At 71.4% G+C, this 922,746-nt stretch carries 788 protein-coding genes, 9 tRNA genes, 1 other RNA gene, 8 pseudogenes and 3 riboswitches (2 of these 809 running past the window's edge); of the genes and pseudogenes, 437 read left to right on the top strand and 369 right to left on the bottom strand.

The genetic code is table 11. The features are described 5' to 3' along the window. The 3 genes in view from ettA to ASD48_RS05280 are tightly spaced (at most 6 nt apart) and all read left to right on the top strand, a layout consistent with a single transcriptional unit that may run on beyond the window. Window positions 1-7, top strand: the 3' end of a protein-coding gene (gene ettA / locus ASD48_RS05290) for an energy-dependent translational throttle protein EttA (RefSeq protein ID WP_079073615.1). Its footprint begins 1,658 nt before the window's first position; the window shows 7 of its 1,665 coding nt (coding positions 1,659-1,665); its start codon lies beyond the left edge, outside the window; its stop codon occupies window positions 5-7. Window positions 8-13: 6 nt separating this feature from the next. After that, complete coding sequence (locus tag ASD48_RS05285; protein WP_057600166.1) at window positions 14-424, top strand: thioesterase family protein; 411 nt, start codon at window positions 14-16, stop codon at window positions 422-424. After that, window positions 421-1,101 carry a hypothetical protein gene (locus tag ASD48_RS05280; protein ID WP_057600164.1) on the top strand — a complete coding sequence of 227 codons (681 nt, stop codon included), beginning with the start codon at window positions 421-423 and terminating at the stop codon, window positions 1,099-1,101. Before ASD48_RS05285 ends, ASD48_RS05280 begins: the two co-directional genes overlap by 4 nt. A gap of 210 nt (window positions 1,102-1,311) precedes the next feature. Here the strand turns inward: ASD48_RS05280 and ASD48_RS05275 are convergent, their stop codons facing one another. Beyond that, a complete protein-coding gene (locus ASD48_RS05275) occupies window positions 1,312-1,725 on the bottom strand; it encodes a globin (protein WP_057600162.1) in 414 nt (137 codons plus the stop codon). Window positions 1,726-1,825: 100 nt separating this feature from the next. Between ASD48_RS05275 and ASD48_RS05270 the strand changes: the two genes are divergently transcribed. Next, window positions 1,826-2,836 (top strand): methyltransferase domain-containing protein, encoded by a 1,011-nt coding sequence (locus ASD48_RS05270; protein WP_057600160.1) that lies wholly within the window; start codon window positions 1,826-1,828, stop codon window positions 2,834-2,836. On the opposite strand, the gene ASD48_RS05265 is transcribed toward ASD48_RS05270, so the two are convergent. The 14 genes from ASD48_RS05265 to ASD48_RS05200 all read right to left on the bottom strand — a co-directional run bounded on the left by ASD48_RS05265 (window position 2,833) and on the right by ASD48_RS05200 (window position 22,569). Next, a complete protein-coding gene (locus ASD48_RS05265; RefSeq protein WP_057600158.1) occupies window positions 2,833-4,491 on the bottom strand; it encodes an FHA domain-containing protein in 1,659 nt (552 codons plus the stop codon). The genes ASD48_RS05270 and ASD48_RS05265 overlap by 4 nt on opposite strands. A 48-nt stretch (window positions 4,492-4,539) precedes the next feature. Beyond that, window positions 4,540-5,886 (bottom strand): VWA domain-containing protein, encoded by a 1,347-nt coding sequence (locus ASD48_RS05260; RefSeq protein WP_057600157.1) that lies wholly within the window; start codon window positions 5,884-5,886, stop codon window positions 4,540-4,542. Between the two features lie 137 nt (window positions 5,887-6,023). Next, window positions 6,024-7,580, bottom strand: coding sequence for a protein phosphatase 2C domain-containing protein (locus ASD48_RS05255; protein ID WP_057601014.1), 1,557 nt, complete (start codon window positions 7,578-7,580; stop codon window positions 6,024-6,026). A 3-nt stretch (window positions 7,581-7,583) separates the two neighbouring features. Then, a complete protein-coding gene (locus ASD48_RS05250) occupies window positions 7,584-10,304 on the bottom strand; it encodes a serine/threonine-protein kinase (RefSeq protein ID WP_057600155.1) in 2,721 nt (906 codons plus the stop codon). A gap of 2 nt (window positions 10,305-10,306) precedes the next feature. After that, on the bottom strand, window positions 10,307-11,641 hold the full coding sequence (locus ASD48_RS05245) for a hypothetical protein (protein WP_057600153.1): 1,335 nt from the start codon (window positions 11,639-11,641) through the stop codon (window positions 10,307-10,309). 72 nt (window positions 11,642-11,713) lie between these two features. Further along, window positions 11,714-12,745, bottom strand: coding sequence for a glutamate ABC transporter substrate-binding protein (locus ASD48_RS05240; RefSeq protein WP_057600151.1), 1,032 nt, complete (start codon window positions 12,743-12,745; stop codon window positions 11,714-11,716). Window positions 12,746-12,867: 122 nt separating this feature from the next. Further along, window positions 12,868-14,259: a hypothetical protein gene (locus ASD48_RS05235; protein WP_057600149.1), complete on the bottom strand. Its 1,392-nt coding sequence runs from the start codon at window positions 14,257-14,259 to the stop codon at window positions 12,868-12,870. A 178-nt stretch (window positions 14,260-14,437) separates the two neighbouring features. Beyond that, window positions 14,438-15,412 carry a BadF/BadG/BcrA/BcrD ATPase family protein gene (locus ASD48_RS05230; protein ID WP_057600147.1) on the bottom strand — a complete coding sequence of 325 codons (975 nt, stop codon included), beginning with the start codon at window positions 15,410-15,412 and terminating at the stop codon, window positions 14,438-14,440. Continuing rightward, window positions 15,403-16,668, bottom strand: coding sequence for a 6-phospho-beta-glucosidase (locus tag ASD48_RS05225; RefSeq protein WP_057600145.1), 1,266 nt, complete (start codon window positions 16,666-16,668; stop codon window positions 15,403-15,405). The genes ASD48_RS05230 and ASD48_RS05225 overlap by 10 nt, the downstream gene beginning before the upstream one ends. 6 nt (window positions 16,669-16,674) lie before the next feature. Further along, window positions 16,675-17,568, bottom strand: coding sequence for a carbohydrate ABC transporter permease (locus tag ASD48_RS05220; protein WP_057600143.1), 894 nt, complete (start codon window positions 17,566-17,568; stop codon window positions 16,675-16,677). A gap of 4 nt (window positions 17,569-17,572) precedes the next feature. Then, on the bottom strand, window positions 17,573-18,514 hold the full coding sequence (locus ASD48_RS05215; RefSeq protein WP_057600141.1) for a sugar ABC transporter permease: 942 nt from the start codon (window positions 18,512-18,514) through the stop codon (window positions 17,573-17,575). Between the two features lie 2 nt (window positions 18,515-18,516). Further along, a complete protein-coding gene (locus tag ASD48_RS05210; RefSeq protein WP_242432507.1) occupies window positions 18,517-19,866 on the bottom strand; it encodes an ABC transporter substrate-binding protein in 1,350 nt (449 codons plus the stop codon). A gap of 129 nt (window positions 19,867-19,995) precedes the next feature. Continuing rightward, window positions 19,996-21,207 (bottom strand): ROK family transcriptional regulator, encoded by a 1,212-nt coding sequence (locus ASD48_RS05205; protein ID WP_057600140.1) that lies wholly within the window; start codon window positions 21,205-21,207, stop codon window positions 19,996-19,998. Window positions 21,208-21,465: 258 nt separating this feature from the next. After that, complete coding sequence (locus tag ASD48_RS05200; protein ID WP_057601012.1) at window positions 21,466-22,569, bottom strand: mechanosensitive ion channel family protein; 1,104 nt, start codon at window positions 22,567-22,569, stop codon at window positions 21,466-21,468. 324 nt (window positions 22,570-22,893) lie between these two features. Here ASD48_RS05200 and ASD48_RS05195 point away from each other — a divergent pair, with 324 nt between their 5' ends. From ASD48_RS05195 to ASD48_RS05175, 5 genes are all read left to right on the top strand, one after another. Beyond that, window positions 22,894-23,430 (top strand): HNH endonuclease, encoded by a 537-nt coding sequence (locus ASD48_RS05195; RefSeq protein ID WP_057600138.1) that lies wholly within the window; start codon window positions 22,894-22,896, stop codon window positions 23,428-23,430. Window positions 23,431-23,586: 156 nt separating this feature from the next. Then, window positions 23,587-24,246 (top strand): putative immunity protein, encoded by a 660-nt coding sequence (locus ASD48_RS05190; protein WP_057600136.1) that lies wholly within the window; start codon window positions 23,587-23,589, stop codon window positions 24,244-24,246. Between the two features lie 369 nt (window positions 24,247-24,615). Further along, a complete protein-coding gene (locus ASD48_RS05185; RefSeq protein ID WP_107104220.1) occupies window positions 24,616-24,822 on the top strand; it encodes a hypothetical protein in 207 nt (68 codons plus the stop codon). Beyond that, a complete protein-coding gene (malQ, locus tag ASD48_RS05180) occupies window positions 24,823-26,937 on the top strand; it encodes a 4-alpha-glucanotransferase (RefSeq protein ID WP_057600132.1) in 2,115 nt (704 codons plus the stop codon). Window positions 26,938-27,106: 169 nt separating this feature from the next. Then, window positions 27,107-27,388 (top strand): hypothetical protein, encoded by a 282-nt coding sequence (locus tag ASD48_RS05175; protein ID WP_057601011.1) that lies wholly within the window; start codon window positions 27,107-27,109, stop codon window positions 27,386-27,388. Between the two features lie 251 nt (window positions 27,389-27,639). On the opposite strand, the gene ASD48_RS05170 is transcribed toward ASD48_RS05175, so the two are convergent. Continuing rightward, entirely contained in the window at window positions 27,640-28,161 is a 522-nt protein-coding gene (locus ASD48_RS05170; protein ID WP_057600130.1) for a MarR family transcriptional regulator, read from the bottom strand. Window positions 28,162-28,314: 153 nt separating this feature from the next. Here ASD48_RS05170 and ASD48_RS05165 point away from each other — a divergent pair, with 153 nt between their 5' ends. Next, the gene (locus ASD48_RS05165; RefSeq protein WP_057600128.1) at window positions 28,315-29,307 is read left to right on the top strand and encodes an EamA family transporter; all 993 of its coding nucleotides are present in this window, start codon (window positions 28,315-28,317) and stop codon (window positions 29,305-29,307) included. 86 nt (window positions 29,308-29,393) lie between these two features. On the opposite strand, the gene pepN (ASD48_RS05160) is transcribed toward ASD48_RS05165, so the two are convergent. Next, window positions 29,394-31,961, bottom strand: coding sequence for an aminopeptidase N (gene pepN / locus ASD48_RS05160; RefSeq protein ID WP_057600126.1), 2,568 nt, complete (start codon window positions 31,959-31,961; stop codon window positions 29,394-29,396). Window positions 31,962-32,157: 196 nt separating this feature from the next. Here pepN (ASD48_RS05160) and ASD48_RS05155 point away from each other — a divergent pair, with 196 nt between their 5' ends. Further along, window positions 32,158-32,655 (top strand): DUF1203 domain-containing protein, encoded by a 498-nt coding sequence (locus ASD48_RS05155; RefSeq protein WP_079073613.1) that lies wholly within the window; start codon window positions 32,158-32,160, stop codon window positions 32,653-32,655. Here ASD48_RS05155 and ASD48_RS05150 read toward each other — a convergent pair. Then, the gene (locus ASD48_RS05150; protein ID WP_057600124.1) at window positions 32,642-33,661 is read right to left on the bottom strand and encodes an aspartate-semialdehyde dehydrogenase; all 1,020 of its coding nucleotides are present in this window, start codon (window positions 33,659-33,661) and stop codon (window positions 32,642-32,644) included. The two genes, ASD48_RS05155 and ASD48_RS05150, sit on opposite strands and share 14 nt — an antisense overlap. A gap of 202 nt (window positions 33,662-33,863) precedes the next feature. Here ASD48_RS05150 and ASD48_RS05145 point away from each other — a divergent pair, with 202 nt between their 5' ends. Beyond that, complete coding sequence (locus ASD48_RS05145; RefSeq protein WP_199875647.1) at window positions 33,864-34,406, top strand: sigma-70 family RNA polymerase sigma factor; 543 nt, start codon at window positions 33,864-33,866, stop codon at window positions 34,404-34,406. A 1-nt stretch (window position 34,407) separates the two neighbouring features. After that, window positions 34,408-35,409 carry a hypothetical protein gene (locus ASD48_RS05140; RefSeq protein WP_057600122.1) on the top strand — a complete coding sequence of 334 codons (1,002 nt, stop codon included), beginning with the start codon at window positions 34,408-34,410 and terminating at the stop codon, window positions 35,407-35,409. Between the two features lie 101 nt (window positions 35,410-35,510). On the opposite strand, the gene ASD48_RS05135 is transcribed toward ASD48_RS05140, so the two are convergent. Together ASD48_RS05135 and ASD48_RS05130 are read right to left on the bottom strand one after the other, a co-directional pair. Next, entirely contained in the window at window positions 35,511-38,825 is a 3,315-nt protein-coding gene (locus ASD48_RS05135) for a S8 family serine peptidase (protein ID WP_057600120.1), read from the bottom strand. A gap of 305 nt (window positions 38,826-39,130) precedes the next feature. Further along, window positions 39,131-39,688, bottom strand: a complete 558-nt coding sequence (locus tag ASD48_RS05130) for a CGNR zinc finger domain-containing protein (protein ID WP_057600118.1) — start codon at window positions 39,686-39,688, stop codon at window positions 39,131-39,133. Between the two features lie 152 nt (window positions 39,689-39,840). Here ASD48_RS05130 and ASD48_RS05125 point away from each other — a divergent pair, with 152 nt between their 5' ends. Together ASD48_RS05125 and ASD48_RS05120 are read left to right on the top strand one after the other, a co-directional pair. Next, window positions 39,841-40,761 (top strand): pyridoxamine 5'-phosphate oxidase family protein, encoded by a 921-nt coding sequence (locus tag ASD48_RS05125; RefSeq protein WP_057600116.1) that lies wholly within the window; start codon window positions 39,841-39,843, stop codon window positions 40,759-40,761. 9 nt (window positions 40,762-40,770) lie between these two features. Further along, complete coding sequence (locus ASD48_RS05120; protein WP_199875645.1) at window positions 40,771-41,250, top strand: NUDIX hydrolase; 480 nt, start codon at window positions 40,771-40,773, stop codon at window positions 41,248-41,250. A gap of 116 nt (window positions 41,251-41,366) precedes the next feature. Here the strand turns inward: ASD48_RS05120 and ASD48_RS05115 are convergent, their stop codons facing one another. Then, window positions 41,367-41,852, bottom strand: a complete 486-nt coding sequence (locus tag ASD48_RS05115) for a hypothetical protein (RefSeq protein ID WP_057600114.1) — start codon at window positions 41,850-41,852, stop codon at window positions 41,367-41,369. A gap of 76 nt (window positions 41,853-41,928) precedes the next feature. On the opposite strand from ASD48_RS05115, the gene ASD48_RS05110 reads away from it, so the two are divergent. Next, window positions 41,929-42,306, top strand: coding sequence for a MerR family transcriptional regulator (locus tag ASD48_RS05110; protein ID WP_057600112.1), 378 nt, complete (start codon window positions 41,929-41,931; stop codon window positions 42,304-42,306). 157 nt (window positions 42,307-42,463) lie between these two features. Here the strand turns inward: ASD48_RS05110 and ASD48_RS05105 are convergent, their stop codons facing one another. Beyond that, entirely contained in the window at window positions 42,464-43,531 is a 1,068-nt protein-coding gene (locus tag ASD48_RS05105) for a hypothetical protein (protein WP_057600110.1), read from the bottom strand. Between the two features lie 221 nt (window positions 43,532-43,752). Next, entirely contained in the window at window positions 43,753-46,344 is a 2,592-nt protein-coding gene (pepN, locus tag ASD48_RS05100; RefSeq protein WP_057600108.1) for an aminopeptidase N, read from the bottom strand. Between the two features lie 149 nt (window positions 46,345-46,493). Between pepN (ASD48_RS05100) and ASD48_RS05095 the strand changes: the two genes are divergently transcribed. Both ASD48_RS05095 and ASD48_RS05090 read left to right on the top strand, forming a co-directional pair. Further along, complete coding sequence (locus ASD48_RS05095) at window positions 46,494-47,138, top strand: DsbA family protein (protein ID WP_057600106.1); 645 nt, start codon at window positions 46,494-46,496, stop codon at window positions 47,136-47,138. A 46-nt stretch (window positions 47,139-47,184) separates the two neighbouring features. Next, window positions 47,185-47,958, top strand: a complete 774-nt coding sequence (locus tag ASD48_RS05090; RefSeq protein WP_057600104.1) for an SAM-dependent methyltransferase — start codon at window positions 47,185-47,187, stop codon at window positions 47,956-47,958. A gap of 62 nt (window positions 47,959-48,020) precedes the next feature. On the opposite strand, the gene ASD48_RS05085 is transcribed toward ASD48_RS05090, so the two are convergent. From ASD48_RS05085 to ASD48_RS05045, 9 genes are all read right to left on the bottom strand, one after another. Further along, on the bottom strand, window positions 48,021-48,263 hold the full coding sequence (locus tag ASD48_RS05085; RefSeq protein WP_057600103.1) for a hypothetical protein: 243 nt from the start codon (window positions 48,261-48,263) through the stop codon (window positions 48,021-48,023). Window positions 48,264-48,423: 160 nt separating this feature from the next. Continuing rightward, the gene (locus ASD48_RS05080) at window positions 48,424-49,065 is read right to left on the bottom strand and encodes a superoxide dismutase (protein ID WP_057600102.1); all 642 of its coding nucleotides are present in this window, start codon (window positions 49,063-49,065) and stop codon (window positions 48,424-48,426) included. A gap of 188 nt (window positions 49,066-49,253) precedes the next feature. After that, window positions 49,254-50,645 (bottom strand): amino acid permease, encoded by a 1,392-nt coding sequence (locus tag ASD48_RS05075; RefSeq protein ID WP_057600101.1) that lies wholly within the window; start codon window positions 50,643-50,645, stop codon window positions 49,254-49,256. A 113-nt stretch (window positions 50,646-50,758) separates the two neighbouring features. Then, on the bottom strand, window positions 50,759-51,652 hold the full coding sequence (locus ASD48_RS05070; protein WP_057600100.1) for a TauD/TfdA family dioxygenase: 894 nt from the start codon (window positions 51,650-51,652) through the stop codon (window positions 50,759-50,761). Window positions 51,653-51,675: 23 nt separating this feature from the next. Further along, complete coding sequence (locus ASD48_RS05065; RefSeq protein WP_282438175.1) at window positions 51,676-53,034, bottom strand: LLM class flavin-dependent oxidoreductase; 1,359 nt, start codon at window positions 53,032-53,034, stop codon at window positions 51,676-51,678. Further along, on the bottom strand, window positions 53,031-53,768 hold the full coding sequence (locus ASD48_RS05060; RefSeq protein ID WP_057600099.1) for an ABC transporter ATP-binding protein: 738 nt from the start codon (window positions 53,766-53,768) through the stop codon (window positions 53,031-53,033). Before ASD48_RS05060 ends, ASD48_RS05065 begins: the two co-directional genes overlap by 4 nt. Beyond that, on the bottom strand, window positions 53,744-54,676 hold the full coding sequence (locus ASD48_RS05055) for an ABC transporter permease (RefSeq protein WP_057600098.1): 933 nt from the start codon (window positions 54,674-54,676) through the stop codon (window positions 53,744-53,746). Before ASD48_RS05055 ends, ASD48_RS05060 begins: the two co-directional genes overlap by 25 nt. A 5-nt stretch (window positions 54,677-54,681) precedes the next feature. Further along, on the bottom strand, window positions 54,682-55,749 hold the full coding sequence (locus ASD48_RS05050) for an ABC transporter substrate-binding protein (protein ID WP_057600097.1): 1,068 nt from the start codon (window positions 55,747-55,749) through the stop codon (window positions 54,682-54,684). Between the two features lie 321 nt (window positions 55,750-56,070). Further along, entirely contained in the window at window positions 56,071-57,300 is a 1,230-nt protein-coding gene (locus ASD48_RS05045) for an ROK family protein (protein WP_057600096.1), read from the bottom strand. Between the two features lie 465 nt (window positions 57,301-57,765). Here ASD48_RS05045 and ASD48_RS05040 point away from each other — a divergent pair, with 465 nt between their 5' ends. Then, window positions 57,766-58,344: a biotin transporter BioY gene (locus ASD48_RS05040; protein ID WP_057600095.1), complete on the top strand. Its 579-nt coding sequence runs from the start codon at window positions 57,766-57,768 to the stop codon at window positions 58,342-58,344. A gap of 86 nt (window positions 58,345-58,430) precedes the next feature. Here the strand turns inward: ASD48_RS05040 and ASD48_RS05035 are convergent, their stop codons facing one another. Continuing rightward, window positions 58,431-59,153, bottom strand: coding sequence for an LPXTG cell wall anchor domain-containing protein (locus ASD48_RS05035; RefSeq protein WP_057600094.1), 723 nt, complete (start codon window positions 59,151-59,153; stop codon window positions 58,431-58,433). Between the two features lie 256 nt (window positions 59,154-59,409). Between ASD48_RS05035 and ASD48_RS05030 the strand changes: the two genes are divergently transcribed. Further along, entirely contained in the window at window positions 59,410-61,479 is a 2,070-nt protein-coding gene (locus tag ASD48_RS05030; protein ID WP_079073689.1) for a serine/threonine-protein kinase, read from the top strand. Window positions 61,480-61,565: 86 nt separating this feature from the next. On the opposite strand, the gene ASD48_RS05025 is transcribed toward ASD48_RS05030, so the two are convergent. Continuing rightward, on the bottom strand, window positions 61,566-63,152 hold the full coding sequence (locus ASD48_RS05025) for an amino acid permease (RefSeq protein WP_242432506.1): 1,587 nt from the start codon (window positions 63,150-63,152) through the stop codon (window positions 61,566-61,568). A gap of 216 nt (window positions 63,153-63,368) precedes the next feature. Between ASD48_RS05025 and ASD48_RS05020 the strand changes: the two genes are divergently transcribed. Next, window positions 63,369-63,854, top strand: coding sequence for a ribose-5-phosphate isomerase (locus ASD48_RS05020; RefSeq protein WP_057600093.1), 486 nt, complete (start codon window positions 63,369-63,371; stop codon window positions 63,852-63,854). Between the two features lie 379 nt (window positions 63,855-64,233). Then, entirely contained in the window at window positions 64,234-65,040 is an 807-nt protein-coding gene (locus ASD48_RS05015; RefSeq protein WP_057600092.1) for a DNA-formamidopyrimidine glycosylase family protein, read from the top strand. Window positions 65,041-65,083: 43 nt separating this feature from the next. Here ASD48_RS05015 and ASD48_RS05010 read toward each other — a convergent pair whose 3' ends face one another. Then, window positions 65,084-66,319, bottom strand: coding sequence for a GNAT family N-acetyltransferase (locus tag ASD48_RS05010; protein ID WP_079073612.1), 1,236 nt, complete (start codon window positions 66,317-66,319; stop codon window positions 65,084-65,086). A 234-nt stretch (window positions 66,320-66,553) separates the two neighbouring features. Here ASD48_RS05010 and ASD48_RS05005 point away from each other — a divergent pair, with 234 nt between their 5' ends. After that, window positions 66,554-67,738 carry a PP2C family protein-serine/threonine phosphatase gene (locus ASD48_RS05005; protein WP_057600090.1) on the top strand — a complete coding sequence of 395 codons (1,185 nt, stop codon included), beginning with the start codon at window positions 66,554-66,556 and terminating at the stop codon, window positions 67,736-67,738. A gap of 210 nt (window positions 67,739-67,948) precedes the next feature. Beyond that, the gene (locus tag ASD48_RS05000) at window positions 67,949-68,398 is read left to right on the top strand and encodes an HD domain-containing protein (RefSeq protein ID WP_057600089.1); all 450 of its coding nucleotides are present in this window, start codon (window positions 67,949-67,951) and stop codon (window positions 68,396-68,398) included. Here the strand turns inward: ASD48_RS05000 and ASD48_RS04995 are convergent. Next, window positions 68,386-69,609, bottom strand: coding sequence for an acyltransferase family protein (locus ASD48_RS04995; protein WP_079073611.1), 1,224 nt, complete (start codon window positions 69,607-69,609; stop codon window positions 68,386-68,388). The genes ASD48_RS05000 and ASD48_RS04995 overlap by 13 nt on opposite strands. 400 nt (window positions 69,610-70,009) lie before the next feature. On the opposite strand from ASD48_RS04995, the gene ASD48_RS04990 reads away from it, so the two are divergent. Beyond that, window positions 70,010-70,204 carry a hypothetical protein gene (locus ASD48_RS04990; protein WP_030779494.1) on the top strand — a complete coding sequence of 65 codons (195 nt, stop codon included), beginning with the start codon at window positions 70,010-70,012 and terminating at the stop codon, window positions 70,202-70,204. 213 nt (window positions 70,205-70,417) lie between these two features. Here the strand turns inward: ASD48_RS04990 and ASD48_RS04985 are convergent, their stop codons facing one another. Further along, window positions 70,418-71,701: an MFS transporter gene (locus tag ASD48_RS04985; RefSeq protein ID WP_057600088.1), complete on the bottom strand. Its 1,284-nt coding sequence runs from the start codon at window positions 71,699-71,701 to the stop codon at window positions 70,418-70,420. Then, complete coding sequence (locus tag ASD48_RS04980) at window positions 71,698-73,104, bottom strand: NAD(P)-binding domain-containing protein (protein ID WP_057600087.1); 1,407 nt, start codon at window positions 73,102-73,104, stop codon at window positions 71,698-71,700. Before ASD48_RS04980 ends, ASD48_RS04985 begins: the two co-directional genes overlap by 4 nt. A gap of 410 nt (window positions 73,105-73,514) precedes the next feature. On the opposite strand from ASD48_RS04980, the gene ASD48_RS04975 reads away from it, so the two are divergent. Beyond that, a complete protein-coding gene (locus ASD48_RS04975) occupies window positions 73,515-73,883 on the top strand; it encodes a metalloregulator ArsR/SmtB family transcription factor (protein WP_057601006.1) in 369 nt (122 codons plus the stop codon). Window positions 73,884-73,975: 92 nt separating this feature from the next. Here the strand turns inward: ASD48_RS04975 and ASD48_RS04970 are convergent, their stop codons facing one another. Together ASD48_RS04970 and ASD48_RS04965 are read right to left on the bottom strand one after the other, a co-directional pair. Then, window positions 73,976-74,767: an MIP/aquaporin family protein gene (locus ASD48_RS04970; protein ID WP_057600086.1), complete on the bottom strand. Its 792-nt coding sequence runs from the start codon at window positions 74,765-74,767 to the stop codon at window positions 73,976-73,978. 40 nt (window positions 74,768-74,807) lie between these two features. Further along, window positions 74,808-75,122 carry a metalloregulator ArsR/SmtB family transcription factor gene (locus ASD48_RS04965; protein ID WP_057600085.1) on the bottom strand — a complete coding sequence of 105 codons (315 nt, stop codon included), beginning with the start codon at window positions 75,120-75,122 and terminating at the stop codon, window positions 74,808-74,810. A 122-nt stretch (window positions 75,123-75,244) separates the two neighbouring features. Here ASD48_RS04965 and ASD48_RS04960 point away from each other — a divergent pair, with 122 nt between their 5' ends. Further along, window positions 75,245-75,664: an arsenate reductase ArsC gene (locus ASD48_RS04960; RefSeq protein ID WP_057600084.1), complete on the top strand. Its 420-nt coding sequence runs from the start codon at window positions 75,245-75,247 to the stop codon at window positions 75,662-75,664. A gap of 373 nt (window positions 75,665-76,037) precedes the next feature. Here ASD48_RS04960 and ASD48_RS04955 read toward each other — a convergent pair. Further along, window positions 76,038-76,108, bottom strand: a tRNA-Gly gene (locus ASD48_RS04955). Between the two features lie 165 nt (window positions 76,109-76,273). On the opposite strand from ASD48_RS04955, the gene ASD48_RS04950 reads away from it, so the two are divergent. The 5 genes from ASD48_RS04950 (at window position 76,274) to clpX (ending at window position 81,490) form a co-directional block, all read left to right on the top strand. After that, window positions 76,274-76,350, top strand: a tRNA-Pro gene (locus ASD48_RS04950). A gap of 276 nt (window positions 76,351-76,626) precedes the next feature. Continuing rightward, window positions 76,627-78,000 carry a trigger factor gene (gene tig / locus ASD48_RS04945; RefSeq protein WP_057600083.1) on the top strand — a complete coding sequence of 458 codons (1,374 nt, stop codon included), beginning with the start codon at window positions 76,627-76,629 and terminating at the stop codon, window positions 77,998-78,000. Between the two features lie 321 nt (window positions 78,001-78,321). Next, window positions 78,322-78,927 (top strand): ATP-dependent Clp protease proteolytic subunit, encoded by a 606-nt coding sequence (locus ASD48_RS04940; protein ID WP_028806515.1) that lies wholly within the window; start codon window positions 78,322-78,324, stop codon window positions 78,925-78,927. A 411-nt stretch (window positions 78,928-79,338) separates the two neighbouring features. Then, window positions 79,339-80,019, top strand: a complete 681-nt coding sequence (locus ASD48_RS04935; protein WP_020127827.1) for an ATP-dependent Clp protease proteolytic subunit — start codon at window positions 79,339-79,341, stop codon at window positions 80,017-80,019. Between the two features lie 181 nt (window positions 80,020-80,200). Next, the gene (gene clpX, locus ASD48_RS04930) at window positions 80,201-81,490 is read left to right on the top strand and encodes an ATP-dependent Clp protease ATP-binding subunit ClpX (RefSeq protein ID WP_020127826.1); all 1,290 of its coding nucleotides are present in this window, start codon (window positions 80,201-80,203) and stop codon (window positions 81,488-81,490) included. 84 nt (window positions 81,491-81,574) lie between these two features. Here clpX and ASD48_RS04925 read toward each other — a convergent pair whose 3' ends face one another. Then, window positions 81,575-82,561 carry a hypothetical protein gene (locus ASD48_RS04925; RefSeq protein ID WP_057600082.1) on the bottom strand — a complete coding sequence of 329 codons (987 nt, stop codon included), beginning with the start codon at window positions 82,559-82,561 and terminating at the stop codon, window positions 81,575-81,577. A gap of 136 nt (window positions 82,562-82,697) precedes the next feature. Between ASD48_RS04925 and ASD48_RS04920 the strand changes: the two genes are divergently transcribed. The 11 genes from ASD48_RS04920 to ASD48_RS04870 all read left to right on the top strand — a co-directional run bounded on the left by ASD48_RS04920 (window position 82,698) and on the right by ASD48_RS04870 (window position 98,131). Beyond that, window positions 82,698-85,322: a valine--tRNA ligase gene (locus ASD48_RS04920; protein ID WP_057600081.1), complete on the top strand. Its 2,625-nt coding sequence runs from the start codon at window positions 82,698-82,700 to the stop codon at window positions 85,320-85,322. 105 nt (window positions 85,323-85,427) lie between these two features. Then, window positions 85,428-86,951 (top strand): folylpolyglutamate synthase/dihydrofolate synthase family protein, encoded by a 1,524-nt coding sequence (locus ASD48_RS04915; protein WP_057600080.1) that lies wholly within the window; start codon window positions 85,428-85,430, stop codon window positions 86,949-86,951. An 8-nt stretch (window positions 86,952-86,959) separates the two neighbouring features. Further along, entirely contained in the window at window positions 86,960-87,325 is a 366-nt protein-coding gene (locus tag ASD48_RS04910) for a DUF4233 domain-containing protein (protein ID WP_057600079.1), read from the top strand. Between the two features lie 83 nt (window positions 87,326-87,408). Continuing rightward, entirely contained in the window at window positions 87,409-87,822 is a 414-nt protein-coding gene (gene ndk / locus ASD48_RS04905; protein ID WP_057600078.1) for a nucleoside-diphosphate kinase, read from the top strand. Window positions 87,823-88,054: 232 nt separating this feature from the next. After that, on the top strand, window positions 88,055-89,074 hold the full coding sequence (locus tag ASD48_RS04900; protein ID WP_020127820.1) for a rod shape-determining protein: 1,020 nt from the start codon (window positions 88,055-88,057) through the stop codon (window positions 89,072-89,074). Between the two features lie 181 nt (window positions 89,075-89,255). Beyond that, window positions 89,256-90,194: a rod shape-determining protein MreC gene (gene mreC / locus ASD48_RS04895; RefSeq protein ID WP_057600077.1), complete on the top strand. Its 939-nt coding sequence runs from the start codon at window positions 89,256-89,258 to the stop codon at window positions 90,192-90,194. Between the two features lie 15 nt (window positions 90,195-90,209). Further along, complete coding sequence (mreD, locus tag ASD48_RS04890) at window positions 90,210-90,881, top strand: rod shape-determining protein MreD (protein ID WP_057600076.1); 672 nt, start codon at window positions 90,210-90,212, stop codon at window positions 90,879-90,881. 154 nt (window positions 90,882-91,035) lie between these two features. Then, entirely contained in the window at window positions 91,036-93,285 is a 2,250-nt protein-coding gene (gene mrdA / locus ASD48_RS04885) for a penicillin-binding protein 2 (RefSeq protein ID WP_057600075.1), read from the top strand. Next, window positions 93,282-94,481 (top strand): rod shape-determining protein RodA, encoded by a 1,200-nt coding sequence (rodA, locus tag ASD48_RS04880; RefSeq protein WP_057600074.1) that lies wholly within the window; start codon window positions 93,282-93,284, stop codon window positions 94,479-94,481. The genes mrdA and rodA overlap by 4 nt, the downstream gene beginning before the upstream one ends. A gap of 103 nt (window positions 94,482-94,584) precedes the next feature. Beyond that, window positions 94,585-96,090 (top strand): CYTH and CHAD domain-containing protein, encoded by a 1,506-nt coding sequence (locus ASD48_RS04875; RefSeq protein WP_057600073.1) that lies wholly within the window; start codon window positions 94,585-94,587, stop codon window positions 96,088-96,090. A 91-nt stretch (window positions 96,091-96,181) separates the two neighbouring features. Continuing rightward, window positions 96,182-98,131 (top strand): TIGR03960 family B12-binding radical SAM protein, encoded by a 1,950-nt coding sequence (locus ASD48_RS04870; protein WP_057600072.1) that lies wholly within the window; start codon window positions 96,182-96,184, stop codon window positions 98,129-98,131. Between the two features lie 74 nt (window positions 98,132-98,205). On the opposite strand, the gene ASD48_RS44120 is transcribed toward ASD48_RS04870, so the two are convergent. Beyond that, the gene (locus ASD48_RS44120) at window positions 98,206-98,985 is read right to left on the bottom strand and encodes a hypothetical protein (RefSeq protein WP_057600071.1); all 780 of its coding nucleotides are present in this window, start codon (window positions 98,983-98,985) and stop codon (window positions 98,206-98,208) included. Window positions 98,986-99,184: 199 nt separating this feature from the next. Between ASD48_RS44120 and ASD48_RS04860 the strand changes: the two genes are divergently transcribed. From ASD48_RS04860 to ASD48_RS04825, 8 genes are all read left to right on the top strand, one after another. Then, the gene (locus ASD48_RS04860; protein WP_057600070.1) at window positions 99,185-100,336 is read left to right on the top strand and encodes a glycosyltransferase; all 1,152 of its coding nucleotides are present in this window, start codon (window positions 99,185-99,187) and stop codon (window positions 100,334-100,336) included. A gap of 61 nt (window positions 100,337-100,397) precedes the next feature. Then, the gene (locus ASD48_RS04855; RefSeq protein ID WP_057600069.1) at window positions 100,398-101,540 is read left to right on the top strand and encodes a hypothetical protein; all 1,143 of its coding nucleotides are present in this window, start codon (window positions 100,398-100,400) and stop codon (window positions 101,538-101,540) included. A gap of 48 nt (window positions 101,541-101,588) precedes the next feature. After that, entirely contained in the window at window positions 101,589-102,353 is a 765-nt protein-coding gene (locus ASD48_RS04850; RefSeq protein WP_057600068.1) for a TIGR03936 family radical SAM-associated protein, read from the top strand. A gap of 275 nt (window positions 102,354-102,628) precedes the next feature. Next, window positions 102,629-106,780 (top strand): Rne/Rng family ribonuclease, encoded by a 4,152-nt coding sequence (locus tag ASD48_RS04845; protein ID WP_057600067.1) that lies wholly within the window; start codon window positions 102,629-102,631, stop codon window positions 106,778-106,780. A gap of 434 nt (window positions 106,781-107,214) precedes the next feature. Beyond that, window positions 107,215-108,330: a DegT/DnrJ/EryC1/StrS family aminotransferase gene (locus ASD48_RS04840; protein ID WP_107104219.1), complete on the top strand. Its 1,116-nt coding sequence runs from the start codon at window positions 107,215-107,217 to the stop codon at window positions 108,328-108,330. Then, the gene (locus ASD48_RS04835) at window positions 108,327-109,352 is read left to right on the top strand and encodes a Gfo/Idh/MocA family oxidoreductase (protein ID WP_079073609.1); all 1,026 of its coding nucleotides are present in this window, start codon (window positions 108,327-108,329) and stop codon (window positions 109,350-109,352) included. The genes ASD48_RS04840 and ASD48_RS04835 overlap by 4 nt, the downstream gene beginning before the upstream one ends. A 108-nt stretch (window positions 109,353-109,460) precedes the next feature. Continuing rightward, window positions 109,461-111,167 (top strand): glycosyltransferase, encoded by a 1,707-nt coding sequence (locus tag ASD48_RS04830; RefSeq protein WP_057600065.1) that lies wholly within the window; start codon window positions 109,461-109,463, stop codon window positions 111,165-111,167. A 9-nt stretch (window positions 111,168-111,176) separates the two neighbouring features. Continuing rightward, window positions 111,177-112,460 carry a nucleotide sugar dehydrogenase gene (locus ASD48_RS04825; protein WP_057600064.1) on the top strand — a complete coding sequence of 428 codons (1,284 nt, stop codon included), beginning with the start codon at window positions 111,177-111,179 and terminating at the stop codon, window positions 112,458-112,460. 47 nt (window positions 112,461-112,507) lie between these two features. Here ASD48_RS04825 and ASD48_RS43100 read toward each other — a convergent pair whose 3' ends face one another. The 4 genes from ASD48_RS43100 to wecB form a co-directional block, all read right to left on the bottom strand. Beyond that, window positions 112,508-113,638 carry an acyltransferase gene (locus tag ASD48_RS43100; RefSeq protein ID WP_107104218.1) on the bottom strand — a complete coding sequence of 377 codons (1,131 nt, stop codon included), beginning with the start codon at window positions 113,636-113,638 and terminating at the stop codon, window positions 112,508-112,510. A 12-nt stretch (window positions 113,639-113,650) separates the two neighbouring features. Then, complete coding sequence (locus tag ASD48_RS04815) at window positions 113,651-115,315, bottom strand: glycosyltransferase family 1 protein (RefSeq protein WP_157880604.1); 1,665 nt, start codon at window positions 115,313-115,315, stop codon at window positions 113,651-113,653. Beyond that, window positions 115,312-116,634, bottom strand: a complete 1,323-nt coding sequence (locus tag ASD48_RS04810; protein ID WP_057600063.1) for a glycosyltransferase — start codon at window positions 116,632-116,634, stop codon at window positions 115,312-115,314. The genes ASD48_RS04815 and ASD48_RS04810 overlap by 4 nt, the downstream gene beginning before the upstream one ends. 110 nt (window positions 116,635-116,744) lie before the next feature. Further along, on the bottom strand, window positions 116,745-117,821 hold the full coding sequence (wecB, locus tag ASD48_RS04805) for a UDP-N-acetylglucosamine 2-epimerase (non-hydrolyzing) (RefSeq protein ID WP_057600062.1): 1,077 nt from the start codon (window positions 117,819-117,821) through the stop codon (window positions 116,745-116,747). A gap of 386 nt (window positions 117,822-118,207) precedes the next feature. Between wecB and ASD48_RS04800 the strand changes: the two genes are divergently transcribed. Continuing rightward, window positions 118,208-119,728, top strand: coding sequence for a glycosyltransferase family 4 protein (locus ASD48_RS04800; RefSeq protein ID WP_242432505.1), 1,521 nt, complete (start codon window positions 118,208-118,210; stop codon window positions 119,726-119,728). Between the two features lie 120 nt (window positions 119,729-119,848). Then, entirely contained in the window at window positions 119,849-121,990 is a 2,142-nt protein-coding gene (locus ASD48_RS04795) for a glycosyltransferase (protein ID WP_057600060.1), read from the top strand. A 131-nt stretch (window positions 121,991-122,121) separates the two neighbouring features. On the opposite strand, the gene ASD48_RS04790 is transcribed toward ASD48_RS04795, so the two are convergent. After that, window positions 122,122-122,727 carry an acyltransferase gene (locus ASD48_RS04790; protein WP_057600059.1) on the bottom strand — a complete coding sequence of 202 codons (606 nt, stop codon included), beginning with the start codon at window positions 122,725-122,727 and terminating at the stop codon, window positions 122,122-122,124. A 154-nt stretch (window positions 122,728-122,881) separates the two neighbouring features. Then, window positions 122,882-124,636, bottom strand: a complete 1,755-nt coding sequence (locus ASD48_RS04785) for a D-glucuronyl C5-epimerase family protein (RefSeq protein ID WP_057600058.1) — start codon at window positions 124,634-124,636, stop codon at window positions 122,882-122,884. Between the two features lie 871 nt (window positions 124,637-125,507). On the opposite strand from ASD48_RS04785, the gene ASD48_RS04780 reads away from it, so the two are divergent. The 14 genes and pseudogenes from ASD48_RS04780 (at window position 125,508) to ASD48_RS04715 (ending at window position 158,089) form a co-directional block, all read left to right on the top strand. Further along, window positions 125,508-132,407 (top strand): polymorphic toxin-type HINT domain-containing protein, encoded by a 6,900-nt coding sequence (locus ASD48_RS04780; protein ID WP_242432504.1) that lies wholly within the window; start codon window positions 125,508-125,510, stop codon window positions 132,405-132,407. A 47-nt stretch (window positions 132,408-132,454) separates the two neighbouring features. Further along, on the top strand, window positions 132,455-132,985 hold the full coding sequence (locus ASD48_RS04775) for a hypothetical protein (protein ID WP_157880603.1): 531 nt from the start codon (window positions 132,455-132,457) through the stop codon (window positions 132,983-132,985). A 773-nt stretch (window positions 132,986-133,758) separates the two neighbouring features. Continuing rightward, complete coding sequence (locus ASD48_RS04770) at window positions 133,759-135,258, top strand: VCBS repeat-containing protein (protein ID WP_242432503.1); 1,500 nt, start codon at window positions 133,759-133,761, stop codon at window positions 135,256-135,258. A 134-nt stretch (window positions 135,259-135,392) separates the two neighbouring features. Further along, window positions 135,393-137,021 (top strand): FG-GAP repeat protein, encoded by a 1,629-nt coding sequence (locus ASD48_RS04765; RefSeq protein WP_057600055.1) that lies wholly within the window; start codon window positions 135,393-135,395, stop codon window positions 137,019-137,021. Window positions 137,022-137,095: 74 nt separating this feature from the next. Further along, window positions 137,096-140,773 carry a LamG domain-containing protein gene (locus tag ASD48_RS04760; RefSeq protein WP_157880602.1) on the top strand — a complete coding sequence of 1,226 codons (3,678 nt, stop codon included), beginning with the start codon at window positions 137,096-137,098 and terminating at the stop codon, window positions 140,771-140,773. 157 nt (window positions 140,774-140,930) lie between these two features. Then, complete coding sequence (locus ASD48_RS04755) at window positions 140,931-147,755, top strand: polymorphic toxin-type HINT domain-containing protein (RefSeq protein ID WP_242432502.1); 6,825 nt, start codon at window positions 140,931-140,933, stop codon at window positions 147,753-147,755. 7 nt (window positions 147,756-147,762) lie between these two features. Next, window positions 147,763-148,239, top strand: coding sequence for a hypothetical protein (locus tag ASD48_RS04750; protein ID WP_057600053.1), 477 nt, complete (start codon window positions 147,763-147,765; stop codon window positions 148,237-148,239). Between the two features lie 221 nt (window positions 148,240-148,460). Further along, a complete protein-coding gene (gene rplU / locus ASD48_RS04745) occupies window positions 148,461-148,781 on the top strand; it encodes a 50S ribosomal protein L21 (RefSeq protein ID WP_007381993.1) in 321 nt (106 codons plus the stop codon). A 14-nt stretch (window positions 148,782-148,795) separates the two neighbouring features. Next, a complete protein-coding gene (gene rpmA, locus ASD48_RS04740) occupies window positions 148,796-149,050 on the top strand; it encodes a 50S ribosomal protein L27 (RefSeq protein ID WP_007381992.1) in 255 nt (84 codons plus the stop codon). 135 nt (window positions 149,051-149,185) lie between these two features. Next, a pseudogene (obgE, locus tag ASD48_RS04735) lies at window positions 149,186-150,541 on the top strand (GTPase ObgE); the annotation flags it as partial. Between the two features lie 925 nt (window positions 150,542-151,466). Beyond that, on the top strand, window positions 151,467-152,681 hold the full coding sequence (locus tag ASD48_RS04730; RefSeq protein WP_057600052.1) for a hypothetical protein: 1,215 nt from the start codon (window positions 151,467-151,469) through the stop codon (window positions 152,679-152,681). A gap of 249 nt (window positions 152,682-152,930) precedes the next feature. Next, window positions 152,931-154,430, top strand: a complete 1,500-nt coding sequence (locus tag ASD48_RS04725) for a bifunctional cytidylyltransferase/SDR family oxidoreductase (protein ID WP_057600051.1) — start codon at window positions 152,931-152,933, stop codon at window positions 154,428-154,430. A 186-nt stretch (window positions 154,431-154,616) separates the two neighbouring features. Beyond that, complete coding sequence (locus tag ASD48_RS04720) at window positions 154,617-156,686, top strand: hypothetical protein (RefSeq protein WP_057600050.1); 2,070 nt, start codon at window positions 154,617-154,619, stop codon at window positions 156,684-156,686. Between the two features lie 176 nt (window positions 156,687-156,862). Next, window positions 156,863-158,089, top strand: a complete 1,227-nt coding sequence (locus ASD48_RS04715) for a glycosyltransferase family 2 protein (protein WP_057600049.1) — start codon at window positions 156,863-156,865, stop codon at window positions 158,087-158,089. 44 nt (window positions 158,090-158,133) lie between these two features. Here ASD48_RS04715 and ASD48_RS04710 read toward each other — a convergent pair whose 3' ends face one another. Next, window positions 158,134-159,534, bottom strand: a complete 1,401-nt coding sequence (locus ASD48_RS04710; RefSeq protein WP_057600048.1) for a polysaccharide pyruvyl transferase family protein — start codon at window positions 159,532-159,534, stop codon at window positions 158,134-158,136. A gap of 237 nt (window positions 159,535-159,771) precedes the next feature. Here ASD48_RS04710 and proB point away from each other — a divergent pair, with 237 nt between their 5' ends. From proB to ASD48_RS04685, 5 genes are all read left to right on the top strand, one after another. Then, window positions 159,772-160,878: a glutamate 5-kinase gene (proB, locus tag ASD48_RS04705; RefSeq protein ID WP_057600047.1), complete on the top strand. Its 1,107-nt coding sequence runs from the start codon at window positions 159,772-159,774 to the stop codon at window positions 160,876-160,878. 144 nt (window positions 160,879-161,022) lie between these two features. Next, a complete protein-coding gene (locus tag ASD48_RS04700; RefSeq protein ID WP_242432501.1) occupies window positions 161,023-161,562 on the top strand; it encodes a hypothetical protein in 540 nt (179 codons plus the stop codon). A gap of 94 nt (window positions 161,563-161,656) precedes the next feature. Further along, complete coding sequence (locus ASD48_RS04695; RefSeq protein WP_057600045.1) at window positions 161,657-162,943, top strand: glutamate-5-semialdehyde dehydrogenase; 1,287 nt, start codon at window positions 161,657-161,659, stop codon at window positions 162,941-162,943. A gap of 67 nt (window positions 162,944-163,010) precedes the next feature. After that, on the top strand, window positions 163,011-163,622 hold the full coding sequence (locus ASD48_RS04690) for a hypothetical protein (RefSeq protein ID WP_079073605.1): 612 nt from the start codon (window positions 163,011-163,013) through the stop codon (window positions 163,620-163,622). Between the two features lie 66 nt (window positions 163,623-163,688). After that, on the top strand, window positions 163,689-164,759 hold the full coding sequence (locus ASD48_RS04685; protein ID WP_057600043.1) for a hypothetical protein: 1,071 nt from the start codon (window positions 163,689-163,691) through the stop codon (window positions 164,757-164,759). Window positions 164,760-164,784: 25 nt separating this feature from the next. Here the strand turns inward: ASD48_RS04685 and ASD48_RS04680 are convergent, their stop codons facing one another. Beyond that, complete coding sequence (locus ASD48_RS04680; RefSeq protein WP_057600042.1) at window positions 164,785-165,927, bottom strand: M48 family metallopeptidase; 1,143 nt, start codon at window positions 165,925-165,927, stop codon at window positions 164,785-164,787. 154 nt (window positions 165,928-166,081) lie between these two features. Between ASD48_RS04680 and ASD48_RS44690 the strand changes: the two genes are divergently transcribed. The 7 genes from ASD48_RS44690 (at window position 166,082) to ASD48_RS04655 (ending at window position 170,532) form a co-directional block, all read left to right on the top strand. After that, window positions 166,082-166,237 (top strand): hypothetical protein, encoded by a 156-nt coding sequence (locus tag ASD48_RS44690; RefSeq protein ID WP_199825130.1) that lies wholly within the window; start codon window positions 166,082-166,084, stop codon window positions 166,235-166,237. A 145-nt stretch (window positions 166,238-166,382) separates the two neighbouring features. Further along, entirely contained in the window at window positions 166,383-166,547 is a 165-nt protein-coding gene (locus tag ASD48_RS43095) for a hypothetical protein (protein WP_107104216.1), read from the top strand. Window positions 166,548-166,644: 97 nt separating this feature from the next. Next, a complete protein-coding gene (gene nadD / locus ASD48_RS04675; protein WP_057600041.1) occupies window positions 166,645-167,271 on the top strand; it encodes a nicotinate-nucleotide adenylyltransferase in 627 nt (208 codons plus the stop codon). A gap of 16 nt (window positions 167,272-167,287) precedes the next feature. Further along, window positions 167,288-169,123 (top strand): LCP family protein, encoded by a 1,836-nt coding sequence (locus ASD48_RS04670; protein ID WP_057600040.1) that lies wholly within the window; start codon window positions 167,288-167,290, stop codon window positions 169,121-169,123. 121 nt (window positions 169,124-169,244) lie between these two features. Further along, entirely contained in the window at window positions 169,245-169,697 is a 453-nt protein-coding gene (gene rsfS, locus ASD48_RS04665) for a ribosome silencing factor (protein WP_057600039.1), read from the top strand. Continuing rightward, window positions 169,694-170,368 carry a histidine phosphatase family protein gene (locus ASD48_RS04660; RefSeq protein ID WP_057600038.1) on the top strand — a complete coding sequence of 225 codons (675 nt, stop codon included), beginning with the start codon at window positions 169,694-169,696 and terminating at the stop codon, window positions 170,366-170,368. Before rsfS ends, ASD48_RS04660 begins: the two co-directional genes overlap by 4 nt. Before the next feature lie 91 nt (window positions 170,369-170,459). Further along, a tRNA-Ala gene (locus tag ASD48_RS04655) sits at window positions 170,460-170,532 on the top strand. Window positions 170,533-170,622: 90 nt separating this feature from the next. Here the strand turns inward: ASD48_RS04655 and ASD48_RS04650 are convergent. Beyond that, on the bottom strand, window positions 170,623-171,561 hold the full coding sequence (locus ASD48_RS04650; protein ID WP_282438174.1) for a helix-turn-helix transcriptional regulator: 939 nt from the start codon (window positions 171,559-171,561) through the stop codon (window positions 170,623-170,625). A gap of 208 nt (window positions 171,562-171,769) precedes the next feature. On the opposite strand from ASD48_RS04650, the gene ASD48_RS04645 reads away from it, so the two are divergent. The 4 genes from ASD48_RS04645 to ASD48_RS04635 all read left to right on the top strand — a co-directional run bounded on the left by ASD48_RS04645 (window position 171,770) and on the right by ASD48_RS04635 (window position 173,842). Beyond that, a complete protein-coding gene (locus ASD48_RS04645; protein ID WP_199875643.1) occupies window positions 171,770-173,158 on the top strand; it encodes an MFS transporter in 1,389 nt (462 codons plus the stop codon). A 69-nt stretch (window positions 173,159-173,227) separates the two neighbouring features. Beyond that, window positions 173,228-173,401, top strand: coding sequence for a hypothetical protein (locus ASD48_RS44685; protein ID WP_199875641.1), 174 nt, complete (start codon window positions 173,228-173,230; stop codon window positions 173,399-173,401). A 3-nt stretch (window positions 173,402-173,404) separates the two neighbouring features. Next, entirely contained in the window at window positions 173,405-173,638 is a 234-nt protein-coding gene (locus ASD48_RS04640; RefSeq protein ID WP_003976229.1) for a hypothetical protein, read from the top strand. Between the two features lie 131 nt (window positions 173,639-173,769). Next, window positions 173,770-173,842 (top strand) — tRNA-Ala (locus ASD48_RS04635). A 188-nt stretch (window positions 173,843-174,030) separates the two neighbouring features. Here ASD48_RS04635 and ASD48_RS04630 read toward each other — a convergent pair. Both ASD48_RS04630 and ASD48_RS04625 read right to left on the bottom strand, forming a co-directional pair. After that, window positions 174,031-175,641 carry an NADH-quinone oxidoreductase subunit NuoF family protein gene (locus tag ASD48_RS04630; RefSeq protein WP_057600036.1) on the bottom strand — a complete coding sequence of 537 codons (1,611 nt, stop codon included), beginning with the start codon at window positions 175,639-175,641 and terminating at the stop codon, window positions 174,031-174,033. Continuing rightward, the gene (locus ASD48_RS04625) at window positions 175,638-176,960 is read right to left on the bottom strand and encodes a cytochrome b/b6 domain-containing protein (RefSeq protein ID WP_199875639.1); all 1,323 of its coding nucleotides are present in this window, start codon (window positions 176,958-176,960) and stop codon (window positions 175,638-175,640) included. Before ASD48_RS04625 ends, ASD48_RS04630 begins: the two co-directional genes overlap by 4 nt. A gap of 428 nt (window positions 176,961-177,388) precedes the next feature. Between ASD48_RS04625 and leuS the strand changes: the two genes are divergently transcribed. The 8 genes from leuS to ASD48_RS04585 all read left to right on the top strand — a co-directional run bounded on the left by leuS (window position 177,389) and on the right by ASD48_RS04585 (window position 188,675). Beyond that, a complete protein-coding gene (leuS, locus tag ASD48_RS04620; protein WP_057600034.1) occupies window positions 177,389-180,283 on the top strand; it encodes a leucine--tRNA ligase in 2,895 nt (964 codons plus the stop codon). A 274-nt stretch (window positions 180,284-180,557) separates the two neighbouring features. After that, a complete protein-coding gene (locus ASD48_RS04615) occupies window positions 180,558-181,298 on the top strand; it encodes a hypothetical protein (RefSeq protein WP_057600033.1) in 741 nt (246 codons plus the stop codon). Between the two features lie 156 nt (window positions 181,299-181,454). Then, the gene (locus ASD48_RS04610) at window positions 181,455-182,300 is read left to right on the top strand and encodes a DegV family protein (RefSeq protein WP_057600032.1); all 846 of its coding nucleotides are present in this window, start codon (window positions 181,455-181,457) and stop codon (window positions 182,298-182,300) included. Between the two features lie 107 nt (window positions 182,301-182,407). Continuing rightward, window positions 182,408-183,652 carry a ComEA family DNA-binding protein gene (locus ASD48_RS44680; protein ID WP_057600031.1) on the top strand — a complete coding sequence of 415 codons (1,245 nt, stop codon included), beginning with the start codon at window positions 182,408-182,410 and terminating at the stop codon, window positions 183,650-183,652. Window positions 183,653-184,023: 371 nt separating this feature from the next. After that, the gene (locus ASD48_RS04600; RefSeq protein ID WP_057600030.1) at window positions 184,024-186,546 is read left to right on the top strand and encodes a ComEC/Rec2 family competence protein; all 2,523 of its coding nucleotides are present in this window, start codon (window positions 184,024-184,026) and stop codon (window positions 186,544-186,546) included. A gap of 319 nt (window positions 186,547-186,865) precedes the next feature. After that, entirely contained in the window at window positions 186,866-187,111 is a 246-nt protein-coding gene (locus tag ASD48_RS04595) for a hypothetical protein (protein ID WP_057600029.1), read from the top strand. A gap of 66 nt (window positions 187,112-187,177) precedes the next feature. Then, window positions 187,178-188,167 carry a DNA polymerase III subunit delta gene (gene holA / locus ASD48_RS04590; RefSeq protein WP_199875637.1) on the top strand — a complete coding sequence of 330 codons (990 nt, stop codon included), beginning with the start codon at window positions 187,178-187,180 and terminating at the stop codon, window positions 188,165-188,167. A 112-nt stretch (window positions 188,168-188,279) separates the two neighbouring features. After that, the gene (locus ASD48_RS04585; protein ID WP_057601002.1) at window positions 188,280-188,675 is read left to right on the top strand and encodes a nuclear transport factor 2 family protein; all 396 of its coding nucleotides are present in this window, start codon (window positions 188,280-188,282) and stop codon (window positions 188,673-188,675) included. 354 nt (window positions 188,676-189,029) lie between these two features. Here the strand turns inward: ASD48_RS04585 and rpsT are convergent, their stop codons facing one another. Beyond that, window positions 189,030-189,296 carry a 30S ribosomal protein S20 gene (gene rpsT, locus ASD48_RS04580; protein ID WP_020127768.1) on the bottom strand — a complete coding sequence of 89 codons (267 nt, stop codon included), beginning with the start codon at window positions 189,294-189,296 and terminating at the stop codon, window positions 189,030-189,032. Between the two features lie 269 nt (window positions 189,297-189,565). Between rpsT and lepA the strand changes: the two genes are divergently transcribed. From lepA to hemW, 5 genes and pseudogenes are all read left to right on the top strand, one after another. Next, window positions 189,566-191,434 (top strand): translation elongation factor 4, encoded by a 1,869-nt coding sequence (gene lepA / locus ASD48_RS04575; protein ID WP_057600027.1) that lies wholly within the window; start codon window positions 189,566-189,568, stop codon window positions 191,432-191,434. Between the two features lie 247 nt (window positions 191,435-191,681). Then, window positions 191,682-193,556, top strand: a complete 1,875-nt coding sequence (locus ASD48_RS04570; RefSeq protein WP_057600026.1) for an AMP-dependent synthetase/ligase — start codon at window positions 191,682-191,684, stop codon at window positions 193,554-193,556. 216 nt (window positions 193,557-193,772) lie between these two features. Next, the gene (locus ASD48_RS04565; protein WP_057600025.1) at window positions 193,773-195,935 is read left to right on the top strand and encodes a SpoIIE family protein phosphatase; all 2,163 of its coding nucleotides are present in this window, start codon (window positions 193,773-193,775) and stop codon (window positions 195,933-195,935) included. A gap of 223 nt (window positions 195,936-196,158) precedes the next feature. Then, on the top strand, window positions 196,159-197,250 hold the full coding sequence (locus ASD48_RS04560) for a Dyp-type peroxidase (protein WP_242432499.1): 1,092 nt from the start codon (window positions 196,159-196,161) through the stop codon (window positions 197,248-197,250). 303 nt (window positions 197,251-197,553) lie between these two features. Continuing rightward, window positions 197,554-198,777, top strand: a pseudogene (gene hemW, locus ASD48_RS04555) (radical SAM family heme chaperone HemW); the annotation flags it as partial. Between the two features lie 154 nt (window positions 198,778-198,931). Here hemW and ASD48_RS04550 read toward each other — a convergent pair. Next, a complete protein-coding gene (locus ASD48_RS04550) occupies window positions 198,932-199,735 on the bottom strand; it encodes a DUF3097 domain-containing protein (RefSeq protein ID WP_057600024.1) in 804 nt (267 codons plus the stop codon). A gap of 42 nt (window positions 199,736-199,777) precedes the next feature. Beyond that, window positions 199,778-200,494 carry an MBL fold metallo-hydrolase gene (locus ASD48_RS04545; RefSeq protein ID WP_057600023.1) on the bottom strand — a complete coding sequence of 239 codons (717 nt, stop codon included), beginning with the start codon at window positions 200,492-200,494 and terminating at the stop codon, window positions 199,778-199,780. A gap of 159 nt (window positions 200,495-200,653) precedes the next feature. On the opposite strand from ASD48_RS04545, the gene hrcA reads away from it, so the two are divergent. The 5 genes from hrcA to ASD48_RS04520 all read left to right on the top strand — a co-directional run bounded on the left by hrcA (window position 200,654) and on the right by ASD48_RS04520 (window position 205,259). Continuing rightward, window positions 200,654-201,670, top strand: a complete 1,017-nt coding sequence (gene hrcA, locus ASD48_RS04540; protein WP_020127761.1) for a heat-inducible transcriptional repressor HrcA — start codon at window positions 200,654-200,656, stop codon at window positions 201,668-201,670. Then, window positions 201,671-202,807 carry a molecular chaperone DnaJ gene (dnaJ, locus tag ASD48_RS04535; RefSeq protein WP_020127760.1) on the top strand — a complete coding sequence of 379 codons (1,137 nt, stop codon included), beginning with the start codon at window positions 201,671-201,673 and terminating at the stop codon, window positions 202,805-202,807. 201 nt (window positions 202,808-203,008) lie between these two features. Then, the gene (locus ASD48_RS04530; protein WP_057600022.1) at window positions 203,009-204,097 is read left to right on the top strand and encodes a nitronate monooxygenase; all 1,089 of its coding nucleotides are present in this window, start codon (window positions 203,009-203,011) and stop codon (window positions 204,095-204,097) included. After that, complete coding sequence (locus ASD48_RS04525) at window positions 204,094-204,840, top strand: 16S rRNA (uracil(1498)-N(3))-methyltransferase (RefSeq protein WP_057600021.1); 747 nt, start codon at window positions 204,094-204,096, stop codon at window positions 204,838-204,840. The genes ASD48_RS04530 and ASD48_RS04525 overlap by 4 nt, the downstream gene beginning before the upstream one ends. A 26-nt stretch (window positions 204,841-204,866) precedes the next feature. Further along, complete coding sequence (locus tag ASD48_RS04520; protein WP_057600020.1) at window positions 204,867-205,259, top strand: VOC family protein; 393 nt, start codon at window positions 204,867-204,869, stop codon at window positions 205,257-205,259. On the opposite strand, the gene ASD48_RS04515 is transcribed toward ASD48_RS04520, so the two are convergent. After that, window positions 205,201-205,596, bottom strand: coding sequence for a hypothetical protein (locus ASD48_RS04515; RefSeq protein WP_079073602.1), 396 nt, complete (start codon window positions 205,594-205,596; stop codon window positions 205,201-205,203). The two genes, ASD48_RS04520 and ASD48_RS04515, sit on opposite strands and share 59 nt — an antisense overlap. A 79-nt stretch (window positions 205,597-205,675) precedes the next feature. On the opposite strand from ASD48_RS04515, the gene ASD48_RS04510 reads away from it, so the two are divergent. From ASD48_RS04510 to ASD48_RS04490, 5 genes are all read left to right on the top strand, one after another. Next, window positions 205,676-206,185, top strand: coding sequence for a hypothetical protein (locus tag ASD48_RS04510; protein ID WP_057600018.1), 510 nt, complete (start codon window positions 205,676-205,678; stop codon window positions 206,183-206,185). A gap of 45 nt (window positions 206,186-206,230) precedes the next feature. Beyond that, window positions 206,231-209,437: a S41 family peptidase gene (locus tag ASD48_RS04505; RefSeq protein ID WP_079073600.1), complete on the top strand. Its 3,207-nt coding sequence runs from the start codon at window positions 206,231-206,233 to the stop codon at window positions 209,435-209,437. 156 nt (window positions 209,438-209,593) lie between these two features. Beyond that, the gene (locus tag ASD48_RS04500) at window positions 209,594-209,947 is read left to right on the top strand and encodes a histidine triad nucleotide-binding protein (protein ID WP_054244874.1); all 354 of its coding nucleotides are present in this window, start codon (window positions 209,594-209,596) and stop codon (window positions 209,945-209,947) included. Between the two features lie 6 nt (window positions 209,948-209,953). Beyond that, window positions 209,954-210,859 (top strand): ribonuclease Z, encoded by a 906-nt coding sequence (locus ASD48_RS04495; protein ID WP_057600016.1) that lies wholly within the window; start codon window positions 209,954-209,956, stop codon window positions 210,857-210,859. Between the two features lie 20 nt (window positions 210,860-210,879). Beyond that, the gene (locus ASD48_RS04490; RefSeq protein ID WP_057600015.1) at window positions 210,880-211,869 is read left to right on the top strand and encodes an adenosine deaminase; all 990 of its coding nucleotides are present in this window, start codon (window positions 210,880-210,882) and stop codon (window positions 211,867-211,869) included. 145 nt (window positions 211,870-212,014) lie between these two features. On the opposite strand, the gene ASD48_RS04485 is transcribed toward ASD48_RS04490, so the two are convergent. Next, entirely contained in the window at window positions 212,015-213,292 is a 1,278-nt protein-coding gene (locus ASD48_RS04485) for an MFS transporter (RefSeq protein WP_057600014.1), read from the bottom strand. A gap of 184 nt (window positions 213,293-213,476) precedes the next feature. Then, complete coding sequence (locus ASD48_RS04480; RefSeq protein WP_057600013.1) at window positions 213,477-214,259, bottom strand: IclR family transcriptional regulator; 783 nt, start codon at window positions 214,257-214,259, stop codon at window positions 213,477-213,479. 106 nt (window positions 214,260-214,365) lie between these two features. Here ASD48_RS04480 and ASD48_RS04475 point away from each other — a divergent pair, with 106 nt between their 5' ends. From ASD48_RS04475 to ASD48_RS04415, 13 genes are all read left to right on the top strand, one after another. After that, the gene (locus ASD48_RS04475; protein WP_199875635.1) at window positions 214,366-215,313 is read left to right on the top strand and encodes a 5-dehydro-4-deoxyglucarate dehydratase; all 948 of its coding nucleotides are present in this window, start codon (window positions 214,366-214,368) and stop codon (window positions 215,311-215,313) included. Further along, window positions 215,310-216,599, top strand: a complete 1,290-nt coding sequence (locus ASD48_RS04470; protein ID WP_057600011.1) for a glucarate dehydratase family protein — start codon at window positions 215,310-215,312, stop codon at window positions 216,597-216,599. Before ASD48_RS04475 ends, ASD48_RS04470 begins: the two co-directional genes overlap by 4 nt. A gap of 84 nt (window positions 216,600-216,683) precedes the next feature. Continuing rightward, a complete protein-coding gene (locus tag ASD48_RS04465) occupies window positions 216,684-218,093 on the top strand; it encodes an MFS transporter (RefSeq protein WP_057600010.1) in 1,410 nt (469 codons plus the stop codon). Between the two features lie 160 nt (window positions 218,094-218,253). Further along, window positions 218,254-218,745: a hypothetical protein gene (locus ASD48_RS04460; RefSeq protein WP_057601000.1), complete on the top strand. Its 492-nt coding sequence runs from the start codon at window positions 218,254-218,256 to the stop codon at window positions 218,743-218,745. Window positions 218,746-218,974: 229 nt separating this feature from the next. After that, window positions 218,975-220,093: a PfkB family carbohydrate kinase gene (locus ASD48_RS04455; RefSeq protein WP_242432545.1), complete on the top strand. Its 1,119-nt coding sequence runs from the start codon at window positions 218,975-218,977 to the stop codon at window positions 220,091-220,093. A 202-nt stretch (window positions 220,094-220,295) separates the two neighbouring features. After that, the gene (locus ASD48_RS04450; RefSeq protein ID WP_079073599.1) at window positions 220,296-221,354 is read left to right on the top strand and encodes a PhoH family protein; all 1,059 of its coding nucleotides are present in this window, start codon (window positions 220,296-220,298) and stop codon (window positions 221,352-221,354) included. A 13-nt stretch (window positions 221,355-221,367) separates the two neighbouring features. Further along, window positions 221,368-221,865: an rRNA maturation RNase YbeY gene (gene ybeY, locus ASD48_RS04445; protein ID WP_057600007.1), complete on the top strand. Its 498-nt coding sequence runs from the start codon at window positions 221,368-221,370 to the stop codon at window positions 221,863-221,865. Beyond that, window positions 221,862-223,169, top strand: a complete 1,308-nt coding sequence (locus ASD48_RS04440) for a hemolysin family protein (protein WP_057600006.1) — start codon at window positions 221,862-221,864, stop codon at window positions 223,167-223,169. Before ybeY ends, ASD48_RS04440 begins: the two co-directional genes overlap by 4 nt. Before the next feature lie 28 nt (window positions 223,170-223,197). Next, window positions 223,198-223,557, top strand: coding sequence for an MmcQ/YjbR family DNA-binding protein (locus ASD48_RS04435; RefSeq protein WP_057600005.1), 360 nt, complete (start codon window positions 223,198-223,200; stop codon window positions 223,555-223,557). A gap of 163 nt (window positions 223,558-223,720) precedes the next feature. Then, entirely contained in the window at window positions 223,721-224,074 is a 354-nt protein-coding gene (locus ASD48_RS04430; protein WP_057600004.1) for a hypothetical protein, read from the top strand. A 263-nt stretch (window positions 224,075-224,337) separates the two neighbouring features. Continuing rightward, a complete protein-coding gene (locus ASD48_RS04425) occupies window positions 224,338-224,814 on the top strand; it encodes a hypothetical protein (protein ID WP_057600003.1) in 477 nt (158 codons plus the stop codon). Between the two features lie 171 nt (window positions 224,815-224,985). Beyond that, on the top strand, window positions 224,986-226,326 hold the full coding sequence (locus ASD48_RS04420) for a beta-xylosidase (protein ID WP_199875633.1): 1,341 nt from the start codon (window positions 224,986-224,988) through the stop codon (window positions 226,324-226,326). A gap of 241 nt (window positions 226,327-226,567) precedes the next feature. Then, on the top strand, window positions 226,568-227,590 hold the full coding sequence (locus ASD48_RS04415) for a DUF916 domain-containing protein (protein WP_057600002.1): 1,023 nt from the start codon (window positions 226,568-226,570) through the stop codon (window positions 227,588-227,590). A 57-nt stretch (window positions 227,591-227,647) separates the two neighbouring features. On the opposite strand, the gene ASD48_RS04410 is transcribed toward ASD48_RS04415, so the two are convergent. Then, window positions 227,648-227,986, bottom strand: a complete 339-nt coding sequence (locus ASD48_RS04410) for a P-II family nitrogen regulator (protein ID WP_057600001.1) — start codon at window positions 227,984-227,986, stop codon at window positions 227,648-227,650. Beyond that, window positions 227,983-229,293: an ammonium transporter gene (locus ASD48_RS04405; protein WP_057600000.1), complete on the bottom strand. Its 1,311-nt coding sequence runs from the start codon at window positions 229,291-229,293 to the stop codon at window positions 227,983-227,985. The genes ASD48_RS04410 and ASD48_RS04405 overlap by 4 nt, the downstream gene beginning before the upstream one ends. Before the next feature lie 174 nt (window positions 229,294-229,467). Here ASD48_RS04405 and era point away from each other — a divergent pair, with 174 nt between their 5' ends. After that, the gene (era, locus tag ASD48_RS04400; RefSeq protein WP_057599999.1) at window positions 229,468-230,421 is read left to right on the top strand and encodes a GTPase Era; all 954 of its coding nucleotides are present in this window, start codon (window positions 229,468-229,470) and stop codon (window positions 230,419-230,421) included. 15 nt (window positions 230,422-230,436) lie between these two features. Here the strand turns inward: era and ASD48_RS04395 are convergent, their stop codons facing one another. Continuing rightward, window positions 230,437-231,285 carry a helix-turn-helix transcriptional regulator gene (locus tag ASD48_RS04395; protein WP_057599998.1) on the bottom strand — a complete coding sequence of 283 codons (849 nt, stop codon included), beginning with the start codon at window positions 231,283-231,285 and terminating at the stop codon, window positions 230,437-230,439. Between the two features lie 125 nt (window positions 231,286-231,410). Between ASD48_RS04395 and ASD48_RS04390 the strand changes: the two genes are divergently transcribed. Further along, entirely contained in the window at window positions 231,411-232,268 is an 858-nt protein-coding gene (locus ASD48_RS04390) for an NAD(P)-dependent oxidoreductase (RefSeq protein WP_057600998.1), read from the top strand. 4 nt (window positions 232,269-232,272) lie between these two features. Here the strand turns inward: ASD48_RS04390 and ASD48_RS04385 are convergent, their stop codons facing one another. From ASD48_RS04385 to ASD48_RS04370, 4 genes are all read right to left on the bottom strand, one after another. Then, a complete protein-coding gene (locus ASD48_RS04385; protein ID WP_057599997.1) occupies window positions 232,273-233,532 on the bottom strand; it encodes an MFS transporter in 1,260 nt (419 codons plus the stop codon). Continuing rightward, window positions 233,529-234,854, bottom strand: coding sequence for a GH1 family beta-glucosidase (locus ASD48_RS04380; RefSeq protein WP_057599996.1), 1,326 nt, complete (start codon window positions 234,852-234,854; stop codon window positions 233,529-233,531). Before ASD48_RS04380 ends, ASD48_RS04385 begins: the two co-directional genes overlap by 4 nt. Window positions 234,855-234,946: 92 nt before the next feature. Then, window positions 234,947-235,213 carry a protealysin inhibitor emfourin gene (locus tag ASD48_RS04375; protein ID WP_057599995.1) on the bottom strand — a complete coding sequence of 89 codons (267 nt, stop codon included), beginning with the start codon at window positions 235,211-235,213 and terminating at the stop codon, window positions 234,947-234,949. A gap of 21 nt (window positions 235,214-235,234) precedes the next feature. Beyond that, the gene (locus ASD48_RS04370) at window positions 235,235-236,305 is read right to left on the bottom strand and encodes a M4 family metallopeptidase (protein WP_057599994.1); all 1,071 of its coding nucleotides are present in this window, start codon (window positions 236,303-236,305) and stop codon (window positions 235,235-235,237) included. 366 nt (window positions 236,306-236,671) lie between these two features. Here ASD48_RS04370 and leuA point away from each other — a divergent pair, with 366 nt between their 5' ends. The 5 genes from leuA to ASD48_RS04345 all read left to right on the top strand — a co-directional run bounded on the left by leuA (window position 236,672) and on the right by ASD48_RS04345 (window position 243,579). Then, window positions 236,672-238,393: a 2-isopropylmalate synthase gene (gene leuA / locus ASD48_RS04365; RefSeq protein ID WP_057599993.1), complete on the top strand. Its 1,722-nt coding sequence runs from the start codon at window positions 236,672-236,674 to the stop codon at window positions 238,391-238,393. 186 nt (window positions 238,394-238,579) lie between these two features. Further along, on the top strand, window positions 238,580-239,275 hold the full coding sequence (locus tag ASD48_RS04360) for a TerB family tellurite resistance protein (RefSeq protein WP_057599992.1): 696 nt from the start codon (window positions 238,580-238,582) through the stop codon (window positions 239,273-239,275). Window positions 239,276-239,435: 160 nt separating this feature from the next. Continuing rightward, entirely contained in the window at window positions 239,436-241,532 is a 2,097-nt protein-coding gene (locus tag ASD48_RS04355; protein WP_057599991.1) for an MMPL family transporter, read from the top strand. 68 nt (window positions 241,533-241,600) lie between these two features. Beyond that, entirely contained in the window at window positions 241,601-242,908 is a 1,308-nt protein-coding gene (locus ASD48_RS04350) for a histidine kinase (protein WP_199875631.1), read from the top strand. Continuing rightward, entirely contained in the window at window positions 242,905-243,579 is a 675-nt protein-coding gene (locus ASD48_RS04345; RefSeq protein ID WP_057599990.1) for a response regulator transcription factor, read from the top strand. The genes ASD48_RS04350 and ASD48_RS04345 overlap by 4 nt, the downstream gene beginning before the upstream one ends. 66 nt (window positions 243,580-243,645) lie before the next feature. On the opposite strand, the gene ASD48_RS04340 is transcribed toward ASD48_RS04345, so the two are convergent. Both ASD48_RS04340 and ASD48_RS04335 read right to left on the bottom strand, forming a co-directional pair. Then, window positions 243,646-244,590 (bottom strand): hypothetical protein, encoded by a 945-nt coding sequence (locus ASD48_RS04340; protein ID WP_242432498.1) that lies wholly within the window; start codon window positions 244,588-244,590, stop codon window positions 243,646-243,648. Then, window positions 244,587-245,228, bottom strand: coding sequence for a SigE family RNA polymerase sigma factor (locus ASD48_RS04335; protein ID WP_242432497.1), 642 nt, complete (start codon window positions 245,226-245,228; stop codon window positions 244,587-244,589). The genes ASD48_RS04340 and ASD48_RS04335 overlap by 4 nt, the downstream gene beginning before the upstream one ends. An 80-nt stretch (window positions 245,229-245,308) precedes the next feature. Here ASD48_RS04335 and ASD48_RS04330 point away from each other — a divergent pair, with 80 nt between their 5' ends. Next, entirely contained in the window at window positions 245,309-245,761 is a 453-nt protein-coding gene (locus tag ASD48_RS04330; RefSeq protein WP_057599989.1) for a hypothetical protein, read from the top strand. A gap of 45 nt (window positions 245,762-245,806) precedes the next feature. Here the strand turns inward: ASD48_RS04330 and ASD48_RS04325 are convergent, their stop codons facing one another. After that, window positions 245,807-246,268 carry an N-acetyltransferase gene (locus ASD48_RS04325; protein ID WP_057599988.1) on the bottom strand — a complete coding sequence of 154 codons (462 nt, stop codon included), beginning with the start codon at window positions 246,266-246,268 and terminating at the stop codon, window positions 245,807-245,809. 177 nt (window positions 246,269-246,445) lie between these two features. On the opposite strand from ASD48_RS04325, the gene ASD48_RS04320 reads away from it, so the two are divergent. Genes ASD48_RS04320 through ASD48_RS04295 form a run of 6 tightly spaced genes read left to right on the top strand, consistent with a single transcriptional unit; the run spans window position 246,446 to window position 253,041 of the window. Beyond that, complete coding sequence (locus ASD48_RS04320; RefSeq protein WP_057599987.1) at window positions 246,446-247,231, top strand: SCO2525 family SAM-dependent methyltransferase; 786 nt, start codon at window positions 246,446-246,448, stop codon at window positions 247,229-247,231. Window positions 247,232-247,281: 50 nt separating this feature from the next. Then, the gene (locus tag ASD48_RS04315) at window positions 247,282-249,141 is read left to right on the top strand and encodes an SCO2524 family protein (protein ID WP_057599986.1); all 1,860 of its coding nucleotides are present in this window, start codon (window positions 247,282-247,284) and stop codon (window positions 249,139-249,141) included. A 2-nt stretch (window positions 249,142-249,143) separates the two neighbouring features. Then, a complete protein-coding gene (locus ASD48_RS04310; protein WP_028806490.1) occupies window positions 249,144-250,064 on the top strand; it encodes an SCO2523 family variant P-loop protein in 921 nt (306 codons plus the stop codon). Beyond that, window positions 250,061-251,053, top strand: a complete 993-nt coding sequence (locus ASD48_RS04305; RefSeq protein WP_057599985.1) for an SCO2522 family protein — start codon at window positions 250,061-250,063, stop codon at window positions 251,051-251,053. Before ASD48_RS04310 ends, ASD48_RS04305 begins: the two co-directional genes overlap by 4 nt. 1 nt (window position 251,054) lies before the next feature. Then, window positions 251,055-252,020, top strand: coding sequence for an SCO2521 family protein (locus ASD48_RS04300; RefSeq protein ID WP_057599984.1), 966 nt, complete (start codon window positions 251,055-251,057; stop codon window positions 252,018-252,020). 52 nt (window positions 252,021-252,072) lie between these two features. Then, a complete protein-coding gene (locus ASD48_RS04295) occupies window positions 252,073-253,041 on the top strand; it encodes a hypothetical protein (protein ID WP_057599983.1) in 969 nt (322 codons plus the stop codon). Window positions 253,042-253,084: 43 nt separating this feature from the next. Here the strand turns inward: ASD48_RS04295 and bla are convergent, their stop codons facing one another. Beyond that, window positions 253,085-253,975 (bottom strand): class A beta-lactamase, encoded by an 891-nt coding sequence (gene bla, locus ASD48_RS04290; RefSeq protein WP_057600995.1) that lies wholly within the window; start codon window positions 253,973-253,975, stop codon window positions 253,085-253,087. A gap of 255 nt (window positions 253,976-254,230) precedes the next feature. On the opposite strand from bla, the gene recO reads away from it, so the two are divergent. Both recO and ASD48_RS04280 read left to right on the top strand, forming a co-directional pair. Next, on the top strand, window positions 254,231-254,980 hold the full coding sequence (gene recO, locus ASD48_RS04285) for a DNA repair protein RecO (RefSeq protein WP_057599982.1): 750 nt from the start codon (window positions 254,231-254,233) through the stop codon (window positions 254,978-254,980). A gap of 31 nt (window positions 254,981-255,011) precedes the next feature. Next, window positions 255,012-255,863: an isoprenyl transferase gene (locus tag ASD48_RS04280; protein ID WP_057599981.1), complete on the top strand. Its 852-nt coding sequence runs from the start codon at window positions 255,012-255,014 to the stop codon at window positions 255,861-255,863. A gap of 191 nt (window positions 255,864-256,054) precedes the next feature. Here ASD48_RS04280 and ASD48_RS04275 read toward each other — a convergent pair whose 3' ends face one another. The 4 genes from ASD48_RS04275 to ASD48_RS04260 are packed head-to-tail and all read right to left on the bottom strand — an operon-like array spanning window position 256,055 to window position 259,234. Continuing rightward, window positions 256,055-256,474 carry a transcriptional repressor gene (locus ASD48_RS04275; protein WP_028806487.1) on the bottom strand — a complete coding sequence of 140 codons (420 nt, stop codon included), beginning with the start codon at window positions 256,472-256,474 and terminating at the stop codon, window positions 256,055-256,057. 59 nt (window positions 256,475-256,533) lie between these two features. Continuing rightward, the gene (locus ASD48_RS04270) at window positions 256,534-257,436 is read right to left on the bottom strand and encodes a metal ABC transporter permease (RefSeq protein WP_057599980.1); all 903 of its coding nucleotides are present in this window, start codon (window positions 257,434-257,436) and stop codon (window positions 256,534-256,536) included. Next, on the bottom strand, window positions 257,436-258,257 hold the full coding sequence (locus ASD48_RS04265) for a metal ABC transporter ATP-binding protein (RefSeq protein WP_057599979.1): 822 nt from the start codon (window positions 258,255-258,257) through the stop codon (window positions 257,436-257,438). Before ASD48_RS04265 ends, ASD48_RS04270 begins: the two co-directional genes overlap by 1 nt. A 17-nt stretch (window positions 258,258-258,274) precedes the next feature. Beyond that, entirely contained in the window at window positions 258,275-259,234 is a 960-nt protein-coding gene (locus ASD48_RS04260) for a metal ABC transporter substrate-binding protein (protein WP_057599978.1), read from the bottom strand. A gap of 173 nt (window positions 259,235-259,407) precedes the next feature. On the opposite strand from ASD48_RS04260, the gene ASD48_RS04255 reads away from it, so the two are divergent. After that, window positions 259,408-260,790, top strand: a complete 1,383-nt coding sequence (locus tag ASD48_RS04255) for a glycine--tRNA ligase (RefSeq protein WP_057599977.1) — start codon at window positions 259,408-259,410, stop codon at window positions 260,788-260,790. 177 nt (window positions 260,791-260,967) lie between these two features. On the opposite strand, the gene ASD48_RS04250 is transcribed toward ASD48_RS04255, so the two are convergent. After that, window positions 260,968-262,080, bottom strand: coding sequence for an endonuclease/exonuclease/phosphatase family protein (locus ASD48_RS04250; RefSeq protein ID WP_057599976.1), 1,113 nt, complete (start codon window positions 262,078-262,080; stop codon window positions 260,968-260,970). A 239-nt stretch (window positions 262,081-262,319) separates the two neighbouring features. Here ASD48_RS04250 and ASD48_RS04245 point away from each other — a divergent pair, with 239 nt between their 5' ends. From ASD48_RS04245 to ASD48_RS04235, 3 genes are read left to right on the top strand one after another with little or no spacing between them, the layout of a single operon-like run. Next, window positions 262,320-263,330, top strand: a complete 1,011-nt coding sequence (locus ASD48_RS04245; protein ID WP_057599975.1) for an aldo/keto reductase — start codon at window positions 262,320-262,322, stop codon at window positions 263,328-263,330. A 25-nt stretch (window positions 263,331-263,355) separates the two neighbouring features. Continuing rightward, entirely contained in the window at window positions 263,356-263,952 is a 597-nt protein-coding gene (locus ASD48_RS04240) for a TetR family transcriptional regulator (protein WP_057599974.1), read from the top strand. Then, the gene (locus ASD48_RS04235; RefSeq protein WP_057599973.1) at window positions 263,952-264,908 is read left to right on the top strand and encodes a UTP--glucose-1-phosphate uridylyltransferase; all 957 of its coding nucleotides are present in this window, start codon (window positions 263,952-263,954) and stop codon (window positions 264,906-264,908) included. The genes ASD48_RS04240 and ASD48_RS04235 overlap by 1 nt, the downstream gene beginning before the upstream one ends. 11 nt (window positions 264,909-264,919) lie before the next feature. On the opposite strand, the gene ASD48_RS04230 is transcribed toward ASD48_RS04235, so the two are convergent. Continuing rightward, window positions 264,920-265,855, bottom strand: coding sequence for a LysR family transcriptional regulator (locus tag ASD48_RS04230; RefSeq protein WP_057599972.1), 936 nt, complete (start codon window positions 265,853-265,855; stop codon window positions 264,920-264,922). Between the two features lie 134 nt (window positions 265,856-265,989). Here ASD48_RS04230 and ASD48_RS04225 point away from each other — a divergent pair, with 134 nt between their 5' ends. Next, entirely contained in the window at window positions 265,990-267,276 is a 1,287-nt protein-coding gene (locus ASD48_RS04225; RefSeq protein WP_057599971.1) for an MFS transporter, read from the top strand. Window positions 267,277-267,342: 66 nt separating this feature from the next. Here ASD48_RS04225 and ASD48_RS04220 read toward each other — a convergent pair whose 3' ends face one another. After that, on the bottom strand, window positions 267,343-267,561 hold the full coding sequence (locus ASD48_RS04220; protein ID WP_020132980.1) for a hypothetical protein: 219 nt from the start codon (window positions 267,559-267,561) through the stop codon (window positions 267,343-267,345). Between the two features lie 114 nt (window positions 267,562-267,675). Continuing rightward, complete coding sequence (locus tag ASD48_RS04215) at window positions 267,676-269,106, bottom strand: MFS transporter (protein ID WP_057599970.1); 1,431 nt, start codon at window positions 269,104-269,106, stop codon at window positions 267,676-267,678. A gap of 101 nt (window positions 269,107-269,207) precedes the next feature. On the opposite strand from ASD48_RS04215, the gene ASD48_RS04210 reads away from it, so the two are divergent. Continuing rightward, window positions 269,208-270,260 carry a helix-turn-helix transcriptional regulator gene (locus tag ASD48_RS04210; protein ID WP_057599969.1) on the top strand — a complete coding sequence of 351 codons (1,053 nt, stop codon included), beginning with the start codon at window positions 269,208-269,210 and terminating at the stop codon, window positions 270,258-270,260. Here the strand turns inward: ASD48_RS04210 and ASD48_RS04205 are convergent. Further along, window positions 270,250-271,695: an MFS transporter gene (locus tag ASD48_RS04205; protein WP_057600994.1), complete on the bottom strand. Its 1,446-nt coding sequence runs from the start codon at window positions 271,693-271,695 to the stop codon at window positions 270,250-270,252. The genes ASD48_RS04210 and ASD48_RS04205 overlap by 11 nt on opposite strands. Window positions 271,696-271,812: 117 nt before the next feature. On the opposite strand from ASD48_RS04205, the gene dusB reads away from it, so the two are divergent. Further along, window positions 271,813-272,967 (top strand): tRNA dihydrouridine synthase DusB, encoded by a 1,155-nt coding sequence (gene dusB, locus ASD48_RS04200; RefSeq protein WP_057599968.1) that lies wholly within the window; start codon window positions 271,813-271,815, stop codon window positions 272,965-272,967. 76 nt (window positions 272,968-273,043) lie between these two features. Here dusB and ASD48_RS04195 read toward each other — a convergent pair whose 3' ends face one another. The 3 genes from ASD48_RS04195 to ASD48_RS04185 all read right to left on the bottom strand — a co-directional run bounded on the left by ASD48_RS04195 (window position 273,044) and on the right by ASD48_RS04185 (window position 278,676). After that, entirely contained in the window at window positions 273,044-274,714 is a 1,671-nt protein-coding gene (locus ASD48_RS04195; protein WP_242432544.1) for a CDP-alcohol phosphatidyltransferase, read from the bottom strand. 441 nt (window positions 274,715-275,155) lie between these two features. Next, the gene (locus ASD48_RS04190; RefSeq protein ID WP_057599966.1) at window positions 275,156-277,105 is read right to left on the bottom strand and encodes a glycogen debranching N-terminal domain-containing protein; all 1,950 of its coding nucleotides are present in this window, start codon (window positions 277,103-277,105) and stop codon (window positions 275,156-275,158) included. After that, window positions 277,102-278,676, bottom strand: coding sequence for a hypothetical protein (locus tag ASD48_RS04185; RefSeq protein WP_057599965.1), 1,575 nt, complete (start codon window positions 278,674-278,676; stop codon window positions 277,102-277,104). The genes ASD48_RS04190 and ASD48_RS04185 overlap by 4 nt, the downstream gene beginning before the upstream one ends. Before the next feature lie 120 nt (window positions 278,677-278,796). Here ASD48_RS04185 and ASD48_RS04180 point away from each other — a divergent pair, with 120 nt between their 5' ends. The 6 genes from ASD48_RS04180 to ASD48_RS04160 all read left to right on the top strand — a co-directional run bounded on the left by ASD48_RS04180 (window position 278,797) and on the right by ASD48_RS04160 (window position 287,292). After that, window positions 278,797-280,020: an ROK family protein gene (locus ASD48_RS04180; RefSeq protein WP_107104213.1), complete on the top strand. Its 1,224-nt coding sequence runs from the start codon at window positions 278,797-278,799 to the stop codon at window positions 280,018-280,020. A gap of 490 nt (window positions 280,021-280,510) precedes the next feature. Beyond that, window positions 280,511-283,258 (top strand): pyruvate, phosphate dikinase, encoded by a 2,748-nt coding sequence (ppdK, locus tag ASD48_RS04175; protein ID WP_057599963.1) that lies wholly within the window; start codon window positions 280,511-280,513, stop codon window positions 283,256-283,258. 201 nt (window positions 283,259-283,459) lie between these two features. Then, window positions 283,460-283,726 (top strand): hypothetical protein, encoded by a 267-nt coding sequence (locus ASD48_RS44115; protein WP_242432496.1) that lies wholly within the window; start codon window positions 283,460-283,462, stop codon window positions 283,724-283,726. A gap of 69 nt (window positions 283,727-283,795) precedes the next feature. After that, on the top strand, window positions 283,796-284,257 hold the full coding sequence (locus tag ASD48_RS04170) for a hypothetical protein (protein ID WP_057599962.1): 462 nt from the start codon (window positions 283,796-283,798) through the stop codon (window positions 284,255-284,257). 96 nt (window positions 284,258-284,353) lie between these two features. After that, complete coding sequence (locus tag ASD48_RS04165) at window positions 284,354-285,007, top strand: ABC transporter ATP-binding protein (RefSeq protein ID WP_242432543.1); 654 nt, start codon at window positions 284,354-284,356, stop codon at window positions 285,005-285,007. Then, the gene (locus ASD48_RS04160; RefSeq protein WP_057599960.1) at window positions 285,004-287,292 is read left to right on the top strand and encodes an FtsX-like permease family protein; all 2,289 of its coding nucleotides are present in this window, start codon (window positions 285,004-285,006) and stop codon (window positions 287,290-287,292) included. The genes ASD48_RS04165 and ASD48_RS04160 overlap by 4 nt, the downstream gene beginning before the upstream one ends. Window positions 287,293-287,360: 68 nt before the next feature. Here the strand turns inward: ASD48_RS04160 and ASD48_RS04155 are convergent, their stop codons facing one another. The 4 genes from ASD48_RS04155 to ASD48_RS04140 form a co-directional block, all read right to left on the bottom strand. Further along, window positions 287,361-288,437: an alpha/beta hydrolase gene (locus ASD48_RS04155; protein ID WP_057599959.1), complete on the bottom strand. Its 1,077-nt coding sequence runs from the start codon at window positions 288,435-288,437 to the stop codon at window positions 287,361-287,363. Window positions 288,438-288,593: 156 nt separating this feature from the next. Continuing rightward, complete coding sequence (locus ASD48_RS04150) at window positions 288,594-289,100, bottom strand: excalibur calcium-binding domain-containing protein (protein ID WP_057599958.1); 507 nt, start codon at window positions 289,098-289,100, stop codon at window positions 288,594-288,596. Window positions 289,101-289,313: 213 nt separating this feature from the next. After that, a complete protein-coding gene (locus ASD48_RS04145; RefSeq protein WP_057599957.1) occupies window positions 289,314-290,312 on the bottom strand; it encodes a hypothetical protein in 999 nt (332 codons plus the stop codon). Window positions 290,313-290,686: 374 nt separating this feature from the next. Then, window positions 290,687-291,844: an alkaline phosphatase PhoX gene (locus ASD48_RS04140; protein WP_057599956.1), complete on the bottom strand. Its 1,158-nt coding sequence runs from the start codon at window positions 291,842-291,844 to the stop codon at window positions 290,687-290,689. Between the two features lie 255 nt (window positions 291,845-292,099). Between ASD48_RS04140 and ASD48_RS04135 the strand changes: the two genes are divergently transcribed. Beyond that, window positions 292,100-293,041 carry an oxidoreductase gene (locus ASD48_RS04135; RefSeq protein ID WP_057599955.1) on the top strand — a complete coding sequence of 314 codons (942 nt, stop codon included), beginning with the start codon at window positions 292,100-292,102 and terminating at the stop codon, window positions 293,039-293,041. A gap of 24 nt (window positions 293,042-293,065) precedes the next feature. Here the strand turns inward: ASD48_RS04135 and ASD48_RS44110 are convergent, their stop codons facing one another. The 3 genes from ASD48_RS44110 to ASD48_RS04115 all read right to left on the bottom strand — a co-directional run bounded on the left by ASD48_RS44110 (window position 293,066) and on the right by ASD48_RS04115 (window position 296,796). After that, window positions 293,066-293,614, bottom strand: coding sequence for a hypothetical protein (locus ASD48_RS44110; protein ID WP_157880601.1), 549 nt, complete (start codon window positions 293,612-293,614; stop codon window positions 293,066-293,068). 396 nt (window positions 293,615-294,010) lie between these two features. Further along, window positions 294,011-295,798: a SulP family inorganic anion transporter gene (locus ASD48_RS04120; RefSeq protein WP_242432542.1), complete on the bottom strand. Its 1,788-nt coding sequence runs from the start codon at window positions 295,796-295,798 to the stop codon at window positions 294,011-294,013. A 392-nt stretch (window positions 295,799-296,190) separates the two neighbouring features. Beyond that, window positions 296,191-296,796 carry a carbonic anhydrase gene (locus tag ASD48_RS04115; RefSeq protein WP_057600992.1) on the bottom strand — a complete coding sequence of 202 codons (606 nt, stop codon included), beginning with the start codon at window positions 296,794-296,796 and terminating at the stop codon, window positions 296,191-296,193. A 244-nt stretch (window positions 296,797-297,040) separates the two neighbouring features. Between ASD48_RS04115 and ASD48_RS41515 the strand changes: the two genes are divergently transcribed. Then, window positions 297,041-298,171, top strand: a complete 1,131-nt coding sequence (locus ASD48_RS41515) for a response regulator transcription factor (RefSeq protein ID WP_079073595.1) — start codon at window positions 297,041-297,043, stop codon at window positions 298,169-298,171. Then, window positions 298,168-299,763: an ATP-binding protein gene (locus ASD48_RS04105; RefSeq protein ID WP_057599952.1), complete on the top strand. Its 1,596-nt coding sequence runs from the start codon at window positions 298,168-298,170 to the stop codon at window positions 299,761-299,763. Before ASD48_RS41515 ends, ASD48_RS04105 begins: the two co-directional genes overlap by 4 nt. Before the next feature lie 19 nt (window positions 299,764-299,782). Here ASD48_RS04105 and nirD read toward each other — a convergent pair whose 3' ends face one another. The 7 genes from nirD to ASD48_RS04070 form a co-directional block, all read right to left on the bottom strand. Then, window positions 299,783-300,133, bottom strand: coding sequence for a nitrite reductase small subunit NirD (gene nirD, locus ASD48_RS04100; protein WP_057599951.1), 351 nt, complete (start codon window positions 300,131-300,133; stop codon window positions 299,783-299,785). After that, window positions 300,130-302,733: a nitrite reductase large subunit NirB gene (gene nirB / locus ASD48_RS04095; RefSeq protein ID WP_057599950.1), complete on the bottom strand. Its 2,604-nt coding sequence runs from the start codon at window positions 302,731-302,733 to the stop codon at window positions 300,130-300,132. The genes nirD and nirB overlap by 4 nt, the downstream gene beginning before the upstream one ends. Next, the gene (locus tag ASD48_RS04090) at window positions 302,733-303,947 is read right to left on the bottom strand and encodes an FAD-dependent oxidoreductase (protein WP_057599949.1); all 1,215 of its coding nucleotides are present in this window, start codon (window positions 303,945-303,947) and stop codon (window positions 302,733-302,735) included. The genes nirB and ASD48_RS04090 overlap by 1 nt, the downstream gene beginning before the upstream one ends. A 204-nt stretch (window positions 303,948-304,151) precedes the next feature. Beyond that, the gene (locus tag ASD48_RS04085) at window positions 304,152-307,301 is read right to left on the bottom strand and encodes a DUF4157 domain-containing protein (protein ID WP_242432495.1); all 3,150 of its coding nucleotides are present in this window, start codon (window positions 307,299-307,301) and stop codon (window positions 304,152-304,154) included. Window positions 307,302-307,408: 107 nt separating this feature from the next. Beyond that, window positions 307,409-308,044, bottom strand: a complete 636-nt coding sequence (locus ASD48_RS04080) for a class F sortase (protein ID WP_057599948.1) — start codon at window positions 308,042-308,044, stop codon at window positions 307,409-307,411. A gap of 151 nt (window positions 308,045-308,195) precedes the next feature. Further along, window positions 308,196-308,765: a hypothetical protein gene (locus tag ASD48_RS04075; protein WP_057599947.1), complete on the bottom strand. Its 570-nt coding sequence runs from the start codon at window positions 308,763-308,765 to the stop codon at window positions 308,196-308,198. 327 nt (window positions 308,766-309,092) lie between these two features. After that, window positions 309,093-309,647, bottom strand: coding sequence for a gamma-glutamylcyclotransferase family protein (locus tag ASD48_RS04070; protein WP_057599946.1), 555 nt, complete (start codon window positions 309,645-309,647; stop codon window positions 309,093-309,095). Between the two features lie 178 nt (window positions 309,648-309,825). Here ASD48_RS04070 and ASD48_RS04065 point away from each other — a divergent pair, with 178 nt between their 5' ends. The 3 genes from ASD48_RS04065 (at window position 309,826) to ASD48_RS04050 (ending at window position 313,018) form a co-directional block, all read left to right on the top strand. Continuing rightward, a complete protein-coding gene (locus ASD48_RS04065; RefSeq protein ID WP_057599945.1) occupies window positions 309,826-311,472 on the top strand; it encodes a M4 family metallopeptidase in 1,647 nt (548 codons plus the stop codon). Between the two features lie 98 nt (window positions 311,473-311,570). Continuing rightward, window positions 311,571-312,215: a hypothetical protein gene (locus ASD48_RS04055; protein WP_157880599.1), complete on the top strand. Its 645-nt coding sequence runs from the start codon at window positions 311,571-311,573 to the stop codon at window positions 312,213-312,215. A gap of 98 nt (window positions 312,216-312,313) precedes the next feature. Beyond that, window positions 312,314-313,018, top strand: coding sequence for a DUF6215 domain-containing protein (locus ASD48_RS04050; RefSeq protein ID WP_348983206.1), 705 nt, complete (start codon window positions 312,314-312,316; stop codon window positions 313,016-313,018). Between the two features lie 100 nt (window positions 313,019-313,118). Here the strand turns inward: ASD48_RS04050 and ASD48_RS04045 are convergent, their stop codons facing one another. Both ASD48_RS04045 and ASD48_RS04040 read right to left on the bottom strand, forming a co-directional pair. Beyond that, window positions 313,119-315,266, bottom strand: coding sequence for a molybdopterin oxidoreductase family protein (locus ASD48_RS04045; RefSeq protein ID WP_057599941.1), 2,148 nt, complete (start codon window positions 315,264-315,266; stop codon window positions 313,119-313,121). A 160-nt stretch (window positions 315,267-315,426) separates the two neighbouring features. Then, window positions 315,427-316,104 (bottom strand): ElyC/SanA/YdcF family protein, encoded by a 678-nt coding sequence (locus ASD48_RS04040; protein WP_057599940.1) that lies wholly within the window; start codon window positions 316,102-316,104, stop codon window positions 315,427-315,429. A 207-nt stretch (window positions 316,105-316,311) separates the two neighbouring features. Between ASD48_RS04040 and ASD48_RS04035 the strand changes: the two genes are divergently transcribed. The 5 genes from ASD48_RS04035 to ASD48_RS04015 all read left to right on the top strand — a co-directional run bounded on the left by ASD48_RS04035 (window position 316,312) and on the right by ASD48_RS04015 (window position 323,523). Beyond that, window positions 316,312-317,190: a sirohydrochlorin chelatase gene (locus ASD48_RS04035; RefSeq protein WP_057599939.1), complete on the top strand. Its 879-nt coding sequence runs from the start codon at window positions 316,312-316,314 to the stop codon at window positions 317,188-317,190. Window positions 317,191-317,331: 141 nt separating this feature from the next. Further along, window positions 317,332-318,615, top strand: coding sequence for a deoxyguanosinetriphosphate triphosphohydrolase (locus ASD48_RS04030; RefSeq protein WP_057599938.1), 1,284 nt, complete (start codon window positions 317,332-317,334; stop codon window positions 318,613-318,615). A 167-nt stretch (window positions 318,616-318,782) separates the two neighbouring features. Next, window positions 318,783-320,048, top strand: coding sequence for an FAD-dependent oxidoreductase (locus ASD48_RS04025; RefSeq protein WP_057599937.1), 1,266 nt, complete (start codon window positions 318,783-318,785; stop codon window positions 320,046-320,048). 158 nt (window positions 320,049-320,206) lie between these two features. Further along, on the top strand, window positions 320,207-322,102 hold the full coding sequence (gene dnaG, locus ASD48_RS04020; RefSeq protein WP_057599936.1) for a DNA primase: 1,896 nt from the start codon (window positions 320,207-320,209) through the stop codon (window positions 322,100-322,102). A 146-nt stretch (window positions 322,103-322,248) separates the two neighbouring features. Continuing rightward, window positions 322,249-323,523 (top strand): RNA polymerase sigma factor, encoded by a 1,275-nt coding sequence (locus tag ASD48_RS04015; protein WP_057599935.1) that lies wholly within the window; start codon window positions 322,249-322,251, stop codon window positions 323,521-323,523. A 93-nt stretch (window positions 323,524-323,616) separates the two neighbouring features. Here ASD48_RS04015 and ASD48_RS04010 read toward each other — a convergent pair whose 3' ends face one another. From ASD48_RS04010 to ASD48_RS03995, 4 genes are all read right to left on the bottom strand, one after another. Beyond that, on the bottom strand, window positions 323,617-325,545 hold the full coding sequence (locus ASD48_RS04010; RefSeq protein WP_057599934.1) for an ABC transporter ATP-binding protein: 1,929 nt from the start codon (window positions 325,543-325,545) through the stop codon (window positions 323,617-323,619). Continuing rightward, entirely contained in the window at window positions 325,545-327,278 is a 1,734-nt protein-coding gene (locus ASD48_RS04005; protein WP_057599933.1) for an ABC transporter ATP-binding protein, read from the bottom strand. Before ASD48_RS04005 ends, ASD48_RS04010 begins: the two co-directional genes overlap by 1 nt. 249 nt (window positions 327,279-327,527) lie before the next feature. Then, window positions 327,528-328,985, bottom strand: coding sequence for an FGGY family carbohydrate kinase (locus ASD48_RS04000; RefSeq protein ID WP_028806369.1), 1,458 nt, complete (start codon window positions 328,983-328,985; stop codon window positions 327,528-327,530). Between the two features lie 169 nt (window positions 328,986-329,154). After that, on the bottom strand, window positions 329,155-329,460 hold the full coding sequence (locus tag ASD48_RS03995; protein WP_057600990.1) for a hypothetical protein: 306 nt from the start codon (window positions 329,458-329,460) through the stop codon (window positions 329,155-329,157). 156 nt (window positions 329,461-329,616) lie between these two features. Here ASD48_RS03995 and ASD48_RS03990 point away from each other — a divergent pair. The 3 genes from ASD48_RS03990 (at window position 329,617) to ASD48_RS03980 (ending at window position 330,010) form a co-directional block, all read left to right on the top strand. Further along, window positions 329,617-329,689 (top strand) — tRNA-Asn (locus tag ASD48_RS03990). A gap of 5 nt (window positions 329,690-329,694) precedes the next feature. Then, a tRNA-Asn gene (locus ASD48_RS03985) sits at window positions 329,695-329,767 on the top strand. Between the two features lie 169 nt (window positions 329,768-329,936). Next, window positions 329,937-330,010, top strand: a tRNA-Ile gene (locus ASD48_RS03980). A gap of 217 nt (window positions 330,011-330,227) precedes the next feature. Here ASD48_RS03980 and ASD48_RS03975 read toward each other — a convergent pair. The 4 genes from ASD48_RS03975 to ASD48_RS03960 form a co-directional block, all read right to left on the bottom strand. Then, complete coding sequence (locus ASD48_RS03975) at window positions 330,228-331,259, bottom strand: LacI family DNA-binding transcriptional regulator (protein WP_057599932.1); 1,032 nt, start codon at window positions 331,257-331,259, stop codon at window positions 330,228-330,230. A gap of 76 nt (window positions 331,260-331,335) precedes the next feature. Beyond that, the gene (locus ASD48_RS03970; protein ID WP_057599931.1) at window positions 331,336-332,172 is read right to left on the bottom strand and encodes an ATP-binding cassette domain-containing protein; all 837 of its coding nucleotides are present in this window, start codon (window positions 332,170-332,172) and stop codon (window positions 331,336-331,338) included. Continuing rightward, window positions 332,169-333,164, bottom strand: a complete 996-nt coding sequence (locus ASD48_RS03965) for an ABC transporter permease (RefSeq protein ID WP_057599930.1) — start codon at window positions 333,162-333,164, stop codon at window positions 332,169-332,171. The genes ASD48_RS03970 and ASD48_RS03965 overlap by 4 nt, the downstream gene beginning before the upstream one ends. Window positions 333,165-333,298: 134 nt before the next feature. Then, window positions 333,299-334,312, bottom strand: a complete 1,014-nt coding sequence (locus tag ASD48_RS03960; protein ID WP_057599929.1) for a sugar ABC transporter substrate-binding protein — start codon at window positions 334,310-334,312, stop codon at window positions 333,299-333,301. A gap of 259 nt (window positions 334,313-334,571) precedes the next feature. Here ASD48_RS03960 and ASD48_RS03955 point away from each other — a divergent pair, with 259 nt between their 5' ends. Both ASD48_RS03955 and ASD48_RS44670 read left to right on the top strand, forming a co-directional pair. Continuing rightward, window positions 334,572-335,534 (top strand): carbohydrate kinase, encoded by a 963-nt coding sequence (locus tag ASD48_RS03955; RefSeq protein WP_057599928.1) that lies wholly within the window; start codon window positions 334,572-334,574, stop codon window positions 335,532-335,534. A 504-nt stretch (window positions 335,535-336,038) separates the two neighbouring features. Further along, the gene (locus ASD48_RS44670) at window positions 336,039-336,341 is read left to right on the top strand and encodes an antibiotic biosynthesis monooxygenase family protein (protein WP_057599927.1); all 303 of its coding nucleotides are present in this window, start codon (window positions 336,039-336,041) and stop codon (window positions 336,339-336,341) included. 249 nt (window positions 336,342-336,590) lie between these two features. Here ASD48_RS44670 and ASD48_RS03945 read toward each other — a convergent pair whose 3' ends face one another. The 3 genes from ASD48_RS03945 to ASD48_RS03935 all read right to left on the bottom strand — a co-directional run bounded on the left by ASD48_RS03945 (window position 336,591) and on the right by ASD48_RS03935 (window position 339,150). After that, a complete protein-coding gene (locus tag ASD48_RS03945) occupies window positions 336,591-337,316 on the bottom strand; it encodes a hypothetical protein (protein ID WP_057600989.1) in 726 nt (241 codons plus the stop codon). 188 nt (window positions 337,317-337,504) lie between these two features. After that, window positions 337,505-338,014 (bottom strand): hypothetical protein, encoded by a 510-nt coding sequence (locus ASD48_RS03940; protein ID WP_057599926.1) that lies wholly within the window; start codon window positions 338,012-338,014, stop codon window positions 337,505-337,507. 41 nt (window positions 338,015-338,055) lie between these two features. Continuing rightward, window positions 338,056-339,150 carry a LacI family DNA-binding transcriptional regulator gene (locus ASD48_RS03935; protein WP_057600988.1) on the bottom strand — a complete coding sequence of 365 codons (1,095 nt, stop codon included), beginning with the start codon at window positions 339,148-339,150 and terminating at the stop codon, window positions 338,056-338,058. Between the two features lie 442 nt (window positions 339,151-339,592). Between ASD48_RS03935 and ASD48_RS03930 the strand changes: the two genes are divergently transcribed. Both ASD48_RS03930 and ASD48_RS03925 read left to right on the top strand, forming a co-directional pair. Continuing rightward, window positions 339,593-341,779, top strand: a complete 2,187-nt coding sequence (locus ASD48_RS03930) for an alpha-galactosidase (protein WP_242432494.1) — start codon at window positions 339,593-339,595, stop codon at window positions 341,777-341,779. Between the two features lie 310 nt (window positions 341,780-342,089). Then, window positions 342,090-343,640, top strand: a complete 1,551-nt coding sequence (locus ASD48_RS03925; protein WP_199875629.1) for an alpha-1,2-mannosidase — start codon at window positions 342,090-342,092, stop codon at window positions 343,638-343,640. A 45-nt stretch (window positions 343,641-343,685) separates the two neighbouring features. Here ASD48_RS03925 and ASD48_RS03920 read toward each other — a convergent pair whose 3' ends face one another. The 6 genes from ASD48_RS03920 to ASD48_RS03895 all read right to left on the bottom strand — a co-directional run bounded on the left by ASD48_RS03920 (window position 343,686) and on the right by ASD48_RS03895 (window position 350,208). Beyond that, window positions 343,686-344,342 carry a class F sortase gene (locus tag ASD48_RS03920; RefSeq protein ID WP_079073593.1) on the bottom strand — a complete coding sequence of 219 codons (657 nt, stop codon included), beginning with the start codon at window positions 344,340-344,342 and terminating at the stop codon, window positions 343,686-343,688. A 231-nt stretch (window positions 344,343-344,573) separates the two neighbouring features. Further along, the gene (locus tag ASD48_RS03915; RefSeq protein ID WP_057599925.1) at window positions 344,574-344,957 is read right to left on the bottom strand and encodes a hypothetical protein; all 384 of its coding nucleotides are present in this window, start codon (window positions 344,955-344,957) and stop codon (window positions 344,574-344,576) included. A 171-nt stretch (window positions 344,958-345,128) separates the two neighbouring features. Further along, window positions 345,129-347,165 carry a HAMP domain-containing sensor histidine kinase gene (locus ASD48_RS03910; protein WP_057599924.1) on the bottom strand — a complete coding sequence of 679 codons (2,037 nt, stop codon included), beginning with the start codon at window positions 347,163-347,165 and terminating at the stop codon, window positions 345,129-345,131. 112 nt (window positions 347,166-347,277) lie between these two features. Then, the gene (locus tag ASD48_RS03905) at window positions 347,278-348,021 is read right to left on the bottom strand and encodes a response regulator transcription factor (protein ID WP_057599923.1); all 744 of its coding nucleotides are present in this window, start codon (window positions 348,019-348,021) and stop codon (window positions 347,278-347,280) included. Between the two features lie 84 nt (window positions 348,022-348,105). After that, a complete protein-coding gene (locus ASD48_RS03900; RefSeq protein ID WP_242432493.1) occupies window positions 348,106-349,203 on the bottom strand; it encodes an FAD-dependent oxidoreductase in 1,098 nt (365 codons plus the stop codon). 132 nt (window positions 349,204-349,335) lie between these two features. Next, window positions 349,336-350,208 carry an LLM class flavin-dependent oxidoreductase gene (locus ASD48_RS03895; RefSeq protein WP_057600984.1) on the bottom strand — a complete coding sequence of 291 codons (873 nt, stop codon included), beginning with the start codon at window positions 350,206-350,208 and terminating at the stop codon, window positions 349,336-349,338. 139 nt (window positions 350,209-350,347) lie between these two features. Between ASD48_RS03895 and ligA the strand changes: the two genes are divergently transcribed. Then, window positions 350,348-352,471 carry an NAD-dependent DNA ligase LigA gene (gene ligA, locus ASD48_RS03890; protein ID WP_079073592.1) on the top strand — a complete coding sequence of 708 codons (2,124 nt, stop codon included), beginning with the start codon at window positions 350,348-350,350 and terminating at the stop codon, window positions 352,469-352,471. A 164-nt stretch (window positions 352,472-352,635) separates the two neighbouring features. On the opposite strand, the gene ASD48_RS03885 is transcribed toward ligA, so the two are convergent. Further along, the gene (locus ASD48_RS03885) at window positions 352,636-353,703 is read right to left on the bottom strand and encodes a cellulase family glycosylhydrolase (RefSeq protein WP_057599921.1); all 1,068 of its coding nucleotides are present in this window, start codon (window positions 353,701-353,703) and stop codon (window positions 352,636-352,638) included. 605 nt (window positions 353,704-354,308) lie between these two features. Between ASD48_RS03885 and ASD48_RS03880 the strand changes: the two genes are divergently transcribed. After that, entirely contained in the window at window positions 354,309-355,259 is a 951-nt protein-coding gene (locus ASD48_RS03880) for a M28 family metallopeptidase (protein ID WP_057599920.1), read from the top strand. A gap of 288 nt (window positions 355,260-355,547) precedes the next feature. On the opposite strand, the gene ASD48_RS03875 is transcribed toward ASD48_RS03880, so the two are convergent. From ASD48_RS03875 to ASD48_RS03845, 7 genes are all read right to left on the bottom strand, one after another. After that, window positions 355,548-358,064 carry an AMP-binding protein gene (locus ASD48_RS03875; RefSeq protein WP_079073591.1) on the bottom strand — a complete coding sequence of 839 codons (2,517 nt, stop codon included), beginning with the start codon at window positions 358,062-358,064 and terminating at the stop codon, window positions 355,548-355,550. Window positions 358,065-358,108: 44 nt separating this feature from the next. Continuing rightward, on the bottom strand, window positions 358,109-358,537 hold the full coding sequence (locus tag ASD48_RS03870; RefSeq protein WP_057599918.1) for a nuclear transport factor 2 family protein: 429 nt from the start codon (window positions 358,535-358,537) through the stop codon (window positions 358,109-358,111). 116 nt (window positions 358,538-358,653) lie between these two features. Further along, a complete protein-coding gene (locus tag ASD48_RS03865) occupies window positions 358,654-359,895 on the bottom strand; it encodes a polyketide synthase (protein ID WP_057599917.1) in 1,242 nt (413 codons plus the stop codon). Between the two features lie 13 nt (window positions 359,896-359,908). Next, window positions 359,909-360,922, bottom strand: coding sequence for a zinc-binding dehydrogenase (locus tag ASD48_RS03860; RefSeq protein ID WP_057599916.1), 1,014 nt, complete (start codon window positions 360,920-360,922; stop codon window positions 359,909-359,911). 12 nt (window positions 360,923-360,934) lie between these two features. Then, a complete protein-coding gene (locus ASD48_RS03855; RefSeq protein ID WP_157880597.1) occupies window positions 360,935-365,140 on the bottom strand; it encodes a non-ribosomal peptide synthetase in 4,206 nt (1,401 codons plus the stop codon). Beyond that, window positions 365,137-365,445, bottom strand: coding sequence for an acyl carrier protein (locus ASD48_RS03850; RefSeq protein ID WP_079073590.1), 309 nt, complete (start codon window positions 365,443-365,445; stop codon window positions 365,137-365,139). Before ASD48_RS03850 ends, ASD48_RS03855 begins: the two co-directional genes overlap by 4 nt. Further along, window positions 365,442-366,512, bottom strand: coding sequence for a 2-dehydropantoate 2-reductase (locus ASD48_RS03845; RefSeq protein WP_057599914.1), 1,071 nt, complete (start codon window positions 366,510-366,512; stop codon window positions 365,442-365,444). Before ASD48_RS03845 ends, ASD48_RS03850 begins: the two co-directional genes overlap by 4 nt. 714 nt (window positions 366,513-367,226) lie before the next feature. Between ASD48_RS03845 and ASD48_RS44100 the strand changes: the two genes are divergently transcribed. From ASD48_RS44100 to ASD48_RS03815, 6 genes are all read left to right on the top strand, one after another. Continuing rightward, on the top strand, window positions 367,227-367,592 hold the full coding sequence (locus tag ASD48_RS44100; RefSeq protein WP_157880596.1) for an acyl carrier protein: 366 nt from the start codon (window positions 367,227-367,229) through the stop codon (window positions 367,590-367,592). A gap of 122 nt (window positions 367,593-367,714) precedes the next feature. Next, window positions 367,715-368,788 carry a hypothetical protein gene (locus ASD48_RS03835; RefSeq protein WP_057599912.1) on the top strand — a complete coding sequence of 358 codons (1,074 nt, stop codon included), beginning with the start codon at window positions 367,715-367,717 and terminating at the stop codon, window positions 368,786-368,788. Then, window positions 368,788-369,183, top strand: a complete 396-nt coding sequence (locus tag ASD48_RS03830; protein WP_057599911.1) for a hypothetical protein — start codon at window positions 368,788-368,790, stop codon at window positions 369,181-369,183. Before ASD48_RS03835 ends, ASD48_RS03830 begins: the two co-directional genes overlap by 1 nt. Continuing rightward, a complete protein-coding gene (locus ASD48_RS03825; RefSeq protein WP_057599910.1) occupies window positions 369,180-370,256 on the top strand; it encodes a histidinol-phosphate transaminase in 1,077 nt (358 codons plus the stop codon). The genes ASD48_RS03830 and ASD48_RS03825 overlap by 4 nt, the downstream gene beginning before the upstream one ends. A gap of 59 nt (window positions 370,257-370,315) precedes the next feature. Next, entirely contained in the window at window positions 370,316-371,359 is a 1,044-nt protein-coding gene (locus tag ASD48_RS03820; protein ID WP_157880595.1) for a methyltransferase, read from the top strand. Further along, window positions 371,356-372,210, top strand: a complete 855-nt coding sequence (locus ASD48_RS03815) for a hypothetical protein (protein WP_057599908.1) — start codon at window positions 371,356-371,358, stop codon at window positions 372,208-372,210. The genes ASD48_RS03820 and ASD48_RS03815 overlap by 4 nt, the downstream gene beginning before the upstream one ends. A 75-nt stretch (window positions 372,211-372,285) precedes the next feature. Here the strand turns inward: ASD48_RS03815 and ASD48_RS03810 are convergent, their stop codons facing one another. The 13 genes from ASD48_RS03810 to ASD48_RS03755 form a co-directional block, all read right to left on the bottom strand. Beyond that, window positions 372,286-373,008, bottom strand: coding sequence for an alpha/beta fold hydrolase (locus tag ASD48_RS03810; RefSeq protein ID WP_057599907.1), 723 nt, complete (start codon window positions 373,006-373,008; stop codon window positions 372,286-372,288). Beyond that, window positions 373,005-374,474, bottom strand: a complete 1,470-nt coding sequence (locus ASD48_RS03805) for a class I adenylate-forming enzyme family protein (RefSeq protein ID WP_057599906.1) — start codon at window positions 374,472-374,474, stop codon at window positions 373,005-373,007. The genes ASD48_RS03810 and ASD48_RS03805 overlap by 4 nt, the downstream gene beginning before the upstream one ends. Then, window positions 374,471-374,986, bottom strand: coding sequence for a hypothetical protein (locus tag ASD48_RS03800; protein ID WP_057599905.1), 516 nt, complete (start codon window positions 374,984-374,986; stop codon window positions 374,471-374,473). Before ASD48_RS03800 ends, ASD48_RS03805 begins: the two co-directional genes overlap by 4 nt. A 29-nt stretch (window positions 374,987-375,015) precedes the next feature. Then, entirely contained in the window at window positions 375,016-376,224 is a 1,209-nt protein-coding gene (locus ASD48_RS03795) for a beta-ketoacyl synthase N-terminal-like domain-containing protein (protein WP_282438171.1), read from the bottom strand. A gap of 458 nt (window positions 376,225-376,682) precedes the next feature. Continuing rightward, window positions 376,683-376,823, bottom strand: coding sequence for a hypothetical protein (locus ASD48_RS44095; protein WP_157880594.1), 141 nt, complete (start codon window positions 376,821-376,823; stop codon window positions 376,683-376,685). Between the two features lie 257 nt (window positions 376,824-377,080). Further along, on the bottom strand, window positions 377,081-378,118 hold the full coding sequence (locus ASD48_RS03790) for a rod shape-determining protein (RefSeq protein WP_054238174.1): 1,038 nt from the start codon (window positions 378,116-378,118) through the stop codon (window positions 377,081-377,083). A 219-nt stretch (window positions 378,119-378,337) separates the two neighbouring features. Further along, window positions 378,338-379,828: an FAD-binding protein gene (locus ASD48_RS03785; RefSeq protein ID WP_057599903.1), complete on the bottom strand. Its 1,491-nt coding sequence runs from the start codon at window positions 379,826-379,828 to the stop codon at window positions 378,338-378,340. A 242-nt stretch (window positions 379,829-380,070) separates the two neighbouring features. Beyond that, window positions 380,071-383,454 carry an SAV_2336 N-terminal domain-related protein gene (locus ASD48_RS03780; RefSeq protein ID WP_242432492.1) on the bottom strand — a complete coding sequence of 1,128 codons (3,384 nt, stop codon included), beginning with the start codon at window positions 383,452-383,454 and terminating at the stop codon, window positions 380,071-380,073. Between the two features lie 19 nt (window positions 383,455-383,473). Then, window positions 383,474-384,502, bottom strand: a complete 1,029-nt coding sequence (locus tag ASD48_RS03775) for a MoxR family ATPase (protein ID WP_057599901.1) — start codon at window positions 384,500-384,502, stop codon at window positions 383,474-383,476. Window positions 384,503-384,582: 80 nt separating this feature from the next. Continuing rightward, on the bottom strand, window positions 384,583-386,310 hold the full coding sequence (locus tag ASD48_RS03770) for a trypsin-like peptidase domain-containing protein (protein ID WP_057599900.1): 1,728 nt from the start codon (window positions 386,308-386,310) through the stop codon (window positions 384,583-384,585). Beyond that, complete coding sequence (locus tag ASD48_RS03765; protein WP_057599899.1) at window positions 386,307-386,633, bottom strand: CU044_2847 family protein; 327 nt, start codon at window positions 386,631-386,633, stop codon at window positions 386,307-386,309. Before ASD48_RS03765 ends, ASD48_RS03770 begins: the two co-directional genes overlap by 4 nt. Before the next feature lie 85 nt (window positions 386,634-386,718). Continuing rightward, window positions 386,719-388,293 (bottom strand): carboxyl transferase domain-containing protein, encoded by a 1,575-nt coding sequence (locus ASD48_RS03760; RefSeq protein WP_057599898.1) that lies wholly within the window; start codon window positions 388,291-388,293, stop codon window positions 386,719-386,721. Further along, on the bottom strand, window positions 388,290-389,759 hold the full coding sequence (locus tag ASD48_RS03755; protein ID WP_057599897.1) for an acyl-CoA synthetase: 1,470 nt from the start codon (window positions 389,757-389,759) through the stop codon (window positions 388,290-388,292). Before ASD48_RS03755 ends, ASD48_RS03760 begins: the two co-directional genes overlap by 4 nt. Window positions 389,760-390,022: 263 nt before the next feature. Here ASD48_RS03755 and ASD48_RS03750 point away from each other — a divergent pair, with 263 nt between their 5' ends. Beyond that, window positions 390,023-390,904 (top strand): hypothetical protein, encoded by an 882-nt coding sequence (locus tag ASD48_RS03750; protein WP_057599896.1) that lies wholly within the window; start codon window positions 390,023-390,025, stop codon window positions 390,902-390,904. 32 nt (window positions 390,905-390,936) lie between these two features. Here the strand turns inward: ASD48_RS03750 and ASD48_RS03745 are convergent, their stop codons facing one another. Beyond that, on the bottom strand, window positions 390,937-391,536 hold the full coding sequence (locus ASD48_RS03745) for a hypothetical protein (RefSeq protein WP_057599895.1): 600 nt from the start codon (window positions 391,534-391,536) through the stop codon (window positions 390,937-390,939). Window positions 391,537-391,690: 154 nt separating this feature from the next. Here ASD48_RS03745 and ASD48_RS03740 point away from each other — a divergent pair, with 154 nt between their 5' ends. Both ASD48_RS03740 and ASD48_RS03735 read left to right on the top strand, forming a co-directional pair. Next, window positions 391,691-392,464: an IclR family transcriptional regulator gene (locus ASD48_RS03740; protein ID WP_057599894.1), complete on the top strand. Its 774-nt coding sequence runs from the start codon at window positions 391,691-391,693 to the stop codon at window positions 392,462-392,464. Then, window positions 392,461-393,312 (top strand): SMP-30/gluconolactonase/LRE family protein, encoded by an 852-nt coding sequence (locus tag ASD48_RS03735; RefSeq protein ID WP_057599893.1) that lies wholly within the window; start codon window positions 392,461-392,463, stop codon window positions 393,310-393,312. Before ASD48_RS03740 ends, ASD48_RS03735 begins: the two co-directional genes overlap by 4 nt. A 463-nt stretch (window positions 393,313-393,775) precedes the next feature. On the opposite strand, the gene ASD48_RS03730 is transcribed toward ASD48_RS03735, so the two are convergent. The 3 genes from ASD48_RS03730 to ASD48_RS03720 are packed head-to-tail and all read right to left on the bottom strand — an operon-like array spanning window position 393,776 to window position 397,246. Continuing rightward, entirely contained in the window at window positions 393,776-395,371 is a 1,596-nt protein-coding gene (locus ASD48_RS03730) for a pyridine nucleotide-disulfide oxidoreductase (RefSeq protein WP_242432491.1), read from the bottom strand. After that, window positions 395,364-396,626: an MAB_1171c family putative transporter gene (locus tag ASD48_RS03725; protein ID WP_057599891.1), complete on the bottom strand. Its 1,263-nt coding sequence runs from the start codon at window positions 396,624-396,626 to the stop codon at window positions 395,364-395,366. Before ASD48_RS03725 ends, ASD48_RS03730 begins: the two co-directional genes overlap by 8 nt. Further along, on the bottom strand, window positions 396,623-397,246 hold the full coding sequence (locus ASD48_RS03720) for a toxin-antitoxin system, toxin component family protein (protein WP_199875627.1): 624 nt from the start codon (window positions 397,244-397,246) through the stop codon (window positions 396,623-396,625). The genes ASD48_RS03725 and ASD48_RS03720 overlap by 4 nt, the downstream gene beginning before the upstream one ends. Window positions 397,247-397,483: 237 nt before the next feature. On the opposite strand from ASD48_RS03720, the gene ASD48_RS03715 reads away from it, so the two are divergent. From ASD48_RS03715 to ASD48_RS03690, 6 genes are all read left to right on the top strand, one after another. After that, window positions 397,484-398,842, top strand: coding sequence for an extracellular solute-binding protein (locus ASD48_RS03715; protein ID WP_057599890.1), 1,359 nt, complete (start codon window positions 397,484-397,486; stop codon window positions 398,840-398,842). Beyond that, a complete protein-coding gene (locus tag ASD48_RS03710) occupies window positions 398,839-399,780 on the top strand; it encodes a sugar ABC transporter permease (protein ID WP_057599889.1) in 942 nt (313 codons plus the stop codon). Before ASD48_RS03715 ends, ASD48_RS03710 begins: the two co-directional genes overlap by 4 nt. Beyond that, window positions 399,777-400,691, top strand: coding sequence for a carbohydrate ABC transporter permease (locus ASD48_RS03705; RefSeq protein WP_242432490.1), 915 nt, complete (start codon window positions 399,777-399,779; stop codon window positions 400,689-400,691). The genes ASD48_RS03710 and ASD48_RS03705 overlap by 4 nt, the downstream gene beginning before the upstream one ends. 40 nt (window positions 400,692-400,731) lie before the next feature. Further along, window positions 400,732-402,243: an alpha-N-arabinofuranosidase gene (locus ASD48_RS03700; protein ID WP_057599888.1), complete on the top strand. Its 1,512-nt coding sequence runs from the start codon at window positions 400,732-400,734 to the stop codon at window positions 402,241-402,243. A gap of 244 nt (window positions 402,244-402,487) precedes the next feature. Beyond that, window positions 402,488-402,946: an Rrf2 family transcriptional regulator gene (locus ASD48_RS03695; RefSeq protein WP_054238157.1), complete on the top strand. Its 459-nt coding sequence runs from the start codon at window positions 402,488-402,490 to the stop codon at window positions 402,944-402,946. A 195-nt stretch (window positions 402,947-403,141) separates the two neighbouring features. Beyond that, on the top strand, window positions 403,142-403,519 hold the full coding sequence (locus ASD48_RS03690; protein WP_157880593.1) for a hypothetical protein: 378 nt from the start codon (window positions 403,142-403,144) through the stop codon (window positions 403,517-403,519). A 90-nt stretch (window positions 403,520-403,609) separates the two neighbouring features. On the opposite strand, the gene ASD48_RS03685 is transcribed toward ASD48_RS03690, so the two are convergent. Then, a complete protein-coding gene (locus ASD48_RS03685; RefSeq protein WP_057599886.1) occupies window positions 403,610-404,467 on the bottom strand; it encodes an intradiol ring-cleavage dioxygenase in 858 nt (285 codons plus the stop codon). Window positions 404,468-404,816: 349 nt separating this feature from the next. On the opposite strand from ASD48_RS03685, the gene ASD48_RS03680 reads away from it, so the two are divergent. Then, the gene (locus ASD48_RS03680; RefSeq protein WP_057599885.1) at window positions 404,817-405,467 is read left to right on the top strand and encodes a DUF4360 domain-containing protein; all 651 of its coding nucleotides are present in this window, start codon (window positions 404,817-404,819) and stop codon (window positions 405,465-405,467) included. Window positions 405,468-405,582: 115 nt separating this feature from the next. Then, window positions 405,583-406,710, top strand: coding sequence for an FAD-dependent monooxygenase (locus ASD48_RS03675; RefSeq protein ID WP_057599884.1), 1,128 nt, complete (start codon window positions 405,583-405,585; stop codon window positions 406,708-406,710). A gap of 22 nt (window positions 406,711-406,732) precedes the next feature. Here ASD48_RS03675 and ASD48_RS03670 read toward each other — a convergent pair whose 3' ends face one another. Beyond that, on the bottom strand, window positions 406,733-407,500 hold the full coding sequence (locus ASD48_RS03670; protein ID WP_057599883.1) for an intradiol ring-cleavage dioxygenase: 768 nt from the start codon (window positions 407,498-407,500) through the stop codon (window positions 406,733-406,735). 263 nt (window positions 407,501-407,763) lie between these two features. Here ASD48_RS03670 and ASD48_RS03665 point away from each other — a divergent pair, with 263 nt between their 5' ends. Then, window positions 407,764-408,843: an arabinan endo-1,5-alpha-L-arabinosidase gene (locus ASD48_RS03665; RefSeq protein WP_242432489.1), complete on the top strand. Its 1,080-nt coding sequence runs from the start codon at window positions 407,764-407,766 to the stop codon at window positions 408,841-408,843. Then, window positions 408,825-410,258 carry a family 43 glycosylhydrolase gene (locus ASD48_RS03660; protein ID WP_057599882.1) on the top strand — a complete coding sequence of 478 codons (1,434 nt, stop codon included), beginning with the start codon at window positions 408,825-408,827 and terminating at the stop codon, window positions 410,256-410,258. The genes ASD48_RS03665 and ASD48_RS03660 overlap by 19 nt, the downstream gene beginning before the upstream one ends. Window positions 410,259-410,335: 77 nt before the next feature. Here the strand turns inward: ASD48_RS03660 and ASD48_RS03655 are convergent, their stop codons facing one another. The 7 genes from ASD48_RS03655 to ASD48_RS03625 form a co-directional block, all read right to left on the bottom strand. Beyond that, the gene (locus ASD48_RS03655) at window positions 410,336-412,039 is read right to left on the bottom strand and encodes a histidinol-phosphate transaminase (protein ID WP_057599881.1); all 1,704 of its coding nucleotides are present in this window, start codon (window positions 412,037-412,039) and stop codon (window positions 410,336-410,338) included. A 280-nt stretch (window positions 412,040-412,319) separates the two neighbouring features. Further along, a complete protein-coding gene (gene mmsB / locus ASD48_RS03650; RefSeq protein ID WP_057599880.1) occupies window positions 412,320-413,564 on the bottom strand; it encodes a multiple monosaccharide ABC transporter permease in 1,245 nt (414 codons plus the stop codon). Then, window positions 413,561-415,111, bottom strand: coding sequence for a multiple monosaccharide ABC transporter ATP-binding protein (mmsA, locus tag ASD48_RS03645; RefSeq protein ID WP_057599879.1), 1,551 nt, complete (start codon window positions 415,109-415,111; stop codon window positions 413,561-413,563). The genes mmsB and mmsA overlap by 4 nt, the downstream gene beginning before the upstream one ends. Before the next feature lie 32 nt (window positions 415,112-415,143). Next, window positions 415,144-416,253: a multiple monosaccharide ABC transporter substrate-binding protein gene (gene chvE / locus ASD48_RS03640; RefSeq protein ID WP_057600979.1), complete on the bottom strand. Its 1,110-nt coding sequence runs from the start codon at window positions 416,251-416,253 to the stop codon at window positions 415,144-415,146. A gap of 151 nt (window positions 416,254-416,404) precedes the next feature. After that, complete coding sequence (locus ASD48_RS03635) at window positions 416,405-417,376, bottom strand: hypothetical protein (RefSeq protein WP_057599878.1); 972 nt, start codon at window positions 417,374-417,376, stop codon at window positions 416,405-416,407. Window positions 417,377-417,496: 120 nt separating this feature from the next. After that, on the bottom strand, window positions 417,497-418,501 hold the full coding sequence (locus tag ASD48_RS03630; protein WP_054238146.1) for an alcohol dehydrogenase catalytic domain-containing protein: 1,005 nt from the start codon (window positions 418,499-418,501) through the stop codon (window positions 417,497-417,499). After that, window positions 418,498-419,658, bottom strand: a complete 1,161-nt coding sequence (locus ASD48_RS03625; protein WP_057599877.1) for a mandelate racemase/muconate lactonizing enzyme family protein — start codon at window positions 419,656-419,658, stop codon at window positions 418,498-418,500. Before ASD48_RS03625 ends, ASD48_RS03630 begins: the two co-directional genes overlap by 4 nt. Window positions 419,659-419,914: 256 nt before the next feature. Here ASD48_RS03625 and ASD48_RS44995 point away from each other — a divergent pair, with 256 nt between their 5' ends. The 6 genes from ASD48_RS44995 to yjfF all read left to right on the top strand — a co-directional run bounded on the left by ASD48_RS44995 (window position 419,915) and on the right by yjfF (window position 427,315). Then, the gene (locus ASD48_RS44995) at window positions 419,915-420,847 is read left to right on the top strand and encodes a hypothetical protein (protein WP_063887399.1); all 933 of its coding nucleotides are present in this window, start codon (window positions 419,915-419,917) and stop codon (window positions 420,845-420,847) included. Window positions 420,848-421,351: 504 nt separating this feature from the next. Beyond that, window positions 421,352-422,398: a LacI family DNA-binding transcriptional regulator gene (locus ASD48_RS03615; protein ID WP_057599875.1), complete on the top strand. Its 1,047-nt coding sequence runs from the start codon at window positions 421,352-421,354 to the stop codon at window positions 422,396-422,398. 133 nt (window positions 422,399-422,531) lie between these two features. Then, window positions 422,532-423,539 carry an ABC transporter substrate-binding protein gene (locus ASD48_RS03610; protein ID WP_057599874.1) on the top strand — a complete coding sequence of 336 codons (1,008 nt, stop codon included), beginning with the start codon at window positions 422,532-422,534 and terminating at the stop codon, window positions 423,537-423,539. A 94-nt stretch (window positions 423,540-423,633) separates the two neighbouring features. Next, window positions 423,634-425,175 carry a sugar ABC transporter ATP-binding protein gene (locus ASD48_RS03605; protein ID WP_057599873.1) on the top strand — a complete coding sequence of 514 codons (1,542 nt, stop codon included), beginning with the start codon at window positions 423,634-423,636 and terminating at the stop codon, window positions 425,173-425,175. Continuing rightward, on the top strand, window positions 425,172-426,293 hold the full coding sequence (locus ASD48_RS03600; RefSeq protein ID WP_057599872.1) for an ABC transporter permease: 1,122 nt from the start codon (window positions 425,172-425,174) through the stop codon (window positions 426,291-426,293). Before ASD48_RS03605 ends, ASD48_RS03600 begins: the two co-directional genes overlap by 4 nt. Further along, a complete protein-coding gene (yjfF, locus tag ASD48_RS03595) occupies window positions 426,293-427,315 on the top strand; it encodes a galactofuranose ABC transporter, permease protein YjfF (protein ID WP_057599871.1) in 1,023 nt (340 codons plus the stop codon). The genes ASD48_RS03600 and yjfF overlap by 1 nt, the downstream gene beginning before the upstream one ends. A 39-nt stretch (window positions 427,316-427,354) precedes the next feature. On the opposite strand, the gene ASD48_RS03590 is transcribed toward yjfF, so the two are convergent. Further along, a complete protein-coding gene (locus ASD48_RS03590; protein WP_057599870.1) occupies window positions 427,355-427,756 on the bottom strand; it encodes an ATP-binding protein in 402 nt (133 codons plus the stop codon). 180 nt (window positions 427,757-427,936) lie between these two features. Between ASD48_RS03590 and ASD48_RS03585 the strand changes: the two genes are divergently transcribed. From ASD48_RS03585 to ASD48_RS03575, 3 genes are read left to right on the top strand one after another with little or no spacing between them, the layout of a single operon-like run. Further along, window positions 427,937-428,479: a UTRA domain-containing protein gene (locus ASD48_RS03585; RefSeq protein WP_057599869.1), complete on the top strand. Its 543-nt coding sequence runs from the start codon at window positions 427,937-427,939 to the stop codon at window positions 428,477-428,479. Further along, on the top strand, window positions 428,476-429,270 hold the full coding sequence (locus ASD48_RS03580; RefSeq protein WP_057599868.1) for a GntR family transcriptional regulator: 795 nt from the start codon (window positions 428,476-428,478) through the stop codon (window positions 429,268-429,270). The genes ASD48_RS03585 and ASD48_RS03580 overlap by 4 nt, the downstream gene beginning before the upstream one ends. Further along, on the top strand, window positions 429,267-429,455 hold the full coding sequence (locus ASD48_RS03575; protein ID WP_057599867.1) for a hypothetical protein: 189 nt from the start codon (window positions 429,267-429,269) through the stop codon (window positions 429,453-429,455). Before ASD48_RS03580 ends, ASD48_RS03575 begins: the two co-directional genes overlap by 4 nt. 477 nt (window positions 429,456-429,932) lie before the next feature. On the opposite strand, the gene ASD48_RS03570 is transcribed toward ASD48_RS03575, so the two are convergent. Beyond that, window positions 429,933-430,385 carry a MarR family transcriptional regulator gene (locus ASD48_RS03570; protein WP_057599866.1) on the bottom strand — a complete coding sequence of 151 codons (453 nt, stop codon included), beginning with the start codon at window positions 430,383-430,385 and terminating at the stop codon, window positions 429,933-429,935. A gap of 98 nt (window positions 430,386-430,483) precedes the next feature. On the opposite strand from ASD48_RS03570, the gene ASD48_RS03565 reads away from it, so the two are divergent. Continuing rightward, window positions 430,484-431,503, top strand: a complete 1,020-nt coding sequence (locus ASD48_RS03565; RefSeq protein WP_057599865.1) for an NADP-dependent oxidoreductase — start codon at window positions 430,484-430,486, stop codon at window positions 431,501-431,503. A gap of 191 nt (window positions 431,504-431,694) precedes the next feature. On the opposite strand, the gene ASD48_RS03560 is transcribed toward ASD48_RS03565, so the two are convergent. After that, window positions 431,695-432,870, bottom strand: a complete 1,176-nt coding sequence (locus ASD48_RS03560; protein ID WP_057599864.1) for a serine hydrolase domain-containing protein — start codon at window positions 432,868-432,870, stop codon at window positions 431,695-431,697. 243 nt (window positions 432,871-433,113) lie between these two features. On the opposite strand from ASD48_RS03560, the gene ASD48_RS03555 reads away from it, so the two are divergent. Further along, on the top strand, window positions 433,114-433,920 hold the full coding sequence (locus ASD48_RS03555; protein ID WP_057599863.1) for an EI24 domain-containing protein: 807 nt from the start codon (window positions 433,114-433,116) through the stop codon (window positions 433,918-433,920). Then, window positions 433,917-434,531, top strand: a complete 615-nt coding sequence (locus ASD48_RS03550) for a LysE family transporter (RefSeq protein ID WP_057599862.1) — start codon at window positions 433,917-433,919, stop codon at window positions 434,529-434,531. Before ASD48_RS03555 ends, ASD48_RS03550 begins: the two co-directional genes overlap by 4 nt. Before the next feature lie 22 nt (window positions 434,532-434,553). Here the strand turns inward: ASD48_RS03550 and ASD48_RS03545 are convergent, their stop codons facing one another. Together ASD48_RS03545 and ASD48_RS03540 are read right to left on the bottom strand one after the other, a co-directional pair. Then, complete coding sequence (locus ASD48_RS03545; RefSeq protein WP_057599861.1) at window positions 434,554-435,831, bottom strand: hypothetical protein; 1,278 nt, start codon at window positions 435,829-435,831, stop codon at window positions 434,554-434,556. A 75-nt stretch (window positions 435,832-435,906) separates the two neighbouring features. After that, window positions 435,907-436,857: a LysR family transcriptional regulator gene (locus ASD48_RS03540; protein ID WP_079073683.1), complete on the bottom strand. Its 951-nt coding sequence runs from the start codon at window positions 436,855-436,857 to the stop codon at window positions 435,907-435,909. Between the two features lie 48 nt (window positions 436,858-436,905). Between ASD48_RS03540 and ASD48_RS03535 the strand changes: the two genes are divergently transcribed. Both ASD48_RS03535 and ASD48_RS03530 read left to right on the top strand, forming a co-directional pair. Continuing rightward, window positions 436,906-437,292 (top strand): RidA family protein, encoded by a 387-nt coding sequence (locus ASD48_RS03535; RefSeq protein ID WP_057599860.1) that lies wholly within the window; start codon window positions 436,906-436,908, stop codon window positions 437,290-437,292. A 114-nt stretch (window positions 437,293-437,406) separates the two neighbouring features. After that, window positions 437,407-439,827 carry a glycoside hydrolase family 3 C-terminal domain-containing protein gene (locus ASD48_RS03530; protein WP_057599859.1) on the top strand — a complete coding sequence of 807 codons (2,421 nt, stop codon included), beginning with the start codon at window positions 437,407-437,409 and terminating at the stop codon, window positions 439,825-439,827. A 104-nt stretch (window positions 439,828-439,931) separates the two neighbouring features. Here ASD48_RS03530 and ASD48_RS03525 read toward each other — a convergent pair whose 3' ends face one another. Both ASD48_RS03525 and ASD48_RS03520 read right to left on the bottom strand, forming a co-directional pair. Then, on the bottom strand, window positions 439,932-440,909 hold the full coding sequence (locus ASD48_RS03525; protein ID WP_057599858.1) for an aldose epimerase family protein: 978 nt from the start codon (window positions 440,907-440,909) through the stop codon (window positions 439,932-439,934). A 15-nt stretch (window positions 440,910-440,924) separates the two neighbouring features. Beyond that, the gene (locus ASD48_RS03520; RefSeq protein WP_057599857.1) at window positions 440,925-441,827 is read right to left on the bottom strand and encodes an SGNH/GDSL hydrolase family protein; all 903 of its coding nucleotides are present in this window, start codon (window positions 441,825-441,827) and stop codon (window positions 440,925-440,927) included. A 262-nt stretch (window positions 441,828-442,089) separates the two neighbouring features. Here ASD48_RS03520 and ASD48_RS03515 point away from each other — a divergent pair, with 262 nt between their 5' ends. Further along, on the top strand, window positions 442,090-442,584 hold the full coding sequence (locus ASD48_RS03515; protein ID WP_057599856.1) for a DUF3145 domain-containing protein: 495 nt from the start codon (window positions 442,090-442,092) through the stop codon (window positions 442,582-442,584). Window positions 442,585-442,662: 78 nt separating this feature from the next. Here ASD48_RS03515 and fabF read toward each other — a convergent pair whose 3' ends face one another. From fabF to ASD48_RS03490, 5 genes are all read right to left on the bottom strand, one after another. Further along, window positions 442,663-443,943: a beta-ketoacyl-ACP synthase II gene (fabF, locus tag ASD48_RS03510; protein WP_057599855.1), complete on the bottom strand. Its 1,281-nt coding sequence runs from the start codon at window positions 443,941-443,943 to the stop codon at window positions 442,663-442,665. 80 nt (window positions 443,944-444,023) lie between these two features. Beyond that, window positions 444,024-444,272, bottom strand: coding sequence for an acyl carrier protein (locus ASD48_RS03505; protein ID WP_020126931.1), 249 nt, complete (start codon window positions 444,270-444,272; stop codon window positions 444,024-444,026). Between the two features lie 81 nt (window positions 444,273-444,353). Next, window positions 444,354-445,355 carry a ketoacyl-ACP synthase III gene (locus ASD48_RS03500; RefSeq protein WP_057599854.1) on the bottom strand — a complete coding sequence of 334 codons (1,002 nt, stop codon included), beginning with the start codon at window positions 445,353-445,355 and terminating at the stop codon, window positions 444,354-444,356. Between the two features lie 9 nt (window positions 445,356-445,364). Beyond that, window positions 445,365-446,291: an ACP S-malonyltransferase gene (locus ASD48_RS03495; RefSeq protein WP_057599853.1), complete on the bottom strand. Its 927-nt coding sequence runs from the start codon at window positions 446,289-446,291 to the stop codon at window positions 445,365-445,367. An 89-nt stretch (window positions 446,292-446,380) separates the two neighbouring features. After that, window positions 446,381-447,586 (bottom strand): helix-turn-helix domain-containing protein, encoded by a 1,206-nt coding sequence (locus ASD48_RS03490; protein ID WP_020126928.1) that lies wholly within the window; start codon window positions 447,584-447,586, stop codon window positions 446,381-446,383. Window positions 447,587-447,701: 115 nt separating this feature from the next. Between ASD48_RS03490 and ASD48_RS03485 the strand changes: the two genes are divergently transcribed. Next, window positions 447,702-448,400 (top strand): pirin family protein, encoded by a 699-nt coding sequence (locus ASD48_RS03485; RefSeq protein WP_107104211.1) that lies wholly within the window; start codon window positions 447,702-447,704, stop codon window positions 448,398-448,400. Here the strand turns inward: ASD48_RS03485 and ASD48_RS03480 are convergent. Both ASD48_RS03480 and ASD48_RS45045 read right to left on the bottom strand, forming a co-directional pair. Then, on the bottom strand, window positions 448,366-449,187 hold the full coding sequence (locus ASD48_RS03480) for a serine hydrolase domain-containing protein (RefSeq protein WP_057599851.1): 822 nt from the start codon (window positions 449,185-449,187) through the stop codon (window positions 448,366-448,368). The genes ASD48_RS03485 and ASD48_RS03480 overlap by 35 nt on opposite strands. A gap of 19 nt (window positions 449,188-449,206) precedes the next feature. Beyond that, window positions 449,207-449,714 (bottom strand): annotated as a pseudogene (locus ASD48_RS45045) (GNAT family N-acetyltransferase). A 97-nt stretch (window positions 449,715-449,811) separates the two neighbouring features. Here ASD48_RS45045 and ASD48_RS03470 point away from each other — a divergent pair. After that, window positions 449,812-450,306 carry a MerR family transcriptional regulator gene (locus ASD48_RS03470; protein WP_057599850.1) on the top strand — a complete coding sequence of 165 codons (495 nt, stop codon included), beginning with the start codon at window positions 449,812-449,814 and terminating at the stop codon, window positions 450,304-450,306. Next, the gene (locus ASD48_RS03465; RefSeq protein ID WP_057599849.1) at window positions 450,303-451,319 is read left to right on the top strand and encodes an aldo/keto reductase; all 1,017 of its coding nucleotides are present in this window, start codon (window positions 450,303-450,305) and stop codon (window positions 451,317-451,319) included. Before ASD48_RS03470 ends, ASD48_RS03465 begins: the two co-directional genes overlap by 4 nt. A gap of 86 nt (window positions 451,320-451,405) precedes the next feature. Here the strand turns inward: ASD48_RS03465 and ASD48_RS03460 are convergent, their stop codons facing one another. From ASD48_RS03460 to ASD48_RS03450, 3 genes are all read right to left on the bottom strand, one after another. Next, a complete protein-coding gene (locus ASD48_RS03460; RefSeq protein ID WP_057600977.1) occupies window positions 451,406-452,263 on the bottom strand; it encodes a DUF4429 domain-containing protein in 858 nt (285 codons plus the stop codon). A 58-nt stretch (window positions 452,264-452,321) separates the two neighbouring features. After that, window positions 452,322-453,539, bottom strand: coding sequence for an alpha/beta hydrolase (locus ASD48_RS03455; protein ID WP_057599848.1), 1,218 nt, complete (start codon window positions 453,537-453,539; stop codon window positions 452,322-452,324). A gap of 212 nt (window positions 453,540-453,751) precedes the next feature. After that, entirely contained in the window at window positions 453,752-454,378 is a 627-nt protein-coding gene (locus ASD48_RS03450; RefSeq protein ID WP_057599847.1) for a TetR family transcriptional regulator, read from the bottom strand. 67 nt (window positions 454,379-454,445) lie between these two features. Between ASD48_RS03450 and ASD48_RS03445 the strand changes: the two genes are divergently transcribed. Beyond that, window positions 454,446-456,065 (top strand): MFS transporter, encoded by a 1,620-nt coding sequence (locus tag ASD48_RS03445; RefSeq protein WP_057599846.1) that lies wholly within the window; start codon window positions 454,446-454,448, stop codon window positions 456,063-456,065. Window positions 456,066-456,377: 312 nt separating this feature from the next. Further along, window positions 456,378-456,683: a hypothetical protein gene (locus tag ASD48_RS03440; RefSeq protein WP_057599845.1), complete on the top strand. Its 306-nt coding sequence runs from the start codon at window positions 456,378-456,380 to the stop codon at window positions 456,681-456,683. Window positions 456,684-456,704: 21 nt separating this feature from the next. On the opposite strand, the gene ASD48_RS03435 is transcribed toward ASD48_RS03440, so the two are convergent. Together ASD48_RS03435 and aceE (ASD48_RS03430) are read right to left on the bottom strand one after the other, a co-directional pair. Then, on the bottom strand, window positions 456,705-457,562 hold the full coding sequence (locus ASD48_RS03435; protein ID WP_079073587.1) for a potassium channel family protein: 858 nt from the start codon (window positions 457,560-457,562) through the stop codon (window positions 456,705-456,707). 73 nt (window positions 457,563-457,635) lie between these two features. Then, window positions 457,636-460,383 carry a pyruvate dehydrogenase (acetyl-transferring), homodimeric type gene (aceE, locus tag ASD48_RS03430; RefSeq protein ID WP_057599843.1) on the bottom strand — a complete coding sequence of 916 codons (2,748 nt, stop codon included), beginning with the start codon at window positions 460,381-460,383 and terminating at the stop codon, window positions 457,636-457,638. 405 nt (window positions 460,384-460,788) lie between these two features. On the opposite strand from aceE (ASD48_RS03430), the gene ASD48_RS03425 reads away from it, so the two are divergent. From ASD48_RS03425 to ASD48_RS03400, 7 genes are all read left to right on the top strand, one after another. Further along, window positions 460,789-461,226 (top strand): DUF3052 domain-containing protein, encoded by a 438-nt coding sequence (locus ASD48_RS03425; RefSeq protein ID WP_020126915.1) that lies wholly within the window; start codon window positions 460,789-460,791, stop codon window positions 461,224-461,226. Window positions 461,227-461,371: 145 nt separating this feature from the next. Further along, entirely contained in the window at window positions 461,372-461,839 is a 468-nt protein-coding gene (locus ASD48_RS03420) for a peroxiredoxin (protein ID WP_057599842.1), read from the top strand. Between the two features lie 112 nt (window positions 461,840-461,951). Next, window positions 461,952-462,527, top strand: a complete 576-nt coding sequence (locus ASD48_RS03415; RefSeq protein ID WP_020126913.1) for a calcium homeostasis/redox stress adaptation protein — start codon at window positions 461,952-461,954, stop codon at window positions 462,525-462,527. Between the two features lie 120 nt (window positions 462,528-462,647). Further along, window positions 462,648-463,223, top strand: coding sequence for a TerD family protein (locus ASD48_RS03410; protein WP_020126912.1), 576 nt, complete (start codon window positions 462,648-462,650; stop codon window positions 463,221-463,223). 49 nt (window positions 463,224-463,272) lie between these two features. Then, window positions 463,273-463,449 carry a hypothetical protein gene (locus ASD48_RS44655; protein ID WP_199875621.1) on the top strand — a complete coding sequence of 59 codons (177 nt, stop codon included), beginning with the start codon at window positions 463,273-463,275 and terminating at the stop codon, window positions 463,447-463,449. A 146-nt stretch (window positions 463,450-463,595) separates the two neighbouring features. After that, the gene (locus tag ASD48_RS03405) at window positions 463,596-464,744 is read left to right on the top strand and encodes a DUF475 domain-containing protein (RefSeq protein ID WP_057599841.1); all 1,149 of its coding nucleotides are present in this window, start codon (window positions 463,596-463,598) and stop codon (window positions 464,742-464,744) included. A gap of 100 nt (window positions 464,745-464,844) precedes the next feature. Beyond that, on the top strand, window positions 464,845-465,582 hold the full coding sequence (locus ASD48_RS03400; RefSeq protein ID WP_057599840.1) for a Tellurium resistance: 738 nt from the start codon (window positions 464,845-464,847) through the stop codon (window positions 465,580-465,582). A 19-nt stretch (window positions 465,583-465,601) separates the two neighbouring features. Here the strand turns inward: ASD48_RS03400 and ASD48_RS03395 are convergent, their stop codons facing one another. Beyond that, the gene (locus ASD48_RS03395) at window positions 465,602-466,345 is read right to left on the bottom strand and encodes a TerD family protein (RefSeq protein ID WP_057599839.1); all 744 of its coding nucleotides are present in this window, start codon (window positions 466,343-466,345) and stop codon (window positions 465,602-465,604) included. Between the two features lie 176 nt (window positions 466,346-466,521). Between ASD48_RS03395 and ASD48_RS03390 the strand changes: the two genes are divergently transcribed. Genes ASD48_RS03390 through ASD48_RS03380 form a run of 3 tightly spaced genes read left to right on the top strand, consistent with a single transcriptional unit; the run spans window position 466,522 to window position 471,205 of the window. Continuing rightward, window positions 466,522-467,697, top strand: coding sequence for an HpcH/HpaI aldolase/citrate lyase family protein (locus ASD48_RS03390; protein WP_057599838.1), 1,176 nt, complete (start codon window positions 466,522-466,524; stop codon window positions 467,695-467,697). Window positions 467,698-467,723: 26 nt separating this feature from the next. Beyond that, entirely contained in the window at window positions 467,724-470,405 is a 2,682-nt protein-coding gene (locus ASD48_RS03385; RefSeq protein ID WP_057599837.1) for a phosphoribosyltransferase, read from the top strand. After that, the gene (locus ASD48_RS03380) at window positions 470,405-471,205 is read left to right on the top strand and encodes a hypothetical protein (RefSeq protein ID WP_057599836.1); all 801 of its coding nucleotides are present in this window, start codon (window positions 470,405-470,407) and stop codon (window positions 471,203-471,205) included. Before ASD48_RS03385 ends, ASD48_RS03380 begins: the two co-directional genes overlap by 1 nt. A gap of 18 nt (window positions 471,206-471,223) precedes the next feature. Here the strand turns inward: ASD48_RS03380 and ASD48_RS03375 are convergent, their stop codons facing one another. After that, entirely contained in the window at window positions 471,224-471,442 is a 219-nt protein-coding gene (locus tag ASD48_RS03375; protein ID WP_057599835.1) for a zinc ribbon domain-containing protein, read from the bottom strand. A gap of 285 nt (window positions 471,443-471,727) precedes the next feature. Here ASD48_RS03375 and ASD48_RS03370 point away from each other — a divergent pair, with 285 nt between their 5' ends. From ASD48_RS03370 to ASD48_RS03360, 3 genes are all read left to right on the top strand, one after another. Continuing rightward, the gene (locus ASD48_RS03370) at window positions 471,728-473,938 is read left to right on the top strand and encodes a transglycosylase domain-containing protein (protein WP_199875713.1); all 2,211 of its coding nucleotides are present in this window, start codon (window positions 471,728-471,730) and stop codon (window positions 473,936-473,938) included. Window positions 473,939-473,987: 49 nt separating this feature from the next. After that, the gene (locus ASD48_RS03365; protein WP_057599834.1) at window positions 473,988-475,271 is read left to right on the top strand and encodes a hypothetical protein; all 1,284 of its coding nucleotides are present in this window, start codon (window positions 473,988-473,990) and stop codon (window positions 475,269-475,271) included. A 98-nt stretch (window positions 475,272-475,369) separates the two neighbouring features. After that, window positions 475,370-476,542, top strand: coding sequence for an amidase domain-containing protein (locus ASD48_RS03360; protein WP_057599833.1), 1,173 nt, complete (start codon window positions 475,370-475,372; stop codon window positions 476,540-476,542). A 13-nt stretch (window positions 476,543-476,555) separates the two neighbouring features. Here the strand turns inward: ASD48_RS03360 and ASD48_RS03355 are convergent, their stop codons facing one another. The 3 genes from ASD48_RS03355 to ASD48_RS03345 all read right to left on the bottom strand — a co-directional run bounded on the left by ASD48_RS03355 (window position 476,556) and on the right by ASD48_RS03345 (window position 479,382). Then, the gene (locus ASD48_RS03355; protein WP_057599832.1) at window positions 476,556-477,059 is read right to left on the bottom strand and encodes a DUF4383 domain-containing protein; all 504 of its coding nucleotides are present in this window, start codon (window positions 477,057-477,059) and stop codon (window positions 476,556-476,558) included. Between the two features lie 80 nt (window positions 477,060-477,139). Then, complete coding sequence (locus ASD48_RS03350; RefSeq protein WP_057599831.1) at window positions 477,140-478,534, bottom strand: hypothetical protein; 1,395 nt, start codon at window positions 478,532-478,534, stop codon at window positions 477,140-477,142. Between the two features lie 74 nt (window positions 478,535-478,608). Continuing rightward, window positions 478,609-479,382 (bottom strand): DUF4097 family beta strand repeat-containing protein, encoded by a 774-nt coding sequence (locus ASD48_RS03345; protein WP_057599830.1) that lies wholly within the window; start codon window positions 479,380-479,382, stop codon window positions 478,609-478,611. A 159-nt stretch (window positions 479,383-479,541) separates the two neighbouring features. On the opposite strand from ASD48_RS03345, the gene ASD48_RS03340 reads away from it, so the two are divergent. Together ASD48_RS03340 and ASD48_RS44090 are read left to right on the top strand one after the other, a co-directional pair. Next, a tRNA-Val gene (locus ASD48_RS03340) sits at window positions 479,542-479,613 on the top strand. A gap of 236 nt (window positions 479,614-479,849) precedes the next feature. Then, window positions 479,850-480,425: a hypothetical protein gene (locus ASD48_RS44090; protein ID WP_157880592.1), complete on the top strand. Its 576-nt coding sequence runs from the start codon at window positions 479,850-479,852 to the stop codon at window positions 480,423-480,425. Here the strand turns inward: ASD48_RS44090 and ASD48_RS03335 are convergent. Together ASD48_RS03335 and ASD48_RS03320 are read right to left on the bottom strand one after the other, a co-directional pair. Then, the gene (locus ASD48_RS03335; RefSeq protein ID WP_057599829.1) at window positions 480,389-480,778 is read right to left on the bottom strand and encodes a hypothetical protein; all 390 of its coding nucleotides are present in this window, start codon (window positions 480,776-480,778) and stop codon (window positions 480,389-480,391) included. The two genes, ASD48_RS44090 and ASD48_RS03335, sit on opposite strands and share 37 nt — an antisense overlap. Before the next feature lie 776 nt (window positions 480,779-481,554). Next, the gene (locus ASD48_RS03320; RefSeq protein ID WP_057599826.1) at window positions 481,555-481,755 is read right to left on the bottom strand and encodes a helix-turn-helix domain-containing protein; all 201 of its coding nucleotides are present in this window, start codon (window positions 481,753-481,755) and stop codon (window positions 481,555-481,557) included. An 11-nt stretch (window positions 481,756-481,766) separates the two neighbouring features. Between ASD48_RS03320 and ASD48_RS03315 the strand changes: the two genes are divergently transcribed. From ASD48_RS03315 to ASD48_RS44080, 5 genes are all read left to right on the top strand, one after another. Then, on the top strand, window positions 481,767-481,967 hold the full coding sequence (locus ASD48_RS03315) for a hypothetical protein (protein ID WP_057599825.1): 201 nt from the start codon (window positions 481,767-481,769) through the stop codon (window positions 481,965-481,967). A gap of 13 nt (window positions 481,968-481,980) precedes the next feature. Beyond that, window positions 481,981-482,124, top strand: coding sequence for a hypothetical protein (locus tag ASD48_RS44085; protein WP_157880591.1), 144 nt, complete (start codon window positions 481,981-481,983; stop codon window positions 482,122-482,124). A gap of 137 nt (window positions 482,125-482,261) precedes the next feature. Beyond that, complete coding sequence (locus ASD48_RS03310; RefSeq protein ID WP_057599824.1) at window positions 482,262-482,480, top strand: hypothetical protein; 219 nt, start codon at window positions 482,262-482,264, stop codon at window positions 482,478-482,480. A gap of 493 nt (window positions 482,481-482,973) precedes the next feature. Further along, window positions 482,974-483,171, top strand: coding sequence for a hypothetical protein (locus ASD48_RS03305; protein ID WP_057599823.1), 198 nt, complete (start codon window positions 482,974-482,976; stop codon window positions 483,169-483,171). Window positions 483,172-483,431: 260 nt separating this feature from the next. After that, complete coding sequence (locus tag ASD48_RS44080) at window positions 483,432-483,917, top strand: hypothetical protein (RefSeq protein WP_057599822.1); 486 nt, start codon at window positions 483,432-483,434, stop codon at window positions 483,915-483,917. 44 nt (window positions 483,918-483,961) lie between these two features. On the opposite strand, the gene ASD48_RS03295 is transcribed toward ASD48_RS44080, so the two are convergent. Further along, entirely contained in the window at window positions 483,962-484,573 is a 612-nt protein-coding gene (locus ASD48_RS03295; protein WP_057599821.1) for a hypothetical protein, read from the bottom strand. A 615-nt stretch (window positions 484,574-485,188) separates the two neighbouring features. After that, complete coding sequence (locus ASD48_RS44075; protein ID WP_157880590.1) at window positions 485,189-485,338, bottom strand: hypothetical protein; 150 nt, start codon at window positions 485,336-485,338, stop codon at window positions 485,189-485,191. 718 nt (window positions 485,339-486,056) lie between these two features. Here ASD48_RS44075 and ASD48_RS03290 point away from each other — a divergent pair. Together ASD48_RS03290 and ASD48_RS43080 are read left to right on the top strand one after the other, a co-directional pair. Beyond that, complete coding sequence (locus ASD48_RS03290) at window positions 486,057-486,311, top strand: hypothetical protein (protein ID WP_057600975.1); 255 nt, start codon at window positions 486,057-486,059, stop codon at window positions 486,309-486,311. A 480-nt stretch (window positions 486,312-486,791) separates the two neighbouring features. Continuing rightward, window positions 486,792-487,423: pseudogene (locus tag ASD48_RS43080) on the top strand (HAD-IA family hydrolase); the annotation flags it as partial. Between the two features lie 362 nt (window positions 487,424-487,785). Here ASD48_RS43080 and ASD48_RS03280 read toward each other — a convergent pair. Together ASD48_RS03280 and ASD48_RS03275 are read right to left on the bottom strand one after the other, a co-directional pair. Continuing rightward, the gene (locus ASD48_RS03280; protein ID WP_057599820.1) at window positions 487,786-488,130 is read right to left on the bottom strand and encodes a hypothetical protein; all 345 of its coding nucleotides are present in this window, start codon (window positions 488,128-488,130) and stop codon (window positions 487,786-487,788) included. 426 nt (window positions 488,131-488,556) lie between these two features. Then, window positions 488,557-488,967, bottom strand: coding sequence for a DUF393 domain-containing protein (locus ASD48_RS03275; protein ID WP_057599819.1), 411 nt, complete (start codon window positions 488,965-488,967; stop codon window positions 488,557-488,559). 112 nt (window positions 488,968-489,079) lie between these two features. Here ASD48_RS03275 and ASD48_RS03270 point away from each other — a divergent pair, with 112 nt between their 5' ends. Further along, window positions 489,080-489,619, top strand: coding sequence for a GNAT family N-acetyltransferase (locus ASD48_RS03270; protein WP_057599818.1), 540 nt, complete (start codon window positions 489,080-489,082; stop codon window positions 489,617-489,619). Here the strand turns inward: ASD48_RS03270 and ASD48_RS03265 are convergent. Beyond that, window positions 489,609-490,514 (bottom strand): 2-dehydropantoate 2-reductase, encoded by a 906-nt coding sequence (locus ASD48_RS03265; RefSeq protein WP_057599817.1) that lies wholly within the window; start codon window positions 490,512-490,514, stop codon window positions 489,609-489,611. The two genes, ASD48_RS03270 and ASD48_RS03265, sit on opposite strands and share 11 nt — an antisense overlap. A 98-nt stretch (window positions 490,515-490,612) precedes the next feature. Between ASD48_RS03265 and ASD48_RS03260 the strand changes: the two genes are divergently transcribed. Continuing rightward, window positions 490,613-490,858 (top strand): DUF2277 domain-containing protein, encoded by a 246-nt coding sequence (locus ASD48_RS03260; protein ID WP_057599816.1) that lies wholly within the window; start codon window positions 490,613-490,615, stop codon window positions 490,856-490,858. A gap of 195 nt (window positions 490,859-491,053) precedes the next feature. Here the strand turns inward: ASD48_RS03260 and ASD48_RS03255 are convergent, their stop codons facing one another. The 5 genes from ASD48_RS03255 to ASD48_RS03235 all read right to left on the bottom strand — a co-directional run bounded on the left by ASD48_RS03255 (window position 491,054) and on the right by ASD48_RS03235 (window position 497,028). Further along, window positions 491,054-491,668, bottom strand: coding sequence for a VTT domain-containing protein (locus ASD48_RS03255; protein ID WP_057599815.1), 615 nt, complete (start codon window positions 491,666-491,668; stop codon window positions 491,054-491,056). A gap of 239 nt (window positions 491,669-491,907) precedes the next feature. Beyond that, window positions 491,908-492,366: a DoxX family protein gene (locus tag ASD48_RS03250; RefSeq protein WP_057599814.1), complete on the bottom strand. Its 459-nt coding sequence runs from the start codon at window positions 492,364-492,366 to the stop codon at window positions 491,908-491,910. 100 nt (window positions 492,367-492,466) lie between these two features. Next, on the bottom strand, window positions 492,467-494,512 hold the full coding sequence (locus tag ASD48_RS03245) for an FAD/NAD(P)-binding protein (protein ID WP_057599813.1): 2,046 nt from the start codon (window positions 494,510-494,512) through the stop codon (window positions 492,467-492,469). Between the two features lie 147 nt (window positions 494,513-494,659). Continuing rightward, window positions 494,660-496,306: an alkaline phosphatase D family protein gene (locus tag ASD48_RS03240; protein ID WP_057599812.1), complete on the bottom strand. Its 1,647-nt coding sequence runs from the start codon at window positions 496,304-496,306 to the stop codon at window positions 494,660-494,662. Window positions 496,307-496,383: 77 nt separating this feature from the next. Then, the gene (locus ASD48_RS03235; protein ID WP_054238089.1) at window positions 496,384-497,028 is read right to left on the bottom strand and encodes an HNH endonuclease family protein; all 645 of its coding nucleotides are present in this window, start codon (window positions 497,026-497,028) and stop codon (window positions 496,384-496,386) included. A 376-nt stretch (window positions 497,029-497,404) separates the two neighbouring features. Between ASD48_RS03235 and ASD48_RS03230 the strand changes: the two genes are divergently transcribed. Continuing rightward, the gene (locus ASD48_RS03230) at window positions 497,405-497,986 is read left to right on the top strand and encodes a TMEM165/GDT1 family protein (protein ID WP_020126884.1); all 582 of its coding nucleotides are present in this window, start codon (window positions 497,405-497,407) and stop codon (window positions 497,984-497,986) included. A 165-nt stretch (window positions 497,987-498,151) separates the two neighbouring features. Further along, complete coding sequence (locus tag ASD48_RS03225) at window positions 498,152-498,799, top strand: HAD-IA family hydrolase (protein WP_057600974.1); 648 nt, start codon at window positions 498,152-498,154, stop codon at window positions 498,797-498,799. A gap of 137 nt (window positions 498,800-498,936) precedes the next feature. Here the strand turns inward: ASD48_RS03225 and ASD48_RS03220 are convergent, their stop codons facing one another. After that, the gene (locus ASD48_RS03220; protein ID WP_242432488.1) at window positions 498,937-500,109 is read right to left on the bottom strand and encodes a peptidoglycan-binding domain-containing protein; all 1,173 of its coding nucleotides are present in this window, start codon (window positions 500,107-500,109) and stop codon (window positions 498,937-498,939) included. 172 nt (window positions 500,110-500,281) lie between these two features. On the opposite strand from ASD48_RS03220, the gene ASD48_RS03215 reads away from it, so the two are divergent. Then, window positions 500,282-502,327, top strand: a complete 2,046-nt coding sequence (locus ASD48_RS03215) for an MFS transporter (protein WP_057599810.1) — start codon at window positions 500,282-500,284, stop codon at window positions 502,325-502,327. Here the strand turns inward: ASD48_RS03215 and ASD48_RS03210 are convergent. Beyond that, window positions 502,320-502,835, bottom strand: coding sequence for a GNAT family N-acetyltransferase (locus tag ASD48_RS03210; RefSeq protein ID WP_057599809.1), 516 nt, complete (start codon window positions 502,833-502,835; stop codon window positions 502,320-502,322). The two genes, ASD48_RS03215 and ASD48_RS03210, sit on opposite strands and share 8 nt — an antisense overlap. Window positions 502,836-503,004: 169 nt before the next feature. Here ASD48_RS03210 and ASD48_RS03205 point away from each other — a divergent pair, with 169 nt between their 5' ends. Continuing rightward, window positions 503,005-503,700, top strand: a complete 696-nt coding sequence (locus ASD48_RS03205) for a hypothetical protein (protein ID WP_057599808.1) — start codon at window positions 503,005-503,007, stop codon at window positions 503,698-503,700. Window positions 503,701-503,704: 4 nt separating this feature from the next. Next, window positions 503,705-504,598, top strand: a complete 894-nt coding sequence (locus tag ASD48_RS46125) for a hypothetical protein (protein WP_348983205.1) — start codon at window positions 503,705-503,707, stop codon at window positions 504,596-504,598. On the opposite strand, the gene ASD48_RS03195 is transcribed toward ASD48_RS46125, so the two are convergent. Further along, window positions 504,587-505,039, bottom strand: coding sequence for a DUF1992 domain-containing protein (locus tag ASD48_RS03195; RefSeq protein WP_057599807.1), 453 nt, complete (start codon window positions 505,037-505,039; stop codon window positions 504,587-504,589). The two genes, ASD48_RS46125 and ASD48_RS03195, sit on opposite strands and share 12 nt — an antisense overlap. A 117-nt stretch (window positions 505,040-505,156) precedes the next feature. Between ASD48_RS03195 and ASD48_RS03190 the strand changes: the two genes are divergently transcribed. Then, window positions 505,157-505,549: a hypothetical protein gene (locus ASD48_RS03190; protein WP_057599806.1), complete on the top strand. Its 393-nt coding sequence runs from the start codon at window positions 505,157-505,159 to the stop codon at window positions 505,547-505,549. A 59-nt stretch (window positions 505,550-505,608) separates the two neighbouring features. Here ASD48_RS03190 and ASD48_RS03185 read toward each other — a convergent pair whose 3' ends face one another. Both ASD48_RS03185 and ASD48_RS03180 read right to left on the bottom strand, forming a co-directional pair. Then, window positions 505,609-506,280, bottom strand: coding sequence for an O-methyltransferase (locus tag ASD48_RS03185; RefSeq protein WP_057599805.1), 672 nt, complete (start codon window positions 506,278-506,280; stop codon window positions 505,609-505,611). An 89-nt stretch (window positions 506,281-506,369) separates the two neighbouring features. Beyond that, a complete protein-coding gene (locus ASD48_RS03180; protein WP_057599804.1) occupies window positions 506,370-507,893 on the bottom strand; it encodes a DUF2330 domain-containing protein in 1,524 nt (507 codons plus the stop codon). 367 nt (window positions 507,894-508,260) lie between these two features. Between ASD48_RS03180 and ASD48_RS03175 the strand changes: the two genes are divergently transcribed. Further along, window positions 508,261-510,312: a bifunctional glycosyltransferase 87/phosphatase PAP2 family protein gene (locus tag ASD48_RS03175; RefSeq protein ID WP_057599803.1), complete on the top strand. Its 2,052-nt coding sequence runs from the start codon at window positions 508,261-508,263 to the stop codon at window positions 510,310-510,312. 30 nt (window positions 510,313-510,342) lie between these two features. Here ASD48_RS03175 and ASD48_RS03170 read toward each other — a convergent pair whose 3' ends face one another. Then, entirely contained in the window at window positions 510,343-512,496 is a 2,154-nt protein-coding gene (locus ASD48_RS03170; RefSeq protein ID WP_057599802.1) for a hypothetical protein, read from the bottom strand. Beyond that, window positions 512,493-512,933: a hypothetical protein gene (locus ASD48_RS03165; protein ID WP_057599801.1), complete on the bottom strand. Its 441-nt coding sequence runs from the start codon at window positions 512,931-512,933 to the stop codon at window positions 512,493-512,495. The genes ASD48_RS03170 and ASD48_RS03165 overlap by 4 nt, the downstream gene beginning before the upstream one ends. Before the next feature lie 123 nt (window positions 512,934-513,056). Here ASD48_RS03165 and ASD48_RS03160 point away from each other — a divergent pair, with 123 nt between their 5' ends. Both ASD48_RS03160 and ASD48_RS03155 read left to right on the top strand, forming a co-directional pair. Continuing rightward, window positions 513,057-513,440: a hypothetical protein gene (locus tag ASD48_RS03160; RefSeq protein WP_057599800.1), complete on the top strand. Its 384-nt coding sequence runs from the start codon at window positions 513,057-513,059 to the stop codon at window positions 513,438-513,440. 615 nt (window positions 513,441-514,055) lie between these two features. Continuing rightward, window positions 514,056-514,910, top strand: a complete 855-nt coding sequence (locus ASD48_RS03155; RefSeq protein ID WP_157880589.1) for a hypothetical protein — start codon at window positions 514,056-514,058, stop codon at window positions 514,908-514,910. On the opposite strand, the gene ASD48_RS03150 is transcribed toward ASD48_RS03155, so the two are convergent. Further along, window positions 514,876-515,325 (bottom strand): ATP-binding protein, encoded by a 450-nt coding sequence (locus tag ASD48_RS03150; protein ID WP_057599798.1) that lies wholly within the window; start codon window positions 515,323-515,325, stop codon window positions 514,876-514,878. The genes ASD48_RS03155 and ASD48_RS03150 overlap by 35 nt on opposite strands. Before the next feature lie 83 nt (window positions 515,326-515,408). On the opposite strand from ASD48_RS03150, the gene ASD48_RS03145 reads away from it, so the two are divergent. After that, a complete protein-coding gene (locus ASD48_RS03145) occupies window positions 515,409-516,236 on the top strand; it encodes a helix-turn-helix transcriptional regulator (RefSeq protein ID WP_057599797.1) in 828 nt (275 codons plus the stop codon). Then, entirely contained in the window at window positions 516,217-516,411 is a 195-nt protein-coding gene (locus ASD48_RS03140) for a DUF397 domain-containing protein (protein WP_057599796.1), read from the top strand. The genes ASD48_RS03145 and ASD48_RS03140 overlap by 20 nt, the downstream gene beginning before the upstream one ends. Here ASD48_RS03140 and ASD48_RS03135 read toward each other — a convergent pair. Then, window positions 516,395-517,564: a steroid 3-ketoacyl-CoA thiolase gene (locus ASD48_RS03135; RefSeq protein WP_057599795.1), complete on the bottom strand. Its 1,170-nt coding sequence runs from the start codon at window positions 517,562-517,564 to the stop codon at window positions 516,395-516,397. The genes ASD48_RS03140 and ASD48_RS03135 overlap by 17 nt on opposite strands. Window positions 517,565-517,738: 174 nt before the next feature. On the opposite strand from ASD48_RS03135, the gene ASD48_RS03130 reads away from it, so the two are divergent. Next, the gene (locus ASD48_RS03130; protein WP_057599794.1) at window positions 517,739-518,974 is read left to right on the top strand and encodes a cytochrome P450; all 1,236 of its coding nucleotides are present in this window, start codon (window positions 517,739-517,741) and stop codon (window positions 518,972-518,974) included. Window positions 518,975-519,125: 151 nt separating this feature from the next. Here the strand turns inward: ASD48_RS03130 and ASD48_RS03125 are convergent, their stop codons facing one another. From ASD48_RS03125 to ASD48_RS03095, 7 genes are all read right to left on the bottom strand, one after another. Continuing rightward, window positions 519,126-519,809, bottom strand: coding sequence for a YoaK family protein (locus ASD48_RS03125; protein ID WP_057599793.1), 684 nt, complete (start codon window positions 519,807-519,809; stop codon window positions 519,126-519,128). 190 nt (window positions 519,810-519,999) lie between these two features. Further along, on the bottom strand, window positions 520,000-520,416 hold the full coding sequence (locus ASD48_RS03120) for a transglycosylase SLT domain-containing protein (protein WP_057599792.1): 417 nt from the start codon (window positions 520,414-520,416) through the stop codon (window positions 520,000-520,002). Window positions 520,417-520,750: 334 nt separating this feature from the next. After that, entirely contained in the window at window positions 520,751-521,587 is an 837-nt protein-coding gene (locus ASD48_RS03115) for an ECF transporter S component (protein ID WP_057599791.1), read from the bottom strand. Beyond that, window positions 521,584-523,368 (bottom strand): ABC transporter ATP-binding protein, encoded by a 1,785-nt coding sequence (locus ASD48_RS03110; protein WP_057599790.1) that lies wholly within the window; start codon window positions 523,366-523,368, stop codon window positions 521,584-521,586. The genes ASD48_RS03115 and ASD48_RS03110 overlap by 4 nt, the downstream gene beginning before the upstream one ends. Further along, window positions 523,365-524,474 carry an energy-coupling factor transporter transmembrane component T gene (locus ASD48_RS03105; RefSeq protein WP_242432487.1) on the bottom strand — a complete coding sequence of 370 codons (1,110 nt, stop codon included), beginning with the start codon at window positions 524,472-524,474 and terminating at the stop codon, window positions 523,365-523,367. Before ASD48_RS03105 ends, ASD48_RS03110 begins: the two co-directional genes overlap by 4 nt. Window positions 524,475-524,511: 37 nt before the next feature. After that, a complete protein-coding gene (locus ASD48_RS03100; RefSeq protein ID WP_057599788.1) occupies window positions 524,512-525,210 on the bottom strand; it encodes an SCO2322 family protein in 699 nt (232 codons plus the stop codon). Then, window positions 525,207-526,460 (bottom strand): prenyltransferase/squalene oxidase repeat-containing protein, encoded by a 1,254-nt coding sequence (locus tag ASD48_RS03095; protein WP_057600972.1) that lies wholly within the window; start codon window positions 526,458-526,460, stop codon window positions 525,207-525,209. The genes ASD48_RS03100 and ASD48_RS03095 overlap by 4 nt, the downstream gene beginning before the upstream one ends. A 100-nt stretch (window positions 526,461-526,560) precedes the next feature. After that, window positions 526,561-526,678, bottom strand: a riboswitch (cobalamin riboswitch). 90 nt (window positions 526,679-526,768) lie between these two features. On the opposite strand from ASD48_RS03095, the gene ASD48_RS03090 reads away from it, so the two are divergent. Continuing rightward, window positions 526,769-527,491 (top strand): phosphotransferase, encoded by a 723-nt coding sequence (locus tag ASD48_RS03090; protein WP_242432486.1) that lies wholly within the window; start codon window positions 526,769-526,771, stop codon window positions 527,489-527,491. 30 nt (window positions 527,492-527,521) lie between these two features. Here the strand turns inward: ASD48_RS03090 and ASD48_RS03085 are convergent, their stop codons facing one another. Both ASD48_RS03085 and ASD48_RS03080 read right to left on the bottom strand, forming a co-directional pair. Then, the gene (locus ASD48_RS03085) at window positions 527,522-527,968 is read right to left on the bottom strand and encodes a nuclear transport factor 2 family protein (protein ID WP_057599787.1); all 447 of its coding nucleotides are present in this window, start codon (window positions 527,966-527,968) and stop codon (window positions 527,522-527,524) included. Between the two features lie 42 nt (window positions 527,969-528,010). Next, the gene (locus tag ASD48_RS03080; RefSeq protein WP_057599786.1) at window positions 528,011-529,060 is read right to left on the bottom strand and encodes an MBL fold metallo-hydrolase; all 1,050 of its coding nucleotides are present in this window, start codon (window positions 529,058-529,060) and stop codon (window positions 528,011-528,013) included. A 649-nt stretch (window positions 529,061-529,709) separates the two neighbouring features. On the opposite strand from ASD48_RS03080, the gene ASD48_RS44070 reads away from it, so the two are divergent. Then, entirely contained in the window at window positions 529,710-531,071 is a 1,362-nt protein-coding gene (locus tag ASD48_RS44070; RefSeq protein WP_157880588.1) for a hypothetical protein, read from the top strand. A gap of 422 nt (window positions 531,072-531,493) precedes the next feature. Here ASD48_RS44070 and ASD48_RS03070 read toward each other — a convergent pair whose 3' ends face one another. Then, the gene (locus tag ASD48_RS03070) at window positions 531,494-531,946 is read right to left on the bottom strand and encodes a hypothetical protein (RefSeq protein ID WP_057599784.1); all 453 of its coding nucleotides are present in this window, start codon (window positions 531,944-531,946) and stop codon (window positions 531,494-531,496) included. Between the two features lie 182 nt (window positions 531,947-532,128). On the opposite strand from ASD48_RS03070, the gene ASD48_RS03065 reads away from it, so the two are divergent. Then, on the top strand, window positions 532,129-532,923 hold the full coding sequence (locus ASD48_RS03065; RefSeq protein WP_079073585.1) for an NUDIX domain-containing protein: 795 nt from the start codon (window positions 532,129-532,131) through the stop codon (window positions 532,921-532,923). Here ASD48_RS03065 and ASD48_RS03060 read toward each other — a convergent pair. Beyond that, window positions 532,907-534,040: a helix-turn-helix transcriptional regulator gene (locus tag ASD48_RS03060; RefSeq protein WP_057599783.1), complete on the bottom strand. Its 1,134-nt coding sequence runs from the start codon at window positions 534,038-534,040 to the stop codon at window positions 532,907-532,909. The two genes, ASD48_RS03065 and ASD48_RS03060, sit on opposite strands and share 17 nt — an antisense overlap. Before the next feature lie 334 nt (window positions 534,041-534,374). On the opposite strand from ASD48_RS03060, the gene ASD48_RS03055 reads away from it, so the two are divergent. The 14 genes from ASD48_RS03055 (at window position 534,375) to ASD48_RS02995 (ending at window position 543,399) form a co-directional block, all read left to right on the top strand. Then, a complete protein-coding gene (locus ASD48_RS03055) occupies window positions 534,375-534,731 on the top strand; it encodes a hypothetical protein (protein WP_057599782.1) in 357 nt (118 codons plus the stop codon). Window positions 534,732-534,733: 2 nt separating this feature from the next. Continuing rightward, window positions 534,734-536,086: an FtsK/SpoIIIE domain-containing protein gene (locus ASD48_RS03050; protein WP_057599781.1), complete on the top strand. Its 1,353-nt coding sequence runs from the start codon at window positions 534,734-534,736 to the stop codon at window positions 536,084-536,086. 79 nt (window positions 536,087-536,165) lie between these two features. Continuing rightward, window positions 536,166-536,438 (top strand): hypothetical protein, encoded by a 273-nt coding sequence (locus tag ASD48_RS03045; RefSeq protein WP_057599780.1) that lies wholly within the window; start codon window positions 536,166-536,168, stop codon window positions 536,436-536,438. Beyond that, window positions 536,435-537,112 carry a DUF2637 domain-containing protein gene (locus tag ASD48_RS03040; protein WP_057599779.1) on the top strand — a complete coding sequence of 226 codons (678 nt, stop codon included), beginning with the start codon at window positions 536,435-536,437 and terminating at the stop codon, window positions 537,110-537,112. Before ASD48_RS03045 ends, ASD48_RS03040 begins: the two co-directional genes overlap by 4 nt. Before the next feature lie 21 nt (window positions 537,113-537,133). Further along, window positions 537,134-537,325, top strand: a complete 192-nt coding sequence (locus tag ASD48_RS03035) for a mobile element transfer protein (protein ID WP_057599778.1) — start codon at window positions 537,134-537,136, stop codon at window positions 537,323-537,325. A gap of 11 nt (window positions 537,326-537,336) precedes the next feature. Then, window positions 537,337-537,492 (top strand): hypothetical protein, encoded by a 156-nt coding sequence (locus ASD48_RS43075; RefSeq protein ID WP_107104209.1) that lies wholly within the window; start codon window positions 537,337-537,339, stop codon window positions 537,490-537,492. 23 nt (window positions 537,493-537,515) lie between these two features. Beyond that, the gene (locus ASD48_RS03030) at window positions 537,516-537,830 is read left to right on the top strand and encodes a hypothetical protein (RefSeq protein WP_057599777.1); all 315 of its coding nucleotides are present in this window, start codon (window positions 537,516-537,518) and stop codon (window positions 537,828-537,830) included. 92 nt (window positions 537,831-537,922) lie between these two features. Beyond that, on the top strand, window positions 537,923-538,474 hold the full coding sequence (locus ASD48_RS03025) for a GGDEF domain-containing protein (protein WP_057599776.1): 552 nt from the start codon (window positions 537,923-537,925) through the stop codon (window positions 538,472-538,474). A gap of 85 nt (window positions 538,475-538,559) precedes the next feature. Beyond that, the gene (locus tag ASD48_RS03020; protein ID WP_057599775.1) at window positions 538,560-538,745 is read left to right on the top strand and encodes a hypothetical protein; all 186 of its coding nucleotides are present in this window, start codon (window positions 538,560-538,562) and stop codon (window positions 538,743-538,745) included. Continuing rightward, the gene (gene repSA / locus ASD48_RS03015) at window positions 538,738-540,114 is read left to right on the top strand and encodes a replication initiator protein RepSA (protein ID WP_057599774.1); all 1,377 of its coding nucleotides are present in this window, start codon (window positions 538,738-538,740) and stop codon (window positions 540,112-540,114) included. Before ASD48_RS03020 ends, repSA begins: the two co-directional genes overlap by 8 nt. 52 nt (window positions 540,115-540,166) lie before the next feature. Then, entirely contained in the window at window positions 540,167-540,313 is a 147-nt protein-coding gene (locus ASD48_RS03010) for a helix-turn-helix domain-containing protein (RefSeq protein WP_242432540.1), read from the top strand. Continuing rightward, window positions 540,313-541,560 carry a site-specific integrase gene (locus ASD48_RS03005; protein WP_057599772.1) on the top strand — a complete coding sequence of 416 codons (1,248 nt, stop codon included), beginning with the start codon at window positions 540,313-540,315 and terminating at the stop codon, window positions 541,558-541,560. Before ASD48_RS03010 ends, ASD48_RS03005 begins: the two co-directional genes overlap by 1 nt. Before the next feature lie 141 nt (window positions 541,561-541,701). Then, the gene (locus ASD48_RS03000; protein ID WP_057599771.1) at window positions 541,702-543,159 is read left to right on the top strand and encodes an aldehyde dehydrogenase; all 1,458 of its coding nucleotides are present in this window, start codon (window positions 541,702-541,704) and stop codon (window positions 543,157-543,159) included. A 6-nt stretch (window positions 543,160-543,165) separates the two neighbouring features. After that, the gene (locus ASD48_RS02995; RefSeq protein ID WP_057599770.1) at window positions 543,166-543,399 is read left to right on the top strand and encodes a ferredoxin; all 234 of its coding nucleotides are present in this window, start codon (window positions 543,166-543,168) and stop codon (window positions 543,397-543,399) included. A 278-nt stretch (window positions 543,400-543,677) separates the two neighbouring features. On the opposite strand, the gene ASD48_RS02990 is transcribed toward ASD48_RS02995, so the two are convergent. Then, a complete protein-coding gene (locus ASD48_RS02990) occupies window positions 543,678-544,298 on the bottom strand; it encodes a TetR family transcriptional regulator (protein WP_057599769.1) in 621 nt (206 codons plus the stop codon). Between the two features lie 209 nt (window positions 544,299-544,507). Between ASD48_RS02990 and ASD48_RS02985 the strand changes: the two genes are divergently transcribed. From ASD48_RS02985 to ASD48_RS02975, 3 genes are read left to right on the top strand one after another with little or no spacing between them, the layout of a single operon-like run. Continuing rightward, a complete protein-coding gene (locus ASD48_RS02985) occupies window positions 544,508-545,950 on the top strand; it encodes a glycosyltransferase family 4 protein (protein ID WP_057599768.1) in 1,443 nt (480 codons plus the stop codon). Then, on the top strand, window positions 545,944-546,705 hold the full coding sequence (locus ASD48_RS02980) for a class I SAM-dependent methyltransferase (RefSeq protein ID WP_057599767.1): 762 nt from the start codon (window positions 545,944-545,946) through the stop codon (window positions 546,703-546,705). The genes ASD48_RS02985 and ASD48_RS02980 overlap by 7 nt, the downstream gene beginning before the upstream one ends. Beyond that, window positions 546,702-547,772, top strand: a complete 1,071-nt coding sequence (locus tag ASD48_RS02975; RefSeq protein WP_057599766.1) for a prenyltransferase — start codon at window positions 546,702-546,704, stop codon at window positions 547,770-547,772. Before ASD48_RS02980 ends, ASD48_RS02975 begins: the two co-directional genes overlap by 4 nt. Window positions 547,773-547,916: 144 nt before the next feature. Here the strand turns inward: ASD48_RS02975 and ASD48_RS02970 are convergent, their stop codons facing one another. The 5 genes from ASD48_RS02970 to ASD48_RS02950 all read right to left on the bottom strand — a co-directional run bounded on the left by ASD48_RS02970 (window position 547,917) and on the right by ASD48_RS02950 (window position 552,509). Then, window positions 547,917-548,207 (bottom strand): hypothetical protein, encoded by a 291-nt coding sequence (locus ASD48_RS02970; protein ID WP_054238057.1) that lies wholly within the window; start codon window positions 548,205-548,207, stop codon window positions 547,917-547,919. Between the two features lie 64 nt (window positions 548,208-548,271). Then, a complete protein-coding gene (locus ASD48_RS02965; protein ID WP_057599765.1) occupies window positions 548,272-549,282 on the bottom strand; it encodes an LLM class F420-dependent oxidoreductase in 1,011 nt (336 codons plus the stop codon). A gap of 109 nt (window positions 549,283-549,391) precedes the next feature. Continuing rightward, window positions 549,392-550,198, bottom strand: coding sequence for a DUF5336 domain-containing protein (locus ASD48_RS02960; RefSeq protein WP_079073584.1), 807 nt, complete (start codon window positions 550,196-550,198; stop codon window positions 549,392-549,394). A 178-nt stretch (window positions 550,199-550,376) separates the two neighbouring features. After that, window positions 550,377-551,399: an N-acetylmuramoyl-L-alanine amidase gene (locus tag ASD48_RS02955; RefSeq protein ID WP_057599763.1), complete on the bottom strand. Its 1,023-nt coding sequence runs from the start codon at window positions 551,397-551,399 to the stop codon at window positions 550,377-550,379. 261 nt (window positions 551,400-551,660) lie between these two features. Further along, on the bottom strand, window positions 551,661-552,509 hold the full coding sequence (locus ASD48_RS02950; RefSeq protein WP_057599762.1) for an NAD(P)H-binding protein: 849 nt from the start codon (window positions 552,507-552,509) through the stop codon (window positions 551,661-551,663). Between the two features lie 240 nt (window positions 552,510-552,749). Between ASD48_RS02950 and ASD48_RS02945 the strand changes: the two genes are divergently transcribed. From ASD48_RS02945 to ASD48_RS02935, 3 genes are all read left to right on the top strand, one after another. Continuing rightward, a complete protein-coding gene (locus ASD48_RS02945; RefSeq protein ID WP_057600969.1) occupies window positions 552,750-553,415 on the top strand; it encodes a TetR/AcrR family transcriptional regulator C-terminal domain-containing protein in 666 nt (221 codons plus the stop codon). 195 nt (window positions 553,416-553,610) lie between these two features. After that, the gene (locus ASD48_RS02940; RefSeq protein ID WP_057599761.1) at window positions 553,611-555,353 is read left to right on the top strand and encodes an MFS transporter; all 1,743 of its coding nucleotides are present in this window, start codon (window positions 553,611-553,613) and stop codon (window positions 555,351-555,353) included. A gap of 195 nt (window positions 555,354-555,548) precedes the next feature. After that, window positions 555,549-556,199: a class I SAM-dependent methyltransferase gene (locus ASD48_RS02935; protein WP_057599760.1), complete on the top strand. Its 651-nt coding sequence runs from the start codon at window positions 555,549-555,551 to the stop codon at window positions 556,197-556,199. Between the two features lie 9 nt (window positions 556,200-556,208). Here ASD48_RS02935 and ASD48_RS02930 read toward each other — a convergent pair whose 3' ends face one another. From ASD48_RS02930 to ASD48_RS02920, 3 genes and pseudogenes are all read right to left on the bottom strand, one after another. Continuing rightward, window positions 556,209-557,681, bottom strand: coding sequence for a hypothetical protein (locus ASD48_RS02930; protein WP_057599759.1), 1,473 nt, complete (start codon window positions 557,679-557,681; stop codon window positions 556,209-556,211). Between the two features lie 31 nt (window positions 557,682-557,712). Next, window positions 557,713-558,345 (bottom strand): response regulator transcription factor, encoded by a 633-nt coding sequence (locus ASD48_RS02925; protein ID WP_057600968.1) that lies wholly within the window; start codon window positions 558,343-558,345, stop codon window positions 557,713-557,715. Window positions 558,346-558,782: 437 nt separating this feature from the next. Further along, a pseudogene (locus ASD48_RS02920) lies at window positions 558,783-560,114 on the bottom strand (histidine kinase); the annotation flags it as partial. A 333-nt stretch (window positions 560,115-560,447) separates the two neighbouring features. Here ASD48_RS02920 and ASD48_RS02915 point away from each other — a divergent pair. From ASD48_RS02915 to ASD48_RS02905, 3 genes are all read left to right on the top strand, one after another. Next, a complete protein-coding gene (locus ASD48_RS02915; RefSeq protein WP_057599758.1) occupies window positions 560,448-561,305 on the top strand; it encodes a MaoC/PaaZ C-terminal domain-containing protein in 858 nt (285 codons plus the stop codon). 227 nt (window positions 561,306-561,532) lie between these two features. After that, a complete protein-coding gene (locus ASD48_RS02910) occupies window positions 561,533-562,609 on the top strand; it encodes a Zn-dependent alcohol dehydrogenase (RefSeq protein WP_057599757.1) in 1,077 nt (358 codons plus the stop codon). A gap of 15 nt (window positions 562,610-562,624) precedes the next feature. Then, window positions 562,625-563,572: a 3-oxoacyl-ACP reductase gene (locus ASD48_RS02905; RefSeq protein ID WP_057600967.1), complete on the top strand. Its 948-nt coding sequence runs from the start codon at window positions 562,625-562,627 to the stop codon at window positions 563,570-563,572. Between the two features lie 80 nt (window positions 563,573-563,652). Here ASD48_RS02905 and ASD48_RS02900 read toward each other — a convergent pair whose 3' ends face one another. Next, window positions 563,653-563,847 (bottom strand): hypothetical protein, encoded by a 195-nt coding sequence (locus ASD48_RS02900; protein ID WP_057599756.1) that lies wholly within the window; start codon window positions 563,845-563,847, stop codon window positions 563,653-563,655. A 97-nt stretch (window positions 563,848-563,944) separates the two neighbouring features. Then, window positions 563,945-565,222: a hypothetical protein gene (locus ASD48_RS02895; RefSeq protein ID WP_107104261.1), complete on the bottom strand. Its 1,278-nt coding sequence runs from the start codon at window positions 565,220-565,222 to the stop codon at window positions 563,945-563,947. Window positions 565,223-566,210: 988 nt separating this feature from the next. Here ASD48_RS02895 and ASD48_RS02890 point away from each other — a divergent pair. The 3 genes from ASD48_RS02890 (at window position 566,211) to ASD48_RS02880 (ending at window position 569,462) form a co-directional block, all read left to right on the top strand. Then, the gene (locus ASD48_RS02890; RefSeq protein ID WP_057599755.1) at window positions 566,211-567,086 is read left to right on the top strand and encodes a Nif3-like dinuclear metal center hexameric protein; all 876 of its coding nucleotides are present in this window, start codon (window positions 566,211-566,213) and stop codon (window positions 567,084-567,086) included. Beyond that, on the top strand, window positions 567,083-567,826 hold the full coding sequence (locus ASD48_RS46120; RefSeq protein WP_079073583.1) for a C4-type zinc ribbon domain-containing protein: 744 nt from the start codon (window positions 567,083-567,085) through the stop codon (window positions 567,824-567,826). Before ASD48_RS02890 ends, ASD48_RS46120 begins: the two co-directional genes overlap by 4 nt. Window positions 567,827-567,971: 145 nt before the next feature. Further along, window positions 567,972-569,462 (top strand): bifunctional RNase H/acid phosphatase, encoded by a 1,491-nt coding sequence (locus ASD48_RS02880; protein ID WP_057599753.1) that lies wholly within the window; start codon window positions 567,972-567,974, stop codon window positions 569,460-569,462. Here the strand turns inward: ASD48_RS02880 and eda are convergent. Both eda and yaaA read right to left on the bottom strand, forming a co-directional pair. Beyond that, window positions 569,434-570,096 carry a bifunctional 4-hydroxy-2-oxoglutarate aldolase/2-dehydro-3-deoxy-phosphogluconate aldolase gene (gene eda / locus ASD48_RS02875; protein WP_057599752.1) on the bottom strand — a complete coding sequence of 221 codons (663 nt, stop codon included), beginning with the start codon at window positions 570,094-570,096 and terminating at the stop codon, window positions 569,434-569,436. The genes ASD48_RS02880 and eda overlap by 29 nt on opposite strands. Before the next feature lie 110 nt (window positions 570,097-570,206). Then, the gene (gene yaaA, locus ASD48_RS02870) at window positions 570,207-570,998 is read right to left on the bottom strand and encodes a peroxide stress protein YaaA (protein ID WP_057599751.1); all 792 of its coding nucleotides are present in this window, start codon (window positions 570,996-570,998) and stop codon (window positions 570,207-570,209) included. Between the two features lie 188 nt (window positions 570,999-571,186). Here yaaA and ASD48_RS02865 point away from each other — a divergent pair, with 188 nt between their 5' ends. After that, on the top strand, window positions 571,187-572,008 hold the full coding sequence (locus tag ASD48_RS02865) for an AraC family transcriptional regulator (protein ID WP_057599750.1): 822 nt from the start codon (window positions 571,187-571,189) through the stop codon (window positions 572,006-572,008). 920 nt (window positions 572,009-572,928) lie between these two features. Next, window positions 572,929-573,332, top strand: an RNA gene (gene rnpB, locus ASD48_RS09685) — RNase P RNA component class A. Between the two features lie 256 nt (window positions 573,333-573,588). Here the strand turns inward: rnpB and ASD48_RS02855 are convergent. Further along, window positions 573,589-575,055 carry an amino acid permease gene (locus tag ASD48_RS02855; RefSeq protein ID WP_057599748.1) on the bottom strand — a complete coding sequence of 489 codons (1,467 nt, stop codon included), beginning with the start codon at window positions 575,053-575,055 and terminating at the stop codon, window positions 573,589-573,591. Between the two features lie 252 nt (window positions 575,056-575,307). Between ASD48_RS02855 and ASD48_RS02850 the strand changes: the two genes are divergently transcribed. Both ASD48_RS02850 and ASD48_RS02845 read left to right on the top strand, forming a co-directional pair. Further along, window positions 575,308-575,952, top strand: coding sequence for an FCD domain-containing protein (locus tag ASD48_RS02850; protein WP_348983208.1), 645 nt, complete (start codon window positions 575,308-575,310; stop codon window positions 575,950-575,952). A 105-nt stretch (window positions 575,953-576,057) separates the two neighbouring features. Beyond that, window positions 576,058-577,527 (top strand): APC family permease, encoded by a 1,470-nt coding sequence (locus ASD48_RS02845; protein WP_057599746.1) that lies wholly within the window; start codon window positions 576,058-576,060, stop codon window positions 577,525-577,527. Between the two features lie 58 nt (window positions 577,528-577,585). Here ASD48_RS02845 and ASD48_RS02840 read toward each other — a convergent pair whose 3' ends face one another. From ASD48_RS02840 to ASD48_RS02820, 5 genes are all read right to left on the bottom strand, one after another. Further along, the gene (locus ASD48_RS02840) at window positions 577,586-579,859 is read right to left on the bottom strand and encodes a bifunctional serine/threonine-protein kinase/ABC transporter substrate-binding protein (RefSeq protein ID WP_057599745.1); all 2,274 of its coding nucleotides are present in this window, start codon (window positions 579,857-579,859) and stop codon (window positions 577,586-577,588) included. After that, window positions 579,859-582,252 carry a bifunctional serine/threonine-protein kinase/ABC transporter substrate-binding protein gene (locus ASD48_RS02835; protein WP_057599744.1) on the bottom strand — a complete coding sequence of 798 codons (2,394 nt, stop codon included), beginning with the start codon at window positions 582,250-582,252 and terminating at the stop codon, window positions 579,859-579,861. The genes ASD48_RS02840 and ASD48_RS02835 overlap by 1 nt, the downstream gene beginning before the upstream one ends. Beyond that, window positions 582,252-583,064 (bottom strand): hypothetical protein, encoded by an 813-nt coding sequence (locus tag ASD48_RS02830; protein WP_079073680.1) that lies wholly within the window; start codon window positions 583,062-583,064, stop codon window positions 582,252-582,254. Before ASD48_RS02830 ends, ASD48_RS02835 begins: the two co-directional genes overlap by 1 nt. Before the next feature lie 338 nt (window positions 583,065-583,402). After that, window positions 583,403-583,825, bottom strand: a complete 423-nt coding sequence (locus ASD48_RS02825) for a MazG-like family protein (protein WP_057599743.1) — start codon at window positions 583,823-583,825, stop codon at window positions 583,403-583,405. Between the two features lie 74 nt (window positions 583,826-583,899). Then, window positions 583,900-584,445, bottom strand: coding sequence for a DoxX family membrane protein (locus tag ASD48_RS02820; protein ID WP_057599742.1), 546 nt, complete (start codon window positions 584,443-584,445; stop codon window positions 583,900-583,902). A gap of 184 nt (window positions 584,446-584,629) precedes the next feature. Between ASD48_RS02820 and ASD48_RS02815 the strand changes: the two genes are divergently transcribed. Beyond that, window positions 584,630-584,956, top strand: a complete 327-nt coding sequence (locus ASD48_RS02815; protein ID WP_057599741.1) for a nuclear transport factor 2 family protein — start codon at window positions 584,630-584,632, stop codon at window positions 584,954-584,956. 69 nt (window positions 584,957-585,025) lie between these two features. Here the strand turns inward: ASD48_RS02815 and ASD48_RS02810 are convergent, their stop codons facing one another. Beyond that, a complete protein-coding gene (locus tag ASD48_RS02810; protein ID WP_020126803.1) occupies window positions 585,026-585,718 on the bottom strand; it encodes an ABC transporter ATP-binding protein in 693 nt (230 codons plus the stop codon). 59 nt (window positions 585,719-585,777) lie between these two features. Then, window positions 585,778-587,256, bottom strand: a complete 1,479-nt coding sequence (locus ASD48_RS02805) for an FtsX-like permease family protein (protein ID WP_057599740.1) — start codon at window positions 587,254-587,256, stop codon at window positions 585,778-585,780. Between the two features lie 223 nt (window positions 587,257-587,479). On the opposite strand from ASD48_RS02805, the gene ASD48_RS02800 reads away from it, so the two are divergent. Then, window positions 587,480-588,676, top strand: coding sequence for a serine hydrolase (locus ASD48_RS02800; RefSeq protein ID WP_107104206.1), 1,197 nt, complete (start codon window positions 587,480-587,482; stop codon window positions 588,674-588,676). Between the two features lie 285 nt (window positions 588,677-588,961). Here the strand turns inward: ASD48_RS02800 and ASD48_RS02795 are convergent, their stop codons facing one another. Continuing rightward, window positions 588,962-589,732 carry an SDR family oxidoreductase gene (locus ASD48_RS02795; RefSeq protein ID WP_057599739.1) on the bottom strand — a complete coding sequence of 257 codons (771 nt, stop codon included), beginning with the start codon at window positions 589,730-589,732 and terminating at the stop codon, window positions 588,962-588,964. A gap of 158 nt (window positions 589,733-589,890) precedes the next feature. Between ASD48_RS02795 and ASD48_RS02790 the strand changes: the two genes are divergently transcribed. Continuing rightward, window positions 589,891-591,531, top strand: coding sequence for an alkaline phosphatase D family protein (locus ASD48_RS02790; protein ID WP_057599738.1), 1,641 nt, complete (start codon window positions 589,891-589,893; stop codon window positions 591,529-591,531). A 22-nt stretch (window positions 591,532-591,553) separates the two neighbouring features. On the opposite strand, the gene ASD48_RS02785 is transcribed toward ASD48_RS02790, so the two are convergent. From ASD48_RS02785 to ASD48_RS02775, 3 genes are all read right to left on the bottom strand, one after another. Further along, complete coding sequence (locus tag ASD48_RS02785) at window positions 591,554-592,540, bottom strand: small ribosomal subunit Rsm22 family protein (protein ID WP_057599737.1); 987 nt, start codon at window positions 592,538-592,540, stop codon at window positions 591,554-591,556. Window positions 592,541-592,622: 82 nt separating this feature from the next. Continuing rightward, window positions 592,623-593,789 (bottom strand): serine hydrolase domain-containing protein, encoded by a 1,167-nt coding sequence (locus ASD48_RS02780; RefSeq protein ID WP_057599736.1) that lies wholly within the window; start codon window positions 593,787-593,789, stop codon window positions 592,623-592,625. Beyond that, window positions 593,744-595,057, bottom strand: coding sequence for a multidrug effflux MFS transporter (locus ASD48_RS02775; RefSeq protein WP_057599735.1), 1,314 nt, complete (start codon window positions 595,055-595,057; stop codon window positions 593,744-593,746). The genes ASD48_RS02780 and ASD48_RS02775 overlap by 46 nt, the downstream gene beginning before the upstream one ends. 87 nt (window positions 595,058-595,144) lie before the next feature. Here ASD48_RS02775 and ASD48_RS02770 point away from each other — a divergent pair, with 87 nt between their 5' ends. The 3 genes from ASD48_RS02770 (at window position 595,145) to ASD48_RS02760 (ending at window position 597,691) form a co-directional block, all read left to right on the top strand. After that, the gene (locus ASD48_RS02770) at window positions 595,145-596,146 is read left to right on the top strand and encodes a Gfo/Idh/MocA family oxidoreductase (RefSeq protein WP_057599734.1); all 1,002 of its coding nucleotides are present in this window, start codon (window positions 595,145-595,147) and stop codon (window positions 596,144-596,146) included. 45 nt (window positions 596,147-596,191) lie between these two features. Further along, entirely contained in the window at window positions 596,192-596,824 is a 633-nt protein-coding gene (locus ASD48_RS02765) for a TetR/AcrR family transcriptional regulator (protein WP_057599733.1), read from the top strand. A 129-nt stretch (window positions 596,825-596,953) separates the two neighbouring features. Further along, complete coding sequence (locus ASD48_RS02760) at window positions 596,954-597,691, top strand: bifunctional DNA primase/polymerase (RefSeq protein ID WP_057599732.1); 738 nt, start codon at window positions 596,954-596,956, stop codon at window positions 597,689-597,691. A gap of 153 nt (window positions 597,692-597,844) precedes the next feature. Here ASD48_RS02760 and ASD48_RS02755 read toward each other — a convergent pair whose 3' ends face one another. From ASD48_RS02755 to ASD48_RS02735, 5 genes and pseudogenes are all read right to left on the bottom strand, one after another. Further along, window positions 597,845-598,870 carry a hypothetical protein gene (locus ASD48_RS02755; protein ID WP_079073582.1) on the bottom strand — a complete coding sequence of 342 codons (1,026 nt, stop codon included), beginning with the start codon at window positions 598,868-598,870 and terminating at the stop codon, window positions 597,845-597,847. Then, the gene (gene efeU / locus ASD48_RS02750) at window positions 598,809-599,702 is read right to left on the bottom strand and encodes an iron uptake transporter permease EfeU (RefSeq protein WP_057599730.1); all 894 of its coding nucleotides are present in this window, start codon (window positions 599,700-599,702) and stop codon (window positions 598,809-598,811) included. The genes ASD48_RS02755 and efeU overlap by 62 nt, the downstream gene beginning before the upstream one ends. Window positions 599,703-599,705: 3 nt before the next feature. Then, window positions 599,706-600,962 (bottom strand): iron uptake transporter deferrochelatase/peroxidase subunit, encoded by a 1,257-nt coding sequence (gene efeB, locus ASD48_RS02745; RefSeq protein WP_057599729.1) that lies wholly within the window; start codon window positions 600,960-600,962, stop codon window positions 599,706-599,708. Between the two features lie 15 nt (window positions 600,963-600,977). After that, window positions 600,978-602,117 (bottom strand): iron uptake system protein EfeO, encoded by a 1,140-nt coding sequence (efeO, locus tag ASD48_RS02740; protein WP_020126789.1) that lies wholly within the window; start codon window positions 602,115-602,117, stop codon window positions 600,978-600,980. 189 nt (window positions 602,118-602,306) lie between these two features. Continuing rightward, window positions 602,307-602,608 (bottom strand): annotated as a pseudogene (locus tag ASD48_RS02735) (hemin ABC transporter ATP-binding protein); the annotation flags it as partial. A 479-nt stretch (window positions 602,609-603,087) separates the two neighbouring features. Between ASD48_RS02735 and ASD48_RS02730 the strand changes: the two are divergent. Together ASD48_RS02730 and ASD48_RS02725 are read left to right on the top strand one after the other, a co-directional pair. Beyond that, on the top strand, window positions 603,088-603,732 hold the full coding sequence (locus tag ASD48_RS02730; protein WP_057599727.1) for a PhzF family phenazine biosynthesis protein: 645 nt from the start codon (window positions 603,088-603,090) through the stop codon (window positions 603,730-603,732). A gap of 123 nt (window positions 603,733-603,855) precedes the next feature. After that, window positions 603,856-604,059, top strand: a complete 204-nt coding sequence (locus ASD48_RS02725) for a hypothetical protein (RefSeq protein WP_057599726.1) — start codon at window positions 603,856-603,858, stop codon at window positions 604,057-604,059. A 73-nt stretch (window positions 604,060-604,132) separates the two neighbouring features. Here the strand turns inward: ASD48_RS02725 and ASD48_RS02720 are convergent, their stop codons facing one another. Further along, window positions 604,133-604,780: a biliverdin-producing heme oxygenase gene (locus ASD48_RS02720; protein ID WP_057599725.1), complete on the bottom strand. Its 648-nt coding sequence runs from the start codon at window positions 604,778-604,780 to the stop codon at window positions 604,133-604,135. A 113-nt stretch (window positions 604,781-604,893) separates the two neighbouring features. Beyond that, complete coding sequence (map, locus tag ASD48_RS02715; RefSeq protein WP_057599724.1) at window positions 604,894-605,751, bottom strand: type I methionyl aminopeptidase; 858 nt, start codon at window positions 605,749-605,751, stop codon at window positions 604,894-604,896. 57 nt (window positions 605,752-605,808) lie between these two features. Between map (ASD48_RS02715) and ASD48_RS02710 the strand changes: the two genes are divergently transcribed. Next, window positions 605,809-606,039 (top strand): hypothetical protein, encoded by a 231-nt coding sequence (locus ASD48_RS02710; protein ID WP_057599723.1) that lies wholly within the window; start codon window positions 605,809-605,811, stop codon window positions 606,037-606,039. A gap of 203 nt (window positions 606,040-606,242) precedes the next feature. On the opposite strand, the gene ASD48_RS02705 is transcribed toward ASD48_RS02710, so the two are convergent. Next, on the bottom strand, window positions 606,243-606,839 hold the full coding sequence (locus tag ASD48_RS02705) for a hypothetical protein (protein ID WP_057599722.1): 597 nt from the start codon (window positions 606,837-606,839) through the stop codon (window positions 606,243-606,245). A 103-nt stretch (window positions 606,840-606,942) separates the two neighbouring features. On the opposite strand from ASD48_RS02705, the gene npdG reads away from it, so the two are divergent. After that, window positions 606,943-607,671 carry an NADPH-dependent F420 reductase gene (gene npdG / locus ASD48_RS02700; RefSeq protein ID WP_057599721.1) on the top strand — a complete coding sequence of 243 codons (729 nt, stop codon included), beginning with the start codon at window positions 606,943-606,945 and terminating at the stop codon, window positions 607,669-607,671. A 62-nt stretch (window positions 607,672-607,733) separates the two neighbouring features. Further along, window positions 607,734-607,952 carry a hypothetical protein gene (locus ASD48_RS02695; protein WP_057599720.1) on the top strand — a complete coding sequence of 73 codons (219 nt, stop codon included), beginning with the start codon at window positions 607,734-607,736 and terminating at the stop codon, window positions 607,950-607,952. Here ASD48_RS02695 and ASD48_RS02690 read toward each other — a convergent pair. Next, window positions 607,942-608,742, bottom strand: coding sequence for a site-2 protease family protein (locus ASD48_RS02690; protein WP_057599719.1), 801 nt, complete (start codon window positions 608,740-608,742; stop codon window positions 607,942-607,944). The two genes, ASD48_RS02695 and ASD48_RS02690, sit on opposite strands and share 11 nt — an antisense overlap. Window positions 608,743-608,917: 175 nt before the next feature. Between ASD48_RS02690 and ASD48_RS44065 the strand changes: the two genes are divergently transcribed. Continuing rightward, window positions 608,918-612,793: a BTAD domain-containing putative transcriptional regulator gene (locus ASD48_RS44065; protein WP_057599718.1), complete on the top strand. Its 3,876-nt coding sequence runs from the start codon at window positions 608,918-608,920 to the stop codon at window positions 612,791-612,793. Between the two features lie 123 nt (window positions 612,794-612,916). Here the strand turns inward: ASD48_RS44065 and ASD48_RS02680 are convergent, their stop codons facing one another. The 3 genes from ASD48_RS02680 to panB all read right to left on the bottom strand — a co-directional run bounded on the left by ASD48_RS02680 (window position 612,917) and on the right by panB (window position 615,765). Then, on the bottom strand, window positions 612,917-613,735 hold the full coding sequence (locus tag ASD48_RS02680) for an ABC transporter permease (RefSeq protein ID WP_057599717.1): 819 nt from the start codon (window positions 613,733-613,735) through the stop codon (window positions 612,917-612,919). Then, entirely contained in the window at window positions 613,732-614,757 is a 1,026-nt protein-coding gene (locus ASD48_RS02675; RefSeq protein ID WP_057599716.1) for an ATP-binding cassette domain-containing protein, read from the bottom strand. The genes ASD48_RS02680 and ASD48_RS02675 overlap by 4 nt, the downstream gene beginning before the upstream one ends. A gap of 141 nt (window positions 614,758-614,898) precedes the next feature. Further along, on the bottom strand, window positions 614,899-615,765 hold the full coding sequence (gene panB, locus ASD48_RS02670; protein ID WP_057599715.1) for a 3-methyl-2-oxobutanoate hydroxymethyltransferase: 867 nt from the start codon (window positions 615,763-615,765) through the stop codon (window positions 614,899-614,901). A 180-nt stretch (window positions 615,766-615,945) separates the two neighbouring features. On the opposite strand from panB, the gene ASD48_RS02665 reads away from it, so the two are divergent. The 4 genes from ASD48_RS02665 to ASD48_RS02650 all read left to right on the top strand — a co-directional run bounded on the left by ASD48_RS02665 (window position 615,946) and on the right by ASD48_RS02650 (window position 620,855). Continuing rightward, a complete protein-coding gene (locus ASD48_RS02665; protein ID WP_057599714.1) occupies window positions 615,946-617,541 on the top strand; it encodes an MFS transporter in 1,596 nt (531 codons plus the stop codon). 107 nt (window positions 617,542-617,648) lie between these two features. Next, complete coding sequence (locus ASD48_RS02660) at window positions 617,649-618,278, top strand: TetR/AcrR family transcriptional regulator (protein ID WP_057600963.1); 630 nt, start codon at window positions 617,649-617,651, stop codon at window positions 618,276-618,278. 183 nt (window positions 618,279-618,461) lie between these two features. After that, complete coding sequence (locus ASD48_RS02655; protein ID WP_057599713.1) at window positions 618,462-619,523, top strand: endonuclease/exonuclease/phosphatase family protein; 1,062 nt, start codon at window positions 618,462-618,464, stop codon at window positions 619,521-619,523. Between the two features lie 108 nt (window positions 619,524-619,631). Continuing rightward, entirely contained in the window at window positions 619,632-620,855 is a 1,224-nt protein-coding gene (locus tag ASD48_RS02650) for an MFS transporter (RefSeq protein ID WP_057599712.1), read from the top strand. Window positions 620,856-620,907: 52 nt separating this feature from the next. On the opposite strand, the gene ASD48_RS02645 is transcribed toward ASD48_RS02650, so the two are convergent. The 6 genes from ASD48_RS02645 to ASD48_RS02620 form a co-directional block, all read right to left on the bottom strand. After that, a complete protein-coding gene (locus ASD48_RS02645) occupies window positions 620,908-621,336 on the bottom strand; it encodes a MarR family transcriptional regulator (protein ID WP_057599711.1) in 429 nt (142 codons plus the stop codon). Then, the gene (locus tag ASD48_RS02640; protein WP_057599710.1) at window positions 621,336-621,752 is read right to left on the bottom strand and encodes a polyketide cyclase; all 417 of its coding nucleotides are present in this window, start codon (window positions 621,750-621,752) and stop codon (window positions 621,336-621,338) included. The genes ASD48_RS02645 and ASD48_RS02640 overlap by 1 nt, the downstream gene beginning before the upstream one ends. 842 nt (window positions 621,753-622,594) lie before the next feature. After that, complete coding sequence (locus tag ASD48_RS02635) at window positions 622,595-624,349, bottom strand: NAD+ synthase (RefSeq protein ID WP_057600962.1); 1,755 nt, start codon at window positions 624,347-624,349, stop codon at window positions 622,595-622,597. A gap of 104 nt (window positions 624,350-624,453) precedes the next feature. Further along, window positions 624,454-626,394, bottom strand: a complete 1,941-nt coding sequence (locus ASD48_RS02630) for a S53 family peptidase (RefSeq protein ID WP_057599709.1) — start codon at window positions 626,392-626,394, stop codon at window positions 624,454-624,456. A 197-nt stretch (window positions 626,395-626,591) separates the two neighbouring features. Further along, the gene (locus ASD48_RS02625; protein WP_057599708.1) at window positions 626,592-627,191 is read right to left on the bottom strand and encodes a DUF305 domain-containing protein; all 600 of its coding nucleotides are present in this window, start codon (window positions 627,189-627,191) and stop codon (window positions 626,592-626,594) included. Between the two features lie 11 nt (window positions 627,192-627,202). Then, entirely contained in the window at window positions 627,203-627,871 is a 669-nt protein-coding gene (locus ASD48_RS02620; RefSeq protein WP_057599707.1) for a DUF3105 domain-containing protein, read from the bottom strand. A 277-nt stretch (window positions 627,872-628,148) separates the two neighbouring features. Between ASD48_RS02620 and ASD48_RS02615 the strand changes: the two genes are divergently transcribed. Further along, window positions 628,149-628,592, top strand: a complete 444-nt coding sequence (locus ASD48_RS02615; protein ID WP_057599706.1) for an Rrf2 family transcriptional regulator — start codon at window positions 628,149-628,151, stop codon at window positions 628,590-628,592. A gap of 395 nt (window positions 628,593-628,987) precedes the next feature. Further along, on the top strand, window positions 628,988-629,254 hold the full coding sequence (locus tag ASD48_RS02610; RefSeq protein WP_057599705.1) for a hypothetical protein: 267 nt from the start codon (window positions 628,988-628,990) through the stop codon (window positions 629,252-629,254). A gap of 163 nt (window positions 629,255-629,417) precedes the next feature. Here ASD48_RS02610 and ASD48_RS02605 read toward each other — a convergent pair whose 3' ends face one another. After that, complete coding sequence (locus tag ASD48_RS02605; protein ID WP_057600961.1) at window positions 629,418-630,248, bottom strand: DUF4394 domain-containing protein; 831 nt, start codon at window positions 630,246-630,248, stop codon at window positions 629,418-629,420. 480 nt (window positions 630,249-630,728) lie between these two features. Here ASD48_RS02605 and ASD48_RS43050 point away from each other — a divergent pair, with 480 nt between their 5' ends. Further along, window positions 630,729-632,129, top strand: a complete 1,401-nt coding sequence (locus ASD48_RS43050; RefSeq protein WP_107104259.1) for a helix-turn-helix domain-containing protein — start codon at window positions 630,729-630,731, stop codon at window positions 632,127-632,129. 48 nt (window positions 632,130-632,177) lie between these two features. On the opposite strand, the gene ASD48_RS02595 is transcribed toward ASD48_RS43050, so the two are convergent. Beyond that, complete coding sequence (locus ASD48_RS02595; RefSeq protein WP_057599703.1) at window positions 632,178-633,377, bottom strand: globin domain-containing protein; 1,200 nt, start codon at window positions 633,375-633,377, stop codon at window positions 632,178-632,180. A gap of 332 nt (window positions 633,378-633,709) precedes the next feature. Here ASD48_RS02595 and ASD48_RS02590 point away from each other — a divergent pair, with 332 nt between their 5' ends. After that, window positions 633,710-635,071, top strand: a complete 1,362-nt coding sequence (locus ASD48_RS02590; RefSeq protein ID WP_057600960.1) for a glutamine synthetase family protein — start codon at window positions 633,710-633,712, stop codon at window positions 635,069-635,071. A gap of 256 nt (window positions 635,072-635,327) precedes the next feature. Here the strand turns inward: ASD48_RS02590 and ASD48_RS41460 are convergent. Further along, window positions 635,328-635,523 (bottom strand): annotated as a pseudogene (locus ASD48_RS41460) (transposase family protein); the annotation flags it as partial. A 410-nt stretch (window positions 635,524-635,933) separates the two neighbouring features. On the opposite strand from ASD48_RS41460, the gene ASD48_RS02585 reads away from it, so the two are divergent. Continuing rightward, the gene (locus tag ASD48_RS02585) at window positions 635,934-636,443 is read left to right on the top strand and encodes a hypothetical protein (RefSeq protein ID WP_057599702.1); all 510 of its coding nucleotides are present in this window, start codon (window positions 635,934-635,936) and stop codon (window positions 636,441-636,443) included. A gap of 236 nt (window positions 636,444-636,679) precedes the next feature. On the opposite strand, the gene ASD48_RS02580 is transcribed toward ASD48_RS02585, so the two are convergent. The 3 genes from ASD48_RS02580 to ASD48_RS02570 are packed head-to-tail and all read right to left on the bottom strand — an operon-like array spanning window position 636,680 to window position 640,974. Next, complete coding sequence (locus ASD48_RS02580) at window positions 636,680-639,415, bottom strand: tetratricopeptide repeat protein (protein ID WP_199875617.1); 2,736 nt, start codon at window positions 639,413-639,415, stop codon at window positions 636,680-636,682. A gap of 51 nt (window positions 639,416-639,466) precedes the next feature. Further along, window positions 639,467-639,763: a trypco2 family protein gene (locus tag ASD48_RS02575; protein WP_057599700.1), complete on the bottom strand. Its 297-nt coding sequence runs from the start codon at window positions 639,761-639,763 to the stop codon at window positions 639,467-639,469. A 44-nt stretch (window positions 639,764-639,807) separates the two neighbouring features. After that, complete coding sequence (locus ASD48_RS02570) at window positions 639,808-640,974, bottom strand: glycosyltransferase family 2 protein (RefSeq protein ID WP_057599699.1); 1,167 nt, start codon at window positions 640,972-640,974, stop codon at window positions 639,808-639,810. Between the two features lie 37 nt (window positions 640,975-641,011). On the opposite strand from ASD48_RS02570, the pseudogene ASD48_RS41455 reads away from it, so the two are divergent. The 5 genes and pseudogenes from ASD48_RS41455 to ASD48_RS02550 all read left to right on the top strand — a co-directional run. Next, window positions 641,012-641,212 (top strand): annotated as a pseudogene (locus ASD48_RS41455) (transposase family protein); the annotation flags it as partial. A 373-nt stretch (window positions 641,213-641,585) separates the two neighbouring features. Beyond that, window positions 641,586-641,999, top strand: a complete 414-nt coding sequence (locus tag ASD48_RS44060; protein WP_157880587.1) for a hypothetical protein — start codon at window positions 641,586-641,588, stop codon at window positions 641,997-641,999. Window positions 642,000-642,237: 238 nt separating this feature from the next. Beyond that, on the top strand, window positions 642,238-643,044 hold the full coding sequence (locus ASD48_RS02560) for a DUF5819 family protein (protein WP_157880586.1): 807 nt from the start codon (window positions 642,238-642,240) through the stop codon (window positions 643,042-643,044). A gap of 139 nt (window positions 643,045-643,183) precedes the next feature. Further along, the gene (locus ASD48_RS02555) at window positions 643,184-644,335 is read left to right on the top strand and encodes an HTTM domain-containing protein (protein WP_057599697.1); all 1,152 of its coding nucleotides are present in this window, start codon (window positions 643,184-643,186) and stop codon (window positions 644,333-644,335) included. A gap of 7 nt (window positions 644,336-644,342) precedes the next feature. Next, window positions 644,343-644,798 carry a DUF393 domain-containing protein gene (locus tag ASD48_RS02550; RefSeq protein WP_057599696.1) on the top strand — a complete coding sequence of 152 codons (456 nt, stop codon included), beginning with the start codon at window positions 644,343-644,345 and terminating at the stop codon, window positions 644,796-644,798. 206 nt (window positions 644,799-645,004) lie between these two features. Here ASD48_RS02550 and ASD48_RS02545 read toward each other — a convergent pair whose 3' ends face one another. Beyond that, entirely contained in the window at window positions 645,005-645,424 is a 420-nt protein-coding gene (locus ASD48_RS02545; protein ID WP_057599695.1) for a hypothetical protein, read from the bottom strand. A gap of 21 nt (window positions 645,425-645,445) precedes the next feature. Then, window positions 645,446-645,880: a VOC family protein gene (locus ASD48_RS02540; RefSeq protein ID WP_057599694.1), complete on the bottom strand. Its 435-nt coding sequence runs from the start codon at window positions 645,878-645,880 to the stop codon at window positions 645,446-645,448. 173 nt (window positions 645,881-646,053) lie between these two features. Here ASD48_RS02540 and ASD48_RS02535 point away from each other — a divergent pair, with 173 nt between their 5' ends. After that, window positions 646,054-649,050 (top strand): bifunctional [glutamine synthetase] adenylyltransferase/[glutamine synthetase]-adenylyl-L-tyrosine phosphorylase, encoded by a 2,997-nt coding sequence (locus ASD48_RS02535; protein ID WP_057599693.1) that lies wholly within the window; start codon window positions 646,054-646,056, stop codon window positions 649,048-649,050. Here ASD48_RS02535 and ASD48_RS02530 read toward each other — a convergent pair. Beyond that, window positions 649,047-649,976, bottom strand: coding sequence for a DMT family transporter (locus ASD48_RS02530; protein ID WP_057599692.1), 930 nt, complete (start codon window positions 649,974-649,976; stop codon window positions 649,047-649,049). The two genes, ASD48_RS02535 and ASD48_RS02530, sit on opposite strands and share 4 nt — an antisense overlap. A gap of 71 nt (window positions 649,977-650,047) precedes the next feature. Here ASD48_RS02530 and ASD48_RS02525 point away from each other — a divergent pair, with 71 nt between their 5' ends. After that, the gene (locus tag ASD48_RS02525; RefSeq protein ID WP_057599691.1) at window positions 650,048-650,944 is read left to right on the top strand and encodes a LysR family transcriptional regulator; all 897 of its coding nucleotides are present in this window, start codon (window positions 650,048-650,050) and stop codon (window positions 650,942-650,944) included. Window positions 650,945-651,130: 186 nt separating this feature from the next. On the opposite strand, the gene ASD48_RS02520 is transcribed toward ASD48_RS02525, so the two are convergent. After that, window positions 651,131-651,541 carry a RidA family protein gene (locus tag ASD48_RS02520; protein ID WP_057599690.1) on the bottom strand — a complete coding sequence of 137 codons (411 nt, stop codon included), beginning with the start codon at window positions 651,539-651,541 and terminating at the stop codon, window positions 651,131-651,133. Window positions 651,542-651,644: 103 nt separating this feature from the next. After that, a complete protein-coding gene (gene map / locus ASD48_RS02515; RefSeq protein WP_057599689.1) occupies window positions 651,645-652,427 on the bottom strand; it encodes a type I methionyl aminopeptidase in 783 nt (260 codons plus the stop codon). Between the two features lie 65 nt (window positions 652,428-652,492). Between map (ASD48_RS02515) and ASD48_RS02510 the strand changes: the two genes are divergently transcribed. Next, window positions 652,493-652,804: a helix-turn-helix transcriptional regulator gene (locus ASD48_RS02510; protein ID WP_057599688.1), complete on the top strand. Its 312-nt coding sequence runs from the start codon at window positions 652,493-652,495 to the stop codon at window positions 652,802-652,804. Between the two features lie 114 nt (window positions 652,805-652,918). On the opposite strand, the gene ASD48_RS02505 is transcribed toward ASD48_RS02510, so the two are convergent. Both ASD48_RS02505 and ASD48_RS02500 read right to left on the bottom strand, forming a co-directional pair. Further along, window positions 652,919-653,779, bottom strand: a complete 861-nt coding sequence (locus ASD48_RS02505) for a phosphatase PAP2 family protein (protein WP_057599687.1) — start codon at window positions 653,777-653,779, stop codon at window positions 652,919-652,921. Between the two features lie 131 nt (window positions 653,780-653,910). Next, the gene (locus ASD48_RS02500) at window positions 653,911-654,945 is read right to left on the bottom strand and encodes a LacI family DNA-binding transcriptional regulator (protein WP_057599686.1); all 1,035 of its coding nucleotides are present in this window, start codon (window positions 654,943-654,945) and stop codon (window positions 653,911-653,913) included. A gap of 398 nt (window positions 654,946-655,343) precedes the next feature. Here ASD48_RS02500 and ASD48_RS02495 point away from each other — a divergent pair, with 398 nt between their 5' ends. From ASD48_RS02495 to ASD48_RS02475, 5 genes are all read left to right on the top strand, one after another. Further along, entirely contained in the window at window positions 655,344-656,618 is a 1,275-nt protein-coding gene (locus ASD48_RS02495; protein ID WP_057599685.1) for an extracellular solute-binding protein, read from the top strand. Between the two features lie 115 nt (window positions 656,619-656,733). After that, window positions 656,734-657,738 carry a sugar ABC transporter permease gene (locus ASD48_RS02490; protein WP_057599684.1) on the top strand — a complete coding sequence of 335 codons (1,005 nt, stop codon included), beginning with the start codon at window positions 656,734-656,736 and terminating at the stop codon, window positions 657,736-657,738. A 13-nt stretch (window positions 657,739-657,751) separates the two neighbouring features. Continuing rightward, window positions 657,752-658,654, top strand: coding sequence for an ABC transporter permease subunit (locus ASD48_RS02485; RefSeq protein ID WP_057599683.1), 903 nt, complete (start codon window positions 657,752-657,754; stop codon window positions 658,652-658,654). A 198-nt stretch (window positions 658,655-658,852) separates the two neighbouring features. Next, a complete protein-coding gene (locus ASD48_RS02480) occupies window positions 658,853-660,541 on the top strand; it encodes a glycoside hydrolase family 13 protein (RefSeq protein ID WP_057599682.1) in 1,689 nt (562 codons plus the stop codon). A gap of 136 nt (window positions 660,542-660,677) precedes the next feature. Continuing rightward, window positions 660,678-662,054 (top strand): alpha-amylase family protein, encoded by a 1,377-nt coding sequence (locus ASD48_RS02475; RefSeq protein WP_057599681.1) that lies wholly within the window; start codon window positions 660,678-660,680, stop codon window positions 662,052-662,054. A 115-nt stretch (window positions 662,055-662,169) separates the two neighbouring features. Here the strand turns inward: ASD48_RS02475 and ASD48_RS02470 are convergent, their stop codons facing one another. Beyond that, window positions 662,170-664,239, bottom strand: a complete 2,070-nt coding sequence (locus tag ASD48_RS02470; protein WP_057599680.1) for a carbohydrate-binding module family 20 domain-containing protein — start codon at window positions 664,237-664,239, stop codon at window positions 662,170-662,172. 232 nt (window positions 664,240-664,471) lie between these two features. Here ASD48_RS02470 and pulA point away from each other — a divergent pair, with 232 nt between their 5' ends. From pulA to ASD48_RS02455, 3 genes are all read left to right on the top strand, one after another. Next, window positions 664,472-669,889 (top strand): pullulanase-type alpha-1,6-glucosidase, encoded by a 5,418-nt coding sequence (gene pulA / locus ASD48_RS02465; protein WP_057599679.1) that lies wholly within the window; start codon window positions 664,472-664,474, stop codon window positions 669,887-669,889. A 74-nt stretch (window positions 669,890-669,963) separates the two neighbouring features. Then, the gene (locus tag ASD48_RS02460; RefSeq protein WP_057600959.1) at window positions 669,964-671,592 is read left to right on the top strand and encodes a fused response regulator/phosphatase; all 1,629 of its coding nucleotides are present in this window, start codon (window positions 669,964-669,966) and stop codon (window positions 671,590-671,592) included. Window positions 671,593-671,626: 34 nt separating this feature from the next. After that, window positions 671,627-671,998: an isomerase gene (locus tag ASD48_RS02455; protein ID WP_057599678.1), complete on the top strand. Its 372-nt coding sequence runs from the start codon at window positions 671,627-671,629 to the stop codon at window positions 671,996-671,998. An 18-nt stretch (window positions 671,999-672,016) separates the two neighbouring features. On the opposite strand, the gene ASD48_RS02450 is transcribed toward ASD48_RS02455, so the two are convergent. The 5 genes from ASD48_RS02450 to ASD48_RS02430 form a co-directional block, all read right to left on the bottom strand. Next, the gene (locus ASD48_RS02450) at window positions 672,017-672,706 is read right to left on the bottom strand and encodes a TetR/AcrR family transcriptional regulator (RefSeq protein ID WP_079073578.1); all 690 of its coding nucleotides are present in this window, start codon (window positions 672,704-672,706) and stop codon (window positions 672,017-672,019) included. 177 nt (window positions 672,707-672,883) lie between these two features. Next, entirely contained in the window at window positions 672,884-673,921 is a 1,038-nt protein-coding gene (locus ASD48_RS02445) for a PDR/VanB family oxidoreductase (RefSeq protein ID WP_057599676.1), read from the bottom strand. Further along, entirely contained in the window at window positions 673,918-674,820 is a 903-nt protein-coding gene (locus ASD48_RS02440) for a metal-dependent hydrolase (RefSeq protein ID WP_057599675.1), read from the bottom strand. Before ASD48_RS02440 ends, ASD48_RS02445 begins: the two co-directional genes overlap by 4 nt. A 278-nt stretch (window positions 674,821-675,098) precedes the next feature. Further along, window positions 675,099-677,042 (bottom strand): hypothetical protein, encoded by a 1,944-nt coding sequence (locus tag ASD48_RS02435; RefSeq protein WP_057599674.1) that lies wholly within the window; start codon window positions 677,040-677,042, stop codon window positions 675,099-675,101. Between the two features lie 43 nt (window positions 677,043-677,085). Beyond that, window positions 677,086-677,589 carry a tetratricopeptide repeat protein gene (locus ASD48_RS02430; protein WP_079073577.1) on the bottom strand — a complete coding sequence of 168 codons (504 nt, stop codon included), beginning with the start codon at window positions 677,587-677,589 and terminating at the stop codon, window positions 677,086-677,088. 100 nt (window positions 677,590-677,689) lie between these two features. Here ASD48_RS02430 and ASD48_RS02425 point away from each other — a divergent pair, with 100 nt between their 5' ends. Continuing rightward, window positions 677,690-678,130, top strand: coding sequence for a hypothetical protein (locus tag ASD48_RS02425; RefSeq protein ID WP_079073576.1), 441 nt, complete (start codon window positions 677,690-677,692; stop codon window positions 678,128-678,130). A gap of 141 nt (window positions 678,131-678,271) precedes the next feature. On the opposite strand, the gene ASD48_RS02420 is transcribed toward ASD48_RS02425, so the two are convergent. The 10 genes from ASD48_RS02420 to ASD48_RS02375 form a co-directional block, all read right to left on the bottom strand. Then, entirely contained in the window at window positions 678,272-679,882 is a 1,611-nt protein-coding gene (locus ASD48_RS02420) for a DUF1996 domain-containing protein (RefSeq protein WP_057599671.1), read from the bottom strand. Window positions 679,883-680,059: 177 nt separating this feature from the next. Beyond that, entirely contained in the window at window positions 680,060-680,716 is a 657-nt protein-coding gene (locus ASD48_RS02415; protein WP_057599670.1) for a response regulator transcription factor, read from the bottom strand. Next, the gene (locus ASD48_RS02410; RefSeq protein WP_057599669.1) at window positions 680,701-681,981 is read right to left on the bottom strand and encodes a sensor domain-containing protein; all 1,281 of its coding nucleotides are present in this window, start codon (window positions 681,979-681,981) and stop codon (window positions 680,701-680,703) included. The genes ASD48_RS02415 and ASD48_RS02410 overlap by 16 nt, the downstream gene beginning before the upstream one ends. A 53-nt stretch (window positions 681,982-682,034) precedes the next feature. After that, window positions 682,035-683,072, bottom strand: coding sequence for an NAD-dependent epimerase/dehydratase family protein (locus tag ASD48_RS02405; RefSeq protein ID WP_057599668.1), 1,038 nt, complete (start codon window positions 683,070-683,072; stop codon window positions 682,035-682,037). A 66-nt stretch (window positions 683,073-683,138) separates the two neighbouring features. Beyond that, a complete protein-coding gene (locus tag ASD48_RS02400) occupies window positions 683,139-683,732 on the bottom strand; it encodes a winged helix-turn-helix domain-containing protein (RefSeq protein ID WP_057599667.1) in 594 nt (197 codons plus the stop codon). A gap of 318 nt (window positions 683,733-684,050) precedes the next feature. Continuing rightward, window positions 684,051-685,901: a HEAT repeat domain-containing protein gene (locus ASD48_RS02395; RefSeq protein WP_157880585.1), complete on the bottom strand. Its 1,851-nt coding sequence runs from the start codon at window positions 685,899-685,901 to the stop codon at window positions 684,051-684,053. 70 nt (window positions 685,902-685,971) lie between these two features. Next, on the bottom strand, window positions 685,972-687,003 hold the full coding sequence (gene glnII, locus ASD48_RS02390) for a glutamine synthetase (RefSeq protein ID WP_057599665.1): 1,032 nt from the start codon (window positions 687,001-687,003) through the stop codon (window positions 685,972-685,974). A 306-nt stretch (window positions 687,004-687,309) separates the two neighbouring features. Further along, window positions 687,310-688,020 carry a hypothetical protein gene (locus ASD48_RS02385; RefSeq protein ID WP_057599664.1) on the bottom strand — a complete coding sequence of 237 codons (711 nt, stop codon included), beginning with the start codon at window positions 688,018-688,020 and terminating at the stop codon, window positions 687,310-687,312. 130 nt (window positions 688,021-688,150) lie between these two features. After that, window positions 688,151-688,939 (bottom strand): hypothetical protein, encoded by a 789-nt coding sequence (locus ASD48_RS02380; RefSeq protein WP_242432484.1) that lies wholly within the window; start codon window positions 688,937-688,939, stop codon window positions 688,151-688,153. A 74-nt stretch (window positions 688,940-689,013) separates the two neighbouring features. After that, window positions 689,014-689,373: an arsenate reductase family protein gene (locus ASD48_RS02375; protein ID WP_057599663.1), complete on the bottom strand. Its 360-nt coding sequence runs from the start codon at window positions 689,371-689,373 to the stop codon at window positions 689,014-689,016. 141 nt (window positions 689,374-689,514) lie between these two features. Here ASD48_RS02375 and ASD48_RS02370 point away from each other — a divergent pair, with 141 nt between their 5' ends. Further along, window positions 689,515-689,829: a hypothetical protein gene (locus ASD48_RS02370; RefSeq protein ID WP_057599662.1), complete on the top strand. Its 315-nt coding sequence runs from the start codon at window positions 689,515-689,517 to the stop codon at window positions 689,827-689,829. A 137-nt stretch (window positions 689,830-689,966) separates the two neighbouring features. Here the strand turns inward: ASD48_RS02370 and ASD48_RS02365 are convergent, their stop codons facing one another. After that, window positions 689,967-691,175, bottom strand: a complete 1,209-nt coding sequence (locus ASD48_RS02365; protein WP_057599661.1) for a winged helix DNA-binding domain-containing protein — start codon at window positions 691,173-691,175, stop codon at window positions 689,967-689,969. A 295-nt stretch (window positions 691,176-691,470) separates the two neighbouring features. Here ASD48_RS02365 and ASD48_RS02360 point away from each other — a divergent pair, with 295 nt between their 5' ends. Continuing rightward, window positions 691,471-692,811, top strand: coding sequence for a DUF2252 domain-containing protein (locus ASD48_RS02360; protein WP_057599660.1), 1,341 nt, complete (start codon window positions 691,471-691,473; stop codon window positions 692,809-692,811). A 22-nt stretch (window positions 692,812-692,833) separates the two neighbouring features. Here the strand turns inward: ASD48_RS02360 and ASD48_RS02355 are convergent, their stop codons facing one another. Together ASD48_RS02355 and ASD48_RS02350 are read right to left on the bottom strand one after the other, a co-directional pair. Then, on the bottom strand, window positions 692,834-693,577 hold the full coding sequence (locus tag ASD48_RS02355; RefSeq protein WP_063887411.1) for an alpha/beta hydrolase: 744 nt from the start codon (window positions 693,575-693,577) through the stop codon (window positions 692,834-692,836). A 9-nt stretch (window positions 693,578-693,586) separates the two neighbouring features. After that, the gene (locus tag ASD48_RS02350; RefSeq protein ID WP_057599658.1) at window positions 693,587-694,093 is read right to left on the bottom strand and encodes a DUF1269 domain-containing protein; all 507 of its coding nucleotides are present in this window, start codon (window positions 694,091-694,093) and stop codon (window positions 693,587-693,589) included. A gap of 167 nt (window positions 694,094-694,260) precedes the next feature. On the opposite strand from ASD48_RS02350, the gene ASD48_RS02345 reads away from it, so the two are divergent. Then, window positions 694,261-694,542: a hypothetical protein gene (locus tag ASD48_RS02345; RefSeq protein ID WP_057599657.1), complete on the top strand. Its 282-nt coding sequence runs from the start codon at window positions 694,261-694,263 to the stop codon at window positions 694,540-694,542. Window positions 694,543-694,618: 76 nt separating this feature from the next. On the opposite strand, the gene ASD48_RS02340 is transcribed toward ASD48_RS02345, so the two are convergent. The 5 genes from ASD48_RS02340 to glnA form a co-directional block, all read right to left on the bottom strand. Further along, window positions 694,619-695,224, bottom strand: a complete 606-nt coding sequence (locus tag ASD48_RS02340) for a hypothetical protein (protein WP_057599656.1) — start codon at window positions 695,222-695,224, stop codon at window positions 694,619-694,621. 2 nt (window positions 695,225-695,226) lie between these two features. Beyond that, on the bottom strand, window positions 695,227-696,147 hold the full coding sequence (htpX, locus tag ASD48_RS02335) for a zinc metalloprotease HtpX (RefSeq protein ID WP_057600957.1): 921 nt from the start codon (window positions 696,145-696,147) through the stop codon (window positions 695,227-695,229). A gap of 146 nt (window positions 696,148-696,293) precedes the next feature. Continuing rightward, entirely contained in the window at window positions 696,294-697,613 is a 1,320-nt protein-coding gene (locus ASD48_RS02330) for a hypothetical protein (RefSeq protein ID WP_242432483.1), read from the bottom strand. Window position 697,614: 1 nt separating this feature from the next. Continuing rightward, the gene (locus ASD48_RS02325) at window positions 697,615-697,872 is read right to left on the bottom strand and encodes a hypothetical protein (RefSeq protein ID WP_057599655.1); all 258 of its coding nucleotides are present in this window, start codon (window positions 697,870-697,872) and stop codon (window positions 697,615-697,617) included. A 140-nt stretch (window positions 697,873-698,012) separates the two neighbouring features. Next, a complete protein-coding gene (glnA, locus tag ASD48_RS02320; protein WP_057599654.1) occupies window positions 698,013-699,422 on the bottom strand; it encodes a type I glutamate--ammonia ligase in 1,410 nt (469 codons plus the stop codon). A 197-nt stretch (window positions 699,423-699,619) separates the two neighbouring features. Here glnA and ASD48_RS02315 point away from each other — a divergent pair, with 197 nt between their 5' ends. Further along, window positions 699,620-700,087 (top strand): RDD family protein, encoded by a 468-nt coding sequence (locus tag ASD48_RS02315; protein WP_057599653.1) that lies wholly within the window; start codon window positions 699,620-699,622, stop codon window positions 700,085-700,087. Between the two features lie 136 nt (window positions 700,088-700,223). Here ASD48_RS02315 and ASD48_RS02310 read toward each other — a convergent pair whose 3' ends face one another. The 4 genes from ASD48_RS02310 to lipB all read right to left on the bottom strand — a co-directional run bounded on the left by ASD48_RS02310 (window position 700,224) and on the right by lipB (window position 703,365). Next, a complete protein-coding gene (locus ASD48_RS02310) occupies window positions 700,224-700,925 on the bottom strand; it encodes a DUF4191 domain-containing protein (protein WP_057599652.1) in 702 nt (233 codons plus the stop codon). A 78-nt stretch (window positions 700,926-701,003) separates the two neighbouring features. Further along, window positions 701,004-701,204: a hypothetical protein gene (locus ASD48_RS02305; RefSeq protein ID WP_020126708.1), complete on the bottom strand. Its 201-nt coding sequence runs from the start codon at window positions 701,202-701,204 to the stop codon at window positions 701,004-701,006. Window positions 701,205-701,485: 281 nt separating this feature from the next. After that, window positions 701,486-702,451, bottom strand: a complete 966-nt coding sequence (gene lipA, locus ASD48_RS02300) for a lipoyl synthase (RefSeq protein WP_057599651.1) — start codon at window positions 702,449-702,451, stop codon at window positions 701,486-701,488. A 116-nt stretch (window positions 702,452-702,567) separates the two neighbouring features. After that, entirely contained in the window at window positions 702,568-703,365 is a 798-nt protein-coding gene (gene lipB, locus ASD48_RS02295; protein WP_057599650.1) for a lipoyl(octanoyl) transferase LipB, read from the bottom strand. 245 nt (window positions 703,366-703,610) lie between these two features. Here lipB and ASD48_RS02290 point away from each other — a divergent pair, with 245 nt between their 5' ends. Beyond that, a complete protein-coding gene (locus tag ASD48_RS02290) occupies window positions 703,611-705,131 on the top strand; it encodes a hypothetical protein (protein WP_057599649.1) in 1,521 nt (506 codons plus the stop codon). 188 nt (window positions 705,132-705,319) lie between these two features. Here ASD48_RS02290 and ASD48_RS02285 read toward each other — a convergent pair whose 3' ends face one another. Both ASD48_RS02285 and ASD48_RS02280 read right to left on the bottom strand, forming a co-directional pair. Further along, window positions 705,320-706,738, bottom strand: a complete 1,419-nt coding sequence (locus ASD48_RS02285; RefSeq protein ID WP_057599648.1) for an NAD(P)/FAD-dependent oxidoreductase — start codon at window positions 706,736-706,738, stop codon at window positions 705,320-705,322. Between the two features lie 160 nt (window positions 706,739-706,898). Continuing rightward, window positions 706,899-707,792 (bottom strand): TIGR01777 family oxidoreductase, encoded by an 894-nt coding sequence (locus ASD48_RS02280; protein ID WP_057599647.1) that lies wholly within the window; start codon window positions 707,790-707,792, stop codon window positions 706,899-706,901. A 71-nt stretch (window positions 707,793-707,863) separates the two neighbouring features. Here ASD48_RS02280 and ASD48_RS02275 point away from each other — a divergent pair, with 71 nt between their 5' ends. Continuing rightward, on the top strand, window positions 707,864-708,361 hold the full coding sequence (locus ASD48_RS02275; RefSeq protein ID WP_057599646.1) for a GNAT family N-acetyltransferase: 498 nt from the start codon (window positions 707,864-707,866) through the stop codon (window positions 708,359-708,361). Window positions 708,362-708,389: 28 nt separating this feature from the next. On the opposite strand, the gene ASD48_RS02270 is transcribed toward ASD48_RS02275, so the two are convergent. Then, the gene (locus ASD48_RS02270; RefSeq protein ID WP_057599645.1) at window positions 708,390-709,574 is read right to left on the bottom strand and encodes a MarP family serine protease; all 1,185 of its coding nucleotides are present in this window, start codon (window positions 709,572-709,574) and stop codon (window positions 708,390-708,392) included. A gap of 288 nt (window positions 709,575-709,862) precedes the next feature. Here ASD48_RS02270 and ASD48_RS02265 point away from each other — a divergent pair, with 288 nt between their 5' ends. Together ASD48_RS02265 and ASD48_RS45025 are read left to right on the top strand one after the other, a co-directional pair. Continuing rightward, a complete protein-coding gene (locus tag ASD48_RS02265) occupies window positions 709,863-710,642 on the top strand; it encodes a peptidoglycan recognition protein (protein WP_199875709.1) in 780 nt (259 codons plus the stop codon). 72 nt (window positions 710,643-710,714) lie between these two features. Further along, complete coding sequence (locus ASD48_RS45025) at window positions 710,715-711,062, top strand: hypothetical protein (RefSeq protein WP_057599644.1); 348 nt, start codon at window positions 710,715-710,717, stop codon at window positions 711,060-711,062. A 13-nt stretch (window positions 711,063-711,075) separates the two neighbouring features. Here ASD48_RS45025 and ASD48_RS02255 read toward each other — a convergent pair whose 3' ends face one another. From ASD48_RS02255 to ASD48_RS02225, 7 genes are all read right to left on the bottom strand, one after another. Next, on the bottom strand, window positions 711,076-711,597 hold the full coding sequence (locus ASD48_RS02255) for a DUF4240 domain-containing protein (RefSeq protein WP_057599643.1): 522 nt from the start codon (window positions 711,595-711,597) through the stop codon (window positions 711,076-711,078). Between the two features lie 67 nt (window positions 711,598-711,664). After that, entirely contained in the window at window positions 711,665-712,729 is a 1,065-nt protein-coding gene (locus ASD48_RS02250) for a WYL domain-containing protein (protein WP_057599642.1), read from the bottom strand. 583 nt (window positions 712,730-713,312) lie between these two features. Then, entirely contained in the window at window positions 713,313-716,018 is a 2,706-nt protein-coding gene (gene aceE, locus ASD48_RS02245; protein ID WP_057599641.1) for a pyruvate dehydrogenase (acetyl-transferring), homodimeric type, read from the bottom strand. A gap of 308 nt (window positions 716,019-716,326) precedes the next feature. Continuing rightward, window positions 716,327-716,950, bottom strand: a complete 624-nt coding sequence (locus tag ASD48_RS02240; protein ID WP_057599640.1) for a GntR family transcriptional regulator — start codon at window positions 716,948-716,950, stop codon at window positions 716,327-716,329. Window positions 716,951-717,348: 398 nt separating this feature from the next. After that, window positions 717,349-719,127 carry a 2-oxoglutarate dehydrogenase, E2 component, dihydrolipoamide succinyltransferase gene (sucB, locus tag ASD48_RS02235; protein WP_057599639.1) on the bottom strand — a complete coding sequence of 593 codons (1,779 nt, stop codon included), beginning with the start codon at window positions 719,125-719,127 and terminating at the stop codon, window positions 717,349-717,351. Window positions 719,128-719,194: 67 nt separating this feature from the next. Beyond that, window positions 719,195-720,583 carry a dihydrolipoyl dehydrogenase gene (lpdA, locus tag ASD48_RS02230; RefSeq protein WP_057599638.1) on the bottom strand — a complete coding sequence of 463 codons (1,389 nt, stop codon included), beginning with the start codon at window positions 720,581-720,583 and terminating at the stop codon, window positions 719,195-719,197. A 312-nt stretch (window positions 720,584-720,895) separates the two neighbouring features. Beyond that, window positions 720,896-722,422, bottom strand: a complete 1,527-nt coding sequence (locus tag ASD48_RS02225) for a leucyl aminopeptidase (protein WP_057599637.1) — start codon at window positions 722,420-722,422, stop codon at window positions 720,896-720,898. 343 nt (window positions 722,423-722,765) lie between these two features. Here ASD48_RS02225 and ASD48_RS02220 point away from each other — a divergent pair, with 343 nt between their 5' ends. Continuing rightward, a complete protein-coding gene (locus ASD48_RS02220) occupies window positions 722,766-723,587 on the top strand; it encodes an endo alpha-1,4 polygalactosaminidase (protein ID WP_057599636.1) in 822 nt (273 codons plus the stop codon). 36 nt (window positions 723,588-723,623) lie between these two features. Here the strand turns inward: ASD48_RS02220 and ASD48_RS02215 are convergent, their stop codons facing one another. Beyond that, window positions 723,624-724,469, bottom strand: a complete 846-nt coding sequence (locus ASD48_RS02215) for an adenosylcobinamide-GDP ribazoletransferase (RefSeq protein WP_057599635.1) — start codon at window positions 724,467-724,469, stop codon at window positions 723,624-723,626. 67 nt (window positions 724,470-724,536) lie between these two features. Here ASD48_RS02215 and ASD48_RS02210 point away from each other — a divergent pair, with 67 nt between their 5' ends. Next, the gene (locus ASD48_RS02210) at window positions 724,537-725,301 is read left to right on the top strand and encodes a hypothetical protein (RefSeq protein WP_057599634.1); all 765 of its coding nucleotides are present in this window, start codon (window positions 724,537-724,539) and stop codon (window positions 725,299-725,301) included. On the opposite strand, the gene ASD48_RS44055 is transcribed toward ASD48_RS02210, so the two are convergent. The 3 genes from ASD48_RS44055 to cobT all read right to left on the bottom strand — a co-directional run bounded on the left by ASD48_RS44055 (window position 725,280) and on the right by cobT (window position 729,097). Continuing rightward, on the bottom strand, window positions 725,280-726,113 hold the full coding sequence (locus ASD48_RS44055) for a hypothetical protein (RefSeq protein ID WP_057599633.1): 834 nt from the start codon (window positions 726,111-726,113) through the stop codon (window positions 725,280-725,282). The two genes, ASD48_RS02210 and ASD48_RS44055, sit on opposite strands and share 22 nt — an antisense overlap. Next, window positions 726,110-727,846 (bottom strand): phosphatidylglycerol lysyltransferase domain-containing protein, encoded by a 1,737-nt coding sequence (locus ASD48_RS02200; RefSeq protein ID WP_057599632.1) that lies wholly within the window; start codon window positions 727,844-727,846, stop codon window positions 726,110-726,112. The genes ASD48_RS44055 and ASD48_RS02200 overlap by 4 nt, the downstream gene beginning before the upstream one ends. 72 nt (window positions 727,847-727,918) lie before the next feature. Further along, the gene (cobT, locus tag ASD48_RS02195) at window positions 727,919-729,097 is read right to left on the bottom strand and encodes a nicotinate-nucleotide--dimethylbenzimidazole phosphoribosyltransferase (protein ID WP_057599631.1); all 1,179 of its coding nucleotides are present in this window, start codon (window positions 729,095-729,097) and stop codon (window positions 727,919-727,921) included. 149 nt (window positions 729,098-729,246) lie between these two features. On the opposite strand from cobT, the gene ASD48_RS02190 reads away from it, so the two are divergent. Then, a complete protein-coding gene (locus ASD48_RS02190) occupies window positions 729,247-730,146 on the top strand; it encodes a class I SAM-dependent methyltransferase (protein ID WP_057599630.1) in 900 nt (299 codons plus the stop codon). A 56-nt stretch (window positions 730,147-730,202) separates the two neighbouring features. Here the strand turns inward: ASD48_RS02190 and ASD48_RS02185 are convergent, their stop codons facing one another. Then, window positions 730,203-731,426 carry a bifunctional adenosylcobinamide kinase/adenosylcobinamide-phosphate guanylyltransferase gene (locus ASD48_RS02185; RefSeq protein ID WP_057599628.1) on the bottom strand — a complete coding sequence of 408 codons (1,224 nt, stop codon included), beginning with the start codon at window positions 731,424-731,426 and terminating at the stop codon, window positions 730,203-730,205. Window positions 731,427-731,540: 114 nt separating this feature from the next. On the opposite strand from ASD48_RS02185, the gene ASD48_RS02180 reads away from it, so the two are divergent. Continuing rightward, the gene (locus ASD48_RS02180; protein ID WP_020130018.1) at window positions 731,541-731,753 is read left to right on the top strand and encodes a hypothetical protein; all 213 of its coding nucleotides are present in this window, start codon (window positions 731,541-731,543) and stop codon (window positions 731,751-731,753) included. Between the two features lie 75 nt (window positions 731,754-731,828). Here the strand turns inward: ASD48_RS02180 and ASD48_RS02175 are convergent, their stop codons facing one another. Together ASD48_RS02175 and ASD48_RS02170 are read right to left on the bottom strand one after the other, a co-directional pair. Further along, entirely contained in the window at window positions 731,829-732,539 is a 711-nt protein-coding gene (locus tag ASD48_RS02175) for a methyltransferase domain-containing protein (RefSeq protein ID WP_057599627.1), read from the bottom strand. Between the two features lie 83 nt (window positions 732,540-732,622). Next, window positions 732,623-733,219: a DUF3043 domain-containing protein gene (locus tag ASD48_RS02170; RefSeq protein ID WP_028806871.1), complete on the bottom strand. Its 597-nt coding sequence runs from the start codon at window positions 733,217-733,219 to the stop codon at window positions 732,623-732,625. Between the two features lie 325 nt (window positions 733,220-733,544). Between ASD48_RS02170 and ASD48_RS02165 the strand changes: the two genes are divergently transcribed. The 5 genes from ASD48_RS02165 to ASD48_RS02145 all read left to right on the top strand — a co-directional run bounded on the left by ASD48_RS02165 (window position 733,545) and on the right by ASD48_RS02145 (window position 739,429). Further along, the gene (locus tag ASD48_RS02165; protein ID WP_057599626.1) at window positions 733,545-734,315 is read left to right on the top strand and encodes a PspA/IM30 family protein; all 771 of its coding nucleotides are present in this window, start codon (window positions 733,545-733,547) and stop codon (window positions 734,313-734,315) included. A 34-nt stretch (window positions 734,316-734,349) separates the two neighbouring features. Beyond that, window positions 734,350-734,628, top strand: coding sequence for a hypothetical protein (locus ASD48_RS02160; protein WP_057599625.1), 279 nt, complete (start codon window positions 734,350-734,352; stop codon window positions 734,626-734,628). A 134-nt stretch (window positions 734,629-734,762) separates the two neighbouring features. Further along, on the top strand, window positions 734,763-735,986 hold the full coding sequence (locus ASD48_RS02155; protein WP_057599624.1) for a histidine kinase: 1,224 nt from the start codon (window positions 734,763-734,765) through the stop codon (window positions 735,984-735,986). Beyond that, on the top strand, window positions 735,983-736,666 hold the full coding sequence (locus ASD48_RS02150; protein ID WP_057599623.1) for a response regulator transcription factor: 684 nt from the start codon (window positions 735,983-735,985) through the stop codon (window positions 736,664-736,666). Before ASD48_RS02155 ends, ASD48_RS02150 begins: the two co-directional genes overlap by 4 nt. A 525-nt stretch (window positions 736,667-737,191) precedes the next feature. After that, window positions 737,192-739,429, top strand: coding sequence for a serine/threonine-protein kinase (locus ASD48_RS02145; protein ID WP_057599622.1), 2,238 nt, complete (start codon window positions 737,192-737,194; stop codon window positions 739,427-739,429). Window positions 739,430-739,477: 48 nt separating this feature from the next. On the opposite strand, the gene nadA is transcribed toward ASD48_RS02145, so the two are convergent. Next, entirely contained in the window at window positions 739,478-740,671 is a 1,194-nt protein-coding gene (gene nadA / locus ASD48_RS02140) for a quinolinate synthase NadA (RefSeq protein ID WP_199875612.1), read from the bottom strand. Between the two features lie 268 nt (window positions 740,672-740,939). Between nadA and erpA the strand changes: the two genes are divergently transcribed. Continuing rightward, entirely contained in the window at window positions 740,940-741,296 is a 357-nt protein-coding gene (gene erpA / locus ASD48_RS02135; RefSeq protein WP_057599620.1) for an iron-sulfur cluster insertion protein ErpA, read from the top strand. A 96-nt stretch (window positions 741,297-741,392) separates the two neighbouring features. Here erpA and ASD48_RS02130 read toward each other — a convergent pair whose 3' ends face one another. Both ASD48_RS02130 and ASD48_RS02125 read right to left on the bottom strand, forming a co-directional pair. Continuing rightward, a complete protein-coding gene (locus ASD48_RS02130; RefSeq protein ID WP_057599618.1) occupies window positions 741,393-743,315 on the bottom strand; it encodes a hypothetical protein in 1,923 nt (640 codons plus the stop codon). 129 nt (window positions 743,316-743,444) lie between these two features. After that, window positions 743,445-743,654 (bottom strand): hypothetical protein, encoded by a 210-nt coding sequence (locus tag ASD48_RS02125; RefSeq protein WP_057599616.1) that lies wholly within the window; start codon window positions 743,652-743,654, stop codon window positions 743,445-743,447. A 130-nt stretch (window positions 743,655-743,784) separates the two neighbouring features. Between ASD48_RS02125 and ASD48_RS02120 the strand changes: the two genes are divergently transcribed. After that, window positions 743,785-744,759 carry a carbohydrate kinase family protein gene (locus ASD48_RS02120; RefSeq protein WP_057599614.1) on the top strand — a complete coding sequence of 325 codons (975 nt, stop codon included), beginning with the start codon at window positions 743,785-743,787 and terminating at the stop codon, window positions 744,757-744,759. Window position 744,760: 1 nt separating this feature from the next. Here ASD48_RS02120 and ASD48_RS02115 read toward each other — a convergent pair whose 3' ends face one another. Next, window positions 744,761-746,143: a cysteine desulfurase/sulfurtransferase TusA family protein gene (locus ASD48_RS02115; protein WP_057599612.1), complete on the bottom strand. Its 1,383-nt coding sequence runs from the start codon at window positions 746,141-746,143 to the stop codon at window positions 744,761-744,763. Between the two features lie 319 nt (window positions 746,144-746,462). Here ASD48_RS02115 and coxB point away from each other — a divergent pair, with 319 nt between their 5' ends. The 4 genes from coxB (at window position 746,463) to ASD48_RS02095 (ending at window position 750,935) form a co-directional block, all read left to right on the top strand. Continuing rightward, window positions 746,463-747,422: a cytochrome c oxidase subunit II gene (gene coxB, locus ASD48_RS02110; RefSeq protein WP_020130003.1), complete on the top strand. Its 960-nt coding sequence runs from the start codon at window positions 746,463-746,465 to the stop codon at window positions 747,420-747,422. Then, on the top strand, window positions 747,419-749,155 hold the full coding sequence (gene ctaD, locus ASD48_RS02105) for a cytochrome c oxidase subunit I (protein ID WP_057599610.1): 1,737 nt from the start codon (window positions 747,419-747,421) through the stop codon (window positions 749,153-749,155). Before coxB ends, ctaD begins: the two co-directional genes overlap by 4 nt. Next, complete coding sequence (locus ASD48_RS02100) at window positions 749,152-749,550, top strand: cytochrome c oxidase subunit 4 (RefSeq protein WP_020130001.1); 399 nt, start codon at window positions 749,152-749,154, stop codon at window positions 749,548-749,550. Before ctaD ends, ASD48_RS02100 begins: the two co-directional genes overlap by 4 nt. 131 nt (window positions 749,551-749,681) lie before the next feature. Beyond that, on the top strand, window positions 749,682-750,935 hold the full coding sequence (locus ASD48_RS02095; protein WP_057599609.1) for an Ig-like domain-containing protein: 1,254 nt from the start codon (window positions 749,682-749,684) through the stop codon (window positions 750,933-750,935). A 72-nt stretch (window positions 750,936-751,007) separates the two neighbouring features. Here the strand turns inward: ASD48_RS02095 and ASD48_RS02090 are convergent, their stop codons facing one another. Continuing rightward, a complete protein-coding gene (locus tag ASD48_RS02090) occupies window positions 751,008-751,412 on the bottom strand; it encodes a response regulator transcription factor (protein ID WP_057599607.1) in 405 nt (134 codons plus the stop codon). Between the two features lie 178 nt (window positions 751,413-751,590). Here ASD48_RS02090 and ASD48_RS02085 point away from each other — a divergent pair, with 178 nt between their 5' ends. The 6 genes from ASD48_RS02085 (at window position 751,591) to ASD48_RS02060 (ending at window position 758,764) form a co-directional block, all read left to right on the top strand. Further along, window positions 751,591-752,211 (top strand): heme-copper oxidase subunit III, encoded by a 621-nt coding sequence (locus tag ASD48_RS02085; protein ID WP_020129998.1) that lies wholly within the window; start codon window positions 751,591-751,593, stop codon window positions 752,209-752,211. A 65-nt stretch (window positions 752,212-752,276) separates the two neighbouring features. Then, window positions 752,277-753,089, top strand: a complete 813-nt coding sequence (locus tag ASD48_RS02080) for a c-type cytochrome (RefSeq protein WP_057599605.1) — start codon at window positions 752,277-752,279, stop codon at window positions 753,087-753,089. After that, the gene (locus ASD48_RS02075; protein ID WP_057599604.1) at window positions 753,086-754,147 is read left to right on the top strand and encodes a Rieske 2Fe-2S domain-containing protein; all 1,062 of its coding nucleotides are present in this window, start codon (window positions 753,086-753,088) and stop codon (window positions 754,145-754,147) included. The genes ASD48_RS02080 and ASD48_RS02075 overlap by 4 nt, the downstream gene beginning before the upstream one ends. Further along, a complete protein-coding gene (locus ASD48_RS02070) occupies window positions 754,144-755,790 on the top strand; it encodes a cytochrome bc complex cytochrome b subunit (RefSeq protein ID WP_057599602.1) in 1,647 nt (548 codons plus the stop codon). Before ASD48_RS02075 ends, ASD48_RS02070 begins: the two co-directional genes overlap by 4 nt. Before the next feature lie 171 nt (window positions 755,791-755,961). Continuing rightward, entirely contained in the window at window positions 755,962-757,026 is a 1,065-nt protein-coding gene (gene trpD / locus ASD48_RS02065) for an anthranilate phosphoribosyltransferase (protein ID WP_057599600.1), read from the top strand. Window positions 757,027-757,105: 79 nt separating this feature from the next. Beyond that, window positions 757,106-757,222: riboswitch (SAM riboswitch) on the top strand. A gap of 180 nt (window positions 757,223-757,402) precedes the next feature. Continuing rightward, entirely contained in the window at window positions 757,403-758,764 is a 1,362-nt protein-coding gene (locus ASD48_RS02060) for an aminotransferase class V-fold PLP-dependent enzyme (protein WP_057599598.1), read from the top strand. 80 nt (window positions 758,765-758,844) lie between these two features. Here the strand turns inward: ASD48_RS02060 and ASD48_RS02055 are convergent, their stop codons facing one another. Together ASD48_RS02055 and ASD48_RS02050 are read right to left on the bottom strand one after the other, a co-directional pair. Then, window positions 758,845-759,126, bottom strand: a complete 282-nt coding sequence (locus tag ASD48_RS02055) for an Lrp/AsnC ligand binding domain-containing protein (protein ID WP_020129992.1) — start codon at window positions 759,124-759,126, stop codon at window positions 758,845-758,847. After that, the gene (locus tag ASD48_RS02050) at window positions 759,123-759,908 is read right to left on the bottom strand and encodes a rhomboid family intramembrane serine protease (protein WP_057599596.1); all 786 of its coding nucleotides are present in this window, start codon (window positions 759,906-759,908) and stop codon (window positions 759,123-759,125) included. The genes ASD48_RS02055 and ASD48_RS02050 overlap by 4 nt, the downstream gene beginning before the upstream one ends. A gap of 173 nt (window positions 759,909-760,081) precedes the next feature. Here ASD48_RS02050 and ASD48_RS02045 point away from each other — a divergent pair, with 173 nt between their 5' ends. The 5 genes from ASD48_RS02045 (at window position 760,082) to ASD48_RS02025 (ending at window position 765,443) form a co-directional block, all read left to right on the top strand. Beyond that, the gene (locus tag ASD48_RS02045) at window positions 760,082-760,321 is read left to right on the top strand and encodes a hypothetical protein (protein WP_020129990.1); all 240 of its coding nucleotides are present in this window, start codon (window positions 760,082-760,084) and stop codon (window positions 760,319-760,321) included. Between the two features lie 68 nt (window positions 760,322-760,389). Continuing rightward, window positions 760,390-761,733, top strand: a complete 1,344-nt coding sequence (locus ASD48_RS02040; protein WP_057599595.1) for an NYN domain-containing protein — start codon at window positions 760,390-760,392, stop codon at window positions 761,731-761,733. Between the two features lie 211 nt (window positions 761,734-761,944). Next, window positions 761,945-762,979 (top strand): C40 family peptidase, encoded by a 1,035-nt coding sequence (locus ASD48_RS02035; protein WP_057599594.1) that lies wholly within the window; start codon window positions 761,945-761,947, stop codon window positions 762,977-762,979. Window positions 762,980-763,178: 199 nt separating this feature from the next. Further along, entirely contained in the window at window positions 763,179-764,201 is a 1,023-nt protein-coding gene (locus ASD48_RS02030) for a C40 family peptidase (RefSeq protein WP_057599593.1), read from the top strand. Window positions 764,202-764,240: 39 nt separating this feature from the next. Beyond that, window positions 764,241-765,443: a hypothetical protein gene (locus ASD48_RS02025; RefSeq protein ID WP_057599592.1), complete on the top strand. Its 1,203-nt coding sequence runs from the start codon at window positions 764,241-764,243 to the stop codon at window positions 765,441-765,443. 168 nt (window positions 765,444-765,611) lie between these two features. Here ASD48_RS02025 and ASD48_RS02020 read toward each other — a convergent pair whose 3' ends face one another. Further along, a complete protein-coding gene (locus ASD48_RS02020) occupies window positions 765,612-766,847 on the bottom strand; it encodes a glycosyltransferase family 87 protein (protein WP_057599591.1) in 1,236 nt (411 codons plus the stop codon). Between the two features lie 78 nt (window positions 766,848-766,925). On the opposite strand from ASD48_RS02020, the gene ASD48_RS02015 reads away from it, so the two are divergent. Then, a complete protein-coding gene (locus ASD48_RS02015) occupies window positions 766,926-768,068 on the top strand; it encodes a glycosyltransferase family 4 protein (RefSeq protein ID WP_057599589.1) in 1,143 nt (380 codons plus the stop codon). A gap of 346 nt (window positions 768,069-768,414) precedes the next feature. On the opposite strand, the gene ASD48_RS02010 is transcribed toward ASD48_RS02015, so the two are convergent. Beyond that, window positions 768,415-770,211 carry an AMP-dependent synthetase/ligase gene (locus tag ASD48_RS02010; protein ID WP_057599587.1) on the bottom strand — a complete coding sequence of 599 codons (1,797 nt, stop codon included), beginning with the start codon at window positions 770,209-770,211 and terminating at the stop codon, window positions 768,415-768,417. Between the two features lie 348 nt (window positions 770,212-770,559). Between ASD48_RS02010 and ASD48_RS02005 the strand changes: the two genes are divergently transcribed. From ASD48_RS02005 to ASD48_RS01980, 6 genes are all read left to right on the top strand, one after another. Then, complete coding sequence (locus tag ASD48_RS02005) at window positions 770,560-771,315, top strand: metallophosphoesterase (protein ID WP_057599586.1); 756 nt, start codon at window positions 770,560-770,562, stop codon at window positions 771,313-771,315. Window positions 771,316-771,476: 161 nt separating this feature from the next. Next, complete coding sequence (locus ASD48_RS02000) at window positions 771,477-771,941, top strand: SRPBCC family protein (protein ID WP_057599585.1); 465 nt, start codon at window positions 771,477-771,479, stop codon at window positions 771,939-771,941. An 88-nt stretch (window positions 771,942-772,029) separates the two neighbouring features. After that, a complete protein-coding gene (locus ASD48_RS01995) occupies window positions 772,030-773,205 on the top strand; it encodes an ArsA-related P-loop ATPase (protein WP_057599584.1) in 1,176 nt (391 codons plus the stop codon). A gap of 81 nt (window positions 773,206-773,286) precedes the next feature. Next, window positions 773,287-773,796: a DUF5304 domain-containing protein gene (locus ASD48_RS01990; protein ID WP_057599583.1), complete on the top strand. Its 510-nt coding sequence runs from the start codon at window positions 773,287-773,289 to the stop codon at window positions 773,794-773,796. 67 nt (window positions 773,797-773,863) lie between these two features. Continuing rightward, window positions 773,864-774,817 carry an ROK family glucokinase gene (locus ASD48_RS01985; protein WP_020129975.1) on the top strand — a complete coding sequence of 318 codons (954 nt, stop codon included), beginning with the start codon at window positions 773,864-773,866 and terminating at the stop codon, window positions 774,815-774,817. 101 nt (window positions 774,818-774,918) lie between these two features. Next, the gene (locus ASD48_RS01980; RefSeq protein WP_057599582.1) at window positions 774,919-775,680 is read left to right on the top strand and encodes an endonuclease/exonuclease/phosphatase family protein; all 762 of its coding nucleotides are present in this window, start codon (window positions 774,919-774,921) and stop codon (window positions 775,678-775,680) included. Here the strand turns inward: ASD48_RS01980 and ASD48_RS01975 are convergent. After that, a complete protein-coding gene (locus ASD48_RS01975) occupies window positions 775,677-776,363 on the bottom strand; it encodes a hypothetical protein (RefSeq protein ID WP_057599581.1) in 687 nt (228 codons plus the stop codon). The two genes, ASD48_RS01980 and ASD48_RS01975, sit on opposite strands and share 4 nt — an antisense overlap. Beyond that, entirely contained in the window at window positions 776,356-777,135 is a 780-nt protein-coding gene (locus ASD48_RS01970; protein ID WP_057600953.1) for an alpha/beta fold hydrolase, read from the bottom strand. Before ASD48_RS01970 ends, ASD48_RS01975 begins: the two co-directional genes overlap by 8 nt. Before the next feature lie 158 nt (window positions 777,136-777,293). Between ASD48_RS01970 and ASD48_RS01965 the strand changes: the two genes are divergently transcribed. The 4 genes from ASD48_RS01965 (at window position 777,294) to ASD48_RS01950 (ending at window position 781,187) form a co-directional block, all read left to right on the top strand. Next, window positions 777,294-778,067 carry a lysophospholipid acyltransferase family protein gene (locus ASD48_RS01965; RefSeq protein ID WP_057600952.1) on the top strand — a complete coding sequence of 258 codons (774 nt, stop codon included), beginning with the start codon at window positions 777,294-777,296 and terminating at the stop codon, window positions 778,065-778,067. Between the two features lie 53 nt (window positions 778,068-778,120). After that, a complete protein-coding gene (locus ASD48_RS01960; RefSeq protein ID WP_057599580.1) occupies window positions 778,121-779,350 on the top strand; it encodes a DUF5931 domain-containing protein in 1,230 nt (409 codons plus the stop codon). After that, the gene (locus ASD48_RS01955; RefSeq protein WP_057599579.1) at window positions 779,347-780,027 is read left to right on the top strand and encodes a response regulator transcription factor; all 681 of its coding nucleotides are present in this window, start codon (window positions 779,347-779,349) and stop codon (window positions 780,025-780,027) included. The genes ASD48_RS01960 and ASD48_RS01955 overlap by 4 nt, the downstream gene beginning before the upstream one ends. 131 nt (window positions 780,028-780,158) lie before the next feature. After that, a complete protein-coding gene (locus tag ASD48_RS01950; protein ID WP_057599578.1) occupies window positions 780,159-781,187 on the top strand; it encodes a 6-phosphofructokinase in 1,029 nt (342 codons plus the stop codon). 112 nt (window positions 781,188-781,299) lie between these two features. Here ASD48_RS01950 and ASD48_RS01945 read toward each other — a convergent pair whose 3' ends face one another. After that, a complete protein-coding gene (locus ASD48_RS01945) occupies window positions 781,300-783,207 on the bottom strand; it encodes an anthranilate synthase family protein (RefSeq protein WP_057599577.1) in 1,908 nt (635 codons plus the stop codon). 271 nt (window positions 783,208-783,478) lie between these two features. Between ASD48_RS01945 and ASD48_RS01940 the strand changes: the two genes are divergently transcribed. Together ASD48_RS01940 and ASD48_RS01935 are read left to right on the top strand one after the other, a co-directional pair. After that, on the top strand, window positions 783,479-784,831 hold the full coding sequence (locus tag ASD48_RS01940; protein WP_057599576.1) for a 3-deoxy-7-phosphoheptulonate synthase class II: 1,353 nt from the start codon (window positions 783,479-783,481) through the stop codon (window positions 784,829-784,831). Between the two features lie 122 nt (window positions 784,832-784,953). After that, window positions 784,954-785,196, top strand: a complete 243-nt coding sequence (locus ASD48_RS01935; RefSeq protein WP_057599575.1) for a (2Fe-2S)-binding protein — start codon at window positions 784,954-784,956, stop codon at window positions 785,194-785,196. A 58-nt stretch (window positions 785,197-785,254) separates the two neighbouring features. Here ASD48_RS01935 and bfr read toward each other — a convergent pair whose 3' ends face one another. Then, window positions 785,255-785,734: a bacterioferritin gene (gene bfr / locus ASD48_RS01930; protein ID WP_020129964.1), complete on the bottom strand. Its 480-nt coding sequence runs from the start codon at window positions 785,732-785,734 to the stop codon at window positions 785,255-785,257. A gap of 201 nt (window positions 785,735-785,935) precedes the next feature. Here bfr and ASD48_RS01925 point away from each other — a divergent pair, with 201 nt between their 5' ends. Further along, on the top strand, window positions 785,936-786,568 hold the full coding sequence (locus tag ASD48_RS01925; protein ID WP_057599574.1) for a sulfite oxidase-like oxidoreductase: 633 nt from the start codon (window positions 785,936-785,938) through the stop codon (window positions 786,566-786,568). 30 nt (window positions 786,569-786,598) lie between these two features. Here the strand turns inward: ASD48_RS01925 and ASD48_RS01920 are convergent, their stop codons facing one another. The 5 genes from ASD48_RS01920 to thiO all read right to left on the bottom strand — a co-directional run bounded on the left by ASD48_RS01920 (window position 786,599) and on the right by thiO (window position 791,798). Then, window positions 786,599-787,477, bottom strand: a complete 879-nt coding sequence (locus tag ASD48_RS01920; RefSeq protein WP_079073569.1) for a deoxyribonuclease IV — start codon at window positions 787,475-787,477, stop codon at window positions 786,599-786,601. A gap of 45 nt (window positions 787,478-787,522) precedes the next feature. Continuing rightward, window positions 787,523-789,463, bottom strand: coding sequence for a Stk1 family PASTA domain-containing Ser/Thr kinase (gene pknB, locus ASD48_RS01915; RefSeq protein ID WP_057599572.1), 1,941 nt, complete (start codon window positions 789,461-789,463; stop codon window positions 787,523-787,525). A 137-nt stretch (window positions 789,464-789,600) separates the two neighbouring features. After that, complete coding sequence (locus ASD48_RS01910; RefSeq protein WP_057599571.1) at window positions 789,601-790,395, bottom strand: thiazole synthase; 795 nt, start codon at window positions 790,393-790,395, stop codon at window positions 789,601-789,603. A gap of 3 nt (window positions 790,396-790,398) precedes the next feature. After that, window positions 790,399-790,599: a sulfur carrier protein ThiS gene (gene thiS / locus ASD48_RS01905; protein ID WP_057600951.1), complete on the bottom strand. Its 201-nt coding sequence runs from the start codon at window positions 790,597-790,599 to the stop codon at window positions 790,399-790,401. A 32-nt stretch (window positions 790,600-790,631) separates the two neighbouring features. After that, complete coding sequence (gene thiO, locus ASD48_RS01900; RefSeq protein ID WP_057599570.1) at window positions 790,632-791,798, bottom strand: glycine oxidase ThiO; 1,167 nt, start codon at window positions 791,796-791,798, stop codon at window positions 790,632-790,634. Further along, window positions 791,796-791,906: riboswitch (TPP riboswitch) on the bottom strand. Its footprint overlaps the gene before it by 3 nt. 52 nt (window positions 791,907-791,958) lie before the next feature. Between thiO and ASD48_RS01895 the strand changes: the two genes are divergently transcribed. From ASD48_RS01895 to ASD48_RS01870, 6 genes are all read left to right on the top strand, one after another. Beyond that, the gene (locus ASD48_RS01895; protein WP_057599569.1) at window positions 791,959-792,309 is read left to right on the top strand and encodes a hypothetical protein; all 351 of its coding nucleotides are present in this window, start codon (window positions 791,959-791,961) and stop codon (window positions 792,307-792,309) included. A gap of 32 nt (window positions 792,310-792,341) precedes the next feature. After that, window positions 792,342-793,589: an FAD-dependent oxidoreductase gene (locus ASD48_RS01890; RefSeq protein ID WP_079073568.1), complete on the top strand. Its 1,248-nt coding sequence runs from the start codon at window positions 792,342-792,344 to the stop codon at window positions 793,587-793,589. Between the two features lie 59 nt (window positions 793,590-793,648). Then, window positions 793,649-794,014 carry an Rv2175c family DNA-binding protein gene (locus ASD48_RS01885; RefSeq protein ID WP_057599567.1) on the top strand — a complete coding sequence of 122 codons (366 nt, stop codon included), beginning with the start codon at window positions 793,649-793,651 and terminating at the stop codon, window positions 794,012-794,014. A gap of 84 nt (window positions 794,015-794,098) precedes the next feature. Next, window positions 794,099-794,746 (top strand): thiamine phosphate synthase, encoded by a 648-nt coding sequence (gene thiE / locus ASD48_RS01880; RefSeq protein ID WP_057599566.1) that lies wholly within the window; start codon window positions 794,099-794,101, stop codon window positions 794,744-794,746. A 174-nt stretch (window positions 794,747-794,920) separates the two neighbouring features. Then, entirely contained in the window at window positions 794,921-795,844 is a 924-nt protein-coding gene (metF, locus tag ASD48_RS01875; protein ID WP_057599565.1) for a methylenetetrahydrofolate reductase [NAD(P)H], read from the top strand. Between the two features lie 56 nt (window positions 795,845-795,900). Continuing rightward, on the top strand, window positions 795,901-796,938 hold the full coding sequence (locus ASD48_RS01870; protein WP_057599564.1) for a hypothetical protein: 1,038 nt from the start codon (window positions 795,901-795,903) through the stop codon (window positions 796,936-796,938). A 63-nt stretch (window positions 796,939-797,001) separates the two neighbouring features. On the opposite strand, the gene ASD48_RS01865 is transcribed toward ASD48_RS01870, so the two are convergent. From ASD48_RS01865 to ASD48_RS01845, 5 genes are all read right to left on the bottom strand, one after another. Next, window positions 797,002-798,474 carry an NAD(P)/FAD-dependent oxidoreductase gene (locus tag ASD48_RS01865; RefSeq protein WP_057599563.1) on the bottom strand — a complete coding sequence of 491 codons (1,473 nt, stop codon included), beginning with the start codon at window positions 798,472-798,474 and terminating at the stop codon, window positions 797,002-797,004. 38 nt (window positions 798,475-798,512) lie between these two features. Then, complete coding sequence (locus ASD48_RS01860; protein WP_057599562.1) at window positions 798,513-799,130, bottom strand: DUF4126 domain-containing protein; 618 nt, start codon at window positions 799,128-799,130, stop codon at window positions 798,513-798,515. 435 nt (window positions 799,131-799,565) lie between these two features. Further along, complete coding sequence (locus tag ASD48_RS01855; protein WP_057599561.1) at window positions 799,566-800,192, bottom strand: TetR/AcrR family transcriptional regulator; 627 nt, start codon at window positions 800,190-800,192, stop codon at window positions 799,566-799,568. A 44-nt stretch (window positions 800,193-800,236) separates the two neighbouring features. After that, complete coding sequence (locus ASD48_RS01850) at window positions 800,237-802,321, bottom strand: YhgE/Pip domain-containing protein (protein WP_057599560.1); 2,085 nt, start codon at window positions 802,319-802,321, stop codon at window positions 800,237-800,239. Continuing rightward, a complete protein-coding gene (locus tag ASD48_RS01845) occupies window positions 802,293-803,279 on the bottom strand; it encodes an ATP-binding cassette domain-containing protein (protein ID WP_057599559.1) in 987 nt (328 codons plus the stop codon). The genes ASD48_RS01850 and ASD48_RS01845 overlap by 29 nt, the downstream gene beginning before the upstream one ends. A gap of 174 nt (window positions 803,280-803,453) precedes the next feature. Here ASD48_RS01845 and ASD48_RS01840 point away from each other — a divergent pair, with 174 nt between their 5' ends. The 3 genes from ASD48_RS01840 to ASD48_RS01830 all read left to right on the top strand — a co-directional run bounded on the left by ASD48_RS01840 (window position 803,454) and on the right by ASD48_RS01830 (window position 805,727). Further along, window positions 803,454-804,017 carry an SAV_6107 family HEPN domain-containing protein gene (locus ASD48_RS01840; RefSeq protein ID WP_057599558.1) on the top strand — a complete coding sequence of 188 codons (564 nt, stop codon included), beginning with the start codon at window positions 803,454-803,456 and terminating at the stop codon, window positions 804,015-804,017. A gap of 192 nt (window positions 804,018-804,209) precedes the next feature. After that, window positions 804,210-805,037: a methyltransferase gene (locus tag ASD48_RS01835; RefSeq protein WP_054242857.1), complete on the top strand. Its 828-nt coding sequence runs from the start codon at window positions 804,210-804,212 to the stop codon at window positions 805,035-805,037. Between the two features lie 276 nt (window positions 805,038-805,313). Then, window positions 805,314-805,727 (top strand): DUF3040 domain-containing protein, encoded by a 414-nt coding sequence (locus tag ASD48_RS01830; RefSeq protein ID WP_057599557.1) that lies wholly within the window; start codon window positions 805,314-805,316, stop codon window positions 805,725-805,727. Window positions 805,728-806,000: 273 nt separating this feature from the next. Here the strand turns inward: ASD48_RS01830 and ASD48_RS01825 are convergent, their stop codons facing one another. The 4 genes from ASD48_RS01825 to ASD48_RS01810 all read right to left on the bottom strand — a co-directional run bounded on the left by ASD48_RS01825 (window position 806,001) and on the right by ASD48_RS01810 (window position 811,753). Continuing rightward, on the bottom strand, window positions 806,001-808,523 hold the full coding sequence (locus ASD48_RS01825) for a DUF3488 and transglutaminase-like domain-containing protein (RefSeq protein WP_057600950.1): 2,523 nt from the start codon (window positions 808,521-808,523) through the stop codon (window positions 806,001-806,003). After that, window positions 808,520-809,902, bottom strand: a complete 1,383-nt coding sequence (locus tag ASD48_RS01820; protein WP_057599556.1) for a DUF58 domain-containing protein — start codon at window positions 809,900-809,902, stop codon at window positions 808,520-808,522. Before ASD48_RS01820 ends, ASD48_RS01825 begins: the two co-directional genes overlap by 4 nt. Then, a complete protein-coding gene (locus ASD48_RS01815) occupies window positions 809,902-810,936 on the bottom strand; it encodes a MoxR family ATPase (RefSeq protein ID WP_057599555.1) in 1,035 nt (344 codons plus the stop codon). Before ASD48_RS01815 ends, ASD48_RS01820 begins: the two co-directional genes overlap by 1 nt. Window positions 810,937-811,207: 271 nt before the next feature. After that, the gene (locus ASD48_RS01810) at window positions 811,208-811,753 is read right to left on the bottom strand and encodes a carbonic anhydrase (RefSeq protein ID WP_057600949.1); all 546 of its coding nucleotides are present in this window, start codon (window positions 811,751-811,753) and stop codon (window positions 811,208-811,210) included. 324 nt (window positions 811,754-812,077) lie between these two features. On the opposite strand from ASD48_RS01810, the gene rsmH reads away from it, so the two are divergent. From rsmH to ASD48_RS01730, 16 genes are all read left to right on the top strand, one after another. Beyond that, entirely contained in the window at window positions 812,078-813,034 is a 957-nt protein-coding gene (rsmH, locus tag ASD48_RS01805; protein ID WP_079073567.1) for a 16S rRNA (cytosine(1402)-N(4))-methyltransferase RsmH, read from the top strand. A 45-nt stretch (window positions 813,035-813,079) separates the two neighbouring features. Then, entirely contained in the window at window positions 813,080-813,643 is a 564-nt protein-coding gene (locus ASD48_RS01800; protein ID WP_057599553.1) for a septum formation initiator family protein, read from the top strand. 5 nt (window positions 813,644-813,648) lie between these two features. Continuing rightward, window positions 813,649-815,616: a penicillin-binding protein 2 gene (locus ASD48_RS01795; RefSeq protein ID WP_282438168.1), complete on the top strand. Its 1,968-nt coding sequence runs from the start codon at window positions 813,649-813,651 to the stop codon at window positions 815,614-815,616. Between the two features lie 225 nt (window positions 815,617-815,841). Then, window positions 815,842-817,365 (top strand): UDP-N-acetylmuramoyl-L-alanyl-D-glutamate--2,6-diaminopimelate ligase, encoded by a 1,524-nt coding sequence (locus tag ASD48_RS01790; RefSeq protein WP_057599551.1) that lies wholly within the window; start codon window positions 815,842-815,844, stop codon window positions 817,363-817,365. A 4-nt stretch (window positions 817,366-817,369) separates the two neighbouring features. Continuing rightward, the gene (gene murF / locus ASD48_RS01785; protein ID WP_057599550.1) at window positions 817,370-818,785 is read left to right on the top strand and encodes a UDP-N-acetylmuramoyl-tripeptide--D-alanyl-D-alanine ligase; all 1,416 of its coding nucleotides are present in this window, start codon (window positions 817,370-817,372) and stop codon (window positions 818,783-818,785) included. Next, window positions 818,782-819,855, top strand: coding sequence for a phospho-N-acetylmuramoyl-pentapeptide-transferase (gene mraY, locus ASD48_RS01780; RefSeq protein ID WP_020129934.1), 1,074 nt, complete (start codon window positions 818,782-818,784; stop codon window positions 819,853-819,855). The genes murF and mraY overlap by 4 nt, the downstream gene beginning before the upstream one ends. After that, window positions 819,837-821,264 carry a UDP-N-acetylmuramoyl-L-alanine--D-glutamate ligase gene (gene murD, locus ASD48_RS01775; RefSeq protein WP_057599549.1) on the top strand — a complete coding sequence of 476 codons (1,428 nt, stop codon included), beginning with the start codon at window positions 819,837-819,839 and terminating at the stop codon, window positions 821,262-821,264. The genes mraY and murD overlap by 19 nt, the downstream gene beginning before the upstream one ends. Before the next feature lie 108 nt (window positions 821,265-821,372). Next, a complete protein-coding gene (gene ftsW, locus ASD48_RS01770) occupies window positions 821,373-822,737 on the top strand; it encodes a putative lipid II flippase FtsW (protein ID WP_057599548.1) in 1,365 nt (454 codons plus the stop codon). A gap of 6 nt (window positions 822,738-822,743) precedes the next feature. Beyond that, window positions 822,744-823,841, top strand: coding sequence for an undecaprenyldiphospho-muramoylpentapeptide beta-N-acetylglucosaminyltransferase (gene murG / locus ASD48_RS01765; protein ID WP_057599547.1), 1,098 nt, complete (start codon window positions 822,744-822,746; stop codon window positions 823,839-823,841). Window positions 823,842-823,984: 143 nt separating this feature from the next. After that, window positions 823,985-824,779 (top strand): FtsQ-type POTRA domain-containing protein, encoded by a 795-nt coding sequence (locus tag ASD48_RS01760; protein WP_057599546.1) that lies wholly within the window; start codon window positions 823,985-823,987, stop codon window positions 824,777-824,779. A 277-nt stretch (window positions 824,780-825,056) separates the two neighbouring features. Next, window positions 825,057-826,259, top strand: coding sequence for a cell division protein FtsZ (ftsZ, locus tag ASD48_RS01755; protein ID WP_057599545.1), 1,203 nt, complete (start codon window positions 825,057-825,059; stop codon window positions 826,257-826,259). Further along, on the top strand, window positions 826,256-826,984 hold the full coding sequence (gene pgeF / locus ASD48_RS01750) for a peptidoglycan editing factor PgeF (RefSeq protein WP_057599544.1): 729 nt from the start codon (window positions 826,256-826,258) through the stop codon (window positions 826,982-826,984). The genes ftsZ and pgeF overlap by 4 nt, the downstream gene beginning before the upstream one ends. A gap of 6 nt (window positions 826,985-826,990) precedes the next feature. Further along, the gene (locus ASD48_RS01745; RefSeq protein WP_057599543.1) at window positions 826,991-827,710 is read left to right on the top strand and encodes a YggS family pyridoxal phosphate-dependent enzyme; all 720 of its coding nucleotides are present in this window, start codon (window positions 826,991-826,993) and stop codon (window positions 827,708-827,710) included. Between the two features lie 128 nt (window positions 827,711-827,838). Then, complete coding sequence (sepF, locus tag ASD48_RS01740) at window positions 827,839-828,480, top strand: cell division protein SepF (RefSeq protein ID WP_020129926.1); 642 nt, start codon at window positions 827,839-827,841, stop codon at window positions 828,478-828,480. Window positions 828,481-828,542: 62 nt separating this feature from the next. Then, complete coding sequence (locus tag ASD48_RS01735) at window positions 828,543-828,827, top strand: YggT family protein (protein WP_020129925.1); 285 nt, start codon at window positions 828,543-828,545, stop codon at window positions 828,825-828,827. Between the two features lie 52 nt (window positions 828,828-828,879). Next, on the top strand, window positions 828,880-830,154 hold the full coding sequence (locus tag ASD48_RS01730; RefSeq protein WP_057599542.1) for a DivIVA domain-containing protein: 1,275 nt from the start codon (window positions 828,880-828,882) through the stop codon (window positions 830,152-830,154). A 273-nt stretch (window positions 830,155-830,427) separates the two neighbouring features. Here the strand turns inward: ASD48_RS01730 and ileS are convergent, their stop codons facing one another. Beyond that, complete coding sequence (gene ileS / locus ASD48_RS01725) at window positions 830,428-833,595, bottom strand: isoleucine--tRNA ligase (protein ID WP_079073566.1); 3,168 nt, start codon at window positions 833,593-833,595, stop codon at window positions 830,428-830,430. Between the two features lie 579 nt (window positions 833,596-834,174). Here ileS and ASD48_RS01720 point away from each other — a divergent pair. The 6 genes from ASD48_RS01720 to ASD48_RS01695 all read left to right on the top strand — a co-directional run bounded on the left by ASD48_RS01720 (window position 834,175) and on the right by ASD48_RS01695 (window position 839,896). Further along, window positions 834,175-835,269, top strand: a complete 1,095-nt coding sequence (locus ASD48_RS01720) for a TraR/DksA C4-type zinc finger protein (protein WP_057599540.1) — start codon at window positions 834,175-834,177, stop codon at window positions 835,267-835,269. Between the two features lie 67 nt (window positions 835,270-835,336). Next, window positions 835,337-835,933: a signal peptidase II gene (gene lspA, locus ASD48_RS01715; RefSeq protein ID WP_057599539.1), complete on the top strand. Its 597-nt coding sequence runs from the start codon at window positions 835,337-835,339 to the stop codon at window positions 835,931-835,933. Window positions 835,934-835,995: 62 nt separating this feature from the next. Continuing rightward, on the top strand, window positions 835,996-836,940 hold the full coding sequence (locus ASD48_RS01710; protein WP_057599538.1) for an RluA family pseudouridine synthase: 945 nt from the start codon (window positions 835,996-835,998) through the stop codon (window positions 836,938-836,940). Beyond that, on the top strand, window positions 836,937-837,410 hold the full coding sequence (locus ASD48_RS01705) for a GNAT family N-acetyltransferase (protein ID WP_057599537.1): 474 nt from the start codon (window positions 836,937-836,939) through the stop codon (window positions 837,408-837,410). The genes ASD48_RS01710 and ASD48_RS01705 overlap by 4 nt, the downstream gene beginning before the upstream one ends. A gap of 66 nt (window positions 837,411-837,476) precedes the next feature. Continuing rightward, window positions 837,477-839,063 carry a Na+/H+ antiporter gene (locus tag ASD48_RS01700; protein WP_057599536.1) on the top strand — a complete coding sequence of 529 codons (1,587 nt, stop codon included), beginning with the start codon at window positions 837,477-837,479 and terminating at the stop codon, window positions 839,061-839,063. Between the two features lie 92 nt (window positions 839,064-839,155). Then, window positions 839,156-839,896 (top strand): SDR family oxidoreductase, encoded by a 741-nt coding sequence (locus ASD48_RS01695; protein WP_057599535.1) that lies wholly within the window; start codon window positions 839,156-839,158, stop codon window positions 839,894-839,896. 3 nt (window positions 839,897-839,899) lie between these two features. Here ASD48_RS01695 and ASD48_RS01690 read toward each other — a convergent pair whose 3' ends face one another. Beyond that, entirely contained in the window at window positions 839,900-841,012 is a 1,113-nt protein-coding gene (locus tag ASD48_RS01690; RefSeq protein ID WP_057599534.1) for a mechanosensitive ion channel domain-containing protein, read from the bottom strand. A gap of 98 nt (window positions 841,013-841,110) precedes the next feature. On the opposite strand from ASD48_RS01690, the gene ASD48_RS01685 reads away from it, so the two are divergent. Continuing rightward, the gene (locus ASD48_RS01685) at window positions 841,111-841,680 is read left to right on the top strand and encodes a dienelactone hydrolase family protein (RefSeq protein WP_057599533.1); all 570 of its coding nucleotides are present in this window, start codon (window positions 841,111-841,113) and stop codon (window positions 841,678-841,680) included. 24 nt (window positions 841,681-841,704) lie between these two features. On the opposite strand, the gene ASD48_RS01680 is transcribed toward ASD48_RS01685, so the two are convergent. The 4 genes from ASD48_RS01680 to ASD48_RS01665 all read right to left on the bottom strand — a co-directional run bounded on the left by ASD48_RS01680 (window position 841,705) and on the right by ASD48_RS01665 (window position 846,488). Continuing rightward, entirely contained in the window at window positions 841,705-843,384 is a 1,680-nt protein-coding gene (locus ASD48_RS01680) for an alkaline phosphatase D family protein (protein ID WP_057599532.1), read from the bottom strand. 92 nt (window positions 843,385-843,476) lie between these two features. Next, window positions 843,477-844,292, bottom strand: coding sequence for a DsbA family protein (locus ASD48_RS01675; RefSeq protein ID WP_057599531.1), 816 nt, complete (start codon window positions 844,290-844,292; stop codon window positions 843,477-843,479). Between the two features lie 109 nt (window positions 844,293-844,401). After that, the gene (locus ASD48_RS01670; protein ID WP_020129911.1) at window positions 844,402-845,094 is read right to left on the bottom strand and encodes a hypothetical protein; all 693 of its coding nucleotides are present in this window, start codon (window positions 845,092-845,094) and stop codon (window positions 844,402-844,404) included. A gap of 68 nt (window positions 845,095-845,162) precedes the next feature. Further along, on the bottom strand, window positions 845,163-846,488 hold the full coding sequence (locus tag ASD48_RS01665) for a DUF2252 domain-containing protein (protein WP_054242885.1): 1,326 nt from the start codon (window positions 846,486-846,488) through the stop codon (window positions 845,163-845,165). A gap of 214 nt (window positions 846,489-846,702) precedes the next feature. Here ASD48_RS01665 and dnaE point away from each other — a divergent pair, with 214 nt between their 5' ends. After that, on the top strand, window positions 846,703-850,242 hold the full coding sequence (dnaE, locus tag ASD48_RS01660; RefSeq protein WP_057599530.1) for a DNA polymerase III subunit alpha: 3,540 nt from the start codon (window positions 846,703-846,705) through the stop codon (window positions 850,240-850,242). Between the two features lie 157 nt (window positions 850,243-850,399). Here the strand turns inward: dnaE and ASD48_RS44650 are convergent, their stop codons facing one another. Further along, window positions 850,400-850,564, bottom strand: coding sequence for a hypothetical protein (locus tag ASD48_RS44650; RefSeq protein WP_020129908.1), 165 nt, complete (start codon window positions 850,562-850,564; stop codon window positions 850,400-850,402). 223 nt (window positions 850,565-850,787) lie between these two features. On the opposite strand from ASD48_RS44650, the gene ASD48_RS01655 reads away from it, so the two are divergent. The 4 genes from ASD48_RS01655 to ASD48_RS01640 all read left to right on the top strand — a co-directional run bounded on the left by ASD48_RS01655 (window position 850,788) and on the right by ASD48_RS01640 (window position 854,736). After that, window positions 850,788-852,011 carry an NYN domain-containing protein gene (locus ASD48_RS01655; RefSeq protein ID WP_057599529.1) on the top strand — a complete coding sequence of 408 codons (1,224 nt, stop codon included), beginning with the start codon at window positions 850,788-850,790 and terminating at the stop codon, window positions 852,009-852,011. 107 nt (window positions 852,012-852,118) lie between these two features. Then, window positions 852,119-853,093, top strand: coding sequence for an ABC transporter ATP-binding protein (locus ASD48_RS01650; RefSeq protein WP_057599528.1), 975 nt, complete (start codon window positions 852,119-852,121; stop codon window positions 853,091-853,093). Between the two features lie 94 nt (window positions 853,094-853,187). Then, entirely contained in the window at window positions 853,188-854,012 is an 825-nt protein-coding gene (locus ASD48_RS01645; RefSeq protein ID WP_057599527.1) for an ABC transporter permease, read from the top strand. Between the two features lie 34 nt (window positions 854,013-854,046). Next, on the top strand, window positions 854,047-854,736 hold the full coding sequence (locus ASD48_RS01640) for a DUF2567 domain-containing protein (protein ID WP_057599526.1): 690 nt from the start codon (window positions 854,047-854,049) through the stop codon (window positions 854,734-854,736). Window positions 854,737-854,977: 241 nt separating this feature from the next. Here the strand turns inward: ASD48_RS01640 and ybaK are convergent, their stop codons facing one another. The 4 genes from ybaK to ASD48_RS01620 form a co-directional block, all read right to left on the bottom strand. Beyond that, complete coding sequence (gene ybaK, locus ASD48_RS01635) at window positions 854,978-855,481, bottom strand: Cys-tRNA(Pro) deacylase (protein ID WP_057599525.1); 504 nt, start codon at window positions 855,479-855,481, stop codon at window positions 854,978-854,980. Window positions 855,482-855,489: 8 nt separating this feature from the next. Next, window positions 855,490-856,230: an LON peptidase substrate-binding domain-containing protein gene (locus ASD48_RS01630; RefSeq protein ID WP_057599524.1), complete on the bottom strand. Its 741-nt coding sequence runs from the start codon at window positions 856,228-856,230 to the stop codon at window positions 855,490-855,492. 11 nt (window positions 856,231-856,241) lie between these two features. Further along, window positions 856,242-857,288, bottom strand: coding sequence for a hypothetical protein (locus tag ASD48_RS01625; RefSeq protein ID WP_057599523.1), 1,047 nt, complete (start codon window positions 857,286-857,288; stop codon window positions 856,242-856,244). Window positions 857,289-857,414: 126 nt separating this feature from the next. Beyond that, window positions 857,415-859,004 carry a hypothetical protein gene (locus ASD48_RS01620; RefSeq protein ID WP_057600948.1) on the bottom strand — a complete coding sequence of 530 codons (1,590 nt, stop codon included), beginning with the start codon at window positions 859,002-859,004 and terminating at the stop codon, window positions 857,415-857,417. A 167-nt stretch (window positions 859,005-859,171) separates the two neighbouring features. Between ASD48_RS01620 and hisD the strand changes: the two genes are divergently transcribed. From hisD to hisF, 8 genes are read left to right on the top strand one after another with little or no spacing between them, the layout of a single operon-like run. Next, window positions 859,172-860,497, top strand: coding sequence for a histidinol dehydrogenase (gene hisD / locus ASD48_RS01615; RefSeq protein WP_057599522.1), 1,326 nt, complete (start codon window positions 859,172-859,174; stop codon window positions 860,495-860,497). Continuing rightward, a complete protein-coding gene (locus ASD48_RS01610; protein ID WP_057599521.1) occupies window positions 860,494-861,603 on the top strand; it encodes a histidinol-phosphate transaminase in 1,110 nt (369 codons plus the stop codon). Before hisD ends, ASD48_RS01610 begins: the two co-directional genes overlap by 4 nt. After that, the gene (hisB, locus tag ASD48_RS01605) at window positions 861,600-862,193 is read left to right on the top strand and encodes an imidazoleglycerol-phosphate dehydratase HisB (RefSeq protein WP_057599520.1); all 594 of its coding nucleotides are present in this window, start codon (window positions 861,600-861,602) and stop codon (window positions 862,191-862,193) included. The genes ASD48_RS01610 and hisB overlap by 4 nt, the downstream gene beginning before the upstream one ends. A gap of 4 nt (window positions 862,194-862,197) precedes the next feature. After that, window positions 862,198-862,362, top strand: a complete 165-nt coding sequence (locus ASD48_RS44645) for a hypothetical protein (RefSeq protein ID WP_020129896.1) — start codon at window positions 862,198-862,200, stop codon at window positions 862,360-862,362. Further along, on the top strand, window positions 862,359-863,021 hold the full coding sequence (gene hisH / locus ASD48_RS01595; protein WP_057599519.1) for an imidazole glycerol phosphate synthase subunit HisH: 663 nt from the start codon (window positions 862,359-862,361) through the stop codon (window positions 863,019-863,021). The genes ASD48_RS44645 and hisH overlap by 4 nt, the downstream gene beginning before the upstream one ends. Next, window positions 863,018-863,743 carry a bifunctional 1-(5-phosphoribosyl)-5-((5-phosphoribosylamino)methylideneamino)imidazole-4-carboxamide isomerase/phosphoribosylanthranilate isomerase PriA gene (gene priA, locus ASD48_RS01590; protein ID WP_057599518.1) on the top strand — a complete coding sequence of 242 codons (726 nt, stop codon included), beginning with the start codon at window positions 863,018-863,020 and terminating at the stop codon, window positions 863,741-863,743. The genes hisH and priA overlap by 4 nt, the downstream gene beginning before the upstream one ends. Then, window positions 863,740-864,138: a RidA family protein gene (locus ASD48_RS01585; protein WP_057599517.1), complete on the top strand. Its 399-nt coding sequence runs from the start codon at window positions 863,740-863,742 to the stop codon at window positions 864,136-864,138. The genes priA and ASD48_RS01585 overlap by 4 nt, the downstream gene beginning before the upstream one ends. Then, the gene (hisF, locus tag ASD48_RS01580) at window positions 864,135-864,890 is read left to right on the top strand and encodes an imidazole glycerol phosphate synthase subunit HisF (RefSeq protein ID WP_057599516.1); all 756 of its coding nucleotides are present in this window, start codon (window positions 864,135-864,137) and stop codon (window positions 864,888-864,890) included. The genes ASD48_RS01585 and hisF overlap by 4 nt, the downstream gene beginning before the upstream one ends. A 2-nt stretch (window positions 864,891-864,892) precedes the next feature. Here hisF and ASD48_RS01575 read toward each other — a convergent pair whose 3' ends face one another. Further along, on the bottom strand, window positions 864,893-865,291 hold the full coding sequence (locus ASD48_RS01575) for a glyoxalase/bleomycin resistance/extradiol dioxygenase family protein (RefSeq protein WP_057599515.1): 399 nt from the start codon (window positions 865,289-865,291) through the stop codon (window positions 864,893-864,895). Window positions 865,292-865,301: 10 nt separating this feature from the next. Continuing rightward, on the bottom strand, window positions 865,302-865,937 hold the full coding sequence (locus tag ASD48_RS01570) for a TIGR03085 family metal-binding protein (RefSeq protein ID WP_057599514.1): 636 nt from the start codon (window positions 865,935-865,937) through the stop codon (window positions 865,302-865,304). A 143-nt stretch (window positions 865,938-866,080) separates the two neighbouring features. Here ASD48_RS01570 and hisI point away from each other — a divergent pair, with 143 nt between their 5' ends. From hisI to lgt, 11 genes are all read left to right on the top strand, one after another. Continuing rightward, window positions 866,081-866,473, top strand: a complete 393-nt coding sequence (gene hisI, locus ASD48_RS01565; RefSeq protein ID WP_107104257.1) for a phosphoribosyl-AMP cyclohydrolase — start codon at window positions 866,081-866,083, stop codon at window positions 866,471-866,473. An 11-nt stretch (window positions 866,474-866,484) separates the two neighbouring features. Then, on the top strand, window positions 866,485-867,972 hold the full coding sequence (locus ASD48_RS01560; RefSeq protein ID WP_057599512.1) for an anthranilate synthase component I: 1,488 nt from the start codon (window positions 866,485-866,487) through the stop codon (window positions 867,970-867,972). 93 nt (window positions 867,973-868,065) lie between these two features. Beyond that, window positions 868,066-868,716 (top strand): TIGR02234 family membrane protein, encoded by a 651-nt coding sequence (locus ASD48_RS01555; RefSeq protein ID WP_057599511.1) that lies wholly within the window; start codon window positions 868,066-868,068, stop codon window positions 868,714-868,716. A 168-nt stretch (window positions 868,717-868,884) separates the two neighbouring features. Next, the gene (locus tag ASD48_RS01550) at window positions 868,885-869,136 is read left to right on the top strand and encodes an HGxxPAAW family protein (RefSeq protein ID WP_057599510.1); all 252 of its coding nucleotides are present in this window, start codon (window positions 868,885-868,887) and stop codon (window positions 869,134-869,136) included. 100 nt (window positions 869,137-869,236) lie between these two features. Beyond that, on the top strand, window positions 869,237-869,695 hold the full coding sequence (locus ASD48_RS01545) for a DUF2752 domain-containing protein (protein ID WP_057599509.1): 459 nt from the start codon (window positions 869,237-869,239) through the stop codon (window positions 869,693-869,695). Between the two features lie 149 nt (window positions 869,696-869,844). Continuing rightward, a complete protein-coding gene (trpC, locus tag ASD48_RS01540; RefSeq protein ID WP_028806852.1) occupies window positions 869,845-870,654 on the top strand; it encodes an indole-3-glycerol phosphate synthase TrpC in 810 nt (269 codons plus the stop codon). A 22-nt stretch (window positions 870,655-870,676) separates the two neighbouring features. After that, window positions 870,677-870,919, top strand: coding sequence for a tryptophan synthase subunit(beta) (locus ASD48_RS41420; RefSeq protein ID WP_079073565.1), 243 nt, complete (start codon window positions 870,677-870,679; stop codon window positions 870,917-870,919). Between the two features lie 56 nt (window positions 870,920-870,975). After that, window positions 870,976-872,259 carry a tryptophan synthase subunit beta gene (gene trpB / locus ASD48_RS01535; RefSeq protein WP_057599508.1) on the top strand — a complete coding sequence of 428 codons (1,284 nt, stop codon included), beginning with the start codon at window positions 870,976-870,978 and terminating at the stop codon, window positions 872,257-872,259. Next, window positions 872,256-873,092 carry a tryptophan synthase subunit alpha gene (gene trpA, locus ASD48_RS01530; protein WP_199875610.1) on the top strand — a complete coding sequence of 279 codons (837 nt, stop codon included), beginning with the start codon at window positions 872,256-872,258 and terminating at the stop codon, window positions 873,090-873,092. The genes trpB and trpA overlap by 4 nt, the downstream gene beginning before the upstream one ends. Window positions 873,093-873,195: 103 nt before the next feature. Next, window positions 873,196-873,972: a thioredoxin domain-containing protein gene (locus ASD48_RS01525; RefSeq protein ID WP_057599507.1), complete on the top strand. Its 777-nt coding sequence runs from the start codon at window positions 873,196-873,198 to the stop codon at window positions 873,970-873,972. Window positions 873,973-874,065: 93 nt separating this feature from the next. Continuing rightward, on the top strand, window positions 874,066-875,295 hold the full coding sequence (gene lgt, locus ASD48_RS01520) for a prolipoprotein diacylglyceryl transferase (protein WP_079073564.1): 1,230 nt from the start codon (window positions 874,066-874,068) through the stop codon (window positions 875,293-875,295). A gap of 78 nt (window positions 875,296-875,373) precedes the next feature. Here the strand turns inward: lgt and ASD48_RS01515 are convergent, their stop codons facing one another. From ASD48_RS01515 to ASD48_RS01485, 7 genes are all read right to left on the bottom strand, one after another. Next, window positions 875,374-876,207, bottom strand: a complete 834-nt coding sequence (locus ASD48_RS01515) for a CoA ester lyase (RefSeq protein WP_057599505.1) — start codon at window positions 876,205-876,207, stop codon at window positions 875,374-875,376. Further along, on the bottom strand, window positions 876,204-877,448 hold the full coding sequence (locus ASD48_RS01510) for a CoA transferase (protein WP_057599504.1): 1,245 nt from the start codon (window positions 877,446-877,448) through the stop codon (window positions 876,204-876,206). The genes ASD48_RS01515 and ASD48_RS01510 overlap by 4 nt, the downstream gene beginning before the upstream one ends. Continuing rightward, window positions 877,445-878,338: a ribokinase gene (rbsK, locus tag ASD48_RS01505; RefSeq protein WP_057599503.1), complete on the bottom strand. Its 894-nt coding sequence runs from the start codon at window positions 878,336-878,338 to the stop codon at window positions 877,445-877,447. The genes ASD48_RS01510 and rbsK overlap by 4 nt, the downstream gene beginning before the upstream one ends. Continuing rightward, window positions 878,335-879,714 carry an ADP-ribosylglycohydrolase family protein gene (locus tag ASD48_RS01500; protein WP_057599502.1) on the bottom strand — a complete coding sequence of 460 codons (1,380 nt, stop codon included), beginning with the start codon at window positions 879,712-879,714 and terminating at the stop codon, window positions 878,335-878,337. Before ASD48_RS01500 ends, rbsK begins: the two co-directional genes overlap by 4 nt. After that, a complete protein-coding gene (locus ASD48_RS01495; protein ID WP_057599501.1) occupies window positions 879,702-880,877 on the bottom strand; it encodes an ADP-ribosylglycohydrolase family protein in 1,176 nt (391 codons plus the stop codon). Before ASD48_RS01495 ends, ASD48_RS01500 begins: the two co-directional genes overlap by 13 nt. An 8-nt stretch (window positions 880,878-880,885) precedes the next feature. Further along, the gene (locus ASD48_RS01490; protein WP_057599500.1) at window positions 880,886-882,166 is read right to left on the bottom strand and encodes an ADP-ribosylglycohydrolase family protein; all 1,281 of its coding nucleotides are present in this window, start codon (window positions 882,164-882,166) and stop codon (window positions 880,886-880,888) included. 263 nt (window positions 882,167-882,429) lie between these two features. Beyond that, complete coding sequence (locus ASD48_RS01485; RefSeq protein ID WP_057599499.1) at window positions 882,430-883,557, bottom strand: ADP-ribosylglycohydrolase family protein; 1,128 nt, start codon at window positions 883,555-883,557, stop codon at window positions 882,430-882,432. 291 nt (window positions 883,558-883,848) lie between these two features. Here ASD48_RS01485 and ASD48_RS01480 point away from each other — a divergent pair, with 291 nt between their 5' ends. From ASD48_RS01480 to ASD48_RS01470, 3 genes are all read left to right on the top strand, one after another. Next, the gene (locus ASD48_RS01480) at window positions 883,849-884,580 is read left to right on the top strand and encodes a VIT1/CCC1 transporter family protein (protein WP_057599498.1); all 732 of its coding nucleotides are present in this window, start codon (window positions 883,849-883,851) and stop codon (window positions 884,578-884,580) included. 382 nt (window positions 884,581-884,962) lie between these two features. Then, the gene (gltB, locus tag ASD48_RS01475) at window positions 884,963-889,561 is read left to right on the top strand and encodes a glutamate synthase large subunit (protein WP_079073562.1); all 4,599 of its coding nucleotides are present in this window, start codon (window positions 884,963-884,965) and stop codon (window positions 889,559-889,561) included. After that, the gene (locus tag ASD48_RS01470) at window positions 889,554-891,017 is read left to right on the top strand and encodes a glutamate synthase subunit beta (RefSeq protein WP_057599496.1); all 1,464 of its coding nucleotides are present in this window, start codon (window positions 889,554-889,556) and stop codon (window positions 891,015-891,017) included. Before gltB ends, ASD48_RS01470 begins: the two co-directional genes overlap by 8 nt. Window positions 891,018-891,193: 176 nt before the next feature. Here the strand turns inward: ASD48_RS01470 and ASD48_RS01465 are convergent, their stop codons facing one another. Then, the gene (locus tag ASD48_RS01465) at window positions 891,194-892,006 is read right to left on the bottom strand and encodes a chitosanase (RefSeq protein WP_057599495.1); all 813 of its coding nucleotides are present in this window, start codon (window positions 892,004-892,006) and stop codon (window positions 891,194-891,196) included. Window positions 892,007-892,112: 106 nt separating this feature from the next. Here ASD48_RS01465 and ASD48_RS01460 point away from each other — a divergent pair, with 106 nt between their 5' ends. The 3 genes from ASD48_RS01460 to ASD48_RS01450 all read left to right on the top strand — a co-directional run bounded on the left by ASD48_RS01460 (window position 892,113) and on the right by ASD48_RS01450 (window position 895,188). After that, the gene (locus tag ASD48_RS01460; RefSeq protein WP_057599494.1) at window positions 892,113-892,832 is read left to right on the top strand and encodes a VWA domain-containing protein; all 720 of its coding nucleotides are present in this window, start codon (window positions 892,113-892,115) and stop codon (window positions 892,830-892,832) included. Continuing rightward, a complete protein-coding gene (locus tag ASD48_RS01455; protein ID WP_057599493.1) occupies window positions 892,793-893,374 on the top strand; it encodes a HutD family protein in 582 nt (193 codons plus the stop codon). Before ASD48_RS01460 ends, ASD48_RS01455 begins: the two co-directional genes overlap by 40 nt. Before the next feature lie 158 nt (window positions 893,375-893,532). Continuing rightward, on the top strand, window positions 893,533-895,188 hold the full coding sequence (locus tag ASD48_RS01450; RefSeq protein WP_057599492.1) for a cytochrome bc complex cytochrome b subunit: 1,656 nt from the start codon (window positions 893,533-893,535) through the stop codon (window positions 895,186-895,188). A gap of 104 nt (window positions 895,189-895,292) precedes the next feature. On the opposite strand, the gene ASD48_RS01445 is transcribed toward ASD48_RS01450, so the two are convergent. Then, on the bottom strand, window positions 895,293-895,865 hold the full coding sequence (locus ASD48_RS01445) for a TetR/AcrR family transcriptional regulator (protein ID WP_057599491.1): 573 nt from the start codon (window positions 895,863-895,865) through the stop codon (window positions 895,293-895,295). An 89-nt stretch (window positions 895,866-895,954) separates the two neighbouring features. On the opposite strand from ASD48_RS01445, the gene ASD48_RS01440 reads away from it, so the two are divergent. Next, entirely contained in the window at window positions 895,955-896,446 is a 492-nt protein-coding gene (locus tag ASD48_RS01440; RefSeq protein WP_057599490.1) for an FBP domain-containing protein, read from the top strand. A gap of 2 nt (window positions 896,447-896,448) precedes the next feature. Here ASD48_RS01440 and ASD48_RS01435 read toward each other — a convergent pair whose 3' ends face one another. Then, on the bottom strand, window positions 896,449-897,399 hold the full coding sequence (locus ASD48_RS01435; RefSeq protein WP_057599489.1) for an acyl-CoA dehydrogenase family protein: 951 nt from the start codon (window positions 897,397-897,399) through the stop codon (window positions 896,449-896,451). 26 nt (window positions 897,400-897,425) lie between these two features. Further along, entirely contained in the window at window positions 897,426-898,577 is a 1,152-nt protein-coding gene (locus ASD48_RS01430; RefSeq protein WP_057599488.1) for an acyl-CoA dehydrogenase family protein, read from the bottom strand. A gap of 61 nt (window positions 898,578-898,638) precedes the next feature. On the opposite strand from ASD48_RS01430, the gene ASD48_RS01425 reads away from it, so the two are divergent. From ASD48_RS01425 to ASD48_RS01415, 3 genes are read left to right on the top strand one after another with little or no spacing between them, the layout of a single operon-like run. After that, window positions 898,639-899,427: an SDR family oxidoreductase gene (locus ASD48_RS01425; RefSeq protein WP_057599487.1), complete on the top strand. Its 789-nt coding sequence runs from the start codon at window positions 898,639-898,641 to the stop codon at window positions 899,425-899,427. A gap of 26 nt (window positions 899,428-899,453) precedes the next feature. Then, a complete protein-coding gene (locus ASD48_RS01420) occupies window positions 899,454-900,065 on the top strand; it encodes a TetR/AcrR family transcriptional regulator (RefSeq protein WP_057600946.1) in 612 nt (203 codons plus the stop codon). A 23-nt stretch (window positions 900,066-900,088) separates the two neighbouring features. Continuing rightward, window positions 900,089-901,246: an acetyl-CoA C-acetyltransferase gene (locus ASD48_RS01415; protein ID WP_057599486.1), complete on the top strand. Its 1,158-nt coding sequence runs from the start codon at window positions 900,089-900,091 to the stop codon at window positions 901,244-901,246. 128 nt (window positions 901,247-901,374) lie between these two features. Here the strand turns inward: ASD48_RS01415 and ASD48_RS01410 are convergent, their stop codons facing one another. The 4 genes from ASD48_RS01410 to ASD48_RS01395 all read right to left on the bottom strand — a co-directional run bounded on the left by ASD48_RS01410 (window position 901,375) and on the right by ASD48_RS01395 (window position 904,921). Further along, entirely contained in the window at window positions 901,375-902,433 is a 1,059-nt protein-coding gene (locus ASD48_RS01410; protein ID WP_057599485.1) for a nitronate monooxygenase, read from the bottom strand. Then, window positions 902,433-903,206, bottom strand: a complete 774-nt coding sequence (locus ASD48_RS01405; RefSeq protein WP_242432482.1) for a CoA-transferase — start codon at window positions 903,204-903,206, stop codon at window positions 902,433-902,435. The genes ASD48_RS01410 and ASD48_RS01405 overlap by 1 nt, the downstream gene beginning before the upstream one ends. Next, complete coding sequence (locus ASD48_RS01400; protein WP_282438181.1) at window positions 903,203-904,027, bottom strand: CoA-transferase; 825 nt, start codon at window positions 904,025-904,027, stop codon at window positions 903,203-903,205. Before ASD48_RS01400 ends, ASD48_RS01405 begins: the two co-directional genes overlap by 4 nt. A 138-nt stretch (window positions 904,028-904,165) precedes the next feature. Then, complete coding sequence (locus ASD48_RS01395) at window positions 904,166-904,921, bottom strand: enoyl-CoA hydratase family protein (protein WP_057599484.1); 756 nt, start codon at window positions 904,919-904,921, stop codon at window positions 904,166-904,168. A 54-nt stretch (window positions 904,922-904,975) separates the two neighbouring features. On the opposite strand from ASD48_RS01395, the gene ASD48_RS01390 reads away from it, so the two are divergent. Continuing rightward, the gene (locus tag ASD48_RS01390; RefSeq protein ID WP_057599483.1) at window positions 904,976-905,716 is read left to right on the top strand and encodes an SDR family oxidoreductase; all 741 of its coding nucleotides are present in this window, start codon (window positions 904,976-904,978) and stop codon (window positions 905,714-905,716) included. A gap of 1 nt (window position 905,717) precedes the next feature. Then, on the top strand, window positions 905,718-906,632 hold the full coding sequence (locus ASD48_RS01385) for an SDR family oxidoreductase (protein ID WP_057599482.1): 915 nt from the start codon (window positions 905,718-905,720) through the stop codon (window positions 906,630-906,632). A 77-nt stretch (window positions 906,633-906,709) separates the two neighbouring features. On the opposite strand, the gene ASD48_RS01380 is transcribed toward ASD48_RS01385, so the two are convergent. Beyond that, complete coding sequence (locus ASD48_RS01380) at window positions 906,710-907,606, bottom strand: hypothetical protein (protein ID WP_057599481.1); 897 nt, start codon at window positions 907,604-907,606, stop codon at window positions 906,710-906,712. A 92-nt stretch (window positions 907,607-907,698) separates the two neighbouring features. Here ASD48_RS01380 and ASD48_RS01375 point away from each other — a divergent pair, with 92 nt between their 5' ends. From ASD48_RS01375 to ASD48_RS01360, 4 genes are all read left to right on the top strand, one after another. Next, entirely contained in the window at window positions 907,699-908,052 is a 354-nt protein-coding gene (locus tag ASD48_RS01375; RefSeq protein ID WP_057599480.1) for a chorismate mutase, read from the top strand. 171 nt (window positions 908,053-908,223) lie between these two features. Next, window positions 908,224-910,704, top strand: coding sequence for an aminopeptidase N (pepN, locus tag ASD48_RS01370; protein ID WP_057600943.1), 2,481 nt, complete (start codon window positions 908,224-908,226; stop codon window positions 910,702-910,704). Between the two features lie 258 nt (window positions 910,705-910,962). After that, a complete protein-coding gene (locus ASD48_RS01365) occupies window positions 910,963-912,315 on the top strand; it encodes an aminotransferase class V-fold PLP-dependent enzyme (RefSeq protein WP_057599479.1) in 1,353 nt (450 codons plus the stop codon). Next, window positions 912,312-913,733 carry a SidA/IucD/PvdA family monooxygenase gene (locus ASD48_RS01360; protein ID WP_057599478.1) on the top strand — a complete coding sequence of 474 codons (1,422 nt, stop codon included), beginning with the start codon at window positions 912,312-912,314 and terminating at the stop codon, window positions 913,731-913,733. Before ASD48_RS01365 ends, ASD48_RS01360 begins: the two co-directional genes overlap by 4 nt. A 188-nt stretch (window positions 913,734-913,921) precedes the next feature. Here the strand turns inward: ASD48_RS01360 and ASD48_RS01355 are convergent, their stop codons facing one another. Then, window positions 913,922-915,733 carry a 5'-nucleotidase C-terminal domain-containing protein gene (locus tag ASD48_RS01355; protein WP_057599477.1) on the bottom strand — a complete coding sequence of 604 codons (1,812 nt, stop codon included), beginning with the start codon at window positions 915,731-915,733 and terminating at the stop codon, window positions 913,922-913,924. 148 nt (window positions 915,734-915,881) lie between these two features. On the opposite strand from ASD48_RS01355, the gene ASD48_RS01350 reads away from it, so the two are divergent. Continuing rightward, window positions 915,882-916,583, top strand: coding sequence for an SIMPL domain-containing protein (locus ASD48_RS01350; RefSeq protein WP_057599476.1), 702 nt, complete (start codon window positions 915,882-915,884; stop codon window positions 916,581-916,583). 180 nt (window positions 916,584-916,763) lie between these two features. Then, window positions 916,764-918,200, top strand: coding sequence for a pyruvate kinase (pyk, locus tag ASD48_RS01345; protein ID WP_057599475.1), 1,437 nt, complete (start codon window positions 916,764-916,766; stop codon window positions 918,198-918,200). A 10-nt stretch (window positions 918,201-918,210) separates the two neighbouring features. Here the strand turns inward: pyk and ASD48_RS01340 are convergent, their stop codons facing one another. Next, complete coding sequence (locus tag ASD48_RS01340; RefSeq protein WP_057599474.1) at window positions 918,211-918,957, bottom strand: helix-turn-helix domain-containing protein; 747 nt, start codon at window positions 918,955-918,957, stop codon at window positions 918,211-918,213. Between the two features lie 106 nt (window positions 918,958-919,063). Further along, window positions 919,064-919,138 (bottom strand) — tRNA-Leu (locus tag ASD48_RS01335). Between the two features lie 100 nt (window positions 919,139-919,238). On the opposite strand from ASD48_RS01335, the gene ASD48_RS01330 reads away from it, so the two are divergent. After that, window positions 919,239-919,895 carry a response regulator gene (locus ASD48_RS01330; RefSeq protein ID WP_020131824.1) on the top strand — a complete coding sequence of 219 codons (657 nt, stop codon included), beginning with the start codon at window positions 919,239-919,241 and terminating at the stop codon, window positions 919,893-919,895. A gap of 77 nt (window positions 919,896-919,972) precedes the next feature. Here the strand turns inward: ASD48_RS01330 and ASD48_RS01325 are convergent, their stop codons facing one another. The 3 genes in view from ASD48_RS01325 to ASD48_RS01315 are tightly spaced (at most 5 nt apart) and all read right to left on the bottom strand, a layout consistent with a single transcriptional unit that may run on beyond the window. Continuing rightward, the gene (locus ASD48_RS01325; RefSeq protein ID WP_057599473.1) at window positions 919,973-920,689 is read right to left on the bottom strand and encodes an ABC transporter ATP-binding protein; all 717 of its coding nucleotides are present in this window, start codon (window positions 920,687-920,689) and stop codon (window positions 919,973-919,975) included. Continuing rightward, window positions 920,686-921,600, bottom strand: coding sequence for an ABC transporter ATP-binding protein (locus tag ASD48_RS01320; protein ID WP_020131826.1), 915 nt, complete (start codon window positions 921,598-921,600; stop codon window positions 920,686-920,688). The genes ASD48_RS01325 and ASD48_RS01320 overlap by 4 nt, the downstream gene beginning before the upstream one ends. A 5-nt stretch (window positions 921,601-921,605) precedes the next feature. Beyond that, on the bottom strand, window positions 921,606-922,746 hold the 3' portion of the coding sequence (locus tag ASD48_RS01315) for a branched-chain amino acid ABC transporter permease (RefSeq protein WP_057599472.1). It continues 686 nt past the right edge of the window; 1,141 of the gene's 1,827 nt are visible here — the last part of the coding sequence; its start codon lies off the right edge, out of view — the gene reads right to left on this strand; it ends in the stop codon at window positions 921,606-921,608.

Below are 922,746 nucleotides of genomic sequence, written 5' to 3'. Positions count from 1 at the left end.
GGGCTGATCGATCTTGCGGCACATCTACCGCTGCCCGCTGCGCTGGGCGGACATGGACGCGTACGGCCACGTCAACAACGTGACCTTCCTCCGCTATCTGGAGGAGGCCCGTATCGACTTCCTGTTCCGCCCCGAGAAGAACTTCAAGCAGGGGTCCGTGGTGGCCCGCCACGAGATCGACTACAAGCGGCAGCTCGTGCACCGGCACTCCCCGGTCGACATCGAACTGTGGATCACCCAGATCAGGGCCGCGTCCTTCACCATCGCCTACGAGGTGAAGGACGGCGACCAGATCTATGTCACCGCGTCCACGGTGATCGTGCCGTTCGACTTCGAGGCGCAGCGGCCGCGCCGGCTCACCGCCGAGGAGCGTGACTTCCTCGCCGAGTACCGGGACGACGACGAGGAGGCCGTCGCCGCATGACGGTGCTCCACCTCGCCGACGAGGGGGAGGCGGCGGATGTCGCGGCCTTCCTCTCCCGGCTGCTCCACTACGACCGTGGAGCAGCCGTGCGGCTCCAGGCGGCCGGCACCGCGCTGGCCGTCTTCGGCCGGCCGCCCTCCTTCGAGGTGCTCGCGATCCGCGCGGTCCGGCTGGCCAAGCCGTACGAGAACGGCCTCGACAGCACGCTTGACGTGACCGTGTCGGCGGGGGAGCTGCTGGAATCCGTCGACGAGAGCGCCGCGACGGCCGCCGTTCCCGCGGCCGTCACCGGGCCTCCGTGGGCCGGTGTGCTGCCGCCGCGCGGTGGCTGGCGGCCCGAGGCGGGGCTGCCCGGCGCGGACGCGCTGCGTGCCATGGTCGGTGCGGCCGTCGCCGAATTCCGTTCCCGTACCGAGGAGTTGACGGCCGAGCTGCGGACGCGGGCCGAACTCGACCGGATCGGGCGGGAGATCTGGTCCCGTACGGTCGGGGACACCGGACTTCCCGTGCGCGCCGTGCACGCGGCCCAGTCGCTCGGATTCCTGCGGCCCTCCACGGGTTCGGAGGAGCTGAAACTGGTCTCCTTCGGCGCGTGGCTGCGGCTGCGCACCCCGTACGGGTCGATCGCCGTACGGCGGGCTGGGCGGCTTGGGATGCTCGACGTCAGCGTCCGCTGACCCGCGCCGTCCGCGGCGCCAGGTCCCGCGTCATGCCCCCGGCTCGTCCCCTGTCAGGCCGCCGGTTCGTCCCGCGTCATGCCCCCGGTTCGTCCCCCGTCAGGCCGCAGGTTCGTCCCCTGTCATGCCGTCCGCTCGTCCCCCGTCGTGCCGTCGCGGTATGCCCCCGGTGAGTCCCCCGTCAGGCCGTCTGCGCGGCGCCGTCGCGGTCTACTCCGGGGTGTTCACCATCGACGCCGCCGCGTACGTCAGGTAGTTCCACAGGGTGTGCTCGTGCTCCTCGGACAGACCGAGCTCGTCGACCGCGACCCGCATGTGCTTCAGCCAGGCGTCGTGCGCGGCCCGGTCCACGACGAAGGGGGCGTGCCGCATACGCAGACGCGGGTGGCCGCGGTGCTCGCTGTAGGTCGTCGGACCGCCCCAGTACTGCATGAGGAACAGCGCGAACCGCTCCTCGGCCGGACCCAGGTCCTCCTCCGGGTACATGGGCCGCAGGATCGGGTCCTCGGCGACTCCCTCGTAGAAACGGTGGACCAGCCGGCGGAAGGTCTCCTCCCCACCGACCTGCTCGTAGAAGGTCTGCTCCTGAAGCGTGCCGCGCCGAATCTCTTTCACGCCTCCCATGGTCTCAGACCGGGAGACGGAGGACTTGAGGCTTAGGACCGCCCCCTCCGGTCCCTCCCAGCAGCTCGCTTCCCGGGGCCGCACGCCGCACAGTGGAGTCATGAGCGCGGACGCACTCGACAAGGAGCTGGCAGACCTCGCCGTATCGGCGCGGTCGAGGTTGCTGCGCGAGATCGAGGCGAGCGGGGCCTTCGGTGCCGATCCGCGCTGGGCGGAGGCCTTCGCGGCGGTCCCGCGCCACCTCTTCGTGCCGTACTACTACGTCGGCGGTGTGGGCGGCTACGAACGGCGCTGGGGCGGGAGCCCCGACCGGCGTACCCGGGAGCGCTGGGTGCGGGGCGTGTACGAGGACGTCCCACTGGCCACCAGGCTGCGCGACGGCGTGCTGCTCTCCTCCAGCAGCCAGCCCTCGCTGATGGCGCTGATGCTGGCCGAGCTGCGGGTCGAGGACGGCGACCGGGTCCTGGAGATCGGCGCGGGTACCGGCTACAACGCGGCGCTGCTGTCATACCGGCTCGGCGACGGGAACGTCACCACCGTCGACCTGGATCCGGAGATCACCGAGTCCGCCCGACGGCACCTCGACGATGCCGGGTACCGGCCGGCCGTCGTCACCGGGGACGGGGCGCGCGGAGTGCCCGAACGCGCCCCCTTCGACCGGATCATCGCGACCTGCACGCTGGCGTCGGTCCCGCGCGCCTGGCTCGGCCAGTGCACCCCCGGAGCCCTGATCCTGGCGCCGCTGGCCACCGGCCTGATCGCGCTGACGGTGCGGGACGCCGGGCACGCCGAGGGCCACTTCCTGCAGACCCCGGCCTACTTCGTGCCGTTGCGCGGGTCGGAGCGGCCCGAGCCGGAGCAGGTGGCCCTCGCCGGAGTGCCGCACCGGGCCAGGGAGAGCGACACGTTCCGCTTCCTGCTGGCCCTGACCCGGGGCACCCTCGACCCTCAGGAGGCGTCCGCCCTGTGGGAGCGCGAGGGCATGCCTGGGCGGGAGCGGTACGGCATCACGGTCGGCGCCGAGCACGCGTGGGCGTGGCTCGACGAACCGGAGGGGCCGTACGCGTGGCCCCTGCCGGGTTCGTCGGGTCCGGGCCTCGTCGAGGCCTAGCCGCGGCGGATCGTGAGCGTCGTCCAGGCGCCGACGTGCACCTGGTCGCCGTCCTGGAGCGGCACCGGGACGAACGGCTGGATCGGTTCCTCCGAGCCGTTGACCGTGGTGCCGTTCGTCGAGTTCTGGTCGACGACGGCCCAGCTGCCGTCCGGCTGCTGGACCAGCACCGCGTGCTGATGCGAGACCCCCGGGTCCTCCGGCGGTACCGACAGGTCCAGGTCGGGGGTCTCCCCGGTGGAGTGGCGGCGGCGGCCGATGGTGAACTGGTTGCCGGTGAGCGTGCGCTGCTGCTCGGGCGAGTATGCGGGCAGGTTGAGCCCCGCGGCCTCGGGCCCCGAGCGGTGCATCATCGCCATGAAGTACGCGCGGTCCGGGCCGATGGTGACCGACCAGGTCGCCGGCTGCTGCTGGTAGGCGGGGCCGGGCTGGGGCGGTGCCTGGTTGGCGCCGGGCTGCGGGTAGCCGTAGCCGCCGCCCTGAGCCTGACCGGGGCCGCCGGGCGCGCCCTGACCGGGGCCGGTGTGCGACGGCGGGGAGATCACCCAGTCGTCGTCGGCGCCGCCGAAGGGCCGGCCGCCGGGCTGCTGCGGACGACCGGTCTCCTGCGGGAAGCCGGACGGGGCCGTCGGGCCGGACGGCTGGAAGGCCTGCGGAGCCCCGGGACCGCCCTGGTTCCTGGGGTCGTTCTGGTTCCTGGGGTCGTGGCCGCCACCGAAGCCACCCTGGCCCGGTATGCCGGGACCGGCCGTGGGCGTGGGGCCGGGCGGCGGCGGAACCGGCCGCGAGGGGTCGGCGCCGAAGGCGGACGGGCCACCGGGGCCGGGCGGACCCGGAGGACGGCCGCCGGGCTCGCGCCCGAAGGGGTCGCCGCCGGGACCGCCGGGCTCGCGCCCGAACGGGTCGGAGGCCTGTCCGCTCTGCTCACGCCGGTAGGGGTCCGAGGGCGGACCCGACGGCTCGCGCCCGAAGGGACCGCCGGGCGGGCCGGGAGGACGGCCGCCGGGGCCGGAGGGCTCGCGCCCGAAGGGGTCGCCGCCCTGGCCGGAGGGGTCCCGTCCGAAGGCGCCCGGAGGCGGGCCACCGGCAGGATTGCCCGGGCCACCCTGGCCGCCGGGCCTGCCCTGACCGCCCGGGCCCGAGGGCTCGCCGCCGAACGGCGGGATCGGCTCGGCGGGACGGTTCATCTGGGACGGGCGGGAGCTCTGGTAGTCGAACGAGTCACCGCCCCCGTAGGAGGGAGGCGGCGGCTGGAAACGCCCGCCGCCGGGACCACCCTGACCCGGACCACCCGGACCGCCAGGACCACCCGGGCCCGCGCCGGGGCCCGGAGCCGGTGGGCGTGGGGCGGCCGGGGTGTACGAGGTGGCCGTGTTGGTCAGGAAGTTCCACCGGCACTCCTCGCAGAACGGCGCACCGCCCTCACGGGGCGTACGGCACTGCGGGCAGAGCTCCGGCTCGTGGTCCGGTACGGAGGACAGGTGCCGTCCGCCGGGCTGACCGCCCTGGCCCTGGCCGGGCGGCGGGAAGCCGTAGCCGCCGGCGGTCGGAGGTGGCGGGGGAGGGGGCGGAGGTACGGCACCGGCCATGCGGTGACCGCAGACCTCGCACCAGTCGTCGGAACCCGACTGGTGTCCGTTCGGGCAGGTCGGCATGTCGGCGCGTCCCCCTCTCTCCTTCGGTGTCCCAAAAGCGCGTTCAGGTCACTTCTTTACACGAACAGTCTTTGTGGACCGGGTCTCGAGCGTCATCTCGTCGGCGTCCGTGACCTTCGCCTTCAGTCGCACAGTACCTGTCGTGGCATCGACCACGTCCACCACCTTCGCAAGCAGTTTCGCAGTATCACCGTTCCCCGAGGCGCTCGCGAGCTGAACGGCCCGGCCCAGTTTGGCCGTTGCTCCGTCCATATCGCCCGCTTTGCGAAGGTCCAGCCCCTGCTGGATGACCTGTGCCAGTTCGGCCTGCCCCGTGTAGTGCGCGACCTGGGGGTTGATCGAGGTGGAGGCGGACATGTCGTCGGTCCACACGGCCCGCACCAGCCCCTGGGCGCCGAGGTTCTGAACCGTCCCGTCCGGCTGCGGAATGACCAGGGAGACCCGGGCGGCGAGCATCTCCTGGCCGACGTTCGCGGCCGGGACCTCCACACACACGTGGTAGTCGCGGGACTCGTCGCCCCAGGAACCGGTGGGGTAGTCGCCCGCGCGCGGGCCCGCCTCGGTGCGGCGTTCGGTCAGCTCCTCGACCGTCGGCGCGACCTGCTTGACGAACTTGATGGCGGTGCCGACCGGGGTCCACAGGCGCAGCGCGACGTCCGCGACCTCCTTGCCCATCGCCGTCTCCATCATCTGCGTGAAGTCGGCGGCGAGGCCGGCCGGGTCCGCGACGATGTCGGCGGTGCCGAGCAGGGCGGAGGCGATCCCTGTGACTTCTTTCACTTCCCAGTCGGTGCCCACGCCGCGGGCGTCACAGGTGAAACGGCCGGCGCAGTCGTCGAGGGCGGCCTTGAGGTCCTGCGGCGTCTCGTGTTCGTTGCGGCCGTCGGTGAGCAGGATGCCGTGCCGGATGGCGACGTCCGCCGTCGACAGCAGCCGGTCGGCCAGCCGCAGCCAGGTGCCGATCGCGGTGCCGCCGCCCGCGCTCAGCCGGCGCAGCGCCTGCTTGGCCTGCTCGCGGGTGGTCGCGTCGGCTACCGCGAGCCGGCCCCCGCCCGGATAGACCTCCTTGGCGACGTGGGTGCCGCCGATCACCGAGAAGTGCACGCCGTCGCGCAGGGTGTCGACGGCAGCGGCGGTGGCGTCGCGGGCGTTGCGCATCTTGGTCGGCGGGTAGTCCATCGAGCCGGAACAGTCCACCATGATCGCCACGGCGGCGGACGGGCCCTGGCTCGGCGAGTACAGGTGTGGCGCGGCTGCGGCGCTGCCCACCGTGCCGCCGCCGGTGGCGGTCACCGTGACGATCGCGTTGACCTCGCGGCCGCCCTCGGGCAGGTATTCGTTCTGGTAGACGTCCACCGAGAACTGCGGCACGTTCGACTTCGAGAAATTGGCCATGCCTACTCAAATCCCCCTCAAACCCCACGCTCGCGGGGCGATGTCTGAATACGGACCGGTCCCCACCGGTCCGTACGCGTGCTTCCCCGTGCTTCCCGTGTTTCCCCGTGTTTTCCGGTGTTCCCCTGTTTGCGGCCTCAGGCCGATCCTGCCCCCTGCGCGGGGGCGGGGAACGGCACGACGGCCACTGTTACGTTGTCGTGGCCCCCGCCGTCCAAGGCGTGGCCGACCAGGACGCGTGCGCTGTGCAGCGGCCGGGTCGAGGCGTCCGGCGGGAGGACCTCGGCCATCTCCTCGGCCGCCTCCGCGTAGTTCCACAGGCCGTCCGTGCACACCACCACCACACCGGGCCGGTCCGGCTTGAAGGAAGCGGTGTGCGGCTCCAGTTCGTAGGCGTCGGCGCCGAGCCAGCCGGTGATCGCGTGGGCGCGCTCGTCGGCGTAGGCCTCGGCCTCGCTCATCAGGCCCGCGGCGACCATCTGCGCGGCCCACGAGTCGTCCTCGGTGAGCCGGGCCGGGGGTGAACTGCGGTCCGCCGGGACCCAGTAGGCGCGGCTGTCGCCGACCCAGCCGACGACGAGCAGCCCGGGTGTGACGATCGACCCCACGAGGGTGCAGGCCGGGGCGTTCTGGTGCGGGGCGTGCTCACGGGCCGTGGCCGGCTCGTCGGCCAGCGCGTTGACCGCGTACGAGGCGGCGACGATCGCCTCGTGCATGGCCTGCTGCGGGTGGGTGCCCTGGGGCAGGGCGGCGAGCAGCGACTCCCTCGCCGTCTTCGACGCGGCGAGGGAGGCGTCGTCGGGGCGGGTCGCGGAGGACACGCCGTCGCAGACGATCGCCACGAGTGCGGGCGATCCGTCGGGCAGGGCGGTGCGGCCGAGGCCGAAGGCGTCCTCGTTGCGGTGGTGGCGCAGACCGCGGTCACTGACGGCGGCCAGGGGCCCCGACTCCAGTTCCATGTGGTCGCGTTCGCGCGGCTGGGCGTGCCCGCAGTTCTCGCAGTACCCGTCGTCGTCGACCCGGCCCGCCCGGCAGGCCACGCACACCTGGGCGGTCTCGGCCACCACGGCGGCCTCGGCGGCGACCCGGGGGTCCGGCGCCTGCAGGGCGTACTCGTCGGGCTCCGAGGGCCGGTCGAACCGGACACCGGAGACACCGGCACCTCCGGTGACACCGGAGTCCCCGGAGGCGGGGGAGGCGGCGGGACCCGACGGGAGCGGGGCGCCCGGGGCCGACGGCACCGGCGCTCCGGGAGCGTGTGGCTGCGAGGCTCCGGGCCCGTGCGGCACCGGCGCACCGGACGCGTGTGGTCCCGGCGTACCGGAACCCGGCGGCACCGATGCCCCGGCATGCGGCGGCGCCGGTGCTCCCGGGGCCGACTGCGGCGGCGGTGCCGCGGCGGCGGCACCGTGGAAACCGGCGTCGCCGAAACCGGCACCGCTCACCCTCGCGCCGATCGGGCCGGTACCGGGAACGGCCGTACCGCTCACCGTCGGGCCCGTCGGCCCTGCCGCAGCTTGCGCGGGAGCCGGCTGGGCCGAGCCGTTCATCGTGAGGGTCGGGTGGTCGTCCGGGCACTGCGGTACGGCGGACAGGTCGTATCCGCACGCGCCGCAGAAACGGTCACCCGCGTCGAGCGGCTCCGCGCAGCTCGGACACGTCGGCAGGGCGGCCTGCCGGGGCATCTGGGACATCAACTACACCCACGTCCGGGGGCGGTAACGATTGGCACGTTCCACCAGGTCGATCCTTTCCTCGCCGCCGGTCGCCAGCCGGGCCAGCGTGCGGTACGAGCGCTCCAGGCCGAAGCGCAGCCCCCGCTCGTCCAGTTCGCTCCCCAGCAGTACCGGGGTGGTCGAGCCCGCGCCCTGGCCACCGGAGAGTATCCAGTCGAGGGCACAGCCGAGGACTTCCGCGGACAACTGCTCGCGCCGCGTCGGATCCAGACCGTACGCGTCCAGCGCCTCGACCTGGGCCGCGGCGGCGGTGAGGTCCTCCAGGAAGGGTACGTCGGAGGCGAGGGCGGTCCGCTCCCGGAGCCGGGCCCGCACGGCCGCCACCCGGGCCGCGGTGTAGTGGATGGAGGATTCCGGCACCGATTCCAGCGTCCGTACGGCACTCCGGCGGTCACCGGCCGCGAGCTGCACGCGGGCCAGACCGAACGCGGAGCTCACATAGCTCGGGTCGGTCGACCACACCAGGCGGTAGTACTCGGCGGCGTTGTCCAGCTGCCCCAGCACCTCCGCGCACAGGCCGAGTGCCAGCTTGGGCGTGGGCTCGCCCGGGAAGGCGTCGTAGATCGCGTCGAAGGCGAGCGCGGCGCCCTCGTGGTCGCCGGTGACCAGCGAGGTCACGCCCCGGTACCAGACCACCCGCCAGTCGTCGGGCCGTTCGCCCTCCAGTTTCTGGAGGGACATGAGGGCCGCCTGGTGGTCGCCGTTCTCCAGCCAGGCGCGGATCTGCCGCAGCCGGGTCTCCACCGAAGGCGCCGGCGCGGCCGCGAGAGCAGTGATCAGCTCGGCCGGCGCGGACGCCAGCAGGCCGGCCAGGAAACCCGCGTTGGGGTCGGTGGCGTCGACGTGCGGCACGGGCAGCGCGAGCGCGGCGGCGGGCGCGGGGACGGTCTTCACGAGGCCGGGGGCGACAGCGCCCGGGGCGACCGTGCTGCCGGCGCCTCCGGCACCGGGCGACAGGACACCGCCGGCACCCGGCGGCCCGGATCCGCCGGCGAAGGCGGAAGCGGCGCCGGAGAGTGCGGAAGCCGCGCCGGCGAAGGCGGGAGCCGCGCCCGGCAGGACGGGTGCGGCGCCGCCGGGGGCCGCGGCCGGGTTGGCCGGGCCGCGGGTGAGGGCCGGGGAGGCGCCCGAACCGCCGAACCGGCGCGACGACTTGACGGCGACCCGCGCCCCCAGCCGTGACACCTCGCCGGCCGGCTTCGGGAACAGCTCCGTGTCCGTGACCTTGACCTCCGGCCCGAACAGGGTGGACAGCGCGGGCCGCGCCCGGCCGCTCTGGAGCGAGACGACCTCGCGGAGCACGCCCGTCAGCTGCTCCGCCATCTCCTGCGCGGAGGCGAACCTGCGGGCCGGGTCGGGGTCGGTGGCGCGGACCAGCAGCCGGTAGAACGACTCGTACTGGCGGAAGACCTCGATGTTGTCGGGGTCGGGCAGCGAGTCGACGAAGACGGTCGTGTAGCCCTGGAAGTCGAAGGTCAGGACGGCGAGCGTCCGGCCCACCGTGTACAGGTCGGACGCGACCGACGGCCCGACCTCCGCGACCTCCGGACCCTGGTAGCCGACCGTGCCGTAGATGGCCGACTCGTCGTCGTCCATTCTCCGGACCGCGCCCATGTCGATCAGCTTGAGCTGGTCCTCGGTCTGGATCGCGTTGTCGACCTTGAAGTCGCAGTACAGCAGGTTGCGGCTGTGCAGATGGCCGAGCGCCTCGAGCGCCTCGATGCCGTACGCGCACGCCTGCTCCACGGGGAGCGGATCCCGCTTGCCCTGCGGGGTGCGGCGGTCGTTGGCGATCTCCTTGAGGGACTTGCCGCCGACGTACTCCATGACGATGTAGCCGTCGAGCGAGCCGGTGCGCTGGTCGAGGTGTTCGACGAAGTTGTAGATCCGCACGATGTTGGCGTGCTCGATCTCGGCGAGGAAGCGCCGCTCCGAGATGGCGGCGGCCATCGCGTCCTGGTCACCGGTGTCCAGGAGGCCCTTGAGCACCACCCACCGGTCGGAGACCGCGCGGTCGACCGCCAGGTAGACCCAGCCGAGCCCGCCGTGCGCCAGACAGCCCACGACCTCGTACTGGCCGTGCACGACGTCGCCGGCCTTCAGCTTCGGCACGAACGAGTACGGGTGGCCGCACTTGGTGCAGAAACCCTCCGTGCGTCCCTCCCGCTCGCCGCGCGAACGGCCCACCGGGGCACCGCAGTCGGAGCGCGAGCAGAACCGCTTGCGCTCCGGCACCTCGGGGTTCTCCTGCACCATCCCGCGCGGGTCGGGCCTCGGCACCTGCGGCACCGCGACCAGGCCGGCGCCGAGCCGGGCGCGCCCGGAGGAACCGGCGGTCGAGCCGGAGCTGCGCACGGACACCGAGCGGCCCGTCGACCTGCCCGACAGCGACCGGGACAGCCGCCCGGACACCGAGCGGCGCGACTTCGACGACTGCGACGACGTACGGGTGCTGCGGGCGCTGCGCCCGCTGGAACGTGAACTGGCGCTGCCCGCCGAGCCCTTGCCGCCGCCGGTCACCCCGGTCGGCGATGAGCCGACCAGGCCGTTCCCGGAGGAAGGCCCCCCGGACGAGACGACCGGGGCCAGACCGCAGGTGTCGCAGTACAGCTCGCCGCCGCCCACATCCTCGTACGCCCCCTCGCAGCCCGGCCGCTGACACGCCTGCCCTGCCTGACTCATGGCTACTGCTCCCCCCTACGGTCCTGAGGTCCGCCCTGCTCCGGCACACGCGGTGCCGTGAGCAGTTCGGCGGCCGCCTGCTGGTAGCGCAGGACGGCCTGTCCGGCCACGCGCAGATCACAGGGCGCGCTCCACAGCATGCGGCGCGCCGCGTCGTAGCGTTCGATGAGGAACGGGTCCTCGGCGAGCCCGTGCCGGGCCACCTTCGCCTTGTACGCGTCGAGGCGGCCGCGCAGTTCCGCGCGGACCGCCAGTGGCTGCGTGACAGCGGTCAACGACTCGCGGGCGCGCAGCAGTTCGTCCTCCGCCTTCTGCTCCAGGGACTCCAGGAGTGGGGACAGGCGGTGCCACTGGGCCTGCCTGCGGTACTCGGCGGCCGTCGCGAGCTGCTCCTGGAGCACGGTCGGCGGCCCGCTGACCACCGGCACCTCCGTCGCGGCGATCTTCGCGAGCACCTCGCCGCGCGCGGTGCGCGCCTCGGCGAGCGTCCGGTCGGCCCGGCTGAGGATGTCCCGCAGCTTCACCAGCCGCTGCTCGGCGTCCTGGCGGACCGTCAGCACGGCGTCGATCTCCCGGCGCACGTCCTCCAGGGCGCGTGCCTCACGGTCGTACACCGTGGTGTCCGGGCGGCCGCCGCCCGGCGCCGAACTGCCCTGCGCGCGTACCCAGAAGGCGAGCGGGTCCGACACCACCTGCTCGCGCAGGGAGGTCAGGGTCCGGGTGATGCGTTCGAGGTCGTCGCCCGCCGGATGCTCGCCCGGGCGGACGCCGACGGAGTGGGCGAGCCGACGGGTGCGCTGGAGCTCCGCGGCCAGTAAATCTATCCGGGCGGGCAGCGCCGACCACACCGCGTCGGCGGTCACGACCATGTCGAGCGAGGACGCGTAGAGCTCGTTCATCCGGTCGACGAGGGTGGCGAGGGAGAAGCTGTGGCTGAGCCGGCCGGCGCCGTGCAGCGTGGGCGCTTCGGCGGCCGCGGCCGTGCCGGCGGCCGAGCCCGCCACCGTGACCGACTCGCCGCGCAGCAGTTCCGTCAGCTCCGCCAGGTCCTCACGGCTGGACCAGCGGCGGCGCGAGCGGATGTCGCGGGCGCCGCGCAGCGCGTCCGTGTACGCGTCGAAGTACGTCCACAGCAGTGTGATCGACGCCTCCGCGGACGCCCAGCGCTCCTTGGTGACACCGGTGAGTTCGGCGCCTTCGAGGAGCCTGCGGCCCGCGTGGTCCTGGAGGGCGAGGAGCGAGGTCTCGATCGCCTCGTGCTCCGCGCCGAGCCGCGCCAGCGCACGGTCGACCTCGTCCCGGTCCATCACCGGCCCGGGGGGTCCCGTGACGCCCATCGATCACCTCTCGCTGCTGTCGGTCTTCTCGGCTCTGTCCGCCGCCTGCCCTGCCGTCGCGCCCGCCGGTCGTCAGCTCGTGCTCAGGTACTGGGGGGCGGGCGGCTTCGACTTCGTCGCGTCACTGCCCAGTGTCGCCGACAGCCACTTGTCGTACGAGGCCTGCCAGCCGCTCGCGCGGTACTCCACCAGGATCTGGTTGACCCGGCGTACCAGATCCGTCGCGTTCTTCTTCATGGCCACGCCGTAGTACTCGGTCGTGAAGGGGGCGCCCTTCAGTTCGACCGTGGGGTCCTGGGCGGCCTGACTGGCCGCGAGCGCCCCGTCGGTCACCACCGCGTCGACCTCGCCGAGCTGCAACCGGACCAGGCAGTCGAGCTGGTTGGGCACGGGGGTGGCGATCACGACGCCGGAGGCGATCCGGCCGGCCTTCTTGTCGTCGACCAGCTTGGTGTTGGCCGTCGAACCGGTCGCCGTGCAGACCTTGTTCTTCGCCAGCGTGTCGTCATAGCCCTTGATCGTCGAGGACTTCGGGGCGAGCACCTGCTGTCCCGTCTTGAAGTAGGGCGCGGAGAACGCGACATCGTTCAGGCGGGTGCAGGAGATCGTCATGGTGCGGACGACCATGTCGACCCGGCCCTCCTGGATGGCCGGGATGCGCTGGTTGGTCGGGATGGCCTTGAACTGGACCGCGTTCGGGTCGCCGAGGATGTCCTGGGCGATCCGGTGGACCAGGTCGATGTCGAAGCCCTCCAGCTCCGCGCCCGTGTTGTTGGGGTCGCGGTAGCCCCAGCGGTAGCTGTTCTGGTCGACGCCGACGATCAGCTTGCGCTTCTCGCCCGTCCGGGCCTTGATGGCGGCGATCGTCGGGCCGTCCGCGCTCGACGGTGTCGGCGTCCGCTTCTCCGGGTCGGTGCAGTCGGCGTCGGCCGCCTGGGTGCCCGCGGCGACCCCCTGGCCGGCCCGGTCGGTGCTTCCGTCGCCGGGCGACCGGGTCGTCCACGGCAGCAGCAGGACGAAGGACAGCGCGAGGGCGCACAGGGCCGCCATCGCGCCCACTCCGCCCCAGCCCTTCAGGCCGGCCCGCACTCGTCGCACACGCATTGTCACGCCCCCTTCCACCGGTACGCCTCCTTCCGCCGGTTCGCCCCCGCCCACCGACACGCTCCTGCCCACCGGCAGGCGCCTGTTCACCGATCCGCGCCCGTTCACCGGCACACGCCTGTTCACCGGTACTCCGACAGTCTGCGGCCGATGCCGACGACCGCGCCCGCGGCGCCCAGCACGGCGAGCACGGCGGCGCCGATCGGCAGGCCCGTCATCGCGCCCAGACCGTCCCCGGCCGCCTGCCGGAACTCGGTCTGCTCGTGCGCCAGCGCGTCCGCGAGGTTCTGGTCGACGTTGTCGAAGCACGCGCCGGTCGCGTCCTTGCCGCCGATCACCAGGGCCAGCGCCTGCTCGTAGTTGCCGTTGTCGTCCTGCGCGCGGGCCGCGGTGTGGCGCTTCTTCCACTCCGCCATGTTGCTCTCGGCCGACGCGACCGGCTTCTCGCCCGCCTGGTCGTCGGCGAGCTTCGCCGCGAGGGTGAGGCCCTTGCCGAGGGTGGTGATCTCGGTGCTGAACTCGTGGTCGTACTTGTCGAGCGTCACCTCCTCGCCGTCGGCGGCCACCTTCACCGTCTCGGCGCCGCGCGCCACCAGCGTCAGGTTCTCGTTGCCGCGCGCCTTCAGGGAGGCGATGCGGGCGTCGTGCAGGACGTTCAGCGAGCGGACGCCGTGGTCGTAGGAGTCGTCGAGCCCCGCGCGGGCCACGCTGTGGCCGACGACCAGCCAGAGCAGGACGACCGTGGTGGTCGCCGTCGCCGCGACCAGGCCGTGGTTCAGGACCCGGTTCGTACGGCGGTAGTTGCGGTGCTGCGCCCAGGCGAGACCGGCCAGCGCGAGGACGCCCAGCGCGATCGCCGCCCACGGGTAGGGGGTGGCGTCGCCGTAGTCGTCCCGCAGGCGCTGGTTCTCCTTCGTGTAGAGATCCTGGGCCGCCGGGAGCATCTCGCCCTGCATCTTCTGGTTCGCGTACCGCAGATAGGCGCCGCCGACCGGGAAACCCTGCCGGTTGTAGGTCCGCGCGCGCTCCACCAGGCCCTTGTACTCGGGCAGCAGTTTGTTCAGCTTGGTGATGAACGCCGTCGAGGGCGAATCGGGGTCGGCGTTGTTGGCCGCCGTGACGAGCTTGGAGGCGGCCTCGTCGATGTCCTCCTCGTAGCGCGACCGGGACTCCGCCGTCTCCTGGCCCCCCGCCAGGAATCCGCTGGAGGCCGCCGTGTTGGCGTCGGCCAGCGCACGGTAGATGTCGGCCGCGGCCGTGCTGAGCGGCTGGCTCTTGTGCAGCACGTCGTCGGCGGCGGCCGCGCGGTCGGTGGTCTGCCACGCCGTCACGGCGCCGAAGGCGAGGACGAGCAGGGCGAGGAGGGCGCCGATGATGCGGAGCCGGCCCGGCTCCGTGGTCGCCGCCGCGCGCGCCTTGTCGACGCCCTCGGCGAACGCCGTACGGCGCGTCGGCGGCGGCGCCGAGGCCGGCGCAAGTGGCTCTACGGTGCTGCCTGGTGCCGGGTTTGCCACGTTTGACCTCCCCCATGGTCATCTACCGCCGCCAGTATCGCTGGCGGGACCGGTCATGCGCACCGGCCTTCACTGGATCTTGATCAGATCGCAGTCACCCCTGTCCATGAATACGCGTCGGGTGGGTGTTCGGTTCCTTCGTGAGGGCCCGTGTTGTGTTCGGGGGCGCGTGGGTCACTCACCCCGCGTGGAAGTGTCCCCGCACCCTTCGCTGCACGTCGGCGTCCGCCCCCAGCCGGTCCAGGCCCAGCAGCGCGGCCCCCAGCACCGGGCGCTCCCGCACGACGCTCGCCACCGCCTTGGGCGCCCGCGCGGCCAGGAGTTCCCGTACCCCGTCGTCCAGTTGCCCGTGGCCCGCGGTGAGGACGCCTCCCCCCAGAAGCACCGGTGTCTCCTCCTCCAGAAGGTCCAGCCGGGTCAGGGCCACCGTCGCCATGGCCACCACCTCCCGTGCCAGCCGTTCGACGATCGTGCGCGCCACCGGGTCCCCGTCCCGCGCCGTCGCGAAGAGGACCGGGGTCAGTTCGTGGCGGCGGGACGGGGGGATGCGCTCCAGGTGGAGGGCCTCGATCAGGGCGTACATGGACGGCTGACCGAAGTGGGACGGGAGCGCGTCGGCGAGGACGGTCGGTCCTCCCCGGCCGTCCTCAGCCCTCGCCGCGTGCCATATCGCCTCCTCGGCCAGGCCCCAGCCGCCTCCCCAGTCGCCGGAGAGGCGGCCGAGGGCCGGGAAGCGGGCGGTGCGGCCGTCGGGGCGCATGCCGACGCAGTTGATGCCGGCGCCGCAGACGACGGCCACTCCCCGGGGTTCGGCGACGCCCGCCCGCAGGATGGCGAACGTGTCGTTGCGGACGTCCACCGAGGTGCCCCACGCGCGCGCGTGCAGGGCCGCCGCCAGCTGCTCCTCCTCCACCGGCAGGTCGGCGTTGGCCAGACAGGCCGAGACATGGACCGCCGAGTCGACGCCGGCCGCCGCGTACGCGCGCGTGACGGTGTCGGCCAGGGCGTCCACCGCCGCCGTCACGCCCACGGCCGGCGGGCGGAAGCCGTCGCCGCGGGCCGTGGCGAGGACCCTTCCGTCGGCCGCCACGACCGCGACGTCCGTCTTGCTGTTGCCCGCGTCGATGGCGAGCACGCTTGCCGTCAGGCCCACGCGAGATGCTCCCGGTTGTGTGCGATCAGCTGGTCGGTCAGCCGCTCGGCGTACTCGTACTGGGCGACCAGGGGGTGGGACAGCAGGGCCTTGAAGACCCGGTCACGGCCGCCGTGCAGGGCCGCCCGCAGGGCCAGGTCCTCGTACGCCGTCACGTTCGCCATCAGGCCGCTGTAGAGCGGGTCGAGGGGCGGTACGGGGAGCGGGGACGGACCCTTGGGGCCCACCGCCGCCTGGACCTCGATCACCGCGTCGTCGGGGAGGAAGGGCAGCGTGCCGTTGTTGAGCGTGTTCACCACCTGGTACGGGCTGCCGGAGCCGGTCAGCAGTGCCGCCGCCAGATCCACCGCGGCCTCGGAGTAGTAGGCGCCGCCGCGCTTGGCCAGCAGCTCCGGCTTCTCGTCCAGGGCCGGGTCCGCGTACAGCGACAGCAACCGGCGTTCCATCTCGGCCACTTCCGCCGCCCTGGACGGCTTCGTGCGCAGTTCCCGGACGACCTCGTCGTGCGCGTAGTAGTAGCGCAGGTAGTAGGAGGGGACCGTGCCCAGCCGGTCCAGGACGACGCGGGGCAGGCGCAGATCGGCGGCGATGGTGTCGGCGTGGGCGGCCAGCAGGCCCGGCAGCATGTCCTCGCCCTCGGGACCGCCCAGCCGTACCCCGGTCTCCCAGGTGAGGTGGTTGAGGCCGACGTGGTCCAGGTGGATGTCGGCCGGGGTGACGTCGAGCAGGGCGGCGAACTTCCGCTGCAGGCCGATCGCCACGTTGCACAGGCCGACCGCCTTGTGGCCGGCCCGGAGCAGGGCGCGGGTGACGATGCCGACCGGGTTGGTGAAGTCGATGATCCAGGCGTGCGGGTTGGTCCGGCGGACCCGTTCGGCGATGTCCAGGACCACCGGGACGGTCCGCAGCGCCTTCGCGAGGCCGCCCGCCCCCGTCGTCTCCTGTCCGACGCAGCCGCACTCCAGCGGCCATGTCTCGTCCTGCTCGCGCGCCGCCTGGCCGCCGACGCGGAGCTGGAGCAGCACGGCGTCGGCGCCCTCGACGGCCGCGTCCAGGTCGGACGTCGTCACGATGCGCCCCGGGTGGTCCTGCCGGGCGAAGATCCGGCGGGCCAGGCCGCCGACGAGTTCCAGCCGGTCGGCCGCCGGGTCGACGAGGACCAGTTCCTCCACGGGAAGGGTGTCCCGCAGGCGGGCGAAGCCGTCGACGAGTTCGGGTGTGTAGGTCGAGCCGCCGCCGACCACGGTGAGTTTCATGGCTTGTTAACCCTTTACTCCGGTGAGGGTGACACCTTCGACGAACGCCTTCTGGGCGAAGAAGAACACGAGGATCACGGGGGCCATGACCAGCACGGTGGCCGCCATGGTGAGGTTCCAGTCGGTGTGGTGCGCGCCTTTGAAGGACTCCAGGGCATAGGAGAGGGTCCACGCGTTCGGGTTTTCGGAGGCGTAGATCTGCGGGCCGAAGTAGTCGTTCCAGGCGGCGAAGAACTGGAAGAGGGCGACGGCGGCGATGCCGGGCTTCGCCATCGGCAGCACGACCTTCAGCAGGGTGCGCAGGTCGCCGCAGCCGTCCACCTTCGCCGCGTCCAGGTACTCGTTCGGGATGGTCAGCAGGAACTGGCGCAGCAGGAAGATCGAGAACGCGTCGCCGAACGCCAGCGGGATGATCATCGGCCACAGGGTGCCCGACAGGTCCAGCTGCTTCGCCCAGAACAGGTACATCGGGATGACGACCACCTGCGGGGGCAGCATCATCATCGAGATCACCAGCATGAGCGTCAGATTCCGGCCCCGGAAGCGGAACTTGGCCAGCGCGTACGCCACGGGCACGGACGAGACGACGGTGAGGACCGTGCCCAGTCCGGCGTAGATCAGCGTGTTCCGCCACCAGGTGAGGAAGCCAGGGGTGTCGAAGACCTTCTTGTAGTTGGCCCACTCCCAGGTGTGCGGGATCAGGTCCCGGCTGAGTGCCTGGGAGTCGCTCATCAGGGACGTCAGGAACACGAACACGAAGGGGAGGGTGAAGAAGAGGGCCGCGGCCAGGCCGAGGGAGTGGACCGCGATCCACTCCAGCAGGGCCTTGCGGCGGGCGGTGCGCTCGGCGGGGGAGGAGGATGTCCGCAACTCCGCCGGGCGGTCCAGTACTTGGGTCATACGGTCAGTCACCTGCCTGGATGAGACCGCCCCGGCGCCGCATCAACAGCGCGGTGAACGCCATCGACAGGGCGAACAGGACCAGGGCCACGACACAGGCCGAACCGTAGTCGAAGCGCTGGAAGCCGAGGTTGTAGACGAGTTGGGGAAGGGTGAGCGTGGAGTGCTCCGGATAGCCGGGCTCGAACATGGTGCCCGCGCCCTGGATCACACCGGAGGCGACCTTTCCGGCGACCAGCGGCTGTGTGTAGCACTGCATCGCCGCGATCACGCCGGTGACGACCGCGAACATGATGATCGGCGAGATGTTGGGGAGGGTGACGAACCGGAACCGCTGCCACGCCGAGGCGCCGTCCAGTTCCGCGGCCTCGTACTGCTCCTTCGGTACGTCGAGCAGCGCGGCCATGAAGATGACCATCAGGTCGCCGACCCCCCACAGGAACATCAGGGTGAGGGCCGGCTTGGACCAGCTCGGGTCGTTGAACCAGCCGGGGGCCGGGATGCCGATCCTCTCCAGGATCGAGTTGACCGGGCCGGTGCCGGGGTTGAGGAGGAAGGCGAAGGCCATGGTGGCCGCCACCGGCGGGGCCAGGTAGGGCAGGTAGAACAGGGTGCGGAAGACACCCGTACCGGTCTTGATCTTCGTGATGAGCATGCCGATCCCGAGCCCGAACAGGACACGCAGGGTCACCATGATCACGACGAGCCAGAGGGTGTTGCGCAGGGCCGGCCAGAAGAACGGATAGTGCTCGAAGACGTACGTCCAGTTCTTCGTGCCGCTCCACGTCGGCGGCTTGAAGCCGTCGTAGTGCATGAACGAGAAGTAGACCGTCGAGATCATCGGGTAGGCGAAGAAGACCGCGAATCCGATCAGCCAGGGAGAGAGGAAGGCGAGGGTGCGCAGCGCCGAGCGCCGGTGCTTCGCCCTCAACGTGTGGGTGGTCATCGCTACTTCGCCTGCGCGATGTCCGTGTCGATCTGCGCCGCCGCCTTCTTCAGGCCGGCCTTCAGGTCGGTGACCTTGCCGCTCTCGTAGTCGTAGCCGAGCTGCTGCACGGTGGTGAGGTACACGCCGCCGTTGATCGACGCGGGGGAGGTGGTCGAGTTCGGGTTCGCGGCGATGTCCAGGAACGTCTTGAAACGTGCGTCGTACTTCAGGTCCGGGGACTTCAGGGCCGCCAGGGTGGACGGCACGTTGTGGATGGCGTTGGAGAAGGCGACGACCGCGTCCGTGTCCGTGGTCATGTACTTCACCAGCTCCCAGGCCGCGTTCTGCTTCTTGCTGGTGGCGGCGACACCGGCGATGGTGCCGGTGATGTAGCCCTTGCCGTACTGGGCCGCCTGGTCGTCCGGGACGGGCAGCGGGGCGACGCCGATCTCGAAGTCCGGCTTGGCCTCCAGGGCCATGCCGAGGCGCCACTCACCGTCGAGCTGCATGGCGACCTGGCCGGTCTGGAAGGGGTGCTTGGGGCCCCATTCGTCGCCGAGGGTGGAGCGGAAGGTCTCCAGCTTCTTGAAGCCGCCGAGGCCGTCGACGAGCTTCTTCTGAAGGGTGAAGGCGGAGGCGACGGCCGGGTCCGTGGCGATGGTGGACTTCCCGGCGGTGTCGAAGTACGTCGGGGAGAACTGGCCGAGGTAGTGCTCGGTGGTCGTCTCCCAGCCGTGGTAGTTCGGCATGAAGCCGAGCTGCTTGAACGTGTTCCCCTGGGGGATCGTCAGCTTCTTGGCGTCGGCCTCGAACTCGGACCAGGTCTTGGGCGGAGCGGTGATGCCCGCCTTCTCGAACGCCGTCTTGTTGTAGTAGAGGCCGTAGGCGTCGCCCAGCAGCGGGACGGCGCAGCGGTTGCCGTCGAACTGGGTGTACTCGTTCATGGCCTTCGGGAAGGTCGTGGTCGGGTCGATGTCCGCCTTCTCGAAGAAGGGGTTGAGGTCGACGAGGGCGCCCGACGAGCAGAACTTGCCGACGTTGTTGGTGGTGAACGACGAGATCACGTCCGGCGCCTTGGTGCCGCCCGCGCGCAGCGCCTGGTTGATCTTGTCGTCGGTCATGTTGCCGACGACGTTCACATGGATGTTGGGGTGCGCCTTCTCGAAGCCCGCGATCAGTGACTTCACGGCCTTCACCTCGGTCGGCGCGCTCCAGGCGTGCCAGAAGGTGAGGGTCGTCTCCTTCGACGCGTCGTCGTCGGAACCGGCCGCGGACTGGCCGGTACAGGCGGTGGTGCTCAGCAGGAGGGCCGTGGAGGCGGTGAGGGCAAAAGCCGCCTTTCGGACGACTACGGGTATGCGTGTGGGCATGGCGGAGCCTTCCAGGGACAGGGCAGGGTGAGTGGAATGCGGTGGGGCGAGGTGAGGTGGAGCGGGGTGGAGCGGGGTGAGGTGTGGTTCCGGGGGCGGGGCGGGGGCGGGGCGGGGGCGGGGGTGTGGCTAGCGCGAGGTGTCGAAGACCTCGTCGCGGGTGGCCGCCAGCGCGCTCTCCAGCGCGCCGCGCAGCACGGGCCGTTCGGTGACGTCGCCCATGACCAGCTTCGGCCGGGACGCGGCCAGTTCCTCCAGCTCGTCCTGGACGAGGGCGCGCAGCACCTCGCCGCCGGCGGTCAGGGAGGCGCCGCTGAGGACGACGAGTTCGGGGTCGAGTACGGAGACCAGCGAGGCGAGACCGGTCGCGAGCCGGGTCGCGTACGTCTGGAGCAGCTCCCGGTGCGGTGCGGTGTCCTCGGCGGCGGCCCGCCCGACGAGCGCGGCGGCGACGTCGGCGTAGGGTCCGGACGGGAGGTCGGTGATGCCGAGCTCCCGGGCCAGCCGGGGGACGGCCTGTGAGCCCGCCAGTTCCTGGAAGCCACCGCTGTTGGCCTTGGTGACCTGCCGGACCAGGGGTGCGCCGGGAACCGGCAGGAAACCGACCTCGCCGGCGCCGCCGGTCCAGCCGCGGTGCAGCCGTCCGCCGAGCACGAGGGCGGCGCCGAGACCGCCCTCGTTCCACAGCAGGACGAAGTCCTCGTGGCCGCGTGCCGCGCCCAGGCGCTGCTCGGCGACGGCGGCGAGATTGACGTCGTTCTCGTACTCGACCGGCATCGGCAGGGCCGCCGCGAGATCGTCGAGCAGCGCGGGGGAGTGCCAGCCGGGCAGGTGCGAGGCGTAGCGCAGACGACCGGTGGTGGGGTCGAAGGCGCCGGGGGTGGCGACGACCAGCCGTCGCACCTCGTCCCGGGTGAGACCGGCGGCCTTCACCGCGCCGTCGAGCGCGTCGGTGACCTGCCGTACGACGGCGTCGGCGGTCTTCCGGCCTGGCGTGGGCACCTCGAACGTGCCCACGGTGCGGCCGGTGGCGTCGGCGACGGCGGCCAGGACGCGTTCGGGGGTGACGTCGAGACCCGCGGCGTACGCGGCGGCCGGATTGACCTCGTACAGCTGCGCGTTGGGGCCGGGTCGCCCCTCGGTTGTGCCGGTCGCGAGCACCAGCCCCGCCGCCTCCAGCCGGGCCAGCAGCTGTGAGGCGGTGGGCTTCGACAGGCCGGTGAGCTTGCCGATGCGGGTGCGGGACAGGGGGCCGTGCGCCAGCAGGAGGTCGAGGGCGGCGCGGTCGTTCATGGCGCGCAGGACGCGCGGGGTGCCCGGCGTACCGGCGATTCCTGCCATGGGGTCGACACCTGCCTTTCTGAACTGCCCAGCTTCTCAAGTACGCCGGACGCAAGTCCACATCCGGTCACTGTTAGGAAAGTTTCCTATCGGCTGGCAGGAAGGTAGACCCGTCACGAAGGGGACGTCAAGGAGTGAAAGGGGAAACGCCCCCGAGGCAACGGAGTCGTTACCTCGGGGGCGGAACGGTCGGCAGGCCCCGCAGACGCCGGAAGGCCGCACCCGGATCTCCCCGGGTGCGGCCTTCCGGCGTACGGGCTACTTCGCCGGGGTCACCGGACGGGGCTGTGCGATGGGCGTCGCCGCCGCCGACTGGGGCGAGTCCGCGTTGGAGAACACCGACGGGGCCGCGACCGCCGCCGTGGGGTCGGCCGGGTCCTCCGCGACGGGCGCGGTCGCACCGCCCACGATGCGGATGTCGGCCGCGTCGAAGGCACGCTTGACGCGCCAGCGCAGCTCCCGCTCGACGGCCAGGGCCTTGCCGGGCATCGTCTTCGCGGAGACGCGCACCACCATCGAGTCGAGCAGGACGCTGTCCAGGCCGAGCACCTCGATCGGGCTCCACAGGAGCTCGTTCCAGGGCTCTTCCTTGCTCATCTTCTCGGCGACCTCGTCCAGGGTGGCCTTGACCAGGTCGAGGTCCTCGGACGTCTTGACGGTCACGTCCACGCCGGCCGTCGCCCAGCCCTGCGAGAGGTTGCCGATCCGCTTCACCTCGCCGTTGCGGACGTACCAGATCTCCCCGTTGGCGCCGCGCAGCTTCGTCACGCGCAGCCCCACCTCGATGACCTCGCCGGTGGCCACGCCCGCGTCGATCTGGTCACCGACGCCGTACTGGTCCTCGAGGATCATGAACACACCGGAGAGGAAGTCCGTGACCAGGTTGCGCGCGCCGAAACCGATCGCCACGCCCGCGACACCGGCGGAGGCCAGCAGCGGGGCCAGATTGATCTCGAAGGTGCCCAGCACCATCAGGGCGGCGGTGCCGAGGATCAGGAAACTCGCCACCGAACGCAGCACCGAGCCGATCGCCTGCGAGCGCTGACGCCGCCGCTCGTTGTTGACCAGCAGCCCGCCCAGCGCCGTTCCGTCCACCGAGGAGACGGTGCGGTTCATCCGGTCGATCAGCTTGGTGATCGCCCGCTGCACGACCACTCTCAGCACCACCGCGATCACCAGGATCAGCAGGACGCGCAGACCGATCGCCAGCCAGGTCGACCAGTTCTGCTCGACCCAGCTGGCCGCGTTCGTCGCGCTCTCCTGGGCGTCCTGGAGGGACGGGACGGTCACGGCGGTCGGCGACTCCGAGGGAATCGGCGACGGTGACACGTCGGCGGCCGGCAGGGCGGCGGGCAAGGACACGGCAGGTACCTCCAGGTGCTGCACTGCTCCATTCGGTGCGGCGGTCAAGGGCGACACGCGCTGCGAGGTCACGGAAAGGTCACCGGACGGGCAGAACCACCACACTAACGGGGCATTGTGTGTGGTCCGGCGTGTTCCGTGAAGGAGAGACCGTCCTCACCTGCGCATGAACCGGCCATGATCCCGGGGAGACAACAGGGTGTGGTCGAAAACACTCCCAGCCCGTTACCGGCACATGGTGGCGCGTCCACCAGGCAAGAGGGGAGACTGACCACAGATCGTCCCGGCGCGAGCCACGCGCCGCCGACGCCCAAGGAGGCATCCGTGCCGCATGTCCTGGTCCTCAACGCGTCGTACGAGCCGCTCGGCGTCGTACCGCTCCGCCGCGCGCTCGTCCTCGTCCTGGAGAACAAGGCGATCTCCCTCGAGGAATCCGGCGCCTTCCTGCACAGCGCGACTGTCACAGTCCCCGCACCCAGCGTGGTCCGGCTCAAGCGATTCGTCCGGGTTCCCTATCGGGGGCCCGTTCCTCTGACCCGCCGGGCGCTCTTCGCCCGGGACGGGGGCCGGTGCATGTACTGCGGTGGCGTCGCAACCAGCGTCGACCACGTCATCCCGCGCAGTCGCGGAGGCAAACACGTGTGGGACAACGTCGTGGCGTCCTGCCGTCGCTGCAACCACGTCAAGGCCGACCGGCACCTCGTCGAGATCGGCTGGCGGCTGCGCCACAAACCCGCTCCACCTTCCGGACTCGCCTGGCGCATCATCGGCACCGGGCATAGGGATCCGCGCTGGCTGCCGTACTTGCAGCCGTACGGCGCGGACGACGCTCTGGCCCGGATCGACGGCATCTCCGCCTGACGATCCGGGTCTTCGTATTGCGTCGCCCGCGTCCTCGCCCCGCGTCACCACGGCCTCCGAGCCGGACGTGACCGGCTCCGGGGGTCCCCTGTGCCCCGGAGCCGATTGATCCCGTCGCGAGTGGCGCGGCGTGGGCGGGGTTCGCGCGGCGGCAGGATGGAAGCCGTGCCCACCGAGTCGGACAAGATCGAGCTGAGCGAACACGAACTGCGGGAGATCGCGGGCTACGCGGCCCGCTGCGCGCGCAGAGCGCTGCCGCTGTTCGAACAGAGCCTGCCCGCGGACCCGCGCCCTCGCGACGCCGTCGACGCGGCGGACGTCTTCGCCGCGGGCGGCCGGCGCACGGGCGCCCTGCGGCAGAGCGCGTGGGCGGCGTACCGGGCGGCGCAGGAAGCCGCCTCACCCGCTTCGGCCGCCTCACCCGCCGCGGCCGACGCGGCCCGAGCGGCGAGTCATGCGGCCGCCGCCGCGTATCTGCATCCCCTGGCGGACGCGCACCAGGTGAAGCACGTCCTCGGCGCGGCCGCACACGCGGCGCGAGCGGAGGAGCTGGCTGCGGAGGACTTGGCTGTGGGGGACCTGGCTGTGGGAGACGTGGCTGTGGGGGACCTGGCTGTGGGGGAGAGCCGGCCCGGCACCGTGGCGGAGCGTGCCGCGGGGAGGAGCCCTGCTGCCGGGGTGGGGACCCTGGAATGGGCGTGTCGTCACGCGCCGCCGGCGGTCGCCGCGGTGCTCGGCCGACTGCCGGCCGCACCTCCCGGAGGCGGACGCGTGGGAGAGCTCATGCGCGATCTCGACGCCGCTCTGCGCGCTTGAGGGCCACCTGAGACCGGCCGGACGGCGGCGGGAGGGCGGCCGCACGGCGGCCGGAGGCGCACTCGGGGCGGTCGGCGGGCTGGAGGGCGTGAGGTCGGTTGCCGCATGGCGGGCTTGTTCTGCGTGCGGAGGCGTGCGGAGGCGTGTGGGGCTGTGCGGGAGCGTGCGGAGGCCTGCGGATGCATGCGGGGGCGTGCGGGGGTGTGCGGGGGTGTGCGGAGTCGTACGTCGTCGTTTCGACGCGCCGGTCCTTCGTGTCGGCGGGGGCCGCGAGAGGGGGCGGCGGCGTGTAATGACGTGAGGACGTCTGTCCCCGCGTCCGCTGGGTAGGGCTGGGGTATCCGATGCCGTACTGATGAGGAGGCCACCGTGATCGCACCGGCCCGCTCCAAACGCCCGGCGGAGCCGTCCGCCGCCACCCCCGTCCAGCTCGAGGACCCCTGCCTCGGTGCCTTCAGCGCCGAGGGGAGCTGTGCCGAACCTCCGCTGACCAGCGAACCTCCGTTGCCCGACGCCGAGCCCCTGACCAGCGAGCCGCCGCTCGCCGTCACGGACTCCGACTCCACGAGGCCCTAGATGACCGCGCCCCCCGGAGAGGAGCTCGCCCGGCTCGCCGCGCTGCACGGCGTCGCCACCTCCTACCAGCCCTCCCCGGACCGCACGGTCACGGCCTCGGCCGGTGCCGTCACACGCGCCCTCGCCGCGCTCGGCGTCGACGCGGGCACCCCGAAGGCCGTACGCGCCGCGCTCGCCGCCCGGGAACGGGAGCTGCGCGAGCGGCTGCTGCCGCCGACGGTGGTGTGCTGGCGCGGAAGCCCCTGCGAAGCGCTCGCCGCCCTCCCCGAGGGCACCGCCCTGCGGGTGGAGACCGAACAGGGCGAGTTCCGTGACTCCGTCGGGCAACTCCCGCTCGGAGTGCATCGGCTGACGGCCACCGCACCCGACGGGCGGACCGGCCACGCCCATCTCGTCGTCGCCCCGCCCCGTCTGCCCACGCCCACGGGACGCTCGTACGGACTCCTCGTCCAGCTGTACTCCCTCCTCTCCCGGCGTTCCTGGGGCATGGGCGACCTCGGTGACCTGAGCGAGCTGACCTCTTGGGCGGGGCGGGCGCTCGGAGCCGGGTTCGTGCAGGTCAACCCCTTGCACGCGGCCGTGCCCGGCACCCCGACCGACCCCTCCCCGTACCGGCCCTCCTCGCGCCGTTTTCCGGACCCGGTGCATCTGCGGGTCGAGGACGTCCCCGAGTTCGCGTACGTCCGGGACGACGACGATCCGCGGTCCGCGTTGCTCGACCGCGCCGGACGACTGCGCGAAGCCGTCCTGGAGAAGGGCGAGTTGATCGACCGGGACGCCGTGTGGGAACTGAAGCGGGAGGCGCTGGAGCTGATCGCCCGGGTGCCCCTGGGGCCCGGCCGGCGCGCCGCCTACTGCGACTTCCTCGCCGAACAGGGCCAGGCCCTGGAGGACCACGCCACCTGGTGCGCGCTCGCCGAGGTGCACGGGTCGCAGTGGCGGCGGTGGCCGGCCGGACTCCGGGACCCGCGCTCCGCCGAGACCACCCGCGCCCGCGGTGAGTTGATGGACCGCGTCGACTTCCACTCCCGCCTCGCCTGGCTCACCGACGCCCAGCTGACCGCCGCCCAGCGCGCCGCACGCGAGGCGGGCATGCCGGTCGGGATCGTGCACGACCTGGCGGTCGGCGTGCACCCCGAGGGCGCCGACGCGTGGGCGCAGCAGGAGTACTTCGCCGCCGGGATGTCGGTGGGCGCACCGCCGGACGCCTTCAACGCGCGCGGCCAGGACTGGGGTCTGCCGCCCTGGCGCCCGGACCGGCTGGCCGCCTCCGGCTACGCGCCCTACCGGCGGCTCCTCAAGGCCCTCTTCCGGTACGCCGGCGCCCTGCGCATCGACCACGTCATGGGCCTGTTCCGCCTCTGGTGGGTCCCGCAGGGCGAGCCGCCCACCGAGGGCGCCTACGTCCGCTACGACGCCGAGGCCATGCTCGCCGTCCTGGTCCTGGAGGCCTCGCTGGCCGGTTCGGTGGTGATCGGCGAGGATCTCGGCACCGTCGAGCCGGGCGTGCGCGAGACGCTGCGCGAACGAGGGGTGCTGGGTACCTCCGTGCTGTGGTTCGAACGGGACTGGGAGGGCGACGGGCGCCCCTTGCCCCCCGACCGCTGGCGCGACGACTGTCTGGCCACCGCCACCACGCACGACCTGCCGTCCACCGCCGCCCGTCTCACCGGCGAGCATGTCGAACTCCGGGACAGCCTCGGCCTGTTGACCCGGCCGGTGGAGGAGGAACGCGCGGAGGCCGCCAACGACACGGCGGAGTGGCTGGGCCTGCTCACCCGCCTGGGACTGCTGGCGGGCACCGGCGGCGGCAGCGACCGCTCCTCCGAGGAGGCCGAGGTCCAGGCCGTCCACCGGTTCCTGCTGCGCACCCCCGCCCGGATGATCGGCGTCTGGCTGCCGGACGGCGTCGGCGACCGCCGCCCGCAGAACCTGCCCGGCACCTGGGACCAGTATCCGAACTGGCGGCTGCCGATCGCGGACGCGACGGGCCACCCGGTGACCCTGGAGGAGCTGGCGGCCTCACCGAGGCTGCGGGCCCTGGTCGAGGTACTGCGGGAGGAGCACGACCCGGCCGGGAACAGTCCCTCCGGCCAGGCTTCCCCGGAAGCCTGAGCGGGATCGGGAGCCACGGCGGGGGTGCGGCAAGGGTGCGGCGGGGGTGCGACGGGGGTGCGGCAAGGGTGCGACGGCGGCAGTTCCGCGGGCGGCCGTACGAGCGCCCCGCGCCTCATACGGCACCCCGGGCGCGCGCTCCCCGAGACCGTTCGCTAACTTGGGCACCGTGGACAAGAAGAACGCCCTGCGCGCCGGCGCCCTGGCTGCCGGTACGACGCTGATGATGCTGCTCATGTCGTCCCCCGCGCTCGCGCTGACCCGCGACGACGGTGACGACCCCGGCCCGGGTCTGAGCGTCGGCGAGACGCTGGGCCTCTACGTGGTGGCCCCGATCGCGATCTTCGCGCTGATCGCCGGCCTGGTGTGGGTCCTGGACAAGTCGAAGGACAGGGGCGACACCACCAGCTCCAACATCACCGTCAGGGGCCAGGCGAAGGCCAAGGCCTAGCTCGCCGGCCCCCTGGCTCCCGGCCTCGGCCCGGAGCCGGGCCCGAGGGCGTCGACTCCCTCCGTGTACGCGCATGCCGTACGCGGAGGAAGCCGACGCCCTCGACGCGTTTAACGGGCCCCGCCCGGCCCACCGGGCTGCGCCCCGACCGCCGGGCTGCGGCGCCCGGCCCTTCGGCGACCGACCCGCTCGCGGTCGGACCTCGGCGCGGCCCCGGGTCGACTCGTCGAGTGGCCGGCCGCAGTGCCGACTCAGCTCCTCGACGTCTCCGTCGTCAACAGCAACTCGCGCAGGAGGTCGCCCAGTTGGCCGGCCCGCTCGGTGTCCAGGGCGGCGGTCAGGGCCTCGGTCTGGGCGGCGAGGCCCGCGCCGACCGCCTGGTCGACCAGCTCGAGCCCCTTCTCGGTCAGCGTCACCTGGAGGCCCCGGCGGTCGTGCGGGTCGGGGGAGCGGCGCAGCAGTGCGGCCCGTTCCAGTTTGTCGAGGCGGCCGGTCATGCCGCCGGTGGTGAGCATGAGCGTCGCCGACAGCTGACGGGGTGAGAGCGTGTAGGGCTCGCCGGAGCGGCGGAGGGTGGCGAGTACGTCGAACTCGCCCCGACCGATGCCGAGCGCCGCGTACGCCTTCTCCAGCCGGTCGCCCATCGCGCGTGCAAGCCGGGAGATCCGGCCGAAGACCTCCATGGCGCCGGTGTCGAGGTCGGGCCGCACCGTCGCCCACTGCTCGATGATCGCGTCGACGGGGTCCTTGCGCGGGGGCTGCGGGCTGCTCATGGGACGAGTATCCCCCCGATGCCGGTCACCCACGAGAAAGTAGCTCCACGGTAAGCCGATCTCTTCTAAGTCGATCTTTTCTAAGCTGATGTCTGCTAAGCAGATCTCCACTAAGCCACTTGACGCTAAGTCGCTTAGCGCTAAGCTAATTTCATGAAGAGGTCCTCGACCGTCCTGCTCACCGCTCTCGCCCCGGTCTCCTGGGGCACCACCTACGCCGTCACCACCGAGCTGCTTCCCGCCGACCGCCCGCTGTTCACCGGCCTGATGCGGGCCCTGCCCGCCGGGCTGCTGCTGCTCGCCCTCGGCCGGGTCCTGCCGCGCGGCGCCTGGTGGGGGAAGGCCGCGATACTCGGCGCGCTGAACATCGGCGCCTTCTTCCCGCTCCTCTTCCTCTCCGCCTACCGGCTGCCCGGCGGCATGGCGGCGGTCGTCGGCTCGGTCGGACCCCTGTTCGTCGTGGGTCTCTCGGCGCTGCTGCTGGGCCGGCGGCCGACCGCCCGGACCGTGCTGGCCGGGGTGGTGGCCGCGTTCGGCGTCAGCCTGGTGGTGTTGAAGGCGGCCGGGGCGCTGGACCCGCTCGGTGTCCTCGCGGCGCTCGCCTCCACGGCCTCGATGTCGGCAGGCACGGTCCTCACCAAGCGGTGGGGCCGCCCGGACGGCGTCGGCCCGCTCGCCCTCGCCGGCTGGCAGCTCACCGCGGGCGGCCTGCTGATCGCCCCGCTCGCCCTTCTGGTCGAGGGCGCCCCGCCCGCCCTGGACGGCCGCGCGGTCGGTGGCTACCTCTATCTGGCCCTGGCGAACACGGCGGTCTCGTACTGGCTCTGGTTCCGCGGCATCGGCCGGCTCACCGCCACCCAGGTCACCTTCCTGGGCCCGCTGTCCCCGCTGACCGCGGCCGTCGTCGGCTGGGCCGCCCTCGGCCAGGCGCTGACGCCGCTCCAGCTGACGGGCATGGCGCTGGCGTTCGGCGCCACGGTGGCGGGCCAGCTGAGGGCCGGCGGGACGGCCGTACGCACGTTCGGGCCCGCTGGCGGGGGGAAGCCTCGCGAGGACCGGAACCGGGACCGGGACCGGGACCGGGACGGGGACGGGGACCGGGATACGGACCGGCCGGACGCGAGGGGGCCGGCGCTCCGGGGGTGAGCGCCGCGCGGCCCGGGCATGGCGGAGGGCGCCCGATGAGACATCGGACGCCCTCCGCCGCGTAGGGGCTGCCAGGCAGGCAGGGACTACTGCGCGTCCGCCGCCTGGGCCTTCAGCGCGCGCTCCACGCCCGCGCGGGCCTCGGAGACGAGGCGGCGCAGGGCCGCGTTCGGCTCGGCCGAGGCCAGCCAGGCGTCCGTCTTGTCCAGGGTCTCCCGGGAGACCTGGACCGCCGGGTAGAGGCCGACCGCGATCTGCTGGGCGATCTCGTGCGAACGGGAGTCCCAGATGCCCTTGACGACCTCGAAGTACCGGTCGGTGTACGGCGCGAGCAGCTCACGCTGGTCGGTCTGGACGAAGCCGCCGATGACCGCCTCCTGCACGGCGTTCGGCAGCTCGTCGGAGTCCACGACCGACGCCCACGCCTCCGCCTTGGCCTCCGCCGTCGGCCGGGCGGCCCGCGCGGTCGCCGCGTGCCGCTCACCGGCGGCCGTCTTGTCCCGCTCGTACTCGGCGGCGATGTCCGCCTCGTCGAAGGTCCCCACGGCCACCAGCCGCTGCACGAACGCCCAGCGCAGCTCGGTGTCGACGGCCAGGCCCTCGATGGTCTGGCCTCCGTCCAGCAGCGACTCCAGGAGGTCGATCTGCTCCGGCGTACGGGCGGTGGCCGCGAACGCGCGCGCCCACGCCAGCTGGTGGTCGCTGCCCGCCGCGGAGGACCGCAGATGCGCCAGCGTGGCGTCCGTCCAGCGGGTGAGCAGGGCCTCGCGGGTGGCCGGTGCGGCGTACAGGTCGATGGCGAGCTTGACCTGGCGGTGCAGCGACTGGACCACACCGATGTCGGACTCCTTGCCGATGCCGGAGAGCACCAGGGACAGGTAGTCGCGGGTGGGCAGCTCGCCGTCGCGGGTCATGTCCCAGGCGGACGCCCAGCACAGGGCGCGCGGCAGGGACGACTCGAAGTCGCCGAGGTGCTCGGTGACGAAGGCGAGCGACTGCTCGTCGAGGCGGACCTTGGCGTACGACAGGTCGTCGTCGTTGAGCAGGACGACGTCCGGACGGCGCTTGCCGACCAGCTGCGGCACGGCCGTCAGCTCGCCGTCGATGTCCAGCTCCACGCGCTCGTCACGTACCAGCTTGCCGCTGTCGGCGTCGAGTTCGTACAGACCGACGGCGATGCGGTGCGGTCGCAGGGTCGGCTCGCCCTTGGCGCCGGCCGGGAGCGCCGGGGCCTCCTGGCGGATCGCGAAGGACGTGACGACACCCTCGGCGTCCGTCTCGATCTCGGGACGGAGGATGTTGATGCCGGCGGTCTGGAGCCACTTCTGCGACCAGGTGCCGAGATCACGGCCGGAGGTCTCCTCCAGCGCGCCGAGCAGGTCGGACAGGCGCGTGTTGCCGTACGCGTGCCGCTTGAAGTAGGCCTGCACACCCGCGAAGAACTCGTCCATGCCGACGTACGCCACGAGCTGCTTCAGGACGGACGCGCCCTTGGCGTAGGTGATGCCGTCGAAGTTGACGAGGACGTCGTCCAGGTCGCGGATCTCGGCCATGATCGGGTGGGTGGACGGCAGCTGGTCCTGCCGGTACGCCCAGGTCTTCATGGAGTTGGCGAACGTGGTCCACGAGTGCGGCCAGCGCGACTGCGGGTAGTACGCCTGGCAGGCGATGGAGGTGTACGTGGCGAACGACTCGTTCAGCCACAGGTCGTTCCACCACTCCATGGTGACCAGGTCGCCGAACCACATGTGGGCCAGCTCGTGCAGAATCGTCTCCGCGCGCAGCTCGTACGCCGCGTCGGTCACCTTCGACCGGAACACGTACTGGTCCCGGATGGTGACGGCGCCCGCGTTCTCCATCGCGCCCGCGTTGAACTCCGGCACGAAGAGCTGGTCGTACTTCTTGAACGGGTACGCGTAGTCGAACTTCTCCTGGAACCACTCGAAGCCCTGCCGCGTGACCTCGAAGATCGCGTCCGAGTCGAGGTGCTCGGCGAGGGAGGGCCGGCAGTAGATGCCGAGGGGCACCGACTGTCCGTCCTTCTCGTACACGCTGTGGACGCTGTGGTACGGCCCGACGATGAGCGCGGTGATGTAGCTGGAGATCCGCGGGGTCGGCTCGAAGGCCCAGACGTCGTCCTTGGGCTCGGGCGTCGGGGAGTTGGAGATGACGGTCCAGCCGGTCGGCGCCTTCACGGTGAACCGGAAGGTGGCCTTGAGGTCCGGCTGCTCGAAGGACGCGAAGACGCGGCGGGCGTCCGGCACCTCGAACTGCGTGTACAGATAGGCCTGCTCGTCGACCGGGTCGACGAACCGGTGCAGACCCTCACCGGTGTTGGTGTACGCGCAGTCCGCGACGACCCGCAGGACGTTACGGCCCTTCAGCAGGCCCGGCAGCGCGATCCTCGAGTCCTTGAAGAGCCCCGCCGCGTCGAGGGTGTCCCCGTTCAGCGTGACCTCGTGGACGGTGGGCGCCACCAGGTCGATGAAGGACTCCGCGTCCCCCTCCGCGACGTCGAAGCGCACCGTCGTGACGGACCGGTAGGTCCCTCCCTCCTGCGCACCGGAGAGGTCGAGATCGATCTCGTACGAGTCAACGGTGAGCAGCTTCGCCCGCTGCTGCGCCTCTTCGCGAGTCAGGTTTGTGCCAGGCACGCGGTCATCTCCTCGGATATGTGTCGGTTGCGCCATCCTTCCACGGGACGGCTGCCTGGGGCGACGACCTTATGGGCGGCCGGTCGTCCGTCCGCCGAGGTGCCGGTCCGGTCGACGGACACCGTCGGGACCGCTGTCGAGCGCGACGTCCGGAAGCCGCCGGTCCCGTCGGCCGTCCGGCGGCAGGGTGGGGGATATGACCTTCACAGTGAACGTGAACGACGTGGCCTGTGCGCCACGGGCCATCCCGGGCGAGGCGCTCGACGAACTCCGGGTCGTCGACGACGCCGGACGGCGGACGGAAGCCTTCACCGACGAGGAGGGCGGCGCCCCGCTGCGGTGCTGTCTGCGCCGCAGTGCCGCGGGGGAGCGGATCGCGCTCGTCTCGTACGCGCCGCTGCGGCGCTGGGCGGCCGGGGCGGGGGTCGACCCCGGGGCCTATGACGAGCGGGGGCCCGTGTTCGTCCACGCCGACGGCTGCGCGGGGTTCGCCGGGGACGGGTACCCCTTCGACCAGGCGCACCGCACCGTGCGGCGGTACTCCGCCGAGGGCCGCATCCTGGGTGGCGCGCTCGTCGGCGTCGGCGGGCTCGACGAGGCGTTCCGGAACGCGTTCGACGACCCGGACGTGGCGTTCGTGCACGTCAGGGCCGTCGAGTACGGCTGCTTCCTCTACGAGGTCAGGCGGACCTGAGCTCGGCCGCCACCAGCTCCGCGATCTGCACGGCGTTCAGCGCCGCGCCCTTGCGGAGGTTGTCGTTGGAGATGAACAGGGCGAGACCGTGCTCCACGGTCTCGTCCTGCCGGATGCGGCCCACGAACGACGGGTCCTTGCCGGCCGCCTGGAGCGGGGTCGGGATGTCGCTGAGGGCCACGCCCGGGGCGCCGCCCAGCAGCTCCGTCGCGCGCTCGGCGCTGATCGGGCGCGCGAAACGGGCGTTGACCTGGAGCGAGTGGCCGGAGAAGACCGGGACGCGCACACAGGTGCCGGAGACCTTCAGCCCGGGGATCTCCAGGATCTTGCGGGACTCGTTGCGGAGCTTCTGCTCCTCGTCGGTCTCGTTCAGGCCGTCCTCGACGACCGAGCCCGCGAGCGGGATCACGTTGAAGGCGATGGGGCGCTGGTAGACCTGCGGCTCCGGGAACTCGACCGCCTCGCCGTCGTGGGTCAGCCGGTCCGCCTCGGGCACGACCTTCTGCGCCTGCCCGTGCAGCTCCGCCACGCCCGCGAGGCCCGAGCCGGACACCGCCTGGTACGTCGCGACGACCAGCGCCTCCAGACCGGCCTCCGCGTGCAGCGGCTTCAGGACCGGCATCGCGGCCATCGTCGTGCAGTTCGGGTTGGCGATGATGCCCTTGGGACGGTCCACGATCGCGTGCGGGTTCACCTCGGAGACGACCAGGGGCACCTGGGGGTCCTTGCGCCACGCCGACGAGTTGTCGATCACGACCGGGCCCTGCGCGGCGACCTTCTCGGCCAGCGCCCGCGAGGTCGCGCCACCGGCGGAGAACAGGACGATGTCGAGGTTCGCGTAGTCGGCCGTCGCCGCGTCCTCCACCGTCACGCCGTCCAGGACCGTCCCCGCCGAACGGGCCGAGGCGAACAGACGCAGCTCCGTGACGGGGAAGTCACGCTCCTTGAGGATCCTGCGCATGACCGTGCCGACCTGACCGGTGGCTCCGACGATTCCGACCCTCACGGCGACTCCTTGCTCTGTTCACGGCTCTGTACGGACTTTTCCATCATGCGGCCGACCCCGGCCCACCTGTCCAATTCTTTGCCCACCATGCCCGAGGACTGGGACGCCCGCCGGTGTGACGTATGCCTCCCGAGGATTTCCCACGGTGGCATCGAACGTTTTCGCGCGCCACGGCGTCGTAGAGGAAACGCGGTAGAGAGGGGTGGCTGTGCTGCGCAGAAAGGCCCGGCGCGCCCAGGGGGACGGGGCCGGACAGGGCGACGATCCGCTGGACGCGGCGCAGGAACGCCGGGTGCGGGCGGTGCTCGCGCTGGGCGGGGTGCCGCAGGCGGACCTGCCGGACGGGGTGCAGCAGGTCCGCCTGCGGCTCCTGGAGCGCGCGGCGAAGGGGTACGAGACGCCGCGCGACGTCTCCGCGTGGGCGGCCGTCGTCGCCTCCAACCTCGCCATGGACTGGCACCGCGCCAAGCGCCGCCAGGAGCGACTGGGGGAGCGGCTGGCCTCGCTGCGCCAGCACGAACACCCGTCCGGCGAGGACACCAGCGTGCTCTCCCTCGCCGTCGCGCAGGGGCTGGACGACCTGCCCGACGCCCAGCGCCAGGTCGTCGTCCTGCGTTTCTACGCCGACCTGCCGGTGCGTTCCATAGCCGTGGAACTGGGCGTCCCGGAGGGCACGGTCAAGAGCCGCCTGCACACGGCGGTCCGGGCCCTGCGCGCCCGCCTGCACGAAGACGAGGTGGTGTGACGTGACCGCCCTGCCCGGACAGCCGGACAAACCCGAACATCCCGAACAATTCAAACGACCCGAGCAACCCGAACAGCGACCCGGACGACCCGAAGGGCCCGGACGCGGCCGCGAACCGCACGACGACACCCGCGACGACAGCCGCGACGACACCCGCGACGAGAACCGGTACGAGGACCACGACCGGCGCGAGGGCGAGTACGACGACCGGCGCGAGGGCCGGAACGAGAACCACGACCAGTACGACGGACAGGAGGGCGACGACGGTATGGACGCGTTGATGGCCGCCGTCCTCGACGTGCCCCTCGCCGGCCTCTCCGAGGAAGCCCGCGCCGACCCCGCCTACCTGGCCGCCCACCGCTCGGCGACCGCCGACGTGGCGCTCCTGCGCGAGCAGCTCGGCGTCCTCGCCGACGTCCTGTCGGAGCCGGTGCGCGAGCCGGAGCGGGTTCCGGCGCCCGTCCCGGTACGGCGGCTGCACCCACCGCGCCGGGCGCGCCCCCTCGCCCTGCGGCTCGCCGGCGTGGCCGCCGCAGGAGCGCTGGTGCTCGGGGGCGGATGGGTGGTCGTCCAGATCGGCCAGGGGGTGGCCAACGTCGAGTCGGACAAGAGCGCCGACAGCGCGGCCGGGTCGGACGAGAAGGCCGACGCGTCGGCGGGCGACGGCGGGAGCCTCCTCGGCGACCCCGGCTATCTGGCCTGCGCCCGGCTCGTCGTCGAGGGGGACGTGACAGCCGTCGCCCGGGTGGCGGGCGCCGCCCGGGAACGGGTCACGCTGCACGTCACCCACGCCTACCGGCCGGCCGGGACGGCGCCCGAGGTCGACTTCGTGATGGAGGCGGACATGGACCCGCTGCTGCGCGAGGGAGACCACGTCCTCGTCGCTCTGTCGAAGGGGTCCGCCACCCCCGACGTCTGGGCGGTCGGCGAGCCCGACATCGCCCCCGAACGGGAGGCGCTCGCCCGGGCCCTGCCCGAGACGGAGGGCGTCACCTGCGAATAGGCGGGGCGCGCCGGGACACGGCGAAGGGCGGGCGCCCCGGTGGACGCCCGCCCCTGTTCGACCCCTGTCGGTCGACCGTTCGACCGATACCGGTGTACCGGTTACGGAGTGACCTTCTCGATGGCCACGTTGCCGATGCCCGCGACGGTGCCCCGCGCGTTCACCAGCTGGACCTGGCCGAAGAAGGCCCGGCCCTCGGGCGCGGCGGCCGCGGCCGTGACGGTCGCGGAGACCGACGCCGAGGCACCCGTGCCGAGCTTCACCGGCGTCGACTCGTCGACGGTGACGGTGCCGAGCGAGGACGAGAAGAACACGTCCAGGTAGTCGTACGCCGTCGTGCCGGCCGGGACCGAGTAGCCCGCGACCTCGATGGTGTACGTGCCGGCGGCGGGCGACGGGATGGAGACCGCCTCCTCCGAGTCACCGTCGGCCTGCTGGGCGACCTGGTTGCCGGCCGCGTCGAAGACCGTGAGGTCCAGGTCGGCGGAGGCGTCGGAGACGTTGCCGATGGAGACGTCCAGCGACTTGGCGCCGGCCGGGACCTCGACCGTGGTGGTCTCGGTCGCGCCGTTCGCGATGGTCGGACGGGTCGCCTTGGACGAGCCGAGCGGACCGCCGGCCAGCTTGCCGTCGATGGCGGCGAAGTTGTTCGTGACCTTCCAGGAGACGGGGGCCGGGGTGCCGACCTTCGCCTCGGGCACGGTCACGGTCGCCGGGTCGAAGGACGCGCCGTAGACGGTGGCGTCCAGCTTGTACGGGTTGTCGAGCAGCGGCGAGGTACGGCGCGACTCGACCTCGATCTCCCAGACCCCGGGCTGCGGGTTCTGGTACGAACGGGCGTCGGGCTTGCAGCCGTTGCCGTCGAGGTAGTTGTTGTAGCAGTAGATCGTGGAGCTGTCCTCGACCGCGACACCGTACGGGTGGATCGAGATGAACCGGGTCTGGCTCTTGTCCTTCAGCCCGCCGATCGCGACCTCGAACGCCTTGGCGCCCTCGGGCACGGTCAGGAAGTACGACTGCGAGCTGTTGCGCTGCACGGAGTTCGACGCGTGGAACGCGTACTTCACCGGCGTCGAGACGACGACCGTGTTGAGGATCTGCTTGTCGAGGCCCTCGGTCTTCGGGTCGTCGACCTCGAGGATCGCGCTGGCGATGCCCGCGGCCTTCGGCTGGGCCTGGATCTTGACGGTGACCGGCTTGTTCAGCGGCAGCTTCACCTCGTCGGAGCCGAGGATCCGGAAGGTGCCGCCCGCGTTGTTCGCGATGTGCAGCTCGTGCCGGATCGCCTTGTCGGCGCCGGACGTACGGGTGATGGTGACGTCGTACGTCTTCTTCTGGCCGGCCTTGAGGCCGCCCTCGCGGTCGTAGATGCCGGTGCCGAAGCCCGGCGTCTTCAGCGCGAAGTCGAGCGCGGTGTCGACCGGCGCCTTGACGGCGTAGTCGTGGGCGGTGGCGCCCTTCCTGATGGACTTCCAGGCGTCCACGATGTTGATGGCGCCCGCGCCCTCCTCGTACGCCTGAAGACCCTTGATGTGGTCGGCGGTGGAGGTCAGTGCCGTGCGCAGGATCGCCGGGGTGAGCGCGACCTTCTGCTGCTTGGCGGCCGAGATCAGCAGCGCCGAGGCGCCCGCGGCCTGCGGGGAGGCCATCGAGGTGCCCTGGAGCATGGAGTAGCCGGCCGGCAGCGGGTAGCCCGCCTCGGCGACCGGGGAACCCTCGAGCCAGGTCTGCGTGGTGTTGATCGCGGCGCCCGGGGCGACGAGCGTCGGCGTGAAGCCGCCGTCCTCACGCGGGCCGCGCGAGGAGAAGGGCAGCAGCGCGTACTTCTTCGTCACCTGCGAGCCGTAGTTGGCGGCCCAGGTCTGCTTGGAGATGGCCGCGCCGACCGAGATCACCTTGTCGGCCAGACCGGGGTCGCCGATGGTGTTGGCGCCGGGGCCCTCGTTGCCGGCCGAGATGACCAGCTGGACGCCGTAGGTGTCGATGAGGCGCGTGTACAGCTCGGCGCGCGCGTTGTTGCCGTCGTTCAGGCCCGGCAGACCGCCGATCGACATGTTGACGATGTCGACGCCGCGGTTGGCGACCAGGTCGATCATGCCCTCGGTGAGGGCGACGTTGGTGCAGCCCGGGCCGAAGACGCAGGCGCGGGAGGAGACGATCTTCGCGCCGGGCGCGGCGCCGTTCATCTTGCCGCCGAACAGTCCGTTCGCGGCGGTGATGCCGGCGACGTGCGTGCCGTGCTCGCTGGCGATGAGACCGATGTTGGCGAAGTCGGCCTTCTTGCCGACCCAGTCGCCGCCGTACGGGTCCATCGGCACGTCCTTGCGGATCTGCACGACGAACGGCTGCCGCTCGGCGACGTCGGTCGCCGGGTTGTCGGTGCCGAAGTACCCGATCTGGTAGCCGTCCTTGTACGGCTTCATCGCGGTGTCGTCGGTGAAGTCGCCGTTGTTGTTCACGTCGACGGTGACCGTGCCGGCGGCCGCGTCGTACAGGACGCCCCACACGTCGGTGGTGTCGCCGTCGCGGTTGACGTCACCCTTGGCGTCACCGCCCGCGGTGGCGGACTCCCGGAACAGGTTGACCTGGTAGGAGCCGGCCTTCGCCGTCCAGGTCCGGCCGCCGAAGGTGAAGCTGGGCCCGGACACGGAGGTCGTCATGGCGCGCCAGGAGGCGTCGCTGTCGATGATCGGGTCGGTCGCCGTCACCCAGTCGACGATCTTGCGCTCGCCGGTGGTGGTCTTCTGGAGCGCGGGGTGCGCCAGGTCCACGCCGGAGTCGAGGATGCCGATGGTGACTCCGCGGCCGTCCGCCTTCGGGTTCTTCTTCACGAAGTCGACGGCGCCCGTCTCGAAGGACGGGTTGTACGGGTTCTCGGCGGGGGTGTTCTTGTTCGGTGCGGCGTACGTCTTGGTCTTCGCGGCGGCGCCGGCGCCCTTCGCGGTGTCCGCGCTCGGCGTCGGGTCGTCGAGGACGATGTCCTGCCGCAGGTCGATGGCGTGCACCGAGGACAGCTTGGCCGCGGCGGCGATGGCCGAGTCGGCCTTGCCCGTCGGGACGGTGGCGCGGACGTAGCCGACCTTGTCGTAGGACTGGCCCACGGAGCCGCCCTTGACCGCGTCCAGCTCCTCGGCGACCTGCTCGGTCTGGCCGGGGGCGGTCGCGACCATCAGCGTGACGTTCTTGTCGCCGGCGGCCTTGGCCTCGGCGAGGAGGTCGGCGTCGTCGGAGCCGAGCTTGTCGTGGGCGGACTTCGCGCCCGGGTCGGCCGTGGCCGGGGCCTGGCCGGAGTCGGCCGAGAAGGCCATGGGTATCGGACCGGCCGCGGACAGCGCGGCCACCAGGCCTGCGGCCACGGCTATCCGGGCCACACGTCTTGCGCCCGATATCGGTTCACGCTGGGGGGTGAGGGTCATCGGCATCCCTTGTAGGTAAAGGAACGAGCACCACGTGACCAGGCCGTTCCTGCCTGATCACGGTCGTCCGGAATGCGGTCCCGGATGACCGCAAAGCTTTACCTAAGGGGCAGCTGTTTGGGGAGAGTTGACCGAATCGATATGGATGTATGGGGAAAACCCTCTACGAGCCCCCTGTGTGAGGGCTGTCCGCCGGTTGTGCGGGTTTCGGCCGGGCGGGTCGGCGACCGGGCGGGCAGGAGGTCCCGCGGGTCGGCGGCCGGACGGGTCGGAGGACGCGCGGGTCGGCGGCCGGGCCTGCGGGGTCAGGCGTCCTTGGCGCGGGCGTAGTGCCGGGAGGCCTTCGCGCGGTTGCCGCAGGCCGCCATGGAACACCAGCGGCGGGTGCCGTTGCGCGAGGTGTCGAAGAAGTGCAGCACGCAGGCCTCGTGCGCACAGCGGCGGATGCGGTCGGGGGCGGCGGAGAGCAACTCCAGGTAGTTGCGGGCGGCCAGCCAGCCGGGCCCCCAGGCGTCGTCCCTGAACTCGGCCCGCTCGCCCGGCCCTTCGGCGGTCAGGGTGGGCCGGATCCGTCCGTGTCCGAGCACGGTGTCGACGCCGGCGGTGTCCGCCGGGCCGTCCACCGCGGCCTCGATCGCGTCCCGCGCCCGGAGGGTGTGCCGCAGGGTCGCCGCGTCGGCCGCGAACCGCCCGTCCAGCCCGTTCGCGGCGAGCCAGACGGCGAGCCCTTCCGGGTCCCGCAGCAGATCCTGTACGGCGCCCTCCCGCATCCACCGTGTGTTGAGCAGGTCGAGCGCGAGGGGCTCGCCGGTGAGGGGGCGGGGGTCGGGGGSGGGGGCGGTGGCAGGGGTGGTGGCGGACATCGGGACTCCTTCCGGGCTAACCGCTCAAGGATATGTGACCGGTTGACATGACCGAGTCTAACCTTTAAATTGAATATGAGAGGTTATTCCTCTCGTGGGCTGCCCGAGGACTGTCCGAGGGGTCCGCCGGGGCCGAGGAGGTCGAGCAACTCATGGGCGTCTACCACTCCGGCTCACGCGCGGTTCAGGACCGCGTCGGGGTCCGTGACCTCGCCGACCACCTGGGCCGGGCGATCGGCGACGGCGTCAGACCGGTCGTCGCCGCCTTCCTGGAGCTTCAGCCGCTGCTGGTGCTGGGCGCCGCCGACCCGGTCGACGGCCGGGTCTGGGCGTCGGCGCTGACGGGCGCCCCCGGCTTCGTCCGGGCCACCGGACCCCGCCGGATCTCGGTCGCCACCGGCACCTCCCGCGCGTCGGGCGGTGCGGGCGGGTCCTCGCCGGCCGACCCCCTCGCGACGGCACTGGCCACCCCCGGGACCCCGGTGGGCACCATCGTCCTCGATCCGCGCACCCGTCGCCGGGTGCGGCTGAACGGCCGGCTGCTGCCGACCCCGCGCGGGTTCGCCGTCGAGACCGACCGGGTGTTCGCCAACTGCCCCAAGTACATCCAGCGCAGGGAGGCCTACGAGACGGTCGGGCGCACGCCCGGCAGCCCGCGCCGCGGCGCCGAACTGACCGCGGAGCAGCGGGACTTCCTCGCCGTCGCCGACACCTTCTTCCTCGCCACCCTCCACCCCGACGGCACCGGGGCCGAACTCAGCCACCGCGGCGGCAACCCCGGCTTCGTGCACGTCACCTCACCGAGCACCCTCGCCTGGCGCGACCACCCCGGCAACTCCATGTTCCTCACCCTGGGCAACCTCGCCACGGACCCCCGCGCCGGCCTGCTGTTCCTCGACTGGACGACGGGCCGCACCCTCCAGCTCACGGGCGAGGCCCGCACCCGGTTCGCCCCCGACGGCGAGCGGACGGTCCTCTTCACCGTCGCGGAGGCGGTCGACACCCCCGCCGCGCTCCCACTGCGCTGGTCCGCGCCGGAATACTCCCCTGCGAACCCGGACCCGACCGGCTAACGTCCCTCCATGCGCAAGAAGTTGAGGGTGGCGGCCTATGCCGTCTGTGTCCGTGACGGACAGCTCCTGCTCGCCCGCTCGCCGGCCGCCGACGGAACCCCCGAGTGGGTGCTGCCCGGCGGTGGCATGGAGCACGGCGAAGACCCCCTCGACACCGTCGTGCGCGAACTGGACGAGGAGACCGGCTACCGCGTCGAGGTGACCGGCCTGCTCGGCATCGACTCCTCCCGCCGCACCTTCCGCCGCGGTGGACTGCGCGGCTCCGTCGACCACCACGGCGTGCGGGTCGTCTACGAGGGCCGGGTCGTCGGAGGCGAACTGCGCAACGAGGTGAACGGCTCCACCGACCTGGCCGCCTGGCACGACCTGGAGGCGGTCCCCGCCCTCACCCGGGTCCGACTGGTCGACATCGCCCTGAAACTGTGGCGCGAACGTCCGGTGGACGGACGGGTGCTGTCCGCGCCCCCGCCGCCCGGCCCCGGAGCGTGAGCCGGACCCCGTGCGGGCTGTCCGCGCCCGCCCGCTGCGACGGGGCACGGCCGCCGGGCGACGCGAGGGAACGCGGCACCGAGCTGCTTCCGAGGAGGGGCGGCCGCCGCTGATCGTCACCTCTGCGGAGGGCGGCCGAGGGTCGCGCCGGGAGCGGGGCGCCCTCCCTGCCGTGGCCGCGGCATCGACCGCAGCCACGGCACCAACTGCGCCACACCCCAGGCCGCCTCCACGCCGAGGAACGGCCACAGCACCCCGGGGGCGCCCCGGCCCACCGCGTACGCCATCCACGCCGTGAACAGGACGCGGGCGACGCCGTCGAGCAGTCCGTGCACCGCCAGCGGTCCGGCCAGGCGCAGAACGGCCCAGACGATCACGACCGACCCCATCAGGTTCGCGAACAGCGTCTGGACCGGGTCGGCCTGCGGGAACGCGCCCAGATCCCACGCCCGGCTCCACGACGACAGCACGTCATGGACCAGGGTGTACGTCCACGGCGTCGCGAAGCCGGCCGTGACGACGAGGTCGTACCAGGCGCTCGCGCGGACGACACGGAGGTAGGAAGGGCCGTCGAGGCCGAGGACAGGTGCGGAAGTGGTCATGCGGCCGACGCTAGACACTGGACTACGCTCCAAGGTCAAGCGTCGGACCGGACCGCTACCTGACGGAGAATCCCGCATGAGAATCGGAGAGCTGGCTGCCCGCACCGGCACCACCCGGGACACCATCCGCTTCTACGAGCGGGTCGGTCTCGTCGAGGGCCGCCGACTGTCCAACGGATACCGCGACTTCGCGCCGGAGACGGTGGAGTGGCTGGCCTACGTCCGTACCGCGCAGACCCTGGGGTTCACCCTCGCGGAGATCGCCCGGCACGGCGAGGAACTGCGCGAGGCCCCCGACTCCGCGGACGCCCTCTCCGCCCTCTTCGAGCAGAAGATCCAGATCGTCGACGCCCGCATGGCCGAACTCGCCGCCCTCCGTGCCGAACTCGCCGACCGCGTCGGCACCGGCTGTCCGCTGCGCGTGGCGGAACGGCACGACGCTCCCTCCTCATGAGGCCCTCCGCGCGACGGCATCACGGCATGACGGCATGACGGCATGACGGCATGACGGCATGACGGCATCACGGCATGACGGCATCACGCATGAGGAGGGGCGTCGGGTCACGCCCGACGGCCCCTCCTCTCCCCTCCTGGCCCACCCCGGTCCGTCCCTACCGGGGCAGCACCACCACATACGCGGCCGGGTCCCTGTCGCCCGACGCCATCAACGCCGTGCGGACCACCGCCGCCTGCTGTTCCATCGCGTCCCTCAGCTTCTTGGGCGTGATGTACACGACCGTGATGCCGAGCCGCTCCAGATGCTCTCGCTTGCGGGCGTACTCCGACCACAGGGCGTCCTCGTCCTGTCGGGGCGCCCGGGTGTCCAGTTCGACCGCCACCGCCTGCTCCGGCCAGTACGCGTCCAGACCGCCCAGGTGGGGACCGCCCGGCAGGCGCAGGTCCACGTTCCACACCGGGTCGGGAAGGCCGTGGTCGCACACCATCGTGTACAGCCGGTCCTCCGCGAACGCGCGTCCCTCCGCGAGCAGTGAGTCCACCGCGTCGACCACGTGCGGGCGGCCCAGCAGCTTGGCGTTGTTCAACTCCCGTACCACCGCGGCAGGTTCACAGTGACCCCCGCGTACCGCCTCCGACAGCAGCCGCTGCACCACTCCCGCGTCCGTCAGCCGGGCGACCGCGTCGGCGAGCGCGCGGGGCACCGGCGCCACCGGAACTCCCGTGGCCTGCTCCGGAGTGGGCAGGGAGCCCGTGCGGACGACGTGGGCGCAGCCCGTCGAGCGCAGCCGGCGCATACGCGGGACCAGGACGTCGATGTGCTCCAGGGACGGCAGCGGGGGAGCGGACGAGATCCCGTGCAGGTTCAGGGCCGCCAGCCCGGTGATCATCGCCTCCTTGTACACCGGCCGGTGCGGATCGCCGGCGCCCGGCTGGGCCGGTACCGCGGGCGGTGGCGTCGCCGTGTCGCGGCCCGCGTACATCAGCACCGCGTGCAGCCGCTCCTCGCTGGTCGGCGGGCCCGGGTGGAGCAGGTACACGCCGGGGAGGAGCTGCTGCCAGGGGCCGCCGGGGCGGCACTGCTCGTTCGCCTCGGCCACGGCGACGCCCTGCGAGCGGAGCCGGCCCGCCGTCGTGACGCGGCGCTGTACGTCCGAGAGGTGGCGGACGGGGCGGGGGGACGCCGAGGGAACCTGGGGGAGCGGGGTGTTGTGGTGGTTCATGCAACGGGGATTCCGCGTCCGGCCGGTCTCTTAACCGCTGTTACACGCCCGTCGACAAATCCGGACAAGCTCGTCCTAAAGGACGGGTGTTCGGATGCCGATGGGGCGCCGAAAACCCCTGGTCCCGAATGAGGGAGCCAGGGGTTACGGGTCGGATTGCCTGAATTCCGTAACGGTGACCGTCAGCGGAATTCATGGCCAAAGATCAGGGCCCGGAGCGCTCAGTCGGTTCCGGCCTCCGTGCCGGCCTCCGCACCGGCCGCCTGCGCCCGCAGCGACCGCGCCAGGTCGTCGCGCGCCTCCAGCACCAGCCGGCGCAGCGCCGGGGCCGCCGACTCGTGCGCCGCGAGCCACGCGTCCGTCGCCTCCAGCGTCCGGGGGGAGTCCTGGAGCGAGGGGAACAGACCCTTGACGACGGTCATCGCGATCTGGATCGACCGCTCGGCCCAGATCCGCTCGATCGACGCGAAGTACTTCTCCGCGTACGGCACGAGCAGCTCCCGCTGCGAGGGCTGCGCGAATCCCGCGATCGTCGCCTCCACCAGCGCGTTGGACAGCGAGTCCGACTCCACCAGCTGTGCCCACGCCTGTGCCTTCACCGCCGCCGACGGGCGGGCCGCGAGACAGCGGACCTGATGCCGCTTGCCGGACGCCGTGTCGTCTCGGGCCAGTTCCTCCGCCAGCGCCTTCTCGTCGGCGTACCCGTGCGCGACCAGCGGCTCCACGAACACCCAGCGCAGCTCCTGGTCCACCTCCAGGCCGTCGATCTTCGCCGTACCGTCCAGCAGGCCCCGGAGCAGCTCGAAGTCGGCGTCCGAGGAGGCCACCGTCGCGAAGAAGCGCGCCCAGGCCAGCTGGTGCTCGCTGCCCGGCCCGGCCGCCCGCAGATTCCGCAACGCGGTGCCGGCCAGCAGCTCCTCGCCCGTCCGCCGCCAGGACCGCGGCGCGTAGTGGACCAGCGCCGACTCCGCCCACGCGTGAAGCATCTGCAGGACGCCGATGTCGGACTCGTGGTGCCCGAACCGCGTCACCAGGTCCACGAAGTCGGACGCGGGCAGCAGCGCGTCCCGGGTCAGGTTCCACAGGGCCGACCAGCACAGGGCGCGGGCCAGCGGGTCGGTCATCGAACCCAGGTGCTCGCGCAGCGTGGCCAGCGAGGTCTCGTCGAAACGGATCTTGCAGTACGTCAGGTCGTCGTCGTTGACCAGCACCAGGTCCGGGGCCGCGGCGCCCGCCAGCTCCGTCACGACCGTCCGCGGACCGTCGACGTCCGTCTCGGCGCGCGCGTACCGCACGAGATGTCCGTCCTCGCGGCGGTAGAGGCCGATCGCCACCCGGTGCGGCCGCAGTTCGGGGTACGCCTCGGCGGCCTCCTGGACCACCGCCAGCTCGTCGATCCGGCCCTGCGGGTCCAGCAGCACCTGCGGGGTCAGCGAGTTCACGCCCGCCGTCTGGAGCCAGGACCGCGCCCAGCCGCCCATGTCCCGGCCGCTGGTCTCGGCGAGCACCGACAGCAGATCCCCGAGACGCGTGTTGCCGTACGCGTGCCGCTTGAAGTAGCGCCGCGCGCCCTCGAGGAACGCGTCCTGGCCGACGTACGCCACCAGTTGCTTCAGGACGGAGGCGCCCTTGGCGTACGTGATGCCGTCGAAGTTCAGCTTCGCGTCCTGGAGGTCGCGGATGTCGGCGGTGATCGGGTGGGTGGAGGGGAGCTGGTCCGCGCGGTAGGCCCACGCCTTGCGGCGGTTGGCGAAGGTGATCCAGGCGTCGGTGAAGCGGGTCGCGCCGACGTTCGCGAACGTGCCCATGAAGTCGGCGAAGGACTCCTTCAGCCACAGGTCGTCCCACCACACCATGGTGACCAGGTCGCCGAACCACATGTGCGCCATCTCGTGCAGGATGACGTTCGCCCGCGCCTCGTACGACGCCTGCGTCACCTTGCCCCGGAAGATGTACTCCTCGCGGAAGGTCACCAGTCCCGGGTTCTCCATCGCGCCGAGGTTGTACTCGGGCACGAACGCCTGGTCGTACTTGCCGAACGGGTACGGGTAGTCGAAGTGGTCGTGGAAGAAGTCCAGGCCCTGCTTGGTGACGAGGAAGACGTCCGCGGGGTCGAAGTGGGGCGCCAGACCCTTGCGGCACATCGCGCCGAGGGGGATCTCCAGCGTCGTACCGTCACCCAGGTCGCGCGTGTACGTGTCCGTCACGTAGTGGTACGGGCCGGCCACGACACAGGTGATGTACGTCGAGATCGGCTTCGTCTCCGCGAAGCGCCACACCCCGTCGACGCGCTCGCCGGCGCCGTTGCTCCACACCACCCACTCCTCGGGCGCCCGTACCTCGAACCGGAACGGGGCCTTGAGGTCGGGCTGTTCGAAGCCCGCGAAGACCCGGCGGGCGTCGGCCGGCTCGTACTGGGTGTACAGGTAGACCTCGCCGTCCTCCGGGTCGACGAAGCGGTGCAGGCCCTCCCCGGTGCGGGAGTAGGCGCACTGGGCGTCGACGATCAGCTCGTTCTCCGCGGCCAGGTCCTCCAGCAGGATCCGGGCGCCGTCGAAGACCTCGCCGGGGTCGAGGTCGCGGCCGTTGAGGGAGACGGACGTCACACTCGGCGCGATCAGGTCGACGAAACTCGACGCGCCGGGCTCGCTGCTGCGGAAGCGGATCGTGGTGACCGACCGGAAGGTGCGGGGCTCGTCCCCGGTCCGGTCGCCGACCGCCGACCGGATGTCGAGGGACACGTCGTACCCGTCGACGGACAGCAGGGCGGCCCGCTCCCGGGCCTCGTCGCGGGACAGGTTCTCACCGGGCACGGCGGTACTCCCTCAGTGCTTGGACATGGGCTTTCGGACAGGAGTGATCCTGCCACGCGCCCCTGACGCGGGGCAGCAGGGAATGTGCGGCACGGACGCCGGTGTTCAGGGGAAAAGGCTTATCTCATGAGGATTGCTCAAGGAGAGACATGTCGGAGAAGACCCCCGTCGACTTCTGGTTCGACCCGCTGTGCCCGTGGGCCTGGATGACCTCCCGGTGGGTGCTGGAAGTGGAGAAGGTCCGTGACATCGAGGTCCGCTGGCACATCATGAGCCTCGCCGTCCTCAACGAGAACAAGCTCGACGAGCTCCCCGAGGAGTACCGCGAGATGCTCGCGGTCAAGGCCTGGCAGCCGGTCCGCGTCGTCACCGCCGCCTGGCAGCTGCACGGCGCCGACGTCCTCGGCCCCCTCTACACCGCGCTCGGCACCCGCATCCACAACAACGGCGAGGGCCCGACCGTGGAGGCCATCGCCGGCGCGCTCGAGGACGTCGGTCTGCCCGCGTCCCTGATCGAGTACGCCGAGCAGTCCGCCTTCGAGTTCGACGCCCAGCTGCGCGCCTCCCACAAGGAGGGCATCGAGAAGGTCGGCCAGGACGTCGGCACCCCCGTCATCGCCGTCCCCGGCCCCGACGGTGAGCAGATCGCCTTCTTCGGTCCCGTGGTGACCCCCGCGCCGAAGGGCGAGGAAGCCGCCCGCCTCTGGGACGGCACCCTCGCCGTCGCCTCGGTCCCCGGCTTCTACGAGATCAAGCGCACCCGCACCAAGGGCCCGGACTTCAGCAACCTGTGACGGCGGTGGTGCCCCGCGAGCATCACTCGCGGGGCACCATGGACCCATGACGGAGATCGACACCTCGGTGCCGCACTCGGCCCGGATCTGGAACTACTGGCTGGGCGGCAAGGACAACTACCCGGTGGACGAGGAGGCGGGCGACGCCTACACCGCCGTCTTCCCCGGCATCGTCACCATCGCCCGCAGCAGCCGGGCCTTCCTCGGCCGCAGCATCCGTTACCTGGTCGAGGAGGCGGGCATCCGCCAGTTCCTCGACGTCGGCACCGGGCTGCCCACCGTCGACAACACCCACGAGGTCGCCCAGCGCCTCGCCCCCGAGTCGCGGATCGTCTACGTCGACAACGACCCCCTGGTCCTCGCGCACGCCCGCGCGCTGCTCACCTCCACACCCGAGGGCGTCACCGCCTACGAGGACCTCGACCTCTACGAGCCCGCGCGCATCCTGGAAGCGGCGGGCCGGACACTCGACCCGACCCGCCCCACCGCCCTGATCCTCAGCGGCATCCTCGGTCACGTCGAGGACTACGACCGTGCCCGTGACCTCGTCCGCGCCCTGCTCTGCGGCCTGCCCGCCGGCAGCCACCTCTGCGTCAACGACGGCTCCCGCGGCACCGACCCCGTCTACGAGCAGGCCCAGGACGCCTACAACGAGACCGGGGCCGTCCCGTACTTCCTGCGCCCGGTCGGGCAGATCGAGGGCTACTTCGAGGGGCTCGACATGGTGCCGCCGGGCGTGGTGTCCGTCCCGATGTGGCGCCCGGACGGAACGCCCCCGCTGCCGATCGGCCAGCACGGCGGCGTGGGCCGCAAGCCCTGAGCCACGGTGCGTCCGGCGCAGACTCCCGGCCTCGCCGACCCGGTAGTCGGCCGGGATCTCCCCTAGGTGGCCGGCTGCGGCAACGTCCGGAACTCCTCCGGAAGATCGAAGCCGGAACGCCAGTTGAAGTAGGACTGCACCCGCACACAGCCTTCGCGGGTGCAGCGCCGGTACTTGTCGAGATCCGCACGGTGCGCCAGCACCTGCGTCTGCGTCAGGGCGAAGGCCCGCTCGGCGCCGCGCAGGTGCCGGAAGTGCTGTTCGGTGTCCCCGCAGTTGGGGCAACGCCTCTTCGGAAGACCCATGCGGGCCACTGTCGCCCCATGACGCGGTCCTTGGGAAGCCCCCGGCCAGGGCATACGGGAGCGGCCCCGCGAGTCATGTCCTCGCGGGGCCGCTCCTTCACTCCGCCTGCCGCCGTGAAGGGTGAGAAGACGATCACGAGGCAGGACGCTTCGCGCTGCCTCAGGGGGCGAGCAGCAGTACGTCCGCCCGGGACTTCGCGGCCTCCAGGCGCCGGGCCACGTCCTGCCAGTTCACGACGGCCCACATGGCCTCGATGAAGTCGACCTTCTGGTTCTTGTACTGCAGGTAGAAGGCGTGCTCCCAGGCGTCGAAGACGAGGATCGGCACGGAGCCCTGGCCGACGTTGCCCTGGTGGTCGTAGACCTGCTCGACGATCAGCCGGCCGCTGAGCGGCTCGTGGGCGAGGACGCCCCAGCCGGAACCCTGCGTCGTCGCGGACGCCTTGGTCAGCTGGGCCTTGAAGCCGGCGAACGAGCCGAAGGACTCGGTGATCGCGTCCGCGAGGTCGCCGAGGCCGTCCGCCGCGAGGGGCTCGCCGCCGCCGTCGCCGGTCATGTTGGCCCAGTAGATGCTGTGCAGGATGTGCCCGGAGAGGTGAAAGGCCAGGTTCTTCTCCAGGCCGTTCAGGGCCGCCCACTGCTCTTTGTCCCGCGCCTCCGCCAACTGCTCCAGCGTGTCGTTGGCGCCCTTCACATAGGCCGCGTGGTGCTTGTCGTGGTGCAGCTCGATGATCTCCGGGCTGATCACGGGGGCGAGTGCGGAGTAGTCGTAGGGCAGTTCGGGCAGCGTGTAGACGGGCATGCGGGTCCCCTCGAACCTCTTATTGCAAGTCACTTGCAAGTGCAGGCTAGCAACAAGAAGGGGGTTCCGGGCAAGTGCGCAGGGCGTGGCGGCAACGCAAAGGCCCCCACGTGTCGTGCACGTGGGGGCCGATGGGCCACCGGCCCGATGGGGGCTGACCCGATGGGGGCTGAGGGGGGGCGGCCGGGTCAGGCCTTCGCCCGCACGAGCTGCCGCCTCCGCTGCCAGGCGTACCCGACGGCCGCCAGGAACGCCGTCATCCCGCCCGACCCGTACAGCTGCACCCGGGTGCCCGGCTCCCGCGCCATCAGGACGAAGATCGCCGCCATCCCCGCCAGCGCGACCCAGGTGAGCACCGGGAACGCCCACATCCGGACGGTCAGCCGCTCGGGCGCCTCCCGCTCCAACCGGCCGCGCAGCCGCAGCTGGGAGCACGCGATGAAGATCCAGACGACCAGGATCACCGCGCCGATCATGTTCAGCAGCCAGGGGAACACATCGTCCGGCCGCCAGTGGCTGAGCAGCACGCAGCCGAAGCCGAAGACACAGGACGCGAGCACCGCGACCCGGGGCGCGCCGCCCGACACCCGGCCCAGCGCCTTCGGGCCGTGGCCCCGCTCCACCAGCGAGTACGCGATGCGCGAGGAGCCGTAGACATTGGCGTTCATGGCGCTCAGCAGCGCGGCCAGCACCACCACGTTCATGACCTGGCCGGCCCCGGGGATGCCGAGCCGGTCGAGAGCGGCGACATAGGGGCCCTGCTCGACGACCCCCTTCGCGTCCCAGGGGACGAGCGTGACGATGACCGCCATGGAACCGACGTAGAACAGCGCGATGCGCCACATCGCCGTACGGACCGCGCTCGCCACGCCCCGGACCGGGTCCTCCGACTCGGCGGCGGCGATGGTGACCGTCTCCAGTCCGCCGTACGCGAAGACGGACGCGAGCAGACCGACGACCAGGCCCTCGCTGCCGTGCGGGAAGAGCTCGCCCAGATGGGAGGTCCCCGGCGAGTTCGTGCCCGGCAGGACACCGGCGACGGCCAGCACGCCCAGCACCAGGAACAGGGTGATCGCGCCGACCTTCAGGGCCGCGAACCAGAACTCGAACTCGCCGAAGTTCTTCACGGCGGCCAGGTTCGCCCCGCAGAACAGGAGCATGAACAGCGCCACCCAGGCCCACTCGGGCGTGCCCGGCAGCCAGCCCGTGACGATCTTCGCGGCGCCGATGCCCTCCAGGCCGACGGCCGTGCACAGCAGGACCCAGAAGGCCCACCCCACCGTGAAGCCCGCCCAGGGGCCGAAGGCCCGCTCGGCGTGCGCGGAGAACGAGCCCGACGAGGGATACGCGGCCGACATCTCGCCCAGCATCCGCATCACCAGCATCACGAGCAGGCCGGAGAGGGCATAGGCGAGGACGATCGACGGACCGGCGGCGGCGATCCCCGCGCCCGAGCCGACGAAGAGACCGGCGCCGATGACGCCACCGAGGGCGATCATCGACAGATGGCGCTGCTTGAGGCCGTGGGACAGGGTGGCGTCCGGCTCCGGTGGAGTCGTGACGGTGGTGCTGCTGGGCATGGGCGCGGCTCGTCCAATGCGTGAGATGGGCAAAAACGCCCACAGTCTGGGCAGCCCCTCCGCGTCGGCGGAGGGGCTGCCCAGCATCCGGACGGACCGGACACGCGGTGTGGCTAGGCCGCTACGGAGCTGTAGTGCGCCGCGTCGCCCTCGATCGAGTAGCTCTCCTTGCCGTCGATGCCGACCGGGATGTCACCCGCGACCGTCACCCGGTGCAGCCGGCGGGGCCGGCCGTCGTAGTTGTCGACCGCGTAGTGCTGGGTGATGCGGTTGTCGAACAGGACCAGCTGGTTCTCCGACCAGCGGTGGCGCAGGATGTTCTCCGGCCGGGTGACGTACGACTGGAGCAGGTCGAGGATCTTGCGGGACTCGGCCGGCGACAGGCCCACGATGCGCTGCGCGAACCCGCCGATGAACAGTCCGCGCTCCCCGGTCAGCGGGTGCACGCGGACCACCGGGTGGACCGTGCGGTACTTGATCGAGGTGAACTGGGCGCGCGCGGCGGCCTGCGCCTCGTCGACCGTCTCCTCCGGCACCGCGTAGTCGTAGTCGTTGGTGTGCTCGGCCCACAGGGTGTCGGCGAGCTGCCTGAGCGGCTCCGGAAGCTGCCGGTAGGCCGCCGCCGAGCTGGTGATCAGGGTCTCGCCGCCGTACGGCGGGAGGACCAGGCTGCGCAGGGTGCTGGCCTGCGGCGGGTTCAGGACGAAGGTGACGTCCGTGTGCCAGTGGTTGGCGGCGCGGCCGCGTTCGCTGTCGACCGGCAGCACGTTCGGGGAGCCGTCGACGGCCGGCACGGTCGGGTGGGCGGTGGTGAGCTCGCCGAAGTGGCGGACGAAGGCCTGCTGGCCCGCGTCGTCCAGGTGCACGTCGTCGAAGACCAGGGCCTTGTGGACGTTGAGCGCCTCGCGCAGGGCGGTGGACGTCTCCTCGTCGAGGGGCTTCGCGATGTCGACGCCGGACACCCGGGCGCCGATGTGCGCGGTGACCTTGTGGATCTCGATGCTCATGGGAGGTTCCTTTCGGACGGGGGTCAGACGAGGACGGGTGCGGGGGCGGTCACGTACTGGTTGGCGGGGCGCGGGAGGCCGTACCTCTCGCGCAGGGTCGTGCGCGGCCCGTACTCGCTGCGCAACAGGCCGCGGGCGCGCAGGATCGGCACGACGTGGTCGACGAAGGCGTCCAGGCCGGAGGGCAGCACCGCGGGCATGATGTTGAAACCGTCGGCGGCGCCCTGGGTGAACCAGCTCTCGATCGCGTCGGCGACCTGCTCGGGCGTGCCCGCGAAGGTGAGGTGCCCGCGCCCGCCGCCGAGCCGCCCGATCAGCTGCCGCACGGTGAGGCGCTCACGCCGGGCCAGCTCCACCACGAGGGTGTAGCGGCTCTTGGCGCCCTCGATCGCGCTCTCCGGCGGCAGATCGGCGGGCAGCTCCGCGTCCAGCTCCAGGGCGCCCGGCTCCAGCTGGAGCAGCTGCTCCAGCCGCTGGACCCCGTGCGTGTGCACGATGTGGTCCTCCAGGACCTGCTCGTTGGCGCGCGCCTCGGCCTCCGTGGAGCCGATCACCGGGACGATGCCGGGCAGCACCTTGATGTGCTCGGGATCCCGGCCGGCCCGCCGGGTACGGGACTTGAGATCGGCGTAGAAGGCCTGCGCGTCGGCGAGCGTCTGCTGCGCGGTGAACACCGCCTCCGCGTACCGGGCCGCGAACGCCTTGCCGTCCTCGCTCGACCCGGCCTGCACCAGCAGCGGGTAACCCTGCGGCGAACGGGGGACGTTGAGGGCGCCCTCGACACTGAAGTACGTGCCCCGGTGCCGGGGCGGGTGGACCTTCGTGTCGTCGCCCCAGACGCCGGCCCCCTTGTCGGCGACGATCGCGTCGTCCTCCCAGCTGTCCCAGAGCTTCAGGGCCACGTCCAGGAACTCGCCGGCCCGGGCGTAGCGCTCGGCGTGCGCCGGCTCGGCGTCCAGTCCGAAGTTGCGGGCGGCCTCGGCGCCGGCGGTCGTGACGATGTTCCAGCCCGCCCGGCCGCCGCTGATGATGTCGAGCGAGGCGAACTTGCGGGCCAGGTTGTAGGGGGAGTTGTAGGAGGTCGACGCGGTGGCGATGAGGCCGATGTGCCGGGTGGCCGTCGCCAGCGCGGTCAGCAGGGTGAGCGGTTCCAGGGCACCGGCCGGGCGCTGGGCGATGGTGCCCCACAGCTGCGGCCCGTCGGCGAGGAACAGGGAGTCGAAGGTCCCGCGCTCGGCGATCCGGGCCAGGTGGACGTAGTGGTCCAGCTCCACGTGGGCGTACGGGTCGCTCTCCGGGAGCCGCCAGGACGCCTCGTGGTGGCCGGTGTTCATCAGGAACGCGTTCAGGTGGAGCTGTCGTCCGGGGTGCGGCGTGGTCACTTGTGGTCCTCCGTGACGCCCAGGGCGGCGAGCAGCCGTTCGCGGTACTCGCCGAGCAGCGGGTCCCGGTACGAGCGCGGGTGCGGGCGGTCGATGGTCAGGTCGAGGCCGATACGGCCGTGGTCGAGGACGAGGACCCGGTCGGCGAGCACGATCGCCTCGTCCACGTCGTGGGTGACGAGCAGCACGGAGGGCCGGTGGCGCTCCCACAGCTCGCGCAGCAGGGTGTGCATCCTGATCCGGGTGAGGGCGTCCAGCGCCCCGAACGGCTCGTCCGCGAGGAGGAGTTCGGGTTCACGGACCAGCGAGCGGGCCAGTGCGGCTCGCTGCGCCTCACCGCCGGACAGCTCGTTCGGCCAGGCCCGTTCGCGGCCCTTCAGCCCCACCTCGGCGAGGGCCTCGCGGCCCTTCTGCTCCGCCTCCTTGCCGTCGAGGCCCAGCAGGACGTTGTCCAGCACCCGCCGCCAGGGCAGCAGCCGGGAGTCCTGGAAGACCACCGACACCCGCTCCGGGGCGGTGAGCTGCCCGCTGCCGACGACCTCGTGGTCGAGGTGGGCGACCGCCCGCAGCAGGGTGCTCTTGCCGGACCCGCTGTGCCCGAGAAGGGCCACGAACTGGCCGGCGGGGATGTCCAGGTCGATGCCGTCGAGGACCGTGCGGGTCTCGAACGACCGTGTCAGGCCGCGCAGTTGAACTGCGGCGGAGCGGGTCAGCTGCTCAGTGTGCGGCGCCACGACAGCACCCTCCGTTCGATGAGACGGACCGCGGCGTCGGAGAGGAGACCGAAGACGCCGTAGATGAGGAGGCCGACGAGGATGACGTCCGACTGGCCGTAGTTCTGGGCCTGGAACATCATGTAACCGAGGCCGCTGGTGGCGTTGATCTGCTCCAGGACCACCAGTCCCAGCCAGGAGCCGGTCACCCCGAGCCGGAGTCCCACGAAGAATCCGGGCAGGGCGCCGGGGATCACGATCTGCCGGATGAACCGGACCTTCGACAGGCCCTGCACCTCGGCGAGTTCGACGAACCGGTGGTCGATGCCGGACAGCGCGGAGTGCGTGTTGAGGTAGATCGGGATGTAGACGACGATGGCGATGATCGCGATCTTGAAGGTCTCGCCGATGCCCAGCCAGAGGATGAACAGCGGGATCAGGCCGAGAGTCGGGATCGCCCGGTTGAGCTGCACGGTCCCGTCGATCAGGGCCTCCCCGGACCGGGTGAGGCCCGAGGCCAGCGCGAGGGTCACCCCGGCGGTCAGGCCGATCGCGAAGCCGTAGGCGGCGCGCTCCAGCGAGGTGAGGATGTCGGTGGTCAGCGTCCCGTCGGTCCACAGGTCGACGCCGGTCCGCAGCACCGTCCAGGGCGCGGGGATCGCCCCGGTGTCCAGCTGTCCGGCGGCCGAGGCGGCGGCCCACAGGACGATGAGCAGCAGGGGGCCGACGAGCCGGGAGGCGGGCCACGGTTTGCCGGGTGCGAGGCCACGGCGCCGTTGCCTGCGACGGACCCGGGACCCGTCGTCGGCGGCGACGGCGGCGGCCGGGACCGTGGTCGAGGTCGCGCCGGTCGAGGTCGTGCCGGTGGTGGTTGTGCCGGTGGGGGTACTGCCGGTGGTGGTCGTGTTCGTGCTTGCGCTGGTGGTCATGGCGGTCAACTCCGGTACTCGGCTGCCACGGACTTGGCGGCGATGCCCTCGAAGCGGTGGTCGAACAGCGAGGAGACGTCGAACTTCTTCACGAAGCCGCCCTCCGCGAGGAGGTCCGCGGTCTCCTGCTCCCACTTGATGGCCTCGTCCCAACTCGGCGGGAACAGCGGCTTGTTGGCGAGTGCGGTGATCGACTTGGCCTGGTCGAGGGTCAGGTTCTGCGTCTTGACGTAGAACTCCTCGTTCCAGACGTCCGGGTTCTCGTAGCTCCACACCAGGCCCTGCGCCCACTGCGGGATGTACGCGGCGACGGCGGCGGCCTTCGCCTTGTCGTTCAGCACGGACACCGGCGCCCACAGCAGGCTGAGCAGGTCGACGACGTCGGTGGTGATGATGCGGGCGCCCTTGGACTCGTACTGCTTGAGGTAGGCGGGCGACTGGGTGTTGCCGAGCGGGGCGATGTCCACCTGGCCCGACTGAAGCGCGGTGAGGAACTGGTTGCTGGTCAGCGGGACCAGCTTCACCTCGTCGTACTTCAGGCCGGCCTTCTTCAGCGCCCGCAGCAGGACGACGCCCTGCGCCTGCCCCTGCGAGAACGCCAGCTTCTTTCCGCGGAAGTCGTCGACGGTCTCGATGTCGCTGCCCGGCTTGGTGGCGAAGACGTAGTTCGGCTTGCGGGTGATGTTGATCGCGACGATTTTCGCGTCGAAGCCCTGGTAATGCGCCTGGATCGGCGGAATGCCCGCGTTGTTGGCGACGTCCAGGGACTTCGCGCGGAAGGCGTTGATGACGTCGGGACCGGCCCCGATGTTCAGCCAGTTCGACACCGTGAAGGGCAGTTCGGGCAGCTTCGCCAGCTTCAGCTGCAACTGCTGCGCGCCCTGGAAGGAGGCGATCTTCAGACTCGTGCCGGCGGGCACCTTGTCGGCGAGCGGGGCCGTGGAGGCGCCCTCACCACCGGTGGCGGCACTGCTCTCGGCGCAGCCGCTGAGCCCGGCGACACCGGCGGCGGCGCCCAGCAGCGAGGCGAGGAAGAGACGCCGGTCGACACCGGGCGTACGGGAAACAGGCACGGGAGAACCCCCAGGGGAAAACGGAGACAAGGCAGGCGGAAGCCGGCGGAGGAAAGCGGGTGTGGCAGAGGCTGCAAGGGCCTGCGGGAATCCAGAGGAATCCACGAGAAAACCGCGGGAGATCCTCGGGGGACGACCGGCAGGGGACCAGCAGGAGATCCGCAAGGAATCTGCAACAAGACCGAAACGAATCCTGCGGCTAAAGGCAGGAGAAGGACGCGCTCCCGGCGCGCCGGGGCGTCAGCAACAGAAGGTGCGACAGCTCATGAGAAAGATGTTCCTGTCCACGTGTGGGGCCTGTCAACATTCGGAGTTTCTGAATTAACTCGGCTCAGGTGGGGCGCCCGCAGGACGCGGCCAGGACGAGGCCAGCGGATCCCGGTAGAGCACGTCCAGTGCCACCGCCCCGCCCGCCACGGCCAGCACGGAGTCGGGGAAGCTGCTCGGCGAGACGGCTGCCGAGCGCCCCGCCCCGACCTCGTCGCGCAGCGCGGCGAGGCAGTCCTCCCGGAACAGCACGCCCACCTCGGTGACGACGACCCGCTCCGGATTGAGCACGTCCAGGAGCAGCCCGGCCGCCCGGCCCACCATCCGCGCCCGTTCCCGCAACAGCCGTACGGCCACCGGGTTCCCGGCGTCCGCCGCGGCGACCACGTGCATCGGGTTCACCCCGTCGATCACCCCGGCCTGCCGGGCCCGCCGGCACAACGTCCGCTCGCTCAGCTCCACCTGGAGGCAGCCGACCCGGCCGCACGCGCAGGGCTCGGTGCCGCCGGCCAACGGCAGATGGGCGATGGCCCCGGCCTGTGAACGCGGCCCGTGGTGCACCTCGTCGTTGGTGGCGAACGCCGCGTCGACCACGTTCCCGACGAACAGATGCAGCACGCTCAGGTTGCCGCGGGCCTGCCCGAACAGCCGCTCCGCGTTGACCAGCGCGCGGGCGTGCCCGTCCACCTGGACCGGCAGCCCGGTGTGCGCGCCGACCGCCTCCCGCACCGGCACGTCCCGCCACCCCAGCAGCGGATGCTCGACGACGGTCCCCGAATCGCGGTCCACCCAGCCGCCCACGGCGACCCCCACCCCGAGGGCCCGGCAGCCGGGAGCCTCCCCCAGCAGTGCGCCGAGTCCGTCGGCGGCCCGCGCCAGTACCCCGGACGGTTCGAGGCGGCCCCGATGCTTCAACTCCCGGCGTGCCACCACCCGGCCGCGCAGATCCAGCAGCGACACGGTCGTGTAGGGCACCGCCACATGGACCCCGCCCACCACGAACCGCGAGTCGTCCAGATCCACGGGAACGTGCGGCCTGCCCACCCCGTTGCTGCGCCGGGGCGCCGCCGCCTCCCGGAGCAGCCCGAGCCCGGTGAGCCGGGCACAGTGATCGGTGACGGAAGCGGGGGACAGCCCGGTGAGCCGGGCGATGGTGGAGCGTGCGACCGGCCCGTGCTCCAGCACGGAACGCAGGATCACACTGGCGCTGGTACGCCGCCGGTCGCTGTCGGCGACCCGGGTGACGGGAGAGGGCGGGGCGGGAGGAGCCGCGGTACGGGGCATGGGGAACTTCCTCGGAAGTCGGGAGCCGGTCCGACACTGCGCCGTCTGTGGAGCGCGGCGCGCCGGATGATCGGCTCCGCCCGCCTCACACCGGAGGGCGACAGGCGGCCGCGCCCACGCGTCGCAGGTCGACATGGCGACGCGACGAGAAGTTCAGGGCCTGGGCCTGGGCAACCATGGCTCGAAGCTAGCAAAGGGGGTCGGCCCTGCCCAGATGGCGACCGACGGGCGAGACAGCCGCCGTTCGATTGGCGAAACCCTACAGAGACCGCCCGGGGCACCCGCGTATCCCGGACCACTCCACCTCAGTGACCAGGGTCACCTCGTACCGCGTGTAACCCTCCCCCTTTGTCAGGAGCCCACCAACCTGCCGTTCGACCGTTTGTCGACCGCGGACGGTGATCGCCTCGATCCCCCTGGGATAGCGTCGCCGTGTCCCGTCCGTCCCGATCTCGCGGAGTCCCCATGAGCACCGCCGCCGTCACCCCCGCTCGTCCCGGAAAGGTCCTCGCCGACCTCCTCCCCGCTTCCCGTGTCCGGGACATCGCGCTCGTGCTCGGCGGTGCCGCGCTCACCGGCCTCGCGGCCCAGATCGCGGTCCCGGTGCCCGGCTCCCCGGTCCCGGTGACCGGCCAGACCTTCGCCGCGCTGCTCGTCGGCACCACCCTCGGCGTCCGCCGCGGGGTCTCCTCCCTCGCGCTCTACGCGGTGGCCGGTCTCGCCGGTGTGCCGTGGTTCGCGGGCGGCAGCTCGGGTGTCTCCGTCTCCTTCGGCTACATCCTCGGCATGATCCTCGCGACCGCCGCCGTGGGCGCCCTGGCCCGTCGGGGCGCCGACCGCTCCGTGCTGCGCATGGCGGGCACGATGCTGCTGGGCGAGGCGATCATCTACCTCGTCGGCGTCCCGTACCTGGCCTACGCCGCCGACATGAGCGCCTCCGCCGCGATCGCGGCCGGCCTCACGCCGTTCCTGATCGGCGACGCCGTCAAGGCGGCCCTGGCGATGGGCCTGCTCCCGACCGCCTGGAAGCTCGTCAAGGAGTAACCGCCCTCAGGCGATGACGAAGGGGTTCGCCGGGCGGGATCGCAGTACGCGACCCGGCCCGGCGAACCCCTTTCGCGTGGGCCCGGTCAGCTCTCGCGCCGCACCGGCCGGCGCTGGGACCACCACAGTCCGGCCGCGCCCGCCGCGAGCAGTGCGGCTCCGGCCGCGCCGAGCGACAACACGTCCCGCCCGACACCCGTCTTGGGCAGTTCGTCGCCGCCGGGCCCCACGGGTGTGTTGTCGGTGCCGAGGAGCAGCGGGGTGGCGGGCGCGTTCGGCGACGGGTTAGTCGTACCGAACGGCACCGGGCCCTGCTGCCAGAACGTCTTCTTCCCGTCGGCGGTCTGGACGGGCAGACAGATCTTCCCGGTCTTGCCCAGGTCGAAGGTCGCGTCGACGGCGTACGACTTCGACGCCCCGGCCGCGAGATTGTCGATGGGGCAGGAGAAGCCGCTGTTGGATCCTTCCGGGAGATCTTTCTCCGCGATGGCGTCACACCCCTGAACGCTTTTGACTGAAAGGCCGTCGAAACCGACGACCAGAAGCCGTATCTGTCCGCTGTCCTTGGTCCCCTCGTTCTTCACCGTGGCGGTGATCGCCGTTTTCCCGGAACTGTTGTCGACCGAGATCCGCTCCGGCAGTGTCGTCGTCGTCTTCACGCCCGCGGGCGCCTCGTCGACGGGCTTTCCCCCCTTGCTGCTGCCCGGCCCCTGATCGTCCGCCCCGGCGGGGAAGGAAAGGATCAACACCGCCGAGAAAGATGCCACGACCAGCGATCCGGCGACGGTCGTCGCACGACGAGAACTCATGTTCGCCCCCCTTGGCTGCGCCTGAATTCGCAGTACTGGAAGAGGTACCACAAGATTTCTCCACACTATGCTGATAGGGCAGTAAGTGTGACTATTGTGTTCCGGGGCCGGGCAATGAAGGGGGTGCAGCGGATTGCCGGGAAATGCGGGAAACACAGAGAATCCGGGGAATGCGGGGAACTCCGGGAACTCCGGGAACGCGGGGAACGCGGGGAACACGGTTGATTCCGGGAGTGGCGGTTTCTCCGGGTTGCTGGTGACGGGGCGCTACCGGCTGGTCGAGAGTATCGGCCAGGGGGGAATGGGGCGCGTGTGGCGAGCGACCGACGAGGTTCTCGACCGGCAGGTCGCGGTGAAGGAAATGCGCATCGACGGCCTCGACTCCGAGGACACCCGCACCCGCCGCGAACGCACCCTGCGCGAGGCCAGGGCCACCGCCCGCATAGACCATCCCAACGTGGTGCGCGTCTACGACGTCGTCGACGAGGGTGAACGCCTCTGGATCGTCATGGAGTTGGTGGCCGGCCGCTCCCTCGAACGGATCATGGCCGAGGAAGGCCCACTGGGCCCGCACGAAACCGCCCGGATCGGCCTGGGCCTGGTCACGGCACTGCGTCAGGTGCACGCGAGGGGAGTACTGCACCGCGACATCAAACCGGGCAACGTGCTGGTGGAAGGCGGGGGGAGCGGAGGGGACCGCGGAGGCGGGGGCAACGGGGGCAACGGGGAGAGCGGCGTCCGGCGAATCGTCCTCACCGACTTCGGCATCGCCGCGATCCAGGACACGAAGGCGTTGACCATGGTCGGCATGCTGGTCGGCTCCCCCGACTACATGGCCCCCGAGCGCATCTCGGGCCACCCGCAGGGCCCGCCCTCCGACGTGTGGTCCCTGGGCGCCACGCTCTGCGCCGCCCTGGCCGGCCACTCCCCCTTCTCCCGGGACACCACCCTGGCGACCCTGCACGCGGTCCTCTACGAGGAGCCCCGACTCCCTTCCAACGCGGGCCCGTTGTACGACATCCTCACCGCTCTCCTGGCCAAGGAACCCACGGCCCGCCCCACCCTCACGGACCTGGAGTCCACCCTTGAGCGCATAGCCTTCGCGCCGCCCCCACCGCAGCCGAACGAGGTGGTGGCAGAGGCGGCGGAAGAGGAGGCAGGAGAGGGGCCGGGGGAGGAGGCGGGAGAGGGGGCGGGAGAGGAGAAGGCGGAGACCGGCTCGTCGACTCGCGTACTCCTGAACCCCGTCAAGGCGCCCCACTCGCCCGAACCCCCTGCCACCGCCGATGCTTCCGCCGGTCCCTCTCCCGGTGCTTCCGCCGGCGTCTCCCTCGGTGCTTTTGCCGACTCCTCCAGTGAAGCGGCCTCCGAGATGCGCTCGGAGTCGGGCTCCGAACCCCCGTCCCCCAGCCCGCCGGGAACCCCGACCCCGCGCTCCGGCATCTCGCTCGCCCGCTCCCGCGCGGTGACGGAACGCAACCCGGCCCCGCATCCGGCCCCGCACTCGGCGCAGCACCCGGCCCCGCACTCGGCGACGACCCGTCGAGCCGGCCTGCCACCCGGTGGTGAGCTGCCGGGTCCGGCTGTCCCGGCCGCTTCCGGTGCCGGCAGGCGCCGTTCACGCGGGGGTACCGGAAGCCGTACGGGGGGTGTGGGGGGATGGACGGGGCGCCGGACCGGCACGGTCGCCGCCGTCGGTGTCGTCGTCGTGGCCACGGTCCTCGCGATCGTGCTGGCGTCGGCCCCCGGCTCGCACGACGGCGACAACCAGGCAGGCGGTTCCTCGCCCAAGCCGTCCCCCGTCACGGGCTCCGGGTCCGGCTCCGGACTCGGTTCCGGCTCCGGCTCGGGTTCCAGTCCCTCGGCGTCGCCCACCGTCGAGGGCACGTTCAGGCCCCCGAGCCTGCCCCCGGGCACGCACCAGGAGGCCGGCGGCTTCGCATGGGCGACGCCCAGGGGCTGGCGGCGGGACGTGAAGACGGGAGCGGAGGTGCACTACACGTCACCCGACGGCACCCAGGAGCTCGTCGCCAAGTCCTCCCTGGCCCGTGGCGACCTGATGGACACCTGGCGGACCTCCGAACGGAACGCCCACCAGGGCCGGGACTACAGCAAGATCCGCCTTGAGGAGACGACGTTCCGAGGCCGGCCGGCGGTCGTCTGGGAGTACACCTTCACACTCCAGGGCACCCCGTGGCACGCGCGGCTCCTGGGCTTCGACGAGAGCGGGAAGTCGTACCAGATCAACATCTGGTACCAGCCCGCGGCCGAGGCGGCGGCCCTGAAGACGTACGAGAAGGTCAAGGACAGCTTCACCGTGACGTGATGTGACGTGACGTGTCGTTGAGGTGCGAGAAAACGGAGGAAAGGGGCCCGCCGAAGCGGACCCCTTTCATCGGCCTAGGAGCGGAGCTACTCGACTTCCCGCCCGGCGGTGCCAGTGTCGGCACCAGCACCAGCACCAGCACCAGCACCAGCACCAGCACCAGCACCTGCGTCAGTCAAGGAGGTGGAGGCGGAGGCGGAGGCAGAAGCGGAGGTGGTGGCTCCAGCCTTGGCCCTGGCCTTGACCCGGCCCTCCTTCAGGAAGGCGACGGCGACCACGAGGGCGGCGACGAGCAGCGACAGCAGCACGGTCGTGCGCCCGCTGCTCTCTCCCTCGGTGTCGGTCAGCATGTAACCGAGCACGAAGACGATCAGCGCGGCCGTCGCCCAGGTCAGATACGGGTACAGCCACATCCGCACGACCAGCTTCTCCGGCGACTCGGCCTGGATGATCTTCCGCATCCGCAGCTGCGAGAAGCAGATCACGAGCCAGACGAACAGGGCCACGGCACCGCTGGAGTTCACGAGGAAGAGGAAGACGGAGTCCGGGAACTTGTAGTTGAAGAAGACCGCGACGAACCCGAACGTCACCGAGGCGACGATCGCGGCGAGAGGAACACCACGGCTCGTCGTCCGGGCGAACATCTTCGGCGCGTCACCCCGCTCGCCGAGCGAGAAGGCCATGCGGGAGGCCGTGTAGAGGCCGGAGTTGAGGCAGGACAGCACCGACGTCAGCACGATGAAGTTCATGATCTGACCGGCGTGCGCGATCCCGAGGGAGTCGAGGGCGGCCACGTAGGAGCCCTGCTCCTTGATGGACGCGTCGTCCCAGGGCAGCAGCGTGACGACGACGAAGATCGAACCGAGGTAGAAGACGCCGATACGCCAGATGATGCTGTTCGTGGACTTCGTCACGGCCCGCTGCGGGTTCTCGGACTCGCCGGCCGCGAGGGTGGCGATCTCGCTGCCCATGAAGGAGAAGACGACGAGCAGCACACCGGTGAGGATGGCGCCGGGCCCGTTGGGCAGGAAGCCGCCGTGTTCGGTGAGGTTGCCGAGCCCCGCCTTGTCGCTGTCGACACCGGGCAGCACGCCGAAGACGGCGAGCCCGCCGACGACGATGAAGGCGCCGATCGCGACGACCTTGATCCCGGCGAACCAGAACTCGAACTCGCCGTAGGACCCGACGGAGACGAGGTTGGTGGCGGTCAGCACCACCATCACGATGAGCGCCCACCCCCACTGCGGTACGCCGGGCATCCACCCTTCGAGGATCTTGGCCCCGGCGGTGGCCTCCACCGCGAGGACGACGACCCAGAAGAACCAGTACAGCCAGCCGATGGAGAAACCGGCCCAGCGGCCGAGCGCCCGGTCGGCGTGTGCGGAGAACGAACCGGAGGTCGGGTTGGCCGCGGACATCTCGCCGAGCATCCGCATCACCAGCACCACGAGCGTGCCGACGAGAGCGTAGGACAGCAGAATGCCCGGCCCGGCGGTGGCGATACCGGAACTGGAACCGACGAACAATCCGGCTCCGATGACCCCGCCGATGGCGATCATCGACAGATGCCGGTTCTTGAGCCCTGCCTGAAGTCCGGACCCGGATCCGTTTCCGGGTTCTCCGGAACCTCCGGGGCCGTGCTCGGCCTTGGTGAGGGTCGGCTGCGAAGTCATGAGGATGGTTTTCCTTTGCGCCGCGTGAGGGGAATCAGGTGCTTCGTGCGTGGGGGGCGTACGAGCCGGTCCAGTGAATCCGAGGTGAATGAATTCGGGAACCTTTGATTCCAGATTGTTACTTGAGGTTCTCCTGAGCTTCTATGGGATTGCTCAGGGATTTCGGACGCGGCACCCGGCGCTGCTACCCCGCAACACTCGTGTCACACTCATCCCATGCGCGTGTATCTCGGCTCGGACCATGCCGGCTTCGAACTCAAGAACCACCTCGTCGAATGGCTCAAGGCGGCGGGTCACGACCCGGTCGACTGCGGGCCCCACATCTACGACGCCCAGGACGACTACCCGCCGTTCTGCCTCCGCGCCGCGGAGCGGACGGCCGCGGACCCGGACTCCCTCGGCATCGTGATCGGTGGCTCCGGCAACGGTGAGCAGATCGCGGCGAACAAGGTGAAGGGCGTCCGTGCCGCCCTGGCCTGGAGCGAGGAGACCGCGTCCCTCGGCCGCCAGCACAACAACGCCAACGTCGTCGCGGTCGGCTCCCGCATGCACTCCCAGGACGAGGCGACGAAGTTCGTCGAGACCTTCCTCGCCACCCCGTTCTCCGAGGACGAGCGCCACATCCGCCGCATCGACATGCTGTCGTCGTACGAGACCACGGGCGACCTCCCGGCCATCCCGCCCCACCACCCGCAGCAGTAGACCGGCGGTGGACCGGACCGGCGGTGAAGCGCCGCCGGCGTGCACGGGTAGGTAGGCACCACCGGGGTACGGGGTCGGAGCCCTGCCGGGCGCAGGGGTAGGGCCTGCCCGGGGTGCAGGAGCGAAGCCCCGTCGGGGGTGCGGGGGCGGAGCCCCCGCGTGGGTCCGGGCGGAGTCCCGGGGCCTTCACCTCTCACCTGACCGAGTCGGGTGGGTGGACGGGCGTGGAGTGCGGGGCGGAGTCCCGGGTCTTCGCTTCTCACCTGACCGTGCCGGGTGGGTGGATGGACGGGACGAGGGGTCGGGGCGGAGCTCCGGCGTGGGTGGCCTCTCATCCGGCCGTGTCGGGTGGGCGGGTGGTACAGAGAAGGAGATCCCGGTGCCGGAAGGGCACACGATTCACCGGCTGGCGCAGGACTACGCCCGTTTCACCGACCACCCCCTCCAGGTGACCAGCCCGCAGGGCAAGTTCACCGACGCAGCCGCCCTCCTCACCGGCACCCCCCTCACCCACACCGAGGCCCACGGCAAACACCTCTTCCTCGGCTTCACCGGCGACCGGTGGATCCACATCCACCTGGGCCTCTTCGGCAAGGTCACCTTCGGCCCGGCCCCCGCGCCGCCGCCCACGGACACCGTCCGTCTCCGCCTCGCCGACCCCACCTCCTACGTGGACCTCCGGGGCCCCACCACCTGCGCCCTGATCACGGGCGACGAGAAGCGGGCGATACACGCCCGTCTCGGCGCCGACCCCCTCCGCGCCGACGCCGACCCCCGGTCCGCGTACACCCGCGTCTCCCGCAGCCGTACGACGATCGCCGCGCTCCTCATGGACCAGAAGATCATCGCCGGCGTCGGCAACGTCTACCGGGCCGAGGTCCTCTTCCGGCACCGCATCGACCCGTACCGCGCGGGCAGGGACGTCACCCCCGCCGAGTGGGACGCGATCTGGGCCGACCTGGTCGTCCTGATGCGCGAGGGCGTCCGCAACAACCGCATCGACACGGTCCGCCCGCAGCACACCCCGGAAGCGATGGGCCGCCCGCCGCGCGTCGACGACCACGGCGGCGAGGTGTACGTCTACCGCCGTACCCACCAGCCCTGCCACCTCTGCGGCGACGCCGTCCGCACCGCCGACCTCGCCGCCCGCAACCTCTTCTGGTGCCCGACCTGCCAGAAGAGCTGACCGCGGCGTCCGGCCTTCCGGCGGAACCGGCCGCGCGGACCCGTCAGAACCCGTGCGGCAGCCAAGGGGCGGTGATCGCCCCGAAGCCGACCGAGGCCTCGGCCAGCGCGCCCTGCCGCAGCTCCCGCACCCGCCCGGCCCCCGCCAGCGAGGCCAGGCTGACACCCCCGAGATACGCCGCCCCCAACTCCCTTACGGACAGCGCGAGATCGGCGGCGTCGGAGGTGCGCCCGCACACCGCGCCCTTGGCGTCTCCCGACAGCCGCCAACGCCCCGAGTTCCAGGGGCAGAAGGCGTCCTCGACCTCCAGCACCACGTCCACCGGGGCCAGATAGGTCCGCGCCTCCAGCGCCGCGCCCACGTCGACCGGTCGCACGTACAACGAGTCCCGCACCCGCAGCTCGCACCGCCGGATGTCGGACACGAGATGCTGCCACGCCTCGTCCATCGGCCGCCCCCGCACCTTCAGCGAGGTCGTGAGGTCGATCCCGAACAGGAACCGCCACAGCGCCGCCTCCGACACCGGATCGACCCCCGCCAGGTCCTGGAGCCGCACCTGCCCGTTGTGCCCGCTGTCCCGCCACTCGGACCGCACCCGGAAGCGGACGTACCCGGTGACCTCCCCGTCCCGCTCGGCGAGCACGCACTGGAGCGGCGACGCCCCACCCCGCTCGCTCTCCGGATCGAGCAGCCCCAGCCGCTCCCAGCCGGGGCGGCGCGCGAGCATCCCGGCCCGGGCGGTCACGGTCCGCGCGTACACCGCCTCGCACACCCCGAGCTCCGCGCCGGGGTCGACGTAGCGCAGCCGTACGTCGTCCGTGCCGGCCGGGACGGACAGCCGTACCCGACTGGTGTCGATCTCGGCGTGCAGTCCGAAGGTCGCGGCGGCGTACCCGAACCGTCCGTAGATGTCCGGTTCGGAGGCGGTGAGGATCGCGAGCGGTTCGCCCCACGCCCGCACGTCGTCCAGTTGTCGCCGCATCATCGACGTCAGCACTCCGCGCCGCCGGTGGGTCGCGCTCACGCCGACCATCGTCACGCCCGCCGCCGGCACCGAGGCCCCGCCCGGGACGGTCAGCCGGAAGTCGTACGCCCCCGCCGTGGCCACGCACCGGCCGTCGTCCCACACGCCCAGGGAGCGCTCGTACGAGGTGAGCGCCCGGAAGAGCTCCCGTTCCTCGGTCGACTCCCCGATCCCGCCGAAGGCGCGGAGAAGGGTGTCGTACCACTCGTCCCATTCGTCCCGGCGCAGCACTCGTGGTTCCTGCGACTCCCGCATCTCGCGCACCTTCCGCAATTCCCGGCGCCGGCCGCGGAAGAGGTCGCACGGCCCGTCGCCTCACTCTTCATGGACTCATGCCTAGCAGTCCAATGCGGGACGAGCCAGCCAATTTCTCCCTCCTCGGGGCGCGAGCGCTTTCCGTGAAGTTCACTGTGAAGTTGAGCCTCGGAGGGGGGACAAGTGGGACCTCCCGTGCCAAGCGGCGGGTTCGATGGATAGGGTCCCGAACTAATGGCAGTAGGACGGCAGCGGCGCGCGGAAGCCGAGACGTTGACGGCCCGGTTGAAGCACTTGATGCACCGGGTCCGCACCGGCCTGCGCAGAAGCGCCGTGGACTACTTCCGCGGCGACGGCTCGGACTGGATCGCGCTGGCGTTCCTGCTGCTCACCGTCCCGCTGATCGCCGTCACCACACTCGCCAACTCGGTGTGGTGCTCACCGGCCGCCCTGGTCCTGCCGATCGTCGCCGGCGGACTGCTGCTGCGCCCGTCGAGCCTGCTCGGCCTGTACGCGGCGGCCGCCACGGCTCTCATCGTGGAGTCCGTGCAACTGGGCCCGTACACGGAGGGCCCGTCCAGAGTCACCCCGGGCGTGGTCCTGGTCGTCGCAGCATGCGGTTTCTTCGGACTTCTCATCGCCCAGTTCCGCAGCCGGGTCGGCGTGCCCTGGCGGCGCGGCGGCACCATGCTCTTCGACCTGCGCGAACGCATCCGGGTGCAGAGCAAGCTGCCCAGCCTGCCGCACGGCTGGCACCGCGAGATGGCGCTGAGGCCGGCGGGGGGACAGTCGTTCTCGGGTGACTTCGTCGTCGCCGCCCGGACGAACGGCGGCCGCACCATGGAGGTCGTCCTCACGGACGTCTCCGGCAAGGGCATGGACGCCGGTTCCCGGGCGCTGCTGCTGTCGGGCGCCTTCGGCGGCCTGCTGGGCTCGCTGCCCCCGCACGCCTTCCTCCCGGCCGCCAACGGCTATCTGCTCCGCCAGGACTGGGACGAGGGCTTCGCGACCTCCATCCACCTGGTCCTCGACCTCGACTCCGGCGACTACGAGCTCTACTCGGCCGGCCATCCGCCGGGGCTCCAACTCAGCGCGGGCAGCGGCCGCTGGGAGGAGAAGGCCGCCGAGGGGCCCCTGCTCGGGGTGTACGACGGCGCCCAGTTCGACCCGGTGAAGGGTTCACTGCGCCCCGGCGACGTGCTGATGCTCTTCACCGACGGCCTGGTGGAGACCTCCGACCGGGACATCGTCGAGGGCATCGACCGCCTCACCGGCGAGGCCGACCGATACGTGGCCGGCGGCTTCCAGGGCGCCGCCTGGCACCTGATCGAGGCGGTGGCGAAGGACGTCAACGACGACCGCGCCCTGCTCCTGGTCTGCCGCGAGGGCCCGACGTCCCAGTCGGCCCCCTTGATCTGAGCTACCCCGAACCGTTCCGAAACACCCCGAGTCCTCCCAAGCCCTCCTGAACCATCCTGGGATCTCACGGAACGCCCCGAACTCTCATCAATCGCCCCGAGTTCCCCTGAGGCGCCCCGAGTTACCCTGAACCGCCCCGAGCTCCCCCCGAACCGTCCTGGGCTCCGCCGGGACTTCCGACTTCCGACACCCCGAAGGGGGCCACCCACGATGCTCACCCTGACCGAGGTCGAGAGCCTCGCCCGCGCGGCCCACCAGGGACAGACCGACAAGGCGGGCCGGCCCTACGCCGAGCACCTCCAGGCGGTCGCCGAGGGTGTACGCGCGCGGGGCGGCGACGCCGACCAGATCGCGGCCGCCTGGCTGCACGACGCGGTGGAGGACGACGCCCTGTCCGAGACCTGGCTGGACGAGGCGGCGCTGAGCGACCGTACGAAGGCCGTCGTCCTGGCGGTGACCAAACGGGCCGGGGAGACGCCGGAGGCTTACGCGGGCCGCATCCTGGCCACGCCGGGCGCCCTGCTGGTGAAGGAGGCGGACCTGGCGCACAACGCGGACCCGGCGCGGCTCGCGGTCCTGGACGCACCTACCCGGGCGCGACTGACCGAGAAGTACGCACGGATGCGCGCACTCCTCGGTCTCGCGGGTCAGACCTCCTGAGCCCCGAGCTTCTCCCGCCCGTCCTGTCCGTGACCCTGCGTCTGCGTGTGGGTCTGCGTCTGTGCGTGCTCGTGCTTCTCGCGCTCACGGGCGAGTTCGGCGGCGTCCCGCTTGAAGGCCCAATCCATCCTCGGCTCCATCACGAACCGGAAGACGCGCCGCACCGGTGGGGTGCACAGCAGCGTGACGGCCGCGGCGATCGTGACGGTGACGGCGATCTCGCCGAGCGGCCGGTGCAGCGCTCGGTGGTCGAACCAGCCTCGGTAGTCGGCGGTCTTGATCAGGAAGCCGTGCAGCAGATAACCGCACAGCGTGCCCGCGCCGAGTGTCGTGAACCACATCGTGCGCCCCGGCACCCAGGAGAAGAAGCAGGCCGTCAGCAGTAGCGAGCAGCCGAACAGCGCGAGCTGCATGGCGGGGCCGACCCACCACGGCAGGCCCAACTCCTGTGCGGAGGAGCGGTGGTAGAGCCAGCCGGTGTCCATCCTCGGCACCGCCCACCAGCAGAATGCCAGGGAGAAGGCGAACACCGGGACGGCCGCGATCCGTACCGAGCGGCGCCGGACCAGCCGGAAGTGCTCAGGCCTCAGACACAGGCCGAGCACGAAGTACGGAAGGAACTGCAGGACGCGCTGGAGGGCCAGATCGGCGCCGAGGTACGGGGTGAGGGACGCCAGCATCGCCATGCCGAGTGCGATCGGCAGCGGGTACCGGACCATCTTCCAGATGGGGGTCGTCAGCCGCCAGATGAACAGCGCGCACAGGAACCAGGTCAGGTAGTACGGGTCGAGGAGGGTGATGGCGGCCTGGGGGTCGTGGTCGACGAAGCGCTTGAAGAGCGGGTACGCGCTCTCGAAGACGACGTAGGGCACGGCGACGCCCGTGACCAGCCGCTTGAGCCGACTGGGGCTGGCGTCGAAGCTGCGCGAGAAGAAGCCCGAGACGACGATGAAGGCCGGCATGTGGAACGTGTACACGAGCATGTACGCGGCCTGCAGAACCCGGCTGCCGCCCTTGAGCGGCTCCCAGGAGTGACCCACGGCCACCAGCACGATCGCCAGGTACTTCGCGTTGTCGAAGAACGCGTCACGCCTCGCGGCGGGGCGCGGGGACGGTCCCTGGGCGGATCTGTCCCCGGACTGGTCGTGCGGATCGTTCTGGTTCTGGAGCGAGCGGGGGCTCGGAACGAGAGACGGGGCGGCGTGGAACATTTGAGGCACCCTAGCGTCGCGCCCGCGTACTCGTAAAACGCCCCAGGTCATTCCTTGTTATTGCTCACCGATTTGATCGCTGGGTCGGCCGGCGTGGGGGAGTCACGTTTCACGATGAGCCTTGATGTCATGATTCATCCCGACTAAAAGGTGCATAACGCCGGTTGTGTGCCTGTGGTTGATCGGGCTGCGGCCATAATTCGAATTACCTGCGCAGGCGTTGTGTGGACACGGCAACGAACTGCCCCAATTCCCTGTGCGGGCACGCCCTCGAATTGCTGTGCGGCGCACCCCGGCCGGACGCGCCCGCGCGATGATGTGTCACGGGCCGCATAGGGAGGCCCCGTTGGTGGCACGATGGTCTCGGGAGTGCGGACCGACCGAGGGTGTGTGATCAGTTGTGGCCATTTCACTGTCAGTGGTGCTGCTGTTGGCGATCATCCTGGTGGTGCTCATCAGAGGAGGGTCGATCAAGGCGGGGCCGGCGATAGTCGCGATCCTGTTCGGCTTCTTCCTCGCCTCGACCGGCATGGCCCCGTCGATCAACCGCTTCCTCGACTCCCTCGCGGACACCATCAACTCGATCAGCTTCTGAGGCCCGCCCCCCCCGCGTGTCCGGGCGGGTGCCCGAACACGACGAGGGCCGGGCCGCAGAAGTCACCCCGGGCGTCCCGGGTCGGTCGCCGTGGTTCCCCGCCGCTCCCCGCCTCGTGTCCCTGGATCGGGCACGCGGGGGCATGTGTGCTGCTCTCCCCGCCCTCGGAGGGCCCGGATGCCCTCCTCGGGCGGGGTGCGCGGGTGAGCAGGGTCACAGGCCGGCCGCAAGGGTCGTACCCGGGCCGTCACCGTCTGCTCCCGACCGGTCGCGGTGGCCCGGTCGCGGTGGTGTGGTCGCGGTGGCGACCAGGGCGGCGAGGACCGAGACCAGAGCGAGCGACGCGAACGGGTGCGGGTATCCGCCGAAGGCTGCCGCGAGGGCGGCACCCGCGAACGGCGCGAGTGCCGCGGCCGCGGTCGCCGGAGCCGTGAGGAGCCCGGACAGGCGGCCGTAATGGCTGGTGCCCCAACGGTCGGTGACGGCCGTGGCCTGGAGCAGGGTGAGGTTGCCGCGGACCGTGCCGGCCGCGATCGAGAGGGCGACCAGGAGGGCGTACGGGCCCGGCACGATGGCGAACGCGGCGGTGGTCACGCCACCGAGCGTGGGGAGAGTGACCGTTCGGGCGGTGGTTCCGACACGGCGGGCGAGGGTGGCGTACAGCGTGCGGCCGAGCGTCTGGCCGGCGCCGCCGAGACCGAGCGCCCAGGCGGCCTGGGTCGTGCTGCAACCGCGATCGAGGAGCAGCGGGACCAGGGCGACGACCACGGCGTACATCGCGAACGACGAGAGCGTGAGGGCGGCGGCCAGCAGCCGGAACGTGCGGCTGCGCGCGACCGCCGCCGCACTGCCGCCCGGACTCGTGGAGGGGCGCGGAGCCCTGGGCCAGGGGCCGCGCAGGGCCAGGGCGTGGGCAGGGATCGTCACGGCCGCCAGTACGGCGGCCAGCAGCAGGTAGGTGGTCCGCCAGCTGAAGTGGTCGGTGAGCAGGGCCGTCAGGGGCGCGAAAACCGTCGAGGCGAGGCCTCCGGCCAGAGTGACGATCGTCAGTGCGCGGATGTGGTCCGGGGCCCACCAGCGGGTGAGTGCGGCAAAGGCGGGCTGGTAGAACGTCGAGGCCATGGCGAGTCCGGCCAGCATCCAACCCGCGAAGAAGACCCCCGGACGGGGGGCGGCGGCCACGATCACCAGGCTCAGTGCGCCGAGGACCGAGCCCGCGGTCATGACGAGACGCGGACCGCGCCGGTCGAGGACGCGGCCCACGCGAATGCCCGCGAGGGCGGAGACGACCAGGGCCAGCGAGAACGCGGCGGTGGTGGTGCCTGCCGACCATCCGGTCTGGGAGGTGATCTCCGGGTTCAGTACCGGGAAGGCGTAGTAGACGATGCCCCAGCTCGTGATCTGTGTGGCGCAGAGCGCGGGCAGGGCGGCACGGGGCCGCGACCGGTCCCCTGTTCCGGTCGCGGCCCCGTCGGTGAGGGCGTGGAGGCCGGTCACGAGCCGCAGCAGCCGCCGGCCTGGCTCTGCCCGTCGGGCTCGCCGGCCGGGACGGTACCGATCCGGACGAGGGCGGGCGCGGGCGCGCAGCAGCCCCCTGCGTCCTGTGCGTCCTGGTCGGCCTCGGGGGCGTCGAACAGTCCGGCGCCGCCGCACACTCCGGTCTCCGGGAGGGTGAGTTCGACGCGGTCGGCGGATTCCAGGTCGCCCGCGATCGCGGCGGCCACGGATCGGACCTGCTCGTAGCCGGTCATCGCCAGGAACGTCGGGGCGCGTCCGTAGGACTTCATCCCGACCAGGTAGACCCCTTGCTCGGGGTGGGACAGTTCGCGGTGGCCGTGCGGGTAGACGGTGCCGCAGGAGTGCTGGTTGGGGTCGATCAGAGGCGCCAGCTCGACCGGGGCCTGGAGGCGCTCGTCCAGGTCGAGGCGGACCTCGGACAGGAACGACAGATCGGGGCGGAACCCGGTCAGCACGATGACCTCGTCCACCGGGTCCAGTCGTCGGCCGTCCTCGGCGACCAGGACCAGGCGGCCGCTGTCGTCGCGCTCGATGGTGTCGGTGCGGAAGCCGGTGACCGCGTCGGCGTGGCCGTCGTCCACCGCGGCCTTCGCCGCCAGGCCCAGAGCGCCGCGTGCGGGCAGTTCGTCGGCCGAGCCGCCGCCGAACGTGGAGCCGGAGATGCCGCGCCGCAGGACCCAGACCGCCTTCGTGCCCGTGCCGTCCTCGGCCTTGGCGAGGTCGGCCAGACAGGCGAGCGCGGTGAAGGCGGACGCCCCGGAGCCGATGACCGCTGTGCGCCTGCCTGCGTGGCGGGCCCGGGCGGCGGGGTCCTTCAGGTCGGGGACCCGGTAGGTGACGCGGTCGGCCGCCGCCTTCTCGCCGAGGGCGGGAAGCCCGCTGGCACCCGCCGGGGAGGGCGTGGTCCAGGTGCCGGACGCGTCGATCACCGCGCGGGCGAAGACGCGCTCCTCTCGGCCGTCGGCGTACTCGACGTGCACGACGAAGGGCTGGCTCTCGCGGTCGGCGTCGACGATGCGATCGCGGCCGGCCCGTGAAACACCGGTCACGGTCGCGCCGAAGCGGACCCGCGCGCCGAGGACGCCGGCGAGGGGCTCCAGGTACTGCGCCGCCCAGTCGCCGCCGGACGGGTAGGTCGCCGGGTCGGGCCGGGTCCAGCCGGTCGGGGCGAGGAGCTTCTCGGCGGTCGGGTCGACCACCTCGCCCCAGGTGGAGAACAGCTTCACGTGCGACCACTCCCGCACCGCTGCTCCCGCGGCCGCTCCGGTCTCCAGGACGAGCGGCTCCAGGCCCTGGTCGACCAGGTGGGCGGCGGCGGCAAGACCGGCGGGACCGGCTCCGACCACAACGACGGGCAGCGCGGTAAGGGCAGGCGCGTTCACGGCGACTCCTTGCTTGTTTCGACATCTGTCGATGGCTTGCGCGGCCAGCATGGCATCTGTATTGATGAGCGTCAACATAGACATTCATCGAAACTGTGGGTGCTTCGGTGATCGTGATCGCGACGGGCTGTCGGCCGGACCGCCTCCGGCTCGCCGGTCTCGACGGCGCTCTCGACGGCGCCCTCGCCGGCGCCCTCGGAGGCACCGGGCACCCGCGGCATCGCGAAGGGGTTGGCGTCTCCCTCCCCGGGCCGGCCTCCGTCGGTCCGGCGCGGCAGCGCGGCCTCTCGCCCCGTTCGCTGCGAGGCGTGGGCCGGGCCGCGGCCCGGTGGCCCGCCGCCCGGCCCCTGATCAAGCGCACCGTCGAGGGGTCCTCACCCGCTTGGTTCGACATGTGTCAACATAGACGTATGTCGAACATCAAGGCGTTGCCGCTGTTGGCCCCAGAGGTCGCCGAGGGTGTCGTGCCGTGCTGCCCGCCGCTCACCGAGCGCCCCCTGACGGCAGAGGAGGCCGAACGGACCGCCGCGATGTTCAAGGCGCTCGGCGATCCGGTACGCCTCCGGCTGTTCTCGCTGGTCGCGTCGCACGAGGGCGGTGAGGCGTGCGTGTGCGACATCTCCGACGTCGGTGTCTCGCAGCCCACGGTGTCGCACCACCTGAAGAAGCTCAAGGCGGCCGGCCTGCTCACTTCCGAGCGGCGCGGCACCTGGGTCTACTACCGGGTGGAGCCGTCGGTGGTGGCGGCGATGGGGCAGATGCTCGGCTCTCTCGGCTGAGCGGTGCGGACGGACCGGCAGGACGGTGCGTGCGCGACCGGCGGCGAGTCAGGACGGACCGCCGCCGGTCACCACCGCCTGCCTGCCGCGGGTCATCCGGCGGACCGGCCCGGGCGGAAGATGAGCGCGACCAGCGCCAAGCCGACCGCGCCGCCCACGAGTTGCGCACCGACGAAGCCTGCGACGGAGCCGGGCGCGATGCCCGCGAAGGTGTCGGAGAAGGCGCGGCCGACGGTCACCGCGGGGTTGGCGAAGGACGTGGACGAGGTGAACCAGTACGCGGCGCCGATGTACGAGGCGACCGCGACGGGGGCGAAGCGGAGCCGGCCGGTGCGGGCCAGGCCGAAGATCAGCAGGACCAGGACGGCGGTGGCCACCACCTCGCCCAGCAGGAGATTCCCGGCCGAGCGGTCGTGGGTGGACCACTGCGCCAACGGCTTGCCGAACATCGCGTCGGCCAGGACCGCGCCGGCGATCGCGCCGACGACCTGCGCGGGGACGTAGACGGCCACCTCGCGGGCCGTGACGCCGTCGCCGCCGTGCCGCGCCGTCCACCACTCGGCCAGCGTGACAACGGGGTTGAAGTGGGCGCCCGAGACCGGGCCCAGCAACAGGATCAGGATGCCGAGGCCGAAGACCGTGGCGATCGAGTTGGCCAGCAGCTGCACACCGACGTCGCGCGTGAGCTCGGTGGCCTGGATGCCGGAGCCGATCACGACGGCGACCAGGAGGGCGGTGCCGACGAACTCGGCCGTCGCCCTGGCGGTCAGCGGCGTGCGGGGCGGGGTGGCACCCGGGGCGGGCTGCGGACCGGGTCCCGTCGCGGCGGAGGCGACTGCGGCCCCTCCGGCTCCGTCGTTCTCGGTGGCCTCGGTGGCGGTCAACAGGACTCCTCGGTGCGTGCGACGGCGTCTGCCGTCCGATTCAGGGGCAGGACCGCTTGACGTTGTTCTCGGCGGTGGCGCGCGCCGTCTCGGCGAGAGCGGCGAACTGTCCCGCGAGCGAGGCGATGACGTCGGGCCTGAGCCGGTAGTAGGTGAACCGGCCGCACGGCTCCGTCTCCACGACCCCGGCCTCGCGCAGCACCTTCAGATGGTTGGAGAGGTTGGTCTGCCTGACCCCCGTCTCCTCGATCAGGTGCGTGCTGCACAGCGTCTCCCCGGCGAGCAGGGTGACGATCCGGAGCCGGACCGGGTCCGCCAGAACCCGCATCAGATCAGTGTCGACTGACATCATCATGGGCTGATACTGTCACATCACTCCTGACTGATACCAGCCTGGGATGATTCGGGTACGGGGACGTGCAAGCCCGCGGGGCGTACCAGAACCATGATCATGATCCGCTGACGAAGGAAGAAACGATGTCCTCCAGCCCGCTCGCCTCCGTTCTCTTCGTCTGCGTCCACAATGCCGGCCGCTCCCAGATGGCCGCCGGATTCCTGACCCACCTCGCGGGCGACCGGATCGAGGTCCGCTCGGCCGGTTCCCTCCCGGGCGACCAGGTCAACCCGGCCGCCGTCGAGGCCATGAAGGAAGTCGGCGTCGACATCGCCGGCGCCGAGCCGAAGGTCCTGACCACCGAGGCCGTTCGGGCGTCGGACTACGTCATCACCATGGGCTGCGGCGACGCCTGCCCGGTCTTCCCCGGCAAGAAGTACCTCGACTGGGCCCTGGAGGACCCCGCCGGCAAGGGTGTCGAGTCCGTGCGTCCGATCCGCGACGAGATCAAGACCCGCATCGAGGCCCTGATCGCCGAGATCGACGCCGAGCGGGAGTCGTGACGGATCAGGCTGTGGCGCAAGACGTGCGCCGAGGCGGGAGTCGGAGGCCTGCGCTCCCATGATCTTCGGCACACCGGCGACACGGCCGGCAACACCACCGGCAACACCTTGGCGTCCTGCACCGACGCCCGGACGCGGGAGCTGATCGTCCGGCTCGGACAGAGTGCGAACGAGAGATCGCGGACGGCGCCGACGTCGTGAGCGTGCACGCCCTGAAGCGCGCGCCGCGCTCGAAGGGGCACGGGAGGAGCGCGGGAGGGCACGGGAGGAGCGCGGGAGGGCGCTGGAGGGGCGCGAAGGACTGCAACGCCCCCAGGAACGCCGAAGGCCCGGGGAGAGGAAACGACCTCTCACCCGGGCCTTCGCCGTACAGAGCGGGCGACGGGAATCGAACCCGCGTAGCTAGTTTGGAAGACTAGTGCTCTACCATTGAGCTACGCCCGCACACGACGCGCCGCAGGTCAGCGACCGCGGCACTGCAGGCATCGTAGCGGGTCGGCACCCTGCCGCGCACACCCCGTTTCCCGGGCCCGCCGCGGCGCGCCCCGAGGCCCGGCAAAAGCGGCGGTCGGGCGGCCTGCGGCCATGTACCCTACGTGACGCACCAGACGGGGTGTGGCGCAGCTTGGTAGCGCGTCCGCTTTGGGAGCGGAAGGCCGTGGGTTCAAATCCCGCCACCCCGACCAACGACCGGCCGTAGCAACCACCGGACCGGCCGGTACGGCCATCACCGGCCACCGAACCGGCCATCGGTGACCATCGAACGGCCATCACCGGCCGTCAGCGGCCATCTGCGCGGTCACCTCGCTTGATCGCCTTTGGGGCGTGTCGCCGCTGCCGTTACTATGCAAGCTGCACGCCCGTATGCCTCATCCTCTGGTAGGTCCTCCGGGCGGCGAATCCGCGGGAGCCGGTCTGGCTCCTGCAGAAACCAAGAAGTCAGCCCCCAAGGAGACCGAACCGTGAAGAGCGCCGTGGAGACCCTGAACCCGACTCGGGTTCGGCTCAGCATCGAGGTGCCCTTCGAGGAGCTCAAGGACAGCCTCGACGCGGCGTACAAGAAGATCAACCAGCAGGTCACGGTGAAGGGCTTCCGCAAGGGCAAGATCCCCGCCCGGGTGATCGACCAGCGCTTCGGCCGTGGCGCCGTGCTGGAGGAGGCCGTCAACGACGCGCTGCCGAAGTTCTACACGGAGGCGGTCAACGAGGCCGAGATCGACGTCCTCGGCCAGCCCGAGGTCGACATCACGGAGCTGAAGGACGGCGAGACGCTGAACTTCACCGCCGAGGTCGACATCCGTCCCTCCCTCGAGCTCCCCGAGGACTTCTCCTCCATCGAGGTCGAGGTCGACGCCGTCGAGGTGTCCGAGGAGGACATCGACAAGGCGGTCGAGCAGCTCCGTGAGCGCTTCGCCTCGACCTCCCCGGTCGAGCGTGCCGCCGAGGACGGCGACGTCGTGACCGTCGACCTGGAGGCCAAGGTCGACGGCGAGATCCTCGAGGACGGCGTCGCCAGCGGCGTCTCCTACACCATCGGCTCGGGCGAGCTGCTGGAAGGCATCGACGACGCCGTGAAGGGCCTGGAGGCCGGTGGCGAGGCCACCTTCACCTCCGAGCTCAAGGGCGGCTCGGCGGCCGGCAAGGAGGCCGAGGTCACCGTCAAGGTCACCCAGGTCGCCGCCCGCGAGCTTCCCGAGCTGGACGACGAGTTCGCGCAGCTCGCCTCCGAGTTCGACACCCTCGAGGAGCTCAAGGCGGACAGCCGCAAGCGCCTCGAGAACACGAAGCAGTACGACCAGGCCACGCAGGCCCAGGAGCGCGTCCTGGAGAAGCTGCTGGAGCTCGTCGAGGTGCCCGTCCCCGAGAAGCTGCTCGAGGACGAGGTCAACACCCGCAAGCACAACCTGGAGCACCACCAGCTCGGCCAGATGGGCCTGGACCTCGACAAGTACCTGGAGATCCAGGGCAAGACCGCCGAGGAGTTCGACACCGAGACCCGTGAGGCCGCGGTCAAGGGCATCAAGACCCAGTTCGTGCTCGACGAGCTCGTCAAGCGCGAGAAGCTGAACGTCAACCAGGAGGAGCTCACCGAGCACCTCATGCGCCGTGCCGCCTCCTCCGGCATGTCCCCCGACCAGTTCGCCCAGGCGGTCGTCGAGGGCGGCCAGGTTCCGCTCCTGGTCGGCGAGGTCGCCCGCGGCAAGGCTCTGGCCACGGTCGTCGAGTCCGCCACGGTGAAGGACACCAACGGCGAGGTCATCGACCTGGACGACGAGGAAGAGGCCGAGGAGGCCGCCGCCGAGGCGACGACCTCCGAGGAGACCACCGAGGCCTGAGCGGCCTCGCGTCACCTCTGACGCAGACACGAGGGGCCCCGGGGCGGTATCCGCCCCGGGGCCCCTCTGTCATGCGACAGCGCGACCGGCGCGGTCCCGTCCGCGGGGTGTGACCGTCCGTGGACGGCCCGTGGCCGCCCATGGACGGGGCACCCACGTCTACGCCCCCGGCGAACACTCTCCTCTCCGGGATTCCCCGAAGGGACCCGCGCGTTAGGGTCCATGAGTACGAGGGCAGGGGACTCTCCGTTGCCCCCGGCAGTACACGTGAGACGGCCCGGCGCCGTCGTAAGACGAGCAGGTGGATACGTGACGAATCTGATGCCCACAGCCGCCGGCGACCCCATCGGTGGTGGCCTCGGCGACCAGGTCTACAACCGGCTGCTCGGCGAGCGGATCATCTTCCTCGGCCAGGCGGTCGACGACGACATCGCCAACAAGATCACCGCACAGCTGCTGCTCCTTGCCGCCGATCCGGACAAGGACATCTACCTGTACATCAACAGCCCCGGCGGATCGATCACGGCCGGCATGGCGATCTACGACACGATGCAGTTCATCAAGAACGACGTGGTGACCATCGCCATGGGTCTCGCGGCCTCCATGGGCCAGTTCCTGCTCAGCGCGGGCACGCCCGGCAAGCGCTTCGCGCTGCCGAACGCCGAGATCCTGATCCACCAGCCCTCCGCGGGCCTGGCGGGCTCGGCCTCCGATATCAAGATCCACGCCGAGCGGCTGCTGCACACCAAGAAGCGCATGGCCGAGCTGACCTCGCAGCACACGGGCCAGACGGTCGAGCAGGTCACCCGCGACTCGGACCGCGACCGCTGGTTCGACGCGTTCGAGGCCAAGGAGTACGGCCTCATCGACGACGTCATCCCGACGGCGGCCGGCATGCCGGGCGGCGGCGGCACCGGGGCGGCCTGAGAACCACTGACGGCAGCAGGGCCACGCAGGGCGCTCCGCGGAGCACCCTGACTCCCTGAGCCCCTTCCGGAGCCTCCGGGAGCCCCTGGATCCCTGCGGAGTCCCGAAAGCCCACGGAGGCCTGCGGAGTTCCGAAAGCTCCCAGAGGCACCCAGAGGCGCCAGAGGCTTCAGGAGTTCCGGAACTCCGGAGCTCCGGAACCGCTGGAGGCGGTCCTCCGAGACTCCCGGACTTCCAGGAGCCCGCTCGGAGGCCCCCGCAGCCCCAGGAGTTCCGCGGAAGCCCCTGGGTGGCCCTCGGAGCCCCTCGGGGTCCCGCGAGGCCCCCCGGGTCGCCGAGGACCTCGGAAGCCGTCAGTGCCCCGTCCAGCCCCTCCAGCCCACCGCCCCAGTCCTCTTTCCAGGAGACACCGTGAACGACTTCCCCGGCAGCGGCATCTACGCCCGCACCGAGGCCGAATACACCGGCCCTCGCGCCGAATCCCGCTACGTCATCCCGCGCTTCGTCGAGCGCACCTCGCAGGGCGTCCGCGAGTACGACCCGTACGCGAAGCTCTTCGAGGAGCGCGTGATCTTCCTCGGCGTGCAGATCGACGACGCCTCCGCCAACGACGTCATGGCGCAGCTGCTGTGCCTGGAGTCGATGGACCCTGACCGCGACATCTCGGTCTACATCAACAGCCCGGGCGGCTCCTTCACGGCGCTGACCGCGATCTACGACACGATGCAGTTCGTGAAGCCCGACATCCAGACGGTCTGCATGGGCCAGGCGGCCTCCGCCGCCGCGATCCTGCTGGCCGCCGGTACGCCGGGCAAGCGCATGGCGCTGCCGAACGCGCGCGTGCTGATCCACCAGCCGTACAGCGAGACGGGCCGCGGGCAGGTCTCCGACCTGGAGATCGCCGCCAACGAGATCCTCCGGATGCGCGCGCAGCTGGAGGACATGCTGGCCAAGCACTCGACCACGCCGATCGAGAAGATCCGCGAGGACATCGAGCGCGACAAGATCCTGACGGCCGAGGACGCGCTGGCGTACGGACTGATCGACCAGATCATCTCCACCCGCAAGCTGAACAACAACTCGCTCGTTTGAGGCACCCGGTCGTCCCGTCGGGGCCCCCTCGGGGCGGTGTGACACGGTCCACGTCACAGTGAACCGTGCCAAGGGGGGCCCGAACGGGGGGCCAGGCAAGGTACCGTCGGAATAAGGCAGCACCAGGAGCCGCTGGATTCGTAAGCGTCCAGTCGTCTCCCAGGCGAAGGGGAAGCACACCGTGGCACGCATCGGTGACGGCGGCGATCTGCTCAAGTGCTCGTTCTGCGGCAAGAGCCAGAAGCAGGTCAAGAAGCTCATCGCAGGGCCCGGTGTGTACATCTGCGACGAGTGCATCGACCTCTGCAACGAGATCATCGAGGAAGAGCTCGCGGAGACGAGCGAGGTCCGCTGGGAGGAACTCCCGAAGCCGCGCGAGATCTACGAGTTCCTCGAGGGCTACGTGGTGGGCCAGGAGCCCGCCAAGAAGGCCCTGTCGGTAGCGGTGTACAACCACTACAAGCGCGTTCAGGCCGGTGAGAACGGCGGTGGCCAAAGCCGCGAGGACGCCATCGAGTTGGCGAAGTCCAACATCCTCCTGCTCGGCCCCACCGGCTCGGGCAAGACGCTCCTGGCACAGACCCTCGCGCGCATGCTGAACGTCCCGTTCGCGATCGCCGACGCCACGGCGTTGACGGAGGCGGGCTACGTCGGCGAGGACGTCGAGAACATCCTGCTGAAGCTGATCCAGGCCGCGGACTACGACGTCAAGAAGGCCGAGACCGGGATCATCTACATCGATGAGATCGACAAGGTCGCGCGGAAGAGCGAGAACCCGTCCATCACCCGTGACGTGTCGGGCGAGGGCGTGCAGCAGGCCCTGCTGAAGATCCTGGAGGGCACCACCGCCTCGGTGCCGCCGCAGGGCGGCCGCAAGCACCCGCACCAGGAGTTCATCCAGATCGACACGACGAACGTGCTGTTCATCGTGGGCGGTGCCTTCTCGGGCCTGGAGAAGATCATCGAGACCCGGGCCGGCGCCAAGGGCATCGGGTTCGGCGCGACGATCCGCTCCAAGCGCGAGCTGGAGTCCAAGGACCAGTTCGAGGCCGTCATGCCGGAGGACCTGGTCAAGTTCGGCATGATCCCGGAGTTCATCGGCCGTCTCCCGGTGATCACCTCGGTCCACAACCTGGACCGCGAGGCGCTCCTCCAGATCCTGATCGAGCCGCGCAACGCGCTGGTGAAGCAGTACCAGCGGCTCTTCGAACTCGACGGTGTGGAGCTGGACTTCGAGCGGGAGGCGCTGGAGGCCATCGCCGACCAGGCCATCCTCCGCCAGACCGGCGCCCGCGGCCTGCGCGCCATCATGGAGGAAGTCCTCCAGGCGGTCATGTACGAGGTCCCGTCCCGCAAGGACGTGGCCCGCGTGGTCATCACGGCGGACGTGGTCCTCTCCAACGTCAACCCGACCCTGATCCCGCGCGACGCGCGCGGCGGTCGCGGCCCGGGCGAGCAGAAGACCGCCTGATCCGCCTCATCCGTACCCGAACGACGAAGGGGCCCCGGTCGGTCGACCGGGGCCCCTTCGTCGTCGCGTCAGCCGTCCAGGGCGTCAGGCCTTGACGCGGACCTCGTCACGCAGCTTCGTGGTGATGTCGATCGCCGCGTCCTTGGTGATGCTCTTCGTGTTGTCGCCCGGGGACACCATGGCGATCGTGCTGTAGTCGGACCAGACGCAGAACCAGTCGGTCGACTCCTTCTTGGTCAGCGAGTTGGTGCTCTTCGCCGACTGGCACTTCATGAGCGCGCCGTCGATGTCGGCCTCCTCGGGCTGGCCGATCAGCTCGGTCTTGCCCTCGCTACTGCTCGACGAGCTGGAGGAGTTGCTGTCCTGGAGTTCCTTCTGGATGGCGATGAAGTACTTGTCCAGGGCCGCCTCGGGGTCCGCGATCTCGCCGTATCCGCCCACCATCGTGATGCCCTTGGCGGTGAGCAGCTCCGCCTCGCTGGGCAGGTCGGCGGAGTCGGGGTTCTCCGGGTCGTAGTCGCCGAAGTCCGCCGTCGACCACTGCCCGAGGACGGCCTTGCCGCCCTTGACGCCGCTGGCCGTCAGATACTTGGTGGTGTCCGAGTCGCTGCTCTCGCCGCCCTTGCCGACCTGCTTGTACTCGGTGACCACGGTCGCCGGGGTGTCCAGCGTGTGTGCGCCGTCGTCCTCGAGGCCGCCGCTGCTTCCGCCGAGCACGAAGTACGCGCCGACGCCGATCGCGGCGACGACCGCGATCGCGCCGATGATGATGCCCGCCTTCTTGCCGCCGCCGCCCGGGGCCGGGGGCTGCGGGACGCCGTAGGGAGGCTGGCCGTAGGGCGGCGGCTGCTGGCCGTAGGGCGGCTGCTGGCCGTAGGGCGGGGTCTGCGGGGGGACGCCCTGCGGGGGCTGCTGCGGGTAGGCGTAGCCGGGCTGCGGGGCGGGGGGCTGCTGGGGGTAGCCGTAGCCGGGCTGGGGCGCCTGCGGCGGCTGGCCGTACGGGCCTTGCTGGCCGTAGGGTCCGGGCTGCTGGGGCGGCCCGCCGTACGGGCCCGGCTGGTTGTGACTCATTTCTGGGTTCCCCTCCAGATGCTTATGTGATTTTCACATCCTGGCTCAAAGCCAACACCTGCACGGCAGCGGGGCCCCTACCGTTACAGAGCAAACACGTTTCGGGACGGCGCGGTGACACCCCTAAACTGACCCTGTGACCGAGAACGCTCAGCAGCAGCCATCAGCGCCCCACACCGAACTGCCGACCCAGTACGCGCCGGCCGACGTAGAGGGGCCGCTGTACGAGCGCTGGGTAGAGCGGGGCTACTTCGAGGCCGACGCGAAGAGCGAGAAGCCTCCGTACACGATCGTCATCCCGCCGCCGAACGTCACGGGCAGCCTGCACCTGGGGCACGCCTTCCAGCACACGCTCATGGACGCCCTGACCCGCCGCAAGCGCATGCAGGGCTACGAGGCGTTGTGGCTGCCGGGCATGGACCACGCCGGCATCGCCACCCAGAACAAGGTCGAGCAGCAGCTCGCCGAGGAGGGCAAGTCCCGCCACGACCTGGGCCGCGAGGAGTTCGTCGAGCGCGTGTGGCAGTGGAAGGAGGAGTACGGCGGCAAGATCCTCGGCCAGATGCGCCGGCTCGGCGACGGAGTCGCCTGGGACCGCGAGCGCTTCACCATGGACGAGGGCCTGTCCAAGGCCGTCCAGACCATCTTCAAGAAGCTCTACGACGACGAGCTGATCTACCGCGCCGAGCGCATCATCAACTGGTGTCCGCGCTGTCTGACGGCCATCTCGGACATCGAGGTCGAGTACCAGGAGGACGACGGCGAGCTCGTCTCCATCAAGTACGGCGAGGGCGAGGAGACGCTGGTCGTCGCCACCACCCGCGCCGAGACGATGCTCGGTGACACCGCCGTCGCCGTCCACCCCGACGACGAGCGCTACCGGCACCTCGTCGGCCGGCACATCAAGCTGCCGCTGACCGACCGCACCATCCCCGTCGTCGCCGACACCCACGTCGACCCCGAGTTCGGCACGGGCGCCGTCAAGGTCACCCCGGCCCACGACCCCAACGACTTCGCGATCGGCCGGCGCCACGGCCTGGAGTCGATCACGGTCATGGACGAGCGCGCGGTCATCACCGTCCACGGCCCGTTCGAGGGCCTCGACCGCTTCGAGGCGCGCTCCGCCATCGTCGCGGCGCTGCGCTCCCAGGGCCGGATCGTCGCCGAGAAGCGGCCGTACGCCCACAGCGTCGGCCACTGCTCGCGCTGCAAGACCACCGTCGAGCCACGCCTGTCCCTCCAGTGGTGGGTCAAGGTCGGCCCGCTGGCCCAGGCGGCCGGCGACGCGGTCCGTGACGGCCGGGTCAAGATCCACCCCGAGGACATGTCGAAGCGGTACTTCGACTGGGTCGACAACATGCACGACTGGTGCATCTCGCGCCAGTTGTGGTGGGGTCACCGCATCCCGGTCTGGTACGGCCCCGAGGGCGAGGTCGTCTGCGTCGGCCCCGACGAGGAGCCGCCGACGGGCGAGGGCTGGCGCCAGGACACCGACGTCCTCGACACCTGGTTCTCCTCCGGCCTGTGGCCCTTCTCCACGCTCGGCTGGCCCGAACAGACGGCCGACCTGCGGAAGTTCTATCCGACCGACGTCCTCCTCACCGGCCACGACATCATCTTCTTCTGGGTCGCCCGGATGATGATGTTCGGCCTGTACGCCATGGACGGCGAGGTCCCCTTCAAGACCATCGCCCTCACCGGCCTGGTCCGCGACGAGCGCGGCAAGAAGATGTCGAAGTCCTTCGGCAACGTCGTCGACCCGCTCGACTGGATGGACAAGTACGGCTCCGACGCCGTCCGCTTCACCCTGGCCCGCGGCGCCAACCCCGGCACGGACGTCCCGATCGGCGAGGACTGGGTCCAGGCGTCCCGGAACTTCGCCAACAAGATCTGGAACGCCACGCGCTTCGCGCTGATGAACGGCGCGACGGTCGAGGGCCCCCTCCCCAGCCCGTCCGAGATGGGGGCGACGGACCGCTGGATCCTCTCCCGTCTGAACCAGACGGTCGCCGAAGTGGACGCGCTCTACGAGGACTTCCAGTTCGCGAAGCTCTCCGACGCGCTGTTCCACTTCGCCTGGGACGAGGTCTTCGACTGGTACGTCGAGCTGTCCAAGACGACGTTCATGGCCGGCGGCGAGCCCGCGAAGGTCTCCGGCCGCGTCCTCGGCGAGGTCCTCGACGTCACCCTCAGGCTGCTGCACCCGGTGGTCCCGTTCGTCACCGAGACGCTGTGGACCACGCTCACCGGCGGCGAGTCCGTCGTCATCGCCGAGTGGCCCGAGGACAGCGGCTTCCGGGACGCGGGTGCCGAGCAGGAGATCCGGAGCCTGCAGTCCGTGATCACCGAGGTCCGCCGCTTCCGCGCCGACCAGGGCCTCCAGCCCGGCCAGCGGGTCCCGGCCCGGCTGACGCTCGACGGCACGGCGCTGGCGCCCCACGAGACCGCCATCCGCCAGCTCCTCCGCCTCCAGCCGGAGGGCGACGCCTTCTCGGCGACGGCGACGCTGCCGGTCGCGGGCGCCACGGTCGCGCTGGACCTGTCCGGCACCATCGACGTGGTCGCGGAGCGCAAGCGCCTGGCCAAGGACCTGGCGGCCGCCGAGAAGGAGAAGGCCCAGGCCGACGCCAAGCTCGGCAACGAGGCGTTCCTGGCGAAGGCCCCGGACAACGTGGTCGAGAAGATCCGCGCCCGCCTCGCCAAGGCGGACGAGGACATCGCCCGCATCCAGACCCAGCTGGAGCGTCTGCCGCAGGCGTAGCACCGACGGGCGCCCTGCGAGGCCCGACGACGAAGGCCCCCGGGACCGATACGGTTCCGGGGGCCTTCGCCCACGTCTGTCACCGGCCGTCCGTAGACTGGCCCCGTGAGCGAGCTCCCCCCGAACGGCAACCAAGACGACCTGCCCGACCCCCTCGATCCCTTCGACGAGATCATCGCGGAGGAGACCGACCGCGACCCCGATCTCGCGGTCATCGAAGCCGGCAGCCGCACCCTCCGCACCCAGGGCGGCGCGCCGCAGGCCGATGTGCCCACGCGTCCCGAGGACCCCGAGGTCGACAAGGCCCTGCGCGAGGTCGAGGCGGAGCTGGCCACCCGCTGGGGCGAGACCAAGCTGGAGCCCTCCGTCGACCGCATCGCCGCGCTGATGGACGTGCTGGGGGACCCGCAGCGGTCGTACCCGTCGATCCACATCACCGGGACCAACGGCAAGACCTCCACCGCCCGCATGGTCGAGGCCCTGCTGGGCGCCTTCGACCTGCGCACGGGCCGGTACACCTCCCCGCACGTCCAGTCGATCACCGAGCGGATCAGCCTGGACGGCGCGCCGATCTCCGCCGAGCGGTTCATCGAGACGTACGAGGACATCAAGGCGTACGTCGAGATGGTCGACGGCATGCAGGAGTACCGGCTGTCCTTCTTCGAGGTGCTCACCGGCATGGCGTACGCCGCCTTCTCGGACGCGCCGGTCGACGTCGCCGTCGTGGAGGTGGGGATGGGCGGCTCGTGGGACGCGACCAACGTGATCGACGGTGACGTCGCCGTCGTGACGCCCATCGACCTGGACCACACCGACCGGCTCGGGGAGACGACCGCCGAGATCGCCGCCGAGAAGAGCGGGATCATCAAGCCGGACGCCACCGTCATCCTGGCCCAGCAGCCCGTCGACGCGGCCCAGGTGCTGCTGAAGAAGGCCGTCGAGGTCGACGCGACCGTGGCCCGGGAGGGGCTGGAGTTCGGGGTCGTCGCCCGCCAGGTCGCCGTCGGCGGACAGATGGTCACCCTGCGCGGCCTGGGCGGCGAGTACCCCGAGGTGTACCTGCCCCTGCACGGCCCCTACCAGGCGCACAACGCGGCCGTGGCGCTCGCCGCCGTGGAGGCGTTCTTCGGCGTCGGCTCCCAGCGACCCGAGCCGCTCGACATCGACACGGTCCGCAAGGCCTTCGCGGCCGTCTCCTCGCCGGGCCGCCTCGAAGTCGTACGGCGTTCCCCGACCGTGGTCCTCGACGCCGCCCACAATCCGGCCGGCGCGCGGGCCACCGCCGAGGCCGTCGGCGAGGCCTTCGACTTCAGCCGGCTGATCGGTGTGGTCGGGGCCAGCGGCGACAAGAACGTGCGGGGGCTGCTGGAGGCCTTCGAGCCGATCTTCGCGGAGGTCGTCGTCACCCAGAACTCCAGCCATCGCGCGATGGACGCCGACGAACTGGCCGCGATCGCCGTCGAGGTGTTCGGCGACGACCGCGTCCAGGTCGAGCCGAGGCTGCCCGACGCTCTGGAGGCGGCGGTCACGCTCGCCGAGGAGGAGGGCGAGTTCGCGGGCGGCGCGGTGCTGGTCACCGGTTCCGTCATCACGGTCGGCGAGGCCCGGCTGCTTCTCGGAAAGGGCTGAGGTCCCCCATGCGTACGCTCTGCTCCTCGACTCTGATCGGCGAGTTCTTCGTCATCGGCTTTGCCGGTCTGGTCGCCATGAAGGACGGCGACCTGTCCACCGCCACGGTGTGGACGGTGTGCGGCATCGCCATGTTCCTCAGCGTGCTGCTGTGCGGCATGGTCACCCGGCCCGGGGGCGTCGCCCTCGGCTGGGCGCTCCAGATCGCCCTCGTCGCGTCCGGCTTCTTCGTCCCGATCATGTTCTTCCTGGGGGTGCTCTTCGCGGCCCTGTGGTGGGCGTCCGTGCACTTCGGGCGGAAGGTCGACGAGGCGAAGGCGCGCTTCGCGGCACAGGCCGACGCAGCCTCTCCGGATACCGCTGACGCTGCGTAACAGGTGCCGGGACACGCCCTGTAACCTCATCCCACCGCACACACCGGCATGAGAAACACACCGGCCGTAGAAGGAGTCACCTCGTGAGCCAGCGCACCCTCGTCCTGCTCAAGCCCGACGCCGTCCGTCGTGGCCTGACCGGCGAGATCATCAGCCGTATCGAACGTAAGGCCGGCTGGCAGATCACCGCGCTGGAGCTGCGCACCCTGGACCAGGACACGCTGGAGCAGCACTACGGCGAGCACAAGGGCAAGCCCTTCTACGAGCCGCTGGTGGAGTTCATGGCCTCCGGTCCGGTCGTCGCGCTGATCGTCGAGGGCGACCGGGTCATCGAGGGCGTGCGCGCGCTCGCGGGTCCGACCGACCCGATCGCCGCGGCCCCCGGTTCCATCCGCGGCGACTACGGTGTGATCGTTCGCGAGAACCTGATCCACGCCTCCGACTCCGAGGAGTCCGCCGCGCGTGAGGTGAAGATCTTCTTCCCCGGTCGAGCCTGATCCGACGGCGTCCGGAGCGGTCTGAAGCGGGCGATCGAGGGAACGTGAGCCCCCGAACGCCCGTCTCCAGAAGCGAACCCTCACAGCATCTGCAAACAATGGCGGAGACCGCTCCGCAGTGTTCGTGCAGGCGCGTTTACGATGGAAGCCTTCACGTCACAGCACCCACCTCGCCGACCTGATAAGCCCTCAAAGCTCATGGAAGGCCAGTCGAATCCTGATGGGGAACTCAATGTCGTTCATCGGCCGTGACATGGCTGTCGACCTCGGGACCGCCAACACGCTGGTGTACGTCAGGGGTCGCGGGATCGTACTCAACGAGCCGTCCGTCGTCGCGATCAACACCAACACCGGTGGCATCCTCGCGGTCGGCGCCGAAGCGAAGAAGATGATCGGGCGCACCCCCGGCAACATCGTTGCCGTGCGTCCGCTGAAGGACGGCGTGATCGCCGACTTCGAGATCACCGAGCGGATGCTCCGCTACTTCATCCTGAAGATCCACAAGCGGCGGTATCTGGCTCGTCCGCGGGTCGTCGTCTGTGTGCCCTCGGGCATCACGGGTGTCGAGCGCCGCGCCGTCATCGAGGCGTCGACCCAGGCCGGCGCCCGTCAGGTGCACATCATCGAGGAGCCCATGGCCGCGGCCATCGGTTCCGGCCTGCCGGTCCACGAGGCCACGGGCAACATGGTGGTGGACATCGGCGGCGGCACCACGGAGGTCGCGGTCATCTCGCTCGGCGGCATCGTCACCGCCCAGTCCATCCGCGTCGCGGGCGATGAACTGGACAACGCGATCATCCAGCACATCAAGAAGGAGTACAGCCTCCTCCTCGGTGAGCGGACGGCCGAACAGATCAAGATCACGATCGGTTCGGCCTACGACCTCGACGACGACCAGCACACCGAAATCCGCGGCCGGGATCTCGTGTCCGGGCTGCCCAAGACCGTGGTCATCTCCGCCGCCGAGGTGCGCAAGGCGATCGAGGAACCCGTCAACGCGATCGTCGACGCCGTGAAGACCACGCTCGACAAGTGCCCGCCGGAGCTGTCCGGCGACATCATGGACCGAGGAATCGTTCTGACCGGCGGCGGAGCCCTGCTGCGCGGTCTGGACGAGCGGCTGCGCCGGGAGACCGGCATGCCCATCCACATCGCCGAGGACCCGCTGGACAGCGTGGCGCTCGGCTCCGGAAAGTGCGTCGAGGAGTTCGAGGCGCTCCAGCAGGTCCTGGACGCCGCGCCCCGCAGATGACGTAACGCTTCGATTCCGCCGTACGGGATGATCTCCTCTCGTGCGGCGGATCGTTGATATCGAGGCATAAGCTCCCACAAAGCGCCCTTGGTCATCTTGGCCCGGGGCTACCCCAATTCCAGATCCTGCTTCCTGATTCCTGTTCTTGGTTTTTTCTCGAGGAAGGGCACGGCCGCCGCACGTGAGGGACACACGAGAGAGCCGGCTGCTCCTGGTGCTGCTGATCGCCGTAGCGTTCGCGCTGATCACGGTGGACATCCGGGGTGGGGAGGACTCCCCGGTCGACGGTGCCCGGCAGGCCGCGGCCGCGGCCTTCGGTCCGATCGAGAACGGCGTGTCGTCGGCGGTGGACCCCGTCGGCAACGCCGTGTCCGCCGTCCGGGACTCCGGTGAACGCCATGACCGGCTCACCGACCTGGAGAAGGAGAACGCGGCTCTCAAGGCGAAGCTCGGCAGCGACGACCGCAACCGCAGCCGGCTGGCGCAGCTCGACAAGATGCTGAAGATCGCCGGCACGGGCCAGTACGGCATCAAGGGCGCCGAGGTCATCGCGATAGGAGCGGCCCAGGGCTTCTCCTGGACCATCACCATCGACGTCGGCGCGAACGACGGCGTCAAGCGCGACATGACGGTCCTCAACGGGGACGGTCTGGTCGGGCGGGTCACCACCGTCGGGCCCGACACCGCGACCGTCCTCCTGGCCAGCGACCCCGACTTCACCGTCGGCACCCGGATGGAGGCGTCCGACGAGCTGGGCTTCGCCTCCGGACAGGGCGACCGGCCGCTGCGCGTCGAACTCCTCAACGGCAAGGCCGAGGTGAAGAAGGGCGACCGGCTGGTCACCTTCGGCTCGCAGGCCGACAAGCCCTTCGTACCCGGCGTCCCCGTCGGCGTCGTCTCCCGCGTCGACCCCTCCGGCGGCGACCTCACCCGCACCCTCTACGTCACGCCGTACGTCAGCTTCACCCAGCTCGACATCGTGGGCGTGGTCGTCGAGGCTCCGAAGAAGGATCCGCGCGACACCGTGCTCCCCTCGAAGCCCAAACCGGTCCCCACGCCGACGGTGACCGTGACGGTCACTCCGAACGCGAACGCACCCGTAGACGGCCAGCAGCAGTAGGAGCTGACAATCCCCATGCGCGTCAACCGGATCCTGCTCTCCGTCCCGCTGGTCGTCGTCGCCCTGGTGATCCAGGTGAGCGTCCTCGCCCGCCTCCACCTCCCCGGCGCCGTCCCCGACCTCCTCCTGCTCACCGTGCTGGGCCTCGCCATGGTCTACGGCCATGTCGGCGGTGCCCTCATCGGCTTCGGCGCCGGTCTGCTCGCCGACCTCGCGCCGCCCGCCGACCACGCCGCCGGGCGGTACGCCCTCGTGCTGTGTGTGATCGGCTACCTCGCCGGGCTCGTCAAGCCCGAGAGCGGGCAGATCAAGTCGGCCACCGGCCCGATGGTCGTGGTCGTCGGGGCCGCGATCGGCTCCACCCTGCTGTACGCCGGGGTGGGCGCCCTCGTCGGTGACACCGCCGCCCGCCATGTCGGCCTCACCGGGCTGCTGTTCACGGCCGGCCTGTACGACCTGCTGCTGGCCCCGTTCATCGTCCCCGCGGTCATGTTCCTGGCGCGCCGCGCCGACAACGACCCGCTCGCGGAGACCAACTCCGCCGCGAAGAGCCCGGACATCTCCTCGGGCTGGCTCTCCTCCGGGACGGGTCTCAGGATCGGCGGGCAGCGCAACGGGCTGAAGCTGAAGGCGGCCCGCTCGCGCGGGGCGCGCGCCGGCCGGATCAAGGGGGTCAAGCGGCTGTGAGCGCGGGCGCCCGGGCGCGGAGCGCGCCAGTCGAAGGATCACCCGAACGGGGAGCTTCCGGCGGAACGAGCCCTCACAGGCTGATCGTTCATCATTCGTCAGCGCGCACCTGTTCGCGCGCCGACTCCGCGTGCGGAGAGGGGGAGGCACCGCAGTGACCAACATTCCCGAGACCGGTCGGACCCCACGGGTCCAGATCAGGCTCGTCGTGATCCAGATCCTCGTCCTCTCCCTGCTCGGCACCCTCGGCGGCCGCCTGTGGTACCTCCAGATCCGGGAGGGCGCGGAGTACGCCAAGGAGGCCTCCGGCAACCACGTCCAGCAGGTCGTCGAGCCCGCCGTGCGCGGCTCGATCCTGGACGCGCGCGGGGTGGCCCTCGCCGACAACGAGACGCGGCTGGTGGTCTCCGCCTCCCGCACGGACCTGCTGAAGCAGAAGGACGACGGCAAGGCGGTCCTGGCCAAGCTCGCGGGCGTCCTCGGCATGAGCGCGGAGGAGGTCGAGCAGAAGGTCCGGCTCTGCGACGCGAAGACCCCCCAGCCCTGCTGGAACGGCTCGCCCTACCAGCCGATCCCGATCACCGACGAGGCCACCGCCAAGCAGGCCCTCCAGATCCGCGAGCGCGCCGAGGACTTCCCCGGCATCACCGCCGAGCCCGAGGCCGTTCGCCGTTACGCGGCCCCCGGGAACGCCAACACCGCCCAGGTGCTCGGTTACCTCTCGCCGGTGACGGACGACGAGATCACCAAGGCCCAGGACACCGACTCGCCCTATCTGCGTTCCGACCAGGTCGGCCGCAGCGGCCTTGAGCGCCAGTACGACAAGCAGCTGCGCGGCAAGGCCGGCGTCACCCGCTACGAGGTGGACAACCTCGGCCGGGTCATCGGCCAGGCCGAGGCGGACGCGGCCCAGCCCGGCTCCAACCTCGTCACCAGCATCGACGCCCGCGTCCAGCGGGTCGCCGAGTACGAGCTGAACAACGCGATGAAGATCGCCCGCACCCAGTTCGACAAGATCACCGGCGAGAACTACAAGGCCGACTCCGGAGCGGTCGTGGTGATGGAGGCCAAGACCGGCCGTGTCGTCGCCATGGCGTCCGCCCCGGCCTACGACCCCAACGTCTGGGTCGGCGGCATCTCCGCCAAGGACTACAAGAAGCTCACCGGGAAGAACTCCGACTACCCGCTGCTGAACCGGGCCATACAGGGTCAGTCCGCGCCTGGTTCGACCTTCAAGGTGGTCTCCACGGCCGCCGCGGTCGAGGCGGGCTACGAGTGGGACGGCGGCTACCCGTGCACCAGCTCGTACTCGGTGGGCGGCCAGGTCTTCAAGAACTTCGAGGGCGAGAGCTTCGGCCCCATCTCGCTCGGCCGGGCTCTGGAGGTCTCCTGCGACACCGTCTTCTACGGTCTGGCGGACCGGGAGTGGAAGAAGGACGGCGGCATCAACCCGGCGAAGGGTGAGCCCAAGGACTACTTCTACAAGGCCGCCCACCAGTTCGGTCTGGGCAAGGTGACCGGCATCGACCTGCCCAACGAGGTCACCGGCCGGGTCCCGGACCGCCAGTGGAAGGAGTCCTACTGGAAGGCCAACAAGGACTCCTGGTGCAAGTACGGCAAGAAGGACGGCAGTTACGTCGAGAAGATCGCCTACGAGAACTGCCTCGAGGGCAACAAGATGCGCGAGGGCGACTCGATCAACTACTCCATCGGCCAGGGCGACACCCTCGTCACGCCGATCCAGGAGGCCGTGATCTACGGGGCGCTCGCCAACGGCGGCACGATGTACACCCCGACCATCGGCAAGGCGATCGTCAGCGCCGACGGCAAGACCGTCCAGGAGATCAAGCCCAAGGTCCAGGGCAAGCTGCCGGTCGACAAGGCGACGATCAAGGGCATGGACGCCGCGCTGGAGGGCGTGGTCACCCGCGGTACCGCCGCCTGGAAGTTCGGCGGCTGGCCGCAGGAGGAGATCCCGCTGCACGCCAAGACCGGTACCGCGGAGGTCTACGGCAAGCAGACGACGTCCTGGCTCGCCACGTACAGCAAGGACTACACGGTCGTCATGACGATCGCTCAGGCCGGTACCGGTTCGGGCGCCTCCGGTGAGGCCGTGCGGCACATCTACAACGCGATGTACGGCGTCGCCGACGACGGCAAGATCGACAAGAAGAACGCCCTGCTGCCCACCCCGCAGACCAGCCTGCCGAAGGTCCAGGCGGACGGCACGATCAAGGCCCCGAAGGTCTCCAAGGACCCGGCGAAGGAGCAGCGCGTCAGCCAGCAGGGCGCGCCGGAGCAGGACGAGACGCAGCCGGCGGGCACCGTGCAGCAGAACACGAGCACCAACCGCGACACCCGCAGGCGACGGCGGAAGAGGGGAAGCCGGAGGATGTGCACATGAGCGGCGCGAACGGTTTCTCCGTCTCCGGATACGGGCCCGAGCGGGCCGGCTGGACCCGGGTCTTCGCCCGTGACTCGCTGGCCCGGCGGCTGGACTGGCCGATACTGATGTCGGCGATCGCCCTGTCGCTGATCGGCTCGCTCCTGGTCTACTCGGCGACCCGCAACCGCACCGAGATCAACCAGGGCGACCCGTACTACTTCCTCGTCCGGCACCTGATGAACACCGGCATCGGCATGTGCCTGATGATCGGCACGATCTGGCTCGGCCACCGCACCCTGCGCAACGCGGTGCCGGTCCTCTACGGCCTCTCGCTCATGGGGATCCTGGCGGTGCTGACACCGCTGGGCTCGACGGTCAACGGCGCGCACTCCTGGATCGTGGTCGGCGGCGGTTTCTCGCTCCAGCCCTCGGAGTTCGTGAAGATCACGATCATCCTGGGCATGGCGATGCTGCTCGCGGCGCGGGTCGACGCCGGCGACAAGCTCTACCCCGACCACCGCACGGTGCTCCAGGCCCTCGGGCTCGCGGCCGTCCCCATGCTGATCGTGATGCTGATGCCCGACCTCGGGTCCGTCATGGTCATGGTGATGATCGTGCTGGGCGTGCTGCTGGCCTCCGGCGCCTCCAACCGCTGGGTCTTCGGACTGCTCGGCGCGGGCGCGGCCGGCGCGATCGCCGTCTGGCAGCTGCACATCCTGGACGACTACCAGATCGCCCGGTTCGCCGCCTTCGCCAACCCCAGCCTCGATCCCGCGGGCGTCGGCTACAACACCAACCAGGCGCGGATCGCGATCGGCTCCGGCGGCCTCACCGGCGCCGGGCTGTTCCACGGCTCACAGACGACCGGCCAGTTCGTCCCGGAGCAGCAGACGGACTTCGTCTTCACCGTCGCGGGCGAGGAACTGGGCTTCATGGGCGCGGGCCTGATCATCGTCCTGCTCGGGGTGATCCTCTGGCGTGCCAGCCGTATAGCGCGTGAGACCACGGAGCTGTACGGCACGATCGTCGCCGCGGGCATCGTGGCCTGGTTCGCCTTCCAGTCCTTCGAGAACATCGGGATGACCCTGGGGATCATGCCGGTGACGGGTCTGCCGCTGCCGTTCGTGTCCTACGGCGGCACGTCGATGTTCGCGGTGTGGGTGGCGTTGGGGCTGCTCCAGTCCATCCGGGTGCAGCGGCCCATGTCGGCGTAGGAGGCGCGGGACAGCGTCAGACCTCCGGTTTTCCCCTGGTCGGGTCGCGATTCGGCTTCGGTGCACACTGCCGTTCGGGCCCGACTCCGACTAGGTTCGATTCATGACGGAGACGAAACGCGAGATCGAGCGCAAGTACGAATCCGATGAGAGCGGGCTGCCCGACCTGACCGGTGTCGCCGGGGTCGCGTCCGTTCTCGACAAGGGCGTCACCGAGCTGGACGCGACCTATTACGACACCTCCGACCTGCGCCTGGCCTCGGCCTCGATCACCCTGCGTCGCCGCACCGGGGGCGCCGACGCCGGCTGGCACCTGAAGCTGCCGGTGGGGCCCGGCGTCCGGGACGAGATCAGGGCGCCGCTCTCCGACGCCGTACCCGACGAGCTCGCCGGGCTGGTCCGCTCCCGCATCCGGGAGGGACAGCTCGTGCCCGTGGTGCGGCTGCGTTCCAGCCGGGACATCCGTGAACTCGTCGACGCGCAGGGCCGGCTGCTCGCCGAGGCGAGCGTGGACGCCGTCACCGCGGACCGGAAGTTCGGCGGCGAGGGCAGCGCCCAGTGGACCGAGATCGAGGTGGAGCTCGCCGACGGCGGCGATCCGGTCCTGCTCGACAAGGTGGAGAAGCGGCTGCGCAAGGCGGGCGTACGGCCGTCGAAGTCGGCGTCGAAGCTGGCGCGGGCGCTGGCGGAGACGAAGGGCGGGCACCCGCGGCCGAAGGACAAGGGTCCCGCCGAGCCCGTCACCGCCGGCGATCACGTCCTGGCGTACATCCGTGCCCAGCGGGACGCGATCGTGGAGCTGGACCCGGCCGTGCGCCGGGACGCCGAGGAGTCGATCCACGACATGCGGGTCGCCACCCGCAGGCTGCGCAGCACGTTCCGCTCCTTCCGCAAGGTCCTCGACCGGGAGGTCACCGACCCGATCGCCGCCGAACTGAAATGGCTGGCCGGGGAGCTGGGCGTGGGCCGCGACCACGAGGTGCTGGCCGCGCGGCTGGACGCGGCCCTCGACGAACTGCCGTCCACCCTGGTCTCCGGCCCGATCCACGACCGGCTGCGCACCTGGGCCAAGGCCGGGGAGCACGGGTCCCGCCGCCGGCTGCTCGGTGTACTCGACTCCCAGCGCTATCTGACGCTCCTCGACAGCCTGGACGCCGTGGTCACCGACCCGCCGACGCTGAAGGCGGCCGGCAAGAAGCCGGACAAGGTGCTCGCCAAGGCCGTACGCAAGGACTTCGGGAAGGTGTCCGCGCTGGTCGAGGAGGCCATGGAGCAGGAACCGGGTACCGACCGCGATCTCGCGCTGCACGAGGCCCGCAAGAAGGCCAAGCGGACGCGGTACGCGGCCGAGACGGCCGGCCCGGCCCTCGGCGGCGCGGCCAAGACGCTGGTCAAGTCCATGAAGTCGCTCCAGAGCCTGCTCGGCGACCACCAGGACAGCGTCATGGCCCGCACCACCCTGCGGGAGCTGTCCGCGGTGGCGCACGCGGCGGGGGAGAGCGCCTTCACGTACGGCGTGCTGTACGCCCGTGAGGAGCGGCGCGCGGAGCGGGTCGAGGAGGCCATGCCGGCGGAGTGGAAGAGGACCAAGGGGGCGATGGAGGTCTAGCGCCGGGACCTTCGCGGGCGGGGGAGTCCGCCGAGCGGGTTACGCTTGATGGTCACCCCTGTCCCCGCCAGCTCACGAAGGTAATGCCGCGATGTCTGTCGAGTCGGTCTTCCCGCAGCTAGAAGCCTTGCTCCCGCATGTGCAGAAGCCGATCCAGTACGTGGGCGGCGAGCTCAACTCCACCGTCAAGCCCTGGGAGTCCTGCGACGTCCGCTGGGCGCTCATGTACCCGGACGCCTACGAGGTCGGGCTGCCCAACCAGGGCGTCATGATCCTCTACGAGGTGCTGAACGAGCAGGAGGGGGTCCTGGCCGAGCGCACGTACAGCGTGTGGCCGGACCTGGAGGCGCTGATGCGGGAGCACTCGGTCCCGCAGTTCACCGTGGACGGCCACCGCCCGGTGAAGGCCTTCGACGTGTTCGGACTGTCCTTCTCCACGGAGCTGGGCTACACGAACATGCTCACGGCGCTGGACCTCGCGGGTATCCCGCTGGAGTCCAAGGACCGCGGCCTCGACGACCCGATCGTGCTGGCGGGCGGTCACGCGGCCTTCAACCCCGAGCCGATCGCCGACTTCATCGACGCGGCGGTCATCGGCGACGGCGAGCAGGCCGTGCTGGACATGACGAAGATCATCCGCGAGTGGAAGGCGGAGGGCCGGCCGGGCGGCCGCGAGGAGGTCCTCTTCCGTCTCGCGAAGACGGGCGCGGTGTACATCCCGCGGTTCTACGACGTGGAGTACCTGCCCGACGGCCGGATCGCCCGTGTGGTGCCGAACAAGTCGGGCGTTCCGTGGCGCGTGTCGAAGCACACGGTCATGGACCTCGACGAGTGGCCCTACCCCAAGCAGCCGCTGGTCCCGCTCGCCGAGACGGTGCACGAGCGGATGTCGGTGGAGATCTTCCGCGGCTGCACCCGCGGCTGCCGTTTCTGCCAGGCCGGCATGATCACGCGTCCGGTGCGCGAGCGGTCGATCACCGGTATCGGCGACATGGTCGAGAAGGGCCTGAAGGCGACCGGGTTCGAGGAGGTCGGCCTGCTCTCGCTGTCGAGCGCCGACCACAGCGAGATCGGCGAGGTCGCGAAGGGCCTCGCGGACCGCTACGAGGAGGACAAGATCGGCCTGTCCCTCCCCTCCACCCGCGTGGACGCCTTCAACGTGGACCTGGCGAACGAGCTGACCCGCAACGGCCGCCGGTCCGGTCTGACCTTCGCCCCCGAGGGCGGCTCGGAGCGCATGCGCAAGGTCATCAACAAGATGGTCTCCGAGGAGGACCTGATCCGGACGGTCTCCACCGCGTACGGCAACGGCTGGCGCCAGGTGAAGCTGTACTTCATGTGCGGTCTGCCGACGGAGACGGACGAGGACGTCCTGCAGATCGCCGACATGGCGATGAAGGTGATCGCCGAGGGCCGCAAGGTCTCCGGCCAGAACGACATCCGCTGCACGGTGTCGATCGGCGGGTTCGTGCCGAAGCCGCACACCCCGTTCCAGTGGGCGCCGCAGCTCTCCGCCGAGGAGACCGACGCGCGCCTGACGAAGCTGCGGGACAAGATCCGGGGCGACAAGAAGTACGGCCGCTCGATCGGCTTCCGCTACCACGACGGCAAGCCGGGCATCGTCGAGGGCCTCCTCTCGCGCGGCGACCGCCGTATCGGTGCCGTCATCCGGGCCGTCTACGAGGACGGCGGCCGCTTCGACGGCTGGCGCGAGCACTTCTCCTACGACCGCTGGATGGCCTGCGCCGACAAGACGCTGCCCGCCTTCGGCGTGGACGTCGACTGGTACACGACCCGCGAGAAGTCCTACGAGGAGGTCCTGCCCTGGGACCACCTGGACTCGGGCCTCGACAAGGACTGGCTCTGGGAGGACTGGCAGGACGCCCTCGACGAGACGGAGGTCGAGGACTGCCGCTGGACGCCCTGCTTCGACTGCGGGGTGTGCCCGGCGATGGACACCCACATCCAGATCGGCCCGACCGGCAAGAAGCTGCTGCCGTTGACGGTGAAGCAGCCGACGGGGAGCGCGCACGCGCACTGAGCCCGTCGTCGAGTGGGTCCCCCTTCCGATGGGAAGGGGGATCAGGGCCGTCTGTCGCGCTGCCGCCGTCGGCGTCAGAGGCGACGGTTGTTGTTGTTCCCCGGCTCCGGGGAGTTCAACGGCTGCCAGGCCAGGGTCGGGAGTGCGGGGTTGGGGCAGCTCAAGGTGGCCGCGGTGCCCGCGGTGTGGCTCTCCGTGCAGATGATCTCGAAGACCTGACCCGTGGTGGTCAGGATGTCGATCTTGATGCCCGCCAGGTCCTGGTTGCCCTGGCTGTGTTCGTTGATCGAGACGCCGCAGGCGAAGCCGGCCGCGCCGCCGTTCGGATACCCGGTCCTGTTGCTGAGGTCGGTCCACCTCAGGGTGTGGTCGAAGTTGGGACGGACATCACGGATGCCCGCGTACGTGACGGTGCCGCTCACCGCGCCACGGACCTCGTAGACCTGCTGGTCCTGGAAGGCGTCGATGTCGGCGCACGGCCCGGTGGCCCCCGTGGGACCCGGCCCGCCGTCGGTGCCGGTGGCTCCCGTCGCGCCGGTGGCTCCCGTGGGGCCGGTCGGTCCCGTCGGGCCGGTCGCGCCCTTGGGGCCCCGCGGGCCGGTGGGCCCCTGGCACTTGTCCTTGCCGCCGGCGGCCTCGGTCGCCCGGGGCTTGTGGTGCGCGGGCTTGCACTTGCCGCCCGCATCGGGGGCCTCGGCCCGTACCAGGCCGGTGACGCCACGCGCCGCCGCGGCGGCCGGGCTGATCACGCCGGCCGTCATGATCACGGCGAGCGAGGCCACCATGCCGGCCTGCTTGCATCTGTGTCGGGCCACCGGCCCGAGGAGGGAGTACGGTCCCCATTCGCGTCGCATGCACGTGCTCCTTGCGTCAACCGGTCCGGGCGCTCCCCGGGCCTGAGGGCGAGCTTGACCCGGGCGACGTGATTCGAGCGGTATATAAGGTCATAAACCTCATGTTTATTGACGTATCGGGCTAATCCATGCGTTCTGATGGGGTATTCCTCGCGTGGGACGGCCGGCCGGAGATCGGGCCTGTGTCACGTTGACGCCCGTGACGAACCAGACCCTGTGCCTGTGCATGATCGTCAAGGACGAGTCGCGCGTGATCGAACGCTGCCTGGAGTCCGTACGGCCCCTCATCGACCACTGGGTGATCTCCGACACCGGCTCGACCGACGGCACGCAGGATCTGATCCGCAAGGTGCTCGACGGCATCCCGGGCGAACTCCACGAGGAGCCCTGGGTCGACTTCGGGCACAACCGGACGCTGAACATCCGGCACGCCCGCGGCAAGGCCGGCTACCTGCTCACCCTCGACGCCGACCACGTGATGCGCCAGGACGCCCCGCTGCCCCGGCTGACCGCGGACTCGTACATGCTGCGGTACGACACCCCGGGCACCCAGCACCGCTTCAAACACCTCATGCGGGGCGACCTGGCCTGGCGCTACGAGGGCGTCACCCACGAGTACCCGTGCACCGACGGCCCCGACCGGCAGGAGAACCTGGACGCGCTCGTCATCGAGGACCACGCGGACGGCGGCTGCCGCAGCGACAAGTTCGAGCGCGACGCGCGCCTGCTGCGGGGCGAGTTGGAGCGCGACCCCACCAACGCGCGCACGGTCTTCTATCTCGCCAACACTGAACGCGACCTGGGCCACGCGGACGAGGCGATCGCCCTGTACGAGCGGCGTGCCGAGCTCGGCGGCTGGGGCGAGGAGGTCTACTGCTCGCTCCTGGAGGCCGGGATCCTGCGGGCGGAGAAGACCGACGACTGGCCCGGAGCCATGGACGCGTTCTCCCGCGCCTGGAATTCCCGCCCGACGCGCCTGGAGGCCGTCTACGAACTGGCCTCACGACTGCGCCTGAAGAGCCGCTACCACACCGCGTACGCCCTGCTCAGTGCGGTCGTCGGCAGGAGTGAACCCGACGACCTGCTCTTCACCCGGTCGTGGGTCTACCGGTGGGGCCTGCTCTTCGAGTTCTCCATCTGCGCCTACTGGGTCGGCGACCACCGGACCGCCGTCCGGGCGTGCGACACCCTGCTGGCGATGCCGGACCTGCCCGACGCCGTGCGCCGCCAGACGATGGCCAACCGCGAGTTCTCCGCGCCCCACGTCCAGGCCGTCCCCCGGCCGGCCGGCCCGGAACGCCGTCCGAAGGTGTCCCGGGCGGGGAAGGCGGCGCGGCCCCGGAAGAGGTAGCCCGCCCCTGACGCACCCTCAACAGCGCATCCACCGAGGTGGTTGTAGCGTCTACGTCGTTATGGACCTGGAGAAGCCGCCCGCCGGACAGCGCACCGGACAGCCCGCGCAGCCGCCTGTGCGGGCGCCCGAGGGGTGCCTCGTGGTGGCCGTCCGGCTGCCCGTGCGGATCGTCGTGCTCGTGCTGGTCGTCCCGGTGCGGATGGTGTGGGACGCGCTCGTCGTCGTGGGGCGGCTCCTTCGGGACGCGGTGCTCCGGCCGCTGGGGCGAGCCCTGCTGTGGCTCGGGAAAGCGCTGCTCGTCTGGCCGCTGATCGGGCTGTGGCGATATGTCCTCGTCCCGGTGGGCAGGGCGCTCGGATGGCTCGTCCACGTGCTGCTCGTGGTGCCGGTGGTATGGGTCTACCGGCACGTCCTGACGCCGGCCGGGCACGGCATCGCGTGGCTCGCGCGCGGCATCGGGGCCGGTCTGGCGTGGGTGTACGCGCGCCTGCTGACGCCGGTCGGGCACGCGGGCCGTTGGCTGCTGAAGGGGATCGGGGTTCTTCTCGCCGCCGTCGGCGTCGGCGCGTACACCGTCGTGGCGTGGCTGCTGCGGTACCTCGTCGTCGTGCCTGCGGGCTGGGTCCACCGATGGGTCCTCGCGCCGGCCGGTCGGGCGATCGCCTGGTGCGCCCGCGGGGTGTGGCAGCTCCTGACACTGCTCGTCACCGGGATCGGCGCGGTCCTGTACTGGACCGCCCGGATCCTGGTCGTGCTGCCGGTGCTCGCGCTGTGGCGCTGGGTGCTCGCCCCCGTCGGCCGCTTCCTGGCGGTCGTCGCGCGGGAGGTGGGGGAGGCCCTCGGGCACGCCTGGCGGATCGCCGGACGGATCTCGCGGGCCGTCGGCCGGTTCCTCGGGACGCTCTTCCGGTGGATCTTCGTCGAGCCCGTGCGCTGGATGTACCGGAGCGTCCTCACCCCGGTCGGGCATGTCGTCCGGGACGCCGTGCTGCGTCCCGCCGCCCGCGCCGCGCGCAGTGTGGGACGGGCCACCCGGCAGACCCTGGCCGCCGCGCGGGAGACCGCCCGCCAGGCCCGCGCGGACGTGCGCCGGATGCTCTTCGGGGAGTCGCCGGAGCGGGAGGCGGTCGGCCGGCGGGAACCATCGGGGGCGGAGACACGTACTCTTGGTAGGAGTACGACCGCTCTCACGAAGGACTGAACGACACTGGGCAAGCGACAGCCCGAAGGCCCGCCGCCCGCACCCGCGGTGCAGCGCATCCGACTGCGCTACACCAAGCGCGGCCGCCTCCGGTTCACCAGCCACCGTGACTTCCAGCGCGCCTTCGAGCGTGCGCTGCGCCGTGCCGAGGTGCCGATGGCGTACTCGGCGGGGTTCACGCCGCATCCGAAGGTGTCGTACGCCAATGCCGCACCCACCGGCACGGGCAGTGAGGCGGAGTACCTGGAGATCGCGCTCACCGCGGCGCGTGATCCGGAGAAGCTGAGAATCCTCCTCGACGAGTCGCTGCCCACCGGGCTCGACATCGTCGACGCGGTCGAGGCCCGGACCTCGGGGCTCGCCGACCGGCTGACGGCCTCCGTATGGGAGCTGCGGCTGGACGGGGTGGACCCGGCCGACGCCGATCGCGCGGTGGAGGCCTTCAACAAGGCCGACGCCGTCGAGGTCCAGCGGATGGCCAAGAACGGCGTCCGAACCTTCGACGCCCGCGCCGCCGTCGTACAACTTGAGACGCACAGTGAACCCGCTGATAGGCCGACGGACCAGCCCTGTGCGATACTGCGCCTGGTTGTTCGGCACGTGACGCCTGCCGTACGACCCGACGACGTCCTGTCCGGTCTTCGCGCCGTGGCCGACCTGGCGCCGCCGGTCCCCGCTGCGGTGACCAGGCTGGCGCAGGGGCTGTTCGATGAAGAGACCGGCACGGTGACCGACCCGCTCGCACCCGACCGCGAGGCAGCTCAGGCCCCCACAACGGCCGAACCCGCTGCCGCCGCGAAGGCGCCCGCGTAGGGAAGTCCCGCGAAGGGACGGACGTCGTAGCGCCGCCCTCGTACTCGGGAGCCACCTGGGTCGGGCGGCAACCGACCAGAAGACTTTCGCCAGGCCGTACGCATTCGGCGTACGGAACCGGCGAGACAGGACACAGAGAGCTCCCGTGCGGCGCCCGCGCCCCGGACGGCGGCACCGCGCATCGCGCGAGCCGCGGACGTCAACGGCGATCGATCCCCCGTGATCGACGCCGGACCAGGCGCGGCGCCCGGGAGCCTGACGGGAGAAACGCCCGCATGCTCGAGCCAACCGAATCCGCAGAGTCCGCCAAGGACTCCGAAGCGAACAGCCCCAGCGACACCCTGCCGCCGCGTCGGCGGCGCCGTGCCGCTTCCCGGCCGGCGGGTCCGCCGGTCGCCGGCGCCGACACCTCGGCCGAGATCACCACGCCGGCCATACCGGCCGTGGAGTCCGCCGAGCAGTTGGCGGAGGACCTCGAAGACGAGGTCACCGAGGCCGCCCAGGCCGACGGCACGGCCGACACCCAGGCCGAGGAAGCCGCCGAGGCCGCGCCGCGTACCCGGCGCCGGGCCACCCGCCGTGCCTCCGCGCCCGCCGGGGCTCCGGCCGCCGCCGAGGCCGCCGAGACCGTACTGCCCGTGGCCGCCGAGGTGAGCGCGCCCGCCGCCGTGGAGGAAGCCCCCGCCGAGGAGGCAGCCGCCGAGGACGCCGCTCCTCGCCGTGGCCGTCGCCGGGCCACGCGTCGCGTGGCGACGCCCACCGAGGCCCCGGCCGAGGTCGTCGAGCCCGCCGTCGAGCCCGAGCCTGTCGCGCAGGCGGCGGACGAGGCGCCCGCCGAGGCCGCGCCCCGTACGCGGCGCCGGGCCACCCGCAGGGTGACCGCGCCCGCCGGTGCGCCGGAGGCCGAGACGCCCGCCGTCGCCGCCGAGACGGCGGCTCCGGCCGTCGCCGCCGAGCCCGAGGCGCCCGCCGTGAGCGACGAGGCGCCCGCCGAGCCCGCTCCCCGCACCCGCCGTCGCGCCACGCGTCGGGTGACCGCGCCCGCCGAGGCCGAGGTTTCCGAGCCGGCCGTCACCGAGGCTGTCGCCCCCGTCGAAGAGGCGAAGGCCCCCGAGGCGCCCGCCGCCCCGGCCGAGGCCGCGCCCGCCGCCGAGACCGCTCAGACCGCGCCGTCCGCCCAGGAGGACGAGGACGCCGGTTCCCGTCGTGGGCGCCGTCGGGTGGTCCGCCGGGCCGCCGGAGGCTTCTCCGCGCCCTCGCAGGAGAGCGCGGAGGCCGACGCGCCGCGTCGTCCGGCGCGGCCCGCGGTCGCCGTGTTCCAGGCGCCCGTGTTCGCCGAGCCGCAGTTCCAGACACCGCAGCGGGCCGCGGCCGAGGCCGCCGCCGCCGGGACCGAGGTGCCGGAGGCCGAGGAGCCCGAGGAGACCGAGGTCACTCAGGAGGCTCCGGAGGAGCCGACCGGGTCGCGTCGCCGCCGCCGTCGCCGCGCCGCCGGTTCCGGCGACGAGGCCGAGACCGGCCGGACCGCCGCGGCCGCCGCGCCCGTCGCGACCCCCGTCGCCGACGAGTCGGAGACCGAGCAGGACGAGGCCGACGAGGCCGAGGACGTCGTCGACGGTGACGACGACACCGAGGAGACCGGTTCGCGCCGCCGTCGCCGTCGTGGCGGCCGCCGCCGTCGTCGTGGCGATGCGGCCGACGGCGAGGGGGACTCCGGCGAGGCCGATTCCGACGACTTCGCCGCCGAGCAGGCCGCGCAGGACGCCGAGGACACCGCCGAGCAGGAGGACGAGGACGCGGAGGACGCCGAGGAGGAGGCCGGTGGCTCCACCGCCGGCAGCCGTCGTCGCCGTCGCCGTCGCCGTCGTGCCGGCGACTCCTCTCCCGAAGCCGAGCAGAGTGACGGGGACCCGGAGCGCACGGTCGTCAAGGTCCGTGAGCCGCGCAAGCCCTCCGAGCCGTCCGACGAGGTGCAGTCCATCAAGGGCTCGACCCGTCTGGAGGCGAAGAAGCAGCGCCGCCGGGAAGGCCGTGAGCAGGGCCGCCGTCGTGTGCCGATCATCACCGAGGCCGAGTTCCTGGCCCGTCGCGAGGCCGTCGAGCGGGTGATGGTCGTCCGCCAGAGCGGCGAGCGCACCCAGATCGGCGTCCTGGAAGACAACGTGCTCGTCGAGCACTACGTCAACAAGGAGCAGGCCACCTCCTACGTCGGCAACGTGTACCTGGGCAAGGTCCAGAACGTGCTGCCGTCCATGGAGGCCGCCTTCATCGACATCGGCAAGGGGCGCAACGCCGTCCTGTACGCCGGTGAGGTCAACTTCGAGGCGCTCGGCATGGCCAACGGGCCGCGTCGCATCGAGGCCGCCCTCAAGTCGGGTCAGTCGGTCCTCGTCCAGGTGACCAAGGACCCGATCGGCCACAAGGGCGCCCGGCTGACCAGCCAGGTGTCGCTCCCGGGCCGCTACCTCGTGTACGTGCCCGAGGGCTCGATGACCGGCATCAGCCGCAAGCTGCCCGACACCGAGCGGGCCCGGCTGAAGACGATCCTCAAGAAGATCGTCCCCGAGGACGCGGGCGTCATCGTGCGCACCGCCGCCGAGGGCGCGAGCGAGGACGAGCTGCGCCGCGATGTCGAGCGGCTGCAGGGGCAGTGGGAGGACATCCAGAAGAAGGCGAAGAACGGCGGCAACGCGCCGACGCTGCTGTACGGCGAGCCGGACATGACCGTCCGGGTCGTGCGCGACATCTTCAACGAGGACTTCTCCAAGGTCATCGTCAGCGGTGACGAGGCCTGGTCGACCATCCACGGGTACGTCTCGCACGTCGCGCCCGACCTGGCCGACCGCCTGAACAGGTGGACCTCCGAGGTCGACGTCTTCGCCACGTACCGGATCGACGAGCAGCTCGCCAAGGCGCTGGACCGCAAGGTCTGGCTGCCCAGCGGCGGTTCGCTGGTGATCGACCGGACCGAGGCGATGGTCGTCGTCGACGTCAACACCGGCAAGTTCACCGGCCAGGGCGGCAACCTCGAGGAGACGGTCACCAGGAACAACCTGGAGGCGGCCGAGGAGATCGTGCGTCAGCTGCGGCTGCGCGACCTCGGCGGCATCATCGTGATCGACTTCATCGACATGGTGCTGGAGTCCAACCGGGACCTGGTGCTGCGGCGCCTGCTGGAGTGCCTGGGCCGCGACCGTACGAAGCACCAGGTCGCGGAAGTGACCTCGCTGGGCCTCGTGCAGATGACCCGCAAGCGGGTCGGCCAGGGACTGCTGGAGTCGTTCTCCGAGACCTGCGTGCACTGCAACGGGCGCGGCGTCATCGTCCACATGGAGCAGCCGACCGCGGTCGGTGGCGGCGGCAAGCGCAAGAAGCGCGGCCGCGGTGGCGAGGGACAGGGCCATGACCACGAGCACGACACGGTGACGGCCGACCTCGCCGAGTCGCCGGCAGGCGCCGGGCAGGAGACGGAGAGCGAGGCCGAGGTCGCCGCCGAGGTGGCCGAGCCGGTCGCGCTCGCGGCCCCCGAGTTCGCGCCGGACGAGGAGCTGTACAGCAGCATCGCCGAGGCGGAGGCCTCTGCCACGCGTGGCCGGGGCCGCCGTAGGGCGAGCCGCCGGGCGTCCGCTCCGGCGGGTACGCCGAGGGGCGGCGCGTCGCGCAGGGCGGGCGGCTTCGAGGCGAGCGCCACGGAGGAGCCCGTCGAGGAGATCGTCGAGGCGCCCACCGCGCAGGAGGTCACCGCCGAGGCGGAGGCCGAGCGTCCGGTGCAGCCGGCCGAGGCGGTCACCGCGCAGGCCGAACCGGTCGCCGTCGAGGACCCGGTCGTCGAGGCCGCGGCCGCCGAGGCCCCCGTCGACGAGGCCGCGCCCAAGGGCCGTACCCGTCGTCGCGCCACCCGCAAGGTGTCCGCGCCGGCCGGTTCGCCCGCCGGGGCGGAGGCCGCCGTGCTGACGGTCGCCGAGCCGTCGGTCGCGCCGGCCCCGGTCGCCGAGGCCGCAGCGGTGGAGCAGCCCGAGGCGGAGCAGGTCGCCGAGCCCGTCGTCGAGAGCGCGGCTCCGGCCCGCCCGCGGCGCCGTGCCGTACGCAAGGCCACCGCGCCGACCGCGTCCGAGGAGGCGGCCGTCGTGGTCGTGCCGTCGGTCGTGGAAGCGCCCGCCGAGGAGACCGACGCGCCCGAGGCGCCCGAGGCACTCGCCGAGGAGGCGGAGGCCGCTCCGGCGAAGAAGGCGGCCGCGCGCAAGACGGCGAAGAAGGCCACGGCGAAGAAGGCCGCCACCAAGAAGACGGCGGCGGTGAAGAAGACGGCCGCGAAGAAGACCGTCGCGAAGAAGACGACGGCGAAGAAGGCCGCCAAGGCGGTGTCGAAGACCACGGCGGCGGCCCAGCAGGGCCAGCCGACGGTCTCGGCCTCGACGGAGGAGTGACGTCCGCTGCTCCCCGGCGCTGATGCGACGCGGCCATCCGGTGTCCTCCGGGTGGCCGCGTCGCATGGCGTTCGGCAGCGGGCTACTCTGTGCTTCCCTTGTGATGGAGCGCACGCTTTCCGTGAGTTTCACTGTGGTAACCCTTGGGAAAATCGCTGTCCGCGTGCTGGTAACGTGCACCGTGGTCCCGGTGGCCAAAGCTATGCACACCGTGACCCCGGCCGATGAGCACATCCGGTCCTCCAACCGGACACGGCTGACTACCCGCAAGAAACCCTCAGGGGGCGGGGTCCTGTGTACAACCCGTCCGTCCCGCTCACCGGCATCGGCGGACAAACACCAGGGATGCGGCCGTGCTGAGCATCGACACGGTCTCTTCCCGACCGAGCAAGACGTGGTGCGGCTTAGAGGTCGCCGTAGAGGAGGGGATGTCGATGACCGACGCCCATGAGTTCGTACCGGCCGCCAAGCCCGTGATCGGCGAGGAGGAGATCGAGGCCGCGGTGCGCGTACTGCGCAGCGGCATGGTCGTCCAGGGGCCCGAAGTGGCCGCCTTCGAGGAGGAGTTCTCGGAGCTCGTCGACGGGCGTCACTGCGTCGCCGTCAACTCCGGTACCTCCGCGCTGCATCTGTCGCTCCTCGCCCTCGGTCTCGGCCCGGGCGACGAGGTCATCGTGCCGTCGTTCTCGTTCGCCGCCTCCGCCAACGCGGTACGGCTGGTCGGCGCCGACGTGGTCTTCGCGGACATCGACCCGGAGACGTACTGCCTGGACCCGGCCGCCGTCGAGGCCGCCCTGTCGCCGCGCACCGCCGCGATCATGCCGGTGCACCTGTACGGTCACCCGGCCGCCATGGACAAGATCATGGCGATCGCCGAGCAGCACGGGCTCGCCGTGGTCGAGGACGCCTGCCAGGCCCACGCGGCCGCGCTGCACGGCACCCCGGTCGGCGCCTTCGGTGCCGCGGGCACCTTCAGCTTCTACCCGACGAAGAACATGCACAGCCTCGAGGGCGGCATGATCTCCACCGGCGACGCGGAGACCGCCCGCACCCTGCGCCTGCTGCGCAACCAGGGCATGGAGAAGCGCTACGCCAACGAGATCGTCGGCGCCAACGTGCGCATGACGGACGTCTCGGCCGCGATCGGCCGCGTGCAGCGCCGCAAGCTGGACGGCTGGACCGAGCAGCGCATCGCCAACGCCGCGTACCTCACCGAGCACATCACCGCGCCGAACGTGATCACGCCGAAGGTCGCCGAGGGCGCGCGGCACATCTACCACCAGTACACGGTGCGCGTCCTGGGCGACCGCGACGCCGCCATGGCCAAGCTGACCGAGGCCGGCATCGGCAACGCCGTGTACTACCCGACTCCCATCCACCGGCTGAAGCCGTACTGGGAGCCGGACCAGAAGGCGGGCCGTGACTGGGACCTGCCCGAAACGGACCGCGCGGCCGCCCAGGTCGTGTCCTTGCCCGTGCACCCGGCCCTGTCCGCCCAGGACCTGGAGCGCATCGTCACCGCCGTCAATGCTCTGGGGGAGCAGCTGTGAGTACCGGGAAGTCGCTGCGAGCGGGACTCGTCGGCCTCGGTTCCATGGGGCGTCACCACGCCCGCGTGCTGTCGGGTCTGGAGGGCGTCGACCTCGTCGGCGTCGTCGACCCGATGGGCGACAAGTTCGGCGCCGCCCAGGGCGCGCCGATCCTGAACACCGTCGAGGAGCTCATCGCACTCGGTGTGGACTACGCCGTCGTGGCCTGCCCCACCGCCCTGCACGAGCCGGTCGGTCTGGCGCTCGCCGAGGCCGGCGTCTGCGCGCTGGTCGAGAAGCCGGTCGCCGACACCGTCGAGGGTGCCCGCCGTCTCGTCGAGGCCTTCGAGTCGCGCGGTCTGGTGGCCGGCGTGGGTCACATCGAGCGCTGCAACCCGGCGCTGATGTCGCTGCGCGCCCGCCTGGAGGCAGGTGAGCTCGGTGACGTCTACCAGGTCGTCACCCGCCGCCAGGGCCCCTTCCCGCACCGCATCGCGGACGTCGGTGTCGTCAAGGACCTCGCCACCCACGACATCGACCTCACGGGCTGGGTGACGGGCCGCCAGTACGTGTCCATCGCCGCGCACACCGTCTCCAAGAGCGGCCGTGAGCACGAGGACATGGTCTCCGCGGTGGGGCGTCTCGACGACGGCACCATGGTCAACCACCTGGTGAACTGGCTGAGCCCGCTCAAGGAGCGGTTCACCTCGGTCACCGGTGAGCGCGGCTGCTTCATCGCCGACACCCTCACCGCCGACCTGACGTTCCACTCCAACGCCGCCGTGACCACCGAGTGGGAGGCCCTCCAGGCGTTCCGCGGTGTGTCCGAGGGCGACATGATCCGCTACGCCATCCCGAAGCGCGAGCCGCTCCAGGTCGAGCACGAGCTGTTCCGGGACGCGGTGCTCGGCAAGCCCGCCGACATCTGCACCCTGCGCCAGGGCATGCGCACCGTCGAGGTGGCGGCGGCACTCCTGGAATCGGCCACGAACAACACCAGCGTTACCCTTCCGGTGGAGGACCTGGCCGTCCATGGCAGCTGAGCATCACACATCGGGGGAACGGTGCGTGCTCGGTAGGACTCCTATGTTCTGTGAGACTTTCCCCGCAGGACCCAGCCACGCCGGCTGGCGGAGACCAGGAGCCCGAGAATGAGTGCTGCGCCCGACGTCAGCGTCGTCGTCGCGGTCTACAACACGATGCCGTACCTGACGGAGTGCCTGAACTCCTTGGTGCAGCAGAGCATCGGACGGGAACGGCTGGAGATCGTCGCTGTCGACGACGGTTCCACCGATGACAGCGGCCGCGAACTCGACCGGTTCGCGGCGCTGTACCCGGACACCGTCAAGGTGATCCACCAGCCGAACTCCGGTGGCCCGGCGGCGCCCAGCAACCGGGCGCTGGACGTCGCCACCGGCCGGTACGTGTACTTCATAGGCTCCGACGACTACCTCGGTGAGGAAGCGCTGGAGCGCATGGTGCGGTGTGCCGACCAGTACGAGTCGGACGTCGTCGTCGGCAAGATGGTCGGCACCAACGGCCGGTACGTGCACCAGGCTCTTTACAAGAAGAACGACCCGGACGTCAGTCTGTACGACTCGGCGCTGCCGTTCACCCTCGCCAACACCAAGCTGTTCCGGCGGGAACTGGTCGAGAAGTACAAGCTGCGCTTCCCCGAGCACCTGCCGGTGGGCAGCGACCAGCCCTTCACCATCGAGGCCTGCGTGCGTGCGCGCAAGATCTCGGTGGTGGCCGACTACACCTGCTACTACGCGGTCAAGCGCGGCGACGCCAGCAACATCACCTACCGTGCCGACCACCTGGCACGGCTGCGTGCCACGGCGGAGATCATGGACTTCACGGCCGGTCTCGTCGAGGCGGGCCCCGGGCGGGACGCGCTACTGCGACGGCACTTCACGTGGGAGCTCGCCAAGCTCGTCCAGGACGACTTTCCGGGCCTGGACCGCGAACTGCAGCGGCAGATCTGCGCGGGCGTCGCGCGGCTCGCCGACGTCTACTTCACCGACGGCATCCGCGACGCGATGGACGTCAAGCGCCGGGTGCGCATCGTGCTGGCGCGGGCCGGCGCGATCGACGAACTGGCCGAGGCGATCAGCTCGGAGAAGGAGCACGGGGCGCCCCCGTTCCTCATCGAGGGCGACCGCGCCTACGCCCGCTACCCCGGCTTCCGCGACCCGCGCATCGGCCTGCCCGACCGGGTCTACGAGCTGGTCGGGGAGTCGGTTCCGGGCCGCCTCGCCGACGGGACCCGGCTGCTGGCCTCCGGCTGGGAGCAGCAGGGCGACGCCCTCACCTATACGGTGTCCGTGCGGGTGCCGGTCCTCGGTGACGTCTCCGGCACGGTGCTGCGGCTGGTCAAGGGGGCCATGCCCAAGTCGGCGGACAAGCCCGGCGCACGCCGGCTGAAGCCGGACCACGTCCTGCCCGCGCCGGTGGGCGAGATGACGGTGGAGCCCGCCGACGACGGCGCGGCGACCGTGCTGCACGCCCGGGTCCCGCTGGAGTACGTCACCGCCAAGCGCGGTGTGCGGGTATACCTGTATGTCGCCGGTTCGACGTACGAGATCCCCGTGCGGGGCAAGGATCTTCCCATGCCGCTGGCCCGCCAGTGGGGCCGCGAGGAAGACCCCTACCGCGCGTCGGCCCTGGTGAACGACAAGGGGCGGGTCGTGATCGACACGGCCCGGATGCACCCGCCGAAGAGGGAACGGATCCTCCGGGCGCTGGCGGCTCCCGCCCGGAAGCTGAAGTCCCTGGCCGTCCGCCTGCGGTCGGTCGGTGTCAGGAAGTTGAAGTCCGCCGGTTTCAAGAAGTCGACCGGTTCCAAAAGGAAGTAGCGACCCTCCATGAACATCTGTGTAGTAGCACTCGGCAAGATTGGCCTCCCGCTGGCCGTGCAGTTCGCCTCCAAGGGCCACCGGGTCATCGGCGCGGACGTCAACGAGAAGGTCGTCGAGCTGGTCAACGCCGGCGTCGAGCCCTTCCCCGGCGAGCACGACCTCGACGTCAAGCTGAAGCAGGCCGTCGACGCCGGGCTGCTGAGCGCGACCACGGACACCGCGTCCGCCGTCGCCGAGTCCGAGGCCGTGGTCGTGGTCGTCCCGCTGTTCGTGGACGCCGAGGGCACGCCGGACTTCGGCTGGATGGACTCCGCGACGAAGGCGATCGCCCAGGGCCTCAAGCCCGGCACGCTCGTCAGCTACGAGACCACCCTGCCGGTCGGCACCACCCGCACCCGCTGGGCGCCGATGCTGGCCGAGGGCTCGGGTCTGACCGCGGGCGAGGACTTCCACCTGGTGTTCTCCCCGGAGCGCGTCCTCACCGGCCGCGTCTTCTCCGACCTGCGCCGCTACCCCAAGCTGGTCGGCGGCATCGACGAGGCTTCCGCCGCCCGTGGTGTCGAGTTCTACGAGGCCGTCCTCGACTTCGACGCCCGTGACGACCTGCCCCAGCCGAACGGCGTGTGGGACCTGGGCACCGCCGAGGCCTCCGAGCTGGCCAAGCTCGCCGAGACGACCTACCGGGACGTCAACATCGGCCTGGCGAACCAGTTCGCGCGCTTCGCCGACAGCAACGGCATCGACGTCAAGAAGGTCATCGAGGCCTGCAACTCGCAGCCCTACAGCCACATCCACCAGCCGGGCATCGCCGTCGGCGGTCACTGCATCCCGATCTACCCGCGGATGTACCTGTGGAACGACCCGGCCGCGACCGTCGTGCGCTCCGCCCGTGAGGCGAACGCCGCGATGCCCGAGTACGCCGTCGACCTGCTGGCCGCCGCCTACGGCGACTTGACCGGTGTGAACGTGCTGGTGCTGGGCGCCGCCTACCGTGGTGGCGTGAAGGAGACCGCCTTCTCGGGCGTCTTCCCGACCGTCGAGGCCCTCAAGGCGCGCGGCGCGGTGCCGTTCGTCTCGGACCCGATGTACACGGACGAGGAGCTCGCCGCCCACGGTCTCACCCCGCACGCGGGCGAGAAGGTCACCGCGGCGATCCTCCAGGCCGACCACGCCGAGTACCGCACGCTGACCCCGGCCGACCTGCCGGACGTCACCGTCCTGGTCGACGGTCGCCGTACGACGGACCCGGAGGCCTGGAAGGGCGTCCGCCGCGTCGTCATCGGCGGCTGAGCCCTTCCTCGTACGGACGAGGAAGGGCCCGAGCCGTTTCGCGTCGACTACTGCGCGCCCACGGTCGGCCGGGGGCCGGGCCGGCCGGAGGGCTGCACGGACGGTCCGGCGCGGCGCAGCCACCGTTCGGCCGGGTGCTCCACCCAGTGGTAGGCCGTGCCCGCGGCGGCCAGGCTGACCACCAGCACACCCGCCCAGAACAGAAGCGTTTCCGCGCCCGGGGCGGGCTTGCCCCAGTGGAAGACGGCCGCGCGGATCACGATCTCGTGGATGAGGTACCAGGCGAACGACCAGTGCCCCAGCCGGATCATCCGGGCCCCGCCGAGTCCGGTGCGCCGGCCGTCCAGGTCGGCGCGGGCGGCGGCGCAGATCAGGGCCGCGAAGATCGGCGCCGACAGCCACTGCGAGGCGGTGTAGGGGCTGTACCAGAGGGCGTCCGGGACGGCGTGCGACCACGGGATCAGGGCCAGGTGCCAGCCGACGACGAGCCCCACGGCCGCCCACAGGGGCACGGGAGGCCGCCAGCCGCGCTTGAGCGCGAGACCGGCCACCACGCCCAGTACGAACTGCAGGGCGCGGGTCAGCGGCAGGTAGTCCAGCGCCCAGCTGCGGGTGGTGGGCGAGAGGCTTGACAGGGCGGGCCACAGCACGAGGGCGGCGCAGGTGACCCCGAGAGCCGTCCAGACCCAGACCCGGGCGCGGCGGCCCGAGAGTGCCGCCAGCAGCGCGGGGAAGAGCAGATAGAAGAAGGCCTCGTCACTGAGCGACCAGGCCGCAGGATTGCCCCCGGTGAACATCACCGGCTGCGGGAACCAGGCGTGCACCACCAGCAGCGTCGCGGCCACCGCGTCGAGCCGTACGGCACGGCCCATGACGGCCCATACGGTGACGGACAGTCCGACGCTGACGGCGAGCAGCGGCCAGATGCGGGCGAAGCGCCGCCACAGGAAGACCTTGGCGGGGATCCGGGCGCCGTCGTACGTCCAGGCGAGGACGACGCCCGACAGGACGAAGAAGAACGTCACACCACTACGGCCGTACCAGACCGTCTCGCTGAGGTACGGGACGGTGCCGACCTGGCGGGACAGGTGGTACAGAACGACGAGCAGAGCCGCCCAGAAACGGAGCCCGGTCAGCGACGGAAGCCGGTCGCGACCGGGCCCGGGTATGGAGGTCAATGGAGGTCCTTGTCAGGGAAGCAGAAGGCGGTCGAACTCCTCACGGACGACCGTCCAGTCCCATGCTGCCATCGCATGCGCGGACGCCGCCTCTCCGGCCTTGCGCCAGCTCTCGGGGGTCGCGGTGACCTTGAGGATCCGCTCGGCGGCCTCCTCCGGCGAGGCGACGACCCAGTCGGCGGGGAACAGCGTGCGGGCGCCGTTGGCCTTGCCCGCGAAGAACGGCCAGTCGCGGCCCACCGGCACGGCACCGCTCGCGGCGCCCTCGACGAACCCGCAGTGGAAGCTCTCCCGCACCGAGGAGCTGAGGATGACACCGACCTCGGTCAGCGCGGCGGGCACGTCGTCCAGCTGGCCCAGCCTGCGGACGGCACCCGAGGGTTCCAGCTCCGCCAGGTCGCCGCGGTAGCGCCGGGCGTAGGCGCGCGCCGCGGCACTGAGCTTCGCGTCGACGTCCTCACCGATCAGCAGAAGCCGGTACCGGGGGTCCTGGGCGCGCAGGATCCGCAGGACCTCGATCGCCCAGCGGGGGTCCTTGGCCACCGACGAGATTCCCGTCACGCCGAGGGTGAAGCGGGCCTCGTCGGCCTTGTGGCGCAGCTGGCCCGCCAGGTCCATGGCGTTGGCGATGACGTGCAGCCGGGGTACGCGCCGCTGCCCCGTGGACGCCAGCTGGGGCACCACCGCGACCGTCAGGTCACGCAGATGGGCCCCGACGAACACCAGATCGTCGACGCGGGAGAAGTCGACCAGGAACGGCCAGAGGCTGAACGTCTCGGCGCTGTGCAGGCGTACGACGATCCGGGTGCTTCCGGGGTCGACGGAGGTCACCAGCGCGGCCGGCCCGACGCACCAGTCGACGAACACGGTGTCCGCCCAGTCCAGGTGCGGGCGCAGGAGCTCCTCGGCCTGCCGGCCGAACTCCGCGTCGTCACCGAGGCGGTGGGCGGCCATACGGGTGAGGGAGTTGGCCAGCTCGTCGAGCGCCGGCTCGTCCGCGAGGTCCAGGCACCGCACTTCCACCTTGGGGTGGGCCCGGTAGTGGTCACGGATCTGGCGGAGGAAGTTCGCGTTGCCCCGGGTGACGAACAGCAGGCGCAGCGGCCTGTCCGTGGGCGGGTCGGCCGGCTCGGCGGACCGGCCCGCTCCCTCGGTGAGTGCCCGGACGGCCGCGCTGGCGTGCACCGGTGCCAGGTAGGCGCCGGGGTCCTGGGCGAGCGGGGAGGTGGTCCGGTCGAAGTGCAGCACCCGGTGGAAGGCGAGCCGCAGTGCCCGGACCACGGAAGCGGCGGACGCCGTGGCCTCACCTGCGGCCAACTGGGCGTCCGCACAGACGAGTTCGGCGGAGACGGCGGCCGTCAGGGCGCGCGGGGGCCGACCGCGCAGCAGCTCGAGACGAGCGGCGTCGCCGAGAAGGTCGGCCCGGTGGCGCGCGCTGCTCGTGCGGCGGGCCGCCGAGCTCAGGGTGAGCACGGCGCCCTCGGGCCGGTTGGCCTTGTCCAGGCCGTCCCGTACGCGCTGGGCGATACGGAAGCGCAGCGAGTCGGACAGACCCGGAGCCGACACCACGAACCGCCAGGCCCGGGCACCGGCTCCGGTCCGCAGCACCCTCGGATGCAGGGCGCTGCGGGCCACCGCTCCGGGTAGTCGCAGAACCCCCCGTTTGCCGTTCGTCATGCCTGCGGGCTCCCCGCGAGCGCCGGGCGGACGGCGGCGCTCAGCTGCTCGGCCGCGGGGGCCATCAGCAGGCCACGCGTGAACCGGGCGGCGTGGGCGCGCGCGTCGGCACGCTGTTCGGGAGTCGTCTCCACGGCCATCCGGGCCGCCTTGACGAACGAGTCCGCGATGCCCTCCGCGTCGAGGCCGCACGCCCCGGTCCACAGCGGATGGCCGGCCAGGACCGCGGAGGCGTCGTGGTCCACCTCGTGGGCGGAGACCACCGGCAGCCCCGAGGCCATGAACTCGTACACCTTCCCCGAGGTGACGAAGCGGCCGCCGACGAGCATCAGGACCAGCGCGTCCCAGCGGCCGTAGGTCGGACCGACCTCCGCCTTGGGCACGGGGCCGCCGAACAGCACACCGTCGGACTCCGCCTGCCGGATGAGGGTCATGTGGGCGTTGGCCTCGCGGCTGGCGCCCGCGCCGATGTGCCCGCGGATCTCGAAGCGGGACCGGGCGACCAGCGGGTCGCGCTCCCGGGCCGCCCGCCAGCCGTCCAGGACGGTGGCCAGGAACGCGGGCTTGAAGTTCACCGAACCCAGGTAACCGAAGGTCAGGCCCTTCTCCGGGTCCGGCCGGCCGTGCACCTCCGGGACGCTGTCCGGGTCGAACCCGTTGCGTACGACGTGCACCCGCTCGGCGAGCCGGGGGTAGCGCTCGCGGTAGAAGTCCGCGATCGGATCGTTGACGCACCAGATCGCGACGGCGTCCGACAGGACGCGCTCCTCCCACTCGCCCGCCTCGGAGTCACGGGTGAACGCCTCGCCACCGCCGATGACGTCGACCGACCAGCCGTCACGGAAGTCGATCGCGTACGGGACCTTGTGGGTCTCCCACAGCTTCCAGGCGGCGGCCAGGTTGACGTAGGGTGCGCAGCTCGCCAGCAGCAGGTCGGCCGGGAACTCGCGGTGGATGTCCACGACGCCCTGCTCCAGGGCCGACCGCCAGCCACCGAACACCGGCTCGGGGAAGTGCTCCAGGTGGCGGTCCCGCTCCCGCTGCATCCAACGGATCGGGTTCAGTGCCCGGTCCTCGGTGAACAGCCGGATGTCCGTCTCCAGGTCCTCACGGGCCAGCGGGAGTTCGACGATCCGCACGCGCGGGTCCACCGGGTCGGAGAGCGTGTGGTCGAGACCGTACTCACGCTCCCAGGACTCCTCCGCGATGGTGAGCACGGTCACGTCCCAGCCGAGTTCGACGAACTTGTTCGCCGTCTCACGCATCCGGTACGCACAGCTCTTGGCCGCCGGCGGGAAGCCGATGGCCAGGTAGATCATGTGCGGACGGACTCCGTCGGGTCGTGGGCCCGTCGTCCTGGGGCGCTTGATCACGTTTCGCAAGGGGTGCTCCGAAAGACTGATGGAACGGTGACGAGAACGGCGTCGGATCAGGCCTCGACGATGGCCTGGACCGCGCGCACGGCGGCGTTCCCATCACCGTACGGCGTACCGCGCGGGGTTTCGGGCGCCGGGCGGATGGCGAGTTCGGTGAAGCCGGGGGTCTCGTGCGGGTCGGGCACGAGGTGGTTCCAGCCGTCCTCAAGGGTCTCGACCCACTCGGTCTCCGGGCGCACCGTGGTGCAGGCGCGGCCCAGGAGGAAGGCCTCCTTCTGAAGACCACCCGAATCGGTGACGACACCCGCGGAGCCGAGGACGGCGCCCACGAGACCGGCGTAAGGAAGGGGACGGCCGACACGCACCGCGCCCTGGTTCAGGTCGATGCCGTACTGCTCGGCACGGGCCACGAGGCGCGGGTGGGCCAGCAGCGCCACCGGGACGGGCAGGGCGGCCAGCGAACCGATGATGGCGGCGAGCCGCTCGGGGTCGTCGGTGTTGTCCGGGCGGTGCAGCGTCGACACCAGGTAGGGGGCGTCGGCGTCGATGCCCTCGGGCAGCGACGGGCGCGGGTGCTCACCGGCGAGTACGGCGTCGCGGATGCGCAGGCACACGTCGACCATGACATCGCCGACGAGCGTCGAACGGTGTGCCAGGCCCTCGTTCGAGAGGTGGCGCATGGCCTCCTCGGTCGGCGCGAGCAGCAGGTCGGCGGCGTGGTCGGTGAGGACGCGGTTGTGCTCCTCGGGCATCCGCCGGTTGAACGAGCGCAGACCGGCCTCGAGGTGGGCGACGCGGTAGTGCAGCTTCACCGCGGACAGCGCGCCGGCGACGGTCGAGTTCGTGTCGCCGTACACCAGCACCCAGTCGGGCTTCTCCGACTCCAGCACCTTGTCCATGGCGGCGAGGACCGCGCCGGTCTGCTCGCCGTGACCGCCGGAGCCGACGCCGAGATGCACGTCGGGGTCCGGGATGCCCAGACCGGAGAAGAAGACATCGGAGAGATCCGCGTCATAGTGCTGGCCGGTGTGCACGATGACGTGCTCGTGGGGGGTGTCGGAGAAAGCCGCCGCGATGGGTGCGAGCTTGACCAACTGGGGGCGTGCGCCCACGACACTGATGACCTTCACGTGCGCTGCTCCTACCGAATAAAACGTATGGACGGCCGAACCCAGATCATACGGGCGCGTCGGGTACGGACGTCGCGGCCCGGCGACAGCCCGGCGACAGCCGTGCAACGGCCCGGCAACGGCCCGGCCCGTGCCGCTGGGAGGCTCTTCGCTGACGGTATGCTTTGTCGCGCCGGGATATCGGGTTATGTAGACGTGCCGTTAGCGCCCCAGTGCACTGCACGAGACGCCCGCTTTGGACGGAACTGGTGTGCGGGCCCGAATCTTCCTCGCGGGCGCCTGCAACGTGCCAGAAGCTTCGGATTCAGGAAAGGCACACATACATGGAGCTCGACAGCACCGACGGGCGGAGAAGGCCCCGCGCGGCCTCCCGAGGCCGAATTGTGATGCTGGTCGACAACGGTGTCCGAAATGACTCGCGTGTCCAGAAGTCGGCTCGATCTGCCGCCGAAGCCGGGTGGGAGGTCGTTCTTTTCGGAATTTCACCCGCTCCCGAGGTCCAGACCTGGAACATCGGTGACGCCGAGGTCCGTCTGGTCCCCAAGCCGAGCCCGCTGGGCCCCAGCCGACAGGACAGGCACGGACTGCGCTGGCGCAGTCCGCTCGCGTACCGCTCGCCCCAGATCGCCAAGTACCGCAAGCAGCAGGTGAAGGCCTGGCGCGCGGACCTCCGGTTCCGTGCCGCGGCGGCCAAGGCCGACGGCCCCGGCCGTCCGAGCGCCAGTGGTGCGGCCGTCCGACTGGTCGTCCCCAAGGCCGCCGCGAAGGCGACGAGCAAGTGGGTCTCGCTGCGCTCCCGCCTGACGCACCGCGCCAAGCGGAAGCGGTCCAGGTTCGACACGCCGCTGGACAAGCTCCAGATCAAGTTCTGGCAGCTCACCATGGGCCCGCGTGCCTGGCGTCGGCTGCTGCCGTACCTGTGGGACTTCGAGCTGGCCTTCGGCCCGCACATCGACGAGCTCAAGCCCGACCTGATCCACGCGCACGACTTCCGCATGCTGGGCGTCGCCGCCCGGTCCGCCGTCCGGCTGCGGGCCGCGGGACACCCCGTCAAGCTGGTCTGGGACGCGCACGAGTTCGTGCCCGGTCTGCACTCCCACCACGACCGCTGGATCCCGGGCCACGTGGCCTGGGAGAAGGAGCACGCGGTCTTCGCCGACGCGGCGATCACCGTCTCGCCCTCGCTCGCCGAGCTGCTGGTCAAGGGCCACAAGCTCCAGGAGACGCCCTACGTCGTCCTGAACGCCCCGGTGATGAAGCCGGCCCCCGACGAGGTGGCCGACGTCGAACCGGTCCCCGACCTGCGGGAGCTGTGCGGCGTCGACGAGGACACCCCGCTGCTGGCGTACTGCGGTGGCATCAACCCGGTGCGTGGCGTCGAGACCATCATCGAGGGTCTGACCCGGATGCCGGACGTGCATGTCGCGCTGGTCTCCCTGCCGCCGTCGGGCAAGCACTTCCCCGCCACGAAGAAGATCATCGAACTGATCGAGGAGCTGGGCGTGGGCGACCGTGCCCACATCCTGCCCTTCGTGCCGCACTGGCAGGTGCCCGAGTTCCTGTCCACGGCGGACGCGGCGGTCAGCCCGCTGCACCACCTGCCCAACCACGAACTGGCCCTGAGCAACAAGTTCTTCGAGTACTCCCAGGCCCGGCTCCCGCTGGTGGTCAGCGACATCCGCACCATGGCCGAGATGGTCGAGAAGACCGGCCAGGGCGAGATCTTCAAGGCGCAGGACGTCGAGGACTACGTACGCGCCGTCAAGGCCGTCCTCGCCAACCCGGAGCGCTACCGGGCCGCCTACGACGACCCGGGGCTGCTCGAGAAGTGGACCTGGGAGGCCCAGGCCGTGGTCCTGGACCAGATCTACAGCCGGCTGCTGCCCGGCGACGGGAAGGCCGTGTGACGGGACGGCTGTGACCCACGGCGCCGGTCCGGTGAAGGGACAGGGAGTCGTCCCTTCACCGGACCGGCGTTCACAGCACGACCCCCGCACGGACGCAGAACAGGTGGAGGACCTCCTCGCATGACCCACGTACTACTGGTCGCCGGTACGGCGCCGACGCTCTCGATGCTGAAAGCCGCCGTCGAACAGTTCCGGGCCGCGGGAGCGACGGTGCGGCTGGCCGGCTACTTCGATCGCGAAGCGGTGGACGGCGTGCTCGACGCCGCCGACGTGTGCTCGCTGACCGAAGCGGCCGCCGAGCGGGGCGACGCCTTCGCCAAGCGCGTCGCGAAACTGCCGCCCGCCCGCAGGACCTGGGCGAGCGCGGAACGCAACCGTCGGGTCCTGCGTGACGCACGCCGGGCGCAGGTCCTGGTCGCCCTGGACGCGAACGCCGTGTACACCGTCTGGCGGCTCGCCGAGCGCAACCGGCGTGCCGACGCGGTCTTCGGTGTCGCCCCGGGTCTTCGAGCCCTCCAGGCGCGCGCCGAGAGCCCGGTGCAGTACGTGCTGCGCGACGCCGTCCGTACCGTCCCCTCGCCCACCGTCACCCTGCGCTCCACCAAGCGCGGCGTGCGGCACAGCGCCGGTGCCGTGCTGCGCCGGGCGTCGTCGCCCGCCGTGATGCGCACCGCGATCGGCGCCAAGGCCTGGCGGACCGCGGTGGTCGCGCCGCGCGTCCCGGACGCGATGCGCGCCAAGCTGGCCCGCCGGGTGAGCCTCAGCATGGCGAAGGGCGGCCGCAAGACCGGCGCCACGCTGGTGCTCGACCAGGCCGCCGAGCGGATCGGCAACCGCAAGCTCAGCGCCGCCCTGCTCGCGGACGCCGCCCGGGCCGACCTGGCCCGCGGCCACGACAACCCGAAGCTGCGCAACAAGGCCATCGGGGCCGCGCTGAACCTCGCGGACCAGCGGTTCAAGAAGAAGGACCTCGCGGCCGCCGCCGACCAGCTCTCCACGGCGTTCGCCCTCGCCTTCAACCGGGGCCTGCACTTCGACGGGGTCTCCTCGCCGATGGCCGACGATCCCGACGCCTACCTCGCGGCCTTCCGTAAGAACGCCGCGTTCAAGGCGCTGTCCGCGCCGCGTGGCCGTGCCCTCCCGGCCGCGCCGGCCCCGACCGGACGCCCGCTGCGGCTGCTGGTCACGACGTACGCCAACGCCGCCTTCCTCAAGGCGATCCGGGACCGCTACGAGAACCACCCCGACGTCGAGATCCGCTATCTCGACGTCAACGAGGACGAGACGCTGCGGCCGCTGGTCCGTGGCATCAAGCGGATCATGGAGCACGCGCTGGGCGGCCAGCCGGCCTTCCACGACAAGGTCGAGGAGGCGCTGCGCCCCCACCTCGACTGGGCGGACACCGTCTTCGTCGACTGGTGCACCAACGCGGCCGCGATCTTCACCGCCGTGGACCCCGGCACCACACGCATGGTCATACGGCTGCACAGCTACGAGGCGTTCGCGTTCTGGCCGCATCTCGTGGACTTCACACGGGTCGACGACCTGATCCTGGTCAGCGACCATCTGCGCGAGGTGGTGGAGAAGGTCCTGCCGCAGCTGGCCGGACCGGACACCGCCACGACGCACGTCGTCGCCAACGCCATGGATCTGCTGCCCTTCAACCGGGAGAAGACCGACCCGGACGCCCGCTTCAACCTCGGTCTGGTCGGCGTCAGCGCCGTGGCCAAGGACCCGCGCTGGGCGGTGCAGGTGCTGCGGCTGGTGCGTGAGAAGGACGAGCGCTACCGCCTGGTCGTCATCGGCGAGGGCCTGCCCCGCAAGGCGAGCGCCGCCGTCCGCGCCTACGACGACCTGCTCCAGGCGGACCTGGCGGAGCTGGAGGCGGCCGGCGCCGTACATCTGGTGGGCCAGACGGACGACGTGCCGGCGGCACTCACCGAGGTCGGCGTCATCCTGAGCAGTTCGGTCCGCGAGAGCTTCCACTGCGGCCTGGTGGAGGGCACCGTCAGCGGCGCGCTCCCGGTGGTCCGCGACTGGCCGTTCTTCGCCTCGCTGGAGAACGGGCCGCGCACGCTCTTCCCGACCGACTGGGTCGTCTCCACGCCGGAGGAGGCCGCGGAGCGGATCCTGAAGCTCACGGCCACCGAGGACAGCTGGCGTGCGGCGGCGGAGCCCGCGGCGAAGCACGCGCTGACGATGTGGGACTGGTCGGTGGTGAGCCGGGAGTTCGACCGGCTGCTGCTGGGCGAGAAGGAGTAGTCGCCCGGGATCGTCGGCCGCCCGGTCACCCGAGGGCCGGGTGACCGGGCGGCCGGAACGTCGTAAAGGGTTCGGCCGCGTCCCACTGGACGCGGCCGAACCCTTTACGACGTTCCGGGGAGGGCGAGGGACTAGCCCGCGATCCGCTCCGCCAGCACACCGTCCTTCTCGTCGTACAGCTCACCGGTCTGCGGGCACTCCCACACGTCGGCCTCGCCCGTGCGCGCGACCAGCTTGACGCCGGCCTTGCCGACCCAGCCGACCTGCCGCGCGGGCACCCCGACGACCAGGCCGAAGTCCGGCACGTCCTTGGTGACGACGGCGCCGGCGGCGATCATGGCCCAGCGGCCGATGGTGATCGGCGCGACACACACGGCGCGGGCGCCGATGGACGCCCCGTCGGCGATCTTCACACCGACGGCCTCCCAGTCGCCGCCCCGCTTCTGCTTGCCGTCGGGGTCCACGGAACGCGGGTTGTGGTCGTTCGTGAGGACCACGGCGGGGCCGATGAAGACACCGTCGCCGAGTTCGGCCGGCTCGTAGACGAGCGCGTAGTTCTGCAGCTTGCAGTTGTCGCCCATGTGGACGCCCGAACCGACGTACGCGCCACGGCCGATCACACAGCCCTCGCCGAGGCGCGCGCCCTCACGGATCTGCGCGAGGTCCCAGACGCTGCTCCCGGCGCCGATCTCGGCACTGTCGTCGACCTGCGCGCTGGGCTGGACCCTGTAGTTCACTTCTGCTGCCTTCCGGTGTGGGGCTTCGGTTGGCGAGCATACGGGGGCCGGGCGGACGACGTTCACGCGCGGGCCGCAAGCCGGTGCGACCGGCCCGCGGGGCCGCGCGCGGACGTGCCGGACGGCACCGCCGCCGTCCGGCGCCACTCGCCGCCTAACCGTCGGTGAGAACCGGCCCGTTCGGTACCCAGTAGCCGGTCAGCCCGCCCGCGGTGATCCGCAGCATGGGCCGGCCGTTGACGATGGCCCGCTGGTCGAAGGGGGCCTTGGAGCTCTTGGCGAACTTCACCGTCTTCGTGGTGCCGGTCCTGCCGTCGCTGCCGAACTTGATGCAGGTGATCGAGACGTTCGGCGGGAAGGTGGCGGTGCGCTGCGGACGGAAGGTGGTGGGCAGATGCACCCCGCGCAGGAAGACCTTGGGGTAGTACTCCCCGACCCAGTAGCCCGCGTACGCGCCCGCGCTGATGCGGTAGTAGATCCCGCGTCCCTCGATACGACGGCGGACGTCCACGGGAGCCTGGGTGGCCTTGGAGAAGGTCACCTTCTTGGTCGCCAGCTGGGCGTCCTTCATCGTCGGCGACCAGCCGTAGAGGGGTGCGCCCTGCGTCTTCAGCTTGTACAGCGTGTGCGTACCGGCGGCGAACGCGGCGACCGAGCCCGCGGGCAGGTTCTGGGCGTACGGGTAGTCGTTGATCAGCGCGTCCTGCTGAGCGGCGAAGGTGGGGCTGCCGGTCTGCCAGTGGAGCTGGCGGAACAGGTTGATGTGGTGCTGGTGGTAGCCCTTGGTCGGGACCCGGTGCGTGTTGCAGTAGTAGGAGAGCCACTTGGCCTGGCGCAGCCGCGTGAAGTGGTCGCGGATGGTGGTGACCGCTCCGTCGTACATCTTGAGGGCCAGTTCGTTGCCGGTGGCGACGTAGTAGTCCCAGAGGCCGAAGGTGGCGAAGATCATGCCGTTGAAGGTGTAGTCACCGGTGCCGGCCGTGGCGCCCGGGTACTCCTGGATCCACAGGTAGCCCTTCGAGTCCTTGTTGACGACCCACGGCTTGGCGTTGTCCCCGCGCAGCAGCGAGGCGAACGCGCCGTCGGCCGCCGCCCTGTAGAGCGCCTTCTCCTCCTCGGTGACCCCGTCCAGCTGCGTCAGCTGGATGAAGAGGCTGATCGACTCGCCCTGTGCCATGCCCGAGTACCAGGGCGCCTTGTAGGTGACCCCGCTGTGCTCGGGGTGGTACCAGTCGAAGGGGTAGGGGAAGTACCAGGCGCCGCGCGTCTCCACCCGCTTGTCGATGAGCCGCTTCGCCTGCGCCTTGGCGCGCTCCAGGAAGAGCGCCTTGCGGGTGGGGTCGGTCGCGGTGCGGTAGCTCGAGATGCAGCCGAGCCCGAACTGGATCTGGGTGACGGGCTGGTCGTAGCCGGGGGTGTTCCGGTCGGGCCGGTACTGGACGGCTCCCTCGGCGTCGAGGTACACGTTCTCGGTGTTGGGCGTGACGTTCGACCAGGTGGTGGGCCGGTCGCGCCAGGGCCGCATGTACTCGGGGAGTTCGGTGTCGAGCGTGTAGCCCGAGGTCTTGAACTCGAACGGCAGCGTCGTCGGTACGGAGCCCTCGTCGGGGTCCGGGGTCCCACCGGTGTAGGGGATCCGGGTGTTCGGACTCGGCGGGCTGAGGACACCGTCACCGAGCTGGTCCGGCAGCTCCGGAGCCGGCGGCTGGGTGCTGCCCGGCGCATCGGGAAGGCTCAGCACGAGGGAGCGCGGCACCCCGTCGAGCAGATCCGGTGAGGGGGAGTCGAGAACTCCCGTGGCCAGCGCGGTGAAGGTTCCCCCACCCACCACCGCGACTCCGGCGACGGAACCGCCGGCGACCCTTATGAAGCGTCTGCGCCCCAGCTCGACACGTCTTTTTCCAGGCATGACTTGTCTACCCCCACGGTGTGATGGACCGTACGGGGCCGCGATGTTGGTGAATGTTCCCTGCGGCCCCTGAATCCCCGAACCAGTAAAGAAGTTCAACTGAACGGGAGGGAGAAGGTAATTGGGGCATGTGCGTGCGAGATGGGGCAATCGTCCACACCCGACAGATTTCTGTGATGAAACTGTGACTATGTGAATGTGATCATGTCGGACATGCATCTCTGGTGAGACGTAAGAGGTCGGTAAAGGATCTGTGGCGATCAGCCGACTGTGCGGGGACGGTGACTGCTGGTGTCCGGGGTGGGGATGGGGCGATGGCGCGGGGGCGCCGCTGTCACGGCGGCGGCACTTCCGCCGTCAGGCGTGAGCGGGGTCTTTCCTGAGTCGCCGACGTGCGGGGCCGGACGCGTCGGTGGAACCGATGTGGACCGCGCCGGCGGCGGAGTGCGTGACACGGCCGTCGTCCCGGATCCCCTGGCAACGGTGTCAGGGCAGGACGGCGGGCCCCACCGCCGTTTCGCCTCGTCGGGCGAGTACGTGACTGCCGCCTTCGCGGGTGCCGTCGAGGCGGCGGGCGGGGCGGCGGGCGGGGCATGAACTCGCGCAGCCTGACGGCCTGTTCGCCAAGGCCTCTTCGTTCGGCGAGGGCGGCCGGCTGATGTCCGGCCCGACAGTGGCGACCGCCATGTGACGCGACCGTCATGTGACGCGACCGTCATGTGACGCACCGGCCATGTCCCTTGCGCGCCAGGCCTGTTGGGGCTCGACATGCCCTCCATTTCCAGCACGTTCTCCTTCGACCAGGAAGTTGCCGAATGTTTTTCCGTGGCCGCTCACTGAGCCGCCGCATGCCCAGATCGACGGTTGTCGCTTGGCGCTCGACGACGGCGACCGGGGCCGCACCAGCCGCCCCGGCGTCCAGGACGACGGTGATCCCGCCAAGGGGTCCGACGCGAAAGCGAAGTCCCGTCCCTCCGATCCGGCGCGCAAGGCGGCGGTCAAGGGGCTGGACAAGGCGGTGTGGCCCAAGCAGGGCGGCGCCGAGGTGAAGCTCGGGGCCACCGTGGAAGCGGGCGGTCTGCCGATCACGATCGGCAAGGCGAAGGCGAAGGCGAAGGCCACCGGGAAGGCCGCCGCGGGCGAGGCGAAGGGCGAGGCGAAGGGTGTCGCGTCGTCGGAGGTCGCGGAGAAGGTCCATGTCGACGTCCTCGACCCGAAGCGCGCGGGGCAGCTCGGCGCCGGCGTCCTCCTCGGCGTGGAACGCGCCGACGGTGAGGACGCGGCCGCCAAGGTCCGCCTGACGGTGGACTATTCGGAGTTCGCCGAGGGTTTCGGCGGCTCGTATGCCTCGCGTCTTCGGCTCGTGCAGTTGCCGGCGTGTGCCGCTGTGGCGGTTCCGGGCAGCAAGGCGTGTCCGGAGCAGCCGAAGGTGCTGCCGACGGTGAACGACGTGAAGTCGGGCACGGTCTCGGCAGACGTGACGGCGGCCCCGGCTCCCGCCGAGGGTGTCTCGACGATGGCCGGTACCGCGACCTCCCTGGTGGCGGTGGCGGCGGGTCCGTCGAGCGCACAGGGCACCTACAAGGCGACGGCCCTTTCCCCGTCGTCCAGTTGGAGCGTCGCACCGTCCTCCGGTGGGTTCAGCTGGAACTATCCGCTGAATTCCGTTCCGACGCCGGGCGGGCTGACTCCCACGGTGGGTCTCGGCTACTCCTCGCAGTCGGCGGACGGCCGCACGTCGGCCACCAACAACCAGGGTTCCTGGATCGGTGAGGGTTTCTCCTACGACGCCGGTTACATCGAGCGGCGCTACAAGCCCTGTTCCGAGGACGGTCACGACGGCTCCGGTGAACAGTGCTGGGCGTTCGAGAACGCCACGGTCATGCTCTCCGGTTCGTCCGGTGAGCTGGTCAAGGACGACACGACCGGTACGTGGCATCTGTCGTCCGACGACGGTGCGAAGGTCGAGCGGCTGACGGGCGCCACCAATGGCGACGACGGCAGCACCGGTGACAAGGGCGAACACTGGAAGATCACGACCTCCGATGGCACGGAGTACTACTTCGGGCTGAACCGTCTCCCCGGCTGGGCGACGGGCAACGAGGAGACCAACTCGGTCTGGACGGCTCCGGTTTTCGGTGACGACTCGGGTGAGCCGTGCTACAACGCCACTTTCACGAGCGCGTACTGCCAGCAGGCGTGGCGGTGGAGCCTGGACTACGTCAAGGACACGCACGGCAACGTGATGTCCTACTTCTACGACCGTGAGACGAACTACTACGCGCTCAACGGCAAGACGGATGTCAACGGCACGGCCTACCACCGCGGCGGCTGGCTGAAGCGGATCGACTACGGTCAGCGTGACGGCAGTGTCTACGCGGCGAAGGCTCCGGCCCGGATCGTGTTCAACACTGCCGAACGCTGCCTGGTGACCTCCGACTTCGACTGTGCGGAGAGCAAGCGCACCAAGGCGAACGCCTCCTACTGGCCGGATGTCCCGGTCGACCAGGAGTGCAAGTCCGCGACCAAGTGCACCTCGCCGGTCCAGACGTTCTTCACGACGAAGCGTCTGACGTCGGTCGTGACGCAGATGCGCAAGGACGCCACGACCTACCAGGACGTGGACGCCTGGAGTTTCACGCACCTGTTCACGGACAACGGTGACGACTCCAAGACGCTGTGGCTGTCGAAGATCGAGCACGAGGGCCGCGTCGGCACCGCCGTGAAGCTGCCGTCGGTCGACCTCTTCGGTGAGCAACTAGCCAACCGTGTGGACGCCATCGGCGACAACATCGCCCCGTTCTACCGCTACCGCCTCTCGATGGTCCTCAGTGACACCGGATCGCAGCTCGACGTGACGTACGCGCCGGCCGACTGTGCGAAGGCCTCGCTGCCGAAGCCGGGCGAGTCGACGAAGCGCTGCTATCCGGTGAAGTGGGCCCCGCCGGGCTATGTGGACCCGATCACGGACTGGTTCCACAAGTACGTGGTCTCGGCGGTCATCGAGACCGACCGCACCGGCGGCAGCGACTCGATGGTCACCCGCTACGACTACCAGGGCGACGCGGCCTGGCGTAAGGCGAAGCCGGACGGCATCACCGACGCCAAGTACCTCACCTGGGGCGGTTGGCAGGGATACGGCAAGGTCAAGGTCACCAGCGGCAGCTCCGACAAGCAGACCACCCGTGTCGACTACACGTTCATGCAGGGCATGGACGGTGACAAGGACGCCGACGGCAACGCCCGCTCGGTGACGGTGAAGGACTCCACGGGAGCCTCCTACACGGACTCCGAGGAGTTCACGGGGCACCAGTTGGAGGCGGCCACCTACGACGGTGCGAAGCTCGTCTCCAAGACGATCGACACCCCGTGGAAGTACTACACGGCAACCCAGACCCAGAGCTGGGGTACCACTCACGCGGCGATCGTGAATACCCAGGTCGGCCGGGGCTTCAGTCTGAAGTCCGACGGCAGCTGGAGCGAGACGAAGTCCACGACGACCTACGACACGTCCAACGGCACAGGGCGCGTGTTGACCGTCGACGACCAGGGCGACGTCTCGACCACGAAGGACGACACCTGTACGCGTACGACCTACGCGGACAACGTGGCGAAGAACATCCTGTCGCTGCCTGCCCGCAGCGACGTCGTGTCGGTCAAGTGCGCCACGACACCGGACCGCAAGACGCAGGTCCTGGGCGACGAGCGCACCTCGTACGACAACCTCGCGTTCGGTGCGGCACCGACCAAGGGTGACGCGACCAAGACCGAGCGGCTGACCTCGCACGACGGCACCACGGCCACGTATCAGGTCACCGGTGCCACGACCTACGACGACTTCGGCCGTCCGAAGTCCCAACAGGACGCCAAGCAGTACGGGACCTCCGACGCGACGAAGACCGTCTACACCGAGACCAACGGCCTGTTGACGAAGACGGTCGTCACCAACGCCCTCGGGCACAACACGACCACCGACTACGCCCCCGCCTGGGGCATGTCGACCGGGCAGACCGACCCCAACGGCGAGCGCACCAGCCTCGCTTATGACGGCCTGGGCCGTTTGACGTCGGTGTGGCTGGCGGACCGGGCGTCGACGCAGACGCCGAGCATCAAGTACTCGTACAACGTCCGCAAGGACAAGGTCACCTCGATCAAGACCGAGAAGATCGAGAACGACGGGTCGTACGGCGCCGAGTACCAGCTGTACGACAGCATGCTGCGGGCCCGCCAGATCCAGACCGAGGGCGTGGACGGCACCCGCATGGTCGCCGACACCTGGTACGACGCCACCGGCAACGTCAGGAAGACCAACGCGACGTACAACGCCTCCGGCGCCCCCTCGGACGAACTGCTGCTGGTGAGCAACGGCCAGGTCGGCGCGCAGAGCCTGCTGGAGTACGACGGCCTGGGCCGCAGCACGGCCCAGATCTCCGCCGTCTCGGGTGCCGAGCAGTGGCGCACCACGACCACGTACGACGGCGAACTGACGCACGTCGACCCGCCGGTCGGCGGCGTGCCGACCACGACGATCACCGACGGACAGGGCAACCTCTCGGAGATCCGCCATTACAAGGGCGCTTCGCCGGGTGCGGGCGTGGCGTACGACTCGACGAAGTACACGTACAACGTGGCCGGTCTGCTGGAGACGGTCACCGACGCCAAGAGCAACGTGTGGCGTTACGAGTACGACCAGCTGGGCCGCAAGACCAAGTCGATCGACCCCGACGCGGGTACCTCGCGCACGGAGTACGACGAGCTGGACCGCCCGGTCGTCACGTACGACGGACGCAACAAGAAGACCTCCACGGTCTACGACAAGCTCGGCCGCGTGCTCACGACCTGGCAGGGCGACGCCGGTACCGGCACGAAGCTGAGCGAGAACAAGTACGACAAGGCGGGCTGGCTGGGACAGGCCTACGGCCACCTCAGCTACATCTCGCCGACGGAGTACTTCGCCACGGCCATCCAGTCGATGGACGAGTTCTACCGCCCGCTGCAGACCGCCTACCAGGTGCCTGCCTCCCAGGGATCCCTGGCCGGCACGTATGTCTACACCTCCACGTACAACCGGGACGGAACGCTCCAGAGCTCCGGTCTGCCCGCCATCGGCGACCTGCCGACTGAGGCGCTGACCTACACGTACGACTCGCTGCAGCGTCCGATGACGATGACGGGCAGCACCTCGTACGTCACCAACACCGTCTACTCCAAGAAGAGCCAGCTGCAGCAGCTCGAACTGTCTTCGGGCAGTGGCAAGAAGGTCTGGCAGAGCTTCTTCTACGAGAAGGGCACCGACCGGCTGACCCGCTCGGTGGTCGACGTCTACGGCGCGACCGCCCCGGCCAAGGACTCGAACTACTCCTACGACCAGGTGGGCAACGTCCTGTCCATCGCGGACACGGCGAACTCGACGTCACCGGACGTGCAGTGCTTCGCCTACGACAGCCGTCAGCGGCTGTCGGACGCCTGGACCCCGGCGGCCACCGCGACGACCGCGGCCGGTTCCGGAACCCGTGGCTCGACCACGCCGGTGGACGGCACCGGGCCCACGGCCTGCGACTCGGCCGCCGGGTCGAGCGCGCTGGGCGGTCCGGCCCCGTACTGGAAGTCGTACGAGACCGACGCCATCGGCAACCGTGTCTCCGAGATCAACCACGACACCGCGCTCAACGCGGCGAACAACATCACCCGCAGTTACGAGTACGGCGGCGCGGGCGCCCTCGGCGACGGACCGCACCAGGTCACCAAGGTCACCGAGAAGACCCCGACCGGGGACAAGCAGTCGACGTACGAGTACGACGACGCGGGCAACACCAGCAAGCGCACCATCGGCGGCAACGCCCAGTCGCTGGCCTGGACCGACCAGGGCAAGGTCAACGAGGTCACCGAGGCGAACGGCTCGAAGACGAGCTACCTGTACGACGCCTCCGGCAACCGTCTCGTGCGCAAGGACCCGAGCGGTACGACGGTCTACCTGCCGGGCACCGAGCTGAAGCTGTCGGCGGACGGCACCAAGAAGGAGGCCACCCGGTACTACGAGTACGCCGGCCAGACCGTCGCGGTCCGCACAGCGGCGAAGCTCTCCTTCTCGGCTGCCGACCACCACGGCACGGGCGAGCTGGCGATCGACTCCGCGACCGGGGCGATCTCCCAACGGCGCTTCGACCCCTACGGTGTGGAGCGCGGCGAGAAGCTCGGTCCCTGGCCGGGGGAGAGGGGTTTTGTCGGCGGCACGATCGACGCCTCGACCGGGCTCACTCATCTTGGAGCACGCGAATACGACTCGGCGATCGGCAAGTTCATCTCCGTCGACCCGATCATCGACTACACCAGGCCGAGCCAGATCAACGGCTACGCCTACGCCGACAACACCCCGGTGACCCTGTCCGACCCGTCGGGACTGGAGAGCTGCTTCCCGGTCTACTGCTCGGCCTACGCGGGCACCTACAAGAAGGAGACCGGCAACAAGGACGTCGACGACGCGCAGTCGGATGCCGACGCGGCCTCCGCGAACGTGGCGTCGGCGCAGGCGCAGCAATCCTCCGCCAAGCAGCGCATGAAGTCCGCGGGCAAGGCGCTGATCAAGATCGCCCGGGACATCCTGGGCGTGGACGCGGCGCTGGACTGCATCTCCAGTGGCGATGTCGGAGCCTGTGGCGAGACCCTGCTCAACATCGCAGGCAGCTTCGCGGGTGGTCTGGCGGGCAAGATCCTCGCCAAGTACGGCGCCCCGTGGAAGTGGGCCAAGGGCCTCAAACTCGTCAAGCGTGTCGCTGGGCTGGTCAAGGACCTGATCGGCGGTGCGAAGGGTTACTTCAAGGCGAACAAGGCTCTGGGCAAGGCCAAGATGGGGTTGGCCAAGGCCACGGAGAAACTGGCGCAGGCCAGGGCGAAGGCAGCGGCGGCCCTCAAGAGAGGCAAGGGCTCCTGTAAGTCACCCCACAGTTTCCTGCCCGGCACCAAAGTCCTGCTTGCAAATGGCAAGGTCAAGCCGATCGAAGAGGTCAGGCTCGGCGACAAGGTCAAGGTGACCGACCCCGAGCAGGGCGGAACGGCGGTTCGCGAGGTCGTCGGCACGATCGTCACCGAGGACGACAAGCACTTCGTCGATCTCACGGTGAAGGGGACCTCCGGCAAGGAGGAGGCGCTCGTCTCCACCACCACACACCCGTTCTGGGTCGAGACGCAGCACCGCTGGATCAAGGCCGGAGACCTGACGCCCGGCATGAGACTGCTCACCCCCTCGGGTGGCACGGTGGAGCTGACGGCGACGCGCGAGTACCACAAGGTGCAGCGCACGCACGACCTGACGATCAGTGACATCCACACGTACTATGTCCTGGCCGAGTCGACCCCCCTGCTGGTGCACAACTGCGACGTCAATACCCCCGACGACCCGTCCGGTACGGCGACGGTCCACCTGGACTACGGCGGCAATCCCCAGCACGCCTCGATCGAGGTCGAGCATGGCGGGACGGTCATTCACAGCGAGCAGGTCGGTGTCCCGGGCTCGGACGCTGTTGGCGCGTTCTTCGAGGGGGAGGTGTCGAGTAAATCGTTCACGATCAGGATCCCCCTGCCCAACGCCAAGAGGGCCCAGGCCTATCAGAAGGCAACCGAGGGACATACTTTCGGTTCCTACGACTATGACACGCAAAGCTGTGTCACCTACTGCGCGGACGTGTTGCGCGCAGGCGGGATCGGCCCGGAGGACCTGCCGAAGGGGATGGTCAACAATGACGTCACCAGCTGGCTGTTCAGCAAGCATTGAGCACCGAGCACACCTGGAAGACCGACGAAAGGAGAAAGGAGGAGACCGTGGAGAAGACATTCGACACGACGGGTGAGGCCCTCTGCTGCGCTGCGAGCGTACGGTTGGGCGGAGCTTTGCGAGTGCTCGCCGCCCGGGCGGGACTGTCCGACCGCTACGACACAGTCATGGCGGGGATGGAGCACCTTGCGGCCTCCCTCGACGGGGGTGAGCTCGACGACGCGGTCCTCGGCCCGGCCTTCGGCGCGAACTGGAACCTGGGCACCAGGTACCCGGACGACCTGTCGGGCGTGGAGTTCTTCAGGACTGGGCTGAAGATCGTGTTCGTCGCGCTCGTGCATACGCGGCCGGGCCAGCAGGCTGAGCCGGCGCAAGGGCTGGAGTTCGCTCTGGAGGCGGCCGAGGCCTGGCCGACGGACGTCCGCATCGGCTCGTTCACGCGGCTCGCCGATTTCGAACTGGCCTGCCAGCAGGAGGCGGAGGCACGGCTCCGGACGGATGGGCTGGCTGCCCTCTGGAAGCTGACCGAGGGGCGCTGCGAGCAGTATCGGCGCGTGGCGGAACTGCTCGTCGGGTAGGAGCCCGGAAGGGTGCCGGAGTAAGGGCTGGGGACCCCGTTCGACCCGTCGATACGGGCTTTATTGGGTCCCTGGGTACAAGCGCTCGGCCGGGTTCTCCCGGCCGAGCGCTTCCATGATTGTCTGTGGGCGACTCGCTGCTTCATGGTTTTGCCATCCGCTCGGCGGCGGTCTCTCCGAGAGCGCCGCCCTCTCCTACGCCGTGGGGAGCTGACCTCGGACTCGACCAAGGACGTCGACTGGATCGACAAGATGGAGACGTACGGGCGGGTTGTCCCCGTGTATTTGCTTTTGGACATGGAAATCGGGGAGATCAACGTCCTCTGGGATCCGCCCCCCAGGGCTACCGGTCCCGGACCAACGTTCCCTTCGGGCGGCTCGTGCGCATCCCGGCGCCCTTCGACTTTGAGCTCGACACCTCGGGGTTACTCCTGCCCGAAGCCGAGGCCGGTACCCCCTGGCCTCGACGCCCCACGCCCCATCCACCCACCAGGGTCCGCCAGTTCGCCGGCGGGCCCTTCTTGTGTCCGGCCGGGCCGGCCGGACCGGCCGGACCGCGCGGTCCGGATTGTCCGACCGGCTGGCATATGCCAGGAGCCGTGAAGCTAACGTGCCTCTTCTGTGATTCATGTCATGTTCAGGGGAACATGACAGGTGTTGCATGTGCACTTCATGTAAAGGGATGATCCGTTGACCTTATTTAGTTCCTCTTTAACTACGGGGCATTTGTGTCAAGGGTGGGGAAAGTGTGGCGGCGCGGTTCCGTCACCGTTTTGGCAGGGGCATTGCTGACCTGGGGGCTCGGGATCGGCGGGACGCCGGCCGAGGCCGCCGTCGCGTGTCCGTCGGGCGTCGAGTCGGACTTCAACGGGGACGGGATCAGGGACACGGCGATCGCCGACCCCGAGGCCACCGTCAGCGGCGCGGCCAGGGCGGGTGAGGTGCAGATCGTCTACGGCGGGGGCAAGGGGGTCCTCACCCTCTCGCAGGCCCTCGACAGCATCCCGGGGGCGCCCGAGGCCGGCGACCAGTACGGCTCTTCGCTGGCGGTGTACGACGCCGACCTCGACGGGTGCAGCGACCTGGTGGTCGGCGACCCCTACGAGGACATGGGCACCGTTCCCGACGCCGGCAACGTGCACTTGATCTACGGCTCCACGAGCGGGCTCAACGCAGGCACCAAGGCCGTCAAGGAGTTCTACCAGGGCGCCGACAAGCCCCTGGGCGGCGGTCAGGAGGACGAGGACTGGGTGGGCTACGCGCTGGCCGCCGGCAAGACCTCGGCCGGCACGCCGTACCTGATCATCGGCGTCCCCGGTGAGTCGATCGGTGACATCGAGGACGCGGGCGGGTTCCACTACATCAGCGGCACCGCGCAGACGATGGCCTTCGTCCACCAGGACACCGACGTCGCCGGCGCCGTTCCCGGCAACGCCGAACAGGACGACCGCTTCGGCTCCACGCTCGCCGCGACCCCGACCCACTTCGCGGTCGGCACGCCCGGCGAGGCGCTCGGCACCGTGGCCTTCGCGGGCGGCGTGGCCTTCTTCAACCACACACTCACCTCCAACTCCCCGAAGCCGCTCGGCGGACTCGGCCAGGACCAGGACGTGATCTCCGGGGCCGAGGAGGTCGGCGACCAGTTCGGCGCCGCGCTCGCCATGGTCCCGTACCGGGCCTCCGGCGCCACCTCCACCACCGAGTCGCTGCTCGCGGTGGGCGTCCCTGGCGAGGATCTGTCGACGACCGTCGACGCCGGCGCCGTCCAGGTCTTCAAGCTGGCCGCCAACGGCACCTTCACGCAGACCGCCTGGATCGACCAGAACACGCTGGACGTGGACCAGGAGGCCGAGGCGGGCGACTTCTTCGGCAAGCGGCTCGCCGCCGTCAACTCCTCCCCGAACGCGGTCTCCACCGCCACCACCACCCGGCTCGCGATCGGCGTGCCCGGCGAGGAGTCTGCCGAGGAGCACGCGGAGAAGGGCGGCGTCCAGATCGTTCCGCTGGTCGGTGCGCCCGGCGCCTCCGACCAGTGGCTCGACCCCGGATACGGCGTCGGGCCCACCCCCGCGCCGCGCATGCTCACTGGCATCTCCCTGGCCGCCAGCCCCTCGCTGCTGTACGTCGGCGTGCCCTACGGCCCGGCGGAGACCCGCGCGGTCTACGGCTTCCCGTGGAACGTGGCGTCCGGCGGGGCCGCGACCCAGACGATCAAGCCCGGTGAGGGCGGCGTGCCGGCGACCGGCGTGGCCTTCGGCGCGGTCATCGGCTGATCGCCGCGGTCCTTCCGCCCTGGCGGCTCTCCACTTCCTTCGGTTCGTCACCGCCGCGTCCGGTCGTCCGGACACGGCGGTGACGCACCGCGCAGACACCAGAAGCACACCCAGCCTCACGGGGAGGAACACCCATGTCCGCACGCGGACACCGGACGGGAGACCAGACGGTCCGCCGTCGCCCGTCCGGCCGAAGACACCCGACACCGGCACCGGCCGGCTCAGGCGTCCGACGTGTCGCCGCGGGATCGCTGGCGGCGGCGCTGCTGCTCCTGGGCCTGGGCACCGGCGCGCCTCCGGCCGCGGCCGCCGCCGCCTGCACGGCCGGCACCTCGTCCGACTTCAACGGCGACGGCGTCCGGGACACGGCCATCGCCGATCCCGACGCCACCGTGTCGGGCCACGCCCGGGCGGGCCTGGTCCACATCGTGCTCGGCGGCGGCAAGGGGGTCGTCGAGATCTCGCAGGACACCGCCAATGTGGCGGACGCCCCCGAGGACGGGGACCAGTTCGGCTTCTCGCTCGCGGTGTACGACGCCAACAAGGACGGCTGCAGCGACCTCGCCGTCGGTATCCCGTACGAGGACGTCGGCACCGTCAAGGACGCGGGCTACGTCCAGGTGATCTACGGCTCGACGACCGCCGTCGGGTCGGAGTTCAACAGCAAGGGCTTCGTCCAGGGCGAGACCCAGCCGCTGGGCGGCGGCCCCGAGACCGACGACTGGCTCGGCTACGCGGTGGCGGCCGGCACCTCGACCACCGGCTTCCCGTTCCTGGTCATCGGAATTCCGGGCGAGGACGGCGCGGCCGGCGCGGACATCGGCGTGATCGGCTACGTCTACGGCACCGACTACCAGGCCGCGTCCGTGGGCCAGGCCACCACCGGAGTGTGGGAGGACGCCGAGCCCTACGACCGTTTCGGCGCCTCGATCTCCGCCACCGACCGCCACTTCGTGGTCGGCGCTCCCGGCGAGAGCCTCGGCACGGCCGCGTTCGCGGGCGGTGTCGTCGCCTTCCGGCCGTCGATCAACACCAACGGCATCCCCGACCCCCTCTTCGGCATGGGGCAGGCCCGCACCGTCGGGACGAACCCGGATCTGGCCGCCCAGACCGACGACCGGTACGGCGCCGCCCTCGCGATGGCCCCGTACCGCCCGACGGGCGCGGCCACCATCACCGACTCGCTGCTCGCCGTGGGCGTGCCGGGGGAGGACCTCGGCACCACCGTCGACGCCGGAGCGGTGCACGTCTACCACATCAAGGCCGACGGCACGGTCGTCCTCCTCAACTGGATCGACCAGAACCAGGAAAACGCCGCGGGGGACGTCGAGGGGACCGCCGAGGCCGGCGACTTCTTCGGCCAGCGGCTCGCCGCGGTCAACACCACCACCAACGTGGTGAGTACGGCGGCCACCATGCGCCTCGCGGTGGGCGTTCCCGGCGAGGAGTCCACCGAGGACGCCCCGGAGGCCGGCGGTGTCCAGATCTTCCCGATGATCGGGACGCCGGGCGCCTCGGACGCGTGGATCGAGCCCGGCAACGGGATCCCCTCCGGTCCGTCGGCCCGGACGTACGCGGGCACCGGCCTCGGAGCCGGCCCGTCGCTGCTGTACGTGGGTGTGCCCTACGGGCCGGCCGAGGGCCGCGCGGTCCATGGCTTCCCGTGGAACGTGACCACGGGCGGCGCGCCGACCCAGACCTGGAAGCCCGGTGAGGGCGGTATCCCCGCCGGCGGCACCGCGTTCGGGACGGTGATCCGATGACGGCTCACGACAGACGACCGACTTCCCGCAAAAAACTCGACACAACTGACCTGACCCAACGGGAGAGTGGACGCGTGTCCGCAGACACACAGAGACCGATACGGCGTGGCGTGCTGGTGCGCGCCGCCGTCGCGGCCGCCGTCGCCGGCGCGGTGACGGCCGGGACCCTGGCGGTCCTGCCGGGCGGCGGCCCGGCCGGACCGGCACCGGTCGCCGCCGACCAGCCGATGGTGACCGAGCAGCAGGCCATGGCCGTCGCCAAGGACAGCGGTAGGAAGACCGAGGTCGTGGGTCTGCGGACGGAGCGCCGGGAGATCTTCGCGGAGCCCGACGGCACGTTCACCGCCCGTGAGTACACCGAGCCGGTGCGCACGGTGCAGGGCGGCAAGTGGGTCAAGGTCGACGCCACGCTGGTGAAGCACGCCGACGGCAGCTGGGGCCCGAAGGCCGCCACCGTCGACCTCAGCTTCTCCGCCGGCCAGGCGGGCAAGCCGTTCGTGACGATGCTGCGGGCGGGCCGTGAGTTCGCCCTGACCTGGCCGTACGGCAAGCTGCCCGCGCCGACGGTCGAAGGGGACACGGCCACGTACGCCGACGCCCTGCCCGGCGTGGACCTGACGGTGCGGGCCGAGGCCGACGGCTTCGGTCACCTGCTCGTCGTCAAGACGCCGGAGGCCGCGGCCGATCCGAGGCTCACCCAGCTCGACCTGGGCATGGCGACCGACGGCCTGAAGGTCACCGAGGACGCCACCGGAGCGATCGTCGCGGAGGACTCCGTCGTCGGCGGCACCGTCTTCCAGGCGGGCAAGCCCTCGATGTGGGACTCGGCCGCCGTCCAGGAGGCCACCGCCAGGAAGCAGGGCCCGAAGGCGGTCGCGAAGGCGCTGAAGGCGGCGTCGGCCGCCGTGGCCGGCGCCGACGACACCGCCGCCGCGGCCGGCACGACCGTCGCCCCGACGGCCGCCACGGCCACCCCCGGCCCGCAGGCCGCCCCGGAGGCAGCGCTCGAGGGCCCGGGCGGCGGCGGTCGCGTCGCTCCGCTGGGCGTCGAGGTCGGCAAGGGCAAGCTGCGTCTCGTCCCCGACCAGAAGCTCCTGAAGGGCGCGAACACCGTCTTCCCGGTCGTCATCGACCCGATCCAGCGCACCACCTCGCGGACCTCCTGGACCGGCGTCATGTCCGGGATGCCCAGCGAGCAGGACTGGAAGTACTCCGGCAGCGCGGGCGTGGGCAAGTGCCCGACCGACTACAACCCGGTCTCCTGCAACGGCGTCGGCACGCGCCGCGTGATGTTCACGATGCCGCTCTCCTTCTACAAGGGGAAGCAGATCCTGGGCGCGACGTTCTCCGCCCGCGTCGAGCACATCTACAGCGCCTCCCCGACCGCCGAGCCCATCCAGCTGTACCGGATCGGCGGCCAGAACTACTCGCTCTCCTCGTCCAGCAACTGGTCCAACACCTCGGACGACTGGGACGACTATCTGCAGACCGTCGACAAGGCGATCTCCCCGACCTCCTGCTCCAGCCAGGCCAACCTGCACTTCGAGAGCGGCGCGAGCGGTGAGCTGACGAGCGAGATCAAGACGGCGGCGGCCGGCGGCTGGAACTCGATGACGCTGGGCCTGCGCGCCGCCGACGAGTCCCGTTTCGCCGAGTGGAAGCGGATCTGCGGCAACGCCTACCTGTCCGTCTCGTACAACAACCTGCCGCGGCAGATCAAGACGTCGGACATGTCGACCGACCCCGGTGGCGTGTGCAAGTGGGGTGCGAACCGTCCCTACGTCGACACTCCGCCGAAGCTGCGCGCCATCGCCAGCGACCCCGACCACGGCAACGGCCAGACCGACAAGGTGAAGGTCGAGTTCAAGATCGAGTGGGGCGGGACCACCCCGGGCTCGTACACCTACATCACGAAGGACGCGCTCTCCCCGACCGCGAACACCAAGTTCGAGCACACCGTCAAGTCGACGATCCCGCAGAACACCGTCATCTACTGGAGCGCACGCGCCAACGACGGTGACGGCAACGGCCCGTGGAGCTCGGAGGGGGACCCCGCCCAGCGCTGCGAGTTCATCTACGACAAGACCTGGCCGGGCAAGCCGAACGTGCTGTCCAAGCAGTACCCGTCCGACACCGTCTACCACGACGGCGTGGGCACCTACGGCACCTTCACCTTCTCGCCCAACCCGAACGACTCCATCCCGGACACCGACGTCGTCAAGTACCAGTACTCCTTCGACGGCGCCGCGCTGACCACCCTCACCCCGACCACCGGCGGTGGCTCCGTCACCGCGAGCTGGGTGCCGACCCGGGCCGGGCGGCACGTGCTCGAGGTGATCGCCATCGACAAGGCGACGCACGCCGCGAGCAACTCGTACGACTTCCTGGTGGCCGAGGGCCGGCCGGTCGTCGGTCAGTGGAACCTCGCCGACGAGGCCGGCGGCGAAGCCCACGACGAGAGCGGTGAGTACTCGGCGACCGCGGGCAGCGCCGTCACCTTCGGCGTGGACGGTCCCGGCGGGAAGGCCGACAAGGCCGCCCGCTTCGACGGCACCGCCGAGTCCTACCTCGACGCAAGCGAGACCGTGCTCGACTCCGCCAAGAGCTTCAGCGTCAGCGCCTGGGTCCGGCCCACCGCGCTGGACAAGAACATGACGGTGATCAGCCAGGACGGCACCGGCGAACCCGGCTTCACCCTCGGCTACGACGCGTCCGCGCAGACCTGGAAGTTCTCCGTCCCGGTCAACGACGTGGACTCGCTCGGCGAGTGGAAGGCCGTCTCCACCGGAATCTCCGTGGTCAAGGACCAGTGGGTGCTGCTGACCGGCGTGTACGACGCGCAGAAGACCGGCGGCCCGCAGCTCCAGCTCTACATCAACAAGGACCTGAAGGCCTCCACCATCCGGCGCTCCACCTGGAAGTCGTACGGCCCGCTGCAGATCGGCCGGTCCACGGCCAAGAGCGGCTACCGCGACAACTTCTCCGGTGACCTCGCCGAGGTCCGCGTCTTCGACCGCGTCGTCTCGGCGACGGAGGTCTCCGAGCTGCTGACCGTCAAGCCGGCCCGCAAGGGCTACTGGCAGCTCGACGACGCCGCCAGCGGCGCCTCCGTCGAGACCGGCGGCGGCCAGGCCCTCACCCTGGCGGGCAACGCCTCCATCTACCGCCCCGCCGACCCGCTGTTCGACACGGCCGCCCTGGTGGGCGACGGCAACCTGGTGCTGGACGGTGACGGGGACTACGCGTCCACCGCGACCGCCCCGGTCACCGGCAACAGCAGCTTCACCGTGAGCGCCCGCGCCCAGCTCACCTCGCTGGACCCGGAGAAGTCGCAGACGGTGCTGTCCCTGCCGGGCGCCAACGCCAACCGTGTGCAGGTCCGTTACCAGGCGACCACCGGCCAGTGGGAGCTGGCCGTCGCCAAGTCGGACGTGGCCGCCCCCGCGGTCGTCACCTTCACCGACGACCAGGAACTGCCCGACACCGGCGGCTCCGGCCAGCACCTGGCGGTGGTCTACGACGCCTTCGCCAACTCGATCCGCCTGTACGTCGAGGGCCAGCTGGTCGCCGGCGCCTACGGCACGGACGACACCCTGTGGCCCGCCACCGGTGGTCTCCAGGTGGGCCGTTCGCTGCGCGGGGCGAGCGAGTACTTCGCCGGCGCGATCGACGAGGTCCGCGTCTACAGCGGAGCCGCCGACCAGATCGCGGTGCAGCAGATGTCCGCGCTGACCGCCGTTTCCGACCTCTGACCGATCGGACAGATCGTCAGTTCTGAGGTGTGCCGGGTCCTTTGAGGGGGCCCGGCACACCTGTCCTGTCACCTTTCTTTCTCCTTCCCTTCAACACGTTCTCCCTCGATCAGAAAGTCTCCGAATGTTTTTCCGTGGCCGCTCACTGAGCCGCCGCATGCCCAGATTGGCGCTCGACGACGGCGACCGGGGCCGCACCAGCCGCCCCGGCGTCCAGGACGACGGTGATCCCGCCAAGGGGTCCGACGCGAAAGCGAAGTCCCGCCCTTCCGATCCGGCGCGCAAGGCGGCGGTCAAGGGTCTCGACAAGGCGGTGTGGCCCAAGCAGGGCGGCGCCGAGGTGAGTGTCGGCGCGGCCGGAGCGACCGAGGCCGGTGGTCTGCCGGTCAAGGTCGGCAAGGCGCTGAAGGCGTCCAAGACGTCCAAGGCCGCGAAGGGCGTCTCGGCGTCCGAGGCGGCCGAGAAGGTCCGCGTGGACGTTCTCGACCCGAAGCGTGCCCAGCAGCTCGGTGCGGGTGTCCTCCTGGGTGTGGAGCGTGCCGACGGTGAGGACGCGGCCGCCAAGGTCCGCCTCACGGTCGACTACTCGGAGTTCGCCGAGGGCTTCGGCGGCTCCTACGCCTCCCGTTTGCAACTGGTGCAGCTCCCGGCGTGTGCCGCGGTCGCCACTCCGGGCAGCAAGGCGTGTCCGGAGCAGCCGAAGGCGCTGCCGACGGTGAACGACGTGAAGTCGGGCACGGTCTCGGCCGATGTGACGGCCGCCCCGGCTCCCGCCGAGGGCGTCTCGACGATGGCCGGTACCGCGACCTCCCTGGTGGCGGTGGCGGCGGGTCCGTCCAGCGCCCAGGGCACCTACAAGGCCACGGCTCTCGCCCCCTCGGCCAGTTGGAGTGTCGCCACCTCCTCCGGCGCCTTCAACTGGAACTACCCCTTCCGGTCCGTCCCGACCCCGGGCGGCCTCACCCCGACCGTTGGTCTCGGCTATTCCTCCCAGTCGGCGGACGGCCGTACCTCGGCCACGAACAACCAGGGTTCCTGGATCGGTGAGGGTTTCTCCTACGACCCCGGCTACATCGAGCGGCGCTACAAGCCGTGCTCCGAGGACGGCCATGACAGCTCGGCCGAGCAGTGCTGGGCGTTCGAGAACGCCACCGTCATGCTCAACGGCTCTTCCGGTGAGCTGGTCAAGGACGACACCACCGGCAAGTGGCACATGTCGTCCGACGACGGCAGCAAGGTCGAGAAGCTGACGGGCGCCACCAACGGCGACAACGACGGCGAGTACTGGCGCATCACCACCTCGGACGGCACCGAGTACTACTTCGGCCAGAACCGTCTGCCGGGCTGGGCCACCGGGAACGAGGAGACCAACTCCACCTGGACGACCCCCGTCTTCGGTGACGACTCGGGTGAGCCGTGCTACAACGCCACCTTCACGAGCGCGTACTGCCAGCAGGCGTGGCGTTGGAGCCTGGACTACGTCAAGGACACGCACGGCAACGTGATGTCCTACTTCTACGACCGGGAGACCAACTACTACGCGCTCAATGGCAAGACGGACGTCAACGGCACCGCGTACCACCGCGGCGGCTACCTGAAGCGCATCGACTACGGCCAGCAGGACACCAAGGTCTACGCGGCGAAGGCCCCGGCCCGGATCGTCTTCAACACCGCCGAACGCTGCCTGGTGACCTCCGACTTCGACTGTGCGGAGAGCAAGCGCACCAAGGCGAACGCCTCCCACTGGCCGGACGTTCCGGTCGACCAGGAGTGCAAGTCCGCCACCAAGTGCACCTCGCCCGTCGCGACCTTCTTCACGACGAAGCGGCTGACGTCGGTCGTGACGCAGATGCGCAAGGACGCCACGACGTACCAGGACGTGGACGCCTGGAGTTTCACGCACCTGTTCACGGACAACGGTGACGACTCCAAGACGCTGTGGCTGTCGAAGATCGAGAATGAGGGCCGGGTCGGCACGGCGGTGAAGCTGCCGTCCGTGGACCTCTTCGGCGAGCAGCTCGCCAACCGCGTCGACGCCATCGGCGACAACATCGCCCCCTTCTACCGCTTCCGCCTCTCGATGGTCCTCAGCGAGACGGGCGCGCAGCTCGACGTCACCTATGCGCCGACCGACTGTGCGAAGGCCTCGCTGCCGAAGCCGGGCGAGTCGACGAAGCGCTGCTACCCCGTGAAGTGGGCCCCGCCCGGGTACACCGACCCGATCACGGACTGGTTCCACAAGTACGTGGTCTCGGCGGTCATCGAGACGGACCGCACCGGCGGCAGCGACTCGATGGTCACTCGTTACGACTACCAGGGTGACGCGGCCTGGCGTAAGGGGAAGCCGGACGGCATCACCGACGCCAAGTACCTGACCTGGGGTGGCTGGCAGGGCTACGGCAAGGTCAAGGTCACCAGCGGTACGGCCGATGTGCAGAAGTCCCGCGTCGACTACACGTTCCTCCAGGGCATGGACGGCGACAAGGACGCCGACGGCAACACCCGCTCGGTCACGGTGAAGGACTCCACAGGAGCCTCGTACACCGACGAGGAGGAGTTCACCGGCCAGCAGCTGGAGGTCGCCACCTACGACGGCGCCAAGCTGGTCGGCAAGACGATCAACACGCCCTTCAAGTACAACACCGCCACGCAGAAGAACAGCTGGGGCACCAGCAACGCGGTGATCGTGCGTACCCAGACCGGCCGGGGCTTCAGCCTGAAGTCCGACGGCAGCTGGAGCGAGACGAAGTCCACGACGACGTACGACACGTCCAACGGCACCGGCCGCACCCTGACCGTCGACGACCAGGGCGACGTCTCCACCACGAAGGACGACACCTGCACGCGTACGACCTACGCGGACAACGCGGCGAAGAACATCCTGTCGCTGCCGGCCCGCAGCGAGGTCGTGTCGGTCAAGTGCGCCACGACACCGGACCGCAAGACCCAGGTCCTGGGGGACGAGCGCACCTCGTACGACGGAGGCGCGTTCGGCGCGGCACCGACCAAGGGTGACGCGACCAAGACCGAGCGGCTCACCTCGCACGACGGCACCACGGCCACCTACCAGATCACCGGCGCCACGACCTACGACGCCTACGGCCGCCCGCTGAGCCAGAAAGACGCCAAGCAGTACGGGACGTCGGACCAGACGAAGACCGTCTACACCGAGACCAACGGCCTGCTGACGAAGACGGTCGTCACCAACGCGCTCGGGCACAACACCACCACCGACTACGCCCCCGCCTGGGGCATGTCGTCAGGCCAGACCGACCCGAACGGCAAGCGGACGGACCTGGCCTACGACGCGCTGGGCCGTCTGACCTCGGTGTGGCTGGCCGACCGCGCGTCCACGCAGACGCCGAGCATCAAGTACTCGTACAACGTCCGCAAGGACAAGGTCACCTCGATCAAGACGGAGAAGATCGAGAACGACGGCTCCTACGGCGCCGAGTACCAGCTCTACGACAGCATGCTGCGGGCCCGCCAGATCCAGACCGAAGGTCCGGACGGCACCCGCATGGTCGCCGACACCTGGTACGACGCCACGGGCAACGTCAGGAAGACCAACTCCACCTACAATGCGGCCGACGCGGCCTCGGACGAGCTGCTGCTCGTGAGCAACGGCCAGGTCGGCGCGCAGAGCCTGCTCGAGTACGACGGCCTGGGCCGGGCGACGGCTGAGATCCTCGCGGTATCCGGCGCTGAGCAGTGGCGGACCACGACGACGTACGACGGCGAGCTGACCCACGTCGACCCGCCGGTCGGCGGCGTGCCCACGACGACCGTCAACGACGGACAGGGGAACGTCTCCGAGATCCGGCATTACAGGGGCTCCTCTCCCGGAGCCGGTGTGCCGTACGACTCGACCAGGTACACGTACAACACGAACGGTCTGCTGGAGACGGTCACCGACGCCAAGAACAACGTGTGGCGCTACGAGTACGACCAGCTGGGCCGCCAGACCAAGTCGATCGACCCGGACGCGGGTACCTCGCGCACGGAGTACGACGAGCTGGACCGGCCGGTCGTCACGTACGACGGCCGCGACAAGAAGGTATCCACGGTCTACGACAAGCTCGGTCGCGCCATCTCGACCTGGCAGGGCGACGCGGACACGGGAACCAAGCTCTCGGAGACCAAGTACGACAAGGCGGGTTGGCTGGGTCAGCCCTACGGTCATCTGAGCTACGTCTCCGCCACGGAGTACTTCGCGGTGGCCGTCCAGAGCATGGACGAGTTCTACCGTCCGCTGAAGACCGCGTACCAGGTTCCCGCTTCGCAGGGAGCGCTGACCGGTACCTACGTCTTCACCTCGACGTACAACCGTGACGGCACGCTCCAGTCCTCGGGACTGCCGGCCATCGGCGACCTGCCGGCTGAGGCGCTGACGTACACGTACGACTCCCTTCAGCGCCCCATGACGATGACGGGTACCTCCTCGTACGTCACCAACACGGTCTATTCCCGGGACAGCCAGCTCCAGCAGCTGGAGCTGTACGCGGGCAGTGGCAAGAAGGTGTGGCAGACCTTCGACTACGAGAAGGGCACCGATCGCCTGACCCGTTCGACGGTCGACGTCTACGGCGCGACCGCCCCGGCCAAGGACGCGAACTACGCCTACGACCAGGCGGGCAACGTCCTGTCCATCGCGGACTCGGCGAACTCCGCTTCGCCGGACGTGCAGTGCTTCGCCTACGACGGCCGGCAGCGCCTGTCGGACGCCTGGACCCCGGCGGCCACCGCGACGACCGCGGCCGGCTCCGGGACCCGCGGCTCCACCACGCCGGTGGACGGCACCGGGCCCACGGCCTGCGACTCCGCCGCCGGTTCGAGCGCGCTGGGCGGTCCGGCCCCGTACTGGAAGTCGTACGAGACCGACGCCCTCGGCAACCGGACCTCGGAGACCCTCCACGACACAGGTCTGAACGCGGCCAAGAACATCACCCGCGGCTACGAGTACGGCGGCGCGGGCGCCCTCGGTGACGGACCGCACCAGGTCACCAAGGCCACGGAGACGACCCCCACCGGGAACAAGCAGTCGACGTACGAGTACGACGACTCCGGCAACACCACCAAGCGCACCATCGGTGGCGACGCCCAGTCGCTGGTCTGGAGCGATTCCGGGACCCTGACCGACGTCACCGAGGCGAACGGCTCGAAGGCCAGCTACCTGTACGACTCGACCGGTGCCCGTATCCAGCGCAAGGACACCTCCGGCACGACTGTCTACCTGCCGGGCACCGAGCTGAAGCTGTCCGCCGACGGCACCAAGAAGGAGGCCACGCGCTACTACGACTACGCCGAACAGACCGTCGCCGTCCGAGGCGGCGGCAAGCTGTCCTTCGTCGCCTCCGACCACCACGAGACGGGCGAACTGGCCATCGACAGCGCGACGGGTGCGGTAGCCCAGCGGCGCTTCGATCCCTTCGGCGTCGAACGGGGTGCGACGACCGGCGTCTGGCCCGGGCAGAAGGGCTTCGTCGGAGGCACGATCGACGCCTCGACCGGGCTCACCCGCCTGGGAGCACGGGAGTACGACGCGGTCATCGGCAAGTTCATATCCGTCGACCCTGTCATCGACTACACCCAGCCGCAGCAGATCAACGGCTACGCCTACGCCAACAACTCCCCGGTCACCCACGCCGACCCCACCGGCATGATCGTCCCGGAGTGCCGGGAGGGCCTGATCGAATGCCGTGGCGGCATCCCGGTCACCGACACCGATCCGGAAGTCTCCAATGCGCAGTCGGAAGTCAGCAAGGCATCCGGTGACGTGGCGGCGGCGCAACAGCAGCAGTCCTCCGCCAAGCAGCGCATCAAGTCCGCGGGCAAGGCCCTGATCAAGATCGCCCGGGACATCCTCGGCGTGGACGCGGCCCTGGACTGCATCTCCAGCGGCGACGTCGGAGCCTGCGGCGAAACCCTGCTCAACATCGCAGGCAGCTTCGCCGGCGGCCTGGCGGGCAAGATCCTCGCCAAGTACGGCGCCCCGTGGAAGTGGGCCAAGGGCCTCAAACTCGCCAAGCGGGTCACCGGCCTGGTCGGAGACCTGATCGGCGGAGCCAAGAGCCTGTTCAAGGCCAACAAGGCACTCGGCAAGGCGAGGGGTGGTCTCACCAAGGCCGCGGAGAAACTGGCCGCCGCGAAGAAGAAGGCGGCGCAGGCCCTCAAGAGGAACAAGACCTCGTGCGAGATCGAGAACCACAGCTTCCTGCCCGGTACGAAGGTTCTCTTCGCTGACGGCACCAGCCGCCCCATCGAGAACGTCAAACTCGGTGACGAGGTCGTGGTGACCGACCCGGAGACGGGCGAGACGACGGTCCGGGAGGTCGTCGGCACCATCGTCACGAAGGACGACAAGCACTTCGTCGACCTCACCATCACCACGGACGCCGGCGCCTCGGCGAAACTGGTGTCCACCACCACACATCCCTTCTGGGCGGAGTCCGAGGGAGAGTGGGTCGACGCCGGTGACCTGAAGCCGGGCATGACCCTGCGCACACCCGACGGAGCCACGGTCGACCTCGTGGGTGTGCGCCAATTCGAGGAGCGGCAGCGGACGTACGACCTCACCGTCGCAGGCATCCACACCTACTATGTGGTCGCGGGCCAATCGCCGCTCCTGGTGCACAACCGTGGCGGTGACCTGGGGCCGGACGAGATCTACCTCTGGCGGGCGGTCAAGGGCATGGAGCGGGACGACATCCACAAGAACCGCGCCTTCAGGAGCACCCAGGGCGTCAAGTACTTCTCCTTCACGGAAAGGGGTGCGGCGGAGTATGCGCGCCGGGCGTTCAAGGCGTTCAAGAAGGAGGGGTCCTACACGATGACCCGCACCAAGGTCAGCCTCTCCGACCTCCCCGAGTCGGCTCGCATGGCCTACACGGCCGATGTCGTGGACGGCGGGGTCGCCCTACAGGACGACGTGCTGCCCAAGCTGAGCAGGCCCAGTCTCATGCCGAGCATGAGTTGCGGGTGATGCGGGCATGAAGGTGGACTACGTGATCGCCTCGGGGACAGAGCGAGTCGTCGAGGCGTGCCGGGCGGCACTGGGCGGGATCGCCGAGGTCGACATCCGGGTGGGCTCGGTGCCCGAGACCGGATGGGACTGCGATGCCGCGATCCTGAACGGTCCCCTCGCGCATGAGCGCTACGGGGGAGCGCCCCGCCGGGGTGAGGTGCAGGTTCTGGCAAATCGTCTCAAGGACGGAGCGCCGCCGGTCATCGTGGCAACGGCTCCCAGAGCGATGGACAGGGCGGTCACCGAGCCTACGGACGTCGAGATCGAGGATTACGTCCAAGACGTCCTCACGTCGTGTGTCTCGGCGGTCGTGGCGGCGTTTGCGGACCGCGGCGAAGTGCGGGTTCTCGTGCATCTGGAGGGTGCGGCGCTGGATCGCCCCGCCATCGAGGTGCCCTTGAGAGGCATCCGGCGATTCCTGACGGAGTCAGGCCGCAGGTAGGCCCACGCCCTCTGCCCACCACCTGCCACGGGGCCCGGTTTGACCCCTCAAGCCGGGCCCCGTAGCCTTGTCCCTCGGCGTGTCGGTTGACGTGCCACATCTCCGTAAACCCTCTTCCTCCCGGGTACCGGTACCTAGGTGGCCGGGAGAGGTCGTCCGTGTTCGTTCCCGGGCGACTGGACTGCGGGGATGCCGTCCCAGAGCGAGAGAGTGAGATCCGCGTGTACGCCATCGTGCGCAGCGGTGGCCGCCAGCACAAGGTTGCTGTCGGTGACATCGTTGAGGTTGACAAGATTTCCACTGCCAAGGTTGGCGACACGGTCGAGCTCTCGACCCTGCTCGTTGTCGACGGCGACGCTGTGACCAGCGACCCGTGGGTGCTGGCCGGCATCAAGGTCCAGGCCGAGGTCGTGGACCACCACAAGGGCGTCAAGATCGACATCCTTCGCTACAAGAACAAGACCGGTTACCGCCGTCGTCAGGGCCACCGCCAGCAGTACACGGCGATCAAGGTCACTGAGATCCCCGCGGCTGCGAAGTAAGGGACTGAGGAGACATGGCACACAAGAAGGGCGCATCGTCCACCCGGAACGGTCGCGACTCCAATGCCCAGCGGCTCGGCGTGAAGCGCTTCGGCGGTCAGGTCGTCAACGCGGGTGAGATCCTGGTCCGCCAGCGCGGCACCCACTTCCACCCCGGTGCGGGCGTCGGCCGTGGCGGCGACGACACGCTGTTCGCGCTGAACGCCGGTGCGGTGGAGTTCGGTACCCACCGTGGCCGCAAGGTCGTGAACATCGTTCCGGTCGCCTGAATCCTCTGATTCACGGCTTCGACCGAACATTTCGCGAGGCGGACCTCACTTCCCTTCCGGGAAGGCGGGTCCGCCTTTCGCGTGTTAGAGCAGTAGATAGTTCCTTACGTTTTCGTAGTGCTGGAGGCACCCACCATGACCACCTTCGTGGACCGCGTCGAACTGCATGTCGCCGCGGGTAACGGAGGCCACGGCTGTGCCTCCGTCCACCGTGAGAAGTTCAAGCCGCTCGGCGGCCCGGACGGCGGCAACGGCGGCCGTGGCGGCGATGTGATCCTGGTCGTCGACCAGTCGGTCACCACGCTCCTCGACTACCACCACAAGCCCCACCGCAGCGCCACCAACGGCAAGCCGGGTGAGGGCGGCAACCGCTCCGGCAAGGACGGCCAGGACCTGATCCTGCCGGTCCCGGACGGCACCGTGATCCAGGACAAGGCCGGCAACGTGCTGGCGGACCTGGTCGGCCACGGCACCTCGTTCGTCGCCGCCCAGGGCGGCCGCGGCGGCCTCGGCAACGCGGCGCTCGCCTCGGCCCGCCGCAAGGCGCCCGGCTTCGCGCTGCTCGGCGAGCCCGGCGACCTCCAGGACATCGTCCTGGAGCTGAAGACGGTCGCGGACGTGGCCCTCGTCGGTTACCCGAGCGCGGGCAAGTCGTCGCTGATCTCCGTCCTGTCCGCCGCCAAGCCGAAGATCGCGGACTACCCGTTCACGACCCTGGTCCCGAACCTGGGCGTGGTGACGGCCGGCTCCACGGTCTACACGATCGCCGACGTGCCGGGCCTGATCCCGGGCGCCAGCCAGGGCAAGGGCCTGGGGCTGGAGTTCCTGCGCCATGTCGAGCGGTGCAGCGTCCTCGTGCACGTGCTGGACACGGCGACCCTGGAGTCCGAGCGTGACCCGCTCTCCGACCTCGACATGATCGAGGAGGAGCTCAAGCAGTACGGCGGCCTCGGCAACCGGCCGCGGCTCGTGGTGCTGAACAAGATCGACGTACCGGACGGCAAGGACCTCGCCGAGATGGTCCGCCCGGATCTGGAGGCGCGCGGATACCGCGTCTTCGAGGTGTCCGCGGTCGCGCACATGGGCCTCAAGGAGCTGTCCTTCGCCGTCGCCGAGATGGTGGGCGCCGCGCGCGCGGCCAGGCCGAAGGAGGAGGCGACCCGGATCGTCATCCGTCCGAAGGCGGTCGACGACACCGGCTTCACCGTCACGCTGGAGGAGGACGGCCTGTTCCGCGTCCGGGGCGAGAAGCCCGAACGCTGGGTGCGGCAGACCGACTTCAACAACGACGAGGCCGTCGGCTACCTCGCCGACCGGCTCAACCGCCTCGGCGTGGAGGCCGCGTTGATGAAGGCGGGCGCCCGGGGCGGCGACGGCGTCGCCATCGGCCCCGAGGACAACGCGGTCGTCTTCGACTGGGAGCCGTCCGTGACGGCCGGCGCCGAGATGCTCGGCCGACGGGGCGAGGACCACCGCTTCGAGGAGCCGCGTTGTTTCGGCTCCGGCCGCTTTCAGTGTTCCGATGCCGACGATCGCCTCGCCCAGATATCCCTGGGACTTTTGGGGCGGGCCCTGTTCCAGGGAGCCCGCCCCGCCGTTTCCTGTTCCCCGTGCCGTTCCCGATGTTGGCAGATTTGATGTGGGCATGATCCTCCGGGCGGGGAGAGCATGACCAGGGATCCGACCTCGGCGCACGTCGTGCCGAGGTCGGATCCCGGACAACGGCGGAGCGGGTGAGCAGTGACGCCCGCTGCCCGACTCCGCCGCCTCCGGTTCGACCGCCGGCCCGGCTCCACTGCCGGACACCCTGCAGACCGCACCGACCAGGCCACCGACCAGGCCACCGACCAGGCCATCGGCCGGTCCGCCTGCCAGGACACCGACCAGGCCATAGGCCAGGCGGGCGCCGAGGACCCGGCGCGCACCATGCATGCTCGGCGCCGAGTGGAAGCAGTGGATGCGCGACTCGCTGCACGGCTCGCCGCACGGCTCGGGCGCGCCCGCCGGAGCCTCGTCTCCTTGCAGATCAGGCGCCGGCGGAAACCGGTCTTCCGGCCGCCCCGGGCAGGCAGTCGGACCGCGACGCCCGGGAGGGCTGTCAGGTTCAACGCGGCGCCCTCCTGCGGGAGTTCGCCTCGGTCCGCGACCCGGTCGTCCTCAGCGGCGGCCGGCGCCCCTGACCGTGATCAGGGACCTGCACCGTCCTCGCGCCGAAGGCGGCCCCCCGTACCCTCGCGAGGCCGCGGGTGACGGACGGTAGGAGCGGAGTGCGGAGCGTGTGAAGACCCCGAGGGGGGAAACGCGGGCCCGCGCGGGGGACTCGCGCCGGGGACTCGCGGGCCGGCGCCCGGGACTCATCTGTGCCCCAGGCTCCTCTCACCGTCCCCTAAGGAACCTCTCTTACCGTCTCTTGACCATGGAGACGGACTGTACGAACCCCTCGGACCGTACGAGCGGCGGCGCCCCGGCCCCCGGGCAGCCCGGGCAGCCCACCCCGCTGCCCGCCGGCACCCGCCTGCTGCACATAGGGCCGCACAAGACCGGGACCACCTCGATCCAGGGCGCCCTCTTCGCGGCGAAGGAGAAGCTGCCGGCCCACGGCGTCGCGTACCCGGCGCAGAGCAGACACCCCATGCAGGCCGTGCTGGCGGCCTGCTCGCGGACCGGCATGATCGGTGACACCACGCCCACCGAACGGCACTGGACGCGGCTCGTGGACCAGGTGCGTGCCACCGGCCGCCACACCGCCGTGATCAGCAGCGAGTTCTTCGCCGACGCCCCGGACGACGCGACCGCCGCGCGGATCGTCGAGCAGCTCGGCGGGGAGTCGGTGCGGGTGCTCGTCACCTTGCGACCGCTGGTGAGGATCATGCCCTCGCAGTGGCAGCAGTACGTGCAGAACGGCCTGCGCATGGGCTACGAGGAGTGGTTGGAGCACATGCTCCGCAAGGCCCCCTACGAGAAGCCCAACCCCAGTTTCTGGCGCCGGCACCGGCACGACCGGCTGGTCGAGCGGTGGGTGCGGGTGGTCGGGGCCGACCGGGTCACCGTCGTCGTGGTGGACGACCGGGACCGGGGCGGGCTCATGCGCGTCTTCGAGGGACTGCTCGGACTGCCCGTCAATCTCCTTCAGCCCGTTCCCGACACGGCGAATCGCTCACTCACCCTCGCCGAGACCGAAATGCTGCGCAAGCTCAACAAGGAATTCCGTGGAAATGGCCTCCCTGATGAGCTCTATTCCCTGCTGGTTCGTAACGGCGCGGTCATGCATATGAAGAACACGTGCAGTCCCACCTCACAGGACGTGAGGATCTCCACACCCGACTGGGCGGTCCGGGCAGCCGCCCGGATCGGCGCCGAGATGGCCGACCGGATCGGGGCGACGGGGGTGCGGGTGATCGGTGACCCGGGCCTGCTGTCCGCTCCGTCCCCTGGGCCCGAGCCCACCGGGCAGGGACCGGGGGAGGCCCGGATCGCTCCCGAGGTGGCCGCTCAGGCCCTGTACGGGGCGCTCGCCGCGGTGGCCGCGGCGCCCGGCGGGGGCTCGGCGCGCGCGGTGCACCAGACCTCGTCGAGGGAGCTGGTGCGGGTTCTCGGGCACCGCTGCCTCAAGCGGCTGCGACGGCACTGACGCCGTCCGGCGCCGCTCGTGTCCGTGGCGCTCCGTCACTCTCGGCAATGACATACTCGTTGTGGAGTAACTCACAGGATTTCCAGGGACCATCCACGGGAAGCCGCGTCGGTGTCCAATCAATCACCGGCGACCCAAGGTGAATGCCGGGTTGCGTGCACATTTGCAGCGAACGGCGCTCACCTTGCATCGCGGTTACCGCAAGTGGGACCATTTCCCCGTTCCCTGTCGCCCCAAGGTAGGTCTTCTGTGTCCCAGCACATAGCCAAGCCCCGTACCACCGCAGTGATCCTGGCCGGTGGCACCGGCCAGCGGGTGGGTCTGTCGATCCCCAAGCAGCTGCTGAAGATCGCCGGCAAGGCAGTCATCGAGCACACCCTGACCACCTTCGAGAAGGCCGACTCGGTCGACGAGATCATCGTGCTGATGGCGCCGGGCTATGTGCCGGACGTCGAGAAGATCGTGTCCAAGGCCGGTTTCAAGAAGGTCCGGAAGATCATCGAGGGCGGCTCCACGCGGAACGAGACCACCGAGCGCGCCATCGCGGCCCTGGGCGAGGGGCTGGCCGACGGCGAGGACCTCAACGTCCTCTTCCACGACGCCGTGCGCCCCCTGCTCTCGCAGCGGGTCATCGACGACTGCGTCACGGCGCTGGAGCGCTTCCAGGCGGTCGACGTCGCCATCCCGTCCGCGGACACCATCATCGTCACGCGCACGCACGGCGAGGACGGTGAGTTCATCACCGAGATCCCGGACCGTTCCAGGCTGCGCCGAGGTCAGACCCCGCAGGCGTTCAAGCTGTCCACGATCCGCCGGGCCTACGAGGTGGCGGCGGGCGACCCCAATTTCCAGGCCACCGACGACTGCACCGTCGTGCTGCGCTACCTGCCCGACGTGCCGATCCACGTCGTGGCGGGTGACGAGTACAACATGAAGGTGACCCAGCCCGTCGACGTCTTCATCGCCGACAAGCTCTTCCAGCTGGCCTCCTCCGCCACCCCCGAGCAGAACGGTGAGGAGGTCTACCGCGAGCTCCTCACCGGCAAGACCATGGTGGTCTTCGGCGGTTCCTACGGCATCGGCAAGGACATCGCCGAGCTGGCGGAGGGCTACGGCGCCACGGTCTACGCCCTGGGCCGCTCCACCACCGGCACGCACGTGGAGAACCCGGAGGAGGTCGACGACGCCCTGTCCAAGGCGTACAGCGAGACCGGGCGCATCGACTACGTCGTCAACACGGCGGGTGTGCTGCGCATCGGCAAGCTGGCCGAGACCGACAACGCGACCATCGAGGAAGCGCTGAAAGTCAACTACCTGGCACCGGTGCAGATCGCACGTTCGGCGTACAAGTACCTGGCGGAAACGAAGGGCCAGCTGCTGCTGTACACCTCCAGCAGTTACACCCGGGGACGTGCTGAGTACAGCCTGTACTCCTCGACCAAGGCGGCCATGGTGAACCTCACCCAGGCCCTCTCCGACGAGTGGGCCGGTGACGGCATCCGGGTGAATTGCGTCAACCCGGAACGCACGGCCACACCCATGCGTACCAAGGCCTTCGGGCAGGAGCCGTCGGGCAGCCTGCTCTCCTCCGAGGCCGTCGCCCGTACCTCGCTCGACGTGCTGCTCTCCGAGCTCACCGGGCATGTGATCGACGTCCGCCAGCAGGACCCCACGGCGGCCGCCGGCCGGGCCTCGGGCTTCGAGCAGGCACTGGCCGGAGTGCTCGACCGACAGGATGGCATGGCATAATCCCGCGTAAATAGCCATCGATTTTTCAGGCCTCTGTGACTCCCTGTTTACGGAGAATTCACAGAGGCCTGATCCGTAAAACTCCCGAAACCTTCACAAAGGATTTTCCGGACTTTTAGTACCTCTGACCGGCCCCCTCCCAGAGCAGGTTTCTCCGTGATATCCACCGCTATTCGCGTAGCCCGGGTGGGCAGCGCGGCCGAACTGGCCGCGGCGGCCCTCATGATGCTGGGCTACCCCGGCCTCATGGCGGCCGCGCTCGTTCCGAGCGCCCCCGCCTTCGCCGTCGCGGCCGCCGTGACGTACCTGGCGGACCTTTACCTCCACCGCAAAGGCAGTCGCCTCATCGCCCTCCTGGGCAAGGTGCGGGCCGGTCTGTCCACCCGGTTCCTGGTCCGCGAGCTGCTGCTGATCCTGCTGCTGGCGAGACTCGACCTCTCCCGGGAGCCGGTCTTCTACGCGGCGATCGCGTGCTTCACGGTGTTCTTCGGTCTCCAGGCCCCGCACGGCGCGCTGGTCACCCTGATCGGCAAGCGCCGTCAGATGCCGGTCGTCACCAGGAACGTCGACCTGGCCTCCAGGCTGCGCATCCCGGACGCGCCGCCGCGCCCGCTGCTGAGCCGCGCCACCGTGAAGATGCTCCACCTCGACCTCGCGGCCGTCGTGGGTCTCCTCGTCAGCGCGGTCACCGACTCCGAGGCCGCGGGCTTCGCCGGCATCGGCGTCACCCTGGGCCTGGGCGCGCTGTACGTGCTGGCGCTGGTGCCGTACCTGCGGGCGAAGCGGCTGCCGCCGAAGGCCGACAAGGTGCTCGGCACGGTCAGCGCGTGGCTGCGCGAGTACCGGCCGCAGACGGTGCTGTACTTCTCCGGCTCCGACGACTCCGCCTACCAGGTCAACATGTGGCTGGAGACCATGGAGCAGATGGAGTCGCGGCCCCTGGTCATCCTGCGTGAGCGCACCGTCCTGGAGAAGATGGCGCCCACCTCGGTCCCTGTCGTCTGCGTGCCCGGGGGGGTGCACCTGATGAACATGGACCTGTCCATGGTGCGGGTCGCGTTGTACTGCGCGAACGTCGGCAAGAACATCCACCTGCTGCGGGTGCCGACCATGAAGCACGTCTTCATCGGCCACGGCGACAGCGACAAGCTCGCCAGCGTCAACCCGTTCAGCAAGGTCTACGACGAGGTGTGGACCGCCGGCCGCGCGGGCCGCGACCGCTACGCCATCGCCGACGTCGGCATCCGCGACGAGGACATCGTGGAGGTCGGCCGTCCGCAGCTGGCGCCGATCAGGACCTCGCAGGGCACGCCCGCGGGTCGGATCGCGACGGTCCTGTACGCGCCCACCTGGGAGGGCTGGGACGACAACCCGGGCAACACCTCGCTCCTGCTGGCCGGCGAGAACATCGTGAAGAAGCTGGTCGCGGCCGATCCCCCGGTCCGCGTCCTGTACAAGCCGCACCCCTTCACCGGCACCCGCAGCGCCAAGGCGGGCGCCGCGCACCGGCGGATCACCGCCCTGATCAAGAAGGCCGCCGCCCAGCGCGCCGGTGACCCCCGCTTCACCGCGGACCCGGCGTCCGAGGCCAAGGCCAAGGCGGAACTGACCCGCCTCAAGACCCGGCTGGACGGTCTCGCCCTCGCGTTCGACGAGCGCGCCGACGAGGCCGTGACGAGCCGTGACGGCATCGTCGACGTCCGCAAGCACCAGGAGGCCGCCCGGCTGCGCGCCGAGTGGAACGAGACCTACTGGCGCTCCTTCCCCTCCTACGAGCACCGGGTGATCACCGGCGCCGGACCCCGCCTGTACGACTGCTTCAACGCCTCCGAGGCGATGGTCTCGGACATCTCCAGCGTGGTCTCCGACTTCATCGCGAGCGGCAAGCCGTATGCGATCGCGGACTCCGCGGAGCTGGGCGCCGAGGAGTTCAGGCGGCAGAACACCGCCGTGCGCGCCGCGGTGATCCTCAGCAACAGCGCCGTCGAGCTGGACCAGCTGCTGGACGCGGTCGCCGACCCGGCCGCCGATCCGCTGGCGAAGGACCGCAAGGAGCTCAAGGAGTACCTGCTCGGACCCGACGAGCCGACCTCGCTCGAGCAGTTCGACACCGCGGTCACCAACCTCGCGCTGAAGGCCGAGGCACGCAATGTCGGTCAGGAGTCGCACGCCGTCTCGGCGGACAACGCGGTCGGCGCCGCGCCGGACGACGCGACGGAACTGCCCAAGGATGCCAAGGGTGTTACGGCCGGCTGACACCCGTATTTCCTGAGGCCGGGCCCCCGGAGAGTTCTCTCCGGGGGCCCGGCCTTTCCCGTGTTCTGTGATGTGGGACACGTACCGAAACCCAGGCAACCCACCCCGTTCATCCATCGTCTACCGGGTATCCAAAGTGTTCATATGAGGGAACCGGTGCGTGATGAGAGGGAAAAGTGACCGCTGTGCAGCCTGACGTCACGGTGGTCATCGGGGCGTACGAAGCGATGCCGTACCTGGTCGAGTGCCTGGCATCGGTCGAAGCGCAGACCCTGGACGCGGCGCGCCTGGAGGTCGTCGCCGTGGACGACGGTTCCCAGGACGGCACCGGGGAGTACCTGGAGGAGTTCGCCGCCCGCGTGCCCATGGCCGTCACCGTGATCCGCCAGGAGAACTCCGGCGGCCCCAGCGGCCCGCGCAACGTCGGCCTCGCCAAGGCCACCGGGCGTTACGTCTTCTTCCTGGACGCCGACGACCGGCTCGGCCCCGAGGCGCTGGAGCGCATGGTGGCCATGGCCGACCGCAACGGCACGGACGTGGTCCTCGGCCGGGTCGAGGGCATCAACCGCAAGCCGCCGAAGTCGATGTGGGGCGAGACCCTCGACCGAACGGACGTCTACTCCTCCAACATCAAATTCACGCTCAGCGCGCAGAAGCTGTTCCGCCGGGAGTTCCTGGAGCGCCACGGCATGCGCTTCGACGAGTCGCTGTGGACGGGCGAGGACGCCCTGTTCACGATGGAGGCCTACCTGCGGGCCGACGGCGTCTCCGTGGTCGCCGACTACACCTGCTACTACCTGGTGGGCCGCACCGACGGCAAGCACGTGACGAAGAGCGGGAGTTACACCCTGCGCTTCGACTCCGCGCGCGCCCTGATGGGCCTGCTGGAGCGGCTCGTCCCGCCCGGCGCCAAGCGGGACGTGCTCATGGTCCGCCCCTTCCTCGTCACCGTGCTGCCGCAGTTCGGGCCCGTCTTCCTCAGGAACGACGAGGAGGTCCGGCGCACCAAGATGGAGCTGGCCAAGCCGCTGATGGACGCCTACTGGAACGAGGGCGTCGCCCAGCGGCTCCGGGTCCACGAGCGGCTGCGCCTGGAGCTGGTGGCCCGGCAGCGCCCCGAACTCCTCGTGGACGTCCTGGAGTTCATCAAGGCCAAGAGCCAGCCGGTCCCGGTACTGAAGAAGCGCAACACCCGGCTCTACCTGGCGTACCCGCACTACGGCTCCCGCACGGCCGGCCTGCCCGACCGGATCTACCTGGCCGAGCCCCGCGAGGCGAAGGACTTCCCCGGCTGGCGCAAGGACCCGACCGAGACCTTCCTCCGCGGCTTCCTCCGCAAGGTCCGCCGCAGGCTTCGCCGACCCCGCCGCCCGATGCGGCCGGGCGGCACGGCGGCGGCGTGAGCCCCCGTGCGGTGCCGCCCTGCCGTCCCCGGCGGGGGAGGGGACTACTTGCCCGGCTTCAGGGCGCGGCGCAGCGGGCCGCCGACCACGCGCTTCGCGCGGCGGTAGATCGACGGGGCGGGGATGACCGCGGCGGCCTTGGCCGCGGCCTTCGCGCCGGGCCGGTGCTTCGCCAGGTCCCGCTGCAACTGGGCGTTGTGGGAGTCCAGCTCGGTGATCCGCTGCTGGAGCCAGCCGAACCTGCTGGTCAGCGCGGCGGGGTCGGTGTCGTTCCAGGGGCGCACGCCCGCCGGGAAGGACAGCGAGCGCAGCTTCTTGTCGAAGGCCGCGCCACCGTCGCCGTGGGTGAAGGTGTTCGACAGCCCGTTCTTGTCCAGGAACGCGGTGAACCGGTCGAAGCGCTCCTTGTGGTTGCCCGTGAGCGCGCTGAAGTCGGCCTCCTCGTAGAGGTCGGCCGGGTCGAGGTCCGCGGGCACCTCACTGAGCAGGCGGTGCGGTATCTCGAAGTAGCGGCACAGCTCCAGCGTGCGCGAGTCGAAGGCCAGCACGGTCGCGGGCGTGCCGGCCAGCAGTGCCGCTATGTTGCCGTGGATACGCCCGCCGAAGGAGAAGTCGTACTCCTTGAGGTCGTCGATCCAGGTGACCGGGTCGACGTACACCCGGACCTTGTCCTCCCGGTACATCGGGTGGTCGGGGTGGGTCGGCATCTGCGTCATCCGGCCGGCCGGCGAGTTCACGTCCCGCCAGTGCAGCTGCCGCGCGTCGGTGAGGTTCTGGCCTATGTAGCGCAGATTCGGGTAGTGCGCGTGGGTGCGGGTGATGATCCGGTGCAGGCCCCCGGTGCGCACGGCGGTGTGGGAACCGTTGACCGCGATCCGCGAGTCCGCGGTCAGTGCCGCCGCCCGCTTCTCCACCGGAAGCCGGTCGCCGTGCAGGAACATCGAGGGGCAGCCGATGACCTCGACGTCCCGGAAGCCCATGTCGTTCAGGTACTTCTCGGTGAACTCGCCGCGCACGCCTATGGAGGCGCTGTGCTCCAGCACCGCCGAGCAGAACGCGCGAACGGTCGGCTCCATGGCCTTCAGCCGTGTCGGGTCCTGGTCCAGGGCGGCCTGCGCGCCGACACCCATCACCACGACCGGGATCTTCAGCTTCCCGATGAGCCTGGTCAGCCGCTGGAGCGGCTGCTCGAAGGTCGGCCGGAAGGCGTTGGCGAGGGGCACGACGAAGGCGTCGTACTCCTCGTTGATCCGGGCCGCCGCGCTCACGTCGGTGCGCATACCGTTCGAGAAGACCTCGGTGTCCGGCGTGGTGAGGATCTTGTGGGCGGCATCGCTGAAGATCAGGTTGCCGGAGTTGGTGGCGATCACGTCGCGGTGGAGGGCTTCCTCGACGGGGACGACGTCGAAGGGGCTCTTCCCCGATCTCAGGAGTATGCGCTTCACAGGGCGAACTGTAGGTGACACAAACTTCAAAATAAATTTGTGTTCTCTTCAAATTGCATGGGGAACCGGTACAACCTTTTTGCCGTACGCAAAGCGTGAGCGAACGGTTACGGCGGCGTGCTGTCCGCGAGCTGGAACTCCCGCGCGGCCTCCGCCCCTGTTCGCGTAGATTGCCTGGCGGGCAGCCGTCGACCTACGCGAGGGGCGAAGAACAAGGTGGCAGGGGCAAGGCAGGCCGTGAGCGAGGCCCGCAGGATCGTCGTCAAGGTCGGCTCCTCGTCGCTGACCACCGCCTCCGGCGGCCTCGACGCCGACCGGGTCGACGCGCTCGTCGACGTCCTCGCCAAGAGCCGCAGCGGGGGAGAGAAGGAGATCGTGCTCGTCTCCTCGGGCGCCATCGCCGCCGGTCTCGCCCCGCTGGGCCTGCGCCGCCGCCCCCGGGACCTCGCCCGCCAGCAGGCCGCCGCGAGCGTCGGCCAGGGGCTGCTCGTCGCCCGCTACACCGCCTCCTTCGCCCGCTACGGTGTCCGTGTCGGCCAGGTGCTGCTGACCAGCGACGACATGAGCCGACGGGCCCACCACCGCAACGCCTCCCGCACCCTCGACGAGCTGCTCGCGATGGGCGCGTTCCCGATCGTCAACGAGAACGACACCGTCGCCACCGACGAGATCCGCTTCGGCGACAACGACCGGCTCGCCGCCCTCGTCGCCCACCTCGTCCACGCCGACCTGCTGATCCTCCTGTCCGACGTCGACGGCGTGTACGACGGCGACCCCGGCAGGGCCGGCACCTCGCGGATCGCCGAGGTGCGGCGCCCCGAGGACCTCGCGCACGTCGAGATCGGCAGCGCCGGCAAGGCGGGCGTCGGTACCGGCGGCATGGTCACCAAGGTCGAGGCCGCCCGGATCGCGGCCGCCGCCGGCATCCCGGTGGTCCTCACCAGCGCCGTCCACGCGGCCGACGCCTTCACCGGCGGGGACACCGGCACCTACTTCCACTCCACCGGCAAGCGCTCCGCGGACCGGCTGCTGTGGCTCCAGCACGCCTCCACCCCGCAGGGCTCGCTGACGCTGGACGACGGGGCGGTGCGCGCCGTGGTCGAGCGGCGCACCTCGCTGCTGCCGGCCGGGATCGCCGCCGTCGAGGGCGAGTTCAGCGCGGGTGACCCCGTCGAACTGCGCGACACCCGGGGCCGCGCGGTGGCCCGCGGTCTCGTCAACTTCGACGCCAAGGAGATCCCCCAGCTGATCGGCCGGTCGACCAGGGAACTGGCGCGGGAGCTGGGCGCGGAGTACGAGCGCGAGGTCGTCCACCGGGACGACCTGGTGATCCTGCACCCGTAAACCCGCTCGAACGGTCCGTGCCGGTGGGGGACGTTCCGTGAAACCGCCCCGCGGAGCCGTGCGGCCTGCTCAACTTTGTTCCAGGGACAGATTTCGCACGAGCGCTGCGTAAAGGAGGCCGTCGTGAGACGAGTGCGCCCTGGGGTGGCAGCGACCCGTGGGAGTACCGGGGAAACCGGTTCGGCGGCGGCGCCGCGTGCGGCCGGTCCGGCGTCGTCACGCGCCGCGAGCCCGGCGCCCTCACGCGCGCAGGGCGAGGAGCGCGCCCTGACCAGCGTGGCGGCCGGCGACCGGTACCTGGCCCAGGAGGGCGCCGAGTCGAAGGGCGGCCAGCCCGTGGACCTCCCGCGGCTGTGGCACGTCACCCTCAGCGTCTCCGGCGAGGAGGCCCCGCTGAAGGAGGTCCGGCGGGCCCTCGAGCAGCTCGCCCACGACCATCCCTTCCTCCTGACCAGCAGGTACGCGGGCGACCACGCCGAGATCCGGTACTGGGAGGAGGCCCGCGACCTGCACGACGCGGCCGCCGTCGCGCTGCGGCTGTGGGGGGAGCACCGCCAGACCGCCGGGCTGCCGCCCTGGGAGATCGTCGGCCTGGAGGTCATCGACCGCCAGACCTACCACCAGCGCATCGCGGAGGGCTACGGACCGGCCCCGGCGACCCCGGTCGGCGTCCACCCGTACTGAGCCTCTCGCCGACGGGCCCCGGGTGTTCCGGCGGCACATCTCGGGGTGTGGAACGAACGGTGGACCGGCCCGCGCGGCGCACTACCCTTCCCTTATGACCACGCTCTCGCCGTACGACTCCATGTCCCCGGTCACCCGCGCCGCCTACCGCGCCAAGGCGGCCGCCGCCGACCTCGCGCCGCTGCCCAGGGCCGCCAAGGACGACGCGCTGCTCGCCATCGCGGACGCGCTGGAGGTCCGTACGAGCGAAATCGTCGAGGCCAACGCGAAGGACATCGCCAAGGCCCGGGAGGCGGGCACCAGCGAGGCGATCGTGGACCGGCTGACCCTCACCCCGGAGCGGGTGCGGGCCATCGCCGCGGACGTCCGGGACGTCGTCGCGCTGCCCGACCCGGTCGGCGAGGTGGTCCGCGGATCCACCCTCCCCAACGGCATCGACCTGCGCCAGGTCCGCGTCCCGCTCGGCGTCGTCGGCATCATCTACGAGGCCCGCCCGAACGTCACCGTGGACGCCGCCGCCCTCTGCCTGAAGTCCGGCAACGCGGTCCTGCTGCGCGGCTCGTCCTCCGCCTACGAGTCGAACACCGCCCTCGTCCGGGTGATCCGCGACGCCGTCGGCGGGGCCGGGCTGCCCGCCGACGCCGTGCAGCTGGTGCCCGGCGAGAGCCGCGACAGCGTGCGCGAGCTGATGCGGGCCCGCGGCCTGGTCGACGTGCTCATCCCGCGCGGCGGCGCCTCGCTCATCCGGACCGTGGTCACGGAGTCCACCGTCCCGGTCATCGAGACCGGCACCGGCAACTGCCACGTCTACGTCGACGCCAACGCCGACCTCGACATGGCGATCGACATCCTGATCAATTCCAAGGCGCACCGGGTCAGCGTCTGCAACGCCGCCGAGACCCTCCTGGTCCACCAGGACATCGCCCCCGCGTTCTTGCCGCGCGCCCTGGACGCCCTCGCGGAGGCGGGCGTGACGGTGCACGCCGACGAGCGCGTGCTGGCCTATGCCGAGGACTCCAAGGCGACCGTGGTCGAGGCGACGCCCGAGGACTGGGAGACGGAGTACCTCTCCTACGACATCGCCGCCGCCGTCGTCGACTCGCTGGACCGGGCCGTCGAGCACATCCGGCTGTGGACCTCCGGCCACACCGAGGCCATCGTCACCACCTCGCAGCAGGCCGCCCGCCGCTTCACCCAGTTGGTCGACTCCACCACGGTGGCCGTGAACGCCTCCACCCGCTTCACCGACGGCGGCCAGTTCGGCTTCGGCGCGGAGATCGGCATCTCCACCCAGAAGCTGCACGCCCGGGGCCCGATGGGCCTCCCGGAGCTGACCAGCACCAAGTACATCGTCACGGGCGACGGGCACGTACGGCGCTGAAACGCCTCCCCGGGCGTCGTGAGAGGGGTCTCATCCGGCGGATGAATTTCCCTACCGACTGCCCAAATTGACCCCCCAGGTCTACTCTGGGTCTGTGCCGGAGGACGTGGGGGGTACGCCGTTCCCTGACGGCTGGGAGCCCGACGACGACCACGACCGCGGGGTGTCGGACGAAGAGTTCGCCTCCGTGGTCTTCGACGAGGCGTTCGTCAAGGCGGCCGTGGTACACGAGCCGACCGCCGTGGAGCGCCTCCTGGCCGCCGCGGAGGCGAGAGCCGAGGCCTCCGAGGCCGAGGCCCGCCGGGCCCGCGCCAGAGGCGACCACTACGACGATGCCTACGGTTCCGACGGACCCGGCGATTTCGGCCATGATCCCGATCTCGACGAGCTGGACGACGCCGATCTCCCCGAAGCCTGGGAACGCCGCTACGGCGCCCCCGGGGCGTACGGCAGGCAGGTCCGCTGGCATCGCCCCGTCGCCTGGATGCTCGCCCTCGTCATGGGCGTCGGCATGGTCGCGCTGGCCTTCGCCGCGGTCTACCGGGGCGCCTCGTCGAGCAGCCGGGACCAGCTGCCCTCGCCCGCCACGACCGGACTCGAACAGGGGAGCGTGCCGCCTCCCTCGGCGTCCGCCGATCACTCCCGGCCACCTGTCTCGGCGGTTCCGCGCACGCCCTGAGCGTCTGTCAGAAGTTGTCGTGCGGCGGGGCGTTTACCTGAGGTCCGTGCGACCTACTCTGAAAGTATGGCCGGGCCTGGAGACCCACCGGAGGGGACACCCGAGGGCACTCCCGGAGGTGGAGAGGACGAGTACCGATCCGTCGTCTTCGACGAATCGTTCGTCCGCGCTGCCCGCATCCAGGAGTACTCCGCGCAGGAACGCATGGCCGACCACGCACCCGCAGTCCGTCGTCGGCCCACCCGGCGGCGGGGCCTGTCGCGGCAGGTGCTGATCCTGGTCATGCTGATCGCCGTCGCCTTCGGGACCGCCATCTACATGGGCGTCCGCCACCCCTACCAGAGCTCCGTGGCCCGCCGGTCCGTCGAGCCCCTGCGGATGACCGTCATCCCGCTCTCCCCGCAGGGCGTCGTGCCCGGCGCGGCCGACCCCGACGCGCTGTTCGCGCACAGCCCCGCCGCGCAGTTCCGGATCGGCGCCGAGGGCATCCCGCTGCCCGCCTCCCGGCGCACCGCGCACTTCTCCGACAGCCAGGTCGTCACCGCTCTGACCGCGGCCAAGGAGTACATCGTGCACTCCTCCCTCTACCCGGAGGTGCTCACCCGGCAGCAGGTGCGGCCCGTGCGGGCCCTGATCGCCGCCGAGCAGCTCGACCAGTTCGACCAGAGCTTCAGCCACCCGGCCGCGGACGGCCGCCACGCGCCGACCGGCTGGCTGGTCCGCTTCGACCCCGCCCAGGCCCGGCTGGCCGACAGCAACATCAGGGTCCAGGGCACGCTCCAGGCCGCCGAGACCGACTCGGCGACCCTCGAGGTCACCGCGGACCACACCTTCGTGTACGCGCTGCGGCCGGCCGGCGAGGGCGCCGACACCTCGGCCTCCCTCTTCACCGTCCGCCGCGAGCTGCACTTCCGCTTCGACCGCACCGACCTGCGCACCCACCAGGTCCAGCTGATCGTGTCCTACGTCCAGGCCGGCCCGCTGTCCTGCGCGGAGGACTCCACGAACCACCTGCGTCCCCTGCTGGCCGGCCAGACCGCCAAGACGGGTGGCCCGGCCGGCACGGACCCCTATGCGACGGGCGGCGCGACGGCCCTGTGCGGATCGCTCGCGACGAGCGCACAGCCCAAGGTGTGAATCCGCTCGGGTGCCCGGCTGCGGATCAGTCGTCGGTGCGCGGAGGCGTGTCCGCAGGTCCGTCCGAGCCGTCCGCTCCGGCCGAGCCGTTCCTCGGGGGCCCGTCCTCCGTCGGCGCCGAGGCCGCGAACCCGCCGAAGCCGCGCCGCACCCGGCCGCCCAGGTCGCCCGCCCCGCCCGCGATGTCGCTGACCAGCTTCATCAGCGGGTCCTTGGAGCTCTTGACGCTCGTCGCGTAGTGGCTCGCGGACTCGCGGAAGGAGTCCGTGACCGAGGTCTCCTTGTCCTCGGTGCGCCGCGGGTAGTGGCCGTCCATGATCCGCTGATGGTCGCGGGACTCGGCCCACTTCTTCAGCTCGGCCGCGCGCACGGTGGTGAAGGGGTGCGTGCGGGGCAGCACGTTCAGGATCTTCAGCACGGAGTCGCGCAGGTCGCCGCCCGCCTCGTACTCCTCGGCCTGCTTCAGGAAAGCGTCCACGTTCATCTCGTGCAGGTGGTTGCCGCCGGCGATCTTCATCAGGCCGCGCATCGAGGCCTTCAGGTCCTGGCCGACGAGAAGACCCGCCCGGTCGGCGGACAGCTCCGACTTGCGGAACCACTCGCGCAGCGCCGTGACGATCGCCATGATCGCGAGGTTGCCCAGCGGGATCCACGCGATCCGGATGGCCAGGCTCGTCAGGAACAGCAGGATCGTGCGGTACACGGCGTGCCCGGACAGGGCGTGGCCCACCTCGTGGCCGACGACCGCGCGCATCTCCTCCTCGTCGAGCAGCTCGACGAGCCCGGTGGTGACCACGATGATCGGCTCGTCCAGACCGATGCACATCGCGTTGGGCTGCGGGTCCTGGGTGACGTACATCGGCGGGACCTTCTCCAGGTCCAGGATGTAACAGGCGTCCCGCAGCATGTCGTTGAGGTGCGCGAACTGCTGGTCGGAGACCCGCACCGAGTCGGACAGGAACAGCAGCCGCAGGCTCCGCTCGGGCAACAGCCCGCTGAGTGCCTTGAACACGGTGTCGAAGCCGCTCAGCTTGCGCAGCGCCACCAGGGCGGAGCGGTCGGCCGGGTGCTCGTAGGCACGGGAGGAGATTCCCGGGAAGCGCCTGCGCTGCCTGCTGGGCACGCTCTCGTGGCCGGTGCCGTTGTGCTGGTGGCCGTCGTCGGACATGTCTTCCCCCATGTGCGTCTGTGTGGCCGCTACCGCTGTGTGGCCTCTGCCTGACCCTTTACGGACCCTTGTGCGGCCCTTTGCGCCCCCGAAGCGGATCCCAGCCTAGGCGGCGTTACCGTGGACGGGCACTACACCGAAGGAGTCCCGCCCCATGGAGCACCACCCCGCAGCCGCCTGGCTCACCGAAGCCGCCGCTCAGCAGCAGGGGGCGGGGAATCTGCTCCGCGTCGTACTGGTCGTGATGATCCTGGGCTGTGTGCTCACCGCGTGGTTCCTGCTGCGGGGCTACAAGCGGAAGGACGACTGAGCCGCCGGGAAGGTTCCCAATGGCGGAGTCGGCGTGATCGCCGCGCGGGCGCCCGCTTACCATGGGCCGACGTCTTTATCCCGCCCTCCCCCACTCTCGACTTCGCTCGAGCGGGGGGACCTCCATCGGATAGGTCCTGCCGAAGATGAGCCTTCACAGCACCGCTGCCCAGCTGGTCACCCTCGCCGCCGAGGGCGAGGAGCACGGCGGCAACCACGAGAGCCTCAGCCCGTACATCACCGGCGGCAGTGCTTTCCTCATCCTGCTGCTCCTGCTGTGGATCACCACCCGCTTCAACCGCGACCGCTGAGACACGACGTGTTCACCGACGGGCAGTCCGGCATAGCGGGGCGCTCCGGGCATCCGCCGGCCGGTGCCCCGGGACCGGGCCGGTAGGGTCTGCACGCATGGGAGAGCAGGACATGCCTAGCGGCCCGTCGAACCCTGGCAGGCGCCGCCTCGGCGTCATGGGCGGGACGTTCGATCCGATCCACCACGGACACCTCGTGGCGGCCAGTGAGGTCGCCGCGCAGTTCCACCTGGACGAGGTCGTGTTCGTCCCGACCGGCCAGCCGTGGCAGAAGACGCACCGCAGTGTCTCCCCGGCCGAGGACCGCTACCTGATGACGGTCATCGCGACCGCCGAGAACCCGCAGTTCTCGGTGAGCCGCATCGACATCGACCGCGGTGGCCCCACGTACACCGTGGACACCCTGCGCGACCTGCGGGCCCTCAACCTCGGGACCGACCTTTTCTTCATCACCGGCGCCGATGCCCTGGGTCAGATCCTGACCTGGCGGGACAGCGAGGAACTGTTCTCCCTCTCGCACTTCATCGGCGTCACCCGGCCGGGACACAACCTCATGGACCCCGGTCTGCCCGAAGGCGGTGTCTCGCTCGTCGAGGTGCCCGCGCTCGCCATCTCCTCCACAGACTGCCGTGCGAGAGTCGCCAAGGGCGACCCCGTCTGGTATCTGGTGCCGGACGGAGTCGTGCGCTACATCGACAAGCGCGAGCTGTACCGCGGCGAGTGAGCCGAGAGGGGTACCGGTGAACGACCGATACGACGCGGGGTACGGGGGCGACCAGTACGAGCTCGTCGGCTACGACGAGTTCGGACAGCCCGTCTACCGACAGGTCCCGGCGCAGCAGGTGCCGCAGCAGTCCTACGACCCGTACGGGCAGCAGGGGCAGCAGACGCAGCAGCCCCAGGGGCAGCAGGGGTACGGCTACGACCCCTACGCCACCGGCGGGCAGCAGACGCCTGCCTACGACCCGTACGACACCGGTCAGCAGCCGCCCACGCCCGCGTACGACCCGTACGACACCGGCAGGCAGGCTCCCGTCGGATACGACCCCTACGGCACCGCCCCGCAGGCCCCGTACGACCCCTACGGGCAGACGGCCACCGGCGGACAGCAGCCCCGGGCCGAACAGCCCCGCGCCGCCGAGCAGACCGCCTACATCCCGCAGCAGGGCGGCCCGGTCGGGACCGGGGCGAAGGCCGAGGCCGCAACCGGCACCGACGCCGGCGCACGGCCCGGTGCGGCGGCGGCCGGGCCGGGCGCCTCCGCAGCTCCCGGGCAGCCCCAACGGGATTACGAGACCGAGCAGTTCGCGTTCGTGGAGGAGCCCGACGGTGACTCCGAGGACGTCATCGACTGGCTGAACTTCACCGAGAACCGCACCGAGCGCCGCGAGGAGGCCAAGCGCCTCGCCCGCAGCCGGCTCGTCGCCCTCGCCGTGGTCCTGGCGCTGGTCGCGGTCGGCGGAGTGGGCTACCTCTGGTACGCGGGGAAGCTGCCAGGCCTGTCGTCGTCCCCGGACGCCGGCACCGGGACCACGACCGCGACCGCGGCGCAGAAGCGTGACGTGGTCGTCGTCCACCTGCACAACACCACCGGCGGCGGCACCTCCACGGTGCTGCTCGTCGACAACACCACCACCAAGCAGGCCGCCACGGTCCTGCTGCCCAACTCCCTCGTCGTCACGGACGATGACGGCACCACGACGACCCTCGCCAAGTCCGTCGACGACGACGGCTCGGCCGGTACGCGCGACGCGCTGGACACCGTCCTCGGCACCGACATCGAGGGCACCTGGCGGCTCGACACGCCCTACCTGCAGAACCTCGTCGACCTCGTCGGCAACATCGACGTCGACACCGACGCCACCGTGCCCGACCCGGCCGCCAAGAAGGGTGAGGCGCCCCTCGTCAGCAAGGGCGAGAAGCAGACCCTCAGCGGCAAGATGGCGGTCGCCTACGCCACCTACCGCGCGCCGGGCGAGGCCCAGAACGCCCAGCTGGAGCGGTTCGGCCAGGTCATGCAGGGAGTGCTGCGCAAGGTGTCGTCCGACGCGCAGGGCGCCACCGTCACCGTCCAGACCCTGGCGCAGATCCTCGACCCCTCGCTGACCGACAAGGACCTCGGCACCTTCCTCGCCAAGCTCGCGGACCTCGCCAAGGGCGGCGACTACAAGACCGCGCTGCTGCCCGTGCAGACCGACGGCACCCTCAACGCGGAGGCCAGCGCGAGCGTCGTCAAGGACGTCCTCGGCGGCGCCGCGAAGAGCCCGGACAAGGACGCGGCCGTCAGCGTCTCCGTCCAGAACGCCAGCGGCACCAAGGCCAACACCGAGGACGCGCGCGTGGTGCTCCTGAACGGCGGTTTCACCTTCTCGGAGGCCGGCACCCCGTCGGACACGAAGGCCACCTCCCGGGTGCTCTACGCGGACGCCGCAGGCAAGGAGAACGCCACCGAGGTCGCCAAGACCCTGGGGCTCGACGCCGACGCGGTGGAGAAGGGCACGGTCCCCGCGAACGCCGACGTCGCGGTCGTCCTGGGCGAGGACTACCGGCCCTCCTCGGCGGGGTCGGCCGACTGAGAGCAGGCGTGGGGGCCGTGCCGGAGCGGCCCCCGCGCGGGTGATCCCTCCATCACGTGGGGTGCCGTCGGCGGACCGTGAGACCCTTGGGGACAAGTGTCCGCCGACGGAAAGCCACGTAGTGACCGCCACCGACCGCTCCATCGAGCTCATCCAGACCGCCGCCCAGGCGGCTGCCGACAAGCTCGCGCACGACATCATCGCGTACGACGTCAGCGACGTGCTGTCGATCACGGACGCCTTCCTGCTGGCCTCCGCGCCCAACGACCGCCAGGTCAAGTCGATCGTCGACGAGATCGAGGAGCGCCTCAACAAGGAGCTCGGCGCCAAGCCGGTACGCCGTGAGGGCGACCGCGACGCCCGCTGGATCCTGCTCGACTACGTCGACATCGTCGTCCACGTCCAGCACAGCGAGGAGCGTGTCTTCTACGCTCTGGAGCGGCTCTGGAAGGACTGCCCCGAGCTGGACCTGCCCGCCGACGCCAAGGCGACGCGCGGCAAGGCCCAGGAGCACGCCAAGCTGCAGGCCGAGGCCGAGGAGGACGACACGGCAGGCTTCGGGGAGCTGCGGTGAGTGCCCCCGCGGAGAACGCCGCCGACCGTAAGCCGGGCCGTGGCCGCCGGGTCATCCTGTGGCGGCACGGCCAGACCGCCTGGAACGTGGAGCGCCGCTTCCAGGGCACGACGGACGTGGAGCTGACGGAGACCGGCGTGGCCCAGGCCCGCCGCGCCGCCCGGCTGCTCGCCTCCCTGCGGCCCGACGCGATCGTCTCCTCGGACCTGTCGCGGGCCGCGAACACGGCCGCCGAGCTCGTCGCCCTCACCGGCCTCGAGGTCACCCACGACGAGGCCCTGCGTGAGACGTACGCGGGCCTCTGGCAGGGTCTGACGCACGACGAGATCATCGCCGCCCACGGCGACGAGTACGCCGCGTGGAAGCGCGGTGAGCCGGTTCGTCGAGGCGGCGGCGAACTGGAGTCGGAGGTCGCCGACCGTGCCGCTCCCGTGGTGCTGCGGCACGCCGAGAAGCTGCCCGAGGACGGCACGCTCGTCGTGGTCAGCCACGGCGGCACCATCCGCACCACCATCGGCCGTCTCCTCGGCCTGGACGCCCACCACTGGGAGGCCCTCGGCGGTCTCTCGAACTGCTGCTGGTCCGTCCTCGGGGAGGGCGCTCGGGGCTGGCGCCTGCTCGAGCACAACGCCGGCACCCTGCCCGAGCCGGTGCTCGGCGACGACGACTGAGGGCCGTGCGGCCGCCGGGACCCGGATTTCACTTTCCGGCAGGTCGCAGGCTAAAGTTCTTCTTGTTCGCCCCCGAGCGGGAAGAACGCAAGGGGCTATAGCTCAGTTGGTAGAGCGCCTGCATGGCATGCAGGAGGTCAGGAGTTCAATTCTCCTTAGCTCCACGGATCACCTGGTCTGTCGGTCGACACTCTGTTGAGTTGTCAAAGATCGGCAGTGACCGGTTGAGGTCTGTTCACAAGGATCCCGTCCCCTCAGGGGGCGGGATTTTTTGTCGCTCCGCTCCGCAGCATGGCCGCGCGGCGCTCCGTCTCCTCGTCGTTGGGCGTGTACACGACGATCCGGCACTCCGGCATCCCGTTGATCGACAGGGACATCGACGTCATCCGCAGCTCGCCCACCGCCTGGTGCCGGAAGACCTTCACCCGGCGGCCGGGCTCCGCCACGTCACCGGACGCCCACAGCCGCGTGAACAGCGGGCTCGCCTGCGACAGCCGGCGTATGAAGTCCTCCCAGCCGGGCTCACCGGCATGCAGTCCGTACGACGCCCGCAGGGTCGCCACCATCACCGGCAGCTCCTTGTCCCGGAACAGCAGCGGGCAGTCCTGCTCCCGGACCGTGAACAGCCGCCACAGCGCGTTGTTCGGCCCGGGCGCACAGTCGTCCACCGGCGTGATGAACAGGTCGTGGTAGACGGAGTTGGTGGCCAGGATGTCGTAGCGCGAGTTGTAGACCACCGCCGGTCGGGGCGCCAGGGCGTCGATGATGCCCTGGATCTCCGGGCCCACGCTCTGCGCCAGGGCTTCCGGCACGTACGCGTAGGGCACTTCCGCCAGGTGGTACAGATGCTCCCGCTCCGGCGGATCGAGCCGCAGGGTGCGCGCCACGGCGTCCAGGACCTGCGCGGAGGCGTTGATCGGCCGGCCCTGCTCCAGCCAGGTGTACCAGGTCACACCCACGCCCGAGAGCTGCGCGACCTCCTCGCGCCGCAGTCCCGGAGTGCGGCGCCGCAGCCCGGGTGGCATCCCGACGTCCCCCGGTGTGACCCGGGCCCGCCTGCTGCGCAGGAACGCGGCCAGCTCGGGTCGGCGTCGATGCGACGACCCCGGTGCGGGCCTCGGCGCCGGTACCGGCTGTGTCTGCGTATCTGTCCGCGTCACCGTCGTCACGTCCCCCATCGTCACGTCCCCCATGGTCGCTCCCCCGTCCGTCCCCTGCCAGGTGCCGTCAGTACCAGCATCAGCGGGCTCTCGGCACCCGTACCGGATCCTCGTCACGCTCGACGGCATGACGACGACACCCCGGACGGGCCCGGTCCCCGCGCCCGTCCCTCCCGCTTCAAGTCCTGCCGCCAGTAAAGACCCTGGCACTGACAACCGGCCTCGGCAGCTGCTGGCGCTCGTGCTCGCGGCCCAGTTCATGGCATTGCTCGACGTCTTCATCGTGAACGTCGCGGCCCCCACGATCGGTTCCGACCTGAACGCCTCCGGGGCGGAACTCCAACTGGTCGTCGCCGGATACGCCATCACGTACTCGGTCCTGCTGATCACCGGCGCCCGCCTCGGCGACCGGTTCGGGCACGGCCGCGTCCACCTCGTCGGGCTCGCCCTCTTCACGACCGCCTCGCTGGCCTGCGGGCTCGCTCAGGGCAGTACCGAACTGATCGTGTTCCGGCTGGTGCAGGGGGCCGGGTCGGCGGTGATGATCCCGCAGGTGCTCAGCCTGATCCAGCGCACGTTCACCGGCGAGGCCCGGGTGCGGGCGCTGGGCGTCTACGCGGCGGTCCTCGCCGTCGGTGCGGCGGCCGGGCAGGTGGTGGGCGGCGTCCTGGTCGCCGCCGATCTGCTGGGCACCGGATGGCGTCCGGTGTTCCTCGTGAACGTGCCGGTGGGTCTGGTCCTGCTGGTCGCCGGCAGGCGCGTCCTGCCCCGTGGTGGGGGAGCGGTCGGCGCGGCGGCGGGCGCGGGGGCGCGGGAACAGGCGCGCGGAATGGACTGGCCCGGCCTCGTGCTTCTGGGCGCCGCCGTGTCGCTGATCACGGTGCCGCTCGTGCTCGGCCAGGAAGAGGACTGGCCGCTGTGGTCCTGGGTGTCGCTGGCCGTCGGCGCGCTCGCGCTCGTGCTGTTCCGTGGCTACGAGGCCCGGCTCGCCCGGCGGGGCGGCGCCCCGCTGATCGCGCCCCGTGTTCTGCGTCACCCCGGGATGGGTCTCGCCGTCGTGCGCGTGCTGGCCGTCATGGCGGTCAACGGGGGTTTCCTGTTCGTGCTGACCCTGCACGTCCAGGGCGGCCTCGGCTACAGCGCGCTGCGCGCCGGCCTCACCTTCGCGCCGACCGCCGTGGTCTTCGGACTGGTCGGACTGACCTGGCGCAGGTGGCCCGCGTCCTGGCAACGGTCCCTGGCCCCGGCCGGGTTCACGCTCACCGCGCTCTCCGTGCTGGGAGTGGGGCTGGCCTTCCGGGGCGGCGACCACGGCGGTGCCGGGCTGTACGCGGCGTACGCCGGTGTGGGTGTCGGGCTCGCCCTGGCCTTCAGCCCGACGCTCACCGGGGCGCTGGCGGCGGTGCGCCCCGAGGACGCGGCGGATGCCAGCGGGCTGCTCGCCACGGTCACCCAGCTCGGGCAGCTGATCGGTGTCGCGGCCTTCGGCACACTGTTCTTCGAGCGGCTTGAGTCACTTGGGGCCCCAGAGGCGTATACCTCTTCGGAAGCGCTTCTCACATGCATGTTCGCGCTCGCTACGACAGCTGCCCTGGGTGCCGTGTCCGGACTGGTACTGAGGCGTCGCTGACCGTATTGGCCCGGCCGTGGCAGAATCAAACGGCCGGAAGGGAGCGCGGCCCGACGGGAGGGAGTAGCGATGCCTGCGAGCATCCTCGGAGAGGTCGGTGACCTCTCCGATGCGGCGGTGACACCGGACAAGGCCACCCGGCTCAGCTGCCCCTCCTGTGGTTCCGGTCATGTGGCCCAGGTTCTTGGTGACAACGGCGGGATTTCCTACGTGTGCACGGCCTGCGGCCACAGCTGGAGCTGATCGATGGGTGCACACAGGCGGAAGTGCGACTGGTGCGGCAGCGGCACCCCGATCGTCCGTGACATGGAGCCGGTCAACCCCGACTACCAGTACTGGTGCGAGGAATGCGCGCGGGCGCTGATCATAAAAGGCGACCCGATCGAGACGTACCGTGAGCTGGAGGGCGAGCCGATCTACGGGCGGCTCCTCGAGGAGCACTGCACCCTCAAGCGGTTCTACTCGTTCGTCACCGCTTGACCCGCATACCGGTTGAAACCGGACAGGGCGGAAACGATTTGGTGCTCCACGCCCCGGCCCGGTAATGTTGGCGTCGCCGCCGGGGAAACCGGGCGACACGGTCAGTACGCGGCTCGGCCGCTTGGCCACGAGGGGCTATAGCTCAGTTGGTAGAGCGCCTGCATGGCATGCAGGAGGTCAGGAGTTCAATTCTCCTTAGCTCCACAGCAGATCCCGCCGGATCGGATGCGATCCGGCGGGATCTTTTTGCGTTCGGCCGGTGTTCCGGCATTCCCTCTTCGGACATTCCGTCAGGGCCGAGACCGACAGCGAGGGGCCGCCTCTTCCGAGGCGGCCCCTTGGTCGTCTGCCGTCTGCCGTCTGCCGTCTGCCGTCTGCCGTCTGCTCGGCGCTCAGCGGCCGAGGGCGCGGCGGCCGCGGCCCTGGGAGAGGACCGGGAGGTTACGGGCGGGCGCCTGCGGGCGTGTGTCCTCCTCGATGCGCAGGGCGAGCGCCGGGCAGCGGCGTACCGCGCGCAGCGCCTTCGCCTCCGCGTTCTGCGGCACCTTCGCCTGCGCCACCGTCGGGAAGCCGTCGGCGCCGAGTTGGAAGACCTCCGGGAGGATGTCGGCGCACAGGCCGTGGCCGCGGCACAGCGTCCAGTCGACGAAGATCTTCTGGCGGCTCGAGCCGCTCTCCTCCGGCGCGATGCCGCTCGTGATGGCCGCGGGTGCCATGCCGGCCTCGAAGAGCGGCAGAACACCCTCCACGGGGCGTCCGCACCCGTTGCCGAGGACATGCGCGGCCAGGTCGTCGGTGAACGCCTTGATGGTCGACTCCAGGAACATCGCGGAGCCGTCCGGGTGCGAGCACGCACCGCGCCGCTTGACGTTCTTGGCGACCTGCTTGAGCGCCTCCAGGGCGGCCGGACCGCCGCCGTTGATGATGTCCTCCATGCCGCGCGCGGCGGCCGGCAGGCCGAGGTAGCAGGGACCGCACTGGCCCGCGCTCTCGTCGGCCAGCCACTGGGCGACGCGCAGCGACTCGCCCAGCGGGCAGGTGTCCTGGCTGATCGGCAGGATCGCGCCGGCGCCGAGTGCCCCGCCCACCGCGTCGAGGGAGTTGCGGGAGACGATCGCCTCGTTGACCGTCGCGGCGTCGATCCACTTGCCGTGGTAGCCGCCGGTCAGCACGCCCTGGGGCACCGGCGGGGCACCGGCGAGCTGAAGGACGTAGCGCAGCGGCACACCCGTGGGCACCTCGATGACCATCGGGCGGGCGACCGCGCCGGAGACCGTCAGCATGACGGTGCCCGGCTCGTCGTACAGGCCGGTGTTGCCGTAGCGCTCCGGGCCGATGCGGGCGGCGATGGCCAGCTGGGCGAACGTCTCGGCGTTGGAGAGCAGGGTCGGCGCGCCGCCGACACCGTTCTGCGAGGCGCTGACCTTGCGGCCGGGCGGGATCGGCGGGCCGCCGTCGATGGAGCGGATCAGCGACGCGGCGGCGCCGGTGACCATGCGGATCGGGTTGCGTTGGACGAATGCCTTCAGCGCCGATCTGCGGCCGTTGCTGAGGCCGCGCTCGGCGAGCGCGGCCTCCATGGAGCGCTGAGTGGATTCGCGGGTGACCCCCACCACGAGCGTGCGGGCACCCAGCGCCTCCGCGACCAGCAGCGCGCCGTCCAGGATGAGATGCGGGGCACGGTTGATGAGCACCGTGTCCTTGCGGCAGGCCGGTTCGTCCTCACTGCCGTTGACGACGACGACCGGCCGTACGCCGCGCTTGATCGCCGCCTCGGCGACCGAGCGCAGCTTCTTGTGGAAGGGGAAGCCCGCGCCGCCGCGGCCCTTCAGGTTGATGTTCTCGGAGAGCTTCGCGAGTGCCTCTCCGCCCAGGGGTTCGAGCGGCCCGTGCACCTTCAGGTGCATGGGCAGGTCAAGTCTTTCGACAAGGTCGAAGCCCGACGTGAGCTGCGGAAGCCCGACCACGCGGACTTCCGGGACGTCGGGCAGGGCCTCGTTCACCTATAGCCTCCGGAAGGCGTGTTCCAAGGTTCGCCCGAACCCGGTGCGTCGAACGACGAGCCAGGTGATGGTTCATTGGCGGGACCGCTGTTGTACGTGTCGTTCTGGTTGTACGTCCCGAAAGGGGGATTCGTCTCACCGGTGTCGTACACGTCACGTCCGCCATACCCGGCGGTGCCCGGATTGCCATAGACCGGGATGTTGAATCCCGTGTCCTGGAGCGGGTCGTAGGCCGACGGGGGTGCCTCGCCGACCGGCGGCGGGGACGGGACCGGCCAGCTGCCCGAGGTGCTGCCGCCGGTGTCGACCCGGGGGATGGCCTCGGTGGCCTGGATGTCGAACGGCACGTTCATCCGCGCCGTCTGGTCGGCCGCGTAGGGCTGCTGCTGGCCGCGTTGCGGTGTGTTGACGGCGCGGTAGGCGGCCGCGAAGCCGTTCGCGGGCTCCGGGGCGGCGGGCGCGGGCGTGTCGTACAGCGGCGACCGCGGGGACATCCTGGTCGAGCCCGTCGTGTCGGTCAGCGGCGAGCGGCCGGAGCGCCCGGAGCGGCCCTCGTAGCCGGGCAGCGCGGACGATCCGGTTTCTCCCACGCGCGCGCGTGACGCGTCGAGGCCGTCCATGGCGGAGCGGTCCTGTGTGCCCAGGATCGAGGCGATTTGGTCGGCGACCTTGCGCTTGAAGGGGCGCGGGGCGGAACGCAGGGCGAGGGCCGCCATGACGCCGGCCAGGCACAGCTCGTACGAGACCATGAAGAACGGTTTGGCCGCGCGCCCTGCGAACAGGCCGTGGATCAGTGCCGCGCACAGGGCCGGGTAGGCCAGCATGTGCATCGCGCGCCAGCGGGCGGCCACCTCGGCGGGTGCGGCGAACCGGTTGCGCAGTGCGCCGGTGATGCCGACGAAGATCATGAGCAGGGCGGCCAGGGAGCCGAGGCCGATGAGTCCGGCGGTGCCCTTGATGCCGAGGCTGAACGGGATCAGCGCGGCGATCAGGACGGTGTGCTGCAGCACCAGCTTGATCGAGATGTGGACGACGAGGAAGGCGATGGACCCCACGGCGGTCACACGGTGGATGGCCTGCGCGATGATCCGCTGACGGGTGTTCAGGATGAGCCGGTCCTGGGCGACGAGGCCCCAGATGACCGAGCAGGTGAGGCATACCAGTGACAGCACGCCCGCACCGAAGTTGAGGAACGCCTGGAACTGGTCGCCACCGACCAGCACGACCACGGGTATGAGGACCAGGACGACAGCCGTCGCCACCCCATAGGCCGACCGGCCGGGCTTGGGAAGCGAGCTGTTACTAGGACGAGGGTTCATGGGGGCAACTCCGAGCAGTTTCGGGAAAGCGGTCCCGCTGCCGAACTCTAAGTGGCTCCATACCGATGGGTACGAGGTTTGAGTTATTGCGCTGTTATCAAACGACAATGTGACTGTTGTGATGTCCCTTAGCTACTGTTACGCGAAGTAACCCTTGACCTTGATTCAGTTCCGGCCTCGCCATTCTGGTCGCAGCAACGGTGTCGCGACCATGCATACGTACGAGCGTCGCGGCTTGCTCAAGGCCTGCGGTACCCTAACGCCATGCGTGCTGTACGCCTTCTGCTTAGCGAGCCGCGCTGATCAGTCCCGACCGCCGGTGAACGGACGGTTCGGAATCGGCGCGGCGTCCCCTCCTGTGCGAGGGGATTTTTCGTTTCCTGGACGACAACCCGCTGGCAGAGACGATCGATGGAGCTTTGAGGACCATGAGCGAGACGAACCCCGCTGCCGCCGCTGCACCGGCGGAGGCCGCGCCGCACCGCTACACGGCTGCCATGGCCGCCGAGATCGAGGCACGCTGGCAGGACTTCTGGGACGCCGAGGGTACGTACGCCGCGCCGAACCCGAAGGGCGACCTGGCCGGTGACCCCGAGCTGGTGGCCCGGCCCAAGAAGTTCATCATGGACATGTTCCCGTACCCCTCCGGTGCGGGCCTGCACGTCGGCCACCCCCTGGGCTACATCGCGACCGACGTCTTCGCACGCTTCCAGCGCATGACCGGCCACAACGTCCTGCACACCCTGGGCTTCGACGCCTTCGGCCTGCCCGCCGAGCAGCATGCCGTGCAGACGGGCGAGCACCCTCGGATCACCACCGAAGCGGCGATCAACAACATGAAGTCCCAGCTGCGCCGGCTGGGTCTGGGCCACGACAAGCGCCGGTCGTTCGCCACGATCGACCCGGACTACTACAAGTGGACCCAGTGGATCTTCCTGCAGATCTTCAACTCCTGGTACGACAGCGAGGCGGACAAGGCCCGCCCGATCGCCGAACTGGTCGCCCAGTTCGAGTCCGGTGAGCGCGGCGTACCGGGCCACACGCGCGCGTGGAACGAGCTGACCGCCGCCGAGCGCGCCGACGTCCTGAGCGAGTACCGCCTGGCCTACGCCTCCGACGCCCCGGTCAACTGGTGCCCCGGCCTGGGCACCGTGCTGGCCAACGAGGAGGTCACCGCCGACGGCCGTTCCGAGCGCGGCAACTTCCCCGTCTTCAAGGCCAAGCTGCGCCAGTGGAACATGCGCATCACCGCCTACGCGGACCGCCTGCTGGACGACCTGGACGCCCTGGACTGGCCCGAGGCGATCAAGCTGCAGCAGCGCAACTGGATCGGCCGCTCCGAGGGCGCCCGCGTCGACTTCCCCGTGGACGGCGAGCGCATCACGGTCTTCACCACGCGCCCGGACACCCTGTTCGGCGCGACCTACATGGTCCTGGCGCCCGAGCACCCGCTGGTCGACAAGTTCACCCCGGACGCCTGGCCCGAGGGCACGCACGACGTCTGGACCGGCGGCCACGCGACCCCGGCCGAGGCCGTCGCCGCGTACCGGGCGCAGGCCGAGTCCAAGTCCGACGTCGAGCGCCAGGCCGAGGCCAAGGACAAGACCGGCGTCTTCACCGGCGTGTACGCGACCAACCCGGTCAACGGCGAGCAGGTCCCCGTCTTCATCGCCGACTACGTGCTGATGGGCTACGGCACCGGCGCGATCATGGCCGTCCCGGCGGGCGACCAGCGCGACTTCGAGTTCGCGCGCGCCTTCGAGCTGCCGATCCGCTGCATCGTCGAGCCGACCGACGGCCGCGGCACCGACACGTCGACGTGGGAGAACGCCTTCGGCTCGTACGACGCGAAGATCATCGCCTCGTCCAACGAGGACATCTCGCTGGACGGCCTGGGTGTCGTCGACGCCAAGGCCCGCATCACCGAGTGGCTGGCCCGCAAGGGCATCGGCGAGGGCACCGTCAACTTCCGCCTGCGTGACTGGCTGTTCAGCCGCCAGCGCTACTGGGGCGAGCCCTTCCCGATCGTCTACGACGAGGACGGCGTCGCCCACTCGCTGCCCGAGTCGATGCTGCCCCTGGAGCTGCCGGAGGTCGAGGACTACTCGCCCCGCACCTTCGACCCGGACGACGCGAACACCTCCCCGGAGACGCCGCTGTCGCGCAACGAGGACTGGGTGAACGTCACCCTGGACCTGGGCGACGGCAACGGTCCGCGCAGGTACCGCCGCGAGACCAACACCATGCCCAACTGGGCCGGTTCCTGCTGGTACGAACTGCGCTACCTGGACCCGCACAACAGCGAGAAGCTGGTCGACCCGGAGATCGAGCAGTACTGGATGGGCCCCCGCGAGGGTCAGCCGCACGGCGGTGTCGACCTGTACGTCGGTGGCGCCGAGCACGCCGTGCTGCACCTGCTGTACGCGCGCTTCTGGTCCAAGGTCCTGTTCGACCTGGGACACGTCTCCTCCGCGGAGCCGTTCCACAAGCTGTTCAACCAGGGCATGATCCAGGCCTACGTCTACCGCGACAGCCGCGGCTTCCCGGTGCCGGCCGCCGAGGTGGAGGAGCGCGACGGCGCGTACTTCCACCAGGGCGAGAAGGTCAGCCGGCTGCTGGGCAAGATGGGCAAGTCCCTGAAGAACGCGGTCACTCCGGACGAGATCTGCGTCGAGTACGGCGCGGACACCCTGCGTCTGTACGAGATGGCGATGGGCCCGCTGGACGTGTCGCGGCCGTGGGACACGCGCGCGGTGGTGGGCCAGTACCGCCTGCTGCAGCGGCTGTGGCGCAACGTCGTCGACGAGACCACCGGCGAGCTGAGCGTCGTCGAGGTCGAGGACGCCGACATCGACGTGGACACCCTGCGGGCCCTGCACAAGGCGATCGACGGAGTGCGGCAGGACCTGGAGGGTCTGCGCTTCAACACCGCCATCGCGAAGATCACCGAGCTGAACAACCACCTGACCAAGGTGGGCGGCGCGGTGCCGCGTTCCGTCGCCGAGGCCCTGGTGCTGCTGGTCGCCCCGCTGGCCCCGCACATCGCCGAGGAGCTGTGGCGCAGGCTGGGCCACACCGACTCGGTCGTGCACCGGGACCTGCCCGTCGCCGACCCCGCGTACGTCGTGGACGAGAGCGTGACCTGCGTCGTACAGATCAAGGGCAAGGTCAAGGCGCGCCTGGAGGTGTCCCCGGCGATCTCCGACGAGGAGCTGGAGAAGGTGGCGCTGGCCGACGAGGGTGTCGTGAAGGCGCTGGGCGGGGCCGGTATCCGCAAGGTCATCGTGCGGGCGCCGAAGCTGGTGAACATCGTTCCTGCGTGAGCGGGAGCGGGAGCTAAAGCCTGAGCGTGAGCGGGAGCGCGGGCTCGGGCCAGGGCTGGGGCTCGGGCTCGGGCTCGGGCTTGAAGGTGACGGCCGCGCTGGACGCGTGGCCGGGCCGGGTGCCGCGGGCCGGTGGGTGCGGCTCCGGGTAGTCCCCTACGGGCAGGTTCGGGGTTCTTCTGGAACTCCGAGCCTGCCCGTCTCGTTTACCGTTTGAAGTGCGGCGTGCCCTGTGCGGCGCCGGATGTGTCGTGGCAGGCCGGAGGAGGAGCTCGTGGAAGCAGTGATCGCAGTAGTCGCCCTGCTCTTCCTGCTCTTTGTGGTGCTCGGCGCCTACGCCACGGTGAAGGTGGTCGGAGCCGCGAAGCGGGGCGTCGACCGCACCATCGACCAGGCCCGGCGCACGGTCGAGGACCACACGCTGCGGGCCAAGTCCTTCACCCAGTTCGGACCGGCCGGCGAGATCGCCCAGCTGAGGCTCAAGCTGCGCACATCGATGCGGGCGACCCAGGACGCGCTGCACGCCGGCGTCACCGAAGACGAGTCCCTCAAGGAGTCCCTCGCCCTGTTCCAGAGGCTCAGCGCGCACGGGCACGAACTGGACAACGAGCTCAAGCGCCTGGAGTCGGAACCGGACCGGGCGACGCTGGCCGCGCGGCTGCCCTCGCTGCGGGAGCGCATCGAGCGCGTCACGGGATCGGCGGACTCGCTGCGCTGGGCGGCCCGCGACCGGGCCCGCCGCTTCGCGGACGACGACCTCGACTCCCTCAGCGCCCAGATCGACGTCGAGGCCGGCGCTCTTCGCCACTGGACCACGGCGGACCCCTCCACGCAGACGCCCCCGCCCCCGTGGCCCGAGGCGCCGGCCGCCGACAGCGCGGCGGAAGGACAGACCTGGCCGGAGACACCCGGCGCGCGCACCGTGCAGGAGCCGACCCGGCCCGCGATCACCCCGCCGGGACCGCGCCCCACCTACCCGTGGCAGAAGAAGCCGCGCCCCGAGAGCACCACCTGAGGCCGGGGCCGGACTCCTGCCCTCCGGGGTCCCGGTTCATCAGGTGACGGGCATGGATCAGGTGCCGTCAGGAGTGGTACCGGATTCGGTCAAGGGCGGTCCAGCTGCGAGGGGCCGGGCTGCCGCACGGGGGCTACGCCAGGTAACCTCCAGGTCATGTCCCGCCATGTCGCGATCGTCACGGATTCAACGGCCTACTTGCCGCAGCGGACGATGGAGCGTCATGGCATCACCTCGGTGCCCCTGACCGTCGTCCTCGGCGACCAGGCTCTCGAAGAGGGCAACGAGATCTCCACCCGCTCCCTCGCCCAGGCCTTGCAGAAGCGACGTTCCGTCACCACCTCGCGTCCCAGCCCCCAGCTCTTCGCCGAGACGTACCGCAGGATCGCCGAGTCCGGTGCCACCGGCATCGTCTCATTGCACCTCTCCGCCGAACTGTCCGGCACCTACGACGCCGCGGTGGTCGCGGCGCGTGAGGCGCCGGTACCGGTGCGGGTGGTGGACACCGGCATGGTCGCGATGGCGCTCGGCTTCTGCGCGCTCGCGGCGGCCGAGGTCGCCGAGGCGGGCGGCACGGTCGACGAGGCGGTCACCGCGGCGGAGAAACGGGCCGCCGGCACCTCCGCCTATTTCTACGTCGACACCCTGGAGTACCTGCGCCGCGGCGGCCGGATCGGCGCCGCCCAGGCCCTGTTGGGCTCCGCGCTCGCGGTGAAGCCACTGCTCCAGCTGAGCGGGGGGCGTATCGACCTCCTGGAGAAGGTGAGGACGGCGTCGAAGGCGATCGCCCGCCTGGAGGAACTCGGGGCGGAGCGGGCGGGCAGCGGGTCGGTCGACATCGCCGTGCACCATCTAGCCGCTCCCGACCGGGCGTCCGCGCTCGCCGACCGTCTGCGGTCCCGCGTGCCCGGACTCGCCGACCTGCATGTGAGCGAGGTCGGCGCGGTGATCGGTGCGCACACCGGGCCGGGACTGCTGGGCGTCGTGGTCTCGCCGCGCTGAAGGCTCGGCTCACTCGTGTGAGTGGCGGAGTTGTCCACAAGCGGGCGTTCGTCCCCGGAAGTTGAGCAAGATCATCGCGGCGTGGCGAAGTGTCCGATCCTCGTCGCATGGCACTTCGATCACGTCCACGCAGCCCGAACGCGACCAGCGGCCCCGGCCGGGGCCCCGGCTCCGACGGCCGTTCGCACCGTCCCCGCCCCCGTCCCTCTGTCGTCGGCCGGACCGGGCCCCGGCACGCCTCGGCGGAGGAGATCCGTCGCCGGGCGAAGGCGCTCTTCGCCGAACGGCCCGGGGAGCAAGGAGAGATGGGGGTGGGGCCGCCGGGTGGAGGCGGTCGGGATGATGGCACTGGTGGGGATGGCGGGGGTGGCAGGGGTGCTGTCCTGGTCCGTGCGTCGGGTGCGTCGGGTGCGCTGGAGTCTGCGGGTGGGGCGGTGGCGGTGGCGGGTGGGGTGCCGGTTGCCCCGGGTGTTCTGAAGAGGACGGGTGCGCCGCAGGTAGTGGTGCCCGACGACGCGGGCGGGCGGCACGCCGACGTCGACAGCGACAGCGACAGCGACAGCGACGGCGGCAGCGACGGCGATGAGATGCGCAAGGGGCGTGCTCCTCGTGTCGCCGGGCCCTGGCCGGAGCGGGTGGGGCTTGCTCTGCGGGAGCGGATGCCGGTGTGGCTGCTGGCGCGCTGCGGACTGGAACGCAGGAGTGTGCTGGCGCTCTCGGTGCTGCTCGTCGTCGCCGCCGCCTTCGCCGCGCAGCACTTCTGGGTCGGCCGGGCTCAGCCGGTGCGGGCACCGGAGGTGGTGCGGGCCGCCGCGCCCTATGCGGCGGGAGAGCTCAACTCGGCTGCCGGGAGCGCTCCTTCCGCAGGTCCGCCGGGCGCCGGCGGTACGGCCGGGGCCGAGATCGTGGTGGACGTCAGCGGCAAGGTGAGGAAGCCCGGCATCCACCGTCTCCCGGCAGGTTCACGGGTGGTCGACGCACTGGACGCGGCCGGTGGTGTGCGACCGGGTACCGACACCGACGGTCTCAACCGCGCGCGTTTTCTCGTGGACGGGGAACAGGTCGTCGTCGGCTTCCCCGCGCCGCAGACCGGTGACGCCGGGACGGGAGCAGGGGCGGCGGCGGGTGCCACCGGTGCCGGCACGGGAGGCGGACCCCCGGCGCCGGTGTCCCTCAACACGGCCACCGTGGACCAGTTCGACACGCTGCCGGGCGTCGGCCCCGTGCTGGCGCAGCACATCATCGACTACCGGGCGCAGCACGGGGGTTTCCGATCGGTGGACGAACTGCGCGAGGTCAACGGCATCGGCGAGCGACGCTTCGCCGACCTGCGGAATCTTGTGCGGCCATGAGGCGCGAAGACACCGGTTTCGCCGGTGTTCGGGCGGGACCCGGCTCGGCTGCCCGCCGAGCCGTGCACGCGGCCTCCGGGAAGAGGCTGGGCGACGCCCATCCACGTCAGGAAGGGCCGGTGGATCTACGGCTCGTACCACCCGCGCTGGCGGCCTGGGCGACGGCGGCGCTGACGTTGGACGCGTCTTCGGGGGTGGTGGGTGGCGTCGTTGCCGGCTGCCTCCTGGCCGCCGGTGCCCTTCTGATCGTGAGCCGGCGCGCGGCGGGGCGTGGCGTGGGTCCCGAAGCGGGTCCCGCTGCCGGTCCTGTTGACGATCTTGAAGCGGGTCCCGTTGCAGGTCCCGTTGCAGGTCCTGTTGCCGGTGGGCGCATGTGGCCCCGGGTGACCGTCGCCGCCTCGTTGCTCTGCGTGGGTGCGGCCGCCGCGTCGGCCGGGCTGCACGGGGCCGATCTGCGCCGGGGACCGGTGCCGGAGTTGGCGCGGGAGTACGCGACCGTCACCGCCGAGGTCGAGATCACCTCCGACCCACGGCTCACCCGGCCCCGGGTCAGAGGGGACCACGTGACCCCGGACAGCGTCCTGATCAACGCCGAGGTGCGCAGAGTCGAGGGGGCGACCCGGACGGCGGTGGCGACGCGGGCCCCGGTGCTGCTGGTGGTGGATGTCGGCTCGCGGTGGGGCGAGGGTGGGGCCCGGGTGAACCCCGGAAGCCGGGAGACGCCGGGCCGCCTGGCCCCCGGCGGTCTGGAGCCGGGCCACCCGGCACCCGGTGGTCTGGTGCGCGGCGGTCTGGGGCCTGGCCGCCCGGCACCCGACGGTCTGGTGCGCGGCGATCTGGTGTCCGGTCATCATGAGCCTGGTCGTCAGGCGTACGGCGGGATTGCCGAGGAGGCTGCCGGTCGGGCTGGAGCCGGCGGTGTGCCGGGATCCGGGATGTGGGCCGGGGCGCGGTCCGGGGCTTCGTGGCTGGGGCTGTTGCCGTCCACACGGGTGCGGGTGACCGGGCGGCTGGTGCCCGCGCTGGCCGGTGGTGACCGGTTCGCGGCCGTGCTGCGGGTGCGGGGCCGGGCGGTGCCGTCGGTCGTGCGGGAGCCCTCGGGCGCGCAGCAGTTGGCCGGGCGGCTGCGGGCGGGGCTGCGGGCGGCCACCGACGGGCTTCCGGCGGACGCGAGGGCACTGCTGCCGGGGCTGGTCGTCGGGGACATCTCGCGGATCACGCCCGAACTGGACGAGGCGTTCAAGGCGACGGATCTGGCCCACACCCTCGCTGTTTCCGGGAGCAACCTCACGATCATCCTCGCCCTGCTCCTCGGCCCGCCCGGGCTGGCCCAGCACGTCGAGCGACGCGGTCTCGCACCTCGCCTCGGCGTCCCGCTCCGGGCGACCGCGCTGCTCGGCGGAGCGCTCACCCTCGGTTTCGTGGTGGTGTGCCGGCCCGACCCGAGCGTGCTGCGCGCCGCGGCCTGCGGAGCGATCGTGCTGCTAGCGCTGGCGACCGGCCTCCGCCGGTCCCTGATCCCCGCGCTGGCGACGGCGGTGCTGCTGCTGGTGCTCTACGACCCGTGGCTGGCCCGGAGCTACGGGTTCCTGCTGTCCGTCCTGGCCACCGGGGCCCTGCTGACGCTGGCGCCACGCTGGAGTGCCGCGCTGCGACGGCGGAGGGTGCCCCCGCGGCTCGCTGAGGCGTTGGCGGCCGCGGGAGCCGCGCAGGCGCTGTGCGCACCGGTCGTGGCGGTGCTGTCGGCGCGGGTGAGTCTGGTGGCGGTGCCCTGCAATCTCCTGGTGGAGTTCGCGGTCGCGCCGGCCACGGTGCTGGGCTTCGCGGTGCTGGCGACGGCTCCCGTGGCGATGCCGGTGGCCGAGGCGCTGGCGTGGTGCGCGAGTTGGCCGGCCGGGTGGATCGCCGGTGTGGCACGGACCGGGGCGGCGCTGCCCGGCGGGGGAGTGGACTGGCCCGGGAGCTGGGGTGGGGCGTTCCTGCTCGCTTTGGTCACGGGCGTGGTGGTGTTGCTGGGGCGACGACTGGCGGGACACCCGTGGCTGTGCGCGGTCTGCGGGGTGCTGCTCCTGCTCGCGGTGGTGCAACCGCCGCCACTGACCCGGGTGCTCACGGGCTGGCCGCCACCGGGCTGGCGGCTCGCGATGTGCGACGTGGGACAGGGGGACGCGACCGTCCTGGCGGCGGGCGGGGGCACCGGCGTGGTGGTGGACGCCGGGCCGGACCCGACCCTGGTCGACCGGTGTCTGCGCAAGCTGGGGATCACCCGGGTGCCGCTCGTCGTGCTGACCCACTTCCACGCGGATCACGTGGCCGGGCTGCCGGGGGTGCTGCGGGGCCGGGCGGTGGGGGCGATCGAGACGACGGGGTTCGAGGAGCCCCTGGACCAGGTGGAGTTCGTACGGAGGGAGGCGGCGGCGAGGCAGGTGCCGGTGGTGCGGGCCGCGGCCGGGGAGCGGCGGCGGGTCGGCGCTCTCGACTGGGAGGTGCTCTGGCCGCCGCCGCATCCGGTACCGCGCCCGGACGGGCCGAACGACGCGAGCGTGACGTTGCTCGTGCGGGTGGCCGGGCTGCGGATGCTGCTGCTCGGCGATCTCGAACCCCCGGCCCAGCGGGCGTTGTCGCGATCGTCGGCGGCACCGCTGGTCCGCGGGGTGGACGTGCTCAAGGTGGCCCATCACGGCTCGGCCTACCAGGACCCCGACCTCATACGCGCCGTGGCGCCACGGCTGGCGTTGATCTCGTGCGGCGCGGACAACCCGTACGGGCACCCCGCGCCCAGCACGGTCGCGGCGTTGCGCGCGGGAGGGGCGGCGGTGCTGCGGACGGACCGGGACGGGGCGCTGGCGGTCGCCACCGGTACGGACGGGGAACTGCGGGTGGCGCGGGACTGAGGGCCGTGCGGGCCGAGAATCTCTCGGCCGAGCGGGTGGGATGACCGTCCGGGGGCCATGGGGCTCGGGGCACTGTCCGGGGGCCCCGGGGGACCGGTTGGGCACTGTCCGGGGAGGCCGGTTGGGCGCTCTCCGGGGTGACCGGTCGAAGCACTCGGAAGGACTGATCGAGGCACATCGGAAGGACTGGTCGAGGCACATCGGAAGGACTGGCCGGAAGGACCGGTCGAGGCGCTTCGGAAGGGCCGGTCGAGGCGTTGTCGGGCACCGGGTGGGTACCGCCTGGGGACTGCCCCGGGGCGTGTCGGAAAATGGCGCGGTGAGTGATGTGAGACATGTGCTGGTGCTGCCCGATCGCGATGCCGCGGAGGAGGTGGCCCAGGCGCTCGGGGACCGGTTCGGGGTGCGCGAGGAGCCGAGGGTCGTCCGGGACGCGTTGGCGGGGGAGGACGACGCGGAGGACGCGCAGTGGCTCGTCCTGCTGCGGGACGAGGAGGAACGCCTCGACGCAGCGGCGCTCGACGAGTTCGCGGGGGAGTGGGAGGGCTGGCGGGAGGAGCCGTGACCGTGACCCCTCGGCGGCCCGTCGGTGCGGGCCGGGTTGTCAGTGGCTCGTGGGATGCTTTCGGTGATGGCCAGGAAGACTGCGAATGACGACCCTCTCGCCCCGGTGACGCTTGCCGTGGGCCAGGAGGACCTCCTGCTCGACCGTGCCGTGCAGGAGGTGGTGGCCGCCGCCAGGGCCGCCGACGCCGACACGGACGTGCGCGACCTGACCCCGGACCAGGTGCAGCCCGGCACCCTCGCCGAGCTGACCAGCCCCTCGCTCTTCGCGGAACGCAAGGTCGTGGTCGTACGCAACGCGCACGACCTGTCCGCCGACACGGTCAAGGACGTCAAGGCGTATCTGGGGTCGCCAGCCGAGGAGATCACGCTGGTGCTGCTGCACGCCGGCGGAGTCAAGGGCAAGGGGCTGCTGGACGCCGCGCGCAAGGCGGGGGCGCGGGAGGTGGCCTGTCCGAAGATGACCAAGCCGGCGGACCGGCTGGCCTTCGTGCGGCAGGAGTTCCGGGCCACCGGGCGGTCGGCCACGCCCGAGGCGTGCCAGTCGCTCGTCGACGCCATCGGCAGCGATCTGCGGGAGCTGGCCTCGGCCGTGTCCCAGCTGGTCGCCGATGTCGAGGGGACCATCGACGAGGCCGTCGTCGGGCGGTACTACACGGGGCGGGCCGAGGCCTCGAGCTTCACCGTCGCCGACCGCGCGGTGGAGGGGCGGGCCGCCGAGGCACTGGAGGCGCTGCGCTGGTCGCTGGCGACCGGGGTCGCGCCGGTGCTGATCACGAGTGCGCTGGCCCAGGGAGTGCGGGCCATCGGCAAGCTGTCCTCGGCGCGGGGTGGCCGGCCGGCCGATCTCGCCCGGGAGCTGGGCATGCCGCCGTGGAAGATCGACCGGGTGCGCCAGCAGATGCGGGGCTGGACGCCGGACGGAGTGGCCGCCGCGCTGCGGGCCGTCGCCGATGCGGACGCGGGAGTCAAGGGCGGCGGCGACGACCCGGAATACGCCCTGGAGAAGGCCGTCGTGGCGGTCGCGCGGGCGGCCCGGTCCGGGGGACGCGGTTAGCCGTCCGTCCCGGGTGTCGGCGGGGGTGATCCAGTAGCCGTTCCCCTGCCGGGGAGGAGAATCGGGGGTACCAGCCGCACATCGCCGACGCATGGGAAAGGTGGCGATCGACATGGCTGAACACCCGCACGCGGCGCTCGTCCGCAAGGGATACGAGGCCTTCACCCGCGGAGACATGGACACCCTGCGAGGGATGATGACGGGGGACTGTACGCACCACGTGCCCGGCTCCCACATGCTCTCCGGGGACTTCAAGGGCCTCGACGCGGTCATGGACATGTACGGCAGGCTGTTCTCGGAGACGGGCGGGTCCTTGCGCGTCGACCTGCGCACCGTACTCGTCGACGACCGGGGGCACGCCGTCTCCCTGCACCGGATCACCGCCGACCGCAACGGCAAGCACATGGACGACGACGGGGGCATCGTCTTCCGGATCGTCGGTGACAAGATCAGCGATCTCGACGAGTGCGTCGGGGACATCGACGCGAGCAACGACTTCTGGTCCTGACGGCGCTCTCAGCCCCGACAGCCCCGCCAGCCCTGGCGGGGGCTCTCACCCCTGACAGCCCCGACAGCCCTGATGGGCCCTCTCAGCCCTGACGGCCCTGTCGGCGCCCTCACCTCAGCCGCTCCTGAGATCCCTGAGGCCTCCGAGGTCGCCTCCCGGGGGCGTTCCGGCATGCCGAAGGCCCCCGTGCTCGTCCTGGGGAAGGGCGAGACGCGGGGGCCTTCGGATCAAGGTTCAAGCTGATGGATCGCGCCCGCGTGGCGAACGCAGGCCGTGCGCGATCCGTTGGGTGCCGGTCGGGGGCGGATGAGAGAGGGCCCGCCCTGGTCCTTCCGGCGATCAGATCTGAGGGATTCAGCCCTTGAGGGTCTCGACCTTGGAAGCAAGCGCCGACTTCTTGTTGGCGGCCTGGTTCTTGTGGATGACGCCCTTCGAGACGGCCTTGTCGAGCTGGCGCGCGGCAGCGCGCTGGTACTCGGTGGCCTTCTCGACGTCACCCGCGGCAGCAGCCTCACGGGCCTTGCGGATCGCGGTCTTCAGGGAGGACTTGACGGCCTTGTTGCGCAGCCGAGCCTTCTCGTTGGTCTTGATCCGCTTGATCTGGGACTTGATGTTCGCCACGAATGAGCCTTTTCAGGTTCAGGCACGGGCCCGTACGGGTCCCGTACCGATGAGTTTCCGAGATGCCTCGAAGTTCCCCGAGAATTGTTGTCCGCGAAGTTCTCCGAGGAGACGTGCCTCGTGCTGAGAGGGCAGGAGACACAGCTGCCCAGACTACCAGTGGCTCCCCGAGTGGCCCAAACCGGTCCCCGGTCGCCACCCGTGGGACCATGGAGCCTACGTATCGATCCGACCCGAGGCACAAGGCGCCTCAAGAGACAGGACCCTGCGTGCCCGCGACCCCTAACAATGTGCCCGAGCCGAGCCGTACCGACCCGGCTCTGATCCGCAATTTCTGCATCATCGCGCACATCGACCACGGCAAGTCCACGCTCGCCGACCGCATGCTCCAGCTGACCGGAGTGGTCGATCAGCGCCAGATGCGTGCTCAGTACCTCGACCGCATGGACATCGAGCGTGAGCGCGGCATCACGATCAAGTCCCAGGCGGTCCGACTGCCCTGGGCCCCGACCGAGGACCCGGGCAAGACCCACATCCTCAACATGATCGACACCCCGGGGCACGTGGACTTCACGTACGAGGTGTCCCGGTCGCTGGCCGCCTGTGAGGGGACCGTCCTCCTGGTCGACGCCGCCCAGGGCATCGAGGCCCAGACTCTCGCCAACCTCTACCTGGCGATGGAGAACGACCTCAAGATCATCCCCGTACTGAACAAGATCGACCTGCCGGCCGCGCAGCCCGAGAAGTTCTCCGAAGAGCTCGCCAACCTCATCGGCTGCGACCCGTCGGACGTGCTCAAGGTCTCCGCCAAGACCGGTCTGGGCGTCGAGGCGCTGCTGGACCGCGTCGTGGCCGACGTCCCCGCGCCGGTCGGCGTCCAGGACGCCCCCGCGCGCGCCATGATCTTCGACTCTGTGTACGACTCCTACCGCGGCGTCGTGACGTATGTGCGTGTCATCGACGGTCAGCTCAACAAGCGTGAGCGGATCCGCATGATGTCCACCGGCGCGACGCACGAGCTGCTGGAGATCGGCGTCTCGGCCCCCGAGATGAAGTCGGCCGACGGCCTCGGTGTCGGTGAGGTCGGCTATCTGATCACCGGTGTGAAGGACGTCCGCCAGTCCAAGGTCGGTGACACGATCACCACCCTGCACAAGGGGGCCACCGAGGCGCTCGGCGGTTACAAGGACCCGAAGCCGATGGTCTTCTCGGGTCTGTATCCGCTGGACGGCTCCGACTACCCCGAGCTGCGCGACGCCCTCGACAAGCTCCAGCTCAACGACGCCGCGCTGGTGTACGAGCCGGAGACGTCCGCCGCCCTCGGCTTCGGTTTCCGCGTCGGCTTCCTGGGCCTGCTGCACCTGGACGTGATCCGCGAGCGGCTGGAGCGCGAGTTCGGGCTCGACCTCATCGCCACCGCGCCCAACGTGGTCTACCGCGTGGTCATGGAGGACGGCTCCGAGCACACCGTCACCAACCCGAGCGAGTTCCCCGAGGGGAAGATCGACGACGTGTACGAGCCCGTCGTACGCGCCACGATCCTCGCGCCCTCCGAGTTCATCGGCTCGATCATGGAGCTGTGCCAGACCCGGCGCGGCACGCTGCTCGGCATGGACTACCTCTCCGAGGACCGGGTCGAGATCCGCTACACGCTCCCGCTCGCGGAGATCGTCTTCGACTTCTTCGACCAGCTGAAGTCCAAGACGCGCGGCTACGCCTCGCTGGACTACGAGCCCACCGGCGAGCAGGCCTCCAGCCTGGTCAAGGTCGACATCCTGCTGCACGGCGACAAGGTGGACGCCTTCTCGGCGGTCACCCACAAGGACGCGGCGTACGCGTACGGCGTACGGCTCGTCGCCAAGCTGCGCGAGCTGATCCCGCGGCAGGCCTTCGAGGTGCCCATCCAGGCGGCCATCGGCTCCCGGGTCATCGCCCGCGAGACCATCCGCGCCATCCGCAAGGACGTCCTCGCCAAGTGCTACGGCGGTGACATCTCCCGTAAGCGGAAGCTTCTGGAGAAGCAGAAGGAGGGCAAGAAGCGGATGAAGATGGTGGGTTCCGTGGAGGTTCCGCAGGAGGCCTTCATCGCCGTCCTGAGCAGTGACGACAACCCGGGATCGGGCAAGGGCAAGAAGTAGCCACGATCCACGCAGGTTTCCAGGGCCCGTCGCGCGACAGCGCGGCGGGCCCTGTGGCTGTATTCAGGAGAAAGTGACTGCCCGGAGCCCCTTACGTGCTGGCCAGTCGCCCTCTACTCTGATCCCTGCTCGGTAGTTACTCGTGAGTTAAACAACAGCCGCCGTCAACAACCGCCGCTGTCAGCAACCGCCGCGTCGAACGACGCCGCAATGAGCCAGCCGCATCGTCGCGGGCCCGGAGGATGTCGTGAGCGACACACAGACACTGATCGAGAACCGTCCGCCGTCCGTCGCGGGCCTCTTCCTGGAGCGCGTGGCGTCCACGCCCGACGCCGAGGCCTACCGGTACCCCGTACCGGCCGCGGCCGGTGAGGGCCCGGACGACTGGAAGTCGCTGACCTGGGCGCAGGCCGCCGAACGCGTCTACGCGATCGCGGCCGGCCTGATCGAGCTGGGCGTACGGGCCGAGGAGCGCGTCGCGCTCGCCGCCTCGACCCGGCTCGAATGGATCCTCGCCGACCTCGGCATCATGTGCGCCGGGGCCGCCACGACCACCGTCTACCCGCAGACCAACGCCGACGAGTCCGCGTTCATCCTCGCGGACTCCGAGTCCAAGGTGCTGATCGCCGAGGACGCGGCCCAGCTCGCCAAGGCCGTCGAGAAGCGCGCCGAGCTGCCCGCCCTCACCCATGTGGTCGTGATCGACCCAGCCGGTGTGGAGACCGCCGACTGGATCCTCACCCTCGACGAGCTGGAGAAGCGCGGCGCCGCCCGGCTGGAGAAGGAAGCCGAGCTGATCAAGGAGCGGGTCGGCGCGATCACGAAGGACCAGCTCGCCACCCTGATCTACACCTCCGGCACCACCGGCCGGCCCAAGGGCGTCCGCCTGCCGCACGACAACTGGTCGTACATGGCGAAGGCGATCGCCGCGACCGGCCTGGTCGGCCCGGACGACGTGCAGTACCTGTGGCTGCCGCTCGCGCACGTCTTCGGCAAGGTCCTCACCTCGGGCCAGATCGAGGTCGGGCACGTCACCGCCGTCGACGGCCGCGTCGACAAGATCATCGAAAACCTGCCGGTCGTCCAGCCGACGTACATGGCCGCCGTGCCGCGCATCTTCGAGAAGGTCTACAACGGGGTCGCCGCCAAGGCCCGGGCGGGCGGCGGAGCCAAGTTCAAGATCTTCCAGTGGGCCGCCGAGGTCTCCCGGGAGTACGCCAAGGCCGCCCAGGACAACTTCCGGCGCACCGGCACCGCCGCCGTCCCGTTCGGGCTCGGCGCCAAGCACAAGGTCGCCGACGCGCTCGTCTACGCCAAGATCCGCGAGGCCTTCGGCGGCAACCTGCGCGCGTGTGTCTCCGGGTCGGCGGCGCTCGCGCCGGAGATCGGCTACTTCTTCGCCGGAGCCGGCATCCACATCCTCGAGGGCTACGGCCTGACGGAGTCCTCCGCGGCCTCCTTCGTCAACCCCGGTGAGGCCTACCGCACCGGCACGGTCGGCAAGCCGCTGCCCGGCACGGAGGTGCGGATCGCCGACGACGGCGAGATCCTGCTGCGCGGCCCCGGCATCATGGAGGGCTACCACGGCCTCCCCGAGAAGACCGCCGAGGTCCTGGAGGCCGACGGCTGGTTCCACACCGGCGACATCGGCGAGCTGTCGCCCGACGGGTACCTGCGCATCACCGACCGCAAGAAGGACCTCATCAAGACCTCCGGCGGCAAGTACATCGCGCCCGCCGAGGTCGAGGGACAGTTCAAGGCGGTCTGCCCGTACGTCTCCAACATCCTCGTGCACGGCGCCGACCGGAACTTCTGCACGGCGCTCATCGCCCTCGACGAACCGTCGCTCCTGGACTGGGCGAAGGACAACGGGCTGGCCGGAAAGTCGTACGCGGACGTCGTCGCCTCGCCCGTCACCGTGGAGCTCATCGACGGCTACGTCAAGCAGCTCAACGAGGGGCTCCAGCGCTGGCAGACCATCAAGAAGTTCCGGCTGCTGCCCCGGGACCTGGACGTCGAGCACGGCGAGATCACGCCCAGCCTGAAGCTGAAGCGGCCCGTCGTGGAGCGGGAGTACAAGCACCTCATCGACGAGATGTACGCCGGATCGCGCGAGGCGTAGGACGGGGGCGCGACGGCGCGGCGCACGGCGCGTCGGCGCGCGACCGGGGCGGAGTCCGAATGCTCGGATTCCGCCCCTCAAGCGCGCCTCATCGAGCACATCCGGACAGTCGCGTAGCACGGTTCTCACTCAGGACGGCCCACTTCGGTAACCCAGCGCTCATGGCCGGGACCGGTCTGTCACCCTGTGGGCATCCGACCGCCCGGGGAGCTGCGCATGGGGGCCATTCCGACGCAACGGGAGACCGCGTCCCGTGCCCTGGGCGCGCCCGCGCACCCGGGTACGCACTCGGTCGCACTCCCGCACATCCGCGCGACCCTGAACGGCAGCCCCCTCGCGCCCGGCGCCGCCCGCGAGCTGGTGCGCGCCGCACTCGCGGAGTGGGCCGGTCTCGGCCTGCTCGGCGCGAAAGGGGCCGGGGAGGCCGCTCGGACCGCGCAGACCGGCCAGACCGCGCGGACCGGCCAGACCGCGCGGACCGGCCAGACCTCGCGGACCGGCAAGACCGGCAAGATCGCGCAGGCCGGAGAAGGCGGAGAGGGCGGAGAGGCCGGAGAGGGCGGGGACCCCGGAGAGCGCCTCGCGCAGGACACCACACTCGTCGTCAGCGAGCTGGTCACGAACGCCGTCGTGCACGCCGGCACCGACGTCGAGCTGGCGTGCCGGCTGGAGGAGGATCCCGAACACCCCGGGCATCCCGGTGGATGCCGCGCGGTCGTCGTCGAGGTCTCCGACCACCACCCCTCCCGCGCCCCGCGCGACGGCACCGCCGAACCGTCGTACGGGACGCCGGAGTACGGCCGCGGCCTGCGCCTGGTCGCCGCGCTCGCCGACGCCTGGGGGGTGACGTACCGCAGGGGGACGAAAACGGTCTGGGCCCGGCTGCTGCCGACGACGGCCGCCGAGTCCCATGACGCCGACCGTGCCGACCAGCCGCATCCCGGCCGTGAGTACGACCTCCCCGGCCACGCGGGCCACCTGGGTTGCTTCAGCCACGCCGGCCTCACCGCCCACCCGGACCGCCCGCTCGACGCCGGCCCGGGCCTTCTCGAAGCCCTGGCCCCGGTCCGGCAGCCGGTCGGAACGCGGGACCGGGACTGGCTCAACCGCGGTGCCCTGTCCTTTCTCGCCGAGGCGTCCGATCTGCTCGCCGGGCAGCTCGACGAGGATCTGGTGGCCGCGCTGACCGGCCAGCTGCTCGTGCCGCGGCTCGCCGACTGGTGCGCGGTGTGGCTCGAGGACGAGGTCAGCGGGCGCGGTGAGTGGGCAGGCGGGGCCGGGCCTCGGCTGGCCCGGGTCTGGCACGGCTGCGAGAGCCGCGTCGAGGAGCTGCGCCGGGCCCTGGAGAAGGATCCGCCGTGTCCTCCCGACGGCGGCCCCCGCTCCGGGCCCGAGCCCTTTCCGTGGCCCGGCGCGGCGCTCGGCCCGCCCGGCACGGCCCTCGCCTACCGGCTGATCGCCGGCGGACGGCCGCTCGGCACCCTGGTCATCGGACAGGCCGGGCTGCCGGCCTTCGCCGACGAGGTCACCGGGCTCGTCGAGGATCTCGGCCGCCGGGTGGCGCTCGCCATCGGAGCTGCCCGTCAGTACGCCCGCCAGGCCACCATCAGCGCCGTCCTGCAACGCGGGCTGCTGCCCGGCGCGGTCGCCGAGATCCCCGGCGTGCGCAGCGCCCTCGTCTACGAGCCGCGCGAGCAGGGCGGTCCGAGCGGCGACTTCTACGACCTGTTCCCGGCGGGTGACGGCCGCTGGTGCTTCGCGGTGGGCGACGTGCAGGGCAAGGGGCCCGAGGCGGCCGTCGTCATCGGCCTGGCCCGGCCCTGGCTGCGGCTGCTGGCCCGCGAGGGCTATGGCGTGGCCGACGTACTGGACCGGCTCAACCAGCTCCTCCTCGACGACGCGACCGAGGCCGCCGACGCCGCAGCCCGCGCCTTCGTCGGCCCCGCCGGCCCGGGCGACGGCCCGCAGACCCGCTTCCTGTCGCTCCTCTACGGCGAGCTGGCCCCCTTCGAGGGAGGGGTCCGCTGCACCCTCGCCTCCGCCGGGCACCCGCTGCCGCTGCTGCTCGGCCCCGACGGCTCGGTCGCCACGGGCGGGCGGCCGCAGACGCTGCTGGGAGTCATCGAGGACGTCACGTACACCAGCGACAGCCTGGAGCTGCGACCCGGCGACAGCCTGCTGTGCGTCACCGACGGCGTCACGGAACGGCGCTCGGGCCTGCGGCAGTTCGACGACGAGGACGGTCTCGCCGTCGCGCTGGCGGGCTGCGTCGGTCTCGACGCGGAGCTGATCGCGGAGCGGATCCGGCGGCTGGTGCACGAGTTCGGCGACCAGCCGCCGGAGGACGACCTGGCGCTGCTGGTGCTCCAGGCGGAGTAGCCGCCGCCGGTGCTGTCGGCGGGGGCCGGGCGCGGTGGTGGTGGCGGGCCTGGGTCGGGCCGGGGTGGTGGCGGAGCCGGGGGCGGCGGGGGTGGTCGTGGGCCGGGCGGGGTGGTGGTGGGGGCCCGGGTGATCGTGGGTGGGCGGCCGGGAGAGGGCTGGGGGTGTCGTGTGGGGCGGGGTTAGGCCGGGGTGTCGGGTCTGCGGCTGTATCGTCCGGTTCGTGCCGAAGGCGACGAATGCCGTATCCGAGACTCCCACCCGTCGACGGGTCCTGATCGCCGGAGCGGGGATCGGGCTGACCGTGACCGCCTGTACCCGTGACGCCGATCCGCCCGAGGACGCCCGCGGGCCGGGCTTCCACGGGCTGCGTCAGGCCGGGGTGACGACCCCGCGGCAGGCCACCGCGCTGCTCCTGGCGTACGACCTCGATCCCGCCCTGCGCGGCGCGGCGGGCGTGCGTGCGCTGAAGGCCGTGCTCGGCGCGTGGACCCGCGCCCTCGCCGAGACGCTGGAGTCGGACAGCTCGCGCGCCGCCCGCCTCACCGCGACCCTCGGCATCGGCCCCGCCCTCCCCGCGCGCCTCGGCCTGCGGGCCCCGGCCGCCCTGCGTGAGCTGCCCGCCTTCACCGGTGACCGGCTCGACCCCGACCGCTGCGGCGGCGACCTGCTGGTGCAGCTCTGCGCCGACACCGCGGACGCCACCGAGGCGATCGCCGCGACCCTGACCCGGCTGGCCGGGGAGACCCTGTACCCGCGCTGGCGGCAGGACGGCTTCCTGCCCCCGTCATCCGACGGCGGCACCACCCCGCGCAACCTGCTCGGCTTCAAGGACGGGCCCGCCAATCCGACCCCCGAGGAGTGCGAACGCTGGGTGTGGTCGGGCAACGCCACCTACCTCGTCGTACGGCGAGTTCACCTGCGCCTGGAGGACTTCGCGCGGCTCGCCGTGCCTCGCCAGGAGGAGATCATCGGCCGCAGCCGTTCGACCGGCGGCCCGCTGGACGGCGCCCCGTCGGCCGGTGGCCCGCAGGGCGCCGCCCCGCCGCGCTCCCACGTCCGGGCCGTCAGCCCCCGCCTCGACGCGGGGGCCCGGATGCTGCGCCGCGGCTACTCCTACGCCGACGGCCCCACCGACCAGGGCCTGCTGTTCCTCGCGTTCATGCGGGACCCTGCGCTGTTCGCTCGGGTGCAGCGCCGGCTGGCGGCCCAGGACGAGCTGAGCGGGTTCACCGAGGCCCGGGGCTCGGCGGTGGCGTACATCCTGCCGGGCGCACGAGCGGGACGGCCGCTGGGCGCGGAGCTGCTGGGCTGACGGCCCGCCGTCGTCCACATCCCGCCGTGGCCCGGCGCCCACCGTCGTCCGGCGCCCACCGTCGTCCGGCGCCCACCGTCGTCCGGCGCCCGCCCCGGTGTCCGGCGCCCGCCCCGGTGTCCGGCACCGGCCCCGTAGGCGCCCGGCACTGGCCCGGTATCCGGCATCCCACACCGGCCCGGCATCCCACACCGGCCCGGTATCCGGCGCCCGCCCGGTATCCGGCCGCGGCTCAGCGGCCGGGATGCGGCCCGGTGGACTGGGCATCCGGAGGCGGGGTGGACGTACGGGACAATGGGTTGCATGCCTTCCGCACTTCCCGACGGTGAGCCGGTTCCCGACGACGGCGCGCTCCCCGCGCACGCGCTCGCCGGCGCCGCCGACCGCCCCCTCGGGTTCTATCTGCACGTTCCGTACTGCGCGACCCGCTGCGGCTACTGCGACTTCAACACCTACACCGCCACCGAGCTGCGCGGCACCGGCGGAGTGCTCGCCTCCCGCGACAACTACGCCGACACCCTGATCGACGAGGTCCGGCTGGCCCGCAAGGTGCTCGGCGACGACCCGCGCGAGGTCCGCACGGTCTTCGTCGGCGGCGGTACGCCGACCCTGCTGGCCGCCTCCGAACTGGTACGGATGCTGGGCGCGATCCGTGACGAGTTCGGGCTGGCGGCGGACGCGGAGGTGACGACCGAGGCGAACCCGGAGTCCGTCGACCCCGCCTATCTGGCCACCCTCCGCGAGGGCGGCTTCAACCGGATCTCCTTCGGCATGCAGAGCGCCAGGCAGCATGTGCTGAAGGTGCTCGACCGCACGCACACCCCCGGCCGGCCCGAGCGGTGTGTGGCGGAGGCCCGGGCGGCCGGCTTCGACCACGTCAACCTGGACCTGATCTACGGCACCCCGGGCGAGTCGGACGACGACTGGCGGGCCTCGCTGGACGCCGCCCTGGGGGCCGGCCCGGACCACGTCTCGGCGTACGCCCTGATCGTCGAGGAGGGCACCCAGCTCGCCCGCCGGATCCGCCGGGGCGAGGTCCCGATGACCGACGACGACGTCCACGCCGACCGGTACCTGATCGCCGAGGAGACGCTCGCCGCGGCGGGCTACGAGTGGTACGAGGTGTCCAACTGGGCCACCTCCGAGGCGGCCCGCTGCCTGCACAACGAGCTGTACTGGCGCGGCGCCGACTGGTGGGGCGCGGGCCCGGGAGCCCACTCGCACGTGGGCGGCGTCCGCTGGTGGAACGTGAAGCACCCCGGGGCGTACGCGGCGGCGCTGTCGGCCGGACGGTCACCGGGAGCCGGACGGGAGCTGCTGCCGGCCGAGGACCGCCGGGTGGAGCGGATCCTGCTGGAGCTGCGGCTGCGGGAGGGCGTGCCGCTGGACCTGCTGCGGCCGGAGGGGCTCGCGGCGTCACGACGGGCCCTGGCCGACGGACTGCTCGACAACGGCCCCTACGACGAGGGACGCGCCGTGCTCACCCTGCGCGGGCGACTGCTGGCCGACGCGGTGGTGCGAGACCTGGWGSMCKGASCCCGGAGCCCGGAGCCCGGAGCCCGGAGCCCGGAGCCCGGAGCCCGGAGCCCGGAGCCCGGAGCCCGGAGCCCGGAGCCCGCCTCCGTCCCCGCCCCGGTGCCGGTGCCGGTCCCAGCACCCGCCTTCGTCCCCGCCCCGTGACTCAGGACACCGTCACGAAGTCGATCAGTTCCTCGACCCGGCCCAGCAGTTCCGGTTCGAGGTCCTTGTAGGAGCCCACCCGCTTCAGGATCGCCTGCCAGACCGCGCCGGTGTTCTCCGGCCAGCCCAGGGCCCGGCACACGCCCGTCTTCCAGTCCTGGCCGCGCGGTACCCGGGGCCAGGCCTCGATGCCGACGGCGGACGGCTTCACGGCCTCCCAGATGTCGATGTACGGGTGGCCGACGACGAGGGCGTGCTCGCTCGTGACCGCCTGCGCGATGCGCCACTCCTTGGTGCCGGGGACGAGGTGGTCCACGAGGACGCCCAGCTTCGCGTCGGGGCCCGGCGCGAACTCGGCGACGATCGCCGGCAGGTCGTCCACGCCCTCCAGGTACTCCACGACCACGCCCTCGACGCGCAGATCGTCGCCCCACACCTTCTCGACCAGCTCGGCGTCGTGCCGGCCCTCGACGTAGATGCGGCCGGCGCGGGCGACCCGCGCGCGTGCCCCGGGGACGGCGACCGAACCGGAGGCGGTACGGGTGGGACGTACCGGACCGCCGGACGGGGGCCGTACGAGGGTCACGACCCTGCCCTCCAGCAGGAAGCCGCGCGGCTCCAGCGGGAACACCCGGTGCTTGCCGAAGCGGTCCTCCAGGGTCACCGTGCCCGCCTCGCAGCGGATCACCGCCCCGCAGAACCCGGTGCCGGGCTCCTCCACCACCAGCCCGGCCTCCGCCGGGACCTCGGGGACGGGCTTCGGCCGCTTCCAGGGAGGGGTCAGGTCGGCGGAGTACTGGCGCATTCGGATGACGATAGGAGAAGCCCCGGGCCGAGGGGCACACGATCAGCGCGACACGCCGAAACGGGCCGCCAGCGCGTCGCGTTGCGCCCGTACGAACGCCGCGTCCACCACCGCCCCGTGACCGGGCACGTACAGCGCGTCCTCGCCGCCGAGTTCCAGGAGGCGGTCGAGGGCGGCGGGCCAGTGTGAGGGTACGGCGTCGGGGCCGGCCTGGGGCGCGCCGGACTCCTCGACCAGGTCGCCGCAGAACACCGTCTCGGGGCTGCCGGGGACCAGGACCGCCAGGTCGTGGGCGGTGTGCCCGGGGCCGACGTTCGCCAGCAGCACCTGCCGGCCGCCGCCCAGGTCGAGGGTCCACTCACCGGAGACGAGGTGCCGGGGCCGGACGAGCGTGTCCGCGGCCTCCGTCGCCGCCGTCTCGTCGAGGCCGTTGCGCACCGCGTCCGCCCGCAGCTCCTCGGCGGGCACGGTGTCCACCCCCACCGCCCCGAAGACCTCCGCGCCCGCGAACGCCGCAGCCCCGAACGCATGGTCGAAATGGGGGTGGGTGAGCGCGAGATGGGTCACACGGGAGCCGGTGAGTTCCTCGGCCCACGCCCGCAGCCGCGCCCCCTCGGCCAGGCTCGAACCCGCGTCGATCATCAGTACCGCGCCCGCCCCGACGACCAGCCCCGCCGTGCAGTCCCAGCCCGGCAGCCGTACCCGTCCGACCCCGGCCGCGACCCGCTCCCACCCCAGCTCTTCCCAAGTCACCGTCATACCGCGACGCTAGCCCTACGACGCTGCGCCGGGGGCCGACCTTGCCCCGGGTGTACCCCACAGCCGTACACTGGGCCGGGGAACGCTGGCACTCGGATGTGAAGAGTGCCAGACGGGGCCCCCAGGGGACTGGGGACGACTGCTGGAGGTGTGTGCGCGATGCTGAGTGAACGCAGGCTCCAGGTGCTGCGCGCCATCGTCCAGGACTACGTCGGCACCGAGGAACCCGTGGGGTCGAAGGCGCTCACCGAGCGGCACAGCCTCGGCGTGTCCCCGGCGACGGTCCGTAACGACATGGCCGCCCTGGAGGACGAGGGGTACATCGCCCAGCCGCACACCAGTGCGGGGCGGATCCCCACGGACAAGGGCTACCGGCTGTTCGTCGACAAGCTGGCCGGCGTCAAGCCGATGACCGGTCCCGAGCGGCGGGCCATCCAGAACTTCCTCGACGGCGCGGTCGACCTCGACGACGTGGTGGCCCGGACCGTACGGCTGCTCGCGCAGCTCACCCGGCAGGTCGCCGTGGTGCAGTACCCGTCGCTGACCCGCTCGACCGTGCGGCACGTGGAGCTTCTCTCGCTCGCCCCCGCACGTCTGATGCTCGTGCTGATCACGGACACCGGTCGGGTCGAGCAGCGGATGGTGGACTGCCCGGCGCCCTTCGGGGAGGCCTCTCTGGCGGATCTACGCGCGCGGCTCAACAGCCGGGTCGCGGGCCGGCGGTTCGCGGATGTGCCGCATCTGGTGGAGGATCTGCCGGACGCGTTCGAGACCGAGGACCGCGGCACGGTCACGACGGTGCTCTCCACCCTGCTGGAGACGCTCGTCGAGGAGAACGAGGAGCGGCTGATGATCGGCGGAACCGCCAATCTCACCCGTTTCGGACATGACTTTCCCCTCACCATCCGCCCCGTCCTGGAGGCACTGGAGGAGCAGGTCGTGCTCCTCAAGCTCCTTGGCGAGGCGGGGGATTCGGGCATGACCGTACGCATCGGTCACGAGAACGCCTATGAGGGACTCAACTCCACTTCGGTGGTGTCGGTCGGCTACGGTTCGGGCGGCGAGGCAGTCGCCAAGCTGGGCGTGGTCGGACCGACCCGCATGGATTACCCGGGAACGATGGGAGCGGTACGAGCGGTGGCACGGTACGTCGGACAGATCCTGGCGGAGTCGTAGGTGGCCACGGACTACTACGCCGTTCTCGGCGTGCGCCGCGATGCGTCGCAGGAAGAGATCAAGAAGGCCTTCCGGCGGCTCGCTCGCGAGCTGCACCCGGACGTCAACCCGGACCCGAAGACCCAGGAGCGGTTCAAGGAGATCAACGCCGCCTACGAGGTGTTGTCGGATCCGCAGAAGAAGCAGGTCTACGACCTCGGCGGCGACCCGCTGTCGCAGTCGGGCGGCGGAGGCGCGGGCGGCTTCGGCGCCGGCGGCTTCGGGAACTTCTCGGACATCATGGACGCGTTCTTCGGTACCGCGTCGCAGCGCGGTCCGCGCTCGCGCACCCGGCGTGGCCAGGACGCGATGATCCGGCTGGAGATCGACCTCGAGGAGGCGGCCTTCGGCACCACCAAGGACCTCCAGGTCGACACGGCGATCGTCTGCACGACGTGCAGTGGCGAGGGCGCGGCCCCCGGCACCAGCGCCCAGACGTGTGACATGTGCCGCGGCCGCGGCGAGGTGTCCCAGGTGACGCGGTCCTTCCTCGGACAGGTCATGACCTCGCGGCCGTGCCCGCAGTGCCAGGGCTTCGGCACCGTGGTGCCGACGCCGTGCCCGGAGTGCGCGGGCGACGGGCGCGTGCGCTCGCGCCGGACCCTGACGGTGAAGATCCCGGCCGGTGTCGACAACGGCACCCGGATCCAGCTCGCGGGCGAGGGCGAGGTCGGCCCCGGCGGCGGCCCCGCCGGCGACCTGTACGTGGAGATCCACGAGCTGCCGCACGCGCAGTTCCAGCGCCGCGGCGACGATCTGCACTGCACGGTGACCCTGCCGATGACGGCGGCGGCCCTCGGCACCAAGGTGCCGCTGGAGACGCTCGACGGGCTGGAGGAGGTCGACATCCGGCCCGGTACCCAGTCCGGCCAGTCGATCCCGCTGCACGGCCGGGGTGTCACGCATCTGCGGGGCGGCGGCCGTGGCGACCTCATCGTGCACGTCGAGGTGCAGACGCCGAGCAAGCTCGACCCGGAGCAGGAGCGGGTGCTGCGGGAGCTGGCCAAGCTGCGCGGCGAGGAGCGGCCCACCGGCCAGTTCCAGCCCGGGCAGCAGGGGCTGTTCTCCCGGCTGAAGGACGCCTTCAACGGGCGGTGACGGTGGGTGCGCGGGGGCTTTTCCGCCCCCGCCGCCCTTCCCTTTCCCGTCCCCGGGGGCTGCGACCCCGGACCCCCGCCTTCGGCCCTGAACGGGCCCGGTCCGCGATCGCCGGACGGCTGGATCTGCCGGCACGTGACGGCATGTGCCGAGGGGAAGGGTCGATTCGGACTTGTTCGGAGGACGTGACAACATGCCGTCATGTCCTCCGCACTGACCGATCTCTTCCCGTATCCGATCGTGCAGGCCCCCATGGCGGGCGGTGTCTCCCTCCCGCGGCTCGCGGCCGCCGTGTGCGAGGCCGGCGGCCTCGGATTCCTGGCCGCCGGGTACAAGACGGCCGACGGCGTGTACCAGGAGATCAAGCAGCTGCGGAGCCTCACCACCCGTCCCTTCGGCGTGAACCTCTTCATGCCGCAGCCCGAGTACGCGGAGACGGGTGCCGTCGAGGTCTACGCCCACCAGCTGGCCGGTGAGGCCGCCTGGTACGAGACCGAGCTGGGCGACCCGGAGAGCGGCCGCGACGACGGCTACGACGCCAAGCTCGCGGTGCTGCTGGACAACCCGGTGGCGGTGGTCTCGTTCCACTTCGGCGTCCCGAGCGCCGAGGTGCTGGACTCCCTGCGGCGCGCGGGAACCTTCACCCTGGTCACGGCGACCACCGCCGCGGAGGCCCGCGCGGTGGAGCGGGCCGGTGCGGACGCGGTGATCGTGCAGGGTGTGGAGGCCGGCGGCCACCAGGGCACCCACAAGGACAACCCGGAGAACGACCGCTCCGGCATCGGGCTGCTCGCGCTGATCGCGCAGGTCCGCGAGTCGGTGAACCTGCCGATCGTCGCCGCGGGCGGGCTCATGCGCGGCAGCCAGATCGCCGCGGCCCTCGCGGCCGGTGCGAACGCGGCCCAGCTGGGGACCGCGTTCCTCGTCACGCCCGAGTCCGGCGCGCACGCCGTGCACAAGCAGGCGCTGACCAACCCCCTCTTCGTACGCACCGAGCTGACCCGCGCCTTCTCCGGCCGCCCGGCCCGCGGCCTGGTCAACCGCTTCCTGCGCGAGCACGGCCCGTACGCACCCGCCGCCTACCCGGAGGTCCACCACCTCACCTCGCCGCTGCGCAAGGCGGCCGCCAAGGCGGGCGACGCGCAGGGCATGGCGCTGTGGGCGGGACAGGGCCACCGGCTGGCCCGCGAGCTGCCCGCCGGGCAGCTGGTGGAGGTCCTGGTGTCCGAGATCGCCGAGGCGCGGACAGCGTTGTCGGACTTCCAGGCCCGTGAGGGCGGTGCCTCGTGACGGCGCCCGTCTTCGTCGTCGGCGAACTCCCGGCCTCCCGGTCCGAGTTCGTACTGGAGGGTCCCGAGGGGCGGCACGCCGTCTCCGTGAAGCGGCTGCGGACCGGTGAGGAGGTCGTCCTCACCGACGGCGCCGGGCGCTGGGCGCCGGGCGAGGTCGTCGCCGCCGAGGGCAAGGACCGGCTCGTGGTGAGCCTGGGGGAGGTCGTCGAGGAGCCCGCCGAGGCGCCCCGGATCACCGTCGTCCAGGCGCTGCCGAAGGGCGACCGGGGCGAGCTGGCCGTCGAGACGATGACCGAGACCGGCGTCGACGCGATCGTGCCGTGGGCGGCCGCGCGCTGCATCACCCAGTGGAAGGGCGAGCGCGGCGCGAAGGCCCTCGCCAAGTGGCGGGCCACCGCCCGCGAGGCCGGCAAGCAGTCCCGTCGGGTCCGCTTCCCCGAGGTCGCCGACGTGTCGACGTCCCGGCAGGTGGCGGAGGTGCTCGCCCGCGCCGACTTCGCCGCCGTCCTGCACGAGGACCGTGACTACGGCAGCGAGCCCCTGGCGACCGCCGCACTGCCCGCCACGGGCGAGATCGTGCTCGTCGTGGGCCCCGAAGGGGGCGTCTCGCCGGACGAGTTGGCGCTCTTCGCGGAGGCGGGCGCGAAGGCTTACCGGCTCGGGCGGAGCGTCCTGCGCACCTCGACCGCCGGCACGGCGGCCGCGTCCCTGATCCTCGGCAGGACCGGTCGCTGGTCCTGACCCCGCCCGTCCTCCGGGAGGACATTGTGGAATTCGTCCAGGTAAGGCTGCTGGTCACCGACTTCGCCGCCTGCTACCGCTTCTACGCCGACGTCCTCGGCCTGAAGCCGCAGTCGGGGGCGGAGCGGGGGCCGTACGAGAAGTTCTCGCCCGCCACCGGCTCGGCGGGGATAGCCATCCAGGACCGGAAGATGATGGCGGAGGTGCTGGGCGAGCTGGGCGGCACGGCGAACGGTCACCGCTCCCTGGTGGCCCTGCGCGTCGACGACCTGGACGCCCTGTGCGAGCGGATCACCGCCCGCGGCGCCGTCCTGATCCACGGCCCCGCCCCGATGTCCGACCGGATGCGCGTGGCCCACCTCAAGGACCCGGAGGGCAATCTGGTGGAGCTTCAGGAGTGGCTGCTGCTGCGCGGCTGAGTGCCACCGCGGTGAACAGCTCCCACCCGTCCAACTCGCCGTCCAGGGGCAGCAGTTCCCGCTTGACCGCCTCGTCGACGAAGGCGCGCACCACACCGGGTTCGTTGAGGTTGAGGTGATGGTGCCGGTCGCCCACCCCGCCGCTGTGCCCGTAGGCGACGCTGCCCACGTAACGCCCTTCACCGTCCCGGAAGACGAGGTGGGTGCGCACGCCGTCCCGGTGGAGGGTGAGGACCTCCTGACACGGCTCTCCGTCCCCGTGCCGGTGGCGGACCGTCCATACGTAGGCGGTCGTGTCGTCCACGACGAGGGTTCTCCGGCGGCGCTGATCGCTCATGCGTCCACGGTAGGAGCCGCGCGGAACGTGACCGCATACGGGCTACCGCACCGACCGCCCGAGTGGCACGCTGCCGTCCATGGGGGCGTTGAGGCGCATTTGGCTTCTCCCGGCGGTGGCCGTGGTGGCGGTGGGCGCCGTGGCGTGCGAGCCGGGCGGGCTGAGCAGCATGTCCGTGGCGTACACCACCGACGAGGCCGCGACGGCCGAGATCCAGCGGCGGGACGTGGACGTGCGCTGGCTGACCTGCACGGCTCGGTACGAGGACCAGGAGAAGGCGGGGACCGTCGCCTCCGTGGACTGTCGGGGGAAGACCGCCGACGGGCGGGACATCACGGTCGAGGGGCAGGTCGCGCGGGCGGTCGACGGGGCCTGTGTGCGCGGGGATCTCACCGCCGTCGTCGGGAAGAAGCAGCTGTTCCGGGTGAGCGGGCTCGGCGACTGCGAGTCCGCGACACCGTCACCCGTCGCGCCGTCCGGTTCCGACCGGCCCGGCGGGCGGCCGACGGTCACCGTGACCGTCACGGTCACCGAGACCGTGAGCGGAGGCGGAGGCGGAGGCGGGGGCGGGGGCGGCGGAAGGAAGTGATCGAAACCCCTGACCTGCGATCCCACCGGTGCATACAGTGATTCGGTGACACAGCCCTCGACGCCTGCCGCATACCTCCGACACCCCCATCTGCACGGCGAGTCGGTGGCCTTCGCCGCCGAGGACGACGTGTGGCTGGCCCCCCTCGACGGCGGCCGCGCCTGGCGGGTCAGCGCCGACAACGTGCCGGTCACCCTGCCGCGGATCTCGCCCGACGGCACCACCGTGGCCTGGACCTCGACCCGCGACGGCGCCCCCGAGGTGCACATCGCCCCCGTCGACGGCGGCCCGTCGACCCGGCTGACGTACTGGGGGAGCTGGCAGACCCGGGTGCGGGGCTGGACCCCGGACGGCCGGGTCCTCGCCGTCAGCAGCCACGACCAGGCGACCCTGCGCCGCAGCTGGGCCCGCGCCGTCCCGGTCGACGGCGGACCGGCGACGACCCTGCCGTACGGGCCGGTCGGCACGGTCGCGTACGGCCCGCACACCGTCGTGGTGTCCGCGTCGATGGGGCGCGAGGCCGCCCACTGGAAGCGCTACCGGGGCGGCACGGCGGGCAGGTTGTGGATCGACCGGGAGGGCGACGGGGAGTTCGTCCGGCTGCACGAGGAGCTGGACGGCAACATCGAGTACCCGGTCTGGGCCGGGGAGCGCCTCGCGTTCCTGTCGGACCATGAAGGCACGGGGGCCCTGTACTCCTCCCTCGCCGACGGATCGGACCTGCGGCGGCACACCCCGCTCGGGGGCTTCTACGCCCGGCACGCCGCCGGTGACGGCACCCGGGTCGTGTACATGTCCGCGGGCGAGCTGTGGCTGCTCGACGACCTCGACGGGGCCGAACCGCGCCGGCTCGAGATCCGTCTCGGCGGGCAGCGCACCGACCGCCGCCCGTATCCCGTGGCCGCCTCCCGCTGGCTGGGCGGGGCCGCGCCCGACCACACCGCGCGGGGCAGCGCCGTGGAGGTGCGCGGCGCCGTCCACTGGGTGACCCACCGCTCAGGACCCGCCCGTGCGCTCGCCGCCGAACCCGGCGTCCGGGCCCGGCTGCCCCGCACCTTCCGCACGGAGGGCGAGGAGTGGGTCGTGTGGGTGACGGACGCCGAGGGCGAGGACGCGCTGGAGTTCGCCCCGGCCACCGGGGCGGCGCCCGGTGCCACTCCGCGCCGGCTCGCCGCCGGACGGCTCGGGCGGGTCCTGGAGCTCGCCATGGCGCCCGACGGCAGCCGGGCCGCCGTCGCCGCGCACGACGGACGGCTGCTGCTCGTCGAGCGGGAGACCGGGGAGGTCCGCGAGGTCGACAGCAGCCCCGACGGCGAGGTGTCCGACCTGGTCTTCTCGCCCGACTCGGCCTGGCTCGCCTGGTCGCACCCCGGGCCGCGCCCGCTCAGCCAGCTCAGGCTCGCCAACGTCACCGACCTGTCGGTCACCGAGGCGACCCCCCTGCGCTTCCGGGACTACGCGCCCGCCTTCACCCTCGACGGCAAGCACCTCGCGTTCCTCTCCGCGCGCGCCTTCGACCCGGTCTACGACGAGCACGTCTTCGACCTCTCCTTCGTGGCCGGGGCCCGCCCGCACCTCATCACGCTCGCGGCGACGACCCCGTCCCCCTTCGGCCCGCAGCGGCACGGCAGGCCCTTCGAGGCCCCCGACGAGGACGAGACACCCGACAGCGAGGGCACCCCGACCACCCGTATCGACCTCGAAGGCCTCGCCGACCGGATAGTCCCCTTCCCCGTCGAGGCCGGCCGGTACTCCGGGCTCGCCGCGGCGAAGGACGGCGTGCTGTGGCTGCGGCACCCCGTGCGCGGCGTCCTCGGCGCCTCCCGCGCCACCCCGGACGACCCCGACCCGCACACCGAGCTGGAGCGCTACGACCTCGCCCAGCAGCGCATCGAGCACCTCGCCGCCGACGCCGACGGCTTCGAGGTCAGCGGCGACGGCAAGCGGCTGCTGCTGTGGACCGACGGCAAGCTCAAGGTCGTCCCGAGCGACCGGCGCGCCTCCGGGGACGAGGACAGCGACAGCAACATCACCGTCGACCTCGGCCGGATCCGCCGCACCGTCGACCCGGCCGCCGAGTGGCGGCAGATGTACGACGAGACCGGCCGGATCATGCGGGACAACTTCTGGCGCCCCGACCTGGGCGGCGTCGACTGGGACGGTGTCCTGGACCGCTACCGGCCCGTGCTGGAACGGGTCGCCACCCACGACGACCTCGTCGACCTGCTGTGGGAGGTGCACGGCGAACTCGGCACCTCGCACGCCTACGTCACGCCGCGCGGCGGCCACGGCGGCGGTGCCCGGCAGGGCCTGCTGGGCGCCGACATCTCCCGTCACGAGGACGGCAGCTGGCGCATCGACCGGGTCCTGCCCTCGGAGACCTCCGACCCCGACGCGCGCTCCCCGCTCGCCGCGCCCGGTGTCGCGGTGCGGGCCGGTGACGCCGTCGTCGCCGTCGGCGGACAGCCGGTGGACCCGGTCGCCGGGCCCGGACCGCTGCTCGTCGGCACCGCGGGCAAGGTCGTCGAGCTGACGATCTCGCCGTCCGGCGGGGGCGAGCCGAGGCATGCCGTCGTCGTCCCCGTCGCGGACGAGGAGGCGCTGCGCTACCACGCGTGGGTCTCGGACCGGCGGGCGTACGTGCACGAGGCCTCCGGCGGGCGGCTGGGGTATCTGCACGTGCCCGACATGCAGGCGCCCGGGTGGGCCCAGATCCACCGCGACCTGCGGGTGGAGGTGGCGCGGGAGGGGCTGATCGTGGACGTCCGGGAGAACCGGGGCGGGCACACCTCGCAGCTGGTCGTCGAGAAGCTCGCCCGGCGCATCGTCGGCTGGGACCTGCCGCGAGGGATGCGGGCGTCCAGCTATCCGGAGGACGCGCCCCGGGGGCCCGTCGTCGCCGTCGCCAACGAGTTCTCCGGGTCCGACGGGGACATCGTCAACGCGGCGATCAAGGCGCTCGGGATCGGTCCGGTGGTGGGCACGCGCACCTGGGGCGGGACGATCGGGATCGACAGCCGGTACCGGTTGGTCGACGGGACGCTCGTCACCCAGCCCAAGTACGCGTTCTGGCTGGAGGGGTACGAGTGGGGCGTGGAGAACCACGGCGTCGACCCGGACGTCGAGGTGGTCTGTGCTCCTCAGGACTACGCGGCCGGGCGGGACGTCCAGCTGGACGAGGCGGTCTCGCTGGCGCTGGCCGCTCTGCGGGAAACCCCCGCGAAGACGCCGCCGCTGCTGCCCGGGTCATAGCCCACCCGGCGTCCTGCTGACCGACTCCGGGGGGTGCCGCCGCCGGGCCCCCGCCCCGGCCCGAACGGCCTCGCCCTCAAGTGCCGGACGGGCTGGAACGACGCGCCCCCCGCTACCATGCCCCCGTACTGATCAACCGTCTGAGGAGGAACCCGCATGGCAGGGGAACCGCAGGACGACTGTCTGTTCTGCAAGATCGTCGCGGGGAACATCCCGGCGACGATCGTGCGGGAGACCGAGACGACCATCGCCTTCCGGGACATCAACCCGCAGGCGCCCACCCACGTCCTGGTGATCCCGAAGGCGCACTACCGGGACGCCGCCGCGCTGGCCGCCGGCGCGCCGGAGCTCGCCGCCGACGTGCTGCGCGAGACGCAGGCGGTCGCGGACGAGGACAAGCTGGAGAGCTACCGCGTCGTCTTCAACACCGGTGCCGGCGCCGGTCAGACGGTCTGGCACGCCCACGCGCACGTCGTCGGCGGCCGGGGCCTGCACTGGCCTCCCGGATAGGCCGCCGTGTCCGTACGTGAACTGGTGGTGCTCGGCACCGCCAGCCAGGTCCCCACCCGGCATCGCAACCACAACGGCTACCTGCTGCGCTGGGACGGCGAGGGTGTCCTCTTCGATCCGGGCGAGGGCACCCAGCGGCAGATGCTGCGGGCCGGGGTCGCCGCGCACGACCTCAACCGGATCTGCGTCACGCACTTCCACGGCGACCACTCCCTCGGTCTCGCCGGCGTCATCCAGCGCATCAACCTGGACCAGGTCCCGCACCCGGTCACCGCGCACTATCCGCGCTCCGGGCAGCGCTTCTTCGACCGGCTGCGCTACTCCACCGCCTACCGCGAGACCGTCGGCATCACCGAGGCCCCGGTGGACGCGGACGGCGTGCTGGACACCACCGCGTCCTACCGTCTGGAAGCCGCCCGGCTCTCCCACCCCGTCGAGTCCTACGGCTACCGGGTGGTCGAGCCCGACGGCCGCCGTATGCTGCCCGAGCGGCTGGCCGCGCACGGCATCAAGGGACCGGACGTGGGCCGGATCCAGCGGGAGGGCGCGATCGGCGGGGTGTCGCTGGACGAGGTCAGCGAGGTGCGGACCGGACAGCGGTTCGCGTTCATCATGGACACCCGGCTGTGCGAGGGCGTGCATACGCTCGCCGACGGCGCCGACCTGCTCGTCATCGAGTCGACCTTCCTCGACGAGGACGAGCGACTCGCCGTCGACCACGGTCATCTGACCGCCGGTCAGGCCGCCCGGGTGGCCCGTGACGCCGGGGTGCGGCATCTCGTCCTCACCCACTTCAGCCAGCGCTACGCGGAGCCCGAGGAATTCGAGCGGCAGGCGCGGGCGGCCGGGTTCGAGGGCGAGCTGACCGTGGCGCACGACCTGCTGCGAGTGCCGGTTCCGAAACGGCGGTAAAACGGTCGTACGATTCTTTGATGCCCCTCCCCAAAGCTGAACTGCACCTGCACATCGAAGGAACCCTGGAGCCCGAGCTCGCTTTCGAGCTGGCCGCCCGCAACGGGGTCGCACTGCCGTACGCCGACACGGACGAGCTCCGCAAGGCGTATCAGTTCGAGGACCTCCAGTCCTTCCTGAACCTGTACTACGAGCTCATGGCGGTCCTGCGCACCGAGCGCGACTTCGAGGACCTCGCGAACGCCTACCTCGCGCGGGCCGCCGCGCAGGGCGTGCGGCACGCGGAGATCTTCTTCGACCCGCAGGCCCACCTCGCCCGCGGGGTGGGCATGGCCACGGTCGTGGACGGGCTGTGGCGCGCGCTGGGCGGCAGTGAGGCCGAGCACGGCATCTCGACCCGGCTGATCCTGTGCTTCCTGCGCGACGAGTCCGCCGAGTCGGCGCTGGAGACCCTGGAGGCGGCGCGGCCGCACCTCGACCGGATCACCGGGGTGGGCCTGGACTCCGCCGAGGTCGGGCATCCGCCGGTGAAGTTCCGCGAGGTGTACGAGGCGGCGGCCGCTCTCGGACTGCGGCGCGTCGCGCACGCCGGTGAGGAGGGGCCGCCGGAGTACATCACCGAGGCCCTGGACGTGCTCGGCGTGGAGCGGGTCGACCACGGGCTCCGGTGCATGGAGGACCCGGCCCTCGTCGAGCGGCTGGTGCGGGGGCGGATCCCGCTGACGCTGTGCCCGCTGTCGAACGTGCGGCTGCGCACCGTCGACGTCCTCGCCGACCACCCGCTGCCCGCCATGCTCGACGCCGGGCTGCTGTGCACGGTCAACTCCGACGACCCGGCCTACTTCGGCGGGTACGCCGGCGACAACTTCGACGCCGTGGGCGCCGCCCTGGGCCTGGGCGAGGAGCGGCTGCGCGAACTGGCCCGCAACTCCTTCGTCGCCTCCTTCCTGGAGGACGACGAGGAGCGGCGGGCGCGGTATCTCGCGGAGGTAGACGCCTACACGTTCTAGCGTCCGTCTAGAACGGATCCCGCCGGGGCGGGAACGACGCGAGACCGACCGCCGCCTGCCGCTCACCGCGGCCGGCTGGTACGTCCACCCGGCGGGCCAGGACGGCGTGCGCCGGGCAGCGGGCGACGTCAGGCTCTGGGCGGCCTCAGCCACCGGACCCCGGCGCGGCGCCCGCCGGCCGGGGTCCGGCCGTGCCGTACGCGTCGCGGACCGGTACCGCCGAGCCCTCCACCGGGAACTCCACCACCTGAGGCTCCGGAGCGCCGCCCCGCCGCCGCACCGCGCCCGCGACCCGCGGGCCGCCCGTGCGCAGGGCGACGGCGGTCATCGGCACCGCGACGACGAGCAGCCCGGCCCCCAGCAGCAGGCCCATCACCGGGAACCCGGCCCACGCCGACAGCACGCTCCCGGTCAGCGGTCCGGCCGCCGTCCCCAGCGAGCCCGCCGAGCCGACGAGCACCGCCCAGCGGCCGCGCGGGTCGAGCGAGGCGGCCAGTCCGATCAGGTACGACAGCACGATCGGGTAGAGCGTGTTCCAGGCGATCTCGCCGGCCGCGAAGCTCACCGGCCCGGTCGCGGAGGCGCTGGCGACGACACAGCCGGCGATCAGGACGGTCCCGGCGCCGATGGGCACCGCCCGCCCGAGCCGCGTCCCGAGCGCGCCCGCGCCCAGCACACCCGTGAGCCCGGCCCCCAGCGCCACCGCGAAGACGACACCGACGCCGGCCTCGGTGAGGTGCGCCTGGGTCAGGCCGATGCGTCCGCTGACGCCCCAGAGCGAGTTCTGGACCAGCGACCAGCAGGGCATGGCGGCGGCCAGGACGAGTCCGGCCCGCAGCCGGGGCAGCCCCGGCCGGTCCTCGCGGCGGGTCCGGACGGGGGCCGTCCGGCCGGGCAGACGCCCTGTCAGCGGCCAGACGGCGAGCGCGGTGAGGGCGATCGCGGCCAGTGGCTGACCGTGCCCCGCGCCCAGGTGCGGCACCGTCAGATAGACGGCGCCCGCGAGCGCGGAGACCCCGAGCAGGCCCGCCGTGGAGACGCGGTGCGGGTCGGGATGGGCGGCGATCCGGGTGGCGGCGACCGTGGTGACCGTGCCGGAGCCGAAGCCGCCGAGGACCGCGCCCGCGATGACGGCGCTCACCTCACCGGCGAGGGCGGCACCGCCGTAGCCGAGCACGGCGAGGGTCAGTCCGAGCCGGGCGAGGGTCCGGGCCCCGATCCGCTCCACGCGGGAGGCGAGCAGGAACCCGGCGGCGGCCGAGCCGAGCAGCAGCGCACTGCCGACGGCTCCGGCCTCGGTGGCGGACAGCGGCAGCCCGGTGTCCAGTCGGCCGACCACGGTCGGCAGCAGATAGGGGGCGAGGTACCCGGCCGTGAACAGGGCGACGACAGGCCAGGGCAGGGTGGTGCGAGGGGCGAACACGGGCGTTCCAGGGCATGCGAAAGGGACGGCTCGGAAGGGGCCGGAGGAGGGGTGGGGCGCCGACCGTCGACGGACAGGAACGCGCGGGCAATTTGTATCAAGCACGCGGTGGGAGATGAAGGGCAGGGTGGGTGATGTGGATCACCATGCGTTTGGGGCGGCGAGGACCGGGTAACAGCGGTCGCTAACGCCAGTCGGGGGCGCCGCCGGAACCCGGTGCCGTGGCCTCGATCTTCGCCCTGATCTCCCGCATCACCGCGACGATCCGCTCCTCGTGCTCCGGCGTCAGCCGGGCCACCGGCACCGAGCAGCTGACCGCGTCCTGCGCGGGGGTGTCGTAGCGCAGCGCGAACCCGAACCCGACGATGCCGAGGACGCCCTCCTCGCGGTCCACGGAGTACCCGCGCGCCCGCACCCCGGCGAGGTCGTCGAGCAGTGCCCGGCGGCTCGTGCGGGTGTGCGGGGTGAACGCCTCGTACGGCCCCTCGGGCAGCTCGCCGTCAGGCCGCTGGGCGAGCAGCGCCTTGCCGAGCGCGCCGACGTGCGCCGGGAGCCGCCGCCCGACCCGGCTGATCGTGCGCAGGTACTCGTGCGACTCGCGCGTCGCCAGATACGCCACGCCCCGGCCGTCCAGCCGGCCCAGGTGGATGGTCTCGCCCAGCGCCTCGGACGCCTCGTCGAGATAGGGCCGCACCAGTCGCACGCGCGGGTCGGAGTCGAGATAGCTGGTACCGGTCAGCAGGGCGTGGATGCCGATGCCGTAGAGGGAGCCGGTCACGTCCGTGCGGACCCAGCCCCGGCTGATCAGGGTCTGGAGCAGCGCGTACATCGAGCTGCGCGGTACCCCCAGTTCGTCCGCCAGCTCCTGGAGCCGCGCCGGCCGGTCGCCGCGCGCCGCGAGCAGTTCCAGCAGCTCGACCGTGCGCGCCGCGGACTTCACCTCGCGGACGCCGCCTGTCTCCGACATGTGCCGATCGTAAGGGTGTGCGGGTCGGGGAGCGCACACCCATTGACGGTCGGTGTTCGCGTATCTAATCTCCATCTTCATACGTAGATGACGTCCACATAGGGAGATGACGAGGGTGAGCCCCGACAGGGAAACGGTCCGACGCCTGCGGGACGGCATGGCACAGGGGGTGCTGTCGTTCCCGCTCACGAGCTTCCACGACGACGGCTCCCTCGACCCCAACGGCTTCCGCGCGCATGTCGCGGACCGGATCGCGACCGCGCCCGGCGCCGTCTTTCCCGCCTGCGGCACCGGAGAGTTCTTCTCCCTCGACGAGGACGAGTACCGCCGGGTGGTCACGATCGCCGTCGAGGAGGCGGGCGGCCGCCTGCCCGTCGTCGCCGGGGTCGGCTACGGCTGGGCCCAGGCCGCCCGGTTCGCGCGCATCGCGGAGGAGGCCGGCGCCGACGCCCTCCTCGTCCTGCCGCACTACCTCGTCGCCGCCCCGCAGGACGGCCTCGTCGCCCAGCTGGAGCAGCTCGCCGCCCGCACCCGGCTGCCCCTCATCGCCTACCAGCGCGGCCAGGTCGCCTTCACCGCCGCCTCGCTGCGGCGCGTCGCCGCCATCCCGGGCGTCATCGGCCTCAAGGACGGCCACAGCGACCTCGACCGCCTCCAGCGGCTCACCCTCGCCGCCCCCGACGGCTTCCTCTTCTTCAACGGCGCCGCCACCGCCGAGATCCAGGCCCGCGCCTACGCCACCGTGGGCGTCCCCGCCTACTCCTCCGCCGTCCACGCCTTCGCCCCGGAGATCGCCGACGCCTTCTTCACCGCGCTGCGCGACGGCGACGACAAGGCGGTGGACCGGCTGCTGCGCGACTTCTACGTCCCGCTCGTCGAACTCCGCGACCGGGTCCCCGGGTACGCCGTGTCCCTGGTGAAGGCGGCGGCCCGGCTGCGCGGCCGCCCCGTCGGACCCGTCCGCGCCCCGCTCACCGACCCCTCGCCCACCGACCTCGCCGACCTCCGGGCCCTCCTGAGCAACGGCCTCGACCTCGTAGGAGCCGCGCTGTGAACCTCACGATCACCGACGTCCGCCTGACCCCGATCCTGGTCGCCGACCCGCCGCTGCTCAACACCCAGGGCGTGCACCAGCCGTACACGCCCCGGCTGATCGTGGAGGTCGAGACGGCGGACGGGGTCACCGGCGTCGGCGAGACGTACGGCGACACCAAGTACCTGGAACTGGCCCGCCCGTTCGCCGAGAAGCTGCACGGCCGCCCGGTGAGCGACCTGAACGGCCTGTTCACCGTGGCCGACGAGGTGGCCGTCGACAGCTCCCGGATCTCCGGGCAGGTGGACGTCGGCGGGCTGCGCGGCGTCCAGACCGCCGACAAGCTGCGGCTGTCCGTCGTCTCCGCCTTCGAGGTCGCCTGCCTCGACGCCCTCGGCAAGGCGCTCGGCCTGCCCGTGCACGCACTGCTCGGCGGCAAGGTGCGCGACGCCGTCGAATACAGCGCCTACCTCTTCTACAAGTGGGCCGACCACCCCGAGGGCGTTCCCGCGGAGAAGGACGACTGGGGCGCCGCCGTCGACCCGGCCGGGGTGGTCGAGCAGGCCCGGCGCTTCAAGGAGCGCTACGGCTTCACCTCCTTCAAGCTCAAGGGCGGCGTCTTCCCGCCGGACGAGGAGATCGCCGCCGTACGGGCGCTGGCCGAGGCGTTCCCCGGCCATCCCCTGCGCCTGGACCCCAACGGCGCCTGGTCCGTCGCTACCTCCCTCAGGGTGGCCGACGAGATCGGCGGCATCCTCGAATACCTGGAGGACCCGGCCCTCGGCACCCCGGCCATGGCCGAGGTGGCCGCGAAGACCGACGTGCCGCTCGCCACGAACATGTGCGTGACGACGTTCGCCGAGATCAAGGAGGCGTTCACCCGCGACGCCGTCCAGGTCGTCCTCTCCGACCACCACTACTGGGGCGGACTGCGCAACACGCGGCAACTCGCGGAGATCTGCCGGACGTTCGGCGTCGGCATCTCCATGCACTCCAACACCCACCTGGGCATCTCGCTGGCCGCCATGACCCACGTGGCGTCCACCGTGCCGAACCTCCGCCACGCCTGCGACTCCCACTACCCCTGGCAGTCGGAGGACGTCCTCACCGAACGCCTCACCTTCGACGACGGCAAGGTCACCGTGTCGGACGCGCCCGGCCTCGGCGTCGAGCTCGACCGGGACAAGCTCCGGTTCCTGCACCGGCGCTGGCTCGACGACGACGGCGCCCTGCGCGAGCGCGACGACGCGGCGGCCATGCGCCTGGCCGACCCCGACTGGGTCACCCCGGCCGTCCCCCGCTGGTGACTCTGGCCGTCCCCTGCCGGTGACTCCCCGCCGGTGTCCCCGCACCGGCAACTCCCCTTCCCCTGCCCACGATCGGAGCCGCTCGTGTCAGCAGCAGTCCCCGAAACCCACTCCCCGGCCGTCCGGTCCGCCATCCACAAGATCTTCCGCAGAGTGGTCCCGCTGTTCTTCGTGATGTTCGTCGCGAACTACATGGACCGCGTCAACCTGGGCTTCGCACAGGACGAACTCCGCGCCGACGTGGGCCTGTCCGCCGCGGCCTTCGGACTCGGCGCCGGCGTCTTCTTCATCGCCTACGCCCTCTTCGAAGTGCCCTCCAACATGCTGATGGAGCGCTTCGGCGCCAAGGTCTGGCTCACCCGGATCATGATCAGCTGGGGTGTCGTCGCCACCGCGATGGCGTTCGTCGACAGCGCGGGCATGTTCTACGCCCTGCGCTTCCTCCTCGGCGTCGCGGAGGCCGGGTTCTTCCCGGCCGTCATCTACTACTTCTCCCGCTGGCTGCCCGACTCCCACCGCGGCCGCGCCACCTCGATCTTCCTCATGGGCTCGGGGACGGCGACCGTCATCGTGGGACCGATCTCGGGCGCGCTGCTGGAGATGCACGGCGTCTGGGGCCACTCCGGCTGGCAGTGGATGTTCTTCATCGAAGGCGTCTTCTCCGTCGTCCTCGGCTTCGTCGTCTACCGCTTCCTCGACTCCGGTGTGGAGGAGGCGACCTGGCTGACCCGGGAGGAGAAGGCGGGGCTCGTCGAGGTGATCGCAGCGGAGCAGGAGGCGCGCGGCACCGCGCACGCCCGCGTCTCCCGCTGGAAGCTCCTCGCCGACCCCCAGATCCTGCTCTTCCTGTGGATCTACTTCGCGATCAACGTCGCCCTGTACGCGGTCACCTTCTGGCTGCCGTCGATCGTGGACGACATCGGCGGACTGAGCGCCTTCCAGGTCGGCTTGCTGACCTCGGTGCCGTGGCTGTGCGCGATCGTGGCGGTCTACGTCAGCGGCCGGATCTCGGACCGGATCGGCAAACGGCGCCCCATCCTGGTCGGGCTGCTGCTGCTCGGCGGCTGCGGCACGCTCCTCGCCGTCTTCGTGTCGCCGTGGGCGGGCCTCGGCGCGCTGTGCCTGGCGGCGATGGGCTTCAAGCCGGCCTCGCCGATCTTCTGGACCATCCCGCAGAGCTATCTCGACGCCCGCGCCGCCGCCCCCGGCATCGCGCTGGTCAACTCCATCGGCAACCTGGGCGGCTTCGTCGCCCCGACCGCCTTCGGCGTCATCGAGGACACGACGGGATCGACGAAGGGCGGACTGGTGGGCCTGACGGTCGTCGGCTTCCTGGCCGCGCTCAGCGTGCTGCTGGTGCGGGGCGGCGGCCGCAACGACCGCGTCCGCACCCGCCCGGCCAAGTCCCCGGCCGCCCAGGCGCCCCCGGCCTCCGAGGCGAGCCCGGGCGCCGCCCGCGCGATGCCCCCGGCCCAGGGCCCGGCCACGGCCTGACGGAACGGCGCCGGGGGGCGGCCACGGATCCGTGGGCGACGGGGCCCGGCGCGCGCGGTACGATCCGCGCCCGAATGCCGGGCCCGAATGCCGGGCCCGAATGCCGCGCCCGGCCGCCGCCCGGCGCCGACCGGCCGACGAGGCGAAGGGGGCACGTGACGTGACGGTCATCGCCGTGACCGGGCACATGGACCTGACCGAGGACAGCCTCCCCCTGGTCCGCTCCGCCCTGGACGACCTCCTCGGGCGCTACGCACGCGACGGCCGGCTCGTCGGCGTCTCCTGCCTCGCCAGGGGCGCCGACCTGCTGTTCGCCGAGGCCGTCCTCGCGGCCGGCGGACGCCTCACGGTCGTCGTCCCGTCGCGGGACTACCGGCTGAGCCAGGTCGGCCCCGCCGACGCACCCCTCTTCGACCGCCTGCTCGAAGCCGCCGCGGAGGTCCTCGTCCTCCCGCGGGAGAAGGCCGGCCCGCGGGCGTACGAGGCCGCCAACACCGTGCTGATCGAACGCGCCGACCGGCTCGTCGCCGTGTGGAACGGCGGACCGCCCAGCGGCCGGGGCGGCGGCACCGCCGACACCGTCCTCGCGGCTCGGGCGGCGAGCCTGCCGGTCGACGTCGTGTGGCCCGAAGGCGCTGTCCGCGGCGGCTGACGCGATCCGCGCACCCCGGCACCCCCCGCCTCCGCAGGTACCCGTACCTGCCGCGCACCCGCTGCGTACCGGGGGGTGGTTGTTCCCGGCGCGTGCGCGACGGACCGCGTGCTGTCGGTGGTGTGGTGCACACTGGCCAGATCGGCACCACGTCAGGGAGCGCACCGTGACCGCGTCCAACGCGTCCACCGGAGAGGGACACCACCGCCAGACCGGCAAGGCCGGCCAGATCTGCCAGGCTGCCCGGGTCGACCCCCTGGCGGCCCGGCGCGCCCCCGGTGATCCACCGTGGGACGTCTACCTCACCGGCACCGTCTTCCTCGACATCATCTTCACCGGGCTCGACTCCGCCCCGGTGCGCGGGACCGAGTCCTGGGCGCGCGGGATGGGTTCGAGCCCGGGCGGCGTCGCCAACATGGCCACCGCACTCGCCCGGCTCGGCCTGCGCACCTCCCTGGCGGCGGCCTTCGGGGACGACCACTACGGCGAGTACTGCTGGGACGCTCTCGAACAGGGCGAGGGCATCGACCTCAGCGTCTCGCGCTCCGTCCCCGGCTGGCACTCGCCGGTCACCGTCTCCATGGCCTACGAGGGCGAGCGGACCATGGTCTCCCACGGCCACGAACCGCCCGTCGAGGCCGTGCTGACGCAGGAAGGGGCGCCCGAGCACCCGCCGCACGCCCGCGCCGCCGTCGCCTCCCTCACCCCCGGCAAGCCCGCCCCCTGGATCGAGCGGGCCGCCGGTCAGGGCACCCGCATCTTCGCCGACGTCGGCTGGGACGACACCGGCGCCTGGGACCTGGCCGGTCTCACCGACCTGGCGCACTGCGAGGCCTTCCTGCCGAACGCGGAGGAGGCCATGCGCTACACCGGCGCCACCTGTCCCCGCGCCGCCGCCCACGCCCTCACCGCGTACGTACCGCTCGCGGTCGTGACCCTCGGCGCGGAGGGCGCCTACGCCGTGGACCGGCGCACCGGCGAGTCCGCCGAGGTCCCGGCCATCGCCGTCGAGGCCCTCGACCCCACCGGCGCGGGGGACGTCTTCGTGGCCGGCTTCGTCACCGGCACGCTGGCCGACTGGCCGCTCGCCGACCGCCTCGCCTTCGCGGGCCTCACCGCGGCCCTCTCCGTGCAGGAGTTCGGCGGCTCGCTCTCCGCCCCCGGCTGGTCCGAGATCGCGGCCTGGTGGAGCAGGGTCCAGTCGGTCGAGAGCCAGGACCCCGAGGCGCTCCTGCGGTACGCGTTCCTGGACGCCCTGCTCCCGACGCTGCTCCCGGCGGCGGAGGAGGCCACGCCGTGGCCGCTGCGCAGAGCGGTGCCGACGATCGGTTTCGGCCGCTCGGCGTAGTCGCGGACACGGTCCCCGGACCCGCCCCGCCCTGTCGCAGGACCCGCCGTCCGCCCCTCGCAGGACCCGCCGCCCGACCCTCGTCGGCCCCGGAAAAGCCCTACGGCGTTGTCAGTCCCCTGGCGTACCCTTGAACTCGCCAGGCCGCCCTTGTGGCAGGCGAGACGCATCCGGGAGGACGTAGAGGCCTTCGGGCCGGCCTATGACTCAGACACCCACAGCTCACACGCCCGCGCAGGGCCAGGCGAGAGCACAGTTCACCGTTCCCGCCCAGCACCCCATGGTGACGGTGCTGGGATCCGGAGACTCCCTCCTGCGCGTGATAGAGACGGCCTTCCCGGCGGCCGACATCCATGTCCGGGGCAATGAGATCAGCGCGGTCGGCGACCCACGGGAAGTCGCTCTCGTCCAGCGCCTGTTCGACGAGATGATGCTGGTGCTCCGCACCGGACAGCCGATGACGGAGGACGCAGTGGAACGCTCGATCGCCATGCTGCGGGCGAGTGAGAACGGGACGAACGACGGCCAGGAGACCCCGGCCGAGGTTCTGACGCAGAACATCCTGTCCTCGCGCGGCCGCACCATCAGACCCAAGACCCTCAACCAGAAGCGCTACGTCGACGCGATCGACAAGCACACGATCGTCTTCGGCATCGGCCCGGCCGGTACCGGCAAGACCTACCTGGCCATGGCCAAGGCGGTCCAGGCCCTCCAGTCCAAGCAGGTCAACCGCATCATCCTGACCCGCCCGGCGGTCGAGGCGGGGGAGCGGCTCGGCTTCCTCCCGGGCACGCTGTACGAGAAGATCGACCCCTACCTGCGCCCGCTGTACGACGCGCTGCACGACATGCTGGACCCGGACTCGATCCCGAAGCTGATGGCCTCGGGAACGATCGAGGTCGCGCCGCTGGCGTACATGCGCGGCCGGACGCTCAACGACGCCTTCATCATCCTGGACGAGGCCCAGAACACGAGCCCCGAGCAGATGAAGATGTTCCTCACCCGGCTCGGCTTCGACTCGAAGATCGTGATCACGGGTGACGTGACCCAGGTCGACCTGCCGAACGGCACGAAGTCGGGTCTGCGGCAGGTCCAGGACATCCTGGAGGGGCTCGACGACGTGCACTTCTCCCGCCTGTCGTCCCAGGACGTCGTCCGGCACAAGCTCGTCGGCCGTATCGTCGACGCGTACGAGCAGTACGACAGCGAGAACGGTACGGAGAACGGCACCCACAAGGGCGGCCGTAACAAGCGGAAGTAGACAAGCCAGCACCATGTCGATCGACGTCAACAACGAGTCCGGAACCGAGGTCGACGAGCAGGCGATCCTCGACATCGCCCGCTACGCGCTCGCGCGGATGCGCATCCACCCGCTCTCCGAGCTCTCGGTGATCGTCGTGGACACCGATGCCATGGAGCAGCTGCACATCCAGTGGATGGACCTGCCGGGGCCGACGGACGTCATGTCCTTCCCCATGGACGAGCTGCGTCCGCCGTCGAAGGACGACGACGAGCCCCCGCAGGGCCTCCTCGGCGACATCGTGCTGTGCCCCGAGGTCGCCGCCCGGCAGGGCACCGAGGCGCCGACGCAGCACTCCATGGACGAGGAGCTCCAACTGCTCACCGTCCACGGGGTGCTGCACCTGCTGGGGTACGACCACGAGGAGCCCGAGGAGAAGGCCGAGATGTTCGGTCTGCAGGCCGCCATCGTCGACGGCTGGCGTGCGGAGAAGGGCCTGACCGGCCCGTCCCCGGCCCCGACCGTGTCATGAGCCCCACCCTCGTCGCCGGCGCGATCGCCCTGGTCGTCGTCGCCTGGCTCGCCGCCTGCGCGGAGGCGGGTCTCGCGCGCGTCTCCAGCTTCCGCGCCGAGGAGGCCGTACGGTCCGGCCGGCGGGGCAGCGCCAAGCTCGCGCAGATCGCCGCCGACCCCACCCGCTATCTGAACGTGGCGCTGCTGGTCCGCGTCGCCTGCGAGATGGCGGCCGCCGCGCTGGTCACCTACGCCTGCCTCCAGGAGATCGACGGCACGACCGGGGCCCTGCTCGCGGCGATCGGCGTGATGGTCCTCGTCTCGTACGTCGCCGTGGGCGTCTCCCCGCGCACGATCGGCCGCCAGCACCCGCTGAACACCGCGACGGCGGCCGCGTACGTGCTGCTCCCGCTGGCGCGGATCATGGGCCCGATCCCGTCGCTGCTGATCCTCATCGGCAACGCGCTGACCCCCGGCAAGGGCTTCCGCCGGGGCCCCTTCGCCTCCGAGGCGGAGCTGCGCGCGCTGGTCGACCTCGCCGAGAAGGAGTCCCTGATCGAGGACGACGAGCGCCGCATGGTGCACTCCGTCTTCGAACTCGGCGACACCCTCGTACGCGAGGTCATGGTCCCGAGGACCGACCTCGTCGTCATCGAGCGGTACAAGACCATCCGCCAGGCGCTGACCCTCGCCCTGCGCTCCGGCTTCTCCCGCATACCGGTGACCGGGGAGAACGAGGACGACATCGTCGGCATCGTGTATCTGAAGGACCTGGTCCGCAAGACGCACATCAACCGGGACGCCGAGGGCGAGCTGGTGTCGACGGCGATGCGGCCCGCCGCCTTCGTCCCCGACACCAAGAACGCCGGTGACCTGCTGCGGGAGATGCAGCAGGACCGCAACCACGTCGCCGTCGTCATCGACGAGTACGGGGGCACGGCCGGCATCGTCACCATCGAGGACATCCTCGAGGAGATCGTCGGCGAGATCACCGACGAGTACGACCGTGAACTCCCGCCGGTGGAGGAACTCGGCGACGACCGTCACCGGGTCACCGCCCGCCTCGACATCACCGACCTCGGCGAGCTGTACGGCCTCGAGGAGTACGACGACGAGGACGTGGAGACGGTCGGCGGGCTGCTCGCCAAGGCGTTGGGCCGGGTGCCCATCGCCGGGGCGTCGAGCGTGGTCGACCTGCCGGACGGGCGCGCGCTGCGGCTGACGGCGGAGGCCGCGGCCGGCCGTCGGAACAAGATCGTCACGGTGCTGGTGGAGCCGCTGGAATCGGCGGACCGGCCGCAGGACGAGACGAAACCGGAATGACGGAATGACGGAGTGACGGAGTGACGGAGTGACCCCTCAGGAACTGCGCGCCTTGTGCCTCTCCTTCAACGCGGCGGTGGAGGACTTCCCCTTCCGGCCGGAGATCTCGGTCTTCAAGGTCGGCGGCAAGCTGTTCGCCCTGACGACCCTGGACGCGCGGCCCCTGACGGTGAACCTCAAGTGCGACCCGGACGACGCGGTGCGGCTGCGCGGGGAGTACGAGGGGCTGATCGTCCCCGGATGGCACATGAACAAGCGGCACTGGAACACGGTGACGGTCGACGGAGAGCTCCCGGACCGGCTGGTCCGGGAGCTCGTCGAGGACTCCTACGACCTGGTGGTCGCCGGTCTGCCGCGCGCCGAGCGGCTGCGGCTCGACCGTCCCTGAGTCCGTCCGGCGGCCACCCGGTCGCGCGGCCCGAGTCCTTCAGGCCACCGGAACGGACGGGGGAGCCGCCGGAGCCGCCCCTGCCGGTGCCGACGGCACCACCCGTCACGCGGTCGAGCAGGGCAGACGCGGTGAGCGGATCGGTTCTTCGTATGCTCGGGGCATGACCGACAGCAACGCGCTCGACCCCGAGGACCGCAAGATCGTCACCCTGGCCCGTTCCGCGCGGGCCCGCAACGGTGTGCCCGAGGGGGCCGCCGTACGGGACGAGACCGGACGTACGTATGTCGCGGGGACGGTGGATCTGCCGTCGCTGCGGCTGAGCGCGCTCCGGACGGCGGTGGCGATGGCGGTGGCCTCGGGGGCGGAGTCGCTGGAGGCGGCGGCGGTGGTGACGGCGTCGGACACGGCCGCCGAGGACGATCTGGCCGCCGTACGGGATCTCGGAGGGGCGGGGACGCCGGTGCTGCTGGCCTCGCCGGACGGCACCGTCCGGCGCACCGTGTCCGCCGGCTGACGGCTGACAGCAGGTCACGGGTGGGCCTGTCGGAGGTAGGCCGGAATTCAACCTTGCCGTTCTCGCATCGCTCGCGCATCAATGGAACCGCAAGTTCCGACGGACCGTCAGATCGGTCGCCGGATCCGGATGCCGGATCCGGACGTCGGATCTCCACCTGGGCAGGGTGTCCGCACCCATCCCTCCCGGGCGGTGGTCCGTCGGCATCTCCCGTCCATCCACCCCCCACATGGATTCCCGTAGTCGGGAAGGGAGCGGATCCCATGAGAGGCAAGCGAATCGGATCAGGTGCGGCAATGCTGGTCGGGGCCCTCGCGGTCACCGGACTGGCGCTCGCGCCCTCGGCTGTCGCCGTCACCCCGCTGACGGCGACCGTCACCGCCAACTGCGGTCTCTTCGGAGGCGGCGCAGCCACCCTCACGGCCACCCAGACGGGTACGGCCGCCACCCTCAAACTGTCGTCCACCGCCATCACCGCGCCGATCCCGATCGGCGCGAACAGCATCAGTTCCACGCTCACGATGGCGAACTCGACCGGCGCCGCCAGGGTCTTCTCCGGCGCCGTGAACCCCGCCATGGCCACCGGCGACCCGATCACGGTCGGTCCGCTCAACGGGACCGTGGCCTCCGGCGACAGCCTGAACTTCTACGGCGGCTCCCTGAAGATGGTCGTCTTCGGGATCACCGTCACCTGTACGGCGAACGCGGCACAGGCGCCGGGTCCGTTCGTGTTCAGCTGATAGCGGTTGGAAACTGATCCGACAGGCCGTCAGTTTTCCGGCTCCGCCAGGAAGCTGACGGCCCATCAGTTCACCGCGTGATGTCCATTGACTTCTCGCGCGATCCGCATCTCAATGCCCCCTGTCGGCGCAGAAGAGCCGCTGCGCCCGCACCCTGGAGGAGGGGGCAACATGGGTTCACCCCGAAGTTCCGGAAGCACCCGAGGTTCCCGAAGACGGCGCTGGGCGTCGCTGCTCGGGGCGACCGCGCTCGCGGTCGCCGCCGGCGGTGCGCTGGCGGCCCCGGCCGGCGCCGCGGCCAACGTGGACTTTCCCACGCACTGCATCCCGCCGGCCATCGCGGGCCTCCCGCCGATCGACGGCACCACGACCGCGAAGATCACGGCGGACAAGACCAGCCCCGAGGTCGGGGACACCGTCACCGTCACGTACACGGTGGTCACGCCCGCCGCGAGCAACCCCACCGACCTGGCCCTGCCGGCCGACATCATGACGCCGACGGGCAAGGTCACCCTCGGTGGCGCGCAGACCGGCAGCGTCACGGTCACGGGGCCGAAGAAGAACGACCCGGTGCCGGGCAAGGGAGCCTTCCCGTCGTTCTCCATGACCGGCACGTTCACCGTCACCACGCCCGGCGCGATCACCCTCTCGCCCGGTGACTACAACATCCACACCAGCTACATCCTGGAGCTGGACACCCCCTGCACGGTGACCAACCCGCCCGCCCCGGTGTCGGAGACCGTCACCGCCGCCGACAACCCGCCGGCCAACACCCGCGCGATCTCGCTGGGTTCGGCCTCCGGCAGTCCGGGCGCGGCCGTCGCCGTCACCGGCAGCGGCTTCACCGCGGGCGCGACCGTCACGCTGGCCGGACGCTCCGCGTCCGCCCAGACCGCGGACACGGCCACCGTGACCGCGGACGCGCAGGGCGGCATCTCCGGCTCGCTCGTCGTCAGCGACCTCACCACGACCGGTGTCGTGGCGTACGAGGGCGGCGCGTGGAGCTCGGACCTCGGTGCCGGGCCGGTCGCGTACGTCGTCATCGACGACCAGCCCGTACCGGAGGGCAGCCAGAAGGTGACCACCACGGTCCGGGCGGGCACGCTGTCGATGTCCCAGGCCGGGGACGCCGTCCAGCTGTCCGCCGTCGACTTCGGTCAGGGCGGGGCCTCGACCGGCGCGCTCCAGACCGTGACCGTCAAGGACTTCCGCGGCGGACCCGCGGGCTGGTCCCTGACCGGCAAGGTCACCGACTTCAGCGGCCCCGGCGCCAAGATCGACGCCGGCAAGCTGAGCTGGACGCCCGCGTGCACCACCAAGGCGGGCAGCCCGAGCACCTGTCAGGCCGGTTCCGCGGGCACGGTCGGCGCCTCGGGGGCGACCCTGGCGTCCACACCCGACGGCACGGCCACCGGCGGCGAGTTCACCACCGGCGCCCAACTGTCCCTCGACGTACCGTCGTTCACGCCTCCGGGCAGCTACGCCGGCGTCCTGACCCTGACGCTCACCTGACCCGTACCCACCACGTCCACCGGTGGCCGGGCGCCCGCCCCACAGGTCCGCACCCGCCCGACCACCCAGCCGCCGAAGCCCGTCCGCCGGCGCCCGTCCGACGAAGTCCTTCGTCGGCGCCCGTCCGCCGAGCGCGTCAGTCGGCGCCCGTCCGCCGAAGCCCGTTCTGCGAAGTCCGTTCGCCGAAGTCCGTTCGCCGGGACCCGCCAGACGGGGCCCGTCCGCCGGGGGGTCCGCACCCATGCGCAAGCCGTACGTCCTCCTCCTGCTCCTGCCGCTGCTGGTGTTCCTGTCGCCCGCGCCCCCCGCCCGCGCCGCCGACAACGGCAGCTGGTCGGTCTACCCCGTCTCCTCGGCCGTCGCCGCACGGCCCTACTTCTATGTCTCCGCCGATCCCGGCCAGACGATCGAGGACAAGGTCGTCGTCGCCAACAAGACGGCCGGACCCCTCACCTTCCGGCTGTACGCGGCCGACGCCTACAACACCGCGCGCGACGGCGGGTTCGCCGTGAAGTCGCTCGGCGAGAAGATGCGCGGTGTCGGCGCCTGGGCCGAGCTGCCGAAGAACCGGGTCACGGTGCCCGGCCGCGCCACGGTCACCGTGCCGTTCACCGTCCGGGTGCCCGAGGGCGCCGAGCCCGGCGACCACCCGGGGGCGATCGTCGCCCTCGACGAACGGGTCGAGCAGGGCGACGGCGGGGTCGCGCTGGGCGTCCAGCGGGCCGTCGGCGCCCGCGTCTACCTGCAGGTCGGCGGGCCCACGCTGCCCGCGCTCGCCGTCGAGAACGTCCAGGTCAGCCATCACCAGCCGCTGGTCCCCGGCCTCGGCGACAGCACGGCGACCATCTCGTACACCCTGCACAACACCGGCAACGTCACCCTCGCACCGAAGGTGGAGCTGAAGGCGAGCGGCCTGTTCGGCCGCACCCTCCTGACCCGGGACCTGACGAAGCTCCCCTCCCAGCTCCTCCCGGGCCAACGCGTCCGCCTCACCGAACGCTGGACCGACGCCCCCCAGCTCGACCGGACGGACGTCACGCTGACGGCGACCGCCAAGGGCACCGAGGAGTCGGCGAAAGCGTCCTTCGTGGCGGTGCCGTGGCTGGTGGTCGGGGTCGTGGTGGCGGCGATCGCGGCAGGGGTGTGGCTCGTGATCAGACGACGGCGAAGGCCCGCAGGGTCCAGCCGCCCAGGGGCGCGGGGAACTGCGCGACAAGCCCCCACGGACCCGCGGCCGAAACTCAGCCGGACCGCCGGAGGCTGACGCCAGTGCCGTGGCCGGAAAGGTTCACCGAGCCGGTGCACCTTTCCGGTCGCAGCACTAGAGCGCGTCGGGCCCCCGCTCGCCCGTCCGCACCCGCACGACCGTCTCGACGGGCAGCGCCCACACCTTGCCGTCACCGATCTTCCCGGTGTGCGCGGCGCGCACGATCGCGTCGATCACGGCCTCGGACTCCGCGTCGCCGACGACGACCTCGATGCGCACCTTGGGCACGAGGTCGACCTGGTACTCGGCGCCCCGGTACACCTCGGTGTGACCGCGCTGCCGGCCGTAGCCGCTGGCCTCGGTCACGGTCAGGCCGTGCACGCCGAGCTCCTGGAGGGCCGTCTTGACCTCGTCGAGGCGGTAGGGCTTGACGATCGCGGTGATGAGCTTCATTCCTGTGGCTTGACCTTCTGGGCGGAGAGGAGGGGGTGCGAGCCGACCGGGGCGCCGTGGCCCAGGACGCCGTGATCGTATGCCGTCTCGGCGTGCACCGTAAGGTCCAGGCCGGTGTGCTCGTGGTCCTCGTGCGCGCGCAGGCCGATCGCCTTGTCGAGCACCTTGGCGATGCCGTACGTGACGGTGAAGGCGTACGCCCCCACGACGGCCACGGCGACCAGCTGCCTGCCGAGCTGGGCGAGCCCGCCGCCGTAGAGGAGGCCCTCGGCGCCGCCGGTCATGGTGTCCACGGCGAAGACGCCGATGAGGAGCGTGCCGATGATCCCGCCGACCAGGTGGACCCCGACCACGTCGAGGGAGTCGTCGTAGTTCAGCTTGAACTTCCAGCTCACGGCATAGGAGCAGACGACTCCGGCGGCGAGGCCGACGACCAGGGCGCCGAGCAGGGAGACGGAGCCGCAGGAGGGCGTGATGGCCACCAGGCCCGCGACCGCGCCGGACGCCGCGCCCAGCGTCGTCGGGTGGCCGTCGCGCCGCTGCTCGACGAAGAGCCAGCCGAGCAGACCGGTGCAGCCGGCGGCGAGGGTGTTGAGGAACGCGGCCGCAGCCAGACCGTTCGCGCCCAGTGCCGAGCCCGCGTTGAAACCGAACCAGCCGAACCAGAGCAGACCCGCGCCCAGCATCACCATGGGGAGGTTGTGCGGACGCATCGCGTCCTTCCTGAAGCCCAGCCGCGGGCCCAGGACCAGGCACAACGCGAGGCCCGAGGCGCCCGAGGTGATCTCGACGGGGAGACCGCCGGCGAAGTCGAGGGCGCCGAGCCGGTCGAGGATCAAGCCACCGGGGCCCCACACCCAGTGCGCCACGGGAACGTATACGAGGAGCGCCCAGACCGGCACGAAGACCAGCCACGCGCCGAATTTCGCCCGGTCCGCGATCGCGCCGCTGATCAGGGCGGCCGTGATGATCGCGAAGGTGAGCTGGAAGGTGGCGAACAGCAGGGTCGGGACCGTGCCCTGCACGCTGTCCGGGCCGAGGCCGGCCATCCCGGCGTGCTCGAGTCCGCCGATCAGTCCGCCCCCGGCGTCGTCGCCGAACGCGAGCGAGTAGCCGGCCGTCAGCCACACCACCGTGACCAGCGCGATCGACACAAAGCTCATCATGAGCATGTTGAGGACGCTCTTCGTGCGGACCATGCCTCCGTAGAAGAGGGCGAGACCCGGGGTCATCAGCAGGACGAGGGCGGTGGCGGCGAGCAGCCAGGCGGTGTCGCCGGTGTCCGCGTGGGCGGCGGCCAGAGTCACGGGAATCTCCAACGATGCGGGGGCTCGTCAGAGGTTCACCGCTTCCGGTTTCCGGTCGCGTACAGGTGTGTTTCCGTGACGTTTCGTTGCGTGGAGGTTTCCGGGAGCTCACGGTGGAGGGCGTTGCCGCTCGTGTGTGCGGCGGGGCTTCGTGGATCAGGGAGAATGGGGGCCATGAGCGTTCGTAACCAGTCATCCGAGCAGTCGGCCGAGGCCATCCACCGCGCCGGCTTCGCCTGCTTCGTGGGCCGTCCCAACGCGGGCAAGTCCACCCTCACGAACGCTCTGGTCGGGAAGAAGGTGGCGATCACCTCGAACCGTCCCCAGACCACCCGGCACACGGTGCGGGGCATCGTGCACCGCCCGGACGCCCAGCTGATCCTGGTCGACACACCGGGCCTGCACAAGCCGCGCACCCTGCTCGGCGAGCGGCTCAACGACGTCGTGCGCGCCACCTGGGCCGAGGTCGACGTCATCGGCTTCTGCCTGCCGGCCAACGAGAAGCTGGGCCCCGGCGACCGCTTCATCGCCAAGGAGCTGGCCGGGATCAAGCGGACCCCGAAGGTCGCGGTCGTCACGAAGACCGACCTCGTGGACTCCAAGACGCTCGCCGAGCAGCTCATCGCGATCGACCAGCTCGGCAAGGAGCTGGGGTTCGAGTGGGCGGAGATCGTGCCGGTCTCGGCGGTCGGCGACCAGCAGGTCGGACTGCTGGCGGACCTCCTCGCCCCGATGCTCCCGGAGAGCCCGCCCCTCTACCCCGAGGGCGACCTGACGGACGAGCCCGAGCAGGTGATGGTCGCCGAGCTGATCCGCGAGGCGGCGCTGGAGGGCGTCCGGGACGAACTCCCGCACTCCATCGCGGTGGTCGTCGAGGAGATGCTCCCGCGCGAGGACCGCCCGGCGGAGAAGCCGCTGCTCGACATCCACGCGAACATCTACATCGAGCGCCCCAGCCAGAAGGGCATCATCATCGGCCCCAAGGGCAAGCGCCTGAAGGACGTCGGCATCAAGTCCCGCAAGCAGATCGAAGCCCTGCTGGGCACTCCGGTCTTCCTCGACCTGCACGTGAAGGTCGCGAAGGACTGGCAGCGCGACCCCAAGCAGCTGCGCAAGCTGGGGTTCTGAGGCCGTCAGGGGCTTTCAGACGGCCTGCGGGGACATGTCCTGCAACCCCACCACCCGGAGCAACCGGAGCCGCTCGTAGGCCTCCGTGCCCGGGCGGGCCGTGTGGATGACCAGGAGCTGGTGGTGTTCGTGGCTGAGCAGGACCTCGCAGTCCAGCTCCAGCAGGCCGACCAGCGGGTGCAGGAAGCGTTTCGTCGCCTTGTGGCGCAGGGACACCTCGTGTTCGTCCCAGAGGCGGGCGAACTCCTCGCTCGACGAACGGAGTTCGGCGACCAGCGCGGCCGGTTCGGGGTCGTCGGGGCGGGCGGCGGTCACCGCGCGCAGGTTGGCCACCTGGGCGCGGGCGTGGTCCGGCCGGTCCTCCTCCGGGAACAGGCAACGGGCCTGCGGATCGGTGAAGTAGAGACGGAGCAGGTTGCGCTCGCGCCGGGGGCGCGACATCACATCGCGGGTCAGCGCCCTGCCCATGGCGTTCTGGGCCAGGACCTCGCCGCAGTCCGTCACGACCTGCGCCGGTGTGTCGTGCAGACGGTCCAGGATCAGCATCAGACCGGGCGGGACGTGCGCCGACGCCGTCTCGCGGCGCGGGGGCTCCTCGCCGGTCAGGTGGAACAGATGGTCGCGTTCGTCGTCGGTGAGACGCAGGGCGCGGGCCAGCGCCGTCAGCATCTGGCGGGACGGGCGCGGGCCGCGGCACTGTTCCAGGCGTGTGTAGTAGTCGACCGACATGCCTGCCAGCTGGGCCACCTCCTCGCGGCGCAGTCCGGGCGTACGGCGGCGGGCCCCCGGCGTCAGACCCACGTCCGACGGGTTCAGACGGGCCCGGCCGCGGCGCAGGAAGTCGGCGAGTTCGGTTCGGTTCACCCCTCCAGGCTGCGCCAGGCCGGCCGTCTTATCCAGGGACTGCCGGTCCCCTGATCGACGGGTCTCTCCCGGTCGTCCCCGCTCCGTCCGAGGCTGGTGGCACCGACCAAGAGGAGTGGATGACGATGCTGACACTGGTGACGGGTACGACGGGACAGGTCGGCCGGCGCTTTGTGCCGAGGCTGCTGGCACAGGCCGCGCCGGGGGAGAACGTGCGGGTCCTGGTGCGCGACGCGGCACGGGGGGAGCGGTTCGCGGAGCTGGGCGCCGAGGTCGTGCTCGGGGATCTGCGGGACGCGGAGGCGCTCGGCAAGGCGGTGGCCGGGGTGGACGCGGTCGTGAACGTCGCGGCGTCCTTCCGCGGGGTGCCGGACGAGGAGGCGTGGGCCGTCAACCGGGACGCGGCGGTGGAACTGGGCCGCGCCGCGCTGGCCTCGGGCGTGCGGCGCTTCGTGCAGGTCAGCACGGGACTGGTGTACGGCCTCGGGCGGGGCCGCCCGCTGGTCGAGGACGACGAGGTCCGGCCCGGCGGCGGGGCGATGTGGGGCGCCTACCCCGAGGCGAAGGGGGTGGCCGAGCGGGAACTGTTCGCGCTGGACGGCCTGGACGTGCGCGTCGGCCGTCTCGCCTTCGTCTACGGCGAGGGCGATCCGCACCTCGCCCAGTCGCTGATGTGGGCGGGGAACTGGGCGGCGGCCCAGCGGCTGCACATGGTCCATCACGTGGACGTCGCCCAGGGGCTGCTGCGCCTCCTGCACGCGCCGGGAGCCGCCGGCCGGGCCTACAACATCGCCGACGACGCGCCCGTCACGGCGGTCGAGCTGCACCAGCTCAACGGGGTCGAGGTGCCCGCCGAGCTCTACGAGCGCACCGACCCCGACCCGTTCTTCCAGCTGACCTCCACCGAACGCATCCGCCGCGAACTCGGCTTCCGCCCGCTGTACCCCAGCGTCTACGCGGCCCGGGACGCCGGAGCCCTCTGACGGGTCAGTCCACGCCCCTGATCCGGCCCACCAGTACCGCCCCCGCCAGCCCGACCGCCGCCGCCACCAGGTAGAGCACCCGGTAGCCGCCGAGGTAGGTGACGATCGGCGCGGCGAGGGCGGGGGCCGCGACCTGGGGCAGGGCGTTGGCCACGTTGATGACGCCCAGGTCCTTGCCCCGGTCCCCGGCCTTCGGCAGCACGTCCGTCATGAGCGCGAAGTCGACCGACGTGAACACGCCGAAGCCGATGCCCAGCACCGCGGCCGCGGCGATCGCGCCCGGCCAGGTCTGCCAGACCGCCAGTCCCGCCGTCGCCACCGCCATCAGCACGCCCGACCAGATCACGAACGGCTTGCGCCTGCCGACCCGGTCCGACCAGGCGCCTCCGACGACCACGGTGGCGAGCAGCGTCAGCCCGTTCACCGCGGTCAGGATCAGCACGCCCTGCTCGGGGTCGGAGTGGTGCAGGCGGTCGCGCAGGTAGTAGAGGAGGTACAGCAGCACCAGCGCGTTGCTCAGGTTCATCAGGAAGCGGGTCAGCCATGCCCAGCCCAGGTCGGGGTACTTCCGCGGGCTCAGCCAGAACCCGGCCGCGAAGCCCCGCCAGGACCAGGCCGGCCGGTCCTCCACGGCCAGCCGCAGATCCTCGTACCGGAGCACGTACGGCAGGACGCCCAGCGTCGTGAAGACCGCGCACGCGAGGTACCCCGCTCCGACGCCCCCTGCGGCCGTCGCGAGCCCGGTGCCGCCGACCACGCCGAGGATCTGCGCGGCCCCCAGCCAGCCGCCCACCGAGCCCCGCTGGAGCCGGGGGACCCGGTCGGGAACGGCGGCCGTCACCGCCGCGAAGGCCGCGTTCAGCGTCAGCTGGACCAGGCACCAGCCCGCCGCCATGGTCCAGACGCCGTCCGCTCCCGCGAGCAGCAGCAGCGAGAGGGCGCCGCCCGCCGTTCCCGCCACGATCCACGGCGTACGGCGGCCCCGGCGGGAGGCCGTACGGTCCGACAGCGCGCCGAAGAGGGGGTTCGCGGCCAGGGACACCATCGCGCCCACGCCCGTGACCCAGGCGAGCATGGTCTCCTTCGACATGCCCGAGCCGGGCGCGAAGTCCTCGGCCTGGGAGGCCAGCAGGATCTGGAGGGGCCCGTACCAGCCCACCCAGATCGCTCCGTTGGCGAGGGACAGGGCCGAGGTCCAGCCCCGGCCCACCCGCTCGACGGGCTCGGCCAGCGCGGCCGCCGGGGCCCTGTCCGCCGTCGTCATCTCTGTGCCCGCAGGACGTCCCGCAGCCAGGCGTACGACGCCTTCGGGGTCCTGACCTGGGTCTCGAAGTCCACGTGGACCAGGCCGAAGCGGCGCTCGTAACCCTCGGCCCACTCGAAGTTGTCCAGCAGCGACCACACGAAGTAGCCGCGCACGTCGACGCCCGCCTCCACGGCCCGGTGCAGGGCGCGGAGATGACCGTCCAGGTAGGCGATGCGCTCCCGGTCGTCGACGCCGTCGTAGCTGCATCCGTTCTCCGTGATGACGATCGGGGGGAGCCGGTCGCCGTAGCGGTCGCGGAAGGTGGTCAGGAGTTCCGTGAGACCCTCCGGGACGACCGGCCAGCCGAAGTCCGTCACCGGGACGCCCTCTATCTGCTGTACGGAGAACGGCAGTTCGGCCGGCATGCGGATGCCGCCGAACTCGATCTCCGTGCCCTGCGGGGCGCCCACCTTCGTCGGCGCGTAGTAGTTGATCCCGTACCAGTCGAGCGGCTCCGAGATCACCTTGAGGTCGCCCTGGACGTCACCGCCCGGCATCAACTCGCCCAGTCCTTCCGGGTATTCGCCCAGCAGCACGGGCTCCGCGAACAGCCGGTTCAGCAGCAGGTCGTAGAAGGCGGCCGCCTCCACGTCGGCGGTTTCCCGGGAGGCCGGCCAGGTCGGGCCGTGCGAGTTGGCGATGCCGATGTCCGTGGCGCCGGCGGCGCGTAGCGCCTGGACGGCGAGGCCGTGCCCCAGCAGCTGGTGGTGGGCGGCCGGGAGCGCGTCGAACAGCAGCTGCCTGCCGGGCGCGTGGGTGCCGAGGGCGTGTCCCAGCAGGGTGTGCTCGGCCGGCTCGTTGAGGGTGATCCACTTCGTCACGCGGTCGCCGAGGCGCCCGGCCACCACCGACACGTACTCGGCGAAACGGGCCGCCGTGTCCCGCTCCAGCCAGTCGAACCGGACCGGCAGGTCCCAGTGGAAGAGGGTGGGGACCGGGCGGACACCGGCCGCGCACAGCTCGTCGACGAGCCGGTCGTAGAAGTCGAGACCGCCGGGCGAGTTCACCCTCGGCCACGAGATCGAGAAGCGGTAGGCGCCCACGCCCAGGCCCGACAGGAGCGCCACGTCCTCGGGGTAGCGGTGGTAGTGGTCGCAGGCCACCGCCGCCGTGGAGCCGTCCTTCACCCGTCCCGGCTCGGCGGTGAAGGTGTCCCAGACCGAAGGTTCGCGCTGGTCCGCCGCGCCTTCTATCTGATGCGCGGAGGTGGACACGCCCCACAGGAAGTCTGCCGGAAACCGGGGCATCGGGTTCGCCGCGTCGCGCGGATCGTTCGCCATGGGCGGGATCATCCTTACCGCTGGGTAAGGAAGTCAACGTCCCGGCCCGAACCGGCAGTTGTCCCCGCCCCGCACGCCCCCCGCGAGCCCCCTCAGGCCCCTTCCTTCAGCACCCGTGAGATCAGCTCGCGCTGCTCCTCCGTGAGCCGGGGGTCGGCCGCGTACACCGTCCTGCCGTCCACGGTGATCTCGTAGCTGAAGCCGTCGGGTACGCCGACCGAAGGCACGCCCCGGCCGGCGGCGAGCGCCCGCTCGGCCAGGGTGTGCCACTCGTGGGCGTCGGGCCGTCCCGAGGTGTCCACCTCGGCACGGCGCTCGATGCCCGCGAACCCGCCCGTGCGACTCACCTGAATACGCATGGGTCCCTGTCTATTACGGACTCAGAGAATCCGCACCCCCACCTGCTCCCACGCCTTCTCCACGGCCTGGAGCTCCTCCCCGCCGCTGCCGAAGCGCTCGCGCGCGGCCCGCACCGTCAGCTTGGCGAAGTCGGTGAAGAAGGCCCGCTCGGAGAGCTCGCCGCCGGTCAGGACGTCGTACCAGATCTGGCCGGCCTTCTCCCAGGCGTAGCCGCCGAGGGCCGTGGCGGCCAGGTAGAACGCGTGGTTGGGGATACCGGAGTTGATGTGGACGCCGCCGTTGTCGCGGCCGGTGCGGACGTACTCGTCCATCGTCGCGGGCTGCGGGTCCTTGCCGAGGACGTCGTCGTCGTACGCGGTGCCCGGCGCCTTCATGGAGCGCAGGGCGGTGCCGGTGACGGCCGGGGCGAGCAGGCCTGCGCCGATCAGCCAGTCGGCCTCGGCGGCGGTCTGGCCGAGGGAGTATTGCTTGATGAGCGAGCCGAAGACGTCGGACATCGACTCGTTGAGGGCGCCCGGCTGGCCGTTGTAGGTCAGGTTCGCCGTGTACTGCGTGACGCCGTGGGCGAGCTCGTGCCCGATGACGTCGATGGAGTTGGTGAAGTCGACGAAGATCTCGCCGTCGCCGTCACCGAACACCATCTGCTCGCCGTTCCAGAAGGCGTTGTTGTAGCCCTCGTCGTAGTGCACGGTGGCGTCGAGGGCGAGGCCGTCGCCGTCGATCGAGTGGCGCCGGTAGGCCTTCAGGTACAGGTCGAAGGTGGCGCCGAGTCCGGAGTAGGCGCGGTTGACGGTGGCGTCCCGGCCGGGATCCTGGCCCTCGGCGCGGACCTCGGTGCCGGGCAGCGAGGTGCCGTGCTCGGCGTCGTAGATGGTGCGCAGCGGCTGGTCCGACGGTGCCTTCGCCGCCGGGGCGGCCAGCAGGCCGTACTCGGTGTTCACCTGACGCAGGGCGCGCAGCTCGCTGTCGCGCAGGATGGTGCGCCGGGCGGGACCGGAGAGAGCGGGGTCGTCGTTGCGCGCCAGCCGGTCGAGGACGTGTGGCGGTACGACGGTGCAGAAGACGGGCTCGAAGCCCCCGTGAGTCGTCATGCCCGGCACCCTTGCACTGCGTTACCCGGCTGTCACCACCTGCAACCATGATTGGTGAAATACGGTGACAAAGGGGCCTGGTCCGCGGGGCCGGGTGGTATTGCGCAGGGACGGGGAGTGGCATGGCGCACGTTCTGTACCTTTTTCTATGGTTCATCCCTCCGGTCCCGCATACTGGAACGAACCCGCGCGACGGAAGCGGCTCCGCTAGGCTGCGGAGCACTATGCGTTTCGGGCTGCTTCTCCTTAGCCGCCGCGGCGAGGGCCTGTAGTCGAGGCCGACCCCCTCCCCGCGGTGCTTGGTGTTGCGCGTCGGCCGTCCTTCCGCCCGGACATTCTCCGGTCACCCCGAGGAGCCCACGCCCCATGGCGAACCGCCAGCAGCCCAGTCACATGCCGATCCACAAGTACGGACAGTACGACCAGGTCGACATCCCCGACCGCACCTGGCCGGACAACCGGATCACCGTCGCCCCCCGCTGGCTCTCCACCGACCTGCGGGACGGCAACCAGGCGCTGATCGACCCCATGTCGCCCGAGCGCAAGCGCCGGATGTTCGACCAGCTGGTCAAGATGGGTTACAAGGAGATCGAGGTCGGCTTCCCCGCGTCCGGCCAGACCGACTTCGACTTCGTGCGCTCGATCATCGAGGAAGAGGGCGCGATCCCGGACGACGTCACCATCTCCGTACTGACCCAGGCCCGTGAGGACCTGATCGAGCGGACCGTGGAGTCCCTGAAGGGCGCCAGGCGGGCGACCGTCCACCTGTACAACGCCACGGCCCCCGTGTTCCGCCGGGTCGTCTTCCGCGGCTCCAAGGACGACATCAAGCAGATCGCCGTCGACGGCACCCGGCTGGTCGTCGAGTACGCGGAGAAGCTGCTGGGCCCCGAGACCGAGTTCGGCTACCAGTACAGCCCGGAGATCTTCACCGACACCGAGCTGGACTTCGCGCTGGAGGTCTGCGAGGCGGTCATGGACGTCTGGCAGCCCGGCCCGGGCCGCGAGATCATCCTGAACCTGCCGGCCACCGTCGAGCGCTCCACGCCGTCCACCCACGCCGACCGCTTCGAGTGGATGAGCCGCAACCTCTCCCGCCGCGAGCACGTCTGCGTCTCCGTCCACCCGCACAACGACCGCGGGACGGCCGTCGCCGCCGCCGAGCTGGCGCTGATGGCGGGCGCCGACCGCGTCGAGGGCTGCCTGTTCGGACAGGGCGAGCGCACCGGCAACGTCGACCTGGTCACCCTGGGCATGAACCTGTTCTCCCAGGGCGTCGACCCGCAGATCGACTTCTCCGACATCGACGAGATCCGTCGTACGTGGGAGTACTGCAACCAGATGGAGGTCCACCCGCGCCACCCGTACGTGGGCGACCTGGTCTACACGTCCTTCTCCGGCTCCCACCAGGACGCCATCAAGAAGGGCTTCGACGCGATGGAGGCCGACGCGGCCGCCAAGGGCGTCACCGTCGACGACATCGAGTGGGCGGTCCCGTACCTGCCGATCGACCCGAAGGACGTCGGCCGCTCCTACGAGGCCGTCATCCGCGTCAACTCGCAGTCCGGCAAGGGCGGTATCGCGTACGTCCTGAAGAACGACCACAAGCTGGACCTGCCGCGCCGGATGCAGATCGAGTTCTCCAAGCTCATCCAGGCGAAGACGGACGCCGAGGGCGGCGAGGTCACCGGCGGCGCCATCTGGTCGGTCTTCCAGGACGAGTACCTGCCCAACCCGGACAACCCCTGGGGCCGCATCCAGGTCCGCGCGGGCCAGTCCACGACCGACACCGACGGCGTCGACACCCTGACCGTCGAGGCCACGGTCGACGGCGAGGACACCGTCCTGACCGGCACCGGGAACGGTCCGATCTCGGCCTTCTTCAACGCCCTGGAGTCCATCGGCATCGACGTACGCCTGCTGGACTACCAGGAGCACACGATGAGCGAGGGCGCGTCCGCGCAGGCCGCCTCCTACATCGAATGCGCGATCGACGACAAGATCCTGTGGGGGATCGGCATCGACGCGAACACGACGCGTGCGTCGCTGAAGGCGGTCGTCTCCGCCGTCAACCGCGCGACCCGCTGACCGGCCTGACCGGGACTTTCGGGGCCCTGACCGCTGTATACGGCGGTCAGGGCCCCGTCGTTTATCGGCCATCACCGTAGGGAGGTCACGGGAAGGTCTCGTCATGGGTGCTGACTACACCTCATGGATGTGGCTAACATCACGGAGGCGTGCGGCGATGTTGCCGCGGGGTTACGGAGGTGCGACGTGCTGCCAGAACGGGGACGAGACAGCCGTGTCACCGGGCTTGCCCGCATCCTGGGCACCCGCACCGCGTGGACGCCCGCGGGCGACGGTGAGTTCTTCTGCCCCGGCTGCGGAGGCGACCGCAACTACCAGCGGCTGACCGGACGGCGCCGCTTCACCGTGCTCGGCATGCCGGTCGTGTCACGCGGCGAGACCGGCCCGGTCGTCGAGTGCGCGGCCTGCCGCCGCCGCTTCGGCACCGACGTCCTCGACCACCCCACCACCATCCGCTTCTCGGCGATGCTCCGCGACGCCGTCCACACCGTCGCCCTCGCGGTCCTGTCCGCGGGCGGCATCTGTTCCCGTACGTCCCTGGAGACGGCGGCGGGCGCCGTGCGCGCGGCCGGCTTCACCGACTGCACGGAGGAACAGCTCGCCGCGCTCGTCGCCGCCGTCGCCTCCGACACGGGCCCGGACTACGGCGAACCGTACGGCGCCGGCCTCGCCATAGAGCTCCACGAGGCCCTCGACCCGCTCGCCCCGCACCTCGCCGCGGTCGGCCGCGAATCGATCCTGCTCCAGGGCGCCCGCATCGCCCTCGCGGACGGCCCGTACACCCCGGCCGAGCGGGAGGTCCTCACGACGGTCGGCGCCGCCCTGACGATCCGCGCGGAAGACGTGACCCGTCTGCTGGTCGCGGCCCGGACGCCGTCCTGATACTCCCCGGGGAGTAGTCCCCCCGCCCGGCCACCCCCGGCAGTACACCCGAACTCGCCCTCACGCGCGACGTTCCGCCCCTCGCGTGCCGGAAGTCTGGAGAGCGCAACCGGACAGCCGTGCAGAAGGGAGGGCCCGATTCATGGGGGCCGGAGATTTCATGGGGGCCGGGAAGAAGGCGAAGGGCCGGCGCAGCGCCATCCCCTGGGTGGTGCTCGCGCTGTGGGTGGGCGTTCTCGCGCTCGCCTCGCCGTTCGCCGCCAAGCTCGCCGACGTACAGCACGACCGGGTCACCGACTACCTGCCCGCGAGCGCCGACTCGACCAGGGTCGCGAGGCTCCAGGAGCAGTTGCCCGGCGGTGAGAGCACCGAGCTGGTGCTCGTCTACCACCGCGACGGCGGGCTGACCGCCGCCGACCGGGCGACGGCGGGGGAGCAGGTCGCCCGGGTCGCCGGGGACCACGTCCTGACCGGGGCCCCGCGGGGAGTCCCGTCCGCCGACGGCGCCACGCTCATGTACCCGGTCGCCACCAACGAGCCCGGCACCGACGAGAAGAAGCGGGACGCCTTCGTCGAGGACGTCCGCGAAGTCGCCCACAGCGAGGGCGGTTTGACCGTCGAGGTGGGCGGCACGGGGGCGCTGGCCACCGACGCGGGCAAGGTCTACGAGTCGCTCGGCGGGCCGCTGCTCTACACCACAGTAGGTGTTGTCGCCCTTCTGCTGATCCTCATCTACCGCAGCCCGGTGCTGTGGCTGGTGCCGCTCGCCGTGGCCGGGATCGCCGACTACCTGTCCATGGGTGTCGCCTACGGCCTCAACCAGGGCTTCGGCACCACGGTCTCGGGACAGAGCTCGGGCATCATGACCATCCTCGTCTTCGGCGCGGGGACGGACTACGCGCTGTTGCTCGTCTCCCGCTACCGGGAGGAACTGCGGCGCGTGGAGCGGCCGTACGACGCCATGCGGGCCGCGCTGCGCGGCTGCGGCCCTGCCGTGCTGGCCTCCTCCGGGACCGTCGCCGCCGGACTGCTGTGCCTGCTCGCCGCCGACCTCAACTCCAACCGGGGCATGGGACCGCTGGGCACGGTCGGCGTGCTCTGCGCGCTCGTCACGATGCTGACGCTGCTGCCCGCGCTCCTCGTCCTGCTGGGCCGCCGGGTGTTCTGGCCGCTGGTGCCCGCCTTCGGCAGCACGCCCAAGGTCCGCCGGTCGCTGTTCGCCGCGATGGGCACCTCGGCCGGGCGGCGCCCGCGGACCGTCCTTGCGGCCGGCGCCGTCCTGCTCGGCGCCCTCGCGCTGGGCGCGCTGAACCTGCCCGGCGCGGTCAAGCAGCAGGACTCCTTCGTCGACCGGCCCGAGTCGGTCGTCGCCATGGAGACCCTGGCCGAGGCCTTCCCGGAACAGTCCGCCCAGCCCATCGACGTGCTGACCCCGACGGGCCGGACCGAGGCCACCCTCGCCGCGATCCGGGACACCGGCGGCGTCGCCGACGTACGGCAGGGCCGTACCGGAGAAGGCTGGACGGAGATCACGGTGACCGCCGCCGCACCGCCGCAGTCCGCGGCCGAGACGGCGACCATCGAGGCGCTGCGGGACCGGCTGGCCGGCTCGTACGTCGGCGGGCCCAGCGCCCAGCAGATCGACCTGGTGGACACCAACGCCCGTGACCGGCTCATCGTCGTACCGCTCGTCCTCGTCTCCGTCCTGCTGATCCTGATCGCGCTGCTGCGGTCGCTCGTCGCGCCGCTGATGCTCGTCGCCGCCGTGGTCGCGGTGTGGGGTGCGGCGCTCGGCCTGGGCGGCCTGGTCTTCGGCCCGGTGTTCGGCTTCGAGGGCACGGATCCGGGGCTGGGACTGCTGTCCTTCGTGTTCCTGGTCGCCCTCGGCGTCGACTACGGCATCTTCCTCATGCACCGGATGCGGGAGGAGTCGACGCGCGGCGCCGATCCCGTCGCCGCGGCGCTCACCGCGCTGCGCACGACCGGCGGGGTCATCGCCTCCGCCGGCCTCGTCCTCGCCGCGACCTTCGCCGTGCTGACGAACATGGGGCTCGTCCAACTCGTCGAGCTGGGCTTCGTGATCGCGGTCGGGGTGCTGCTGGACACGTTCCTCGTCCGCACCTACCTCGTGACCAGCGCCAGCGTGGCGCTGGGGCGCAAGGTGTGGTGGCCGGGACGGCTGTCGCGGGCGCCGCAGACGGAGCCGCGGCGGCCCGGGCAGCCGGGCAGGCCGGAGCGGCAGACGGAGCCGGTGTGAGCCGCTCGCGGACCGGCGGGGCGCCCCTCCTCTCCCGGAGGGGCGCCCCCGTGCCGCAGGATGAACCCGTGCAGGAGACCACGACAGCGGTGCGGCCCAGCCGGGGCGAGCGGATCATGGCGGCGATCAACCGCGACCCCCGCACCGCCCCGCACGGCACCCGCAACGACGTACTGCTGGCCGTGGCGGCGGCCGTCCTGGCCACCGTCATCTCCCTGATCGGCGGCGACGGGTCCCGGCCCGACGCGCTCGGCTGGACGCTGCTGCTCACCGCGAACGTGCCCCTCGCGTGGCGCCGCCGCCGTCCGGTGGCGACCCTGATCGCGGTGGCGGCCTGCGTCGCCCCGTACCACGCCCTCGACTACAACCACGTCGGGCCGGTCCCGGCGACCATGGTGGCGCTCTACACGGTCGCGGCGACCGGCACGGTGCGCCGGACACTGATCACCGGGGGCGCCGTCCTCGGCCCGACGCTGATCATCAACGCCCTCACCGACCCGGGCCGGGCGCTGGAGTTCCTGCGGATCTCGGGCTGGATCATCGCCGTCCTCTTCTGCGGCATCGACGTCCGCTACTACCGCCGCTACGTCGCCGCCATCGTCGAGCGCGCCGAGCGCGCCGAACGCACCCGGGAGGAGGAGGCCCGCCGCCGGGTCGCCGAGGAACGCCTGCGCATCGCCCGTGACCTGCACGACCTGCTCGCGCACACCATCACCCTGATCGGTGTGCAGACCTCCGTCGCCGCGCACGTGCTGGCCGCCGACCCCGACCGCCTGGACCGCGCGGCCGTCGCCAAGGCCCTCGACGACATCGCCGGGACCTGCCGCAGCGCGCGCGGTGAACTCCGCACGACACTGGAGGTGTTGCGCGACCTCGGCACACCGGACGCCCGGGGTTCGCTCCCGGGCCTGCACGGCCTGTCCGACCTCGCGGAGACGGCCCGCGCGGCCGGTGCGCGGGTCGACCTGACGGTACGGTCGGGGGAGGTGCCGCCCGCGGTCGGCGCGGCCGCCTACCGGATCGTCCAGGAGGCACTGACGAACGCCGTGCGGCACGGCGGCCGGGACGGCGGGCCCGACGACCCGGCGGCGGGGGTCGGGGTCCGGGTCCGGGTGTACGAGGAGCAGGACGCCCTGCGGCTCAGGGTCACCGACGACGGAGTGGGCGTGGACACGGGGGGAGACGGCGGCGTGGGGAGAGGTGGCGGCGCGGGTGACGGCGGCCGTGCGACGGCCGGCGGTGGAGCGCCCGGTTTCGGGATCGTCGGGATGCGGGAGCGGGCGCGCAGCGTCGGCGGCTCGCTGCAGGCCGGACCGCGCGACGACGGCAGGGGCTTCGAAGTGAGCGCCGTACTGCCGCACGGGAAGGACCGATGAAGCCGCTCAGAGTGCTGCTCGCCGACGACCAGACGCTGGTGCGGGAGGCGTTCGCGATGCTCGTCGAGTCGGCGCCGGACATGCGGGTGGTCGGGCAGGCCGGCACCGGCCGGGAGGCGGTGGCGCTGGCCCGCGGCGAACGCCCCGACCTGGTGGTGATGGACATCCGCATGCCCGACCTCGACGGCATCGAGGCGACCCGGCTGATCGCGGCCGACGAGGAACTGGCCGGGGTGCGCGTCCTCGTCCTGACCACGTACGACACCGACGAGAACATCGTCGAGGCGCTGCGCGCGGGGGCGGCGGGCTTCCTGGTGAAGGACACCCGGCCCGCCGACCTCCTCGACGCCATCCGCACGGTCGCCGCGGGCGAGGCCCTGCTGTCGCCGGGGCCCACCGCCCGGCTGATCGCCCGCTTCCTGCGCGGCACCTGCGGACCGCCCACGGCGGGCGGCCCGGAGTGCCTCTCCGAACGGGAGCGCGAGGTGCTGGCCCTGGTCGCCCGCGGCCTGACCAACGCGGGGATCGCCGAGGAGCTGGGTCTCAGCCCGCTCACGGCGAAGACCCACGTCAGCCGGATCATGGGCAAGCTGGGCGCCCGGGACCGGGCCCAACTGGTCATCGTGGCCTACGAGTCGGGTCTGGTGACGCCGGGGCCCGGCGCGCCCTGACCGACGTCGGCCAGGGCGTGTCCGACAATTCGCGTGGCGCGCCCGGCGGGAATTGCCAGACGTGCCCTAGGGCAGCGTGCGCTGGTACGTCCCGTCCTGGTCGGAGTCGTAGACCAGCTTGCCGGAGCCGTCGTAGCCCTTGATGTGCGGGGCCAGCGTGACCTGCTGGTTCAGCAGACCGGCGGCGGCGAACCAGCCGTGGTCCAGGGTCGCGGTCACGGGGCCGCCGTCACCGTAGGAGACGGTCACCTCGGCCACCGACGCCTCGACGGTGCCGATCATCCCCCATCGGAACGGCAGCTTCCACCTGCCCTTGTCCATGAACGACTGCTGGTACAGCTGCTCGCCGTTGCCGTCGACCACGACCGGGCCCGTGCCCGGGACGCCGGTGTCGATCGTGCCGGCGCTGATGCCCGAGGCCAGCCCGTCCTTGAGGGAGCAGACCACCCAGCGTCCCGCGGACCGCTCGTTCACCGCGGTGACGTAGATGCCGTCGCCGGGAGCGTTGGAGTCTCCGGTGCTCTTGATCGCCAGGATGATCCGGTAGTCCTCGGCCTCGCCCAGATCCGCGGCGCTGCCGGGCGGCCCGCCCTCGGCGGCCAGGCACTTCCGCAGGCCGTCCGCCGCCTGCGCGAAGGTGATCCCGTCGAGCAACTGCCCGTCCGTGGCGGGCTGCGCGGGCCCGGCCGCCGTGCCGCCCGGGGTCGCGGACGGGCTGCCGGCCGGGCTGTGCGGGGCGCTGACCGACGGCTTGGGTGCCGCCGTGTCCGCGCCCCGCCCCCCGTTGCCCCCGGCCACGGCGTAGGCCCCCACGGGCACCGCGGCCAGCGTCATCAGCGCCGCCCCGGTCAGCGCGACGCGCCGCCGCCGCTCGGCCAGTCCACGCCGCCGGATGGCCGGATACGGCGCCGACGTGGGCTGGATGGCGTAGGCGTCCTCGGCGAGCAGCTCACGCATCCGCTCCTCGAATCCGGAGCCCCCCTGGTCCACCCGCTCTCCCGTCACCTTCACCTGCTGCCTCCCTGAACCCGACCATGGACCGGAACGTGACCGCGGCTCCGCCCCTGAGCCTCCTGGCCCTGACCCTGGCCTTGGCCCTGGCCCTGACTGTGCCCTTGCCCCTGACCCTGACCCCGATCACCGGACACCGTGCGGTCGGCGGCCAGTCCGGGATACCCACGCAACTTCGCGAGCCCCTTGGACGCCTGGCTCTTGACCGTGCCGGGCGAGCAGCCGAGCGCCTCGGCCACCTCCGCCTCGGACAGGTCCTCCCAGTACCTCAGGACCACCACCGCCCGCTGCTTCGGCGGCAGTTGGGCCAGCCCGGCCAGCAGGGAGCCACGCTCCTCCACCCGCCCCGCGCCCTCGTCGCGCCCCGCCCGTTCCGGCGGCGCCGCGGTCAGCGCCTCGGCGACCCGCCGCTTGCGGAACCGGTCGCTGTTGCAAGTGACCAGCATCCGCCGCACATACGCCTCCGGGTTGTCGCTGCGCGAGATCCGCCGCCACGACCGGTACGCCTTGGCCAGCGCGGTCTGCGTCAGGTCCTCCGCGTGATGGACGTCCCCCGTGAGCAGATACGCGGTCCGTACGAGCCGGGACCACCGGGCTCTGACGAACTCCTGGAACCGGTCTTCTTGTTCGGCCTGCATCAAGCACCCTCCTCGCCCTCCAGACCACCGGTTGCGCCGAATCGGTTGCCCGTCCCGCGTGACCGCGTTCGAATAGGGGGATGGGAAACGACGCGTGGGTCTGGCGTGAGGGCGAGCCCGGGGTGCTCCTGCTGCCGTCCGGCCGCCTGATCCGCGGCCGCGGCCTGCGCCGCCCGCTGGACCGTACGGCCCCCACCCCCGCGTACGGCGTCTACCTCCTCGGCGCGCGGCCCCCACGGCCGCCCTGGGAGTCCCGCTGGCTCCGCTGGCCCGACTTCCGGCTCCCGAGCGACCGCGCGGAGGCCCGCGCCACGCTCACCGAGGCGTGGCGCCGCGCGGCCGACGAACGCGTGGAGATCGCCTGCGCGGGCGGCCGCGGCCGCACCGGAACGGCCCTGGCCTGTCTGGCGGTCCTGGACGGCGTACCGGCGGCCGAGGCGGTGGACTACGTCCGCCGCCACTACGACCGACGCGCGGTGGAGACGCCTTGGCAGCGCAGGTATGTGCTGGGGTTCGAGGGAGTCACCGGGTGAGCGTCACCGGGTGAGTGCCACGGGCCGGGCGTCACGGGCTCGGCGTCACAGGGTGAGCGTCATGAGGAGACGGTCCTCCCCGGGGCCGAAGTAGTCTTCGCGCGGTCCGCCGGGATCCGGGACGAAGCCCAGGGAGCGGTACAACGCGATGGCCGAGTCGTTGCGCGGCTCCACGGAGAGCCGGACGGCATGGGCGCCCTTCGTCCGTAGCCGGCCGAGCAGTTTCGTCATCAGTTGCCGGCCGAGGCCCTTTCCGCGCAGCCCCGGGGTGATGGCGAGGCTGAGGACCCAGCTCTGCGCGTCGTTCGGCGAGGTCGCGAGCACGTATCCGTAGAGGTCCGTGCCGTCGTCCACGACGTACACGAGGTCGGCGCAGGCGGCGATCAGCTGGCGCAGGACGAAGTAGGGGTAGGGGCCGTGCGGGAACGCGTCGGCATCGAGGCGCACGATATGGGGTAGATCCGCCTCGGTGACCGCTCTGATCCGTAAGGGTCTTTCTCCGGACATCTGGCTCATTATCGAACCAGTGCCCGACGGAAAACGATCTCCGGGAAGAGGAGTCATACCGTCCCCTTGTGAATGTCGACAAATCGAATTGCAGCCAGTGCGATTTGCGTACCTGATCTCCATCATTGCTCCAGGCACCCACTCCTTCAAGACCCATGCCTCCTGCTACCCTGAATCATGACCTCGGTACCGTCCGCCGCTGACCAAAAGCTGAATGATGACGTGCTCTGGGACGAGTTCGATCCCGGCGTGTACATCAGCCACAATTACCTCGAGATGCAGGCCGTGGACGAGGAGATCCTCTCCCATGTGCGCGATCACTTCAGTGATCACTTCCGAGGTCGTGGGCGGGTCGCTTCCGGTATCGACGTCGGCGCCGGACCCAATCTCTATCCGGCCCTCGCCATGCTTCCCTGGTGTGACCGGATCACGCTGCTGGAACGGTCCGCCCGGAATCTCGAGTATCTCCGGAGCCAGTGCCCCGACTACGCCCCGCACTGGGATCAGTTCTGGAACGTCCTGTGCAAGGACGAGGCATATGCCACGCTCGACGTGACGCCCCGGGTCCGCTTCAAGGAGGCCGTCCAGCAGCCCGAGCCGGGCAGCCTCTTCGATCTCTGCGCGGGTGCGCGCCGCTGGGACCTCGGCACCATGTTCTTCGTCGCCGAGTCCATCACCACCTCGCTCGCCGAATTCCGGCGAGGGGTGGGATGCTTCATGAACGCCCTGAATTCCGGGGCGCCTTTCGCCGCCGCCTTCATGGAGCATTCCGAAGGGTATCGAGTCGGACCTCATGAATTTCCCGCCCGTGATATCGACGAATCCGAAGTCCGGGCGGTTCTAGGTCGTTACGCGGACCATGTGGAGATTCATCGCACGGCCAATCCGAAGCAACTTGTACGGGACGGCTACACGGGTATGATCCTGGCCTGCGGGCAACGTAAAGAGCGACGCGACGAATAAGCTGTCGGAGTTCTTCTACATGGTGACGGGCCTGTGCGAGGGGAATGGGCATGCAGATCAAGCCGAGACAGAACCTGCTTGAGGTGTGGCAGGCCATCGCTCGTCATTCTTTCGACAACGGAGAATGGCAGTGGGGTGAATGGGGCGGCCGCAGCAGTGTCGCCGACGCGGAGCGCCTGCTCTGCCTTCTGTACCCCGCCACCGAAATCGAACCGTTCCGTCTGGACGACCCCGACACCACCCAGCTGGACGTGGAGAGGGCCCTCAGGAACGCGGGTGACTCCAGCGAGATTCCCATGAACCTCCTGGAGATCCTCGGCGACTTCATGGAGAACCACCGCGGCGAGGAGAGTCCGACCTTCGCCGGGGGCTACTACTTCGCCCCGGAGAACCCGGAGCACGAACTCTCCAAGGAGCAGGAGGAAGTGGGAGTCGTCGACTCCTACTCCATGTCGATCACGCTCTGCCTGGCCACCCTCGGCTTCCTCAAGGTCTACCGGGGCAAGACCCAGCGGGCCAGCACCCTCGCCCGCATCGACAAGCTGAGGGACGCGACCAGCGCCCGCCTGACCGCGGCGATGGTGAGCCTGCTGCGCTCCTTCACCGTCAACGTCGTCGACATCGCCTCCGACCAGGGCCAGGCGCTCGCCCGGCTGCTCGGCCGGGGCCGGCTGTCCGACCGTCAGGTCCTGCAGCGCTTCCAGGAGCGGTTCAAGTCGCTGCGCGCCCTCATCAGCGAGAGCGTCACCCTCGGCCTGGACACCGATGTCGCCGACCAACTCCGCAACGAGAACCGGCTGTTCGAGTGCGGCTGGGCCTGGAGCCTGGTGAAGGACGCACCCGAGGTCGAGGTCGAGGCGCAGACCGCCCAGGACATCGGCAAGCAGCCCCAGGGTGTCGCCCACGCCGTGCCGTACCTGTACTTCACCGTCGTCGCCCTCGACGGCATCCCCGACCTGTCCTCCGAGCGCACCCTCGTCCTCGGCCTGCTCACCGCCGAACAGCAGAAGCTGGCCGACGCGCTGCGGCTGCGCTGGGAGATCACCCAGCAGTACTGGTCGGGCATCGCCCGCTTCGACGCCGCCACCTGGCCGCTGGAGGAGATCCCCTGGCGCACCACGCTCCAGCAGCTGGAGTCCGAGTACTTCTCGCTGTCCGTGGCCTCGATCCTCGTCCACGACCTGGTGCGCCGCCGTGCCACCGACGACGACCTCACCCGCACCGTCGCCGTCATGGAACGCCTCGCCGAACGCGGCCGCATCACGAGCCGCACGGCCCGTGAGGACCCGGCGATCGGCCTGCACAACCCCGGAGTCACCCTCCCGCTGCTGGGCAGTGAGGAGATCGGCCCGGCCATGAAGTGGACGATGGGCGACTTCTCCGCGCAGCTGCTCAAGCGGACCGTCCAACTGTGCGCGCTGTCCCGGAACATCGGCTCGCAGGACCGTCTGCTCACGCTCGCCGAGAACATCCTCGACCACCTCTGGGCGCGTCGCGTCAGCGACGGCGAGGGCGTCGGCCTGTGGGACAACGTGCACGCCGTGTACCCCGAATCACCGGTCCGCACAGGACCGTTGTCCTGGAGCATCACCGAGCGGGTCACCGAGTGCATGGTCGCCGCGCACGCCCTCTACACGCAGGATCCGATCCGCAGCTCCGAGATGACCGCCCTCGCCCAGGCGGCGCTCAGCGAGGCCGCCCACCTGTTCGGCAAGGAGCAGCTGGAGCAGCCCGCTCCCGCCCCCAAGAGTCCCCAGGGAGAAGAGATCAAGGGCATCGAGGCCGACCTGCGTCGCGCCCGTCAGCTCGTCGACAAACAGCCCGGCACCGCCCACGCGCTCGCCCTCGGCGTCCTCGCCCGGCTCTACGCCCTGGCCCGCGCCCGGGGCGCAGACGCCCGGGGGGTGTGAAGGTGCTCGTCTTCGCCGCCTCCGACAAGGGAGGCACCGGCCGCTCCGTCACCAGTGCCAACCTCGCGTATCACCGCGCGCTGGACGGGGACGACGTCTGCTACCTGGACTTCGACTTCGGCTCGCCCACCGCCGCCGCCGTCTTCGACCTGCCCGACGTCCTCTCCGAGGCCGAGGGGCGCGGCCTGCACTCGTATCTGAAGGGCAAGACGGGCGAGCCGCTGCGGGTCGACGTCTGGGCGCGGACCGAACACCCCGTGCTGCGCGGCAGGCCTGGTGGCTCCGGGCGGCTGGTGCTGCTGCCCGGCGACCGCACGGCCGGTGAATTCGTCACCGACGAGGAGAACCTGCACCGCTGTGTGGACCTCGTCCTGCGGCTGAAACGCGAATTCGACGTCATCATCATCGACCTGAGCGCCGGACGCAGTTACGCGATGGACCTGGCACTCGCCGCCACCTCGCCCCGGGGCGGGCTCGGCCGCCTCAAGAACCGCTGGCTCGTCTATCACCGGTGGACCCGCCAGCACGTCATGGCGGCCGCCGAACTCGTATTCGGGAAACAGGGGATAGTGCAAGCCGGTACGGCCATCGGACACGACCCCGACGTACTGGGCGGCGCCATCAGGTTCGTCCGCGCCGCGGTGCCCGATCTCGAGTCGCCGTTGTGGTCCCAGGTGTCGCCCGCCCAGTACGCGTGGATGCGGCAGTGCGACAAGGAACTCGAGGAACTCGCGGCCGGCCGGGGCATCGGCAGAACCCGGGTGCTGGCGTCCATTCCTTTGGAACCCGTTCTCCAGTGGCAGGAACGCCTCATCACCGACGAGGACGTGCACGACCGCCGGATCGCCAACAACGAGACCTGGCAGGCGATCGGGGATCTCGCCCAGCGGCTGACCGACGACAAGTTCTGGGGGCAGTTGTGAACGGGCCGGGCACCGTTTTCCGGGAGAGCAGCGCCGACCCGCGCACCGAATCCGTGCCCTTCTCCCATCTCTCCCTGGAATTAGGCCACTTGTACATGGAGGACTTCGCCGAGGGGGCCGCGCGGCTGCGGCGGCACTTCGCCGGCGTACGGCCCTGGGTGGAGGCCGCGCGGGCCGGTCTCGGCCCGCTGCCGCCGGGCCGCCGGCCCCGGATCAGCACCTGCTTCCTGATCGACGACTACTTCTCCCGGCTGGCCACCCCCGCCGAGCTGATCCCGCCCCTGCTGGACGCGGCGGCCGAGGCCGGGCTGACCATCGACTACCTGGCCCGCGAGTCGGGCTGCGCCGGCCCCGCCCCCGGCGGCTCCGACCACCGCGACCGGGCCCGCCCGGCCGAGTCCGTCCTGCACCGGCTGGTGGAGTCACCGCCGCCCGGCAGCAACGGCTTCCGTCCGCCCGTCGGCCGCACCGGCTGGCTCACCAACGGCCGCCGCACCCCCTCCCAGCGGACCTCGGCCGCCCTGGACTCCACGGGCGTCTGGCAGCCGCCGAGCGAGACCGAGGCCCGCGGCCACTCCGTGTTCCTGGACGTCGAACTGTGGAACGGGCCCGAGGACGCGCGCACCTGGTCCTGCGCCTTCCTGGCCTCCGTCTGGCAGCTGGTCCGGCTCGGGCTGCTGCGGGACAACGGCGCGGCCGTGCTGACCCCCACCCGCTGGCAGGGTGCGGAGTTCCCGGCCGAGTGGGACGCGCTGCCGCCCGTCCTCCAGCTCAACCCCGCCGCTACCCCCTTCACCGCCTACGTCACGTGCAGCGTCCTGCCGACCCGGTTCCTGCCCGTCGAGCACGCGGTACGCGTCATCCTCGACCAGGTGCACGTCGAGGCCGAGGCGCTCGCGCAGGTCGCCGCGCGGTCCACCGGTGAGGGCTTCCCGGTGCCCACGGGGGTCGTGGACCGCACGTCCTACGTGTTCCCGCCGGGGTTGTGACATGAGCGGCCTGGGCACGCCCTCCGGTCCCGTCCTCATCTGCGGTGAGGTACGGACCTGTCTGCTGCCCACCCGCAGGGCCGTGGACGAGCGGACCGCCGTGCGGCTGCTGCGGCTGCGCGCCGACGAACCCGTCCGGACCTCGCGGCGCCCCAACCGGCACGCCCTCTCCCCGGACGTCCTCACCGGAGTCGACTGCCGGCTGCCCACCGCCACCGGGGCCAAGGTCCGCGCGGTCGGCACCGTCGCCGCGCACGCGGGGCTCGTCGAGGGTCGCGTCCTGCAGTCGACGGCGTACTTCTCCGCCCCGGCCACCGGGCCCGACCGGCGCCGGCCCTGGGGGTACTACCTGGTCCGGCCCGGTTCTCTGGTCCCGGTCGGCCGGCTGCCCGAGAAGTCCGTCCTCGAGGGATTCCTGACCGGACACCAGCAGGACCGGCTGGACATCGGTTCGATCGCCGAGTCCCTGCTGGCGAGGATCTCCCGCCGGCATGACCTCCTGGACCACGACGCTCCGCTCACCACCACCGACACCAGCCTGCGCTGGACCGCCTCGCCGGCCGACGACGGCGAACCCGCGTCCGCGCTCTTCACCGAACTCGGCTCGGGCCTGCGGATCGTCGCACTGCGGCTGCCGCGAGGGACCACACCCGTCGCGGCGGCCACGCTGTGCGAGGACCTCGCCCTGCACGACTGGCTGCTGACGACCGTCGGCGACAAGCTCGACGGCCTGCCGCCCGGCTCCGAGAACCAGGCGGCCGCGATGAAGGTGCTGCGTCCGCTCGTCGATCATCTGCTGCACCTGTGGATGCCCCAGGCGCGCCTGGACCGGGCCCTGAGCCCGCCCTGGGAGGAGCTGGAGCGGCACCCGGGGTTCAGCAGACAGTGGAACACCATGGCACAGCGCATCCGGGACCAGCTGGCACTGCAGAACCTCGTCCGGGGTGAGGTGCCGGCCCTGTCCTGACGGCAACACGACATCTGTTCGCGCAGCATCCCGACGGGGGGAGAAAACAGAGATGCATGCACCGACGAACCCGAGCTTCCGGGGCGACCGGATCCGGGACGGCGAGGGCGCCCGGCATGTGACGCAGAAGATCCTGATCACCGTGGTGACGGGCGGCGGCGTCTATCTGCTCACCAATGTCGTCGGACCGTCCGAGGAGGACGGCCCGTGGCAGCTCGTGCTGTCCGTGCTGTGCGGCGGCATCGTGCTGATCGTGCAGTTCCTGGCGTCCTTCGTCAGTCAGCTGGCCGATCTCAGGGAGTCGGTCGACAAGCGGTTCGCCGACATAGGCGAGGCGACGAAGCTCTTCACCGAGGTGGAGAAGCTGCGCGGCGACGGGGTGCCCCGGCTCGCCGAGCACGCCACCAAGGTCGTGTCCATGGGGCCCGACATCCTGCACGAGTTCGCGCACACGGAGATCGACCGTCTCGCCGCGCAGATGGAGGACTTCACCAACCTCAGCGCCGAGTGCGCGGGCGAGAACCACGACTGGCTCCTGACGCTCACCAAGTGCGCGAGGACGAGCATCGACGCCATCAGCACCACCGTCGTCGACGACGGGTTCTGGAACACCGAGCCGGCCGGACGCTATCTGACCGCCCAGCGTGAGGCGATCCTCGAACGGCGCATCTCGGTGCGGCGCCTGTTCATCGTGAAGCGGCCCGAGGAACTGGCCGCCCTGGAACCGATCTGCGCGGAGCAGCGGGAGATGGGCATCCAGGTCCAGGTGGTGGCCCTGGAGGAACTCCCGCTGTTCCTGCGCCGCGGCAAGATGATCGACTGCATCGTCTTCGACGGGGTGCTGTCGTACGAGATCCACGCGGACCAGCTCAGCGTGAACACCTCGACGACGGTGAACGCCCGGGCCGACGAGGTCCAGCCCCTGATCCGCCGGTTCGACCAGCTGTGGGAGGCCGCCGCCGCGGGCACGTCGCCGAACGGCCTTCCCGACAGCGTCAGGCTCAGGCCCGAGGGGTCCTAGGGCGCGTCTGACGATTCCCGCCGGGCGAAGTGTCGGACACGCCCTAGCCCAGCGTCTCGGCCAGCAGCCCGGCCGTTTCCACGATCAGTTCGTGGTCGTAGGCCGCGTCCCGGGCCGGCTTGGTGAGCTGGACCACCAGGACGACGGGGGTGCCGTCCGGGGTCCAGGCGATGCCCGCGTCGTTGTTGGCGCCGTACCAGCCGCCGCCGGTCTTGTCGGCGAGCGTCCAGGTCGGGGGGAGCCCGGCGCGGAAGCGGTTGGCGCTGGTGACGGTGCCGAGCATCCAGTCGGTCAGGCGCCGGCGGTCGGCCGGGGCCAGCGCGTCGCCGAGGACGAGCCGGGCGTACGTGCGGCCGATCGCGTACGGGCTGGTGGTGTCCGTGATCCGGTCCGGTTCGGCCGAGTTGAGCTCCGGCTCCCAGCGGTCGAGCCGGGTCACGCGGTCGCCGACGGAGCGGGCGAAGCGGGTGAGCGCGGCCGGGCCGCCCAGCTCGCGCAGAAGCAGGTTGCCGGCCGTGTTGTCGCTGCGCTGGATGGCCGCGGCGGACAGCTCGGCGATCGTCATGCCGTCGGCCACATGCTCCTGGGTGACGGGGGAGTTCTCCACCACGTCCGCCGCCGTCCAGAAGACGCGGCGGTCCGGAGTTCCCTCGGGCAGGTCCCGCAGGACGGCCGCCACCGCCAGGGTCTTGAACAGGGAGCAGACCGGGAAGCGCTCGTCGGCGCGGTAGCGGACCGAGCGTCCGGTGCGGACGTTGTGCGCGAACACACCGAGGCGGGCGCCGTGCCCGGCTTCGAGGTCGCGCAGGCGGTCGGTGACGGGGTCCGTGGCGGCCCCGGCGGGACCCGCGGTGAGCAGGGCGGCCGTGGTGGCCGCGCCGGCCGTCAGCAGGGTGCGGCGGGTGGGCCTGGGGGAAAGGTGCGAGCTTAAGATCGTTCTCTCCGTCCGTCGAGGATCATGGTCTCTTCTGTCACGGACGTCTCTCCGCTCCCGCCGGTTGCGCCGCCGCCGGTCACGCGCGCCCCGTCCGGGGGATCGTGGCGGGCGGGCGCACCGCTCCTCCGGCGTAGGCGAGAATGGGCGCATGAGCCTGTTCCGCGACGACGGCATCGTGCCCCCCACCCGACAGCCGGGTGCGGCGGACCGCGGCATGCCGCACCCCCGGCAGGCCGCCCCCGGCGGTGCCCGATGAGTCTCTTCCGGGACGACGGCATCGTTCTGCGGACCCAGAAACTCGGCGAGGCCGACCGCATCATCACGCTGCTCACCCGCGGGCACGGCCGGGTGCGGGCCGTGGCGCGGGGGGTACGGCGGACGAAGTCCAAGTTCGGCGCCCGCCTCGAACCCTTCTCCCACGTCGACGTGCAGTTCTTCGCGCGGGGCAGCAGCGAACTGGTCGGACGCGGGCTGCCGCTGTGCACGCAGAGCGAGATCATCGCTCCCTACGGTGGCGGGATCGTGACCGACTACGCCCGCTACACCGCCGGGACGGCAATGCTGGAGACCGCCGAGCGGTTCACCGACCACGAGGGCGAACCGGCCGTCCAGCAGTACCTGCTGCTCGTCGGGGCGCTGCGGACCCTGGCCCGCGGTGAGCACGCCCCGCACCTCGTCCTCGACGCGTTCCTGCTGCGCTCGCTGGCCGTCAACGGATACGCGCCGAGCTTCGGCGACTGCGCCAAGTGCGGAATGCCGGGACCCAACCGGTTCTTCTCCGTCGCGGCCGGCGGCTCCGTCTGCGTCGACTGCCGGGTGGCCGGCAGCGTCGTACCCTCGCCACAGACCCTGGTCCTGCTGGGTGCGCTGCTCACGGGAGACTGGGAGACGGCGGACACGTGCGAGGCGCGGTACGTCCGGGAGGGCAGCGGGCTGGTGTCCGCCTATCTCCACTGGCACCTGGAGCGCGGGCTGCGCTCACTCAGGTACGTAGAGAAATAAGCAAGCGAGAGTCAGAGGAGACGAGAGGCACATGGTGGTACGCGGGTTCCTGGGGCGGCAGCGTCGTGAGTACCGGACGCCGGAGCCGCACCCGTCCGGCGCGCGCCCGCCGAAGCTCCCGGGCGAGCTGATCCCCGAGCATGTGGCGATCGTCATGGACGGCAACGGCCGCTGGGCCAAGGAGCGCGGGCTGCCGCGCACCGAGGGGCACAAGGTCGGCGCCGAGCAGGTCCTCGACGTCCTGCAGGGCGCGGTCGAGATGGGCGTGCGCAACATCTCGCTGTACGCCTTCTCCACCGAGAACTGGAAGCGCTCGCCCGACGAGGTCCGCTTCCTGATGAACTTCAACCGCGACTTCATCCGCAAGACCCGCGACCAGCTCGACGAGCTCGGCATCCGGGTGCGCTGGGTGGGCCGGATGCCCAAGCTGTGGAAGTCGGTCGCCAAGGAGCTCCAGGTCGCCCAGGAGCAGACCAAGGACAACGACCGTCTCACCCTGTACTTCTGCATGAACTACGGCGGCCGGGCGGAGATCGCGGACGCGGCGCAGGCGCTCGCCGAGGATGTGAAGGCGGGCCGGCTCGACCCGTCGAAGGTCAACGAGAAGACCCTTGCGAAGTACCTGTACTACCCGGACATGCCGGACGTCGACCTGTTCCTGCGGCCGAGCGGTGAGCAGCGCACCTCCAACTACCTGCTCTGGCAGAGCGCGTACGCGGAGCTGGTCTTCCAGGACGTCCTGTGGCCCGACTTCGACCGCCGTGACCTGTGGCGCGCGTGCGTCGAGTTCGCGTCCCGGGACCGCCGTTTCGGCGGCGCGGTCACGAACGAGGAACTCCTGGCCATGGAGCGAAGGAGCGGGGACCAGGAGGTCACCTCCTAGCCTTCGCGCGTTCACCCGGCCCGTCGACGCTGCGGGGGATCAGTCCACCCCCGGTCTCCCGCTCGCTCGGCGTGCGTGTCCTCAGCCCGTCCGGCGCTTGAGGACGAGGCCCGTTCAGGGCCGACGGCGGGGGTCCCGGGGGCGCAGCCCCGGGGTCCGGTCACCCCACCCGGCCCGTGCCGCACGACAGCTCAGCCGCCGGAGGCACCCGCGCAGTCGGAACACGTGCCGAAGATCTCCACCGTGTGGGCCACGTTGACGTAGCCGTGCTCCGCGGCGATCGCCTCGGCCCACTTCTCCACCGCCGGGCCCTCCACCTCCACGGCCTTGCCGCAGACGCGGCAGACGAGGTGGTGGTGGTGCTCGCCGGTGGAGCACCGGCGGTACACCGACTCGCCGTCCGAGGTGCGCAGCACGTCGACCTCGCCCGCGTCGGCGAGGGACTGGAGGGTGCGGTAGACCGTGGTCAGGCCCACCGAGTCGCCCTTGTGCTTGAGCATGTCGTGCAGATCCTGGGCGCTGCGGAACTCGTCGACCTCGTCGAGCGCCGCCGCCACGGCGGCACGCTGCCGGGTGGAACGGCCCTTCACGGGCGGTCCAGCGGTTGTCACCGTTGCCTCCTCACGTCTGCGGCTTGCCGGGCCATTGTGCCAGCACCGGCTGTGCGCGGTCAGACGCCGACCCCGTCCCCCGCCGCCCGGGTGGCCGGAATCGCGCACTCCGCCGGATCGCCGGCGGGCTGGGCCGCCGCCAGCGCGCGGGCGCGGCGGCGGGCCAGCGGCGCGGCCAGCACGCTCAGCGCGATGAACGCGGCGATGGTCAGCAGCACGATCGTCGCACCGGGCGGGACGTCCTGGTAGTACGAGGTGACCGTGCCGCCGATGGCCACCGTCACGCCGATCGACACCGCGATCGCGAAGGTCGCTGCGAAGCTGCGGCTGAGCTGCTGGGCCGCGGCCACCGGGACCACCATCAGGGCCGACACCAGCAGCAGGCCCACGACCCGCATCGCCACCGTCACGGTGACCGCCGCCGTGATCGCCGTCAGCAGGTTCAGCGCGCGGACCGGCAGGCCGGTCACCCGGGCGAACTCCTCGTCCTGGCTGACCGCGAAGAGCTGGCGGCGCAGGCCGAGGGTGACGGCGACCACGAAGGCCGCGAGCAGGCAGATCGCCGTGACGTCCGACTCGGAGACGGTCGACAGCGAGCCGAACAGGTACGACGTCAGGTTGGCGTTCGAGCCGCCCGGCGCGAGGTTGATGAACATCACGCCGCCGGCCATACCGCCGTAGAAGAGCATGGCGAGGGCGATGTCGCCGCGGGTCCTGCCGTACCAGCGGATCAGTTCCATGGTCACCGCGCCCAGGACCGAGATGGCGGTGGCCATCCACACCGGGGACCAGGACAGCAGGAAGCCCAGGCCGACGCCGGTCATCGCGACATGGCCGATACCGTCGCCCATGAGGGCCTGGCGGCGCTGGACGAGGTAGATGCCGACGGCGGGGGCCGTGATGCCGACCAGGAGGGCGGCCAGCAGCGCCCGCTGCATGAAGGCGTAGTTCAGGAGGTCCATCAGCTCAGCAGTCCCGTGCGGATCGGTTCGGCGCCCGCGGGTGCGTGCGGGTGTACGTGGTCGTGGCCGGGCAGCGCGTGCTGGCCGAGGGCGCGCGGGGGCGGGCCGTCGTGCTGGACGCAGCCGTCGCGCAGGACGACCGCCCGGTCGATCAGGGGCTCCAGGGGGCCCAGCTCGTGCAGGACGAGGAGGACCGTCGTATCGGCCGCGACCTGGTCCTTCAGCGTCCGCGCCAGGACCTCCTGGCTGGCCAGGTCGACGCCCGCCATCGGCTCGTCCATGATCAGCAGTTCGGGTTCGGCGGCCAGGGCGCGGGCGATGAGCACGCGTTGGTGCTGGCCGCCGGAGAGGGCGTCGACGTTGTCCCTGGCCCGGTCGGCCATGCCGACGAGGTCCAGGGCGTGCCGTACGGCCTCCCGGTCGGCCTTGCGGAAGACGCCGAAGCGGGTGCGGGAGAGCCGGCCGGAGGAGACGACCTCCGTCACCGTGGCCGGGACCCCGCCGGCGGCCGTCGTGCGCTGCGGGACGTATCCGATCCGCGCCCAGTCCCGGAACCGGCGCTGCGGGGTGCCGAACAGCTCGACCTCCCCGGCAGTGACCGGGACCTGCCCGATCACGCTGCGTACGGCGGTCGACTTGCCCGAGCCGTTCGCGCCGAGCAGGGCGACGACCTCACCGCGCCGCACGGTGAGGTCGATGCCCCGCAGCACCGGACGCGAGCCCAGCTCGGCGCGGACACCGCGCAGGGAGATGACGGACTCCGACGAGACGGACTCCGATGAGCCGGACTCGGCCTTCGCGCCGGTGACGCTCGCGTCCATGACGCCCTCCGTAGAGATCACTTCGTTCCCAGCGCTGTCTTCAGCGCCTCGAGGTTCGCCTCCTGGACCGAGAAGTAGTCCGTGCCCCGGGACTTCTTCGTGATGCCCTCGATCGGGTCGAGGACATCGGTCTTGAGGTTCGCGTCGGAGGCGATGGTCTTCGCCGTCTTGTCGCTGACGAGCGTCTCGTAGAACACGGTCGTGACGCCGTCGGCCTTCGCCATCTTCTCAAGCTCCTTCACGCGGGCGGCGCTGGGCTCCGACTCGGGGTCGAGGCCGTTGATGGCCTCCTCGGTCAGGCCGTAGCGCTCGGCGAGGTAGCCGAAGGCGGCGTGCGTGGTGACGAAGACCTTGGTCTTCGTGTTCGCGAGCCCGACCTCGAACCGGGTGTTCAGGGCGTCGAGCTTCTTCACGAGGGCCGCGGTGTTCGCCTTGTAGTCGGCCGCGTGCTCCGGGTCGGCCTTCTCGAAGGCCTTGCCGACGCCCTCGGCGACCTGGGAGTAGCGCACCGGGTCGAGCCAGATGTGCGGGTCGAGGCCGGACAGCTCCTCGTTCTCGTGGTCGTCGTGCTCGGCCGCGTGGCCGCCGACCTCGTTGCCGTGCTTCTCCAGCGTGGTGAGGGAGGCGGCGTCGATCTTCGTCTTGATCTCGGACTGGGCCACCGCGTCGTCGACGGAGGGCTGCAGGTCCTTGAGGTAGAGCACCGCGTCGGACTCCTGGAGCGCGGCGGTCTGCCGGGCGCTGATCTCCAGGTCGTGCGGCTCCTGGCCGGGCTCGGTCAGGCTGGTGACGTTCACACGGTCCCCGCCTATCTGCTCGGCGAGGAAGGCCATCGGGTAGAACGACGCGACGACGTCGAACTTGTCCGTGTTGGCCGCGGCCGCGCTGTCGGAGGAGCAGGCGGAGAGGGTGGCGAGGCCGAGGGCGGTGGCCGCCGCGACCGCGGTGCCGGATATGAGTCGTCGTCGTACGTTCATGACAGTCATTTTCAACAAATATGGAAACCGTTGTCAACAAGGCCTGGTAACGGCTGGGTAAGGGTCTGGGTAGGGATCCGATTTGGTCGAGGGGGAGTCCGCGCCGGTACCCTGAAGTCTTCTCTGGAAGCGCATCTCGCTTCGCCGCCCGTCGTCGTTATGAAGAGAGCACCGTGGCCGCCGACAAGATCGACACCATCGTCAGCCTGAGCAAGCGCCGTGGCTTCGTATTCCCGTGCAGTGAGATCTACGGCGGCCAGAAGGCCGCCTGGGATTACGGACCGCTGGGTGTCGAGCTCAAGGAGAACCTGAAGCGCCAGTGGTGGCGCTACATGGTGACGTCGCGCGAGGACGTGGTCGGCATCGACTCGTCCGTCATCCTGGCCCCCGAGGTCTGGGTGGCCTCCGGCCACGTCGCCACTTTCTCCGACCCGCTGACCGAGTGCACCTCCTGCCACAAGCGGTTCCGCGCGGACCACCTGGAAGAGGCGTACGAGGCCAAGCACCACCGCCTGCCGGAGAACGGCCTGGCGGACGTGAACTGCCCCAACTGCGGCAACAAGGGTCAGTTCACCGAGCCCAAGCAGTTCTCGGGTCTGCTCTCCACCCACCTCGGCCCCACGCAGGACACCGGCTCCATCGCCTACCTGCGCCCCGAGACCGCCCAGGGCATCTTCACCAACTTCGCCCAGGTGCAGACCACTTCGCGCCGCAAGCCGCCGTTCGGCATCGCGCAGATGGGCAAGTCCTTCCGCAACGAGATCACGCCCGGCAACTTCATCTTCCGCACCCGCGAGTTCGAGCAGATGGAGATGGAGTTCTTCGTCAAGCCGGGCGAGGACGAGAAGTGGCAGGAGTACTGGATGGAGCAGCGCTGGAACTGGTACACCGGCCTGGGCCTGCGCGAGGAGAACATGCGGTGGTACGACCACCCGAAGGAGAAGCTCTCCCACTACTCCAAGCGCACCGCTGACATCGAGTACCGCTTCCAGTTCGGCGGCAACGAGTGGGGCGAGCTGGAGGGTGTCGCCAACCGCACCGACTTCGACCTCTCCGCCCACGCCAAGGCCTCCGGCCAGGACCTCTCCTACTTCGACCAGGAGGCCCAGGAGCGCTGGACCCCCTACGTCATCGAGCCCGCGGCCGGTGTCGGCCGCGCGATGCTGGCCTTCCTCCTCGACGCCTACATCGAGGACGAGGCGCCCAACGCCAAGGGCAAGCTGGAGAAGCGGACCGTCCTGCGTCTCGACCACCGTCTGGCCCCGGTGAAGGTCGCGGTCCTGCCGCTGTCCCGCAACCCCGAGCTGTCGCCCAAGGCCAAGGGCCTCGCCGCCGCGCTGCGCCAGAACTGGAACATCGAGTTCGACGACGCCGGCGCCATCGGCCGCCGCTACCGCCGCCAGGACGAGATCGGCACGCCGTACTGCGTGACCGTCGACTTCGACACCCTGGACGACAACGCGGTGACCGTCCGCGAGCGTGACTCGATGAAGCAGGAGCGTGTGTCCCTCGACCAGATCGAGAGCTACCTCGCCGGCCGCCTGATCGGCTGCTGACCTCGCGTTCTCGCTTCCTCGCCCGACGAGTGCCGGGTCCCTTACGAGGGGCCCGGCACTCGTCATTCGCCGCCGGCCACCACCCCTCCCTCGTCCCGGTCCGGGGCGGGGCGGCGAAGACCCCGCCCGAGGGGTGCCGGCGTTAGGCGCTGAGGCCCGGGGGCACTTCGTCCGTGGCTACAGGTCCACGTCCGTGTAGAGCGCCGCGTGGTCCGAGGCCGCGTTCACCGGCGAGGTCACGGAGTCGAAGGACTTGATGCCCTCCGCCGAGATGCCACGGGTCTCCAGGCCCACGTGCTGCACCTCCGGCCACAGCTCCGGCGACAGCAGGAGGTAGTCGATCTTGTTCTGCTCGCTCTTGCACTCGCCGTAAGTGCCGGGCAGGCCGTGGTAGGAGCGGTGGCTCATCACGTCTCGCAGACCGGCGTCCCGCAGGAGCGCGGCCGGGTCGCTGTCCGGGTGATCGTTGAGGTCCCCGGCGACGATGACGTGCGGGGTGCGTTCCAGTGCGGCCCGGTAGATCTCCGCGACCCGCTCCGCCTGGGCCAGCCGTAGCTCCGGGTCGTCCTGGGACTTGCTCTTCAGGTGGTTGCCGAGCATCACCAGGGGCGTGCCGTTGAGCTGGATCTCGAACTCGGGGCAGTCGCGGCTGAAGAGGCGCTGGCTGGGGCGTTCCGGGTTGGTGTCGAAGACGTGGGTCCGGATGGACGTGATCGGGTGCCGGCTGAGGATGCCGATGTCGATCCCCCGGGGGTCGTTGCCGTCGATCAGCAGGGCGTAGGGGTACGGCCGCCTCCCGAGTGCCCCGGCGAGCACCTGCGTGTTGAAGCGCTCCAGGGTGAGTCGGTCCTCGACCTCCACGGTGAGCAGGATGTCGGCGTCGACCTCCGAGACCACCCGGCCCGTGTTGTGCACCGCGTCCAGGTCGAGATCGTCCCGCCCCAGTTCGGCCCAGCCCGCCCAGGAGGCGCGGCCGGCGGCGATGACCTGGATGGTGACGTTCTTTCCTGACCCGGACTTGTTGAACAGTCTGGATTCCTCGCTGAAGCGGGGCTGGTTGACGAAGATCGGCGGCGGGTCCTTCGGGTCGGTGTCGTATGCCCGGTGCTTCTTGATGATCCGCTCGATCTCCGTCCTGTCCTTGTCCCCGTACGTCTTCAGATCGAGGAGGGCGGCCAGCGTGGCGAAGTCGTCGAGGATCACCTTGCGCTTCGCCGGATCCTTGATGCGGAAGGCCGTGGGTCGGCGGAAGAGGTTCTCCATGTTGAAGGTGGCGATGCGAATGCTCATGGCAGACCTCCATGGCGGCGCGGAAGGGCCGCTCGGCCGGCGGCAGGCGCCGCCGAGGTGACTGCGCACCGACATCTCTCATTGTCCTCGGACCTCCCGTCCCGTCGACCGGACAGATATCGGATGGCGGACGACGGATGACGGATGACGGATGGCAGGCGACGGATGACGGACGGCGGATGACGACTGTCAGATGACAGATGTTGAAATCTGTCATCTGTCATGTCAGGCTGGTGGGCATGACGATGCGAACCCGTTCCCTCGGCACCACCGGTCCTCAGGTCTCCGCCCTCGGCCTCGGCTGCATGGGCATGTCCGCGCTGTACGGCGACGCGGACCGGACCGAGGGCATCGCGACGATCCACGCCGCCCTCGAGGCCGGCGTGACGCTGCTCGACACCGGCGACTTCTACGGCATGGGCCACAACGAACTGCTGATCGGCGAAGCGCTGCGCTCCGCACCCGCCGCCCGGCGCGAACAGGCGCAGGTGAGCGTGAAGTTCGGCGCCCTGCGCGACCCGGACGGCGGCTGGAGCGGCTACGACGGCCGTCCGGCGGCCGTCAAGAACTTCGCCGCCTACTCCCTCCAGCGCCTGGGCGTCGACCACATCGACGTCTACCGCATCGCCCGGCTCGACCCCGACGTGCCGATCGAGGAGACGGTCGGCGCGATCGCCGAACTGGTCGAGAAGGGGTACGTCCGGCACATCGGCCTCAGCGAGGTCGGCGCCGAGACCATCCGCAAGGCCGCCGCCACCGCGCCGATCGCCGACCTCCAGATCGAGTACGCGCTGATCTCACGCGGCATCGAGCGGTCGATCCTGCCGGTCACCCGGGAGCTGGGGATCTCGATCACCGCGTACGGCGTGCTGTCGCGCGGGCTGATCTCCGGGCACTTCACCCCCGACCGCAAGCTCGCCGCGAACGACTTCCGGCTCTACTCGCCGCGCTTCCAGGGCGACAACCTCCAGCACAACCTGAACCTGGTGGAGGCCCTGCGGAAGATCGCCGAGCAGAAGGGCGTCTCCGTCGCGCAGATCGCGATCGCCTGGGTGCTGGCCCAGGGCGAGGACATCGTGCCGCTGGTCGGCGCCCGGACCAGGGAGCGGCTGGCGGAGTCGCTGGGCGCGCTGGACGTCGTCCTGGAGACGGCCGACCTCGCCGCGATCGAGGACGCCGTCCCGGCCGACGCGGCCGCCGGTGACCGCTACTCCGCCGCCGCGATGGCGCACCTCGACAGCGAGCGCTGACCCGCTCTCCGGGTACGGTCTGAGCATGTCACCGACCACCGAGACCCTGACCGCCGAGCGCATCCTCGAGGCGACCGAGGAGGTGCTGCGCCGCCACGGACCGGCCAAGGCCACCGTGGTCGACGTGGCGCGCGCGCTCGGTGTCAGTCACGGCAGCGTCTACCGGCACTTCCGGACGAAGGCGGCGCTGCGCGAGGCGGTCACGAAGCGGTGGCTGGACCGTACGTCCGAGACCCTCTCCGCCATCACCGCCGACGCGACCCGCGCCCCGGAGACCCGGCTGCGCGACTGGCTCGCGGCCCTCTTCGAGGCCAAGCGGCGCAAGGCGGGCGACGACCCCGAACTGTTCGCCACCTACATGGTGCTGACCGGGGAGACCGGCGAGGTGGTCGGCGAGCACCTCGCCGACCTGACCGGCCAGCTCACCCGGATCATCGAGGCGGGAGTGGCGTCGGGCGACTTCGCCGTCCCCGACCCGAGGACCACCGCCGGCGCCGTCTTCCAGGCCACCGGACGCTTCCACGACCCCGGCTACCACCGGGTGTGGGAGCGACCGGGTGCCCAGGAGGACTTCACGGCGCTGGTGGACCTGCTGCTGCGCGGACTGCGGAGGCAGGCCTGATGTCCCCGACGATCCGCCGGGCCGTGATCCCCGCCGCCGGTCTGGGCTCGCGGCTGCTGCCCCTCACCAAGGCGATCCCGAAGGAGATGCTCCCCGTCGGCGACAAGCCGGTGATCGAGCACACCGTGCGCGAGCTGGTGGACTCCGGCATCACCGACATCACCATCGTCGTATCCGGCGGCAAGAGCCTGATCCAGGACCACTTCCGCCCCAACCCGGCCCTCGTCGAGCAGCTCCGCGCCGACGGCAGGACGGCCTACGCGGACGCGGTCGAGGAGGTGGCCGAGCTGGCTCGCCAGGGCCATATCACCTACCTGGACCAGCGCGGTCCGTACGGCAACGGCACGCCGGTGCTGAACGCCGCCCGCTCCTTCGGGGACGAGCCGGTCCTGGTGCTCTGGCCCGACGACGTCTTCGTCGCCGAGACCCCCCGCGCCCAGCAACTGATCCGCGCCTACGAGCAGACCGGCTGCCCGGTGCTCGCCCTGCTGCCGATGGACCCCGCCGACTCCCAGCGCTACGGCGTCCCCGTCGTCAAGGAGGACCTCGGCGACGGGACCCTGCGCATCACCGGCCTGGTCGAGAAACCCGACCCCGCGCGGGCACCGTCGGCCTATGCGGCCATCGGCGGTTACGTCGTCACCCCCGGCATCATCGACGAACTGCGCGAGCAGACCCGCCGCTGGTACGAACACCGGACCGGTGAGATCTACCTGACCGACGCCATCAACGCCTACGCCCGCGGCCGCGCGGTGTACGGCCAGGTCATCCAGGGCCGCTGGTACGACACCGGCAACCCGGCCGACTACCTCGTCGCCCAGCTGGCCCACGCGCTGGCCCACCCCGAGTACGGGCCGGTGCTGCGGGCCCTGGTCAGCGACCTCGACTCCCGCGGCGACCGCGCCGCCTCCCTCGCGCCGACCGGGGAGCGGTCGAGCCGGTTCCCGCCCGCGTAGGCGCGGCGGGTTCAACGCGGGAGCACCCAGCCCGGCGCCCAGGTCCCGGCGGCGTCGTGGCCGGCCGCCGTGGCGTCGAGGTGGGCGCGGAGGGTGGCCAGCGCCGGGTGGGGGTTGTCCCGGTGCCACAGGAGCGAGTGCGGATAGACGGGTGTCGGGTCGGTCACCGGGATGAGGCGCAGGCCGTGACCGGAGGGCCAGACGAGACGGGTCTGTCCCCCCATGAAGGTGGCCAGGGCCGGGGTGTCGGCGATGGTGTCGAGAAGGGCGTCGGAGCCGAAGTTGGGGCCGGTCGCCTCGATGGTGAGGCCGAACTCGGCGACGAGGTCGTCGTAGTAGGCGGTCCACTCGGTTCCGGGGGCGAGACCGGGCATCCAGATCCGGTGCCCGGCGAGCTGGGCCAGCGGCACCGACCGGGCGCCCGCCAGCGCGTGGGCGGAGCCGGTGAGGAGCTGGAGCGGCTCGTCGAGCACCCGGACGGACGCGATGTCCTCGGGCAGCGCCCGCCCGGGCGCGGCGACGGCGCGGAAGGACGCGTCGATCGCACCGGACCGGATGGCGGCGACGGCCGTCTCGATGTCGAACAGCATCACCACGTCGAGGTCGATCTCGGGGTGGGCGCGGTGGAAGCCGCGCATCAGGCCCGTCGCCGCGCCGCGCGAGGCGATCACGTCGACGCGCAGCGGACGGTGGCCGGTGCGCACGGACGCGACCGCGCGCTCGGTGACGCGCAGCAGCTCGCGTGCGTGGGGCAGGAAGGCCTGCCCGTCGATGGTGAGCTCGGCGCCGCGCGGGGTGCGGGTGAACAGCCGCACCCCGAGGCTGCGCTCCAGCGCGGCGATGCGCTTGGAGACGGCCTGCTGGGTGATCGCCAGCTCGGCGGCGGCCTCCTGGAACTGCCCCGCGTCGGCGGCGACGACGAAGGTCCGGACGGTGTCGAGATCCATGGCGACACCCTAGGGATACAACCGATGGTTGTGGTCGAGCGGTCCCGCGGTTGTTTGATCCCCGGTCGGGGTGCTCGCTTTGATGCCTTTGGACGCGGATCGGTTGTGCGGATGAGGGGCGGGGAGCGGCGGGCATGAGAAGCGGGCATCGGCTGGGGCGGCGGTTCGCGTGGCTCTGGGGAGCGTACGCAACCAGCGCGCTCGGCACCTGGCTGGCCTTCGGCGCCTTCCCGCTGATCGCGGTCCAGGTGCTCGACGCCGGACCCGCCGAGGTCGCCGCGCTCGCCTCCGCGGGGGCCGCGGTGGGCGCGGTCGTGGCGGTGCCGCTCGGCCCGTGGGTGGAGTTCCGCCGCAAGCGGCCGGTGCTGATCGCGACGGACCTGGTGCGGTGCGCGGCGCTGCTGACGATCCCCGCCGCGTACGCGTTCGGCGTCCTCGGCTTCCTCCAGCTCCTGCTGGTCTCGGTGGTCGTCGCGGCGGCCGACATCACCTTCCGCGCCGCCTCCGGCGCCTATCTGAAGACACTGCTGCCGGCCGAGGACCTGCTCGTGGCCAACGCCCGGTTCGAGTCCACCACCTGGACGACCACGATCATCGGCCCGCCGCTGGGCGGCGTGGCGATCGGGCTCCTCGGTCCGGTGGCGACAGTGGTGGCCGATGCGGTCAGCTACCTGCTCTCGGCCCTCGGCCTGCGCGCGATGGGCGGGCACGAGACGCCGGCCGAGGGCCGGGAGGTCACGCGGATGCGGGCCGGGGACCTGCTCGACGGCTGGCGGTACATCCTCGCCGACGCGGCGCTGCGTCCCCTGTTCCTCAACACCGCCCTCTTCAACGGCCTGGTGATGGCCACCCAGCCGCTGCTGGCCGTACTGATGCTCGGCAGGCTCGGCTTCACACCGTGGCAGTACGGCCTCGCGTTCGCCGCACCCGCGATCGGCGGGCTGCTCGGTTCACGGCTGGCCCGACCCCTCGTCACCCGGTTCGGGCAGCACCGGATTCTGGTCGGGTCGGGGGTGCTGCGCGCGATCTGGCCCGTCGGCCTGGCGTTCCTCGGACCGGGCACCGGCGGGCTGCTGCTGGTGGTGGGCGTCGAACTCGGGCTCATCTTCTGCTGCGGGGTCTTCAACCCCGTGTACGCCACCTACCGCCTCGAGCGCACCCCCACCGGCCGGGTCACCCGCACACTGTCCGCCTGGGCGGTGACCACCAAGGCGACGACCGCGCTCCTGACCGCCGTCTGGGGCCTGCTCGGCGGCCTGCTCGGCCCGCGTACGGCCGTCGGCCTGGCCGGAGTGCTCCTGCTGGCCACCCCGCTGCTGCTGCCGCGGGGCGGGATGGCGCGCCTTATCGAGCCGGAGCCCGGACCGCGGCAGGGGCAGGAGACAAGGCCGGAGCCGGAGCGACCACCGAACCGTGTTTGACGGCCCCGGTGAGTTCGCGGGCGTTTTCCCTTCGTCGTCCCCATGCCCCCCCGGGGCGGCCGAAAGTCATCGCGGCTCGCGGCCCTCCGAGGGGTCCACCGTCGCCTGATGTGCCTCGGCGAGGTGTTCCTCGGCCTTCAGCCAGGGCAGGAACTGCGCCCCCTTGCGCCAGCCGCAGGTGTCACATCTGATCGTGCGCTGCACTCCCGCGCGACGCACTCTGACGACATGCTCCCGCCCGTGCTGGTCCCAGCGGCTGACCTTGCTCGTGTTGATCTCCAGCACCACGCCTCCCGAAATCCCGGCCAGCAAGGAGTGTGCAGCAATACCAACATCAACAGGGGTTTCGTCCGGTCGAGTTGACCAAGCCGTTCCCGAGGCCGGTCCGGGGCACCGCCGTCACCCCACCCCGCGCGGCAGCCGCAGGCTCAGCAGTCCCGTCACGACGACCCCGCCCAACTGCACGGCCAACGTGGTGACCAGGGCGTCCCGCATGCCCATCCCCGGTACCAGGGACAGGAACAGGGTGCCGAGAGTGGCCACACCCAGCGCCAGCGAGGCCTGTTGGGTGGTCACCATCACCCCGCTGCCGACGCCCGCGCGGGCCGGCGGCACCTCGGACATCACGATCCGCATGACGACGGGCAGCTGGAGAGCCTGCCCCGCACCGGCGACCGCCGCGCCCGGCAGCAGCTCGACGAAGCCGATGTCCGGCCAGTCGGCGCGCACCGCCAGCAGGATGAGGACGACACCCACGCCCTGCACCACCGAGCCCGCGGTGACCACCCGGGCCCCGAACCGCGTCACCAGCCGTGGTCCGGCCAGCGAGACGAGGAAGAAGGCCAGGGCCATCGGCGCGAGCGCCAGACCGGCCGGCACCGGGCCCAGCCCCGCCCCGCTCTGGAGCGCCACGGCGACGACGAACATGAACCCGCTGAAGCCGATCGCGAACGGCACCATGATCGTCAGTCCGCGCCGCAGCGTGGTGAGCGCGAACAGGCTCGGCGGCACCAGCGGGGTACGGCCCTGCCGGTCGGCCCGCCGCTCCACCGCGAGGAACGCGCCCGTCACGAGCGGGAACGCGGCCAGCGACAGCCACGTCCACAGCGGCCAGCCCGCCGCCCGACCCTCGGTGAGCGGGGCGAGCAGCGTCAGCAGGGCGGCGGCGAGGAGCACGGTGCCGGGTCCGTCCGCGGGCTCGGGGCGCTGCGAGCGCGTCTCCGGGACGGTACGGACGGCCAGCACGAGCCCGACGACCACGACCGGGACGTTCACCAGGAACACGGACCGCCAGCCGCTGCCGGCGAGGTCCGCGGCGACGAGCACACCGCCCAGGATCTGGCCCGCGACCATGGACAGCCCGGCGGTCGCGCCGTACAGGCTCATCGCCTTGGCCCGGCGCGGCCCCTCGGTGGACGACTGGATGGTCGCCAGCACCTGCGGAACCATCGCGGCGGCCGACGCGCCCTGCGCGACCCGCGCCGCGACCAGCGACCACGCGTCCGGCGCGAGTCCGCAGGCCAGCGAGGTCAGGCCGAACGCGGCCATGCCGCCGAGGAAGAGCCGGCGCCGGCCGAACAGGTCACCGAGCCGGCCGCCCAGCACGAGCAGCACGGCGTACGCGAGCCCGTACCCGGCGACGACGAGTTCGAGGACGGACTCGCTCGCGGCGAGATCCCGGCCCATGGTGGGCAGCGCGACGTTGACGATGAAGAAGTCGATCAGGGGCAGTGCCGCGCCGAGCAGCACGGTGAACAGCCCGAGCGGGCCGAGCGCGCGGGGCGCCGCGGCCGTCCGTGCGGCGGCTGGGGTGGCGATGGTTTCAGTCACGCTCCCGAGCCTGCGCCGCCGCCCAGACGGGTACCAGATGCTTCTTATCCTGGTAGAAGGAGTACCTGGCAACAGGGTCCGGGCGGCCGCACGCTGGAGGCATGACGACGATGGCCCAGGAAACACGCGCGCGCGAGGCTCAGGGGCTCCGCGAGGCCCAGCGGAACCGCGAGGCGGGGGAGGTCCGCGAGGCGGGGGAGGTCCGCGAGGCGCGCGGGACCGGTGGCTCGGAGATCCGGCGCCACGAGCTGGCCGCCTTCCTGCGCAGCCGCCGCGAGCGGATCACGCCCGAGCAGGTGGGTCTCCCGCGCGGAGCGCGCCGCCGCACCCCGGGGCTGCGCCGCGAGGAGGTCGCCCATCTCTCGGCGGTGGGCGTCACCTGGTACACCTGGCTCGAACAGTCCAGGGACATCCAGGTCTCGGTCCAGGTCCTCGACGCCCTCGCCCGCACCCTGCTGCTCGACCCGAGCGAACGGGCGCATCTCTTCCAGCTGGCCGCCGCGACCGACCCGACCCCCGCCTCGTCGTGCACCGGAATCACCGACGCCGTCCGCGAGGTGCTCGACCAGCTCGACCCGCTGCCGGCCTGCGTCCAGAACAGCCGCTACGACATCCTGGCCTACAACCGCACCTACGCCCGTCTGCTCTGCGACCTCGACGCGATCCCGCCCGAGGACCGCAACTGCATGATCCTCGTCCACACCCATCCGCAGTGGCGCGAGTCGGTCGTCCACCTCGACGAGACCATGCGCCTGATGGCGGCGAAGCTCCGCGCCTCCATGGCCGGCCATCTCACCGAGCCCGCCTGGAAGATGCTGGTCAAGCGGCTCCAGTCGGAGTCCCCGGAGTTCCGCGAGAACTGGGAGCGCTACGAGGTGGTCGCGACCCGCAGCAAGACCAAGCAGTTCCGCAACCCGCACGTCGGCCTTCTCGACCTCACCCACACCGACCTCTGGCTGAGCCCGGAACTCGGGGCGCGGCTGGTGACGTACGCGCCGGCGGACGAGGTGACGCGGGAGCGGCTGGAGAAGCTGTACGCGTTCGCGCGGACCGCCTCCGCGGAGAGCGGGGGAAGCGCCGGGGCCGCGGAGCGCGCGGGAACCGCGGAGATTGCCGGGGGCGCCGGGGCCGTGCGGCGCGGGGTCAGGCGCTGAGGCCCGCCGCCTCCCGGACCTCCGGCGACTCCAGGCGTCGCGCGGTCCGCTCCGCCGTCCGCCGGGCCCAGGGCCCGGTGGTCACGGCGCCCAGGACGAGTACGACGGCACCGCAGCCGGTGAGGATCCACCAGCCGGGGACGGCGGCGGAGACGAAGGTGTCGCGGTACGCCGAGGTGCTCACGCCCGTCGCGAGGACCGCGCCGATCACCGCGACGCCCAGCGTCTGGCCCAGCTGGCGGCTGGTGGAGGCGACCGCCGCCGCGACGCCCGCCTGACCGCGCGGCATACCGGACACCGCCGTGTTCGTGATCGGCGCGTTCACGAACCCGAAGCCCACGCCGAAGAGCACATACCCGAGGAACAGCGTCACGTCGGACGTCTCCGCCTCGAAGACGGCGAACAGCAGCCCGCTCGTCGTGATCGCGGCGCCCGAGACGAGCAGCGGCAGCCGCGGTCCCCGGCTGCCGACCAGCCGTCCGGACAGCGGGGCGCACAGGAACATCGGCACGGCCATGGGCAGCATCCACAGCCCCGCGTGCAGGGCGTCGAGGCCCCGGACGTTCTGGAGGTACAGCGTGGACAGGAAGAGGAAGCCGCCCAGCGCGGCGAACGCGGCGACCGCGACCACGGTGGCCCCGCTGAACGGGACGGACCGGAAGAAGCGCAGGTCGACGAGGGGTTCGGCGCGCCGGGGCTCGTACAGGAGCAGGCCGATGAGCGCGGCCAGCGCCACCGCGGCGAAGGGGAGGCTGGTCGAGGCGCCCGCCTCCGGTGCCTCGATGATCGCGTAGGTGAGGGGGCCGAACAGGGCGATGACCAGCAACTGGCCGACCGGGTCGGGGCGGCGGGCCTTCGGCGCGCGGGACTCGGGGACGTACCTCAGTGTCGCCAGCAGGGCGACCAGGCCGATCGGCAGGTTGAGCCAGAAGATCGACCGCCAGCCGACGGACTCCACCAGGAGCCCGCCCAGCAGTGGGCCAGCGGCCATCGAGATGCCCACCACCGCGCCCCACACCCCGATGGCGCGGGCCCGCTCGCGGGGGTCGGTGAACGTGTTGGTGATGATCGACATGGCGACCGGGTTCAGCATGGATCCGCCGACCGCCTGCACCATCCGGGCCGCGATCAGCAGCTCCAGGTTCGGGGCGAGCGAGCACAGCAGCGAGCCGATCGTGAACACGACCAGCCCGGCCATGAAGACCTTCTTGCGGCCGATCCGGTCGGCGGTCGATCCCGCGAGCATCAGCAGCACGGCCAGCACGAGCGTGTAGGCGTCGATCGTCCACTGGAGGCCGGCGGTGGAGGCGTGCAGATCGCTCTGCATCGCGGGCAGGGCGACATTGAGAACGGTGACGTCGAGACTCACGATCAGCAGGCTCATGCAGCAGATCGCGAGAACCAGCAGACGTCGGCGGGGGCTGAGCTCGGGCATGCGGATCATCGTACGCCGATATCAATAGTGCGCCTAACTAATGGTAGCTACATGATCCGTCGGCGGCCGGGCGGAACGTGCGGCCGGGCACACCGTCCGATGCGTGACAATGGGTGGATGCCCACGACCGCGCCCGCGCAGAACACGACCCTCCGGATCGGCCCGCACACCGTCACCCCGCCGGTCGTCCTGGCCCCCATGGCCGGGATCACCAACGCTCCCTTCCGGACCCTGTGCCGGGAGTTCAGCGGGGGCAAGGGCCTGTTCGTGAGCGAGATGATCACGACCCGGGCGCTGGTCGAGCGCAACGAGAAGACCATGCAGCTGATCCACTTCGACGCGACCGAGAAGCCGCGCTCGATCCAGCTGTACGGCGTCGACCCGGCCACCGTCGGCAAGGCCGTCCGCATGATCGCGGAGGAGGACCTCGCCGACCACATCGACCTGAACTTCGGCTGCCCGGTCCCCAAGGTGACCCGCAAGGGCGGCGGCTCCGCGCTCCCCTTCAAGCGCCCTCTGCTGCGGGCGATCCTGCGCGAGGCCGTGAGCGGGGCCGGGGACCTGCCGGTGACGATGAAGATGCGCAAGGGCATCGACGACGACCACATCACCTACCTCGACGCGGGCCGTATCGCCGTCGAGGAGGGCGTCACCGCGATCGCGCTGCACGGACGCACCGCCGCCCAGCACTACGGCGGCACCGCCGACTGGGAGGCGATCGCCCGCCTGAAGGAACACGTCCCGGAGATCCCCGTCCTCGGCAACGGCGACATCTGGTCGGCCGAGGACGCGCTGCGCATGGTGCGCGAGACCGGCTGCGACGGCGTGGTCGTCGGACGCGGCTGCCTCGGCCGGCCCTGGCTGTTCGCCGACCTCGTGGCCGCCTTCGAGGGGCGGACCGAGGACATCGCCCGGCCCGCGCTCCGCGAGGTCGCCGACATCATGGTCCGGCACGCCACCCTGCTCGGCGAGTGGATCGGCGACGAGCCGCGCGGCGTCATCGACTTCCGCAAGCACGTCGCCTGGTACCTCAAGGGCTTCGCGGTCGGCTCCGAGATGCGCAAGCGGCTGGCCATCACCTCCTCGCTCGCCGAACTCCGGGCCGGTCTCGACGAGCTGGACCTCGACCAGCCCTGGCCCACCGGCGCCGACGGCCCCCGGGGCCGCACCTCCGGCAACAACAGGGTCGTGCTGCCGGACGGCTGGCTGAAGGACCCGTACGACTGCGCGGGCATCAGCGAGGACGCGGAACTGGACACCTCCGGCGGCTGAAGTCCCGCCGGGAACCCGGCTGCCGGGTCTCGGCGGGTGGGCGCTCCGCGGGTGGGCGCTCGGCCGGCGGGTGGGTTCAGCCCTCCGACGGATGCGGGGTGGAGCCGTATGCCGTCAGGAACTTGTCGCGGAACGAGCTCATCTTCCACACCGGGGCGTCGTGGGCCGGCTTCAGACCGTCCGTCCAGTTCCAGGCGGCGATCTTGTCGAGGACCTTCGGGTCCTTGGCGACGATCGAGACCGGCACGTCCCGGCTGGCGTTGCTGCCGCTGACCCGGGAGATGGGCTGGTGGTCGCCGAGGAACACCAGGACGGTGTCGTCGGTGCCGTAGCGCTCCAGCCACTGGGTCAGCGCGGTCACCGAGTACTGGATGGACTTGGCGTACTCCGTCTTGGACCGTGCGGAGTCGGCGATGACGTCGGAGGCCTTCTCGCCGTCCTTCTGGATGTCCTCGAAGACCGAGCCGTCGCCGAGCTCGTCCCAGCCCACCATCTTCGGGATCGGCGCCCAGGGCTGGTGGCTGGAGGTCAGGATGATCTCCGACATCAGCGGCTTGTCGCGGTCGGTGCGGCCGTGCTCCAGCCGCTGGAAGGCCTCCAGGGCGTACTGGTCGGGCATGGTCGACCAGCTGAACTTCGGCCCCTGGTAGCCCATCTGGAAGGCGTTGTAGACCTTGTCCAGGCCGTAGAACTTCTGCTCCGGCCAGCCCTTCTGCACGCCCGGCATGATGCCGACCGTGTCCCAGGCGCCGGTCTTCTGGAACGCCTTGGTCAGGGACAGGTGGTCGCTGGCCATGACCGTGCTGTACCGCTGCTGGTTGTCGACCCACAGGCCGGACAGGGTGGTGGAGTGGCCGAGCCAGCTGCTGCCGCCGTACGTCGCCGAGGTGAGCCAGCCGCTCCGAGCGCTGAAGCCGGCCTTCGCCAGGGCCCGGGTGCTGGTGTCGAGGGTCTGGTCGACGCCCGGCGCCATGCCCGGATCCTCGATGGCGCTGCGGCCGTAGCTCTCGATGAAGGTGAAGACGACGTCCTTGCCGCGCAGGTCCGGCACGAGCTGGTCGGCCGGGGTGGCGCCGAACGTGTCGTAGCGGGCCTCCTTCCCGAACGCGGCCTCGTCCCGGAGGGTGTCCCGGACCTGCCTGGCCTCGTTGGCCAGCGCGTTCGCGGTGCGGTAGGAGGCGACAGGCACCCCGGCGTTCTGCAGGCCCACGACGGAGCAGGTGACCCAGACCGTGGCGGCGATCAGCGTGCCCCGGGTCGCCGCCCGGGTGTTGCGCGCCATCAGGTTGCTGATCCGGACCGTCGCCAGGGCCATGACCGTGAACAGCAGACCGATGAGCAGGACCAGGCCGACCGCGGCGCCGACGGCCGTCGCCCGCCCCATCGAGTCCGCGATGTAGGACTGGGCGTCGTCCAGCAGGCCCCAGTCCAGGACGAGGTTGAAGTCGCGGCCCAGGTACTCCACGAACCCCATGTCGAGCAGATTCAGCACGGTCAGCGCCCCGAGGAGCACACCGCCCACCGCCGCGACCACCGCCCGCGGACGACGGGGCAGCGCCAGCAGCAGGGCCGCGCCGATGATCGCCTCCCCGGGCAGTCGCGTGAACCGGTTGGCCTGGAGCGCGACAAGCCGGTTCGGCAGTACCAGGGCGCCGAGGACGAGGACCAGGGACAGCACCGTCACCGTCCACCACAGCACCTGCGCGGCGCGCGGACGACGCGTCCGCCAGGCCCGCCAGTGCGCCACGCGGGCCCGGAGACCGCGCGGAGCCGACGCCGACGGAACCTCGGAAAGAGCCTCGTCGGAGGGATCAGCGGAGGGATCACCGGAAGGGGCTTCGGACACGGCTTCGGAGACTGCTTCCGAGGCGGCTTCGGACGGTTCCCCGGGCGGGCCCTCGGACGCGGCGGCGGGCGCCTCGGCCTCGACCGGTTCCCCGGAGGTCGGCGGTTCCACGGCTTGCAAGGCTTCGGCAGCGTCGTCCTCGGGGCCTTTCGGCGCAGGCGGCTGGGATGAGCGAGTGGTGACAGGCACCCGAGGGTCCTTCCGTACGAAGCCCGGCGGTTCGGGGGATCCGGCAGGGAGCCGGATCCGCCACAGTTTCGTACGGGCTGTCTTCGGCCCGCGTTCAGCCGCCCCCGGCCAGCGCTCGGCAAACACCGCGCAAACGGCGCGCCAAGCGGCCGGTCACGCGCCCCCGACCGCGGTGAGCAGCGCCAACGGTGCCGCCGCCGAACGGGACTCCCGTACACACGCGTGCGGGTACGGTACCGGCTCCGCGTGGGTGTCACGGCCGTAGCCCGCGAGGACCTCGGGAAGGCGGTGCCCGGTCGCGGTCGCCGCGTCGACCAGCGCGTGCGCGACCGTACGGGCCTCGTCGTGCAGACCGTAACGGGCGAGGCCCAGCGTGATCAGGGCGTTGTCGTGCGGCCAGACCGAACCGCGGTGGTAGGAGAGCGGGTGGTACGCCGGCTGCCCGGACGCCAGGGTGCGTACGCCCCAGCCGGAGAAGAAGTCCGGTTCGAGCAGCCGCCGGCCGACGACCTTCCCGTACTCCTTGTCCAGCAGACCCGACCAGAGCAGATGCCCCGCGTCCGAGGCGAGCGCGTCGACCTGGCGGCCCTCGCCGTCCAGGGCGAGCGCCGGGAAGGCACGCTCCGGCATCCAGAAGTCCCGCTGGAACCGGTCCCGCAGGTCGGCGGCCGCCTGTTCCAGCAGGGCCGCGTACTTCTCGTCCTCCCACACCGTGCGCGCCACCCACGCCGTGCGGCGCAGCGCGTCGTACGCGTAGCCCTGGGCCCCCGCCGCCATCACCGCTCCGGTCGCGCGGGTGCCGTCCGCGGAGCAGATGGCGCCGGGGGAGTCCTTCCAGTTCTGGTTGGCCAGACCGCCCTGGTCGGCCCGGTACACCAGGTAGCCGCGCGAGGTGAGCCCGCCGTGGTCCAGCATCCAGCCGATCGCCGCGCGGGCGTGCGGCTCAAGCCGACGGGCCAGCGTCACATCACGGGTCTGCTCGACATACGCGCCGAGGAGGACGAGGAACAGCGGGGTCGCGTCCACCGAGCCGTAGTAGCGGCCGTACGGCACCTGCTCGAAGTGGGCCAGTTCACCGTGCCGCACCTCGTGCACGATCTTGCCGGGCTGGGACACCGTCCGCGGGCCGGTCTCGGTGGCCTGGGCCGCGGCGAGCGCGAGCAGCGTGGCGGCGGCCGGGCGGGGCCGGTAGGGGAGGGCGAACAGCGAGGTGAGCAGGGCGTCACGGCCCAGCAGGGTCAGGAACCAGGGGGCGCCCGCCGCCGGGACGCGCAGCTCCTCGCCGTCCGGCCCGGTCGCCTGGACCTGCAGCGAGGCCAGGTCCGCGAGACCACGTGCACAGGCCGCGGCCAGCTCGGGCCAGCCGGTCGGGAAGGCCACGCCCTCCACGAACTCGCCCTCCTGCGCGAGGAGTTGTCCGGTGACCGAGGCCGGTGAGCGGGGTACCCGCAGGGCCCGCTTCTCGCCGTGCGGCCGGGCCATCACCCGCAGGGTCAGCTCGGCGGAGCCGTGCGGTTCGAGCTCCAGCTTCCACACCAGCCGTCGGGCGCCGGTGCCGGTCTCCTCGATGCCGTCCGGCACGGGCTCGGCCGTCACGGTCGTACAGGACTTCCACTCGCCGCGGCGGTAGGTGAACTCCACGCCGTCGTCGAGGACCTGGCGGCGGCGGACGACACCGGTCTTCGCGTACGTACGGTGGTCGGAGCGCAGTTCGAACTGGTCGGTGAAGTCGGCGTCGGCGGTGACCGCGAGGCGCACCGTCGTCGGCACCGGGCGGTTGCTGACCACCCGCAGCGACTCCACGAACGAACTGTCACCGACGGCCTGTTCACGAAAGAGCGTGCAGGACGGCGGCTCGTTGCGGCCGCCTCGCGGGACGAGCACGCACCGCGTGGTGTCCCCGTCCGCGACCGGCGAGAGCACCTCCGGCACGGCGCCGTCGACCGTCAGCTGCCAGCGGCTGAGGTGCCGGGCGTCCCGGACGAACAACCCCTCGGGGGATCCCGCGGCCACCCCGGAGCCCCGTACGCCGCTGATGTCCCCGCGGTCGCCCACGGCGGCGAACGTCCCGCCGTACACGAGCAGATGATGTCGGTCCGTCATCCCCGGTCCCCTCCCTTGAGAGCCGTGATACCCGTGCCGGCCGGGATTCCCGGTCCGGCCATGACACCCGTGCCTGACGTGGTGTCGTCGTGCAGCAGGTCGAGCGTGAGCGCCGCGGTCCAGCTGAAGCCGGTCGCGCCGCAGGCCTCGCCGGTGTACGGGTCGACGTACTCCGCGAAGTCGGAGGTGTCCGCGATGTCCAGCACGGCCCGGCGCAGCGCGTCCGCGCCGTCCTGGTCGCCGTGCAGCCTGAGGCCCCGCTCGAGCAGCCAGCTCGTGTTGAACCAGGCCGGGCCGCGCCAGTAGCGGTGCGGGTCGAAGGCCTCGCCGAGCAGGTCGTGGCTGGGCGCGAGGCGGGTGCTGGTCCCCAGGCCGAAGTGCGGGCCGCGCAGGGTGCGTACGAGAGCGGCGGCCACCTCGCGCGGCAGGCCGGGCAGGAGCAGGGGGACGAGGCCGGAGACGCCCCGCTCCGGGACGAGGGCGCCGGTGAGCGGGCGCCGGCCCGGGTCCGGATCCCCGCCGCGCAGATCACGGCAGAAGAACATGCCCTCCGCCGGGTCCCACAGCCGCTCGACCAGCGCCGCGGTGAGCCGCTCCGCGCGCGCGTGCCGGGCCGTGCCGGTCGCGCCCAGCTCGTACGCGATGCGCGCGAGGGCGTGTTCGGAGGCGATGAGCAGCGCGTTGAAGGCCGGATCCTCGACGGCGAACTCCGCTCCCCCGCTCCCGCTCCCGCCGCGCCCGCGCCCGTTCCCGCCCTCCCGCACTCCGCCGTCGCGGTATCCGCCGTCCCGGTAGTCGGTGGCCAGCCGCACGTACCGCCCGTAGTCCAGATCCGTCGGACGGTCCTCGGGCGCCCCGTGGTCGAGGTCGGCGCGCCGGAACGAGCGCGCCGGGGCCGGGGCGACCCGGGAGAGCGGCGCGTCCCAGCTCGGCGCGTTGTCCATGCCCTGCTCCCACGGATGGACGACGGACACCAGCCCGCCTCCGCCCAGGTCGCGCCGGTGCAGCAGATAGCGGTGCCAGGCGGCCAGCCGGGGGTACACCCGGGCGAGGAAACCGCGGGCGCGGGAGAGCCCCGGGTCGGCGCAGTGCACCAGCCAGGCCGCGAGCGCGTGCACCGGTGGCTGCACGATGCCGGAGGTCTGTACGGTGCGCGGGGCGCCCGCAGCGCGCCCCGCGGTCGAGGAGCGCCAGAAGTCGGGGCTCGGGAAGTACGCGTCGAGCGGCACGGAGGGGTTGAACACGATGTGCGGGATGCGCCCGTCGCCCCACTGGGCGTCCAGCAGCGTCTCCAGCTCGGTCTGTGCCCGGCGCGGCGAGACGTGCCGCAGGCCGATGGCGATGAAGGCCGAGTCCCAGGACCACTGGTGCGGGTACAGACCGGGTGAGGGAACCGTCGACGTACCCGTCCAGTTGCCCGCCAGCACGCTGGCCGCCCTGCGGCGCAGAGCCGCGAGCTGCGGCGTCCCGGGTGCCGGGGCCCCGAGGTGCGGCGGACCCGGCGGACCCGCCGGATCGTATGCAACGGCGTACTCCGCCGGGCGGGCGATGAGCTGGGCGGTGCGATCCACTCGGGGCTCCCCGAAGACGACAAGGCCGACCGGTTCGGCAGTGGCTACCATAGGGTTACGTCTATTTAACACGCAAAACTCAATATGTAATGCAGGCTTGAGAAACACAAGGGGGTGCGCATGACGGGACGAGGCCAGGCCAGCTCCGGAGATCTGCTCGAACTGGTGCGCAGGGGACGGGCGACGACACGTGGTGCCCTCCAGCAGGCCACCGGCCTCTCCCGTGCCACCGTCGGCCAGCGTCTGGACCGTCTTTTCCGTGCCGGCTGGCTGCGCGAGGGGGCCGGCGGCCCGGTCGACTCCCCGCTGGGCGGCCGTCCCTCGATCACCCTGGAGTTCGACGACGCCCACGCCGTCGTCCTGGCGGCGGACCTGGACACGCGGCACGCGCGGGCGGCCGTCCTGACGCTGACCGGGGAGATCCTGGCCGAGCACGGCGGCACGCTGGTCGTCGAGGACGGGCCGGACGCGGTGCTCGGCGAGCTGGGCGGCTGGTTCGCCGAGCTGCTGGAGAAGGCGGGCCACCGGCCGGACGAGGTGTGCGGCATCGGACTCGCCGTGCCCGGCCCGGTCGACAGCGAGACCGGCCGGGTCGTCCAGCCGCCGATCATGCCCGGCTGGGACGGCTACGACATACGGGGCCGCCTGTCCCGCGCCTTCGCCGAACGGACGGCGGGCGGGACCAAGGGCGGAAACGGCGGCGCGGCGGCGGTCCCCGTCCTCGTCGACAACGACGCGAACCTCATGGCGTACGGCGAACAGCGCACCGGATACGCCGACTGCTCGGCGTTCGTGCTGGTCAAGGTGTCGACAGGCATAGGCGCGGGGGTCGTGGTCGGCGGCTCGATCTTCCGTGGCATCGACGGCGGGGCCGGCGACATCGGGCACATCCGGGTGGGCGCGGAGGCGCTGTGCCGCTGTGGTTCCTACGGCTGCCTCGCGGCCGTCGCCAGCGGTGGCGCGGTGGCGCGCAGACTGGCGGAGTCGGGTGTCCCGGCGTCATCGGGATCGGATGTGCGCGACCTGCTCGCGGCCGGCCACCCGGAGGCGGCCGCCCTGGCCCGTGAGGCCGGGCGCCGGGTCGGGGACGTGCTGGCGACCGTCGTGACCCTGCTCAACCCCGGGGTTCTGATGATCGCCGGAGATCTGGCCGGAACCGCCTTCCTCACGGGCGTGCGCGAGTTGCTCTACCAGCGTGCGCTGCCCCGCTCCACGGCCCGTCTGGACGTGGTGACCTCGCGGCTGGGGGAGCGGGCGGGCCTGGTGGGAGCGGGTGCGCTGGTCGTGGAGCACCTGTACGCGCCGGAGCGGGTCGAGGAGCGGTTGCTGGCGCTCGGGGTGTGAGGGACGCTCGTGTGACGGGACTCCCGGGAATCCCCGGGATGCTCGTGTGACGAGCAGGTTTCCATCCCTGGACGGGTCTTGGGGCGCGTCCGCATCGTGAAATCGGGGCGTCCGCACAAGGCTGATTCCAGCGTGATTCTCGCCACCCCTGAGGGGGGCAGTGCTCAGATGAGCGAATCAAGAGCGACTGCACTTCTCCAAGGGGTGGCACTCAGTGCCACCCCTTGATCGTTCATCGATCGAAATCAATCGTGCCGCTCAGTGCTCATCTGAGCGTAATATGGGGCATGTGAGAGCCGGTCGGGAGGTGCTTGCGTTCAAGAAGTAAAAACATCGGCGGCCGTGCGCTTGCCAAGCCTTGACTTTCGATCCGCTGGCGGACGGTTGGTTACGGGCACATGACGCGCGAGTGGACGTACCCAGGAGCCTTCGATCTGGGTATGTTCCTGGCCGTCAGGGCAGCCACCGCGTCCTCGAGGAGTCGAGACCCGTGTCGGAAAACAAAGATCTCCAGGTAGCCGAGCAGGCCGCGACCGTTGAGGGCGTGAAGTTCGTCTACGACTTCACCGAGGGCAACAAGGACCTCAAGGACCTCCTCGGCGGCAAGGGCGCGAACCTCGCCGAGATGACCAACCTGGGCCTTCCGGTCCCTCCGGGCTTCACCATCACCACCGAGGCCTGCAAGGTCTACCTCGACAGCGGCGAGGAGCCGGCGGCACTGCGTGACGAGGTGAGTGCGCACCTCGACGCGCTGGAGCAGCGCATGGGCAAGAAGCTCGGCCAGGCCGACGACCCGCTGCTGGTCTCGGTCCGCTCCGGCGCCAAGTTCTCGATGCCCGGCATGATGGACACGGTCCTCAACATCGGCCTCTCCGACAAGTCGGTCCAGGGCCTCGCCAAGCAGGCCGGCGACGACCGCTTCGCCTGGGACTCCTACCGCCGCCTGATCCAGATGTTCGGCAAGACGGTCCTCGGCGTCGACGGCGAGCTCTTCGAGGACGCGCTGGACGCCGCGAAGGCCGCCAAGAAGGTCACCGTCGACACCGAGCTCGAGGCCGCCGACCTCAAGAAGCTGGTCACCAAGTTCAAGCGGATCGTCAAGAACGAGGCCGGCCGCGACTTCCCGCAGGACCCGCGCGAGCAGATGGACCTCGCCATCCACGCGGTCTTCGACTCCTGGAACACCGACCGCGCCAAGCTCTACCGCCGCCAGGAGCGCATCCCGGGCGACCTGGGCACGGCCGTCAACGTCTGTTCCATGGTCTTCGGCAACCTGGGCCCCGACTCGGGCACCGGCGTGGCGTTCACCCGCGACCCCGCCTCCGGTCACCAGGGCGTCTACGGCGACTACCTCCAGAACGCCCAGGGCGAGGACGTGGTGGCGGGCATCCGCAACACCGTCCCGCTGGCCGAGCTGGAGTCGATCGACAAGAAGTCGTACGACCAGCTGATGCAGATCATGGAGACGCTGGAGAACCACTACAAGGACCTCTGCGACATCGAGTTCACCATCGAGCGCGGTCAGCTGTGGATGCTCCAGACCCGCGTCGGCAAGCGCACGGCGGGCGCGGCCTTCCGCATCGCCACCCAGCTCGTCGACCAGGGCCTGATCGACGAGGCCGAGGCGCTCCAGCGGGTCACCGGCGCCCAGCTCGCCCAGCTGATGTTCCCGCGCTTCGACGACGAGGCGAAGGTCCAGCAGGTCGGCCGGGGCATCGCGGCGTCACCGGGCGCGGCGGTCGGCAAGGCGGTCTTCGACTCGTACACGGCCGTCAAGTGGTCCCGCTCGGGCGAGAAGGTCATCCTGGTCCGCCGTGAGACCAACCCCGACGACCTGGACGGCATGATCGCGGCCGAGGGCATCCTGACCTCGCGCGGCGGCAAGACCTCGCACGCGGCCGTGGTGGCCCGAGGCATGGGCAAGACCTGTGTCTGCGGCGCCGAGGAGCTCGAGGTCGACACCAAGCGCCGGCGGATGACGGTGCCGGGCGGCCATGTCGTCGAGGAAGGCGACCTGATCTCCATCGACGGCTCGAGCGGCAAGGTCTACCTGGGCGAGGTCCCGGTGGTCCCGTCCCCCGTCGTGGAGTACTTCGAGGGCCGGATGCACGCGGGCGCCAACGACGCCGACGAACTGGTCGAGGCGGTCCACCGGATCATGGCCTTCGCGGACCGGAAGCGCCGTCTGCGGGTCCGGGCCAACGCGGACAACGCCGAGGACGCGCTGCGCGCCCGCCGCTTCGGCGCCCAGGGCATCGGCCTGTGCCGTACGGAGCACATGTTCCTCGGCGACCGTCGTGAGCTGGTCGAGCGCCTGATCCTCGCGGACACGGAGGACGAGCGCGAGGAGTCGCTGAAGGCACTCCTGCCGCTCCAGAAGCAGGACTTCGTGGAGCTGTTCTCGGCGATGGACGGCCTTCCGGTCACGGTCCGGCTCCTGGACCCGCCGCTGCACGAGTTCCTGCCCGACATCACCGAGCTGTCGGTCCGCGTGGCCCTGGCGGAGTCCCGTCAGGAGCCCCACGAGAACGAACTCCGGCTCCTCCAGGCCGTCCACCGTCTGCACGAGCAGAACCCGATGCTGGGCCTGCGCGGCGTACGCCTCGGCCTGGTCATCCCCGGCCTGTTCACCATGCAGGTACGGGCGATCGCGGAGGCCGCGGCCGAGCGCAAGACGGCGAAGGGCGACCCGCGCGCGGAGATCATGATCCCGCTCGTCGGCACGGTCCAGGAGCTGGAGATCGTCCGCGAGGAGGCCGACCAGGTCATCGCGGAGGTGGAGGCGGCGACCGGCGTCCAGCTGAAGCTCTCGATCGGCACGATGATCGAGCTGCCGCGCGCCGCGCTGACCGCCGGTCAGATCGCCGAGGCGGCGCAGTTCTTCTCCTTCGGCACGAACGACCTGACCCAGACGGTGTGGGGCTTCAGCCGCGACGACGTCGAGGCCTCGTTCTTCACGGCCTACCTGGAGAAGGGCATCTTCGGCGTCAGCCCGTTCGAGACGATCGACCGGGACGGCGTCGGCTCCCTGGTGAAGCTGGCGGTGGAGGCCGGCCGCGCCACCCGCCCCGACCTCAAGCTCGGCGTCTGCGGCGAGCACGGCGGCGACCCGGAGTCCGTCCACTTCTTCCACGAGGTGGGACTCGACTACGTCTCCTGCTCGCCGTTCCGGATCCCGGTGGCGCGGCTGGAAGCGGGCCGGGCGGCATCACAGTCGACGGGCAGCGACCACCGCTGACCCCCGATAACCCCGGAGCCGCCGCCGGTCCCCGACCCTCACCGATCGGCGGCGGCCCCGGCGCACCACGGAGGACGGCACCCTGTGCGGGGGTGTCGTCCTCTTGCGTTGTCCGCGGGTCGCGTCTGGCGGCCCGGGCGGCCGCCGCGCACGAGTTCATCACCGCGCGGCCCGAGGGGTACGACACCTCGCACCACCATCATGATCACGCACGACCTCAACCTGGCTCCCGACGCCGACCGCATCCTCGTCGTCGACCGCGGCCACCTCGTCGAACCGGCCGCCACGAAGACCTCCTCACCCACGGCGGCACCTACGCCCACCTACACAACTCCCAAACCCCACCCTTCACACGACCGCCCACCTACGCCTACGGGTGAGCAGCGTTCGCGCTGCGATCCGGGGTACGGGTGGCCCGCGATGGTGGCCTCTTTTCTGTGGCGAAGTGGCTGGAAGTCGATCGCCTGATGTGATGGTTGTGGGGAGATAGATCGTTTCTGTCAACTTACGTGCCGCTACAGTCCGTTACTCCTGGCGATGGTCGCGTCGCTGATGGTCACGGAGGCATGGATGAAGAGGGCATTGCTCGGCCTGGCTGCGGTTGGTCTGATGTTCGGTGGTGCGGTGGCGGTGCCTACTTCGCCGGTGCAGGGGAAGATCCCGAAACTTGCACCGCTGGGCGCGGAGTTTAGTGAAGGAAAGTACAAGTTCAACCGGCCCGGCATCAATCACGGCGCCTTCGAATGGCGGGGTCGGCTCAAGGACACGATCACCACTGACCGGCACAACGTCTACGTCGAGGTGAAGGTTCACGGGCACGGCTGGGTGCGCTACTACGGAAAGCAGCGGAGTTCAGTTCGGTTGCATGAGTCCAACTGGGACGGTGCGCAGCGCTATACGGGAAAGGTTAAGTTCCGGGTATGCCGCGACCGGGGTGCCCTTCGCCCGGACAATTGCGCTCCGGAGCAGAACTTTTTGTACGACTGGGACCATGCCTGATCGGTCTGACTTCCCGAGCTCAGGTGGATTTGCCTGGGCTCGGGCTCTTGATAGGGGGACGAGATCAATACGTCAGAAGTTCTTTCCGCCAAAGGGATTGATCTTCTCTATGGGGAAACGTCGGCTGTCAGGAACGCGCACATTTCCCTGCGTCGGGGAGAAGTCGCGGCGATCACCGGTCAAAGCGGTTCGGGCAAGTCGTCGCTGCTGTATTGTTTGGCAGGTGTCTTGCCAGTCACCTGCGGTGAGATCCGTTTCGAAGGGAATTCCCTCGGGGCTCTCAACGATGAAGAGCTAAGTGTGCTGCGTCGTGAACGTTTCGGTTTCGTCTTCCAGTACGGTGAACTCTTGCCGGAGTTGACCGTGGAAGAAAACACCGCGCTGCCGCTCCGGCTAGCCGGTCGGCGTAAGGCCGACGCCCTTGCCGCGGCCGGTGAAGTTCTGGGGCGTCTCGGCCTTGGTGATCTACGAGGGCGACGTCCGTCGCAGGTGTCCGGAGGGCAGAGTCAACGCGTGGCGGTGGCTCGTTCATTGGTGCACAAGCCGGCTGTTGTATTCGCGGATGAGCCCACCGGTTCGCTTGACAGCAACAATGCCACGGCTGTGCTGGAGGAGTTCCTCACCCTTGCGCGATCACAAGGAACGGCAGTGGTGCTCGTGACGCACGACACGCAGGTAGCAGCACGAGCCGATACCCGCTACACGATGCGCGACGGAATGCTCACGGCTCAAGCACAGGAGACGTCGTGAAGGAACTTCTCTTGGGGCTAAGGCTGTTGCTCGGGAGCGGACGAGGTAACCGTGTGCGTTTCATGCTCATGGTCGTGGGCAGCGGGGTAGGTGTGTGCTGTCTGGCGGTCGTTCTCGCGATTCCGGGAATTCTGGCTGCGCAAGATTCCAGAAAGGCAGCTCGAGAGCCAGATTGCTCGAACGGACGAGGTAGCTGTCTATCAACTGCAGGGGCCGGCCTGGCCCTCACCCGCCTGGGCCCCTACGGTTCCGAACCCCTCACCCGGATCTTCGTGGCTCAGACAGGCCCACCTATCGCTCCGCCACCGGGCCTTCCGGAGCTTCCGGGACCCGGTGAGGTGTTCGTTTCTCCTCGGCTGCACGAGCTGCTGAACAAAGATCCCGGCCTCTCTCGACTTCTGCCCGGCAACGAGGTCGGCCTCATCTCCGCCGAAGGGCTGGCCCAGCCCGACGAGCTTTACGCGTACGTCGGCAGCAGACCCGAAGAGCTCAAGGGAGGTGGCCACTTGTCGGAATTCGGTTGGAAATACGCGCGCTTCCCGACTGTGGAGCCCTCTACGCTCGACATTCTGCGCTTCACCTTGGCAGGTGTCGTACTGCTTCCGCTGGCAGTGTTCCTATCCGTGTGTGCCCGGCTGTCCGCCGCTTCCCGCATGAGGCGGCTGGCCGCATTGCGCCTGCTCGGGCTGAGTGCAAAGGGCACACAGCGTGTCAACGCGGCCGAGACCGTCGCTGCCGCACTGCTGGGAGCCGTGCTAGGCCTGGGTGCCTACTGGGTCGTCAACCAGTTGGTGGCGCGGATGGGACTGCCCGGGTTCAAGTGGTACCCGGCCGATGGCGCACTGCCCGGGACGGCGCTTCTCGTCTGTCTGGTGGGTTGTCCGGCGTTGGCCTGGTTCGTGGGTCGGGTCGGAGCGAAGAAGGCCGCGGCCAACCCGCTGGCCGTGCGGCGCAGTGCTGTGGAGAAGCCGCCGCGTCTGTGGGGCCTGCTTCCGCTTGTTCCCGGACTGGGCATCGTCATCGGATACTGTGTGGCCGGCGCGACGGGAAACGTACCCACGGACACGTCGTTCTCGGCGATTTTGATGCCGCTCGCCGTCGTGCTGGTCGGTACCGGCCTCGTGCTGTCGTTGCCGATCCTCTCGCGCGCGCTGGCCCGGACGGTTGCCCGAGCCACGAGTTCGCTGTCTCTGGGTCTCGCCATGCGCCGCAACGAAGTGGAACCGGGCGGTGCTCTACGCGTGGCGACCGGCCTGGTGTTGCTGGTCTACGCGGCGTCGCTCACGCAGGGCGTGCTCATCGAACTGAACCAGGTCTCCAAGAACACCTCGCCGGTTCAGCTCTACACCATGGCGCTCGACGAGGTTCCCGAGAGCAAGGAGCGGGCTCTCACCGAGGTTCCAGGCGTCCGTAGCCACGCCATTCAGGCGCAGTCGTGGACGGAACCCGGCAGCGAGGTGTGGACCAGCATCAGTGCCGTGATCGCCACTTGCGGGCAACTGCGCAGAATGGCGTCCTTGGTCGAGAACTGCGTCGACGGACGTCCCGCCCGGCTGATGGTTCAGGGTCACACCTACGACGAGGCCAGCAAGCCGGGAAACAGTTTCCCCTTCCACCTGCGAAACTCCGAAGGCGAGCGCCGGGTCGTCAATGTGGAGGTGCCGCGCCAGACGATCAAGTATCACGACGACACGGCAGCACAGATGGTCAGCAGCGGCGCTGTTCTGATCCCACCGTCCCTGTTCCCCGCCGGATTCCGTCCCGAGGACCGAGCCACTCTCAAGCTGCTGAGCAGCGCCGCAGCCGTGCGCTCCGTACTCGAAGGCATCGCGGGGGTAGACCCCACGATCGAGGTGGAGACGGACGGCGTGGACGCCGCCGCTCTTCAGCAGATCACCGTCATCAAGACCCTCCTCGCCGTGGGCATGATCCTGGGTCTGATCATCGGGGTGGCGGCGTATCTCGTCGCCGCCACCGATCGAGCCGTGGAACGCCGGCCGCAGGTCACTGCCCTGGCGTTGCTCGGGGCCAGGCCCCGGACGCTCCGGGCCGTTCAGGTCGCGCAGGTTGTCTTGCCCCTGGCCGTCGGGCTCGTGCTCGCCGTGGTGACCGGGAAGATGGCGGAGTCCAGTTACCTGGTGACCGGTGGCGGGGCAGTGTTCTGGGACGGGGACGGGCTGCCGCTGCTCCTCGCTTCCGCGCTCGGCGTTGTGGTTGTCGCCGCGCTCGGTGCCCTGCCGCTGATCGGGCGGCGGATCGACCCGGAGTTGATTCGGCGGGACTGATCGGCGGTAGCGGGCGTGAGTATGGGCGGCACCCTGGGGGTGCCGCCCTTTGTTGTGGGTATGGGGGTTCAGGGTGTCGGCAGGGTGGACAGCCAGGTGGTCAGGAGTTGGTTGGTTCGTTCGGGGTGTTCCTGCTGGAGCCAGTGGCCGCAGTTTTCGATGATGTGGGATGAGGAGAGGCCGGGGAGGGTCTCGGGGAATGCCTCGATCGCGGCGGCCAGCCAGGTCGTGGAGGCGTCGAGGGCGCCGCCGATGAACAGGGACGGCTGGGTGATCGGGGCGCCGTTGAAGGGCGTGAGATCCGCCCAGTCGCGGTCCATGTTGCGGTAGCGGTTCAGGGCGCCGGTCAGGCCGGTTCGCTCGAACTCCTCCGCGTAGACGTCGAGATCCGCCTCCGTGAGCCAGGCGGGGAGCACCCCGGCGGGAAAACGGTCGCGCAGTTTTCCGCCCCGGGTGACGAAGTGGGGGTCGGGGGAGCCCGCCGCCGGCATGGTGTCCGCGGACAGGGCGGCGTAGAAGCCCGCGAGCCAGCCCCGTACGTCGGGCTCGATCTCCGCCTCGGCACGGCCGGGTTCCTGGAAGTAGGAGACGTAGAACTCCTCCTCCCCGGCCGCCGCACTCGCCCCATCCGTCCCACCCTCCCCGCCGGCCTCATCCGCCGCACTCACCCCATCCGTCGCATCCGTCGAACTCATCGCGCCCATCTGCGCGAAGACCTCGCTCGGTTTCGGTCCGCCCGGTGGGGTGTAGGGGACGCTCAGCAGGCCCACCGCGTGGAAGACGTCCGGGCGCAGCAGGGCGGAGTCCGCCGCGATCGTCGCACCCCAGTCGTGACCGACGATCACCGCGGACCGCTCGCCCAGGGCGTGGACGGCCGCGGCGTTGTCCTCCACCAGTTCCGTCATGCGGTAGGCGTCCGTGGCGCGGGGCTTGGAGGAACGGCCGTAGCCGCGGACGTCGATGGCGGCCGCGCGGTACCCGGCCGCGGCCAGCGCCGGCAACTGGTGACGCCAGGAGTACCAGGACTCGGGGAAGCCGTGCACGAGCAGGACCAGAGGGCCTTCGCCCTGCTCCACCACGTGCAGACGGCCCGCGGGTGAGGGGACCATGCGGTGTTTCACGTCGTTCGCGGTCTGCTGCGACATCGGTGGGCCCTCCGGGACTTGAGATCGGCTGTCGGTTCCGAGGGTGTGGTCCCGGTGCGCAAGGCGCGAGTTCTGTTGCCGGTTCGGCAAACAGCCGGCGGTCGCCCAGGCGTGCCGGGTCCACGACTCCGGCGGCGGCTCGCGCCTTGCGTCTCCCTATTCGCAGGCCACGCCGTCGCCGTCGCGGTCCAGGTGGCGCCCGTAACCCGGGTCGCCCACGCGGACCGGAGCGGCGCCGGCCGCGCGGGCGGCCGCGCAGTTGGCGTAGTACGCACTTCCGGAGTCGCCGGAATCGCCGGAATCGGCGGAGCCGGCCGAGCCGTTGGAATCGTCGGCTCCGGCGGCGGTGCCGGATCCGGAGCCGTCCTCGTTCGCCGCCGCCTTCGCCGTGACCGTCTTCGTCACCTTCACCGTCTCCGTCGCCGTGGCGGTCACCGTGCCCGCCGGTTCGGGGACGGCGGTCTCGGTCGCAGTGGTCGTCACGGTCACCGTGGGCCGCGGTTCGGCGGACGTCGGCTTCGCCTCCGTCGTGGTGTCGCCGTCGGCCGCGCCGATGCCCGCGCCGAGGAACAGGGCGAGGGCGAGGGCGGGCAGGACGTATCTCTTTCTGGCCCACCGGGGGGTGGTGTTGTGGGCGGGTGCGGTGGTGTACGGGTTGCTCATGTTCGTCCCCCGGAGCCGTGGTGTGAGGGGACGACGGTATGGCCGTTTTGCATGTGGTGTGGGAGGAGTGGCTGTTCTGTGACCTTCTGTGTGCATCGCCCCAGCCGACGGGGGATGGGGGAGAGGGGGAGGGAGGGAGAGAGTGGAGGGTGCCGGCCGCGCTGGTCGAGTGCCGTCCTCCCTCCCTCCTCCCGGGCGGTGGGCCGGGGGGCGTCAGATGGACACCGCTACCGCCGTGAACGTCGTCTCCGGGAGCTGCGGGCTGGTGAAGCGCGCGTTGACCAGGTAGAGGCGGTCGCCGTAGCGGGCGGCCGTGGTGGGGACGTCGAAGCGGGGGTCGGTGATCGTGCGGGTGAGCGTGGCCGTGGTCGCCGTGCGGTCCAGCGACCAGACGCTGATCAGGTTGAGGCGGTTCTGGACCACGTACAGCGTGCGGCCGATGCGGTAGAGGCCGTCGCCGTTCACCACGTCCGACGCGCCGACCAGCGCGATCCTCGTGGCGTGACCGGTCCTGACGTCCACGTTGTACAGCTCGCCCGGTGTGCTCTTGACGACGATCAGGCCTCGGCCGTCCGGTGTGCCGACGATTCCGTTGGCGTTGTTCACGTCGGGGAGCTGGACCCAGTCGCCGGTGAGCGGAAGGGCGCGGATCTCGCCGTCGGTCCGGCCGCGCGGGGCGCCGTACAGCACGGCGTCCCGCGAGTCGGTGAACCAGGCCCGGTCGCCGAGCAGGGTCACGTCGTTGATGAAGTGGCCTACCGCTGCACTGAGTTGGTGGGACGTCAGCAGCAGCCCGGTGCGGGAGTCGATCACGCGCGCCACTCCCGTGCTGCCCGCCACGTACAGCAGGCCGTCGTGGTCGAGCTTCAGGCCGACCGACACCTGGCCGGTGCCGCCCGCGTACAGGACCGTGCCCTCGCCGGTGCGCAGGTCGGTGCGGAGGATGCCGCCGTTGGCGCGCGAGCCCTGGTAGGCGTACGGCTTGCCGCCGATGGCGATGCCCTCGGGGAGCCAGCCGTCGGGGAGGGGGTACTCGGTCGGCCAAACGTCCTTGTCGGTAGGGGACTTGGGGGTTCGCGAGGCGGACGGGGCCGCGGTCGCGGCGGGGGACGCCGTGGCCGTCAGGGTGAGGGCGGCAGCCAGGGCCGCGCTGCCGAGGACGGCGCGGCGGGACGGGCCGGCAGCGGGCGTGGGGGCGGGTGTGGGGGTCATGGTTACGTGCCTCCGTGAGTGGGGTGCGGGCGGCGAACGGCGTAACTCTGCGTACGGATGGAACTCTGCGTACGGACGGAACTCTGCGTACGGATGGAACTTTGCGTACGGTGTGACTCCGTGTACGGCGTCCCTCTGTATCTGGCGTGCCTCTGCTTGCGGCGTGCCTCTGCTCACGCGTGACGCGGCGAACCGCGGCCACACCGGGTGCGGCTGTGGCCACCCGGTGTGTGGTGTCGCTCCGCTTCGGCTTCGTGGCGAGTAACGAGCCGCCGCCCCACCCCGTTCCTCCGTTCGGCTGTCGAGTTCCTGTCAATCCCGCTCGCCGTCCACGGCCCCCACGCCGAAGTGCAAGTGCCTGCCCCCGGGCGTCCCTACGTCCGGAACGGCCCCTTCACCTCGTAGGTGATGCCGCCCGACGAACTGCCGCTCGTACCGCGCTGGCTGGAGAAGTACAGGCGGGTGCCGTCCGGGGAGAAGGCCGGGCCCGTGATCTCGGAGCCCGACTGGCCGTCGATGTGCAGGAAGGGCGCGACCACGTCGTCGGGGGTGATGAGGCAGATGTCCATGGTGCCGCCGTCCTCCGCCACGAACAGGTCACCGGAGGAGGAGCCCGTGACGTTGTCCACTCCGGTGAGGGGAGGGGTGCCGGACGTCACCAGCGAGTCGTCGTAGGCGAGTTCGATCGTCTGGGCGGCCGCGTTGTACTGCCAGACCCGGTTGTCGCCCTTCGTCGTGAACCAGCAGGTGTCGTCGGCGTAGTAGCAGCCCTCGCCGCCGTTGAAGCGCTTGGCGCCGGACACCTGGTTGCGGGTGGCGGTGGCGCCGGTCGGGTCGGGCACCGGGGACCAGGTCACGGGGCCGCTCGTGGCCGTGCCGGCCACCAGGACCTCCAGTGTTCCCGAGGACAGGTCGCCCCAGCTCGTCGGCCGGAAACGGTAGAAGCACCCGTCGGTCACGTCCTCGGTCAGGTAGAGCACCTTGCGGACCGGGTCGGCGGCGGCCGCCTCGTGCTTGAACCGGCCCATCGCGTCCCGGCGGACCGCCGCCTTCGTGCCCCAGGGGTCGGTCTCGTAGACGTACCCGCGGTCGACCTCCTCGCAGGACAGCCAGGTGTTCCACGGGGTCTTGCCGCCCGCGCAGTTCTGGCGGGTGGCGGAGAGGACGCGGTACGCGGCGGTGATCGTCCCCGTCGCCGAGAACTTCACCGCGCTCGCGCCGCCCGACGGGTTGATCTCCGAGTTGGAGACGTAGATCCAGCCCGTGCCGTCCGCGTAACAGGCGCCGCCGTCGGGGGCGTTGTGCCAGGTGTACGAGGTTCCGGACACCGTCTGGCCGGAGCGGGCGATCACCCGGCTGGTGAAGCCGCTCGGGAGCCGGATGCCGTTGGCGTCGGCCGCGCCGAGCGCCCCGTAGGGGCCTGTGCCGGGTTGGGCCGGGGCGGCGTAGGCGGCGCCGCGCCAGAGGGTTCCGCCGAGCACGGCGGAGGAGCCGCCGATCGCGGCCGCACGCAGGAAGGTACGACGTTCCACGCTCACTCCCAGGGGTGGTGTGGTGAACCGCCCGTACGCCGGTCCCGGCGACGGGGTCGTTCAGGGTCGTGCGCTGCCGAACGCTAGAAGTGCAGGGTAGCTATGTCGTGGACATGTCGTAACGGGGAGATGCGGGCTGGGTGACCGGGAGCGCCGTAGGCTGCCCGTGCACGCTGCGGCCGTGAGCTTTGCGGTCCGTGAACTTTGTGGTCCGTGAGCTTTGTGGTTCGTGCACACTGCGGAGGGAGTACGGCCATGACCGGCTGGAGCACGCACGACATCCCTGACCAGAGCGGTCGCACCGCCGTCGTCACCGGGGCGAACAGCGGGCTCGGGTACGTCACCGCGCGCGAGCTCGCCCGCAAGGGGGCGCGGGTGGTGCTGGCCTGCCGGAGCGAGACACGGGGGCGGGAGGCCGTCCGGCGACTGTGCGAGGAAGTGCCTTACGCGCAGGCGGAGTTGCGGCGGCTCGAGCTCGGGGACCTTGCCTCCGTACGAGAGTTCGCGGACGCCCTGCCGTACGACCGGCTCGACCTGCTCGTCAACAACGCGGGCGTGATGGCGGTGCCGTACGGCACCACCGCCGACGGGTTCGAGACGCAGTTCGGGGTGAATCATCTCGGGCACTTCGCCCTCACGGGGCTGCTCCTGCCCGCGCTGCTCGCCGCGCCGGACCGACCGGCCGGGGCGACGCGGATCGTGACCGTCTCCAGCATGGTGCACCTGCTCGGCAACATCGACCCGGACGATCTCAACTCAGATCGCAAGTACCGGCGTTGGATCGCCTACGGCCGTACGAAGACCGCCAACCTGCTCTTCACGCACGAGCTGGCGCGCAGACTCACGGCGGCCGGGTCCGAGGTCGTCGCGGCGGCCGCGCATCCGGGATACGCGGCGACCAACCTCCAGACGGCGGGGCCGCGGGCGGAGGGGCGCCGGGTCGCCGAGCGGCTGATGGCGCTCGGCAACCGGGTCCTCGCCCAGCCCGCCGAGGCCGGGGCGCTGCCCGCCCTGTACGCGGCGACCGCGCCCGGGGTCCGCCCGGACTCGTTCACCGGGCCGTCACTGGCGATGTGGCGTGGGGCCCCCGCGCCGTCACGGCGAGCACCCTGGACCCTCGACGACCGGGCGGGGGAGCGGCTGTGGGCCGCCTCCGAGCAGCTGACCGGGGTGTCCTGCGAGGCCCTCAAGGGCTGAGCCCCGGCTCGGCCGCCTCGCCGCTCACCTCAGGGATCGGTTGCAGCCCGTGGAGACACGGACCTTGTTGGACCACGCGTTGGTGGCGATGTCCCACACCATCACGGTGGAGTCCTTCGGGTAGCCGTACGCCGTGCAGTCCAGCAGCCCCGTGGTCACGTCGAAGGCACCACCGGGGCGGCCGTTGATCCGGCGGGCCGTCACGTCCCTCGTCCAGACCGGAATGCCACGCGGGCCCGAGTCCCTGAACAGGGCCATCCGTGCCGTGGCGCCCACGGTGAAGCCGCGACCGTGCAGGTCGATGCCGTAGATGCCGATGGTGCTGCCCCTGCGGGTGGCCCAGGCGTACGGGGCGCCTGCGTGCGCCTGGGCGCCGGTGGCTGCCCGATTCCCCGACGCCGACGCAGACGCCGAGGCCGACGCCGACGCCGACGCCGACGCAGACGCCGAGGCCGACGCCGACGCCGATGTGACGGTGAGTGTGGCCATCGTCGCGGTGGCCAATACGGCCGCCGTGACGCCGAGCGTGGTGGCCCGGCCGGGTGTGGTGCGTGAGGTGCGCGAAAGGTTCATGGTCGTCCCTCGATCTCCGTCGGCCGCGTCTGCCCGTCGGCCGATGCCGTGAGGGACACCGGTCCACGCGCTCGGGTTGCGGTCGCGTCGACGGGTCCGGGGGTGTGGGAAGCACGGGGGTGGTACGGGCGGCCCGCCATGCGTGACCGGTGCGGCCGTGAGGGGCCGATGGGCCGGGGAACGGACGAGTCGACGAACGGTGAGACGTGTGGACGGCGCGTGCCGTCCGGGCCGTGGGTCTGCCCGTACCCGTTCCTCTGCCGGTACCCGTTCCTCTGCCGGTACCCGTTCCTCTGCGCGCGCCCTGGTCGCGCCCGTGCCCCGTGCCCCGTGCGCGCCGGTGCTGGTGCCGGTGCGTGCGCCCGTGCCCGTGCCCTGGTCGCGCCCGTCCCGTGGTCACGCCTGCCCCCGCGCGAACCCGGAGGTGTACTCGTCCGCGTACCCCTCCGCGTAGCCCTGCGGGTAAGCCTCCCGGTGGTCCCGCGGGTAGCCCTGCGCGTACCCCGGGGCGTACTCCTCCGCGTACCGCTGCGCGAAGTCCTCCGGCATCGGCGTGGTGTCCAGGTAGAACCACTCGGCGGTGGGGCCGGGAGCGGCGGCGGAGACGGTGGCGGGCGCGGGGGCCGTCCGGCGGCGGGGCAGCGGGGCGGCGGGCCGGGGGTCGTCGGCTGCCGAGGCCGCTTCCTCCTCCGCGGTCGGTCGTCCCGCCGGGCCCGGCATCAGCAGTTCCACCCGCAGGCCCTTGGCGCGCTGCTGGGCGGTGAACTCCTCCACCTGGCTGCGGCAGGCGTGGTCGAGGTGGGTCACGCCGGTGAGATCGAGCCGGATGCGGGGTTTGCCGGCCTCGGCGGCGGTCTCCAGGGCCTCGATGACCTGGGGCAGCCGCAGGAAGGTCGCGTTGCCCGCCATCACCACCTTCGCGGTGTCGTCCTCGGTGTGCTGCCGGATGACCGTCCGGGACATCCGCACCGCGGCCAGCACGATGCCCGCCGCGAGGCCGATCAGGACGCCCTCCAGGAGCGCCGTCGCCACGATGACCAGGGTGGTGAGCGTCATGACGGCGAACTCGCCCCGGTCCTGCCGCCACATCTTCGGGAACTCGTCGGGAGCGAAGAGCTTCCAGCCGCTGTGCACGAGTACGCCCGCCAGGACCGAGATCGGGATCAGGGCCAGCACCTGGGGGAGCAGCAGCGCGAACGCCAGCAGCCACAGGCCGTGCAGGGTGCGGGAGAGCCGGGTCCTGGCGCCCGCCTGGACGTTCGCCGAACTGCGGGCCACCACCGCCGTGACGGGCAGGGCGCCGAGGAGTCCCGCGAGCGTGTTGCCGGCGCCCTGGGCGATCAGCTCGGGGTTGTAGCGGGTGCGCGGACCGTCGTGCATACGGTCCACCGCGGCCGCCGTGAACAGCGATTCCGCCGAGGCGATCACGGTGAAGGTCAGGATCGCGGTGATGATCCCGGCGTCCGCCAGACCCGCGAACTGCTCCGCCCCCGGCACGTCGACGGAGGCCAGCAGATTGCCCACCTGGAGGGTCTTGACGTCGACGCCCGGCAGCGCGGCGACCGCGATGCCGATGCCCACCGCGACCAGGGCCGCGGGTACCTTCCTGACCGGACCCGGCGCCTTCTTCCACAGGAAGCTCAGGACGACCGTGACGACGCCCAGCCCGGCGGCGATCATCGCCTGCGGGTCGGCGACCGTGTCCGCGAGCAGGCCGGGGATGCCGGCCATGTTCTCCAGCGGGGTACCGGGGGCCTTCGCGTCCGCCACCGGGTACGCCTGGCTGAACATCAGTGGCAGGCCGATGCCCGCGAGCATGCCCTGGACGACGGCCAGGGAGATCGCCTGGAAGAACCGGCCCAGTTTCACCAGGCCGAGGACGATCTGGAGGAGGCCCGAGAAGAGCACGATCACGCCGAGCATGGCGACGCCGTACTCCAGCACGGTCTCGGCGACCAGTGCGGCGAGACCGGCGGCCGGGCCGCTCACCTGAAGCGTGCTGCCGCGTGCCGCGCCCACCACCAGGCCGCCGATGACTCCCGAGATGATGCCCAGTTCGGGGGAGACGCCCGAGGCGACGGCCACGCCGATGCACAGCGGGAGCGCGACCAGGAAGACGACGAGGGACGCGGTGATCTCGGTGGCCAGATCGCCCTTCTGCGCAGCCGCTTTCAGGGTGGCCATCGCCGTGCCCATCGCGGTGCCTGCCGCCGTACCTGCCGCCGTGCCCTTCGCTGTGCCCGGCACCGTGTCCTGCGAGGCGACCTTCGCCGTGTGCTTGGAGGCGGCCTCCGCGGCGGAGTCCCACCCGGGCGTCGGTGTCGGTGTCTGCGCGGGCGGGCGTGTGGGCGGCGGAGGGGACATGGGCCGCGGTGGCGCCGGCCGGGGCGGCGGCCCGGTCAGCCCGGCCGCCTCCCCGAACGTGCGGCCCCTGCCGTCACTGTCCCCGGCGCTCCAGTCCGCGCCCGCTCCCCACTCCGCGCCCGTGTCCCGGTCGGCGCCCGGGTCCCACTCCGCGCCCGAAGCGGTGCCGGTGCCCGTACCCCGGCCCCGGGCGTGCCTGGCGTGTGCGCCGCTCATGCCGCGTGCACCCGGAACAGGCCGTCCTCGTCCAGCTCGTGCACCTGACCGGTGTGCACCTCGTAGTACCAGCCGTGCAGGCGCAGTCGCCCGGAGTCGAGACGCCGCTGCGTCGCCGGGTAACCGCGCAGCGCCGCAAGCTGGTTGACGACGTTCAGCTGGGCGACGTCCGGCATCGACGGGTCCTCGACGTCGCCGTCCAGGACGGGCGCCAGCCGGGGGCGGGCCAGCTGCAGCCAGGCGTCCACGCCGGGGAGGGCGGACAGGTCGTCGCCGGACTTGAGGGCGCCCATCGCACCGCAGTGGGAGTGGCCGCACACCACGATGTCCTGAACGCCGAGCACCTCCAGCGCGTACTCGATGGTGGCCGCCTCGCCGGAGGCGCCCTGCCGGCCGTGCGGCGGAACGATATTCCCCGCGTTCCGCAGCTCGAATATCTCACCGGGCCGCGCGCCCGTGATCAGTGCGGGTATCACCCGTGAGTCCGAGCAGGTGATGAACAATGCCTCGGGATATTGGCCTTCGGCCAGTCGCCGGTATTCGCCGCTCTCGAAGTCGACCCGCCGTTTGAACGAGCGGGCGCGGTCCAGCAGTGCCTTCACGGATCCTCCCAGGTCAGAGCTGGTCGGCATGGGGGTCCGACCAGTTCCTCATCACCGTAGAGGGGTCAATGCCAGGCGAAGGTTAGAGGAACACTAAACCGCCGACAAGAATGGGACAGATTTCGACCGGAGTTGAGCCGCTGCTCACATTGGCCGGGAGATTCGAGGTGTTTTCCCGACCGTTCTTGTAGCGTGACGGATCCACGGACCACGTGAATTCGGCGCACAGGAGAGACGGGAACGCATGGGTGTACGAGTCCTGCTCATCGAGGACGACCGGACGATCGCCGAACCGCTCGTCGAGGGCCTCGGCAACTTCGGGCTGGCGGTGCGTCACGTCGGCACCGGCGGCGAGGGGCTGAGGGGGCCGTACGGCGATGTCGTCCTGCTCGACCTGGGGTTGCCCGACATCGACGGCATCGACGTCTGCCGGGGCATCCGGCAGAACTCCGACGTCCCCATCATCATCCTCAGCGCCCGGGGGGAGGAGGCGGACCGTGTGCTGGGTCTGGAGCTGGGCGCCGACGACTACCTGGCGAAGCCGTTCAGCATGCGTGAGCTGGTGGCGCGGGTGCGCGCGGTGACCCGGCGAACCCACCGAGGGCTGGCCGAAGGCGAGTTCACGGGACACGAGCCGGTCGGCGGGGAGCCCTTCGCGTCGGCGGTCACCGCCCCCCTCGCCTCCCAGGCGCCCCTGGCGCCCCTGACGCCCGAGGCGGCCCCGACGTCCGATACGACGGCAGCGTTCGGGGCGACCGGAGCCTACGAGGCGTTCGAGGCGTTCGAAGGCGCCGCTACGGTCACTGCCACGACAGCCGCCACGGCTGCCGCCCCGGCCTCCGCCGCAGCCGCCGCCGGTCCCCTGGTCGTCGACCGGCGGACCCGGCAGGTGTGGGTGGGGGAGGAGGTGGTGGCCCTGACGCCCAAGGAATTCGAACTGCTCGCGCTGCTCACCGAGGATCCGGGGGCCGTGTACTCACGCCAGCAGATCCTGGACCGGGTGTGGGACCCGCACTACCAGGGGCCGACCAAGACGCTGGACGTCCATGTGGCCACCCTGCGCAGGAAGTTGGGCAACCCGGCCTGGATCCAGACGCTTCGCGGAGTGGGTTTCCGGCTGGCGGTGCACACCTCCTCCCCGAGCGCGCGACAGCCGTACGAACCACCGGCCGCCACCTCACCGGCCTCCGCCCCACCGGCCTCCGCCCCACCGGCCCCTGCCGGACCTGCCTTCGCCCCGCCCGCGCACCCCCAGCCCGACCGGCCCCGGAGCGCCTACGAGCCGTCGGCCCCCGCACCCCACGCCCACGCCCCCCACGCCCCCCACGCCCCCGCACCCCACGGCTACGACCGGCGCTCGGCGGCCTACCGATGACCCGTCGGCTGCTGCTCGGCTATCTCACCCTCGCCGCCCTGGTCCTGCTCTGCCTGGAGATCCCGCTGGGCTTCGTCTACTCGCGCGGGGAGCGGGAGCGGGTGATCAACGCGGCGACGGACGAGGCGGAGTCGGTCTCGGCGTTCGCCTCGCTGTCCATCTCGGCGGGCCGGGCGGCGCAGGACCTGCCCGCGCGGGCCGCGCACTGCGCCGAGCGCATCGGCGGCAAGGTGCTGATCGTCGACGGGAGCGGCAACCTGCTGGCCTCGTCGCATCCGCTCACCGGGCGGGAGGAGGGCAAGCTCGCCTCCTGGCCGGGCATCGCCGCCGCCCTGCGCGGTACCGCCACGGCCGACGTGCGTACCTCCACCATCGGTGGTGTGCAGTACCTCGCGGTGGCCACCCCGGTACGCCACGGCGTCGAGGAACAGGGTGCCGTCCGGATCACCGTGCCGACCCGGATGGTGTCCGAACGGGTGCACCACGTCTGGCTGTTGCTGGCCCTGGGCGGACTGGCGGTGCTCGCCGCGGTGGCCGCGCTGGGGTTCGTCGTCGCCCGCTGGACCGGTCGCCCGATCCGTGAACTGGAGCACGCCACGCATGAGTTGGCGATGGGCGGCACCGCCGTCCCGGTGGCGATCACCAAGGGGCCGCCGGAGGTCCGCAGTCTCGCCGCGACCTTCAACCGGACCGCCGCCCGCCTGGAACACCTGCTGGCCTCCCAGCGGGCCTTCGCCGGTGAGGCCTCGCACCAGCTGAAGACGCCCCTCGCGGCACTGCGGCTGCGGCTGGAGAACCTGGAGAACGACATCGCCCTGAACGCGCGGGGCTCGCTCACCGCCGCGCTGACCGAGACCGACCGGCTGGCCCGGATGGTCGAGGGGCTGCTCGCCATGGCCCGGCTCGACGAGAGCGCCGTGGAGCGGGAGCCGGTCGACCTGGGCCGGGTCTGCGCGGAGCGGCACCGCGCCTGGACGCCGCTGTTCGAGCAGCACGGCGTGTGGCTGGCGCTGGCGGGGGACTACTCGGGCGAGGTGCTGGCGCTGCCGGGGGCCGTGGAGCAGATCCTCGACAACCTGCTCTCCAACGCCCTGCGGGTGGCGCCCCCGGGCTCCACGGTCTCCGTCGACCCACGCCTCCACATGCCCCACGAGCGCCGCTTCCCGCACCGCCACCCGCAGCGGCATCCGCACCGCCCGGCCGGTCCCGGCTGGATCGAGCTGCACGTCATGGACGAGGGCCCCGGTATGACCGAGGAGCAGCGCCGGCGTGCCTTCGACCGCTTCTGGCGCGCCCCGGACGCCCCCAAGGGCGGTACCGGTCTGGGCCTCGCCCTGGTGCAGCGCCTCGCCCACGCGAGCGGTGGCGAGGTGGTCCTGCGGCCCGCGCCGCGCGGCGGCCTCGACGCGGTGGTCCGGCTCCCGGCGGTACCGGCCCGGCCCGCCGGCACCGGGAACACGGGCGGCACCGGGAAAACCGGCGGCAGCGCGGGCACAGGCGGCAGCGCGGGCACCGGTGGCGGCACGGTCAACGGCGCCCCCGCCCGGCGTCCGGCCAGACGTCTGCAAGCGACGACACCGGGCCGGCGGTAGGCGGGGGCGGGGGCGGGCGTCAGGCGGTGCGCACCTGGTAGGTGGCGATGCGCACCGTGTCGTCGTCCAGGCACCTCCCGCTCAGCAGGTCGAAACGCTGCTTGAGCAGGGGGGAGGCGACGAACGTGCGGCCGTCGAGGCTACCGGTCAGGCCGCGGGACAGGACGGCCGCGCCGCCGAACGGGTCGCGGTTGTCGACGGCGTACAGCTCACCCGCCCGGTCCCGGAACAGGGCGACCTGGCGGCCGTCGGGCAGCAGGGCGGCCACGCCGCGGCCGGGGATCAGTTGGCTGAGGTCGCAGACCGTGAACCACTGGTCCTCCAGCCGGAGCTGGACCTTGAGGTCGGTCGTCTCGAGTGCCAGGGTCATCGCTGGGCGCTCCCTTCCAGGGGACGGTGGCCGATGGACAGCAACGGCAGGTCGGGCTTGATCTGGTCGCGCTCGGGCACGAAGCCGACGACGGGGTCGGGGGTGTCGGGCGCGTTGACGAAGGACACGAACCGGGCGAGCTTCTCCGGGTCGTTGATGGTGGTGGCCCACTCGTCGGCGTAGTGCGCGACGTGGTCGGTCATCAGGGACTCCAGCTCCTCGCAGATGCCGAGCGAGTCCTCCACCACCACGTCCCGTACGTGGTCCAGGCCGCCGGGGATCCGGTCCAACCAGGTCGAGGTGCGTTCCAGGCGGTCGGCGGTGCGGATGTAGAACATCAGGAACCGGTCGATGAGGCGCACCAGTTCGGTGTCGTCGAGGTCCTGGGCGAGCAGGTCGGCGTGGCGCGGGGTGGCGCCGCCGTTGCCGCCGACGTAGAGGTTCCAGCCGTTGGAGGTGGCGATGATGCCGAAGTCCTTCGACTGGGCCTCGGCGCACTCGCGGGCGCAGCCCGACACCGCCGACTTGAGCTTGTGCGGGGAGCGCAGCCCCCGGTAGCGCAGCTCCAGGTCGATCGCCATGCGGACGGAGTCCTGGACGCCGTAGCGGCACCAGGTCTGGCCGACGCAGGACTTCACCGTGCGCAGCGACTTGCCGTAGGCGTGACCGGACTCGAAGCCGGCGTCCACCAGCCGGGTCCAGATCAGCGGGAGCTGCTCCACCCGGGCGCCGAACATGTCGATCCGCTGGCCGCCGGTGATCTTCGTGTAGAGGCCGAAGTCGCGGGCGATCTCACCGATCACGATCAGGCCCTCGGGGGTGATCTCACCGCCGGGGATGCGCGGGACGACCGAGTAGGAGCCGTTCTTCTGGAGGTTGGCGAGGAAGTGGTCGTTGCTGTCCTGGAGGGCCGCCTGCTCGCCGTCCAGGACATAGCCGCTCGCGCCGATCGTCGGGGCCAGCGAGGCGATGATCGAGCCGACGGCCGGCTTGCAGATCTCGCAGCCGTCGCCGCCCCGGGCGCCGTCCCGGCCGTAGCGGTCGAGGAGGTCCTGGTAGGTGTTGATGCGCAGGGCGAGGACGATCTCGTACAGCTCCTCGCGGGTCTGCGCGAAGCAGCCGCACAGGCCCTTGTCGACCTCGACGCCGCTCGCCTCCAGCTCGGCGGTGACCAGCTGGCCGAGCACCTTGACGCAGCTGCCGCAGCCGGTACCGGCCTTGGTGCACTTCTTCACCTCGGGCACGGTGGTGCAGGAGTGCTCCGTCACCGCGCCGCGGATCGTGCCCTTCGACACGTTGTGGCAGGAGCAGATGATCGCCTCGTCCGGCAGCGCGGACGGGCCGAGCTGGACGGACTCCCCGGTACCGGCCGGCAGGACCAGGGACTCGGGGGCGACGGGCGGTACGGAGCCGGTGAAGGCGCGCAGGGTGCCGTACGCCTCCGCGTCGCCGACCAGGATGCCGCCGAGCAGCGTGCCGTCGCGGCCGATGACCAGCTTCTTGTACAGGCCCGAGCGGGAGTCGGAGTAGACGACGTCGAGGCAGTCCTCGGCGGTGCCGTGCGCGTCGCCGAAGGACGCCACGTCCACACCGAGCAGCTTCAGCTTGGTGGAGAGGTCGGCGCCGGTGAAGGTCAGCTGCTCGGACTCGTCGGCGGCGATGGTCGCGGCGACCGTGATGGCCTGCTCGTAGCCGGGGGCGACCAGGCCGTACACCCGGCCGTCGGCGGCCAGCGCGCACTCGCCGATCGCGAACACGTGCGGGTCGTTCACCGTGCGGCACTGCTCGTCGACGGCGATGCCGCCCCGCTCGCCGACCGTCAGGCCGCACTCGCGGGCCAGCTGGTCGCGGGGGCGGACTCCGGCGCTGAACACCACCAGGTCGGTGGCGAGTTCGGAGCCGTCGGAGAGCTTCATGCCGGTGACGGCGCCGGACTCGTCGACGACGATCTCCTGGGTGCCCACGCCCGTGTGGACGGACAGTCCCATGTCCTCGATGGTGCGCAGCAGCGCGGCGCCACCGCCCTCGTCGACCTGGACCGGCATCAGCCGGGGCGCGAACTCCACGATGTGGGAGGTGAGCCCGAGGCCCTTGAGCGCACCGGCCGCCTCGAGTCCGAGCAGACCGCCGCCGACGACCGCACCCGTCGTCCTCGTGCGGGCGTACTCCTCGATCGCGAGGAGGTCCTCGATCGTGCGGTAGACGAAGCAGCCCTCGGCGTCCTTGTTCGGGACGGGCGGCACGAACGGGTAGGAGCCGGTGGCCAGGACGAGGATGTCGTAGTCGACCGTCAGTCCCGAGCGGGCCGTCACCTTGCGGGCCTCGCGGTCGATCGTCTCCGCGGGGTCGCCGACGTACAGCTCGATGCCGTGGTCGGCGATGAACCCCATGTCGGTCATCGACAGGTCCTCGGGCGTCTTGCCCGAGAAGTACGAGGTGAGCTGCACGCGGTCGTAGGCGGGACGCGGCTCCTCACAGAGCACGACCACGCGGTGCGTGGCGGTCAGGCCGCGCTCGGCGAGCGCCTCGAGGAAGCGCTGGCCGACCATGCCGTGGCCGACGAGCACGATCGTGGGGGTGCCCCCGGGGGTGGCGGTCATCAGGAGCCTCCGTCGTTGGTGAGCAGGTGGAGCAGGGGGCCGCCGTCGGAGGGGAGCGGCTCTGCTCCCTCCCAGGCGCGCGCCAGCGCGCCGACGGTGCCGAGTTCGCCGACGAGGACCCCGCCGACCAGGCGGTCGTCGCGGACGACGACCTTGCGGTAGGTGCCCCGGGTGGCGTCGGCGAGCTGTACGACGTCGTCGCCCGGGCGGGGTTCCGTCTCGCCGAACGCGGCGAGGTCGAAGGCGCTGTGCCCGGCGAGGGTGAGCCGGGTGAGGGCGCGGGTGCCGGCGTACCGGGCGCCCGGGTCTCCGGCGAGCGACTCCGCGAGTACGTCCGCCTGTTCCAGCGCGGGCGCGGCCAGCCCGTACACGTTCCCGTCGTGCTGCGCGCAGTCGCCGATCGCCCGGATGTACGGGTCGGAGGTGCGGAGTTCGTCGTCGACCAGGATGCCCTTGTGGACGGCGAGCCCCGCCGCCTTGGCGAGTCCGGCGCGGGGGGATACCCCGCAGGCCAGCACCACCAGGTCGGCGTCGAGGGCGTACCCGTCGGCCATCTCCACCGAGCGGACGGCGCCGCCGACGCAGCGCACGTCGCGGACCCGGCACTCGGTGTGGACCTCGACGCCGAGGTCCCTCAGGTGCCGCAGCACCAGCTTGGACGCGTTCGGGTCGAGCTGGCGCTCCATGAGCCGCTCGGCCTGCTGGGCGAGGACGACCTGCGCGCCGCGTACCGCGAGCGCACGGGCCGCGGAGACCCCGAGGAGCCCGCCGCCGATGACGACCGCCCGCACACCCGGCCGTACCGCCTTCGACAGGCCGAGGCAGTCGTCCATGGTGCGGAAGGCGTGGACGCCCTCCGGCAGGACGTGGTCGGGGGTGAACAGACCGCGCAGGGGCGGCAGCACCGGGTTGGAGCCGGTGGCCAGGACCAGGGTGTCGTATGCGATCTCCGAGCCGTCCGCGCAGGCCACGGTCCGCCGGTCGCGGTCGATGCCGGTGACCCGGCCCCGGACCAGGCCGGCGGGCGCGGGCAGCGCGATCACCTCGGGGGAGTACCGGCCGGCCAGCACCTCGGCGAGCAGGACCCGGTTGTAGGGCCGGTGCTCCTCCTCGCCGATCAGCAGCGCGGGCGTGCCCAGCTCGCCGAGCCGGCGGGCGAGTCGTACGCCCGCGAGGCCGGCGCCGATCACCACCACACGCGAATTCGAGGTCATGTCCAGGAGCGTGCGTTGTCGACGTTACCCGACCGCATCACCGTTGTTTCCCGCGAGGAACGCTGCCCTCAGCGGGGCCGGGCCGGGGGTGTGAGGGTTGTGCCCACCCGCCCCCGCCCGGTCACGGGCCGACGGTCCCGCCCAGGTGTGACGCCGCCCCCGGCCGCCCGCCCCGTAGGGAGTGAGGGGCGAGGCGGCCGGTGGTCAGGCCTCTGTTGCGTAGACGTGCTCGTACCAGTCGCTGCCGCCGTTCGCCGGGTCGTGGCCCGGGTCCTGCACCCACTCGCTCCTGTCGACCCTGAAACTCGCGCCCGGCATGAGCAGGACCTCCGCCTCGGTGCCCTGGTACTGGTGGAAGGGGTCGATGTCACGGCCGTACTTCCCGGTGAGCGTCAGCTCCAGGAGGATCCGGTGCGTCTTCGTGCCGGAGACCCGCTGGCCGCGCATGAAGCCCAGTCCCACGGACTTCTCCCTGCTGGTGCTGTCGAAGGAGGTCGTGAAGACGGATCCGGGCCGGTAGTTCAGCGCCGCCTGCTTGCCGAGCCGGTAGATCGACTCGTCCCCGCCGAGATTCCAGTCGCCGCGGTAGACCGTGCCGGTGACGGGAGGCAGCCGGTTGAGCGCCTCCATCGTCATGTCGGCGTGCGCCTTGAGCTCCTCGAAGAGGACGGGGGCGAGTACGTCGATCCGCGCGTCGATGACGGCCATCGCCGCCTTCTTCGCCACCGGGTCCGTGCCCCGGGCGTTCGCGAGCTGCGGCTGGATCACCGGGTCCTCGTCGAGCGTGGGCACCCACTCCTGGTCGGGACCGTCGTTCTGGGCGGCCCAGCGGAGCTGACTCTTGATCTGCTGGAGCGAGACGGCCGCGGCGCCGGCCGAGGCCACGCCGCCGGTTCCGTAGGGCGCGTAGCCCTCGGGCAGCAGCCTGCTGCGCACCACCGAGTTGATCATCTGGTGGGCCCCGCCGGTGTACGCCATCAGCGCGGTCGCGTGGGCGGGCTTGAACCTCTCGGCGACGGCCTCGGTGGAGGCGCCCCCGTTGTCCGCCTTCCACTTGGCGATGCGCGGTGTGGGCGCGGTGTCGCCGCGCACGAAGGCGTTGTACTTGGCCGGCACCGTTCCGGCCGCGTTCTGGCCGGGCTCCATGAAGCCGCTGGCCGCGGGATCGGTGTCCCGCGGCTTGTTGGCCTCGGCGAAGTACATCGCCTCGTGCGGGAAATGACCGCCGACGCAGACGTTCTGCCGCAGCTCCTCCTCCGTGAAGGGCGCGATGTTCTGGTACATCAGCGCCGCGCCCTTGCCCGCACGGGCCGCGGACTCGCCCGGCCCCTTCACCCCGGCCGCCCAGGAGCCGCGCAGGATCTCGTAGAGCGAGTGGTCCCAGGACGGCAGCATCCAGCCCATCACGGCCATCCGGTAGTCGAAGACGTCCACCCCGGACACCTTGATCCACTGGAAGGTCTTGAGCATCCGGGTCGTGGTGCCCGACATGCCCGCGACGACCGGGACGCCGCGCGCGGCGTTCTCCTTCGGCCAGGACTCGTTCTGCTGGATCTCCCAGTAGGCCGTGCCCTCGTTCCAGGGCAGCTTGTCGTCCGGGCCGGGCTTGCCGACGAAGGCCAGCTCGCGCGCGCTGAGCGGGGCACCCCGGTCCGCGTAGTCGCGGGGGGTCTTGCGGTTGGCCTCCTTGTCGGCCTCGCTCCGTTCCTTCCGGGGCCCCTGACTGTTGATCATTTCGCGGGTGTCGCCGGCGAAGGTCTCCGGGTCCGACTGCCACAGGAGGTTGCCCAGCGCGTACGGGTCCTTCTCGTAGTTGTAGCCCTTGCCCGCGAGGTTCGCCGCGGCCCACAGAGGCGGGCGGGACCAGCCGTTGAGGAACGCCGAGTGCTTCTTCAGCTCCTCCTGGTTCATACCGAGGGTGGACGCGAGCTGCGGCTTGGGTCCGATGATCCCGTTGAGGATCTCCTTGAGGGAGAGCTCCGCCCCCTTGTTGTAGTAGGCGGCGTTGTAGACGGCCGTGATCAGCTCGCGGACGTTTCCGTCGCGGGCGAAGAACTCGTTGATCTGGGCGGTGGTCAGGCCCTCGCCCACCTGCCCGGCGCTCGTCTTGTCGTCCTTGAAGAACGACTTGTTGGCGAGAGCCACGTCCTTGTGCTCCGTGCGGGCGTAGGCGATGAGCAGCTGCTTGAGCCGGGCCACGGTCTTACGGGCCGCGGCGAGCGCCCTCGGATGCCCGAAGGAGTACGCGCCCAGCCGCTTCTCGAACTCCTCGGCCGCCGCCTGCCAGCCCGTCTTCGCGTAGTACTGGGCGTGGTCGAAGGGCGCCTCGCCGTCGCCGAAGCGCTGGACGGCGATCTCCCCGCCGGTGCGGGCGGGTGCGGCCGCCGTCCGCTGGACGGGCGCCTCCTCGGTGGGGGAGTCCGCCGTCCGCTGCACCGAAGCCGCCTCGGCCGGCGCGGGACCGGCCAGGACACGGCGGGCGTTCTCCTCCGCCGCGCGCTCGAAACGGTCGGAGGGGTCCGAGATGCTGAGCCCCGAGCCGTTGTCGGTACCGGCGACCGGCCCCTGACGCTGCTGGATGACGTGCGTCAGCTCGTGGGCCAGGGTGTGCCGGTCCGCGCCGCCGGCGCCGATGACGACATGGCTGCCGGAGGTGTAGGCGCGCGCCCCCACCTCGGCCGCCGAGCGCTGGGCGGTCGGCCCGGTGTGCAGCCGCACGTCCGAGAAGTCGGCGCCCAGCCGCGCCTCCATCTCCGTGCGGACCGCCCCGTCCAGCGGCTGCCCGGCGGCACGCAGCACGTCCGGCACGGACGATCGCTGCACCGGCGCGGAACCGTGGTGACCGCAGGAGGGTCCGTGTGCGTGGCGCTGTACGGGGGCGGAGTCGTGGTGGCCGCAGGTGGGTCCGTGCGTGTGGCGCTGTACGGCAGTGGAGTCCTCGTGACCGCAGGAGGGCCCGTGCGCGTGGCGCTGGGCCTGCCGCTGCTGTTCCAGCGCCTGGACGACGGCGGCGTTGCCTGCCGTGCGCTGCAACGCCAGCAGGTGCCCGGCGGACGGCGCGCCACCGGAGCCGACCGGCCCGACCGGTCCGCCGAGTCCGACCGGTCCGCCGAGTCCGACCGGTCCGACCGGCCCTCCGAGTCCGACCGGCCCTCCGAGTCCGACCGGTCCGCCTGGCGCGACCGGGCTCACGGGTCCGACGGGTCCGACGGGTCCGGAGGAGACGGTCGGCCGTCCGGAGGCCACGGCCGGTCCGGAGGGCAGGGCCGGACCGACGGCCGCCGCCGGCCGCGCGGCGGCGGTCGCAGTCCGGACGGGACGAGCGGTGATGTCCTGCTGGTCCTGTGCACGCATGTTCCGATCATCGGTCATCTCCCGTCAGGAAGTGGGGAGTTAACCCGTTCGCGACAAGGCGGAAGCAATCGGTGGGGCGGGCGGGGGGAGGGGCGGGAGCCGGGCGTTCAGGCGCGCGAGGACGTGAGATGCGCGAAGACGACGACGTTCCCCTGGTAGCCGGTCGACTTCGTGTAGCCCCCGCCGCAGGTGATCACCCGCAGCTCCGGCCTGCTCGCCGCCCCGTACACCTTCTCGTCGGGGAAGTCGCGTGCCTGGTAGACCTCTACGGCGTCCACGGTGAACACCGCCACGCTTCCGTCGCGCCGGTCCACCTCGATGGCACTGCCCTTGCGCAGGGCGCCCAGGTCGTAGAAGACGGCCGGGCCGTCGGCGTTGTCCACATGGCCGGCGACGATGGCGGTGCCCGTCTCGCCGGGAGTGGTGCCGGCCTCGTACCAGCCGGCCAGGTTCTTCTTCTCGGCGGGCGGGACGTCGAGGCTGCCCGACGCGGTGAGCGCGAGGCCCGTCAGCGGGGCGTCGACATGGATCGCGGGGATGCGGACACGGTCGGGCGGGGAGGGCGCCAGCGCCGGGGCGGAAGGGACTCGTACGTCCGGGTCGGCCGGGTCGGTCGAGTGGGCCTGGGCCGCGGACGGCTGCGGCGGGGCGTGTGTCTCCGCGCCGCTGTGCAGCAGCCAGGCGCCGCCGCCGAGAGCGATCACGGTGACGGCCGCTATGGCGGTGTTGCCGACCCTGGGCATCCCGGGACCCTTCTGCGTGACTCTTCGCGTGGACGCTTTCCGTGAATTTCCTGGTCGGGGGACCCCGTTCCCCCTCCGGGCCGCGAGGGGCGTCGGACCCGGAGGGGGAGGGGACATGCGGTACCGGCGGACGGACAGCGGAGGGTGTCCGTCAGATCCCGTCGCCTCTCGCCCGGCGATGCAGGAGCCAGGTACCGCCCGCGGCGGCGACGGCGAGAGCCGCCACGCCGGCCGCGGTCTGTACGGGGTCGGGGCCCAGTGCGCCGCCGACCCCCGTCTTCACACTTCCTCGCGGATGCACCGGCTGCCGGTCGGAGGCCAGCACGACCACCAGGTCCCCGGTGACGCGCCGCCCGCCCGCGGCGCACTCCGCGACGATCTCGTACGTGCCCGGCTGCGCGCTCGGCGGCACCCGGAACTGTCCGATCGCCTCACCCTTGTGCGCGCTGGGCGCGAGCGGGAAGCGACCGGCGCCCACGGCCCCGGCGTCGCCCGTCGCCGCTCCGCCGTCCCCGCACGCCGCCGTGTTCACCGAGACCTGCCCGCCCGGCACCGCGGTGGAGGGATACACCTCCAGGCTTCCGGCACGGGTACCGGCACCGGCACTTGCACCGGCACCGGTGCCGGGTGCGGCGAACCCGGCCGTGGCGATGACGGTGAGCGCGGTACCGGCCAGCACATGCGCGGCACGACGTGCGCTACGACGGGCGGTGCGTCGCATCGGTGCTCCTTCGAGCTCTTCGAGTCTCCCTGCCCTTCCGAGGTAAGTCGCAGCACGGCGAGCCCGCTTCCTGAGGGGGCGTCAGGAATGGGATGAATGGGTGTCAGATGTGCGCGCGGTCGGGTGGCCCGACGAGGGTTTCACCAGGTCACCGGCGTGTGGAGGGCCCGGCACGGAAAAGCGCGCACGGGGCGGGTGAACGGGTGACCGCCGCCGCGGGTGGCCGCGCCGGTACGGCCCGACGGCTGCCGCGAGGCCGTGAGGCCGCCGACCGGGAGAGGTCGCCGCCGCGGGGCCGGAGAGGTCGCCGCCGCGGGGCCGGAGAGGTCACCGCCGGTCGAGCCAGTCCCCGCTCTCGATCAGCTTGCCCCGGGCCCGCAGACGGTCGGCGACGGCGGGTGCGGCGACGTACACCCAGGCGCGCACGACGTGCCCCCCGCCCCGAAGCACCGCCCCCTCCCGGTCCCGGTCCCCGCCCCCGTCCGCATCCCCATCCCCATCCCCGTCTCCACCCATTGCCGCTGCCGCTGCCGCCCCTGTCACTGTCCTTGTCGCCGCCTCCGGCACCGCCCCCGACACCGTCACCTCGCGCTCGACCCGGGCGTACAGGTTGCGCGGGTCGCCCGGTACGTACTCCTCCAGCCGGTCGAGTTCGGCGAGCAGTCGCGCGTAGGCCCCCGGGAGGGGCGTGACGAGTTCGCCGGTCACCGTCCCGCCCGGCTGCTCCACCGCGTAGGGATAGCCGGGTCCCTGGTAGAGCACCGCTCCGGCCAGCCGGGCCGGCTCCTCGCGGAGGGTGCGACCGCGCAGGAGGAGGTCGTGGTTGACCTCGCCGGGGCGGAGGGTGCCGTAGACGAAGAAGGGGAGTTCCGGGGCGCTCACGGAAACGATTCTCTCCCCTCACCGCCCTCTCACCGGTCCATCGCGCATGCGCTATGGACATGACATGTCAGGGCCTCTTAAATGCCAGGACGACATCAGCGCGACCTCCACAGGCCACCCACAGGCCACCCCCACACGCGCCCCCCACGGCGCCTTCTCGAGGAGACCGAAGACACTGATGAGTCGGATACGGCAGCACGTCCGAGGTTCCCGTCTCGCCACCGCCGGTATCGCCGCCACCACGGCCACGCTCCTGGCCGCCGTGCTCTCCCCGGTCGCCGACGCGGCGGACAGGCCGACCCGCGCGACGGCGCTCGACAACGCGGCGGCGGTACTCGCCGACCACGCGGCGACCCTCGGCCTCACCTCCGTACAGGGCACCTCCGTCCGTGACGTGATCGTCGACAAGGACGGCACGCAGCACGTCCGTTACGACCGCACGTATCGACAACTCCCGGTTTTGGGTGGTGACTTCGTCGTCCATCTGGCACCCGACGGCGCCTACCGCAGCGCGAACCGGGCGACGAGGGCGGCGATCTCGCTGTCGAGCATCACCCCGAAGGTGTCCGCTCCCAAGGCCGCCGACGTCGCCGTGAACGCCCTGCGCGCGGCCAACCTCGGCGAGACGCTGAAGCAGGTGAAGGCCAAGCCACAGCTGGTCGTCGACGCGCTGCACGGTGCCCCGAAGCTGGCCTGGCGGACGGACGTCGTCGCCCTGGACACGCTCGGCAACCCGGTCGCCCGCGCGGTCCTGACCGACGCGCGCACCGGCGCCCAGATCGACGCCTGGGACACCATCGAGACCGCCTCGGGCGACGGCAAGTCCCTGTACGGGGGCACGGTCCCGCTGGAGACGACCCTCTCGGGATCGACGTACCAGCTCAAGGACCCGACCCGCGGCAACACGTACACCGGCGACGCGGCCAACAAGACCGACCTGTGCATCTTCGGCATCTGCATCAGCCGCGCCCCCGCGACCCTCTTCACGGACACCGACAACCACTGGGGCACCGGCGCCACGGCGGACCGCTCCACCGCCGCCGTCGACGCCCAGTACGGCACCGACGTGACCTGGGACTACTACAAGAACGTGCACGGCCGCAACGGCATCGGCAACGACGGCAAGGGCTCCTACAACCGCGTCCACTACGGCAACAGCTACAACAACGCCTTCTGGGACGACAGTTGCTTCTGCATGACCTACGGCGACGGTGACGGCACCCAGCTGGGCCCGCTGGTCGCCCTGGACGTGGCCGGCCACGAGATGTCCCACGGCGTGACCTCCAAGACGGCCAAGCTGACCTACTCGGGCGAGTCGGGCGGCCTCAACGAGGCGACGTCCGACATCTTCGGCAGCCTGGTCGAGTTCTACGCCGGGAACTCCTCCGACGCCGGTGACTACCTCATCGGCGAGAAGATCGTCCGCTCCGGCTTCGGCCGGGACGCCCTGCGCTACATGGACAAGCCGAGCAAGGACGGCAACTCCGCCGACTACTGGAGCAGTTCGGTCGGCAACCTCGACGTCCACTACTCGTCCGGCGTCGCCAACCACTTCGCGTACCTCCTCGCGGAGGGCAGCGGCACGAAGACCGTCAACGGCGTCACCTACAACTCGCCGACGTACAACGGCTCGACGCTCACCGGCATCGGTCGCGAAAAGCTCGGCGCGATCTGGTACCGCGCCCTGACCGTCTACATGACGTCCTCGACGAACTACGCGGCGGCAAGAACAGCCACCCTGAACGCGGCCCGCGACCTCTACGGCACCGGCACCACGGAGTACAACGCGGTGGCAGCGGCCTGGGCCGCGGTCAACGTGAACTGACCCAGCCCCCGACAGCACGACGCGGCCGCCCCGAACCCGAACCCCGGGACCGGGGCGGCCGGCAGCGCTTCACCGCCCCCGGCGTCGACAATGCCCCCGTGGACGAAGAGACCGTGCGTGATCAGGCGGACCTGATCCCCCTCGTGCTTCAGCATCTTCATGCCCCGCTCGTCGGGGCGTCGTACGTGCGCGGGGTGCTGCCCGCCCCCGGTGGCGCGGATGCCGTGCGGGTCGCCGTCGGGCCCGTAGGTGCCGTGGACACCGGGGAGTTGACGCTCTACGAGATTCCGCTCCTCGTCGGCGACGACTGTGTGACCGCGTATGACGTCATCGGGATGCTGCGCACCCTGTGCGGGGCGGGCGGCCGGCCGGCCGGGGGCGGCACGGTGATGGGGATGCCGCTCGTCGCCGTGGACCCGGCGGTCGTGCCGCGGGCCGACGAGACGGCCGCCGATCGGGGACTGCGGTTGGTGCGGACCCTGGTCCGGGCCACGTGCTTCGACGAGGACCACGCGACGGACCCCCTTCTGCACGGCTTTCTCTTCCTGGACCAGGACCGGGTACGGCTGTACTTCCGGGCCGAAGGCCTGCCGGGGGTGACCGCCGCCGACGTCCGGACGACCGGGGCGCTCACGGCGCTGATCGCGGCACTCCCCTCGCTGGTTCGGGGGGAGGTGGAGCAGATGGCGGCGGACGACCGGGATCCGCACTGCGCGCGGGTGCTCGACCTCACCTACTGGTGAGGAACTCGCTTCCCCGTGGCTGGATCACCCGCTACGCTCCCCCCGCGCGTATCCCGCGCGAGCAGGGGGTACCGGGGGTAATGGGGGTAATGGGGGACATGGCCGAGATGGTTGCCGCGCCCGAGAAGGGCCCGAACGCATGGGCTCAGGCCATCGCGGCGCTGGTGGTGGTCGGGGCGCTCGGGGGCGGGCTGTACGTGATCCAGAAGAACGACGCCGTGGCCGCCGACAAACCGGCGGTCTGCCGCGTCGACGACGAGGACAGGAAGGCCGCCGAGAAGGCGCACGCGGCGCACCGCGTCTCCGGGACGGAGCTGTGCACGGCGCTGAACCGCGCGGACCTGCCGACGCTGCTGGGCACTCCGCAGGAGCACGCGCTGACGGCCTACGGCAGTGACGGCTCCGTCGAGATGGCGGGCGGCACCGAGATCCCCAGCCCCGAGGGGACCGTCCAGCTGGACACCTACACCGTGAAGCTCTCGCGGTCCTACGACGACTTCCCGGTCGCGGGGATGGAGGACCTGCTGAACGAAGCGGAGTCGAAGACGATCGCGGGCCACCCCGCGGTGCTCTACTCGAGCCAGACGATCGCCTTCAGCTTCGACCTCGGCGGCGGCAAGTCCGACACCGCCCCCGGCGGCATCGCCCGTGCGCTGGCCGTCGCCCCGGACACCAAGGACGGCGGCGGAAGCTACGAGCTCGCCATCTGGCGCCAGGACAACGTGCGGCCGGACGACGCCGCCCTGCTGAGCATCGCGCAGAAGGTCCTGCCCGCGATCCCGGGCTGGGCGGCGGCAGGCTGACGGTGCCGGACGCATCCGGTCGGCGATCGGCGAGCGCCGACCGGCGGTGGGCGGCAGGCTGACGGCGGTCGGCTGACGGCGGTCGGCTGACGGGGGCCGGTTACTCGGCGATCTCCACCCGCACCGCGCAGACCTTGAACTCCGGCATGCGCGAGGTCGGGTCCAGCGCCGGGTTGGTCAGCGTGTTGGCGCGGCCCTCGCCCGGCCAGTGGAACGGCATGAACACGGTGTCGGGGCGGATCCCGGTGGTGATCCGGGCCGGGGCCACCGCCCTTCCGCGTCGTGACACCACGGCCAGCGGGTCGCCCTCGGACGCTCCGAGCCGCGCCGCCAGCCGGGGGTGCAGTTCCACGAACGGGCCCGGCGCGGCGGCGTTCAGCTCGTCCACGCGGCGGGTCTGGGCGCCGGACTGGTACTGCGACACGACCCGCCCGGTGGTGAGCAGGACGGGGTAGTCGTCGTCGGGTTCCTCGGCGTTGGGCCGGTGCGAGACCGGCACGAAGCGTGCCCGTCCGTCCTCCGTGGCGAACCGGTCGAGAAAGAGCCGAGGCGTACCGGCCGCCGTCCCCCGCCGCCCCTGGCGGCCGTCTTCGGCGCCCGCCTCGCCCTCCGCCTCCGCCTCGGCCTCCGCCTCCGCCTCGGCCGGGCAGGGCCAGAACACCCCGGCCCCGCTCTCCTCCATCAGTCGCGCGTAGCTGATGCCGGAGTAGTCCGCGATGCCGCCCGCGCTGGCTCGGCGGAGTTCCTCGAAGACCTCTTCGGGGTCGGTCGGGAAGCCCTTCTCGACGCCCAGCCGTGCCGCCAGCTCGTGCAGGACCTCCAGATCGCTCCGTACCCCTTCCGGGGCGGTGATCGCCCGGCGGCGCAGCAGGACCCTTCCCTCCAGGCTGGTCGTCGTCCCCGTCTCCTCGGCCCACTGGGTGACCGGCAGGACGACGTCCGCGAGGGCCGCCGTCTCGGACAGGACGACATCGCAGACGGCGAGGAACTCCAGGGACTTGATGCGCTCCTCGATGTGCGCGGCGTGCGGCGCCGAGACCACCGGGTTCGACCCCATCAGCAGCAGCGACCGCACGTCGGACCCCAGCGCGTCCAGCAGCTCGTAGGCGCTGCGACCGGGGCCGGGCAGCGAGTCCGGGTCGACGCCCCACACCTCCGCGACGTGCCGCCGTGCCGCCGGGTCGTCCAGCTTGCGGTAGCCGGGCAGCTGGTCGGCCTTCTGGCCGTGCTCGCGCCCGCCCTGCCCGTTGCCCTGCCCGGTCAGACAGCCGTAACCGCTGAGCGGCCGTCCGGCCCGTCCCGTCGCGAGGCAGAGGTTGATCCACGCGCCGACCGTGTCGGTGCCCTTGGACTGCTGCTCGGGCCCGCGCGCGGTGAGCACCATCGCGGCCTCGGGTTCGCAGAACAGCCTGACGGTCTCCCGGAGTTGAGGAACGGATACCCCCGTGATCCGCTCCACGTACTCCGGCCAGTGCGCCATGGCGGCCGCCCGCGCGTCCTCCCAGCCGGTGGTGCGCTCCCGTACGTACTCCTCGTCGACCCGCCCCTCGGCGACGATCAGGTGCAGCAGACCCAGCGCCAGCGCGAGATCCGTTCCCGGCCGGGGCGCGAGGTGCAGGTCGGCCTGCTCGGCGGTCTTCGTGCGGCGCGGGTCGATCACGATCAGCGTGCCACCGTTCTCCCGCAGCTCGTTGAAGAACCGCAGAGCGGGCGGCATGGTCTCCGCGAGGTTGGATCCGACCAGGATCACGCACCCCGTACGCGGGATGTCCTCCAGTGGGAAGGGCAGTCCCCGGTCGAGACCGAACGCCTTGATGCCGGCCGCCGCCGCGGACGACATGCAGAAGCGGCCGTTGTAGTCGATCTGCGAGGTACCGAGCACGACCCGCGCGAACTTGCCGAGCGTGTACGCCTTCTCGTTCGTCAGCCCGCCTCCGCCGAACACGCCGAGCGCGTCGGCCCCGTGCTCGGACCGCACCCTGCCGAACTCCCCGGCGATCCGGTCCAGCGCCTCCTCCCAGGTGGCCGGCACGAGCGAGTCGCCGGACCGCACCAACGGGGAGGTCAGCCGCACCCGGGAGGAGAGCACCGCGGGCGCCGTACGGCCCTTGCCGCACAGCGCGCCCCGGTTCACCGGGAAGTCCGGGCGCTCGACCACCTCGACGCCCCCCGTGGGCAGGGGCGACAGGGCCATCCCGCACTGCAGGGCGCAGTACGGGCAGTGGGTGGGCGTCGAAGTGGTCGGCATACGCTCCAGCGTGCTTCGGCCGTGTTACGCGCCGTGCGGTCTCCTGTTACGGCGGTGTGGTGGTGCCCTCCCCGCCGGACCGGGCCCACCGTGAGGCGCCCGCCGGGACCGCCCGCAGCACCCACCTGCCCCACCTGCCCCACCTGCCCCACCCGCCGCCTCACCGGGCGTCGGCGAGGGCTCTCGTCACTCCCGGTTCCTTCGGGCCGAGGAACCTGGGGTCCGGCTCGAAGACCGCGTCCAGGGCCGCCTTGCCGGCCGCGAGAACCTCCCGGGCGCCCCCGTAGTACCAGGTCGCGTCGTGTTTGGCGGCGACTCCGACGCCGTACGAGTCCACCCCTGCCGCCTCGCACAGGGCGACGGCCCGCCGGATGTGGAAGTCCTGGCTGATCAGCACGGCCCGGTCGACGCCGAAGATCTTCTTGGCGCGGACGCAGGAGTCCCAGGTGTCGAAACCGGCGTAGTCGCTGACGATCCGCGCGTCGGGCACCCCGTGCCGGGTCAGATAGGTGCGCATGGCGTCGGGCTCGTCGTAGTCCTCACGGCTGTTGTCCCCCGTCACGAGCACGACCTCGATACGGCCCTCCCGGTACAGCTTCGCCGCCGCGTCCAGCCGGTGCGCGAGATACGGCGAGGGCTCGCCGTCCCACAGACCGGCGCCGAACACGACGGCGACCTCGGTGCGCGGCGCGTCGGCGGTCGTGCCGAGCCGGTCGGCCGTGGAGACGTACAGCCAGGTGGACGGCAGCAGCGCGAGCACGCACCCGGCCATCACGGCCTGCACCAGCCGTCGCCGGCCGGCACGGGTGCGCGGCAGCCGCGGTCGACGGATGTCCATACGGTGATCCCCCAGGTCGGAACAGGTCGAACAGGCGAGCGGGTCGCCGGCCCCTTCGGCCCGGGAAGACGCAGCCGACGGTGATCCGGTTCGTTCCCGCGGCACGAGCCACATCTCACACCGCCCCCGGGCCCGGCGTGAACGACCGGAAAACACTCGTGACGGTCAGGCAACGGGGGTGCAACCTCCGTCCGTCAGGATCTGTTCATGAAGGCGTCGCCCGCTCAGTACGACGAGTCCGAAGTCCACCTCGACAGTACGGCGCACATCATGAACCGGATCAGCTCCCAGCTCGCCAGCCAGCTCAGCCTCGTCCGGCTCGACGGCCGCCGGCGTCCCGGCCCGCCGGCGCTGGTCGTCGTCGCCCACGGCAGCCGCGACCCGCGCGCGCTGAGCACCGTCCGCACGCTCCTGGACCGCGTCCGCGAGCAGCGCCCCGGTCTGCCGGTGCACCTCGGTCACATCGAGCTCAACGAGCCGCTGCTGACGGACACCCTCGCCGACCTCGACGCCCACGGCACCACGGACGCCGTTGTGGTCCCGCTGCTCCTGGCCCGCGGCTACCACGTCAAGCGGGACATCCCCGAGATGGCCGCGCAGGCACGGGTGCACACGCGCGTGGCCGCGCCGCTCGGCCCGCACCCGTTCCTCGTGGAGACCCTGTACACGCGTCTGGTCGAGGCGGGCTGGCCCACGGACCTGACGCGGGAGGAACTCCGCACGCATGCGGTCGTGCTCGCGGCGGCGGGCTCCCGCGACCCCGACTCGGCCGTCGACACCCGCCGCACGGCCCGTCTCCTGGCGCGCCGACTGGGCGTCCCGGTGGTCCCCGCGTACGCCTCCACGGCGACCCCGGCCGTCCCGACGGCGTTGCGGGCCCTGGCCGCGCGAGGCCGCGACCGGGTGGCGGTCGCCTCCTATTTCACGGCACCCGGCCGCTTCGCGACCGAGTGCGCGCAAGCGGCCCCCTGGATCGCGTCCGCCCCGCTGGGCACCCACCCGGCGATGGCGAGCCTGCTCCTGCACCGCTACGACCAGGCCTGGGCGACCCCGGCGAGCACGGCCCCCGAACTGGCGTCGGCCTGAGCCCCCGGGCCGCCCGGACCCGCCGACGCGCCGCCCGGGCGCGCGGAACGGCCGCCCGGACGCGCGGAACGTGCCGGACCCGACAGCCGGGCGGGCGCCCGGTACCACCCGATTGTCACCCCCGCCGCTTACTGTCGAGACATGGAAGGCACCGCACACCTCGACACCGCCTATGACCCGACGTCAGTCGCCCGCTGGGCCCCCGAGCCGGACAAACGCCCCGGCCGGACCGCCTTCCAACGAGACCGCGCCCGCGTTCTGCACTCCTCCGCCCTGAGAAGGCTCTCCGGCAAGACCCAGGTGGTCACCCCGGGCACCCGCACCGACGCCTGGGACGCCACCCCCCGCACCCGCCTCACCCATTCCCTGGAATGCGCCCAGGTGGGCCGCGAACTGGGCGCCGCCCTCGGCTGCGACCCCGACCTGGTCGAGGCGGCCTGTCTCTCCCACGACCTCGGGCACCCGCCGTTCGGGCACAACGGCGAGCAGGCACTGAACGAGTTCGCGCGCGACTGCGGCGGCTTCGAGGGCAACGCCCAGTCGCTGCGGCTCCTCACCCGCATCGAACCCAAACGCTTCACCGCCGAGGGCTCCGTGGGCCTCAACCTCACCCGGGCCGCCCTCGACGCCGCCACCAAGTACCCCTGGCCCCGGGACGCCCATCCCGTCGACCCGGCGTCCGGCAAGTTCGGTGTCTACGAGGACGACCGGCCCGTCTTCGACTGGGTCCGTGAGACGGCTCCCGGTACGCGTACCTGCTTCGAGGCGCAGGTCATGGACTGGGCCGACGACGTGGCGTACTCGGTGCACGACGTGGAGGACGGCCTGCACGCGGGGCACATCGACCCCAACTGCCTGCACGCCGAACCGGAGCGCCGGGAGATCTTCCGCGTCGCCGTCGGCCGCTACGTCCCCGCAGGCACCGATCCGGCCGAACTCGCCGCCGCCCTCGACCGCCTCCAGGACCAGGACTGGTGGCCGCACGGCTACGACGGCACGGCGGCCGCCCAGGCCCGGCTGAAGGACGCCACCAGCCAGCTCATCGGCCGTTTCTGCCTGGCCGCCGAGGGCGCCACCCGCGCGCGGTACGGCACCGGGCGTCTCACCCGGTACGACGCCGAGCTCGTCGTACCCGAGGAGGCGCGCCTGGAGTGCGCGGTCCTCAAGGCGGTCGCCGACCGGTACGTCATGCAGCGCGCCGAACAGGAAGTCCTGCGCGCCGACCAGCGCATCGTCATCAGCGAGCTCGCCGAGGCGCTCACCGTCCGCGCCCCCGACGGTCTCGACCCCCAGTTCCGCGCCCTGTTCGACCAGGCGTCCGACGACCGCGCCCGCAAGCGGGTCGTCGTCGACCAGATCGCGTCCCTCACCGACGCCTCGGCCCGCTCGCTGCACAGCCGACTGACGGAGCGGACGAGATCCTGACAAGTGCGGACCGGGTGCGCCCGAACGGGCCCGGAACGTGACCCGACGTGCCCTGATCGGGCACGTCCCCCTTCCCCCATCACGCTGCGTGCGGGACGCTCGCATGTGGCGGCAGGCACAGTGTTCTCTGGGGGACCACCCCCCAGAACCCCGGTAGGAGGCATCACGTGGTCGACGCGGATCAGACATTTGTCATCGTCGGAGGAGGCCTGGCCGGCGCCAAGGCGGCCGAGACGCTGAGGGCGGAGGGCTTCACCGGCCGCGTGATACTGATCTGCGACGAACGCGACCACCCCTACGAGCGGCCGCCGCTCTCCAAGGGCTTCCTGCTCGGCAAGGAGACGCGGGAGAGCGTCTTCGTGCACGAGCCCGCCTGGTACGCGCAGAACGACATCGAGCTGCACCTCGGCCAGACCGTCGACGCGATCGACCGCACCGCGAAGACGGTCCGCTTCGGTGACGACGGCACGCTCGTCCACTACGACAAGCTGCTCCTCGTCACCGGGGCGGAACCCCGCCGGCTGGACATCCCCGGCACCGACCTCGCGGGCGTGCACCATCTGCGCCGGCTCGCGCACGCCGAGCGCCTCAAGGGCGTCCTGGCCGCCCTCGGCCGTGACAACGGCCACATCGTGATCGCCGGCGGCGGCTGGATCGGCCTGGAGATCGCGGCGGCGGCCCGCGAGTACGGCGCCGAGGTCACCGTCGTCGAACCGGAGCCCACCCCGCTGCACGGCGTCCTCGGCCCGGAGCTCGGCTCCGTCTTCGCCGACCTGCACCGCGAGCACGGCGTCCGCTTCCACTTCGGCGCCCGGCTCACCGAGATCGTCGGCCAGGACGGCATGGTCCTCGCCGTCCGCACCGACGACGGCGAGGAACACCCGGCGCACGACGTCCTCGCGGCGATCGGCGCGGCCCCCCGCACGGGCCTCGCGGAGGCGGCGGGCCTCACCCTCGCGGACCGCGCGCACGGCGGCGGGATCGCGGTCGACGCCCGGCTGCGCACCTCCGACCCCGACATCCACGCGGCCGGCGACGTCGCCTCCTTCCCGCACGGTCTCTTCGACACCCGGCTGCGCGTCGAGCACTGGGCCAACGCCCTGAACGGCGGCCCGGCGGCCGCCCGCGCGATGCTCGGCCAGGAGGTCACCTACGACCGCGTCCCCTACTTCTTCTCCGACCAGTACGACCTGGGCATGGAGTACAGCGGCTGGGCCCCGCCGGGGACGTACGACGAGGTGGTGATCCGCGGTGACGCGGGCAAGCGGGAGTTCGTCGCGTTCTGGCTGAAGGAGGGCCGCCTCCTGGCCGGGATGAACGTGAACGTGTGGGACGTCACAGAGCCGATCCAGAAACTGATCCGCTCGCGCGAGCGGATCGACACGGAAGCACTGGCGGACCCCCGGGTGCCGCTGGACGCACTCGGCGCCTAGGCCGGGTTCCGGTCGCCCGCGGGGCCGTCGTCCGGTGACCGCGGGGCGTGTGCGGCCGCTCGCGCCCCCGCGGGCGGGCCGCCCATGTCACAGCCCCGAGCACCCCAAGGGCACCACGGCCCGCCGGAGATGTCGGCGCGCCCCCGTAGAATCACCTCGTGGCAGGACGGATCAACGACGAGGACGTGAAGGCGGTACGGGACGCGGTCCCGATCGACGCCGTGGTGTCCGAGTACCTCCAGCTGCGCAACGCGGGCGGCGGCAACCTCAAGGGCCTCTGCCCCTTCCACGACGAGAAGTCACCGTCCTTCCAGGTCAGCCCGAGCAAGGGACTGTTCCACTGCTTCGGCTGCCAGGAGGGCGGCGACACCATCACGTTCGTGATGAAGGTCGACCACCTCACCTTCTCCGAGGTGGTCGAGCGGCTCGCCGCCCAGGCCGGCATCACCCTGCGCTACGAGGAGGGCGGCTACAACCCCGCCCACCAGCGCGGCGAACGCATCCGGCTGGTCGAGGCGCACAAGATCGCCGCCGAGTGGTACGCGGAGCAGCTCGCCACCGGAGCCGAGGCCGACACCGGCCGGATCTTCCTCGCCGAGCGTGGCTTCGACCAGGCCGCGGCCCTCCACTTCGGCGTCGGCTACAGCCCCCAGGGCTGGGACCACCTCACCCGCTTCCTGCGCGGCAAGGGCTTCACCGACAAGGAGCTGATCCTCTCCGGGCTCTCCCAGGAGGGGCGCCGCGGCCCCATCGACCGCTTCCGGGGCCGGCTGATGTGGCCCATCCGCGACATCGGCGGAGAGGTCGTCGGCTTCGGCGCGCGCAAGCTCTACGAGGCGGACAACGGACCCAAGTACCTCAACACGCCCGACACGGCGATCTACCGGAAGTCCCAGGTCCTCTACGGCATCGACCTCGCGAAGAAGGACATCGCCAAGTCCAGCCGCGCGGTCGTCGTCGAGGGCTACACCGACGTCATGGCCTGCCACCTGGCCGGCGTCACCACCGCCATCGCGACCTGCGGCACGGCCTTCGGCGGTGACCACATCAAGATCCTCCGCCGGCTCCTCATGGACAACGGCAGCGCCCGCGTCATCTTCACCTTCGACGGTGACGCGGCCGGCCAGAAGGCGGCCCTGCGCGCCTTCGAGGACGACCAGAAGTTCGCCGCCGAGACGTACATCGCCATCGCGCCGGACAACATGGACCCCTGCGACCTGCGCCTGGCGAAGGGCGACGAGGCCGTCGCCGACCTGGTCGAACCCCGCACGCCGCTCTTCGAGTTCGCGCTGCGCCAGATCGTCGTCCGCTACGACCTCGACACCCCCGCGGGCCGCGCCGCCGCCCTGGACGAGGCCGCGCCCATCGTCGCCCGCATCAAGAACAGCGGCGCCCAGCACGAGGTCGCCGTCCAGCTGGCCGGCATGCTCGGCATCCTGGACACCCAGTTCGTCGTCAAGAGGGTCGCCCAGCTGGCCCGTTGGGCCCGCGACCGGGGCGGCAAGGGTCCGGCGCCGGCCCGTGGCCCCCAGTCGTACGAGTCCGCATCCCGGCCCGCGGCGGGCGGCCCGGCCCTCAATCTCCGCAACGCGGTCTACGCCACCGAACGCGAGCTGCTGAAGCTCGCCCTCCAGCGCCCCGAGCTGGTCTCCCCGGCCTTCGACGCGTACGGGATCGACGAGTTCACCGCCGCCCCCTACGCCGCCGTGCGCCAGGCGATCCAGGACGCGGGCGGCGCCGAGTTCGGCGTCAAGGACGGGCAGGAGTACCTCGTCCGGGTCCGGGAGGCCGCGCCCGACGACGCGGTCCGCGCGATGGTCACGGAGCTCGCGGTCGAGGCCATCATGCGCCGCACGGTCGACGAGAACTACGCGGGGGAGCAACTGGTGACGGTCCGCCGCAGGGCCGTGACCCGCAGGCTCACCGATCTCCAGGGCACGCTGACCCGTCTCGGCCACACGGACCCGGCCCAGTCGGCCGCCGTCCAGAACGAGATGATGATCCTGACCAGGTACGACAGGGCGTTGCAGCACGAGGGCCCGTCCGCTCTCTGAGCCGCCGACCGCGGCAGGGTAACCACGCGGTCACTGACCGGACTCAAAAAGTCGTCGCACGCCCCTCGTGGCGGCTGTGTGTCGTACTCCACACTGGGGGCGGTGCCTGAGTCCTCGGAGCGCGGCCGATCCCGGACGGACGCGGCGTGGCCGCCGACTCCGCCCCCGAAGTACCGCTGCTGCTCACCTCAGCAGCGATCATCCTGGAGGTCGCCCCCGTGCAGACCCAGACCCTGACCCAGACCGTCAGCACTGCCGAGAGTACGGCCGGTACCACCGGTGCCGGCACGGCCGACGGCACGGAACCGGACGCCGAGACCGACGTCCTGGCCGCCGTCCCGCCGCAGAACCGTGCCGCGCACCACCCCGAGACCCACCCCGAAGCGCACCCGGAGACGCAGGCCGAGCCCGGGCCCGAGACCGAGCCGCCCGCCGAGGCCCTGGAGGACGTTCCCGAGGACGCCCCCGAACCCGTCCCGCCACCGCGCACCCGCACCACCGACAGCGGCAGTCCCTCCTCGGACCTGTTCCGCCAGTACCTGCGGGAGATCGGCCGCATCCCGCTGCTCACCGCGGCCGAGGAGGTCGAGCTGGCCCGGTGCGTGGAGGCCGGCCTGTTCGCCGAGGAGAAGCTGAGCGGCGCGAGCGACCTGGACAGTCAACTGGCCCTCGATCTCGACCGGCTGGTCGTCCTGGGCCGGATGGCCAAGCGGCGGCTGATCGAGGCCAACCTGCGGCTCGTGGTCTCCGTCGCCAAGCGGTACGTCGGGCGCGGGCTCACCATGCTCGACCTCGTCCAGGAGGGCAACCTCGGCCTGATCCGGGCGGTCGAGAAGTTCGACTACGCCCGTGGCTACAAGTTCTCCACGTACGCCACCTGGTGGATCCGCCAGGCCATGTCCCGCGCGCTGGCCGACCAGGCCCGCACCATCCGCGTGCCGGTCCACGTCGTCGAGCTCATCAACCGGGTCGTCCGCGTCCAGCGCCGGATGCTCCAGGAGCGCGGCTACGAGCCGACCGCGGAAGAGGTCGCCGCCCAGCTCGACCTGCTGCCGGAACGCGTCGGTGAGGTCCTGCGGCTGGCCCAGGAGCCGGTGTCGCTGCACGCCCCGGTGGGCGAGGAGGACGACGTGGCCCTCGGCGACCTCATCGAGGACGGCGACGCGGCCAGCCCCGTCGAGTCGGCGGCCTTCCTGCTGCTGCGCGAGCACCTGGAGGCCGTGCTCTCCACCCTCGGAGAACGCGAGCGGAAGGTCGTCCAGCTGCGCTACGGACTGGCGGACGGCCGGCCGCGCACGCTGGAGGAGATCGGCCGCATCTTCGGCGTGACGCGCGAGCGGATCCGGCAGATCGAGTCCAAGACCCTCAACAAGCTCCGCGACCACGCCTTCGCGGATCAGCTCAGGGGCTACCTGGACTGAGCGGAGCCGCTCGCCGTCACCCGGTGCGAGCGGCCCCTCCCGGCCCGGGAGACGCCCCGGAGACGCCCGTGGGACGCCTCCGGGAAGGGACCGTCAGTCCACCTCGGCCAGTGCCTGCGCGAACTGTGCCTTGTACAGCCGCGCGTAGGCCCCGTCCGCCGCCAGCAGCTCGGTGTGCGCGCCCTGCTCGACGATCGAGCCGTTCTCCATCACCAGGATGGTGTCGGCGTCCCGGATGGTCGACAGCCGGTGCGCGATGACGAACGACGTACGCCCGTGCGCCAGCTTCGCCATCGCCTTCTGGATCAGCACCTCGGTGCGGGTGTCGACGGAGCTGGTCGCCTCGTCGAGCACCAGGATCGTCGGGTCGGACAGGAACGCCCGCGCGATGGTGATCAGCTGCTTCTCACCGGCGGAGACCCCGCTGCCCTCGTCGTCGATCACCGTGTCGTAGCCGTCGGGAAGGGTACGGACGAACCGGTCGGCGTGCGCTGCCCGCGCCGCCTCCTCGATCTCGCCGCGGGTGACCTCGCCCGACGCCCCGTACGCGATGTTCTCCGCGATGGTGCCGCCGAACAGCCAGGTGTCCTGGAGCACCATGCCGATGCCGGCGCGCAGTTCGTCGCGGGACATCCTCGCCAGGTCGACACCGTCGAGGGTGATGCGCCCGCCGGAGACGTCGTAGAACCGCATGAGCAGGTTCACCAGCGTCGTCTTGCCGGCGCCCGTCGGGCCGACGATGGCGACCGTGTGGCCGGGTTCCACCGTCAGGGACAGGTCCTCGATCAGCGGCTTCTCCGGGTCGTACCGGAAGGACACGCCCTCCAGCGCCACCCGCCCGCGCAGCTCCGCGGGCCGCTCGGCCGCCACCGGGTCCGCCTCCTGCTCCTCCGCGTCCAGGAGTTCGAAGACCCGCTCGGCCGAGGCGACGCCGGACTGCACCAGGTTCGCCATCGACGCGAGCTGCGTCAGCGGCATCGAGAACTGGCGCGAGTACTGGATGAACGCCTGCACGTCACCGATGGACAGGGAACCCGACGCGACCCGCAGCCCGCCGACCACCGCGACCAGCACGTAGTTGATGTTCGACACGAACATCATCAGCGGCTGCATGACCCCGCTGTTGAACTGCGCCTTGAACCCGGCCTCGTACAGCGCCTCGTTCTGCTCGGCGAACTGCTGTGCCGACTCCTCCTGGCGGCCGAACACCTTCACCAGCGTGTGGCCGGTGTACATCTCCTCGATGTGGGCGTTGAGCTTGCCGGTGGTGCGCCACTGCTGCACGAAGTGCGGCTGCGACCGCTTGCCCACCCGGGTGGCGACGAAGAACGACAGCGGCACGGTCACCAGCGCGACCAGCGCGAGGATCCACGACACCCAGAACATCATCGCCAGCACGCCGATGACCGTCAGCAGCGAGTTGATCAGCTGGCCCATCGACTGCTGGAGCGTCTGCCCGATGTTGTCGATGTCGTTGGTGGCGCGGGACAGCACCTCGCCGCGCTGACGCTTGTCGAAGTAGGACAGCGGCAGCCGGGACAGCTTCGTCTGCACGTCCTCGCGCATCCGGAACATGGTGCGGTTGACGGACCTGTTGACCAGCCGCGTGGCCACCGCCATCAGCAGACCGGCGACCAGGAACACGCCGAGCGCGAACAGCAGGACCTCGCCGACCGCGCCGAAGTCGATGCCCTTGCCGGGGGTGAAGTCGGTGCTCCTGAGCATGTCGGCGACGCTGCCCTCGCCGCGTTCCCGCATCGAGTCGAGGACCTGCTCCTTGCTCGCCCCGGCCGGCATCTGCCGTCCGACGATGCCCGCGAAGACCAGGTCGGTGGCCTTGCCGAGGATCTTCGGCCCGACCACGCTGAGGCCGACGCTCAGCGTCACGCAGGCCAGCATCGCGTAGAGGGTGAACCGCTCCGGCTTGAACTGGGCGAGCAGGCGCCTGCCGGACACCTTGAAGTCCAGCGAGTGGCTGTCGGGACCGGTGCCGGCCATCATGCGTCCCATGGGCCCGGCCATCAGGCGGCCTCCGCTTCCGTGAGCTGGGAGAGCACGATCTCCCGGTAGGTCTCGTTCGTCGCCATCAGCTCGCGGTGGGTACCCGTGCCGACGACCAGACCCTCGTCGAGGACGATGATCCGGTCGGCGTCGCGGATGGTGGCCACCCGCTGGGCGACGATCACCACGGTCGCCTCGGCGGTCTCCCGCCCGAGCGCCGCCCGCAGGGCCGCGTCGGTGGCGTAGTCGAGCGCGGAGAAGGAGTCGTCGAAGAGGTAGATCTCCGGTCGCTGCACGAGCGTCCGGGCGATCGCGAGCCGCTGCCGCTGACCGCCGGAGACGTTCGTCCCGCCCTGCGCGATGGGGGAGTCGAGCCCGTTCTCCAGACCCTCCACGAAGCCCTTGGCCTGCGCCACCTGCAGCGCGTGCCACAGCTCCTCGTCGGTCGCGTCCGGATTGCCGTAGCGCAGATTGGTCGCCACGGTGCCCGCGAACAGGTACGGCCTCTGCGGTACGAGTCCGACGGTCTTCGCCAGCAGCACCGGGTCGACCTCGGCGACGGCCACGCCGTCGACGAGGACCTCGCCCTCGGTGGCGTCGAACAGCCGGGGCACCAGCCCGAGGAGCGTGGACTTGCCGCTGCCGGTCGAGCCGATCACGGCCGTCGTCTCGCCCGGCCGCGCCACGAGTTCGATGGACTTCAGGACGGGCTCCTCGGCGCCGGGATAGCGGAATCCGGCCCCCCGCATCTCCAGGTGCCCGTGCCGGCGCAGCTCGGTGACGGGAGCCACCGGCGGCACCACGGACGACGAGGTGTCCAGCACCTCCTGGATGCGCTCGGCGCACACCTCCGCGCGCGGCACCATCATGAACATGAAGGTGGCCATCATCACGGACATGACGATCTGCATGAGGTAGGCGAGGAAGGCGGTCAGATCACCGATCTGCATCCCACCGCTGTCGATCCGGTGGGCACCGAACCACACCACGGCGATCGACGACAGGTTCACCGTGGTCATGACCACCGGGAACATCAGCGCGAGCAGGTTGCCGGTCTTCAGCGAGATGTCGGTGAGGTCGCCGTTGGCCTTCCGGAACCGCTGCTGCTCGTACTCGTCGCGGACGAAGGCGCGGATCACCCGGTTGCCGGTGATCTGCTCACGCAGCACCCGGTTCACGGTGTCCAGCTTCACCTGCATCGACCGGAACAGCGGCCGCAGCCGTCGCACGATCAGCGTCACGCAGATGCCCAGTACCGGCACCACCGCGACGAGCACGGCGGACAGCGGAACGTCCAGGCCGAGCGCCAGCACCACCCCGCCCACGCACATGATGGGCGCCGACACCATCAGCGTGAACGTCATCAGGGCCAGCATCTGGATCTGCTGGACGTCGTTGGTCGTCCGGGTGATCAGCGAGGGGGCGCCGAACTGGCCGACCTCGCGGGCGGAGAAGGACTGCACCCGGTCGAAGACGGCCCCCCGCACGTCCCTGCCGAGCGCGGAGGCGGTTCTGGCGCCGTAGTACACGGCGCCGATGTTGCACACCACCTGCGCCAGCGAGATGCCGATCATCACGCCGCCGAAGGACAGGATGTACCCGGTGTCTCCCTCGACGACGCCGTTGTCGATGATGTGCGCGTTCAGTGTGGGCAGGTAGAGGGTGGCGCAGGTCTGGAGGAACTGGAGCGCCACGAGCAGGGCGATGGGTTTCTTGTAGGGCCTGAGATAGGTCCGTAGTAGTCGTATGAGCACGCTACGTCTCTCGGAGTCGGCGGGAGGGGCATTGGTTGCCCCTGGCCCCTATCGTTGAACACTCCACCGGCGTTACCTCAACTGATTAAGCTGAGAGCAGTGCTTTTACGGCCGTCCGTGTCATCCGGACGCACACCCGTACACCGGACGCGCCCCGCACGCCCTGTACGCCCCGCGCGCTCCTGTCCGCGGCCCCCTCACTCCCCTCCGCGGACCCCTTCGTCCGAGCGTTCCTTCGTCCCTGCGTTCCTATCCGCGGAACGCTCCCGGATGTGTCTGCTCCCGCACCGACACGTACTGCTGACGTACCGCCTGCCCGACGGCCAGCTCCTCGCCCGGGTCGAGGACCTGCGCGGCCGCCCCCTGCCAGGCCGGCGGGGTCCGCGGGTCGAGGGTGCCCTGCGACGCTCCGAGCGCCCAGGCGGCCTGCCGGGCGGCTCCGATCGCCGCGTAGTCCGCCGGCTGCGGCACGACGACCTGCGCGCCGAACAGCGCGGGCGCCGCCGCCTGCACGGCCGGTAGCTCGGCCGCCGCCCCGAGCAGGAAGATGCGCCGCACCTCCACGCCCCGGCCGCGCAGCACGTCGAGCGCGTCCGCGAGCCCGCACAGCATGCCCTCGAAGGCGGCCCGCGCGAAGTGCTCGGGCTTCATCGACTCGCGGCGCAGGCCCGCCAGCGTCCCGGCCGTGTGCGGCAGGTTCGGCGTCCGCTCACCCTCCAGGTAGGGCAGCATGACCAGCCCGTGCGACCCCGGCGTCGACTTCATCGCCAGGTCCGACAGCGCCTCCAGATCGGCCGCCCCGATCAGCTCGGCGGCCCCGCGCAGGGTCCGTACGGCGTTCAGGGTGGTGACGACCGGCAGGTGCATGCCCGTCGCGTCGGCCAGCGAGGTGATCATCCCGCTCTGGTCGACGAGCGCCTCGTGGTGCACGGCCATCACGGACCCGGAGGCACCGAGGGAGACGACCGCGTCCCCGTGTCCGATTCCCAGCCCCAGGGCCGCGGCCATGGTCTCGCCGGTCCCGGCGGAGATCAGCAGGCCCTCCGGCGTCGTACCGGCCGCTTCGGACGGCCCGATCACCTCGGGAAGCATGGCCTGGTGACCGAGTGCCAGCTCGACGAGATCTGGCCGATAACCGCCGGTGGCGGCGGACCAGTACCCGGTCCCGGAGGCTCCGCCGCGATCGGTGGTCCTGCGTACGGGCCGTCCGAGGAGCTGCCACACCAGCCAGTCGTGGGCCTGGAGCAGTACGGCGGTCCGCGCGGCGGCGTCCGGCTCGTTCTTCGCCAGCCAGCGCAGCTTGGTCACCGGCTGGGCGGCCTGCGGGACGCATCCCACCGCCTGCGCCCATGCCTCGCGCCCGCCGACCGCGTCGATCAGGTCGGCCGCCGCGACCTGCGCCCGCTTGTCCCCGCCGACCATCGCCGGCCGCACGGTGTTGCCCTGCGCGTCCAGCGGCACGACGGCGTTCTGCTGCGAGGACACGCCGATGGCCTGCACCCCCTCGAGCAGCCCACCACCCGCGGCCTCGCCCAGGGACAGCAGCCAGGCCTGCGGATCGACATCGGAGGGCCGCCCTCCCGCACTCTCGGCGCCTTCCATCGGATGCGGCGCATACCCCTGCCGGAGCACGGCTCCGGTGTCCGCGTCGCAGACGACGATACGAGTGAAATCGGGTGAACTGTCCAACCCGGCGACTATCCCCATGGCGAAAATTCTGCCGCACGCGCCGCTCGGGTTGGGCCGCGGAGACCGCAGGGGTGCCCCGCTCCTGCCCGGCGCGGGGCGTTGTGGCTGGTCGGGCCCCCGCGACGGAGCCGTATATGTCACATCCCCGCGGCCCCGGGGCGGCCCTCCCGGCGCCTCGAAGGCGCCGCTAGGTGTTGCTGGTGCCCCAGTCGTCCCCGCCCGCGCCGTTGCTGTTGCGGTCGCGCAGGGACCGCACCCGGCCCGCCACCGATTCCGGCATCCGGTCCCCGACCTTGTCGCTGACCGCGTGGTACGCCTTGCCCGCGTACTGGCGGCCCTGGTGGGCGGCGGTCTCGGCGGTGTTGCGCACGGCGGGGTTCTGGGCGACCTGCCGCGCGGACTTCTTCAACTGCTCGTAACGCTCGCGCCCGGCACGCGTGCCCAGTACGTAACCCGCAGCCAGCCCGACGACGAACGTGAGCTTGTAGCGCATGACGGCCATCCTCTCCTTGCGTAGTCCCTGGCACGACACGGCGCCGGGGGAACCGATTGGCGGAGCACCCCCCTGCTTGCGCTAATGTATGTGTCGCAGCGAGCGAGCGCTTCCTGGCGAATACCCAGGCGAGTACGTTCGATGCAAACGAGGCATTCCCCTGTAGCTCAATTGGCAGAGCAGCCGGCTGTTAACCGGCAGGTTACTGGTTCGAGTCCAGTCGGGGGAGCTCGGTCCCCTGTAGCTCAATTGGCAGAGCAGCCGGCTGTTAACCGGCAGGTTACTGGTTCGAGTCCAGTCGGGGGAGCATCGTGAACGAGGACCCCGTGGGGGTCCTTTTTCATGTCGGCGGGAACCGTGCAGGCCAGGGGTGCTGCCCCCATGGTCGTGCAAGGTCCACCAGCCGAAGCGTGAGATCGTATGAGCGGCTATGCTGCGGCAGACGGCGCGCACACATGTACGCGACACGCCGCTATGGGGCGGTAGCTCAGCCGGTTAGAGCAGCGGACTCATAATCCGTCGGCCGTGGGTTCGAGTCCCACCCGCCCCACCTTTTACGTTGTCCGACCTGCGGAAACGTTCTTCTTTTGGGTGTCGGATCGTCAACTCCGCCTGGTCGCACCGAATCCGCCGCTCGCGTGCGGAGCACCGGTGACGGCCGTGGCGCGGCCGGTGGTTGCGGCGGTGCTCCGCCGGGGCGCTCGGGAGCCGACCGCCCGGGGGTTCGCCGCCGTACGGGGGCGCCGTGTCAGGCGGTCGGCTCCAGGTCACCCTTCCCGCGTTCCGGGGACGGGGAGCTCACCCGACCCTCGGACGATCAGGCGGGTGGGGACGGTGACGGTCCGGGCTCGGGAGCGGTCCCCGTCCAGTCGGGTCAGGGCGGTTGTCGCGGCTGCCCGGCCGAGTTCTTCCGCGTCCTGGGCGACGACCGTCAGGGCCGGCTCGAGTGCCTCGGCGAGCGCCACGTCGTCGAAGGCGACCACGGCGACGTCCTTGCGCTTGCTGCGGGCCAGTTCGGCGACGATGCCGAGAGCCATGATGTTGTTGCCGGCGAACAGGGCGGTCGGGGGATCGGCCAGGCCGAGGAGTTGGGCGGTCGCGGCCTCGGCGCCCGGCTGATCGTGGGCGCTGGTGACGAGCGAGCGGTCCTGGGGAAGGTCCGCCTCCTGCAGGGCCGAGCGGTATCCGGCCAGACGTTCGCGGCGGGTGTACAGCTTTGCGGGCAGGTCGCCGACGAAGCCGATGCGCCGGTGTCCGTGGGCGACGAGGTGGGCGACGCCGTCGTGGGCTCCGGCCCGGTTGGAGCTGACGATGCTGTCCGTGGCGAGGCCGACTCCGGGTCGGTCGAGGAAGACCACGGGCAGTCCCGCCGTACGGTGGGACTTGAGGTGGGAGTGGTCGGCGCCGACCGACGGAACCAGGATCAGGATGCTGACGCGGCGGGCGAGGAATTTGTCCGTCAGGGCGCGTTCGCGCTCGGGGTCGTCCGCGGAGGAGCCCATGAGGAGGGTCAGCCCGCGTTCGCGGACGGTGTCCTCTATCCCGCGGGCCACGGCTCCGAAGAAGGGGTTGGCGAGGTCGGGGATGACCAGGCCGATGGTGGTGTCCGGGCCGCCGACGCGGATGTTGCGGGCCATGAGGTTGGGCTGGAAGCCCAGCTTGGCCACTGCGGCCAGTACCTGTTCCCTGGTCTGTGCCGAGGCGGGTCCGTCCTCGTTGAGGACTCGGGAGACCGTCTTGGCGCTGACTCCGACTTCGCGGGCGACGTCGGCCAGGGTAGGGCGGCGGTTCGCTGCCATCGAGGAAACCGTCTCCTGAGGGCTCTCGGTTCCGGCCGCGGCCTCGGCCGGAAGCTGTGAGAGCGGGGTTGTGCTGTCAGGTGGCCTGGACTCCGGCGGCCTTCGCGGCCTCCGAATCCGCTACGACAGTATCTCCGGCCGCGTCGACGGTGAGAGCGCCGGTCATGATGGCGACGACCTCGGCCATGGAGTAGTCGGAGGGCTTGATCACGGCAGCGCGCCGACCGAGGCGGTGGACGTGGATCCGGTCGGCGATCTCGAAGACGTGCGGCATGTTGTGGCTGATCAGGACGACCGGCATGCCCCTGTCGCGGACGCGGCGGATGAGGTCCAGGACCTGCCCGGACTCCTTGACGCCGAGGGCGGCGGTGGGTTCGTCCATGACGACGACGCTGCGGGCCCAGGCGACGGACCGGGCGACCGCGACCGCCTGCCGCTGTCCGCCGGAGAGCGTCTCCACCGACTGGGTCAGCGAGCGCAGGCCGATCTTCAGGTCGGCCATGTGCTCGGCGGCCTCCTGACGCATGCGCTTCTTGTCCAGCATGCGCAAGACGCTGCCGAGGACACCGGGGCGGCGCAGCTCGCGCCCGAGGAACACGTTCGAGGCGATGTCCATGGACGCGGCCACGGCGAGGTCCTGATAGACGGTCTCGATGCCGTGGGCGCGGGCGCTCTGCGGGCCCGAGAAGGTGATGGGTTCGCCGTTCAGGCGGATTTCGCCCGCGTCGGGGGTCACCGCGCCGGTGAGGGCTTTGATCAGGCTGGTCTTGCCCGCGCCGTTGTCGCCGATGACGGCGAGGACCTCCCCGGGCAGCAGGTCGAAGTCGGCGCCGTCGATGGCGGTGACCTGGCCGTACCGCTTGACCAGACCGCGGGCCTGCAGCACGGGCGTGGGGGACGAGGTGGCGGTCATCGTGCCTTCTTCCGGGAGAGCTGGTCGACGGTCACCGCGAGGATGACCAGGACTCCGGTGATCAGGGTCTGGTAGATGGACGCGACGCCCATCAGCTGGAGGCCGTTGCGGAACACGCCGACGATGAGAACGCCGATGAAGGTGCCCAGGACCGAGCCGCGGCCACCGAAGAGGCTGGTGCCGCCGAGGACCACGGCGGTGATGCTGTCGAGGTTGTCGGTCTGGCCGGCCTGCGGGTCGCCGACTCCGGTGCGCGAGATGAGCAGCAGGGCGGCGACGCCGTACAGCAGACCGGCCACGGTGTAGATGCCGATGGTGAGGCGGGAGGTGCGGATGCCGTTCAGCCGGGCGGCCTCGGCGCTGTTGCCCAGGGCGTAGACGTGCCGGCCCCAGCCGGTGCTGCTGAGCGCGTAGGCGAGGAGGAGGAACAGGGCGATGGTGACGAGGGAGCCGTAGGTGATGTCCGTGTGGCCCAGCGGGAAGGTCTCGCCGAGGGCGGTCAGCGGGCCGGGCAGGTTGGTGACCGTCTGTTCCTCGGAGTAGATGTGGGTCAGCGCGAACGCCACGTTGAGCATGCCGAGGGTCACGATGAACGGCGGCAGCGGGATCTTCTGCACCAACAGCCCGTTGAGCAGTCCGAACCCGCCGCAGACGGCTATGCCCAGCGCGATGGCGACGAGCGGCGGCAGGGAGCCCTCGGCGGCCATCTTGGCGATCACGATGCTGCCGAACGCCATCACGGCACCGCACGACAGGTCGATGCCCGCGGTGAGGATGATCAGGGTCTGCCCGATGGCCAGGGTGCCCACGACCATGACCTGCTGCACGATCAGCGAGAAGTTCCCGCCGGTCAGGAACTGGTCGGTCGAGAGGGAGAAGAAGGCGCAGGCCAGGAGGAGGGCGACCAGGGGTCCGGTGGTCGGTGCCGTGAGCAGTCTGCGGGCCGTGGTCGGTGCTTTGAGGTCCGAGTACGGGGTGGTCGTGGCTGTCATGCGAAGTCCTTGTCGGAAGACAGTGGTCGTTGTCCTTCCTGGTCGGAGGACAAGAGGACAAGGGGGCGGCCGCACCCGGTCGGGGAGGAAGGGACGGCCGCCCCGCCGAGGGGTGTGCGGACCAGGCGGGTGGCTCAGCCCCAGCAGTTGTCCAGGCCGTAGGCGGTGTCCTTCGACGTGACGCCGTCCTGTGCCTTGTCGCTGATCAGCGTGACCCCGGTGTCGGTGTAACCGGAGGCCTTCTTGCCGTCCTTGGCGTACGTCACGACAGCCTTGACGCCCTCGGCGGCCATCTTCAGCGGGTACTGCTGAGAAGTGGCGGCGATCTTGCCGTCCTTGACGGCCTGGGTGCCCGTGCAGCCGCCGTCCACGGAGACGATCAGTACGTCCTTCTCCCGGCCCTTGGCCTTCAGGGCGGTGTACGCGCCCAGGGCCGCCGGCTCGTTGATGGTGTAGACGACGTTGATGCCGGGCTCCTTCTGGAGACAGTTCTCCATCGCCGTCTGGCCCTTGGCCTGGTCACCGCCCGTGTCCTGGGCGCACACGACGTCCTTCTCTGCGGCGCCGAAGCCCTTCAGGAAACCGTCGTGGCGCTGCACGCCGACGGAGACGCCCGGCGCGAGGTCGAGCGCGGCTATCTTCGCCGTCTTGCCCTTCATCGCGGCCTTGGCGTACTCGCCGATCAGCTCGCCGGCCTTGAGGTTGTCGGTGGCGAAGAGGGCGTCGACCGCGCTCTCCGGCTCGGTCGGGGTGTCCAGGGCGATGACCAGAACGCCCTTGGCGCGGGCCTTCTCGATCGCGGGCACGATCGCCTTGGAGTCGCTCGGGGTGATCAGGATGCCCTTGACCCCGGCGGCGACCATGTTCTCGATGGCGGTGACCTGACCGGCGTTGTCCCCGTCGAACTTGCCCGCCGCGGTGGACAGTTGGGCACCGTTCTCCTTGGCGGCCTTCTCCGCGCCCTCCTTCATCTTCACGAAGAACGGGTTGGTGTCGGTCTTGGTGATCAGGCCGACCTTGACCTCGCCGGAGCCGGAACCCGACGAGTCCGATCCGGAGCCGGACCCGCAGGCCGTCAGGGTGAGGGCCGCGACGCCCGAAACCGCGGCGACTCTGAGGAGGGAGGAGGGACGAGTGGTGCGAGACATGATCGACTCCTGTGGGATAGCGAGCGGCACGGAGCGAGGATCAGAGCACGCCGCCCGGGGTGTCATCGTTGACTTATGTCATCGTTGACACTGCCTGGCGAGGATGATGGACTCCGTCTCCCGGAAACGTCAATGCCCCACGCTCGTCACAAATCGGCAAACGTCCGCGGCTGCCGCCCGCCCTGGCTGTCCGGCAGCCGTGCTCCCGTGTGACCGGCGTGCCGGTGTGCCCCGTTCGTCCGTCAGAGAAGAGCAGCCCATGAGCCCGCGTCAGATCACCGTCCTGGGGGAGTGCGTCGCGGACGCGTTCGCCGAACCCGCGAGCACCTCGAACGAACTCGCCCTACGGGTACTGCCGGGCGGCGGACCCGCGAACACGGCAGTGTCCCTGGCCCGTCTCGGCACCCCGGCCCGCTTCCTCGCGCGCCTGTCGGACGACGTGTTCGGCCGTCTGTTCCGCGCACATCTGGAGGCGTCGGAGGTGGACCTGTCGGACGCCGTCCGGGCCGCGGAGCCCAGCACGCTCGCCGTGGCGGAACTGGACGCCCGGGGCCAGGCCGCGTTCTCCTTCCACGCCCAGAACACGGCCGACTGGCAGTGGACGCCCGAGGAACTGGCCCGCGTCGACCTGTCCGGAACCGCCTGCCTGCACACCGGATCCCTGGCCCTGGTCCGGCAGCCCGGCGCGACGGTGGTCGAGGACTTCCTCGCGGCGGCCGCCCCTCACACGACCATCAGCATCGACCCCAACGTCCGGCCACTGCTGGTCCGTCCCGACGTCTACCGGGCCCGGCTGGCGCACTGGTGCACCCTCGCCGACGTGCTGCGGCTGAGCGAGGACGACCTGGAACTCCTGCTGCCGGGCACGCCACCCGAGCAGGCGTGCGACATCTGGCACGCGGCCGGGGCGCGGCTCGTCGTGATCACGCGCGGTGTCGACGGTGCCCTGGCCTCGCTCGACGGCGAACGGGTCCAGGTGCCCGCCGTCCGGACGAGCGTCGTCGACACCGTCGGAGCCGGCGACTCCTTCACCGCCGGACTGCTGCACCACCTCGGCAGCCGGGGGCTTCTGGGCGGCAGGCTGACGGAACTCCGCCTGGACGACGTCGCGGAAGCCTGCCGCTTCGGCACCCACGTAGCGGCCCTGACCTGCTCTGTCGCCGGCCCCAACCCGCCGTGGGCGAGCCGGCTGGCGCAGTTCGCCGCAGCCGACCGCGCCTGACGGGCGAGCGAGCCGCTCAGCCGGACGTCACGGCCGGACCGTTGACGCGTCGGCCGGATCGCCCCCATGATCGGGCCACCCGATGTCATCGTTGACACCAGTCGACGACGTTTCACTCCTCGCCGGTGTCGTGGACGACGGTGCCGGCAGGGCGTCACTCCTCGGGCCGGATCCGCGCCGGGCGGCGGGCTTCGCCGTCCGGACGGCCGCGGCGCACGGGAGGAGACGCCATGCGCTCCGGACGCGGACGCGGACGCGCCGGGCGGCAAGGCGACGCTGCGGATCCGCGTCGACCGGTCGTCCGGCGAGGTCTTCGGCGGGAGCGGCAGGGCCGCGATCGGCGACCGGACCTCTCCCGGCCCCGCGGCCTGGGAGTGCGGGTCTTCACCGAGAACGGCTCGGCGAAACCGGACAAGGCCCTCGTCGGGCACCCGCATCCGCCCCGAGTCACCCCCGAGTGACCCCCGAGACCGACCTCCACCACCGACAAGGAGACACGAGACCGTGAAGAAGACCCTGCTCGCCGAGTTCACCGCCCGCGAGGGAGCCGAGGACGAAGTCGCCCGTCTGATCGGCGACTACGCCCTGAAGGTGCGCGAGGAGGAGGGCAACATCGCCTTCGACGTCTACACCAAGGCGTCCGACGCGCGCGCCTTCTGGATCTTCGAGGTGTACCGGGACGAGGACGCCTTCCAGGCACACCTGAACGCCCCGTACGGCGCCCCGTTCAACGCCGTTCTCGTCCCGCTGATCGAAGAGGACGCCTCCGTGCTGACCTTCCTCGACCCGCTGGCCACGAAGTCGTAGCGAGCCCGGTCGAACCGGGACGGGTCGGCTGCCCGGCGTCGTCCGGGCGGCTTCGGTCCTGGCCCGGATCAGCTACGACACCTGGGCCGACTCGCCCTCGACGAGTGCGGGACACCGGTGGAGTCGACGACTGGCACCCGCACGGTTCTGCACGACGCCGACGGCCCGGTCGGACAGGTGCAGCGGATCCTCACCGTCCGCCCCGTGCCCGGCCACTGACCAGGCGTCGGGAGTCCCGAGGCGCCGATCTCAGACGGCCGGACGCGGGTCGCGCACCCGCAGCCTGTGGGCGAGGCGGCCGAGCAGCACGGCGTTGAACAGCCCGGCCAGGGCCGTACCGGCGGCGAAGATCAGAGGGCTCAGCCAGGTGAGCGAGGAGTACTCCGCGGGTGTCGACAACAGGAAGGCGAACAAGCCGACCGGTGCCGTGGCCATGAGCGGCCAGATCCCGGCGAAGCCCGGGTCCGGCAGCACGTACGCGGCGCAGAGGAAGAAGCCCAGTGCCGCCGCGACCACGACGAGGTACCCACGCGCGAGCCAGTTGTCCACCGCCGGCGCCAGCAGGGCCCGGGTTCTCCCCGGCCGGGGGCGCCCGGCGGGGGCCTCGACACGGGGAAGGGGCGCACGGCCTCCGGACGGTGCCTCGGTCGCGGACCTCGCGACGAGGGCGCCGAGCACGGCGGCGTTCACGAGCGTGCACAGCAGCAGCCACCCCGCCCAGAAGACCATGGCCGCCACTCCTGCCGCCCCGCCGCTCTCGATGCCGGGACCGAAGGGAAGGACCACCATCAGGAAGGAGAGGGGCGCGGTGAGGATCAGGGGGCCTGCGGCGAAGCCGCTCTCCGGGAACAGGAACATGACCGCTGCGGAGGCGGCGACCACCGCCAGATAACCCTGGGCGGGCCGGTTGTCCGTGGCGAGCGCGAGGAGGCGGCGCAGGCGCGGGAGAGCGCGGGAGCTGGAGGCATCGGTCATCGGGGGATCCTTCGGGTCGGTCCGGGTCGCTCCGGTCGGGTCCGGGTCGGTGATCTCCACGATGGATCAGGGCGCGCGTTCGGGGTTGAGTACGGGTACTCAACCCCGCATGGGTGTTTGCGTCACCGCAGCCGCAGCCGCAGCCGCAGCCGCAGCCGCGGGCGCGGGCGGCTGGGTGGACGCCGTGTTCACAGTTCGGCGAGCCGGGCGAGCACGCGCCGCGGGAGTTCGGCCGCCGTCAGCCGGAACGGGGTCCAGCGGTCCCTGGAGTCCGGCTTCATGGAAGCGGAGAACCGGAAGCGCCCCCTGCTGTCGGGCGCGCTCACCATCGCCTCGAAGGCGGCGCTCGGTATCAGCCAGGCCGTCATGATCGCCCCGCGTTCCACGTCGACGGCGACGAACAGCATGTCCAGGTCGGACCGCGGCTGGAACGTCTGGGACCGCACGAACGCCATCAGCTTGCCCTGCCGGACCTGTGTTCCCGTGGACATCCGGGCCTTCACCTGCACGGCCAGGGTCGTGGAACTGCCGCGCCGGTGGAAGACGAGGTCGACCCCCTCGTCGTCCACGAGCGAGGTGGAGACGTTCAGTTCGCCGCCTGTGGCGAGGATGCAGGAGGCCGCGACCAGGTACTCCGCGGCCTTCCCCATCCGCGCGGCGGCCGGGCTCTTCTCCAGGTACTCCTCGTCGTCACTCATGGCGGAAATCTACTGACCGTGGGCGCGGTGTCGGCCCGGGGTCAGGCGTCGGTGGGCGCCGTGCTCTCGCGGATGATCAGGGCCGTGCCGTCGAACGTCGGAGCGGGGGGCCGGTAGCCGTTCTCCAGCCGGCCGCGCAGCAGGGCGAAGGCGTCGCGGCCGAGACCCTGGAAGTCCATCCGGACGGTGGTGAGCGACGGGGTGACGAACTCCGCGTGCGGGGCGTCGTCGAAGCCGATGACGCTGACGTCTCCCGGGACCGACCGCCCGGCGTGGTGCAGGGCGCGCAGCACACCCAGCGCCAGATCGTCGTTGCCGCACAGGATCGCGGTGACCTCCGGGTCGCGGGCGAGTTCCCGCCCCTCGTCGTAGCCGACCCGTGCGTCCCAGCCCTTGCCGCCGTGGGGTTCGGGCGGGGTGATGCCGGCCGCTTCCAGGGCGGCCCGCCAGCCCTGCGCGCGCGGCCCTTCCGAGTGCCGGGTGCCCACCGACGTCGGGATCGCGACGTAGTGGACGGTCCGGTGCCCGAGCTCCAAAAGGTGCGCGGTGGCGGCGCGGGCCGCTTCCCGGTCGTCCGCCCAGACGGCCGGACGGGGAGGGGTCCGGCCTGGTGAGGGCGCTTCGACGACGGCGGCGCACGGCACGTTCTCCGGGACCCGGTCCAGAGCGGAAGCGGCGAGCCGGTCGAAGCCGATGACCATCAGTCCCCCGCCGTCGGCCGCGGCCGAGGAGATGGTGCGGTCCAGGTCGTCCTCCGGCGTCAGCAGCTTCACGCCCAGCGAGTAGCCCGCGGCGCGGGCCGCTTCCTCCAGGCCCTGGAGGGTGGCCGCATAGCCGTAGAGGGTGGTGTTCGACGTCAGTACGGTGACTGACCGGGTGACTCCGCTGGCCAGCGCGAACGCGGTGGCGTTGCGCCGGAATCCCAGTGCCTCGACGGCCGCCTCGACCCGCTTGCGGGTCTCCTCGCGGACGTTCGGGTGGCTGTTGATGACCCTCGAGACGGTCTGGTAGGAGACGCCGGCTGCCTGGGCCACGTCCCGGATGCTGGCCGCCTTACGCGGCCCCGCTCCGTGATCCGAGGGGCCGCCGAGGCTTGTGTGACCGGTCACATCCATGTCACGATTGTGATCGGCCATCATGTCGACCGTCAACAAGAACCCCGGATCCGCCCGGCGAGCGTATCAGCGCACATCGCGCGCCGACGGGCGCGGAGCGGGCGGGAATCGGGTGCGGAGGCGGGTGCGGAGGCGCCCGGCGGGGCCGCCGCGGGCGAGCCCGGCGGGCGCCACGCGGCATGCCCCGCCGGGCGCTCGCCACCGCGCGGTGCGTCGGGCCTCGGACACCGCGACGCATCGGGTTTCGGGTACCGCGTACCGCGACGCAGCGGACGTCGGGCACCGCCACGCATCGGGACACCGCAACATCGGACGTCGGACAGTGCGACGCATCGGACGTCGAGCAGCGCGACGCAGCGGATGTCGGGCACCGCGACGCAGCGGATGTCAGGCATCGCGCGCAGCGGTCGTCGCGCACCGTGGCGTACGCGCGGGACCACGCACGGCAGAAGGGGAAACCGCGTTGACCATCTCCTACGAAGCGGCCGGGACGTCTCTGCTCTGGTCCCACGAGGCCCTGGGGCTGCATGCCGTCGCGGATTCCGCCGGGTCGGTCAGACTGGGCGCGCCGGGCCAGGAATGGCACGCGCTGCTGCCGCTCGTCGAGGTCACCGCCACCGGTCACGGCCGCACCTGGTCGGGTGAACGATTCATCGACACCGCCATCGGCGCCCGGCTGGCCTACCGGGACCACGAGACGGTCGACGAGGAGGTCTGGCAGCGCACGACGATCCGGCTGGCGGATCCGGTGACCGGCCTCGCCGCCGACATCACCCTGCGGACCCGCCCCGGCGCCGGGTTCCTCCGCTCGCAGGTGCGCCTGGTCAACGAGGGCCGCGCCCCGCTCCGGCTGGAGAGCGTGTCCACCCTGGCCGTCGGCGGCATCGTGGACGACTCGGGCGCGCCGGACGGCCTGACCCTCCACTGGGCGGACAACGACTGGCTCGCCGAGTGCCGTTGGCGGCACAGCGCCTTCCGCGACCACGTCGTCCCCCTGAGCCGGGCCGCCCACGGCCACGAAGGGCGCGGCTGCTTCGAGCGGTACTCGCAGGGCGGCTGGTCCTCGGGACGGCACCTGCCGATGGCCGCGCTCACCGACGACCGGACGGGCCGGGCCTGGCTCTGGCAGATCGAGTCCAGCGCGGGCTGGCGCTACGAGACCGGCGAACGGGAGGGCGCCGCCTACCTCGCTCTCTTCGGGCCCGACGACGCCCACCATCAGTGGCACCGGACCCTGGTGCCCGGCCAGGAGTTCAGCACCGTCCCCGCCGTCCTGGTGCGGGCCGAGACCGGCGGTCTGGACGCCGTGTTCGGTGAACTCACCGCCTACCGGCGCCGGATCCGTCGCCGCCACCCGGACCACACGGCGCTCCCGGTGATCTACAACGACTACATGAACACCCTGATGGGCGACCCCACCACCGAGCGGCTCCTGCCGCTCGTCGAAGCGGCGGGAGTCGTCGGCGCCGAGGTCTTCGTCATCGACGCGGGCTGGTACGACGACGACGCCCGGGGCTGGTGGGACGCCGTCGGCGCGTGGGACGCCTCGGACCGGCGATTTCCGGGCGGTATCCAGCAGGTTCTGGACGCCGTCAGAGCGCACGGGATGACGCCCGGACTGTGGCTGGAGCCCGAAGTGGTCGGTGTGCGCAGCCCGTTGGCCGACACCCTGCCGCCCGAGGCGTTCTTCCGCCGGGGCGGGGTCCGCGTCACCGAACACGGCCGTCACCACCTGGATCTGCGTCACCCCGCGGCCCGCGGCCACCTCGACCGGGTCGTCGACCGGCTCGTGGGGGAGTGGGGGGTGGGCTATCTGAAGCTCGACTACAACATCAACATCGGCCCCGGCACGGAGAACGGCGGCGAGAGCGCCGGCGCCGGGCTGCTCGGGCACCACCGGGCGCATCTCGACTGGCTCGGCTCCCTCCTCGACCGGCACCCCGGTCTCGTCCTGGAGAACTGCGCGTCGGGCGGACTGCGCATGGACTACGCCCAGCTCGCCGTCGTCCAGATCCAGTCCACCAGCGACCAGCAGGACCCCCTGCGCTACCCGCCCATCGCCGCCGCGGCCGCCACCGCGGCGACCCCCGAGCAAGCCGCCGTGTGGGCCTACCCCCAGCCGCACTTCGGCCTCGACGAGATCGCCTTCACCCTCACCGGCGCGCTGCCGGGCCGCGTCCACCTGTCCGGGTTCCTCGACCGCATGAGCCCGGAGCAGTTCGACCTCGTCCGCTCGGGTCTCTCCGTCTACAAGGCCCTGCGCGCGGAGATCCCCCGCAGCCTGCCCTTCTGGCCGCTCGGCCTGCCTTCCTGGGAGGACACCTGGCTCGCCTACGGCTGGCGCGGTCCCGCCGCCACCTGGCTCGCACTGTGGCGACGAGGGCCCGCCGCCGAGGGGCAGGGGATCGTCCCGAGCCGCCGCGACCGGCCCTCCGCCGACGACAACAGCACCTGCGTGGTCCCGGTCTCCCACCTGCGTGGCAGTCACCTCCGCCCCACGCCGCTCTACCCCGTCACCGCCGACGCGAAAGCGACCTGGGACGCCGCCGAGGGGCGGCTCACCGTCTCCCTGCCACGCCCCGGCACCGCCGTACTGCTCCGCCTCGACCTGGCGTCACCCCTGCCGGACGGCAGGCCGCCGCACCCCTGAGCGGCGGGTCACGTATGTCATCGTCCGGGCGCCGCGGGCCGACGCTTCCGGCCGGTCCGGGCGCCGCGGGCCGACGCTTCCGGGTGGTCCCGGTCCCTTCGCGGCTGCCCGGCGGTCGAGCCCGCCGCCGCGGGAGACGGCCCCCGTCTGCGCGCCTCCGTCGGTGCGCGGCCGTCGGTGCGCCACCGGCCGACCCGCGCCCGTCGGCTCGGGCGTCAGGCACTGTCAGAGCCAGGCACTAGGGTCCTCCTGGTCGCGTCACCTCCCGTTGGTGACAACGTTGTTGACTGTCTATCAGGAGCTGAGCGCAATGAGCTTGAAGGCCACCTTCGCCGACTTCTCCGTCGAGCCCGCCCGGCTGTCCAACGCCGTGGTCAGGCACGACCGGGCCGAGTTCGGCGGATCCCACCTGACGCTGGACGCGGGCGCAACGGTGACGCTGGACTTCGAGGTGGCGGACCCGGCGGACATCCCCGAGGCGACGCTCACGGTCACGGCCCTCGTCTCCAGGCTCGGCTCCGCCCCGGGCCACGCCCCGATCGACGTACTCGTCCAGGGGGAGGCGCTGGCCGAGGGCCTCACCGTGCCCGGCGGCGGAGACCTGCCGCAGGACAACGTCTTCGCGGTGCCGGCCGGCCTGCTGAAACCGGGGACCAACACCCTGGAGATACGCGCTTCGGCCGAGGCGCGCAGCACGCTCCGGCTCTACCGGATCACCCTGGACTCCGTGGCCGAACGAGGTGCCTCGCAGCGCGCGCTGGCGGCGCAGGCCGCCCGGAACTCGGTGTTCGCCTACCGGACGGAACTCCGCGCCGCCCACGACTCCTCGTCGACGTCCTGGCAGGAGGCCCCGCGGCTGGTGTTGCACCTCGACCGGGACGAGCACTCGCTGCCCGCGCAGCTCGGCTGGCGAGGGGAGGACGGCACCGAGTCGGCCATCAGCTTCCAGTCGAACATGTCCGACTTCCACGGCTGCCACCGCACCGCCGACGGTACGGCCTACGAGTACCGCGGCCGCCTCACCGGCGGCTGGGTCTTCCCGGAGGGTCTTGAGGAGACGTCGGCGTCCGGGCTGCACCGCTTCCGCACGGAGGAGGGTTACGGCGGTGGCTGGCACAGCTCCCGTGAACTGCGGTTGCTCGTGGACGACGGCGTGGCGCCCGTGGAGCGGGTGACCTGGCGTGACCAGCGAGGCAACTCGGGCGTGGCCATGCTCCAGACCGTGCCGGGCGAAGCCGCCACCGACGCCCGGGTGGCCGACGTCGAGGCGAGCGACGAGTTCGACGAAGCGGGGGAGACGGCGGACAACCTGCTGAACGGCTCCCGGTCCAAGTGGCTGGCGCACGACGACGCCCCCCAGCTCCGTTTCACCCTGGCCCACTCCGCGGTCGTCACCTCCTACACCCTGATGTCGGCGAACGACAGCCCCGATCGCGATCCGCGCGACTGGACCCTCGAGGGCTCGTACGACGGCCGTACCTGGACGCGCCTGGACTCCCGCGCCGGGGAGACCTTCGACAGCCGCTTCGAGACGAGGGAGTTCCGTCTCCGCGTCCCCGCCTCGGGCTACCGCCACTACCGCCTCGACATCACCCGTAACTCCGGTGCCATCGAGACCCAGCTCGCCAGGGTCCGCTTCGTCGAAGGTCCCGTCGGCCGGGCGTTCACCGGTTACTACCAGCGTTACGACGAGGGCCCGATCGGTTACCGCGGCACGCCGGTTCCCGTACCCGCACCGGCATCCGCGTCCCTCGCCATCCCGGCGCCCCTGCTGGCCGCGGACCTGGAGGCGGCCGTCCGGTCCCTGACCGAGACCGCCCAGACCCTGGCCGCCCTGGCGACCCGCCTCCGCGACAGCTGAGCGAGGCGGCCGCCGGCCGCCGGCCGCGGTCCTGCGGTCCTGCGGTCAGTCCCGCGTCGCGTAGACGATGAGGTTGTTCACCGGGTGTCCCTGGGCGTCGAAGTCGCCGTCGCAGGTGATCAGCCGCAGGGCGCGGTCCTTCGTCGGGCCGTAGACCTTCCCGGTGGGGAAGGAGCCCTTGCTGACGCTCTCGGTGGCCGTGACGGAGAAGTGCGCCGTCCCCCCTCGTGTGTCGGTGACGGTGATGTCCGCGCCCTCGGTGATCTTGTGGAGGTCGTGGAAGACGGCTCTGCCGAACCGGGTGTCGTTGTGGCCGATGATGACGGCGGCACCGGGCTCACCGGGCACGGCGCCGCCGGTGTACCAGCCCGCGGTCATGCCCTTGTCGGCCGGCGGGACCTCGACGGTGCCGTCCGTGTCGAGGCCGAGCTCCATCAGGGGACCGGTGATCCCGAGCGAGGGGATGCTCACCTCGGCGGGAGCCGGCGGCTGCCCGGCCCGCGGTGCGCCGCCGGACGCGGAGGCACCCGCGGTGGCGGAGGAACCCGGGGCGGCCGCGGTGGCGGTCTTCCCGGTGGCGGAGGAGCAGCCGGTGAGCACGGCCAGCGCCACGGGTACGACGAGGGCGGCGCGGACGAGCCGGGCGGCGGCCGGGGCAGGCAGGGTGGCACGGCTGCGTACCGGACGGTGCACGGGGGACATGACGGGCTCCAAGCGGGATGGGTGCTTGCGCGGCGACACGCGGACGCCCGCGAGGGTGCGAGCGCGTCCGCCGAGGTGAGCGGTGGTACGCGGCGACACGCGGACGCCGACGGACGCCGGCCGGGGCGGTGGCGGCGGGCCGAGGTGCGCGCGGGCCTACGCCGATGCGCGATGGCGCCGCCCTGGCAGGGCGGCGCCATGGCATGTAGGCCGGGTCGGGTCGGTGCCGGATCAGGCGTGGGTACGGCCGGCGGCGCGGCGGCGTACGACGAAGGTGCCCGCGCCCGCGAGCAGCAGGACGCCGGCGGCCGAACCGACGAGAGCCGCGCTGCCCGAGCCGCTGCCACCGGCCGTGGCCTCGCCCGCGTCGACGCCGCCCCGCGGCAGCTGCTTGGCGTCCTCGGCCTTCCTGGCCGCCGCAGCCGCTTCCTCCTTCGCCTTGGTCGCCTTGTCGGCTTCGGCCTTCCTCTCGGCAACGGCCGAGTCCGTGCCCGTGGTCGGCGCGGAGGCCGCCGGGGTGGGGTCGTCCGCGACGGCCGCGGTGGCGGGGGCCAGCAGCGCGCCGCCCGCGAGGGCGGTCAGTACGGCGAGACGCAGGATGGGACGGCGGGACATGTGTGACTCCAATTCCAGCCAGGCCCGGGTGGCCTTGGGCGTGACCGAAGACTTGCCGTCACTTGTGAAGAAGCTGTCAGAGCGCCGTGGTCATCGCATCAGGGTCATCGCATCAGGGTCATCGCATCAGGGTCGTGGCGTCGGGGTCACCGGACCGGGCCGTACGTCCGGTCAGGGCCGGACGGCGGTTTCCTCACCGTCCCCCGGCCGTTCGGTGTCCCTCGGTGGTTCGGCGTCCCCCGGCCGTTTGCCGTCCTCGTCGGTCATGGCCGGCAACCGCAGGGTGAAGACCGAGCCCTCTCCCTCGGTGCTCGTCACGCTCACCGTGCCCCCGTGCGCCTCGGCGAGTTTGAGCACGATCGCCAGCCCGAGGCCGCTGCCGCCGGTGGTGCGGTTGCGGGACTTCTCCGCCCGCCAGAAGCGGTCGAACACATGCGGGACGTCGCCCGCCGGGATGCCGCTGCCGGTGTCGGACACCTCCACGGCCACCTCGTCCCCGCTCTTCGTGACGTACGGACGCAGCGTCACCCGGCCACCGGGCGGGGTGTGGCGTACCGCGTTGGACAGCAGGTTGCCGACGGCCTGGCGCAGCCGGACCGGGTCGGCCTCGACCGGCGGCGGGAGAGGGGATCCGGGCGCCGTGACGACCTCCAGGGTCACGCCCGCGGTCTCGGCCGGCCCCTGGTGGGCGGCGGCGACCTGGCCGAGCAGGTCGTCGACGAACACCGGCTCCGGGTGCAGCCGCAGCGCGCCCGCTTCGGCCGCCCCCAGGTCCTGAAGATCGTTGATGAGGTGCTGGAGCTGCACCGCCTCGTCGAGGAGCGAGGAGACGAACGCCGGGTCCGGCTCGGCCAGCCCGTCGTGCGCGGCCTCCAGCCAGCCCCGGATGTTGCTCAGCGGGGTACGCAGCTCGTGGGCGACATCGCTGACCATCACCTTGCGCTGTTCCTCTAGCCGGGTCCGGTGCGCGGCCATGTCGTTGAAGGCCAGCGCCAGCCGTCCGATCTCGTTGTCCGGACCGACCGGCACGGGCGCCGAGTCCAGGCCGTCCCGCATCCGCTGGGCGGCGCCGGTGAGCGCGTGCAGCGGGCGTACCAGCCGGGTACCGGCGATCACCGAGGCGCCGACGGTCAGGGCGAGGACGAGGGCCGTGGCCCCGGCGATGCGCGCGGTGTTGGCCGGCGAGAGGTCGAAACCGGGCACGCTGACGGCGCCGGGGCCGTCGATGAACAGCAGGGCGGGCGCGGCGACATACGCCGTGAGCTGCTCACGGCGGGCGCTGCCGACACAGGCGGCCACGGCCCGGTCGTACCCGCTGCCGCGAGCCCGTGCAGCGCCGTCGGTGGCGGGAACGCCCGCCGCGGCCGCCTTGTCCTCGGCCATGCGCCGCTCGATCGCCTCTTCCTTCGTCATGCCTGTCTCGGGTACGGGGACGGGCGCCGACGAGCCGACATCGGTGCCCTCCTGTCCGTATCCCCGGTCCCAGGACAGATCCAGGTTCAGTTTCACGCCCGTGCGGCCCTGCCGCGTCAGACAGGCGTCGGCGAGCTGCTCCAGCGCGCGCAGCGCCGTCTCCTCGGTCGCGGTGGTCTGGGCGCCGTCGACGGACAGGCACTTCAGTTCCGTGTCGCGGTCGGTGCCGTCGCTCACGAACCGGACCCAGGGCCGCCCGCTGGGGCTGTCGACGACATCCGCGGCGATTCCCATCCCCGCGAAGCACTCCGCGCTGCGGGCGGTGGCCCTGCGCAGGACCGTCCGCTCCTTCGCGGGCAGCAGGAAAGGCCCGACGGCCCGTGGGTCGACGCGGTCCGTGCCGACCGGGACGGCGTCGGGCACCAGCACCGTGTCGACCGACAGCGGGTCGACGACCGCGGAAGCCTGCGTCGGCAGCTCGGCGGTGGGCGAGGTGCCGGCGGCGGAGTCGAGGAGCGGCTGCCGGTCCTCGGTGGTCAGCACGATCCGGCGCCCGGACTCCCGCGCCAGTTTCCGTACGGTGTCGTCGACGCCCGCCCAGTCGGGATGGCCGGCCGCGTAACCCAGCAGGGTGTCGTAGATCCTGGCGTCGGTGCTGAGGTTGCGCCCCTGCTCCTGACGGATCGCGACGGAGGTCGTCTGCACGGCGAGCCAGGCGGTGGCGGCGACCGAACAGGAGGCCACCAGCGCCGACACGGTGAGCAGTCGGCCGAGCAGGCTCTTGCGGAGCGGCAACCGGGTCCGCCCCGCCCGCCCCGGCTGACCCGCCGGCCCCGGCTGACCCGCCGGCCCCGGCTGACCCGTCCACCCCGTCGGGCCCGTCGGCCGCGTCGGGTCCGGCCGCTCGTCACGACGACGCACTGCGTGCTCCCTTGGCGGGGTCGGTCAGCTTGTAGCCGACGCCGAAGACGGTGAGCAGCCGGACCGGCCGCCGCGGGGCCCGCTCGATCTTCTTGCGCAGATGCATGACATGCACGTCGACGGTGCGGCCGCCGATGTACTTGTCGAAGCCGTGCAGCTCCGCCAGGAGCCGCTGCCTGGTGAACACCCGGTCGGGCTCCGCCGCCATCGCGGCGAGGATGCGGAACTCGCCGGGCGTGCACACGACCGGCGTCCCGCCGACCGACACCTCGTGCCGGACCGGATCGACCCTGAGCGTACCGACCGTCAGAACGTCGTCGGCCGCTGCCGCGGCCGGGGCAAGGGCGGGATCGGCGGCGGGGGAGGGGGCCGCGGGGCGCCGGTTGCGGCGCAGCAGCGTGCGGACCCGGGCCACCAGCTCACGGGGGCTGAACGGCTTGGTCATGTAGTCGTCGGCGCCGAGATCCAGCCCGAGCAGGAGATCGTCCTCCGTGCTGCGGGCCGTCAGCATCAGCACCGGTATCCCCCGGTCCTCCGCGCGCAGGATCCGCACCACGTCGAGGCCGTCGACCCGGGGCATCATCACATCGAGGACGAGCAGGTCGGGTTCCCGGTGCCGGAGCTCCTCGAGAGCCGCACGGCCGTCCTCGACGACCGTGACCGCGTGGCCCTCGTGCTCGAGGTAGCGACGCACCAGTTCTGCCTGCTTCGCGTCGTCTTCGGCGACCATGATGTTTGCGCACACGCCGAGGATCGTAGCGAGCGCCCGAACCGGCACCTCGGCAAGTCGAGGTGCGGCAGCGGGAGTTCGGCGTCAGCGTGGGTCAGCGCAGGGCGGCGGGGTGTGGACACCGCGGGAGATGTTGCCGCTGACGGTCGTGTTGTGTTCCACGCGGGGGCGGCGGAGCGCCTCGTAGTGGGTGAGCGCGGACGCGGTGTCCGGGGCGTCACGCAGGCACTTGGCGAGGATCACCGCGTCCTCCAGGGCCATGGAGGCGCCCTGCCCGGTGGCGGGGGAGGCCGCGTGGGCCGCGTCGCCGATGAGCAGGGTCCGGCCGGATCGCCAGGGCGTGCCGACCGGCATCTCGGTCGCGTTGGTGACCAGGACGGGGGCCGTGGTGGCCGCGACGATGTCCGCGGCGGGCGTGGCGTCCTCGCGCAGCAACGGAACGAGCAGGTCACGCCATTGGGTGGGGGTGGCGTGCGCGATCTCGTCGGCGGTCAGCGGGGCGTCGGCGGTGACCCGGGCGAACCAGTACGTCTCCCCGTCCGGTGACGTCGTGTGGCCGAAGGCGGCCGCGCTGCCGCGGATCATCGTGATGCACGCGGCCTCGTCCGCCCCGGCCACCGGCGCGCGCGTGGTGTAGCCGTAGAAGACGCGCTGTCCCGCGTAGTGGGGTTGCACGGCGGGGGCGGTGGTCCGGCGGACCGTGGAGTTCAGGCCGTCGGCGCCGAGCAGCAGGTCCCCCGTCGCCGAGCTGCCGTCGGTGAAGTGCGCGGTGACGCCTTCGGAGCCGCTCTCCACGGAGGCGAGCCGGGCGCCGTGGACGACACCGATGCCACGGCGGGCGGCCTCCTTCTGCAGGGCCGCGTTGAGTTCGCCGCGGCGCAGGCACCGGTAGCGCAGCCGGGGGTCGTCGGCCTCGCCGAGCGGAGCGCGGGCCACCTCGCCGCCCTCGGCGTCCAGCAGCCGCATGGTGGTGAGCGGGAAGCCGATCGCGGTGACCGCGGGGGTCGCGTCGAGCTGCGTGAGGGCCCGCAGGCCGTTGCTCGCGAGGGTGAGGAACGCGCCGATGTCCTCGGCGGAGTCGGGATGCGCCTCGTACACGGCGACCTCCTGCCCCGCCTTGTCCAGCGCCAGAGCCGCCGCCGTGCCGGCGATCCCGCCGCCGATGACCAGTAGGCGCGCCATGCCTCACCCCGCTGTTCCGCTCATGGACGCACGGCCCCGTCGTCGTACGCCGCCCACGGGAGAACGCCCGGACGGCGGCCCGGAGTTCCGGCCGGGCACCACCCGACCGGTCCGGGCCGCCCGTTCACCCGTTCAGCGGCGCAGAGCCGTCAGCACGGCCTCGAGCTGGCCCAGGGGCTCGGGGCCGACGATACGCAGGACGACGGTGTCGGCGCCGGAGTCCCGCAGGGCGTGGATGTCGCCGACGGCCTGCGCGGGGGTGCCCGAGACGGTGAACACCTCGTCCTGCGGGCGGCCCAGCCAGGCGCCGTGGCCCTCGGTGTGCGGGTGCAGGATCCGGGCGACCTGCTCGGGATCCTCGCCCACGCAGGCGAAGGACAGCACGGTCAGCGTGTGGTCGGGACCGGCCCCGCCCTTGGCGGTCAGGGCCCGGGTGTTCTCCAGGTCCCGCGGTCCGTGCCCCTCGGCGATCAGGGTGCCGTCCGCGACCCGGCCGGACAGTTCGAGGGAGCGGGGACGGACCACGCCCGCCACCACCGGCGGCACCCGGACCGGAGGATGCACCAACCGCACGCCGTCCAGACGTACTTCACGCCCCTCCAGGTCTACGCGCTCGCCGCGCAGCAACGCGCGCACGGAGGTGATCGTCTCCTCCAGGAGAGCCAGCGGCGACCGGGGAGCCACGCCGACCGACTCCATCCACTCCCGCACCCCGTGCCCGATCCCGGCGACCAGCCGCCCGGGGAACACCCGGGCCAGCGTGGCCAGTTCCATCGCCAGCAACGCCGGACTGCGCAGCGGCGCCGGGGCGATCCCGATGCCCACCCGCAGCCGCTCGGTCGCCCCCAGCGCCACGGCGGCCGCCGACACCCCGCCGTTCCAGCCGAGGTCCTCGACCACCCACAGGTCGTCCACCCCGAGCGCCTCGGCCCGCCGCGCGAACGCGGGCAACTCCTCGGGAGCCCAGTCGCGGTCGTACATGACACCGACCCGTACGTTCGTCACGTTCGTCATGCCCCGGAACCTATGGGGTGGACGGCGGATGGATCAACGGCGTGTCCCGGCCGGGGGCCGACCCCGGGAGTGAGGTGCGCTCGCTCGCCCGTTCGGGGCGTTGTCAGTGGTGGCAGGCAGGATGTGAGGCATGACAACACCCGGTGCAGTGATTGTGGACGCCGTCGCCTACGCGCAGGCGATCGAGGACGCGGTGCGGGCGTCGGCCGCCTACTACGCGGGTGGCACTTCGGTGCTGGACGACGACGCCTACGACAGGCTGGTGCGCGCCATCGCGGCGTGGGAGGACGAGAACCCGGAGCAGGTGCTGCCCGACTCGCCGACCGGCAAGGTCGCCGGCGGCGCGGTGGAGGGCGACGTCCCGCACACGAGAGCCATGCTGAGCCTGGACAACGTGTTCTCCGCGGAGGAGTTCACCGCGTGGACCGCCTCGCTCACCCGGCGCGTCGGCCACGATGTCACCGCGTTCAGCGTCGAGCCGAAGCTGGACGGTCTGGCGATCGCGGCCCGCTACACCCGCGGCCGCCTGACCCGGCTGATCACCCGGGGCGACGGGACGGCCGGGGAGGACGTCTCGCACGCGATCGGCACCGTCGAGGGGCTGCCGGCCGAGCTGACGGAACCTGTCACGGTCGAGGTGCGCGGCGAGGTCCTGATGACGACCGCCCAGTTCGAGCACGCCAACGAGGTGCGCACCGCGCACGGCGGCGCGCCGTTCGCCAACCCGCGCAACGCCGCGGCGGGCACCCTGCGCGCCAGGGAACGCGCGTACACCGTCCCGATGACCTTCTTCGGCTACGGACTGCTGCCCCTGGAGGACACCGAACCGGCGCTGGCCGCGCTGCTGGAGGAGAGCGCGCACAGCGACCTCATGACCCGGGCCGGCGACTACGGCGTGAACACCACCGCGACCACTGCCGTGCCCGGCGTCACCGCGAGCACCGTCGAAGAGGTCCTGGCCCGGGTGGCCGGGATCGCCGCACTGCGCGCCTCGCTGCCGTTCGGGATCGACGGGATCGTCGTCAAGGCCGACCTCGCCGCCGACCAGCGGGCGGCCGGCTCGGGTTCACGCGCCCCGCGCTGGGCGATCGCCTACAAGCTGCCCGCCGTGGAGAAGATCACCCGGCTGCTGGCCGTGGAGTGGAACGTGGGCCGCACCGGCATCATCGCCCCGCGCGCCGTCCTGGAGCCGGTCGAGATCGACGGCTCCACCATCACCTATGCCACCCTCCACAACCCGGCCGACATCACCCGCCGCGACCTGCGCCTCGGCGACCACGTCATGGTCCACCGGGCCGGTGACGTCATCCCCCGCATCGAGGCGCCCGTCGCCCATCTGCGCACCGGCGACGAACAGCCCATCGTCTTCCCCGAGGCGTGTCCGCGCTGCGGATCGGCCATCGACACCAGCGAGCAGCGCTGGCGTTGCGTCAACGGCCGCGACTGCCACCTCGTCGCCTCCCTCTCGTACGCGGCCGGACGCGACCAGCTCGACATCGAGGGTCTCGGCCACACCCGGGTCGTCCAGCTCGTCGAGGCCGGCCTGGTCACCGACCTCGCCGGCCTGTTCGCCCTCACCCGCGACCAGCTCCTCGGCCTGGAACGGATGGGGGAGACCAGCACCGACAACCTCCTCGCCGCGCTCGCCGCGGCCAGGAACCAGCCGCTGTCCCGCGTGCTGTGCGCCCTCGGGGTCCGCGGCACCGGCCGCTCCATGTCCCGCCGGATCGCGCGCCACTTCGCCACCATGGACCTGCTGCGCGCCGCCGACGCCGAGGCGATCCAACAGGTCGAGGGCATCGGCACCGAGAAGGCCCCGTCCATCGTCGCCGAGCTCGCCGAACTCGCCCCGCTCATCGACCGACTCGTCGCCGCCGGGGTGAACATGACCGAGCCCGGCGCCACCCCGCCCGCACCGGCGACGCCCGACGCGGCCGACGGCGACGCCGAGAACGCGCAGGCCGCCGCCGCTGCCGGGCCGCTGGCCGGGATGACCGTGGTCGTCACCGGCGCGATGACCGGGGCGCTGGAGAAGCTCAGCCGCAACCAGATGAACGAACTCATCGAGCGCGCCGGGGGCCGCTCCTCGTCCAGCGTCTCCAAGAAGACCAGCCTGGTCGTCGCCGGCGAGGGCGCCGGATCCAAGCGGACCAAGGCCGAGACCCTCGGCGTCCGGCTCGCCGCGCCCGACGAGTTCGCCGCTCTCGTCGCCGACTACGTCGACGCGGGATTGGGCGGGGAGCCGTCGGCGTAGTCGCAAAAGCCGCCACCGGGCCGGCCTTCAGGTCGGCCGGCCCGGTGACGGCGCTCGGTCGGGCCCGGCCGTGCTCCCCTCGTGCGTGCCGGGCCGGGCGCGGTGGGGGCCGCTGCCCGGCGACCGGTCAGGCGAGGGGGCTCACGTCCGGACGCCCGGGCGGCTCAGCCCTTGACGGGCTTGCCGCGGCCCCACGCCCAGGCGAGGCGGTCGGCGCCCGACTGGTTGGTGGTCGCCAGCCAGGGACGGGCGGTGGTGCCGGTGAGGGTCTGCAGCGAGTACGTGTCGTCGGTGCGCAGACCCGGCCAGTACACGGAGCCCATCTTCAGCTCGCGGAAGGTGTCGGTGACGGCCTGGACGTAGTTGACGAAGTTGTTGTCCGGCGTCTTCACGTTGTAGTCCAGGCCGGTGGTCATCGGGGCCCCGAACTCGTCCGCGACGGTCCGGTTCGCGCAGTCGCCGATGCGCACCTTCAGGTCGGCCACCCACTGGTCGTAGGTCGCGTAGTCCTTCCAGAACCCGTAGTGGTGCAGGGAGAGGTACGTGCCCTTCAGACGTGGGTCGGCGCAGACCGTGGTGACGTGGTCGTTGTAGCCGGCGCCGCTGACGAACACCCGGTTGCGCGGGACCTTCGCGTACGTCGACAGCCACTTGGCCGCGATGTCGGCCCACTCGGTGTCGGTGTAGCCGTGCGGCTCGTTCATCGGCTCGAAGTAGACGTGCCGGTCGTTCTTGTACGCCTTGACGACGGTGTCCCACATCGGCCAGTACGTGGCCGTGTCGTCGATGAAGCCGTCCTTCTGGGCGCCGGTGCCCTCCCAGTAGGAGAGGATGACCTTGAAGCCCTGGTCCGAGGCCGCGTCGATGACCCCGCGGTAGGACTTCCAGTAGGCGCCGTCGACCGTGTACGGGTTGATGGGCAGCCGCACGGTGTTGGCGCCGAGGTTCGCGCGGAAGGCCGCGATGATCCGGGTCGCCTTCGCGTAGGTCTGCCGGTAGGTGTCCGTGGTCGACAGGCCGGACAGCTGGAGAAGGTCGTCGGCGAAGTTGTCGCGCGGGTCTGCCCAGTTCACGCCCTTGAACTGGGTCGTGTCGGTGGTCGGTGCGGCGCCGGAGGAGGCGGCGGCCGGGCTGCCGGCCAGGGTCGTGCCGGTGACGGCGGCGACGGCGACCGCGACGAGGGCGGCGCGCAGGCGGGGGGTGCGGGAGGCTCTGGTGGGGGTCTTGCGCATGGGGTGCCCTTTCAGGAGAGGCGGCTCGGCGCTGGGGGACGCGCGGGCTGGGCGGCGGCCGCCACGCGATGTTTGCGTAAACATCAACGTCCCGGGTGGCTGATGTTTGCGTAAACATGGCGGCGCCGGAATCGTGGCACCCGGCGATGTGATCGTCAAGGTTTCGGGCCGGTAACGTCCGGGGCGCCGGTGGCGGGTGGTGCGGGGCGCGGCGAGTGGCCCGACTGTCCCGCGGGCCGGTCCCGCCGCGTCGACGCGGCGGGACGCCCGGCGACCGGGTCCGGCCGACCTGTTCCGGTGCCGAGGGGTTCAGGGGCTCAGGGTTCGGCGGTTCGGTGGTCCGTGTTTCCGCGTGGTTCGGCCGGGCCGGTTCTCGGCAGTGCGAAACGCGTCATGAATTCATGCGCTCTTCCGGCGTGGCGGCGACCGTCGACCGTTGATTTCCGGTGGGATTCCGGGCGGGAAAGCCATTGCGGCGGACCTGGCGGAAAAGGAGCGTCCGGACGGTTCCGTTTGTGAAGCATGTTGAAATCTGTTGGCTTCGGTGCCGGCCCCGTGGAAGCATTCGGAAAGATCAATTGCTCGTACCGAGAAGGGAATCGTCTGTGCCTTTCAAGCCGTCCCGTCCCGCCGTCGTCGCGGCGTCCACGCTGTCCGTCCTGCTGCTGACAACGGTCGGTGTGCACGCGGAAGAGCCAGCTCAGGCAGGTGCGGCGCCCGACCTCTCGGTCTCCAGAGTGATGCGGCACCTGGACGCGCTCCAGCGGATCTCCGACGCGAACAGCGGAAACCGCGCCCATGGCACGGCCGGCTATCAGGCCTCCGTGGATTATGTGAAGAAAAAGCTGGACGCCGCCGGATTCACCACTTCGCTCCAGGAATTCGAGTTCGGTGGAAAGAAGAGCTGGAATCTGATCGCCGACTGGCCCAGGGGCGGTCAGTCCGGAAAAGTCCTCATGGTCGGGGCGCACCTCGACTCGGTGGACACAAGCCCCGGAATCAACGACAACGGCTCCAGCGTGGCCGCGATCCTGGAGACCGCGCTGACGGTTTCCGCGAAGAACATCACCCCTTCCCAGCACCTCCGGTTCGGCTTCTGGGGCACGGAGGAGGAGACCTACATCGGGTCCACCCACTACGTGAACACCCTGCCGGCGGCCGAACTGTCGAAGATCACCGCCTATCTGAACTTCGACATGATCGGCTCACCGAACCCCGGCTACTTCGTCTATGACCAGAGCCCGGAGGTGGCCCGGCACTTCGACCGGTACTTCGCCGCCAAGGGGATCCCCACCGAGCCCGCGACCGCCCTCAACGGCCGCAGCGACCACGAGCCGTTTCTGGCCAAGGGTGTCGCGGTGGGCGGAATCTTCACCGGATCCGCCGAGATCAAGACCCCGGAGCAGGCCGCGAAGTGGGGCGGCACCGCAGGTGAGGCCATGGACAAGTGCTACCACCAGGCCTGCGACACCCCCGCCAACATCGACAGGCGGGCCCTGGACGTCAACAGTGACGCCGTCGCCGCGATGGTGTGGAAGCTGGGCGTGCGCGGCTAGGGCTGTGGACGGAAAGGTTCACCGGAAAGCTCGCGGCGTCCGGTGCGGTGCATCGCAAGGCGGAGCATCACCCGCGTACCGGATGTACTCGGGTGGTGCGACAACGTTGCGAGGTGCCGTGCCGTGCCGGGCGTCGCGAGCCGGTGAACCTTTCCGGTCGCAGCACTGGGGCGTGTCCGACGATTCGCGTCGCGCGCCCGGCGGGAATCGTCAGACGCGCCCCGGGACCGTGCGGCCGCGAGGGGGCGGGACATCCGGCGCCCGCCGGGTGTCCCGCCCCCTCGGCTCTCAGGTCCGTCGGCGGTTCCGGGGGCGGGCGGCCAGCCGGGCCAGCCGCTCCCGGTCGACCTTGCCGGTGGGGCCGACCGGCAGGGCCGGCAGGACGAGCACATGCTCCGGAAGCATGTAGCTGGGCAGGTTCTGCGCGAGGTGGCGGCGGACGAACCCGCCGCCCGACGAGGGCTCCGAGCCCCCCACGGCCACGGCCGCCACGATCTGCGGGCCCTCGTCGCCCCGCAGTGTGGTGACCGCGCAGTCCACCACGCCCGGCACCTGGCGCAGGGCGGCCAGCACCTCGCCCAGCTCGATCCGGTAGCCGCGGACCTTGACCTGGTCGTCCCGGCGGCCCCGGAACTCCAGGTTGCCGTCGGCCATCCAGCGCGCCCGGTCGCCCGAGGCGTACATGGACTCGTCCGTCAGACCGCTCACCGTGTCGGCCGTGAACTTCGCGGCCGTCAGCTCCGGATCGCCGACATAGCCGTCGGCCACCACCACGCCCGCGATGTGGAGATCGCCCTCGACCCCGATCGGACACGGCTTGCGGTCGCCGTCCAGGACGTAGTAGCGGGCGTTCTGGATCGGCTTGCCGTACGGGACGCTCGTCCAGGCCGGGTCGATCTCGCCGACGTCGAAGTGGTTGGACCAGATCGTCGCCTCGGTCGCGCCGCCCAGCGCCACGACGTGGGCCCGCGGGAAGCGGGCCCGGACCCGGCCGGGCAGGGCCAGCGGTACCCAGTCGCCGCTGAGGAAGACCAGCCGCAGGCTCGGCACCGGACCGCCGTCCGCCGTCGCGGCCGCCGCACCCGTCCCGTCCGTCGTGCCCGTCCCGTCCACCGCACCCGGCCCGTCCGGCCCGTCGGCGAAGGACATCACCATGCCGAGCGCGGCGGGCGCCGAGTCCCAGAAGGTGATCGGCTCGCGCAGCATGATGTCCAGCAGCCGTTCGCCGTCGGACAGTTCGGCGGCGGGGACCACGCGCAGACTGGCGCCCGCCGCGAGGACACCGAGCAGGTCGTAGACCGACAGGTCGAAGGTGAGCGCGGTGACCCACAGCAGACAGTCGTCCGGACCCACCGCGTAGGTCTCGTTCACCCACTGGATGACGTTGACGGCACTGCGGTGGCGCACCGACACGCCCTTCGGCACGCCGGTGGAGCCCGAGGTGAAGATGACGTACGCGGTGTCGTCGGCGCCGGGACCGGTCGGCAGCGGCAGGGCGCGGGCCTCCTCGACATCGCTCCAGGCGCTGATCACCGGCGTGAACGGGGTGGCCGTGTCCTGCGGCGCCAGGCGCAGGACGACGTCGTACCGGTCCCGCAGGACCGCCGGCCATTCGTCCCCACCGCGCCGGTGGATCTCCGCCCGTACGGGCAGGCCGAGTTGGGCCGCGAGCTGCCCGAACCACTCGGCGGGCACCCGCAGATGACCGGAGTCGGGTCCCTCGCCCGGCTCCGCGAGATCGGCGAGGTCCGCGAGGACCACCGCCCCGCCCGGCGTCAGGGCGCCCACGGCGTCCCGCAGCACGGACCGCAGGTACTCGAACCCGGGGAAGAACTGGGCGACGCTCGCCAGCAGCACGACGTCCGCGCTCGCCGGGGCCACCACCCGGCCGAGGTCGGCGGCCGCGGCCCGCACGAAGCGTGCCCCCTCGCCGGCCTCCCGCGCCGCCCGCTCCAGGGCGACGGCCGACACGTCGACGCCCGTGTAACCGGCCACCCGGTCCCGCAGCGCACCCGCGATCAGACCGGCACCGCAGCCCACCTCGACGACCCGGGGCCGCTCCACCGCCGCAGCCGCCGACAGCACCAGGTCCCGCACGTGCGAGACATAGGTGTCGATCTGCGCGGCGGAGATCCCGTCGCCGGGATGGCGGTTGAAGCCCGACGCCCGGGCCAGGTCCTCGTCCTCGGCGACGGTGTCCCACAGCAGGCCGACCGTCTCCGTGTCCAGCGGGTCCGGGGCGGCGGCCGCGAGATCCGTGCAGACCAGCCGCACACCGGAGCCCGCGAGCCGGCCGGCCTCCTCCGCGCGGCGTGCCAGCGCGTGGCCGGTGACGAGCCACCCGATGCCCGACTGGCGCAGCGGCGCCGCGATCCGGGCGGCGGGCCAGCGGGCGTCCAGCGGCACATAGGCGGCGCCGGTGCGCAGCACCCCGACGACCGCCAGCACGCTGTCCCACGAGTTCTCGTGCAGGATGCCGACGAACGCGCCCCGGCCCACCCCGTGACCGGCGAGGAACCGGGCGAGCAGGCCCGAGTCGGCCCACAGCTCGGCGTACGTCCTGACCTCCCCCTCGCCGAGTCGGACGGCGGGAGCGTCGGGGGACTCCCGGACGCGCCGCTCGATCAGGTCGATCATGCTCACCTGGTCCTCGAACGGCCGCGCCGTGTCGTTCCACTCGGCCGGCGGCGGCTCCCAGGACTCCGTGGGCCGCACCGCCGACTGTTCGGCCGATCGCACCGCCGACCGTCCCGTCGGCTGTTCCGCCGGTGGCTCCGCCGGCCGGTCTGCCCTCTGCTCTGTCATCTGCTCTGCCCTCCTTCGGCGGTTCACGGACGCGCGGGCGGGGGTCAGATCACTCGGCCGTACTTGGGGTTGTCGCGGTGGATGACCCGCTCCCGGATGCGCAGTTCACCCTCCTCGCGCACCATCTGGTCCTCGACGCTGGAGGAGGAGAAGAAGTGCACCTCGTCCTGCGTGTTCGTCTGGGTCACCAGCGAGTAGTAGGTGACGCGCAGGCCGTCGCCCTCGGTCTGCTCGATCAGGAAGTGGTCGAACCAGTGCCGGGTGACGAGCCCCTCGTACATCGGGAGCATGCTCTTCATCTTGGCGCGCATCGCCTCGCGCCCCTCCACCTTCTCGCCGCGGTGCGGGTGGGCGACCGAGCCGTCCTCGGTGAAGGTCGCGGTGAAGCGCTCGATGTCCAGGTCGTCCAGGACGCGCATCTGGCGGGCGTAGAAGTTCTTGACCTCGATGTAGAGGTCGGCGGTGACGGACATGCGTGCTCCTCGGTAAGGAAAAGGAAACTGATGAGTGGTCAGTGGTCAGTGGTCAGTGGTCAGTGGTCAGTGGTTCATTGGCTCGGTGTCACTGGTCCGGTGTCAGTGGCCCGGTGTCAGTGGGCCGGGGCTTCCTCGAGGACGAGGAAGGCGTTGGTGCCACCCACGCCGGCCGACATCAGGCCGGCCGTGCGTGGGCGGCCGTTCGTGGGCCAGGGGCGGCCTTCGGGGAGGATGCCGAAGCGTTCGCCGCGCCCGGTGAACTCCTCGATGGGGACCTCGGTGTTCGGGGTCGCGGGCAGGAAGCCGCGGTCGATCGCGAGGCACGTCTTGATCAGGGCCGCCATACCGGCGGCGGTGTCGCAGTGGCCGACGGAGGCCTTCACCGAGCCGACCGCCACCGGCGGCCCGTCGGTGCCGAGGGCCTCGATCAGGGCGGTGGCCTCGATCTGGTCGTTCAGGGGGATGCCGACGCCGTGCGTCTCGACGTAGTCGACGTCCGCCCCGGTCAGCCCCGCCGCCTCCAGCGCCCGGCGCACCGCGCGGACCTTGCCGTCGACACCGGGGATGACGAAACCGGGCTTGGCCCGTCCGTCGTTGGTGACGGCACCGCCCCGGATGACGGCGTAGACCAGATCGCCGTCGCGCAGGGCGTCGTCCAGCCGGCGCAGCAGGACGGCCCCGGAGCCGTCGCCGGGCACCACGCCGTTGTGACGGCGGTCGAAGGGACGCACGATGCCCTCCGTGGAATAGATGCTGCGCGGGGTCCGCAGATAGGAGCCGTCGGCGTCCTCCTGGATCGCCACCGCCCCGGCCAGCGCGTAGTCGCAGGCGTGCGACCGCAGGCTCTGGCAGGCGAGCTGGACGGCCACCGTGGAGGTGGCGCACGCCGAGTCCAGCATCAACGACTCGCCCCACAGGTCCTGCAGATAGGAGAAGTAGGGCCCGGCGAACGTCGGGTCGACCTGCACCACGTCGTCGAAGGCGGCCCGCGGCACGTGTTTGGTGCGGGCGCAGCCTGCGTAGACGGCGGTCCGGTCGGCGATCGCCGAGAGCCTCACCCCGGCGTCCTCCGCCGCCTGCCACAGCGACTCCTGGAGGATGCCGTGCTGCGGGTCCAGTCCCTCGACGCCGACGAGTGTGTGGTCGTAGGTGTCCCGGTGCGGGGCGATCCCCCACGAGTGGACCCGCAGCCGGTCCTCGCCCAGGTCCTCCACGACCGGGACCTGCTCCCGCCGGAAGCAGTCCCGGCCCGCCACGAGGTTGTCCCAGAACGCCCCCACGTCGGGCGCCCGGGCGAAGCGGCCGCCGACGCCGATGACGGCCACCGGGGCCGAGTGCTTGGCGAGTTCCGACATGCCTGTCCTCCCGTCAGCCGAAAGTGAGCGCGATCTTGACGACGTCGTCCTGCCGGTTGTGCGCGAGGTCGAAGGCGTCGGCGATGTTCTTGATGTCGAAGGTGTGGGTGATGTGGTCGTCGACCCGGATCGAGCCGTCCCCGATCAACTCCAGCGCGGTCCGGAAGGAGGGGAGCCCGGGTTCCAGCTGGGCGCCGCCCACCGCGGTGATCAACTGCGCCTGGCGGACGAAGAGATGGGCGTACGGGATGCGCATGTCGTAGTCCTCGGGCATGCCGAAGAAGCCCAGCCGGCCGTGCTGCCCGACCATCCGCATCGCGTGCTCGCGCGCTCCGTCGGTGCCGGCCGCCTCCACGACCAGGTCGGCGCCCTTGCCGCCGGTGGCCTCCATGACGACCTCCTCGGCGCTCTGCCCGGGCACGTGCACGGTCGCGTCCGCGCCGAGGGAACGGGCCACCGCCAGCCGCCCCGGCTCCAGGTCGACGGCGACGACCTTCTCGAACCCGCGGTGCTTGAGCAGCTGCTGGAACAGCAGCCCCGCCGAGCCGACACCGACGACGGCCGCCGTCGATCCCTGCGGCACCGGCTCCGGCCAGAACCGGTTCAGCGCGAAGACGACGGTCCCGAGCTGCTGCGCCATCAGCTGGACGGTCGGCGCCCCGGTGCCCTTCACCGGCAGCAGGAACCGGTCGGCGATCGTCTGGTAGCGGGCGAACGACGCCATGTAGGCGTGGTTGGGCACGGTGAGCACCAGGTCGCCCGGCGAGAAGCGGGCCGACCGGCTCTCGACGACCTCCCCGACACCCTCGTGCCCGGGGTAGCCCGCCGGACAGGGGTAGGGGTGGTCGCGCATGTCCCGGAAGAAGGGGGACTCGGCGCGCACCCGGTGCACATCGCTGCCGCAGATGGCGGCCACGGTGTTGCGGACGAGCACCTCGCCGTCGGCCGGCTCCCGGAAGGCGACCTCCGCCACCTCCAGGCGCCCGGGTTCGACGAGAACGGCGGCTTCGCCACGTACGTACGGCATGCGGGCCTTCCTTCAGGAATGTGCGGAGAGCGGGGGCGCGGAAGACGCCCATGACAGGGGGTGGCCGGGCAGACGCAGCCGACGGGCCGGGCCGGCCGGCGTCAGCCGCACCTCGGCGCCCTGGCACCACAGGGCCGCGAGGGCCGTCAGCAGGGACGACTCGTCGGGGTCCTCGGCCGCGAGGTCGAGGACGGCCACCTCGCCGAGCCGGTCGCAGGCCGCGCGGAGCAGCTTGGCCGGCTCGGCCTCGGCCGACAGGTGCTGTTCCTGCGGGGCGGGCCCGTCGGGGAACAGCGGCCCCAGCGCGGTGGACCACAACAGGGCGGGACGGCGGGGTACGGGAACGCGCGCGCCCGTCCCGTCGGCGACGAGCCGTACGCCTTCCTCGGCCGTGAGCGCGCCGCTCACCACCGCGGCCGAGAACCGACCCGTGCCCACGCCGTACACGGCCGCCGGGGTCACGCCCCGTTCGGCGAACCGGCCGGCCAGGCGCAGCTGGCGGGTGAGCGGTCCGGCGTCCCGGCCGGTGTCCTCCGGCGGGCCGTCCGCGAAGGCGAACACCACGGCCGGGGGTGAACCGGGGGCGGCGGGCGTCGCGGTGTGCGGGGCGCGCAGCGCGCGCACCGCCTCGGCCAGGTCGGACGCCACGACGGCACACCGGTGACCGAAGTGCCGACGGCCGACCTCCAGCGTGTGGGCCACGTCCGCCAGTGCCAGGTCGGGGTGCGCCTCCAGATGGGCGGCCAGCCGCTCGCGGGCGACGAGCAGGGCGTCCGCGGTGGCGGCGGAGAGGGCGACGATCCGCGGACCCGGAGCCGACGCCGGCGCGGTGCCGGCCGGCCTCGACGGCGCGCCCTCGAGGGGGCGTCGGGGCACGGCGGCGGCCGGGGCCGCCGCCGTCCCGCCCAGGGGACGGTGGGCCGTGGCGATCAGACGGGCCTGCTCGCGGACCGTGACATGGCGCAGCAGGTCGATGACCGGGATGTCGGCGCCGGTCGCCAGCCGAAGCTGCTCCCGCAGTTTCACCAGCAGCAGCGAGTGGCCGCCGGCGTCGAAGAAGTTGCGGTCCGGCCCGAAGCCGTCGTGCTCCAGCACCGCCCGCCAGGCGGCCCGCACACCTTCTGTCACGGAGGCCGCGGGGGTCGTGGAGTCCGCGGAGTTCGCGGAGGCGAGGGAAGGAAGAGAGGGAGCGGAAGCAGCCGAAGCAGCGGAAGCCACCGAGGCTGCTTGGGGGGCGAGGGCCGGAGCGGGGTCGGGCCGAGCGGTCCCGGTCGCCTGCTCCGGGTCCGGCAGCCGGCGCCGGTCGATCTTGCCGGTCGGGGTGAGCGGCAGCTCCCCGACCAGCAGCAGATGGCTGGGTACGGCGAAGGCGGGCAGCCGCAGCCTGGCGTGCCGGCCGAGCTCGTCGGCGTCCGTGCCGGGCGCGGCCACCGCGTAGGCGACGATCTCCTTCTCGCCGCGCCGGTTGACGCGCGTCGTGACGAAGACCGACTCGACGGCCGGGTGCGCGTCCAGCACCGCCTCCACCTCGCCGAGTTCGACGCGCTGGCTGCGGATCTTGACCTGGTTGTCGTTGCGGCCGATGAACTCCAGCAGGCCGTCGGGACGCCAGCGAACCCGGTCGCCGGTCCGGTACAGGCGGGTCGGGCCGTCGGTGACGAAACGGTCCGCCGTCATCCCGGGCGCGTTCAGATAGCCGTCGGCCAACCCCGCGCCGCCGAGCAGGAGTTCGCCCGGAACCCCGCGCGGCACCGGACGGGTGCCGCCTTCCTGCACGACCCGAACCTCGGTGCCGGGGACCGGCCGGCCGATGGGGACCGTCCTGGCGTTCGGCGCGAGGTCGGTGATCGGGAACCAGGTCGAGGTGAAGGAGTTCTCGGTGGGGCCGTAGCTGTGCAGCAGGACGCCCGGCCGGGACCAGCGCAGCGCACGCCGCATGTGCCGTACGGAGATCAGCTCGCCACCGAAGTACACCCGCCGCAGCGACTGGAGCAGGTCCGGGGCGTCCTCGATGATCCGGTTGAGCAGCGGTGTCGTCACGAGCAGCGTGGTCACCCCGCGCTCGCGGACCACCGTCCGCATCTCACGGGGGCTGAGCACCAGGTGCTTGTCGAGGACGACCAGTTGCGCGCCGTGCGTGAGGGCGCCCCAGATCTCGTAGCTGGCGCCGTCGAAGTTGAGCGGGCACAGCTGCGCGACGACGTCCGTCTCGTCCAGTGGGAGGAAGTCGGGCCGCAGGAAGAGCCGGGCCAGCCCGCGGTGCGGCAGGACGACCCCCTTGGGCCGGCCGGTGGTGCCGGAGGTGTAGAGCACGCAGAGGGTCGCGGTGTCGTCGTACGCGATCTCGGGGGCGGACCGGCCGCGGGCCCGCGCGAGCGCCTCGGCGACCGGAACGGCGGTGCCCTCCGGCACGTCGAGGGTCTGTCCGCAGTCCGGGTCGACGACGAGGACCGCGGGACGGGCGTCGTCCACGATCAGCTGGAGCTGGGCCTGCGGATAGGCGGGGTCGAGGGGGAGGTAGGCGGCGCCGGCCAGGGCGGACGCCAGCCAGAACACCGGGGTCTCGACGCCGGGGGCGAGCAGCAGTGCCACGGTGTCGCCGGGCCCGACACCCCGGTCGCGCAGCCAGCCGGCCACCTCGCCCGCGCGGCCGGCCAGTTCGCCGTACCCGAGGGTGCGCTCGCCGTGGCGTACGGCGACGGCGTCCGGGCGGGTGGCCGCGTGCCGCAGGACCAGCTCGGGGATGCTCGGTGCCGGTGACGCGACGGGCGCGCCGTGCGCGGCGACCTCGGACAGGCCCGGGTCGCAGGCGGCGAGCAGTTCGCCGCAGGTGCTCTCCGGGGCGGCCACGGCGCGGGCCAGCAGCTCGCGGAGTTCCTCGGCGAAGAGCGCGGCGGTGGCCGGGAGGTAGCGGGCGGTGTCGTAGTAGACGCACAGCCGGGTGCCGGCCGAGCCTTCCAGCACGTTGACCGAGAACTCGTACTTGGTCGTCTCGTCCGGGTGGTCGAAGCGGCGGACGGTCACCTCTCCGGCCTGCCACTCGTCCTCGTAGGCGGGGGTGTACATGAACACCGTCCGCTCGACGCCCGGCCCGTTCGCCTGCGCGCTGCGGATCGCCCGCAGCCGCCGCACCGGGAGGTGGGCGTGTTCCATCGCGTCGAGCATCTGCTCGCGCAGCCGGGCCGCCACCTCCAGGAAGCGGTCGTCGAGGGACGTCCGGTCACGCATCGGCAGCGCCCGGCTGAACAGGTCGACCCGCTCGGCGTCGGCGTACCGGCGGCCGGCGAAGACCATGCCGAAGGTGCCCTCGGACTCCCCGGCCCACGCGTGCAGCAGTACCGACCAGGCGGCGAGCAGCACGACGGCGGGGGAGCCGCGTTCGGCGGCGGCCAGCGCCTGGACGCCCGCGTGCACCTCGGCGGGCAGGAGCACCTCCACCCGGCCGGAGGGACCGGGGAAACCGTCCTCCGGCACCAGGTCGTGCGGGGGTGCGAGGGAGGCGGGGGCGTCGCGCAGGACGGAGGCCCAGTACTTTTCGGCGTCGGCGTCGGCGTCGGCGTCGGCGTCGAGATCGGCGTCGGTGTCGGGATCGCCCATGGCGTCGGCCTCCGCACCGGCGGCGTCACCGGCACCCGTCACGGCGGCGGCACCGGCCTCCGCACCTGCGGCGGCACCGGCGCCCGTGCCGGTCCCGGCATCGATGTCGGCATCGATGTCGGACGACGTATGCGGAGCCGGGGCCGGGCCGCCCGTCGTCCGGGCCCGGTACGCCGTCACCAGGTCCTCGGCGAGGATCCGGCTGGACCAGCCGTCGGAGACGATGTGGTGCATCGTGACGGCGAGCAGCGCGCCGCCCTCCCCGGCCAGCAGCGTCGCCCGCAGCAGCGGCGCGGTGGCCAGGTCGAACGGCGCGCGGCCGGCGACGACCGCGCGGGCGAGTGCCTGCGCACGGTCGTAGCGGCCGGGGAGCCGGTCGGTGACGAACGCCATCGGCGGGCCGGTCTCGGCGGTGCGCCACAACTCGCCGCCCTCGGTGGCGAAGGCGCAGCGCAGGGCCGGGTGGGCGGTCAGCACGTCGCCGAGCGCGGCACGCAGCGCCGGTATGTCGACGGTCGGGGTGAACTCCAGGTCGATGGTGACGTTGTAGCGGTCGGACTCCGGTTCGCGCTGGCAGGCGAGCCAGACGTCCATCTGCTCGGAGGAGGCGGGTTCCCTCACTGCGGGACCGCCAGGTGCTCGCCGGCGGCGCCCGTACGCAGGGTGCGCACCAGGTTGGCCACCGTGCGCACCGAGTGGAAGTGGAGCGGGGTGAACTCGGCGTCCGTGATGGCCACGCCGAAGCGCTGCTCGCACTGGGCGCGCAGCTCCACGAAGCCGAGGGAGTCCAGGCCGAGCACGTCCTGGAGGCCGTCGTCGTCCCCGATGCGTTCGGTGGGCACGTCCAGGAAGAGGTCCTCGACGAGGATCTCCTTGAGGGTCGCTTCCAGCGTTTCGTCCAGTGTCTCGCCCGAACCGACTGTCATGACGTTTCTCCCTTGCGGTAGGTGGATCGGTGCGACGCGGGAACTTCCGCCTGCCGCTCCCGCTCCGCGGCCCTGCGCGCCAGTTCGGTCAGCGCGGGGACGGCCACGTGGTGGTCCTGGGCGCGGCGCAGCACCGGCTCGGTGAGCGCGGCGAGTTCGGTCGGCCGGACCCCGGCGGCGACGTCCCGGTGCAGGGAGGTGTCGGTCCGGCCGGGCAGGGTGTCCAGGGTGTGCAGCAGGTTCCGGTCGTCGACGGCGACGGTGTCCGCGGCGGCTACGGCGCAGGCTTCCCGGGCGGCGTCGCGCAGCAGGGCGGACAGCTCGGGCCGTCGGCGGACGATGCCGAGGGGGCCGTCGGCCGCGGTGGTGGCCAGCGCCAACGGCAGCAGGAGAACCAGCTTGCGCCACAGGACGCTCGCCGGATCCCGCTCCGGGGTACAGCCGAGGCCCGCGTCGGTGAGGACCTCGGCAAGCCCGCCGAGCCGCCGGCCACCGGTGCCGGCGCCCCTCTCGCGACCGCCCCCGGCTCGGTCGCGGTCTTCGGGACCACCCCCGGCTCGGTCGCGGTCTTCGGGACCGCCCCCGGCGCGGTCGCGGTCTTCGGGACCGCCCCCGGCGCGGTCGCCGTCGGTGGTCGCGAGGCTGACCTCCGCGTACAGGGAGTTCCAGGTGACCCGGCCGGGCGCGGTGCGTTCCGCCTCGATGAGGATCGCGCCGACGAGCTGGCGGGGCCCGAACCTGGTCCGCAGCGATCGCGGGTGGTCGAGTCCGTTGAGCAGGGGGACGACCGAGTCCGGGGTCAGCCGTGGGGCGACCCGGGCCAGGGCCGCGTCCAGCGCCGGCGCCTTCACCGTCACCCACAGGACGTCGACCGGCTCCTCGAGCCGCTCCACCGCGCGTGCCTCGACCGCGAGGTCGCCGTGCAGTTTGCTGTGGACGTCGATCACGCCGCGGTAGCGGGCCCGTGAGGACTCCCGCATCACCAGCACGACCTCGTGGCCGGCCCGGGCCAGTGCCGCTCCGAGGGCGAGCCCGACTCCCCCGGCGCCCAGAATCGCATGCCTCAACACGCTTCCTTGATGCATCTCGTGACGAATGCCGCTGCCCGTACAGCGGTGCGCGCACAGGTGTACGCACAGGTGTGCGCCGTGCGGCGGGCAGCGGTAGACAACACCGTGTGAATGATGGAGAAAGGCCGGCTACGGCCTTTGAGAGATCAGGCGGCCACGGGTCAGGTGGTCACCGATCCAGGATCATCGGAGTTCGAAAAGGACTCTGACGGAATATGGAACCGGTTGGTCGACCGGTTCTGTCTCCCCCGTTGCGGCGTACATCATTCCCCCTGTCACGCCGATTGATGTCGGCCTCGAACGCAACCCTTGAAATACTGCGTTCACAATCGCCTCGTCGACCGTAGAGGTGCCGAGTTTCGGCCGTCAACCCGCTTTTCGGCCAACCGGATGGCCGATGCAAGCGAATGAGAGGGCGGGTTTACACCCAGCGTTGAAGTGTTGGCCAGAGGTGATCCCGGCGCAGGCTGGCCGACTTTCGCCCCTTGACTGGCTCGATGGCCGCTGCCTACTCTCCGATATCGGCGATCTGTCGCCAGGGTGAGTAATCACCACAGGGACGAACCGGTTTGACCGACCGGTGGAGCGTCCGTTTCTACGGGGGAAAACAATTGAAGTTCGACCTTGCCCCGCCCATGTGCGGGGCCGTTCCACGGCTGCTCCGCATCCGGGGCGATCGACCGTGATCCGTCATGACACGGGGGAATCCTTTTGAGCGACGACGGCGTGAAAACACGTCCGGATCCGCATGCCGGGCAATCTTCCGGACCGCCTTCCGGGCGGCATTCCGGACTGCCTTCCGGGCCGGTCTCCGAACCGCCCGTGACACCGCCTGCGCGGGCCATGGAAGACCAGGTCAGGGCCGCGTGGGCCGAGGTGCTCGGGCATGACGACTTCGATGACGACACCCCCTTCGTCGAAGCGGGCGGCCATTCCCTGAAAGCCACTCAGGTGCTCATGCGGCTGCGTCGGCAGCTCGGTGTCCGGCTGCCCAACAGGCTGTTCTTCGACCACCCCACCGTGCGGGAACTGGCGGTCGCGGTAGAACGTGTCGCCGCGACTTCGCCCCGCCTGTAACCGGTTGCCGCCGATTCGGGCGTCGGCATCGGCTCGCGGCCGGCTCAAGGCCGCCTCAAGGCCGACTCGACGTCGGATCGACCGGAGCTCGGCATTCGACCGAAACAAGGAAGGCACTTCTCGTGACTGCTCCCCTTTCCCGTGACGGCCTCCAAGAGTTAGGTGAAAGCGTTTTCCGTCCCGCCGAATGGCAGGGCGCCGCGAGCACCCCGCTCGATGCCGACACCGCGTTCAACGGATTCATTTCCACCCATGTCGTTTTCGCCCTGGAGCAACTGGGGCTGTTCGCCTGGTTCGACACGGCCGACCGGCTCGACGTGCCCGAGTACTGCTGGCGCCGACAGCTTGATGAAAGGGTTTTCCGCCAGTTGTTGTCGGCGGCGGAGGCCTTCGGGTATCTCGACGTCCTCGACGACCGGGTGACACCCACGCCGGCCTGGGGCGACCTCCGCCGGAAAATAGGGTTCTTCACCTGGGGCGTGGGCGGGTACCACGACGTTTTCGCCAACGCCGCGTCCATCGCGCGGGGGGAACGCGCTTTCGGCAAGGACGTGCTGCGCGACGAGGGCATGGTGGCGCTCGGCTCGGCGCAGGCCGACATGGCGCTGATGCGGAACCTGCTCGACGAGCAGATCGCCGCACTCGACTTCTCCGTCATCGCCGACCTCGGCAGCGGGATCAGCGAGCGCGTGTGCCGCCTCGTCAAGTCCCGTCCCGGCGCCCGCGGTCTGGGCCTGGACATCAGCGCCTCGGCCACCGCGCTGGCGGCCGGCACCGTCGAACGGCACGAGCTGGCCGACCGCGTCCAGCCGATCTGCGCCGACGTCCTCGACGTCCTCTTCCGGGGCCGCCGCATCGAGGGCGCCGACCAGGTGGACGTCGCGATGAGCTTCATGTTCCTGCACGACCTGCTCGTCGACCCCACCACCAGGACGGACGTCATCCCGGCGCTGCGCAAGGCGTTCCCGCGCGCGCACACCTTCCTGCTCGCCGACACCACCGTCCGGCCTCGCGGCGAGAAGGACACGCTGCCCGTCTTCTCCAGCGGCTTCGAGCTCGCCCACGCGCTCATGGGCGTCCCGGTCTACACGCGCGAGGAGTACGAGAACCTCTTCCACGAGGGCGGGCTGCACCTGCGCCGCACGGTTCCCTTCGGCGCCCCCCACACCTATCTGTTCGTCCTGGAGGCCCAGTGATGAGCGAGCGATGTCCCAACGGCCCCACCGGCCCCGAGATCGTGGAGGATCTGCCCATCCCCCTCGCCGTGGCCGGACATCACCAGCCCGCGCCCTTCTACCTCACCGCGGACATGTTCGGCGGCCTGCCCGTGCAGCTCGCCGGCGGTGAACTCAGCACCCTGGTGGGCAAGCCGGTCGCCGCGCCGCACACCCACCCGGTCGACGAGCTCTACCTGCTGGTCTCCCCGAACAAGGGCGGCGCCCGCATCGAGGTCCAACTCGACGGCAGCCGCCATGAACTGCTCTCCCCGGCCGTCATGCGGATCCCGGCCGGCAGCGAACACTGCTTCCTGACCCTGGAGGCGGAGGTCGGCAGCTACTGCTTCGGCGTCCTCCTGGGGGACAGCCTGTGACCCCGGCCGCGGGCCAGGCCGCCCCGGCGGCCGGCAAGGCGTTCAACACGAGTGTCCCCGGCGCCGACGACCTGATCCGGCTGCACCTCAGCGAGAGTCCCCACGGCGCCAGCAAGGCGGCCGTGCGGGCGGCCGAGCGTGAACTGGGGCGGGTCAACGTCTACCCGGACCCCGAGCGGCAGGAACTGGTGCGGGCGCTCGCCGCGCACTGGGGTGTCGGCCCGAACCACATCGCGGTCGCCAACGGCAGTGACGAACTCGTCCTGGCCACCGCCCTCACCCTCGGCGACCGGAGCCTTCCCGGGCTCGTCACCGACGGTACGTTCCCCGGCTACCGGGCCTGTCTGGAGCTCACCGGGCGCGGCTGCAGCGCCGTACCGCTGAGCGGCACCGCCGTCGACGCCTCCGCCTTCGCCGCGCGGCTGCCCGGACACGGGATCGGCTACTTGTGCAACCCGCACAACCCCAGCGGCGCGGCCCTCACCCGGCGGGAGCTGGCCGCGCTGGTCGACGCCTCCGGCCGCAACGGGGTTCCGCTGGTGTTCGACGAGGCGTACATGGAGTTCGCCGACCCCGACACCCCGCAGACCCGCGATCTGCTGGACGCGGGCGCGCCCGTCGTCGCGCTGCGCACCTTCTCCAAGGCCTACGGCCTGGCCGCGCTGCGCGTCGGCTACGCCGTCGGCCGGCCCGAGCTGATCGCCGGGCTGCGGGGGACCCTGCGCGCCCTGCCCTTCAGCGTGAACCGGCTCGCCCAGGCGGCCGCGACCGCCGCCCTCGGCGACCGGGACTTCGTCGACGGAGTACGCCGGTCCACGGCCGAGCGGCGCCGTTGGTTCGTCGGCGAACTGGACCGGCGCGGGCGCGCCCATCTGCCCTCCGTGACCAACTTCGTCGCCGTCGCGGCCCGGGACTGTGCCCGCGCGCAGGATCGTCTCGCCGCCGATTTCGGCATTCTCGTTCGCAATGCGGGGCTGTTCGGATTTCCCGGATACCTGCGCACGTCGCTCGGCGAACAAAAGGACCTCGTGCGGTTCCTCGACGCCCTGGACGAGATCGAACGCACGCCCTGAATTTCCACCGGAACGCCCGGCGAAACGACCGACCGAACGAGAACGACTGGAGGCTTTTGGTGTTCCGCCAAGACCCGTTGAACACGATCCTCGCCCTGGGCTCCGGGTTCACCCCCACCGCCGTGCGGGTGACCGCGACACTCCGCCTGCCCGACCTGGTCGAGCAGGGGCACCGGACCGCGGCCGCCCTGGCCGCCGAGACCGGCACCGACGAGCAGTCCCTGGGCCGCGTCCTGCACTACGTCAGCCTCCTCGGCCTGTTCGAGGAGACGACCGACAGCGCGTCGCGGCAGCGGACGTACGAGCTCACCGACGTGGGCCGGGTGCTGCTCGGCGACCACCCGAGCAATCTGCGCCGCTGGCTGGACTACGAGGACCCCAGCCGGCCCATGGAGGCCCGCTTCGAACCGGCCGTCGGCCGGCTCATGGACGCCGTACGCACCGGACTGCCGGTGTACGAGCAGGCGCACGGGCGGCCCTTCTGGAAGGACCTGGAGGCGCACCCCGACATCGAGAAGTCCTTCAACGCGGGTATCGCCCGGATCGCGGACCGGCTCGTGCCGGAACTGGCCCGGATCTACGACTGGGCGTCCGTGGGGCACGTCGTGGACGTCGGCGGCGGCAACGGCTCCCTGCTGCTGAAGCTGCTCACCGAGCACCAGGAGCTGCGCGGCACGCTGCTGGAGCTGCCGAGCGTCATCGACGAGGCCGGCGGGGTCACCGCCCCGGTGTCCGACCGCTGCGAGCTGGTCGCGGGCAGCTTCTTCGAGCCGGTCCCGGCCGGCGGGGACGTCTATCTGATCGCCAACACGCTCCACAACTGGAGCGACCGGGACGCCGTCCGCATCCTCGGCCGCTGCTCGGCGGCGCTCGCGCCCGGCGGGCGGGTCGTGGTCGTCGAGCGGCTGCTGGACAGCGGCAAGGACCCCGTGATGGCGAGCTATGCCGACCTGCTGATGCTGGTCCTGCTCGGCGGCCGGGAACGCAGCATGGACGATCTGCGCGACCTCGGCGCCGAAGTCGGGCTCACCCTCACCGGCTCCACGAAGTTCGAGCTGCCCGGCCACTGGCTGGTCGAGTACACCAAAGAGGAGACCCGGTGAAGCGCTCGCTGAACCCGGACGAGCCCAACGCGCTGCTCTCCTACGACTTCGACCGGGGCAGCAACTACGAGAACGTCCTGCATCTCACCGACGCCCTCGGCGCACTGGTTCCGGAGAGCGAGACGGAACACCCCGACCAGCGGTTCTTCCAGGTCACCCACCTCATCACCGAGTACGCCTGGGTACAGGTGCACTACGAGCTGCGCCGGGCCATCGGGCACCTGGACCAGGACCGGTACCACCAGGCGGTCCGTATGTTCGACCGGGCCACCGGGCTCAGCGAGGTCACCGTCCAGGCGGTGCGGCTGCTCACCGACCACCTGCCGCAGCACAGCCTGCTGATGATGCGCAACGCGCTCCCCGAGGACGCCACCGGCCTGGACTCGCCCGGCTACCGCAATCTGCGGCGGGTGGCCCGTCCGGTCTGGAAGGCCTACGAGCAGGCGGTGGAGCGCGCCGGGCTGTCCCTCCAGGACGTGATCGCCCAGCAGGACGACGGCTACGACGGCCCCCGCTCGTCCGGGTCGCAGTCGCTGGCCCTGGTACGGGAGGCGATGCTGCGGCTGGACGGCAGTGTCCTCGGCTGGAAGCAGCACCACCTGATCATGGTCTGGTCGCAGCTGGGCGGCCAGCCCGGGCTGCGCAAGGGGAACGAGGAGGGCGACGAGCAGCTGGAGCTGCCGCAGAGCCTGGGCGGCCGGTCCCTGGCGACGCTGGAGTCCCGCTCGCAGCTGGCGCTCTTTCCGGAACTGTGGCGGGCGGCGGAGGACGCGTACTGGCTGCTCGGCACCCGGCACGACACCGACGCCCCGGTGCGCGGCGGTGGGAACGGCTGCCCGGTGCAGCACTGACACCGCTGCCCGGCCCGGAATCCCCCCTCCGGGCACCGCGCAGCGAGCGAGCGAGCGGGCCGCCGACCTTCCGGGTCAGCGGTCCGCTCGCTGCTGTGCGGCCAGGCCCAGGAGCCGGGCCGCGACCTCCTCGAAGCGTTCATGGAGGAAGAAGTGGCCGCCGTCGAAGGCCTCGCCGACGTGTGCGCGCCGGGTGTAGTGCCGCCAGCCGTCCATCACCTCGGGCGGGGTGTCCGCGTCGCCGCCGCCGTACCAGGCGACGAGGTCGCTCGGGAGGGGCCGCGGCTCGGGGTCGGGCCGGTGGCCGGCAAGCAGCGCGAGGTCGCCGCGGATGACCGGCACGAACTGGTGCCGCATCGGTGACCGGCGCACCTCCGCCGGGATCCGGCCGTTCTCCGCTAGCGCGTCGAGCAGCGCGTCGTCGCCCAGGGCGAGCAGCGGGCCGTACGAGGAGGTGCCGAGGAGGTGCGGCGGACGGGCGGCGGCCACCACGACGAACTCGGGCGCGGGCCGGCCCAGGGCGTGCAGGGCGAGGGCCGTCTCGTAGGCGAGCAGGCCGCCCATGCTGTGCCCGAGGAGCGCGTACCGGCCGGACGGGTCCAGCCGGCGGGCGAGGTCCGCGGCGGCCGCCCGCAGGGTCGCCGCCCGCGGTTCACGGGAGCGCAGGCCCTTGCCCGCGATCTCCAGCGGCCGGGCGCGCAGCCCGGCCGGCAGCTCGCGCCGCCAGCGCACGAAGCTGCGCGCGGAGCCGCCGGCGTGCGGCACGCAGTACAGGGTGAGCGGTTCCGGGCCCGTCACTTGTGGTGCTCGCCCGCGCGCAGCGACTGGATCCGGACCGTCAGCGGCAGTTCGTTGCGGGTCAGCAGGGACCGCAGGTGCCGCCGCATCTCCGCCTCGGAGGGCGGTACGGCGTCGTCGACGAAGACGTCGAGCTCGAGGACGGCGGAGTCGTCGTCCACGACGGCGATCCTGGTCGCGGCGCGGACCACCCCGGGCAGCGACTCCGCGGCCCGGCGCACCGTCGCCGTCGACACCTTCTCGCCGCGCACCATCGCGAAGTCCGACGAGCGGCCGTGCACGTAGACGTACCCGTCGTCGTCGACGTGTCCGATGTCGCCGGTGGCCAGCAGGCCGGGCTCGATCAGATCACCGCGCTTGGACGGCGCGGGTTCGCCGACCCGCCTGCGGTAGACGGTGTCGGAGCGCACGAGCAGTTCCCGTTCCCCGGTGTCGGTGGGCCGGGTGAGCACCTCGACGCCGTCCAGCGGGACCCCCACCGAGCCGTGCCGGTGCGGGGGCTCCCGGTGGGCGGCGAGGGTGGACACCCGCGGTCCGGCCTCGGTCAGCCCGTAGGTGATGTACAGACCCAGCTCGGGGTTGAGTTTCAGCAGACGGGAGACGTACGACGGGTCGAGCGCCTGTCCGCCCACGGTCAGCGTGCGCAGCGGCGCGGGCAGTTCGCCGCCCGCGGTGACCACGGACTTGACCAGGCTCGGGGTGAGCGAGGAGAGGGTGACGCCCCGGCCGGCGACCGTGGCCAGGTAGTCGGCCACCGAGAACGGCGGTCCCGCCATGACCAGCCGCGAGCCGTGCGCGAGGCCGCCGAGGACCTGGGCGACCAGCGCGTAGGAGTAGTAGACGGGCAGGCTGACCAGGGTGGTGTCGGCGGCGCGCTGGCCGAGGGAGCGGCCGTGGCGGCGGGCGTTGCGCAGCAGGGCGTCGATGCCGTGCAGGCATCCGGTGGCCATGCCGGAGGTGCCGGAGCTCATCAGGATGACGTGGCCCGGTCCGTGGTGCAGATACGGCCGGCCGGTGAAGAGTCCGACGTCGGCGCCGCCGGTGCGGGTGACGTCGGTGACGCCGTACGCCTCGGCCCGCACGGCCGCCCTGACCAGTGCGCAGGCGCCCAGTTCGCGGGCCACCTCGCGGACCCGGGAGACCGGGGTGGAGGGGGAGAGCAGCACGGGGGTGTGTCCGGCCAGCGCGACGGCGAAGAAGAACCGCAGCGCCCGGATGCCGTTCGGCAGCGCGATGACGACGACGGCGCCGGGCGGGGCCGGCAGGGCCGCGAACCGGTCGATCAGGGCGGGCAGCCCCGCCGGGCCGCCCGGATCCTCGGTACGGGACAGATCCTCGACACGGCTCAGGAAGTCGCCGACGACGGCGGGGTCGAGGAGCGGATCGGCCAGGTCAGGCGAGGTCGTGCCGGGCGGTGTCGTGCCCGGTGTGGTCGTGTTCCGTGGGGTGGTGTTCTGCGAGGTCATGTTCTCCGGGGCCTCCGCGTGGGCGTCGGCCCACTGACGACCAGGCAGTGCGCCCGGTGCTTGCCTTCGTCGTCGACTTCGTGGGTGACGACCAGGACGTGTGCGGCGCTCGGCGGGTCGCCCAGCAGCCAGTCGCCGCACAGTGCTCTGGTGAGCGGCACGGCCGGGGTGAGGGGCATGGGCAGCATCGACACCGGCCCGTGGAACCCGAACGCCGAGCAGACGACACCGACGAGCGAGCCGGCTCCGGCGCCCGCGAACCGCATCGGGGAGATCCGGCCGCCGGGGACGGACCCGGCGAGCGCGCGCAGGGTGTGGCGCGTGGCCCGCTCGCTCACCCCGATGACCCCGACCTCCTCGGGCCGGTCCGGCGCGGCGTCGCCGCAGTTCTCCAGCGCGGCCGCCACGGTCTCGGCCATCAGCCAGGCCACCGGGTCGGCGTACACCCCGGGGACGCGGCGCCCGACCGTGCCCGGGTCGTCGGTCTCGACCAGGGCGGAACCGGTGATCACGGCTCCCGCGGGGCACCACTGCGCCGGGTTCACGCGGCGCCCCCGACCGCGGTCCGCGGCTCGTCGGCCGCCAGCAGCAGGCAGGTGTTGAAGCCGCCGAAGCCGAGGGTGAGGCTGATGCCGAGGGAACCGGTGAACTCCCGGGGACCGTCCGCGGCCAGCGGCAGGGCCAGTTCCGGCATGACGGTGCGGGTGTGCGGGAGCGGGGGCACGCTGCCGTGCCGCAGCGCGAGGAGCAGGGCGATGGCCTCCAGGGCGCCGGTGGCGCCGAGGGTGTGGCCGAAGGCGGGCTTGGTCGCGAACACGACCGCCTCCGACTTCGGACCGAAGACCGTGCGGTAACACGCCGCCTCCGCCGTGTCGTTGGCGCGGGTGCCGGTGCCGTGGGCGTTGATCACCGCGATGTCCCGGGCGTCGGCCCCGGCCCTGGCGAGGGCGCGCCGGACGGCGAGGACCGCGCCGGCCCCGGTCTCGTCCGGGGCGGTCGGCCCCGTGCCGTCGTTGGACGCGCCCCAGCCGCGCAGCTCGCCCAGGATCCGGGCGCCGCGCGCCGTGGCCGAGGCCCGGGTCTCCAGCAGCAGGAAGCCGGCGCCCTCGCCGAAGAGGGTGCCGTCCCGGTCGGTGTCGAAGGGGCGGACGGTGCCGGACGCGGAGAGGGTGCCGAGCGCCCGGTGTCCGAGGAGCTTGCCCTCGGTGAGCAGGTCGATGCCGCCGCACAGGCAGCGTTCCGCCTCACCGCCGGTGAGCAGGGCGGCGCCGGCCAGCACGGCGTCGGCGCCGGAGGAGCAGGCGGTGCTCACCGAAGCGGACCGGGCCACCCCCAGCTGTTCGGCGACGGCGGACGTCAGGGTGTGCGGCGAGGTCTCGGCGGCGTCGTCCAGGTGCGGGCCGAGGCTGCTGCCGAGCACCAGCGTGTCGACGTCCCCGGCCGGGCAGCCCGCGTCGCGCAGGGCGGCGGCCGCGGTGGTCACGGCGAGCGAGATCTGCCGCTCGGACGGAGGCCTGTCCGCCCCGCGCTCCTCCCGGCGGTCCGCCCCGCGGTCCGGACCTCCGCCCGGACCTCCGTCCGTCAGGAGGGCGGCGGGTGGACGGCCGTCGCCCGCCGACTCCCGGATGCCGACGCGCCCGCTCGTCAGCTGCTGCCACACCTCGTCGAGACCGTCACCCAGTGCTGTGGTCCAGCCCATTCCGGTGATGCATACGGCCCGATCGCGGTCGGCTCTGCGGAAACCCCCCAATTAAATCCCCCCGGTGTTCCGATAAACGCTCTGAGCGAAGCTCTGCGGGAGCCGCGTAACCCCGATTTGCCGATCGAAATTCTATTTGCATACCGCAATCGTATTTTAACGAAGGAGTTCTGGGGTGGCAAGGGACGCAGGTCGAGCTCACACCGGCGCCTGCCACGTCACGGTCGTCCCGTCGTCCCCGGTACCCCCGTCGCCCCCGGCACCCCCGCCGTCGTGAGCCGTGAGCCGTGAGCCGTGAGCCGTGAGCCGTACGCCGTACGCCGGCCCGGCGGTCGGCCAGGGCGGCCGTCGCGTCGATCACCACCTCGACGCGGGAGGCGTCCTGGCGGCCGCACGCGGCGGCAGGCGCACGGCGCAGGGCGGTGAGGAGATGCCCGGCGGTCCTCCGGGATCCGGCCCTCGACCGGGCCGGTGAACCGGGTGGCCGCCGGGAAGCCGGGGAGGGCGGCCTACCGGCGGGCGTTGCCGATCGCCGGACGGGCCCGGGCGGCGAGGACCTCCGGCAGCCGGACGTCCCCGGCGGTGAACTTCCCTCCGTGGCCGTCCTTTTCGGCCGGATGGAGGCGCCGCCCGAACGGCTCGCCGTCCACGTCGACCGGCGGCTCCCACGGGCCCGGCCCCCGCGGGACGTGCGGGACCCGGGACGGACCGGCGGTGTGGACGCCAGCGCGGTCCTCCCGGCCCGGACCGGTCGTGGTGAGTGAGGATCGCGTGCCGGGCGCCGGCCGGCTCGGCGGCGGCGTCCGCGACGCGCTGGAGGGTGGCGTGCCGGACGGCGCCCGGAGCCGACGCCGAGGACGGCGCGCGGAAGGTGCGGCGGGCCGGTCCCGGTGGCCGGTCCCCGGGCTCAGGCGCCCAGCGGGTCCAGGGTCAGCGGTTCGATCTTGCCCTCCAGCATGGCGCCCAGGCCTTGGGCGGCGCAGATGTCGGGCCGTTCCGCGATGTGCACCGGCATCCCGGTGGCCTGCCGCAGCATCTGGTCGAAGCCCGGCAGCAGCGCGGAACCGCCGACCATCATGATCCCGCGGTCGGCCAGGTCGGCGACCAGGTCGGGCGGGCACTCGCGCAGCACCCTGCCGATGCCGTCGAGCACGGCGGTCAGCGGGGTCTCGATGGCGTCCCGTACGGCCGCGGTGTCGACCTGCACGGAACGGGCGAGGCCGGTGGCCACGTCCCGCCCGTGGATCTCGGTGGACGCGGGGCCCTGCGGGGTGAGGCCGTTGCCGGAGAGGGCGACCTGCAGGGGCCGGACGGACTGGCTGGGCAGCATCAACTCGTGCTCGTGGCGCAGGTGCTGGACGATCGCGTGGTCCACGGCCTCACCGCCCACCGGGATCCGCTCGGCGGTCACGATCGAGCCGAGGGAGAGCACGGCGACCTGGGTGGCGGCCGCCCCGCACACCATGATCATGGTGGCCTCGGGGCGCTCGACGGGCAGTCCGCAGCCGACGGCGGCGGCGATCAGCGTGTCGACGAGTTCCACACGGCGGGCGCCGAGGCCCACCAGGGTCTCGATCGCGGCGCGCTGGGCGAGCGGATCGGCGTCGTGCGGGGTGCAGGCGGCGGCGCGCAGGAACGGCTTGCGGCGCAGCTGGCGGCGGATCTTGTCGCCGAGCAGATGGCGCAGCATGCGCTGCGCCATCTCGATGTCGACGACCGTGCCGCCGGAGACCGGGCGCACCACCCGGATGTAGTGCGGCGTGCGCCCGGTCATCTTCTCGGCGAACTCGCCGACCGCGATCAGCGCACCGGTGCGGGTGTTCACCGCGGCGGCGGACGGCTGGTCGACGACGAGCCCGGCCCCCTTCACATAGACCCGCGTCCGCGCCGCTCCCAGGTCGACGGCGAAGTGGCAGCGGCGCAGCTGCTCCAGACTGGCGGTCATGGCAGGTCCTCCCGAGAGCACAGACCGTGGGGGCTCGCCGGGCCGGCGGGCCTCTCGTGTGTGGGCCGCCGGGCGGTCGGCCTCCTTCGCATAGTGCGGGGGCCGGGAGGGGGCCGCCTTTTCTGGTGGGCCGGGCGAGGCGCGCCCGAATGGGGGTTTTGTCTCACCTGCCCAAAGTAAGTATGAAATACAGTCAGGTCGGGGAGGCGCGCGGCCGGATCAGCCGAAGATGCCCTGCCCCGGGACGAGGATCCCCCGCGGGTCGTACGTCTGCTTCGCCGACCTCAGGGCCGGCCAGGCCGGCCCGAAGTGGGTGCGCCAGTCGGCGGGCGTGAAGGGGATGCTGCCGACGGGGTAGTGGGTGCCGCCGGCCGCGGCGGTGGCCTCGTAGGCGGCGCGGTTGGTCGCCAGAAGACGGTCGACGGCGGCGGTGTCGTCCGGCGGAGCGGCGCTCAGCACGTCGAACAGGTACGACACGGCGTCGTCGGAGCTGCGCAGCAGCGGGGTGGTGAGGCGGTCGCCGCGCAGGGGGTAGAAGAGGATGACGGCCCCGGGGCCCACGTCGGCCGGGGTGAGCCCGCCCAGGATCCGCGCGCCGAGAGCCGCGGCGGAGGTGCCGGGCAGCATGAGGTTGAGCCAGGGGTGGGCATACGTCCAGATCCCGGCCGCCTTCATGGCGGCGACGACGGGGGCCAGCCGGTCGAGGAAGTCGTAGTAGGGCTGGTCGGTGGCCTGGACACTCGCGGGGTCGTGGCGCAGGCCGCGCAGCAGTGCCGTGTCGTCCGGTGCGGGGCCCACCGGCGGGCCGTAGGCCACCGCCTCCAGGACGTGGACCCCGAACGCCCCGGCGTCGTCCGCGTGGACCTGTCCCTCGACGTAGTCGAAACGGCCGTCCTGGACCAGGTGGCGCTGGTCGTCGAGGAAGACCGTCAGGTCGTCGTAGGTCAGCTGGTAGCGCCGTACGGTCGCGGGCGCGGGGACCAGACGCAGCGTCGCCTCGACGATGACGGCGCACTGGCCGAGGCCGGCCAGCACGGCGTGGAAGAGGTCGGCGCGCCGGGACGGGGAGCAGCGCACCAGCTCGCCCGCCCCGGTGACGACCCGCAGTTCGGTCACGTTGTCGACCTGGGCGCCGTACCGGTGTGCCTGGCCGCCCAGACCGCCCACCGACAGGGTGCCGCCGACGGAGAGCTCGAGGTAGTCGGTGAAGACGGGCGGGGTGAGGCCGTGCGCGAGCGTGGCCCGGGCCACCGCGCTCCATCTGGCGCCCGCGCCGACGGTGACGGTGGTGCTGTCGGGCCCCAGCGGGCCGATGCCCGCGAGTGTCGCGGTCTCGATGACCAGACCGCCCTCCACCTGCGCCTGGCCGAACGGGGCGTGGCCCTGGCCGCGCGGGGCGACCGGCAGGCAGTGGTCGTGGCAGAAGCGGACCATGGTGACGACGTCACGGACCGAGCCCGGGCGCAGCACCGCGGAGGGACGCCGGTGCACGATGTGTCCGTAGTCGTCGGCCGCCGCCGTGAGGGCGGGGTCGTCCGTGACCAGCGTGCCGTCCAGCCGGGGAACCCTGGCCAGTTCCGTGACGGCCCCGGAGTCGGCGTCGGCCGTGGTCGCGGCCCAGCTGCGGGCGCCGGGATCGAAGCCGATCACCGCGGCTCCGGTGACCGTGAGGCCGCGCAGGACGGTACGTCTTGACGGTGTGCCGGGCATGCTGATTTCCCCCTCGAAACCTTCATGAGATCTTCAAATACCCGTCAGGGTAGGTCAGTTGGACCCGCACCGTGCCGCTTTTCGCCGGTACGGCCGCCCCTGGCGGTGCATCGCCCGGTACGGCAGCGCCTGGCGGTGCATCGCCCGGTGCGGGAGCGCCTGGACGTGCGTCGCCCGGTACGGCCGGCGCGCAGGGGCGTGTGGCGGCCCGCAGCGCGTGATGGCGTACAGCGCGCGGGGGGCTACAGCGCTCGGGCCGCTTCCAGCACCGGGGTGAGGGAGGGGACCACCGCGTCGCAGCCCGCCCCGAGCAGCGCCTGCTCGACGGTGGGATTGCGCGCGAGGCCGAGAAAGCGCAGACCCGCCGCCCGGGCGGCGGCGAGCTCGGCGAGCGTGGAGCCGATCAGGACACCGGTGGCGGCGGGCGCGTCGAACGGCCGCAGGGCGTGCAGCAGCCGGTCCGGATTCGGGGTCAGCAGGCCGAGGTCGTCGTCGCGGCCGTGGACGCCGGCCCGCAGCGGCAGCCGGTAGGACTCCAGACAGCGGTGGACGGCCGCTTCGCAGACGTCCGTGGCCACCCCGACCCGGCGCCCGGTGTCGTGCAGGGTACGGACGAGGACCACGGAGTGGTGCGTCCTGGGCGCGTCCGGTACGGCGCTCAGCTCCAGCCGGTCGAGACGGTCCCGCAGCAACGGGCCCAGCCGGTCCTGGGCGAAGGCCCGCAGCACGTCCAGCGGGTGCACGAACAGCTCCCGGCCCGCTGCTGCGCCCGGGCTGCCCAGCGGTCGGCCCGCCAGGGCGTCCGCGGGGTCGCGGTGCTCGGCGACGATCCCGAGCAGGTCGAGGGCGGCCGCCCGCGCGGTCGTCGCCGTGAAGAGCCGGGCCAGCGGGCCGTCGAAGCCGAACAGTACGGTCTCGGCGCCGGCGAGCAGGTCCTGGAGCGGGCGCCCGGAACCGCCGGCAGGCCGGTGCACCTCGGGGGGCGGAGCGTAGTCGGGGGCGAGCGTGACCGCGCAGGTCACCGCCACACCCGGCACCGGCCACCTGCCGAGCTGGGAGTTGACCGCCCGCTGCGCGCCGGCCGCCCGGCGGACGGAGTGGTGGCGCGTGATGCGCGAGCCCGCCGCCAGCAGATGCGCCAGCAGCCGCTCGCCCACGCCCGCCGTCTCCGCCCGCACGAACGCCACCGGGTCGTCGACCCGCCAGGTCAGCTCGACGGCCGCGATGAAGGCGCCCTTCCCGGAGCTCGGCAGGGAGATCCGCTCGACGGCGTGCCGCGGCGTCAGGTCGACCTCGTAGTACGTCGCCGGACGCGGTGGGCGGCCCGCGTAGGGCAGGACGGGGTCGAGGAGGGTGAGCGGGCTGTCGGCACGGGTGTGCACGATCGCCGTGCGGCCCGGCGCGGGGATGCCCAGCTGGCGCAGGTCACGGGTGAGGAAGGGCCCGCGCACCGGCTCCGGCACGTCGTCGCGGTCGTCCGCCGCGCCGCCCGCGCCCTCCTCCGGCGGCAGCGGGCAGTACCAGGCGAGCGGCGGGGCGTCCGGGGCGTCGCCGAACAGGGGCCGGAAGCGGTGCGGCCCGGAGGCGGCGGAGCTGTCGGCGAAGGCCGCGTAGAGAGCCGGGGGGACGGTGAGGAGAACGGGGGCCGCGCCCTGCGGGGGCGCGGGTGTCTCGGGCCCGTCCTGGAACGTCACCCGAAGACGCGGCCCCCCGGCCGGTTCGGCGAGCGGACCGGGGAGCCCGCGCAGGGCGGCGGCGAGCACCGGGAGCAGATACGCCCCGGGCCGGATCCGGACGGCATACCCGTTCGGCCGGACACGGACCTCGTACTGCTGAGGCGTGAGATCACCACGGGCGAGGACCTCATGCACGGCGTATTCGAGGCTGATACGAGCCTCGGGGCGGGCGGTGAGATCGGCGTCAGCCTCGAAGAGCACAGCGTGCCGCGCACCTACACCGACTTCCGGCGACCCGGCCCCCGGCGGCTCGGTCCCCGGTGGGGTTTCCGGCTGCGGCGTGGGGGGCTCGATGCTTCCGCCCAGTCTGCGTACCGTTTCCGCGCTCACCGTCGCGAAGGCGCCGGCCGAGCCGTCGGTCCCGCCTGTCTCCGCGCGGAACTCGCCCGTCGTGAGGCCCGCGCGCTCGTCGATCAACCCGCCGATCCGGTCCAGGAGTTCGCGGGTGCGGCCGCGTGTCGTGCGCGGCAGGGTGCGCAGCAGCAGGTCGCGTACGCCGGGGCGGAAGTCGTACGAGCCGGGCGGACCCGGGACGGTGGTCAGCATGCCGCTGAGGATCACCTCGGCCAGGTGCTGGGGGCGCGGGTCGCGGTTCACCGCACGTTGGACGAGGCGCATCACCGGAACCGAGGGGACGGCCAGGGCCAGATGGCCGGCCAGCCGGAACGCCTCCCGGGAGGCGGTGGCGCGGAAACGCAGGACCAGCTCCTGGGCGGGCAGCTCGGCCGGGTCGGCGGCGTCCGGTCCCGCGGAGCCGGGCGGGACGGGCACCGGTGGCAGCCAGGCCACCGCACCCGGGGTGCGCGCGCCGCCCGGACTCGCGACCAGCGCAGCCCAGTTGGCCAGCCAGGGCGCGCCGGGCTCCAGCACGGGGACCGGGAGGGCCGCGCCGGGCCGGGGCGCGCTCTCCGGGTCGTACGGGGTGAACGTGAGCGCGGAGAGGGGGGCCGCCCGGGTCGCCGAGAAGAGCAGACCCGGCTCGGCCGGGAGGGCCGTCATGGGCCACAGATGCTCCGGGAGCGGCTGGACGACGGCCAGCGGCATCCGCGTCGCCCAGTGCCGCAGGGTCCGGTACCAGCGCTCGCCCACCGGCCCCGGGCGCCACTGCGGGCCCATGCAGTCGCTCACGATCAGGGTGACCGTCCGGCCGTCCGCCGGGCGGGGAACCTGCCGGGCCTCGCCGTCGGGCGTGGCCGGGTACGAGGTGACCGTGCGGAAGACGCCCGACTGGGCCAGGACGGTGTGCAGTTCACGGATCAGGGGCCGCCAGACCGGCATCGTCGGGCCGGTGTCGTGGACGAGGCTGAGGCGCAGCCAGCGGTCGCGGGCAGGACGCAGCACGGGCAGCCAGACGTCCGGGTGGGCGCCCAGCCGGGCGATGCGGTCGGCCGTGGCCCGCTCGTCGAGGAGACGGGCCCGGGCCGAGGGCACCGTGCGCTTCAGCGGCCGCAGGGCCCGCTGGAGGGCGAGGGGGTGCGGGAGCATCGGAGGCGCGGGCGCGAGGACGGGACGGCTCCCGGGGCCGCCGCCGTCGCCGGAATCGGCGGCGGGCGCGGGCGCGGGCGAGGGGAGGTGGAGCGCGACACGGGCGTCGGGGTCGGCGGGCGCGGACTTCGGCGACGTACCCCCAGCCGTACGGTCGGCGTACGCGTGGCCGGGCCCGCTGCCGGTCGGGCCGTCGGGCGTACCGCCGGGATCCCGCTCGGCCTGTGCGGACGCCGGGTCCGCCGCGTCCGCCGCGTCCGGCCCGGCCTGCGCTGTCCGCCCCGATGCCTCCTCCGGACCGCTCGACAGTCCGGCGAGCCACAGCAGTTCGGCCAGCTCTCGGGGGGTGGGCGCGGTGTCCGCCGCGGCCGTCAGCAGCGTCGTCAACCGGTCCAGGGCGGACATGGCACCCCCCGGTTGCTCCTCAGAAGCCATCGCCGTCCGCCGTGGCGCTGAGGTACGGCATCAGCCGTTCGGCCAGTGCGTCGCGGGAGTCGGCGTCCAGACCGGCGACTCCGGTGAGGTAGAGCGCGTTCAGCAGCTGGTCGGTGGCGAGTTCGCCGTCGGCGGCGCGGGTCAGGAAGCGGTCGATGAGGTGTTCCGCCTCACCGGGCGGGGTGTCGAGGTGGGCCCGGACGATCTCGGTGAGCTGTTCGCGGCCGGGGCGGCGCAGCTTCAGCCGGACACAGCGGCGCAGGAAGGCGGGCGGGAACTCGCGCTCGCCGTTGCTGGTCAGGACGACGAACGGGAAGGCACGGCAGCGGACCCGGCCCCGGGTGACGGCCACCGGGTCGTCAGAGTCGTCGGCCAGGACCCCGGCGGTGACGTCCTCGGCGGAGTGCCGGGCCGCGCGCATCAGCTCGGGGATCTCGTACTGGCCTTCCTCCAGGACGTTCAGCAGGTCGTTGGGCAGGTCGAGGTCGCTCTTGTCGATCTCGTCGACGAGGAGGGCGCGGGGGCGTTCGTAGGGCAGCAGGGCCGTGCCGAGGGGACCGAGGCGCAGATGGTCCTCGACCCCGCCCCCGGCGTCCCCGTCCCGTTCGCGCCACGCCGCCTGCCGGGCTGCGTACAGCCGGGACAGCGGGTCGTACTGGTAGAGGCCGTCGGCCAGCGTGGAGCGGCTGGTGATGTTCCAGCGCAGCACCGGGCCGAGTCCCAGCTCGCGCGCCACCGCGTACGCCAGGGAGGACTTGCCGGTGCCGGGCGGACCGGTGACCAGCAGCGGGCGGCGCAGCACCAGGGCCGCGTTGACGAGTTCGACGCTCTCCGGGGTGGCGACGTACGAGCGGGCGCGGTGGACGCGGTCGGGGGAGACGGCCGCCTCGTCGTCGGCGTCCCGCGGCGGCGGCACGACGGGTTCGCCGTCGAACGCCCGCCAGGGCGGCGGCTCGGGCAGCCGGTCGATGCCGTCGTGCGGCTCGCTGTTCCCGGTGTAGACGGACCAGTGCGGCATGGTTCTCCGAAACTCTGCTGTGACTCGTGCGGCTCGTGACTCGGTTGTGGGTAAGGGGGCGGGGCGGGCGCGGGCGCGGCTCAGGTCACGGGGGAGCGGGGGAGGCCGGGCGCGTCGCCGTGCGGGTCGGCGAAGAGGCGCGGGTCGTCCCACAGCAGCTGGATGTCCTGGGCCCAGTGGCCGTCCTCCGCGTCGGCCTCCTCACGCAGCGCCAGTACCCGGCGCGGGAGTTCGGCGGGCGACACACCGGACACACAGGAGTCGAGCTCGTCCAGGAACGTCTTGCCCGCGCAGCCGTCTCCGCCGGCGCAGGACGCGTCGGGCCCGCCGGCGCAGCCGTCGCGGGACCAGACGACCATCGGCGCGGGCGCGTTGAGCGAGGTGTCGAAGTGCGGGCGGGTGTGGGACGCGGCCGGGGCGGTCGCGAAGCCGGCGAGACAGGCGTCGTCCTGGCGCAGCCGCACCCGGAGCCGGCGGGGCTCCTCGGGGCTGCCGCACTCGACCCGGTGCACCCGGGCGCCCGGTGCCGCGTCGAGCCGGTTCCACACCCGGGTCAGCTGGTGCCGGACACCCGCCCTGCGGCGCGCCTGGTCGGTGACGACGAGCGGGTACACACAGCCGAGCGGGGTGTCGTCGTCGGGCGTGCTCGCCCAGCGGTCGACGGGCAGGTCGATCCAGTCGCGGGGCAGCGCGAACGCGAGCAACTCGTCGCAGCCGGGGGTCAGATACCGGAAGGCGGCCTCGATCCGGTCCTGCACGAAGGCGCGCAGCCCGGCCTGCGGGACGGTGCCGGAGCCGACCGGATGCCGACGGCCCCCGCTGTACGCGGACACCTCGACCCGGACGTGTCCGTCGCCCGCCCCGCTGTGCTGGAGGTCGACCAGGATGGGCGACCAGTCGGGGGCGGCGGCCGTCTCGGCGGCGGTGTCGCCGGGTGCCTGGAACAGGGCCTCCACATGGGCGGTGAAGCGGGCGACGGTGGCCGCCGCGTCGCCGCCGTCGACCTCGCACAGCACGAACAGGGCCGCCGACCACAGCGAGTCGAACCCCTCCTCCGGCGCGTCCGGGTCCAGCGGACCCCGGGCGGACTCGTAGAGCCGCACGCGCCGCCCCGGATCGCCGTCCAGGCCCGCGCGCACGGCGCGCTCGACCAGTGCGCGCAGCCGGGCGCGGTCGGCGGTGCGGTGGTCGGAGGTGGGGACCAGTCCCTCCAGGTCGGGCCAGTAGCGGGCCATGACCTCGGTGGGCATCATCCGCCCGTTGTGCACGCCCCGGTCACCGGCGGCCGCGGTGACCATGCCGACGACCTCACCGGTGTCCGCGAGGGTGACCGCGGCGCCGCTGAACCCGGGGGCGAGCGGCTGGCCGCCGGGCTGCCAGGCCTCCAGCTGGATCCACTCGCGGTTGAGCAACTGCGTGGCGGTGATGCGGTATTCGGCGAGGGTGCCCTCGTCGAAGCCCACCGGGAAGCCGTAGACGACGAGCTTGCGGGGCCGGTCGGGCCGTCGGTCGTGGGCGGCGTCCACGGGGGCCAGCGCGGCCGGGGCGACCGGGACCTCGTGCGCCAGCTCCAGGACGGCCAGGTCGCCGAGGTCGGTGGTGCCGCCGCCCCAGCCGCCGTCGGCGACGACCCGGGCCGGTACGGCGGGGGAGCCGGGGCGTTCGGTGAAGGTCACCGTCAGGGCGTCCGGGTCGGCCTGCGCCACGACATGGGCGCAGGTCAGCACTCGGCGCGGGGTGACGAGGAAGCCCGCGCCCGCCACCTGGCCCGCGCTCTCGACCCGGGCGTGCCATTCGGCGCTGTTCATGCGGCGGGGGAGGTGGGCGACCAGGTCAGCCGCACGACGAGGTGGCCCTCCGCCGTGCCCTTGGCGATGATCGCGCCGGTCTCCGCCGACAGCTTCACCCCGAACTCGATCTCCACCCCGTCGGGTTGTAACGTCCCGTCGCGGAACACCCGCAGCGCGGACTCGGCGGCCGCGCGCACGCCGTCCAGCGCGCCCTCGAAGGTGCGGGCCGCCTGGACCGTCCCGTCGCGGGCCACGAGCCGGGAACCGGGCCGCCCTTCCGTGACCGCCTCGACGGCGACCACGGCACCGTCGTCGGTCCTGAACTCCACCAGTCCGTCCACGGTGCCCCCGTAACTCCTCACCCATGTGGTCCTGCGGCTCTGCGCGCATCCATTGTCACGGACGGTACTGGAGATTGTCCTGCGTTCAGCGCGCCTCCGTGATCCGGATCACCCCCAGCTCCGCCAAGTCCTGCGGCCTGATCCGGAGTTGATCGGCCGTCGCCTCCACCTCCTCCGGGGGCCGCTTGAGGATCGCCGCCGCCGACTCCGGTGCGATCACCGAGAAATAGCTGTCCGGGGTGGCCCAGGTGCGGCCGGGCGCGGCCAGGGCCAGCGCGCCGCCGGAACCGCCCTCGCCGATGACCAGCGTGGTGATCGGCGTCCGGGCGGTGGCGACCACGCCGAACAGCTCCGCGATCGCCGCGCCGGCCCCCTGCCGTTCGGCCTCGGCGTCGTTGGCCGCGCCCGGGGTGTCCACCAGCGTCAGCACCGGGATGCCGAGCCGGTCCGCGAGGCGGATCAGCCGGGCGGCCGTGCGGTACCCGGCGGGCCGGGTGGCCGCCCCGGTCTGGGCGGCGTAGCCGACCGTACGGCCCCGGTGGACCCCGAAGCCGCACAGCATCCCGTCCGGGTCGGCCCCGCCGCACCGGTCCCCGGAGATCGCGAGCCGGTGGCTGAAGTAGGCGTTCAGATAGGCCCGGGCACGCGGCCGCTCCGGCGCACGGGCCCGCCGAACGGCCTCCCACCCGGTACGCGGCAGATCCGCGACACCGAGCGCGACGGGAACGGGTGCGGGCTCGCGACCCGATGTCGGCGGGGGTTCGGCCGGCGGGCTGCCCGTGCCGGGTACGGCGCCTGCCCCGGCGGCGGCCGGGCCGTCGGGGGAGCCGTGGGTCTCGGGCGGCGCTGCCGCGGCTTCGTGGTGCGGCGCCGGTCGGGGGCCGGACCCGGGGGGTGTCGCCTCCCGTGCCGCGCCGGGGTCGCCGGGGGTCGCCACCGGACGGGGGGTCGCCGCCGGACGAGGTGCTGCGGGCGTACCGTCGGTCAGCAGGCGCAGCCATCCGCCCAGCACCTCCCGTAGCTCCGCCGGGGGCACCACCGCGTCCGCCGCTCCGGCCGCGAACTGTGCCTCGGCCGTGTAGGCGGCCGGGTCGGCGTCCGGCGGCCGGACGCGTGAGCCCGCGAAGCCGACCTGGGCGTCCGGCAGCGCGAGCACCACGTCGGCGCCCGCGCCCAGAGTGGCCCAGCCGCCGCCCGTCGTCGGGTCCCGCAGGACCGCGATCTGCGGCAGCCCGGCCTCCCGGGTGAGCGCCGACTGCCGTGCCACCCGCTGGAGTTGGGTCAGGGCGAGCATGCCCTCCTGCATCCGGCTGCCGCCCGTGGCGACCAACGGCACGACCGGCAGGCGGTGTTCACGGGCGTACGTGTACGCCGCCTCCAGCCGGTCGCCGGTGCGCTCGCCCAGCGAACCGCCCAGGAAGCCGAACTCGAAGGCGATCAGCACGGCCCGGGTGCCCCCGACACTCCCCGTGCCGCAGACGACGGACTCCGGCTCGCCGGTGCGCCGGGCGGCGCGCTCGCGCGAGGCGTCGTAGCCGGGCCAGCCGAGGGGCCCGTCGGGAGCGGAGGACCGGTCCCCGCCGGGCGGGTCGGGGAACCGGGCGAAGTCGTCGGCGACGAGGGCGACGACCTCGCGCGCGCTCGCCCGCGGCACCGTCATGACGGCAGCGCCCGCTTCATGATCTTCCCCATGTCGTTGCGGGGCAGCGCGTCGAGATAGCGCACGACGCGAGGCCGCTTGTGCGGCGCCAGCCGACGGGCCACATGGTCGGCCAACTCGCCCTCCGCCGGAAGCGCTTCGGGATCCGTCGGCACGACCCAGGCGACGATCCGCTCCCCGAGGTCCGCGTCCGGCTCCCCGGTGACGGCGGCCTCGCGCACCCCCGGATGCTCCAGCAGCGCGTTCTCGATCTCACCGGCCCCGATCTTGTACCCGCCGCTCTTGATGAGGTCGGTCGCCTTGCGCCCGACGATCCGGACATAGCCGTCGGGGTCGCGCACGGCCACGTCACCCGTGCGGAACCAGCCGTCGGAGGTGAAGGCCGCGGCGGTGGCGTCGGGCCGGTTGAGGTACTCGGTGAACAGGTTCGGCCCGCGAACCTGGATCTCCCCGACGCTCTCCCCGTCGTACGCCTCGACGGCCGACCCGTCCTCGTCCACCAGCCGCAGCTCCACGCCGGGCAGCGGCACCCCGACGGTTCCCGCCCGCGCCTCCCCGTCCGCCCGCACGCTGGTGTTCATCAGCGTCTCCGTCATCCCGTACCGCTCGATCACCCGCCGCCCGGTCGCGGCCGCGATCCGCTCGTGGTCGTGCACGGGCAGCGCGGCCGAACCGGACACCAGCAGCCGCGCCCCGGCGAGCGCCTCGGCCAGCTCGGGATCGTCGGGCAGCGCCTCGGCGATGCGGTGGTACATCGTCGGCACCCCGAAGAGCATGCTCGCCCCGGTGGTCAGCTCCCGCGTCACGCCCTGCGTGCCGAACCTCCCGAGATGCCGCACCGACCCGCCGCGCCGCAGCGGGCCGAGGATCCCCAGCACCAGCCCGTGCACATGGAACAGCGGCAGCCCGTGCACGAGGACGTCCTCCCCGGTCCACTGCCAGGCGTCGGCGAGCGCGTCCAGGGTCGTGGCGATCGCCCGACGCGGGATCACCGCGCCCTTGGGCGGCCCGGTGGTGCCGGAGGTGTACACGACGAGGGCGGGGTCCTCGTCCCCCACGGGCGCCACGCCCGCACCGGCACCCCGTACGTCGGCTTCGGCTTCGGCGTCGGCCTCCGCCTCGACATCGATCCGTTCGAGTTCCCGCAGTGCGGCGGGCAGCTCGTCGCCGGGGGCCGCCAGGACCACCCGCGGCGCGCTGTCGCCCAGGATGTGCCCGAGTTCCTTGTCGCCCGACTTCGGGTTCAGCGGCACGGCGGCCACCCCGGCGAGCAGCGCGCCCACCACCGCGACGGCGGTCTCCAGCGAAGGCGTCGCCCACACGGCGACCCGCCCCTCCTCCCGCACCCGCGCACCGACGGCACCGGCCGCCGAGGCGAGCTGGGCGTACGTCAGGGAACGCTCGCCGAACCGCAGGGCGGGGCGCCCGGACGGCTCGTCCGTCAGGGCCGGGAAGAGTGAGGACACGGAACGCGCTCCTTGGGTGGCTGCGGGACATGACAGACCCGTTCCTACCCCACCCACCAGGCCGTCACCTGTCAGGCCGCCGTCTCCACCACGTCCGCGACGACGCAGCTGACGTTGTCCGGCCCGCCGGCGCCACCGATGCCGGGGCCTGCCCGAGGGGGAAGTTCAAGCGGGTTGTCCCGGTCGCGGGGACGGCCGTTAACCTGCGGGGGGACATGACACAGACGTACGGATGTACAGACGTACGAGAACGGAGTTCCGCCGTGCCCCGAGTCGCCCTCGTCACCTACGACCCCCGGCCGGAGCCGAGCAAGGACCGCGACCTGCCGGGGCTGCGGGCGGCGCTGGCGGCGGCCGGTGCCGAGGCGGACATCGTGTGCTGGGACGACGCCGACGCCGACTGGGCCTCCTACGACCTCGCCGTCATCCGCTCGACCTGGGACTACAGCTGGCGCGCCGCCGAGTTCACCGCCTGGGCGGAGCGGTGCGGCAAGCTGACGCGGCTGGCCAATCCGGCCTCCGTCGTGCGCTGGAACACCGACAAGCGGTACATCGGGGAGCTCGCCGCGGCCGGCGTGCCCACGGTCCCCACCCGCTATCTCGCCCCGGGCGACGCCGACGCCCCCGCGGGGCTGCCGGACGGCCACGAGTACGTCGTCAAGCCCACCTCCGGCGCCGGCGCGCGGTACGCCGCCCGCTACACGCCGGACCGGCACGAGGCGGCCGTGCGGCACCTCGCGCGGATGCACGCCGAAGGGCTGACGGCGATGGTGCAGCCGTACATGCGCAGCATCGACACCGGCGGTGAGCGGGCCCTGCAGTTCTTCGGCGGGCGCCTGCTGCACGCCAGCCGCAAGCGGGCCGTACTGGCCCCCGGCACCGCCTTCGACGCGGACAAGGTCGCCCACCCCGGGCTGGAGCCCTGGACGCCGACCTCGGCCGAGCTCGCCGTCGCCGAACGCGCCCTGGCGGCCGTACCGGACGCGCCGGAGCTGCTCTACGCCCGGGTCGACCTCGTGGACGGCGACGACGGGGAACCGCGCGTGATGGAGCTGGAACTGGTCGAGCCGAACCTGTTCCTGTTCCTGCATCCGCAGTCGGTGCCGACCGTCGTGGCGGCGATCCTGGCGGCGGCCACCCCCTGACCGCCCCACTCCCGCGCACCACCGGCCCGCCGCTACTCCCGGACCCCCGTGCGCTGCAGCAGCCCCCAGGTGAACTCGGCGACGACCTCGCGGCGTACGCCCCAGCCGTCCGGGGCCGTGAACGCCAGCCCCCAGCGGGTGGGGGCGGTGCCCTCCAGCGGCCGGGCCGGGGCGAAGGCGTGCGCGGCCTCGTCGACCGTGCAGGACCAGGGGGTGAGGTCGTCGAGGCCGGTCAGGCGCGGCGGAGTGGCTCCCGGGGCGCGGACCAGCCACTCGTTCCAGACGCTGCCGTTCGGCGCGAGGAGCACCTCGAAGCGCAGGTCGGGCCACAGGGGCAGCGGCCAGAGCCAGGCCTCGCAGTCGAGGTCCCCGACGCGGCGGGGTGTCCGGGACTCCGGTTCGCCGAGGACCGAGCGGTAGCGGGCCAGCGCGCCCCGTGCGTGCGGGGAGTGGAGCATCGCCTGCCAGCGCTTGTTGGCCTCCCGCATCTGTGCGAGGGAGACACCCAGCGCATGGCGGGCGTCCTCCACCAGGTCAGGGTTGTGATCGGCCATGCGGCGCAGCAGGACCTGTTGGAAATCGAACGCCGTGAACGAGCCGGCGAGGCGTTTCTGGGTCGGCATGCTCCCCATCCTGGCCCACCCGGCGCCCCCTCCTGGGCCACTGTGCGTTTCCCGACCATTGCCCGGCGCAACGCCGTATGACAGCCTGTGTTCGTCATGCCGATCGCCTGTTGAAATCTCGAACACAGGCACTGAGACGACTATCTAAGGGAGGGGGCCGGTTGTGGGACGCCTCGTACCTGCCGTGACCCGAGCTCTCGACATTCTCGAGCTCTTCCTCGACGGGGACGGTTCGCTCTCCGCCCCCGACATAGTGCGCAAGCTCCAGCTTCCGCGCACCACCGTGCACGAATTGGTGACCACACTCTCGGCTCGGTCGTACATCGTGGCCGTACCGGGACAGCCCGGACGTTACCGCCTGGGCGTACGTCCGTACCAGCTCGGCAGCCGCTACGCCGAGCAGCTCGACCTCGCGGCCGAGGGTCAGCAGGTCGCGCGCTCCGTCGCTGAGACGTGTGACGAGACGGTCCACGTGGCGATCCTGGAGGGCGCGGACGTCATCTACATCGCCAAGGTCGACTCCACGCACGCCGTCCGGATGGTGTCGGCCGCCGGCCGTCGTCTTCCGGCCCACTGCACGTCCGTCGGCAAGATGCTGCTGGCCTCGCTCTCCGAGCCGGAGCTCAGCGCGCGCATCCCCGACGACGCCGACCTCATCCGGATGACCCCGAACAGCATCACCGAGCCGGGCGCCCTGCGTGAGGCCCTGGCGGAGATCCGGGAGCGGGGCGTCGCGGTGGAGAGCCGCGAGTCCAACCCGGACGTCAGCTGTGTGGCGGCGCCGGTGCGCGACCGCACGGGCCAGGTCGTCGCCGCCCTGTCCATCTCCGTGCCGATGATCCGCTGGAGCGACGAGCGCCGCGTCGAACTGGAGCAGCTCGCCGCGAAGGGCGCCGCCGAGCTGTCCGAGCTGCTCGGCTACCGGAGCGTTTCATGACGTCGTCGTACGAGGTGGCCGTGCGGGCCGGGGCGGCCCTCGGCGAGGGACCCACCTGGGACCCGGTCACCGGCCGGCTGCTCTGGCTGGACATACTCGGCTCGCGCCTGCACGGCTACGACCCCTCGACCGGCCGCCGCACGGTCCGGGTGACCGACCAGCACGTGGGCGCGGCCAAGCCGCGCACCGGGGGCGGCCTGGTCCTCAACCTCCGGGACGGCGTGGGTCTGCTCGACCCGGACGACAGCTTTCGCTGGCTGCACCACGAGCCGGTCCCCGGCCGCCGCGCCAACGACGCCGCCGTCGCGCCCGACGGCTCCCTCTGGGCCGGCACCATGCGCTACGACGAGGCCCCGGGCGGGGGCACGCTGTTCCGGGTCACCGGTGACGGCTCGCCCGAGCCGGTCCTCGACGACGTGACGGTCAGCAACGGCACCGGCTGGAGCCCGGACGGGACGCTGATGTACTACATCGACTCGCCGACGCGCCGGGTCGACGTCTTCGCGTACTCGGCGGACGGGCGGGTGGGCGACCGCCGCACCCTCGTCGAGATCGAGGACGGCGCCGGCTTCCCCGACGGTCTCACCGTGGACGCCGACGGCTGCGTGTGGGTGGCGCTGTGGGACGGCGGAGCGGTACGCCGCTACACCCCGGCGGGTGAACTGGACCGGGTGCTCACCCTCCCGACCCCCAGGATCACGGCCTGCGCGTTCGGCGGCGCCGACCTGACCGACCTGTACATCACCACCGCCCGGGTGGGCCTGGAGTCACCGCACCCGGTCGCCGGATCGCTGCTGGTGGTACCGGGGGCCGGAAAGGGCCTGCCCCAACCGGCGTTCGCGGGCTGAGCGCGGGCCCGCCCCCCCCCACCCGGGCGAACACGGGCAACCCGCCCGGCACGGCACGGCCCGGCACAGCACGGCCCGCCCGGCCGGCCCGGCGCAGGGGCGGGTGGCCGGCCCCGCGCCACCCTCTCTGCCCGGCTGCCCGGCTGCCCGGCGGTGCCCGGCTGCCCGGCACTGCGTGGCGGCCCGGCGCCGCTCGTGATGCTCGGGACTGCCCGGCCGCCCGGCATTGCGCCGCTGCCCGGCATTGCGCTGCTGCCCGGCACTGGCCGGCCCCCCGCTGCTGCCCGGTTGCCCGCCACTGCCCGGCACTGCGTCGCTGCCCGACACGGCCCGGCGCTGCGCCACTGCCCGGCACTGCGGCGCTGCCCGGCACGGCCCGGCGGCCCGGCGCTGCCCGGCGCCACCCCGGATGCTCGGGACTGCCCGGCAGCCCGGGACTGCCCCGCGCGCCCGGCGTCCCGGACTACTCCAGGCCCGCCCGTTTCAGCTCGTCCGCGGTCAGTGGTGGGCCGGTCAGCGCCGGTTTCCACGGGCCCATCGCGGCCGCCAGCAGCACCGACGGAGCCAGCAGCACCTCGGGTCCCCGCTCCAGTGACGTCACATCCGTCACCCGGCGGGCGATCCGGCCGTTGCCGGTGGCCGTGAGCATCAGGCGGCCGACATACGCGGCCACGAGCCGGTCCCGGAGGGTCGGCCCCTCCTCCGTCGCTCCCGGGCAGAACACGTCCTGGCCGACCGCGAGGTCCCACGCGGTGCTCACGGGCCGGGCCACCGCCTTCTGCACCCGCCGGGACAGCCCCGCGGAGCCCCATCCCCGCCGGCGCACCACGTCCCGCAGGATCACCGCGCTCTGGGCGGCGACGGCCAGACCGTGGCCGTAGAGCGGGTTGTACGCGGCGAGTGCGTCGCCGACGACGGCCAGGTTCTCCGGCCAGGCCGGCATCCGCTCGTAGAAGTGGCGACGGTTCACGGTGGCCCGGGTGTACGCCACGTCGGACACCGGCTCGGCCTGTTCGAGAAGCTCGCCGATGACCGGGTGGCGCAGATCCTCGCGGGCGAAGCGGACGAAGTCGTCGTTCCCGGTGGAGGGTTCGCCGCCCCGGGTGCCGTTGAGGGTGGCGATCCAGTGTCCGTCCTCGATGGGCAGCAGGAACCCCGCCCGCCCCGGCCCCCCGGCACGCGGATCGGGCTGCACGTTGACGATCGGATACCCGGACCGGGCCTGCTCCGGCGCGCGGTAGAGACGACTGGCGTACGCCAGCCCGGAGTCCACCTCGCGCCGCTCGACCTCGGGCAGCCCGAGCTCGGTCAGCCACCGCCCGACCCGTGACCCGCGCCCGGTCGCGTCGACCACCAGTCCACCGGAGACCACCCACTCCGCACCCGCGCCGATGCCCGCGCCCGCGCCGATGCCCACGCCCGCGCCGATGGCCGCGTCCGGGACCGGCCCCGCGCCCGCGGCCGAGGCGGAGTCCGGTGCCGGGACGGAGTCCGGTGCCGGGCCCGCACCCGTCGCCGGGCGGGAGCCCCCGCCCGCCCTCGCGCCCAGCGCCGCGGCGGCGGTCGGTGCCGGGGAGCCCAGGGCTCTCACCCGTACCCCGGTGACCGCCCCCGCGTCGCCCGCCAGGCCCAGCACCTCGACGCCGGAGAGCAGTTCGATCCGGTCGTCCGCGAGGACCTGGGCCCGGATCGTCGCGTCCAGGAGGTCGCGGCCGGCCAGGATCACGTGGTGCGACTCGGGCCACCGACGGAACCAGCCCCGTGCGCCCATGACGACCATGTCCGTGGTGACCGGCGCCCGGCGCGCCCCGGCGGCCAGCAGGGCCTCGGTGGCACCCGGCAGCAGTTCCTCCACCGCCCGGACCCCGCCCGACCACAGCATGTGGGCGTGACGGGCCTGGGGCAGGCCCTTGCGCGGGGCGGGGCCGTCGGGCAGTACGTCCCGCTCGACGACCACGACCCGGTCGGCGAGGCCGGCCAGGGCGCGGGCCGCGAGCATGCCCGCATGTGATCCCCCCAGGACTACGGCGGTTCTGGCGGGGTTGGAGGGTTCACTCATGCGTGGACATGCTCTCTGCCGGGGCGGCCGCGTGAGCGCGGACCGCCTGGATGTCGACGGGGTGGCGAAGGGCGCGGGACACGGCCTGGATCTCCCGCAGGAGGTAGGTGGTGTCCGGCCGGGAGGATCCGGACGGGTCGGACGAGGTGGTGGGGGAGGCGCCCGGGACGGGGGAGGCGGCGGCTTCCGGGGGCTCCGGGTGCCGCAGCGCCCGGGCCCGGGCCTCGACCGCGTCCAGGAGCGTCACGGCGGCGGCGAGGGCCTGCGCCCGGCCGCGCTCGAAGCCGAGGGCGACGCCGGCGTCGTAGGACCGCGCGCGCAGGTCGTCGTCGAGATACCGGGCGAGCTGCAGCAGCGCGTCGCGGATGAACGTCTCGCGCCGGATCAGCCGCAGTTCCGGGGTGGCGCGCAGGTCGAAGGGCTCGCGGGCGCCGGTGACGCTCCGCATCAGCCGGGACAGCGGCCGCAGGCTCCGGTGCCGGCGGCGGATCCGCCACCGCTCCTGGAGGTACTGGCCGGCGTGCGGGACGATGAAGCCGATCGCGACCAGGGTGGCGGCGATGCAGGCGGCCGACGGGGCGATGTTGGTGTTCAGCCAGTCCAGGTCGTGCCCGGTCCAGCGGGCCCCGACGGCCGTCAGCTTGGCCGCGCTGAACAGCAGGTTGGTCACATAGCCGGCGCCCAGGAACCGGAGCCCCCAGCGCAGCCAGGCGTCGAGGCCCTCGGTGCGGCTCCAGTTCCAGACCAGCCGGGCGGTGACCGAGCAGGCCACCGTGTGCGCGAGCAGGTAGAGCAGGATCTCCTCACGCATGAAGGGCGTGTTGGCGTAGTACGTGTCCAGGTCCCGGATCTGTTCCACGGGAACGTCGGCGAGCGCGAAGAGCACCCACAGCGCGACGACCACCCCCGCGTAGACGGAGACCACCCAGCGGGTCGCCCGCCGGGTCTGGGCCGAGCGCTCGGTACGGCCGTTGCGCCAGGCGATGATCAGCAGCAGCCAGGACGCGGAGAGCGCGGTGAGCAGCGAGTACACCCAGGGCGCCGCGATGTTCGGCACGCCGGTGACCCGGTTGGTCCAGGCGATGGTCTTGGGGGCCGCGAACACGAACACGGCGCAGGCGAAGACCAGCAGGCCGCCGACGGCGCGCAGCAGCGGGTCCCGCCAGAGCTTGAGGATGCTGGGCAGCTTGATGGCGAGGGCCGCGCCGAGGACCACGGTGGGCAGCCAGAAGGAGACGTACAGCCCGTGGCTCACCGCGCGGTGCCCCTGCGCCCGCGGTAGCCGAGGGTCCGCTGGACCGCGGCCGTCTCCCCGCCCGGCCCGGCGGCGGCCGGTCCCGGGTCGGACAGATAGCGCCGGAAACGGGCCGCGAGACGATGGCCGAAGTCGTCGGCCTCGGCCTCGTCGTCCTCCCGTGAGCCGTTGCGGGCGGCGACGGTCAGGGCGAGGGACTCCCAGCCGGACCGGGCGGCCAGCACACCCGCGGCGACCGTGCCGACGCCGTGGTGGTGGTGCCGGTGACCGGCGTGCAGGTGCCACAACTCATGTCCGAGGATGACCAGTTGCTGCACGTCCTCGGCCCGCTCCTCGACGATGACCAGGTCGAAGTCCTGGAACTCCACCCACAGCCCGGTCACCCCGATCTCGTCGGGGAACCGCTCGAACCGCACCTCGACGGGACGTCCGCCGCGCCGCGCGGACATCTCCTCGCACAGCGCCCGGCACACCTCCCGCACACCGGCCGGCCGGCCGGCGCGCGCCCGCAGCGCGGCGGAGAGATCGCCGGTCAGCTCGCGCATGGCCGGTCCGGTTCTCACGCGCCGCAGCGCCGAGCCGATCCGGGCCGCCCTCCCGCGCGCGCCCGCGATGTCCATCCGCTCCCCCTTCTCAACCGCCCTACGGCAGCCCGTTCGAGCCTACGCGGCCGGTTGTGCCCACGTCACGGGAAGTTTTCACCGGGGCCGTCGGGGGCCGTCGGCGACCGCCGATAGAAAGCGCTGTCATAGATCCCGTCAAAACCATTGACGTACAGGCGCATCGATTTTACGGTCCCGTTCGAAGTTACGAGCGCAATTCGAAATGTCGAACCAACGGAACGGCAGGGGCAAGGTATGGGACAACCTGGCCTGAATCGCAGGCAACTGCTCGCCGCCGCCGGCGGGTTGGCGGTGGCGGGCAGTTTCGGCTTCGCCGCCCTCGGTACGGGGGCCGACGCGCTCGCCGCCGGAGCACGCACCCGGGTCCGCTACTGGAACCTCTTCCAGGGCGGCGACGGCGCCAACCAGGTGGCGATGGTGGACGCCTTCCGCGACGGGCACCCGGACATCGCCGTGAAGGACTCCACGCTCGCCTGGGGCGGCCCCTACTACACCAAGCTCGCCATGGCCGCCGCGGGCAACCGCGCACCCGACCTCGGGGTCATGCACCAGGGCCGCATCCCCGGCTTCGCGCCCGGCCGCCTCCTGGACCCCTGGGACGTGGACCTCCTCGCCGAGTACGGCGTACGCGAGGCCGACTTCAACCCGGTGCTGTGGCAGCGGGGCATCGTCGACGGCGAGCTGTACGCGCTGCCGCTGGACATCCACGTCCAGCTGAACTTCTACCGCAAGGACGTCTGCGAGAAGGCGGGACTCCTCGACACCGCGGGCCGCCTCCCCGCCGCCGGTTCCACCGACGAGTGGTTCGCCATCCTGAAGGAGGCCAAGGGGCAGCTGAGGAAGGGGCAGCAGACGCTCGGCCTGCACGCCAACGACCAGAACTTCTGCTGGTGGTTCTTCGTCGCCTTCTACCAGCAGCTCGGCGGCACCTACTTCGACGACGACCACACGACCGTCACCTTCGACACCGACAAGGCCACCCAGGTCCTGGAGTTCTTCCGCAAGCACGTCACCGACGGCTATGTCACCGTCGGCGAGGCGGACGGCGAGGCGTTCCTCGCCGGTTCGCCGTTCACCTGGGAGGGCAACTGGTCGGTGCCGTACTTCAACGGCGAGAAGGTCGAGTACGGCGCCCAGCCGCTGCCCCCGGTCTTCGGCACCCCGGCCACCCACGCCGAGTCGCACTCCTTCGTCCTGCCCCACCAGACCGGCCGCGGCGGGGACGCCGACAAGGGCGCCTACCGGCTCGCCGCCTACATGGTCACCCACGCCACCACCTGGGCCAACGGCGGCCATGTCCCGGCCTATCTGCCCACCTTCAAGGACCCGGCCTATCTGGCGCTCGCCCCGCAGAGCGAGTACTCACGCCCCGCCATGGACCACCAGGCCAACGAACCCCACATCTGGTTCGCCGGATCCACCGGCGTCCTCGCCCAGCGCGTCGGCCCGATCGTGGCCTCCTCCAACCTGGGCTCCGCCACGCCGGACGCGGCGGCCCGCCGCATGAAGTCCGCGCTGGCGCAGCTGCTGGCGATGAAGAACCCGATGGACGGCCGCACGGCAGCCCAGGAGCTGAAGGGAGCCGGCGCATGAGCACCCTCGCGCACGCCGGGACACTGCCGCCGCGCACCGCGGTCGCCGCCGACTCCGCCCGCGCCCGCTGGGGCCGCCGCTTCCAGCACGGCGGCTGGTTCGTGGCCCCCTTCTTCGTCCTGTACGGACTGTTCGTCGTGCTGCCGGTGGTCCGCGGGCTCTACCTGAGCTTCACCGACGCCAACATCTCCGGCGACCACACCGGCTTCGTCGGCCTCGACAACTACCGCGAGGCCCTGAAGGACGACCTGGTCTGGGACTCCCTCTGGCACAGCGTGCAGTTCACGCTCTACGTGGTCCCGGTGATCGTCGTCGTGGCCCTGCTGATGGCGCTGATCGCCCACCACACCGTGCACTTCAAGTGGCTGTGGCGGCTGTGTTTCTTCGCGCCCTTCCTGCTGCCCTCCGCGGTCATCGGCAACCTGTGGTGGTGGCTGTTCCAGCCCACCAACGGCATGGTCAACCACGTCCTGGGCCTGGACACCCCGTGGCTCACCCAGAAGTCCACGGCGATGCTCGCGGTCGTCGTCGCGACCGTGTGGTGGACGGTCGGCTTCTCCTTCCTCCTGTACCTGGCCGCTCTCCAGAACATCCCCCACCACCTCTACGAGGCAGCCGAGCTGGACGGGGCGAACGCGTTCCAGCGGATGCTGCACATCACCGTGCCCAACCTGCGCAACATCACCGGCCTGGTCTTCGCCCTGCAGATCCTCGCCTCGCTCCAAGTCTTCGACCAGGCCGTGGTGATGTACCAGTTCGGACCCGGACCGGAGGAATCGACCCGCACCTTCGTGCAGTACACCCTCGAACAGGGCTTCACCAGCTACCGCGTGGGCTACGCCTCCGCGATCTCCTTCATCCTCTTCATCATCGTCGCGGCCGTCGCCCTCGGGCGGATGTGGCTGCTGCGCAACCGCGAGGAGGTCGCGACCCGATGACGACGCCGACCACGCCGACGACGCCGGCCACACCGACCGCACCCCCTCCGCCGCCGACACCCCTCACCCCCGCGCTGCGCAGGCCGCGCGGCACCTGGACCCCGGCCCAGATCGCCCTCACGCTGGTGGCGGCGGCCCTCTCCCTGGTCTGGCTGGCCCCGCTCGCCTGGGCCCTGTCGACGTCCCTCAAGACCCCCACCGAGTCGGTGACCTCCCCGCACTGGATCCCGCAGGACTTCACCGGGGAGTCCTGGAAGGCGGTGATCGAGGCGGGCAACATCCCCAACTGGTTCGTGAACTCGGTCGTGGTGTCCGTCTGCGTCACCTTCATCGTCCTCGCGGTCGCCTCCCTCGCGGGATACGGCTTCGCGCGCACGGAGTTCCGCGGCAAGTCGGCGCTGATGGCGCTGACGATGGCGGGCCTGATGTTCTCCCCGGCGATCCTCGGCGTCCCGCTCTTCACCACGGTCCAGTCGCTCGGCATGGTGGACACCTACTGGGGCATGATCCTTCCGCAGTGCGCGCCGGCGGCGATGGTCTACATCCTCTACAAGTTCTTCCAGTCCCTGCCGAAGGAGCTGGAGGAGGCGGCCTTCATCGACGGCGCGGGCCGCTGGCGGATCTTCTTCACGATCGTCCTGCCGCTGTCGAAGCCCTCCCTCTCGGCGGTCGGCATCTTCACCTTCATCGCCTCCTGGAACAACTTCCTGTGGCCCTACATGGTGACCAACAACCCCGACCTGATGACCATGCCGAACGGCATCGCCACCGTGCAGAACGCCTTCGGCATCGTCTGGCCCCAGCTCATGGCCGGCGGACTGCTGGCCGGCCTGCCGCTGATCGTCGTGTTCGTCTTCTTCCAGAGCCAGATCGTGCGGGGCGTGGCCCACACGGGTCTGGCGGGCCAGTAGCCGAGCCGACGGACAAGCACCCCCTCCCCGAAAGGCGTTCATGCGCACCGCACGTCTCACCCTCGACCCCGCCTTCACCATCGGCGAAGTCAACCCCCGTCTCTTCGGCAGCTTCGTGGAGCATCTGGGCCGGTGTGTCTACACCGGTATCTACGAGCCCGGCCACCCGTCCGCCGACGAGGCGGGGCTGCGGACCGACGTCCTGGACCTGGTCCGCGAACTCGGCGTCACCGCCGTCCGCTACCCGGGCGGCAACTTCGTCTCGGGCTACAAGTGGGAGGACTCGGTCGGCCCCGCCGAGGACCGCCCGCGCCGTCTCGACCTGGCCTGGCGCTCGACGGAGACCAACCGCTTCGGGCTCTCCGAGTACATCGCCTTCCTGCGCAAGATCGGCCCGCAGGCCGAGCCGATGATGGCGATCAACCTCGGCACCCGGGGCGTGGCGGAGGCCCTGGAACTCCAGGAGTACGCCAACCACCCGTCCGGCACGGCGCTTTCGGACCTGCGGGCCGACCACGGTGACAAGGACCCCTTCGGCATCAAGGTCTGGTGTCTGGGCAACGAGATGGACGGCCCCTGGCAGACCGGCCACAAGACCGCCGGGGAGTACGGCCGTCTCGCCGCCGAGACCGCTCGTGCCATGCGCCAGATGGACCCGTCCGTGGAACTGGTCGCCTGCGGCTCCTCCAGCCAGTCCATGCCGACCTTCGCCGAGTGGGAGGCGACGGTCCTCGCGGAGACGTACGACCTGGTCGACTACATCTCCCTGCACGCCTACTACGAGCCGCAGGACGGCGACGTCGACTCCTTCCTGGCCTCGGCCGTGGACATGGAGTCGTTCATCGAGAACGTCGTCGCCACCTGCGACCACGTGGGCGCGAAGCTCAAGTCGAAGAAGAAGATCAACCTCTCCTTCGACGAGTGGAACGTCTGGTACATCTCGGGGTGGCACGCGATCGAGGACTCCGCCACGCGGGACTGGGCCGAGGCCCCCCGGCTGCTGGAGGACAACTACAGCGTCATGGACGCGGTCGTCTTCGGCTCGCTCCTCATCGCGCTGCTGCGGCACGCCGACCGGGTGACGGTCGCCTGTCTCGCCCAGCTCGTCAACGTCATCGCGCCGATCCTCACCGAGCCGGGCGGTCCGGCCTGGCGGCAGACGACGTTCTTCCCGTTCGCGCAGGCGTCGAAGCACGGCCGGGGCACGGTCCTCGACGTGCGGGTCGACTCACCGACGTACGTGACGGCCAAGTACGGCGAGGCGGACCTTCTGCACGCCACCGCCGTCCGCGCCGACGACGGCACGGTCACCGTGTTCGCCGTCAACCGCAGCCGCACCGAGGCGCTGCCCCTCCACATCGGGCTGACCGGCCTCGACCTGGCCTCGGTCGTCGAACACAGTGTGCTGGCGGACGCCGACCCGGACGCCCGTAACACCCTCGCCGACCCCGAGCGGGTCGTCCCGCACCCGGCCGGGGGCACGGCGCTGACGGACGGCGCGCTGACGGCGACGCTGGAGCCGCTGTCGTGGAACGTGATCAGGCTCGCGTGATCGGGCCGGCCTGACCGGGAGCCGCCGCGTGCGGCCGGGCGTACGAAGGTGACCGGCGCCCGGCCGGCCGGCGGTCTCTTCCGATCACCCCCTCGTCTGCCGTGGGTCGGCCGCACATCGGCCGCACACCTGCGGCATGAACCTGTCCGGGCGCGGGAGAGACGGTCCTGCGCCCGGGGCCCCGTCACGCCCGCCCCGCCACGCCCGCCCCGTCACGGTCGGCGGCTGACGGCACAATGGGCCCATGAGGATCTCGGCACGGGCGGACTACGCGGTGCGGGCGGTACTGGAGCTCGCCGTACGGCAGGGCGGCGACCCGGTGAAGGCCGAGTCGATCGCCGCCGTGCAGGACATTCCGCACAAGTTCCTCGAGGGGATCCTCGGCGACCTGCGGCGCGGCGGGATCGTCGACAGCCGGCGCGGCGGGGGCGGCGGCTACCGGCTGGCCCGCGACCCGGCGGCGATCACGGTCGCGGACGTGATCAGGGCGGTGGACGGCCCGATCGTGTCCGTACGCGGCGAACGTCCGACCGGCCTGACGTACACGGGCTCGGCGCAGCCCCTGCTCCCGCTCTGGATCGCGCTGCGGGCGAACGTGCGGCGGATCCTGGAGGGCGTCACGATCGCCGACATCGCGGCGGACGCCCTGCCGGGCCCGGTCCAGGCGCTCGCCGAGGAGCCGGCGGCCTGGGAGAACCCGTGAGTCACGGCCACCGACGGTATCGCCCGATCCCGGGCCACCGACAGCGGCCCCGCCCGGCGCAATACGTACAGATCTCCTATTTCCGGGCTTCGGAGAACCCGGAGCGGGCGCGCTGGACGCCGTGACACGATCCTGCCCTGCCGGAGCGACATGGCGAAAAAGGCGCGACTCCGGCTGCACGAAGGGGAGGGTCACATGGGCAGGTCGATCGTGCGCAGAGCAAGGCTGTGGGCCGTGGGGACGATGATGGCGGCCGGCGTCGTCGGTCTCGCCGCGGCACCCGCGAGCGCGTGGACCGGGGGCAACGTCTGGGTCAACCTGGGCAGTTGGAACTGTCCGGCGGGCGGTTCGGTCGTGGGCGTGTACTGGGCGGTGGACGCGTACTCGAGCGGCCCGGCAGGCGGCGACTGGGGCGACAACGTCATCTATCCACGGGTCCGGGTGGGGGCCGGTGCCTACAACACACTCAGCTACCAGACCATGTGCAAGAAGTGGGGCTGGTACACCTACCGCGGGGTCGTCGGCCAGCGGTCCCTCACGCCCTACAAGTCGGGTCTGAGCTACACCTACTAGGACACGGCCCGGGGACCGGCGTGGCCACCGCGGCCCGCACGTGTACGACGTGCGGACCGCGGCGGCCGGCGCCGTCCGGGCCGGGGGTGATCAGGCGGAGTCGACGCCGACGGTGATCGTCGCCTTGTAGCCGTCGGAGACGCCGGAGCCGAGGGCGGTCAGGGTGAGCAGACCGGAGGAGGCGCCCCCGTCGTCGTAGATGCTGTCGTCGGCGAGGGCCGTCTCCTTGGTGGTGTTCGCGGAGTACGGCGAGGTGGCCTGGATCTCCTCGTTGATGTCGGGGTCGAAGAAGAGCTGACCGGTGTGGATGACCTCGCCGCCGGTGTACGAGTCGTCGGTGAGCGTCACCTCGGTGTGCACCCGCATGTGGACGTGCACGGCCCGGGAGACGTAGTGGCCGGGCCAGATCGAGGTGATGCTGCACTGGCCGTTCGCGTCGGTCAGCTGCCCGCCGCGCAGGAAGGTGCCGTTGTCCTCCTCCTGGTGGCCGTTGCCGCCGACGAAGCCGGAGTACTCGCCCAGGGCGTCGCAGTGCCAGATCTCGACCAGGGCGTCGGCGAGCGGCGCACAGTCGGCGGCCTGGTCGACGACGGTGAAGGTGTACCGGACCTCGAAGCCCTCCTTGTCCTCCCTGATGTCCTCGCGGACGAGGGCGCCGTCGAGGGAGTAGGGGCCTTCGGTGACCTCGGCGTTGAGGGTGCAGACGCCGCTGGTGGCGGAGGTGCCGGCCGAGGTCTCGGCCGCGGTGGAGGACGCCGTCGACCCGTCGGTGGTGTCGGCGGAGGCGAACCCGGCGACGGCGAGTCCGCCGGCGGCGGCGACCGCGGTGCCGCCGATCAGGACGCGGCGCCGCTTCATGGACGTGTCCAGCCGGTGCCTGCCGGGCTGCGGGCCGTCGTCGGAGGTGATGGTCTCGTTCTCGTGGTGGTGCTCGGTGTTTCCCGTCATGTCGAGTGAAGGTAGGGGCGTATCTGAGGAAATCCTTGATGCCGGGCTGTGCGGGACCTGGGGATGCAACGGTCAACTGCCTTTGTTTCCACGCGAGTTCGGGCATCGCGCCGGTGGGGTGGCGGACGGCGGCGGGTGGTGCGAGGGTCGGGCGTCTCCTGACTCGGAGCGACCGGGTGTGAACGGGCCGTGGTGAATGGCCGGAGTTCGGCCTGGGCGGGCCCCAGTGCTCTCCCTACGATGCGATCGCCCCGTTTCTTCACAGCAACTCCATTGGTTCTGCACAGAGTTGATGTGTCGAGCCGGGTGCGCATCCACCCCCCACCGATCCGAACGAAGGACAGAGACCATGGCAAGTGGGCTGCTCCTGGGCGGTGCGGTCGCCGCTCTCATCACCGCGGCGATACCCGCGCACAACTCGTCCCCCGTGTTCGACAACCCGCCTCCGGACAAGATCGTCATCGACGTCGCGACGGTGAACGGCTCCGGCTGTCCCGCCGGTACGGCGGCCGTCGCCGTCTCCGAGGACAACACCGCCTTCACCGTGACCTACAGCGACTACCTCGCCCAGGTCGGCGGAGGCTCCAACCCCACGGCGTTCCGCAAGAACTGCCAGCTCAATCTGGTCGTCCACGTACCGTCGGGCTTCACGTACGCCATCGCCAAGGCGGACTACCGCGGTTACGCCTCGCTGCAGTCCGGCGCGACCGCCGTACAGCGGGCCTCGTACTACTTCCAGGGCTCGTCGCAGACCGTGTTCAAGAACCACAACTTCAGCGGCTCCTACAACGACAGCTGGCAGGCGACCGACAGCACCGACTGGGCCCAACTGGTCTGGGCACCCTGCGGAGTTCAGCGCAACTTCAACATCAACACCGAGCTCCGGGTGAACGCGGGCACGTCCTCGCCGAGCAAGGTCAGCTTCATGACCATGGACTCGACCGACGGCGACCTCAGTACGATCTACCACATGGCCTGGCAGGTGTGCCCGGCCAAGTGAGCCGGTCCCGACCCCCGGGACACCCCGCCGCGTGGGCCGCGCACCCGGCCCGCGCGGTGCCGTCCCCGGTGGGCTCGCGGGCTCGCCCGGCCGGCGGACGGAGGGGGCGTGGGGGATGGGCGGCAGTCGCGGCGCGGTGGTCGTCGGCGGAGGCATCGGCGGGCTGGCCGCCGCGATCGGGCTGCGCCGGATCGGCTGGGAAGTGACGGTCCTCGAACGCGCCCCCGCCTTCGCCGACGTGGGCGCGGGGATCTCCCTGCACGCCAACGGGATGCGGGCGCTGGAGGCGCTCGGCGTAGGTGACGCGATACGGGCCGCCGTCCGGCCGGTCTACACGGGCGGCACCCTCACCCCCGGTGGCCGCATGCTGTCCCGGATGGACGGCGCCGCCCTGGAACGCAGACTGGGGACGCCCGTCGTCGGCGTCCTGCGCGCCGACCTGCACCGCGTCCTGCGTGAGGCGCTGCCCGCCGGGTGGGTGCGGACCGGGGTGGAGGTGACCGGTGCCGCCGCTGCGGGTGGCGACGCCGATCTCGTCGTCGCCGCCGACGGTGTCGACAGTCGGCTGCGCGCCGAGCTGTTCCCCCGGCACCCCGGAGCCGTCTACAGCGGCTCGACGGTTCTGCGGGCCGTCACCGCGCGCCCGCCCCACGACCTGGCCGATCTCGAGCTGACCTGGGGCAGGGGCGCCGAGTTCGGGCACATCCGCTTCGTCGACGGACGGGCCGAATGGCACGCGGTGCTCACTGCACCGCCGGGCGTGCGGTACGCCGACCCGCTCGCCGCGATGCGCCGGCGCTTCCACGGCTGGCACGACCCCGTCCCCGCTCTCCTGGACGCGACCCGGCCGCAGGACGTCCTGCACCACGACATCCACGAACTGGTCACCCCGCTGCCCGCGTTCACCGTCGGCCGGGTCGCGCTGCTCGGCGACGCCGCCCACGCCATGACCCCGAACCTCGGGCAGGGCGCCAGTCAGGCGCTGGAGGACGCGGCCGTCCTCGCCTCCTGTCTGGCGACCGGACCCACCACCGCGGCCGCGCTGCGCCGCTACGACGCGGTCCGCCGGCGGCGCAGCCGATCCGTGGCCCGCGCCGCCCGCGGGGCCGGCCGGATGGGGCACCGGCTGACCCACCCCCTCGCCGTGGCCCTGCGCGACGGCGCCCTGTGGCTCGCGCCCTCCGGACCGACCCTGCGGGCCGCCCTGCGGCATGCCGACTGGACGCCACCGCGGCTGCGGTGACGCCCGGCCGAACAGGGGTGGGTCAGTTCTCGACCCCGAGCGTCAGCGTTCCCGCGTACCCGGCGGAGGTCGAGCTGCCCAGGGCCGTCAGGGTCAGCAGGCCCGAGGCGGCGCCTCCCTCGTCGTAGATGGAGTCCTGGGCGAGGGTGGTGCGGGTGACCGTGTTGGTCGAGTACGGGGAGATCCTGGCGACGGCCGTCGTGATCGTCTCGTTGAAGAAGAGCTGGCCGGTGTGGAGCTCCTGGCCGCCGGTGAAGTGGCCGTCGGAGGTGACCGTGACGCCGGTGTGCACCTTGACGTGGATGTGGATGCAGCGGCCGCGGTACCAGCCGGGGTAGATCGTGGTGATGGCCGCGACGCCGCTGGAGTTGGTGAGGACTCCGCCACGCAGGAAGGTGCCGTCGTCCGGTTCGGTGTGGCCGTTGTTCCCGACGAAGCCGGAGTACTCGCCGAGGGCGTCGCAGTGCCAGATCTCCACGAGGGCGTTGGGGAGGGGCACGCAGGTGTCGTCGTCGACGACCGTGAGGTTCAGTTTCAGCGGGATGCCCGCCTTGCCCTCGGTGATGTCGGCACGGACGTACTGTCCGTCGAGGTAGTAGGGGCCTTCGGTCATCTCCTTCGTGAGGGTGCAGACGGCCGCGGCGGCGACGGGGGCGGTGTCGGCCGCGTCGGCGGTGGGGGCCTCGGTCGTGGCAGCGGCGCCTACGGCCAGGGCCGCTGCGGTCGCGCCCGAGGCGACGAGTACGGTACGGCGCGCGACGGAGGGGCGCGCATCTGAGGTGTCTGTCATGAGCACGACACCGTAGAAACGGTTCCTGTCGGCAGGCTGTCAGTTCGGCAAAATGGGCCGCCGTCAAGCTACTTGCAGGGCAAGTGTCGACACGAGGGTGGCGGTCCCCGTCCGGGACGGCGACCGGAAGCGGCGATTCTCGAAGACTTTCGGGTGTGCGTGCGGGCCATTGACGCGCAAGGGGTTCGATCCTACGGTCCCGTCCGACGACGCGACTGTTGTTCGGTATCACGAACGAAAACCCCCACTGAAGGAGCGTCCGCATGAGCCGCACCTCCCGCACACCCCGCACCTCCCGCACGACGCGCACCGCCCGCACGACGCGCACCTCCCGCACGGCCGGCACGCCGGATACACCCCGCAGGTCCCGCACCTCGCGCGCGTCCCGAAGGGCCGCGCTGCTCGGTGTCCCGGCGGCGGTCCTGCTCGCCCTCGTCCCGTCCACCGCCTCGGCGTACCCCAACCCCGGTACGGTCACCGGCTCCACCGTCGTGCACGACCCGACGATGATCCGCACCTCGGCCGGCCGCTACCTCCTCTACGCGACCGGCGGCGGCCTGTCCTACCGCACCTCCACCGACCGCATCACGTTCAGCGCGGGCGGCGACGCCTTCTCCACCCGGCCGGGCTGGTGGTCCTCCTACGGCACCACCGAGGCCTGGGCGCCCGACATCTCCTACCAGGGCGGCAAGTACCTGATGTACTACGCCGTCTCCACCTTCGGATCCAACAAGTCCGCCATCGGACTGGCCGGTTCGAGCACCGGACTCCCCGGCTCCTGGACCGACTACGGCACCGTCTACACCTCCACCACGTCCAGCGACTACAACGCCATCGACCCGAACCTCTTCGTGGACGACGACGGCAAGTGGTGGCTGTCGTTCGGGAGTTGGTGGACGGGGATCAAGATGATCCGGATCGATCCGGCGACCGGCAAGCAGCTCGCGTCCGACACCGCCCGGCGCTCGATCGCCTCCCGCCCCACCGGGACCAAGGCCGTCGAGGCGCCCTACATCGTGAAGCGCAGCGGGTACTACTACCTCTTCGCCTCCTACGACACCTGCTGCGCCGGAACCAGCTCCACCTACAAGGTGAAGGTCGGCCGCGCCACCACCGTCACCGGGCCGTACTACGACAAGAACGGCGTCGCGATGACGAACAACGGCGGCACGGCGGTCCTGGAGTCGCACGGCAGCGTCATCGGCCCCGGCGGCCAGTCGATCCTGCACGACACCGACGGCGACCTGATCGTCTACCACTACTACGACGGCAACGACAACGGCACCCCCAAGCTCGGCATCAACCTCCTGAACTGGAGCAGCGGATGGCCCGTCGCCTACTGACCCTGCTGACCGCGCTGCTGCTCGCCCTGGCGGTCGGGCAGCCAACCGCGAGCGCGGCCACCGTCACCAACCCGGTCAAGGCGCAGAAGGGCGCCGACCCCTGGATCTCGTACCACGACGGCAACTACTACCTCGTGACGACGAGTTGGACCAACGTCATCACCATGCGCAAGTCCGCCACCCTCGCGGGACTGGCCACCGCGCCGAACATCCAGGTGTGGACCGGGGACGCCGCCTCGCGGTGCTGCAACATCTGGGCGCCCGAGATCCACTTCCTCGACGGCCGCTGGTACCTGTATTACGTGGCCGGGCAGAACGTCTCCGACTACAACCCGACCCAGCGCACGCACGTCCTGGAGTCCGCGGGCTCCGATCCGACGGGCCCGTACACCTACAAGAGCCAGCTCAACTCCGCCTGGATGCTGGACCCGACGGTCGCGACCATCGACGGCCGGCTCTACCTGTTCGGCAGTGCGAGCGGCGGGACGCAGAACCTCGTGGCGGCCCGGATGTCCAACCCGTACACCCTGGCCACCGGCTTTACGACCATCTCCACGCCGACCAACTCCTGCGAGAAGTCGGGAGGTTCGGTCAACGAGGGACCGGAGATCCTCCAGCGCGGCGGCAAGACCTTCCTGGTCTATTCGGCGAGCGGCTGCTGGACGCCCGACTACAAGCTCGGCCTGCTCACCCTCACCGGCTCCGACCCGCTCGCGGCATCGTCCTGGACGAAGAAGTCCACGCCGGTGTTCCAGCGGAACGACTCCGCGGGCGTCTACGGCCCCGGCCACAACGGCTTCTTCAGCTCACCGGACGGCACCGAGAACTGGATCGTCTACCACGCCAACGACGCTGCCTCGGACGGCTGCGACAACGGCCGTACGACCCGGGCCCAGAAGTTCACCTGGAACTCCGACGGCACACCGAACCTGGGCACGCCCGTGGCGCTGGGCTCGACCGGCAGCGGCCCCTCCGGTGAACCCTCGGCCACCGCCACCACCTACCGGATCACCAACCGCAACAGCGGCAAGTGCCTGGACGTGGCGGGCAGTTCGACTGCGGACGGCGCCAACGTCCAGCAGTACACCTGCAACGGCGGCACAAACCAGCGCTGGCGGATCGAGGACCAGGGCGACGACACCAGCCGACTGGTCAACGTGGCCACCGGCAAGGTCCTCGACACCGCCGACTGCTCCGCCGCGGACGGCGCCGACCTGCGTCAGTGGTCCTGGCTGAACAACACCTGCCAGCGCTTCCGCTTCCTCACCACCGACGGCGGATACGTCCGGATCGTCAACCAGTCCACGGGCAAGGTTGCCGACGTCGCCGACTGCTCCACCGCGGACTCCGCCGACGTGCGTCAGTGGTCCTGGCTGAACAACACCTGCCAGCAGTGGAGGCTCGAGCCGGTGTAGCGGTGACGGTTTCCGCCGTCGGCGGTTGCTCCCGGGCGAACCGGTGGCCACTCGGGAGCAACCGCCGACGCGAAGTCCTACCCCGCCTGGCCCATCCCCGCCGCGTTCGGCCAGCTCTGGGCGTTCGGCCAGCCTGTCGCGGCGGCGGGGGAGAGGCCGTTGGTGCCCCGGACCTGGGCGGCCGTGAGGCCGCCGCGGGCCGGGACGCCGGGCGGGGTCGGGCCCATCGGCGGGGCGGGGGCCGGAGCCATGGCGGGGGCCATCGCCGCGGGGGACATGGCGGGGGCCATCGCGGCCGGTGCCATCGCGGCGGCCGGGGCCATCGGCGGAGCCGCGGCCGGGACCGGGGTGGGAGCGGGAGCCGGCGCGGGGGCCGGGGCCGGCGCGGGGACCGACTGGGGGAAGATCTGGGCCGCGGCCGGCATCGGCATCCCGGCGCCGTCGGACGGAGTGGGCTGCGCCATCGCCGGGGCCATCGGGGGCGCGGGCATCGACATCGGGGCACCGACGGCCGGGGCGGCCGCGACCAGCCCCGGCATCGAGGCGCCCATGGCCTGCGCGGCGAGGTTGTGCATGCCGGACCCGTTGGTGACCAGCCGGTCCACCGCCGGCGTGCCCGAGCTGTAGCTGGTCCCGGTGCTCAGCTCGGGCACGGCGGCTCCCCTCCTGGTCCCGTAGAGCACCTGTTCCAGGCCGGACACCAGGCGACGAACGTCCACCTGGGGGCGCACCACGAGCCGCAGGAAGCGGCTGGACGAACCGATCTTGTTGCCGCACTCGCGGACCAGGATGCGGTGCTCGGCGAGCAGCCGGTCACGGACCACGGTGCCCTCGGCGCCGACGGGAAGGCGCACGAAGAGGAAGTTCCCCTGGGAGGGGTAGACGGTCAGCCCGGGCAGCGCGCTGAGCTGACTCGCCATGTCGAGCCGGTCCCGGCGCACCTGCATCAGGCTCTGCGCGTACTCGGGGCCGTGCTCCTTCAGCATGAACACCACGTACTCGGCGAAGGCGTTGAGGTTCCACTTCGGCAGCATCGAGCGGACCCGGCCGGCGAGCGAGGGGTTGGAGACCATGTAGCCGAACCGGATGCCGTGCAGACCGAAGTTCTTGCCGAGGCTGCGCAGCACGATGACGTTGGGCCGGATCATCGCCTCCTGCACGACGCTCGGTTCCTGCTCCGCGTCCGCGAACTCCAGGAACGACTCGTCGATGACGATCAGGTCCAGGTCGGCCATCGCGTCCATGAACTGCACGAGCGCGTGCTTGTGCAGGAAGCCGCCGTCGGGGTTGTTCGGGTTGCAGATGACGGCGGCCCTGGTGCCGCGGGTCCGGATGAACTCGGCGTACTGCGCGAGGTCCAGGGCGAAGCCGCTGGACTCCTGGAGCGGGAACATGTCGACCCGCTTGCCGGTCTCCATGGGCTGGTCGGTCCAGCGGCCGAAGGTGGGGACGGGGACGGCGAGGGACTCACGTACCAGCAGGTGGTCGATCCAGGTGATCAGCTCGGTCGATCCGTTGCCCATCGCCACGGCCTGGGGCGGGAGCTGGAGCAGGTTGCACAGCTCGGCCGTGATCGTGTCGGCGCCGCTCGGGTAGTACGTGATGATGTCCCGCAGCCGCGCGGCCATGGTGTCCATCATGGCCGGGGTGGGGAAGTAGGGGTTGCAGGGGATACAGAAGTCCACCGGGCCGACTCCCTCGCCGCCCTCCCGCGTCAGCGCCGCCATCGACGGGCTGTGTGCCGCGGTGTTGCGGAACAACGAGGAGACGTTGTCGGCCATGGAACCTCCGTATGGGGCGGGCCCGGCGGGGACGACCGGGCCCGTCGTCATTGGGTGGCCCGCGCGGGGGAGCGCGGGCCGCTCTTACATACGAAGGTTGGGGTGGCGCTGTTCAATCGCTGAGGAATCGGTAAGAACTTGTGGGTCACCTGTGAAGGTGTCGTGACCCGAGGCGCCCGCCGCGCATCGGAAAGGGCCCCGCCGGTGTCGGCGGGGCCCTGCCTGTCGTGGGCTCGGAACCGGTCCTGAGCTGCGGACCTGTCCTACGGCCGCGGACGGGTCACGAACCGGACTTGCGCTTGTTCCAGACGTCGAAGCCGACCGCGGCGAGCAGCGCCAGGCCCTTGATGACCTGCTGCCAGTCGCTGCCGACACCGAGCAGGTTCATGCCGTTGTTCAGCACGCCGAGGACGAGACCACCGATGATCGCGCCGAGGACGGTGCCGACACCACCGCTCATGGACGCGCCGCCGATGAACGCCGACGCGATCGCCTCGAGTTCGAAGTTCAGACCCGCCTTGGGACCGGCCGCGTTCAGCCGGGCCGCGACCACCAGACCCGCCAGGGCGGCGAGCGCTCCCATGTTCAGGAAGACGAGGAAGGTGACCTTCTTGTCCTTGACGCCGGACAGCTTGGCGGCCGGCAGGTTGCCGCCGATCGCGTAGATGTGACGGCCGAAGACGGCGTTGCGCATGACGTAGCCGTAGCCGACCACCAGCGCGCCCAGGACCAGCAGGATGATCGGCGCGCCCTTGTAGCTGGCGAGCAGCATCGTGACGGTGAGTACCGCGGCGACGATGGCGACGATCTTGAGCGCGAACAGGTTGCGCGGCACGACCTCCAGGGAGAACTCCTGCTGGCGCTTGCGGTCGCGCACCTCCTGGAGCACCACCATGACGATCACGGCGAGGCCCAGCAGCAGCGTGATGTTGTGGTAGTTCGTGGTCGGGCCGACCTCCGGGAGGAAGCCGTTGCCCATCTTCTGCAGACCGTCCGGGAACGGGCCGAGGGTCTGGCCCTCCAGGAAGATCTCCGTCATGCCGCGGAAGATCAGCATGCCGGCGAGGGTGACGATGAACGACGGTATGCCGAGGTAGGCGATGAAGAAGCCCTGCACCGAGCCCGCGACCGCGCCCACGATCAGGCACAGCACCACCGCGACGGGCCAGGAGACGTCGTGCTGCACCGTCAGTACGGCCGCGAACGCCCCGATGAACGCCGTCAGCGAACCGACCGACAGGTCGATGTGGCCCGCGATGATCACCAGCATCATGCCGATCGCGAGGATCAGCACATAGCTGTTCTGGAGGACCAGGTTGGAGACGTTGCGCGGCAGCAGCAGGTCACCGTCGGTCCAGACCGCGAAGAGCGCGACGATCAGGCCGAGGGCGATCAGCATGCCGTACTGGCGCATGTTGCGGCGCAGGCCGTCCAGCACCAGCTGGAGCAGGCCGCCGCCGGCCGCCGGTCCGCCGCTCTTGCCGGGCGGCGCGGCAGCCGGGCTCTTGGTCACGTCGGTGCTCATCGCGTTACCTCTTTGTCCTTCGTCATCTGACGCATCAGCACTTCCTGCGTGGCCTCGGCCCGCGGGAACTCGCCCGTGAGCCGCCCGGCGGCCATGGTGTAGATGCGGTCGCACATACCGAGCAGTTCGGGCAGCTCGGAGGAGATGAAGACGACCGCCTTGCCCTGGGCGGCCAGTTGGTCGATGACCGTGTAGATCTCGTACTTGGCGCCGACGTCGATACCGCGCGTGGGCTCGTCCAGGATCAGCACGTCCGGACCCGCGAAGATCCACTTGCTGAGGACGACCTTCTGCTGGTTGCCGCCGGACAGCTTGCCCACCGGCTCGAAGACGGTCGGCGCCTTGATGTTCATGGACTTGCGGTAGCCCTCGGAGACCTTCCGCTCCTCGTGCTCGTCGACGATCCCCCGCTTGGCCACCTTGTCCAGCGCGGTCAGCGAGATGTTGCGGTTGATCGTGTCGATGAGGTTGAGGCCGTAGTGCTTGCGGTCCTCCGTGACATAGGCGATCCCGTGCCCGACCGCCTCCGCGACGGTCTTCGTACGGATCTCCTCGCCGTCCTTGAGGACGGTGCCGCCCGCGTGCCGGCCGTAGGAGCGTCCGAAGACGCTCATCGCGAGCTCGGTGCGGCCGGCACCCATCAGGCCCGCGATGCCGACGATCTCCCCGCGCCGCACCTGGACCGACACGTCGTCGACGACCTTGCGCTGCTGGTCGATCGGGTGGTGGACGGTCCAGTTGCGGATCTCCAGGGCCGGGGCCGCGCCCGACTCCGCCTCGTGCGGGGTGCGCTCGGGGAAGCGGTTGTCCAGGTCGCGGCCGACCATGCCGCTGATGATCCGGTCCTCGGTCGTCTCCGCCGACTTCACGTCGAGCGTCTCGATGGACTGCCCGTCGCGAATGATCGTCACCGAGTCCGCGACCTTGCGGATCTCGTTGAGCTTGTGGGAGATGATGATCGCGGTGATGCCCTGCTTCTTCAACTCCAGGATGAGATCCAGGAGTTTGTCGCTGTCCTCGTCGTTGAGGGCCGCGGTCGGCTCATCCAGGATGAGCAGCTTCACCTTCTTCGAGAGCGCCTTCGCGATCTCCACGAGCTGCTGCTTGCCCACGCCGATGTCGGCGACGCGGGTCTCGGGGTGATCGCTCAGACCGACCCGGCGCAGCAGCTCGGAGGCGTGCCGCAGGGTGTCGTTCCAGTTGATCAGCCCACGTGTGGCGTGCTCGTTGCCGAGGAAGATGTTCTCCGCGAGGGAGAGGTACGGCACCAGCGCCAGCTCCTGGTGGATGATGACGATGCCGCGCTGCTCGCTGGCCCGGATGTCCTTGAAGGAGACGGCCTCTCCCTCGAACAGGATCTCGCCCTCGTACGTGCCGTGCGGATGGACGCCGGAGAGCACCTTCATCAAGGTGGACTTTCCGGCGCCGTTCTCACCGCAGATGGCATGGACCTCGCCCTGGCGGACGGTCAGAGTGACGTCCGACAGCGCTTTCACACCGGGAAAGGTCTTGACGATCGAGCGCATTTCCAGGACGGGTCCCGCCATGGTCGTGCCTTCCAATCCTTGAGGGTCGACGCTTACTTGAGCTGGTCGGCCGTGTAGTAGCCGCCCTCGACGAGGACCTTCTCGTAGTTGGTCTTGTCCACGCTCACCGGCTGGAGCAGGTAGGCCGGGACGACCTTGGTGCCGTTGTCGTAGGTCTTGGTGTCGTTCGTCTCGGGCTTCTTGCCGTTGAGGACGTCGTCGACCATGGTCGTGGCGACCTTGGCCAGCTCGCGGAGGTCCTTGTAGACGGTCTGGGTCTGGCCGCCCGCGATGATCGACTTCACGGAGGCCAGCTCGGCGTCCTGGCCGGTGAGGACCGGCAGCGGCTTGCTCGCGGAGCCGTAGTCGTCCGACTTGAGCGCCGACAGGATGCCGATGGAGATGCCGTCGTACGGCGAGAGGACCGCGTCGACCTTCTTGCTGCCGTACGACTTGGTGAGGATGTCGTCCATGCGCTTCTGCGCGGTCGCGCCGTCCCAGCGCAGGGTGGTGACCTGGGTGAGGCCGGTCTGGCCGGACTGGACGACGAGCTTCTTGCTGTCGATGTACGGCTGGAGCACGCTCATCGCGCCGTTGAAGAAGTACTTGGTGTTGTTGTCGTCGTTGGAGCCGGCGAACAACTCGATGTTGAACGGGCCCTTGCCGGACTTCAGGCCGAGCTTGTCGACGATGTAGTTGGCCTGGAGCTCGCCGACCTTGCTGTTGTCGAAGGACGCGTAGTAGTCGACGTTCTTCGTGCCGAGGATCAGCCGGTCGTAGGAGATGACCGGGATGTCCGCGTCGGCGGCCTGCTGGAGGACGTTGTTCAGCGACTTGTTGTCGATGGCCGCGACGATCAGCGCCTTGACGCCCTGCGTGATCAGGTTCTCGATCTGCGAGACCTGCTGGTCGGGGTCGTCCTCGCCGTAGACCAGCTTGGTCTTGTAGCCCTTGGCCTCGAGGTCCTTGACGACGTTGGCGCCGTCGGAGATCCAGCGCTCCGAGGACTTGGTCGGCATCGCGATACCGATGGTCCCGCCCTTGGCGCTGTCCGAGCCCTCGTCCTTGCTGCCACCGTCACCGCTCTGGCCGCAGGCGGACAGGGTCAGGGCGAGGGAGGCGGCGCCGGCTATGGCGGCGAGGGAGACTCTACGGTTGCGCATGATCATCATCCTTGATGTGGGTGCAGAGGTCGGTATCGCGGAGCGACGGAAGCTCCCGGAGCGAGGCCGGGACGAAGTGAAGAAGTAGAGAAACGGTGTGTGGGATTCTGCGCGCCTGTGTCGGCTTCTGTGAAGCGGGGTTTCCGGAACGTTATGACTGGATGTCAAACCGCTTGAGCTCACCCGGCAGGCGCGAGCCCAGCGGCGCCATGTCGCCGTCCGCGCCGTGACGGGCGAGGAGGTCGAGGGCGAGCCGTCCCCGCCGCACCCGCTCGCGGGCCGTGGAGAGCGCCAGATCCCGCAGGTGGTGGCCGTACGGGTAGATCCCCGGGGCCTTGGACAGGCCGAACTTCAGGTAGAGCGGTGCGCCGCGCCGGATCAGCTCGGCGACCTCGTACATCCGGATATATCCGCCGAGATCGTCGGGGGCCTCGATGTACATGTCCATGGGGGCGCCGGAGACCCGGCGGATCTCGGTCAGGTGGTCCAGGGTGAGGTCGCTGGGCACGTTGACCGAGTCGGCGCCGAGCTGCTCGTACACCGCGTACGCCGCCGGGTTGACGGGGCCGATCAGCGCGGACACCTTCAGCGTGGTGTCGGCCGGGATGATGCCGGCCGCACGGGCGCGGTGCAGCGTCCACAGCACGCCCTCGTCGGCGACGAGCAGGCATTTGACGCCCAGTTCCGTCGCCCGGACGGCGTCCTCGACGCACCCGGCGACGGCGTCGTGACCGCGGGCCCGCAGCCCGCCGCCCCGCGAGTCGGTGCGGGTCGAGCCGCCGATGTCCCAGGTGCCGCGCGGCCCGGTGAAGAGGCAGAGCTCGATGTCACGCTCGCCGGTGGCGTCGACCATCTCGGTGATCTCGGCGTCGGTCAGCATCCACACGCCGCTGCCCTGGCTGATCCGGTGGATCGGCACGTCGAGGCGCGAGGCCTCCTTGAGGATGACGGCCAGCGCTTCGGGACCCTCGCACGAAGGGACCTCGGTGCGCCAGCGGCCGCCACCCGGGAAGGTGTGGGCAGAGGTGTCGGCGGGGTCGAGGGCGGGCGCGCCCAGGCCGAGCGCGGTGAGCGCCTGCTCACCAGGTCGACGGGCTGCCGTGGCGGAAGCGTCGGTGGTCACATGCCGTCCTTCGTGTTCGATATTTCGGTCAAGGTTCGCGGCTCAGGTCGTGCGTGGTGTGGGTGTACGCCGGTGCGGGGGTGGTCAGGTCGCCCCCGCACCGGCGTACGGCTCAGGGGCTTACGGCTTGAGCAGCACCTTGCCCACCTTCGGATCGCCTGATCCCACCAGGTCGATGGCCGCGGAGAACTCGGCGAGCGGCAGTTCGTGCGTGACCAGCGGCAGCGGATCGAGCAGCCCGGCCCCGAACACCCGCACGGTGTGCGACCAGGCGTCCGGCGGCGCTCCGAAGACGGTGTGCACCTCCAGCTGTCGTACGACCAGGTCCGTCGGGTCGAGCCCGTCCGCGCCCGGCGCCGGGATCCCGGTGAGGACCAGCCGGCCACCGCGCCGGAGCAGCGAGGCGGCGGTCCGGGCGGCGGAAGCGGACCCCGCCGTCTCGATGACGACGTCGAAGTCGTCCGGGAGCTCCTGGTCCCTGGTACGGAAGTCGGTGGCCCCGAACTGCCGGGAGAGCGCCTCCCGGTCGTTCCGGGTGCCGACGACCAGCAGCTCGGCGGGCGACCCCGCCTTCAGGAACTGCACGGCGAACATGCCCAGCGTCCCGGTGCCGACGACGGCCACCTTCTCGCCCGGCAGCGCGTGCGCCTTGATCGCGGCGGCCGCGATACAGGCGGCGGGCTCGAGCAGGGCCGCCGCCGTGAGGTCGGCGTCGTCCGCCAGGACGTGCAGCAGCCGGGCCGGGAGGGTGAGGGTGGCCGCCATGGCCCCCGGCTGGGTGAAGCCGGTCTCCTCGTACCCGTCCGTGCACAGCGTCGTCTCGCCCGCGTGGCAGCGGTCGCAGACCTGGCAGTTGCGGAAGCCCTCACCGACGACCTTGCGGCCGACGAGCGACGCGGGGACCCCGGCGCCGACCGCCTCGACGGTCCCGGACCACTCGTGGCCGGGGGTCAGCGGGTAGCGGACGTACCCTTCGGGCCGGTTGCCCTGGTACACCTCGCGGTCGCTGCCGCAGATGCCGGTGGCGTGGACGCGGACGAGCGCCTCGCCGGGTTCCGGCCGCCGAGGCTCGTGCGGGACGAGCCGGTGCTCGCCCGGCGCCTCGACGACGACGGCCGTACTCACTTGCCGCTGCCCTTCGGCTTGCGCTGCTCCCAGCCCTCGGCCCACAGGTCGAAACGGGCCTGCTGCTGCGGGAACTCGGCGGCGGCGTCCACGTCGAGCTCGACGCCGAGGCCGGGCTTGTCGGAGAGGTGGAAGTAGCCGTCGATCACCTCGGGCGCGCCCTTGACGACCTTCTTGATCTCCGCGTCCGCGAAGTCGTTGAAGTGCTCGAGGATCTTGAAGTTCGGGGAGGTGAACCCGACCTGGAGCGAAGCGGCGGTGAGGACCGGGCCGCCGACGTTGTGCGGGGCGACGAGCACGTAGTGCGCCTCGGCCGTGGCGGCCAGCTTCCTGGTCTCCCAGATACCGCCGATGTGGCCGACGTCCGGCTGGATGATGTCCACGGCCTGGCTCTCGAAGAGCTCGCGGAACTCGACGCGGTCGTGGATGCGCTCACCGGTGGCGACGGGGATGTCGACCTTCGCGGCGACCTTCTCCAAGGCCTTCAGGTTCTCGGGCGGGCACGGCTCCTCCAGCCACGCGGGCTTGAAGGGCGCGAGCTCGTTCGCGAGCCGGACCGCGGTGGCGGGGGAGAAGCGGCCGTGCATCTCCAGCATCAGCTCGGCGTCCGGCCCGATGGCGTCCCGCACGGCCTCGATGAGGGAGACCGCGTAGAGGGTCTGCTGGTGGTCCAGCTCGAAGTGCCCGGTGCCGAAGGGGTCGATCTTGAGCGCCTTGTAGCCGCGCTCCATGACTCCCTTGGCGGCCTTGTGGTAGGCCTCCGGGGTCCGCTCGGTGGTGTACCAGCCGTTGGCGTAGGCCTTGACCTTGTCGGTGACCTTGCCGCCGAGGAGCTGCCAGACGGGCACGCCGAGAGCCTTGCCCTTGATGTCCCAGCAGGCCATCTCGACGACGGCGATGCCCGACATCACGATCTCGCCGGCCCGCCCGTAGTCGCCGTACTTCATCCGGCGCACGAGGTCCTCGACAGCGAATGGGTCGGAGCCGAGAATGTGGTTGGCCTCGGCCTCCTTCAGGTAGCCGACCAGCGCGTCGGTGTGACCCAGCATGCGAGTCTCTCCGACGCCCGTGATGCCCTCGTCGGTGTGCACCAGTACGTAGGTCAGGTTGCGCCACGGCGTCCCGACCACGTGCGTGCTGATTCCGGTGATGCGCACGGAAGTTACCCTTCGGCTGTTCGAGATTTCGTCACATGTTCGAAATGCTGGGCAGACAGTAAGGATTGCGCGAGGCGAGTGTCAATGGGTCGAACAGGTAACGGTTTCGACAGTTTCGGTACTCCTTTCGAAACTTGGCCTGTCGAGCCGTGATCCAGGTCACTCGAAGTGTCGCGCCGGTATGGCCGGTTTCCCACACAACTTTCACAGGTGAACCCCGGAACGCGCCTGTCCGGGAACTTAGTCTTCCCGCGTCATGGACTACTGCCACCCGTGCCGACGGCACCTCAACGGCGCCCTCACCTGCCCGGGGTGCGGCGCACCCGCTCAACAGCTACGCGCGTATCCGCCCGCCACCTCCGGGCCCGAGCCGTATGCGCGGGACGGGTCGGCGCACCCGATGCCCGGCGCCCCGGACGGCCGCGACGGCCTGGCCGACCACGGCGCGCAAGGCGGCCGGGACGACGGCGACGGCCGGGACGACAGCGCTCACGACGGCCACGCTCACGACGACCACGCTCACGACGACCATGCTCACGACGACGGCGCTCACGACGATCGTGACGGGCATGCCGATCACGCAGCGGGGAGCGGCGAGCCGCGGGGCCGGGCCGCGCGTCGCCGCGAGCAGGGCCGGGGCGGCCGGCGCGGCCCCCAGGGCGCGGACACCGCGCCGGAGGCGAGCCGCCGCGACCGCAAGGCCTCGGCCCACCGCAGGCGCCGCAAACGCATCGTGCTGATCACCGTCGGCTTCGCGCTCGCCGCCGGCGGCCTGAGCCTGGCCGAACTCGGCGTGGACGCACCGGGGTTCACCTCCCCGGGCAACCCGGCGGCGGCCGGGGGCGAGGCGTCCGAGGTCGACGGGTCGTCGTCGGGGCCGAGCGCGACCGCGCAGCCCCTGGACGACAGGACCGACCCGCGCGGGGACGAGACCTCGTCCTCCCCGAGCCCTTCCGCCTCCCCGTCGGCGTCGGAGTCCGCGAAGGACGCGTCGGCCACGCCGAGCCCGGACAAGGAGGCCCAGTCGGGCGCCCTCCCCGGCTCCTCCGGGTCGGCCTCCGGATCGGCCCCGTCCGACGCGGACCCGGGTTCGGACCCCACCCCGACCGCCGGTCCCTCGGCGCCGGACGCGTCCCCGGATCCGTCCCCGTCGCAGACGTGCACACGCTTCCTGTGGTGGTGCTCGTAGGGCTGCGCCGGCCCCGGCCGTCCGTCCCCCGGTCCCGCTGAGCGGTCCGGGCGGTCGTCATGTGGGCCGTCCAGGACGCCGTGCCGGGCGCCCCGGTACGGCCGAAATCGGCGTGCCCCGAAGCGGGTTGGGTGTGCTCCGGCCGCGGGACCTGTCGGCGGGCCGCTGCCCGGTGTCCGGCCTCGACCGGCCTTTCGGCCTGTGACCAGGGGTGATGTGCCGCCCGCGGTCGGCGCGTTATGGAACCGTGACGAGCTTCCCGTGCAACCCCCTTGACCGCCATGAATTGTTAGCGCTCACAATGACCTCCGCATTCACCAGTCGGCGACGACGTCAGCACGGGGAGGTACGAGCGGTCGTGCCCGCAGCGTCCCCACTCGCTTTTCCCACCGGTGTCGTCGGGCCCACCGGGATCCCGGAGTGAAGCCCGTGGCGCGGAACCGTCCGCCCACACCGCAGGACTTACCGGACTTATCGACAGACGAACGCCAAGGAGGTGCGGCCGTGACACCCACCCGGCTCCGGCCGCCCACCATGGCCGACGTGGCGCGCCTGGCCGGCGTGTCCCACCAGACCGTGTCCCGCGTGCTGGGGGAGCACCCCAACGTGCGGGACGAGACACGGGCCAGGGTGCTGCGGGCGATCGAGGAGATGGGCTACCGCCGCAACTTCTCCGCACGGGCCCTGGCGACCCGGCGCACCCGGACGCTGGGCGTGGTCGCCTCCGACACCACCCTCTACGGGCCGGCCAGCACGCTGTTCGCGCTCGAGGAGGCGGCGCGGGCCGAGGGATACCTCGTCTCGACGGTCAGTCTGCGCGAACTGACCATGGAGAAGCTCTCCGAGGCACTGGAACACCTCAGCGAGGGCGGGGTGGAAGGCGTGGTGGCCATCGCCCCGCAGCGGTCGGCGGTGGAGGCCCTGGCCGAACTGCGCCATCCCTTCCCGGTGGTGGTCGTGGGCGGCGGGCCGGGCATGGACATCCCCCGCGTCGGTGTCGACCAGCATCTGGGGGCGCGGCTGGCGACCGCTCACCTGCTGGCCGCCGGCCACCGCACGGTCTGGCACCTCGCCGGACCCGAGGACTGGCAGGAGGCGGCCGACCGGGCCGCCGGCTGGCGGGCCACCCTCGAAGAGGCGGGTGTCGAGCCGCCCATGATGCTGCGGGGGGACTGGAGTCCGCTGTCGGGCTACCGCGCGGGCCAGGAACTGGCCGGCTGGGTGGGCCGGGGGCTGACCGCGGTCTTCGTCGCCAACGACCAGATGGCGCTGGGGGTGTTGCGGGCCCTGCGAGAGGCGGGCGTCCGGACTCCCCAGGACGTCGCGGTGGTCGGGTTCGACGACATCCCGGAGTCGGAGTTCTTCGCTCCGCCGCTCACCACCGTCCGGCAGGACTTCTCGACGGTGGGCCGGCGAGGCATCGCGCTGCTCCTGGAGCAGATCGAGGGCCGGCCCGCCGCCGACCCGCCCCGGATCGCGATCGAGCCCCAACTCGTCGTACGCGCAAGCACGTTCCCGAGCGCCGCTCAACCGGAGGGCGTACCTCTCTGACGGACCCCGTCGGACCCCTGACCAGCAGTGTGACCGAAATGCCGAACAGTGATCGACAGGCTGGACGCAGTGCGGCCGGTCCATCGAGTACCAGCAGGTCCATCCCCGGGCCGGCTCTTCAAAGGAGAAGAACATGCTCAGCAGAAGAAACTTCCTCACCGCGGCGGTCGGCGTGGCGGCGGCGGGCGGCCTGGCGGCCTGCGCCAAGGAGGACGACGGCGCGTCCGGCAGCTCGTCCGGGGACGGCGGCAAGGCGATCACGCTCGGCTTCTCCCAGGTCGGCTCGGAGAGCGGCTGGCGCAGCGCCAACACCGACTCGGTGAAGGCGGCGGCCAAGGAGGCGGGTTACACCCTCAAGTTCTCCGACGCCCAGCAGAAGCAGGAGAACCAGATCTCCGCGATCCGCAGCTACATCACCCAGGGCGTCGACGTCATCGCCTTCTCGCCGGTGGTCGTCACCGGCTGGGACGCGGTGCTGAAGGAGGCCAAGGCCAAGAAGATCCCGGTGGTCCTCACCGACCGCTCCGTCGAGACCTCCGACGAGTCCCTGTACGTGACCCTGGTCGGCTCCGACTTCACCGACGAGGGCCGCCGCGCCGCCAAGATCCTCGAGAAGGTCATCGCGAAGGCCGGCCTCAAGGGCGCGGTGAAGATCGCCCAGCTGGAGGGCACCACCGGTGCCGCCCCGGCGATCGAGCGCGCCAAGGGCTTCAAGGAGGTCATGGACGCGAGCCACAAGGACGACTGGAAGGTCGTCGTCAGCCAGACCGGTGACTTCACCCGCGCCGGCGGCAAGCAGGTCATGGCGGCCTTCCTCCAGTCCAACCCGGACATCAACGTCCTCTTCGCGCACAACGACGACATGGCCATCGGCGCCATCCAGTCCATCGAGGCGGCCGGCAAGAAGCCCGGCAAGGACATTTTGATCGTCTCGATCGACGGCGTGAAGGACGGCTTCGTGGCCATGTCCGAAGGCAAGATCAACGCCATCGTCGAGTGCAACCCGCTGCTCGGCCCGCAGCTGATGGACGTCGTGAAGAAGGTCAAGGACGGCGAGACGGTCGAGCGCTGGATCAAGACCGAGGAGGGCGACTTCATGCAGGACCAGGCCGCGGCCGCGCTCCCGAGCCGCAAGTACTGACCGACGCACCCACCGGCAGGGAGCCTCCGGCCGGCCGAGCCGTCGGTCCCGGGGCTCCCTGCGGGCCTGAACGAATCTCAAGAGGAGCGCTGCCATGGCAGAGCCACGGCCCGTCCTGGAAATGACGGGCATAGTCAAGGAGTTTCCGGGGGTACGGGCTCTGTCGGACGTCGACTTCCGGCTCTTCCCCGGCGAGATCCACGCCCTGATGGGCGAGAACGGCGCGGGCAAGTCCACCCTCATCAAGGTGCTGACCGGGGTCTACTCCCTGGACGGCGGCACGATCACGCTGGACGGTGAGGCCGTGCGGATCACCAGCCCGCTGGAGGCCCAGCAGGCCGGCATCAGCACCGTCTACCAGGAGGTCAACCTCTGCCCCAACCTGTCGGTGGCGGAGAACATCTTCATCGGGCGCGAACCGACCCGTCTGGGCCGCATCCAGTGGAAGCAGCTGCGCCGGCAGGCGGCGGAGCTGGTGGACCGGCTCGGACTCGACATCGACGTCACCGCCCCGCTGTCCTCGTACCCGCTGGCCGTGCAGCAACTGGTCGCGATCGTACGGTCGTTGGGCACCGGCGACGGCACCCGAGGCGAGGGGCCGGGCACCAAGGTGCTGATCCTCGACGAGCCGACCTCCAGCCTCGACCGGGACGAGGTCCTCCAACTGTTCGCGCTGATGCGCCGGTTGAAGGACGAGGGCGTGGCGATCCTGTTCGTCTCGCACTTCCTCGACCAGATCTACGAGGTCTGCGACCGGATGACCGTACTGCGCAACGGCACCCTCGTCGGTGAGCACATGGTGCGCGACCTCGACCAGGTCGGCCTCGTCCAGCTCATGCTCGGCAAGGCCATGGGCCAGCTGGACGAACTCCACGAACACCAGCTCCACTCCGACGCGGGCGAGACCCTGCTCGTCGCGGACGGCCTCGGCCGGACCGGCGGCATCGCCCCGTTCGACATGGAGATCAGGAAGGGGCAGGTGATCGGGCTGGCCGGCCTGCTCGGATCGGGCCGCACCGAACTCGCCCGGCTGCTCTTCGGCGCCGACCAGCCGGACACCGGCAAGGTGTCCATCGGCGGCAGGCAGGTCTCGATGAGCGCCCCGAACGACGCGATCGACGCCGGTGTCGCCTTCTGCTCGGAGAACCGCAAGAGCGAGGGCCTGGTGCCCGATCTGACGGTGCGGGAGAACATCATCCTGGCCCTGCAGGCCGCGCGCGGCTGGACCCGGCCCGTCCCGGTCGCGCAGCGCGACGAACTCGTCGCCAAGTACATCAAGGCGCTGGACATCCGCCCCGCCGACCCCGAGGCCAGGGTGGGCCGGCTCAGCGGCGGCAACCAGCAGAAGGTGCTGCTGGCCCGGTGGCTGATCACCCAGCCGAAGCTGCTGATCCTGGACGAGCCGACGCGCGGCATCGACATCGGAGCCAAGGCGGAGATCCAGAAGCTCGTCGTCTCGCTCTCCGAGGACGGCATGTCGGTGCTCTACATCGCGGCCGAGCTGGAGGAGGTACTCCGGCTCAGTCACACCATCGGAGTGCTGCGCGACCGCCGGCTGGTGGCGCAGATCGCCAACGGGCCCGAGATCACCACGAGCCGGATCCTGGAGACCATCGCGAGCGGAGAGCACCAGTGACCACCTCTTCGACCACCACTTCCCGGTGGCGAGCGCTGACCCACCACCACCTGTTCTGGCCGGTGGCGGTCCTGGTCCTGCTGCTGCTCGTCAACGTTCCCTTCACCCCCGACTTCTTCTCGATCAAGATGGCGGACGGCCACCTCTACGGCAGCCTCGTCTCGATCGTGCTGTTCGGATCGCCCCTCATCCTGGTCGCGGTCGGCATGACGCTGGTCATCGCCACCGGCGGCATCGACCTCTCCGTCGGCGCCGTGGTCGCCATCACCGGGGCGCTGGCCTGCTCGTACATCAGCGACCAGTCCGACCAGGGCGCCCTGTCCGGGGTGCTGCTCGCCATGGGCCTGGGCCTGCTGGCCGCGGTCGTCTGCGGTCTGTGGAACGGCTTCCTGGTCGCCAGGATGGGGATCCAGCCGATCATCGCGACCCTGATCATCATGGTCGCCGGGCGCGGTGTCGCCCAGCTGATCACCGACGGCCAGATCATCACCATCAACAGCGAGCCGTACAAGCTGATCGGCGGCGGCTACTGGCTGACCCTGCCGTTCTCCATCTTCGTGGTGGCCGTCGTCGTGGCCGTCACCGTGGTGCTGACCCGGCGCACGGCACTCGGCCTGCTGGTCGAGGCGGTCGGCGGCAACGCCGAGGCCAGCCGTCTGGTGGGCATCAGGTCCCGGCGCATCAAGATCATGGTGTACGCGTTCTGCGCGCTCTGCGCGGGCATCGCCGGTCTGATGATCAGCTCCAACACCTCGGCCGCGGACGGCAACAACGCCGGCCTGTGGATCGAACTCGACGCGATCCTCGCCGTGGTGATCGGCGGCACCTCGCTCCTGGGCGGCCGGTTCTCCGTCGGCGGCACGGTGGTCGGCGCCCTCGTCATCCAGACCCTGACCACCACGATCTACACCATCGGCGTGCCGACCCAGACCAACCTGGTCTTCAAGGCCGCCGTCGTCATCGTCGTCTGCCTGCTCCAGTCCCCGAAGTTCCGCGCCAAGGTGTTCGGCGCCAGGTTCGGCGCCGGATCCGGCGCGAAGGGAAGCGGCAAGCCGGCCGCGGCCCCGGCGGACCCCGCCGCGGCGTCCGAGGCCGCCCCCAAGATGGAGGTGTCGTGATGAGCGCGACCACCCAGAGCCCCACGGCCTCCGGCAGCCGTACCCCGTCCACGGCCGCGCGCCTGCTCGGCGACCGGCGGCTGCCCGTCGCGGTGACGGCCCTGCTCTTCCTGCTGATGTACGGCGTCGGCCTGAGCCGGTACCAGAACTACGGGTTCGGCGAGCCGCAGGTCTTCCTGAACCTGTTCATCGACAACGGCTATCTGCTGGTCGCCGCGGTCGGTGTCTCCTTCGTCATCCTGTCCGGCGGCATCGACCTGTCCGTCGGTTCGATGATCGGCTTCACCACGATGTTCACCGCCTGGCTGGTGGAGCGCCAGGGGCTGCCGCTGCTGCTGGTGATCCCCATGGCGCTGGGCGTGGGCGCGCTCGGCGGTTTCCTGATGGGCTATGTGATCCACAACTTCGAGATCCAGCCCTTCATCGTGACCCTCGCCGGCCTCTTCCTCTTCCGCGGCCTGTGCCTGGTCATCAGCAAGGAGTCGATCTCCATCGGCGACGCCTCGGTGAGCAGCATGGCCCAGGCGCAGGTGTCGCTGGGGATGGGCTTCCTGTCGATCGGCGCGATCGTCTCGCTGGTCGTCCTCGCCGTGGCGTTCTACGTCCTGCACTACACCCGCTTCGGGCGCCGGGTGTACGCCATCGGCGGCAACGAGCACTCGGCCATGCTGATGGGTCTCCCGCAGGGCGGCACGAAGATCGCCGTGTACACCGTGAGCGGGTTCTGCTCGGCGCTGGCCGGGCTGCTCTTCACCCTGTACATCCAGTCCGGCGACCCGCTGCACGCGACCGGCATGGAACTCGACGCGATCGCCGCGGTGGTCATCGGCGGCACGCTGCTGACGGGTGGCTCCGGATATGTGCTGGGCACCCTGTTCGGCGTGCTGGTGCTGGGCCTGATCAAGAGCATCATCCAGTTCGAGGGCACCCTCAGCTCCTGGTGGACGAAGATCGCCACCGGTGTGCTGCTGTGCGCGTTCATCCTGGTCCAGCGCTTCATGACGACCCGCAGGAAGACCTGAGGCGACGCGACGGTCCCGGCCCGGTGCCGGGAGCCGTCGTCAGGGTGTCCCGCGCCGGCTCTCCGTCTTGAAGGTCACCCACACCGTCTTGCCGACGGGGTGTTCGGTGATGCCCAGGTCGTCCGCCAGCTCCCGGGCCAGGAAGAGGCCCCGGCCCGAACAGGCGTCGGGGGCCGGCGGGCACGTGGGCACGGGATGGTCACCGGTGTCGCGCACGGCGAGGCGGACCAGGGGGCCGTCGAGGGTGAGGGTCACGCAGTACTGCCTGCCGGGGGGCACCCCGTGCAGCAGGGCGTTCGTGGCGAGTTCCGAGACGCAGAGCTCTACGTCGTCCAGCCGGTCGACGCGGTCCCAGTCGCTCAGCACCTGGTGGACGAAGACCCGGGCGGCCCGTACGGACGCGCGCGAGCGGGGGAAACGACGTTGCCGTGACAGGGGCACGGGGGCACCTCCGGTGGTTCTGGGGCGTCCTGCGGCGAAACCTTACTGTTATTCGCGAAAGGTAACAAGGTAGTGAAGGGTGGCTGAGGGTGGCTGAGGGTGGCGGTTGGCGGATGAGCCAAGTCGCCTACCGTGTAGGGCGGCAGGGTCGAAAGAACGGTCGGCCGTACAGGAGGAGTCGTGGGTGCGAGCGGATGGGTCAGCGCATCGTTGCCGTATCTGACGCCACGGGGCACCGGGCAGGGCGACGCCTGGGCGGCCGAGGCCGCCGCGCAGGGGCGGCGTGGCACCCAGCGCATCCTGCACGCCGGTGAGGTGCCCGCCCCCGCCGACGTGGCGGCGCTGCTCGGCGTCCCCGAGGGTGAGCCGGTCGTCGTACGCCGGCGGCTGATCCTCCTCGACGAGGAGCCCAGCGAGCTGACCGACACGTACTACCCGACGGCCATAGCGGCGGGCACCCGGCTCGCCGGGACCGCCAAGATCCCCGGCGGGGCCCTCACCCTGCTCGCCGAGCTCGGTCACGTCGGCGTCCTCGTGCGGGAGGACGTGACGGCCGGGATGCCGGACGAGGACGAGCGCCAGGCCCTGCGGACCGCCGCAGAGGAACCGGTCCTGCGGCTCGTCCGGCTCACGCTGGACCACGCCGACCGGCCGATCCAGGTCGACCGTATGGTGATGCCTGCCCTACGGCAGAGGCTGCGCTACCAGATCAGGATCGGATGACCGTGCCCAAGGCAGACCCGGAAGCCGTCGACCGCCGCTCCCTGCACGAGCGGATCGCGGCCGATCTGCGCGACGACATCATGAGCGGAGAGCTCGCCCCCGGCGCCAACCTGCCCACCACCGCCCGGCTCAAGGAGCGCTTCGAGGCGTCGAGCGCCACGGTCCAGAAGGCCCTTCAGCTCCTCAAGGACGAACGTCTGGTGGTCGGCCGGGCAGGCGCCGCCGTCACGGTCCGCGAGCACCGCCAGCGCACCGTCCGGCCCGCCGCGCTCATGCGGCCGGGCAGCCCCGGAGCGCCCTACCGCTGGCTCTCCGAGGCGGCCAAGCACGGCACGCACGCCCGGATACAGCTGCTCGACGTGGCCGAGAGCCGCCCGCCCGCCGACGTCCGCGCCGCCCTCGGCCTCCCGGACGACGGCATCGCGCTGCTCCGCGGCCAGATACTCCTCGTCGACGACGAGCCCGCCGAACTCGTGGAGTCCTACTATCCGTTGGACATCGCCCGGGGGACGCCCCTGGCCGAGCGCCGCAGGATCAGGGGCGGCACCCCCGCCCTGCTGACGGAACTCGGCCGGCCGCCCCGCCGCAGCACGGACCGGGTCTCCGCCAGGGTTCCCACCCAGGCCCAGTACCAGGCCCTCCGCCTCACCAGCGGCATGCCGGTCCTGCGGACCCTGCGCGTGGTCCACAGCGACGGCGGCGGCCCGGTCGAGGTCACCGTGATGGTGAAGGCGGGCCATCTCTACGAACTTCAGTACGAGTTCACGGGTGAGGGAGCGGGAGAAGCGTGATCGTGATCGCCCTGGCAGGGTTCCTGGTGCTCGTCCTCGGCGGCTGTGCCTGCGTCTGGTGGGCGGCCCGGGGCGGCCCGCGCTGGGCACGTGCCGTTGCCTTCGTGACGCTTGCGGCGGGTGAACTGCTCCGCGGAGCCGGCCGCGCGGACCGTACGAGCGGGAATTCCGGCTCGGACGACTGAGTCACGGACCCCCGCGAGCACTCCCGCGCGGACCGGGCGCGTCGGCCTCGGGCCGGCGGACGAGGCACGCGGACAGGCGCGGTAAGGCCTGCGCGGCCCGGCGTCTCCAGGTCGGCACGGCCGCGTCGGCCAGGGGTCCGGCGTCTGCCAGGTCCGGCACGGCCGGGTCGGCCAGGCCCTGCGCGGTCAGCGCCCCAGGGTTCGGTGCGGCCGGGTCCTGCGTGATCCTGTGCGGCGGTCYGGTCCKGCGTGGTCTGGTCGTGCGGGGTCCGGCACGGTCAGGTCGGCCGGGGTCCGGCGAGTATCGGGTCCGGGGTCAGGGCCGCAGGGTCCTGTGCGGCGGTCTGGTCCGGCGCGGTCTGGCCCGCCGGGGTCCGGCGTCTGCCAGGTCCTGCGGGGTCGGGCCGCCGGAGCCCTGCGGGGCCGGGCCACCGCGGTCCTGTATGGGTCTGGGGCGGTGCGGGCGGGGTCGCGGGGTCAGGCCCCGTCGTCCTGTGTGCCCAGCATGCGGCGCAGCAGCCCCCGCAGCACCACCCGCTCCTCCTCCGCCAGCCCCGCCAGCGGCTCCCGTGCGAACCGCAGCGACTCGCGCAGTCCCTTTGCGATCTTCCGGCCCTCGGCCGTGGCCGCCGCCAGCTTCACCCGGCGGTCGGCCGGATCGGGGCGTCGCTCGACCAGGCCGCGGGACTCCAGCCGGTCGACGATGCCGGTCACGTTGGACGGCTCGCACTTCAGTTTCTGCGCCAGCTTCCGCATCGGCAGCGGCTCCAGCGAGAGCAGGCTCAGCAGCCGGGCCTGCGCGCCGGTGAGGGCGTGACCTGCCGCGGCCTCCTCGTAGTCCTCGTAGTAACGGGCCACGACCTCGCCGATGAGGCCGACGACCTCCATGGTCAGGGCGTCGGGGAGAGGAGCCGGATGTGGGGTGGGCATGGATCCAGGGTACCCCTTTACTTGACATCCTGAAATATTCAGGAGCATGGTTGTTTCAGGTAGTGAAGCATTTGCGAGCACAGGAAAGGCAGCCCCCCATGACCGAGTCGGCCCTCCCCACCACCAGCCGCGAATGGCGTCTGCTCAGCCGCCCCGTCGGCTGGCCGAAGCCCGAGGACTTCGAGCTGGCCGAGGCGGAGATCCGGCAGCCCGGCCCGGGTGAGGTGCTGGTGCGCAACGCCTACGTGTCCGTCGACCCCTACATGCGCGGCCGGATGAGCGCCGCCAAGTCGTACGTTGCCCCCTTCGAGCTGGGCAAGGCCATGCAGGGCGGGGCGGTCGGCGAGGTCGTCGCCTCCGCGGCCGAGGGCGTCGCGGTCGGCGATCAGGTCCTGCACTTCGGCGGCTGGCGCGAGTACGCCACGTTCGACGCCAAGCAGGCCGTCAAGGTCGACCCCGAGGCCGCTCCCCTCTCCACCTACCTCGGCGTCCTCGGGATGACCGGTCTCACCGCCTACGCGGGCCTGCTGCGCACCGGCTCCTTCAAGGAGGGCGACTCCGTCTTCGTGTCGGGCGCCGCCGGCGCCGTCGGCAGCCAGGTCGGCCAGATCGCCAGGCTGAAGGGCGCCTCCCGGGTCATCGGCTCGGCCGGCTCCGACGAGAAGGTCAAGCTGCTCGTCGAGGAGTACGGCTTCGACGCCGCCTTCAACTACAAGAACGGGCCCGTGGCCGCGCAGCTCCGCGAGGCCGCTCCCGACGGTGTCGACGTCTACTTCGACAACGTCGGCGGCGACCACCTCGAGGCGGCCATCGGTTCGCTCAACGAGAAGGGCCGCATCGTGATCTGCGGCATGATCTCCGTCTACAACAACACCGAGGCCGCCCCCGGCCCGAAGAACCTCGCCCGCCTCATCGCGACCCGCGGCCGTATCGAGGGCCTCCTGGTCGGCGACCACTACGACCTCCAGCCGGAGTTCGTCCGGGAGGTCGGCGGCTGGGTCCGCTCCGGCGAGCTGAAGTACCGCGAGACGGTCGTCGAGGGCATCGAGAACAACCTGGAGGCGTTCCTCGGGGTGCTGCGCGGCGACAACACCGGAAAGATGATCGTCAAGCTCTGATCCCCGGTCCGTGACACCGCCCTGACACCGGTCGTCGCGTACGGCGAAGGCCGCACCCCTGGACGTGGGGTGCGGCCTTCGCTCGCGTCGGCTCTCCCGACGGCGCTCTTCCGGTCGTCTCGTTCGGTCGTCTCGGCCGCCGGGCCGCGTACCGGTGACCCGGTATACCGGTACGCGCGACGGCCGGGCCGTCAGCCGGCGGTGAGGGCCGCCCCGTGCACCGCCGCCGCCAGCCGGTCGTTCTCCGGCGCGGAGCCGCCCGGGAAGGCGAACCGGCGGCGGGTGTAGCCGTAGGCGAGCCCGCTGCGCGGATCCGCGAAGGCCTGGCAGCCGCCCGCCCCGCTGTGCCCGAACGCCCCGGCGCCGAGGAACGGGTGCCAGGTGTCGGCGGTCGCCTGGAAACCCAGCCCGTACGACCTGTGCGAACGCGCCACCACGTCATAGCCCACCGAGTGCAGCTGCCCGAACTCGGCCGCCGTGTCCTCCTTCAGCAGCGGCGCCTTCCCGCCGACCTCGCTGATCGCCGCCGCGTACAGCCCGGCCAGTCCGCGCGCCGAGGCCACCCCGCCCACCGAGGCCGGCCCCCTGGCCCGGATCAGGGGATCGTTGGGCAGGAGTTCCAGATCGGTCGGCTCGGCGGCGTGCCGGTTGAAGGCGACGGCGGCCAGGGTGTGCGGCCCGCCGGGCAGGGAGTCCAGCAGCGCCCGCTGTTCGGCGGTCGGTGCCATCGGCTGCGCGGTGCGGAAGCGCGGCTCGTGCGCCGGGGGCAGCCCCAGGAAGAAGTCCAGCCCGTACGGGACGCGCACCCGCTCCTCGTACACCTCCTGCAGTGTGCGGCCCGTGGCCCGCCGGACGACCTCGCCGGTGAGCGCCCCGATGACCAGCGCGTGGTAGCCGAAGGCGGTGCCCGGTCGCCAGAACGGCCGCTGGTCGGCGAGGCGTTCGGCGATCTGGCGGTCGTCGGCCAGCTCCTGCGGCGAGAACCCGCTGTCCGTGCCGACCACCCCGGCCCGGTGCGCGAGCAGCTCGCGCAGGGTCAGCGCGCCCTTGCCCTCGGCCGCGAACTCCGGCCAGTAGTAGGTGACTTTCCGGTCCAGCTCCAGGGTGCCCTCCTGGACGAGGAGCGCGACCACCAGATGGGCGGCGCCCTTGGTGGAGGAGTAGACGCCGTAGAGCGAGTCGGGTCCGGCGCCGTCGCCCGGCACCCACAGGTCGACGACCCGCCGTCCGTGCACATGGGCGCACAACTGGCCTTCGTAGTCGGGCCGCTCCTCCGCCACGAACGCGGCGAACGCCTCCCGCACCGCTTCGAATCCGTCGGCGACGCTGCCGTGGATCTCCTTCGTCGCCCGAGTCAATCGAGTCATTCGCTCTCCTCAACCAGCCCACTGCTTGCGTGTGCCATGGTGATCAACACCTGGCCGAGATCGTTGCTTCCGGAGATCGGTACGGCGAGGTGTACCTGTTCGACTCAACTGCATCAAGCAGCTGTTGGTGTCAGCGATGCCCCGGATGGCCTACGAGGACCGCCGCCGGCCCGCGCCGCGCACGGCACGCGGGTCCCGGTCGGCCCCGGGCAGTGAAATGTGCACGACCGATAGAGTTCGGCCATGCGCGATCTAGGGGTGGGGTTCACGTACCTCCTGAAGGGCCAGCGGTGGGTGGCCCGGCACGGCAAGCAGTACGGGTTCGGTCTCGTTCCCGGCCTGATCACACTGGTCCTCTACGCGGCGGCCCTGGTGGCGCTCGCGGTGTGGGGCGAGGACTTCGTCGGGTGGTCGACACCGTTCGCCGACGACTGGACGAGCCCCTGGCGCGGACTGTTCCGCGGCTTCCTCGTCGTCGTGCTGTTCGCCCTCGGCCTGCTGCTCGCCGTCCTCACCTTCACCGCGGTCACCCTGCTCATCGGGCAGCCGTTCTACGAGAGCCTCTCCGAGAAGGTCGACCGGGACGTCTCGCCCGACGGCACGGCCCCCGAGTCCGGACTGCCGCTCTGGCGCGAGCTGTGGATCTCCGCCCGCGACAGCCTCCGCATCCTCTGCCGCGCGCTGCTGTGGGCGGTACTGCTGTTCGCCCTCGGATTCGTCCCGGTCGTCGGGCAGACGGTGGTCCCGGTGATCGGCTTCTTCGTCACCGGCTTCTTCCTCACCGAGGAGCTCGTCGCCGTCGCGCTCCAGCGCCGGGGCGTGGACCTGCGGGCCCGGCTCGCCCTGCTCCGCTCCCGCAAGACCCTGATCTGGGGGTTCGGCACCCCTCTGGGGCTGGCCTTCCTGGTGCCGGTCGTCGCGGTGTTCCTGATGCCGGGCGCGGTCGCGGGCGCCACCCTGCTGGCGCGTGAACTGCTCGGCGAGGAGATCGCCGAGGGTGACCTGCCCGACGGGGCCGACACTCCGAAAGAGGAGAACGCCACCTCATGACCGAGCTGCTCGCCGTCGCGCTCATCACCGTGCTGGCCGTCATCGCCCCCGGCGCCGACTTCGCGATGATCGTCCGCAACAGCTACCTCTACGGCCGCCGTACGGGACTGCTCGCGGCGACCGGAGTCGCCGCGGGCGTCCTCGTCCACGTCACGTACACGATGCTCGGCGTGGGCCTGCTGATCGCGTCGTCCACGTTTCTCTTCACCGTGATCAAGCTGGTCGGCGCGGCGTACCTGATCTACATCGGCGTCCGTACCTTCCGCACCAAGGGCGAGGTCGAGGTCGACCTGACCGGCAAGACGGAACTGACCTCGCTCGCGGCCCTGCGCGCGGGGTTCCTGACCAACGTCCTCAACCCGAAGACGACCCTCTTCGTCGTCTCCACGTTCTCCCAGGTCGTCAGCCCCGGAACGCCGGTTCCCGAGCAGGTCGGCTATGGCCTGTTCATGTCGCTGGCGCATCTGCTCTGGTTCGGCGTGGTCGCCGTCTTCTTCTCCCACGACCGCATGCGCAACCTGATGCTGCGTGGCCAGAAGGTCCTCAACAAGGTCATCGGCTCGGTCCTGGCGGGCCTGGGCGTCAGCCTCGCGCTGGCGCCCTCGCACTGACCGGGCCACCAGGGCCGCGCGTCTACCGCCCGGCCGCCACGGCCACGGCCAGGATCGCCCGTACCTGGGCGACGATGTCCAGCCGGTTCCGCACGAACTCCGGATCGGTCACGTCCTGGGTGTTGCCCGCCGCGAACTGGAGGACCGGCGTGTGCACGTGCCCGCCCGGCAGGCCGTCGTGCAGCCCCAGCCGGTCGCGGAGCAGGGTGGCCCGGTAGGCGATCTCGTTGGAGAGGTAGTTCCCGCCGCCCCCGGCCCGTGCGGTCGACCCCGCCGTCGGCCCGTCCGGCCGGACGACCGGCTCGGTGCCGCCCGCAGGTATCTCGGTGACGCTCGTGTTGTCGTAGACCGGGAACCGGCCCGTGTCCGCCGCGACGATCGCCGCGTACGGCAGCGTCGTGGTCGTCCACTGCGGCTGCGCGGCGGGGTCGGTGACCGGGACCGTTTCCGTGCGGCCGATGTTCTCGTTGTCGGGGAAGCCGCCGCGCCAGGCCCCGTTGGTGCGCTCCACGTCGAAGCGGCCGACGCGGCCCTGGCTGACGGTGGCGAAGAGATCGACGTGCGGCAGATACGGCCGCAGGGCGCGTTCCACCGTCTGCTCCGCGAAGTCCCGCCAGCGCACCGGGAACACGGCGGTCTCGATCCGCGCCGGGCCGTCCGCGGTCGGGATCACCGTGCCGTCGAGAGCGAGCGCGGTCGCCCCCGAGGGGTTCGAGATCCGGATGTCCCGGTCCAGGGTGAACGGGTCGAATCCGGTGACCAGAACGCGCTTGAGGCCCTTGGCGCGGTGCGGAAGGCGCAGGTCGCCCTGTCCGCGCGAGCTGCGCTCCAAGGCGTCGAGCAGGGCGGCCCGTTGGCCGTCGGTGACCCCGAAGCCGGGCTGCCAGGTGCGCACTTCGCTCGTCATGCCGAGCCGCGCCCAGTACAGCGGCCGGTCGTCGTCCCGGCTGAGGTCCCCGCCGGCGGGGCCGCGACCCTGGACCCGGTCCACCGCCCGCCGCCACAGGGCGGCACCCTCGCGGGTGACGACCTGACGGGCCCGGGCGTAGGAGTGCGAGGCCTCCAACAGCCGGGCGAGACGCGGAGCCACCGCGTCGAACCCGGACCGGGCGAGGATCTCCTGGGGAACGGCCTGCGTCAGACGCTGTTCCTCGACCGTGGGGATGAGCGCCGCCTCGGAGGCCGCCCCGGGGGCGGCTGCGGTGGCGGCGGCGGTGGGAAAGGAGAGCCCGGCCGACAGGGCCAGAGCCAGAACGCCGACGCGAACGCGTAGGGAATGCGCGGAGTATGCGGGATGCACGGGGTGTCGGTCCTTCCGTCGCTGTGGGGGAGAGCGTGGGGTGGGACGGCGGAAGTATCCCGTGACGGAAGTGGTCTACGCCATGGCGCCGGGGATCGCCGTCGCCGCCTCCCGCAGTGCGCCGACGAACGCCTCCGCCGCCGGAGTGAGCGAGCGCCCCCGTTCCGTCGCCGCGTACACCGCCCGCGCCGGGGCGTCCTCGTCGAGCACCGGCAGCAGCACGACGTCCGGCCGTACGGACGAGGCGGCGAGCGCCGGGACCAGCGCGACGCCGAGACCCGCGGCCACATAGCCCTGCTTGGCGGTCCACTCGGCGACGACGTGCGCCACCCGCGGCCGGAAGCCCGCCCGCAGTGCCGCGTCGAGGAGGGTGCCCTCGGGCCGGGCGGAGCCGGACACCCAGTCGGCGTCGGCGAGTTCGCCCAGCCGCACCGGCCCACCGCGGCCCGCGAGGGGATGCGCGGCCGGGACGGCGACGTGGAGGGACTCGTCCAGGAGGTGACGCAGCGCGTACGACTCCAGCGCGGCGCGGCCCGTCGTGGACACCACCGCCACGTCGAGGTGTCCGGCGCCCAGCCGCTCCAGCAGCGCCGGGGTGAGCCCCTCCTCCCTCGTGACGCGCACACCGGGACAACGGGCCCGGAACGCGGCCAGGGCGCGCGGTACCAGCGCCGCGTCGGCCGTCGCGAACGCCCCGAACCGCAGCCGCCCGTCCGTGCCCTCCCGCAGCGCGGCCAGCTCGCGCCGCGCACCGTGCAGGGCCTCGGCCACGGACTCCGCGTACGGCACCAGCGCCCGCCCGGCCTCCGTCAGCCGCACCCCCCGGGGCAGCCGGTCGAAGAGCGGATCGCCGCCCAGGGCCGCCTCCAGCGAGGAGATCTGCCGGGACACCGCGGACTGGGTCCACCCCAGGGTCCGCGCGGCGACGGTGAACGAGCCGTGGCGGACCACCTCCAGAAACGCCCGCAGCCAGACGGTGGAGACCTCGGGCAGGGCCGTGTGATGCGGATCAGGCATGACCGCCATGCTGGACATTCGCTTGTCGCATCGCAAGTCCCGTCCTAGCTTCGGGACATGGAGATCACCCTCGACAACCCGGCCGGCGCCCCTCAGCCCCTGAGCCCCTACTACTCCCAGGTCGCCCGCGTCCGGCAGGCGGACGGCAGCGCCCTGTTGTTCCTCTCCGGACAGATCGCCGAGGGCGCCACGCTCGCCGAGCAGAGCCGGGGCGTCTTCGAGACGATCGACGCCCTGCTGAGGGCGCACGGAGCGGGTCTCGCGGACATCGTCAACATCCGGACCTACCTCACGGACATCGACGCGCTCCCCGAATACGGTGCCGTGCGACGGGAGTTCCTCACCGGCACCCCGCCGACCAGCACGACCTTCGAGGTGTCCCGGCTGTTCCGCCCCGAGGCGCGGATCGAGATCGAGGTGGTCGCGGCGGTCCCGGCGCCCTGAGCCGGGACCGCCGGGGCCTCCTCGCCCGGCGGTCGCGGGCGCGCTTCCGATTGGCTCGCGGGTCGCCGCGGGCAGGATGGAAGGGTTCGCGAACTTCAACGAGGAGGCGCCGCGATGGCGGAAGCGGAGACGGCCGTCGAGGAAGCCCTCGGCAGACTCGGGCTGGACGCCAAGACCCGGCTGCTGGCCGGCCAGGACAGATGGTCGCTGCCCGAGCTGCCGGAGATCGGCCTGAGGTCCCTCGTCATGTCCGACGGCCCCGTGGGCGTCCGCGGGGTGCGCTGGACCGCCGACGACCCGTCCGTCGCGCTGCCCTCACCGACCGCCCTCGCGGCCACCTGGGACCCGGAACTCGCCCACCGCGCCGGCGTCCTCCTGGCCCAGGAGGCCCGCCGCAAAGGCGTCCACGTCCTGCTCGCCCCCACGGTCAACCTGCACCGCTCCCCGCTCGGCGGCCGTCACTTCGAGGCCTACAGCGAGGATCCCCACCTGACGGGGGTGATCGGGGCGGGCTACGTGAACGGCGTCCAGTCGGGCGGTGTCGGCACCACCGTCAAGCACTTCGTCGCCAACGACGCCGAGACCGAACGCTTCACCGTGAACAACCTGGTCGGCGAACGCGCCCTGCGCGAGCTGTACCTGGCACCCTTCGAGGCCATCGTCGAGAACGCCCGCCCCTGGGGCGTCATGACCGCCTACAACACGGTCAACGGCACGACCATGACCGAACACCACCACCTCGTGAACGAGGTCCTGCGCGGCACCTGGGGCTTCGACGGCGTCAACGTCTCCGACTGGACGGCCGCCCGCGACACCGTGGGCGCGCTGAGGGGCGGCCTCGACGTCGCCATGCCCGGACCGCGGACCGTCTACGGCGAGGCCCTCGCGCAGGCGGTGCGCGACGGCCGGCTCGAGGAGTCCGAGGTCGACGAGGCCGTACGCCGCGTCCTGCGCCTGGCCGCCCGCGTCGGCGCCCTCGCGGACGCCGAACCGGCCGTCACCCGGCTGCCCGCCCCCGTCGACGGCGAGGCCCTGGCCCGCGAACTGGCCCGCCGCTCCTTCGTCCTGGTCCGCAACGAGGACGGCGCGCTGCCGCTCCGGCCCGGCACCGTCGCCCTCGCCGGCGCGGCCGCCCGCGACGCCCGGGTGCTCGGCGGCGGCTCCGCGACCGTCTTCCCGGCCCGCACGGTCTCCCCGCTCGACGGCCTCACCGCAGCGCTCCCCGAGGGCACCCTCGGCTACGCCGTCGGTGCCGACCCCGCCACCGAACTCGCCGTCGCCGACCAGGGCTTCGCGCTGCGGGCGGTCTGCCGCGACACCGCCGGAACCGTCATCGGCACCCGCTCCGCGCCGAGCGGCCAGATCCAGTGGACGGGTACGGACCTCCCCGAGGGCGTCACCCTCGACCGCGTCCACACGGTCGAACTGACCGGCACCTTCACCCCGCGCGAGAGCGGCCCGCACACCTTCGGCATCAAGGGCACGGGCGCCTTCTCGCTCACCGTCGCCGGGACGACGTACTACGACGACGTCCAGCCGCCCGCAGACGACAGCGACCCCTTCGCGGCGTTCTTCAACGCCCCGGTGCCCCGCGCCGAGGCCCGGCTGACCGCCGGTGAACCGGTCGAGGTCTCCCTCACCCACGTCTTCGCGCTGCCCGAGGGCGTCCCCTTCAAGGCCATCGCCTTCGCCCTGGCCCACCAGGAGCCGCGGCGCGACCCCGACGAGCTGATCGCCGAGGCGGCCGAGGCGGCGCGGGCCGCCGACACGGCCGTCGTCGTGGTCGCCACCACCGAACGCGTCGAGTCCGAGGGCTTCGACCGCAAGGATCTCCGCCTCCCCGGCCGGCAGGACGACCTGGTCCGTGCCGTCGCCGCCGCCAACCCGAACACCGTCGTCGTCGTCAACGCGGGCTCCCCGGTGGAGCTGCCGTGGCGCGAGGACGTCGCGGCCGTCCTGCTCACCTGGTTCCCCGGCCAGGAGGGCGGAGCGGCCCTGGCGGACGTCCTGACGGGAGCCCACGAACCCGGCGGCCGGCTCCCCACCACCTGGGGCTCCCTCGACGACGCCCCCGTCACCGAGGTCACCCCCGCCGACGGCGTGCTCGCCTACACCGAGGGCGTCTTCATCGGCTACCGCGCCTGGGAGAAGGCGCACCGCACCCCGGTGTACCCCTTCGGCCACGGCCTCGGCTACACCGACTGGACGTACGAGTCGGTCCACATCACGGGCTCCACGGTCACCGTGCGGATCCGCAACAGCGGCGCGCGGCCGGGGCGCGAGGTCGTGCAGGTCTACCTCGCCCCCACCGTGACGGCCCCGGCGCCCGAACGCCCGGCCCGCCGGCTGGCCGGTTTCGCCGGCGTCGAGGCGGGCCCGGGGGAGAGCGCCGAGGTCACCGTGGAGATCCCGGACCGGGCCTTCGAGGTGTGGGACGAGGCGGACCACCGGTGGTCCTTTGTGAAAGGTTCGTACGAAATCCAGGTGGGCCGCTCGATCGCCGACCGCAGGATCACCGCGACGATTAACGTGTGAACCGGCGCCCGTCGCCCCACCGACAGCCCCGGTCCGGGACCTGACCCCTGGACCGGGGCAACATCTTTTCCGGCGGGCCCTGCGCCGGGCGCGCCCCGCGGCCCCTACCGCACCGAGAAGCCGTACACCGTCTCCGACCGGTAGGCGGCGCCCGGCCGCAGCTCGGTGCTCGGGAACTCCGGCCGGTTCGGCGAGTCGGGGAAGTGCTGGGTCTCCAGCGCGACGCCCTCGCCGGGCTCGAAGGGCTCGCCCAGGTGGTCGGCGGTGTACAGCTGGAGCCCCGGCTCGGTGGTCGCCACCGTCAGCACCCGCCCGGACGCCGGATCGTGCAGCTCCGCCACCTCGACCGGGGTGTCCGTGACGCCCTTGTCGAGCACGAAGTTGTGGTCGTAGCCGGCGCCGACCTTGCGGGCCGTACGGAAGTCGAAGCGGCCGTCCGCCACCTGCGCGAGCTCGCCCGTCGGGATCAGGTCCGCGTCCACCGGGGTGTACCGGGAGGCGGCCAGCCGCAGTTCGTGTCCGCCCGCGCCGCCGCTGCCAGGACCGCCCAGGTTGAAGTAGCTGTGGTTGGTCAGGTTCACCACCGTCGGCGCGTCGGTGACCGCCTCGTACACGAACCGCAGCGCCCCCGCCGCGTCGAGCGTGTACGTCGCCGTGACCTCGAGGCGGCCCGGGAACCCCTCCTCGCCGTGCGGTGCGACCCGGCTGAGCCGCAGTCCGTGCTCGACCGGCCGGACGTCCCACACCCGCTTGTCGAAGCCGTGCGGGCCGCCGTGCAGGGAGTTCGGCGCGTTGTTCGGCTCCAGCGCGTACGTCACGCCGTCCAGCGGGAAGCGGGCGTGCGCGATCCGGTTGGCGTACCGCCCGATCAGCGCGCCGAGGAAGGGCTCCGGGTGCGCGAGATAGCCCTTCAGGTCCGCGAACCCCAACACCACGTTCGCCGCGCGCCCGTCCCGGTCGGGGACCTCGACGGACTGCACGATCCCGCCGTACGAAAGGACCCGCACCCGGGTGCCCGCCCGCTCCAGGGTCCAGCGGTGCACCTCAGTGCCGTCGGAAAGTGTTCCGAAGTGTTCGCTCATGAGCGAAACCCTAAATCACGAGGCCTTCGCGGTGACCCCCTGATAGGCCAGCTCAGCGAGCCGCGCCTGTCCGTCCTTGCTCGGGTGGAACCAGTCCCAGTGACTCAACTGGTCGGTTCCGAACCTGAAGTCGTATACCGCCCCGCCGTCGAACCGGCACCGCACGTCCTTCGCGCAGACCTCCGCCAGCACCGAGTTGTAGTCCTCCACCCGCTTCTGCACGGTCTCCCGCCGCGCGGTCGCCGCCGCGTCCAGCGCGTCCGCGTCACCCAGCATCGAGGGACACAGGCCCAGCTTCCACACCTGCTTGCCCAGCACGTTCGTCCGCCCCTGCGACCACAGCCGCTTCAGGTTCGGCACGCTCGTCACATACACCTGCGTCTTCGGCAGCGCGCGGCGCAGCGTGCTCAGCGCGTCCTGGAACTCCGCGCGGAAGTCGGCCACCGACGTCATCGCCGCCGTCGACTCCCGGCACGCGTCGTTCGCCCCCGCCATCACCGTCACCAACTGCGGTTTCTCGGCCGCCGCCTGTGCCATCTGAGCCGGCACGTCCGCCATCCGCGCCCCGGTCGACGCGTAGTTCCAGCTGTGCGTGGCCGCCTTCGCCGCGCCCAGCAGCCGGACCGCGAGACTGTTCACCTCGGTGCTGGCGCCGGTCGCCCAGGACACCTCGGGGCAGTCCGCGAGCACCGTACACGCGTCGAAGCCACGCGTGATGGAGTCGCCCACCGCCGCCACCGAGGACGGGCTGGAGTCCCACAACGGGGTCGGCGACGGCGACGGCCTCGCCTCCCCGGCCCGGGTGCCCGAGGATCCCTCGGCGTCGCCGCCCCCCAGTGCGTCACAGCCGGCCAGGCCCAGGACGGCCGCCGTCGTGCCCGCGAGCACGGCCCGCGCGTGCCGGTTCCGTTTCCGCATCCGCTGGTGTTCCCCTCGCTCCTCGAACAACGCCCCCCTATGACAACGCGCGGGAGTTCCCGGCGAATCACACCCACAAGATGGAACGCCTCACGCCCGCACAGGCGTCCTGCCGAGTGAATGGCGGGGGTTTCACGGCACTGGGACCGACGGTACGTCACACTCCTTGCGCCGCCGCACGGTAGCCTCGCCATCAACGCGGCTGCCTGCCACCGCAGCCATGCCGGCCTGCAAGACTGTCCCGCTCTGCCCGGAGGTCCCGGTGACGACACGTGGAGTTCTGTACGTGCACTCCGCGCCGCGCGCGCTGTGCCCGCACGTCGAGTGGGCCGTCGCCGGGGTGCTCGGCACGCGCGTCAACCTCGACTGGATCCGGCAGCCCGCCGCGCCCGGCACCTGGCGCTCGGAGTTCTCCTGGAAGGGCGAGGCCGGCACGGCGTCCAAGCTGGCCTCCGCGCTGCGCGGCTGGCACCTGCTGCGCTTCGAGGTCACCGCCGAGCCCTGCGCCACCGCCGAGGGCGAGCGCTACAGCTGCACGCCGGACCTGGGCATCTTCCACGCCGTCACCGGCATCCACGGCGACATCCTCATCCCGGAGGACCGGCTGCGCGCCGCACTGGTGCGCAGTCAGCGCGGCGAGACGGACCTGGAGGCCGAACTCTCCAAGCTCCTCGGCAAGCCGTGGGACGACGAACTGGAGCCGTTCAGATACGCGGGCGAGGGCGCCCCGGTGCGCTGGCTGCACCAGGTGGTCTGATCCCCGTACGACACGAAGGGCCCCCGCCTCTGGAGGCGGGGGCCCTTCGCTCTGTTCGAGCGCTGCTCGGAACCGTTCTCAGACCGTACGGAACGCCAGCACCACGTTGTGCCCACCGAACCCGAACGAGTCGTTCAGGGCGGCGATACGGCCCTCCACGGGCAGCTTGCGCGCCTCGCCCCGCACGATGTCCGCGTTGGCCTCGGCCTCGGGGTCGAGGTTCTCGACGTTGATGGTCGGCGGAGCGACCCGGTGGTACAGCGCGAGGACCGTCGCGACGGACTCCACGCCACCCGCGCCACCCAGCAGATGACCGGTCATCGACTTGGTCGCCGAGACCGCCATGTGGTCGGTGTCGTCACCGAACACCTTGCGCAGCGCCTTCAGTTCGGCCACGTCACCGGCCGGCGTCGAGGTGGCGTGCGCGTTGACGTGCACGATCTCCGCCGGGTTCAGGTCGGTGCTGTCCAGCAGGTTCTGCAGTGCGTGCGCGATACCGCGGCCCTCGGGCTCCGGCTGCACGATGTCGTGGGCGTCGGAGGAGATGCCCTGACCGACCGCCTCCGCGTACACCCGGGCCCCGCGCTGCGCGGCGTGCTCGGCGGACTCCAGGACGATCACGCCGGCCCCCTCGCCCATGACGAAACCGTCGCGGGCGACGTCGTAGGGACGCGAGGCGCCCTGCGGGTCGTCGTTGTTCTTGGACATCGCCATCATGTTGCCGAACGCGGCGATGGGCAGCGGGTGGATCGCCGCCTCCGTACCGCCGGCGACCACGATGTCGGCGCGGCCCGTACGGATCATCTCGATGGCGTAGCCGATGGCCTCCGCGCCCGACGCGCACGCCGAGACCGGCGTGTGCACGCCCGCGCGGGCGCCCACGAGCAGACCCACGTTGGCGGAGGGGCTGTTCGGCATCAGCATGGGCACGGTGTGCGGGGAGACGCGGCGGACGCCCTTCTCCTTCAGCACGTCGTACTGGTCGAGCAGGGTGGTGACGCCGCCGATGCCGGAGGCGATGACCGCGCCGAGCCGGTCGGGGTCGACGTCGCCCTCGCTGCCGTCCTCACCGGCCTTGCCGGAGAAACCGGCGTCCTTCCAGGCTTCCTGGGCCGCGATCAGCGCGAACTGCGCCGAGCGGTCCAGCTTGCGGGCCTGCGGCCGCGGGAGGACCTCGAGAGGCTCCACCGCGACGCGGGCCGCGATACGGACGGCCTGCTCGGCCGCCCACTCATGCTCCAGGACCTTGACACCGGACTTGCCGGCGACCAGACCCTCCCAGGTAGAGGCTGCGTCGCCACCCAGCGGTGTGGTTGCGCCGATACCGGTGACGACCACGGTGCGATTGGTCGGGCTCACGGATTCTTTCTCCAACGTTACGAGGATTCAGCGGCGCCACCGCCGGGTGGCGGGGCAGTTCAGCCCAGGGGGCCGATGGATCAGGCCTGGTTCTTGAGGATGTAGTTCGTCGCGTCGCCGACGGTCTTGAGGTTCTTGACGTCCTCGTCCGGGATCTTGACCTCGAAGCGCTCCTCGGCGGCGACGACGACCTCGACCATGGACAGCGAGTCGACGTCCAGGTCGTCGGTGAAGGACTTGTCCAGCTGGACGTCCTCAACCGGGATGCCGGCGATCTCGTTCACGATGTCGGCGAGACCGGCGACGATCTCTTCCTGAGTGGCGGCCATTTGGCGCTCCTTCTTTGATATTCCAGAGGGTGTGGCATGGGGTGTCTCCCGCGCCGGACCGGTTGATCCGGCACGGAGTGCCTAGGGGAGGGTAACGACAGTGGCGGCGTAGACGAGACCCGCCCCGAATCCGATGACGAGCGCGGTGTCGCCGCTCTTCGCCTCGCCGGTCGCCAGAAGCCGCTCCATCGCGAGCGGAATCGAGGCGGCCGAGGTGTTGCCGGTGGTGCGTACGTCACGGGCGACCATGACGGACTGCGGCAGCTTGAGAGTCTTCACCATCGAGTCGATGATCCGCTCGTTGGCCTGGTGCGGGATGAAGACGTCGAGTTCTTCGGCGGTGATGCCGGCGGCGTCCAGCGCCTCCTTGGCGACCTTCGCCATCTCGAAGACGGCCCAGCGGAAGACCGCCTGGCCCTCCTGCGTGATCGCGGGGAACCTGGCGACCTCGCCGTCGCGGTAGTCGGTCCACGGCACGGTCTGCTTGATGGTCTCCGACTTGTCGCCCTCGGAGCCCCAGACCGTCGGGCCGATCGCCGGCTCCTTCGACGGGCCGACCACGACCGCGCCCGCGCCGTCGCCGAACAGGAAGGCCGTCGCGCGGTCCTCCAGGTCGGTCAGGTCGGACAGCCGCTCGACACCGATCACGAGCACGTACTCGGCGGAACCTTCCACCACCATGCCCTTGGCGAGGGTCAGGCCGTAGCCGAAGCCCGCGCAGCCGGCCGAGATGTCGAAGGCGGCGGCCTTGTTCGTGCCGAGCTTGTCGGCGATCTCGGTGGCGACGGCCGGCGTCTGCTTGAAGTGCGAGACGGTCGACACGACCACCGCGCCGATCTGCTCGGCGGTGATCCCGGCGTCGGCGATGGCCTTGCCGGACGCCTCGACGGACATGGCGGCGACGGTCTCCTCGTCGTTCGCCCAGTGCCGGGTCTCGATGCCGGAACGCGAGCGGATCCACTCGTCGGACGAGTCGATCGTCTCGAGGATCACCTCGTTGGGCACGACCCGGACGGGCCGGTAACCGCCGACCCCGAGGATCCGGGCGTACGGGGAGCCCTTGCTGGGCTTGATCTTCGCCATCAGGGCTCCTCAGGCGACGCCGTGCTCGGCGATGAGCTCGCGAGCGGCGTCGAGGTCGTCGGGGGTCTTCAGCGCCAGCGTCTTCACGCCGGGCAGGGCGCGCTTGGCGAGGCCGACCAGGGTGCCACCCGGTGAGACCTCGATCAGCGCGGTCGCGCCGAGCTCCTTGAAGGTCTCCATGCACAGGTCCCAGCGGACCGGGTTGGCGACCTGGCCGACCAGCCGCTCCAGGATCTCGGCGCCGGTGGCGACCGACTGCCCGTCGCGGTTGGAGACGTAAGCGATCTTCGGATCGGCCGGCGTGAGCTCCACGGCGGCCTTGGCGAGGGTTTCCACGGCGGGCGCCATGTGGCGCGTGTGGAAGGCGCCGGCGACCTTCAGCGGGACGACCTTGCGGACGCCCTCGGGCTTGTCCTCGTTCAGCGCGGCGAGCTGCTCCAGCGTGCCCGCCGCGACGATCTGGCCCGCGCCGTTGATGTTCGCCGGGGTCAGCCCCAGCTTCTCCAGGTGCGCGACGGAGACCTCCGGGTCGCCGCCGAGCAGCGCGGACATACCGGTCTCGGTGATCGCGGCGGCGGCGGCCATGGCCAGGCCGCGCTTGCGGACGAGGGTCAGCGCGGCGGTGTCGTCGAGGACTCCGGCGAAGGTCGCGGCGGTGATCTCGCCGACGCTGTGGCCGGCGACGGCGCCGGGCGCGATGTCCGCCAGGTCGCCGAGCGCCGCGGCGGACAGGATTCCGGCGGCCACCAGCAGCGGCTGGGCCACCGAGGTGTCACGGATCTCGTCCGCGTCGGCCTGGGTGCCGTAGTGGGCGAGGTCCAGGCCGATGACGTCCGACCACGCGGCGACGCGGGCGGCGGCACCGGGCAGTTCGAGCCAAGGGGTCAGGAAGCCGGGCGTCTGGGCGCCCTGGCCGGGAGCGACGAGTACGAGCACTCTCACACTCTCTCTTGTGGACGGCCGAAGCCGCCCGTGGGGACAGGGACGAAGAACGGCAGGGGGTTTTGTGGAGCCCCGACAAAAGCCTAGGTCTGGGGATCGCCGTCGACCAGGCGCCCCAGGATCAGCGCGATCCGGAGCGTGAACGCGGAGCGTACATCCGAAGGCGACCAACCGGTGACGTCAGTCACACGTCGAAGCCGGTAGCGCACGGTGTTCGGATGAACGAAGAGCATCCGCGCGGCCCCTTCGAGGCTGGACGCCTGTTCGAGGTAGACGGCGAGCGTCTCCAGGAGCGCGGACCCGGCCTCTTCGAGCGGTCTGTAGATCTCCTCCACCAACTGCTCACGCGCACCGGGATCACCGGCGATCGCGCGTTCCGGCAGCAGATCGTCCGCCAGCACCGGCCGGGGTGCGTCCTGCCAGGCGGAACCGGCCTTGAGCCCGGCCGCGGCGGCCTGTGCGGACCGGGTCGCGGCGAGCAGGTCGGGTACGACGGGTCCGGCCACCACGGGTCCCGCGGCGAACGGCCCGATCAGCGACCTGGCGACGGCGAGCGGGTTGTCGCTGCCACCGGCGATCACTACCAGCCGGGAGCCGAGCACCCCGGTGAGGACCTGGAGCTTGGCGTGTCGCGCGGCCCGCCGGATCGCCTCGACGGTCAGTTCGGAGTCCCCGTCGGGCGCGGTCCCGAGGACCACGCACACGTGCTCGGGCGCGTTCCACCCGAGGGCCGCGGCCCGGCTCACCGCCCCCTCGTCGGCCTCACCGCTCAGCACGGCGTTCACGACGAGCGACTCCAGCCGGGCGTCCCAGGCGCCGCGTGCCTCGGCGGCCTGGGCGTAGACCTGGGCGGTGGCGAAGGCGATCTCCCGGGCGTACACGAGAAGCGCCTCGCGCAGCACGTTCTCGTCGCCGGGGGCCGCGACCTCGTCGATCGCGGACTCCATGACCTCGATGGTCGTGCGCACCATCTCGACGGTCTGGCGCAGCGTGATGGCCCGGGTCAGCTCACGGGGCGCGGTCCCGAACACATCCGTGGAGATGGCCTGCGGGGCGTCCGGGTGCCGGAACCACTCGGTGAAGGCGGCGATGCCCGCCTGGGCGACCAGCCCGATCCAGGAACGGTTCTCCGGGGGCATCGCCCGGTACCACGACAGTGTCTCGTCCATCCGCGCGATGGCCTGGGCGGCGAGACTTCCGGAGGACTTCTCCAGCCGCTTCAGCGTCGCGGGGTGGGGGTGGACGGCGTGCGCCGCGGGATCGGGGTGACTGGTTTCGGGTTCGGGCACGGGACAAGACTGCCTTATCGGGACGGGGGAGTGCGCCGCCGGGTCACGGGAGGGGGCGGCACGCGGTCGTGGCACGGTCATCGTCCGGGGGCGGCGGGTCTACCGTGGACGCGTGATGGACGTACGGCGCGCCGACGCGCGCTACCGAGGCGGGGACCCGGCCGCCGGGATCGACACCCGGCACGCTTTCTCCTTCGGCCCCCACTACGACCCCGGCAATCTCCGCTTCGGTCCGCTGATCGCCTGCAACGAGGAGCGCCTGGCGCCCGGCGCCGGCTTCGACGAGCATCCCCACAGCCACACCGAGATCGTGACCTGGGTGGTCGAGGGCGAGCTCACCCACCGTGACTCGGCCGGCCACGAGAGCGTGGTCCGCCCCGGGGACGTGCAGCGGCTCAGCTCTGCGGGCGGGGTACGGCACGTGGAGCGCAACGACGCCGACGTGCCCCTGGCCTTCGTCCAGATGTGGCTGGCCCCCTTCGACCCGGGCGGCGACCCGTCCTACGAGACGGTCCGCGGCATCGCCGACTCCACCCCGTACGCCGTCCCGGAGGCGGGCGCGATGCTGCACGTACGGCGCCTGGGCGCGGGGGAGCGGACGGCGGTGCCGGACGCGCCGCACGTCTACGTCCACGTCGTACGCGGCGAAGCCCGCCTGGACGGCGAGGAGCTGGCGCCGGGGGACGCGGCACGCATCACGGACGCGAAGGACGTGGAGGCGGTGGGCGTGACCGACACGGAGCTGCTGATGTGGGTGTTCGGCCCGGGTGACCAGGAGTTCAGCCCCGGACCTCCGCCAGCACCGCGTCCGTGAACGCGGGCCACGCCTCGACCGCCCACGGTCCGAACGCCCGGTCCGTCAGGGCGACCCCGGCGACGCCCGCCCCGGGGTCGACCCACAGGAACGTTCCGGACTGGCCGAAGTGCCCGAAGGTGCGCGGCGAGGAGGAACTCCCGGTCCAGTGCGGCGACTTGGAGTCGCGGATCTCGAAGCCGAGCCCCCAGTCGTTGGGGTTCTGGTGCCCGTACCCCGGCAGCACGCCCTTCGTTCCCGGGTACTGCACGGTCATCGCCGCCGCCACCGTCCGCGGATCCAGCAGCCGGGGCGCCTGGACCTCCGCCGCGAACCGCAGCAGGTCCTCGACCGTCGAGACGCCGTCCTTCGCCGGGGAGCCCTCCAGGGAGGTGCCGGTCATCCCCAGCGGCTCCAGCACGGCCTGACGCAGATACTCCGCGAACGGGATCTCCGTCGCCTTCGCCAGGTGGTCGCCGAGCTGCTCGAACCCGGCGTTGGAGTACAGCCGCCGCTCCCCGGCAGGCGCCGTCACCCGGTGCTCGTCGAAGGCCAGCCCGGAGGTGTGCGCAAGGAGATGACGGACCGTGGCCCCGGGCGGCCCGGCCGGTTCGTCCAGCTCGATGGCACCCTCCTCGTACGCGACGAGGGCGGCGTACGCGGCGAGCGGCTTGGTGACCGAGGCCAGCGGGAAGCGCCGGCCGACCGGGCCATGGGTCCCCAGGACCGTACCGTCGGCCCGTACGACACCCGCCGAGGCGGAGGGAACCGGCCAGTTCTCGATCAGCGCGAGGCTCTTGAGCGACATGCCGTCGAGCCTATGCGGCTCAGAGCAGCAGCTCCATCAAGGGGTCCGGCTTGGGCCTGAAGCCCAGGGAGGAGTAGAGGGGGCCGCGTCGGCGGACGCGGTCAGGTGGACCTGCACGACGCCCCGGGCCCGGAACCAGGCCGGCAGCGCGTCCACGCCGGCGCGCGCGTACCCTCCCCCCGACTCTCGGCTTCGCTCGACCCGGGGGGACCCCCATCGGCGCGCGTCGGGGTCGGTGGCGACGCTGGAGACGAAGCCGATGATCCCCCGCGGGTTGCCGGCCCGGCCCATCCGGTACTCGACCGTCCCGACGACCAGCGCGGCCGGCATCCCCGGCCGCTCCGGGTGATCCACGACGAAGGCCGCGAAGTCCCCGTCCGGCTCGGACAGCCGCTCCCGCAGCGGTGCAGCGACTCGGCATGCCAGCCGGTGGAGGTGCCCACCGCCACCATCGAGTCGATCATCACCTGGCGCAGCCGCAGTCCTTCGGCGGCGTCCTCGGGCAGGGCACGGCGTACGAGACTCATGCCCCGCACGCCAACCAGCGTGATCAAGCCGCGTCCCCCGGTTTTCTTACCGATTTCGCTTGCTTGGAGCGCACTCCAAGGCCATAGCGTGGAGGGCATGACGGTGTTGCAGACCACGCCCGTGACCATCGAGCAAACCCCGAACCCGCCGGACGTCTGCTCCGCGCCACCCCCGCGGCACCCCCGTCCGGACGGGCAGGACAGTTACACGATCAGCGAGGTCGTCGCCTTCACCGGCCTCACCGCCCACACCCTGCGCTGGTACGAGCGGATCGGGCTGATGTCCCACATCGACCGCTCGCACACCGGCCAGCGCCGCTACAGCAACCGTGACCTGGACTGGCTCGACCTCGTCGGGAAGCTGCGGCTGACCGGAATGCCGGTCGCCGACATGGTGCGGTACGCCGAGCTGGTGCGGGAGGGCGAGAGCACGTTCCGTGAGCGGTACGAGCTGCTAGAGGCGACCCGGCGGGACGTCCGGGCCCGGATCGCCGAACTCCGGGACACCCTCGCCGTGCTCGACCGCAAGATCGATTTCTACGCGGACGCCACCGGCGTCCACTACCACGAAGCGGAAGGGACCGCCCGATGACCGACCCCAGGATCCCGACGGCCCGACTCGGCGGACCGGGACCCGAGATCGGCGCCCAGGGCCTCGGCTGCATGGGCATGAGCTTCGCCTACGGCCCCACGGACGCGAAGGAGTCGCGGGCCACCCTGGAACGCGCCCTGGAGCTCGGCGTCACGATGTACGACACGGCGGACGCGTACGGCGCGGGCGAGAACGAGCGGTTCCTCTCCCCGTTCTTCAAGGCCCACCGCGACGAGGTCGTGATCGCGACCAAGTTCGCCCTGGCGGTCCCGCCGGACGATCCGACCCGGCGGATCATCCGCAACGACGCGCCGTACATCCGGCAGTCCGTCGAGGCGAGCCTGAGCCGGCTGGACGTCGACGTCATCGACCTCTACTACATGCACCGGCGCGACGTGAACGTGCCGATCGAGGACACCGTCGGCGTGATGGCCGAACTGGTGCGCGAGGGCAAGGTCAAGCAGCTGGGCCTGAGCGAGGTGACGGCCGCCGAGCTGCGCGCGGCCCAGGAGGTCCACCCCATCGCCGCGGTGCAGTCGGAGTGGTCGCTGTTCAGCCGCGACATCGAGGCCCAGGTGGTCCCGGCGGCCCGTGAACTGGGCGTGACCCTGGTCGCGTACTCCCCGCTCGGCCGGGGTTTCCTCACCGGCTCCTTCGCCGACGCCGACCAGGACCTCACCGCCGACGACTTCCGCCGTCAGCAGCCCCGCTTCACCGGTGACAACGCCGCCGCCAACGGGGCGCTCCTGGACCCGATACGCGCGGTCGCGGAGGCCCACGGGGCGACGCCCGGTCAGATCGCCCTGGCCTGGGTCCAGCAGCAGTCCCGGGTCCACGGCCTGTCGGTGGTCCCGATCCCGGGCACCCGCAAGCCCACCCGGGTCGAGGAGAACACGGCGGCGACGGCCATCGAACTGACGCCGCAGGAACTGGCGTTGCTGGAGCCCATCGCCGGCAAGGTGGCGGGCGACCGCTACCCGGACATGAGGTTCACCTCCGCCGGACGCGAATGAGAGCCGGGGCCCGCCCGTTCGGGGCGGGCCCCGGGGCGCGTCCGACAATTCCCGCCGGGCGCGCGACGCGCATGGTCAGACCCGCCCTAGAGCTCGGCCAGCAACTCGGCCTTCTTGGCGGAGAACTCCTCGTCGGTGACCAGCCCGGCCAGGTGCAGCTCCCCGAGGTGGCGGATCCGCTCGGCGATGTCGGCGGGGTCCCGGCGCGGCGCGACCGCTGCCGGGACGGCCGGCGCCGCGGATCCGCGGCCGCGGACCGCCGCCAGGACCGCCGCCGCGAACGGCAGCGACTCGTGCACCGGCCCGTACCCCAGCCCGAAGACGACGGTCGCCGGATCCTGGTCGGCCGGGGCCGGAACGGCCTCGCCGCGCAGCAGCCGCAGATGCCCCTCGAACACCTCGGGCGACCGCCACTCGACCCCGGTCAGCGCGGACACGGCGAAACTCTGGTCACCGGCCTTCCACTTCGCCGACGACGCGCCCGTCCAGAACCACCGGAACCGCACGGTGCGCCCGTCGAACGACGCCTTCCCGTCGTACGCCTTGAACGACAGCGGCACCTCGGGCGCGTCCACCAGGAAGCGTTCCGCGGGCCCGGAGTCGGTCAACTGCGCCCGCAGCTCGTCCGCGTAGTACTCGGCGAGGGTCTCCCGCTCGGCGGGCAGCACCAGCCGGTACGGGTCGCACCCTTCCTTGAGCTGTCCCGCGGCCGCCTCCATCAACGGATCGGCTCCCGGCCTCGGTTCCGCCTGGAGCACGACCGTTCCGCGCTTGCCGGGGGTCAGGGTCACCCGACCTATGGCCGCCAGCGGAATCCGGCGCTCGCCCAGTGCCGACAGCAGCTTGGGCGTGCGCAGCCCCCGTTCGTAGCGGATGAGGACGGAGTCGGAATCGAACTCCCAGGCGGCATGAATTCCGGCCAGTACGTCACCCATGCGGCTCATCGTATGCGGGACACCCATTCTTCGTCCCCTCCCCGCGCGTGCCGCAATTCCTGCGTCTCTACGCGCGTCCGGCCTCTGTCGTATCGGACAAACCCGCCGTGCAGGCGGCAGCTTCGTGGGCGCACTCCACCGAGCGGTACGCGCCAGTGCCGATCTCGGCGAAGTTGCGCAGGCTGTCCGTACCGGGTTCGAAGTAGCCGCCGTGGCCCTTCGCCTCCCGTGCCGACAGCACCCGCGCGCCGAACTCCCGCGCCATCGGGTCCTCGCCGTGACCGAGACCGCCGACCTCCAGGTGCGGCACGTCCTGCACCCAGTCGTCGGCGTCCCGCATCGCCCACACGCGGGCGTCGGTGTCCAGCTGTGCCGCGTTCTCCACCCGCATCCCGGGGCTGCCGGCCACCGCGATGTCGGCCACCCGGTCCGGCATGGCGTGCGCGGCGACCCCGCACACCACCGAGCCGTAGCTGTGACAGAACATCGAGACGGGCGCGCTGCCCGGCAGGGCGGTCAGCAGGGCGTTCAGCCGGACGGCGCCGCTCTCGGCGCGCATCGCGGTGGCCGAGTCGATGCCGAGACCGTCGGGGGAGGTGTAGTCGGCCCAGGCGATCACGGCCGTACGCGTCGAGGGGCTCGCCTCGCGCTCGGCCGAGTAGAGGGCCTGGGCCATGCCGACCGGCGCCGAGTACTTGCGGTTCGTGCGCTGGAAGGTGAGCAGGTCGGTGTCGACGCCGGGGACGACGACGGAGATCCGCTCGGCCTGGTCCAGGCTGCCGAACACCTCGGCCACCCGGCCGGAGCCCTCCGGGTCGAAGGCGAGGATCTGCCGGTCGGCGGTGCTCATCGATTCGTAGCGGTGCATGCGCCGGCCGGCCAGCTGCTGCCCCGAGGGAGTGAGCCGGCTGTCGTGCATGCGGGTGCGTTCGAGCCGCACCTGCTGCCGCAGCGCCACCCGGTTGGCGCGGTAGCGCAGCTCGGCGGGGGCGCCGTTCATGTTGCCCACCGCGAGCGGGTACTCGTGCACGAGCACGGTCCGCTGCGGAGCGGTGAGCGAGGCGAAGAAGCGCGCCAGCCGGGCGGGGGCGGAGCCGGGGTCCGGCAGCCGGTGCCCGGCCAGCCGGCCGTGTTCCCACTCCGAGCGCGAGGTCTGGAGAGCGGTGGTCTCCCGCTGGTGGCGCAGGGCCGTCCAGCCGGTGGTCGCCAGCATCACGAACACCACGGCCAGGGCGGCCAGTGCGCGCCAGACGTTGAGTTGCGGGGAGGTGTCGAAGGAAGTCACTGAAAGGACACACTAGGAGAACGAGAGGGTCTCGGGTGACCCAAGTGACGGGGATCACGTTTCAGCGGGCGTGGCGAGGGTCATAAAGGCCTTTAGCTCTCTATGTCCGTCAGGATGTCCGTGAGGATGTCCGTGAGGGCACGCGCCGCGCACGTCCCTCAGGCCTCCGTCAGGCCTCGCGCAGGTCCGTCGGACCCTTGCGCGTACGCCCCTCAGGCCTCGCGCCAGTCTCCCAGCAGAGCGGGACCCACCCCGTCGAGATACAGCGATGTCAGCGCGCGGATCCGGTCCAGGCTGAAGTCCGCGCCGGTGGACCACTGCCGTTCCGTCACCCGCATCACCCCGCTGAACACGGCCACCGCCAGCCGCGGCCGCGGATCGGCGTCCATGTCGAGCCCCTCGCGCTCGGCGATCACCCGCGCGAGGTCCTCCTCCACCTCCACCGAGCGTCGCAGATGCGCGGCGAGCAGTACCGGTGTCGACTCGATCACCCGGTACATGCGCAGATACAGCTCCACGGGTACGACGGACTCGACGACCTCGTTGATCGAGTCCCAGCCGTCCAGCACGGCCTGACGCAGCGCCTCCAGCGGCGGCTCGTGCGGCGGGCGCGCGCGCACCGCCTCGGCGAACCGCTCCACCGTCATCTCCACCAGGGCGAGCGCGGCCTCGTCCTTTCCGGCGAAGTAGCGGAAGAAGGTGCGCTGCGAGACGTCGACGGCGGCGGCGATCTCGTCGACGGTGGTCCCCTCGTATCCCTGCGAGGTGAACAGCTCCACCGCGGCGCGCAGCAGCGCGTCCCGGGTGCGCTGTTTCTTGCGCTCACGCAGAGTTTCCATGATGTGTCAGTTACCGACTTCTGAACTCGTTTGTCAATTGTCAGCGGCTGTCACTAACCTCGAACGCATGACCAGTCAGACCACCATCGACGCGACGGGACCGGGCGGCAGCACACCGGCGGACCCCTCGGACGGACCGCCGGCCAAGGGCCTGCGCGGCCACCCGTGGTTCACCCTCATCACCGTCGCCGTCGGCGTCATGATGGTGGCCCTCGACGGCACCATCGTGGCCATCGCCAACCCGGCCATCGCCAGCGACCTGGGCGCCACCTTCGCCGAGGTCCAGTGGATCACCAACGCCTACTTCCTCGCCCTCGCGGTCTCCCTGATCACTGCGGGCAAGCTCGGTGACCGCTTCGGCCACCGCCAGACGTTCCTGATAGGCGTCGTCGGCTTCGCGGCCGCCTCCGGCGCGATCGGCCTGTCCGGCAGCATCGGCGCCGTCGTCGCCTTCCGGGCGCTCCAGGGCCTGTTCGGCGCCCTGCTGATGCCGGCCGCGCTGGGGCTGCTGCGCGCGACCTTCCCGGCCGAGAAGCTCAACATGGCCATCGGCCTGTGGGGCATGGTCATCGGCGCGTCGACCGCCGGCGGCCCGATCCTCGGCGGTGTCCTCGTCGAGCACGTCAACTGGCAGTCGGTGTTCTTCATCAACGTGCCGGTCGGCGCCCTCGCCCTGGTCCTGGGCGCGGTGATCCTGCTCGACCACCGTGCCGAGAACGCTCCGCGCTCCTTCGACCTCCTCGGCATCGCCCTGCTCTCGGCCGCGATGTTCTGCCTGGTCTGGGCCCTGATCAAGGCGCCGACCTGGGGCTGGGCCGACAGCCTGACCTGGGCGTTCCTCGTCGGCTCCGCGGTGCTCTTCGCGGCCTTCGCCTTCTGGGAGACGAAGGTGAAGGAGCCGCTCATCCCGCTGGCGCTGTTCCGCTCGGTCCCGCTGTCGGCCGGGGTGGTCCTCATGGTCCTGATGGCGATCGCCTTCATGGGCGGCCTGTTCTTCGTGACGTTCTATCTGCAGAACGTGCACGGCATGAGCCCGATCGACGCGGGTCTGCACCTGCTCCCGCTGACCGGCATGATGATCGTCGGCTCCCCGCTCGCGGGCGCGGCGATCACCAAGCTCGGCCCGCGCATCCCGCTGGCGGGCGGTATGGCCGCCACCGCGATCGCCATGTACGGCATGTCCACGCTGGAGACGGACACCGGCAGCGGTCTCATGTCGATCTGGTTCGCCCTGCTCGGCTTCGGTCTCGCCCCGGTCATGGTCGGCGCGACGGAGGTCATCGTGGGCAACGCCCCCATGGAGCTGTCCGGCGTCGCGGGCGGCCTCCAGCAGGCGGCCATGCAGATCGGCGGCAGCCTCGGTACGGCGGTCCTGGGCGCCGTGATGGCCTCCAAGGTGGACGGTGACCTGCCCGCCAACTGGAAGGGCGCGGGCCTGCCCGAGCTCACCCCCGCCCAGCTGGACCAGGCCTCCGAGGCGGTCCAGGTCGGCGTGGCGCCGGTGGCCAAGGGCACCCCCGAAGCGATCGCCGCGAAGATCACGGAGGTCGCCCACGACACGTTCATCTCCGGGATGAGCCTCGCCTCGCTGGTCGCCGCCGGGGTCGCGGTCGTCGCCGTGTTCGTCGCGCTGCTCACGAAACGGGGCGTGAACGCGGAGGCGGGCGCGGGCGTGGGTCACATCTGACGGAACTGCGACTCCGGCGGAGCTTCAACCTGGGGGAGCTTCAACCTGGGGGAGCTTCAACCTGGGGGAGCTTCCACCCTGACGGAACTTCAGCAAGTTTCCCCTATCAGGGTGACAACGCTAAAGGTTCCTCGCATCCGGCACGCGTCGCAGGTCACAGTTAGTCAAGTCCTCCGGATGGGAGGACGGCCAGGGCCGCGGCGCGCTGCCGGAGGGGGACAGCGCGCCGACTGCCCGGCAACTGCGGGGAATGTTCCGCGTGTCGCGGGTACCCGAAGAACAACACATCCCCGGAATCCAGGGAGTTGTTCGATGGCCGGCTTCGGAAACGGCACGCGCAGGTACCCCCGCTCACGTGGCCGCATGGGGTCACGGACCGGGCCGGATCGCGCGACGCTCGGCATCGTCGGCCTCGTCTGCGCGGTCGCCGGATTCTTCGCGCTGGGGATCGTCCTCGGCCCGGCGGCGATCGTCTGCGGCTGGCTGGCCATGGGCCGCAGCTGGGCGGGTTCCCGTCCGGTACCGGCCCTGGTCGCCGTCGCCCTCGGCGCGATCGACACCCTGCTGGCGCTCATCTGGCTGGCGGGAGCGACCGGCACGGGCAACGGGCTGCTGTAGCGCCGACCCCAGCCCTTCCGCCTACCGCGACGGCTGGCGGGTCGGCACGGCGGGCGGGGGCCCGGGGCGCAGCGCCCCTTCCGGCCCGTCATGCAGCGCCCCTTCGGGTCCGTTCCGCAGTGCCTCTTCGGGTCCGTTCCGCAGAGCCCCCTCGGGTCCGTTCCGCAGAGCCGCCACTTCCGCCCGCAGCGCCCGTACCTCCTGCGTCAGGACCAGGATCGCCTCCGTCTGGGCGCGTTCCTCGACGTCGTCCTTGTCGAACCGGGCGATGAACCACGCGGCGATGTTCGCGGTGACGACACCGAGCAGCGCGATCCCGGAGAGCATCAGCCCGACGGCGATGATCCGCCCCAGTCCGGTGGTCGGCGCGTGGTCCCCGTACCCCACGGTCGTCATCGTCGTGAAGGACCACCACAGCGCGTCACCCAGCGTGCGGATGTTCCCGTCCGGCGAATCCCGCTCCACCGAGAGCACGGCCAGCGAGCCGAACATCAGCAGCCCCACGACCGCTCCCACGACATACGTCGTCATCCGGATCTGCGAGGCCATCCGCGCCCGCCGCCCCACCAGCAGCAGCGTCGAGACCAGCCGCAGCAGCTTGAGCTGCTGCGCCAGCGGCAGCAACACCGCGCACAGGTCCAGCCAGTGCGTGCGCACGAACCGCCGGCGATCGGACGTCAGGGCCAGCCGGACCACGTAGTCCAGGGCGAACGCCCCCCACACCACCCACTCGACCGCGGTGCAGGCGGTGGTCAGCGTGTGGTCGGCCGAGGTGTCCACGATCGGCACGGCGTAGGCGACGGCGAACACCACGGCGAGGCCCAGCAACGGTCGCTGGGTCCAGAGCTCCCACCGGCTCTGCGCGGATTGTTCTTGCATGCCCGCATCGTAAAGAACGAGTAAGGGGTGGTGGAGCCCACTGCTGCTCCACCACCCCTGCGCACGCCCGGTGCTACGCGTCGCCTCCGGCCGCCCCCGGGTCCGCCGCCGACACGTCCAGCAGCTGGTACCGGTCGACGGCCTGCTTCAGCAGGGACCGGTCGACCTTGCCCTCCTTCGCCAGCTCGGTCAGCACCCCCACCACGATCGACTGCGCGTCGATGTGGAAGAAGCGGCGAGCCGCTCCCCGGGTGTCCGCGAAGCCGAAGCCGTCCGCGCCCAGCGACTGGTACGTGCCCGGCACCCAGCGCGCGATCTGGTCGGGGACCGACCGCATCCAGTCCGAGACGGCCACGAACGGCCCCTCGGCCCCGGCCAGCTTGCGCGTCACGTACGGCACCCGCTGCTCCTCCTCCGGGTGCAGCAGGTTGTGCCGCTCGACCTCGACGGCCTCGCGCCGCAGCTCGTTCCAGGAGGTCGCGGACCAGACGTCCGCCTTGACGTTCCAGTCCTCGGCGAGGATCTTCTGCGCCTCGACCGCCCAGGGGACGGCCACGCCGGACGCGAGGATCTGCGCCGGGATCGACCCCGAGGTGCCCCGGCTGAAGCGGTGGACGCCCTTGAGGATCCCCTCGACGTCCACGTCGTCCGGCTCGGCCGGGTGCTGGATGGGCTCGTTGTAGACGGTCAGGTAGTAGAAGACGTCCTCGCCGTGCGGGTGCTCGGCGGAACTGCCGTACATCCTGCGCAGACCGTCCTGCACGATGTGCGCGATCTCGAAACCGAACGCCGGGTCGTAGGCGACACAGCCCGGGTTCGTCGAGGCGAGCAGCTGCGAGTGGCCGTCCGCGTGCTGGAGGCCCTCACCGGTCAGGGTCGTCCGGCCGGCGGTCGCACCCAGTACGAAACCGCGCGCCAGCTGGTCCGACATCTGCCAGAACTGGTCGCCGGTGCGCTGGAAACCGAACATCGAGTAGAAGACGTAGACCGGGATCAGCGGCTCGCCGTGGGTGGCGTACGCCGAGCCCGCCGCGATCAGGGACGCCGTGCAGCCGGCCTCCGAGATGCCGTCGTGCAGCATCTGCCCGGTCGGCGACTCCTTGTAGGCGAGCAGCAGATCCCGGTCGACCGCCTCGTACTGCTGACCGAGCGGATTGTAGATCTTCGCACTCGGGAAGAAGGAGTCCATGCCGAACGTGCGGTACTCGTCCGGCGCGATCAGCACGAAGCGCTTGCCGAGTTCCTTGTCCCGCATGAGGTCCTTCAGGAGCCGCACAAAGGCCATGGTCGTCGCGATGGACTGCTGACCCGAGCCCTTCTTCACACTCGCGTAGGTCTTCTCGTCCGGCAGCGTAAGCGGCTTCGAGCGCACGACACGGGTCGGGACGTAACCGCCGAGGCCCTTGCGGCGGTCGTGCATGTACTGGATCTCCTCCGAGTTCCGCCCGGGGTGGAAGTACGGCGGGAGGCCGCCCTCCAGCTCCTTGTCGGAGATCGGCAGGTGCAGCCGGTCGCGGAAGCCCTTGAGGTCGGAGACCGTCAGCTTCTTCATCTGGTGCGTGGCGTTGCGGCCCTCGAAGTTCGGCCCCAGCGTCCAGCCCTTGACCGTCTTGGCGAGGATGACCGTCGGCTGGCCGGTGTGCTCCACGGCCGCCTTGAACGCGGCGAAGATCTTGCGGTGGTCGTGACCGCCGCGGCCCAGGTGCAGGATCTGGTCGTCGGTCATGCCCTCGACCATCGCGCGCAGCCGCTGGTCGTCGCCGAAGAAGTGGTCGCGGATGTAGGCGCCGGACTCGGTGGCGTAGGTCTGGAACTGGCCGTCCGGCGTCGTGTTCATCCGGTTGACGAGGGTGCCGTCGCGGTCCTGGGCGAGCAGCGGGTCCCAGGAGCGGTCCCAGATCAGCTTGATCACGTTCCAGCCGGCGCCCCGGAAGACCGACTCCAGCTCCTGGATGACCTTGCCGTTGCCGCGCACCGGACCGTCCAGGCGCTGGAGGTTGCAGTTGACGACGAAGGTCAGGTTGTCCAGGCCCTCACGTGCGGCGATGGTCAGCTGGCCGAGCGACTCCGGCTCGTCCATCTCGCCGTCGCCGAGGAACGCCCACACATGCGACTTCGACGTGTCGGCGATCCCGCGCGCGTGCATGTAGCGGTTCATCCGCGCCTGGTAGATCGCGCCGATCGGGCCGAGGCCCATCGACACGGTCGGGAACTCCCAGAAGTCCGGCATCAGGCGCGGGTGCGGGTACGAGGACAGCCCGTTCGGCGCCTTCGACTTCTCTTGGCGGAACGCGTCCAGGTTCTGCTCGCTCAGCCGGTCGAGGAGGAACGCGCGCGCGTAGATGCCCGGGGACGCGTGCCCCTGGAAGAAGACCTGGTCGCCGCCGTCGCCCTCGTCCTTGCCGCGGAAGAAGTGGTTGAAGCCGACGTCGTACAGGGACGCGGAGGAGGCGAAGGTGGCGATGTGACCGCCCACCCCGATGCCGGGCCGCTGGGCCCTGGACACCATCACGGCCGCGTTCCACCGGGTCGCGTTGAGGATCCGGCGCTCGATCTCCTCGTTGCCCGGGAAGAAGGGCTCGGCCCGGGTCGGGATGGTGTTGACGTAGTCCGTGCTGCGCATCTCGGGCACGGCCACCCGCTTCTCGCGGGCCCGTTCGATCAGCCGGAGCATCAGATAGCGGGCCCGCTCCCGGCCGCGCTCGTCGATCGCGGCGTCGAGGGAGTCGAGCCACTCCTGGGTTTCCTCGGGGTCGAAGTCAGGAACCTGACTCGGAAGGCCGCCAATGATGATCGGGTTGCGATCGGATCCGGAAGCCACGCTGTTCCTTACCTGTCAGAGGGCTGGGTGGGACGGTGTTTCTCGTTCGCGCCTCGCGGGTGCCTCGCGGGGTGTCTCGCTGACTCTCCAGTGCCTGCACCGCCCCCATCGTGTACCTAGGGGCCGCAAACGTCATCTCTACCCCGAGGTAACCGGCACTCGTTCGAATCTCGTACCCTTGGATGGTTCTCAAATACGCAAACAGGGCAGATAGGTGTGGTGTACGTCACCGTCCGTCCGAATCGCGTGCCTGGAGTTGCGTCGACACGGCCAGGATCGTCACCGTTTCGGCGGTCCGAACCGCCGGGTACTTGCGCGATCCGTCCCGTCCGTGTGGACTACGGCCAATGCTTCGCGCACGCGCGTGGCTGAGTAATTCCCCAAAACATGATCAGGAGGCAACCCGTGAGCGCGACCGCGGACCACGCGGAGGAGCGGACCAGCCCTGCCGTCAGGCTGGGTTTCCAGCCCGAGCAGGTGGTCCAGGAGATCGGCTACGACGACGACGTCGACCAGGAGCTCCGCGAGTCCATTGAGGAAGTCATCGGCAGCGATCTGGTGGACGAGGACTACGACGACGTCGCCGACGCCGTGGTGCTCTGGTTCCGCGACGATGACGGAGACCTGACGGATGCGCTGGTGGACGCCACCACGTACATCGAAGAAGGCGGGTCGATCCTCCTCCTGACGCCGAAGACCGGCCGTACGGGATACGTGGAGCCGAGCGACATCTCCGAAGCTTCGACGACTGCGGGTCTGTCGGCCAGCAAGAGCGTCAGCGTGGGCAAGGACTGGAGTGGCAGCCGGCTGGTGACGCCCAAGGCCGCGAAGTCCAAGAAGTGACGTCCAGGGAGTGACGTCCGAAGAAGTGCTGTGAAGTGACGCCGGGCGGGCTGGGTCTTCGGACTCGGCCCGTCCGGCGGCCTTCGGTGGCCGCTGCGTAGGGTGGACTCACCCAGACAGCCCCCACCGAAGGGACAATCAGGCGATGGCGATCCAGGTCGGCGACAAGGCCCCCGACTTCGAGCTCAAGGACAACCACGGCCGGGCCGTGCGGCTCTCCGACTTCCGCGAGGGCGAGAACCCCAGGAACGTCGTCCTGCTCTTCTACCCCTTCGCCTTCACCGGTGTGTGCACCGGCGAGCTGTGCGAGGTGCGCGACAACCTGCCGAAGTTCGCCGCCCGGGACACCCAGGTGCTCGCCGTCTCCAACGACTCCATCCACACCCTGCGCGTCTTCGCCGAGCAGGAGGGCCTGGAATACCCGCTGCTCAGCGACTTCTGGCCGCACGGCGAGGTCAGCCGTGCCTACGGCGTCTTCGCCGAGGACAAGGGCTGCGCGGTGCGCGGCACCTTCGTCATCGACAAGGAGGGCCTGGTGCGCTGGACCGTCGTCAACGCGCTGCCGGACGCCCGGGACCTCGGCGAGTACGTCGCCGCGCTCGACACCCTGTGATTCTTCGGCTCCAGGGCCTGCGTGGGGCGGGAACCCGTCACTAGGATCGACTCGTTGATCCGATATCCGAAGCACCAGGGGCTCCCCGCCCCAGGACACCAATGGAGGACTTGTGGGAGTCAGCCTCAGCAAGGGCGGCAACGTATCGCTGACCAAGGAGGCCCCGGGCCTGACCGCGGTCATCGTCGGTCTGGGGTGGGACGTCCGCACCACGACCGGTACCGACTTCGACCTGGACGCCAGCGCGCTGCTGCTGGACAGCTCCGGCAAGGTCGGCAGCGACGCCAACTTCGTCTTCTTCAACAACCTCAAGAGCCCCGACGGCTCGGTCGAGCACACCGGTGACAACACCACCGGTGAGGGCGAGGGCGACGACGAGGCGATCAAGGTCAACCTCGCCGGAGTCCCGGCCGACATCGAGAAGATCGTCTTCCCGGTGTCGATCTACGACGCCGAGAACCGTCAGCAGTCCTTCGGTCAGGTCCGCAATGCGTTCATCCGCGTCGTGAACCAGGCCGGCGGCGCCGAGATCGCCCGCTACGACCTCAGCGAGGACGCCTCGACCGAGACCGCGATGGTCTTCGGCGAGCTGTACCGGCACGGTGCGGAATGGAAGTTCCGGGCCATCGGACAGGGCTACGCGTCGGGCCTGCGCGGCATCGCGCAGGACTTCGGCGTCAACGTCTGAGCCACCCGCGGGGACTGAAGGTCCGACCGTCCGGCGCCGCACCGTTTACGGGCGGCGCCGGACGTGCAGGACAACCGAAGAGGAAGCACGTGAGCACCACCTAGGGGAGGACCAGCAATCATGGGCGTCACGCTCGCCAAGGGAGGCAATGTCTCCCTGTCCAAGGCCGCGCCGAACCTCACTCAGGTGATGATCGGACTCGGCTGGGACGCGCGCTCCACCACCGGAGCCCCCTTCGACCTCGACGCCAGCGCGCTGCTGTGCAACAGCGGTCGGGTGATGGGGGACGAGTGGTTCGTCTTCTACAACCAGCTCAAGAGCCCGGACGGCTCGGTGGAGCACACCGGCGACAACCTCACCGGTGAGGGCGAAGGCGACGACGAGTCGCTCCTGGTGGACCTCTCCAAGGTGCCACCCCAGTGCGACAAGATCGTCTTCCCGGTCTCCATCCACATGGCCGACGAGCGGGGGCAGACCTTCGGCCAGGTCTCCAACGCGTTCATCCGCGTCGTCAATCAGGCCGACGGGCAGGAACTCGCCCGCTACGACCTCAGCGAGGACGCCAGCACGGAGACCGCGATGATCTTCGGTGAGCTCTATCGATACCAGGGCGAATGGAAGTTCAGGGCGGTGGGTCAGGGGTACGCGTCGGGATTGCGGGGCATCGCTCTAGACTTCGGGGTCAACGTTTCGTAAAGAGCCGCTTACGCAGAGTGGCTCCGGCGGAAGGGCGGGAGCCGGTTTCATGCCCAGCGAATCGCAACGCCCCAACCAAGTGATCAACGCCCTGATGTACTGCGCCGCCTTGATCGCCGGCGTCGTGCTGGTGGTGGCCGGTCATGCCACGCCCGTCGAGGCATCCGGCTACGTCTCCCCGTTCCTCGTGATTTTCGAGGGGGCGAAGCCTCGCTCCCATGGCTGACCTGGCGAGACCTGCGGCTTTCCGGCCGGATCCAGGCCAAGCTCCCGGCCGGAAGAGCCGCACCGTAGACTCTGCAGTCAACGTCAACTTTTGGTAAAGCCGAGTACGGCGCGGGGGAGACCCGTACATACACGATTGGGTAGCCAGTGCTTCTGAAAACCTTCGGCTGGTCGTTCGCGGTCACCGCGCTCGGCCTGGTCGCAGCGGTCTTCTACGGGGGGTGGGAGGCCTTCGGCATCGTGGCGATCCTCTCCATCCTCGAGATCTCGCTGTCCTTCGACAACGCGGTGGTCAACGCCGGAATCCTGAAGAAGATGAGTGCCTTCTGGCAGAAGATCTTCCTCACGGTGGGCGTCCTCATCGCCGTCTTCGGCATGCGGCTGGTCTTCCCGGTCGTGATCGTCGCCATCAGCGCCAAGATCGGCCCGATCGACGCCGTCGATCTCGCGCTCAACGACAAGGACCAGTACCAGCAGCTGGTCACCGACGCCCACCCGTCGATCGCCGCCTTCGGTGGCATGTTCCTGCTGATGATCTTCCTGGACTTCATCTTCGAGGACCGTGACGTCCAGTGGCTGCGCTGGATCGAGCGCCCGCTGGCCAAGCTCGGCAAGGTCGACATGCTGTCGGTCTGCATCGCGCTGATCGTCCTGCTGATCACCTCCTTCACCTTCGCGGCCCACGCCCACCAGCACGGCGGCGCGCACGCCGACAAGGCGGAGACGGTACTGATCTCCGGCATCGCCGGTCTGATCACGTACATGGTCGTCGGCGGGCTCTCCGGCTACTTCGAGGACAAGCTCGAGGAAGAGGAGGAACGCGAGCACGAGCAGGAGGAAGAGGCCGCGCGCACCGGCAAGAAGCGTTCGCCGGTCGTCCTGGCCGGTCAGGCCGCGTTCTTCATGTTCCTCTACCTCGAGGTCCTCGACGCGTCCTTCTCCTTCGACGGTGTGATCGGCGCCTTCGCCATCACCAACGACATCGTGCTGATGGCGCTGGGCCTGGGCATCGGCGCGATGTACGTCCGTTCGCTGACCGTGTACCTGGTCCGCCAGGGCACCCTCGACGACTACGTCTACCTCGAGCACGGCGCCCACTACGCGATCGGCGCCCTGGCCGTGATCCTCATGGTCACCATCCAGTACCAGATCAACGAGGTCATCACCGGCCTCGTCGGCGTCGTCCTGATCGGGTGGTCCTTCTGGTCCTCCGTGCGCCGCAACCGCGCATTGGCGGCGGCCGAGGGAAAAGCCCAGGGCTCGGACGAGAAGACTGAGATCTCGTCCGGGGTGTGATCACCTTTCGAGCGAGGAACGCTCTGAGCGGGGCGGTCGGTGAGGACGAGTCCTCCACCGGCCGCCCCGCCGGTTTTCATCAGTGGACGTGGGGGCGGGAATGGGCATCTTCGACGGGCTCCTGGGCAGCCGGGCCGCCGACTTCGACTCGGGCAGCGCGGCCACCAACGCGATCGAACTGACCAAGCGGCACCATCAGGTCTCCCTGACCAAGCAGGGTGCCGCGACCGGCAACCTGCGCGTCAACCTGACCTGGCGGATGCGGACGTCCGACATCGGCGGACCGCAGCGGGAGAGCCTGCTGCGGCACCCCTTCAAGGCGCTGCGGCCACCGGAGGTCGTCGGACACAGCCAGAGCATGGTGAACGTCGACCTCGACCTCGGCTGCCTGTACGAGCTGGCCGACGGGACGAAGGGCGTCGTGCAGCCGCTGGGCGGCCTGCTCGGGGACGTGAACGCGGCACCGTACGTGAAGCTCAGCGGGGACGACCGGTTCGGGTCGGCGTCCGGCGAGACGATGTACGTCAACCTCGACCACCGCGAACAGATCAAGCGGCTGCTCGTCTTCGTCTACATCTACGACCAGACGCCGGCGTTCGACCGTACGCACGCGATCGTCACGCTGTACCCGAGCAACGGGCCGCGGATCGAGATAGGCCTCGACGAACGGCACCCGCAGGCCCGGTCCTGCGCGGTGGTGATGATCGAGAACGTGAAGGACGAGCTCATGGTGCGGCGTGAGGTGCGCTTCGTCTACGGGTTCCAGGCGGAACTGGACCGGCTGTACGGCTGGGGACTGACCTGGGGCCGGGGCTACAAGACGAAGGCCGAGAAGTAGCGCCCGAACCCCCGGCGGCTCACCGCCCGACGAACTGGGGGCCCTGCGGGGGAAGCCGGAAGGAGCCGTCCGGATAGCCGTAGCCGTAGGTCGGGAGACTGGCCGGGTAGCCGTACGCCGGCTGCTGCTGGGGGACGGCCGAGGTCGGCTGCTCGGGCGGCAGGGGCTGGGAGAGGCTGGGAGTCTGCGGGGCCGGTTCGGGAGCCGCGCCCGCCGCCTCCTCCGACTCGTCCACCGAGATGCCGAAGTCGGTGGCCAGGCCCTTGAGGCCGTTGGAATAGCCCTCGCCCAGGGCGCGGAACTTCCAGCCCTCGCCGCGCCGGTACAGCTCGCCGCAGATCAGCGCCGTCTCCTCGCCCGTCTCGGGGCGGATGTCGAACGTGGCCAGCGGCTCGCCGTCGGCTGCCGCGTCGTACAGCACGATGGTGAGGGAACGTACGCGGTCGAACGTCACGCCGTCCGCCGAAGCGACCAGCAGAATCTGGCCGACGCCGGACTCGACACCGGACAGATCTGTCTGGATGGTGTCCGTGAGGCCCTCCGCGACACGCTTTTTCCCGAGCCGCCACACCTTCCCGGAAGGATGCCGGGGCTGGTTGTAGAAGACGAAGTCCTCGTCGGAGCGCACACGGCCGTCGAGGCCGAGGAGCAGCGCCGAGGCGTCGACGTCCGGGACCCCCTGCCCGGGGGTCCAGCGCAGCACGGCGCGTACCGTGGTGGCTTTCAGCGGGACGTTCGACCCCTTCAGCATCGCGTGCGTCATGCGGTCATCCTGCCTTCTCGGGCCTGCTCACGACAACGCGGGGTACACGGCAAGTCTCATCCGCGAGTTACCTGAAATTCATGCCGGGTGGGAACCTCTGACATGGATCCCTACGTACTATTACCGGCCACCTCATACCGAATCCACAGACTTACCTTGCACCACGGGGGAGATTTATGCGTCATTTCGGGCACCTCGCCCCTGAGGTGCGACAGCGGCTCTTCTACCGGGAGCCGTGCGTCTTCGACACCGACTCCCCGGCCAGGCTGCTCTCGGCGGCCCTGGGCGCCACGCTGTACAGCCCGGCCACCCGGCCCCGGCTGGCGGACGACATCGTCAAGCAGACCGGGCGCGGTGTGGTGTCGATGGTGCTGTGCCTCGAGGACTCCATCGGAGACGAGGACGTCGAGGCCGGCGAGGAGAACCTGGTCCGGCAGTTCGCCGACCTGGCGGGCCGCAGGGACACGCAGGGCGCGGAGCTGCCGCTGCTCTTCATCCGGGTGCGGACGCCCGAGCAGATCCCCGACCTGGTGCGGCGGCTCGGGGCCACCGTGAGCCTGCTCAGCGGGTTCGTCTTCCCGAAGTTCACCGAGGAGCGGGGCATCCCCTTCCTGGAGGCGCTGGCGGGCGCCGAGACGGCGAGCGGACGGCGGCTGTTCGGCATGCCCGTCCTGGAGACGCCCGAGCTGATGTACCGCGAGTCGCGGGTGGACGCCCTGGAGGGCATCGCCCGCGCCGTCGACAAGTACCGCAGCCGGGTTCTCGCGCTGCGCCTCGGCGTGACGGACTTCTGCTCCTCGTACGGGCTGCGCAGGGCGCCCGACATGACCGCCTACGACGTCCAGATCGTCGCCTCGGTGATCGCCGACGTGGTGAACATGCTGGGCCGGGCCGACGGCACCGGGTTCACGGTGACCGGTCCCGTGTGGGAGTACTTCAGGGTTCCCGAGCGCATGTTCAAGCCGATGTTGCGGCACAGTCCGTTCCTGGAGGGGCAGGCCGTCGAGCTGCGCGAGAAGCTGATAGAGCACGCGATGGACGGGCTGCTGCGCGAGATCTCCCTGGATCACGCCAACGGTCTGCTGGGCAAGACCTGCATCCACCCCTCGCACGTGCCGGCCGTGCACGCGCTGTCCGTCGTCAGTCACGAGGAGTACAGCGACGCGGCGGACATCCTGCGGCCGGAACGCGGCGGCGGGGGTGTGCTGCGGTCGCAGTACACGAACAAGATGAACGAGGTGAAGCCGCACCGCGCCTGGGCCGAGCGCACCATGCTCCGCGCCGAGGTCTTCGGTGTCGCGCACGAGGACGTCAGCTTCGTCGACCTGCTCGCCGCCGGAATACCCGGCTGAAGAACCACCTCACTCACAAGGGACGCATGAACAACGCAGTGAACAACGGGGACGACGGGATCTGGTCCGGGACGTGGGTCGCCGAGCGGCTCGGTGTCGAGCTCGTGGGCGACGCCGCGCTGACGGGCCTGCTGGGGCTGGCCCTGCGCCGCAACCCCAAGCGGGCGCATCTGCTGGTCTCCAACGTCCTGGGCAAGCACGTCCCGCAGTCGCCGTCCGTGGTGCACGGCCACGGCTTCGCCCTCGGCCGCCGGGTGCGTGACCTGCTCGGCGCCGAGGAGACGGCCGAGGCGGTCGTCCTGGGCTACGCGGAGACCGCCACCGGCCTCGGCCACTCGGTCGCCGACGGCCTCGGCGCGGCCCCCTACCTGCACTCCACCCGCCGCCCGGTCGCCGGGGTGGCGCAGGCGGGCGGCTTCGAGGAGTCCCACTCGCACGCGACCTCGCACCTGCTGCTGCCGGAGGACCCGGCGCTGCTGGTCGGGGACGGGCCGCTGGTCCTGGTCGACGACGAGTTCTCGACCGGCAACACGGTCCTGAACACCATCCGGGCCCTGCACGAGCGCTATCCGCGGCGGCGGTACGTCGTCGTCGCCCTCGTCGACATGCGGTCGGCGGCGGACGCGGGCCGCCTGGACGACTTCGCCCGCGAGATCGGCGCCCGCGTCGACCTCGTCACCGCCGCGTCGGGGACGGTACGCCTCCCGGAGGGCGTGCTGGAGAAGGGCCAGGAGCTGGTCGCCCGCTACGAGGCCGCGGGTGCGGTTGCCGCGGGCGGTGATCGGTCGTCCGCGGGTGCGCGGGGGCTGGTCGCGCAGTTCCCCGCGCACCTTCAGGGCGCTGCCCGCACCGAGCCCCAGGGGGCGGCGGCCGCTCCCCCGCAGAGCACTGAGGCCGACATGCGGGTCAACCCCTCAGGGGCGCGGGGAACTGCGCGACACGCCACGGCGGACCCGCGCCCGGAAGACGACCGCACCCCTCGGACGCGCCCCCAGGGCCACCTCACCCGCGTCGACCTGCACTGGCCCCGCGGCCTCCCCGACGGCGGCCGGCACGGGTTCACGCCCAGGCACCGGGCCCGGCTGGAGGCGGCCCTCCCCGCCATGACCGCCCGCCTCGCCGAGGCGATACCCGAGGACGCCTCGCGCGTCCTCGTCCTCGGTTTCGAGGAGCTGATGTACGCCCCGCTCAGGCTGGCCCGTGAGCTGGAGCAGGTGGTGGCCGCCGAGGTGCGCTACTCGACCACCACCCGCTCGCCCGTCCTCGCGGTGGACGACCCCGGCTACGCGATACGCAGCCGAATCGTTTTCCCCGCGCACGACGACCCGGCCGACGGCCCCGGTGAGCGTTATGCCTATAACGTCGCGGGCAGTGGCTTCGACGCCGTCGTCGCCGTCGTGGACTCCGTGGCCGACACCCGGGAGCTGCACGCTCCCGACGGTCTCCTGTCCCAGCTCGCCGCGCACACCCCGCACGTCGTCCTCGCGGTCGTGCCGTCGTACGTCCCCGAGCCGCTGTACGCAGCCGCCTTGTCGGAAGAGAGACCCGCCATGCTGCCCGAGCCCCTCCGCGGCCCCGCCTTCTCCTCGTACCCGCCCGAGGAGGTCGGCTGGCTGCTCCAGGACCTCTCGGACGTGACGCTGGAGGCGCCGACCGAGGAGCGGGAGGAGGCCATCCAGAGCGGCGGCGCGCACTACGCCGAGTCGCTGCCCGTCGAGTACCAGCCCAGCGAGCAGTACCAGGAGCTGTTCCACGCGGCGCTGGAGACGTCGGCTGCGCGGATCGCGCAGGCCGTGGGCGTGGTCACGGACACGGTGATCGCCGAGCGTTCCCCCCGGCCCGTGCTCGTCTCGCTCGCCCGGGCCGGCACCCCGGTCGGTGTGCTGATGCGCCGCTGGGCGCAGTTCCGGCACGGCCTCGACCTGCCGCACTACGCCGTGTCGATCGTGCGCGGCCGGGGCATCGACGCCAACGCGCTGAGGTGGCTGGCCGCCCATCACGACCCGCGTGACGTGGTCTTCGTCGACGGCTGGACCGGCAAGGGCGCGATCACCCGGGAACTGGCCGCGGCGATCGAGGAGTTCGAGGCGGGCGGCGGCGCGGCCGGCTTCGACGCGGAGATCGCGGTGCTGGCGGACCCGGGCTCGTGCGTGCGGACGTACGGCACCCGCGACGACTTCCTGATCCCGTCCGCCTGTCTCAACTCCACCGTCTCGGGGCTCGTCTCGCGGACCGTGCTGCGGGCCGACCTGGTCGGGCCGAACGACTTCCACGGCGCGAAGTTCTACCGCGAACTCGCCGGCAGCGACGTCTCGGTGGCCTTCCTGGACGCCGTGGCCGCCCGCTTCCCCGAGGTCGCGGACGCGGTGGGCGGCGCGGTGAAGGAGCTGCTGGCCAGTGACCGCACGCCGAGCTGGGAGGGCTGGCGGGCCGTCGAGCGGATCAGCGAGGAGTACGGCATCCACGATGTGAACCTGGTCAAGCCCGGGGTCGGCGAGACCACCCGGGTGCTGCTGCGCCGGGTGCCGTGGAAGATCCTGGCGCGGGCCGGCGCGGGCGCCGACCTGGACCACGTACGGCTGCTCGCCGGACAGCGAGGGGTGCCCGTCGAGGAGGTCGGCGACCTGCCGTACACCTGCGTGGGGCTGATCCACCCGCAGTTCACCCGGGGCGCGACCGGTGCCGACGGCAAGGCGGTGACGGTCTGATGCCGGTTCTGGTGGCGAGCGATCTCGACCGTACGCTCATCTACTCGGCGGCCGCCCTGGCGCTGACCATGCCGGACGCGCGGGCGCCGCGGCTGCTGTGCGTGGAGGTGCACGAGGCCAGGCCGCTGTCGTTCATGACGGAGACGTCGGCCCAGCTGCTGACCGAGCTCGGCGACCGGGCGGTGTTCGTGCCGACGACCACCCGGACGCGCAAGCAGTACCAGCGCATCAATCTGCCGGGCCCCGCGCCGAAGTACGCGATCTGCGCGAACGGCGGCCATCTGCTGGTCGACGGTGCGACGGACCAGGACTGGCACGCGAGCGTGCTGGCCAGGCTGGCCGACGAGTGCGCGCCGCTCGCGGAGGTGGAGGAGTACCTGGCGAAGACGGCGGACCCGTTGTGGCTGCGCAAGCAGCGGGTCGCCGAGGACCTGTTCGCCTATCTCGTCGTGGAGCGCGAGCTGCTGCCCGAGGAGTGGGTGAAGGAGCTCGCGGTCTGGGCGGAGAACCGCGGCTGGACCGTGTCGCTCCAGGGCCGCAAGATCTACGCCGTGCCGAAGCCGCTGACCAAGAGCGCGGCGGTCCGTGAGGTGGCCCGCCGGACCGGCGCGGAGCTGACGCTGGCGGCGGGCGACTCGCTGCTCGACGCCGACCTGCTGCTGGTCGCCGACCGGGGCTGGCGTCCCGGCCACGGCGAGCTGGCCGACGCCGCCTGGACGGCCCCGGCGATCACCGCCCTGCCCGAGCGGGGCGTGCTGGCCGGGGAGCGCATCCTTCGGGAGTTCCTGAAGAACTCCTGAGAAATTCTCCGGCGTCGGTCAGCCGCAGCAACCGCCGCCGCAGCATCCGCCGCCGCCCCCGCCGCCCGCCTTGGGCGCGGGGGCGGACTTCGTGCCGCCCACGGCCACCGTGGAGAGCAATTTGACGGTGTCGTCGTGGCCCGCGGGGCAGTCGGCGGGGTCGGCGGACTGCGCCATCGGGCGGCTCAGTTCGAAGGTGTCGCCGCAGGTCCGGCAGCGGTACTCGTAGCGAGGCATGGCGTCAGACTAAGCCCCTATGCTCGGAGGCGGTGTCAGCAGTTTCGGCTCTGTTCACTTCTGTCGATTTCTTCTGTGGAGAATTTGCGAAGAGCGCTGGTAATTTGAGAGCGCCGCGTTGAACTCCAAGGTCGGGAGGGTTCAAGGTTTGCGGCCGCGTCAACGGCAACCATGTCAGGCCCTCGTAAGTCTGTACGTCTGCCTGCGAGCAATACGGAGTGCGGAGGGAGACGCGTCGTGAGCGAGGCGGGGCAGGGGGACAAGCCCCAACGGCCTGACGAAACCATGCAGTTGAAGGTTCCCCCGGCTTTCCGGGCGGACGAGACCATGCAGCTGCGGGTATCGGATATACCGGCTGTGCCGGATATGTCCGAGGGCAAGGGCGAAGGCGGCGGAAAGCAACGTTCGTCGAAAAATCGACGAAAAGCGCCCCAGCCTTCCCTTTTTGCCCGAGTTTCTTCTTTTCTGGGTCCCCGACTCGCCCCGATCCTCGCCGTGCTCGCCCCGTATGTGGCTCGTGTCACGCCCTACGCCCGCAAGCTCCGCCCGCAGTACCCGCGCCCGGGCCGTACCGACTGGAGGCGCTGGATACCCTCCTGGCGCCAGTGCCTCGGCGGCGTCCTCACGTCCATAGGCCTGAGCGGCATGCTCCTGGTCGTCGCCTACGCGGCCACCGACATCCCGGAGAACATCAACTCGTACGCCACCCAGCAGGACAACGTGTACTTCTGGGCCGACGGGACGCCGATGGCCCGCACCGGCTGGGTGCAGCGTCAGGCGATGCCGCTGAAGGACATCCCCGAGGACGTCCGCTGGGCGGTGCTGGCCGCCGAGAACGCCAGCTTCTACAGCGACCCCGGCATCTCCTTCAAGGGCATCAGCCGCGCCCTGTTCCGCACCATCGGCCAGGGAGACACCCAGGGTGGCTCCACGATCACCCAGCAGTACGTCAAGAACGTCTACCTGAACCAGAACCAGACGGTGAGCCGCAAGTTCACCGAGGCCATGATCTCCCTCAAGCTCGACAACCAGATGAGCAAGGACGACATCCTCGAGGGCTACCTCAACACCAGCTGGTTCGGCCGCGGCACCTACGGCATCCAGCGCGCCGCCCAGGCCTACTACGGCAAGGACGTCGGCGAGCTCAACGCCAGCGAAGCCGCCTTCCTCGCCTCCCTGCTCAAGGGCGCCGGCCTGTACGACCCGACCCTGAACTCGGCCAACCGCGCCCGGGCCGTGGAGCGCTGGTCGTGGACCCTGGACCGGATGGTCGACATCGGCAAGCTGTCGAAGGCCGAGCGCGCCAAGTACACGAAGTTCCCCGAGCCGCTCAAGTCCAACCCGCTGTACGACACCGGTGAGCAGAGCGACTACCTGGTGGAACTCGCCTCCCAGTACGCCAAGAAGGCCGGGAAGATCTCCGACAAGGACTTCGACCTGGGCGGCTACCAGATCTACACGACCTTCGACAAGAAGCGCGAGACCCAGCTCACCGACGCCGTCACCAAGGCCCGCAAGGACGCCCTGAAGGACGACCCCGAGAACGCGAAGGCCGCCCACTACGGCGCCTCCTCGGTGGCCTCCGACGGGCGGATCCTCGCCGTCTACGGCGGTCCCGACCACCGTACGCAGGGCTACAACGAGTCCAACGCCACCACCGTCTCGGCCGGCAGCGCGTTCCTGCCGTTCGTGTACGCCGCCGGCCTGGAGAACGGCATCCACAAGACCCGCGACGGGGACACCACGCCGGTCACCGGGGAGACGCTGTACGACGGCGACGACAAGGTGCCGGTGAAGACGCCCGAGGGCCCCTACTGGGACCGCAGCGGCAAGGTGGTGGCCGCGAAGAACGACGACGGCGAGTCGTACGGGCAGATCTCCCTGCACCGCGCGATGGAGCTGTCGGTGAACACCCCGTTCATGCAGCTCGGCATGGACGCCGGCCTCGACGTGGTGCGTGCCACCGCCGAGAAGTCCGGGCTGCTCTCCTCCAGCATCGGGGCGCAGGTGCCCGCGCTGTCCATGGGCAGCTCCACGCCCAGCGCGATCCGCATGGCGAGCGGCTACTCCACCTTCGCCGCGGGCGGCAAGCACACCGAGCCGTACTCGGTGCGCCTGATCACCAAGAACGGCACCAAACTCGTCCTGGACACCCCGGCCGTCGACCGCGCGTTCGGCGCCGACGTGGCCGAGGAGGTCAACTCCGCGCTCGCGGACTCCTTCCGCACCGCCCACCCGCAGGACGTACCCGCCTCACAGCAGACGGCCGCCAGGACCGGCTCGCTCGGCCAGGTGGCCGGGAAGGCGGGCACCACCCAGGACGACACCGCCGCCTGGTACGTCGGCACGGCCAAGGCCGTGTCCACGGCGGTCGTCGTCTACCGCATCGACCTCGGCAAGAGCCTCCAGCCGCTTCCACTGAAGGGCATCGCCGGCACGACCGACGACAGCGTCCCCTACGGCATCTGGTCAGGTGCCATGCGCCCGCTCGGCTGACCACCGAAACGGGCACCCGCATCCCCGAAATCCGGAGAATGATCCGCACATGAAGTCACCGTCGGGCCGCCGCCGCAAGGCTGCGGCAACGCGCCACCCCGCCACCACGCATCCGGGGTTCCTGACGCTCGCGGCGCTCCTCGTCGTCGCGTCCCTGGTGGCCGGCTACCTGGTGCTCAACCGCACGATGAACACCGAGCCGACCGCCTCCTCGGGGGAGAACAAGAAGGCGTCGGCGGGGGCCACCAAGGAGCCGGAGTGGGACGGTAAGACCAAGGTCCTGGGGGACGGCTCCACCTCGTACACCGGACCGCAGACCGGGCAGCTGAAGGCGGTTCCGCTCAAGCCAGGGGAGAAGCCGCCCCAGTTCGTGGTCTTCTCCTGGGACGGCGCGCTCATGGGCGACGACGGCCTCTTCGAGCACTACCGGAAGATGGCCGAGGAGTACAACGCCCACATGACCTTCTTCCTCACCGGCATCTACCTGCTGCCCAAGAGCAAGAAGGACCTGTACTCCCCGCCCCAGCACCCCAAGGGCACGGCGGCCATCAGCTTCCCCACCGACGACCACATCCGCACCACGCTGGAGCAGCTCGGCGAGGCGTGGAAGGAGGGGAACGAGATCGGCACCCACTTCAACGGCCACTTCTGCGGCGCCAAGGGCGGCGGCGACTGGAGCGTCGAGGAGTGGAAGAGCGAGATCGACCAGTTCTACTCCTTCGCGGAGAACTGGAAGACCAACACCGGCTACACGGACATGGACCCGCTGCCCTTCGACTTCAAGAAGGCGGTCGTCGGCGGCCGCGCGCCCTGCCTGGAGGGCCAGGCGAACCTGCTGAAGGCCGCCAAGAGTTACGGCTGGCGCTACGACGCCAGCTCCACCGGCGACTTCCAGATCTGGCCGACGAAGAAGAACGGCATCTGGGACTTCCCGCTCCAGCTGCTCCCCTACGACGGCGGCAAGTACCAGGGCCTGTCCATGGACTTCAACTTCCTCTACAACCAGTCCGACGGTGAGGTCGACGGCGACGCCGCCCAGTACCCCACCTGGGAACAGGAGACCGTCGACGCCTACATGGCCGGCTTCAACCGCGTGTACTACGGCAGCCGGGCGCCCCTGTTCATCGGCAACCACTTCGAGGAGTGGAACGGCGGCATCTACATGAAGTCCGTCGACCAGGTCATCGAGAACGTGTGCACCAAGAAGGACGTCAAGTGCGTGTCCTTCCAGGAGTTGGCCGACTGGATGGACGTCCAGACCCCGGCGACGCTCGAGCGGCTGCGCACCCTGGATCCGGCGCAGAATCCGGACTGGTCCACCGTCGTGAAGTAACCAAACCTCAACCGAGTCCCCTCTTCACAACGGCCACACACGCCATGCAAAGATGCCCTTCCCGGCATCCCTCCGCCGGGGCAAGAGGGGAAACATCCGTGAAGTCAAGGAAATTGAGAGCGACTCGCCGCCGCGTCGCGATACTCGGGGCAGCCGCCACCTCGGTCGTCGCCGGAGTGGCTCTGCTGCCCAACTGGTCCGCCGGTGCCGCCGTCGTCGACGACCCCAAGGTCGACGCCCGGACGAAGGCCACCTTCCAGCGGCTGGCCGACGCGGTCTTCACCGACCGTACCGACGCCCTGGTCGCGGGCAAGCAGGGCGACCGGACGAAGCCGCTGACCGACGGCTTCTCCGGTGACGTCAAGCTGTCCTCCGGCACGGCCCGCACCGAGGACGCCGCCCTGTCCACGCTGGGCGACCGCAAGGACAAGCTGGCGAAGGCCGGCGAGAAGTACAGCAAGGCCAGCACCACCGTCACCCTGAACGCCACGCGGGTGACCGGCCGTACCGCCAAGGCCGCGGTCACCGAGAGCACGACGCTGACCTACGAGAAGGTCCGCGGCAACGAGCCGAAGAGCACCGGCTTCGAGGCCCACCACGAGCTGACGTTCAAGGCCGACCGGCAGGGCAACTGGCAGCTGACGGACATCCGCGACACCGACCAGGGCGGTCTCGCGGTGAACGCGCTCACCAAGCCGGTGTCCGTCAAGACGGCCACGACGGCCGACGACACCATGCCGAACGCCGCGCGCGCGGCCACCACCCGCAACCCGGTCGCCGCTCCGAAGACCGGCACCGCCTATGACTACAAGGCCATGGCGGCGTACGCCGAGAAGTACTGGAACGTCTACAACAAGGACTACCCGGACTACAACGGCCACGGCGCCGGCGGCGACTGCACCAACTTCGTCAGCCAGTCCCTGAAGGCGGGCGGCTGGAAGCACGTCCCCGGCTACGTGTACGACTACACCCGGTGGTTCGGCAACGCCGACATCCAGTCGGACTCGTTCGTCGGCGTCAACGAGTGGTCCTGGTTCGCCCAGAACTCCAAGCGGACGACCGCGCTCGCCAACGTCTACCAGCTCGAGGTCGGCGACGTCCTCCAGATGGACTTCGACCGCGACGGGTCCAAGGACCACACGATGATCGTCACCGCCAAGAGCGGCGGCGTGCCGTACGTGACCTACCACTCGAACAACACCCTGCGCAGGTCGGTGGCGAGCCTCGTCTCGTCGTACCCGACCGCGTACTTCTACGCCTACCGCACCTGATCCGGCCGGCCCGTCACTCCTCGGGGTGGCGGGCCCGCCAGTACGGGTTGTCGTGCGGCAGGGCGGACCCCACCCTGCCGTACATCCCGAAGACGAGCAGCAGGATCCCGATCACGAAGCTGAGCATGCAGTTCTGGATCTCGAAGGCCAGGAAGTTGTAGTCCGTCTCCAGCAGGGCCATGTTCAGGAACCCGCTCAGGATGAACAGGACACCGAGGGTCATGTTCAGCGTGGACGCGAAGTTCCCGCCGATCACCATGCCCACGAGCAGCAGCAGCCCGACGCCGACCGACAGCCAGCTGAGCGCCCCGTTGGTGTTGAGGCTCCACACCTCGTCCCCGCCGGTGTCGAAGAAACCGATGTTGTCGACGATGCCGAAGATCCCGAAGGCGATCAGCCCCAGGCCCATCAGCCCGGCGCCGATCCGGTAGACCATGTTCAGACGGTGGTCGACCGGCAGATGCTCGTCGAACCTGATGCGCCGCCTGGACCGGCCGTGCACTGCGTGTGTGGCCATCTCCGCCTCCCTGAGGGTGGATGCGCCGATGGAGGCCGTACGTACCTTCAATATCCGCCCGCCGGGCGGACACGGCAATGTCAGTGCCCCGTCCCGCGCTCCTCACGGATCCCGGACACCACGTCCGCCACCGTCCGCCGGACGGCCTCCGTCTCGGTCAGGAAGTGCCAGTAGTCGGGGTGCCGGCCCTCCAGCGTGCCGATCGCCCGCTCCAGCCGGGCCACCGAGTCGTCCAGCGGGCGCGCGTGCCGGGGATCGGGGGTGTTGCGTCCCGCCATCGCCAGCCGCTGGGCGTCCCGGATCGCGAACCGGGTCCGGTCGATCTCCGCCTGCGGATCCTTCTGCACGGCGTTCAGCCTGGTCAGCCGGTCACCGGCGGCCGAGACCGCCTCGTCGGTGCTGTTCAGCAGGGCGCGCACCGTCGACAGCAGCGCGGTGGCGTCCGGCCAGCGCTGCGCGTCCCGCGCGCCCCGCGCCTCCGCGAGCTTCGCCTCGGCCTGCCGGACGTGCTCCCCGGCCTCGTCGGGGACGTGCTGGAGGTCCTGCCAGCAGGCGGCCGAGAACCGCCGACGCAGCTCGCTCAGGATCGGCTCCACCTGCCCCGAGCGGGTCGTCAGCGCCTGGGCGCGGGTCCGCAGCGAGACGAGCCGGTGGTCGATCTCGGCGGCCCGCTCCGGCAGCCGCTCCGCCTCCACGCGGACCGCCTCGGCCTCCCGCGCCACACGCTCCGCCCGCTCCAGCGTCTGCGGCACCCCGTGCTGTCCCGCGCCCTGGTTCAGCTTCGTCAGCTCGGGCGCCAGCGCCGCCAGCCGCGCCGCGAGTCCGTCCGCCCGCAGCCCGCTCTCCCGTACGGCGTCCAGCGCGTTCGAGGCGGCCAGCAGCGCCTGCCGGGCCCGCTCCACGGCGGGCGCGAGGCGGGCCAGCTGGGTCTCGGCCTTGCCGAGCAGCGGGCCCAGTCCGTCGGCGAACCGGTCCAGCTCCTGCCTCACGCGGCCCAGCTCGTCCTTGGCGCGGGTCAGTTCGGTGCGGGCCTGGGCGGCCGCCGAGACCTCCAGGTCGTCCCGGTCGAGGTCATGGGCGTCGACGGCGTCGATGTACTGCCGGCTGGCCTCGTCGATCCGCCTGCCGACGGCCTCGAAGTCGGAGAGGGCGCGCCGGGCGGCCGGCGAGTCGTCCACGGCTCTGATCGTCTCGATCGAGATCCGCAGGTCCCGCTGGGCGGTGTCCAGCTCGTAGAAGGCGGCCGCCGCCGCGTCCTTGGCGGCCTGGGCCTCGGCCCGCTGTCCCTCCGCCCGTCCGCCGAACCAGCGCCGGGTGCCGCCGCCGGCGAACGCGGCGGGCAGCGCGAGGGCGGCCACGAGGGGAAGGGTGACGAGGGTGAGGGTGTCCCGGAGCGCTTGTGGTCCCCGGCGCGCACGACAGCGCTGTGCGCGCGGCACCAACGGCGAATACGGCTGCGCTGGTGTCGCCGTCACATCCCTCTCCCGTGCTGTGATCCGTCCTGCCCGGTGTCATTCTCCCACCGGTTAAGGACGAACACACGGGTCGGTCAGTTCGCGTTCCGGACGGTGACTTTGCCGTCGGCGGTGCGTGCGCTGACCACATGCGCGCTGGACTCGTCGCGTGGCACGGACACGTCCACCCCGCCGTCGTCGGTCTTCGTGGTCACCCGGTAGGTCGCCTCGGGCAGTGTGATCGTCACCGAGCCGTCCTCGCTGACGGACTCCACCCGGTCCGGTACGGCGGCCAGGGTGAGGTGGACCGAGCCGTCCTCGGTACGGGTGTCCACCGTGCGCGAGGAGACCTCGGCGCGTACGGAACCGTCCTCGGTGCGCAGCTCCAGCGGCCCGCTGGAGTCGGTGACCTGTACCGAGCCGTCCTCGGCGTGCACGCTCAGCGCGTCCCGGAAGCCCTGTGCCCGCACGCTGCCGTCCTCGTTCTCGACCTTCACGGCGACGCCCCGGGGCACCTCGATCCGGTGCTTGGCGGCGCAGTCGGCGACCAGGCCGGAGCAGTGCAGCCGCAGCTTCAGCCGGTCGTCCTTCATCGACCAGGTCACCTTCGGCTCCTCGCCGATGGTGACCGACCCCTGGAACCAGCGGGTGACGTCGACCTTGCCCACCTCGGCCGTGTCCGACGCGACGATCTCGAGCGCCGAGTCGTCGGAGTCGATGGTGAGCGTGCGGCCCTGAAGGGCGAAGGCCCGGTGATCGGGATGCTCGTCGTCGGCGGCGGCGGCGCCGCAGGCGGTCGTACCGGCGGCCAGGGCCACGACGGCCCCGGTGGCGAGGAACGCGCGGGCCGAAAGTGACGTACGTGCCATGGTGATCTCCCCCTGGGCTGCGTGGCGTTGCCCTGACGACATTAGGGAGCCGCCGCCCGCGGGAGGATCCGGCACGCTCCCGGATCCGGGGTGGGGCTAACCCCCGGATACGGGTTTGCGAGGCACGGCCCCGGGCAATGTAGGCTGTCGACTCGTCCCGGGTGCGTAGCTCAGGGGTAGAGCGCCTGCCTTACAAGCAGGATGTCGGCGGTTCGAAACCGTCCGCGCCCACACAGGTCAGAGGCCCGCCGCATGACCCGCGGCGGGCCTCTGCCAGGAACTCCGGCACGTCGACCTCCCGGGCGCTGTACTTGTTTCTTCGGCGGCCCCAGGTACACGTCCAGCCGGGGCTTCGGCGGTTTCCTCCGGTTCGCCTTCCACCCCTTCGCCCGGCACATCTCCAACCGGGCGTCCTCGGCGGCCTGCCACGCAGCCAGACCCTCCTCGTCGAGCTCGATCGTATCCTCGTGCAGCGCGCCGACCTTCGGGTCTATCCGGATGACGTGCCGCACGAAGGGCTTCCCGGCGATCTTGTCGGCGCCGCCGACTACATCGCCGGCGCCGTCCAGCGCCCGGCCATCACCCGCCCGCCCATCATGAACGGCACCGACACCGTGAGCGTGCAGCTCACCGGCTCGCCCTCGCCGACACCGCCGACCCCGCGCCGCTGGTCGCACACCAACCCGCGCCAACGGTCCACCCCGTTCGCCGCGGCCTGGCTCCTCGACCGTGTCGAAGACGCCCCGGGCCCGTTCCGGAAGCTGACCGGATCTCAGGCTGACGAGATCGCCCGGACCGCCGGCCGCGCCGCCCGCGCGCTCGAGATGACCCGCCAGACTCAGGCCCTCGAGCGCCCGTGCCGGCACTGCCGCGGCGTGCTGCGCATCGAGGCGGCGACGGCCCAGCCCCGGCCGTCCGATGCAGTGGCTGCGGGCGGAAGTGGAAGGGCTGCCGTAGATCCCATCAAGGAATCGGAGGTTGATCCAAATTCATTTCGATCGAGATCTCAACACCCGTTACAGCCCCGATATTCTTCACGGTAGCTCGTCACGATCCCGAGGTTGTCGTTGTACGACACTGGGATGCGAACGTATGGGTGGCATCGTCCACTGCATGCAGGTCGCGAGGGTACCGGCTCACTCGTCAACCTAGCCTGCGCCGCCTGTCGCGACAGCTCCTCGATCTCTTGGTCAAGGAGCCTTCGACGCTCCTCGCGCGCTTCAGGACTCATCTTCACGTAACGGCAGAAATCGCTAAAGAGGTAGGCGATCCAGCACAGAGCAATGAACGCACCAATTCCCAGAGCTACCTTCAGGATGGTGAAAACGGCGTCAGGGATGCGCCCGTAGAATATCAAGTTGGCGATCGCTACGATCACGTCTTCGATGAATTCCATGCAGAAAGCCTCCTCCCGGTAAAGCGCAACGCCTAGGGGCGCGCAAAGCTCAAGGGATGCAGAAAGCGCGCCCCTGCTCTGCATGATGCGCCCGCTGACGCTGTCCGGCGTCGTGCGCGCGCAGCAGGGTTCGTGCCCAGCAAGGATTGAGGCTTGCCTGGACCACCTTGCTCACGCAACGTCGATGCCCAGCTCGGTGTCCGGCCGGCAGAAGGCGCGAGGCTCGATCGTGGGGTCGGTGAGGGACACCTGGACGTCGTGCTCGGTGAGAGGTCTCGGTGTGGGCGAGGTGCCGGGCGAGGTGCGCCAGGATCGCGCGGAGGCGCGGGGCGTCCGGAGGTAACTCGTTCATGTGCTCGGCGCTAGAGGTCCCCGGGGGTGCCGACACGCGACTCAGCAATCGTTGACGTGCCCCTTCTTGCATTGGACGTACGTGATCCCGAGGACCTTATTCACCTTCGAAACGTCTACAGCGATAGCGATCAACTCGGCGATGGTGCTCCCGTTCACGCGGGTCGCCGCAGTCCTCGTGTTGATCACGACCTGCTTTCGCATCCCGTCACAATCGTCGCACCAGGCCCGCACGACGGTCCCTACCTTGGACATTCTCTCCCCCTCCGTCTTCACTGCAGGGAAACCGTCTCATTCAGGGCTACGAGTTCTCTACATCTGGGACGCCGGAAATCAACTAGATCTGCTCACCTCGACGATGTCGCCCGCTGGCTGCATCGGCCGTAAGACGGTCCCGCGACCGATTGGCCGTGGCGTTACTGCGACTACTCCTCCGTGTTCTTCTTCGGGCGGGTGGTGCCTGCCCCCTTGTAGCCGCGAAACACGTCCTGCACCGTGGAGAGCTTGATCCCGACATGCTCGGCGATTTCCCGGTAGGACATGCCCTCGCCGTCTGCCCGCAGCTCTCGAATCAGGTCGGTGCGCTCGGCCGACCATGTGCGATTCCGGACGACCTGGTCGGCCATGATCCGACTCTGTGCCCGACCCGTTCCACTCGATCCGCGATGTGTTCCCGCCTTCCCACCCGGGCACCGCCGCCATGCGCACGGCGATCGTCGCCGCAGGCCTCGGCGACGCGTCCGACGGCTGCATCTGCGGCACCCTGCGCGCTGAGGTCGAGACCCACAAGCCGCACCTCAAGACCCTGCCGACCGCCCCGTTCGCCATGGGCGCCTAGGAGGCCCGGGCCCGTGACCGCGTTGTTCGGTGTCTTCTGCGCAGCCAGTGCGTGCGGCGCAGCGCTCGGACGTGCCCGCCAGGCGCGCAACGCCGTCGGCCCGGTCACGGCCACCGCTGTCTTCATCGTCGTCCTCGCCGCGGCCATGTACCGCTGAGGAACTCGAATGACCCCGCTCGCCATCCCGGTCTACGGACTCGTTTCCATCGGCGGCGTCACCGTCGGACTGTCCCTGTCCGCCTGGGACTTCACCCGCTGGTGCACCGGCCACAAGAAGCGCCTCTCCTCAGGGCCGTGCAAGCGCTCCTGCCACAGCTGCTGTGCCTGTCGTACGGCGCGCTGGTCATCCTCTGTGCCGGCGGCATCGGCGACTGGAGCTTGTGGGGCACCAACCAGATCGGCGACATCGGCCTCGTCTACGGCCTCGGAGCGACCACCCCGACCGTCACCCGCGCCTCGCACCTGGCCCTCGCCCCGGGCGGGCACCGGCCGTCATCATCATCACCGTCGTGATCGTCGCGGTGGGCAGCGAGCGAGACTTTCGCTGGGACTTCGTCCGTCAGGTCCTCGCCGGTATCGCCCTCGGCATCGCGTCGAGCATCGCCGGGGTTGTGGGCTTCCTCGGTGTCCTGTGCTGGCGACTACGTGATGGGGCTGATGTGAAGCCGCGTGCGGCCGACGAGCCGAGCCGCAGCACACTCGTGGTGGTCGGCTCGGTGACCACTTGGCGCATCATCGTCGTCTTCCCCGAAGTGGCCTACACCGTGGCCGGGATCCTCGGCACGGTCGCCTGGCTGAAGGGTCGGGCGTGGCTCGCCGGACGGCAGGACAATGCTGCCGAGGACCAGGAGGAGGTCGAGCCGCCGGACATCGGCGCCTCCCTCCGCCGCCTGGTCGGCGACGACAAGGGGGTCCTCCTCACTCGACGCCGGCGGTACTTGTGGCTGCCGTGCCGGCCGCCCCTTCTCTCGTTGCCCCGGACTGCCATGACGACCGTTGCTGTTGCATGTCAGACGACAACAGCAACGGCAACAACGGCTCCGACGAGGGTGCAGGGGAGGGGGCGCGTGCAGAGACCATCGGTGAAGGGAGCCGAATCGTCCGGGGTGCCCCCCACCAGCGCTCCGAGTTCGTGGCGATCTTTGAGCGGTTCATGGCCGAGGCCTTCCCGAACCGCTCGAAGGAGGAGGCGACCGACGAATGATCCGCTCCGGGCCCCGTCGCGAATTCCTCCCGCGACGGGGCCCACGCACGCCACGATGAGCCAGTGCCCACATCACTCCGGGCCACCGGCGAAGCCAAGAACATGACCCGCGACGAACTCGCCCAGTTCATCGACGACGCACGCAAGGCCGGCCTCCCCTGCGACCGGAATGTGCGTGCCGAGCTGACGTACACGGCAAAAATATGGAAGTCGAGATCGTCCTCAGCGAGGATGATGACTGACCGTCCAAGGAGTCGTAGATGTGGTCCACGATCGTCGCCGTCCTGGGCACCCTCGCCGGTGTCGCCCTGGCTGGGTACACCCAACGGTCTGGCGATCGGCAGGCTCGGCAACACGCGCACCGCCAAGAGGTGACGAACGCTGTTGCTGAACTGCTGGAGGCGATCGTCCGCCACCGTGAAGCGCACTGGTTATCCGTCGAGTCCCGGCGCGCTGGCGCCGCTCCGACGGCGGAAGAACGCACGGCTCTGGCCACCACCCGCAGTTCGGCCACAGTCGCCCGCGACCGGATCGGGCTCCTCGTTACATCAGAGCCTGCACTTCTGGGTGCCATCGAGACCGCATGGCGGACGGCTGTGGATCTGCCCAACGTAGTCCTAGACCCGGCGAACGACGGCCGGTTTTCGCCCGAGGTGGAGGCGGCTCTGGATGCCGCCCGGGAACGGTGTCGAGGCGCCCATACGGCGCTCCGAATTGCTGGTTCCGCCTACGTGCATAGCCGCTGAACGAGAGGCTCCGGCAGCCATGGCCCGGCTACCGCTGACACCCGTCATGACGGGGTACCGGCAGACGCCTCCTCCAACTTCCCGTACGAGTCGAGCGACCAATGGACTCCGGCACCATCCGTGAAGAAAACGGTCGGCCGATTGTTGTGCACGGTCGCCGATGTCAAGCCGTTCAAGCTGAATCGCGCAGCCTTCATCGCTCCAAGGACGTCGACTGGAATGGGCAGTGCCTCAGTGCCTCTCTCGAAGGGACGCGCTGGGTTGTGTTCGAACGCAGGCCATGTGAAGGCCCTCTCGGCCCTGTAGGCGGTTCCGAAGTGGACTTCAACCTTGCGGATGAGGGTATCCGTCGGATTTTGCACAGTCACCACCCAGCCATGCCCTTCGTTATCCGAGCCAGTCCGGCGCTGGTGCATCGCAATCTGGCGCGCCTGCGCCCACTTGCGGGCTTCGGCAGCTGCTCGCAGCTCTGCCCTTTCCAACTGCAGGTTCTGCCGCTGCTCGTCCATGAATCGAGTCTGCTCGCCAATGAACTCCTGCTGCTCGCCGATCTGCTGCCGCTGACTCTTGATCGTCTGGTAGGCAAACCAGGCAGCGCCGCCGGCGAATAACGCGCCCACGGCCGTTGGTACGTCGCCCCAGTTCAACGGGCCCACGCCCCACCTCTCACTTCATGCTCGATTCCATCAGGCAGACGCTTGGTCGGCTCCTTGCAGTTCCGGCGAGCACCGTAGGGTCTGCGCCCGTAGCACACGCTTTCGCAGAATTCGTGGAGAAGCAGCGCGCCGCCGACGAGGCGCACACGCAGGTCCAAGCTCTCCAGGTCGAGTACGGCCGGCCTACCCAGGAGAACGGCTGGACCGACGAGCAGACCACGGCGTACGACACCGCCTGGACGACCTGGCCCACCCTCGCCGCCGAGATCCAGGCCGCGGTCACCACGCCAAGACGGAGGGCGAGGCCCGCTGCAAATCGAGGCCAAGGTGAAGATCGCCGCGCGACACCCAGACCCCGCGACCGTGTGAGCCGACCATCGAGTGGTCATGATCGCGCCGCCGTTGGTGCGGAGCTTGCCTCGGAGCTGGGGATTTCCCCGGGTGTACTATTTTCCTGGAGTGCGCGTGGACAGACTGTCCACGCGGCGGAGAGCCCAGCCCCGGCTGCAATCCGAGGCCAGGCCCTCCCGCGCAGTTCATAGAGCCCGGTCGCCCACTACTCGACCGGGCTCGCTGCTGCCAGCTGCCGGTCCCGACCGAAGACTCCTTACGCCCTTAGCGTGTGAGGAACTGCGCCGCACCGATGGCGATGGTGATCACCACCCCCGAAGCCGCCATGCCGAGTGACCACTTCTGGTAGCTCGTCCAGCGACGGCCTTCCCTTGAGTCGCCGGGATCCTCGGACTCGTCGGTCGGGTTGCACATCGGGAGACCTCCCTTACCTCGGCCGACCCGCCCTGTGCGGGCCGGGGCCTTGGAGCCGCTTCCCCGAAGCAGTCTCAGCGGAGGGTCCGTTCGGTCTCATACAAAATCATACCGGTAGCGCCGACGGGGTAGGCGGTCCATCAAATAGCCGCAGGTCGCGGCACAGTGACGTGGCGTCAACCCCCACCAGCGTGCGCAGATATCCATGACCGAGATGTCAGCGGCGTTGGCTACCGTCCTCCCGTCCCCCCTCCACGACCCCCGCTCCCCCCCCCCGGGTGGGGGGCTGGTTGGCTCGTCCGGTCTCGTTGTGCCTACGGACGCCCAGCTGGACGCGATCCAGTGGCTGGCTGCGCAATGGCGGGGTCGCCGGAGACCGAGTGCGGGGTCACCGCGACGGCTACGCGACCGCCTGCCCGGGGGATCCGCTTTACGCCTGGGTGCAGGCCTGACGCCGACGGCTTCCAGGCCCGCTCACCTGGCAACTCCTCCTCTCCTGAAAGCGACGCACGACCATGCAGGAATCCATCAAGCGCACCGCCCGCACTGTCCTCCAGACCACGGTCGGAGTGGCCGTGGTGCTGCCGCAGATCGTCGGCGCTTCCGGGGTGCCGGAGCCCCTGCCGTGGCCGGTGGGCTCGCCCGGGCCATGGCCCTCCCCGGGGCCCAGGCGCTGCTCCCCGCGTGGTTCCGGACCGAACACCGCAGCGAGCCGCCGATGACGCCCCCAGAGTCCACCGCGGTCGCCGTCGAACTGGAGCGGCTTCGCGGGACCGTCGAGGCCGGATTTGCCCAGGTCGAAGGCGCACTGGCGCTCTTGGGCCAGCGTAATGACCAAACTGACCGGCAACTCGCCGACCACGAGCAGCGCCTGGACGCGATCGAGCGGAACCGGTGGCCTGTCCAGGCCGTCACCGCGTTGACCGCCGTGGGTGCCCTCGTATTGACCGTGTGGCAGTCCTCAGGACGTTGACCTCTGCCCTTTCCGCCTACGGGCGGGAGGGGGCCCTTTTCATTTCCGGCCGTCCGGCGCAGGGGCAGCGAAGTGTCCCTTGAGTCTGATTTGTGACTATTTATGGTCCGATCAGCATCCTGAACGTGCAGGAGCATGATGTGCTTTTCCCCTTACGTGCTGTGACTTCCGGCTGGTGCAATTGCAAGAGCCCGCTCACCTCAAGTCGGCCTGGACAGCGTGACCTTGAGGCGGCGGGCTCCCGACACACAGCCCTCGTTGACTGAGGTGATGCCGCATGTCCAAAAACCGTAGCGCCCTTGCACGCGATCCCCAAGAGCCCAAATCTCGATGGGCGATTCTGTTTGCAGGAGCCTCAGCTCTCGCGAACATCGCCCGTCTGATTCGTGAGTTCGTTCAGCACTGACATCGGCCCCTGACGCCTTTGGCGGCGGGAGCCAATTCATCCAGCATGGGTACCCTGCCCGCACTATTGGCGCTGTGATCTTCGACGTCGGCGAATGCCTGGTGATGAGACCCGGGAGTGCGGCACCTGGGCTGACTGGCTCGGCGTACCCCGGCACACCTTCGCCTCCATGTTCGGTGCCGTCATCGCGCAGGGACGCGACTACCGCGAAACCTTCCAGGAGTTCCAACCCGGGTTCGACCTCTACGAACAGCGGGAGACCCGGGCCGCGGCCGGCCAGCCGGAGACGTTCGGCTAGGAGGACCTGTACGCGGACGTCCGGCCGATGCTCACGCAGCTGAGGCCGGACGGGCTGTGGCTGGGCATTGCCGGGAATCAGAGGGTGCGCGCGGGCCGGATCCTCCGCGAGCTGTTCACCAACGATGTCGATCTGATCGGGACTTCGGACGGCTGGGGCGCCAGCAAGCCGGACATCGCCTTTTTCGACCGCGTCGCCGAGGTCGTCCCGTTCGACGTCGAAGAGATCCTCTACGTCGGTGACCGCGTCGACAACGACCTCTGCCCGGGCGCTGCCGCTGGGATGCGCACTGCGCTCACCCGGCGCGGCCCGTGGGCGACGATCCAGTGGAACGATCAGGAAGCGAAGGAGCTCCCCATCTTCCGGCTGGAGAGCCTCCTCGAACTGTCTGGGCTGATCGCCCGCTTCACCGGCTATACGGCTGGCCGACGACCGTCAGCGCCCTTGCCCGTTGTCCAGCTCGCGCACGCACGCCTCATGTTGGTGCGGCGCGAGCTGTCGGCGCACATCCCGGACCCGGTCCATGCTGGCCAGCGACCTGCTGCGTCGAATGCGCTACCTGGGGCGCCGATCATGGCCCGAGGTGGCAACTGCCGCTCTTGCAAGCAGGAGTCGGCGGTTCGAAACCGTCCGCGCCCACCAGGTGAGCGAAAGGGCCCCCGGAGAGATCCGGGGGCCCTTTCGCATGCCCTGGGTGCTGGTGCTGCTGGTGCTGCTGGTGCTGTGGGGGCCGCGGGTGGCTGTCGGGGCCCGGGCGTCCCGGGCGGGGACTAGCCGCCGTCCCCCGGCGGGGTCCCGTGGGTGTGCTTGAGGCTCATGCGGGCCGCCACCCGCTCCGGGGTCGCGACCTCCGCCCAGAAGCGGTGGCAGGTGACGAACACCGCGAGTTCGTGCTCCCGTCGGCGGAGCTTCTCCACCTCGGCCTGCTCGTCGGCCGTCCAGCCGGGGGACGCGGGTCGTTCGGTCTTGCGCCAGCCCGCGTCGTCGCTGAAGCCGTCCAGGGGCTCGACCGACCAGGGGAGCCGCTTCAGCAGGGCCGACAGCTCGGCCCTGACCTGATGCAGCTCCTCCTGACCGGCGCGCAGGTCGCTCGGAAAGTCATAGGTCGTAGCCACGCGGCAATGGTACGCCTGTTCGAATTTGGGAGGCGAGCTCCTTCGGGGTGTTCGTGTGAACGTACGTTCGATTGTGTCTCGGGTGTCTCGGGTGTCCGCCCGGCTCCGTTCGAGGACGCCGGGGTCCGGCCGGTCCGTGCCGGCCGGGTCGGCGTCGAGGCGGGTGGCCCCCAACTGCCTTCCGCCGTCGGCCCGGTGACGAGCGAGGCCTGGCGTGTCGGCCCGGTGAAGAGGGAGGCCTGGCGTGTCGCCCCGTTGTGCCGTGGCGTACCGGACCGGCCGCCGCCCAGGCGGTGGCGGGGTTCCCCGGCCGGCGCTCCACCGGCAGCCGGACGACCCTCACGGGCGACGGCGTGACCGTCGGCGAGGCGGGCGGGCCCCCGTGGGTGAGGACGCAGGTCGGGACGCGACGACGCACGAGGGGCCTCACTCGCCGCGGGGCGGGACCGCGCACGCCGGGGTGGCGCCGGGCAGGCGGTGGCGGTTGCGCGACACCCAGCGGTAGGCGACGCGGGCGCAGCCCCGGACGCCGGGCAGCCGGAGGACGGCGGAGAGCATGCGGTACGCGGCGGACGGCGAGGTGCCGAGCCAGCGGGCCAGCGCGTCGGCCCCGCCCGCGAGGACAGTGCCGCCGCGCAGCAACAACACCTCACGGTCCAGCCGTCCGAGATGCGGCGCGGTCGATTCCGCGGGCAGGAACTGCCACGGAACCGCTTCCAGGGCCGGTGCGGCGAGGCCGCGGATACGGTCGACGGACGCCTGGCAGAAGCCGCAGTCCCCGTCGTAGGCGAGTACCGGGGGCACGGAGCGCGGGCCGTGCTGAGCGGGGCTGATCACTGGTTTCCCTCCACTCCCCACTCACGGTGGGGGCACTGACTGGTTCCTCCCCGCAGCCTCGCACGGCGGCGGGCCGGCGCCGTTGTCGGACCCTGGTCCTAGGGTGACGGGCATGGATGAACGCGACGCGCGGCAGGTGCGGTTGGTGCCCTGGTCGGAGGGGGACCTCTGGCTGCTCCGGCGGGCCAACAGCCCCGCGATGACGGAGCATCTGGGCGGACCGGAGAGCGAGGAGAAACTCGCCGACCGGCATCGGCGCTATGTCGAGCTGCTCGCCGGGCGCATGTACCGGGTCACGCTGGCGGACACCGGGGAGACCGTCGGCTCGATCGGCTACTGGGAGCGCGAGTGGCGGGGCGAGCAGGTGTGGGAGACGGGCTGGGGGATCCTGCCCGAGTTCCAGGGCAGAGGGCTCGCCGCGACGGCGGCCCGGGCGCTCGTCGACGTCGTACGGCAGCAGGTCGGACACGGCGGGCACCCGGCCCTGCACGCCTTCCCCAAGGTGGAGCACGCCGCGTCCAACGGGGTGTGCCGCAAGGCCGGGTTCACGCTGCTCGGGCAGGCCGACCTCGAGTACCCGAAGGGCAATCCGATCAGATCCAACGACTGGTACGTCGACCTGCGCTCCGGGCCGGCCGCCGCTAGCGGATAGTGTCCGCCAACTCCCGTACCAGGCGCGTGGCCACCGGCACCGCGACCCCGTGCCGCTCGGCGGCGCGCAGCAGCCCCCCGCCGATCGCGTCGAGTTCGAGGGGCCGACCCGCCTCGGCGTCCCGCTGCATGGAGGACTTCGTGCCGGGGGCGAAGGAGTCGTAGCGGGCGAGTGCCTGGGCCGGGTCGGCGGGGGCGCCGCAGGCGCGGCTGACGGCGGCGGTCTCCTCGACCAGGGCGGTCAGATCCTCGCGGTAGCGGGTGCGGACCTCGCCCAGCGGCAGACCGTGCCGGGTGGTGAGCAGGGCGAAGGGCGCGAGGAAGGCCATCTTCGCCCACAGGGCGGCCGTCTCGTCCGGCAGGACGCGGACGGCCGGGCCGGCCGCCTCCAGCACCCGCGCGAGCGCGTCGAGGCGCGGTCGCGGCACGGCGTCGCCGGTCAGGTCGATCTCCGCGAAGCCGCTCCCGTGCTCGATCACGCCCGGCGCGACCCGGGTCGACTCGACCCGGACGACGGCCGGGGCGACCCGGTCCGGGCGGTACCGGGCGCGCAGGACCGCGGGGTGCTCGACGCCGTTCAGGAACGGCACGAGGAGGGTGTCCTCGCCGAGAGCCGGGGCGGGAACCCGGGCCAGGGCCGCGTCGAGGGCGGTGTGCTTGACGGTGATCAGCACCGCGTCGACGGGCGCGCGCAGCTCGGTGTCCGCCGCGACCCGGGCCGTGAAGTCGCCGAACGGGGAACTGTGGACGCGGATGCCGTCGGCGCGCAGGGCCGCCGCCGTCTCCTCGCGGGCCAGGCAGGTCACCCGGTGGCCGGCGCGGGACAGCAGGGCCGCGAGCAGGCCGCCCACCCCGCCGGGGCCGAGAACGGCGACGCTGAGTATGTCCTTCGTCATGTGCTGTTGTCCCTCTCGTCGGTCGGCCCCGCGGGTGCGGTGGCCGCCTCTGAGGTGATCATGGCACGAGGGCGGGGTGCCGGGGGAGACTGGGAGACATGTGCCGGAGCATCAAGACGCTGCGTCCCCCCGCCCTGCCCGAGAAGGCGACGGAGGACGATGTGCGCGCCGCAGCCCTTCAGTACGTCCGCAAGGTGTCCGGCTTCCGGGCACCGGCCGAGCACAACCGGGAGGTGTTCGAGCGAGCGGTCGAGGTCATCGCCGCGGCCACGGCGGAGCTGCTGGACGGGCTGGAGGTGCGCGGGGCCGGCCGGGGCGCGGCAGCGCGCACCCAGGGCACCTGACGCCCGTACCGCACGCGGGGCACCCGGCGCACTCAGCGCACGTACCGCCCACGGGGGCATGCAGCGCTCGCGGGGGCATGCAGCGCCCACGGGGGCATGCAGCGCTCGCGAGGGCATGCAGCGCACGGGCATGCCGTGCACGCAGGTATGCGGTGCACGCAGGGCTGGCGCGCCCGGGGCCCGGGCGGTGGCGCGCTACGCCGCCGGCTGCCGTCGCATGACGTACGCCGCGCCGGCCCCCGCGCCGAACAGCGCGAGCAGCGACACCCCCGTGGCCAGCCACGTCGTACCCAGCCAGTGCGCGCCGAAGTAGCCCAGGGCGGCGCTGTAGCCCGCCCAGGAGAGTCCGGCCAGGGCGGACCAGGGGAGGAACTCGCGGGGGCGGCGATGGGCGGCGCCCGCGATGAGGGAGACGACGGAGCGGCCGGCAGGGGCGAAACGGGCCAGCACGACCAGCGCGCCGCCACCGCGGGCCAGCGCCTCGCCGAGACGTTCCTGCGCGGTGGTCAGCCGCCGGGAGCGGGAGATCGCCCGGTCCAGGCGCTCACCGCCGCGCCAGGCCAGCCGGTAGGCCACCAGGTCGCCCAGCACCGAGGCGGTCGCGGCGGAGAGGATCAGAACCATGATGTCCGGTACGTCGTGCGGCACCTGACCGGTCGCCGCACCCGAGCCCGCGGCCGCGGCGGTGGCCGCCGTGATGACGAGCACCCCGCTGGGCAGCACCGGCAGGAACACGTCGAGGAGGACCGACAGGCCCACCACCGCGTAGATCCATGGGCTGCCGAGCAAGACCCCCACACTTTCGAACACCACTGACTCCCCGTGTCTCCCCCGTGACGGCCGACCGTGCCGCTGTGTCGCGGGGGAGCGGCAGGTGCGGCCAATGACAGCCATACAGCGTACGCCCGGGGTGTGACAGTAGATCCACGGGGGGCTCATGTGTTCGGTGCAGGACGTTCACCGCGTGTGTCCACCACGTGCTGATCCGCGGTCACCAGGGCGCCGTAAGGGCCCCGATGACCGCGGATCACGGTGTCGTCGGAACGAGGTCAGGCGGAAACCGTGGCCTTGCGTGCCGCGGGCTCCCGCTCGGTGGCCGCCGGGCGGCCGGCGAACAGGCGGTCGAGGCCGAGGGCGCCGGAGCCGGTGAACACCAGCAGCAGGAAGGCCCAGCAGAACATCGCGGAGGCCTCGCCGCCGTTCTGGATCGGCCACAGGGCGCTCGGCTGGTGCACGTCGAAGTAGGCGTACGCCATGGAGCCCGAGGCCAGGAACGCGGCGCCCCGGGTGCCGAGGCCGAGCAGTACCAGGCTGCCGCAGACCAGCTGGATCACGGCCGCGTACCAGCCGGGCCAGGTGCCGGCGTCGAGCGTGCCGCCGTCGGTGCCCGCGGCGCCGCCGAGGACGCCGAAGAGCGAGGCCGCGCCGTGGCAGGCGAAGAGCAGGCCTACGACGATGCGGAAGAGGCCGATCGCGTAGGGCTGTGCGGTGTTGAGGCGAGCGGACATGGTGGGGGGTGCTCCTTCGGTGTCGGTCGGGCCGGTCCCGGATGGGGGAAGGAACGGCCGGTGGGGGCGGTACCGAATGAGCGACACACGCTAGGCGCACCTAATCGATGCTTGCAAGTTCAACTTCTAGCCACGGTTCGGATGCCGTCCGGCCTTCCGCTCGCGGTTCCGTCCGTGGTTCCGTCCGGGGTCCCGCCTGGGGCTCTGTCCAGGGTTCGAGTTCCCTGACCGCGGTGCGCAGGGCGGCTCTCGCCACCGCGTCCGCGTCCGAGAACGTGACCGAATCCACCCCTGGGCGGGCGCCTGCCGCGGTGACCCAGTGCACGCCCTCCGTGGGTACCCCGAAGGCCAACCTCCTTGTGTGCGGCCGTCCTTGACGGTCTATCAGATGATACGGGCGCGGGGTCACATCCAGACCTCCGGTCACATAGCCGTCCACCGTGTGGGGACGGCACTGCCCGGTCTTCAGCAGCCGCGCCAGCAGGCCGTCGGCGGTGCGTCGCACATCCGGTTCCGGAAGCCGCGCCTCGACGAGGGTCGTCACCCGGACGGCCGACCCCGGCACCTCCGGCGCGTGCGCCCGCCAGGCCCCGGCCTCCTCCCGCACCTCCAGCCGGGGCCCGAGCACCTCCACCACCCCCGCCTCCACCAGAGCGGCCAGTTCCTCGACACGCCGGCGCGGCGGGCCGATGGACAGGAACGCGTTGAGCGGGGTGTACCAGCGGTCCAGGTGGTCCCGGCGGGAGGCACCGGTCAGACCGGCGTGGTCGACGATCAGCCGCAGCTCGTTGCGCAGGTCGCGCAGGACGTCCAGGGCCGCCTTCACGGGCCCGTCCACATTGCCCCGGGCGGCCTCCTCCGCGTCCCTGCGCAGATGGCCGAGCAGCCAGTCCCGCCACTGCCCCGGATGCGCGAACCGCCGTCCCGAGTACGGCCGGGAGATCCGGTCCCAGCTCCACCGGTCGGCCCGCGGTATCCCGAACCCGTCGAGCAGAACGCCCTCCCGGGCGTCGCGGTGCGGGACGGCCGAGAACTCCCGCACGAAACTCTCCGCGGAACCGGGCCGCGCGGGCTCCCGCAGCAGGGCCGCGTAGTAGACCGTCTCCACCTCCTTCGCCACCAACGGCCATATCTCGGCCAGGAAGTCGGGCGCCTCGCCGGAGTCCGCACGCTTGCGGAATCCCGCGATCACCTCCGGGGTCAGCACGAGCGGGCGGTGACGGCCGTACGGCCCCTTGGCGTTGTCGCCACGGGCCTGGTACGGGATGCCGCGCCGGGAGCCGGCGTACAGCTGCGGCTCGCGACCGGAGGGCAGATAGCGCAGGGCCGCACGCCCGGTGCCGGTGCCCGTACCGGTGCCGGTACCGGCGGGGGCGGGGACGAAGCGGCCGCCCCGGCCCGTGGTCAGCAGGGCCAGGTGGTCGAAGAAGTTCAGGCCGAGACCGCGCAGCAGCACCGGTTCGCCGGGGGCGAGCGCGGCGAGGTCGACGTCGGCCGGGTTGGCGGGCGGGACGTGCCGCAGGCCGTGCCGTCGGGCGTAGGAGGTGTGGCGTCGCTGGTCGGTGTCGGGGACCACCGGCAGATGCCCCTGGGCGAGGACGACGGCGGACAGGCCGAGCAGGATCCGGCCGTCGTCCAGCGTGAGGACCTGGCGGCCGTCGGCGGCGTCGTCGAGCCGGACCGCGCGGGCCGTGTGCGTCTCGACGCGCACCGACGGCGGGGCCTCGCGCACGGTCCGGGCGAACACCCACTCCAGATAGCGGCCGTAGTGCGCGCGGGTCGGGTACTCGTCCGGGCCCAGCTCGCCGGCCGCCCACGCGTGCAGACTCGGACCCGGGCGGATCGGGCCCGCGCAGTCCACGCTGTCGTCGGTGAACAGGGTCACCTGCGAGGCCACGGTGTTCATCAGCAGCTCCCGCGACTGCTCGGTGCGCCAGACGCGTCCCGGTCCCGGCGGGGCGGGGTCGACGACGTGGACGGTCAGCCGCGCCCCGGGCGGGAGGAGGTCGGGCGCGGAGGCGCAGAGGCGTTCCAGGACGCTGGTGCCGCGCGGCCCGGCGCCGACGAGGGCGACGGAAACGGTGACCGACGGTGTCGCGTTCGCGTTTGGTGCGGGCTCTGCGACGCCGGCTTGGTCTGCGTTCACTGAGGGCAAGAGGGTGACTCCCGGGCGTGTGGGGCGCGATGGAGCGGACCGTCCACGAGGCCGTGGTGGAAGCGGACGGTCCGCATCATCATGCCGTCGGCCGTCACGGAAGCCAACGCGGGCCCCGGGTGCCCCGGTTGTTCCGCCTCAGGGAGTCAGGTCGGACTCCCGCAGCGTCGCGAGCGACCCGTCGACCTGTGCCTGCTCCAGCCGCAGCCGGGCCGAACGCCCGCGCAGGGTGAGGAACATGAGCTGGTTGCCGAACCAGGGCCCGCCCTTCTTGCGCCAGCCGACGGGCGGCCGGGGGCAGTGCCCGTGCCGGCGCAGGCGGCGGCCGAGCGCCCGGGCCGCGGCGCTCCAGCCGAAGCGGAAGCCCACCCGGATCGAGCGGGGGACGGAGTTGTGCACGGGGGAGCAGGTGAGCTGGAGCACCCGCGCGTCGGGGTTGCCGCCCTCGTGCCAGTACGGCTCCGCCACATACGCGTGGTGCACGTCCCCGGAGAGCACGAGCACACTCGCCGGCGCCCCTGCCCCCGTGCCCGTCTCGGCGATCAGCTCCGCCAGCGCGGCGAAGGAATCGGGGAAGGCCGCCCAGTGCTCCAGGTCCGCCCCCCGCCGCACCTTCTCCCCGATGCGGGCCCAGCGCGCCCCGCGCTCGCCCCGGCACAGCGCCGCGTCCCACTCCTCGGCGTCGTGCACCAGATGCGGCAGCAGCCAGGGCAGCGAGGTGCCGATCAGGAGGTGGTCGTAGGAGCCGGGACCGTCGAGGGTCTGTTCGCGCAGCCAGGTCCACTCGCCCGGGTGGAGCATCGAGCGCCCGCCCTCGTCGAGGACCCGTGCCGCCCGGCTGTCGACCATCAGCAGCCGCACGCGCCCGAAGTCGCGCCGGTAGCTCCACCGCACGGACGCCGGGTCCGCGTCGGCACGGCAGGCGAAGGCGCGCAGTGCGTCGGTGCCGTCGGGGGCCTCGCGCACGGCGGCGTAGAGCGGGTCGGTGGCCAGCTCGGCCGGGGAGAGGTTCCCGAGGTGCTGGTGCACCCAGTACGACATCAGGCCGCTCAGCAGCCGCTCGCGCCACCAGGGGGTGCCCCGCATGTCGGCCAGCCAGGAGGCGGAGGTGTTCCAGTCGTCGATGACGTCATGGTCGTCGAAGACCATGCAGCTGGGCACGGTGGACAGCAGCCAGCGCACCTCGGGGTCGAGCCAGGACTCGTAGTAGAGCCAGGTGTACTCCTCGTAGTCCGCGACCTCGGCGCCCGGCGCGTCGGTGAGGCCGCGCCGGGCGGAGATCCGCTCCTTGGTCGCGTCGGAGACCTCGTCGGCGTAGACCTGGTCGCCGAGGAGCAGCAGTACGTCGGGCCGCTCGGCCGCCGGATCGGCGGCGAGCCGTGCCGCGAGGCTGTCCAGGGCGTCGGGTCCCACGGGGTCGTGCCCGCCGGCCGGGGGCGCCGCCCAGCGGCAGGAGCCGAACGCCACCCGGACCTCGTCGCCGTCACCGTCGGCGCCGATCGCGGCGGGGGTGCGGATCTCCGAGGGCGGGAAGCGGGAGTCCGGCAGCGGCCACACGCGGGTGCCGTCGAGGAACACCTCGTATCCCGTGGCCGTGCCCGCCGTCAGGCCCGTCACCTGGACCAGGGCGTAGTGGTGGCCCGCCACCTGGAAGGTGTGGGCGCTGCCGCCCGCACCGTCCGCGCAGCGCACCTCGGTGGCGCACGGTCGGCTCGCCTCGACCCATACGGTCGCCGTCGAGCCGTCGGCGTATCTCAGCACTGGTCCCAGCCGCAGTTCGGCCACGCGATCGCCCTCCTCCGTCGCCCCGTACGGTACGGAACGACGGAGGAGAGTGGGGAGTCCCTGCGGTCACGAGTCGATCAGCAGCTCGACAGGTAGCTGGTGAGCGCGCTCTTCTCGGCGGAGTCCACCGACAGGTCGTAGTAGTACTTCACCTGGACCCACGCGCGGACGTAGGTGCAGCGGTACGAGGTGACCGACGGCATCCACTCGGCCGGGTCCTGGTCGCCCTTGGACTGGTTCACGTTGTCCGTGACGGCGATGAGCTGCGGGCGCGTCAGGTCGTTGGCGAAGGCCTGGCGCTGGGCGGTGGTCCAGTTGCGGGCGCCGGAGTCCCAGGCCTCGGCGAGCGGGACCATGTGGTCGATGTCGACGTCGGCGGCGGCGGTCCAGGTGGCGCCGTCGTAGGGGGAGAACCAGCTGCCGCTGGTGGCGGCGCAGGCGGAGCTGGTGACGACGTTCGTACCGTCGCGCTTGAGGACCGTCTCCCGGGTGTTGCAGGTGCCGGAGATGGTGATCCAGTGCGGGAAGAGGTCACGGCTGTAGCCGGTGCGGACCTCGGTCGCCACGGTGAGCGAGGCGAGGTAGGTGCGGGCGGTCGCGGCGCTGACCGGGGTGGGGAGCGCGGCGGAGGCGGTCGGGGAGTTGAGCAGCCCGACCGAGGCTATGAGACCGGTGAGGGCGGCGAGTATGCTCAGCCGTCCACGCGCGTAGAACTTCGACATGCGAACTCCATGGGGGAGGCGGGGTGTTGGAGCGCGAGCGTGGGAATGCTCGCGGCCGCACGTTGCGGGGAGATGTGCGCCCGGTGAGAAGTTAGTGACGTGTGCATGACACGACAAGGTTTATGGCAGAACGATCTCGTACAATGGGGAACGCAGAAGGGGAGTAGCTCTTCGCCGGACCGTCGACATACTGCTCAGCTCGTCTGAGCCGGCGCCCGGAGGCGGACCCGTCACAGGGTCGGCCAGCGAGACCTTCGGCAAGCAGTGCACATCCGTGCCCCACGGCAGGGATGACATGTGTGCTGCCGTGCCGAGGTGTCTTCCTTTCTCAAGCGTCAGGACTCTCGGTGGGGCGGCCCCGACCGATTGAGGAACCTTGATCAGCATCACCGTGACGGCGCTCGTCTTCGGCGTCGTCTTCCTGGCCGAGCTGCCGGACAAGACCGCGCTCGCCGGCCTCGTCCTCGGCACCCGCTACCGCGCCTCGTACGTCTTCGCCGGGGTCGCCGCCGCCTTCGCGCTGCATGTCGCGCTGGCCGTCGCGGCGGGCAGCGTGCTGACCCTGCTCCCGCAGCAGCTCGTGCACGCGCTGACCGGTGTCCTGTTCCTGGGTGGCGCGGCGGTGCTGCTGCTGAAGAAGGACGAGGGTGAGGAGGAGGTCCGGCGGCCGGAGAACCAGTCCTTCTGGAAGGTGGCCGGCGCGGGCTTCATGCTGATCCTCGTCGCCGAGTTCGGTGATCTCACCCAGATCATGACGGCGAACCTCGCCGCCCGCTACGACGATCCGCTCTCCGTCGGACTGGGCGCGGTGCTGGCGCTGTGGGCGGTGGCCGGACTCGGCATCGTCGGCGGAAAGGCGCTGATGAAGCGGGTGCCGCTGAAGCTGATCACGCAGATCGCGGCGCTGCTGATGCTGGCGCTCGGGGTGTGGAGCCTGTGGGAGGCGATCGCCGGCTGAGGCCGGGGCCGAGCTGAACGGCGGGTGAACGCTCCCCGGCGCCTCGCGGCCGGGGTGGCGGTGGACCCGCATTGTTTTGTACCGTAGAGAAACAAAGTGGCTCCCGCTCGTTTTCCCTGACCGGCGGGCGGGGCCGCCTTGTTCTCTTCCTACCTGGAGCTGCTGATGCCGGTCCTGACCGCCCGCGCCCTCCTGCTCGACATGGACGGCACCCTCGTGAACTCGGACGCCGTCGTGGAACGGGTCTGGCGGCGCTGGGCCGACACGCACGGGCTCGACGGTGACGACGTCATGAAGGTCGTCCACGGCCGCCAGGGGTACGCCTCGATGGCCGTGCTGCTGCCCGGCCGGCCGGTGCACCTGAACCACGCGGACAACGCGCGGATGCTGGCGGAGGAGACCGCCGACATGGACGGCGTCGTGCCGGTGCCCGGCGCGCCGGAGTTCCTCGCCTCCCTGCGGGATGTCCCGCACGCGCTGGTCACCTCGGCGGACGTGCCGCTGTCGACGGCCCGGATGGCCGCGGCCGGACTGGCGCTCCCGGACCTGCGCGTCACCGCGGAGTCGGTGGGCGCGAGCAAGCCGGACCCCGAGGGCTTCCTCAAGGGCGCGGCCGAACTGGGGATCGCCCCGGCCGACTGCGTGGTCTTCGAGGACTCCGGCGCGGGCATCGCGGCCGGCCGGGCCGCCGGGATGCGGGTCGTGGGCGTGGGGCCGCGGGCCGCCGTGCACGGACCGGACGTGGTGGTCCGCGATCTGCGGCAGGTTCGGGTGGAAACGGGTGAGTCCGGGGTGCGGATCCACGTGGCGTGAGGCTGAGGCGCCGGGGGCTCTGGCCCCTGGGGTGGCCGCGGGTGTGTGCTGCCGTGGGTGTGTGCTGCCGTGGGTTCGGGATCCGGGATCGGGGTCCGGGATTCGGGGTCCGGAGGTCGCGGGCCGGGGATCCGGGGCTACGGCTCCGTCGTCTCCGACTCCAGGCGGGTCCGGGTCAGTGCCCCGTAGGTGCCCAGGCCGTCCTCCGTCGTGCCGCGGGACCACTGGTAGTTGCGCAGGGCGTCCTCGACCTCGCCGGAGAAGGTGCCGTCGGCCTCGCCGTTGTAGAGGAACAGCTGGTGCAGCCGCAGCTGGAGTTCGGTCACCTCGGCGCCCTTGTCGCCGCGCCGCAGGACGACCGCCTCGCCGGGGTCGTCCTCGTCGTCCGCCCCGTTGCCGGGCGCCAGGGAGCCGGTCACGCGGGCGGTCGGCGTGGCCTGTCCGGCGTCGGCCGACGGCGACGCCGAGGGTGAGGCGCTCGACTCCGACGCGGAGGGCGACGGGCTCTCGCTCTCGGAGGGCGACGCCGAGGCCTCGGAGGCCGACGGGGACGCGGAGCGACTCGGCGATGCCGAGGCCGAGGCGGCGCTGGTCGAGGCGTCCGGCACGGCCGCCCGCACGTCCTCGGGGGCGGCCCCGTCCCGCGTCGGCTTCTCGTAGGTGAACAGCCCGGAGGCGAAGCCGGCCGCCGCCACCACGGCCACGACGGCCGAGGTCGTCGCGATCAGCAGCGTGCGGCGGCGGCGCGGACGGTGCGGTTCCTCGTCGTCGGGGTGTACGGGGCCGACGTCCGCTGCCTCGAACAGGCTCAGGTCGGTCGTGCTGGGCTCGGAGGCGGACGAGGCCAGGGGAGTGGGCAGCGCCGCCGTCATGTCCGGCGCCCGCCCGGCGGGGTGCACGGCGCGCAGGGGCATCGTCGCGTCGGCCGGAACACCGGGAGCGCCGGGAGCGCCGGGGGTGAAGGGAGCGCCTGGGGTGCCGGGCGGGCCCGGGACGGTCGGGAGGGGCATGGTCACGTCGGCCGGGCCGGCGGAGCCGACGGGCCCGCCCTCGGCCTCACCGCCGAAGGCGCCGGCGGGCTCGCCGCCGCCCCCGTGCTCCGTCCCGAGCTCGACGTAGGGCCGTATCCGCAACGGATCGAAGTCCTCCGCGGCGGCCGCCTCGGTCGTGCGCGTGTCGCGCTGGGCCTCGGCGGCGCGCTGGGCGCAGGCACAGGACGGGGTGTTGTCGAGCGCGCGCAGCGCTCCGCACTCCGGGCACGGCAGCCCCTGCTGCCCCGGGTGCCCCTTGCGCCCCGTCGGATCGATCACGTGTTCGTCCCTCCCCATTCGAACTCCAGAGATTATGCAGATCCTTCACATGCCCCGCCGCCCGCGACCCCCGGAATGCCCCATTCCGTCAAGGCGCAAGAGGACTACAAGAGGCCATAACGGGTCACACCGATCACGATGGAGGGGGTCACCAGAGCCTCGGGAGGCATCCATGGTCTTGGACGCGCACAGCAGGGCGGCGGATCCGCGTGCGGAACACGTGTCCGGAAACGTTCTCGTCTCCATCGGCGCCCTCCTGCTCGGCATGCTGCTCGCCGCCCTGGACCAGACGATCGTGTCGACCGCCCTGCCCACGATCGTCAGCGAGCTCGGTGGTATGGAGCACCTGTCATGGGTGGTCACCGCCTACCTGCTGGCGTCGACGGCCGCGACCCCGCTGTGGGGAAAACTCGGTGACCAGTACGGGCGCAAGAGGCTGTTCCAGACCGCGATCGTCATCTTCCTGATCGGTTCGGCGCTGTGCGGAATGGCGCAAAACATGCCACAGCTGATCGCCTTCCGCGCCCTCCAGGGCCTGGGCGGCGGTGGCCTGATGGTGCTGTCGATGGCGATCGTCGGTGATCTCGTCCCGCCGCGCGACCGCGGCCGCTACCAGGGCCTGTTCGGCGCGGTGTTCGGCGCCACCAGCGTCCTCGGCCCACTGCTGGGCGGCCTGTTCACCGAGCATCTGAGCTGGCGCTGGGTGTTCTACATCAACCTGCCCGTCGGCGTCGTCGCGCTCGCCGTCATCGCGACCGTCCTGCGCATCCCGCGCAAGTCGACGAAGCACGTCATCGACTACCTCGGCACCTTCCTCATCGCCGCGGTCGCCACCTGCCTGGTCCTCGTGGCCTCGCTCGGCGGCACCACCTGGGACTGGGCCTCTCCGCAGATCGTCGGGCTGGCGGTGCTGGGCGTGCTCCTGGCCGTGGCGTTCGTGGCCGTCGAACGGCGGGCGGCCGAACCGGTGCTCCCCCTGAAACTGTTCCGCATCCGCACCTTCACCCTCTCCGCCGTGATCAGCTTCATCGTCGGCTTCGCGATGTTCGGCGCGATGACGTACCTGCCGACCTTCCTCCAGGTGGTGCAGGGCGTTTCCCCGACCCTGTCCGGTGTGCACATGCTGCCGATGGTGGCGGGCCTGCTGCTGGCGTCCACCGCCTCCGGGCAGATCGTCAGCCGCACCGGCCGCTGGAAGGTGTTCCCGGTCGCCGGCACCGGCGTCACCACCCTCGGCCTGCTCCTCCTGCACCGGCTCGACGAGCACAGCTCCACGGGCGCGATGAGCGCCTGCTTCTTCGTGTTCGGCCTCGGCCTCGGCCTGGTCATGCAGGTCCTGGTGCTGATCGTGCAGAACGCCGTCGGGTACGAGGACCTCGGCGTCGCCACCTCCGGCGCGACCTTCTTCCGCTCGATCGGCGCCTCCTTCGGCGTCGCGATCTTCGGCACGATCTTCTCGGGCCGCCTCGGAGACAAGCTCACGGATGCCTTCCGGGGCAAGCGACTCCCGTCAGGGGTCTCGGTGGACGGACTCGAATCCGATCCGCGCGGCATCGCCGAGCTGCCGTCGAGCCTGCGACCGCAGGCCCTGGACGCGTACGCGTCCGCCATCACCGACGTCTTCCTGTACGCCGCCCCCGTCGCCCTCGTCGGCTTCGTCCTGGCGTGGTTCCTCAGGGAGGACCCGCTGCGCGGCTCGGTCACCGCGCCCGACGTGACGGAGACCCTCGCCAGCAACCCGGTGGAACGGTCCTCGTACGACGAGGTGTGCCGGGCGCTGTCCGTGCTCGGCACCCGCGATGGCCGCCGCGAGATCTACCGGAAGATCACCGCGCTGGCCGGCCAGGACCTCCTTCCGGCGTCCAGCTGGCTGCTGCTGCGGATCAAGCGGTACGGCAGTGTCGAGCCGAGCGTGCTCTCCGAGGACACCACCGTCCCGCTGCCTGTGGTCATCGAGGCCGTGCGTCAGATCGAGGGGCGCGGACTCGCCGTACGCGAGGGGCTCGACATGATGCTGACCGACGAGGGGCGCGAGGTCGCCGACCGGCTCGCGCAGGTCCGCGAGGAGTCGCTGGCCGAGCTGCTCGGCGACTGGTGGGGCCCGGACCGGCCCACCGACCTGGTTCAGCTCGTCAAGGAGCTGAACAGCGAGCTGTGCGGCTCCGACCGTGAACAGCCGCACGGCGGCCGGGTGGTGCCCGACCACCGGCTCACCTGAGGGCCGGGCCGAGCGGCTTGCCGAACCAGTGCTCGGCGTACGGGTCCGCGTTGTGCGGCGCGGTCTCCGCGTAACCCAGCCGGGCGTACAGGGCACGGGCCTCGACGAGGTCGCCGCGGGTGTCGAGGATCATCCGGGTGGCGCCGAGCGCGCGGGCGGCGTCCTCGGCGGCCCGGACGAGGACCGCGGCGCCGCCCCGGCCGCGCAGCTCCGCCCGGACGAACACCCGGGTGAGCTCGGCGGTCTCCGCGTCCCGCAGCCGTACGCCCGCGCTGCCGGCCGGTTCACCGCCGTACCGTCCGACGAGCAACCGTCCGCCGGGCGGGGCGAGTTCGGCACCGGTGTGGGCGGCGATCTCCCGCTCAAGCTCGGCCGGGTCGGTCCTGCGCCCCTCGTGCAGCAGGTAGTAGCGGTCGCTGACCTCGGTGTAGTACGCCCGCCAGAGGGCGCGGGCGACCGGGGAGTCGAAGGGTTCGGCGGTGAGGGTCCAGGCCGGCGATGTGGTCATGCGGACATTGTCCGGAGGCGGCCCGGCCGCCCCGCAACCGAATATGTGTCGGCGCCCTCGTCCCGGTGGGCGCGCGGGGCGCCGCGGCACGCGGGCCGTTTGGGAGAGGCAGTCCGGGCAACCCGATGCGTGAACCGGCCCGTGGGGCCGACACATCGGAAGGCAAGGCATGTCCACAGGAGTGATCATCGCTCTGATCGTGATCGTGGCGGCCATCGTCGCCGTCGCGGCCGTTCTGGCCGTGCGGGCCCGCGGCTCGCACGGCGGACACGGTCTGAAGCGTCGCTTCGGGCCCGAGTACGACCGTGCCGTGGCCCGGCACGACGGGGACGTCAAGGCCGCCGAGCGCGAGCTCGACGCCCTCGTGGAGCGGCACGGCGGGCTGCGGGAGCGCCCGCTGGAGCCCGCGGAGCGGGAGAGGTTCGAGGCTTGCTGGACGGCCGCGCAGGAGCGGTTCGTCGACTCGCCCCAGCAGGCCGTCACCGAGGCCGACCGTCTGCTCGCCGAAGTGGCCGGCGCCCGGGGCTTCCCGGACGGCGACCAGTACGAGGAGCAGCTCGCCGCGCTGTCCGTCCACCACGCGCACCACGTCCAGGGCTACCGGCGCGTCCACGGGGTCGCCCGGGTACGCGCCAACGGCGTCGACACGCACGACGCGAGCACGACCGGCACCTCCGGCGCACCCGGCACCGAGGACATGCGGGCCGCCATGGTCGAGGCGCGCGCCCTCTTCGACGAGCTGGTCGGTGAGGCCGGTCACGACGCCGGCCGCCGTCGCACGCAGGAGCGCGTGAGCCAGAACGGCTCCCGCTCCGGACACCACCTGCCGCGAGGCTTCCACCGTCACCAGGCGAAGGAGGGCTGACCCCATGCCGGACCTGACACCGAACAAGACGCCGAACACGACGCCCGACAGCACGCGGGACACGACGCGGGACACGGGTGCGAACCCGGACGCGATACCGGCCGGGATCGCGGGCGGTACCGCGGAGAACCGCCGGACGGCGGCCGACCGGGCCCGCGCGGCGAAGCCCGCCGACACGGCACGGGCCGCCGACACCCTGCGGCCCGGTGAGACCGCACGGACCACAGACACCGCACGCACCGGGGACCCCGTACGCACCGGGGACCCTGTACGCACCGGGGATCCTGTACGCACCGGCGAGGCCGCCTCGCCGGGTGCGACCGCTCTGCCGGAGGAGACCGTCCTGCCGGGGGAGAGGGGACGGACGTCGGCGGAGCCGCGGGGTACGACAGCCGTGGGCGAGCCGACCCCGCTCGGCTCCGACATCGGCGCGGGCGAACCGGCGCGCGGCCGGGCGGCCGGCGCCGGCCGGGACGCGGGCCCGCTCAGCGCCTCCGGCGAAGGGGCGCAGCCCCGGCACCGGGACACGGGCGCGGTGGACACCGTCACGGGCCGTGAGCCGACGGCGGCCGCCGCCGGGCACCGCGGTCACGGCGAGTCCCTCCTGCCGGACGACGAGTGCGACCGGATCGCCTCCCGCATGCGGCACGCGGTCGTCGGGTTCGTCGACGGCCCGCGCGACGCCGTCGCGGAGGCCGACCAGGTGCTGGAGGAACTCGCCGCGCAGTTCACGGACGCCGTGGACCGCCGCCGCCGCACCCTGCGCGGTTCCTGGCAGTCGGGGTCGGAGGGCGGCAAGGACCGCTCCGCGACGGCCGCGACGGCCACCGACACCGAGCAGCTCCGGCTGGCGCTGCGCGACTACCGCGAACTGACCGAGCGGCTGCTACACCTCTGAGCCCTCGGCCCCTTCGGCCCCAGCGGCCGACCCGCCTGCCGCCGCCCGGCGCTCCCGCCACTCCCGTACGACCGCTTCGACGTCGTACGGCTTCATACCCAGCGGGGGGCCGGGCGGCGGCTTGAACATCATGTCGCGCACCTTGACGTTGACGTCCGTGACGATCTTCCGGACGAGGCGTTCCGAGGGCGCCGCGTAGGCCGCCGCGAGCGCGTCCTCCGCCTCCTTGCGCAGGGCGAGCGTCGGCGGCAGGACGGAGAGGCCCTCACGGGCCATCTTGCTCTTGATCCACCAGAGTTCGTCGTACGTGGTGTCCTCACCCGCCGGCAACGGCTTTCCCGCTCCCGCCAGTTGGGCGAACTCACCGCGCCGCTCCGCGTCACGGATCTGCTTGTCGACCCAGGACTCGAACGGGACACCCGGTGGCTTTCGCTCGGTCATGCGTCCATTGTGCCGGACGTGATGGGGCCGGGCGATTTATCATGCGGCCGCTGTACAAGCACACTTAGGACCCAGCACGCCGACAGGCATGTCAAAGACATTTCAAGGGGAGCGCACGTGCTCGAACTCACCATGGCCACCGTCTCCGGGACGGAAGAGGGCGCCACGGCCGGCATGCTGATGGCCGATTCGCCCAGCGACCCGGGTGCCGTGCTCCGGGTGGGCCGGGACAAATCCGTGTGCCGCCTCGCGACCCCCGACGACTGGCTGTTCGTCTCGCGGGTGCACCTGGAGTTCCTGTGCGGACCCGAGGGCACCTGGCAGGTCTCGTGGCTGCGCGGGTCGCAGGACGAGCCGTCCTCCGAGGTGCGGCTGGTGAGCGGCGGGTACGCGCAGCCGCTCGCCTACGGCGGGACCATGCCGCTGGCGCGCGGCGGCTCCGGCGAGATCATCGTCCTCGACCGCACCGGGCCGCGCAGCGTCAATGTGGGCTTCTATCACGAGGCGTGACAATTTCGGGGGGATGGCGGTGCGACGGCCGGGGCCGGGGCCCTGTCCGCAGGCGGGCGCTAGGCCAGCACGCGCGCCAGGGCGAAGCCGTCGTAGCCCTTCGCCCCCACCGTCTGCACGGCCGTGCCGCTCAGCCTCGGGTGCGAGCCGATCAGTTCGATCGCGGCGCGGGTGCCGACCACGTCTCCCGCGTCGCTGTCCGCGTCCACGACCCGTCCGCCCCGTACGACGTTGTCGACGACGATCAGGCTTCCCACGCTCGTGAGCTTCAGCGCCCACTCCAGGTAGTGGGCGTTGTTGACCTTGTCGGCGTCGATGAAGACGAGGTCGAACGGCGGCGGGTTCTCGTCGGCCAGCAGCGGCAGCGACTCCAGGGCCGGCCCGACCCGCACCTCGACCAGCTTGTCCAGGCCCGCGCGGGCGATGTTGCGGGTGGCGACCTCCGCGTGCCGGGGGCTGTACTCCAGCGAGATCAGCCGGCCGTCGGCCGGGAGCGCGCGGGCCAGCCAGATCGTGCTGTAACCGCCGAGCGTGCCGATCTCCAGGACCGTCCGGGCCCCCTGGATCTCGGCGAGCAGCTGGAGCAGTTTGCCCTGGTTGGCCGTGACGTTGACGGGTGGCAGCTCCGCGGCCTCGCTGTCGCGCAGCGCGGCCGCCGTCACCTCGTCGTCCGGGGCGAGATGGTCGGTGAAGTAGGCGTCGACGGCGTCCCAGGCCTGCGACTCGCTCATGCGCTCTGCCTCTCGTGTACCTGACATATCCGGCGGTATGTCTCGTCAGGAATGCTAAGTCGAGCCCCACGGATCCCCGGCCGGGGCTTTCAGCCGTTCGGCGCAGGGGGCGCGGCGGGAGGCGCGAAAGAGGCGGAGGGCGCCGTGCGCGGCGCCGGCGGTGTGCCGGGCGTGGGCGGGGGCGGAGCGGGACGTGCGGAGGGCAAGGGCGGCGTCCGGGGAGGCACGGGCGGCTTCGGCGGAACGGACACGGGGGGACGGACGGGAGGGGCCGGAGGGGCGACAGGTGCCGGAGGGGCGGGAGGGGCGGGAGGGGCAGGAGGAGCAGCGGGGGCGGGCGGCCCCGCCGCCGTCGGCCCCGGCACCGTGCCAGGTCCTCCTGCCGTCGTAGCCGTCGTAGCCGTCGTAGCTGGTACTGGTACTGGTACCGGCATCGGTGCCGTGCCCGTGCCGGTGGTGGCGGTGGCGGTCGGGTGGAAGCCCGAGGCATGGCGGGGGCGGGGCAGGGTCACCCGGCGGGCCCGGCCCCAGCGGACTCCCAGTACGACCGCGACGGTGTTCAGGACGGCCAGTCCGCCGACGACCGTCAGCAGCCACACCGGGATCCCGGCGAGCGCGAGCAGCCGGTCCTCGTAGATCACCTGCCGGTACGCCGCGTCCGTCGCCGCCCGGCGCAGCTCATGGTCCCCGGAGATCTCCGAAGGCCGCGGGAACTCCTGGGCGACGGCCGTCAGGAACGGTGTGCCCTTCGCCAGCTCGGCCAGCGGTCCCGTGGTCTTCCCGACGGGCCCGGCGAACGTCACCCGGGGCCGTTCGCCGCCGATCCGCGAGGCCGGTTCCATGCGGTGCGCGGCGAGGACGTACAGGCCGAGCGATTGCGGGGTGGCCGCCAGCCGGGACAGCCGCATCGGGTAGACGAGGGTGTCGGCGGCGAAGGTGAGGTGCAGCGGTTCGAGCTCGCCGCGCAGCGCGGTCCCGCTGCTCTCGGGGGTCAGCCGGACCGCGACGTACTCCCAGCGCCGGTCGACGTACGGCCGGAGCGCGCTCTCGAGGCGACCCGGAAGGGTGAAGTCGTTGGCGCGCAGCCAGTCGTCGAGGTCCCCCGGATCGGTGGCGGTCAGCCGGGCCACGTCGAACGGGCCGAGCCGCTCGCGGCCGATCACGCTGACGCCGGGCCTCGCCCCGGGCGGCGGCGGGCCCGCCGTGGCGCCGCCCGCGGTCAGCGGCCAGTCGCCGTCCTGCGGCCAGAAGTGGTGGCGGGAGCGGTGCACGGGGGCGGTGGCCGCGGCCAGCTGGTCGAACAGCTCCGGTGCGCCGAGTCCGACCGTCGCCCGGTGCGGCACGGGCATGATCCAGGCGGCCCGGTCGGCGTCCCCGTCGACCGTCAGCCGCATCACGATCTGTTCCTGCGCGCCGTCCCAGCGCACGACGGAGACCTCGCGGCCGACCACGACCTGCCGCTGGTCGCCCGGGAGCAGCGCACCGCAGCCGCAGGCGTAGGCCGGTGCGACGAGCGAACCGAGCTGGATCGCCAGCAGAGCCAGCAGCACGGCCGTGATCCGCCCGCGTAACCGTTTCCGCCACGCCTGCCGTTCCCGCAGGAAACCGCCCATGCCTCGTATCCCCTCCAGCACTCCGCGTACCCGCCCGCGCGCATTGCGGTGGCAACGACGGTACGGCTGAAGCCCCTGTTCCGTTCGCGGCCTTATCCAATTCCCGCCCCCCCGGCGGCCCGCTGACGGTCCCGCTCCCGACCCGTATCCGGACCCGGTTCCCCTCTCGTGTCCCGTCCCGTGTCACGGCACGTGGAAACGGCGGGCCCCCGGGACCACTATCGTCTTCCGGACAAAAGGAGAGCGGACGTCAGGTGAAGCAGCGGTGGCCTGCGTCTGTGTCCGGGGGCGGTGCGAGGCTCATAGGGTGCGAGAGGAAACTTCGCGCACGGGACGTGGGACGGACGCGGCGGGAGGCCGACGAGGCGTGGCGAATGCGGAGCACAGCGGGCGGCGGACGGAGGCCTTCGGGGCGACGGCGGTCGACACGGCGAGGACGCGGCTGCGCGTGGCCCGCCTCGGCCTCTGGCTGCTGGCGGCGGTCCTCGCCGTACGCCAGGTGGCCGTCGTCCTCGGCAACCCGCGCGGAGAACGGCTGACGGACCTGGAGACCTGGGTCGGACCCGACGGCGTGCTGCACGTCAACGGCTCGCTCTACGACTCCACCCGCTTCACGGGCACCCCGTTCGGCGGGCTCGTCCTCAAGCCCCTCACCCGGGCGGCCGAACAGGCCCTGGGCTGGGGCTGGACCTTCGGCACCCTGCTGCTGGTCGCCGCCCTCGGCCTGGTCGTGGCGCGTGCCCTGCCCCAGCCGGTCCACAGACGGACGGCACTGCTGGCCGCGCCCGTCACGATCAGCCTGCTGATGCTGTCGCTGCCGGTGCGCAACACCCTCTGGCTCGGCCAGACGAGCATCATCCCGGTGCTGCTGGTCCTGCTCGGCTGCTTCGTCGTCCGGGACTGGCGGGCGGCCGGCGTCCTGATCGGTCTGGCGGCGGCCCTCCAGCCCACGGTCCTGCTCTTCGCCGCACTGCTGTGGTTCACCGGCCGCCGCCGCGCCGCGGCCGTCACCGGCGCCTCCTTCGCCGCGGGCACCGCGCTCGCCTGGGCGGCGATGCCGCACGACTCGTACACCTACTGGGTGCACCACATGGCGGGTGTCGGACTCGGCGGCGAGGCCGACGCGCTCGCCAACCAGTCCCTGCACGGCGCCCTGCTCCGCCTCGGCCTCTCCGGCCCGCCGGAGATCGGCTTGTTCCTGTCGCTCGGCGCGGTCGTCGCCGCGCTGGGCGTCCGCCGGGCGGTCCGCTACGCCCGAGACGGTCAGCTGCTGCTGGCCGTGGCCCTCACGGGCTGCGCGGCGATCGTCGTCTCGCCGACGACCTGGCAGCACCAGCTGCTGTGGGTGCTGCTGGCGGTGGTCGGCCGGGTCGGCAAGCGCGCCTCCGACCGCTATGTGTGGCCGGTGGCGGTGATCCTGGTGATGACCCTCCCGGCGAAGATGATGCTGCCGAACATGGCGGTCCTGTACCCCCTGCGCGACAACGCGGTGCTGCTGGCGGCCGTCGCGGCGGCCACGGTCGTCCCGTTCCTGTCGCGGACGTCCCCGTACTACCGTGCGCCCATCCCCACGGAGTACGCGCGGCCCGTTCCCACGCGCTGGAAGCGTGTACCGCTGCTGCCCTTCCTGAAGCGGGTCCTGACCCGCCCGAACCTCCTCCTCGAACTGCTGCTGATCCGCGTGACGTACGCGGCGTACCAGCGGGTCCGGCTGGGCGCGACGGGCGGCACCAACACCGGCGGACGGGCCCGTGCGGAGGCCCACGGCCGCCAGATCCTCGACATCGAGCGGTTCCTGCACATCGACATCGAGCACTGGGCCAACCATGCCGTGGTGAAGGTCGGGTGGCTGCGGGACTTCTTCGACTTCTATTACGAGTCCTTCCACTTCGTGGTGCCCCTGTCGGTCCTCGCCCTCCTGTACTGGCGCCGCCCGGTCGACTACCGCTGGGCCCGCGCCTCCCTGGGTTTCGCGACCCTGCTGGCCCTGGTCGGCTTCTGGCTCTACCCGCTCGCCCCGCCCCGCCTGATGCCGGACCTGGGCGTCATCGACACGGTCCACGGCGTCCAGGACTTCTCCAAGCCGGACTACGGGACGCTGACGGCGCTGACGAACCAGTACGCGGCGATGCCGTCCCTGCACTTCGGCTGGTCCCTGTGGTGCGGGCTGGTCATCGCGATCGTCGCCCCGAAGTGGTGGATGAAGGCGCTGGGCCTGCTGCACCCGTTCTTCACGGTGTCGGCGATCGTCGCTACCGGCAACCACTGGGTGCTGGACGCGGTCGGCGGCGCGCTGGTGGTGGGCGGCGGCTTCGGCCTGTCGTACCTGTTCATGGGTCCGCGGGCACGGTTCGCGACGGCGACGGCGGTCGCGGCGGCCGAACCGGCACGGGCCGAGAAGGAGCCGTCACCGCGCTGATCGCCCAGCAGCCGTCACCGCACTGATCGCTCAGGTGGGCCTGTCCGCGGCCAGCCGCTCCTGGAGCCGAGCGTGCCGGAACTGGTAGACGGGGCCCGTCGCCCGCAGCAGGTTGCGGCGACGGGCGTCCTCCAGGAAGCGCACCAGTCGTACGGGCGTCCCCTGCTCGAAGTGGAGCTGCACGGCGGTGAGGCTGGTGGCGACGGCGAGGTTGCCGACGAGGACCGAGGTGGCGCCGGTCCACAGGGCGGCCGTCAGCGCGAACATCGCTCCGAGGAGCGGGTACTGCGTCCAGGCGATGATCGGGCCGATGTACAGCGCGAGGGCGAATCCGGTCAGCAGCCCGAGGAAGAGCCGGAGCCCCATGTGGTGCCGCCACACGTCCACCGGGCCCACTGACCGGGTGTCCACCACCTGGGGCCGGGCGTACTCCTCCCGCACCTTGTCGTAGCTACGGCCCGAGCCGGCGGAGAGGAACGGGGTGCCGGAGAGGATCTTGTGCCCTCGCCCCGTCACCAGCAGCTCGGAGAAGCCGAAGGGCAGTGTCACCAGGTACAGCAGCCAGATCGGCGGGCCGGGGTCGAAGGCCAGCGGCAGCAGGAGGCAGAGCCCGGTACCCACGAAAAGCCACTGGCCGATGCCGGACCGGACCGTCTCCGGGGTGAAGATGTCGCGCCACCCGGCACTCGACAGCGGCTGCGGCTCGCTGAACTCCGCGACCCGGCGGGCGACACCGTAGCCGCCCCCGATCGCCGAGAGGACACCGATCACGCCTATCAGCGGAGTCGGGTACAGACTCCAGGCCATGACCACGCCGGGCGGTCCGCACACGAGCGTGGACACGATCCATACGGCGATCAGCCGCGGCCGGTGGCCCGTCCAGCCGGGAGTGTGCCACCAGCGCAGATCGCGGGCGCCCTCCTGGTCGAGCCGGGCGGCGAGATACCGGAGCGAGCGTTCGGCCGTCCTGGCGGAGTAGCGCGGGCGGGGGTGTCCGGGGCGACGGGCGTAGGCGGCGACGACCGCGTGATCGAGGAGATGGTTCTCGACGGCGGCGGGGGTCGGGAAGCGGGCAGTGTCGAGCAGTTCGTCGACGGGATCGTCGTCGCCGTAGACGTCGCGGAGCAGGGCGATGGCCAGGGGCCCGGTGAGGGCGGCGGTGAGCGGCCCGGCGGCGAGCGGCCCGGTCTCGTCGAGGAGCCGCCCGGTGAGCTCCCGCCAGGCGGGGGACGGCACGGAGGGCAGCCGGTTCAGCAGGTACCCGGCGGCGTCGGCGGGCCGGACCGGCTGGATCTCCACCGCGAGGGCACCGCCCAGCCGCGCCTTCTTCGCGGTGAGCACGGCCTCCTTGGCCCGCGACACCAGCACGAGCCTGCAGGGCGCCGTCTCCAGCGCGCCGACCATGGCCCCGCGCAGCTTGCCGGTGACCTCGTCGAGGCCGTCGAGGAAGAGGGAGACGCGCCCCTGTTCGAGCAACTGCCGCGCGCGGCCCCGCCCTCCCTTCCCGTGGAAGAGGGTGTACTCGCGGGTCAGCCGGTCGGCGGCCCAGTCGACGGCGCTGTCCTCGCCGGGGTTCCACCCGTCGAGGGAGAGCAGCACGGGAACGGGCACACGAGCCCGGTCGGCGGGTGCGGCCTGCGCGGCCCGATGGACGAGCGCGTCGAGGAGCAGCAGCACGGCGGCGGCGGTCTTCCCGGCGGCCGGCGGCCCGACGAGCAGCAGCCGCCCGGAGGCCAACCCGCCGTACGCGGCGTGCAGTTCGGACAGCCCGCCGCCGTCACGGAGCTGTGCCCGGGTGGTCGCTCCCATCCCCGGCAGCGGCCTGAACCGCGCCCGAGCCGCCCCCTCCGCGGTGGCTGCGACGACCCTGCCCGCCACCTTGCGCTCGCTCACCCGCCATCGCACGGGCAGCGGCGCGGGTTCGAGCAGCCGCCGCAGCCCGGCCTCCTTGTGCCACTGGGCGCCGACGACCCGGGCGAGTTCGTCGGCGGTGGCGTCGAGGGGGTCCACGGTGGTGGCGGCGGTGTGGGCGACGTGGTGATGGATGTTCTGGGTGTTGTGGTCACCGACCTGGAAGGCGGCGGGCCCGTGAAAGGCGTTGCCGGAGACGGAGTTCGCGTCGCGCGGGCCTCTGTCGCCGGGGTCCGACTCGGCGCTGCCGGTCTCGGGACGGGGGTCGCTCATCCGCCGGACCCGAAGTGGTTCTCCTGCCGGTTGTGATCGCCGGTCTGCACGGCGGTGGGCCCGTGAAAGGTGTTGCCGCTGACAGTGCCGCCCTGTGGCCTGTCATCCGCGCCGAACTCCTGTGTCAGCCGCACGAGTTGCTCGACGAGCCGATCCCGCTCCTCCTGGGGGAGGGACTCCAGCAGCGAGGCGAACTCGCCTTGCCACAGCACCGCGTGCACGGCCCGCACCCGCTCCCGGTCGCCCTCGTCGACGGCGCCGAGCACGGCCGCGGTCCGATCGAGCCGGTCCAGCGCCTCACGCTCGGCGTCGGCATCCCCCCGTGCGACGAGCCGAGCGCACCGCACCCGGAACCAGGCCCAGCCGTCCGCCCCTGCCGACTGCACGACGGCCATCCCCCCACCGGCCGCAGCCGCGGTCAACGCCTCGCTCAGCATGTCCGGTCCCCTCCCCGTGGACGCCCCGGCCCGCTGACGCGCGGGCGGGACAAAACGCATGGTACCGACGGGAGTTGGGGGCGGCGGGGCGTTCTGATCACCGGGGGGGGGGAGAATCGCTGGATGACCGGAAACCTGGGGACGTGGTTCGTGCGGCGGACGCCGGTCTTCTGGCTGACGCTCTCAATACTGTCGTGCGTGGGGCTGTTCCTCACCTGGTTCTGGGGCGCGTGGTCCGGCGGCCTGGACGTGGCGGAGACCTGCGCCCTCCTGAAGGGCCAGAAGTACGACGACGCCTACCGCACGGAGCACTGGCGCGAGCCGTCGCGGATCTTCCCCCTGCACAACAAGTGCAACGCCTCGTACGACCTGGTGCCGCCCTGGGTCAACCCGATGCTGGTCCTGCTGGCGTTCCTCGCCGTGGCCGGCCTGATCGCGGCGGTCTGGGCGACGGCCGTCCGGCTGCGAAGGCTCTGGCGGCGGTGGCGGCCGACCTCGGCGCTCTGAGCCGACGGCGAGGGTGGCTGCGTCAGCTCACCCTCACCTGGAGGCGTCTCACCCGACCCTCAGGGTTCTGCTAATTAATCGGAGAGAATGATGTCTGGTCGAAGTGGCGGCAGAGTGCGCGCCCTCACGGGTGCGAGGGCGGCGGCTTTGCTGTTCGCCTCTTCATTTTTTGGGGCCGCGTGTGCGGCGACTTATGATACCGGGGAATTTCCTGAAGGGGCATTCGCGAAGGAGAGTGTGCTTGTCCGGGAGTGGAAAACCGGAGATGCTGTAGTCATCCTGGAAGGTTCAGGGAAGTTTTCTAGTGAATCTCTTCGGTTGGAGTACTTTAACTGCGCTTCGAATGGTGTGCAGAATAAAAGCGGAAGTGGGACCTGGGAATCCGGCAGGGGTAGGCAAAGGACCGAGGTGTTCTTGAAGTTTGACGATGGATGCCGGACCACCCTGTGGGTAGGGGAAACTGGCGATAATACAGTCCTGTGGGGACAGTTTGGCGATGGTGGAATTACCACTCTGCGTTGAAGTGCGATGGTCTCCGTGGTGCAGAAAATGCAGTAGAGGAGCTACTCGGCTGTGCACCCCACTTGTCTACCGCCGCATCGGGGAGGGGCGGTCATGCGTGGCTGGATAAAGGTGCTGCTGGCGGTTGATCGGGCATTGGGGACGGGGGAGCCTCCCACTCGGGTGGAGGTGGCGGTCCCCCGTCATCCCGTGCGTGCCGGTGTGGTCTGTGGGGGAGTGCTGGGGGTGGGGATCGTCTGGGCCTTGTCCGGGTTCGGCGACCCCGACGTTTGGCTCCAGGCGGCCCTGACCGGCGTCGGGGTCGGGTTCTTGGTCTGGGGCGTATGTCGCCTTGCACGGTGGCAGCATGCCTACGACGAGAAAACGGGGAGGGCCGAGGAAGCGCGGCAAGCTGCGGCTCGGAACCGAGTGGAACCGCTGTCGCCGGCTGTGGCCGTACTGCTGTCGCTCGGTGGGTGGGTGGTCGCGTCCGGGGTGTTCTGGGTGATCGGCCCCCGCATGGACATTCCCAGGAGTCTGCCGTGGGCTGCAACGTACGGGACTTTGCTGACGACGGCCAGCGTCGCCGGCGCGTGGCTTCAGCGAAGGCGTCTTCGCGGATTCGAGGTGGGTGACCGGTCGGTCGCGAACCGGGACCTGACCTTCCGTTACGAGAGGGCCTTCCAGCTCTGGTCCTACGGGGCGTCTCATCGGCAACTCGTGCTGCGGGCCGGCGCGGGAGGCGGGTCGGAGGGCGCCGTCGAGATCGAGTTCCTGGATGTGCTGGGGATGAAGGTGAAATCCCGCTATCGCGAGCTTCTGATCTCGCCCGCCCCGGACAACGATCCGCTCGACGAGTTCGTGGACGTTCCGGAGAAGTGCAGGGCCGACTACGTCAAGCTGCTCGTCACGGATGGTTCGGGTGACGGGTTCGTCATCTGTCGGGCTCTGCGCGTCCATGAGAAGTGACGGCTTTGCACTCGAACCACACCGTCTTTCCGCCGGCGGCTGTCTGCGACACTCCCCACTTGTCGACCAACGCGTCCAGGAGGAGCAGGCCTCGGCCGCCTTCCGACTCCGGGTTCGACTTCGCCGGGGTCGGGAGTAGTTCGCCGTAGGCGTCCGTCACCTCTGCCCTGACTCCTTTCTGCTGCTTCAGCAGGAGCAGGGTGCAGCGGCTGTCCGGGACGTGGCGGATCACGTTCGCGATCAGTTCCGTCAGGGCCAACTCCACCGTGTCCGTGAGGTGTTGCAGCCCCCAGTTCTCCAAGTGCATGCGGGCGATCCGGCGGATGTGGCGCGCCGAGTGCTCGCCGACCGTCAGGGTCATGCGGTGCTGCGTGGGGACGGGGGAGGCGTAGATCGAGGGGAAGTATCCGTTCACGGTACGAGGGTGAGCTGCGGCAACTACTCTGGGCTATGGATTGAATACAACCCGTTGTGTTGTGGTGTCGTGGGAGGGCCTGCGTGACCCATATCAATGTTCTCGACCCCGGAGCTTCGCCGCTCGACTACTACGGGTTCGAGCTTCGGCGGTTGCGGGAGGCGGCTGAGCTTACGCAGCGGCAGCTCGGGGACATCCTCAATTACACGGGCTCGCTGGTGGGGCAGGTCGAGACGGCCCGGAAGGTGCCCACCGTTGAGTTCAGTGAGAGGGTCGATGCCGCCCTCGGGACCGGGGGTCTCTTTTCGCGGCTGGTGGAGCTGGTGCTCCGTTCTCAACTTCCCTCCTGGTTCCAACAAGTGGGGGAGTTGGAGGCGCGTGCCGTCGAGATCTGTTCCTTCCAGACCCACATGATCCTCGGCCTTCTTCAGACCGGCGCATACGCGCGTGCGGTGCTCGGCGCGCTGGACCGGAGCAACCTCGACGACCGCACGGCGGTGCGCATGGCTCGCCAGCGCATCTTCGAGAAGAAGGAGTCACCTGTCTTCTGGGCGGTCCTCAGTGAGGCCGCGCTTCATCAGGAGATCGGCGGCCGGGACGTCATGCGCGGCCAACTGGCTCACCTGTTGACCTTCGAGGACGACCCCCGTGTCAACATCCAGATCCTGCCGTTCACGGCCGGAGTGCACGTGGGGCTTCAAGGCTCGTTCGACGTCTACCGCTTCGTCGGCGACCCGACCATTGTCTACACCGAGGGGTACGGCAGCGGGCATCCCACCGCCAACCCGGACACGGTCAAGGACTGCGCGCTCCGTTACGATCATCTTCGGGCCGCTGCCCTCTCCCTCAGGGACTCGGCGGAGCTGATCCGGCGTGTAATGGAGGAACGTTATGGAGCTCAACTGGCGTAAGTCCAGCTACAGCGGCGACCAGGGCGGTCAGTGTGTCGAGATCGCCGAGACGCCCACTGCCGCCATCGCCATCCGCGACTCCAAGACCCCGGCGGGCCCGATCCTCACCATCGAGCCCGCCGCGTTCTCGACGTTCCTCGCCTGGACCGGCGGTGGCGCTACAGGCGCTGAATGATCGTCCCGGTCGCCAGTGCGCCGCCCGCGCACATGGTGATCAGGGCGAACTCCTTGTCCGTGCGCTCCAGTTCGTGCAGGGCCGTCGTGATGAGGCGGGCCCCCGTCGCTCCTACCGGGTGGCCGAGGGCGATCGCGCCGCCGTTGACGTTGACCTTCGTCAGGTCCTGGTCGAAGACCTTCGTCCAGCTCAACACCACCGACGCGAAAGCCTCGTTGATCTCGACGAGGTCGATGTCCTTCAGGGACATGCCCGCCTTGCCGAGGACGGCGCGGGTCGCGTCGATCGGGCCGTCGAGGTGGAAGTGCGGGTTCGCGCCCACCAGGGCCTGGGCGACGATCCTCGCCCTCGGCTTCAGCTTCAGGGCGCGGGCCATCCGTTTCGACGCCCACATGATCGCCGCCGCGCCGTCGCTGATCTGGGACGAGTTGCCGGCCGTGTGGATCGCCGTCGGCATGACCGGCTTCAGACGGGACAGGGCGTCGAGGGAGGTGTCGCGCAGGCCCTCGTCGCGGTCGACCAGGCGCCACATGCCCTGGCCTGCCGCCTGTTCCTCCTCCGTCGTCGGGACCTGGACGGCGAAGGTCTCGCGCTTGAAGCGTTCCTCGGACCAGGCCGTCGCGGCCCGGTCCTGGGAGAGGAGGCCCAGGGCGTCCACGTCCGAGCGGCTCAGTCCCCGGTTGCGCGCGATGCGTTCCGCCGCCTCGAACTGGTTCGGGAGGTCCACGTTCCACTCCTCCGGGAACGGCTTCCCGGGGCCGTGCTTCGAGCCCGAGCCGAGGGGGACGCGGGACATCGCCTCCACCCCGCAGCTGATGCCGACGTCGATGACGCCCGCCGCGATCATGTTCGCCGCCATGTGGCTCGCCTGCTGCGAGGAGCCGCACTGGCAGTCGACCGTCGTCGCGGCGGTCTCGTACGGGAGGCCCATCGTCAGCCATGCTGTCCGTGCCGGGTTCATGGACTGTTCGCCGGCGTGGGTCACCGTGCCGCCGACTATCTGTTCCACGGCGTCGGCCGGCATGCCGGTGCGTCCGAGTAGTTCGCGATAGGTCTCGCCCAGGAGGTAGGCGGGGTGCAGGTTGGCGAGCGCGCCGCCGCGCTTGCCGATGGGGGTGCGGACTGCTTCCACGATCACGGGTTCGGCGGCCATGGGTGCGGATCCCTTCGGAACTAGTACGTGTTCTAGTTCTCTGCTGTGTGCAGTCTGCTTACGTGATGTGCGTCACCGCAAGGGTCTTGCAGCCTCGAGGGTCCTGAACTACCTTCACGGCAATCTATTTCTGATGAACCGTCAGATCGCATCGTCAGATGGCTGGAGCCGCCGATGCCCTGTCCAGCGCTTCCCGACGGGTTCGACTTCACCGATCCCGACCTGCTGCAACACCACGTGCCGCTACCGGAGTTCGCCGAGTTGCGGGTTGCCGAACCGGTCCGCTGGATCCCTCAGACGGGCAATGTCGCCGGCTTCCAGGACGAGGGGTACTGGGCGGTGACCCGCCACGCGGATGTGAAGTACGTGTCCACCCACCCCGAGATCTTCTCCTCCTACCTCAACACCGCGATCATCCGGTTCAACGAGCACATCGAACGCGATTCGATCGACGCTCAGCGGTTCATCCTGCTGAACATGGATCCGCCCGAGCACACACGGGTGCGGCAGATCGTGCAGCGCGGGTTCACGCCCCGGGCCATCCGGGCGCTGGAGGAGCGGTTGCGCAACCGGGCCACGGCGATCGTCGAGAGCGCCCGTGCGCAGGACGGCTCCTTCGACTTCGTCACGTCCGTCGCCTCGGAGCTGCCCCTGCAGGCCATCGCCGAGCTGATCGGCGTACCCCAGGACGACCGCTCCAAGATCTTCGACTGGTCCAACAAGATGATCGGGTACGACGATCCCGAGTTCGCCATCACCGCCGAGGTCGGGGCGCAGTCAGCCGCCGAGATCCTCGCGTACGCCATGAACATGGCCGCCGAGCGGAAGCAGTGCCCCGCCCACGACATCGTGTCGACGCTCGTGGCCGCCGAGAACGAGGGCAACCTCAACTCGGATGAGTTCGGGTTCTTCGTGCTGATGCTGGCCGTGGCCGGGAACGAGACGACCCGGAACGCCACGACCCACGGGATGCACGCCTTCCTCACCCATCCCGAGCAGTGGGAGCTGTACAAGCGGGAGCGGCCCGGCACCGCCGCCGAGGAGATCGTGCGGTGGGCCACGCCCGTCATCGCCTTCCAGCGGACCGCCACCCAGGACACCGAGCTGGGCGGGAAGTCGATCAGGAAGGGTGACCGGGTCGGGCTCTTCTACTCCTCCGCCAACCGCGACCCCGAGGTGTTCGAGCGACCCGACGAGTTCGACGTCACCCGGGATCCGAATCCGCATCTCGGTTTCGGCGGCGGCGGGCCCCACTTCTGCCTCGGCAAGTCACTCGCCGTGCTCGAGATCAACCTCATCTTCAACGCCATCGCCGATGCCCTGCCCGATCTGAGGCTCGTGGGAGACCCGCGTCGGCTTCGGTCCGCCTGGATCAACGGGGTGAAGGAGCTCCGGGTCAGCGCGGAATGACGTGCGGCCGGGAGCCGTCTCACTCCCGGCCTGCTCGCGATCCGCTTCCGGTCCGCTTCCGGTCGAATTCCGGCCTGCTCACGGTCTGCTTCCGGGCCGGCCCGGGCCCGCGCCGCCCTGCCTCGGGCCGCCCCGGGCCGCCCCGGCCCGTCTACTCCCGGCCGGACGCCGTCAGCGCCAGTGCTCCCACGACCACCGCGCCGACCAGCAGCGGGACGGCGATGCCGTAGCGGAGTACCAGCCATGCGCCGAGCGTCGCGCCGACGACCATGGCGATCACCGACGCCGTACGCCGGGGGGACCGGGTGCCCGCGCCGCCGCCCGCCCGGGAGTCCGAGGCCAGGCCGGTGAGGGTCATCGTCAGGACCGTGGTCGTGAGGTCGGCCACGCCGAGTTTGCGTACGGTCGCGTTGCGCAGGCCCATCGCGAAGGCGGTCAGGGCGATGACCGAGTAGACGGTGACGGGGGCGTGGTCCGGAGCGGCGAAGGCCACCACGGCCGAGATGCCGACGAGTCCCGCCTCCGCGGCCAGGGTCGCCCTCGTCCACCTGCGGCGTGAGCCGGTTCCGAGGCGACGGGAGACTCGTCCGCCCATCGCCGCGCCCACCAGGAAGCAGCCCAGCGAGGTCGCCGTGTGCGGGACCGAGAAGCCCGGGGCGCCGGCTGCCGCGAAGCCCAGCACGACGACGTTGCCGGTCATGTTGGCGGTGAAGACGTGGCCGAGGCCCAGATAGCTGACCGCGTCGATCAGGCCGCTGACCACCGTCAGCACGAGCAGGACGGGGACGAGGGGGACGCCCCGTGTTTCGGCGTCCTGCGCGGGCTCGGTCGTCATCGGGCCAGTGGATCACGCGAAGGTGAGAAATCCCGAAGGGCGGATGCGCCGAAGGGCCCGGAAACGCCGGGGGAGAGACGCCGAGGGCGAGAAGTGCCGGGGGAGAGAAACGCCGAAGGCGGCGGCCCCGGGGATCGGGGGCCGCCGCCTTCGACGGTACGGGGGCGCTTGTTCAGCGCGGTGGCGTGGCTCAGTACCAGCCGTTGGCCTGCCAGAAGTTCCAGGCGGCGACCGGGCTGCCGTAGCGGGAGTTCATGTAGTCCAGACCCCACTTGATCTGGGTCTTGGCGTTGCTCTTCCAGTCGGAACCGGCCGAGGCCATCTTGGAGGCCGGCAGCGCCTGGACCAGGCCGTAGGCGCCGGAGGAGGCGTTGGTGGCGGTGACGTTCCAGCCGCTCTCGTGCTTCACGATGTTGGAGAAGGCCTTGTACTGAGCCGCGTTCGGGATCATCTTGTGCGCGATCGCCTGGGCCTGGGCGGCGGAGGAGGTCGTCGCGGCGTGGGCGGGGGCGGCGGACAGCGCCATCCCCGCGGTGGCGGCGGCCACGGCGATGCCGGTGAGGGCCTTCTTCGGGGAAGCGATGCGACGGATGACGGAGACGGACACAGAGAACCTTTTTCTTCGGGAACGATGGCGGTCGCTTGCATGCCGGAGTCACGCGGTGCGTGGCCGCACCGTGTGGTTGCGGTGGGTGGCTGCATGCCGTGGTGCCTGAGCCCGTGGACTCGGTGCACCCTGCGACGTCATCCAGAGAAACAGGATCGAGCGCCGTCCGCAAAGACCCCTTTTGCTAGTTGTGGTCGTATTCGCGAAGTCGGCGCCCCGTGTGAGCTGGCTCTCAATGCCCAGGTCAGAGGCTCTTATGGCATGGGCATGGCGTCCGGTTTGTCCGACTAGGTCAGGTAGTAGGTGATGTGAGTCATGTGGGGTGGTTCACCGGTCAACGGCCCTCCGGAGCCCTCCGCGGGGCCTCGAATGTGACCGCGGTCTCGAAGGCCGCGCGCCGGGTGGCTCTGCGTAGCGCCCTGAGTACCGCCGGGCCGAGGGTGAGGGTCAGCAGGACCGTGACCACCGCCCTGCCCAGGTCCCAGCCCAGCGAGGTCGCCACGCAGTACGCGGCGAAGCGGGCCAGGTTCGCGGGCACCGTCCCGTCCGGGTCGAAGGCGACCCCCGAGGCCAGCGCGCCCATGAAGGGCCACCCGGCCATGTTCATCGCCGTGCCGTAGGCGAAGGCGGCCACGAAGCCGTAGGCCGCGAGGAGGGCCAGTTCGGCACGGCCACGGAGCCGGTCACCGCCCGGCAGCAGGCCCGCGCCCATCGTGAACCAGCCCATCGCCAGCATCTGGAACGGCATCCACGGGCCCACCCCGCCCGTCAGCAGCGCGGACGCGAACATCGTGACCGAGCCGAGGACGAAGCCGAACCCCGGTCCGAGGACCCGGCCGCTCAGCACCATCAGGAAGAACATCGGCTCGATGCCCGCAGTCCCCGCGCCGATCGGACGCAGGGCCGCGCCCGTCGCCGCCAGCACGCCCAGCATCGCCACCGCCTTGGCGCCGAGCCCCGACTCCGAGATCGTTGCCGCCACGACCGCGACCAGCAGCACCAGCAGGCCCGCGAACAACCATGGGGCGTCCTGGGAGTGCGCGTTCAGCGCGGAGGTGGGCGGGGCGAGGAAAGGCCAGCCGAACGCGATCACGCCCACCGCGCTGACCAGCGCCAACGCGGCCAGCGACCGGGGGCCCAGGGGTACCGGACGCCGCCTGGGCCTCGTCATCGCAGCTCCTCCCGTGAGGCGTCCGTGCGTGAGGCGTCCGTGGGTGAGGCGTCCGTGGGTGAGGCCTCGTGCAATGCCTCGCGCACCTGCGCCACCGTGAGCCACTCCTGCGGGGCCAGGATCTTCGTCACCTGCGGGGCGAAGGAGGGGGAGGAGACCACCACCTCCGCCGTCGGACCGTCGGCGATCACCTCGCCGTCCGCGAGCAGCACCACCCGGTGGGCCAGTTCCGCGGCCAGCTCCACATCGTGGGTGGCCAGGACGATCGCGTGCCCGGCCGCGGCGAGTCCGCGCAGGACGGCGACCAGGCGCGCCTTCGCCGCGTAGTCCAGGCCCCGGGTCGGTTCGTCCAGGAGGAGAAGCGGCGGGCGGGCGGTGAGGACGACCGCCAGCGCGAGGGTGAGGCGCTGGCCTTCGGAGAGGTCGCGGGGATGGGTGCCGTCCGTGATGCCGGGGAGCAGGTCCGAGACCAGGGCCCGGCAGGTGCCGGGGGCGGCCCCCGCGTCCCGGTCGGCGGCCGCGCACTCGGCGGCGACCGTGTCGGCGTACAGCAGGTCGCGCGGCTCCTGCGGGACCAGACCGGCGCGGCGCACCAGGTCCCGGGGCGGAGTGCGGTGCGGCACGAGACCGCCCACGTGGACCGTTCCCGCCGACGGCTCGACGAGGCCCACGAAGGTGTTGAGCAGCGTCGACTTCCCGGCGCCGTTGCGGCCCATGAGGGCGACGGTCTCGCCGGGCAGCACGGTGAGGTCCACCTCGCGCAGCGCCTGGACGCGGGCCCGGCGCACGGAGAGGGAACGGGCCTCGGCGGGTGCCGCGGGGGCGGCCGGCGCGGGGGGAGGACGGCGGAAGCGGCGCCGGGCGGGAGGATCCGCGGAGGGCTCGGCCGGGAGCCCGGCCGGGAGCCCGGCGAGGCGATCGGCCGGGGCCGCCGGGGGTGTGTCCTGCCTCCGGGGAGTTTCCCGCCCTTCCAGGCGTTCCCGCAGGTCACCGGCGCGTCGGCGGGCGTCCCGGACGGTCAGTGGCAGCGGGGACCAGCCCGCCAGCCGGCCCAGGCCCACCACCGGTGGGAAGACCGGGGACACGGCCATCATGTCCGCCGGGGTGCCGAGCAGCGGGGCCGCGCCCGGGGACGGCAGCAGGGCGACCCGGTCGGCGTACTGCAGGACGCGTTCCAGGCGGTGTTCCGCCAGCAGCACCGTCGTACCGAGGTCGTGGACGAGGCGGAGGAGGACGGCGAGGACCTCCTCGGCGGCCGCCGGGTCGAGCGCGGACGTCGGCTCGTCCAGGACGAGGACGCGCGGATGCGGGGTGAGGACCGAGCCGATCGCGACCCGCTGCTGCTGGCCGCCGGAGAGGGTGGCGATGGGGCGGTCACGGAGGGCGGCCAGACCGAGCAGGTCGAGGGTCTCCTCGACCCGGCGGCGCATCACCGCAGGCGACAGGCCCAACGACTCCATGCCGTAGGCGAGTTCCTCCTCGACGGTGTCCGTCACGAAGTGCGAGAGCGGATCCTGCCCCACCGTGCCCACGACGTCGGCGAGTTCGCGCGGCTTGTGGGTGCGGGTGTCGCGGCCGGCGACCGTGACGCGGCCGCGCAGGGTGCCGCCGGTGAAGTGGGGGACCAGGCCGGACACCGCGCCGAGGAGCGTCGACTTGCCCACACCCGACGGGCCCGCCAGGAGCACGAGTTCACCCTCGGGCACGGTGAAGTCGACGTCCTGGACGGTGGGTTCGTTGGCACCGTCGTACGTCACGGAGACGTTCTCGAAGCGGATCACGACGGCTCCTTGGAGAGGAACGCGGGCAGCAGGCCGAGGAGTACGGCCGCCGCGGGCCAGAGCGGGAGGGCGGGGGCGGTCAGCGGGACCACTCCGGGGTGCAGGGCAGCCGGGTCGGCGGACGCGGCCACCGTGAGGAGGGCCGCGACGGCGGTACCGGACGCGGCGGTGAGACCCGCCCGCGGGGTCCAGCGGTCCGGGCGGTAGCGGGTGCGCGGGGAGCGGCGGCCGCCCAGCCGCAGCCCGGCGAGGGCCGCGACGACCCCGGCGAACAGCACCGGGAGGCCGTAGCCACCGCCCGCCGCGGTGAGCAGGCCGTACGTTCCCGCGCAGACGCCGAGCAGACCGCCGAGCGTGAGGGCGGCGGTCGTCCGGCGGACGGGGGCGGGAACATCGGCGGTACGGCCGTAGCCGCGGGCGTCCATCGCGGCGGCGAGGGCGACGGAGCGTTCCAGGGCGCCCTCCAGGACCGGCAGGCCCACTTGGAGCAGGCCGCGCAGACCCGTGTCGGGGCGTCCCCGGAGACGGCGGGCGGCGCGCAGCCGGTGGACGTCCGCGATGAGGTTCGGGGCGAAGGTGAGGGCCACGACCACCGCCACCCCCGTCTCGTACAGGGCGCCGGGGAGTGTCTTGAGGAGACGGGAGGGGCTGGCCAGGGCGTTGGCGGCACCCACGCAGACGAGCAGGGTCGCCAGTTTCAGGCCGTCGTAGAACGCGAAGAGCAGTCCCTCGGCCGTGACCGCGCCGCCGAGCCGGATGCCCTGCGCCCAGTCGGGGAGCGGGACTTCGGGGAGCGTGACGAGCACGTGCGTGCCCGGGATCGGGGAGCCCAGGGCGACGACGAAGACAAGGCGGATGACGAGAACGGCGAGCGCGAGCTTGAGGAACGCGGAGTAGGAGCGGGACCAGGGAGTGTCGGGGCGGCACGTGGTGACGACGTAGGCGGAGACGGTGAGGAGGAGTCCGAGGAGGAGCGGGTTGGTGGTGCGGGTGGCGGCGGTGCCGAGACCGAGGGCCCAAAGCCACCACGCGGCAGGGTGGAGCGGGGTGGGCTGTGCACGGCGGCCGTCGGCCTTCCAGCGGTCAGCCCTCGTACGGCCAGCCATCCGACGGCCAGCCATCCGACGGTCAGCCATCCGGCCGTCAGCCATCCCTGCGGGATCCTCGCCGCCGCGCCTGCCAGACCGCCGCCGCGCCCAGCACCGCGACCGCGGCCGCGCCCGCGTAGAGGCCCACGGACGGTCCGCCGTCCTTGTCCGGCTTCCCGGCGGACGTCGGCTTCCCGGTGCCCGACGTCTGCTCGGACGGCGTCTGGCCGGACGCCCGGTCCGACGCTTGTCCTGACACCTGCTCGCCGCAGCCCGTCTCCGGATACCCCGCGATCGCGCACAGCAGGGCGTTGGTGTCGTAGCGCAGGGGTTTGGCGACCGAGGCGAGGGCCTCGGCCGTCGTCGCGTCGGGGGAGACCCGGGCGCAGGCCGTGCGCGGCGTCGGCGGGGTCTCGCCGCTCGGCGCGTCGGCCGCCGTACCGAAGTCGATGACCAGGGCCACCCGCTTCGTGTCGTCCCGCGCGGGCGTCTTCGCGCAGATCGCCGCGAAGGAGGCCGCACCGCGTGGCTTCGACGCGTCCTGGGAGTCCGCGCTCACCGCGAACCGGAAGCCCTGGACGTCCCCGTCGGCGGGGCGGGCTGTGGACGGACCCTGGGTGGCGTACGTCCAGCCGTCGCCGGAGCGGTCCCAGAAGGACCAGTAGCGGTAGCCGGCGGCTTCGGCCGACTGGACCGCGCCGGTCAGGGACAGCAGCAGCGCGGCGAGGACGAGGGCGGCGGACCGGCGCGTCACGGCTGCCGCTTCCTGCCACGGCCGCTGACCAGGAAGCCGATGCCGATACCGGCGACGAGGAAGACGCCGACGATCCACCAGACGCCGTAACCGGAATCCGAGTCGTCCTTCTTGTCGGCCTTGTCGTCCTTGTCGGCCCCGGAGTCGGCGGCCTGACCGGTGGCCTTCGTCGTGGCCCGCGGGGTCGGACCCGTCGCGTCGAGCTGCGCGACGAGGTCGGCGCCGCCGAAGCGGCGGGGGTCGGCGCCCATGGCGTGGGCCGCGAAGATCAGCTGGGCGTAGGCGGCGGGGCCGCTCTGCTTCGCCCAGGCCGCGGAGTTCTGCTCGAGCCAGCCGAGGGGCTTCTTCGCCTGCCCGGTCGCACCCTGCGCGGCGAGGGCGACGACGGCGTCGGCGGTGTTGCCGTAGTCGGGCTGGTCCTCGGCGCCGGGGAGAGCGGACTTCAGGTAGCCCGCGTCGAGCACGGCCGTCGCGAGGTGGGCCGCGCCGTTGCGCGCGAGCCCGCCCGGGGTGCCCGCGGTCGCGGAGTCGCAGGCGGGGGCCGCCGACGTCTTGCCGGCCGTCGTCACGAACCCCTTGCCGAGGACGCCGAGCACACCCGCCGCCGTCGCGTCCGCGTTGGCAGCGAGCCCGCCCTTCTTGTCCGGCTGGTACGCGAACGCGCCGCCGCCGGGCTCGTCGCACGGGATGGAGAGCTTCGCGAGAGCGTCGTACGGCGACTTGCCGGCCTTGCGCACCTCCGAGGGCTGCTGCCCGGCCGCCGCCATCGCGCCCGCCACGACGGAGGTCGAGTTCGCGTCGCTCGCTCCGCCGGGGGTGTAGCCCCAGCCGCCGTCGGCGTTCTGGACCGACTTGAGCCAGCTGACGGCCTTCTCGGTCGCGGCCCGGTGGCCGCCCAGCGCGGCCAGCGCCTGGACGGCCGCCGCCGTGCTGTTGGTGTCCACCATCAGCTTGGCGTCGCACGGCTTGGCGGTGTCCGCGCGGAACGCGGCGAAGGCGCCGGTCGCGCACTGCTGCCCGGCCAGCCAGGCCACGGCCCGGTCGGCGGGGGTGACGCCCGTGGTCCGCTGCGCGAGCAGGGCCAGCGACTGGCGCCAGACGCCGTCGTACGTCGGGTCGGTGGTGCCGTACAGACCGTCGGGTATCGCCACCGACGGGGTGGGGGAGGGGGTGGCGGCTGCGGCGGGGACGGCGGCACCCAGCACGACGGTGGCAGCGGCCAGAGCGGCGGCGCCGCGGCGGATGTTCATGATCGGCGGGTGCCTCTCCCGGTCGGTGAGGTCACGCAGCCGGGCAGCACGGGACATCCCGGCGGCTCGGCTCCGTAGACCTCGACGGTGCGGTGCGACGGCGGGCCTGCCGACGCACGTGAGCCGGTCACGGTCCCGTACCGGGCGATCCGGCTCTCACGGTTGCGGGTCAGCGCCGGAATTGCACCGGCTTCCCCCTGTACGGGTGTGATGACGACGCGGCCACTCTACCGGCAGGTAGCCGAGCGCCTGAGGGGCGGCTGTGAAAGCGCTCCGGACGGGGTGGAAGGCCCCGATATGTTGTGACCATGACGCATACGGGGAGGGTGCCGAGCACGGTGCCGGGCGGGCCGCCGACCGAGGTGCCGGGTGGGCCGCCGGGCCGACTGCTCGGCTCGGGCCGGACGGCCGACGTGTACGAGATCGACGCGGCGTGGGTGCTGCGCCGTGACCGGGAGGGCTGGGAGGACTCGGCCGCCCTCGCGGCGGTGATGACCCACGTGCGCCGGCACGGCTATCCCGCACCCGCCGTACGCCCCTCCGGCTCCCGCGCCGACCTGGTCATGGAGCGGCTCGACGGGCCGACGATGCTCCAGGCGTTCGCGGCGGGCACGCTGGACGCCGAGGAGGCGGGGGCCGCCCTCGCCCGGCTGCTGCGCGAACTGCACACCCTGCCGGGACGGGTCTCGGCCGACGCCCGCATCCTGCATCTGGACCTCCACCCGGACAACGTGATCCTCACGCCCGACGGCCCCCGGGTCATCGACTGGGCCACCGCGGAGGAGGGTCACCCCGGGCTCGACTGGGGCATGTCCGCGGTGATCCTCGCCCAGGTCGCCGTCTCTTCCCAGCCCGTCGCCGACCCGGCCCGGGCCATGCTGGCGGCGTTGCTCGCCGACCCGTCCGACCTCACCGAGGAGGGTTTGGCGCAGGCCCTGCGGAGGCGGGCGGCGAACCCGACGATGAGCCGCGAGGAGACGGAACTCCTCGTACCGGCGGCCGAGTTGATCAGGTCGACGGCGGGCCGCTGACCACGCCGCCCGCCAGACCGTCACGTCAGGTCAGCGGCCTACGCGGGGTGTCGGTCCGCCGAAGGGGAGGAACAGCACCCGGGCCTCCAGCAGCCACACCCCGTCGACCCGGCGGAACGCGTCCCGGTAGTGCCCGATCTGGACAGGTGGTCCGGCGGGGACGATGCCGCCCTCGTAGCCGTCGACCCGGTACGTGGAGAAGTACGAGGTGGCCAGGGCCGTGTCCGGTGCGGTCACGGTGACCAGGATGTTCGACATCAGGCGGCGCGAGAGGCGGTCGGCGGGACGCGAACCGAAGTACTTCCGCAGCGCCGCCCGTCCCTTGACCAGCCGCCCACCCTCCGGCCACTCCCAGGTGCCTTCCTCGGTGAACAGCTGCGCCACCGAAGCGGGTTCGCCGAGATCCAGCCGGTGGACGAAGTCGACGACGAGACGCTCGCAGTCGCGTTCGGCGAGCAGTCGCTGCAGGGGGTCCATGAGGGCGTTGGTATCAAGGAGCCCTCGCCCGCCGCGAGTGATTTACACGGCCACATACGTCACCGGATCGCTCCCCGTCACCGCCTCCGCGCGCCCCTGCTTCACCAGGCGCCGCAGATGCGCCTCGGCCTCCGAGACCGCGATGTTCCGTGAACCGTAGGGGATGTCCGGCCAGGGGCGGTTCCACTCCATGCGTTCCGCCAGCTGCCAGGGGGTGAGGGGGGTGGCGAGGAGGGCCAGCAGCCCGGTGAGGCGGTCCTCGTGGTGGGCGAGCAACTCACCGACCCTGAACGGCGCGTCGGTGAAGGCGTACTGGTGGGCCGGGAGGATCTCCGCGGGGGCGAGCCGGCCGACGCGTTCGAGGGAGTCGAGGTAGTCGCCGAGGGGGTCGGTGACGGTGGCGTCGTCGGGATCCTCGTACAGGCCGATGTGCGGGGTGATCTCCGGCAGCAGGTGATCGCCGGAGAACAGGCGTCCGTGGCCCGGGAGTCGCGCGGGGTGCTCCTCCTCCAGGTGGAGGCAGACATGGCCGGGGGTGTGGCCCGGCGTCCAGATCGCGCGCAGGCGGCGGCCGGGCAGGTCGAGAAACTCGCCGGGGACGATCTCGCGGTCGGGGAGGGCGGGCGCCAGACCGGGGAAGGGGCGACGACGGGCGGGAGGCGTGCGAAGCGGGGCGATGTGCCCCTCCGGGGCACCGGCGGCGGTGAGCTTGGCCGCCATGTACGTGTACCAGCGCTCGGGACGCGTCTCGCGGGTCCGCCGCACGATGGAGGTGTCCGCCGCGTGCATCGCCACCCACGCCCCGGAGGCCTCCCGCACCTGGCCGGAGAGGCCGTGGTGGTCCGGGTGGTGGTGGGTGATCACGACGCCGACCAGCTCCGAGACGGACGTGCCGCACGCCGTCAGCCCGGCGGTCAGCGCCTCCCAGGACGCCGGGTCGTCCCAGCCGGTGTCGATCAGGACCGGTCCCCGGTCGGTGTCGACGACGTACACCAGGGTGTGCCCCAACGGGTTGTCCGGGATGGGCACCCGGAGCGAGCGGACACCGCCGCCATGGTCGTACGTGGTGGGTTCGCCCTGACTGCTCTTCATCTGCCCTCCGTCACACGGCCATTGCCCACTATAACTAGAACTGGTTTCAATGGGTGCCCAAGTCGACTGATGGTGTGGGAAGTTGGTCTGACCTGCACTGATGTGCGCGCTGTCTGTCGTCGCTTGTCGACGTTGGCCACTGCCGGACGGCCCAGAGACGGCCCAGCGCCGATCGTCGCGAACCGCTCGCTCGGCTGCTGGCGGCTCCCCTCGAAGACACCCGCGTGAAACCCCAGCCGACGACAGCCCGCGACGACGCCGGGCCAGCCAACCGACCAGGCGCGCGTATGCCTCGCCGCACCCCCACCGACCTCAGCCACGCTGCTTCTTTGCTCTGGCGGGCAGGCTCCGGGACCGTGCCCCATTACTCGGCAAGCCTTGGCGCGGACTGATCGCTCAGTCCAGCCACAACTGATCATCGACGGCCGTGACCTGCGGCTGCATTATCGATCAACGCCCTGACGTGCTGCTGAGCTGTCGGTAGCTGTCGACGTTGGTCAGCGTTGAGCGCCCTTCTACGGCCCCAGGACGGCCCGGGAGGGCGCTCGTGCGTTGCCAGAAGGGCACTTGCACCGTTCCGCCGGATGCGGAGGACACGCTGAGGCATTCTGTTCTCTACCTGGTCAACTTGCAGCACACCGAGGTCTCCATGCCCGAACACGTACTACACCCCGGACTGAGGGTCATCGACGCCATTGCCGAACTGGGCAAGTGCCTGGGGTACGAGGTGGAACGAGAACGCAGTGTTGGGCTCAGAGGTGCGGCAGTTGATTTGGCATGGTACGCCGCAGGCGATAAATGGATGCCCTTGATGATATTCGAGGTGGAAAGCAAGGCTAGTTCTGGAATGGCGAATAATGCCATGAAAGTGCTCTCTAGGGATGTCGACGACTTTGTTAAGCCGCTATTCCTTTTCCATGTCGTACTTAAAGGAAGCGCGGCCAACGAGAGGATTTCTAATCTTCGCCGACAGTGGGGATCTCATAATTATCGCGTCTATACGCTTGGCCTTAATGGTGAAGTTCAGCGGCTTGTCGTCGACATTTTGTCACAGCATAGGCGCGTGACGAAGCAGGTAGATGTAGAGAGCGTCAGTGCGACACTTGCGAAAGATAGTTGGGAGTCGGTTGATCAGCTTGCCGTGTTATCGAAACTGAAGAACTTGAACTTCTCAGGAGATTATCTGGGTGGGCTTGCTCGCGTCAGCTTGCGCGATCCATCGTTAACGTCTCTCTATCTGGATAGCTTGGAATCCATCCATCTCTGCGGCGAGGATATGAGTGGTCGGTACGGCGGCTTTATAGGTGACTACATCCCGGGCTTGCTTGAGATCTCCATGCTCATCGCGAGTGGTCGCATCACTGACGCTGAGGGTCCTCGGAGGTTAGAGGAGTGGCAAGAGAGGTCCGGGTATGGGATGCGGACCATTGGGCCTTACTTCGGTCTCAGTCGAGACTATGATTCGTTCGTTCTCGGTGTGGCCCCATTCGTGTATGGCATGGCCGGCATGCTACTCAGAGGGTGCTCGCAGTCTTACCAGTGGCTCACTATGGATTTGCAGTCGATTGTCGCGGGAGAGCAGAAGAGGGAGATTGCTGATTTCGCTGTACTCCCTGGTGCCCTGTGGCTTATCCATATTTCGGCGAGCGGTCTTTGCGTTCTGCCTTCGAAGAGTCGGGTCGATGGAGACCTTAAGTCTGCTTTCGAGTTCGCGCGTGCGCTCGTGAATGGATATGGAGGAGTTCCTGATGATGTTCTCGACTCTCCGCCGGACTATGTAGACGTGCATGATGAGAATGTGACGGAAGAATGGTTGGAGCGCCTCCAGGGTGAACGTGCAATGGTGCCAGAACTGGAGGAGTTTAATTTGCGATACTCTGTTGATGGGGAGTATTCTGGCATTGGAATGGAAGATGCTATGCGGGACTCCATGAAAATGCTGATGGCTGCCGATTGGCGTCGGGAATCCGTTTATCAGTTCGTCTCTGAGCTGCGGAAACTGCCTCGCTAGTGCTTGGTCTCCAAGGTCGGCGGAGCGGCTTTGGGCTGGAGCTGCTTTGGGGCGAGTGATCATGGCCCCGTAAGCTCATGGCGAGTCGGGCAGTCAGTGGACCTGCCCGTAAAGCACGACGTTGGGGCCATGATCTTAGAGGCTCGCCCCAAAGTGGCTGCCTAAAGCCGTGGAGCCGACCGCCCCAGCCACAGAGGGTGTCTCCCACTTCATGCCCGCAGCCGCCGAGCGCGCCGCCGGGCGCGGCCAGCCGGGGCGCAGACAGGAGGCAGGCCGCGCCGCAGAGGCGGCGCGCGCCCGCGCCGTGCGCGGGCCTTGATGAAGTAGGGAAAGTTCTACCGCGCCCTCGATGTCCTTACCCGGGGTGCCTGTGAGTGGGGCGCCTGATGGCCTGACCTGGTATCCAGTCTTGGCTAGCGTGATCAGTCGAACCAGACCGCGAGTCGCACGTGCTCTGGTCCGTGCAGTTCGGCCAGAGTCCGCATCACGGCCCAGACAGGCGCCCAGTGGGTCTCTGTCCCGGCAACGGTACTTCGGCTGCGCGTGCCGGACCGATCGGTCTCGTCCCAGTTGGCCGCTACCAGTTCGGCCCAGTTGATCCAGGTCGTTCCGTGCACGTCCTGTGCCCCGCCGCACGCGTCGAAGGCCTCACGTAGTCCGGCGGAGGCGTCCACCGGCAATCCGCGCCCTTCGGCCAATGGCCGGAAACCGAACGTGTTGCGGACGCCGAAGAGGCAGGCCAAGGCGTCATAGGCGTTCCCCGTGTTGAGGAGGAAGAGGTCAATGGCGGCGTGCCATACCGCGTCCTCGTCGTCCTCTCCCCAGATCCGGGCCAAGGGCCTGCACTCGATCATTCCGCTCACGTCGGTGGACATGCCCGCAGTCTGCCGAGGGCGGACACGCCTCGTCGCCTCGATTTCGGCACTGTCGCGCAACGTTCCGCTGCTACAGGAGACCCGGTAACCGGCTAGATCGCCGGGAGCCTACTCACGTGAGTAGTCACTAGCTACCCTTGTGCTGGCCGGCATACCTCGACGACAGGGAGCGTGCTCACCGGATGGGACCGAAGTCAGAGCGGGTCTACCGCACGATCCGAGAATGGATCTCGACGGGGAAGTACCTGCCTGGTTCCAAGATCCCATCTGAGCGGACGCTGTCCGAAGAGCTGGGCATCGGCCGTACGGCGCTGCGTCAGGTCCTCGCGAAGCTCATCGCTGAAGGTGCCATCGAGGTGCACGGCCGTAGCTCCTACCGGGTGCCGGATCGGTCCGTGACCACTGAAGCGCCCGCAGATGTCGAACCCTGGCAGATCCACGGTGAGCGGACCCTGTACGACAACCGCTGGGTGAAGCTCAGCCTCGTCGACGTAGAGCCGCCCGGGCTCGAACGCTTTGAGCATCACGTGGTGAAGCTGCACCATGTGGCGATCGCTGCCGTCGTCGACGACCAGGACCGCGTTCTCATGATGTGGCGATACCGCTTCGTCCCGGACTCCTTCGGCTGGGAGCTCCCGGGCGGCATCGTCGAGGACGGCGAAGACCCCCTGGCGGCCGCGGTGCGTGAGGTAGAGGAAGAGACCGGCTGGCGGCCAGATGGCCTTGAGCACGTGGTCACCTACCAGCCCATGGTGGGCATGGTCGACTCACCGCATGAGATCTTCGTGGGTCAGGGCGCAAAGCTCGTCGGGGAGCCGACAGACCTCGAAGAGGCGGGCCACATCGCGTGGGTGCCTCTCTCGGACATTCCTGCGCTCATGGCACGCGGCGAACTCATGGGTTCGGGGACGCTCGTTGCTCTGTTGCATGTTCTGTCCTCCCGCGGCGCCGGCGCTTCGCCTAAAACCGCTGCGTGAGGTACTCGACCCTCCGCCGGTGACGTACCGACCCCGTCCGGTTCGCTATCAAGCGAGCCTGGCGGAGGTGCTCGTGCGCCTGGTCGTACTCGCCGCGAGCTATGTGCGCCTGCGCGAGATCACAACGGAGACCGGCTGACGCTCGTATGAAGGTGGGGTCGGTGTTGTCCAGAGCCGCGTAGAGGCTGCTTACCGCCTCGTTGTCGCCGATCAAGGCAAGCGCGTTGCCGCGCCACCTGGTGAGGTGCCCGTCATTGAGGAAGATGCTCAGCATGTCCGGATCTCGGGCGTCTTCACCTGGGGGCAGGGATCGCATCGCCTTCTCCAGGGCACGCTGGCAATCGGCAGCCAGGCCCGCTCGGGCGCAGATTTCAGCCTCGGCCGCGTGCAGCCAAGCAGTAAGGCGAGGAGACATGCCCTTGCCGCCGAGTCGCTGCGCGTCCCGAATCAACTGCACGGCCATAGGTGCACGTCCCGCGTCGCAGAGCACATAGGCCTGCTCGGCGGTGGCGTGCGCCAAGTACATCGGCTCTTCAGCGTCTTGGGCTGCCCGCTTTGCCAGCTCATAGTTCCGCCAGGCTCGTTCGACCGCACCGACGTCGAGTGCCTGCCAGGCCGCCAGTGTCGCCGCACCGGCCAATGCCCGAGCGACTGGCCGCCGGGTCTGCGGCAGGACGGCGAAGGTGAGGGCTTCTTCAAGAGTCCCCAGGTGGGCCGTCATCTGGTCCACGAGACCAGCGGCGCCCATCTGACGGTCCATGGTCCTGAGCAACTCGGTCTGGTCCATGAAGGTGTTCACCATGGTCAGGCTGATGTTGCGAGCGGCGTCTATCCGGCCCATGAGGTCGTCGTATCCGTCCGCCGTGGTCGACGTCTCCGAAAGGGCGGTCTCGCCACTCAGCTCGTCGTCGGTGATGCCGAGCAGGGCTCGCAAGATCTTCGCGTAGCGCGCAGAGATGGCGCGCCGGCCGTTCTCCCACTCCGAGACGTACACACGCAAGCTGGCCGTGGATGGCACGTCGAGTATGTGCTGTCGCGCATGACGCTCAATCTCGCGAACGAGTCGCTCTTGCGACCACTCTCGTGCACTCCTTGCTGCCTTGAGTCCGTTCGTCACGTCACGCCACCTGTTTGGGATACGGAGACCTCATTGCAGCATGCCTCACATCTGCGCAGGTCGGCAGGGGTTAACGCGTCAGGTGTTAACCCCTGTTGGCTACCGGGGCGTTGGCGGAAACGGTTCTCTTGAACCGTCGCAGTAAGGCGAGTTGAGAAGTCGCCACCGCGACACCGCTTGACAACTGGTGCGCACCAGAAGCAACCTATTGGTGCGCACCAGTTGGAGGCGCAAACACCTGCGGCTCTGCTGCGGGTCACATCCAATGCACGAGAGCGGCGACCCACCGCCAAGCAAGTACGCCGCTCCCGCCCCTCTTCAAGGGAGTTCCATCATGCGTCAGATCCCCGTGGACACCTCCGCCGCGACCGTGATGGTCGCCAAGACCCCGCAGCCCAAGGTCAAGGACCGCCGTACCGGTGAGATCGCCACCGACATGGAGACCGGCGCGAAGATGATGACCGTGGACGTGATGTTCGCGGCGAACGACGAGGTCGAGATCCTGTCCATTGCGGTCCCGGAGCCGGGTATCTCCGGTGAGCTGGCCATGGGTACGCCGGTCGCGCTCACGGGCCTGGTCGCCCGGCCGTGGGAGAACGACTTCAACGGTCAGAAGCGGCACGGGATCGCCTTCCGTGCGGTCGCTGTCACCTCGCTGGTCGCCGCTGCTGCGCAGTCCAAGGCGGCCTGATCATGACCGCCTTAACGGTCGCGCTGGTGCTGGTCGTCGTCGCTGCGGGTGTCCTGCGGTGGCGGCGTCCCGCCTGGTACTGGATGACGTTCGGCGTCACCCTCGCCACGCTGCGGGTCCTGGTCCGCTACGCCTCCGTCATGGACGCCTGCGGGCTGACGGTCCCGCCCTCGCGCTGGCGGCTGGCCCTGGCCCGGGTCGCAGGCCGGGACGTCCCGCAGTCCTGCCCGCCTCGCATCCTGCGCCTGCGCCCGACCCGGACCGGCCTGGTCCTGCGGCTGGGGCTGCGCCCTGGACAGGATGCCTTCGACGTCGCCGCCTCCTCGGACCGGCTCCGGCACTCGTTCTCGATGTACGGGGTCACCTCGCGTGAGGTGCGCTCCGGGGTCGTGGAAGTGCGGATGACCGGCTATGACGTGCTCAAGCGGGTGCAGATGCCCGCTGCGGTCGATACCCGCCCGATGCTCGTCCCGGTCGCCCTGCGCGAGGACGGGTCCGTCCACTACCGCGACTACCGGGCCGTCCCGCACGCCCTCACCCTCGGTGCGACGGAGTCGGGGAAGTCGGTCTACCAGCGCAACCTGGTCGCTGGGCTCGCGCCGATGGACGTCGCCCTGGTCGGCATCGACTGCAAGCAGGGCGTCGAGCTGTTCCCCCTCGCCCGCCGCTTCTCCGCCCTCGCCGACAACCCCGACACCGCCGCCGAGCTGCTCGACGCGCTCGTGTCCCGGATGGAGGGCGTCTACCAGGTCATCCGCGCCGAGCAGCGCATCACCTCCGCCATCGCGGACGCGGAGATAGCCGCCGACATCTGGGACCTGCCCGACCACCTGCGGCCCGTGCCGGTCGTGGTCCTGGTCGACGAGGTCGCCGAACTCGCGCTGGCAACGAAGAAGAGCGACCCGCGCCGCGACCGGATCATCAAGGCCCTGGTCCGCCTCGCCCAGCTCGGCCGCGCGGCCGGCATCTACCTCGAGATCTGCGGGCAGCGCTTCGGCTCCGAACTCGGCGACGGCATCACCATGCTCCGCGCCCAGCTCACCGGCCGCACCGCCCACCGCGTCAACGACGAAACCTCCGCGAAGATGGCCTTCGGCGACATCTCCCCGGACGCCGTCCTGGCCGCCATCCAGATCCCCGCCGAACTGCGCGGCGTCGCCATCGCCGGGGACTCCACCGGAGGCTGGCACCGCATCCGCGCCCCGCACACCTCCCTGCGCCAGGCCGTCAACACCTGCAACCGGCACGCCCACCGCACCCCGGACCTGCCCGAACTCGCGCCGTTCCGGCCCGAGCTGACCGGCACCGCCCCGGCGGTCGAGCAGCTGGCCGAGGCCGCTCCCGCCACGGCCTGATCCCTCCCGCTTCACGGTCGGCGTGACCGCCTTCGCGCCCGGTCCCTACCCCTGCCATGCCTGAACAAGGAGAGGCTTCATGTCCCAGTCACTGTCAGCGCTGGATGACCTCCTCCCCGACGACTTCGTCAAGCAGCTCGCTGCTCTGCGAGAGGCCCGTGATCAGCTGGACCAGCAGATTCGCGCACACCTGGCCTACGGGCGGGAGTTCACCGGCCCGCGTCCCTACACGCTGGCCTCGCTGGCTGAGGCGGCCGGGCTGTCGATCTCCGGAGTCCGCACCGCCTACACCGCCGCCGACCGCGACGCCGTGAGCCGCGCCCTGGGCCGGGGTCCTCGGAGCCGGTCATGAGGACGTCCAACCGCTCGCTCCGCCCGGACGCCGTCCTCGTGCAAGCCGTGATCGCCGGTGCCCTGTCCTTCGCGCACCTGCACGACCTGGCCGCCGCTGCCGGACAGGACGGCTGGAAGGCCTGGGCCTACCCGATCAGCGTGGACCTGCTCCTGGTCGCCGCCTGGCGACGACTGCGCAGTGAGGGCCCGTCCCGGCTGGCCTGGTGCTGGTTCCTCATCGCCCTGTTTGCCTCCCTCGGCGCCAACGTCGCCACCGCCGGGTTCCTCGACCTGGCCGACCCGCCCGCCCTGCTCCGCCTGGGCATCGCCGGATGGCCCGCCCTTGCCTTCCTCGGCGGCACCCTCCTCGCCCACTCCGCCGACAGCCACACTGCGCCGGCACCCGTCCCGGCCCCGGAACCCGACGCGGTCACCGACCCCGAGCCGGTTCCCGAGTCCGTGCCCGTGCCCGTGCTGGAGCCGGAACCCTCGCCCACCTCGGTGGAAGAGCCCCCGGCCCTGCCGCCTGCCGACCCGGGGCCCGCGGTTCCTCCGGTCCTGGTCGACCACGCACGCAAGGTCGCCGCCGAATACCGCGACCGGACCGGCGGCCCGATCGACACCGACACCCTGCGCTCCCGCCTCGGCGTCCCGCCCCATCTCGCCGACGCCATCGCCGCGCAGCTCGCCTGACTCGAAGGGAGAACCACCGTCATGCCCGCTCGCGACAACTTCCACTCGGTGATGCGGATCGGCCCCGTGCAGATCGGCACCCACCGCGACCGCAACGGCCGCACCAAGCACGCCGCCGTGTGCACCGCCGACCGCTGCGGCTGGTCCGCCGACTACGCCAGCCAGACCGCCGCCCAGCTCGCCGCCCGCACCCACCGCTGCCGCGTCCGCTAGGAGACACCGCCATGCAGGTCCCGCTCTGGTTCGCCCTCGCCGTCACCGGCTACCTCGGCTGCAAGCTCTTCCGCCCGCCGCTCTGGCTGGTCCTGGTGCTGCTCCTCGGCGGCTACCTCATCGCCGACAGCCTCCTCGCCCCGGTCATCGACACCGCCGTCAAGTAGCCACCTGAGAAGGGAGATCCGCCATGCTCCGCCCCAAGATCCCCACCATGCCCACCCCGACCGGCCTCGCCTCCCGGCCCGTCGTCGTCGAGCCGACCACCGTCATCCAGCACACCCCCACCACGCCCGCCCCGGCCGCTCAGGCTCCGTCGTCGCGGCTCGCCGTCCAGCTCACTCCGGGGTCCGTGCTCGCCCTGGTCGGCGGCGGCACGGCCGTCGTCCTGGTCGTCGGCACGGTTCTCGTCTCGATGCTCCTGGCGGTCGCCGTCACCGCCGCCTCGGTCGCCGTCTGCGCCCTGGTCATCCGCTCGCTCGTCTCCTCCCAGCACCACCGCTGAAAGGTCCCCGGGGCGACGCACAAGCCGCCAAGCACGCCGCCGCCTCTGGGACCGCGTTCCGGTACGCCAACCGCATCGCCAAGGAGAACGCCATGGACCCGCACACCACCGTGAGCATCCTGCCGTTACTCGGCTGGGCCGTGCACAGCAGTGTTCTCGCCCGCCGCCTCGCCTGCGCCCGCCGCGACCCGCTCACCGGCCTGCACACCCGCGCCGGATGGACCGACCGCGCCGACCACCTCATCCGCCGGCACCCGAACGCCACCGTGCTCCTGGTCGACCTCGACCACTTCAAGACCCTCAACGACACCCACGGCCACGCCGCCGGAGACGCCGCCCTCGTCGAGACCGCCGACCGGCTGCGCACCTGGTGCGGACACCACGGCATCCCTGGCCGCCTGGGCGGAGACGAATTCGTCGCCGTCGTCCGGGACCTGGCCGCCACCGACCTTGACGCGCTCACCGCCGCACTTAACCGGCCGCTGCACTACGACGGAGTCTCGCTGCCGCTGGCCGCCTCGGTCGGATCCTGTGCCCTCGCAGATCTGCCGGTGCCGTGCCTGCCCGATGCGCTCGCCGCCGCCGATACGGCCATGTACGCCGCCAAGGGCCGTGGCCGCCGGAGCTCCCGCACCACTCGCTGAGAGGCCACCGGGTGGCGCACAAGCCGCCAAGCACGCCGCCACCCGGGGCCGTTCCTTCCAACCGCAATCGAAAGGAACCACCATCATGGCCCACCACACCCCGCCCCCGCCGAGGATCTGCCCGGCCTGCGACGGCTTCGCCTCCGCCGCCGTCACCCTCGGCGGCCGCGACCACCGTGGCCACCTCCGCACCATCACCGCCCACTGCCCCGCCTGCCAGGGCACCGGCACCGCCCGCACCCGCCGCAACCGCGAGGGCGCCCGTGCCTGACACCCTGCTCGACCCGACCACCCTCGGCGACCTGCTGAGGGTGGCTTCGGCGTCCGACTACGACCGCTGGGAAGACCAGATCCGCCGCACCGGCGGCTGCTCCGACCCGATCCACTTGACCGGCTGGACCCTCACCAAGGACAAGACCACCGGCGAGACCCTGCACCACTACTCCACCGAGAACGAACCGGGCGGACGCCTCCGCCTCGCCTGCGGCAACCGCCGCGCCTCCCGCTGCCCCTCCTGCGCCTGGACCTACGCGGGCGACACCTACCACCTCATCCGCGCAGGCCTCGCCGGGGACAATCGCCGGGATATCCCTGCCACGGTCCGCGATCACCCGCGTGTCTTCGCCACCCTCACGGCCCCGTCCTTCGGCCGCGTCCACAACCGCCCCGACCGAGGCGTCTGCCGCTGCGGCATTCACCACCAGGCCGACGATCCTGCCCTCGGCACCGCGCTCGACCCGGCCACCTACGACTACGCGGGCGCCGTGCTGTTCAACAACCATGCAGGACAGCTCTGGCAGCGCTTCACCACCCGGCTCCGCCGCGAGATCGCCGCCCGCGCCGGCCTGTCCCAACGCGAGCTGAAGGAAGCAGCCCGGGTGTCCTACGGCAAGGTCGCCGAGTTCCAGAAGCGCGGAGCCCTGCACTTCCACGCCGTCATCCGGATCGACGGTCCCGACGGACCCGACACCCCGCCCCCGGCCTGGGCGACCGTCGGCCTCCTCGCCGACGCCATCCAGGCCGCCGCCACCCACTCCTACACGTCGGTGTCCGTGCCCGCCGCCGGGGACCAGCCCGCCCGGACCTTCCGCTGGGGCACCCAGCTCGACGTCCGCCCCATCAAGGCCTTCGGCGACGGCTCCGACATCACCGAACAGGCCGTCGCCTCATACGTCGCCAAGTACGCCACCAAGGCAGCCGAGAACACCGGCACCCTCGACCGCCGCATCGGCGAACTCTCCGAACTCGACCGCCACCAGGTCCCCGACCACGTCCGCCGTCTCATCAAGGCCTGCAAGGAACTCGACCCGCTCTACCCCGACCGCCGCCTCTGGGCCTGGGCCCACATGCTCGGCTTCCGCGGGCACTTCTCCTCCAAGTCCCGCCGCTACTCCACCACCCTCGGCGAACTCCGCCAGGCCCGCGCCGACTACCGCGCCGCCCAGGAGCACGCCGCCCTCGGCCTCGAGGACGTCGAGCCGGACACCGTCCTCGTCCTGGCCGACTGGCAGTACGCCGGACACGGCCACACCCCCGGCGAATCCGTCCTCGCTGCCACCATCGCCCGCGGCCTCCAGGCCAACCGCGAGACAGCCCGCGAAGCCCTACGCGACCTGCCCACTGACGAAAGGGAGTGGTGACGTGCCCTCCGAGTTGCCCAACCGCTTCCTGACGCCTGACGACCTGGTGGAGATGTTCGAACTGCCCAGCGTCGAGACGGTCTACCAGTGGCGACGCAAGCGCACCGGTCCCCGCGGCTTCCGAGTCGGCCGGCACCTGCGCTTCGACCCGAACGACGTGCGGGCCTGGGTGGACACCCAGCTTGGGGAGGCTGCCTGATGGCCGGGCATGTTCAGGATCGCTGGTTCCGCATGGAAGTCAGCCCGGACGGCAAGTCGCGCAAGGTCAAGACCGATCGTCATGGCCTCGGTCTGCGCTACCGGGCCCGGTACGTCGGACCGGACGGCACCGAGAAGTCCAAGAGCTTCCCCGACGGCAAGAAGCGGCTCGCCGACCAGTGGCTCGCGGGTATCGAGGCGGACATGTCGCGTGGCCAGTACCTCGATCCTGAGGCCGGGAAGGTCACCTTTCAGCAGTACGCCACCGAGTGGCTGGCCGGGCAGACGACCGACCCGACGACTCGCGAGAACACAGAGCGTCGCCTTCGGCTTCATGCTTTCCCGTACCTCGGAAGCCGTCCCCTCTCCTCGCTCCAGCCGTCCGACATGCGAGCCTGGATACGCAAGCTGGAGGACGCGGGAAGCGCCGGATCGTCCCGTCGCGTGATCTTCGGGAACGTGTCGGCGGTGCTCGCTGCCGCTGTCGATGACGGTCGCCTCGCCCGCAATCCGTGCGGGGCGCGCTCGGTCCGGCGCCCGAAGCCCGCCCCTGGTCGTGTCGCTCCGTGGTCCGCCGACCGTGTGTTCTCCGTGCGGCGGGGACTGCCTGACTGGTACCGAGCCATGGTCGACCTCGGAGCCGGATGCGGACTTCGGCAAGGGGAGATCTTCGGGCTGGCCGTCGACGAGGTGGATCCGCTGTCCGGCGTTCTGCACGTCACCCAGCAGGTCAAGATCGTGGATCGGAAGCTGGTCTTCGCCCCGCCGAAGAACGGCAAGCTCCGTGACGTGCCGCTGCCGGACTCGGTCGCCTCCGCGCTCGCCGAGCACATGACGGCCTTCCCGTCGGCCGAAGTCACGTTGCCCTGGATGCGCCCCGACGGAGAGCCGGTGACCAGGCTCTTGTACTTCACCGGCACTGAGGGCGGAGCGGTCTGGCGGAATGCCTTCAACGCGCATGCCTGGAAGCCCGCGCTCGCCTCGGCGGGAGTGATCCCCAAGCCCGGGCCGGGGGAGCGGTACAAGGAGTCTCGCGAAGACGGCATGCACGCGCTACGGCACTTCTACGCCTCGGTGCTCCTCGACTCCGGGGAGAGCATCAAGGCCCTGAGTGCCTACCTCGGCCACGCCGACGCCGGGTTCACGCTCCGCACCTACACCCACCTCATGCCGAGCAGTGAGACGCGGACACGGAAGGCCGTCGACGAGATGTACCGGACGGCCCGCAGGCCCCCGACGGCCCCCTGACGGCCCACGCTTTCCGCGCCCGCCCCTGATCATCGGGAAACCGCTGGTCAGGGGCATTCTCGTGCTGTCCGTGGACTACTTTAACTAGAACTGGTATCAGTTCCTGAAACACCGTCAGAAACGTAGACGAAGGCAGTGGCCATGGCCGAGCTCGTGGAACACGGACAGCTGTTCATCGGCGGGGAACTGACCGACCCCCTGGGCAAGGACGTCATCGAGGTCGTCTCGCCGCACACCGAGGAGGTCATCGGGCGGGTGCCGCACGCGTCGGCCGGTGACGTGGACCGGGCGGTCGCCGCGGCGCGGCGGGCCTTCGACGAGGGGCCCTGGCCTCGGTTGTCGCTCGACGAGCGGATCGCCGTCGTCACCCGCATCAAGGACGGCATCGCGCTGCGTCACGAGGAGATCGCCCGGGTGATCTCCTCCGAGAACGGCTCCCCGTACTCCTGGAGCGTCCTCGCGCAGGCCCTCGGCGCGATGATGGTGTGGGACGCGGCGATCACCGTCGCGCGCGGCTTCACCTACGAGGAGCGGCGCGACGGCGTGCTCGGGAAGATCCTCGTGCGGCGCGAGCCCGTGGGGGTGGTCGCGGCCGTCGTCCCCTGGAACGTCCCGCAGTTCGTCGCGGCCGCCAAGCTCGCGCCCGCGCTGCTCACCGGCTGCACGGTGGTGCTGAAGCCGTCGCCGGAGTCGCCGTTGGACGCGTATCTGCTGGCCGAGATCGCGCGGGAGGCGGGGCTGCCGGAGGGTGTGCTGTCGATCCTGCCGGCGGACCGCGAGGTGAGTGAGTACCTGGTCGGGCATCCGGGCGTCGACAAGGTGTCGTTCACCGGCTCGGTCGCGGCCGGCAAGCGGGTCATGGAGGTGGCGTCCCGGAACCTGACGCGTGTGACCCTGGAGCTCGGCGGCAAGTCGGCGGCCGTCGTCCTGCCGGACGCGGACGTCGCCACGTCCGTCCCCGGGATCGTCTCGGCCGCCTGGATGAACAACGGGCAGGCCTGTGTGGCCCAGACCCGCATCCTCCTGCCGCGCTCGCGCTACGACGAGTTCGCGGACGCCTTCACCGCCGCGGCGGCCGCGCTGGTCGTCGGCGACCCGCTGGACCCGGCGACCCAGGTCGGCCCGCTGGTGGCGCGGCGGCAGCAGCGCCGCAACCTGGACTACATCCGGATCGGGCAGGAGGAGGGCGCGAAGATCCTCACGGGCGGGGGGCGTCCCGCGGGTCTGGAGCGCGGCTGGTACGTGGAGCCGACCCTCTTCGGCGACGTCGACAACTCCATGCGGATCGCCCGCGAGGAGATCTTCGGGCCGGTGATCTGCCTGCTTCCCTACGGCGACGAGTCCGAGGCGCTGAGGATCGCGAACGACTCCGACTACGGGCTCAGCGGCAGCGTGTGGACGGCCGACGTCGAGCACGGCATCGACGTCGCCCGGCAGGTCCGTACCGGGACGTACTCGGTGAACACCTTCAGCCTCGACATGCTCGGGCCGTTCGGCGGCTACAAGAACTCCGGTCTGGGGCGGGAGTTCGGGCCCGAGGGCTTCGGTGAGTACCTCGAGCACAAGATGATCCACCTGCCGGCGGGCTGGGAGGGCTGACGGGCCATGGGGGATCGCTGGCACGTCGAGGTGGACCGGTCCCTGTGCATCGGATCCGCCCAGTGCGTCCATCACGCGCCCGACGGCTTCCGGCTCGACACCGCGCGCCAGTCCCACCCGGCCGACCCGGACATGGACGCCAACGAGCGGGTGCTGGCGGCGGCGGAGAGCTGCCCGGTGGAGGCGATCATGATCTCGCTGGTGGGCAGCGGGGAGGCGGTGTTCCCGCCGGAGGAATGAAGAAAATCTGTCGATAGGGTATTGCGTCAGGTTTTGGACGTTTTATCCTGGTAGTGGCCTACGAGGCGAATGAGGGGGTCCGACCGGAGTAGCCGACTTCTGCGTGACGCGAAGGCATCCGCTGAGGCCGACGTCGACGGACGGACCGAGGGACCTGAGGGTCGCGGGACAGGGCCTGAAGGAACCCTCGTCGTCTCGTAGGTCCTTTGCGTGCGTCTCGTGCGTGAGTCCGGTGCGCACGCGTGCGTCTTCCGGTGCGCACGTCTCGCCGGCCCGTCCTACTCGTGTGTCCGGGGGTCCGTCACGTCGATCAGCCGGCACACCGTCTCGATGTCGATCCGCACCTGGGCGATGGACGCGCGCCCCGACAGCCAGGTGATGAGCGCCGAGTGCCAGGTGTGCTCGATGACGCGGACCGCCGAGAGCTGCTCCGGGGTGGGGTCGGTCAGACCCATCGAGTCGAGGATGATCGCCGTCGTCTGACGGGACACCTGGTCGACCTCCGGTGAGACGCTGCGGTCGGCGAAGGTCAGCGCGCGGACCATCGCGTCCGCCAGGTGCGGCTCGCGCTGGAGTGCGCGGAAGGCGCGCATCAGGGTCTCCGCGACGCGGTCCGCCGCCCGCTCGCCCGTCGGGGGCTTCTTCCGCAGCGTGCCGTGCATGTGCTCCAGCTGGTCCTGCATCGTGGCGACCAGCAGGTGCACCTTGGAGGGGAAATAGCGGTAGAGCGTGCCCAGGGCGACCTGCGAGGACTCCGCGACCTCCCGCATCTGCACCGCGTCGAACCCGCCCCGGCTGGCCAACTGCGCGCTCGCGTGCAGGATGCGGCGCCGGCGCTCCTCCTGCCGCTGGGTGAGCGGGGAGTGGGCAGGGTGCTGAGTGCTGGCTTCCGCAGACATGGGTCCCGTTCCGTGACAGTCGGTGAGGCTCAGTGGGCGCACAGCTCGACGGGGCGGTCGGCCGTGGCGTGAATCACCTGATCCACTGCTCACAGCTCTCCTACCTGCCGGTAGATTCAGAGCCTCCCGAACGATCAAGTCTGAAACTTGTTCTAGATTAGCGTCCCGTCGTAGTCTCGCGGGACAATGCAGGCAGAAGGGGGCCCGGAGTGACCGCTGAGGCCAGTCAGGCAGGGCCCCGGCACGATCTCGCCGCCGACGGCGGGAGATCGCTCGACATCGCTCTCCTCACCTATAAGGGGAACCCGTTCTGCGGGGGCCAGGGTGTCTACGTACGGCATCTCTCGCGTGAGCTCGCCCGTCTCGGTCACCGCGTCGAGGTGATCGGCTCCCAGCCCTATCCGGTGCTGGACCCGGGCCACGAGGACCGTCTCACCCTCACCGAGCTGCCCAGCCTCGACCTCTACCGTCAGCCGGATCCTTTCCGCACCCCGAAGCGCGGCGAGTACCGCGACTGGGTCGACGCCCTCGAGGTCGCCACGATGTGGACCGGCGGCTTCCCCGAGCCGCTGACCTTCTCGCTGCGGGCCCGTCGCCATCTCCGCGCGCGCCGCGGTGAGTTCGACATCGTGCACGACAACCAGACCCTGGGTTACGGGCTGCTGGGGGACATCGGCGCGCCCCTCGTCACCACCATCCACCACCCCATCACCGTCGACCGGCAGTTGGAGCTGGACGCCGCCGAGGGACGCCGGCGCCGGTACTCCGTGCGCCGCTGGTACGCGTTCACCCGGATGCAGAAGCGGGTCGCGCGCCGGCTGCCGTCCGTGCTCACCGTCTCCGGCACCTCCCGCCAGGAGATAGTCGACCACCTCGGCGTCCGCGACGACCGCGTCCACGTCATCCACATCGGTGCCGACACCGACCTGTTCTCGCCCAACCCCGCCGTGGCCGTCGTACCCGGCCGGATCGTGACGACGTCCAGCGCGGACGTTCCGCTCAAGGGCCTGGTCTTCCTCGTCGAGGCGCTGGCCAAGGTGCGCACCGAGCACCCGCACGCCCATCTCGTCGTCGTCGGCAAGCGCCCGCAGGAGGGGCCCGTCGCCCAGGCGATCGAGCGGTACGGCCTCGAAGGCGCCGTCGAGTTCGTCAAGGGCATCTCCGACGCCGAACTGGTCGACCTGGTCCGCTCGGCGGAGGTCGCCTGCGTGCCGTCGCTGTACGAGGGCTTCTCCCTGCCGGCCGCCGAGGCCATGGCCACGGGCACCCCGCTGCTCGCCACGACCGGCGGCGCGATCCCCGAGGTCGCCGGGCGCGACGGCGAGACCTGCCTGGCCGTGCCGCCGGGCGACTCCGGCGCGCTGGCCACGGGTCTCGGACGGCTGCTGGGCGACCCGGAGCTGCGGGCCCGGCTCGGTGCGGCCGGACGCCGACGGGTGCTCGAGCGGTTCACCTGGGCGCGGGCGGCCGAGGGGACCGTGGCCCGGTACCGCGAGGCGATAGCCGAACGCGGTCGCCCACGGGTCGCCCAAGCCGCCGCGGTCTCCACCGCCCCCGAAGCCGTCGAGTCCGTCGGGGCCGGGGCCGGTGCCGACACCGACGCCGTATCCGAAGCATCCGATCGCGATCGCGAAAGCAGGGCCACGTGCTGACCGTCGACTTCTCCCGGTTCCCGCTCGCCCCGGGCGACCGAGTCCTGGACCTGGGCTGCGGTGCCGGCCGGCACGCCTTCGAGTGTTACCGGCGCGGCGCACAGGTCGTGGCCCTCGACCAGAACGCCGAGGAGATCCGCGAGGTCGCCAAGTGGTTCGCGGCGATGAAGGAGGCCGGCGAGGCCCCCGAGGGTGCCACCGCGACGGCCATGGAGGGCGACGCCCTCGCCCTGCCCTTCCCCGACGAGTCCTTCGACGTCGTGATCATCTCCGAGGTCATGGAGCACATCCCGGACGACAAGGGCGTCCTCGCCGAGATGGTGCGGGTGCTCAAGCCGGGCGGCCGGATCGCCATCACCGTCCCGCGTTACGGCCCCGAGAAGGTCTGCTGGACCCTCTCCGACGCCTACCACGAGGTCGAGGGCGGTCACATCCGCATCTACCGGGCGGACGAGCTGCTCGCGAAGATCCGCGAGGCGGGCCTGAAGCCGTACGGCACCCACCATGCCCACGCGCTGCACTCGCCGTACTGGTGGCTGAAGTGCGCCTTCGGCGTCGACAACGACAAGGCGCTGCCGGTGCGGGCGTACCACAAGCTGCTGGTCTGGGACATCATGAAGAAGCCCCTCGCCACCCGGGTCGCCGAGCAGGCGCTGAACCCGCTCATCGGCAAGAGCTTCGTGGCGTACGCGACCAAGCCGCACCTGCCGCGACTCACCGAGCAGGCCGAGAAGACCGGGGCGGACGCCAAGTGACCACACCCCGGACAGAACACCTCGTCCTGCCCGGGGTCCTCACCGCCGAGCAGGCCGCCGAGACCGTCACCGGCATCCTCGCCGTGCAGCGTGAGGACGGCGCGATCCCGTGGTTCCGGGGCCACCACCTCGACCCGTGGGACCACACCGAGGCCGCGATGGCGCTGGACGCGGCGGGTGAACACGAGGCCGCCGAGCGGGCGTACACCTGGCTGGCCCGGCACCAGAACGACGACGGATCCTGGTTCGCGGCGTACGCGGACGGCGCCTTCGACGACGTCACCGACCGAGGGCGCGAGACGAACTTCGTCGCCTACATAGCCGTGGGCGTCTGGCACCACTACCTGTCCACCGGCGACGACACGTTCCTGGACCGCATGTGGCCGTCCGTCTACGCGGCCGTCGAGTACGTGCTGCGGCTGCAGCAGCCCGGCGGCCAGATCGGCTGGCGGCGCGACGACGACGGCACCCCGACCGCGGACGCGCTGCTGACCGGCTCCTCCTCCGTCCACCAGGCACTGCGCTGCGCACTGGCCATCGCCGAGCAGCGCGAAGAGCCGCAGCCCGACTGGGAGTTGGCGGTGGGGGCACTGCGGCACGCCATCCGTCGGCACCCCGAGCGGTTCCTCGACAAGGACCGCTACTCGATGGACTGGTACTACCCGGTGCTCGGCGGCGCGTTGACCGGCACGGAGGCCAAGTCGCGGATCGAGGCCGACTGGGAGCGGTTCGTGGTCCCGGGTCTCGGCGTGCGCTGTGTCGTCCCCAACCCGTGGGTGACGGGCGGCGAGTCGGCCGAACTCGCCCTCGCGCTGTGGGCGATGGGCGAGTCCGACCGGGCGCTGGAGATCCTTCAGTCGATCCAGCATCTGCGCGACGCGGAGTCGGGCCTGTACTGGACGGGATTCGTGTTCGAGGACGAGGCGATCTGGCCCCGGGAGCTGACCACCTGGACCGCGGGTTCGCTGCTGCTCGCCGTGGCGGCCCTCGGTGGTCACGAGGCCACCTGCGCCGTGTTCGGCGGGGAGCAGCTGCCGTCCGGGCTGGAAACGGACTGCTGCGCCTGACCCGTTCCCGCGCTCGACCCGTGCCCGGGGGGACCCGTGGCCGGGGCGGACTCATGGCCCGGGGGGACTCGTGGCCGGAGCGGACTCATGGCCCGGGGGGACTCGTGCCCGGGGCGGGTCAGAGGACCCGCCCCGGGATCTGCCCTAGTGGCGGTGGACCCGGTTGGCGATCGCGTGACCGATGAACAGGTAGACGACCGCTGCCAGGCCGTAGCCCGCCACCACCCGCGCCCACGCCTCGTCGAACGTGAACAGGTCACGTGACCAGCCGGCCAGCCAGTTGGCCGCGTCATGCACGAACTGGACCAGGTCGTTGCCCCGGTTGGCGTCCAGCAGGTACATGAGGATCCACAGCCCGAGGATGACGGCCATGACGTCCGCGACCACCGCTATGACCGTTCCGGCGGAGTTGGAACCACTGCGATATCGAGACATGACTTCCGTCTGGCCCCGGAATCCCGGTTGAAACGTGGAGTGTTCGCTCTTCGTGCGCCCGTGGCTATGAGTTGAGCTCCGCCAGTACCCGCAGGGTCGTCCGGTCCGGGGCGACGACCAGCAGATCCGTCACCGGCCCCTTGCGCCAGGACTCCAGCCGCTCGGCGACGCGTTCGCGCGGTCCGACCAGGGAGATCTCGTCGGCGAAGGCGTCCGGGACGGCCAGCACCGCCTCCTCGCGCCGCCCGGCCAGGAACAGTTCCTGGATGCGCCGGGCCTCCTCCTCGTATCCCATGCGGGCCATCAGGTCGGCGTGAAAGTTGCGGCTGGCGTGGCCCATGCCGCCGATGTAGAAGCCGAGCATGGTCTTCACGGGCAGCAGACCCTCGGCGACGTCGTCACAGATCCGTACCTGGGCGAGCGGCGCGACCCGGAAACCGTCGGGCAGCTCCGCCGCCGCGGGGCCGTACGCGTCCGGCCGGTTCGGCGACCAGTACAGCGGCAGCCAGCCGTCGGCGATACGGATCGTCTGGGCGACGTTGCGCGGACCCTCCGCGCCCAGCAGCACCGGCAGGTCGGGGCGCAGGGGGTGGGTGATGGACCTGAGCGGTCTGCCGAGGCCGGTCGCGTCCGGGCCGCGGTAGGGATGGGAGTGGAAGCGGCCGTCCAGTTCCACCGGCGCCCGGCGGCGCAGCACCTGGCGCACCACGTCCACGTACTCCCGGGTCGCGGTCAGCGGGGACTTGGGGAAGGGCCGGCCGTACCAGCCCTCCACCACCTGGGGTCCGGACAGGCCGAGCCCGAGCATCATCCGGCCGCCGGAGAGATGGTCCAGGGTCAGGGCGTGCATCGCGGTCGTGGTGGGGGAGCGGGCCGCCATCTGCGCCACCGCCGTGCCCAGCTTGATCGTCGTGGTGCGGGCGGCGATCCAGGTGAGGGGCGTGAACGCGTCCGAGCCCCAGGACTCCGCGGTCCACACGGAGTCGTAACCGAGCCGTTCCGCCTCGCACGCCAGCTCCACGTGGTCGGGGGAGGGGCCGCGGCCCCAGTAGCCGAGCGCCAGACCGAGCCGCATGCACGCCTCCTGACGGTATGTCAGACAAAGGAAGGCTGCGACTGTACGACAACGGCCCCCCGCCCGGAAGGGCGAGGGGCCGTGCGTGAAGCCGTGCGGGAGCCGGGGCTCAGCCGCGCTGGATGCCGGAGGAGTCCCGCAGGACACCGCGGCGGCCGTCCTGGGTCTGGGCGACCAGACCCTGGGCGCCCTGCTCGACCGCGAGGTACCAGGTGCCCGGCGCCAGTTCGGCGATCGGCATCGGCGCGCCGTCCTCCGCGTACAGCGGACGCGGCACCGGCACGGCGAACCAGAACGGGGAGAAGTCCCCGCCCGAAGGCTGCGCCGGACCCGGCTGGGCGCCGAACGGCGGCTGACCCGGCTGGCCCTGCTGCGGCGCACCGCCGAACGCCGACGGCTGCTGCGGGGCGCCCGGGTAGCCGTAACCGGCGGGCGGCTGCGCGCCGTAGGGCTGCGGAGCGGCCGGCCGGGGCGCCGGGACGAGGGCGGCCTGGAGGGCGGGCACCAGCGGGGTGGCGACCGCGCCGGCGGCCAGCAGCAGCGCGGCGATCAGGCCCAGGATCAGACCGGAGCCCGTCTCGATGTCGGTGCTGCCGAAGGTGTCGCTGAACGCACCGAGCGGGTCGATGATCGTCCAGAACGCCGTCCACGCGGCGAAGACCGTCAGCGCGACGCCGAACTGCCCCAGGTCGATGCCGGCCACCTTGCGGGGCTGGGGAAGCGCGCGGGCCACGACGATCAGGGCGGCACCGATGATTCCGCCGAGATACATGCTCATTACGAGGCCGAGGTTGTCCCAGGCGTTCGGGACGTCACTGCCGGAGCCGTCGAACGTGTCCAGGAACGACGCGATGAACAGCAATACCGCTGCTCCGATCACCACGCCGTCGCCTCGAGTGAGGGAGCGGATATTCACTTCAGGTCCTTCGTCAGTCGTCTCGTCATCGGTACACGCATACACATGTCGGTAGAGGCGTCGCTGTCACCATGTCGCCGTCAGGCCCCTGTGTGAAGCGCGGGGGTGGCCCCTCATCGTAGGGACGACACTATCGTCACCACGATCGCGCTGTCCGCCGGGATGAGCGCCCTGATCACTACCCGCGCAGGAAACTCACGATTCCCTCAGAGATCCCCTGCGCCGCCTTCTGCCGCCAGGCGCCACTGGTCAGCAGCGCCGCGTCCTTGGTATCGCGCATGTTGCCGCACTCGATGAACACCTTGGGAACCGTTGACAGATTGAGACCGCCCAGGTCCTCACGCGTGACGAGACCGGTGCCGTCGCCGACGTAGTTGGACGGTGAAGTGCCCGTCGCCCGGGCGAAGTCGCCCGCGACGAGCTTCCCGAGGTCCTTCGACGGGGCGACGATGGCGCGGGTGTCCGCGGCGCCCTCGTGCACCGCGCCCGGCAGGATCACATGAAAGCCGCGCTGCCCGGCCCCGGCGCCGTCGGCGTGGATCGAGACGACCGCGTCGGCGTGCGCCGCGTTCCCGATCCGGGCGCGCTCGTCGACACACGGGCCGTACGGCCGGTCGCTGTCCTGCGTCAGCCGCACCGTGGCGCCCTGCCGCTGGAGCAGCGTGCGCAGCCGGTGGGCCACGTCCAGCGTGAACTGCGCCTCGTCGTAACCGGAGTTGGTGGACGTACCCGTCGTGTCGCACTCTTTGCGGTTGGTGCCGATGTCGACCTGGCGGTTGATGTCGGCGGTGTGCTGGTAGTTGGTGGGGTTGTGGCCGGGGTCGATGACGACGACCTTGCCCCGGAGCGAGGTTGCGCCGGAACCGGCCGGGGCCGAAGCGGAGGCGGTGCCCGTACCGGCACCCGTCTTCCCGTCGCCGCCGGAGCCGCCCGCACTGCCCGCACCGTCCGAGCCGTTCGCGGGGGAGCTCAGCACGCTCGGCGCCGCCCCCGCCCCGGTGCCGGCCGTACCGCCGCCCCCGGTCCCGGTCCCTCCCAGCGCCTCGTACGCCAGCCAGCCCAGCAGCGCCCCTGGGACCAGCGCGGCGAGCGCCACGGTCAGCGGGCGGCGCAGCGGCGAGCGGCGCGGCCGCGAGGGGCCGAAGGGATCTGAGGGGTCGAAGGGATCGGAGGGGCCGGGGTTCGAGCCTGCGTACGACACGCCTGCCACCCTAACGGCCACTCCGACGAGCTCTCAGTGGGACGAGGCCGGACGGATGACGGACGGAGGAAGGACGGGCGGAGGAAGGACGGGCGATGCGGGGCCGGCCCGCCCACGAGGCGCTGTCCGGCGCGGGCGAGTGCCGCGAGCAGCCAGTCCGGCGCTGCCGGGGGGCGCACTCCGGGCGCGGGGATGGGGATGGGGGCGGGGATGGGGATGGGGATGGAGACGGCGATGAGGTCGTCCCGGGGTGTCGGCGGTTCAGGAGGCGGTGAAGTCGGCGAGGTGGTCGGTGGCCCAGACGGTGAAGGAGCGGGCGGGGTGGCCGGTGAGTTCCTCGACGGTGCGGCTGAGGGCGACGGGCCTGCCGTCCGTCGACTTCCACCAGGCGAGGAGGGCGTCGGCGTAGACGGCGGGGATGTGCCCGTCGGTCTCCTTCTTCCACTCCTCGGCGGTGACGTGCTTGACCGCTATGGCACGGCCGGTGACGGCGGCGAGCCGGTCGATCTGCTCGGCGAACGTGAGCGACTCGGGTCCGGTGAGGGTGAACCGGCCGCCGCGGTGCCGGGGGTCGGTGAGGACGGCGTGGGCGGCCTCGGCCAGGTCGCCCTCGTGGAGGGGGTCGGTGTGGGCGCCGGGGAAGGGCAGGCTGACGGGCAGTCCGGCCCTGACGGGCCAGGCCCAGGACGCGGCGTTGGAGGCGAAGGAGCCCGGTCGCAGGAGGGTGGTGGCGATCGGGGAGGCGAGCAGTGCCCGCTCCACGGCCAGGTGGGAGCCGGCCAGGGGGTCGTCCTTCGGCTCGGAGTCGAGGGCGCCCAGGACGCTCGAGCTGGACAGCACCACGACATGGGTGACGCCGGCCCGGTGGGCCTGGTCGGCGAACTCGGTGACGTGGTCGGGGGTCGCGTAGAGGAAGACGGAGGTGACGCCGGCCAGGGCGGCGGGGAAGGTCGCCGGGTCGGTGAGGTCGAGGGTGACCGTCTCGACGCCGGGAGGCGGGGCGAGGTCGGCGCGGACGGCGGAGCCGACCCGCACGGGCAGTCCGTCGGCGTGCAGGAGGGCGAGCAGCCGGGTGGCGACCGCGCCGCGGCCTCCGGTGATCAGGATCATGACGGTTCCTTTTCCGAGTGATGAAGAAGCGGTGTGAAGCGGTGTGAAGCGGGGCGAGGTGACGTCGGGCGACGTCAGGTGATGCGAGGAGGTGCCAGGTGATGCGAACGACGTTCGTGGCGAACATTGTTCGTGCAGCCCTTTCCGCAACGCTAGGGAACGAACGCTGTTCGTGTCAAACGGTGTTCGTCACGGTCGGCGTTCGTGGCGACCGGCGTTCGTGACCGCTACCCTCTCCCCGTGACCCCCGAGCCGATCAGCCGCCGCGCGCGGCCCGCCAAGGCCCCCCTCAGCCGCGAGGCGATCGTGCGTGCCGGGCTGGCCATCCTCGACCGCGACGGACTGGACGCGCTGACCATGCGCCGCGTCGCCAAGGAGCTCGACACCGGGCCTGCCTCGCTCTACGTCTACGTCGCCAACCGCGACGACCTGATGGCCGCGATGCTGGACGAGGCGCTCGCCCGGGTCCCCCTCGTCGCGGAGGGCACCTGGCGGGAGCGGCTGCACGCCCTGGTCGCGGCCACCGTCGAGGCCATGAGCAGGCACGAGGGGCTGGCCGCCGTCGCCCTCGGGGCGATCCCCACCGGGGCCAACGCCCTGCTCGTCCTCGACCGCATGCTCGCGCTGCTCAAGGAGGGCGGTCTCGACGACATCACCGCCGCCTGGGCCGTCGACCTGCTCCATCTCCACAGTGCCGCGGCCGCCGCCGAGCAGAGCGCCTACCTCACCAAGGGGGGCAAGGAGGAGACCGTCGTGGCGGACGCCGACCGCCACTACGCCGCCCTGCCCGCCGACCGTTACCCGATGATCACCGCGCTGCGGCCCGCCCTGTTCTCGCCCGGCGACCGTGACACCTGGGGCCTGGACGTGCTGCTCAGCGGCATCCTCCAGACCCCCGCCCGCTGAGGCGCGGCGCCGCCCCCGGCCGACTCCCGGGCCGTCGCTTCCGGCAGGGGAACCTTGAGGCGAACAGGCGAACAGGCGAACGTTCAAGAGAAGATAAAGAAATCGTTAGTACGCCGAAGCATCGGAATAGTTGCCCATGCATACAGGTTCGGTCTCCATGTATCCCTGACGCACCGCCCCCGGAGGCCCCACCTCATGACGCACACGACGACCGACCGGCCCACCCGCGAAGCGAGCGGAGCCGTCGTCCCGGTGCTCGCCTTCGCGGGCATCGTGGTCGCGGTGATGCAGACCCTGCTCGTCCCGGTCATCAAGGACCTGCCCCAGCTGCTGGACACCGCGCCCAGCAACGCCACCTGGGTCCTGACCTCGACGCTGCTGTCGGGCGCCGTGGCCACCCCGATCATGGGCCGCCTGGGCGACCTCTACGGCAAGCGGCGCATGCTCATAGCCAGCCTCGCCGTTATGGTCGTCGGCGCGCTGGTCAGCGCCCTCACCAGCGACCTGATCACGATGATCGCCGGCCGTACCCTCCAGGGCTTCGCGATGGGCGCGATCCCGCTCGGCATCGGCCTGATGCGGGACATGCTGCCGCGCGAGAAGCTCGGCTCGGCGATGGCCCTGATGAGCTCCTCGATCGGCGTCGGCGGCGGCCTCGCCCTGCCGCTCGCGGCCCTGATCGCCCAGCACGCCGACTGGCACGCCCTGTTCTACGGCGCCGCGGGCCTCGGCGCCCTCGCCATCGCCCTCACCCTCCTCGTCGTCCCCGAGTCCCCGGCGCGCGCCGAGGGCACCTTCGACGTCGTCGGCGCGATCGGCCTCTCCACCGGTCTGGTGCTCTTCCTGCTGCCGATCACCAAGGGCAGCGACTGGGGCTGGACCTCCGGCACCACCCTCGGCCTCTTCGCCGCCGCGGCCGTCGTCCTCGTCCTGTGGGGCGTGATGGAGCTGCGGCTCAAGGCCCCGCTCGTCGACCTGCGCACCACGGCCCGACCGGCCGTCCTCTTCACCAACCTGGCCTCGATCATGGTCGGCGTCTCGTTCTACGTCGTCTCCCTGGTCCTGCCGCAGCTGCTCCAGCTGCCGAAGGCCACCGGCTACGGCCTCGGCCAGTCGATGGTCACCGCCGGTCTGCTCGTCGCGCCGCTCGGCCTGACGATGATGTTCACCGCTCCCGTCTACGCCAAGCTGTCCGCCAGGTACGGCCCCAAGTTCACCCTGATCCTCGGCATGCTGGTCATCGCGATCGGCTACGGCGCCGGCCTCGGCCTGATGAGTGCCGCCTGGCAGAGCCTCGTCATCGCCGTCGTCCTCGGCGCCGGCATCGGCCTCGCGTACTCCTCCCTGCCCGCGCTGATCGTCGGCGCGGTCCCGGCCTCGGAGACCGGCGCGGCCAACGGCCTGAACACGCTGATGCGGTCCATCGGCACCTCGGTGTCCAGCGCCGTCATCGGCATGGTGCTGGCCAATACCGCGAACGACGTCGGCGGAGTCGCCGTACCGACCATGCACGGCTTCCGCCTCTCCTTCCTGATCGCCACCGGCGCCGTCGCCGTCGGCCTGCTCCTCGCCCTCTTCCTGCCGCGGCAGCAGCGCCCGTCGGCCGTGCCGCAGCTGCGCGCCAGCAGCGAGGAGGAGGCCAACCTGAAGCACGCCGAGGAGGTCCTGCGCGGCTTCCGCGGCCGGGTCCTGGACGCCGACGGTGTCCCGGTCGCCCGCGCCAAGGTCACGCTCATCGACCGCCGCGGCCGCCAGGCCGGCGCCACCCTGTCGCAGGAGGACGGCAGCTACGCCCTCGCCGTCCCGGCCCAGGGTGCCTACGTCCTCGCCGCCAAGGCCACCGGCCACGGCCCGCTGGCGAGCTCCGCGACCCACGCGGGCGACGAGCGTCCGGTCGACCTGGACCTGTCCCTGCCCGGAGAGACGGTCAGCGCCTGACCCCGCCGGGCCCGGCCCGCACACCCCGCGCGCACCTCGGCCCGTCGTTTCCGCACCCCCTGTCGCCTCGGCGGCGGGGGGTGCGGCAGCATGGGCGGCCGTACGCACGGCCACCCGCGCGCATGGACAACCACCCCAAGCACCACCTGGCAACCACCGCAAGTACCACCCCGCACGGACCCCGGAGGACCCCCTATGCCCGCGGCACCCAAGCCCGAGATCCTGGCCGCGTTCGAGGCGACGAAGGGGTTCATGCCGGTCGACGAGGGCCTCGCCCTGTACGCGGCCGCCGTCGAGGCCGGTGCGCTCGGGCTGCCGCTGCTCGAGGTCGGCACCTACTGCGGGCGCTCCACGATCCTGCTGGCGGACGCGGCCCGGCAGACCGGCGTCAGCGCGCTCACGCTCGACCACCACCGGGGCAGCGAGGAGCAGCAGCCCGGCTGGGAGTACCACGACCCGGAGACCGTCGACCCCGAGGTCGGCCTGATGGACACCCTGCCCACCTTCCGCCGGACCCTGCACCGCGCGGGCCTGGAGGAGCACGTGGTCGCCCTGGTCGGACGTTCGCCGCGCATCGCCGCGTTCTGGAACTCGCCCCTCGGCCTCGTCTTCGTCGACGGCGGCCACACCGACGAGCACGCCACCTCCGACTACGAGGGCTGGGCACCGCATGTCGCCGAGGGCGGGCTCCTCGTCATCCACGACGTGTTCCCCGACCCCGTCGACGAGTTCACCGGCCAGGCCCCCTACCGCGTCTACCTCCGTGCCCTGGACTCCGGCGCCTTCACCGAGGTCTCGGACACCGGCTCGATGCGGGTGCTGCGACGGACGGGCGCGGGCATCTAGGCGCGGCGCTCACGACGGTTTCGCGTTGCGGCGGCGGCGACGGAGGTACGCCGCTGCCAGGATCACGACGACCAGGGCGCCCGCGGTCCAGGCCCAGGGGTGACTGGAGAATCGGTAGGGCGAGGCGGGCGAGGCGTCGAGCGGGATGACGCCGACGTCGTTGGCCGGGGTGCGGTCGAACGGGTTGTACGTGCGGATGGTGCCCTCGGCCCCCCGGACCTGACGGTCGATGCGGATGTGGAAGTCGATCGCGGTGGTGCCCCCTTCGTGCCGCACCTCGTAGAGGCCGTCGTGGCCGATCTCGCAGACGAACGCCCCGTCGGGCTTCTCCGGTCGCGCGCAGGCCCACTTCCCTTCGTCCTCCTCGAAGACGTACGGGATCGAGGTGACCGTGGTGCCCTCCGGCGGGACCACCTCGAAGCGGCCCTGGTCCTCTTCGCCCCGCACCCGGCCGGGACCGAGGTCCTCCAGCCCGAGTCGCACCTTCACCGTGTCACCGACCCGGCCCCGCACGGTCGCGGTGACCGGGCGGTAGTCGACCTGCACGGTCGTGGTGATCCCGAGCCTGCCGTGGGTGTCGTCGAAGTGCTGGGGGGCCGTGCGGACCAGGGTGAGCGGGGCTCCGGTGCCGCGCACGGTGTGGTCGGCGGGGCGGGAGGGCGGTGACGACCAGGTGTAGGTCACCTCGCCGCTCAGTCTCCCGGGCGGCGTGAGCGCGTAGACCAGCGGCGCGCCGGTGCGGTAGGCGGCGCCCGCCGCGGCCTTCGTGGGGAAGGCGCACCAGGCGGAGGTGGGCGCGGGGCCCGCGTAGAAGCAGTTGCTGTGCAGGGCGGTCAGCGTCACCCCCTCCGACGCGTTGACCTGGAGCGCGACGCCCGCCTCCGTGGGAAAACGGGTGTTGTTGGCCAACCGTGCCGTGAGGTTCGCGGACTTGCCCGGTGCCAGCCCGCTCACGCCCTTCTCCTGCCCGGGCGCGGACAGCGTCGGACCGCCGACGGTCATCCGGGTGGTGCCGGTGATGGTGGGCGCGTTGTCGGCGGTCGCGGTGTACGTCACCGTCCCGCTGTCGCCCGGCTCGACGCCGTCCACGCCGAGGAGGGCGAGGGGGTTGTAGCTCTCACCGTCGCCGTTCTGCACATTGCCGTACTCGCAGGTGTAGAGCGGCCCCTCGGCCTTGCACATGCCCCCTTCGCCGAGCCGTGCGACGCCTCCCAGGCCCGACGCGTCCACGACGACCCGGACATTGCGGGCCGGTTCGCCGCCCTTGCTCCGCTCGACGAAGACGGGGACGGGGAAGTCGCTGTTCGAAGCCGCGGCCCCCTGGTCGGCGTTGTACATGACGTACGTCTGCGGCGTCTCGAACCGCATCACGACCTGCTCGGAGCCGTCGGCGGCGGCCGGTGCCACCGCCGTGGCGAACAGTGCCGCGACACTCGCCGCCAGCGCGGCCGGACGCCTGAGGATCCGTATCGGTAAGAACATGCGGGCACTATGCCAGCGCCGGTCCGGACCTCTAGAGCCAGCCCTGCTGCCGAGCCTCCCGCATGGCCTCCATACGGTTGCGGGTCCCCGTCTTCCCGATCGCGGAGGACAGGTAGTTGCGGACCGTGGACTCCGAGAGGTGCAGCCTGGCGGCGATGTCGGAGACGGTCGCGCCGTCCACGGAGGCCTTCAGGACGTCGCACTCGCGGGCGGTGAGCGGATTCGGGCCGGCGCTCAGCGCGGCGGCGGCCAGCGCCGGGTCCACGACCGTCTCGCCCGCCAGCACCCGGCGGATCGCCGCCGCCAGCTCCTCCACCGGGCCGTCCTTGACCAGGAACCCCGAGGCCCCGGCCTCCATGGCCCGGCGCAGATAGCCGGGCCGGCCGAAGGTGGTCAGGATCAGCACCCGGCAGCCGGGCGCCTGGTCGCGCAGCTCGGCGGCCGCGTCCAGGCCGCTGATGCCGGGGAGTTCGATGTCGAGGAGCGCGACGTCCGGCCGATGCAGAAGGGCCGCGTCCACGATCGCGTCCCCGGTGCCCACCTGCGCGACGACCTCGATGTCGGCCTCCAGCCCCAGCAGCAGGGCCAGCGCCCCGCGCATCATGCCCTGGTCCTCCGCGAGCAGCACCCTGATGGACTTGGCGGGGCGGTGGTCGGAGGGCATCTCGTTCACGGGCCAACCCGGCATCTCGGTCACGGGCCCAGATTAGGGCCGGCCGCCACGGACGGCACGGTGTCCGCGGGATGCGCTGCCGCGGACACCGGCTGCGCGGTCGTGGGGGACTGCGCGGTCGCGGGGGACTGCGCGGTCGTGGCGGACTGCGCGGTCGTGGCGGACTGCGCGGTCGTGGCGGACTGCGAGGTCGTGGCGGACTGCGAGGTCGTGGCGGACTGCGAGGTCGTGGGGGCCTGCGAGGTCGTGGGGGATTGGATCCCTTCGGGTTCGGTGGCGTCCCCGGTGACGGCAGGGGTATCGGTGCTGGTGCTGGTGCTGGTGCTGGTGCTGGTGCTGGTGCTGGTGCCGGTGGCGTCGGCGGTCCTGGTTCCGGTTCCGGCGACGCTGTCGGCGTGGATACCCATGCCCGGGGGTGACATCGGGAGTTCGACGGGCAGTTCCGCCGTGACCGTGAAGCCGCCGCGCGGTCCCGGGCCCGCCGTCAGGGTGCCGCCCGCCGCCGCCAGGCGTTCGCGCAGGCCGGTGAGCCCGGTGCCGCCGCCCGGCGGGCGGCAGCTGTCGCCGTCCGTGTCGCCGGTGTCGCGGTCACTGCTGTTGTTGCTGTTGCTGTTGCTGTTGCCGTCGCTGCCGTCGCTGCCGTCGCCGCCTCCGCTGCTGCCGTCGTCCGTCACCGTCAGCCGGACCCGCTCCGGGGTGCCCGAGACCGTGATCCCGCAGTGGCTCGCGTCGCTGTGCCGGACGACGTTGGTGACCGCCTCGCGCACCACCCAGCCGAGCAGCGCCGCGGTCCTTGGGTCCGGTGGCGGCCCCGACCGGCTCACCGACGGCTCGACGCCCGCCGCCGTCAGGGCCGAGCGGGCCCGGTCCAGCTCGCCGGCCAGGCTGCCCTCGCGGTAGCCGGTGACCGCCTCGCGGATCTCGGTCAGCGCCTGGCGGCCCACCGCCTCGATGTCGGTGACCTGGGAGAGGGCCGCGTCCATGTCGCGCGGTGCCAGTCGCCGGGCCGCCTCCGACTTCACCACGATCACCGACAAGGTGTGGCCGAGCAGGTCGTGCAGATCGCGGGAGAAGCGCAGCCGCTCCTCCTCCACGGCCCGGCGGGCGAGTTCCTCACGGGCGGCGCGCAGCTCCCGTACGGCCTCGGAGAGGGAGAGGATCGCGGCGGTCACCATCGTCGAGATCCAGGTGGCGTAGGCGATGGTGAGGCCCTCCCAGCCGTCGCGGACACAGGCGACCGCGCCCGCCAGGACGGCGACTGCGGTACCGATGGTCCGCAGCTGGGGGCCGCGCAGTACCGCGCCGGTCGCGAGGCCGAACAGCGGGAGGAAGAGCAGCCAGCCGCCGCCGTAGCCGAGGGCGAGCCCGCAGGTCACGAGGCCCAGCAGCACCAGCGCCAGCCGCGTGGAGGTCGCCTCGCGGGCCTCCTTCACGAAGGCGCGGAACGTGACGTAGATGTAGAGCGAGTTGAACGCCAGCAGGCCCAGGCTGCCGATCCACGGGTCGGCGTCGCCCTGGAAGAGGTTGGAGAACGCGCCCATCCCCATCAGCAGCCACGGCAGCAGCGTGAAGCCGCTGGCCGGCGGACCCGGGTCCTCGGGAATCCGCCCGGCCCTGCGGGCGCTCCGGTACTCGGCCTTGAGGCGCTCCTTGTCCGCTCTCCAGTGCCGCCGGTGCTCCCGTGCCGTACGGAACGCCGAGCGCCAGGCGCCCCGGCGGCAGGCCGCCGCGCGGCGCCGGTCCTCGTATGACCTGGTCATCCGTCCGTCCCCCGTTCCTGCGTGTGCCACGGTCGTGTACCTGTCCTCGACGCTACGGTTCCGGGCCCGCGCGCGGCAGTGCCGGATGTACGCGGTCGGGCGGGACAAATGTCATCGGCAACCGTTTCTGACATGCCGTCAGGTGTCTTCACAACTTCCGGGGCCTGGGCTATACAGGGGGTCGCCGCACTGGAACGCGTTCTAGATCCGTTCTGGGCAGGGCGGGTTCCGCGGCCCCGTGACGGCCTCGGTGCGGCCGATCGGTGCGGACGGCCGTGCCGAGGTCTTGGAACGATGCGATCGATCCTGTCGATCCGAGCGATCAGGAGCTCCATGCCCATCGACGCAGCCAAGGCGCTCGCCGCCGAACCCCGGACCGGCGAGATCACCTGGGACCGCCGGGACGTCCAGCTGTACCACCTCGGCATCGGCGCGGGCGTCCCGGCCACCGACCCCGACGAACTGCGCTACACGCTGGAGTCCCGGCTCCATGTCCTGCCGAGCTTCGCCACCGTGGCCGGCTCCGGCTCGCCCGGTGTGATCAGCGGACTGTCCATGCCCGGTGTCGAGGTCGACCTCGCCCGGGTCCTGCACGGCGGTCAGCGCCTGGAGATCCACCGTCCCCTTCCGGTGACCGGCCGGGCGACCGCCACCGGACGCATCGCCGCCGTGTACGACAAGGGCAAGGCAGCCGTCCTCGTCATGCGCACCGAGGTCGCCGACGCGGACGGGCCGCTGTGGACCAACGACGCCCAGATCTTCGTCCGGGGAGAAGGCGGCTGGGGCGGCGACCGGGGCCCCTCCGCCCGGCTCGAACCGCCCTCCGGCGAGCCCGACAAGGTGGTCGAGCGGATCGTCCGTGAGGACCAGGCCCTGCTCTACCGTCTCTCCGGCGACTACAACCCGCTGCACGCCGACCCGGAGTTCGCGAAGCTCGCAGGCTTCGACCGGCCCATCCTGCACGGGCTGTGCACCTACGGCATCACGCTCAAGGCGGTCGTCGACACGCTGCTCGACGGCGACGTGAGCCGGGTGCGCGGCTACGGCACGCGCTTCGCCGGTGTGGTGTTCCCGGGAGAGACCCTGCGGATCCGCATGTGGCGCGGGGAAGGCACCGTCCGGGTGGCCGTGAGCGCCGTTCAACGGGACGACGCGCCCGTCCTCGCCGACACGCTCGTCGAACACTCCTGAACCACGCGGCCACCGTCGTCGCACCGGGCCACTTGAGCCGCTTGCACCACCGGGGCCACCTGAGCCACTTGGGCACCACCGGGGCCACCTGAGCCACTTGCACCACCGGGGTCACCTGAGCACTTGCATCACCAGGACCACCCGAACCACTCGCACCACCTCCAGCAGCAGCTGAATTCACCTCCAGAACCGCCCAGCATCCGAGGGGACCCGAGGGGAGCCGCACCATGCGCGCAGCCGTACTGCACGAGATCGGTCAGGACAAGCTGGAGGTCCTCGACGACGTCGAGGCGGTGGGCTTCGGCCCCGGACGGGTCAGGATCCGGGTGCGGGCCACGGGCCTGTGCCACTCGGACCTGTCCGCGATGGGCGGGGTGCTGCCGCAGCCCGCGCCCTTCGTGCCCGGTCACGAGGGTGCGGGCGAGGTCCTGGAGGTGGGCGAGGGCGTCACCCGGGTGAAGCCGGGTGACCGGGTCGTCGTCTGCTGGTTGCCGGCCTGCGGGGCGTGTCCCGCGTGCAAGCGCGGCCAGACCGAACTGTGCCTGGCCGGGTTCATGAACGCGGGCACACCCAACTTCCGGCGACCCGGCGGAGACCTCTTCGGCTTCGCCGGCACCGGAACCTTCGCCGAGGAGGTCGTGGTCGACGCGGGCTGCGCGGTCCCCATCCCCGACGACGTCCCCTTCGACATCGCCGCGCTCATCGGCTGCGGAGTGACCACGGGCCTGGGCGCCGCCCTCAACACGGCTGACGTGGAAGCCGGTTCGTCGGTCGCTGTCATCGGCTGCGGAGGCGTCGGCATCTCCGCGATCCAGGGCGCGCGGCTCAAGGGCGCCGCCGAGATCGTCGCCGTCGACCCGGTCGCCTCGCGACGGGAGGCGGCCCTCGAGTTCGGCGCCACGAAGGCCGTCTCACCGGACGAGCTGCCCGGAGCGAAGCAACTGGTCACCGGTGGCGAGGGGTTCGACTACGTCTTCGAGGTCGTCGGCCGCTCCGCCACCGCCCGCACCGCCTACGACAACACCCGGCGCGGCGGCACCCTCGTCGTCGTCGGCGCGGGCGCCATGGACGACTTCCTCCAGCTCAACATGTTCGAGCTGTTCTTCGACGAGAAGCGGATCCTGCCGTCGATGTACGGCGGCGGGGACGTCCTGCGCTCCTACGAGCGGACGATCTCCCTGTGGCGGGCCGGCCGGATCGACCTGTCGAGCCTGATCACCCACCGCGTGGCGCTCACCGAGATCAACGAGGCGCTGGACCAGATGCGTACCGGGGCGGCGCTCCGTACGTGCATAGAGATCTGAGGGGTGACCGTCCTGATGGCACTGCCACTTGAGGGGCTGGCCGCGATCGTCACCGGTGCCGGGCGCGGACTCGGCCGGGCCGAGGCGCTCGAACTGGCGCGGCTGGGCGCGGCCGTCGTCGTCAACGACTACGGTCAGCCCGGCCGGGACGGGTCGGGCGAGGCGTCGGCCGGCCCCGCCGAGGAGGTCGCACGGGAGATCCGGTCGGCCGGCGGCACCGCGCTCGCCCACACCGGGGACGTCGCCGACTTCGAACAGGCGCGTACGCTCGTCGAGTTGGCGATCGGCGAGTTCGGCAAGCTGGACATCCTGGTCAACAACGCAGGCATCCTGCGCGACCGCATGGTCTTCTCGATGGCCGAGGACGAGTGGGACGCGGTGGTCCGGGTCCACCTCAAAGGGCACTTCAGCACGACCCGTTTCGCCGCCGCCCACTGGCGTGACCGGTCCAAGGCGGCGGGTGGTCCGGTGTACGGGCGGATCGTGAACACCTCCTCGGAGGCGTTTCTCGCGGGCTCGGCCGGACAGCCCAACTACGCGGCCGCCAAAGGGGGAGTCGTCGGGCTGACGACGTCCACGGCGCTCGCACTCGCCAAGTACGGCGTGACGGCCAACGCCATCTGCCCGCGCGCCCGGACCAGGATGACGGAGGACGTCTTCGCCGGTTTCGCACCGCCGGACGAGGGCGGCCTCGACCCGCTCGCCCCCGAGCATGTGGCCCCGCTGGTCGGCTACTTGGCCTCGCCGGCCGCCGCACGGATCAACGGACAGCTGCTCGTCGCGCACGGTGGCATGGTCGCCGTCGTCGAACGGCCGCGGGTGCGCGCGAAGTTCGACAGCAAGGAGGACGTGTTCGGCTACGAGGAGCTGGATGCCGTCCTCGGCGCGCACTTCGCGGACCGGCCCCCGGGGGAGACGTTCGCCGCGGCGGAGGTCCTGGGACTACGGCGAGGGCAGGAGTAAGGGCGGGGCGGGACGTATGCGGAAGGGCTCCGGTCGTCCAGGGACGACCGGAGCCCTTCCGGTGTACGGCGTACGTACCGTCAGACCGATGCCTCGGCCCTGTCCTGGGCCCAGCCGTCGGCCCAGCTGTCGGCCCTGTTCTCGGCCGGCTTGCGGTGCCGGCCGTGTGGGGCCGAGTCACCGTCCTGGGACGAGACCGGACCCCGGTGCCGGCCGTGTCCGGCCGCCTCCTGGGAGTCGGCGGACAGCGGCTGCCTGGTGCTTGTGTCGCTCATCGGAAGAATTCACCCCGTCAACATGATCTTTCTTTACAGCCGGGCGATTTTATCCGGCACACCGAGGGGCTGATCCAGGCGGCCACGCCAACCGCTGCTACTTCGTTACAAGTCGGCCGAGGGGGGCTTGTTGGAGGGGTACCGGACGGGTCACGGCGGGCGCCTGCCGCGGGGGTTCGCCGAGTGGTGAGGCCGCTTCGGACGGCGTCGGTGACGGTACGGACGAAGGCGGTTCGGTGGGCGGTGCCGTCAGCGGTGCCACCCCGCACGGCTCCGCCTCCGTGGCGTACGGCAGCCGGAGGACACCGTCCGGCGTCCACACTCCACTGCCCGCCAACCATCCGTCGGGCGCCCGGAGTTGATGCAGGCGACGATCGGCCGGACGCCATACGCCCACCCAGGTGCCGAACGGGCCGTCGATACGGAGCGCCACCGCGCAGGCCTCGGGGAGGAGTGCCTGGCCCGGCTGACTCGCGAAGGGGGTGAGAGCGAGGTCCGGCGGGTGCAGCGACTCCGGGAAGCGGACCGGCAGCGTGCTGCCGAGGACCCCCCAGCCCAGGCGTGCCTCGCCCGGCGAGGGCGCGTCCGAGCGGATGAGCAGCAGCCCGCTGTCGGGGTCGGCGAGCAGCAGACGGTCGTCGCTGTCGGCGGCGATCTGCAGCAGGGGCGACACCTCGCCGCCGCGCTCCAGGTCCACGACGATCGTCTTGGTGCGGCCGCCGGCCTCCCGGTCCAGCGCGAGCATGCGGCCCGTACGGTCCAGCCAGACGCCGCCCGAGCAGCGGCCGGGGATCTCGGCGAGGTACTCGGGGCCGAAGGTGCCGCCCGCGACCAGCCACACGGTCGTCGTGCGGAGGCCGACGGCGAGGGCGTACGCGCGTTCGCCGCAGGGGGCCGGCGGGAGCAGGTGCAGCCGGGTGCCCTCGTCCGGGCACTCGACGGCGCCCAGCGGCAGCTCGCCCGTGCCGGGCCCGGTCGGATACAGCAGCGAGAACGCGTGCCGCCCCTCGATCGGCCGCCGGATCAGGACCCGGCCGTCGGCCATCGGCTGCACCTCGGTGCCGGGCTCCTCCGGCTGGTTGCCTGGCAGCGGCACGGCGTACGGCTCGGGGCCGTCCAGGGTCCATCGCTCGGGGAACCAGGAGTCACCGGCCCGGGCGAGCCGCGCGGCGTAGGCACCACCGGCCGTGATCACACACTCCGCTGCGCTCCCGCGGCCGACGGTGAGCGCGTGGCCGGTGTCGCTTCCACGGTGACCTGAGAGCGGGTGATCGGGGCCGCTTGCAGGGCCGATGGTGGGCGGGGGGTCCGTCTTGCTTCCAGGGTCACCTGGGAGCGGGTGGTCCGTGTCGCCTCCCCGGCCGACCGTGAGCAGGCGGTCGGCCTCGCTTTCACCGCGGGCCGTGAGCACGCGGCCCGCGACGGCCTCACGGCTTCCCGTGAACCCGGTGTCGTCCGCGATCGCGTAGTCCGTCGTGATCCGGTGGCCCCCCGTGGGCTCGCGGTCCGCCGCAGGCCCGTGGCGCCCCGTGCCCGCGTGGTCCGCGACGACCGGGTGGTCTCCTGCGATCGAGCGGTCCGTCGTGGCCACGGGAGCCGTCGTAGCCAGAGGTTCGGTCGTGATCCAGCGGCTCTCCGTGATCCCGTGGTCCGGCGCGTGCCTCGGGTCCTCCGTGATCCCGTGGTCCGGTGCGTACCCCTGGTCCTCCGTGAACGCGGGGTCCGGCGCGTACCCCTGGTCCTCCGTGATCCCGGGGTCCGGTGCGTACCCCCGGTCCTCCGTGATCCCGGGGTCCGGCGCGTACCCCTGGTCCTCCGTGATCCCGGGGTCCGGTGCGTACCCCCGGTCCTCCGTGATCCCGCGGTCCGGTGCGTACCCCCGGTCCTCCGTGTACGCGGGGTCCGTCACGGACCCCAGGTCCTCCGTGATCCCGCGGTCCTCGGGGATCACGTCATCCGGCGCGGTCGCGTCATGCGGCGCGGTCGCGTCATGCGGCGCGGTCGCGTGATCGGCCGAGATCGCGCGGCTCGCGTACTCCTCCGCGTACTCCTCCGCGCATGGCGGGGGCTCGGCGGCGCCGTCCTCGGGGTCACTCCCGTCCGCAGCGGTGGGCTCGATCGCACAGGCCGGCATCGTCATCGTTCGGTCACCTCCGGCGACGAAGCTAGTTTTCGTACGCACGGACGTGGGACCGCCGGGCGGCCTTCTTCCCTCATAAGAGTGGTGCAGAAGCGATTCGCCTGAGGGTGCCGGGAAGCGTGTGCATCGGCCACCCGCTCACTCACGATCGGCGGCCCAGGTGGCCGCGACGGCATCGGCCGCACCGGTACGGGCCGGTGAGACGGCCAGGTAGCCTTTCCCCGTGCCCCGTCTGTCTGAAGTCATCGCCGCGCTGGAGAACCTGTGGCCCGCCGAGCGGGCCGAGTCCTGGGACGCGGTCGGCACGGTCGTGGGCGACCCCGAGCAGGAGGTCACCCGGGTTCTGTTCGCCGTCGATCCCGTCCAGGAGATCGTCGAGGAAGCCGTCAAGCTCGGCGCCGGGCTGCTCGTCACCCATCATCCGCTGTATCTGCGCGGAACGACGACCGTCGCGGCCTCCACCTTCAAGGGCCGTGTCGTGCACACCCTCATCAAGAACGACATCGCCCTTCACGTCGCCCACACCAACGCGGACACCGCCGATCCCGGCGTCAGCGACGCCCTCGCCGGTGCGCTCGACCTACGGGTCGTACGTCCTCTCGTGCCGGACCCGAGCGACCCCGACGGGCGGCGCGGCCTCGGTCGCGTCTGCGAGCTGGACCACCCGCTCACCGTCCGTGAGCTCACCGCCCGTGCCGCCGAGCGGCTGCCCGCCACCACGCAGGGCATCCGGGCGGCGGGCGACCCGGAGGCGTTGGTGCGGACAGTCGCCGTCAGTGGCGGCTCGGGCGACAGCCTGTTCGACCACGTCCGGGCGGCCGGCGTCGACGCCTTCCTCACCGCGGACCTGCGCCACCACCCGGCGTCGGAGTTCATCGCGGACCGCGCCCACGGCGCCCATCGACCTCTCGCGCTGCTCGACGCGGCGCACTGGGCCACCGAGTGGCCCTGGTGCGAGCTGGCCGCCACCCAGCTCGACGAGATCTCCGACCGGCGGGGGTGGGGCCTGCGGGTCCACGTCTCCCGTACGGTCACCGACCCCTGGACGGCCCACGCGGCGTCCAACACCACCTCTAGCTCAATGGGAGCCCCCAACTGAACGCCGCGCCCGCCGACCAGATCCGACTCCTCGACGTCCAAGCCCTCGACGCCCGTCTCCAGCAGCTCACCCACAAGCGGAGGTCCCTGCCCGAGCACGCCGAGATCGAGTCGCTGAACAAGGACCTCACGCAGCTGCGCGACCTCCTGGTCGCGGCGCAGACCGAGGAGAGCGACACCGCCCGCGAGCAGACCAAGGCCGAGCAGGACGTCGACCAGGTCCGTCAGCGCGCCGCCCGTGACCAGCAGCGGCTCGACTCCGGGGCCGTCACCTCCCCCAAGGACCTGGAGAACCTCCAGCGGGAGATCGTCTCCCTCGCCAAGCGCCAGGGCGACCTCGAGGACATCGTCCTGGAGGTCATGGAGCGCCGTGAGAGCGCGCAGGAGCGCGCCGCCGAGCTGACCGAGCGGGTCGGCTCCGTCCAGGGCAAGATCGACGACGCCCTCGCGCGCCGGGACACGGCCCTGGAAGGGTTCGACAGCGAGGCCGCCAGCGTCGCCAAGGAGCGCGAGGTCATCGCGGCCTCCGTACCCGCCGATCTGCTCAAGCTCTACGAGAAGCTGCGCGAGCAGCAGGGTGGCGTCGGCGCGGCCAAGCTCTACCAGCGGACCTGCCAGGGCTGCCGCCAGGAGCTCGCCATCACCGAGTTGGCCGAGATCCGCAAGGCGCCGTCCGACACGGTCGTACGGTGCGAGAACTGCCGTCGCATCCTCGTGCGTACGTCCGAGTCCGGCCTGTAGTCGGCCGCCGGGGGCCGGTGACCGACACTCGGCCGTCAGTGGCCAGTGGTCAGACGTCGGTAGTCAGTGGTCAGAGGTCGGTAGTCGGTAAGTAGTCGGTATCGGAGTCGGAAGTCGGAGTCCGAGTCGGTAAGGGGCATACGTCGTGCGGGAGTTCATCGTCGAGGCCGACGGCGGGTCGCGGGGCAACCCGGGGCCCGCGGGCTACGGCAGCGTGGTGATCGACGCGGCGACGGGGGAGACGCTGGTCGAGCGCGCCGAGTACATCGGCGTCGCCACCAACAACGTGGCCGAGTACCGGGGACTGGTGGCCGGACTGCGCGCCGCCCGTGAGCTCGACCCGTCGGCCACGGTGCGGGTGCGCATGGACTCCAAGCTGGTCGTCGAGCAGATGTCGGGCCGCTGGAAGATCAAGCACCCCGACATGAAGCCGCTGGCCGCCGAGGCGGCCCGGATCCTCCCGCCCGGGCAGGTCACCTACGAGTGGATGCCGCGCGAGCGGAACAAGCACGCCGACCGTCTGGCGAACGAGGCGATGGACGCGGGCAAGCGGGGCGAGCAGTGGGACGCCGGGGCGTCGCGGGCCGAGCTCGGCGCCCGGGTCCCCGTGACCCCGGCCGCACCCGAGCCGTCGGGCCCGCCCGGCGACGCCACGGCGGGCGCGGCGAAGGCCCGCGAGGCCCTCGCCCGGTCCCGTCCGGCCGCCGAGCCGACCACGGACGCCGTCGAGGAGGAAGCGACCGTCCAGGAGGAAGCGACCCTCCAGGAGAAGGCAACCGTCCAGGAGAAGGCAACCGTCCAGGAGAAGGCGGCCGTCCACGAGAAGGCGACGACGGCGGGCGCCGACCTCCGCGCCGCCCGCACGGTCGCCGCCACCCAGAGTCCCGCTCCGGCTTCTCCTCCCGCTCCGTCTCGGGCGTCCGCCTCTCCCGTCGGCTCCGCCGCCGGCACCCCGGCAGCCAGCCCCGCAGCCACCCCCTCCGTCGGCTGGGGGGCGGCGCCCGATCTCGGGGCGCCCGCCACCTTCGTGCTGCTGCGGCACGGCGAGACGCCGCTCACGCCGCAGAAGCGGTTCTCCGGCAGCGGCGGCACCGATCCCTCCCTCTCGGACGTCGGCCGGGAGCAGGCCGAGCGGGTCGCCGCCGCCCTCGCCCGGCGCGGGACCGTCCAGCACATCCTCGCCTCCCCGCTCGCCCGCACCCGTGAGACGGCCGCGGCCGTGGCCGCCCGCCTCGGCCTGGAGGTCACCGTCGAGGACGGGCTGATCGAGACCGACTTCGGGGCCTGGGAGGGGCTGACCTTCGGCGAGGTCCGCGAGCGTCACCCCGAGGACCTGAACGCCTGGCTGGCCGACCCGGAGGCCGAGCCCACCGGCGGCGGCGAGAGCTTCGCGGCGACCGCCACCCGGATCGCGGCCACCCGGGACCGGCTGGTGGCGGAGTACGCGGGCCGCACGGTGCTGCTGGTCACCCATGTGACCCCGATCAAGACGCTCGTACGGCTTGCCCTCGGCGCCCCGTCCGAGTCCCTTTTCCGCATGGAGCTGTCGGCGGCGTCGCTGTCGGCGGTGGCCTACTACGCGGACGGCAACGCCAGCGTCCGGCTGTTCAACGACACGTCCCACCTGCGGTCCTGAGCCGCGAGGCGGTGCGCGCGAGCCCCTCGACGCGCGGCCAGTCCCGCGCCGCGATCGCGTCCGCCGGGACCATCCAACTCCCGCCCACGCAACCGACGTTGGGCAGGGACAGATACTCCCGCGCGTTGTCCGGGCCGATCCCGCCGGTCGGGCAGAACCGGGCCTGGGGGAGCGGTCCGGCCAGTGACCTGAGGTAGGCCGTGCCGCCCGCGGCCTGCGCCGGGAAGAACTTCATCTCCCGCACCCCGCGTTCCAGCAGTGCCACGACCTCCGACGTGGTCGACACCCCGGGCAGGAAGGGCAGCCCGGACGCCCGCATCGCCGCCAGCAGGGCGTCCGTCCAGCCGGGGCTCACCAGGAACCGCGCGCCTGCCTCCCCGCACGCCGTCACCTGATCCGGTGTGATCACGGTCCCGGCCCCGACGACGGCCTCCGGGACCGACCCGGAGATCTCCCGGATCGCGTCGAGCGCGGCCGGTGTCCGCAGGGTCACCTCGATCGCGGGCAGCCCGCCCGCCACCAGCGCCCGCGCCAGCGGTACGGCGTCGGCGGCGTCCTCGACGACCACCACGGGTACGACCGGGGCCAGATCCAGTACCGAGGCAGCCGAAGAGGAGGGCAGGGGTGAGGTCATGCGCCTCATCCTGCCCCCGGCGTGCAGCCTGCGCAAAGGTCATTGCGTATGTTGCAACGGCGCTGCGATGCGATGTGATGGGCGAAGTGATGGGTGACGTGATGGGTGCGTCAGTGCACCTCGTCCACCAGCACATCCAGGGTCCATGCGGCCGCCCCCGCCTTCGCCTTCGGCGGCGCCTTCTCCTCCACCACGTATCCGAGGTCCCGCAGCGCCTCCACCAGCTCGGCAGGACCCGCCGGCGCGATCCCGGCCGTCAGCAGACTCCGTACGATCCGCCCCTTGGTCGCCTTGTTGAAGTGGCTGACGACCTTCCGGGTCGGCGCGTGCAGCACCCGCACGCTCGCCGTCCGTCCCGCGACCTCGCCCTTCGGCTTCCACGGCGCCGCGTACGCCGCCGACCGCAGGTCCAGCACCAGCCCGTTCCCGGCCGCCTCGGGCAGCACGGACGCCATCGGCGCGCGCCAGTACGCGCCCAGCGCCCCCAGCCCGGGCAGCTTCACACCCATCGAGCAGCGGTAGGACGGGATCCGGTCCGTCACCCGGACGGCACCCCACAGCCCCGAGAAGACGAGCAGCGACCTGGCCGCGCGCCGCTTGGCGGCCGCGTCGAGGGAGGCCAGGTCGAGAGCGTCGTACAGGACGCCCGTGTAGATCTCCCCGGCGGGCCGGGCTCCCGCCGTGCGCAGCTCGATGTTCTTCGCGACCTCGCCGCGCAGCCCCTCGCTCAGCCCGAGCACCTCGCGCGCCTTGTCCTCGTCGGCCGCGCACAGCTCGACCAGCTCGTCGAGGACGGCCTCGCGGGCGGGGCCGAGCCCCGGCAGGGAGAGCGCCTCCGGCTTGAGCGGGGCGCCACGCCCGGAGGACGCCTTGCCTTCGGAGGGCGGCAGCAGGACAAGCACGGGAAGTCTCCTTCAATAGAGCTCTGCTGCGACAGCGTACGACGTGCCACACGACGGCCCGGCCGAGGTCCGCACCTGCCCCTCCGCTCGCCCGGCACCCGCCCGGCGGCATGAACCGGGGTCCGAAGGTGTTGCACCCGTAGCGGCTCGGACAGGGGTCACATGGCGGGGTCACACGGGGGTGGCGCGTGAGTCGTGAACAGGCGTTGTGGACCAGAGCCCGGCTGGGGCGCTGCGGCCCGCCCCTGGACCTCCTCACGGCCCGCTTCGACCGGCACGTCTACGCCCCGCACGCCCACGAGGAGTTCACCGTCGGTGTCTGCGTGGGCGGCTCGGAGATCATCGCCTACCGCGGCGGGCACATCCGTACCGGTCCCGGCTCCATCGTCGTCCTCGCCCCCGGAGAGACGCACACCGGCGGCCCGGGCAACGACACCGACGGCTACGCCTACCGCGCCCTGTACGCAGGCTCGGCCCTCCTCACCGAAGGCACCCTCGGCGGAGTGCCGCACTTCCGTGAGCCCCTCCTCGACGACCCGGAACTGGCCGCCGCCCTGCGCCGGACGCACACCGAACTGGCCGCCTGCCCCGACCCTCTGGAAGCCGAGTCCCGCTTCCCCTGGCTGCTGACGGCCCTCGCCCGACGCCACTCCACGGCCCGCCCGGTGTGCGACACGATCCCCGGCGCCGAACACCTCACCCACGCCGTCCGCACCCGTCTGGCCGACGAACTCCTCGCCCCGCCCTCCCTGGCCGACCTCGCGGCGGACCTCGGCCTGTCCCGCTACCAGCTGCTGCGCGCGTTCCGTACGACGACGGGCATGCCGCCGTACGCCTGGCTGGCCCAGTACCGGGTGGCCCGGGCGCGGGGCCTGCTGGAGTCCGGGCTGCGTCCCGCGGAGGTCGCCGGCCTCGTCGGCTTCGCGGACCAGGCCCACCTCACCCGGTGGTTCCGCCGCGTGCTGGGGGTGACCCCGGCCGCGTACCGCAACAGCGTTCAAGACACCTGACCGGGGCCCGGCCGACACTCCCCGTATGACTGCACGCGGCTGGTTCCTGTTCTCCCTGATGGGAGTGGTGTGGGGCATCCCCTACCTGATGATCAAAGTGGCGGTGGAGGACCTCTCCCCGTCCATGGTCGTGTTCACCCGATGCGCGCTGGGCGCGGCCCTCCTGCTCCCCTTCGCGCTACGGCAACGGGGCCTGACCCGGACGGTCCGGACGCACTGGAAGCCCATGCTGGCCTTCGCGGTCATCGAGATCATCGGCCCCTGGTTCACCCTCACCGACGCGGAACGCCACCTGTCGAGCTCCACGGCGGGCCTGCTGATCGCGGGCGTGCCGATCGTCGGAGTGACCCTCTCCCGCTTCTTCGGCGACACGGAGACGCTGGGCGTCCGGCGGGTGACGGGCCTGGCGCTGGGGCTCGCCGGCGTCGGGGTCCTCACCGTCCCGCACCTCACGGGCGGCGACACCCTCTCCCTGGCCGAGGTCCTGCTGACGGTCCTCGGCTACGCGACGGCCCCGCTGATAGCCGCCCGCCACCTCAAGGACGTCCCGTCCCTCCACCTCACGGCCCCCTGCCTGGCCCTGGCCGCCCTGGTCTACGCACCGGCCGCGGCCGTGACCCGGCCCGCGGAGCTGCCCACCCCGTCCGTGCTGGCGGCCCTCGCGGGCCTGGGCGTCATCTGCACGGCGGTCGCCTTCGTCGCCTTCATGGAGCTGATCAAGGAGGCGGGACCCACCCGCGCCACGGTCATCACCTACGTCAACCCGGCCGTCGCGGTGGCGGCGGGCGCCCTGTTCCTCGACGAACCCCTGACGGCGACGATCGTGGCCGCCTTCACCCTGATCCTGGCAGGCTCGGTCCTCGCGACGGCCTCGGGCCCGAAGAGCGACGCACGCCCGGTAGCATGGTCGACACGGCAGACGAGCCGGGCGGACGGCCGCGTGGAGTCCCTCACGGGACTTCCCGAGGAACGTCCGGGCTCCACAGGGCAAGGTGGTGGCTAACGGCCACCCGGGGTGACCCGCGGGACAGTGCCACAGAAAACAGACCGCCGGGGACCTCGGTCCTCGGTAAGGGTGAAACGGTGGTGTAAGAGACCACCAGTGCCCAGGGTGACCTGGGCAGCTAGGTAAACCCCACCTGGAGCAAGGTCAAAAGGAGCGCCGTAACAAGCGCTCTGCGCGGACGTTCGAGGGCTGCCCGCCCGAGTCCGCGGGTAGACCGCACGAGGCCGGCGGCAACGCCGGCCCTAGATGGATGGCCGTCTCCCCGGCCGCCGCGAGGCAGCCGGGCGACAGAACCCGGCGTACAGCCCGACTCGTCTGCCGCCGTCCTGCGGCTCAGCCCGGGGACCGGTCGCTCCGGGACGGCGGCTCAGTTCCGTGCCCGTTCCTGCCAGTAGAGGGACGGGGTGGGGCAGAGCTCCGTCTGCGCACGAGTTGCCCGCGGACGCCGTGTGGTTGCCCAGCGGATTTCCTGGCGGGCTCACACCCGTTTTCACGCGGGACGGCCCGGACCGACTTGGGCCCGGACCGGAGCCGGTCTTGACGTCGTCGGTCCGGGCCGTCCCGCCCGAAATCGTCAGGGCAGGGGAACCGTGTCCTGACTCTTGTTCCTGCCGGACAGCCGTCCGCGGAGCAGTGCGAAGACCACCACACCGATGGCCACCGCCGTGGACAGCACCACCTGGTCGCGCCCGCCACCCTCGGCCGTGTCCGTCAGCATGTAGCCGAGGACGAAGGTGATGAGGGCGATGGTCGCCCAGGTGAGGTAGGGGTAGAGCCACATGCGGACGACCAGCTTCTCCGGCGACTCCCGCTCGATGATCTTGCGCATCCGCAGCTGGGAGAAGCAGATCACCAGCCAGACGAACAGGGCGATCGCGCCGGAGGCGTTGAGCAGGAACTGGAAGACCGTGTCCGGCCACAGGTAGTTGAAGGCGACCGCGACGAAGCCGAAGGCCACCGAGGCGAGGATGGCCGCGCGCGGGACCCCGCCGCCCGTGGTCCGTCCGAAGGCTGCCGGGGCGTCACTGCGCCGACCGAGCGAGAAGGCCATGCGGGAGGCCGTGTACAGGCCGGAGTTGAGACAGGACAGCACCGAGGTCAGCACGATGGTGTTCATGATCTGCGCGGCGTGCGGGATGCCGATGGAGCTCAGGGCGGCGACGTACGAGCCGTCCTTGAGGATGGCCGGGTCGTCCCAGCGCAGCAGCGACACCACGATCAGGATCGAGCCGAGGTAGAACACCGCGATCCGCCAGATCACGCTGTTGGTGGCCTTGGTGACGGCGGCCCGCGGGTCGGCGGTCTCGCCCGCCGCCAGGGTGACGATCTCGCTGCCCATGAAGGAGAAGACGACCATCAGGACGCCGGTGAGGATCGCTCCGGGGCCGTTCGGCAGGAAGCCGCCGTGTGCGGTGAGGTTGGTGAAGCCGCTGGCCGGGTGGTCGGATCCGGGCAGCAGGCCGAAGAGCGCGAGTCCGCCGACCACGATGAACGCGGCGATGGCGACGACCTTGATGCCGGCGAACCAGAACTCGAACTCGCCGTAGGAGCTGACCGAGACCAGGTTGGTGGCGGTGAGGACGATCATGACGATCAGGGCCCAGCCCCATTGGGGCACCGCGGGTATCCAGCCGGCCAGGATCTTCGCCCCGGCGGTCGCCTCGACGGCGAGCACCACGACCCAGAAGAACCAGTACAGCCAGCCGATGGTGAAGCCGGCCCAGCGGCCCAGCGCGCGGTCCGCGTAGGCCGAGAACGAGCCGGAGGTGGGGTTGGCCGCGGCCATCTCGCCGAGCATCCGCATCACGAGGACGACGAGGACGCCGACGAGGGCGTACGAGACGAGGATGCCGGGGCCGGCGGCGGCGATGCCGGAACCGGAGCCGACGAACAGGCCGGCGCCTATGACACCGCCGATCGCGATCATCGACAGGTGGCGGTTCTTGAGTCCGGCCTGAAGGCCGCCGGACCCGCTCGACTCGCCGGGCTCGCCGGACTTGCCCGGCTCGGCGGGAGGGGTTCTGGGGACGGTTGTGGTCATCTCGACATCCATGGAGGGAGTACGGACAGGGAGGACGGACCAGGAGCGTCTGGAAATTAGTTCAGTACGATCGAAAAAAACAAGACTTGTTTAACTGTTCACCTTGCTCTATTTTTCGTGCAGCGCGGAACCCTCTCTTCCGGGAGCCCTCTGTGGACCACACCGTGACCCCGCTCAGCAGGCAGTTAAGGTGGCGCCGTGGTGAATGCAGCGGGCAAGTTCGGCCCCTACACCGGCTGGGACACGCGGGTCCTGGCCGGCCGGGGCCCCACGGGAGCAGAGCTCGTACGGTCCCGGATCGCCCTGCGGGTGCGGCTGAGGTCCGTGTCGCCGGGAGACCGGCTGCCGGACGCGGGTGTCCTCGCCGAGGAACTCGGGATCAGTGAGATCACCGTGCGCCGCGCGCTGGAGTCCATGTGCCAGGACGGCCTGCTCGACCGCAGGCGAGGCCGGGCGGGTGGAACCTTCGTCGCGGCGGACTGGGGTGCGGTCGTCGCCGTCCTGCACGACGCCGACGAGGCGGCCGCGCTGGACGACTTCCATCTGCTGCTCGAGTGCGGGCTCGTGGCGCACACCGCCGGCGAGCTCCCGGACGGCCGGCTCGACGGGCTGCGGACGCTGGTCGAGGAGATGGACCGGGCCGACGACCCGGCCCGGCTGCCTGAACTGGAGACCCGTTTCCACCTCGACCTCGCTCAGACGCTCGGCGGCACCGGGATCCGGGAGTTCGCCGCCGACCTGCTCGGCAGGGAGTGCCTGCTGCGGCCCGCGCCGGACCCCGCGGTCGTACGGGCCCGCAACCGCTGCCACGCCGACCTGCTGGACGAACTCGGTCGTGGCGCCATGGACCCGGCGGTACGCGCGGTGAAGGCACACCGGCACGCCGGACCGAACTGACCCGCCCTCCTTGCTGTCCCCCCGTCCCTCCCCGCTCCTCCCCACCCCTTTCCTCCCCCCCCCGCCTCGCCTCAAGGTCGCCGCCTCTCAGAAGGAGCTGTCGCCATGCCCGAGTCCGGACCCGTCGGACCGTCGTCGACGTCGGGCCACGCCGCTGGCACGCCCGAGCGGCTGCGCGGCGGCGTCCTCGGCATGGCGGACATCGCCGCAGCCACGATGGCCAACGTCGGCCCGGCCATGAGCTTCTTCTTCGGCTTCGCCTTCCTGGCCACCACCGCGGGCGTCGCCTCCCCGCTGACCATCGTGGCGGCGGGGGTGGCGGTCGCGCTGTTCGGCAACACGCTGGCCGAGTTCTCCCGGGCGCACCCCTCGGCGGGCAGCTTCACCACCTTCGTGGGCAAGACCTTCGGGCCGGTCAGCGCAGTGACGACAGCCCTGCTCGCCGGACTCGGCTACATCATCGCGATGGCCTCCGTCATCGCGATCTCGGGTGGGTTCATGCAGATCACCCTGCACCACTACACCGGCGTCGACCTGCCGTGGATCCTCTGGACGCTGCTGCTGACCGGGCTGGCGGTGGTGCTGATGCTGCGCGGGATCGTGGTGTCCACCAAGTGGGCCGGCTACTTCTTCGGCGTGGAGATGCTCGTGCTGGTCGTGGTCTCGGTCGCCGCGATCGTCGAGCACCGCGGCGACCTCTCCGCGGCCCCGTTCCTGCCCTCCCACCTCACCCACGGCGTCAAGGGCCTCGCGGCGGGCTTCCCGCTGGCGGTGTACCTGTTCATCGGCTGGGAGAACTCCGCCGCCCTGGCCGAGGAGACGGAGAACCCGCGGCGCAACGTCGGCCGCGCCGTGTTCTCCTCCGTGGCGATCATGACGGTGAGCTACATCCTCTTCTCCTACGCCACGGTGACCGGCTTCGGCTACGACGTGCAGCGGCTCGGAGACTCCCGGATCCCCTTCGTGGACGTCGCCCAGCACACGCTGGGAGCGCTGGCGCTCCTCGCCTACCTCGGCGGCCTGACCTCCACCCTCGGCGTGCTGATCGCGGGCATCAACTCCCAGGCGAGGCTGGTGTTCAACGCCGGACGCGAGGGGCTGCTCCCGTCCTTCTTCGGGTACGTCCACCCCACCCGCCGTACGCCGAACAACGCGATCGTCACCTTCACCGCCACCGCGCTGCTGATCATCGCGGGCTGGGGTCTGGGGCATCTGCTGGGGGACGGCGGTGAGATGAACCCGGTGGTCTTCTTCGCCGAGTCCTCCAGCCTGGGCGCGATCCTGATCCTGCTGGTCTACCTCGCGTCCAACATCGCGCTGCCGCTGTACTACCGCAGGTACCGTCCGCAGGAGTTCCGGACCGTGCGGCACCTGGTACTGCCCGCGGTCGGCGCGCTCGCCGTCCTGGTCCCCCTCTACTACCTCGCCAAGCCCGGCCAGCCCGCCCCGTACAGCTGGTTTCCCTACGCGGCTCTGGCCACCCTCCTCGCGGCCGTCTGCTACGCGGCCCTTCTGGTCCGACGCGACCCGGGCCTGGCCGACCGGGTGGGATCGGTCGTCGCGGACGCGGAGTGAACGCGGCGGTGACGGTCACCGGGCGTTCCGCCGGGCGGGCGGGCGCGAGGTTCCCCGTTCAGGAGACCGCGGTCTCCCGGTACTGGCCGAGGTAGCGGAACCTGCCGTCGGTCACCTGGTAGTCGAACATCGCGTCGTCGTTGAAGCCGTGGCCCTGCCGGTACTTGACGGTGCGGGTGATCCCGGTGTGCGCGACCTCGCGGAGCCGGCGGGCGATCGCTCCGCGCTCCTTCACCGCCGAGCCGTCCTTGGTGCAGGCCTGCGCCAGGAACATCACGGCGTCGTAGGCCTCCGCCGCGTACCAGCCGGGGGCTGCGCCGAAGCGGGCGCGGTAGGCGGCGGTGAAGGCCCGGGCGGAGGGGCGGACCGCGGGGTCCACGAACGAGGTGGCGAAGACCCAGCCGGTCGCGGCGGCGCCCGCGGCGGTGAGGAAGGCCGGACCGAATGCCTGCTCCGTCGCCATGCCGGTGCCGGTGAATCCGGCGGCCTCGAGGGCGGATGCCAGACCGGCGGTCCGTGCCGCGTCCCCCGTGCACACGACCGAGTCCGCACCCGCGGACATCACCTCCGCGGCCAGCGCGGTGTAGTCGATCTTCCCGGCGGGGACGCTTTTCAGGATGCTGTCCCGGCCGGCGTTCCGCAGTCCCTGCCGGGCCAGGTCGCACAGGGTCCAGGCGGTGTCTCCCTGCGCCCGGTCGTCCACCAGGAACACCTTCCGCGCGTCGACGTGGTTGCCGAGGTAGTCGATGCAGGGCGCGGCGAAGAGAGTCCTCTCGACATGCAGCGCCGCATGGGAGCGGAACTGGTTGTAGCCGAACGACCTGCCCTCGAGAGAGACGTCCACCGAGACGGACACCACCGGCATCGTCGCCTTCGTGTACGCGGCCTCCGTGCTGAGGAAGCAGGCGTCGGTGGTGGGCCCCAGCACCGCCAGGACGGCGGCGTCCTTCGTCAGCCGTCCGGCCAGGCTCCCGGCCCGGGTCGGGTCGCCACCGTCGTCGTAGGGGACCAGCTTCAGGCGGAAGGGACGGCCGCCCTGGGCGTTGACCTGCTCGACGGCCAGCCGGGCGCCGTTGAACTGGGCGTTCCCGCTCTCCTTGCGGGCCCCGGTCAGATCGCCCTGGAACGCCACGACCAGTTCCGGGCGCGGGCTCGCGTCGGACGGAGGCGTCGTCGGCGTCCCGGACCGGTTGCTCCACCACCAGGCACCGCCGCCTCCGGCCGCCAGCACCCCGGCCGTGGAGCCGAGGCGCAGGAAGCTGCGGCGGCGGATGCCCGGTACGGCGGGCGGGGCAGCCGTGACGGCCGTCAGCGTCACGGCTTCCGGTGACACCGGTGACACCGGTGCCATCGGTGGCACGGGGGACACCTGGTCCGGTTGCGCGGACACCTGCGTCGGCTCGATGGCGTCGAGGGTGAGCACGGTGGCGGACCGGTCGTTGATCAGCCGCATGACCGGCTCGGGCAGCCAGCCGGCCCGCTCGGCGGGGCGGGCGTCCGGCCCTTCCGCGCCGTTCCCACCCGGCGCCGTCCCCCCGAGGGCCTCGCGGAGACGGGCGAGGGTGGGGCGGCGCGGCGGATCCTTGTCCAGGCAGGCCCTCAGGAGCGGGGCCAGGGCGTCCGGCAGCGAGGCGGGGTCGGGATCCTCGTAGACGGTGCGCAGCAGCATGCCGGCCGCCCCACCGTCACCGAACGGCCGTACCCCCGTCGCGGCGAACGCCAGCACGCACCCCAGTGAGAACACGTCGCTGGGCGGGCCGATCTCCCCGCCGCGCGCCCGAGCCTGCTCCGGCGAGAGAAAGCCGGGCGAGCCGACGATCACGCCGCTGGAGGTGAGTGCCGTGGCCTCCGGGGCGCGGGCGATGCCGAAGTCGATGAGCCGCGGTCCGTCCGGGGCCAGCAGCACGTTGCCGGGTTTGACGTCGCGGTGCACGAGGCCGGCGGCGTGCACCGCGTCGAGCGCCTCGGCGAGCCGGACACCGAGCACCCGCACCGAGGCCGGGGCGAGCGGTCCGAACGTGTCCACCGTTTCGGAGAGCGACGGTCCCGGCACGAACGAGGTCGCCAGCCATGGCGTGTCCGCGTCGGCGTCGGCGTCCAGCAGCGGGACCACCCAGGGGCTGTCCACCCGCCGGGCGACCTCCACCTCGCGGCGGAACCGGGCCCGGAAGCCCGGCTCGTCGGCGTACGAGGCACGGACCGTCTTGACCGCGGCGACGGCTCCGCCCGGCGCACGCGCCAGGAAGACGACGCCCATGCCGCCGGCGCCCAGCCGCCGCAGCAGACGGTAGCGGCCGAGCCGGGACGGGTCGCCGGTGCGCAGCGGCTCCATCAGATGGTGAGCGGCGCGGGGCCGCCGTACACGAAGTCACCCTGTTCGACCTGCCAGAGGAATCCGCCGGTGCCGTCGATGGCCATCAGGCCGGTCCGGGCCATGTCGCCGGTCTCCTGGAAGGCGAATGCCTTCGTGATGCCCTCGTACTTCCCCGTCCGCACGGTCTCGAGCAGGTTCTCCCGGGTGCGCTTCTTCGCCGGCAGCCCGGACAGGGCCTTCAGCAGCATCCCGGTCACGTCGTACGCCTCAGCCGCGTACCGGGGCGGCGCCTCCTTGAAGCGCGCGCGGTAGGCGGCGGCGAACTTGGCGGCCTCGGGCTTGCGGGCCGGGTCGACGACCGGAGCCACCATCACCCACCCCTCGGCGGCCTCCTGAGCCCCGGTCAGGAACCGTCCGTCGAGCAGGGCCGGGCCGGACACGCGCGCGCCCCGGAAGGCGCGTTGCCGCAGCGTCGTAGCGATGAGTGCGCCCCGGTCGGGCAGCCCGGCGAAGAACACGGAGTCGGCGCCCGCGGAGAGCACCGCGTCCACCGCGGTGCCGAAGTCGTGGCGCATCGCGCTGACCACTTCCGGCACCGCCGGCTGCTGTGCGTTGCTGAGCTGAGTACTGAGGGAAGTGGCGAGATCCGTCCCGTAGTTGCCTGCCGGACGGTCGACGACCAGCCCGACCTTCTGCGAACGGGCGGTTCCACGAAGGTAGTTGCTCATGTAGAGGGCGAGCACCGAGTCGGGCAGCCGCCCGAGCAGGAACGAGCGGAATCCCTGGATGACGAGGCCGATACTGCCGGGGGACACGGCGACGACCGGCACGAGCCCGGCGTCGTACTTGGCGAGCGCCGCCTGTGCGGTCGCGTCGGTGGTGGGGCCGACCACGGCGAGGACCGCGGGGTCGTCCGCGAGTTCCGCGGCGAGCCGGGCCGAGGTCGCCGGATCGCCCTTGTCGTCGACGGCCCTGACCTTCACGGTGAACGGGGCGTCGCCGCGCGCGTTGAACTCGGCGACGGCGAGCCGCAGTCCGCGTTCCTGGGCCCTTCCCGACTCGCGCTGCGGGCCGCTGAGGTCGCCGTGCAGCGCGAGCGTGTGCACGAGCTGCCGCGCGGCCGCGGGCTTGTCGTCCTTCGAGTCGTCGTCGCGGGTCGCCGCCCACCAGGCCGTTCCCGCACCCGCCGCGACCGCCACCGCCCCGCCTGCGAGCAGCAGGAAACGGCGCCTGCCGGTCGGACGGGCGTCCTGCGGCCCGGACGGCGAAGCCTGCTCGGCGGAGGCCTGGTCAGGAGGCGTGTCCCGCACGTCGGACGCGGGTTCCTGGAGGTCCTCCGCCGCCGCGTCCGGTCGCGCCGTGTCGCCGGCCGGGACCTGGGTGTGCTCGATGTCCGGCAGCGCGAGCGCGGCCGCCGACCGCTCGGCGATCAGCCGGGTGACCGCCTCGGGCAGCCACCCGCCCGCTTGCGGGTTCCGCGGGCCGCCCCCGGCCTCCGGCTGGTCCTGCGGGCCGCCCTCGGCCTCCGGCTGGTCCTGCGGACCGCCGTCGGCTGCCTGCCGGTTCTGTGAACCGTTCCCAGCCGCCTGCGGGTTCCGCGGGCCGCCCTCGGTCGTCAACCGCCGTACCAGCTCCGCTGCGTCAGGCCGCCGGGCCGGATCCTTCTCCAGGCAGGTTTCCACCACCTCGCGCAGCTCCGCCGGCACCCCGTCGAGGTCCGCCGGGTCGTGCACGGCCCGGTAGAGCAGGGCGTCCACCGGTCCGCTGCCGAACGGCGCCCGGCCGGTCGCCGCGAACGCCAGGACACACCCGAGGGAGAACACATCGCTCGCCGGGCCGATGCCGTCGCCGCCGTCCTGGGCCTGCTCGGGCGACAGATAGCCGGGAGTGCCTACCACCAGACCGGTCGCCGTGAGCGCCGTGTCCTGCGGCGCCCGGGCTATGCCGAAGTCGATGAGACGGGGGCCGTCGTGGGCGATCAGCACGTTGCCCGGCTTGAGGTCCCGGTGGACCAGACCGACCCGGTGCACCGCGCCCAGCGCCTCGGCCAGGCGGGCGCCGAGCAGCCGTACCCCGTGCTCGGCCAGGGGCCCGTACGCGGCCACCGCCTCGCCCAGCGACGGCGCCGGGACGAACGCCGTCGTCAGCCAGGGCGCCTCGGCGTCCGGGTCGGCGTCCACCAGCGGTACCGCCCAGGGACTGTCGACCCGCCGGGCGACCTCGACCTCCCGGCGGAACCGCTCCCTGAAGTCCGGCTCCTCGGCGTACTCGGTGAGCAGCACCTTCAACGCCACCAGGGCGCCGTTCGGGGTGCGTGCCAGGTACACGACGCCCATGCCGCCGGCGCCGAGTCGGCCGAGCAGCCGATGGTCCGCGATACGCGCGGGGTCGGAAGAACGCAGCGGCTCCATCAGCTCTTCCCTCCGAGCTCGTCCTTCACACGGTCGAGCATCTTGGTGACGGCGGGCGACGCGTACCGGACCAACTCGTCGTCGGTGTAACCCGTGGCGCCCATCACCGACACCGCCACGGTGACCGTGCCGAGCCGGGTGACGTACCAGCGGTACGTCTGCGCGCTCGCTCCGGAGAGGTACTGGCCTATCTCCACCACCTGATCGTCGGCATAGGTGTTGCCGCCCTCGCCGTAGGGACTCGCGGCCGACATGAGCCCGGCTATCTGCTCGTCGGTGCGGACCTGCTGGACCCGGCAGCGCAGCGGCTCCTCCAGGGTGGTGGACAACTGCTGGTCGGCCGCGCTGACGTCGGCGTGCACGGTCACCACCGCGGTCACCTTCAGCGTTCCCCTGCCGCCCGCGCCCGGCAGTTCGCTGTAGCGGGACAGCGAGGCGAGCACACTCGCGGGAAGGGGCCGGCGCTGCCAGCGGCACTGTTCGTCGAGCACGGCGACGGTGCCGGGGGCGCTCGCGGCCGGCTGCTGGGCACGGAAACCCGCACCCCATTCCGCCGGCCGCAGCGCGACCGCCTGCGTCACCGTCTCGGCCCGTCGCCTCGTCCGGGGCACTTTGGCGGGGTCCGCCTCGAACGGCGACAGCGACGCGGTGCCGCCGCCCGGCGAGGAGGCGGACGAGGAGGGCGAGCCGGACGCGGACGGCGCCGCGGACCGGGCGGACGCCGAAGGGCTCGGTTCTGCCGCCTTGTCGCCCCCGGCGCCGCAGCCGCCCAGCAGCACGGCTGTCGCGGCCGCCGACGCCGCAGCCCTCAAGGGCCACGTCGCCCTCAAGGGCCAAGTCGGCCCGCGTCTGGCTGTGTTGTCGCTCATGTCCGCCCCTCCGCCCCAGCGCCCCCGCTTCGCGTGCGGTGATCGTACAGAGGTACGCGAGAAGTGGACGGACGGTTCCGTGAACGAGGCTCGGTCTTCATTGCGGTTCGGCCCCGGCGGCCCCGGCGGCCCCGGCGGCCCCGGCGGCCCCGGCGGCCCCGGCGGCCCCGGCGGACAACCGCCGCGCGCCGTGCCGCGTCTCGCGACCGGCTCCGCCACGAGGAACGACGATGCCTTCCTCGCGGCCGCGGCGGGCTCCCGTCTCGTCGGCCTCCTCGCGGTCAGGGCGCGGGTTGTCGCGCCGACCGATCGCCCCCGCTTTCCAGGGACCGCTCCGCCACCCGCGCCAGATGTCCCGCGAACACCGCCTCAGCCTCCGGGGTGAGCGTGCGCAGCGCCACCAGTGCCGTGACGGCCACGTCGCACAGTTCGCCCTGTACGTCCTCCCACGTGTGGGTGACGCCCTTGCGGGGGTTCTGGCCGGTCGCGCCGATGATCGCCTGGGCGACCTCGCCGACCTCCTCCGAGAGCTTCAGCACGCGCAGCAGCAGGCCTTCGCGGCCGCCGTGCGCCGCGTTGGCGTCCAGCCAGTTCCACAGGGCGTCGACGGTGGCCCAGAGATCGGTGGGGCCGTCGGCCTCTGGTTCGGGGGGTGCGGAACGGGTGAGAGGCCTGGGGGTGAGAGGCCGGGGCTGGGTGCTCATGAAGGAAGCGTGTCAGGTCAGGTCAGACCCGGGTCCCGGCAACTGCCGGGCAGCTCCTCGGCGCGCCCGGGGGCTCACTCCTCGAACAGCGCCTCCTGCTCGCCCTCCTCCTGACTGCGCAGGCGCTTGTTCCGCATGCCGATGACCACCGTCGTGACCGCCGCCGTCACGCCGAGGGCCACCGGGACCATCCAGCGGCGGTCGACCGTGTGGCCGAGGACGTGGTCCAGGGAGAGGCGGCCCGGGCCGGTGATGGCGAGGCCCGCGGCGGCCAGGCCCAGGGAGGCCGCGTGCTCGTAGCCGCCGCTCTGCGCGAAGAAGCCGTTGGGGACGTGCACCGCGGACGCGCCCGCCATCGCGCCGGCCGCCGCAGCGCCCGCGGCCGGGGTGGCCAGGCCCAGCGCCAGCAGCGTGCCGCCGCCGGCCTCCGCCAGGCCCGCCGCCGTCGCACTGGCCTTGCCGGGGGCGTAGCCGACGGACTCCATGAACTGGCCGGTCCCCTCCAGGCCGTGCCCGCCGAACCAGCCGAACAGCTTCTGCGCGCCGTGGGCCGCCAGTACTCCGCCGGTGCCGAGCCGGAGCAGCAGCAGTCCCAGATCACGACGGTCGTAACAGGTCACGGTGACTCCCTGAGCAGAGAACGGCGGACGTGGAAGGTGACGGAGGAGATGAGGAGCGGAAACAGGAGCAGGAGCGGGAACAACCCCCTCCGCGTCTCCACCGTCGCACCACTCACACCCGTACGGCCCGTCCTGGGCGCCGTTCGGGTGGCGGGGCCCGGAGCGCGGTGTGAGGGTGGCCGGTATGGCGATCCAGATCGACAGACTCAGCGACCCGGCCGTGCGGGCCTTCGTCGCCGCCGTCAACGCCCATGACGAAGAGGCGTTCCGCAGCCTGCTCACCCCCGACGCGACCATGGCGGACGACGGCTCCGACCGTGACCTCGCCCAGTGGGCCGACCGGGAGATCTTCTCCTCCCACGGCCACATGGACGTCACCAAGGAGTCGGCCGGCGGGCGCGCCCTCATCGCCGACTACCGCAACGACACCTGGGGCGAGATGCGCACCAGGTGGAGCTTCGTCGTCGAGGACGACGGCCGGATCTCCCGTTTCGAGACCGGTCAGGCCTAGCGAGGGATGACGGCCGAGGGGCCGTTCACCGCCGGGCAGGCGGTCAACGGCCCCTCGTGTCGCGGGAGTTCACCAGGAGCGGGCGACCGCCTGCTCCGTCAGGGTGAGCTGACCCGCCTTGATGGTGGCCAGGCGCGGGGCCCGGCGGGCGATCGACGAGTCGTGGGTGACCATGATGAACGTCAGCCCGTACTCGTGCCACAGCCCTTCGAGGACCTCCATGATCTCGTCGCGCATGCCCTCGTCGAGGTTGCCGGTGGGCTCGTCGGCGAGCAGCACCTTCGGCTTCTTGACCAGCGCGCGGGCGATCGCCACGCGCTGCTGCTGGCCGCCGGAGAGTTCCGCCGGGGCGTGCGTGAGGCGCTCGCCCAGGCCGACCGAGCGCAGGGCCTCCGCCGCGCGCTCGCGCCGCTCCGCGGGCTTCACGCCGAGCGGGACGAGCGCCGTCTCGACGTTCTCCTGCGCGGTCAGCGTCGGGATGAGGTTGAACGACTGGAAGATGATGCCGATCTTCTCGGCGCGCAGCCGGGTCAGCTTCGCCTCGCTGATCCGTGCGAGGTCGACGCCGTCCAGCTCGACGCTGCCCTCGGTCGGACGGTCGAGGCCGCCGATCATCTGCAGCAGCGTCGACTTGCCGCCGCCCGTGGGGCCCTGGATGACGAGCTGGTCGCCCTCCGCGATGGTGAGGTCGATGCCGCGCAGCGCCTCGACCGTCTCCTTGCCGCGCGTGTAGCGCTTGGTGACGCCGGTGAGGTTGTACATGGGGTCTCCGGGTTCTCCGTGTTCTCCGTGAGGGATGTGACGACTGGTCGGGACGCGGGTCAGGAGACGCTCCGCAGGGCGTCCGCCGGGCGCATCCGGGAGGCGCGCCAGCCGCCCATCGCGCCGGCGATCAGACCGCCGGCGATCGCCAGGCCGACCGCGAGCGCGATCGTGGTGACGGAGACGGGGGCCGAGAGGGCGATCTCCATCGTGTTCGACGCGGACTGCTGACCGGGACCGCCGCCGCCGGGGCCGCCGCCCATGCCGCCACCGCCACCGCCGCCGGTGTTGCCGAGCTCGGCGGTCAGCTTCGGGCTGATCGCCGTCACGGTGTAGGCGGCCGCCAGGCCCAGAGCGATGCCGAGGGCGCCGCCGAGGAGACCGTTGACCATGGACTCGCCGACGACCTGCCGGGTGACCCGGCGGCTCGGCCAGCCGAGTGCCTTCAGGGTGCCGAACTCGCGCACCCGGCGGGACACGGCCGAGGAGGTGAGCAGCGCGGCCACCAGGAACGCGGCGACGAGGACGGCGATCGACAGCCACTTGCCGACGCTGGTCGCCAGGTTGGAGGCGGTGGAGAGGGAACCGGACACGGTCTCCGCGAGGTCGGCGGAGGTGGTGACGGTCGTGCCGGAGATGTTCTTCTGGATCGTCGCCTTGACGGTGTCGATCTGCTGGGAGTCGGTCGCCTTGACGTAGATCGTGGTGACCTGGTCCGCCGCGTCGGCGAGGGTCTGCGCCTGCTTCAGCGGCAGGTAGACGTCCGTGGTGGAGTCACTGCTGTCGGGGGTGGCGATACCGATGATCTTGTACTTGGTGCTGGAGATCGTCAGCGTCGAACCGACCTTGTACGACTTCTCCTTGGCGTACGACTTGCTGACGACGGCCACCTTGGCGTTCGTCTGCGCCGAGGTGAACGTCACGCCCGAGGAGATCTTCGAGCTCGCCAGCGGGCCGAGGTCCTGGTTGGTGACGTCGACACCGGCCACGGAGTACGAGTTGACGTCGAAGGAGGCGCCGCCGCCCTGGACCTGCGGGGCCGCGGTGGACCCGCCGCCGCTGCCGCCGGGGCCGCCCTGGCCGCCGTTGCCACCGGTTCCGCTGGAGCTCTGTGCCTTGCCCTGGGTGAAGGAGCCGTCGACCTTGGTGACGTTCAGGGTGAGGGCGCCGACCGCGGCCGCCACGCCCTTCTGGTCGGCGACCTGCGTGACGAGCGCGGCCTTCAGGGCCTGACCGCCCTGGGTCGAGACCCGGTCCGAGCTCTGCTCCGCGTCGTCGTCGTCCTCGCCCTTGGCGTCGAACTCGAATCTGGGGCCGCCGGAACTGTTCGCCGTGGGCGCCGTGCGCGCCTTGGTGACGGTCATGTCGGTGCCGAGACCGTACAGCGACTGAAGGACCTTGTCCTGAGCCTGTGTCATGCCGGCCGACACCGAGTTGACGGTGATGACCAGCGCGATTCCGAGCGCCAGACCCAGTGCGATGACCAGGGCGGCCTTCTTGCGCCGGCCCAGTTCACGCTTGAGATAGATGCCAAACATCCCGTTCCCTAAGGTTCTTGGCGCCCTCTGTGGGCGCGGCCACAACCTAGGGAGAAACCTTTGAGTCGTCCTGAGTAAAAGATGTGTAAGGACTGAGAATGCGGAGGCCCGGATCAGAATTCCTTGAGACAGCTGATTCCTAGGCTGTGGAGAGGCTTTTCCCAGGTGACAGCTGTTGGCTGAGGATTTCCTTTTTCCTCGAATCCCCTTGTACGGTCCCGCAGTGCACGCATTCTCGCGCTCTTCTCCGCGCCTGTCCCGGCGCTCCCTGCTGGCCCTCGCGGCCACCGCGGCGACCGCGCCACTGACCGCCGTGCCGCTCGCGGCGACACCGGCCGCGGCCGCCTCCGACGTGGTGGTCGGGGGCCCGCGGCTCGTCGCCGACGGCGTTCAGGTGAACGGGGGCGGCGCCCTGCCGAAGAAGCTCACCGCCCGGGCCTGGCTGCTCGCCGACCAGGACAGCGGCGAGGTGCTCGCCTCTTTCCGCGCGCACCTGCGGATCGCGCCCGCCTCCACGCTGAAGATGCTGTTCGCGGACACCCTGCTGGACAGGTTCGAGCGCACCGAGCGCTACCGGGTGACCGAGGCGGACCTGGCCGGCATCCCTTCCGGCTCCAGCCTCGTCGGTGTCAGGGCCGGTATCACCTACACCGTCGAGCAGTTGTGGCAGGGCGTGTTCCTGCGCTCGGGCAACGACGCCGTGCAGGTGCTCGCGCGGATGAACGGCGGGGTCGCGAAGACGGTCGCCGAGATGCAGGCGAGAGCGGTCGACCTGCAGGCGCTGGACACCCATGTCGTCAGCCCCGACGGCTACGACCACGACGGCCAGCTGTCCTCCGCCTACGACCTCGCCCTCTTCGCCCGGCACGGGCTGCGCGACGCCGACTTCCGCGCCTACTGCGGCACCAGGGCGGCCGAGTTCCCGGCCGGCGGCGGGAAGACCTTCCGGATCGAGAACACCGACCGGCTGCTGTCGGGCACGTACGGGGTGACGCCGTATCCGGGCATGATCGGCGTGAAGAACGGCTTCACCAGCAACGCCGGCAACACCTTCACCGGCGCCGCGACCCGCGCGGGGCGCACTCTCGTCGTCACCGTGCTGCATCCGAAGAGCGGCCACAACGCCGTCTACGAGGAGACCGCCGCGCTGCTCGACTGGGGCTTCGCGCAGGGGAGTTCGGCGCGCGCGGTGGGGACGCTGGTCGAGGCACTCAGCGAGGGCGGGACCAGGGCGAGCGGGTCGTCCGCGGGGCAGGCGCCGCACGCCGGTGCGGAGGCGGCCTCGGCGGCGGACGGCGCGGGTCCGGACGGCTGGGGCGCGCTTGTCGGGGCCGGGGGAGCGGTGGCGCTGATGGCGGGCGGGGCGTACGCGCTGCGCCGGCGTCGGCGCCGTTCCGGCGAGAAGCCGCCGGCGGGTTGATGGTGCGGCAGCCGTCCCGCGGCGCCGGTGCGTACCTCGCGGTCCCGGCGAGGTCCACCCCCACCCGGCGCCTTGGGACGGCTGCCCCTCCCCCTCGGTGTGGCTTGTGGTGGTTCGGGGCGGAACTGTCGTAGTTCAAGTGTGAAGTTCTCGTGGAGAAGAGTTGAGCATAGGTCCGCCACCGGCCGCAATGGTGCGGATGGAGAAACTCCGCTTGTGTAGGTTGAGGAGTTGACGACCTGTGGGCGGCCGGCGCCGACAGCGGCCCGTCCTCGGCGGGCGACCTCAGCCCCGTCCCACGTACGGCATCGCCGTCGCCAGCACCGTCGCGAACTGCACGTTCGCCTCCAGTGGCAGCTCCGCCATGTGCCGCACCGTGCGCGCCACGTCGGCGACGTCCATCACCGGTTCCGGCGCGGTCTCACCGTTCGCCTGCAACGCGCCCGTCCGCATCCGCGCCGTCATGTCGGTGGCCGCGTTGCCGATGTCGATCTGACCGACCGCGATGCCGTGGGCCCGGCCGTCCAGTGAAAGGGACTTCGTCAGGCCGGTGAGGGCGTGCTTGGTCGCCGTGTAGGGCGCCGACAGCGGGCGGGGCGTGTGCGCCGAGACGGACCCGTTGTTGATGATCCGGCCGCCCCGGGGATCCTGCTCCTTCATCTGCCGGTACGCCCCCTGCGCGCACAGGAACGCCCCGTTGAGGTTGGTGTCCACCACGTGCCGCCAGGCGTCGTAGGGGAGTTCCTCGAACGGCACGCCACCGGGGCCGAACGTCCCCGCGTTGTTGAACAGCAGGTCCAGCCGTCCGAAGCGGTCCCGTACGGCGTCGAAGAGGGCCGTCACCTCCTCCGGGCGTGAGACGTCCGTCCGTACCGCGAGATGAGGGCCTTCGGGCACCAGCGCGGCCGTCGCCTCCAGGGTCTCGGCGCGCCGCCCTGCCAGCGCCACCGACCAGCCCGCGCGCAGCAGTTCCACGGAGACCGCCCGTCCGATCCCGGATCCGGCGCCGGTGACGATCGCGATCTTCGGTTGCCCGGCAGTGAGGTTCGCAGCCATGGCCCCGCAGCGTACGTGAGCACCGGCCCTTGGATCCGGTATGCGGAACGCACGCGTCCGACATCCGACTGTTGTGTACGCGCCAACCCGGCGATGCCCCCGGGCCGTCTCCGGCCACTCCAATGCCTTCTGCCGCCACTTTTCAGGGGAGGACCGGAATGACACCCGCAGCCCACGAGTCCCAGCATGCCCCCGAACTCCGCGCCACCGCCCGCCACCTGGGGCGCCGCCGCTTCCTCACCGGTACCGCGGCCGCCGCCGCGCTCGCCTTCACCGTGAACCTGCCCGCCGCCGGTACCGCGGCCGCCGCCGAACTCGACCCGGCGCGGCTCACCGACGACCCCTTCACCCTCGGCGTCGCCTCCGGCGACCCGCTGCCGGGCTCCGTCCTCCTGTGGACCCGCCTCGCGCCCGCCCCGTACCAGGCGGACGGCGGACTGCCCGCCGAGCGGATCACCGTGCACTGGGAACTGGCCCGCGACGAGACCTTCCGCCGGCCCGTCAGACGCGGCACGACCCTCGCGCACCCGGAGTTCGGCCACAGCGTGCACGTCCAGGTCGACGGCCTGGAGAACGACCGGGTGTACTACTACCGCTTCAAGGCGGGCACCTGGATCAGCCGCACCGGCCGCACGCGGACCGCCCCCGCCCCCGGCGCGAAGGCGACCGCCCTCACCGTCGGCGTGGTCTCCTGCCAGCGCTACGACCAGGGCTACTTCACCGCCTACAAGCACCTCGCCGAGGACGACGTGGACCTCGTCCTGCACCTCGGCGACTACCTCTACGAGTACGCCGTCAGCGGCGTCGGAGGCGCCCGCGCCTACCCCGCCGGGACCGTGCCCGCCGTCTACGGCCACGAGATGGTGACGCTGGACGACTACCGCCTCAAGTACGCGCTCTACAAGTCCGACCCCGACCTGCTGGCCGCGCACGCCGCCCACCCGTTCGTCGTCACCTGGGACGACCACGAGACCGAGAACAACTACGCGGGCGCGGTGTCGGAGAACGACGACCCCGCCGAGGAGTTCCTCGTCCGCCGGGCCGCCGCCTACCGCGCCTACTGGGAGAACCAGCCGCTGCGCCGCCCGCAGCTCCCCGACGGCGCCGACCTCAGGCTCTACCGGCGCCTGCACTGGGGCCGGCTCGCCCAGTTCGACGTCCTCGACACCCGCCAGTACCGCTCCGACCAGGCGTACGGCGACGGCTGGAAGGTCCCGGGACCCGAGTCCGAGGACCCGGCCCGCACCCTCACGGGCAAGACCCAGGAGCGCTGGCTGATCGACGGCTGGCACCGCTCGCGCGCCCTGTGGAACGTGGTCCCGCAGCAGGTCACCTTCGCCCGGCGGCACAACTCCACCACCGTGCCCTCCCAGGTCTCCATGGACTCCTGGGACGGCTACCCGGCCTCCCGCGAGCGGATCCTGACCGGCGCGCAGGCCGCCGGCGTCGAGAACCTGATGGTCCTCACCGGTGACGTCCACGTGCACTACGGCTTCGACATCAAGAAGGACTTCGACGACCAGGCGTCGAAGACCCTCGGCACGGAGATCGTCACCTCGTCGATCTCCAGCGGCGGCAACGGCTCGGCGAAGCCCGCCAACTGGGCCACCTTCATGGCCGCCAACCCGCACCTGAGGTTCTACAACGGCCTGCGCGGCTACGCGACCGTCTCGCTCGGCCGCGACCTCGCCCGCGCCGACTTCAAGACCGTCCCGTACGTCACCACGCAGGGCGCCCCCCTCACCACGGCCGCCTCCTTCGTGACGGAGATCGGCGACCAGGGGCTCAAGCCGGCCTGAGCCGCCCGCGTCACCACCACGCTCACGGGGCCGGCGGCCAGGCGTCACCCCAGTCGGCGTCCCGGGCCGCCCGGTACAGGTCGCCGTGCTTCTTCGTCACCGTCGTACGGCTCAGCCGCTCCTCGGCCTCGCACAGGTCGAGGAGCACCTGTCCCTTGCGGATCTGCGGCCGCCGGACCACCCGCGAGGAGACGGGGGAGGCGGGGAAGCGGGTGGCCGCGACATAGCTGAACTTCTCGTCCTCGTAGGGCAGCGAGCCGCCCTTGACCTGCCGGTGCAGGGACGAGCGGCTGACCCGCGCCGAGAAGTGGCACCAGTCCGTGCCGGGCACGATCGGACAGGCCGCGCTGTGCGGGCAGGGCGCGGCGATCCGGAACCCGGCGGCGATCAGCCGGTCGCGGGCCTCGATCACCCGGGCGTAGCCGTCCGGGGTGCCCGGCTCGACGATCACCACGGCCTGCGCGGCCGCCGCGGCGGCGTCCACCAGCACCGCCCGGTCGGGGGCGGCCAGCTCGTTGAGGACGTAGGAGACGGTGACCAGGTCCGTGGGGTCCAGGGCGAGGGCGGCGCCGATGCGGGCGCGCTGCCAGCGGGCGCCGCGCAGGGCCGGGTTCGCGGCGGCGATCTCACTGCCGAGGGCCAGGGCGGGCTCCGCCCAGTCGAGCACGGTCACCGGGCGCGTCCCGTCCCAGGTGGAACTCACCGCCCAGGTCGCCGCGCCGGTGCCGCCGCCGACGTCCACATGACCGGTCGGCGACCAGTGCGGTACGGCGTCCGCGAACGCCTCCAGCGCCGAGCGCACCGCCTCGAAGGTCGCCGGCATCCGGTACGCGGCGTACGCGACCACGTCCGCCCGGTCGCGCAGGATGGGGGCGTCGGTGGGGGTGGCGCCCCGGTAGTTGGCGATGAGCCGCTCGACGGCCTGTCCGGCCTGCTTGGGCGGCAGCCCGTCGAGCAGGTCCGTCAGGGCACCGCGGAGGGTCTCGGAAACGGATACGGAGACGTTCACCCCTGGATTTTCTCAGGTCCGGGCCACCGCCCTCACCGCACCGCCACCGCTCTCACCGCCCCTGCTCTCACCGCAACCGCTCTCACCGCACCGCCATCGCCAGCCGCGTCCCCGCCAGAGCGCGCGGCCCGCTGTCCGGCACCCGTCGCCTCGGATGCACCGTGTTCGCCAGCAGCACCAGGAACGTGTCCGTCGCCGGATCCAGCACCAGCGAGGTCCCGGTGAACCCGGTGTGCCCCGCCGCGCCCTCGCCCGCCAGCTCGCCCATGAACCACGACTGGTCCACCGCGAATCCCAGCCCCGGCGGGGTCAGCAGGAGTTCCACGAAGTCGGGGCCCAGGATCCGGGCGGGTCCGTACGAACCGCCCGACAGCAGGGTGCGGCAGAACACCGCGAGGTCGTGACCCGTGGAGAACAGCCCCGCGTGACCGGCCACCCCGCCCAGCGCCCAGGCGTTCTCGTCGTGCACCACGCCCCGCAGCATCCCCCGGTCCGCCTTCGCCCACGGCCGCCGCTGGTCCTCGGTCGCCGCCGCGCCGGGGCACGGGCCGAAGTCGGTCGAGGTCATGCCCAGCGGCCGGGTGATCCCCTCCCGCACGAGGACGTCGAGGGTGCGGCCGGTCAGCCGCTCCAGAAGCTGCTGGAGCAGCAGCATGTTCAGGTCCGAGTACAGATACGTGCCCGGTGCGCCGACCGGTGTCTCCGCGCGTAGCAGCGCCCAGCGGCGGGTGTCGTCCGCGCACTCGTACAGGGGCAGCTCGGGGCGCAGCCCGGAGGTGTGGGTGAGGAGCTGGCGGACGGTGATGCCGTGCTCCGCCGCCGCCTGGAAGTCGGGCAGATAGGCGCCCACCCGCGCGTCGATGCCGAGGGTGCCGCGCTCGATCTGCTGCACCGCCGCCACCGAGGTGAACAGCTTGGTGAGGGACGCCAGGTCGAAAGGGGTGTCGACGGTCATCGGGATCCGTGCCCCGGCCGGGAGCTCCACCCCCGCGTCGGCCGCCGGGTCGTACGCCGAGTAGCGCACCGCCCAGCCCACCGCCTCCCGCACGGCGATCACCGGGCCGCGCCCGGCGACCACGACGGCTCCCGCCGCCCAGGGCGGGTCGCCGGTGGTGAGGTCCACGACGTCGCGGACGAGGAGCCGCGTCTCCGCCGGGTCGAGCCCGGCCCGTTCCGGTGTGTCGACGCGCAGTCTCGGTGCGCTCAGCTCACTGCTCCTTCCGCGCCCGCCTTGGTCCAGGGACGGCACATTCCCACGAAGCAGGCCACCGCCACCAGTGCGGCAGCCAACTGGACCACGGCCATCGGGACGGCCGTGTGCTCGCCGGCGATCCCGACGAGCGGCGAGGCGATCGCGCCGATGAGGAAGGAGGACGTACCGAGGAGGGCGGAGGCGGACCCGGCGGAGTGCCGGACCCGCATCAGGGCGAGGGTCTGCGCGTTCGGCAGCGTGATGCCCATCGCGGACATCAGGACGAACAGCGCGGCGGCCACCGGCGCCAGCCCGACCTCTCCGAACACACCCGTCGTCATCAGCAGCAGGGCGGTCGCGGCCAGCACGACCGTCAGAAGGCCGACCGCCAGGACCCGGTCCAGCCGGACGCGGCCCACCAACACCCTGCCGTTGAGCTGGCCGAGGAGCACCAGTCCGACCGAATTCACGCCGAACAGCAGGCCGAACGTCTGCGGGGAGGCGCCGTAGATCTCCTGGACCACGAACGGCGAGGCGCTGATGTACGCGAACAGCGCGGCGAAGGTGAAACCGCCCGTGAGCATGTACCCGGTGAAGGGCAGGTCGCCGAGGAGCCGGCGCATCGAGCGCAGGGCCTCGCCGACCCCGCCCGCGTGGCGTTCGGCGGCGGGCAGCGTCTCCGGCAGCCGGGTCCACACCAGCACGGCCAGCAGCAGCCCCACCCCCGTGAGGAGCACGAATACCCCCCGCCAGTCCGTCGCCCGCAGGATCTGCGCGCCGATCAGCGGTGCCACGACCGGGGCGACCCCGGAGATCAGCATCAGGGTGGAGAAGAACCGGGCCATCGCGACGCCGTCGTACAGATCGCGTACGACGGCCCGCGCGATCACGATCCCGGCCGCGCCCGCGAGCCCCTGCAGCAGCCGGCAGGCGACCAGCAGCTCGACGGTGGGCGCCAGGGCGCACAGGGCGGTCGCCACGACGTAGACGACGAGACCGGCCAGCAGCGGGCGCCGGCGCCCCCACCGGTCGCTCATCGGGCCCACCACCAGCTGCCCCAGCGCCATACCGGCCAGGCACGCGGTCAGCGTGAGCTGCACGGTCGCGGCCGGCGCGTGCAGGGAGCGGGTCACCTCCGGCAGCGCCGGGAGGTACATGTCCATCGAGAGCGGGGGAGTGGCGGTCAGCCCGCCCAGCACGAGGGTGACGAGCAGCCCCGCCCGGCGCCGGGCGGACAGCGTCGGCCCCGCTCCTCTGCCTGTGCTCGTGCCCCCGTCCGTCACGGCCTTCGGCGCCGCGTCAGGTATGGCCCCGCCCTCCGGCATCCGGCCGCCCCTCCCTCTCCGACATCTGTGCCACCTATGCTCTCAGCTCGAACACACTGCTGGGACGGCACGAGGACGGGGCAGGGTATGACGACGGACACGGTGCGGTGGGGCATCCTCGCGACCGGCGGGATCGCCGCCGCGTTCACGGCGGATCTGATCGACCTGCCCGACGCGGAGGTCGTCGCGGTCGCCTCCCGCTCCGAGGTCTCCGCGAAGGCGTTCGCCGACCGGTTCGGCATACCCCGGGCCTACGGCGACTGGGCCGCGCTCGCCGCCGACGAGGACATCGATGTCGTCTACGTCGCCACCCCGCACGCCGCCCACCGCACCGCCGCCGGACTCTGCCTGGAGGCCGGGCGCAACGTGCTGTGCGAGAAGGCGTTCACGCTGAACCTGCGCGAGGCCGAGGAACTGGTCGCGCTGGCCCGGGAGCACGACCGCTTCCTCATGGAAGCCATGTGGATGTACTGCAACCCCGTGATCCGCCGTCTCAAGGCCCTCGTCGACGACGGCGCGATCGGCGAGGTCCGCACCGTGCAGGCCGACTTCGGCCTCGAAGGCCCCTTCCCGCCCTCGCACCGGCTGCGCGACCCCGCCCAGGGCGGCGGCGCCCTCCTCGACCTCGGCGTCTACCCGGTCTCCTTCGCCCACCTCCTGCTCGGCGCGCCCTCGGGGATCGCCGCCCAGGCCGTCCTGTCCGCCGAGGGCGTGGACCTGCAGACGGCGCTGGCCCTGTCCTGGGACTCCGGCGCGCTCGCCGCCCTGCACTGCTCCGTGGCCGGCGGTACGGGCACCACCGCCTCCGTCACCGGCTCTCGCGGCCGGATCGACATCCCGTCCGGCTTCTTCCACCCCGACCGCCTCGTCCTGCACCGCGACGGGCGTGACCCCGAGGAGTTCGCCGCCGACCCGGCCGACGGACCCCGGACGACGTTCCGGCACGAGGCCCGCGAGGTCATGCGCGCGGTCCGGGCCGGCGAGACCGAGTCCCCGCTGGTCCCGCTCGACGGCAGCCTCGCCGTCATGCGGACCCTCGACACGGTCCGCGAGCGGATCGGCGTGCGCTACCCCGGCGAGGACGCGTGAGCGTTCGCGAGACGTCCCGTCTCACCCGCTTGGTACCGTCGACCCATGGTCACCCAGTCCGGTAAGCCGGCCCCCGACACCACCCGCCGCAGCGAGCGGTCCCGGCGCGCCATCTACGATGCCGCGCTCGCCCTCGTCGCGGAGACCGGCTACGCGAAGACCACGATCGAGGGAATCGCCGCCCGCGCGGGCGTTGGCAAGCAGACCATCTACCGCTGGTGGGGGTCGAAGGCCGACGTCCTGCTGGAGGCCTTCCTCGACCTCAGCGAACAGGCGGCGCGGGACGCGGGGGCCTCGGCGGACCAGCCGTACGTCATCCCCGACACCGGCGACCTGGCCGCCGACATCAAGGCCGTCCTGCGGGCCACCGTCGACCAGCTCACGGACCCCAGGTTCGAGGCGCCCTCCCGGGCCCTGGCCGCCGAGGGCGTGGTCAACGAACAGGTCGGCCGCGAGTTCACCGCGAAGCTGATGGAACCGTCCATCCAGCTGTACGTCGACCGGCTGCGGGCCGCGCAGGAGGCCGGCCAGGTCCGCGCCGACCTCGACCCGCGCATCGCCCTGGAGTTCTTCATCTCCCCGCTCGCCCAGCGCTGGCTCCAGCACACGGGCCCGATCTCCTACGCGTACACCGACACCCTCGTCGACTACGCCCTGCACGGTCTCGCACCGCGCTGACCTCGCACCACATGGGTGACTCTGGCACCACCCGTCCCACCTGCCCCGATTCACGGCTACGGCCCCCCGATGCGCAGGATGGTGCGACCATGAGGCATGCTGGCGGCACCACAGCGAGCGAGGGGACAGATGAGCGCGGAGTTCGGCGGCCGGACCGGCCTGTGGGGCAAGATCTCGGAGTGGCTGGGCACGAGCGGCCCGACGGAGGCCGACGAAGCCGGCGACCGTGAGGCCCTGCTGCTGGCCGCCGCCGGAGCGGGATTCCCGCTCGCGCCCGCCGCGCACCCGGCCCCCGGCTACGGCTGCTCCTGCGACCGGGTCGGCTGTCCGACCCCCGCCCGGCACCCGGTGTCCTTCGCCTGGCAGACGCAGTCCACGACCGATCGCGCGCAGATCGAGCGCTGGGCCCGCCACCAGCCGCAGGCCAACTTCATCACCGCCACCGGCATGACGCACGACGTCCTCGACGTGCCTCTGGAGGCGGGCCGGCAGGCCCTGGAGCGGCTGCTCGACTCCGGCGTCGAGGTCGGCCCGGTCGCCGAGAGCGACGACGGCCGCATGCTGTTCTTCACCCTCACCCGCGGCACCCCCGAGGACGAGGACGAGTGGTGGCCGTGCGCGCTGGACTGCCACCCCGAGACCATGGACGAGCACCCCGGCCTGCGCTGGCACTGCCGTGGCTCCTACGTCCTGGTACCGCCCGCCCGGCTCCCCGGCGACGACGGCCGTTGCGTGCACTGGCTGCGCGGACCCGAGCACGCGCTGCCCGACCCGCTGACCCTGCTCGAAACCCTGACGGACGCCTGCGCCCGCCACGCCGGCCAGGAGCCCGACCAGGCGAACACGGCCTGGCCCTCACGCCACTGACCGCAAGAGGCGCGGGGAACCGCGCGCCCGGCCACGCAGCACCCGCAGGCACCTGAACCGCCCGCAGGCACACGATGCACCCGCAGGCACACGATGCACCCGCAGGCGCAGACGACGCACCCGCAGGTGGTTTCTCCGGGCTCCGGCGGAGCGCTACGCGCCCTTGGCCGCCGTCAGGCCCTCCAGCCGGCTGAGCATCGACACCTTGCCGTTGCCCGCGCCCTTCGCGGGGGTCAGGGCGACGTCGTTGGCGACGAACTCCATGGTCAGGGACTGCTTGATCTCACCGGTCGTCAGCGCGGCCACGTTCTTGTTCGGGGTGGGCACGGCGGCGCCCGCCGCGGCCGTCTGCTTCATGTAGTGGTGCGTGGTGAAGAAGACCAGCGCCCCGCCGTCCGCGGTGCGCAGTGCCAGCGGCGCGTAGTCGCCGCCGGTCAGCGGCTCGTCGATGTACTGCGTGGCCAGGCCCGGCTTGGTGGCGTTCTTCGCCCGGGTCGCCCGCAGGGTGGTGGTGTACGCGCCGTCCGCGAAGGCGCCCTTGCCGCTCTGCAGGTACGCCGCGTAGTCCTTGCTCAAGTCCTCGGGCGCGACGGCCAGTTCGGCGGAGTCGGCGGGCACGGCCTCGGCGTGGCCGTCCTTGCCCGCCTGCTTGAACTCCGGTACCGAGCCCGGCGCCACCAGCGTCAGATAGGTCGCCTGCCACCGCTCCGTCCGCCCGCCCCGGCTGAACACCATCAGCCAGCGTGAGTCGCCGCCCTTGTTGCCCTTCGCGTCGGCGACGAACCAGCGCGGCCAGCCCGCCTTCTCGACGATCGTGTACTTCACGTCCGACAGCACGAGCGGCGTGTGCTGCTGGTTGCCGCCCGGGTTGTTGACGCGGCCCGCCTTCAGCCGCGCCTCGTCGATGACCCCGAGGGCACCGGTGGTGTAGTCGGCGTCCAGGGAACTGTCGTACGCCGCGTCCGCCTTGTTGTAGGCGGACGTGAACTGCTCGACCGCCTTCACGGCTTCCGCCTTCGTGGCGGCCGGGAGCAGTTCGAGCTCCCCGTGGACCACCACGCAGCCGCTCGCCGTGAGCGAGACGGCGGTGAGTGACGCCGCTACGAGTGCGTACCGGTCACGTGCGCGGAGCCTTCGACTGCGCGGAACCCCGGTCCTCAGGCTGCGTTCCCTGCTCATCAGGCGACTTCACCTTCCCCTTCCCGGAGGCGAACCCTACCGGGGCGAGGAACAGCGCGAGCGTCGGGACCAGGTACAGCAGCCACACCGTGACCTGGAGGACCGTCGGGTCGGGCTGGAAGTTGAACACGCCCTTCAGCAGCGTGCCGTACCAGCTGTCCGGCGGGACGGTGCCGGTGATGTCGAAGGCCAGGCTGTTCAGGCCGGGGATCCAGTCGGCCTCCTGGAGATCGTGGACGCCGTACGCCAGCACGCCCGCGGCCACCACGACGAGCATGCCGCCGGTCCAGGTGAAGAACTTGGCGAGGTTGATCCTCAGCGCCCCGCGGTAGAACAGCCAGCCCAGCAGGACGGCGGTCGCCAGGCCCAGGGCCACACCGATCAGCGGGCGCGGGGTGCCGTCGCCGGCCGCGTGCACCGAAGCCCACACGAACAGGGCGGTCTCCAGGCCCTCCCGGCCGACCGCGAGGAAGGCGGTGGCGACCAGGGCACCGGTGCCCATCGCGAGGGCCGCGTCCAGCTTGCCGTGCAGTTCCGACTTCAGATGCCGGGCGGTGCGCCGCATCCAGAACACCATCCACGTCACCAGGCCGACCGCGAGGATCGACAGGGAGCCGCCGAGCGCCTCCTGCGCCTGGAACGTCAGTTCCTGGGAGCCGAACTCGAGGACGCAGCCGAAGCCGAGCGCGAGCGCGACCGCGACGCCGATGCCGATCCAGATCGGCTTGAGGGCGTCCCTGCGGCCGGTCTTCACCAGGTAGGCGATGAGGATGCAGACGACGAGGCTGGCCTCCAGGCCCTCGCGCAGTCCGATCAGATAGTTGGAGAACACGGGCTACGCCTCCTTGGAGAACAGCGTCCGGCCCCACCAGTCGTCCTTGTCACGGACGCCCGGCGGGACGGCGAAGACGGCCGAACCCACGTGCTGGATGTACTCGTTGAGCGCGTCGGTCGCGAGGTTGCGCTGGACGCGGACGAACCCCTCGCGCACATCGCGCTGGTAGGCGAGGAAGAACAGACCGGCCTCCAGCCGGCCGAGGCCGTCGGTGCCGTCGGTGAAGGAGTAGCCGCGGCGCAGGATCGTCGCCCCGTGGTTGGAGTCCGGGTGCGCGAGCCGTACGTGCGCGTCGGGCTTCATCGCCTTCAGGAACGGCTCGTCGCGCTCCCTGGCCTTGCCGACCGGGGCGCCCTCGCCCTTGTCGCGGCCGAAGATGTCCTCCTGCTCCTGGAGCGAGGTGCGGTCCCAGGTCTCGATGTGCATGCGGATCCGGCGGGCGACGAGATAGGAACCGCCCACCATCCAGGCCGAGTTCTCCTTGACGTCCTTCTCGCCGACCCAGACGAACTTCTCCAGCCGGTCGGTCTCGGTGCCCGCGATGTTGCGGGTGCCGTCCTTGAAGCCCATCAGGTTGCGCGGGGTCTGCGCGTCGGGTGTCGTGGAGGAGGTCTTGCCGAAGCCGAGCTGCGACCAGCGGATGACGACCTTGCCCATGCCGATCCGGGCCAGGTTGCGGATCGCGTGCACGGCGACCTGCGGATCGTCCGCGCAGGCCTGGATGCACAGGTCGCCGTTGCTGCGGGCCGCGTCGAGCGCGTCCCCGGCGAACGTGGGCAGATCGATCAGGGCGTCCGGGCGGCGGTCGGCGAGGCCGAGCTTGCCGAACAGCGACGGCCCGAAGCCGATCGTCAGGGTCAGCCGGGACGGCTTGAGCCCCAGGGCCTCGCCGGTGTCGTCCGGCGGCGCCTCGGCGAGACCGCCGTACGCGCCCTCGCCGACCGCCTTCCCGGCCGTCATCCGGCGGGCCGCCTCCGTCCAGTCCTTCAGGAGCTGGACGAACTCGGCGCGGTCCGTGGTCTTCACGTCGAACGCGGCGAAGTGGAGCCGGTCCTGCACGGGGGTGGCGATGCCCGCCTGGTTCGCGCCGTGGAAGCCGACCGCGGCGCCCACCTCGGCGGCCGCCGGGTCGACGTCGTCGCCGGTACGGGTCATCGCGACCGCGCCGCCGGCCGCGGCGGCACCGAGCGCGAGCCCGGCACCGCCCCAGCCGATCAGCGACCGTCGGGACGGCACACTGCCCTGGGTCTCGGTCATGTCCTGGCCCCTCGGTTACTTCGCCACGGCTGCGGCGAGCTTGGACAGCGGCTCGGCGAGCGCGTTGACCGCGTCGGACAGTTCCTTGCGGTCGGCGGCGGCGACCTTGTCGTACGCGGTGAAGGCGTACGAGGACGTGTTCGGGCGGTACTTGTCCAGCAGCGTGTTCAGCGCGGCGAACTGCTTGTCCAGCTCGGTGACCAGGGCCGCGTCGTTCTCCTTGGCGACCGGCTTGAGCAGCTCGTACGACTTCTGGGCGCCCTCGACGTTGGCCTTGAAGTCGACGAGGTCGGTGTGCGAGTAGCGCTCCTCCTCGCCGGTGACCTTGCCGGTGGCGACCTCGTCGAGGAGTTCCTTGGCGCCGTTGGCCATGGAGGTCGGGGTGATCTCGGCCTTGCCGACCCGCTTCTGCCAGTCGGTGAGGTCGGTGGTGAGCTGGTCGGCGAGGGTCTTCTCGGCGGCGGTGATCTTCTTGTCCTGCCAGAGGGCCTTCTCCAGCCGGTGCCAGCCGGTCCAGGTCTGTCCGGCCTCCAGGCCGTCCGCGCGGACGTCGACCTTCGGGTCGATGTCGCCGAAGGACTCCGCGACCGGCTCGGTGCGCTCCCAGCCGATACGGGAGGGCGCGTAGGCCGCCTTGGCCGCCTCGAGGTCGCCGGCCTTGACGGCCTTCACGAAGGTCGCGACGAGCGGCAGCGTGGCGTCGGCCTGCTCCTGGGCGTACTCGCGGTAGGCGGCGACGGCCTTGTCCAGGCGCGGGTCGCGCTTGGCGACCGAGCCGCCGGTGACCTTGAGGTCCTGGCGGATGCCGGTGCCCTTCATGCCGGGCTTGCAGGCGATCTGGTAGTCGCCGGCCTTCACCTCGGCGGTGACCCGCTGCTTGGTGCCGGGGCCGATGTTCTCCCGCTCGCTGACGATCCGGTCGTCCGGGAAAAGGATGTAGACCTCGGTGACCTTGGAACCCTTGTTCTCGATGGCGAGCTCGACGTGTCCGGCGGAGATCTCCTTTTTGGAGGTCACGCACTTGGCGTCGGTGGCGGTCACGCTGATGACGCGGTCCCCGTCTTTCGCGTCGCTCTTGGAGGTGCAGCCGGTGACGGCGGTCAGTGCGGTCACGGCGGTGACGGCGGTGACGACGGACAGTCTGGCGGCTCGCATTCGGGCTCCCAGCGATGGCTGAATAGTGGCGTGACGCGGCTCACAAGGGTTGGTGAGCCTCGCCTAACTTATCCAAGGCTTACCTGCGTAATACCCGCCCGTGCAGTGATTCACCTCTCATAGACGCCGTATGAGCACGAGATGATCACGGTGACTCAAAACGGACCCCAAGAGATGGTCAAAGATGATTCAAATATTCCGCTTCGGGGTCACCGGTACGGCACCCGTCCGGGGTGCGGAAGCACCTCGACCGGCTGGTCGCAGACCTCCGAAAGCAGCCGCTCGGTGAACACCTCGCCCGGCGACCCGTCCGCCGCCACCCGCCCGGCGCACAGGATCGCGCCCCGGTGCGCGTAGGCGGCGGCGAGCCCCAGAGCGCGCAGCACCAAGACCACCGCGTCCCCCTCACACGCCCTCTCCCGGCACAACCGCACCACCGGCACCAGTTGTTTCAGGTCCAGGGCGAGGGCCGCCTCGTCGAACAGCACGGGCACGCCCTGCACCGGCACCCGTCCCAGGCGCCCCGAGCCCGCTCGCCGCACGGCCGGCCCCCCGGGGGGCACGACCCCACCCCCCCGGATGGTGGGGGGCAGGGCGTAGCCCGCCCCCCACAGGGGYGCGGGGAACGGCGCGACCGGCCACGGCGGACCGGCAGCCGCATGACCGCAGCCCCCCGACGGCGCATCCGCGCACCCCGGCCCCCCCGACGGCGCATCCGCGCACCCCGGCCCCCCGGCAGGCAGTCGGCTGCGACCCGCCGACGGGCGCGGAGCGAAGACCGGGGCGCAGCCGGCCCGCCCCCCAGGGGTGCGGGGAACKGCGCGACCGGCCACGCGGGACCCGCTCCCACACCACGACACAGGGCCGGGGCGGGGCCCCGGGAGCGGGGGGGTGGGGCTCAAGCCCAACCAACCCCCTGACCGCCCATGGCCCGGCCCACCCGGCCGGCCGACGGTGCTTCAATTCCCCGGTGACTGATTACGACGTGCTCCGCGTCTTCTGCGCGCCGAACGGCGGCTACGGCAATGAACTGGGCGTGGTCCGCGAAGGTTCGGTCCTGCCGGACCGTGAGGACCGGCAGGACCTCGCGGCGAAACTCGGCTTCGGCGAGACGGTGTTCGTCGACGACCCCGAGCGCGGGATCATCGACGTCTACACGCCCACCCGGCGCCTGTCCTTCGCGGACCACTCGTGCGTGGGCGTCGCCTGGCTGCTCGACGTGCCGGAACTCGTCACGCCGGCCGGCGCCGTGGGGACCCGCCTGGACGGCGAGTTCACCTGGATCGAAGCGCGCGCGGAATGGGCCCCGCCGTGCGTGTTCCACCGGTACGCCACCGCCGCCGAGGTCGACGACCTGCCCGTGCCGCCGGCCGGCGACTGGATCTACGCCTGGGCCTGGGAGGACGAGCCGGCCGGCCGGATCCGCGCCCGCGGTTTCCCCGGCCGCGGCGACGGCGTCGACGAGATCGAGGCGACGGGCGCGCCGGCGCTGCTGCTCACCGAGCGGCTCGGCCGTGCCCTGAACATCACCCAGGGTGCGGGTTCCCAGATCCTGACGGCCCCGCAGCCGTACGGGTGGGTGGAGATCGGCGGGCGCGTGTTCCTGGAGCGCTGAACCATAGGGCCGGTCGCGGGCGTCCGCGTACTTCTGCGCGGCCGTACGGGTGGTCTGGCGTGTGCGGGAGGGGACGACCGGGGACCTCTGGGCGTGACACTCGAGTCCCGTGAGAGGAACGCCATGCGTATCCGTTCAGTTCTGGCCGCAACCGTCCTGGGTATCGCCCTCGCCGCCACCGGCGCGACGGCCGCCACCGCCGACGAGGGTCCCCGCCAGCACCACCACTTCGGTGGGGACGAGGGTGTCTGCAGCCCGTACGTCGGCGCGGTGAACACGTCCTCGGCCGACATCTTCTGGGCCGGCAAGCACTGCGACCGTTTCTGATCAGGCGCCGGGCCCCCTCGCCGTCAGTGCGGCGAGGGGGCCCGCTCCGTCTCCGTCCGTCCGCGGAGCCGGCTCACGCCGACAGTGAGAACTCCTCGCCCAGGGCGCGGAAGACGTCGGTGTTCAGCGCGAAGGCGCGCTTGCACTCGCTCACGATCCGCTGCTTCTCCAGGTCGTCCGCGCGCACCCCGTCCAGCAGCTCCCGGTAACCCCGCTTGAAGGCCGCCGGGTTGCCGATCTCCTCGAAGACGTAGAAGCGGACGCCGTCGCCCTTGCGCTCGAAGCCCCAGGTCCGCTCCGCCTTGTCGCGGATGATCTGCCCGCCGGAGAGATCGCCCAGGTAGCGCGTGTAGTGGTGGGCGATGTACCCGGCCGGCCAGCGCTCGGCACACTCCCGCACCCGCGCCGCGTACGCCTCGGTCGCCGGCAGTGCCGACGCCCCCGACCGCCATCCGGCGCCCCGCAGATGCGCGAGGTCCCGCTCCAGGGCCGGCCGCCGGAACAGCTCGGGCCGGATGAAGGGCCCGGCCACCGGGTCCGAGGTCAGCCGCTCGGCGCCGGCCTCCAGCGCCTCGTAGACGAACCAGAGCTGCTCGGTGTACCGCGCGTACGCCTCGACGCCGAGCCTGCCGCCGAGGAGGTCACTCATGAACGTCGAGGTCTCGGCTTCCACGTGCTGCTCGTGGGAGGCCGTGCGGATGAGTGTCGAGAACGAGTCCATGCCCACATCCTTTAAGGTAAGGCTTACCTAAGTCAATGGGTTTGCCGACGCCTTGTCGGTAAAAGCGTACAAGAGAAGACCCGCTCCCAGCAGGGAACGGGCCTTCGGTCGCGCTACGGCAGCGTGAGGATCTCCGCGCCCGTCTCGGTCACCACCAGTGTGTGCTCGAACTGGGCCGTCCGCTTGCGGTCCTTGGTCACCACCGTCCAGCCGTCGTCCCACATGTCGTACTCGTGGGTGCCGAGGGTCAGCATCGGCTCGATCGTGAACGTCATCCCGGGCTGGATGACGGTCGTCGCGTGCGGGCTGTCGTAGTGCGGGATGATCAGCCCGGAGTGGAACGACGAGTTGATCCCGTGCCCCGTGAAGTCCCGCACCACGCCGTACCCGAACCGCTTGGCGTACGACTCGATGACCCGCCCGATGATGTTGATCTGCCGGCCGGGCCGGACCGCCTTGATCGCCCGGTCGAGGGACTCCCGGGTCCGCTCCACCAGCAGCCGCGACTCCTCGTCGACGTCCCCGACCAGGTACGTGGCGTTGTTGTCGCCGTGCACCCCGCCGATGTACGCCGTCACGTCGAGGTTGACGATGTCGCCGTCGCGCAGGACCGTCGAGTCCGGGATGCCGTGACAGATGACCTCGTTGACGCTCGTGCACAGGGACTTGGGGAAGCCGCGGTAGCCCAGCGTCGACGGATAGGCGCCGTGGTCGCACATGTACTCGTGCGCCACGCGGTCCAGTTCGTCGGTGGTGACTCCCGGCGAGATCAGCTTCGAGGCCTCCGCCATCGCCTGCGCGGCGATCCGGCCGGCCCGGCGCATGGCCTCGATGGTCTCGGGCGTCTGCACCTCCGGCCCGGTGTACGGCGTCGGCGCGGGCTTGCCGACGTACTCGGGGCGGCGGATGTTTCCGGGCACCGAACGGATGGGGGACAGCTCCCCGGGGACGAGCAGCGACTGGCCAGACATGCCAGTGAGTCTAACGAGCGGCCATGGGGGAACATGTCGATGGCGAGAGGAGCCGTCATGCCCCTGTTCAAGAAGTCGACCGCCGGCAAGCCGGGCGAGTGGTACTACTGCCTGGAGCACAAGAAGGTCGAGGAGGGGCCGGAATGCCCGGCCAAGGACCGATTCGGCCCGTACCCCAACCGTGCGGAGGCCGAGCACGCGATGCAGACCGCCCGCGAGCGCAACCTCCAGTGGGAGAACGACCCCAAGTGGCACGACGCCCCGGCGGGCGCCGCCGACGACGACTGATCCCCCGACCGGTCACCCGATCGATGCCCCGACCGGTCAGGCGATCGATGCCTTGCCCGGCCATCCGGTCGATGCCCTGACCGGTCACCCGGCCGATCCCCCGACCGCTCACGCGATCGATTTTCGAGGAGGCCGGTGAGCGGCCGTGGGCAGGCAGGCGCGCACATGGCGTGGGAGGCGGTGAGGGCAGGTGGGCGGGCCGGTCACCACGGCGGAGGGGGTGGTGCCGTCAGGCGTTCGGCCAGGTGGGAGAGCCGGTCGGCGAAGCGCCGGCGCCCTCTCGCCGGGGGCAGTGTCTCGCCGGCGGCCGCGCTCACCAGGTGCTGCACGGTGTCCAGGTCCAGCTCCGAGCCGTCCGGCACGGCCAGCGTCTCGTGGGCCAGGGCCGTCAGCTGCCCCTCGGCCGGGCCGAGGGCGAGGATCATGACGCCGGACCGCCGGGCGTCCGACACCCGCTCGAGGAGCGGTGCGTCCCCCGACGGCGACGCCACCAGCAGGGTCTCGCCCCGCCGGGCCGCCTCGATCCGGCCCAGGCCGACCGCGAGATGCGCCGGATCGGAAGGACGCGCGGCATGCCGTACGAGGGTCGGCGCCAGCTCCGGCGTACCCGACCACGCGGCCTCGTCCACCAGATGCGCCGCGAGGTGCCAGGGCTCGCACGCCGCCGTGCCCACCAGCAGCAGCCCGCCCCCGTGCGACACCACCGATCCGCGCAGCACCGCGCCGAACCGCCGGGTGGCCCCCAGCCACTCCGTCCCGGCGAGCACCTCACGCAGCAGCGCGACCCTTACGGCGTCCATGCGGCCGCATCGTGCCGCAACCGGCCGCCGCCCACCCGGGGTTCGCCCCTCGTTCACCCGACATGACGAAGGGCCGCTCCGCACGCCCACGTAAAGTCGGCCCATGACCTCTACCGACAGTGCACGAAACGCCGCCGCGGCCGCCCCGGCGAAGGCCCCCGCCAAGGACCCGTGGGACCTCCCCGACGTCTCCGGACTGGTCGTCGGCGTGCTCGGTGGGACCGGCCCGCAGGGCAAGGGTCTCGCCTACCGGCTCGCCAAGGCCGGCCAGAAGGTGATCATCGGTTCGCGTGCCGCCGACCGTGCCCGGGCCGCCGCCGACGAGCTCGGGCACGGCGTCGAGGGCGCCGACAACGCCGAGACCGCGCGCCGCAGCGACATCGTGATCGTCGCCGTACCGTGGGACGGCCACGGCAAGACCCTGGAGTCCCTGCGCGAGGAGCTGGCCGGCAAGCTGGTCGTCGACTGCGTCAACCCGCTCGGCTTCGACAAGAAGGGCGCCTACGCGCTGAAGCCGGAGGAGGGCAGTGCCGCCGAGCAGGCCGCCGCCCTGCTGCCGGACTCCCGGGTCGCCGCCGCCTTCCACCACCTCTCGGCGGTCCTCCTCCAGGACCCGGAGATCGACGAGATCGACACCGACGTGATGGTGCTGGGCGAGGAGCGCGCCGACGTGGAGCTCGTCCAGGCGCTGGCCGGCCGGATCCCCGGCATGCGGGGCGTCTTCGCCGGGCGGCTGCGCAACGCCCACCAGGTGGAGTCCCTGGTCGCCAACCTGATCTCCGTCAACCGCCGCTACAAGGCCCACGCCGGGCTGCGCGTCACGGACGTGTGAGCGTATGGGGGACACTGGTCGGAGCAGCCCAGCAGTGTCCCCCGACAGGAGAAACCGGACCCATGTCCCCCCTTCCCCCACCCAGCCCGGACCGGCGACTCGCCCTCTACACCCTCGTCGTCTGCGTACTCGCCGTGGCCGCGGCGGTCGTCTCCTTCGTCCAGGGCAGTCTGCTGGGCATCGTGTGGGTGCTGCTCGCCGGTCTGTCCTCCAACATGACCTGGTACTACGTGAGGCGGGACAAGCTGCGCAGGGCCGCGCAGGCCGACGTCAGCGGCTGACCGCGCAGAACTCGTTCGTGCCCTGCCAGAAGCGGTACAGCGACTGACCGCAGTACGTCTCGACGTCGCCGATCCCGAGAGCGCGCAGCACCGCGTCGACCATGTCGAAGAAGACCCCGTTGACCGCCGGCACCCACAGCAGCGCGAAGACGAACAGCAGTCCGAACGGCGCGAACGGCTCCACCTGCCGCTTGACGTTGTACGACAGCCAGGGCTCGATGACCCCGTAGCCGTCGAGGCCGGGCACCGGAAGGAAGTTCAGGATCGCCGCCGTGACCTGGAGCAGGGCGAGGAAGGCGAGCGCGAACCGGAAGTCGGCCGGCACGCCGTCCAGCGCGTCCAGCCAGAACGGCGCCGTGCACACCACCGCGAACAGCACGTTCGTCAGCGGCCCGGCCGCCGAGATCAGACTGTGCCGCCACCGCCCCCGGATCCGCGCGCGCTCGATGAAGACCGCGCCGCCCGGCAGGCCGATCCCGCCCATGATCACGAAGAGGACCGGCAGCACCACGCTGAGCAGGGCGTGGGTGTACTTGAGCGGGTTGAGCGTGAGGTACCCCTTCGCGCCGACCGAGATGTCACCGCTGTGCAGGGCGGTACGCGCGTGTGCGTACTCGTGCAGACACAGGGACACGATCCAGGCGGCCGTCACGAACAGGAACACCGCCACGCCCGGCTGCTCGGCGAAGCCCGTCCAGGTCGCCCAGCCGGTGACCGCCGTCACGGCCAGGATCCCGAGGAAGACGGGACTGATCCGCCGCTCGGCACTGCGGGTGGTGGCGGTGGTCATGGGGCCCCCTGAGCTCGTACGCGTGGGTGGAACTGCCCGACCGTACCCGGCCCGGGCATACGGGGAGAACGTCTCGTGGCCGGTCCCCGGTTCCGGTGGGGCCCCGAGCGTGCGGGCAACCGGCTCGCGCCACCCCGCCGGAACCCCGTGACCGACGTCGATCCCACCGGAGAGAATGGACCCCGTGCGCTACCGCATCCTCGGCACCACCCAGGCACTCCGTCCGGACGGCGTCCCCGTCGCCGTCGGCGGAGCGCGGCTGCGCGCCCTGCTGGCCGTGCTCGCGCTGCGGGCCGGTCGGAGCGTTCCCGCCGGGCTGCTGGTGGAGGAGGTGTGGGCCGGTGACCCGCCCGCCGACGCGCCGGGTGCGCTCCAGGCGCTGGTCGGCCGGCTGCGCCGGGCCCTCGGGGCGGGCGCGATCGACTCCGCCGAGGGCGGCTACCGGCTGGCCGCCGCCCCGGACGACGTCGACCTGCACCGCTTCGAGCGGCTGACCGGCGACGGCATCCGCGCGCTCGCCGACGGCGACCCCGCGAAGGCGGCCGTCGTCCTCGACGACGCCCTCGCCCTGTGGCAGGGGCCGGCCCTCGCCGACCTGCCCGACCGCGCCGCCGAGGCGGCCCGCTGGGAGGCCCGCCGCCTCGACGCGGTGCGCGCCCGGCACACCGCCGCGATCGCGCTCGGCGAGGCCGAGCGGTCGCTGCCCGAACTCACCGCCCTGTGCGACGCCCATCCGCTGGACGAGCCCCTCCAGGCCCTGCGGCTGCGCGCCCTGCGCGAGGCGGGCCGCACCGCGCAGGCGCTGGCCGCGTACGACGAGGTCCGCCGGCTCCTGGCGGACCGCCTCGGCACCGACCCCGGCCCCGAACTGCGCGCCCTGCACACGGAGCTGCTCGCTCCCGGCGATCCGGGAGACCCCGGTGCCCGGGGAGGCTTGGGCGGTCCGGGAGGTTTCGGTGCCCCGGGAGGCGCCGGTGCTCCGGGAGGCGCCGGGAAACCGTCCCGTTCCGTCGGGCCCGAGGGCCCGGGCCGGGCGCCCGCACCGGCTTCCCCCGCCCCGCCGCCCCCGCCCCTGGGCAACCTCCGCGCCCGCCTCACCTCCTTCGTCGGCCGGGAGGCCGACATCGCCGCCATCCGCGGGGACCTCGCGAGCGCGCGGCTCGTCACCCTGCTCGGGCCCGGCGGGGCCGGCAAGACCCGGCTGTCGCAGGAGACCGCCGAGACCGTACGGGACATCGCGCGCGACGGCGTCTGGCTGGCCGAGCTCGCCCCCGTCGCCGACCCGGGCGCCGTGCCGCAGGCCGTCCTCACCGCCGTGGGAGCCCGCGAGACCGTGCTGTACGGCGCCGGCGCCGAGGAGATGCGGGTCGCCGCCGAGCGCCACGACGACCCGTTGGAGCGTCTGGTCGAGCACTGCGCCCGCCGCCGCATGCTGATCGTCCTCGACAACTGCGAGCACGTGGTCGAGGCAGCCGCCCGGCTCGTCGAGGAGCTGCTGGCGCGCTGCCCCGAGGTGACGGTGCTGGCGACCAGCCGTGAACCGCTCGGCGTGCCCGGGGAGGTGCTGCGCCCGCTGGATCCGCTGCCGGAGCAGGTGGCGCTGCGGCTGCTCGCCGACCGGGGCGCGGCCGCCCGTCCCGGATTCCGGCCCGACGCCGACGAGGAGACCGCGGCGGCCTGCGCGGAGATCTGCCGTCGGCTCGACGGTCTGCCGCTCGCCATCGAACTCGCCGCCGCCCGGCTGCGGATGCTCACGCCCCGCCAGATCGCCGACCGGCTCGACGACCGTTTCCGCCTCCTGACCTCCGGCAGCCGGACCGTCCTGCCCCGCCAGCAGACCCTGCGGGCCGTCGTCGACTGGTCCTGGGACCTGCTCGACGAGGACGAACGCGACGTCCTCGCCCGCCTGTCGGTCTTCGCCCGGGGCTGCGACCTCGCCGCCGTCGAGGCGGTGTGCGGCCCACCGTTCCCCGACCTCGGCGAGCGGCACGACCCCCGTGAGGGGCACGCCCCTCGCGAGCGGCACGACTTGGGCGACGGTCACGCCCCCCAGGGCGCAAGCGCCGCCGACGCCCCCTCTGCCGTCGGCGGCTCTCTCGGCCCCTTCGAGGGGCGCGGCGGCCGCGATGCGCGTGAGGTGCGCGATTCCCGCGAGGGCCGCGACTCCGGTGAGGGGCACGGCTCCGGTGCGGGGCGGGACCTCCGTGACGCACGCGGGTCCGAGGTCCCCTTTGCTTCCGGCGGCTCTCTCGGCCCCTCCGGGGCGCGCGATTCCCGTGACGGCCGCGACTCCGGTGAGGGGCACGGCTCCGGTGCGGGGCGGGACCTCCTCGACGGGCACGATCTCCGTGACGCACGTGGCTTCCGGGGCCCGCTGGTCTCCGGCGGTTCCCCCGGCCTCCGGGACGCGGGTGGGTCCCTGGGGGGCCGTTCCGCGCTCGATCTGCTCGCCTCGCTGGTCGACAAGTCGCTCGTCGTCGCGGCTCCGGATCCCAGGGGCGACATGCGCTACCGGCTGCTGGAGACCGTCGCCGAGTACGCGGGCGAGCGGCTGGACGAGTCGGGGCGGCGGGAAGCGGCCGAGCGCGCGCATCTGACGTACTACCGTGAACTCGCCCGCACCACCGAGCCGTTGCTGCGCGGCCCCGGGCAGCGGGACGCCATCGAGCGCTTCCAGCTGGAGTACGAGAACCTGCGCACCGCGCTGTCCCGCGCCGTCGCGGCACGGGACGAGCAGGAGGCGCTCTGCCTGACCCTGTCACTCGTCTGGTACTGGCAGATGCGCGATCTGCGGATCGAGGCCCGTAGCTGGTGCGTCGAGGCCATGGCCCTGAGCCCCGACCCGTTCGACGAACCGCTGCGCCCGGCCGCGCCGGTGTGGAAGTCCTGCATCGACGCCCCGCCGCCGATGACCGGGGAGGTCCTCGCGGAGGCCCGACGCGGGGTCCACCTGGCCCATCTGGCCTGTATGGACACCGAGATGGACGCCTGGCAGACCGCGACGTCGCAGGCCAAGCTGCGGCGGATCGCCGAGACCTACGAGCCCGGCCTGCCGCAGACCTGCCGTGCCCCCGGCCTGCTCTGGTTCTTCGCCGTGGTGATGACCGGCGCCCCGGACCGTATCCGCGCCATCATCGACGCCAACGTCGACACCTGCCGCCGGACGCCCGGCTACGAGTGGGAGCTGGCCTCCTGCCTTCAGCTGCGCGCCAACATCCTCGCCAACCGCGCCGACTGGGCCAGGAGCGCGTTCCGCGACGCGGCCGAGGCCCTGGAGATCTTCCAGCGCCTGGGCGACGCCTGGGGCACCGCCGAGGCGCTCTCCGCCCGCGCCGAGGCCCATGAACGACTGGGCGCGTACCTCGAGGCCGCCGCCGACTACGAGGGCGCCATCGAGCAGGCCGAACGGCTCGGCGCCCGCTCCCAGTCCGCGGTCCTCGCCGCCCGGCTGGGCAGCGTGCTGCTGGAGGCGGGTGACGAGGAGCGGGGCGAACGCCTGCTGCGCGAGGTGATCGCCGGCGAGGAGCGCGCGGTCAACGAGGCCATGCACATCGCCCGCCTCTTCCTCGCCGGCTGGCTGGCCGCCACCGGCCGCCGCACCGAAGCCCGCGAGCAACTGAACCTGCTGCGGGAGGAGTTCGACTTCGGCCACTTCGCCGTCTTCCACTCCTTCATCCTGGGCGCGGAGGCCTGGCTGGACGCGGTCGACGGCCGGTCCGCGCAGGCCCTGACCGGCATCCGGGCCGCACTGGAACGGGCCACGGATCCGCTGTCCGTGGCCATCGCCCCGCAGATGCGCTCCTTCTATCTCTTCATCGCGGCGACCGCCCTCGCCGGCGTGGACGGCGGCAGCCGTGCCGCGGACGCCGCCCGCTGTCTGGGGGCCGCCGACACCCTGCTGCCGCCGCGCCACGTACCTCCGCGGGTGGAGCGTGAGGCGCGCGAGCTGGCCATGACCCGGACGCGGGACGCGCTCGGCGACGCGCCGTTCGAGAGCGCGTACGCCGAGGGCGGTGGCCTCTCCTACGAGGAGGCCACCGCCCTGGTGTGAATCGTCCTGACGCGTCCTGTACGCATCCCGATGCGTACAGCCGCGTACTGCCGTATTCCGACGCGCACAGCCGCGTCCCGACGCGCACTGCCGCGTCCCGACGTGACCCGTCCGGTGCCCCGCTCAGGTCTTCGTGCGGAACTTGTGGATCGCGACCGGTGCCATCACCGCGGTGAGCCCTATCGACCAGGCCAGCGTCACCCACAGTCCGTGCGCGACCGGCCCGCCCACCATCAGTCCGCGCGCCGCGTCCGCGAGCGAGGACAGCGGGTTGTACTCGGTGAAGTTCTGCAGCCAGCCCGGCATCGACTGGGTGGGTGCGAAGATCGACGAGCCGAACTGGAGTGGCATCAGCACCAGGAAGCCCATGGCCTGCACGGACTGCGCGCTCTTCATCACCACGCCGAGGGTGAGGAACACCCACATCAGCGCCGAGCCGAACACCGTGGCCAGTCCCACGGCGGCGAACAGACCGGGCCAGTGGGTGATGTCGAAGCCCACCAGCACCGCCACCACCATGAGGATCACGCACGCGACCAGCATGCGCATCAGTTCCACGACGATCTTGGCGAAGAGCACCGAGCCCCGTCCGATGGGCAGTGACCGGAAGCGGTCCATGACCCCGGAGTTGAAGTCGGTGTTGAAGCCGGTGCCCACGCCCTGGGCCATGTTCATCCCCATCATGGCCAGCAGCCCGGGAATGACGTACTGCACGTACGCCTCCTGGCCGCCGCCCAGCGACTGCCCGATCGAGCCGCCGAAGACGTACACGAACAACAGGGTGAAGATCACCGGGAAGAGGACCGCGTCGAACATCGACTCCGGGTCCTGCCGGATCCACAGCAGGTTGCGGCGGATCAGCGCGCCGGTGTGCCGGAGGTGGCTGCGCAGCGGGATGCGCGCGTCGGTCGTCGTGCTGATGTCGATCGTGGCCGCGCTCATACGGCGACCTCCTCGCGGGTCTCGGTGGGCTGGGCGTCCTGCGGGGCACTCGCCCGGTGGCCGGTGAGGGACAGGAAGACCTCGTCCAGGCTGGGCAGTTCGGTGGTGAGGGAGGTGAGCGTGATGCCGCGGGCGCTGACCGCGCCGATCACGGCGGTCAGCTGCTCGTCGCTGAGCACCGGCACCAGGACGGAACCGCGCTCGGCGTCCACGACGGTGGTGGCGAGCCCGGTGATGCCGAGCTCGTCGAGCCAGCCCGCCAGCGGCCGCAGCTGAAGCGGGTCGGCGGGCCGTACCCGCAGCGTCCGGCCGCCGACGCGGGCCTTCAGCTCCTCGATGCCGCCGCCGGCGATGACCTTGCCCCGGTCGACGACGGTCAGCTCGGAGGCGAGCTGCTCCGCCTCCTCCATGTACTGGGTGGTGAGGAGCACGGTGACCCCGTCCCCGACCATCGCCTTGACCTCGGTCCACACCTCGTTGCGGGTGCGCGGGTCGAGCCCGGTGGTCGGCTCGTCCAGGAACAGCACCTGCGGCCGGCCGATCATCGACGCGGCGAGGTCGAGGCGCCGCCGCATACCGCCGGAGTACGTGCTCGCGGGCCGCTTGGCGGCGTCCGTCAGCGAGAACCGCTCCAGCAGCTCGTCGGCCCGGGTGCGGGCGTCCTTGCGGGACAGGTCGAGCAGCCGTCCGATGAGGTACAGGTTCTCCCACCCGGGGAGCTTCTCGTCCACGGAGGCGTACTGTCCGGTGAGCCCGATCACCCGGCGCAGCTGCCGGGGCTGGTGCGCGACGTCGTAGCCGGCGACGGTCGCCTGCCCGCTGTCGGCGGCCAGCAGGGTGGACAGGATCCGCACGAGGGTCGTCTTCCCGGCGCCGTTCGGCCCGAGCACCCCCATCACGGTTCCGGCCCGTACATCCAGGTCGACGCCGTCCAGTGCCTTGGTCTCGCCGTAGTGCTTGACCAACCCCCGAACGGTTACAGCGCTTCCCGCGCCACTGGGGTTCTTGTCGATTCGCGTCATGACAGGAACTGTGCCGACCTCCACCGACAAACCACCGACAGGACGCCGACAGCACCGACATCCCCCCGACAGCCACCGGCGCGAAAGAGCGCAGCCCGCCGACGGGGGAAGATCGGCGGGCTGCGGTGGTGCGGAAATGGCTCAGTGGACGCTGTGCTCGTCCAGCGGGAACGTTCCGCCGACGACGTCCTCGGCGAACGCCTTCGCCGCGTCGCCCATGACCTCACGCAGGTTCGCGTACTGCTTGACGAACTTCGGCACCCGGCCCCCGGTCAGCCCGAGCATGTCGGTCCACACCAGCACCTGGGCGTCCGTCTCCGGCCCGGCGCCGATGCCCACGGTCGGGATGTGCAGCATCCGGGTGACCTCGGCGGCCAGCTCGGCCGGGACCAGCTCCAGCACCACCGCGAACGCGCCCGCGTCCTGCACGGCCTTCGCGTCCCGCAGCAGCTGCTGGGCGGCCTCCTCGCCGCGTCCCTGCACGCGGTAACCCATCGCGTTCACGGACTGCGGGGTCAGGCCGATGTGCGCCATGACCGGGATGCCGGACTCGACGAGGAGCTCGATCTGGCGGTGCGAGCGCTCCCCGCCCTCCAGCTTCACGGCCCCGACCCCGGCCTCCTTCACCAGACGGGTCGCCGAGCGCAGTGCCTGCACCGGTCCCTCCTGGTAGGAGCCGAACGGCAGGTCGCCGACGATCAGCGCACGGCTGGTGCCCCGTACGACGGCCGCCGACAGCATGGTCATCTCGTCGAGGGTGACGGGCACGGTCGTCTCGTACCCCAGATGGCAGTTGCCCGCCGAGTCGCCCACCAGCATCACGGGGATCCCGGCCTCGTCGAAGACCGAGGCGGTCATCGCGTCGTAGGCGGTGAGCATGGGCCACTTCTCGCCGCGCTCCTTGGCGAGGGCGATGTCGCGGACGGTGATACGGCGTGTGCCCTTGCCTCCGTACAGCGCCTTGCTGCCGTCGGGGGCGTTCGTGCGGGCAGCCGAAAGCTGCGTCATTGCAACGGCTCCTTCGTCATCTCGAGGCGCCCTTACGGCGTCCCCGGACCACCACCCATGGTGGCACTTCGTGCCAGGGAGGGCCAGAGCGCCCCCTGTGGGTAAAGCCTCAGTAAGAAAAACGGTAAGAGGAATCGATACGAGACGGTCTCGTATCGGAAGTGTCCTACGCTCGACGGCATGACTACTCCTGCCGTCCCCACCGCTCCGCGCATACCGGAGGCGGTGCACCGGCGTCGTTGGGCGATCCTCGGTGTCCTGATGCTGAGCCTGCTGATCGTGGTGCTCGACAACTCGATCCTGAACGTCGCGATCAAGACGATCTCGACACCCGCCCCGACCGGCCTCGGCGCCACCCAGAGCGAGCTGGAGTGGGCGATCAACTCCTACACGCTCGTCTTCGCGGGACTGCTGTTCACCGCCGGTCTCCTCGGTGACCGGCTCGGCCGCAAGAAGGTCCTGCTCGGCGGGCTCGCCGTCTTCGGCATCGGCTCCGCGCTCGCCGCGGAATCCGGCTCGCCCACCCAGCTCATCGCGTTCCGCGCGCTGATGGCGGTCGGCGCCGCCTTCGTGATGCCCGCCACCCTCGCCGTCCTGATGAACGTCTTCGAGCGCGAGGAGCAGCCCAAGGCGATCGGCATCTGGGCGGGCGGTGTGGGGCTCGCGATCGCCATCGGCCCCATCACCGGCGGACTGCTCCTCGACCACTTCTGGTGGGGATCGGTCTTCCTCATCAACGTGCCGATCGTGCTGCTCGCCTTCGGGCTGATGCTCTGGCTGGTGCCCGAGTCCCGCGACCCGAACCCCGGCCGCGTCGACCTCGTCGGCGTCGTCCTGTCGGTCGTCGGCCTGGTCCTGCTCGTCTACGGGATCATCAAGGGCGGCGAACTGGCCGACTTCACGGACCCGACCGTGCTGGCGACCATAGCGGCAGGCCTGCTCGTCCTCGTCGCGTTCGTGGTGTTCGAGAAGCGCAGCGACCATCCGTCCGTCGACATGGACTACTTCAAGAACAAGGTGTTCTCGGCCGCGATGGCCGTCATCACCCTGGTCTTCTTCGCGCTGATGGGTGTCACCTTCTTCTCGGTCTTCTACACCCAGAGCGTGCGCGGCTACTCTCCGCTGCAGTCCGGTCTGCTCCTGCTGCCGCTGGCCGCCGCGCAGCTGATCTTCGCGCCGCGCGCCCGGCTGGTCGTCGACCGTTTCGGGGTCCGGGCCACGACCACCGGGGCGATGGTCGTCCTGGCGGCGACCCTGGTCGCCTTCGCCACGCTGGACGCCGCCACCCCGATCTGGCTCCTGGAGATCGTCTTCTTCTGCATGGGCGCCGGAATGGCCCACGTCATGACCCCCACCAGCGTGGTCATCATGCAGGCCCTGCCCCGGGAGAAGGCCGGCTCCGCCTCCGCGCTCAGCAACACCTTCCGCCAACTCGGCGGCGCGCTCGGCATCGCCGTACTCGGCTCGGTGCTGTCGGCGTCGTACCGCAACGGCATCGAGGGCCACCTCGGCACGCTTCCGGCGGCCCTGCGCGACACCGCGGGCGAGTCCATCGAGGCGACGCTCGGCATCGCCGCGAGACTCGGCGACCAGGGCAGGGTGCTGGTCACCCCCGCCAACGACGCGTTCCTGCACGCCATGCACGTCACCGCCCTGTGCGGGGCCGGGGTCGCGGCCGTGGGCGCGGTCGTGGTGGCCGTGTTCCTGCCGGGCAGGCCGAAGCCCGCGCCGCAGGACGCGGCGGACGAGGGGGAGTTGATGCGGACGAAGCCGTAGGGGGCGAGGGCCGGGGCGGCCGGGAACAGCCGCCCCACCCGCCCTCTGGGCGACAATTCCCCCACCGCGACGAAAGGATCGAACACGTGAGCCTCGGCGACAGGGGGATCACCGCCACGGCTGCCGGCGTGAGCGGGGAGCAGCCCGTCCGGGGGCGGCCCCGCAGCGAGGCCGTCGAACGGGCCATCATCGAGGGCACGATGAAGCTGCTGGAGGACGGGGTCTCGCTCGCCGAGATCTCCATCGAGCGCATCGCCCGTACCGCCGGCGTCGGCAAGGCCGCCATCTACCGCCGGTGGAGCGGCAAGGAGGAGCTGTTCGTCGACGTGCTGCGCGCCGCCGAACCGCAGGACCCCGAACTCCCCGGCACCTCCATGCGCGACGACCTGGTCGTGCTCCTCGAAGCGCTGCGGCGCCGGGGTCTCGCCAACCGTTCCTCGGCGATCCTGCACAACGTCCACGCCCAGATGAAGAGCAGCCCGAAGATCTGGGCGGCGTACCACAACACCGCGATAGAACCCCGGCGCAGGATGGCCGTCGAGGTCCTGCGCCGGGGTCAGGAGAACGGCGAACTGCGCGCCGACCTGGATGTGGAACTGGTGAACGACCTCTTCGTGGGCCCCATGCTCGTCCGCGCGATCATGCGCCCCGACGCCGACCTCCCCGAGGATCTCCCCGCGCTCATCGTCGACACGCTGCTCGCCGGGCTACGCCCCGTCAGTTCCCCGGACCGGTAGCGCCAATGTGCGCGTTTCGTCACAGACCGGGCCTTGCGGGCCGGGACCGGAACCCGTAGAACCATGTCGGTCGTCCTCGTGCCCGTACGGCCGTCACGGGACGGCGAGAACAAAGCCGTTCATCCCCTAGGGTCGTACCCGGGGGGAACGGACGGTGGGCAAGGCAGGCAGTGAGGCGACGGTATGGCGCAGCAGGCGTACATGACGGAGACGAACGACAACGGAGGCTCGGGTCCCGAGCCCAGGGGAGTTCGGCTCCGGCGCCTGATCGGCACTCTGGTCGGCCGGATCGGCGCGGGCTGGCGCGGTGATCCGCGTATCTGGCGGCGGGGTCTGGTCCTCACCGGGTTCGCGCTGGTGTTCTCCCTGGTGATGGGGCTCCATTCGCGCATCCCCAACCGCTACGGCAACCTCGGCAGTCTCACGGAGACGTTCCTGCCCTGGATCGGCCTGTTCGTGCTGGTGCTGCTGGTGCTGGCGCTGGTGCGCAAGTCCGCGACCGCGCTGATCGCCGTCGTCCTCCCGGCCGTCGTCTGGCTGAACCTCTTCGGGGGGCTCCTCGTCGACCGGACCGGCAGCGGCGGCGACCTCACCGTCGCCACCCACAACGTCAACGCCGACAACCCCGACCCGGCGGGCACCGCCCGTGACGTGGCCGCGTCCGAGGCCGATGTGCTGGCCCTGGAGGAGCTGACCGCCTCCGCGGTGCCGGTGTACGAGAAGGCGCTGGCGGCGACGTACAAGTACCACTCGGTGCAGGGCACGGTCGGCCTGTGGAGCAGGTACCCGCTGAGCGCGGTGAAGCCCGTCGACATCAAGCTGGGCTGGACGCGGGCGATGCGGGCGACGGTCACGACGCCGGAAGGGCAGGTCGCCGTCTACGTCGCCCACCTGCCGTCGGTGCGGGTGAAGCTCCAGGCCGGGTTCACCGCCCGCCAGCGCGACAAGAGCGCGGACGCGCTGGGCGAGGCGATCGCCGACGAGAAGCTGACCCGGGTGGTCCTGCTCGGCGACCTCAACGGCACCATGAACGACCGCTCGCTCAACGCCGTGACCTCCCAGATGCGCTCCACGCAGGGCGCGGCGGGCAGCGGCTTCGGCTTCAGCTGGCCCGCGTCGTTCCCGATGGCGCGGATCGACCAGATCATGGTGAAGGGCGTGGAGCCGGTCACCTCCTGGACGCTGCCGCAGACGGGCAGCGACCATCTGCCGGTGGCTGCGCGTGTGAAGGTCACCACACCTTAACCAGGGGATCACTCGCCGGAATAGCGGGCCGGGGAGACTTTGTTCCGTACTTGAACATACGCCACGTATGCTGAACGGAACCCACTCTCCCTGAAAGGCACGTCCTTCATGCCCCTGGCCCTGCTCGCCCTGGCCGTGGGTGCCTTCGGAATCGGCACCACGGAGTTCGTGATGATGGGCCTGCTGCCCGATGTCGCGGACGACCTGCATGTCTCGATCCCGACGGCCGGACATCTGGTCTCGTCGTACGCCCTCGGTGTCGTCATCGGCGCGCCGCTGCTGGCCGCGGTGACGGCACGGATGTCCCGCCGGACCGTCCTGATCTCCCTGATGGGCCTGTTCGTCGTGGGCAACGCCCTGTCGGCCTTCGCCCCCGGCTACGACTCGCTGCTGGCCGCCCGCTTCCTCAGCGGTCTCCCGCACGGCGCCTTCTTCGGTGTCGGCGCGGTGGTGGCCACCAACCTGGTCGCCCCGGAGCGCAAGGCCCGCTCGGTGTCGCTGATGTTCCTCGGCCTGACCGTCGCCAACATCGCGGGCGTCCCCGTCGCCACCCTCATGGGCCAGCAACTCGGCTGGCGCGCGACCTTCCTCGGCGTCAGCGTGATCGGCCTGGCGGCGATCGCCTCCCTGGCCCTGCTGATCCCGCGCGACCACGCCCAGGCGCCCGCCGTCGGGCTGCGCCGCGAGCTGGCGGCCCTGCGCTCACTGCCGGTGTGGCTGGCCCTCGGTACGACGGTGGCCGGCTTCGGCGCCCTGTTCTCCGCCTACAGCTACGTCACCCCGATGCTCACGGACTCCGCCGGCTACGCCGACTCCAGCGTGACGCTGCTGCTCGCGCTGTTCGGCGTCGGCGCGACGATCGGCAACCTGCTGGGCGGCCGGCTCGCCGACCACGCGATGCGCCCGACCCTGTTCGGCGGACTGACCTCCCTGGTGGTCGTCCTGGCCCTGTTCCCGCTGCTGATGACGACCGCGTGGGGCGGCGCGCTGGCCGTGGTCCTGCTCGGCGTCGCGGCGTTCGTGACCGGTTCGCCGCTCAACCTGATGGTGATGGAGAAGGCGGCCGCGGGCCCGTCGCTGGCCTCCTCCGCCAACCAGGCCGCGTTCAACATGGCCAACGCCGGCGGCGCCTGGCTCGGCGGCCTGGCCCTCACGGCCGGCCTCGGCGTGACCTCGCCCGCGCTGGCGGGAGCGGTACTGGCGGCCCTGGGTCTGGTCGTGGCGGGTGTCGCGGCCGCGGTCGACGCCCGGCGGGCCCCGCGGACCACCGGCCGCGAGCGCGTCGTCGCGACACACGTGCCGCGGACCGTGGAGGCGGGGGTCCGTCACTGACCCCTCCCGCGGAGGTGAATGCGGTGGCCCGCGACGCGCGGACCACCGCATTTCAGGATTCGGGACGGGCCAGCCGGCCGAGCAGGGCCGTCACGTCGTCGCGGGACACCGGCTGGAAGAACAGCGCGTCGGCCTGCTCGACCGCGGCGATCGCGCGCGGGGCCAGGTCGGCGCCCGCGTCGGTGACGCGCAGCCGTTTGGCACGGGTGTCGGCCGGGTCGACCTCACGCTCGACGAGCCCCTTGTTCTCCAGGGTGCGCAGCACCTGGGAGGTCATCTTGACGTCCGTGCCGGCCTGCCGGGCGAGGGCCAGCTGATTGGGGTGCTCGCCCTGCGTGTTGAGCCACCAGGTGCAGGCGAGCAGCACGAACTGCACGTGGGTGAGGTCCAGCGGCGCCAAGGCCGCCGCGATCTCGCGCTGCCACCGCAGGGTGGCGTGCCACAGCAGGAATCCGGGGCTCTCACCGGGGCTGAGGGCCATCAGCGCCGAGCCAGTCCGACCAGCGCTCCCATGGTGTCGGGCCAGTCGGCGGTGATGCCCGGGCCGATCTGCGGGCCGGCCTCGTCCGCGCCGGTGCCGGTGATCTCCATCCGGTACACCACCCGGACCCGGCTCGGGTCGATCCGGTCGATCCGGTGGACGGTGCGCAGCAGCAGGTCGCCGAAGCGGGCCTCGTCGACGAACCGTTCACCTTCGACGGCCTCGGCGACGCGCAGCACGATCGCGTCGTCCCCGGGCGGTGTCATGGTGATCTGCGCGCCCTCCGTGAACGGGCCGTCGATCTCGATCTTCTCGATCTCCCCGTTCCAGGTTCCCCAGTTGGGCACATCGGCCCAGAGTCCATAGATCGCCTGGGGCGTGGCGTCGGTCTCGATGCTGTGCTCGTACTCCCACATGCGGGCCTCCTCGACCAGATGATGTATCCGTAGATTATCTGCGCGCAGACTAAATGTCGAGGGCGCGGCGCATGTCTTGTCGGTCCGCCGCGCTGAGGGGCATCGGTACGGGTGTCGGCGGGGCGTCGGGTACGGATGGGGACGGTACCGTCGATCGGGGCGGCGACGGCCCGCGCGCGCAGGACTGGGACTTGGTGGGGGCGGCGCCCACGTCCAGACCGTGTCGGCCCGTTGGCGGGCCGTTCCGCTCGCGGCGGGGCCACGCCTCGGTGGGCGTCCGCCCGGTGGGCCGGTTCCTCCCGGGTGCCATGGTGGATCGGTTCCGCCTGGCGTGCAGCCCCGCCCGGGACCCGGGTTCCCGCGGGGGAGCCTGGGGCCTGCGGCGACCACGCTCTCGCGTCCGACGTTCACCCGGGGCACGCCCAGCCCGGCGAGGGCCTGCGGCCGCTCGTACCGGGAGGCGGTTCCGCCGGGGGAGGGCGTCGTCGACGACGACCCGGGGCCCGGGCGGAACGCCGGCCCCGCGACCCCGGCCGGCCCCGCGACCCCGGCCGGGCCCGCCGCCCGGAGGGTGCGGAATCCCGGCCCGCCACTCACCCCGCCGTCGCGGCCACCGATGGCCGCCACCGGGGGCGGCGCGGACGCGGGCACCGCTTCGAGGAGCGAGCCGGCCCTGGTGGCGGGGCCCCGGGGTCCGGCGGGATCGCCCGGAGACACCGGGCGATCCCGGAGCCGCGCGAGCCGCAGCCGCCGTTGAGCACGGTCACCTCAGGGGCATCGCGCCACGTCAGAGGTGCCGCGCACCCCGGCCGCGACGTATTTCGGAGCCCCGGGGGCGGCCGTCAGACCGACTCGCGCCAGCCGTTCGTGATCGGCAGGCGGCGGTCCTTGCCGAAGCCCTTCGCGGAGATCTTCGTGCCCGGCGGGTACTGGCGCCGCTTGTATTCGGCGGTGTCCACCATGCGGAGGGTCTTGACGACCAGCTCACGGTCGTAGCCCGCCGCGACGATCGCGTCCGCGCCCTGGTCCCGGTCGACGTACAGCTCCAGGATCGCGTCCAGGACGGGGTAGTCCGGGAGCGAGTCGGTGTCGACCTGGCCCGGGCGCAGCTCCGCGCTCGGCGGCTTGGTGATCGAGTTCTCGGGGATCGGCGGGGTCTGGCCCCGTTCCGCCGCGGCGCGGTTGCGCCATTCCGCGAGCCGGAAGATCCACGTCTTGTAGACGTCCTTGATCGGGCCGTACGCGCCGACCGAGTCGCCGTACAGGGTCGAGTAGCCGACCGCCAGCTCCGACTTGTTGCCGGGGGCGAGGACGATGTGGCCCTCCTGGTTGGAGACGGCCATCAGCAGCGTTCCGCGCAGCCGCGACTGGAGGTTCTCCTCCGCCAGACCCGTCAGGCCGAGCGAGCCCATGTAGGCGTCGAACATCGGCTCGATCGGGACCGTGCGGAAGTTCAGGCCGGTCCGGCGCGCCAGCTCCGCCGCGTCGCCCTTCGAGTGCTCGGAGGAGTACTTCGACGGCATCGACACGCCGTACACGTTCTGCGCGCCCACCGCGTCGCACGCGATCGCCGCGACGAGCGCCGAGTCGATACCGCCCGACAGCCCGATGAGCACCGACCGGAAACCGTTCTTCGCGACGTAGGCGCGCAGGCCCACGACCAGCGCCGAGTAGATCTCCTCGGCGTCGTCCAGGCGCTCCGCGTATCCGCCGCTCAGCTCGGGCTCGTACGCCGGGACGGGGTCCTGCGACACCACGACGCGGTCGATGCGCAGACCGTCGTCCACGACACCTGTGGGAGCGTCGGCGGACGCCGCGGGCAGGTCGAGGTCCAGGACCACGCACCCTTCGGAGAACTGCGGCGCCCGCGCCACGACCTCGCCGTCGCGGTCGACGACGATCGAGTCGCCGTCGAAGACCAGCTCGTCCTGCCCGCCGATCATCGCGAGGTAGGCGGTGGTGCAACCGGCCTCCTGGGCGCGCTTGCGCACCAGCTCCAGACGTGTGTCGTCCTTGTCGCGCTCGTAGGGGGAGGCGTTGATGGACAGCAGCAGACCGGCCTCGGCGGAGCGCGCCGCGGGGACCCGGCCGCCGTCCTGCCACAGGTCCTCGCAGATCGCGAGGGCCACGTCGACGCCACGCACCCGCAGCACCGGCAGGGTGTCGCCCGGCACGAAGTAGCGGAACTCGTCGAAGACGCCGTAGTTGGGGAGGTGGTGCTTGGCGAAGGTCAGGATCACCTCGCCGCCGTGCAGCACCGCCGCCGCGTTGCGCGGCGAGCCGGGCGGCCGGCCGAACTTCGGCCGGTCGCTCTCGGACCGGTCGAGGAAGCCGACGACCACCGGCAGCTCGCCGAAGCCCTCGTCGGCGAGGCGGACGGCGAGTTCGCGCAGGGCCGTGCGGGAGGCCTCGACGAAGGAGGAGCGCAGGGCGAGGTCCTCGACGGGATACCCGGTGAGCGCCATCTCCGGGAACGCCACGAGATGCGCTCCCTGCTCGGCGGAGTGCCGGGTCCAGCGGAGGATCGTTTCGGTGTTGCCGACGAGGTCGCCGACGCGCGAGTCGATCTGGTTCAGAGCGAGACGAAGTTGAGGCACGCGCATCAGTGTAATCGTCAATGCGACGCGATGGGGGGCGCGGGGTGTCGGATACCCCACGCCCCCTCCGCGTCCGACGTGCGCACGGCACGCGGACGACCCGCTCAGCGCCGGCGGTACGACTCCACGTAACCGTTTGCGGGCGTACCCACGCCGGTGACGTCGTCGTAGCCCTTCACGGCGGACAGCGAGCTGTCCTTGCCGAGGCTGCGGACGGAGGTCAGCAGCCCGTCCGCCGCGTCGTAGCCGTTGGCGAAGTCGACGCGCGCGACCGCGAGCCCGGACCCGGTCGGGTTGTCCGTGACGTCGTGGTAGACCCGCGAGCCGAACTTGGAGTAGATCGTCGGGTTGGCGAAGCCGATCGCCTTGCCGCCGCGCGCCTCCTGGCCCAGGGCCTGCACGGCCGCGATGACCGGCGCCGCCAGCGAGGTGCCGCCGATGCGGTACTCGCTGTACTGCTCCGTCCCGTCCGGGAAGGTCTGGGTCTGGCCGACCCTGAAGCCGGTGTTCGGGTCGGCGATCGCCGAGATGTCCGGGACGACGCGGTTGCCGGCGGCGCTGTTGGCCGTGGCCAGCGCCTTCGGGACGACGCCCTTCTGGTAGTACGGCTCGGCGACGGTCTTGCTGGTGCCGCCGCCCGCGCCCGAGGTGTACGCCCCCGGGAAGTCCGTCCAGCTCTTGCCGTCGGCCGACAGCGAGGCCTTGTCGGTGCCCCAGCCGGTCTCCCACAGGTACTTGTCGTTCTTGCCGACCGCCAGCGAGGTACCGCCGACCGCCGTCACCCACGCGGAGTTGGCCGGGGTGTCGACCTGCTTCGTGCCGGTGTTGGCGACCTCGTCGCCGTTGTCGCCGGAGGAGAAGTAGAAACCGATTCCCTCGACCGCGCCGAACTGGAAGACCTGGTCGTAGGCGGCCGCGAGGTCCGGCGTCTGGTTGGCCTCGATGTCGCCCCACGAGTTGGAGACGATGTCGGCCAGGTGGTTGTCGACGATCTTGCTGAGCGAGTCCAGCAGATCGTCGTCGTAGCAGGACGCGGCGCCCACGTACGTGACGTCCGCGGCCGGTGCGACCGCGTGCACGGCCTCGACGTCGAGGGTCTCCTCGCCGTACCAGCCGGCCGCCCCGCACTCCTCGGTCCGGGTGTAGTCCGACGGCAGGACCTGGGTCAGCTGTCCGGTCTTCCAGCGCGCGTCGCCGTGCGCCTTCGCGTAGGTGGCCGCGTCGTAGGCGATCGTCGGCGAGGCGTACGCGTCGGTGATGGCGATGCGCACCCCCTTGCCGGTGTAGCCGCCCGCGCCGTACGCGGCCCGCAGCTGCTTGCCGGTGTACCCCTGCACGGCGTACGGGATCTTCTTGCCGTACGCGGAGGGAAGGGTGCTCGCGGTGTTGGAGCCGTAGTACGAGGAGAACGGCCCGGAGTTCTTGAACACCGCGTCCGGCGGCGGGAGCTGGTCCTTGGACGCGGCCTTGTGCGGGGCGTTGTCCAGGCCGGTGACGGTCAGGACGGCGCCGTCCAGGCTCGCGGGAGCCGAGGCCGACTTCGACGGCGCGCGGTAAGTCCTGCCGCCCTTGGCGTAGTTGTGCAGCTGGGTGCCGAACGCCTTCTCGACGGCTGCCACCTCACCGCTGACCGACACGTAGTGCCGGGTCGTGCCGGTGATCTTCAGACCGGCCGCCGTCAGCCACGACCTGACCGCGGCCACCTGGGCCTCGGTCGCGCCGAAGCGGGCCTGCGACTGCTGGGCGGAGAGGTACTTGCCGTAGGTGGGCGAGGCGGGGTCGGACACGGCCTTCGCGTACGCGGCGAGGCCGGCGGCGTCCCGTCCCGCGAGGTAGACGCGGGCGGAGACCCGGGCGCTGTCCGAGGCCGAGCCCTTGTCCGCCTCGGCCGTGGCCCACGCGGGCTTGGTCCCGGCCAGCGTGTCACGGGTCGGGCTGTCCGCGGCGTGCGCGGCGGGTATGCCGAGCGCCAGCGCGCCGGCGATCATGGGCAGTGTCGCTGCCATGCTCGCTCCGGCGCGCAGCGCGGCGCGGTTGGATCTCATAGGACCCCCTGTATGTGGTTCGACGCGAGTGGATCACTCGACGTGCCGGCCACTCTTGCGATGAACCGTTCATGCCAGGGGAATGCGAACACCAAGAAGCGCCCAAGTGACCGCTTTCTGGGCTGATTTGACGGATACGTCCGTGAAATCGAGGGAAAACCCTATGGGTTGGGCCCGTGGGCCGGCCGAGGCAGGTCCTAGGGTTTGGCTCCCCGGGCCTTCAGCAGGTCCGTCATCAGGTCGATCTCCGACTGCTGCGCCTCGACCATGCCCTGCGCGAGCCGCTTCTCCACGCCGACCGCGCACTTGTTCACACAGCCCTCGGCCATGTGGATACCGCCCTGGTGGTGCGCGGTCATCAGCTGCAGGAAGAACACCTCGGCCGCCCTGCCGTTCAGCGTCCCGAGCTTCTTCAGCTCGGTGTTGGTCGCCATGCCCGGCATCAGCGCGCCGTCCTCGCCGCCGGCCATGTCGCCCATGCCCATCCAGCTCATCGGCGCCTTCGGCGACACCTTCGGCAGCCCCCACAGATCGAGCCAGCCCAGCAGCATGCCGCGCTGGTTGGCCTGCGTCTGCGCGATGTCGTAGGCGAGCCGCCGGACGTCCTCGTCGGTCGTCCGGTCCCGCACGATGTACGACATCTCGACGGCCTGCTGGTGGTGCACCGCCATGTCCCGGGCGAACCCGGCGTCGGCGGAGTCGGCGGTCGGCGGTGCGGTGCCCGACGCGCCGTCCTCGGCGACGGAGTAGGTGATGGCCCCGGCGGCGACGAGCACTCCGGCCACGGCCACCGCCACTCCCGCGTACCTCACTTCGACAGACCACCCGTGCAGGCCGCGCCCGGCTCGGGCGTCTGCTCGCCCTGCACGAACTTCTCGAGGAACGTGTCCAGGTTCGGGTCGCTCGCGCTCGTCACCGTGCGCTGGTGCCCCCACGCGGTGAGCATGATCGGGTCGGCCTGGGCTTCGTCCGGGCTCATGAGCGTGTAGGGCGTCTTCGCGACCTTGGCGGCGAGGGCGTCGACGTCGGCCTTGCTCGCCTTGCCGTTGTACGTCACCCAGACCGCGCCGTGCTCGAGCGAGTGCACGGCGTTCATGTTGTCCAGGGCCTTGGTGTAGACGTCACCGTTGCAGTTCATCCAGACCTGGTTGTGGTCCCCGCCGACGGGGGGCTCGGTCGGGTACTTCACGGTCTTGGTGACGTGGGTACGCCCGAGCTTGCCCTTCCACGTCTTGACCCCGTCCGCGCCGGTGACGAAGTGACCCGAGGCCGCCTTGCCGTCGGCGGCGGTGTCCTTGTCGTCGCCGGACTGCGACTTCACGACGAACACACCACCGGCGACCAGCGCGACCACGGCGACGACACTGCCGCCGATCACGAGAAACCGGTTACGCCGCTCGCGGGCCTGCTCGGTCCGCCGCATCTCCTCTATGCGCGCCTTGCGTGCCGCGCTGCCGGTCTTGTTGGCGGAACCCATGAGGCCTGTCCTTCTGGGGAAAAGGGGCGGGACGGTCGGGGTGTGCGAGTCCGCTGATCGTAATGGGGAGATGGGGAAAGTCGTAGACGGGTCACAGCCAAGAGGTGGGAGACGGCCACGGTGAGGGGGGCGGACGAGGAGAGTGCGGGCGGACGAGGAGAGTGCGGGCGAGGGGGCGAGGGAGGGAGGAAGGCGGGCGAGGGAGGGAGGGAGAGAGCGGGCGAGGTGGCCGGGCGAAAATTTGAACCGGAGATGCGTATTATCTACGCTTCCTCCCATGCGGCTGTTGCGATCCACCGACCTGGCACTGCGCGTCCTCATGCGGCTCGCGGTGGCGGGCGACACCCCGGAGGCCACACCCACCACCCGTGACGTGGCGGCCGCCATGGAGGTGCCCTACACCCACGCGGCCAAGGTTGTCGCCGAGCTCCAGCACATGGGCCTGGTGGAGGCCCGTCGGGGCAGGGGCGGTGGCCTGGCCCTCACCGACCGGGGCCGTGCCGCCTCCGTCGGGACGGTGGTCCGCGCCTTCGAGGGGGACGGCGACGTCGTCGACTGCGAGGGCGCCACCCCCTGCCCCCTGGCCTCGGCCTGCCGGCTGCGCGGTGCCCTGCGCCGGGCTCAGGAGGCGTTCTTCGCGTCCCTGGACCCGATCACGGTCGCGGACATCGTGGCGGCACCGACGGGGCCGCTGCTGCTGGGGATCTCGAGGCCCGTCTGATTCCACGGGCGTCGCGCGGACCGGTGGCGTGCGGGCCCATGGCGTGCCGGCCGGTGCCTTGCGGGTCGGCGACGGGGCGGGGGGGTGTCGCGCACGTCGGCACGGATCGGCGCCGTATGCCCGCCATCTCGCCACCTCGCCGGCCGGCCGGTCTCGTACGGCTCCGGGGCGAGGGCGCCGAGGGTGCCGGGGGGCCGAGGGTGCCGGGGGTGCCGGGGGCCGAGGGTGCCAAGGGCGCCGATGCCCGGCCGTCGGTGTGCGACCGGAGGCGGAGGCCGATCCGCGGTCGCATCCCACGTCAGCCGCGGTTTCCGGGTCCCGCCCGCCCCGTCCTTCACGCTTCCCCCGCGGCAATGCGGTTGTCCCCACATCGCCGGGCCGGATTGGATGGCCCGATGGAACGCATCGAAGCAGAGCTGTTCACCGCCGGCGGCAACAACGCCGTAGTCCGCCTGCCCGGCCGACGCTTCCCCGGGGTTCTGGTGCAGGGCGACTCCCTGCACATCCTCCGCACCGACATGGCCGAGCTGGTGGAGGCCTGCGACCGCGGTGACCTGGGCGACGCCCGCGACGCCGCCGGGCTCCTCCTGGCCGGCCTCGACGCCCTGCTGGAGCGCTACGGCGCCGCGCTGGACGAGCACGGGATATCGCGGCCGTACTGAGCCGGGTCGCCCGCACCGTTCCCCTGGCCGTTTCCCGCCCGGCGACGCGATCCCGGGCTCGCCGCGGGCCGGGAGCAGCCGGGCCGCGGCGAGTGTGGGACAAGGGCGGAGCAGGGCGCCGGGCAGGGCGCCGGGCGGGCGGAGGACGGGTCGTCCGGGCGGCTCAGGTCCCGGAGACGGTGATGGCCAGGTCCGTGATGTTCAGGGGGAACTGGCCGATGGCGTTCGTGTCGCCGGTGAGGATGTCGACGCCGTACAGCGACGGCGTGCTCGCGCCGTACGGCGTGAGCGTGGCGAAGGCGGCGTACGAGGTGGTCTTGCCGTTGGTCAGGTAGCTGAAGATGTCCAGGCCCGCGTTGAGACCGGCGTCGAAGCCGAGCAGACCGGTCGTGACGAGGTTGCCCTCGTTGGGCGGCGACTGGATGACGACCTGGTCGTTGAGCGTGTCGACGTCGACCAGGGTCGTCCCCGTGGACCCGACCAGATCGTTGTTGGTGTACCCGGCGGCGGTCACGCCCTGCACCGCCGTGGTGGCCGGCGGGATGTTCAGTGCGGTGTCGGTCGCCGTGGTGTGGTCATTGAGGTTGTGCCGCAGGTTCTGGCCGTAGTCGCCGATCACCCGGAGCCGGTCGGCCGCCGGGTTGAAGTCGATGTCGAAGGTCGTGCCGTAGAGCGCGACCTGGAGCTGCGAGACCTTGGTGACGACGACGTCGGTGGTGGCCGGCGGGGTCTTGATCGTGTAGATGCCGCCCTTGTCGCCGAGGCCGTACAGGAGGCCGTTCTGCACCCGGTGGTCGATCCCGACCAGTCGGGTGTCGCCGCTGAGGCCGGTGACGAGCCGGACCCAGTCGAGCACCTGCGGCTTGTCGGTGGTGAACGTGGCCATCAGCGTGCCGTCCCCGGTGATCCCGAAGGCCCGCAGGCTGGGGACGGCGGAGGCGGCGGAGCCGGAGCCGGGTGAGCCGACCATGAGCGCGGTCGCCGCGGAAATCATGGCGACCGTCGCCGCCAATCTCTTTCTGGTCCCTGCTTTCACTGTTGTTTCCTCCCGTTCGAAAGAACGTCATCTCCTCGCACGCACCGCACCGCACTACACCGCACTGAACTGCACCGCATCGCACCGAACCGCAGGGGAAATGGCAGTGGAATGGTGGTGCTTCAGGCGTCCTGGACGTCGCTGAACAGCGAGGGAATGCGTTGACCGCGTCGGATGCGTCGGTTGCGCTACCGACGTGTCGAGCTGTCCGCCGCACCGAAGTGATCCCCCGTGGGCGGCGGCTGCGCGGTTCCCATTAAGCCCAGACCGCGGCGGCCTCACAAGCGGATCCGGCGACAAGTGCGCCCTGATTCGGGAACTTTGCGCAGGATGACAAACGCGACGTCGGCACATCCTTCATCAATTCACCCGGATTGATAAATGCCCGTCCGGATTTCGTCTGTCGACGCTCACGGCCGTGATGGCATGCTCACGCCCATGGGGAGTCTCTTCGGCGAGCTGGCCCGGCAGGCGACGGCCAACGCGCGCCGCGAGGTGGAGACCTATGTGCGCGAGATTCCGGAACTCGGATCCCTCGACGTGAACTCGCGGGCCAGGGCCGAGACGCTGGAGTACTCCGTGTGGTTCAGGCACCGCACGGTCGAACTCGCCCCGGAGAACGGCAGTCTCACGGAGGACGACCTCGGCTACATCACGTCGATGGGTGCGGCACGGGCCGGGTCGGGGATGTCGCCACAATCGCGGCAGCGGGTGCTGCGCCTGCACACCGCGCTCATGCTGCGCGAGATCAACGAGGCGACGGAAGCCCAGCGCGGCGGCCATGTCGAGGAACTCATGCGGATCATGAGCTGGTTCGCCCCGCAGGGCGAGCGCGGCATCGGCGCCTACCGCGAGGGCTTCGTGACGGTCATGCGGCACCAGGTGCCCTACGTCGAACAAGTCGCTCTGCTGGCGCGGTCGTTGCTGGCCGGTGACCCCACCGCGGAGGAGCTCGCCCTGGTCGCGGGCATGGAACTGGCCGACCACTACGCGGTGACGGTGATCCGGGTGCCGGACCGCCCGCCCGGCGATCGCGACCTGGAGAACGAGATCGAGGCGCTGGTGAAGACGTACGGGGTGCCGGCCACCTGGTGCCCGGAGCGCGCCGGAGAAAGCGGCGGGCGCGGGGGCGGTGAGCTGATCGTCCTGGTTCCCGGTGCCGTGGGTGCCGACGGCGCCGGCGCCGATACCAGCGGCACCAGCGCCGATACCAGCGGCACCAGCGCCGATACCAGCGGCACCAGCGCCGATACCAGCGGCACCAGCACCGCTACGAGCAGCACGAGCCACGGTACCGGCGGTACCAGCGGTACCGCGCGGCGCCCGGCCGCGCCCGCCCTCGCGCTCAGGCACGTCCCGGATCTCGTCCCGGACCTCTTGCGGGACCTCGTGCAGGACTTCGCCCGGGCTCTCGGCTGCCCCTGCGCCGCCGGTACCGCCTCCGCGCCGCTGTCCGAGCTGTCCGGCGCCCTCGACCGGGCCCGGCGGATCAGCAGGGCGGCCCCGCTGCGGCGGGCGTCGACGCGACTGCGGCCGCACACGCTCGCGGACGTCTTCGTCGAACTCGCGGTCGCGGACGTGCCGTTCGTGGACGAATGGCTCCGAACGGTGGCCCGGAGCCTGCGACCGGGCCCGGACCTGCTCGTCACCCTCGACGCCTACTACCGCCACGACATGAACCGCGGCTCCGCGGCGACGGCCCTCAACGTGCACCCCCGCACCCTGGACTACCGCCTTCGCCGGGTGCGGGAGCTCACCGGCATCGACCCGGGATCGACGCACGGCGTGCGCATCCTCGGTTCGGCCGTCACGCGGAGCCTGTCGCGCGCGTGGAGCTGAGCCGGGCGGGCGCGGCGAGGGCGGGTCGGGTGTCGAGCGGGCCCCTGCTCAGGCCCGTGCCAGCCACAGATCCGGGCCGAACACCTCGTAGTGCACGTCCGCCGGGGCGACCCCCTTCTCGATCAGCTGAGCCCGCACGGCCCGCATGAAGGGCAGCGGGCCGCACAGGTACGCGCGCGTGCCCGGCGCGACGGGGACGTCCGTGAGGTCGGCCAGACCCGTCCGGGCGTGCGCCGGGGCCTCCCGCTCGTACCAGAGGTGCACGGAGGCGTCCGGCAGCTTCGTCGCGTACGCCTCGTGGTCCGTGCGCAGGGCGTGGTCCGCGGGGGAGCGGTCGGCGTGGACGACCGTGACCGGCGCGTCGTGTCCGGCGGCGGCGAGGTGGGCCAGCATCGCCACGATCGGGGTGACGCCGATGCCGGCCGAGGCGAGGAGCAGAGGGGTGCCCGCGGCGCCGTCGAGGACGAGATCGCCGTACGGCTCGGAGAGCTCCAGCACGCTGCCCTCACGCACGCGCGCGTGGAGGTGGTTCGAGACCTCGCCCTCCGGTGTCGTCGCCCCGCCGGGCACCCGCTTGACGCTGATCCGGCGCACGTCGGACCCCGGTGCGCCGCAGAGGCTGTACTGCCGTATCTGGCGGGCTCCGTCGGGCAGTTGCGTGCGGACGGACACGTACTGGCCCGCGCGGAAGTCCCGGACCGGCGCGCCGTCGACCGGGCGCAGGCCGAAGGTGACGACGTCCTCGGTCTCGCGGACGCGTTCCACGACTTCCCACTCACGCCACGCGGTGCCCCCGCTCTCCTCGTACAGGCGTCGCTCGATCGCGATCAGCGCGTTCGCCATCAGCCAGTAGACCTCGTCCCAGGCCGCGGCGACCTCGGGGGTGACCGCCTCGCCCAGGACGTCGGCGATGGCGGCGAAGAGGTGCTCGTGGACGACCTCGTACTGCTCGGGCGCGATGCCGAGGGAGGCGTGCTTGTGGGCGATACGGGTGAGCATCGCGTCGGGGCGGTCCTGCGGGAGGTCCTGCGCGGGCTGGACGAGACGGGTGGCGAAGGCGGCTATGGACCCGGCGAGAGCTTGGCGCTGGGTGCCCGCCGCCTGGTTGCCACGGTTGAACAGGTCTCGGAGGAGGTCCGGATGTGCCGCGAAGAGGCCGGCGTAGAAGCGCTCGGTGATCTCACCGATGGCCGCGCCGACGGCGGGCAGCGTGGCGCGGATGGTGGCAGCGGACTGTTCGGACAGCATCGGGGCTCCTCAAAGCTCACTCGGTGTTCTGCTGTCCGGCACGCTAGTTAAAGTTGCATCTGAGATGCAAATTAAATGGGTGTGGCGGGACGGAGGGGGTGGGGCATTACGGATGTCGGTGCGAGCAGGCAAGATGGGCAGCAGAGCAGTACGCCCGTCGGACGTGCGGCAGTACATCTGCCGGACGTGCGGCGTTCAGGCCCCGGTCGCCGAGGCGATCATGGTCGGCAACGCGCACGAAATGGTGTTGTGGTGTGATGTTCGGGTGCCCGACCGCCTCTCCGTGGGACGGGAAACAGGCGGCCTGACCAGCAAGGATGGGGAAGCGCAAGATGGACAAGCAGCAGGAGTTCGTGCTCCGGACGTTGGAGGAGCGCGACATCCGGTTCGTACGGCTGTGGTTCACGGACGTGCTGGGCTTCCTCAAGTCCGTCGCCGTGGCCCCGGCCGAGCTCGAACAGGCCTTCGATGAGGGCATCGGCTTCGACGGCTCCGCGATCGAGGGCTTCGCCCGGGTCTACGAGTCCGACATGATCGCCAAGCCGGATCCGTCCACCTTCCAGGTCCTGCCCTGGCGCGCGGAGGCCCCCGGTACCGCCCGGATGTTCTGCGACATCCTCATGCCGGACGGCTCGCCGTCCTTCGCGGACCCGAGGTACGTGCTGAAGCGCGCCCTGGCGCGCGCCTCCGACCTGGGCTTCACCTTCTACACCCACCCGGAGATCGAGTTCTTCCTGCTGAAGGACAAGCCGACCGACGGCTCGCGTCCGACCCCGGCCGACAACTCCGGCTACTTCGACCACACCCCGCAGAACGTGGGCATGGACTTCCGCCGCCAGGCGATCACCATGCTCGAGTCGATGGGCATCTCGGTCGAGTTCTCCCACCACGAGGGCGCGCCCGGCCAGCAGGAGATCGACCTGCGCTACGCCGACGCGCTCTCCACGGCCGACAACATCATGACGTTCCGCCTGGTCATGAAGCAGGTCGCGCTGGAGCAGGGGGTCCAGGCGACCTTCATGCCGAAGCCGTTCTCCGAGCACCCCGGCAGCGGCATGCACACGCACCTCTCCCTCTTCGAGGGCGACCGCAACGCGTTCTACGAGTCGGGCGCGGAGTACCAGCTCTCCAAGGTCGGCCGGTCCTTCATCGCCGGTCTGCTGAAGCACGCCGCCGAGATCGCCGCCGTCACCAACCAGTGGGTCAACTCCTACAAGCGCATCTGGGGCGGCTCCGAGCGCACGGCCGGCGCGGGCGGCGAGGCGCCGTCGTACATCTGCTGGGGCCACAACAACCGTTCCGCGCTGGTCCGCGTACCGATGTACAAGCCCGGCAAGACGGGCTCCGCGCGCATCGAGGTCCGCTCGCTCGACTCCGGCACCAACCCGTACCTGGCCTACGCCATGCTCCTCGCCGCCGGTCTCAAGGGCGTCGAGGAGGGCTACGAGCTTCCGCCGGGCGCCGAGGACGACGTCTGGGCCCTCTCCGACGCCGAGCGCCGCGCGATGGGTATCGAGCCCCTCCCGCAGAACCTCGGCGAGGCCCTGGGCCTGATGGAGCGCAGCGACCTCGTCGCCGAGACCCTCGGCGAGCACGTCTTCGACTTCTTCCTGCGCAACAAGAAGGCGGAGTGGGAGGAGTACCGCAGCGAGGTCACCGCCTTCGAACTGCGGAAGAACCTGCCGGTGCTGTAGGCGCAGGTCACAGCAGGTCACCGACGAATCAAACTCTGTGGGGCCGACGGTCGTGGACCGTCGGCCCCACGGCGTCTCACCACTCCTGGACCGTCCCTGCGCGGTCCATGCCGTGGGTCTTCGCACCGGACGCGCACCCGCACACCTTGTGCCGCGGTCCGTCGCGCCGAGTGGTGCGCCCTTGCCGCCAGTCGTCCGGAGCCCTTGGCGCCGATCGAGCAGATCCTGCCAATGAGCATTTTCAGCGTTGCCTCTCGCCCGGTTGACCGTCTGCGGCCAGCAGGCCGATCACCGCGGTGGTGTAGGGGGTGCGCGGTGCCGACCGGGATGTCGAAGCCGGCGGCTATCTGGGCCAGGGTGTCGTGCTTTCGCAAGGACACCAGAGCGACGAGCGCGCGTCGGTGCGGCGGGAGCGTGCAGCGGCGGTCACTCTCGCGGGTGACGATGAGCATGGTGACCCACTCGACCAGCGCATGAGGCAGGTCGAGTGCGAAGGATAGGAGACCAACGAGGCGCCTGCGCTGATGAGTTGATACTTCGAACACCTCCCTCAACGGCACGGGTGCCTCGCGCGTTGCGCTCTCGCCGCCGTCACCCATCGGTGGCCACCCTGAAAACGCTCACTGCTCGGACCGTTGTCGGCTGCGGGCCTGCCGTCAGCGGCAGGCGTCGCGGAACGGCGTTACGGAAACGCCGTAGCCGAACGCCTCTAATAAAGCGTGTCGTGCAACGTGATCAGCGCTTGCCTCCAGCCATGAACTTGCGCCATCAGAGTGCAACAACATCCTGCCTCGATCATGAGGAAGGAACCCGGGGGACACCCTTCCAAAGGCTAGTAAGTTGAGCGCCTCGGGAGGAAACCGTGGACAAGTCACTGTTGACCCACATCGACGCCGCCGTAGGCAGCGGCAAGGTGACGATCTCGGCGGACGATTCCACGATCCTGGGGATCGTCAAGGACGCCATCAAAAACGGCAGGACCGCTTCGTTCTACCTGACGAAGAGTCAAGCCGAGGCGTTCAAGCTCTGGTACTGGACGCCTGAGCGGATCAAATCTGCGGGGCTACGGGTGGTGTCGGACGACGAGAAGGAACGGATCAAGTCCGAGTTGGGCGTCGATGTGGGCACCTTCCGGTGCAGTCGCATTGAGTGCGTGTGCGGACACACATATGGAGGTTTTGAATTTCTGCAACAGGGAATTCGCCAACATGGCCCTGACGCCGTGAGGTCTGTATTTGAGCTGAAAAACTCAAAACTCCTCCAAGTGAACACCACCCTCTTGGCGATCTGCCCAAACTGCGACGAGCTGCTGGGGCGTGGCATCACGTACGAGGGCGAGGAATACGCAGGGTGCTCTTGCTGCCAGGAGTAAGCTCCTGCGCGGCAGAGGGTGAGAGAGAATCCATTGTCGTCAATCGCCGCCGCCGTCCTCCGTGTGTCGATGGCTCGGGTGAGTTGGCTGGCGTATTCGTCGGGCATCGGCTCGAGCTGCTGGTGGAACGCCGGCGTCCCGCGCCCCACCGTCATCGGCCAGGCGTGAGCTGAGCTGGCCCGGCACGCGGAGTTGTACGTCCGGACGTCTGCGCGAAGCCAACCGTCGCCACCGCGTCACAAGTCCGATGTGTGGGAGATGGCACTCCGTAACGGCCGCCCCTCGCGCAGACGTTCGAGGTCTTCGGTGATCTGACGGACCATGCGCGGCACGTTGACCTCCTCGGCCAGGGTGAGCGCCTCGTTGAGCGCTTCGCGGGCGGGGCCGGTGCGCCCGGCTTCGGCCCGTACCTCGCCGAGCAGCAGGAGCATGTGTGCCAGGCCGGCGTGGTCGCTGATGGTGCGGTGGTACGCGACCGAGAACAGCAGGGACTGCTCGGCCTCGTCGTAGCGGCCCCGATCTGCCTGGGCCAGTGCGACATGCCAGTGCACCCAGACGGCTTCCGCCTGCGACTGGGCGAGCGGGAGCGTGTGCTGTGCCACGGCCACCGCCTCCTCGGGGCGCCCGAACTGGCGGTAGGCGTCGATGTAGTGCGCCGACAGCCAGACCAGGTCACCCGCGGTGCCGCTGCTGTTGAACATCGTCTCTGCCGCGGAGTAGCGGTCGAGTGCGTCGTCCGCGCGGCCGAGGTCGCAGAACATGTCCCCGTAGTGGGTCAGCACCCAGCCTTCGAGAGAGGGGTCGCCCATGGTGTGCGCGATCTCCACGGCCCGTTCGTACAGAGCCACGGTCGTCTCCGGGCTGCCGGACTTCCGCCGTGCCTCGGTGAGCTGGATGAGGGCGTTGAGTGCGGCTTCCGGATCCTGCCGGTGGTTCGCGGCATCCACGGCTCCCTGCTCCGTGCCGGCCAGTTCCTCCCATCGGCGCTGGTACCACAGCAGCGGGCGGAGTCCCTCCGCGAGTGCGCCGACGGCATTCCATGCCCCGGCGTCCCGGGCAGCCGCCAACACTGCCATCACGTTCAGGTCCTCGGCGCCGAACCAGGCCAGCGCGGCCGGGGACGGCCGGTGCGGCGACGAGGGGGGTGCCAGGCTGATGCGGGACGCTTCCACGTACCAGTTCACTATGTTCATGACAGTGCGGTCACGTACCGGCGCGGGGTCCGTCTCTGCCGCCTTCTGGCGGGCGTAGAGGCGCACGAGGTCGTGCACGCGGTAGCGGTCGACGTCCTGCGGGGCGGTTTCCAGGAGCTGGGCGTTGAGCAGCCCGGTGATATGGGCATCAGCCGTCGCCACGTCCGCTCCGGCGGCCGCCGCCACCAGGTCCGCGGTGAAGGTCATGCCGGGAACCAGCCCGAGGGCACGGAAGCAGGCGGCAGTGCCGTCCGGCAGGGTTTGATAGCTGATGTCGAGTGAGGCGCGCACTCCGCGTTCCTCATTGTCCAGGTGACTCAAGAGGCGATCCTTGTCCTCAAGGCGCCGCGCCAGGACGCTCAGCGGCCTGCCCTGCATCGCCGGTCCGCTCATCAGCGCCCCGACGAGCCGCAAGGCCAAGGGCAGGCCGCCGACGAGTTCCACGATGCGCAGTGCATTGGCTCTGTCCTCCAGGAGCCCCTCGTCCTCGATGAGCCCAGCGAGTGTGGCCAGCGCCTCGTCGCGCTCCATCGGGCGGAGGGGAACACGCCGTACGCCGTCCAGATTCGGCAGCGATGACCGGCTGGTGATGATGACGGCTGTCGGTCCCGGCTCCTTCGGCAGCAACGCCTCGACCTGGTCCACAGCGGTCGCGTTGTCGATGATCAGCAACGTGGGGCCGACACGGTAGAGCGACTGCAGCAGCTCCTCCCGCTGGCCAGGACTCTGCGGAATCTCGCTTTCCGGGATTCCGAAGGCGTCGAAGATCTGTTGGATCGCGGCGGCGACCGGCACCACGGCCGTCCCCGTACCGCCCAGCTCCACGAAGACGCGGGCGTGGCGGAAGTCGTCGGCCAGGAGATGACCGAGGTGGTTGGCGATCGACGTCTTTCCCACGCCGCCCATTCCGTAGACGACGATGATCGTGGAACCGTGTCCGGAGCTGCGCCGGAGCATGCGGCTCAGCCGCGCCAGCTCCGCCTTCCTTCCGCCGAAGTCGGCCAGGAAGCGCTTGAGGTTCGACCGCGCCCCGGAGCCCGGGGCCGCGGTGCCGTACGGCCCCTGGGACGTGGGGACCGCAGGCAGCCGTGGCAGAGCGGCGGGGTCCGGCACATCGAGCAGGTCCCATACGCGGGACACCCCGTCGACGCCGATCGCGCTCACCCGAGTCACCGGTACGACCGTCAAGGAGGACGGTCCCTCGGGTGTGTGGTGCTCGGTGATCACACCGATGGCGCGGGACGAGGCAGGGGCATCGTGGGCGAACACCAGCGTTCCGGAGATGCCCTGCCACGGGGATCTGCCCGTTCCCGCAGACGCCACCGGCTCCGGTGCCGAGGTGACGCGCAGACCGAGCAGCCCCCGGCGCAGATCCGCTCCCGGCGGGATCACGCCTTCCAGGTGCTCGCTGTCGCGCCTGCGCGGCGTACGACTGCCGACGCCATCGGTCTCCTTGTAGCGGGGGAACCCCACCGCCCAGCATCCGGTGACATTCCGTGTGGCCGTCCGGTCGACCACCGCGAAGCGCACCGGGGCGAAGTCACCCACCGGGAGACCGCCTTCGGCGATCGTCAGCAGCGCGATGTCGTCCTCGGGAGTCTGGCCCAGGGCGAGGACCGTCGCTTCGGCCTCGGACTCGTCGAAGAACCGCACGAGCAGCTGTGTGGACTCCCCGGGGCCGACGTTGTGCCCGGCCGTGAGCACAAGCCCGGCCGCCACCAGGTAGCCGGAGCCGACGCTCCACCGCTGCCCTGTCCCCGTCGGGAACCGGCGAAGCACCTCAACCGCCCGTATGGCAAAGGCGTCCGCAGAAACCGTCCCGGTCATCGGCTACGGCTTCGCCGTGCTCGAACGGAACACCTTGACAGACTTGCCGTGGTCGTCGACCGGCGACTCCAGTGTCACGGTCACCGTCTGCAGCTCCTGGAGGACCTTGCCCTTGTCACCGCCAAGTTCGAGGACCCATAACTTGAGTCCTGCCCTACCGTTCGCCGACCGGGTCACCCCGACCTGGAACTGGAGCTGGATCTGGCCGACAGGAAAATGGATGCCCCCGTCGTCGTTCGTGGACATCGCCGCGAGGATCTCCGCCCGGATCGCCTCGACTACTGCTGCGAGCTCGATCAACTCTGCCGTACCTCCCTGAATCGGTCACATGCGGTTACCCACGGTCACTGGGCCGATGGGCGGACCGGATCACGCGTCATCCACGCCTGGTCGTACACGGTGAACAGTGCCCATACCTGGACTGGGATCTGCACCAGCACGCGCAGCGCCGCGTACCTCACCCACAGGGCGTGCCCACCGGTACGGAAGAAGGTCAGCGCCGACTCCGCCATCACGAACACGGCAGCCGCCACCGCCGCGTGCGTCGGAGACTCCGCAGTCCACAGCAGGAGCGGAATCACGTACAACAGCGGTGGAACGGCCCCCATGGCGACATCGAGCGACAGACGGGCCGGCCGCGAGCGCAGCTGCCCCACGAGCCGGGGCAGCTCACGCCAGAAGCTACGGCTCCAACGCAGTTGCTGCCTCACGTACCTGCCCAGCCGGTCGGGTGCGGTCGTCCATGCCTCCGCCTCGGCGGCGAACCGTGTCCGCAGCCCCACGCCCAGCAGGAGGCTGGTCAGATAGAGGTCTTCACCGTGGCGGCAGGGAACGCCGAGAAACCGGTGCTCCTGGTAGGCCGGCCACACGGCCTCCAGCGCCGAGCGGCGATACATGGAGAAGGCGCCGGAGCAGCAGAGCACCGCCTCGTCAACCGACTGCCTGGCGCGGTACCCGTCGGCCATCAGGTACTCAAGCGCGCACAGACGGGTGAGGACACCGCCGGTACGCACGTGCAGCACGCCGCTCACCGCGCCCACCTCGGCATCCTCGAAATGCCGTACCAGTGCGGTGACAGCACCGGGGCCGATCCGCGTGTCCGAGTCCACGCACAGCACGAGTGAGCTCCGCCCCAGGACGAACCCGGCGTGCTGGGCACGCCGCTTGCCCCGGTTGTCGGTCAGGCGGACGACGCTCCAGCCGGGGCGACCGGCGATACGTCCGTACACCACGTCGCGTTCGTCGGACCGGGCCGATCCATCATCGACGACGTAGACACGCAGAGGGCCCGCGTACTGCGCCACGGCCACGGCCGACAGGCAGGCGTCGAGCTCGTCGGGTTCCTCGTTGTAGGAGGGGATGAGAATGTCGACGGAGGGCCAGGGGCGTGAGCTGTCCTCGGAGCCGGGCCGAAGCCGGACGGGCCGGCAACGGCGCCGCGCGCTCTCCTGCAGCACGCCGACACCGCCGTACGACATGAGCAACAGCACGCAGAACATCGTGAACGTCATAGCCGAGGCCCCCCGTCGCGCGTGATGCCCGCGCCCCACCGGACTCAAACGGCCAACGGGCGGTGAACTCACTCTCACCCGACGCACCGTCAACCGGGCTCTGGCCGCGGCGAGGGCACCGGTCGAACGCGGCACAGCAGGGCTGAAGTCCTGGCAGATCTTCCGCAGATCCCGCGTCAGCCCCAACCGCATGAGCGTCATCACCAAAGCCGTCCTCACCCTGGAGAGGCAACGCTGAAAACGCTCGATGACAGCATTGCCCGGCTGTGTTCGTGTGGGCATGCCTGTGGATACGGCGAATGCCCGGCGGCGCGGTACTGCGCGCATTTGTCACTTCGCGCTGCCGGAGAGCCCCGTGGCCAGAGGGTCGTTGCGCATCTTTTCGGAGTTACGGGAACTGCCCTGAGTTGATGTAGGCCCGGGCGGGTGAATATCGATGCGTTCTTACGGCATATGGGTCACCTTCGACTGCGTGTCTCGTTACCTACCCCATACCGGAAAGTTGAGTATTCGTAACGTCTGACCCACTCACAGAGAAAGGTAGGTCATCGATGAAGGCTTTCCGGGGCCTCGTTGTAGGGCTAGCGGTCGGCGCCCTGTCCTTGGGGGGCGTGGCGCTCGCCAACCCTTCCCTCATCCCCGCCGACCGGGTGATCGCTTCCCTCGCTCACCCCGTCGGCCACGACGACGAGGACGCCGACGGGGACAGCTACACGTCCCTGAACCTGGACCACAACTGCAAGGGCGGAACCTTCGGGTACTGCACCCAGAACGCGACGTTCAACCCGACGGTGACTCTGACCCTGATTCCTGTTGGCCTCATCGGAGGTTCCAACGGAACGAACAATCCGACCAACGCCAACAACGCCAACAACCCGAACAATGCCAACAACGGCAACAACGGGAACAACGGCAACAACGGCAACAACCCGAACAATGCCAACAACGGCAACAACGCGAACAATGCGAACAACGGCAACAACGGCAACAACGGGAACAACGGCAACAACGCGAACGGCAACTGACCACGGTCGCCTGGTGCACGACAGCTCGTTGCGGCACGGCGTCCCTGCCGGTGACCACAGTCGAATCCTCGGCTTGAGTACGTAGGGGCGCCGGCAACGGGCGCGGGAGCTCGGCACCGCCGTCCCGGCACCGCCCGGCAGGGCGGTGCCGGGACGGCCGCGTGGTGTGAATCCGGCAGCGGCGCAGGGCTCTCCGCCGACGCACATGCCGGTGAGACGGCAGATCACGAGGATCATCATGGAGCAGTTCAGGAAGACAACGGGTGACTCCGCGCCGCCCCGAAGCTCCGACACGCTAGTGGGCCCGGCCAAGGCGTTCGAGACGGCCGGCCCGACGACGGAATGCATCGAACCGTCCGCCCTTCGCGACGCCGACGGGAACACACTCGCCGCCGAAGAACCCCCGGGCGACACCGCCACGCGCGTTCAGTGGACGGCCTCCCTCGTAGCATTGACAGTTACTTTCGCGGTCCTGATCGGCGCTGTGCTGTGGCACCTCGGCATGGTGTTTCTGACTCTCGCGCCCGCCAATTCTGTGACGAACAGATATCAGCAGGGGATCAACGGCTACATCTACCCGGAATTCGGCCAGAACTGGCAGATGTTCGCCCCGAACCCGCTGGCCCAGAATGTGTCGGTCGGTGCGCGGGTCCAGACGTTGGGGCGGGACGGCACCCGGCACACGTGGGACTGGGAAAATCTTTCCTTTTCGCATATCGAAGCAATGAAGCACAATCCGGTTCCCAGTCATCTGGATCAAAACGTACTGCGTCGCTCCTGGGATTTCTACACGGAATCGCACGACTTGAAAGACAAACCGACGAACGGCATGCGCAGCGCGCTGTCCACCGAATACCTGACGCGGATCGCGCTTCAGCGTTTCGGCCGCCAGTGGAACGGCGAGCGGATCATCCGTATCCAACTCGCCAGCCGTACCAACGCCATTGCTCCGCCGAAGTGGACGGGCGAGAAGGCGCCGAACACGACGGCCTACAGAGTCCTGCCGTGGTGGCCGGTCAAGGAGAAGTTCTACAAGGAGCTGTGACGTGCACGAAAACCGCAAAACGGCGACGGTCGCCGTCCCGGCGCCCCAAGCTCCCGCGGATGGCGTCACTGCGCTCCGGCCCTCGTCGGTTCCGACGTCGGAGCCGTTGCCGTCCGAATCTCCCAAGGCGCGGGTCCCGGTGCGCGAACGTGCCCTGGAGCGACTGTCGGCATTCATCGCTTTCGCCGGCCGTACCCACTCCCCGTACCAGGCAGCCGTCATCCGGATCGGCTACGGCTTCTTCGTCACCTGCTATCTGCTCCGGGAGTGGCCGAACCGGCGTGTGCTGTTCGGTGACCACAACCCCTGGTCGCTGACCATGGCCAGGGCCCTTGTCTCCGACACCCACGCTTTCACCGTGCTCACCTGGTCGGGTGGCCGGTGGTGGTTCGAATGCGTCTACCTCGGGGCGATCGCGGCCGCCGTTCTGCTCATGCTGGGCTGGCGCACCCGCGGCACGGCGGTGCTCTTCCTCGTGGGAGTGCTGGCCATCGAGAACCGAAGCCCCTTCGCGGGAGACGCAGGCGACGACATCATCCGCATCATGGCGGTCTACCTGGCCTTCACCCGCTGTGGCCGGGTGTGGTCGCTGGACGCCCGGCGCGATGGATCGCGGGCCGGTGACGCCGGACGTGACCGGGCCGGGCCGGCGTTGTGGTTCACGCTCGCCCCGCCGCTGCTGTGGGCCTCGTGCTTCCACTGGGACGGCTGGCTCGGGGTCTTCTGGGTGATGTGGAGCCTCCAGGGCCTGTGCCTGGCCCTGGACCGGTGGGCTCCTCGCCACGCGATGCGCTCGCTGCTCGACTCCGGCGCGGCCATGCTGCACAACTGCGCGATGCTGGTCATCGCCGCTCAGATCTGTTTCATCTACGCCTCGGCGGGCCTGTACAAGAGCCACGGGACGAAGTGGCAGGACGGCAGCGCCGTCTACTACGCGATGCAGCTGGATCTCTTCCGCCCCTGGCCGTGGCTGACCGGTCTCGTCTCGGCGAACATGCTGCTGGTCTTCGTGCTGTGCTACGGCACGGTCATCATGCAGATCTCGTTCCCTTTCACCCTCATGTACCGCAAGATCAAGAATGTGCTGCTGGCCGTCATGATCCTCGAACACGTGGGGATCGCGGTCATCCTGGGCATCCCGTTCCTGTCACTCGCCATGATCGTCAGCGACTTGGTCTTCCTGCCCACGGCCCTCCTCGTCTGGGCCGACGGGCGGTTCGCCTTGCTGGTGCGGCGACTCCGTGAGCGGCGCGAACAGTACAGAGGCGGGCCATGCCTCGAAGGGTCGTGAACGTCCGATGAACCTCCCCCACCGCACCGAGGGACGACTGCGACACCTCCCGCTGCTCGTCTATGACGGCGACTGCGGCTTCTGCGCCCGTTCGGTGCGGTTCATCGAGCATCGCGTCAAGCCCAAGTGCACCATCACCGCCTGGCAGTTCGCCGAACTCCACGCACTCGGTGTCACGGAGCTGCGGGCACAGCGCGAGATGCTGTGGATCACTCGGTCGGGCACGGTGTACGGGGGCTCCCGGGCCCTTGCCAAGGCCCTGTTGAGCGCGGGCGGAGGATGGCGCATCCTCGGCGGTCTGCTTCTCACCGTCCCCCTGCGGTGGCTGTCCCAAGGTGTCTACCGCCTGATCGCGGTCAACCGCCACAGGCTGCCGGGCAGCACGGCGGCGTGTGCCGTGGGCGTCTCTCCGGGCCGACCGACGCAGACTCCTCAGCCGTCCGTACCGTCCTCGACGGAGTAGGACACCTTCACCTTCGTGGGGCCGACGGTCACGGACCGCCGGCCCCACGGCGCCCGACCGGCCCCCGGGCCGGTTTCGTGCGTTCCGCGCAGTTCCGGGCCGCCTCCGGGCGGCTCCGATCCGGCTCCGATCCGGCTCCGGGGCGGCTCCGGGGCGGCTCCGGGCGTGCGGCCCGGGGTGGCGGCGCCTTCCGAACCGCCCCCGGCTCAGCGTGTGCGAAGGGCCCGGTGGGCGCCGTAGGCCTCGATGAAGGCCTGGACCGACGGCAGGTCGTTCGCGAAGGACGCGGAGCGCCACTTCGTCTTCCTGCCGTCGCGATGGGCCAGGTCGATCCATACGGTGATGCTCACCGAGGAACGCACCGAGGAACTGTCGGAGAAGCTCTGTCCGTTCACCCGGAGCGTGATCCCGGCCAGCTCGTGGAAGTCGACGATCGTCAGCGGCTTGCCTTCGTTCACGTACTCGACGGCGCCGTCAGGGGTGATGACCAGCAGCGGGTCCGGGTCGTGCGAGGTCCCGCGCAGGAACCCGGAGAGCTTGCCGCGCCTCTTGGTGAACACGCGCCAGTCCGCCGGTACCGGACCCTGGCGGGCCTGCCGGAGGATCGTCCGTGGATCGGTCGGCATGGCCCGTACCCCGACGGAGCCCTACCGGGCCGTCAGTTTCGCCAGCACCTGGTGGAGCGGTTCCGTCTCCCGGCGGCGGTACTCCTGGATCGCCCAGCCGTTGCCGTCGGGGTCCTTGAAGTACATGAAGGTCGCTCCGTCCTGCGGTGCGAACTGCTGGGGTTCGCTGACGTCCAGGCCGCGGGCGGTCAGTTCCTCGTACGCGGCCTTCGCGTCCGTCACGCAGAGCTGCATGCCGTGGTAGGTGCCCGGCTGCGGGGTTCCCGTCGGCACCTGGAGGCCGTCGACCAGGGCGATCGAACAGCCGGAGCCGGGTGGGGTGAGCTGGACGATGCGTACGCCCTCCATGACCTCGCCGTCGAGGTCGACGTGGAAGCCGACCTTGTCGCGGTAGAACTCCTTGGCCCGGTCCACGTCGGACACCGGCAGAAGGATCACCTCTAGGGTCATGTCCATGGCTTGACTCCCTTGTCGCGGCCGTCGCTCTGTCTGTGCGGAACCGAGGTCCCGCGGCACCGAAGTCGCGCAGAACCCGAAGTACCACAGAACCGGAAACCGCGCCGGGGCGCCACCGAAAGGCCCGGGTTACGCTCAGGTGCGTACGACCTTGATCCGAGGGAGGGCCGGGGATGATGGCGCCGGGGCGCAGGAGCAGCACCTTCACACGGCTGCTGCGGCACGGCTTCACCGACCCGTCCGCCGCCGAGCGGCTCCTGGACGGGCCCGAGCTGTCGCCGGTGCGCAACGATCCCTTCCTCCTGGAGGCCCTCGGCGCCACCGCCGATCCCGATCTCGCCCTGCACGGCCTCGTCCGGCTGCTGGAGGCCCAGCCCGGGCCCACCGCCCGTCGGGAGCTGCTCGACACCCTGATAGCGGCCAAGCCGCTGCGTGACCGGCTGCTGGGGGTGCTGGGCGCGTCCGCCGCCCTCGCCGACCACCTCGCCCGGCATCCGCGGGACTGGGAGGCGCTGGTCACCTACGAGCCGCGGGATCTGCATCCCGGGGTGGAGGAGTTCGAGCGGGGCCTCGCCGAGGCCACGGATCCCGTGTCGCTGCGCGTCGCCTACCGGCGCTGCCTGCTGTCCATCGCGGCACGTGACGTCTGCGGGACGACCGATCTCGCCGAGACCGCCGCCGAGCTCGCCGATCTCGCCACCGCCACGCTGCGGGCCGCCCTGGGACTCGCCCGGGCCGCCGCGCCCGACGACGCCGCGATGTGCCGGCTCGCCGTCATCGCGATGGGCAAGTGCGGCGGGCACGAGCTGAACTACGTGTCCGACGTCGACGTGATCTTCGTGGGGGAGGCCGTCGACGGGGCCGACGAGGGCAAGGCGCTGCGGGCCGCCGCCAAACTGGCCGCGCACCTGATGCGGATCTGCTCGGAGACCACCGTGGAGGGGTCCATCTGGCCCGTCGACGCCAATCTGCGGCCGGAGGGGCGCAACGGGCCGCTGGTGCGGACGCTGTCCAGCCATCTCGCCTACTACCAGCGCTGGGCCAAGACCTGGGAGTTCCAGGCCCTGTTGAAGGCGCGGCCGGTGGCCGGCGACCTGGCGCTGGGCGCCGAGTACGTCGCCGCCGTGGGGCCCCTGGTGTGGCAGGCCGCCGAGCGGGAGAACTTCGTCGTCGACGTGCAGAAGATGCGGCGGCGCGTCGTCGAGAACATCCCGGTCGCCGAGGTCGAGCGCGAACTGAAACTGGGGCCCGGAGGGCTGCGGGACGTCGAGTTCGCCGTACAGCTGCTGCAGCTGGTGCACGGGCGGGCCGACGCCTCCTTGCGGAGCGGCACCACGCTCGACGCCCTCCAGGCGCTCGCCGCGGGAGGTTACGTCGGGCGCGCCGACGCGGAACAGCTGGACGTCGCGTACCGCTTCCTGCGCTCCATGGAGCATCGGATCCAGCTCTACCGGCTGCGGCGGACCCATCTGGTCCCCGAGGCCGAGACCGACCTGCGGCGGCTGGGCCGCTCGCTCGGACTGCGCACCGACCCGGTCGCCGAGCTCGGCCAGGAGTGGAAGCGGCACGCCGCCGTGGTGCGTCGGCTGCACGAGAAGCTGTTCTACCGTCCGCTGCTCGACGCCGTCGCCCAACTCGCTCCCGGTGAGACCAGGCTGAGCCCGAAGGCGGCCCGGGAGCGGCTGGTCGCGCTCGGATACGCCGACCCGGCGTCCGCGCTGCGCCACCTGGAGGCGCTTGCCTCCGGCGTCACGCGCAAGGCGGCCATCCAGCGCACCCTGCTGCCGGTCCTGCTCGGCTGGTTCGCGGACTCCGCCGACCCGGACGCGGGCCTGCTCAACTTCCGCAAGGTCTCGGACGCGCTCGGCAAGACGCCCTGGTACCTGCGGTTGCTGCGGGACGAGGGCGCCGCCGCGGAGAACCTCGCCCGGGTGCTGTCCGCCGGGCGGCTCGCCCCCGATCTGCTGATGCGGGCGCCGGAGGCGGTGGCGCTGCTCGGCGACGGGGACGGCGGGGGGCTCGCGCCGCGCGGGCGGGCGCATCTGGAGCAGGAGATACTCGCCGCGGTGCGACGCGCCGACGGGGTGGTGCAGGCGGTCACGGCGGCGCGCGGGGTGCGTCGGCGCGAGCTGTTCCGCACGTCGGCCGCCGACATCGTCGCGTCCTACGGCACGGAGGCGCAGCCGGTCGAGGCGGACCAGGGCGCCCTTGTGGACCTGGTGGGCGGGGCCGTGTCGGACATCACCGCCGCCACGCTGGCCGGCACCCTGCGCGCGGTCGTGCGCGACGGCTGGGGCGACACGCTTCCGACGACGTTCACCGTCATCGGCATGGGCCGGTTCGGCGGTCATGAACTGGGCTACGGCTCCGACGCCGACGTCCTGTTCGTGCACGAGCCCCGGGACGGCGTCGACGAGCGCGAGGCCGCGGAGGCCGCGAACAAGGTCGTCTCCGAGATGCGCAGGCTGCTCCAGATCTCCAGTGCCGACCCGCCGCTGCTCATCGACGCCGACCTGCGTCCGGAGGGCAAGTCCGGGCCGCTCGTGCGCACATTGAAGTCGTACGAGGCCTACTACCGCCGTTGGTCGCTGGGTTGGGAGTCGCAAGCGCTGCTGCGGGCCGAAGTCGTCGCGGGAGACGAGGAGTTGGGGCGTCGCTTCATCGAGCTGATCGACCCCCTGCGGTATCCGGCGGGCGGTCTCGGCGAGGAGGCCGTCCGGGAGATCCGGCGGCTGAAGGCCCGCATGGAGTCGGAGCGGATGCCCCGGGGCGCCGATCCGAAGCTGCACACCAAGCTCGGCCCCGGCGGCCTGTCCGACGTCGAGTGGACCGTGCAGTTGGCCCAGATGCGGCACGGATCGACGCATCCGGGGCTGCGGACCACCCGCACCCGTGAGGCCCTTGCCGCCGCGCGCGACGCGGGCATCGTCACGGGCGAGGACGCGGCGACGCTGGACGAGGCGTGGGTACTGGCGAGCCGGGTGCGCAACGCGGTGATGCTGGTGCGTGGACGGGCCGGGGACACCTTCCCGTCCGACCCCCGGGAACTGGTCGCGGTGGGGCGGTATCTGGGGTACGGGCCCGGGCGGGTGGGCGACATGCTCGACGACTACCGGCGGACCGCGCGCCTGGCCCGGGGCGTGGTGGACGAGCTGTTCTACGGAGGCTAGGACCGCTGGGCGACGGGCCGTGCCGCGCTCTCGCACCGCGCGTCCGCAGGCCGGCGCGCCTGCGACGCCGTGTTCCGCCGGGTCAGCCCGACGCCCACCAGCACCACCGCCATGCCCGTGAGGACGCGCACGCCTGTCTGCTCGCCCAGGACCGCCGCGCCCAGCGCGACCGACACGACCGGGAGCAGGTAGCCGACCGTCGCCGCCGCGGTGGGGCCCTCGTCCGCTATCAGGCGGTAGTTGAGGTAGAAGGTCACGCCCGTGCCGAGGACGCCCAGCGCGACGACGGCGAGCAGGGCGGTGGCGTCCGGACGGAAGGGGCCGGCCGCCGGGAGGGCCAGGGTGCTCCAGCCCGTGGCGGTGAGGAGCTGGGCCGCCGACATGGCCATCGGGGTCTTCGAGGCCGTCAGGTGCCGGGCCATGTAGGCGAAGGCCACCGCGTAGCTAGCCGCCGCGGCCAGCAGGTACAGGGCGGGAAGGCTGAGCAGGCCCTCGTGGTGCCAGGGGGCGAAGATCAGGACGGTGCCGGCGAAGCCCAGGACGAGACCGGCCAGCCGCACGGGAGACAGGGCCCGGTCCGTGCCCAGGCCGATCCCGATGAGGAGCGACCACAGGGGGGTCGTGGCGTTGAGGACGCCCGCGATGCCCGAGTCGAGGTGCCGCTCGCCCAGGGCGAAGAGCGCGAAGGGCAGCGCGTTGCAGAAGAGGGCGGCCACGGCGAGATGGCCCCAGGTGGTCCGGGACCGGGGGAGGCGCTGGCCTGCCCGGCGGGCCAGGAGCAGCAGGACCGCCGTGCCCAGGACGCACCGGGCGATGGTGATCTGGACGGGCGTCAGACCGTGGGTCAGGGCGAGCTTGATCCAGAGGAAGCCGGAGCCCCAGAAGAGGGCGAGCGCGGCCATGCGGAGCGTGGAGGCGAGGGGCATGTTCCTACGGTCGTCCGCCCGACCCGTGAGGACAAGTGAAATGTTCTGGATGATTCGTTAAGCTGGACTGCATGCTTGATGTGCGGCGGATGCAGGTGTTGCGGGCGGTCGTGGGGAACGGGTCCGTGACGGGAGCCGCGGCCGTGCTGGGGTACACGCCGTCCGCCGTCAGTCAGCAGATCGCCGCCCTGGAGAAGGAGGCGGGGGCCGCGTTGCTGGAGCGGGTCGGGCGGGGCGTCCGGCCCACCGCCGCCGGACTGCTGCTCACCGAGCACGCGGAGGCCATCGGGCGCCAGGTCGCCGAGGCCGAGACGGCGCTCGCCGACCTGCTCGCCGGGCGGACCGGGCGGTTGGCGGTGCGGTACTTCGCCACCGCGGGGGCCGGGCTGGTGGCGCCGGCCGTGGCGCGGCTGCGGGAGGCGCATCCCGGCGTCCGGATCGAGCTGAAGCTGACGGCCGATCCCGAGGACCCGGTCGCGGAGGTGCGGGAAGGACGGGCCGATCTGGCGTTGCTGGTGAGCCGGGAGGGGCGGCAGGACAGTGGTGTACGGCTGCTGCACCTGCTCGACGACCCCTATCTCGCCGTCCTGCCGCGCGGGCACCGGCTCGCCGGGCGGCGCAGTGTGCGGTTGGCGGAGCTGGCCGAGGAGGCGTTCGTGGGCAGCGAGTGGCCGGGGCCCTGTCTCGACGCCCAGCTGGACGCGTGTGCGGTGGTCGGGTTCCGGCCCCGGTTCATGGTGCAGAGCGAGGACTACGTGACCGCCCAGGGGTTCGTCGCCGCCGGTCTGGGCGTGAGTCTGGTGCCCCGGCTGGGGCTCGGCAGCCGCCATCCGGGGGTCGTCGTGCGGGAGGTGCGTGACCCGGTGCCGGTTCGGGCCATCCAGGCGGTGGTCCGCGAGACGGCGCCGGCGCAGCCCGCGCTGGACGCGTTCGTCGACGCGCTGAGGGGCGCCGCGGGAGCGCCGTGAGCGCGTGGCCCCGGTCGGACGGCGCCCTGCGGCCCGCGGTCGGGCCGTCCCCGTCGGGCTATGCGGTGCCCTCCGCCCGCAGGGTCCGCGCGTGGTTCATCAGCGCCGTCAGGCCCACCTCGAAGGCCTGGTCTGCCCGGCCCCCGGCCACCGCCGCCAGTGCCTCGGCCGAGGCGTGAGAGCCGCTCAGTCGGGCAGCGCGACGGTGAGGTCCACCTCGACCAGCTGCCCTGCGAAGCCCAGCTGCGCAACCCCCAAGAGCGTGCTGGCGGACGTGAAGGCCGGCCCGAGGGCGGAAGCGGTGAGCCGGTGCCAGGCGAGGCCCAGGTCCTCCCTGTCATCACTCCGGACGTAGATCACCGACCGCACCACGTGCTGGGGCTGAGCATGCACCGCCGCAAGGGCGGCAAGCGCGTTCACGACCACCTGATCGACCTGCACCTCGAGGGAGCCCGGGCCGACGAGAGAGCCGCCCTGGTCGAGGGGGCACTGCCCCGCCAGATAAGCCGTTCGGCCGGTCTCCACCACGGTGATGTGGTGGTAGCCCGGCGTCTCATGCAACTGATCGGGGTTGATGCGGCTGATCTTCGCTGTCATGCCGAGAGTCTGACCAACCTGCCCCCGACACGCACCCGAATTGCCCCACCGCGCGACCGTCCCACGCGTCGCGAGGCTGAAGAACAAGACCTGAAGCGCCCTCTTACGGTCGTGCCCGCGTGGGCAGCGTGAGGATCTCGGCTCCGTCTTCGGTGATGGCGATGGTGTGCTCGCTGTGCGCGGTCCGGCAGCCTGTCGCGCTGCGCAGCGTCCAGCCGTCGGCGTCGGTGACGAGAGTGGCGGTGTCTTCCATGACCCAGGGCTCCAGGGCGAGCAGCAGTCCGGGGCGCAGCTTGTATCCGCGGCCCGGCCGTCCGGTGTTCGCGACGTGGGGGTCCTGGTGCATGGTCGAGCCGATGCCGTGGCCTCCGAACTCGGTGTTGACCGGGTAGCCCGCCTCGCTGAGAACCGTGCCGATGGCGTGGGAGAGATCACCGATGCGCGCCCCGGGCTTGGCGGCGGCGATGCCGGCGGCGAGTGCGCGTTCGGTCGTCTCGATCATCGCCACGCTCGCCGCCGGCCTGGCGTCGCCCACCAGAAAGCTGATCGCGGCGTCCGCGGCCACCCCGCCCCTGGCCACGGCGAGGTCGAGAGTCAGCAGGTCCCCGTCCGCCAGCGTGTAGTGGTGAGGCCGCCCGTGGAGCACTCCGTCGTTGACGCCCGTGCAGATGTAGTGCCCGAACGGGCCGCGCCCGAAGGAAGGCGCGTAGTCGACGTAGCAGGACTGCGCTCCCGCCTCGGTGATCATCTCCTTGGCCCACTGGTCGATGTCCAGCAGGTTCGTCCCGACCGTGCTGCGCTGCTTCAGCGCGTGCAGGATGTCTCCGACCAGAGCGCCGGTGTCCCTCGCCCGCTCAAGCCGCGCGGAGTTCAGGATCTCGATCATGGCGGACCTCTCATGTACGTCCAATAACTATCCCGGTCTAACTGTACCGGTATTAGAATGGGGTCATGGTCAGGTTGCCGCTCACCCCCGCCGAGGTAGAACGCGGACAGCGCCTCGGCGCCCTGCTCCGCCGAGCCCGGGGCCGCCGCTCGATGCTGGACGTGGCGCTCGCTTCGGGCATCTCGCCCGAAACCTTGCGGAAGATCGAATCCGGCCGTGTGGCCACCCCCGCCTTCCCGACCATCGCAGCGATCGCCGACACCCTCGGCCTGTCTCTCGACGCCATCTGGACCGAGATCGAGAGCAACCGGGCGGAGCAGACCGTCGAGGATCAGTCGGTCCTGCCTGTCACACGGCGTCCGTCGCTGGTTTCGTAACACCCGCTCCGCATCACGCAACCTGCGACAGCCGGAACGACCGGCACCGGATGTCGGTCGGCGGCCGAGGTGTGATGCCGGATGGCGGCCGGGGTCCAGGCGTGACGCCGGGTGTCAGGCCTTGGTGGGGAGCAGGGGTCTGCCCTGCCCCTTCGGCGGCACCCGTCTCGGCAGGGCGTACGGCAGGGTCCCGTACCAGATCCACGCCACCGCGAAGCCGAAAACCAGGCAGAGGATGCCGCCCACGGCGTCCAGCCAGAAGTGGTTGGCCGTCGCGACGATCACCACCAGGGTCGCCGTCGGGTACAGCAGGCCCAGGATGCGCACCCAGGGCAGCCTGGCCAGCGCGAACACGGTCAGACCGCACCACACGGACCAGCCGATGTGCATGGACGGCATCGCCGCGTACTGGTTCGACATGTGTTTGAGGTCGCCGGAGGCCATCGAGCCCCAGGTCTGGTGGACCATGACCGTGTCGACGAAGTCGGCGCGCGGCATCAGCCGCGGGGGCGCCAGTGGATACAGGTAGTAGCCGGCCAGGGCCACGCCCGTGGTGGCGAAGAGCACCAGGCGCGTCGCCGCGTAGCGCCCCGGGTGGCTGCGGTAGAGCCAGACCAGGACGGTGAGCGTGACGATGAAGTGCAGGGTCGCGTAGTAGTAGTTCATGGCCACGATGAGCCAGGTCACCGAGTTCACCGTGTGGTTGACCGACTCCTCGAAGGCGACGCCGAGGCCGTGCTCCACACGCCAGATCCAGTCGGCGTTGCGCAGCGCCTCGGCGCGCTGTTCCGGGACCGCGTTGCGCACCAGCGAATAGGTCCAGTAGCTCACGCCGACGAGGAGGATCTCGAACCAGAGACGGGGGCGGCGGGGGCTGCGCAGCCGGTGGAGGCGGCGCTGCCGGGGAGCGGCCGTGACGGGGTCTGGAAGGGCCTGGTCACGGCCTTCCAATGGCGTCACAGTCGATTCACCCATGGACACAAAGTCTGCCAGAAAAGACCTCTTGGCCCGATCATCCCTCGGTCGGGTTCGGCCCGCACTTTCTACGACGGCCGGACCGCTCCGCCTACTGCCGGCGTACCGGGGAGAAGCCGGACGTGTCCGCCCTACGGACGATTGCGGTCCCCGGGCGCCGAAGCGGTCGAACCGCGCACCACCAGCTCCGGCATGAACACGAACTCGCTGTGCGGCGCGGGTGTCCCGCCGATCTCCTCGAGGAGCGTGCGGACGGCGGCCTGGCCCATCGCGGGGACCGGCTTGCGGACGGTCGTGAGGGGCGGGTCGGTGAAGGCGATCAGCGGGGAGTCGTCGAAGCCGACCACCGAGATGTCCTGGGGCACCGCGAGACCGCGCTGCCTGGCCGCCCGTATCGCGCCCAGGGCCATCATGTCGCTGGCGCAGACGATCGCCGTACAGCCCCGGTCGATCAGGGCCGTGGTCGCCGCCTGGCCGCCTTCGAGGGTGTAGAGGGAGTGCTGGACCAGATCCTTCTCGATCGTCTCGGGGTCGAGGCCCAGCTGTTCCTGGACCGCCCTGACGAAGCCCTCGATCTTGCGCTGGACCGGCACGAACCGCTTGGGGCCGAGTGCCAGTCCCACCCGGGTGTGGCCGAGCGAGACGAGGTGGGTGACCGCCAGGGTCATCGCCGCCCGGTCGTCGGGGGAGATGAACGGCGCCTGGACCTTCGGGGAGAAGCCGTCCACCAGCACGAAGGGGACGCCCTGCGCCCGCAGCTGCTCGTAGCGCTGCATGTCGGCCGTGGTGTCCGCGTGCAGGCCCGAGACGTAGATGATGCCGGCGACCCCGCGGTCGACCAGCATCTCGGTGAGTTCGTCCTCCGTGGAGCCGCCCGGTGTCTGGGTGGCGAGGACCGGGGTGTAGCCCTGGCGGGTCAGCGCCTGGCCGATGACCTGAGCCAGGGCCGGGAATATCGGGTTCTCCAGCTCCGGCGTGATCAGGCCGACGAGTCCCGCGCTGCGCTGGCGCAGCCGGACGGGGCGCTCGTAGCCCAGGACGTCCAGAGCCGCGAGCACGGACTGGCGGGTGGTGGCGGCGACACCGGGCTTGCCGTTGAGAACGCGGCTGACGGTCGCTTCGCTCACCCCCGCCTGCGCAGCGATGTCGGCAAGCCGTGTGGTCACAGGGGTGGACTGTACCGGTCGGGTGCTGACTTGCACACCAATCGGACGCCGTGGGCGACCTGTTGAACGGCCCGCGGGCTGCTGCGTCATCGCGCTCCCTCATGAAAGTGATGGCAAGAGCTTGCAGAGTCTTGCACAGCGGCCTCGTGCCCCGCTGTGAGGCCCCTCAACCACGACAACTACGGTCTCACGGCGGTCGAGGGGAGGTCACGCACGGATCACGCGCGGATAACTTCGGTGATGTCTTGCACTTTTTTTCTGCAAGGTCTTTCGTGCCGCTTACATCGCTGTTACGTTCACGTCGCCCGACGGCAGCAACGGCGCGGTCGGAGTCGGCAGGACAGCGGACGGGACCGCTTCCTGTAGCTAAACGGGCTCTCACCCTCAAGGAGAAACTCATGCGGCGTGGCATAGCGGCCACCGCGCTGGTGGCGTCCTTCGCCCTCGCGGCGACGGCCTGCGGCGGGGACGACAGCGGCAGCGACAACTCGTCCGGGCCGGTCACCATCACCTGGTGGGACACCTCCAACGCCACCAATGAGGCGCCGACGTACCAGGCCCTGGTCAAGCAGTTCGAGGCCGCCAACAAGGACGTCAAGGTCAAGTACGTCAACGTGCCCTTCGACCAGGCGCAGAACAAGTTCGACACGGCCGCCGGTGCCTCCGGCGCCCCGGACGTGCTGCGCTCCGAGGTCGGCTGGACCCCCGCCTTCGCCAAGAAGGGCTTCTTCCTGCCGCTGGACGGCACGGACGCCCTCAAGGACCAGGCCAAGTTCAAGTCGAACCTGATCGAGCAGGCCAAGTACGAGGGCAAGACGTACGGCGTGCCGATCGTCACGGACACGCTCGCGCTCGTCTACAACAAGGCGCTGTTCACGAAGGCCGGCATCACCGAGGCCCCCAAGACCTGGGACGACCTCAAGACCGCCGCCGCCACCATCAAGGCGAAGACCGGCGTCGACGGCTACTGGGGCTCCACCCAGGCCTACTACGCCCAGTCCTTCCTGTACGGCGAGGGCACCGACACCGTCGACGCCGACGCCAAGAAGATCACCGTGAACTCCCCGGCCGCGCAGAAGGCGTACGGCACCTGGCTGGGCCTCTTCGACGGCAAGGGCCTGCACAAGGCGGACACCACCGCCGACGCGTACGCCCACATCCAGGACGCGTTCGTCAACGGCAAGGTCGCCGCGATCGTCCAGGGCCCGTGGGAGATCACGAACTTCTACAAGGGCACCGCCTTCACGGACAAGAACAACCTCGGCATCGCCACCGTCCCGGCCGGCTCCACCGGCAAGGCGGGCGCCCCGACCGGCGGCCACAACCTCTCGGTCTACGCCGGCTCGGACAAGGCCCACCAGGCCGCCGCGCTGAAGTTCGTCAACTTCATGACCTCCGCGTCGAGCCAGGCGACCATCGCCCAGAAGAACTCCACGCTGCCGACGCGCGACGACGCCTACACCGCCGCCGTCAAGGCCGACCCGGGCATCGCCGGCTACCAGACGGTCCTGTCCGCCGCCCAGCCGCGTCCGGCGCTGCCGGAGTACAGCTCCCTCTGGGGCCCGCTCGACACCGAACTGCCCAAGATCGCGGGTGGTAAGGAGACCCTCGACAAGGGCCTGAGCACCGCTGAGACCGCCATCGCCAAGCTGGTGCCGGACTTCAGCAAGTGAGTCCGAGTGGCCGCCGGATCTCCCGGACCTGGGGGGAGAGATCCGGCGGCCACCGGCCGGTGAGCCGTACCACCCCGTCGAAGATCCAGCGTGAAGATCCAGAAGGTGTCGAATCATGACAGTCGCCATCGACCGCGCGACCGGCAAGAGCCGCGGTGACCGTGAGCCGAAGCCCGGGCCGGCCGGGCGCCTGAGGCGCGGCTACCAGAAGCACTGGTACGCGTACGTGATGATCGCCCCGGTGGCGGTCGTCCTCGGCGTGCTCGTGCTGTACCCCCTGGTGTACGGCCTGTACCTGACGCTGACCGACGCCAACAGCCTGAACACGGCGCGCACGATCGGCGTCAACCACATCGACGCCACCTACAAGTTCATCGGCCTCGACAACTACGCCGACATCCTCTGGGGGCCGACGGCCTACGACCGCTTCTGGTCGCACTTCATCTGGACGATCGTCTGGACGGCGGCCTGTGTCGCCCTGCACTACGGCATCGGACTGGGCCTCGCGCTCCTGCTCAACCAGAAGCTGCGCGGGCGGACCCTGTACCGGCTGATCCTGGTGCTGCCGTGGGCCGTGCCCACCTTCGTCACCGTCTTCGGCTGGCGGTTCATGCTCGCCGACGGCGGCATCATCAACTCCGCGCTCGACGCGCTGCATCTGCCCTCGCCCCTGTGGCTCGAGGACACCTTCTGGCAGCGGTTCGCCGCGATCATGGTCAACACCTGGTGCGGTGTGCCGTTCATGATGATCTCGCTGCTCGGCGGCCTCCAGGCCATCGACGCCTCCCTCTACGAGGCCGCCGAGATGGACGGCGCCAGCGCCTGGCAGCGCTTCCGGTACGTCACCCTGCCGGGCCTGCGGTCCGTCAGCTCCACCGTCGTGCTGCTGGGCATCATCTGGACCTTCAACCAGTTCGCCGTGATCTTCCTGCTGTTCGGCAACACGGCGCCCGACGCGCAGATCCTCGTCACCTGGGCGTACTACCTCGGCTTCGGACAGCAGCCGCGTGACTTCGCCCAGTCCGCCGCCTACGGCATCCTGCTGCTGGCCATCCTGATCGTCTTCACCTCGTTCTACCGCCGCTGGCTGAACCGCAACGAGCAGCAGCTCGCGATCTGAGGCAGGAGTTCCCATGAGTAGCACCACCGCCGAGACCTCCGCCCCCGTGAGCGAGCAGCGTTCCAGGACCCCGCGCGCCCGGCGCCGCGGCGAGAACAGCCTCGCCGGCTCCCTCGCCTCGCACGGCATCCTGATCGTCGCGAGCGTCATCGCGCTCTTCCCGATCGCGTGGCTGGTCTATCTGTCCCTCGGCCCGGACACGGACGACTATCTGCACCCGGGCGGCATCTGGGACAAGATGACGTTCGACAACTACACGTTCGTCATCCAGCACACCCAGTTCTTCGACTGGCTGAAGAGCTCGCTCATCGTCACGCTCGGCACCACCGCCATCGGCGTGCTCATCGCCGCCACCACCGGCTACGCCGTCTCGCGGATGCGCTTCCCCGGCTACAAGAAGTTCATGTGGGTCCTGCTGGTCACCCAGATGTTCCCGGTCGCCGTGCTGATGGTGCCGATGTACCAGATCCTCTCGGACCTGCAGCTCATCGACAACTACTTCGGCCTGATCCTCGTCTACTGCACGACGGTCATCCCGTACAGCGCCTGGCTGCTCAAGGGGTACTTCGACACCATCCCCTTCGAGATCGACGAGGCGGGGCGCGTGGACGGGCTCACCCCGTTCGGCACCTTCTTCCGGCTGATCCTGCCGCTCGCCAAGCCCGGTCTCGCGGTGGCCGCCTTCTACAACTTCCTCACCGCCTTCAGCGAGGTCGCCTTCGCGTCGACGTTCATGCTCAGCGACGACAAGTACACCCTCGCCGTCGGTCTGCAGTCCTTCGTCAGCGAGCACGACGCCCAGCGCAACCTCATGGCCGCCACGGCCGTGCTGATCGCGATACCCGCCGCCGTGTTCTTCTACCTCGTGCAGAAGAACCTGGTGACCGGCCTCACCGCGGGCGGCACCAAGGGCTGAGCCCGTACGAGACTCCCGCGCCCCGCAAGGAGCGCGGGTGGCGGCCGCGGTGTCCATCCGACCCCGCCGGCACCGCGGCCGCCTCATCAAGCCGTCTCATCGACTCGCCTCGACCACTCGCCTCGACCACTCGCCCTCGAAAACCGAAGCGAGCCCCAACACTCCATGTCAACAGCCCCGTTACGTACCAAGGACGCCATGAGCCAGCAGCCCGCAGCCCCGGCCCCCACCCCCACCTCGGCTGTCGCCACCGTCGCCAAGCGCCGTGACTGGTGGCGGGACGCGGTGATCTACCAGGTGTACCCGCGCAGCTTCGCCGACAGCAACGGCGACGGCATGGGCGACCTGGAAGGCGTACGCTCCCGTCTCCCGTACCTGCGCGACCTCGGCGTGGACGCCGTGTGGCTCAGCCCCTTCTACGCCTCCCCGCAGGCCGACGCCGGTTACGACGTCGCCGACTACCGCGCGGTCGACCCCATGTTCGGCAACCTCCTCGACGCCGACGCGCTCATCCGGGACGCCCGTGAACTGGGCCTGAGGATCATCGTCGACCTGGTCCCCAACCACTCCTCCGACCAGCACGAGTGGTTCAAGCGGGCGCTGCGCGAAGGCCCCGGTTCCTCCCTGCGGGACCGCTACCACTTCCGGCCCGGCAAGGGTGCGAACGGCGAACTCCCGCCCAACGACTGGGAGTCCATCTTCGGTGGCCCCGCCTGGACCCGGGTCACGGAGCCGGACGGCACCCCCGGCGAGTGGTACCTGCACCTCTTCGCGCCCGAGCAGCCCGACTTCAACTGGGAACACCCGGCGGTCGGGGACGAGTTCCGCTCCGTCCTGCGATTCTGGCTGGACATGGGCGTCGACGGCTTCCGTATCGACGTGGCCCACGGCCTGGTCAAGGCGGCGGGTCTGCCGGACCTCGGGGCCCACGACCAACTCAAGCTGCTGGGCAACGATGTCATGCCGTTCTTCGACCAGGACGGCGTCCACGAGATCTACCGCCAGTGGCGGCTCATCCTCGACGAGTACTCGGGCGAGCGCATCTTCGTCGCCGAGGCCTGGACCCCGACGGTCGAGCGCACCGCGAACTACGTCCGCCCCGACGAGCTCCACCAGGCCTTCAACTTCCAGTACCTGTCGACCGAGTGGGACGCGGAGCAGCTGCGCGAGGTCGTCGACCGCACCCTGGAGGCGATGCGCCCGGTCGGCGCCCCCGCCACCTGGGTGCTGTCCAACCACGACGTGACGCGGCACGCCACCCGCTTCGCCAACCCGCCCGGCCTCGGCACCCAGATCCGCACGGCCGGCGACCGCGAGGCCGGTCTGCGGCGGGCGCGGGCGGCCACACTGCTGATGCTGGCGCTGCCCGGCTCGGCGTACGTCTACCAGGGCGAGGAACTCGGCCTGCCGGACGTCGTCGACCTGCCCGACGAGGTGCGCCAGGACCCGGCGTACTTCCGCGGCGCCGGCCAGGACGGCTTCCGTGACGGCTGCCGGGTGCCGATCCCGTGGACGCGCGAGGGCTCGTCGTACGGCTTCGGCGACGGCGGCAGCTGGCTGCCCCAGCCGTCCGGCTGGGGCGAGCTGAGCGTGGAGGCGCAGCAAGGAGTGCCCGGTTCGACGCTGGAGCTGTACCGCTCGGCCCTCGCCGTCCGCCGCTCGCGGCCCGACCTGGGTGCGGGCGACTCGGTGGAGTGGCTGAAGGCCCCGGCGGGCGTGCTGGCCTTCCGCCGCGGGGAGTTCGTGTGCGTGGCGAACACCACGGGGGAGTCGGTGACGACCCCGGCCCACGGGCGCGTGCTGCTCGCGAGCGAAGAGGTGACCGAGACGGACGCCGGCGAGGCCAAGCTCCCGGCGGACACGACGGTGTGGTTCACGACCGCCTGACGGCGTCTCTGGAAGTTCTTGCATCAACTTCACACGGCCCGCTGCCTTTTCAGGCAGCGGGCCTTTAACATCTCCGTCACCGCAAGATTGCTGACATGTTTCAGCAAGAGCCTTCAACGGAGAAGGACTTCCCCACATGGCAAGCAGCAGACCCCTTTCGGGCGCCCTCGCCCTGGCCGCCGCGGCCGCCGTCATGGCCCCCACCGCCGTGTCCGCCGCCCCGCCCGGCACCAAGGACGTCACCGCCGTCCTCTTCGAGTGGAACTTCGCCTCGGTCGCCAAGGAGTGCACCAACACGCTCGGCCCGGCCGGCTACGGCTACGTCCAGGTCTCCCCGCCCGCCGAGCACATACAGGGCTCGCAGTGGTGGACGTCGTACCAGCCCGTCAGCTACAAGATCGCGGGGCGGCTCGGCGACCGTGCCGCCTTCCAGAGCATGGTGAACACCTGCCACGCGGCTGGCGTGAAGGTCGTCGTCGACACGGTCGTCAACCACATGTCCGCGGGCAGCGGCACCGGCACCGGTGGCTCCTCGTACACGAAGTACGCCTACCCAGGCGTGTACTCCTCGTACGACTTCGACGACTGCACCTCCCAGATCAGCAACTACGCCGACCGCTGGAACGTCCAGCACTGCGAGCTGGTCGGCCTCGCCGACCTGGACACCGGCGAGGAGTACGTCCGCAAGACCGTCGCCGGGTACATGAACGACCTGCTCACCCTCGGCGTCGACGGCTTCCGCATCGACGCGGCCAAGCACATCGACACGGCCGACCTCGCCAACATCAAGTCGCGGCTGACGAACCCGGGTGTGTACTGGAAGCAGGAGGTCATCTACGGCAGCGGAGAGGCCGTCCAGCCGACCGAGTACACCGGCAACGGGGACGTCCAGGAGTTCCGCTACGCCTACGACCTCAAGCGGGTCTTCAACAACGAGAACCTCGCCTACCTGAAGAACTACGGCGAGGGCTGGGGCTACCTGAACAGCTCCGTCGCGGGCGTCTTCGTCGACAACCACGACACCGAGCGCAACGGCTCGACCCTCACCTACAAGGACGGGGCGAACTACACGCTCGCCAACGTCTTCATGCTCGCGTACCCCTACGGCGCCCCGGACATCAACTCCGGGTACGAGTGGTCGGACGCGGACGCCGGGCCGCCCGCCGGCGGCGCGGTGAGCGCCTGCTGGCAGAACGGCTGGAAGTGCCAGCACGCCTGGCCGGAGATCCTGCGCATGGTCGGGTTCCGCAACGCCACGCGGGGCGCGGCGATGACCGACTGGTGGGACAACGGGGGCGACGCGATCGCCTTCGGGCGGGGCGGCAAGGGCTATGTCGCCATCAACCACGAGTCGGGCTCGCTGACCCGGACGTACCAGACGTCCCTCGCCGCCGGGACCTACTGCAACGTGCAGAACAACACGACCGTGACCGTGAACGGCTCGGGCCAGCTCACCGCGACCCTCGCCGCCGACACGGCGCTGGCGGTCTACGCGGGCAAGTCGAGCTGCTGACCGTCCGCCGGCCGTTCGACGAGCGTCCGCGCGTCCGCGCGTTCGCTCCCTCGTCCGTTCGCGCCACCGCGCACCGCCGTCTCCGGTGGTGCGCGGTGGCGCGGGGAGCGAGTCCCTACTTCCAGGTGTCGCTCGTGGAGTACCCGGCCGAACCGCCCGTCGTGTACGAACGGTTGGTACCGGACTCCCAGGTCACGTTCCCGGCGGAGTCCTTCTTGAGGAACTTGTACTCGAAGGCCGTGCTCCTGGGGACGATCACCTTCCTGCTCCAGGTGGGGTAGGACGCCGACGACAGCGGGACCGCGTCGGCGGGGCTCCAGGAGCCGAGGGAGGCGAGGGACCCGACGACGTAGACATCGGTACCGAGGCTCGTCGTCGCGGTGACGTTGAAGGTCACGTCGGTGGCGCTCGCGTTCGCCACGTTCCAGGAGTTGTCGAGGGTGAGCGCCGAAGTCGCGCTCGTGGCACTCCGGTTGGCGTTGGACTCCCAGGTCACGTTTCCGGCGGAGTCCTTCTCGACGTACTTGTACTCGAAGGACGTGTTGACCGGCACGCTCACCGCCCCCGACCAGATCGGGTAGCCGGTGGACGAAAGCCGGACGGCCTGGGAGGTGTCCCAGCCGCCCAGCGCCGCGATCGAGCCGACGACGTACACGCTCGTGCCGCTGGTCGTCGACGCGTAGGTGTTGAAGGTCGCGGTCACGGTGGACGTCGATCCGCCGTCACCGGGCTCGCAGGTGGTGCACGGGGTGAACGCGCCGTCGTGGAAGGCGATCGCGCTCTTCGCCGGGACGGTGAGCGTGGCGTTGCCGCCCGAGACCGTCACCGTCGTCGCGCCGTTGTCGACGACGTTCGCGTACGTGCCGTCGGCCATGCCCGTGGCGAAGGTGTGGGTGGCGGCCGAGGAACCGTTGTTGAGCGCGATGTAGCCGCTGGTCCCGCGGGCGAATCCGATGACGCTGGAGGACTTCGTCGTCCAGTTGGTGACCGCCGCGGAGCCGACCGCGTTGTGCCACTTCACCATGCCGGCGATCGCGGTGTCGCGCTGGAGGCAGTACCAGCCGGAGGAGCAGTTCGTGTCCGTGACGAACCCGTTGGAGTTCGGCGGGGCCTGGTCGGAGGAGGACCACTCGAAGCCCGAGTAGATCGTCGGGGTCGCCCACTTGTAGGCCAGCTCGAAGACGTTGGCGAGCCGGTAGGTGTCGCCGTCCTTGTAGCTCATGTGCAGCCCGTTGCGCTCGGTGTCGTGGTTGGTCACGAAGGACACCGAGTTCGCGGCCGGGAGGACGCCGCTGCTCTCCAGGGAGGACAGGTCGCTGACGTTCCCCTGAAACGCCGACTTCAGCCTGCTCGCGTAGGTGAAGTCCAGGACGTCGCCCGAGGCGTAGTAGTCGGAGGCCGCCGGGGTCGAACCCGGGTACACCTCCTGGAAGACGTACGGGTCGGCGCCCGAAGCCGTGTTGTCGAGCTTCGCCGAGATCGCGTTCAGGTCGGCGACCGGGATGTGCTTGGCGGCGTCGATGCGGAAACCGTCGACCCCCAGCGCGATCTGCTTGTTGAGGTAGGCGGCGATGCCCGAGCGGACGTCGTCCTCCTCGGTCTCCAGGTCGGGCAGGCCGAGCAGCTCGCAGTTCTGGATCTCGCTCAGGTTCGACCAGTCGTCGATGATCAGGTCGGAGTCGTTGCACTCGGCGGAGGTGTGGAAGTCGTCCGGGTCCCAGTCCGGGGTGTCGTACTTGTTGGTGATCGTCGTGCCGTTGTAGCCGACGCCGGTCTGCGCTGCGGTGTGGTTGATCACGGCGTCCGTGTAGACCTTGAGCCCCGCTTCGTGACAGGCCGTGACCATCGACGCGAACTGGGCCGCCGTCCCGAAGCGGCCGTTCAGGCTGGAGGAGTACGGCTGGTATACGTCCCACCAGGAGAAGCCGGACTGCTTCAGGGACTCGGCGGGCGGGGCGACCCACACCGCGCCGTAGCCGCCCGGGCCGAGCACGTCCGTGCACTCGGAGGCGACGGAGTTCCAGTTGTACTCCCACAGGTTGGCGATCACGTCGCCGGCGGCCGTGGCGTCCGCGTGGGCGGTTTCCGCGGGCAGGGCGATCGCTCCGGCCAGGGCCAGTGCGGCGGCGGCCGCGGCACCGGCGGTGCGCCGGAGGACGCCCGGGGGATGGTCTCTGATGGTCATCTGCGGCTCCGAAAGGGGTTTCCTCGGGGGGTTCGGGATTCAACAAGGGGTGAGCGTGGGGTAGTTGAGAAGAGCACGTCAAGGTTCTGGTGAAAGTTCTTGCTGTGAGTTGCAAGCCTCTTGCTGTAAACCTTTCGTGAGCGATACGGTCACGCGGGCGCCCGGCGACGAAGCCGTCCCGCGGCGTCGGGGTCGGACCCGAGAGAGCCGTAATCGCAAGGAGTTCCCGCCTGTGATACCGAGATGGCCGGCGCCCCCGACGCGCCGCACCGCGCCACCCGCCCGACGGATCGCGGCCGTCGCCGTGGCCGCGCTGGCCGCAGCCCTCGTGCAGCCCCTCGCGGCGCACGCGGACAGCCCGCCCCCACCGCCGTCCGACGCGAAGCTGGCAGCCGCGCCGGCCCGCCACGACGACACCCGTGAGCAGTTCTACTTCGTCATGCCGGACCGCTTCGCCAACGGCAGCACCGCCAACGACGAGGGCGGACTGACCGGCTCACGCCTCACCACCGGTTACGACCCCACCGACAAGGGCTTCTACCAGGGCGGTGACCTCAAGGGCCTGACCCGGCGGCTCGACTACATCAAGGGCCTCGGCACCACCTCCATCTGGATGGCGCCGATCTTCAAGAACCGGCCCGTGCAGGGGACCGGCGCCAACGCCTCGGCCGGCTACCACGGTTACTGGATCACCGATTTCACCCAGGTCGACCCGCACTTCGGCACCAACAAGGACCTTCAGACCCTCATCGCCAAGGCGCACGCCAAGGGCATGAAGGTCTTCTTCGACGTCATCACCAATCACACCGCCGACGTCGTCGACTACGAGGAGAAGTCCTACGGCTACCTGTCCAAGGGCGCGTTCCCGTACCTGACGAAGGACGGCGAGCCCTTCGACGACGCCGACTACGCGGACGGCGGCACGAAGTTCCCGGCCGTCGACGCCGGCTCCTTCCCGCGCACCCCGACGGTCGCCGCCGCGCAGAAGAACGCGAAGGTCCCCTCCTGGCTCAACGACCCGGCGATGTACCACAACCGCGGCGACTCGACCTATGCCGGTGAGTCGACCACGTACGGGGACTTCTCCGGGCTCGACGACCTGTGGACCGAGCGCCCCGAGGTCGTCGCCGGGATGGAGAAGATCTACCAGCGCTGGGTGCGCGACTTCGGCATCGACGGCTTCCGGATCGACACCGTGAAGCACGTGAACATGGAGTTCTGGACCCAGTGGGCCACGGCCCTCGACGCCTACGCGGCCAAGCAGGGCAGGGACGACTTCTTCATGTTCGGCGAGGTCTACTCCGCCGACACCTCGATCACGTCCCCGTACGTCACCCAGGGCCGCCTCGACGCCACGCTCGACTTCCCCTTCCAGGAGGCGGCCCGCCAGTACGCCTCGCAGGGCGGCAGCGCGCGCAAGCTCGCCTCGGTCTTCGCCGACGACTACAAGTACACGACCGACAAGGCCAACGCCTACGAGCAGGTCACCTTCCTCGGCAACCACGACATGGGCCGCATCGGGTACTTCCTGAACCAGGACAACCCCGGGGCCACCGACGCGGAACTCCTCGCCAAGGACAAGCTCGCCAACGAGCTGATGTTCCTCAGCCGCGGCAACCCGGTCGTCTACTACGGCGACGAGCAGGGCTTCACCGGCTCCGGCGGCGACAAGGACGCCCGCCAGACCATGTTCGCCTCGCGCACCGCCGACTACCTCGACGACGACCAGATCGGCACCGACCGCACCCACGCGAGCGACGCCTACGACACGAGCGCGCCGCTCTACCGGCAGATCGCCGCCCTCTCCGAACTCCGCGAAGCCAACCCCGCCCTCACCGACGGCGTCCAGACCGAGCGCTACGCGGCCGACGGTGCCGGCGTCTACGCCTTCTCCCGCAACGGCACCGGCAAGGACACGACCGAGTACGTCGTCGCCTTCAACAACGCCGGCACGGCGCAGGAAGCGACCTTCGCAACCGGTTCCGCGAACACCGCGTTCCGCGGGATCTACGGCACCGACAAGACGGTTGCCGCCGGCGCGGACAGGAAAATCACCGTAACCGTTCCCGCGGGCTCGGCCGTCGTTCTCAAGGCCACCCGGAAACCGCCCGCCCCGGCCGCCCGGCCGACCGTCGCCCTGCACGCCCCCGCCGCCGGTGCCACCGGCACCGTCGAGCTGAGCGCCGACGTGGACGGCGGACAGCTCAACCGGGTCGTCTTCGCCGCCCAGACCGGGAACGGCAGGTGGCAGACCCTCGGCTCCGCCGACCACGCCCCCTACCGGGTCACGCAGACCCTCGACGCGGACGTACCCGCGGGAACCGTCCTGCGCTACAAGGCGGTCGTCGTCGACTCGGCCGGGCGCACGGCGAGCGCCACCGCGGCCTCCGTCAGCGGCACCCCGTCCACCGAGGAGACTCCCACCGCCTCCTCCCGGGACTACGCGATCGTCCACTACAAGCGCACCGGCGGCGACTACGCCGACTGGGGCCTGTACGCCTGGGGCGACCTCGCCGACGGTGAGTCGACCACCTGGCCGGACAGCCATCCCTTCGTCGGCCGGGACGCGTACGGGGCCTTCGCCTACGTCAAGCTGAAGCCGGGCGCCTCGTCCGTCGGGTTCCTGGTCATCGACAAGCAGGGCGACAAGGACGTCTCCGCCGACCGCACGATCGACGTCACGAAGACCGGCGAGGTCTGGATCGAGCAGGGCAAGGAGGACGTCCTCACCAAGAAGCCCGAGTACCCCGCGCAGGACACCGCCAAGGCCGTCCTGCACTACCACCGCGCCGACGGCGACTACACCGGCTGGGGTCTGCACACCTGGACCGGCGCCGCGAACCCCACCGAGTGGTCGAACCCGCTGAAGCCGACCACGACCGACGCGTACGGCGCGGTCTACGAGGTGCCGCTCACCGCCGGCGCCACCAGCCTCAGCTACATCCTCCACAAGGGCGACGAGAAGGATCTTCCGACCGATCAGTCGCTGGACCTCACGAGCAACGGGCACGAGGTGTGGCTGCTGAACGGACAGGAGAAGTACCTCCTCCCGCAGCCGGCCGGCTCCGCGGCGGCCCTCGACCTGACCACGTCCAAGGCGGTCTGGATCGACCGGAACACCGTCGCCTGGAACGGCTCCGAGGCCGCCGCCTCGACCCAGCTGCTGTACAGCGCGAAGGGCTCGATCGCGGTCACCGACGGCACGCTCACCGGGGCCGCCAAGTGGCTGCGGCTGACGAGGACCACCCTCACCGACGCCCAGAAGGCCGCGTTCCCGCACCTCAAGGCCTACACCGCCTGGTCCGTGGACGCGCGTGACCGGGACCGGGTGCGCGAGGCGCTGAGCGGACAGGTCGTCGCCTCCCAACGGGCCGTGAACGGCGCGGTCCTGGCGGCGACGGGCGTACAGACCGCCGGCGTGCTGGACGACCTGTACAGCGGTGCGACCAAGGCCCGTCTCGGGCCGACGTTCCACCACGGCCGCCCCACGCTGGCCGTCTGGGCCCCGACGGCCCAGCAGGTCTCCCTGGAGATCGGCGGCTCGATCGTGAAGATGAAGCGCGACGCCACCACCGGCGTCTGGTCCGTCACCGGGCCCGCGTCCTGGAAGAACAAGCCCTACCGGTACGCCGTGACGGTGTGGGCGCCCAGTGTCGGCAAGGTCGTCACCAACAAGGTCACCGACCCCTACTCGGTCGCCCTCACCACCGACTCCGCGCGCAGTCTCGTCGTCGACCTCGACGACAAGGCCCTCGCCCCCGGCGGCTGGTCCACGCTCACCAAGCCGAAGGCCGTCCCGCTGAAGGACGCCCAGATCCAGGAGCTGCACGTCCGGGACTTCTCCGTCGCGGACCCGACCGTCCCCGCCCGGGACCGGGGCACCTACCTGGCCTTCACGGACCGGGACAGCGACGGCTCGAAGCATCTGCGGGAGCTGGCGGCGGCGGGCACGTCGTACGTCCATCTGCTGCCCGTCTTCGACATCGCCACGATCGCCGAGGACAAGGCCGCACAGTCGACCCCCGGCTGCGACCTGGCCTCCTACCCGGCCGACTCCGACAAGCAGCAGGAGTGCGTGGCCGCCACCGCCGCGAAGGACGCCTACAACTGGGGGTACGACCCGTACCACTACACGGTGCCCGAGGGCTCCTACGCGGGCGACCCGAACGGGACCGCCCGGACCGTCGAGTTCCGCAAGATGGTGAAGGCACTGAACCAGGACGGCCTCAGGGTCGTCATGGACGTCGTCTACAACCACACGGCCGCGAGCGGCCAGGCGGCGACCAGCGTCCTCGACCGGATCGTCCCCGGCTACTACCAGCGGCTGCTCGCCGACGGCTCGGTGGCGAACAGCACCTGCTGCGCGAACACCGCGACCGAGAACGCGATGATGGGCAAGCTGGTCGTCGACTCGATCGTCACCTGGGCCAAGGAGTACAAGGTCGACGGCTTCCGCTTCGACCTCATGGGACACCACCCCAAGGCCAACATCCTGGCGGTGCGCAAGGCGCTGGACGCGCTGACCCCCGCCAAGGACGGCGTCGACGGCAAGAAGATCATCCTCTACGGCGAGGGCTGGAACTTCGGGGAGGTCGCCGACGACGCCCGGTTCGTCCAGGCCACGCAGAAGAACATGGCGGGCACGGGCATCGCGACCTTCTCCGACCGCGCGCGTGACGCCGTGCGCGGCGGCGGGCCGTTCGACGAGGACCCGGGAGTCCAGGGCTTCGCGTCCGGGCTCTACACCGACCCCAACTCGTCCACGAGCAACGGCACGTCGGCCGAGCAGAAGGCCCGGCTGCTGCACTACCAGGACCTGATCAAGGTCGGGCTGAGCGGCAACCTCGCCTCGTACGGCTTCACGGACACCGACGGCAAGGAGGTCACCGGCGCCGAGGTCGACTACAACGGCTCCCCGGCCGGCTACGCGGACGCGCCCGGCGACGCCCTCGCCTATGTCGACGCACACGACAACGAGTCGCTGTTCGACGCGCTGGCGTACAAGCTGCCGGGGGACACCTCGGCGGCCGACCGCTCCCGGATGCAGGTCCTCGCCATGGCCACCGCCGCGCTCTCCCAGGGCCCGGCCCTGTCCCAGGCGGGCACGGACCTGCTGCGCTCCAAGTCCCTGGACCGCAACTCCTACGACAGCGGTGACTGGTTCAACGCGATCCACTGGAACTGCGCCGCCGGCAACGGCTTCGGCCGGGGACTGCCGCCGGCCGTCGACAACGCCTCCAAGTGGCCCTACGCCAAGCCGCTGTTGACGACCGTCGGGGTCGGCTGCCCGCAGATCACCGCGGCCTCCGCCGCCTACCGGGATCTGCTGAGCATCCGCACCACCGAGAAGGCGTTCTCGCTCGGGACGGCCGCCCAGGTGCAGTCGGCGCTCTCCTTCCCGCTGTCCGGGAAGGACGAGACACCCGGGGTGATCACCATGGAACTCGGTGACCTCGTCGTCGTGTTCAACGCGACGCCGACCGCGCGCAAGCAGACCGTCGACGCGCTCGCCGGCACCGGATACCGGCTGCACCCGGTGCAGGCGGCGGGGTCGGACCCCACCGTCAAGGCCGCGTCGTACGTGACGGAGTCCGGCACGTTCACCGTGCCGGGCCGGACCGTCGCGGTGTTCACCCGGACGACCCCCTAGACAGGGGCATTACCTTGGTGGAGCAGGCCTTTCGTCCGGCCTGCTCCACCGGTGAGTCCGAGGGCCGACACCAGATGAACGCCGACGTCAGCGACAGGCGGACCGACACGACCGTGCTGGTCGTCGACCGTACGGCGGCCGGCCGGTTCGCCCTCGGTGTGGTGCTGCGCCGCGCCGGTCACCAGGTCGTCGCGGTCGGCACCGGCCACGAGGCCCTCGTCGAACTGGACGTGCGGCGGCGCAAGGGCGCCCTGCCGGACGTGGCCCTCGTCGACGTGGAGCTGCCGGACATGAGCGGCTTCGAGCTGTGCCGCCGGCTCAAGGCCCGGCCGCACATGGCCGGGCTGCCCGTCGTCCACTTCTCGGCCGGTGACGTGGCCCCGGGCGACCGCGGGCAGGGGCTGGACGCGGGCGGCGAGGCCCACCTGGCGATGCCCGCCGAGCCCGAGGAGATCGACGCGGTGGTCCGGGCGGCCGTGCGGGCCGCGCGGCTGCGGGCCGACGACCAGGCGGCGGCACGGCGGCTGTCCCTGCTGTCGGAGGCGATCGTCGGCATCCAGGCGGCACGCTCCCCGCAGGAACTCGCCGACGCCGCCGCCGAGGGCACCGCGCGGCTCACCGGCTCTCCGTCCGCCGTCTTCGTCCTCGGCCCGGACGACGTGCTGCACCGCGGCACCTCCAGGAACCGCACCTCCCTCGCGCTGCCGGACCAGGACGCCCACCAGGCCGTGGTGGCGCTGCTGCGACGGCTCACCCGCGCCCAGGCGGGGGTGCGGATCACCACGGTGGCCGCACCGCTGTGGCCCGCGGGGTTCTTCCGGCCCGGGGTGCCGCACGACGCCCGGCTGGTGCTGATCCCCACCCAGGACGGCAGGTCCTCGGTGTGTCTGGCCGTCCCCACCCGAGGCGTGCGCCGGGTGGACCCCGAGACCGAGTCCCGGCTGGCCCGGCTCGCCCAGGCCACCGCGCTCGCCGCCGAGCCGCTGCTGATGTACCAGGCCGAGCGGCACGTCGCGCTCACCCTCCAGCACAGCTTCCTGCCCCGGCCGCAGCGGCTGCCCGAGCTGCCGGGCGTCGACGTCGCCGTCCGCTATGTGCCCGCGTCCCGGGAGGCGGAGATCGGCGGTGACTTCTACGCCGCCCTGCGGACCGGGGAGGGGGTGCTGGCCGCGGTCGGCGACGTCGTCGGGCACTCGCTCGAGGCGGCCACCGTCATGGTCGAGATCCGGCACGCGCTGCGCGCCTACTGCGTCGACGAGAGCGATCCGGCCGTGCTCGCCGAGCGCCTCGACCGGATGCTCCGGCTCTACCACCCCGAGGTCACGGCGACCGTCTGTCTGGTCCTGATCGACCCCGGAACCGGGCGGGTCCGGATCGCCAACGCGGGGCACATACCGCCGCTGATCGTCCGGGACGAGGGCGGCGCCGACTACGTCAAGGCGGCCGGGCCGCTGCTCGGTCCGGGCGTGCCCCACCCGCCGCCCACCGAGCTGTTCCTCGAGCCCACCGACCGGCTCCTCATGGTCACCGACGGTCTGATCGAGACGCGGGGCACCGATCTCGCGGTGTCGATGGAACAGCTGCGGGCGGCGGCCATCGGCGCCATGCCGGGCCTGGACGCGCTGTGCGACACCCTCCTCACCAGCTTCGGCCACGACCGGGAGGACGACATCGCGATGCTGGCCCTGCGGCTGACGAACTAGGCTGAAGCTTGTTTGCCGTAGAACGGGAGTGCCCATGCCGCAGATCACCGTCGAACGCTCCTCGGGGTTCGATCACGTCGACTGGAACGCGTTCGCGCTCGCGCTGCACCCGGTGGTCGTCGAGATAGCGGCCGCGCGGCTCGAGGCGTGCAAGACGCGGGTCCTGCGGACCGAGGCCGACGTGGTCGGAGACGTGGTGGGAGGGACGGAGCCGAGCGGGTCGGCCATCGTGCACGTCACCCTCGCCCTGCTCGCCGGCCGCTCCGACGAGACCAAGGCCAAGCTCACCGAAGCCGTACTGGACCTGCTGCGCAAGCACATCGAGCCGACCGACGGGGTCTCGGCAGTGCACGCCTCCGCCGAGGTGCGCGACCTCGACCCGTCGTACCGCAAGTACGAGAGCTAGGACAGGTCCCGGGCGGTCTCAGGAGGCCAGGGCGATGAGCCGGGTGGCCAGGTCGCCGAACGGCCCGTCGGCCGGCTCGCCGCCGAGCACGGGGCGCAGCAGTGTGCGCAGGTCGTCGTCGTGGGCCGCGCTGACGGCCGCGAGCGCGGCGAAGTCCTGCACGAGCTGGACCTCCAGTTCTTCCCGCGGGATCCGCCGCCCGTCCAGCCAGATCAGCGCGGTCGACTCGGCGAGCGAGATCCAGGAGCGGACGAGCAGCTCCAGGCGCGGGGGCGCGTCGGCGATCCCCAGGTGCGACAGGATCTGCTCGTAGGCGTTCTGGCGTACGGAGTCGATGAGGGCGTTCGTGGTCGAGGAGCCGACCGCTGGGCCGCCGCGCATGAGGGCGGAGAAACCCGGTCCGTGCGCGTCGACGAAGTCGAAGTAGCGGCGCATCACGCGAAGCAGCCGGGAGCCGAGCGGTCCTTCGCGCGGCTCGGCGAACCGGCTTGCGAGATCTTCCGAGGCCCGCTTCAACGCGGCCTCGTATAGGCTGAGTTTGCCGGGGAAGTAGTGGTAGACGAGGGGGCGCGAGATGCCCGCGGCCGCGGCTATCTCGTCGATGGAGACCTCGTCCGGCGAGCGCTGGGCGAACAGTTCGAGGGCGACGCCGATCAACTGCTGCCGACGCTCCTCGACTCCCATTCTGCGACGAACCCCGGTAGTCATGCGAACACCTTACCGATCGATTCCGGCCCAGAACGGACCGGACCGGTGCAGACGCTCACCCCATCCGTCACTTAACCGACCACTTGTCCGGTCACATGTCGGTCATCTTTCGCCCTGTCCCGCGCGTCGCCTGTCGCTTCGGGCGCCGAGCGGAGCGCGGGGCCGCCGCGCGCCGGGTCACATGTCGAGCACCAGGCGTTCGCTGCGCGCCCGCGAGACACAGATCAGCATCGAGTCGCCGCGCTCCCCGTCGGTGAGCAGCTCGTCCCGGTGCTCCACCTCGCCCGCGAGCACCCGCTGTTGGCAGGTCCCGCAGAAGCCCTGCTCGCACGAGTAGAGGGTGTTCGGCAGCTCGGCGCGGACGGCGGCCAGTACGGTCGTGCCGGCGGCGACCGTCACCACCCGCCCGGTGCGCCTGAGTTCGACCTCGAAGGGGTCGCCGTCCCGGACGGTGCGCGCCGCGAACCGCTCCAGCCGGACGTGCGGCACCCGCTCCTCCACCGCCGCCATCAGCCCCTCCGGGCCGCAGCAGTAGACGGCCGCCCCCTCGGGCAGGTCCGTGAGCAGCGCGTCGAGATCGGGCCGTCCGGCCACCACCGTCACCCGGCCGCGATCCTGCCCGCCGAGCTCGGCGACCTCCTCCAGGAACGGCATCGAGGCCCGTGTCCGGCCGGCGTAGAGCAGCCGCCATTCGGCTCCTTCGGGCAGGGCCCGCAGCATGGGCAGGATCGGCGTGATGCCGATGCCCCCGGCGACGAAGACGTACGAGGGTGCCTCGACGAGCGGGAAACGGTTCCGGGGCCCCCGCACCTCGACCTCCGTCCCCTCCCGCACCTGCTCGTGCACCTCGCGTGAGCCGCCCCGCCCGTCCGTGACGAGCCGCGTGGCGACGGTGTACGAGGAGGTGTCCTCCGGGTCCCCGCACAGTGAGTACTGCCGTACCAGGCCCGAAGGCAGCACCAGGTCGAGATGCGCCCCCGGCTCCCAGCGCGGCAACTCGCCGCCTTCGAGACGCAGTCGGACGACACCTTCGGCGACCTCGTGCCGTGCGGTGACCAGCAGCCGCAGGGCGCGCGACCGGGGCCGGCCGGAGACCGGTTCCGCCAGCGCGGGCATCGGCCACAGTGGGGAGACCCGGATCCGGCGGCGCAGCGCCCGCCGGACGAGCAGCGCCGCGCCCGCGACGGCCACGGCGGTCAGCGGCTTCGCCGTCACGACGCCCTCTCTTCCGCGGCGAGCGCGGCCAGCGCGGCGGGGGAGGAGGCGAGATAGGCGACCGCCTGCTCGGTGGAGCCCTCCTGCGAGGGGTGGTACGCGCGGCTCAGATAGCGCGGGACCGACCTCAGCAGGTCGCCGGTCGCGGGCAGCGTGCCCCGTCTGCCGCGGACGTAGAAGTCCTTGAAGGAGGCGCGGCCATCGGTCAGGGTCGGGTCGTTCTCCATGAAGAAGCGGGTCCCGCGCTGCCACAGGAACACCAGCGCCGCGAACGCCGTCGCCCAGGTCCGTACCCGTCGCCGGTAGCCGCCGTCGACGTGGGTGAAGAGGTCGAAGGCGACGGACCGGTGCTCGACCTCCTCGGCCCCGTGCCAGCGCAGCAGGTCCAGCATGGTCGGGTCGGCGCCCCGCCGGTCGAGCTCCTCGGCGTTCAGCACCCAGTCGCCGAGGAACGCGGTGTAGTGCTCGATGGCCGCGATCAGCGCCACCCGCTCCATCAGCCACCAGCGCCGGGCCCGGCCCGGCGGCAGGGTCCGGTCGCCGAGCAGCTTCTCGAAGAACCAGTCGACCTGCGCGGTGTACGGCGTCGGATCGAGACCCTGCTCCCGCAGATGCGGCAACACCTCGTCGTGGGCCTGGGAGTGCATCGCCTCCTGCCCGATGAACCCGATGACGTCCTCGCGCAGCCGCTCGTCCCGGATGTACGGGAGCACCTGCCGGTAGACGTGCACGAACCAGCGCTCGCCGGCCGGCAGCAGCAGATGCAGCACGTTGATGGTGTGCGTGGCGAACGGGTCCCCCGGCACCCAGTGCAGCGGGGTGCCCTCCCAGGAGAAGGACACCTTGCGCGCCTTGAGCGTGACACGCTCGTCCGGCCGCCCCTCGGGCTTGTTAGACATGGTGTCAATGTACTGACGGGTAGGGCCGGGGTGAACCCCTGTGCGACAACTCGCCCGCACAACTTGCCCAGTGGGCTCGCCCCTGCCCGCCTGCCTCTGCTCGCCTGTCTGACCGCCTGACCGCCTGACCGCCTGACCGCCTGACCGCCTGACCGCCTGACCGCCTGACCGCCTGACCGCCTGACCGCCTGACCGCCTGACCGTCCAGTCGGCCGGTTCGGTCGACTGGACGGTCGGTTGGTTCGGTCGGCTGGACCAGCCGACGGCCCGCGGACCGGTCAGCGCAGTCCGCTGATCGACCGCCCGTCCTTCAGCCTGCCCTCCAGGCCGGCCTGCGCGCCCTGCTTCGCCGGCAACGCCAGCAGGTTGCCCTGACCGGACCCGGTCACCCCGCCGGTCGCCCGGACGGACACCGTCGCCTTGTCGCCGGCGGCGAGGAGGTACCAGTCGCCGCCCTTCGACTTCCACAGCACTCCGGCCAGCACATGCGGATCGCGGGGCCCGCACGCCGGTACGTCCCCGGCCTTCGCCACGGCCGCCCCGACCAGCCCGCCCGGCGTGTGGAACTGGGCCAGCACCCTGCTTCCGTCGCCCCGCCAGGTCTCGGCCCGGGTGCACACCCAGGTCGCCGCCCCGTTGGCGTCCGGCAGCTGCTGCCGGGTGTAGCCCCAGGCGTTGACCGTCCGTACGCCCTGTCCGCGCGCGTCGGCCAGCGAGCAGGCGAACGGCGCCCAGGTCCGCAGCGCCGCAGCCCCGCTCGCCTCCTTGGGCGCGGCCGGTCGCCCCGCCGTGAGACGGGCGGGGACGAGCTCGCCGAGATCGCTGAGCAGATGGGTGCCGGAGGCGTCCGTCAGCTGGAGCACGTTCCAGGTCGTGCACGTGCCGGTGTGGGTGGCCGGGCTGGACAGCGGCGAGGTGATCCCGTCGGTCAGCGTCAGGTCCATCACCCCGGCGCCCGGCTTCGACAGGTCACGCTCGCCGGCCTTCGTCACCCAGGGCGCCGTCAGATAACGCACGTTGCCGTCCGCCCGGCCCAGCACCAGCGCCCCCGCCTCGGGGCCGGTCGCGCCGTCGACCCGCGCGAAGTCGAGGGCCGCCCCGGCGGTGCCGTCCTTCGGCTCGGCGTAGCGGGCGATGCGCAGACCGTCGTACAGGATCACCACGCGCGCGTTGTCGACCTCGCCCGCGTAGAGGAGCTGGGGCGGTCCGGCGGGGCCGCCGAACGGCGTCTCCGGGGTGGCGGAGACGTGCACGGCCTTCCCGGGGCGGGCCCAGACGGCGAGGGCGCGGCGCAGCAACGCGCCGTCGCGGGTCAGGGGCCCGCGCGCGGGCCAGACGGAGAAGTCCGTGCGCGCGGAGGTCTTCCAGGCGGCTGGGGGCACCTTCACCAGCCGCCCGGGGTCGAGGGCGGCCTCGGCGGCCGGGTTCTGCGCGTACGGCGGGGCGGCCGCGCCGTCGGCTCCCCAGCCGCCGCCGGGCAGCGCGACCAGGGCGCCGCACACGGCGAGCGCGGCCGCGGCGGCCAGCGCGGCCCTGGTGTGCCGGCGTCGGCGCATCAGGTCGGTGGGCCGGACCTGGAGCGAGCAGGCGTCGAACTCGGGGGAGCCGAGCAGGGCGTACTGGGCGGCGGGGACCTGGCCGGCCGCGCGCAGGGCCGTGGTCACCTCGGCGTCCGGGACGCCGGCCCCGGTGAGCACCTCGCGGACATCGCCGTCGGGGAGCCGCTCCAGACCGCGCAGCACATAGGCGGCCCGGGCCGGGCCCGACAGGGTGGCCAGGCGCTGGTCCAGGGCGAGCTCGTCGGCGCCGCCGGAGCGGGGGAAGAGCCGCAGGCCCCACACCTGGGGGAGCAGCGGCGGGAGCTGCGCGCGCCCGCGCCGGGCCCGGAGCCGCAGCGGCAGCCCCGCCTCCAGTGCCGAACGCACCACCTGGCGGCGGATGTACGCATAGCCGGGGTCGCCGTCGCGGCCGTCCCCCGCTCCGCCGTTCTGGGCCGGGATGACCGGGGTCGAGGCGCTGCCGCGGGGCAGGGCGCGCTGGGCGAGGGCGTGGGCGGTCAGGACGCGCCGACTCCGGCCGAGACCGGGGGGCAGCACCAGGTAGGCGAGCCGGACGAGCCGCGGGTAGTGCTCGACGAGCGCGGCCTCGGCCTGCTCGACGTCGACGGTCCGGTCGGCGGCGGATCCGGGTGCGGGGCGCGGGGCGACATCCTGTGACTGCACGTCCAGCAGAACGAGCGAAACGGAGGATGGTCACCCCGGCGGGTCAGTCCTCCCGCAGCGCCTTCGCGTAGTTGGCCATCGACCGCTGATAGCGCGGCAGATGGGGCGCCAGGGCGCCGAGCACCAGGGACAGGCCCTCGCGGTCGCGGCCGAGGCTCGACAGGCACAGGGCCAGACAGGCGCGTACGGCGTCGTCCAACTCGTCCGAGCGGGCGTCCAGTTCGGGCGTCAGCAGCTTGACGCCCTCGTCCGCCTGTCCGATGTTGCGCAGGGAGCTGGCGAGTTGGATCTTGGCTCGCCTGCCCTTGTAGCCGCTCACCTCGGTCAGACCGCGCGCGAGCGCGTCCCGGTACAGCGGGGCGGCCCGGTCCGAGTGGCCGGTCGAGTCCCAGGCGCAGGCCCGCTCGAACGGGCCAAGCGGACTGCCTTCGGGGAGCTCGGCGACCAGCTTGTCGATCACGGCCCGGAACTCCGCCGCGCGCTCCTGCGGATACGCGTCGAAACCGGCCCAGGCGGCGGTCACGCGATCTTCCCAGTCTTGGTTCACCGGCACACTCTCGCACGGGTGTCCCCACCGGGCAGGGGTATTTTGAGCGCACCGCGCGTGAGAGCCGTATCCAGTGCGAGGCTCTTGCAGGGAGGAACGGATGAAAATGACCCGACCGATGCTCGCGGTGACCGCCGCCGCGGTGGCGCTGGTGCTGACGGGCTGCGGTTCCGACGGGGCCGAGGAGACCGTCCCGGTGACGGCGACCGGCAGCCTGGAGCACCTGGCCGCCGAGGTGAAGTGCACGCCCGACATGCAGACCGACGCCGACGAACTCCGGCAGGCCCTCTGCAAGAACGGCGACGGCAAGTTCATCCTGCTGACCTTCGCCACCGACCGCGGCCAGCGCGAGTGGATCAACGGGGCCAAGGACTACGGCGGCCACTACCTGGTCGGCCGCAAGTGGATCGCCGTGGGTGAGGAGACCAGCACCGTGACGGCGCTGCGCAAGACCCTCGGCGGTGACATCGAGGAGGGCACGGACCACTCCGCGCACGTGTCGGGCGAGCCCTCCGAAGGTGCTTCGCACTCTGGTCACTGACGGACCCACGCCCGCGGCGCGCGCCGCGCACCCGGCGCACACCAGAAGGCCGGCGGTGAGGAATCCTCACCGCCGGCCTTCTCGGTCGGCACTGCCGTTCGGTGCTACCGGCAGGTGCTACCGGGCGGCCCGCTCAGCGGGTCACTTGCACTTCTTGCCGGTGTTGATGCAGTTGACCATCTTGTTCATCAGGTTCGTCGAGAAGAAGTTGATGAAGTCGTTGTGGTCGGTGATCGGCTTGTGCAGGTTCTCCGGGAAGCTGTCCACCGCGTACGGCTGCACGACCGTCCCGTTCTGGAGCTTCGGGGCCGGAACGTTGTAGACGAGCCGGACCTGGAGCTGGGGGATCGCCTTGAAGCCGTTGGCGCAGGAGCCGTCGGCCTGGGCGAAGGCCACGTGCGTGCGGTGGTTGGCGCTGTCGATGTTCTGACCGTCCCAGCAGCTCTGGAAGTTGGTCGTCCGCACCACCTGGCTGCCCTGCGGGCAGATCGGGTACTGGGTCTCCAGCTGCACCTTGTTCTCGAAGCCGGTGCAGCTCCAGTTCACGTTCGCGTTGGCGTTGCCGTTGACGAAGGCCTTCGCGTCACCGGTGATGATGCGCAGGGCCGTCGGCATCGCGACGACCTTGCCCCTCTTGTTGCCGACGAACTTGATCTGCGCCTGGGCGGGCTGCAGGATCTTGCCGACGTTGCCTTCCTTGCCACCGCCGTCGTTGTTCTGGTCGAAGTCCTGCGAGCCGTCCTGGACTCGCAGCACCGGCCAGAAGTACGAGGACTTGTCGCCCTGGTTCTGGCAGCTGGTGCCGGCTCCCGCCAGCTCCTGGTCGCTGGCGAACGCGTCGTTGTTCTGGTTGCCGACGTAGTCGTGCAGGTGGTGCGCGCCGTTGGTGACACCGGGGGCGACGATCACGTTGTCCGTGTTGTGGTTGTCGTTCCCGTTGGTGCCGCAGCTCGAGGTGAAGGTGCCCCGGGAACCGCTGTTGCCGTTGGCCTTGGCGCCGTTCGCGCCCACGCCCAGCTGCGCGTTGGCCTGGACCTTCGTGATGTCCACGAAGTCCGCGGCGACCGGGCCGTTGCCGCCCTGGCCGTTCTGCGCCTGGCCGCCGTTGCCGCCGTTCTGCTGGCCACCGTTCTGCTGGCCGCCGTTCTGCTGGCCACCGTTCTGCTGACCACCGGTGTTCTGCTGGCCGCCGTTCTGCTGACCACCGGTGTTCTGCTGGCCGCCGTTCTGCTGACCGCCGTTCTGCTGGCCGGTGCCCGCCTGGCCGGCGTTGGTGTTCGCCGCCTGCGTGGTGCAGGCCGCCAACTGGCTCAGCGAGCTGTTGAACTGGCCGCCGGACCGCTGGATGTTGATGCGGATCCGGTCGATGGTGGCGGCGCGCTTCTCCTTGAGGGGGCCGGTGATCGCGTTCTGCACGAAGCTGGCGTCGTTGGTCTGGGCCTGACGCGTGGAAGCGAGCCGGGCATAGGCCTCGGTGATCTGCTTGTCGAGGTTGGCCAGCTCGGTCGCGACGCCCTGTTTCGCGCCGTTGGGCACATTGGTCAGCTTCTGCCCCACATCCGGGCAGGAGATGGTGGCGACCTGTGCGGCCGCGTTGGCGGCCTTGGTCGAGTTCTGGCCCGAGTTCGACTCGTGCGCCGAAGCGTAGAAGTTCGCCCAGATCAGCCCGCCCCCGCCGAGCGCTAGGGCCGCCGATGCTGCCACGGCCTTCGTGGCCATCGACGAACGGCGTTTACGTATGTTGCGTCCCATGGAACTCCTCTGACTTCCTTGCGGGGCAGCATCGAGGCGCCCGACAGGAGTGAAGCTGAAGCTGCCCCCTCCTTTACGCGTGCGGCCCCGGAGGTGTTCAGCCCGCTCAGAAATTGATGAGAGTCCCGTACGACAAAACAACCTCAACACCCTCACATGGCATGCCAGTTGAGAGGGTCAGCGATCCCGGTCCAGATAGGCCAGCACCGCCAGCACCCTGCGGTTGTCGTCGTCCGAGACCTCCAAACCCAGCTTCACGAAAATGTTCGCGGTGTGCTTGGCGACGGCCCGTTCGGTGACGACCAGTTTGCCCGCGATCGCCGCGTTCGACCGGCCCTGTGCCATCAGCTCCATCACCTCCCGCTCGCGCGGCGTGAGCCGGTCCACCGGCCCCCGGCCGTCACCCGAGCGCCGGGCCAGCAGCTGCTGGATCACCTGCGGGTCCATCGCCGTACCACCGGCCGCGACCCGCCGTACGGCGTCCACGAACTGTTCCGCGTCGAACACCCGGTCCTTCAGCAGATAGCCGATCCCCCCGGTGCCGTCGGCGAGCAGCTCACGCGCGTACAGCTGCTCGACGTGCTGGGAGAGGACGAGCACCGGCAGCCCGGGCCTCCTGCGGCGAGCCTGCAGCGCGCACTGGAGGCCCTCGTCCGTGTGCGTGGGCGGGAGCCGGACGTCGACCACGGCGACGTCCGGCTCCAGTTCGGCGAGCGCCCGCTCCAGTTCGGGCCCGCTCTCGACAGCGGCGGCGATCTCGAAGTCGTAGGCCTCCAGCAGCCGGACGAGACCGTCCCGCAGCAGGAAGAGGTCCTCGGCTAGGACAACACGCAAGGGATCTCCATGGTCACCATGGTGGGACCGCCCGCGGGAGAGCTGACGGCCAGGACGCCGTCGAATGTACCCAGTCGCCGCTCGACACCGGCGAGGCCCGAGCCGGCCCCGATCGCCGCGCCGCCCGCGCCGTCGTCGGTGACCGAGATCCGCAGCCGGCCCGCACCGTGATGGAGGTCGACCCAGATCCGGCCGGCGCCGGAGTGCTTGACCGCGTTGGTGAGCAGCTCGCTCACCGCGAAGTAGGCCGCCGACTCCACGGGCGCTTCCACCCGGCCGCCGTCGAGTTCGACGTTCACCTCGGTGGTCACCGGCAGCCGCAGCGCCAACGCCCTTACCGCGTCCCCGAGTCCACGCTCGGCCAGAACCGGCGGGTGGATGCCGCGCACCAGGTCACGCAGCTCGGAGAGCGCCTCGGCGGACGACCGGCGGGCCTGCGCGAGCAGCGCCTTGGCCTTCTCCGGGTCCTTGTCGACGAGCATCTCGACGGTGCCGAGGTCCATGCCCATCGCCACCAGCCGGGCCTGGGCGCCGTCGTGCAGATCCCGCTCGATGCGGCGCAGTTCGGCGGCCGAGGTGTCCACGGCGTCCCGCCTGGTCTCCGTCAACACCCGCACCCGCTCCGCCAGTTCGGTCTGGCTCGGGGTGAGCATGGCCTTGGTGAGGAGGAAGTGGACCCGCAGGGCGCTCACGGTGTAGCGGTGGGCGACGACGAGGAGGACGGCGCCCAGGGCGGCCGCGCCGAACGCGGACGCCTGGCCGGTGACCGGCACGAAGGCGTACCAGTAGGCGCTGCCGGACGTCTCGACGTACGCCCGCCACAGCCCGGCCGGCAGCGCCAGCCCCTCCAGGGGATAGAAGAACAGCACGGCCGGCAGCAGGGCGGTCAGGAACCCGGCCGGCATGTCCACCAGGAGCCACAGCAGATCCCGCCAGGTCGCGGGGTCGCGCAGCAGCGCGTAGGTGCGCCGGAACGGGTTGAGGGTGTCGGGGGCCGGCCGGTACGCCGACGGGATGCGCACCCCGCCCCACCGCTCGGCGAGCGCACGCCGCCGCTCCGCGTAGAAGCGCACCCCCTTGACCACATAGGGCGTGGTGAGGGCCCCGACCCCGATCGGTATCAGCGCCATCGACACGAGGGAGAGGCAGAAGCCCAGGATGCTCAGCGGCAGCGACGCGACGGCCAGCGCGAGCCCCCGTCCGGCGGCGAGCAGCATCCCGCGTGCCCTCGAACCGCCCCCGCCGCTCTTCGTGTTGGTGTCCATGCCCTCAGTCTGGCCGAGCCGCGGACAGGCGGTCACTGGCCCGACGCCCCCGGTCAGAGGGTGGTGCCAGGTACACCTCCGGGGCCCGGTCCGCCGGTGTGCGCCGCGAGCACCTTCGTCTCCACCTCCGGGTCGAGGCCCTTACGGGTGCGGTCCGGACGCTGGGGCGCCTCACCGCCGATCGACCGCAGCCAGCTCCAGGTGTCGGCGACCGTCTCCTCGACGGGGCGGCAGGCCAGCCCCGCCGCCACCGCCCGGGAGACGTCGGCGGCGTGCAGGGCGTCGTGCAGGTCGCTGCCCGGCGGCACCCACACGGGCAGTTCGGTCCACGGCTCGATGCCCGCGTCGAGGATGATCTCCGGAGCGGTCCACCGCAGTTCGGCGTCCGAGCGGGTGGCCCGCACGCATGCCTCCAGCAATTCGCCCATCGTGGCGTGTCCCTGCGGGCTCATCAGGTTGTACGGCCCGCTCAGCTCCCGCTCGACCGCGCCGAGGATCCACTCGGCGAGATCGCGGACGTCCACGTACTGCAAGGGCAGCTCGCGCGGGCCGGGTGCCAGGACCGGGCCGCCGCGGGCCATCCGGGCCAGCCACCAGGGCAGCCGTCCGACGTTCTCGTACGGGCCGAGGATCAGTCCGGCCCGTACGAGAAGGGAGGACTCCGCGCCGAAGGCGTCGACGACGGCCAGCTCGCCGCCGCGCTTGTCCCGGGCGTACTCGCTCTGTTCGGCGTCGGGCTCGGCCCCTTCGACGACGGGCGCGTCCTCGCCGTACCCGGCGGGCGGGGCCCAGGCGTACACCGAGCAGCTCGACACGTACACATACCGGCGGGCGCGGCCCCGCAGCAGACGCGCCGCATCGTGCACCGCGCGGGGCGCCGCCGACCAGGTGTCGACGACGGCGTCCCATTCGCCCTCGGCCAGCGCGTCGAGGCCGCCGGGCGCGGTGCGGTCACCGGTCAGCGACCGGGTACCGGGGGCGGAGGTGAACCGCCCCCGGTTGAAGACCGTCACGTCCCAGCCGCGCCCGAGGGCCGCCTCGACGACGGCCCGTCCCGCGAACTCCGTACCACCCAGCACCAGAAGTCTCATACCGCTGACTCTGCCCGGTCCGGACGCGGCGGGGAACCGTCCTCTGCCGACGGCAGAGGAAGCGGGTCAGCGGCCGGTCGGCGGGGTGTACTTGTAGCCGACCCGGCGCACCGTCTGGATCGACTGGCGGTGCTGCGCGCCCAGCTTGCGGCGCAGCCGGGCGATGTGCACGTCGACCGTACGGCCGTCGCCCACGTGCCCGTAGCCCCACACCGTGGTGACGAGCTGGTCGCGGGTGTGCACCCGGTTGGGGTGCGCGACCAGATGGGCGAGCAGCTCGAACTCCAGGTAGGTGAGGTCGAGTTGCTGCCCGTCCACGGCGGCCGTGCGCTGCACGGGGTCGATCCGGACGAGCGGACGCCCGGCACCCTCCGGTTCGGCGGCCTCCTCGGCAGCCGGCCGGTCCGGCACCGCCACCGGCAGGAACGGCGGCTGCTGGTCGGCCGGGACGAGCACCAGATAGCCGACCATCGGCGGCTGACCCGGCAGGGTGGGCAGGGTGTGCGCGGGGGCGGGCAGCCAGGTCGCGCCCGGCGGCAGGAAGTCGGAGACGTCGACCACCTCGTCCCGGTCGACGGCCCGCAGTCGGTGGCGGGCGGTGCCGTTCGGGGCGGGGGCGGTGAGGCTGGGAGCGGAGGAGAGAGAACGAGGGTTCGCCATGAGAGGTCAGCTCTTTCGCGCGAGAAGTTCGTCGGGGAGGACGACGGCCGCGATTCGTGGTCGGGCTCGTCGAGGACGTACGTCGTGCGCGCTGGCCGAAGGCCGGGGTGTACGGCTTTAGAGGGCCGGCGCGTTCATCGCGCGGCAACACACCCGGTCGAAGTCATGGTGCTGACGGGAAGGCCAGAAGGGCTCGAGGTCGTGACGACCCGTCGCGGTGCACATCTGGAAGCCGGCCATGGGCCCATTGAAGCAGACACCCGCCCGTAACAGGAGCCTCCTCTCACAGCTTGGACGATTCCTGGCGCGAAGTCGGCGTCAGCCGACCACGCGCGCGGTCCCGAGCAGCGTGCGGACGGCGGCCCGCAGCACGTCGTCCGGATGCGCGGCGTCGCCGTACATGAGGTCCTTCACGGCCCGCCGCGGCGACTCGGCCCCGCGGCGCAGCGGTTCCACGGCGAAGCGGGGGAGAAGCCCCATCTCCGTGAGCGTCACCACCGGGTGGGGCGGATCCGGACGGCCTCGCTTCCACTCGAGCGCCTCCCGGGCCAGGGGCTCCACGGTGTCCTCGGTCCTGCCGGTGATGCGCCACACGGCCAGTGCGGCCGCGGCCCGGGTGCCGGGCGGGGTAGGGGTGCCGGACGGGGTACGCGGCGCGAGAAGCGGCTCCACGAACGGCAGCAGCGGTGCGGCGGCGGCACCGAGCCGGCCCGCGAGGTTCGTCGCCCAGCAGGAGGTCGAGGCGGTCAGTTCCCGGCGGAGGAAGGACAGCGCCGGCCCGGGGTCCGCGGCGACCGGCCACAGCGCCACCGCGGCCTCGGCCGAGACCGAGGAGTGGACACCCTCCCTCGCGCAGATCCGCAGCGCCCGCTCGCCCACGTCGCCCGCGGCGCGCCCCAGCCCGGTCAGCACGGCGACCGCGACGGACGGGTAGCCGGTGCCGTGGCGGGTCAGCAGTGCGGCGAGTTCCCCGACGACGTCCGCCGCCACCTCGGGGTACCGCGTCAGCACCTTGACCAGCTCCGCGTGGCCGTCCCCCAACTGACGGGCCACCGCCCGCGCCACGGGCGCCGCCGCGGTCCCGTACTCGTCGGTCACCGCCTTGACGGCGCGGACGGTGTCGTACGCACCGGGAGCCTGACCGATCAGCCGCAGCGCCTCCTCGACCGCCACGGCCACCGGCACACGCGCGCGTGCCAGCGCGGTGAGCGCCCCGGCCCGCACCGCCGGGCCGGCATCGGCGAGGTACGGCAGCACCCGCTCCCGCACGCGCCCGTGTAGCTCCGGCGGCAGCGCGCAGGTCAGCCGGGCCAGCCGGTACAACTGCCAGGCCTCGCCCTCCGTCTCGCGCAGCGCCCACGGGAGCACGTCGGCCTCGCGGTCCCGCCAGCGCTCGGTGATCCCGAAAGCGAGCGGCATCCCCCGGTCGAGGGCCCGCAGCGCGGCCCCGGGGTCCTCCAACAGCCGCTCGGTGAACGGCCGGTAGTGCCCCGGCCACAGCGAGGTCTCCGGTTCCTCGGGCTGCTCCGCCGCGGCGGTGGACGCCCGCGCGCAGGCGTCCACCAGCGGGTGCGGCAGGGGCGGTTCGGTGGTGCGCAGCAGATCCTCGGCGGCGGCGAGCGCGACCCGGGGCTCGGGGTCGGCCAGCAGAGCGTGCCGCCAGGCACCGTCGCCCGGCTCCAGCAGTCCGAGCGCCGTCACGATCCGGGCGCGCACCCGCGGGTCGGTCTCCTCGGCGAGCCGGTCCCGCAGCAGGGGCGCCGGTACCGGGTCGGTCTCCCGGCCGCACGCGGCGATCAGCAGCACCGTCGACTCGCGTACGGCCGGGTCGGCGTCGTGTGCGAAGGGGATCAGGGACGGCATCGCCTCCGCCACGGTCCGTCGGACCCGCCGCCGTTCGTCCCGGTGCCCGGCCCAGTTCGCGAGGTTCGCCAGCAGGCCGAGCAGTTCGGCGCGGGGGCCGGCTCCGTGCAGGGCGAGCCGGATCAGCTGCGGCACCGCGGGGGCCGTGGGGATCTCCTCCCGGAAGCACAGGGCGGAATGCAGCCGCTCCATCGCCCGCTCGCGTACGGCCTCGTCGGTGGACTCCAGCGCCCGCAGCAGTGCGGGCACGTCACCCGTCGAGCCGTATGCGCGTCGGAGACCCGCCCGGTCTCTCTCCGTCCCCATGGGAGCGCAGGATATGCGGAAGGGGCGCCCGCCGAGTCGGCGGGCGCCCCTTCGCGGGAGCGGGAGCGGATCAGACCTGGCCGGCCTTCTCCAGCGCCGAGCAGCAGGTGTCGACGATGAGACGCGTCACCAGGTACGGGTCGACGTTCGCGTTCGGGCGGCGGTCCTCGATGTAGCCCTTGCCGTCCTTCTCGACCTGCCACGGGATACGGACCGAGGCGCCACGGTTGGAGACACCGTAGGAGTACTCGTTCCACGGGGCGGTCTCGTGCAGACCCGTCAGACGGTCGTCGATGCCGGCGCCGTAGTGCTTGACGTGGTCGAGCGGCTTCGAGCCCTCACCGAGCGACTCGCACGCGGTGATGATCGCGTCGTAGCCCTCGCGCATCGCCTTCGTGGAGAAGTTGGTGTGCGCGCCGGCGCCGTTCCAGTCGCCCTTGACCGGCTTCGGGTCGAGGGTGGCCGCGATGCCGAAGTCCTCGGCGGTGCGGTAGAGCAGCCAGCGGGCCACCCACAGGTGGTCGGAGACCTCGAGCGGGGAGACCGGGCCGACCTGGAACTCCCACTGGCCGGGCATGACCTCGGCGTTGATGCCGGAGATCGCGAGGCCGGCGGCCAGGCAGTTCTCCAGGTGCGCCTCGACGACCTCACGGCCGAAGATCTCGTCCGCGCCGACACCGCAGTAGTAACCGCCCTGCGGGGCCGGGAATCCGCCCTTGGGGAAGCCGAGCGGGTAGCCGTCCTGGAAGAACGTGTACTCCTGCTCGATGCCGAAGATCGGCTCCTGCGAGGCGAACTTCTCGGAGACCTCGGTGAGCGCGGCACGCGTGTTGGACTCGTGCGGCGTCATGTCGATGTTGAGGACCTCGCACAGGACGAGGATGTCGTCGCCGCCGCGGATCGGGTCGGGGCAGGTGAAGACCGGCTTGAGGACACGGTCCGAGGAGTGGCCCTCGGCCTGGTTCGTGGAGGACCCGTCGAAGCCCCAGATCCCCAGCGCGTCGAGACCGGCGGGCTCACCCGCGATGATCTTCGTCTTGGAACGGAGCTTCGCCGTCGGCTGGGTGCCGTCGATCCAGATGTACTCAGCCTTGAAGGTCACGGGCCACTTCCTTCGGGGTGTGTCTGACGCACGTGCGGGTGCTGCGGCGCTGCGGCACTGGGGCGCCGCCTTGTCTGCCGGGCAGACTGTCAACAGGCGATTTCCCGGTCGTTGCTCGAATGTGAACCCCGTGTTACCTGGTGGTTCTGTGGTGCGGCTCACGGTGTGAGCAGTGAACCGGTGGTTTCGCCGAACGCGCCGGTCCTGCTGCTCGTGGCCGCGAGCAGCAGGACCGATGACGCGTACACCCTTACGGGATGCTCCGGAGGGTGCCGCCGGTGCACCCGGGTGCCCGGCGGCCGGACGTCACCCCACCTTCTCGATCAGGGCCCGGCGGATCAGGAACTTGCCGGGCTCGCGGACCAGTTCGAAGGCCGCGTTGTTGAGCAGGGCGCAGCTGCCGGAGACCGAGGTCACCTCGACGGTCGTGGACTTGTTGTTGTCCAGGTTGGTGACCCTCAGCTTGGTTCCCGCCGGGAACTGGTTACTCGACGCGGCCGGGGCACCGCCCTCGCCGGAGAGCGTCACCGTGGAACCGTTGCAGACCTGCTGGCCGGAGGCGGCACCGCCGCCGTTTCCCGCGTTTCCGGCGTTACCCGTGTTGCCCGTGTTTCCGGCCGGCGCAGATGCGGCCGGGGCGGAAGCGGCCGGAGCGGAAGCGGCCTGCGAGGGCGGGGTCGCCTGGGAGTCCTGAGCCGACTCCCCAACGACGCAGCCGGACGCCTGCTGCTGGACCTTGATCTGCGCGATGACCGCCTCGCGGTTGGCGATCCGGGCCGCGGACTGCGCGTCCGGGTTCGTCTTCTGGCCCTCGATGAACTTCTCGTTGTTGCCGAGGGCCGTGGCCAGTCCCGCGCAGACGGTCGAGTCCCCGGCGGACAGCGTTCTGGCGTCCTGCCCGCTCTGTGAGGCGTTCGAGGTCGACGCCATGGCGAAGGCGCCGGCGCCCGCCACCGCCGCGGCGCTGACGAGCAGCGCGATCTTCTTCTTCGTGCCGAGACTTCTCCTGCGCGACATGCGCGCCTCCTGAGGGGTAGGGGAGCGTACGCCGCTATGTACGAGATACCGAACGAGGTTACTCAGCGGTTACAGGAGTCAACCGGAGTGGTGTGCGTCACACCCGAGTGGGGGGGGTGTGGGGCCGGAGTCAGTCCCTCCCCTCCTCGTACGCCGTCACCGTGTCGTCGGCTCGCTGGAGCAACCCCTCGGTCCGGGAGACGAGTTCGGCCGCCGCGGTCTTCGTGCCGTCGTTCCACCGCCCGTTCGCGAACACCACCGACCGCAGGGTCATCGCCCGCCGGAAGACCCCGGCCGAGCCGGGCGGGACCGTCGGCAGGCCGGCCTCCGAAGGCGGATCGAGCGGGTCCACCCGATACGCCACCGGGTCCGTCGAGGCCGTCGTGAACACGCGCGAGGCGTCCTCCACCCGCTCGAAGCTCAGCACGGTGACCGTCACCTGCGAGCGCCGTTCGGTGTCCGTGAACAGGGCGGCCGTCGACCGGGAGCACCCCTCGCCCTGTGCGGCCAGCCGGGCGAGCGCGGGCGACGCGCCCCGAGCGCAGTCGACGGTGGTGGACAGGTCGACGCGGGCATACCGGGAGCCGTCCCGCAGCCGGACGCTCGTCGAGGGGAACGCCTGCTCCGGCCGGACGACCGGGCGGGCGAGCAGCGAGGGGTGCGCGCTCGGGGCGCCGGACCGCAGGCCCGCGTCCCCGGACGGTACGGCCGCGAGACCCGAGGCGGTCGTGGTCGCCGCCGGGGGAGCGGACGAGGTCCGGTCACCTTCGTCCTCGTCCGCGATCAGCACGGTGCCGGCGGCCACGGCGGCGACCAGGGCCACGCAGGACCCGACGGCCGCCGAACGCCGAGCCCGCCGGCGCCGTCGTATTCGCCCCTGCGCGGGAGGGAACCCGAGTCCTTGATCACCGAAGGTCATGGCGGCGGAGGGTAGCAGTGCGCGGGGTGTCTGCTCCCCCCGCCGGACGCATCCTCCTTCGTCCGGTCGCAGCACTAGCGGGACAGCGCGTCCCGTACGGCCTCGTCGGTGCGGGCCACCACCGCGGTGCCGTCGTCCGCCGTGATGATGGGGCGCTGGATGAGCCGGGGGTGCGCGGCGAGCGCGGTGATCCAGCGTCCGCGTGTACTCGCGTCCCGCGCCCAGTCCTTCAGGCCGAGCTCCTTGGCCGCGGCCTCCTGGGTGCGTGTGATGTCCCAGGGCTCCAGGCCGAGGCGGTCGAGTACGGCCGCGATCTCGTCCTCGCTCGGCACGTCCTCCAGATAGCGGCGGACGGTGTAGTCGGCGCCCTCGGCGTCGAGGACTGTGAGGGCGCTGCGGCACTTGGAACAGGCGGGGTTGATCCAGATCTCCATGCGGCACACGGTAGCGGTCCGAAGCCGTGAAAACCCTTGTGATCAGGGGCGATTGTCAGTGGCGGGCAGTAGAATAGAAGCAGTGTTCGAGGGTTCGCCGGAGGTTCCGGACCGGGCCCTGACCGCGACAGGAGGATGCCTGTGCCCGCTGCCGCACTGAAGCCGAAGCCGCTGCCGACCCAGTCCACCGCGAAGCGTTCCGTCCAGCTCGACCTGCCCTATGTGCCGGTCGAGAAGCGGCCGTTGCCGCCCGGGCGACCGCGCGACTGGTACGTCACGCACAACCGTCGCCTGAAGGCGATGCGCCTTGCCATAGCCCTGCTCGACCTGGGCGTGTATATGCCGAACCAGGCCCGCAACGAGAAGATCCGCAGCACGGCGGAGCTGATCGGCGTTCACGCGCCGTCGGACACGACGTGCCACATGGTGCGGGCGCTGCTGCGGTACTCACGCTGAACCGGGCGCCGGGTGCCGTTCCCGGTGACGGCACCCGGCGTCGGCGTCCGGGGACGGCGTCCGGGGGGGGCGAGGGCAGGCGCGAGGACGAATGCGGGGGCTCAGGGGGCTCCGGGGACTCGGTGCGGGGCCGGGCGTCACCTCACCAGTTCCTTCTCCACCGGTGTGCGGAACCTCGGTGTCACCCGGGTCGCCCCCAGCCACGACTCCAACCGCGCCGCCTCCGCCTCGATCGCCGCCTTCGCCTCGGCGCCCACGCCCTCGCCCGTGCCGTCACCCGCGTCCTCGCCGGCCAGGATCCGCCACACGATCTCGCCGTCGGCCCGCTGGGCCCAACCCCCCACCACACGGCCGTTCCACCACACCGTGGGGCCCACGTTCCCGCTGTAGTCGAACAGACCGGGGCGCAGCTCCGGGGCCAGATACCAGTCCCTGCCCTGCCAGCCCATGGCCGTCGGGTCGAGGCCGGGCAGCAGGGCCGCCCACGGCTCGCCGGGGGTGGGCACGGCCTCCACGTCGTCCTCGACGACGTACCCCGTCCCCTCGTCCAGCGTCACCGCGCGCGCCCCGATCGCCGTGAGCGCCCGCCGGACGTCCGTCACCTTCCAGCCCGTCCACCACTTCAGGTCGGCCTCCGTGGCCGGGCCGCACGCCGTCAGCCAGTGCCGCAGCAGCTCCGACTGGGCCTGCGCCACCGGCAGTTCGGCGTGCTCGGGGGCCAGGGCCCAGCGGAACTGGCTCGACGTCCACGAGCCCAGGGGGCGCCCCCTGACCACCTTGCCCTCCACGCCCAGCACCCTCAGCAGCCGCGTCACCACGGTGTGGACGCCCTCGTAGGGCTTCCCCGCCGCGTACACGAACTGCTCCCGCAGGCGCGGCTCCTCGCGCGCCAGCTCCGCCGCGGTCGCCTGGCCGAGCCGGCCCAGGGCCGCCAGCGCCGACTCCTCGACCTCCTTCAGCCAGGCCGCGTCCGGTGCGCCGGCCTTCGCCATGTCCTTCACCAGGGAGGCCCGCTCCCGCGCGGCGACCGCGAGGCCGGTCGAGGCGTGCACGACCGCCGTCGACCCCGTCGGGAACACGAAGACGGTGTGCCGCATGCCGTGCATCCGGACGAGACTCCGGTCGGCGTACAGCGCCCGGTCGGTCTCCGCCACCGTCGTCGCCGGGTCGGCGAGACGGGCGCCGACCGCCAGGTACACCGTCGCCGGGTCCGAGCCGTGCAGGGCGAGGAGCGCGTCGGCCACCGCCTCGGGTGTCGCGACCCGCGCCCGCGGGGCCAGCCGGTGCCGCAGGGCCAGCCGCGCCCGCCGCTCGGCCACATCGATGTACCGCAGCCCGTCACCCATTACCGGCCTCCACCCTCGTCGCCCCGTCGCCGTCCGGCACCGATCCCTGCCCGCCATCCTCGCGGACACCACTGACAATCGGGTCCCGACGCCCGTGACGCCGACGCCGACACCGCCCGAGCCCCCCGGAGAGGCGTCCCACGACCGCCGAGGCGGCCCGGGTTGCAGGGCGCGCCGGCCGTCACCCGTTCGACGTACCCGACATGCGGTCGCCTCCCTCCCGGCCTTCACTGCGAACAGGAGGCCGGGAAATGTGGGTGGACCGGGAGGCGGATGTGGTGCGAAGGCGACGCGGATGACCACCCCCACCGACCGTGCCCGACGCGGCCGGGACGCACGCAAGCGCGTCCCGCGTTCCGCCCACGCCCTCTGGGTCCCGTCCGTCGACCGGCCCGACCCCGTCGCCGTGCTCGAACGGCAGGGCCGGGACCGGCTGCCCGAGCTGCTGCCGATCCGGTACGGGCGGATGGCCGCCTCGCCGTTCGCCTTCCTGCGCGGTTCCGCCGCCCTCATGGCCGCCGACCTGGCGTCACAGCCGCACACCGGGCTGACGGTGCAGCTGTGCGGCGATGCCCACCTGCTCAACTTCGGGTTGTACGCCTCCCCGGAGCGGGGGTTGCTCTTCGACCTCAACAACTTCGACGAGACGTTCCCCGGGCCCTTCGAGTGGGACGTCAAACGGCTCGCCGCCTCCGTCGCGGTGGCCGCCCGCGAGAACGGCCACCCCGAGCCGAGGGTGCACCGTGCCGCCCTGGAGGCCGTGGCCGCCTACCGCACCGCCATGCGCCGGCTGTCCCGGCTCGACGAGCTCGCCGTCTGGTACGAGCGCATCGACGCCGAGCGGCTGCTGCCCCTGCTGCGCGCCGCGCGGCGCCGCGGACGCGCCGGGGGCAGCCTCACCCGCGCCCGCCGCCGCACCAGTCTGCAGTCCCTCGACAAGCTCACCGAGGTCGTCGACGGCCGCCGCCGCATCATCCACGACCCACCGCTCGTCGAACCCGCCGGCGCCTCCGACGGCGCCGCCCTGCGCAAGATCTTCAGCGACTACCGCTCCACCCTCACCGAGGAGCGCCGTCTGCTGCTGGACCGCTACCGCTTCGTTGACGCCGCCCGCAAGGTCGTCGGCGTCGGCAGCGTCGGCACCCGTTGCTTCATCGTGCTGCTCGCCGGGCGCGACACCGACGACCCGCTGTTCCTCCAGATCAAGGAGGCCCGCGCGTCCGTCCTGGAGGAGCACCTGCCGAGCGGCCCCTACGCCCATCCCGGCCACCGGGTCGTCGCCGGGCAGCGGCTGCTCCAGGCCGCCGGGGACGTCTTCCTGGGCTGGACGACCGGGCCGCAGAGCCGCGCCTTCTACTGGCGTCAGCTGCGCGATCTGAAGAACTCCGGCGGCGTCGCCGGGATGTCCCCGGCCGACCTCGCGGCGTACGCCCGGCTGTGCGGCACCGCCCTGGCCCGTGCCCACGCCCGGTCCGGCGACCGCGTCGCCATCGCCGGCTACCTCGGCGGCGCCGACACCTTCGAACGCGCCGTCGCCGACTTCGCCCTGGCCTACGCCGACCGGACCGCCGCCGACCACGCGATGCTGGGCGCGGCGGTCGTGGCGGGCGTGGTGCGCGCGGCACCGGGCGTCTGAGCACCGCACGGCGCCCGGCCGGTCAGGGACGCGTCGCCGTCCACCCGCGCTCGTCCGGGCCGGCCAGCACGGCGGTCACGAACGCGCGCCGGTCGTCCGCGTGGTCCTGGAACCACAGGCCCAGCCGGTGTCCCGCGGCGGGCAGTTCGAACCTCGTGTACCGGGCCCGGGTGGCGAGCGCGTCCTGGACCGCCTCGGTCACCTGCGGCGGGATCACCGTGTCGGTGCCCGGCACGGCGAGCACCGCCCGGCCCTCGTACGCGCGCAGCACGTCGAGCGCGGGCGCCTCCCGCCAGCTCCCGGGCCTGCGGATGATCGCGCTGAACTCCCCGTTTCCCTCCCCGAAGGGGACGTCCCAGGCCCGGGCCGCGTACACCGCGGGCGCGCACAGGCCCAGGGCCGTGACCCGGTCCCCGTAGGACGCGGCCAGGTCGGCCACCGTCTGCCCGCTCATGCTGAACCCGACGAGCACCAGCGTCCCGTCCGCCGGGACGTACGCGTCGATCACGGAGACCGCCTGCTCGAAGCGCCGGCGCAGGCTCGACTCCCGGAGTTCGCCGCTGCTTTCGCCGTGCCCGGAGAAGTCGAGGGCGAGGGCGCGGCAGCCGCGGCCGGTGAACTCGCGGGCCAGCGGCAGGAGTCGCTCCTTGCTGCCGTTGCCGGCGCCGTGCAGCAGAACGGCGGTGACCGTTCCCGGACCACCGCCGTGCACCCCGCTGAGCCGCTCACCGTCGTACACGTGCGTGAAGGGAGACAGTTCGCTCATGGGGCCCATTCACTCATGGGCGGGTTCCGTCCGGGCCGCCTTGATCGCCTCGCGGAGGTGTTCCTCCTCGGCCTTGCTCAGTGAGGTCTGCACCAACTGACCGCCGAACGGGGCGAGTTCCGGGATCACCTTGTCCTCGGCCGCGTGCTTCACGAGGACGAACAGGGCCGCGGCGCCCGGGCGCAGGTTCTGGCTGAGGTCCTTCATGAAGTCGTCGTTGATGCCTGTGTCGGTGAACGAGCCCCCGGCCGCACCGGCGGCCGCGCCCACCGCCGCGCCGAGCAGCGGCGCCAGGAAGAGCAGCCCGATCACCCCGCCCCACACGGCGCCGCCGGCCGCGCCCACCGCCGTGTGGTTGACCGCCTGGTGCAGCTTGATCCCGCCGTCGCCGCGCCGCTCGACGACCACCGCGTCCTCCAGTTCGACCAGATGCTGCTTGGACAGCTCGAACAGCTTCTCGCGCACCTGGTTGGCGGTGGCGAGGTCGTCGTAGGCGACAACGAAGAGATTGCTCATCCGGGCACCCCTTATGGAAGGCAATGGCCTGTGGAGTCGATTTCGCCCGACTCTAGGCCCACGGAAAAGGAGATGCACGTTGAGTGACGAACTCCGTACGCTGAAGGCACCACCCCACCCCCCTCGCCACGCTCGGTAACCGTCCCTGCCCAGGAAGGAGGTACACCGTGGGCACCGTCGTTCTCTCCGGGGCCGTCGTCCTGGTGGTCCTGGGATTCGGAAACCCGCTCTACTGGCTCGCCGCGGCCGGCGTGCTGATCCTGTACGTGCGGTACGGGCTCGACGCGTCCGGGCCGTCCGCGCCCGGCCCCGCGCCGAGCGCGGGAGCCGCGCCGACGTCGTACAAGGCGTACCGCGACCGCCGTGACAAGCAGGCCAAGTGGGAGCGCCGCTACCGTCGCGAGCGCCCCCTGGAGTCCCGCCGTCAGGAGCGCGAGCGCAGCAAGTAGACCGCCGGTGGGCGGGTCTGCCGGTCCGTCGGTCCGTCCGTCCGTCGTCCGTTGATCCGCCCCCGGCCTGATCCGTCTACAGGCCGGGGGCTCCCCACACCGGGAACCAGCGGCCCAGGTCCTGCTCGATCCGCAGGTCGCCCGCGAGGGCGGCCTGCACCTGCAGCTCCAGTGCGCCGTCGCGCCGCTGCCCCGGACCGGGCAGCGGCGCGAACGGATAGAACGAACCCCGCTTGTACAGGTACACGAGCGCCAGCCGGCGGCCGCCCGCCTCCTCCGCCCCGCCCCGCCGCTCCTCGAACCCGACCAGGGAGCACAGCAGCTGCGGCCCGAAACCGTTGACCTCCATCGCGCTGTTCACCGCGTGCAGGTCGTTGACCAGCAGCGGCAGCTGGTCGGGGGTGCGCTGCGAGAGCAGCCAGGAGTAGCCGTAGTCGTCCCGCACGAGTCGCACCGGGGGACCGGTGCGCTCGATGTCCGCGTCGAGGAGCGCCTGCACTTCGCGGTGCGTCTGCTCGAAGGCCGAACCCTCGACGGTCGCGAAACACACGGCACCCTGCCCGGTCGGGGTGAACCCGGCCGCCGCCTCCAGCGTGACGGCCGCCGAAGGCAGCGCGAACAGCTGGTCCAGGTCGGGCACGACCGGCTTGGTCCGGCCGAGCAGGATGTCCAGCAGCCCCATGATCAGCCCGCCCTCCCCGGCGCGGCCGCCTCGCCCAGCTCGGCGGAGATCCGCCCCAGCTGCTCGAGCCGCTGCTCCAGGCTCGGGTGGGTCGAGAACAGCCCCGCCACACCGGGCTCGGAACCCAGTGCCGGGGTGAAATAGAAGGCGTTGAAGGCCTGGACCGTCCGCAGGTCCTTCGTGGGGATGCGGGCCAGGTCGCCGGAGACCTTCGTCAGCGCGGAGGCCAGCGCCGAGGGGCGGCCGGTCAGCTGCGCCGCCGCCCGGTCCGCCGCCAGCTCCCGGTACCGGGACAGGGCCCGGATGAGCAGGAAACTGATCGCGTACACGGCCGCCGAGACACCCATCACCGCCGCGAAGACGACCGCGGCGTTCTGGTCCCTGCGCGCGCCGCCGAACACCTGCGAGTAGAACGCGAACCGCACGATCAGCCCCGCGATCACCCCGAGGAACGACGCGACCGTGATCACCGCCACGTCCTTGTGCGCCACATGCGACAGCTCGTGAGCGAGCACGCCCTCCAGCTCGGCAGGCTCCAGCCGGCCCAGCAGCCCGGTCGTCACGCAGACCACCGCGTGATCGGGGTTGCGTCCCGTCGCGAACGCGTTCGGCATGCCCATCTCCGAGACGGCGACCACCGGCTTCGGCATGTCCGCGATCCCGCACAGCCGGTCGATCACGGCATGCAGCTCGGGATACTCCTCGCGCTCCACGACCCGCCCGCGCATCGCGAACAGCGCGACCCGGTCGGAGAACCAGTACTGCGCGCCCAGCATCGCCACCGCGACGACCGCGACCAGCACCCATGACTTCAGCAACACGATCAACGCGGCGACGAACGCCACGTACAACAGCCCGAGCAGGAACAACGTGACCGTCATCCGCACGGTCAGCCGTCGGTCGCTCCGGAAACGGCTCTGCATCTGCATCACCCCGCAGTCAGGCACTCGTCCCACTGCCAGTGTGCACCGCCCCACCCCCATGAACGGTCCCCGAACGAACCTAGGCGGAGCAAAGGCTCCCCCCCCCGGACGCCGGTCTTGCGCACCGGCGCGGTTCCACCAGGGCGTCAGCGTCGTGCGGCCCGCGTCGCCCGCATCCGCAGCTCCTCGTCGGGATCGGCCGGCAGCGCCATCAGGGCCCGTCGCCCCGCGGCCCCACCCTGTTCCGAGAGCAGTCGGACGGCGGCGATCCGCACCGCCCGTGGCCACCCGGTACCGAGCCGTTCGACGAGCCACTCCTCGGGCAGCAGACCCGCCGAGGGCAGCACCGCCGCGGTCACCTCCCGCACCACTGCCGGCGCCGGATCGTCGAGCAGGGGCAGCAGCCGCCGCGCGTCGGCCGCGTCCAGCACGCGCAGCCCCGCCACGGCCCGCGCCCGCACGCCGGGGACCGGATGCCGGACCAGCGGCCACAGCATCTCGGCGTCGCTTCGCTCCCCGCACTCCGCGAGCCCGGCGGCGGCACCCGGCGGCAGGGCGGGATCGCCCGGCTCAGCGCACCGCTCCCGGTACCAGGACAGCGGATCGCCCCCGTGCTGCCGTACGACATACCGCGCGCAGGCCCGCACGAGCCCCGCGCGGTCGGCCAGGAACTCCACGGCCCGCTCCGCCCGCCCGGCCCGCCGCAGCGCGGTCACCCCGGCGGAACGGACCCGTGGGCCGCGCGCCGTGAGCAACGGCGGGAGCACGTCGCCGGGATCCCCGTCCGTCACGGCGGCCAGGGCGGCGTCCGCGCACAGGTTCCGGACGATGGCGTCGTCGTCCTGCGCGGCGACGCGGGCCAGCTCACCGGGGGAGAGGAGGCCGTCCTCGACGGCCCTGCCGTACGCGTACCTCCGTACGGCGCGATCGGAGGCGGTGTACAGCGCCGTCAGGACCTCACGGGGTGCCTCGCGCAGCAGTCTGTCGGCCAGGCCGACGGCGAATTCGCCCCGCTCCCGACGTCCGACGCGCAGGATCAGCGACAGGTGGGTCACGGCCCGCCCGGCGTCGAGCTCCTCGCCCAGCCGCAGGCGCGCCTGTTCACGTACGGGTTCCGCCCAGTCGGCGCACCGCACGACCAGCAGCGGCAGCAGATCGGGGTGCCCGTCCATCCGCCACAGTGCCGCCGCCCGGATCCGGCCGTCCCGGTGGCACAGCGCGAGGGCGAGATGCGACTCGCTGAGCGGCTCSCCGGCGTGCATGGCAGCGGTCAGCGTGCGACCGGCCCCGTCCCACTCCCATTCCACCAGGTGGTGCGCGCCCCGGTGGAGCGGTCGGACGCCCGCGTCCAGTGCCGTCCAAGCGGCTGGAGCACCGCAGTCGAGCGCCTCCCGCAGGGGCACTCCCCGGGCGAGCCGCACCGCCGCCGCCGACCCGCCGGTGATGTCGTCCCGTACGTCCCGCACCTCAGTACTGCGCCCGGAACCGCGTGTACCCCAGCAGGAGGATCACCGCGGCCACACAGCCCAGGACGAGCGCCGTCGACAGCCACGACGAACGGGGCGAGGTCACCCGGTCCGGGCCGCCCCGGAACGGGACCGGCCCGGGTGGGTTCTCCTTCCAGCGGGCGGCCAGCATCCTGGCCCGCGCGGAAGGTTCCTTGTGCGCCGCTTCGTCCGCCCACCTGAGGTCGAACTCCCGCTCCACATCATCCTGTTCGGGCATGCCCGTCTCTCCCCCGTCACCTCTGTCGAGGTCTCCCTCTCGAACAGCAGTGCCAGAAACCATACGACGACGCCCCCGTCCCTGAGAAACAGGAACGGGGGCGGACCCGAAGACTCACAGGCCGGACGGCCCGGGGCCGGTCACACGTCGAAGTACAGCTCGAACTCGTGCGGGTGCGGGCGCAGCTGGAGCGGGGCGATCTCGTGCGTGCGCTTGTAGTCGATCCACGTCTCGATCAGGTCGGGCGTGAACACGTCACCGGCGAGCAGGAACTCGTGGTCGGACTCGAGACGGTCCAGGACGGCCGGGAGCGAGGTCGGGACCTGCGCGACGCCCGCGTGCTCCTCGGGGGCCAGCTCGTAGAGGTCCTTGTCGATCGGCTCGGCCGGCTCGATCTTGTTCTTGATGCCGTCCAGGCCCGCGAGCAGCAGGGCGGAGAACGCCAGGTACGGGTTGCCGGAGGCGTCGGGCGCGCGGAACTCGACGCGCTTGGCCTTCGGGTTGGAGCCCGTGATCGGGATACGCATGGCCGCGGAGCGGTTGCGCTGCGAGTACACCAGGTTGACCGGAGCCTCGAAGCCCGGGACCAGACGGTGGTAGGAGTTCACCGTCGGGTTGGTGAAGGCCAGCAGCGACGGGGCGTGCTTGAGGATGCCGCCGATGTAGTAGCGGGCCATGTCCGACAGGCCCGCGTAGCCGGCCTCGTCGTAGAACAGCGGGGAGCCGCCGGTCCACAGCGACTGGTGGACGTGCATGCCCGAGCCGTTGTCGCCGAAGATCGGCTTCGGCATGAAGGTCGCGGTCTTGCCGTTGCGCCAGGCGACGTTCTTCACGATGTACTTGAAGAGCTGAAGGTCGTCGGCCGCGGCGAGCAGCGTGTTGAACTTGTAGTTGATCTCGGCCTGGCCGGCGGTGCCCACCTCGTGGTGCTGACGCTCGACCTGGAGGCCGGACGCGGCCAGCTCCAGGGAGATCTCCGCACGCAGGTCGGCGAAGTGGTCGACCGGCGGGGTCGGGAAGTAGCCGCCCTTGTAGCGCACCTTGTAGCCGCGGTTGTCCTCGATCGCACCGGTGTTCCAGGCGCCGGCCTCGGAGTCGATGTGGTAGAACGACTCGTTCGCCGAGGTCTGGAAGCGCACGCTGTCGAAGACGTAGAACTCGGCCTCGGGGCCGAAGTACGCGGTGTCGGCGATACCGGTCGACGCCAGGTATGCCTCGGCCTTCTTCGCCACGTTGCGCGGGTCACGGGAGTACTGCTCGCCCGTGATCGGGTCGTGGATGAAGAAGTTGATGTTCAGCGTCTTGTCGCGGCGGAAGGGGTCCACGCGCGAGGTCGACAGGTCCGCGCGCAGCGCCATGTCGGACTCGTGGATGGCCTGGAAGCCGCGGATCGACGAGCCGTCGAAGGCCAGCTCCTCGTCCGGGTCGAACGCCTCGACCGGCAGCGTGAAGTGCTGCATGACGCCCGGCAGGTCGCAGAAGCGGACGTCGACGAACTTGACGTCCTCGTCCGCGATGAACTTCTTGGCCTCGTCGGCGTTCTGGAACATCCAGCTCCTCCTACTCCCGGCCGTCGAGCCGGGGTGGTAGTTCGTTCGTGCGGCCAGTGCGGTGGCACACGCTGACATCGACCCTAGGGACGGGTGATTTCTCGGGCGTGACCCATTTGTTTCGCACAAGTTAACCGGAGCCTGCCCGGTGTACCCCACCTGTCCGTATCGCGAAACGGGCGCAGTACCGTGGTCGGGTGGACAACAGGGATGCAATCGGCTCGTGGCTCTCGGGCCCCCGCGCAGCCGCTGAGGAAGCCGGTGTCGACTTCGGATACAGGGGTGAGCAGCTCGGTCTGCCGGAGCATGGGCCGGGCTCCATCGCCCGCCCCGGCCGGCGGCTCGGGGCGCTGGCCGTGGACTGGGGTTTCGGCGTCTTGATCGCATACAGCTTGATCACGGACGGCTACCGCCCGGCGACAGGCAACTGGGCCTTGCTCGTCTTCTTCGTGCTGAGCGTCCTGACGGTCGGCACGGTCGGCTCCACACCGGGCAAGCGCCTGTTCGGCCTGCGTGTGGTGTCGGTCGAGACCGGCGCGGTCAGCCCGCTGCGCGCCGTGGCGCGCACGATCCTGCTCTGCCTGGCCGTCCCGGCCCTGATCTGGGACCGCGACGGCCGTGGCCTGCACGACCGCCTGGCCCGCACCGTGGAGGTCCGGATCTGAGTCTCCGGTGAGGCGAACCGGCGGGTTCCGGTACGACGACCGGCGGATTCCGGTACGGCTAACCGGCGGGCTCCGGTACGACGAAGGGGGCGCCCGGAGTGATCCGGGCGCCCCCTTCGTGACGTGGGAAGGTGACTCAGCGGGCCTTGCCGCCGCCCTTCGGCAGGCGCATGCCCTTCGGCATCGGCCCCTTCGGCAGCGGCATGTTGCTCATCAGGTCGCCCATGGCGCGCAGCCGGTCGTTGGTGGCGGTCACCTGCGGGCCGGCCAGGACCCGCGGGTACTTCAGCAGGGTGGTGCGCAGCTTCTTCAGCTCGACCTGGCCCTCGCCCGTACCGACGATCACATCGTGCACCGGCACGTCCGCGACGATGCGGTTCATCTTCTTCTTCTCGGCGGCCAGCAGGCTCTTCACCCGGTTCGGGTTGCCCTCGGCGACCAGGACGATGCCGGCCTTGCCGACGGCCCGGTGCACCACGTCCTGGCTGCGGTTCATCGCGACCGCGGGGGTCGTCGTCCAGCCCCGGCCGATGTTGTCGAGGACGGCCGCGGCGGCGCCCGGCTGGCCCTCCATCTGACCGAAGGCGGCTCGCTCGGCCCGGCGTCCGAACACGATCGCCGTCGCGAGGAAGGCGAGCAGGAAGCCCAGGATTCCCAGGTAGACCGGGTGGTCGATCAGGAACCCGATCGCGAGAAAGACGCCGAAGGTGATGAGGAAGACACCCGCAAGGACAAAACCGATCGTCTTGTCGGCCTTGTGGGTCATCTTGAACGTCAGGGCGATCTGCTTCAGTCGCCCGGGGTTAGCGGCGTCCGCCGCGCTGTCACTTCTCGCCATGCCACGAAGTCTACGTGGCCCCGGAAGCGCCTACGACGGCAGGAGGGGAGGTGTGGGGAGGCGTGGGGAGGGGGTGGGTCAGGGGCGGGCGGTGGTGACCGCTTCGAGGACGCGCTGCGCCTCGACCCGGTCCTTGGCGCGACGGCGGTCCTCCAGCACGGAGGTCCAGGCGTTGCGACGGGCGGTGCGCTGGCCGCTGCTCATGAGCAGCGACTCGACGGCGCGCAGTGCGGTGCTGAAGGTCGGGATCGCGGTGGCGCGAACGGGCGCGGCCTGCATGGTGGGTGTCCCCCTCGGACGGCTATGGGTACGGGGCTGTCTGGTGCACCTGATGTGATACCAGCGTCACTGATTGGTGTTACCAGGGCGTGACCGACCGGTCAAACACGAATGAAGCCTTGATGCGCAGGGCCGAAACGCTGACGCGACCCCGGCGTACGCCCTCATCTGCGAGGACGGCCGGGGCCGCGTCATATCGGTCACTACTGGCGAGTAGTATCTTGTGCGCGAATTCACACAGTCGGCCTGCGGCCGTACGGTGCAAGCGGGCTGACGTTGCGTCAGACGGCCTGGGAGGCGATGTACGCGCCGCGCTTCTCGATGGCCATCTGGTACAGGCGCCCGGCACGGTAGGAGGACCGTACCAGCGGGCCGGACATCACGCCGGAGAAGCCGATCTGCTCGGCCTCCTCCTTCAGCTCCACGAACTCGTGCGGCTTGACCCAGCGCTCCACCGGGTGGTGGCGCACGGAGGGCCGCAGGTACTGCGTGATGGTGACCAGCTCGCAGCCGGCGTCGTGCAGCTGCCGAAGCGCCTCGCTGACCTCCTCACGGGTCTCGCCCATCCCGAGGATCAGGTTCGACTTGGTGACGAGCCCGTAGTCGCGGGCCGCCGTGATGACGTTCAGCGAACGCTCGTAACGGAAGCCGGGGCGGATCCGCTTGAAGATCCGCGGGACGGTCTCGACGTTGTGCGCGAAGACCTCGGGCCGTGAGGAGAAGACCTCCGCCAGCTGCTCGGGCACGGCGTTGAAGTCGGGGGCGAGCAGCTCCACCTTCGTGCGCCCGGTCTCGCGCTCGGCCGTCTGCGCGTGGATCTGCCGGACGGTCTCGGCGTACAGCCAGGCCCCGCCGTCCTCCAGGTCGTCGCGGGCGACGCCGGTGATCGTGGCGTAGTTCAGGTCCATCGTGACGACGGACTCACCGACGCGCCGCGGCTCGTCACGGTCCAGCGCCTCGGGCTTGCCGGTGTCGATCTGGCAGAAGTCGCAGCGCCGGGTGCACTGGTCGCCGCCGATCAGGAAGGTGGCCTCGCGGTCTTCCCAGCACTCGTAGATGTTGGGACAGCCGGCTTCCTGGCACACGGTGTGCAGGCCCTCGCTCTTCACGAGATTCTGCATCTTGGTGTACTCGGGACCCATTTTCGCCCGGGTCTTGATCCACTCGGGCTTGCGCTCGATGGGGGTCTGGCTGTTGCGGACCTCCAGGCGCAGCATCTTGCGTCCGTCGGGTGCGACTGCGGACACGTCGGCTCCCTGCCTGTCTGCGTAGACTTTCGATTCTTCGGCGTACACCAGGGTACGCCCGTGTTTACCGGGTCCTGCTGTGAGGCCAACCTCAGGGACGAGGGGCCCATTCCCGGTCAGGCGGTCGCCTTCTCGATCTCCCGCGGCTTCGGTTCCGCGCTCTCGAGGACGTCCGTCAGGTGTCGCTCCACCACCGGCAGCACCTCGTCGATCGTGACGTCCCGGCCCAGCTCGTTCGCCAGCGAGGCGACCCCCGCGTCCCGGATCCCGCACGGGATGATCCGGTCGAACCACTTGTTGTCCGGGTTCACGTTGAGCGCGAAACCGTGCATCGTGACGCCCTTGGCGACCCGGATCCCGATCGCCGCGATCTTGCGGTCCTCGCGCCGCTGGCCCGCGTTCGACGGGGCGTACTCCGGGCCGTTCAGCCGCGGATCGAACTCCTCGTCGGTGAGCCGGGGGTCGAAGTCCAGCGACAGTCCGCCGAGCGACGGGCGCCGCTCCACCGGATCGCCGAGCACCCACACCCCGCTGCGGCCCTCGACCCGGGAGGTCTCGAGGCCGAACTCCGCGCACACCCGGATCAGGGCCTCCTCCAGGCGCCGCACATGGGCGACGACGTCGACCGGCCGCGGCAGCTTGAGGATCGGGTAGCCCACCAGCTGTCCCGGCCCGTGCCAGGTGATCTTGCCGCCGCGGTCCACGTCCACGACCGGGGTGCCGTCCAGGGGGCGCTCGTCGTCGGCGGTGCGCCGGCCCGCGGTGTACACCGGCGGGTGCTCGAGGAGCAGCACGGTGTCCGGAACCTCGTCGGTGAACCGCGCCGCGTGCACGCGGCGTTGCTCGTCCCATGCCTCCTGGTACACGACGGCGTCCCCGCCGAACCCCATCCGGACGAACCGCAGCTCGCTCACGGCAAGCGCCTCCCTGGAAAGTCGTCAGGCACGTAACGCGCCCAAGCCACTGTACGTCCGCGCGTTCCGCGTCAGCTCCGGGGTCAATCCTCACACGATCGGATGAATGAACGTCGATATGTGCGACCGGCTGCTTACGCTCAGCTACATTCGCGCCGTTCGCGAGGCCAAAAGGGCTGCTCACCGCAGCAGGGCACTTCATCCGGGCACGTCAAAGGCCCGGCAGGCAGGAGACCGCACCGCAGATGACGGAACGACCCGCGCAGCGCACTCCCAACCGCCAGCTCGCCGCGCTCATCGCAGAAGCGGGCTTCTCCAACGCGGGACTGGCCCGTCGCGTCGATCAGCTCGGCCTCGAACACGGGCTGGATCTCAGATACGACAAGACGTCCGTCACCCGGTGGCTGCGCGGGCAGCAGCCCCGGGGCACCACCCCCGCGCTCATCGCCGAGGTCTTCACCCGGCGCCTGGGCCGTCGCCTCACCGCCCAGGACCTTGGCCTGGACGCCTGCGCCCCCGTCTACGCGGGCCTGGAGTTCGCCGGTACCCCCGAGGAGGCCATCGACATCGTCGGCGGGCTGTGGCGCAAGGACTCCGGCAGCCATGCCGAGCTCCGCAAGATCGCCTTCACCCCGGCGGGGCTCGTCGTGCCGAGCCGGGACTGGCTGATCGGGCGGGCCGACGAGAAGGTCGGCCGCAGCGAGCCTCCCGCCCGGGTGCCCGTCCAGGGCCGTTCGGCGCCCCGGTCCGCCGCGCCCCAGCAGCCCGGCTCCGCGCCGCCCGTGATGGCGCAGGCCCAGGTGCTGCCGGGTCCCGCGGCCGTCCCCCGGCAGCGCGGCCAGGGCAGTGAGCGGGGCCTCGGCCAGCGGGTCACGGGCGGCGACATCTCCGCGCTCCGCTCGGTCGGCGAGCTCTTCCGCACCCTCGACGACCGGTACGGCGGCGGTCACGCCCGCCAGGCCCTCGTGCGCTACCTGGAGCACGAGTGCGAGCCGATGCTGCGCGGCGCCTACGGCGAGCAGACCGGCCGCCGACTGTTCGGCGCGGCCGCCGACCTGACCCGCCTCGCGGGCTGGACCTCCTTCGACATCGCCGCGCACGGCCTGGCCCAGCGCTACTTCGTCCAGGCACTGCGCCTCTCCCAGGCGGCCGGGGACCGGGCGTACGGCTCCTTCGTCCTCGTCACGATGAGCCGCCAGGCCGTCTACCTCGGCCACGGGCGCGAGGCCGTGCAGCTCGCGCGGGTGGCCCAGCAGGGGGTCGGCACGGGCGCCCCGGCCGTCGTACAGGCGCTGCTGCACGCGGCGGAGGCGCGCGGGCACGGGGTGCTCGGCGAGGTGCGTGCCTCGACCGCCGCCCTCGTCCGCGCCGAACGCGCGCTGGAGGCGGCCAAGTCCGGCGACGAGGTGCCGCACTGGGCGCGCTTCTTCGACGAGGCTCAGCTCGCCGACGAGTTCGGCCACTGCCACCGGGACCTCCAGCAGTTCCGGGCGGCCGCCCAGCACGCCGAGCGCTCCCTCCAGCTGCGTCCGGCCGCACACGCCCGCAGCCGGCTGTTCTGCCGGGTCGTCCTCGCCTCCGCCCGGCTGGGCCTCGGCGAACTCGACCAGGCCTGCCAGCTGGCCGCGGAGGCCGCCGGGCAGGCGGCGGAGATGCGGTCGGTCCGTGCGCTGGAGTACGTCCGGGACTTCGAGCGCCGGCTGGAGCCGTACAAGGACGCGGCCCCGGCCCGCACCTACCGCGACAAGGTCGCCGCCCTGGCCTGACCCTCCCCCCCCGGGGGGCGCCGCCCCCGGATCCCCTGTCGGCCCTGAACGGGCCTCGTCCGGCCAACCGCTGACGGGCCGACAGGGGGGCACCCGGCTCTTCAACCGGCCGAGACGGGCGGCGGACGGGCATGGGCCGCGGGGGTCCGGGGTGGAGTCACCGGGGTCGGGAGCGGGGGCGGGGGCGGTCACGCTGCGGCCTGCTCCTGGCGGGTCGTCGGCAGCGGTTCGGCGGCGTGCAGTGAACCGGCGGCGCCCAGATCGGAGACGATCGCCGCCGCGGCCCGGTGCGCCGAGTGCAGCGCGCCCTGCACGGTGCTGGTGTCCCGGTGGTCGCCGCACACGTACAGGCCCGCAAGCAACCGCACGGCCCGCCGCAGGTCGTGCGGCGCCCGCATCGCCGGCACGGCCTCGGCGGTGTGGTGCACGGCCAGCGTCTCCCAGCGCGCGGTCGAGGTGCCGTACAGCCGGGACAGATGCATGCGTACGGCGGTGTCGACACCCGGCGGCGGTGTACCGAGGACCGTGGACGAGATCAGCGCGCGTCCGGCGGGCGCGCGACCGGGGTCGACCCGGCTGACCACGGCCGTGTGCGCGACCGGCCCGCCCCGGTCGGCGTCGAGGAGCAGGGACGCGCCGGTCCCGGGCGGGTCGTCCGTCGTGTGGTGGACGACCGTCACCGGATGGAAGTCGGGCACCCGCAGCCCGGGCAGGAGCTCCGCCGCGGTGCGCGCGTCGGTGGCCACCAGCACGGCGCGGCAGCGGAACTCACCGTGCTCGGCGGTGGTCACCGAGGTCGTGGAGACCGAGGTGACCCGTACCCCGGTGCGCACGGCGCCCGGCGGCAGCGTCCGGGCGAGCAGCTCGGGCAGTACCTCGGCCCCGCCCTCCGGCAGCGACAGCCGGCCCGCCGCGAAGGCGCGCAGCGCGAGGTCCGCGCACCGGCTGGACGTGGTGAGGTCGGGGTCGCAGAGCAGCGCGGCGAGCAGCGGACGCAGGAAGCCGTCGATCGTGCGGGCGGGCAGACCGCGGGCCGCGAGGGCCTGGGCGGCCGGCGACTCCGGGCGGCGCATCAGCCGTTCGGCGGGGGTGACCGCGAGCCGGGTGAGCGCGGCGCCCAGCCGGGCCTGGTCAACGGCCGTGCCCAGTGGCGCCCCCGCCCGGACCCTGGGTGGCGGTGCCGGCCGCACCCGCACGGCCGGGGAGCCGCCGGCGCGCGGCCTGGGCACCCCGCCCGGCCGGGGAACGCTCGCCAGGGCGCGTACGGCGTGCAGTGCGCCCCTTGCGCTCCCCGCGCCGGCCTGCGCGCCCGCGCGGTGATGGCGCCCGTCGCTGTGCAGCAGGACTCCCGGCGCGAACGGACGCAGGACGAGCGCGTCCAGCCCCGGTGTCAGGTCCAGTTCCGGATACGCCGTGGACAGCAGCTGCCCGATGCGGTCGAGCCGGAACCCGTCGACCTTCTCCGTCGACATGCGGCCGCCCACGTAAGGGGCGGCCTCCAGGACTACGGTCGTTACTCCTGCGCTGGCCAGCCGGTGCGCGGCGGAGAGTCCGGAGACACCGGCTCCCACCACGACGACGTCTGCCTGGTACGCGGGCTCAAGCACGTGCCCTCCTCGAGGTTGCGCGACCGGTGGAGACGTCATGCCCCCAACAGCCGTCCCGGATACCCGAGTTCGGGTCGAGGTTAGGGCCGTGATCGGTCAGGAACAGTCGCGCATGGACAGGGCACGGTCGCACGACGGTCGCATACGGTCACGCAAAGGATCAGGCTGCCCGGATGGCGTCCTCGATCCCGGGAAACGCGAAGGTGAACCCGGACTCCAGCAGTCGCTTCGGCACCACCCGTGCGCTGCCCAGCACGTCCCCGGCCATCTCGCCCAGCACCGAGCGCAGCACCGGCGCCGGCACCGCGAACAGCGTCGGCCGGTGCAGCACCCGCCCCATCGCCGCGGTGATCTCCCGGTTCGTCAGCGGCTCGGGCGCGGTCAGGTTGAACGGCCCCGACAGGTCGTCCCGGTCGAGCAGATGCCGGATCGCCGCCACCTCGTCGTGCAGCGCGATGTACGACCAGTACTGCCGGCCGTCGCCCATCCGCCCCCCGAGCCCGGCCGAGAAGAGGGGGAACAGCTTGCCCCAGGCCCCGCCGCCGCGCGCCACGACCAGCCCGGTCCGGGTGAAGACGGTACGGACGCCCGCCTCCCGTGCGGGGCCCGCGGCCGCCTCCCACTCCACGCACAGCTCCGGCAGGAAGCCGCTCCCGGCGGGCGAGTCCTCGTCCACGACCCGCTCGCCCGTCTCGCCGTACAGGCCCATCGCGCTGCCGTTCACGAACACCCGCGGCCGCTCGTCGAGCGAGGCGACGGCCTTCGCCAGCGCCGTCGTACCGTGCACCCGGCTGTCGTGGATCCGCTTCTTGTACTCCTCGCTCCAGCGCCGGTCGCCGACGCCCGCCCCGGCCAGGTTGACCACGGCGTCGCACCCGGCGAGCCCGGCCGTGTCCACCTGCCCCCGTTCGGGGTCCCAGCGCACCTCGTCCGCGCCCCGGGGCGCATGGCGCACGAGGCGTACCACCCGATGCCCGTCCGCGGTCAGGGACCGCACCAGCGCGCTGCCGATCAGGCCGGACGCACCGGCCACCGCGATTCGCTCACGTTCCATGCGGCCATCCTGCCCGGTGACCCGGTAAAACCCCGGTCTGGCCGCCGCCTCCCCGCCATAGGGTGACGCCCATGCCCGAACCTTCCGCACTCCGCATCCGCACCGCACGGTCCGCCGACGCCGAGGCGCTGGCCCTCGTCGACCGTCTGACCTGGTCCCCGCTGCACGCGGTCATGCCCGAGCCGGAGCCGCCGTACGCGCCCTTCTTCGACGAGCGCCACGTCCCCGAGCACTATCTGGTCGCCGAACTGGACGACCGTGTCGTCGGCTACGTCCGCCTCGGCCTGTCCACCTCGCTCGCCTGCAACGCGCACGTGCGGCAGATACAGGGCCTCGCCGTCCTCGACGAGGGGCGCGGCCGGGGCGTCGGACGGGCGCTGATCCGCGCCGCCCTGGAGGAGGCCCGCCGGCAGGGCGCGCGTCGGATCACCCTGCGCGTCCTCGGCCACAACACCCCGGCCCGCAAGCTCTACGCGTCCGAGGGGTTCGTCGTGGAGGGCGTCCTGCCGGAGGAGTTCCTGCTGGCCGGGGAGTACGTGGACGACGTGTTCATGGGGCGCCCGCTGTAGAGCGCCGTACCGGAGCGCCGCGCGGCGTTCAGGAGGTCGCCAGCTTCCCGGTGTCCACCGCTCGCGTCGCCTTCGCCGCCCGCTCGGCGTCGCCGGCCACCTCGGCCGCCGTGAGCACGTACCCCGTCTCGTCGTCGGAGGTCGAGCGGGCGAAGACGACGCCGTAGACCCGGCCCGCGGTGGTCAGCAGCGGGCCGCCGGAGTTGCCGGGGCGGACGGTGGAGCGGATCGAGTAGATCTCCCGGGTGACGATCTCGTCGTTGTAGATGTTCCGGCCGGTGGCCTTCACCCGGTTCGCGACCGTCGCCGCCTGGAGGTTCAGGTCGCCGTCCTGCGGATAGCCGGCGACGACCGCCGAATCCCCGCGCGAGGCGTCGTCGTCGAAGCTCAGGACCGGCGCCCTCAGATCGGGCACGTAGAGCACGGCCACGTCCTTGTCCGGGTCGAAGAGCACCACGCGCGCGTCGTACGACCGGCCCACGCCGCCGATCCGCACGGTCGGGTCGTCGATGCCCGCCACCACGTGCGCGTTGGTCATCACATGCTCGCTCGCGTACACGAAGCCGCTGCCCTCGCGGCCCTGGTCGCCCGAGACGCCCTCGATCTTCACCGTGCTCCGCTTGGCCGCCTCGGTCGCGCTCGGCGTGACGCTGTCACCGGTGGGTTTGGCGACCTCGGCCGTCGACTCGTTCTCGAACGGGTTGAAGACCTGCGGGAAACCCGCCTGGGTCAGCGCCGAGGTGGCCCGCGAGAACCAGGTCGGCGTGGTGTCCGGCATGGCGTCCTGCACGGCTCCCAGCAGCCGGGAGTCCCGTATGGACGACGTGACCACCGGGGACGAGGACGCGCCCAGCACGCTCGCCGCCACCCACGCCACGATGAGCACCGCCACCGCGTTCGCCGCCGCCCCGCCGACCCCGTCGGCCACCCGGAGCGGCCCGCGGTCCAGCTCCCGCCGCAGCCGCAGCGCCAACCGCCCCGCCAGCTCGTGCCCGGCCACCGCGGGGAGGAGGACCGTGACGACCGCCGTCACCGTCGCCGCCGTGGTCCCCGGGGTCACCAGGTCCATCAGCCACGGCAGGACCCACACGCCGATCACCGCGCCGCCCACGAACCCGGCGAGCGAGACACAGCCGGCCACCAGTCCACGCCGGTAGCCGGAGCCGGCGTAGGCCAGCATCACCAGCACCAGCAGGATGTCGAGCAGGTCCACACGGCCGCCTTTCTGTTGGAACCCCTGGTCGGTGAGTACGTGCGGGAAGGGCCCAGTGATCAGCTACCCATCGATCACCCGCGCGTGACCGGCCGAACCGGCCACGCGTGCGTGTCACCCCGGAAAACGCCGTGGACCGGGACGATGGTTCCACCAGGTGGCACAGCACACATCGCGGACGGACCGGAACCGGTCGACAGTGGGTTCATGTGTGCCCTCCGACCGGTCGCCCGCGGCGCGCGGGGAACGCGAGGACGGCGCCCGGTGCGGATACCGGGCCCGCTCCTCGTGCTCCTTGGCTGCCTGCCCGGGCTCGCCGCCATGGCCGCCCTGGGGCTGTGCGCCGGTGGCGTCGACGACGCCGCCACAGCCGCATCAGGGCCCCGCCCGCCCGCCGCCCGGCCCGCCGCCGTCCACCCGGCCGTTCGGCCGCCCGTCGTGCCCCGCGCCGCCTGGCTGGACGACCTGGCCCGGCACGCGCAGCCGCCCCCGCGCTACGACGACAAGGTCGTCGCCGTCTTCGTGCACCACACCGACTCGCCCAACGGCTACGCCTGCGCCGACGCGCCGCGGATCATCCGCTACCTGTACGCGGGCCAGATCGGCGCCCGGGACTGGGACGACATCGGCTACAACTTCCTCGTCGACCGCTGCGGCACGATCTACGAGGGCCGCGCGGGCGGCATCGACCGGGCCGTCACCGGAGCCCACACCCAGGGCTTCAACCACCGTACGGCCGGCATCGCCGCGCTCGGCACGTTCACCGCCGGGGTGCCGGTGCCGCAGGCGATGGTCGACGCGATCGCCGCCCTGACCGCCTGGAAGCTCGGGCTGTCCGACATCGACCCGCGCGCGGACGTCCGGCTCACCTCCAGCAACAGCCGCAGCCGGTACGCCGCGGGCGCCACCGCCACCCTTCCCGCGCTGGCCGGCCACAAGGACGGCTACATGACCAGCTGCCCCGGCGCCGCACTCGCCGCGCGTCTGCCGGAGATCCGGGAGACGGCGGCCCGGCTCCAGGGCAGAACGTCCGCCCGGGCCGCCCGGAGTCTCACAGGAACGCCTTAGGCGGCGTTCAGGGTTCTCCCATTCCCGCGTCCTACGGTCATGCACAACACAGACCGACTGGAGGCGGGGATCATGAACAGCAGTCGTAACCGGTCCGCGGGGAACACCGGAGACCCGGGCAGCACGGGGGGCGCCGGGAGCACGGGTGGCGCCGGGAGCACCGGAAGCCCGGCGTACGCGGAGAGCGCGGGCGGCACGGGCGGCGCCGGCACCACGGAGCCGGGCCCGGCCTGGGCCAGGGCCGCCCGCAGCCCCTGGACCGTGCTCTGCGCCGTCGCCGCGGTCGTCCTGGGCCCGGCCGCCACCACAGCCTCCGCCCTGGAGCAGGCCAACAAGGCCCCGATGCACCACGCGGTGCGGGTCGATCAGTCGCAGGCGTACATCCCGGCGGACAGCACCCGCCGCAAGCTCGCGGTGTGACCGCCTGCGCGGGTCACTCCTTGAAGCGCTGCCACAGCCGGGGATACCGCTCGGCCAGCGCCCCCTCGTTCTCGAAGGCGACCGGGGTGCCCTCGGGTTCGGCGGGCGCGGGTGGAATGCCCAGGTCCGGGGCGACGGTCCCGGTCAGCTGCTCGTAGGCCTCGTCGGCCGCGTAGCCGAGTTCCTCGGCGTCCCCGTCGATCTCCTCGTCGAAGTCGTCCAGCAGATCGGCGAGCGAGTCCGGGTCACCGTGCAGGGCGCCCTCGAAGACCTCGCGGCCCTGTCCGATCAGCCAGCACCGGAAGAAGTCGAAGGCGTCGTCGCTGGCGCCGTCCAGCAGCAGCCAGGCAGCGCCCCACAGGTCCCAGCGGTAGGCGCGGTTGTAGCGGGACTCGAAGTGCCGGGCGAAGTCGAGCACGGATTCCGGGTCCAGCCGGAGCAGCCGCTCCACGAGCTGGTCGGCCTGCTCCTCGGGATCGCCCTCGGCGGCCTCGCGGGAGGCGTCCACCAGCTCCCAGAACTCCGTCTCGTCCATCACGCGTCCAGCATCGTGCCTCGAAGTGCGCGACGCACCCGGAGTGCCGGGGATTCCGGCGGGATCCTCACCTTTCCCGCCGCCCGTATACCTCGGTCAGCCGTATCGCGTCCGCGGCGAACCGCTCCCGCAGCGTGGCCGGGGAGAGCACCTCGGCCTCCGGTCCCAGCGCCGCGAGCTGCGTGTGCGCCACCGCCTCCGACTCGACCCGCAGGGTGACCGTCACCCGGTCCGTCCCGTCCGGCTCCGGGACCCCCGCCAGCGCGTCCCGGGCGGCCACCGGATCCACGGCGTGCGGCAGATTGCGCACGCCCGTCGCGGAGAGCCGCAGGACCACCTCGGCCCGCAGGATCGACCGCGCGAACCGCTCGGCCTGCTCGTCCCAGAACCCGGGCAGATCGAAGCCCTCGTCCCTGCTGAAACGATCCTCCATGACGTCCACGCCGGTGAACCGGTCGATGCGATAGGTCCGGAACACCCCCGCACCCGCCCCTGTCGCCGTCGTCGTGGCCCTCCCCGTCGCCCCGGATTCCGTCACCCCGGTTCCCGTGCGCGTCGTCCCCGTTCCGCAGACCCGGGCGCAGAGGTACCAGACCCCCGCCTTGAGCACGAGCCCGTACGGCTCCAGCTCCCGCACCACCTCGCTCTCCCCGCGCCGGTAGCGGGCACTCACACGCCGGTCGTCCCACACCGCGTCCGCGATCGCCGGCAGCAGCGCCGGAGCCGCCGGCTCCCGGAACCAGGCGGGCGCGTCCAGATGGAACCGCTGCGCCGCCGTGCGCGGGGCGTCCCGCAGGGAGGGCAGCAGCGCCGCCGACACCTTCAGCCGTGCGGCCGACGCGATGTCCTCGAGACCCATCTCGCGCAGCGCCCCCGGCACCCCGCTCAGGAACAGCGCCTCGGCCTCACCGCGCGCCAGCCCCGTCAGCCGCGTCCGGTAGCCCCCGACGAGCCGGTAGCCCCCCGCCCGCCCGCGCTCCGCGTACACCGGCACGCCCGCCTCGGACAGCGCCTGCGCGTCCCGTGTGACGGTCCGCTCCGACACCTCCAGTTCGCGGGCCAGCTCGGAGGCGGTCATGGTGGGCCGGGACTGGAGAAGGAGCACCATCTTGATGAGGCGGGCAGCACGCATGGGGACATGATGCGGGGCGCTTCGCGGGCGGGGCGGCCCGGGTGGGGAAATCCGGCCGAGGCGGCGCGCCACCTCGGACCCGCCCCCGAGGGACGTGAGAGCACGGACGCGAGAACCGCACGGCCACACCGCCGTGGCGACACCGATCGCGCGGTCACCGGTGCCCGCGACCACTGCCGTGCCGGAGCCTGCGGCCGTCGTCGTGCGGTCACGGGTGTGCCCCGGCCTGAGGCGTCCGCCTGTGCCGTGGCCTGCGGCTTCCGCCGTGCTCTGACCGCCGTGCCACGGCGGTCACCGGGCGTGCCACCGCCACGCGGTACCGCCGAACCGGAGCCTGCGCGCGGTACCGCCGTACTGGAGCCCGCGCGCGGTACCGCCGTACCGGAGCCTGTGGCCACCGCCATGGCCTCACCGCCGTGCCGGAGCCCGCGGCCGCCCCCGTGCCGGCACCTGCCGGAGCCCGCGGCCACCGCCGTACCGTCACCTGCCGGAGCGGCCGGCACCGCCGTGATCCGGCCCGAGGACGGGGAAGGGGGCCCGGCAGGCATCAGCCGCCGGACCCCCTCACCGTCCCACCCCGGGCTTACAGCCCGTAACGCTCGCGCGCTTCCTTCACCGCGGTCGCCTTGACCTCGCCGCGCCGGGCGAGCTGGGCCAGGGCCGCGACGACGATCGACTCGGCGTCGACGCCGAAGTGGCGGCGGGCCGCCTCACGGGTGTCGGAGAGGCCGAAACCGTCCGCGCCCAGCGAGGACCAGTCCTGCTCGACCCACTGCGCGATCTGGTCCGGGACCTGGCGCATGTAGTCGGAGACCGCGAGGACCGGGCCCTCGGCGCCCTGGAGGGCCCGACGGACGTACGGCTGGCGCTCCTCGCCGCGCAGCAGGGCCGCGTCGGCCTCCAGCGCGTCGCGGCGCAGCTCGGTCCAGGAGGTCGCGGACCACACGTCGGAGGCCACACCCCACTCCTCGGCGAGCAGCCGCTGTGCCTTCAGGACCCAGTGGATCGCCGTGCCGGAGCCCAGGAGCTGGATGCGCGGGGCGTTGGCCGCCGCCACCTCCACGCCCGCCGACTCCGCCGTGTTGAAGCGGTACAGGCCCTTGAGGATGCCCTCGTCGACACCGGGCGCGGACGGCTTGGCCGGCTGCGGCATCGGCTCGTTGTAGACGGTCAGGTAGTAGAAGACGTTCGGGTCCTCGTCCGGAGCCGCCTGCCCGTACATCCGGCGCAGACCGTCCTTGACGATCGTCGCGATCTCGTAGGCGAACGCCGGGTCGTAGCTGAGGGCGGCCGGGTTGGTCGCGGCGATGACCGGGGAGTGGCCGTCGGCGTGCTGGAGGCCCTCGCCCGTCAGGGTCGTGCGGCCGGCCGTGGCGCCGACGAGGAAGCCGCGGCCGAGCTGGTCGCCGAGCTGCCACATCTGGTCGGCCGTGCGCTGCCAGCCGAACATCGAGTAGAAGATGTAGAACGGGATCATCGCCTCACCGTGCGTGGAGTACGCGGTGGACGCGGCGATGAAGTCGGCCATCGAACCGGCCTCGGTGATCCCCTCGTTGAGGATCTGGCCGTTCTTGGCCTCCTTGTAGTACATCAGCTGGTCGCGGTCGACCGGCTCGTACGTCTGGCCCTTGGGGGAGTAGATCCCGAGCGACGGGAACAGGCTCTCCATGCCGAAGGTGCGCGCCTCGTCCGGGACGATCGGCACCCAGCGCTTGCCGGTCTCCTTGTCGCGGACCAGGTCCTTGATCAGCCGGACGAACGCCATGGTGGTGGCCACGTTCTGGGAGCCGGAGCCCTTGTCGAACGAGGCGAACGCCTTGTCGGCGGGGGCCGGCAGCGGGGCCAGGGCGTGCGTACGGCGGGCCGGGGCCGGGCCGCCGAGCGCCGCGCGGCGCTCCTGGAGGTAGCGGACCTCGGGGGAGTCGGCGCCCGGGTGGCCGTAGGGGACCACGCCGTCGACGAACTGCGCGTCCGAGATCGGCAGCTCCAGCAGGTCGCGCATCGCCTTGAACTCGTCCACCGAGAGCTTCTTCATCTGGTGGTTGGCGTTCTTCGACGCGAAGCCCTCGCCGAGGGTGTGGCCCTTGACCGTCTGGGCCAGGATGACCGTCGGGGCGCCCTTGAACTCCACCGCCGCCTTGTAGGCCGCGAACACCTTGCGCGCCTCGTGACCACCGCGGGAGAGGTGGAAACACTCGAGGATCTTGTCGTCGCTCAGCAGCTTCGCCAGCTCGACGAGCGCCGGGTCCTTGCCGAAGAAGTCCTCGCGGATGTAGGCGGCGCCACGCGTCTGGTAGGTCTGCACCTGGGCGTCGGGCACCTCGCGCAGCCGGCGGACGAGCGCGCCCGTGGTGTCGAGCTGGAACAGCTCGTCCCAGGCGGAGCCCCACAGCGACTTGACGACGTTCCAGCCCGCGCCGCGGAACTGGGCCTCCAGCTCCTGCACGATCTTGAAGTTCGCGCGGACCGGGCCGTCGAGGCGCTGGAGGTTGCAGTTGATGACGAAGGTCAGGTTGTCCAGACCCTCGCGGGAGGCGAGGGCGAGTGCCGCCGTCGACTCGGGCTCGTCCATCTCGCCGTCACCGAGGAACGCCCATACGTGGGAGGCGGAGACGTCCTTGATGCCGCGGTTGGTGAGATAGCGGTTGAAGCGCGCCTGGTAGATGGCGGAGAGCGGACCGAGGCCCATCGACACCGTGGGGAACTCCCACAGCCAGGGCAGGCGCCGCGGGTGCGGGTACGACGGGAGGCCGTCGCCGCCCGCCTCCTGGCGGAAGTTGTCGAGGTGCTGCTCGGTGAGCCGGCCGTCGAGGAAGGCGCGGGCGTAGATGCCGGGGGAGGCGTGGCCCTGGATGTAGAGCTGGTCGCCCGAGCCGTCCGCCTCCTTGCCCTTGAAGAAGTGGTTGAAGCCGGTCTCGTAGAGCCAGGCGGCGGAGGCGAAGGTGGCGATGTGGCCGCCGACGCCGTGTTTGCTGCCCCGGGTCACCATCGCGGCCGCGTTCCAGCGGTTCCACGCGGTGATCCTGCGCTCCATGTCCTCGTCACCGGGCGCGGACGGCTCGGCGGCGGTGGGGATGGTGTTGACGTAGTCCGTCTCGAGCAGCTTGGGCAGCGCGATGCCGTTGCCCTCGGCACGCTCCAGCGTGCGGCGCATCAGGTATGCGGCACGGTGCGGCCCGGCCGCCTTGGCGACCGCGTCCAGGGAGGCCTGCCATTCGGCGGTCTCCTCCGGGTCCCGGTCGGGGAGCTGGTCGAGCGCGCTCGGCTGGATGGCCTGGGGGTCGGTCATGTCGCCGCCTTCCTCAGTCGAAGGGGGTTCCCTGTGAGGGTGTTCCTGGGGGTGCCCTTGGTCTTTGGCAGGACAGGGCGTGGGCTCCGGCGCGATGCCATGGGTGGCTCCGTCCTCGGCCCGTCGGCGACTGTAACCCCCTGATCGATGATCGATCAAAGGGTTGAAGGGCAAAACCTCTCGATTGCGAGAAAGTAGGCACGGGGTGCCTTTCGGGCAGGCACCCCGTGCCGCGTCAATTCGGGGTTTTCGCAGGTCGGAGGCCACGTATGAGCGCGTGTACGCTCCACTGAAACCGGAGCGATCCTCTAGGCCCGGGGAGCGCACCCGAGGACGTGTGCCTTCACCAGCTCGGCGATCCTCGGGTCCCGCCGCCGGAACGCCTGGACGAGCTCCTCGTGCTCCTCCGCGTACGACTGCTGGACGGTCCCCAGCCAGCGGATCGACAGGGCCGTGAAGACCTCGATGCCGAGGCCCTCCCAGGTGTGCAGCAGCACCGAGTTGCCGGCCGCCCGGACCAGTTCCCGGTGGAAACCGACCGTGTGCCGCACCTGGCCCGTGCCGTCCGCTTCGCGGTCCGCCTCGTAGAGCGCGGCGACATGCGGTTCGAGGGCCGAGCAGTCCTCCGCGAGCCGTTGTGCGGCCAGCTCCGCCGCGATCGCCTCCAGGCCGGCCCGGACGGGGTAACTCTCCTCCAGGTCCGCGGCCGTGAGGTTGCGCACCCGCACGCCCTTGTTCGGCGCGGACTCGATCAACCGCAGCGACTCCAGCTCGCGCAGCGCCTCCCGCACCGGCGTCTGGCTGACCTCCAGCTCGGTCGCGATCCGGCGCTCCACGATCCGCTCGCCCGGCTTCCAGCGCCCGCTGACGATCCCCTCCACGATGTGCTCGCGGATCTGTTCGCGCAGCGAGTGGACGACGGGCGCGGTCATGAGGGCTCCTTTGAGGAGGGGCCGCACGGGCCCCCGGGGGCGTTTGACGTTTAGACAATACGGCCGGGGGCCCGCGGAGGAGAGGCGCACGGGGGCGCTTTCAAGCAGGTGAGACGAGACTTACACGCTCACACGGGGGCTCGGCTGTAAAGACCAGTACCGGACAGGTCCCGCCGCCGACCGGGCCGGGAGCCGTGCTTCCGGCCCGGTCGGCGGCCATGCCTCCGGCCGTCATTCCAGCCGTGTTCCCTGTCGTGCTTCCGGCCGTGATTCCAGGCCTGTTCCCTGTCGTGCTCCCGGCCCTGTTCCCGGTCGTGCTTCCGGCGTGCTCCCGGGCGGCAGACGGAAGCCCCCGCCCGGAGAGTTCCGGACGGGGGCAGCTGCTGAGCCCTGGGAGGTCAGAGGCCGAGTTCGACCTCGAACTCGCCGGCCTCCAGGATCGCCTTGACCGCGGTCAGGTAACGGGCCGCGTCGGCGCCGTCGACCAGACGGTGGTCGTAGGACAGGGTCAGGTACGTCATGTCGCGGACGCCGATGACCGTGCCCTCCTCCGTCTCGATGACGGCCGGACGCTTGACCGTGGCACCGATGCCGAGGATCGCGACCTGGTTCGGCGGCACGATGATCGTGTCGAACAGCGCGCCGCGCGAGCCGGTGTTGCTGATGGTGAAGGTCGCGCCGGACAGCTCGTCCGGGGTGATCTTGTTCGCGCGGACCTTGCCCGCCAGGTCGGCCGTGGCCTTGGCGATGCCGGCGATGTTCAGGTCGCCCGCGTGCTTGATGACCGGGGTCATCAGGCCCTTCTCGGAGTCCACCGCGATACCGATGCTCTCGGTGTCGAAGTAGGTGATCGTGCCCTCGTCCACGTTGATCCGGGCGTTGACGGCCGGGTGGGCCTTCAGCGCCTGGGCCGCCGCCTTCACGAAGAACGGCATCGGGGAGAGCTTGACGCCCTCGCGGGCCGCGAAGGAGTCCTTCGCCTGCGCGCGGAGCTTCATCAGCCGGGTGATGTCGACCTCGACGACCGAGGACAGCTGCGCCTGCTCGTGCAGCGCCTTGACCATGTTGTCGCCGATGACCTTGCGGATGCGGGGCATCTTGACGGTCTGGCCACGCAGCGGGGAGACCTCGAGCGCCGGGGTCTTCTTCGCGGCGCCCGCGGCGGGGGCGGTCGCGGCGGCCGGAGCCGGAGCGGCGGCGGCCTTCGCGGCCTCGGCGGCGGCGAGGACGTCCTGCTTGCGGATACGACCGCCGACGCCGGTGCCCTTGACGGCGGCCAGGTCGACGCCGTTCTCGGCGGCGAGCTTGCGCACCAGCGGGGTCACGTAGGCGCCGTCGTCACCCGCGGGGGCGGCGGGCGCGGGGGCGGCCGGCGCGACCGGAGCCGGAGCGACCGGCGCGGGGGCCGGGGCGGCCGGGGCCGGGGCGGCGGCGACCGGAGCGGGCGCCGGAGCGGCCGGAGCCGGAGCCGGAGCCGGAGCGGCGGGGGCCGGGGCAGCGGCGGCGGGCGCCGGGGCCGGAGCGGCGGGGGCCGGGGCAGCGGCCGGAGCCGCGCCCGGGGCGCCGATGACGGCGAGCTTGGCGCCGACCTCGGCGGTCTCGTCCTCGCCGACCGTGATCTCGAGCAGCACACCGGAGACGGGCGCCGGGATCTCGGTGTCGACCTTGTCGGTCGAGACCTCGAGCAGCGGCTCGTCCTCGGTGACCTCCTCGCCGACCTGCTTCAGCCAGCGGGTGACGGTGCCCTCGGTGACGGACTCGCCGAGCGCGGGCAGGACGACGTCCGTGCCCTCGGCGGAGCCGCCGCCGGTGGCGGCCTCGGCGGTGGGAGCGGGGGCCGGGGCCGCCTGCTCGGTGGACGGCGCGGCAGCGGCCGGCTCCGGTGCGGGCTCGGCGACCGGCTCGGCTGCCGGAGCCGGAGCGGCGGCGGGAGCGCCGGTGCCGTCGTCGATGACGGCGAGCTCGGCGCCGACCTCGACCGTCTCGTCCTCGGCGACCTTGATGGAGGCCAGGATGCCGGCGGCGGGGGAGGGGATCTCGGTGTCGACCTTGTCGGTCGACACCTCGAGCAGGGGCTCGTCGGCCTCGACGCGCTCACCCTCGGCCTTCAGCCAGCGGGTGACAGTGCCCTCGGTGACGCTCTCGCCGAGCGCCGGAAGGGTTACGGAAACCGCCATGGTTTCGGTTGCTCCTTACGAATTGCGGAAGTCTGTGTCGTCGCGGAGTCGCTTCTTCGACCGAGGGTCAGTCGTGCGAGTGCAGCGGCTTGCCCGCCAGGGCCAGGTGGGCCTCGCCGAGCGCCTCGTTCTGCGTCGGGTGGGCGTGGATGAGCTGCGCGACCTCGGCGGGCAGCGCCTCCCAGTTGTAGATCAGCTGGGCTTCGCCGACCTGCTCGCCCATGCGGTCGCCGACCATGTGGACGCCGACCACGGCACCGTCCTTCACCTGGACGAGCTTGATCTCGCCCGCGGTGTTGAGGATCTTGCTCTTGCCGTTGCCCGCGAGGTTGTACTTCAGAGCGACGACCTTGTCCGCGCCGTAGATCTCCTTGGCCTTGGCCTCGGTGATGCCCACGGAGGCGACCTCGGGGTGGCAGTACGTCACCCGGGGGACACCGTCGTAGTCGATCGGGACGACCTTCTGACCGGCCAGACGCTCCGCGACCAGCATGCCCTCGGCGAAGCCGACGTGCGCGAGCTGGAGGGTCGGGACCAGGTCGCCGACGGCGGAGATGGTCGGGACGTTGGTACGCATGTACTCGTCGACCAGGACGTAGCCGCGGTCCGTGGCGACGCCCTGCTCCTCGTAGCCGAGACCGGCCGAGACGGGCCCGCGGCCCACCGCGACCAGCAGGACCTCGGCCTCGAACTCCTTGCCGTCGGCCAGCGTGACCTTGACGCCGTCCGCGGTGTACTCGGCCTTGGAGAAGAAGGTGCCCAGGTTGAACTTGATGCCGCGCTTGCGGAACGCGCGCTCGAGAAGCTTGGAGGAGTTCTCGTCCTCGACCGGGACGAGGTGCTTGAGGCCCTCGATCACCGTCACGTCGGAGCCGAAGGACTTCCACGCCGAGGCGAACTCGACGCCGATGACGCCGCCGCCCAGGATGATGGCGGACTTCGGCACACGGTCCAGGACGAGGGCGTGGTCCGAGGAGATGATCCGGTCGCCGTCGATCTCCAGGCCCGGCAGCGACTTCGGCACGGAGCCGGTCGCGAGCAGCACGTGGCGGCCCTGGACGCGCTGTCCGCCCACGTCGACGGAGGTCGGGGAGGACAGACGGCCCTCACCCTCGATGTACGTCACCTTGCGGGAGGCGATCAGCCCCTGAAGGCCCTTGTACAGCCCGGAGATGACACCGTCCTTGTACTTGTGGACGGCGGGGACGTCGATGCCCTCGAAGGTGGCCTTGACGCCGAACTGCTCGCTCTCGCGGGCCTGGTCGGCGATCTCGCCGGCGTGCAGCAGGGCCTTGGTGGGGATGCAACCCCGGTGCAGGCAGGTGCCGCCGACCTTGTCCTTCTCGATCAGGGCGACGTCCAGGCCCAGCTGCGCCCCGCGCAGGGCCGCGGCGTAGCCGCCACTACCACCGCCGAGGATCACTAGGTCGAAAACGGTGCTGGCGTCGTTCGCCACGTCACGTCCTCCATGCATGTGCGCCGTGCGCCGGTCGTCGCTGACCGCCGGCGGCTGGTGTCCGGCCGCTCTTTCTTCGGCCCTGTGGTGGGGGCCCTGTCCTGCCGAGGCCCATCTTCGCACTTGCGGGAGACGAACGAGACGCGGGGCCGGGGTGTGAGACACCCCACGCTCACATGTGACATGGGGAACCGGCCCCGCCCAGGGGTGCGGGGAACTGCGCGACCGGCCACATTCGGCCCGCGCCCGCCGAGACGACGGACGGGCCCGAGTGACCAGGCGCACAGTCCCCGCTCACCGCGTGGGGGAACGTCAGCCCAGGTCGCCGGCGGCGGTCAGCTCGGCCAGCCGCACCAGCGTGCGCACGGCGGTCCCGGTGCCGCCCTTGGGCGTGTACCCGAAGGGGCCGCCCTCGTTGAACGCCGGCCCGGCGATGTCGAGGTGCGCCCAGGTGATGCCCTCGCCCACGAACTCGCGCAGGAAGAGACCGGCCACCAGCCCGCCGCCCATCCGCTCACCCATGTTGGCGATGTCCGCGACGCTGGAGTCCATGCCCTTGCGCAGGTGCTCCGGCAGCGGCATCGGCCACGCCGGCTCGCCGACCTCCTCGGCGGCCTCGTGCAGCGCCGAGCGGAACGCGTCGTCGTTCGCCATGATCCCGAACGTGCGGCTGCCCAGCGCCAGCATCATCGCGCCGGTCAGGGTCGCGACGTCGACGATCGCGTCCGGCTTCTCCGCGGAGGCCGCCCACAGCGCGTCCGCGAGCACCAGCCGGCCCTCGGCGTCCGTGTTGAGGACCTCGACGGTCTTGCCGCTGTACATGCGCAGCACGTCACCCGGGCGGGTGGCGGAGCCGGACGGCATGTTCTCGGCCAGCGCCAGCCATCCGGTGACGTTCACCTCGAGCCCGAGCCGCGCGGCGGCGACGACCGCGGCGAAGACCGCCGCCGCACCGCTCATGTCGCACTTCATCGTCTCGTTGTGCCCGGCCGGCTTCAGCGAGATGCCGCCGGAGTCGTAGGTGATGCCCTTGCCGACGAAGGCCAGGTTCTTCTTGGCCTTGGAGGACGTGTAGGACAGCTTCACCAGGCGGGGGGCCGAGGCCGAGCCTGAGCCGACGCCGAGGATGCCGCCGTAGCCGCCCTTGGCGAGGGCCTTCTCGTCGAGCACCTGCACCTTGATGCCGTGCTCCTTGGCCGCCGTCTGGGCCAGCGCGGCGAACGCCTCGGGGTCGAGGTCGTTCGGCGGCATGTTGATCAGGTCGCGGGCGCGGTTGAGCTCCTCGCCGACGGTGGCGGCACGCAGCAGCGCGGCCTTGTGGGCGGCGTCGCGCGGCTTCCCGCCGAGCAGGGCGGCCTCGGCGAGCGGCGCCTTGCCGTTCCTGGCCTTGGCGTCGTCGCCGTTGTGCTTGTACGCGTCGAAGGAGTACGCGCCGAGCACCACGCCCTCGCCGATCGCGCCGATGTCGGCGGCGTCGGTCACCGGCAGGGCGAAGGCGGCCTTCTTGGCGCCGGTGAGGGTGCGGGCGGCCGCACCGGCCGCCTTGCGCAGCGCCTCGGGGTCGAAGCCGGCGTCCTGCTCGGGCTCCTGGCCGAGCCCCACCGCGAGCACGAGCGGTGCCTTGAAACCGGTCGGCGCGGGCAGCTTGGTCAGCTCGCCCTCGGCCCCGGAGGCGCCCAGGGTTTCCAGGATGGCGGCGAGCCTGCCGTCGTAGGCCTTGTCGACGGCTTCGGCGCCCGGGGCCGCGATCGGGCCTTTCGCGCCCTTGGCGACACCGATCACGATCGCGTCGGCCCGGAGGCCGGGCGCCGCGGCGGTGCTGAGAGTGAGAGCAGTCACGGTGGTGAAATCTCGCTTCCGATGTGGAGTTGCGGTGGCCGGAGTGTGTGGGTCGACCGGGCCCGACAGCCGACCCTAGATCCGGGTCGTGGGTGCGGTCGTATCCGGGGGTGTGCCTCACCGGCGCGGCGAACCGGCGTGGCGGATCCCGGAACGAGCGTACGCGTGCGTGTGCGGTCGCTCATGCACGCGCGTGTTCACCTGTCGGTGGCGTCGTAGCCACGTCCCGATCCTCGCACCCCGTGAACCGGGCCACACCCTTCGGGTCGGGGTGGGAGGCGGCACTCGGCGGACATGGGCGATCATCGTCGGACACGTCGCCGCACATCCTGGAGCCCGCCCGGTGAGACGCCCGATCCCGCTGCTGTCCCTGCTCGTCCTGCTGCTGGCGGGCTGCGCCTCCGCGCCGGACGGCGGCCGGGACGACCGTGCGGACGAGGAGACGGGCGTCGGGACGGCGGACGCCGGGATCTGGCGGCCGGCCCCCGGCACCGACTGGCAGTGGCAGTTGAGCGGCCGGCTGGACACCGGCGTCGACGTGCCGGTCTACGACATCGACGGCTTCGACCACACCGCGGCCACGGTCGCCGGCCTGCACGACGACGGCCGCAAGGTCATCTGCTACCTCTCCACCGGTGCCTGGGAGGACTGGCGGCCGGACGCGGCGGACTTCCCCCGGTCCGTGATCGGCAAGGGCAACGGCTGGGAGGGCGAACGCTGGCTCGACATCCGCGCGTTGGACGTCCTGGAGCCCCTGATGGCGGCCCGCCTCGACATGTGCCGGGAGAAGGGCTTCGACGCGGTCGAGCCGGACAACATGGACGGCTACAAGAACAGCACGGGGTTCCCGGTCGAGGCCGCCGACCAGCTGCGCTACAACCGCCTCATCGCCGGACTCGCCCACGACCGGGGGATGTCGGTCGGACTGAAGAACGACCTCGACCAGATCCCCGAACTCGTCGACGACTTCGACTTCGCGGTCAACGAACAGTGCGCCCAGTACGACGAGTGCGCGGACCTGACCCCCTTCATCGAGGCGGGCAAGGCCGTCTTCCACGTCGAGTACGAACTCCCCACGAGCGAGTTCTGCGCCGACTCCCGTCGGCTGCGCCTGAGTTCGCTGCTGAAGAAGTACGAGCTGGGGGCGTGGCGGGAAGCCTGCTAGCGGGTCGACCGCCCGGGCAGAAAGCCTGCTGGCCGGTCAACCGCCCAGGCAGAACACCACGAGCGCGGTCGTCGCCGCCGTCTCCGCCAGACCGCCGAAGACGTCCCCGGTGACCCCGCCGAAGCGCCGCGTGCAGTGCCGCAGCAGCAGTTCGGCGGCCCCGAGGGCGGCGAGGACCGCGAGCGCCGGTCGGACGGCGTCGTACGGCTCGAACAGGGCGCCCGGCCCGACCTGCCCGATCAGGACGACGACGCCGTCCTCGTACGGTCCGCCCCACGCTCCCGCCACCGCCGCCGCCAGCGTCACCGCGACCACGGCGAGCACCGCCCCCCGCACCGGGACCACCTCCGCGACCGCCGCCCCCAGCCCCTCCGGCCGCGCGGCCGGCACCCCGGCACGTGCCGCCAGGGTCAGCGCGAGCCGGGCGGTGGCCGCCGAGACGACGGCGGCCACCGCGCCCAGCGCCCACGAGCTGTCGTAGAGCTGCGTCAGCGCGGCCACCTGGGCGAGCAGCACGAGGACGAGCGTGAGCACGCCGAACGGGCCGATGTCGGACTGCTTCATGATCCGCAGCGCGTCCTCGGCGGGTTTGCCGCTGCCGAGTCCGTCGGCCGTGTCGGCCAGCCCGTCGAGATGCAGACCGCGGGTCAGGACGGCGGGCACGGCGGCGGAGGCGACGGCGGCGAGCAGCGCGCTCGCGCCCAGGTACAGCAGGAGCAGGCCCAGCCCGGCCGCGCAGCCGCCGACGGCCAGCCCGACCACGGGAGCGCTCAGCATGCCCCCGCGCGCGGCCTCCCGGTCCCAGCGGGTCACCCGGACCGGGAGCACGGTGAGGGTGCCGAAGGCGAAGCGGAGGCCGTCGAAGGGCGAGGTCGTGGACACGGCGGCAGACTAGCCCGGACGCCCCGCCCACGAGGCAGCCCGCCCCCCGCCCCGGGACACTGGTGACATGGTCCAGTGGGTGCAGCGCAACATCGTCGAACCGGGCAAGGTCCCGCTGCTCATCGCCCTGACAGCGTTCGTCCTCACCTTCCTGATCACCCGGATCATCACGCGCCTCATCCGGGCGGGCAAGGGTCCCTTCGGCAACATCAGCTCCGGCGGGGTGCACATCCACCACGTGGTCCCCGGCGTCGTCCTGACCGTCGCGGGCGGCTTCGGCGCGGTGGCGAGCGGCCGGCACGGCTTCGGCGCGGGCGCCTTCGCGGTGGTCTTCGGCATCGGCGCCGGCCTGGTCCTCGACGAGTTCGCGCTGATCCTGCATCTCGACGACGTGTACTGGACGGAGGCGGGCCGCAAGAGCGTGGAGGCCGTGGTCCTGACGGCGGCGCTGGGCGGACTGCTGCTGGTGGGCTTCTCGCCGTTCGGCGTCAACGACCTGAGCCAGGACGAGCTCCAGGACCGGGGCGGCGTCATCTCGACCGTCGTGCTGAACCTCCTGTTCTCCCTGGCGGTGCTGAGCAAGGGCAAGGCCAAGATGGCCGTGTTCAGCGTCTTCATCCCGCTCCTGGGCCTGGTGGGCCTGGTAAGGGTGGCCCGGCCCGGCTCGCCGTGGGCCCGCCGGTTCTACCGGCGGCGGCCGAAGGCCCGCGCGAAGGCGGTGCTGCGGGCCTACCGCCACGACCGCCGCTGGGCGGGGCCGCGGCGGATGGTGGGGGACTGGCTGGGAGGGAAGACGACCGCGGAGCTCGCTCAGTCCGAGGAGCGGAACTGAGGGACCCGGTCGGGACCGGGCACGTGGGCCGAACGGCGGCCGCGGGGCTTCGTGGCCGGCCGTGCCCCGTGGTGCGGCCGCGGACCCGTACCGCTCCGCGCGCCCCGGCGCACCCGTCCGCCGGCACCGCCGCGCGGACCCCCGGCGGGCCGTCCGGGCCCCCGGGAGCGCCCGCGGGTCTCCGCCACCGCGCACAGCACCAGCACCGCCGCGATCGCCGCCAGATGCTCCTTGCCCGCCAGGTTGTCCTTCAGCAGGACCTCCACCACCATCGCGACGACCACCGCCCCCGCCGTCACGTACGCGCGGTAGCGCCAGCCCAGGAACACCGCGAGGCCGACCACGGCCGCCGACGGGCCGGTGTCCACGATCCGGGCGTCGGCGGCGGGCAGGCCGAACGGGCTGCCGGGGCCGAGAGCGATGCCCACGCGCGCGTACAGGGTGCCCGCGAGCGTGGCGGCGTAGGCGATGACGAGGGTCCGCCACCAGCCCAGGCAGAGCTCCGCGATCCCGAACACCAGCAGGATCTGCGCGAGGGCGCCCCAGACCGGCAGGTCCAGCGCGGGCACGAACAGGGACAGCGGGGTGCGCAGCAGGGCGAGAGCGAGCGGGTCCTCGGCCCGTACCGCTCCGAGGGCCTGGACCGGACCGTAGCCCCACGCCCGGTTCTGCACGACCTGGGTCACGGACGTCAGGCACACCGCCCCGAGGGTCATCGGGACCGCCCGCCACCGCCGCCGCACCAGGGGCGCGCGTACGGCCTCGTACAGCGGCCCCCATTCGGCGCGGGCCCGGCGGGCGCCCGCGTTCACCGGTGGGTCTCCAGCCGCCCCCGGCGCAGCCACCTCGGCAGCCCCGGCGCCTCCAGGAACCCCTCCGCCCGCGCCGAAGCGACACCGATGCGGGGCAGGTCCGCGCTCTTCTCGAAGAGCAGGAAACGGGGCTCCCAGATGGGCCGGTACTTGGCGTTGGCGCGGTACAGCGACTCGATCTGCCACCAGCGGGAGAAGAAGCAGAGCAGCGACCGCCACAGCCGCAGCACCGGTCCGGCGCCGAGGCGCGCGCCCCTTTCGAACACCGAGCGGAACACGGCGAAGTTCAGCGAGACCTGCGTGATCCGGGCCGCCCGGCCGTCCCGTTCCTCGCGGGCGTGCCGGAGCAGTTCGATGACCATGAACTCCATCAGCCCGTTGTCGCAGTCGCGGTCCCGCCGCATCAGGTCGAGGGACAGCCCGTGCGGTCCCCAGGGCACGAAGGAGAGCAGGGCCCGCAGTTCACCGTCGGCGTCGGTGCACTCCAGCATCACGCAGCGGCCGTCCCGCGGGTCCCCGAGCCGCCCCAGCGCCATGCTGAACCCGCGCTCGGTGGCCCCGTCGCGCCAGTCGTCGGCGCGTCGGAGCAGGGACGCCATCTCGTCGGCCGGGATGTCCTCGTGCCGTCGTACCCGCACCGTGTACCCGGCCCGGCGGACCCGGTTGCAGGCCTGCCGGACGGTCCGCATGGCCCGCCCCTCCAGGGTGAACTCGGCGACCTCGACCAGGGCCTCGTCCCCGAGCTCCAGCGCGTCCAGTCCGTGCCGGGCGTACACGGTCCCGGCCTCCTCGCTGGCACCCATCACCGCCGGGATCCAGCCGTGCGCCCGCGCCTCGGCGAGCCACGGCGCGATCGCCCCCGGCCAGGCCTCCGGATCCCCGATCGGGTCCCCGGACGCCAGCGACACCCCGCCGAGGACGCGGTAGGCGACGGCCGCCTTCCCGGTCGGCGACCAGCACACGCTCTTCTCCCGGCGCAGTGCGAAGTAGCCGAGCGAGTCCCGCTCACCGTGCCGGTCGAGGAGCTCCCGGAGCCTTTTCTCGTCGTCCTCGGTGAGCGGGTCGACGGCCCGCCGCGAGCGGAAGGCGGCGTACAGGACGGCGAGGACGAGCGCCGTGCTCAGCACGTTGACGGCGACGTCGACCCAGGTGGGCGGGGCGATCCCGGGGACGCGGTACTCGTCGGCGGCCACGGAGACCAGCCGCAGCGCGCCGTAGCGCCAGCGTTCGAGGAAGGTGGAGGGGGCGGACGCCCGGTTGGTGACCGTCACCAGCAGCGCGGCCAGCAGCGAGGCGCCCAGCAGCCCGCCGGCGCCGACGGCCGCGGCGAGCCTCGGGTTGGACCGGTCGCCCTTCGCGTAGAACTCCCGCCGCCCGGCCAGCAACGCCGCGACGAAGACGGCGGTCAGCGCGAGCGAGACCCAGTTCTGCGGGTGCCGCCGGACCTCCGGGAACGCCATGGCCAGCGCGAACAGACCCAGGAACGCCCCGCTCAGGCCCAGGTTGAGGATCCACGCGGCCCGTTTGCGGCGCCGCATCGTGACCGCCAGGAACGCGGTGAAGACCCCGGAGGCGAAGCCGGCCGTCAGCAGATACGGCGTGAAGAGGTTCTCCTGGTTGTGCCGCCGGACGTCCTGCCCCAGGGAGACCCACACCGCACTGAGGAAGTTGACGAACGCGACGGCACGCAGGTACCAGACGGCGAAGGCGGCGGCGCCCCGGGTGTTGCCCATGAGCGGTGATCATATGGGTGCACTTCAGGGAATCCGCTCTTTTGGCACCGCCTGTCCCATTGAGCCGCTTCGCTACTCCGTTTCCCGCTTCTCCCCGTGCTGCCCGTCGGAGACTGCGGGTGCCTCGGGTGCCTCGGGTGCCTCGGATGTCGCGGAGGCCTGTGCTGCTTCCGGCTCCTCCGGCTTCTCCAGCTCCTCCGACTTCTCCGGCTTCTCGGGGAGTTCGGCCGCCAGTGCGGCGGCGGCCTGCACCAACGGGAGCGCGAGCAGGGCCCCGGCGCCCTCGCCGACCTTCACGCCCTGGTCCAGAAGCGGTTCCAGGGCCATCCGGTCGAGTGCCTTCGCCTGTCCCGGTTCACCGCTCTTGTGTGCGGCCAGCCACCAGTCGGGCGCGCGGAACGCGACCCGCTGCCCCACGAGTGCGCAGGCGGCCGCCACCACACCGTCCAGCACCACGGGCAACTTCCGTACCGCGCACTGGAGCAGAAAACCCGTCATGGCGGCGAGATCGGCCCCGCCCACCGTCGCGAGCAGTTGCAACTGCTCGCCGAGCACCGGCCGCGCCCGCCGGAGCGCGTCGCGGACCGCCGCGCACTTGCGCATCCAGGCCAGGTCGTCGATCGCCTCGCCGCCCCGCCCGGTCACCACGGACGCGTCGGTCCCGCACAGCGCGGCCACCAGCGCGCCCGCGGCCGTCGTGCCGCCCACGCTGATGTCGCCGAGCACGACCAGGTCCGTGCCGGAGTCGGCCTCCTCGTCCGCGACGGCCACGCCCGCCCGGAAGGCGGCCTCCGCCTGCTCGAGCGTGAGCGCGTCCTCGATGTCGATACGGCCGCTGCCGCGCCGCACCCGGTGCCGTACGACGTCCTCGGGGAACATGTCCGGATCGCAGTCCAGCGCCATGTCCACGACGCGCACGGGCACGCCGAGGCGGCGGGCGAGCACGGCGACCGGACGGCCGCCCTCGAGGACCTCGCGCACCAACTCCGAGGCGCTGCCCGCCGGTCGGGCGGAGACGCCGAGCTCGGCGATGCCGTGGTCGCCGGCGAACAGCACCACCCGCGGCCGCTCGACCGGTCGCACGGGCGACGAGCCCTGTGCCGCCGCCAGCCACTCACCCAGTTCGTCCAGACGCCCCAGCGATCCGGGCGGCACGATCTGACGTTCCCGGCGCGCCTCCGCGTCGCGGCGCACCCCACCGTCGGGGCGCTCGATCAGATCGGTGAAGTCGTCGAGATTAAGCGAGCTCATTCGCCGAACAGTACCGGCACCGATCGAACGGTTCCGCGCCACATCGCCACCACATGCGCGTGACGTCATTGCGCCCAAGATCGGTATCCCATACGTTCCGTTTTGCCGCTAATTGTCGTTCGCTCTCGATGTCATCCCCGGAGCCGCTCATGCCCCCCAGGCCCGTCCACGAGCCGCGCCGCGACGACTGCCCCTGGTGCGGCTCGAAGCGCCTTCGTACCCGGCTGCGCGCACCGGACCTGCGCCACCGGCGGCCGGGCACCTTCGTGGTCGACGAGTGCCGGGACTGCGCGCACGCCTTCCAGAACCCCCGCCTGACCCCCGAGGGGCTGGCGCTGTACGGGGTCGAGGCCGAGGAACGTGCCGACCACGGGCACCTCAGGGCGACGGCCCGGACGATGCTGCCCTTCCCCGAGCCGGAGAGCTGGCTGGACGTGGGCACCGGGGACGCGTTCTTCCCGGCGGCGGCGAGGGAGCTGTTCGCCTACACGGCGTTCGACGGGGTGGACCCGACCCCGAGGGTGGAGCGGGCGAGAGCGGCGGGCCGGCTCGACGAGGCCCACCTGGGCCCGCTGACGGCACCGGAGGTCCTGTCCGGCCTGCGCGGCCGGTACGACGTGGTCAGCATGCTCCACCACCTGGAACACACCCGGGACCCGAGGCGGGAACTCGCGGCGGCGCTGACCGCCCTGCGGCCGGGCGGCCACCTCCTCGTGCAGCTCCCGGACCCGGCCAGCGCGTCCGCGGCGGTCCTGGGCAAGTGGTGGCACTCCTACGACCAGCCCCGCCACCTGCACCTGATCCCGCTGGCCAACCTCCGGGCCGAACTCGTGGCCCAGGGCTGCGAGATCGTCGTGACGGACCGCCGGACCCCGCACACCCCGCACGACCTGGCGACGGCCGCCTCGCTCTACCTGAACAGGACCAGGCTGCGCCGGACGGCCGGGCCGCTGACCGCCGCGGCAGCCCTGCTCGACCGCCTGCTGGCTCCGGCCCTGCGCCGCACCCGCTTCTCGAACGCCTACCAGATCATCGCGCGCCGGAACTGACCGACCCGCGCGCCGGAAGCCACTGAACCGCGCGCCGGAACCGACCGAACCGACCCTCAGGCGCCCGTCACCGGTCCCCGCAACACCAGTGCCTGCCCCGCCACCACCAGGACCACCTCCTCGCACTCGGCGGCGACGGCCGCGTTCAGCCGCCCCAGCTCGTCCCGGTAGCGCCGGCCCGACGCCGTGGCCGGCACGATCCCCGATCCCACCTCGTTGGAGACCAGGACGACGGTCCGGCGGGCCGAGCGCACCGCCTGGGCGAGCTCCACCACCCGCGCGCGCAGCGCCCGTTCGCCGCCGTCCGCCCACTGCGCGTCGTCCCACGCCCCGACGGAGTCCATGACGTCCGTCAGCCACAGCGACAGACAGTCGATCAGCAGCGGGGCGCCGTCCTGTGCCAGCAACGGCACGAGGTCGCAGGTCTCCACCGTCCGCCACGACCCCGGCCGCCGGTCGCGGTGCGCGGAGACCCGGGACGCCCACTCGGTGTCGCCGCCCCGGGTCCCGCCGGTGGCGACGTACAGCACGTCCGGGAAGGACTCCAGCCGCCGCTCCGCCTCCACCGACTTCCCCGACCGGGCCCCGCCCAGCACCAGTGTCCGCCGCGACACGTCCGGCACGTCCTCGTACACCCCCACGACCAGAGTCGAACCGTCCGGCACCGCCCGCGCCCCGGCCGCCGCGAGCCGTCGCCGCAACTCCGCGCCCGGTGGCACGTCATGGTCCAGGTGGACGGCGATCACGTCGGTGGCCGGCCCCACCGCGCCCACCGCGCGCAGCTTCGCCAGCGCGTCCGGGCGTCCCACCAGGTCCGCCAGGACCATGTCGTACGGCTCGGCTGCCTCCGACCCCTCCTCCAGGCCCGCCGGCGCGCCCCCGGGCGGCAGATACAGCAGCCGCTGCCCGTCGGGGCCGGCCACCGCGTACCCGGTGCCGGGCGCGTCCATCGCCACCGCCCGCACCCGATGACCCGTCAGCAGCGGCGACTCCCGCCCGTCCGGCACCCGGCCGGGCTGCGGCAGCCCGGCCGGCACCTCCACCGGGGGCCCGTCGTGCGGGTGCGTCAGCAGCACCTGCCGCACCCCGCCCAGCGAATGCCCGGCCCGCGCGGCCGCGAACGCGGCACCCGGCGTCAGGTCGAGCAACAGGGCCCCGTCGACGAGCAGCGCGGTCGCCGCCCGCGCGTCGGCCCCGAGCGAGGTCGCGCACACGGCGCAGGAGCAGTCGGGGCGGGGCAGTCCCGCGGGGGCACCGGTACCGAGCAAAGTGACTTCCACGGAGCTGATTTTCGCGCGTCTGACCAGCTCTTGCGCATCCGACTAGGCTGCACAGCAGAAGCCGGACCAAGATCCGGCTTCTGCTCTGCACGTGGTCACAGCTGGGAGGCGTACATGGCGGCATGGACGTGGCGGTTCGAGAAGGCCGACGGGACGGAGGTCCAACCAGCGGTACAGCCCGAGGAGTTCACCACGCAGGGGGACGCCGAGTCCTGGATCGGGGAAGTGTGGAAGGACCTCCTCGAAGGCGGCGCGGACCAGGTGCGGCTCTTCGAGGACTCCGCCGAGATCTACGGTCCGATGAGCCTGCACGCGAACGAGGCGTAGCCCTGCGTCGGGGTGGTCGCCGCACGGCCACCCCGGCCACCGCTCACCCGGACGAGTGAAGAATGCCGGTCCGGCTCAGCCGCGCACCCCGCACAGGTGCAGCAGCGCCGCCACCTGCCGGTAGGGGTCGGTCCGCCCGGCCCGCTCCTCGGCGGACAGCAGGCTCTCCCACTCCCGCGGGTCCTGCGGGATCTCCGTCCCGTCCGCGGCCGTGTCCGTGAAGACCCGCACGCCGTACCAGGCCTGGAGCGGCGCCCCGATCCCGGCCAGCGCGTCGGTCAGCGCCGCCAGCCGGTCCGCCCGTACGTCGAGCCCCAGCCGGTTGCGGTAGGCGACCGTGTCGAAGGCGCCGAGCGCGCCCGCCCAGTCGCCCGACAGACCCGGCCGCATGGCCAGCGCGTCCGCGTTGCGCACGAGCAGCGACAGCAGCCCGCCCGGGGCCAGCATCCGCGCGAGCCCCGCGAGCAGCGCGTCCGGCTCCTCGACGTACATGAGCACGCCGTGGCAGAGCACCACGTCGAAACTGCCGGGCAGGAAGTGCACACCGGTGTCCCGGCCGTCGCCCTCGATGATCCGCATCCGCTCCCGGATGCCCTCGGGCTCGCCGCACAGGGCCTCCCGGGCCGCGGCGATCATCGTCGCGTCCCGCTCGAGGCCGGTCACCTGATGGCCGAGCCGGGCCAGCCGCAGGGCCTGCGTGCCCTGGCCCATCCCGACGTCCAGCACCCGCAGGCGCTGCCCGACCGGGTAGCGCCCCGTTATCTGCTCGTCGAGCTGCCGGGCCACCAGCTCCTGTCGTACGACGTCACGCAGCCCACCCAGCCTGTTCAACCAGGCCTCGGCCGCTCCCCCGGAGAAAGCCGCAGTGCTCAGGGCCGTGCTCCGCGCTTGATCTGCGGCTTGGGCAGCCGGAGCCGACGCATCTGCAGGGAGCGCATCAGCGCGTAGGCCACCGCGCCCCGCCGGTTCTGGTCGGGGAAGCGCTCGGCGAGCTGCTTGCGCAGCCGGAAGCTCGTGACGAACGAGTCCAGCACGATCAGCACGATCACGACCAGCCACAGCAGCAGCGCGATCGTCTGGAGCGAGCCCACCCGCACCATGCTCAGCACGAGGATGACCACGGCCATCGGCAGGAAGAACTCCGCCACGTTGAACCGGGAGTCGATGAACTCGCGCGCGAACTTGCGGACGGGGCCCTTGTCGCGGACCGGCAGATACCGCTCGTCCCCGCCGGCCAGCGCCTGGCGCTGCCGGTCCAGCTGGGCGCGGCGCTCGCTGCGCTGCCGCTTGGCCGCGTCCTTGCGGGACGTCGAGGTGTTGGCGACGCTGCGGCGCTGGGACTGGGCCTCACTGCGCTTGGGCGTGGGCCTGCCCTTCTTGGCCTGCGGGTCACGGGGCTGCATGGAGTCGGTCACCACGGCCTTGTCGGCGGGGGCCTTCTCTTCCTTGGCACGGCTACGGAACACAAAACCCAAGGGTAAGCGCTCGCGGGCATGGACCCCAGCCCCGAGGGGAACGATCCGGCAACACCAGTCGTCTGTAGAAGGGGACAGACCGGGACAGGAGCGGGAAAGAGGGGGCGCAGGGTGACCGATCGCTCACCCTGAAGGTCACCTACTCCCTACGCCGGAGCAAGGTCTTGGTCAGTCGTCCTTGGGGATGAGCGCATCCGTCCCCGAACAGTGCGTCAATGGATGCAGGGCCCGTACTGTGGGTTCTGTCGCAGAGCTGGAGCTGGACGTCAGAAGGGGGCGCGCGAAGCCCATGAGCGGTGTCATGAAGCGTATGGGGATGATCTTCCGCGCGAAGGCGAACAAGGCCCTTGACCGGGCCGAGGACCCGCGCGAAACCCTCGACTACTCCTACCAGAAGCAGCTGGAGCTCCTCCAGAAGGTCCGTCGCGGTGTCGCCGACGTCGCGACCTCGCGCAAGCGCCTGGAACTCCAGCTGAACCAGTTGCAGTCGCAGTCCTCCAAGCTGGAGGACCAGGGCCGCAAGGCGCTCGCGCTCGGCCGTGAGGACCTCGCCCGCGAGGCGCTCTCCCGCCGTGCGGCGCTCCAGCAGCAGGTCACCGACCTCGAGACGCAGCACTCCACGCTCCAGGGCGAGGAGGAGAAGCTCACCCTCGCGGCCCAGCGCCTGCAGGCCAAGGTGGACGCCTTCCGTACGAAGAAGGAGACCATCAAGGCCACCTACACCGCCGCACAGGCCCAGACCCGCATCGGCGAGGCCTTCTCCGGCATCTCCGAGGAGATGGGCGACGTCGGCCTGGCCATCCAGCGCGCCGAGGACAAGACCGCCCAGCTCCAGGCCCGGGCGGGCGCCCTCGACGAGCTCATGGCGTCCGGCGCCCTGGACGACCCGACGGGCATCGCGAAGGACGACCTCCAGGCCGAGCTGGACCGGCTCTCCGGTGGTACGGATGTAGAGCTGGAACTGCAGCGCATGAAGGCCGAGCTCGCCGGGGGCAGCTCGGCCGGCCAGCAGGCCATCGAAGGTGGCACGAGCAAGTCGCAGTCCCAGCAGCAGCCGCAGGACACCCCGCGCTTCGACAAGCAGTAGCCCGGCGCCGGGGACCGGAGCCGAGGAGGGCGACATGATCGTACGGATCATGGGGGAGGGCCAGTGGCAGCTGGCCGACTCCCATCTCGTCGAACTGAACACGCTGGACGACGAGCTGCTCGCGGAGATGGAGAGCGGCGACGAGGACGGCTTCCACCGCACCCTCGGCGGCCTCCTGGACGCCGTCCGCCGCCTCGGCGACCCGCTGCCGGACGACGCCCTGGAACCCTCGGAACTGATCCTCCCGGCCCCGGACGCGAGCCTGGAGGAGGTCCGGGAGATGCTCAGCGACGACGGTCTGATCCCGGGCTGAGGGCGGCGACTCCTCAGCGCCGGTCACGGTTCCGGCCCGTCCGGCGATCGAGGACGAGGCCCCTTCAGGGCCGACAACGGGGTCCGAGGGCGGCAGCCCCCGGCTACGGCGAGGAAAGCGACGGCAACTAAAAAGTGACCCTCCTTTCCCGGGCGGAGTGCCGGCTCAAGGCGCACCCCCTCGCTCTGGACGCGGGCCTGGCCGCGGGCGTCCTGCTCTGCATGCTGGCCGGTTCCTTCGTCGACCCGCACGGAGGGCACGGCGTCAGCTGGCGCATCCGCAGCCCCGACCCGCTCAGCCTGCTGCTGATGACCCTCTCCGCCGTCGCCCTCGTCTTCCGCCGCAGCGCTCCCATGACGGTCCTCGCCCTCACCGGCGCCGCCTCCGTGACCGAGTCCGTCACCGGCGACCCCCGGGCCCCCGTCGCCATGTCCGCCGTGATCGCCCTCTTCACCGTCGCGGCCTCCACCGACCGCGCCACCACGGTGCGCGCCGGGCTGCTCACCATGACCGTCCTCACCGGCGCGGCCATGCTCGCCGGACCGCTGCCCTGGTACGCCCAGGAAAACCTGGGGATCCTCGCCTGGACCGGCATCGGCGCCACCGCCGGCGACGCGGTCCGCAGCCGCCGGGCCGTCGTCCAGGCCATCCGGGACCGCGCCGAGCGCGCGGAGCGCACCCGGGAGGAGGAGGCCCGCCGCCGGGTCGCCGAGGAGCGACTGCGCATCGCCCGCGACCTGCACGACGTCGTCGCCCATCACATCGCCCTGGTCAACGTCCAGGCCGGAGTCGCCGCGCACGTCATGGACAAACGGCCCGACCAGGCCAAGGAGGCACTCGCCCACGTCCGCGAGGCCAGCCGCTCCGCGCTCAACGAGCTGCGGGCCACCGTCGGCCTGCTGCGCCAGTCCGGCGACCCCGAGGCCCCCACCGAGCCCGCACCAGGCCTGGACCGGCTCGACGAACTGGCCGGCACCTTCCGCAGCGCCGGCCTCCAGGTCGAGGTGGCCCGTACCGACCACGGGACCAAGCTCCCGGCCGCCGTCGGCCTGGCCGCCTACCGGGTCATCCAGGAAGCCCTCACCAACGTCCAGAAACACGCGGGGTCCGAGGCGAAGGCCGAGGTCAGCGTCGTACGCGTGGGGCCGAACATCGAGGTCACGGTCCTCGACAACGGGCGTCCCGAGGACGACGGGCCCCCGGCGGCCGGCGGCGGCCACGGCCTGCTCGGCATGCGCGAGCGCGTCACCGCCCTGCGCGGCACCCTCACCACCAGTCCCCGCTACGGAGGCGGTTTCCGCGTCCATGCGATCCTGCCGGTCAAGACCCGCACGGCCACCACGGGGGAGAACGCATGACCATCCGTGTCCTACTCGCCGACGACCAGGCGCTGCTGCGCAGCGCGTTCCGGGTGCTCGTCGACTCGGAGTCCGACATGGAGGTGGTCGGCGAGGCGTCCGACGGTGCCGAGGCGGTCCGGCTGGCCGGGGAGCAGCGCGCCGACGTCGTCCTGATGGACATCCGCATGCCCGGCACGGACGGTCTCGCCGCGACCCGGCTGATCAGCGCCGATCCCTCCCTCGCGCACGTCAGGGTGGTCATCCTGACGACGTTCGAGGTCGACGACTACGTGGTGCAGTCGCTGCGGGCCGGCGCCTCCGGTTTCCTCGGCAAGGGCAGCGAGCCGGAGGAACTGCTGAGCGCGATACGGATCGCCGCCGGCGGTGAGGCCCTGCTCTCGCCGACCGCCACCAAGGGCCTGATCGCCCGCTTCCTGGCCCAGGGCGGCGCGGTGGACGACGACCACGACCCGGCCCGTTCCGCCCGGCTGGACGCACTCACCGTGCGCGAGCGCGAGGTCCTCGTGCAGGTCGCCGGCGGCCACTCCAACGACGAGATCGCCGAGCGGCTCGAAGTCAGCCCGCTCACCGTGAAGACGCATGTCAACCGGGCCATGGCCAAGCTGGGCGCGCGCGACCGGGCCCAGCTCGTGGTGATCGCGTACGAGTCGGGACTGGTACGTCCGAGGGTGGAGTGAGCCGGACCCTTCCGTACTGCGCACGGAGTGGGCGCGGGACAGGCAAAAGGAAGGCCACCGAGGGCCCGACCACGGACCACGGAAGGCCCCCTCGGTCCGCTCCCCGCCGTCCCCGCGGTCTCTGCCGTCTCCGCGGTCTCTGCCGTCTCCGCGGTCTCTGCCGTCCCCGCCGTCCCCGCCGTCCCCGCCGTCCCCGCCGTCCCCGCCGTCCTCGTCTTCCTGGTCTTCCTGGTCTTCCGGCGTCGAGCCGCTCGACGCCGGTGACGGCGGTGACGGCGGTCGGCGTCCCGCTCTCCGTGGTGCCGGACCCGATCGCCCTGTGGACGCGGGACCTCCCGCCGAACACGCCGACGCCCGGCACAGCCCGACAGGACCCCGGGACCCGGGACCAGGACCCATGGCCCCCTGGACCCCAGGACCCCGGAACCGGCCGGGGGCCGACACCTCGGCGCCGGTGCCCCTTCCCCGTACGGGTTCCCTATCCTGTGAACTCGAACTGCTCGGCGGGGGAAGGGGAGCGGGGCGTTGGCGCTGCACAAGGACGACCCGAAGGCGCTCGGCGGATACCGGATCGTGGACCGGATCGGATCCGGTGGCATGGGCGTCGTCTACCTGGGCCGGTCCCGTTCGGGGCGTGAGGTCGCCGTCAAGGTGGTGCACGCGCAGTACGCGGAGGACACGGTCTTCCGGGCCCGCTTCCGGCAGGAGATCGACGCCGTCCGCAAGGTGAGCGGTGCCTTCACCGCCCCGGTCGTGGACGCCGACCCGGAGGCCGAACGGCCCTGGATGGCCACCCAGTACGTGCCCGGACCGGCCCTCTCCGCCCGGATCCGGCGCGCGGGCCCGCTGAAGGGCGCGGAGCTGCGCCTGCTGGCCCTGGGTCTGGTGGAGGCGCTGCGGGACATCCACCGGGCCGGGGTGGTCCACCGCGACCTCAAGCCCTCCAACGTCCTGATGGCGCAGGACGGCCCCCGGGTCATCGACTTCGGCATCTCCCGGGCCACCGAGAACCAGACCCTCACCGAGACCGGTCACGCCATCGGCACCCCGCCGTTCATGTCCCCGGAGCAGTTCAAGGACGCCCGGTCGGTCGGCCCCGCCTCGGACGTCTTCTCCCTCGGCGCGCTGCTGGTGTTCGCCGCGACCGGCCGCGGTCCCTTCGACGCCGACAGCCCCTATCTGACTGCGTGGCGGGTGATGCACGAGAAACCGATGGTGGACGCGGTCGCCGAGCCGCTGCGCCCGATCCTGACCCGCTGCCTGGCCAAGGACGCCTACGAGAGGCCCGGACTCGACGAGCTGGCCGGGGAGTTCGCGCAGGCGCTGCCCGAACCCGCGGCGGGCGACATGGAGACGGTGACCCTGCGTCTGCCGCCCGCGCCCGAGGCGGGAGACGAGCCGGGACCGGCCGTGGCCCCGCCCCGCACGGGCCGCCGTTCCCGGCTGCGCCGGTGGCCTGTCCTCGCCGGGGTGGCGGGCCTGTTGGCCGTGTCGCTCACCGGCTACCTCCTGTTCGATCCCTTCGGGGGGAAGGACAAGGCGGCGGACTCGGCCGACGCCGGCTCCGGGGGACCCGAGTGGGGTCCCCTGCCCAACGGCTGGCAGCCCTGGCGGACCTCGGTGTTCGGGACCGCCGCGAGCGGGGTGGCCAAGCCGTTGGACGGCGGGGCCTCCGACAACGGCAACAGCTCTCTGACCTGCGCGATGGGGGAGGGCGCCCTGTACTGCGGTGGCAACGGCACCCTCCCGGTCCGCGTCGACGGGGCGACGGGTCGGCTCGTCTGGCGGGCGGACTCCCTGCCCTCGGACGTGCCCGGGGAGAGGTACGGCAGCATGGTCCTCGGAGTACGCGACGGCGTGCTGCTGGTCTCGCAGACGGTCCGGAACAGCGCGGGCGACGACCAGACCGGCACCGCCGTGGCTCTCGACTCCGCCACCGGCAAGCTGCTCTGGTCGCGCAGGTTGAACCAGACGGGCCGCGTCGAGCCCGCGGTCGTGGGCGATCTGCTGATGACCGCGGACGGCTACCGCGTGACCGCCCGCGAACTGCGCGACGGCGCCACGCGCTGGACGGCCACCCTGCCCGTCGCGTCCAGCTACGGCTGCCGGTTCTACGAGGTCGACAGCGTCCCGTACGCCGGCTGCGGCGACGCGGGCACCCCGTCGCGCACCGTGTACTTCGCCCTCGACCCGGCCGACGGCTCGACCCGGAAGGTGAGCGTGCCGGACGGCGACGTCGTCCACGTCGGCGCTGTCGGCGGCGACCTGGCCTTCGTGAAGTACACCCCGCGGGACCCAGGGAGTTCCGCGGAGTCGGCGTACGGCGAGGTCCTGCTGGTCGACCCGGGCACCGGCGCGGTACGCACGAGCAAGCTGACGGGAGACCCGCGCGGCGAGGTGGCGCTGGTGGGCGGAGTCCTCTGCTTCGCCTCTTCCGCGGGGCAGTTGGTCGCCCACTCGCCCGAGACGGGCGAGCGGCTGTGGCAGACCTCGACGACCCTTCAGCAGCCCGGCACGCCCGTGGCCGACGTGCAGGGGCAGGCGGTGTTCGCGGCCAGCGCCTCCGGACGGGTCGCCGCCCTCGACCTCGGCACGGGCGACCTGCTGTGGGAGTCCCCCGCGCGGGCCGAGCAGGTCACCGGGCTCGGCTACGCCACGGCACGGGTGTTCCTCGACGAGGGCGCCCTGGTGGTGCTCAGCCCCGACGGGACGGTCTTCACGCTGGACCCGGCCCACCCCGACCGGGCGCCGCTGCCGGGGTGAGCCGGCTCACGGCGCCCGGCCACCGCAGGGGGGGCCGGGGCAGTACGGCTACGGCAGCGCCAGCATCCGCTCCAGCGCCAGCTTCGCGAACGTCTCGGTCTCCCGGTCGACCTGGATCCGGTTGACCAGCTTGCCCTCGGCGAGGGACTCCAGGGTCCAGACCAGGTGGGGGAGGTCGATCCGGTTCATCGTCGAGCAGAAGCACACCGTCTTGTCGAGGAAGACGATCTCCTTGCCCTCGGGCGCGAAGCGGTTCGCCAGCCTGCGCACCAGGTTCAGCTCGGTGCCGATGGCCCACTTCGAGCCGGCCGGGGCCGCCTCCAGCGCCTTGATGATGTACTCGGTCGAGCCGACGTAGTCCGCCGCGGCCACGACCTCGTGCCGGCACTCGGGGTGCACGAGCACGTTCACGCCGGGGATCCGGGCGCGGACGTCCTCGACCGACTCCAGGCTGAAGCGGCCGTGCACCGAGCAGTGGCCCCGCCACAGGATCATCTTCGCGTCGCGCAGCTGCTCGGCGGTCAGCCCGCCGTTCGGCTTGTGCGGGTTGTACAGGACACAGTCCTCCAGGGAGAGGCCCATGTCCCGCACGGCGGTGTTGCGGCCGAGGTGCTGGTCGGGCAGGAACAGCACCTTCTCGCCCTGCTCGAAGGCCCACTCCAGGGCCCGCTGGGCGTTGGAGGACGTACAGATCGTGCCGCCGTGCCTGCCCGTGAACGCCTTGATGTCCGCGGACGAGTTCATGTACGAGACGGGCACGACCTGCTCGGCTATGCCGGCCTCGGTCAGCACGTCCCAGCACTCGGCGACCTGCTCGGCGGTGGCCATGTCGGCCATCGAGCACCCGGCGGCGAGGTCGGGGAGGACCACCTTCTGGTCGTCGGACGTCAGGATGTCCGCGGACTCGGCCATGAAGTGCACACCGCAGAAGACGATGTACTCGGCCTCCGGGCGGGCGGCCGCGTCCTTGGCCAGCTTGAAGGAGTCGCCCGTGACGTCGGCGAACTGGATGACCTCGTCGCGCTGGTAGTGATGGCCGAGCACGAAGACCTTGTCACCGAGCTTCTCCTTGGCGGCGCGGGCGCGCGCTACCAGGTCCGGGTCCGAGGGCGAGGGCAGGTCGCCGGGGCACTCGACGCCCCGCTCGCTCTTCGGGTCGGCCTCACGGCCGAGCAGCAACAGGGCGAGCGGAGTCGGCTGTACGTCGAGCTCCGTGGTCTGGGCGGTGGTCACGACACGCACCCTTTCTACTTTTCGTCGATCTGACGTTATCTATCATAACCCGCTTCATGTCACTTTGACGATGGTCATCGCGTCGATGTGACGTGAATCCCGCGCCCCGGCCCGCGCCGCTCCCGGCGACGCTGTCCGCCGCATCGCACGTGTGCGAGCATGAAAGGCAAGAAGAGGAAAGAAGTGGAAACACGACTCCTCGGCCCGGAATGAATCCGGGGCCCCGACGGTTGGAAACGTCGGCAAGCAGTCTCCGTACAACCCGGGAGAGATGTAGATGTCCGTATCGGACGAGAAGACCACTGTCAGCGACGGCATCCTCCTGTCCGACGCCGCCGCGGCGAAGGTCAAGGCCCTGCTCGACCAGGAAGGCCGCGAGGACCTGGCCCTGCGCGTCGCCGTTCAGCCCGGCGGCTGCTCCGGCCTGCGCTACCAGCTCTTCTTCGACGAGCGTGCGCTCGACGGTGACGTGGTGAAGGACTTCGACGGCGTCAAGGTCGTCACCGACCGCATGAGCGCCCCGTACCTGGGCGGCGCCTCCATCGACTTCGTCGACACCATCGAGAAGCAGGGCTTCACGATCGACAACCCGAACGCGACGGGTTCCTGCGCCTGCGGCGACTCCTTCAGCTAGGTCGCCCGTCCGCACCGCTGAACGACACGAAGGCGGCGGCCCCCTCCGAGGGGGCCGCCGCCTTCGCGTTCGCGCCGTGCGAACCGCCGGCCCGCGTTACCGGGCCTGCGGCAGCCGCGCGCCCGCCTTCTCCAGCGGGATCGCCGCGCCGTCGGTCCCGACGACCTTCCGGCTGCCCGGCGACTCGTCCAGGTGAACGGTCTGGTGGTACTCCTTGGCGATCAGGATGCAGACCTTGTCCTTCCAGGGCGTCTCGGTCACGGTGACCTTCACCTCGTCGCCGCTCTCGGTCGCCGTGGCCTTGTAGTCGCCGCACACCCCGCCGGTGAAGCTCACGACCAGATCCTCGCCCTCGACGGTGTAGCCGTCCACCTTCACGTCCCGCGTGCCCGAGGAGGCGGTCGGCGACGGCGTGGGCGTCGTGGCGGACTTCAGATACGCCGGCTCGACGGCCGGCTGCGTCACCGTGTAGCCGCCCGCGGCCCCTGCGGCCTGCACCTCGAACAGCCAGGACGGCACAAGCACCTGCCGTCCACCCGAGGTGTGCGGGGCCAGCCCGAGCACCGCGTCCTCGACCGTCGCCGTCTGACCCTGGGGGGCCGCCGTGGACGCACCGCACGGACTCTCCAGCCGGTCCTTCAGCGGCACCGGGCTGGCACAGCCGCCGATGCCCATCCGGTGGTCCGTCCCCGGCGCCGCGTTCAACGCGTCCAGCGCCTCCCGCGCGCTCAGCAGGGGATACGTGTCGCCCTTCACGGGCGGTTCCAGCTGCCCGTTCCCGCCGACCACCGCGCCCTGGGCGTCGACGCTGATCCCGGTGGTCCAGCCGTAGGTGGGCAGCTCGCCGAACACGGGGTCCGCGTTGACCACCCGCCGGCTGCCCATGACCTGGCCGGCGTCCACCTGCGCGCCGTCCTGCCCGAGCGCCTCCAGGACAGGCGCCGCCGCCTTCTTCGCAGCCGCCTCGCTCGGCGGGGCGGCGGACCCGGCCGACGGAGTCACCGTGCACTTGTCGGAGCCGGCCGTGCAGTTGTCGGTGCCCGGCGTGAACCGGGTGAACGTCCACATGCCCGGCGCCTGCCGGTTCACCCGAAGCACCGGACCGGAGCCGTCGTTCCCGGAGCCGACCTTCCACGCCTCGCCGTCGACGACGGGCGTCCCCTCGGCCCCCAGCGCCTTCGCGAGCCGGGCCACGTCGTCCTTCGTGACCTCGCCCTTCGCCCAGTACACGGGCGCGGAGCCGGGACCGTCGGGAAGGGTGCCGGCGGCCTTGTAGGTCACCCCGTAGGGGTTCGGCTCACCGGGCGCGATGCCGCTCGTACCGCCCTCGGGGCTACCCGTGCCCGTGCCCGTAGCCGTGCCCGTGCCCGTGGAGTGGTCGTCCAGGAGGAGTGCCGCGGGCGTGCCGTCCCCGGACGGTGACCCGGCGCCGGAGCTCCCACCGGAGCCGCCGACCGTACTGGCGGTCAGATAGGCCCCGCCCCCGCCCACCAGCAGCACGGCGGCCGCGACGGAGGCGATGAGTACGGGGGAGCGGCGGCGCGGCCCTGCCGGGGGCACGCCGTCGGCCACCGGCCCGACGACGTGTTCATCCCCGTCCCCGTCCCCGTCCCCGTGTCCGTCCCGGTCCCCGGTCGCGTCCGTGTCGGAGCCGGCCGGCGCGTCGTCGGCCTCGGGACCGGCCTCGGACGCGGCAGCCTGCTGGCCGGCGTCGGCGTCGGGGACCGCGCTGGTGGCGGTGTCCGTGGCGCCGGCGTCCGCGGAGTCGCCGGCCGCGGTGGTGTCGGCCGCGGTGGTGTCGGCTTCGGGAACGGCGGGAGCCCCGGCTCCGGAGCCGGCCGGAGTGCCGGTCGGGCCGGCCTCCTCGGCCGCGATGCCCGTCTCTGCCGCCGACACGTTCTCGGCCCGCGCCTCCCGGACCTCGGTCTCCTCGGCCTCGACCTCGGCCTCGGCCGTCTCGGAACCCGTCTCCTCCGGCTCACGCGCGGCGTCGTCGTTCTCGGGTCGCTCGGTGTTCACCGCATCGCTCCTTCGGCTGCCCTGCTGGCGTACCCCACATCCCCTTTACGGGGGACGGCGATGGGACGCGACGGGGGAGCGCACGGTTCCCTTCCGAGCGCCGTGCCGAAGGAAATCGAGGGATTACCCCTAGTTGCCGTAGTCCGGCATCGCCTCCAGGAGCCGCGCCGACGTCGCCGGAACGAACACGCCGAGGATGAGTGACGGGGAGACCGGACGGGAAGGGATCTTCTCCGGGGCGGCCCAGTGCCGAGCCATCCGGGCGCCGTCACCGCGCAGCGACGCCAGGTCGCCGTCGAGGTCGGCCGGAGCGGGGGCGTGGACCTTGAGGTTCGTCATAGCCGAACCGTATGCACGCCGGAGGCCGCGAAGAAAGATCTACTATCGGGTAGTTTCGGCTGCTTCAGTGGCGCGGATCGACCGGGTAGCGTGAACTGTCAATCCCCCTCCCCTCAGGAGAGTCCACGCCGTGCGCATCGCAGTCACCGGCTCCATCGCCACCGACCACCTCATGACGTTCCCCGGCCGCTTCGCCGACCAGCTCGTCGCGGACCAGCTGCACACGGTCTCGCTCTCCTTCCTGGTCGACAACCTGGACGTGCGCCGGGGCGGCGTGGGCGCGAACATCGCCTTCGGCATGGGGCAGCTGGGGACCGCCCCGATCCTGGTCGGCGCCGCGGGCGCGGACTTCGACGAGTACCGGGCCTGGCTCGACCGGCACGGCGTCGACACCGGGTCGGTCCGTATCTCCGAGACCCTGCACACCGCCCGCTTCGTGTGCACCACCGACGCCGACCACAACCAGATCGGCTCCTTCTACACCGGTGCGATGAGCGAGGCCCGCCTCATCGAGCTGAAGACCGTCGCCGACCGGGTGGGCGGCCTGGACCTGGTCCTGATCGGCGCCGACGACCCGGAGGCGATGCTCCGCCACACCGAGGAGTGCCGTACCCGCTCCATCCCCTTCGCGGCCGACTTCTCCCAGCAGATCGCCCGGATGAACGGCGACGAGATCCGGATACTGCTGGAGGGCGCGACGTACCTGTTCTCCAACGAGTACGAGAAGGGCCTCATCGAGTCCAAGACGGGCTGGACGGACGCCGAGATCCTCTCCAAGGTCGGCCACCGCGTCACCACCCTCGGCTCGCGCGGCGTCCGCGTCGAGCGGGCCGGCGAGGACCCGATCGAGGTCGGCTGCCCGGAGGAGGAGGCCAAGGTCGAGCCCACGGGCGTCGGTGACGCCTTCCGCGCGGGATTCCTCTCCGGCCTGGCCTGGGGCGTCTCCCACGAGCGTGCCGCGCAGATCGGCTGCATGCTCGCCACCCTCGTGATCGAGACGGTCGGCACCCAGGAGTACCAGCTGCGCCGCGCCCACTTCATGGACCGCTTCACCAAGGCCTACGGCGACGAGGCCGCCACCGAGGTCCGCAAGCACCTGGCCTGACTCAGGACAGCCGGCGGACCAGATAGGCCGAGCCCCGGTCCGCCGGCTCCTCACCGACGTACTCCTGTTCCCGCATCTCGCACCAGGCCGGGATGTCCAGCCGGGCCGCCTCGTCGTCGGACAGCACCCGCACCGTGCCCCCGACCGGCACCTCCCCGATGACCTTCGCCAGCTCGATGACGGGAATCGGACACCGCTTGCCCAGCGCGTCCACCACGAGCTCGTCGCCGCCCGCGCCCGCCCCGGTCACCGCAGCGGGCGCCCCGAGCTTCTCCCGCACCCCCGCCACCGCCCCCGGCAGCACGGCGAGGAACCGCTCGACGTCCTGTTCGGCGGCCCCCGTCGGCAACGAAACCCGCACGTTCCCCTCACTCAGCACCCCCATCGCCTTCAGCACATGGCTGGGCGTCAGCGTGCTGCTGGTGCAGGACGAGCCGGAGGAGACGGAGAACCCCTCCCGGTCCAACTCGTGCAGCAGCGCCTCCCCGTCGACGTACAGACAGGAGAAGGTGACGATCCCCGGCAGCCGCCGCAGCGGATCCCCGACGACCTCCACATCCGGTACGACGGCCGCCACCCGCGCCCGGATCCGCGCCGTCAGCTCCCGCAGCCGTACCGCCTCGGCCGCCGCCTCCGCCCGCACCGCCCGCAGGGAGGCCGCCGCGGCCACGATCGCCGGAATGTCCTCGAACCCGGCCGCCCGCCCCGACTCCCGCTCGTCCACCGGCCCTTGGACGGCGAACCGCACCCCCTTGCGCACCGCGAGAAGCCCCACCCCGGACGGCCCGCCCCACTTGTGCGCGCTCGCCGCCAGCAGCGACCAGGGCCCCTCCACCGGCCCCCAGCCGAGCGACTGCGCCGCGTCCACCAGCAGCGGCACCCCCGCCTCCCGGCACAGCTCGGCCACGGCCGCCACCGGCTGCTCGGTCCCCACCTCGTGGTTGGCCGACTGGAGACAGGCCAGCGCGGTCTCCGGCCGCAGCGCGTCGGCGTACGACTCGACGGCGACCGCACCCGTCCTGACCACCGGGACCCGGGTCACCGTCCCGCCCTCCGCCTCGAACGCCTCGGCCGAATGGAGTACCGAGGAGTGTTCGACGGCTGACACGATCAGGTGACGCCCGACCCGCCGACGCCCGGCCAGCGCGCCCGCGATCCCGGTGTGCACGGCCCGCGTTCCGGACGCGGTGAAGACCAGTTCGTCCGGCCGGCAGCCGACCGCCTCGGCGGCCGCCTCACGGGCGGCGTCCAGCAGCATCCGCGCCCGCCTCCCCTCCCGGTACAGACGGGCGGGGTCGGCCCAGCCCTCGTCGAGCGAGGCCAACAGCGCCTGGCGGGCCACGGGATGCAGGGGAGCGGCGGAAGCAGCGTCGAAGTAGGACACACCTCAACCGTAGAACGCGGGCGGCTGTCCGGGAGCGCGGGCCCGAGGCGATGGGCGGCCCCGCCGCGGGGCGCGAACGGCCCCCACCGGCCCGGAGTCGCCACACAACCCGCATTGACGACCTATTAGGCGCCCGTCCCCACCCCTTCGGGGTGACCCGCGGCGCGTATGCCACCCTCCCCGCGAACCCCCGGAAGGCGTCGGCTAGGGTTTGGTCCGCATAAACATCCAAACCCCTGCCCGACGCAGGGCGGCGACCGACCCGCGAGAAGGCAGGCCGCAGCCAACCGCGCGGGCGAGACTCTCGGGAAGGCGCTACGTGAGTCCCAACGGCTCCGACCGCTCGCCGCGGCGCCCGATGCGGCGGAAGCTGCTCCAGGCAATGACCGCGGGCCTGGTCCTGGCGACCGCCACCGGTTGCACATACAAGGACTTCCCCCGCCTTGGTATGCCCACCCCGGTCACAGAAGAGGCTCCGCGGATCCTCTCCCTGTGGCAGGGCTCCTGGGCAGCCGCGCTGGCCACCGGCGTGCTGGTGTGGGGCCTGATCCTGTGGAGTGCTTTCTTCCACCGGCGCAGTCGCACCAAGGTCGAAGTTCCTCCGCAGACCCGGTACAACATGCCCATCGAGGCGCTGTACACGGTGGTTCCGATCATCATCGTCTCGGTGCTGTTCTATTTCACTGCCCGTGACGAGTCGAAGCTGCTGAGCCTCGACAAGAAGCCCGATGTCACGGTGAACGTGGTCGGCTTCCAGTGGAGCTGGTGCTTCAACTACATCGAGAACGTCGACGGTTCCGACGGGAACGCGAAGACCGACAAGAACCTGGCCGCGATCCCGGACCGGTTCAAGGCGGACTTCCCCGACAACGCCGGCGGCGTCTACACCTGCGGTACTCCCGGTGAGCGGAACCCGCAGACCAACAACCCCGGCCCGACCCTCTGGCTCCCTGAGGGCAAGACGGTCCGCTTCGTCCTCACCTCGCGTGACGTCATCCACTCCTTCTGGGTGGTGCCGTTCCTGATGAAGCAGGACGTCATCCCGGGCCACACCAACTCCTTCCAGGTGACCCCCAACAAGGAGGGCACCTACCTGGGCAAGTGCGCCGAGCTCTGCGGCGTCGACCACTCCCGGATGCTCTTCAACGTGAAGGTCGTCTCCCAGGAGCGCTACGAGCAGCACCTCAAGGACCTCGTGAAGAAGGGGCAGACCGGTTACGTTCCCGCGGGCATCGAGCAGACGAGCCACGAGAAGAACCGGGAGACGAACAACCTGTGAGCATCCTCAACGAACCCCAGGGTGCCTCCGCAGCTGAGGACGCGTACGAGAACGAGCTGCCGGTCAGGCGCAAGCAGCCCGGCAACGTCGTGGTGAAGTGGCTGACGACCACCGACCACAAGACCATCGGTACGTTGTACCTGGTCACGTCGTTCGCGTTCTTCTGCATCGGTGGCGTCATGGCGCTCCTCATGCGCGCCGAGCTCGCCCGACCGGGCTTGCAGATCATGTCGAACGAGCAGTTCAACCAAGCGTTCACGATGCACGGCACGATCATGCTGCTGATGTTCGCGACGCCGCTGTTCGCCGGCTTCACGAACTGGATCATGCCGCTCCAGATCGGCGCGCCGGACGTCGCCTTCCCGCGGCTGAACATGTTCGCCTACTGGCTGTACCTGTTCGGCTCGCTGATCGCCGTCGCCGGCTTCCTCACCCCGCAGGGTGCGGCCGACTTCGGCTGGTTCGCCTACGCCCCGCTGTCGGACGCGGTCCGCAGCCCGGGCATCGGCGCCGACATGTGGATCATGGGTCTGGCCTTCTCCGGCTTCGGCACGATCCTCGGCTCGGTCAACTTCATCACCACGATCATCTGCATGCGCGCGCCCGGCATGACGATGTTCCGGATGCCGATCTTCACCTGGAACGTCCTGCTGACCGGTGTCCTGGTCCTGCTGGCCTTCCCGGTCCTCGCGGCCGCGCTGTTCGCCCTGGAGGCGGACCGCAAGTTCGGTGCCCATGTCTTCGACGCGGCCAACGGCGGCGCGCTGCTGTGGCAACACCTCTTCTGGTTCTTCGGCCATCCAGAGGTGTACATCATCGCCTTGCCGTTCTTCGGGATCATCTCCGAAGTGATCCCGGTGTTCTCCCGCAAGCCGATGTTCGGCTACATGGGCCTGATCGCGGCCACCATCTCGATCGCCGGTCTCTCCGTGACGGTGTGGGCGCACCACATGTACGTCACGGGTGGCGTGCTGCTGCCGTTCTTCTCCTTCATGACGTTCCTCATCGCCGTGCCGACGGGCGTGAAGTTCTTCAACTGGATCGGAACGATGTGGAAGGGCTCACTGTCCTTCGAGACACCGATGCTGTGGGCGACGGGCTTCCTCATCACCTTCACCTTCGGTGGTCTGACCGGCGTCATCCTGGCCTCGCCGCCGATGGACTTCCACGTGTCCGACTCGTACTTCGTGGTGGCGCACTTCCACTACGTCGTCTTCGGCACCGTCGTCTTCGCGATGTTCTCCGGCTTCCACTTCTGGTGGCCGAAGTTCACCGGCAAGATGCTCGACGAGCGCCTCGGCAAGATCACCTTCTGGACGCTGTTCGTCGGCTTCCACGGCACCTTCCTGGTCCAGCACTGGCTGGGTGCCGAGGGCATGCCGCGCCGGTACGCCGACTACCTGGCGGCCGACGGCTTCACCGCCCTGAACACGATCTCGACGATCAGCTCGTTCGTCCTCGGTCTGTCCGTGCTGCCGTTCTTCTACAACGTGTGGAAGACCGCCAAGTACGGCAAGCCGGTCGGCGTCGACGACCCGTGGGGCTACGGCCGCTCCCTGGAGTGGGCCACCTCCTGCCCGCCGCCGCGCCACAACTTCCTCACCCTGCCGCGGATCCGCAGTGAATCCCCGGCGTTCGACCTGCACCACCCCGAGATCGCCGCGCTCGAGCAGCTGGAGCACGCCGGCCACGGTGCCAGTGCCATCTCGGGCAGCAAGGAGGCCGGCAAGTGAAGATCCAGGGCAAGATGTTCGTCTGGCTGAGCGTCTTCGTCCTCGTCATGGCGATCGTCTATGGCGTGTGGTCGAAGGAGCCGGCCGGTACCACGGCGCTCTTCCTGGCCTTCGGCCTGTGCATCATGATCGGCTTCTACCTGGGCTTCACCGCCCGGCGGGTCGACGCGGGCGCGCAGGACAACAAGGAGGCGGACGTCGCGGACGACGCCGGCGAGCTGGGCTTCTTCAGCCCGCACAGCTGGCAGCCGCTGTCGCTGGGCATCGGCGGCGCCCTGGCCTTCCTGGGGGTCGCTGTCGGCTGGTGGCTGCTGTACTTCTCGCTGCCGCTGATCCTCATCGGTCTGTGGGGCTGGGTCTTCGAGTACTACCGCGGTGAGAGCCGCACCCAGTAGCACGCACTGAACGCGGGCTGAGCCCGGACACTCCGTCAGGAGGGTCCGGGCTCACGCTTTTGCCGCAACGGTGCTCCTCCGTCCGTGTCACTCAGCGCGCCGCGGCCGACCCGGCTCCCTAGCGTGAAGCCATGAGCCACGAACCCCGCCCTCGCACCGTCGTGGGCTGCACCCTCCTGGTGATCGCCCTGGGCGCGGTCGCAAGCGCCTGCGGCTCGGACGGCAACCCGCTCTCCGCGCGCCCCTACGACGCGACGGACCAGATCTCCTTCGGCAACCTCGGTGGCGACGGGAAGAAGTCCGACCCGGACAAGCCCCTCGAGGTCACCGCGGAGGACGACGACCGCATCACGGACGTCACCGCCGTGGACGCCACAGGCCGCTACGTGGCGGGCGAACTCGCCGCCGACGGCAGCCGCTGGCACAGCACCGAGCCGCTGGCCGCGAACGCCCACTACACGGTCCGCGTGAGCACCGAGGACGACGACGGCGCCCCCGGCCGCCGGGTGCTCACCTTCGACACCGGCAGGCCCACCTCCAAGAAGCGCCTGGGGGTCGAGTTCGGTCCCGACGCGGGCGAGTACGGGGTCGGCCAGCCCGTCACCGCCAAGCTGGACCAGCCCATCAAGGACCCCGCCCAGCGGGCCGTCGTCGAGCGCGCCCTCAAGGTCGACTCGACGCCGTCCGTGCAGGGCGGCTGGCACTGGGTGGACGACAAGGAACTCCACTACCGGCCGCAGGAGTACTGGCCCGCCCACGCCAGCCTCCGGGTGCACAGCAACCTGGACGGCATCAAGATCAGCGACCGGCTGTGGGGCGGTCCCACGAAGGACCTCAAGCTCACGATCGGCGACCGGGTCATCGCCGTCACGGACGCGTCGTCGCACTCCATGACGGTCTTCAAGAACAACGAGGAGATCAACCAGATCCCCGTCACCACCGGCAAGCCGGGCTTCGAGACCCGCAACGGCGTCAAGGTCGTCCTGGGCAAGGAGTACTTCGTACGGATGCGCGGCACCACGGTCGGCATCGCGGAGGGCTCCTCGGAGTCCTACGACCTGCCCGTGTACTACGCCACCCGCGTCACCTGGAGCGGTGAGTACGTCCACGCCGCCCCCTGGTCCGTGGGCTCCCAGGGGTACGCGAACGTCAGCCACGGCTGCACCGGCATGAGCACGTCCAACGCCGAGTGGTTCTTCGACCACATCCGGCAGGGCGACGTCGTCCAGGTGGTCAACAGCTACGGCGACACCATGGAGACCTTCGGCAACGGCTTCGGCGACTGGAACCTGGACTGGAAGAAGTGGACCAAGGGCAGCGCGCTGACGGGCGGCAAGCAGAAGACCGAGCAGGACACGTCGAGACTGCGGCCCGCGGCGGTGTAGGCACGGCCGGGTGCGCGGTCGCCGGTTGCGCGGCCGCCGGGGCGCGGGCAACCCCACGCCCCTGTGGCCCCGCTAGGCGCTCTGTGTAAGGCTCTTGCGCCGCATCAGGGACGCCAGGGCCGAAGCGAACTCCACGGGCTCCACAGGCAGCGTCACAGCCGCGTCAGCGCGGCTCCAGGTGGCGAGCCAGGCGTCCTGGGGCCGCCCGATGAGCAGCAGCACCGGCGGGCACCGGAACACCTCGTCCTTGATCTGCCGGCACAGCCCCATGCCACCCATGGGCGCGGCCTCGCCGTCCAGGACGACGACGTCGACGCCGCCCCTGTCCAGCTCTCGCAGCACCGCCGCGGGCGTCGCGCACTCCAGGAACTCCACCACGGGGACGTCCGGTGCGGGCCTGCGCCCGGTCGCGAGCCGGACCTGCTCGCGGGTGTTGGCGTCGTCGCTGTAGACCAGCACCGTGGCGGTCGCCTGCATGCTTCCTCCGTGACATCAGCGTCGTACGGACAGAACCGATGCCGCGGATGCTACTCCCTTGAACACGTCGTCAACACCGCTTGGAACACCACTTCGATGGGCCATACGGGCAGTACACACGGTGCGAACACTCCGAACGGCACCCCCCGGAGTGAGGGCGGGATAAGGGACCGACATAATGTCGGTCGTGGCGACAGCAACGACAGTAGAAACCGGGCACGCGCACCCGTCGGTCAATCGGCCGAACCTCACCAGTGTCGGAACCATCATCTGGCTGAGTTCCGAGCTGATGTTCTTCGCGGCCCTCTTCGCGATGTACTTCACCCTGCGATCGGTGACGGGTCCTGATCACTGGAAGGAAATGGCCGAGGCCCTGAACTTCCCGTTCTCGGCCACCAACACCACGATCCTGGTGCTCTCCTCGCTCACCTGCCAGCTCGGCGTCTTCGCCGCCGAGCGCGGTGACGTGAAGAAGCTCAGGATGTGGTTCATCGTCACCTTCATCATGGGTGCGATCTTCATCGGCGGTCAGATCTTCGAGTACACGGAGCTGGTGAAGAAGGACGGGCTCTCGCTCTCCTCCGACCCGTACGGCTCGGTGTTCTACCTGACCACCGGCTTCCACGGCATGCACGTGACGGGCGGCCTCATCGCCTTCCTGTTCGTCCTCGGGCGCACCTACGCGGCCAAGAGGTTCACCCACGAGCAGGCGACCGCGGCCATCGTCGTGTCCTACTACTGGCACTTCGTCGATGTCGTCTGGATCGGCCTCTTCGCCACGATCTACATGATCAAGTAGCCGGGCACGCTCGCTCCCGCACATCCCAAGCATCGACGCAGAAGATCCTGACACCGGGGTAATCCGTGAAAAAGCTCTCCGCACGACGACGCCATCCGCTGGCGGCGCTCGTCGTCCTACTCCTCGCGCTGGCGGCTACCGGGGGGCTGTACGCCGCGTTTGCGCCCGCGAGCAAGGCGCAGGCAGACGACACCGCCCAGTCCCTCGCCATCGACGAGGGCAAGAAGCTCTACGCCGTTGGCTGCGCAAGCTGCCACGGCACCGGCGGTCAGGGGACCTCCGACGGCCCGAGCCTGGTCGGCGTGGGCGCCGCGGCCGTCGACTTCCAGGTCGGCACCGGGCGCATGCCCGCGGCCACCTCGCAGGGCGCCCAGGTGCCCGCGAAGAAGGTCATCTACACGCAGGCCGAGATCGACCAGCTCGCCGCGTTCATCTCCTCCCTGGGCGCCGGCCCGTCCGTCCCCACCGACGCCGAGTACGGCCCGGAGGGTGCGGACATCGCCAAGGGTGGCGAGCTGTTCCGCACCAACTGCGCGCAGTGCCACAACTTCACCGGCAAGGGCGGTGCCCTCACCAAGGGCAAGTACGCCCCGACCCTCGAGGGCGTGGACCCGAAGCACATCTACGAGGCCATGCAGACCGGCCCGCAGAACATGCCTTCCTTCCCCGACACCACCCTGTCGGAGCAGAACAAGAAGGACATCATCGCGTACCTGCACGCGGTCAACAGCGACGAGACGAACAACCCCGGTGGTCTGGAGCTGGGCGGCCTCGGGCCGGTCAGTGAGGGCCTGTTCGCGTGGATCTTCGGTCTCGGTGCCCTGATCGCGGTAGCCGTCTGGGTCGCCGCTCGGACCGCAAAGGCCAAGAAGTCATGAGTAGCCAAGACATTCCAGAAGAGAACCTGCCCGCTGAGCAGGGCCACGCACACGGCAGCGCCGTAGGCGTCGCGGACGAGCAGAACCCGTTCGCGGACCCGGGGCTGCCGCCCCACGAGCATCGCGTCCAGGACATCGACGAGCGGGCCGCCAAGCGGTCCGAGCGTGCGGTCGCCTTCCTGTTCACGCTGTCGATGCTCGCCACGGTCGGCTTCATCGCCTCGTACGTGGCGATCCCCGCCGACAAGTCGATCTTCGTGTTCCCGATCGGCCACCTCAGCGCGCTGAACTTCGCGCTGGGTCTGACGCTGGGCACGGCGCTGTTCACCATCGGCGCCGGCGCGGTCCACTGGGCCCGCACCCTGATGTCCGACGTGGAGGTCGCCGACGAGCGGCACGCGATCGCCGCGACCCCCGAGGTCCGTGCGAAGGTCCACTCGGACTTCAAGCAGGGCGCCAAGGAGTCCGCGATCGGCCGTCGCAAGCTGATCCGCAACACGATGTTCGGCGCGCTCACGCTCGTGCCGCTGTCCGGTGTCGTGCTCCTGCGCGACCTCGGCCCGCTGCCCGAGGACAAGCTGCGTCACACGCTGTGGGCCAAGGGCAAGCTGCTCGTCAACATGAACACGAACGAGCCGCTGCGTCCCTCGGACGTCGCCGTCGGTTCGCTCACCTTCGCCAAGCCCGAGGGCCTGGAGGAGCACGACGAGGAGTTCCAGAACGAGATCGCCAAGGCGGCCCTGATGATCGTCCGGCTCCAGCCGGACAACATCAAGGACAAGCAGGAACTCGACTGGTCCTACCAGGGCATCGTGGCGTACTCGAAGATCTGCACCCACGTCGGTTGCCCGATCTCGCTGTACGAGCAGCAGACGCACCACGTGCTGTGCCCCTGCCACCAGTCCACCTTCGACCTCTCCGACGGTGCCCGAGTGATCTTCGGTCCCGCCGGCCACGCCCTGCCGCAGCTGCGCATCGGTGTGAACGACGAGGGCTATCTCGAGGCGCTCGGCGACTTCGAAGAGCCCGTCGGTCCTGCTTTCTGGGAGCGCGGATGAGCACGAACGAGAACCTCGAGAGCAACGAGTCCCGTGAACGCGGGAAGGCTCCGGCGGGCGAGCGGATCGCCGACTGGGCCGACGGCCGGCTGGGGATCTACTCCCTGGCCAAGGCCAACATGCGCAAGATCTTCCCCGACCACTGGTCGTTCATGCTGGGTGAGATCTGCCTCTACAGCTTCATCATCATCATCCTCACGGGTGTGTACCTGACGCTGTTCTTCCACCCGTCGATGAACGAGGTGGAGTACCACGGCAGCTACGTCCCGCTCCAGGGACAGCTGATGTCCGAGGCGTTCAGCTCGACCCTGCACATCTCCTTCGACGTGCGCGGCGGTCTGCTCATCCGGCAGATCCACCACTGGGCGGCGCTGATCTTCCTCGCCGGCATGTTCGTGCACATGATGCGGGTGTTCTTCACGGGCGCGTTCCGCAAGCCGCGTGAGATCAACTGGCTGTTCGGCTTCCTGCTGTTCGTCCTCGGCATGTTCACCGGTTTCACCGGTTACTCGCTCCCGGACGACCTGCTCTCCGGCACCGGTGTCCGCTTCACCCAGGGCGCGATCCTGTCGATGCCGATCGTCGGCACCTACATCTCGATGTTCCTGTTCGGCGGGGAGTTCCCGGGCCACGACTTCGTGGCGCGGTTCTACTCGATCCACATCCTGCTGCTGCCGGGCATCATGCTCGGGCTGGTGGTCGGCCACCTGATCCTGGTCTTCTACCACAAGCACACGCAGTTCGCGGGCCCCGGCAAGAGCAACAAGAACGTCGTCGGCATGCCGCTGCTGCCGGTGTACATGGCCAAGGCCGGAGGCTTCTTCTTCCTGGTCTTCGGTGTCATCGGGGTCATCGCGGGCATCGCGCAGATCAACCCGATCTGGGCCATGGGCCCCTACCGTCCGGACCAGGTGTCGACCGGCGCCCAGCCCGACTGGTACATGGGCTTCGCCGAGGGTCTGATCCGCTTCATGCCGGGCTGGGAGATCAACATCTGGGGCCACACCCTGGTCCTGGGCGTGTTCATCCCGCTGGTGCTGTTCGGTGTTCTCCTCGCGATCCTCGCGCTGTACCCCTTCATCGAGTCGTGGGTCACGGGCGACAAGCGCGAGCACCACATCCTGGACCGGCCGCGCAACGCCCCGACGCGCACCGCGCTGGGTGTCGCCTGGGTCACGATGTACATGATCATGCTGGTCGGCGGTGGCAACGACCTGTGGGCCACCCACCTCCACCTGTCGATCAACTCGATCACCTGGTTCGTCCGGATCTTCTTCATCGCCGGACCGGTCATCGCGTACATCGCCACCAAGCGGATCTGCCTCGGCCTCCAGCGCCGGGACCGGGACAAGGTGCTGCACGGTCGCGAGACCGGCACCATCAAGCGCCTGCCGCACGGTGAGTTCATCGAGATCCACGAGCCGCTCAGCCAGGAGCAGCTGCACACCCTCACGGCGCACGAGCAGTACGAGCCGGCCGCGATCGGCGCCGCCGTCGACGAGAACGGCGTCGAGCGCAAGGTGAAGGGCACGGAGAAGCTCCGCGCCAAGATCAGCGGGGCGTACTTCGGTGAGGATCAGCAGATTCCGAAGCCCACCGTGGAGGAGTACAAGGAGATCACGAGCGGCCACGGCCACCACTGATCGCTGAGGCGTCGCCACGCCGCAGGAAAGGGCCCCGTCCGGTCTTCGGACGGGGCCCTTTGCCGTGCCCACGGGCTGGATAGGGTGGGGTGCACCTTGTCACGAGGCGCACGACGGCACACGACGTACTCGACACACTCGACGTACACGACGACACACGCAGGAGCGGCTATGAGCGCTGTGACCCCCGCTGGAGGCGACATCGCGGCGGGCCGTTCCTGGCCCGAGGTGCTGAACGGTCTGCTGTACGGCCGCGACCAGGACGCCGACGCCACCTTCTGGGCGCTGGACCGGATCATGCGCGGCGAGGCGACCGACGCGCAGATCGCCGGGTTCGTGGTGGCGCTGCGGGCCAAGGGCGAGACCGTCGCGGAGATCAACGGGCTCGTCCGGGCGATGTACGAGCACGCCAACCTGATCGAGGTGCCCGGACGGACCGTCGACATCGTCGGCACCGGCGGCGACGGTGCGAAGACGGTCAACATCTCCACGATGTCGGCGATCGTCGTGGCCGGCTCGGGCGCCACGGTCGTCAAGCACGGCAACCGGGCGGCGTCCTCCGCGTCCGGCGCCTCCGACGTCCTGGAGAAGCTCGGCGTCAATCTGGAGCTGACCCCGCGGCGGGTGGCCGAGGTGGCCCAGGAGGCCGGGATCACCTTCTGCTTCGCGATCAAGTTCCACCCGGCGCTGCGTCATGTGGGCGCCGCGCGCGGCCAGTTGGGGATCCGCACGGTGTTCAACGTGCTCGGCCCGCTGACCAACCCCGCCAAGGTGCGGGCCCAGGCGGTCGGGGTCGCGGACCCGCGGATGGCGCCGGTCGTCGCGGGCGTCTTCGCCGAGCGCGGCAACTCGTCCCTGGTCTTCCGGGGCGACGACGGGCTCGACGAGCTGACCACGACGGCCACGTCCCATGTGTGGGTCGTCCGCGACGGCAAGGTCACCGAGGAGACGTTCGACCCGCGTGACGTCGGGCTCGAGCTGGTCCCGGTCGAGGCTCTGCGGGGCGGGGACCCCTCGTACAACGCGGAGGTCGCCCGCCGCCTTCTGGAGGGCGAGACGGGCCCGGTGCGGGACGCCGTGCTGCTGAACTCGGCGGCGGCGCTGGTGGCCCTGGACCCGGGCTCCGGGTCCCTTGCCGGGCAACTGCGCGAGGGCATGGACAGGGCGGCCGAGTCGATCGACTCGGGTGCGGCCAAGCGGGCGCTGGACCGCTGGGTCGCAGCCACCCGGGCGTGACGCCCCACCGCTGACTGTCGTCCCGCGATCCGGACACGGGTTGCGGGACGGCGATCACTTCACGTAGGTTCCTGTATCAGGTCATGAGTGACAGTCATGAGGCCCCGGCCGACTGTCCGGCAACCCTCCGTCCGTGGCGGGGTGCCCCGGGTGAAGACCAGGTCGTAGGCAGCGAGGTCTACGGCAAGCGCGGACCCCTCGCACTCTTCTGAGTGAGTACCGCCAGGGGTCCTGGTCGTTCGAGGGAGTCTTCCGTGAGCAAGCGAATGCGATAGGGCGTAGAGCCCCGCCTCCGCATACCCCTTTCACCTTCCTCCGTGCTCGAGCCATGTCCGCTCGCACGGCGGTTCCCCCTTGCCTCTCACGGGAGTTCGCCATGTCTGTCTCCACTGCTGCCGCCACCCGTACCGTTTGTGCACAGCTGCCCGTTCTCGGCGGGGATGTCACGGTCCCGCTCGTGACGGGTGGCGAGGTCACCTACGCGGCGCTCGACTACGCGGCCAGCGCCCCCGCCCTCCAGCGCGTCTGGGACGACGTGGCGGCCTACGCCCCGTACTACGGCAGCGTCCACCGGGGTGCCGGCTACCTCTCGCAGCTGTCCACGGACCTCTTCGAGAACGCCCGCACGACGGTGGCCGAGTTCCTGGACTGCCGCCCCGACGACCAGCTGGTCTTCACCCGCTCGACGACGGACTCCCTCAACCTGCTGGCGCGGGCGCTCCCCGCCGGCTGCCAGGTCTTCGTCTTCGAGACCGAGCACCACGCCTCGCTGCTGCCCTGGCAGGACGCCCGGGTCACCTACCTGGACGCCCCGCGCACCCCGCGCCAGGCCGTCGAGACGCTGGAGCGGGCCCTCGCCGACCGGGAGCCGTACGGCCCGGCCCTGGTCTGCGTCACCGGCGCCTCGAACGTCACCGGCGAGCTGTGGCCGGTACGCGAGCTGGCGGCCGCCGCGCACGCGCACGGCGCCCGGATCGTCCTGGACGCGGCCCAGCTGGCCCCGCACCACCCGGTCTCCGTCCAGGAGCTCGACGTCGACTGGGTCGCCTTCTCCGGCCACAAGCTGTACGCGCCCTTCGGCTCCGGCGTGCTGGCCGGCCGTGCCGACTGGCTGGTGGCGGCCGACCCGTACCTGGCCGGCGGCGGCGCCAGCCGCAAGGTCACGCGGCGCGAGGACGGGGGAGTGGACGTGGAGTGGCACGAGAGCGCCGCCCGCCACGAGGCCGGCTCCCCGAACGTGATCGGCGCCTACTCCATCGCCTCGGCGTGCAAGGCCCTCACCGAGGCGGGCTTCGACAGCCTGGTCGCCCGGGAGGAGTACCTGATCGCGAAGGTGCGGGCCGGTCTGGCCGCGGTCCCGCAGGTGAAGGTGCTGTCGCTGTTCGGGGACGACGCGCCGCGGGTCGGCGTGATCTCCTTCGTCGTCGAGGGCTGGAACAGCTCCCACTTCGCGGCCGCCCTCTCCGCCGAGTACGGCATCGGGGTCCGCGACGGGCTCTTCTGCGCCCACCCGCTGGTCCGTACCCTGCTCGGCGGCGACCCGCAGACCCAGGGCGAGTGCGGCGCCCCCGAGGCGGCTCCCGGCGAGAAGTCCCTCAACGCGATCCGGGTGAGCTTCGGCGCGGGCACCCCGGACGAGCATGTGGAGCGCTTCGTGAACGCCGTGCGCGAACTGGTGAGCGAGGGCGCGCGGTGGCAGTACCGGACGGAGGACGGCCGCTGCGTGCCCGCGGTCTGAGCGACGGTCCGCCGGAGGCGGTGTTCAGCCGGTCGGGGGTCCGGCGGGTCAGGTGGCCGGCGGGTCAGGTGGCCGGCCGGTCAGGAGTCCAGACCGATCGCGAACGCCGCCTCCAGGTCGTGCTGCGAGTAGGTGCGGAAGGCGACGTGCGTGTCCGTGCCCTCCACTCCGGGGATCTTGCTGATGCTGCCCGGGATGACCTCCGCCAGGTCCTCGTGCTCCTTGACCCGCACCATGGCGATCAGGTCGTACGTCCCGGTGACGGAGAAGACCTCGCTGACGGAGTCCAGCGAAGCGATCCGCTCCGCGATCTCGGGAATCCGGTCCACGCTGGTCTTGATGAGGACGATCGCGGTGATCACGGCTGGTTCTCTCCCTCGGGGGCCGGAGCTGGGGCGGGCTTCACTCTAGTCGCCCGCCCGTCACCCGCCGCCGCCCCTTCGGGGCCGCCCTTCGCACCTCTGTTCTTCCCGGAACGGGCCCACGCGTAGAGGAGCCCCAGGCCGAAGCCCACCAGGTGGGCCAGATAGGCGACCCCCGGCCCCTGGGCGGCCCGCCCCGCCGCCACCCACTGCAGGGCCGCCCAGAAGGGCAGCACGACCCATGCCGGGAAGCGCAGCGGCAGGAAGAACAGGAACGGCAGGAGACTGGTCACCCGCGCTCGGGGGAACAGGTACAGAAACGCGCCGAGGACCGCGGAGATCGCCCCGGAGGCGCCGACCAGGGACTGTGACGACTCGGCGTTGGCGGCGGCGTAGCCCAGCAGGGCCAGATAGCCGCAGCCGAGGTAGAACAGCGTGAACTCGACGCGGCCCATCCGGTCCTCGGTCATCGTCCCGAAGACGTAGAGGAAGAGCATGTTGCCCAGCAGGTGCACCCAGCTGCCGTGGACGAAGAGGGCCGTGGCCGGGGTCAGGGCGGCCCGCGGGGCGCCCTCGAAGAGTTCGCCGGGCACCACGCCCCAACGCCGGAAGTAGGCGCGCTGCGCGGCCAGCAGCTCGTCGCCGGAGCCGTACGCCGGATTGAAGCCCGAGGCGGGCCCGATCAGGAAGATCAGGCAGCACAGGGCGATCAGTGCGTAGGTCACCGGCGCCGGGCGGTTGCGGACCACCCTGCCGACCGTCCCGTTCCAGTCGCCGATCATGGGAACAAAGCATGACGTAATCGGACGCACTCGCCCGGATCGCCTCGCCGCCGCGGACGGATGGGCGGCGAGTACCCGCCAGGCCGTAGGGTTACGAGCCATACGCGCTGGGGAGCCTCCGGCCCGACCCCGGCAACCGGAAGCACGACACTAGAAGGAAGCGGACAGCCACGATGACGGTTCCCCTCCCGACCGCCGCGACGCGGTGGCGCTGCACGCTCTGCGGCAACCTCACGCGGTTCGACGTGACGCGCTCGTCGAAGGTCGTCGAGTACGTGCACCTCGACCTCGCCGGTGAGCCGAAGGTCGAGGAGCGCGAGGTGGTCAGTGAGACCATCGAGTCGGTGCGGTGCCGCTGGTGCAACGCCGTGGACCAGGTGGAACTCGTGGATCGGCCGGGCGCCGGTTCCTGACGACGGGGGTCCCTCCGCTCGAGCGAAGCCGAGAGTGGGGAGGCCCGCACAGTATTGGGGTGTGACGGATGGTGGAGAGCGCAGGCGGGGGGCCGGGCGACGGCGCCGCCGAGATGCTCGACCGTCCGCTGCCGGACGGCGTGCGGCGCAGGGTCGTACAGATCGTCTCCGACGGCTTCGGCGGGCTGACCGTCGGCGAACTGCCGGTCCAGTTGCGGCAGTACGCCCGGTTCGCCCCGAACCGGCGGGCGAAGTTCGCGGGCAACGCGATGGCGGCCGCGCTGGAGACCGATCCGCTCTTCCGGCAGCGCATCGCCGAGAAGTTCAGAGAGGCCCAGCCGGAACTCGCCGGCGCTCTCGACTCCGGCTCGCCGACCCCGGCCGCGGACCCGCACGAAGTGGCGGCCGCGGCCTACGTGCTGCGGCCCCCCGGCTGGGTGAAGCTGGTGACCGCGGCCGGCGAGGAGGCCCAGCGGGCGGACGCCGAACGGGCCGGCGAGGAGAGCCGGGCCGAACTGGAGCGGCTGCGCGAGGAGCTCGACCGGGCCCGGGAGCAGTCCCGGGCGGGCACCGAGGGGCTGCGCGCCGAACTGGACGCGGCGAGGAAGGAAGCGGAATCGCTCCATCGCAAGCTGCGTTCGGCGCTCAGCGACGTGAAGCGGGGCGAGGCCGCGCTGCGCAAGGTGCGCGGAGAGCTGGAGACCGTGCGCGCCGAGGGTCAGACCCAGGTGTCGGCCGCGGAGAGCGAGGCCCGGCGGCTGAAGGCGCGGCTCGGCGAGGTGGAGGCGGCGCTGGAGGCGACCCGGCGGGCGGCGCGCGAGGGGCGCAGCGTCGAGGACATGCGGGTGCGGCTGCTGCTGGACACGGTGCTCGACGCGGCCCAAGGGCTGCGGCGGGAACTGGCGTTGCCGCCGGTGTCGGTGCGTCCGGCGGCAACCGTCGACGCGGTCGAACCGGGACGAATGACCCCGAAGGACATCGCCACGCGTGCCCTGTCGGAGAACGATCCGGCCATTCTCGACCAGTTGCTCGCGCTGCCCCAGGCCCATCTCGTCGTCGACGGCTACAACGTCACCAAGACCGGCTATCCGCAGATGCCGCTGGAGAAGCAGCGGCTCCGGCTCCTGGGGCAGCTCTCGCAGCTCGCCGCGCAGACCGGCGCCGAGGTCACCTGTGTCTTCGACGGGGCCGAACTGGCCGCTCCGGTGCTGCTCGCGCCGCCGCGCGGGGTGCGGGTGCTGTTCTCCAAGCCGGGTGTCACGGCCGACGAGCTGATCCGTCAGCTGGTGCGGGCCGAGCCGCCGGGCCGGCCCGTCATCGTCGCCTCGACCGACCGTGAGGTGGCCGACGGGATCGCCAAGGCGGGTGCCCGACCGGTGGCTTCCGCGGTACTTCTGAAGAGGCTGTCCTAAACGTCGAAGTTCCAGGTTTATTGACCGAATTGGCGGGATCGTCACGCAACGTAGCGTCAATCGAGCATGACTACATGTGAGTTGATTGAAAAAACTGCGTTGCGTGATGGGTTTTTTTCTCCTGAGGATTTGAACTGATCACGGCGAGGTCACTAAGGTCAGGGCTCGCATCTCCAAACGGGTGATCACTCAAAAGAAGGAGCCCGTCTCCGTGGCGTCCCACCGTCGACCGAAGCAGCCGAGTCGCGCACGCGTGACCGTGCTGACCACCGCAGCCGCCGCTGCCGTCGTGCTGAGCTCGCAGGCCGCCAACGCGGCACCCAGCGAGAAGCTCACGAAGGACGAGGTCAAGACCAAGGTCGACAAGCTCTACGAGGACGCGGAGCAGGCCACCGAGAAGTACAACGGTGCCAAGGAGAAGCAGGAGAAGCTCCAGAAGGAGATCTCCACCATCCAGGACAACGTCGCTCGCGGTCAGGCCGACCTCAACGAGCTGCGCGACTCCATGGGTCTGGCGGCCGCGGCCCAGTACCGCACCGGGTCCATAGACCCCTCCCTGCAGCTGCTCCTCTCCTCGGACCCGGACGACTATCTGGACAAGGCGTCCGCCGCCGACCAGCTCAGCGCCCAGCAGGTCGAGGCGCTGAAGAAGATCCAGGAGAAGCAGCGCGAGCTCGCCCAGGAGCGCAGCGAGGCCTCCACCAAGCTCAAGGACCTCGCCACCACCCGCACCGAACTGGGCAAGAAGAAGAAGGAAGTCCAGGCCAAGCTCACCGAGGCGCGCAAGCTCCTCAACACGCTGACGGCCAAGGAGCAGGCGTCCCTCGCGGCCGCCGACGCCCGTGCCAGCCGCGACGCCGGCGACCGCGTGGACCTCGGCGACGCCCCGGCGGGTTCCGGCCGGGCCATGGCCGCCTTCCAGGCCGCGCAGAGCCAGCTCGGCAAGCCGTACCAGTACGGTGCCACCGGCACGGCCACGTACGACTGCTCGGGCCTGACCTCCTGGGCCTACGCCCAGGCCGGCGTCTCCATCCCGCGTACCTCGCAGGCCCAGGCCAACGCCGGTACCCGCATCTACTCGCAGAGTGCCCTCAAGGTCGGCGACCTGGTCATCTTCTACGGCGACCAGCACCACGTCGGCTTCTACGCGGGCAACGGCCAGGTGCTGCACGCCCCGCGCACCGGCACCGTCGTGCGCTACGAGTCGATCAACAACATGCCCTTCCAGTTCGGCGTCCGGATCTGAGCGGTCCCGAGATCGGGACACCACGCCGCCCGAACGGGCGAATCACGACAACGAGAAGTGACCCCACGCCCCGCCGGTGACCTGCGTCAGCGGCGGGGCGTCACTGTGCGTTGCCGTCGAGGTCTTTGGCCGACCCCCCACCTCGGGGCTACTGTCTGCCGCGTTTCCCTGTCCGCCAGCGGAAGGAGCGCGGCATCCCGTGGGGTCCCATCGCCGCCTTGCACAGTCCGGGTTCGACCGGGGCGCCGGCAGCGCCCTGAGCGTGCTGTCCGTCGCGGCCGCCGCACTCGGCGCCGTGTCCGCCGTACCGGCCACGGCCGCTCCGCACGACGACACCCGCGCCGAGGTGGACCGTCTCTACGAGGAGGCCGAGAAGGCCACCGAGGCCTACAACACGGCGGACGAGCGCGCCGACACCCTGCGGGGGCAGGTCGGCGTGGCCCAGGACCACATCGCCCGGCAGCAGGAGCGCATCAACGGCCTGCGGGAGCAGCTCGGTTCGCTGGCCGGCGCCCAGTACCGCTCCGGCGGCCTCGACCCCTCCCTGGCGCTGCTGTTCTCCGACGACCCGGAGGAGTACCTCGCCAAGGCGTCCGTCCTCGACCGGATCACCGCCCACCAGGCCGGCGAGCTGAGGGAACTCCAGGGCGCCATGCGGGAACTCACCCAGGAGCGCGCCGAGGCCGCGGGCCGACTCGCCGAACTCGAGAAGAGCCGTAAGGCCGTGGTGCGGCACAAGCGGACCGTCGAGCAGAAGCTCGCCAAGGCGCGGCAGCTGCTGAACACCCTGCCGTCCGCCGAACGCGCCGCCTTCGACCGGGCCTCGCGCTCCGGCCGGGACAGCATGGCCGACCTGTCGGGCGCCGTCCCGGCCTCCGGCCGCGCGGGCGCCGCCGTGGCCGCCGTGCGCTCCGCGCTCGGCAAGCCGTACGTCTGGGGCGCCAACGGGCCCACCGGGTTCGACTGTTCGGGCCTCATGCAGTGGTCGTACGCGCAGGCCGGGATCTCGCTGCCGCGCACCTCGCAGGCCCAGGCGCACGCGGGCCGCCGGGTGCCGCTCTCCCAGGCCCGGCCCGGCGACATCGTCACCTACCGCTCCGACGCCAGCCATGTCGGCATGTACGTCGGCAACGGCCAGGTCATCCACGCCCCCTATCCGGGGGCGCCGGTGCGTTACGACCCGGTCGGGATGATGCCGGTCTCGTCCGTGACCCGGCCCTGAGCGGAGCCCGCGCGGGGCCGCCGCCGTACGATCGGGAGAATGGCTGGTCGAGGGCGGGCGCGCGGACCCGGGGTGCTGGGGCTCTGTCTGCTGCTCGTCTCGCTCCTCGGCGCGCTGGTCGGCTGCGGCGGGCGGGCCACCTCGGACGACGCGAAGGCCGATGTGCAGCGGGTCCTCGACCGGCGGGCCGCCGCGGTCCTGGAGCACGACCGGGGCGCCTACGCGGCCACCGGCGCCGCCGCCGGATACGCCGCGGTGCGGGCCGTTCCGCTGGCGGCCTGGTCGTACCGGGTGACGGCGCTCCACCGCAGCGGGGACACCGCCACCGCCGACGCCGAACTGAGCTACCGCGTCGACGGCTACGACAAGGCCCCGGTGACCACGGCCCGCGTGCTGCGCCTGACCCGTGACGGGGCGGGCCGGTGGTCGGTGGCCTCGGACAAACCGGCGACGAAGGCCGGCCAGCAGCTGTGGGACCAGGGCGCGGTGAGCGTCGTACGGGGGGCGCACAGCCTCGTCCTGGGGGTCGGGCAGTCCGAGGCGCGGCTGCGCTCCTTCGCCGACCTGGCCGACGACGCCGTCCCGGAGGTCTCGGCGGCCTGGGGCACGGGCTGGGCGGGGCACCTCGTCGTCCTCGTACCGAAGTCCCTGGAGGGCATGGCGGGGCTGCTCGGTTCGCCCGCCTCCTCCTACCGGGGGATCGCCGCGGTCACCACGGGCGAGACGGGCGGCGGGACCCGGACGCCCGCGGACCGGATCATCGTCAACCCGGACGCGTACGGCATGCTCGGCCGGGTCGGCCGGCAGGTGGTCCTCACCCACGAGGCCACCCATGTCGCGACGCGCGCCCACACCAACGCGGCCACCCCGCTGTGGCTGTCCGAGGGGTACGCCGACTGGGTGGGCTACCGCGGCACGGGCCGTACCCCCGCCGAGGTCGCCCCGGAGCTCCTGCACTCCGTCACGGTCGGCGCCGTCCCCGCGGCGCTGCCCGCCGACGGCGACTTCGGCTTCTCCGGCGACGCCGACCGGCTGGCCCAGGCGTACGAGGGCGGCTGGCTGGCCTGCCGGATGATCGCCGAACGGTGGGACGAGGTGAAGCTGGACGCGTTCTACCGGGCGGTGGGGGAGCACGGGAAGCGGCCGGGGTCGGTGGAGGGCGCGCTGGAGAGCGTGCTGGGCACCTCCCTCGCGGAGTTCACCGCGGACTGGCAGGCCTATCTGAAGGCTCAGCTCGCCTGAGCCGGCCGTTCGACGGCCTCGCGCGGCCGGGCCCGCTCCGCCTCGCGCGGCCGGGCCCGCTCCGCCTCGGCCACGGCCCGGGCGAGCCGCAGCACGCCCTGCCGGAACAGGTTCCCGGCCCTCCTCCGCCCCCGTACGGGCCCGGCCGCGGCGGGCGTGGCCCGGGCGTCAGGGGGAGACCGCGGGCTCACTGGTGCGGGCGGCCTGACCGGCCGGGGGAGCCGGGACCGCCCCCGGCACCGTCGAGCGCCACAGCCGGACGGCCGCGACGATCGCCGCGGCCACCAGCAGGCCGTTGCGCAGGAACAGGAGGGTGAGGCCGAGCGGGCTGCTCGTCACGACGTCCGCGAAGTAGACGGGGAACTCCAGCACCGTCACGAAGGACGCGGCCAGGACCAGGACGGCGGGCAGGGCCATACCGCCGGCGCGGAAGCACAGGCAGACCGCCGCGAGGCCGATCAGCCACACCAAGTACTGCGGGCTGATCACCCGGCTGGTGACGGTGAACAGCAGGACCGCCGTGAACGCCGCCTCCGCGAGCGTCTGCGGCGCGAAACGCCTCGCCGCCAGCCGCCACAGCAGCAGCCAGCCGAACGCGACCGCCGTCAGCCCCAGGGCCACGTCGCTCACCACGCCGACGTACGGGCCGAGGAACTCCAGCGAGCCGTACCGCAGCAGCACCTGGCCCTGCCAGCCGAACTGCCGGGCCACATGGAGGGCGAGGGCGCCCAGCGACTCCACCTCGGTGCCCCGGTCGCGCTGGAAGGTGAGGAAGGCGAAGGCGCCGGGCATGGCCAGCGCGAACAGCGCGGCCAGCGCGCCGGCGGTCACCGCCGCCGCGCCCCAGGCCCGCCTGCGCACGGCCCCCGCCAGCAGCAGCGCGGGCCACACCTTCAGCAGCACCGCGAGACCCGTCAGCGCGCCCATCACGCGGGGCCGCCGCACGCCCGCGACCAGCGCGCCGACCGCGACCGCCGTCACCATCACGTCGTAGCGGGAGTAGACGGTGGGACCGAGCAGCGGTACGCCCGCCACCCACGTCCAGGCGCCGCGCAGCGACCGGCCGGGGCGCAGTCCCGTGTTCAGCAGCAACATGAGGACGGCCAGGTCGGCGAGGAAGGCCAGGACGAAGAAGGCCGACGCGTAGTCGAGGAAGGGCAGCAGGCCGGGGGAGAGGATCGCGAGGGCGGCGGCGGGCGGGTACTGCCAGGTGACGTCGGCGGCCGGGAACGTGCCGCCGCTCAGCACCTCGTACCAGCCCTGGTAGGTGACGGAGATGTCGCTGGTGACGTCCGGGCCGGGGAAGAGGAACACCTTGAAGACGAAGAGCAGCAGCGCGAGCCGGGTCACGCCCCAGGTTGTCAGCAGGCAGGTCAGGGGCCGCCTCGCAGCCGTCGCGTCCATGGCGCACATGATCTCCCCGCGGGCTGTGAAGCGCGGCCGGACGCGGCTGTGAATGAGGTTTGGATAAGGTCGGCTGCGATGCACAAGACCCTCATCGTGACGAACGACTTCCCGCCCCGCCCGGGCGGCATCCAGGCGTTCCTGCACAACATCGCGCTCCGGCTCGACCCCGACCGGCTCGTCGTCTACGCGTCCACCTGGAAGCGTTCCCGCGAGGGTGTCGAGGCGACGGCCGCCTTCGACGCCGAGCAGCCCTTCACCGTCGTCCGGGACTCCACGACGATGCTGCTGCCGACCCCCGGGGCGACCCGCCGGGCCGTCGGGCTGCTGCGGGAGCACGGGTGCGGGTCGGTGTGGTTCGGGGCGGCCGCGCCGCTCGGGCTGATGGCGCCGGCGTTGCGGAGGGCGGGCGCCGAGCGGCTGGTGGCCACCACTCACGGGCACGAGGCCGGGTGGGCGCAGCTGCCCGCCGCCCGGCAGCTGCTCGGCCGGATCGGCGAGAGCACGGACACGATCACCTACCTCGGCGAGTACACCCGCTCGCGGATCGCGACGGCGCTGAGCGCCGGGGCGGCCGGGCGGATGGTGCAGCTGCCGCCGGGCGTCGACGAGAAGACCTTCCACCCGGGGTCGGGCGGCGAGGAGGTACGGGCCCGGCTCGGGCTGACCGACCGGCCGGTGGTCGTGTGCGTCTCGCGGCTCGTGCCGCGCAAGGGCCAGGACACGCTGATCCTCGCCATGCCGCGGATCCTGGCCGCCGAGCCGGAGGCGGTCCTGCTGATCGTCGGCGGCGGGCCGTACGAGAAGGACCTGCGCAGGCTCGCCCACGAGCGCGGGGTGGCGGACGCGGTGCGCTTCACCGGGGCGGTGCCCTGGTCGGAGCTGCCCGCCCACTACGGCGCGGGGGACGTGTTCGCGATGCCGTGCCGGACACGCCGGGGCGGACTCGACGTCGAGGGGCTCGGGATCGTCTACCTGGAGGCGTCGGCGACCGGGCTGCCCGTCGTCGCCGGGGACTCGGGCGGGGCGCCCGACGCCGTGCTCGACGGGGAGACGGGGTGGGTCGTGCGGGGCGGTTCCCCGGCCGACGCGGCCGACCGCATCGTCGCCCTGCTCGGGGACGCGGAGCTGCGCCGCCGGATGGGGGAGCGCGGGCGCGCCTGGGTGGAGGAGAAGTGGCGGTGGGACCTGCTGGCGGAGAGGTTGAAGACGTTGCTCTGACTCCTCCCTCCGCGCCGGGCGGAGGCGGAGGACCGCCGACCCCGCCCGCGTGACGGCGAGCCGATGCAGCGTCAGTAGACGGCCGGCGGCGCTCTGTTGACGGGCCGGCGGCGGACTGCTGACGGGCTGGTGGCGCTCTGCTGACGGGTCGGCGGCGGACCGCCGGGTCGGCCGGCTGCCCGCCGGCGACCGGGGGCGACCGACGACCGCCGGCGACCGACGACCGGCGGCGACACGGTCGGTCGGCCGGGCGTCGACGGTCGCCGCTCTCGCCGAACGCACCATGGCGCGGGTCCCCGTGGGGACACCGCGCCATGACGCTCCGTCAGGAGGGGCTGAACAGACGCTACTTGGCGTAGATCGCCTCGATCTCGCTCGCGTAGTCCCGCGCCACGACATTGCGCTTGAGCTTCAGCGACGGCGTGAGGTGGCCCGAGTCCTCCGTGAACTGGGCGGAGAGAATGCGGAACTTCCGCACCGATTCCGCCTTGGAGACCGCGGCGTTGCCGTCGTCGATCGCCGACTGGATGGCCGCCTGCAGGTCGGCGTCCCCGCGCAGCGACGCCGCGGTCGAACCCGCCGGCTTGCCGTGGTCGGAAGCCCAGCGGCCCAGGAACTCCTCGTCGATGGTGACCAGCGCGCCCACGAACGGCCGCCCGTCGCCCACCACCATGCACTCCGCCACCAGCGCGTGTGCCCGGATGCGGTCCTCGATCACGGCCGGGGCGACGTTCTTGCCGCCCGCGGTGACGATGATCTCCTTCTTGCGCCCGGTGATCCGGAGGTAGCCGTCCTCGTCGAGGGTGCCGATGTCACCGGTGTGGAACCAGCCGTCGGCCAGCGCCTCGGCGGTCGCGGCCGGGTTGTTCCAGTACTCCTTGAAGAGGTGCTCGCCGTGCAGCAGCACCTCCCCGTCGTCCGCGATCCGCACGACCGAGCCGGGCAGCGGCTGACCGACCGTGCCGATCTTCTGCCGGTCCCACGGGTTGAAGGCGGTGGCGGCGCAGGACTCCGTCAGGCCGTAGCCCTCCAGGACGGTGAAGCCGATGCCGCGGAAGAAGTGACCGAGCCGCTCGCCCAGCGGGGCGCCGCCGGAGATCGCGTACTCGCCCTTGCCGCCGAGGACCGCGCGCAGCTTGCTGTAGACGAGCCGGTCGAAGACCTTGTGCTTGATCCTCAGCTTCAGCGGCGGACCCGCCGGGAGTTCCAGCGCCTTGCTGTAGGCGATCGCGGTGTCGGCCGCCTTGTCGAAGATCGCGCCCTTGCCGTCCGCCTGCGCCTTGGCGCGCGCCGAGTTGTAGACCTTCTCGAAGACCCGCGGCACGCCCAGGATGAGCGTCGGGCGGAAGGCGGCCAGCTCGTCGGTGAGGTTCTTGATGTCCGGGACGGTGCCCAGCTTGATCGGCGCCATCATCGGGGCGATCTGCACCAGCCGGCCGAAGACGTGCGCGAGCGGGAGGAAGAGCAGCACGCTGCACTCACCCGTGCGGAACAGCGGCCGCAGCCGCTCCACGACGTTCCCGCACTCGGCGAAGAAGCTGCGGTGGGTCAGCACACAGCCCTTGGGCCGGCCCGTCGTACCGGACGTGTAGACGATGGTCGCCGGGTCGTCGGCCTTGGCCTGCGAGCTGCGCTCCTCGACGACCTCGTCGGAGACGTCCTTGCCGAGCCGCCCGAGCTCCTCGACACCCCCGGCGTCGATCTGCCAGACGTGCTTCAGCGCCGGCAGCGACTCGCGCACCGACTCCACGGCCGCCGTGTGGCCGTCCAGCTCGACGACGACGGCGGTCGCGCCCGAGTCGGAGAGGATCCACCGCACCTGCTCCGGGGAGCTGGTCTCGTACACCGGCACGGTGACCGCGCCCGCGCACCAGATCGCGAAGTCGAGCAGCGTCCACTCGTAGCGGGTGCGCGACATCAGGCCGACCCGGTCGCCGGGCTGGACGCCGGAAGCGATGAGACCCTTGGCGGCGGCGTGCACCTCGGCCAGGAAGGCCGTGGCCGTGACGTCCTGCCAGGCGCCGCCCACCTTGCGGGCGATGACGGCGACGTCGGGATGCTGCGCGGCGTTTCTGCGGACGATGTCGGTCAGATTGCCGTCCGCAGGGACCTCGTACAAAGCCGGAAGGCTGAACTCGCGCAAGACTGCTGCTCCTCATAGGGCGCCGGCGCCACGACGTTGTGTGCTGCGACGATGCGGTCCAAGGCTCGGGACTGTGCTCGGGACCTCGGTGGATCTCGATGGTTGAAATCCTGAGCACGACTGGACTGCCCGGACGTTACCCGTCGGTATGGCTTCTTCGACAGGGGGGTCCGGCGAGATGTTCGCTGCGTCACACAGATTGGTGTTTCCCGGCCGACAGTAGTCCACCGCTTTACTGACTGGCCAGTAACCGGTATCCCGATCGACACTGTTCACGTATGCCGCACACGCCTACCCTTGATCGTCATGGCATCCACACCGCCCGGAAACCGCCGGACACGCATCCACGTGGTCAGCGACGTGCACGGCAACGCGCGCGACCTGGCCCGGGCCGGAGAGGGCGCGGACGCACTGATCTGTCTGGGCGACCTGGTCCTGTTCCTGGACTACGCCGACCACTCCCGCGGGATCTTCCCCGACCTCTTCGGGGTGGAGAACGCCGACCTCATCGTCGAACTGCGCACCGCCCGCCGCTTCGAGGAGGCCCGTGAGCTCGGCGCCCGGCTGTGGGGCGGCATCGGCGGCGACCGGGCGGCGCTGATCGAGCAGGCGGTCCGCAAGCAGTACGCCGAGCTGTTCCCGGCGTTCCCGAGCCCGACGTACGCCACCTACGGCAATGTCGACATGCCGCGGCTGTGGCCGGAGTTCGCCGGGCCCGGCACGACCGTCCTGGACGGCGAGCGGGTGGAGATCGGCGGCCGGGTCTTCGGCTTCGTGGGCGGCGGCCTGAAGACCCCCATGCGCACGCCGTACGAGATCAGCGACGAGGAGTACGCGGCGAAGATCGAGGCCGTGGGCGAGGTGGACGTGCTGTGCACCCACATCCCGCCGGAGGTGCCGGAACTCGTCTACGACACCGTGGCCCGCCGCTTCGAGCGCGGCAGCTGGGCGCTCCTGGACGCCATCCGCCGCACCCGGCCGCGCTACGCGCTCTTCGGGCACGTCCACCAGCCGCTCGCCCGCCGGATGCGGGTCGGCGCGACCGAGTGCGTGAACGTGGGGCACTTCGCCGGCAGCGGGAAGCCATGGGCGCTGGAGTGGTGACCGGGCCGCGACCCGGCGCCGTCCGGACGGTGTCCTGACTCCGGGTGACGGCGGCAGGTCGGGCGCGCGGTAGCCTTCACGCTGCACACACGTGCGCGGCGGCTGGCGCGCGGTGTCCTCTTCTCTACCTTTACCGGCCCGCATCTGGAGGAGCCACAGCGATGGCGGAACACACCAGCTCGAGCATCACGATCGAGGCGGCACCGGCTGAGGTCATGGCGGTGATCGCCGACTTCGCCCGCTACCCGGACTGGACCGGAGAGGTGAAGCAGGCGGAGGTCCTCGGGACCGACGGGCAGGGCCGCGCCGAGCAGGTCCGCCTGGTCATGGACGCCGGCGCCATCAAGGACGACCAGGTCCTCGGCTACACCTGGACCGGTGAGCACGAGGTGTCCTGGACGCTGGTGAAGTCCCAGATGCTGCGCCAGCTCGACGGCTCCTACCTCCTCAAGCCGGCCGGCGCGGGCGCGACCGAGGTCACCTACCAGCTGACCGTGGACGTGAAGATCCCCATGCTCGGCATGATCAAGCGCAAGGCCGAGAAGGTCATCATCGACCGCGCGCTGGCCGGCCTGAAGAAGCGGGTGGAGTCGGGAGAGGCCGGCCTCGAGGCGCCCGAGAAGTAGCACCGGCCCCGGGCCCCGGCAGTCCGGGGGCCGGGGGCGGGGCGAGGAGGTCGGGGGGCTGCCCCGACCTCCGTTACGGTTCACCCTCATGCGCACCATCCTGATCACCGGCCCTGGCGGCAGCGGACGCACCACCGTGGCGGCCGCCACCGCACAGCGCGCGGCAGCGGAAGGCACCCGCACCCTCGTCCTCAGCGCCGACCGCACCGACACCCTCGGCGCGGCGCTCGGAGTGCGCACCGGGGCGAGCCCCGTCCCGGTCGCCCCGCGCCTCACCGCCTGGCGTCCCGACGCCACCGCCGGCTTCCGGGACGACCTCGCCGGCTTCCAGGACCGTGCCTCCACCGTCCTGGACCTGCTCGGCGCCTCCCGGCTCGACCCGGAGGAGGTCACCCCCCTCCCCGGCGCCGAGGAGCTGACCCTGCTGCGCGCGCTGCGGGACGCCGCCCTCGCCGACGGCGGTGAGCTGCACGAACTCCTCGTCGTCGACCTGCCGCCCGTCTCGCAGGCCCTCGCCCTGCTGGCCCTCCCGGAGGAGCTGCGCCGCTATCTGCGCCGTCTGCTCCCGCCGGAACGGCAGGCCGCCCGCGCCCTGCGCCCGATGCTCGGCCGTCTCGCCGGGGTGCCGATGCCCGCCGAGTGGCTGTACGAGACGACCGCCCGCTGGGACATGGAGCTGGCCGCCGTCGAGGCGGTCCTCGCCGACCCCGGCACCGCCGTACGCCTGGTCGCCGAGCCGGGACCGGCCGGCGCCGACGCCGTACGCGACGCCCGCCTCGGCCTCGCCCTGCGCGCCCTGCCCGTCGAGTCGCTCGTCGCCAACCGCGTCCTGCCGGAGCCCGCGGGCGACGACGGCCCGCTCGGCCGGCTCGTCACCCAGCAGCGCAAGGCCCTGGGGGAGTGGGGCGAGGCGGCCCGTCCCGTCGCGCACCTCGGGTACGACCCGCGCGGCGCCGACGATCTCGCCGCCCTCGCCGTGCCCACCGTCAACCCGGCTACCTCCCCGGTCGAGTGGCCCGTGGCCGACCGGCTCGCCGAGGACGGCGTGCTCGTCTGGCACCTCCCGCTCCCCGGCGCCATACGCGACGAGCTCGACCTCATCCGGCGCGGCGACGAACTAGTCGTCACCGCCGGACCGTTCCGTCGTATCGTCGCGCTGCCCTCCGTGCTGCGCCGCTGCACCGTCGACGGCGCCGCGCTGCGCGACGGCGAGCTGTGCGTGAGGTTCGCGCCGGATCCCGGGCTCTGGCCGCGCACCCACTGAACGACGTTCCGCCGTTCGGGTAACGTCGTAGGGACGAGCCGTCATCAGGCGTCGTCGACCAGGAGTCATCAGGAGTCCGCCATGAGCGAAGAGCGCCCCACGCCCGACGCCGCCGGGGAGCCCGACGGGTCGGGCTTCGACGAGCAGCCCCGTGCGACCGACGCCGACGCCTGGGCCACCGCCGCCGCCGAGGACCTGGCGGCCGAGAAGGCCCGCCGCCGCGCCCAGGACGACCGGGCGCCGGGCTCGGCCGCCGAGGAACTGCGCAAGCTCGTCGACGCCGTCGGCGACAAGCTGTCCTCGCTCCAGTCCCCGCTGCTCGGGGCGGTCGCCGGACCGGCCGCCCAGCAGGTGGTCCGCCAGGTCGTCGAGCAGGCCAGGGCCGCCGTGGAGCCCGTCATCGAGCGCAACCCGGACGTCTTCGACCACCTGGCGGCCGCCGGCAGCGAACTCCTCGCCGCCTACCGCTCCGCCGTCCAGACCCAGGAACAGCGCTGGACGGCGGGGTCGAGCGACCCCGGGAAGACCCCGCGCGATCAAGGCCGCGACGGTGACGACACCGGTCCCGGCCAGCGCATCGACTTGGACTGAAGCCCTCCGGGGGCAGGGCCTCGGGTACGGTTGGCCGTAGCGGGGCTCGACCGAAACTGAGGGATTCATGGGACTCACCATCGGCGTCGACATCGGCGGCACGAAGATCGCGGCCGGCGTGGTCGATGAGGAAGGCAACATCCTCTCGACCCACAAGGTGCCGACCCCGGGTACGCCCGAGGGCATCGTGGACGCCATCGCCTCCGCCGTCGAGGGCGCGCGCGCCGGGCACGACATCGTCGGTGTCGGCATCGGCGCCGCCGGCTATGTCAACCGCCAGCGCTCGACGGTCTACTTCGCGCCCAACATCGACTGGCGCCAGGAGCCGCTCAAGGACGAGGTCGAGGCCCGCGTCGGTCTCCCCGTCGTGGTGGAGAACGACGCCAACGCCGCGGCGTGGGGCGAGTACAAGTTCGGCGCGGGCAAGGGCCACCGCAACGTCATCTGCATCACTCTCGGCACCGGCCTCGGCGGCGGCATCATCATCGGCAACAAGCTGCGCCGCGGTCACTTCGGCGTCGCGGCCGAGTTCGGCCACATCCGCATGGTGCCGGACGGTCTGCTGTGCGGCTGCGGCTCGCAGGGCTGCTGGGAGCAGTACGCCTCCGGCCGTGCCCTCGTGCGCTACGCCAAGCAGCGCGCCAACGCGACCCCCGAGAACGCCGAGATCCTGCTGTCGCTGGGCGACGGCAACCCCGACGGCATCGAGGGCAAGCACATCTCCATGGCCGCCCGCCAGGGCGACCCGGTCGCGGTCGACTCCTACCGCGAGCTCGCCCGCTGGGCCGGCGCGGGTCTCGCCGACCTCGCCTCCCTCTTCGACCCGTCCGCCTTCATCGTCGGCGGCGGTCTCTCCGACGAGGGTGAGCTGGTCCTCGACCCGATCCGGAAGTCCTACAAGCGCTGGCTGGTCGGCGGCAACTGGCGCCCGGTGGCCGATGTCATCGCGGCCCAGCTGGGCAACAAGGCGGGCCTGGTGGGGGCGGCGGACCTGGCAAGAGAACCCGACCCGATCATGTAGTCGTACCGCGCAGTGCTGCATATCGCGTCAACACGGGGGCCGCTCGCGGCCCCCGTTCGCTTTTCCGGACGTAGGGGACGGAGCGGCGTATCTTGATCGCTATGCCGACGACCTCGCCGCTACCCAACTCCCGCACCGAGCCCGACGGTTCGGCCGTCATCCGGGTCCTCAGCTACAACATCCGCTCCCTGCGGGACGACACCGAGGCCCTGGCCCGGGTCATCACGGCCTGCGCCCCCGACCTGATCCTCGTCCAGGAGGCCCCCCGCTTCTTCCGCTGGCGCAAGAAGCTCGCCCGGCTCGCGGCCGCCTCCGGCCAGGTGATCCTCACCGGTGGCGGCACGGCGGCCGGTCCGGCCGTCCTGTGCTCGCTGCGGGCGACCGTCGAACGCACCGAGGACGTCCTGCTGCCGCTCACCCCCGGCGAGCACCGCCGGGGCCTCGCCACCGCCGTGGTCCGCTTCGGCGGTGCCCGCCTCGGCGTAGCCGGCTGCCACCTCGGTCTGACGGCCGCCGAGCGCTACGAGCAGGCGGGCATGCTGCTCGACCGTCTCGCCGGGATGGGCGTGGAGCACGCCGTCGCGGGCGGCGACATCAACGAGAGCCCGGGCGGCCGCACCTTCGGCCGTCTGGCCACCGCGCTCCAGGACTGCCGCGCCGCCGCGCCCTGGGGTGCCGCGGACACCTTCCCGTCCACCGGGCCGAACCGCCGCATCGACGGGATCTTCGTGACGAAGGGTGTGGAGGTGCTGGGCTGTGGGGTGCCGATCGGGCTTCCCGGTGTCACCGGGAGCGACTTGAGGGCGGCCACGGACCATCTTCCGGTCCTCGCCGCCCTCAGGATCCCCGCGGACAGGCCCTAGACGACCGCGCCCCGCCCCGGATCCCCGTCCTCCTCGTCGTCCGTGCGCATCCGCATCACCAGCGTGGCGAAGCCGCCGAGGAAGCCGCCGATGCCGACGGTGGACAGCCACCACGTCATCTCCCAGCCCAGCAGCACCGCGAGCAGGAGCAGCAACGGCCCGCCGATCACCCCGAGCCAGGCGAACTTGGCCGTGGTGTCGGCGGCGGGCAGCGGCGGCGGCTCCGGCGGGACGAAGTGACCCTCGTCGTCCCCGTCGAAGTCCTCCTCCGCGGCCTCGGGCGCCGTGTAGTCGCGCGGGCCCACCCCGGGAGCGAAGGCGATCGAGCCGCCCAGCGGCATGGCCGGTTCCTTCTCCTCGCCGGGCTCGTCGGCCGGGTCCCTGGTGGTGTCCTTCGCGGGTTCCTGGCCGGATTCCGCCCTGGATTCCGCGCCGGGCTCCGCCCCGGACTCCTCGTCGTTCGTCCCGACCTCGAGCAGCGCCAGGTCCTCGACCGACTTGAACGGCTTGGCGCCCGGCGGGTCCGCCGGCTCCTCGCCGTATCCCGCGACGATCGCCGCCCACGCGGCGGCCTCGTCGAAGGGCACGCTCTGCTCCTCCGACGCGCGGCCCTCCCGGCCCTCCGGGCCGTCCCGCTCGTCCCGGTTCTCCCGGTCCTCACGGTCGGAGTCGTGCTCAGCCACCTACGGCCGTCCCTTCCTTGCCGACACTGGGCGCGATCCGGGCGATGAACGCGTAGCTCTCCTCGAAGATCCGGTCCGCATCGTGGTCCAACGTTGCCACGTGGTAGCTCTGTTCCAGCAGGATCTCGGTCACGTCGGTCGACGACACCCGGCCGAGGACCCGGGCCGAGTCGGCGGCCGGTACGACATGGTCCTGGACGCTGTGCAGAAGCAGCAGCGGCTGGGTGACCTGCGGCAGTTCGCCGTCGATCATCCGCAGGAAGGTGCGCAGGGAGTGCGCCGAGTGCAGCGGCACCCGGTCGTACCCGCTCTCCAGCACGCCCCCCTTCGCGATGTCACTGGTGATCCCTTTCGTCGTCCGCACGAGATGGCGGGCCACCGGAAGGGCGTACGCGGACAGGCCGTGCACCCGGTTCGCCGGGTTGACGACGATGACGCCCTCCACCCCCTCCCCGTGCTTCGCGGCGAGCCGCAGGGCCAGCGCGCCGCCCATCGACAGGCCGGCCACGAACACCCGGGAGCACCGGTCGCGCAGGGCCCGCAGCTCGCGGTCCACCTCCGCGTACCAGTCCGGCCAGCCGGTCAGCGCCATGTCCTCCCAGCGCGTGCCGTGTCCCGGCAGCAGCGGCAGCGAGACGGTCAGGCCCTGCCCGGCCAGGTACCGCGCCCAGGGGCGCAGCGACTGCGGGGAACCGGTGAAGCCGTGACAGAGGAGCACCCCGACCTCTCCGCCTTCATGGCGGTACGGCTCGGCTCCAGGAAGGACCGGCACCTCGGTCTCCTGTCTTCGTCTGTTCTTCATGGGAGGGACGTGTCCTTCACCGTACGCGACCGCACTGACACCGACCAGGGTCGTCGGAGCCTTTGCGGCCACGCCGGGTTAAGGTCTGAGCGACACAAACAGGAGGCACTCGCTTGTTGTACGGCGCGATGAAGGTCGCTATCGGGGGACCGCTGAAGGTCGCCTTCAGGCCCTGGGTGGAAGGCCTCGAGAACATTCCCGCCGAGGGCCCCGCGATCCTGGCGAGCAACCACCTGTCCTTCTCGGACTCGTTCTTCCTGCCCGCGGTCCTCGACCGCAAGGTGACTTTCATCGCGAAGGCCGAGTACTTCACCACGCCCGGTGTGAAAGGCCGGCTGACGGCGGCCTTCTTCAAGGGCGTCGGACAGCTCCCGGTGGACCGCTCCGGCGGTCGCGGGGCCGGCGAGGCGGCGATCCGGAGCGGCGTGGAGGTGCTCGAGCGGGGCGAGCTGTTCGGCATCTACCCCGAGGGCACGCGGTCGCCGGACGGCCGGCTCTACCGCGGCAAGCCGGGCGGCCTCGCGCGCGTGGCGCTGGCCACCGGCGCGCCCGTGATCCCGGTCGCGATGATCGACACGGAGAAGATCCAGCCGCCCGGGAAGGTGCTGCCGAAGGTCTTGCGGCCCGGCATACGCATCGGCAGGCCGCTGGACTTCGCCCGGTACCAGGGCATGGATCACGACCGCTTCGTGCTGCGCGCCGTGACCGACGAGGTCATGTACGAGATCATGAAGCTCTCCGGCCAGGAGTACGTCGACATCTACGCGACCGCTGCCAAGCGGCAGATCACGGAGGCGGCGAAGGCCGAGAAGGAGGCGGAGAGGGCCGCGAAGGCGGCGCTCGCGCAGGCCGAGAAGGAACAGGCCGAGAAGGAACAGGCCGAGAAGGACAAAGAGCAGTAGTCCGGCGGCCGGTGGGCGGCAGTCGGTAGTCGGGGCCCGGGGGCGGGGGACGGATGGCCAGGCGCGAGAGAGTCATGAGGATGTCGGTCGAGCTGCCGCTGTGGCGTGCGCTCGCCGGTTACCGGGTGCTCACCATGCTGTACGCGGTGGGTTTCTTCGCCACCGCCTACGACGGGTTCGCCCGGCCCTGGGTGGCCGTCGGCTACTACTGCGTCCTGTTCGTCTGGACCGTGGCCACCCTGCCCAAGGTCGCGAGCGCGGCGAGCTGCACCAAGCGCTTCCTCGCCGCCGACCTCACCATCGCGCTCACCGGCATCCTGCTCACCACCGTGGCCGACGCCCACGAGCGCATCCAGTCGGGCGGCCCGACGCTGCCGTCGATATGGACCGCCGGCTCCGTCCTGGCGTTCGCCATCAAGGGCGGCTGGCGCTGGGCGGCCTTCGCGTCCACGGCTGTCGCGGTCGCCAACCTGGTCGAGCGCGGTACTCCGGCCCGCGACACCATCCACAACGTGATCCTCGTCTGGGTCGCCTCCATCGCCATCGGCTACGTCGTCGAGGTCGCCCGCGCCTCCGAACGCACCCTGGCCCGCGCGCTGGAGATCGAGGCCGCGACCAGGGAGCGGGAGCGGCTCGCCCGGGACATCCACGACGGCGTGCTCCAGGTACTGGCCATGGTGCAGCGGCGCGGCGCGGTGCTCGGCGGTGAGGCGGCCGAACTGGGGCGGATGGCCGGGGAGCAGGAGGTCGCGCTGCGCACCCTGGTCGCCGGTGGCCTGGTACCCGTCTCGCGGGTGTCGCAGGACGCGGCCGAGGGTGCCGTCGTGCGGGTGGTGGAGGAGCAGCCGGTGGAGCAGACCGGCCCGGTCGACCTGCGCCCGCTGCTCGCCCCCTTCGCCGCCGCCCGCGTCAACCTCGCCGAGCCGGGCGCCCCGGTGCTGCTGCCCGCGCCCGCCGCGAAGGAGCTGGCCGCGGCGGTCGGGGCGGCCCTGGACAACGTACGCAGACACGCCGGAGAGGACGCCCGGGCCTGGATCCTGGTGGAGGACGAGCCCGACGAGGTGATCATCACCGTGCGGGACGACGGGCCCGGCATTCCCGAGGGGCGGCTCGCGCAGGCCGAGGGCGAGGGGCGGCTCGGGGTCGCCCAGTCGATCCGGGGCCGGCTGCGTGACCTCGGCGGCAGCGCCGAGCTGATCTCCACCCCGGGGCAGGGCACGGAGGTCGAACTGACGGTGCCGAAGGAGAAGAACATGCGACGGGGGAAGGCGGAACAGCGATGAGCGGTCAGCAGGATCCGATCAGGGTCATGGTGGTCGACGACCACCCCATGTGGCGCGACGCCGTCGCCCGGGACCTCGCCGAGGCCGGCCTCGACGTGGTCGCCACCGCGGGCGACGGAGAGCAGGCCGTGCGCCGGGCCAGGGCCACCACGCCCGATGTGCTGGTGCTGGACCTGAACCTGCCGGCCAAGCCCGGCGTCCAGGTCTGCAAGGAGGTCGTCGCCGCGAACCCGGCCCTGCGGGTCCTGGTGCTGTCGGCGAGCGGTGAGCACGCCGACGTGCTGGAGGCGGTGAAGTCCGGCGCGACCGGCTACCTGCTGAAGTCGGCGTCGACGGAGGAACTGCTGGACGCGGTGCGCCGCACGGCCGTCGGCGACCCGGTGTTCACCCCGGGCCTGGCCGGGCTGGTCCTCGGTGAGTACCGCCGGCTGGCCTCGGACCCCGGCCCCGCAGCGGGCGGCGGCGACGAACCGAACGCGCCCCGGCTGACCGACCGGGAGACCGAGGTGCTGCGGCTGGTGGCCAAGGGCCTGAGCTACAAGCAGATCGCCGAACGCCTCGTCATCTCCCACCGCACGGTCCAGAACCACGTCCAGAACACCCTCGGCAAGCTCCAGCTCCACAACCGGGTGGAGCTGGTCCGGTACGCGATAGAGCGCGGTCTCGACGACGAGTGACGACGGCCGCTCACGGTGGCGGCCAATTCCCCGGAGATTCACCGGAATTGAATCCGCCGAGGCATATCTGTGTGACCTGGATCACCATTACCGTGACCTTCGTCGGCCAACCGCGGCGAAGGGACACTTCCATGCGCGTCGGAGTACTGACCGGGGGCGGGGACTGCCCCGGCCTCAACGCCGTCATCCGGGCGGTCGTCCGCAAGGGCGTCCAGGAGTACGGCCATGAGTTCGTCGGATTCCGTGACGGCTGGCGGGGCCCCCTGGAAGGGAGGTCGATCCGCCTCGACATCCCCGCCGTGCGCGGCATCCTGCCCCGCGGCGGCACGATCCTCGGCTCCTCGCGGACCAACCCCCTCAAGGAGGAGGACGGCATCCGCCGGATCAAGGACACCCTCGCCCGGCAGAAGGTGGGGGCCCTCATCACCATCGGCGGCGAGGACACCCTCGGCGTGGCGGCCCGGCTCTCCGACGAGTACGAGGTGCCCTGCGTGGGCGTCCCGAAGACCATAGACAACGACCTGTCCGCCACCGACTACACCTTCGGCTTCGACACCGCCGTGGGCATCGCCACCGAGGCCATCGACCGGCTGCACACCACCGCCGAGTCCCATATGCGCGTTCTCGTCGTCGAGGTGATGGGCCGTCACGCCGGATGGATCGCCCTGCACTCGGGCCTGGCCGGCGGGGCCAACGTCATCCTCATCCCCGAGCAGCGCTTCGACATCGAGCAGGTCTGCGCCTGGGTGACCTCCCGCTTCCGGGCGTCGTACGCCCCGATCGTGGTCGTCGCGGAGGGCGCGATGCCCAGGGACGGCGACGCCGTGCTGAAGGACGGGTCGCTGGACTCCTTCGGGCACGTCCGGCTGTCCGGCGTCGGCGAGTGGCTCGCCAAGGAGATCGAACGGCGGACCGGGAAGGAGTCCCGCACCACGGTCCTCGGTCACGTCCAGCGCGGCGGCACGCCGAGCGCCTTCGACCGCTGGCTCGCCACCCGCTTCGGCCTGCACGCCATCGACGCCGTCCACGAGGGCGACTTCGGCACGATGGTCGCCCTGCGCGGTACGGACATCGTCCGCGTCCCGATCGCCGAGGCCACCGCGAGACTGAAGACGGTGGACCCGGAGCTGTACACGGAGGTCGGCGTGTTCTTCGGCTGAGGCGCCGCCGGCCGGCCGTTACCGACCCCGGCCGTTACCGACCCCGGCCGTTACCGACCCCGGCCGTTACCGACCCGGCCTACCGGGCCGGCGGCCGTTAGCGACCCGGCCGTTACCGGGCCGGCCGTGGTTCGGCGCACACCCGGGCCACCAACTCCCGCACCACGGCGGCCCCGTTCAGCGTCAGCACCGACTCCGGATGGAACTGCACCCCGGCGACCGCGTTCATGGGTGCGCCTTCGGCGCGGAGCGGCCCGCGCAGCGCGTGCACCTCGCCGTTCGCGGCCCGGCTCACCTCCACCCCGCGCGCGGCCAGCTCCCGCAGCGCCTCGTCGTCGCACAGCGCCACGAAGCTGTTGTAGAACCCGACGGTCTCCGCCCGCCCGAACAGGTCCACGGTCGTCTGCGCCCCCTGGTACGGCACCTCCTTGCGTACGATGTCCAGCCCCAGTTCCGCGGCGATCAGCTCGTGTCCGAGGCAGACCCCGAGGACACCGTGCCGGTGCTCCCGCACCACCCGCGCGGTCAGCCCTCGCAGCAACCGCATCTTCGGGTCGGTCAGGTCGGACGGGTCGCCGGGGCCGGGGCCGAGCACGACCGGCCCCTCGTGCGCGAGCACCGACTCCGTCAGCCCCGGTTCGTCGTAGCGCCGGACGCTCACCTCCAGACCGCTCGACCGCAGTACGTGCGCGAGCATCGCGGTGAAGGTGTCCTCGCCGTCGACGACGAGCGCGTGCCCGGTCAGCTCCTGCGTCCGCTCCTGCATCCGCAGCCAGAACGGCGCCAGCGAGGTCCGGCGCCCGTCCAGCGCCGCCCGCACCCGGGGGTCGTCGGCCAGTCGGGGCCGCGTGCCGTCCGTGTGCGGCCTGCCCGGCCGGACACCGAGCGCGGCCAGCACGCCCGCGGCCTTCGCGTGCGTCTCCGCGACCTCGCCCGCCGGATCCGAGCCCCGGACGAGCGTGGCGCCCACCGGCACCCGCAGCTGCCCGGCCGCGTCGATGTCGGCGGTACGGATGAGGATGGGGGAGTCGAGGGTCTGCGCCCCGCCCGGGTCCCGGCCCAGCAGCGCCAGCGCGCCGGCGTAGTAGCCCCGCCCGACCCCGTCCGGCCCGAGGGGCTCGTACCGCTCGATGACCCGGCAGGCGTTCTGCACGGGCGAGCCGGTGACGGTCGCCGCGAACATGGTCTCCTTCAGCACCTCCCGCACATCCAGCGAGGACCTGCCGCGCAGCTCGTACTCCGTGTGCGCGAGATGCGCCATCTCCTTCAGCCGGGGTCCGATCACCACACCGCCCATGTCACCGACGGTGCACATCATCTTGAGCTCCTCGTCGACGACCATCGACAGCTCCTCGATCTCCTTGCCGTCGGCCAGGAAGTCCAGGAGCCGCTCGGGCGTCGGACCCTCCGCCGGATAGCGGTACGTCCCGCTGATCGGGTTCATCACGACCGTGCCGCCGGACATCCGCACATGCACCTCGGGGCTGGCTCCCACCAGCGTCCGGTCCCCGGTGTGCACGACGAACGTCCAGTAGGCGCCCCGCTCGCCTTCGAGGAGCCGCCGGAAGAGGGCCAGCGCGTCGGCCCGGCCGAACCCCCGGATCCGCCCCCGGTACGTCCGCCGGATCACGAAGTTGGCACCCTCGCCCCGGCCGATCTCGTCCCGCAGCACCCGCCCGACGATCTCCGCGTACTCCTCGTCGGCCACGTCGAAGCCGCCGTCCTCGACTCGCACGTCCCGCGCCGGGAGCCGGTCGAGGGCCTCCGCCAGCGGCAGGACGTGACGCTCCTCGGGAACCAGTACCGCCAGCGGGGTGCCGTCGTCGCGGACGTCGAAGCCGCGCTCGCGGATCTGCCGGAAGGGGACGAGCGCCAGGCACTCCTCGGGCAGGTCGGCGAGCCGGTCGTACGTGGCTACCGGGCCGAGCAGCACCTCCACCGTGTCCGCGTCATGGCCGGGAGTGCGGCGGCGGAGCAGGGCGAACGGGCGGTCGTCGTGGAGCAGCCGAGCCAGGTCCATGGGGTTCCTCTTCCGTCGATCTCGATCTCGATCGATGTCGGTATCGGTGAGGAACGGCCCCGGACACGCCGAAGGCCGCCCCTCGGGCGGCCTTCGCGAAGTCTTGCGTACGCGCAGTTCAGTGGGCCGCCGGATGAGCGGTCCACCACCAGTTCTGGGTCGAAAGCGCGAACATGCGACGCACCCTACCCCACGCGCACCTGAGCACAGGTGCGTCTCACCTGTCGAGCCGGGCGAAAACGACTCGACACGACCCCGTAATGTTGAGGGCGTGACCGTGAACGCTAAGACCAGCGCGAGCGCTGGCAACACCTGGCGAGACCTGCCCGCGGCGCAGCAGCCCGAGTACCCCGACACCGAGGCTCTGCGCGCAGTGATCGCGGACCTCGAGTCGTATCCGCCGCTCGTCTTCGCGGGCGAGTGCGACCAGCTGCGCGCCCGGATGGCGGCCGTCGCCAAGGGAGAGGCGTTCCTTCTCCAGGGCGGCGACTGCGCCGAGGCGTTCGACGGGGTGTCCGCCGATCAGATCCGCAACAAGCTCAAGACGCTGCTCCAGATGGGCGCCGTACTCACGTACGCGGCCTCGGTGCCGGTCGTCAAGGTCGGCCGGATCGCCGGCCAGTACTCCAAGCCGCGCTCCAAGAGCACCGAGACCCGCGACGGCGTGACCCTGCCGACGTACCGCGGCGACTCGGTCAACGGCTTCGACTTCGACGAGGCGTCCCGCATCCCGGACCCCGAGCGCCTGAAGCGGATGTACAACGCGTCCGCCTCCACGCTCAACCTGGTGCGCGCCTTCACCACCGGCGGCTACGCCGACCTGCGCCAGGTGCACGCCTGGAACCAGGACTTCGTGAAGCAGTCCCCGTCCGGTCAGCGCTACGAACAGCTCGCCCGCGAGATCGACAACGCGCTGAACTTCATGCACGCCTGCGGGGCCGACCCGGAGGAGTTCAAGACGGTCGAGTTCTTCTCCTCGCACGAGGCGCTGCTGCTCGACTACGAGTCCGCCCTGACCAGGGTCGACTCCCGCACCGGGCGGCTGTACGACGTCTCGGCGCACATGGTGTGGATCGGTGAGCGCACCCGGCAGCTGGACCACGCGCACATCGAGTTCGCCTCGAAGATCCGCAACCCGATCGGCATCAAGCTCGGCCCGACGACCACGGCCGAGGAGGCGCTGCAGTACATCGAGCGCCTCGACCCCGACCGTGAGCCGGGCCGGCTGACCTTCATCGTCCGCATGGGCGCCGACAAGGTCCGCGACAAGCTGCCCGAGCTGGTCGAGAAGGTCAGCGCCTCGGGTGCGACCGTCGCCTGGATCACCGACCCGATGCACGGCAACACCTACGAGGCGGCCTCGGGTCACAAGACCCGCCGCTTCGACGACGTGCTCGACGAGGTCAAGGGCTTCTTCGAGGTCCACAAGGCCCTCGGCACCCACCCGGGCGGCATCCACGTGGAGCTGACCGGCGACGATGTCACCGAGTGCGTGGGCGGCGGCGACGAGATCTTCGTCGACGACCTGCACCAGCGCTACGAGACGGCCTGTGACCCCCGCCTGAACCGCAGCCAGTCCCTGGACCTGGCCTTCCTCGTGGCGGAGATGTACCGGGACCAGTGACCTTCCGGTCATGGAGTGGGGCGCGGATCACATACGATCCGCGCCCCACTCCACTTTTGCGTCCGCCGACCGCCGGGTAAGGTTAGGTAAACCTTATTGATCTCGGCAGGAGGTGAATCCGCGTGTTCGTATGCAGCTGCTTCGGTGTGACCGAGGCGCAGGTCCAGCAGCACGCGGACAACGGAGCCTGCACCCCCCGCCAGATAGCCTCCGCCTGCAAGGCGGGCACGGACTGCGGGTCGTGCGTCCGCCGTATCCAGGCGATCCTCGGCCGGGGCGCCTGTCCGCGCCGCGACCTGGCCGACCAGGGCAGGCCGGTCCTCGCCGAGCTCGAGGAGTTCGAAGACCTCGGGGAAGCCGCCTAACCAGGTCTTCGGGGAAGTCGCCTGGTCGGCACCGCGGGGAAGCCGCCTGGCCAGGGGCTCAGCTCTCCGGCTGCTCGATCAGCTGCGCGAGATACAGCGCCTCACCGAGCTTCTCCACCAGGTCGAGCTGCGTGTCGAGGTAGTCGATGTGGTGTTCCTCGTCCTCGAGGATCGACTCGAAGATGTTCGCGGACGTGATGTCACCCTTTTCGCGCATCACCTTGATGCCGCGCTTCAGCCGGTCGATCGCCTCGACCTCGACCTGACGGTCGGCCTCGAACATCTCCTTGACCGTCTGCCCGACCCGCACATGGAAGAGCCGCTGGTAGTTCGGCAGCCCGTCCAGGAACAGGATCCGGTCGGTCAGCACCTCGGCGTGCTTCATCTCGTCGAACGACTCGTGCCGGGTGTACTTGGCGAGCTTCGTCCAGCCGAAGTTCTCCTGCATCTTGGCGTGGAGGAAGTACTGGTTGATCGCGGTGAGCTCGCCGGTGAGCTGCTCGTTGAGGAACTCGATGACCTCGGGGTCGCCCTGCATCGCAGAGGCTCCTTCCGCATGGGAATTCGGGGTGGGGGGGAATCGGGGAGGCTGCCGCCGAATAATTGCACCGGTGCCGAAGATCGTCCAGTAAGTGCGTACTTAGTAAGTTAGTGCATGCTTAGTAGCAGTTGCCCGATTCGGGATATGCCCGGTCATGGCTGGTCATGTGCACCGTCCGGGGTCTGTCAGGATGGAGTCATGGGTCAGCCGGTGGAGCGCGAATCTGGAGAAGAAGCGGTGTCCGAGCTCCCGCCGGGACAGCGACTGCAGCGGGGATGGCCCGTCACCCACTACGGCCCGGTGCCCAAATTCCGGCCCGAGCGCTGGGAGTTCAGGGTCTTCGGCGCGACCGCCGACGGTGAGAAGCACTGCTGGAACCACGAGGAGTTCACGGCCCTTCCGTACGCGTCCGTCGTGGCCGATCTGCACTGCGTGACGAAGTTCAGCATGCTCGGCGCCGAGTGGGGCGGCATCCCGGCCCGCACCATCCTGGAGAGCGCTCCGCCCGCCCCGAACGTCACCCATGTGATGGTGTGGGCCGAGTACGGCTTCAGCTCGAACCTGCGGCTGGCCGACTTCGCCGCCGAGCGCACGATCTTCGCCACCCACAAGGACGGCGAGCTGCTCACCGCCGAGCACGGCTTCCCGCTGCGGCTGGTCGTGCCGCACCTCTACGCCTGGAAGGGCCCCAAGTGGGTCCGCGGCGTCGAGTACATGACCGCCGACCGCCGTGGCTTCTGGGAGGAGCGCGGCTACCACAACCTCGGCGACCCGTGGAAGGAACAGCGCTACTCGTACCAGGAGGGGCCGGGCGACGGCCCGGAACTCTGATCCCTCCGGTGCGGCGTCAGCCGTGCGGCGTCAGCCGTCCCGGAGCTTCTTCAGCCGCTCCACGTCCGCGGCGTGCCCCTCCTTGCCGCCGGGCGTCTCGATGATCAGCGGTACGCCCGCGGTGGCCGGATGGGTCATCAGCGCCCGGAACGGGTCCTCGCCGATGTGACCCGCGCCGATGTTCTCGTGCCGGTCCTTGTGGGCGCCGACCACGTCCTTGGAGTCATTGGCGTGGATCAGCTTCAGCCGGCCCTCGCCGACCGTGTCCACCAGCAGATCGAGGGTTTGGTGCATACCGGCCGGGCCGGTCAGGTCGTGCCCGGCCGCGAAGATGTGGCAGGTGTCGAGGCAGACGCCCAGCTTCGGATGGGCGTCCAGCGCCTCGAAGTACGGCCCGAAGTCCCAGGTCCGGGAGCAGAGCGAGGCGCCCTGGCCGGCGGTGGACTCGAGCAGCAGGAACGGGTCGTCGTCATGGGTCAGCTCGTCCAGCAGCGGCAGCAGGTACTCGCGCACCTGCTTCAGCGCCACCGACCGGTCCCGCCCGCCCGTCGCGCTCCCCGTGTGCACGACCACGCCCAGCGCCCCGATCTCCCGCCCGCGGCGCAGTGAGTGCCGCATCGACTCCACCGACCTCTCGGCCGTCGCCTCGGTGTGCGAGCCGAAGTTGATCAGGTACGGCGCGTGTACGTACGCCGGGACCGACCGGGCCGCACACGCCTCCCGGAAGGCCTCGTCCTGTCGCGGGTTGCCGACCGGAGTGGCCCAGCCGCGCGGGTTGGCGACGAAGACCTGGACCGTCTCCGCGCCGAGGTCGTGCGCGTACGACATGCCCACGTCGTGCAGACCGCCGGCCACGGGTACGTGACCGCCGACGGGGTTGCGGGAGGGGAGGGGGGTACGAGGACTCACCCGGTCAGGGTGTCATGCCCCGCGCACCGCCCCGGCACCGCCCGGTCACCGGATGGTGATCGTGATCGTCGACCCCTTGGGCGCCCTGTCGCCGGCGTCCACGGACTGGCTCTTCACGGTGTCGCCGAAGATCCCGAGCAGCCCCCGGTCCTCCTCGACCTCGAACCCGGACTGCTCCAGGAGCGACTTGGCATCGTCGACGCTCGCCCCGACCACATCCGGGACCTCGACCATCTCCGGCCCCTTGGAGAGCGTCAGCGTCACCGTGTCGCCCTCGGCGGCCTCGCTGCCCTCCTCCGGGGTCTGCGCCGCGACCAGGCCCTTGTCGAACTCGGAGTTGACCTGCTCGGTGGCGACCTTCACCTTCAGGCCGGCCTCCTGCAGCTCGGTCCTGGCGTCGTTCAGGGCGTCTCCGGTGACGTCCGGGATGTCGATCGGGCTGCCCTTGCTGACCACGATCGCCACCGCGGTGCCCGCGCGGCGCTTCGTGCCCGCCTCCGGGTCGGTGCTGATCACGAAGCCCTTGAGGACGTCCTCGCTGAACTCCTGGGTGACCAGACCCGGCTCCAGGCCGTCCGTCTTCAGCAGCTCCTCGGCCTTGTCCAGCCGCGAGCCCGTCACGTCCGGCACCTTCACGATCTCCGGGCCGTCGGAGACGGTGAGCGTCACGGAGTCGTGCTTGCGGATCCGGGCGCCCGGATCGGGGTCGGTGTCCATGACGGTGCCGCGCTTCACGGTGTCGCTGTGCTGGTGCCGCACTTTGCCGACCTCGAGGCCGGCGGCCTCCAGGCGTGTCCTTGCCTCCGCCTCCTTCTGCGTCAGCACCGCGGGGACCTTGGTGAACTGGCCGGAGTTGATGTACCAGACACCGGCACCCACGCCGAACACCAGCAGGACGGCGGCGATGAGCGCGAGCACCCCGCGCCGGGGCCGTGCGGAACGGCGACGGGGCGGCAGGGGCGGCCCGCTCTGGAAGCGGGAGGTGCGGTTGAGCGGGTCCTCGCCGTCGGCGGGGTCGTCGTCGTTGACGGGCAGCGGACGGGGCACGGTGAGCGAGCGCGGGATCACGCTCGTCCGGTCCTCGGCGTTGTCGTGTCCGGCGGTGACCGCCTGCGGCGGCATCGCGTCCAGCTGGTCCGCGGTGAGCGGTGCGCGCGCCTCCCGTACCAGCCCGAGCAGCGCGACGGCGTCGTACGGCCGGACGCCGGGGGTGCGGGCGGTGGCCGACGCCACGAGCTCGTCCAGCTCGAAGGGCATCCCGGGGACGAGGGCCGACGGCGGCGGGACGTCCTCGTGCAGGTGCTTGTAGAGCACGATCGCGGGGGAGTCGCCGTCGTGAGGCTTCTCACCGGTGAGCATCTCGTAGAGCACCACCCCGCACGCGTACACGTCGACGCGGGGGTCGGCGGCGCCGGGCTGCTCGATCTGCTCGGGGGCGAGATAGGCGACGGTGCCGAGCACGGCTCCCGTGGTGCTGGTCACCGTGTCGACGGACCGGACCAGCCCGAAGTCCGCGACCTTGACCCGCCCGTCGTCCCCTATCAGCACGTTCTCGGGCTTCATGTCCCGGTGCACGAACCCGGCCCGGTGCGCGGCGCCGAGCGCGGCCAGCACGGGCTCCAGGATGTCGAGCGCGGCCCGTGGCTGGAGCGCCCCGCGCTCCCGCAGCACATCGCGCAGCGTGCATCCGGCGATGTACTCCATGGCGAGATAGACGTACGACCCGTCGGCACCCTGATCGAACACCTGAACGACATTCGGGTGGGCGAGCCGGGCGACCGACTTCGCCTCCCGGATGAACCGCTCGACGAACGCCCCGTCGGCGGCGAGCGCCGGGTGCATCACCTTGAGCGCGAGCACGCGGTCCAGGCGGGTGTCCACGGCCCGGTAGACCGTGGCCATACCGCCGACCGCGATCCGCGCCTCTACGCGATACCGGCCGTCGAGCAGCTGCCCGACCAGAGGGTCCTGAAGGGTCGTGTCCACGCAGGTGAGTCTACGAGCCGCCGCCGACACCTCCGCCGGTTCCACCGCGATCGCAGCGCGACTGGAGCCGTCCTGTGACGCAACCCACGCGTCCCGCGACTCCCGTGTCCGCAGACCGGACGGTAGCGCCGCGGAGGTCAGAACGCGGGGCGCTCGGGGTCCAGCACGGCCCGGCCCTCCAGGGGCGAGGACGCCTCCGCGAAGTAGCGGGGCGGGATCCGTCCGGCCAGCCGGGCCAGCCTCCCGGCCTCGACGCCGGCCCGCATGGCCGACGCCATCCGCTCGGGTTCCCGCGCCCGGGTCACCGCCGACGCCAGCATCACCCCCGCGCACCCCAGCTCCATCGCCAGCGCCACGTCCGAGGCGGTGCCCGCCCCGGCGTCCAGGATCACCGGCACGCGCGCGTGCTCGACGATCAGCTGGAAGTTGTGCGGGTTGCGGATGCCCAGCCCGGAGCCGATCGGCGAGCCGAGCGGCATCACCGCCGCGCACCCCACGTCCTCCAGCTTCCTGGCCAGCACCGGATCGTCGTTCGTGTACGGCAGCACCGTGAACCCGTCGTCCACCAGCGTCTCCGCCGCCTCCAGCAGCTCGATCGGGTCCGGCAGCAGCGTGCGCTCGTCGGCGATGACCTCCAGCTTGATCAGATCGGTGCCCAGCGCCTCCCGCGCCAGCCGGGCCGTCAGCACGGCCTCCCCGGCGGTGAAACAGCCCGCCGTGTTCGGCAGCACCCGGATGCCGAGCCGCTCCAGCACCGACAGCACGGAACCGTGCACCGAGGGGTCCACCCGGCGCATCGCGACCGTCGTCAGCTCGGTCCCGGACGCCACCAGCGCCCGCTCCAGCACCTCCAGACTGGGCGCACCCCCCGTGCCCATGATCAGACGGGACGAGAAGGACCTGCCGCCGAGGACGAAGGGATCGTCGGCCATGGCTCAGCCCCCCTGGACCGCGGTCAGGACTTCCACCCGGTCGCCGTCGCGCAGCGCCGTGGACGGCCACTGCGCGCGCGGGACCACGGTCTCGTTGAGCGCGGCGGCCACCCCGGAGGGCGCCGGCGTCAGGGACCGTACGACGCTGTCGAGGGCCGTGCCGGGAGCGAACGCGCGCCGCTCCCCGTTCACCGAGACATGCACGTGGGCGCCCTCCCGGGCGTTCTCCTGGGCGTTCATGCGGGCTGCTCCGAGAGTGCGGCGGCGCGGAAGCGCCGGGGCGTGAAGGGACGGGCCTCTTCCGGGAGCTCCCCGGTGGCCAGGGCGTGCGCCATCGCGTCACCCGTCACCGGCGTCAGCAGCACGCCGTTGCGGTAGTGGCCGGTGGCCAGCAGCAGTCCCGCCAGCTCCGTCGGCCCGAGCAGCGGCGCGTTGTCGGGGGACCCGGGCCGCAGCCCCGCGCGCGTCTCCGTCAGCGGCAGCTCGGTGATCCCCGGGACCAGCTCATGGGCGTCGCGCAGCAACTCGTACACGCCTCCCGCCGTCACCGTGGTGTCCCAGCCCAGCTCCTCGCTGGTGGCGCCCACGACCAGCTCGCCGTTCTCGCGGGGGACCAGGTAGACCTGGCTGCCGCGCACCACGGCCCGCACGGTCCGGCTCAGGAACGGCGCGTACCGCGGCGGCACGGTCAGCCGCAGCACCTGGCCCTTCACCGGCCGTACGGGCGGCAGCACGTCCTGCGGCACCCCCGCGAGCCGTCCGCTCAGGCTGCCGCCGGCGAGCACCACCTGCCCCGCCGCCAGGGCCGTACCGTCCCGGGTGACGACCCCCGTGGCGCACTCGCCCACGACGGACAGCCGCTCGGCCCGTACGCGGTGGAAGGACACCCCGGCCCGCTCGCACGCGGCCACCAGCGCCGCGGTCAGCCGCCGCGGGTCGATCTGGTGGTCGCCGTCGACCCGCAGTCCGCCGCGCACCCCGGGCGCCAGCAGCGGTTCCAGGCGCCGGCACTCCCGCCCGGACAGCCACTCCGACTCCAGCCCCGACTGCTGCTGGAGTGCGTGCAGCTCGCGCAGGTGGGCGCGGTCGTCGGAGTCCAGCGCGACCGCGAGCGTGCCGCAGCGCCGGTAGCCGAGGTCGTGCCCGGTCAGCTCCGTCAGCTCGGCCGCGAACTCCGGGTAGCGGCGGGCGGAGGCCAGGTTGAGGCCGAGCAGGGTCTGCTCGCCGTGGTGCAGTTCCGTGACCGCGGCCAGCATCCCGGCCGCCACCTGGGCGGCCCCGCCGCCCGGTGCCGGGTCGGCCACCGCCGTGGCGAAGCCGCGCTGCGCGGCCCGCCAGGCCGTGACCAGCCCGATGATCCCGCCCCCGATGACGAGGACGTCTGACGTACGTGGAGACGACATGGGCGTCCAGCCCCTCCCTTCGCCGGCATGACCCGGATCAGGTTCGACGGTCGGAGGCCGCCAGCCTCCCTCTCAGCCCGGTGCGTCCGGACTCCCGCGTGTGCTCTAGGTTGGCCACCCTAGCCCGTGGTCCGGCGCCTCTGTAAGGGAGCCTTTCGTCATGCCCCGCTCGTTGGACGGCCTCGTCCTCGCGCCCGTCGCCGACCAGGCCCCGGGCCAGGTCGGCACCCGCACCCGCTTCACCTACCACGAGCGCGGCGGCGCGATCTGGGCGGAGTACACGGGCGGTGACGTCGTACGCGGGCATCTGGTGGGTACCAGGGAAGGAGACCGGCTCGACTTCCGGTACGTACAGCTCAAGCACGACGGGACGACGTCCTCGGGGCACTGCGTCTCGACGGTCGTGGAGCTCGCGGACGGACGGGTGCGGCTCGAGGAGAGCTGGGCGTGGGAGTCGCAGGAGGGCAGCGGCACCAGCGTTGTGGAGCAGGTCACGACGCACGACGGCTGACTGACGATTCGTCAGCCGCCTAAGGTGATCAGGTGAGCGAGCAGAGGCAGGAACAAGGCGGTCCGTCCGGGCGGCGCGTGGTGGTCGTCGGCGCGGGCATGGCCGGGGTGCAGACCGCCGTGGCCCTGCGGGAACAGGGCTTCGACGGCACGGTGACACTGATCGGCGCGGAGCCCCACCAGCCCTACGACCGGCCCCCGCTGTCCAAGGCCGTCCTGCTCGGCAACGCCGAGGGCTCCGCCTTCGACGTCGACTTCGAGGGCCTGGGCATCGAGCTGGTGCTCGGCCGCGAGGTCAGCGGCCTTCGCCCCGCCGACCACGAGCTGGACACCGAGGCCGGGCCCGTCCCCTACGACGTCCTCGTCCTCGCCACCGGCGCCGAGCCGATCCGGCTGCCCGGTGCCGAGGGCGTGCCCGGCGTGCACCTGCTGCGCACCCTGGACGACGCCGAACGGCTGCGTCCCGTGCTCGCCCGGCAGCACGACATCGTGGTCGTCGGCGCCGGCTGGATCGGCGCCGAGTTCGCCACGGCCGCGCGGGAGGCAGGCTGCGAGGTCACCGTCGTCGAGGCCGCCGACCGGCCGCTGGCCGGGGCCCTGCCCGCCGAGGTCGCCGCCCCGATGGCCACCTGGTACGCCGACAGCGGCATCGAGCTGCGCACCCACGCGCGCGTGGAGCGCGTCGAGCCCGGCGCGGTCGTCCTGGACGACGGCACCCGGCTGCCCGCGGGCGCCGTCGTGGTGGGCATCGGCGCCCGCCCCGCCACCGCCTGGCTGGCGGGCTCGGGCGTCGCGCTCGGCGCCCACCGCGAGGTCGTGGCCGACGTCCATCTGCGGACCTCCGTGCCCGATGTGTACGCGGTCGGCGACTGCGCCTCCTTCCCCTCGGGGCGGTACGGCGAGCGGCTTCTCGTGCATCACTGGGACAACGCCCTCCAGGGACCGCGCACGGTCGCGGCGAACATCGTGGGCGCCGCCACCGACGAGCCCCTGGCCGTGTACGACCCGGTCCCGTACTTCTGGTCCGAGCAGTTCGGCCGCTTCGTCCAGTACGCCGGGCACCACGCCGCCGCCGACCACGTGCTGTGGCGCGGCGACCCGTCGGGACCGGCCTGGTCGGTGTGCTGGCTGCGCGACGACCGGCTGGTCGCCCTGCTGGCCGTGGGCCGGGCGCGCGACCTCGCCCAGGGCAAGCGGCTGATCCAGGCGGGCACGCCCATGAACCCACGGCTCCTCGCGGACCCGGCGAGGCCTCTGAAGGCCGCGACGGCGGCGGTCTGACCGCCTGGTTGGACCGGCCCGGTTTCCGACTGTCAGCGGCAGATGGCAGGCTTGTTCCCGTGACCGAGATTGACGCAAAGACCGATGCTCTCGTCCCCGCCTGGCTCACCGTGCCCGACATCGCGGAAATGATGGATGTCGACGTGATCCGCGTCCGACAGCTGATCAAGGACGGCCAGCTCATCGCCGTACGCCGAGGCGAGAACCGCGCGCTGCACATCCCCGCCGCCTTCATCGACGGGGACAAGGTGGTCAAGGGCCTGGTCGGGACCCTGACCCTGCTGCGGGACGACGGCTTCAAGGACGAAGAGATGCTCGAGTGGCTCTTCACCCCCGACCCGAGCCTGCCCGGCACCCCCGCGCAGGCCCTGAGTGAGAATCGCGGCACGGAGGTGAAGCGCCGCGCCCAGGCGCTCGCCGTCTGACCGCGTACGACGCGTACGAACCGACACGCACGGCGTACGGGGGCCGCTCGCTCCCGTACGCCACCGCCCTGGGGGGAATTCCGTATGTCCGACACCGCCCGCGCCGGCCTGGCCGACGCCCTGCTGTACCTCTGCACGGACGCCCGCACCCGCCAGGGCGACCTCCCGGAGTTCCTGGACTCGGTCCTCGCGGGCGGTGTCGACATCGTCCAGCTGCGTGACAAGGGCATCGAGGCGGCCGAGGAGCTGGAGCACCTCGAGGTGTTCGCCGACGCCTGCGCCCGCCACGGCAGGCTGCTCGCGGTCAACGACCGCGCGGACGTCGCGCACGCGGCCGCCGCCGACGTGCTCCACCTCGGCCAGGGCGACCTGCCGGTCCCCGCGGCCCGCGCGATCCTCGGCGAGGAGGTCCTCGTCGGCCGCTCCACGCACACGGAGGCGGAGGCCGGGGCCGCCGCCGTCCAGGAGGGTGTCGACTACTTCTGCACCGGCCCGTGCTGGCCCACCCCCACCAAGCCCGGCCGGCCCGCCCCCGGCCTCGACCTGGTGCGGCACACGGCCGCCCTGGGCACCGACCGCCCCTGGTTCGCCATCGGCGGCATCGACCTCGGCAACCTGGACGAGGTACTGGCGGCGGGCGCCCGCCGGGTCGTCGTCGTCCGGGCGATCACGGACGCGGACGACCCGGGTGCCGCGGCGGCGGAGTTCGCGAAGCGCCTGCGCGAGGCGTGACCCGCTCGGCCCCGGCCGGTGGTTCGGGCGCACGGCCGGCACGTCCGACACCTCTGACCGACACCTCTGACACGTCTGGTACGGCTGTCCCAAGGGGTGGACAACAAGTCGACAAAACGGGCAAATTTCCCGCATCGGGTTGGGGGACCGCCCACCCCTGGCTAACCTGCGGGTATGGCCCTAGGAACCGCATCCACCAGGACGGACCGCGCGCGCACCGTGCGCGACATCCTCGCGACCGGCAAGACGACGTACTCGTTCGAGTTCTACGCGCCGAAGACGCCCAAGGGTGAGCGGAGCCTGTGGAACGCGCTGCGCCGGGTCGAGGCGGTCGCCCCCGACTTCGTCTCGGTGACGTACGGCGCCGGCGGCTCCACCCGGGCGACCACGGTCAGGGAGACCCAGCAGATCGTCGTCGACACCACCCTCACGCCGGTCGCGCACCTCACCGCAGTGGACCACTCCATCGCCGAGCTGCGCAACATCATCGGCCAGTACGCCGACGCCGGGATCCGCAACATGCTCGCCGTGCGCGGCGACCCGCCCGGCGACCCCATGGGCGCGTGGGTACCGCACCCCCGGGGCCTCACGTACGCCGCCGAACTCGTCCGGCTCATCAAGGAGTCGGGCGACTTCTGCGTGGGTGTCGCCGCCTTCCCCGAGATGCACCCGCGCTCCGGCGACTGGGACACGGACGTCACGCACTTCGTCGACAAGTGCCGGGCCGGCGCCGACTACGCCATCACGCAGATGTTCTTCGAGCCCGAGTCCTATCTGCGGCTGCGCGACCGCGTCGAGGCGGCCGGCTGTGTGACTCCGGTCATCCCCGAGGTCCTGCCGGTGACGAGTGTGAAGATGCTGGAAAGCCTGCCCAAGCTCAGCAACGCCCACTTCCCGGCCGCCCTGAAAGAGCGGATCCTCACAGCCAAAGACGATCCGGCCGCTGTACGCTCCATTGGCATCGACTTCGCCACGGAGTTCTGCGCACGGCTGCTGGCCGAGGGAGTGCCCGGACTGCACTTCATCACGCTCAACAACTCCACGGCGACGCTGGAAATCTACGAGAACCTGGGCCTGCACCATCCGCCGCAGGCCTAGACCGGTCGCATTCACATACGACACACTGCGTAGCGGCCACTGGGAGAGGGGCGTACATGGGCTGGACGGTCCTCTACATCGCGTTTGGCTTTGTCGCGCTGTGGCTGCTCGGCGAGGTTCTGCTGCAGTACAAGGCGCGGCTGCGCTGGCGGTTGCTGGCCTTCGTCGGCTTCCTCGGCGTGGTCCTCGGTGTCCTGATCCCGTCGGTCGTCGTCATCGCGCTGGGCGCGGCCGCCTTCGCGGTCGGCCAGACCTATGTCACGCTCTCGTTCCGCCGCGGCTTCGCCGAGGGCTGGGCCTTCCGGCGCGGGGACGCGGACACGGACGGTGAGGGCGGGACCGTCACCAAGCGGCGCCGCGGCAAGGCCGAGCGCCAGGACCCGACACTCGAGGTCTCCGGCCTGGAGGCGGGCGAGGCCGGTATCGGCTCCGACGCGCAGTACGGCACCGACGACGTGACGTTCGGTCAGGACGGGAACCGCTTCGGCGACAAGAGCGCCTTCGGCGACGACGACTACGACCGCGACGACGTCTTCACACCCGCGGCCCGCGGCACCGACCCCTCGGCCGCCGAGACCACGTCCGTGTACGAGCCGCAGCCCCTGCCCGACGACACCGGCTCCTACGGCATATACAGCGACACCGCGTACGCGGCCGCGGGCGGCCAGGGCCAGTCGCAGGGCCAGCCCCAGGACCAGTACGCGACGGCCGCCCAGGGCACGGACCAGAACTACGGGTACGACACGTACAACGGGTACCACCAGCAGCAGTACGGCTACGACGCCACCGGCGAGCAGCAGTACGCCGCCTACTCCGACCCGTACATCGGCACCCAGACCTACGGCGGAGGCTCCTACGACGCCGGCTACGGCCAGCAGCAGTACGGGCAGCAGGGCTACGGCCAGGAGCAGTACGGCACCGGCGGCTACGGGGAGACCCCGGCCGGCGGCGTCTGGGTCCCGCAACAGCGCAGCACCGACGACCCGCTGGGCGGCGAACTCCCGCCCGAGCAGCAGCAGTACCCGTACCAGGGCGACGGCCGGCAACAGGGCCACGGCCAGGGCACCGGCTACGACGAGCAGTACCGGTTCTGACGGCCGCGCGTCCTCCCCGGAACGTCTGCTGGGGTCAGGGCCGCCGCCGGGAACCCCGGTGGCTCACTGGGAGCCCCGGAACTGCGGGCCCTCCACGATCAGCCCGGACACCAGCGCGCCCGACATCCCCGCGTGCGGCAGTCCGCCGCCCGGGTGCGACCAGCCACCGACGGTGAACAGCCCTTGCAGACCTGTGGAGTTGGCGGGATGCAGCAGCCGCCCGCCGGCCGCGGCCAGGGCCGGCGCCGGGACCGCCCCGCCCGCCGCGCCGGTCTCCCGCGCGATGTCGGCGGGGGTGCGCGTCTCGCGCCACAGGACGCGGTCGCGCAGACCGGGGACGGCTCGCTCGGCCACGGCGATCAGCACGTCCACGTGCGCGTCGTGAATCTCCGCGCCCGCGGGCACCACCGCGCCCAGCGTGACGGCCTCGTGGGCGCCGTCCGGGACCAGGGCGGGGTCGTCGGGCCGCAGGACCGTCACCGTCGGCCGCGCGGGCACTGACGGCGCCGTACCGAAGAGACTCTCCAACTCGCCGTCACGGTCCACCGAGTGGACCACCGTCCGGTGCGCGGTCCCCTCCGGCCGGGCGCCGCGCAGCGCGAGCAGCACGGTCAGCCGGCTCGGCAGGTCCCGCTGGGGAGCGACCTCGCCGTCCGCGCGGGCGGGCAGACCGCCGGCGCTGCCGGGGGCGACCACGAAGTCAGCCTCCCGCACCTCGCCCCCGGCGAGTTCCACGCCCACCGCCCGGCCGTCCTTCTCCAGGATCCGGGTCACCTCCGCGCCGAAGACGAATTCCACCCGGCGGGCCAGACACCGCTCGTGGACCGCTCGGGCCAGTTCCCGCATCCCCCCGCGCACGTACCAGGTGCCGAAGGCGTGCTCCATGTACGGCAGCACGGCCGCGCTCGCCGGGGTGACCCGCGGGTCCAGGCCGTACGCGAGCGCGTGGCCATCGAGCAGCGCGGTGAGCCGGGGGTCACGCAGCTCCCAGGTGCCGACCTCGGCGAGGGTGCCCGCCCGGCGGGTGCGCAGCAGGCGCTTGTGCGGGACCGCCGGGTAGGGCTCGCGGGCGGCCAGCACCGACCAGTCGTCCCACAGGGGCTCCTCCAGGAGCGGACGGCGGGTGCGGTCCCAGGCCTCGCGGGCCCGGACCAGGAAGTCGCCCCAGCGCTGCCCGGCCGGCGCCCCGAGCGCGGCGTCCAGCGCGGTGACGACCCCCGCGCGCGAGGCGTTCGGCAGCGATACCTCGGTGCCGTCCGCGAAGACGTGCCGTGCGGACGGATCGACCTGGACCAGCTCGACACACGCCTCCAGCGGCTCCTTGCCGGTCTTGACGAAGAGGTCGCGGTAGACGGCGGGCAGGGGCAGCAGACCGGGGCCGGTGTCGAAACCGAACCCGTCCCGCTCGAAGCGGCGCACCGCTCCGCCGTACGTCTGCGCACGTTCGTACACCGTCACCCGGTGGCCCGCGACGGCCAGCCGGGCGGCCGCCGTCAGCGCGCCCATCCCGGCGCCGATCACCGCAATCCCTGCCATGCCGGCGACTTTATCGGGCGCCACCGACAGTCATGCCGTCAGCCCGGTGGCGGCGGCCACGGGAGCCGGGCGAGCCGGCGTTCCTCCCGCCGCTGCGACCTGCGCCGCAGGAACCGGCGGATCCGCGAGACGAGGAGGTAGAGGACCGCCAGACCGGCCAGCAGCAGCGCACCGGCGATGATGGCGGCCGCTTCCGGGTGGAAGATCGCGAAGGTCACGATCCCGGCGACCCCGAGATCCTCGGCCAGGCTCACGATCACGTTGCTGAACGGCTCCGGCGAGGAGTTCACCGCCATCCGGGTGCCGGCCTTCACGGCGTGGCTGGCCAGCGCCGTCGAACCACCGAGCAGACCGGCCGCCGCGTCGGAGAGCGAACCGCTCTGCCCGGCGAGCACCGCCCCGATCCAGGCTCCCGCCGCGGGCCGGACGACCGTGTGCGCGGTGTCCCACGCGGAGTCCACGTACGGGATCTTGTCGGCGACGGCCTCGCACAGGAACAGGAAGCCGGCGGCGATGAGCACCTCGGGCCGCTGGAGCGTCTCGGGAACGTCTTCGCTCAGTCCGGTCGCGCCGAACACGCCGAGCAGGAGCACCACCGCGTAGGCGTTGATGCCGCTGGCCCAGCCGCTGGTGAACACAAGGGGGAGTACGGACACGGACGCGATCGTAACCAGTCGGCCGCGCGGCGTCCTGGGGATGAGTGCGCAGGGCTGAGTACGCGTACCTAGTGGGTGAGTTGAGTACGCGCGCGGATGGGGGCGGACCTGCGCGAACGAGAGAGTGGTGGCACGGAAAGAGGCGCGGCTCCGGCACCGGCGACACGGGGCGCCGGAACGGAGCGGCCCTCGATCCGCTCCTTCCGCCGGCCGGTTCGGCGGGAGTGAGACGCGGGGGGCACCCCGGGGGAACGACCGCACGGGGGAACAACGGGGGAGGCAACGGGGGAACGGGGGAAACGGGGGAGCACGAGGAAGCGCCGGTTCGGGGCGGCCCACGGGGGACGGGGCCACCGCGGACCGGCGCTTTCGTGTGTTCACGCGCGTACCCACGCGCGCGTGGCGTGGTGCGGACCCGCACCACGCGCGCGTGGGCTACCGGTGACCGCTCACCCGTCCCTGGAGCAGCCGGGACAGCGCCGAGTGGACGTCGTCCAGGGAGCGCTCCGGCTGGAAGGCCTGCCAGTCCAGCGCGGCCACCAGCACCATGCCCACCAGGGCGGCCGCCGTCAGCGGGACATCGATCTCGTCGCTGAACTCGCCGTTCTCGACGCCCTCGCGCAGCACCCCCTCGACGACGGCCACCGCCTCCTGCCGGACCACCATGAGGGTGGACTGCCAGGCACGGTTCGTGCGCCACAGCTCGGCCACGTAGAGCTGGGTGAAGGACGGGTAGCGGTCGATGAAGACGAGGCCCGCGCGGACCATCGCGTCCAGGGCGTCGACCTTGCTGCCGCCCTCCCGCGCGGTGCGCTCGGCCGCCTCCCGCAGCGAGGCGGTGAGGAGGCCCACGCCGTGCCTCAGCAGCTCCTCGAACAGGACCGACTTGCTCGCGAAGTTGTAGTAGACCGTGCCTTTCGCGACGCCGGCCCGTTCGGCGATCTCGTCCACGGTCGTCGCGGAGAAGCCCTGCTCGGCGATGAGCGTGACGGCTGCCTCGTAGAGCTTCTGCCGGGTGGCCTCGCGGCGGGTGCTGCCGCCCGGGGTGGTGCTGCTTTCCATGGTCCTGATTGTCACAGGAACCCGGCCCGCCGGACGCCCGATCCTCACAGGCTCAGCTCCGGGTGCAGCCGGTCCAGTGTCCACACCTGGCGGCGGCGCGCCGACAGGGCGGTCAGCGCGAGGGCGCCCGCGGTGAAGGCGACGAGCACCACGCACGCGTGCCACACCGGTGTCAGCCCACCGCCCGTGATGAGCCTCCTGAGCGCGTCGACGACGTGACTCATCGGCAGGTAGGGATGGATCGCGTTGAAGAAGCCGGGGCTGGTCTGCACCGGATAGGTACCGCCCGCCGAGGTCAACTGCAGCATCAGCAGGGCGAGTACGAGGATCCGGCCCGCTGCGCCGAAGCGCGCGTTGAGCCACTGCACGAGGGCCGCGAAGCACGCCGTCACCAGGAACAGGAAGCCCACCGTGCCGGCTGCCCGCGCCATCTCCAGGCCGATCGCCCAGTGCAGTACGGCCATCAGGGCCGTCGTCTGGAGCACCCCGATCGCGACCACCGGCAGCCAGCCCGCCAGCGCGATCCGCCACGCCGGGGCGCCCGCGGCGAGCGCGCGCCGGTTCATCGGCGCGATCAGCATGTACGCCACCATCGCGCCCACCCACAGCGACAGCGGGATGAAGTACGGGGCGAAGCCGGTGCCGTAGTTGGGCGCCTTGTGCAGGTCCTTGGAGGCGAGCTGCACGGGGTCGGCCATGACGGCGGTGCGCGCGTCACGCTGCCGCGCGTCGTAGTCGGGGATCTGTTCGGCACCGTCGTGCAGACCGTCCGCGAGCTTTCCGGAGCCGTCGGAGAGCTTGAAGATGCCGCCGTTGAGGTCCTGGGCGCCGGTCTCGAGCTTGGTGACGCCCTCGTCGAGGTCGACCGACCCCGTCTTGGCCGTGCCGAGCCCGGTGTGCAGCTTCTTGGCGCCCTTGGCGACCTTCGCGGCGCCGGTGTTGAGCGCGTTGACCTTGGTCACGGCGTCGTCGAGGTCCTCGGAGAGGTGCGGGGCGCTGTCGGCGAGCGACTGCGCCTGCTTCTGGAGGCCGGCGAGGTTCGTGCGGAGCGTCTTCAGGTCGCCGTCCTGGTCGGCGATCAGCGTGTTGAGGTCGTCGGCGACCTTCGCGACGTCGGCGGCCGCGTCCTTGGCCTTCTTCAGGTCGGCGCACGCGGGGTCGGGCAGTACCGGCGTCTCGCAGCGCGCCTCGTGGACGGCGGCGAGGGTGTCCGAGGCCGTGTGGGCGCCCTCGGCTGCGGTCGGCGCCAGCTTGACCAGGGCGGCGAGGTTGTCGCGGATCACCTTGGCCGAGTCGGCGACCAATTGGGCGGTGTCCCCGATGGTCTTCTCGTTGTCCTTGACGAAGGGCCCCAGGGTGTCGGCGACCCCGTTGACCTTGTCGGCGAGCGTCTGGGTGCCGTCCGCGACCTTCTGCGAACCGTCCTCCAGGTCGTCGGCGCCCTTGTCGAGCTTCTTGAGGCCCTTGGCCAGCTTGCCGCTGCCGTCCTTGGCGTCGCTCAGCCCGTCGGCGAGGTCCTTGGAGCCCTTCTCGGCCTTCCCGATACCGCCGGTGAGGTCGTCGGCCCCGTCGGCGGCCTTCGCGGTCGCCCCGTGGATGTCGGAGAAGGAGACGAAGATCTTGTCCAGGAAGGACCGCGAGGTCTTCGTGGACGCGGCCGTGCGCACCTCGCTGAAGACCGTTCGCGAGATCTGCCCGACGATGTAGTTGTTGGCGTCGTTGGTGCGCACCTGCAGGGCGCTCGTCTCGGGCGAGTCGCCCGAGCTGGAGGCGATCCGCCCGCTGAAGTCGGCCGGCATGGTGAGCGACAGGTAGTACCTGCCGTCCTCCACGCCCGCGCGTGCCTCGGCGGCACTCACCTCGTGCCAGTCGAAGACCTCGCTGTCGCGCAGGCCCTTGGTGATGTCGTCCCCGGCGCTGATCCTCTTGCCGTCGGCGGTGGCGCCCTTGTCGTCGTTCACGAGGGCCACGGGAATGCGGTCCAGGCGGCCGTACGGGTCCCAGAAGGACCACAGGTACAGCGCGCCGTACAGCAGCGGCAGCAGCAGGAGCGCGACGAGGGCGGCCCGGGGGAGCTTGCCCCGGCCGAAGCGCCGCAGCTCAAGCGCGGCCAGTCTCGGCGATCGCATCCGTCTTCTCCTCTTCCTGCTCGGACCCGGTGGACCGGGTGGACCTGTTGGACTTGGTGGGTTCACCGGACTTGGTGGGTTCACCGGACCCGGTGGAGTCGCCGGACCCGGTGGAGTCGCCGGACTCGGCTGAGTCGCCGGACCCGGCTGTCGTTCCGGCGGATTCGGCGGTGGGCCCGTCGGAGGCCCCGATGCCGTCCTCCCGGGCAGAGGCCCCGGCGTTCTCCCGGTCGGCGGCCTCGGCGGCCTCGTCCCGGTCGAGCGGGGCGGCCGCCGGGCCGGTGGAGACCGTGACCGCGCCCTCGGGGGCCTCGCCGCACACCGCCAGGACGGTCGTCCCCGCCTCGGTGAGGGATCCGAGCAGTGCCCAGACCTCCTCCCGCTCGGCGTCCGTCAGCTTCAGGTCGATGTCATCGACACCGAGCAGACCGGGGCGTCCGATGAGCGCCAGCGCGACGGACAGTCGCAGCGCTTCGATGCGTTCCAGATCGCGGACGGCGGTCCGCGACCCCTTGGGCAGGGCCTCCCGGTCGAGCCCGGCGGCGGCGAGCGCGGTGTCGATCCGCAGCCCCACCTCGACCGCCCGCTCCGCACGCGGTCGCAGCAGATCCCGTACGGGGCCGCCGAACCGCCGCTCCAGCAGCGCCCGTTCGCGCAGGTGCTCCCCGACGGTCAGGGCCGGGTCGAGGTCGGTGACCCCGGCGACGTGCGCGAGCGCGCTGACGCGCCGCACGGCGGCCAGGTGCTTCGGCAGCCGGGACCCGCCCACGGTCGCCGTCCCCTCGGTGGCCTTCATCCGCCCGGTGAGGGCGAGCAGCAGGCTGGTCCGCCCGGAGCCTGACGGCCCCTCGACGGCGATCAACGAGCCCGGCTCCGCGTCGAGGCCCACGCCCCGGAACGCCCATCCGCGAGGGCCTCGGAGCCCGAAGCCGTCGGCGGTGACACCGACTCCGTCCACAGGTCCCCCTGATTGACGACTATTTGAACTGACTGGTCAGTGCAAAAACTAGCCCGAACCTTCGATCGAAGCAAAAGCGCAGGTCAGAACGGATTGTCAGTGCCATACCCCACGATGGGCACATACGGCAACCCGTATCGGGCGTGCCGTCACACAGACGACAGGAGGTTCGTCATGGCCACCTACCACGCAGCCGCCGCAAACCGGCGCCGCGCCACCGGCCCTGCCCCCTCACTGAACGGCCCGGCGAGCGATGTGCACCCCGTGCTGCGCCGCACCACGGCTCCTCCCGCCGCCCTCGACCTGCTCGCCCAGGCCCGCGCCGGGCTGGACGAGGCGGCCGTCCTCGAAACCCCCAACGAGCGCTACGCCACGGCTCATCTGGCGGCACTGCGCACCGCGGCGGCCGTGCTCGCCGCCCGGGGCCGCCCCGATCCCGCCCCGCGCCGCCGGGCCCGCATCCGGAGCGCCTGGGAAGTGCTCCCCGAGATAGCGCCCGAACTCACCGAGTGGAGCGCGCTGTTCGCCTCCGGGGCCCGGCGCCGTGCCCGGGCCGAGGCGGGCATCCACGGCGCGGCCACCCGTCGGGACGCCGACGACCTGATCCGCGACGTGGCGATGTTCCTCCGCCTCGTCGAACGCATGCTGGTGCTCCAGCCGGTCCTCCCGCAGCCGCGCCAGGAGGGCGACGACCCGGACGGCTCCGGTGCGGGGCGCGACCTGCCGGACGCGGGCTGACATGCCCGCCACCGGGGTGCACCACCGTGACCGGGCGAAGGCGCCGGAGGCAATAGGGTGGAAGGCGCCTGAAGCCTTCCCGCGGCCCACCCCGCCCCGCCCGCTCGGCGGTCCGGGGCCGGACCGGGCCGGGAAGGCAGCCCGTTCGCTCCGCCGCGCAAGAGGCGGTGCCGCGCCGAGGAGTCAACTGCCGTGTCGGACCCGATGCGCCCGCCCGTCTCCCACCCCAGCCCGCACCCGACGCCGCTACGCTCCGACCCCCCTCGGCCCCGCGCCGCCCTCCGTACGGCCGTGGTCTGGGAGGTCCTTCAGGACGCCCTCGAGCGCCGGGTCAAGACGACCGGGCGTGAGTCGCTCGACGTCCTCGACACCGGTGGCGGCAGCGGGAACTTCGCGGTGCCCGTCGCCCTCCTCGGGCACCGGGTCACCGTCGTCGACCCCAGTCCCAACGCGCTGTTCGCCCTGGAGCGCCGCACCGCCGAGGCCGGCGTCGCCGATCGGGTGAAGGGTGTCCAGGGCGACGCCCACGGGCTCTTCGACGTGGTCGAGCGGGGCGGCTACGACGCGGTCCTGTGCCACGGGGTCCTGGAGTACGTGGACGACCCGGCCGAGGGCGTCCGCAACGTGGTCGCCGCGCTGCGCTCCGGCGGCGTCCTCAGCCTGCTCGCCGCCGGACTCGGCGGAGCCGTGCTCGCGCGTGCCCTCGCCGGCCGCTTCAAGGAGGCCCGGCAGGCCCTCACCGGCCCGGACGGCCGCTGGGGCGAGGGTGACCCCGTGCCGCGCCGCTTCACGGCCGAGCAGCTCACCGCCCTGGTCGAGGGCGCGGGCCTGCGGGTCGGGTCGGTGCACGGCGTGCGCGTCTTCGCCGACCTCGTCCCCGGCGTGCTCGTGGACACCGAGCCCGGCGCCATGGAAGCCCTGCTGAAGCTGGAGGAGGCCGCCGCCGAACTCGCGGCCTTCCACTCCGTGGCGACCCAGCTTCACGTGCTGGGGGAGACGCAAGGGGCCGACGGGAGCTGAGCGCCGCCTGGGGCGCACCGCTGATCAGGGCCTTGGCCGCGCATGGAGTACGCCACAGGCCCCCCGTTCGGGCGCAGTGCGCCGTATGATCGAGGGAGACCGCCCGGCATGACGGGTCGGCTCATGGGGAATGGAATCCTCAGCGAGCCGGGACGTCCATGACGGGCTCCGGTTGGCCAATTGGCGTAGAGGGGCGGGTTTCACGGGGGCGATTCCCTGCCTATCCTGAAGGGACCCCCCGGGTCGCCCCGGCGACTGCACGATGAGGAGGACTCCGTGCCGCTCTCGGAGCACGAGCAGCGCATGCTCGAGCAGATGGAGCGAGCGCTGTACGCCGAAGATCCCAAGTTCGCGTCGGCGCTCGAGGGAAGCGGGCTGCGTACGTACACCCGGCGGCGGGTCTACCAGGCGGTCGCAGGCTTCCTCGTGGGTATCGCGCTCCTCATGGCCGGTATGGTCGCCAAGCAGGTCTGGCTGAGCGTGATGGGCTTCCTCGTCATGCTGGGCTGCGCGGTTCTCGCCGTGACCGGCTGGCGCAAGGCGCCCAAGCCGGGCGAGCAACCCGCGGCAGGTGCCGCAGGAGCCCCGGGTACCCCGCACAGTCGTGGTCAGGGTCGGCAGAAGCGCTCGATGATGGACCGGATCGAGCAGCGCTGGCAGCGCCGCCGTGACGAGCAGGGCGGTCACTGACCGCAGCACCACCCCCGTGCGAAGAAACGTTGAGGGGGCGACCACCCGGCCGGGTGGTCGCCCCCTCAACGTTTCACCGCCCCAGCCGCACGCGTCCCCGGCTCTCGCCGAGTCGTCGCGGGCCGTAGGCGGTGTTCAGGTCGGATCGACCGTCGCTGGGACCCGGCTCGGGCCGACCACGACCCGCCTGGACGTCGGCTCAAACCGGTGCTCGGGCCCCGCTCGGGCCGAGCTCGGGTCCTCCTGGACGCCGGCTCGGCCCCTGGCCCTTCCTCAGCCGCCCTGCTCCTGGCTCCGCGGCCCGGACGGGCGGCGTACGAGAGTCGTCAGACGGGCCGCCCAGGACGCCTTGAGGGCCGTCCAGCGGTCGTTGAGGTCCCAGATCGCGCGGATGGCCGAACGCGGTGCCACGACGGCGCGCACGCGCGTGGTCCAGCCGACCCGCTCGCGCAGGGCCCCCCGTACCGTGCGGACGTCGTCGGCCAGACCGGCCTCGGCCCTGGGCTCCGGAGCGAACAGCACCTGCTCCACGGCGCCGGCGACCCGGTGGACCGAACGGCCCGCCGTCTCGTCGAGCTCCCCGATCCGGACGATCCGCGCGGCCGCGCGCCGTGGGGTCAGCGCGTCGTCCGGCTCGATGCCGTAGTCCCAGGCCGAGTCGGTGAGCTCGCGCCACACCGCCAGCACGTGCCCGACAGCCGCCTCACCTGCCTCCTGCGGCGGCACGTCCAGCAGCACCGCCGGACCGGGGTCGCCCGGCTGCCGGCCGTCCCCGCTCGCCCCGCCCTCCTTGCGCCGGCCCGGGGGTGGCCCGGCGGGCGAGGAGGCGGAGTGCTGGGCGGACGCCAGCCGCACCGCACGTCGTCTCACCCGCCACAGCATCGGCAGCAGCGGCAGGGCGAGCGCAGCCGCCCCCAGCAGCGTCCATCCGGCGATCGTGTACCAGGGGGTACCGCCACCGTCCAGCTCCGTCGGGTCCAGCGGCAGCGCGGCGGCGCAGCCCTCGAGCTTCTTGTCCTGGGCCGAGCAGCTGGTGCTCGCCGAGGGGGCGGCCGAAGGCGCCGCGTCCGCCGAGCGGGAGGCCTGCGGCAGGTCGGGAACGGTCTCGCCCGAACTGTCCGGCAGCGTGTACGTGGGCGTCGTGCCCCGGGTCGGGGTCGGCTCGAAACGGGTCCAGCCGACGCCCTCGAAGTACAGCTCCGGCCAGGCGTGCGCGTCCTTCAGGCCCACCGCCAGCGAACCGTCCGTCTGCGGGGAACCCGGTGCGAAGCCCACCGCGACCCGCGCGGGTATGCCCAGCGTGCGGGCCATCGCGGCCATCGCGAACGAGAAGTGGACGCAGAAGCCCTGCTTGTCCTCCAGGAAGCGGGCGATCGCGTTGGGGCCGCTGCCGACCTCGACCTCGGTGTCGTACTCGAAGCCGCCGGTCACCGCGAAGTAGTCCTGGAGCGCAACCGCCTTCTCGTAGTCGCTGGTGGCGCCCTTGGTGATCTCCCGGGCCTGCCGCGCCACCACCGCGGGGAGGGAGTCCGGGACCTTGGTGTAGGTGCTCTTCACGGAGCCGGGCGCCTCGGGCGCCGAGGCCAGCTGCTCCGCCGTCGGCTGCACATCGAGGCTCGTCACCTGGTACGTCTTGCCGCTGGTCTTCTGGCCGTGGTCGCCGACCAGGGTCATGCCGACCGGCTCGTACCGCCAGTTGCCCTTGATCTGCACGCTGCTGGGCGGGTAGGGCATCGGCAGCCAGTCCTGGCCGTAACCGGCGTCGGCCGCGATCCGGGTCGTGACCTCGGTGCGTTTGACGTCCTGACCCAGACCGGTGGGGGAGGGGAACTCGTCCGGCACGGCGATGATGTGACGCTTCGCCGGCTTCCACGTCGTGCCGTCGAAGTCGTCCAGCGACACGATCCGCAGGTACAGGTCCGAGATGTTGCTGGTGGTGGTCCGCAGGGTCAGGACCGTGCGGTCCTCGTCCACGTTCAGGCTGTCGCGCAGCGACACCAGCGGGTTGACCGCGGAGATCGTGCCCCCGCTGCCGTTGCCCGCGCCGACGCCGGTGCCCGCTCCGTCCAGCAGGCCGCCCTGTATCGCCGGCAGCGGCAGGAGCGGCACCACGAGGGCGACACCCAGCGCGGCCATGCCGATGCGGCGGCCGGTGCGCACCGGGGCCACCGGGCCGGCCTGTCCGCCCGGACCGCGCGGCGCCCCGCCGAAGACCCGGCCCCACTGCGAGAGCCGTTCCCGGCCCTCGGCGAGCAGCAGCATCAGATAGCCGGCCGCGGCGACCAGGAACCACAGCCAGTCGGTCACCCCCTCGGACAGGCCCGCGGCGACCGAGTACAGCGCCAGCAGCGGCAGGCCGGCCGGGGCCGCGTTGCGGTAGGTCACCGCGAGGGTGTCCACCGCCAGACCGATCACCAGCACCCCGCCGATCACCATCAGCCGGATGCCGTCGGACAGCGGGGCCGGGATCGCGTACCGCCCCACGTCGTCGGTGCCCGTCTGGAGCAGGTCACCGAAATGACGGAAGGCCTCCGGGCCGGGGATCAGACCGGCGAGGGCGTGCTCCCGGGCGAAGAGCAGGGTCAGCAGTACCAGCGTGACCAGGGTCTGGGCGGCCACGGTCAGCGGCCGGGCCAGCGGCACCCGCCGGGTCGCCGCGCCCACCCCGGACTGGACGGCCAGCAGGAAAGCGGCCTGGATGAGCCAGGTCGCCGGGGTGACGAGGGGCAGCAGGGCGCACGAGGCCATCAGCGTCGCCGCCGCCGAGCACAGCGTCAGTCGGGCCCGCCCGCTCATGACCATCCCTCCCCGCCGCTCGTCCCGCTCGTCGTCGTCACGCCCGCCCGCTCGCGGTCCGCCTGGCGCCACAGCTCGTTCAGCGGAGCGCCCCGCGGCACGCCGAGGGCCGTCCAGCCCGCCTCGCGCAGCATCCGCAGCCGCTCCTCCTGCCTGTTCATCGGATCGGAGGCGCCGTTCGGTTCACGCCCCCAGCTGTCGCCGTCCAGCAGGAAGGCGACCGCGCCCCCGCTGCGCTGGCGCATCTTCGCGGCCACCGCCGCCTGCTCCTCGTCGAGATCGCCGAGGAAGGCCACCAGCAGTCCCTCGTTGCCGCCGCGCAGCACGTCGTACGCCCGGGACAGGCCCGTGCCGTCGGAGTGGTCGACCACCGCCAGGGTGTCCATCATCAGCCCGGCCGCGTCCGCCGACTCCTGGCTCGCGCCCGCGAACCCGTCGGAGCCCTCACCGGGCACCGAGTTGCCGGTGTCCGTCAGCAGCCGCACCGAGAAGCCCCGCTCCAGCATGTGCACCAGCACGGACGCGGCGCCCGAGACCGCCCATTCGAAGGCGGAGTCCGGGCCCGCGCCCTGGTAGGACAGGGCCCGGGTGTCCAGCAGCACCGTGCAGCGGGAGCGTTGCGGCTGCTCCTCGCGGCGCACCATCAGCTCGCCGTAGCGGGCGGTCAGACGCCAGTGCACCCGGCGCAGGTCGTCGCCGTAGCGGTAGCCGCGCGGGATCACGTCGTCCTCGCCGGCCAGCGCCAGCGCGCGCTGCCGCCCGTCGCCGTACCCCTTGGCCTCGCCGCTCAGGCGGACCGGCGGCAGCGACTCCACGCGCGGGATCACGGTCAGCGTGTCGTAGGTGGAGAAGGCCCTGGTGAGTTCGCACATGCCGAAGGGGTCGCTCAGGCGCAGCTGGAGCGGACCGAGCGGGTAGCGGCCGCGCAGATCGGAGCGGACCCGGTAGGACACCTCGCGGCGGCCGCCCGCCTCGACCCGGTCCAGGACGAAGCGGGGGCGCGGACCGAGCACGTACGGCACCCGGTCCTGGAGCATCAGCAGGCCGGTGGGCAGCCGCGAGACGTTGTCCATCCGCAGGTGGACCCGGGCCTCGCTGCCGGCGGGCACCCGCGCTGGCGAGAGCCGGCGGCTGCCGGCGACCCGGTAGCGGGTGCGGTAGACGACGGCCGCGCAGATCAGCGGCAGCGCGGCCAGCAGCAGCCCGACCCGCAGCAGGTCGGGCTGTCCGAGCACATAGGCGCAGATGGCGGCCGCGATGCCGGCGGCGAGGAAGGAGCGGCCGCGGGTGGTCAGACCGGCCAGGGCCGTGCGCGCGCCGCCCTTCTCGCCCTTCTCCCCATGACCTGTGGACGGCTGCCCGGTCCCCCCGGCGGTCATCACAGCCTCCGCGACTGCTGCTGGCCGTACGCCTGTGCGCCGTGGCCGAGTCCGTAACCGTGCTGCTGGGGGCTCGCGGGCACCGAGGTGCGCTGGATGATCTCCTCGACGACCTGCTCCGCCGTGCGGCGGTTCAGCTGCGCCTGCGCGGTGGGCAGCAGACGGTGGGCCAGGACGGCCACGGCGAGGTTCTGGACGTCGTCCGGGAGCGCGTAGTCCCGGCCGCTGAGGGCGGCGGTCGCCTTGGCCGCGCGCACCAGGTGCAGCGTCGCGCGCGGGGAGGCGCCGAGTCTGAGGTCCGGGTGGGTGCGCGTGGCGGAGACCAGGTCGACCGCGTAGCGGCGGACGGAGTCGGCGACGTGGACACCGCGGACGGCGTCGATCAGCTTCACGATCTCGTGGGCGTGCGCGACCGGCTGGAGGTCGTCCAGCGGGCTGACCCCGCCGTGGACGTCGAGCATCTGCAGCTCGGCCTCCGGGCTCGGGTAGCCGATGGAGACACGGGCCATGAAACGGTCGCGCTGGGCCTCGGGCAGCGGGTAGGTGCCCTCCATCTCGACCGGGTTCTGGGTGGCCACCACCATGAAGGGACTGGGCAGCTCGTACGTCGTCCCGTCGATGGTGACCTGGCGCTCCTCCAGGGACTCCAGGAGCGCCGACTGCGTCTTGGGCGAGGCGCGGTTGATCTCGTCGCCGATCACGATCTGCGAGAAGATCGCGCCCGGCTTGAACTCGAATTCCCGGCGCTGCTGGTCCCAGATGGACACCCCGGTGATGTCCGAGGGCAGCAGGTCGGGCGTGAACTGGATACGGCGGACCGAGCAGTCGATGGACTTCGCCAGCGCCTTGGCCAGCATCGTCTTGCCGACGCCCGGCACGTCCTCGATCAGCAGATGCCCCTCGGCGAGGAGCACGGTCAGCGAAAGCCGTACGACCTCGGGCTTGCCCTCGATCACTCCCTCCACCGAACTGCGGACACGCTCCACAGTGGCGGTCAGATCTGTGAGGCTCGCTCGCTCGTCATAGGTCGTCACCCGGCCCTCCTCGGCCCAAAACTTTCTCCGGGCCGACGCTCTGTGCGGCAAACCGGCCCACCCCGAATCACGGACGCCGTGCACGAACTGCTCAGCGTGACGTCACACCCGCATTCTTGCTGCCGTTACCGATTCGTGTCACTCGCCTGTGGACAACTGTCCGCGATATGTCGGTGTTATGACCATTCGGGCGTCCGAGGTGCGGAAATCAACAGGGAAACGACAGGGAACGACGGCGTCCGTGAACGGTCGCACAGGGCCGCGGGAGCGGTTACGCGGGGTCGATCTCGCGCAGCAGGCCCGTCTTCACGTCGAACACGAAGCCGCGCACGTCGTCGGTGTGCAGGAGGAACGGGGAGGTGCGCACCCGCTGCATCGACTGGCGTACGTCCTGGTCGACGTCCCGGAAGGCCTCCACCGCCCAGGCCGGACGCTGGCCGACCTCCATCTCCAGCTCGGTGCGGAAGTCCTCGGTGATCGCCTCGAGGCCGCAGCCCGTGTGGTGGATGAGGACGACGCTGCGCGTGCCCAGCTTGCGCTGGCTGATGGTGAGCGAGCGGATCACGTCGTCGGTGACCACACCGCCGGCGTTGCGGATCGTGTGGCAGTCGCCGAGTTCGAGGCCGAGCGCCGCGTGCAGGTCGAGACGGGCGTCCATGCAGGCCACGACCGCGACGTGCAGAACGGGTCGGGCGTCCATGCCGGGGTCGGAGAAGGCCGCCGCGTACCGCTCGTTCGCCCCGACGAGACGGTCGGTGACGGTGTCGTCGGTTATGGCGCCTTCGGGCCGTGCGGGAACCGATGCAGAAGTCGTCATACCGATGACGGTACTGGTCACGTGCGTTCCGGGCCTGCTGTGAGAAGGGAAAAAGAGTGTCATCACGTGCTCTTTGTGAGGTAAGCCACAGAGGAGGCGCGGAGGGGGTCCCGTCGGGCCGCGCCGCGCAGGCCGGTTGATTGACCGCGAGACACCGTGGACTAAAGTGACGCGAAGCGGGAGGCGACGATCTCCCTGCTGGACTGAACCCCGTGAGACCCCGGCCCGGCCGCCGGAGATCTCCCCGCGGCGCCGGCAGGCCTTCCCTTCCTCAGGGGGCGGGGACCCGGCGATGCGTACACCCGCCGGATCTGAGAGGGCCCCTTGAGTCACAGTCGACACGTCCCGGTGATGCTCCAGCGGTGCCTGGACCTGTTGGCCCCCGCCCTCCAGCGGCCGGGATCGGTGGTGGTCGACTGCACGCTCGGCCTCGGCGGCCACAGCGAGGCCCTGCTGACGCAGTTCCCGGAGGTGCGGCTCGTCGCCCTCGACCGCGACAAGGAGGCGCTGCGCCTGTCCGGTGAGCGCCTCGCCCCGTTCGGCGACCGCGCCACCCTCGTGCACGCCGTCTACGACGAGCTGCCCGACGTACTGGACCGGCTCGGCATCGCGCGCGTGCAGGGCGTCCTGTTCGACCTCGGCGTGTCCTCCATGCAGCTCGACGAGGCCGACCGCGGCTTCGCCTACGCCCAGGACGCCCCGCTCGACATGCGGATGGACCAGACGACCGGTATCAGCGCGGCCGAGGTCCTCAACACGTACCCGCCCGGTGAACTGGTGCGGATCCTGCGGGCGTACGGCGAGGAGAAGCAGGCCAAGCGGATCGTCTCGGCGGTGGTGCGCGAGCGCGAGAAGGAGCCGTTCACCAACAGCGCGCGGCTCGTGGAGCTGATCCGCAACGCCCTTCCCCAGGCGGCCAAGCGCACGGGCGGCAACCCGGCCAAGCGCACCTTCCAGGCGCTGCGCATCGAGGTCAACGGCGAACTCTCCGTGCTGGAGCGGGCGATCCCGGCGGCGGTGGAGGCGATCGACGTGGGCGGGCGGATCGCCGTCCTGTCGTACCAGTCGCTCGAAGACCGGCTCGTGAAGCAGGTGTTCGCGGCCGGTGCCGCCAACACCGCGCCGCCCGGGCTGCCGGTCGTCCCCGAGCGCTACCAGCCCCGGCTCAAGCTGCTCACCCGCGGTGCCGAACTTCCCACCGAGGAAGAGATCGCCGAGAACCGGCGTGCCACCCCGGCGCGCCTGCGCGGGGCCGAGCGAATCAGGGAGTCCATCGAATGACGGGCGTGAGCCGAGGGTTCGGAATTCCGACCCGGGGGAGGGCGAGTGAGTAGGAAACCCGAACTGAAGGGGAGGGCTGCCCGGCTCGCACGGCTCTTCCCGGCCGGCCCGCGGCAGGCGGCCCGTACCCCGTTCGTCCTCCTCGTCGTCCTTCTCCTCGGCGGCGGGCTCATCGGACTGCTCGTGCTGAACTCCGCCCTCAGCGAGGGCTCGTTCAAGATGGACGACCTCCAGAAGGACACCAAGAGCCTCACCGACGAGGAGCAGGCGCTCCAGCGGGACATCGACTCCTACTCCGCCCCCGACGCCCTCCAGCGCCGTGCGCGCGAACTCGGCATGGTCCCCGGCGGAGACCCGGCCTTCCTGAACCCCGACGGCACCGTGAAGGGCGTCCCCTCACCCGCCGCCCAGCAGTCCCCGGAGGAGGCTCCGGCGGCCGTACGGCCGCCGGAGGCCATCCTGCTCTCCCGGACGGTCGAGGCGCCGTCGTCCTCGCCGAGCACCCCTTCCGAGCCGACCGAGGCCGAGCCGACCGAGCGGGCCGAGCCCGAGCCCCCGGCCCCGAGCGCCGCCCCGACCGAAGCCATCCCCGAGACCCCCGGCAGGTGACGGAAGTGTCCGACAGGGAACCGCCGCGCCGGCGCGTGCCCGGCCCCGCCCGGCCCTCCCGCCCCGTGTCCGCACAGCGGCGGCCGGGTCCCGGCGCCCGTCCCGCCCGCCGCCCGACCGCACCCGCTTCCCGTCCCGCGGCGCAGCGCGTCATCCGGCTCGGCAGCCCCCGTCCGCGCCTGCGGATGGTCGGCCTCGCGCTGGCCCTGGTGCTGATCGCGTTCGTCGTCCGTCTGCTCCAGGTGCAGGCCGTCGACGCGAGCGCCTACGCGGCCAAGGCCGAGCAGAACCGGTATGTCGGCCAGGTGCTGGCCGCCGAGCGGGGCGAGATCACCGACCGCGCCGGCGTGGCCTTCGCGACCAGCGTGGACGCCTACGACATCACGGCCGACCCCACGATGTTCACGCGCGCGCAGCTGAAGGTCGGCGACGCCCCCGAACAGGCGGCCGCGCTCCTCGCGCCGATCCTCGGCCAGGAGCAGTCCGCACTCGTCAAGAAGCTGCGGCCGAAGGACGCGGGCCTGCGCTACGTCAAACTGGCCGGCCGGCAGACCCCGCAGGTCTGGAAGCAGATCAAGGACCTGAGGTCCGCCCTGTCCACCAAGGCGGAGACGGACAAGTCCACCGTGAACGTCCTCGCCGGGGTCTTCTCCGTTCCCAGCAGCAAGCGCGTGTACCCCAACGGGAACCTCGCCGCCGGGATACTGGGCTGGGTCAACGCCGACGGCAAGGGCGGCGGCGGTGTCGAGCAGCAGCTGAACGCGACCCTGACCGGCAAGGACGGCAAGATCCGCTACGCCCAGTCCGGCGGCCGCCAGGTGCCCACCGTGGGATCCACCGAGACCCCCGCGGTGCCCGGCTCCGACGTCGAGCTGACGATCGACCGCGACATCCAGTGGGCCGCGCAGAACGCCATCACCGAGCAGGTGGAGAAGTCCCGGGCGGACCGCGGCTACGTCATCGTCCAGGACAACCGCACCGGCGAGATCCTCGCCATGGCCAACTCGCCCGGCTTCGACCCGGGCGACCTCTCGCAGGCCGACTCCGCGGACATGGGCAACGCCTCCGTCCAGGACGCCTACGAACCCGGCTCCACGGCCAAGGTCATGTCGATGGCCGCCGTGCTGGAGGAGAACGCCGCCACGCCGCTGACGCATGTCACCGTGCCCAACCGGCTGCACCGCGGCGACCGGCTCTTCCAGGACGACATCGACCACCCCACCTGGTATCTCACGCTCAACGGCGTGCTCGCCAAGTCCAGCAACATCGGCACCATCCTGGCCACCGGCCAGCTCGGCAAGACGCAGGCCCAGGCCAACCAGGTGCTCTACTCGTACCTGCGCAAGTTCGGCATCGGCAGCCACACCGGACTCGGCTTCCCCGGCGAGACGAAGGGCATCCTGGCCCAGCCCGGCAAGTGGTCGACCTCGCAGCAGTACACGATCCCCTTCGGCCAGGGCATGTCCCTCAACGCGCTCCAGGCGGCCTCCGTGTACTCCACGATCGCCAACGGCGGTGTCCGCGTCGAGCCCACCCTGGTGCGCGGCACCAAGGGCCCTGACGGGCGCTTCACCCCCGCCGAGGCGCCCGCGAAGACCCGGGTCGTCAGCCAGAAGACGGCGAAGACCCTCGCCCAGATGCTGGAGTCGGTCGTGGACGACCAGGAGGGCACGGGCGCCAAGGCGCGTATCCCCGGATACCGCGTCGCGGGCAAGACCGGTACCGCCAACCGGGTCGACCCGGCCACCGGTACCTACAAGGGCTACACCTCCTCGTTCGCCGGGTTCGCGCCCGCCGACAACCCCCGGGTCACCGTGTACTGCGCCATCCAGAACGCCACCAAGGGCAGCTACTTCGGCGGCCAGATCTGTGGTCCCGTCTTCAAGCAGGTCATGGAGTTCGCCCTGAAGACCCTCCAGATCCCACCGACCGGCGCCAAGGCCGCGAGCCTCCCGGTCTCCTTCACTCCCTGACCGTCCCGCACCGCCCGCCTCCGACCCCCGCCCCCGTCACTGTTCAGCGCCGAACAAGCCAGGAACCAGCCCGTGACCATGATCACTCCCGACCCCGGGAACCCCGCACCGCCCGTATCGCCGGCCGCGGCCCGGCCCTCGCTTCGCCCGCAGGCGGGTACGCCCGGTACGCTCACCGCCGTGCCACACGCTGATCAGTCCCAAACCCCCCAGAAGGGCGCTTCCGTGACATATCCGGGACCGCCGCGACCGGTTCAGGTCTCCGCCACACCCCTCGCGGAGCTCGCCGATCAGCTGGGTGCCGAGCAGCCGGGAAGCGCCGCCGTCGAGGTCACGGGCATCACCCACGACTCGCGCGCGGTCCGCCCCGGCGACCTGTACGCAGCCCTGCCGGGAGCCCGCCTGCACGGCGCCGACTTCGTGACCCAGGCCGCGGGCCTGGGCGCGGTCGCCGTCCTGACCGATCCCACCGGCGCGGAACGCGCCGCCGCGACGGGCCTGCCGGTCCTGGTGGTCGACGACCCGCGCGGAGGGATGGGCGAACTGGCGGCCACGATCTACGGCGCCCCGGGCCGCGACCTGCTCCAGATCGGCATCACCGGGACCTCCGGCAAGACCACCACCGCGTATCTCATGGAGGGCGGCCTCAGGCCGGTCAGGTCGACCGGGCTGATCGGCACCGTCGAGATGCGCATCGGCGACGAGCGGATCAAGTCCGAGCGCACCACCCCCGAAGCCACCGACCTCCAGGCGCTGTTCGCGGTCATGCGCGAGCGCGGTGTCGAGGCGGTCGCCATGGAGGTTTCCAGCCACGCCCTGGTCCTCGGCCGGGTCGACGGCTGCGTCTTCGACATCGCCGTCTTCAACAACCTCAGCCCGGAACACATGGAGTTCCACTCCGGCATGGAGGACTACTTCCAGGCCAAGGCACAGCTGTTCACCCGGAAACGCAGCAAACTCGGCGTGGTCAACTTCGACGACGAGTACGGTCGCCGCCTGATCCGGGAGGCGGAGGTCCCGGTCGTCAGCTTCTCCGCCGAGGGCGACCCGGACGCCGACTGGCGCGCGGTCGACGTCGAGATCGGTCCGCTGGACTCGACGTTCACCGTCGTGGGCCCGGACGGGGTGCGGGTCGCCGCAAGGGCGCCGCTGCCGGGTTCCTTCAACGTGGCGAACACCCTCGCCGCGATCGTCGCCCTCGCCGTCGCCGGCATCGACCCGCGGACCGCCGCCGACGGTGTCGCCGCGGTACCGGGCGTGCCGGGCCGGCTGGAGCGCGTGGACGCCGGGCAGCCCTACCTCGCGGTCGTCGACTACGCCCACAAGACGGACGCCGTCGAGTCGGTCCTGAAGGCGCTGCGCAAGGTCACCAAGGGCCGGCTGCACGTCGTCCTCGGCTGCGGCGGCGACCGGGACCGCACCAAGCGCGTCCCGATGGGCGCCGCGGTGGCCCGGCTCGCCGACACCGCCGTACTCACCTCCGACAACCCCCGCTCCGAGGACCCCCTCGCGATCCTCGCGACGATGCTCCAGGGCGCGGCGTCCGTGCCCGCGCACGAGCGCGGTGAGGTCCTGCTGTTCGAGGACCGGGCCGCCGCGATCGCCGCGGTCGTCGGCCGCGCGCACGCCGGGGACACCGTGCTGGTCGCGGGCAAGGGCCACGAGCAGGGCCAGGACATCGCCGGGGTGGTCCGTCCGTTCGACGACCGCCAGGTGCTTCGCGAAGCTATCCAGCAGACCCAGGGATGAACTTGTGATCGCCCTCTCCCTCGCCGAGATCGCAGCAGTCGTCGGCGGGCAGACCCACGACATACCGGATCCGTCCGCTGAAGTCACCGGACCCGTCGTCCGGGACTCCCGCGAGGTGGTGCCCGGCAGCCTCTTCGTCGCCTTCGTCGGCGAACGCGTCGACGGCCACGACTACGCGGCCCAGGTCGTCGAGGCGGGCGCGGCGGCCGTACTGGCCTCGCGCCCCGTCGGCGTCCCCGCGATCGTCGTGGACGACGTCCAGACGGCGCTGGGCGCCCTCGCCCGGCACGTCGTACGCAAGCTCGGCGCGACCCTCGTCGCGCTCACCGGCTCGGCCGGCAAGACCAGCACCAAGGACCTCATCGCGCAGGTCCTGCGGCGCAAGGCGCCCACCGTCTTCACACCGGGCTCGCTCAACAACGAGATCGGGCTGCCCCTGACCGCCCTGTCCGCGACCGGGGAGACGAAGTTCCTCGTGCTCGAGATGGGCGCCCGCGGGATCGGCCACATCCGCTACCTCGCCGATCTGACGCCCCCGAAGATCGGCCTCGTCCTCAACGTCGGCACCGCGCACATCGGCGAGTTCGGCGGCCGCGAACAGATCGCACAGGCAAAGGGCGAGCTCGTCGAGAGCCTGCCGCCGGCCGATCAGGGCGGCGCCGCGATCCTCAACGCCGACGACCCGTTGGTACGGGCCATGGCCTCCCGTACGAAGGCGAAGGTGGTCTTTTTCGGAGAGTCCGACGAAGCGGACGTACGCGCCGAGAACGTGCGACTCACGGACAGCGGACAGCCCTCCTTCAGCCTTCACACACCCTCCGGGTGCAGCGACGTGACCATGCGCCTGTACGGTGAGCACCACGTGTCGAACGCGCTCGCAGCGGCCGCCGTCGCCCATGAGCTGGGCATGTCCGCGGAAGAGATCGCCACCGCGCTCTCCGAGGCGGGCTCCCTCTCCCGCTGGCGGATGGAGGTCACGGAGCGCCCGGACGGCGTGACGATCGTCAACGACGCCTACAACGCGAACCCCGAGTCCATGCGAGCCGCTCTGCGCGCGCTCGCGGCCATGGGCAAGGGGGGCCGGACGTGGGCGGTGCTCGGCAAGATGGCCGAGCTCGGGGACGAGGCGCTCGCCGAGCACGACGCGGTCGGACGGCTCGCCGTCCGGCTCAATGTCGGCAAGCTCGTCGCGGTCGGGGGCAGGGAAGCCGCCTGGCTGCAACTGGGCGCATATAACGAGGGTTCGTGGGGTGAGGAGTCGGTGCACGTGTCCGACGCACAGGCGGCGGTCGACCTGTTGCGCAGCGAGTTGCGCCCGGGGGACGTCGTACTCGTGAAGGCGTCCCGTTCGGTCGGCCTCGAGAGCGTCGCGCAGGCGTTGCTCGCGACCGGCACCGAGGGTGAGGTCGCGGCCCGATGATGAATCAGATCCTGTTCGCGGGTGTGATCGGCCTCTTCCTGACGCTGGTCGGTACGCCGCTGCTGATCAAGCTGCTGGCGCGCAAGGGCTACGGCCAGTACATCCGCGACGACGGCCCGCGCGAGCACGCCAGCAAGCGCGGTACGCCGACCATGGGCGGCATCGCCTTCATCTTCGCGACGATCGCCGCGTACTTCCTGTCCAAGGTGATCACCGGCAAGCCCCCGACCTACTCGGGTCTGCTGGTGCTCGGCCTGATGACGGGCATGGGTCTGGTCGGCTTCCTCGACGACTACATCAAGATCGTCAAGCGTCGTTCGCTGGGTCTGCGGGCCAAGGCGAAGATGGCCGGCCAGCTGATCGTCGGTATCGCCTTCGCGGTGCTCTCGCTGCAGTTCTCCGACTCGCGCGGCAACACCCCGGCCTCAACGAAGCTGTCGTTCATCACGGACTTCGGCTGGACGATCGGCCCGGTGCTGTTCGTCGTCTGGGCGCTGTTCATGATCCTCGCGATGTCCAACGGCGTGAACCTGACGGACGGCCTGGACGGCCTCGCCACCGGCGCTTCCGTCCTCGTCTTCGGCGCCTACACGTTCATCGGCGTCTGGCAGTTCCAGGAGTCCTGCGCCAACGGCGAGACCCTGACCAACCCCAGCGCCTGTTACGAGGTACGCGATCCGCTGGACCTCGCGGTCATCGCGTCCGCGCTGATGGGCGCCTGCCTCGGCTTCCTGTGGTGGAACACCTCGCCGGCCAAGATCTTCATGGGCGACACCGGTTCGCTGGCGCTCGGCGGTGTGCTCGCGGGCCTCGCGATCTGCTCCCGCACCGAGCTGCTGATCGCCCTCCTGGGCGGCCTGTTCGTGCTGATCACCATGTCGGTGGTCATCCAGGTCGGCTCCTTCAAGCTCACCGGCAAGCGGGTCTTCCGGATGGCGCCACTCCAGCACCACTTCGAACTCAAGGGCTGGTCCGAAGTCCTGGTGGTGGTCCGTTTCTGGATCATCCAGGGCATCTGTGTGATCGTCGGACTGGGCATCTTCTACGCGGGATGGGCAGCGGACAAGTGACCGACTGGCAGGGGAAGAACGTCACCGTCGCCGGGCTCGGCGTCTCCGGCATCCCGGCGGCCAAGGTGCTGCACGGGCTCGGCGCGAAGGTCACCGTCGTCAACGACGGAGACGACGCACGCGCGCGTGAGCAGGCCGCCGAGCTGCAGGCACTGGGCGTCACCGTGCGCCTCGGTGACGGGGCGACCCTGCCCGAGGGCACCGAACTCATCGTCACCGCACCCGGCTGGAAGCCCGACAAGCCGCTGTTCACGGCGGCCCACGCGGCCGGGGTGCCGGTCTGGGGCGATGTCGAACTCGCCTGGCGGCTCAGGGAACTGGACGGCCGCAAGGCCGCCCCCTGGCTGTGCGTCACCGGCACCAACGGCAAGACGACCACCACCCAGATGCTGGCGTCCATCCTGAAGGCGGCCGGGCTGCGCACGGCGGCCGTCGGCAACATCGGCGTCTCCCTGCTGGACGCCGTCCTCGGCGAGGAGCCGTACGACGTCCTCGCCGTGGAGCTCTCCAGCTACCAGCTGCACTGGGCCCCCTCGCTGCGCGCCCACTCGGCCGCCGTCCTGAACCTCGCCCCCGACCACCTCGACTGGCACGGCTCCATGGAGGCGTACGCCAGGGACAAGGGCCGTGTCTACGAGGGCAATCAGGTCGCCTGCGTCTACAACGTCGCCGACAAGGCCACCGAGGACCTGGTGCGGGAGGCGGACGTCGAGGAGGGCTGCCGAGCGATCGGCTTCACCCTCGCCGCCCCCGCGCCGTCCCAACTCGGCGTCGTGGACGGCATCCTGGTCGACCGCGCCTTCGTGGAGAACCGGCAGCAGAACGCGCAGGAGCTCGCCGAGGTCTCCGACGTCCGCCCGCCGGCCCCGCACAACATCGCCAACGCCCTTGCCGCGGCGGCCCTCGCACGCGCCTTCGGGGTGCCGGCCAAGGCCGTACGGGACGGCCTGCGAGCCTTCACGCCGGACGCCCACCGCATCGCCCACGTGGCGGACGTGGACGGCGTCGCGTACATCGACGACTCCAAGGCGACCAACACGCACGCGGCGGAAGCCTCGTTGGCGGCCTACGAGTCGATCGTCTGGATCGCGGGCGGACTGGCGAAGGGCGCCACCTTCGACGAGCTGGTCGCCAAGTCGGCGAAGCGGCTTCGCGCGGTGGTGCTCATCGGCGCGGATCGCGCCCTGATCCGTGAAGCCCTGGCGCGACACGCCCCGGAAGTACCCGTCGTCGACCTCGAGCGGACGGACACTGGGGCGATGCTCGCGGCTGTCCAGGAGGCTCGGCGCCTCGCCGTCGAAGGCGACACGGTGCTCCTCGCCCCGGCCTGCGCCTCCATGGACATGTTCGTCAACTACAACCAGCGCGGTGACATGTTCGCCCAGGCGGTTGGCGAACTCGGAACCTGACCCGGCCGCCTGCCGGGCGACCTTGGGAGGGACGCGTGGGACCGTCACGGCCGACGTACGGCGCGGCAGCCGAGTACAGCGGCTGCGCCGCGCACCCGGGAGCAGCGGATGCCCGGTAGCCGTACCGGGCGTCCGCCTGTCCAGCGGACCGTCCGCAGACCCGCGACAGCCTCCCGCCCGCTCCGCGACAACCCCGTACGACGGCTCCGCACGCGTGCGCAGAAGGCCTGGGACCGGCCGCTGACCGCGTACTACCTGATCTTCGGCGGCAGCCTGCTGATCACCGTCCTGGGCCTCGTGATGGTCTACTCGGCCTCGCAGATCACCGCGCTGCAGATGTCGTTGCCGGGATCGTTCTTCTTCCGCAAACAGTTCCTGGCCGCCTCCATCGGGGCCGCACTGCTGCTGGTGGCCTCCCGGATGCCGGTGAAGCTGCACCGGGGGCTCGCCTACCCGATCCTCGCGGGAGCCGTCTTCATGATGGCGCTCGTGCAGGTCCCGGGGATAGGGATGTCGGTCAACGGCAACCAGAACTGGATCTCGCTCGGCGGCTCCTTCCAGATCCAGCCCAGCGAGTTCGGCAAGCTCGCGCTGGTGCTCTGGGGTGCCGATCTGCTCGCCCGCAAACAGGACAAGAAGCTGCTCGCACAGTGGAAGCACATGCTGGTTCCGCTGGTGCCGGTCGCGTTCATGCTGCTCGGGCTGATCATGCTCGGCGGCGACATGGGCACGGCGATCATCCTGACGGCGATCCTGTTCGGGCTCCTGTGGCTGGCGGGGGCGCCCACGCGGCTCTTCGTCGGGGTGCTGTCGATCGCGGCGACCCTCGGTGTGATCCTTATCAAGACCAGCCCCAACCGGATGGCCCGCCTGCAGTGCATCGGCGCGACCGACCCCGGCCCCGGCGACGCCTGCTGGCAGGCCGTGCACGGGATCTACGCCCTGGCCTCCGGCGGGATCTTCGGCTCCGGGCTCGGTGCGAGTGTGGAGAAATGGGGCCAACTCCCCGAAGCGCACACCGACTTCATCTTCGCCGTCACCGGCGAGGAACTGGGTCTCGCGGGGACGCTGTCGGTACTCGCCCTGTTCGCGGCTCTAGGCTATGCGGGTATCCGCGTGGCCGGACGCACGGAGGACCCCTTCGTGAGGTATGCCGCGGGAGGCGTGACCACCTGGATCACCGCTCAGGCGGTGATCAACATCGGTGCGGTGCTCGGCCTGCTGCCGATCGCCGGCGTCCCGCTCCCGCTGTTCTCCTACGGGGGTTCCGCCCTGCTGCCGACCATGTTCGCCATCGGGCTGCTGATCGCTTTCGCACGCGACGAGCCCGGTGCGCGGGCGGCGCTTGCGATGCGGCACCCCCGCTTTGGTAGAAAGCGGGGGGCTGGGGGCCCCGCTTTCGACCGGGGCCCCCGGAGATGGAACACGATGCGACGGCGTGCCTCGGCGGCGCGTTCGTCCGGAGAGCGGTGAATTTCGGTGCATGTCGTACTCGCTGGTGGGGGGACCGCCGGCCACATCGAGCCCGCGCTCGCCCTCGCGGACGCCCTGCGCAGGCAGGACCCCACTGTGGGGATCACGGCACTGGGCACGGAGCGCGGTCTGGAGACCACGCTCGTTCCGCAGCGGGGCTACGACCTCGCGCTGATCCCCGCCGTCCCGCTGCCGCGCAAGCCCACCCCCGAACTGATCACCGTCCCGGGCCGGCTGCGCGGCACGATCAAGGCCGCCGAGCAGATCCTGGAGCGCACCAAGGCGGACGCGGTCGTCGGCTTCGGCGGTTACGTGGCGCTGCCCGGCTATCTGGCCGCCAAGCGCCTCGGCGTCCCGATCGTCGTCCACGAGGCGAACGCCCGCCCCGGCCTGGCGAACAAGATCGGCTCGCGCTACGCGGCCCGGGTCGCCGTCTCCACGCCCGACAGCAAGCTGCGGGACGCCCGCTACATCGGCATCCCGCTGCGCCGCTCCATCGCCACCCTGGACCGCGCGGCCATGCGCCCCGAGGCCCGGCACATGTTCGGGCTCGACCCGAACCTGCCCACGCTGCTGGTCTCCGGCGGTTCGCAGGGCGCCCGCCGCCTCAACGAGGTCGTCCAGCAGGTCGCGCCCTGGCTCCAGCAGGCCGGTATCCAGATCCTGCACGCGGTCGGCCCGAAGAACGAACTGCCGCAGGTGCAGCAGATGCCGGGGATGCCCCCCTACATCCCGGTACCGTACGTGGACCGGATGGACCTCGCGTACGCCGCCGCCGACATGATGCTCTGCCGCGCGGGCGCGATGACCGTCGCCGAACTCTCCGCCGTCGGGCTGCCGGCCGCCTACGTCCCGCTGCCCATCGGCAACGGCGAACAGCGGCTGAACGCCCAGCCGGTGGTCAAGGCGGGCGGCGGACTGCTGGTCGACGACGCGGAACTGACCCCCGAGTGGGTCCGGGAGACCGTCCTGCCCGTCCTCGCCGACCCGCACCGGCTGTACGAGATGTCCCGCGCCGCCAGCGAGTTCGGCCGCCGGGACGCCGACGACCTGCTCGTCGGCATGGTGTACGAGGCGATCGCCGCCAGTCGTGCACGCCGTTAGGTAACGCGTCGGCTAGTGAGCCGAAGGGGCCCGTCCGTGTCGGGAGGCCGAGCCCGCGCAGGCCCGAAGGGCCGGGCGCGGCCGGGCTCTCGGCAGCGGCTGTGGCGCCCCGGAGGTGAACCGGGCCAGGAAAGGGAGTGTGCGTGGCCGGATCCGCCACCGCCGAGCGCGGTGCACGCCAGCAGGAGTCGTCCGGCCCGCCCCTCGTCCGGTGGTTGGGGCCGCGCCGGCTTCGTACGATCATCATTCTCGCGCTGGCCGTCGTGCTCCTCGGCGCGGGCACCGGCTGGGTGCTCTACGGCTCGCAGTGGCTGCGCGTGGAGCGGGTCTCCGTCTCCGGCACGAAGGTGCTGACGCCGCCGCAGGTGCGCGAAGCCGCCGCCGTACCGGTCGGATCGCCGTTGGTCTCGGTCGACATCGACGCGATCGAGGCGCGGCTGCGTACGGAATTGCCCCGAATTCACTCGGTCGACGTGGTGCGTTCGTGGCCCCATGGAATCGGCCTGAAAGTGACAGAGCGTACGCCGGTTCTGCTCGTGCAAAAGGGGTCGAACTTCGTGGAAGTGGACGACGAAGGCGTCCGTTTCGCCACGGTTTCCGAGGCTCCGAAAGGTGTCCCGATGCTGGAAATGGCCGTCACCTCGTCGCGTTCGGCCGCGGCGAGCCTGCGCCGCTTCGGCGAGGCCGGGCTGGTGCGGGAGGCGGTGAAGGCGGCCGGTTCCCTGCCCGCCGGGGTCGCGCGGGCCACCCGGGTCGTCAAGGTCCGTTCCTACGACGACATCTCGCTCGAGCTGAGCGGCGGTCGCACGGTCGCGTGGGGAAGTGCCGAGAAGGCCGCGGCGAAGGGTCGTACACTCACCGCTCTCATGAAAGCCGCCCCGACCGCGCGGCACTTCGATGTCAGCGCTCCCACCGCCCCTGCGTCAGCGGGGAGTTGACGCACGTACGCGCAGGCCAGCACCCTGGTTGGGCAGTGACACGCCTGATCACATAGGGTGAAAAGAAAAACGGGAGGTTCGGCGTGTTCGTTGAACGGGCGCCACTTGTCGACTTAGTGTCCTGTTCAGAAGACTCCAAGGAACAGACACACTGGTAACCCTAAACTTCAGCGTTAGGGTTCGGGTCGGCGAAACGGACCGCCCCATTCGGCATCAGTCGTCGGATCGCATCACCTGCGAGGCGACGACACGTAACTCGAGGCGAGAGGCCTTCGACGTGGCAGCACCGCAGAACTACCTCGCAGTCATCAAAGTCATCGGTGTCGGCGGCGGTGGTGTCAATGCCATCAACCGGATGATCGAGGTCGGTCTCAAGGGCGTCGAGTTCATCGCCATCAACACCGACGCGCAGGCGCTGTTGATGAGCGACGCCGACGTCAAGCTCGACGTCGGTCGTGAACTCACGCGCGGACTCGGCGCCGGCGCCAACCCGGCCGTGGGCCGCAAGGCCGCCGAGGACCACCGCGAGGAGATCGAGGAGGTCCTCAAGGGGGCCGACATGGTCTTCGTGACGGCCGGAGAGGGTGGCGGCACCGGCACCGGCGGCGCGCCCGTCGTGGCCAACATCGCGCGCAACCTCGGCGCCCTCACCATCGGCGTGGTCACCCGCCCCTTCACCTTCGAGGGCCGGCGCCGCGCCAACCAGGCCGAGGACGGCATCGCCGAACTCCGCGAAGAGGTCGACACCCTCATCGTCATCCCCAACGACCGACTGCTCTCCATCTCCGACCGCCAGGTCTCGGTCCTCGACGCCTTTAAGTCGGCCGACCAGGTCCTGCTCTCCGGTGTCCAGGGCATCACCGACCTCATCACCACCCCCGGTCTGATCAATCTCGACTTCGCCGACGTGAAGTCGGTCATGTCCGAGGCCGGTTCGGCCCTCATGGGCATCGGCTCGGCCCGTGGCGACGACCGCGCGGTTGCCGCCGCCGAGATGGCGATCTCCTCGCCGCTCCTGGAGGCCTCGATCGACGGCGCCCGGGGCGTCCTGCTCTCCATCTCCGGTGGCTCCGACCTCGGCCTGTTCGAGATCAACGAGGCCGCCCAGCTGGTCAGCGAGGCCGCGCACCCCGAGGCCAACATCATCTTCGGTGCGGTCATCGACGACGCCCTCGGCGACGAGGTGCGGGTCACGGTCATCGCGGCCGGCTTCGACGGGGGCCAGCCCCCGGCCCGCCGGGAGACCGTCATGGGCTCGTCCTCGTCCTCGGCGCGACGCGAGGAGCCCACTCCGGTACGGCAGCAGCAGCCCGAGAGCCGGCCGTCCTTCGGCTCGCTCGGCAGCGTGACCCCCAAGGAGGACCCGCAGCCGGCGCCGGAGCCGGTGGCCGACCTTCCGGTCTCGCCGCCGGTGCCACCGTCGCGGTCCTACTCGGACAGCGCGGCCGAGGAGCTGGACGTGCCGGACTTCCTGAAGTGATAGGACAGCGCGAGAGCGTGAGCGGCGCGCACTTCGCCTTCACCGACCGGTGGGGCGGGGTGAGCGCCGCTCCGTATGAGGAGCTCAACCTCGGCGGAGCGGTCGGTGACGACCCCGACGCCGTACGCGTCAATCGTGAACTGGCGGCCAAGTCGCTGGGCCTGGACCCCGCACTGGTCGTCTGGATGAACCAGGTGCACGGCAACGACGTCGCCGAGGTCGACGGACCGTGGACCACCGGGCTCACCCCGCCGGTCGACGCTCTGGTGACCGCGACCCGTGGGCTCGCCCTCGCCGTGCTGACGGCGGACTGCGTGCCCGTCCTGCTCGCCGACCCGGTCGCCGGGGTGGTCGCGGCCGCCCACGCCGGGCGGCCCGGCATGGTCAAGGGGATCGTGCCGGCGGCCGTCGACGCGATGGAGTCGCTCGGCGCCGAGCCCTCCCGGATCGTCGCCCGCACCGGACCCGCCGTGTGCGGGCGGTGCTACGAGGTGCCGGAGTCGATGCGTGCCGAGGTGGCCGCCGTCGAGCCGGCGGCGAGCGCCGAGACGAGCTGGGGCACCCCCGCCGTCGACGTGATCGCCGGGGTGCACGCGCAGCTCGACCGGCTCGGGGTGCACGACCGGGAGCGGTCGCCGGTGTGCACACGGGAGTCGAACGATCACTTCTCGTATCGCCGCGACCGCTCCACGGGGCGACTCGCGGGATATGTCTGGCTGGACTGATGGGGCATGACGGACCGTAAGCATGAACTCGCCGCAAACCTGGCGAAGGTGGAGGAGCGGATCACCGCCGCCTGTGTGGCCGCGGGCCGCGCGCGGGAGGAGGTGACCCTGATCGTGGTCACCAAGACCTACCCGGCGAGCGATGTGCGGCTCCTGTCGGAACTCGGTGTGCGCCATGTCGCCGAGAACAAGGACCAGGACGCGGCGCCCAAGGCGGCCGAGTGTGCCGGACTGCCGTTGCGGTGGCACTTCGTCGGCCAGTTGCAGACCAACAAGGTCCGCTCCGTGGTCGGTTACGCGGATGTGGTGCAGTCCGTCGACCGGGCCCGGCTGGTGACGGCCCTGTCGAAGGAGGCCGTGCGGGCCGGGCGTGAGGTGGGCTGCCTGGTGCAGGTGGCCCTCGACGCCGGGGCCGGCGAGCGGGGTGAGCGGGGCGGTGTGGCCCCGGGCGGCGTCGAGGAGTTGGCCGCTCTGGTCGACGGCTCGCCGGGGCTGAGGCTTGACGGACTGATGACCGTCGCACCTCTGACCGGGGAGTACGCGGGGCGCCAACGTGAGGCCTTCGGGCGGTTGATGGATTTGTCGACTGACCTGCGCCGAGCCCATCCGGCTGCGAACATGGTGTCGGCAGGGATGAGTGCGGACCTCGAGGATGCCGTGGCGGCCGGAGCGACACATGTACGCGTCGGCACTGCGGTACTCGGAGTCCGCCCCAGGCTCGGGTAACGTCGCCAGGAAGTCGGACCACAGCAGAAAATATGGTCATTACCGCCGAAGGGCGGACACAAGGGCCACGTGGATCGCGGGACTTGGCAGTTGAAAGTCGATCCACCACAGAGCGGAGGACTCAGAGAATGGCCGGCGCGATGCGCAAGATGGCGGTCTACCTCGGCCTCGTGGAGGACGATGGGTACGACGGCCGGGGATTCGACCCCGACGACGACTTCGAACCCGAGCTCGACCCGGAGCCCGAGCGGGACCACCGGCGACACGAGCCGTCCCACCAGTCACATGGTGCGCATCAGTCCCAAAGGGACGAAGAGGTGCGAATCGTGCAGCCACCGGCGCCGCGTGAGCCGGTGGCTCGTTCCGCTTCGCTAGGCGCGGAATCCGGGCGTCCGGCGCGCATCGCGCCCGTGGCATCCATCACACAAGAACGTCAGTCCCTGGAGAAGAACGCACCGGTGATCATGCCCAAGGTCGTGTCGGAACGAGAGCCGTACCGGATCACCACGCTTCACCCCCGGACCTACAACGAGGCCCGTACCATCGGGGAACACTTCCGTGAGGGCACCCCGGTGATCATGAATCTGACTGAGATGGATGACACAGACGCGAAGCGACTTGTCGACTTTGCGGCGGGTTTGGTGTTTGGTCTTCACGGCAGCATCGAGCGGGTGACGCAGAAGGTGTTCCTGTTGTCGCCTGCTAACGTCGATGTCACGGCGGAGGACAAGGCCCGCATCGCAGAGGGCGGGTTCTTCAACCAGAGCTGAGACGCTCGACCGGAAACGGCAGTACAGAGAAGCACGGAACAGGGGAGAGGGAAGCACCGAACATGAGCGTGGTCCTGGATGTCGTCTACATCGCGCTGATGGTCTTCCTCATCGTGCTCATCTTCCGACTGGTCATGGACTACGTCTTCCAGTTCGCCCGCTCATGGCAGCCCGGCAAGGCGATGGTGGTCGTTCTGGAGGCCACCTACACTGTCACCGATCCACCGCTCAAGCTTCTTCGGCGGGTCATCCCGCCGTTGCGTCTCGGGGGCGTGGCGCTCGACCTGTCCTTCTTCGTACTGATGATCATCGTCTACATCCTGATCTCGATCGTGAGTCGGCTGTGAGCGATGTGAACTACCGTCTTGCCGATGCCGACGACTACGTTGAGGTGAAGAGATGCCGTTGACCCCCGAGGACGTGCGGAACAAGCAGTTCACGACCGTCCGCCTCCGAGAAGGCTATGACGAGGACGAGGTCGATGCCTTCCTCGATGAGGTCGAAGCCGAACTGACCCGCCTGCTTCGTGAGAACGAGGACCTGCGGGCCAAGCTGGCCGCGGCCACGCGCGCTGCTGCCCAGAACCAGCAGAACATGCGCAAGCCGCCGGAGCAGGACCAGCAGCAGGGCGGCATGCCCCAGCAGGGCGGTATGCCCCAGCAGGGTGGCATGCAGCAAGGCGGTATGCAGCAGGGCGGCATGCAGCAGCAGGGCATGCCCCAGCAGGGGATGCCTCCGCAGGGCATGCGAGGCCCGGGCGCCCCGGTGCCCGCCGGCATATCGGGCCCGCCGCAGCAGCAGATGGGTGGCCCCATGGGTGGCCCGCCCCAGCTGCCGAGCGGTGCGCCGCAGTTGCCCGCCGGTCCCGGCGGTGGACAGGGCGGTCCGCAGGGCCAGGGCCCGATGGGCCAGGGTCCGATGGGCCAGAACCCCATGCAGCAGCAGATGGGCCAGGGCCCCATGGGTCAGGGTCCGATGGGTCAGGGTCCGATGGGCCAGAACCCGATGCAGCAGCAGATGGGTGGCCCGATGGGCGGCCCCATGGGTGGTCCGATGGGCGGCCCCGGTCAGGGCCCCGGTGGCGACAGCGCCGCGCGTGTCCTCTCGCTGGCCCAGCAGACCGCCGACCAGGCGATCGCCGAGGCCCGTTCCGAGGCCAACAAGATCGTCGGTGAGGCGCGTTCGCGTGCCGAGGGTCTCGAGCGCGACGCCCGTGCCAAGGCCGACGCCCTGGAGCGGGACGCGCAGGAGAAGCACCGCGTCGCGATGGGCTCCCTGGAGTCCGCCCGCGCCACGTTGGAGCGCAAGGTCGAGGACCTGCGTGGCTTCGAGCGCGAGTACCGCACGCGTCTGAAGTCCTACCTCGAGTCCCAGCTGCGCCAGCTGGAGACGCAGGCGGACGACTCCCTCGCTCCGCCGCGCACTCCGGCCACGGCATCGCTGCCGCCGTCCCCGGCGCCTTCCATGGCTCCGGCCGGCGCCGGTGCTCCGTCCTACGGCGGCAACCCGGGCATGGGTGCTCCCAGCCCGGCCGCCCCGTCCTACGGCGGGCAGCAGCAGATGTCCCCGGCGATGACCCAGCCGATGGCGCCGGTGCGGCCGCAGGGCCCGTCACCGATGGGCCAGGCTCCCTCACCGATGCGTGGCTTCCTCATCGACGAGGACGACAACTGACGGCCTGTAGTACGCCTTAGGCGTCGGCAGCGTTCAAAAGGGCGGGACCCCGGATCACCATCCGGGGTCCCGCCCTTTTTACGCGTGTTGACGGCGATCATGCAGGCGACTTTTCCGCCTCGAGACGGCCCCGAGATCGCGGTGAGGCCGCTGGGGGGCGCCGTGAGGCCGCCGGGGACCGCCGTGAGGCCGCCGGGGACCGCCGGGGTACCGCACGCCGGACGTGCGGAGGGCCCGGCCCCCCTCGGGGAGCCGGGCCCTCCCGGAGGTGCCTTACGCCTTGCGCAGGCGGAACGTCAGCGTCAGGGCGTCGTCCGTGAACGGGGCGCCGTAGGTGTCGTCCGCCTCACCCTGGGCGAAGTCCGTGGCGAGGACCTCGTCGGCGATGAGGCCGGCGTGGCCGGACAGGGCGTCGGCGGCCGCCGGGTCGGTCGCGGTCCAGCGGAGCGCGATGCGGTCGGCGACGTCGAGGCCGCTGTTCTTGCGGGCCTCCTGGATCAGCCGGATCGCGTCCCGGGCCAGGCCCGCGCGGCGCAGCTCCTCGGTGATCTCCAGGTCGAGGGCGACCGTCGCGCCGGAGTCGGAGGCGACCGACCAGCCCTCGCGCGGGGTCTCCGTGATGATGACCTCGTCGGGTGCCAGGGTGATCGTCTCGCCGTCGACCTCCACCGAGGCCGTCCCCTCGCGCAGGGCCAGGGAGAGCGCGGCGGCGTCGGCGTTCGCGACGGCCTTGGCCACGTCCTGGACGCGCTTGCCGAACCGCTTGCCCAGGGCGCGGAAGTTGGCCTTGGCGGTCGTGTCGACCAGGCTGCCGCCGACCTCGGAGAGGGACGCCAGCGACTCGACGTTGAGCTCCTCCGTGATCTGCCCGTGCAGCTCGCGGTCGAGGGCGGCGAAGCCGCTCGCGGCGATCAGGGCGCGCTTGAGGGGCTGGCGGGTCTTCACGCCCGACTCCGCGCGTGTGGCGCGGCCCAGCTCCACCAGGCGGCGGACCAGGAGCATCTGCTTCGACAACTCCGGGTCGATCGCGGAGAGCTCGGCCTCCGGCCAGGCGGCCAGGTGGACGGAGTCCGGGGCGTCCGGGGTGACCGGCACGACGAGGTCCTGCCAGACCCGCTCGGTGATGAACGGCGTCAGCGGGGCCATCAGCTTGGTGACCGTCTCGACGACCTCGTGCAGGGTGCGCAGCGCGGCCTTGTCGCCCTGCCAGAAGCGGCGACGGCTGCGGCGGACGTACCAGTTGGACAGGTCGTCGACGAACGCGGAGAGCAGCTTGCCGGCGCGCTGGGTGTCGTACGCCTCCAGGGCCTGCGTCACCTGGTCGGTGAGCGCGTGGAGTTCGGAGACCAGCCAGCGGTCCAGGACCGGGCGGTCGGCCGGGGCCGGGTCGGCCGCGCTCGGCGCCCAGCCGGACGTACGGGCGTACAGGGCCTGGAAGGCGACCGTGTTCCAGTACGTCAGGAGCGTCTTGCGGACGACCTCCTGGATGGTGTTGTGGCCCACGCGCCGGGCCGCCCACGGGGAGCCGCCGGCCGCCATGAACCAGCGGACCGCGTCGGCGCCGTGCTGGTCCATCAGCGGGATCGGCTGAAGGATGTTGCCCAGGTGCTTGGACATCTTGCGGCCGTCCTCGGCGAGGATGTGGCCCAGACAGACGACGTTCTCGTACGACGACTTGTCGAAGACCAGCGTGCCGACGGCCATCAGCGTGTAGAACCAGCCGCGGGTCTGGTCGATGGCCTCGCTGATGAACTGCGCCGGGTAGCGCGACTCGAAGAGGTCCTTGTTCTTGTACGGGTAGCCCCACTGCGCGAACGGCATCGAACCCGAGTCGTACCAGGCGTCGATGACCTCCGGCACGCGTGTGGCCGTCCGCCCGCAGCCGTCCTGGGGACAGGCGAAGGTGACCGCGTCGATGTACGGGCGGTGCGGGTCCAGCTCGGACTGGTCGGTGCCGGTCAGCTCGGTGAGTTCCGCGCGGGAGCCGGCGACGGTCAGGTGGTCGTCCTCGCAGCGCCAGATCGGCAGCGGGGTGCCCCAGTAGCGGTTGCGGGAGAGCGCCCAGTCGATGTTGTTGTTCAGCCAGTCGCCGTACCGGCCGTGCTTGACCGTGTCCGGGAACCAGTTGGTCTTCTCGTTCTCCTGGAGGAGGCGGTCCTTGACGGCGGTGGTGCGGATGTACCAGGACGGCTGCGCGTAGTAGAGGAGCGCGGTGTGGCAGCGCCAGCAGTGCGGGTAGCTGTGCTCGTACGGGATGTGCTTGAAGAGGAGGCCGCGCTGCTGGAGATCCTCGGTCAGCTTTTCGTCCGCCTTCTTGAAGAAGACGCCGCCGACCATCGGGACGGACTCCTCGAAGGTGCCGTCCGGGCGGACCGGGTTGACGACGGGCAGGCCGTAGGAGCGGCAGACCTTGAGGTCGTCCTCACCGAAGGCGGGGGACTGGTGGACCAGACCGGTGCCGTCCTCGGTGGTGACGTACTCGGCGTTCACCACGTAGTGGGCGGGCTCCGGGAACTCCACCAGCTCGAACGGACGTTGATAGGTCCAGCGCTCCATTTCGGCACCGGTGAAGGTCTGGCCCGTGGTCTCCCAGCCCTCGCCGAGCGCCTTGGCGACCAGCGGCTCGGCGACGACGAGCTTCTCCTCGCCGTTGGTCGCCACGACGTAGGCGACCTCGGGGTGCGCGGCCACGGCCGTGTTGGAGACCAGCGTCCAGGGGGTCGTCGTCCACACCAGGAGGGCGGCTTCGCCGGCGAGCGGACCGGAGGTGAGCGGGAAACGGACGTACACGGAGGGGTCGACGACCGTCTCGTAGCCCTGGGCCAGCTCGTGGTCGGACAGACCCGTGCCGCAGCGGGGGCACCAGGGGGCGACGCGGTGGTCCTGGACCAGCAGACCCTTGTTGAAGATCTCCTTCAGCGACCACCAGACCGACTCGATGTACTCGGGGTCCATCGTGACGTAGGCGTCGTCGAGGTCGACCCAGTAGCCCATGCGGGTCGTGAGCTCGGAGAACGCGTCGGTGTGGCGGAGCACGGACTCGCGGCACTTGTCGTTGAAGGCGGCGATGCCGTACGCCTCGATGTCCTGCTTGCCGGAGAAGCCGAGCTCCTTCTCGACCGCCAGCTCCACCGGGAGGCCGTGGCAGTCCCAACCGGCCTTGCGGGCCACGTGGTAGCCGCGCATGGTGCGGAAGCGGGGGAAGACGTCCTTGAAGACGCGCGCCTCGATGTGGTGGGCGCCCGGCATCCCGTTGGCGGTGGGCGGGCCCTCGTAGAACACCCACTCGGGGCGGCCCTCGGACTGCTCAAGACTCTTGGCGAAGATCTTCTGCTCGCGCCAGAAGTCGAGCACCGCGTGCTCGAGGGCGGGCAGGTCGACCTGGGCGGGCACCTGGCGGTACTGCGGCTGCGTATTCAACGAGCTTCCTCCGGCGGACATACTGTCTTCCGTCGGAGGGACGAGAGCCGACTTGCCTGTCTACGCCGTGTGCGGCGCGCTCCCGCGGTACCACCCTCCTTGGCCCTCCGGTGCGCTCCGTGCGCCGGTGAGCCCCCTCATTGGGGTCGCGATGCCGGTTCTACTGGCCCTCGCCTGGCGGCTGCGGCTTTCTTCCGGCGGCTCCGGGGTGATCTTCGCGTCGCGCTCGCCCCCGGGCTTCCACCGTCCCCGGGTCGCTCTGGGCTGCGTACGCCGCTACTCGTCCCCATCCACACTTTTCGCTCCGCCCAGTGTACGGCTCCCCGGCGACGGCGGCCGACGGGTTTTCGGGGGCGAGGGACGCAACCACCAACGGAGTCCGAAATGACACGAATGGTGGCTATATGTGACGGCGTGCGCGTTCGGGCTCCGGGATGCCCGGCTCGGCGGTTACCCGGCGGGGAGCTGGGCACAACGGATGCAGGCTTGCCGCGAGGCGGGCGAATCGGGCGGTGCGCCCCGTTGCCGCGGGCTCCAAGTCGATTTATCGTCCCAGCACGATTCGCGTGCAAGATCACAATATGTGAAGGGGCCGCGGCCATGGTGGCGAAGAAGACCGCCGTACAGCAGTCGGCGTCCGGCAGCTCCGCGAGCGCCTCCGGTGCCTCCGGCGGCGCGGCCGAGGGCTCCAGGGCCGTGAAGTCGGTGCGGGCCGCGACGGCCGGTGCGCCGGGGAAGGCCGCGGCCGGGAAGCCGGCCGCCGAGAAGGTGGTGGCCCGAAGACCTGAGGAGGGGGAAGCGGCGGAGACCGAGGTGGCGCGGCCGGCCGAGCGGGACGGACATGCCGGGAAGGCGCCTGCCGTGAAGAAGAGCGCCGCCAGGAGAGCGGTGAAGAAGACGGCCGCGGAGGCGGTGGTCGCCACGGAGGCGGTCACGGAGGCGGTCACGGGGAAGCCGGCCGCCAAGAAGACGGTCGCCAGGAAGGCCGCGGCCAAGAAGGCGGCGGGGACGGCGACCGGGAGGAAGCCGGCTGCCAAGAAGGCGGCCACCAGGAAGGTCACCGCGGGGAAGGACACCGCGGGGAAGGACACCGCCGGGAAGGCGGCCGTCGAGAAGATCGCCGGCGCCGAAGGCGTGACCGGGGCGACCGCGGGCAGGAAGAGCACGGCCAAGAAGGTGGGCGCGGCCTCGGCCGCGGAGCAGACGGGAGCCACGACTGTGGTTGCGAAGAAGACTCCGGGTACGGCCACGGCGGCGAAGACCGCTGTTCCCAAGGCGCGCCTCGCGGCGGTGGAGCCCGGCGAACTCGCGGTGCGCCCCGGCGAGGAGCCGTGGACGCCGCAGGAGGTCGAGGAGGCCCGGGCGGAGCTCCAGTCCGAGCAGGGGCGGCTGCGGGCGGAGCTCGCCTCGTCCGAGGCGGCCCTGACGGGGCTGATGCGGGACTCGGGCGACGGCGCGGGCGACGACCAGGCGGACACCGGGACGAAGAACATCACGCGTGAACACGAACTGGCGCTGGCCGCCAACGCGCGCGAGATGCTGATCCAGACCGAGCACGCCCTGGAGCGGCTGGACGCCGGCACGTACGGCCTGTGCGAGAACTGCGGCCAGGCCATCGGCAAGGCCCGGATGCAGGCCTTCCCGAGGGCCACCCTGTGCGTCGCGTGCAAGCAGAAGCAGGAGCGTCGGTACTGATCACCTGGCGGTCGGGGGGTGTGCCGTACCCTCGTCCTCAGTCAGGTACCTAGGTTGAGGGACTCACGTGGCAGAGGCGGAGCGCGTCATCGGTACGCCGGACATCCCAGAGGCGGGATCCGAGCCGGAGCAGTCGTCCGGCCCGGACGGGCAGGAGAGCACCGAGGCGCGGCCCAGGGGCAAGCGCCGGATCGCCGTGCTCTTCACCGTCGCCACGGTCGCGTACGTGATCGACCTGGTGAGCAAGATGATCGTGGTCGCCAAGCTGGAGCACCACGCGCCGATCGAGATCGTCGGGGACTGGCTGAAGTTCGAGGCCATCCGCAACGCCGGCGCGGCCTTCGGCTTCGGTGAGGCGTTCACCATCATCTTCACGGTCATCGCGACGGCCGTGATCGTGGTGATCGCCCGGCTCGCCCGCAAGCTCTACAGCCTGCCCTGGGCGATCGCCCTGGGACTGCTGCTGGGCGGCGCTCTGGGCAACCTCACCGACCGGATCTTCCGCGCGCCGGGCGTTTTCGAGGGCGCGGTCGTGGACTTCATCGCCCCGAAGCACTTCGCGGTCTTCAACCTCGCGGACTCGGCGATCGTCTGCGGCGGCATCCTGATCGTGCTGCTGTCCTTCAAGGGCCTGGACCCGGACGGGACCGTCCACAAGGACTGATCGCCCGGCGGTTGTCCACAGGGCCGTACGGCGGTACCGGAGCCGTCCGGCATACTCGACGGGTGAGCACGATTCCCGAGACCCGCACCCTGCCCGTGCCGGACGGCCTGGAGGGCGAGCGCGTAGACGCCGCCATCTCCCGCATGTTCGGCTTCTCCCGTACGAAGGCCGCCGAGCTGGCTGCGGCGGGGAAGGTCACGGTCGACGGCTCGGTGGTCGGCAAATCCGAGCGGGTGATCGGCGGGGCCTGGCTGGAGGTCGAGATGCCGCAGGCTCCGGCGCCGGTGCAGATCGTCGCCGAGCCCGTCGAGGGCATGGAGATCGTGCACGACGACGACGACGTGGTCGTGATCGTCAAGCCGGTGGGCGTGGCCGCGCACCCGTCGCCCGGCTGGAGCGGGACGACGGTCATCGGCGGGCTGGCCGCCGCCGGATACCGCATCTCCACCTCCGGTGCCGCCGAGCGCCAGGGCATCGTGCACCGCCTCGACGTCGGCACCTCGGGGCTGATGGTGGTCGCCAAGTCGGAGCGGGCGTACACGTCGCTGAAGCGCCAGTTCAAGGAGCGCACGGTCGACAAGCGCTACCACACGCTCGTCCAGGGCCACCCCGACCCGACCAGCGGCACGATCGACGCGCCCATCGGCCGCCACCCGCACCACGACTACAAGTGGGCGGTCACGGCCGAGGGCAAGCCGTCCGTCACGCACTACGACCTCATCGAGGCCTTCCGCGCGGCCTCCCTGCTGGACGTGAAGCTGGAGACGGGCCGTACCCACCAGATCCGCGTCCACATGGCCGCCCACCGCCACCCCTGCGTCGGCGACCTGACGTACGGCGCCGACCCCACGCTGTCCAAGCGGCTGGGCCTGACCCGGCAGTGGCTGCACGCGGTGCGGCTGGGCTTCGAGCACCCCGGGGACGGTCGGTGGGCGGAGTTCGCCAGTGACTACCCCGAGGACCTGGCCAAGGCCCTGGAGCAGGTCCGCGAGGAGACCTACGGATGACCGGCCCGCTCGGGTACGCGGTGCGCGTCGCCGAGGACCCCGCCGACCGGGAGGCGTGCTTCGCGGTGCGCAAGGAGGTCTTCGTCGGCGAGCAGGGCGTGCCCGCGGACCTGGAGTACGACGCGCACGACGCCGACGCGGTCCACGTGCTTGCGGTCCGGGAGGACGGGCTGCCGCTCGGCACCGGGCGGCTGCTGTACGGCGAGGCGGTCGCCGACCGGACCGGCGGCGACCTGTCGGTGGGCTCGCTGGGGCGGCTCGCCGTGACCCGTGAGGCGCGCGGGCTGGGCGTCGGCGTCGCGCTGGTGCGGGCCATCGAGGAGGCGGCACGCGCGCGGGGGCTCGCGGCCGTGGATCTGCACGCGCAGACCCAGGCGCTGGGGTTCTACGAGCGGCTGGGGTACGCGGCGTACGGGCCGGAGGACATGGAGGCGGGGATTCCGCACCGGTCCATGCGGCGTTCTCTGTAGCGGACGGTGGGCGTGCGACGCTGGAGGTCTGGATGTTCTTGATCGTCTAGACCCGGAGCGCTGACCGTGGACCAGCTGGCCCTGTTGTTCGTCCTGCTGCTCGGGGCCGTGGTGAGCGTCCCGGTGGGGGACCGGTTCGGGTTGCCGGCGCCGGTGCTCATGACCCTGCTCGGGATCGTCCTCGCGGTGCTCGAGTTCGTGCCCAACGTGGACATCCCGCCGGACCTGATCCTGCCCCTCCTGCTGCCGCCCCTCCTGTACGCGGCGGTGCGGCGGACCTCGTGGCGGCAGTTCGCGGCGAACGTGCGGCCGATCTTCCTGCTGGCCGTGGCGCTGGTGTTCGTCACGACGGTGTGCGTGGCGGCCGTGGCCCACGCGATCGTGCCGGGGCTGCCGATCGCCGCGGCCGTGGCGCTGGGCGCGCTGGTCGCGCCGCCCGACCCGGTGGCCGCCACCGCGGTGGCCGGACAGCTCGGGCTGCCCCGCCGGCTGGTGTCCATCCTGGAGGGCGAGGGGCTGTTCAACGACGTGACGGCCATCGTGCTCTACCACGTCGCGATCGCCGCGGCCGTGAGCGGGTCGTTCTCGCCGTGGCAGGCCGGTCTCGATCTGGTGCTCTCCGCGGTGGTGGCGGTGGCGGTGGGTGTCGCGCTCGGCTGGGGCGCGAACAGGCTGCTGGACGTCCTCGGGGACACGACGCTGCAGATCGGGCTGACGCTCCTGGTGCCGTACGCCTCGTACGTGCTGGCGGAGGAGTTCCACGGGTCCGGGGTGCTGGCCGTCCTGACCACGGCCATGTTCCTCGCCGAGTACGCCACCGACCCCGACGACGTGCTGACCCGGCTGGCCGGCCACACCTTCTGGGACATCATCGACACCCTCGTCACGGGCGTCGCGTTCGGACTGATCGGCCTGGAGCTGCACAACGCGATCCGGACGGCGTCCGGGCGGTGGGGGGAGATGCTGGGCTGGGCCGGGGTGATCGTGGTCGTCGTGGTCGTCGTCCGGCTGCTCTGGCTGCTGCCGGCGACCTGGCTGACGCAGCGGCTGCATGCCAGAAAGGACCACCTCGAGGACATTCCGACGAACTGGCGGGAGACCCTCGTCATGTGGTGGGCCGGGATGCGCGGGGTGGCCTCGGTGGCGCTGGCGCTGGCCGTGCCGCTGAAGACCGACGACGGGGGGCCCTTCCCCGACCGGGACGAGATCATCTTCATCGCGTTCGGCGTGATCATGGCGACTCTGGTCCTTCAGGGACTGACCCTGCCGTGGCTGGTGAAACGCCTCGACGTGCGGTCGGACGCCGACCGCGAGAAGGAGTTCGAGAAGGAGCTCGCGGTGCGGGCCGCGAAGGCGGCGAAGCGGCGGCTGCGGGAGATCGAGGCCGAGGAGGACCTGCCGGAGGAACTGTCCGAGCAGATGCTGCGACGGGCCTTCGACATCGGGTTGCGGATCAGCCCGGACGTCGGGGAGGACGAACGGCGCGAGGGGCACGACCATCGGGTGCGGAGGCTGAAGCGGGTGCGGCGGATCCAGGCGGAGATGCTCAGCGCGGCCCGGCACGAGGTGGTCGCGGCGCGCAGCGAACCGGGCGCCGATCCGGAGATCGTGGACCGCGTACTGCGGCATCTGGACGTGCGCAGCCTCAAGTGAGGCGACCGGGCCCGCCCTTTGCCGCGGCCCGTTTCATGGCGGTCGTGTGAACCGCCACGCCCCCTGTCAGCACTCGTCGTTACGCTCGGACCATGGCACGCAATGTGGTGATCAGTGGAGGCGGAACAGGGATCGGGCTCGCCGCGGCGCAGGTCTTCGCCGCGGACGGGGACCGGGTGCTGCTGCTCGGGCGGCGGGCGGACGTGCTGGCGAAGGCCGGGGTGGCCGGGGCGCTCACCTACGCCGCGGATCTGAGTGAGCCGGAGCAGGTGCGGGGCGTCGCCCGGTTCGTCGAGACGGAGTTCGGCACCGTGGACGTGCTGGTCCACAGCGCCGGGGGCGCAGGCCATCCGGAGCCCCCGAGCGCCGGCGCGGATCCGCTGGACCGTGTCGCGCACCACTGGACCGTCAACTTCCGCAACAACACCCTCAGCGCCGCACTGCTCACCGAGGCCCTGAAGGACCGGCTCGCCTCGCCGGGCGGACGGGTGCTGTTCGTCAGCTCGATCGCCGCCTACCGGGGGTCCGGCAGCGGGGCGTACGGCGGCGCCAAGGCCGCGCTGCACCCGTACGCCCGCGACCTGGCCCGGGAGTTGGGTCCCCGGGGCATCACGGTGAACCTCGTCGCCCCGGGATACGTCGAGGACACCGGGTTCTTCGGGGACGCCATCGAGCCAGCGCGGCGCGAGCGGCTCGTCGGCGAGACCTTCACCGGGCGCGCCGGGACGCCCGGGGACATCGCCGCCACACTGCATTGGCTGGCCTCCCCGGGCGCCGGTCACGTCACTTCGCAGACCGTCCAGGTCAACGGGGGCGCGGAGCGCGGGAACTGACGGTCAGCGGCCCGTCCGCGGCGGCTCGTGGACGCGACGGGCCGCACCGTCGGGGGAGTGGGACTGGCCGGGCAGGCGGCCCGGGGGCAGCGCCGCATCCGCCGTGTTGACCCTCGGGAGCGCGTACGGGTGGTCCTTGGACAGCCAGCGGATCATCTCCTCGCGGACCCTGACCCGCACCGTCCAGATGTCGTCGGCGTCCTTCGCCGTGACCAGGGCCCGCACCTGCATGGTGTTGGGCGTGGTGTCGGTGACGTCGAGCCCGCAGGCACGGCCGTCCCAGGCCGGGCACTCGCGCAGGATGTCGCGCAGCTTCTCGCGCATCGCCTCCACCGGCGCCGCGTGGTCGACGTGCCAGTAGACGATGCCGGTCATCTGCGGGGTGCCGCGCGACCAGTTCTCGAAGGGCTTCGAGGTGAAGTAGGAGACCGGCATCGTGATCCGGCGCTCGTCCCAGGTCCGCACGGTCAGGAAGGTCAGGGTGATCTCCTCGACCGTGCCCCACTCGCCGTCCACCACCACCGTGTCGCCGATGCGCACCATGTCGCCGAAGGCGATCTGGAAGCCGGCGAACATGTTGCTCAGCGTCGACTGGGCGGCCACACCGGCGACGATGCCGAGGATCCCGGCCGAGGCCAGCAGGGAGGCGCCCGCCGCGCGCATGGCGGGGAACGTCAGCAGCATCGAGGCCGCCGCGACCACCCCGACGACGGCCGCCACCACCCGCATGATCAGCGACACCTGGGTCCGCACGCGCCGGACCCGGGCCGGATCGCGGTGCACGCGCGCGTAGCGCGAGTAGGACGTCTCGACGATCGCCGCCGCGATCCTGATCACCAGCCAGGCGGCCGAGCCGATCAGCACCAGGGTGAGGAACTGTCCGATACCGGTGCGATGGTCCTCCAGCAACTGCGCGGCGTCGTACGACCCTCTCAGCAGCGCCGCGCACAGAACGAGCTGATAGGGGATGCGGCCACGGCGCAGCAGACCCCACATCGGGGTCTCGGGATGCCGTAGGTCGGCCTTGGACAGCAGGCGGTCGGTGGCCCAGCCGATGAGGACTGTCAGCACGACCGAGCCGCCGACCACGATCACGGGGCGGAGCAGGTTCTCCATGTCATCGAACGTAACCGGGTCCGAGGGGTCCTGAACATGCGGTTTCTGTGAGGAGACGCACGCACGGCGTTGTCAGTGCAGGCTGGCACCATGGGCACATGAACATCATGCTCTTTCACTCGACCTATGGTCTGCGGCCCGCGGTGCGCGCCGCGGCGGACCGGCTGCGCGCCGCCGGGCACGAGGTGTGGACGCCGGACCTCTTCGAGGGACGCACGTTCGACACCGTCGAGGAGGGCATGGCGTACAACGACGAGATCGGCAAGGACGAGCTGCTGAAGAGAGCCGTCCTGGCCGCCGCGCCCTACTCGGAGCGCGGGCTGGTGTACGCCGGGTTCTCGCTCGGCGCGTCGGTCGCCCAGACCCTCGCCCTCGGCGACGCGAGGGCGCGTGGCCTGCTCCTGCTGCACGGCACGTCGGACCTCGCGCCGAACGTCTCCGTCGACGGCCTCCCGGTGCAGCTGCACGTCGCGGAGCCGGACCAGTTCGAGACCGACGACTGGCTGAGCGCCTGGTATCTCCAGATGGGCAGAGCGGGCGCCGACGTGGAGATCTACCGGTACGCGGGAGCGGGGCACCTGTACACCGACCCCGAGCTGCCCGACCACGACGCGGAGGCGGCCGAGGCCACCTGGCGGGTGGCGCTCGGCTTCCTCGAGTCGCTCTAGCGGGATCCGCGGCTGCGGAGGGAACTAGACCGGGTCGTAGGTGCGCTCCACCTTCTGCGTGCCGCTGCGCGTGCGGTACGAGCGGGACCAGGCGGAGGTCGCCGTTGCGCTGGCGCGGTCGGACAGCACGTAGTAGTCCATCTGCGCGCGCTCGGCGGTGATGTCCAGGACGCCGTAGCCGTGCCGGTCGGTGTCCACGAAGTGGACGTGCCGGTTCGCGGCCCGGATGACCGGGGAGGCGATCGCGGTGAGCGTGCCCTCCGGGACCTTCACGATGTCGTCGAGGTTGTCGGAGGTCACCGACGTGACCACGAACTCCGTGGCGGCCGAGGCCGACAGCGGGTACGTCCCGGCGTCCACCGGCACGTCGTTGGCCCACGCCATGTGGATGTCACCGGTCAGGAAGACGGTGTTGCGGATCGCGTTCGAGCGCAGGTGGGCCAGGAGCTCACGCCGGTCGTCGGTGTAGCCGTCCCACTGGTCGGTGTTGAGGGCGATGCCCTCCTGCGGCAGGCCGAGCAGCTTGGCGAGCGGCTTGAACAGGTCAGCGGAGAGCGAGCCGATGGCGAACGGAGAGATCATCACCGAGTTGCCGACCAGCCGCCAGGTGGTGTCGGAGGCCTTCAGACCGGCCTTCAGCCAGTCCAGCTGGGCGCGGCCGGTGAGCGTGCGGTCCGGGTCGTCGACGGTGCCGTTGCCGACGGCGGCCTGCTGCGAGCGGAAGGACCGCAGGTCCAGCAGGGACAGATCGGCGAGCTTGCCGAAGCGCAGCCGGCGGTAGGTGGTGCCGGCGATGGCCGGCCGGACCGGCATCCACTCGAAGTAGGCCTGCTTGGCGGCCGCCTGCCGGGCCGACCAGGCGCCCTCGGCGCCCTCGGTGTGGTTCTCGGCCCCACCCGACCAGGTGTCGTTGGCGAACTCGTGGTCGTCCCAGATCGCGACGACCGGCGCCTTCGCGTGCAGGGCCTGAAGGTCCGGGTCGGTCTTGTACGTGCCGTGCCGGGTGCGGTAGTCGGCGAGGGTGAGGATCTCGTGGGTGGGCGCCGTCTGCCGTACGACGGTCCCGCGCGTGCCGTACTCGCCGGTGCCGTACTCGTAGATGTAGTCGCCGAGGTGCAGCCAGGCGTCCAGATCGCCGCGGGCCGCGAGATGACGGTACGAGGAGAAGTAGCCGGCCTCCCAGTTGGCGCAGGAGACCACGCCGAAGCGCAGGCCCGGCACGGCGGCGTCCGCCGCCGGCGCGGTGCGGGTGCGCGCCACCGGGGAGTCCGTGCCGCCGGCCGAGAAGCGGAACCAGTAGTCGGTGGCGGGCGCGAGACCGCGGATGTCGGCCTTGACGGTGTGGTCGGTCGCGGCGGAGGCCGTGGTGGAGCCCCTGGTGACGACGTTCGTCAGGGCCTTGTCCGTGGCGACGACCCAGCTCACCTCCGTGGCCGGACCGAGCCCGGAGCCGGGTATCGCGTCGGCGGTGGGCGTCACCCGGGTCCACAGCAGGACACCGTCGGGCAGCGGGTCGCCGGACGCGAGGCCGTGCAGGAAGACGGGGGCCTCGGCGGCACGGGCAGGCAGCGCGGCGGCGAGCGGGCCGGCCAGCACCGCGGTGGCGGCCACGGCCTTCAGCGCCGTACGGCGGCGCGGCGACAGCGAGTTGGGGCGCTCTGACGAGGTGTCGGCGCTCTCGGAGGATCTGTATCGACTGGTCACGGACGATCAGATTACTGACCGGTACGACAGAAGAGCGGGCGAACTCCCAAAAGTTCGCCCGCTCTTAGTCGCAGTGTCGGATCAGCCGCCGGTCAGCCCTTGAGCGCCGCGTCGATCGCCGTGGTGAAGTCGGCGACCGTCATCGGGGCGTTGCCCTGCCCGTCGGAGCCGGTCAGCGTCTTGCCGTCCATCTTCAGGGTCGGGGTACCCGAGACGCCGCTCTTGTCGAACGTCTTGGACATCTCCAGCGCCCACCGGTCGTAGGTGCCGTTCTTCACGGCGCTCTGGAACTTCGCGTTGCCCTTCAGCGCCGCGACGGTGTTCGCCACCTTGATCAGGTAGGAGTCGTCCTTGAACTTGTCCTCGGTCTCCTCGGGGTGGTACTTCGCCGAGTACATCGCGGTCTTGTACTCGAGGAACGCCTCGGGGCTGACGTTGAGCGCGGCGCCCAGCGCGCTGAGCGCGTTCTTGGAGCCCTCGCCCGTCAGGCTGCGGTCGAGGAAGGTCGCGCCGACGTACTGGATCTTGAACTTGCCGGTGTCGTAGTCGCTCTTCACCGTCGCGCCGACGGTCTGCTCGAACTGGGCGCAGACCGGGCAGCGCGGGTCCTCGTACATCACGAGCGTCTTCTTGGCGCTCGCCTTGCCCATGACGACCGTCGTGCCGTTCTTGCCGCTGGTGTTGGCCGGGGCGACCAGCTTGGCCTTCGCCGCGTCCTCCCAGTAGCCGGGCTTGTTCGCCTGGACGACGGCGTAACCTATGCCGCCCGCCAGGGCGAGCACGCCGACGACCGAGCAGGCGACGATGATCTGCCGCCTGATCTTGGCCCGCTTGGCCTCGCGCTCACGCTCGATGCGCAGCCGCTCCCGGGCCGCCGTCTTCGCCGCCGCGCTGTTCCGCTTGCTCATGGTGTTCTCCCAAGGGACGCGCACATGCCGTGCGCGGAAGTTCGTGTGGGGACTGAGGGACTGAAGTGGTGCTCGGGGTGCCGGGGCCTGCGCAGACGTACGGGCCTGTTCAGACCGCGGCGAGCGAGCACGGCGGTCCACGCCGTCCCAAGGAGTGCACGAGAATCCGCTCGCGGACGGTGGTCGACCGGCGGGTGGGCCGCGGCAGGCGGCGGGCCGCCGGGGCGCGTCGTACGGCCACGGCGGCGACGGCCAGCAGCAGCGGCCGGAAGGTCGTCGCGGTCGCGGCCCGCAGCAGCTGGGCCAGCGCCCGCTCGCCCCGGCGCAGCCAGGCGGCCGCGATCAGGCCGACGCAGACGTGCGCGCCGAGCAGCAGCCAGGCGGCGGCCGGGTCGGGGTGGGCGAGGAGCCCGCCCAGCCGGTCGGTGTCGGTGCCGGTGACCTGGGCCAGCGGGGTGCCGACGGGAGTGCCGTCACCGCACAGCACGTCCCAGCCGACCGAGGCCAGCGGGCCGGCGACCGGGCCGCCCGCCCGGCCGTAGCAGACGTGCTGGCCGGTGGTGAAGACGGTGTCGGCCGCCAGCTCCAGCGGGATCAGCAGGGCGGCGATGCGCCCGAAGCCGCACTCGCGGCCGGCGAGGACATAGGCGAGGGCGAACACGGCGGCCGCGACGGCGGCCACCGTGTTGAGCGGCAGCGGGGCCCGGGACAGCAGCACGTGCGACGCGGTGCTGAGCGTCACGACGCATGCCGTGAACAGCGCCGCGCGTACGGCTCTGAGGCGGGTCCCGGATATGTCCATAGCGGAGGAGAGTGTGTCACGTGCTCCTGTAGGAGGCCCCTAAAGGGTCCCTGTGAGAAGGCGGACCGTTAGAGACCTGGAATCCGGCCGTTGCGGAACAGGTCGACGAAGATCTGGTGGTCGGTACGCGCGCGTGCGCCGTAGGTGTGCGCGAAGTCGACCAGGAGCGGCGCGAAGCCGTCCTCGTCGGCCGCGATCGCCGCGTCGATGGCCCGCTCGGTGGAGAAGGGCACCAGGGACTCGCCGGAGGTGTCGTCCGCCGCCGCGTGCATCGTGGCCGTGGCCCGGCCCAGGTCGGCGACGACGCCCGCGATCTCCTCCGGGTCGTCGATGTCGCCCCAGTCGAGGTCGACCGCGTACGGCGAGACCTCGGCGACCAGCTGCCCCGCGCCGCCCAGCTCGGTCCAGCCCAGCCACGGGTCGGCGTGCTGCTGGAGGGCGCGCTGGGAGATCACCGTGCGGTGGCCCTCGTGCTGGAAGTAGTCGCGGATCGCCGGGTCCGTGATGTGCCGGGAGACGGCCGGCGTCTGGGCCTGCTTGATGTAGATCACCACGTCGTTCTCCAGGGCGTCGCTGTGGCCCTCGAGGAGGATGTTGTACGACGGCAGACCGGCCGAGCCGATACCGATGCCCCGGCGGCCGACGACGTCCTTCACGCGGTAGGAGTCCGGGCGGGCCAGGGAGGTCTCCGGAAGCGTCTCCAGATAGCCGTCGAAGGCCGCGAGCACCTTGTAGCGGGTGGCGGCGTCCAGCTCGATGGAACCGCCGCCCGGTGCGAAGCGGCGCTCGAAGTCACGGATCTCCGTCATCGAGTCCAGCAGCCCGAAGCGGGTCAGGGAGCGCGCGTCGCGCAGCGCGTCGAGCAGCGGGCCCTGCGCGGTGTCCAGGGTGAAGGGCGGCACCTCGTCGCTCTTGGCGCCGGTGGCCAGCGCGTGGATCCGCTCCCGGTACGCGCCCGCGTAGACCTCCACCAGCTCGCTGATCTGGTCGTCACCGAGCGCCTTCGCGTACCCGATGAGGGCGATGGAGGCGGAGAGGCGCTTCAGGTCCCAGGTGAAGGGGCCGACGTACGCCTCGTCGAAGTCGTTGACGTTGAAGATCAGCCGGCCGGTCGCGTCCATGTACGTGCCGAAGTTCTCCGCGTGCAGGTCGCCGTGGATCCACACGCGCGAGGTGCGCTCGTCCAGGAACGGGCCGCCCCGCTTCTCGGCGTCCAGGTCGTGGTAGAAGAGGCCCGCGGTACCGCGGTAGAACGCGAACGCGGAGGCCGCCATCTTCCGGAACTTCACCCGGAACGCGGCCGGGTCGGCGGCCAGGAGCTCGCCGAACGCGGTGTCGAAGACGGCGAGGATCTCCTCGCCGCGGTGCTCGTCGTTGAGCTGCGGAACCGACATCGCTGGTGCCTCCTGGTGCATGACATGTACGACAGCGTTTCTGTCGCATCCAACGGGCGGGGGCGGACGAAAGTGCCCGCGGCCTCACCCGTGAAGGTACGTGGGGAACGAGCCCGGGTGTCAGTCGCGAGGCATAGACTTCGACGCTGTCCCCCGATCCGTCCGTAACCGGTGGGACACCCGTCGCCGTATGTTTCCCTTGGAGGCCGCAGCCGTGTCAAAGCCGCCGTTCACGCACCTGCACGTCCACACCCAGTACTCGCTGCTGGACGGTGCCGCGCGGCTCAAGGACATGTTCGACGCGTGCAACGAGATGGGCATGACCCACATCGCCATGTCGGACCACGGCAACCTGCACGGGGCGTACGACTTCTTCCACACCGCGAAGAAGGCCGGAGTCACCCCGATCATCGGGATCGAGGCGTACGTCGCCCCCGAGTCCCGGCGCAACAAGCGCAAGATCCAGTGGGGCCAGCCGCACCAGAAGCGCGACGACGTCTCCGGTTCCGGCGGCTACACCCACAAGACGATCTGGGCGGCCAACGCGACGGGCCTGCACAACCTCTTCCGGCTCTCCTCGGACGCGTACGCCGAGGGCTGGCTGCAGAAGTGGCCGCGCATGGACAAGGAGACCATCGCCCAGTGGTCCGAGGGGCTCATCGCCTCCACCGGCTGCCCCTCGGGCGAGCTCCAGACCCGGCTGCGCCTCGGCCAGAAGGAGGAGGCGCTCAAGGCGGCCGCCGACTACCAGGACATCTTCGGCAAGGACCGGTACTTCCTGGAGCTGATGGACCACGGCATCGAGATCGAGAGCCGGGTCCGTGACGGCCTCCTGGAGATCGGCAAGAAGCTCGGCATCCCGCCCCTGGTCACCAACGACTCGCACTACACGTACGCGCACGAGGCCACCGCGCACGACGCGCTGCTGTGCATCCAGACCGGCAAGAACCTCTCGGACCCGGACCGCTTCCGCTTCGACGGCACCGGCTACTACCTGAAGTCCACGGACGAGATGTACGCCATCGACTCCTCCGACGCCTGGCAGGAGGGCTGCGCCAACACCCTCCTGGTGGCCGAGCAGATCGACACCACCGGCATGTTCGAGGCGAAGAACCTCATGCCGAAGTTCGACATCCCCGACGGCTTCACCGAGGTCACCTGGTTCAAGGAGGAGGTCCGCCGGGGGATGGACCGCCGCTTCCCGGGCGGCGTCCCCGAGGACCGGCAGAAGCAGGTCGAGTACGAGATGGACGTCATCATCCAGATGGGGTTCCCGGGCTACTTCCTCGTCGTCGCCGACTTCATCATGTGGGCGAAGAACCAGGGCATCGCGGTCGGTCCGGGGCGTGGTTCCGCGGCCGGCTCGATCGTCGCCTACGCGATGGGCATCACCGACCTCGACCCGATCCCGCACGGCCTGATCTTCGAGCGGTTCCTCAACCCCGAGCGCGTCTCCATGCCCGATGTCGACATCGACTTCGACGAGCGCAGGCGCGTCGAGGTGATCCGGTACGTGACCGAGAAGTACGGCGCCGACAAGGTCGCCATGATCGGCACCTACGGCAAGATCAAGGCGAAGAACGCCATCAAGGACTCCGCGCGCGTGCTGGGCTACCCGTACGCGATGGGCGACCGCCTCACCAAGGCCATGCCCGCCGACGTCCTGGGCAAGGGCATCGACCTCAACGGCATCACGGACCCCTCGCACCCGCGGTACAGCGAGGCGGGCGAGATCCGCGCGATGTACGAGAACGAGCCGGACGTCAAGAAGGTCATCGACACCGCCAAGGGCGTCGAGGGCCTGGTCCGGCAGATGGGCGTGCACGCGGCCGGCGTGATCATGTCCAGCGAGCCCATCGTCGACCACGCCCCCATCTGGGTGCGGCACACCGACGGCGTGACCATCACCCAGTGGGACTACCCGCAGTGCGAGTCGCTCGGCCTGCTGAAGATGGACTTCCTCGGCCTGCGCAACCTCACGATCATGGACGACGCCGTCAAGATGGTGAAGTCCAACAAGGGCGTCGACCTCGACCTGCTGGCCCTGCCGCTCGACGATCCGAAGACCTTCGAACTCCTCCAGCGCGGTGAGACCCTCGGCGTCTTCCAGTTCGACGGCGGCCCCATGCGCTCCCTGCTGCGCCTGATGAAGCCCGACAACTTCGAAGACATCTCCGCCGTCTCGGCGCTCTACCGTCCCGGCCCGATGGGCATGGACTCGCACACCAACTACGCGCTCCGCAAGAACAAGCTCCAGGAGATCACCCCGATCCACAAGGAGCTCGAGGAGCCGCTCGAAGAGGTCCTGGCGGTCACCTACGGCCTGATCGTCTACCAGGAGCAGGTGCAGAAGGCCGCCCAGATCATCGCCGGGTACTCGCTCGGCGAGGCCGACATCCTGCGTCGCGTGATGGGCAAGAAGAAGCCCGACGAGCTCGCGAAGAACTTCACCATCTTCCAGGCCGGCGCCAAGAAGAACGGCTACAGCGACGAGGCGATCAAGGCCCTGTGGGACGTGCTGGTCCCCTTCGCCGGCTACGCCTTCAACAAGGCGCACTCCGCCGCGTACGGCCTGGTCTCGTACTGGACCGCCTACCTGAAGGCGAACCACCCCGCCGAGTACATGGCCGGACTGCTCACCTCGGTCAAGGACGACAAGGACAAGTCGGCCGTCTACCTCAACGAGTGCCGCCGCATGGGCATCAAGGTGCTCCCGCCGAACGTCAACGAGTCGGTGCACAACTTCGCCGCACAGGGCGACGACGTGATCCTCTTCGGCCTCGAAGCCGTGCGCAACGTCGGCACCAACGTGGTGGAGTCGATCATCAGGAGCCGCAAGGCCAAGGGCAAGTACGGCTCCTTCCCCGACTACCTCGACAAGGTCGAGGCGGTCGCGTGCAACAAGCGCACCACGGAGTCGCTGATCAAGGCGGGCGCGTTCGACACCCTGGGGCACACCCGCAAGGGCCTCACCGCGCACTTCGAGCCGATGATCGACAACGTGGTCGCGGTCAAGCGCAAGGAGGCCGAGGGCCAGTTCGACCTCTTCGGCGGCATGGGCGAGGAGGAGACGAGCGAGCCCGGTTTCGGACTCGACGTCGAGTTCACGACCGACGAGTGGGAGAAGACGTATCTGCTCGCCCAGGAGCGGGAGATGCTCGGTCTGTACGTCTCCGACCACCCGCTGTTCGGTCTGGAGCACGTGCTGTCCGACAAGGCCGACGCGGGCATCGCCCAGCTCACCGGCGGTGAGCACGCGGACGGCGCGGTCGTCACCATCGGCGGCATCATCTCCGGTCTCCAGCGGAAGATGACCAAGCAGGGCAACGCCTGGGCGATCGCCACCGTCGAGGACCTCGCGGGCTCCATCGAGTGCATGTTCTTCCCGGCGACCTACCAGCTCGTCTCGACCCAACTCGTCGAGGACGCCGTCGTCTTCGTCAAGGGCCGCCTCGACAAGCGGGAGGACGTGCCGCGGCTCGTCGCCATGGAGCTGCAGGTCCCCGACCTGTCGAACGCGGGCACCAACGCCCCCGTGATCCTCACCATCCCGGCCACCCGGGTCACCCCGCCGATGATCAACCGCCTGGGGGAGATCCTCACTCACCACCGGGGCGACAGCGAGGTCCGGATCAGGCTCCAGGGCCCGACCAAGACGACCGTGCTGCGGCTGGACCGGCACCGGGTCAAGCCCGACCCCGCGCTGTTCGGTGATCTGAAGGTGCTGCTCGGCCCGTCCTGCCTGGCCGGCTGAGCGCGGCAGAGGGCGGGAGACCGCGGGAGACCGCGGGAGAACACGGGAGAGCAGGGCGACCGCGGGAACCCCGCGGGGGAGTAACCCGCGAGGGGCGCATCCGGTACCGGATGCGCCCCTCGGTGCGTGCGAGCCGCAACGGCCCGTCACCCGGGTGTCAGTTGTGGCCGAAGCGCTTCTGCCGGCCCTTGCGGGCGACATCGGCCGGCGTCACCTGTGCGATGCGCTGCTCGGCCTGCGACTCCATCGAGGACTGCTGGGCCGCCTGCTGACCACGCTCGGACTGCGGCTGTTTACGCTCCTGCTTCTTGTTCTTGGCCATGGTGATCTGCCTCCTGGGGGGATCTGGGGGCCATCGACGCGACCAGACTCACATAGGCTGACTTACAACGCATTTCGGATAATTACCGTCTGTAACAGGGGTTGTCGGAGCGCAAGCCCCCGAAACGCCACGCCGAAGATCGAGTTCCGGCCGTTAACCTCCGCGTGGTCGGGCAGACTCGAAGAAAGCCCGATGCAAACCTCCCGGAAAGAGGGTGAGTCGTGTGGACCGCTGCATCGTCCTGGTGGACGCCGGGTATCTGCTGGGGGCCGCCGCCAGCCTCCTCGCCGGAGAGCCCTCGCGATCGAAGATCACCGTCGACCACTCCGCCCTCGTCCAGGGACTGCGCGAACAGGCCGAGTCCGAGACCGAGCGGCCGCTGCTGCGCATCTACTGGTTCGACGGCGCCCCCGACCGCGTCCCCCAGCCCGAACACCGCAGACTGCGCGTGATGCCCCGGGTGACCGTCCGGCTGGGCGCACTGACCCGCAGCGACGGCCGCTGGGCCCAGAAGGGCGTCGACGCGGCCATGCACGCCGAGCTGACCGAACTGGCCCGCAACCGCGCCTGCTCCGACGTCGTCCTCGTCACCGGCGACGGCGATCTGCTGCCCGGCATGATGGCCGCCAAGGAACACGGCGTCGCCGTCCACCTGTGGGCCGTCCAGGCCGCCGACGGCGACTACAACCAGTCGGAGGACCTCGTCGCCGAGGCCGACGAACGGCGCGTCCTGGACCGCACCTGGATCACCAAGGCCGTACGCGCAAAGGAGGTCGGCGGCACCTGCGCGTCGCCGCCCGCCCCCCGGCCCGAGATCGCCGCGATCCTCTCCGCGCCGCTGCCCGACTCCGGTCTCGCCCGCGCCTCCGACCGGAGCGCCGAGCAGACCGAGCACGCCTCCGCGGCCGGCGTCTCCGAGAACGGGAGCGAGGAACGCGTTCCCGCGCCCAAGGGAGGCGTGCCGACCCCCAAGGACCTGGCCGCCCTGCGCGCACCCGGCGCCCAGGCAGTCCAGCACCCCACCACGGCGACCCTGCGCTGGTCCTCCGACAAGGGCTGGGTCGACCGTCCCGGGATCCCCGCCGAGCCCTCCGAGGTCGCCGCGATGCCGACGCTCGCGCAGCTCACCACGGCGGAGCAGCGGTGGGCCGACCGCGAGGAGGACATCACCACCGTCGGCGGCGACCCCTACGAGGTGGGGCAGGTCTTCGCCCGCCGGTGGATGGCGCGCCTCGGCGAGCAGGGCCAGCTCCAGAAGCTGTCGGGCATGTACCCGCGGATCCCGCACCGCATCGACGGCGAGCTGCTCAGATACGCGGCCCGCTTCGGACTGCTCGCCCACAAGGACGACCAGATCGACGAACACGACCGGTACGCCATCCGGGCGGGATTCTGGCGCGAGATCGACGTACGGACCGCCGCCGAGCACGCTCCGGCCGGGGACTGAACCGGCCGCCCGGGACGCCCCGACGGCGAGCGACGGTCCGTGACCCCGTAGTCTCGTCCCTTGTGAGTACGCGCGCGGCACCGCCCATTCGGCACAGGGACGAGGTCGTGTGTGCCGTGCGCGGGCTGACCAAGACCTATCCGGCGGTCCGCGGCCGGCGCGGCACTCCCGCGACACCCGAGGTCCGGGCCACCGACGACGTACGGCTGGACATCCGGCGCGGTGAGATCTTCGGGCTGCTCGGGCCGAACGGCGCCGGGAAGACCACCCTCGTCCGGCAGATGACCGGCCTGATGCGGCCCGACTCCGGCAGCGTGGAGATCCTCGGGCACGACATCGTGCGCCACCCCGAGCGGGCCGCGCGGATCCTCGCCTACCTCGGGCAGGAGTCCACCGCGCTCGACGACCTCACCGTCTCGCTGGCCGCCGAGACCACCGGACGGCTGCGCGGCCTCGACGTGCGCGCGGCTCGCCGGGAGCGGGACGCCGTCCTCGACGAGCTGGGGCTCACGCCGATCGCCGGACGGCCGCTGCGCAAGCTGTCCGGCGGACAGCGCCGGCTGGCCTGCTTCGCCGCCGTGCTGGTGGGGGAGCGCCCCCTGCTCGTGCTGGACGAACCGACCACCGGGATGGATCCGGTGGCCCGGCGGGCCGTATGGGCCTCCGTGGACCGGCGGCGGGCCGAGCGCGGGACGACCGTGCTGCTCGTCACCCACAACGTCATCGAGGCGGAGACCGTCCTCGACCGGGTCGCCGTCATCGACCAGGGCCGGGTCATCGCCTGCGACACCCCCACGGGGCTCAAGGAGCAGGTCGCCGACGAGGTGCGGGTCGAACTGGTGTGGCGCGAGCGGGCCCCGCTGGACGTGCCCGAGGTCGCCGCGCTGCGCGAGCGGGCCGTGGAGTCGGGCCGCCGCTGGACCCTGCGGCTGGCGCCCGACGAGGCCCGCGCGGTCGTCGCCACCGTCACCGGCGGAGCCGCCTTCGCCGCCCTGGACGACTTCACGCTGGCCACACCGAGCCTGGAGGACGTCTATCTGGCTCTGGGCGGGGCGGCACGGCAGGGACTGGTGCGGGCTTGAGGGCGGCTGGAGCGCGGGGCGCCGAGGTGAGCGAGCGAGCCTCCAGGCCCGTATGGGACGGTAGGGGAACCGTAGGGAAGAGGAGCAACGTCACGTGAGTGTCGTACCCGCCGAGGTTCTGCCGGGAAGCGCCCGGGCCGTCACACAGACCGTGCCCCGCGCGGCCGCCGAGCTGGCCCCCCGCGCGCGGCTGTGGCCGTCGCTGGTGGCCGTGTACCGGGCGCAGCTGTCCCGGGCCCGGGTGGCGCGCATCCCGCTGCTGTTCGTGGCGACCTTCCAGTCGGTCGGCATCCTGATCATGATGCGGGGAGTGGTGGACGGGGGCCGTGAGGCGGAGGCCGTGGTGGCGGGCTCCGCGGTTCTCGTCGTCGCGTTCGTAGCGCTCAACCTGCTCGCGCAGTACTTCGGACAGCTGCGGGCGAGCGGCGGACTGGACCACTACGCGACCCTGCCGGTGCCGCCCGCGGCCGTGGTGCTCGGGGCGGCCGGGGCGTACGCGTCCTTCACCGTGCCGGGGACCCTGGTGACCGCGGTCTTCGGATGCGTGCTGTTCGGGCTGCCGCTGACCCATCTGTGGATCCTCGCGGCCGTGATCCCGCTGGCCGGCGCCGCGCTGTCCGGCCTGGGCGCGGCCTTCGGGCTCCTCGCGCCCAGGCCGGAGCTGGCCACCGTGCTGGGGCAGCTCGGCATGTCGGCGGCGCTGCTGCTGGGCGTGCTGCCGCCGGACCGGATGCCCGAGGCGGTGCGCTTCGCCCGCGACCTGCTGCCGTCGACGTACGGGGTCGAGGCGTTCGCCCGGACCTTCCGGGCGAGTCCCGACTGGGCGTTCGTCCTCGCCGACCTCGCCGTGTGCGCCGGGGTCGGCGTCGTTTCGCTGGCCGCCGCCACCTGGGCGTACCGCCGGGCCGCCGTCCGGTGACGCGCGGCACAGGCGCGCCTGGCACGATGTCAGAGTGACCGCACCGCTGACTCCGCCTCCGCCGCCGCACGAACCGTCCTCGCACACGGCCTGGCCGCCGCCGCCCGGCGGGTACGCGGGGGTGGCCACCGCGCCCCATGACGTCGCGTACGGACAGGACGGGCCCGGCATGAAGACCGAACTGCGCGAAGCCGCCGTCGTCACGGTCGCGGTCGCGCTCGCCGGAGCGCTGCTCGGACTGCTGTGGGTGTGGCTGGCGCCCAAGGTGCCGCTGGTCGGTGACCTGGTGGACGACAACTGGGTCGTCTACTTCAAGGACACCGAGGGCGAGCAGGCGATCGGCGTGGACGGAACGTTCACACTGCTGGCCCTGGCGTGCGGGGCCGTGAGCGCCCTGGCCGTGTTCCTGTGGCGGCGGCGCGGTGGAGTGCCGCTGGTGATCGGCCTCGCCGTCGGGGGGTTCCTGGGGTCGTTGCTGGCCTGGCGGCTGGGGGTGTGGCTGGGGCCCGACTCCGATGTCATCGCGCACGCGCAGTCCGCGGGCAAGGGGGTCACGTTCTCCGCTCCGCTGAAGCTCGGCGCGAAGGGGGCGTTGCTGGCGTGGTCGTTCGCCGCGGCGCTGGTGCATCTGGGGCTCACGGCGTTGTTCGGGCCTCGGGATCCCGATCCGTATCCGGCGCATATGGGTGCGCCCAAGGACGGGTACGGCGCGCCGATGGGCTAGCGGGGCTTTCCTCGCCCCCGCCGCCCCTTCCCGTCCCGACCCTGGGGGCCGCGCCCCCAGACCCCCGCTTTCGGCCTGGACGGCCTCGTCCTCAAGCGCCGGACGGGCTGTTCAGGTCCCGGGGGGTCTCGTACTCACGTGCCGGACGGGCTGTTCAGGTTTCGAGCGGGGCTCGTACTCACGTGCCGGACGGGCTTTTCAGGTACCGGGGGGTCTCGTACTCACGTGCCGGACGGGCTGTCTACGCGCGGGCGATCTCGGACAGGACCGCTCCCGTGAGGCCGGCCAGGTCCGCCGGGGAGAGTTCCACCTCCAGGCCCCTGCGGCCCGCCGAGACGCAGATCGTGGGGTGGGTCGTGGCCGAGGCGTCCAGGACCGTGGGGAGCCTCTTGCGCTGGCCCAGGGGGGAGATGCCGCCCCGGACGTAGCCCGTGGTGCGTTCCGCGAGGGTCGGGTCGGCCATCGCCGCCCGTTTTCCGCCCACCGCCGACGCCAGGGCCTTCAGGTCGAGGGAGCCGGCCACCGGGACCACGGCGACCGTCAGCGCGCCGTCCACGTCCGCGACCAGCGTCTTGAAGACCCGGTCGGGGGAGACGCCCATGGCCTCGGCGGCCTCCTCGCCGTAGGACGGGTGGCTCGGGTCGTGGTCGTAGGCGTGCACCGTGAACTCGACGCCCGCCGCCGTGAGGGCCACCGTCGCGGGCGTGCCCGCGGACTGCTGCTGCTTCTTCGTCTTCTTCGCCATGCGGGCCTTCAGTTGAGACTGGTCGGGCCGCGCGTCAGGTCCGACGCGGGCAGCGAGGGCAGGCTGCGGATGATCGCCGTCTCCGCGCGCAGCAGTGTCAGCTCGTCCCGCAGGCGGGAGGCCGTGTCCGGGGCCTGGAGCAGGCGCTGCTTGGTCGGGGTGTCCAGCATCATCGCGGCCGCCACCAGGTACGACACCACCGACGGGTCGTCCGGGAGATCCGCGCCGGTGGTCAGTGAGCGCTCGCGGGCGCCCGCCAGGCGCTTCTGGTACTGACGGAAGGCGCGCAGCACGCCCTCCGCGAGGGCGCCCGCCTCGTCGCCCGGGTCCTCGGGCAGCTCCTGGAGTTCGGCGGTCAGGAACGGGCCCGACGCGTCCACCGACAGCAGCTTCACGCGGGTCGTGCCCGTCGCCAGTACCTCGAAGGTGCCGTCGGCGCGCTCGCGGATGGTCGCCGCGTCGGCCACGCAGCCGACGTCGTGGAACGCCTTGAGCGGGGTGTCGCCGAAGCCCGCCGCGGGGCCGCGCTCCGGCAGCGCGGTCTGGTCGGGCAGGCCGTGGGAGCTGGGGGCCACCTCATGGCCGTCGCGGATGGCCACGACGGCGAACCGGCGTGATTCGTCCTCGGGGGTCTTCAACAGGTCGCGCATCATGGCGCGATAGCGCTCCTCGAACACGTTGAGCGGGAGCACGAGCCCCGGGAACAACGCCGAGTTCAGGGGGAAGAGCGGCAGACGGACGGTGGTCACGACGCTGAAGCCTAGTGGTCCGCGGAGTGGGCTCGTCCGCCGTGACCGATCCCTGGACTCCACGGGGGCCGCTCGGACGGCCCCGAGCGGACTTCCTCACGCACCGCCAGGAAGTGGCCGAGCGGGTCGTCCGACAGCCGGCCCCAGGGGAAGGACGTGGCGTAGGGGCCGATCAGACGCAGTTGCGCGAGGGCGTCGTCGTGGCGGTCCAGGCGGACCAGGACGTACGTCAGCACATTGCGGATCTCGGCCGGCCAGGGATCGACGGACGGGAAACGGGCGGAGAGCGCGATGGCGCGGTCGGCCGCCGCGTCCAGTCGCTCGCGCGGTACCTCGGGCCCGCAGCCGTCGGTCAGGTACGCGAAAGCGGCCCGCGTCGGCAGCGCCTGGACGAGGGAGCCGGCCGGCGCGTCCTGCGCGGCACGGTCGGCGAAGTCGAAGCACTCCCGGTGGGAGCCGTGCCACGACTCGGCGAGATAGCGCTTGGCGGCGACATGGCAGCCGTAGTGGTGCGGGGCGCGGCGGACCGCGGCCGACCACAGTTCGCCGAAGTACTTGTGTCCGGCGCGGGTGCCGCGCGCGTGGTCCAGGGCGATCCGCCACGGCACCGGGTCGCGGACGTCGCTCTGCGCGGCGGCCGTGATCAGCGGGCTCACCTCGCGAAGCAGCTCGGCCCGGGCCGGTGAGCGCCAGGCCCGGTGGACCGCGAGCTGGGCGGCGACGAGCAGCACGTCCGGGTCGCGCGGGGCGGCGGCGCACCACTCCTCGAACCACTCCGACCGGGAGTGCGCGAAGGAGGCCAGCCGGGTGGCGTAACGGTCCCGGTACTCCCACTCGGCCGCTTCCCGGGTCTGGGCCATCAGCCGGGCGGCGGGCGCGTAGGCGCCCAGCCCGGCGGCGACCAGGGCCGGACCGAGCCGGTCGTCGGGCACGTCGAGGAGCACCTCGTCGTCGGCGGGGAGCCCGGCGGCGCTGTGGGGGGCGGCGGCGTTCCGAGCCGTCCGGGAGGCCCGGGAGGCGCGGATGAACGGGGGCAGCAGAGCCATGGTGTCGCCCATTGAAAAGCCGCGCGTTCAGATTGCGCCAGAGGGTTCCGGCACCTTCACGAAAGTTGTACACCGTACGGTCAAGGAGCGGTAAAAGGTGACTGTGGGCGACTGCGGGAGAGCCCGCTGTCCACCCTTTCACCCCCGGCGCAGCAGCCGCGTGGCCCCCGCCGCGACCGTCGTCGCCAGGATCCAGCCGAGCAGGATCAGCGCCGACGACAGCCACTGCCAGCCGCCGCGCAGCTGCCACTCGCCGACCTGCCCGAGGTCGATGACCGGCAGCAGCAGGTCGAGGGCGAAGAGGGCGGGATTCCAGGGCGGGTGCCCGTCCCGGTGCACGGGCGGATGCGCGGCGTGCGCGAAGGCCAGCGAGCTCGCCGCCCACAGCACCGCCATCCACACCGCCGCACGGCCCGGCCGGTACCCGTAGGCGACCGTCCAGTCCTGGACGTAGCCCCAGAGCTTCGCGGCCGGCGGCAGGGTCTCGCGGCGCCGCCGCTGCTTGGCCAGCAGCACCTCGCGGGCGTCCTCGTCCTCGCCGCCGGCCCGCAGCACGGCGGCCAGCCGTTCGTACGGCTCCGGAGCGTACTCGGCGGTCGCCGCGGCCACCCAGCGCAGCCGCTCGGCCAGCGGGAACGGGCCCTGCGGCACCAGGTTCTCGTAGGCGAAGCCGCCCATGTGCACACTGCCGGGACCCGGCCACGCGCTCGCCCGGTCCACCAGGTTGATCACCCGGGCGCCCGACAGCACCACCTTGCCGCGCGGCGGCCGCTCCCCGAGGAAGCGCAGCTCGGGCGTCTGCACCCGGCGCAGCGACAGCTCCTGGTCCTCCGTGAACACGAACCGGGCCCGCTCCAGGTCCACGGCGTCCCCGAACCGCCCGTCGTCCAGCCGCACCCCGCCCCGGCACTCGAAGCGCTGGACGCGGGTCCCGCGCGCGGGGGTCGTGCCGCTCAGCGCCTGGCCGCCGACGCCGGCCGGGGTCAGGTACAGCGAGCGCTCCACCGTCAACTGGGGCGCGTTCAGCGCGAGCCGGGTGTACGGGTTGGCCAGCCGCGCGCCGCGCAGGCTCAGCGACACGCCGATCTTGGCGCTGCGCAGGCTCAGCTCGCCGTGCGATTCGAGCAGCTCGGCCTGGAAGTCCTGGCCGACCGTCAGGCCGTCGGCGGCGATCGAACGGCCGCTGCGGTCGCGGTAGACGATCGCCTGGTTGAGCAGCAGGTCCGTGCCGATGTGCGCGTCGGTGAGCCGGACGCCGTTGTGGAAGCGGCAGCGGGGGAGGTGCAGATCGCCCTCGGTGTGCACCCGGGCCGCCTCCAGCCGCGGCACCGAGCAGTCCACCATCCGCAGCGTCGTGAACCGGGCCTCCGGCAGCAGTACCTCCCGCTCGAAACGGCAGCGCTTCATCTCCAGATACGGCACCACCGTGCCGCCCGCGAGGTCCAGGGTGCCGCTGACCTGCACACCCGCCAGCTTCAGCGAGGCGACCCGGCCGGCCAGCGCGGGCGGCCCGTCGAGCAGCAGCCAGGCGACGATCCGCGCCCGCACGGTCCGCGACGCGCCCCACGGATGCCCGCCGTGCGGGTCGTCGACGACCGTGTCCCCGCTGCTCAGGTCGTACACGCTGCCGTTGCGGAAGGCCTGCCACATGCCGGCCTCGGCGGCGGTCAGGTCGTCCGGCAGATCGCCCGGATCGCCTCCCGCGCGGCTGTCGGCCCCCTCGGTCACACTCTTCACCCCCTTCGTCACTCACGGTTTTCGCACAGCTGTTCATGCCCGGTGGGCGACTCCCGAACGCTAGACCCGAAGCCGATCTTCCGGATTCCGGCCAGGTTCTGTATCAGCCATTGATACGCGCGAACGACGCCCGATCCCGGTCTGAGAGAATTGACGGCGTGATCTCCCGAATCGATCTGCGCGGCGACGCCCTCCCCGAGGGACCCGCCCTGCGCGACCTGCTGCCCCGAGCCGACTTCGACGTCTCGGCCGCCCTCGAGAAGGTGCGACCGATCTGCGAGGCCGTGCATCATCGGGGCGACGCGGCGCTGATCGACTTCGCCGAGAAGTTCGACGGGGTGCGGCTGGAATCCGTACGGGTGCCGGCGGCGGCGATCGCCGACGCGCTCGAGCGGCTCGACCCGGCCGTCCGCGCGGCCCTGGAGGAGTCCATCCGCCGCGCCCGTCTCGTCCACCGCGAGCAGCGCCGTACGACGCACACGACCCAGGTCGTGCCCGGTGGGTCGGTCACCGAGAAGTGGGTGCCGGTCGAGCGGGTCGGGCTGTACGCGCCCGGCGGCCGGTCGGTCTACCCGTCCTCCGTGGTCATGAACGTCGTGCCGGCGCAGGAAGCCGGCGTCGGCTCCATCGCGCTCGCCTCCCCGGCCCAGGCCGAGTTCGGCGGCCTGCCGCACCCGACGATCCTCGCGGCCTGCGCGCTGCTGGGTGTCGACGAGGTCTACGCGGCCGGCGGCGCGACCGCCGTCGCGATGTTCGCGTACGGCACCGAGTCCTGCCCGCCCGCCAACATGGTCACCGGCCCCGGCAACATCTGGGTCGCCGCCGCCAAGCGCTACTTCGCCGGCAAGATCGGCATCGACGCGGAGGCCGGCCCGACCGAGATCGCGGTCCTCGCCGACGAGAGCGCCGACCCGGTGCACGTCGCCGCCGACCTCATCAGCCAGGCCGAGCACGATCCCCTCGCGGCCGCCGTCCTGGTCACCGACTCCGTCGAGCTGGCGGACGCGGTGGCGAAGGAACTGGAGCCGCAGGTCGCGGCCACCAAGCACATCGAGGACCGGATCGTCCCGGCGCTCGCCGGCCGACAGTCCGCGATCGTGCTGGTCGACGGCGTCGACGAGGGCCTGCGGGTGGTCGACGCGTACGGCGCCGAGCACCTGGAGATCCAGACGGCCGACGCGGCCGCCGTGGCCGACCGGGTGAAGAACGCGGGCGCGATCTTCGTCGGCCCCTGGGCGCCGGTGTCCCTGGGCGACTACGCCGCCGGGTCCAACCACGTGCTGCCGACGGGCGGCTGCGCCTGCCACTCCTCCGGACTGTCCGTGCAGTCCTTCCTGCGGGGCATCCACATCGTCGACTACACGCGGGACGCGCTGGCCGAGGTGGCGCGGCACGTGGTGACGCTGGCGGAGGCGGAGGACCTGCCCGCGCACGGCGCGGCGATCAAGGCGCGGTTCGACTGGAAGGTACCGGCGAGCAAGTGAGCTTCGGAATCGACGATCTCCCCGTACGGGACGAGCTGCGCGGCAAGTCCCCCTACGGCGCGCCCCAGCTGGACGTCCCCGTACGGCTGAACACCAACGAGAACCCCTACCCGCTGCCCGAGCCGCTCGTCGAGCGGATCACGGAGCGGGTGCGCGAGGCGGCCCGCAACCTCAACCGCTACCCGGACCGGGACGCCGTGGAGCTGCGCACCCGGCTCGCGCAGTACCTGACGGACACCGCACGGCACCCGGTCGGCCCGGCGAACGTGTGGGCCGCCAACGGCTCCAACGAGGTCCTCCAGCAGCTGCTCCAGACCTTCGGCGGACCGGGCCGTACCGCGATCGGCTTCGAGCCGTCCTACTCGATGCACGCGCTCATCGCCCGCGGCACGGGCACCGGCTGGATCTCCGGCCCCCGCAACGAGGACTTCACCATCGACCTCGCGGCCGCCGAACGGGCCCTCGCCGAGCACCGGCCCGACGTCGTCTTCATCACCACCCCCAACAACCCCACCGGCACCGCGGTCCCGGCCGAGACGGTCCTCGCGCTGTACGAGGCCGCGCAGCGCGCCAAGCCGTCGATGGTGGTCGTGGACGAGGCGTACATCGAGTTCAGCCACGGCGACTCGCTGCTGCCGCTGCTCGAAGGTCGGCCGAATCTCGTCGTCTCGCGCACCATGTCGAAGGCCTTCGGCGCGGCCGGCCTGCGCCTCGGCTACCTCGCCGCGCACCCGGCGGTCGTGGACGCCGTCCAGCTCGTCCGGCTGCCGTACCACCTGTCGGCCGTCACCCAGGCGACCGCGCTGGCCGCCCTGGAGCACACCGACACGCTGCTGAAGTACGTCGAGCAGCTCAAGGCGGAGCGCGACCGGCTGGTGAGCGAGCTGCTCGCGATCGGCTACGAGGTCACGGCGTCCGACGCCAACTTCGTGCAGTTCGGGCGGTTCGAAGACGCCCACACGGTCTGGCGGCAGATCCTCGACCGGGGCGTCCTGGTCCGGGACAACGGCGTGCCCGGCTGGCTGCGGGTCACCGCCGGCACCCCCGAAGAGAACGACGCGTTCCTCGACGCGGTCCGTGATGTGAAGAAGGAGCAGAGGCCATGAACCGCGTAGGACGCACAGAGCGCACGACGAAGGAGACGTCGGTCCTCGTCGAGATCAACCTCGACGGCACGGGCAAGGTCGACGTGTCGACCGGCGTCGGCTTCTACGACCACATGCTGGACCAGCTCGGCCGGCACGGTCTGTTCGACCTGACCGTGAAGACCGACGGCGACCTGCACATCGACTCCCACCACACCATCGAGGACACCGCCCTCGCGCTCGGCGCCGCCTTCCGGCAGGCCCTCGGCGACAAGGTGGGCATCTACCGGTTCGGCAACTGCACGGTCCCCCTGGACGAGTCCCTCGCCCAGGTCACCGTCGACCTCTCCGGCCGGCCCTACCTCGTGCACACCGAGCCCGAGAAGATGGCGCCGATGATCGGCGAGTACGACACCACGATGACCCGGCACATCCTGGAGTCCTTCGTCGCCCAGGCGCAGATCGCGCTGCACGTGCACGTGCCCTACGGGCGCAACGCGCACCACATCGTGGAGTGCCAGTTCAAGGCGCTGGCCCGGGCCCTGCGCTACGCCTCCGAACGCGACCCGCGCGCGGCGGGCATCCTCCCCTCCACGAAGGGCGCCCTGTAGAACCATGAGCGGACTGTCGACCATCCTGATCGTCGTCGGCCTCTTCCTGGTCGGCGGCATCTACTCCTTCGTCAAGCAACAGATGCCGAAGAGCCTGATCGTGCTGCTCTCGATCGGCGCCGCGATGTGCCTCGTCGCCGGCGTCGTACGGCTGGAGGTGTGGAATTGAGCAGCGTCCCGAAGAGCTCGAAGAGCCCGAAGAAGGTCGTCGTCTTCGACTACGGCTTCGGCAACGTCCGCTCCGCCGAGCGGGCCCTCGCCCGCACCGGGGCCGACGTCGAGATCACACGTGACTTCGACACGGCCATGAACGCCGACGGACTGCTAGTGCCGGGCGTCGGTGCCTTCGCCGCCTGCATGCGCGGCCTGAAGGAGGCCCGCGGCGACTGGATCATCGGCCGCAGGCTGTCCGGCGGGCGCCCCGTGATGGGCATCTGCGTCGGCATGCAGATCCTGTTCGCGCGGGGCATCGAGCACGGCGTGGAGACCGAGGGCCTCGACGAGTGGCCCGGCGCGGTCGAGCCGCTCCAGGCCGAGATCGTGCCCCACATGGGCTGGAACACCGTCGACGCCCCCGCCGACTCCGAGCTGTTCGCCGGACTGGACGCGGACGCGCGCTTCTACTTCGTGCACTCCTACGCCGTTCAGGACTGGTCCCTCGACGTGCACAACCCGCTGCTGCGGGCGCCGAAGGTGTCCTGGTCGACGCACGGCAAGCCGTTCGTGGCCGCCGTGGAGAACGGCGCCCTGTGGGCCACGCAGTTCCACCCCGAGAAGTCCGGCGACGCCGGAGCCCAGCTCCTCACCAACTGGATCGGAACACTGTGAGCAAGCTCGAACTCCTCCCCGCCGTCGACGTCCGCGACGGCCAGGCCGTCCGACTCGTGCACGGCGAGTCGGGCACCGAGACCTCCTACGGCTCCCCGCTCGAGGCCGCCCTCGCCTGGCAGCGCTCGGGCGCCGAGTGGCTGCACCTGGTCGACCTGGACGCCGCGTTCGGCACCGGCGACAACCGGGCCCTGATCGCCGAGGTGGCCAAGGCCATGGACATCAAGGTGGAGCTGTCCGGCGGCATCCGCGACGACGACACCCTCGCCGCCGCGCTGGCCACCGGCTGCACCCGGGTCAACCTGGGCACGGCCGCCCTGGAGACCCCCGAGTGGGTCGCCAAGGTCATCGCCGAGCACGGCGACAAGATCGCGGTCGGCCTGGACGTCCGGGGCACGACCCTGCGCGGCCGCGGCTGGACCCGCGACGGCGGCGACCTCTACGAGACGCTGGCGCGTCTCGACAAGGAGGGCTGCGCGCGCTACGTCGTCACCGACATCGCCAAGGACGGCACGCTCCAGGGCCCGAACCTGGAACTCCTGAAGAACGTGTGCGCCGTGACGGACCGGCCGGTCGTGGCCTCGGGCGGCGTGTCCTCCCTCGACGACCTGCGGGCCATCGCCGAACTGGTGCCCCTCGGCGTCGAGGGCTCCATCGTCGGCAAGGCCCTCTACGCCAAGGCGTTCACCCTGGAAGAGGCACTGGAGGCGGTCGCCCGGTGAGCGAGGTACGACGCATCACGACCGGCGCGCCCTGGGAGGAGACCTTCGGGTACTCCCGCGCGGTGGAGCTGCCGAACGGCCTGGTGCTGGTCTCCGGGTGCACCTCGATCGTGGACGGCGAGATCGCCGGCGGCGGTCCCTACGAGCAGACGGTCAACGCATTCCGTGTCGCGTTCGCGGCGCTGGACCAGCTGGGCCTCGGGCGGGACGACGTCGTGCGCACGCGCATGTACCTCACCCACGCGCGGGACGTGGACGACGTCGGACGCGCCCACAAGGAGCTCTTCGAGACCGTCCGGCCCGCCGCGTCCATGCTCATCGTCTCCGGCCTCGTGGACCCCAGCCTGGTGGTCGAGGTCGAGGTGGAGGCCTATCGAGGAGGGTCCTCGGCATGACCCTTGCCGTACGAGTCATCCCCTGCCTGGACGTGGACAACGGCCGGGTCGTCAAGGGCGTCAACTTCCAGAACCTGCGCGACGCGGGCGACCCCGTCGAGATGGCCAAGGTCTACGACGCCGAGGGCGCCGACGAGCTGACGTTCCTGGACATCACCGCCTCGTCGGGTAACCGCGAGACGACCTACGACGTGGTGCGCCGCACCGCCGAGCAGGTGTTCATCCCGCTGACGGTCGGCGGCGGGGTACGCACCCCCGAGGACGTCGACAAGCTGCTGCGGGCCGGCGCCGACAAGGTGGGCGTCAACACGGCCGCCATCGCCCGCCCGGAGCTGATCAAGGAGATCGCCGAGCGGTTCGGCAGCCAGGTGCTGGTGCTCTCGGTGGACGCCCGGCGGACCCCCGCCGGAACCTTCGAGGTGACCACGCACGGCGGCCGCCGGGGCACCGGCATCGACGCCGTCGAGTGGGCGCACCGCGCGGCCGAGCTGGGCGCGGGCGAGATCCTGCTCAACTCGATGGACGCGGACGGCACCAAGGACGGCTACGACCTGGAGATGATCGCCGCCGTACGCAAGCACGTGACGGTCCCGGTGATCGCCTCCGGCGGAGCCGGCAAGCTCGCCGACTTCCCGCCGGCCGTCGAGGCGGGCGCGGACGCGGTACTCGCCGCGTCGGTGTTCCACTTCGGCGACCTGCGGATCGGCCAGGTCAAGGACGCGCTGCGGGAGACCGGACACCCCGTGCGCTGAACTCAGCCCTTCGGCTGGGTCAGCTGCACGTAGTTGCCCACCGTGTCGTCCAGTACGGCCGCGACCACCGGGCCCTGGTCCTGCGGGGGATGGGTGAAACGCACACCCAGCCCCCGCAGCCGCTCGTACTCCGCGTCGAGGTCGTCGACCGAGAAGACGATGCATGGCAGCCCCGCCTCCCGCAGGGCCGCCCGGTACGGCTCCGCGATGGGGCCCTGGCCGGGCTCCAGCAGCAGCTGGAGATCCCGCTGGGCCCCTTCCGCCGCGCCCACGGTGACGAACAGCGTGCCTTCGCCCAGATCCATGTGCAGACGCGTCTCGAACCCCAGGACCTCGGTGTAGAACGCGTGCGCCTTCGTCACGTCGTCGACGTACACGCTCGTCATGGCGACCTTGATCATGTGCGGCCTCTCAGATTCCGAGCTGCTTTCCGCCGTGCAGCCTGGCGATGGCTTCCTTCTCGCCGACCAGTTCCACCTCCGCGGCGCTCTGCCGCCCGTAGAGGAACAGCAGCAGCTCCGACGGCTCCCCGGTGGCCGTCACGACCGGCGTGCCCCGGTTGGCGACCGCGGTACGGCCGTCCGGGCGCCGCAGCACCAGACCGGTCGGGATGCCGCGGCCCATCAGGCGGGCGGTGCGCTCCAGGCGGGTCCACAGGGCGTCCTGGAAGACCGGGTCGAGCGCGCGTGGCGTCCAGTCCGGCCGGGCCCGGCGGACGTCCTCGGTGTGGACGTAGAACTCGATCGTGTTGGACGCCTCGTCGAGCTGCTTGAGCTGGAAGGGCGAGAAGCGCGGCGGCCCCGTGCGGATCAGCTGGAGCAGCTCCTCGTACGGCTTGGCGGCGAACTCCTCCATCACCTTGTCCAGGCGGGACGCGAGCTGCTTGATCAGAATGCCCCCCGCGGCGTCCGGGCGGCGTTCACGCACCACCACGTGCGCCGCCAGGTCCCGGGTCTGCCAGCCCTCGCAGAGGGTCGGGGCCTCGGGGCCCGCCGTCTCCAGGAGGTCGGCGAAAAGAAGTCGTTCACGCTTGGCGAAAGTCGACATGCCGTCAGCCTACGGCCGCGCGGAAGATCCGCCCACCCACCCGGTCACCCGGCCACCACCCCACACCGCGCGGCTTCGCGCCCTCCTTCCCATCCAGTGGACACGGCCCGTCACTGTCAGTGGCGCGCGGCACAATGGCAGACATGACCAGCACGCCCCAGCCCAGCAACCTCGACCCCCGGATCGCCGCGCGCCTCAAGCGCAGCGCCGACGGGCTCGTCCCCGCCATCGCCCAGCAGTACGACACCGGTGAGGTGCTCATGCTCGGCTGGATGGACGACGAGGCGCTGCACCGCACGCTCACCACCGGACGCTGCACCTACTGGTCGCGCAGCCGCCGGGAGTACTGGGTCAAGGGCGACACCTCCGGCCACTTCCAATGGGTCAGGTCCGTGGCCCTCGACTGCGACGCCGACACGGTGCTCGTCAAGGTCGACCAGGTGGGCGCCGCCTGCCACACCGGGGCGCGCACCTGCTTCGACGCCGACGTGCTGGTCGAGAACGCCGATTCCGGCGTACCCGCCACGGATCAGTAAGGTCAGCCGCCATGGACCTCGAGACGTTCCGCAAGCTGGCCACCGACCGCCGCGTCATTCCGGTCACCCGCAAGCTCCTCGCCGACGGCGACACCCCGGTCGCGCTCTACCGCAAGCTCGCCGCCGAGCGCACCGGAACCTTCCTGCTGGAGTCCGCGGAGAACGGCCGCACGGCGTTTCAGTGGTCTCGATACTCCTTCGTCGGCGTACGCTCCGCCGCCACCCTCACCGCGCGCGACGGCCAGGCCCACTGGCTCGGCACCCCGCCCGTCGGCGTCCCGGTGGACGGCGACCCGCTCGCCGCCCTGCGCGCCACCATCGAGACCCTCCACACCCCCCACGAGGAGGGCCTGCCGCCCTTCACCGGCGGCATGGTCGGCTACCTCGGCTACGACATCGTGCGCCGCCTGGAGAAGATCGGCCCCGGCGACCGCGACGACCTGCGGCTGCCCGAGCTGACCATGCTCCTCACCAGCGACCTCGCCGTCATGGACCACTGGGAGGGCACCGTCCTGCTGATCGCCAACGCGATCAACCACAACGACCTCGACACGGGCGTCGACGAGGCCTACACCGACGCGGTGGCCCGGCTGGACGCCATGGAGGCCGACCTCTCCCGCCCGGTCGCCCAGCCCCCGGCCGTCCTCCCGCCCTCCGAACTCCCCGAGTACAGCGCCCTGTGGGGCGGCCCCGACTTCCAGGAAGCCGTCGAGGACATCAAGGAGCGCATCCGCGCGGGCGAGGCCTTCCAGGTCGTCCCCTCCCAGCGCTTCGAGACGCCGTGCACGGCGAGCGCGCTGGACGTCTACCGGGTGCTGCGGGCGACGAACCCCTCCCCGTACATGTACCTGTTCCGCTTCGACGGATTCGACGTCGTGGGCTCCTCCCCGGAAGCCCTCGTCAAGGTCGAGGACGGGCACGCCCTGGTCCACCCCATCGCCGGCACCCGGCACCGCGGGGCCACCCCGCAGGAGGACCAGGCCCTCGCCGACGAACTGCTCGCCGACCCCAAGGAGCGCGCCGAGCACCTCATGCTCGTCGACCTCGGCCGCAACGACCTGGGCCGGGTCTGCGAACCGGGCTCGGTCGAGGTCGTCGACTTCATGTCCGTCGAGCGGTACTCGCACGTGATGCACATCGTCTCGACGGTCACCGGGAAGGTCGCCGCGGGCCGCACCGCCTTCGACGTCCTCACCGCCTGCTTCCCCGCCGGCACCCTCTCCGGCGCCCCCAAGCCGCGCGCCATGCAGATCATCGACGAACTGGAACCCTCCCGGCGCGGCCTGTACGGCGGCTGCGTGGGCTACCTGGACTTCGCCGGCGACTCCGACACCGCCATCGCCATCCGTACGGCCCTCCTGCGCGACGGCACCGCCTACGTCCAGGCCGGCGCGGGCATCGTCGCCGACTCCGACCCGGTCGCCGAGGACCAGGAGTGCCGCAACAAGGCGGCGGCGGTCCTGCGCGCCGTCCACACCGCCAACCGGCTGGCGAAATAGGGCGCTTCCGGACGGACAACCGGGACACCTTTCGAAGATAGGACGCGTCTCACGTGAACCCCGGGTGACGGTTCGCCCGGGGTTCAGGCGATAGTGGAGTACGTGACTGCTGTTCCGCACCCCCGATCCGAAGCCGCCGCCCCCGCCGGGTCCGGCCGCCGAAGCCTCGCGCTCGCCCTGCTGTTCGGCGCGCTGGGCTCGGCCGTGACCCTGCTGTCCACCCGGCAGCGCTGGTCGGAGGGCACGGCCACGGTGGCCGGCGGCGCCTTCCCGCTGACCGCCAGGGGCAGCGACGTGACGGGCGTGCCCGCGGCGCTCGCCATAGCGGCCCTCGCCGCGCTCGTCGCCGTCTTCGCCGTCCGCAGGACCGGCCGCTTCGCCGTCTCCGCGCTGCTCGCGCTCTCCGGCGCCGGCATCATGGCCGCCGCCCTGCTCGGCGCCGACGACGGCTCCTCGCTCGACGAGCAGGCCGCCCGGGCCTCCGGCGACACCTCGGCGACCGTCGCCTCCTTCAGCCACACCGCCTGGCCCTACGCAGCGGCAGCGGGCGGCGCCCTGATCCTGCTGGCCGGCCTGCTCGCCCTGCGCTACGGCCGCCTGTGGCCCGCGATGTCCGGCCGCTACGAACGCGACGGCACCCCGCGCCCCCGGCGCGCGGCCAAGCCCGTCGACCCGGACCGGCCCGAGGACATGTGGAAGGCGCTGGACCGGGGCGAGGACCCGACGGGCGCGGATCCCGCCTGAAGCCGACCGCGCCGAGCGCCCGGCCGACGTACGGTCGCGCGGTTCCCGATGTGGTGAATCAGACGCGATCCGAGGCGACCCCCGCGTCCGCGACGCGCGCCGGTACGGGACAATGGACGACGAGCGTCCGGCTCGGACGGACACAGAGACAGCAATGAGGAGCAAGTCATGGCGGGCAGCAGCCACGGACACACCCCGGCCGCCTGGACCGGTGTCACCATCGTCTTCATCGGGTTCACCGTCGCGGGCGCGTTCATGGTGATGGCCGAGCCGCTCGGCTTCTGGGCCGGCATGGCGATCGTGGCCCTCGGCGGTGTCGTCGGCGGCATCATGCGCGCGATGGGCCTCGGCATGCCGAAGGAAGCCCACCCGGTGCACCAGGTCACGGCCACCCGCGAGCCGGCGACCGCCGAGGCCTGAGCCCCGGACGACCTCGGCAGGACTTCCGCAGGACCTCGTGAGGGGCGGCCGGTGCACACCGGCCGCCCCTCACGCGCGCGTGGCGCCCCGGCGGGGCACAATGCGAGGCGTGAACGCCGACAGCCAGCGAGTGACGCCCCGGCCGCCCCCGAGGCCCCCGGGAACCGTGCTCGGACGACTCGCGGTGCCCGCCGGGATCCTCGCGGCCGTCGTCGGGGCCTTCGCGTACGTCGGGACCGTCGACCCCAACGAGCCCGGCCACTATCCGGTCTGCCCCCTCCTGCGCATCACGGGCCTGTACTGCCCGGGCTGCGGCGGACTGCGCAGCGCGCACGCCTTCGTGCACGGGGACCTCGCCGCCGCCCTGCACGACAACGCACTGGCCGTCGTCGGCTACGCGGGCTTCGCGGTGGTGTGGACCGTCTGGGTGGTCCGCGCGGTGCGCGGACGCCCCGCGCGCCTGGACCCCACCTCGGTGCAGATGTGGACGCTGGGCGCGTTCGTGCTGGTCTTCACGGTTGTCCGGAACCTGCCGTTCGGTGGCTGGCTCCATCCTTGATCAACCGGCGAACGTCCAGGTAGTGGGACCGGCGTCAACCGGATGTGAGGCCTTCGCCTTCCTCCGGATACCATCGCAGTGACCACCTCTTTTCTACTGGTCGCTGGAACTGTCACCCGTCTCTCCACCGCTGGAAGGGGGCCGCTCGCGTGAGTGTGCTCGACGAGATCATCGACGGAGTCCGTGCCGACCTCGCGGAGCGGCAGGCGCGCGTCAGCCTCGACGAGCTCAAGGAGCGCGCGGCGAAGGCCCCCGCCGCCAAGGACGGGGTGGCCGCGCTCCGCGGCGACGGCGTCAAGGTGATCTGCGAGGTCAAGCGCTCCAGCCCCTCCAAGGGCGCGCTGGCCGCCATCGCCGATCCGGCCGGACTCGCCGCGGACTACGAGGCGGGCGGCGCGGCCGTCATCTCCGTCCTCACCGAACAGCGTCGCTTCGGCGGCTCCCTCGCCGACCTCGAGGCGGTCCGCGCGCGGGTCGACATTCCCGTGCTGCGCAAGGACTTCATCGTCACCTCGTACCAGCTGTGGGAGGCCCGCGCGTACGGCGCCGACCTCGCGCTGCTGATCGTGGCCGCCCTCGAACAGCCGGCCCTCGAGTCGCTGATCGAGCGTGCCGTCTCCATCGGCCTCACCCCGCTCGTCGAGGTCCACGACGAGGACGAGGTGGAGCGCGCGGTCGACGCGGGCGCCAAGGTGATCGGTGTCAACGCGCGCAACCTGAAGACCCTCGAGGTCGACCGGGGCACCTTCGAGCGCGTCGCCCCCGAGATCCCGGCCCATGTCGTCAGCGTCGCCGAGTCCGGCGTCCGGGGCCCGCACGACCTCATCGCGTACGCCAACGCCGGCGCCGACGCGGTCCTGGTCGGCGAGTCCCTGGTGACGGGCCGCGACCCGAAGACGGCGGTGGCCGACCTGGTGGCGGCGGGCGAGCACCCCGCACTCCGGCACGGCCGCGGCTGATCCCCCGGTAGAATCGGCCCCGATGACACCCACGACGTCGGCCATGGACAGGTACGCCCGCCTCGCGCGCGGCTGCCGCCCCCGTGGCTGCCGCGCGCCCGCCCGCCGGGTGCACGGCAGGCGCGTGCGGTACGTCATCGGCGACGAACCCGGCCAGGTCAACGGCATGCGATGGCAGCGCCCCGTCAGGGGCGCGGGGCTCTTTCGGATGTGCGGCCACCGCCGCGCGGGCGCGACCGGCCACAACGGTCGCGCAGCCGACTGATCATCCCCGCCCCCACGGCGACAGTGTCCGACACACACTCACCGTGAGGTTTCCGCATGCCCAGCGAGTTCTTCATTCCCGACCCCGAGGGTCAGGTCCCCAGCGCCGAGGGCTACTTCGGCGCGTTCGGCGGCAAGTTCATCCCGGAGGCCCTCGTCGCCGCCGTGGACGAGGTCGCCGTCGAGTACGACAAGGCCAAGCACGACCCCGAGTTCGCCCGCGAGCTCGACGACCTGCTCGTGCACTACACCGGCCGGCCCAGCTCCCTCACCGAGGTGCCGAGGTTCGCCGAACACGCCGGCGGTGCCCGGGTGTTCCTCAAGCGCGAGGACCTCAACCACACCGGCTCCCACAAGATCAACAACGTGCTCGGGCAGGCGCTGCTCACCCGGCGCATGGGCAAGACCCGCGTGATCGCCGAGACCGGCGCGGGCCAGCACGGCGTGGCGACGGCCACCGCCTGCGCGCTCTTCGGTCTCGAATGCACCATCTACATGGGCGAGATCGACACCCAGCGCCAGGCACTCAACGTGGCCCGCATGCGCATGCTGGGCGCCGAGGTCGTGGCCGTGAAGTCCGGCAGCCGCACGCTGAAGGACGCCATCAACGAGGCCTTCCGCGACTGGGTCGCCAACGTCGACCACACCCACTACCTGTTCGGCACGGTCGCCGGACCCCACCCCTTCCCGGCGATGGTGCGCGACTTCCACCGCGTCATCGGCGTCGAGGCCCGCCGCCAGATCCTGGAGCGCGCCGGACGCCTCCCCGACGCGGCGGTCGCCTGCGTCGGCGGCGGCTCCAACGCCATCGGCCTCTTCCACGCCTTCATCCCGGACGCCGACGTCCGGCTGATCGGCTGTGAGCCGGCCGGTCACGGCATCGACACCGGCGAGCACGCGGCGACCCTGACCGCGGGCGAGCCCGGCATCCTGCACGGCTCGCGCTCCTACGTCCTGCAGGACGACGAGGGCCAGATCACCGAGCCGTACTCCATCTCGGCGGGCCTGGACTACCCGGGCATCGGTCCCGAGCACTCCTACCTCAAGGACAGCGGCCGCGGCGAGTACCGCGCGGTCACCGACGACGCGGCCATGCAGGCGCTGCGCCTGCTGTCGCGCACCGAGGGCATCATCCCGGCCATCGAGAGCGCGCACGCGCTGGCCGGGGCCCTGGAGGTCGGCAAGGAGCTCGGCAAGGACGGGCTGATCGTCGTCAACCTGTCCGGCCGCGGCGACAAGGACATGGACACGGCCGCCCGTTACTTCGGCCTGTACGACACGGACGCCGAGGTCGCCGCCAACGCGACCGACACCGCCGAGATCGAGGGGGACGCCAAGTGAGCGGGGCCGAATTCACCGGTGGGAAGAGCGGGCTGCTGTCGGACACCCTCGCCGAGGCCAAGGCGGAGGGCCGCGCCGCGCTCATCGCCTACCTCCCGGCCGGGTTCCCGACCGTGGACGGCGGCATCGAGGCGATCAAGGCCGTCATCGACGGTGGCGCGGACATCGTCGAGGTCGGTCTGCCGCACAGCGACCCGGTCCTCGACGGCCCGGTCATCCAGACCGCCGACGACATCGCCCTGCGCGGCGGGGTGCGGATCGCGGACGTGATGCGGACGGTCCGGGAGGCCTTCGAGGCCACCGGGAAGCCCATCCTCGTCATGACCTACTGGAACCCGATCGACCGCTACGGGGTCGAGCGCTTCACCGCCGAGCTGGCCGAGGCGGGCGGCGCGGGTTGCATCCTGCCCGACCTGCCGGTCCAGGAGTCGGCGCTGTGGAGGGAGCACGCCCACAAGCACGGCCTCGCGACGGTCTTCGTGGTGGCGCCGAGCAGCAAGGCCGCGCGGCTCGCGCAGATCACCGAGGCGGGCAGCGGCTTCGTCTACGCCGCCTCGCTGATGGGGGTCACCGGCACCCGTGAGTCGGTGGGCGCGCAGGCTCAGGACCTGGTCGAGCGGACCCGGGCCACCGGCACCGGCCTGCCCGTCTGCGTCGGCCTCGGCGTCTCCGACGCGAAGCAGGCCGCCGAGGTGGCCGGCTTCGCCGACGGCGTGATCGTCGGCTCGGCCTTCGTCAAGCGGATGCTGGACGCGCCGGACGACGCGGCCGGTGTCGAGGCGGTCCGCGAGCTCGCGGGCGAGCTGGCGAAGGGCGTGCGCCGACAGGCGTAGGCGGGGACAGGCGGAACAGAGCGGGATATTTCTCCGGGTCACTCGAACGGGTGGACCTGGGGTCGGGGAGGCGCAATGCGCCTCCCCGGTTCGTTCTGGGGGTGTGAGCGAGAAGAATCGTGCGGGAAAGCGCACCGCCAGGGAGCGGCTGGCGGACGAGCGAGAGAAACAGAAGGCCGCGGAGCGGCGACGGCGGACGCTGATCGTCGCGTCGAGCGTCGTCTGCGTCCTCGGTCTGGCGGCGGTGATCGGGGTCGTCGCGGCGAACTCCGGCAAGGACGACAGCAGCGACAAGGCGGGGCCGGTCGTGGCCCCCTCGGGAGCGCAGGGCGAGGACGCGCTCGCGATCCCCGTCGGCAAGGACGGCGCCAAGTCCACGCTCACCGTGTGGGAGGACTTCCGCTGCCCGGCCTGCAAGGCCTTCGAGACGGCGTACCGCCCCACGATCCACGAGCTGACGGAAGCCGGGAAGCTCAGGGTCGAATACCACCTGGCCACCCTCATCGACGGCAACATGGGCGGCAGCGGCTCCCGCAACGCGGCCAACGCCGCCGCGTGCGCGCAGGACGCCGGGAAGTTCCCCGCGTACCACGACGTGCTGTACGAGAACCAGCCGGAGGAGACGGACGACGCCTTCGCCGAGAACAGCAAGCTCATCGGGCTCGCCGCCAAGGTCGACGGCCTCGACACGCCCGCGTTCCGTACCTGCGTCGAGGACGGCACGCACAACAGCTGGGTCGAGAAGTCCAACCAGGCCTTCCAGAACGGCCACTTCGGCGGCACTCCGACCGTGCTGTTCAACGGCAAGAACATCTACGCCGACCAGTCGATGACGCCGGCCAAGCTGAAGCAGATGGTGGAGGAAGCCGACAAAGGGTGACGAGGGGTGAGGCCCCGCACACCCGCCCGTTATGGAGCCGTAGCCGGGCTGCCCGTCGTCGGCCCGGTCCGGCACGGTAGCGTCGACCCTGCCATGGAACTTGCCTACATTCCCAGCCCGTCGCACGGGGTGCTGTATCTCGGCCCCGTTCCGCTGCGCGGCTACGCGTTCTGCATCATCATCGGCGTCTTCGTCGCGGTCTGGCTCGGCAACCGGCGCTGGGTCGCCCGCGGCGGGCAGCCCGGCACGGTGGCCGACATCGCCGTCTGGGCGGTGCCCTTCGGTCTGGTCGGCGGCCGGCTCTACCACGTGATCACGGACTACGAGCTGTACTTCAGCGAGGGCCGTGACTGGGTGGACGCCTTCAAGGTCTGGGAGGGCGGCCTCGGCATCTGGGGCGCGATCGCGCTCGGCGCGGTGGGCGCGTGGATCGGCTGCCGCCGCCGGGGCATCGCCCTGCCCGCGTACGCCGACGCCATCGCGCCCGGCATCGCCCTCGCCCAGGCGATCGGCCGCTGGGGCAACTGGTTCAACCAGGAGCTGTACGGCAAGCAGACCGACCTTCCCTGGGCGCTCCACATCACGTCCTCGGCGGACGGCCGGGTGCCCGGCTACTACCACCCGACCTTCCTGTACGAGTCGCTGTGGTGCATCGGTGTCGCCCTCCTCGTCATCTGGGCCGACCGCCGCTTCAAGCTCGGGCACGGGCGGGCCTTCGCGCTGTACGTCGCCGCGTACTGCGTGGGCCGTGCGTGGATCGAGTACATGCGGGTCGACGACGCCCACCACATCCTGGGCCTGCGGCTGAACGACTGGACCGCGATGGTCGTGTTCCTGCTCGCGGTGATCTACATCGTGATCTCGGCGAAGAAGCGGCCCGGGCGCGAAGCCGTGGTCGAGCCGGGTGCGGGTGCCGCCGACGCTGGGACGGAAGCCGACGGCGAGGGCACGCCGGAGGCCGAGACCGAGGGCGAGGACAAGGACAAGGACAAGGCTGAGTCCGAGGACACGGCCGGGTCCGGCGCCGCCGCCAAGACCGAGACGAAGACCGGCGCGAACGCCGGCGCGAAGGGCGAGGGCGACGCGACGACCGAGACCGACGCCGACGCCAAGGGCGAGGCGGACACCAAGGCCTCCGGCGATGCCAAGGTGTCGGTCGGCAAGGCTTCTGCCGGCAGCAAGGCCTCCGCCGGTGCCAAGGCATCCGCGGACGTCGAGGCCGACGCCGGCGCGAAGGCCGAGAACCCGGCCGAGGTCGAGGCCGAGGCCGGGGCGAAGGACGAGCTCAAGGACGGAGCCGAGTCGGCCGGCAAGAAGAGCTGACGGCTGGTTGTTCGTACGACGACGAGGGCGCCCGGGGTCTGCCGGGCGCCCTCGTCGTCCGTATGCGACGGGGAGGGTTCAGTCCCCGCGGGCTGCCAGGGACAGGGTCCGCTGTGCCGTCGCCACCACGGCCGCGTCGATGAACCGGCCGTCCGGGAGGGCCTGGGCACCCTGCTCGGTGGCCGCCGCCTTCACGATCGTCTCGGCCTCCTCCAGCTCGTGCTGGGTGGGCAGGTAGGCCCGTTCGATGATCGGGAGCTGGCGGGGGTGGATGGCGGCGCGGCCCAGGAATCCGAGGGTGCGGCCTCGGGCGCAGCTGGTGGCCAGGCCCTCCAGGTCACGGATGTCGGGGTGCACCGACTGGGGTGGGGGCGCCAGACCTGCGGCCCGGGCGGCGACCACGACCCGGGCGCGGGACCAGTCGAGGCCCGCGTCGTCGCGGACGCCCAGGTCGGCCCGGAGATCCGCCTCGCCGAGGGCGATGCCGCGCAGCGAGGGGTGGGCGCAGGCGATGGCGTAGGCGTGTTCGATGCCGAGGGCTGATTCCAGGAGGGCGTGCAGGGGGACGGCTCCACGGTCCGCGGTGGGCATGGCCGCGGCGACGCGGGTGATCTGGTGCGGGGACGTCACCTTCGGCAGGCGCAGGGCCGAGACCCCGGGGAGGGCGGCCATCGTGCGGAGGTCCGCCGCGGCGAAGGGGCTGTCCAGGGCGTTCACCCGGACGTGGACGGGGACCGGCTGGGGCTCGCGGAGGCGTTCGGCGGTGGCCGCGCGGGCGTACTCCTTGCGGTCCGGGGCGACCGCGTCCTCCAGGTCGACGATGACGACGTCGGCGCCGCAGGCCAGGGCCTTGGTGACGGTCTGCGGGCGGTCACCGGGGACGTAGAGCCAGGTCAGAGGGGTGTTCGTCATAGGGCGCCCGCCTCGCGGAGGGAGGTCAGCTCGGCCTCGGTCAGGCCCAGTTCGGTCAGGACCTCGTCCGTGTCGGCGCCGTGCGGGCGGCCGGTCCAGCGGATCGCGCCGGGGGTCGAGGAGAGCCGGAAGAGGACGTTCTGCATGCGGATCCGGCCCAGCTCCGGGTCCTCGACCGCGGTGATCGTGTCGAGGGCCTGGTACTGGGGATCCGCCAGCACGTCGCGTACGTCCTGGATCGGGGCGATCGCGGCCTCCGCCTTCTCGAAGGCGGCGAGGACGTCGGTGCGGCTGCGGGCGGCGATCCAGCTGCCGACCGCCTCGTCGAGCAGGTCGGCGTGGGCGGCCCGGTCGGCGCCGGTCGCGAACCAGGGCTCGTCGATCAGGTCGGGCCGCCCGACCAGGCGCATCACGCGCTCCGCGATCGACTGGGCCGACGTCGAGACGGCGACCCAGTTCCCGTCGGCCGTGCGGTAGGTGTTGCGCGGGGCGTTGTTGGCGGACCGGTTGCCGGTGCGGGCCTGGACGTATCCCAGCTGGTCGTACCAGAGCGGCTGGGGACCGAGGACGGTGAGGATCGGCTCGATGATCGCCATGTCGACGACCTGTCCCTCGCCCGTGCGGTCGCGGGCGGCGAGGGCCGTCATGACGGCGTAGGCGGTGGCCAGACCGGCGATCGAGTCGGCCAGGCCGAAGGGCGGGAGGGTCGGGGACGCGTCCGGCTCTCCGGTGATCGCCGCGAATCCGCTCATCGCCTCGGCGAGGGTGCCGAAGCCGGGGCGGTGGGCGTAGGGGCCGAACTGGCCGAAGGCGGTGACCCGGGTGAGGACCAGGCGGGGGTTGGCCGCCGACAGCGCGTCCCAGCCGAGGTCCCACTTCTCCAGGGTGCCGGGACGGAAGTTCTCGATGATCACGTCGGCGGTGGCGGCGAGGCGCAGCAGCGTGGCGCGGCCGCCGGGCCTGGACAGGTTGAGGGTGATGGTGCGCTTGTTGCGGCCGAGGAGCTTCCACCACAGGCCCACGCCGTCCTTGGACGGGCCGTGGCCTCGGGAGGGGTCCGGCTGGGTGGGGTGCTCGACCTTGATGACCTCCGCGCCGAAGTCGCCGAGCATGGTGGCGGCGAGGGGGCCGGCGAAGAGGGTGGCCAGGTCCAGGACGCGGAGACCCTGCAGGGGAGCGGTCTTCCCGGTGGTTTTCCCGGTGGTATTCCCGGTGATCTTCTCGGTGGTCTTCTCGGTCATGAGGCGTACTGCGTCTCGATCTCGGAACGGTAGGGCATCGAGGCCGAGGCGCCCGGTCGTTGGACCGACAGGGCCGCCGCCGCGGACGCCCAGGCCAGCGCCTCCCGTACGGGCCGCCCCTCGCCGAGCGCGACCGCGAGGGCGCCGACGAAGGTGTCGCCCGCGCCGGTCGAGTCGACGGCGGTGACGCGCGGGGCGGGCACGGTCAGCGGCTGCGCTCCGCGGGTGGCGTACAGGCTGCCGGACGAGCCGAGCGTGATGACCACCTCCGGCACGCTGTCCAGCAGGGCGGTGGCCGCCTCGCGCGGGTCGGTGCGGCCGGTGAGCGTGGCCGCCTCGTGCTCGTTGGGGACCAACAGGTCGGTGACCGCGAGGAGTTCGGGCGGGAGCGGCTGGGCGGGGGCCGGGGTGAGGATCGTCCGCACGCCGTGGGCGCGGGCCGCCCGGGCGCTCGCGACGACCGCGGCGAGCGGGACCTCGAGCTGGAGCAGGAGCGCGTCGGCGGAGGAGATGAGGACCTCGTCACCGGGGACGAGGTGGTCGACGGTGCCGTTCGCGCCGGGGACGACCACGATCGCGTTGCCGCCCTCGGCGTCCACGACGATGTGCGCGGTGCCGGAGGGACTCTCGACGGTGCGCAGGTGGTCGGTGTTCACGCCGGAGTGCTCCAGGGTGGAGCGCAGCCGGGTGCCGAAGGCGTCGTTGCCGACGGCGCCGATCATCGAGACGGTGCCGCCCGCGTGGGCGGCGGCGACCGCCTGGTTGGCGCCCTTGCCGCCGGGGATCGTACGGAACTCCCGTCCCGTCACGGTCTCCCCGCGCTGCGGGGGCTTCTCGACGTAGGCGACGAGGTCCATGTTCGTGCTGCCGAGCACGACGATGTCGGTCATGGCTGGGAAGCCTCCCGGGGGATGAGGGACCAGGTGAGGTGGGCCAGGGTGTCGAAGCCCACGCCGTCGAGGTCGGCGACGGAGGTGGCCAGGCGGTTCTTCAGGGGGGCCGTCCAGTGGTCGGGCAGGGCGGCCGGGTCGCCGGTGAGCAGCGCGGCGATCCCGCCGGCCGTCGCGCCGGCCGAGTCGGTGTCCAGGGCGCCGGACACGGCACGGCCGATGGAGCCGGTGAAGTCGCCGTCCGCGTGGGTGAGGGCGGCGGCGATCAGGGCGGTGTTGGGGATGGCGTGGACCCAGTGGTGTCCCTGGTGGGCGGCGTGGAGTTCGTCCACCACGGTGTCGAAGTCGGGGTGTTCCCCGGCGAGCCGGACGGCGTGGGTGACCGCCCGCGCGAGGCGGGAGCGGGGCGGGACGACGCTCAGGCCGGTGCGCAGACAGGCGTGGACGTCATGGGCGCCGGTCGCGGCGGTGGCGATGGTGGCCGCCGTGAACATCGCCGCGTAGACGCCGTTGGCGGTGTGCGTGAGGGTGGCGTCGCGGTGGGCCTGCTCTGCCGCCGCGGCCGGGTCCCCGGGGTTGGTCCAGCCGTGGACGTCGGCGCGGATGAGGGCGCCGATCCACTCGCGGAAGGGGTTGCGGTGGCGGGCGGTGAGCGGGGGTTCGATGCCGCAGAGGAGGTTGCGCAGGGCGATGCGCTCGGCGGTGAAGGTGCGGCCCGCGGGGAGTTCGTCCAGCCAGAGCCGGGCCACGTCCGTGGTGGTGAAGTCCCTGCCGTGGCGCTGGAGCAGGAGGAGGTTGACGAGCGGGTAGTTGAGGTCGTCGTCCTCGGGCATGCCGTCGATGTTCTCGGCGAGGGAGGTGGTCGCCGAGCGGCGGTTCCAGGGGTGCGCCTCGAGGAGGGACTCGGGCACTCCGCGGGCGGTGAAATAGGCGGCGAGGGGCTGGTTGCCGGTGGACCGGGCGAGCCGGCGGACGGCGTCCAGGGGGAGCTTCTCCACCGGTTTGCCCAGCAGGCAGCCGACGGCCCGGCCCAGCCAGGCCGCTTCCAGGGCGGCGGGGGTGGGGGCCTGCGGGTGCGCGCCGGCCGGACGGCCCGGCCACTGCGGGCACAGGGCCCTGATCTTCTCCAGTCCGGTCGGCTCGTGCTCCGCCGATCTGCTGGGCAGGTCGGCCAGTTCGTCCAGGAGGTCGTCCGCGAGGAGGCGCAGATAGCGCGAGGGGGGCTGCGGGGACGCACCGGCCCGGGCGGGGGCCTCGCAGCCGCCGGCCGCTTTCCAGCGTGCGGCGATCGCCCACGGCTCCCGGCCGTCCTGGGCCGCCTGACGCAGTTCGTGGCCGAGGAGGTCCTCGGGCTGGACCCAGGTCAGTCGGAGCATCGCGGGCCTCCGATCGCGGAGAACGCCCGCTCGTGGGCGCGCCGGTGGCGGACGTCGCGGTCGAAGATCTCCCGGGTGACCTCGGTGAGCGTCACCGCGGGCTGCCGGAGGTCCAGACGGCTTGCCTCGCCGACCTGCTTCGACCAGTCGTCGGGGACCGGCGAGCCGAGGGCACCGGCCATCGCGCCCGCCATCGTCGCGATCGAATCGCAGTCGCGGCCGTAGTTGACCGCACCCAGGACCGCCTGCCGGTAGTCGCCGTCGGCCACCAGCAACATGCCCAGGGCGACGGGCAGTTCCTCGATCGCGTGCAGGCGGGACGGCCTGCGGGCGGCCAGGGAGGGCCGGCGGTAGTCGGGGCCGACGGTGTCGTACGGCGCCACCGCCTCCCGGAGCGGCACCAGCGCCGACTCGAAGTCGGTGTGCCGGGCCGCCGCTTCGCAGACCTTCTCGATCGCCGTGCGGGTCCCGTCCTGGGCCAGGGCCAGACAGGCCGTGACGACGGAGTCCGCCGTGGCGCCCGGCGCGCACGCGGCCGCCACCGCCGCCGCGAAGACGCCCGCCGCCTCACGGCCGTACGACGACTGGTGGGCGCCGGCGATGTCCAGCGCCTCGGCGTACGCGCCCGCCGGGTTGGCCGCGTTGACCAGGCCCACCGGCGCCATGTACATCGCCGCACCGCAGTTGACGATGTTGCCGACGCCTGCCTCACGGGGGTCCACATGACCGTAGTGCAACCTTGCCACCAGCCACTTCTCGGCCAGGAAGATCCGCTGGAGGGGGAGCGCCTCCGCCTCCAGCTCCGGGATCCAGCGAGGTGTCGTCAGCAGGTCCGGGACCAGGTGCTCGGCGATCGCGTAGGCGTCCAGGTGATCGCGGACCGTGGCGTAGACCCTGATCAGCGCGTGCGTCATCAAGGTGTCGTCGGTGACGTGGCCGTCGCCCTTGTGGTACGGGGCGATGGGGCGGGCGGTGCGCCATTCGTCGCCGTTCCAGGGGCCGACGATGCCGTGGATTCGGCTGCCGTGGCGCTGGAGGATCTGCTCGGGGGAGTAGCCCTCGACGGGGCCGCCGAGCGCGTCGCCGACGGCCGCGCCGACGAGGGCTCCGGTGATGCGATCTTCCAGGGCTTCGCCGTTGCTTTCTTGTGCTTTGGGCGTCATGCCCCGAATCATCCTCCTGGAGGGGCCGGTTGTGTGGCTTCCAGGAGTTCGGCGAGTTCCACCAGGTCGGTGCCGGTGAGCCGGGGCAGGACGCAGCCGGAGAGGACGCGGCAGCTGTCCCGCCAGGAGGCGGGGATCGCGGCGCCGCCGCCCAACGCGCCGGTCAGCGCGCCCGCCAGGGCCGGGGCCGAGTCGGCGACCCGGGAGAGACAGGCCGCCGCCGGTACCGCTTCGCCGATACGGCCGCCGGACGCCGCCGCCAGGGCCAGGGCCACCGGGACCGTCTCCGCCGCCGCGATGCCGTAGCTGTAGACGTGGTCGACGATCTGGTGCTCCAGGAGGGGGATGAGCGCGAAGGCGCTGTCGGCACCACGGGCCAGTTCGAGGGCGTGACGGGCGTTGCGGCCGATCTCGGTGTGCTCGGGGAGTTCGGCGAGCGCCGCGGCCACGCAGGCGTCGGGGTCCGCGCCGACGAGGGCCAGCGCCAGGGCCGCCGCCATCGCGCGCGCACCGTGCACGCCGTCGCCGTCCTGGGTGTAGCGGGCGTCGAACTCGGCCAGTTCGGCGGCGAGTCGGGGGTCGCCGGGGTGGGCCACGGCCAGCACGCAGGCGCGCACGCAGGCCGCGTCGTCGAAGTAGTGCGGGTTGTCGTGGCCGGTGGCGGGGGGCCGCAGGCCGGCGGCGAGGTTGCCGAGGCCCGCGCGGACGGAGATCCGGGCGCGCAGCGGGAGGACCGCGGACTCGATCTCGGGCGCGCGGTCGGCGGCCGCCGCGACCTCGCAGGCGATGGCGTTCCAGGTGAGGTCGATGGCGGCGCGCATCCGGCGTTCCCGGCTGAGGTCGCCGAGGGCGGCGTCGTCGCCGGCCCGCAGGACCGCCTCGGCCGCGAAGGCCGCCCACTCGGCGTCGTCGGAGGGGCCGAGGCGGAGGGGTTCGGGGGGCTGGTTGAGGGCGATGGGGACGGGGAGGGTGGTCGTGGCGTTGTGTTCGGCGAAGGTGTCGAGTTCGCGGGTGAGACGGCGGGTCCACTCCGGCATGCGGGCCGCTCGGTGGCGGGCGGCCGGCCAGCCGGCGGCGTCGCCCGCGGCGAGGCCGAGCAGGAGGCCTTCGACGCGGGTTCCCTGCGGGGGCTCGACGCTGCGGGACGCCTCGGCTGCGCCCTCGGCCCGGTTCTTCCCACCCGGATGCCCCGTGCGGCTTGCGATGCCGGGTGCGGGGGACCGCTGTGGGGCGTTCCCGCCGTCGGCTACCGCTGGTCCTGTCGCGGCCACTGTCCCCGCGACCGCCACTGCCACTTCCACTGTCCCCGCGAGTGCCGTTGCCGCTGTCCCTGTCCCTGTCCCTGTCCCTGTCCCTGTCCCTGTCAGTGTCCGGGTTGGTGTCGCGGTGGCCGGTGCCGGTGCTGCTGACGCTGCCGACACCGTGGACGGCACCGGTGCGGTGGGTGCGGTGGGGTCGGTGAGGTCGGTGAGGTCGGTGAGGTCGGTGGGGTCGGTGGGGTCCGGGGGTGGGGTTCCCGTGGACGTGTCCTCCTGCCAGGGGCCCGGTGGCCTCACAGCCGTACCTCCGCCTCGTCGTGCGCCGTCAGGGGGAAGGCGGTCGGGTCCGGCAGGGGGAACCGGGCGAGGCCCATCAGGCTGGGCACGAGGTCCTCCACGACCATCCCCTCGCCCCACTTGCCGCCCTCGCCCGGCACCAGCAACTCGGCCACGTCCAGCACGTGGTGGCCCGCCATGGACGGCAGGCAGCTGCCCCGAGCCGGGCCGATCGCCGCCGCCCACTCCGCCGGGATCGCCGACACGCCCTGCGTCGCGCCGGCCAGGGCGCCCGCCACCGCGGCCGTCGTGTCCGCGTCGCGCCCCATGTTCACCGCCGTCAGGACGGCTTCGCGGAAGTCGCCGTCGGCGGCCGCGTAGGCGCCGAAGGCGAGGGCGACGGCCTCGGGGGCGAGGTCGGTCCAGGGGTAGCCGCCGATGACGACGGCGGAGCGGACCGCCCGTTCGCCCCGGTGGGCCACCGCCACCGCCCGGCGCAGCGAACGCGCCGTCCAGGAGTCCTCGGGGACCACGGCGAGGGCCGAGGCGACCACCGAGATCGCCGGCGCTCCCGCCATCGCCGCCGCCACTCCCGCCGCGACCGCCTGACCGCCGTAGATGCCCTCGCCGTCGTGGCTCACCGCGCCGTCGATCGCGACCAGGCGGGCCGCTTCCGCCGGGCGGCCGGCGGCGAAGACGCCGAAGGGGGCCGCGCGCATCGCCAGACCGTCGCTCCAGGCGTGCCGGTGCTGCGCCGAGATCGGCGCCGCCAGGCCCCGGCGGAGGTTCTCCAGGGTGCCGCGTTCGCTGAAGCCGGCGCCGCGGAAGGGGCCCTCGTCCAGGTCGGCGATCCAGTGGTGCCAGGCCGCCTCGACGTGGGCGGGGGTGAGCGCGGAGCCGTGGCGGGCCAGCAGCAGGCCCGAGAAGATCGCGTACTCGGTGTCGTCGGTGCCGGCCGGCCGGTCGGCGATGTATCCCGTGATCCGGCCCCAGCGGGCGCGGATATCGGAGGGCTTCATGTTCTCCGCGGGGGCTCCCAGGGCGTCTCCCACGGCCAGGCCGAGCAGAGCCCCGCGGGCCCGTTCACGCAGTGCGGCGGCGTCCCCCGGCGCCGGGACCGAGGGGATGCAGGCGGTCGATGCCATACGCGACCTCTCCTCAGGGGCTCCGCACGGGGCGCGGCGCCCTTTTGCGGATGTGTCCCACCGTCGGCGGTTGACCTCAGCCTCGGAGGCCCCCATGTCACCCGGTCGACATCTGTGCAGGCTGTCGATCGTATGAGCATTCGAAGGTAAAACCGCAGGTTAGCGGAGCCTTTCCTTCCTGGCGGGTGGGAATCTTCCGGCATATCTTGTGTGTTGTCGAATAGTGGAATCAGTCCAGACTTAGCTTTGCCTCAGCTTGCCTGGGGCGCTCCGAACACCCTGGGGGATCGCGTGGCCATCATCGAAACCGAAGCCGCACTGCACGAGGCGCACCGTGACAACCACACCCACCGGGACGTCAACGGTGGCTGGTTGCGGCCCGCCGTCTTCGGCGCGATGGACGGCCTGGTCTCCAACCTCGCCCTGATGACCGGTGTCGTGGGCGGTTCGGTGAGCCACCAGACCGTCGTCATCACCGGACTCGCCGGGCTCGCCGCGGGCGCCTTCTCCATGGCGGCCGGTGAGTACACCTCCGTCGCCTCGCAGCGCGAGCTCGTCGAGGCCGAACTCGAGGTCGAGCGCCGGGAGCTGAGGAAGCACCCCGCGGACGAGGAGGCCGAACTCGCCGCGCTCTACGAGGCCCGGGGCGTCGAGCCCGAGCTGGCCCGGCAGGTCGCCCAGCAGCTGTCGCGCGATCCCGAGCAGGCCCTGGAGATACACGCCCGCGAGGAGCTGGGTATCGACCCCTCGGATCTGCCCTCGCCGCTGATCGCCGCCGTGTCGAGCTTCGGCGCGTTCGCGCTGGGCGCCCTGCTGCCCGTACTTCCTTATCTCCTGGGCGCGGCCTCGCTCTGGCCGGCCCTGCTGCTCGCGTTGTTCGGGCTGTTCGGCTGCGGGGCCGTGGTGGCCCGGGTGACCGCGCGCACCTGGTGGTACAGCGGACTGCGGCAGCTCGCCCTCGGTGGTGCGGCGGCCGGTGTGACGTACGCCCTGGGCAGCTGGTTCGGAACGGCCGTAGGATAGTGCGGATGGTACTTATGCGATGGGCCGCATAAGTAGCCGTTACTGACTGGTTTCGAGTGCTTAACCAGCGGGCATGAGCCGTAAGCGCTGTGGGCAATGACGCCTTCGGCGTACTCGCGAGGTGAACGACGCCGCTCTCCTCGCCTGCCGGACCGGCGGACACCGATCTGATCGATCTCGTCCCGTTCGGTCCCCACATACTTTCAGCCACGTGCGCGGTACCCCTGTCGCGACGCCGTGGCGTCCGCATGCTGGAACGGAGTATCCGGTTCCCGAGAACCGCTCCATCATGTAACCTGCACGAAATTTTGCGTTATCGCAGAGGGCCAACGTCGTCCCTTCGCCAGCAGATATGCCACTTGAGACGACGACGGGAGAGCCGATGCGTACGCCGCGCCAGCCGTCCCAGCATTCCGCGAATGGCCAGAACTGGTCTTTCATGGATGCTCGCCCTGCTGCGCAGGGTATGTACGACCCCCGCAACGAGCACGACGCCTGTGGCGTCGGCTTCGTGGCCAACCTCACCGGCGAGGCGAGCCACACGCTGGTCGAGCAGGCGCTCACCGTTCTGCGCAACCTCGAACACCGCGGCGCCACCGGCTCCGAGCCGGACTCCGGCGACGGTGCGGGCATCCTGACCCAGGTCCCGGACGCCTTCTTCCGCGAGGTGGCCGGACTTGAGCTCCCCGAGGCCGGCGGCTACGCCGTCGGTATCGCCTTCCTCCCCGAGGACGGCCTCGACGAGGTCGTCTCACGGATCGAGACGATCGCCGCCGACGAGGGCCTCACCGTCCTCGGCTGGCGCGAGGTCCCGGTCGCCCCCGGGCTGCTCGGCGCCACCGCCCGTTCGACGATGCCGGCCTTCCGCCAGATCTTCGTCACGGACGGCGTGAGCACGGGCATCGAGCTCGACCGCAAGGCGTTCGTCCTGCGCAAGCGCGCCGAGCGCGAGGCCGGCGTCTACTTCCCGTCGCTGTCCGCGCGGACCATCGTCTACAAGGGCATGCTGACCACCGGCCAGCTCGAGCCCTTCTTCCCGGACCTGTCCGACCGCCGCTTCGCCTCGGCCGTGTCGCTCGTCCACTCGCGCTTCTCGACGAACACCTTCCCGTCGTGGCCGCTCGCGCACCCGTACCGCTTCGTCGCGCACAACGGTGAGATCAACACCGTCAAGGGCAACCGCAACTGGATGACCGCCCGCGAGTCGCAGCTGGTCTCGGACTTGTTCGGCTCCGACGGCAAGTCCATCGAGCGGATCTTCCCGGTGTGTACGCCGGACGCCTCCGACTCGGCGTCCTTCGACGAGGTGCTCGAGCTGCTCCACCTCGGTGGCCGCTCGCTCCCGCACTCCGTGCTGATGATGATCCCGGAGGCGTGGGAGAACCACGACTCCATGGACCCGGCCCGCCGCGCCTTCTACGAGTTCCACTCCACGATGATGGAGCCCTGGGACGGCCCGGCCTGCGTCACCTTCACCGACGGCACCCAGGTCGGCGCCGTGCTCGACCGCAACGGTCTGCGCCCCGGCCGCTACTGGGTCACCGACGACGGCCTCGTCGTCCTCGGCTCCGAGGTCGGCGTCCTCGACATCGACCCGGCCAAGGTCGTCCGCAAGGGCCGCCTCCAGCCCGGCCGGATGTTCCTCGTCGACACCGCCGAGCACCGCATCATCGAGGACGACGAGATCAAGGCCCAGCTCGCCGCCGAGAAGCCCTACGCCGAGTGGCTGGAGGCCGGCGAGATCGAGCTGGTCGACCTGCCCGAGCGCGAGCACATCGTGCACACCCACGCCTCGGTCACCCGCCGCCAGCAGACCTTCGGCTACACCGAGGAAGAGCTGCGCGTCATCCTCGCGCCGATGGCCAAGACCGCCGGCGAACCGCTCGGTTCCATGGGCACGGACTCGCCGATCGCCGCGCTCTCCGCGCGCCCGCGGCTGCTCTTCGACTACTTCACCCAGCTGTTCGCGCAGGTCACCAACCCGCCGCTGGACGCGATCCGCGAAGAGCTCGTGACCTCGCTGCGCTCCTCCCTCGGCCCGCAGGGCAACCTGCTCGAGCCGAGCGCCGCGTCGTGCCGCACGGTCACCCTGCCGTTCCCGGTCATCGACAACGACGAGCTGGCCAAGCTCATCCACATCAACGCCGACGGCGACATGCCCGGCTTCAAGGCCGCGACGCTCTCCGGTCTGTACCGGGTGCACGGCGGCGGTGACGCGCTGGCCGCCCGCATCGAGGAGATCTGCGCCGAGGCCGACGCGGCCATCGACAACGGCGCCCGCCTCATCGTCCTGTCGGACCGCCACTCGGACGCCGAGCACGCCCCGATCCCGTCGCTGCTGCTCACCGCGGCCGTCCACCACCACCTCATCCGCACCAAGCAGCGCACCGAGGTGGGCCTGCTGGTCGAGGCCGGTGACGTCCGCGAGGTCCACCACGTCGCGCTGCTGATCGGCTTCGGCGCCGCCGCCGTCAACCCGTACCTGGCGATGGAATCCGTCGAGGACCTGCTGCGCGCGGGCACCTTCCTGGACGGCATGGAGCCCGAGCAGGCGATCCGCAACCTGATCTACGCGCTGGGCAAGGGCGTCCTGAAGGTCATGTCCAAGATGGGCATCTCGACCGTCGCCTCCTACCGCGGCGCCCAGGTCTTCGAGGCCGTCGGTCTCGAAGACGCCTTCGTCACCAAGTACTTCAGCGGCACCGCCACCAAGATCGGCGGCGTCGGCATCGACGTCATCGCCAAGGAGGTCGCCGCCCGCCACGCCAAGGCCTACCCGGCCAGCGGCATCGCGCCGGCCCACCGCGCCCTGGAGATAGGCGGCGAGTACCAGTGGCGCCGCGAGGGCGAGCCCCACCTGTTCGACCCGGAGACGGTCTTCCGCCTCCAGCACTCGACGCGCACGGCCCGCTACGACATCTTCAAGAAGTACACGGACCGCGTGAACGAGCAGTCCGAGCGCCTCATGACGCTGCGCGGCCTCTTCGGCTTCAAGTCGGACCGGCAGCCGATCTCCCTCGACGAGGTCGAGTCGGTCGACGAGATCGTCAAGCGCTTCTCCACCGGCGCCATGTCGTACGGCTCCATCTCCAAGGAGGCGCACGAGACCCTCGCCATCGCCATGAACCAGCTGGGCGGCAAGTCCAACACCGGTGAGGGCGGCGAGGACGCGGACCGGCTGTACGACCCGGCACGCCGCTCGGCGATCAAGCAGGTCGCCTCCGGCCGCTTCGGCGTCACCTCCGAGTACCTGGTCAATGCCGACGACATCCAGATCAAGATGGCCCAGGGCGCCAAGCCCGGCGAGGGCGGCCAGCTGCCCGGCCACAAGGTCTACCCGTGGGTCGCCAAGACCCGGCACAGCACCCCCGGTGTCGGTCTGATCTCCCCGCCGCCGCACCACGACATCTACTCGATCGAGGACCTGGCCCAGCTGATCCACGACCTGAAGAACGCGAACCCGCAGGCGCGGATTCACGTGAAGCTGGTCTCCGAGGTCGGCGTCGGCACGGTCGCGGCCGGTGTGTCCAAGGCGCACGCGGACGTCGTGCTCATCTCCGGTCACGACGGCGGCACCGGCGCCTCCCCGCTCACCTCGCTCAAGCACGCGGGCGGCCCCTGGGAGCTCGGCCTCGCCGAGACCCAGCAGACGCTGCTGCTCAACGGCCTGCGCGACCGCATCGTCGTGCAGACCGACGGCCAGCTGAAGACCGGCCGCGACGTGATCATCGCCGCGCTGCTCGGCGCCGAGGAGTTCGGTTTCGCGACCGCGCCGCTCGTCGTCTCCGGCTGCGTCATGATGCGCGTCTGCCACCTGGACACCTGCCCGGTCGGCATCGCCACCCAGAACCCGGTGCTCCGTGACCGCTTCGCCGGCAAGGCGGAGTACGTGGTGAACTTCTTCAAGTTCATCGCCGAGGAGGTCCGCGAGATCCTCGCCGAGCTGGGCTTCCGCACCATCGAGGAGGCCGTCGGCCACGCCGAGGTCCTCGACGTGGAGCGCGCCGTCGACCACTGGAAGGCGCAGGGTCTGAACCTGGCCCCGCTGTTCCACGTGCCCGCCCTGCCCGAGGGCGCGGCGCTGCACCAGGTCATCACGCAGGACCACGGCCTGGAGAAGGCGCTCGACAACGAGCTGATCAAGCTCGCCGCCGACGCCCTGGCCGCGGACTCCGCGACCGACGCCCAGCCGGTGCGCGCCCAGGTCGCCATCCGCAACATCAACCGCACGGTCGGCACCATGCTCGGCCACGAGGTGACGAAGAAGTTCGGTGGCGCGGGCCTGCCCGAGGACACCATCGACATCACCTTCACCGGTTCCGCCGGCCAGTCCTTCGGCGCCTTCCTCCCGCGCGGTGTCACGCTGCGCCTGGAGGGCGACGCCAACGACTACGTCGGCAAGGGTCTCTCGGGCGGCCGCGTCGTCGTCCGCCCGGACCGGGGCGCCGACCACCTCGCCGAGTACTCGACGATCGCGGGCAACACCATCGCCTACGGCGCGACCGGCGGCGAGCTGTTCCTGCGGGGCCGTACCGGTGAGCGGTTCTGCGTCCGCAACTCCGGCGCGACGGTCGTCTCCGAGGGCGTGGGCGACCACGGCTGCGAGTACATGACCGGCGGTCACGCGGTGGTCCTCGGCGAGACGGGCCGCAACTTCGCGGCCGGTATGTCGGGCGGTATCGCCTACGTGATCGACCTGAACCGCGACAACGTCAACGCCGGCAACCTCGGCGCCGTCGAGGCACTGGACGAGACCGACAAGCAGTGGCTGCACGACGTCGTGCGCCGGCACGCCGAGGAGACCGCTTCGACGGTCGCGGCGAAGCTGCTCGTCGACTGGGACACCGCCGCGGAGCGCTTCAGCAAGATCATCCCCAGCACGTACAAGGCAGTGCTCGCCGCCAAGGACGCCGCCGAGCAGGCGGGACTCTCCGAGTCCGAGATCACCGAGAAGATGATGGAGGCGGCGACCAATGGCTGACCCGAAGGGCTTCCTGAACCACGGCCGTGAGGTCGCCAAGTCCCGTCCCGTCGACGTGCGTCTGAAGGACTGGAACGAGGTCTACGTCCCCGGTTCGCTGCTGCCGATCATCGGCAAGCAGGCCGGCCGGTGCATGGACTGCGGCATCCCGTTCTGCCACAACGGCTGTCCGCTGGGGAACCTGATCCCCGAGTGGAACGACTTCGCCTACCGCGAGGACTGGACGGCGGCCTCCGAGCGGCTGCACGCCACGAACAACTTCCCGGAGTTCACGGGCCGTCTGTGCCCCGCTCCGTGCGAGTCGGCGTGTGTGCTGGGCATCAACCAGCCGGCCGTCACCATCAAGAACGTCGAGGTCTCGATCATCGACAAGGCGTGGGAGACCGGTGACGTCGCCCCGCAGGCGCCCGAGCGCCTGTCCGGCAAGACCGTCGCGGTCATCGGCTCGGGCCCGGCGGGCCTGGCCGCCGCCCAGCAGCTCACCCGGGCCGGCCACACCGTCGCCGTCTACGAGCGCGCGGACCGCATCGGAGGCCTCCTCCGGTACGGCATCCCCGAGTTCAAGATGGAGAAGCGGCACATCAACCGCCGTATCGAGCAGATGCGCGCGGAGGGCACCCGCTTCCGTACCGGGATCGAGATCGGCCGCGACCTCAAGGCGACCGACCTGAAGAAGCGCTACGACGCCATCGTCATCGCCGCCGGCGCCACGACCGCCCGTGACCTTCCGGTCCCCGGCCGTGAGCTCAAGGGCGTCTACCAGGCGATGGAGTACCTGCCGCTGGCCAACAAGGTCCAGGAGGGCGACTTCGTGGCGCCCCCGATCTCGGCCGAGGGCAAGCACGTCGTGGTCATCGGCGGTGGCGACACCGGTGCCGACTGCGTGGGCACCGCCCACCGTCAGGGCGCGGCCTCGGTCACCCAGCTGGAGATCATGCCCCGTCCGGGCGAGGAGCGGGACGCGGTCTCCCAGCCGTGGCCGACCTTCCCGATGCTCTACAAGGTCACGAGCGCGCACGAGGAGGGCGGCGAGCGGGTCTACTCCGTCTCCACCACCCACTTCGAGGGCGACGAGGACGGCAACGTCCAGTGGCTGCACCTCACGGAGGTCGAGTTCATCGACGGCAGGCTGACCCCGAAGCCGGGCACGGAGCGCAAGATCCCCGCCCAGCTGGTCACCCTCGCCATGGGCTTCACCGGCACCGACCGTGAGAACGGCGTGGTGGAGCAGTTCGGTCTGGAGCTCGACGAGCGCGGCAACATCGCCCGCGACGCCGACTTCCGGACCAACGTCCCGGGCGTGTACGTCGCCGGCGACGCCGGCCGCGGCCAGTCGCTCATCGTGTGGGCGATCGCGGAGGGCCGCTCGGCCGCCCGCGGCGTCGACCGGTTCCTGACCGGCACGAGCGAGCTGCCGGCCCCGATCCGCCCGACCGACCGCTCGCTGCTGGTCTGACGGCCCCGCAGGGCCCACCGGCCCACCCATGACGTCCCGTACAAAGGCGTACGGAACACAGACGGCGCCTGCCCCACAGTCCCCGACCGGACGACCGGGCAGGCGCCGCCGCATGTCCGCACCTCCGCATGCCCGCAGGTCCGCCTGCCGGCAGGCCCCTCGGCGTTCCGGCCGCGCTACGACACCTCGTACGTCTCCCCGTACACCTGCCACCGCAGCGGCGGGCGCAGGCCGAGGTTGCCCTCGTGCAGGAAGCGGCGCTGGGTGGTGTCCACGCGCGAGGTGTCGATGCCGGGGTGCCGGGTCAGCATGGCCCGCCGGCGGGCGTCCAGGAAGGCGTCGAGGTAGACGGTCTCCTTGCCGCCCTGCGCCGGCGTGCGGGCCTCCCGCATCGCGCGCGCACGAATGCCGTCGAAGCTGGTCGGGCCCGCGCCGGGGCCGTGGAAGACCAGGGCGTCGTAGTAGATGAACTGGCCCAGCGCGCCCAGGCCGTCGACCCGGCCCCGGCGGACCGCCGGGGCGAAGTAGACACGGTCGCGCTCGACGTCCTGGGCGGCCCGGAAGGCGGGCACCCTCGACTCCTCCCGCCAGGCGGCCGGGAAGCCGGGGTCCAGTCCGGCGTGCGAGGCGGTGCCGTCGACCCGGCGCAGGGCGGGGAGATAACGGGCGAGGGCGTTGCCCGGGTGGTCGCGCGTGTAGCGCTCGACGAGGGTGAGCAGATCGTGGGTGCCGGTGCAGAAGCCGATCAGTCCCGCCGTGTAGCCCTGTCCGTCACCGATGTCCTCGACATAGCCGTACGCGCTGCGCCAGTCCAGGGTCCCGTTCTCGGCGCTGGCCACGATCTTCTGGGCCAGTTCCTTCTGGGTCGGGGCGGCGAGGCCCGGTGAGGTCGCGCGGGCCTCGGCGGTCAGCCGTGCGGGCTGGGTGGGAGTGAACAGATACACCGTCGACGCTACGGCGACGCAGACCAGGGCGGCGGCACGTTTCATGCCGCACACCCTAGAGCGGGAATGTCGTGTTCCTTGCCATTCCATCCTGATTAGCCGACGAACGAACAAAAGGGCGAAGGCCGGTGGGTGTGGGAGGCTGTGCGCCATGGTCGCGATCAGTCTCACCAAGGTCCAGGAGACCGCACCCGCGCTGGTCAACCTCTACAAGAGCGCCGGGGTTTCCCTCACCAAGCACGGTCTCGACGGCCAGCGGGCCGCCGTCTACCTCGTCGTCGACTACTCGGGGTCGATGAAGCCGTACTACCAGGACGGCAGTGTGCAGGCGCTCGCCGACCGGGTGTTGGGCCTGTCCGCGCACCTCGACGACGACGGCCGGGTGCCCGCCGTCTTCTTCTCCACCGACGTCGACGCGGTCACCGACATCGCCCTCGCCGACCATCAGGGGCGGGTGGACCGGATCGTGGCCGGGCTCGGGCACATGGGCAAGACCAGTTACCACCTCGCCATGGACGCCGTCATCGACCACTACCTCGACAGCGGGTCGAAGGCCCCCGCGCTCGTCGTCTTCCAGACCGACGGTGGCCCGATCAACAAGCTCGCCGCCGAACGCTACCTGTGCAAGGCGTCGAAGCTGCCTCTGTTCTGGCAGTTCATCGGCTTCGGAGACCGGGGCAGCAAACAGTTCGACTTCCTGCGCAAGCTCGACGAACTGCCCGTACCGGCGAAGCGGGCGGTCGACAACGCCGGTTTCTTCCACGCCGGTTCGGATCCGCGCAAGGTGTCGGACGCGGAGCTGTACGACCGGCTGGTCGGGGAGTTCCCGGCATGGCTGAGGGCGGCCAGGGCGCAGGACATCATCCGGTGACCGTCCTGCTGCCCGCCGCCGGGCGTGCGGCCACGGCGTGGAAGAACGGCGGCGGGGTGACCCGTGGGATCGCCTGCTTCCCGGCGGGCGCGGGCATGGCCGACTTCATCTGGCGGGTCAGCCTCGCCGAGGTCGCCGCGGACGGCCCGTTCTCCGTGTTCCCCGACGTGGAGCGGACCCTGACGCTGGTCGAGGGCGCGGGCATGGACCTGACCGTGGGCGGGCGGCGGCGGCTCGTCGACGCAAGGTACGTCCCCCAGGACCTCCCCGGTGACGAGCCCACCGACTGCCGGCTGCTGGACGGGCCCGTCGTCAACCTCAACGTGATGTGGCGCAGGGGCACCCCGGCCCCGGCCGTCGCGGTCGTCCGCGGCCGGCTCGGCCTGCGGGCGGCGCACGCCCTGATCGTCGCCCTCGGTGAAAGCGGGTCCGCCGACGTCGGCGGGGTGCGGCTCGCCCGTCACGACGCCCTCCTGCTGAGCGGGGAGGACACGACTCTGCACGCGCACGGCCCCACGGCGGTGGTCGGCCTCGCCCCCTGACGCGACGCCCGTGGCCCCACGCCGGCCGCTCGGCCCTCCCCGCGGTCACGGGCGGTCCGTCCGCAGGGCCTCCGCGTGCCGCCGGCCCGGGCTGTCCGCACCGTTGGCTCAGCCGGACCGCCGTGCCACTCTGGGGTTCATCCGGCGGGAGGCGACGTATGGGTGACGACGCGCGATCGGTGAACGGGGCCGCGGGCGAAGGGACTTCGAGGCCCGGCGAGTCCGGCGGGGGTGAGCGGCTCGCCGACTGGGCCGACGAGCGGCTGGGGCTGTACGCGCTGGCGAGGACGAACCTGCGCAAGGTGTTCCCGGACCACTGGTCCTTCATGCTGGGCGAGATCTGTCTCTACAGCTTCCTGGTCCTCCTCCTCACCGGCGTCTACCTCACGCTGTTCTTCGAGCCGAGCAGCGCCGAGGTCGTCTACGACGGCAGTTACGTCCCGCTCAACGGCGTCACGATGACGAAGGCGTACGAGTCGACGCTCGACATCAGCTTCGACGTGCGCGGCGGGCTGCTGATCCGGCAGATCCACCACTGGGCGGCCCTGGTCTTCGTCACCGGCATGCTCGTCCACATGATGCGGGTGTTCTTCACCGGCGCGTTCCGCAAGCCGCGCGAGGTCAACTGGCTGTTCGGCTGGACGCTGTTGTTCCTCGGCATCCTCACCGGACTGACCGGCTACTCGCTCCCCGACGACCTGCTCTCCGGCACCGGCGTCCGGTTCGCCGACGGCGCGATCCTCTCCGTCCCGATCGTCGGGACGTACGTGTCGTTCTTCCTCTTCGGCGGGGAGTTCCCGGGGCACGACATCATCTCCCGGTTCTTCCCGATCCATGTGCTGCTGCTGCCCGGGATCATGCTGGGGCTCGTCGTCGCCCATCTCATCCTGGTGTTCTTCCACAAGCACACGCAGTACCCCGGGCCGGGACGCGACCAGAGGTCGGTCGTCGGCATGCCGTTCATGCCCGTCTACATGGCGAAGGCGGGCGGGTTCTTCTTCCTGGTCTTCGGCGTGCTGACGGTGATGGGCGGCATCGCGAGCATCAACCCGGTGTGGGCGTTCGGCCCCTACCGCCCTGACCTGGTGACGACGGGCGCCCAGCCGGACTGGTACCTCGGCTTCTCCGAGGGGCTGATCCGGGTGATGCCGGGATGGGAGATCAACGCCTGGGGCCACACCCTGGTGCCCGGCGTCCTCATCCCCTTCACGCTGTTCCCGCTGATCCTGCTCGCCATCGGGATCTACCCGTTCGTCGAGGCGTGGGTCACCGGTGACAGGCGCGAGCACCACATCCTCGACCGGCCGCGCAACGCGCCCGTGCGAACCGGCCTCGGGGTGGCCTGGCTGACCCTGTACGTGGTGCTGCTGATCGGCGGCGGCAACGACATCGTGGCCACGCATCTGCATCTGTCCATCAACGCGATCACCTGGTTCGTACGCTTCGCCGTGTTCGTCGCGCCGGTCGTCGCCTTCATGGTCACCAAGCGGATCTGTCTGGGCCTCCAGCTCCGGGACCGGGACAAGGTGCTGCACGGCCGCGAGACGGGGACCATCAGGCGTCTTCCGCACGGCGAGTACGTGGAGGTCCACGAACCCCTGGACCAGGCCCGGCTGTTCACCCTCACCCAGCACGAGCAGCACCCGCCGTACGAGATCGGCCCGCTCGTCGACCACAACGGTGTGCGGCGGCCGGTCAGGGTGTCCCAGCGGGTACGGGCGCGGCTCGCGCGTGCCATGTTCGGGGCGGACAGCCAGGTCCCGAAGCCGACGCCGGAGGAGCGTCGCGAACTGACCGGCGGGTCCGGACACTGATACAGGCTCGGCCCGCCTGCCCGCCTGCCCGCCTGCCCGCCTGCCCGCCTGCCCGCCTGCCCGCCTGCCCGCCTGCCCGCCTGCCTGCCCGCCTGCGGGTCCGGTCAGTTCTTGGGCGGCCAGTTGCGCAGCAGGGTGTCCAGGGCGTCCAGGATCCGGGTCCAGGTCTCCTGGGTGTCGGGGGCGCTGTGGCTGAATCCGCCGCCGAGCTCCAGGCTGACATAGCCGTGGAAGACGCTGCCCAGGAGCCGGACGGCATGGGTCTGGTCCGGCTCGGTGAGGTCGTAGCCGCGCAGGATCGCCCGGGTCATGCGGGCGTGCCGCGGTCCGGCGCTCGCGGCCGCCGTCTCGGGGTCGAGGCGCAGCTGGGCCGCGGCGTAGCGGCCGGGGTGTTCGCGGGCGTAGTCGCGGTAGACGTCGGCCAGGGCGGTCAGGGCGTCCTTGCCGGCCCGCCCGGCCAGCGCGAGGTCGCCCCGGTCGGCGAGCTCCTCCAGGGCGAGCAGGGCGATCCGGGTGCTGAGGTCGTCGGAGTTCTTCACGTGCGAGTACAGGCTCGCGACCTTGACGTCGAAGCGCCGGGCGAGCGCCGAGACGGTCACCTGGTCGAAGCCGACCTCGTCGGCCAGCTCCGCACCCGCCCGGACCAGACGATCCGTGCTCAGCCCCACACGCCCCATGCCCGTCCTCCTGCGTCTCGCCCCGTACCCCTCCGCCGATAGCCATTATGCGTTTGCCTAAAAGGTTTAGGCAAATTAGCCTGCGTTATATGAAGCCGCTCACCGAGCAAGAGATCCGTGCCGCGTTCGTCAACTGCACCAAGGGCGAGGCCAAGCGCCTGGCCGTCCCCCGCGACCTGGCCGACCGGCCCTGGGAGGACCTGGACTACCTCGGCTGGCGGGACCCCCAGGCCCCCGACCGGGCCTACCTCGCCGTCGAGCTGGAGGGCCGGCCGAAGGCCCTCGCGCTGCGCTCCTCCACCTCGGGTTCATGGCAGGCGCGCCGCAGCATGTGCACGATGTGCCTCACCACCCACTCCGGCGGTGTCTCGCTGATGGTCGCGCCCAAGGCGGGCAGGGCCGGCCAGCAGGGCAACTCGGTGGGCGCCTACATCTGCAGCGACCTCGCCTGCTCGCTGTACGTGCGGGGCAAGCGGGACGCGGGCGTCGGCGCCCGGCTGCCCGAGACGATCACCCTGGAGGAGAAGATCGGCCGGACGGTGGCGAACCTCGCCGCGTTCGTCGCCAGGGTGACCGGCTGAGGCTAGGTGCGGCCGCGCAGCACCTCCGCCCGGCAGGCGTCAGGAGTGCCCCAGGCCGTGCGCAGGGCGCGGGCCTTGGTGAGCCAGAGCGACAGGTCGTACTCCGCCGTGTAGCCGATCGCGCCGTGCAGTTGGAGCGCGGTGCGCGCGGTCGCGTACGCCGCCTCGCAGGCGCTCACCTTGGCGGCGGCGACGTCCGCCGGGCTCATCGTCACGGCGGCGCCCAGGACCAGCGGGCGGGCGAACTCCAACGCGATCTTCGCGTCCGCCAGCCGGTGCTTGACCGCCTGGAACGAGCCGACGGGGACACCGAACTGCACGCGCCGCCCCACATACGCCACGGTCCGCTCCAGCAGCGCCAGACCCACCCCGAGAGCCTGTGCGGCGGTGGCGAGACGGGCCCAGCACAGGGCACGGTCCACGGGCGGGTCCGCGGTGAGGAGTTCGCCGCCCGGCAGCAGGCGGGTGAGGCGGCGGGCGGGGTCGAGGGAGGGGCGTACCGGGCCGTGCCCGGGGGCCAGCCGGAGACCGTCGGCGGCCAGCGCCAGCCGTAGGGCCGCCGCGTCACCGTCCACGGCGTACGAGCCTTCGGGCGCCAGCGTGGCCATCGACTTGCCCGCGGCCAGGGCCGGGAGGAACCGCTCGGCCGGGCCCGGGTCGTGCAGCAGGGCCGCCGCGGCGACCGTCTCCGCCAGCGGGCCCGGCACCGCGTGCCGCCCCAGCTGCACGAAGGCGACGGCCAGGTCCACCGGCCGGGGCCCCAGCCCCTCGTACGCCTCCGGCACCGCCAGGGCGAACACGCCGGCCTCCGCGATCCGCGACCACAGCGCGAGGCCGCTCGCCCGCTCGCCCCGGCCCCACTCGCGCACCGCGGCGGGGGTGTCGGCCGCGCTCAGCATCGCGTCCAGCGAAGCGGCGAACGCCCGCTGTTCGGTGTCCAGCAGGAACCGCATCGCCGGCGGAGCCGGCCTGGGCGAAGTCATCGGCGGCGTCCCCTCGGCAGGCCGAGCAGCCGCTCGGCGACGATGTCGCGCTGGATCTCGTTCGTGCCCGCATAGATCGGGCCGGCCAGGGAGAAGACGTAACCCTGCGACCAGTCGGTGTCGGCCGCCTCCCCTTCCGCGTCCTGCGCGCCCAGCAGGTCCAGCGCCGTCTCGTGCAGCGCGATGTCGTACTGCGACCAGAAGACCTTGTTCAGGCTCGACTCGGGGCCGAGCCGCTCCCCGGCGAGGAAACGGGAGGCGGCCGCGTAGGTGAACAGCTGATAGGCGCGGGCGCCGATCAGCGCGTCGGCGACGCGGGCCGCGCCGGCCTCCGGGCTGCCCCGGTCCGCCCAGAGGGCGTGCAGGCGGTCGGCCGCGGCGAGGAAGCGCCCGGGGGAGCGCAGGGTGAGCCCGCGTTCGTTGGCCGCCGTCGACATCGCGATCCGCCAGCCCTGGCCCGGCTCCCCGATCACGTCCTCGTCGGGCACGAACACCTCGTCCAGGAACAGTTCGGCGAACGCCGGCTTGCCGTCCAGGCGGCCGATGGGGCGGACGGTGACTCCCGGGGCCCGCAGGTCGAACATGACGTAGGTGAGCCCCTGATGCGGTCTCGGGGCCCCGGGGTCGGTGCGGAACAGGCCGAAGGCGCGGTCGGCGAAGGCCGCGCGCGACGACCAGGTCTTCTGGCCGCTCAGCCGCCAGCCGCCGGCCACGCGGACCGCCCTCGCGCGCAGCGCGGCCAGGTCCGAGCCCGCCTCGGGCTCCGACCAGGCCTGCGCCCAGACGACCTCGCCGGTGGCCATCGGAGGCAGGACCCGGGTCCGCTGTTCCTCGGTGCCGTGGTCGAGCAGGGTGGGGGCGAGGAGACTCACGCCGTTCTGGTTGACCCGGCCCGGGGCGCCCGCCGCGTAGTACTCCTCCTCGAAGACCAGCCAGCGCATCAGCCCGCAGTCCCGCCCGCCGTAGCGTGTCGGCCAGTCGACCACCGACCAGCCGGCCGCGGCCAGTTCGGCCTCCCACGCGCGGTGCGCCGTGAAGCCCTCGGCGGTCTCCAGGGAGGGCAGCGGCTCGGCCGGCACCCGCGCGCGCAGCCAGGCCCTGGCCTCGGCGCGGAACGCCTCGTCCGCGGGGGAGTGTGCGAGGTCCACGGGCGTCCTCCTCGTGCGCGCGTTCTTCCCTAACAAGTGTTTGGTAGGTTAGCGTGCCGTCATGAAGAACGTCGAGGGTCCGCCGTACGTTCCCGGGCACGCGCTGCTCGACGGCCGCAGCGCCGTGATCACCGCGGCGGCCGGCGCGGGCATCGGCGGAGCCACCGCGCGCCGCTTCCTGGAGGAGGGCGCGCGCGTGCTGATCAGCGACGCCCACACACGGCGGCTCAAGGCCTGCCAGGCCGAACTGGCCGCGGAGTTCGGCGTGGCGTCGGTGGCCGCCCAGCCGTGCGACGTCACCGACGAGAGCCAGGTGCGGGCCCTGTTCGACGCCGCCGTGCGCGAACACGGACGGCTGGACGTCGTCGTCAACAACGCCGGCCTCGGCGGGACCTCCGAACTCGTCGACATGACCGACGAGCAGTGGTCGCGCGTCCTGGGCGTCACCCTCGACGGAACCTTCCGGTGCACCCGGGCCGCCCTGCGGCTGATGCGCGAGACCGGCGGGGGAGTCGTCGTCAACAACGCCTCCGTCGTCGGCTGGCGCGCCCAGGCCGGCCAGGCGCACTACGCCGCCGCGAAGGCGGGCGTGATGGCGCTGACCCGCTGCGCGGCGATCGAGGCGGCCGCGTACGGCGTACGGGTCAACGCCGTCTCGCCGAGCCTCGCCATGCACCCGCACCTGGTGAAGGTGACCTCCGCCGAACTGCTGGCGGAGCTCACCGCCCGGGAGGCCTTCGGGCGGTACGCCGAACCCTGGGAGGTGGCCAACGTGATCGTGTTCCTGGCGTCGGACTACTCCTCGTACATGACGGGCGAGGTCGTCTCCGTCAGCGGCCAGCACGCCTGAGGGCCGGAGCAGACGACAATGTGTTCGTGCCGACCAAGAAGAAGCCCCAGGTGACCGCGGCGCCCGCGCGTCGCCGTGAACTCCTCGACACCGCCGCCGAGGTCTTCGCCGAACAGGGCTACAACGCCACCACCGTCCGGAAGATCGCCGACCACGCGGGCATGCTCGCGGGCAGCCTCTACTACCACTTCGACTCCAAGGAATCGATGCTGGAGGAGATCCTGCGCAGCTTCCTCGACGAGCTCTGGGACGGCTACGACACCGTCCTGGGCGCCGGGCTCGGCCCCCGGGAGACCCTCGCGGCCCTGGTCACCGAGTCCTTCCGGGAGATCGACCGGCACCGCGCCGCCGTCGCGATCTACCAGAAGGAGAGCAAGCAGCTCGTGGCGCAGGAACGGTTCGCGTTCCTCGCCGAGTCGCAGCGCCGGTTCGAGAAGGCGTGGCTGTCCACGCTGGAGCGGGGCGTCACGGACCGGGTCTTCCGCACCGACCTCGACATCCGCCTCACCTACCGGTTCGTCCGCGACACCGTGTGGGTCGCCGCGTCCTGGTACCGGCCCGGCGGACAGCACAGCCCGGAGGAGATCGCCCGGCAGTACCTGTCGATGGTGCTGGATGGGATCGCCGTACGTGAATAGCCCTTTCCTGTGAGGGAGTTGTCATGGCCGAGGCCTACATCGTCGAAGCGGTCCGTACGCCCGTCGGGCGGCGCGGAGGAGGACTGAGCACGGTCCATCCGGCCGACCTGGGCGCGCATGTGCTCAAGGAACTCGTCGCGCGGGCCGGGGTCGACCCGGCCGCCGTCGAGGACGTCGTCTTCGGCTGCCTGGACACCGTCGGGCCGCAGGCCGGGGACATCGCACGGACCTGCTGGCTGGCCGCCGGGCTGCCCGAGGAGGTGCCGGGCGTGACCGTGGACCGGCAGTGCGGCTCCTCGCAGCAGGCCGTGCACTTCGCCGCCCAGGGCGTGCTGTCCGGGACCCAGGACCTGGTGGTCGCGGGCGGCGTGCAGAACATGTCGCAGATCCCGATCGCCTACGCCACCCGGCAGGCAGCCGAGCCCCTCGGCTTCACCCAGGGCCCCTTCGCGGGCAGCGAGGGCTGGCGCGCGCGGTACGGGGACCGGCCGGTGAACCAGTTCGCCGGCGCCGAGATGATCGCCGCGAAGTGGGGCATCAGCCGCCAGGACCAGGAGGAGTTCGCCCTGCGCTCGCACCGGCGGGCGGTGCGGGCGATCGACGAGGGCCGCTTCACCCGCGAGACCGTCTCCCACGGGCCGGTCACCGCCGACGAGGGTCCGCGCCGGGACACCTCCCTGGAGAAGATGGCCGCCCTGAAGCCCGTCATCGACGGCGGGACCGTCACCGCCGCCTGTTCCTCGCAGGTCTCCGACGGCGCGGCGGCCCTGCTGCTGGCCTCGCAGCGGGCGGTGCGCGAGCACGGCCTGACGCCACGCGCGCGCGTGCACCATCTCTCCGTCCGCGGCGAGGACCCGATCCGCATGCTGACGGCTCCGATCCCGGCCACCGCGCACGCCCTGAAGAAGACCGGGCTGTCGATCCACGACATCGACCTCGTCGAGATCAACGAGGCGTTCGCTCCCGTCGTCCTGGCCTGGCTGAAGGAGACCGGCGCGGACCCGGAGAGGGTCAACGTCAACGGCGGGGCGATCGCGCTGGGCCACCCGCTCGGCGCGAGCGGCGCCAAGCTGATGACCACCCTCCTGCACGAACTGGAACGCACCGGCGGCCGGTTCGGCCTGCAGACCATGTGCGAGGGCGGCGGCCAGGCCAACGTGACGATCATCGAACGGCTGTGACGGCCACGCGGGTGACGGTCATCGGACCGTTGTGACGACGGCCCCGACGGTGACGGTCATCGGGCCGTTGTGACGACGGCCCGAAGGTGACGGTCGTCGGGCCGTTGACGCGGCCCCGAAGGTGACCGTCAACGAGCGGCCCCGAGCCGGTCGAGGGAGGCGAGTGTCTCCTCGGCCTCCCGCATGATCCGTGCCACCAGCTCCGCGCACGACGGCAGGTCGTCGATCACCCCGGCGACCTGCCCCGCGGCCATCACCCCCGTGTCCGTGCGCCCCTCCACCATCGCGGACCTGAGCATCATCGGAGTGTTCGCGGCGAGCAGGACCTGACTCCAGGCGAGATCCTTGCCGTGGCGCAGCGCCAGGCCGTCGCGGACCATCTCCCGCCAGCCGAGGCCGGACAGCTTCCGGAACCCGGCCGCGTGCCGCACCGCCCGCACCAGTGCCCCGGCCCGCCCGGCGTCCTCCAGCGCGTCGACCAGCGCGGTGCGCAGCATGCGGTGCGGGAGGCCGTCCACCGCCCGGGTGACGGTGACGTCCCGGACCGTCGCCGCCAGGTACCGCGCCTTCACCGCGTCCGGGACCGGCGAGTCCGAGGTGAGCAGGAACCGGGTGCCCATCGCGACCCCCGCCGCCCCGTACGCCAGCGCGGCCACCAGCCCCCGCCCGTCGAAGAAGCCGCCCGCCGCCACGACCGGGATGTCCACGGCGTCCACCACCTGCGGCAGCAGTACCGTCGTCGCCACGTCCCCGGTGTGTCCGCCGCCCTCCCCGCCCTGCACGATCACCGCGTCCGCACCCCACGCGGCGACCTTCTCGGCATGCCGGCGGGCCCCGATGGACGGGATGACGACGACCCCGCCCTCCTTGAGCTCGGCGATCAGCTCCGCGGAGGGCGCGAGCGCGAAGGACGCGACCCGCACGCCCTCGTCGAGGATGATCCGCACCCGGTCGCCGGAGTCCGCCGCGTCGGCCCGCAGATTGACCCCGAACGGCGCCGCCGTCCGCGACCGCACCTCGCGCACCGCCGCCCGCAGCCGGTCGACCGGCATGGTCGCGGAGGCCAGGATGCCCAGCGCCCCCGCGTCCGCGGCCGCCGACACCAGGCGCGGGCCCGCCACCCATCCCATCCCGGTCTGCACGATCGGGTGACGGACCCCGACCAGCCGGGTGAACGGCGTTTCCATCAGCCGGCGACCTCCCGGGCCCGGGTGTTCCCTGGGTCGATCACCTCGCGGATCAGACGCAGTTCGCCCGCCGTCGGCTCACGGGTGCGCGCCACCTCGTCCGGGACCACGAGGTCGAACCCCGTCGCCTCCCTGACCTGCTCGACACGCACCCCGGGATGCAGCGAGGCCAGCCGCATCGACCGGTCGGGGGTGGCGAAGTCGAACACCCCGAGGTCGGAGACGACCCGCGGGATGCGGTGGTGGCGCGCGCCGGCCGCACGGTCGTACCCGACCCCGCACACCATGTCGACCCGCTCGACGAAGACCCGCCGGGAGTGCCGAGGCACCCAGTAACTCGTCGGGTTGTTCAGCGTGTTGACCGGCGCGCCGCGCACCCCGAGCAACTGCCGCGTGGGCTTCGCCCAGTCGCCGATGCACGAGATGTTCTGGTTGCCGTACCGGTCGATCTGGCTCGCGCCCATCATCACGTGCCGTCGGCCCCCGGTGACCAGCGCCAGGTGCTGGCGGTAGGGCAGCCAGCCCTCGACGGTGCCGTCGAGACCGACGAGCAGCGCCTCCCCGTCGGTCAGCAGCAGGTCCGGCGCGAAGGTGTGCCGGGCGAGACGGGCGCCGACCGAGGGGATCAGGCCCATCGGGCTCGCCAGGATCTCGCCCGCGCCGCGCCACGCCTCCGCGCAGGCGATCACGCAGTACTCGGCGCGCGTCGCCCCGCCCACGGCCCCACCTCCGCCCTCGCCGCCGCTGGCGTCCCCGCTCACGTCCCCGCTCATGACTCCTCCCCGACGGCCGAGCGGTACCCCTGCTCGTCCCCGGCGAGGAACCGCGCCGCGAACTCGGGCCAGGGCGTCGTCGCGTACCGCTTCTGGAACGCCTCGTCCCGGCCGTAGTCGGGGGCGCAGGACGTGAAGTGCGCGCCGTTCGGCGCCTCGATCACCCCCGTCACCGTGTGCCGCTTGACCAGCAGCGACTGCGGTGCCGCCGCCTTCGTCAGCTCGGCGGTGTCGACGACCCGTTCACAGCTGACGTACGCCGCGTCCGCCGCCTCGCAGAACAGGTCGTCGAAGTACGGATCCGGGCCCAGGTACTGCCCGTTGCCCAGCCGGTCGGCCCGGTTGACGTGCACCAGGGCCGCGTCCAGCCGCAGGGCCGGCATGGCGACGAACGTCTCCCGGTCGTCGTACGGCGAAGTCACCGTCCGCAGACCGGGGTTGACCCGCATCACGTCCGAACCGAGCCCCGCCCGCACGGGCAGGAAGGGCAGCCGGTTCGCGGCCGCGTGCAGACCCCACATGAACATCGCCTCGTCGACCTCCGTCAGTTCGAAGGCCCCGCGCTCGCGGGCCGCGCGGTAGTGCGGTTCGAGGGGGATCGAGTCGAGGGTGACGAAGGCCGTGACCAGCTTGCGGATCCGGCCGGCCGCGGCGAGCATCCCGACGTCCGGGCCGCCGTACGAGACGACGGTGAGATCGGTGACCTCCGATCGGAGCAGGGCCCTGACCAGCGCCATCGGCTTACGGCGGGAGCCCCAGCCGCCGATCCCGAGGGTCATGCCACTGCGCAGCCGGGACACCGCCTCGTCCGCGGACAACAACTTGTCGGCCCTGTCGGCCCTGTCGGCCGTGCCCGTCCCGTGGGTCGTGCGGGTCCCGTCGGCCGTGCCGGGCCCTTCCGCCCTGCCGGTGCTGTCGGTCCCGCTCGTGCCGGTGGGCCTCTCGGCGTCGGCGCTCACTCAGTCACCGTTCCTTCCGAAGGTGTCACGGACCCGGTCGGCCACCCCGCCGACGCTCGCCTCGTAGGTGAAGCCCTGCTCGAAGCGGTAACTGCGGCGCACGTCGACCGGGTCGATGCCGTTGATGGCCGCCTTGGCCAGACGCAGCAGCTCACCGTCCTTCGCGGCGATCTCGCCGGCCAGCTCCAGGGCCGCCGCGCGGAGTCCGCCCGGCGGCACCACCCGCCACACCGAGCCGTGCCCGTGCAGTTCGGCCGCCGTGACCGTGCGCGAGGTGTAGTACAGGGCGCGCAGCAGGTGCTGGGGGACCAGCCGGGCCAGATGGGTGGCCGCGCCCAGGGCGCCCCGGTCGAGCTCCGGCAGGCCGAACACGGCGTCCTCGCTCGCCACGATCACGTCCGCGTTCCCCACCAGGCCGACACCGCCGCCCAGACAGAAGCCCTGCACCGCCGCCACCACGGGCACCTCGCACTCGTACACCGCGGCGAAGGCCTCGAAGCAGCCGCGATTGGCGCCGACGAGCGCGCCCGGCCCCTGCGCCTGGATCTCCTTGATGTCCACGCCCGCGTTGAACCCGCGCCCCTCGGCGGCCAGCACCACACACCGGGTGCCGGGATCGCGGCCGGCCGCGCGCACGGCGTCGGCCAGGGCGAACCAGCCGCTCACCGGCAACGCGTTCACCGGCGGGAAGTCGACCGTGACGAGCGCGATCCCCTGGTCCGGCCCCTTTTCCGGGGACGAGGTGGAGACACCCATGGAAGCATCAGCTACCTTTCCACCAAACGTTTGTTAGGTGGAAGGTAGCAGCGAATGGAGCTGGACGGGAAGGTCGCCGTCGTCACCGGCGGCACGCGCGGAGTGGGCGCCGGCATCGCACGCTCCCTCGCACACGCGGGCGCCCAGGTCGTGGTCTGCGCCCGCAGGCCGCCGGAGCACCCCCTCGCAAAAGCCGAGTTCATGCCGCTCGACGTACGGGACGCCGACGCCGTACAGCGCTTCTTCGCCGGCCTGCCCCGCCTCGACATCCTCGTCAACAACGCGGGCGGCGCCCCCTACCGCCCCCTCGCGCACACCGACGCCGCACGGCACGCGCGCGTGATCGAACTCAACCTCCTCGCCCCACTGACCGTCTCCCTCGCCGCATACGACCACCTCGAGCACGCGAACGGCTCGATCGTGATGATCGGCAGCGTCAGCGGCAGCCGCCCCTCACCCGGCTCGGCCGCCTACGGCGCCGCCAAGGCCGGCCTGGAGAACCTCGCCCGCTCCATGGCCGTCGAATGGGCGCCCCGGGTGCGCGTGAACACCCTCGTCGTCGGCATGGTGCGCACCGAGCTGACCCACCTCCACTACGGCGGCGAGGACGGCGTCGAAGCCGTCGCCCGCACCGTCCCGCTCGGCCGGCTCGCCCTCCCCGCCGACGTGGGCGCGGCAGCCGTCTTCCTCGCCTCCGACGCGGCCCGCTACATCAGCGGGGCGAGCCTGCTCCTGCACGGAGGGGGCGAACGCCCCGCCTTCCTCGACGCCGCAACCGCCAACAAGGAGACGTGACATGAGCGGAATCTGCCACCGGCGCGTGGTCGTCGTCACCGGCGCGGGACGCGGCCTCGGACGCGCCCACGCGCTCGCCTTCGCCGCAGAGGGCGCCCGGGTCGTCGTCAACGACCTCGGCGTCGGCCTCGACGGCACACCCGGCGCCCACAGCCCCGCGGGACAGGTCGTGGACGAGATCCGCGCGACCGGCGGCGAAGCGGTCGCACACGACGGGGACATCGCCACCCCCGAGGGCGCCGCCACCCTCGTCGACACCGCCCTGGACACCTACGGCCGCCTCGACACCCTCGTCAACAACGCGGGCTTCCTGCGCGACCGCATGCTCGTCAACCTGGCCGACGACGACTGGGACGCCGTCCTGCGCGTCCACCTCAAAGGCCACTTCCTCACCCTGAAACACGCCGCCGCACACTGGCGCGCCGAGACCAAGGCGGGCCGCCCGCCCACCGCCCGCATCATCAACACCAGCAGCGGCGCGGGACTGCTCGGCTCGGTCGGCCAGGGAAACTACAGCGCCGCGAAAGCCGGGATCGTCGCCCTGACCCTCGTCGCCGCCGCCGAACTCGCCCGCTACGGCGTCCAGGCCAACGCGATCGCACCCGCCGCCCGCACCCGCATGACCGAGCACACCTTCGCCACGGCCATGGCCGCCCCCGAGAACGGCTTCGACACGATGGCCCCCGGAAACGTCTCCCCGCTCGTCGTCTGGCTCGGCTCCGCCGCGAGCGAGGGCGTCACCGGACGCGTCTTCGAGGCGGACGGCGGACGGATCACCGTCATGGAGGGCTGGCGCCCGGGACCCACCACCGACAAAGGCGCCCGGTGGAGCCCCGCCGACGCGGGGGAGGCCGTACGGAAACTCCTCACGCACACGACACCACCAGGCCCGGTGTACGGGACCCGGGCCTCCTGAGAACCCGCCCGCACGGGACCCGGACCCGGGCCTCCCGAGAACCCGCCCGCACGGGACCCGGACCCCCGACGACCCGCCTACGTGTCGCACTCCAGCACCGTCCGGCACAACGCGCACCGCGCCCGGACCCGACCCCGTACCGGCACCCTGATCCGCTGGTGACAGGTGGGGCACGCGAACGTCACCCGCAACGCCCCCGGCGCGTCCGGAGCGAAGCTGTACGCGCCACCGTCCGGAGCCACCGCCGACGGCTGGGCCTGGGCATGCCGGCGATCACGCGCGTAACGCCGCCGCCCCGCCCAGCCCGCCGCCGTCAGCGGCGGCTGCCGCTCGTCGTGCCGGGCCCGCTCGAGACCCCGCCCGTACGCCGTGTACGCCTGCGCACTGGTGAACCACACCGACGGATCCTCACCGAAGACCAGCGACCGCTTCGCCAGCACGTACCCGAACTCCTCCGGAGTCAGATACCCCAGCTTCTGCGAGGACGCCGCGTCCTCCCGGTACGCGTCGAGGAGCAGCCAGCCCGCCCCCAGATACGTCGTCGCCGTGTCCGTCAGGATCTCGTTGTCCCGCGTCCCCTGGAACGACAGGCCCAGCCGATGCAGATAGACATGCATGATCTCGTGCGCCAGCGCCGCGCCGATGTCCCGCCGATGCGTACGGAACCGGTCGTTCAGCTCCACGAAGTACTCCGGACCCGCCGTGAGTTCGACGTTCGCCGCATGCTCCATCGCACGGAACGCGACGATCATCCGCGCCTGAGGCAACCGGAAGTGCCGCACCAGCTCACGCGCCACCCGCTGCACCCCCAGATGCAGATCGTCGGTGTCGCAGAACGCCACGTCCGCCGGCACCACACTCGACGTGAACTGATGGATGGTGTCGTACGACAACCGCCTGTACAACGCCGTGACAGCCGCCCGCACCGTCTCCAGGTGCGGGTACCCGTGCTCGACCGGCCCGCCGTTCGCCACGCCCGCACCCCCAAGACGCCGAGAGCCCCATTCCACTGTAAGGGCAGGCCACCCCCGGAGCGGGCCCGGCGGACGCACTAGGGTGAACGCCCATGACCACCAGCAACACCCCCGGCCCCGGAGACGTCGACCCCGCCGTCCGCGAGGAGCTCGCCCGGCTGCGCGACAGCATCGACAACATCGACGCCGCCGTCGTCCACATGCTCGCCGAGCGCTTCAAGGCCACCCAGCAGGTCGGCCACCTCAAGGCCCGCCACCAGCTGCCGCCCGCCGACCAGGCCCGCGAGGCCCGCCAGATCGCCCGGCTGCGCACCCTCGCCGAGAACGCCAAACTCGACCCCGCGTTCGCCGAGAAATTCCTCAACTTCATCATCGCCGAGGTGATCCGCCACCACGAGCGCATCGCCGAGGACGCCGTCAACGGCCCGGCCCCCACACCGAACTGACCCCCACGGCGGGAACTACCGAAGGTGACCGGCCGGACACAGGCCGTCGGCGCCGCCCGCCGCGCCCACGCCACCTCCCGACCGGAACGGCGCTCCGGCGCGAGAAGGGACATAGGGCGCGTACCGATCCGCCCCTGTGCCCGGCCAGCGGCATCAGGCAGCATGTCGTTCATGTCCGTACTGACGCGCGACGAAGCGCAGAGCCGTGCCAAGCTCCTCGACGTCCACCGCTACACCATCGAGCTCGACCTGACGACCGGCGACGAGACCTTCGAGTCCAGCACCGTCATCCGGTTCGCCGCGCGCGCCAACGGGGACACCTTCGTCGAGGTCAGGCCCGCGACACTGCACTCCGTCACCCTCGACGGCGAGCCCCTCGACCCCGACACCCTCGACGGCAACCGGCTCCCCCTCGAGAACCTCACCGCCGGCGACCACGAACTGCGCGTCCGGGCGAGCATGCGCTACTCCCGCACCGGCGAAGGAATGCACCGCTTCACCGACCCCACCGACGGCGAGACCTACCTCTACACCCAGCTCTTCATGGAAGACGTCCAGCGCGTCTTCGCCGCCTTCGACCAGCCCGACCTCAAGTCCGTCTTCGAGCTGACCGTCACGGCCCCCGAAGCCTGGACCGTCCTCGCCAACAGCATCACCGAACACCTCGGCGAAGGCCGCTGGCGGGCCGCCCCCACCCCCCTCATCTCCACCTACCTCGTCGCCGTCGCCGCCGGCCCCTGGCACTCCGTCACCACCGAACACCACGGCCTCCCCTTCGGCCTCCACTGCCGCCGCTCCCTCGCCCCCCACCTCGACGCAGACGCCGACGAACTCCTCGAGATCACCCGGCAGTGCTACGACCGCTACCACGAGAAGTTCGAGGAGCCCTACCCCTTCGACTCCTACGACCAGGCCTTCGTCCCCGAGTTCAACGCCGGCGCCATGGAGAACCCCGGCCTCGTCACCTTCCGCGACGAGTTCGTCTACCGCTCCGCCGTCACCGACACCGAACGCCAGACCCGCGCCATGGTCATCGCCCACGAGATGGCCCACATGTGGTTCGGCGACCTCGTCACCCTCCAGTGGTGGGACGACATCTGGCTCAACGAGTCCTTCGCCGAGTACATGGGCTACCAGACCCTCACCGAAGCCACCCGCTTCACCGACACCTGGACCGACTTCGGCGTCGTCCGCAAGCCCTGGGGCTACGACGCCGACCAGCGCCCCTCCACCCACCCCGTCGCCCCCGAGAACGTCGACGACACCGCCTCCGCCCTCCTCAACTTCGACGGCATCTCCTACGCCAAGGGCGCCTCCGCACTACGGCAACTCGTCACCTGGCTCGGCGAGAAGGACTTCCTCGCCGGCATCAACACCCACTTCGCCCGCCACCGCTTCGCCAACGCCACCCTCGCCGACTTCATCGACTCCCTCGCCGCCCACACCGACCGCGACGTCCACGCCTGGGCCGACGCCTGGCTGCGCACCACCGGCGTCGACACCCTCACCCCCACCCTCCACGGCAGCAACGGCGACCACACCCTCACCATCACCCACCACGGCAGCCGCCCGCACCGCGTCGCCGCCGGCCTCTACGACCTCGACCTCACCGACGCGGGCAGCCTCACCCTGCGCGAACGCCTCGAGATCGACATCCCGCAGAACGCACCCCAGCCCATCGGCAAGCGCCCCGCCCTGGTGCTCCTCAACGACGGCGACCTCACCTACACCAAGGTCCGCTTCGACCCCGCCTCCTTCGAAACCGTCCGCACCAGCCTGTCCGGCCTGCCCGACCCGCTCACCCGCGCCGTCGTCTGGAACGCCCTGCGCGACGCCGTCCGCGACGGCGACCTCGCCCCCACCGCCTACCTCGACGCCGCCCGCGCCCACCTCCCCAAGGAAACCGACCTCGCCCTCGTCCAGGGCGTCCTCGCCTACGCCTCCGCACAGGTCGCCGACCGCTACGTCACCCCCGAGCAGCGCCCCGCCGCCGTCGCCACCCTCTCCGCCCTCTGCCGCGACCTCATCCGCCGCACCGAGGACGGCGACCACCCCGGCCTGCGCCTCATCGCCGTACGCCACTTCATCGACGTCGCCGCCCACCCCGACACCATCGCCGCCTGGCTCGCCGACGGCACCGTCCCCGGCGGCCCCGAACTCGACCCCGACCTGCGCTGGCGCGTCCTCGCCCGGCTCGCCGTCCTCGGCGCCACCGACGAGCGCGCCATCGCCGCCGAACTCGACCGCGACCCCTCCGCCACCGGCCAGGAAGGCGCCGCCCGCTGCCGCGCCGCCCTCCCCGACGCCGACGCCAAGCGCACCGCCTGGGCCGCCATGTTCGACGACGACACCCTCTCCAACTACCTCTTCACCGCCACCGCCCAAGGCTTCTGGCAGCCCGAACAGAGCGACCTCGTCGCCGACTACGTCCCCCGCTACTACCAGGACGCCGTCGCCGTCGCCGCCCGCCGCGGCCCCGCCATCGCCGAAGCCGCCGGCCGCTGGGCCTTCCCCACCCACGCCGTCACCCCCGACACCCTCCGCCTGGGCGAAGCGTGCCTCACCGACGCCGACCCCATCCCGGCCCTGCGCCGCAAACTCGTCGACCAACTCGACGACCTGGCACGCGCGTTGCGGGTGAGGAAGGCGTAGCGACGCCGGAAGACCCCCAGCCCGTCCCGCGTTCGAGGACAAGGCCCGTTCAGGGCCCGAGCAGGGGCCCGGGGGCGGCAGCCCCCAGCGGCGCCCACACCGGCCCCGGTGCCATCTCCCGCACCGGGGCCGACCGCACACATCCCCCGTAAGGGTTCCGATCACCGGATCTTCCGGACGCGGCGGCGCAATCCCCGACAAGCTGGCACTCCCCGCTGCGGGCACCCGCCCCCGCGCCCCGGAGGAGCCCCCGTGAGCATGCCGCCCCTCGCCTCAGGACCCGAAGGGCCCGACGCCCTGAGGCCGTTGCTCGCCACCGTCCTCGACGCCCTCGCCACCGGCACCCGGGCCCGCGGCGGACCACTGCCCGCAGGCGGCCCCCAAGCGGTCGCCGGCCGGGTACGGCACGCCGTCGGCGAGGTACTCCCCGAACACGGCGACCCCACCGCCCTCGCCACCCTCGTCCACGCCCTCGCCGAAGGCGCCGCCGACCCCGCCGACCCCCTCTGCGCCGCCCACCTGCACTGCCCGCCCCTCGCCGTCGCCACCGCCGCCGACCTCGCCGTCTCCGCCCTCAACCCCTCCCTCGACTCCTGGGACCAGGCACCGGCCGCCTCCGAACTGGAAGCACTCGTCACCCGCGCCCTCGCCGCCCAGGCCGGCATGGCCGACGCCCTCGTCACCACCGGCGGCACCGAAGCCAACCACCTCGCCCTCCTCCTCGCCCGCGAGACCCACGGCCCCACCCTCAGGCTCGTCTGCGGCGCCAACGCCCACCACTCCCTGCCCCGCGCCGCCTGGCTCCTCGGCCTCCCCGAACCCGAGATCATCCCCACCCCCACCGGCACCCTCGACCCCACCGCCCTCACCCACACCCTCACCACCCTGCCCGGCCCCCTCCTCGTCGCCGCCACCGCCGGCACCACCGACGCCGGACTCATCGACCCCCTCCCCGCCATCGCCGCCCTGACCACCACCCACGGCGCCCGCCTCCACATCGACGCCGCCTACGGCGGCGGCCTCCTCTTCAGCGACCGCCACCGCCACCTCCTCACCGGCCTCGACAACGCCCACACCGTCACCCTCGACCTGCACAAACTCGGCTGGCAGCCGGTCGCCGCCGGACTCCTCGCCGCCCGCGACGCCACCGACCTCACCGCACTCCACCACCACGCCGACTACCTCAACGCCGACGACGACACCGAAGCCGGCCTGCCCGACCTCCTCGGCCGCTCCCTGCGCACCACCCGACGCCCCGACGCCCTCAAGATCGCCGTCACCCTCAAAACCCTCGGCCGCACCGGCCTCGGCGCCCTCGTCGACCAAGTCTGCGCCCACGCCCACGAGTTCGCCGACCTCGTCACCGCACACCCCGGCCTCGAACTCCACGCCCCACCCACCATCAGCACCGTCCTCTTCCGCCCCACCGGTGCCACCGACGAGACCGTGGCCGAGATACGCCGCCGCCTCCTCACCCACGGCCACGCCGTCCTCGGCCGAGCCCGCCTCGACGGCCGGCTCTGGCTCAAAGCCACCCTCCTCAACCCCCACACCGGCCCCCACGACCTGGCCGCCCTCCTCGGCCTGGTGGAAGGAAACACCCCCCGATGAACACACCCCCACACTTCACCGCCGACACCCCCCGCGACCTCGTCGGCATCGGCATCGGCCCCTGCAACCTCTCCCTGGCCGCCCTCGCCCACCCTCTCGCCGAACTCGACACCGTCTTCTACGAACAACGCCCCCGCTTCGACTGGCACCCCGGCCTCCTCATCGACGGCGCCCGCGTCCAGGTCCCCTTCCTCGCCGACCTCGTCACCCTCGCCGACCCCACCAGCCCCTGGACCTTCCTCAACTACCTCAAAACCCACCAGCGCCTCTACCCCTTCTACTTCGCCGAGCGCTTCCACACACAACGCGCCGAATACGACACCTACTGCCGCTGGGTCGCCGACCAACTCCCCGGACTCCACTTCCGCCACCAGGTCGACGCCGTCCGCTGGAACCCCGAACGCGACGTCTTCGAAGTCGACCACACCCAACTCGACACCGACGGCGAAGCCGAAGCCCTCGGCCGCACCCACACCCGCAACGTCGTCCTCGGCATCGGCACCGAGCCCTACGTCCCCGACGCCCTGCGCCCCCTCGTCGACGCCCCCGGCGTACCCGTCGTCCACGCCGCCGACTACCTCACCCACCGCGACACCCTCCTCGCCGCCGGCCACATCACCGTCGTCGGATCAGGACAGTCCGGCGCCGAAGTCTTCCTCGACCTCCTCCGCCACCGCCCCACCGGCCGCGAACAACTCCACTGGATCGGCCGCACCGACGCCTTCGCCCCCATGGAGTACTCCAAACTCGGCCTCGAACACTTCACCCCCGACTACACCCGCTACTTCCACGCCCTCCCCGAAAGCACCCGCGACCGCCTCACCGCCACCCAGTGGCAACTCCACAAAGGCATCGACGCCACCACCCTCGCCGCCATCCACGACGAGCTCTACCAGCGCACCCTCGACGGCGGCTGGCCCGACACCGTCCTCACCCCCGGCGTCCGCGTCCGCACCGCGGGACGCATCGCCACCACCAAAATCGAACTCCACCTCGAACACATCCAGCAGAACACCCGCACCCGCCTCACCACCGACGCCGTCGTCCTCGCCACCGGCCACCGCGAACGCCCCCTCGACCGCATCCTCGCCGGCCTCGACCCCTACATCCGCCGCGACAACAGCGAACGCCCCCGCGTCGACGAACACTTCCGCCTCGTCCTCGACCCCTCCGTCACCGCCACCGGCTGCAACATCTACCTCCAGAACGCCGAACGCCACACCCACGGCGTAGGCGCCCCCGACCTCGGCCTCGCCGCCTGGCGCGCCGCCACCATCCTCAACACCCTCACCGGCAAAGAGACCTACCCCCTCCCCACCCGCACCGCCTTCACCACCTTCGGACTCGAACAACCACAACCCCGAGTCCCCGCCGCCCGACAGGCACCCACCCTCACCCCCCTCGTCGACCGACGCTGAACGCCACGCCCGACACCCGACGGTCCACAGCACACGGCCAACACCCCAAGGCCCACGGCCAACAACCCAAGGCTCACGGCCCACGCACGCGAAAGGCGGTGCTCCCACCGTGACCGACCCGGCCACCGCACGAAACACCGCCCACCGCCCCACGGAACTACCCGCGCACGGAACCTCTGACGGAACCCCTAGAAGACCGGCGTACCGTCACGCGTCAGCTTCCAGTCCACCGACGCGAAGTCCTTCGGGTCCAGCACACCCTTCGCCGTCACCCACTCCGAGATACGCGTCCGGATCTCCGTCGACTCCGACCACAGCTCCTGCGCCGACGCCACATGCGGGAACGCGCCACCACCATTGGCCCGGTAGTTGTTCACCGCCAGCACGAACTGCTGCGCATCGTCCAACGCCGCCCCGTTGTACGTCAGGTTCTTGATCCGCGAACCCGCCGCCTGCGCGATGTCGATCTCGTACACCAGACCCGACACATAGTCGTAGTTGTAGTCCGGACGCCCCGCCGCGTTCGTCAGCTTCTCCGTGTCGACCACCGCACCCGCGGCCGTCTGCACGAAGTACTGCGCCGAGTACTCCAGGTACGCCCGCACCTGCGCACCCGTCATCAACTTCGCCACCAGCGTGTTGTCGTACACGTACAGGCTGGACAGATCCCGGATCGTCACCTCGCCGGCCGGGATCTCCGACGTCCGCGAGAACGGCGACGCCTGCGCGATCACCGGCAGCGACGCGTACGACGTACCCGCCAGCGCCGCCTTGACGACGTCCTCCTGCACCTTCGTGATCAGGTCGATGATCGGAGCGTCCTTGTACCGCGCCTCCACCGTCGTCAGCGTCTCCGTCGCCGAACCCACCACCTGGTTGACGTACGCCACGACCTTCGCGTGCTCGTCACCCAACAGCTTCGTGATCTTCGGGTCGTCCGCCACCGTGTTGGAGTTCAGCACCTTCGAGGCGACGGACTCGACCGCCCACCGCCCCTTCTCGAACACCAGCTCCACATCGAACACCGACAGCCGCTCCGCATACGCCAACGGCTCCGACAACACGACCGTCTTCCCGGTCTTCGCGTTGACGACCTTCAGCTCCGGGATCTCCACATGCGCGTGACCCACCAGAATCGCGTCGATGTCCGGCACCTGCTGCGCCACCAACGCCGCCGAGTTCTCCACGTACGGCAACTGGTCACCGTACGACGACGTCCCCGACGAACCCGAGTGCGCCGACACGATCACCACGTCCGCACCCAGCGACTTCAGCTTCGGCACCCACTTCGCCGCCTGCTCCTCCAGCCCCGGGAACGCCAGCTTGCCCTGCACATACGCCTTGTCCCAGATCGCGATACCCGGGTTCGTCAGCCCCAGCACCGCCACCTTCACCGGCGGCGCACCCTTCACACAGAACGTTTTCATCACATACGGCGCGAACGCCGGCTTCAGCGTCTTCGCGTCCACCGCGTTCGCACCCAGCAGCGGGAACCGCAACTGCGACTCGAACTTCCGCAGCGTCTCGATGCCGTAGTTGAACTCGTGATTGCCCAGCGCCGCCGCGTCGTACCCGATCGCGTTCATCGCCTGCGCCATCGGGTGCACCGGACCACCCTTGGCGGTGATCGGGTCCACCTTCGCGTAGTAGTACGTCAGCGGAGTGCCCTGGATCGTGTCACCCGCGTCCAGCAGCAGCGTGTTCTCGCGCCCCTTCTCCGCACGGATCTGGTTCACCAGCGTCGAGATACGCGCCAGCCCCTGCGCGTTGCCGGCCGCGTCCTTGTACTCCGCGTCCTTGAAGTAGTCCCAGTTGAACACGTGACCATGCAGGTCCGTCGTCCCCAGCACGGTCAGCGCATACCGCTTCGGCTGCTTCACCGGCTTCGCCGGCTTCTCCGCCTCGGCGGCCCGCGCCGGAGCCGCGGCAGCACCCGCGATCGCCACCCCCGCCCCGGTCACAGCGGACTTCTTCAGGAACTTCCGGCGATTCAACGGCATGTCTCATGCTCCTCGGGGATGGTTGACGACGCGCGTAGATTCTGACCCGGGCACGACCGGCGGCAACAGGTCCAGGAGGTTTCGATCTGATGACCAGACCGGTCAACTGCCCCCGGTCAACGGGGAAACCCATGACAAGGTAGGACGTATGACCTCCCCGCAGAATCCCCCGTACGGCACACCCGACACCCCCCTCCTCACGGTCCGCGGCGAGGCCGAACTCGAAGTCGACCCCGAGATCGCCCGCATCGGCATCACCCTCACCGCCCGCGGCCGCGACCGCCGCACCACCCTCGACGACCTCACCCGCCGCAACACCACCGCCCTCGACCTCCTCAAGTCCTACGGCGACGCCGTCGAGAACCTCTCCACCGGCGCCGTCTCCCTCACCCCCGAACTCGCCCCACGAGGCCGAGGCGAACGCGTCCGCACCTACCACGGCACCATCCACCTCACCGCCGAACTCACCGACTTCACCGCCCTCGGCGAACTCACCACCCGCCTCGCCGACCTCGACCTCACCAGGATCGACGGCCCCACCTGGGAACTCCGCCCCACCTCACCCGTCCACCGCCAAGCCCGCCAACAAGCCGTACGCGAAGCCGTACAACGAGCCCACGAATACGCCGAAGCACTCGGCACCACCGTCGCCACCCTCCTCGAACTCGCCGACACCGGCACAGCCGGCGGACGCCCCCGCGCCGCCTTCGACCGCCGCGCCGTCCGCTTCTCCATGGCCGCCACCGACGCGGACACCACCGCACCCGAACCCCTCGACCTCGAACCACAACGCATCCAGGTCCACGCCGAGGTCCGCGCGCAGTTCACGATGAATCCACCGAGCCTGTGAATTCATCCATTCGGGGAGGCCGCCACAAGAGCCGGAACAAAAACGAAAAGTGCTCATCAGAGCGGCAGCCCGCACAATTTATTAATTGACGGCAGTCGACAACAACCCTTCACCCAAAGGTTGTTGGACGGCCATGCCCCTCCGAATTCCCTACCCACCGGTAAGACATAAGCTCGAAACATGCGCCGAGCAAAAATCGTCTGCACCCTGGGCCCCGCCACCGACACATACGACCAGATCAAAGCCCTGGTCGACGCCGGAATGGACGTAGCCCGCTTCAACCTCAGCCACGGCGGCCACGCCGAGCACGAGGAGCGCTACCAGCGCGTCCGCAAGGCCTCCGACGAAACCGGCCGCAGCGTCGGCCTCCTCGCCGACCTTCAGGGCCCGAAGATCCGCCTCGGCAACTTCGCGGAAGGCCCCGTACTCCTTGAACGCGACGACACCTTCACCATCACCGTCGAAGAAGGCGTGGAAGGCGACCGCCACAGGTGCGGCACCACCTACGCCGGCCTCGCAGCCGACGTCACCACCGGCGAACGCATCCTCGTCGACGACGGCAAGGTCTGCCTCGAAGTCACCGACGTCGACGGACCCCGCGTGCACACCCGCGTCATCGAAGGCGGCGTGATCTCCGACCACAAGGGCCTCAACCTCCCCGGCGTCGCCGTCTCCGTCCCGGCCCTCTCCAAGAAGGACGAGGACGACCTCCGCTGGGCGCTCCGCACCGGCTTCGACGTCATCGCCCTCTCCTTCGTCCGCAGCGGCCGCGACATCGTGGACGTCCACCGCATCATGGACGACGAAGGCCGCCGCCTCCCCGTCATCGCCAAGATCGAGAAGCCCCAGGCCGTCGAGAACATCGACGACATCGTCGCCGCCTTCGACGGAATCATGGTCGCCCGCGGCGACCTCGGCGTCGAGATGCCCCTCGAACAGGTCCCCATCGTCCAAAAGCGCGCGATCAAGCTGGCGAAGCGCAACGCCAAGCCCGTCATCGTCGCCACCCAGATGCTCGACTCCATGATCGAGAACTCCCGCCCCACCCGCGCCGAAGCCTCCGACGTCGCCAACGCCGTCATCGACGGCACCGACGCGGTGATGCTCTCCGGCGAGACCAGCGTCGGCAACCACGCCATCCAGACCGTCCGCACCATGGCGAAGATCGTCGAAGCGGCCGAGGAGGACATCCTCGCCAAGGGCCTCCCGCCGCTCACCGCCTCGAACAAGCCGCGCACCCAGGGCGGCGCCGTCGCCCGGGCCGCCGCCGAGATCGGCGACTTCCTCGACGCCAAGTTCCTCGTCGCCTTCACCCAGAGCGGCGACACCGTCCGCCGCCTCTCCCGCTACCGTTCGCCGATCCCCCTCCTCGCCTTCACCCCGGAACCGGCGACCCGCTCCCAGCTCAACCTGACCTGGGGCGTCGAGACGTTCCTCGGCCCGCACGCGGACTCCACGGACGCGATGGTCGACCAGGTGGACGAGCTGCTGCTGAGGTACGGGCGCTGTCAGAAGGGTGACGTGGTGGTCATCACGGCGGGTTCGCTCACCGGCGTCTCGGGCTCGACCAACCTGGTCCGCGTCCACCACGTCGGAGAGGACGACAGCCCGAAGTAGGGGGACCGGGTCAGTACTTGGGGCCTACGTGGGTGTCCATGAGGGCTACGGCTGCTCTCCTGGCGATGGTGACGTTCCTGGGGTTCGCCATTTTCCATTCGACGCCCACGTGGTCCAGTGTGTCGGTGAAGAGGCGGACGATGTCGCCCGACAGGTTGCTGAAGAAGTAGCGCGGGTATTCGTAGCGCTTGCGTACACCGTCGATGGTCTTCTCGGTCCAGTTGGTGATGCGGCATCCGTCGGAGTGGATGAGACCGCGGATGAACTCCCAGGGATGCTCGTGGACGATGGCCTGCTGCCAGGGTTCCAGGGCGATCCGCCGTTCGTGCTTCTTGCCAGGGCCGTGCTGCGGGAACAGGTGGGGCCAATGTGGGTAGTAGCCGACCACTGATACGTAGCCCACTGCCTGGACGCGGTGCGCGGTGTGTGCGGGGCTGATTGCGCGGATGGCGGCTTCGCAGGCGTCGATGAGGCCCGGCCAGGCATCCGCACACGCAATACGGAGGTAGTGGCCGGAGCCGCGCGGGTGGGGGCTGATGCACCCGTCGCCCAGGTAGAGGCCTAGCAGGTAGGAGTACGCCACTCGGTCGCTCGGTGGGTCGGGAAACGGGGCCGCCATGCGGGGCAGCGGTTCAAGTCGGGTCCGCCAGGAGCGAATTGCGGCGCGTGAGATGCCTGTTTCTCGGCTGACGGAGTTCAGGCTGCGGCCCTGTGCAACCAGCGCGATTGCTCGCTTGCGTGTGCTGACGTCGTACATGCGCTCACTCTGCGAGCGTGATCGTGACGACACGCAGCAAAAAGCGGATGTTCACGAGAACGGGAACATCCGCTTTCTGGCGCCAACCTTAGAATCCAAGGAAAAGTGCCCCGGGTCGGACTCGAACCGACACTGTATGGGTTTTGAATCCATTGCCTGCTGCCAATTGGGCTACCGGGGCCCGCGGAATCCAAGGTTTCCCTTGACCCTCCGCGCACCCACCTTACCGCAGCTAGGTAGGCTCTTGTCAGCAGTGCCCCTGCCCTGAACGAGGAGCCCCCGTGACCGCCCCCGAGTCGCCCCAGCCCGTGGACGCGCCCGACGACGACAAGTCGCACGTACCTCCGCTGACGACCCGTGTCGTCATCGCCGAGGACGAGGCCCTGATCCGCCTCGACCTCAAAGAGATGCTGGAGGAGGAGGGCTACAGCGTCGTCGGCGAGGCCGGTGACGGTGAGCAGGCGATCGAGCTCGCGCGCGAGCACAAGCCGGACCTGGTCATCCTCGACGTGAAGATGCCCAAGATGGACGGCATCTCCGCCGCCGAGAAGATCGCCGAGGAGCGCATCGCGCCCGTGCTCATGCTGACCGCGTTCTCGCAGCGCGACCTCGTCGAGCGGGCGCGTGACGCCGGTGCGATGGCGTACCTGGTGAAGCCGTTCAGCAAGAGTGACGTCGTGCCGGCGATCGAGATGGCCGTCTCGCGTTTCACGGAGCTGCGGGAGCTGGAGAACGAGGTCGCGGACCTGACGCTGCGGCTGGAGACGCGCAAGCTGGTGGACCGGGCGAAGTCGATTCTGCAGACGGAGTACGGGCTGACGGAGCCGGCCGCGTTCCGGTGGATCCAGAAGACGTCGATGGACCGTCGGATGTCGATGCAGCAGGTGGCGGAGGCGGTCATTCAGGACGCGGACGAGAAGAAGTCGTCCAAGGGCTGAGCAGCTCGGACATACGCGAAACGACGAGGCCCGCGCCCGGAGAAGGGGCGCGGGCCTCGTCGTGTGCGAGGGGGTGCTCAGTCCTCGCCGAGGTACGCCTTGCGGACGGACTCGTCGTGGAGGAGGTCCTGGCCGCTGCCGGAGAGGACGATCTTGCCGATCTCCATGACGTGGCCGTGGTCGGCGAGCGACAGGGCGGCCTGGGCGTTCTGCTCGATGAGCAGGATGGTCATGCCCTGGGCCTTGAGCTCGACGATGGTGGACATGATCTTCTGCATCATGATGGGGGAGAGGCCCATGGAGGGCTCGTCCAGCATGAGCAGTTTGGGCTGGGACATGAGGGCGCGGCCCATGGCGAGCATCTGCTGTTCGCCGCCGGACAGGGTGCCTGCGGCCTGCTTGCGGCGCTCTCCCAGGATGGGGAAGAGGTCGTAGGCGCGCTGGATGTCCTTTTCGATGCCGGGCTTGTCGCTGCGGAGGAAGGCGCCGAGGCGGAGGTTGTCCTCGATCGTCATGCGCGGGAAGATGTGCCGCCCCTCGGGGGAGTGGGCGAGTCCGAGCGAGACGATGTCGTGGGCGGGGATCTTCTTCAGCGATTTGCCGTTGAATTTGATCTGGCCGCCGACGGGCTTGAGGAGTCCGGACAGGGTGCGCAGGGTGGTGGTCTTGCCGGCGCCGTTGGTGCCGATCAGGGTGACGACCTCGCCGGCCTCGACCTTGAACGAGATGCCTTTGACGGCTTCGATCTTGCCGTAGGCGACCCGGAGGTCCTCGACTTCGAGCAGTGCGGTCATCGGTCGTTCTCCTTGCCGGGCGCGGCGTCCGTCGGGGTGGCGGCGCTCTCGGCTTTCGCTTCGGCGGCCTCGACTTCGGCTATTTCTTCGTCGCCGGGGGCGTTCTCGAAGGGTTCGCCGAGGTAGGCGGCGACCACTCGTTCGTCGCCCTGGACGGTCGCGCTGTCGCCTTCGACGAGCTTTTCGCCCTGGACGAGTACGGCGACTCGGTCGCAGAGGTTGAAGATGAAGCGCATGTCGTGCTCGATGACGAGGACGGCGATGCCCTTGTCGCGGATGGCGAAGACGAGTTCTTCGGTTGCGCGGGTTTCCTGGGGGTTCATGCCGGCGGTGGGCTCGTCCAGGAGGAGGAGGCCGGGCTCGCTGGCGAGTGCGCGGGCGATTTCGAGCTTGCGCTGTTCGCCGTAGGGCAGGTTGCGGGCGAGGTGGTCGGCCTTCTTCTCCAGGCCGATGAACTCCAGGAGTTCCATGGCGCGTTCGCGGCTGGCCGCTTCGGCGCGGTGGAAGGAGGGGAGGCGCAGGACGGCTGACCAGAAGCCTTCCTTGGTGCGGGTGTGGCGGCCGACGAGGACGTTTTCCAGGACGGTCATGTTGGAGAACAGACGGATGTTCTGGAAGGTGCGGGCGATGCCTGCGGCCGTGACCTTGAAGGACTTGGGCGGCAGGACGGTGCCCTTGTAGCGGACTTCGCCCTCGGTGGGGATGTAGAGGCCGGTGAGGCAGTTGAAGAAGGTGGTCTTGCCGGCGCCGTTGGGGCCGATGAGGCCGACGATTTCTCCGGCGTTGACGTGGAGGTTGACGTCGCGGACGGCGGTGAGGCCGCCGAAGCGCATGGTGACGCCGCGGGCGTCGAGCACCGTCTCGCCGACAGGCGCGACAGGGGCGTCCTTGGTGGTGGTGTCGGTGGTCATGGTGGTCAGGCCCCTGCCTTGGTCAGGACGGTGGGAGCTTCCGCGTCCTCGTGGAATTCGAGCTGGCGGCGCCGGTTGGGGATGAGGCCCTCCGGGCGGAAGCGCATCAGCAGGATGAGGGCGAGACCGAAGGCGAAGAGCTGGTAGTCGCCGAGGAACTGGAGCTTGTTGGGGATGAGGAAGAGCAGTGCGGCGCCGATGAGGGGGCCGCTGATGGTGCCCATGCCGCCGAGGACGACTGCGGCGAGGAGGAACGCCGAGTTGGGCGGGATGGGGCCGGCGAAGAGGTACTGCTCGGGGGTCACGGTGTAGGTGACGTGGGCCTGGACGGTGCCGGCGAGGCCGGCGAGGGAGGCGCCGACGGCGAAGGCGATGAGCTTGACGCGGAAGCCGTTGATGCCCATGGCGAGGGCGGCGGTCTCGTCCTCGCGGATGGCGACCCAGGCGCGGCCGATGCGGGAGTCGCCGCTGCGTCGGAAGACCAGGACGACGATGGCGGTGATGACGAGCATCAGGAAGAAGTAGTTGGCGAACCGGCCGATGGTGAATCCGGCGATGGCGTGCTCGGCTCCGAAGTCGAACCCGAGGATGTTGAGGTTCGGGATGGAGGAGATGCCGTTGGAGCCGTTGGTGATGTCGGGGCCGGAGGTGCCGTCGAGGTTGTTGGCGGTGATGCGGAAGATCTCGCCGAAGCCGAGGGTGACGATGGCGAGGTAGTCGCCGCGCAGTCGCAGGGTCGGGGCGCCGATGAGGACGCCGAAGACGAGGGATGCGGCGGCTCCGACGAGGACGGCGGCCCAGAACGGGAAGTGCACGTCGAAGGGGGAGCTGGGGGAGCCGGAGACCATCGCGGCGGCGTAGGCGCCGACGCCGAGGAAGGCGACGTAGCCGAGGTCGAGGAGGCCGGCGAGGCCGACGACGATGTTGAGGCCGAGGGCGACGGTGCCGAAGATGAGGATGTAGACGCCGACGGTGGCGTACTGGTCGTCGGTCTGGGTGAAGGGGAACATCGCGGCGGCGACGAAGGCGCCGCAGATGGTGATGTTCTGGTGGCGGGCCGTGATCTGGCTGGCCTGGGCGACGAGGCCGGACTTGTTGAGTGCGGCGAAGCCGAAGGCGGCGGTGATCAGGAAGCCGATGAAGAGT

The organism is Streptomyces sp. Root1310 (genome assembly GCF_001426425.1).
Classification (GTDB): domain Bacteria; phylum Actinomycetota; class Actinomycetes; order Streptomycetales; family Streptomycetaceae; genus Streptomyces.
This window is presented reverse-complemented; position numbering and strand designations above follow the sequence as displayed.

Coding starts and splice junctions, on each gene's coding strand:
- ASD48_RS03860 (WP_057599916.1), bottom strand. CDS start 360,922: ATGCCGTACGTACGTGGCGAAGCCGCCGTTCTCGTCGAACCCGGGCGC.
- ASD48_RS03040 (WP_057599779.1), top strand. CDS start 536,435: ATGAGGACGTCCAACCGCTCGCTCCGCCCGGACGCCGTCCTCGTGCAA.
- ASD48_RS03710 (WP_057599889.1), top strand. CDS start 398,839: ATGAGCACCCTCGCGCACGCCGGGACACTGCCGCCGCGCACCGCGGTC.
- ASD48_RS01350 (WP_057599476.1), top strand. CDS start 915,882: ATGACCTCCCCGCAGAATCCCCCGTACGGCACACCCGACACCCCCCTC.
- ASD48_RS03130 (WP_057599794.1), top strand. CDS start 517,739: ATGCCCTGTCCAGCGCTTCCCGACGGGTTCGACTTCACCGATCCCGAC.
- ASD48_RS04600 (WP_057600030.1), top strand. CDS start 184,024: ATGTGGCCCCGGGTGACCGTCGCCGCCTCGTTGCTCTGCGTGGGTGCG.
- ASD48_RS43095 (WP_107104216.1), top strand. CDS start 166,383: ATGAGCCTTCACAGCACCGCTGCCCAGCTGGTCACCCTCGCCGCCGAG.
- ASD48_RS04205 (WP_057600994.1), bottom strand. CDS start 271,695: ATGCCCGAGCTCAGCCCCCGCCGACGTCTGCTGGTTCTCGCGATCTGC.
- ASD48_RS02775 (WP_057599735.1), bottom strand. CDS start 595,057: ATGCCGGAGGGCGGGGCCATACCTGACGCGGCGCCGAAGGCCGTGACG.
- ASD48_RS04925 (WP_057600082.1), bottom strand. CDS start 82,561: ATGAGTCACAACCAGCCGGGCCCGTACGGCGGGCCGCCCCAGCAGCCC.
- ASD48_RS04320 (WP_057599987.1), top strand. CDS start 246,446: ATGACCTCGGTACCGTCCGCCGCTGACCAAAAGCTGAATGATGACGTG.
- ASD48_RS03250 (WP_057599814.1), bottom strand. CDS start 492,366: ATGTCCGCTCGCCTCAACACCGCACAGCCCTACGCGATCGGCCTCTTC.
- ASD48_RS03365 (WP_057599834.1), top strand. CDS start 473,988: ATGAAGTCACCGTCGGGCCGCCGCCGCAAGGCTGCGGCAACGCGCCAC.
- ASD48_RS01960 (WP_057599580.1), top strand. CDS start 778,121: ATGGCCAGGCGCGAGAGAGTCATGAGGATGTCGGTCGAGCTGCCGCTG.
- ASD48_RS01745 (WP_057599543.1), top strand. CDS start 826,991: ATGACGGACCGTAAGCATGAACTCGCCGCAAACCTGGCGAAGGTGGAG.
- ASD48_RS01895 (WP_057599569.1), top strand. CDS start 791,959: ATGCCCCGCTCGTTGGACGGCCTCGTCCTCGCGCCCGTCGCCGACCAG.
- ASD48_RS02520 (WP_057599690.1), bottom strand. CDS start 651,541: ATGACAGCGAAGATCAGCCGCATCAACCCCGATCAGTTGCATGAGACG.
- ASD48_RS03885 (WP_057599921.1), bottom strand. CDS start 353,703: ATGCGCAAGACCCCCACCAGAGCCTCCCGCACCCCCCGCCTGCGCGCC.
- ASD48_RS02810 (WP_020126803.1), bottom strand. CDS start 585,718: ATGTACAACCTCACCGGCGTCACCAAGCGCTACACGCGCGGCAAGGAG.
- ASD48_RS01340 (WP_057599474.1), bottom strand. CDS start 918,957: ATGTACGACGTCAGCACACGCAAGCGAGCAATCGCGCTGGTTGCACAG.
- ASD48_RS02570 (WP_057599699.1), bottom strand. CDS start 640,974: ATGACGTTCACGATGTTCTGCGTGCTGTTGCTCATGTCGTACGGCGGT.
- ASD48_RS01355 (WP_057599477.1), bottom strand. CDS start 915,733: ATGCCGTTGAATCGCCGGAAGTTCCTGAAGAAGTCCGCTGTGACCGGG.
- ASD48_RS01415 (WP_057599486.1), top strand. CDS start 900,089: ATGGCCGAGGCCTACATCGTCGAAGCGGTCCGTACGCCCGTCGGGCGG.
- ASD48_RS44070 (WP_157880588.1), top strand. CDS start 529,710: ATGCCCGAACACGTACTACACCCCGGACTGAGGGTCATCGACGCCATT.
- era (WP_057599999.1), top strand. CDS start 229,468: ATGAGCGTTCGTAACCAGTCATCCGAGCAGTCGGCCGAGGCCATCCAC.
- ASD48_RS01395 (WP_057599484.1), bottom strand. CDS start 904,921: ATGGGTGTCTCCACCTCGTCCCCGGAAAAGGGGCCGGACCAGGGGATC.
- ASD48_RS04515 (WP_079073602.1), bottom strand. CDS start 205,596: ATGAGCGATCAGCGCCGCCGGAGAACCCTCGTCGTGGACGACACGACC.
- ASD48_RS05250 (WP_057600155.1), bottom strand. CDS start 10,304: ATGAGTCAGGCAGGGCAGGCGTGTCAGCGGCCGGGCTGCGAGGGGGCG.
- nirB (WP_057599950.1), bottom strand. CDS start 302,733: ATGACCGCCACCCCCGGGGGCACCCCCACGATCGTGCTCGTCGGCCAC.
- ASD48_RS04425 (WP_057600003.1), top strand. CDS start 224,338: ATGAGAGGCAAGCGAATCGGATCAGGTGCGGCAATGCTGGTCGGGGCC.
- ASD48_RS02645 (WP_057599711.1), bottom strand. CDS start 621,336: ATGGCCCTCAGCCCCGGTGAGAGCCCCGGATTCCTGCTGTGGCACGCC.
- ASD48_RS01825 (WP_057600950.1), bottom strand. CDS start 808,523: ATGAGCGGGCGGGCCCGACTGACGCTGTGCTCGGCGGCGGCGACGCTG.
- ASD48_RS04450 (WP_079073599.1), top strand. CDS start 220,296: ATGACTCAGACACCCACAGCTCACACGCCCGCGCAGGGCCAGGCGAGA.
- ASD48_RS41515 (WP_079073595.1), top strand. CDS start 297,041: ATGGGTGTACGAGTCCTGCTCATCGAGGACGACCGGACGATCGCCGAA.
- ligA (WP_079073592.1), top strand. CDS start 350,348: ATGACAACACCCGGTGCAGTGATTGTGGACGCCGTCGCCTACGCGCAG.
- ASD48_RS04145 (WP_057599957.1), bottom strand. CDS start 290,312: ATGACCCCCACACCCGCCCCCACGCCCGCTGCCGGCCCGTCCCGCCGC.
- ASD48_RS03560 (WP_057599864.1), bottom strand. CDS start 432,870: ATGACTCGATTGACTCGGGCGACGAAGGAGATCCACGGCAGCGTCGCC.
- ASD48_RS43075 (WP_107104209.1), top strand. CDS start 537,337: ATGCAGGTCCCGCTCTGGTTCGCCCTCGCCGTCACCGGCTACCTCGGC.
- ASD48_RS04225 (WP_057599971.1), top strand. CDS start 265,990: ATGAGAAGCGGGCATCGGCTGGGGCGGCGGTTCGCGTGGCTCTGGGGA.
- ASD48_RS02095 (WP_057599609.1), top strand. CDS start 749,682: ATGAGCCACGAACCCCGCCCTCGCACCGTCGTGGGCTGCACCCTCCTG.
- mraY (WP_020129934.1), top strand. CDS start 818,782: ATGATGAATCAGATCCTGTTCGCGGGTGTGATCGGCCTCTTCCTGACG.
- ASD48_RS05025 (WP_242432506.1), bottom strand. CDS start 63,152: ATGACTTCGCAGCCGACCCTCACCAAGGCCGAGCACGGCCCCGGAGGT.
- ASD48_RS04800 (WP_242432505.1), top strand. CDS start 118,208: ATGCTGGTCGACAACGGTGTCCGAAATGACTCGCGTGTCCAGAAGTCG.
- ASD48_RS02000 (WP_057599585.1), top strand. CDS start 771,477: ATGGCGGAACACACCAGCTCGAGCATCACGATCGAGGCGGCACCGGCT.
- ASD48_RS03420 (WP_057599842.1), top strand. CDS start 461,372: ATGGCGATCCAGGTCGGCGACAAGGCCCCCGACTTCGAGCTCAAGGAC.
- ASD48_RS01575 (WP_057599515.1), bottom strand. CDS start 865,291: ATGATCAAGGTCGCCATGACGAGCGTGTACGTCGACGACGTGACGAAG.
- ASD48_RS02025 (WP_057599592.1), top strand. CDS start 764,241: ATGGCTGGTCGAGGGCGGGCGCGCGGACCCGGGGTGCTGGGGCTCTGT.
- htpX (WP_057600957.1), bottom strand. CDS start 696,147: ATGCAGAGCCGTTTCCGGAGCGACCGACGGCTGACCGTGCGGATGACG.
- ASD48_RS02475 (WP_057599681.1), top strand. CDS start 660,678: ATGGCAAGCAGCAGACCCCTTTCGGGCGCCCTCGCCCTGGCCGCCGCG.
- ASD48_RS02410 (WP_057599669.1), bottom strand. CDS start 681,981: ATGGACACCAACACGAAGAGCGGCGGGGGCGGTTCGAGGGCACGCGGG.
- ASD48_RS03005 (WP_057599772.1), top strand. CDS start 540,313: ATGGCCGGGCATGTTCAGGATCGCTGGTTCCGCATGGAAGTCAGCCCG.
- ASD48_RS04840 (WP_107104219.1), top strand. CDS start 107,215: ATGACCGACGCCCATGAGTTCGTACCGGCCGCCAAGCCCGTGATCGGC.
- ASD48_RS02690 (WP_057599719.1), bottom strand. CDS start 608,742: ATGACCACCGCCACCACCCGCAGTGCCGAGCGGCGGATCAGTCCCGTC.
- ASD48_RS03410 (WP_020126912.1), top strand. CDS start 462,648: ATGGGCGTCACGCTCGCCAAGGGAGGCAATGTCTCCCTGTCCAAGGCC.
- malQ (WP_057600132.1), top strand. CDS start 24,823: ATGACCGCGCCCCCCGGAGAGGAGCTCGCCCGGCTCGCCGCGCTGCAC.
- ASD48_RS02630 (WP_057599709.1), bottom strand. CDS start 626,394: ATGAGATCCAACCGCGCCGCGCTGCGCGCCGGAGCGAGCATGGCAGCG.
- murD (WP_057599549.1), top strand. CDS start 819,837: ATGGGCAGCGGACAAGTGACCGACTGGCAGGGGAAGAACGTCACCGTC.
- ASD48_RS02275 (WP_057599646.1), top strand. CDS start 707,864: ATGCCCGAACCTTCCGCACTCCGCATCCGCACCGCACGGTCCGCCGAC.
- ASD48_RS04085 (WP_242432495.1), bottom strand. CDS start 307,301: ATGCGTGCACAGGACCAGCAGGACATCACCGCTCGTCCCGTCCGGACT.
- ASD48_RS03735 (WP_057599893.1), top strand. CDS start 392,461: ATGACGTCGTCGTACGAGGTGGCCGTGCGGGCCGGGGCGGCCCTCGGC.
- ASD48_RS04910 (WP_057600079.1), top strand. CDS start 86,960: ATGCGTACGCTCTGCTCCTCGACTCTGATCGGCGAGTTCTTCGTCATC.
- ASD48_RS44075 (WP_157880590.1), bottom strand. CDS start 485,338: ATGTGCAACCCGACCGACGAGTCCGAGGATCCCGGCGACTCAAGGGAA.
- ASD48_RS05265 (WP_057600158.1), bottom strand. CDS start 4,491: ATGCCGACCTGCCCGAACGGACACCAGTCGGGTTCCGACGACTGGTGC.
- ASD48_RS02825 (WP_057599743.1), bottom strand. CDS start 583,825: ATGAGCACCCAGCCCCGGCCTCTCACCCCCAGGCCTCTCACCCGTTCC.
- ASD48_RS04960 (WP_057600084.1), top strand. CDS start 75,245: ATGTCCTCCAGCCCGCTCGCCTCCGTTCTCTTCGTCTGCGTCCACAAT.
- ASD48_RS01870 (WP_057599564.1), top strand. CDS start 795,901: ATGGGCTGGACGGTCCTCTACATCGCGTTTGGCTTTGTCGCGCTGTGG.
- ASD48_RS04375 (WP_057599995.1), bottom strand. CDS start 235,213: ATGCGTATTCAGGTGAGTCGCACGGGCGGGTTCGCGGGCATCGAGCGC.
- ASD48_RS02190 (WP_057599630.1), top strand. CDS start 729,247: ATGCCCCCCAGGCCCGTCCACGAGCCGCGCCGCGACGACTGCCCCTGG.
- ASD48_RS02525 (WP_057599691.1), top strand. CDS start 650,048: ATGCTTGATGTGCGGCGGATGCAGGTGTTGCGGGCGGTCGTGGGGAAC.
- ASD48_RS02280 (WP_057599647.1), bottom strand. CDS start 707,792: ATGGAACGTGAGCGAATCGCGGTGGCCGGTGCGTCCGGCCTGATCGGC.
- ASD48_RS03225 (WP_057600974.1), top strand. CDS start 498,152: ATGCCGGTCCTGACCGCCCGCGCCCTCCTGCTCGACATGGACGGCACC.
- ASD48_RS04685 (WP_057600043.1), top strand. CDS start 163,689: ATGGCCGGGCCTGGAGACCCACCGGAGGGGACACCCGAGGGCACTCCC.
- ASD48_RS02085 (WP_020129998.1), top strand. CDS start 751,591: ATGTCGGTCGTGGCGACAGCAACGACAGTAGAAACCGGGCACGCGCAC.
- ASD48_RS02505 (WP_057599687.1), bottom strand. CDS start 653,779: ATGGGTGAATCGACTGTGACGCCATTGGAAGGCCGTGACCAGGCCCTT.
- ASD48_RS03090 (WP_242432486.1), top strand. CDS start 526,769: ATGACGCATACGGGGAGGGTGCCGAGCACGGTGCCGGGCGGGCCGCCG.
- ASD48_RS05090 (WP_057600104.1), top strand. CDS start 47,185: ATGACGGAGATCGACACCTCGGTGCCGCACTCGGCCCGGATCTGGAAC.
- ASD48_RS04830 (WP_057600065.1), top strand. CDS start 109,461: ATGAGTGCTGCGCCCGACGTCAGCGTCGTCGTCGCGGTCTACAACACG.
- ASD48_RS03435 (WP_079073587.1), bottom strand. CDS start 457,562: ATGCAAGAACAATCCGCGCAGAGCCGGTGGGAGCTCTGGACCCAGCGA.
- ASD48_RS03530 (WP_057599859.1), top strand. CDS start 437,407: ATGGCGGAAGCGGAGACGGCCGTCGAGGAAGCCCTCGGCAGACTCGGG.
- ASD48_RS03705 (WP_242432490.1), top strand. CDS start 399,777: ATGACGACGCCGACCACGCCGACGACGCCGGCCACACCGACCGCACCC.
- ASD48_RS02540 (WP_057599694.1), bottom strand. CDS start 645,880: ATGGACATGACCCTAGAGGTGATCCTTCTGCCGGTGTCCGACGTGGAC.
- panB (WP_057599715.1), bottom strand. CDS start 615,765: ATGACGCAGCTTTCGGCTGCCCGCACGAACGCCCCCGACGGCAGCAAG.
- ASD48_RS02510 (WP_057599688.1), top strand. CDS start 652,493: ATGGTCAGGTTGCCGCTCACCCCCGCCGAGGTAGAACGCGGACAGCGC.
- ASD48_RS01665 (WP_054242885.1), bottom strand. CDS start 846,488: ATGTCGGTTCCGCAGCTCAACGACGAGCACCGCGGCGAGGAGATCCTC.
- ASD48_RS02290 (WP_057599649.1), top strand. CDS start 703,611: ATGACGGAACGACCCGCGCAGCGCACTCCCAACCGCCAGCTCGCCGCG.
- ASD48_RS02355 (WP_063887411.1), bottom strand. CDS start 693,577: ATGAGCGAACTGTCTCCCTTCACGCACGTGTACGACGGTGAGCGGCTC.
- ASD48_RS02250 (WP_057599642.1), bottom strand. CDS start 712,729: ATGCGTGCTGCCCGCCTCATCAAGATGGTGCTCCTTCTCCAGTCCCGG.
- ASD48_RS01545 (WP_057599509.1), top strand. CDS start 869,237: ATGCGAGGCGTGAACGCCGACAGCCAGCGAGTGACGCCCCGGCCGCCC.
- ASD48_RS04230 (WP_057599972.1), bottom strand. CDS start 265,855: ATGGATCTCGACACCGTCCGGACCTTCGTCGTCGCCGCCGACGCGGGG.
- ASD48_RS04625 (WP_199875639.1), bottom strand. CDS start 176,960: ATGAACCCTCGTCCTAGTAACAGCTCGCTTCCCAAGCCCGGCCGGTCG.
- ASD48_RS02490 (WP_057599684.1), top strand. CDS start 656,734: ATGACAGTCGCCATCGACCGCGCGACCGGCAAGAGCCGCGGTGACCGT.
- ASD48_RS03660 (WP_057599882.1), top strand. CDS start 408,825: ATGGCCCGTCGCCTACTGACCCTGCTGACCGCGCTGCTGCTCGCCCTG.
- ASD48_RS05070 (WP_057600100.1), bottom strand. CDS start 51,652: ATGAGCATCGAGATCCACAAGGTCACCGCGCACATCGGCGCCCGGGTG.
- ASD48_RS02940 (WP_057599761.1), top strand. CDS start 553,611: ATGACGCACACGACGACCGACCGGCCCACCCGCGAAGCGAGCGGAGCC.
- dusB (WP_057599968.1), top strand. CDS start 271,813: ATGCCCACGACCGCGCCCGCGCAGAACACGACCCTCCGGATCGGCCCG.
- ASD48_RS01365 (WP_057599479.1), top strand. CDS start 910,963: ATGCCGCCCCTCGCCTCAGGACCCGAAGGGCCCGACGCCCTGAGGCCG.
- ASD48_RS44065 (WP_057599718.1), top strand. CDS start 608,918: ATGGACCCCGTGCGCTACCGCATCCTCGGCACCACCCAGGCACTCCGT.
- ASD48_RS03580 (WP_057599868.1), top strand. CDS start 428,476: ATGACCGTGCCCAAGGCAGACCCGGAAGCCGTCGACCGCCGCTCCCTG.
- ASD48_RS04105 (WP_057599952.1), top strand. CDS start 298,168: ATGACCCGTCGGCTGCTGCTCGGCTATCTCACCCTCGCCGCCCTGGTC.
- ASD48_RS01925 (WP_057599574.1), top strand. CDS start 785,936: ATGGGTCAGCCGGTGGAGCGCGAATCTGGAGAAGAAGCGGTGTCCGAG.
- ASD48_RS03470 (WP_057599850.1), top strand. CDS start 449,812: ATGACGGTGTTGCAGACCACGCCCGTGACCATCGAGCAAACCCCGAAC.
- ASD48_RS04500 (WP_054244874.1), top strand. CDS start 209,594: ATGGCAGGGGAACCGCAGGACGACTGTCTGTTCTGCAAGATCGTCGCG.
- ASD48_RS05010 (WP_079073612.1), bottom strand. CDS start 66,319: ATGCGGGAGTCGCAGGAACCACGAGTGCTGCGCCGGGACGAATGGGAC.
- ASD48_RS02610 (WP_057599705.1), top strand. CDS start 628,988: ATGGAACGCATCGAAGCAGAGCTGTTCACCGCCGGCGGCAACAACGCC.
- ASD48_RS04650 (WP_282438174.1), bottom strand. CDS start 171,561: ATGGGGGACGTGACGATGGGGGACGTGACGACGGTGACGCGGACAGAT.
- ASD48_RS02790 (WP_057599738.1), top strand. CDS start 589,891: ATGACACCCGCAGCCCACGAGTCCCAGCATGCCCCCGAACTCCGCGCC.
- ASD48_RS01560 (WP_057599512.1), top strand. CDS start 866,485: ATGGACCTCGAGACGTTCCGCAAGCTGGCCACCGACCGCCGCGTCATT.
- ASD48_RS46125 (WP_348983205.1), top strand. CDS start 503,705: ATGCCGGACCTGACACCGAACAAGACGCCGAACACGACGCCCGACAGC.
- ASD48_RS03355 (WP_057599832.1), bottom strand. CDS start 477,059: ATGGCCACACACGCAGTGCACGGCCGGTCCAGGCGGCGCATCAGGTTC.
- aceE (WP_057599641.1), bottom strand. CDS start 716,018: ATGACCGACCCCCAGGCCATCCAGCCGAGCGCGCTCGACCAGCTCCCC.
- ASD48_RS04050 (WP_348983206.1), top strand. CDS start 312,314: ATGGCCGAGATGGTTGCCGCGCCCGAGAAGGGCCCGAACGCATGGGCT.
- ASD48_RS04090 (WP_057599949.1), bottom strand. CDS start 303,947: ATGACCTCGAATTCGCGTGTGGTGGTGATCGGCGCCGGCCTCGCGGGC.
- ASD48_RS02935 (WP_057599760.1), top strand. CDS start 555,549: ATGCCCGCGGCACCCAAGCCCGAGATCCTGGCCGCGTTCGAGGCGACG.
- ASD48_RS05210 (WP_242432507.1), bottom strand. CDS start 19,866: ATGCCCACACGCATACCCGTAGTCGTCCGAAAGGCGGCTTTTGCCCTC.
- ASD48_RS03505 (WP_020126931.1), bottom strand. CDS start 444,272: ATGGCCGCCACTCAGGAAGAGATCGTCGCCGGTCTCGCCGACATCGTG.
- ASD48_RS02950 (WP_057599762.1), bottom strand. CDS start 552,509: ATGATCCTGATCACCGGAGGCCGCGGCGCGGTCGCCACCCGGCTGCTC.
- gltB (WP_079073562.1), top strand. CDS start 884,963: ATGCGTACGCCGCGCCAGCCGTCCCAGCATTCCGCGAATGGCCAGAAC.
- ASD48_RS02200 (WP_057599632.1), bottom strand. CDS start 727,846: ATGGGCAACACCCGGGGCGCCGCCGCCTTCGCCGTCTGGTACCTGCGT.
- ASD48_RS01995 (WP_057599584.1), top strand. CDS start 772,030: ATGCGCACCATCCTGATCACCGGCCCTGGCGGCAGCGGACGCACCACC.
- ASD48_RS02615 (WP_057599706.1), top strand. CDS start 628,149: ATGCGGCTGTTGCGATCCACCGACCTGGCACTGCGCGTCCTCATGCGG.
- recO (WP_057599982.1), top strand. CDS start 254,231: ATGAGTCTCTTCCGGGACGACGGCATCGTTCTGCGGACCCAGAAACTC.
- ASD48_RS01955 (WP_057599579.1), top strand. CDS start 779,347: ATGAGCGGTCAGCAGGATCCGATCAGGGTCATGGTGGTCGACGACCAC.
- ASD48_RS04795 (WP_057600060.1), top strand. CDS start 119,849: ATGACCCACGTACTACTGGTCGCCGGTACGGCGCCGACGCTCTCGATG.
- ASD48_RS03380 (WP_057599836.1), top strand. CDS start 470,405: ATGCCGGTTCTGGTGGCGAGCGATCTCGACCGTACGCTCATCTACTCG.
- ASD48_RS04180 (WP_107104213.1), top strand. CDS start 278,797: ATGACGGGACGAGGCCAGGCCAGCTCCGGAGATCTGCTCGAACTGGTG.
- ASD48_RS03010 (WP_242432540.1), top strand. CDS start 540,167: ATGTTCGAACTGCCCAGCGTCGAGACGGTCTACCAGTGGCGACGCAAG.
- hisB (WP_057599520.1), top strand. CDS start 861,600: ATGAACCGCGTAGGACGCACAGAGCGCACGACGAAGGAGACGTCGGTC.
- ASD48_RS04045 (WP_057599941.1), bottom strand. CDS start 315,266: ATGCCGACCACTTCGACGCCCACCCACTGCCCGTACTGCGCCCTGCAG.
- ASD48_RS04475 (WP_199875635.1), top strand. CDS start 214,366: ATGACGAGGGTGAGCCCCGACAGGGAAACGGTCCGACGCCTGCGGGAC.
- ASD48_RS04035 (WP_057599939.1), top strand. CDS start 316,312: ATGAAGGCGTCGCCCGCTCAGTACGACGAGTCCGAAGTCCACCTCGAC.
- ASD48_RS02995 (WP_057599770.1), top strand. CDS start 543,166: ATGGGGGATCGCTGGCACGTCGAGGTGGACCGGTCCCTGTGCATCGGA.
- ASD48_RS04150 (WP_057599958.1), bottom strand. CDS start 289,100: ATGAGCAACCCGTACACCACCGCACCCGCCCACAACACCACCCCCCGG.
- ASD48_RS41420 (WP_079073565.1), top strand. CDS start 870,677: ATGACACCCACGACGTCGGCCATGGACAGGTACGCCCGCCTCGCGCGC.
- ASD48_RS03680 (WP_057599885.1), top strand. CDS start 404,817: ATGGCAAGTGGGCTGCTCCTGGGCGGTGCGGTCGCCGCTCTCATCACC.
- ASD48_RS03445 (WP_057599846.1), top strand. CDS start 454,446: ATGACCAGTCAGACCACCATCGACGCGACGGGACCGGGCGGCAGCACA.
- ASD48_RS03215 (WP_057599810.1), top strand. CDS start 500,282: ATGGTCTTGGACGCGCACAGCAGGGCGGCGGATCCGCGTGCGGAACAC.
- ASD48_RS05020 (WP_057600093.1), top strand. CDS start 63,369: ATGCGCGTGTATCTCGGCTCGGACCATGCCGGCTTCGAACTCAAGAAC.
- bfr (WP_020129964.1), bottom strand. CDS start 785,734: ATGCAGGGCGACCCCGAGGTCATCGAGTTCCTCAACGAGCAGCTCACC.
- ASD48_RS02755 (WP_079073582.1), bottom strand. CDS start 598,870: ATGAGCAGGGAACGCAGCCTGAGGACCGGGGTTCCGCGCAGTCGAAGG.
- ASD48_RS02310 (WP_057599652.1), bottom strand. CDS start 700,925: ATGGCGAGAAGTGACAGCGCGGCGGACGCCGCTAACCCCGGGCGACTG.
- ASD48_RS04120 (WP_242432542.1), bottom strand. CDS start 295,798: ATGGCCACCCTGAAAGCGGCTGCGCAGAAGGGCGATCTGGCCACCGAG.
- ASD48_RS02845 (WP_057599746.1), top strand. CDS start 576,058: ATGCCCGAGTCCGGACCCGTCGGACCGTCGTCGACGTCGGGCCACGCC.
- ASD48_RS02060 (WP_057599598.1), top strand. CDS start 757,403: ATGTCTGTCTCCACTGCTGCCGCCACCCGTACCGTTTGTGCACAGCTG.
- ASD48_RS03730 (WP_242432491.1), bottom strand. CDS start 395,371: ATGAGTGAACCCTCCAACCCCGCCAGAACCGCCGTAGTCCTGGGGGGA.
- ASD48_RS01730 (WP_057599542.1), top strand. CDS start 828,880: ATGCCGTTGACCCCCGAGGACGTGCGGAACAAGCAGTTCACGACCGTC.
- ASD48_RS03030 (WP_057599777.1), top strand. CDS start 537,516: ATGCTCCGCCCCAAGATCCCCACCATGCCCACCCCGACCGGCCTCGCC.
- ASD48_RS01985 (WP_020129975.1), top strand. CDS start 773,864: ATGGGACTCACCATCGGCGTCGACATCGGCGGCACGAAGATCGCGGCC.
- mmsB (WP_057599880.1), bottom strand. CDS start 413,564: ATGAGCACCGACGTGACCAAGAGCCCGGCTGCCGCGCCGCCCGGCAAG.
- ASD48_RS44645 (WP_020129896.1), top strand. CDS start 862,198: ATGAGCGGACTGTCGACCATCCTGATCGTCGTCGGCCTCTTCCTGGTC.
- ASD48_RS02905 (WP_057600967.1), top strand. CDS start 562,625: ATGGCACTGCCACTTGAGGGGCTGGCCGCGATCGTCACCGGTGCCGGG.
- ASD48_RS03760 (WP_057599898.1), bottom strand. CDS start 388,293: ATGACGGTGCCGCGGGCGAGCGCGCGCGAGGTCGTCGCCCTCGTCGCC.
- ASD48_RS04415 (WP_057600002.1), top strand. CDS start 226,568: ATGCGCAAGCCGTACGTCCTCCTCCTGCTCCTGCCGCTGCTGGTGTTC.
- ASD48_RS03160 (WP_057599800.1), top strand. CDS start 513,057: ATGACCGGAAACCTGGGGACGTGGTTCGTGCGGCGGACGCCGGTCTTC.
- ASD48_RS04545 (WP_057600023.1), bottom strand. CDS start 200,494: ATGACGGTGACTTGGGAAGAGCTGGGGTGGGAGCGGGTCGCGGCCGGG.
- eda (WP_057599752.1), bottom strand. CDS start 570,096: ATGACCTCACCCCTGCCCTCCTCTTCGGCTGCCTCGGTACTGGATCTG.
- ASD48_RS02150 (WP_057599623.1), top strand. CDS start 735,983: ATGACCATCCGTGTCCTACTCGCCGACGACCAGGCGCTGCTGCGCAGC.
- ASD48_RS02930 (WP_057599759.1), bottom strand. CDS start 557,681: ATGTTCTTACCGATACGGATCCTCAGGCGTCCGGCCGCGCTGGCGGCG.
- ASD48_RS01720 (WP_057599540.1), top strand. CDS start 834,175: ATGGTGGCGAAGAAGACCGCCGTACAGCAGTCGGCGTCCGGCAGCTCC.
- ASD48_RS04240 (WP_057599974.1), top strand. CDS start 263,356: ATGTCACCGACCACCGAGACCCTGACCGCCGAGCGCATCCTCGAGGCG.
- ASD48_RS02655 (WP_057599713.1), top strand. CDS start 618,462: ATGGCGCAGCAGGCGTACATGACGGAGACGAACGACAACGGAGGCTCG.
- ASD48_RS03790 (WP_054238174.1), bottom strand. CDS start 378,118: ATGACCGCCAGTCTGGAGCAGCTGCGCCGCTGCCACTTCGCCGTCGAC.
- ASD48_RS02385 (WP_057599664.1), bottom strand. CDS start 688,020: ATGTCGCGCAGGAGAAGTCTCGGCACGAAGAAGAAGATCGCGCTGCTC.
- ASD48_RS04640 (WP_003976229.1), top strand. CDS start 173,405: ATGGGTGCACACAGGCGGAAGTGCGACTGGTGCGGCAGCGGCACCCCG.
- ASD48_RS01705 (WP_057599537.1), top strand. CDS start 836,937: ATGACCGGCCCGCTCGGGTACGCGGTGCGCGTCGCCGAGGACCCCGCC.
- ASD48_RS03700 (WP_057599888.1), top strand. CDS start 400,732: ATGCGCACCGCACGTCTCACCCTCGACCCCGCCTTCACCATCGGCGAA.
- ASD48_RS03665 (WP_242432489.1), top strand. CDS start 407,764: ATGAGCCGCACCTCCCGCACACCCCGCACCTCCCGCACGACGCGCACC.
- ASD48_RS01385 (WP_057599482.1), top strand. CDS start 905,718: ATGAGCGGAATCTGCCACCGGCGCGTGGTCGTCGTCACCGGCGCGGGA.
- ASD48_RS02760 (WP_057599732.1), top strand. CDS start 596,954: ATGAGCGCGGAGTTCGGCGGCCGGACCGGCCTGTGGGGCAAGATCTCG.
- ASD48_RS02560 (WP_157880586.1), top strand. CDS start 642,238: ATGGAGCAGTTCAGGAAGACAACGGGTGACTCCGCGCCGCCCCGAAGC.
- ASD48_RS04295 (WP_057599983.1), top strand. CDS start 252,073: ATGCATGCACCGACGAACCCGAGCTTCCGGGGCGACCGGATCCGGGAC.
- ASD48_RS04000 (WP_028806369.1), bottom strand. CDS start 328,985: ATGGGGATAGTCGCCGGGTTGGACAGTTCACCCGATTTCACTCGTATC.
- ASD48_RS44115 (WP_242432496.1), top strand. CDS start 283,460: ATGATCACGCACGACCTCAACCTGGCTCCCGACGCCGACCGCATCCTC.
- ASD48_RS03785 (WP_057599903.1), bottom strand. CDS start 379,828: ATGCCCGGCACACCGTCAAGACGTACCGTCCTGCGCGGCCTCACGGTC.
- thiE (WP_057599566.1), top strand. CDS start 794,099: ATGTCCGACACCGCCCGCGCCGGCCTGGCCGACGCCCTGCTGTACCTC.
- ASD48_RS01865 (WP_057599563.1), bottom strand. CDS start 798,474: ATGGCAGGGATTGCGGTGATCGGCGCCGGGATGGGCGCGCTGACGGCG.
- ASD48_RS02305 (WP_020126708.1), bottom strand. CDS start 701,204: ATGCAGGCCGCGCCCGTTCGCGCCACCGCGATCCCGACCTTCAGCACC.
- ASD48_RS05125 (WP_057600116.1), top strand. CDS start 39,841: ATGGGCGTCTACCACTCCGGCTCACGCGCGGTTCAGGACCGCGTCGGG.
- ASD48_RS01360 (WP_057599478.1), top strand. CDS start 912,312: ATGAACACACCCCCACACTTCACCGCCGACACCCCCCGCGACCTCGTC.
- ASD48_RS04730 (WP_057600052.1), top strand. CDS start 151,467: ATGGAGACGGACTGTACGAACCCCTCGGACCGTACGAGCGGCGGCGCC.
- ASD48_RS03535 (WP_057599860.1), top strand. CDS start 436,906: ATGGAGATCACCCTCGACAACCCGGCCGGCGCCCCTCAGCCCCTGAGC.
- ASD48_RS03400 (WP_057599840.1), top strand. CDS start 464,845: ATGGGCATCTTCGACGGGCTCCTGGGCAGCCGGGCCGCCGACTTCGAC.
- ASD48_RS02255 (WP_057599643.1), bottom strand. CDS start 711,597: ATGGACGAGACGGAGTTCTGGGAGCTGGTGGACGCCTCCCGCGAGGCC.
- ASD48_RS02925 (WP_057600968.1), bottom strand. CDS start 558,345: ATGCCCTCCGACCACCGCCCCGCCAAGTCCATCAGGGTGCTGCTCGCG.
- ASD48_RS02595 (WP_057599703.1), bottom strand. CDS start 633,377: ATGCTGTCCGAACAGTCCGCTGCCACCATCCGCGCCACGCTGCCCGCC.
- ASD48_RS05080 (WP_057600102.1), bottom strand. CDS start 49,065: ATGCCCGTCTACACGCTGCCCGAACTGCCCTACGACTACTCCGCACTC.
- ASD48_RS02380 (WP_242432484.1), bottom strand. CDS start 688,939: ATGACCTTCGGTGATCAAGGACTCGGGTTCCCTCCCGCGCAGGGGCGA.
- ASD48_RS02425 (WP_079073576.1), top strand. CDS start 677,690: ATGAAAATGACCCGACCGATGCTCGCGGTGACCGCCGCCGCGGTGGCG.
- ASD48_RS05190 (WP_057600136.1), top strand. CDS start 23,587: ATGGAAGCCGTGCCCACCGAGTCGGACAAGATCGAGCTGAGCGAACAC.
- ASD48_RS04135 (WP_057599955.1), top strand. CDS start 292,100: ATGACCGGCTGGAGCACGCACGACATCCCTGACCAGAGCGGTCGCACC.
- ASD48_RS03095 (WP_057600972.1), bottom strand. CDS start 526,460: ATGAACATCCGCCGCGGCGCCGCCGCTCTGGCCGCTGCCACCGTCGTG.
- ASD48_RS44080 (WP_057599822.1), top strand. CDS start 483,432: ATGTGGTCCACGATCGTCGCCGTCCTGGGCACCCTCGCCGGTGTCGCC.
- ASD48_RS01445 (WP_057599491.1), bottom strand. CDS start 895,865: ATGGGGCGTGTGGGGCTGAGCACGGATCGTCTGGTCCGGGCGGGTGCG.
- ASD48_RS01670 (WP_020129911.1), bottom strand. CDS start 845,094: ATGGACATATCCGGGACCCGCCTCAGAGCCGTACGCGCGGCGCTGTTC.
- ASD48_RS03720 (WP_199875627.1), bottom strand. CDS start 397,246: ATGGACATCGCGGGCGCGCGCGGGAGGGCGGCCCGGATCGGCTCGGCG.
- ASD48_RS02070 (WP_057599602.1), top strand. CDS start 754,144: ATGAGCACGAACGAGAACCTCGAGAGCAACGAGTCCCGTGAACGCGGG.
- glnA (WP_057599654.1), bottom strand. CDS start 699,422: ATGTTCCAGAACGCCGACGAGGCCAAGAAGTTCATCGCGGACGAGGAC.
- ASD48_RS03050 (WP_057599781.1), top strand. CDS start 534,734: ATGACCGCCTTAACGGTCGCGCTGGTGCTGGTCGTCGTCGCTGCGGGT.
- ASD48_RS03205 (WP_057599808.1), top strand. CDS start 503,005: ATGTCCACAGGAGTGATCATCGCTCTGATCGTGATCGTGGCGGCCATC.
- ASD48_RS03450 (WP_057599847.1), bottom strand. CDS start 454,378: ATGGAAACTCTGCGTGAGCGCAAGAAACAGCGCACCCGGGACGCGCTG.
- ASD48_RS04565 (WP_057600025.1), top strand. CDS start 193,773: ATGGGGGCCATTCCGACGCAACGGGAGACCGCGTCCCGTGCCCTGGGC.
- ASD48_RS01455 (WP_057599493.1), top strand. CDS start 892,793: ATGGCTGAGGGCGGCCAGGGCGCAGGACATCATCCGGTGACCGTCCTG.
- ASD48_RS02015 (WP_057599589.1), top strand. CDS start 766,926: ATGCACAAGACCCTCATCGTGACGAACGACTTCCCGCCCCGCCCGGGC.
- ASD48_RS01450 (WP_057599492.1), top strand. CDS start 893,533: ATGGGTGACGACGCGCGATCGGTGAACGGGGCCGCGGGCGAAGGGACT.
- ASD48_RS03675 (WP_057599884.1), top strand. CDS start 405,583: ATGGGCGGCAGTCGCGGCGCGGTGGTCGTCGGCGGAGGCATCGGCGGG.
- ASD48_RS03805 (WP_057599906.1), bottom strand. CDS start 374,474: ATGACCTCGCAGAACACCACCCCACGGAACACGACCACACCGGGCACG.
- ASD48_RS05035 (WP_057600094.1), bottom strand. CDS start 59,153: ATGAGTTCTCGTCGTGCGACGACCGTCGCCGGATCGCTGGTCGTGGCA.
- ASD48_RS04695 (WP_057600045.1), top strand. CDS start 161,657: ATGACCACGCTCTCGCCGTACGACTCCATGTCCCCGGTCACCCGCGCC.
- ASD48_RS02495 (WP_057599685.1), top strand. CDS start 655,344: ATGCGGCGTGGCATAGCGGCCACCGCGCTGGTGGCGTCCTTCGCCCTC.
- ASD48_RS05040 (WP_057600095.1), top strand. CDS start 57,766: ATGAGCACCGCCGCCGTCACCCCCGCTCGTCCCGGAAAGGTCCTCGCC.
- map (WP_057599724.1), bottom strand. CDS start 605,751: ATGTCTGGCCAGTCGCTGCTCGTCCCCGGGGAGCTGTCCCCCATCCGT.
- sucB (WP_057599639.1), bottom strand. CDS start 719,127: ATGGCGGTTTCCGTAACCCTTCCGGCGCTCGGCGAGAGCGTCACCGAG.
- ASD48_RS05085 (WP_057600103.1), bottom strand. CDS start 48,263: ATGGGTCTTCCGAAGAGGCGTTGCCCCAACTGCGGGGACACCGAACAG.
- ftsW (WP_057599548.1), top strand. CDS start 821,373: ATGCCCGGTAGCCGTACCGGGCGTCCGCCTGTCCAGCGGACCGTCCGC.
- ASD48_RS02165 (WP_057599626.1), top strand. CDS start 733,545: ATGATCTTCCGCGCGAAGGCGAACAAGGCCCTTGACCGGGCCGAGGAC.
- ASD48_RS01515 (WP_057599505.1), bottom strand. CDS start 876,207: ATGACGAACACCCCTCTGACCTGGCTCTACGTCCCCGGTGACCGCCCG.
- ASD48_RS03375 (WP_057599835.1), bottom strand. CDS start 471,442: ATGCCTCGCTACGAGTACCGCTGCCGGACCTGCGGCGACACCTTCGAA.
- ASD48_RS01465 (WP_057599495.1), bottom strand. CDS start 892,006: ATGAAACGTGCCGCCGCCCTGGTCTGCGTCGCCGTAGCGTCGACGGTG.
- thiO (WP_057599570.1), bottom strand. CDS start 791,798: ATGTCGTCTCCACGTACGTCAGACGTCCTCGTCATCGGGGGCGGGATC.
- ASD48_RS03320 (WP_057599826.1), bottom strand. CDS start 481,755: ATGGCCGACCAGGTCGTCCGGAATCGCACATGGTCGGCCGAGCGCACC.
- ASD48_RS02020 (WP_057599591.1), bottom strand. CDS start 766,847: ATGGACGCGACGGCTGCGAGGCGGCCCCTGACCTGCCTGCTGACAACC.
- ASD48_RS04330 (WP_057599989.1), top strand. CDS start 245,309: ATGGGAAACGACGCGTGGGTCTGGCGTGAGGGCGAGCCCGGGGTGCTC.
- ASD48_RS04250 (WP_057599976.1), bottom strand. CDS start 262,080: ATGAGCATTCGCATCGCCACCTTCAACATGGAGAACCTCTTCCGCCGA.
- ASD48_RS04030 (WP_057599938.1), top strand. CDS start 317,332: ATGGAAGGCACCGCACACCTCGACACCGCCTATGACCCGACGTCAGTC.
- ASD48_RS03975 (WP_057599932.1), bottom strand. CDS start 331,259: ATGGCAGCGAACCGCCGCCCTACCCTGGCCGACGTCGCCCGCGAAGTC.
- ASD48_RS02815 (WP_057599741.1), top strand. CDS start 584,630: ATGGCGATCCAGATCGACAGACTCAGCGACCCGGCCGTGCGGGCCTTC.
- ASD48_RS03080 (WP_057599786.1), bottom strand. CDS start 529,060: ATGAAGAGCAGTCAGGGCGAACCCACCACGTACGACCATGGCGGCGGT.
- ASD48_RS02680 (WP_057599717.1), bottom strand. CDS start 613,735: ATGAGCGCGGCCACGATCGACATCAGCACGACGACCGACGCGCGCATC.
- ASD48_RS01820 (WP_057599556.1), bottom strand. CDS start 809,902: ATGACCGCCGGGGGGACCGGGCAGCCGTCCACAGGTCATGGGGAGAAG.
- chvE (WP_057600979.1), bottom strand. CDS start 416,253: ATGCGCAACCGTAGAGTCTCCCTCGCCGCCATAGCCGGCGCCGCCTCC.
- ASD48_RS04510 (WP_057600018.1), top strand. CDS start 205,676: ATGGGGGCGTTGAGGCGCATTTGGCTTCTCCCGGCGGTGGCCGTGGTG.
- ASD48_RS44995 (WP_063887399.1), top strand. CDS start 419,915: ATGGACTACTGCCACCCGTGCCGACGGCACCTCAACGGCGCCCTCACC.
- ASD48_RS44120 (WP_057600071.1), bottom strand. CDS start 98,985: ATGCGACGCGAATGGGGACCGTACTCCCTCCTCGGGCCGGTGGCCCGA.
- ASD48_RS03685 (WP_057599886.1), bottom strand. CDS start 404,467: ATGACGGGAAACACCGAGCACCACCACGAGAACGAGACCATCACCTCC.
- ASD48_RS03385 (WP_057599837.1), top strand. CDS start 467,724: ATGAACAACGCAGTGAACAACGGGGACGACGGGATCTGGTCCGGGACG.
- ASD48_RS03395 (WP_057599839.1), bottom strand. CDS start 466,345: ATGACGCACGCGATGCTGAAGGGGTCGAACGTCCCGCTGAAAGCCACC.
- ASD48_RS03025 (WP_057599776.1), top strand. CDS start 537,923: ATGGACCCGCACACCACCGTGAGCATCCTGCCGTTACTCGGCTGGGCC.
- ASD48_RS03775 (WP_057599901.1), bottom strand. CDS start 384,502: ATGCCGCACTGGTCCGTCTACACCGGGAACAGCGAGCCGCACGACGGC.
- ASD48_RS05000 (WP_057600089.1), top strand. CDS start 67,949: ATGCTCACCCTGACCGAGGTCGAGAGCCTCGCCCGCGCGGCCCACCAG.
- ASD48_RS02535 (WP_057599693.1), top strand. CDS start 646,054: ATGATGGCGCCGGGGCGCAGGAGCAGCACCTTCACACGGCTGCTGCGG.
- ASD48_RS02900 (WP_057599756.1), bottom strand. CDS start 563,847: ATGAGCGACACAAGCACCAGGCAGCCGCTGTCCGCCGACTCCCAGGAG.
- nadD (WP_057600041.1), top strand. CDS start 166,645: ATGGGAGAGCAGGACATGCCTAGCGGCCCGTCGAACCCTGGCAGGCGC.
- ASD48_RS02720 (WP_057599725.1), bottom strand. CDS start 604,780: ATGGACTCGTTCTCGACACTCATCCGCACGGCCTCCCACGAGCAGCAC.
- ASD48_RS02325 (WP_057599655.1), bottom strand. CDS start 697,872: ATGCCCGAACAGGATGATGTGGAGCGGGAGTTCGACCTCAGGTGGGCG.
- ASD48_RS03085 (WP_057599787.1), bottom strand. CDS start 527,968: ATGGACCCCCTGCAGCGACTGCTCGCCGAACGCGACTGCGAGCGTCTC.
- rpmA (WP_007381992.1), top strand. CDS start 148,796: ATGGCACACAAGAAGGGCGCATCGTCCACCCGGAACGGTCGCGACTCC.
- ASD48_RS04900 (WP_020127820.1), top strand. CDS start 88,055: ATGTCGTTCATCGGCCGTGACATGGCTGTCGACCTCGGGACCGCCAAC.
- ASD48_RS03185 (WP_057599805.1), bottom strand. CDS start 506,280: ATGAGCGAGTCGCAGGCCTGGGACGCCGTCGACGCCTACTTCACCGAC.
- ASD48_RS04370 (WP_057599994.1), bottom strand. CDS start 236,305: ATGACGACTCACGGGGGCTTCGAGCCCGTCTTCTGCACCGTCGTACCG.
- ASD48_RS01690 (WP_057599534.1), bottom strand. CDS start 841,012: ATGGAGAACCTGCTCCGCCCCGTGATCGTGGTCGGCGGCTCGGTCGTG.
- ASD48_RS01735 (WP_020129925.1), top strand. CDS start 828,543: ATGAGCGTGGTCCTGGATGTCGTCTACATCGCGCTGATGGTCTTCCTC.
- ASD48_RS01550 (WP_057599510.1), top strand. CDS start 868,885: ATGGCGGGCAGCAGCCACGGACACACCCCGGCCGCCTGGACCGGTGTC.
- ASD48_RS02470 (WP_057599680.1), bottom strand. CDS start 664,239: ATGACCATCAGAGACCATCCCCCGGGCGTCCTCCGGCGCACCGCCGGT.
- ASD48_RS05115 (WP_057600114.1), bottom strand. CDS start 41,852: ATGACCACTTCCGCACCTGTCCTCGGCCTCGACGGCCCTTCCTACCTC.
- ASD48_RS02360 (WP_057599660.1), top strand. CDS start 691,471: ATGACCACCCCCACCGACCGTGCCCGACGCGGCCGGGACGCACGCAAG.
- ASD48_RS04855 (WP_057600069.1), top strand. CDS start 100,398: ATGGACCTGGAGAAGCCGCCCGCCGGACAGCGCACCGGACAGCCCGCG.
- ASD48_RS03695 (WP_054238157.1), top strand. CDS start 402,488: ATGAGGATCTCGGCACGGGCGGACTACGCGGTGCGGGCGGTACTGGAG.
- ASD48_RS02340 (WP_057599656.1), bottom strand. CDS start 695,224: ATGGGGCTGCTGGACATCCTGCTCGGCCGGACCAAGCCGGTCGTGCCC.
- ASD48_RS01325 (WP_057599473.1), bottom strand. CDS start 920,689: ATGACCGCACTGCTCGAAGTCGAGGACCTCCGGGTCGCCTACGGCAAG.
- holA (WP_199875637.1), top strand. CDS start 187,178: ATGGCCAGGAAGACTGCGAATGACGACCCTCTCGCCCCGGTGACGCTT.
- ASD48_RS02480 (WP_057599682.1), top strand. CDS start 658,853: ATGAGCCAGCAGCCCGCAGCCCCGGCCCCCACCCCCACCTCGGCTGTC.
- ASD48_RS44655 (WP_199875621.1), top strand. CDS start 463,273: ATGCCCAGCGAATCGCAACGCCCCAACCAAGTGATCAACGCCCTGATG.
- ASD48_RS02440 (WP_057599675.1), bottom strand. CDS start 674,820: ATGTCTAACAAGCCCGAGGGGCGGCCGGACGAGCGTGTCACGCTCAAG.
- ASD48_RS04825 (WP_057600064.1), top strand. CDS start 111,177: ATGAACATCTGTGTAGTAGCACTCGGCAAGATTGGCCTCCCGCTGGCC.
- ASD48_RS04585 (WP_057601002.1), top strand. CDS start 188,280: ATGGCTGAACACCCGCACGCGGCGCTCGTCCGCAAGGGATACGAGGCC.
- ASD48_RS02650 (WP_057599712.1), top strand. CDS start 619,632: ATGCCCCTGGCCCTGCTCGCCCTGGCCGTGGGTGCCTTCGGAATCGGC.
- ASD48_RS05225 (WP_057600145.1), bottom strand. CDS start 16,668: ATGAAACTCACCGTGGTCGGCGGCGGCTCGACCTACACACCCGAACTC.
- ASD48_RS01570 (WP_057599514.1), bottom strand. CDS start 865,937: ATGTCGACTTTCGCCAAGCGTGAACGACTTCTTTTCGCCGACCTCCTG.
- ASD48_RS04315 (WP_057599986.1), top strand. CDS start 247,282: ATGCAGATCAAGCCGAGACAGAACCTGCTTGAGGTGTGGCAGGCCATC.
- ASD48_RS05255 (WP_057601014.1), bottom strand. CDS start 7,580: ATGTCCCAGATGCCCCGGCAGGCCGCCCTGCCGACGTGTCCGAGCTGC.
- ASD48_RS01440 (WP_057599490.1), top strand. CDS start 895,955: ATGAAGCCGCTCACCGAGCAAGAGATCCGTGCCGCGTTCGTCAACTGC.
- ASD48_RS04170 (WP_057599962.1), top strand. CDS start 283,796: ATGGTCGCGTCGCTGATGGTCACGGAGGCATGGATGAAGAGGGCATTG.
- ASD48_RS03035 (WP_057599778.1), top strand. CDS start 537,134: ATGCCCGCTCGCGACAACTTCCACTCGGTGATGCGGATCGGCCCCGTG.
- ASD48_RS02365 (WP_057599661.1), bottom strand. CDS start 691,175: ATGGGTGACGGGCTGCGGTACATCGATGTGGCCGAGCGGCGGGCGCGG.
- ASD48_RS03260 (WP_057599816.1), top strand. CDS start 490,613: ATGTGCCGGAGCATCAAGACGCTGCGTCCCCCCGCCCTGCCCGAGAAG.
- ASD48_RS02705 (WP_057599722.1), bottom strand. CDS start 606,839: ATGGACGCCGTAAGGGTCGCGCTGCTGCGTGAGGTGCTCGCCGGGACG.
- ASD48_RS03870 (WP_057599918.1), bottom strand. CDS start 358,537: ATGTCCGTCACCGCCGACCTCTACATCGAGGTCAAGAACTTCTACGCC.
- ASD48_RS05105 (WP_057600110.1), bottom strand. CDS start 43,531: ATGAACCACCACAACACCCCGCTCCCCCAGGTTCCCTCGGCGTCCCCC.
- ASD48_RS02910 (WP_057599757.1), top strand. CDS start 561,533: ATGCGCGCAGCCGTACTGCACGAGATCGGTCAGGACAAGCTGGAGGTC.
- ASD48_RS03485 (WP_107104211.1), top strand. CDS start 447,702: ATGGACGTACGGCGCGCCGACGCGCGCTACCGAGGCGGGGACCCGGCC.
- ASD48_RS03525 (WP_057599858.1), bottom strand. CDS start 440,909: ATGAGCGAACACTTCGGAACACTTTCCGACGGCACTGAGGTGCACCGC.
- rbsK (WP_057599503.1), bottom strand. CDS start 878,338: ATGACCGACATCGTCGTGCTCGGCAGCACGAACATGGACCTCGTCGCC.
- ASD48_RS02450 (WP_079073578.1), bottom strand. CDS start 672,706: ATGACTACCGGGGTTCGTCGCAGAATGGGAGTCGAGGAGCGTCGGCAG.
- ASD48_RS03920 (WP_079073593.1), bottom strand. CDS start 344,342: ATGTCCCCCGTGCACCGTCCGGTACGCAGCCGTGCCACCCTGCCTGCC.
- ASD48_RS01485 (WP_057599499.1), bottom strand. CDS start 883,557: ATGGCATCGACCGCCTGCATCCCCTCGGTCCCGGCGCCGGGGGACGCC.
- ASD48_RS04765 (WP_057600055.1), top strand. CDS start 135,393: ATGTCCGCACGCGGACACCGGACGGGAGACCAGACGGTCCGCCGTCGC.
- ASD48_RS03955 (WP_057599928.1), top strand. CDS start 334,572: ATGAGCCCGCGTCAGATCACCGTCCTGGGGGAGTGCGTCGCGGACGCG.
- ASD48_RS03970 (WP_057599931.1), bottom strand. CDS start 332,172: ATGACCGCCACCTCGTCCCCCACGCCCGTGCTGCAGGCCCGCGGTCTG.
- ASD48_RS04410 (WP_057600001.1), bottom strand. CDS start 227,986: ATGAAGCTCATCACCGCGATCGTCAAGCCCTACCGCCTCGACGAGGTC.
- ASD48_RS04975 (WP_057601006.1), top strand. CDS start 73,515: ATGTCGAACATCAAGGCGTTGCCGCTGTTGGCCCCAGAGGTCGCCGAG.
- ASD48_RS05120 (WP_199875645.1), top strand. CDS start 40,771: ATGCGCAAGAAGTTGAGGGTGGCGGCCTATGCCGTCTGTGTCCGTGAC.
- ASD48_RS02350 (WP_057599658.1), bottom strand. CDS start 694,093: ATGAGCAATCTCTTCGTTGTCGCCTACGACGACCTCGCCACCGCCAAC.
- ASD48_RS43050 (WP_107104259.1), top strand. CDS start 630,729: ATGGGGAGTCTCTTCGGCGAGCTGGCCCGGCAGGCGACGGCCAACGCG.
- ASD48_RS44690 (WP_199825130.1), top strand. CDS start 166,082: ATGGAGCACCACCCCGCAGCCGCCTGGCTCACCGAAGCCGCCGCTCAG.
- ASD48_RS05170 (WP_057600130.1), bottom strand. CDS start 28,161: ATGAGCAGCCCGCAGCCCCCGCGCAAGGACCCCGTCGACGCGATCATC.
- ASD48_RS03945 (WP_057600989.1), bottom strand. CDS start 337,316: ATGACCGATGCCTCCAGCTCCCGCGCTCTCCCGCGCCTGCGCCGCCTC.
- ASD48_RS02835 (WP_057599744.1), bottom strand. CDS start 582,252: ATGGAGCCGCTGCGTTCTTCCGACCCCGCGCGTATCGCGGACCATCGG.
- ASD48_RS01500 (WP_057599502.1), bottom strand. CDS start 879,714: ATGCTCCGACTGACCTGGGTCCAGCCCGAGGACCTCCTCGGCCACGAA.
- ASD48_RS02530 (WP_057599692.1), bottom strand. CDS start 649,976: ATGCCCCTCGCCTCCACGCTCCGCATGGCCGCGCTCGCCCTCTTCTGG.
- ASD48_RS04190 (WP_057599966.1), bottom strand. CDS start 277,105: ATGACGGACCGACATCATCTGCTCGTGTACGGCGGGACGTTCGCCGCC.
- ASD48_RS04325 (WP_057599988.1), bottom strand. CDS start 246,268: ATGTCCGGAGAAAGACCCTTACGGATCAGAGCGGTCACCGAGGCGGAT.
- ASD48_RS04390 (WP_057600998.1), top strand. CDS start 231,411: ATGCTGACACTGGTGACGGGTACGACGGGACAGGTCGGCCGGCGCTTT.
- ASD48_RS01625 (WP_057599523.1), bottom strand. CDS start 857,288: ATGGGCGACACCATGGCTCTGCTGCCCCCGTTCATCCGCGCCTCCCGG.
- ASD48_RS03370 (WP_199875713.1), top strand. CDS start 471,728: ATGCAGTTGAAGGTTCCCCCGGCTTTCCGGGCGGACGAGACCATGCAG.
- ASD48_RS02840 (WP_057599745.1), bottom strand. CDS start 579,859: ATGGAGCCGCTGCGCACCGGCGACCCGTCCCGGCTCGGCCGCTACCGT.
- ASD48_RS03900 (WP_242432493.1), bottom strand. CDS start 349,203: ATGGCGCGCCTACTGGTCATCGGCGGCGGGATCGCCGGCACGGCGGCG.
- ASD48_RS04810 (WP_057600063.1), bottom strand. CDS start 116,634: ATGATCTACCTGGCCATCGGCTTCCCGCCGGCGGCCAAGAGCTGTGCG.
- ASD48_RS02590 (WP_057600960.1), top strand. CDS start 633,710: ATGGACAAGCAGCAGGAGTTCGTGCTCCGGACGTTGGAGGAGCGCGAC.
- ASD48_RS03995 (WP_057600990.1), bottom strand. CDS start 329,460: ATGCGCTACAAGCTCACGTTCGTCGTCGGGCTGGCTGCGGGTTACGTA.
- ASD48_RS04065 (WP_057599945.1), top strand. CDS start 309,826: ATGAGTCGGATACGGCAGCACGTCCGAGGTTCCCGTCTCGCCACCGCC.
- ASD48_RS02770 (WP_057599734.1), top strand. CDS start 595,145: ATGACGACGGACACGGTGCGGTGGGGCATCCTCGCGACCGGCGGGATC.
- ASD48_RS04210 (WP_057599969.1), top strand. CDS start 269,208: ATGACGACGATGGCCCAGGAAACACGCGCGCGCGAGGCTCAGGGGCTC.
- ASD48_RS02545 (WP_057599695.1), bottom strand. CDS start 645,424: ATGCCGACCGATCCACGGACGATCCTCCGGCAGGCCCGCCAGGGTCCG.
- ASD48_RS05220 (WP_057600143.1), bottom strand. CDS start 17,568: ATGACCCAAGTACTGGACCGCCCGGCGGAGTTGCGGACATCCTCCTCC.
- ASD48_RS03335 (WP_057599829.1), bottom strand. CDS start 480,778: ATGGAATTCATCGAAGACGTGATCGTAGCGATCGCCAACTTGATATTC.
- ASD48_RS02210 (WP_057599634.1), top strand. CDS start 724,537: ATGGTCCAGTGGGTGCAGCGCAACATCGTCGAACCGGGCAAGGTCCCG.
- ASD48_RS04530 (WP_057600022.1), top strand. CDS start 203,009: ATGTCCTCCGCACTGACCGATCTCTTCCCGTATCCGATCGTGCAGGCC.
- ASD48_RS03270 (WP_057599818.1), top strand. CDS start 489,080: ATGGATGAACGCGACGCGCGGCAGGTGCGGTTGGTGCCCTGGTCGGAG.
- ASD48_RS03565 (WP_057599865.1), top strand. CDS start 430,484: ATGACCGAGTCGGCCCTCCCCACCACCAGCCGCGAATGGCGTCTGCTC.
- ASD48_RS04785 (WP_057600058.1), bottom strand. CDS start 124,636: ATGCCTGGAAAAAGACGTGTCGAGCTGGGGCGCAGACGCTTCATAAGG.
- nirD (WP_057599951.1), bottom strand. CDS start 300,133: ATGACCCTGGCACTCGAGACGACCGACCTCAAGGTCCAGCTCCGGCTG.
- ASD48_RS03500 (WP_057599854.1), bottom strand. CDS start 445,355: ATGGCGAAGATCAAGCCCAGCAAGGGCTCCCCGTACGCCCGGATCCTC.
- ASD48_RS03605 (WP_057599873.1), top strand. CDS start 423,634: ATGGCAGAGCCACGGCCCGTCCTGGAAATGACGGGCATAGTCAAGGAG.
- ASD48_RS03905 (WP_057599923.1), bottom strand. CDS start 348,021: ATGGTCGCCGAAGACGACGCGAAGCAGGCAGAACTGGTGCGTCGCTAC.
- ASD48_RS01910 (WP_057599571.1), bottom strand. CDS start 790,395: ATGGCCGACGATCCCTTCGTCCTCGGCGGCAGGTCCTTCTCGTCCCGT.
- ASD48_RS03460 (WP_057600977.1), bottom strand. CDS start 452,263: ATGAGCCGCATGGGTGACGTACTGGCCGGAATTCATGCCGCCTGGGAG.
- ASD48_RS03065 (WP_079073585.1), top strand. CDS start 532,129: ATGGGACCGAAGTCAGAGCGGGTCTACCGCACGATCCGAGAATGGATC.
- ASD48_RS03170 (WP_057599802.1), bottom strand. CDS start 512,496: ATGAGCGACCCCCGTCCCGAGACCGGCAGCGCCGAGTCGGACCCCGGC.
- ASD48_RS01375 (WP_057599480.1), top strand. CDS start 907,699: ATGACCACCAGCAACACCCCCGGCCCCGGAGACGTCGACCCCGCCGTC.
- yjfF (WP_057599871.1), top strand. CDS start 426,293: ATGAGCGCGACCACCCAGAGCCCCACGGCCTCCGGCAGCCGTACCCCG.
- ASD48_RS04755 (WP_242432502.1), top strand. CDS start 140,931: ATGCCCAGATTGGCGCTCGACGACGGCGACCGGGGCCGCACCAGCCGC.
- ASD48_RS01470 (WP_057599496.1), top strand. CDS start 889,554: ATGGCTGACCCGAAGGGCTTCCTGAACCACGGCCGTGAGGTCGCCAAG.
- ASD48_RS03345 (WP_057599830.1), bottom strand. CDS start 479,382: ATGGCACGTACGTCACTTTCGGCCCGCGCGTTCCTCGCCACCGGGGCC.
- ASD48_RS03115 (WP_057599791.1), bottom strand. CDS start 521,587: ATGACGAGGCCCAGGCGGCGTCCGGTACCCCTGGGCCCCCGGTCGCTG.
- ASD48_RS04245 (WP_057599975.1), top strand. CDS start 262,320: ATGACGATGCGAACCCGTTCCCTCGGCACCACCGGTCCTCAGGTCTCC.
- ASD48_RS03965 (WP_057599930.1), bottom strand. CDS start 333,164: ATGACAGCCACGACCACCCCGTACTCGGACCTCAAAGCACCGACCACG.
- ASD48_RS04260 (WP_057599978.1), bottom strand. CDS start 259,234: ATGAACGTACGACGACGACTCATATCCGGCACCGCGGTCGCGGCGGCC.
- ASD48_RS44680 (WP_057600031.1), top strand. CDS start 182,408: ATGGCACTTCGATCACGTCCACGCAGCCCGAACGCGACCAGCGGCCCC.
- trpB (WP_057599508.1), top strand. CDS start 870,976: ATGCCCAGCGAGTTCTTCATTCCCGACCCCGAGGGTCAGGTCCCCAGC.
- ASD48_RS04385 (WP_057599997.1), bottom strand. CDS start 233,532: ATGACGACGGCGGACAGGGCCCCGGCGGCCGCGCTGGCCGAGCCCGTC.
- efeO (WP_020126789.1), bottom strand. CDS start 602,117: ATGCGAGCCGCCAGACTGTCCGTCGTCACCGCCGTCACCGCCGTGACC.
- ASD48_RS03305 (WP_057599823.1), top strand. CDS start 482,974: ATGTCAGACGACAACAGCAACGGCAACAACGGCTCCGACGAGGGTGCA.
- ASD48_RS01460 (WP_057599494.1), top strand. CDS start 892,113: ATGGTCGCGATCAGTCTCACCAAGGTCCAGGAGACCGCACCCGCGCTG.
- ASD48_RS01965 (WP_057600952.1), top strand. CDS start 777,294: ATGAAGGTCGCTATCGGGGGACCGCTGAAGGTCGCCTTCAGGCCCTGG.
- ASD48_RS02040 (WP_057599595.1), top strand. CDS start 760,390: ATGGTGGAGAGCGCAGGCGGGGGGCCGGGCGACGGCGCCGCCGAGATG.
- ASD48_RS04265 (WP_057599979.1), bottom strand. CDS start 258,257: ATGGACGCGAGCGTCACCGGCGCGAAGGCCGAGTCCGGCTCATCGGAG.
- ASD48_RS03780 (WP_242432492.1), bottom strand. CDS start 383,454: ATGTCCGCCCTGGACCGGTTGACGACGCTGCTGACGGCCGCGGCGGAC.
- ASD48_RS05095 (WP_057600106.1), top strand. CDS start 46,494: ATGTCGGAGAAGACCCCCGTCGACTTCTGGTTCGACCCGCTGTGCCCG.
- ASD48_RS05280 (WP_057600164.1), top strand. CDS start 421: ATGACGGTGCTCCACCTCGCCGACGAGGGGGAGGCGGCGGATGTCGCG.
- ASD48_RS02795 (WP_057599739.1), bottom strand. CDS start 589,732: ATGGCTGCGAACCTCACTGCCGGGCAACCGAAGATCGCGATCGTCACC.
- mmsA (WP_057599879.1), bottom strand. CDS start 415,111: ATGGCGGGACCCGTCCTGGAAATGCGCTCGATCGTCAAGACCTTTCCC.
- ASD48_RS02180 (WP_020130018.1), top strand. CDS start 731,541: ATGGCGGCATGGACGTGGCGGTTCGAGAAGGCCGACGGGACGGAGGTC.
- ASD48_RS02395 (WP_157880585.1), bottom strand. CDS start 685,901: ATGGGGACGGAGAGAGACCGGGCGGGTCTCCGACGCGCATACGGCTCG.
- ASD48_RS03125 (WP_057599793.1), bottom strand. CDS start 519,809: ATGACGACCGAGCCCGCGCAGGACGCCGAAACACGGGGCGTCCCCCTC.
- ASD48_RS05165 (WP_057600128.1), top strand. CDS start 28,315: ATGAAGAGGTCCTCGACCGTCCTGCTCACCGCTCTCGCCCCGGTCTCC.
- ASD48_RS04480 (WP_057600013.1), bottom strand. CDS start 214,259: ATGTCGGAGACAGGCGGCGTCCGCGAGGTGAAGTCCGCGGCGCGCACG.
- ASD48_RS04430 (WP_057600004.1), top strand. CDS start 223,721: ATGACCGACAGCAACGCGCTCGACCCCGAGGACCGCAAGATCGTCACC.
- ASD48_RS01675 (WP_057599531.1), bottom strand. CDS start 844,292: ATGAGCAAGCGGAACAGCGCGGCGGCGAAGACGGCGGCCCGGGAGCGG.
- ASD48_RS02090 (WP_057599607.1), bottom strand. CDS start 751,412: ATGCAGGCGACCGCCACGGTGCTGGTCTACAGCGACGACGCCAACACC.
- ASD48_RS02485 (WP_057599683.1), top strand. CDS start 657,752: ATGAGTAGCACCACCGCCGAGACCTCCGCCCCCGTGAGCGAGCAGCGT.
- ASD48_RS03925 (WP_199875629.1), top strand. CDS start 342,090: ATGAGCTTGAAGGCCACCTTCGCCGACTTCTCCGTCGAGCCCGCCCGG.
- ASD48_RS04490 (WP_057600015.1), top strand. CDS start 210,880: ATGCCCCTCCCCAAAGCTGAACTGCACCTGCACATCGAAGGAACCCTG.
- erpA (WP_057599620.1), top strand. CDS start 740,940: ATGTCCGTATCGGACGAGAAGACCACTGTCAGCGACGGCATCCTCCTG.
- ASD48_RS03715 (WP_057599890.1), top strand. CDS start 397,484: ATGGGACAACCTGGCCTGAATCGCAGGCAACTGCTCGCCGCCGCCGGC.
- ASD48_RS03670 (WP_057599883.1), bottom strand. CDS start 407,500: ATGACAGACACCTCAGATGCGCGCCCCTCCGTCGCGCGCCGTACCGTA.
- ASD48_RS04680 (WP_057600042.1), bottom strand. CDS start 165,927: ATGTCCGACGACGGCCACCAGCACAACGGCACCGGCCACGAGAGCGTG.
- ASD48_RS02400 (WP_057599667.1), bottom strand. CDS start 683,732: ATGGCGAACCCTCGTTCTCTCTCCTCCGCTCCCAGCCTCACCGCCCCC.
- ASD48_RS01695 (WP_057599535.1), top strand. CDS start 839,156: ATGGCACGCAATGTGGTGATCAGTGGAGGCGGAACAGGGATCGGGCTC.
- ASD48_RS02420 (WP_057599671.1), bottom strand. CDS start 679,882: ATGGGACGCAACATACGTAAACGCCGTTCGTCGATGGCCACGAAGGCC.
- ASD48_RS03070 (WP_057599784.1), bottom strand. CDS start 531,946: ATGTCCACCGACGTGAGCGGAATGATCGAGTGCAGGCCCTTGGCCCGG.
- ASD48_RS03935 (WP_057600988.1), bottom strand. CDS start 339,150: ATGGCCGATCACAATCGTGACATGGATGTGACCGGTCACACAAGCCTC.
- npdG (WP_057599721.1), top strand. CDS start 606,943: ATGACCTCTACCGACAGTGCACGAAACGCCGCCGCGGCCGCCCCGGCG.
- ASD48_RS02375 (WP_057599663.1), bottom strand. CDS start 689,373: ATGGAGATCTGGATCAACCCCGCCTGTTCCAAGTGCCGCAGCGCCCTC.
- ASD48_RS01945 (WP_057599577.1), bottom strand. CDS start 783,207: ATGGACCTGGCTCGGCTGCTCCACGACGACCGCCCGTTCGCCCTGCTC.
- ASD48_RS05260 (WP_057600157.1), bottom strand. CDS start 5,886: ATGGCCAATTTCTCGAAGTCGAACGTGCCGCAGTTCTCGGTGGACGTC.
- ASD48_RS02050 (WP_057599596.1), bottom strand. CDS start 759,908: ATGATCGGCGACTGGAACGGGACGGTCGGCAGGGTGGTCCGCAACCGC.
- ASD48_RS04440 (WP_057600006.1), top strand. CDS start 221,862: ATGAGCCCCACCCTCGTCGCCGGCGCGATCGCCCTGGTCGTCGTCGCC.
- hrcA (WP_020127761.1), top strand. CDS start 200,654: ATGCTGAGTGAACGCAGGCTCCAGGTGCTGCGCGCCATCGTCCAGGAC.
- ASD48_RS01510 (WP_057599504.1), bottom strand. CDS start 877,448: ATGACCGAGAAGACCACCGAGAAGATCACCGGGAATACCACCGGGAAA.
- ASD48_RS02125 (WP_057599616.1), bottom strand. CDS start 743,654: ATGACGAACCTCAAGGTCCACGCCCCCGCTCCGGCCGACCTCGACGGC.
- ASD48_RS04270 (WP_057599980.1), bottom strand. CDS start 257,436: ATGGACCTCCTGAACTACGCCTTCATGCAGCGGGCGCTGCTGGCCGCC.
- ASD48_RS04965 (WP_057600085.1), bottom strand. CDS start 75,122: ATGATGATGTCAGTCGACACTGATCTGATGCGGGTTCTGGCGGACCCG.
- ASD48_RS02405 (WP_057599668.1), bottom strand. CDS start 683,072: ATGAGACTTCTGGTGCTGGGTGGTACGGAGTTCGCGGGACGGGCCGTC.
- ASD48_RS02970 (WP_054238057.1), bottom strand. CDS start 548,207: ATGTCTCGATATCGCAGTGGTTCCAACTCCGCCGGAACGGTCATAGCG.
- ASD48_RS03105 (WP_242432487.1), bottom strand. CDS start 524,474: ATGGCTGGCCGTACGAGGGCTGACCGCTGGAAGGCCGACGGCCGCCGT.
- ASD48_RS03180 (WP_057599804.1), bottom strand. CDS start 507,893: ATGGGCGGTTTCCTGCGGGAACGGCAGGCGTGGCGGAAACGGTTACGC.
- ASD48_RS05005 (WP_057600090.1), top strand. CDS start 66,554: ATGGCAGTAGGACGGCAGCGGCGCGCGGAAGCCGAGACGTTGACGGCC.
- ASD48_RS44685 (WP_199875641.1), top strand. CDS start 173,228: ATGCCTGCGAGCATCCTCGGAGAGGTCGGTGACCTCTCCGATGCGGCG.
- ASD48_RS03830 (WP_057599911.1), top strand. CDS start 368,788: ATGAGCGAGCGATGTCCCAACGGCCCCACCGGCCCCGAGATCGTGGAG.
- ASD48_RS04080 (WP_057599948.1), bottom strand. CDS start 308,044: ATGCCCAGGGTCGGCAACACCGCCATAGCGGCCGTCACCGTGATCGCT.
- ASD48_RS02805 (WP_057599740.1), bottom strand. CDS start 587,256: ATGTTTGGCATCTATCTCAAGCGTGAACTGGGCCGGCGCAAGAAGGCC.
- ASD48_RS03540 (WP_079073683.1), bottom strand. CDS start 436,857: ATGGCGGTCATGCCTGATCCGCATCACACGGCCCTGCCCGAGGTCTCC.
- ASD48_RS04875 (WP_057600073.1), top strand. CDS start 94,585: ATGACGGAGACGAAACGCGAGATCGAGCGCAAGTACGAATCCGATGAG.
- ASD48_RS01410 (WP_057599485.1), bottom strand. CDS start 902,433: ATGGAAACGCCGTTCACCCGGCTGGTCGGGGTCCGTCACCCGATCGTG.
- ASD48_RS44650 (WP_020129908.1), bottom strand. CDS start 850,564: ATGGCCAAGAACAAGAAGCAGGAGCGTAAACAGCCGCAGTCCGAGCGT.
- ASD48_RS04380 (WP_057599996.1), bottom strand. CDS start 234,854: ATGGCGAACGATCCGCGCGACGCGGCGAACCCGATGCCCCGGTTTCCG.
- ASD48_RS04940 (WP_028806515.1), top strand. CDS start 78,322: ATGCCCACAGCCGCCGGCGACCCCATCGGTGGTGGCCTCGGCGACCAG.
- ASD48_RS04040 (WP_057599940.1), bottom strand. CDS start 316,104: ATGGACATCCGTCGACCGCGGCTGCCGCGCACCCGTGCCGGCCGGCGA.
- ASD48_RS01855 (WP_057599561.1), bottom strand. CDS start 800,192: ATGGAAAGCAGCACCACCCCGGGCGGCAGCACCCGCCGCGAGGCCACC.
- ASD48_RS04335 (WP_242432497.1), bottom strand. CDS start 245,228: ATGCAGGCCGAACAAGAAGACCGGTTCCAGGAGTTCGTCAGAGCCCGG.
- ASD48_RS03550 (WP_057599862.1), top strand. CDS start 433,917: ATGACCGAGCTGCTCGCCGTCGCGCTCATCACCGTGCTGGCCGTCATC.
- leuS (WP_057600034.1), top strand. CDS start 177,389: ATGAGCGAGACGAACCCCGCTGCCGCCGCTGCACCGGCGGAGGCCGCG.
- ASD48_RS03570 (WP_057599866.1), bottom strand. CDS start 430,385: ATGCCCACCCCACATCCGGCTCCTCTCCCCGACGCCCTGACCATGGAG.
- ASD48_RS03290 (WP_057600975.1), top strand. CDS start 486,057: ATGACGCCCCCAGAGTCCACCGCGGTCGCCGTCGAACTGGAGCGGCTT.
- ASD48_RS03165 (WP_057599801.1), bottom strand. CDS start 512,933: ATGCTGAGCGAGGCGTTGACCGCGGCTGCGGCCGGTGGGGGGATGGCC.
- ASD48_RS03690 (WP_157880593.1), top strand. CDS start 403,142: ATGGGCAGGTCGATCGTGCGCAGAGCAAGGCTGTGGGCCGTGGGGACG.
- ASD48_RS03875 (WP_079073591.1), bottom strand. CDS start 358,064: ATGACAGAGCAGAGGGCAGACCGGCCGGCGGAGCCACCGGCGGAACAG.
- ASD48_RS03850 (WP_079073590.1), bottom strand. CDS start 365,445: ATGACAGTCGGTTCGGGCGAGACACTGGACGAAACGCTGGAAGCGACC.
- ASD48_RS04995 (WP_079073611.1), bottom strand. CDS start 69,609: ATGTTCCACGCCGCCCCGTCTCTCGTTCCGAGCCCCCGCTCGCTCCAG.
- ASD48_RS04550 (WP_057600024.1), bottom strand. CDS start 199,735: ATGCGCCAGTACTCCGCCGACCTGACCCCTCCCTGGAAGCGGCCGAAG.
- ASD48_RS02855 (WP_057599748.1), bottom strand. CDS start 575,055: ATGACCACAACCGTCCCCAGAACCCCTCCCGCCGAGCCGGGCAAGTCC.
- ASD48_RS03390 (WP_057599838.1), top strand. CDS start 466,522: ATGCGTCATTTCGGGCACCTCGCCCCTGAGGTGCGACAGCGGCTCTTC.
- ASD48_RS04420 (WP_199875633.1), top strand. CDS start 224,986: ATGGGTTCACCCCGAAGTTCCGGAAGCACCCGAGGTTCCCGAAGACGG.
- ASD48_RS02665 (WP_057599714.1), top strand. CDS start 615,946: ATGACTACTCCTGCCGTCCCCACCGCTCCGCGCATACCGGAGGCGGTG.
- ASD48_RS01685 (WP_057599533.1), top strand. CDS start 841,111: ATGAACATCATGCTCTTTCACTCGACCTATGGTCTGCGGCCCGCGGTG.
- ASD48_RS01980 (WP_057599582.1), top strand. CDS start 774,919: ATGCCGACGACCTCGCCGCTACCCAACTCCCGCACCGAGCCCGACGGT.
- ASD48_RS03610 (WP_057599874.1), top strand. CDS start 422,532: ATGCTCAGCAGAAGAAACTTCCTCACCGCGGCGGTCGGCGTGGCGGCG.
- pepN (WP_057600943.1), top strand. CDS start 908,224: ATGTCCGTACTGACGCGCGACGAAGCGCAGAGCCGTGCCAAGCTCCTC.
- ASD48_RS01950 (WP_057599578.1), top strand. CDS start 780,159: ATGCGCGTCGGAGTACTGACCGGGGGCGGGGACTGCCCCGGCCTCAAC.
- ASD48_RS03940 (WP_057599926.1), bottom strand. CDS start 338,014: ATGAGTGACGACGAGGAGTACCTGGAGAAGAGCCCGGCCGCCGCGCGG.
- ASD48_RS05075 (WP_057600101.1), bottom strand. CDS start 50,645: ATGCCCAGCAGCACCACCGTCACGACTCCACCGGAGCCGGACGCCACC.
- ASD48_RS02710 (WP_057599723.1), top strand. CDS start 605,809: ATGCCCCTGTTCAAGAAGTCGACCGCCGGCAAGCCGGGCGAGTGGTAC.
- ASD48_RS01495 (WP_057599501.1), bottom strand. CDS start 880,877: ATGACGCCCAAAGCACAAGAAAGCAACGGCGAAGCCCTGGAAGATCGC.
- ASD48_RS03865 (WP_057599917.1), bottom strand. CDS start 359,895: ATGTCGGAACTCGCCAAGCACTCGGCCCCGGTGGCCGTCATCGGCGTC.
- ASD48_RS02460 (WP_057600959.1), top strand. CDS start 669,964: ATGAACGCCGACGTCAGCGACAGGCGGACCGACACGACCGTGCTGGTC.
- ASD48_RS03055 (WP_057599782.1), top strand. CDS start 534,375: ATGCGTCAGATCCCCGTGGACACCTCCGCCGCGACCGTGATGGTCGCC.
- cobT (WP_057599631.1), bottom strand. CDS start 729,097: ATGAGCTCGCTTAATCTCGACGACTTCACCGATCTGATCGAGCGCCCC.
- ASD48_RS01840 (WP_057599558.1), top strand. CDS start 803,454: ATGGCCACCTACCACGCAGCCGCCGCAAACCGGCGCCGCGCCACCGGC.
- ASD48_RS05240 (WP_057600151.1), bottom strand. CDS start 12,745: ATGCGTGTGCGACGAGTGCGGGCCGGCCTGAAGGGCTGGGGCGGAGTG.
- ASD48_RS02640 (WP_057599710.1), bottom strand. CDS start 621,752: ATGTGGGAGTACGAGCACAGCATCGAGACCGACGCCACGCCCCAGGCG.
- ASD48_RS04010 (WP_057599934.1), bottom strand. CDS start 325,545: ATGGCCGGGCCCATGGGACGCATGATGGCCGGCACCGGTCCCGACAGC.
- ASD48_RS05270 (WP_057600160.1), top strand. CDS start 1,826: ATGAGCGCGGACGCACTCGACAAGGAGCTGGCAGACCTCGCCGTATCG.
- ASD48_RS03210 (WP_057599809.1), bottom strand. CDS start 502,835: ATGACCACATCGCCGGCCTGGACCCTCACCGCCGAACCCTTCGACTCC.
- ASD48_RS03020 (WP_057599775.1), top strand. CDS start 538,560: ATGGCCCACCACACCCCGCCCCCGCCGAGGATCTGCCCGGCCTGCGAC.
- ASD48_RS02765 (WP_057599733.1), top strand. CDS start 596,192: ATGGTCACCCAGTCCGGTAAGCCGGCCCCCGACACCACCCGCCGCAGC.
- ASD48_RS01390 (WP_057599483.1), top strand. CDS start 904,976: ATGGAGCTGGACGGGAAGGTCGCCGTCGTCACCGGCGGCACGCGCGGA.
- ASD48_RS03135 (WP_057599795.1), bottom strand. CDS start 517,564: ATGGCCGCCGAACCCGTGATCGTGGAAGCAGTCCGCACCCCCATCGGC.
- ASD48_RS02455 (WP_057599678.1), top strand. CDS start 671,627: ATGCCGCAGATCACCGTCGAACGCTCCTCGGGGTTCGATCACGTCGAC.
- ASD48_RS05135 (WP_057600120.1), bottom strand. CDS start 38,825: ATGACCCTCACCCCCCAGCGTGAACCGATATCGGGCGCAAGACGTGTG.
- ASD48_RS03480 (WP_057599851.1), bottom strand. CDS start 449,187: ATGTCGCTCAAGAGCCTCGCGCTGATCGAGAACTGGCCGGTTCCCTCC.
- ASD48_RS04610 (WP_057600032.1), top strand. CDS start 181,455: ATGTCCCGCCATGTCGCGATCGTCACGGATTCAACGGCCTACTTGCCG.
- sepF (WP_020129926.1), top strand. CDS start 827,839: ATGGCCGGCGCGATGCGCAAGATGGCGGTCTACCTCGGCCTCGTGGAG.
- ASD48_RS03465 (WP_057599849.1), top strand. CDS start 450,303: ATGACCGACCCCAGGATCCCGACGGCCCGACTCGGCGGACCGGGACCC.
- hisF (WP_057599516.1), top strand. CDS start 864,135: ATGACCCTTGCCGTACGAGTCATCCCCTGCCTGGACGTGGACAACGGC.
- ASD48_RS03520 (WP_057599857.1), bottom strand. CDS start 441,827: ATGCGGAAACGGAACCGGCACGCGCGGGCCGTGCTCGCGGGCACGACG.
- ASD48_RS04345 (WP_057599990.1), top strand. CDS start 242,905: ATGAAGCCGCTCAGAGTGCTGCTCGCCGACGACCAGACGCTGGTGCGG.
- ASD48_RS01435 (WP_057599489.1), bottom strand. CDS start 897,399: ATGCGGTTCCTGCTGGACACCGAACAGCGGGCGTTCGCCGCTTCGCTG.
- ASD48_RS01405 (WP_242432482.1), bottom strand. CDS start 903,206: ATGAGCGGGGACGTGAGCGGGGACGCCAGCGGCGGCGAGGGCGGAGGT.
- ASD48_RS05155 (WP_079073613.1), top strand. CDS start 32,158: ATGACCTTCACAGTGAACGTGAACGACGTGGCCTGTGCGCCACGGGCC.
- ASD48_RS03045 (WP_057599780.1), top strand. CDS start 536,166: ATGTCCCAGTCACTGTCAGCGCTGGATGACCTCCTCCCCGACGACTTC.
- ASD48_RS03960 (WP_057599929.1), bottom strand. CDS start 334,312: ATGTCTCGCACCACTCGTCCCTCCTCCCTCCTCAGAGTCGCCGCGGTT.
- metF (WP_057599565.1), top strand. CDS start 794,921: ATGGCCCTAGGAACCGCATCCACCAGGACGGACCGCGCGCGCACCGTG.
- ASD48_RS05275 (WP_057600162.1), bottom strand. CDS start 1,725: ATGGGAGGCGTGAAAGAGATTCGGCGCGGCACGCTTCAGGAGCAGACC.
- ybaK (WP_057599525.1), bottom strand. CDS start 855,481: ATGGCGAAGAAGACGAAGAAGCAGCAGCAGTCCGCGGGCACGCCCGCG.
- ASD48_RS02725 (WP_057599726.1), top strand. CDS start 603,856: ATGCGTATCCGTTCAGTTCTGGCCGCAACCGTCCTGGGTATCGCCCTC.
- ASD48_RS02965 (WP_057599765.1), bottom strand. CDS start 549,282: ATGCGGCTCGGTCTGGCGCTCGGCTACTGGGGCCGCGGCCCCTCCCCC.
- ASD48_RS04355 (WP_057599991.1), top strand. CDS start 239,436: ATGGGGGCCGGGAAGAAGGCGAAGGGCCGGCGCAGCGCCATCCCCTGG.
- ASD48_RS03440 (WP_057599845.1), top strand. CDS start 456,378: ATGGCCGGCTTCGGAAACGGCACGCGCAGGTACCCCCGCTCACGTGGC.
- lgt (WP_079073564.1), top strand. CDS start 874,066: ATGGAACTTGCCTACATTCCCAGCCCGTCGCACGGGGTGCTGTATCTC.
- ASD48_RS03915 (WP_057599925.1), bottom strand. CDS start 344,957: ATGTCCCGCCGTCCCATCCTGCGTCTCGCCGTACTGACCGCCCTCGCG.
- ASD48_RS02990 (WP_057599769.1), bottom strand. CDS start 544,298: ATGTCTGCGGAAGCCAGCACTCAGCACCCTGCCCACTCCCCGCTCACC.
- leuA (WP_057599993.1), top strand. CDS start 236,672: ATGGCGAACCGCCAGCAGCCCAGTCACATGCCGATCCACAAGTACGGA.
- ASD48_RS03000 (WP_057599771.1), top strand. CDS start 541,702: ATGGCCGAGCTCGTGGAACACGGACAGCTGTTCATCGGCGGGGAACTG.
- efeB (WP_057599729.1), bottom strand. CDS start 600,962: ATGACCGAGACCCAGGGCAGTGTGCCGTCCCGACGGTCGCTGATCGGC.
- ASD48_RS02160 (WP_057599625.1), top strand. CDS start 734,350: ATGATCGTACGGATCATGGGGGAGGGCCAGTGGCAGCTGGCCGACTCC.
- ASD48_RS05045 (WP_057600096.1), bottom strand. CDS start 57,300: ATGCCCCGTACCGCGGCTCCTCCCGCCCCGCCCTCTCCCGTCACCCGG.
- ASD48_RS05055 (WP_057600098.1), bottom strand. CDS start 54,676: ATGACCACCAGCGCAAGCACGAACACGACCACCACCGGCAGTACCCCC.
- ASD48_RS02675 (WP_057599716.1), bottom strand. CDS start 614,757: ATGACGCGAATCGACAAGAACCCCAGTGGCGCGGGAAGCGCTGTAACC.
- pyk (WP_057599475.1), top strand. CDS start 916,764: ATGCGCCGAGCAAAAATCGTCTGCACCCTGGGCCCCGCCACCGACACA.
- ASD48_RS04750 (WP_057600053.1), top strand. CDS start 147,763: ATGAAGGTGGACTACGTGATCGCCTCGGGGACAGAGCGAGTCGTCGAG.
- ASD48_RS04280 (WP_057599981.1), top strand. CDS start 255,012: ATGGTGGTACGCGGGTTCCTGGGGCGGCAGCGTCGTGAGTACCGGACG.
- ASD48_RS02915 (WP_057599758.1), top strand. CDS start 560,448: ATGCCCATCGACGCAGCCAAGGCGCTCGCCGCCGAACCCCGGACCGGC.
- mreD (WP_057600076.1), top strand. CDS start 90,210: ATGCGCGTCAACCGGATCCTGCTCTCCGTCCCGCTGGTCGTCGTCGCC.
- ASD48_RS04870 (WP_057600072.1), top strand. CDS start 96,182: ATGTCTGTCGAGTCGGTCTTCCCGCAGCTAGAAGCCTTGCTCCCGCAT.
- ASD48_RS02240 (WP_057599640.1), bottom strand. CDS start 716,950: ATGACCGCGCCCGTCGTCCACTCGCTGCGCGAACAGATCCGCGAGCAC.
- ASD48_RS02695 (WP_057599720.1), top strand. CDS start 607,734: ATGTCCCCCCTTCCCCCACCCAGCCCGGACCGGCGACTCGCCCTCTAC.
- trpD (WP_057599600.1), top strand. CDS start 755,962: ATGAGCGCTGTGACCCCCGCTGGAGGCGACATCGCGGCGGGCCGTTCC.
- ileS (WP_079073566.1), bottom strand. CDS start 833,595: ATGTCCGCCGGAGGAAGCTCGTTGAATACGCAGCCGCAGTACCGCCAG.
- ASD48_RS05245 (WP_057600153.1), bottom strand. CDS start 11,641: ATGGGCGTCACGGGACCCCCCGGGCCGGTGATGGACCGGGACGAGGTC.
- ASD48_RS05215 (WP_057600141.1), bottom strand. CDS start 18,514: ATGACCACCCACACGTTGAGGGCGAAGCACCGGCGCTCGGCGCTGCGC.
- ASD48_RS04235 (WP_057599973.1), top strand. CDS start 263,952: ATGTCCCCGACGATCCGCCGGGCCGTGATCCCCGCCGCCGGTCTGGGC.
- map (WP_057599689.1), bottom strand. CDS start 652,427: ATGATCGAGATCCTGAACTCCGCGCGGCTTGAGCGGGCGAGGGACACC.
- ASD48_RS44110 (WP_157880601.1), bottom strand. CDS start 293,614: ATGAACCTTTCGCGCACCTCACGCACCACACCCGGCCGGGCCACCACG.
- ASD48_RS02605 (WP_057600961.1), bottom strand. CDS start 630,248: ATGATTTCCGCGGCGACCGCGCTCATGGTCGGCTCACCCGGCTCCGGC.
- ASD48_RS04845 (WP_057600067.1), top strand. CDS start 102,629: ATGCTCGAGCCAACCGAATCCGCAGAGTCCGCCAAGGACTCCGAAGCG.
- ASD48_RS02045 (WP_020129990.1), top strand. CDS start 760,082: ATGACGGTTCCCCTCCCGACCGCCGCGACGCGGTGGCGCTGCACGCTC.
- ASD48_RS01810 (WP_057600949.1), bottom strand. CDS start 811,753: ATGACGACTTCTGCATCGGTTCCCGCACGGCCCGAAGGCGCCATAACC.
- ybeY (WP_057600007.1), top strand. CDS start 221,368: ATGTCGATCGACGTCAACAACGAGTCCGGAACCGAGGTCGACGAGCAG.
- ASD48_RS01850 (WP_057599560.1), bottom strand. CDS start 802,321: ATGCGATCGCCGAGACTGGCCGCGCTTGAGCTGCGGCGCTTCGGCCGG.
- ASD48_RS01425 (WP_057599487.1), top strand. CDS start 898,639: ATGAAGAACGTCGAGGGTCCGCCGTACGTTCCCGGGCACGCGCTGCTC.
- ASD48_RS03195 (WP_057599807.1), bottom strand. CDS start 505,039: ATGACCGAGCGAAAGCCACCGGGTGTCCCGTTCGAGTCCTGGGTCGAC.
- ASD48_RS05205 (WP_057600140.1), bottom strand. CDS start 21,207: ATGGCAGGAATCGCCGGTACGCCGGGCACCCCGCGCGTCCTGCGCGCC.
- ASD48_RS03555 (WP_057599863.1), top strand. CDS start 433,114: ATGCGCGATCTAGGGGTGGGGTTCACGTACCTCCTGAAGGGCCAGCGG.
- ASD48_RS03155 (WP_157880589.1), top strand. CDS start 514,056: ATGCGTGGCTGGATAAAGGTGCTGCTGGCGGTTGATCGGGCATTGGGG.
- hisI (WP_107104257.1), top strand. CDS start 866,081: ATGACCAGCACGCCCCAGCCCAGCAACCTCGACCCCCGGATCGCCGCG.
- ASD48_RS01320 (WP_020131826.1), bottom strand. CDS start 921,600: ATGACCACCGACACCACCACCAAGGACGCCCCTGTCGCGCCTGTCGGC.
- ASD48_RS03235 (WP_054238089.1), bottom strand. CDS start 497,028: ATGTCGAAGTTCTACGCGCGTGGACGGCTGAGCATACTCGCCGCCCTC.
- ASD48_RS03770 (WP_057599900.1), bottom strand. CDS start 386,310: ATGAACAGCGCCGAATGGCACGCCCGGGTCGAGAGCGCGGGCCAGGTG.
- ASD48_RS04300 (WP_057599984.1), top strand. CDS start 251,055: ATGAGCGGCCTGGGCACGCCCTCCGGTCCCGTCCTCATCTGCGGTGAG.
- ASD48_RS02620 (WP_057599707.1), bottom strand. CDS start 627,871: ATGGGTTCCGCCAACAAGACCGGCAGCGCGGCACGCAAGGCGCGCATA.
- ASD48_RS03140 (WP_057599796.1), top strand. CDS start 516,217: ATGGAGCTCAACTGGCGTAAGTCCAGCTACAGCGGCGACCAGGGCGGT.
- ASD48_RS02550 (WP_057599696.1), top strand. CDS start 644,343: ATGAACCTCCCCCACCGCACCGAGGGACGACTGCGACACCTCCCGCTG.
- ASD48_RS05110 (WP_057600112.1), top strand. CDS start 41,929: ATGAGAATCGGAGAGCTGGCTGCCCGCACCGGCACCACCCGGGACACC.
- ASD48_RS45025 (WP_057599644.1), top strand. CDS start 710,715: ATGAACAGCAGTCGTAACCGGTCCGCGGGGAACACCGGAGACCCGGGC.
- ASD48_RS02075 (WP_057599604.1), top strand. CDS start 753,086: ATGAGTAGCCAAGACATTCCAGAAGAGAACCTGCCCGCTGAGCAGGGC.
- ASD48_RS03655 (WP_057599881.1), bottom strand. CDS start 412,039: ATGGCCGACAACGTCTCCTCGTTGTTCCGCAACACCGCGGCACACAGC.
- ASD48_RS01990 (WP_057599583.1), top strand. CDS start 773,287: ATGAGCGAAGAGCGCCCCACGCCCGACGCCGCCGGGGAGCCCGACGGG.
- ASD48_RS04075 (WP_057599947.1), bottom strand. CDS start 308,765: ATGCGACGCACCGCCCGTCGTAGCGCACGTCGTGCCGCGCATGTGCTG.
- rodA (WP_057600074.1), top strand. CDS start 93,282: ATGAGCGGCGCGAACGGTTTCTCCGTCTCCGGATACGGGCCCGAGCGG.
- ASD48_RS04815 (WP_157880604.1), bottom strand. CDS start 115,315: ATGACGAACGGCAAACGGGGGGTTCTGCGACTACCCGGAGCGGTGGCC.
- ASD48_RS03265 (WP_057599817.1), bottom strand. CDS start 490,514: ATGACGAAGGACATACTCAGCGTCGCCGTTCTCGGCCCCGGCGGGGTG.
- ASD48_RS04155 (WP_057599959.1), bottom strand. CDS start 288,437: ATGTCGCAGCAGACCGCGAACGACGTGAAACACCGCATGGTCCCCTCA.
- ASD48_RS03745 (WP_057599895.1), bottom strand. CDS start 391,536: ATGGGGAGCATGCCGACCCAGAAACGCCTCGCCGGCTCGTTCACGGCG.